The organism is Methylosinus sp. is20ea (assembly GCF_059718135.1).
In genome coordinates this window covers 2485484-3380388 of the sequence record NZ_AP046088.1, presented here as the reverse complement: position 1 = coordinate 3380388, position 894905 = coordinate 2485484, and the positions used below count along the sequence as shown (strand labels likewise).

The window sequence follows — 894905 nt, the reverse complement described above, 5'->3', positions numbered from 1 at the left end:
CGTGACCAGCGTCGGATCTCGCCGCAGGCGCTGCTGCGCGAGCTTCTCGAAGAGATCGCGAAGGATCGCGTTCGCTCGCGACCCTGCGGTTGCGGATGTGTCGCCGAAGGCGGGCAGCGCGCGCGCTGTCGCGGCGGCGGCCGCGCCAGCGAGAAGATCACGGCGGTGGAGCATTTGAAAACCCTCGATCAAATGAAAAGGAAGACGGTTGCGTCACGGTCAGAATGGCAGTGGCGCGAGGTCGGGCTCGACCCAGGCTCGCCGGGCGGAGACGCCGAACAGCGTGTCGCGACGCCAATACGATAACAGCCAGTCGGGATTGCCGAGCGGAGACGCCATGAGAGATCGAAGCGCCGCGTGAAGCGGCGCGTCGGCGTCATGATCATTCAAATGGTTCGCAGCGGCGCGCATCGAAGCGAGCGTGATCGTATGATGGTAGCCGCCGGCATCCGTATTGGCCGTGTTCGTCGCCTCGTTATAGAGCGTTATGAGCTCGCGGATTTCGATGGGCGTCGCCAGCTCGGGCCTGTACCGCAGAAGCCAGAGCGCCAAAGCAAAATGGCCGGCATGGGTCCATTGCTCTTTCGGCAGGCTTCGATCGAGGATGCGCACGGCGAGCCGTTCGATGGAAGCGTCGTCGGATAAGGCCATCGCCGTGGTCCTCTGGCGGACGGCCGCACCCGCGCGCGGAATCGGCCGATCGCTCTTTTAATCGAACATATTTCGCCGGGCCGGCCCCGATTGACAGGACCACGGAGATTTAGTCTACTAACATTGTATATTAATGTCGAGCCCGTCAGCGGCGTGAAGTCGGCGAGAATACGGATTCCTTGGCTGAATATCGCCGCCGTGGCAGCCTCTGTGCTGGCGATCGCCGCGATCGTCATCACGAATGTCGAAGGCAAGTCGACGCCATCCCGCGGACTACCATCTGGGACCTCGCCCGTCGCTACGCGTCGCGTAGGTGAAGGGATTGGGGGCGACATAGACGGCCCCGCTTTCCTGTGCATTGCGCCACGCGGAAACTCTCGGGATTCCCGGAAAACTCAGTCGAGTGATTGACGACGAAGCCGACGACCTGTCCTTCGACCAGCAGACACCGGCCATCCCCCGACCGGTTTCTCCCGGATGACGGAGACCGGCTCGCCGACCTGTCGGAGGAAGAGATCGGAAAGCAGCTAGACTCTACCTATCACCTGCCGCACCGAAAACCTGTCCGACGAATTGAGCAAAAATTGCGCTCGGATCCAAACCCATCGCTCTCACGAGTTCGACAAATTCGACGACATCCAGACGACGTTCGCCACGCTCGCATTTCGAAACGAAGGATTGCGTCTGCCCGATTCGTTCGGCGAGTTCGGCCTGGGTGAGCCCGGCGCGCTCTCGCGCCGCGATCATCACGGCCAGAAGATCCTTGTAGGCTTTGCTGTGGACCGAGCGGCCCATGCCGGGCTGCTCCGGTTGTGAAAGGCAACCCAGGAAATAAAGTCTCTTTCCGACTAGTCCAAAATCGACTATCATTCCTTCCTGCCATTCTGACCCCGAGCCGTCGACCAGCGCCGATTGCAAAAATGCATCGCCCATCCCCAGGGAGCGATAGCGCTCCCGGCAACGGCCTTTCTCGATTACTCAGCCACGAACAGGATGGCCCGAGGCATTGATGTTCGACAGCTTGTTTGGAGGAGAATTTGTTGTGGGTGAACGAATAATTCTGGTCGACGTGGACCGTCCCGGCGAAGCGCTCGAAGTCGAAGTCATCTCGAGCGACGAAGCAGCTCTGAAGCTGGCGGTGCCAAACACTAATGTTCAATTCAGATTGCTGCGTCGTGCCCGCGACGCGCCATACGAAGGATCGCTCGGCGGACGCAACTTTTGTTTCGTGCCGCCTCGCGCGGGGGCGGGAAAAGCGGTTGCGCTAACTGGCAGAAAGTAGCGCGCTGCCGCCGCGTTCGAGCGCTTCGGCGCGTGCAGCTATGACGCCTCGTAAGAGGCGCCCGACTCTTTGTCGACGCTGGGCTTCGCCGATCGAGCCGAAGGTGGCTTGGCCTGGTCACAGCGCGAAACCGCCGCGCGTTAGCACAAGGTGTAGCTCGACCGAGAAACGTTCGGGATCGGCGAACCACTCGGATGCATCTTCGAGACGATGGTTTCGTTGCCCCGGACACGGTTGCTCCTGGCCCGACCGACCCGTCGTGCACTGTCATTCGGCGCCTGGCGCCGGGGGGCGATCTGTCGAGCAGTCCTGGGCGTTCTCATTGCGCCCCTTCGGTGGTCCTCTCCGCTTCGCGCATGCGGCTCGGCGGGAGGTTGTGATGACGCCCCCAGGCGCGACGTAACTGGCGAGCCGAAGCGAAGCCAGCGCGTTCGGCGATCGTCTCCATGTCGAGACGCGAGTTGGTCAAGAGCTCCCGCGCCAGCGCGACGCGCATGCGGCTCACATAATCGGTGACGCTCATGCCCGCATGCGCGTTGAATAGGCGGGAGAGGTTACGCGGGCTCGTCGCTGATGCGCGCGCTAGCTGTTCGACCGACCACACGCGCGAAGGATCGGCGGCGATGACGTCCTGAGCTCGGTGAATGACGGGGTGGATGTGATTGCGGCCTTCGAGCCAGGGCGAGAGCTGCGGGTCGTCGCCGCCGCGCCGCAGATAGACGACGAGATGGCGCGCCACGGCGAGCGCTGTCGCATGTCCGGCCATTTGCGCGACGATGTGGAGCATGAGGTCGACGCCCGCCGTCACGCCGGCGCTAGTGAAGCGCTCGCCGTCCTCGACATAGAGGCGATTCTCGCGGACGCGCGCCGCAGACGCGAGGCGCGCGAGCTCGGCGACGCAGGCGTGATGAGTCGTGCAGTCATGGCCGTCGAGCAGGCCGGCGCGCGCGGCGAGCAGCGCGCCCGAGCAGATCGACACGAGACGAACCCCAGGCCGCACCGTGCACGTGAGCCAATCGACGATCGCCGACTCGTGAACGGCGTCCTCGTCGCGGCCTCCGCCCGCACCCGCGAGCGGCTCCTCGACGCTGCCGGGAACGACGACCAGCGCGCCATCCGGCAGACGATCCGGCAGCGGCGCCACGCCGGCGATCTCGAGGCCGATAGAGCTGCCGACGCTCGGCGCGGGACCGACATAAACAACCCTAAAGCGGACCGCATCCTGTTCGAGATTCGCCTTGCGCAAAACCTCGATCGGCCCCGCGACGTCGAGCAGCAACAGGCGCGGCGGCGCGACGACGAAGACGTCGATGTCCTTCGTCCTCGGGCGGTCGCTAGACCGCGATCGCTTCCGGGCGCCCAAGCAGAGCCTCCTCGACCGACGCGATGCGCGCGAAACGTCCCGCCAGCACCAGTTCCGTGCGCGCCCGGATTTCAGCGGAGCTCCATTCGCGTCCAGCGGCGTCGGTCATCGGAAAGGTCAACGTCGCCTCGCCGACAAAATCGACCGCATAGCCGAGGTCCGAGGCGTGGCGCGTCGTCGTCTCGCAGCATTGTTCCGTGCGAATGCCGGAGACGATGAGGCGGCGCACGCCGTTCTCGATTAGCCAGACGTCGAGCCCGCTGCCGACGAGGGCGCTGTGCCTTCGCTTGCGGAAGATCGCATCCGGCGCAATAGCGAGCGGCTCCAGCGTCCTCACGAAGCCGGAGTTCTCTGCGAATGGTCCGGAATCGGCGACATGGAAGACCTGGACGATCGGGATCGCGGCGGCTTTCGCTCCGTCGATCAATGCTTGGAGACGGCCGACGAAAGGCCGCGCATCGTCGTCCCGCCAATAGGGACGCCGACGAAAGGATTCCTGAGCGTCGACGACGACGAGCGCCGTGTCCGAAGCGGACATTTCGATCCTCCCAATTCGTTGAATTGAGAACATCTTACGCTCTATGATCCAAAGCGAAAGACCCTATCTGGACACGAAGCGGACAATTCGCGCCACGCTGCCTTCGAGTTGCGGCTCGATAGACCGAAACGATCTCCTTGTCGGAGCCGATCGCGATCTCGCCGAACTCTCCCAATCCTTCGCTTCGCCCCATCACATTGGTCCCGATGAGCCAGATCTGCGTGATCCTCTTCGGCGGCTCGCCGCCGACCGCCTTGCGATAGTTTTCGGAGACGTCGCGCGACTCCGCGAGCCATTCGCCGAGATCGCCGCTCCCGGAGCGTGCCACGAGATGCGTCTCGCGGGTCGCCCAGGTGGGAAACGGACAGCGAAAGCTCGCGCCGACCGGCAGGCTGGAACTCCAGAAGTAGGTGAGGTCCTGGCCGTTGTCGAACTTCACCGCTATGCTGATGTAGTCATGGGTGAAGACGGCGTTTTCCGCGCTCCGCGAAGGCAGCCTGTCGAGCTTCCACTTCCATCGCAGCGTCGTCCCCGGCGTGAACTCCTTCGCGACCTCCTTTTGCAGCACCGCTATGTCGTTGCCCGTATGCAGCTCATTCCGCGGCTGCGGTCCCCCGCGCCGTCGCGCAGCTCGCGGAACATTTCCGCAAAGCCGAGAATGCGCCATCCGGTGGGAGCGAGCGGCCCGACAACCTCTCTCTAGCGGGCGAGCTCCGCCGCCGCCCAGGCGGGCGCATCGGCCCGCTCCGCGAGGCGCCGGAGTTCCTGCGCGGGAACGCCGCCCGGGCTCCAACGAATGAGCGCGACGCGTATGACCCCGCCAGCGTCGGGATCGGTCGGCGACGAGCCGCCGACATAGGCGCCACGCTCGTCCTGCCACAGGCCGTTCCAATGTCGAAGCTGCAGCGAGCCGGCGTTCACCGCCGTGAAAGTGATCGTGTCGCGCGCCTGCCGCCGCATCGGCGAAGGAGAATCCGTCACAACCGCGGCGCACGAATCGAGCTTCTTCGATACGGCCCATTTCGCCCATAAGTTTCGGCGCGCCTTCGGAAAGAAGTTCGAAAAATCTTGCCGCCACATCCAGCGGCTCGGGCGAGTCCCGGCCGACGGAAAAATCGACCGTCGGTAAACGGAGTCTCATGAACGCCTCACGCAGCAGAGCAAAGGGCGCGCTTCGATTTCTTCGTCCCTGCGGAGCCGATGAAACAAATCTCGATCGATCCCCGCCGTCCAGAACGGCTCATGCGCCGACGCCATCGGCTGCAGCTCCAATATAGGCGGGGCTTTCGAGACTTCCGACCAGATCGGCCCCCTCGGCCGGGAGCGACAGCTGCGCGTCCAAATCCGACGCTACGTCAAGAAAACGCGCGCGGACGGCCGATGTAAATTCGTTCACGCGTTCTATGGTGTCGAATACCTCGGGCGCATCGGATCTCACCATATTCACCGCTTCCAAGAGAAGCTCATAGCTTCTGGTCGTGAGGCACGTCGGAAGGGGCTCCATCCGGGTTATCGCTTTCGCGAGAAAATGCGTGAGCCCCTGTACCACCGCGACCTCACGATCGTGATCTTCCGGAGTCGTGATGATCACGCGAAGACCAAAAGCACGTTTGAGGAAGGCTGCAAATCGATAGACGGATCTTCCGCGTATCGGGCACACGGCGATCTTCAGACCACGTGTTCCGTCGCGCATGCTCTGCGGGCCGAACAGCGGATGCGTGGCGATGATCTCATCGTGGTTCGCGAGCGCATCCAACATGATCCTTACCGCTTCCCCCTTGACGGAGCAGACGTCCACTGACGTGCCCCTGAAAAATCCCACCAGCATCGATTAGAGTCCGACCGATTGCAGGACGGACACGATGAAGAAGAAACGGTTCACGGAAGAGCAGATCATCGGGATTTTGCGGGAGCAGGAAGCCGGCGCGAAGGCGGCGGACCTCGCGCGCAAATACGCGGTTTCGGAGACGACGCTCTACAATTGGAAGGCCAAATTCGGCGGGATGGACGTTTCCGAGGCCAAGCGGCTGAAGGCGCTGGAGGAGGAAAATGCCCGTCTGAAGAAACTCTTGGCCGATCAGATGCTCGATGCGGCGGCGCTTCGCGAGCTCCTGGCAAAAAAATGGTAGGGCCCGCCTCGAGCGCGAAGCCGTCGCGCACCTTCAGGCCGTCATGGGCCTGTCGGAACGTCGGGCCTGCCGGATCGTCGCGATCGATCGCAAGACGGCGCGCTACACGTCGACACGCCCGGCCGACGCCGAGCTTCGAGCCGAGCTGCGCGATCTCGCCAATGCGCGGCGGCGCTTCGGCTATCGGCGGCTGTTCATCTTGCTCCGGCAGCAGGGCGAGCGCTCGGGCAAGAACCGCATCTATCGGCTCTACCGCGAGGAAGGGCTGACGGTAAGGAAGCGCCGCGCGCGCCGCCGCGCCATGGGAACACGGGCGCCGATTCTCGTCGAGGCGAAGCCGAATGCCCGATGGTCTCTCGACTTCGTGCACGACCAGCTCGCCAGCGGCCGACGATTCCGCATCCTGAACATCGTCGACGACGTAACGCGTGAATGCCTGGCGGCGATCCCGGACACGTCGATCTCCGGCAAGCGGGTGGCGCGCGAGCTGTCCGCGCTGATCGAAAGGCGCGGCAAGCCCGGCATGATCGTTTCCGACAATGGGACGGAGTTCACCTCGAACGCCGTCCTGTCCTGGTCGGAGGAGAACAAGGTGGAGTGGCATTTCATCATGCCGGGCAGCCGATGCAGAACGGCTTCTGTGAGAGCTTCAACGGCCGCATGCGGGACGAGCTGCTCAACGAGACGCTGTTCTTCGGCCTCGACCACGCGAGAGAGAAGATCCGCTCTTGGATTCACGATTATAACCACCGGCGCCCGCACTCTTCCCTCGGCTATGCGACACCGGCGGACTATGCGGCCGCGCTCACCGCAACAGGCGATCGGCTGCGCAACCCGGACCAGCTCCGCCGATCGCCTGTTGCTCACCCCACGCCCGCGGGCGTATCAACCGCCGGGACTCAACTCGCCGCTGGATGAAACTTCGGGGGCAGGTCATGCGCGACGAGCGTGTAATGAATGACACAGCTTACGCGGCGATCACTGCGCTATTCCGGCTGCTCTGTTGCCGGTGATCATAACCATTAAAAATTTGCGACGGAGCCGGCCGACGATACGGATCGACTCTCAGCAATGCCAGAGTCGATCGCCGAACTTCGTCAGCGCCACGAGGCTCATCGAGCGCCCCATCGTCAAGAAAAGCTCCGCCAAAGGTCGTATCCAGGGTCGCGGCGCGCGTCTTTTCACCTGGACTCGCCGCTTGCGGACGCGTTTGACGCTCGTCGATAAGTGTACAAACGCTTCCGGTCCGAGGCAGGCGCGAATTGAATCCGCCCGCGTCTCTAGTCGCGTTTCGATATATCGCACGAGGCTCTCGAACTGCTGAAAGTCTGGATGGTCCACATAGGATTTTTGCAGGCAAACGAGCGCGCCGACATAGCGATCCGTGCCGAGGCGCTCCGCGAGCTCGTCGACATCGCCGATCAGACGATCCACGACCGCGCGCCAGGCGAAATACTCGGCTCTGAAAGCCTTGAAGGGCGCCGCGCTATGGACGCCGCAGAGTTCAGCAAAGCGGCCATAATTGTAATTAGTGATGATTATGCTGACCAACGGCAAGAAGCCTGCGAGCTCGCGGCCGGACGCGCGCGGGTTCGAAAGATGGCGCACTTTGTTGTCGCCATCTTCTATCTTCTGAAATTGCGCAAAATTTTCCAACATGACCAACTCTACCCTTCAGATTGCCCCCGCCTAGATCGCGTCCCGCATCCATGCGAGCACGGCGACTTCAACGTCGCAAGATCGGCGATCCGGCGTTGACCGTCGGCTCGCGATAAGGGACGGCCGAAATTCCAAAGTTCCGCCCGTACTGCTGGCGTATGGCCGGCAGGTTGACGACGCCGGTCTTCAGGTCGGACGATCGAGCGTCTACGGGAGGAGCCTCGATGATCGGGCGGACGCGCTCGACGTCGCGCCTCAGCCGTCGATTGAGGCAGCCGAAAGCCAGGTCGCCGCCGATTTGAACGTCGACGCAGGTTCGAGCTTCAGCCATCGGCGGCGCTGCGCCGCCGATGATAATTTCTCCGTTCGGCGTCGCGACATCGTTCGCATGACACGGCGCGACGAGCGGCATCATCAGAATAGCGATACCGAGACATCTCATGTTTCGTCCCTTCGAACGATTGATATGTAGCCACGGCCGCCGACGAGAGGCCTCACCGCAACCGCACGGCGTTTGCGTTCGCTTGTATGACGATATGATCGAGGCGCGTGTTGATCGCGTCGAAATCGGGCTCGGCGCGGCGGGATGCCGCAAGACAGTTTCGACGACATTCGGCGACGAGCGCCGAGCGGAGGCGAGACGGCGCCGCGTCGCCGAAAGTGGCGATCGGCACGATTCCGGCGACCGGATAGCCGCGCGCCATGAGCTTGGCGCGCACGGCGAGGCAATAATCGACGGAGCGATGCGAAAAGCGCGTCTCTCCATGGCCTGCGCGATATTTCATGACCGCCGTGCAGAGATCGCCGCCAGCGAGCCGCCAAGCGCCCGCGAGATATTTCACGCCGTAGCGAATATTGGTCTCGGGAACGGCGAGCCCCTCCATCCGACCTTCAAATCCCAGCGCTCGCGCCGTCGAGGGCAGCACTTGCATGAGGCCGATCTCGCCGACCGAGCCTAGGGCGCTGGGATCATAGCCGCTCTCGACGGCCATGACGGCGTCGGCGATCTCGCCCGGCATTCCGGCGCGGCGCGCTTCGCTTTCGGCCAGCGCGCGATAGACGGCTGGCGAGCCCGGCCGCGCCGCCGCCGCTTCCGGCGCCTTCGCCGAGCTTCGATCGCTCGTCTCTTCGGCCGCGAGAGGCGAGGCGACCGCGAGCGCGCCGAGCATCGCCGCGGCGAGCAGGCGAGCCGCGCGCGCTTCGGCCGCGCTCCGGCTATGCGTCCCGCCGCTCAATTCTTCGCCTGCAGCGATAGTTTCAAATGCAGCGGCTGCGCCATGTCGGCCGGCGGCGGCGCGCCCACCTCCTGTCGCGTCAAAAGCGCGCGCAACGCCTCTGCATCCGCGGGATCGAATCCCTCCAAATCGACGCGCTCGACCGTCCCGTTCGCCAAAATCCAGAGACGCGCCACGATGGTCGACGGCGAGGCGTTCTGCTGCGAGTGCGCTTCCAGGGACATTCGCAGCCGACGGGTCTGCTCGCTGTCCTGGCCGAGCCAGTCCTGAACCCGGCGCCCGACGAGCAATGCGTAATCCCGCCATGCGGCGGGAGCGCCGTCCGCCGAGTGGTAGGCGGCGGCCTGCGCCGGCACGGCTCCGTGGAGCAAGCTCGTAGCGAGGATCCCGAGTCCGAGCCGTTTCGCGAGAGCTTCCGTCAATCTATAGAGCGGCGATCGTCTGTGTTGCGACATTGCGACTCTCGTCGTCTCGTGAATATGCCCGCATGCGGGCGCGATCTATTCACGAGACGATGCGCGAGAGCCAAACCCGAAGCGTCACCATAAAAATTCTTTCGAAAGTTTAGCGCTGTGCATTCGTGCGCGCGGTCTTCGTCGTGACGCGCCTCGTTTCGAACATGGCGAATGTCTTGCTGCGCTCATCCTGCCCAAAAATGATCCGCGTCGGTTCTATCCGTGTTATTTTCCAACCATTTATATCGTCACCGACGCGAGCGGCGCGAACCTTGTCCATCGGATTGGGCCGGATGAAAGCGCGCGTTCCTTGCGCGTCGGTCAGCACGCCGAGCAGCACGACGGCGGGCGGCTCGGGCGGGGGCGGCGGCGGCTCGGCCTCGCGATGCGCCGTCGGAGTCGGCGGCGGCCGGCGGCTCGGCGAGAACAACGGGCGATCGCGCGTCGCGGCAAAACGCTCGAGCGGCTGGCGCGCCAGCGGATTGGCGTCGACGTGGGCCGGCGTCTCCTGCGCGGGGACATGCGAGGCGGCGAGAAGGGCTAGAGCGACGAGCAGCGAGCGTCTCATGACGCCGTCCGGCGCCAATGGGCGCGAAGGTTCAAGGTGACGCGCAGAAGCGGCTGCGAGCCGCCGCGTCGCGCCCCGTCCAGCGGCTGGAGCGAGAACGCCTCGACGAAGACATAAGGCGTCCCCGCCTCCAGCTCATAGAGCAGCGCCTGCAGCGCCGAGAGCTCCATGTCGAAGGTCGCCTGCAATTGGACGGCGTCGGCCGCCTCCTTGCCCATCGGCGGCGGGGCGTTGGACGAGGTCAGAGCGGCGTGCTGGGCCGCGACGAGGCGCGTGACATAGGCCTGCAATTGCGCGCCGGCGAGCGCCGCGGTCGGCGCCGCGAGAAACGCCGCCTCGGGCGCGACGGCCCGGTCTCCCGGGCCGCCGGCGCGCTTTTGCGCCGCTTCGAGCCGCGCCAGCGCGTCGCGACGCTGGGCGTTCTCCTCGGCCGCGCCGCCACGCCCCCCGAGCGCGAACAGCGCCGCGCCCCCGCAGACGAGGACGAGCCCCGCCAGCGCGCCGAGCGCCGCGCCTTCTTCGCGATTTATCCGAAGATCGAGCCGCATCGCATCATCCTCCCGCTGGAGTGAGGCGCGCCGCGACACGCGCCTCTATGCTGAATGTGAAGAGCCTGCCGTCGGGGCCCCGCGTGGTCGGCGCAGAGAAACGCACCTGCGACAATGGCCCGGAGGCTTCGAATGCGGCGATCAGCGCCGGCGTGTCCTCGGCGAGGCCGATGAGCCGAAGCTTGTCCGCCTCGAACCGGAGCTCGGTCAGATAAGCGCTGTCCGGCAGGCTGCGCGATAGCGATTCGAGGAGATGAACGGCGGAAATCGACGTTTCCTTGCGCGCCCAGGCGCGCTGCTGCAGGGGGAGCGCCGCTATGATCCGCGGGTCCTCGCCGGCACGCGCCTGCTTCTGCATCGCGCGCGCGCGCGCCGTCAGCGTTTCATTATCGTCTTGCAGCGAGGCCGCGGAGATCGCAGCCCAGAGGCCCACGATGGCGCAGATCGCCACATAAGCGGCGACGCCGCCGCCTATGGCGAGGCGCAGACGCCCCCGTCCCTGCGCCGCCTGCCGCATATTGCGGGACCACAGGACCACGGAAGCCTCGCCGCCCTGCGTCGCGACGACCCTGTCGACCGTGAGGCCGCGAGCGGCGAGCTCCGCGCAGGCCGCGTCGACCTCGCCGCGCGAAACAATAGAGACGCGCACGTCGAGGCTGCCCTTCTGCGCGCCGGGCGCGGCGGCGAGCCCGTAGACGATCTCCGCGACCGGCCAGGGCGACAGGCGATCGAGCCGATTGTCGACGACGCCGCTCATGAACTCCCGCGCCTTTTCCGGCAGCGTGATGCGGCGCGTCACAATGCGCTCCTGCGGCCATTCGAGCAGCACGATCTCTCTGCGCGCGCGGCGTCGAGTCTCCTCGGGAAAGGCCCCCGCCTCCGCGGCCACGAACACCGGCGCGCCGGGATCCGCGCCGGAGCGAAGGCGAAAGCCGCCGGTCTCGCGGGAAACGAGAAGAGCTCCGCGACCGCGCCAAATCTCGTGCAGACGTTCGGCGAGCTGCGCCAGCACGTCGATCCAATGAATGAGGAAATCTGCGCCGAACATGAATTTCACTCGAAAAGCCGGCGTTCGCCGGCGTCGATCGGCGTCGGCTTCTGCTCGAAGAAGAGCACACGATAAGGCTGTCGATCCTTCGGCAATATGACAATGACCGCTTCCGCCGCCGCCGCATATCCATCCGCGAGGGCGACCGTGATCCGCAGCCGCGCCACCGAACGGGTCGCGAGCTTGGCGTAGCGGGCGGCCGGCCCGAGAATCTGCTCGATCCGCGCCGGCTCGATCGGAGAAACGCTCCGCGCTTCGAGCAGCTGCTCGACTTTGGCCTCGGTCATCTCGGGCAAGGCGCGCAGAATCTGCGGCGGCGCCGTCGCGGCGTTCACCGTCTCGGCGCCGAAGACGGTCACATAGGGAGCAACGAGGCCCACATAGGCCAAGGTCACGGCGGGGATCTGCGCCAATTGATCGACATTGGTGAAGACCTGCTCCAAATCCCGCTTTTCCGGAGGCTTCTCGCCCGGCTGCGGCTTCGCCGCGCCGGGGTTTTCGCCTTGCTGCGGCGGCGGTTCGGCGGCCGCTTTCTGAGCGGCCGTCTTCACCTGACCGTCGCGCCACAGCACGATGGCGCGAGCGACCTCACCGGCGTCGGACGCGCCGACCTCGGCGAAGAGCGAAGCGAAAACCTCCACCGGCGCCTTGTTGATGTCGATCCGGCCGAGCTCGTCGCCGAGCCGCACACGCGCGATGCCGGTCGCGAGGGAAATGCGCGTCTCCACCGGCGTCAACGGCCGCCCATGATATTTGGCGAGAAGGTCCGCCCCGGCTTCCAACCCCGCGGTGAACAGCGCCTCCGCCTGCACGCGATCTCTATCGATGGCGAGAACGCCGGCGAAACCGCGAAACCCCGTCCCCGCCGCCATGGCGAGGGTCGAAAGCAGCGCGATCGTCCACAGCACGGCGACGAGCACCACGCCGCGGCGCCGATCTAGGCGGGAGACGTTTCTCATGTCGGTTCCTTCGGCGGTTCCGAAGCTTTCTTCTCGCTCGGCGCAGCGGTCTTGCCTGGCATGCAGTCGGCCCCCTCGCGCGCGCAGGCGGCGGGCGCGTCGGCCCATAGGACGAATTGCGCGCCGGCGGCGAGATCGGCGCCGGTCACCGGGTCGGCGAGCCGCAAGCGCACGACGCGCGGCAATTCGGTCTCCCCCTTCCAGCTGTCGGTCCAGGCGAGCGCGCCGCGCGCATCCATGCGCGCGAAGTCGAATGAAATGTCGTATCGGCCTTCGAGCAGCACCACTGCGTCTCCCGCCGCCTCGGCGAGAAGGCCGGCGCTCGGACCGAGCCAGACGGAGCGCCGGCGCACCAGCCGCGTCACGCCGTCGCGCAGCGGCTCGACCTCGAGAGTCAGCGCTTCCTCCCGCGCAGCGCGGGCGCCGACGGCGCTCCCGGTGACGAAGACGATGCGCCCCGGCCCTCCCTCGAAAGCGACGGGCGTCGCCCTTTTTTCCTTGTCCTTCGGAGCCGATCCGCGGTCGGGCGGCCGCTCGTCCCTTTCCGTGGTCCCAGCGACGAAGCGCGCGGCGCCGAAATCGCGCGACAGACGATCCATCGCCAGCGCGAAACGCTCCGCCTCATTCACGCCGAGCGCCCCGCGATCGAAATAGAGCGCGACATGATGGACGAGCGCCGCCGCTCCGAAGATGATCGCGGCGGCGACGGCGAGCGCGGCCAACGTCTCCACGAGGGTGAAGCCGGCGCGACACCCTCTTTCGCCCAGCGAGCGGTTTCTGGCCATCATGTGCTCCTATCGCTCTTTTGCGAGACGGATCGTCTCGGCGGCGATCGACTGGCCCTCGCCCCAGGAGACGCGCGCCTCGACCCGATAGGCCGCCCATTTCGGCGCGTCACTCTCGTCCTTTTCCTTCGCTTTCTCGTCCTTTCCAGGAGGCGGATCGTCGAAGACCGGCGTGTCGAGAAAGATCGGCTTTGCGGCGATCCGCCAGCGAAAGCCGCCGGTCTCGCCATCCTGCGTTTTTGCGCCGCCCTCGCGGTCGAAAGGCGCCTCGATGAGTGAGCGCAACAGAAGCGCCGCATTCACCCGCCCCTTGCCGCTCGCCAGAATGCGCCGCCCTTGAAAAAGATGCGGGCCGAGCGCGCCGGCGAAGGCGACGAGCACAGCGAGAGCGACCAGCGCCTCGATGAGCGTGAAGCCCGCGCGCCGGCGCTTCGCGTCACGGCGCATGGATCGATACGCCTCCGGTGAACCAATCGATGCGCACCTCATAGCGTACGCTTTCCCGCTCGAAGGCGAGCGCCGCTCCCGTGGACGCGCCATCCGGCTCGAAGCGGACCACCGGCCGCAACGAGCCCGCGCCGCCGTCGACGCCGAGCAGCGCCACTGCGACATCGGCGGGGACGCGCACCGAGCCGCCGCTCTCGCCCAGCAACGCGCGCTTCTCGCCGTCCAGCGCCACATGACGGGGCCTGCCGCTCATCATCGCGCCGAGCCGCTCGCGCCGCAGCAGCGCCGCCACGTCGATCGCCAGCGCCTTCAGCCGCGCCCGGCCGGACCCCGGCGCCAGCGTCACGGCGAGAGCCGAAATCAGGGCGATGATCATCATTACCGCCATCATCTCGATCAGCGTGAAACCGGCCCGTCGCTCAATGGTCCGCATTGGCGACATTGGGATGTTCTATGTTCGAAATATCGGCCGCGGTTCCGACGCCGCCCTCCTGACCGTCAGAGCCGAGGGACATGATTTCGTAAGGCGGATTATGGTCGACGGGGAAGCGATATTGATAGGGCTTGCCCCAGGGATCATTGGGAACGCGCCCGCCTTTCACATATGGCCCGCTCCACACGTCGACGTCGCTCGGACGCTGGACGAGAGCGGCGAGCCCTTCGGAAGCGGAAGGATAGCGGCCGGCGTCGATATAGAAGAGATCGAGCGCGGAGGCGAAGCTCTCGATCTGAAGCTTTGCCGTCTTGACCCGCGACTCGCCGAGATAATTCAGCACGCGCGGGCCGACGAGTCCGAGAATGAGGCTGATGATCGTCAGCACGACGAGCATCTCGACGAGAGTATAGCCGGGACTCGCAGCGCGAAGCAGGCGTTCCGCGCGCTCGGGAGGACACATTCTCTTCATAGGGCGAGCTCCGTTATGCTGAGAAGCGCGCTCATAATGGAAACAACGAGCGCGCCGACGATGACGCTGACAAAAATAATAGCGATCGGTCCGATCGCTCCCATGAGACGGTCGAGGCCGAGATTCAGCCTATGCTCATAGAACTGCGCCGCATGGGCGGCGATCGAGGCGAGATCGCCCGTCTCCTCGCCGACGCGCAACATTCTGACGGCGAGCGAAGGCAGCAAGTCCGTCTCGGCGAGCGCCTCCGCGAAGCGCCGACCGCTGCGCACCTGCGCGAGCACTTTGTCGATCGCGGTGATCGCCCCCGGATCCGCGACGATGTCGCGCAGGATTTTCAACGCCGTCGGCAGCGGGACGCCATTGCCGACGAGAAGACCGAGAGCGCTGATGAGGCGCGTCGTACGTGCGTCTCGCATCGGCCCGGCGACGCCCGGCACTCTCGCGAGAACCGCGATCGACTGGACGCGCGCTTCTTTTCGGCTGAAGATCAGCCAGAGAAAAAAGGCCAAGGCCGCGCAGCCGGCGAGGAATGAATAGAGATTGGCGTGCAGCCACGCCGAAGCCGCCAGCACAAAGGCCGCGCCGCCGTTGAGACGATCCCCGATGTCTTTGAAGACAGGCTCGAATTGCGGCACGACATACACCAGGAAAAAAAACAGGATGAGAACAGCCGAGCCGATGAGAAACAAAGGATAGCGAATGGCGGAATTGATCCGCTCGCCGAGCAGCTCCTTGCGGGCGCGATCCTCGACGATGGCGCGCAGCACGGGCTCCAGCCGGCCCGACGCCTCGCCGGCGCGCACCATGGCGACATACGCCGGCTCGATGATCGCCGGATGACGCTCGAGCGCCTCGGCGAAACTATCGCCCGCGGAAATCGTCGCGCGAAGCGCCTCGGCGAAACGCATCATCGGCTTGCTCGCATCCTCCGCCAGCGTTTGCAACCCCGCTTCCAAAGTCAGGCGAGAGCCGATCAGCAGCGCCAATTGCCGAAGGAAAATCGTGACGTCGCGCGCCGGCGGCGGTTGGACGCTCCCCGAAAGCGCGCCGACCCGGCCTTTGCCCGCGAGCTCTGCCTCTATGGGCATATGGCCGAGATATTCGATGCGACGAAGAACTTCCTCGCGAGTCGGGGCCTCGACTTCGCCCGAAACCACCTCGCCGGCCGGCGTCACTGCGCGATAACGAAACTGCGGCATAGGATCACATGCTCATGGTGACGCGGAAGACTTCGTCGATCGTGGTGAGGCCAGCGCGGCATTTGGCGACGCCGTCTTGTGTCATGGACGTCATGCCTTCGCCACGCGCGACCTTCTCGAGCTCGCTCGCATCGGTCTTGGGTCCGATCGCCGCGCGCAGCGTGGGGGAGGCCTCTATGACCTCGAACACGCCACGGCGGCCGCGGAAGCCAGTGTAATTGCACCATTCGCAACCCTTGGGGCGATGCAGCATCTCGCCTGCCACGAAGCCGAGCGAGGCATAGCGCGCGTCCTCCGCAATATCCTGCGCCGTCAGCGCATGTGACTGCTTGCAATCTGGACAGAGGATGCGCACGAGGCGCTGGCCGATGATCGCGCGAACGCTCGAGGCGAGCAGAAAGCTCTCGACGCCCATGTCGATGAGACGGGTGATCGCGCCCGCCGCCGTATTGGTGTGCAGCGTCGTGAGCACGAGATGGCCGGTGAGCGCGGCGTGGACGCCGATATGCGCCGTCTCGGCGTCGCGCATCTCGCCGACCATGATGACGTCGGGGTCCTGGCGCAGAAAAGCGCGCAGCGCCATCGCGAAGGTCAACCCGATACCGGGATGGACCTGCGTCTGATTGACGCCGGGAACCTGATATTCGACCGGATCCTCGATCGTCAGAATTTTCCGCGTCGGCTCGTTGATCTCGGCGAGCGAGGCGGCGAGCGTCGTCGTCTTGCCGGAGCCGGTCGGCCCGGTCACGATGATCATGCCGAATGGCGCCTGGAGATTTCGTTTCAAGATATCGCCGTCGCGCTGCGACAAGCCGATCTGATCGAGCGCGACGACGCCCGAACCCTTGCGTAGCAGACGGATGACGGCGCCCTCTCCATAGAGGCTGGGCATCGTCGCGACGCGCAGATCGATCTCGGCGCCGGCGACGACGATGCGCGCCCGCCCGTCTTGCGGCAGGCGCCGCTCCGTGATGTTGAGTCCGGCCATGATCTTGAGGCGGGAGAGCAGCCCCTTGGCCATGCTCATCGGCGGCGCCGGCGTCGCTTTCAAGAGGCCGTCAATGCGCAATCGCGCCTGCAACGTTCCGGCGAAGGGCTCGATATGCAGATCCGTGGCGCGCTGCTCTACAGCGAGTCGCAGCAGATCGTCGAGAGCGCGCACGACGGGCGCGCCACGCGCGAGATCGCGCAGATCGTCGAGATCGTCGGAGCCGGCCTCGGCGATCTCCGTCGCGGGCGCCGCCTGCTCTTGCCCGCATGCCGCCGCGAGGGCGGCGTCGATCTCGTCTGCGGTCGCCACCGCGATTTTTGCCTTGCGCTCCAGCGCGGTCTCGATGGCGAGCAGTGTCTCCGCCTCCACTGGCGCGGCGACGCCCAGCAGCAGACAGCCGTCGTCGTCCACGAAGGGAAAGAGGCGCTCGTCTTTCAAGAAGCGACGTGAGAGACGCCCACCGGCGAAGTCATCAGCCGCGAGCTCGCCACGCTTGATACGCGCGCAGGCGTAGAAATCCGCGAGTTCGTCAGCGAAATCGGACGGCGTCAAACGGGTGAGGCTCGCCCAGTCGATCTCGCCGGCCATGTCGCGACCGCGCGCATTTTCGAGCGCTCCGGGCTCGCGCACGACGCCCTTTCGGGAAAGATGTTCGAAAAATGCATTTTGAGACATGAAAGACCGCCGAAGTCAGGGCATCGAGCAATCCTCTCGAGTAGAGCCGCCGGTTTTGACGGCGTCATGACGGCCGCGCGATCAGACGCCAGACTCCAGCCACGGTTTCGTTGCCCCTCTGTCACACAAGCGTGCGATTCCACTGCGACGTCAGCGAAGGCGCAAGTTTATTGGTAATCGAATTTGTTGATCGGAGTCGCGTTGTGTTTTGTCGTACCAAGCGCCGGCGCGCCAGTTCATTCTCTTCCGCGGCCCGGCGCTGGTTGGTCGCAGCGGCGCTGACGATCTCGCAGGGCCTGCTGCAATCTTGCTCATCGCCCGAACAATTGACCAGCGTCGGCCCGGGCGACAGCGTCGACTCCATCCGATTTGCCGATTTGACAGCGCGCTTTCCGCTTCTCGCCGATCACTCTCGCCGAGAGTCGCAACAACCACCAATGCTCTTTCCAGCCCGACAGGGAACGACCAAGGCTACCGAGCCGATGGCGACCGCTTCGCCGGCCTCCGGAGCGACTGAACGTGGCGACGGCGTCGAGATCAACTTCGATCAGGCCGATGTCCAGACTGTCGCAAAGGCCCTGCTCGGCGACGCTTTGGGACTGAATTTCGTCGTCGATGCGCGCATCACGACGCCGATAACGCTGTTCGCGACGGCGCCGATCGCGCGCAAGGACGTTCTGCCCGCATTGGAGAGCGCTCTGCGAATGTCCAATGCGGCGCTCGTGCGCGACCATGACATCATCCGCATCATGCCGATCAACGAGGCCAATGGCTCGGGCCCGGTCACATTCGGCGTGGATCAGCCGGGATTTGGCGTCACCATCGTCCCGCTGCGCTATACGTCCGCAGCCGCCCTGATGAAGGCGGCAGAAAATTTCGTGAGCCGCCCCAACATGATCCGCGCCGACGCGGCCCGCAATTTCATCCTGGTGCAAGGCTCGACGAATGAGCGACAGGCGGTGCTGAACATGATCGCCGGCCTCGACGTCGAGTGGATGCGCAACCAATCCGTCGGCGTCTATCCCCTGAAATCGACGTCGCCGGCGACGCTTGTCCGCGAGCTCGAGCAGATTTTCGAGACGGGGGAAGGCGCTCAAGGCGCCGGCACGGTGAAATTCCAGCCCATCTCGCGCATGAACGCCGTTATGGCGATGACGCAGAGTCCGCGAATTCTGGAGCGCGTGACGCTATGGGTGCGGCGTCTCGATCGTTCGGACATGACGGGCACGACAGTGCGCATCTATCGTCTCGAAAATGGCAACGCCGCCAAAATCGCCAAAATTCTCAATGAGATTTTCGTTGGCAAGGGCGCCGGGTCGACGACGAGCGATTCCGCGACCAGCCAGATCGCGCCAGGCGCGAGCGCGGCTCAATCCAAGCTCGACTCCGTGTCCTCAGGCAGCGCTTTCGGCAACAGCAACAATTCCAACAGTTCCAACGCGCGCCAAGCCAGCGGCGCGGGCGCCGGCCAGAGCGGCGGCCAGATCGCCGCCTCCTTCGAGAATTTCAACGAGAAGAAGGAGGCCGACGCGGAGACCAAAAGCGACGCTTCCTCGCCCGGCAACCTGCCCCGCGGCGTCTTTCAAAACGTGCGCATCACGGCCGACAGCAGCAATAATTCGATTATCATCTACTCCAACCAGGACGACTATCGTGTCATCGAACGCTCGCTGCACGAACTCGACAGGCCACAAATGCAGGTGGCCATAGAGGCGACGGTCGCCGAAGTCTCGCTGACGGACCAGCTGCAATATGGCGTGCAATATTATCTCGGAAACGCCACCAGAGCCAATGCATCGCAGGCCAATGCGTCCGCCGCCTCGACATCGACGTCGTCCGACACGACGTCCACCGCGAGCGCCGTGTCGAACCTCGTCCTCCAGCGCGTCCTTCCCGGCTTCAATCTGGTGCTCGGTCCGGAGGCGCGACCTCACCTCATTTTGAATGCGCTTTCGACGCTCACCAGCGTCAAGGTTCTGTCGGCGCCCTCGCTCGTCGTCGCGGACAATCAACCAGCGCTTCTACAGGTGGGCCAGGAAATCCCGATCTCGACCGGTACGGCGAATATCCTCACGAACGCCAACACCGTCGTCAATTCCTATCAGATGCGCGACACCGGCGTGATCTTGAAGGTCTGGCCGCATGTCCACGGCAATGGGACGATCCAGCTCGAAGTCGAGCAGGAAATTTCCAATGCGACGAGCGCGAGCCTGACGCCGACCATCTCCCAACGGCGCGTGCATTCGACCATTTCCGTGACGAGCGGCCAGACGGTGATGCTCGGAGGCATGATCAGCGAGCAGGATAACAGCACATTGGACGGCCTCCCGATTCTGCGCCGCATCACCTATCTCGGCGATCTGTTCGGCAACACCGACAAATCCAAGAGCCGGCAGGAGATCATCGTCTTCGTCAAACCTCAGATCATTCGCAACGGTTTCGACGCGCAAGGCGTCTCGGAGGAATTCCGCTCGCGGCTCGAGTCGATGCGCAGCGTGGCGGCCGTCGCGCCCGCCTCCGAGCCGTCGCCCATGCGCCGCGTCCGAAAATGAACGCCGCCTTCCGTCCGACCGAGGCGCCCCCTGAGCCGGACGCGTCACCGTCGTATCGACGGCGGCCATGTTCTCGCGAACGAAATTCCATCAAATCGGCAAAAATCGCGCGCCTGTCATTGCCGGGTCATCCGCTCGACCTATCCGCATGCGCATATTCGAGACGTCGAGGCTCGCAGCCCCGATGGAAGCGGAGCGTGTTCGATGACGATCGAAACCAGCCGCGCGACTTTGATCAATTTGCTGCTCACGGGATATGAAGATCTCAAGCGGCGCCTATCGCGTCGACTGGGCTCCACGGATATGGCCGCGGACGCCCTGCAGGACACGTTCTTGCGGCTGTATTCGAGCGTAGAGATCGGTCCGATCAAGCGTCCGAAAGCCTATATTCTCCGCATCGCCACGCGGCTCGCCGCGGATCGGCGCAGGGCCGAATTGCTCGGCGGCGCGCCGGAATCCGAATTCTTCCTGGATATTGTCGACGACGCGCCGGATCCGGAGCGCATCGTCGAGGCGCGTTCCGAAATCGAGGCGCTGAAACGCGGCATGATGGAAATGCCGCAGCGGCGCCGCGACATATTGCTCGCTGTCTCCATCGACGAAATACCTTCCTCCGCTCTCGCAAAGCGCTTCGGCGTGACGAAGCGCACGATTCAAGCGGAATTGAAGCTGGCGCTGATCCATTGCGCGAAGCAGCTCGATCGCGACATCGGCATACGCATGCCAGCGCGACGAAGCCGGATATCCCCCAGTTTTCCCGGTGACGTAAATGGAAACGCCGAAGAGGCGAGAGGGCCCGACGACGGGGGCGCTTCGAACTTGCGCGATTCTCGCCTCGAAGACAGCGATTCTTGTCCCCAAGACACATGCTCCCAAGACACATGCCTCCAAGGCACACGCCCCGAAGACACATGAGCGCGAGTCGAGCGGCGGCCTTTCGATCGTCGATCGATCGTTCTCGCACCGCTCCCGATGCGCTCGCACAGATGGGAGAGAAAACCGGCGCGCGTCTGTTGCACGGCCTTCGTCCGATTTTCGAGCAGATGCGCGATCTCGAGGACAAGAGCGGCCTCGAGCGGACATGCGCCTGCGAGGACGCCCGCCCGTTCCACTTGCTCATTTTGGCGCTGCCCGAGTCGCTTCGCCCGACGCCGAGCGCCTCCCTATGACGCCTGCGCCAAGGCGGCGGCGTGTCGGAGCGCGATTTCCGCACGATCGCGCATGCCCACGGCTTCGAGCGCCGCGCCGAGCGCCGCATAGAATTCGGCCGGTCGATTCTGATCGAGGAGAATGGCGTGGTGAAAATGCGGGATCGATTCTTTCGGCGCGCCCATTCTTTGCAGGGCCATCGCATAGGCGGCGCGCGCGGCGGCGTTCTGCGGCTCCAACTCGATCGCCGTCTCGAATTGCGCGCGCGCCTCCTGCTCGCGGTCCGCGGCGACATAGGTCTCGGCGAGCGTGAGACGCGCGGGGACGAGCTTCGGATCGGCCGTGATCGCCTGCTCCAGCAGTTCCTCGGATCGGCGCAGATCGCCCGAGACGCGACGGAGCGCGCCGAGATTGCAGAGAGCGAAAGCATGCATCGGCGCGCGCTTCAGGACGCGCTCGAAAATTGCTGCGGCGCGCGCCAGATCGCCATCGCCCTGGCGCCGCGTTCCCTCTGCGAAGAGCGCGTCGCAGAGGATCGCCTCGTCCTCGGGCGACAGATCCTCGATCTCGCGCGTCTCTTCCGTCTCCGCCTCGATGGCCGCGGCGCGGGTCGAAGCCTCCGCATGATCGGGCGAGAGCGCCAGCGCGTCGGCGAGATTGTCCTTCGCGCGATCGACGAAGCCCAAACGGTGGAAGGCCGAGGCGAGCGCGACATGCCAATCGGGATTGCGCGCCTCGAGCGCGAGCGCCGCCGCGAAAGCCGCTGCCGCCGCGGCCGGCCGATCATCGAGCAGCAGCAGACCGAGCTGCGCATGCGCCTCCGCATTGCGCGGATTGGCCTCGAGAGCCGCTTTGAAGAAGAGCTGCGCCGCCGACTTCTCCATGAGTCTGGCCGCGATCACGCCGCGCAGATGGGCCGTCACTTCGCGGGTGCTCGGCTCTTCGCCCAATGTCGCGAGAAGCACCTCGGCGCTCTCCAGCCGGCCCTCTGCGATCATATTGACGGCGCGATCGAGAATGGCGCGGATATAGTCTGGATGCCGCGCGCCGGGAATATTCTGCTGCGTCATGTCGTTCACCCGAATACGATTCGATTGCATTGAAAAAGCGGATTCGCCACGACCGCGCTCATGCGGCCGCTCCCGCGCCGGCAGCATCGCGCGCGCGACGCCGATCGCACCATTGCGTCCAGAGACGAGACAATTCGTTCGAGAGATTCTGTCCGAAACGGATCTGATCGTTCAGCGGCGAGGCCGCGACCTTGTCGCGCAGGCCGGCGCGCAAGGCCGCGAGATCCTGCGGCCGTTTCGCCCAATCGACGGCGAGCGCCACATAATCGTCGATCGAATATGTGCAGAAATCCGCGAGGCCCGCAGCCGAAAGATGCGTCGCCGAATGGCGGCCGGCGAAAGTGTCGCCGACGAAAGTGACCGTCGGCACGCCCATCCACATGGCTTCGAGCGTCGTGACGCCGCCGGAATAGGGAAACGGATCGAGCGCCAGATCGACCCTGTTCGCATAGGCGTCGAGCAATATGGGCTGCTCGGCGCCGCCGACGAGCTCGACATGCTCGCGCGACAGGCCGCCCTTCTCGAGGACGTCGTAGAGCGCCTTCTGCGTGGCGCTCTCGTTCAGACCGCCATAGACCATGAGGATGCGCGCACCGGGAAGCTGCTTGACGATGCGCGCCCAGGCGCGGCCGACCTCGGAGTTGATCTTGGCCGGGCGATTGAAGCAGCCGAAGGTGATCGAGCCCTTCTCGAGCGCCGGAAGCGGCCCCACATCCGGCGCATTGCTCGGCGGATGATAGCAGACGTAGCAATCGGGCAGGCGGATGACCGGCTCCGCATAGAATTCGTCGTCCTGCGGCGGAATCTCGACCGGGTCGGCGATGACGCCGTCATAGGTGTCGAGACCGATGGTGCCGACATAGCCGGCCCAGCTCAATTGAATCGGCGCCGCGCGTTGCGCGAAGACGGAGAGACGATTGCCGGCGGTATGTCCGGCGAGATCGAAGAGAATGTCGATTTTGTGCTCCTCGACCAGCGCTGCGAGAGCCGCATCGTCGAGATCGGAGACGTCGCGCCAGAATTTTCCGGCGGCCTTGAAGCGCTCACTGAAATCATCGTCCTCGCGCTTCCTGTCGGTCTTGTAGCAGAAAATCTCATAGCCGAGGGCCGCGAGCTGCTCGAAGGCGCGCAGCGTGAGAAAGGCGGCCGCATGGCGGTGCATGTCGGCGGAGACGAGGCCGATACGCGGCTTGCGCGTCGTATCTGGATCATTGGGAAAGGCGAGCTTGTCGCGCGGCGCCGTCGGGCGGTAGAGCGCCGCCCATCTCTTATGCGCCTCGAGCAAATCCAGCTTGGTGACGCCCGGATAATGCTGCAGAGCGAACAGCAGCGTGCCGGCGACTTGGGCGCTTTCCGGCTTGAGCTCGCCGGCGCGCCGATAGGCGGCGACCGCCTCGTCGATGCGCCCCTGTCCGAGCAGGCCGAAGCCGCGGCCGACATAGGGCTCGGCTTGCAGAGGATCGAGCGCGATGGCGCGATCGACATATCGGAGACCGGCCTCGAACAAACGGTGATTGATAAGGAAATTGCCATAGACATATTGCGGCAGCGCGATATCCGGCGCCACTTTCGCCGCCATCTCGAACAGGCGCGCCGCCTGCTGCTCTCGCGCATTCGCGCCGAGGCTTATGCCGAGATCGAGCAGCGCGCGATGGTTCTTGCTGTCCAGCGCGGCGGCCGCTTGCAGATCGTCGACGGCCTTATCATGTTCGCCCTCCATGGTGAGGGCGAGGCCGCGCATGCGATAGGCGTCCGCATAGGCGCCGTCGTACGTCAGCGCGGAACTCAAGGCGATGATCGCGTCCTTGGGCCGACGCTCGGTCAGCAGCGCGAGGCCGAGGCTGAATTGCGCCAGCGGCAGATGGGGAATTCGCGCGAGGCCCCTCTGCAAAAAGGGAATGCCCTGCCGGGTGCGCCCCGTCCGCGCGAGGCAAGTGCCGATCTCGGTCAAGGAGGGCGCATGTTCCGGCGTCACTTCCAATTCGAGCTGAAACGCGCCGATCGCCTCGTCGAAGCGATCATGGCGACATAGAGCGACGCCATGCACATAATGATAGTTCGGCTGATCGGGCGCGCAGCGCGCGGCGTCCTCGAAAAAGCGCAAAGCCTCGCGCCAGCGGTCGGCGCGCGCATGTTCGACGCCGCGCGCATATTGCTTGCGCGCGCGCGCGAGCTGCGCGGGCGGCGTCGGCGCGACGACCTCGTTGCCGGCGGCGGGCGTAACGGGACGAAAGGCGCCGAGCTCCATGCGCGCCTGCGCGCGATAGGTCGGCGGCTGGAAAAAGCCTGGAGTTTCGGCCATTTCACAAATCTCCCGGGAGATCAATCAATCGAATGACCGACGAAATATAAAGAGGCTCCGCGTTCGCCGCGACTCCTTTTTGCCAAAAAATACGCAAATTATTTTCTTCGCGATCGACCGGCCTTGGCCGTCTATAGGGTGTAAGGCGGCGCGATAGCGACAAAGGACGAGAAAAGAGGCCGGGCGTACTAAGTATCCACTGCGCCTCTATATCATCTACTTGTCGGACAACTGTAACAAGAACGTCATTTTTGAACAGGGATCGGGCGGCCTCCTTCGAGGAGGCCGACCCTTTCGCGCGGCCCTACGCAATGATCCATTAGGAGAAGCACATGTCTGCTCTTTCTTTCAGCAAAGCTCTGCGTAACGGGAGCTCCGCTCTCGCGCTTTCGACCATCGCCCTGATCGGCGCTCAACCGGCCCAGGCCACCGACGGCATCTTCGGCGGCGGCAGCACGCTCGCCTCGCTGGCCGAGCGCAACCTCAGCTCCAATTTCTACGTCTACAACTCCTCGAGTGTCCTGCTGCTCTATGCCGCCATCGGCAGCGGCTCGGGCCAGCGCATCTTCATCTCCAACGATCCGTATCAGGGCTTCCTCGGCGCCGGCCTGCTTCCGGCCACGCCCCCCGATTATATCTTCCCGAGCCTCGGCTTCTCCACCTATCCCTATCCGCGCATCGATTTCGGCGCGAGCGACTCGCCGCTGCCCGCGAACTTCACGACCGGCTACACCACCACGACCTACAGCTGGGACGGCGTCCACGCCACGACGACGGCCAGCACGCCGGTGAGCTATCCCACGGCGAGCTATGGTGCGCCGATCCAGCTTCCGCTGTTCGAGGCGCCGGTCGCCGTCGCCGTCAATCTGCCGGCGGTCGATCAGAGCACGGGCACCACGGTGGCTGGCGGCACCACCTGGACGATCAAGTCGCAGCTCCCCGCCAGTCCTGCTCCGTACGGCGGCCGCATCCAGCTCTCGACCGCGCAGATCTGCGCGATCTTCTCCGGTCTGGTGACGGATTGGAACTCCATCGCCACCATCCCGACGCTCTCGAGCACCGGTGTGGCGGGCACGGAAGGCTTCGCGGACGCCAACACCTGGCGCGCCGCCAGCACGGCCGGCACCCCCGGCACCGGCGGCGGCGCGTTCTACCCCTACGCCAGCACCAGCACGCCGATCACCATCGTCTATCGTTTGGACGGCAGCGGCACGAGCTTCATCTTCACCAATTATCTGAAGACGGTCTGCCCGCTGCTCGACCCGAGCAACTCGTACGGCTATGTGTCGATCTTCTCGACGACCGCCCTGCCCAACAACAGCTTCACGCAGCTCATCAACAAGGTCACGGCCTATGGCCGCACCCTCAACACCGTCGGCGCCAACGGCAGCGACGCTGTCGCGGCGGCGATCGGCAACAGCTCGACGCAATACGGCTATATCGGCTATCTGAGCGGCGACTTCGTCGCGCCCAACAACACGGCCACGACGAGCCCTTACGCGGCCAATGTGCAGAACGACTATCTGCGCTTCAAGGGGGTTTCCCACCCCGGCCAAACGCCCACCGGGACGACGGTTCCGTCCGACTTCGCCGCACCGTCGCCGCTGGCCGCCGAAGCGGCTTGGGCGGCTCTCACCGTGCCTACCACCGCGGACTTCAACGCCTGGAACGTCTATGCTCAGACCTTCCCGGCCACGACCTATCTGCCGGGCAGCGGAACTTCGGTCGACATCACCGGTCGCTCCATACTCCCGCTGGCGCCCGCCGACGGCGCTTATCCGCTCACCGGCACGGCTCATGGCTTTTTCTATAGCTGCTATGGCGTCGGCCGCGACAGCGTCTCCGCCGCGACCCGCGTCTCCGATCTCGTGAGCTATCTGAAGTGGCATTACAAGCTGTCGTCCCCGGCCGGCAACGCCGAGGATGTCATCGTCGTCAACGGCTTCGGGCCTCTGCCGGCGGGCTGGACCTCGGCGATCAACAGCTTTTATCTCAACTCGGCCAGCTCGACGGCGATCGCCGCCTATGGCGCGAGCCCGGCCAACGGCTGCACGGGCGTGACCGGCGGCGCCCAGTAAAATCTTTCGATCACGATCGAACTGCCGGGCGCGCTGAAAGGCGCGCCCGGTTGCCGCCTGAAGCCGTCGATATTCTGAACATGCGAATGGCGCTTCCATCATCCGGGCAAGCCGATGCAGCCCTCGGGCGCATCGACCGCCGGGACTCGACACACCGTAGAGAAGCCGCTACGCGCAAAATCAATTTCGGTCCATCGCCGATTATCACGCAGGAGAGCGCTCGCGAGGACGACAAGCTTGCGCGACCGATACTCTGACTAGACCGCCGAGCCGACGGCATTCTCGAGGACGAGCGCGTCCGAGAGGGCGCCATTCCCGAATTTGATGCGAGCCAAAGCACGACTAGTCAGTCTCACATCGGGGTCTTTATCGAGATACTCTTCGGAGGACGACAATTCGAGGATCATGTCTTTGCCGCCGAGGCGCTGAGACGAAAGAGCCGCGGACCAATTTCTGAACCCGACGACATCTGGAATTCTGCCCAGAATTCTTCTGTAGCCTTCGTTTATCAACTGCTTGCCCTGCATGGGGAACAGTGGCGCAAGATAATCCTCACGCTCGATATCCAGGAGCAGGAAGCTCCAGAGAATATCCGGGTCACAAGGCTTATTGCGAAGCGACTGGAACGCCTCCGACGACACCTCGGCCACAATCGCTTCTATCTTCGATAGCTCGGGGCGCAGGATGCGCGCCATGTCCGCCTCCTCCGGAAGGCGATTGAAGAGCTCCAGACACAGGCGCTGCGCGAACTTGTCCCCGCTGGGGGCGGAATAGAGCGACAAAAGCAATTCGTGAACGCGTTCGTCGGGAGGCGCGACCCGATCGGGAAGCGTGGGAAAGTCCACCGACATTTCCGAACGCAGGATCGCATCGATGATCGGAAATGGAACGCGCAGCCCCGAACCGAGCGTGATGGCGATCGACAATGCGATTGTCGCGCGATCGCAATTCGGTTCGTCGAGTATCCCCTTGATACGATCGTAATCGATCAGCGTCGGCTCCCGTCCGACCACGGCCTCGAACAGCATGGCGAAAGCCCATTCCATGGGCGCATTCTTGGCCTCGGACGCGAATTTCAGCCGCTTCAAGCGAGCCCAGAAGTCGCTCGCTTCTTGGGCCGGGCCGACGATCTCGTCGATCCATCCGGCCATATCGCGCGCGCATGTCGACCAGAGCGGCAAGGCGCATCGGTTCGCGCCATCCCGCAAGCGCGCGGCCTCTGCTTGGTCGAGGAGTCTCTCCACTGCGGATCCGATCGCTTCCGGGCTCCGCGAATCCAAACGAATCTGCCCTTCCGGACCGATGAACCGCAAGGAGGGAAGGTCCGCCGAAACGATCACGGGAACCCCCATATTGAGGCATTCCAGCGGAGCGAGACCGAAACCCTCGACGGCCGACAGGCATATGCCGGCCGTTGCGTTGGCGACTGCCGTCTGGACCTCGCTGTCGGTCATTCCCTCGCGCCACTCGAGCCAGCTCGCGCGATCCAGAATGCGCTCCATCGTCGCTTGCTGATCTGGCGCGAGCGTTCTCCGTCTCCCGATCAACAGGACCCTGAACGCTTTGCCTTCCGATGCGAGACGATCGAGCGCGACCAGGGTTTCGACCGGGGTCTTGCGCGGTTCGACGCTGCCGAGAATGACGAAGGTCGGCTCCGCGGGAGCCGGACGCGACTGCCGCTGGCCGAATGCATCCGCGCCGAGCGGAAACAATCGAATGTCGTCGTCCGGTTTCCTTCTGCGAGCGCGACGCAGTTCCGCCACGGTCGCATGGGAGATGCCGGCGATATTCTCGGCGCGCCGGATGATGTGGAGATAGCTGAGCAATGCGCCGGCGTCGGCCCAGTCGAGGGCCGGAAAATACTCGGGGCGCAGGAATGGAAGGAGATCGTAGCCGAGAAGGAAGAACTTCGACTGATTGCTTTCGATGAAATCGACAAAAATCGGGACGCGATGATCGAAAAAAATCTCCGCGACCAGCACGGCTCGACAGGCCTCCAACGCGTCCCTCGTGGGCAACAGCACGCCTTGCGTGGCGACATAAATTTCGAGGCGCTCCACCGCCTCCGCGCTGACATGCGCCCGTCCGCCTTTCTCCACCGCTCGTTTGGCCTGCGCAGACGGCTTGTCGAAAAACAGCGCCATCTCTTCGAGGGTGTAATGAGGAAGGACACGGACCCTGCCGTCTGGATGGAAGATCACCGGGGTCAACCCCTGGTCAGGCCAATTTCGGAGCAATTCGTAGACCGTTCGCTGGACGCCGGTTCGCATCGGGTCCGCGAAAAAGCCGGTCAGGTCGAAGAGCACGGCGCCTTCGAGAAGATAGTTGGTGATCCGAGCGTCCACGATTTTTTCCTATCCCGTCTAGACGTCCAAAACGGAGGCGACATAGTCGCGCCAAGTGCGGCCCTCCTGGGCCTTCACGCGAGCCTCATGGTCCCGGATCGAGACGTCCACCTCGTCCATGAGCTCGAGGATCGTGAGCGCGATCGATAGCGGGCTCAGGCGATCCGAGACGCTTCTGACGTAATGTGGCGCCTGATGAGCGTCCACGAGCGCGTCATTGGCGATCGTCCAGACACCCGCGGCGATGCATTCCGTGAGCGCGCCCGACGGTTGACCGAATCCCGCGCGTCGAAGCTGTATTCCCAAGTCGGCCGCCAGAAGAAAATCGGTATAGACGTCTTGCTTTACGGCTCCATGGAAGGACACCAAATCCGTCATCCCCAGCGGGCCGATGAACAATTCCTTCATGCGCGCTTCCAGATTCGGATCGCACGCGCCCACGAAATGCAGCTTCGCCCTGCAACCATAAGCTCGAAGCTGATCCAGAAGCAGCAGAGTTTCATAACATCCCTTGCTCGCGTCCACCAAACCGAAGGAGCAGATTTCGAGCACGTTAGAATTGAATCCGACATTGTCCCTGGCCGCGGCCATGCGACGGGGCGTGAAAAGAGATTCCGCGAAGCTGACGTGCAGGGGAATAGGCTGGAGAATAGCCTCCTTGCCGTAAAACTGCCGAACGACCTGCTGCTGCGCCGGCGTAAATACGAATAGGCGACTGCTCGCTTCGACGACCTCGTCCAGCATCGGCGTCGGCAGCTTTCGGCGATCGTTCACCCATGCGCTCACCTCTTCCTGGCCGACTTGTCGACCCAGCGCTGCTCCGGCCATCTTGGCGGTCCGCTCGATTCCACGCACATTCAAGTAATATTCGAACAGCCGAGAATCGTGCAGAATGGCCTCGCCCCCGCGCTCGAGAAGCATGTCGTGGACAAACGTATGGTACAATGAGTTTCCGATCACATAGAAGACGCGATCGTAATCCGAGAAGATAATGTCGTCGGGACGGATGACTCTCGGATGCGTCACGCCCATGGCTCGCCGGGGAGCCTTCAGCGTGGCGACGGTGACGTCCGCCCGCTCCAGGAACGCCGGCATACCTTCGGCATGAAGTTGTCCGACGCCCGTGGCCTCCGGCGGATACGGCGTCACGAAAAGTATATTTGGGCGGTCGCCACGTCGTCGAGCGGAGACCTCCGTGCGGAGGCCGACGTCGGTCGACGAAGGAGCGCTGCGACGGAAAGACAATATCTGCGGCCAGACGCGATCTCCGATCGTCTCCGACCGGAACCGGTCTGCCGCGCCCTTCTGAAGCGCTGTGGCTTTTGCGCGCCAAGCGGAATCATTCAAACTGGACGTCATGAGCTCGACGAGTTCGTCCGCGGATTTCGGGTCGAACAGAGGAAATTCGACGAGTTCTCGGTGAGCATCGCAGGAGGAAGCGATCGCAATTCCGCCGGAAGCCATCGCTTCGACGATCGGCATAGAAAAACCTTCGATGAACGAGGGGACGATAGTCGCGACCGCGCGACGATACCCATCGGCCAGGGTGTCGTCGCTGACATGCGGAAGGAAATGCACCCGGGACCAGTCCACAGCCTCTGTCGGACCAACCGACGAGCGCACACGCGCCTGCGCCGCCCAATCATAGCCCCCTACGATGATCAGATGCACACCGTCGAGAGTCGACGCGCCTCGCCCGAACGCCTTGATCGCCGTTTCCACGTTTTTGCGTGGATTGTCGCCGGCCGCCACAAGAAAGAAGCGCTCAGGGAATTCGTATTGCGAAACCTCACGCCTCTCCGATGCAAAAAAATCGTCTTTGACGATGATGCCCGTCACGATCGACGCGATCGAGCTGGAAACGAGAGCCTTCTGTCGATTTTCTGAGGTTTGCGAATTCGGAAGGAGAAGATCGTACGAACGCAGCTCGAGCGTGTTCCGCAGCAATGAGCGAGCGAGCGAGTCCGAGCGGATGAAGCCCGGGAAATCGTGGGCGATGAAATCATGGACGATGCCGACGCGAATCACGTCCGAGCCCGGCGTGGCTCTCCATCTCTCGCCATTATTCAGCGGCGCGCCGTTGAATAAAATGGCGTTGTCGACTGGAACGAACCGGTCCGTCACTTCATCGAAGATCGCGACATCCGACAGCGACAATATCGGCTCGGCCGGATCGACGAGCGCGACCAATTTGGTCGCGCTGCGCAAATCCGAGGGGATCGCCTTCAACAAGCTCTGAAAATGTCGGCCGATTCCTCGATTTCTATAATCGGTCTGCTGCAGACAGCGAGCATCCGCATAGACTGTTCGTTTTACATGCATTTTCAAGCGGCCCTTTCGGTGAGGCTCGAACGCGAGGAGCATTGAAGAATAGCAATGTAACGGCATCGATAGCAGTCGCCCTCGCCGCATGAGCCGCTGCCTAGAGGGCCGTCCGATGTCCTGCCATCGCGATCAGACACTGTCATCAGATGTCGCTTACGAGGCTGATGTCCCTCTTCACCGCCAATCCACCGGTCGAGGTATAGCAACGGAATTGGCAGCCGAAGTGTATGAAGGAAGTTCGATTTCTAACGCGACCTCGGTCATGCCAGCGGTTACCTCTCGCGTGCGCAACGTCGTGCCCTCAGGACCGAAGCAGACGTCGCATATCGCGATGACGCCTTCGACTCCTTCCTGCGGCTCTATTGTGAAACCGATGCGATGACGGCCGGCGGGATGTCGCGGTTCGTGCTATCCACGACGAGATAGCCGCCGGGCTTCAGCACGCGAGCGGCCTCGGCGAGAAAACCGAGAATCTCTCCAGGCCACAGATGTTCGATATTCTGTCCCGAAAAGACGATGTCGCAGCTCGACGAGCCGACCGACTCCATATTCCCTGCCGTATTGGCGATCCACGTGACATTTGCCGGAAGCGTTTCCGGCCGTGGCAAATAATATTCTAGACAAATGTGTTCCCGCACGGGTCCATAGCACTGTTCGATCCATTCGAAATACCAGAGACCGGAACATCCGGCGCTGAGCAAACGTTCCGCGCCAGGAGGCATCTTCCTGAGCAACGCGCTTCTGACGGCGTGGAGCCATAAATTTATGTCGATCGGCAAGGCTTGCGGCATCTGTTGTGTCATTTTCCGGAGCTTTCCTGCTTTCCGAATACGTTTCCGATTCCCGCAATCACGGCCGTGCACGCAGTAATTTGCGGTCCGGCATCAACGCACGACACAAGATATCACAAATGCGAACCACATCCGCTCGGGTCAACCTCTCGTGAGTGGGAAGGCTCAGGCCCGTTTCCGCGCAATCGGTCGAGTTTCGTAGATCATGCCCGGCTTGCCGGTACGGCGGAAGGACATGCATGGGGTAAAATACCGGTCGCGTCTCTATTCCGTGAGCATCGAGCGCCGCCAGGACTTGGTCACGAGAGAGCGCCGCATCCGGCGCTATCTTGATCGTGTACATCCAAAACGAGTGTTCTGCCCAAGGTTCGACATAGGGACGGATCACGCCGACATCGGCGAGCGCTTCGTCGTACCATGCAGAAAGTTGCCTTCTGAATGCGAGCGCCCGGTCGACGCGCTCCAACTGCGCCAAACCAATAGCGGCGGCAATGTTGGTCATGCGATAATTATAGCCGATCACGGGAAACCAATATCGCCGCGCCGGATCCATACCCTGGCCCCTGAGCAGACGAAGTCTGCTCGCCAATTCATCGTCGTCCGTCACGACCGCTCCGCCCTCGCCGGTCGTGATGATCTTATTTCCAAAAAAGCTGAAGGTTGCGCACTTGCCTAAACTTCCGACCGGACGCCCTTTGTACTTCGCGCCATGGGCTTCCGCCGCGTCCTCCACGATAAAGAGGCCGTGCGCATCGGCGATCTTTTGAATTTCATCCATGTCGCAGGGCTGACCAAACAGATGAACGACGACGATGCCCTTGGTTCTAGGAGTGATTTTGGCCTCGATCGAGGCGGGGTCGATGTTGAAGGTGCGAGGCTCGCAGTCGACGAAAACAGGATTGGCGTTGCAGTACCGGACGCAGTTGGCCGTGGCGACATAAGTCAAATCAGGGACGATGATTTCGTCACCTGCGCTGACGCCCAGCGAAACGAGCGCCAGATGCAAGGCGGAGGTTCCGTTGTTGCAAGCGACCGCGTGCCTGACGCCGCAAAGCTCCGCGAACCGACGTTCGAACGCGTCGATGAACTTTCCATGCGAGGAAATCCAAGTCGATTCTAGGCACTCCCGCACATACTGCATCTCGTTTCCGTCCAGCAAAGGGCTGGCGATCGGAATTCGTTTGTTGAAATAGGACATGCGGACTCACCTTTCACTCGACAGCTTGTTGCTTCGCGGCTTTGCCGGCACGCCTATGGCCTCGATCCCCGGCGGCAGATCTCTCACGACGACGCCACCGGCGCCGACCACCGCATGATCTCCGATCTTGATGTTCGGCTTGACGACGGCGCCGACGCCGAGAAAGACGCCCTCGCCCAATTCGACACATCCCGCGAGGGCCGTCCTCGGCGCCACATGCACGCCCGCGCCGAGCACGCAATCATGATCGATCGACGCCAGAGTGTTGATGATAGCGAAGTCTCCTATGCTGGCTTCCGCGTTGATAACGGCTCCAGCCATGACGACGACGCCTCTCCCGATCCGGGCGGACGGCGATATCGTCGCCGCGGGATGTATGACGCTCGGCAGAACGAAACCCTTTTGCAGGAGAGCCGCGCCGATCCTCATTCTGAGGCGGCCTTCGCCCAGAGCGACAAAAATATGGCGCACGCCCTCGGCGCGCATCACGTCCAACTGATCATCGCCGCCGATGATTTTGACGCCGAGCACTTCGGCGCCGCCGGCATTGGGATCGGTGCAGCCGACAGGTTCGAAAAGTCCCTGCGCCCGGATCGCTTCGATGACCACTTTCGCATGACCGCCGGCCCCGATCACGATCAGCGGCTCCGGTCCGGATACCGGGAGTTCTGTCACAATGCGACCCATCGATTTCCGCCTGACTGCTTTCTCGGCATGGCAATATCGGCGACGACGTCGCTTCGATATATCGTGAGACCGCGTTATTCGCTCTCCGGCGCGCGATCGGGGCCCCCATATCCCAACACTTCGACGGTGATGATCGAAGGCGCGTCGGAGCCCCCGGCGCCGGCTTGCGGCGTGCCCACCGCCTTGGCCGCCGCGCCCGCCTGGCTGGACGCCGAGGTCAGCGCGCCGACATTCGGCCCGGTCGTCACTGTCGTCAGGCCCGAGGCATTTCCGCCGACCTGAGCATTATAGGCGTTGGTGACGCGCTGTGCGACGATGGTGAGATTGCCGGCGGCCCGCACGCCGGCCGCGCCCAGATCCACCGTGCCATGCGGCGCGGAGAGGAAAGCGTTGGAAAGGCTCGGGTCCTGCGTCGGCAGGGTGACGATCGCGCCTATGCCCGCGCCCGTCACGAGGCCCTGCGGATTGACCGAGCAATAGCCGGTCGAATAGAGGCACACTTCGCTCAGCACCGGATTGGAGACATAGGTCTTCGGCCCGGAGCCCGCGTTTATGTCGCCATTGCCGCTGAACAGCTCCACATTGCCGCCCTGCTGCGTCATGATGCGGCTCTGATTGATCTGCACCGACTGATCCGTGTAGATGCGGATCGCGCCGCCGCGCAGCGTCAATATGCCTTCCTGATTCGGCTTCAGCGTGTCGCGTCCGGCCGAGCCGACGCGAATGCCGCCATTGGGCCCGATAATATTGATGTCGCCGCCCATTTGCGTCTCGACCAGCGAGAAGGGCATGACCAGATTCCCGATCGCCGAAAGGTCGGAGCCGCCGCTGCCGTCATTCGCATAGCCGAGGCTCTTCGGGAACAGCGTCCCGATCGCCTCATAGGCGCGCGCATATTTCAGATAATAGGAGCTCGACGCATTGCGATAATCCGTCGCCACCTGCGTGAGAAATTGCAGAAAGGCCTTGTCGACGAGGAGATGCTGATGCGTCGCGTCGAGCGTCTGGAACGTCGTCCAGGCCTGATCGCGCGACTGGCCGAGGCTGGCCGCGATGAAGGAGAGGAAATCTATGCCGCTCGTCCCGGCCGCGGCGGGATCGACATAATGCGAGATCGCCGCGGCGTAATCGACGCCATTGGCGATTCCATGGAGCATGTCGATATCCGCGCCTTTCGTCGGCAGATAGCTCTTCAACGTCACGAGCTGGCCTTGGGCGTCCTGCCCGCCGCCGGAGCCATTGCCGCCGGTGACGACGCCGAAGGAGGTGCCGCTGAGGTTGCCCAGTGGCCTGCGAATATTGCGGCCGGCCTCGATGAGGAGCGCGCCGGGGCCATAGAGATAATAACTGCCCGAAATATCGCGGCCGGCGACGACGCTGGTCACATCCGCATCGGTGAAATTGAGGCCGGTGAATGCGAACGTGCTGTCGCCTATGTCGCGGCCGACGAGGATTTGCGCCGGCCGCTCGACGGTGAGGGTTCCGTCGAGATTCAGGCCCGCGCTGATTTGCACCGGCTCGCTGTTCGTCAGCTCCGACGGCGCGAGCGTGTAGAAGGAGTAGCCGAGCGGATTGATATATGAGGATTGGTTTTCGATGGTATTGACGATCCGCGTCGCCGGAGGAGCGCCCACGGTGAGGCTGTTGGTGATTATGATCGAACCCGCCGCCGCGAGCGACAGGCTCGCCGTGTCGCGCCCATTGCTGTCGGTCGGATAGGCGAGGATCGTCCGCACGCCACCAGAGTCGACGCTGATGCTGCCCTGCAGTGCGGCGATTTCGAGGCGCGGCGGCAGCAAGGTGGACGCCAACGCGTTGCGGCCGGCCGTCAGCGTCATCGCATTCACACTGCCGGCGAGGGTCGAGAGCGAGAGGCCCGCCTGCGCGCCATAGCTGGTGAAGGGACTGCCCCAAGTGTTGGTAGCGACGGTTGTTCCCGGCAAATACTTCTCGCCGCTGCCTGTGTTCATCAAGAACGGAATGTAGGCGCCTGTTCTCGAAAACAGCGCCGTCGCCGGGTCGAGCAGCGTCCCGAGCGTGAGATCGCCCTTGGCGGCGACGGAGACATAGCCCTCCTCGACCGCCAGCAGCAGCGGATAGGGGGCCGCATCCTTCGCGCTGGTGATCGGATTGTCGACGGTCTGCTTCACGGAGCCGCCGACCTCGATGCGGCCGGAGCCGCGCCCGACCAGAAAGGCGCTGGAATTGAGATCGCCGCCCGCCTGCACGAGCAGATTGCCGCCGCCGTAATAAATTGCGTGCGGCGGATCGGCGGCGGTGAAGCCGCCGGCGACGATGAGCGTCTCCGGAATGGAGGCGGCGACATCGGTGATGTCTCCGCCCGCCCGCAGCGTGATATTGCCGCCGCCGAGCGCGCCGAAATTCTGGAAGAAGCTCGCATAATTGACCCAGGCCGAAGTCTGGCAGGCGGCGGAGCCGGCCACGGAGCAGCCGGAGAAAGGCGTGCTGTCGCCGTCCGACTTGCCGAGATGAAAGAACCAGTCTGACCACAATTCCTTGACCGTCGTGGCGGCGACGCCGATGATGGAGCCTCCGGCGGAGACGATGATCGACCCTCCGCCCGTTCCCCAGGCAGGCGTCGAGATCAGCCCGTTCGGATTTGCGTTATAGTTGCTGGAGAGGATCGGCGCAGTGTAGTCGGCGGGCGTCGTCGCGGCGGCCCCGGCCGTGTAGACGGCGCCTTGAACGACCGGGTCCGCGAATTGCACATTGCCCGCCGCCGCCAGAGTGATCGAGCCCGTGCCGGTGCGCACCATGGTCGGAATATAGACCGTCGCGGAGGAGGCGAGGGAATCCGTGTAGGAGGTGTGTCCGTTGATCACTATGCTGGCCGTCGGCGCCTTGGGATCGACGACGCCGCTCCGCGCGACGACCGCATTGGGATCGACTGAGGAGGCGCCGCCCGAACCGAAATAGGCCCCGGCGACGAAATCATAGGACGAGCTGGCCCCGAAGCTCGCGGGCATCAGCGTCGCCACGGAAGTGGTGTTGTAATTCGCGATCGTGACCGACGCGCCGAGGTCATTGGTCGTGACATTGTTGGCGGGATTATTGGCGATGGCGTTGCCGGGCCCGGCCGCAGCGCTCCCCGCGAGGACGATCGCGGGCGTTTCCGCTACGGTCGGAAGATAGGGCATCACTCCGAGCCACAGCGCCGTCTTGCCGATCGTGTTCGTGGCGTCGCCGTTGACGCCGCCCGGCTCGACCTTGTTCTTGAGGCCGGTGTAGTAAGCGCTCCAATTTTGATAGGCGGTTCCGGCATAATAGGTGTGATAGTCGGTCGAAAATTGCGCGGCGGTTTCGATCGCCCCGCCGGCATAGACGCCGCCATAGGCCGGCGGGATGGGCGCGAGAATGGTCGAAGGATAGGTTCTCGGATCGACGCCGCTATTGGCCGGCGCCTGACTGTATTTGGTGTAATAGCTCGTGATATAGCCGCCCATCTTCGCCGCATAGGCCTGATAGGCGCTGGCATATGCGGCATAGCTCTGATAATGCGACGGATTATTGTCGAAATTGGTCAGATTTTGCGTGACGCCGTTCACCGAGCTCGCCGGCGTCGCGAAAGTCTGCGTCACTTCGTCCGGGACGCCGGCGACGCCCGCGACATAATGCGAGCCCACATAATTGGCGTTATAGGCCGCCACATAGGCGGCATAGGACGAATAATGCGTCGGATCATTGTCGAATGCGCCGGAGCCCGAGGCCTTGGTCGTGATATAGAGCGAGCTCGCGCCGCGGCCGATAGTATCGATTATGCCGAGCAGAGAATTCGAATAATCAGAGTAATAGAGCGCATACCAGGTGTTTTTATCGAGCTGATTATAGGAGGACGGGAAAGAGGTGGGCGGCGCGGCGATCGATGTCATCCCGGGCATATAGGCCGATGTGCCGTAAGTGTTCTTCGAAGTGTAATAGCTCGCCGCCTCCGCGAGGGAGGGACCCCGGTCTGTCAGATCGGCCGCGACCGCGGCGGCGAAGAAGGGATCGCTCGTCTCGTAGAAGCCGTCGCTGATCGTCGCATTCACCAGGATATTGTTGACGGCGCGAAGCGTCAGCACGCCCGGCTCGCCGCCATTGGTCGTCCGGTAGAAGAGATTGAAGGCGCTCGTCGCCGTATTATAGACGCCGGCGCCGAGGTTCCAATTGGAGGCGACGGTCACATTGCCGCCATTGACGCCGGCCGACGGATTGACGAGATCGATCTCCGGCCGCAGATGCAGCGAGCTCGCGGGCAGAGCGGCCGCCGGCTTGTCGCCGATCTGCAATTTGGCTCCCGCGAAATTGGCCGCCACCGCCGCCGCATTGCCGCTGAACGGATTCTGGACGAAATTCAGCAGCGTGTTCTGATAGAAGCCGACATGCGGCAGATAGGCGCCGCTGGCCGGCGCCGCATAGGTCGAATTCGGATAGAGACCGGATATCGCCGAGATGATCTGCGCGCCCGATCCGTTGAAGAAGCCGGCCGGGTCGATGATCCCGTCGAAATGCCGCTGTATCTGCGCCTGCTGCGCCGCCGTCAGCGCATTATATTGCGCGACGCTCGTGATCGCGCCGCAGCCTCCGGAAATCAGCGTGCAGGAATCGGTCGTGCTCCACACTGCGAAAGCGTCGAGCACGACGCCCTGGCCGCTGGCGTTCCCCTTGGCGTCGGCATTGGTGACGAGCGTGCCCTTGAAGCTCACATTGACATTGTCGTTCGTCAGGATCGGCGCGCGCACCACGACCGCGCCGCCGGTATTGTCGACGCCCGCGCCGCCAGGGCCGCCTCTCACATCGAGGACCGCGCCGCTCTCCACGACGATCGCTCCCGAGCCGGACACATTCTGATACCCATAGGTCGCGTTCACCGTTCCGTCCGTCGCGCCCGTCGTGCCGAGCGTGATCGTTCCGCCGCGCTGGTTCAGCGCGCTTTCGCCATTGGCGTAGCCCGGATCGTCCTTCTCCGTCGCGACATAATGCGCGTCGAGCGTCGCGCCGGACCGAATGAGAACGCCCGTGGCGCCGGGATCGGTCGCAGCTTTCGTATTCGTTCCGGCGCCATAGAGGGTGACGCCGCCGCTCGCCGAGCCGCTGGCGTCGATCGTTCCACCGACGACGACGCTGCCTCGATTGGCGACGAGCAGCACTTCGAGCGAGTTCAACGTCACGCCCGTCGGCACGACAATGTCGCCCGGCTGATAGAGAGACGCGGCGAAACGGCGCGTGAAGCCGCCCCAGGGCAGATCGCCGACGAGCGTCCCCGAGCTCAGCACGAAGCTTCCGCCCGTATCCTTGTATTTGGCGGAGCCGTCGAGCGTCCCCTGCAGCGTCGTCGTTCCGGCATTGGAGGTCGTGATAGAGACTGCGCCCGCATAGCCGCCGCCCAGCGAGCCGTCGGGATTCCTCGCGGCCGAGACATCGACCTTCGCGCCGCTCGCGATCGTCACATTTCCGCTCTGCGAAATGAGATTCACCGCGCCGCCCGGCGCATATTCCGTGCTGTAGCCGAGCACGACGCGCGTGCCGGCGGCGTTCACCAGGGCGCCGTCGGAAAGCGTCACGTCGCCCTTCGTGGCGGTCAGCGACAGGCTTCCCGCCTGCGCCGTGATCGTGCCCGAGTCGACGATGCTCGCGGCCGTCAGCGACAAGGAGCCGCCGATCTCGGTCGCATCGACGGAGGCCGGAGCGCCCGTCGAGCGAATGGCCAGCGCGCCGCTCGTCGTCAGCGCCTGCGTGGAGCCGGAGGCGGCGACGACATTGGGCGAAGACAGCACGACATCGGCGGCGCCGGCGCCATTGCCCGCCGTCAGCGCGCCGGAGCCGACGAAACGGATCGATTTGCCGGCCTGCAGCGTGATCGTGCCGAAGCCGTTCGCCGTCATCGTTCCGGCGCTCTGCGTGATCGTCTGGCCCGCGACGAATGTCAGCTTTCCATTGCTTCCCGAAAGGCCGTTGGCCGTCGTCGAGGCGCTTTGCGTGTTCGTCAGCGTGATATTGGAGGCGTAGACGCTGGTCTCGCCGCCCTCGCTGTAGAAGCCGCCGCCGTCGAAGACGATCTGCCCGATCGGATGGGCGGCGTCGCCGATGGAGAGGCCGCCGACATCGTGGAAATCGAAGGCCGAGACGCTGCGCAGGCGAACCATATCCGCGCCGGCGAAATTGGCGATGTTCGCATCGGTCAGAGTGAGGCCGCCGGAGGCGCTGGCGCCGCCGAAATCGATCGCCTTGGCGGCGAGATCGAAGCCTTTGGCGATGAGCGTGGCGGCGCCGATGCGATTGACGCCGCTCGAATCGATGGTGAGCGCGGCGACGCCGTCGATCGTCACGCCCTTGGCGACGGCGGCGTCGACGAGCGTCGACGTTCCTGGCGCCGTGCCGATCAGGATCGAACCGTTCTGCGCCGTCGCATTGCTGCGCGTGACGGAAACCAGAGAGCCGGTCGAGACGCGCAGCAGCGCGCCGTCGCCGGCGATGGTGATCGCCCGGTCGCCGCCGCTCGGCGCCGCTCCGACGGCGGAGATCGCGGCGCCGTCGTCGACGCGAATGCCGCCGCCGCCCGCCTTGGTCACGATGAGAAGCTGCGGAGCGCTCAACGAATGCCCGGAGTCGTTGGCGATCTCGATGTCGGTCGCGACGCCCGTCACCGCGAGATTGCCCGAGGAATCGACCGCCGACGCGCCGCCGATCAACAAAGTGGTCGCGCCGACCTCGTCGAGCCGGTCGGCGTAGAGCTTCAGATAGCCGGACATGCCCGACGGAACCGCCGAGTCCTTGGCGCCGAGGACGAGGATCTTGGCGGCGCTGACCGCCAATTGGCCGCCGACGCCGACGATATCCGGCGCGAGCGGGCTCACCCCCGCCGCGAAGCCGAAGGAGCCGCCCGGATCGAGCGAGAGAGAATTGCGGGCGGCGAAGGTCAGGGCGCCGCCGTCGACCGGCGAGGCGGGAATGGCCGTGCCGGCTGTGAGCGCGAGATTGCGGATGAAGCGCGCGCCCGGTGTGATGTCGATCTGCGAATATTGCGACCAGGTCGATTGCGACTGCAATTGGAACAGCACGGTCTGCGAGGAGCGCGTCCCGCTGACGACATTGGCGAAATTGCCGGTCACATAGAGCGATCCGTCCATCGACGCATAGCTCTGCGTCGCCGCGCTCTTCACCGATGCGGAGGCGACGGTGACGCGATAGGCCCCGGGCAAGGTCGCGTACATGCCGGGCATCAGCGTGTAATAGCCGGCCGCTACGCCATTGCCGCCGGAAATATAGATCGCCGATCCGGCCGTCGCGTTCAGCAGGCTGGAGCTGAAGGTGTTGAAGATGCTGGAGAAGGTCGGATCGTAAGGCGCGACTTTGGCGGAGGAGGTCGGAACGAGGGCGTAGACGGCGGAGCCGGCGAGCACATTGCGGCTGCCGCCGACGCCGGCGACGAATTCGCTGGCGTAGATGTCGCCGCCACCCGAGAGATCGAGCCTGGCTCCGGCCGTTGTGGCGACATCGGCGCCGTTGAGCGTGATCGCCTTGGTCGGGCTCGAAGTGAGGCTGAAGCCCTGATAAACGGAGCTGCTACCGCTGGAGGAGGTATTTCCGACGTACCAGGCTTCGCCGTCGACCGTGAACCCGTAAGGGACGACCATTCCGGCGGCGGAGACGGAGGTGAGGCTCTCGGCGCCGAGGGTGACGCTCTGCGTCGTCGTCGTATTGCCGAGCGTGATCTGGCCGAAAGGGGCCCAGAGCGTGCCGTTCTGCACGATATTCTTGGCGTCGACGATGATCGCCCCGCCGGCCGACAGCGGCTGGCTGGCGACGCCGGTCTGCGCGATCGTGATCGTGCCGCCGGCCATCAGCGTGAAGCTGGTTCCGCTCGTCGGATAGATTTCCGCCGCCTTCAGCGTCAGATCACCGCCGGCGCCGAGCGAGCCGACGGAGCTGTTGCTCGACTGAGAGCTGTTATATCCCATCAGCCGGATCGCGTCGGCGCTGGCGAGCGTGACGGAGCCGAAGTTCTGGAAATTGACCGTCGAGCCGCCGCCGCCACTCAAGCTCTGCGTCGGATTGCCGATATCGATCCATTGCGCCGAAAGGGTCAGCGCGCCGGCGCCGGATGTCGCGGCTGCTAACGTAGGGGAAGGCGGTTTGAGCCAGATATAGCCGGCGGTCAAATCCACGGTCCGGGCCGTGTCGGAGGCGGCGCCGTCGGCGGGCAGCGATTTGAGATTGCCGGGGAGGAGCAGCGATCCGCGCAGATTGATCGACTGCGACCCGACGAAGGCGACAGTATTCGAGTTGAGCTCGATCGAATCGAAGCCGCTGCCCGTCAGCGTGTCGACGCCGACGAAAGCGCCTGCCTGGAAGGGTGTATTCGACGCCAATGCGGCGCCGACAACGCCCGCCGGCTCGACGTAGATCGAGCCGGGAAGGCCCAAATAGTCTTTGTTCGTCGACACGCCGCGACCGGAGAGAATGCTCGGCACGTTCGCCGCCGGAATTCCGATCCGGAACGGGCCGCCATTCGCCAGTTCCGCGCCGCCATGCGCGCTGACCGAGCCTGCGAAATTGAGGGCGGATGTCATGCCGATCTGCAGGACGCCGCCGTCGCTCCAAATTTTCTGCGTGACGACGCTCGGCCCGAGCAGTCCCGCGCCGGAGGGAATCTCGACCTCCGCCGACGTCCCATCGAGCAGGAAGCGCGAGCCTTCCTGCGCAGTGACCGAATAGCCGTAGAGCGTGATGGTTCCGGCGTCGAGCACGCTGCCAGTCCGATAGGCGGTCTGCGTCGGGTCGGGAACGAAGACGCCGCTCACATCCAGCACCGCATCGGCGCCGATCGTGAGCTGCTTTGGCGCCACCGTCAGCTGGGCCCCGTTGGAGCCGTTCACGCCGAGGCCCGTGTTGGCTAGAACGATATCGCCGCCGGGCGCGATGATCTCGCCGAGAACGGTGACTGGCCCGGCGGCCGTTAGCGTCACCGTGGCCTGCTGGGACGCATTGGCTTCCGCGATGATGCGCGCGCCCGTGTCGAGCAGCGTGCCGGCCGTCGTGCTCGGCCCCGTTTCGCCGTAGATATAGCCATTTTCCTGCAGCGCGAAGCTCACCGGATTGCGCAAGCTGTCGGGCGCGAGGCCGACCGTCGCGACATTGCGCAGCGACGCGCCGGTCGGCAGCGACAAGAGCGCTTCGCTCGACGCGAGATAATTCGCCTGTCGCAGCAGCACGGTTGTGCCGGCGGTCACTGTCGAGCTGCCATAGACGCTGGTCAGCGAATAATTCGAAAAGCCATTGTCGGTGAAGAAGCTCGCCGGCAGGACGATCTCTCCGGACCGCGCGCCGGACGTATAGGATGTGATCGCGCTCGCCTGCCCGTCGATGGTGATCGTCGGCGCCTGCAGGGTGAAGGTTCCACCCGTGTCGAAGCCGTTGGAATAGATCGTCCCGCCGAGAACCACCGTCGCCGTATCTGGCTGATTGCCATTGGCCGGGCGCTCATTATAAGCGTCAGGGTTTCCGAGGGGGACGGGCCCGACGAAGCCTCCCGAGTAGGCGACCAGCGAAAGGCTCCCCCCCTTGCCGACCGGCAGGCCGTCGGAACCCGGCTTCAATTTGCCATTGGATCCGACATAGCCGCCGCTCGACACGTCGATGACGCTGCCCGGCGAGAGAATGATGCTCTGCGTCGCGTCGACAATGTTTCTGACCGGGGATCTGCTCTGGATATAGCTCGCGGCCAAGGTGGTGATGCTGACCGAGCCGGCGTTGACGAAGGCGGAGCCCTGCAATTGCTCGCCGACGGCCCCAGCGTCGTTGATCCAGAGCCCATGAACGTCGAGAAGCGCATGCGATCCGATCACCAGATCCGGCGGGATCGATTTCGGAAGTAAATCGGTGCTGTAGACATGGCCGGTCAGCGTGATCTTGCCGGCGGGCGCGATGATCGAGCCGTCGATCGACTCGACATTGGCGAGCGTGACCGAGCCGCCCGGCGCGACCTGCAGAACCGCGCCCGTGGCCATGTTCACGGTCGGTTGATTGGTCCCGGAGCCCTGGATCGTGATCGAGGCGAAGCCTGTCTCGGTCAGCCGATCCGTCAGAATGGGCAGGACCGAGGGCGCGCGCCAGCTCGAGCCATAGCTGTAGGAGGAGAGGCCGTAAGGATCCTCGCCGGCGTCCGCGCTCGATTCGAGCAGATAGCTCGACACCAAGGCGTTCGCCGAGGTGATCGTCAGCGAGGCGTCGGCCGGCAATTGCGCGAGCGAGGTCTGAACCGCCGTCCCGCCGCCCTGCGCATTGGCGCGCTGTCTCAGCCCCGCCACCGTCTCGCCGAGGATCGTCCCGGCGAGGATCGGCGCAGCCGCGATCGACAATGATCCGGCGCTCGCCCCCGCGATATAGCTCGACTCGTAATTGCCCCTGCTCATCAGCGGATCGACATAGGTCTCGGTCACGCCCCAGCGCGAATGATCGACCGCGAAGCCGTTCGCCGCCGCGACGCCCACATAGCGGATCGTCGGATCGGCGCTGCCGATGTCGTAGAGGCGGCCGTCCGCGCCGACGAGCCGCGTCGTGCTCACTAGCGAGCCCGTGTAGGTCACATAGCCGCCAGAGAGATCGACGATGGAGCCGGGCCGCTGGATGAAATTCGTCCCCGAGACGCTCACCGAGCCTCCGACCGTCAAAACCTCGTCGATCGACTTCGGGATCAGCTTGGCATAGCCGGAGGCGTCCACGATCGGCGAGCCGACCCAGGCGAGGCCGTCCGAGCGCGTGCCGGAGAGCCGCGTGTCGATCGTCACCGTCTTGCCGATGAGCGCGGCGGCGAGCGGCGAATCGGCGATCTCGTTCCGCGTGACGAGGATGGTCACGAGGAAATTGGAGATCGGGACTCGAACATCGGCGAGGCCCGAGACGTCGATCGCCGCGCCGCTCTCGAGCAGCACATCGGATCCACTCAGATTCACCGCGGCGCTCGGCGCCCGCAGCAGCGAGCCGGGCTGGAAGTCGACGCCGGTTCCGCCGGCGATTCCGTTGGAAATCGTGATCTTCGGCTGCAGGCTGCTCGTGAAATAATCGGCCGTCGCCGTGCCGGTCGGAACCGCGCCGCTGTCTTCGTCCGGCAGAATGGCGGTGACGCTGTCCGGCCCGAAGACGACGCTGCTGGCCGCGAGATTGATCGAGCCGGGACGCGTCACGCTGGTCGTCGCCTCCAGCACGGCGAGCTGCTGGATTGTTCCGCCGCTGGCCGTCACATTTCCGCTCGGCGCCGACAGCAGACCGTCGTTGGTCACCGAACCCAGGTAGGACGAAGCGGGAGAGGTGGACCCGGAAGTATTGATGGTCCCCGCGGACGTGCCGAGTTGGATCGCCGTATTCACGCCGGTCGCCGTCGAAAGCGGCTCCGCGAGCGACACCGTTCCCTGCGCGGCGAGGATGATCTGGCCGTTCTTCGTCGTGATCGAGCCGGAATTCGTCACATTGGAGCCGAGCAGCGCGACATAGCCGCCGTCGCCCGTCGAATTGACCGATGTCTCGATGAACGCGCCCTTCTGAACGACGAGCGCGCCGCTTCCCGCCGCCGCGGGGAGTTGGCCGTCGATCGTTCCCATGGCGAAGCCGGCGGTGTAGCCGATTGTCGCCCCGCTGGTCGGCGGCGCGATCGAAAAGAGTCCCTGCCCCGCATTGCCGCCGACGAAATTATTGTTCGCCGCGATCTCGTTCGGCGGCGCATAGGCAGCGATATCGCCGAGACCGTCGACATGCAGCGTCATCTTGTTGTAGGCGGCCGTCCCGTTGAAGACGCTCGACGCAGGCGTTCCGTCTATGTCGAGCGAGGAGGCGATCAGCGAATGGACGTTGATCTGCGCGCCGGCGCCGAAAATAATGCCGTTCGGATTGATGATGAGCACTGTTCCATCGGCCTTGATCTGGCCGAGGATCCGGCTGGGCGTTCCCGTCGCGTCGATGCGGTTGAGCGCCACCCAGCTCGCATTGCCCTGCTGGTCGTAGACGACAGTCGTATTGGGCGAGACATTGTAATAGAGCCAGGTCATCACCGCCTGTGCGGCCGTCTGCTTGATGGTCACCGTGGTCTTGCCGTCGCTGGCCGACTGTATCGGCAGATCGGCGTTGATCCAGAGTCCGGGCGTCGTTCCGACGCGCGGATCGGAGACGAGACCCGGCAGCTTGCCATTGCCGCCGACCGAGAGACCATCGGCGATCGACGAATTCGTCGCCCCTGCCGCCGCCGCGCGCGCGGCCGCTTGCGCCGCTTGCATAGCCTGAATCGCCTGCGTCGCGCGCAGCAGCGATCCCTGGCTCTGCTTGGCGATGGCCGCGGCCTGCTGCGCCTCTGTCGTCGCTGCGTCGACCGCGACGGTCGGCGCGGCGGTCACTCCGGAAGCGCGCCCGAGCGGCCGCGCCGCCGCGCCGTCGAGCCCTTGCAAGACGATGAGCGACAAAGCGATCGCGCTCGCTCCCGACAGCAGAACGCGCCGCGAGGACCGAGCCCGCGGCCTTACGAGCCCTAGCGCCGATGCTTTCGACTCTCGGCGGGCGGCCGAGCCGCAGCGATGTCCTCGGGATATCGGAGCGTGAGCGCGATCTGTCATGTCGATGCCATGTGTCTTGCGAGAGAATGTCAATGTGACGTGGGCGTGCCGAATCCTGTCGCCGGATCGCCGCTCGCCGGAGCCGCCGCGTCCGTCTCCACGCTGCGACCGGCCCCATTCGCCTGCGGTCCGCGCAATCGATCACGCAAATAGACGATGAGCTCCTGCGCGAGCTGGTCCCAGATTTCGACATGGGCCCGCAAGTGGCTTTTCGTCACGCCGCCGACAATGGAAATATCCATGCAGAGCGCGAGGAACGGCCCGCTCAACTGGAGACGCGAAAACCGTCGCGCGACATTCCAGTCGTTGACGAGGTCTCGCGGCAACTCACCATTCACTTGAAGAATGGACACGAACGCCATATCGGCGAAACGCACGCTTTCATCGCCGACCAAGCGATTGCCCGGTCGAATATCGAAGGCGAGACCGCTGGTCGCCGAGCGCAGATAAGCGACATTCGCGACCGGATCGGACACGGTTTCGACGCGGTAGCCCGCCTGCTGGAGAAGATCTCGCAGATCGTCGAGCGTCAAGGATGTGACGAGGATCTCGGACATGAGCGACCTTTCACGTGGAATTATTTTCGAACGCTGTCGAGCAGATTCGACAAGGCGATTTCATTGACGACAGCCGGACGCTTCTTCAGCAGCTCGGCGACATAGGCGCGGCGCAGCGCGTTCGCCCGCTCGGTCCGCATTTGTTGTGCGAGCTGCTCGCGCGCTTCGGCGAGTGAACGCGTGTAGGACGCCTTCGTGTCGATCAGCTTGACGATGTGCCAGCCGTCGTCGAGGCGGACCGCCTCCGAAACCGCGCCTTTGGCAAGTCCCATCACGCGGCTGCGGATCTCCGGTCGAATCTGACCTTCCGACAACCAGCCGAGATCGCCTCCATCGCTGGCGTCATTTCCGGCGCGCGCTACCGCCGTGAAATCGGCCCCGGCCGCTTTCAACTTGCGCTCGATCTCATCGAGCGCCTTCTTCGCCTTATCCTCGATCGCGCGGTCGGCGTCCTTCGGCGCCGAGACGAAAATATGGCCGAGCTGAAACTGCCGCGGAACGACGAAGACGCTGCGATTTGCGTCATAGGTCTTCTGCAGCTCCTCCTCGCTCGGGTAATTCGCCGGAGGTATCGACACCGACTGCAGATAGAGCTCTACGAGCGCGCGCTCCCGCACTTGCTCGAGCTGGGCCGCGACATGCGGCTGTTGGTCCCACTTCTTCGCGATCGCCTCCTGCAGCACGACGCGCTCGTTGAGCATGAGACGCACCATCTGATTGAGCAGCGCCGGCTCTTTGGCGATCGCCGCCTGCTCGCGCGCGCCGAGCGTCGCGACATACGCGCGCAATTGCGCAGAGGTGATGTCGCTGTCGCCGATATGCGCGACGACATCCTCATGCGATCTGCCGTCGACGTTCGTGGCCTCCGGAGATGCTTTCGGCTTGCTCGCCGCCTGCGGCGCAGGTCTGAGCTTGGGAGCGACGGCGCCGCCCGGGGGCGTTTCCGCCAGCGCACCCACCGGCGAGCCGATCACGGCCGCGAGGCCGACAGCGCGCGCCCCCCGGAGAAGGCTCGTAACGCGGAACAACACATGACTCATGGCTTCACCTTATGATCGAGGATCTTGTCGTTGTAATCCTGCAGGAGATTTTGGATTTCGACGCGCCGCACGCCCGTGAGCGGCTCGCTCGCCACAGCGAGATCCGCGAAATTCGCCGCCTCATAGCGCTCCAGCAAATCGCGGCCGATCTTCGCCAGCTCCACATTCTTGGCGTTACAGCTCTTGACGTTCGCCTTGTATGCTGCGGCCTGCGCTTCGAATTTGGCGCGCTCCGCGTCTTTGGCCCGCGCGACATCGGCGGCCTCCTCATAGGCCGCCTTCCACTTTTCCAAGGTCTCGTCGCGCTCTGCGATGCGTCGATTGAACTCCTCCACTGCTTCGCGATTCTGCTTCACGACTTGCTTGACTTCCGCCTTGGCCGCTCCAACCTGGTCCTTGAGTCGCGCTCGTTCGCTCTCCGCCTCAGTGAGCTTTGCCTGTAGCGCTGCGCGCTGATCCTCCAGCACACGCTGTTGCGTGATCGCGCCGCGCAAAGCCTCGCGAAGCCGGTCCGCTTCCGTGTCCGCTCGTGCGCCCGTGATCGTCGAGGCTGCGAGCGACACGGCGATAAAAAACATCGGAACTCGCATCATCAGAACTTCCCGTTGAGATCGACATGCAGAACGTCGACGGCGTAAGGGACTCCGGAGATGCTATTCGCACTCATCCAGCGCAGCGACAGCCACACATTCTTGCCGACTCCGAGATTCCCGCCGACGAAATAGCCCTTCAGATTCGTGCCGCCGAGTCCGAAGTCGGCGTCGACGAACGCGTCCACCATCGCATCCGACCCGAGATATTTGTAGCCGGCGAAGACATTCCAATCCCAGAGACGACGAATTTCCCTATGTCCGACAGTTGCGCTCGCGAGATAGCCGTATTTCCCGCCCACGTAATTGCCGGGGTACCACTCGTTGGCGCTCATCTGGAATGCCCCTGTCAGATTGTTCGCGAGAATATCCGGCCTGATCCTTCCGTCGAAGGCCGTGTTCACCAGATACTCGCCATTCAGAACGACATGAACCGGATCGAAATGTCCGAAGTCGATCTCGCCGGAGGCGACGAACGGCCGAAACTGCTGGGCGAGCCCGAAATATTGATATTGACTGGTCGTCCCGCCACTGTTCGAAGTGTCGCTGATGATCGAGCGCAGCGGCATGTAGGTATTGCCGCGTTGCGCGAAAGACGGCCGGGTCAGATCCGTATCACACCCGTCCGATGCGCTATAGACGCGGCAAGGGCTCGACAATTCTCCCTGCACCTTGCTGAAATCATAATAGGCGGCGGCGATCTTGAACGCATAATCATCATCGAGCTTGGCGGCGACGCCGAGTTGCCCCGCGAAAAGCCATTTATCGTGGCTCGGCAGCTTCGTCGGAGGGCCGCCGTTATAGGCCGGCAAATTGACTCCCGCGTTCAGATCCGTGTTGAAAACCGGAAAGGCTCCACCGGCGACGAAAGAGGTGATTCCTTCGGCGATCTCGTATTTGCCCTGCGCCGCGAAGCCGTCGAAGCCGATGTCTCGATACCAGACGAGATCGGTCGGCGACCAAAATGGATTGTCCATTCGTCCCGCGGTGAGAGAAATTTCCTCGAGCGGCTGATATTTGAAGAAAGCGCGATCGATCCATAAGGAATATTTCGAGAAATTGCCGCCGTTCGCGCCGAAGGTCTGGTTCTGCGACACGGGCGAATTATTCTCGCCTCCCGCAAAGCGCAAGCCGGCCGAAAAGCCATCGTGAAGATCGGCGACCATTCCGAGACGGCCGCGAAAGCGGAATTGATCGCGATTCTGCGTGACGTCATAGGTCGGATAGTAATAGGGGTTGGTCTTGCTCACATCATAGGGCGAGCCAGTGTTGATCGCGTTGAAATTGACGGCGTCGTATTGATCGTTTCCGCTGGGATAGTAGATACCGCGATATCGCAGGCGCATATCGCCATAGAACCGGATGCGCGACGCCCATTCCGGAAATTTGCCGGGCGAGGCCCAATTTTCCTTCTCGGCCTGCGCCATGACCTCTTTCTTGATGTCCTCGCGCAATTGCCGCTTCACCACCTCCGGCACATAGGTCACATGTTTGACGCCCGGCGGCGACGCGGCGGTCGCGGCGGCGGCCGCGATTTTCGCCGCATCACCCGCTTTCACAGTCGCATCCTTCGCCGCTTGGCGCTGCACATAGGCCTCATTGGCCGCCTGCTCGACGAGCGACTTCGCTTGCTCCTCCGTCAGCACACCCTGCTTGACGAGAAGATTGACCAGATTGATCGTCGCATTGGGCGATAGCGGCTTGGCTCGCGACACTCTGGCCGGCTTCGGCTCCGCGGTCTTTCCCTCGTCCGCGGCATCCTGCGCGACAACCGGAGCCGAGCCTGCGCATGCGCAAAGAGACGCGACGAAGACCAACGAACTGCGACGCGCTCCCGACTTTCTCTCGAACATGAAACTCCCCAGCACTCTTCAGCCCCGATGCGTGGCTTCGATTGAAACTATCTGCGCCGATCAACTCGGACGCTGCTCGGTGATCCGAATAATCATCGGCATCGGCATGCCTTTTGGCGGCGGCTCATGCAGAGTGAGATTACCGAACACCTCATTGCGGAGAACCGCGTCGAGCTCGGCGTCGCCGGTCGTTCCGTTGAGCTGCACTCTGGTCACGCGACCGGACTGATCCGCCCATAAGCGGATATTGCCGTGCATCGTCGCTTTGCGCGTCCGCTTGTGCGCTTCGAGAGCGGAACGAAGCTGCGATTGCACCATTGACGCATACCAACCCCATCCGCTTCCGCCGCCGGAGCCGCCATAAGGATTTCCACCCGGCTTGCCGCCGAGATTGAACAGATCGCCGGGTCCCTGCGCTTTGGCGTCGAGCGAGAGCGGTCCTGGCGGCGGATCGTTCTTCGCATCCTTGATCGCCGCCTTCTGCGGCTCATCGACTGGCTTCGGCTCCTGGAACTCCGGCTGGTCGACCTTCGTCTGCTCGATCATCTTCTGCTCGGGCGGAGGGGGAGGAGGCGGAGGGGGCGGCTGAAGAATATTGACGATGGAAAGTTCGTGAATTCGGCGAGGCGGCGGAAGATCGTCATGTCCGGAAAGGACGACGACGACGATGATCGACAGAGCCGCGACACCGACCGCGATCGTCGCCCGATGGCGGCGCAGCCAGCCTCTCACAGCCGCGTCATTACGATGCTGGAAAGCTTCACGCTCCGGCCGACGATAACTTTGTCCAGTCGACGAATTCATGACGCCGTCTCCGAATTTCGTGCGCGGTCGCTCACTTCACCAGCGGCTTGGTGGCGAGCCCTACTTGCGTGAGGCCGATACGCGACAAGAGATCGAGAACATCCATCACGCTTTGATATTGCGCCTGCGCGTCGCCGCGCAGCACGATCGGAAACTCCGGCGTCAGCGCCTTCTGCTGGATGAGCCGCTGCTCCAGCTCCGGCAGGGTGACGGGAATCGTGTCGAGAAAAATCTTGCCGTCGTTGGCGATGGTGATCGCTTTAGTCGTTTGCGTGGCGAGGCTCGGAGCAGCGGAGGCCTTCGGCAGATTGACCTTTTGGCCCTGCACCGTCGCCGTCGTCATGATGATGAAGATCACCAGCAGAACATAGGCGAGATCGAGCATCGGCGTGATGTTGATATCGTCATAGGGCTTGGCTTCGTCTTGCATCTTCATCGGCGTCACTCCCCCGCAATTCGCCGCTCGACGACCTCGAGCCGGTCTTCCGAATAGGATTCCGCCATGCGCGTCACGAATTCGTCGACGAAGACGTGAATGTCGCTCGTCAGATCTTTGATGCGGGAGATGAGATAATTGTATCCGAACAGCGCGGGGATGGCGACGCCGAGGCCGGCGACGGTCGCCACCAGCGCCGCGGCGATGCCCGGCGCGATCGCATTGACATTCACATCTCCGCTCGCAGCGATCGCCGCGAAGGTGATCATGACGCCGACGACTGTGCCGAGCAGCCCGAGGAACGGCCCGCCCGAGATCGCTATGGTCAGCACGACCATCAACCGATTGAGCTGTTGCGTCTCCTTGACGACCCCACTGTCGAGCGCCGCCCGGATCGCCGCGATCGACGGTCCGGAAAGCGCTCCCCTGCGCACGCCGGAGGCGATGAAGCGATGACGGATCTCCGAAGCGCCGATATGATAGATTCGGTAGAGCGAGGATGGCCGCATGCTGTCTGCGTCCCGCTCGCTGATGCGGCCGCCCAAAGTCGCCACATCCTCATCGTCGCTGTGATCCAGCGCGGTCAGATCGGTCGCGAGCTCGCGAAAGCTCTTCATGAATTGCGCATTGGCCTTCGCCTGCCTGTTCAAATAGGTCGCGCGGTCGATCATGACGAGCCAGCTGATCGCCGCCATGATCATCAATAGGCCGATGATGATCCATCCATCGAGCGTCACCGACTTCAAGATGATCACCATATAGCCGGACAACCAGCTCGCGGTCTCTTCGTCGACGCTGAAGGAGATGAGCTTGGATGGATCCAGTCCCTGTCCGATCGCAGCGAATTTGATGAAACCGGCCGGACGCGCGCTCTTGGCGATCTGCAATTCGTCGATATCGCCGACGAAGCCAGGAGCGCCCGCTTCGCCGCCGATCGCAGCGCTCGTGCGAAGCTCTGGAACGCTGGCGTCGAGCGTCGCATAGGCACGGCCGTCGACATAGAGCGAGAGGCGCCCCGCGCCAGCGACAACGGCGAGATGCCGCCAAGCGTTCGCAGTCCAAGGCGCGCCGACGGCGCTGCGGGTGACCGCGCCCGCTGTCGTCACCTCGACATAAGGCGCGCCATTGTCGAGGCCGATCGTCAATGCGTCGGCGCCGTCGCGGCGGCTGTAGAGCGTCGCATCGGACGCAAGCGTCGCCGGCTTGACCCAAGCCGAAAAGGTAAAAGCGCCGCCGGCGGCGAGCGCCAAGGGCGGAGACGCGGGAAGAATAAGAGGCGCGCGGCCGTCGAGCCGCAAGCCCCCGCCGATGATCGCGCCATCGGCCGGCTGACCGACACTCGACGCATTGTTGCCCCACACCGACGAGTCGAGCGCCGGCGTTCCGCGCTCCGCGAAATGATAGACTAGCGCGGTGTCCGCATCATAGGCGCCTTTCGGATCAGCGGTCGAGACGGCTTTTTTGTCGCCATAGTACAACCATATGTCCGTCTTTGCGCCGGGCTGCACATTCGGCGCGGCCACCCATATCAACGCCTCGCCTAGAAGTGGATCGAATTTCTCGATGTGATGCTTGAGCGGCGTCTTGTCGTCGCCGGCGACGAAGCGCAAATCGCCGCCGTCCTCTTTGGCCGAGGAAAAGCGGAAATTGCCTATGTGCAGTCGCACCAGCACCGGCGTCGCGCCGATCGGATCCGTGATATTGGCTCCGGAGGCGCTGGCGTCGATGGTGATTTTCTTGCGCAGCTGCCACTCGTCGTTCCACCAGGCGAATGCGGAGGACGACCACAATGTCATCATCGTAGCGACGCAAAAGAGCATCGAGGCGATGCGGAAGCGGCGGCGCGCGAACTCGAGCGCCGATTGACGGCCTCGTAGCTCGGATCGAATGGGCATGTCGAACGTCATCGTCGTCATCAGAATTCACCCCAGACACGGAAGTTCAGGCGCGGCTCCTTCGCCTGCGTATAGAGTTGGCTGATCATCGGCATCGAATAGACGAACATGCCGCTCACATGGTCGAGCAGCTTGATGCGCGCCCCGAAGCCATAGCTCCACAAATTGAAATGCGCCTGCTGCTCGGCCAGCGGATGAATGACTTCGACGACCCCCTTGTCGACGAAGCCGAACAGCCTCCACTCGTTGAACAGGCTCACCGGCAGGCGATCCGCGCCGGCTTCGCGTTTGAACGCATCCTGCAGAATTTCGCCGATGTTGGGGCTGCGCAGCTCCACCGTGCCGGCGGCTCCGGTGTCGCCGAGGACCTCGGATTCGAGATAGCCCCTCACGGTGTCGAGACCACCGACGCTGATCTGCTCGCTCGACGCCAATGGCCCGTCGGCGATCTGGCCGATGATCCGGCCATAGCCTTGGAAGCCGTCCGGCAGCTCCTGCAGATGCGAGACATCGAGGTTGAAGTGCGTGAAGTTTCCCGACGCATAGGCGCGCTTATTATCGAATGCGGTCGCGTCACTGCTCGCGGGACGCATGTTCAGAGTGAACGATGCGTTGAGCTGTGTCGTGAAATTTTCGGTCTGATAGGTGGCGTTGTAAGTCGCCACGAGCGGATAATAGGTGATCGGCGAGGAGGATGAAGTTTCGGTTCCGATCCTGACGACCTCGCCGTAATGCTTATAGTCGAGCCCCACCGAGACGGAATGATACAAATTCTCGATCGCCGGCAGCGACATCACAGCGCGCAATCCGACAGTCTGGCCCGGCCCGACGACATTCACGCCGCCGACGGTGGCGACATCGCTCGTCGAGGTGAGCCCATATGCGAGCACCGCCAGCCAATCGACGTCCGGCACGCGCGCGAGATAGGAGGCGGAGAAGACCTCGGCGTCGGAGCGTTTCTGCGGCGCCGCCTGATAGGTGAAGCTCAGCGAATGACCGAGCTGCCAAAGATTATCGTAGCGCACCGTGCCGATGATCCGCTGAGGCGTCGTGTTGGGCGAGCGGCGATTGTTGAACTCCATATTCGCATGGAGCGGAAACTTGTCTTCGACTTCGAGATCGACATCCACCGTGCCTGGCGCGACGCCGGCGCGTAATGCCGGCGTCACGCGCCGGTCCGGCCATTGGTTGAGCGCGACGATGTCTTTCGTCACCTCGCCGAAATTCGGCACGGTTCCTTCCTTTAGAGAGGACGCCTTGGCCTTGATCTGGTCGATGTCGAAGAAGCGCGCGCTCTTCACGCGCAAGCGGCCGATTTTGAGCTCGGCGACCTTGAGGGCAATGACGCCGCCTTGCGCATTTTGTTGCGGAACGGATACGGCGACCGTCTGAAAGCCTTTGTCGTGATAGGCTTTTTCGAGGGCCGCGCGCGCTTTTTCGACATCGGCGGCAGTGCGACCCGGGCCGACGAATGGATAGATCGCTTCCTCGACCTCGAGCTGCGTCAGTCGATCGGCTCCGTCGACGACGAAATCATCGATATCGAAACGCGCCGACGACGCGGAATTCTCCGACGCCGCCTTCGCGGAGGCAGGCCGCTTGGGCGCTGTCGTCTCCGTGGCCGCCTTTCCCGGGGACGTCGCCTCGGCGGCGCCTCCGGCCGCAGCGCTCTGCGCTTTTCCCATGCACCAAGCCGCGGTCGACGCCGACAGGCCGCCGCACATCACTAGAACCGCGAGAAAGTCACGACCGACATCGCTTCGAAACCGCGCATATGCGCGACTGCTCGGCCCACTACTGGACAAGACCATTCGGTTCCTCACCAACGCGGGAGGCACGCTCCCGGCAGTCGATCGCCGCCCGGTGCGACGATCAAACGCACTCCCTCGTTGGAAAGACGATTCGGTTAGCCCGGACCCGAAAATCAAATTGCGAAAAAATACTGATCCCTCACCTCGCGAGATCGGATCGGCGAGAATTTCGGGAGGATCGCATTTGCGCACCGTGGTGCGGCGGCCGGTCAACCGAGAAGGACGACACCGCCCGGAAGCGCCAGCGCGCGGGCTCCGAACAGGCGCTGAACCTGCTCCACGAGAACCTCGAGCCGATCGACTCGAAAAACGCCGTCGACGATGCGTCGGCTCAAATCGGCGTTGGCGATGATGATCTTGCCCGGACGGTAGCGATTGACCTCTTCTATGACCTCGGCGAGCGGCGTGTCGTGAAAGAGCAGCAATCCCTCCTGCCAGGCGGTCACTCGACGCGGATCGACGCGCGAGGATCGCATGACGCCGTCGGCGCCATAAGACACCTGCTCGTCCTTGCCGAAGCGCAGCGCGAACTCGCCGTGCTCGACGCTCACCGAGCCCTCGAGGCAGCTCACCGAGACGACGCCATCAATGCAACGCGCATCGAAGCGCGCTTGGTTCGCCGTGATCTTGCTCCCGGCTGCGAGGACGACGAGCCGCCGCGACTGCGGCAGGTCGACGGAGACCGCAGTCTGCCCGGAAATCAGCTCGATCTGTAACGCCGCCTCCGTCGGTTTCACCGCGATGCTCGTCTGGGTGTTCATCTCCAGGGAAACGTCCGGAGCGAGGGCCACCACTCGCCGCTCGCCTTTGCCCGTGCGGTAGTCGGCGGAGAGTTCTTTGAGCGATGGCCATAGATCGAGCGGCGGGCGCAGGAGCGCGACCCCGGCGACCGAGGCGGCGATCGCGCCCCCGACAAACGCGCGACGCGACAGCGCCCGGCGCGGCGACATTATTTGCGGCGGCGAGGCAGTCTTCTCGCTCGCTTCGGCGGCCAGCTCCCGGCCGGCTACGCCGATGAGACGCCAGACGCGCACGGCGTCCCGAAACGCCTCTTCGTGAAGAGGGCTCTGCGCGCGCCAATGCTGCAGTTCTTCGAGATCCGCGGCAGAGGGCTCGCCGGCTTTCAGTCGCGCGATCCAGCCTAGGGCTTCGTCCAGCAGGGGGCGAGGCTCGCACGTATCGGCCGGCTCATTCACGGTTCGAGGCTCGTCGTCGGCGCCGGCCACGCCAGAATCCTCCCTCAGAAGGCGAGAGCGTCGCGTAGCTTTATGCGATTCTATGGGTTTGGAGCAATCTTCTCGCATCGCATTTTTCGGTCCTGCGCGGAACCGTCCGATCGGGTCGTCGACTCGACCGAAGCCGTCGCGAACGAGACGACATCCGCTCTCGTCGTCGAAGGTCCGCTCCGACGCTCGCGAAAGAGTCCAGTCCTTCTGAACATCAGACGACTGGCGCGCGCCTATCCCGAAACGCGATGGAGAAAAGAGAGACGATTTTGCCGGAGAGTTTTTGGACGGCGCGCAGCGCGCCCTTCTCTCGGGGCGCGTCGCCACGGCGCAGCCGCGTCGTCATGACTTCGGCCGTGGCCCCCCCAGCCGAAGCACGCGTTTGCGACTCAAGCGATCCGCGCAATGCGTCAAAGCATATCTGAGATCAGCCTCGACGGTTCGGGTGGTGACATCCAGACCGGTCGCGACCTCTTGCGCCGTCCGACCCTCGACGGCGATTTTCCTCAGCACTTCGCGGCGGCGCGGCGACAGCTCGGCCATCGCGCGCGTGAAAGCTTCGATCTCGGAGCGCGCTTCGGCGATCTGGGCTGGTCCTGGCGCTTCGTCGCAAATGTCGAGAATTGCGTCCACCGCAGCAGCGCTCACGCGATTGCGCCCGGCTTTCTTGTGATCCTTGGCGATATTGACGGCCGTGCGAAAAATATAATCCTTCGGGCTTCGAACGTCCGCCGCCTCGCCCACCCGGTCCAATCGCAGGAATGTCTCGTGAAGCGTTTCGTATGCGAAATCCGACGAGCCCAACCGCCTCGTGAGTCGTCTCAGCAATTCGTCGTAGCTTTCGACGAGCTGACTGCACAAACGCGCACGATTGGTCTGTATCACGGAACTCGGGCCCCGACGACGCCGACTCTCAAGACCTCGAGAGCATGCAGTCACTAACGGCGTTGAACGACGAATTGATGACAGCCCCGCTCGAGGCGTCGTCGAATATCCTCCATGCGGACGCGGTTCGGCCGCCGTGGCGACACGATCTCGACGGTCATCGGGAACCGCCGCGTCTATTTGAGCGATTTGACGACGACCAGGACGCGAACGGGTAGCGGCAGATGTGTCGGCGCGTCCCGGCTGATGAGAAGCCCTTGAAGAGAGGCGCTCACCGCGGCGTCCCGCTCGCTGTCGCCGGTCGACTGGAACAGTTGAGCGCGTTCGACCCTGCGCGCATCGTCCACCCAAAGCTTGACGCCGATACGGTAGTTTCCCGAGCGCGTCCGCGCATTTCTGCGTAGAGCCCTCTCGATGTCGTTGCGGACGGCGTCACTATAATCTCGCAAGAGCGCCTGTTCTTGGTCGCCGTCCCTCGACGCCTGAACTTGCAGCGGATCTAGAGACATATCAGCAGAGGCGAGAGGATGAGCAGGCGGCAAATCAGAGAGGGCCGCAAGCGGCTCGAGCGTGATCGCATTGGGCCCGACATAGCGAGCTTTGACGTCGGTTCCCGCCAGAAGACGCTCGAGCGCGGCGTCCGCCGTGAAGCTGCCATGCAGAGGCGCAGATCGGCGTCCGGCCGCAGAGCGGCTCTCGAAGAGCACTTGCACGCCGGCCGCCTGGCCATAGGCCTCCAGCGCGCTCGCGAGCGACTGCGTGGGAATGTCGTAGAAGCGGGTCGGCTCCTGCCGCGCGCCCTCGTCCTGGGCCGACGCCGCATAGGCGAAAGCGGCGACCCACGCCATTACGAAAACCGACGGCAGGAACGACGACCTCGCGGCGCGGACGCGATCGGCCTCGCCCATGGAAGACCCCCGCCCGGTCGCAGAAACCCGTTTGACCGACAAATCGATGCCCATGACTCTCAACACCTACGATCCGCAACGACGCCGCCGCGTCGCGTTCCGATCTGCGCTCGCCATTCCTGCGACGAATGGTCCGCGCGTCAGAGCATATCAAAAGCGATCGGCGCGAGAATCGTCAGCCGGTCGGGCAGTTCGCGGGGGATTCTCGGCAGCGGCTGCGCCCGCCGGATCGTTTCGGCAGCCGCCGCATCGAGAGCGCTCTGGCCAGAGCTGGTCCGAATCTGCACATCGGTGACGGCGCCGTCCCGCCGCATGGCGAAGAGCACTTGCACCGTTCCCTGCTGCCCTGCCCGCCGTGCCTCTTCCGGATACCGCCGAAACCGGGCGATATGGGCCAGCAGCGCCTTTTGGAAGGCGATCGCCGCTCGATTGTCCGAAGCGAGCATTCGGGTCGAGGATGCAGCGGGAACCTCTGCGACAGACGTTGTGTCGACGGTCCGTTCCCGTTGCGTCGGCCTCGTGTCCGGGGCGACAACGGTCCGCTCGGAATGTTCGAGGGATCGCTCGGACAGCATAGCGGACGCCATCCCGTTCCTCGGCGGCGCCGGCTCCTGCGGGCGGTCGACCTGCTCGCGCGGAGGAAGCAAGCGGACCTCGATTATCGAATCCTGCGTCCTCGGAAAGGACGACGACGGCGTATGGCGCAGCAAGTAGACGCCCACGGCGAGAAGCGCCGGCACCATTAACGTTACGCCGACCAGCCATCTCACCTCGAGCGGCCGGGCGACTGCGAGCCAGTCCGACCCCCGGCCGCGCTCTGGAGTCGGCGAACCCTGATCCGACATGCCAGCTACCCCAGTCCGACGCGACGAAAGAGCAAGACATCCGCCAACGGACGTAATCCCGACGCCCACTCGCGAGCGAGCTTTCAGTCGACCCAATACGACTTTTTTGTGACGGCGGCGAGGCGCACTCCGCCCACTCGCACGCCGCCTTCCGCTTAGATCGACGCACTTACATGCGATAAATATCTCCGTTTGATGACAAGCCGCCGCCTAGTGGGCTGTAGCGCAAATCAAGCGAATGACAGCATCTGATCGACGAGGCCAGCGCCGCTCCACGCGAGACGCGCGTCACGCCTATCGCCACGCAGCTTTTCCAGCGGCGATGGCGGACGGATCGGCGCCACAATGTCCGTGAAAATGAAGGAGGGGCCATGGACGTTCTCGATCGCCGCCACTTCGGCGAAGGTTTCGTCGCTCTCGCCACGCTCATCGCCATCGGCGCCTTCGACGCGCGCGCCGCCCGCCAGCTCACAGCCGATCACGACATGTCGAACATGCCGGCCTCATATACCGGCAATGAAAAGATTGGCTTTCTGAGCTATCCGCAATTCGTAGATCTGCCCATTTTCACGAGCACGCGATTGCGTATCGCAGTGTCGGTGGTTCGATTCCGCCCCTGGCACCACTCCCGCCTACGAAAATCCACGCTAGACTACGATAAATCAACGGGTTAGCAGGCCGCACGGGCGGAGCCGCCTTCGGCAGCTCTACGCTCGGATACGCTGCGACTTGCCTCCTCCTTTTTGCTGTCCCCTTGCTAGAAAGGGACAGCGAGATTCCCGGATTTGGCAGCAAGGTGATCCCTAAAGGGGGCCGCCGCATCTACCTCCTGCAATACAGCCAGGGCGGTCGAGACCATCGCGTGACGATCGGCCGACACCGCGTCGAGTTCACCGCCGAGCAGGCGAAAAACGAAGTGCGTCGCCTACGTGGATTGATCGCCTCGGAAGAAAATCCGGCCCAGCTTCGATCTCACGAGCGATCCGTGCCGACGTCGCGGCACTGGGGGAGCGCTATCTCGAGGAGTATGCGGGGCCTCACAAAAGGCCCTCGGCTTTGGCTCGAGATAAGCGCAATCTGCAAAATCACATCAAGCCGCTGATCGGCGCGCTGAAGGTCTCCGACGTCGAGCGCCAGGACATTTCGCGCGTCATGCGGGACATCGCTGCCGGCAAGACGGCGAAGGACGAGAAAACGAAGCGTCAAGGACGGCGTATCGTTCGCGGCGGGGAGATCGTCGCCAATCGCGTTCACGCGCTCCTTTCCAATATGTTCCAGCTGGCCGAGGACTGGAAATCCCCCGGCGAAGCCGGGGGCTTTAAGAGGCATGAACGCAATTCCCGGCGGCCGACGCTACGTCTGCCTTGGATGCCCTGCTTCGCTTTGACCGTTGGTCGATCATTGCCCGCGCCAGAGCCGATTCGAAAGGTCAAAACCTGAGCGAAACGCGCGCATAATAATAGCCGCCATTGACGCCGAATGGAGAAAACACCGGGAAGATGGCGGCGCCTTGGTTGCGCGAGAATGGCACGGTCTGGTCGGGCCGCACGCCGAAGAGATTATTGCCGCCGATCGCCGCACGCAGTCCCGAGCCGAAATCATAGGCGATCTCGCCATCCGTAATGAATTTCGGCGTGATGACATTGGTGAAGAAAGGAGCGCTGCCGGTGAATGGCGACGCCACCGTCTGGCTGATGTTTCCATATTGTGTGAAATGCAGCGAGAAGGTCCATGAGTCGTAGAGGTAGGAGCCGCCGAACACCACCTTCGTGCGCGGCGTCACATCGACGATGTTCGAGCGCGCCGCGGCGTTGAGCAAGGGCGCGCCATTGAAGGCCGCGGGCGCCGCGGCGACGGAGAGGATCGTCGTCTCTATGAAACTCGCCGCGGCGTCGAAACGCAATGCGCCATAGGAGCCGAGATCATAGGCGTAATCGGCTTTCACATCGACGCCGCGCGTTCTCGTGAAGGCGCCGTTGACGAAGAAGCTGACCGTGCCGACGGCGCCGGGCTGAAATGAATTGCCGCTCGCCGTGATCGCAGCGAGCGCTGTCGGACCCGTCAGTGAGCCTGTCGTCACGACGCGGTCGCGCAGATCGATCTGATAGGCGTCGACCGAGACATGCAGGCCATTCAATGGTTCGGTCACGACGCCGAGGCTGATGTTCGTCGACTTTTCGGGCTTCAGCGGTTGTCCACCGGCGATGCGCGCAGCCGAGGAGTTGGGCGGCAGCACCACGGTCGCCGTGGTCGGAGAGACGGTCGTCTGCGAGAAGAACTCCTCCGCGAGCGTCGGCGCGCGAAATCCGGTGCTGACCGTGCCGCGCAATGCGATCCTTGGCGAAATATCGTATCGCGTCGAGAGCTTGCCGTTGATCGTATCGCCGAAGTCGCTGAAGGTCTCGTAGCGGCCTGCTATGTCGATCTTCCAGTCCGGCAGCGGCTTGCTGCTGAAATCGACATAGCCGGCGAAGGATTCGCGGCTGTGATCGCTCTCGTCCGTCGGCCTTATGCCGACCCAGGCCGCCGGGCCCGACGAGTAATAGGAGAAGAAATCGCCGCGCCGCACCCCATAGGTCTCGTGACGATTCTCGGCGCCGATCGATATGTTGACGGGCGCCGGCAGGAAGCTCGGCGCTACCTCCTTGCCGAGATCGAGATTGATCGTGCGCAGCGTGCGCAAATATTGGCCGATATAGAATTGGCGCGGCGTCCAACCGGCGCCGAAGGCCGTGAGCGTATCGTTGAACAGCGATACATTGGCGGAATGGTCGAGGCCGACGTCGATCTTGTCGGAGCCATAGGTGAGGCTCAGATCCCATCTCACATCGTCTAAGACCTTACCCTTCGCGCCGCCTGTCAGCGACCAATCCTCCTCATGGATGGTCTCGGCCGGCACGAAGCCCAACGGATCGATGATCTTGTTTGCGGCCGTTCCGTTGAGATTGGGCGCGCGGTAGTTCTGGAACGCGTCGCCGCGACGGCCCGCGCCCGTGCCGAAGAGATAGAGCTGGACGCCATTGTCGAATTCATAGCCGGCGTTGAGGCCGGCCGAGCCATTGATATAGGCGGCGTCGCCGATGATGGCCGCGACATTGGGATCGACCCAGGGATAGGCGGTTCCGGGGCCGACGCGCAGGCCCGTCCCGTCCGATGTGCGATCGGGCCCGGTCTGATTGCTGTGCAGATGAGATGTAAGATCGGCGCCTAACGTCAGAAAACCCTGATTGCCGATCGCGAAGCTCTTGTCCGCCTGCAGATTGCGCGTCAGCCCATTGCCATGCGTGTTCGGATTATAGCTTTGCCCATAGGAGCCGACGAGGGCCGAGACGCCGCCGCCGTCGGAGTCGGCCTTCAATATGATGTTGATGACGCCAGCGATGGCGTCCGAGCCATATTGGGCGGCGGCGCCGTCCTCGAGAATTTCGATATGATCGACGAGCGCGACCGGAATGAGGTCGAGATCGGCGCCCGCTGCGCCTTTGGTGAAGCCCGAAGACGATAGATTGGCGGTGCCGTGACGCCGCTTGCCGTTGACGAGCACCAGCACATGGCTGGCAGTCAATCCGCGCAGTCGCGGCGAGCGCACGAGATTGTTGAGATCGCCGCCGACTCCATAGATCGAATAGGACGGATCGAGACGTTGAAGCGCATCGACGAGATTGGTGCGACCCGTGGCTTTGAGCCGCTCGCCGCTGACGACAGTGACGGGCGCCGTGCTCTCGCGCGCCTTGACGCCATAGTCGCGTGTGCCGGTCACGATGACATCCTCTATCGCCGCTTCGCGCGGCTTCGACTCGGCCGCCACTGTCTGGGCGCGCGCCGGCAACGTCATGATCGCTAGGGCGAGCGCCGATGCGCTGGCGCCGATCTGCTTCGACCGTCGATAATGACGACGCGGTTTTTCCCGAGCGGAGCGGGCGTCGGCGGGGAAAATCATGAATTCTTCTCCAAATGAAAGAAGTGGCGATTCGCGAACGCGCGAATGGACGCGCCGAAGCGCGTCGTGTGGCGGCATGCTTTTCAAACCATTGGAATAGTAGGCGTAATTATGCGACGCGCGCAACATGAAATCACTAATTACGTCAGCATAGCGAGTTCATAAGGAGAATAAAAATGCGTAGTTATTTATCTATATGAAATGGATGAGCCTGCCTCGCAGGGAAACAAGGTCGTTTGTCTTTTTGAGACGTGGATTCTGCAAAAAAATTCTTGTGTTTGCGGCCGCTCCCACCAGTACGAAAGACTTCGAGATGGTCCTCACGGAGAGCAAAGGAATAGCGCGGACGATCGGATTCTCGGCCCGTCGTCGATGAACTCGTGTTTGTCCGAGCTGTCGGACACGATCTCAGAATAGCGGAGGCGGCGACTAAAGTTTTTTGTTTTGACGCATTTCCAACGCCCGAACCGGTGTCCGCTTCGGCCGGAACGCTCTAGGAGCCGATTCGAGGTCCACCATGCGTCCTCGGGAATCGTTCGGTCCAAAACCGGATCGAAGGTCGCCAATTCTGCAGCCGATCGACATAAAGATAAATCACCGGCGTCGTGTAGAGCGTCAAAAACTGGCTCATGATCAAACCGCCTATGACCGCGATGCCGAGCGGCCTTCGTATCTCCGATCCCTCGCCGGTTCCGAACGCCAAAGGAACGGCGCTCAAAAGCGCGACGATCGTCGTCATCAGGATCGGTCGAAACCGATAAACGCAGGCTTGCCGGATCGCTTCCGCCGCCTCGAGCGCGTTCCGACGCTTCGCGTCGATCGCGAAATCTATGAGCATGATTGCGTTTTTCTTCACGATTCCGATCAGCAACAACACTCCGATCATCGCGACGATGCTCAAGTCCGTCTTACAGACCATGAGAGCCAGGAGAGCGCCCACGCCCGCGGATGGAACCGTCGACAAAATCGTGATCGGATGAAAAAAGCTCTCGTAGAGGATCCCGAGCACGATATAGACCGTCATCAGCGCCGCCGCGATCAGCACAGGCTGATTGGCGAGGGCGTCCTGATAGCTCGCCGCAGCGCCCGCGAAAACGCCGTGAATCGTCGCGGGCGCTCCGATCGCCGCCATGGTTTCGTCGATCGCTCGCGTCGCGTCGCTGAGCGACTTACCCTCCGTGAGATTGAAAGAGATGGTGATCGCGGCGAAATTACCTTGATGATTGACCTGGAGCGGCGTTTTTCCCGCATCCAGGCGACTGAAAGCGGGGAGAGGCACCATTGTTTCGGCGCCCGAATTGACCGCATTGCCACCCGCGGCGTTGTTGCGAACCGAATAGACCTGCGTCTGTGTGGCGAGCGACGTCCCTTTGACTGACGATGAAGCATTAGAGGCGTTCTGGCTCACGCCGAGATAGAGATCGTCGATAGAAACCACCGACTGGCGGTGTCGCGGCGCAACCTCCATCACGACATGATATTGATTGAGCGGTTCGTAAATGGTCGAGACCTGTCTTTGACCGAATGCGTCGTAGAGCGTGTTGTCGATCTGCGCCGAAGTGAGGTTGAAGCGTGATGCGGTCGCCCGGTCGACGTGGACACTGGTTTGCAGTCCCTTGTCTTGTTGATCCGAGCTCACGTCCTGCAATACGGGATTGCGCCGCAGCGCCTCGGTCACTCGAGGCGCCCAGGATTGGAGCTCCTCGAGATTGTCGGACTGGAGAGTATATTGATAGAGAGCGTTGCTCGGGCGTCCTCCGATGCGGACGTCCTGCGTAGATTGAAGATACAGGGCGGCTCCGCTGAGCTTGGCGAGCTTCGGACGCAATCGTGTGAGGATTTCGTCGGCGGAGACGCCGCGCTCCCGAAGCGGCTTCAAAGTGACCTGCATATCCGCGACATTCACGGAGCCGCTCGGACCAAAGGAGCTCCCCCCTATCGTGCCCGCGACCGTTTGGATCGCCGGATCGCTCTTCAGCAGGGCGATAGCCTGCTCCAGCTTCGTCTTCATCACCGCAAAAGAAACGCTCTGGTCGGCGACGAGGGCTCCGCTCATGCGCCCGGTGTCCTGCGTCGGAAAAAACCCTTTCGGAATGATCGCCAATAAGTGGAAGTTGAGCCCGATCGCGGCGAAAAGCGTGAGCATCGTCAGGCGCGGGCGCCGAAGCGCGACTTCGAGCGACTTTTCATATCCGCGCTGCAGAGCCGAAAAAGCCCGCTCGCTGGCTCGAAGGATCCAGAGCGAGGACTTTGGGGGATGCCCGCGCATGAGCTGCGCGCATAGCATGGGCGTCGCGGTGATCGAGAGCGCGAGAGAGATGAGAATCGCGACCGACAGCGTGACCGCGAATTCGTGCAACATGCGGCCGACGAATCCGCCCATGAACAACACCGGAATGAACACGGCGACCAGCGACAGGCTCATGGACAGCACGGTGGGGACGACTTCTCGACTTCCATCGATCACTGCGCGTCGTCGTGGCGCGCCCGCCTCTATATGGCGCACGACATTTTCGACGACGACGATGGCGTCGTCGACGACGAACCCCGTGGCGATCGTCAACGCCATCAGGGAAAGATTGTCGAGGGTGTAGTCCAATAAATACATCGCCCCGAACGAGCCGATCAGGGACACGATCACCGATATGCCGGGAATGATGGTCGAACGCCAATCGCGCAAGAACAGGAATACGACCAGGATCACGAGCGCGACGGCAATGACGAGACTTTGCTCGACCTCATGCAGCGAGGTGCGTATCGTCAATGTCCGATCCCGCATGACGCGCATCTCCGCTCCGGCGGGCAATGCGGCGTTGAGCGCCGGCAACAGAGCTCTGACCCCATCGACGATCTCTATGTTGTTCGCTCCTGGGGCTCGGGAGACATTGACTTGAATTCCCGGCACATCGTCGACGAGGCCGAAGCTGCGCGAGTCCTCGACCGAATCGACCACTTCCGCCAAATCGTGCAGCCTGATCGTGGCCCCGTTTCGATATGCGATCACGAGATTCTCATAATCGGCGGCTCGGCGCTGCTGATCATTGCAGTAGATTTGCAAGCGCCACTCATCGGTCGTCAGCGCGCCTTTGGGAGCATTGTAATTCGTCGCTGCGAGGGCGGCGCGCACATCTTCCAGGGAAATGCCGAATTTGAAGAGCGCGCGCGGATCGAGCTCTACGCGAACGGCCGGCAGAGCGCCCCCGCTCACCGAAACCTGGCTCACGCCCGCCACCTGGGAGAGCTTCTGCTGCAATATGTTGGACGCGGCGTCGAAGAGCTGACCCTGGGTGAGCGTGCTCGACGTGAGCGAGAGGGTGAGGACCGGCACGTCCGCCGGGCCGGTGGCGCGCGTGGTCGGGTTGTTGCGCAATGATGCGGGCAGATCCGCGCGCGCGGCGGCGATCGCCGCTTGTATGTCGCGCTGGGCGCCGTTGATGTCGCGGTCGAGATCGAATTGCAGCGAAATTCGCGTCGCGCCGAGTGAGCTCGTCGACGTCATTTCATTGACGCTGGCGATCTTGCCGAGACGTTTTTCGAGCGGTGTCGCGACGGATGCCGCCATGGTCTGCGGACTGGCGCCCGGCATGGAAGCGACGACGCTGATCATCGGATAGTCGATTTGAGGAACCGGCGCCACGGGCAGCAGAAAAAAAGCGACCGCTCCGAGCATGGTCAAACCAGCCATCAGCAGCGTGGTCGCGACGGGCCGCGCGACCGCTGTTTCCAGCAAGCTCATGGATCGCGGGCTCCCGCTTCGTCGCCCGCGCTTTCGCGCGCGGAGCTTTTCGATAGACATTTTGACAGGCCGCCGACGAGCGGCCCGACAGGCCGCGTGGCGAACATCATGACGTCGCCGACCGAGCTCGGGATTGCTGTTGTCCCGTCTCGAGGCGCTGTCATGACGCCCGTTTCGCGGCTCTCGGCGATCGTTTCGACAAGGGCGACACCCGGCGCGAGATCGACCGACAGGTTCCTGGCCGCAGCCATCATGAGGAGCGTCGGATGCAAGACGAAAGAGGCGCGCGGCGCTTCACAGACTCTCCCTTCGATCGTTTGTCGCTGCGACGGCATCCGAATGTGGGGCGTCGCCCATGGCGTCCGGACGGTTGCCGTTCGGTCCGCAATAGCGCTACCCTACCTATAACTATCCTACTTGTATACTAGGGTTATGAGGCGCGCTGGAAAAGCGCGATCTGCCCCGGCCGGGCCGTTCCGTCATGCTGGAGGCGTTCGCTGTCGCAAATGCCGCGCCGGGGAGAAGGAGAATACGCCGTCCTCCGATGGATGGATCTTGCGTGTATAATGCCGCAACATTAGTAGGAAGAAGAACTGCTGTCAGCGTCTGATAAGTGCGAGATCCCGGAACCGGGCCCTCGTCGGACGCCGTCCAGCTCACTGCATCGGAAGAATCTCTATGCGTCACGCTTCACTCGTCGCGGCTCCAGTCGCCTTCGCTCTGTCGATCGGCGTCCGGGCCGAGGAAGCGCTGCCCAGGCCCGAACCTTCTCCTGTCTCGATCACCGCTCCGTCGCGCGACGCCACGCCGCCCGTCTGGCCGGCGCCGGTCGAGGCCGCGCGCGGCGCGCCCAATGTCGTGCTGGTGCTGCTGGACGACGCCGGCTTCGGCGCCACATCCACTTTCGGCGGCCCGGCGAAAACGCCGGAGCTGGATCGGCTGGCCGCGCGCGGCCTCAAATACAACGCCTTCCATGTCAGCGCCCTGTGCTCGCCGACCCGCGCCGCATTATTGTCGGGCCGCACCGATCATCAAATCGGTTTCGGCTCGGTGGCCGACGGCGCGACCGGCTATCCCGGCTACAATGCGCATTGGCCGAGGAACGCCGCGAGCCTCGCCCGCGTCTTGCGCGACAATGGCTACAGCACAGCGGCCTTCGGCAAATGGCACAACACGCCCTATGATGAAATCTCGCCTGTCGGTCCCTTCGATCGCTGGCCGACGGGATTGGGCTTCGAATATTTCTACGGGTTTCTGGCCGGCTATGACAGCCAGTTCGCGCCGCGGCTCTATCGCAACACGACGCCGGCCGATCCGATCCGCTCCGGCGAGCCGGGCTATCACCTCACGACCGATCTCGTCGACGACGCCGTCAAATGGGTTCATGCCCATGAGGCGGTGGCGCCCGCCAAGCCTTTCCTGCTCTATTTCGCGCCCGGCGCCACCCATTGGCCGCATCAGGTTCCGAAAGAATGGATCGCCAAATATAGCGGCGCCTTCGACCAGGGCTGGGACAAATTGCGCGAGGAGATATTTGCGCGGCAGAAGGCTCTCGGCGTTATTCCCGCCAATGCGGAGCTGACTCCGCGTCCCGCCGAGCTGCCGGCCTGGGACACGCTCTCGGGAGACCAAAAGAAGCTGTTCGCCCGGCAGATGGAGGTCTACGCCGCCTTCATGGAGCAGACCGATTTCGAGATCGGCCGTCTGCTGAAGAGCCTGGAAAAGGACGGGATCGCCGACAACACGCTGGTGCTCTACATCGCCGGCGACAATGGCGGGTCGGGCGAAGGCGGCGTCGACGGCCGCGACGTCATCGCGGTGGATGGAACCGCCCCTTCGCCTGCCGATCGGCTGAAGCGGGCCGACGAGCTCGGCGAGGAGATTTTCGACAATCATTATGCCGCCGCCTGGGCCTGGGCGAGCTCGACGCCCTTCCAATGGACGAAGCAGGTCGCCTCGCATCTCGGCGGCACGCGCGATCCGCTGATCGTCTCCTGGCCGGCGAAGATCAAGGCGCGCGGCGAATTGCGCACGCAATTCCAGCACATCACCGATATCGCGCCGACCATCTTCGAGCTGGCGGGGATAATGCCGCCCGACAAAGTGGACGGAGTGGCGCAAACGCCGCTCGAAGGCAAGAGCTTCGCGGCGAGCTTCTTCGACGCGAAAGCGCCGAGCAGCCATAGGCGGCAAGTGTTCGAAACCTCCGGCAATCGCGCCATCTACCAGGATGGCTGGTGGGCTGGCGCGCGTCATGTCGCGCCGTGGTCGGCGACGCGCGGCGGCGATCTCGCGATCGGCCAACACCCTTGGGAGCTCTACGATCTCCGCGCGGATTTCTCCCAGGCGCATGATCTCGCCGCGGAAAAGCCCGAGAAAGTGAAGGAGCTGGAGACTCTGTTCGACAGCGAGGCCAAGCGCACGCAAATCTATCCCCTGCTGCCGGCGCGCGGCAATTTGCCGTCGCCTGCCGATGGCCGCAATGTCTTCGATTATCGTCCCGGCGCCGACCATATTCCGCAGCGCATCGGGCCGAAGTTCAACCGGCGCGCCCATTCGATCGTCGCCGATGTGACCCTGCCTGCCGAACCGAAAGGCGTGATTTTCGCCGATGGCGGCGATTACGGCGGCTTTTCGATCTATGTGAAGGACGGCAAACTCATTTATCTCGCCAAGGCCTGGGGCAATGTCGCGGGAAAAATCGTCTCGTCCACGAAGCTTCCAGTGGGCGCGGCGCGGATCGGCGTGGAATTCGTCCCCGACGCCGCCAAGCCGCCGCCGGTCCGCACCTCCTTCGAGCCGCGCGTGGTCTTCGCCGGAAAGATCATCCTCAGCGTCAATGGCGCGAAGGTGGCGGAAGGGCGGATCGAAAATCTCCAGCTCTCCTACAATGAGACGCTCGACGTCGGCCTCGATTCCGGCGCGCCCGTCAGCCCGGATTACGCTGCGCCCTTCGCCTTCAACGGCCAGATCGACAAAGTTCACGTGGAGCTGAAATAGCCGCTCGGGATCAGCGCGCCAGCAGGCGGCTCAATTCCATGAAGCGCGCGTCCAGGGGCCAGAGCCGCGCCGCCGCCTCGACCTGCGCTCTCGCCTCCGCGAGACGCTCCTGCCGCACGAGCCACAGGGCCAGCGCATAATGCGCGTCGGCGTCGGCCGGCGCCGCGGCCAGCGCATTGCGCAGCGGCGTCTCGGCCTCGGCGTCGCGTCCAGTGGCCCGCAAGAGATCGGCGAGGTTCAGCCAGGCCGGCGCATAATTCGGGTCGAGCGTCAATGCGCGCTCGAATTCGGTTTGCGCCTCCTGCGTCTCGCCGCGCTCGGCCGCCAAGGCGCCGAGATTGAGATGGCTTTCCGGACGATCTTCCGCGAGCCTCTCGGCCGCGCGCCATTCCTCGAGCGCCGGATGATCGGTGAGCGGGGTCAGCCGCGCCGCTTCGATGCGGATCGCCCGCACAGGATCGTCGCGCAAAGGTCCGGCGAGCTTTTCGCGGAGCGCTTCGTCATAAGGCGCGAGGCCGCGCAGAGCGCCGAGGCGCAGCAAAGGCGAGGTCGAGCGGAGCGCCGGGATCAGGCTCTGCAGAGCGCCGGCTCCGGGACGCTTGGCGGCCGCGGCGAGGCGCGTGGCCCGGCTGATTTCGGAGACCGTTTCCTCCGGCGCTTGCCGTGTCGCGCCCCAGTCCCGCAATTTGGCCGCCGCCCAATCGGCGCTCTTGTCAGCATGGCAGGCGTTGCAGGCGTTGGGCGCGCCGAGCTTCGCGCTCTCCGACGGGCGGGGAATGCGAAAGGAATGATCATGACGAATGTGGATCTGCATATAGGCCCGCTGCGGCATATGGCAGGCGGCGCATTGCGCGGCGGGCGAGTTCTCGGCGTGATGATGATGCCGCGGCTGATCGAACGTCTTTTCCGAGTGACATTGGCCGCAGAGCGCATTGCCCTCGGCGCGCAGCCCGGCGCCATGCGGCTCGTGGCAATCGACGCAGGTCACGCCCGCGCCATGCATGCGGCTCTGCAGGAACGAGCCCCATTCGAAGACTTCGTCCTTGATCTGGCCGTCGTCGAAATAGAGCCCCGGCTCCAATAGCTCGGGCATGAAAGCATCGAGAAACGTTTCGCCGGGCCGCGCTCGCGCGATCGGCCGCCGGCGGGAGTGGCATGGCGCGCAAATCTCTTCTGAGGGGTTTTTCCGAACATCGCCGTTCCACCGGCGAATGCCGCGCTCGTCGAAATCGCCCCAAATGCCGGCCGCCTTCGCACCCGAGACGATCAGCCCCGCGCCGCCGCCCTTTTTCGCTCGCTCGACATGGCGCGAGCCGGGGCCATGGCAGGCCTCGCAGGAGACGTTCTCCTCCTGCCGGCGCGTCTCGTAGCTGTCGGTTTCGGAACCGTAGTTCTTGACCACTCCGGTCGAGTGGCAATCGGCGCACATGAAATTCCAGTTTTGCGCCCGCGCGGTCCAATGCAGCGGATCGCCGGGTGAAATGCGCTCGCCCGGATAAAGATCGAACCATCTCTGGCCGCCCTCGGCCCTGGGCCGGGAATCCCAGGCGGTCGAAAACGCCTGAAGACGTCCGCCGGGCACGCTCAGCAAATATTGCTGCAAAGGCGCGACGCCGAGCGTCGCCGCCACGGCGAAGTCCTGCGCCTCTCCCGTAGAGTTTTCCGCGCGAATGAAAAAATCTTTTCCTCGCCGGAAAAACCGTGGATCGGCTCCGGAGAAATCGCCCAGAACCGTTTCCGCTGTCGGCGCCGCCATGCTGCGCGCGTGATGGGATCGGCTCCAGGCGTCGGATTGTGTCGCATGGCAGGCCGCGCAGGCGCGCACGCCGACATAGGAGGCTTCTGGCTCCGCCCGCGCAGGCGACACGCTGAGCAGAAGGAATGTCGAGCCGAGAGCGGCGAAAGTCGCCACGAGACGAAGAAGTCCGTTCATGTGACGATCATAAGCATTCCGCGGCTCGAGCGGGACGCCGGCTCACTTTTTCAGATCGATCTCGACTTTTTCCACTCTGCCGGTGAAGGCGAAGGGCGAGTCGTAATCGGGAGAAACCGGAGAGCCGAGGTCTTTGCCTATGTCCAATGTCTCCGTGCCGATGCTGCGAAAGCCGCCGAACAGGCTGAGATGGCTGCTCGCGACCTCTTCGCCATTGACGGTCAATCGCCCCGCGCCCGGCCGCGCCTTGGCGACGAGCGCCGATGACAAAAGGCCCTTGGCGGCTTCGGTCAGCGAAAAATCGACGTCGAATTCATAGACGATGGTGACCCGGCCGCGCGGCAGAGGCTTGGATGCGACGAGCTTTTCCAGCGTCTGGCCGAACAGATTGTTCTGATAGCTCGGCCTGCCGTCCTTCACATAGAGAGAATAGCCGCCGTGGCGGCCGCCCTCGGCGATGATCACCCCTTCAGCCTTGCCGTCGTCATTGTCGATCACGGCGGTGATCTTGTGGCTGCGCGCGCCGATCTCGGGCAGGATGCGGGTCGGAAGGCGCTCGACCCCGTCATAAAACACGAAATGGCTCTTGCCCGAAGCAGGCGACGGGAATTTGTCCGGTTCGGGGATGGGCACGAGCGGAAAGACAGCGTTGCGGCGCGCCTCGCGGTCGAACTCCGCCTTCAGCTCGGCGAGCTTTTCCGGATTTTTCTCGGCGAGGTCGCGAGCCTCGGAGAAGTCCAGGAAATTTTCTGCGCGAGGAAGACCTGATCGCCGGATCAGGACATTTGCCAGCAAAAGCCTGCTAGCAGAAGAAAGAAGGGTGGCCGGGCCTATGTCGACGTGACGAACTCCGATGGAAAGGTCGTCGACTGGGCGGGGGAATTCGGAGCGCCGATTGCCTTGCTGCGCCGAGGCGCGCGCAAGGATGATTTTCCGATCGGCGGCGCCGTCACGGTGAATGGCTATCGCGCCAAGAACGGCAAGGAGGTCATCGCCGGAAGCACGGTGAAACTTCCCGACGGACGTGATTTCTTCGCCGGACGCGAAGGCGCCGGAAATCCAGGCGAGGCGCCCTATCGTCCCCAAACTTAGTGAGCCGCGCAGCGCCGGCCGATCGTGAGCCTATCATACCCCTCGATTCTCCTCTTCGATTTATCGTCCATAGATTGCTGGCGGCCATAGTGGTCGCGGCGGCGCTCTCTTGCGAGATGACGCGGCGCAAGCGCGCGGATCGAATTCAACGGGCGCCTTTCCACACGTCGTTGCCGCGCACGTCCAACTTTCGGGGAAGAAGCCGGGCTTCGGTGAAAGCGTCGGAAATTTTCTGTTGTTCCGTAAGCGCGTCTTCGTCCACAAGAGCGACTGCGTAGCTGCGTCGACTATTGGCGAGCTCTACGGTCGCCGCGTCGAGTCCGATGAGGGGGGCCAAGCGCTCCGCGGCGTCCTTAGGTTGGGCCTTGACCCACTCTCCGGCTTTGCGGAGCTCGTCGACGACGACCCTCAAAACATCGGGTCGACTCAGCGCATATTTCGTCGAAGCCAGATAGAATCGCCGATAACTCACGCCGACGGCCCCGCCATCCGCCAGCACTCTGACGTCGACGCTCTTCTGCAGCGCCGCCAAAAAAGGATCCCATATCGCCCACGCATCTATCGCGCCTCTTTCGAAAGCAACTCGCCCGTCGGCGGGCTGAAGATAGACGACATCCGCATCTTTGAGCTTTACGCCCGCTTTCTCCAAGGTCTGCAGAGTCAGATAGTGGACGCCTGCGGCTTTCGCAAAGCCGATCTTCTTGCCCTTGAGGTCGGCGAGCGTCTTGATCGGCGAGTCCTTGCGCACGACGATCGCCTGACCGGTCGGCGACGGTTTTTCCTGCGCGAGATAGGTCAGCTTGGCGTTAGCCGCTTGGGCGAAGAGCGGGACAGGCTCGGCGACGTCGGCCGACAAATCGATGCTGCCGACATTGACGCCTTCTAGAAGCGGCAGGCCTGAGCTGAATTCATACCAGGCGACCTTCACGCCCAATGGAGCCAGCGCTTTCTCGAGCGCGCCCTGCCCTTTGAGAAGAATGAGAAGCGACGAGGACTTCTGATAGCCGATGCGCAGAACGTCTTCGGCGGCGGAGGCCTCATGCCTTCCTATCGATGCGAGAAGCAATATCGCGACCATCGCCATGACTCTGACGGCCGCGGATTTCCAAATTCTTCTCGTCATGAACGCCTCGCTCCGATCGTTTCGGCGATAAGCCGCCGCGCCTCGGACCCTAGCGCAAGCAGCCTATATTTCCTAGTGAGTACATAGTTTGTTACGACGCGTCATCTCGACATCGCGTCCCTCGATCAATACAGCTTGACGAGCATCGTCCCGCCGAATGTGCGAGGGTCATTGGGCCAGCCGATCGTCGCGGGCGTCGTCGCATTGCCCGGCGCCCAGGCGGTGAAGGGGCGGTTGTCGAACAGATTCTTCACCCACACCGACAAGGCATAACGCTCGTCATCCGTTTTCAGGCCGAAGCCGACATTCGTGCGCGTATAGGGCGAGGTCCAATATTGAAACACGGCATGCGGATCTGTCAGCTGGACTTTGTCCTGCCAAGCGGCGTTGGCGTAGAAAAAGCCCGTGACCGATTGGTTCGCCCATTCGCCGAGATCGCGGAACAGCGGTCCCAAAGGCCGCTCGTAATTCACGCCGACGTTGAACGACCAGAGCGGGACGAGCTCCCATCGCGAATTGGAGCGCGACAATGTCAGCGGAGCGGAGAGAAAGCCCGCGGGCGGATTGGTCGGCGTCGCCCACAGCCAGTCGGCGGGCGTCGCCGCATTGGCGAAGTCGAGCCAGCGGGCGTCGGTGCGCGCGCCGGAATAGGAGAAAGCGAGACCCTCGAGCGGCGTCCAACGGCCATCGATCTCGACACCCCGCAGTTGCACATGATTGGCCGTTCCCAGATAAGTGGTGCGGATCGGCTGGCCGAGACTGTCTTTGTAGGAGGTGTCCGTCAGATTGGTTTGAAAATTATAGATGTCGTTCCAATAGAAATTGATATTGGCGACGAGCGCGCCGTCGAACCAACTCGTCTTCGCGCCGATTTCATAGTCCCACGACACTTCCGGTTTGGTGATCACCGGCTGCCAGCCCTTGAAATTGCTCTGGCCATCCAGGATCGGCTGGGCGCTCGTATTGACGGCGCCCGCTTTCTCCCCGCGCCCGACGAGGCCGAAGATCAATATGTGCTCGTCGAGCCTATATTGCGGATTGAAGACGCCCGTGAGCGAATTGAGCCCTTTGCTCACGCCGCCGGTGTCGAAGAACCCCTGCCCGCCGCCGGAGCGAATCGCCGCCGTCTGTTGCGCGAGCGAAAATTGATTGGGATAGACCTGCTCCCAGCTGAAATTCGAGCCTTCCTTTATCTCATAGCCATCGCGCAGGCCGAAGGTCAGCGCCCATTGCTCGTCGACATGATAAGTCGCCTGACCGTAGGCGGCGACGTGGAATGTCCTCGCCTTTCCATCGCGATTGTTCTGGAGCCCATTGAGCAGCGCCGGAGCGCCGAACCATGCCGCCGCGTCGGAGCCGAATTCGGTCAGATTATGGTTCCAGACATATTCATACATGGAATAGAGGCCCGTCGCCCATTCGAGCTTCTGCTCCCTGGGCGAGGCGAATTTGATCTCCTGCGAGAACTGGTCGACATAGCTGTCGACGCGGCCGCCGCTGATGGAGAGCTCCTGATTGCCGAGCGGCACACGCGGCTGCAAGCGGAAATGGCCGTAGGCGGAAATGAAGCTCAGCGTATTCTCGCCGATCTGGACGTTCGCCTCATTCGAGACATTATGCTGCTGGGCGTAGAATGTCGGCGTGCGCGTGAAATAGGGCTTGAACGGATCGAAGGTGAGAACGGTCCGTCCGAGCCTTTGCGCCAGCGTCTGCGAATAGGTGCGGGCAGGCAGCGTGCCATTGGCGAAAAGCTGGAAGGAGTCGCCGAAGGCGCAAACCGTGCTGCTGCAGGCGCCGATATTGCTGTATTCGGCAGATCGCCCATAATTGAAGATCAAACGGTCGGTCACGCTGTCGCCGACATAATATAATTGCCCGCGCACGCCCCAGCGATTGTCGTTGCGATAGCCAGCGCCGGTCACCTGATCGCGAATCCAGCCGTCGCTCTTGTCGAGATAGAATGCGACGCGATAGGCCAGCTTGTCGTCGATGATCGGCCCGGTGACGTTCAATTTTTCGATAATGCGATTGTAATTGGCGAAAGAGGTTTCGAAGCTCGCCTTGCGCTCGAACGACGGCAATTGCGTGCGGAGAACGATATTGCCGACGGTCGTATTCTTGCCGAAGGCCGTTCCCTGCGGGCCGAGGCCGATCTCGAAGGATTCGATGTCGACGAAATCGCCCCATTGAAAACCGAAATTCTTCCAGAACACATTGTCGACGACGAAGCCCGTATCCGCCTCCGATCCATCTCCCGTCCCGGCGCCCAGGCCGACGCCGCGGATCGTCGCCGGACGTCTCGGATGGCTGCCATCCACTCTGTAGTTCGGGACCTTTTGCGCGAGATCGGTGAGGCGATCGAGATGTTCGCGTTCGGCTGTCTTGGAGGTCACGACGACGATCGGCCGCGGTTGCTTCGTCACTTGTTCCTGTCGTTGCGTTCCGTCTCTCGCGCCGCCAGTCACACGCACATCGTCGACCTGCGCCTCCTGCGCGAGGGCGACATCGAACGACACGCAGGCGATCCCGGCGAGCAGAACGCCCCGTCTCGACCGAACACGGAAGCCGCGCCGCACGTCGAAGGTCTCCGGTCCGAGTCTCATGTCGCGCCCCAATCAATCTATAAACTCGATCTATATTAAGTGAATATACCTATGGCGCCGACGCGGTCAAGCTATGCCGTGACCGCTTGCGCGCGCTGCTAAATCGATGGATAGAAGGGGTGATGATGTTGGGCGGAGACGTCTCGAGAGGCCGCGCTCTCGCCGGCGCGCATCATATGAGCCTACCGAAAAGATCGGGAGTTAGAGCCTATGGTCGAGCAGATTTCCGCGCATGCGCTGAGGGCGCTCTGGCGCGCGCGCGACGAGGTCGCCGTGTTCGACGCACGCGAGGAAGGGCCCTATTCGCGCGCGCACCCGTTCTTCGCTGTCTCGCTGCCCTTCTCCGAGATCGAATCCAGAGCCTATGACCTCGCCCCGCGTCTCTCGGCGAAGATCGTCGTCTATGACGATGGCGAGGGATTTGCGGAACAGGCGGCGCGCCGTTTCACGAGCATGGGCTATTCGGATGTGGCGCTGCTCGAGGGCGGCCTCTCGGCCTATCGCGAAATCGGCGAGCTGTTCCGCGACGTCAATGTCGTGTCGAAAGCCTTTGGCGAGCTCGTCGAATCCATTCGCCACACGCCGTCGCTCTCCGCGCGCGAGGTCGAGGGCCTCATTCGCGCGGGCGCCGACGCCGTCGTGCTCGACGCGCGCCGCTTCGAGGAATATCACACGATGAGCATTCCGAACGCTGTCAGCGTGCCGGGCGCAGAACTCGCCTTGCGCGTCTTCGACATAGCGCCATCTCCGGACACGCTCGTCATCGTCAATTGCGCGGGACGCACGCGCTCGATCATCGGGACGCAGAGCCTCGTCGACGCCGGTATCCCCAATCGCGTCGCCGCGCTGCGCAATGGCACGATAGGCTGGACGCTCGATGGGCTGGCGCTCGACCGTGGACAGACGCGACGCTTTCCCCCGCTCGGCCGGGAGCAGCACGAGCGCGCGCTCGCAGGAACGCGCGCGCGCGCTGCGCGCCTCGGCGTCGCGACGCTCGACGCCGCGGCATTCGAGGCAGCGCTCGCCACGAAAGACAGACGCACTCTCTATCTGCTCGACGTGCGCTCGCCGGAAGAATATGCCGCCGGCCATGCGCCCGGGTTTCGTTCCGCTCCGGGCGGACAACTCGTGCAGGCCACCGATGAATGGGTGGCCGTGCGTGGCGCGAAGATCATTCTCTATGACGATCTCGAAGCGCGCGCGCTGTCGACGGCTTCATGGCTGACGCAACTCGGCTGGGAGACCGCCATTCTCTCGCCGCAAGCGGCCGCGGCGACCGAGCGAGGCGCATCGCCACGCCGACGTCCGCCGATTGTCGCGGCGCCGGGCGCAACGATCTCGCCGGAAGAACTCGCCTCCGGGCGCGATAATTTCACGATCGTCGATCTATCCCGCAGCCCCGTCTATCGCGCCGGTCACATCGCCGGAGCCTATTGGGCGGCGCTCGCGCATCTCGAGCGCGATCTCGCGACGCTGCCGCGCGACAAGCAGATCGTGCTCGTCTCTCCCGACGGCGAGACGGCGCTCGACAATCTCGCCCGCGCGCAGAACGTCTCGGCTCGCGGCGCGGTCGCGCTCGCCGGCGGAACGCAGGCTTTCAGCGCCCTCACGGCCGAGAATGCGCGATGGCTCGGCGAGGCGGACGACAGCTACAAGCGTCCCTATGAAGGCGTCGACAATTCGCGGGAAGCGATGCAGGCTTATATCGATTGGGAATTGCAGCTCGTCGCGCAGCTCGCCAATGACGGCGTCGCGAATTTCCATGTGGTGAGATAGCACAAACGGTGACGGGCTCCGCTCAGCGCCCTGCGGCTTCTCCAAGCAAATAATCCAATATCTGTTCCTCGAGCTCCGCGACCTCGACGGCGCCGCGCCGACGCGGGCGCGGCAGGTCGACGGCGATGTCCCGCGAGATCGCGCCATTCTCGATGATCACGATGCGGTCGGCGAGCGCGACGGCCTCGGCGACGTCATGCGTCACCAGCAGAGCGGTAAAGCCTTCGCGCAGCCACGCCGTCTCCAGCAGGCGCTGCATTTCGACGCGCGTGAGAGCGTCGAGCGCGCCGAGCGGCTCATCGAAGGCCAACAGCCGAGGACGGCTGACGAGCGCGCGCGCGAAAGCGACGCGCTGCTTTTGTCCGCCGGAGAGCGTCGACGGCCAATCCCGCGCGCGATCTTCCAGGCCGACGGAGCGCAGCGCCTCGAGCGCCTGCTCGCGGCCGGCCGCGCCGCCGCGGCGCTCGCCGAGCCCGACTTCGACATTGGCGAGCACGCGCGCCCAGGGCAGCAGACGCGGCTCCTGGAACATCACCCGGACAATGTCGCGCGCTTGCGAATCCGCATATTCTCCGAATGAGACGGCGCCGCGGGTCTTCTCGTCGAGGCCGGCGACGAGGCGCAGCAGCGTGCTCTTTCCGCAACCGCTGCGTCCGACGATCGCCAAAAATTGTCCGGCCGGCGCCTCGAGATCGAGCCCGCTCAGCACGCGCTTGGCGCCGAAGGATTTGTCGAGATTGCGCGCTCTCACCGCCACTCCGGGTGGGAGCCGCGTATCGACAGCCGTCTGGACGATCGTCATGACGCGTCCCCTCGCTCGCGCTGAAAAGCGGGATGCCAGGAAAGACAGACACGCTCGAGCAAGCGCGCGACGGAATCGGCGAGCTTGCCGAGCAAGGCGTAGATCAGGATCGACAGCACGACCACATCGACCTGCATGAACTCGCGCGCCTGCATGGCCATATAGCCGAGCCCCGATTGCGCGGCGATGGTCTCGGCGACGATCAGTGTCAGCCACATGACGCCGAGCGCATAGCGCAGCCCGACGAAGATCGACGGCAGAGCGCCCGGCAGCACCACCTGCCGAAACAGCTCGCGGCTGGGCATGCCGTAGCTGCGCGCCATTTCGACGAGCTGCGGATCGACGGAGCGAACGCCATGCAGCGTGTTGACGTAGATCGGGAAGAACACGCCGATCGAGACCAGGAAGAGCTTCGCCTCCTCATCGATGCCGAGCCAGAGGATGACGAGGGGGATCAGCGCGAGATGTGGAATATTGCGCGCCATCTGCAAAGTCGAGTCGGCCAGAACTTCGCTGATTTTGGAGACGCCATTCGCCAAGCCGAAAATAAAGCCGATCGCCCCGCCGATCGCCAGGCCGCCGATCGCCCGCAGAAAGCTCACGCCGAGATTGCGCGGCAGCTCCCCGGTGAGCGTCAGTCGCCGAGCGGCGTCGACGACTGCGAGCGGCGAAGGCAGCAGCGTGGACGGCGTGAGCTCCAGGGCGCAGGCGGCCTGCCAGATCGCGACGATCGACAGCGGAACGATCCAGGCCGCGGCCCTCGACTCGAGGATCGCCCTCCAGCGAATGCGCCGCGAAGCGCCGCGGCGGGCGGAGCCGCCGGAGGAGATCAGCGCTTCCTGCGGATGGGTCATCGCGCGCTTCATTCCGCGGCGGCGCGCGGCGGCGCGCCGGAGCCGACGCCATATTCTCCGACCGCGGTGCCATGCGACAATTTGCGGCCGGTTTCGATTCCGAGGAGCGGAAACAGCAGCTCGGCGACCTTATAGGCTTCTTCCAGATGCGGATAACCGGAGGCGATCACCGTGTCGACGCCGAGCGCCTGATATTCACGCAGGCGCGCGGCGACCGTCTCGGGATCGCCGACCAGCGCCGTGCCCGCGCCGCGCCGCACGAGGCCGACGCCCGCCCAGAGATTCGGAGAAATCTCGAGCCGGTCGCGCCTGCCGCTATGCAGCGCGCTCATTCGCTTTTGGCCGACGGAGTCCGATTCGAGCTCGAACTTGCGCTGGGCGGCGGCGATCGCTTCGTCCGAGAGATGGGCGATGAGCCTGTCGGCGGCGTCCCACGCCTCGCGCGCCGTCTCGCGCACGATGATGTGAATGCGCAGGCCGAACTTCAGCTCCCGCCCGTGCTTGGCCGCGCGCTTCCGCGCCGCCTCGATCTTCTCGGCGACGTCAGCCGGCGGCTCGCCCCAAGTCAGATAGACGTCGGCATGTTCCCCGGCCACATCGAGGCCGGCGTCGGACGAGCCGCCGAACCAGATCGGCAATCGCTTCTGCACGGTGGGAAACAGCAGCCGCGCGCCTTCGACGCGAATATGCTCGCCGGCGAAGTCGACCGTCTCGCCGGCGAGCAGCCTGCGGAAGACGGTGAGGAATTCGGCGGCGTGCGAATAGCGTTGGTCATGCGAGAGAAAAATGCCGTCGCCGGCGAGCTCCACCGGATCGCCCCCGGAGACGACATTGACGATGAAGCGCCCCTCGCTGATGCGATCGAGGGCAGCCGTCTGGCGCGCCCAATGGGTGGGCGTCGCGAGCCCCGGCCGCAGCGCCGCGAGAAAGCGCAGCCGCTTGGTGTGCGTGGCGAGCGCCGCGGCGGTGATCCAGGGGTCCTCGCAATGGCTGCCGACCGGCAACAGCGCGCCGGCGAATCCCAAACGATCGGCGGCTTGCGCGATTTCCTTCATATAGTCGAACTCGGCGTAGCGAATGCCCTTGTCCGAGCCGAGATAGGAGCCGTCTCCACTGACGGGAATGAACCAGAACATGTCGAGAGGTCTGTCGGTCATGACGCGTTTCTTTCAGTCGGCCGGCCGGCGCTTCCAGACGATTTCGCGAATATCGACGCGCGCCGGGATCAGCCCGAGACCAAGAAAGCGATCCGCGACCCGCTGCTGTCGGGCGATAATGGCGTCGTCGAGCGCGACGAGCGCGAATTCGGCTCGATCGACCGATTTGCGCTGCGCCGCGAGCGGGACGCCGCTCGCCTCGGCATAGAGGGCGGCGACCTCGCCACGATGCGCGCTTGCCCATTCTGAGGCTCTCGCGATCTCGTCGTTAATATCGTCGACGATCGCGGGATATCGCGCGGCGAAGTCGGCGTTGGCGAGAAAGAAGCTGTTCTGCGTGGCGGCGTCCGCTTCGATCACGAGCTGGCGCGCGGCGGCGTTCAGCTCGGCGATCGCGAGATAAGGGTCCCAGATCGACCACGCGTCGATCGCGCCACGCGTGAAAGCCGCGGCGGCGTCCGCCGGCGCGAGATAGGCGGGCGTGACGTCCTCCCATTTCAGATCGGCGCTTTCCAGCGCCGAGATCAGCAGATTATGCGCGCTCGACGCCTTGGCGACGCCGATTCTCTTTCCTTTGAGATCGGCCGCGCGCTCGATCGCCGAGCGACGCGGCGCGATGACGCCCTGACCATAGCCGCGCGCAGGAACCGCCGCCGCATAGACCACCCGCCCATGCGCCGCTTGCGCAAAGACCGGTGGCGCGTCGCCTGTATAGCCATAATCGATGGCGCCGGCGCCGAGCGCCTCCAACATCGGCGGCCCGAAGGGGAACTCCACCCATTTGACGGCCACGCCGCTGTGCTCGAACCGTTTTTCCAGCAGTTTCCGCGCTTTGGCGATCAGGAGCACACCGAACTTCTGATAGCCGATCACCAGCTCCTTCGGCATTTCGGCCGTCGCCGCCATGAGAGAGGTCGCAGCCGCAACGGCGGTGGCTGCGGCAAAGACAACGGCCCGGCGATCGACAACCGGCGGCGCCATCACGACCTCTGAGAAAAACTGACGACAGAATCCGCTCGGCGCGATCGACGACGCGATCTGCGAACTGGCTGCAAAGACGGCTCGTCGCGGAAATCAAGCGGTGGGAGCATGCCGTCCTCCTCATCGGATCGTTTCACCAGATCGCGGTGCGCGCTCTCAGAAGCGCGCCGAACCACAATCACGTTTATTATAGTGATTTTATCAACTTTTTCATCCGGCGCAATGGACCTCCGAGTCTTATCGCGGCGGCTGTCGATCGTCGTCTCGATCGCCATCGAGGCGCCTCGCCCTCGGGGCCTGCTACCGGTAGACTGCATTTGTGCGGCGGCGCGCCTAACCTCTGCTTCCTCTCACGATCGGGCGCGAAAACGCGCGGGCTCCTGCTCCGAGAGCCTTGCCGTTCGCGCTGATTGATCGGGCGGCTCGAACAGGCGAGCCGCTCTTTCAAAATACTGCCGGAGATGACCTCTCCGGATGCGCATCTCGTGAGCCGAGTTTGAGCGGAATTTTGCGCCTTGGCCCCGAATGCCCCGGCGCTTGTAAAACTACTATTTCGATCGTATTAATAAATTAATTGCAATTGAGACGCCTCTCGAATCCGGGCGCCGTCTTCGGCGCGAGCGCGGAAAATAGCTACGAAAAGCGCGGTCATGGGTAGAGATCCTTCCGGACGGGCGATCGAATTTGCCGTGAAAGGCCGAAGGGCTCCTTCGCGAAGCCGGGCTCGGGCGCGACAGCCGCGCCGGACCGGCGATCGCTCGCCTTCTAATCCGTTCGCATGAATTTCTCGGCTCCTTCCATCCAGCGGCCGGTCGCGACGACGCTGCTCGCGGCGGCGCTCTTCCTCGTCGGCGCTGTCGGCTATGCATTTCTTCCGGTGGCCAGCCTGCCGGCGGTCGACATGCCCGTGATCGGCGTCGGCGCCTTTCGCCCGGGCGCCGATCCGTCCACAATGGCGGCTACCGTCGCGGCGCCCTTGGAGCGTCGACTCGCCGCGATCTCCGGCCTCACCGAACTCACTTCGTCGAGTTCGACCAGTTCGACCCAGATCACGCTGCAATTCGACATGAATCGCAATATCGATTCGGCTGCCCGCGACGTGCAGGCGGCGCTCAACGCCGCGGCGACCGACCTTCCAGCCGATCTGTCGGCCATGCCGTCGTTCCGAAAATCCAACGCCGCCGCTTCACCCATTCTCATTCTCGCGCTGACGTCCGACACGCTGCCGACGACATCTCTCTATGATGTTGCCGATACGGTGATTGCACAGAGGATTTCTCAAGTGCCCGGCGTCGCCGAAGTGAAGGTCGCCGGCGCAGAGCAGCCCGCGATTCGCGTGCAGATCGATCCGGCGCGCGTCGCTACGATGGGACTTGGCGTCGACGCAGTCGCGAGCGCCATCCTCTCCGCCAATGTGAGATCGCCTCTCGGCGCTTTCGACGGAGAGAGAGTGTCGACGACGATCGGAGCGAACGACGAATTGTCGAGGCCCGAAGATTTTCGGAATATCGTCGTGCGTACGGAAAATGGCGCCGTCGTGAGACTGAGCGATGTCGCGACTGTCGAACGCGGCACGAGAAGCCGGACGACCGCGGGCTGGTTCAACGGCAAGCCAGCGGTGCTGCTCATCGTCACCAAACAGGCCAACGCCAATGTCGTTCAGGTCGTGGATCGCGTCAAAGCGCTGCTGCCGGAGCTCGAGAAATGGATTCCGGCCGGTATTGCCGTCGCCATTCAATCGGACCGCACGGTGTCGATCCGAGCGAGCGTGAAAGACGTCCAGCATACGCTCGCGATGTCCGTCGCGCTCGTCATGCTCGTGGTGTTCGTCTTTCTGAAGCATGTGACGCCCGTTGTCGCCGCCGGCGTGACCGTTCCCCTATCGCTCGTCGGGACCGGCGCGGCCATGTGGCTCGCGGGCTTTTCTCTCGACAACATATCATTGATGGCGCTAACTATTTCCGTCGGCTTCGTCGTCGACGACGCGATTGTCATGATCGAGAATATCGCGAGCTTCTCCGAAAAAGGAATGGACCGATTGGAGGCGGCTCTCGCGGGAGCGAAGCAGATCGGCTTCACCGTGATCGCCATCAGCCTCTCGCTCGTCACGGTGTTCATTCCGCTCAAGTTCCTGGAGGGCCCCACGGGCCGCGTATTGGCCGAATTCGCGTTCACGCTCAGTTTCGCAATCGCGATATCGACGATCGTCTCGTTGACGGTCACGCCGATGATCTGCGCATGGTTTCCCGCCGCGACGCATGCTCGACCTTCGAGAGACGGCGGGCGGCAAGGGCTCCTCGCGTGGATAGAAGCATCCTATCTCCAGAGTCTACGATCGATGATCGCGCATCATTGGCTCGGACCGGCGGCTGTGGGCGGCTGCATCGTCGCGACAATTTATCTCTACGGCGTCATTCCAAAGGGAAATCTGCCGCAGGACGACACGGGACTCATTAATGCGACGACGGAGGTGTCCGCCGACACCTCGTTCGTCGAAATGGCGCGTCTTCAGAAGCTCGCCGCAGAAATCGTGGCGTCCGATCCGGACGTCCTGGCCGTAGGCTCCTCGATCGGCGGTTCCTCTGGTCTCACCTCGTCGACCAATCAGGGTCGAATGTATATTAGTCTGAGGCCGACGAACGAGCGCAAGGTCACCACATTCGAAGTGATCGCGCGTTTGAGGCGCCAACTGACCCAATTCGCTGGAATGAGCGTTTTCATGGTCCCGGCGCAGGACATAAGAGTCGGCGGACGTCAGAGCAAGGGGCAGTATCAATTCACCCTCTGGGACTCGGCCGTCGATGAATTGAACGAATGGACGCCGAAAATTCTCCAGCGACTGCGCGCCATTCCGGAGATCGTCGACGTCACGACCGACAGGCAATCCGGCGCCTTGAAAGGGGACATAATCATCGATCGCGTCGCGGCGTCGCGGCTCGGCATTTCGATTTCCGCGATCGATGCGGCGCTCAACAGCTATTTCGGCCAGAGGCAGGACAATCTGATCTATACGCAGCGCAATCAGTATCGCGTGATCATGGAAGCGTCGCCCGCCAGGCAACGTGATCCGGGCGATCTCTCGCAGATCTATGTGTCGAGCGCGAACGGGACGCAGACGCCGCTCACGGCGGTCGCGCGAATAGAACGGGGATCGACGCCTCTGATCGTGAACCATCAAGGCGTCGTTCCGGCCGTCACGATTTCCTATAATATCGCGCCGGGACACACGCTCGACGCGGCGACGTCCGCGGTGAGGCGCGCCGCCGACGAAATGCAGCTTCCCAGCGGGCTGAGAGCGGACTTTTCCGGCGACGCCGCCGATTTTCGAAAAGTCGCCAACGGCATGGCTACGCTCATCCTTCTGTCGCTGCTGTGCGTCTATGTCATACTCGGCGTTCTCTACGAGAGTTTCATCCACCCGATCACGATCATATCCACCTTGCCGTCTGCAAGTCTCGGAGCGCTGCTGGCGCTCGAGGCGTTCGACATCGAATTCACGGTCATTGCCTTCATCGGAATTCTGCTGCTGATTGGCGTCGTCAAGAAAAACGGCATCATGCTCGTTGATTTCGCGCTACAGGCCGAGAGAGAGAAGAAGCTGAACTCCGAAGAGGCTGTTCTTCTCGCTGCGAGCGAGCGCCTGCGGCCGATTCTCATGACGACCTTCGCCGCCATGCTCGGCGCGCTGCCTCTCGCCATGGCGACTGGAATTGGCGCGGAAATGCGCCGACCTCTCGGGGTGACGATCGTCGGAGGCCTGGCGCTCAGCCAGATTCTGACGCTCTATACGACGCCCGTCATCTATCTCCTGATGAGTCGGATTCACAGAAAGCGCGAGCGCTCCTTTCCCCCGCCGTTGCGCGCCCGGTTGCCGAACACAGGCGCCGCCGCTGCTCGCCTCGAGGCGCCGCAAGGCGGAGCGACGAGAGGTTGATCCTGGATCGATGCGGCGGCGCGAGCTCACACCGGGATGTCAGACGTTCGACCCTCGTCGCTGTTTGGCGCCCAGATTGTCAGGGACGGGACATCGTCACGCAACCTTCGGCCCGGCCGCGCGGTCCATATGCTCCCGTTCCGCCGCCGCGAACGTCGGCAAACTCCTCAGAAAGCGGACCCTGCGGTCGTCCGCGCCGCGCCGACGCCCAAAGCTCGAGGACGCTGCAATCCTTCGCCTCCGGCCGTCGCCACGATGAAACGAAAGATGTTCGCGCGCAGGCGCCGAGCAAACTGCATGACATCGCCCGCGGAGGCGCCGATCGATTGATCATGATTTACGCGCCCACACGTCAGGCCCCACGAAAATTTTTGCCCCACCGGTCCTGAATTTGCGCCGCCGTCGACAGCTGAAGCAAGGTTTTCCCGATAGCTCCCGCAGATCCCCACGCTCGTTTTGCTAATAAACGCCGGGGATGAGCCTCGCGGTGCGGCTCGCGTATTCGCGATACGATGGAAAAGCCTCCTCCAAGACGCGCTCCTCGAAATGCATGCGCGGCAGCTGAACGGCGATCGAGAGCACTGTCAAAAGCAGCGCCGATGGCTGCTGATAGCGGAACATGATTCCGATCAGAGCCAGCATTTCTCCGGCATAGAGCGGATGTCGCACGAGCCGATAAGGCCCTTCGGTCACCAGAGCGCGAGCTTGCGGCAAAATGCTGAAGCAACGGCCGAGCGAGATGGTCGCCGCGATCGAGACGAGCGTTCCGACGAGAACCATGCCGACAGAAAAATCCTTCATCGCCGGAGACAGATCGGCAGCCGGCGCGGCGACGATGAGGCTCGGCAGCAGAAAGCCGACGGCGCCGGCCAATTTCGGCGCAACGCCTTTCCCGGTTCGAAGAGACGGCGGACGGACGAGCATCAAAAATATGATAAGGCCGAGGAACGCGATATTCGCCGCGAGAGCGCAATTCACGAGAAGCGATTCGGCCGGCGTCATCATCTGCAACGAGCCATATATTCCGAGACAGAACCAGGCGACGACCGGGCTCGTGAACATGAGATCGAGCAGTTTCGCCTTCAAATATGCTCGCGTCATTCGACCTCTCCGCCAAATTCGCTCGAAATATGTCGCCGCCGGGCGCAAGATCCGATCTCGGCCGTCTCGCCTTAGCCGATCGACCCGCGCTTGTCGACGCGGCCCAGGGCCTTCGAACGGCGGCTTCCAACGTCATCGCGGCCTCGGCGATCGGCTCGGCGAGCGTTGGGCGGAGCGAGGCGCTCCTATGGGGGGCGCGACAGGACGGCGCGTCCTCGAAGCCCGCGAGCGTCCCACAAGCAAGCGTGCGACCGGGCGGAAGCTGGTCATCGAACCGTCTCTTCGTCTAATTACCGTAAACGTCACAGATCGGAGAGCGAACGAGACGATGCGAAGACATGCCGCTTCGGCGCGCAAAACCTGGATCGAGGCGGCGAAGCTTCGACAGACGGCGATCGTTTGCATCGTGTTGGCGTCGGGATTTGCGGGGCTCGGCTACGAGATCGTCTGGACCCGCATGCTGAGCCTCGCGCTCGGCACCGAGATCATGGCCGTGCTCGGCGTGATCACGGGGTTTTTCACGGGACTGGCGCTCGGCGCCTTCGTTCTCGACCCGCTCATACGATCCGCGCGTTCGCCCTTCCTGGCCTATGCGCTGTTGGAGACGGCCATCGGGCTCTGGGGCGTCGTGAGCGTCTGGCTGCTTCCCGCCGCCGCGCGCGTCGCGCCCGCCATGCTCGGCGTCGAACCGTCGCCGGCGTTGCTCTGGGGCGTCGGTTTCGTTCTGCCCGCGCTTCTCCTCCTTCCCGCCACAGCGGCCATGGGCGGAACGCTGAGCGCATTGGCGCGGATGACCGGCGCCGTCACGGGCGATTCACGCTTCTGCGCCGGGGTCTATGGCGCCAACACCGCCGGCGCCGTCATCGGCGCGCTCGCCTCGGCCTTTCTCCTGATGCCGTGGCTCGGCCTATCGAGAACGCTGCTCTTCCTCGCCGCGATCAATGCTTCATGCGCCCTATGCGCGCTGGCGGCGCATCTGACGGCGACGGACCGCTCATCGCCGCCCCCGCCGTCCCAGCAGCCGACGGGCGCGCCGCCGATCGGTCTCGCCGCTGCTCTATTCGCCACGGGGTTCTTCGGCGTCGCCTTCGAGACGCTCATCGTGCGGCTCGCCGCGCAGGCGTTGCAGGATACGGTCTACACATTCGCCGGCCTGCTCTCGGCCTATCTCCTCGGCTCGGCCGCGGGCGGTCTGCTCTGGCAGAAGTTCGGACGCAGGATCGGCGAGCCTGGCCTCGGCTGGCTCCTGGCGGCTGTGACGCTCGCCTGTCTGTCGACCGCGGCCTTCTCGCCTTTCGTCGTCGGCGTAGCGGGAGCCTCGAAGGACGTCGGCGAGATCGGCGAGATCGCGGTCGCGCTCGCGCTCTTCATCGCTCCGTCGATCGCCATGGGAGCGCTATTCGGCGATTTGGCCCAGCGCGCGCAAGACGCGCGCGGCTCGATCGGATGGGCGGTCGGCGTCAATAGTCTCGGCGCGGCGCTCGCCCCGCTGGCGGCGTCGCGAATCCTCATTCCGACGTTCGGCGTGTGGCCCGCCCTGATTCCCGTTGCGCTCGGCTATCTGCTGCTGCTGCCGCGGCGTCGCTCCTCGCTCGCGCCCTTCGCCGCGTCCGCGGCCATCGCGGTCGTTCTCTGCGCCCTTCCCTCGCCCTCCTTCGTCCGCGCGCCGACAGGCGGCGCCGTCCTCGCCACGCGCGATGGGCCGATGGCCACCGCGAGCGTCGTCGACGACGCCGCGGGCGTCCGCTATTTGGAGATCAACGGCCATTTCCGCATGGGCGGCACGAGCTCGGCGCGGTCCGATTTTCGCCAGGCGATGCTGCCTCTGCTGCTGCACGCCGCGCCGCGCCGCGCGCTGTTCCTCGGCGTCGGCACCGGCGCGACGCTCGTCGGCGGCGCGATGGCGCCGGGCGTCGAAGCGCAGGGCGTCGAGCTGTCCTCCGAGGTCGTCGAGCTTCTGCCCTGGTTCGCGAATGAGACGCAGCGCGTCCCGACGCCGAAAGTCACCGTCGCCGATGCGCGGCGCTATGTCGTCGCCGATCGCGCCGCATATGACGTCGTCGTCGCCGATCTGTTTCATCCCGCATTGGACGGAAGCGGCGCTCTCTACACCACGGAGCATTTCGCGGCGACGCGCGAGAGGCTCGCGCCGGGCGGTCTATTCTGTCAATGGCTGCCGCTCTATCAGCTCGACCTGCCGTCGCTGCGCGCGATCATTCGCAGCTTTCTCGAAGCCTATCCGAACGCCTCGGCCTGGCTCAATCATTATAGCGTGCGGACGCCGATGCTGGCGCTCGTCGGAGCGCGCGACCAGGGCGCGCTCGATGTCGAGGCGCTGTCCGCGCGACTGGACGATTCCGCGATGGCGGCGGTGGCGCAACCGCTCGGCTACGTCGCGCCGATCGATCTGCTCGGACAATATATCGGCGGCGCCCGCGCGCTCGCGGCCCTTGCCGGCGAAGGTCCGCGCAACACGGACGATGCGCCTTTCGTGATCTTCGACGCGCGCCGCAATGTGCGCGCGCTGAGCGCGCCGCCTTGGACGTCGCTGCTCGCCGTCATCCACGAGATCTCGCCGGATGCGCGCGAGCTTCTGCCCGAGGAGACACACGACGAACTCCGCGCGCGCCTCGCCTCCTATTGGCGCGCGCGCGATCATTTTCTCGAGGTCGGCGCGGCTCTGCCCGGCGATCCGCGCGGACGCGCGCTCGTCGCCGCGGCGGCGCCGGGCCTGCTCGAGACGCTGCGGATCAGCCCGGAGTTCGAGCCGGCCTATGCGCCTCTGATCGGCATGGCGCGGTCGCTGATGGCCGACGACCGCGAGGAAGGGATGGATCTGCTGCGTCGCATCGACGCGGCGGCGCCCCGACGCCGCCTCGCGCGGGAGATGCTGGAGCGCGAAAGCGAGGCGAGAGGCCAGAGCAAGGCGAGCGGCCAGAGATAGAACACCCTCTATGGCGAGAATTTGATTCGGTAGCCCCAGCAATCGAGACTGTCGGGAATGGCGTTGAAAGCCACAGTGACTCTCACGCCGCCCGCGTTTTTGGGCACCTCATGGTAGAGATAGCTCGGAAAGAGAATCAAATCGCCGGGCTCCGCCTCGGGAACCACATATTTTCCGGCGTTGAACGGGCCCATCGCCGCAGTCCGCGTATGATGGCGGAAGTTGAACTCGAATCCGCCGGGAGGCCGCACGAAAGCGGTGCGGCTGCCCGGATGCGAAGGCGTCAGATAGAACACGCCCGACGCGAAACTATTGGCGTGCGAATGCAGCGCCTGACTTCCGCCCGGCTCCAACATATTCGTCCACATCTCCTTGACCGTCCATTCGAGCTTCTCGCCGAAGAGAAGCACGCCGAAATCGACGAGCTTGGGCGCGGCCGCCTCGCACAGGAGCCGGAACAATTCATCGCCGCTCGGATCGGCGACTTGCGTGTGAAAGAGCTGGTCCGAGCGGAGATTTTTCTCGATGCGCGCCGTGCGGATCGCCTCGAGCGCCGCATCGACCAGCGCCGGGCTCAATAGGCCCGGGCAGCGCATGAGCGGAATAGGAAAGAGCGGCTCGATCTGATCCATGCTGTCACACCCCCGCGACTTGCGCTCGTGAGCGCCCGCGCCCGCTCAATGTCTCGCTTTTCCGTGACCGGTTTTCTTATTTGTCGTCTTGCCGGCGGGCTCCGTCTTCGCAGGCGTCTCCTCCGCTTGCAAGACCTCGATCTTCTCGCCCGGCTTCAGCTCATGGCGCAGCTCGCGCACTTCGAGCATCGCGCGCTCCGCCCAATAGAGGCAGTCGTCGAACTCGCCATTCCCGGCTTCGGCCATGGACTGATGCAAATGCCGTTCGGCGATATAGCGCGACGGATGTTCGGCCGGCAGCGCGCCGGCAAGGGTCTGGACCTCGTCCACCGCTGCGACGCACTCCTCGCGCGTCGGCTCGTCTCGCGTCGGCGATGGGGAGTTGGAATCCTCCGGCGCGGTTGCAGGCGCCGCCGCGAGAATCTCTGGCGGGCGCGATTCGGTGGTTGTCGCGACTCCGCCCCCCTCTGTTTTCGGGCGTAGAGCGAAACCCATGGCGACGACGGCGATGGAGAGGACGACGATCGCGGCGATGCGTGGCTTTGGCGGCATGAAGCGAATGGTCCGGTAAAAATAGGAAAACCGGCGGCGAAAGATCGCCGCCGGCAATAGGCTTCGTGACGGAGCTACGCGGCCGATTTCTCAGCGGAAATGACGATGACCCCACTCGTGCTCGTGCTCGTGCTCGTGCTCGGCCAGCCGGTCGGCGAGCTTCGCATTCTTCTCGACGAGAAGCTCCGGCGAGCCGACCGGACGGAGGAAGATCGGGTTCGCATAGAACCAGAGGTTCGACCAGGCCTGAACGTCGTAGGTCACCTTCTTGACGCCGCCGACCGAGTCGAGATGAGCCGGGCAGGCGCTGTCCGTGCAGCTCACCGCCGCATTATTGGAGTCGAGCAGCGGATTGCCGGCGCTGTCCGTCACATTCGGCGTCGCGACCGGAATATTCGTGCCGCGCGCACGGATATAGCCGGGCTCGGACCCCATGGTGAGGCTGGTCTCGAACGACAGGCGGGTCGAGCCGTCGTGCTGCTTCTTCGCCTTCATCGCATGCCAATTGATCTGCTTGGCGATCGACGCGTTGGGGTTGTAGACGATCGAGGCTCCGGCGACGCCCGCGGCGTTGGCCACCGCATAATTGGGCGAGCTCGGCGAAACGACGCCCGTGATCTTGCCGGTGATGAGATCGACGTGATCGAGCGACGGCTTGTCGAGCGGCTGACTCTGGCCGATCTGCTTGAGCAGAGGATTGCTGAAGCTGTAAGGGCTGTTGTTCTTCGCCGGAATGGTCAGCTCGACTTCCAGCGTGATGGTCTCGCCCGGCCGCGCGACGAGCGTCTCGCCCATCGTCTTCCAATCGCCATGTCCCTTGGCGCGGAACACGAAGTTCGGCCCGATGAGGTCGCCATTCACCGAATAGCTGTTGCCGGAGCGCATTCCGTCGATGATCGACTGATTGTGGAAGCCCTCGCCGCGCGGAACATAGAGCTTCGTATATTCGCCCGGGATGAAATCCGCCGTGGTGTAGCGGTCGCGCGCGCCGAAAGCGCCGCGCTGATGCCAATCCGAGCTGATGAACATGAAGGAGTTGCGGCCTTCGCCGAGCAGGCCGTCCCACAGGCCGCCGACCTTCGCATGGTAGACGCCGACCATGCCGTAAGTGCCGCCGCCGACCGCGTTGGAGCTATAAGAGCCGGAGCCGCCGGTCAGTCCGCCTTGCGCCATGTGCCCGGGCGACTCGACGCCGAACGCCACGGTCGGCGCAGCATTGTTGAAGTCGCGGAAATGCTCGATGTTATAGCCGCCGTTGCCGCTGGTCTTGAACGGACCCGCGCGCTCGGAGTGCGTCGGGATCGCGTAGGACTGCAACGGATAATTCGCCTGCAGCCAGGTCACGCCCTGCACCGCCTTGCCGTGGCCGGCGGTTCCGCTGTTGTTGACATTGTCCTTTCCGGTCCACAGCAAATTATTGCCGGCGTCGACCGGGCCGATCGCATCGGCGTCGCCGCGATCGAAGCGAAATTCGAACTCCGCCATTTTGTCGGCGTTGCCGCCGTGGCGCGGATGCTGTCCGGCGATCACCGCGACATCGGTGTGCTCATGGCCGGGGACCACCCATTCGAGGCCTTCGATCAGCACCTTGTCATATTGCGCGGAGCGATTGACGATGATCGGATATTCGACTTCCTTGACCGACTGCCAGCGCCACATCTGAGCGTTGGAGCCCGTCCCGTTCGGCGTGCCTTTGAGGCTCGTGATGGTGATGCCCTGAATCGTCTGGCCGAGCGTCTGCGACCAGGTGGTCGTGGTGTCGCCCGGGAGATTGGCGCTCGAGTCGCTGAAACGGCAGTCGCGATTGCCGGAGCCGCCATGGTTGCCGAGCGTGAACCAGTCGAGGTCGAAATTCGTGCCGCCGGCGGCCGCCGCTCCCTTGCCGACCGCGCGGTCGATCGCATAGCCCGCCGCGACCGAGCCGTCGGTGCAGGTGTTGTGGTTGTGCATGTCGCCCGCGACATAAGGGCTCGACGCCGCTTCGCCGTGCTCGCCGGCGATCGCCGAGCCGCCGAAAGCGAGCGAAACCGACGCGGCCGTCAATAGAACTGCTGATTTCGAACGTTGCATGAAAGCCCCCTGCCCCAGTATTCCACACGTCCCCCCGCACTTCGGAGGTCACGGCGGCGGCATATGAGGCAGAGGCCAAGACAATAGCATGACCGTTTTTTTACAGGGAATGGCTTATTCGCGCAGTATCCATTGCTTTTTTTGCTTGCGCGCGCGTGACAAAGCGCGCGCATCGATGCATAAAGCCGCGGCTCTCGCGTGTTAAGAGAATTGCATGGCGTTCAAGGTGAAGACCCTTTCATTCTCCTTTCTGCAGCGCCTCGTCGCCGCGGACGGCGATGGTTCGAATGACGCCGCGAGCCATGAATCCGCGGTCGCTTCGCGGTCGCTCCGTTCGGCGTCGGCGGGCTTTCTTCGCGAGCCTCTCGTCCAATTCGCAGCGATCGGCGCTCTCATCTTCGCAGCGGACGCCATGTTGCGTCCCCCTGCGAAGGACGAGCGCGTGATCACCGTCGGCAAGGCGCTCCGTCAGTCGTTCATCGACAATTTCGACGAGGACAAGGCGCGCACGCCGTCGGACGCCGAATTGCAGAAGATGATCGACAGCTGGGTCGCGAGCGAGATTCTCTATCGGGAAGGCAAAGCGCTCGGAGTCGACCGCGGCGACGACATGATTCGCGACCGCATCGCCTACAAGCTGCAATTGCTGATCTTCGATCAGATTCAACTGCCGCAAGCGACGGAGGAGCGGCTGCGCGCCTGGTTCGAGGCAAATCGCGCGCGCTTCGACGAGCCGGAGCGCGTCGGCTTCTATCTGACCCCTCCGACGAACGAGGCCGAGGCGACGCGCTGGCTCGACGACATCGGCGCCGGGCGCGACTCGGAAGAGCTCCGCGACAAGACACGCGCGATCCTCGCTCGGCCCATCGACAGCCTCGCCGCCACATTCGGCGAGAGGTTTCGCGACGCGCTGCTCGCTCTGCCGCAGGGAACATGGGCGCGGCTCGAATCCAAAGAGGGATGGCACGTCGTCCGCCTCGACTCGCGGCGGCCGGGCGAACCGGCGGCCTTCGAAAACATTCGCGACGAAGTTCTGCGGCTCTGGCGCGTCGATGAGACGCGCGCGCGCGCATGGGAAGCCGTGAATCGGCTGAAAGCGTCCTATACAGTGCGGATCGAGCCGTGAGGCTGTCGGCGCCATTCCTCGCGATCTGGGCGACTCTCGCGGCGCTCCTCGCTCCGATCGTGGTCCATGCGCATGAATCATCGCTCGGCGCTCTCGAATTGCGCGAAGTGCGACACGGGGCCTATGTCGCCCGCTGGACCATCGAACCGGCCATCGGCGCCGCGCGCGTCGATCTGCGCATGCCGCCGCATTGCTTCTTGCGCATGCCGGAGCTCGAATGCGGCGAAAAGGGCCTCGTCGGCGCGCTGACGATCGGCAATCTCGGATCGCGCATGTCGGCGGCGCTGATCAAGATATTCCCCATGGAAGGAGAGGCGCGCAGCTACACGATCACGACCGCCAATCCGACCGTCTCTATTCTCGGCCCGGGAGCGCCGTCGCTGCAGAGCTGGATCGAGCTCGGCGCGACCTATCTGAACTATGGCGTCGATCATATTCTTCTCGGCGCCGATCATCTGCTGTTCGTCTTCGGACTGATCTGGATCGTCGGAGTCGGCCGTCGCCTCATCGGAACGATCACCGCATTCACGATCGGGCATAGCGCTTCGCTCGCCGCCGCGGCCTTCGGACTGGTCGGCGTGCCGGAGCGGCCGCTCAACGCCTGCATCGCGCTCAGCATCGTCTTCCTCGGCGTCGAGATCGCGAAGAAGCGGAGCGGAGAAGCCGGCCTCACGGTCCGCTATCCCTGGGCCGTCGCGGGCGGCTTCGGCCTCGTGCATGGCGTCGGCTTCGCGAGCGCGCTCGCCGGGCTCGGGATCGAGAGCCGGCTGCTGCCGGCGGCGCTCGGTTTCTTCAATATCGGGGTCGAGATCGGCCAGCTCGCCTTTGTCCTTCTCACTCTTTCGCTGCTCTGGGCGCATCGACGCCTCGGCGCCGCTCTCCGCGGATGGGGCGAGCTGGTTCCGGCCTATGCGATCGGCTCGGTGTCGATGTTCTGGTTCATCGGCCGACTTCTCCGGGTTCTCGATCTGAATTGAAGGGCGCTGCAATCATGTCGTTCATCCGTCGGTCCTTCCTGCTCGCCCTGATCGCGAGCGCCGCGCAGGTCTCGCCCGCGCTCGCCCATGAGCAGGCCGGCGTCGCCGCAGGCCTCGTGAGCGGCGTCCTTCATCCGCTGAGCGGGCCGGATCATTTGATCGCCATGGTCGCCGTCGGGCTCTGGGGCGCGCAGCTCGGCGCGCCGGCGATCTTTCTCTTGCCGGTCGTCTTTCCACTGGTGATGGCGATCGGCGGCGTTCTCGGCGTGCTGCACATTCCTTTGCCTGCGCCCGAGGCGATGATCGCTCTGTCCGGTCTCTTGCTCGGCATGGCCGTCGCGACGCGCTTGCGCGCGCCCTTGGCCGTGGCGGCGGCCCTCGTGGGATTATTTGCAATCTTTCACGGCCACGCGCATGGCGCGGAGCTGCCGGACGCCTCCGATCCTCTGGCCTATGGCGCCGGCTTCGTCATGGCGACCGGCTTTCTCCACGGATGCGGCATAGCGCTCGGCGCCTTGTCGCGATGGCCCGTCGGCGAACGCCTGATTCAGGGGCTCGGCGCAGCCATTGCGATGCTCGGCGGCTATTTTCTGGCGACCGGCCTCGGCGTCGCGATATGAGACCGGATCGGCGATGAGACACGGATCGGCGATGAGACATTGGCTGAGATCGACAATTGTCGGCGCGCTCGCGCTCATCGCCTCGGCGACGTCGGCGCATGCTCATATCATCGGCGCGCGGCTCGGCGATTTCTACGCTGGAGCCGCGCATCCGCTGACCGATCTCGCGGACCTCATTCTCTGGTTCGCGCTGGCCCTCCTCGCCGGCTCGCTCGGCCCGTCGGCCGCCAGACCGATCCTCTTGATCTTCCCTCTCGGCCTGGTGGCCGGATTGGGCGTCGGGACGGAGATGATGTCCGCACGGGCCGGCGCGCTCGCCGCCTCGGGAGCACTGGTGCTGGTCGGACTGCTGCTGGCCGCCGGATTGCGCATCCATCGCAATCTGCTGTGCGCCATCGCCTTCGGCGCGGCGGCGATGCGCGGCGCCGCCAACGCCGGCGGAATGGGGCCGGAGACCAATCGCTTGCTGTTCGCGCTCGGGATCGCGGTCGCCGGATATGTCGCAATCGCGCTCATTGCCGCGGCGACCGTCGCTTTTCAGGGAGAAGGGACGGTCGCGCAAGACTGGCGGCGCATCGCCATTCGCGCCCTCGGCAGCTGGATCGCCGCGATCGGGCTCATGATGGGCGGCCTGGCCCTCGCGTCCTGAGCGGACCTTTGTCGCGGAATCCGCTGAGAGCGGCGCGCCCGCGATCCCTCCGGCGTCGGCCGCCTGCCGATGGCGGGCCGGCCTCGTTATCGCCGGCTTGACCGACAGCCTGTTCGCCTTCAACAAGGAGCTCGACCATGTCTTCGCGGCGAAGCTCTACGCCGCGCCGCGGCCGGGCGTCGCGCTGCTCGATCTCGCGACGCTGATGGCGCGCGCGCCGGTCATTCCGAATGCGCGCATCACCGTCCCGAACGGGGAGGTCGCGCCGGAAGCGGGCATTCCGGCACGGTTCTATATTGGGCCTTATGCGATTAGCGCGGACTCCGTCCCATATGAAAAGCCCTTTTTGATTGCCATTTCACATTGGTTATCGGATGCTGGTCAAACATTGGCTATGGAGTAAGTAAGGGTATGAAACTCAAGAATGTGCATGTCACGAATTTTAGATCGGTAGAGGATTCCGAAAAATTTTCCGTGGAACAAGTAACTAGTTTGGTTGGCAAAAATGAAGCTGGCAAGAGCGCCATACTTTTGGCTCTTGCCGCGCTCAACCCGCACCCCAGCACACCTGCCATTTTCGACAAAGAGCGCGATTATCCGCGACGTTTATTGACGAAATACGATGAGCGCCACCCAGATGAAGACGCAGTAGCAATCTCGACGATTTGGGAGTTTACGGAAGACGAATTGAGACTCTTTGCCGAGGAATTTGGAGACGGTGTCGTCGAACAGCAAGAGGTGAAGATTCTGCGGCGCTTTGGCGCAAAAGAGCCAGAATGGGATTTTGACGTCAACGTCGAAAAGGCACTTGAAAACGACCTATCGAAGAGCGTCTTTGACGAGCTACAAACTGTGACGTTACAAACGATTAAAGACGAAGCCACTTTCATTGAAAACATTGCGTCTCTTCCATCTCCAACGGCAGAGCAGCAGGCGCTTTTAGAGCGGCTCAAAGGCTATGGAACGTTCAAAAACCACGCCCTTAAAATTGCGAAGTGCTCCTTTCCTTCATTCATGTATTTTTCGAATTACGACCGGATGGATGGAGCCGTTCAATTAGAAGCTTTGAAGGCAATGAAGGCGAACGGACAGATCAACAACGATGATAATAGCGGCGCACGCCTGTTTATGGAGTTTTTGGAATTTGCAGGTGTTCCGCTTGACGACATTCTAAGCGTCGGAACATATGAGACGTTCAGCGCAAAACTACAAGCGGCGTCTAACAACATCACCGACCAAATACTTGAGTATTGGGCGCAAAACCCAGACCTTATGGTCAATGTCACGATTGATCCGTCACGGCCTAACGATAAGCCACCATTTAACACCGGCACCATTGGCCGCGCGCGAATATACAATCAGCTTCATCGCGTTGACACTCCGTTCTCTGAACGGAGTGCCGGATTCGTTTGGTTTTTTTCGTTTCTGGTGAAATTTGAAAAGGTCAAATCACAAGGTACGCCGGTCGTTCTTCTACTGGACGAGCCGGGGTTGACCTTGCATGGAAAAGCGCAGGGGGATTTGCTACGTTATTTCGACGAGAAGCTCGCTCCGCACCATCAGATTATCTACACAACGCACTCGCCATTTATGGTTGCGCCAGACAAGCTCACATCAGCCCGCATTGTCGAGGATAAGGTTGAGGTCAAAGGGCGGCGTCGCGTTCCTATTGGAACCAAGGTTCGGGAGGATATTCTTACGACAGACCCCGACACTCTGTTTCCGCTACAAGGGGCGCTCGGGTATGAAATCACGCAATCGCTATTTATTGGCAAGCACACGCTTTTGGTCGAGGGAGCATCAGACATTCTCTATCTACAAGCGCTCTCGCATGCGTTGAAATTGCGGGAACGTATTGGGCTTGATACGCGCTGGACGATTTGTCCCACGGGGGGCATTGGGAACGTTCGCGCATTTGTTTCCTTATTTGGGGGCAACAAGCTCGATATTGTGGTGCTTGCAGATCAGACTAAGGCCGACGCGAAAAAAATCGAAGAGTTGCGCCGCAGCCAAATTCTCAAGGCTGGTCACGTATTCACGATTTCCGATTTCACGTCAAAAGCAGAGTCGGACATCGAAGACCTTTTCGAGCCGGAACTCTTCGTCTCGATTGTCAATGCCGCCTATGAACTTCCCACACCACATCGGCTAACCGCGCAATCCTTGGAGGCTGCGGATAAGAATACAGTGCGCCTCGTCAAAAAAGCAGAAGCGGCATTTAATGTTATGCCCGATACGATTTCGACGTTTGATCACTTCACGCCGTCTGCGTGGCTGATTGGCAATTTGAAAGGGTTGGAAGGAGACACCGCCTCGCTCGGAACAACGCTAGATCGCGCGGAAAAGCTCTTTACCGCGCTGAACGCCGTTTTAGAATCTTCGTAAGCGGCACCAATCATCAGGATGTGGAGATAAATCCATTAATCGGAGAGGGTGATTATGCCTCTAACTTTTACGGGCGAAACGTTCGAAACTCTCACCGGCCTTTCGATAAGGGCGAATGGTTCCAAAGGAGAGGCCATCGCGGTCAAAGCTTCGAGCGAAGCGATTCAAGACTATGGGCTCGATCGGGTGCGAGAAGTAGCCAGCAATAAGTACGACGCAGGCGCGACTGAAATCGACGGCGGCATCGTCATTGTTGATGTTCGCACCGGGGACCCAGTCTACCCGTCTTGACACATCCTGAAAATATTCCTATACCTCCTCCCACTCCCGCCCACAAAGGGCGCGTTCCTCGGGTCGTGGGGCGCGGGCGGGGGGCGGCTCCATCCGGGATGGCGACCCCCGTCCATGGACAGGCAGCGCGTCGCCGGACGGCGTTCTTCTCTCGTCCATAGAGAGAAACAAGAACCGCTCCGTGATCCCAGGCCGTCGGGCTCGATCGCATCTTGATCGAGAAACCCCAGGATTCGCGGGTCCGACCAAGCCTCGGGATGTCGACGAGAACGACAACCGCGTTTCGGGACGCTTCGGACCCGATCAAAATTTTCGCGCACCGGCCGTAAGGGGCCGAGGCGTCCCGAACCGCCCTTCCCTCCCCCGCGCCGCGTGAGCGGCCCGGGACGCTTTGGCGTGGCGTGAATTGTTTCCTATCCTACCAAAAGCTCTGCGGATCGACATCCACCGCCACGCGCACGCCGCCGCGCGGCAAAGGCGCCGCCGCCAGCATGGCGCGCAGATAGGCCTGCAGATCGGCGCTCTTGGGCGCCTTGATCAAAAGGCGGAAACGATAGCGCCCGCGAATGAGCGAGATGGGCGCCTCGGCCGGGCCGAGCACCACGATCTCGTCCCGCTCCGGCAGGCCGCCGGCCGGCGCGACGCGATAGCGATCCGTCGAGGGCAGCGAATGCCCCGCCCGCGCCAGAGCGCGCGCATGGGTCTCGGCGGCGCCGGCGTCCTTGGCCGAGACGATCAGCGCCGCCAGCCGGCCGAAGGGCGGCAGGCCGGCCCGCTCGCGCAATCGCGTCTCCTGCGCATAAAAAGCCTCGGCCTCGCCGGAGAGAATGGCGCGAATGACCGGGTGATCGGCCTGCCAGCTCTGGATCAGCGCGCGGCCCGGCCGGTCGCCGCGGCCGGCGCGGCCTGTCACTTGGGCGAGCAGCTGAAAGGTGCGCTCGGCCGCGCGGGGATCGCCGCTGCCGAGGCCGCTATCGGCGTCCACCACGCCGACCAGAGTGAGAAAGGGGAAATTATGCCCCTTCGCCACCAATTGCGTGCCGATGACGATATCGAAAGTCCCCGCCGCGATCTCGGCGAGCTCGCGGCGCAGCCGCTCCTGCCCGCCCGGAAAATCCGAGGACAGCACCAGCACGCGGGCGTCTGGAAAGAGGATCGCCGCTTCCTCCGCCAGACGCTCGACGCCCGGCCCGCAGGCGGTGAGCGAATCCTCCGCCTCGCATTCCGGGCAGATGTGCGGGCGGCGCTCGACATGGCCGCAATGATGGCAGACCAGCGCGCGGCGAAAGCGATGCTCGACGAGCCAGGCGTCGCAATTCTCGCAGCGGAAGCGATGACCGCAGCTGCGGCACAGAGTCAGCGGCGCATAGCCGCGCCGATTGAGGAAGAACAGCACCTGCTCGCCGCGCGCGATCGTCTGCTGCGCCTCCGCCACCAGCCGCGGCGCGAGCCAGCGTCCGCGCTCCGGCCCATTGGCGCGCATGTCGATCGCCTCTATCCGCGGCATGGGGCGGGCGTTGGCGCGGGCGGTGAGGCGCAGATGCATATAGCGACCCGTCTGCGCATTGACGCGCGTCTCTATGGAGGGCGTCGCCGAGGCGAGCACGATGGTCGCGCCCTCGAGCCGCGCGCGCACCACCGCCATGTCGCGGGCGTGATAAGCGACGCCGTCCTCCTGCTTATAAGCGGCCTCATGCTCCTCATCGACGACGATGAGCCGCAGATTCTCGAACGGCAGGAACAGCGCCGAGCGCGCGCCGGCGACGACCTTCACCTCGCCGAGCGCGACGCCGCGCCACAGCCGCGCGCGCTTGCGCTCGGAGACGCCGGAATGCCATTCGGCGGGCTTGGCCCCGAAGCGCGCGGCAAAGCGCTCGAGGAATTGCGCGGTGAGCGCGATCTCCGGCATCAGCACCAGCGCTTGGCCCCCGGCGCGCAACGCCTCGGCGACGGCCTCGAAATAGGCTTCCGTCTTGCCGGAGCCGGTCACGCCCTCCAGCAGAAAAGGCCGATAGCCGCCCTGCGCCACCGCGCTCGTCAGCGCCTGCGCGGCCACTTGCTGCTCGGCATGGAGCGGCGCGGGCGCGTAATCGGGATCGAGCGCGGCGGCGATCGGCTCGGGCGGCAGGGCGACGGCCTCCAGCGTGCCCTCGTCGACGAGCGCGTCCACCACGCCATTGGAGCAGCCTGCGGCGCGGGCGAGCTCGCCCTTGGGAAACGCGAGCCCGCCTTCCGCCGCGGCGATCACGCGGGCGCGCGCCGGCGTCATGCGCTCGGGTGGCGGGCCATTGAGGCGGTAGCCGACGCGCGGCGTCTCGGGCGCCGCCTCCTCCACGGCGCGGGTGGCGAGGCGCAGCGCCATGCCGCGCGGCGCTAGCGTCCAGCGCGCCACCCAATCGACGAAGGCGCGCAGCGTCTCATCGAGCGGCGGCCGGTCGTATTTGGCGATCACGCTCTTGAGATTGCCGGGCCCGGCGCCCGCCGGCGCGACCGACCACACGACGCCGAAGGATTTGCGCGTCGAGAGCGGGACCTCGACGCAATCGCCGGGCGCAAGACGCAGCGCCGGCGGCGCGAAATAGGAATAGGCGATGTCGACGGCGACCGGCAGCAGAATCTCGACGATCTGCGCGCCTTCTCTCGTATCCGTCTCGCCGCTCATGGGCGCTGTCTTAGCGCGCTTCGCGCCCGACCGAAAATGGTCGAGCGCCCGGAAATCGCGCCAATGTCGAAGATTTCGTCGGACGGCGGACCCCGCTCAGCGAGCGGCGATCCGCTCTCCCCGATCGCGACGCGCCTCGGCGAGCTTCGTCCTGGGCTTCTCGCTCACCGATTTGTCGCTCACAGGATTCTGGCTCACGGGCTTCTCGGCGGCCGGCGGCGGGGCGCCCACATCGAGCTCGCTGGTGAAATAGCGCGTCAATTCGGAGACGATCATCGACTTCACATCGGCGCCGGCCGCGGTGATGACGGCTTGATAGCAGGCGCGCGGACGTCCGAAGACGGGGTGCGACGTCTGCTCGATGAATTCATCGTGGCGCTCGATTGCGATCAGCTTCTTTTCCTCGAGCGATTTGTCGATGACGGCGTAGAGGCGCGTTCTCGCATCGCCTTTGTCATAGTCGCATTTGATCGCCTCGGCTCCGAGCTTGTTCAAATTGGTCGTGTCGAGCGGCAGGAGATGGATCAGTCGCTCGACCTCTCGCGGCCCTAGGTTTCTCGCGCGCTTGATGAGCTCGACCCTGGCGTCGCCGCTCTTCGTCACGCCGAGATCGGCGTTGATCTCGAAGGCCTTCTGCCCAAGCGCGAGCTTGAAATCGCCGATCTCGACCGACTGCACCTTGGAGAGCAGCAGGAGGATCGCGTCGGGCCGCTCATAGGCGAAAACCCCGGCGGCGGCGCTCGGCGCGCCGATCGCCGTCACCAGGGTCACACTCTTGATGAAATCGAACAGGTTCTTGGCAAAGTCGGTCATCGCAATGCTCCGTCGCTAATCTCTTGGCGTTCTATGGCTCGTTTCGAACGCCATAATATTGCGGGACGGGGCGGCGACGATCTGTGTGTCGGCGCACAAGTCGATGAACGACTTGTTAAGAAATCTCCGATGGTCGGCGACTGGAGGCGCGCTGCGTCAGCGGTTCGCGGCGGGCCGCAGCAGGGCCTCGCATGGCGTTGCGCGCGCGCAGAAGATCGATCTCCTTGGAGAGCGGTCCGCCACGATCGAAAGCGAGCTGCGTCAGCGGCGCGATCAGAGTCTGGCGCGTCCCGCCGCCGAAGGCGAATTGCGTGACGCACATCACCGATTCGCCCATTTCGAATATGGAGGTCCCGATGAAGTCGGGCGCGAGATCGCCGCGATGAACCAGCGATTGGGCTCTACGCCACAGAGTGGGCCGCATCCTCGCCCGGGCCGGAAGACCATGCGACAGGTCGCGCCGGCCGCCCTGGGCGCCGCGCGAGACAGTGACTTTCGTGAAAGATTGGCGTTAGACGTCCGCTACGTAATAGCGAGTAGTGTTGAAAGGTGAGAGGTCGCCGCGGCGCCGATGCGCCGTCCGTCCGGCTGCGCCTCTCACGCGAGCATGGCGGCGGGGTGCTCGATCAGCCGTTTGAACTCGGCGAGCAGGATCGCGCCGAGCGCGCCATCGACGGCGCGATGATCGACGGAGAGGGTGACGCTCATCACCGTCGCCACGGCGGGCGCGCCATTCTTCACGACGACGCGCTCTTCTCCGGCGCCGACGGCGAGGATCGTCGCATGCGGCGGATTGATCACCGCGGCGAAATTCTTCACGCCGAACATTCCGAGATTGGAGACGGCGGTCGTCCCGCCCTCATATTCATTGGGCTTCAGCTTGCGCTCGCGGGCGCGCCGCGCGAGGTCTTTCAGCTCTATGGCGATCTCACGAAAATTCTTGGTCTCGGCGTTGCGCACGATGGGCGTCACCAGCCCGCCGGGAATGGAGACGGCGACCCCGACGTCGGAGGCTCTGTGTTTCAGCATCGCCGTCTGCGTGAAGGTGACATTGGCGTCCGGCACATGTTGAAGCGCCAGCGCCAGCGCCTTGACGATAATGTCGTTGACCGACACCTTCCATTCGGGCTTGCCATCGGCGCCGAGCGGCGCGGCGCTGTTGTAATCCTCGCGCAGCCGCAGCAGCGCGTCGATCTCGCAATCGGTCTGCAGAGCGAAATGCGGGATGGTGCGCACCGCCTCCGTCATGCGCCGAGCGATCGCCTTGCGCATCGAATCATGCGGGATTTCGGTGAAGGAGCCGGGCGCAAAGAGCTGGCGCACCACCGCGTCGGACATGCCGACGGGCGCCTCTATCAGCGCGGCCGACGCGGGCGCCGTGGGCCGCGGGCCGGAGCCCAGCGCCGCCTTCACATCGCGCTCGATGACGCGGCCATGCGGGCCGGAGCCCTTCAGCGCAGCGAGATCGAGCCCGCCTTCCTTGGCCAGCCGCCGCGCGAGCGGCGAAGCGAAGATGCGTCCATCGGCTCCGCCGGGCGCGAGCCGCTCCTCTCCAGAGAGCGCCATGAGGTCACCTATACAGAACGGCCTTCGCCGCCGCGATCACCTCGGCGACGGAAGGCAGAGCGAGCTTTTCGAGATTGGCGGCGTAGGGCATGGGCACATCCTTGCCGGTGACGCGCAGCACCGGCGCGTCGAGATAGTCGAAGGCCTCCTCCTGCACCCGCGCGGCGATCTCCGCGCCTATGCCGCATTGCGGCCAGCCCTCCTCCACCGCGACGCAGCGGCCGGTCTTCCGCACCGATTCGACAATGGCCGGAACATCCATCGGCCGCAGCGTGCGCAGATCGACGACCTCCGCCTCTATCCCCTCTTTCGCCAGCGCCTCGGCCGCCGCGAGACAATGCGAGACGCCGATCGAGAAGGAGACGAGCGTCACATGCGTCCCGGCCCGCGCGATGCGCGCCTTGCCGATCGGAATGAGGAAATCCTCGAGGATGGGCGTGTCCCATTGCTTGCCGTAGAGAATCTCATTCTCGAGGAAGACCACGGGGTTGGGATCGCGAATGGCGCTCTTCAAGAGCCCCTTCGCGTCGGAGGCGTTGGAAGGCGCGACGACCTTCAGCCCCGGCACTTGCGAGAACCACGCCGCGTAATCCTGGCTGTGCTGCGCGGCGACGCGGGCGGCCGCGCCGTTCGGCCCGCGGAAGACGATGGGGCAATTGATCTGCCCGCCGGACATATAGAGCGTCTTGCCCGCGGAATTGACGATGTGGTCCATCGCCTGCATGGCGAAATTGAAGGTCATGAACTCGCAGATCGGCCGCAGGCCCGCGAAGGCGGCGCCGACGGCGAGGCCGGCGAAGCCATATTCGGTGATCGGCGTGTCGACGACACGGCGGGGCCCGAACTCCTGCAGCAGGCCCTGGGTGACCTTATAGGCTCCCTGATATTCGGCGACCTCCTCGCCGATGACGAAGACATTCGGATCGCGCCGCATCTCCTCCGCCATGGCGTCGCGCAGCGCCTCGCGCATGGTCATGGGGATCAGCGTCGTATCGGCGGGAATTTCCGGCGCGACGACGGCGGAGGACGGAGCAGCGGGAGCGGCCTTCGGCTCCGCCGGCGCGGCGGGGACCGTGGCCGCCGCGACTGCGGCTTCGGGAGCGGGCGCCGGAATGTCCGGGGCCTGCACGGGAGCGGGAGCGGCGGCCGGCGCCGGCGCGGCGGCCTCGGCAGGGCCGATCTCCTCGCCCTCTTCGGCGATGACGGCGATCGGCGTGTTGACGGCGACATTCTCGGCGCCGCCCGGCACGAGGATGCGCGCGAGCACGCCCTCGTCGACGGCCTCCACCTCCATCGTCGCCTTATCGGTCTCGATCTCGGCGATGACGTCGCCGGGCTTGACCTTGTCGCCTTCGTTCTTCAGCCATTTGGCGAGCTTGCCCTGCTCCATCGTCGGCGACAGCGCAGGCATGAGGACATTCACGGTCATGAATTTATCCGCCGAGTGAAAAGGGTGCGCGCTCCCTTCTCCCACTCGTGGGAGAAGGTGGCCCGGCGAAGCCGGGTCGGATGAGGGCTATCGCCCCTGCAACCGCCTCGGGCCGTAAGTCTCGAAGGAGCAGAAGAACCGCGGACCCTCATCCGACCCTCGCTGACGCGAGGGCTGCCTTCTCCCGCAAGCGGGAGAAGGAGAGAGCGCCAAGGGCTCCGCCCTTCCCTCATAGAACCACATCCGTCCACAATTCGCTCGGATCGGGCTCAGGATCATTGGTCGCGAAATCCGCCGCCTCGGAGACGATGCGGCGGACAGCGGCGTCGACCTGCTTCAATTCGTCCTCGGTCGCGCCGCCGGCCAGCAGGCGCGCGCGCACCTGCTCGATCGGATCATGCTCCTCGCGCACCCGCTGCACTTCTTCCTTGGAGCGATATTTGGCCGGATCGGACATGGAATGGCCGCGATAGCGATAGGTCTGCGCCTCGATCAGAAACGGCCCCTTGCCGGCGCGGCACCAGTCGAGCGCCTCGCGGACCGCGGCGGCGACGGCGCGCACATCCATGCCGTCGATCTGCCGGCCGGGAATGTTGAAGGCCGTGCCGCGCATGGAAAAATTCGCCTGCGCCGAGGAGCGCGCGACCGATGTGCCCATGGCGTAGCGATTATTCTCGACGATGAAGACGATGGGCAGCTTCCAGAGCTCCGCCATGTTGAAGCTCTCATAGACCTGCCCCTGATTGGCGGCGCCGTCGCCGAAGAAGGTCAACGAGACCGAGCCGTCGCCGCGATAGAGATCGGCGAAAGCGAGGCCGACGCCGAGCGGGGCCGGCGCGCCGACGATGCCGTGGCCGCCATAAAAATTCTTCTCGCGCGAGAACATATGCATGGAGCCGCCCTTCCCCTTGGAATAGCCGCCCCTCCGCCCGGTGAGCTCGGCCATCACGCGCCTCGGCTCCATGCCGCAGGCGAGCATATGGCCGTGGTCGCGATAGCCTGTGATGAATTGATCTGTGGATTTCGCCGCCATTCGCGCGCCGACGACAACCGCCTCCTGGCCGATGTAGAGATGGCAGAAGCCGCCGACGAGGCCCATGCCGTACATTTGGCCGGCCTTCTCCTCGAAGCGCCTGATGAGCAGCATGGCCCGATAGGCGGCGAACTCCTGCTCGCGCGAGAAGGCCAGAATCCCGCCTTCGGCCTCCGCCCCCTCGGCGGCGCCGGCGACATCGGCGAATTTCGCGTTCTTGTCCGCTGCCGGCATGGCCGCCCATCCTCGTCGTCTTTTGACACTATCTGGGAGCGCGTGAGGCGATGAGCGAGCCCTCGTCCCCACCCGCATCGCGGCAAGCGCTCCGCCTCCGGCAGAATAGCTCGAGAGCGCGACGAAAACGAGCGGTCTCGCGAAGCTGTCCTCAGCGGCGCGCGGGCGGCGGAGGCGGCGTGAGGATGACGATGTCGTTGCGATGCGCGCGGCCGAGCACCGAGCGCGCCTCCTCGTCCAGAATATCGGCGTCGACGACGTCGCCGCGCATCAGCGCCAGCTTGCGCTCCCATTGCGCGCGCTCGGCCTTCAGCCCGCCGAGCTCGGCGCGCAGCTCGGCGATGCGCTGCTCATATTCGGCGCCGGCCTTGAGGCCGCGCTGGCCATTGACCCCGTGCCAGACAAAATAGCCCGCGACGAGCCCCGCCGCTCCGTAGAGCAGCAGGGGGATCACGAAGGAGCGCAAAACATGACGAGCGAACATGCCGCCACATTGCGCGAACATCGTATAAGCGCCGTTAACGGCCTCGGTCTCGCCGCTTCGGCGCCGAGCAGCGAACGGAGCCGTCAGCGCCGCCCGCGCGCCACCCGCTCGATCTCCGCGCGCACGAGGCGCTCGACCAGAGGCGGCAGATTGTCGTCGAGCCATTGCTTGAGCATGGGCCGCAACATGTCCTGCGCATAGCGCTCGATGAGATCGGCCTCGCTGATGACGATGCTCGCCGCCAAAGCCTGGAAATGCGCGCCGATCGACATGGCGGCATCCGTCGAGACGAGCGGCGCGGGCTCGCAATCATTGGCCGGCTCGGCAGGGCTCTGCTCGACGAGGCTCGCCGTCTCGGGCTCTTCGGCGAGCTCGTCGCCAATGTCCTGAGCGTAGACCTCCTCGGCCGCGGCGACCGGCTCGTCGAGATTTTCGTCCACCACCACCTCCTCGGCCGTGTCCTCGGACCAGCGGCTCTGATCCGTCGACTCGAGCGCGGGCGCTTCGGGCGCGGCGCTCGGCCGCAGCCAGAAATCGGCGGGCTTCGCCGGCTCGACCGCGGGGACGGGAGCGGCGGCGACCGGGGCCGCCGGCCGGGCGGCGATCGGCGCGCGAGCGACCGGCGCAGGCGCGGGCGGCGCCTCTTCGCGCTGCGGCGGCTCTTCGCGACGCGGAGACTCTGCCGGATGCTTCTCCTTCTCGCGCCTCGCGGCGGGCAGGGCGTCATCGTCGGCAATAATGCGCCGGATCGATGCGAGGATCTCCTCCATCGACGGCTCGTGCGACCGGCGCTCGGCATCGAGCGCCGGCGCATTGATCGAAGCGTTCACTGCGCTCATGAGATGTGCTGCTTCCCGTCTCGCGGCGACGCCTTCTCGCGACATCGTCGCCGCTCGCTCTTCTTGTCCGCTCGGGTCGAGCGTCGATTCGCATCATCCGATGATTCCGCCTTGCGGTAAAACCATGGGGATTGCGCGTAAGGGAGTTTGCACACGATTTTTTTACACAATGCCGCCCGGCGGCGCGCCGCTCAGCGCTGGGCGGGCGTGTCGACGCCGAGCCACAGGCCTCGCACCTGCTCGAAATGCGCAGCCGGATCATAAGCAACGACATCGAGACTCAATGTCTCGGCCGAGAGGCGCCCGATCGAGCCCAGCGCCGCATAAGACGCGACGACGCGATCGCGCTGCGCGATGATCAGAGCGACGCGGGCGTTGAGCAGCGCATATTGCGCATTCAGCACATCGAGCGTCGTGCGCTGTCCGACCTGCGCCTCCTCGCGCACGCCGCGCAGAGCGATTTCCGCTGCTTTCACAGCAGCCTGGCCGGAGAGCAGCGAGGCGCGCGCCGTCTCCAGCTGCGCATAGCTCGACACCACGCTGGCGCGCACGCTGTCGCGCTGCAGATCGGCGTTGAAGCGCGCCTGGCCCATTTGCTCCTTGGCTTGGCGAATGGAGGCGTATTCGGCGCCGCCTTGATAGAGCGGCACATCGAGCCGTCCGGTCGCGGCGGCGGAGAATTGCCGCGTCGCGGGCGAGCCGAGAAACGAATCATATTGCTGCGAGAGCTGTGCGCCGACCGAGACCGTCGGCAGCAGCGCGCCTTCCGCCACCTTTACCGCGAGCGCGGCGACATCGACCTGATGCTGCGCGGCGACGACGCCGGGATGCTCGACGATGGCGACGGCGATCGCCTCGTCGAGCGACTTCGGCAGCAGCGTCTCGATCGATTGCGCCGGCTTCAGATTTTTCGCCTCGGCGCCGATGATCTGCCGATAATTGGCGACGCTGCTCTTCAACTGGCCCTGAGCGCCATAGAGCTCGGTGCGCGCCTGCGCGAGCGTCGATTCGGCCTGAGCGACATCGGTGCGGGTCACCTCGCCGACGGCGAAACGGTCGCGCGTGCGCTCGAGCTGCTGCTCGAGCACGGCGACATTGTTCCTGCGCAGATCGAGCACAGCGGTGTCGCGCAGCACATTCATATAGGCGGTCGCGCCATTTTGCAGCGTCGCCTGCTCGGTCAGCCGCATCCCCGCGCGCGCGGCGTAGACACCCGATTCGGCCTGGCGCACGGAATTGCCGGTGCGGCCTCCGTCATAGACCGTCTGCGAGAGGCTCAGCGTCGCGCCGCGCGGATAGCCGACATATTCGTCATACATATAGGTGCGCTGGCCGGTCAGCTGGCTGCGGCCGGCGGGAATCTTGATGGTGGAGTTCTGCGGCCCGGCGCTCGCCGAAATACTCGCCCGGGGACGCATTCCGGCCGCGGCCTTGGGGGCGTCCTCGTCCTTGGCGCGCACATTGGCGCGCTGCTGATTGAGGTCGGGATTGCCGTGATAGGCGCGCGCCAGCGCCTCTTTCAGCGTCTCCGCCCCGGCTGCGGGCGGATGGGCGAGGCCCATCGCCAAAAGCCAAAGTCCGAGCCAGGACGACGGACGCAATTCGACGATACGCATTCCACAAAGACCCGCTCTGGAACAGAGCGCGCCCGACGCTCGACTCGAACGCGGGGCGAGCCCTTCGGCCTACTCACGGAACACGAACACGACGCTCGAAACAGGGCGAATCCAAGACTTCGGAGCGAAGACGTCAGAACACGAAACCCGGCGCTTTTTCAAAGCCCTTCAGAACAGGAGCGGAGGCGTCGAACAGCGCCCGCGCGCCGGCCGGCGCGCCGCCGGAGCGGTCGAAGCGGGTGACCGCCCAGCCGGCGTCCGGCTCCGCCTTGGCGATGGCGAGCAGCCGGCCATCGGGGGTGAGCTGCTCGAAGAGACGGTCGAGGCCGGCCTCGACCGCGCCCTGGATGATGATGACGTCGAAAGGCGCAGCGCCCGGAACGCCGGCGGCGAGCGGCCCCGCCTCGACCCGGACATTCTCCGCCCCGATGAATTGGAGATAGGAGCGGCCCGTCGCCGCGAGCCTCGCATCATCCTCGAGGGCGACGATCTCCCGCGCGAGCGGCGAGAGCAGCGCCGAGGAGTAGAAAGTGCCGCCGGCGATGTCGAGCACGCGATCGGTCTCGCGGATATCGGCGTCCTGCAGCAGGCGGGCGAGAACCAGCGGCGGCAGCAGCGAGCGCGCCGGGCGGCCGCGCTCGTCGTCGAGCGTCAGCGCGAGGTCGGAATAGGCGAGCGGGGCGATGTCATGCGGCAGGAAAATCTCGCGCGGCACGCTGAGGAAGCGCCGCAGAAGCGGCAGGTCCGTCACGTCGAAGGTACGCAATTGCCGCTCGACCATCGTCTGGCGCAGCGCGGCGGTCGCCGAACCCGGTTGCGAACTCGTCTCTGCTTTGAGCTGGGCAGCTTCGGCCATCGACCTTCCGGCGTCGCGCCGGCCTCTCGCGGGGGGTCTCGACGACGGCCGCCGGTCCGCCGCGGGCGCCCCGCCTCTTGAAAGACGCCAAAATTCCAAAGAAGGCGTTCGGACGGGCCGGCTCCACTCGCCGAACGCTTTCGCTTCGCCGGGCTGCAAGAGCTCGGCCGTGCGCTTTATAGTTTCGCGCCGCGCCCATGTCCATGGCGGATGTCCATGGCGGCCCGGCGTCCTCCCCGCGATTCTCTTCGACCTCGCCCGCGATTCCCTTCGAGCTCGCCCGCAATTCCGCTCGAGCCGCCCTCAGCTCCGCTCGAGCTCGGACATCAGCGCGCCCGCGGGATCGTCCTCGCCGAGCGCGCGCATCTGGGCGAGCGTGCGATTGTCGAGCACATTGGCGATGGCGTCGCGCGCCTCGAGCATCAGCAGCCGCACGGTGCAATGGGTCTCGTCCTCGCAATCGTCGCAGCGCCGATAGACGGTGCGGCTCGCGCATTGGATCGGCGCGAGCGGCCCGTCGAGCACTCTGATGACGGCGCCGACGCGAATATCCTGCGGCGAGCGGGCGAGCGTATAGCCGCCGCCCTTGCCCTTCTTGGAGTGGACGAAGCCGGCGTTGCGCAACTCCCCGAGGATCGCGTCGAGAAATTTCTTGGGGATCTGATTCGCCGTGGCGATATCGGTGACGAGCGCCGTCCGCCCCGGCTCGAAGCGCGCCAGATAGACCATCGCCTTCAATCCGTATTTCGCTTTTTTCGTCAACATGGAGCGGCGTCTCCTCAGGCCCGCCTCGCCGGCGGCGTGGTGAATTCTTCTCCGGCGAGCGGATTTTACAGCAAAATGGCGCCATTTCGCGCCGATTGTCCACTCGGCCGACGTCGCCGTCCACGCCGAGCCAAAAGGCGAGTTTCTTCTAAAGCCTATAAAACTCATCGAAAAAACAGCGGCAAGGCGCGCGCGCCGGAGCGCCGCCGCAACAGCCCCCGCCCCCGCGCTCTTTCAGCGGTTTCGCCACGGCTCGGTCACGGTCGCGGCGATCGGGCTCGGGCTGCGCTTCTTACCTTGACATGTTATAGTATTTTTGTGGACTATAGGAAAATCATTCTCGAACGCCACGGACGAGCCAATGGACGCCATCGATCGGCACATTCTTTCGATTCTCCAAGAAGACGCCTCTCTCTCGATCGCCGACATAGCGGCGCAGGTCGGGCTGTCGCAGACGCCCTGCTGGAAACGCATTCAGCGGCTCGAGGCGAGCGGCGTGCTGCAAGGCCGGGTCGCTTTGCTCTCCCCCGAGAAGCTCGGCCTCGGCCTCAGCGTCTATGTCTCCATCGTCGCCGGAGAGCATTCCGACGCCTGGCTTGAGCGCTTCACCCGCGCTGTCGCCGCCATGCCGGAGGTGGTGGAGTTCTATCGCATGGCGGGCGACGTCGATTACATGCTGCGCGTGGTCGTATCCGACATGATCGCCTTCGACGAATTCTACAAGCGGCTCATCGCGGTCGCGCCTTTGCGCAATGTCGTGTCGCGCTTCGCCATGGAGCGGATCAAGGCGACGACGGCCCTGCCGCTGGAAACCGCGCCGCCGCTCGCTTTTCCCCGTGCGCGACGGGTGGCCGAAGAGGCCGTGGCAGGCTAAAGTCAGAGCAAGCGCGTGAGCGACAAACACTATTCGAGGAGCAACCCATGTCAGAGGAAGTAGCAGCGCCGATTTTCATCCGATCGGAAAAACCCGGACGCGGCCGCGTATATGATTCGATCACCCAGACCATAGCCGACACGCCCCTCGTGCGTTTCGACCGTCTCGCCAAGGAGAAGGGCGTCAAAGGCAATCTTCTCGGCAAGCTCGAATTCTTCAACCCGCTCGCCAGCGTCAAGGATCGCATCGGCGTCAATCTCATCGACTCGCTGGAGAAGAGCGGCCGCATCGCGCCGGGCCGCAATCTGCTCATCGAGCCGACCTCCGGCAACACCGGCATAGCGCTCGCCTTCGTCGCCGCCGCGCGCGGCTATCGCCTCGTTCTGGTGATGCCCGAATCCATGTCGATCGAGCGCCGGCGCATTCTCGCTGTGCTCGGCGCCGAGCTGGTGCTGACGCCGGCCGCGCAGGGCATGAAGGGCGCCGTGGCCAAGGCCACCGAGCTCGCCGCGGAAAATCCCGACGCCGTCATTCCGCAGCAATTCGAGAATCCGGCCAATCCCGAGATCCACCGGCTCACGACGGCCGAGGAGATCTGGAACGACACCAATGGCGAGGTCGATTATTTCGTCTCCGGCGTCGGCACCGGCGGCACCATCACCGGCGTCGGCCAGGCGCTGAAGCCGCGCCGCCCGGGCCTCAAGGTCGTCGCCGTCGAGCCCGAGGATTCGGCCGTGCTGTCCGGCCGCCCGCCGGGACCGCATAAGATTCAGGGCATCGGCCCGGGCTTCGTGCCGCCGATTCTCGACCGCACGGTCATCGACGAGATCATCACCATCGGCAATCAGACGGCCTTCGAGACCGCGCGCCAGCTCGCCAAATTCGAGGGCATTCCGGTCGGCATCTCGTCGGGCGCCGCCGTCGCCGCCGCGCTCGAGATCGCCGCGCGTCCGGAGGCCGCCGGCAAGAATATCGTGCTGATCATTCCCGACTTCGCCGAGCGCTATCTCTCGACCGCGCTGTTCGAAGGCGTCTGATCCAGTTTCGGCGATCCGGGCCGTGTCGGCTCGGATCGCCGCAATTTTTTATTTCAATGTATATGGGGCTTTTGCGGAGCGGCCTTGCCACGGCGCTCCAAATGGCGACGGCCGAAGCGGCCGCTCCAATAAGCGACGAAGACGATGAAGAAATAGATCAGCAGCATCCAGGGCCAGCGTTCGCTGGCGCTCTGCGCCTTGTCGGAGAATTTGATCCACCCTTCGAAGAGATATTCGACGCCGAAGCCGAAGATGAAGGTGAGGATCAGCACGCTCTTCCACCAGGACAGGCGAAAGAAGCCGATCGCCAGCGCCGCCATCAACGCGGCTATGCCGACGCCATTGATGAACTGCTGCAGAAGGCTTTCGGAAAACAATGTGATCAAACGAGCGACAAAGACCATGCGGAGCCTCTCTGCGATCGACGAAAGAAGCGCATTCTACACATTCGGCAGATGCTGCGCGAGCGCCTCCAGCACCGCCATGCGCACGGCGACGCCCATTTCCACCTGATCTCGAATGAGCGAGCGGGGGCCGTCGGCCACGCTCGAGTCGATCTCGACGCCGCGATTCATCGGACCGGGATGCATGACGAGCGCATCGGGCGCGGCATAGGCGAGCTTTTCCTCGTCGAGACCGAAGAAATGGAAATATTCACGGCTGCTCGGCACGAAGGCGCCGTTCATGCGCTCGCGTTGCAGCCTCAGCATCATCACTATGTCCGCGCCGGCGAGCCCTGTGCGCATGTCGTGGAACACTTCGACGCCGAGCCGCGCGAGCGAATCGGGCGCGAGCGTCGAGGGACCGACCGCGCGCAGCCGCGCGCCCAGCGCGCTCAAGAGAATGATGTTGGAGCGGGCGACGCGCGAATGCAGCACATCGCCGCAGATCGCCACAGTGAGCCCTTCGATGCGGCCCTTGTGGCGGCGGATCGTCAGCGCATCCAGCAGCGCTTGTGTCGGATGCTCATGCGCGCCGTCGCCGGCGTTGACCACCGCGCAATCGACCTTGCGCGCCAGCAGATGAACGGCGCCGGCGCGGGCATGGCGCACGACCAGAATATCCGGCCGCATGGCGTTGAGCGTCATCGCCGTGTCGAGCAGCGTCTCGCCCTTCTTCTCCGAGGAATTGGCGACCGACATGTTCATGACGTCGGCGCCGAGCCTTTTGCCGGCAATCTCGAAGGAGGCCTGGGTGCGGGTCGAGGATTCGTAGAAGAGATTGACCTGCGTGCGGCCGCGCAGAGTGGCGCGCTTCTTCTCCACCTGGCGGGAGACCTCGATCGCCTCCTCGGCCATGTCGAGCAGAGTGACGATGTCGATGCGCGACAGCCCCTCTATGCCGAGCAGATGGCGGTGCGGGAAGGAGGGATGCGATTTTGGCGGCATGGCCGCCGTCTATAACAGTTTCTCGCGCGCTGGCCAGTGGGCGAGGCCCGCCGTCATGGTTGAGAAATCCTCGAGACGAATGCTCGAAAGCGACGGCGGAACCAAAGGGGATGAAAAAGAGTTCTCGAATCTGCCCAACATAGAGAACGCCCTTTCCCGCTATTCTTCGCGAAACAGGAGATCGCCATGCAACTCCGGCTCGGCCCGCCGCTCCTCGCGGCGGCCCTCTCCCTCTGCGCCGCCACGGCCATGGCGGCTCCCACCGTCGCCACGGATTTCTCCAATATGAGGTCGGGCCCCGGCGCGCGCTGGCCGGTCATCGCCCAGGTCCCCGCCGGCGCCAAAATCCAGCTCGACAATTGCGGGCCGGGCTGGAAACACGATTGGTGCCAGATCCACTATAAGGGCAAACGCGGCTTCGTCGCCGCAAACACGCTGGAGCCGACGATGAAGAATATCATCGTCGCCCCGCTGGTGACGCGCGACATCACCGCCGTGCGCTCCGGCCCCGGCTCGAGCTGGAAGGTCGTCACGAAAATCCCGCCGGGCCGGAAGGTCGCCTCCTCCGGCTGCCAGACGGGCTGGAAGACCAGCTGGTGCAAGGTCACTTTCGAGGGCAAGTCCGGCTATGTGGACCGCAATTATCTGAAGCGGAAGGGCGCCGTCTTCGCCCGATAGCCGAAAATCATTCGTGGATAGCGAAGAGCCCGAGACCGCGGGGAGCGGCTCGGGCTCTTTTTTCGTATAAGCGCATTTGACATATACTCATCGAGAGCATATGTCTCGGGTCGACGCTTCGACGAGGGTTGCCGAAACGTCACATCGCTTCTAAGCTGAAAACCATTCTCTGTCGGGGGCACCCGGTGGAGTTTTTGATTGGCCCTCTTATGCTCTAATTGAGCATAAGCGAGTTCGGAGCAAGCCAAATGGCCATCCCGTTCCAGACCGCCGACAAAGAGCGAGCGCCCGCTCCGGCTTTGGGCGCGCTCTGCGGCGCCGCGCAGCGCTTTCCCGTGCTGCCCATGCCCAATATCGCCTGGAACAAAGAGGTCGAGACCGCGACCGCCCATCTCTATGAGCGGGTGGCGAAGGTCATGCCGGCGATCGAATGGGCGTTCCATGCGCCTTATGTGAAGGCGATCAACGAGCTGAAGCGGGAACGCAACGCCGTCATCCTCGCCCATAACTATCAGACGCCGGAAATCTATCATTGCGTCGCCGATTTCGTCGGCGACAGCCTGCAGCTCGCCAAGCTCGCCGCCTCCTCCGACGCCGAGATCATCGTGCAGGGCGGCGTGCATTTCATGGCCGAGACCTCGAAGATTCTGAGCCCCGAGAAAGTGGTGCTCATGCCCGATCTCGAGGCCGGCTGCTCGCTCGCCGCCTCCATCACCGCGGCCGACGTTCGCGCGCTGCGCGCCGAATATCCGGGCGTGCCGATCGTCGCCTATGTCAACACTTCCGCCGATGTGAAGGCGGAGGTCGATATTTGCTGCACCTCCTCCAATGCGCTGAAAGTCGTCGAGAGCCTCGGCTCCGATCGCGTCATCATGCTGCCAGACCGCTATCTCGCGGAGAATGTCGCCGCGCAGACCAAGGTGAAGATCATCGCCTGGCGCGGCGCCTGCGAAGTGCATGAGCGCTTCACCGCGGAAGAGCTCGAGACCTATCGCGCCGATAACCCGGGCGTGAAGATCATCGCCCATCCCGAGTGCCCGCGCGAGGTGGTGGAGATTTCCGATTTCGCCGGCTCGACGGCGGCGATGATCGATTATGTGCGCACGAAAAAGCCGGCGCGCGTGCTGCTGGTGACCGAATGCTCCATGGCCGACAATGTCGCCGCGGAGACGACCGGAACCGAGTTCATCCGCCCCTGCAATTTCTGCCCGCATATGAAGCGCATCACTCTGCCGAAGATTCTCGACGCGCTGGTCCATATTCGCGAAGAGGTTACGGTCGATCCGCTGATCGCCGCACGCGCGCGCGTCGCCGTGCAGCGGATGATCGATCTGGGGTGACAGCAGCCCCAGTCCCCTCATCCTGAGGCGCTTTTTGCGAAACGCAAAAAGCCTCGAAGGGGATGCTCCAGGTGGCGCCCCTTCGAGACGCCCGCACCCAAATCGGGCAGGCCCGACTTGGGCATTTTCATGCCGATCTCGGGTAAACCCGAGATCGGTGGGCTCCTCAGGGTGAGGGACTGGATCATCGGCGACATGAAGGACAGGAGCGCGGCCATGACGGCTCGATACGAGGCTCTGATCGCGGCGATCGACGCCGCCAACGCCGATGATCCGCGCAAAGTGGCGATCGACGGCGCCGAGCGCGCTTTCGAGATCGTCTATGCCGAGCGCATGACAGCGCGCCTCTCCGCGCTCTATCCCGACGCCTCCGAGCTTCTGCAGATCGCGACGCGCGCGCAGCATTTGCGCCGCTGGGATATTCCGCGCGAGAATTTTCCGCTCGGCCGCCACGGCTATAATGATTGGCGCAAAGAATGCCGCGCGCATCATGCGCGCCTCGTCGGCGAGCTCATGCGCGCGCAAGCCTATGACGAAGAGGCGATCGCGCATGTCGGCGGGATCATCCGCAAGGAAAAGCTGAAGAAGGACCGCGACTCCCAGGCGCTCGAGAATGTCGCGGCGATCGTCTTCCTCGAGCATTATTTCGACGATTTCCACGAGAAATACAAAGATTACGACGATGAGAAGATCGTCGATATCCTCGGCAAGACGCTGTGCAAAATGTCGCCCAAGGGCCATGGCGCCGCGCTCGCCCTGCCTTTGCCGGAGCGCACGCGCGCGCTGGTGGCGGCGGCCGTCGCCAAGGAGAGCGAGGCGCTCGCCAAGCTCGCAACCGTAGCGATCGACTAATGGCCGGCGCGCCCCCTCCCCACCCCTCCCCCGCTTCGCAGGAGAGGGAGCAGATTCGGCGCGTCATCGACATTTCGCGCAAAGCCTGCCGCCCCCTCTCCCATCCGAAGTCGGCTGTTGCCGACTTCGGTCTTCTATGCGCAAACCGAGAACATCCGGCTCGCGACGAGGGGAAGGGTGAGGGAGGGAGCGCGGCGCACGCTCGGGAGCTTTCACGGTGACACAGGCTCCCATCCTCATCGTCGGCGGCGGCCTCGCCGGCTTGTTCTGCGCGTTGAAGCTCGCGCCGCGCCGCGTCGCCGTGCTGACGCCGGGCTCCATCGACGAAGGCGCCGCCTCCTTCTGGGCGCAGGGCGGCGTCGCCGCGGCCGTGCTAGACACGGATTCGCCGGAGCGCCACGCCGAGGACACGCTGAAGGCCGGCGCCGGAATCGTCGATGCGGACGTCGCGCTCGGCATGGCGCGCGAGGCGCGCGCGCGCATCGAAGACCTGCTCTCCTATGGCGTGCCCTTCGATCGCGCCGACGGCAAGTTCACGCCCTCGCGCGAGGCCGCCCATTCCGAGCGCCGCATCGTGCGCGTGAAGGGCGACACCGCCGGCCGCGCCATAATGGAGACGCTCGTCGCCGCCGTTCGCGCGACGCCGTCGATCGAATTATTGGAAGGTTTTTCCGCGCAAGAGCTGCTGACCCATGACGGCCGCGTCATCGGCCTGCGCGCGCGCGGCCGCGATGGCCTACTGCGCGATTTTCTCTCGCCAGCCACAGTGCTGGCGACGGGCGGAATCGGCCATCTCTACCGCGTCACCACCAATCCGAATGAGGCGCGCGGCATCGGCCTCGCAATGGCGGCTCGCGCCGGAGCGCTCGTCGCCGATGCGGAATTCGTGCAATTCCACCCGACCGCGATCGACATAGGCGTCGATCCGGCGCCGCTCGCGACCGAATCATTGCGCGGCGAAGGCGCGATCATCGTCGATCGCTCCGGCCATCGTTTCATGGCGCAGATCGACCCGGCCGCCGAGCTCGCGCCACGCGATATCGTTGCGCGCGGGGTCTTCGCCTCCATCGCGGCCGGAGGCGACGCTTTCCTCGATGCGCGCGCCAGCGTGGGCGCGGAGTTCCCCACGCGCTTTCCGACCGTCTATGCGAGCTGCAGGGCCGGCGGCGTCGATCCCGTGACCGCGCCCATACCGATCGCGCCCGCCGCTCATTATCACATGGGCGGCGTCGCCTCTGACGCGCATGGGCGAACGTCGCTCGCGGGCCTCTGGGCCGCGGGAGAAGTCGCCTCCACCGGCGTGCATGGCGCCAATCGCCTCGCCTCCAACTCGCTGCTCGAGGCGGTGGTGTTCGCGGCGCGCATCGCGAATGATATCGGCGAGCAGAATCTCGAGACAGCGCCCGCCCCCGCCCCGGCGTCTGACGAAGCGGGCGCGCCCGACCAGGGCCTCGTCGACGAGATGCGCGATGTGATGGCGCGCGACGTCGGCGTCATTCGCGATGCGATCGGGCTGACGCGCGCGGCGCGGGCGATCCTGCGCATCGAATCCGCGACGCCCCATGCGCAATTGCGCAATATGGCGCTGACCGCGCTGCTGGTGACGAGCGCGGCGCTGGCCCGGCGCGAGAGCCGCGGCGCGCATTTCCGCTCCGATTTTCCGCAGGCGGAGGACGCGCTCGCGCATCGCTCCTATATGACGGCGGCGCAAGCGCGCGCCATCGCCGAGGAGGCGCTGAAATGACCGCCCCCTGGACGCTCCCCGCTCCGCTCATCGAAGATGTCGTGCGCGCCGCTCTCGCCGAGGATTTCGGCCGCGCCGGCGACATCACCACTCAGGCGACGATCCCCGAGACCGCCCGCGCTCGCGCCGTCATCGCCGCGCGCGAGGACGGCATCGTCGCGGGCCTCGGCGTGGCGGCTTGCGCCTTTCGCCTCGTCGATCCTGCCGTCGTCTTCACGCCCGCGATGCTGGATGGCGCCCGCATCGGCAAGGGCGATGTGCTCGCCCATATAGAAGGCCCCGCCCGCGCCATTCTCTCGGCGGAACGCGTCGCGCTGAATTTTCTCGGCCGGCTCTGCGGCATCGCATCGCTCACGGCGCGCTACGCCGAAAAAATCGCCCATACGAAAGCCAAGGTCTGCGACACGCGCAAGACCACGCCGCTGCTGCGCGCTTTCGAGAAATATGCGGTGCGCTGCGGCGGCGGCGCCAATCACCGCTTCGGCCTCGACGACGCTCTGCTGATCAAGGACAATCACATCGCCGTCGCCGGCGGCGTCACGCCAGCGCTGCGCGCCGCCAAAGCCTTCGCCAGCCATATGACGAAGATCGAGATAGAGGTCGATACGCTGGAGCAGCTCGACGAGGTCCTCGCCGAAGGCGCGGATATCGTACTGCTCGACAATATGGCGCCCGAGCTGCTGCGCGCCGCGGTCGCGCTGATCGGCGGACGGATGCTCGCCGAAGCGTCCGGCGGCGTCACGCTGGAGACGATCGCCGCGGTCGCGGAGACGGGCGTCGATCTCATCTCCGTCGGCGCGCTCACGCATTCGGCGCGGACGCTGGACCTCGGCCTGGACATAGAGATCGGCTGAGCCTACGCGCAGGCGTCACACCTCGCGTCTCAGGCGTGCGAGCGCGGCGCTGCGGTTGGTCATCACCTCCTCGAAACGCGACGAGAGGAGAAAGGCGAGCTCCTGCTCGCGCGTCACCGTCACGGGGTCTTGCGCGCGCAAATCCTCGTCGACGCGGCCGGGATGGCACATGACGAGATGGCGCTCGCCCGGCGCGCGCAGATAGGATTCGAATTGGGCGGCGTAATCGCTCTCCGGATCGAAGTCGGAAAAGCCGGCGAAGCCCTCGTTGAGCAGAAAGCCCCGAGCGAGCGCCTCGCTGCGATAGCCGCGGCCGATGGCGCGGACGGCCAGCGCCTTGCGGAGGTCGGAGCCGCGAATGAAGATGCGATGCATCCGATCGCCGGCGTCGCGCAGCCAGAGCTTCTCGCCCTGCAGTCCGCGCTTCTCCAGCGCGTCGAAGAGAGCGGTGCGCACGCCCGGCAGCGCGTGGACATGCTGATGCCCGTCGAGATGATCCGGCGCGCGGCCCATCACCGCATAGAAGCGGTCGATCTGGCGATCGACCTCGGCGCGGATCTCCTCCATCGGCAGTCTGCCGCGCATGGCGGCGCGAATCACCTCGCGCAGCGGCGGAAACACCCCGCCCGGCGCGAATTTCGGCATATTGGTGAGCGGGCGCCCGAGCGTCAGATTGAAATGGACGCCGATATCGGCGTCGTGGCGGCGGCGCGCCAGCTCTCGGCCCATGGCCGGCCAGCGCTCGGCATTGGTCAGCGCCGAGACCGCCGAGAGGCGCCCGGCGTCCAGCGCCTCGAGAATGCCGAGGCTGACGCCCATAGAGAGCCCGTAATCGTCCGCGCAGAGCGCGATCGAACATTGCGCCGCCATTCTTCGTTCCCTTCCTCGCCATAGAGTCTTTTTGACGCTCTACTTCGTCCGCCCCTCGGCGCGCTTGCGCATTTTCGCGCGCCCGCCTAGGTCTTGCCCGGTTCGAACCTATAAGGCGAGCGATGGACGATAAAGCCGAAAATCCGCCTCCGGAGATATCCGTAGCCATCCCTGTCTTCAATGAGGCGGCCAATCTTCGCCCGCTCGTCGCTAGGCTGAAGCCCGTGCTGGAGCGCTCCGCCGCCTCTTTCGAGATCGTCTTCGTCGACGACGGCTCCTCGGACGCGACGCTCGCGGGATTGCGCGAATTGCACGCCGAGGATGCGCGCGTCAAAGCGGTCTCCTTCAGCCGCAATTTCGGCAAGGAGATCGCCATCGCCGCCGCGCTGGATCACTCCCGCGGCGCGGCCGTGGCGCTGATGGACGCCGATCTGCAGCATCCGCCGGAGACGATCGCCGAATTCATCGTCAAATGGCGCGAGGGCTATAAAAACGTCTATGGCGTGCGCCGCGACCGCGCCGGCGAGCCGCTGCTGCGCACCCTCTTCGCCAATCTCTTCTACGGCCTGTTCGATCGTTTCGGCGAGACGCCGCTGCCGCGCGGCGCCGGCGATTTCCGCCTGCTCGATCGTCAGGCGATCGACGCGCTCTCGCGCATGCGCGAGCGGGCCCGCTTCTCCAAAGGGCTGTTCGCCTGGATCGGCTTCAAATCGATCGGCGTGCCCTTCGAGGTGGAGGAGCGCGCCTCCGGCCGCTCCAAATTCAATTACGCCAAGCTCATCCGCTTCGCGCTCGACGGGCTCATGTCCTTCTCCTCCGTGCCGTTGAAGGTCTGGGCGGTGGTGGGGATCATCGTCTCCACCTTCGCGCTCGCCATGGCGGCCTATTATTTCTGGCGCACGGTGTTCTATGGCGTGGATGTCCCCGGCTACGCCTCGCTGATCGTCTCCATCGCCTTTCTCGGCGGAATGCAGCTGTTCTCGCTCGGCGTGCTCGGAGAGTATATCGCGCTCATTTTCGCCGAGGTGAAAGGACGTCCGCTCTATCTCGTCGCCGAGCGGGTGGGAGTGGAAGAACAATGACGATCCAGCACGCGCGCCCCACCTCCCCCTCGAGGGCTATTGAATGCACACATTCTCGCCCCCGCGACGTCATGGCCGGGCTTGTCCCGGCCATCCACGCCAGGACGCCGAGGCGTCTCGAGAAGTTTGGCGTGACGCCGAAGCTCCGGCGGCGCCCACCGTGGGATGAATCCGTCGATAGCCGGCGCTTTCCTTCGGTTTCTCAGCTGCTTGGCGTGGATGGCCGGGACAAGCCCGGCCATGACGGCCATAGCGTCTCGCGATGTCTGAATCCAATAGTCCTCGAGGGGAGTGTGTATCGCGGGCCCCGCCGCCGATGATCCGCAATCTCCTCTCCGTCAGCGGCTTCACCCTGCTCTCGCGCATCACGGGATTCCTGCAGAGCGTGATGCTCGCCGCGATCCTCGGCGCGGGCAGCGCCGCCGACGCCTATCTCGTCGCTTCTCGCCTGCCTAATCACTTTCGCGCCATTTTCGGCGAGGGCGCCTTCAACGCAGCCTATGTGCCCTGCTACTCCAAAACGCTCGAGCAACAGGGCAAAGAGTCCGCCAAAGAATTCTCGAGCGAAGTGTTCACCCTGCTGCTCGCCTCGCAGATCGCGCTGCTCATTCTCGCCTACGCCTTCATGCCGCAATTCGTCGGCCTGCTCGCGCCGGGCTTCGACGATCGGCCAGAGAAATTCGAGCTCACCGTTTCGCTGACGCGCATCACCTTTCCCTATCTGCTCTGCATGACTCTGGTCACGCTGCATCAGGGCACGCTCAACGCCAACGGCCGTTTCGCAGCGCCGGCCTTCGCGCCAAATTTGCTGAACCTCACCGTAATGGCGGCGCTCGCCCTCTCGTTTCTCTTTCCGAGCGCGGCCTATGCGGCGGCCTGGGGCGTGACCATCTCCGGCGTGCTGCAGCTCGCTCTGCTGATGGCCAACGCCCGCATGATCGGCGTGATGGAAGGGCTCGCGCGGCCGCATTGGAATCGCGTGCGTGAATTCTTCCTGATGCTGGGGCCCGCGGTAATTGGCTCGGCAAGCGGGCAGATCGCCATTTTCGCCGATACGATCATTGCATCCATGCTGCCGGATGGCGGCGTCTCCTCGATCAATTACGCCGATCGCATCTATCAGCTGCCCAATGGCGTCATCGGCCTCGCCGCCGGCACAGTGCTGCTGCCGGAGATGAGCCGCCGCATCGCCGCCGGCGACGAGGACGGCGCCCATGCGGCGCAAAATCGCGTGATGGCGCTGACGGTGGCGCTGGCCGCGCCTTTCTTCATCGCCTTTGTGACCATCCCCGAGCTCATCATGAGCGGCGTCTTCGAGCGCGGCGCCTTCACCCATGCCGACGCCGTGGCCGCCGCCGATGTGCTCGCGGCCTATGGCGGCGGGTTGATGGCGCTGGTGCTGATCGCCTCGGCGCGCGCGAGCTTTCAGGCGCATGGCGACACCAAGACGCCGATGTATGTGGCGCTCGGCGCTGTCGTCGTGAATGTCGGGCTGAAGATCGCGCTCTATGAGCCCATGGGCGCGCCGGGCCTCGCGACGGCGACCTCGGTCGGCCTCTGGATCAATCTCGCGGCTTTGATCGGTCTCGCTCTGCATCGCGGGGCGATGCGCTTCGACGAGACATTTCTGCGCGTCTCGATCGCGAGCCTCTGCGCCAGCGCGCCCCTGCTGGCGACGGCCATCTATGGCTATGGGCCGGCGATGGCGCTGGCTGGGCGCCTCGGGCCATTGCGCGACATCGCCGCGCTGCTGCTGCTCGGCGCGTCGGGAGCGCTCGTCTATGGGAGCGTTCTCGCCGTCTGCCTGCGCGCTTTCGGCCTGCGCCTGTCGCAGCTGCGACGCTCCGCGCCTTCGTCGCGCTGAGCGCGCCCCCTCCCCAACCCTCCCCCGCTGCGCGGGAGAGAGACTCCGCCCTCTATCGAGATTTCGAGAAACGCCGGCCGCGTCCCTCTCCCGCGCAGCGGGGGATGGTGAGGGAGGGGGCCGACGGGACCGCGCAAACTCACAAAAACTGCGAGAGACCCGGCACCGAATCGGTGATTTCCTTCAGCTTCTCCTTGCCGACCAGCCCCTCGGCATGGGCGAAGAACTCCTTGGCGAGCGCCTGACTCTGATCCATGGAGAGGCCGACGCTGGAGAGCCGTCCGGCGAGCGCCATCAGATCGCCCTTGGAGCCGCCGACGAGGCCGCCGAGCCCGCCCAGCAAGCCGCCGAGCAGCCCGCCATCGGCCGCCGGAGCCGCCTCGGCGGCGGCGATCGCCTCCTCGGAGCCGGGCAGCTTGGCGATGAGCTCGGCCGCCGGACCGTCCGGGAACTCCTTGCGGAAAAAGCCGAGCACATGGCCGGCGGCGAGCCTCGCCGTCTCGGGCTCGACGCCCAGCGCTGCGGAAATGCGGGCGATCAATTCTTCCATGCTCGACTCCTCTTCGAAAAAGGCTCGGTCTCGACAATTATGCGGCGATTGCGACAAATTCGCAGCCGGCCTCGTCTTACTCGGCGTCGAGGCCATAGAGCGAGTGCAGCGTGCGCACGGCGAGCTCCGTATAGGCGGCGTCGATCAGCACGGAGAATTTGATCTCCGATGTGGTGATGGCGCGAATATTCACGCCCTTGTCGGCGAGCGCCTTGAAGGCGCGGGCCGCGACGCCGGCATGGCTGCGCATGCCGATGCCGATCGCCGAGACCTTGGCGACATCCTTGGCGCCCGTCAGCCCGGCGTAGCCGATCGAGGGTCTGGCCTGCTCCAATATGGCGACGCAGCGCTCATATTCGGCGGCCGGCACGGTGAAGGTCATGTCGGTCGACGTGTCTTCCGAGGCGACCTGCACGATCATGTCGACATTCACGCCGGCCTCGGCCAGCGGCACGAAGACGGCCGCCGCGACGCCCGGCTTGTCGGCGACGCGCCGAAGCGTGATCTGCGCCTCGTCGCGCGAGAAGGCGATGCCTGTCACGACCTGGGCTTCCACAATATCCTCCTCTTTGCAGATCAGCGTGCCGCTGTTGGGACGGGCCGGATCGTCGAAGGACGAGCGGACGAAGGTGCGGACCCCATGCACCATGGCCACCTCCACCGAGCGCACCTGCAGCACCTTGGCGCCGAGCGAGGCCATCTCCAGCATCTCCTCGAAGGCGATGCGCTCCATGCGCCGCGCCTTGGGCACGACGCGCGGATCGGTGGTGTAGACGCCGTCGACGTCCGTATAGATGTCGCAGCGATCCGCCTCTATCGCCGCGGCGACGGCGACGGCGCTGGTGTCCGAGCCGCCACGGCCGAGCGTGGTGATGCGGCCGCTCGGCTGGTGAATTCCCTGGAAGCCGGCGATGACGGCGACCTCGCCGCGATCGAAGCCGGCGCGCAAAGCAGAGCCGTCGATAGATTGGATGCGCGCCGAGCCATGGGCGTCGCTGGTGAGGATCGGGATTTGCCAGCCGAGCCAGGAGCGCGCGGACAGGCCGATATTCTGCAAGGCGATGGCGAGCAAGCCGGCGGTCACCTGCTCGCCGGAGGCGACGACAGCGTCATATTCGCGCTGATCGTGCAGAGCGGCGGCGTCCTTGCACCAGGCGACCAGCTCATTGGTCTTGCCGGACATGGCCGAGACCACGACGGCGACCTTATATCCAGCCTCCACCTCGCGCTTCACATGGAGCGCGACATTACGGATGCGCTCCACATTGGCGACCGAGGTGCCGCCGAATTTCATCACCAGACGAGCCATGACCGACCTAGATTGGAAACACGGGCCCGGCTCGGGCGAGCCGGATGGCCGCTCGCATCCGACCAAAAGCGGGCGTATATGTGACGCCCCCGCCGCCGGTGTCAACGCCGCGGCGGGGACTGGACTCTAGGCGAACCGAAACCCCGCTACCCCCTCATGCCGAGGAGCGCCTGAAAGGCGCGTCTTTAAAGCACGAGGGCTCCAGAAGGCGGGGGATGACGGTTTCCTCGTCCTTCGAGACGCCCACTGCGTGGGCTCCTCAGGATGAGGAAACCTTCTGCGAGCGGTTCGCAAGAGCCGAGCGCCTGAGAGGCCGATGAGAGAGGACCCGCGTGCCGCAGCATCATGACCGCCCCCATTCCGCCAGCGTCGACCCCGCCGACGTCGACCGTTTCGACCGGCTCGGCGAGCTCTGGTGGGACGCCTCGGGCAAGATGGGCATTCTGCACGAGATCAATCCGGTCCGGGTCCATTACATCCGCGATCTCGCCTGCCGGCATTTCCGCCTCGACGGAGCGCCGCGCGACCGCCATGACGCGCAACCGCTCGAGGGGCTGCGGCTCGTCGACATCGGCTGCGGCGGCGGCATATTGAGCGAATCGCTGGCCGAGCTCGGCGCAAAGGTCACGGCCGTCGATCCCGCGCCCAATAATATAGAAGTGGCGCGCCGCCATGCGGAGCGCTCCGGCCTCGACATCGCCTATCGCAACAGCACCGCCGAGGCGCTCGCTGAGGAAGGCGCGCGCTTCGATATCGTCGTCGCCATGGAGGTGCTGGAGCATGTCGAGGGACAGAGCGCCTTTGTCGCCACGCTCGGCTCGCTGGTGGAACCCGGCGGACTGCTCTTCCTGGCCACCATCGACCGCACGCTGAAGAGCTATGCGCTGGCGATTGTCGGCGCGGAATATGTGCTCGGCTGGGTTCCGCGCGGCACGCATGACCATGACAAATTCGTGCGTCCCGACGAATTGGCCGCCTGGCTGCGCCGCGCCGGACTGCGCGAGATCGATCGCGCCGGCATGAGCTTCCAGCCGCTCACGCGCAGCTGGCGCAAGAGCCACGACACCGATGTGAATTACATGATGGCGGCGAAAAAGAACGGCTGACGGTTGCCTCCTCCCTCACCCTCCCCGCTACGCAGGAAAGGGAGACGGCGACGTTTCGCGAAACCTCGATGAAGCACCGCATCTGCCCCCTCTCTCGCAAAGCGGGGGAGGGTTGGGGAGGGGGCGCGAACATCTTCGCTTTCATCGACGTGGGCGGCTAGGCAAGCCTGACGACAGCTCGGCGCGACAGAATATGTCCCGTTTGTTTCGGGAGCATAGCCGCATGAGTCTGCATATTTCGCCTCCATCGCCGCCGGACCTCGTCGACACACTCGCCGTCTGGCGCGCGCGCTTTCCACGTTTCGCCGCGATGATCGACGCGGGCGAGTCCCCGGTCAAAGCGCTGCGCTATCTCGGCCTCGGCCTCTGGCAGGAGGGCGATGTGACCGGCGCGGTCGCCGCGCTGACGACAGCCGCCTCGCTGACGCCGGACGACGCCGCCCTTCTCGCCGATCTCGGCGCTGTGCTCTGGCTCGACGGCCGCAAGGCCGACGCGCTGCAATGTTTCATCGCCTCGATCGAGCGCGATGCGAGCCGGGTCCAGGTCTGGCTCACCGTCGCCAGCCTCTGCAACGAGATCGGCGAGATCGCCACCGCCGAGCACGCCTATCTCGCGGCGCTCGACCTCGACCCCGCCTCCGCCGAGGCGGCGACCGGGCTCGGCCTCATCTGCCTCGAGAGCCGGCGCTATGACGAGGCGGTCGCGCTATTGCGCGCCGCGCTGGAGCGCGGCGCCGCCACCGCCGGGCTCTACGCCTGCTACGGCCAGACGCTGTTTCTGATCGGCGAATTCGCCGCCGCGCGCGCCGCCTTCGAGCCCGCCGCCGCGGCGCTGCCCGAGGAAGCGGCCATCATCCGCAAATATGCGCTCGCCGCTTCCGTGGAGACCGCCCTCGAGGCCTCGCCCGACGAGGCCTTCGCGGCCTATCGACGCGCCGCCGGCGTCCATGCGGAGAGCGACGAGCGCATCGGCCGCTCCATCTTCCAGGCGCTCTGCGGCTTCGGCCACGAGGAGGCGGCGATTCGCCTCGGCGAGGCGCTGCTGCGCGAGGCGCCGGACGACGCGACCATCCCCTTCCATCTCGACGCCCTGCGCGGCCGCACATATGAGCGCGCCCCGCGCGCCTATATCGCCGCCTGCTTCGACAAATATGCGCCGGACTTCGACCGCCATCTCGTAGAGACGCTGGGCTACCGGCTGCCGCAGACATTGCAGCCGCTGCTGGCCGCGACCGGACGCGCCTTCCCGCGCATCCTCGACCTCGGATGCGGCACGGGCCTCGCCGCGACAATGCTCGCCGCCTTCGGCGAGGAGATCGTCGGCGTCGATCTTTCCCCCCGCATGCTCGAAAAGGCGCGCGAGCGCCAAATCTATGCGCGGCTGATCGAGGAGGATGTCGAGGCGTTCCTGGCCGGCTCGGACGAGCGTTTCGATCTCGTCGTCGCGCTGGACATGGTCATCTATCTCGGCGACCTCACGGCGCTCTTCGCCGGAGCGGCCGCCCGGCTCGCCCCTGGCGGCGTCTTCGCGCTCAGCTTCGAGACCTGCGCCGGAGCCGATTATGCGCTCGGCGCCTCGGGCCGCTTCGCGCATGACCCGGCCTATGTCGAAAAACTGTGGGAAAAGGACTTTGTCCCGCTCGTCTCGCAGGCGACGATGATCCGCATCGAGGCCAACCGGCCGGTCGACGGCCGGCTGGTCCTGCTGCGGCGGCGCGAAACTCTATAATTCGTCGAGCGCCGCCTTCGCCTGCTTCAGCAGCGCGTCGGCGGCGATGATCTTGTCCTTGTCGGGATCATGGGCGATCGCGTCGAAATCCTTGGCGAGCGCGGCGCTGAAGGCCAGCGCCGCGATCTTCTCGCGGGGATCGCTCGACCATTTGACGGCGAGCTGCGCATCGCGGCCGCCGATCGCCGCGGCCAGCTCCGGCGACAGCGCCGCGGCGGGATCGCGCTCCGAGAAACGTATGTCGAAACCCGCATCCTCGCCGTCGAATGTGCAGGGCAGATAGCCCTCGACGGCGAAGGGGACGTAGTCGTGATCCAGCGCGACGCCGATCTTGGTCGCGTCGATCGCCTTTTGATGAGCGGCGCGGTCCGGCAATTTGCCGCGCTCGATATAGAGAATGTGCCGTCTGGCCATGGAAACCCCGTCTCGCGCGCATTTTTCGCGCGCCCGCGCCAAGCAGGAAACATTCCACTGCGGCGACCATCGGACGCGTCTCCGCCACTGGTTCGCCACAGGCTCGGACGATAAACTCGGCCCTATGATTCGCCCAGCTTTCCTTCCCCTCCTTCTCGCCGCCGGCCTCGGCCTCACTGTCGCGGCGCCGGCCCCCGCGAAAGAAAAGCCGGCGGCCGAGGATGCGGCCGCCGACGCCAAGGTCGACAAGAAGAAGCCCGCCAAGCCGGACGCGAAGAAGACAGAGGCCGCCAAGCCCGGCGAAGCGAAAAAGCCCGAGGCTTCGAAAAAGCCCGCGGACGCGAAAAAGACCGCAGAAGCCAAGAAGCCAGCGGACGCCAAGAAGACCACAGAAGCCAAGAAGCCCACCGATGCTGAGGACTCCGGCGAGCCGGAGCAAAAGAGCGTCAAGGACAAGAACGGCAAGGCCGCCAAGGACAAAGGCGGCAAGGACGCTCAGAGCAAGGCGGGCAAGGACAAACGCGCCGAAAAGGACAAGCCCGCCGAGAAGGAAAAGCCCGCGGAAAAGGAGAAGGCCGTCGCCAAGACGCCGACCGCCATCGGCTCCTATGGCGATTGGAACGCCATGACCGCGCATGGGCAGGGCAAGGACAAGACCTGCTATACGCTCGCCGAGCCGAAGGACCGCCAGCCGGCGAAGCTGCAACGCGATAAGGCCTATGTCTTCATCTCGACGCGGCCGGCCGAGGGCGTGCGCAACGAGGTGGCGATTATTCTGGGCTTCGCGGCCAAGGACGGCGGCGCCGCCAGCGCCGACATAGACGGCGACAATTTCGAGCTCGTGACCAAAGGCGCCAACGCCTGGGTGAAGAATCCGGCGAAGGAGAAGGAATTCGTCGAGGCGCTGAAGAGCGGCTCGAAGCTCGTCATCAAGGCGCCCTCCGCCAAGGGCAATGTGACGACCGACAGCTATTCGCTGAAGGGCCTCTCCGACGCGCTCGGCCGCGTGCAGAAGGAATGCCCGTAGAGGCGAGCGTCGTTGTTTGAGCGCCCCCTCCCCAACCCTCCCCCGCTTTGCGGGAGAGGGGTAGGTTGCGCGCTTAATTCAAAGCTCGCGTCGCGTTTGCCGCTCCACTCTCCCGCGTCAGCGGGGAAGGTTGAGGGAGGGGGCGTGCGCCACGAGAATCGCGCGCCTCACTTCACGCCGACGACCATCGAATCCGGCCCGAGCAAATGCTCGACGCGCGTTTGCGAGAAGCCGGCCTCGCGCATCCAGCCCTGGCAATCCGCGCCGGTGTAATCGAAGCCGCCGGGCGTCTCGATCAGCATATTGAGGCTCATCAGCAGGCCGAATGCGTTGGTCTTGCGCTCGTCGTCGATCAGCGCCTCATAGACGATGAGCGCCCCGCCCTTCGGCAACGCCGCATAGGCCTTGGCGAGGAGAATACGTTTCTGCGCGAGGTCCCAGTCGTGCAGGATATGCCCCATGACGATGACATCGACCTTGGGCAGATCATCAGCGAAGAAATCGCCCGGATAGAAGCGCAGCCGATCGGTGAGCCCGTTCTGCGCGATGAAATCATCGAAGATCGGCTGCACCTGCGGCAGATCGAAACCGCCGCCGGAAAGATGCGGATGCGCGCGCGCGACGGTCGCCGGGACCATGCCCTGCGCCGCGCCGACATCGACGAAAGTCTTGTAGTCCGTCCACGGGAATTTCGCGGCGATCGCCTGCGCCGGCCCGGCGCTGATGCCGCTCATCGCGGTGAGGAAGCCGCGCAGCTTTTCCGGATCGGCGTAGAGAGCGCCGAAGAAATCCCCGTCGGCGGCGTTCTCGCTCTGCGCCGCGCCTGTGCGCAACGCCTCGGTGAGGCGATTCCAGCTAGAGAACAAGCGCAGATTGGACATCTCCAATATTTGCCCGACATAGCTCGGCTTGGCGCGATCGAGGAAGAGGTCCGTCTCCGCCGTGTTGCGATAGAGGCCGTTCTCGCGCTCGAGCATTCCGAGCGCCACCAGCGCGTCGAAGAAGTCGAGCGCCGAGCGCTCGTGCAGGCCGAGGCGGGCGCGCAGCGTCTGCGCATCCGCGGGTCCTTCCGCCAGCACGGTGAAGAGGCCGAGCTCGACGGCCGAGAGCAAGGCTTTCGAATTCCAAAAGGCGAATCCGAGACCGAGGATTTTTTCCGGGGAGAGTTCGCTCATCTTTGTCCTCACAAACGAGAATCTCGCCGCGCGCATCCTTCTCCCGCTTGCGGGAGAAGGTGGCCCGGCGCAGCCGGGTCGGATGAGGGGCCGACCCGTCGCGGCGAATTTGAACATTTATGCGACGAACCGCGGCCGCCCTCATCCGACCTCGCTTCGCGAGGCCACCTTCTCCCACGAGTGGGAGAAGGTGATGCGCCCTTGTATTCAAAATAGCGGCTCGTCTTACCATTTCGCGACACGCCGGTCGACTTTCACCAAGGCGTCACTGCCCCGTTCGCGTAAACCATTCCTCTTCGCTGATGACCTCGACGCCGAGCTCCTTGGCCTTCGCCAGCTTCGATCCCGCCCCCGGCCCCGCCACGACGAGATCGGTCTTCTTCGACACGGAGCCCGATATCTTCGCGCCGAAACGTTCGGCCTGCGCCTTGGCCTCATCGCGCGTCAGCCGCTCCAGCGCGCCGGTGAACACCACCGTCTTGCCGGCGACGGGCGACGCGCTCTCGATCTGTGGCATGGGCTCGAGCGTCACATGCGCGAGAAGCGCGTCGATCTCGTCCTCATTGTGTTTCTCGGCGAAAAAATCATAGAGCGCCTCGGCGACGACGCCGCCAATGCCTTCGATCGATTCGATGCGCTCGCGCGCTTCGCTGCCCGGCGCGGCCTCGCGCGCAGTGTCGCGCAGGCTCGCGAAATCGGCGAAATGCCGCGCGAGGCGCTTGGCGTTGGTCTCGCCGACATGGCGAATGCCGAGCGCGAACAGAAAGCGATTGATCGGCACGCTGCGCCGCGCGTCGATCGCCGCGAAGAGATTGCGCACCGAGGTCTCGCCATAGCCCTCGCGGTTCTCGAGCTTGGTCAGGCTCGCTCTGTTTCGTTCGGCCAGCGTGAAAATTTCGGAAGCCGTGCGAATGAGCCCTTCCTCGAAGAAAGCCTCGATCTGCTTGTCGCCGAGCCCCTCTATGTCCATGGCGTTGCGCGAGGCGAAATGCTTCAAGCGCTCGATGCCTTGCGCCGGACAAACCAGCGAGCCGGTGCAGCGGCGCACGACATCCGCCTCGCCGGTCTTCTCGTCGATCTCGCGCACTGCGGCCGAGCCACACGCCGGGCACACATTCGGGAACTCATAAGGCTTCGTCCCCTCCGGCCGCTTGTCGAGAACGACCTCGACGATCTGCGGGATGACGTCGCCGGCGCGCTGCACGACGACTGTGTCGCCGACGCGAATATCCTTGCGCGCGATCTCGTCCTCATTGTGCAGCGTGGCGTTGGAGACGACGACGCCGCCGACCGTCACCGGCTCCAGCCGCGCGATCGGCGTCAGCGCGCCGGTGCGGCCGACATTTATGTCTATGCCGCGCACGATGGTCTTCGCCTGCTCGGCAGGAAATTTATGCGCCACCGCCCAGCGCGGCGCGCGCGAGACAAAGCCGAGACGAATTTGCAGGCCGATATTGTCCACCTTGTAGACGACGCCGTCGATATCATAGCCGAGCGTCGCGCGGCGCGCTTCTATGTCGCGGAAATGCGCGAGCATCTCCTCGGCGCCGGCGCAGATCTTCGTCAGCGGATTGGTCGGCAGGCCGAAGGTCGCCATCGCCTGCACCATGCCATATTGCGTGTCGGCGGGCATGACGCTCACTTCGCCCCAGCTATAGGCGAAGAAGCGCAGCGGCCGGCTCGCCGTCACATTGGGATCGAGCTGGCGCAGCGACCCCGCAGCGGAATTGCGCGGATTGGCGAAGAGCGGCTTATTCGCCGCCGCCTGCCTTTCATTGAGCGCGAAGAAATCCTCGCGCCGCATATAGACCTCGCCGCGCGCCTCCAGCACATCCGGCCACACTTCGCCGCGCAGGCGCTGCGGGATTTCCTCGAGCGTGCGGATATTGGCGGTGATGTCCTCGCCCTCATAGCCGTCGCCGCGTGTCGCGGCATAGACGAGCGCGCCTTTCTCATAGCGCAGCGAGCAGGAGAGGCCGTCGATTTTCGGCTCGGCGGTGAAGAAGAGCGGCGCCTCGTCCGAGAAGCCGAGAAAGCGCCGCACGCGCGCGACGAATTCATGGACCTCCTCCTCCGCGAAGACGTTGCCGAGCGAGAGCATCGGCACGACATGTTTTATTTTCGCGAATTTCTCCGCCGGCGCGGCGCCGACCTTCTTGGTCAGCGAGACGTCGGAGGAAAGCTCGGGAAAGGCTTTTTCCAAAGCCTCATAGCGCTGGCGCAGCGCGTCATATTCGGCGTCGCTGACCGCGGGGGAGTCTTCCTGATAATAGCGGCGGTCATATCCGGCGAGCTCTTCCGCGAGCCGCGAATATTCGAGCTTCGCCCGCCGCGGCGAGAGATCTTCGATCGGCGTGGGCTTTCTCTCGGCGCGTTTGCCCGAGGGGCGACCATCATCAGCGCTCATGATGACTTCCGAACTTGAAAACCAGCGCGCGCCCCTTCTCCCACTCGTGGGAGAAGGTGGCCCCGCAAAGCGGGGTCGGATGAGGGCTCGCGCCGCTTCAGCCGTTTACGATCATTTGCGCAGCGACGCAAAGCGGTCGAGATTCAGATATTCGAGGGACCCTCATCCGACCCGACTTCGTCGGGCCACCTTCTCCCGGAACGGGAGAAGGGAGCAGCGCCCCTGCCCTACGCCGCCTCGGGCGCGGCGCCCACCAGCCTTCGCGCCTCGACCGGGCTGATCGGCCGGCCGAAGGCGTAGCCCTGCGCATAGGCGCAGCCGAGCTGATAGAGCTCGATGGCGTCGGACTCCGTCTCCGCGCCCTCGGCGACGACATCCATGCCGAGATCATGCGCCAGCGAGATCAGCGAGCGTAGAATCACCGCGCGCGACCCCTTGCCGGTCTGGCGCGTGAAGGAGCGGCCGATCTTGATCGTGTCGAAAGGAAAGCGCTGCAGATAGGCGAGAGAGGAATAGCCGGAGCCGAAATCGCTCATCGCGAGCCCCGCGCCGAGCTCCTTGACGCGCCCCAGCATTTGCGCGGCGTATTCGGGATTTTCCATCACCAGCCCCTCGCTCAACTCGAGCTTGAGGCTGCCTTTGACGATGTCGTTGCGCATCAGCACGCTTTTGACGTCGCGCAGCAGATCGTGACGCAGCAATTGCCGCGAGCCGACGCCGACGCAGGCGAAAATCGGCGGATCGACGGCGAGCGCGCGCTGCCAGGCGGCCAGCTCGCGCGCCGTGCGCTCCAGCGCCAGCAGGCCGAAATCGACGACGAGGCCGGTCTGCTCGGCGACCTGGCCGAATTCGCTCGGATCGAGCTGGCCCAGACGCGGATGCTCCCAGCGCAGCAGCGCCTCGAAGCCGGCGATGGTGCGATCCTCGAGCCGCACCACGGGCTGGAAGAACACTTTGATCTCGCCGCGCTCCAGCGCGCGCCGCAGATCGGCCTCCAGCGTCAGCCGGTCGGAGCGCTGCGCGCGCATCGCCGGACGGAACACCTCTATGCGATTGCCGCCGAGCTTTTTGGCGTGGCGCAGCGCGATCTCCGCATCCTCCAGCATGTCGTGGCGGTCGGGATGCAGCTCCTTGTCGAAGAGGGCGACACCGATCGACACCGACAGTGAAATCTCGCGATCGGTGAAGCGCACCGGCGTCGCCAGCGTGCGGCGCACCGAATCGGCGAGCGCGATCACATGGTCGACGTCGGTCTCGGAGACGAGAATGATGGCGAAACGGTCGCCGTCGAGCCGCGCCAGAGTGTCCTGCGGCTGCAACAGCCGCGTCAGCCGATGGGCGATGGTGAGCAGGATCGAATCGCCCGTGGCGACGCCCACCTGCTCGTTGATCTGGCGGAAACGGTCGATATCGACGGCGAGCACGGTCGGCCGCACGCCGGCCTCGAGACCGGCGAAGACCAGCGCCGCCTCCAGCCGGTCGAAAAACAATTCGCGGTTCGGCAGGCCGGTCAGATTGTCGTGGACGGCGTCATGCAGCAGACGCTCGCGGGCGTTGCGCTCGTCGGTGACGTCGGTGAGCGTGCCGACGACGCGGATCACCTCGCCGTCCTGCCCGATCACCGGCCGCGCCCGCAGCCGATAGCAGAAATAATGGCCGTCTGCGGCGCGCAGCCGGAACTCCTGATTTATGCGCCCGCGCCGCTGCTCGAGCAGAGCATCGAGGCAGGCGCGATAACGATCGTGCTCGAAAGGGTGGAGAAGCGCGAGCCAGGAGGAGGCCGCCCCCTCGAGCCCACCACGATCGAGGCCGAGCTGCTCCTCCACCTCCGGGCTCACATAGATGTAATCGGCCGGCACATCCCAATCGAAGACGATCTCGTTCGCGCCGGTGAGCGCCAGCGCCTTGCGCTCCGTGTCGGAGATCGCGCCATGGGCGAGGCCGCCGCTGGCGAAGGCATTTTGCATAACGGTGAAGCCGATCAGCATCACGATCAGCACCAAGCCGCCGACCAGCGCCGGGGAAACCAGATCATTGGTCAGCCAGCCGGCCACGGTGAAGCCCGCCGCGCAGACCCAGAGCAGCAGCAAAAACCACGTCGGAATCAACATGATGGCGCGGTCGAAGCCATGCGTCGCCAGATAGAGGACGAGCACGAAGCCGACCGCCGAGACGGTGGCCAGCGAGATGCGGGCGACGCCGGCCGCCACCGGCGCGTCGAAAATGGCGAGGCCGACGAGATCGGCGAGGATCAGCAGCCAGAGCGCCGCCACGTGCCAGGCGCGCACATGCCAGCGGTTGAGGTTGAGATAGGCGAAGAGAAACACCACCAAAGTCGCCGACAGCACCGTTTCCGCGCCGGCGCGCCAAATGCGGTCGGCGTTGGGATCGACGCCGAAGATCTTGGCCCAAAAGCCGAAATCGATGCAGACATAGGCCAGCACCGACCAGGCGAGCGCCGCCGCCGCCGGGAAGATCACCGCGCCTTTGACGACGAAGACGATGGTCAAGAACAGCGCCAAAAGGCCGGCGATGCCGATCACTATGCCCTTGTAGAGGGTGAGGCTGGTGACCTTGTCCTTGTAGGAGTCCGGCTCCCACAGATAGAGCTGCGGCAAATTGGGCGTGCGCAGCTCGGCGACATAGGTGATCGTGGTGCCGGGATCGAGGGTGAGGCGAAAAACATCGGCGTCCCCGCTTTCCTCATGTTCCGGCGGAAATCCCTGGCTCGCGGTGATTGCCGAAATGCGCGTCGCGCCGAGATCCGGCCAGATCACTCCCGACCCCTGAAGGCGGAAATGCGGGGCGACGATCAGACGCTCCAGCTGCTCGTCCGTATCATTGGTGAGCGCGAAGACGATCCAGCTCGGGCGGGTCCCCGCCTCCTTGGCGCCCACTTCTATGCGTCGGATGATGCCGTCGGAGCCCGGGGCGGTCGACACTTGCAGGCGGTCGCCCTCGGAGGAATATTTCTCCACCGCATGGGTGAGGTCGATCGCCGCCGCGTCCTGCGGCACGCGCACGGAATCGATGGCGAGGGCCCGCGGCCCGCAAAGGACGAGAAACAGGAGAGCGATCAGATATCTGGATAGCGGCACGAATCTCGTCTCTGGCGCGCAGGCCCGAAAAGTCCGAATGTCGCGGGCGAACCGATCGGCTTTCGGATTTCTTCTTGTCTGAATTTTGACTGGTACCGGCTAAGTCGCCGGTCTGCAAGCCGGTATGGTCTTTGCGTGGAGGCGCCCGGCCGAGCGGCCGCGCTTGCGGAGGCCGGACGGCGCCAATATACGCTCAATGAGGGACAGGGCAGAATTTTAGAAGTTCTCTAGATTTGGGAGATGCGTCCGCGCAGAGCCCTCGTCTGGCGGCTACAGCCTGTCGAAACTAAGGAAACTGGATGCGTAGCGCTCTCGGCGGACCCCGCTTGCTGCTCCGCCGGCTTCGCGAGGTCATGGCGGAGCCGGTCAGCGCGCAGGCGCGGCTCGACAAGATCGTCGTGCTCATCGCGTCCAATATGGTGGCGGAAGTCTGCTCGGTCTATGTGCTGCGCGCCGACCAGAGGCTCGAGCTCTACGCCACCGAGGGCCTCAACCGCGAAGCCGTGCATCTGACCACAATGCACGCCGGCGAAGGCCTCGTCGGCCTCATCGCCAAAAGCGCCGAGCCTCTGAACCTCTCCGAGGCGCAGGAGCACCCGTCCTTCTCCTACAAGCCGGAGACGGGCGAGGAGATCTATCACTCCTTCCTCGGCGTGCCGATATTGCGCGGCGGCAACACGCTCGGCGTGCTCGTCGTGCAGAATCGCGTGCGGCGCATCTATTCCGAGGAGGAGATAGAGGCGCTGCAGACGACGGCGATGCTGGTCGCCGAAATGATCGCCTCGGGCGAATTGCGCTCGATCGCCAAGACGCCCGAGAGCCTCGCGCTCGACCGGCCGGTGGCGGTGAAGGGCGCGCCCATGTGCGAGGGCGTCGGGCTCGGCTACGCCGTGCTGCACGAGCCGCGCGTCGTCGTGAAGCAGCTCATCGCCGAGGATATCGCCTCCGAGGTCCAGCGTCTCGACGCGGCGATAGAGGCGATGCGCCTCTCCATCGACGAATTGGTCGCGCATGGCGACCGCATGGGCGCCGGCGAGCATCGCGAGGTGCTCGAGGCCGTGCGCATTTTCGCCAATGACCGCGGCTGGGTGCGCCGCCTGCACGAGGCCGTGCTGAGCGGCCTCACCGCCGAGGCGGCGGTGGAGCGCGTGCAGAACGACGCCCGCGCCAAGCTGCAACGCCAGACCGACCCCTATCTGCGCGACCGCCTGCACGATCTCGACGATCTCGCCAATCGGCTGCTGCATCAGCTCACCGGCCAGAGCTATGTGGCCGAGCGCGAATCGATCCCCGAGAACGCCATTCTCATCGCCCGCAACATGGGGCCGGCGGCGCTGCTGGACTATGACCGCTCGCGGCTGCGCGGCCTCGTGCTGGAGGAAGGCGGGCCGGCGAGCCATGTCGGCATTGTCGCGCGCGCGCTCGGCATCGCCACGGTCGGCCTCGCCGCCAATGTGACCGATCTCGTCGAAGCCGGCGACGCCGTCATCGTCGACGGCGTGACCGGCGACGTGCATATCCGCCCGCCGCCGGATGTGCAGACCGCCTATGGCGAGAAGGCGCGGCTGCGCGCCCGCCGCATGGAGCAATACGCCAAGCTGCGCGACGTGCCCGCCGTCACCAAGGACGGCGTCGACATCGCGCTGCATATGAACGCCGGCCTCATCGTCGACGTGCCGCATCTGCATGAGACCGGCGCGCGCTCCATCGGCCTGTTCCGCACCGAGCTGCAATTCATGCTGGCGCCGCGCTTTCCGCGCATGAACGAGCAGTTCCTGCTCTACAAGGCGGTGTTCGACGCGGTGCAGGACCGCCCCGTCACCTTCCGCACGCTCGACATCGGCAGCGACAAGATCCTGCCTTACATGGCGACGATCGAGGAGGAGAATCCCGCGCTCGGCTGGCGCGCGATCCGCATCGGCCTCGATCGGCCGGGCCTGTTGCGGATGCAGATCAGAGCCATGCTGAAGGCGGCCGGCGGACGCGACGTGCGCATCATGTTTCCGATGATCGCCAATGTCGCGGAATTCGAGGCCGCGAAAGCGATCGCGCATCGCGAGCTCGCGCATCTCCAGCGCCACGGCCATACGCCGCCGACCGACGTTCAGCTCGGCGCCATGGTCGAGGTGCCGTCGCTGCTGTGGGAGCTGGACGCCATCGCCGTGCGCGCCGATTTCCTGTCGGTCGGCTCCAATGATCTCGTGCAATACATGTATGCGGCCGACCGCGACAATACGCGCGTCTCCAAGCGCTATGACACGCTCTCCACGCCGGTGATGCGGGCGCTCGAGCGTATCGCCGCGGCGGGCAAGCGCGCCGGCAAGACGGTGACGCTCTGCGGCGAGATGGGCGGCCGCCCGCTCGAGGCGCTGGCCCTGCTCGCGCTCGGCTATCGCTCGCTGTCCATGTCGCCCTCCTCGGTCGGGCCGGTGAAGGCGATGATCCTCGCCGTCAATCTCGAGGAGGTCGAGGTGTTCCTGGCCTCGCTGCTCGCCAAGGAAGACGGCGCGCCGAGCCTGCGCGAGAATTTGCGCGAATTCGCCGCCGCGCGCGAAATTCCGGTCTGAGCATGCGTCGATTCGAACGCGAGAAAATTTGCCGGGAGCGGCGTCTCCACCTCCCCCTCGAGGGGGAGGTGGATTCACACATCGCGAGACGCCGCGGCCGTCATGGCCGGGCTTGTCCCGGCCATCCACGCCAAGCAGCTGAGAAACCAAAGGAAAGCGCCCGCCATCGACGGGTTTCATCCCGCGTCGGGCGCCGCCGAAGCTTCGGCGTCACGCCAAACTTTCGAGACGCCTCCGCGTGTTGGCGTGGATGGGCCGGGACGAGCCCGGCCATGACGTCGCGGGGGCGAGGAGGATGTGTGCATTCGATAGCAAGAAGCGGGGAGAGGGTCGGGAAGGGGTTCGCGAAAGACCGGGACCGCTAGCGACGCCCGCGCTTCGCTCCACGCCGTCCCCTCATCTCTCGCTCGGCAAGCCCCATGTTCGCCCAAGACAAGCTCGACCTCATTCTGCGCCGTCACGAAGAGACCGCCGACCGGCTCAGCTCCGGGCCAGACGCGGCGAGCTTCGTCGCGCTGTCGCGCGAGCTCGCCTCGCTCGACGATGTGGTCGCCAAGATCAAAATCTATCGCGCGACGCAGGCCGAGATCTCCGGCCTTAGCGAGATGCTCGCCGATCCGGCGATCGATCCCGATATGCGCGCCTTCGTCGAGGGCGAGCTCGATGTGGCGCAGGAAGCGCTGACGGCCGCCGAGCGCGAGCTGACGCTCGCTCTGCTGCCCAAGGATTCGGCGGACGAGAAGGGCGTCATTCTCGAGGTGCGCGCCGGGACCGGCGGCGACGAGGCCGCCCTCTTCGCCGGCGATCTCTTCCGCGCCTATCAGCGCTACGCCGGCTCCAAGGGCTGGAGCGTCGAGATTCTCTCGGCCAGCGAAGGCGCGCTCGGCGGCTATAAGGAGATCGTCGCCGAGATCGCCGGCCGCGGCGTCTATGCGAAATTGAAATTCGAATCGGGCGTGCATCGCGTGCAGCGCGTGCCGGCGACGGAGACGCAGGGGCGGATTCACACTTCCGCGGCGACCGTCGCCGTGCTGCCGCAGGCCGAGGAGGTCGACGTCGCCATAGACGACAAGGATCTGAACATAGAGACGATGCGCTCCGGCGGCGCCGGAGGCCAGCATGTCAACAAGACCGAATCGGCGATCCGCATCACGCATATTCCCTCCGGCATCGTCGTGATGATGCAGGAGGAGCGCTCGCAGCATCGCAACAAGGCCAAGGCGATGGAGGTGCTGCGCTCGCGCCTCTATGACGCCGAGCGCCACCGCCTCGACAGCGCGCGCTCCGCCGATCGCAGGGCGCAGGTCGGCTCCGGCGATCGCTCCGAGCGCATCCGCACCTATAATTTTCCGCAAGGCCGCGTCACCGACCATCGCATCAATCTGACGCTCTATAAGCTCGATCGCGTGATGGAAGGCGAGATGGACGAGATATTCGACGCGCTGACGACGGATCATCAGGCGAAGCTCCTCGCGCAGAGCGAGGAGTGATCCGCAGGGTGCGAAGACGCACATCCGCGAGCCGCCGCGCTTCGTAAGTTCGGGACGTTCACGAGACATGTGAACGACACCGAGCAACGGAGCGCAAAATGACCAAGAAATTCCTCACCGCCGGCCTGCTGGCCGCCGCCATCGCCGCCTCGACCTTCACCGCTTCCACCGCCCAGGCGGACCCCTATTGGCATCACGGCCATCACGGCCATTACTGGGGCGGCGTCGCCGCCGCGGGCGCGCTCACCGCTCTGACGCTCGGCGCCATCGCCGCCTCCGAGGCGCCCACCAATTGCTACATCGCCCGCCGTCCGGTGACCGATGATTGGGGCAATGTCCTCTATTTCCGCCGCATGCGCGTCTGCGAGTGAGCGCTCGAATGACGAGCTTGCTGACGAAGGGTCGGCGCGAAGCCGACCCTTCCGCGCGCCGGCTCAGTGCCGGAAGTGGCGGACGCCGGTCAGCACCATGGCGAGGCCGGCCTCGTCGGCGGCCGCGATCACATCCTTGTCATTGACCGAGCCGCCCGGCTGGATGACCGCCGTCGCGCCGGCCGAGGCCGCCGCCAGCAGCCCGTCCGGGAAAGGAAAGAAAGCGTCCGAGGCGACCACCGAGCCGACCGCGAAGCTCTCCCTCACGCCGGCCTCGCGCGCCGCCTCCTCGGCCTTGAAGGCCGCCGTGCGCGACGAGTCGACGCGCGACATCTGCCCGGCGCCGACGCCCACAGTCGCGAGATCGCGGGCGTAGACGATGGCGTTGGACTTCACATGCTTGGCGACGCGAAAGGCGAATTTCAAATCCGCCAGCTCCTTTTCCGTCGGCGCGCGCTTCGTCACCACGGTGAGGGTGAGATCGTCGACGACGCTATTGTCGCGCGACTGCGCCAGAAAGCCCCCCGAGACGCTGCGGAAGGTGAGGCCGCCCGCGCGCGGATCGGGCAGGCCGCCGGCGAGCAGCAGACGCAAATTCTTCTTCGCCGCGATGATGTCGATCGCCTCCTCATCCGCCTCCGGCGCGATGATGACCTCGGTGAAAATCTTCACGATCTCGCGCGCCGCCGCGGCGTCGAGCTTGCGATTGAGCGCGACGATCCCGCCAAAGGCCGAGACGGAATCGCAGCGCAGCGCTTTGCGATAGGCCTCGGCGAGGCTCGCGCCCTCGGCGACGCCGCACGGATTGGAATGTTTGATGATCGCCACCGCCGCCGTGCGCGCGGGATCGAATTCCGCAACCAGCTCATAGGCCGCGTCAGTGTCATTGACGTTATTGTAGGAGAGCTGCTTGCCCTGCGCCTGCTTCGCCGTGGCGACGCCGAAGCGCTTCTCGCCGGTGAGATAGAAGCCGGCGCTCTGATGCGGATTTTCGCCATAGCGCATCGGCTCGGAAAGACGCCCGCCCATAGCGCGCCAGGGCGGCGTCGTCTCATCGAGCGCGCCCGCCAGCCAATTGGAGATCGCCGCGTCATAGGCGGCCGTGCGCGCATAGGCCTTTTGCGCGAGGCGCCTTCGCGTCGCCAGAGTCGCCGCGCCGCCATTGGCGGCAAGCTCGGCCAAGAACCCATCATAATCTGCCGGCTCGACCAGCACGGCGACATCGTCGTGATTTTTGGCGGCGGCGCGGATCATCGCCGGCCCGCCGATATCGATATTCTCGACGCAAGTCTCGAAGGGCGCGCCTTTGGCCAGCGTCGCCTCGAAGGGATAGAGATTGACGACGAGCAGATCGATCTGCGGAATGTCGTGGGCGAGCATGGCCGCCTCATGCTCGGGATTCTCGCGGATCGCCAGCAGGCCGCCATGCACTTTGGGATGCAGCGTCTTGAGGCGCCCGTCCATCATCTCCGGAAAGCCGGTGACATCGGCGATATCGCGCACGGAAAGCCCCGCCTCGGCGAGCGCCTTGCGCGTGCCGCCGGTGGAGACCAGCTCGACGCCGTGAGCGGCGAGAGCCTTCGCCATTTCGACGAGTCCGGTCTTGTCGGAGACGGACAGCAGAGCTCTCGTGATACGGCGCAGATCGACCGGCATTCAGGTCCCTCGTTCTGGAGCGAAGACGTCGCGGGAAACGATATCGACCCGGCGCTTAGCATACATCGCCGGGGGGAGAAACCAACTGCGTCCCGCCGGGTCGATCGGTCGAGCCGGAAGCGCCGCCTTCACCCTCCCCTTTCCCAAAGGCCGCGTCCTGGCCGGGCGTGTCCCGGCCATCCACGCCTTGCAGACTGCGGCACGCGTGAAGGATAGGTCTTCCGGGTGGATCGGCTGAACGCCAGAAGCGCCGCCGTCACCCTCTCCTTTCCCAAAGGCCGTGTCCTGGCCGGGCTTGTCCCGGCCATCCACGCCTTGCAAACTGAGGCATGGGTGGAGGATGGGTCTACATCATGACCAACCGACCGAACGGAACGCTCTACACGGGCGTGACGAACGACCTCTCGCGCCGAGCCTTCGAGCATCGCGAAGGGCTCTATGACGGATTTACGAAACGCTATGGTTTGACGCGGCTCGTATGGTACGAACGCTATGAGGATATCCGCAACGCGATTCAGCGCGAGCGGAATATGAAGCACTGGCGTCGCGCGTGGAAGGCCAGGCTGATCCTCGACATGAATCCAGATTGGCGCGATCTCTATGAGGAGCTTGCCCGATAAGGCGGAAGCGGCGCGGCGTGGATGGCCGGGACGAGCCCGGCCAGGACGCCCTCCTGGTCCTTCGAGACGCCACGCTCCAGGAATGACGGCTGCACCCCTCGGGACACCCTCCCCCTTTCCAAGGGCCACCGTCCTGGCCGGGCTTGTCCCGGCCATCCACGCCTTGCAACTGCGGTATGCGTGGAGGTTGGAACGCTCTACACGGGCATGACGAGCGACCTCTCGCCAAGCGGATTCTCGAACCTGAATTCGGATTTGCGTGACCTCTATGAGGAGCTTGCCCGATAGGGCGGAAGCGGCGCGACGTGGATGGCCGGGACGAGCCCGGCCAGGACGCCCCCTCCTGGAAATGCGTGACTCCCTTGGCCTTCAGGGGGAGGCGCGGATGGCGAAGCCATCCGGGGTGGGGTTCCACTGCAAAAGGCTCACGAACTTCACGAATCAACGTGATAGGGCGGAACGGAAAGCTATGCCATTAGCTGTTCGATGATCTGATCGAGCAACATTAGATCAGCCCCCGCTACAGTTTCCCAATCGGTATCTCGATAGTCTGGGTCCGCCCCAAGATCGATGTAGGCCCAGAAATTACTCAGCCGAAAAAGGCAAGCACGTGCGGTGATGAGCATAAGCTCGTTCTGCGCGGCGTCCATGTCGAGGACCAATTGCGGAAGCTCATGGGCGATGCGGTTCCGATATTTTCGCAGCTCTTGAATCGCATCCATTTCGTCGGCACTGATCGCCTCGAAGTGATCTCGAAGTGATCTCGAAGATACAGCAAACTCGCTTCAAACACATCCCTATGCCGCGCCAGCACGTCATTCTCATAGGTTTTGAAGGGCATACAAGGACCGAAAACGGTATTGGCGTAGAAATTCTTGACTCGCAAGATCACGAGCTTTTTGACCAACTCGAACGACAAGAGAATCAATCCGGCGTGTGATAAATAACGCCGAACATCTTGAGGATTCATGTGCTCAATGCTGGAAGGCATCAACTTCAAGCCCTTGCTCTTTCAGGATTCGGGCCGTGCATTTTGCCAACTGCTCCTTGCTGATGCCGAGCCTTCTTTGATGTGGTTCCATAAAGTCGGTCAGAGAATTGTCAACTCGCTCGAAGATCGCGCGGGCGGCTATAAGCTCGGCAATCATCGCGTCGCGCCCTTTTCTCTTGTTGAACTCAACGGCCCGCGCTCGAAAAAAATGATGTGCTAGAAAATCGCGACATTCTTTGGCTTTTAGGATTTGTGTCTTTAGATCAGGTTCCATCTCCGCAAGCGTCTGAACTCGCTTAATAAGGTTGCCGAGGCTTTGCGCATGCTGGTTTGCCAAGAAAATATCGAATTGAGTCTCGTAAGACGGCCTATCAAAGTTGTCTTGCCCGTTTTCTCGAATATCCTTCGCCACTCTGGCCAGATAATCAAGTTGCAAAATCGCGTTAGCCAGCCCGGCCTCGAAAACACTTGCCATATAATACGCAAGTCCAAAGTGAGCGTAAACTTCCTTGCAATGCAACCCTTCATCGTACCGCTCTTCGCTCATATGTGAAGCCTCCTAATTGTCTGTAGCGCGTCATCTCCGCTCCCCCTCCTCCTCCATCCGCGAAAACGACCACCTCAAATGCGCGTCCTTCACGCCGCGCCCATCCACCACGATCTGCGCGCTTTTCCGCGCTGCCGCCGCGCCGGCGAAGAAGACGCTCTCCTCCACCGCCACGGCGGCGTTGGCCTCGAAGACGAGATCGACGCCGCCGCTCGAAAGCAGCACTTTGCGCTCATTCGCCCCCATCACCCGCACATTGGGATGCAGATGGAAGCGCAGCACGAAATTCTCGGCGCGCACGCCCGGCCGCAGCGCGACGAGCCTGTCGTCGCCGAGGAGCTGCGAGCCGTCATGCGCCAGCGCCAGCCTGCGCTCGTGAACGAGGCCGAATTCGCGAGCATAGCCGTCATGGGAAAGCTCGAGATCATGGCTCGAATCGGTCGCGCGCCGCGCCGCCTTCACCAGCACGGGGCCGGCGACGATGCGCTCCTCTTGTCGGCCGCGCCCCGGCCGCGCCTCTATGCGGCAAATGGAACGATCCTCGACGATCAGGGTGGAATGCGCCGCCGTCGAGCGCGCGAGGCGACGCAGCGCCTCGGCGCCGGCCGGCGGCGCGCCGCAATTGACGATGATGCGCTCAGGCCCGATCGAATATTCGAAGGACAGGCACCCGGCATGGGCCGCGGAGGAGAAGACCGGCGGTGGCGGCGCGCCGGCGTCGACGATCACCACCGCCGCGCCCGCCTGCAGCCGGCGATAGCCCGAATGCGGCGCGTCGAGAATGGGCGCGCCGCCGGCGTCGGCATGGGCGAGGATCGTCGCCAGCCGATCCGGCGGCGCGCAGCCCATGCCGTTGAACAGCGCCAGCGCGCCGTCGCCATGTTTCAGCACGCGCAAAAAGGAGATCATCGCGCCGATCGAGGCGAGCAGACGCTCCGGCGGCCGACGCCCGCGCGTGGCGTAGGCCTGGCGCAGCGGCAATAAATCGAGCAGCAATTCGACCGGCGTCTCCGGATTGCGGCCGATATGGCCGCCGTCCGGCAAAATCTGGCGGAACAGCTCGGCGTCGAGCAGGCCGGTCGCGCGCTGCTCGTATTTGCGGCCGGCGTCGGCGCAGACCCCATAGGCGGCGAGCGCGACGGCGCAGAGCAGCCGGTCGGAGGCGCGCCGCTCCGAGGCCATGGCGCGCAGCAGGAAACGTATGTTGCGGGCCAGCGCCCGCATGAAGCGATCGTAGAAATCCTGATCGGCGCCCTCGAGCAGGATCGGCGATTGCGCCAGCCAGGACAGAGTGCGGCGTGCGACGACGCGCGGCTCATAAGCGGGATCGTCGATGAAATCGGTGCGCGTGCGCAGAAAATCGTCGACGAGCGCGCGGGCGTTGGCGCGCGCCAGAGCCCGGTCGGCCGCGCGCAAATGGCGCAGCCAGGAAAAGCCGGCGAGCGAGCGTCGCCATCCCGGCGAGGGCGGCGCGATCGAGAAGGGCGAGCGCCCGTTGGTCTCGACCACTTTTCCGTCGAAGGAGAAATAGCCCGCGTAGATTTCGTCGGCGACAGTCGGATCGGCGGTGCGAATGTCCTGCGGCGCGACATAGAGCCGCTCGGGCGCGCGCAGGCCCATCGCCTGAACGACATAATAGGGCCCCTGCACCGCGCGCGCGAAAGAGGCGACGCCGCGCGCCGCCGCGCGCGCCAATCGCATTCCCGAGCTTTGGGCCGTTTCGCTCAGAGCGTCCTCCTCGCGCTCCGCAGAACGGAGCGGAGCAAAGCGAATCTCGATTGGGATGACACAGATCGCAGGAGGAGAAAAGCCAAGGATGCGCGCAGGCTTCGCGCTCAGCTCCGCAGCACGAGTCGCGCGGCGAAGAAACCGTCGAGACCGGCGAGGCGATTGTCCTCGTTCGGCCAATGGGACGGCAGCGTGCGCAGATCGCCCTCGGGCGTCACGAATTCGGCCGGAACGGCGTCGGTCGCCGGATCGATCGGCGCGCGCCGCATCTCCGGATGCCGGCGCAGAAAGCTCGCGATCTGCGCCTCGCCCTCCTCCGGCTCCAGCGAGCAGGTGCAATAGACGAGCCGCCCGCCCGGCCGCAGCAATGTGGAGGCGCGCTCCAGAATGCGCGCCTGCAGGGCGACGAGGGAATCGAGATCGCCCGGCTTTTTGATCCAGGGCACGTCGGGATGACGGCGGATCGTTCCCGTCGCGGCGCAGGGCGCATCGACCAGAATGGCGTCGAAGGGACGCGGGGAGGAATAAGAGGCCGCGTCGCCCACTGCGATATCGGCGTGCAGGCGGGCGCGCTGGAGATTGGCGGCGAGCAGCTTCAGCCGCTCGGCCGAGCGGTCGAGCGCCGTCACCTGCGCCCGCGCGAAGGCGAGCTGCGCGGTCTTGCCGCCGGGGGCGGCGCACATGTCGAGGACGCGCTCGTCGGGCTCGACGGCCAGCAGACGCGCCGGCAGAGCGGCGGCGGCGTCCTGCACCCACCATTCGCCATCCGCAAAACCTTCCAGCTCGACGATCGGCGTGCGCGCGCGCAGCCGCACCGAGCCGGTCGGCAGCACGATTCCGTCGAGGCGGCTCGCCCAGCCCTCGGCGTCCGATTTCACCGTGAGATCGAGCGGCGGCTCCTGCATATGGATCGCCGCTATGGCGTGCGCCTGCGCCTCGCCATAGGTCTTGATCCAGCGCTGCGCCAGCCAGGCGGGCGTGTCGAGGGCCAGCGGATCGCCGCTCGCGAATTCGTCGCGACGGCGGATCAGATTGCGCAAGACGCCATTGACGAGCCCCGCGAAGGGCGCCGTCTTCGGCTCGAGCCTGACCGAGCGCACGGCGAGATCGACGGCCGCATGGTCGGGAACATCGAGATAGAGAATTTGCGCGGCGGCGGCGACGAGCGGCCATTCGAGCCGCGCGGCCTGCTTGGGCAGCCCCTTTTCCAGCAGGATCGAGAGCGTATGGCGGATCGCGCCGAGACGCCGCACGCCCACATAGGCGATCGAACGGGCGAGCGCGGCGTCGCGCGCCTCCATTCCGGCGAGCCGGAACGGAACCGCCTGCGGGGAAAAACGTTCGTCGAGGCGATGGCCGCCCTGCGCGACATCCGCGATCACATTGGCCGCGGCCATGCGCGCGGAGAGGCCGGGGACCTGGGCGGCCTCGGCCTCCCTGGCCGCATCGGCGGGAAGGAAGCCGGCCCGCGCCTTGGCCTTGGCCGAGAATGGTTTATGGTCGCTCATACACACCTTCGACGCGGATCGAATCGTCGTTTATATCACATACGGGGCTGGCCTGAGGCGAGTGGGAAAACGAGGGGGACGCGGTGAGCGTGAGGGAGGACGGATGACCGAAGTCGAGAATCCCCCGGACGACGCCGCGCCAGCGCGCGCCCCGCCGCCCGAAGCCTTGCGCGCGCTCGCGGAGGCCGAGGAACGCCGCCGCGCCGCCCGCGAGACGGTCTCCCCGGCGCGCGAGCTCGGCGGCCGCGGCGGCCTCGATCCCGCTCGCTACGGCGACTGGGAGAGCAAAGGAATAACCAGCGACTTCTGACGACGCGCCAGAGTCCGAGCTCGAGACGGGCGCGCGCCGCCGGCGCCGCCCGCGGCGCGTCGAACCATTCGAGGACCCTTGATGTTGGAAAAGCTCGTGGCCTGGTGTCTGCGCAGGCCCTGGACGGTCGTCATAGTCACGTTCGCGCTCACTGTCGCCGGCGCCTATCTGACCGCCACGCGTTTCGCTATCGATACGGATACGGCACATCTCTTCTCGCCCGATGTTCCCTGGCGCGCCAATGAGACGCGGCTCTACAGAGCTTTTCCGCAAATCGACGACATCATCGTGGCGGTCATCGACGCCAAGACCAGCGAGCAGGCGGAAAAAAGCGCCAATGCGCTGCGCGACGCGCTGACCGGCAAGCCGCTCATCTCGCGCGTCTGGCGCCCCGACGACAATCAATATTTCCGCGACAATGGCATTCTGTTCCTCGGCGTCGAGGAAATCCGCCGCGACATGAACTCGCTGGTCGCGCAGCGCGAATTCCTGCAGCCGCTGGCCGAGGACCCGAGCCTGCGCGGCCTGTCGGAGGCTCTGCTGTTCGGCATGAAGCAGGTGGGAACCAGCGAGCGCGGCCTCGCCGCCTTCGCCAAGGGTCTCGACAATTTCACCGACGCTTTCGACGCCGTGCTCGCCGGCAAGCCGGCCAAAGTCTCCTGGGAGAAGCTGCTGGCCGGCGGCCGCGAGCCGGAGACGCCTTCGGTCGGCCCCAGCGCCGAGCCGCGCCGCATCGTGCTCGTCAAGCCGATCATCGACTATTCCGCGCTCGAGCCCGGCCATGAGGCCGTGCAGATCATCCGCGACACCGCCAAATCGCTCGGCCTCGTCCCGGCCGAGGGCGTGACCGTGCGCCTCACCGGCCAGGTGCCGCTCGCCGACGAGGAATTCGCCACAGTCGCCGAGAACACCGGCGTGAACGTGTCGGCGACGCTCGCGGTGGTCACGCTCATCCTATGGGCGGCGCTGCGCTCCGGGCGGCTCATCTTCGCCGTGCTCGTCACCATCATCGCCGGCCTCGCCATGACGTCCGGCCTCGGCATCGTGCTCATCGGCCGCTTCAATCTCATCTCGGTCGCCTTCGCCGTGCTGTTCATCGGCCTCGGCGTCGATTTCGGCATTCAATTCGCCACGCGCTACCGCGAGGAGCGCCACAATATCGACGATCTGCCCAAGTCTCTGCTGGCGGCGACGCGCGGCATCGGCTGGTCGCTGACGCTGGCCGCCGTCTCGCTGCTCGCCGGCTTCTTCTGCTTCCTGCCGACGGAGTTTCGCGGCGTGGCCGAGCTCGGCCTCATCGCCGGCGTCGGCATGATCATCGCCTATCTCGCGACGCTCACCTTCCTGCCGGCGCTGATCCGCATTCTGGGACCCAAGGCCGAGGCGACGCCGGTGCAGACGGCCTCGCTGGCCAGCGTCGACCATTGGATCGCCGGTCATCGCAAGCTCGTGCTGCTGGCGACGGCGATCGTCGTGCTGGCCGGCGCACCTTTCCTGCTGCATCTGAAATTCGACTCCAATCCGATGAATCTGCGCGACCAGAGCGTCGAATCGGTAGCGACCTTCCTCGATCTGGCGAAAAATCCGCAGACGGCCCCCAATAAGATCGAGGTCCTCGCCGCCTCGGTTCCGGCCGCCCGCGAGCTGGCCGCGAAGATCGCGGCGCTGCCCGAGGTCGATCACGTCACCACCATAGACGAGCTGATCCCGTCCGATCAGGACGAGAAGCTGCCGATTCTGGAGAACGCCGCCAATCAGCTGCGCAAAGTGCTCGATCCGACGGTGAAGCCCGCGCCGACCGACGAGGAGACGAAAAAGGCGCTGACGCGCGCCGCCAAGACGATCCGCAAGGCCGGAGCCGCGCCCAAGGCTCCGCCGGGCCTCGTCCGCTTCGCCGATTCGCTGGACGCGCTGGTGAAGGCGAGCCCCGAAATTCGCAAAGACGCGCAGATCGCCGCCCTCTCCGATCTCGAGCGCCTCTTCGGCGAATTGCGCAAGGCGCTCGCCGCCCGCAAGATCATGCCGGAGACGCTGCCCGCCGATCTGCGCTCCGAATGGATTTCGGCCGACGGCGAGGTGCGCGTCGAGGTGACGCCCAAGGGCGACAGCAATGACCGCGAGGTGATGACCCGCTTCGCCGAGGCGGTGCAGACGCTCGCGCCCGACGCCGGCGGGCCGCCGGTGATCGTCGCCGAGGCCGGTAAGACGGTGGTCGACGCCTTTCTTCAGGCGGGCGTGCTCGCCTTCGTCGCCATCTTCCTCATCCTCGTCGTCGCGCTGCGGCGGGCGAGCGATGTCGCGCTCACGCTGGGACCGCTCGTGCTCGCCGGAATCATGAGCCTCGAGGCGGCCGATCTCCTCGGCATGTCGCTCAATTTCGCCAATATCATCGCGCTGCCGCTGATGTTCGGCGTCGGCGTCGCCTTCCACATCTATTACGTCATCGCCTGGCGTAAGGGGGTCTCCGACATGCTCGCCTCGAGCCTGACGCGCGCGATCTTCTTCAGCGCGCTGACCACAGGCACCGCCTTCGGCAGCCTGTTCCTGTCGAGCCATCCGGGCACCGCCAGCATGGGCGAGCTGCTCGCGATCTCTTTGTTCTTCACGCTGCTGGCGGCCTTCATCATCGTGCCGGCCTTCCTCGGGCCGCCGCGGCAAGAGCAAGAGGAGGCGGCGCCGGCGCAGGGCGCGAGCGAACCCGTCCAGCCTTCGCCTGTGCAGCCGTCGCGCGGCGTGATAGGGTCCTGACCCATGATCAAGGCGGCTTTTTCCCTGCTTCTCGGTCTGTCGGTCGCCTCCAGCGCAGCGGCCGCGCCGGCTGCGCCCGAGCCCGCCGCGGCCACCGTGGCGGCGGAGCCGATCTATGGCGTCTGGATTCGCGGCGGACATCAGCAGAAGCTCGAATTCTTCGACTGCGACGGCGCGCTCTGCGCCCGCGGCGTGTTTCCGCCGCCCCCGCCCGGCCAGCCGCCGATGCTGATCCTGCGTCATGCGCCGCGGATCGAGCCCAATCGCTGGAAGGGCGATCTCTACAATCCCGAGAATGGCAAAATCTATATCGGCATCATCACATTGGACAGCCCGACCCAGCTCACGCTCACCGGCTGCCTGATCGCCTTCTTGTGTCAGAGCGAAAGCTGGACCAAAGTGCCGACGGAACCGGCGCCTTCGCAGAAGACGCCGACGCCGCGGCGACGAATTAACAATCCGTAACTTGACCATAGAGACCCTCCCCACCAGGGTCGCGCGGAGCCGCGACGACGGATCGGAGGTTTCGACGGCTCTCCCATGCGCCGCCCGGCGCCGGGTCGGATGCATCGCAAGTGGAAAATTCATACGCCTGCTTTGATGGCGGCGTTCAATGGTCTAGGCCCTGAGAAAGGGCCGCGCGCCCGCCCCGGGCGCGCGGATGCGGATAGAACGGAATTGTCCTTGCCTCTGAGACGACGACCACGGCCGCCCCTGCTCCTCGGTCGCGTTGCCGCGCTCGCCGCCGCGACAGCGCTTTCTGGATGCGTGCTGGATTGGGAGAAGCCGGACGCCACGGTCGAAACCCCGCCCGCCTTCAAAGCCATCCGGCCGGCGCGCTCGGCGCCGCCGATTCGCGCGGCCAGAGAATGGTCGCAGGGCTTCCGCTCCCCCGAGCTGACCCGCCTCGTCGAAAAGGCGCTCGAGCAAAATCTCGACATCGCCGCCGCCGTGGCGCGCATCCAGCAGGCCGACGCCACCGCGCGAATCAACAGCGCCCCGCTGTGGCCCTCGCTGACGATGAACGACATAGCGAGGCGCACGCAGACTCCGGCCACCATCACCAGCGCGACGAGCACCAGCGCTTCGACCAGCGCGACGACGACGACGGGGGCGGCGGGCTCGAGCGTGCTGCGCACGCGCCGCGCCAATTTCTTGCAGCTGCAGCTCGACGCCAGCTATGAGATCGACTTCTGGGGCAAGAATCAGGACGCCTCCAACGCCGCGCGGCTGCTCGCCAATGCGAGCCGCTTCGATCGCGACGTCGTCGAGATTTCCACCATCGCCTCGGTGGTGAACGCCTATTTTCAGGTGCTGACGGCGGAAGACCGGCTGCGCATCGCCCGCAACAACATCAAGATCGCCGAAACCGTGCTGAAGGCCATCAAGGCCCGGCTCGACGTCGGCACCGCCACGGCGCTCGACTTTTCGCAGCAGGATTCGGTCGTCGCCCAGCAGCGCGCCTCCGTGCCGCCGCTGGAGCAGTCGCTGCGCCAGACGAAGAACACGCTCGCAGTCCTGCTCGGGGTCCCGCCGGAGAGCGCCGTCATCAAGGGCGGCTCACTGACCCGGCTCAGCTACCCGAAAGTCTCGCCCGGACTGCCCTCCGAGCTGCTGCTGCGCCGTCCGGACATAGCGGAGGCCGAGGCCAAGCTGGAATCGGCCGAATTCTCGGTGCTGCAGGCGCGCGCCGCCTTCTTCCCGTCGATCAAGGTCACCGGCTATTACGGCGTGCAGAGCGTCGCGCTGCGCTCGCTGTTCCGCCCGGAGGCGATCGCCTGGCAGATCGCCGGCAATCTGACGCAGCCGGTCTTCGACGGCTATAATCTCCAAGGCCAGTATCTGTTGCAGCAGGGCAAATTCGCCGAGCTGGCCCAGGCTTACAAAAAGCAGATTTTGACGGCCTTCTCCGACGTCGAAAATGCACTCATCGCCATACAAGAGACGTCTCGGCAGTTGAAGCTCCAAGGCGAGGCGGCGGCGGCGGCGCGGCGGGCCTATGAGGTCGCCGAGGCGCGGCTCCGCGAGGGCACGATCGACATCATCACACTGTCGACGACGGAGACGACCTTGTTCCAGACCGAGGACGCGCTGGCCGTGGTGCGGCTCACCTATTTCCAGGCGGCGACGAGCCTCTATTCGGCGCTCGGCGGCGGCTGGTCCGGGACGACGCGCGCGCTCGAGATCGCCACCGAAGACGGCGCCTATGAATCAGACAAAGGCCCCTGGCCGTGAAACTGCCCCTCTCTCTGCCCGCCGGATGGCGCGCGAAGCGGCCCCCGCCGCTCGTCGCTCTGGCGGCGCTGGCCGCGCTGGCGGCCGGCTATTATGTCGCCCGCCCCTTTCTTTTCCGCGAGGATGGGGCGACGGACTCTGCCGCCTCCTCGTCCGCGAGCAGGCGCGAGGGGCGCCGCCGCGGCTTCGACGGTCCGATCTCCATAACGGCGACGCCGGTGCGCATCGCCGATGTGCCGGTGACGATCGACGCGGTCGGCACGGCGCAGGCGCTCAATACGGTCACAGTGCGCACGCAGGTCGACGGGCGGCTGATGAAGCTCGGCTTCGACGAGGGGCAGAACGTCAAGAAGGGCGACATTGTCGCGCTCATCGATCCGACGCTCTATCAGGCCGCCTATGATCAGGCGGTCGCCAAAAAGGCGCAGGACGAGGCCAATCTCGCCAACGCCCGCGTCGATGTGACGCGCTATAAGAAGCTCGCCGTCAGCAATTTCGGCTCGCAGCAGCAATATGCGACGCAGGAGTCGCTCGTCACCCAGCTCGAGGCGCAGATCCGCGCCGATCAAGGCGCGATCGACAACGCCAAGGCGACGCTGGATTACGCCACCATACGCACGCCGATCGACGGCCGCACCGGCATCAGGCTCGTCGACGTCGGCAATATTCTGCACAGCTCGGATTCGACCGGCATCGTCGTCATCACCCAGCTCCAGCCGATCTTTGTCGTCTTCACCGCGCCGCAGCAGTTTCTGCCGGCGGTGCAGAAGGCGCAGGCGCGCGGCCCCGCGCCGGCGGCCGCGCTCGGCTCGGACAATTCCAGCGTGCTCGACAGCGGCGTCGTGACGGTGATCGACAATCAGATCGATCAGACGACCGGCACGGTGAAGATCAAGGCGACCTTCGAAAACAAGGCGCTGACCTTGTGGCCCGGCCAATTCGTCAACGTCCGGTTGACGGTCGACGTGCTACAGAACGCGCGGGTCGTGCCGAGCTCGGCCATTCAGCGCGGCCCCAACGGCGCCTTCGTCTATGTGCTGAACGAGGACGAGACCGTCTCCATGAAGGCGGTCACGGTCGGACGTCAGGACGAGGTTCAAGCGGTGGTCGCCTCCGGCCTCGACGTCGGCGAGAAGGTCGCGACGACCGGCTTCTCGCGGCTCGTCGACGGCTCGCAGGTGCGGGTGATCGAGCCCACGGCCGATCGCGGCGCAGGCGCGCCAGACGCCCCGGCGCGTCCGCGCAGGGAGCGCAAACGCGAGGCCGACGGCGAGAAGCGCGGCGACGGCAGCGGCCCGCCGCAAAAGAGGTGACGCGCAGATGAGCGTGTCGACGCCCTTCATCGAACGGCCGGTGGCGACGTCGCTGCTGAGCTTCGCCGTGCTTTTGTTCGGCATATTGGGCTATGTCCGCCTGTCGGTCTCGCCGCTGCCGCAGGTCGATTTCCCGACCATTCAGGTCACGACGCAATTGCCGGGCGCCAATCCCGACACGATGGCGGCGCTGGTGACGGCCTCGCTCGAGCGCCAGTTCGGGCAGATCCCCTCGCTGCAGACGATGTCGTCGCAGAGCGCCTTCGGCCTGTCGCAGATCACGCTGCAATTCGAGCTCGACCGCGACATAGACGCCGCCGCGCAGGACGTGCAATCGGCGATCAACGCCGCCGCCTCGACGCTGCCGCGCAGCCTGCCCTATCCGCCCGTCTATTCGAAGGTCAATCCGGCCGACACGCCCGTCGTCACGCTGACTCTGCGCTCCAAGACCGCGACCATGCGGCAATTGAGCGACGTCGCCGACACGCTGATCGCGCCGCGCCTCTCGGAAGTTTCGGGCGTCGGCCATGTGGCGGTGGAGGGCGGCGTGCGCCCGGCGGTGCGCATTCAGGCCGATCTCGCCCGGCTCGCCGCCAATCGCATGAGCATGGAGGATTTGCGCGGCGCCATTTCCGCCGCCAATGTCGCCGGCGCCAAGGGCTCGCTCGACGGCCTCCACCAATCCTATACGCTCGACGCCAATGACCAATTGCAGGCGGCGCGGCAGTTCGAGACCGTCGTCGTCGCCTATCGCAATGGCGCGCCGATCATGCTGCGCGACGTCGCGACCGTGCTCGACGGGCTGGAGAACTCGAGGGTCGGCGGCTGGTATCGCGGCGAGCCGGCGATCATTCTCGACGTGCAGCGCCAGCCCGGCGCCAATATCATCAGCACAGTGGATCAGCTCCACAAGGAGCTGCCCAACATCAAGCGCGCGCTCCCCAAGGGCATGACGCTCGACGTCGTCAACGACCGCACCCAGACGATCCGCGCCTCGATCGAGGATGTGGAGCTCACTCTGGCGCTGGCCACGGGGCTGGTGATTTTGGTCGTGCTGCTGTTCCTGCGCAGCTGGCGGGCGACGGTCATCGCCGGCGTCAGCCTGCCGCTGTCGATCATCGCCACTTTCGCGCTGATGTCCCTCGCCGGCTTCTCGCTCGACAATCTGTCGCTGATGGCGCTGACCATCGGCGCCGGCTTCGTCGTCGACGACGCCATTGTGATGATCGAGAACATCGTCCGCAACATAGAGCTCGGCAAGACGCCGCATCGCGCCGCGCTGGACGGCGCGCGGGAGATCGCCTTCACGGTGATCTCGCTCACCGTCTCGCTCGTCGCGGTGTTCATCCCGCTTCTGTTCATGACCGGCCTCGTCGGCCGCATGTTCCGCGAATTCGCGCTGACGCTCACCGCGCAAGTCGTCGTCTCGGCGATCATCTCGCTGACGCTGACGCCGATGCTCTGCGCCAAGCTGCTGAAGCCAGGCGCCGGGCATGGCGCCGGAGCCGGCGCTCACGAGCCGGCGGCGGGCGGCTTTTCCGCCTGGCTCGACGAATTCTACGCCAAGACGCTCGCCATGGCGCTCGGCCGGCAGAAGCTGATGCTAATTCTGACCTTCGGCACGCTGGCGCTCACCATCGCGCTCTATGCGCTCATTCCCAAGGGCTTCCTGCCGCGCCAGGACACCAGCCTGCTCAATGTCGTGCTGGAAGCCTCGCCCGACGCCTCCTTCGAGACGATGACCCGGCTGCAGGCCGAGGTCTCGAAAATCTTCGAGGCGGAGCCGGAGGCGACCGGGACGGTCTCTGTGCTCGGCGTCGGCCCGCTCAACGCCACCACCAATGTCGGCCATATGTCGGTCACGCTGCGCGGCCGCGATGTGCGCAGCATCGGCGCCGACGCGATCGCCGAGCGGCTGAAACAGGCGGCCGAGCGCATTCCCGGCGCCGCCGTCTATATCGAGCCGGTGCAGGACATACAGATCACGACGCGCGCCAGCCGCTCGCAATATCAATATACGCTGACGGCGCCGGATCAGAACGAGCTGCAGGAGTGGTCGCAGAAGCTCATCGACGAGATTCGCCGCGACGGCGTGTTCCGCAATGTCGCCGCCGAGACGCAGAACGGCGGGCTGCGCACCTTTCTGCGCATCGACCGCGAGCTGATGGGGCGGCTCGGCATCACCGCGCAGAATGTCGACGACACGCTGAATGACGCGTTCGGCCAGCGGCAGATCTCCACCATCTACGCCCAGTCCAACCAATATCGCGTGATATTGGAGGCGGCGCCGCAATATCAGCGCGACCCGACCGCGCTCGACAAGCTCTATGTCGCGCCGACGAGCGCCGTCGCGCAGATCGGCGGCGGCGCGCAGACGCCGATCTCGACCTTCGTCTCGGTGGAGCAGACGACCGCGCCGCTCGCCGTCGCGCATCAGGAGCAGTTTCCGGCGGCGACGATCAGCTTCGACCTCGCGCCCACGGCCGCGCTCGGCGACGCCGTGGAGGCGATCGCGCGCGCCGAGCGCGAGATCGGCCTGCCCTCCTCCATCATCGGCCTGTTCAGCGCCGATGCGGCGGAGTTTCGCAAATCGCTCGCCAGCGAGCCCTGGCTCATTCTCGCCGCGGCGATCGCCATCTATGTCGTGCTGGGCGTGCTCTATGAGAGCTATGCGCATCCCTTCACCGTGCTGACGACGCTGCCCTCGGCCGGCGTCGGCGCGCTGCTCGCTCTGATGGCGACCGGGCTCGACATGTCGCTGGTCGCGCTGATCGGCGTCGTGCTGCTGATGGGCATCGTCAAGAAGAACGCGATCATGATGATCGACTTCGCGCTGGAGGCGGAGAAGAACGACGGGCTCGCGCCTTTCGAGTCGATCGTGCGCGCCTGCCGGCTGCGCTTCCGGCCGATCATGATGACGACTCTCGCGGCGCTGCTCGGCGCGCTGCCGCTGGCGCTGGCGAGCGGCCCCGGCAGCGAACTGCGCATTCCGCTCGGCGTGTCGATCATCGGCGGCCTCGTTCTGTCGCAGCTGCTGACGCTCTATACGACGCCGGTCATCTATCTCGCCGTCGACCGGCTGCGCGCGCGTCTGCGCGAATTGCTGCACGGCGCCCAGGCGCCGCAGCAGCGGCCGGCCTCGCCCGCCGCGCCGCCCTCCGAGCGCAAGGAGGCGGCGGAGTGATCGGCTGCCGCACCATTTCTCCCTCTCCCCGCCTGCGGGGAGAGGGTCGGGGTGAGGGGCTCGGCGCATGAGCCAGCAACGGAAAACGCCCCGAGCCCCTCATCCGCACCTTCTCCCCGCGCGCGGGGAGAAGGAAGGCGGCCAAGGCCGCGCGCAACGATCTCGCCGGCAGACGGCTCCAGCGCCATGAACATCTCCGAGCCCTTCATCCGCCGGCCGATCGGCACGAGCCTGCTCGCCGTCGCGCTGTTTCTGGTGGGGGCCGTCGCCTATTTCTTCCTGCCGGTCGCGAGCCTGCCGGCGATCGACTTTCCGGCGATCGGCGTCGTGGCGGCGCGGCCGGGCGCCGATCCGGCGACGATGGCCGCCTCCGTCGCCGCGCCGCTGGAGCGCCGCCTCTCCGGAATATCCGGCGTCACCGAGCTGACCTCGGTGAGCTCGCTCGGCCAGACGCAGATCGTCGCGCAATTCGACATCAACCGAAACATCGACTCCGCCGCGCGCGACGTGCAGGCGGCGATCAACGCCGCGGCCACCGATCTGCCCTCCGATCTGCCGATCCTGCCCACATTCCGCAAGGCGAGCCAGGCGACGGTGCCCTCCATCGTTCTCGCGCTGACGTCGGCGACGCTGCCGACCAGCGCCATATTCGACGCCGCGGATACGGTCATCGCCCAGCGCATCTCGCAAGTGCCCGGCGTCGCCGAGGTGCGCATCGCCGGCGCCGAGCAGCCGGCGATCCGCGTGCAGGTCGATACGGCGCGCCTCGCCGCCATGGGCATCGGCGTCGACGCCGTGGCGAACGCCATCACCACCGCCAATGTGCTCTCCCCGCTCGGCGCGCTGAACGGCGACCAGCTCGGCCGGACGCTCGGAGCCAGCGACCAACTGTCGACCCCGCGCGACTTTCGCGACGTCGTCGTCGCGGCGGCCAATGGCGCCGTGGTCAGGCTCGGCGACATCGCCACCGTGGAACGCGGCGTGCGCAATCGGCTGGCGGCTGGATGGTTCAACGGCAAGCCGGCGGTCCTCATCATCGTGACCCGGCAGCCCAACGCCAATGTGATCGTCATGGTCGATCAGGTGAAGGCGCTGCTGCCCGAGCTGCGGAAATGGATTCCGAGCGGCGTCGACGTCTCGATCCTCTCCGACCGAACCCAGACGATCCGCGCGAGCGTCTCGGAGATTCAGAACACGATGTTCGTCTCCATCGCTCTGGTCATGGCGGTGGTGTTCGTCTTCCTGCGCCGCGCCACGCCTGTCTTCGCCGCGGCGGTGACCGTGCCGCTGTCGCTCGTCGGCTCCTGCGCCGCCATGTGGGTCGCGGGCTTCTCGATCGACAATCTGTCGCTGATGGCGCTCACCATCGCCGTCGGCTTCGTCATCGACGACGCCATCGTCATGATCGAGAACATAGAGACCAATGTCGAACGCGGCATGGGGCGGATGGAGGCGTCCCTCGTCGGCGCGAAGCAGATCGGCTTCACCGTGGTGTCGATCAGCCTGTCGCTGATCGCCGTGTTCATTCCGCTGCTGCTGATGGAAGGCGTCTTCGGGCGGCTGCTGCGCGAATTCGCCTTCACCCTCACCTTCGCCATCGTCATCTCGACAATCGTCTCGCTGACGGTGACGCCGATGATCTGCGCGCATCTGCCGTCTCCCAAGCGCGAGACGCCTTCGCGTTTCGACACTCTGGTGGAGGGCGCGCTGTCGCGGCTCGTCGGGCTCTATGCGCGTAGCCTCAGGCCCGTCGTCGACCATCCCTGGGCGATGCTCGCCGTCATCGTGCTGACGATCGCCTGGACTGTCCACCTCTACGCCTCGGTCCCCAAGGGCAATCTGCCTCAGGACGACATCGGCCTGCTCAACGGCACGACGGAAGCGTCGGCGGATATTTCCTTCACCGACATGGTCGCGCTGCAGAAGAAGGCCGCCGCAATCGCCGCCGCCGATCCGGACGTCGTCAATGTCGGCTCCTTCATCGGCGCCTCCAATCAGAGCATGGCGGGCAATCAGGGCCGGCTGTTTCTGGCGCTCAAGCCCGCGACCGAGCGCAAGGCGTCGAGCTTCGATGTGCTGGCGCGCCTGCGCAAGGAGTTCGGCAACATCGCCGGTCTCGCCGTCTATATGACGCCGTCTCAGGATCTGCGCTCCGGCGGACGTCAGAGCAAGGCGCAATTTCAATTTACCATCACGGCCGGCTCGGTCGACGACCTCGAGGAATGGACGCCCAAACTGCTCGCAAGGCTGCAGCGGCTGCCGGAGCTCGCCGACGTCACCACCGATCGGCAACAGGGCGCGCTGAAGGCCGATGTCGTCATCGACCGCACCGCCGCCTCACGCATGGGCGTGCCGATTCAGGCGATCGACACGGCGCTCAACAGCTCCTTCGGCCAGCGCCAGGACTCCATCATCTATACGCAACGCAACCAATATCGCGTCGTCGTCGAGGCGCCGCTGTCGCGCCAGCGCGATCCGCGCGATCTTTCCGGCCTCTATGTCTCGGCGAGCGACGGAACCCAGGTTCCGCTCACCGCCGTCGCCCGCATAGAGCGCGGAACCATGCCGCTCGTCGTCAATCATCAGGGCGTGCTGCCGGCGGCGACGATCACATTCAACATCGCGCCCGGCCATACGCTGGACGCCGCAGCCAAGGCCGTTCTCGCGGCGACCGACGAAATGCAGCTCCCCAATGGCGTGCAGGCGGAGTTCGCGGGCGACGCCAAGGATTTCCGCAAGCTCTCCTCGGGCATGGCCTGGCTGATCCTGGCGGCGCTGCTTGCCGTCTACATCATCCTCGGCGTGCTCTATGAAAGCCTCGCCCATCCGGTGACGATCATCTCCACCCTGCCCTCGGCCGGACTCGGCGCGCTGCTGGCGCTCGAGGCCTTCGGCACGGAATTCACGCTGATCGCCTTCATCGGCATTCTGCTGCTCATCGGCATCGTCAAGAAGAACGGCATCATGCTCGTCGACTTCGCCCTGCACGCCGAGCGCGACAAGGGCTTTTCGGTCCGCGACGCGGCGCTGGAGGCGGCCGTGGAGCGTTTCCGGCCGATTTTGATGACGACGCTCGCCGCCATGCTCGGCGCTCTGCCGCTCGCCTTCGCCAGCGGGATCGGCGCGGAAATGCGGCGCCCGCTCGGCGTCACCATTGTCGGCGGGCTGCTGCTCAGCCAGCTGCTGACGCTCTATACGACGCCGGTCATCTATCTACTGATGAGCAAGCTGGAGAGCCGCCGCCAGCGGCAGGCCCCGGACTCGCCGATCACGGAGCCACCAGTAACGGAGCCGCGGACGGCGGAGGGGTTATAGGATTTCCCGGCGGTCGCTTGCGATCACGAGCCTGATGGCTCGCGGTCCAGAATCGGCGTCGGACCGCGAGCCTTCGGGCTCGCTCCCGTCCGCCGGACGAAAACCGGCCTCAATGCGTGAAATCGCTCTGCGTCTCGAAGAACAGCCGCAGCACCGGATGCGCGCCGCAATCCTCGACCGGAATATGCCAGAATTTCGAGTCCATTTGCGGGAAACGCGCCATAGGCAGATGGATCTCGGTCAACCGCGCATGATTGCCGAAACCGCCGATCATCGCCTCGCCGAGCAAATGAAGAAGATCTTCGAGCCGATCCGGGACTTCCGCGACGGTGAGCGTCGTCGTGTTCGAGAGCGGGAGGGTCTTGTCGCAAACGAGCTCGTAATCCGCTGGTTTCATAAATCCGACCCCACCATTGCCGACCAAAAGGCAAGCAAGACGCATACCGCGAGCGGAACAATGGCCCTCCCGTGCGGCGCGTCCGCCCACTGCGCCTCACGCCCACTATAGAGCCCTTCAGATGAAGGTCAAAAGACAAGCGTCCCGCTGAAGGTAGAAAAAATCACAAAAGCGTGTCGTTTTTGTAACTGACTCAACCCGTGGAATTATTTGCGCGTTTTCCCCATTGATCGGAGAAGATCAATTCCTCGAGCGGCAGACGTTTCGCCCAATGTCGGACTTCGAGCTCGGGACGCGCATAGGCCTGGGCGACGCGGCCGACGCAAAGATAGGCGACGATGGCGATTTCGGGCGGAATGCCGAAAATCTCGCGCAAATCCTGCTCACGCAATATGCTGACCCAGCCGACGCCGATCCCTTCCGCCCGCGCCGCCAGCCAGAAATTCTGCACCGCGCAGGCGGTGGACAGGAGATCGGCCTCCGGCTGCTGGGTGCGGCCGAGGCCGGTCGGTCCCTGCCGCGAGCGGTCGCAGGTGATGCAGACATTCAGCGGCGCCTTCAGAATTCCTTGCAGCTTCAGGCTTCGATATTGCGAGCGCCGCTCCGGCGGCAGCAGCGCTTCCTCGGCCGCGGCGGCGCGCTCGAAGGCGGCGTGCACCGCCCCGCGCAGCGCGGCGTCGCGGATGAGAAGGAAATTCCAGGGCTGCATGAAGCCGACCGAGGGCGCATGATGCGCCGCGTCGAGCAGCCGCATCACCGCCTCCTCCGACAATTCGTCGGGCAGGAATTCGTCGCGAACGTCGCGGCGGGTATGGATGGCGCGATAGACCGCGGCGCGCTCCTCCGCGGAGAAGGGCGCGCTGGCGACGAGCGCCGCCTCGGGATCATTCGCCGGCTGTGAGGCCATCTCGTCCGCTCTCCAAGGCTCGCTCGAGCCGCTCCCAGGCCGCTCGCGTCGCCGGCAGGCCGAAACGAAGCCAATCCGGCCGCTCGCCGAACATTCGCGTCAATATGCCGCGCCGAGCGAGATGCGCAAACCATCGATCCGCCGCCGTATGCCGCGCGAGGCGAAACAGCGTGACGCCGCCGACGATCTCGAAACCCGCCGCCGTCAGGAGCCCGTCGAGCCGAGCCGCATCCGCCGCGAGCTCGGCGCCGCGGGCCGCGAGCCAGGCCGGATCGGCGAGCGCGGCGGCGCCGATCGCCAACGCCGGACCGGCGACGCCCCAGGGACCGAGCGTCGCCCGCAGCCGCTCCGCCGGCTCCGCTCCGCAAAGAGCGAAGCCGAGCCTGACGCCCGGCAGCCCATAGGCCTTGCCGAAGGAGCGCAACACAATGAGGCCCGGCTCGCCCGCGAGCGGCGCGAGGCTCGCCTCGGGGGGAAGAAAATCGGCGAAGGCCTCGTCGACGATGAGCAAGCCGCCCTTCGCCGCCATGCTCTGCGCAGTCTCGGCGAGGCGCTCGGCCGGCGCGAGGCGGCCATCCGGATTATTGGGATTGACGACGACGCCGATCTCCGCGGCGACGATGTCGTCGAGGCTCTGCGCGCGCACGACGCTCGCGCCGGCGGCGCGCCAGGCGGCGGCGTGCTCCTCATAAGTGAGGCCGAGCACGGCGACCCGGGCCGCCGGCCGGATGCGCGGCAGCCATTGGATGAAGGCCTGCGTCCCCGCCCCCGCGACGATTTGCGCTTTCGGCCCAGCGCGATAGGCGGCGGCGGCGATCCGCTCCAGCGCGGCGAGCGCAGCGACATCCGGCAGGCGGGTGAAGACCTCCGGCGCGAGCGGCGGAAAAGGATAGGGATAGGGGCTGACGCCGGTCGAGAGATCGACCCAAGGCTCCGGCGCTTGCGGAAAGCGCGCCCGCGCGAGATCGAGCCGTCCGCCATGGAGGATCGGCGGCGACCCACTCATCGCGCCAGCTCCAAAAGCGCATCCACGTCCAAATGGCGCTCGAAATGTTCGGCGAGGCCGTCCAGCGTCGCCTCGATCGACTGCTCATAGGCGAGGTCCGAGGCGCCGGCGCCATGGTCGCGCAGAAAGGCGGCGCGCAGGCGATCATCGGCGAAAAACCCGTGCACATAGACGCCGGCGCAGCGCCCGTCCGCGGAGACGGCGCCGTCGAAACGCCCATCCTCGAAACGCAGCAGCGGCCGCGCGCAATCTCGCCCTTCGGTGCGGCCGGCGTGCATCTCATAGCCGTAGAAGGGAATGTCGTCGGCGACGGTCGCGCCACTCACCTGCTTCAGCACTTTCTCGGTCTCGAAGACGGTCTCCATGTCCAGGAGGCCGAGCCCCTCGACGGCGCCGGGCGGACCCTCGAGCCCCTGCGGATCGGCGATGCGCCGGCCCATCATCTGATAGCCGCCGCATATGCCGAAGACGCGCCCGCCGCGGCGGATATGGGCGGCGAGGTCGATATGCCAGCCGGCTTCGCGGAAAGCGGAAAGATCGGCGATCGTCGCCTTGGAGCCGGGCAGAATGACGAGCCGCGCCTCGGCCGGCAGCGGCTCGCCCGGACGAACCAGCGCGAAGCGCACGCCGGGCTCGGCGCGCAAAGGATCGAGATCGTCGAAATTGGCGATATTGGGCAGCAGCGGCGCGGCGATCGTCAATTCTCCGTCGCCGCTCGTCGATGCGCCGGCGCGCAGGCCGAAGGCGTCCTCCGCGGGAAGGCGCGCCGCATCGGGAAAAAAGGGCGCGAGGCCGAGCGGGCGCCAGCCGGTGCGCTCCGCGATGAAACGCATCCCTTCGTCGAAGAGAGAAGGATCGCCGCGGAATTTGTTCACGATGAAGCCGCGGATCAACGCCGCGTCTTGCGGATCGAGCACGACCTTGCAGCCGACGAGCTGGGCGATGACGCCGCCGCGATCTATGTCGCCGACGATGACGACCGGCGCGTCGACAAGGCGCGCAAAGCCCATATTGGCGATGTCATTGGCGCGCAGATTGATCTCGGCCGCGCTGCCCGCGCCTTCGACGAGCACGATATCGACGCCCGCGCGCAGCCGCTCATAGCTCTCCAGCACGGCGGACATCAGCCCCGCCTTCCATTGCTGATATTCGCGCGCGCGCGCCGAGCCGACGATTTTTCCGCGCACCACCACTTGCGCGCCGGCGGCGCCCTGCGGCTTCAGCAGCACGGGATTCATATCGGCGGTCGGCAGGAGACGCGCGGCGCGCGCCTGAAGCGCCTGGGCGCGGCCGATCTCGGCGCCGTCGGCCGTCACCGCGGCGTTGTTGGACATATTCTGCGGCTTGAAGGGTGCGACGCGATAGCCGCGCCGCACCAACGCGCGCGCGAGACCGGCGACGACGAGCGATTTGCCGACATCCGAGCCCGTGCCCTGGAACATCAATGTGACGCTCATCTATGGCGCCTCGCTAAAGAGAAAGGCCGCGGCCGCCTCGACGTCATGGACCACGCGCGCATCGCCGCCGCCGGGCGGCGTGACCATCGCCACCTCGAGACCGAGCGCGCGCGCCGCCTCGATCTTGGCGTAGGTCTCGCGGCCGCCGCTGTTCTTCGAGACGATGATATCGATCTTCGCCGCGCGCATCAGGGACAATTCGCTCTCGACTGTGAAAGGACCCCGCTCCAGGATCAAATCGTAGCGTGGCGGTAGATCGTTCTCGGACGGCTGATCGATCGTTCGGATCAGATAATAATGCTGCGGCGCACCAAGAAAATCCGCGAGCCCCAGGCGGCCGATGGTGAGAAACACCCGCCGCGGCGCGTCGCCCAGCGCGGCGACCGCGCCGGCGTTGTCCGCGACCTTTATCCAGCGATCGCCATCCACCGGGCTCCAGGGCGCGCGCGTGTAGACGAGCAGCGGCGCGCCGAGCGCGGCGCAGGCCGCCCGCGCATTGGCGGAAATTCGCGCCGCGAAAGGATGGGTGGCGTCGATCACGCGGTTGATGCGCTCCTCCGTGAGATAGCGCTTCAGCCCCTCGACGCCGCCGAAGCCGCCGATCCGCGTCGGCAGCGGCGAGGCGAGCGGCGCGCTGGTGCGGCCCGCCAGCGAGACCACGGCCCGAAGACGCGCATCGCCGGCGACGCGGGCCGCGAGCGCGCGCGCCTCGCTCGTCCCGCCCAGTATGAGCGCCCGGATCGGCTCGGCCTTTCGCCGCGGCGCAGCGAGGGGCCCCGTGGCCGGCGTCTTGGTCTGAGGCATGGCTTAGCCCTATACTCCCGCCCGTGATTATTCAAACGGAGGCTCGAAATGAAGCGGTCCTGGATTTGCGCGTCGATTTTTACCGTCGCCGCCACCGCGGCGCTCGCCGATCCGATCGGCGAGTGGCGGGTCGCCGACGGCACCGCGCATATTCAGATCACCCGCTGCGGCCCCGCGATCTGCGGCAAGATCGCCTGGACCTCCGACCCCGGCGTGGACGAGAACAATCCCGATCCGCGCCAACGCGGCCGCAAGCTGCTCGGCCTGCCCATCCTCACCGTGAAGCCCAATGGGGCCAATAGCTGGGCCGGCACGATCTACAATGCGCGAGACGGCCAGAATTACGCCGCGAGCCTCGCCATGCGCAGCGAGAAGGTGATGCGCCTGGAAGGCTGCGTGAATGGCACGAATATCTGCGGCGGCGAGGATTGGACGCGGGTGCGGTGAGTGAGCGAATAGCGAAATAGCGAGTAGCGAATAGTTTCTACTCAAGACTGCGCGCCGTCACTCCGGGCAAACGCGGCCGGAAGCCGAAGGGAGCGAGGGGCAAGAATTTGGGAATTCGTATCATGTCACCGTAATCCCTTCGCAGATTGCGAACGAGCAATTCGCGAAGCGACACGATCTTTGCCGGTTCATCCCCAGCGGAATTTCCGCCGAAGCGCGAAATCCGCCGGCAGTCCGGCGACGCCCAATAGCCGCCGACCTCGACGCGCGTCTCCTTCTCCCACAAGTGGAAGAAGGACTCACAAAGACGCCGCGAACAAGGTGGGGATCACAAAGCGAAACGCCGCGCCGTCGCCCGGCCGCGACTCCACCGAAATCTCCCAGCCGTGGCGATCCGCGATCGATTTGCAGATCGCCAGCTCTATGCCCGTGCCGGCATATTCCACATCGCTCTCCGGCCGGCTGAAGGGCTCGAATATCCGCTGCGCGAACTCCTGCGCGAAGCCGACGCCCTTGTCGACGATCGACAGATGAATCGCGCCCTCCTCCAGCGTCGCGGCGATCGTCACCTCCGCCGGCCGGCCGGGCTTGCGATATTTGATCGCATTGGCGACGATGTTCTGCATCAGGCAGGCGAATTGCGCGCGATCGCCGACGAAGGCCGCGGCGGGAATATCGACCTCGAGCCGCGTCTGGCCGGCGGCGATCGATTGCGCGAGCTCGGCGAGCGAGAACTGCACCTCCTCGCGCAGCTCCAGCACCTCCAATTGCTGATCGCCATAGATGGTTCGCGCATAAATGAGCAGATCCTCGACGAGCTTGCGCCCGCGCACCGCGGCGCCGCGCATTTGCGCGCTCGCCTGCATGATCTCCGCGCAGGCGCCTGCGGCCATCGCCGCCTCGAGCCGCGCCGATTGCTCGGCGATCTCGGCCAGCGGCTGCTGCAGATCGAGCGAGGCCACATAGGCGAATTGCACGAGCCGCTCATTGGCGCGCTCCAATTCGGCGACGCTCGCGGCGAAGGCGCGCTCCGCCCGGCGCCGCTCGCTCATGTCGAGCACGGTCGCGGTGACGAGCAGGCCGCGCTCCGTCTCGACCGGCGCGAGCCCGATCTCGACCGGAAACTCGCCGCCGTCGCGGCGTCGCGCCCGAATCTCCTGGCCGACGCCCATCATGCGACGGCACGGCTCGGCGGAATACATCCTGCGGAAGGCGGCGTGGCGGCGCCGGATCACCGCCGGCGTGAGCAGATCGACCGAGCGGCCGACCAATTCCTCGCGCGCATAACCGAACAGAAGCTCCGTCTCACGATTGGCGTAGAGCACGAGCCCGTCGGCGCCCACGATGAGGATCGCCGCCGGAGAAGCTTCGACCATCACGCGATAGCGATCATATCCGATCGTCTCGGAGCTCATCGCCCTCCCCTCTCGCCGTCGCGCCTGCCGAAGACGGCGATTGATGATATGTGAGCTGCGGGGGCCGATGAAAAGAGCCGGAGCGGCGATGGTGGGCGAAGCGACGGACAAGCCGAAGACAGAGAAGACAGACAAGCCGAAGACGGACGAGCATCCGCTCGGCAGACGCAAGATCGGATTGGCGCTCAGCTCCGGCATGGCGCGCGGCTGGGCGCATATCGGCGCATTGCGCGCGCTCGCGCGCATGGGCGTCACATTCGACGTCGTCGCCGGAACCTCGGCCGGCGCGCTCGTCGGCGGCTGCTTCCTCGCCGGCAAGCTCGACGAGCTGGAAATCTGGGCGAATTCGCTCAACAAGCGCAAGATCGTCTCCTATCTCGATCTGCAGATCGGCTATGGCGGGCTCATCAAGGGCGACCGCCTGCTGATGGAGCTGCGCAACGCGCTCGGGCCGCTGCGCGTCGAGACGCTGCCGAAGCCTTTCGTGGCGGTCGCCACCGATCTCGTCACCGGCCATGAGATTTGGCTGCAGAAGGGCGATCTCGCCGAAGCGCTGCGCGCCTCATTCTCTCTGCCGGGCCTGTTCCCGCCGATGGAGGTCGAAGGACGCTGGCTCGCGGACGGCGCGCTCGTCGATCCGCTTCCTGTCGCCGCCTGCCGCGCGCTGGGCGCCGAGCTGGTCATCGCCATCAATCTCAACACCGACATCATCGGCAAATCGCGCGACGCCGCGCGCATTCCTTCGACCATGGGCTTCGATCCGGTCACTCTGCTGCAGGAGCGGCAGAAGCCCTTCGCCTTCTCGCTCACCGAGAGCCTGACGCGCGGCGTCTTCCGCCGCGATCCGGATCGGCCGAGCATTTTCGGCGTGATGACGACCTCGCTCAGCATCATGCAGGATCGCCTGACGCGCTCGCGCCTCGCCGGCGATCCGCCGGACGTTCACATCACGCCGCGCGTCGGCCATATCGGACTCTTGGAGTTCGACCGCACCGAAGAAGCCGTGCGCGAAGGCGAGGCGGCGGTCGAGAGGCGGCGCGAGGAGATAGCGGACGCGTTGCAGGTGATGGGGCTGATCTGACAGAGAAACCCCCTCCCCGGCCCTTTCCCGCAGAGCGGGGGAGGGTGCGGGAGGGGGCCGCCGCGTCAATCCTCGCGCGGCGCCGAGCGTCCGAAATCCGGCGCCGCCGTATCCTGGCCCTGCTCGATGATGCTGCGGCGGATGGCGCGCGTGCGCGTGAACAGAGCGAACAGCCCGTCGCCGTCGCCCGTGCGGATCAGGCGGCGCAGCGCCGTCAAATCCTCGTCGAAACGGCCGAGCATCTCCAGCACGGCGTCTTTATTGTTGAGGAAAATGTCGCGCCACATGGTCGGATCGGAGGCGGCGATGCGCGTGAAATCGCGAAAGCCCGACGCCGAGAATTTGATCACCTCCGACTGCGTGACCTCCTCGAGATCGGCGGCCGTGCCGACGATATTGTAAGCGATGAGATGCGGCAGATGGCTCGTCACGGCGAGCACGAGATCGTGATGCGTCGCGCTCATCGTCTCGACATTGGCGCCGAGCCGCGTCCAAAAAGCCGAGAGCTTTCCGACCGCCTCGCCGTCGAAACCTTCCTGCGGCGTCAGAATGCACCAGCGATTCTGAAACAGCGTCGCAAAGCCGGCGTCCGGCCCGGAATATTCCGTGCCGGCGATCGGATGCGCGGGAATGAAATGCGCGCTCGCGGGAACATGCGGCGCGACCTGCGCGACAATGGCGCCCTTCACCGAGCCGACGTCGGACAGAATGGCGCCCGGCGCGAGATGCGGCGCGATCGCGCGCGCGACCTCGCCGCAAACCCCCACCGGCACGCAGAGAATGACGAGATCGGCGCCCGTCACCGCCTGCGCCAGATCGGCGGTCGTTTCATCGGCTATGCCGAGCTCGCTCACGCGCGCGCGCACTTGTTCCGAGGCGTCGCTCGCGACGATGCGTTTCGCCGCGCCATAGGCGCGAGCGCCGCGCGCGATCGACGAGCCGATGAGGCCGAGGCCGATCAGCGCGACCTTGTCGAAGATCGGCGCGCGTGCGTCAGCCATGCGCGGCCCGCGGCGCCGCGCGCCATGACGCGGAGAATTCGCCGAGCGCCGCGACGACGAGGCGATTGGCCTCCTCCGAGCCGATGGTCAGCCGCAGAAATTGCGGCATTCCATAAGCGCCGATCGCGCGCAGCACCAGCCCGCGCGAAGTGAGGAAACGATCGGCGTCCGCCGAGGTGCGTCCCGCCTCATCGGGAAAGCGAATGGCGATAAAATTGGCGACGCTCGGCAGAACCTCGAGCCCCAGCGCCTCGATCTCGCGCGTCAGAAACGGCAGCCAGCGCGCATTATGGGCGATCGCCGCCTCGAGATGCGCTCTGTCCTGCACGGCCTCTATGCCCGCCTCGATCGCCGCGGCGCTGACATTGAAAGGGCCGCGCAGCCGGTTCAGCGCATCCATGATCGGCGCCGCGCCATAGCCCCAGCCGAGCCGCAGCCCGGCGAGGCCGTAGATTTTCGAGAAGGTGCGCGTCGTCACCACATTGTCGCGCGTCGAAGCGAGCTCCAGCGCCGTCGAATAATCTTCGGCGCGCACATATTCCGCATAGGCGGCGTCGATGACGAGCACGACATGCGGCGGCAGCGCGTCGGCGAGCCGCAGAATCTCGGATTTTTGCAGATAGGTTCCGGTCGGATTATTGGGATTGGCGACGAAGACGATTTTCGTGCGCTCCGTCACTCGCTCCAAAATCGCGTCGACGCTGGCTTGGTAATCCGTCTCCGGCGCGATGACCGGAACGCCGCCGGCCGCCAGAATGACGATGCGATACTCCAAGAATCCATATTGCGTGTAGATTCCCTCGTCGCCTTCGCCGACGAAGGCGTGGGCGAGCAGAGCGAGAATATCGTCCGAGCCTGCGCCGCAGACGATGCGCTCGGGATCGAGCCCGTGGGCGGCGCCGATCGCCTGCCGCAGCCGCGTCGCCGAGCCATCGGGATAGGCGGCGATCTTGGGCGCCAGCGCGCGCAGCGCTTCCACGGCCTTCGGAGAGGGCCCGAGCGGCGTCTCATTGGCCGACAGCTTGAAGACGCGCGCGGCGCCGGGGGCGGCGCTCTTGCCGGGCACATAAGCGTCGATCGCCAGCACGTTCCGACGCACGACAGGTTTCGTCATCTCGTCAACTCCTCGGAGCAAAAACGCCGCTGCGGGCCGTGTCCAATTCGAAACGCGCCGCATGGCTGCCGACGGGCTCCACGCTGGCGCGGCCGACGCCGGCGCGCGCCAGCTCTTCCGTAAATTGCGCGGCTTTCACATGGCCGGGCGCGGCGACGAGCAGCGACAGCTCCCCGCCATGCGGCGCGGTGGCGAGAATCTCGCCGGCGAGCGCGTCTATGGCCGCCGGCGCGGCATGGCTCCATTTCGGCAGCGACAGCGCGTAGAGGGCGATATCCTGCGAGGCCGCCTCGGCCAGCGGCTTGGCGACGATCAGCACCGGCAGGCCTGCCGGATGATTGGGCCGCTCGACGAAGGGCAGGCGCGCGATGATCTTGGGCGCGTTTGCGCCGATGAGCCGCGCCCACCAGGCGCCCTCCTCCTGCGCGCCGGCGGAGCGCAGCATGCCGAGATCGCCCTTGGAGCCCGCCACCGCCGCGACCACGGCGCCCGCGCCATGATGGGTGACATAAGGCACGGTGAAGCCGAAGTGAAAGCGCGCGCTGTCGCGCATGGCGGCGTCGCCGCCGGAATCATCGGCGTGGAGAGAATATTCCGCCTGCATATAGGTGAAGGTGGAGACGATGATGCGCCAAATGCCCTCGACCGTATCGACCGGCAGCAGGCCCGTATGCCGCGAGACCAGCGCGCGCATCATCCGCGCCTCGCGATCGGGCCGAAAGGCGGAGGCGCCGTTCTGGCCCTTTACGGCGATCAGCCGATCGATGATCTCGCCGCGCTGCATGAGCAGGCCATGCATCTCGCGATCGATGCGGTCGATCTCGTCGCGCAGATCCGCGAGCGTTTCGGTCTCGATCTTGGGCAAAGAATCGTCTCGCATCGGCGCGTGCTGGTGGCGAAAAGGGCGGAGGGCTGTCTTAGGCCAGCGCGGCGCGGGAGGCAATGCGAGGGGGCGGGCTCGAGGGCTCCGGATCGAGGTCAATTCCTTATACAGCCGCGTCACGCCCGCGCTTGTCGCGGCAATGACGCCGGAAGCACGTCTGCGCCCGGATGGACCGAACGAAATCCCTCCCATCGGACGAATGAGAGCCAGCGGCTTCGCGGCTCTACTGCTGCGCCGTCTGCTCCTCCGGCGCGATCGGGACCTGCGCTTCCGCCGAGGTCATGATCGGCGCCGGCGGGGCTTCCGGCTCCGCCGTTCTGAGATGCTTGCCGGCGGGAATGTCGATCGCGGCCAGCACGGTGACCGGCGGCTCCGCCTCGGCCACAGCCAGCGTCGGCTCGCTCTTCTCCTCCGTGGCGGAGCGCCCGCTGGCCATCTGGCCGAGCAACCCCTTGCGCTTGGCCTCGTAATAAAAGCCCTTGGCATAGAGCTGGATCGCCCGCTGCGCATCGCCGCCAGCGACGCGAAAAGCATTGGCGAGATAGGCGCCGGCGTAGGCGAGATTGGTTTCGGCGTCGAGCAGGCCCTTGGCGGGGCCGTTGTAGCCGACGCTGCGCGCCGTGTCGTAGCGAATCTGCATCAGGCCCCAATAAGGCCCATGCTTGGCGCCGGGATTATAGTTGCTCTCGCGGCGGACGGCGGCGTGGATCAGCGATTCGGGAATGTCATAGGCGAGCGCGTAGCGGGAAATGCTCTCTTCCAGCTTCTCGCGTTGCGAGAGCTTCGCCTTCGGCGGCGGCGGCTCGTCCACCGCTTTGGCGACGAATTGGCGCTCGGGGGAAGGAGAATTGCAGCCCGAGAGCGCAAAGCCCAAGGCGGCGGCCGCCGCGCAAATCGCCAGTCTCATTCGTCCTCCCGAGCCCGTTTGGTTAGCGCTTCTTAACCCGAGATCGAGCTTTCGCCAAATCGGCGCGAATCCGTACGGGCGTCATCCCGCCCCCTCGAGCAGCCGACGAGCGGCGGCGCGGGCCTCGTCGGTGATGGCGGCGCCCGAGAGCATGCGGGCGATCTCCTCGCGCCGCTCCCCCTCTTCGAGCTGGGCGACGCGCGTCGCCACCCTGTCCTTCGCCTTGCCGACGGCGCCCTTCACGGCGCTCTTGGCGATGCGCAAATGCCGGCTCGCGCGCGCCGCCACTTGCGGCGCATGGGTGACGGTGAGCACTTGCGCCCGCTCGGCGAGCCGCGCCAGACGTTGCCCGATGGCGTCGGCCACCGCGCCGCCGACGCCGGTGTCGATCTCGTCGAAAACGAGCGTCGGCGCCGAGCCGCGATCGGCGAGCACGACTTTCAGCGCCAGCATGAAGCGCGCGAGCTCACCGCCGGAGGCGACCTTCACCAGAGGCCCCGGCCGCGAGCCCGGATTGGTCTGCACCCAGAATTCGACGCGGTCATAGCCCTCCGGCCCGCCGGCCTCGGGATCGCTGACGATCTCGGTGCGAAAGCGCGCGCCTTCCAGCTTCAAGGGCTTCAACTCGCCCTCGACCAGCGCGTCCAGCTTCTTGGCGGCTGCGCGGCGCGCCGCGGAAAGGCTCGCGGCGGCCTTCGCATAGGCGGCCTGCGCTTTGGCGACCGCCTCGCTCAGCGCGACGATGCGCGCCTCGCCGGCGTCCAGCGCGGCGAGATCGGCGGCGAAACGCTCGGCCAGCGCGGGCAGCGCGTCGACGCTGGTCTGATGCTTGCGCGCGGCGCCGCGCAGAGCGAACAGCCGTTCCTCTACGCGCTCCAATTCGCGCGGGTCGAAATCGGCGTCGCGGAGCGCCTGCTCCAGCGCCTGCTCGGCGAGGGAGAGCGCGTCCAGCGCCTGGGCGAGCGCCTTGGCTGGCGGCTCGATCAGCTGCGGCGCCTGGGTCGCGCGCCGCTCCAGACGACGGGCCGCGGAGGCGATCTCGCCGGCCGGCGAATGATCGCCGGAAAAAGCCTCGAGCGCGTCGCGCAGATCGCCGGCGACCTTCTCGGAGCGCTGCATGGTCTGGCGCCGCTCGGCGAGCGCGGCCTCCTCGCCCGGCTGCGGCGCCAGCGCCTCCAGCTCCTCATTGGCGTGGCGCAGATAATCGGCCTCGGCGCGCGCCTTGGCGACGCGGGCCTCCTCCTCCACGAGCTCGCGGCGGGCGCGCTGCAGGGCGCCATGCAGCTCACGCACCTGCGCCGCCGTCTCGCCGAGCCCGCCATGGGCGTCGACGAGGGCGCGATGGGCGCTCGGGTCCACCAATGCGCGATCATCGTGCTGGCAATGAATCTCGACCAGCGAAGCGCCGATCACGCGCAGCGCCTGGGCGCTCGCCGGCTGGTCATTCACGAAGGCGCGCGTGCGGCCGTCGCTCGTCTGCACGCGGCGCAAGACCAGCTCGTCCTCGGCGTCGAGGCCGAACTCGCGCGCCGTGACGAGCGCCGGATGCCCGCGCGGCAGATCGAAGGCCGCCGTCACCTGCCCCTGCTCCTCGCCGGCGCGCACCAGCGAGGCGTCGCCGCGCGCGCCCAGCGCCAGCAGGAAAGCGTCGAGAAGGATGGATTTGCCCGCGCCGGTCTCGCCGGTGAGCGTCGTCAGGCCGGACGAGAATTCGAGATCGAGCCTGTCGATGAGGACGATGTCGCGAATAGACAAACGGACGAGCATGCGCGCGCTCTACTCTTCCGGCCCCTCGGCTCGCCCCTGCGGACGCTCAGCTGGCGCCGAGCGTCTTGCCGATCTTGGAAAGCCAGGAGCCCTGATGCTCCTCGGGCGCGACGCCGCCCGTCGCGAGCAGCGAATGCGCGTCCTTGTACCAGGACGAATCGGGGAAATTATGCCCCAGAATGGCCGCCGCCGTCTGCGCCTCATTGACGACGCCCATGGCGAAATAGGCCTCCGTCAACCGATACAGCGCCTCCTCGGCGTGGCGGGTCGTCTGATATTTGGCGAGCACGTCGTGGAAGCGATTGACCGCGGCCGCGTAATTCTTGCGCGTCAGATAGAAGCGGCCGACCGTCATGTCCTTGGCGGCGAGCTGGTCGCGCGCCACCTGGATCTTGTATTTGACGTCGGTCACATATTCCGATTTCGGGAATTTCTCGACGAGCTGGGTGAAGATGGCCAGCGCCTTCTCCGCGCTCTCCTGGTCCTGCATCACCGCAGGCACCTGATTATAGTAAGACATTCCCGCGAGATAATACATGTAGGGCGTATCCGGCGAGGTCGGATAGAGGCCGATATAGCGCTGCGCCGAGGCGACGGCGTCGTCATAGGCGGGCTTTTGATATTGCGCGAAGGTCTGCATCAGCAGGCCTTTGCGGGCCCATTGCGAGAAGGGATATTGCTTCTCGAGCTCGCCGAACTTCTTGGCGGCGTTCTCGTAATCATGCGCCTCCATGCGGGCGAGGCCCTGATTATAGATATCCTCGGCCGGAATATCGGGCAGAATCTCGGTCTTGTATTTCTCGCCGGAGAAAAGTCCGAAGCCGCTGGTGATGCTGTCCAGAATATCGGCGCGTCCCGGCGCCGCGGGCAGCGCCGCGACAAAAGCCGCCGCCAGGGCCGCGCGCGCGGCGGAAAGTCGGAACGATCTGGCAATCGACATGGATTCGGCCTCGCGGGACGTTCGCATTCGCGTTCTCTAGACCAATTCGCCCAAGGGCGCTACTCGGGAACATGCGACGCGCGCGCCGTCCCCCACTTCCGAAAGAGACGTTCCGGATCGGGCGAGATTATGGCGTCGAGGCGGCCGCCGAGACTGTCAGCCCGCCGAGGCCGCCTCCACCCGCTCCCTACGCCGCACGCGCTCGGGCACGAGATCCCAGCGCGTCCTGTAGATCGTGTCGCAAATGCCCGGGCTGCCGAATCCGTCGGAAAAGCTCACATTGCCGCGCGTATGGTGATAGCCGTGCGCGATGCTCGTGGTCATATGGTCGAGCACGGCGTCGAGCCGTCCGCGCCAGCCTGTCGCTCGGCGATTGCGGAAGGCGAGGCCGAAATCATAGCCCGAATGCTCATAGAGCCCGCCGAGCGCGCCGAGCGCCGGAATCACCGTGTGGAAGGCGACATCCGCCCCGCCGCCGCCGACGAGCGCCAGCGGCAGCAGATAGGGCAGCACGATCTCGAAGAAGAAATCCGCGCCCGACTGATAGCAGGCGCTGATCGCCTTGCTGGCGCCCGTCGTGTGATGCAGCGCATGGCCGAGCGGGCTCATCAGCTTGGGATGATGCAGAAGATGGCGATGCGCGACATATTGCACGACGTCGTGGCCGACGGTCATGGCCGCCAGCGATAGGATCGCCGCGGTCCAGGAGATCTGCGGCGCGCCGACGAAGGCGAGGCCGAAATATTCCGTCGCCAACATGCAGGGCAGGAAGATAACCGTCTGATTGAACAGCACGCGCGGCAGCAGCTCGCGATAGCTCATGCGATCGAGCGAGCGCACCTTGAAGCGCTTCAGCCGGCCGGTCGAATCGCACCATTCGAATGCATATCCGACCCCGTGAAACGCGACCATTTGCGCGGCCCAGGCGAGAAACGACAAAGGAATATGGCTGAACGGGTCGAAAGACATAGAAAGGCGGGCTCCGGCGGAAGATCCGTTCGCCAAGCGGGCCGCTTTCTGCAGGTCGAACGGAGGAGTTTTTTCATCATATAGCCGAGTTCATGGCTGATTTCCAGTGAGACGGGGCGCCGCATCAGGGCGATCGGGTGAAGGTTTCCTCATCCTGAGGAGCCGCGAAGCGGCGTCTCGAAGGACGAGGAAACCTTCATGCGCGGCCATCTGGAACTCCCCCTCGTGCTTCGAGACGGCTCCTGCGGAGCCTCCTCAGCATGAGGGGGAGGATTGTTGGCCTTCACCCGATCGCCCTGGGCGCCGCATCTCCTTCATGTCGGGAGAGTTCGCACATCGGCGCGAATTCCGGCCCCGGCGAAGCGGCCTCAGCGAGCCGCGCCCGTGCGCGCGGGACGACGCGCCGCCTGCCGTCCCTCGCCGCCGACGATGGCGAAAGCGAAGGGCGTCGCGAGCAATGTTTCAACCAGAGCGTGATTGAGCCCGTGGCCGCCGCGATAGGAGCGGAAGGCGCCGATGATCGGCGCGCCGGCGAGCGCGAGATCGCCGAGCACGTCGAGCATTTTGTGGCGGACGAATTCGTCGGAAAAGCGAAGCCCCTGCGGATTGAGCGCGCGCCCGTCCGCGATCACGATCGTATTGTCCAGCGAGGCGCCGAGCGCCCTGCCCTCGCGCCACAAACGCTCGGCGTCGGAGAGAAAGCCGAAGGTGCGGGCGCGCGCGATCTCGGCGCGAAAGCTCGCTCTGGTCAGCCGCATCCGCCGGCGCTGACGACCGATGGGCGCCGCGGCGTAGGAAATCTCGACATCCATGGAAAAGCCGCCCGTCGCCGCGGGCGAAAGCTCCGCCCAGGCGGCGCCGTCGGCGACGCGAACGGGCGCGCGAATCTCGATCGAGCGGCGCGGCGCGCGCAGCGCGACGATTCCCGCCTCGTCGATCGCCTCGACGAAACCCGCCGCCGAGCCGTCCATGGCCGGAATCTCGGGCCCGTCGACATCGATCGCGACATTGTCGACGCCGAGGCCGCGCAGCGCCGCCATCAAATGCTCGATCGTCGAGATCGAGGCCTCGCCGGAGCCGAGGCGCATGCAGAGATCGGTGGATGTGACATTGCCCGCCACGGCGCGCAGCGGCGCCTCCTCGCCATTGGCGCGCCCGAGCCGCGTGAAGACGATTCCCGACCCCGCCTCGGCGGGCGATAGCACGAGCCGCGACGCGAGGCCGCTATGCGCGCCGACGCCGGTGAGCGCCGCTGCGGCGCCGAGCGTGGTCTGCATGCTCGTCGGTCGACGCGATGTCATGAAGTCCGTTTCACTCCCGGGGAAGACGGGCGGCGCGCCGCGGCGCGCGAAATTGTGGCCGATCGGCGCCGGCGCAGGATAGTCCGTGGCGCGGCGGGGCTCCAGTCACGGTTTTTTACAGAATGTTACAGCCGCCCCGGACGAAAAAAGGCCCGCCGAAGCGGGCCTTTTCGAGAATTTCGCGGCCGGGCGGCGGCGCGTCAGCTGTTGATCTGACGGCGCAGGAAGGCCGGGATCTCGAGCTGCTCGTCCTCGATCGAGCGGGCCGGCGCGACGCGGCGGCCGTGCGGATCGAGCCCGGCGTGGCCCGGCGCCTGCTGCGGCGCGGGCGCCACCGGACGCTTGGCGTATTCCGCATGGCTCTGCGACGGCGGCGGAGCCTGCGGGCGCTGCGGCGGACGCGGCGCGGCCGGAGCCGGGCCCTGCAGCGCGTCTTCCTGACGGCTCGCGCCGAAGGAGGCGAGGCGCTCCAGCAGCGTCCGGCGGCGGGCGGCTTCCGGCGCCTGGCTGGCGGGCTCGCCGCGCGCCTGGCGATACTGATCCTGCACGGGCCGCGGGAAGTCCTCGATCTGCGGCATGCGCATGCGCGGCAGCTCGGCGGCCGGCGGGATATAGGGCTCGTGCGCCTCCATCGTCGGGGCCGGCGTGGGAGCGAGCTCCGGCGCATAAGTCGGACGCGTCGCGGCGACCTGCTCGAGATAGACGCCGTGCTGAGACGCCGGGGCCGGCTGCTCGGCGTAATAGGACTGGACCGGACGCTCGATCGGGGCCGGCTGCGGCTCCGGCGCATAGGCCTGAGGCGTATAGGTCTGGGGCTGCGGAGCCGGCTCGGCGATCGTGTGGATGATCGAGGGGCGGCTCTGCGCCGCCACCTGGGCGCGCAGACGCTCGGCGGCCTCCAGCACGCGGGCTTCGGCCGCGGCGGCGTCCTCGGCGGCGGTGCTGGGCAGATCGATGCCGGTCGCCACCACCGACACGCGCACCACGCCCTCGAGCGAGGAGTCGAAGGTCGCGCCGAGGATGATGTTGGCGTCCTCGTCCACCTCCTGGCGGATGCGGCTCGCCGCCTCGTCCACCTCATAGAGGGTGAGGTCATTGCCGCCGGTGATCGAGATCAAGAGGCCGCGGGCGCCCTTCATCGACACTTCGTCGAGCAGCGGATTGGCGATGGCCGCTTCCGCCGCGAGGCTGGCGCGGCGCTCGCCGGTGGCCTCGCCCGTGCCCATCATCGCCTTGCCCATGCCGCGCATGATCGAGCGCACGTCGGCGAAGTCGAGATTGATGAGGCCTTCCTTGACCATGAGGTCGGTGACCGAGGCGACGCCCGAATAGAGCACCTGATCGGCCATGGCGAAAGCGTCGGCGAAGGTCGTCTTCTCCGTGGCGATGCGGAAGAGATTCTGATTCGGGATGATGATCAGAGTGTCGACCGACTTCTGCAATTCGGCGATGCCGCCCTCGGCGATGCGCAGGCGGCGCTGGCCCTCGAAATGGAAGGGCTTGGTGACGACGCCGACGGTCAGAATGCCCATCTCGCGCGCTATCGCCGCGATGACCGGCGCCGCGCCCGTGCCCGTGCCGCCGCCCATTCCGGCGGTGACGAAGACCATATGCGCGCCGGAGAGATGGTCGCGAATCTCGTCCTTGGCCTCTTCCGCGGCGGCGCGGCCGACTTCCGGCTGGGCGCCGGCGCCGAGGCCTTCGGTCACTTGCAGGCCCATCTGGATGATGCGCTCGGCGCGCGAGGAGGCGAGCGCCTGCGCGTCGGTGTTGGCGATCAGAAAGTCCACGCCCGAAAGGCCCGACATGATCATGTTGTTGACGGCGTTGCCCCCGCCGCCGCCGATGCCGCACACCAAAATGCGGGGCTTCAATTCCCGAAGTTCGGGCGCTTTGAGATTGATCGTCATCGTCAGACCTTTCGACTGATTTTCATGCGACTGGGCGTCGGCTGTCGTCCCCGGAGCGCTTCGCCGACGCGCGCCTCGCTCTCGTTCCTCGAAATCCTCAAAAACTGTCTCTCAACCATTGTCCGACCCGAGAGATGTAACCATTGGTCCCGGTCCCGCGCGCCTCCTGATCGCGGCGCGGCTCGAAATATTCGCGCCCCGCGAATTGCGGATAGACGAGCAGGCCCACCGCCGCGGCGAATGCCGGGCTGCGAGCAGATTCGGGCAGTCCGTCTATGCCGGCCGGGCGGCCGACGCGGACCTGCCCGCCGAGTATGCGCCGCGCCGCCTCCGGCAGGCCGGTGAGCAGGCAGGCGCCGCCGGTGAGCACCACGCGGCGGCCGGCATGGGCCGAAAAGCCCGACGCCGCCAGCCGATCGCGCAGGAACTCCAGCGTCTCCTCGACGCGCGGACGAATGATGCGCACGAGATGCGATTTCGGCGCATGGGCCGGATGCTCGCCGCTCTCGCCCACGTGATCGAAAGCGATCGTCTCGCGATCGTCCGACGGCGACGAGATCGCCGCGCCATAGAGCGTCTTCAACCGTTCGGCGTCGCTCAGCCGGCAGTCGAGACCGCGGGCGATGTCCATGGTGATGTGATTGCCGCCGAGCGTCACCGCATCGACATGAGCGAGCGCGCCGCCGGCGAAGACGGCGAGCGAGGTGACGCCCGCCCCCATGTCGATGACGATGGCGCCGAGCTCCGCCTCATCGGCCTCGAGCACGGAGAGGCCGGCGACATAAGGCGCGGCGGCGGCGGCTTCTATGCCGAGATGGCAGCGCTCCACCGCGACGAGCAGATTGCGCATCGCCGCCTGATCGCAGCTGGCGACATGGAGATCGACGCCGAGCTCGCCGCCGACCATGCCGGCGGGCTCGCGAATGCCGGCGGTGCCGTCCAGCGAGAAGCCCGTGGGCAGCGAATGGATGACGACGCGGCCGCGCTCCGTCCCATGAGCGGCGGAGGCCTCGAGCACGCGATGCACATCGGCCGGCGCAACGGCGCCGGAGTGGACGCGCGTCTTGGCGGCGAAATGCTGCGAGGCGAGCCGCCCGCCCGAGGCGGTGACGATGATCGCGTCGATCTGCGATTTGGCCATGCGCTCGGCGGCGTCCACCGTGCGGCGCAGCGCGCTCTCGACCTCCTCCATATCGACGATCTGCCCGGCCTTCACGCCGCGCGAGCGCTGGTGCCCGATGCCGAGGACGCGCGCGCGATGCGTGCGCCCGCGCGGAGAGCCGTCGCCGACCGGGCTCAGCCGGGCGATGATGCAGGCGATCTTCGACGTGCCGACGTCGAGCACGGCCATGGTCGCGCTGCGGCGGGCGCCGAGCTGCTTCATTCGCGGCGGGAAGATATGTGACTTCATGTCTGGCCGCCCTTGCGTGAATTGCGCGTCGTCGCGGCCGCGCGCGTCGCGACCGCCTCCTCCGAGAGACGCACCGCGACGCGTCCGGACGCGCGCAAATCGATCGAGATCACATCCTTGTCGAGGATCCTGGCCTCACGCTGGAGCCGCTGGAGCAGCGCCAGCGCCGCCTCCGGCTCGCGCTCGGGCAGCTTCACCTCGACTCCATTCGTCATGTCCAGCGACCAGCGCCGTCCCGAGACGAGCACGCCGGCGCGCACGCGCGATTTGAGATCGCCCGCGGCCTCGAGCAGACGCATATATTCGTCGAGCCGCTTCTCCGCGCCCTCGCCGACGACGAAGGGCAGGCCCAGGAATCGCTCGTCGCGCATCTCGTCGACGACGACGCCATCCGCAGCGACGATCGACAGCTTGCCGTCGCGCTGCCAGAGCGCGAAGGGCCGTCGTCCCTCGAGCGCGATGACCAGCCGGTCGGGATAGAGCTTCAGCACGCGCGCGCTCTCGACCAGGGGCAGCGCGGTCAAGCGCTCGCGAATCGTCTCCGCGTCGAGAAAGAGCAGCGAATGGGTCGGCTTGACGCCGGAGGCGGCGAGCACGTCGCCCTCGGAGAGCTCGCCGAGCCCGCTGATGGTGACGACCTCGATGGAAAAGCCGAGCGCGCGTGCAGCGATATCGCGCGGCGCGCCATTGCGCGCGACGAAATCGGCGTAGCCGCCATTCTGCACGAAACCGGTGAAGCCGACGCCGCCGAAGAGCAGAGCGAGCGCCGCCGCGCCGACGCCCGGCAGAGCGGCGAGCCGCGAGAGCCCGCGCGCCGGGCGCGGAGCGAAATGCGACGCGGAAGCGGCCGACGGGCGGACACGCCGCTCCGCGGGCTGGGAGGAGACAGGGTTTGCGTAAGGGGCGGCGTAGGCGCCGGCCTGGATGGAGCCGATTTGGACGGAATGCGGATGCGCGACATCGAAGAGAGCCTCGACAGGCTCTCTCAACGATCGCAGGACGCGTCTTCCACCATCCATCTTACGAGCTCGCCAAACGAATAGCCGGCATGCGCCGCCATTTCGGGAACCAGCGAGGTCTCGGTCATGCCCGGCTGCGTGTTGACCTCCAGCACGACGAGTTCGCCCGTGCCTCCGGGGCGATCGTCGTATCGAAAGTCCGCGCGGCTGACGCCGCGACAGCCGAGAGCCCGATGAGCCTCGAGCGCCAACTGTTGGACCTCTTGGTAAATATTTTGTTTAAGATTCGCCGGAAGCACGTGTTTCGACCCGCCTTTCGCGTATTTCGCGTCGAAACCGTAGAACTCCTCCGACACCGGGAGTATCTCGATGACGTCGAGCGGGCGGTCGCCCATCACCGCGCAGGTGAGTTCGCGGCCGTCGACGAAATTTTCCGCCAGCATGAAATCGCCGTGCCGCCAATCGGCGCTCGCGAGCTCCTGCGGCGGATGCGAGCGCCCCTCCTTGACGATGAACACGCCGAAGGAGGACCCCTCGCTCACCGGCTTCAGCACGTAGGGAGGCGGCAGCGCATGGGTCTTGGCGGCCTCGAGGCGATGCAGCACCCTGCCCCTGGGCACCGGCACGCCGGCCGCCGCCATGACGCTCTTGGCGACGTCCTTCTTCATCGCCAGCGAGGAGGCGAGCACGCCGGAATGCGTGTAGGGGATGCGGAGAATCTCCAGCACGCCCTGAATGGCGCCATCCTCGCCGAAGCGGCCGTGTAGCGCGTTGAAGGCGACATCCGGCGCGAGCTTGGCCAGAACCTCGGCGACGTCGCGGCCGACATCGACGCGGGAAACGCGAAAGCCGACGCTCTCGAGCGCCTTGGCGCTCGCCTCGCCCGACCGCAGCGAGACCTCGCGCTCGCAGGAGAATCCGCCCATGAGAACGGCGACGTGAACGGCGTGAGCAGTCATGACGCACCCTTGCGTGGTTTATGGACGATTGCGCCCGATGAAGGAACGAACCGCTTCGAACACCGCCTCGGCCTGCTTCGTTCCCAGTCGTCCGGCGCGCCGCACGATCCGAGACGGTTCGACATTGGCGATTTTGATCGGCCGCACGATCGACGGACTCGAAAGCCCGGCGGCCGATAGGTCTTCGATCGGCACGTCATGGTCCATGCCGGAATTCTGCGCGGTCGTGATCATGACGAGCCAGAGAAAGCCGGCGGACGTCACCTCGTCATTCGAGACGACGAGAGCCGGCCGCCGCTTTTCCGCGAAACGATCCGAATAGGGAAAGGGCACGACGACCACGTCGCCCGGCGCATAGCGCGACATGTCACGCGCTTCCGAGGGCGAGCCCGAAGGCTCGCGGTCCAGGCGGCCGCTTTGGACCGCGAGCCTTCAGGCTCGCTCCCGCCCGTACCCGAGTCGATCGGGCGAATGTCGCGTCAGAGATCGGCATAGGCTTCGTCGTCGGCGTCGCTCGCCCATTCGGTGAAAGTCGCAAAAGGATCGTCTTCGTCGTTCGGAGCGCAGCGCTCGATCCGCACGCCGGTCTCGTCGAGCACATAGCGCAGCCGATCGCCCGGCTTTATGCGCAAGCGTTCGCGGACCTCGGCCGGCAGCACGGTCTGGCTCTTCACGGAAACCTTCGAATACACCGTCTGGCGCTTGGCGGACGGCATGGCTCACCTTCCTGAACGTCTTACTATCTTACCACCTTACTATAGACCGGCCGGTCCGAAAGTCCAGTGCCTCTCCATGTTTCATTGAGACACGGAGAGGCCCTGGGCTTTTGTTTTGACGCGTTTCCAACGCCGAACCAGTGTCCACTTCGGCTGGAAACGCTAGAGCGAATTCTGATCGATCGAACGATTCCGTTCGATCGGAAAGCGCTCTAGCGACGCTCACTCCGCCCGCCGCCAGATTTCGATATCCCCCGCCTGTTTCGCGAGCCTGTAGGCGTCGAGCGCGCCGGCCATTTCCGGCCGCCGCAGAACCCATTCCCGCGTCGCGCGATCCTCGACGACGATAATGTCCGGCCGCCCCTGCCGGATATCCTCCGCGAGCCCGGCGAGATCGGCGCTGCGCCACGCCTCCAGCCGCTCGCGCCGCTGCGGGCCGGCCGTGGCCAGCAGGCGCCCGACAGCGGCCGTCGTCCACAGCGCATTCTGCCGTCCGATCCATCGGCCGTCGAGCTGGCGCACCAGCGGATGGCCGAAATCGAGCTGGCTCGCGATCGTCGCCACGCGCGGGTGCGGCGGAGCGACGAAAGCGACCGCATCGAGCAGGCCGGGGTGCTCCTCATGGTCGGTCAGCTGCTCGACGACGCCGAAATAGGCCGGCGCGGCGAGGAGGCCCGGAAGGAACAGGAATTTGAGCAGCGCTCGCTTCGTCCCCGTCGGCGGGGCGACGCGCGCCATGCGGTCGCGCAGCGCCAGAAAGATCCAGGCGAAGAGCAACAGCGCGACCGCGGGAAAAGCATGGTTCATCCAGCCCTTCCCCTGCAGCAGAAAGGCGGCGAAAAAGCCGAACGAGGCGAGCAGCGCGACGAGCGTCGCGCGGCCGAGCACGACGCCGCGCGCCGCGACGAGAAAGCCCGCCAGCAGAGCGACATAGACGAGGGCCAGCGTATGGCCGAGGAAATGGCCGAGATCGTCGCGCGCCGGCGCATAGACCTCGAGCGCCAACGGCAACGCTTGCGTCAGATAGGCCGGGAAGGCGACGAGCGTCGCGCCGGTCATGGCGATGGAAGCGAGCGCCGCGACGACGAGCTCATCTCGCCGGAATATGCGGAAAGAGCGCTCGCGCCAGGCGATGGCCAGCGCCGGCAGCGCGATGGCGAGCGCGAAATGCGGCTTCAGCGCCACGGCGACGCCGCCGCCGAGCCCCGCGACGATTCGCGCCCATCGCGGTGGCGCGCGCCGCTCCTCCACCGCCAGCGCCGCGAGCAGCGGCAGGACGGCGAGCAGCGCGATATGCTCGCGCTCGGCGAAGACGATCTCCGGCGCGATCAAGAGCAGAAAGAGCGCCGCATTGAGCAGCAGCATCCAGGCGCGCCGGCTGCGCGCGGCTCCATGCCGCAGCAGATGGAAGGAAAAGCCGATCGAGATCGTCGCCGCGCAGAAGACCAGCGCCGCGAGAGCCGCCTCCGGCGAAAGATGCAGCGCGCGAGCGAGCAGCAGGGCCGGCATGAGCGAGAGAAACGCCGCCGGCGGATTGGGATCGCTCGCCTCGACATAGGCCGCGCTTCCGTCCAGCACTTTCTCCGCGAAGGTCAGGAACCAGGAGACGTCGCAGTCGATATGGCTGAGAAGCTGCTGCATGATCGCGACGACGATCAGCGCCGCGCCGAGCCATGGGCTCGACAGCGCGCGCGACAGCGGCTCCGGCTCCTCGCACGCGACGGCGGCGCTCCGCTCGATCACGCTCATAGGATGCCCGCGCTCATGGACTGCTCGCGATCATGGAAGGCCGATCCGCTTGATCTCCCAGCGCAGGAGAATGCCGCTCGCAGCTTCGACGCGCCGCCGCACCTCTTCGCCCAGCGCCTCGACATCGGCGGCCGTCGCCTGGCCGCGATTGACGAGGAAATTGCAATGCATCTCGCTCACCTGCGCGTCGCCGATCGAAAAGCCGCGACAGCCGGCCGCGTCGATCAGCCGCCAAGCCTTATGCCCCGGCGGATTGGCGAAAGTGGAGCCGCCGGTCTTCTCGCGAATGGGCTGCGAGGCTTCGCGCGCGGCGGTGATGCGCTCCATCTCGGCGAGGATCGTCGCCGGATCGCCTTTGCGGCCCTGATACAGAGCCTGCGTGAAAATCAAATCTTCCGGCGCCTCGCTATGGCGATAGGAGAAGCCGAGATCGGCGTTCGTGAAGACACGCGCCGTTCCCGAGCGATCGACGCCGCGCGCCTCGATCAGCGCGTCCTTGGTCTCGCCGCCATGGGCGCCGGCGTTCATGCGCAGCGCGCCGCCTATGCCGCCCGGAATGCCACGATAGAAGGCGAGCCCGTCTATGCCGGCGTCGGCGGCGGCGCGCGCGAGCTTCACATCGGGCACGGCCGCGCCGACGCGAATGCGCTCGCCCGGCTCCACGGCGATCGCGCCGAAGCCCTTGGCGCCGAGCCGCACGACGACGCCCGCCACGCCGCCGTCGCGCACGATGAGATTGGAGCCGAGCCCGATGATGGTGACGGGAATCTCCTGCGGCAGGCGCGCGAGGAAATAGGCGAGATCGTCCTCGTCCGCCGGCGAGAAGAGAATTTGCGCCGGCCCGCCGACGCGAAACCAGGTGAAGGGCGCGAGCGGCTCATTGGCCGAAAGACGTCCGCGCAGATCGGGCGCGAGCGCGGAGATTTCAGCAGAGATATCGGGAAAGCTCATCCGCGATCTCCGTGCGCGATTCCTTCTCCCGCGCGCGGGAGAAGGTGGCCCCGCGAAGCGGGGTCGGATGAGGGCCCGTCGCTGTTACGCGCAGCATTCGAACACAGCAAAGCAAAGTGCCCCGCATTTCGCCGCGGACCCTCGTCCGACCCTCGCTGACGCGAGGGCCACCTTCTCCCACGAGTGGGAGAAGGGACGCGCGTTCTGAGAGATCGCGCGAGCGTCATGGGACGAGCTCCGCCAATTGTCCCGGCAGCGCATAAGCCCATTTGGTGATGTCGCCCGCGCCCAGAAACACCACATAATCGCCGGGCGCCGCGATCTCGCGCACGAGTCCCGGCAGCTCCTGCGGCGAGGCGAATGAGAGCGCCCGTCCATGCCCCTGCGCCGTCGCGGCGCGCGCCAGCGCTGGGCCGTCGACGCCCTCGATCTTGGTCTCGCCGGCGGGATAGACGTCGGCGATCAGCGCCACATCGGCGTCGCCGAAACAGGCCGCGAATTGATCGAACAGCGACTGCAGCCGCGTGTAGCGATGCGGCTGCATGATGGCGATGACCTTGCCCTCGGTCGAAGCCCGCGCCGCGCGCAGCACGGCGGCGATCTCGACCGGATGATGGCCGTAATCGTCGAAGATCGCGACGCCCTTCCACTCGCCCGTCTTGGTGAAGCGCCGCTTCACGCCGGCAAAGCTCGCGAGCCCTTCGCGGATCTTCTCGGCCGTCGCGCCGAGCCGATGCGCCACCGCAATGGCCGCCGTGGCGTTGAGCGCATTATGGCGCCCCGCCGCCGGCAGCAGCAGATCGCCCAGCCGCGTCTCCGCGCCCGTATCGCGATCGCGCAGCGACACGGAGAAACGTCCGACGCCTCCCGAAAGATCGAGATCGAGCAGCCGCGCCTCGGCCTCCTCGCTCTCGCCATAGGGAATGACGCGCCGATCCTCGATCTGCGAGATGAGTTCGCGCGCGGTCGGATGATCGACGCATACGGCCGCGAAACCATAGAAAGGCAGATTTTCGATAAAGGCGCGAAAGCCGCGCTTCACGCCGTCGAAATCGCCGAAATGATCGAGATGCTCGGGATCGACATTGGTGACGATGGCGACTTCCGCCGGCAATTTTAGAAAAGTGCCGTCGCTCTCGTCGGCCTCGACGACCATCCATTCGCCGGCGCCCGGCCGCGCATTGGTTCCATAGGCGTTGATGATGCCGCCATTGACCACCGTCGGATCGAATCCGCCGGCGTCGAGCAGCGTGGCGACGAGCGAGGTCGTCGTCGTCTTGCCATGCGTGCCGGCCACAGCGACGCAACGCTTGTCGCGCATCAGCTCGGCGAGCATTTCCGCGCGCTTCACCACCGGCAGGCGCCGCGCGCGCGCCTCCATCAGCTCGGGATTGTCGCGCTTGATCGCGCTCGACACGACGACGACGGCGGCCTCGCCGAGCCATTTCGCGTCATGGCCGACATGAACGCGCGCGCCCTTCTCGGCGAGGCGCTTCAGATTGGCGCCGTCGGCGGCGTCCGTGCCCTGAACCTCATAGCCTTGCGCGAGCAGAATTTCGGCGACGCCGGACATGCCTATCCCGCCTATGCCGACGAAATGAATGGGGCCGAGACGGCGCGGCATTCTCATGAAGGGCTCCGTTGCGCGGCCTCGGCGCGCGCTTTCTTGTCCGCGACGGCGAGCACGAGATCGGCGAGCCGCTCCGCTGCATCGGCGACGCCGACGCTTTTCGCCGCCTGCGCGCGGCGCTGCAATTCTTGCGGGTTCGCGGCGAATTCGGTGATGCGCTCGGCGAGCCATTGCGGCGTGAAATCCGCTTGGCGCACGACGTCCGCCGCGCCGGATTTCGCCAGCACGGCGGCATTGGCCGCCTGATCCTGATCCAGCGCATGCGGCAATGGCACCAGAATGCTCGGCCGCCCGATGACCGCCAGCTCGGTGACGGTGGAGGCGCCGGCGCGCGCGATGACGAGATGCGCGCTCGCGATACGCTCGGGCAGATCGGCGAAGAAAGGCGCGATCTGCGCGACGATCCCGGCGCGCGCATAAGTCATGGCGACGCGCGCGAGATCTTCCTCGCGCGCCTGCTGCGTGAGCTCGATGCGCTCGCGTAATTCCTTCGGCAGAGATTCGAGCGCCGGCGGGACGATGTCCGCCATCACACGCGCGCCCTGCGAGCCGCCGGTGACGAGAAGACGCAGCTTGCCGTCCTCGAATCCCGGATAGGGAAGCGCTGCGGCGGCGAGAGCGGCGGGACGCAGCGGATTGCCGGTGACGACGATCTTGTCGGCGAACGCGCCCGCGACGCCGGCGAGCGGAAAGCCCGCGGCGATCACATCGACGCGACCGGCGAGAAAGGAATTGGCGCGGCCCATCACCGCATTGGCTTCATGCAGCACGGTGGGGATGCGCAGCAGCGAGGCGGCGAAGAGCGGCGGCACGCTCGGATAGCCGCCGAAGCCGACGACCGCGAGCGGACGAATTCGAGCGAGATGACGGAGCGCCTGCAAGGTCCCGACGCCGAGCGTCGCGATCGCCTTCGCCTTGTCGAGCACGGAGCCGCCGCGCGGCGTCGCCGCGGCGATCGTGTGCATCGCGCGCGCGGGAAATTCGCCGCCATAGCGCAGCGCCCGCGCGTCGGTGACGAGCTCTGCCTCGAGCCCGCGCGCGCGCAGCGCATGAGCGAGCGCCTGCGCCGGAAAAAGATGGCCGCCAGTGCCGCCGGCCGCGAGCAGAACGGGACGCTGGCTCATGCCGGCGCGCCCATATGCGCCGCGCCCATCGGCGCCGTCTCGACCACAGGTTCTATATGCGGCCTGCGCCTGGTGACGGCGAGCAGAAAGCCGAAGCCGAGCGCCAGCGAGATGAGCGAGGAGCCGCCATAGGAGATGAAGGGAAGCGTCATGCCCTTCGACGGCATGAGCTGGAGATTGACCGCCATATTGATGGCGGCCTGCAGGCCGAACAGCATGACCAGCCCCGCCGTCGCGAAGCCGCAGAAAGCGTCGTCGTTGCGCGATGCCGAATAGAGTCCGCGCAGCACGATGAAGCCATAGATCGCGGCGACCGCCATGCAGACGAAGAGACCGAACTCCTCGCCGATGACGGCGAAGATCGTATCCGTATGGGCGTCGGGCAGAATGCGCTTCAGCGTGCCTTCGCCCGGCCCCTTGCCGAACCAGGAGCCGCTGATGAAGCTATAGAGCGCGGTGTCCGCCTGGAATGTGTCGGCGACGCCCTGCCCCACGGCCTGCGGATCGAGAAAGCGCGTCACGCGCGCATGAACATGCGGCAGGAATTTATAGGCGGCGACCGCGCCGACAGCGCCCGCGCCGCCGACGCCGAAGATCCAAAACCAGTGAATGCCGGCCATGAACAAGAGCCCCGCCCAGACGAGCGAGATCAGCATGGTCTGGCCGATGTCCGGCTGCAGCACCAGCGGCGCGACAGTGACGGGCAGCAGCGCGATGGCGAGAAGATTGCCCGGCACATCCTTGCGCTTCGCGCCTTCCGAAAAAGCCCAGGCGGCCATGATCACGAAGCCGGGCTTCAAAAACTCGGACGGCTGAATGCCGAAGATCCAGCGCTTGGCGCCCTTGACCTCCTGGCCGAAGAACAGCGTGCCGACGACGAGCGCCAGCGAGACGAGCCACAGAAGGATCGCCGCGCGCCGAACATGCCGCGGCGTGAGGAAGGACATGCCGATCATCACGACGAGCGCCGGCCCGAGATAGATCACCTGCCGATGCACGAAATAGAAGGTGGAGAGATGCAGGCGCTCGGCGACGGGCGGACTGCCCGCCATCGCGAAGACGAGGCCGCAGACGATCAAGAGAGCGACGCCGGCGATGAGCCAGCGATCGATCGTCCAGGCCCAATCGGAAAAGGTGGAACGCTCCGCGCGCGAGATCATGGGGTTTCTCCAGCAATGGGCGCATGCGCATAGAGTTCGCGCGCGAGCAGGCGAAAAGCGTCGCCGCGCGCTTCGAAATTGGCGAATTGATCGTAAGAGGCGCAGGCCGGCGACAGCAGCACGACCGGCTCGCGCGCTTCGCTCAGCGCGGCGTCCTCGGCGGCGCGGGCGATCGCCACATCGAGCGTGCCGCATTGCTCGTAAGCGACGGCGCCTTCCAGCGTGCGCGCGAAATCCTGCGCCGCCGCGCCGATGAGATAGGCCTTGGCGATGCGCGAGAACAGCGGGCGCAGCGGCTCTATGCCGCCCTCCTTGGCCTTGCCGCCGGCGATCCAGAAAATATCGTCATAGGAGAGCAGCGCCTTTTCCGCCGCGTCGGCGTTGGTCGCCTTGGAGTCGTTGACGAAGACTGTGCGTCCGCGCCGCCCCACCTCCTCCATCCGATGCGGCAGGCCCGGATAGGTAACGAGCCCCGCCGCGATCTCCTCGCCCGAGAGCCCGCAATGCCAGGCCGCAGCCGCGGCGAAGGCGGCGTTCTGCGCATTATGCGCGCCGCGCAACGCGCGCGCGCCTTCGAGATCGCCGAGCGTCTCGGTCTCCTCCGGCCCATGGCCGGCCTCGCGATACAGCGCCTTGCGATCCTCGATGAAAAAGCCCCAGTCGAGCGCGCGCGCGGCGGAGACCGGATAGACGCGCTGTCCCTCGCGGCGCGCCTCTATGAGCCGCGCGCCGATCGCATGGGAGAAGGAATCGTCGACGCCGACGAGCGCGACATCGGCGCGCGAAACGAGCCTCTCCTTGACCGCGGCATAAGTCTCCATCGTCCCGTGGCGATCGATATGATCGGGCGTCAGATTGATGAGAATGCCGATGGAGGGCGCGAGCGAGGGCGTCAGATCGATCTGGAAGGAGGAGCATTCGATGACGTGAATGCGTCCCTCGGAGGGCGGCGCGAGATCGAGGATCGGCGTGCCGATATTGCCGCCGAGCTGCACATCCTTGCCGGCGCGGCGCAGAATATGCGCGATCAGCGCCGTCGTCGTCGATTTGCCATTGGTGCCGGTGATGGCGATGAAGGGCGCGCCCGGCGCATGACGCGCGCGCTCGCGGCAGAAGAGCTCTATGTCGCCGATCACCTCCACGCCCGCTTCGCGCGCGCGCTCGACCGTCCAATGCGGCTGCGGATGGGTGAGCGGCACGCCGGGCGAGAGCAGGAGCGCGGAGAATTCGCGCCAATCCGCCGCCTCGAGATCGACGATGTCGATCCCCTGCTCGCGCGCCTTGGCGCGGCCGGCCTCGCCATCGTCCCAGGCGGCGACGCGCGCGCCGCCCGCGATCAGCGCGCGCGCCGTCGAAAGGCCGGAGCCGCCGAGGCCGAACAGCGCCACTTTGCGCTCCGAGAATGTCGTCGCCGGCGTCATGCGCTCACCTCAGCTTCAGCGAGGAGAGCCCGAGAAGGGCGAGCACGAAGGCGATGATCCAGAAGCGGATGACGATCTGCGGCTCGGTCCAGCCCATCTGCTCGAAATGATGATGGATCGGCGCCATGCGGAACACGCGTTTTCCCGTGAGCTTGAAGGAGGCGACCTGCACGATGACGGAGGCGCCCTCGAGCACGAACAGGCCGCCGATGATGGCGAGCACGAACTCCTGCTTGATCGCCACCGATATGGTCCCGAGCAGGCCGCCGAGCGCGAGCGAGCCGGTGTCGCCCATGAAGATCTGCGCCGGCGGCGCGTTGAACCACAGAAAGCCGAGGCCGGAGCCGATGAGCGCCGCGCAGACGATGGTGAGCTCGCCGGTGCCGGCGACATGATTGACGCCGAGATAGTCCGAGAAGATCGAATTGCCGACGAGATAGGCGATGATGGCGAAGGCCCCCGCGGCGATCATCGAGGGCACGATGGCGAGGCCGTCGAGACCGTCGGTGAGATTGACGCAATTGCCCGCCGCCACGATGACGAAGGCGCCGAAGGGAATGAACAGCCAGCCGAGCGAGAAGGCGTAGCCCTTCAGCAGCGGCAGCGCCAGCTTCGACATATTCTCGCCGCCGACCGTGGTGAGCGCATAGCAGGCGAGGCCGGCGACGACGAACTCCAGCGTGAGCCGCGCGCGGCCCGAGAAACCCTTGTGCGATTGCTTCGTCACTTTCAGATAATCGTCGTAGAAGCCGATCGCGCCGAAGCAGGCCGTCACCAATATGACGATCCACACATAGGAGTTCTTCAGATTCGCCCACAGCAGAGTGGCGACGAGAAGCCCCGAGAGGATCATCAGCCCGCCCATCGTCGGCGTGCCCTTTTTGGTGAGCAGATGCGAGGCCGGGCCATCCTCGCGAATGGGCTGGCCCTTGCCCTGCTTCAAGCGCAGCGCGTCGATGATGGCGGGGCCGAAGAAGAAGACGAAGAACAGCGCCGTCCCCGCCGCTCCGGCGGCGCGGAAGGTGATGTAGCGGAAGAGATTCAGCGGACCGAACAGATGCGAGAAGTCCGCGAGCAGCGTCAGCATTCGTCTTATTCCTCTACCGGGCCGCTTCGGTTTCGGCCGAGAATTTCGTTCGTATCGCCTCGACGATGCGCGACATGCGCGAGCCATTCGAGCCCTTGACCATGATCGCGTCGCCGGGCGCGATCGACCACAGCAGCGCCTCCTCGAGCTCGGCGGCGTTGGCGCGATGCGCGCCGCGCATATGCTCCGGCGCGGCATAGAAGAGCCGCGCCATCAGCGGGCCGGCGGTGAAGAGGAGATCGACGCCCGCGGCCTCGAGGTCTGCCGCGAGGCCGGCGTGCAGCTCCGCCGCGCTCGGCCCGAGCTCGAGCATGTCGCCGAGCACGGCGATGCGCCGCCGCGCGCTCTTCTCCGCGCCGAGCAGCTCGAAGGCCGCGCGCATGGAGGTGGGATTGGCGTTATAGCTCTCGTCGATGAGCGTGAAGCTCCCGCCGCCGATCGCAAAGCTCTCGCGCCGCCCGCGGCCCTTGGGCGGGGCGAAATCGGCGAGCGTCTCCGCCGCCTGCTGGAGATCTATGTCGAAGATATGGGCGATCGTCAGCACGGCGAGCGAATTCACCGCGAAATGGCGTCCCGGCGCGCCGATGCGATAGCGCAGGCGGCGGCCGAAAATCTCCGCCTCCGCCAACTGCGCCTCCGCGTCATAGGAGAGAAGCCGCGCCTGCGCGCCCGCGCTCTGGCCGAAGGAGAAGACATGCGCGGCCTTGGAGGCGGCGGCGCCTTCGAGCAGCGCCTCATAGGTCTCGTCGTCGCGATTGATGATGGCGACGCCGCCCTCGACCAGTCCTGAAAAAATCTCCGCCTTGGCGGCGGCGATCGCCTCGAGCGAGTCGAAATGCTCGAGATGCACCGGCGCGACGCGCGTCACCACGGCGACATGCGGCGAGACGAGAGGCGCCAGCGAAGCGATCTCGCCCGCGTGATTCATGCCGACCTCGAAGAGGCCGAAGCGCGTCGACGCCGGCATGCGCGCGAGCGACAGCGGCACGCCCCATTGATTATTGTAGGACGCGGCCGAAGCATGCGTCTCGCCGAAGCGCGAGAACACTGTCTTCGCCATATCCTTGGTCGAGGTCTTGCCGACCGAGCCGGTGATCGCCGCGACAAAGGCGGAGGAACGCTCACGCGCGCGGGCGCCGAGATATTCGAGCGACTCCTGCACGTCGCGCACGACATAGAGCGGCGAAAGGTCGCGAAACTCGCGCGCATGGGCGTCGTCGATGACGGCGCCCGCCGCGCCGCGCTCGAAAGCTAAACGCACGAAATCATGACCGTCGCGCGCCTCGCCCTTTATAGCGAAGAAGAGATCGCCGGGCGTGAGCGTGCGCGTGTCGATGGAGACGCCGGTGACGTCGCGCGGCAGGCCGCCGCTGATGCGGGCGCGCAATGCGCCGATCAGTCCCAGCCCCGTCCATAGCGCTTCCTGCTTCATCGATCTCGCCCCTGCAACGCCGCTTCGACCGCCGCGCGGTCGGAGAACGGCAGGACCTGATCGCCGACGATCTGGCCCGTTTCATGGCCCTTTCCGGCGACGACCAGCGCGTCGCCCTCGCGCAGCCAGGAGACTGCCGCGCGGATCGCCGCGCCACGATCGCCGATCTCGTGGATATCGGCTCGCCCGACGGCCCGCGCGGCCGCGAGAATGGCGGCGCGAATCGTCGCCGGCTCCTCGCTGCGCGGATTATCGTCGGTCACGACGACGACATCGGCGACGCGCGCCGCGATCTCGCCCATCAGCGGGCGCTTGCCGCTGTCGCGGTCGCCGCCGGCGCCGAAGACGACGACGAGCCGCCCGGTCGCGAGCGGCCGCAGCGTAGCCAGCACTTTGTCGAGCGCGTCGGGCTTATGGGCGTAATCGACGAAGACCGGCGCGCCGGCGCGCGCGCCGACGAATTCGAGACGCCCCGGCGCGCCGCGCAGTTTTTCCAGAGCCGCGAAGACTTGCGCCGGCTCCTCGCCGCAGGAGATCGCCATGCCGGCGGCGACCAGCGCATTGGAGACCTGAAAGCCGCCGGCGAGCGGCAGAGCGACGTCGAAAGTCTCGTCTCCGCAGCGAAGCCGCAATTGCGAGCCGAGCGCATCGGCCTCGACGCCGAGCAGCGTGATGGCGCGGCCCTTCTCGCCGACATCGACAACCGAAAGTCCGCGCTTCTCGCAAATGTCGATCACGCGAGCGGCGACGGAGCTGTCGGCGTCTATGACCGCTGTCTGTCCCGGCGCGAGCAGCGTGTCGAACAAGCGCATCTTCGCCGCGAAATACTCCTCGAGATCGCGGTGATGATCGAGATGGTCGCGCGAGAAATTGGTGAAGGCGCCGACGACGAGCCGCACGCCGTCGAGCCGCCGCTGGTCTATGCCGAGCGAAGAGGCCTCCATGGCGAGCCGCGTCACGCCCCGTGCGGCGAGCGCGTCCAAAGTCTGATGCAGCGCGACCGGCCCCGGCGTCGTCAGCGAGCCGTATTGCGCGCCTTGTCTGTCGACGATTCCGATGGTGCCGAGAGACGCCGCGTCGCGGCCGAGCGCGATCCAGATCTGGCGCAGGAAATCGACGACCGAGCTCTTGCCGCTCGTGCCCGTCACCGCAACGACGATGTCCGGCTGTCGCGGAAAAAACCGCGCCGCCGCATGAGCGAGCGCCGCGCGCACGTCCGCGACGACGACGAGCGGCAATCCAACTTTCGCCCCGACCTCCGCCCTACGCGGCGCGACGATGACGCGCGCGCCCCGCGCCTTCGCGTCGGCGGCGTAAGCGAGGCCGTCGCCGGCATGACCCGGAACGGCGAAGAACGCATAGCCTTCGCGCACGTCGCGGCTGTCGGCGGTGACGCCGGCGATGTCGAGATCGCCGTGCCCCGCCGCTCGCGCTTCGCCGAGAAGGTCGGAAAATCGCATCAATGCCCTCCTCCGCCATGGGCGGGATTATTGGCGATGCCATAGCCGAGCCGGGCGAGCAGCGGGAAGGGCTGCGTCGGCAACTCGAAGCGCGGCGGCAGGCCGAGCAGCGGGCCGACGCGCTCGATGATCTGCGCCGTCACCTGGCCCGAATTATAGGCGGCCGTGGCGTAGCCTCCGGTCTCCGGCAGACCCTGCGGCTCGTCCATTATGGTGAGGAACAGATACTTCGGTTTGTCGGAGGGCGCCACCGCCATGAAAGTGGTGAAGAGACGCGTCTTGGAATAGTGGCCGCCGATCACCTTCTCCGCCGTGCCGGTCTTGCCGCCCACATAATAGCCGTTGACATTGACCTTCTTGGCCGTGCCGATCTCGGCGTTGAGACGCATGAGATAACGCATCGCCTCGCTCGTCTCGGGCTTGACCACCTGCACGGCGTCCTTCTTCGCCTCCTCCTCGCTGCGCTTCAGAAAAGTCGGCGCCATCAGATAGCCGCCGTTCATCAGCGCGGAGACCGCCATCATCGCCTGCAGCGGCGCGACGGCGAGACCGTGGCCGAAGGCGATGGTCATGGTATTGAGCTCGCCCCAATTCCTCGGCACGATCGGCTCGGCGCTCTCGGGCAGCTCCGTGCGCATGCGCGTGAGCTGGCCCATCTTGCGCAAAAACGTCTTGTGACGCTCGACGCCCTGGCCCATGGCCATGCGCGCGGTGCCGATGTTCGACGAATAGGTGAACACTTCCGGCACGGTGAGCGCGCGATTTTGCGCGTGATAATCATGAATGCGGAAGCGACCGAAGCTCAAGGCGCCGCGCGCGTCGAGACGCGAGTTGAGATTGACCTTGCCGGAGTCGAGCGCCATGGCGATGGTCAGCGCCTTGAAGGTGGAGCCCATCTCATAGACGCCGACATTCATGCGGTTGATAAAGTTCTGATCGCGCATGTCCGGCGGCTTGTTCGGATCATAATCCGGCAGCGAAGCGAGCGCGATCACCTCGCCCGTATTGACGTCCATGATCGCCGCGGCGCCGGCCTTGGCCTTGAAATGCGCCACGCCCTTCTCGAGCTCGTCGCGAATGGCGTGCGTCGCCTTTATGTCGATCGACAGCGAGATCGGCTTCAGCTCCTCGGGCGTCAGGCTGAAGCCCGCGTCGTGAAGATCGGCGAGGCCCTGCCCGTCGATATATTTCTCGATTCCGGCAATGCCGGCATTGTCGATATTGACATAGCCGAGCACATGCGCGGCGGCCGGGCCATTGGGATAGACGCGCTTGTTCTCCGGCACGAGGCCGACGCCCGGCAGGCCGAGGTGAAACACCTCGTCGCGCTGCTTGGGCGTCACCTCGCGCTTCACCCAGACGAAGCCTTTGCGCGAGGCGAGACGATCGCGCAAGTCGCGCGCGTCGACATTGGGCAGAACCGCGGTGAGCAGCTCCGTCGCCTCGTCCTTGTCGATGAGCCGGCGCGGCTCGGCGAAGACCGACATGGTCTTCACGTCTGTCGCGAGAATCTCGCCATTGCGGTCGAGCACATCCGGCCGCGAGGCGGCGATGGATTCGCCGGAGGCGCGACGCATCGTCGTCGGATCGGGCTTGAAGCCGATGACGACGAGGCGCGCGCCTATGCCGACATAGAGGCAGAAGAAGCCGGCGGCGACGATGCGCATGCGCGTCGCGGTCTTGCCGAGCGAGGTGGCGAACAAGCCGTCGAGCCGTCCGCGCAGGCCTCGCGTCGCGCGCTTTGTCACAGTGTCGGCGGTCGTCATCGCGGCTTTCCTTTCGGCGTCGTCGGCGCCTCCACGGCGGCGGGCGTCGTCGCCGCGCCGCCGAGGCCGAGCGCGTCCAGCTTGCGGCCGATCGAATCGATGCGCTCGGGCTTTTCGGGCAGCGACTGCGCCGTCGCGATCTGCGTGACGGCGAGCGGTTTCAAATCGAGATATTTGTCGGCGAGCTCCTGCACGCGCTCGGGCCGCGTCATAAAGGCCCATTCGGCGCGCAGCACGGCGATGGCGTCGCGCTCGCTCTTGGCCTCGCGCTTCATCTTATTGATCTGCTCGGCGCGCAGCATCGTCTGATATTTGATCGAATAGGCGTAAAAGCCCGAGCCGATCAGCGCGAGAATGGCGACGACATTGAGAAAGCGCAGCATCAGCGTCTCCCTTTCACGCGTTCCGGCAGGCGGGCGAGGCGCGCGAGCGTCTCGTCGATCGCGCGCGCCGGCGCCTCGCTGCGCGTCGCAAAACGCAGCTTGGCGGAGCGCGCGCGCGGATTTGTGGCGATCTCGCGTTGCGAAGGCGTCACCGGCTGGCGTCCTTCATTGGTGAAGGTCCGCGGCGGCGGAACCGGCTCGCCCGGCAGGAGGCGCGAGCGCGTCTCGCCGCGCCCCGAGCGCTCGGCCAGGAACTGTTTCACAATGCGATCCTCGAGCGAATGAAAGGTGACGACCGCGAGCCGTCCGCCCGGCTTCAGCACGCGCTCCGCGCCGGCGAGCGCGGCGACCAATTCGCCGAGCTCGTCATTGACGGCGATGCGCAACGCCTGAAAGCTCTTTGTCGCGGGGTGAATGTCGCCGGGCTTTCCCGGCGCGGCGCGCTCGATGATCTGCGCCAGCGCGCGCGTCGTCTCTATGCGGCCCTGCTCGCGCGCCTTGACGATGGCGCGGGCGATGCGGCGCGAGGCGCGCTCCTCGCCGTAATAATACAAAATATCGGCGAGCGCCTCTTCCTCCGCCTCGGCGATTATGTCGGCGGCGCTGCGCCCGCGCCCCTCCATGCGCATGTCGAGCGGCCCGTCGTTGCGGAAGGAGAAGCCGCGCGCCGCCTCGTCGAATTGCATGGAGGAGACGCCGATGTCGGCGACGATTCCGTCGAGCGGCGCCAGTCCCATGCGATCGGCGACCTGCGCCAGCTCGGAAAAGCGCGCCTCCACCAGCGTCAGCCTGCCGCCCGCCGCCTCCACCAGCGCATAGCCGTTGCGGATGGCGGTCGGATCGCGGTCGAGCGCGAGCACGCGCGTGTTCTCATGCACCAGCAAGGCGCGCGTGTAGCCGCCGGCGCCGAAGGTGGCGTCGAGATAGACCCCGCCCGAATGCGGCGCGAGGGCGGCGATCGCCTCCTCGAGCAGCACGGGAACATGCCGCTCAGCGCTGCCGGCCGCCGTCATCTCACCTCTCCGTCCGATCCGAAAATTGCGCCGCCCGGCCGGGCCGCGCCTGTCCGACACGCCCGCCACGGCGGATATTTGGCGTCGGCGCGGCCGCCCGCCGAGCCCGCGCGAGCGCGCAGGCGCGGCGAAGGGCGCGCGACGCCGCCGTTCCGTCTCCCCGAGAAACCTGTCATCGCTCTGAACAACAACGCATATCATGAAAGACCACGGGCGACGGAGCGGCGCGGGCGGCGCGGCGCTTACGATTATTAGGCGTCGTCAGGGTTAAGAGAGCGTTGACGCGGGCGACGGCGGAGCAAAACCGTTAGCCATGGAGGAAAGTAAGGAGCGGGCGGGGCCGCGGAAAGGCGCGGTCGTTGATCTCGACGCGCCCCTCGCCGACCGCCCTTCCCCGACAGAACCGCCAGTCGGCCTGTAAGCCGGGTTCTGTATGGCGCGGTCGGGTTTCCCTCCCCGCGCGCGATGGCCATTCCTCTGGGACGGCAATTGCTTGCCGCCTCTAGCGACCAACCCGGGCGACGGCCCGGAGACGGGCCGGGAAATATCGCTATTTCCAGTCGCCCCTATTCGGTCTTGCTCCCGGCGGGGCTTGCCGTGCCTCGAACGTCGCCGCCCGAGCGGTGCGCTCTTACCGCACCCTTTCACCCTTACCGCGAGCCCGAGGGTCGCGGCGGTTTGCTTTCTGTGGCGCTTTCCCTGGGGTCGCCCCCGCCGGACATTATCCGGCGCCGTGTCTCCGTGGAGCCCGGACTTTCCTCTGCCCCGAAAGACAGCGGCCATCCAGCCGACTGGCTGAGGAGGGAATAGGGAGCCTGGGCGAGAAGGTCAAGACGGGGCCAAAAGCCGCGAGCCGATGGACCGCGCGGCGGCCTGTGTCAGTAGAATCCCTTATGAATCCGTTACCTGCCGGCCTCTGCGGCGCCGCGCCGCGCGCCTTTTCGGGGAAAACAGGGGTCGCCCGCTTGCATGCGACACGACCCTCACGGCAAAAAGGACTATCGTCCGGGCCAGTCGGACCCATCGGCCGAAGAAGGCCGCAGCGGAGCGAATGTCGAGGTTGGCGACAGCGGTGAAACAGGATGCGATACGTGTGGTCGTCTCGGGCATGGGCGCCGTCTCGGCCGCCGGCGTCGGGGCGCCGCCTCTTTGGGAGGCGGCTCGCGACGGCCGATGCCAGGTCCGCCCGCTGAAGCTCGAGCGCCCCTATGGCGGGCGCATCAAAATCGCCGCGCAAGTGCCCGATTTCGACCCCCTCGCCTATCTCGAGCCGCAGATCCTGCCCTATTGCGACCCCTTCACCCAATATGCCGTCGTCGCCGCCGACGAGGCCATGGCGCAGGCGGGCTTCGCCCGCAAGGACATCGGCGGGCCGCGGACGGCCGTCGTCATCGGCTCCGGAATAGGCGGCTCCAAGACGATCGACGACGAGGCCTATAAGGAATATCAGACGCGCGAGCGCGCCGATCCGCTGACCGTGCCGCGCCTCATCCCCAGCGCGGCGCCGACGATGATCGGCATGCGCTTTTCCTGCAATGGGCCGACCTTCGCCATCGCCAGCGCCTGCTCATCGGCGAGCCAGGCGATCGGCGTCGGCCTGCAGATGATCCGCTCCGGCGCGGTCGATCGCGCCATCGTCGGCGGGGCGGAGGCGGCCGTCATCAATGGCTCGCTTCGCTCCTGGGAGGCATTGCGCGTGCTGACGCCCGATTGCTGCCGGCCCTTCTCGGCGGGACGCAACGGCATAGTGCTCGGCGAGGGCGCGGCGATCTTCGTGCTGGAGACCGAGGCGCTGGCGCGCCAAAGGGGCCACGAGCCTTTGTGCGAGCTCGCCGGCTATGGCACGACGAGCGACGCCTTCGATCCGCTGCGGCCCAATGTCGAGGGCCCCTCCGCCGCCATGCGGCAAGCGCTCGATGACGCCCGGCTCGGGCCGGACGATATCGACTATCTCAACGCCCATGGCACGGGCACCTACGCCAATGACATCACCGAGTCGGAGGCGATATTGCGCGTCTTCGGCGAGCGCGGCGCGCGTCTGCCGGTCTCCTCGACCAAGCCGATCCACGGTCATGCGCTGGGCTCCTCCGGCGCGCTGGAGCTCGCCATCACGATTTTCGCGCTGCGCGCGCAGCTCGCCCCGCCGACGATTCATTTCAAGGGGCCGGACCCCAAATGCCCGATCGACCCGGTGCCGCACGAGGCGCGGCGCGTCCATATCCGCGCGGCCATGTCCAATTCCTTCGCCTTCGGCGGCATTAATGCGGTGCTGGTGGTGCGGCGGGCGTAACGATCACACCGCGAGAAATCGCTCGACCTCTCGCCAAAACACGTCAGGCGCTTCATCGGCGACGAAATGCCCGCTTTCCTCGACGATGATCGAGGAGAGCGCGCTCGCCTGCGGGCGCAACGCCTCGGCGAGCCGGCTCCCGACGCCATGACGGCCGGCGATCGCCAGCACCGGCATGTCCAGCCGGCGGTCCGCCAGCCGCTGCACGAGCAGCGCATCCTCGGGCAGCGCGCGATAATAGTCGAAGCCGGCGGTCATGCCGCCCGGCGTCGCATAATGGCGGGCGAATTCTGCTATCGCCGTCGCGCTCACCGCATCCTCGCGAAACGACCACGCCCGGATTTGCGCGGCGATATAGTCCCTCTCGCGCCCCTGCGTCAGCAGCTCGGGAATATCACGCGCCATGTGAAACCCATAGTGCCAAGCGCCGCCGCGCCGCGCGTCCATATTCTCGGTTCCCGGCACGAGGCAGTCGACGAGAACGAGCCTCTCCACCTTCTCGGGGTGGAGAAGCGCGAGCACATAAGCCGCCTTGCCGCCCATGTCATGGCCGATCACATGGGCCTGGCCGCCCGCTGCGCGATCGATGAGCGTGGCGATATCTTCGGCGATGCTGCGCTTGTCATAGCCGGAGGCCGGACGCGCCGACAAGCCGAGCCCGCGCAGATCGGGCGCGATGACGGTGAAGCGACCTGCGAGCCGCTCCATCGTCGCGCGCCAGGCGAACCACGTCTGCGGCCAGCCATGGAGCAGCACGATCGGCCGCCCCGAGCCGAGCACGACATGATGCAGCCGCAGGCCGTCGACATCGAGAAAGCGGCTTTCCGCCCCCTCCGGCAAAAGCCCCGCGCCGCTCGCCTGCGCGTGCGCAAAACCCTGCGCCGCGGCGGCTCCGGCGACGGCCAGAAATGCGCGTCGGTCGATCGTCATCACCTCTCCCCCAATGAAATCGTCGCGCAAGAGAGTTGCCGATCGGCTGTCATGCGTCTATCGACTGGGATGACAAGATTACCATAACCAATGGTTATGCATGGACGTCGCCGCCGCCCTCCGCGCTTTTGTCCGCATCGTCGAGCGCGGCTCGATGACGGCGGCCGCCGCCGATCTCGGCGTGTCGCAGCCGGCCGTCAGCAAGCTGCTGCGCAATCTCGAGGCGCATGCAGGGGCGCGCCTCTTCGAGCGCGGCCCGCGCGCGCTGCGCCCGACCGCCCAGGGCCTCGCGCTCTATGAGGCGGCCGGCGGCCCGCTCGCGGCCATAGACGCAGCGCTCGAGGGGCTTCGCGGCGACGCCGCCGCGATCTGCGGCCAATTGCGCCTGCACGGCCCGAGCTGCGTCGGCGAAGGCCATTTATTTCGCGTCGTGATGGCGTTTCAGGATGCGCATCCTTCCGTCGCCGTGACGCTCTCCCTCGAAAATCGCGCGGTCGATCTCATCTTCGAGAATATCGACGTCGCCCTGCGCATGGGACGGCCAAACGAGCAGGCGCTCATCCAAAAGCGCATCGGCTTCAGCCGGCGCATTCTCGTCGCCTCGCCCTCGTATCTCGCGCGCAGCGAACCTTTGCGCGATGTCGCCGATCTCACGACGCATGATCTCCTCGTGACCGACGCTTCGCTGCGCAATGGCGCGCTGCGCTTGCGCAAAGGCGACAATGTGGAAGATATTTGCGTGCGGCCCAAGCTGACCACAAATAGCGCGCAAGTTCTCGTCGAGGCGCTACGCGCCGGGCGCGGCGTCGCGACGGCGCAACTTCTGCTCGTCGCCGACGAGTTGCGCAGCGGCGCGCTGATCCGCGTCCTGCCCGATCACGAGATCGAGCCCAGTGAATTCTTCCTCGTCTATAGCTCGACGAAATTTCTGCGTCCCGTGGTTCGCGCTTTCGTGGATTTCGCCGCGCCGGCGCTGCGCCGCATCGAGGGGATTTTCTGAGCCGCCGCACTCTTCCCGATCGCGCGGGCGCTATAATCACACCAAACGCCCGACAACAGAAAGCAAGACCACTCATGGCCACTGTCACCCTGCTCACCGACGACGCGCTCTCGCCCGAAGCCCGCGCCGTTTTCGACGATATTCGCGCGACGCGCAAAAGCGATTTCGTCAATAATTTCTGGCGCGCGCTGGCGCATGATCCGGTCACGCTGAAGCGCACATGGGAGAGCATAAAGGCGGTGATGGGACCGGGCGTATTGGACCCGAAGATGAAGGAGATGCTCTATATCGCCGTCTCCATCGCGCATGGCTGCTCCTATTGCATCCATTCGCACACGGCGAGCGCCCGCGCCAAGGGCATGACGGAAGCGGAGTTCAACGAGCTGTTGGCGATCGTCGGCATGGCCTCGGAGACCAACCGCCTTGTCACCGCGCTCGGCGTGGAGGTGGATGCGGAATATGAGGTGAAGTGAGGGCGAAAACCTCGATAACCGGCGACGGTGGTTGCTCCAACTCGATTTTGCGGCCGTTCTCGACCGTCAAAGGCATATAGCTCGAGATCACCGACAGCACGACATTCCCGAGGTCCGTTTCGCTTGCGACGCCGCCCTTTTGGTTGTCGACATGCGCCATGCTCGGCAATTGTTCGACGTTCGTGCGAATGCGACGGGCGTCTCTCTTTACGTCTCGCCTGAATGTCGCATCGTCGGAATTGGCGATATGCGCGCGCGATATCGTGATCGGCGTGCGCAATCCATGCGCCGCATCGGCGAGAAGCGATGTCGCCGGGCGATGGCTTCGTCGACGCGCGCGAGCGCATGATTCGCCGCCTCGACGAAAGGCGCGATTTCGGGAGGAAGGTTCGCGGATGGAAGGCGCTCCTTCCGTTCGCCATAGCGGCTCCCTCCGACGCTCTGTCTCGTCTGGGCAGACGCTGAAGAAACCGTCGGCGCGACCGGCGCGTATCGCGGAAAATCAAGTGGCGCGCGTTCAAGCGACTTTCCTCTTGCCGACACGGCCCTTCGCGACATAATGTCGTTATGTCGACGCCAGTGGACATAACGACAGGAGAAGGTCGTGACGGAAGACAAAATCTATAACGTGCTCTTTCTCTGCACCGGCAATTCGGCGCGCTCGATCATCGCCGAGGCGATCCTCGAGCGGGTGGGCGCCGGTCGATTCAAGGCCTATAGCGCGGGGTCGCGGCCGAAAGGCGAGGTCAACCCATATGCGGTGGCGATATTGGAGAAATCGGGCTTCAAGGCGGACGGCTATCGCTCGAAGAGCTGGAGCGAATTCGCCGAACCCGGCGCGCCGCCGCTCGATTTCGTCTTCACCGTCTGCGACGACGCCGCGAAGGAAGAGTGCCCCTATTGGCCCGGCCAGCCGATGACGGCGCATTGGGGCCTGCCGGACCCCGCCGCCGTCGAAGGGACAGAGGTCGAAAAGCATCTGGCCTTCGCGGACGCGTTCCGCATGCTCGACAACCGCATTTCCATCTTCGCCTCTTTGCCGATGAAGGGCCTGGACAAGCTCTCCTTGCAGAAGCGGCTCGAGGAGATCGGCAAGGCGAAACCCGTCGACGGCGCCGCCTGAGCGCCCGCGGCCTGCCGACGCCCTTTCGTCGAGACATAGCGAAATATCGACAAATGGGCTATCTTTCACCGAGGACGGCGATGATCCGCGCCGGCCGGGCGGAGGAAGAGAATTGGCGGAAGATCGGCTCGCCGCGGAGGTGATCGTCGGCATTTTCGAGGCCCTGGCGCAGACGACGCGGCTCGAGGCCTATCGCCTGCTGCTGCGCTATCTTCCCTATGGACTGCCGGCGGGCGACATCGCCCGCCTGCTGGCCGTGCCGCACAATACTTTGTCGACCCATATCGCCCATCTCGAGCGCGCCGGCCTCGTGCTCGGACGACGCGAGGGGCGCTCGGTCATCTACGCCGCCAATTCCAGCAAATTGGGCCATGTGCTCACGACGATGCTGGCCGATCTCGGCGCATCGCTCGACGATGTCGCGCTTCCGGCTCTCGCCGCGCCCGCCTTTCCGCAGAAACGTCCGAAAGCGGCGGGCAAGCGGGTCCGCAATGTTCTGTTTCTCTGCTCGGGCAACGCCGCGCGCTCCATTCTGGCGGAGGCGATCCTGAACCGAGAGGGCGGCGACCGCTTTTGCGCTTATTCGGCGGGCAGCCGACCCGCCGAGCGGCCCGATCCGATCGGCCTGGAACTGCTGTCGTCGCTCGGCTATGACACGCGCGCGTTTCGGTCCAAGAGCTGGAAGGAATTCACCAAGCCAGATGCGCCGCGCATGGATTTCGTCATCACCCTCTGCGACGACATATGCGAGCAGCCCTGCGGCCCCTGGCCGCGCAATGCGCTGCTGGCGCATTGGGGCGTCGCCGATCCGGCTCTGCCGAAGGGCGACGATGCGCAGAAGCGCGCCGCCTTCATGGAAGCCTATCGCCGCCTCGGCGCGCGGCTGACGGCCTTCGTCAATCTGCCCTTCGAGTCATTGGACCGGGCCGCTCTGAAGAGCCGTCTCGCCGACATTGCGACGATGGAGGGGGCGACGGAGCTGGCGGTGAATAATGCGGCGTGAATGTGGATGTGGTGGTAATGATTTCCACAAGGCGCCAGGAGCGCACGTCGGTCGCCCATCCATTCGAGGACCGCATCATGTCTCATAAGTGGTGGCGAACCGGGACGATCTATCAAATCTATCCGCGATCCTTTCAGGACTCGAACGACGACGGGATCGGCGATCTCGATGGCGTATGCGGTCGGCTCGACTATTTGGAATGGCTGGGCGTCGACGCCATTTGGCTATCGCCCTTCTATCCCTCACCCATGCGCGACTTCGGCTACGACGTCACCGATCATTGCGACGTCGATCCGATGTTCGGCTCGCTCACGAGCTTCGATCGGCTCGTCGAAGAAGCGCATGCGCGCCGCTTGAAGGTGATCGTCGACCTGGTTCCGAATCACACCTCGATCGATCACCCCTGGTTTCGCGACAGCAGGCGATCGCGGTCCGATCCGAAGCGCGACTGGTACATCTGGCGCGATCCGGCGCCGGACGGCGGACCGCCCAACAATTGGCTCAGCCATTTCGGCGGCAGCGCTTGGACATGGGACACGTGCGCGCAGCAATACTTCTACCACGCCTATCTCGCCGAGCAGCCGGATTTGAATTGGCGCAACCCGCAGGTTCGGGCGGCGATGCAGGAGGTGATGCGGTTCTGGCTGCGGCGCGGTGTGGACGGGTTTCGCGTCGATGTGATCTGGCATTTGATGAAAGACGCGGCGTTTCGCGACAATCCGCACAATCCCGCCTGGACGGCGAGCGATCCCGAGATCGACCGCCTTCTACCGATCTACTCCGCCGACCAGCCGGAGGTGCACGACGTCGTCGCCGAGATGCGGCGCGTCGTCGACGAGTTCGAGGACCGTGTGTTGATCGGCGAGGTCTATCTACCCCTCGATCGGCTGGTCGCATATTACGGCGAAAATCTGCAAGGAGCCCATCTCCCCTTCAATTTCTCGCTGCTGACTGCGCGCTGGAGCGCGCGCGAGCTGTCCGAGGTGATCGAAACATATGAGGCCGCGTTGCCTGCAGGCGCATGGCCGAATTGGGTCTCGAGCAATCACGACAGACCACGCGTCGCCACCCGCGTCGGAGCGGAGCGCGTCCGCCTCGCGGCCATGCTGCTGCTGACGCTGCGCGGAACGCCTACGCTCTATTACGGCGACGAGCTCGGCATTGGACATGTCGAGATTGCGCCCGAAAGAGTTCAAGATCCGTGGGAGAAGCAGGAGCCCGGCATAGGCGTCGGCCGCGATCCGTCGCGAACCCCGATGCAGTGGGACGCAGGCGAATTCGCCGGCTTCTCGACGAGAGAGCCGTGGCTCCCGCTTACGGCGGATCACGCTGCGCGCAACATCGCGACGATGCGCCGCGACGAGACGTCGCTTCTCGTTTTGGTGAGGCGACTGCTTCATTTCAGACGCGAGCACGTTGCGCTGCACAGCGGCGGCTGGCGTCTGATGTCCGGCGCGGACGAAGACGTCCTCCTATATGAACGCGCCGCGGATCGTGAGCGCATGCTCATAGCTCTGAATCTCGGCCAGCGGGCGTCGGATCTTAGAATCCCACAGCCGACGAGCGCCGAGGTCGCAATCTCGACGCATGCCGATCGCGAAAGGCGTCCCGTGGAGTCTAGGCTCGAACTTCGTCCCTATGAAGGGATCATCGTCACTTTCAGTGGCGGTGCGCATAGCGGGCGTCGCGCCTAGGCCGGTTTTCCATGCCGATCAGGCTGTTCGGCGAAATGACCGAAATGGCTCACAAGCCGAAATTCGCCGCGCCCCACTATGCCGCGCCTTGACGTCCCCTATAATTCAAATATATTGGAACTATGGAAAAGACATCCGCCATCACGGCCCTCGTGGCGCTCGCCCACGAGTCCCGGCTCGATATCTTCCGGCTGCTGATGCAGGCCGGCCCCGAGGGGCTTCCGGCGGGACAAATCAGCGAGCGGCTCGGGCTTCCGGCGACGACGCTGTCGTTCCACCTCAATCAGCTCAAGCACGCCGATCTCGTAACCTTCCGCCGCGAGGGCCGATCCTTGATCTATTCGGCCGCCTATCCCGTCATGAACGCGCTGCTCGCCTATCTCACGGAGAATTGCTGCAAGGGCGACGCCGCCGCTTGCTGCGTCACAGAAGCCGATGCGAGCTGCCAGACCGAGAGGGTTCCATGAAGCGCCTGCATCTACATGTGTCCGTCGAGGACCTACCGCGATCCATCCATTTCTACAGCGCGCTGTTCGGCGCCGCGCCGACGGTCGCAAAGCCCGATTACGCCAAATGGATGCTCGACGATCCGCGCGTGAATTTCGCCATTTCCGCGCGGGGCGCGAGCCCCGGATTGGAGCATCTCGGCATTCAGGTCGAAACCACGGACGAGCTGCAAGACGTCTATGGACGCCTGAAGCAGGCCGGCGGCCTCGTCTATGAAGAGGGCGCGACGACCTGCTGCTATGCGAAGTCGGAAAAATCCTGGATCGCCGACCCGCAGGGGTTGATGTGGGAGACCTTCCTGACAACCGGCGAGAGCGCGGTCTTTGGCGGCGATCCAGCGCTGGACGCGCTGAAGGGCGAGGCGAACGCCTGCTGCGCGCCGACGACGCCGCAAGGCGAATGCTGTCCGCCGAAGCCGGAACTTCCCGCAAAGGCGCCGTGCTGCGGCGCGAAGGAGAGCGCATGAGCGCGCCCGATGTGATCGTCTATCACAATCCCGATTGCGGAACCTCGCGCAACACGCTCGGCCTCATCCGCAACGCCGGCATAGAGCCGCATGTGATCGAATATTTGAAGACGCCGCCGACGCGCGCGCTGCTGGCGCAGCTGATCGCGCGAATGGGGATATCGACGCGGGCGCTGCTGCGGGAAAAGGGGACGCCCTATCACGAGCTCGGCCTCGGCGATCCGACGCTGACCGACGAGCGCTTGCTCGACGCGATGATGGCGCATCCGATCCTCATCAATCGGCCGATCGTCGTCACCTCTATGGGCGTGAGGCTGTGCCGTCCATCGGAGGCGGTTCTGGACATTCTGCCGCTGCCGCAACGCGGGGAGTTCCGCAAGGAGGACGGCGAGCTGGTCGGCGTTCCTCGCCTTCTGGAATTGGCGGGGCGCTCCGGCGAAGCCGCCTGATATTTTACCGAAAGGACGTCCGATGGAATTGCGCGCAACTCCGGCCGCCATGGAGCCCGACCAAAGCAAAGCCGCCGCGGCTCCCGCCATGGGCGTCTTCGAGCGCTATCTGACGCTATGGGTGGCGCTCTGCATCATCGTCGGCATCGCGCTCGGCCAGACGGCGCCTTCCGTCTTCCACGCCATCGGCGCGGCGACGGTCGCGCAAGTGAATCTCCCGGTCGCGGCGCTGGTGTGGCTGATGATCATCCCCATGCTGCTGAAGATCGACCCCGCCGCGCTGGCTAAGGTGCGCGAGCATTGGCGCGGCATCGCCGTCACGGTCGGCATCAATTGGCTCGTCAAGCCCTTCTCTATGGCGCTGCTCGGCTGGCTGTTCATCGCGCATCTGTTCCGGCCCTATTTGCCGGCCGATCAGATCGACGCCTATATCGCCGGCCTCATTCTACTGGCGGCTGCGCCCTGCACGGCGATGGTCTTCGTCTGGTCCAACCTCGTCGACGGCGAGCCGCATTTCACTTTGTCGCAAGTCGCGCTCAACGACACGATCATGATCGTCGCTTTCGCGCCCCTCGTCGCTCTGCTGCTCGGCCTGTCGTCGATCACCGTGCCTTGGGGCACGCTGCTGCTGTCGGTCGGCCTCTATATCGTCGCGCCGGTGATCGCATCGCAGCTCTGGCGGCGCGCGCTGCTGGCGAAGGGCGGCGCTGCTGCGCTGGCTGCGACGCTGCGCGTGCTCGGCCCGCTCTCGCTCGTCGCTCTGCTGCTGACGCTCGTCATTCTGTTCGGCCTACAGGGCGAGGAGATCATGCGTCAGCCGCTGGTCATCGCGCTGCTCGCCACGCCGATCCTGATTCAGGTCTATTTCAACGCCGGCCTCGCCTATCTCCTCAATCGCCGCCTCGGCGTCGAATGGTGCGTCGCCGGGCCTTCGGCGCTGATCGGCGCCAGCAATTTCTTCGAGCTGGCCGTCGCGACGGCGATCGCTTTGTTCGGCTTCCAATCGGGCGCGGCGCTCGCGACCGTGGTCGGCGTGCTGGTCGAGGTGCCCGTCATGCTCTCCGTCGTCCATATCGTCCGCCGCTCGCGGGCATGGTACGAAAGCGCCGGCGCCGCGCGCGCTCGAGCGACAATCGGAAAAATCGGATAAACGAGCTGGAAGTCGCAAAGGCGAAAGCAACGACGGCAGCGGCGCGAATAGCGCCGCCTGTGGTTCAGGCGAGATCGTATTCGTAGCGCAAATAGCCCGCTTCCTCTCGCGTCGTGGCGCGAAGGCCGGGCGCCTCGGCGAGACGGCGGGCAGCCGCCGGCGCGGAGTCGAAAGCGACAGTGACGCGACGACCGAGCGGCGCGAAGGACCAGGGTTTCGCATCGGGAATGGAGCCGCCCCCGCGCAGGAAGCGCTCGACGGCGTCGCGATTGGAATCGGGCGCGCGCAGCACGACGTTTCGTCCATCGAGGCCCGGAAACTTGCCGCCGCCATCGGCCCGGTAATTGTTCGTCACGACGATGAATTCCTGCGCGGGATCGACCGCGCGGCCGGCGTAGCGCAGATCGACGATGCGCGTGGCGTCAGGCCGCAGATTGCCGCTGGAATCGTAGCGCGCCAGCGCCGAGACGTCGATGCGATAGTCGAGGCCGGCTATGACATCGAAATTGTAGGACGGCGTGCGACGATCGAACAGCAGCTGCGGCCCTGCCGCGTCGCGATCGACGCGGCGGAACACGCGCGCCGCGCATTCCAGCCATTCGCGCAGCACGGCGCCCGTCACGCGCACGGCGACGAGCGCATTGGGATAGGGGTAGATGTCGGCGACATGCCGCAGCGCCACAGGGCCGGGGTCGAGATCGATATAGGAGTCGGGCGTGTAGCCCGCCCGAAACGGCGCGACGGCGGAGAGCAGCGGAAGCCCCGCATGAGGCGTCCCCTCGAGTAGCGGGCGCGCATAGGCCAGCTGCGCCGCATTGACGAGCGCCCCGACGGGATCGATTCCGATCCAGACGAAATAGGAGAAGAGCGGGGACGCTATCTCGCCGATCGGCTGATCGACCCAGCGTCGCGTCGCCTCGTGCTCGGGCGCGACGATCGACGCGATCGCGGGATCGGCTTCGGCGAGCGGGGTGATTTTTGCGGCCTCGCGCTTGTAGATCGGCCGCGCTTCCGTCCGAAACCGATCGACGGTCCAGCGCTCGCCGTCGCGCGCGAGCGTGAGATCGATGACGCCGAGATGGCTGCCCCAGAAGCCCGGCATCACCGCAGGGACTCCGGCGAGCGTCCCGCGCTCGGCGTCGACGCCCTCGACGCCGGCGTAATCGGGACCGGGAAAGACGCGATGCGCGTGTCCCATCATGATCGCGTCGACGCCGGGAACAGCGGCGATCTGAAGACAGGCGTTCTCTGCGCCGGCCGCGGCGCGGGCGTCGATCCCGGAATGGCAGAGCGCAACCAGAATATCGCATTGCGCGCGCAGAATGGGCACATATCGGCGCGCCGCGGCCACCATGTCGCCGCACCGCAGGCGACCTTCGAGATGGGCCCTGTCCCAGATCATGATCTGCGGCGGCGCGAGGCCGATGACGCCGATCCGCAATTCATGCGAGACGCCGCCGTCATCCATGAGCCGCCGCGTGAGAATGCGGAAGGGCGGCAGAAAAGCCGCGCCATCGGCGCGCTCGATATTGGCGCCGATATAGGGGAAGGCAGCGCCGGCGAGCGAGCGCTCGAGGAAGTCCAATCCGAAGTTGAATTCGTGATTGCCCGGCGTCGCCGCATCATAGCGCATGTGATTCATCGCGCGGAAGACAGGATGCGCGCCAGAGGCAAGGTCCCCCTGCCGCGCGACATAGTCGCCGAGCGGGCTGCCCTGGAGAAGATCGCCATTATCGAAAAGCAGCGCATTTTGCGCTTGCGCGCGCGCCTCTGCTATGAGGCTCGCGATCTTGCTCAGTCCGACGGTCGGGTCCGGCCGCGCATGATAATAATCCCAGTCCAGCACGAACATGTGCAGGTCCGAGGTCTCGAGCAGATGCAGCTCGACGCGCGGCGCGGCGCGCGCAATGGTGGGAAAGCCCACGGCGAGCGCCGCGCTGCCGGCCAGAAGCTCGCGTCGCGTGATCGGCATGGGCGTTTCCCTCTTTGGCTCGCGCCTTCCTATTCGGCAGCCGCCGGCAGCCTGTCGCGCGTCGCGGCGAGCAGCGCGCTCTTGAAGCCGTCGATGATGACGTCGGCCTGTCGATGCAGCAGATTATGGGCGATCAGCCCGACGAGCGCCGTGCCGATGCCGACCGCCGTGGCGACGAGCGCAGCGGCGATGCCGCGGCTCACCGCAGCGGGATCGGAGACGCCGCCGGACGACAGAGCGTTGAACGTGTCCATTATGCCGAGGATCGTGCCGAGCAAGCCGAGCAGCGGCGCCGCGGTGACGATGGTGTCGAGCATCCACAGGCGCGCGCTGATCTTGGCGTCGACCCGGATGAACAACGCCGAGGACAGATCCTCGACGCGGGCGCGGGTGCAGCCGGGCTCATTCTGCGCGGCGACATATTCGGCGAAGCTGCGGCTGAGCTCATCATCGCCGAAAGGTTTCGGCGTCGTCGAGGTTCCGAGCGCATGGGCTTTTATCGCGGCGCTGATCTTGCGGGAGCGCAGCGCCAGCATAGCGTAATAGACGAGCCGCTCGATGAGCACGAAGGCGAGCAGAATCAGGCATCCGTAGAGGATGTCGATGCAGACCTCGTGGAAGAAGGCGTGATCGATCTGCATGGTCAAAAGCCCATCGAGAAGGTCGCCGTCGCCGAGAAGCCCTGGCCGACGTAATAGGTCGGCGCGCTGGCGGCGACCACATTGCCATACAGTCCGACAGTCGGCAGCGCATTGTTCTTCACGCTATTGGGACCGGTCAGCGAATGCGTGTTGGTGATGTTGTAGAGGTTGACGCGCAGCTCCGGCTTCTTGCCGAAGGCGATGTCGTCGAAGCGATAGCCGACCATGGCGTCGATACGGGCGTAGGGCGAGATGGATTCGTCGTTCATGAAGGTCGAATATTGCCGGCTCGTCACCTTGGCGGCCAGATTGCCGAGAATATGGCCGTCGTCATAGTCGACGCCGAGCGCGCCGGTCCAGGTGGGGGAATTCGGCAGATGCTTGCCCTTGGTCGGCAGGAAGTCGTTGATCGACGAGATGGGCGAACCGGCCGGCGTCGTGCCCGAAGTCGACAGATTGTCGAGAATGCGCGTCTGCAGGTAATTGGCCGAGAGATAGGGCCGGAAATTATAGATCGGCCGCGTGCCGATCTCCGCCGCGACGCCCCAGAGATCGACCGCGCCGGCGTTGATCGTGGTGCTCACCGAGGAGCTGGAGTTCGGCAGGAACACGGAGGTGCTGATCTGATGATTCTCGTAATGCGAGCCATAGAGAGACACCGACGTGGCGAACAGCGGGCTCTGATAGCGATGGCCGAGCTCGACGGTGACCGCCTTTTCCGGGGCGAGACGATTGGCCGGCGTCAGCGCGCCGCTGCTGGTGTTCACCGTGTCGGCGAGCGCGAAATTCGGCGTCGAGCGGAAGGAGGTGCCGACCGAGCCGAAGACCTGGTGGTAATCCCAGAACTTGTAGCGAAAGCCGGCCTGCGGCAGAGCGACGAGATCGCTCTGTGTGTTGAGCGGCGTCACGCCGGGCAGGAAATTATAGACCGAGCGATGGATGGACGCGACCTTCACGCCCGACTCGATCGTCAGCTTGTCGTCGAGCAACGACCAAGTGTCGCTGACGAAGCCCGTATTGGTGATCGTTTGCGTCAAGAGATCACGAAACTGCGGCGCGCCGACGCCCGGAATGGTGATCGCGCCGGAGTCGATATAGGGATCGGCGACCGAGCCGTCGGCGTTGAGGAAAGCGTAAGGAGCAGTCTGGCGGTGGTTCGCATATTCGAACCAATAGCCGAGCATCAGCTTGTGATCGCCGAGATCGAAGGTGAATTTGTTGACGAGGCCCGGGCGAAGCGTCTCGGTGATCGAGGGATTATAGTACATCCCCTTGTCGTTCTTGGTGACGACGCCGTTGTTGTTCCAATCCGCCGCGCCGATGTTGAAGCGTCCGTAATTGAAGGACGTCTCCGTCACCGAGGTCACGCCGCCGCCGTTTCCGTAGCCGTACCAGAAATAGGGAATGGCGTCATAGGTGACGTCCTTGCTGATCGTGAAGGTCGAAGGCGCGCTGACGATCAGATTGCGGAACGGGTTGATGCGCCATTTGTAATAGAGATTCGCCTGATTGGCGGAGCGGTCCCAGGCGCCCGGCGGCGAGCCGGCCGGAGGGACGAAGTAGGACAAGGGCAGCGCGTTATTGTAGCCGACCGACCTCGCGCCGAGCGTATTGTAGCTGCCGAGCGTCGGATATTGATAGAAATTGTTCAGCGCGTCGTTGAAGATCACCGAGAGGCCGATGCGATTGCCCTGGCTCGGCTCCCACACGCCTTTGAAGTCGACATGCTGGCGCTCGTTCGCGCCGGGACCGGACCAATGATTCTCCGTGTAATGCGAATAGGACACATAGGCGCGGAAATCGCCGATCTGGCCTGTCTCCGCGCGCGCGAACTCACGGGTCAGGCTGTGCATGCCGTAGGAGAAATCGACGAAGCCGCCGCGCGTCTTCGAGGGATCGCGCATATAGATGTTGATGACGCCGCCAGAGGCGCCGATGTGCGGGCTGTCGAGATCGGGCGAGCCTTGCGCGATCGAGATCTGCTCTATGTTCTCGCTATCGACATATTCCTGCGGATAGAGCGCGTAATTGCCCGAGTCGTTGACCGGCATGCCCTCGATGGTGAGGCCGAGCTGATCGCTGTTGTAGCCGCGGATACGTATGTTGCCGCCATTGAGGCCGGAATTGTCGGTGCTGGTGATGACGACGCCCGGCAGGAGATTGATCATCTGATAGGGATTGGCGGTCGGCGACATTTTGGCGATAGCGTCGCGCGTCACTGTCGAACGCGTCTTCACCGCTTCTTCCTCGATCATATAGCCGCCGCCCAAATCCTGGCGGTTGACGCCGTCCGGCGCCGGCGCGGCTGCGCCATTACCATAAATGTCGACGCGGCCGAAGTCGGTCGGCGCCGCGGTGAGACCGCTCTGCGAACGGCTGTCATGCGCGGGCTTTTGCGGCTCCTGCGCCGATTGCGCCAGAGCGAGGGTCGGCGTCGAGGCGCCGGCGAGCAGGGCGAGCGTGAGGACACGGAACTTCATCAGAAGACCTCTGTTGCGAACTATCTCGGGTGGAAGACGACGACGCCGCTGAGCGCGCCGCCGCCGGCCGAAGAGGCGCAGGCGACGGCGCGGGAACGCGCGGCGGAATCGAGGATCGGTGAGCCGGAGCTGCTGGTGACGGAGGCCGAGCCGCCCGAGATCGCTATGCCGACGGAGCCCGAAGGCTTTTGCAGCCGCGCGTCCTTGGACGTCGGATAGGGCGCGCCGGCGAGACAGGCGCGGAAGGCGGAGACATTGCCGGAAGCGCGCGAGCTTCGCTCGGCCGCGGCGGCTTCGCCCCGCCGCGCGGCGGCAGGCTTCTCGCGCGCTACACGTTTCGAATCGGCCTTGGACTCGTCGCTGCGTTCCTTGCGCGGACGCTCTTCTGCTTTCGGCTGCGGCTTTTCGGGCTTTTGCGGCTTCGGTCGCGCCGCGACCGGCGCAGGCGCGTCGCTCGGCGGCGGCGTCTCCTCGAGCGTCTGCGGCTGCGGCGCGTCTATGGGCGTCTCTTGAAGCGGCTCCGGCGGAGGCGGCTCGGACGCTTCTGTCTCGACCGGCAGATCGAGCGCGATCTCCATCGTCGGCGCGCCTGGATCGGCCGGCGAGACCAGATTTGTCTCAGGCGCCATCGTCAGCGCCAGAGCGAGCAGCGTCAGCGCGCCGGCGAGGCCGGCGGCGTTGCTCGCGACGTCGAGCCTGTCCATCGCCAGTCTGGCCCGCACTATTGCGGCCTCGTGACGATGGAGGCGCTCGCGACTTTCGCCGCCTTGAGCGCGTCCAGGACCGAGACGAGACTTTGAAGTCCCGCGCCTTCGTCGCCGCTGATGACGACGGCGAGCGGCTTGTCCTCGCTCGCGAGGCCGCGCAGGCGCTCGGGAAGCTCGGATAGCGAGATCGGCCGGCCGTCGAGAAAGGTGTCGCCGGCGCGATCGATGCCGATCGTCACGCGTGTGCGCTCGACGACCTTGTCCGGATGAGCAGAGCTCGGCGGCGTGACTTTGAGCCCGAGCGCCGGAAGCACATTGATGCTGATCAAAACGAAGAAGACCAGCAGGAACATCATCACGTCGATCATCGGAATAATTTCGATGCGCGCGTGTCTCTCGCGGCGCTCCGGCCAATTCCGCATTCGACGAGCTCCCTAGGTAGTTATCGACTTCGAACTACTCATGAGGGTGCGTTTGATTCAAATTCATGACTAGAAAAGTCACCTGACATTCAAAAATACGACGTCTTTTCGCCTTAATTTGCCCACGACCCCAGCATTGCCTAGGGACAAATACGTATACGCACGATTGTTGCGCTTCTGCCACAGGCGCGGTGAAATCGAACCTGCGCGCACTTGCCTCATGCTCGACGCGGCGCTCCGAACGCCAACGGCGGAGCGGCGCGACCGAAGGTCACTCGCGGCGAGTCGGCGATAAGCGCTCCCGTCCGCCGGCGCGCGAACCGACGGCGAATAAGCTGCGGTGATGTATTCTCGACCACACGCTCAAGGCCGCGAGCGCCGCTCAATGAGGCGGCATCCAAATCCACAAAGGCGGCGCGCCGGCGAAGTGAACGTCCTGGAGGATCGTTTCATCCGCGACACCGTTCGGCTTGAGATAGACGAAATAATTATCGCTTCGCTGAAAGATATCGTCCTTCGGCGTGCTTTCCGGACTGACGAGCATATCGTTGGTGAAACGGACATGCATGTAATGCGGCAGGAGCTCGGTGAATTTCGTGATGCGCGTTTCCAGTGTGAACCGATAGAGCTGCCGACCGGTGACTTTCAGAACGGAAGCGGTCGCATCGGCGATCGGCGCGAGCGACGCTTCTTGCCAACCGCTTCCCACCTGAACGAAGGTCCGGACGCTCGGCGACATGACGTAGATCGGGGGATCCCGCTTGGTGTTTTCCAGATAGATCGTCACCTCGTAGCGATCGCCGCCGAGGCTGGTGATCGAGGCGATCTCGCTCCTCAGCGTCGATGTCGCCAATTCTTCGAGAGCGGCGAGACGCGCACGATGCGCCTCGATCTCGAATTGCTGATATCGCGCGCCCCCTGCATTCGAGAGAAAAACGCCGCCGAAGAGGATGGCGACCATAACGCACGTGCGTCCGACCGCTATCCAGAGTGCGCGACGGAAGCGGGCGCGCGCGAGAGGCGGCGCCGGGCCGTGCAATCGCCGAGCGAGCGCGTGTAACGCTTCGAGATCGTCGCGCGGCCGCACGCAATGCGGACTGACGGACGCGAAAGCCTTACGCGCTGCTGTCACGCTCGGAGTGAGGTCAGCAGCGCGTGTGGCCGCCTGGCGGTCGAGATCAGCAACCATCCGCTGTCGGATCAAACCGTTCGGCGATTGTCCGACTTCAGCGCGTCGAGCGTCCGCTCGCGCTGCAACTTGATTTCCTTGGTGAGCGCGATGGGACTCGAACCCATGACCCTCTGATTAAAAGTCAGGATTTTTGCCAAGACGCGGGCAGGCAAATCAGGACGCGACTGCTCAAAATATCTTCGTATTTCGCTTGCAAACATGGCTATTGTCCCGTAGTGTCTCAGACACGGGGTAACATCGCAAGACGCGCCATTTTCGTTACCCTCATACTACCCTGCACACATTGGGTAACACACTCGGGGGCATTCATGGCGAAGGACCTCACCGTCAAGGCGCTCGAAAACCTGAAGCCCGGCGCGACCCGGCGCGAAGTCCCGGACGGCCACACACGCGGGCTCTTCTATGTGCTGCAACCTTCCGGCGCCGCCTCTTGGGCGTATCGCTATCGGATGCACGGGAAACCGAAAAAGCTGACGATCGGCCCCTACCCTCACATCGATCTCAGGTCGGCGCGCGAGCTCGCTGGCGACGCCGCGAAGACAGTCGCGCGCGGCGAGGACCCGGCCGCCGCCAAGCAGGCCGCCAAGGCGGCGGCCCGCGCGGCTGTCGAGAGTGACCGCGACCGCGTCGAGAACGTCGTCGAGAGCTTCGTCGACCGCTACGCCAAGAAGCAGACCCGCGAGTCGAGCTGGAAAGAGACCGAGCGCCTTCTCAATAAGGAGATCGTCGGGGCTTGGCGTGGCAAACGCCTTTCTTCGATTGGCCGGGCCGACGTTCACGACCTCCTCGATAAGATCATCGACCGGGGCGCGCCGATCGTCGCGAACCGGACGCTCGCGGCGCTGCGCCGCATGTGCTCTTGGGCAGTCGAGCGCGGTATCATCGAAGCATCGCCGTGCGAGAAGGTGCGCGCTCCGGCCGGGGAGACGAGCCGCGACCGCGTGCTGACTGATGGCGAGCTAAGGCTCGCTTGGAAAGCCTTCGACGCCATTGGCTGGCCTTTTGGCCCGCTGGCGAAGCTCCTCCTATTGACTGGCGCTCGCCGAGACGAGGTAGGCGAAATGCGTTGGTCGGAGGTCGACCTCGCCGGCAAGCTGTGGACGATTCCAAAGGAGCGCGCGAAGAACGGCGCCGCCCATGAAGTCCCGCTGTCGGAGGCCGCCGTCACTATCCTGAAGAGCCTTCCGAAGATCGAAGGCGACAAGGAAGCGCCCGGCTACGTCTTCACGACCACGGGAAAGACGCCGGTCTCCGGCTTTAGCCGGGCGAAGGAGCAATTCGACGCCGCCATTCTCGAGGCCATGCAAAAGGCCGCGGCCGACCCGGAAAAGGTGAAGGCGCCCGAGCGCTGGACGCTTCACGACCTGCGCCGGACGGCCGCCAGCGGCATGGCGGGGCTCGGCATTCCGCCGCACGTCGTCGAGGCCGTGCTCAACCACAAGAGCGGAACGATCAAGGGCGTCGCGGCCGTTTACAACCGCTACTCCTACGGCGCCGAGAAACGCCAAGCGCTCGACGCATGGGCGCGGCGCGTCGACACGATCGTCTCAGATAAGCCGGCCGGAAACGTCGTCGAGCTGGCAAAGGCGAGGGCTTGAATGATGACGACGCCCGACGCGAACGACCGTCAAGAGACGCTAGATCGAATAAAAATCTGGTACGAGCAGACCGGAAATCCTCTTTATGTTTGGGAGGCAATAGCGCGTTGTCTTCACACCGACGAAGAACCGCGGTTTCCCGATTGGTGCCTCGACTATCTTCGAGACGCCGCGAAAAATCTTTATCAACTATCGTGCGGTATTGATTTTCGAGAACCGCGCAAGTCACCCGCACGAAAAATAGGCTCTGACGACGCTTTTAAATTGGTAGCGAACGCGCTCTCAATTGCTTCGCAAGGAAAGAAAAACGCATTTTCTGCTCTTTTGAATGATCGCGACGATATGCGGCTTGGTATCCGATCGCGAGACAATGATATCGCGCCGAGCAATCTCGTTATCGGGCGCCATGCGTCGGACAAGACGGTAGCTAGAAAGACCGCGCGCGGGAAGCGCCTTATGGGAGTCAAGCCCAAAACTTCATAGAGAAGTATTAAGGATGCATCCAGCAATTTCGGGATTTAGTTGAATAGCCATCGTCACTCCGAGACGGGGCTTGAAATGTCCAACATTCCCGAATTTCCCACTCCGATCCGTCTTCGCGGCCGGCTCTTTTTCCGCCGCCGTGACCTCGAGGCCTACAAGCGCGCGCTCCTCATTGCGCATGGTTTGATGAAGGCCGACGAGCCGATGCGCGAGCCCGAGGTCGAGGAGCTTGTGAACGCCGAACAGGCGTCCAAGGAACTCGGCTTCGGCCGCCGCACGATCGGCCGTCGCGTCGCCGGCAAGAAGATCGAGGAGGCCGCCGCGTAATGGCCTCCACGAAAAAACCCGGCTCGCTGGTGACGGGCCGGGTCTCAAATTCGGTTGTCGGTTTGCGCTCGACCCCGAATGAAATAGCCAAAACATCGGCCGAAGTCCACGAAATTCGAGTGCGCTTCCTCTCGCGCCGGTTCCGCCTCTCGCCGATCGCCGCGAGCTTCGTCGCCGGCCTCTGCTATGGGGAGGCGCGCGGATGACCACCATCATCGATTTCGCAGCGGCGCGGGCCGAGCGCGAACAGCTCATGATCGCCGTCGCCGGCCTCCTCGACGAGAACTGCGCCCACCCGACCGCTGACAGCGTGGCGATCTTCGGCGCCGAGGTGCGGCACTGGAATGAGACGCGGCCGGACATGTTCTATTCGGACATCGTCCCGGCAAAGTCTCATGGCTCGGCGCTCGCGTGGGCGACGGAACTTTTCAGCGCGATTCCCGGATGGCGCGACGCTCTCTTTGGAGGGACGCGCACATGACGACGCCCCCTCTCCTCCTCCTCCTCGAGGGCCGCAAGCCGCGGCCCCGCAAAGCGCCAAAGGTTCGCCCGAAAGAGCTTGCGTTGCATATGAGCGTCGCGAAGCTCTTGCGCGACTACGCGCGCCCGGAATGGCAATGGACGCATATTCCCAGCGGCGAGCTACGGGATATCCGCACGGCCGCGAAATTGAAGCAAATGGGCGTCCGCCGCGGATGGCCGGATTTCCTTTTGGTGTCGCCTCGCGGCTCGCTCCACTGCTTAGAGCTGAAGCGAGCCGGCGAAGACCTGACGGAAGATCAAGAGCAGTTCCGCGCGTGGTGTATCGTTCACGGCGCGCCCTATGTCGTGGCCTATCGTATCGACGAGGCGCTCGCGGCGCTCAACGAGTGGAACGTGCTGCGGATCGATCTCGCGGCGACAGCAAAGGGGGGCGCCGCATGAACGCGCCTATCAGCGACCCTTTGACGATCGAAGCGGCCCGCGCCTATCGCGCCGGCCTTCCGAAGCGCCGCGGCCGCGAGACGGCTCCGCTCCGCTGCGAGTTCTCGCGCGATATGCAGCGCGCACACATCTGCGACGTCATCGGCATGGTTCCGGCCGACGCGCTCGCGGCGCATGTCGCAATGCAATTCGGCGACGATGACGAAGCCTATTACCGACTGTCGCGAATTATTGCGAGCATCCGCGAGGCCGCACGCAGTTTCGATGCGCTTCGCGCCGATGCGGAAAGGGAGGCCGAATGAGCCGACCCTTTGCACTCGACGACGATTTCGACGCGCCTAGTTCGGCACTGTATCACGATGCGCCGCCGGCCGAAGAGCCGGACAGCTTCAAGCGTGACCGCGAAGCCGCTCTTCGCGGCGCTCATGGCGCCGAGGCGTCGAGCGCGCAGAAATTGCCGCCGCTGAAGATCATTCGGCCCGAGGAGTGGCGGGGGAGGGAAATTCCCGAACGGAAATTCATCGTTCCGGGAATGGTTCCCTGCGGCGTCGTGACCGGCCTCTATGGGCCGCCCGGTAAAGGCAAGAGCACGCTCGCCATGCAGCTACAAGCGGCGACGGCGACCAGCGGAGAGTGGTGCGGACGCATCGTCGAGCCGGTCAAATCGGTTGGCGTCTACTGCGAGGACGACGCAGACGAATTGATGCGACGATGGCGGCGCATCGAAGATCACATGCAGATAGGCGAGAATGATTTGCGCAACGCGCGCATGGTGTCTCGGCTCGGCGAGGATAACATCCTTGCGACCTTTGCCAAAAGCGGCAAGATAGAGCCGACGCCGCTGCATAAGCAGCTTGTCGAGTGGGCCAAGGACGAGCACGCCGAGTTGGTCATCTTCGACACGGTGTCCGACGGCTTCGCCGGCAATGAGAACGATCGAACACAGGTCCGGCAATTCGTTCAATCGGCGCTCGCCACGATCGCGAGAGACATTGGAGGCGCCGTCATGTTCCTCGCGCATCCGTCGCGCGCCGGAATGTCCGACGGCTCGGGGCAAAGCGGATCGACAGCATGGGAAGGGACCGTTCGCTCTCGCCTCTACTTCCGCGACGAAGATGCGCCGGACGGCTCCATGCCCGACAAGGACGCGCGTGTCCTGTCCGTCATGAAAGCCAACTATGCGCCGAGCGGCGAAAGTGTTCCGCTCCGCTACCGCAACGGCGCCTTCGTCCCGGACTTCCCCGCCGGCAACGCTTACCGACCGCCCGCCGAGGACGTGTTTCTTTCGATCCTCGACGCGATGCATGTGCAGGGGCAGCGCGTTTCAGCTACCCGCATGGCGAACAACTACGCGCCCCGGGAGTTCAGGCGTCATCCGCAGCGCCAAGGCTACCGGGAGAGCGACTTCGAAGGCGCGATGACGAGGCTATTCGATCGCAACATGATCCGCGTCGAAGAAACCGGGCCGCCGTCCAAGCGCGTCCGCTGGATCGTCCGTTCGGCTCCAACTGCATAGGTCATAGTATGATGATCCTATGCCTTCCCGCTTACCTTCCCGCTTTTCGCGCTTTCGAAAAAATGATAGCGGGAAGGCCGAATTTCTTCGGGATTTCCGGGCGAATTCCCGCTTCCTTCCCGTTCTTCCGTTCCCGCTCTTCCCGCTTCCGGGCAAGCCGCGTTTCACAGGGCTTTCGCGCTTCCTTCCTGCAATTCTTCCTTGCCCCCCATACCCCCATAGGCGCTTTGCGCGCCGCCTTGGGGCGGGCGCTGCGCCTCGAAAGTGTTTCACAGGCGGAAGCTCAACAATTGGATGGATAGCCAGCCAAGCGAGAGAATACGCTCTGCCAGATGGCTGGAAAGAGCGGCCCGAGACAGCCGCAAAACCTCGACTTCTCCAGCCGTGCCGAGGTCGCAGCCGATCGAATGTGCCACGTCCTGCGGCGCGGTTTCCCTGGTATCTGATTGTTAGACAGGCGCTATGTCTTATAATGTCTCGCAATGTCAACGTAGTAAGTGTGTCTATTCCGAGCTATTCTCTCACGGGTAACAACTGGGGAGAAAATCGAGTGACTTCACACTCCGCCCGCTCTGCCGCACGGCCCTCTCCTTCTGGCCGCATGCGCCTCATCGTGCCATCGAAGCAAAACCGCTCGCGGGCGGCGAATTGCATCGCGGCGTTGCCGGGCCTCGACGGCCGCTCGGCCGAGGCGCGCCGCTTCCGTGACCTTGTCGTCGCCCTCGCCTCCCCGCTCGGCAATATCGACGATCTCCCCGAGGAGACCATCGCTCTGGTCCGCACGGCGGCCGGCCTCACCATGCAGAGCGAGCGGATACAGGCCGCCATCGTCAAAGGAGAGCAGGTCAACCACGACGATCTCACGCGCGTTGCAAACGGCCTCAGTCGGACCCTCTCCGCCCTCCGCGCCCGCCGCCGGCCGAAGAAGGAGCCCTCGGCCCTCGAGCGCATTGTCGCCCGTCACAATGGAGACGCTGCGAAGTGAAGCCCCTCGTCACCATGCGCCACGCCCTCGAGGACCGCGACCTATTCGGCGCGATCCTGTCCGGCGAATCGTGGTCTGCGTGGCGCGTGCTGCTCATTGCGGCCATGGGCGAGCCGCTGCATAACGACGAGCGCGTCACCTTCGAAAGCCTCACGGGGCGGCCTGCGGAGCCTGGAGAGCGGGTAGACGAGTTTTGGGCCATCATCGGGCGTCGCGGCGGGAAAACGCGCGCCACGGCCGTGCTTGCGAGCTACCTCGCCGGGCTCTGCGACTACTCGGACGTGCTGGCGCCGGGCGAGCGGGCGTCGCTGCCGATCATGAGCGCGATCACGTGGCAGGCTTCGAGGGCGCTGCAATATCTGAACGGCATTTTCGCCGAGGTTCCGGCGATGGCCGAGCTCGTCGAGAACATCACCGCCGACACGATTAGCCTTTCGACCCGCGTCGATATCGAGGTTAGGCCGGCGAGCTACAGGACGGCGCGCGGCGGCACTCTCTGCGCAGCAATCGGGGACGAGGTCGCCTTTTGGCGCAGCGAGAACAGCGCCAATCCCGACACTGAAATCCTGAACGCGATTCGCCCCGGTCTCGCCACCACGGGCGGCCCGCTGATCTGCATATCGAGCCCCTATGCGCGTCGCGGCGAACTCTACAACGTGTGGAAACGCGACTTCGGCCCGGCGGGCGATCCGCTCGTCATCGTCGCCAAGGCCGCCTCCCGCACGATGAATCCAAGCCTGTCGCAGCGCGTTGTCGACCGCGCCTATGAGCGCGACGCCGCGGTTGCGAGCGCCGAGTATGGCGCCGAGTTTCGAACTGACGTCGAGAGCTTCGTATCGCGCGAGGCTGTGGACGCCGCGGTTGTGCCTGGCCGGCGAGAACTTCCGCCTGTGCCGGGCGTCGAGTATTTCGCCGGCACTGATCCGAGCGGCGGCTCGGCGGACAGCTTCACGCTGGCAATTGCGCATACTGAAGGCGACGCGGTCATTCTCGACTGCGTTCGCGCTGTGACGCCTCCCTTCAGCCCCGAGAGCGTCGCGGAGGAGTTCGCCGAGACGATCAAGTCCTATGGCCTGTCTTCGGTCACGGGCGATCGATACGGCGGGGAGTGGCCTCGCGAACAATTCCGAAAACGTGGTGTCGATTATGCGCTGTCCGAAAAGCCGAAGAGCGATATCTATCGCGACTTGCTGCCATTGCTAAATTCTTGCCGCGTCGAATTGCTCGACCACGACAAGCTCATCACGCAGCTATGCAACCTTGAGCGGCGGACGGCTCGCGGCGGGCGTGACACCATAGATCATCCGCCCGGCGCCGGAAATCACGACGATTACATAAATGGAGCAGCAATCGCCCTTGTTCTCGCGAGCGGCGAACAGCGGCCTTCGCTGGTGAGGCAGGCTGACCTTCTCCAGGACGGCGCGGCGCTACCGTTGCCATCGGCTTGCCGGATTGTGATTGCGGTAATGACCGCTGACGCCAGCGGGAAGACGGCGACGATATATGCCGCCGTGACATTCGCGGGGGCAAGGCTCCAAATCCTCGACTATGATGCGGGGCCATTGCACGGCGGCCTATTCGAGACGATCGGGACTCGGCTGCGCGATCTGAGCGGGCAATGCAGGGCGCGAGCGGCGGCGCTGTTCGTTCCACAAGATTTCGTCGCGCGCGTGCGGACGCCTGGGCTCGTCGTCAACGCAATCCCCGAGCACCTGAACGCCGACGATCTCTTGCTACCGGCCGCTGCACACATTGCGGCGGGGAATGTGAAGGTTTGCGAACCAGCGCAGGAGAAGGCGGCAACCTCGCCGTTTGGCGCGGCCCTCGACTTTCGGGCGGCCGAGAAAGCCGACGATCCTTTGCGGCAAGCTGCTTTGCTCGCGATTGCACTGACGCTCGACCCTCAATAATCTGGATCGCTCAATGTCCGATCGAGAAGACGCTCCGTCGCCGCCGCCTAATCACAACGCCCCTTCATATTGGCGGGAGGTCGCAGATTTCATCGTCGATCTTCGCGCAGAGTTCTCACGCTATTCGAAGGCGAAGACCTGGGCTCATACGGCGGATCGCGTCAACCTGTCCGGCATTGCGCAAGCCGCGATGGCGATTCGCGAGACCAAGCCGCCGTGGGAGGAAAGCGCCGCCGATAAGGAGCTTCGTCTTTCAGCGAAGCGATTTCATGCGCAGCTCGAGGCCGCGCTCGCGCGGCGAATGAAAGCGGCGGACGGCGCGGGACCAGATATTAGGGAATGGATCGAAGGCGAATTTGCGCCGGCTATTCACATCGCCCGAAAGTTTGCGCAGCCTGCGCCGATGACGGCGACATGGCATGTTGCGGACAAGATCATTGAAGCGATCGGCATAGCGAACCGAGATTGCCAAGGGGCTACAAAAGGCAAGAAGCGGCTAATTCCTACCGGCTTGGGCGTAGACGGCCCTGTCGTTCAACTGACTTTCATGGCGCTCAAGAATTCGGGCGCGCTGCGAGACTTGGAGAGCGATCCCGACGACGGCGAGGGTAAGAAGCTCGACGTTATTCGGAAGCACCTCGAGAAGCGCATTCTCCGATAGGGAAGCGAAATCGGCATTTTTGCTTCCCTAGAGCCATCGCGTTCCCTGCGTCACTATCGCGCCATGATGGATGCACCCGACCACATGGCCGATGACGACGGCTTCCTGATTTGCTTCGTTCGCGGCGGAATTGCTGCGGACGCGACGGGCGAGTTCGCTCGCGCTGGCGATCGTTTCTGGTGGCGCGACGAGGATGGCGATGAATCACGAGAGGCGTTCCGCGCGCGCGCCGAGCGTGAAGCGCGCGCGGCGGGAGAGACGAGGATTGTTTTCGGAGGGTTGCCGCAATGCAGCTATTGACGCTCGGCAATGGAACCTCGCGCGCCGTTGAGCTGCACGTCGATCTCGGACAATCGACGTATTGCCTAAAAATCCCGGCGCGTGACAAGATTGAAGTGATGCTTCCTGCCGAGGCGATCGGAGCCATCGTTGATCAAAACAGGCATGCCGACCTCGCATACGTGCAGAACGTTCAGCCCGGATATTCGGGCTTATGGTATGATCTGAGGACTTGATATGGCCAACAACCGCATGGCTGCCCTTATCGGTTATGGGCTATTCTCTACAACCGTCCTTGCTTCGGAAGATGGACTCTCCTTTCGTGCACGAAGCCTCGTCAGCACTAATGGATTATAACATGAGAAAGATACTTATTTGCGTCATTGCCTTTATTGCGATGACCAAGATAACCCATGCTGGCGACGCATGCGTCAACGACAATTGCACAAGCACACGAGCCTACACATGGACGCCACAACAGGCGTTCGTAGCCGCCCCGGCGATTTTCCCGTTCACGACACATGACCCTATCATCGGCGGGACGGTTGGCGATCTCGGCACCCTTGCTCAAGGATCGCGATCCGGCAATACGACGAGCTTCGCGACGACTAGCGGCGCGTTCACGAGTGGGCATTATCTCGCGGCCGATGCGAGCGGCAATGTCGTTGATGGCGGCACGCCATGCTGCTCCTCTGGCTCAGTCGCGGCAGGAACGGCCGGTCAACTGTCCTATTATCCCGCATCAGCCGCGGCAGTCGCTGGCAACCCGAATCTGAACATCTCGGGCGGCGCACTCACGCTCGGGCAGGCCGGATCGGTCCAGGGCTCTATCCTCTTTGCCGGCTCCACCAGCGGCGTTACGACTCTCGCAGCCCCAGCGACGGGGGGCGGGACGATGGCGCTCCCCTCGGGCTCCGGGACGCTGGCGACGACGACGAATATCTCGACCGCGCTTCCCTCCGCGACGACATCGCAGATCTACATCGGCACTGGTGCGGCGGGCGCGGCTGCGGCCTCATCGGCTATTCCGAATGGAGTGACAGCAACGACGCAGGCGTCGAATGACAATTCGACCAAGCCCGCGACGACGGCCTTTGTCAGCAGTGTTAATGGGGTGCCGAGTGTAACCGTTTACGGCGCCACCTGCAATGACGCGGCGTTGACGGCGGCATTTGCGGCCGGGCACAATTTCGTTATCCCGGATGGCGTCACATGCACAGTCTCGAATAACCTCGCGCTGAGTGGAAATCTCGCGGCCATCGTCGAGACCGGCGGAGCTCTCTCGGTCGCTAGCACGAAGACACTGACATTCGGCGGTGGCGCGAAGATCGTCGCTAACCGCACACAGATATTTACTGGCGCAGGGACGGTTACTGGGCTCGCTTTCCCGAAGCCTGAATGGTGGGGGACGAGCGATCTCGAGGCGAGCTACGAGGCGGCTATCGCGAGCACGAATACGGCGGGGATCAACCAAGGGTTCTCAGGCGATTCCCCCTATGACACCTATGGCGTCGATATAGGCTGCGGATTTCAGACTTTCGCGCGACCGTTGCCGATTACGCTCAACATCTATGCGCCGATGCGGTTTCGAGGCTGTGGTGCGAATGGCTACGGCACGCGTTTCGTTGCAAGCAATACATTCTCCGGCGGCGATGCGCTTCTCGAAATCATTCCGACTTCGGCGAACTTCGGAATCGTTGATTTCGACATCGGCGATTTCAGCATGGTCAACAACGGTAGCGGATCGGTCACATATGGCATCCGCGTCGGCCTGGATAGCTCTACGGCGCAGCTTAATGCCAGCGAAATGAACCTGTTTCGGAATATTAGCATCAACAGTTTCCCGGTCGGCATTTACGATCGCGTAAGCCGTTTGGTGACGTGGGAGAACATCTCCTATTCAGCGTCGAATGGTATCGCATATCTCGCGCATCCCGTTGCCGGCCTATCAATTTCCAGCATCTCATTCCATGATGCGAACTTCACGCCATGCCAAGCGACGCTCATGTCCGCGTGCACAGGAAGTGCGAATTGGAAGCTCGTCGCCGATCAATCCCCTGGTGGCGTCGGCGGCATTGATATCGACCGCTCGGAGGCTTACTGGTCGGCGCGCGGGATTTCGATCGAGGCGTCTAATGGCGGGGATATTACAGATATTCATGTAACGGCGAATAACTATTTCGATTCTCACGACGAGAGCGGGACTCTGGCCAATGGCTACTATGTCTATGCGACGGCAACGGGAGCGAATTCAGTCGTCCAGAATATAAGACTCGGCAAGTTCTATACACGCGGCTCCTCGCCGACTTATGCCGCTGCCGCAATGTTCTTCAGCGCCGATAGCGCCGCCGCCGCGACAAACGGAATAACGTCTATATCAATAGACACGTGGATGCCGAACACGACGAACCACGCTATTATCCTCAACAATGTGCATGGTGCTGACGTTAGCCCAATAATAGACGCGTCTGGGTCGAGTGGAAAGACGGCTATTGTGATAGAGGGGGCATCGAAGGATATTACTGGGCATCCTCAATTCCAAGATTGCACGCCTCCGTATGTGTATGACTACAATATTATTGCTTTAAATACCAGCAACAATATAAGGTTTCGTGATGTCGCGATTGGCGCAAGTTGCGCAGGAACTGTCGGCGCGGCAGCGAATGCCTCTAGTGGAGCCAATATCGACTTCAGCGGTTTCTACGGGCCGAACGCTGCTTCCGGTCCGGCGGTGTTTGACTCGAGCGGAAACCTCACTTCGCCTGGACATTACGTGGCGCCTCTTGCGACACCGGCCTCGTCGTCCGAGACGTGTTCCGCCGGTAAGGTCGAATGGGACGCGAACTATGTCTATGTTTGCACTGCAACAAATACCTGGAAAAGAGTCGCGTTGACGACGTTCTAAGAAACGCAATGTATCGCAAGATAGCGGTTATCTTTTTGTCCGGCTTCATGCTGGTGGCCAGGAGCTACAGGCTATCATCGCTGCTGAGGTCGCACGCCATGAGGCGGCCCCCGCTATTTCGAAGGTTCAATCAGCATTCGTTCCGAATCCGCAACAGCCGCCAAAGGACAAATGAGAGTTGAAGACCATCGTCACCATGCGCCACGCCCTCGAGGACCCGGACCCGGGATGTGCGATAATATCCGGCGCTCAGGTTCGCGGCGCTCGCGCGATGGTAGGCTGGCGAGCCATTGGCAGGGTGATGCGGCCTGAGATGGCGGAACACAGCCGCTTCGATTTGGTTCCGTCGACTGCCCTGGTTCGACTCCGGCCAGGGAACTGGCTCATGATTGTGGACGACCTGGCCGCTCGGCGCAGGAAGCCCCGGCGATCTTCCGGCGCAAGGCGATCTACGAGGAGCTTCACCCGGAGACGAAGCACGGCGGCGACCGCAAGAGTGATCAAGTCGCAAATTCTGCAACTCGATTTACCGCAAGCGCGGCCGAAGCGCCGACCTATATTCCGAAATCCGCGAACGATCCCGACGATCCCGCCCGCATGATTGATGAGCCGAAGCAGCTCGCCGCCGACGCCGAAGGAGATGCAAACATGAACGACCTTCCGAGCAAAATCCGCGAGGCTAAGGCGCTTCGCGACCAACTGAACGCGATGGAACGCGACATTAGCCGCGAAATGAAGAGTGTCGGCCCTCTGTGCGAAGCTGAAGAATCCGCGATGGCGGATTGTCAGGCGCGTGCGGATGATGCTTATTCCGCGCTGGGCAAGCGGGCACCCGCGCCATTGCCCGGCGAAAGAATGCACCAGTATCGGACGAGATTGTTGAGGCCGCTGCAACAGCATTCCGAGCTTTGGAAGCACGTAAACATCGCCGAGCAGTCTGGCAAGAATCTCGATATCATCGAGCGGCAGGTTTTTGCCGATGCGGTCGCCTATGCGGATTCCGGCTCGCATTTGGCGCCCGACGAGACGCACGCGATCTCGAAGCGCGACGAGAGCGGGCGGCAGATTACCAATTTTCGCGGGGCCTCATTCGTTCGCCAGTTCAAGCAGCCCGCCCGCCTCGCCCGGCTGGTCGATCCGCGTGAAATCCGTCTTCGCGAAATCCTCCAGCGAGAGAATTTTTAAGATACCGCGCCGGCGCTTCTCTTCAGCCCGCTGGCGCTGTAGCCGCCGGCCCCTGCCGTTTCGAAGCCTTTCCGGCGGGGACCGGCAGAGCGGCTCGCCTTCTCCTAGGGCGGGCCGCTCGACTGCTCAATGAGGTCACGCCATAATGGCCAAGATCAAAATTGCCGCCGACGTCGATAGTGGGAAGTTCGACGAATTCCATCGCTCGTTCGATCGCTTCAAATCGGCATTGGACAAAATGCCGGATGCGTGGCGCACGACGGGCGAGGCTGCGGCCGACGCGGGCGACAAGTTCGAAAAAGCCGCGTCCGAAATGCACGAAGCGGCCAGCGGCATGGTCGAGCTGTTGGAGAACTCCCGCAGGCTGGACAAAGCGTCGGAGAGTTCTGCCCGCCATTGGAAGGACATGGCGCGTAGCACGGCGAATGTCGCGACGAATATCGTGAAGGCGACGGGCGCGCTCTTGAAATGGGCGGCGCTTACGTCGGTCATCGGAACACTGACCAGCGGCGGCGCGTTGTTCGGATTAGATCGTCTCGCCGAGTCTGTCTCGACTGATCGCACGCGCTCTATGGGCCTCGGGACAAGCTATGGAGGGCTGGGAGCGTTCCGAACGCAGTTTGGCCGCCTCGGCGACGCGGAAGGCATTCTTGGTCGCGTCAGCGCTGCGCTGGCGAGCCCGGAAGGCCGCTCCATTTTCCAGCAAATGGGAATGGGCGCGAATGAGATGAACGGCGATACGGCGGACGTAGCGACGAACGCTATCGTCCGCATGAAGGAAACGCTCGACCGAATCCCGAAGGGCCAGCTCGCGACGGGTTTGCAGGCGACGCGTCTCGATCAACTGATCGATATCACGACCGCTCGCGTGCTTCAGAATATGAGCCGCGAGGAAGTCGCTGGCCTCGCCGGTGGAATGGGCGGACTGCGGAAGCGGCTCGACTTGTCGCCGGCACAGCAAGCAACGTGGCAGGGCTTCATGACGAAGCTGGACGCCGCGGGCAAGATTATTCAGTCAAAATTCATCGATAGCTTGGCGGGTATGGCTGGGCCGATCGGAAATTTGGCGAACTCGTTCGCGCGGCTTTTGGCCGTCGTGATGCGCGAAGGTGGAATGCTCGAGAGCTTCATAGGGCTTGTCGCAGACGGCTTTGAATGGCTCGTCAAAGAGCTCGCGCCATCGAATGAGGATAATGTTCGGAAGGCGCTCGAGCGTTGGGAGGGCCACGTCATTCACGCCGCGCGAGATATTTTTAAGCTCGGCGAAGTGGCCGTTCAGCTCGGAAATTTACTCGGGTGGCTTTTGGGCGTTCCGCCGGCTGCGGCGGCCACTGGCCCGGCTGGCGAAGGTTCTGGCCCCGCTGGTAGCGCGGGGCGTTCTGGTGCATCTGGGGCTGGCGCTAGAGGTTCATCTGGCACAGCTTCCCCCGGCGGTGCTACTGGCTCTGGGATAGGCGCTTGGGGGAATGTCGGCTCGACACAGGGAAGCCTCACGCGGCTCATTGAGGACGAGGCTCGGCGCGCCGGTATCGATCCGCGGATTTTGGAAGGCATCCGCGCGGGCGAGTCGAACCGTAACAACCGATACGACGTCAAAGATGACGCTATGGAATCGTCTTGGGGGCCTTTCCAGCTCAATCGGAGAGGCGGCCTCGGCGCTCGCTTCGAACGAGAAACCGGCCTCGACCTGAGAAACCCGGCAACGATACCGCAGCAAGTTCGATGGGTCGCGCAATATCTCGCTCATGGCGGTAGCTTGCAGCCATGGATGGGGTATCGCGGGCCGAGAAACGCTGACCCCAGTTGGGGCGATAGCGGCTATCGGCCGACGCCTCAAGCGGGCTCGCATCCGGTTGGCCCGTTTGCTTTTGCGAGGCACACCAACGTGGGCCGCAGGGTTAAGGTGACTGTTCAGAATTCGACAGGCGCGAATCCCACTGTTTTGATGAACTCGGCGGCGGCGCACTGACATGGCGAGGAAAAAAGTCGAGCTAACCGTATCGGTTGAGAAAGTCGGCATAGGCGGCGTCATGGGCTTAGCGACGATCGAGATCGAGATGGTGGGAAAAAGCGTCACCGTGCGCGATCTCGAAATTCGGCGCGGGTTCGATGGCGGCGTGCGGCTTCTCGTTCCCCGCGACCATCCGATGGCCGGACTGCTCAATGATTTTGACGACGATATCGGTCTCGCGATTTTCGCCTCTTGCCCCGAGCTTCGGCATTGACGCCAGCGAAAGAGGCGAGCTCTATCTCCTCCGCAAGTCAATCTATGACGCAGAATAATATGTCTATAAATCAATTAGTTATTAAGAATTTGTGGATAAGCCACGCACCTACGCCCATATTTGCAACTCGACAAAGTGTCCTATCTAAGCGAGAAATTTTCCTCAGTACTCGCGTTCCTGATTTGTTTTGCGCACATTGGAGGGTGGAATGGAAAACCTCGTCACAAATCACGAATTGCTTGAGCGCATGCGGGCGGCCACGCGCCGCGAGCCGTCTGAGCATGATTTGCGCGCGCAGAAAGTGTCATTCATTCTGGGTGCTGTCAGTTCGGACAATGATATCACCAAGGAGCGTGTCGAAGAAGTTCTCGCTCGCCACGAAGGAAGAAAGATCAACCTGAGATAGTCTGGTGCGTCATGATTTTGTTCGAATTATTTAGAAGCGAAAACAATCCAGTATACCAAAGTCTGGAAGTTGAAAACGGCGGCAGGCAATATGATTTTATGCGATCGCTGATAGAAACAGCGATCGCAACAAACAAAATATTTTTGTCTCAGCACATCATAAAAATGTTTAACTTCCATGCTATTGCGTGCCTGCATACGAATGCGGGTGAATATAGACCATGTCAAGTTACAGTTGGCGGACACATGCCGCCAAATCATTGGCAAATTTCAGCGCTGATGGACGACTTTATCAATGAAGTAAACAAAAACTGGGACGGTACAGACGCTGTAGCTCTTTCTGCATTTGTATATTGGAGGGTTAATAATATTCACCCGTTTATAAATGGCAATGGAAGAACAGCAAGGGTGGCTGCTTTTTACGTTTTATGCCTGAAGCTTGGCGGATTGATGCAGGGTCATCCGGCTCTTCCAGCTTTGCTGAAGCGCGAAAAGCCTGCCTGTTGTGCAGCCCTACAACATGCTCACGAAACGTATAATGCCGGGACGCTTGACCTCCGGCCACTGCATCAAATTTTTGTAACGCTAATCAATGAACAACTACAATCGGTTGCCGCTGTTTTCGCTGGCGCGACGACGGACCAGTCAGAGTAGCGTAATCAACGCGACTGAACGCCCTTTTTCAATCTTACGCCCGGACCTTCCCCGTTCTCGTCGACGAAGATCACGCCCGCGGCCTCGAGGGCCCGCTGAAGGACATCCAAGGTCGCATTTCGCGGCTGAGACGCGCTCCCTTCGAATTGCCTAACAGTCACGACGCCAACTCTCGCGGCTTCGGCGAGCTGTTGCTGTGACCAATCGAGAAGGGCGCGTGCGGCGCGGCATTGGGCAGGATTCATGCTGACTTTTTATCATGAAGCATCGAAAAACGCCAGAACTGTTGAAAAATGCTTGATGCATCCTAAATCATCGATTAGCATCTAATCCGTCGTTTTTCGACAGTTTTGAGCGCAACCACGCCGGACACTCCCCGTCCCGGCGAACGCTCCCGGCTTGCCTGAAGGAGGAGAGAACATGCCGACCACAACATCACGCCGCACAACCCTCGCCGGCCTCGCCACGGCACCGGTCGCAGGGCTCCCCGCACTCGCTGCGGCCGCGCCTGTCGCTGATCCGATAATTGCCGCGATCGAACATCATCGGCGCGCCCGCGCGGCGTTCATCGTGGCGTGCGATCTTACCGACAGCGTCCTGGCAGAGGAGCAAGGGCGCGTCATCACCGCCGACGACGAGGCGGCTTATGCTCGAGCCGGCGAGGAGGAGCGCTCTGCGCTGCTCACTCTCGCCGAGACGCAGCCGGCGACGCTCGCGGGACTCGCCGCGGCGCTCGTCTATCTCGTCGACTATGCCGATGAGGAAAACTCTTTGGTCCGCTTTGTCCAGACCGCCGCGGCGTCTTCGATCCTCGCGACAGGGCTCGCCTAATTCGACTGACTCCCCGAAAGCCTTGGAGAATTTCAATGTCGTATCAATCGATTACCGTTGCAGCCGATCCTGTTCTCGCCGCTCTCGCCGAGTATCGCGACGCCCGCAAGGGCATGGACGCTGCCTTCGCCGTGACAAATGCTGCGCTCGCCGCGGACGACGACGCCGTGAAGGAGGCCGAGGACGCCGAGGAGAAGCCGTTTCGACGCCTGCTTGCGGCCGAAAATGCGGCGCTTGACGCGCGACCGACGACCCGGGAGGGGGCGTTTCAATTGCTCGGCCATGTCGCCGCGCGGCTAGCATCCGACCACACGACCGACCGCGAGACCGAACTCGCCCCAACCGCGATCCGCGCGGCCGTCGCTGTCCTCGAGCGGGAGGCGTGACCATGGCTGACCGCCCCTCCATCACAGAACCATCTCGCCGCCGATTCCTCGCCGCCGACGCGCAGCGTAGCCCGTTTGCTGCCGCTCTGGAGAGGCACAAGGACGCCTTTGCCGCCGTCCTATCGACCTGCGGGACGGAAAAAGATATTCCGGATGATCTGAGCGAGGCGGCATATGACGCCTTTACTGAATTGGCCGAGACGCCATGTGCCGATAATGCAGAGCTGATCGAAAAGACTCGCTATTTGCTCAATCATGTTCTCGGACAGCGGCTTAACAAGCGCTCGTTCCTGAGCGAGGGATTCGATAGCGTTTTGCTCGCGCTCGATCTCCACTTCAATCCGGCGGAATACGCCTGATTTTCTGAAAAAAACCTCGAACCATGGGAGATCAGGCGAATGTCGAACATTTTCATTCTGGACCCCGCCCTCATTGCCATCGCCAAATACAAGCGCGCCCTCGAAGCCACCGACGCCGCCCAGAAAGCCTATGAGGATGCGGCCGAGTCCGGCAATTTCCTCGCAGCCGAAAAGCGATTCGAAAAACTGAACACGGACGCTTTCGACTGTCTTGACGCCGCCATGAAAACCGCGCCGAGGACGAAGGCGGGCGCACTGGCTATGCTTCGGCTCCTCGCCCCGACTATCGCCGAAGTCGGCCACGACCCAGACCACCAGCCGACGCTTGTCGGCGCAATCGAAGCGGTCGCCGCCGTAATCGAGCAGGAGGCATGACCATGAAGAACCGACAGCCCACGACCGTCGAAGAGGCTGACGAACTATTGGCCATCGCAACCCGTCTCGGCGCGGCTTTCAGATCTGAAGATGATTTTATATCTAGATGGCGCGACGCGGAGCGAGAGAATAAGCATTCGGCAAAAATCTACCTGGATAACGCCGCCAAACATTCGGCGGATGAGACTCTTGTTCTGCGCGACATGCTCTCTATGGTGAAAGCGAAGAATTTGTCCGGTGCTGCTGTGCAGATCGTCGAGGCCCTGAATCAGATCGACGCCCTGTTTGACGATCTCGGCGGAGATGGCAGCGCTTATGAGAGAGAGCACAAAATAAGAAGTCTCAATCGCCTTCTCTATTCAGCGCTCGACGCAGTGGACGCGGCCGCCGAGCGAAAGATCAAAGACATTGTGCCGACTGGCTTCTTAAGCCATTACTGCAATCCGTGGACGCCTGTCGATGATCGCTGCGACGAATTGAAGACCAAAGGCGATCGGCCCGCGCCCTCCCTTGCGCCACAGACCCGTGCCGCCTAATCTATGAGCAAGATCGACCGGCCGAATTTTCGGCCCGTTGCCTGAGACGCCCCGACGCCGGATGTAAGCGCGGGGCGTTTTTGCGTCTGTCGCTCTTTGGCGGCGCTGCGACTCCCCTGGCCGGAACCGGACTACCCCGAAATCAGGAACCCGATTTTCCAGGAAATTTTTCCATCGCGCCGTTACCCTCAGGGCTACCCTGAGCCAGAAACGGGCATCGCCGCTGCCCCGTATCTCGTTCTAAACTGCTGTTTTCGCTTGGTGAGCGCGATGGGACTCGAACCCATGACCCTCTGATTAAAAGTCAGATGCTCTACCAACTGAGCTACGCGCTCGCTCGAAAACCGCTTCGAACCGCGGGCGATCGCCCCACGGATCGCCGCGACCCCAGCCCTCGACCCCTACCCGTTGACGACGGACCGGTCAACCCCGGCTCGATCGGATCGTCCCTCTATCCGACCCAGTTCACATAAAGCACGAAGAGCGCGAACAAAATCGTGGCGACCACAGTCGTCGCCACGGCCTTGATCCAGAGCTTCGGCGCCACAGGCGCGCCAGGGTCCCCTCCGATCGGCGTGTCGCTCTCCTCCTCCGAAGAGCGAACCCCGAAAGGCAGAATAGCAAAAAGCACGATCCACCAGATGGTGAGATAGATCGCGACCGCGAGCGGCGTCGAGAATGGCAAAGTTCGCGCTCCTTGACCTCACGCCGCCCCCGACGAGCGACCCGCTCAGGCCTGCTCGAGCTCGAGCAGCGTCCCGTTGAAATCCTTCGGATGCAGGAAGAGCACCGGCTTGCCATGGGCGCCGATCTTCGGCTCTCCGTCACCCAGCACGCGCGCGCCCGAGGCCTTCAACTGGTCGCGCGCCGTCAATATGTCGTCGACCTCGTAGCAGAGGTGATGAATGCCGCCCGAGGGATTTTTGGCGACGAAGCCCGCGAGCGGCGATCCTTCGCCGAGCGGCTGCAGCAGCTCGATCTTGGTGTTGGGCAACTCGACGAAAACGACCATGACGCCATGCTCGGGAATGGCCTCCGGCTCGGAGACCTTGGCGCCGAGCGTATTCTTATAGGTCGCCGCCGCCGCCGCGAGGTCCGAAACGGCGATGGCGACGTGATTCAAGCGTCCGATCATGATGTTTCCCTGAGATTTCTCCAGAAACCTAAATGCGCCATCACGCCTCGATGATCAATACATGCACCTGAGGCTTCTTGCCCCAGACGGCGTTGACGCTGGCCCGGACAGCCCGCTCCACGGCCGTCGCCGCCGCGTCGAAATCCCGGCGCTTCTGCCGCGGAAGATTGTCGAAGGTGCGGAAAATGGCGTCGTCCACCACCTCGCCCATATCCTGTCCGTCACGGCCCTTTTTGGGCAGGCCGGAGATCAGCACATCCGGATCGCCGATGAGATCGCCGCGCTTGTCGATCGCGAGCGCCAGCGATACGACGCCCGAGAAGCCGAGCTTGACGCGCTCCCGCACGGCGCCGTCGCTCTCCGAGATCAGCACGTCGCCGTCCTTGAGGAGGCGCCCCGTCGGCGCCTTGCCGACGATGCCGGGCGCGCCGGGGAACAGACGCACAATGTCGCCATTGCGGGCGCCGATGGTCGTCTCCACGCCGCGCGCCTTGGCGAAGGCCGCGTGGACGGAGAGGTGATGCCCTTCGCCATGCGCCGGCACCGACACGCGCGGACGCACCCAATCATAGAGCTGCGCCACCTCGCCACGGCGCGGATGGCCGGAGCAGTGCACGAGATGGTCGTGGTCGGTGATCACCTCGACGCCCAGATCGCAGAGCTTGTTGATGACGCGATGCACCTCCCGCGTATTGCCGGGAATGGCGCGCGACGAAAAAATGACCCGGTCTCCGGCGGCCAGCTTGATGACCGGATGTTCCTTCTCCGCGACGCGCGCCATGGCCGCCCGCGTCTCGCCCTGGCTGCCCGTCGCCAGCACGACGATTTTGTCACGCGGCAGCGCGGAAAACATGTCCAGCGAAAGAAATGGCGGCAGGCCGTCGAGAAAGCCGCATTCGCGCGAGACCTGGATGACGCGCTCCATCGCGCGGCCGGCGACGACGACGCTGCGGCCCGCCGCCTGCGCCGCCTCGGCGACGGCGCGGATGCGCGCCACATTGGAGGCGAAGGTCGTCACCAGCACGCGCTCCTTCGCCTCGCCAATGAGCTTACGCAGCGTCTGCGCCACGTCGCTCTCGGAGAAACTGTCGCCCTCGCGCAGAATATTGGTCGAGTCGCAGATGAGCGCGTCGACGCCCTCGTCGCCGAGCGCCCGCAGCCGGGCCGCGTCGATGCGATGGCCGACGCCGGGCTCGGGGTCGATCTTCCAGTCGCCGGTGTGAATGGCGAGCCCGAGCGGCGTCCGGATCGCCAGCGCATTGGCCTCCGGAATCGAATGAGCCACGGCGACGAATTCGACGTCGAAAGGGCCGATGTCGAGGCGTTGGCCGGTCGCCACGGTGACGACCTTCACATTCGGCGCGCCGGCCTCGCCGAGGCGCCGCGCCTCGAGCAGGCCGGCCGCGAAACGGGTCGCATAGACGGTGCAACCGAGCTTCGGCCACAGGAAGGACAAGGCGCCGATATGATCCTCATGCGCGTGGGTGATGACCAGCCCCACGAGATCGCGGCGGATTTTTTCGACGAAAGACACGTCCGGCATCAGCAGATCGACGCCCGGCAACTCCGGGCCCGGAAAGGCCAGGCCGCAATCGACCATCAGCCATTGCCGAGCCTTCGGCGGGCCGAAGCCATAGAGAGCGGCGTTCATCCCGATCTCGCCCAGACCGCCCAAGGGCGCAAAGACGAATTCGTTGGTTTCTTCGTTCATCCGCCACGCTCCGGCTGGGGCCGGGCCGCCGCGAGGGCCGGCAAGAAAATGTCTCCCGCTTCGATGGCGCGTCGGCCGCTGCGGGTAGAAATAATGAGGCGTCCGTCGGCGTCGATCGTCTCGAAGACCCCGGAAACCGTTTCGCGCGGAAGCCGCGCCTCGATCTCGCCGCCCAATCCGGCCGCATGTCCGAGCCAGCGCTCGCGCAGCACGGAAAATCCAGAGCCGCCCGCCCAGAGAGCCAGCGTCTCCTCCATTTTGTCGGAAAGCAAAGCAAAGAGCGCGCCGGCGCTGGGGGCGCGGCCGAGCCGCGACAGATCGCTCGCCGCGACCGGAAGATCGCGCGGCGCTGCGACGCAGTTCACCCCGACGCCGATGACACAGCCGAAAAACGCGCCCGGCGCGCCGACGGCCGGCTGGACGCCCTCGAGCAGCACGCCCGCCAGCTTCTCTCCGTCGAGCAGCACGTCGTTCGGCCATTTGAGCGCGAGGCGATCGGCGGCGCCAGTCGCTTCGATCAGCGCCGCGATCGTCGCGAGGCCGGCCACGAAGCCGAGTTGCGGCGCAAGCGCCGGAGGGCCGAAACCCGACAGCAGCAGGCTCGCATGAAGATTGCCGTCGAGCGAGCTCCAGCTGCGGCCGAGGCGGCCACGCCCTTTGGTCTGGCGGGCGGCGACGATCCACAAAGGCCCCGCGTCGCCCCCCTCCCCTCGCCGCTTGGCTTCGTCGTTCGTCGAATCGATTTCGTCGTAAATCTCGAGACGAACGCCGCGCGAGAGAGCACGATCACCGAGCTTCGCGTCCTCCATCAGAACAAGGATTTCGCCGCCGCCGTCGCCGCTTCCACGACCGGCGCCGGGTAGAGCCAGAAGCCGAGCAGGAACAGCGTCGAGACCGCGAGCACCGCACGCAAGGACAAGGGCGACTGATCGAAGGCCGGAGCCGGATCGTCGAAATAGATCACCTTGACGACGCGCAGATAATAAAAGGCCGAAATCGCGCTCGCCAGCACGCCGACGATGGCGAGCGGAAAGAGCCCGGCCTCGACCGCGGCCAGCAGCACATAGTATTTCGCGAAGAAGCCGGCGAGCGGCGGCACGCCCGCGAGCGAGAACATCAGCATGGCGAGGAAGAAGGCCGCGACGCCATTGTTGCGGGACAGGCCGGAGAGATCGGCGATCTTCTCGACCGGACGGCCGTCGACGCGCATCTGCAGAATGGCGGCGAAGGCGCCGAGCGTCATCACCAGATAGATGGCGAGATAGATGGCGACGCCGCGCACGCCCGCCTCATTGCCCGCAGCGAGACCGACAAGGGCGAAACCCATATGGCCGATCGAGGAATAGGCCATCAGGCGCTTGATGTTGGTCTGGCCGATCGCCGCGAAGGAGCCGAGCAGCATGGAGGCGATGGCGAGGAAGATCACGATCTGCTGCCATTGCCCGACAATGCCCGGAAAGGCCGTGAAGACGATGCGCGCGGTGATCGCCACGGCCGCCATCTTCGGCGCCGAAGCGAAGAAGGCGGTGACCGGCGTCGGCGCGCCCTCATAGACGTCCGGCGTCCACATATGGAAGGGCGCGGCGGACATTTTGAAGGCGAGCCCGGCCAGCACGAAGACGAGGCCGAAGATCACCCCGAGCGGCGGCGCGCCGGTGATCGATTTGGCGATGCCGTCGAAGGAGATCGTGCCCGCGAAGCCATAGAGAAGCGAGGCGCCATAGAGCAGCATGCCGGACGACAGAGCGCCGAGCACGAAATATTTGAGGCCCGCCTCGGAGGCGCGCGCATCGTCGCGGTCGAATGCGGCGACGACATAGAGCGCGAGCGACATCAGCTCGAGGCCGAGATAGAGCGCGATGAGATTATCGGCCGAGACGAGCAGCAGCATGCCGACCGTCGACAGCAGAACCAGCACCGGGAATTCGAAATTGCCGAGCCGGGCGCGCTGCAGATAGTCGCGCGACATCAGTATCGTCACCAGCGAGCCGACGAGCGTCAGCACTTTCACGAAGCGCGCGAAGGCGTCGTCGACGAAAGCTCCTTCGAACAGCGAGGCTTCCGACGTCTGGCCGAAGAACAGCGCCAGAATGGCGAGCCCGATCAGCGCCGCGGCGAGCTCGTTGACGAGGCCGAAGGCCCGCGTCCCGCGCCAGGCGCCGATGAGGATCAGCGCCAGCACGCCGAGGACGAGAATGGTTTCCGGCAGGAAGTGATGCGCGAGGGCGGTTGAGAACGACATCGTCAGCGACCGATCATTGAACGGCCTGGGCGACGATTTTCGCCGCATTGGCCAGGGCCGTGTGAGATTGCAGGAGATTGGCGACGGAAGCCGCGGAGGCCTCGAGGATCGGCCCCGGCCGCACGCCGTAATAGATGGTGAGGATGATCAGCGGCACGAAGAGCACAAGCTCGCGCGCAGAGAGATCGCTGATCGTCTGCAGCGACGGCTTCTCGAGCGCGCCGAAGACGACGCGCCGATAGAGATAGAGCGCATAGGCCGCCGACAGCACGACGCCCGTCGTCGCGAACAGCGCCACCCAGCTATTGGCGACAAAGGCGCCGGTCAGCGTCAGGAATTCGCCGACGAAGCCGGAGGTTCCCGGCAGGCCGACATTGGCCATGGTGAAGATCATGAAGGTGACGGCATAGAGCGGCATGCGATTGACGAGGCCGCCATAGGCCGCGATCTCACGCGTATGCATGCGGTCGTAGATCACGCCGACGCAGAGGAACAGCGCGCCGGAGACGAAGCCGTGCGAGATCATCAGGAACATCGCGCCCTGCACGCCCTGGGTCGTCAGCGTGAACAGGCCCATGGTGACGAAGCCCATATGCGCGATCGACGAATAGGCGATGAGTTTCTTGATGTCCTCCTGCACCAGCGCGACCAGCGAAGTGTAGATGACGGCGATGACCGACAGCGCATAAATGAGCGGCGCGAAATAGGCCGAAGCGTCCGGGAACATGGGCAGCGAGAAGCGGATGAAGCCGTAGCCGCCCATTTTCAGCAGAATGGCGGCGAGGATCACCGAGCCCGCGGTCGGCGCCTCGACGTGAGCGTCGGGCAGCCAAGTGTGGACCGGCCACATGGGCATCTTCACCGCGAAGGAGGCGAAGAAGGCGAGCCACAGCCATGTCTGCATCGACGGCGGGAACTGCGTCTCCAGCAGAGTGACGATGTCGGTCGTGCCCGTCTTGCCATAGATCGCCAGAATGGCGATGAGCATCAAGAGCGAGCCCACGAGCGTGTAGAGGAAGAATTTGAAGCTCGCATAGACGCGCCTCTTGCCGCCCCAAATGCCGATGATGAGGAACATCGGAATGAGGCCGCCCTCGAAGAAGAGGTAGAAGAGGACGAGATCGAGCGCGCAGAAGACGCCGATCATCAGCGTCTCGAGGACGAGGAAGGCGATGAGATATTCCTTCAGACGAAACTTCACCGAGTCCCAGGAGGCGAGAATGGCGAAAGGCGTCAGGAATGTCGTCAGCAGCACGAAGGGTATGGAAAAGCCGTCCACGCCCATTTTGTAGGTGAGGCCGGAGCCGAACCAGCTCTTCTGCTCGACGAGCTGGAAGGCGGCGCTCGCCGTGTCGAAGCGCCCCCAGACGACGAGCGAGAGCAGGAAGACGACGATGGTCGTCAGCAGCGCCGCCCATTTGGCGTTGCGCAGCACCGCCTCGCTCTCGCCCTTCAGCGTGAGGATAAAGGCCGCGCCGACGAGCGGCAGAAAGGTGAGGCCCGTGAGAATGCCGAAACCGAACATCAGCGCAGACCTCCCGCGACGAACCAGGTGACGACCGCCGCGACGCCGATCAGCATGGCGAAGGCGTAGTGATAGACATATCCGGTCTGCAGCTTCACCGCGAGACGCGCGCCATCGACGACACGCGCGGCGATCCCATCGGGTCCGAGCCCATCGATGATGCGTCCGTCGCCACCCTTCCACAGCAGACGACCGAGCGCGAAGGTCGGACGCACGAAGATCGCGTCATAGAGCTCGTCGAAATACCATTTGTTGAGCAGGAAGCGGTAGAGCCGCGGGAAGGCGTGCGCGATCTTCTGCGCAGTGCCCGGGGCGAGTTGGTAGACGAAGAAGGCGACGAGGAAGCCCAAAACCATCATCACCGTCGCGGCATAGGAAACCCAATGCGGGATCTCATGCATCGCGTGCAGAATGTGATTGTCATGGCCGGTGAACAGAGCACCCTTCCAGAATTCGTCATAGGCATGCCCGGCGAAGTCGCCCATGAACACGGCGCCCGCAACGACCGCGCCCACCGCCAGAACGGCGAGCGGAATCAGCATGACGATGGGCGACTCGTGCGGCGCGTGATGGCCATGGCCATGGGCGTCATGCGCGTGGTCGTCATGAGCATGGTCGTCGTCATGCGCGTGAGCGTCGCTATGCGCTGCATGCGCGTCGCCATGCGCCTCCTTCGCCTTGCCGAAGAAGGTCATGAAGACGAGACGCCAGGAATAGAAGGAGGTGAGGCCCGCCGCGACCACAGTCGAGACGAAGGCGAAATAAGCGACGCTGCGATGCTCTCCGGCAGCGAAGGCCGCCTCGATGATCGCATCCTTGGAGAAGAAGCCCGCGAAGCCGAGCTCCGTCCCCGGAATGCCGACGCCGGTGAGCGCCAGAGTGCCGATCGTCATCATGGCGAAGGTGAAGGGAATCTTGTTCCACAGGCCGCCCATGTTCCGCATGTCCTGCTCGTGATGCATCGCATGGATGACCGAGCCGGCCCCGAGGAACAGCAGCGCCTTGAAGAAGGCGTGGGTGAAGAGGTGGAACACGCCGAGCGAATAGGCGCCGACGCCTTCCGCCACGAACATATAGCCGAGCTGCGAGCAGGTCGAATAAGCGATGACGCGCTTGATGTCGTTCTGCACGAGACCGATCGTCGCCGCGAAGAAAGCCGTTATGCCGCCGATCAGCGTGACGAAGGCGAGCGTGTCCGGCGCATATTCGAAGATCGGCGACAGGCGCGCGACCATGAACACGCCCGCGGTCACCATTGTCGCGGCATGGATGAGGGCGGAGACCGGCGTCGGGCCCTCCATCGCATCCGGCAGCCAGGTGTGCAGCAGGAATTGCGCCGATTTGCCCATCGCGCCGATGAAGAGCAGGAAGGTCGCCAGCGTCAGCGCGTCGAAATCGGCTCCGAACACATGGATCTTATGGCCCGCGATGCCGGGAACGGCGGCGAACACCTGCTCGAAGCTCAAGGATTGCGTGAGCTGGAAGACGAGGAAAATGCCGAGCGCGAAGCCGAAATCGCCGACGCGGTTGACGACGAAAGCCTTGATGGCCGCGGCGTTGGCCGACGGCTTCTGATACCAGAAGCCGATGAGCAGATAAGAAGCGAGGCCGACGCCCTCCCAGCCGAAGAACATCTGGACGAGATTATCGGCCGTCACCAGCGAGAGCATGGCGAAAGTGAAGAGCGACAGATAGGCGAAGAAGCGCGGACGGCTCGGATCCTCGTGCATATAGCCGATCGAATAGAAATGCACGAGCGCCGAGACGGTGTTCACGACGACGAGCATCACCGCCGTCAGCGAGTCGACGCGCAACGCCCAATCGACGCTGAGCTTGCCCGAGGTGAACCAATTGGCGAGCACAGGCGCGCTGGCGTGGCCGTGGCCGAGCGCCACGTCGAAGAACACGATCCAGGAGAAGCCGGCCGCGATGAACAGCAGCGTCGTCGTCACGAGCTCGGACGCGCGCGCGCCGATGCGCCGCCCGAACAGGCCCGCGACGAGAAAGCCGATGAGCGGCAGGAAGACGATTGCTTGGATCATCGGCGCTCAGCCCTTCAGAGAGTTGATGTCCTCGACCGCGATCGTGCCGCGGTTGCGGAAATAGGTGACGAGAATGGCGAGGCCGATGGCCGCCTCCGCCGCCGCCACCGTGAGGATGAACAGAGCGAAGACCTGTCCGGTCAGATCGCCGAGCGACGCCGAGAAGGCCACGAGATTGATGTTGACCGCGAGCAGGATCAGCTCGACCGACATCAATATGATGATGATGTTCTTGCGGTTGAGGATGATGCCCGCGACTCCGAGCGTGAACAGGATCGCCGAGACGACGAGATAATGAGTGAGGCCGACGACCATTGCTGCGATCCCCTCAGACGCCCGCCCGCGAGGGCACTTTCTTGATCTCGATGACATTGTCGCGCGTGCGCGCGTTCTGCTCCTCGATCTTCTGCCGCTTGACGCCGGGCCGGTGATGCAGCGTCAGCACGATCGCGCCGATCATGGCGGTGAGCAGCACCAGAGCCGAGGCCTGGAAGAAGAGGAAATATTTGGTGTAGAGCACCTGCCCCAGCGCGGCCGTATTGGAGACGCCCGCGACGATCGGCGCAGCGGCGGCCTCCTGCGCGCCAGGGGCGCTCTGCCAGCCGAGCGCGACAAAGCCGAGCTCGCCGAGCACCACCGCGCCCACCGCGGCGCCCACCGGAAGATGCTTGCTGAAGCCCTGGCGCAAAGCGGCGAAGTCGACGTCCAGCATCATCACGACAAAGAGGAACAAGACTGCGACCGCGCCGACATAGACGACGATGAGGATCATGGCGAGGAATTCGGCCCCGGCGAGCAGGAAGAGCCCCGCGCCATTGACGAAAGCGAGGATGAGATAGAGCACCGAATGGACCGGATTGCGCGAGACGATCACCGCGAAAGCCGATGCGATCAGCACCGCCGAGAAGAGATAGAAGAATGCCACAGCCACTTTGTCGTCCTCTCTCGAGAGCCTCGTTGTCCGAGCGATCCTCGCCTTTAGCGATAGGGAGAATCGAGCGCGATATTGCGCGCGATCTCGCGCTCCCAGCGTGCGCCGTTCTCGAGCAGGCGCTCCTTATTGTAGTAGAGCTCCTCGCGCGTCTCGACCGCGAATTCCTGGTTCGGCCCCTCGACGATGGCGTCGACCGGGCAGGCCTCCTGGCAGAAGCCGCAATAGATGCATTTCACCATGTCGATGTCATAGCGCGTCGTGCGGCGGGTGCCGTCATTGCGGCGCGGGCCGGCCTCGATGGTGATCGCCTGCGCCGGGCAGATCGCCTCGCAGAGCTTGCAGGCGATGCAGCGCTCCTCGCCATTGGGATAGCGGCGCAGCGCATGCTCGCCGCGGAAGCGCGGCGAGATCGGGTTCTTCTCATGCGGATAGTTGAGCGTCGCCTTCGGCTTGAAGAAGTAACGCATCGACAGGAAGAAGGCCGCAATGAACTCCGCGAGGAAGAGCGACTTTGCCGCTTGATCGAGCTTCATGACGTCACCCCTTAGTTCGCGCCCGCCGAGCCGGCGAATTGCAGCACGGCCGCGACGACGATGACCATGACGAGCGAGATGGGCAGGAAGACCTTCCAGCCGAGCCGCATGAGCTGGTCATAGCGGTAGCGCGGCACGAAGGCCTTCACCATGGCGAAGAAGAAGAAGAAGAAAGTGACCTTCAGGACGAACCACACAGCGCCCGGCACGAGCGTGAGCGGCGCGACATTCACCGGCGGCAGCCAGCCGCCGAAGAAGAGGATCGTCAGCAGGGCGCACATGGTCAGGATCGCCACATATTCGCCGAGCATGAACAGCATGTAGGGCGTCGCCGAATATTCGATCATGAAGCCGGCGACGAGCTCCGATTCCGCCTCGACGAGATCGAAGGGCGGACGGTTCGTCTCGGCCAGCGCCGAGATGAAGAAGATCACGAACATCGGCAAGAGGCGCAGCCAATACCAGCCGAGCATTCCATATTGCGTGTCCTGCGCGCGAACGATCTCGGTGAGGTTCAGCGAGCCGGCGCAGAGCAGCACGGTGATGATGACGAAGCCGATCGAGACCTCATAGGACACCATTTGCGCCGCCGAGCGCAGCGCCGACAGGAACGGATATTTCGAGTTCGACGCCCAGCCGCCCATGATGATGCCATAGACGCCGAGCGAGGAGATGGCGAAAATATAGAGAATGCCGACATTGAGATCGGCGACCGCCCAGCCGTCGGCGACCGGAATGACCGCCCAGGCGGCGACCGCCAGCATTGCGGTCACGAAAGGCGCGAGCAAAAACACGCCCTTGTTCGCCGTGTCCGGGATCACCGGCTCTTTCAGCACGAACTTCAACATGTCGGCGAAGCTCTGGAGCAGGCCCCAGGGTCCGACGACATTGGGACCGCGGCGCAGCTGCACGGCGGCCCACACCTTGCGGTCGATATAGATCGCATAGGCGAGATAGATCAGCAGAGCGACGGTGAGAACGACGCTCTTCACGATGATCAGGAGAAGGTTCAGCAGCCAGCCGTCGATCACGTCCCTTGCTCCTATTCCGCAGCCTGTTTCAGCCGGCTCTGCGCCAGCGCCGAACATTCCGCCATTGTGGCCGAGGCGCGCGCGATCGGATTGGTGAGATAAAAATCGGCGATCGCGGGGACGAAATCATCCTTCCACGCCGTCGCCGGCTGCAGCGCCACCGCCTCGAGATCTGCGGCAGAGCCCGGCTCGATCTGGTCCAGCTTGCGCAGATGCGGATGCGCCTCGCCGAGCTTGGCGCGCAGCTGCTGCAGCGAATCGAAAGGCAGCGGCGAACCGAGCGCGCCGGAGAGCGCGCGCAGGATCGCCCAATCCTCGCGGGCGTCGCCCGGCGGGAACGCAGCGCGCAACGCCTCCTGCACGCGGCCTTCCGTATTCACATAGAGCCCGAGCTTCTCGGTATAGGCCGCTCCCGGCAGGATGACGTCGGCGCGATGCGCGCCCTTATCGCCATGCGTGCCGATATAGACGACGAAAGCGCCGGGCTCGATCGCGATCTCGTCCGCGCCGAGGTTGAAGACGAGATCGAGCGCGCCGGCCTTGGCGATCTCGGCGGCGTCGAGACTGCCCTGCCCCGGCGTGAAGCCGAGATCGAGCGCGCCGACGCGCGCGGCCGCCGTATGCAGCACGCTGAAGCCGTTCCACCCCTCGGAGAGACCGCCATGCTTTCTCGCGGCCTGGGCGGCGAGCGCCAGAATGGCGCGGCCGTCGGGTCGCGTCAGCGCGCCCTGGCCGATCAGCACGATGCGCTTGGAGGAGCCTGTCGGCGCGCTTTCGACGAAGCGCGCCAGCGCGTCCGGCCCGGCGCCGAGATAGTCATAGTCATAGGTGAGATCGGCAGGCTCACCGATCAGCGAGATCGGGAAATCGCCCTTCAGCCAGCGCTTGCGGATGCGCGCATTGAGCACTGGCGCTTCCTTGCGCGGATTGGAGCCGATGATGAGCAGCGAATCCGCCTGGTCGACGCCGGCGATCGTGGCGTTGAAGAGGTAAGAGGCGCGGCCGAATCGCGGATCGAGCTTGGTCCCGTCCTGACGCGCGTCGAGATTGACGCTGCCGAGGCCCTCGACGAGCAGCTTCAGCGCGAAGATCTCCTCGAGCGCGGCGAGATCGCCGACGAGGGCGCCGATCTTCTCCGCTTTCGTCGCCTTCGTCTTGGCGGCCACAGTTCCGAGCGCCTCCTGCCAGGAGGCGGGACGCAGCCGGCCATTCTCGCGGATATAGGGACGGTCGAGACGCTGCGCCTTCAATCCGTCGACGACCTGACGCGTCTTGTCGGAGATCCACTCCTCATTCACCGCCTCATTGAGGCGCGGCAGAATGCGGATCACCTCGCGACCGCGGGCGTCGACGCGGATCGCCGAGCCGAGCGCGTCCTGCACGTCGATCGTCTCGGTCTTTTGATACTCCCACGGGCGGGCGCGAAAATTCTGCGGCTTGGGCAGAAGCGCGCCGACGGGACAGAGATCGGTCACATTACCCTGCAGCTCGGAGGTCATCGCGCTCTGCAGATAGGTGGTGATCTCCATATCCTCGCCGCGGCCGATCGCGCCCATGTCGCTAGTGCCGGCGATCTCCGCCGAAAAGCGCACGCAACGGGTGCAATGGATGCAGCGGGTCATCGCCGTCTTGACGAGCGGACCGATATATTTGTCCTCGACCGCGCGCTTGTTCTCGGCGTAACGCGAGCTGTCGCCGCCGAAGGCGAGCGCCTGATCCTGCAGATCACACTCGCCGCCCTGATCGCAGATCGGACAGTCGAGCGGGTGATTGACGAGCAGGAACTCCATCACGCCTTCGCGCGCTTTCTTCACCATCGGAGTCTTGGTGAAGACTTCCGGCGGCGCGCCATCGGGGCCGGGACGCAAATCCTTCACAGCGACGGCGCATGAAGCCTGCGGCTTCGGCGGGCCGCCCTTCACCTCGACGAGACACATGCGGCAATTGCCGGCGATCGACAAACGCTCGTGGAAGCAGAAGCGCGGCACTTCGGCGCCGGCCTCCTCGCAGGCCTGCAGCAGCGTATATTCGGCCGGAACATCGACCTCGACGCCATCGACGAGAATTCTGGTCATTGGAATGCCTTACTCCGCCGCCACGCGCACCGGATCGGGATGCGGATTGGCCGCATAACGATCGATGCGCTTCTCGATTTCGCCACGGAAATGATTGATGAGACCCTGGATCGGCCAAGCCGCCGCATCGCCGAGCGCGCAGATCGTGTGTCCCTCGATCTGCTTCGATACGTCGAACAGCATATCGATCTCGCGCTTATGGGCGCGGCCTTCCGCCATGCGGGTGACGACGCGCCACATCCAGCCCGTGCCTTCGCGGCAGGGCGTGCACTGGCCGCAGCTCTCATGCTTGTAGAAATATGAGATGCGGGCGATGGCGCGGATGATGTCGGTCGACTTGTCCATCACGATGACCGCCGCCGTGCCGAGGCCGGAGCCGAGCTTGACGAGGCTGTCGAAATCCATCGGACAGTCGATGATCTGATCCGCCGGCACGAGACGCACCGAGGAGCCGCCGGGAATGACGGCGAGAAGATTGTCCGAGCCGCCGCGCACGCCGCCGCAATGGCGATCGATCAGCTCGCGGAAGGGAATGGACATGGCCTCTTCCACATTGCACGGCTTATTCACATGGCCGGAGATGGAAAAGAGCTTGGTGCCCGTGTTGTTGGGCTTGCCGATGCCGGCGAACCAGCTCGCGCCGCGGCGCAGAATCGTCGGCGCGACGGCGATGGATTCGACATTATTGACCGTCGTCGGGCAACCGTAGAGGCCGACATTGGCCGGGAACGGCGGCTTCAGGCGCGGCATGCCCTTCTTGCCCTCGAGACTCTCGATCAGCGCCGTCTCCTCGCCGCAGATATAAGCGCCGGCGCCGTGATGCACATAGAGATCGAAGGGATAGCCGTGAATATTGTCCTTGCCGATGAGCTTGGCGTCATAGGCCTCATCGATCGCCTTTTGCAGCGCAATGCGCTCCGCGATGAACTCGCCGCGCACATAGATGTAGGAGGCGTGCGCGCCCATGGCGAAGGAGGCGATCAGCGCGCCCTCGATCAGCGTCTGCGGATCATTGCGCATGATCTCGCGGTCCTTGCAGGTGCCCGGCTCCGACTCGTCGGCGTTGATGACGAGATAGGAGGGACGCGCGGAGTCCGGCGTCTTGGGCATGAAGGACCATTTCAGGCCGGTGGAGAAGCCGGCGCCGCCGCGTCCGCGCAGCCCCGAATCCTTCATTTCCTGAATGATCTTGTCGCGGCCGAGCTGCAGCAGCGCCTTGGTGTTGTCCCAGGCGCCGCGCGAGCGGGCTCCGGCGAGGCTCTTGTCGCCTATGCCGTAGAGATTGGTAAAAATGCGGTCCTTGTCGGCGAGCATGGGTCGTTCACTCCGCCTGCGCTTTGGCGCCGTCGCCGTAGAAGGATGTCAGGCTCGTCAGCGCGCCCTCCGGCTCCGAGGAGACGCGGCCCGTCTGCGAGCCGATCTTCACCGGCCGGCCGGCGGCGAGATCGTCGAGCAGCTTCTCGAAATTCTCAGCCGTCAAATCTTCGTAATAATCGTCGTTGATCTGCACCATTGGCGCATTGCAGCAGGCGCCGAGGCACTCGACCTCGAGCCAGGAGAACAGCCCGTCCGCCGTCACATGACGCTGGGGCCCTACTCGACGCTCGAGCACCGCGATCAGCTCGTCCGAGCCGCGCAGCATGCAGGGCGTCGTGCCGCAGAGCTGAACGTAGAATTTGCCCACCGGCTCGAGATTGAACATCGTGTAGAAGGTCGCGATCTCGAGCACGCGAATATACGGCATGCCGAGCGTGTCCGCGACTTTCTCGATCGCCTTTTGCGGCAACCAATAGTCGTTCTGCTTCTGCGCCTGCCACAGGGCCGGCACGACCATCGAGGCTTGGCGCCCGTCAGGATATTTGGCGATTTGCGCCTCGAGCCACGCCTTATTCTCGGGCGTGAACTCGAAGCTCGCGGGCTGATCTTCAGCGAGACGACGTATGGACATCAGCGATCGACCTCCCCGAAGACGATATCGAGCGAACCAAGGATCGCCGAGACGTCGGCAAGCAAATGGTCCTTGCAGAGAAAATCCATGGCCTGCAGATGCGCGAAGCCCGGCGCGCGCAGCTTGCAGCGATAGGGCTTGTCGCTGCCGTCCGACACGAGATAGACGCCGAACTCGCCCTTGGGCGCCTCGACCGCGGCGTAGACCTCGCCGGCCGGCACTTTGAAGCCCTCTGTGTAGAGCTTGAAGTGATGGATGAGCGCCTCCATCGAGCGCTTCATCTCCGCGCGGGGCGGCGAGCAAATTTTGTTGTTCACCGTCGCCACCGGGCCGCGATTCTCGGACTTCAGCAGCTTGTCGACGCATTGCTTGATGATGGAGGTCGACTGGCGCATCTCCTCCATGCGGATGACCGCGCGGTCGTAGCAATCGCCATTCTTGCCGACGGGAATGTCGAACTCCATCTCCTCGTAGCAATCGTAGGGACGCGCCTTGCGCAAATCCCAAGGCGCGCCGGAGCCGCGCACCATCACGCCGGAGAAGCCGAATTTCCAGGCGTCCTCGAGCGAGATGACGCCGATGTCGGCGTTGCGCTGCTTGAAGATGCGGTTGCCGATGAAGAGCTCGTCGAGATCGTCGAGGACCTTCAGGAACGGATCGCAGAAAGCGCCGATATCCTCGATCAGCCGATCCGGCAGGTCGCGAGCGACGCCGCCCGGACGGAAGTAGTTGGCGTGCATGCGCGCGCCGCTCGCCCGCTCATAGAACACCATGAGCTTCTCGCGCTCCTCATAGCCCCAGAGCGGCGGCGTCAGCGCGCCGACGTCCATGGCCTGCGAGGTGACATTGAGGAGATGGGAGAGAAGTCGGCCGATCTCGGCATAGAGCACGCGAATGAGCTGGCCGCGACGCGGCACCTCGACCTCGAGCAATTGCTCTATGCCGAGACAGAAGGCGTGCTCCTGATTCATCGGCGCGCAATAGTCGAGCCGGTCGAAATAGGGCACATTCTGCAGATAGGTGCGCGCCTCGATCAGCTTCTCTGTGCCGCGATGCAGGAAGCCGACATGCGGATCGCAGCGCTCGACCACTTCGCCGTCGAGCTCGAGGATCAGGCGCAGCACGCCATGCGCCGCCGGATGCTGCGGGCCGAAGTTGAGGTTGAAGTTTCGCAGGCTCTGGTCGTTCATCGTGACAGTCCCAGCGGGGAGAGCGAATAGCGAATAGCGAGTAGCGAGTAGTGGGTCATGTCGTCGCCACTCCTGTCTTTCGTTGAAGCGAGCGGGTCAGCGCACGCAACATTCGGCCTATCTCGTCGCCGCGCGCCAACAAAGGCGTCACGGCGCTCGCGGACGCAAGCCCGACTCTGTCGGCGAGCAGCAAGTGCGTTTCCAGCTCTTTGAGCGATCCCTGGGCGTTTCTCAAGAATTGGACGAACGACCCCGTTGTCTCGCGGCCGTGGCCTTCCGCGATATTCGCGGCCACCGACGCGGCCGCACGACGAATTTGCGAGGTCATCCCGTACATTTCTTCCCTCGGAAACCTACCTGTGAGTTCGTAGCAATCGACGGCGAGGTTCATCGCTTCCTGCCAGACCTTGAGATCTCGATACGATTGAAATCGCGGTCCGTCCATGATCGACTCAAGTCCTCTATTCGCTACTCCCTATTCGCTATTCGCCCTCTCACTTGCTCGCCTTCTCGTCGCCGGGGAGATCGTATTGCACGCCCTCCCATGGCGAGAGGAAATCGAACTTCCGATATTCTTGGGTCAGGTTCAGCGGCTCATAGACGACCCGCTTGCGCTCGTCGTCGTAGCGCACCTCGACATAGCCGGACATCGGGAAATCCTTGCGCAGCGGATGACCGTCGAAGCCGTAGTCGGTCATGATGCGGCGAAGGTCCGGATGGCCATCGAACAGCACGCCGAAGAGATCATAGGTCTCGCGCTCGAACCAGTCGGCGCCCGGATAGAGGCTGGTCAGCGAGGCGACGGGCGTGCTCTCGTCGGTCTGCGTCTTCACGCGGATGCGCTGATTATGCTTGGGCGAGAGGAGGTGCAGCACCACGTCGAAACGCAGATCGCGCTCCGGATAATCGGCCGCGGTGATATCGGTGAAGCTGACGAAGAGAAACTCGGGATCGTCGCGCAGCACGCGAGCGACATCTGACCAATGCGAGCGCTCCACTTCCACGGTGAGCTCGCCATAGGCGATTTTCAGGCTCTTGACCACGCCCGGCAGGGCCGCGGCGACCTTCTCGCCGAGCTTTTCGAGTTCCGCGCTCATTTCTCACCCTCGCGTCATGAGAAACCGACCGCGCATGGCGCGTCGGCTCGCATCGCACTCTTCGTTATTGCGCGCGCTCCCGAGGAGGCGCGAAATGTCACCGTTCGATCGTGCCGCTGCGGCGGATCTTCTTCTGCAGCAGCAGAACGCCATAGACGAGCGCCTCGGCCGAAGGCGGACAACCGGGGACATAGATGTCGACCGGAATGATTCGATCGCAGCCGCGCACCACCGAATAGGAATAGTGGTAATAGCCGCCGCCATTGGCGCAGGAGCCCATGGAGATGACGTAACGCGGCTCCGGCATCTGGTCGTAGACCTTGCGCAGCGCCGGCGCCATTTTATTGGTGAGCGTGCCGGCGATGATGATGACGTCCGACTGGCGCGGGCTGGCGCGCGGCGCGAAGCCGAAGCGCTCCAGATCATAGCGCGGCATGGCGGCCTGGATCATCTCGACCGCGCAGCAGGCCAGACCGAAAGTCATCCACATCAGCGAGCCGGTGCGGGCCCAATTGATGAGGTCGTCGGTCGCGGTGACGAGAAAGCCCTTGTCGGCCAGCTCGTCGTTGAGGCCGAGGTAGAAGGGATCGTCCGCGCCCACCGGCTTGCCGGTGCGCGGATCGACGAGACCCTTGGCGGAGGGCGCCACGAGGGCCGGAATCTGCGTCGGGCTCTGGCGAGTGATCAATCCCATTCGAGCGCTCCCTTGCGCCATTCATAGACGAAGCCGACGGTCAGAACGCCGAGGAAGAACATCATCGACCAGAAGCCGAAGCTGCCCGCCTCTTTGAAGGCGACCGCCCAGGGAAAGAGAAAGGCGACCTCGAGGTCGAAGACGATGAAGAGCAGAGCGACGAGATAGAAGCGCACGTCGAATTTCATGCGCGCGTCGCCGAAAGGATTGAAGCCGCACTCATAGGCGGAGAGCTTCTCCGGGTCCGGCGCCTTGAAGGCGACCAGGAAGGGGAGAACGAGCAGGGCGCCGGCGATGATCGCCGCGAGGGCGATGAAGATCACGAGCGGCAAATATTGTTCGAGCAGGCTCGGCATGGCGGTGTCCGACGTTTGCGGCGGGGGCGGCGATGTGACGCGGGGCGGGAGCCCCGGGCGCCGTCTGACCGCGCGTTCCGTAACCCAGCGTATAGGTCAAAGCAAGAGCCGAGCGCGTCTTTACCGAAGGGATTGGGCGGACGGCCCTTCCGCCCGCCCGCGCGCCACAGAAAAATGCGCGCCGGCGCCCGTAAATCAGGCGGCGCCGCCGAAGAATTCGGCGATCCGGGCGGCGGCCTTCATCTCCTCGAATCGGCGCGCCCGGCGCGCCATCGCCTCTTCGTCCGCGCCCCAGGCCCTGATTTGATGGTCCTCGTCGACATGGGCGGCCGCCCAGGCGGCTTCAGCGTCCATTTCGCCGAGCGCCACCGCCAGCGCGATGAGGCAGGAGCCGGTCAGCGTCGTCATGGCGTGGAGCGCCGCGAGGCGAAAGGGCGCCTCGTGCCCCTCCCCCGCATAGGCGCGCACGGCCGCGGCGACCGCCGCGAGCGCCTCTGGCGGTTGGGCGAGAAACATCACGCCCGAAGTCGCGGCGAGTTCCGCGCGCAGCCGCTCCCGGGCGAAAGCGAGCAGCGGGTCCCAGGCCTGCGCTTGCGCCGCGGCGAGGCCGGCAGGCTCGTCGGCGCGATAGCTCACGAGATCGGAACCGGCGTATTTGGCGACGTCGGCGGCGGCCTCCTCGGCCCGATCCGCAACCCCGTCGATGGCTGAGTTAACTAGTCTTGTCAAAGGCATGGACGAAGGGTTGAGCCTTTCGCCCTGCGCCGCCCATTCGGCGGCGAGCGCCGTCGTCAAAGGCGCGGACGGCGTTGTCAAAACACGGCGCGCCGGCGTCTTGACCGTCCGTCCGTCGAGCAGAACAGCATAGCCGCCCTCAGCCTCGCCCACCTCCGCCGACCGATAGAAGCGCTTCGGCAGCTCTGGTCGCGCGCCCCTCTGCACGGCGGCGCGCAGGGGATTGCGCTCCTCATCGGGCACGAACAAGCCGTCTGCGAGATTTTCGCTTTCACCGGACATGGGCGGTCTCCTCCAGCGCGGACGCCTCAAACGTCCGGCGCGGCCAATATGGGGTCGTCCTGCCCGACGTCGAAGCCGAAGAACTCCCAGCTCTCTTTCATATGTGGCGGCAGCGGCGCCGTGACGTCGAGCGTTCCGCCCTTGGGATGCGGCAGAATCAGCCGCCGCGCCAGCAGATGGAGCTTCGGCTCGAGCTCGGCTGGCATGGCCCGCATCGGATCGCGGCGGCGGATCTCGTCCTCCGGGCGATGGCCATATTTGGGATCGCCGAAGATCGGACAGCCGATCGCCTCCGCATGGGCGCGGAGCTGATGCGTGCGCCCTGTCATGGGCTTCATCGACAGCCAGGCGCAGCGCGGCGCCGCCTTGTCGACGATGGCGTAATAGGTCAGCGAATGCTGCGCTCCCTCGTCCCCATGGCGCGCGACGCGCATTTTCTCCCGCGCGTCGGCGGGCTCCGCGGCGCGGCGCTCGCCCGTGCGGCGGGAACGCTCGTCGCCCATCTCCGCGCCTTTGGCGAGATAGAGCGAGACCCGGCCCTGCGCCGGCTTCGGCACGCCCTCGACCAGGGCCCAATAGATTTTCTGCGCCTGCCGAGACCGGAAAATCTCCCCGAGATCGGCGGCGGTTCGCCGGTTCTTGGCGATCAGCAGCACCCCGGACGTGTCGCGGTCGAGCCGATGCACCAGCACCGGCCGCTTATCGCCCTCAGCCAGCGATTCGAGCATGCCGTCTATGTGCCGCTTCATGCCCGAGCCGCCCTGGACGGCGAGCCCATAGAGCTTGTTCAGCACGATGAGATGCGCATCCTCGAACAAAGTCATCTCGGCGAGCGCGCGGGCGTCCTCCGGCCTCGCGCGCAAAATCGCCGGCGCCGCGACCGTCTCCAGCTTCAGCGGCGGCACGCGAATCTTCTGATTCTGCTCGAGCCGGGTGGATGTGTCGACGCGCTTGCCGTCGACGCGCACCTCTCCCTTGCGGCAGATCTTGGCGAGATGCGACAAGGCCAGCGCCGGAAAGCGCCGCTTGAACCAGCGGTCGAGCCGCAGCCCCGCCTCGTCCTCCTCGACGATCAATGTCTGCACCGGCGTCGATTGCGGCGCCTCGGCCGCGGCCCCGTTCACGTCAGCGCCCTCACCAGATAGAGTCCGAGAAACAGCGCGGCGATCGACAGGCCGACCGAGCCGCCGACATAGAGCCCGGCCCAGAGCGTGTCGCCGCGCTCGATCAGAACGGCGGCGTCGAGCGAGAAAGCGGAGAAGGTCGTGTAGCCTCCGAGCACGCCCGTGGTCACGAACAGCCGCACCGACTGCGACCACCCCGCCCCCGCCTTGAAGGCGAAATAGCCGGCGGCGAGGCCCATGGCGAGCGAGCCGGTGACGTTTATGATGAAAACGCCCCAGGGCAATTGCCCGCCCAGCCAGCGCTGACACCCTAAATTGACGAAATGCCTCAGGACGCCGCCCAAGCCGGCCCCGAGAAAGATGAGAAGAAGCGCGCGCATGACCCGCCTTCTAGCGCAAGCGGGCGCCGACGTCACGGATCGCGACGTCGTCAATTGCGCCGCTTCGATTCAAGCCCGATTTACGTATCGCCGTTACAATGCTTATTCTAGCCCCGACGGCGGCCCCCGCCGTCGGGTAAAGGCTATTGAGATCACTATATATTTATCGGTCGTGCAGCGACCGCAACTCGTCAGCGCCCCGGTCCATGATCGATCGGCGAGCGCCGCGCATGTGGAGCGACGGCCGTGGGACGACATGATTTCCGCCCGAAGAACGGGGAGGAGCGCCTCGCCGCCGAGACGATCGCCGAGCCGCGGTTCGACGGCCGCTTCTCTCTGCCGCCCGACCAGCGCCGCTACCCTTGCCGCACCATAGACATGTCGGCGGAGATCGTCGCCTTGCGCAGCGACTATCGGCCCGCGGTCGGCGAAAAGGTCTCGCTCGATCTCGACCGCTGGGGGCGCTTCGACGGGGCCGTGATTCGCCTCTTCGACGGCGGCTTCACACTGGGCCTCGAAGTCGCAGACAGGCCACGGGCCCATGTGGCGATGCAATTCGCCTGGCTGACGCGGCATTTTGCGCCGGACGCCGCGCGCTGCCGCGCCCATGAGCGTCTGCGGCCCAAGCGGCGATTCACGACCTTCACGGTGGCGCAGGTGACGCTGCCCTGCGAGATTCTCGATTTATCGCGCAGCGGCGCCTCGCTGAGGACCGATGTGCAGGTTCCGCCCGGCGAGAAGGTCACGATCGGCAAAAGGACACAAGCCGAGGTCATTCGCCAGACGGAGGACGGTTTCGCGGTTCGCTTCCGCCGCCTTCTGCCGCTCGAGATATTCGACGAGGACATCGACCTGTGACGCCGCCGCCGCGAACGGCCAAAAAGCCCGAAAGCCGCTAGAGCCCGATTGCAGGTCCCGCCCGGTTGCGATAGTGAAGACGCAGAAGCCTCACGCGCCCGTAGCTCAGCTGGATAGAGCGCTGCCCTCCGAAGGCAGAGGTCAGGGGTTCGAATCCCTTCGGGCGCGCCAATAAAATCAAATGATTAGCGGCTGAAACTCCCGCCCGGCGCGGATTTCCCACACAGCTTTCCCACAGACGAAAAAATAGCGTGGGCTCCTTTGACACAGGGCGCGCGATCGGCTGTTTTGCCCCCGAGCTTGAACTCGGGAGCTTTTTTCATGAGCAATTCACGACGGCTGTTTTCGGCGCTGGCCTTACTTCTCCCGCTTGGCGGCTGCGCCGCGCCGCGTCAGGCGACGCTCGGCCTCGAGCCGGGAATGCCAAAAGCCGAGGCGTTGCATATCCTGGGCGAGCCGGACAGCCGGCGCGTGAGAAATGGCGAGGACTGCTACATGTATTCGTTCTGGCGTGATTTCTGGAACCGACGTCCGGGCGATTACTCGGACAGATATTTCACCTGCTTCAACGCCGGACGGCTGACGAGTTTCGGCCGAGTCGGCGATCAATTTTAGGGGCGTGACACACGCGGGCCGAGTCGCCGAGTATTGCAACGATCGAAACCAATGAGCGCATGCGGGGGCTCGCTCACCCGCCCTCTAAGCGCTCGTCTCGATCGTTTGGAGAGAAAAGATGTTCAACATACCAAATGACTTTTGGCTCGTCGCGGCTGTCGCTATATGTGCGGGTTACCTCTGCCAAATCAGCAAGACGCTCGAGGCGATCCGCTTCATGCTGGCCCACGAGTTCGATAAGCGGAACGGTCTCGAGACAGAGACCACGCAGGGGGTTCGTAAGAGATACCCGAAGATATTCTCTGCCAAGCTTTGAGCCCGCCGGGTGTTCGCCCCAGTGCTGAGGGCCTGAACCATGGTCGTGAAGCTGCTGACCGAGACCGAAGTCGCGCGCATCCTGCGATGCTCGACGGAAAAGTTCGAAAACTGCGCCGCGACGGGCTGCTCGCCTTTAGCCCGTCGCGCCCGGTCATGATCGACGAGCGCGCTCGGCGGATTTGGCTGCTCAGGCGCGCAACCGGAGGCCGCGGATAGAAGGCGAGTTCGCTGCGCATCGGCCAGAACGGAACCAGCGAGGAGCTCGTCGTGTCGACGCGCGGTATTCTCGCGTCAATGCGCCGTCCAGTTCGCCCCTGTGCAGAATGCGAGCGTCTTGACTGCGCCGCTGCAATCGTATCCTGGTCGCCGCTCAGCATGGCTCGTCCCGCCGCGTTCGAAAGCGGCGAGCTGACGCACGAAGGACTCGTGCGTCAGCTCCTACCCACGCCGGAACATCTTTACCACATCGGCCGCGCGCGGAGCGAATAGATCAGCAGTGCGTCACGACGCCGTTCGTCGTGGCGAAGGAAGGCCGGCGCGAGGAGGCCGATAAGGCGCTCAAGGACCTGTCGAGCGACCATATCGCGAAGCAGCTGTTCGGCTCATGGGTCCCCTTCATGAGCCCCGGCTCGCCTGTCAGCAACGATGCGAATATGAGCTCGTCGGCACTGCTCGCGGATTATCGCTCGGCCTATCGCGATCTCTTCGCCGAGAGCGGCGACAAGAGCCTGTCAGAAAAGCGCGCGCTCGAGCGCGTCTCCCAGAAATGGGGCGCGTCCGATCTCAACGGCGGCCGCGTCATGGCCTATCCGCCCGAGCGCTATTATGCGCCAGACATCAACGGCTCGCGCAAATATGTCTCCGACCAGCTCGCGGCCGACGTCGAGACCGTCGCCAAGCGGAACGGGATAGAGCTCGCCCACGCGCAGGAATATCTCGGGAGCCCGCATGCCCTCGTCGCCGACCAGACGACGCAGGAAGACGTCGCCAGCCGCAAGCCGCCATCCTATCGCGTCGTGACGCAGGACAAAGACGGGCAATGGCACGCGCTCGAAGATCACCCAGGCATTCCACTGCGGTTCCGCGCCGATCGCGATGGCGTCGTGCGGACGCAAGAAGACAAGTTCCTGCTGCAGCGCAAGCAGTCGGCCGAGAATATGAGAATGGGGGCTTGGTGATGATGTTCGAACAAGGAAGCGATCCGCTCGACCTGCCGAAGCCGGCGGAGACTATCGGCGAGACCTTCATTTCAGCGATGATGCGTCGCGCCGAGGCAATCATGAAGCCGCCTACGAGGCCGCGGCCGCACCTCCGGCTCGTCGTCGACAACACACGGCCCAGCGCGCACCAGGAAGCGCCGTCCAGTCGCTCCGGTGTAGGGCATCCGAGTTGCCTATTTGGTTTTGCAATGATCCGCGACTTTTGACGTCTGGGGCGAAGTCGCCCATGCATTATTCAGAAGATGGTTGGGCGCGTGTAGAGCGGGCGGCAGACGCCGCCCTTTCTCCTTTAATGTGCGGTCACGATACAACCCTTGCGGACTACTGCCGCCGCACCAAATATTTCGATCCGTCGGGATGCGTGCATTCCTGATAGGTCTCATCGATCGCACGCGGTCGGCGAAGGCCTTTTGCATCACGCTCGATCACAGTGCTCTGCATATGAACGATGACGCATGTGTCATCGGCGCTGGCCGGTAGGATGTTAAGCGCCGTCGCAGCGCATATAGCGATTGCTCTCATTTTTGTTATCCTCAGCAGTTGGACGCCACGACCATTCCATTCTTGATGGTTTCAGAACAGGTGCCACCACCGTTCTTTGGCCTTGTGATTGTCGTGTCGAGTGGCACGATGTTTCCAGTGCCACTCGACGTATTCGAAAAGACAGTTCCGGTTGCGCATCCAGGCGCAGCGATCACGCCGATCGTATTGTCATGCGCAGTGTCGCCGATGTGAACGATATGGTCGAAAATGAAAGATGGGTTCGTGCACCATGCGGAGTTCACGCCGTTGACCAGCACGTTGCTTGTTGATCCGATCAGTTCTATCGCGTTGTAGCCTGTCTTACCGCTCGACAGCATCTCCATGCCGGAGATCGTGCCACCGTTCACGTTTTTAAATCTAACAACAGTCGTAGCGTCATTCATCGAATGAGCGCCGCTAATTACGATACCGTCGATGCCATTGCCGGCGGCAGACGCAGCGTCGGCTTCGAAATCGATGGCCGCGTTTGTGCGCGTGTATGCGGAGCCCCGAAGATAACCAGAGTCCACAATCACATTCTGGATGATGCTGCCAGCGCCGTAAGTGCGGCCGACGAGGTGCGGACCATTCTCAACAAGCCCGGCATTAGGGACGCCATCGTGCTGATATCCTCGTCGCACGAATATGTCGGAAACCGCCGCCCCGCCCGAGACCGTTACGTTGACCCCCTTCATTGCGTGATAATCCATGAGCCTATTCAGGTTATAGGCCCCCACTCCCGTGCCGGCTGCTGACGCTTCGATATGGAACGTCTCCGAACCAGGGCACGCGTCCAATGGCCCGGCTTCGCACGGCGCACAATTCCAAATGCCGACTTCAGCGTCTCCGACAAAAGAGCCGGCGACGTCATGCGGCTTGGCATAGTAACACATGCTTCCCGCGACAGTTGAATAGGTTCCAATTTGGTCAAATTTCCACCTCTGCCCGGCACGATGAATGATAGGCTTAGTAAAGTTGAACGTCTTGATGTTATTGAATAGATTATAATCCTGGGAAACAAAATCCTCCCCGGTGGTTTGGCCTATGCCTATCGCGCCTTCGACGGTGGCCCCACTGTTGTTCTGGAACTCCATGTCATGCACATGAAGAAATGCCGATATATCCCCTGGATCGGCCGACGTTGCCCCATGAAATTCGAACAGCACGTTTCCGCCGGAAAACGTCTCAGAAGCAATAAAGCGCACGCCTCCGAGCGAATCTGCACACCCACCCGTATCCAATGGAGCCCATGTGATCGGATAGAAATTCACGGGACGTTGCAGCATATATAGACCGCAAGCAACTCGCACACCGAAGCGTGCGACACTGTCGGTATATGCACCTGCGCGATACGGACCGGCATATTTAACGCTGTCCGCGGCGGCCTGCAAAGCCGCTGAGAAATCGCCCCTCGGCCACCAATTTGCATATGGATAAGACAGCCCGCGCACCGTGCCTGCGCCCGTGAATATCGCATACGGGGCCGCGTCTATCTCCGCCTCGCTCGGGAACGTAAGCGTCTTCGTGCTCGCCACATTGATTGTCGCTCCTTGCTCGACAATCCAGCGAAACGCCCCCGAAAGCGTCAAGTCATTCGATACTGTGCATGCCGTCCCGCTCGTGAAGACAACAGTCCGCTGTGAAGACGAGGCTGCGGTCAACGCCGCATCATCGCAAGTCGACCCAAATGCCGCGACGCTGATAGCCCCGGCCACATTGCGCACGAAGGCGTCAGTCGAAACCTTCGTCGAATTATCGGTCGTCGGCTGCGTCGTCGCGGTGATCCCATTCGGGATCGCCGACGAGGCTGCAGCTGCGCCCGCTGCGCCAGTGCCGATGTAGATCTGCGATGTCGTCGCGGAAGGAAGCGCGGTCGAGATATTCGCCGTCGTCGCTAGCGTCCCAGAGCCCGAGGGGAGCGTCATCGTCCCGCCACCTGTCGTTGGAGCTGCGAGAGCTGTCACGCCGCCGGCAGAGCCAGCGAAGAGGATAGAGCCCTGGACCGACCCGGCCTGTCCGAGTGTGAGGGCTCCGGCCGAGATGTTCAGATTTGGGTTGCCAGCGACCGCCGCGGCTGATGCGGGATAATAGGACAGTTGACCGGCCGTTCCTGCCGCGACTGAGCCAGAGGAGCAGCATGGCGTGCCGCCATCAACGACATTGCCGCTCGCATCGGCCGCGAGATAATGCCCACTCGTGAACGCGCCGTTCGCAGTCGCGAAGATCGTCGTGTTGCCGGATCGCGATCCTTGAGCAAGGGTGCCGAGATCGCCAACCGTCCCGCCGATGATAGGGTTATGTGTCGTGAACGGGAAAATCGCCGGGGCGGCTACAAACGCCTGCTGTGGCGTCCATGTGAAGGCCCGATTGCTCGTGCAATTATCATTGACGCACGCATCGCCAGCGATAGCGGCCGAAGCAAGGGCGGTAGACGACAGCAGTGCAATGATAAAGCGCTTTTTCATTGTAGCCTCAATGCTGGCGAAGCTTCATGCAGGCAATCAGAGTCCATCGACCGCGACATGCGCAATCGGAGCGCGCGTCCGGTTCGAAATTGACGATCGCCTCTGAGACATCGGCATCGGCAAGCTTTGCCCATACGTCATCCGTCTGGCCGCAGAGGCGCACGAAGTTGTGCGTTTGGCCATCGACGTAAGCGTCAGGTTCCTGCGCCGCGGGCGTCGTCGAGGATTGCAGGACGACGATCGTTCCCGCGCTCTGCACGCGCACCGCGCCGCGGCCGGTCCCGACTTTTATCCAAGTCCCTGAGACCGTCACAGGATCGGCGTTCGACGTCCGCCTCGAGATTGCAGTTGTGGAGCAAATTTCGCAGTATCCGCAGGTGGTCGCGCGCGTCTGGCTGTGCGTGGGGATGCTCGCTCAATCGCTGTTCGCTCGGCTCGGTCAGCGAATAGGCGAGCGCATAGGCGGCCTTCATCCCGCATGCCAGGCGCTCGCGGTCGAATGATCGCGGCAATTTGGCGCCCGCATCGCACGTCGCGATCACGACGCCCTTGCAAAGCCGGTCGCGTTGCGCCTCGCTCGCCGCGAACCGCGACAGCTTGCGATCGTTGAGCGCGAGCTTTTCGAGCGCTGCCAGCGCGTGAGAAAGTCGCCATGCCGCGTTCGCCGCGTCACGGCAGTACCGCAAATCGAACTGCACGATGATTTGCTCGACCCGCGCGTCGAATTCGACTTCATCGGGAGTCGGCGGGTCCGGCGTAAACTCGCCGTCCTGCTCCACCGGCATTCGTTGCGGCTTTCTCACTGCGCGAAGTTCCTTCCACTGCCGCCCGCGTCGTGCGAGCATCGGAAGCAGACCACGCTCGAGCGCTTAAAAAAAGCGGCTCGGTTTTAAGCGCTGTCGTCTGCCCGTCGCCATGGAGAATCCCCGATGTTACTCGCGCCCCACATCGCTGCGCATCGCCTCGTCACTGTGCTCGATCTGCTCGACGAAAAATTGACTTCCGGCGCCGTCGACGCAGCGCACGCATTGCTCGCATTGGCGCGCGCCGACGCGGCCGAGCTGGCGGGCTTGCCGACGCCCGGCACCCGGTCGGCGCAGGCGCCGGAGCGACGCCGGCCGGTGTTGCGCCTCGTGTCGGCGCGCGATTGATTGCTCGGCGCGCGGCGGAAAAGTTCCGCGTCGCCGAAAATTTCTATGAGCGACTCCGGGCCCGTTCGCGATCGGAAAGCGAGTATAGCCGGGGCGGGCCGCGCCTCGGCCGCCGATCGCCTCGGCGCGCCGCCCGCCGGGCGTCGACGAGCCGCTGCGCCGATTGCCAGTTGGGCGCGCCGCCGTGCTGCGGCTTGTGATCGCCGGGCGTAGCGCGCCGCGAGTCGCCCGTTGCGCGATCGTGCCGCCCGCTCGTCTTACGGCAACGCGACAAACGTCAGACACGGCCGGCGAAGCGCCTGTAATCATTGCAAATCGGCGTCTTCTTTGTCTGACGAAATGCTATACAAATCAATAACTTGACATACATTTGTGCCCTACGCCAGGATACCGCCATCAACCTTTGGAGGAACAACGATGTGGGTCCTTGAAGACGAGCACGGGGGGCTTATCCGATTCTCGATGGGAATCGAAAAGATGACCGCCGCTGCGCTGCAGGCGTTCATGACCGGCGGTAGAACATTGAGCCTTCTCACTTCCGGACAGCTTTCGGACCGCTTACTCGAGGCCGAGCATCGATGGTTGCGCGAAATTAGAAACGACCTCGCCGACGCCGAGCGACGAGGCGTTCTTTTCTGCTCTGCGGCTGCGGCGTTCGAAATCGCCGCCGACGTGATGCGCTGTGAGCAGCCGACCGTCTGCAGCGCAGCGTGTCGGTTGATCGGCGAATATCCTCGCGCGGCCGATCGGCTCGCGTTGATTACCGCCATTTTGGGGGGCGTCCGACGTCCCGTCGCGCTGCCGACGATCTAATGCGCGTTCGCGCACGCGTCCGCGATTCGGTCGGTCACAGGCGCCACATGCGCCCGTGACCGACCGAATTGTGCCCTGCGCGCCTTTCTCGGATATGTGTCACTATGTGCAACGAGCGTTGGCGCTCGCGCCGATCCTCGCGCAGATCGACCCGGAGGGCGCGGCGTCGCTGCGCAGGGTTGCGGCGGCGCTCACGGAGCGAGGCGTTCCGACGGCTCTCGGGCGCGGTGTTTGGACGCCCGCCGCCGTCTCGCGGCTGCGGCAGCAAATCGGCCGAGCGCGGCTGTTCGAATAGCTGGCCGAGCGTCGATCGCCGCGCCAGCGGAGCGGCCTGGGCGGCTTCGGCGCGCCAGCACGCCCGTCGCCGGGCCGCTCAATCGAACAAGCCCGACGTCTTCTTTCGCTTCGGAGGCGCTTTCGGCTTCTCGCGGCGCGCCGACTTCTTCGGTTCGCTCGACGGCCCGGCGCCCCCCTCCAATTCGTCGAGATCGCGGACGAGCTTGTTTTGAATCGCTCGCAATTCCTCGACGTTCAGATCGTCGAGCGACCGCTTGCCTTCGTCCGCGGCGCGCTCGAATGCTCCGGACGCACGCAAAATCGCGACGCCAGCCGTCGCTCGAGCGGGCGCCGGCGATTTCGCGTCCTCGCAAACGGCTAGGAGCGCCTTGTAAGCCTTCGCAGCGCCTTCCGTCCGAATCCGGCGATGTAACGCTTCCATCGCCTCGGCCGGGTCCATATCGTCGAATTGGTCGCTCATGAAAAGAGCTCCTTCGTCAGTTCGGCCTCACGCCGTCGTTGCTCGACTTGCCGCTCGAGCACTGCGACCATCGCCCGTAAGCGCCTCGTCTCGGGGTCTTCGATAGGCGCCGGACGCGGGGCGTTCAGCAACGCGCGAGCCTCGGCGTTTCGTTCCCGTTCGACTTTACGCGCCTCGCGCACGGCCTGCGGAGCGGGCCGGAGCGCTTTTGCGCGACGCAAGCTCGCCTCCCGCTGTTCCGGCGTCATCGCCGCCAAGCGGGCCTCTCTGGCCTTCGCGCGCTTCGCGCGGGTCTGCGCCTTTCGAGAGTTCTTCTCGGGATCGTCGCACCATTGGGGGACGTGCCATTGATCGCCGCGCGGCGTGAGCCCGCCGTGACATTTGCAGCGGCCGTTCGCCATCGCCGGTTGCACGCAGGTCTCGGCGCCGCCGCTTCTCTTGGTCCGTGCGCCACACCGCGGCCGGGCGGCCAGCACAGCGACGCCCTTCGCCGCCGCCTGCCGACCGATCGCTCTGCTCGCGGGCGACTGGCGCCAATGTCGGAAATGCTCCGGGGCCTTCAACGGCGCTACGCCCCTGACGCCACAGCCGCCGGCGCGTCATGTTGCGCTAACTTCCGTCCCGCGCCGCTCCGCTCATTCGATTGCATCTGTCCCCGTCTCCTTCGCCCGATTTTCTCTCCGCCCGAAATTCCGTTTTTCGAAATTCGCAATTCCCGTTTTTTATTTTCCGTCGCTTCTTCGGCTCGCTTCCAAAAGCGTGGCAAATGTGGCTTGCGCGCGTTCCGCCCCCAAGCCCGAAGGCTCAAATACGCCGCGCGCAAATATTGCGACGGGACAATCTGTCCATGTGCCTCGTTGCGCCGCCGACCGCTTTTCGCCCTTCCGCATTTCCGCAGTTGCATCTGCGGTGAACTGCGGAAATGCGGTGAACGCAGCGGGACAAGCGGGACAAAGCGGGACATGCGGGACAATGTCCCGCTTTGTCCTGTCCCGCCAAAGGCATGGAAAGCGGGACAAACGGGACAGGTGTCTATAGACCTGTCCCGGATGTCCCGCTCCGGGCCGGGTTTTGGAACCATAAAACTCGATCTCCGTCTTTAGCGCCTGCAACGAGCTGCTTGGCGTCGAGAGCCGACTTCACGGACCGATTAAACGCCTTGCGTTGGCGTTCGGCGATTTTCTGCGGGTCATCCCCCGGCTTCGGCCTCTCGCCGATGCGCGCATAATATTTCTCGCGAACCGTCACATCGGAGACGGCGCGAACGGTCCGCCCCTCGGATGATAAATCAAACGGCTCGCCGGCTTCGTCGAGCGCCTGGGCGACAACATCTATAAAGAGCCGTTGCGAAGCGGGGACCGATTTAGGGGCGCTCGCCCTCGGGGCGGCTTCGGTATCCTCTATTCGGTCGACGACCAGCGTCGACACGTCGTCGCCGTCTTCGTCCCGCCCGATGACGACGCGGGAAAGATGCGCCGCCAACATGACGTTCGACGCTTCGTCTTTCAGTTTTTGCAGCGTCAGCGTCGTCGACATTTCGCCCGGCCGCCGCTCGACCAAGATTTGCGCGTCTACAGCGCCGATCGCGCTCGAGTGGCCGCGCATCCGCTTGTCGTCGCTCAGGCCGATATGATGGACGATCAGCACGAGGCAGCGAAAGCGATTGGCGATAGCGGTCGCATTGGCGAGGAACGTCGTCATTCCACTGCCGTTCTCGTCACCGCCTCCGAGCGTTTGGGCGAGCGTGTCGATAACGACGAGCCCAGGCGCGCACCCTGCGCCCTCGATCGCCCCTATGAGCTCGGCCACATCATCCCGTTCCGTCCCTAAGTTCGGCGCCGCTGAAATCAGATAGAAAGGGACGTTCGCAGGCAGATCGGCGTGCGAATGTTCGAAGCCGATCTTTCGCTTCCGTAGGCCTGCCGCGCCCTCGGCGGCGATGTAGACGGCGGCCCCCTGCGTGACGCGCCGGCCGGCCCATTCCCGTCCGAGGGCGACGTGCATGGCGAGATCGGACACGACGAAGCTCTTGAACGACTGCGACGCGCCGTAGAACGCTGCGACGCCTCGGCGGGGGAGCATTCGCTTCACCAGCCATTCCTCATTCAAGGCGACTGCTATGGAGTCGAACGGCTCTAGCGTGAACCTCTGCCGGCGCTGTGAAGGCTCGACGCGCCGAGCTTCGTCATCGAACAGAGTCCGCAGCTCGTCGGCCTTCGCCAGCGCGTCGGTTTCCTCGGCCGAGATCGGCTTGAACCAAACGTCGGCGGCCATGCTGAAACCGTCGGGATTCAGGTCCGCGGCTTTCTCATAAAGGAAGCGCGCGCCGAGCCGGGGATTTTCGAACGTGCGCCACTTGCTTTCGACGAAATCCTCCGAAAACGGCTTCTCGGCCGTGAAGCCGTCCCATTTCTCGCACCACTCGGTAAAAAGCTCGAGGCCGAGGTCCGGATCCTCGGGCAATGCGCCCCGAATGGCGCAGCCGACCTCGATCATGCCGTCGTAGGCCGGGAACGTCTCGACCGTGTTCGGCAGGGCGCGCACGGCTTTCGCCGCGGTCTCCGGGTCGCCGCGCAAACGCTCAGGGTCGACCGGCCCGCGATCAACGGGCGACGACTTCCCTTTGTCGAGACGCGCGTCCGGGAGCTTCGACAAATCCGTGATGAACTCGCCGAACTTCTCCGGCGTCACGAGCGGCAGCTCGTGCAGCGGAACGAGCGGCTTGGCCCAATAATAGGGCTTGCTCGTAGCGGGGTGAACGCCTTCGGCGACGATCTGCCTGCCCGCGCCTGAAATCTCGACGACGAGCGGCTCGCCGGCCGCGTTCGTCCCGAAGTGGACCTTTGGCGCTCCGATCGGGCCAGACAAGCGCAGGAAATAAGCCGCTTTCGGATAGCGCCCGACACGGATCGGCAGGCTCCCGAAATGCGTTTCGACGATCAAGCGCACTTTGCCTGCGAGCGTCGTGTCGGGAACGTCGGCATCGATCGCTATCAATTGCTCGCCGTCTGGCTCGTCCGGCTTGATCGGCCCGGTTAACAGGCCGACGCCTGCGCCCCACCTGCGCCATTCGCGCAGGTCGTTTTCGTTCGCTCGGCATTGCTGCCAATTGAACCCATGCCATTTCCCGGACGGATTTTTTCGGCCGGGAATTTTGCCGACATCTTCCGACTTCAGATGCGAGCGCTCCGATAGCTCGGCGCCGGGCGGAACGATCGGAATCAATCTGCGATATCCGAGACCCCAAAACTCCCCGAAATGATCGGGGGCGGGGTTTGGGTTTCTTGCATCCGTCGCCGCGCGCGCCATCTCGTTTGCCCTCGCCGCATCGTGGCGCGTCGCGGCGATCGGCGACGACCACGGCTCGGCCGGGCGAGGCGCGGCGATCGCCGAGCCGATCAGCCTCCCGCCGAGAACCTCGCCGAACAGCTTGCCGGGTTTTTCGTTGTCGCGAGAGCCGTTCGAGGATATGCTACCCATGCAAGCGTTTCCTTCTATTGGCCGGCCGCTCTCCTCGTCAGTGAGCGGCCGGTTTCGTTTTGGTCAAGCGATCGGGTCGTCGCGATCTTTGTCGACGACGAGACGCAACCAAGGCCGTTCGGAACGACAGCGCAGCGCGCCAGCGCCATGGCGTTCTCGGTCGTCGTCGAGATCGCCGAGCAGCGCAGAAAGATCGATCAGCCAATCGTCGCCGTCGCGCCGCGCCCGCCACATGCCGCATTCGGCGCGTAGGCGCAGGTAGCGCAGCGTTTTCCGTGTTACCGCGCATGCGGCGGCCAATGAAACAAGGCGCGTCTTTTCGATATCGTAGCAGTTCGGTGAAAGGGTCATGGCTCGGGGCTCCGGGGTCGTCTGACGGCTTCGACGCGACAACATGCGCGGGCGTCGGCCGCTCAATTGAAGCGCGGTAAAATTCAACGCCTCGAGGCGTTCAGGCGGCCTCGGCGACGCCTAGACGAAGCCGCTCGCGCGCGACGCCGGCCGCGAGGGTTTCTATGGCCCGCACGGTTTCAGCGTCGCCGCGCTTGGCGTCGACGATCTCCTTGAACCGCCCGATAGCCGCATCGTGTAGCGCCGCCATGCCCTCGAGCGCCTCGAACTCGCGGGCCAGCGCGGCGCCGCGCGGATGGTTTGGGCCGTGCATGGCGAGCGCGGCGGACTCACACCAGACTTGAGCCTTGTCGAGCGCGGCGACAGTGCGAAGGTCGCATATCGAGCGCGTCAAGATCAGCTCGGCCGGCAAATCCGCGGCCTCGCACGCGCTTTTCTCTCGTGAGAGGTGCGACCTCACCGCCTGCATGATGTGATTGCGCGTGAGCGATGCTTTGATGGCATGGCCGCCGCAAACTTCGCGCAGCGCATCGGCCGTCGCCTCGAAAGACCTGCCGCCGCCGAGCCCCATGTGCGCGGCGTAGACGACACGAGCGGCGAACGCCCGATCATAGACGCCGGGCTCGCCTCCCGAGGTCTTGAAACTGCGCAGGTCGAACACGGTGGCGTTGACGTGTCTCCCCGCGCGCGCAAGGGCACGGGTTTTCGACAAGACGTGATCGAAGATATCCGGGTTTTCGGCAAGGAACAGATTGCGCGCCTGGGGCGTCAGGCCGTCGACGACATGCTCCAACAGATCGCGCGACGGGACGCTCGGCTCGGCGGCCCGGCGATTGAGGCTCGACCACGCCTCGAGCAGAAAGGCGAGCCGTGTCCGAGGGTCCGGTTTCGTGAAGCCGAACTCGTATTTCGTGGGGCGGTCGCTCATTGCTCGCGCGCCTCCCGCGCGATTTCCGATCGGCGCGCAATCGCGGGCTTCGTCCGGTGACGACCTGCCGCATCATCACCTGCGCCGGATCGTCGCCGAGCTCCTGGGTGATGGAGACGAGCCGCACATTGTGCTTGGCGAGCCTGCGCACATACATTTCTAGGCCGAAGGCGTCGCGGAAGAAGCGAGAGAACGAATGAACCACGATGACGTCGATCGGATGATCGTCGTCGCAAGCGCGCTCGATCATGCGCTGAAATTCGGGACGATGGTCGTCCATGGCGGAAGCGCCGGGCTCGACATATTCGGCGACGATGCGCCAACTATGGCGTGCGCAATAGGCGCTCGTCTGCGCCTGCTGGTCGGGGATCGACAGGTCGACCTCCGCCTGCCGCGTTGTGGAAACCCGGAGATACAGCGCGGCGCGGGTGCAATCGGGCATGGGGAAAACTCCCGTCATCATCAAATTCGTGGCGCGAGTCCGATCAATCGGCCGAGTCTATTCCCGAGATTCGCAGGCGTCACCGGAATTTCGGCTGCGCCAGCGACAATCGCCCCGGATCGTCCCGCAATGAGAAGCAAAACGAGCCGCGGAGACCGCGGCTCGAAAATTGTGAGATCGACAATCTCGCCGTCACACGACCCGCTTCAAAACTTCGGAAACGAATCGAGGCGACCGATACGGACCAAGTCGGTCAGCGCCGAACGGACCTGCGGCCAGGGAAATTCGGGGCAGTTCTCGCACCATTCGCCCTCGCGGAGCACAGCGTGGAGCTTGGCCGCGACGCCTTCGACGGTTGACGCCGGCGTGGCCGCCAGCGCATCGGCGAGGTCTTTCGCTATATCTGCGGCTCGCTCTTCGTCTTTTTTCGCTTCGGAGTAGCCGACAGCCAAATCGGCGGCAGCCCAGCGCGCGCGAAAGATTTCTTCCTCGATGGCGCAGCCCGCCTCGACGCCTTCGGTATCGTCGACGCTGTCTGACGCGCGGATCAACTGCATCAATCGGGTTTCCAAGCTTTGCTGCTTCTGGCAGAGAACGTCGGTGATGTCCTGGGCGGTCTTCCATCGCGTCCACAGGGATGTTGCCGGGTCGACGATCATCGTATGAGTCGAGTCGACGCCCGCAATGCCCTTGAATGGCGCCGGCGCGACGGCGCCGACGCTCGCAATCAACAAAGTCCTTCGCGTGAAAGCAGACGCACTCGTGATAGTCTCAGGGTCAGCCATGATCCGAGCTCCTCATAAGCCGGGTTGTGGTCAGGCCGGGCGAGGTGTTGACGCACGTCGTCCGGCCGCACAGGCTCGTGGCGTACACGGCTCGAGGCTCTTTCCATTTGCTCGGGCGGCGTGATAGCTAGAACACCATGCGAGTGGAATCATATCACGTCCACTGCAGAGATCAATATTGGATCATATGAGCTGTATGTGATCACAGGAGCGCAAATACGGGCGGCGCGCGCCCTCATTCGTTGGACCGCCGAAGACTTGGCGTCTACCGCAAAAGTCGGCATCGCCACCGTGCGGCGCGCCGAGGGCGAAGACGGGCAGCCGTCAACAACCGCTGCAAACCTGAACGCTATTCGCATCGCCTTGGAGAATGCAGGCGTGGAATTCATTCCCGAGAATGGCGGCGGCGCCGGCGTGCGGCTGAAGAAGTAGAGGGGTCGCCGTCGACCGGCAGCAAGTGGGCGATTTTCGTTTCCTTGTCCCTTCATCGACGTGGTCCGAATCGTTGGTCGAACAAGTCGCCGAGCCACGCCTCGATTACATCGACTTCGGCGCGCGTGACCGGGACATCTTCGGGCCAATCATCGGTGACAGTCCAGGCTTCGAGTTCTCGGTGGGCTTCTGGATCGATGTTCGACCGAGCTCGAATCCGCGTCGACGCGACGCGGCGATCGGCGCCGACGCAGCGAGGATCGAGAGGATTTGCACGCGCTCGCGACATCCCGGCAGGATCGCGCGCTCGATCTCGAACAAGAATGGCCTAATTTTACTCCGGGATGCGCTTTCCTACGCACTGCCATCGAGACGGTGAACGGATGACGGCCAACTCATGATCGCCGTGCGCGCCGAGGTCTCGGCGACACAGCGAGTCCGAGGAAGACGAGCACCGCTCGGTTGAGACGCAAAATGTCCTCTTCGTCCAAGCGCCCGATATGTGAGCCGATCTTCGATTTCGGAACGGTGGTGACCTTGTCCGCCATCAAGCGGCAGGGCACGCGCAATCCGTTGCGCTCGTTCGGCTCCACGGGCAGACGGAACAGAGGCGCGTCCGTCTCGTCTGTCGTGAAAGCGCAAATAGTGATGGAGTCCGTCGCGTCGAAACTGTCATCCTGTAGGATGACCACAGGGCGCGGCTTGCCTGCGTAGTCCTTGCCGCCGGCAACGGTCCAGATGTCGCCGCGTCTCATTCGTTACCGTTGTCATCGATGTCGATGACCGACACCGCATCGATGAACGATTGGTCGTCGAGAGAATGGGGGCTCATAGCGACGGCGAGCGACTGGCGATGCGCCTCCGCCCGGAAGGAAGCGGCGCGCACATCCGGCACCCAAATCTGTATAGGGCGCAGCCCTTGGGCGCGCAGGCGCTCGCGGTGATCCCGCACCTTGACGCGGGAGGGCTTGGGCTTCGCTACCGAGGCCATGATCAGTCTCCTATTGGTTACATGTAACCTATCACGAGCCGTTGCGTTTCGACAATCCCGACTTTTTGCATCGGCTCGGGTCGCGGCCGGGCCTCCACGGGGCTCGAGGCTTTCATCACAGCCCCAGCCCGCGTTTCCGGCCGAGATTCCACTCGATGCCGCCGCCATCGCGGTGAACGCCGCTGAGATATTGGCCGATGCGCTTCTCGAGAACGGGCTGCCAAGGCACGAGCTGGAAGCCAAGGCCGTCCTCGATCATCGCGAAGCGCCCACTGGCGAGATTCGCGACGCCCGCCATCCGCCCCGACACATATTCGCCCGGCCCGCTCGGCGAATACGACAAGCCGCGCTCCGCGGCCATCTGCCGGCCGACACGTTCCACCTCCCGCCGCTCCAGCGCAGCGATAGCGCTTCGCGAGATGGAGATAGATTTTCCGTTATCCTTGGCGAGGCCCATTTCCACCAGCCGCTCGGCACGCCGGTGGAGCGCATTCTTCACGTCGCGACCGAAGCCTGCTTCTGCTAACGGAATCGGCTTGTCGGCGACGAGTTCGCAGTCGAGCCACGTCGCTCCGTCGCTCGCGATCTGCCGTTCGACGTCGAAGGTCGAGAGCGTGCGCACGCGGAGTCCGTCGCCACCATGGGCCAGATCATAACTTTGGCCACGCTCGACGATATCCTTCGGCACGCGCCAGTGATCCGCGTCGACGCGCTCGACATGCCCGGCCCGGCGCAGCGCCTCCAGCCGGCGAACATGGAAGCGGACGAATGCCTCCGGGTCCTTGCCCTGCCGCTCGAAGCTCTCGCGAATGCGTTCGAGATGAGCGCTCGGGCGGTAGACGCCGTCGTCCTCCGTGACGATGGCAATGTTGCGGTCGGCGGGCCTCGGACCGGAAACGGCGGGCGCGGCTTCGACGATCATGCCTCGGCCGACCTCCTCGATGCGGGTCGGATCGGCGAACTCGATGTGATGGACTCGTCCGTCGACGCCGTCGACGATGAGATAGACTCGCTCACTCAACTCGTCGCCAGCCAGCCCTTTGGCCAGCACCCGGCCGACGATCTGCTCCTTTCCGGTCTCCCCGTGGCAAACATATTGGGCGACGCCGCGCTCCTCCGCCAGACCGTGACCGGCCAGCGCCCGGCGGATGGTCTCGATCGCTTCGTTGCGAACGCCGAGTTCCTTCAGCATCTGCTCCGCGCGGTCGGAAATCGCCCACCGCCCCGTCTCGAGTTCGGCAGCGAGGCCGTAGCGTTCCAGACGCCGCGCGCGGCCGAGCAGCAGCGCCCGGTTCTCTCGGACAAGAAAGGAGGCGTCCTCGGCGGGCCTGAGATCGACGGCGCCATGCTCGCGCTGCTCGGCGATCAGCATCTTGTCGAGCCGCGTCAGTCGCTCGGCCGCAACTTCATTCGCGAGCTTCGTCTGAAGCTCGATCTCGCTCTGATGGCCGAGCTCCAGCGTGACCAGCTCGCTCGCATGGTGACGAACGCCATGAGCGATATAGTCGCCGGCGATATTGAGGATGCGGCCGTCGTCGAGCACGCCCCGGACGATGATGTGGGTGTGAGGATGGCCGGTGTTGTGATGGTCGACGGCGATCCAGTCGAGGCCCGTGTCGAGGTCCTTCTCCACCTGCCGCATGAGGTCGCGGGTAAAGCCGCGCAGGTCGGCCATGTCGGCGGAATCCTCCGGCGCGACGATGAAACGGAACTGATGACGGTCGTCGCGTCCGCGCTCGATGAAGGTGCGGCCGTCCGCCTCGTTCTCGGTCGCCGAATAGGCGCGGCCCTTCTCGCCGTCGCGGGTGACGCCATCGCGTTCGAGATAGCGGAGATGGGCGTCGACGGCCTTGCTCGCGGCGCCGTGCATCTTTGGACCGCGCGTTCCGCGTTGCGGGTTGAGCTTCACGACGCGCGCCTTGACGACGACACGTCGCGATCGGAACAGTCCGGCGGAGTCGCGCCGCCAGCCGCCGCCGTCTCTCGGCAGCGACGCCGCCACCTTCGCGCCTCGTCCCCGCGCGTTGAACCGGCCGCTTCCTTCTCCTCCTTTCCGGCCGACCGCGTCCGCGGAGCCTCGGCCGATCCGGCTCGGATTGCCGCCGGCCTTGCGAACAGCGATCTCGACCTGCCGGACGAAGGAAAGAGAGCGAGGACGGACGCTCCTTCCGCCAGCTCGGGACCGGCCGGGTCGAATGTGGAAATCGTCTCTGTCGTTGCTCGCCATGGCGAGACGATCGGCGTCAAAATCCGCCTGCGCAACCGCCATCGAACGCCGATCGCAGTCAGGCGTGAAAATACCCGCTGTAGCGTAGAGCCGGCGGGACATGCCACGTGGCGCCTCTCGAACGCCGGCGTCTATCACGCTGCAAATACGAACAAATTCGATTCTGGCGGAAACCGCCACACATCGCGCCGTATCATGCCTGCGCATTCGTAGCCTGCAAAAACCAATGTGCAGACAACAAATTACGAGCCCCGCGAGGTGCGAACGTCAGTTCGCTTTATCTTGCCGTCTTAATCGGGCGGTCTTAAGCGTTCGGTCTTCGTACATCCTTTGGGTAGTCAGCGTCTCGGCGGTGGCGCGGAAGCATGGGATCGTCACCGGCCCTCTGTTCCGATGGCGATCGCAGTTCGACTTTGCGCAGAAGAAGCGCGCTCGACTTGCGCCCGTCGAGCTGCCGAACGGCGTGGCGGTCGTGCATCTTCTGCAGAACCTCATGCAGGCTCCTGACGGGATGACGGCTATCGAATTGAGCGACGGACGACGCGTGTTCACACCTATTGGCAGCGATCCCGAAGTCGTTCGGATGCATGTCGACGCGGTTCAGGGACGCGCCATGATGGTCGTTCCGGTGGGCGTGAAGGTGCATCTGGCGCTCGGCTACGCGGACATGCGCAAGCGCATGGACGGCCTCGCCATGCTGGTCCAAGAGGTGCTTGAGAAAGACCCGTTCTCGGGCCCCCTCTCGCCTTGCGAGGAAAGAAGACTTCGACGCTGAAGACCCTGTTCTGGGACGGCAACGGGCTGTGCCTTTTCTCGAAAAGGATCGATCACGGCAAGAACCACCTTCAAGACGCGAGACGGATGGAGGCAAGCCGGCCAATTTCGGATCGTTGCATTTCGTTACGAAAGGCCTCATTTCACTTCATTTTGAAGCGGTCATACCTGTGCCCCCGAGGTGCGATGACCCTTCTTAGTTCCTATCTCAGAGCGCCAAATAGCCGCCGAGTTCGTGTTTCAATGGCTGCACGACTCGCGTACAATCCGCTAGGATTCGATCACATGGAGACGTTAGCGCTATGGCAAAGCCGAAAGTTTTTGTCAGCTATGATCACTCGGAGGACGTGCACTACAAGCGTTTGTTGCAGGCTTGGGACGCGAACCCCGACTTTGAGTTTGAGATGGACAGCCGCGGCCCAAATGTCGCGATCGGCAGCGACGAGGCTGCCGTTATCAAATCGGCGCTTGCCAGGATGATGAAGTCGGCGACGCACCTGCTTGTCCTCGTCGGTTCGAAGTCGCACCGGAGCGATTGGATGTCCTGGGAGATCGATCGCGCAAAGCAGGCCGACATCAAGCTGAAGATTGCTGCGGTGAAGCTCGCCAAGGAGAACGTAACGCCACCTGGTCTGCTCAACTGCGGCACTGCCTGGGCGACCAGCTTCGAGAGGGATCGCATCATCGAAGCATTAAAGGCTGCAAAGATCGGGTATTAGCCTTGGGCGCGGAGCACCCAATCACAATCGCAGCGCTGGCGGGTCGTCGTATTGACGACGCTGAGGCGTCCGACGCCCGTTTTCCCCTTGACCGGGTCCCGGCCGTGAAGGCTGCGCTGACCAAGGCGTTCGTGCATCATCGGGTGACTGAGCTTGTCTGCTCTGCTGCGTGTGGCGCAGATCTTGTTGCGCTCGCTACCGCCGAGGAGCTTGGGATTCGCCGCCGTGTCATTCTGCCCTTCGACACGGCTATTTTTCGACGCACTTCGGTGATCGACCGGCCGGGTGACTGGGGGACTCTCTATGATCGGCTTATCGCCGACGCCCGTGCGTCGGGTGATTTGACCGTCCTCGACTGCGGACCTGGAGATGAGAACGCTTATCGCCGGACCAACCACACGATCATCCATGAAGTTGCCTCGGGATCCCATCGGCACTTGGCGATGATCGTCTGGGAGGGCCGGCCACGGAATGGCGATGACGCCACGGCGGAATTCCGCCGCTTAGCGACCGCCGCGGGGTTTGCAGAGGTAACGATTCCGACATGCTGACGTGGCTTTTCCAGATCGTCCGGCCGATTCTTGGCTACCCAAATGCGACAGAGCCCACGCTGGTTTCGCATCGTTCGAGTGGCCGCCGGACCGCCATCGTCCTCCTGCATGGCTTTTCTGGCAAGACGATCCAAACTTGGCGCCCCTTTCTAGAGCATCTGCTTGCCGAGCCCGCAGTCCGGACGTGGGACGTGTACGGGATCGGCTATCCGTCTTCGTTGCGTGTGGACATTCCGCAAGTCTGGTCTGCGGATCCAGACCTTGATATCGCCGCCAGATCGCTGCGCACGGCGCTCTCGTTGTCTCCCCTCCGAGACTACCGATGCCTGGCACTCGTCGCCCACAGCATGGGCGGCCTTATCGTCCAGAGAGCATTGCTCGATGATGAGGCCCTTCGCCGCAAGGTTAGCCATGTAGTGTTGTTCGGCACTCCTAGCACTGGATTGCGGAAGTCTGGACTAGTATCCGGCCTGAAGCGGCAATTCAAGGACATGGCCTCGGACGGACCGTTCGTCACCAAGCTGCGAGAAGACTGGAATTCGCGGGTCGGCTCCGCCCCGCCTTTCGCGTTCAGGGCCGTCGCCGGCGATATAGACGAGTTCGTACCTGCCACCTCCTCGCTGGGGCCGTTTCCCGACGCCTGCCGTGCCGTCGTTCCAGGCGATCACCTCGGCATCATCAGACCTACTTGTCCCGACCACCGTGGGCTCAGGTTACTCGTAGAAATGCTAAGCGGTGCAGGCCAGGTGCCGGGAGCCGTTGACGGAGCCCGGCTTGCGCTCGAACTCGGCTGCTTCCGCGAGGCCGCGGACATCCTCCTGCCCCGCGCAGCTGAATTGGACGAAGCAGCGCTCGCCAGCCTTGCGCTCGCCCTTGAGGGTCTCGGCAGAGGTCAAGAGGCTTTGGAAATCCTCGAGAGGCACGGCCAAGGGGACCGAAGTCTATCCACCACGGATGCGATCGGTATCCTCGCAGGAAGGTTGAAACGGCGATGGCTAGTGGAGCGTTCAGCAGTCGACCTCGACCGCGCACGGGAACTCTATCTGCAGGGACTGGAAGCTGCCGAACGGCGTGGCGATCACGATCAAGCTTACTACCACGCGATCAATATCGCCTTTTTGGATCTCATGGCGTCGCCTTTGGACCAACCTGTGCCATTGTCGGCGCGCAACATGGCTGAGCGGGCGCTGGAGCACTGTAAAGGCGCTGCCGTAGAACACTGGCGATTGGCGACAGAGGCGGAAGCCAGCCTAATCCTAAAGGATTTGCCGCGCGCGGAGGCCCTTTACAGGCAAGCTCTTGCGAAGGCCCAAGGCCCGCGGGGAGTGCAGTCAATGTACTCTCAGGCGGTACGCGTCGCCGCAAGAGTATGCGGTGAGGATGGTACCGCAAGGATAGAGCAGCTTTTTGAGGTAGGAGTCCCGGTGACAGCGTTGACGAGTCGATCGCTGGAGGCAGAGAGTGAATACGAAAAGTAAGAAGATCTGCTTCGTAGTGATGGGCTTTGGCAAGAAAACGGATTATGAATCTGGCCGCACGTTGGACCTCGATGCCACCTACGAGGCGATCATCCAGCCCGCTGCTGTCAATAACGACCTCCGCTGCATCCGCGCGGACGAGATAATGCACTCGGGAATTATCGACACCGCCATGTACGAGATGCTCTTGCGAGCCGAACTCGTCATTGCGGACATCTCGACGGGAAATGTGAACGCGATCTACGAGCTCGGCGTTCGGCACGCCTTACGCCCGAACTCCACGATCATCATGAAGGAGTCAGCCGGGAAGCTCCACTTCGATCTCAATCACATCAGCACCTTTCACTACGAACATCTCGGCCAAGACATCGGGCAGCGCGAGGCCACGCGGGCTAGTCGCGAACTTGGAAAACTCGTCGCTGAGGTTATGGCGTCGCAAACGCCCGACAGCCCGGTCTATACATACTTGCCGAAGCTGCAGCAGCCTCGCCTTTCTGATGAGGAGTATGCCGAGCTGCTGAACGAGACGGAGGCGGCACAGGAGCGACTCTCGGAGCATATGCGTGCGGGCGAGGCGGCTATGAGAGAGAGCCGTTTTGGCGACGCGGTGAGAGCATTCACCGCAGTCGCGGCAACAAAACCGGGTGACCCTTTTATCATCCAGCAGTTGGCCCTGGCGACTTACAAGTCCAAGGAGCCATCCGCGCTGGAGGCGCTGATGCGGGCGCGCGAGATCATAGGTGAGCTCGCACCCGAGCGATCAAACGATCCCGAAACCCTTGGACTCAACGGAGCAATCCGCAAGCGACTCTGGGAGCTTACAAAGGATCAAGTCCAGCTCGACGCCGCAATACGTAGCTACGGCCGGGGTTTTGAGGTGAGGCGGGACTATTACAATGGGGAGAACCTTGCGTTGTGCTTGGATCTCCGCGCGGCGGCACAGACCGCCTCTGACGAGGCCACTTACGATAGGATGTCCGCTCGAAAGGTGAGGCTTGCCGTCCATGAGATCACTAAGGAGATCATGGAGGCCCAAACTTTCTCCGAGCGGTCGGACCAACGGTGGGTCCTGGCGACCAGGGCTAATATGGCCTTCGCACTCGGCAACACGGAGGAAGCTGAACAGCATGAAAAGGCCTTTCTGAAAGGCAGCCCAGCCCCGGCCCAATGGGAAATCGAAACGTATAACAGCGGAAAGATCGCAACGCTGACGGCTCTGGGTACGGACGTGAAGGCTTCATCAACGACCCTCGAGCGCCAAGGGCGAAAGTCACCCGCCCGGAAAGCGCGCAGTAAAGCGAAAAAGGCGTGACTGTTTCACAGTTACTTCACTTCGTCCGCCAAGCCCGACCATGGGACGATCTTGATGCCCTTCTCCTGGATCCAGCTCGGGCTGTTCGCCGGTGGCCGGTCACCCGAATGTGTGGCCACGACCTTCTTCCCTAATTCCAGGGATCGTTCGACTTCCCAACGCACCCATCTGCTCTGAGCTGTGTCCTTCGACAGATAGACCACACACACTGAAGCGCGTTCAATGCGCTCCGAGATTTTCTGCTTGATGTAATCGGCTCGGTTGCTATCGTAAGGTTCTTTGACCGAATGGTCGTTGAACTCGATGTCGTTGCGGTCGTTTTTAGCTTGTGCACGCAAGAGATTAACCTCATTTAGGTCTTCTGCGGCAAAGCTTATAAAAACGTTACGCTTACCCTCACGAAGTGTCGCCCTTGCCTTCTCTTCAAGGCCCTTGATGTCGCCAAGTCTATTCCCGGCACCGCCACCACCGCCGCCCATTTTAGCTCTCCCCGAAATCGAACTCGCGGCATGCGATGCATATGCCACAGGGCACGTCGCCTCCAGCATGGCACGAGTAGGTCCCGACCAGCCCCTTTTGCCCTGCGAGCTCGACCACGTCACGCTTATAGAACTGCGCAAGGGGGGCGAGGATTTGAATCGGGCGTCCCGTACAGCGGGAGAGGAGGCTCTGGGTGTCAGAGAGGAAGCCGGATGTCTGGTCTGGGAAAAGGCTCGTTTCCTCATGGAGAAGGCCGATCGAAACAGCCCTGGCTCCCACCTGTGCCGCGTAGGCGGCTCCGATGAGCAGAAACAGCATATTCCTGCCTGGGGTGAAAGCGTTTTCTAGGATCGGGAGTGCGGGGTCCGTCAAACCGGACCGAATAAGCTCGCCGAATCCAGCTAAGTTTGCCACGCGAGGCTGCGGCAGGCCAAGGTTGCCCATCGCGTTCCGGCAGGCTGCAAGTTCGCGGTCGCGTGCACGCTGCCCGTAGTCGATGAACAACGGAAACTGCTCTACCTGCTCTTCTTTTGCGAGGCAAGCCACGAGTGTCGAGTCAAGCCCGCCGGAAACGAGGGTGACGATGCTCATGCTATAAGCGCCTCCTAGTGCGTGCCTCGGGCGACCCGCATCACAATCCAGATCGCCCAATCAAGCAAGCCTACAGGGTAGCCTAGGCTAATGGCATGTGCACGAAGAGTTGCCTCGTTGCTCTGATACTGGCGCATTCCGGAGACGTGGCGGATCGGAAATTGGGTGAGTCCCAGCGTCGCCATATACATTAAGACATGGCGGTCGAGGATGGCGAGATCATAGCTGACCCCGGTATTTCGTAGGAACATGCTCGCCTGCTTAGGGCCAATCCCAGACGCATGCCGAACGAACCAATCGCGGGCCTGCCCGGCGTCGGGAAACCCATCCAGGAGGCTGCCGAGTTCGCCCGTCGCGCGCGTAACCGCCAACCGAGTGGCTGCCAGTTGGCGCGCGCGGGATCTCGGGAATCGATAGGCGCGGAGATGGCCGTCTATCTGAAGCGGCTTCGATAGTAAGCTCTCTAGTTTAGCCGCCAGTTGTCCTTCAGCACTGTGCGAGTTCGTCAAGAGGGCACTTTCGTCGATCGCATCCGCCGCCGCGGTCGCCAATGAGTACGGAACTTGGCTGCTGAGGATGCAGGCGGACAGCTCCCACCACAAATGCCGCTCTGTCACGCCAGGAGAATTGGTTTCGATGCGAGTCACAATGTCACTGCACACAGCGGCGACCGCACTCACAAGGCGGTCTGGCGTAAACGGCATCAAGCGAACAACTCCGGTAATTGACGCGTCAGCTCTGCAACGTTGTGCGGCCCCAACAGAGCTGTGATGAACACCTCCATTCTGCTGGATGTGGAGTGCTCCCGGAGCCTGCGGCAGAACGTCCGGAAGTACTCAAGATTGTGGAACGCGACCTTGCCCGCGTAGTCAATCCGCGGGTCGTTGATGGCAGCCTGCGTAACCGGAGACACGGCCTCCCTCGCTTGCCAGGCAAAAAGGTCGAAATGTTGGGGATGATGCAGCATCCCGTTTTCAGCGTTGATCGCGATCCGGCACCATTCGAGCCCGTCGAAACTGTCTGCCCCGGCCGCGGTCAGCACCGCGATGCTCCATGGATTCCCCGTCCCAAGCAGGTGCAAGGGCTGGTAGAAAGGCAACTCATCCAGCTTAGTGCGGATCCGCCGTACCGTCTTGGCTCGTTCAACCAGTCCAGACCCGAGTTCCCGCTCGGGCACTGCAATCATAGGCGGCGCGAGATGCTTCGCGACTGCGTGAATGACCTTAGGGAGTTGGACCAGATCGTGATCTGCACCGCGGACCTGTCTTGCGTGCACAATCGGAACCAACTCCCCGCCGATGTTGCTGTGGTCGCGGTCGACGGCTGCGACAACCCTTGCAGCCGCCTCGGATGGATCTACGGGTGGCCTCATCACGTCGAAGGAGCACGCCCAGTCCATTGGAACCCCAGCAAGCGCAGACTTCAGCCGTCGAGGACGCCACGTTCGATCACGGATACGGGTCGCTTCGTAATTACCAGAATCTGCGAGGATAAAGCCACCGCGATCACGAAAGCGGACGAGTTCCTCAGTGATTTGGGCTCTCCGGTGCCCAGACGCAAGATCGTAGGCCGACACCAACAGCGTGTCAGCTCCAAAGAGGCGTAGAGCCCTGACCGCGTCGAGAGGCTGCAATCTGGTTTCGTAGGAAGACACGGAGAAGAAAAATGCGGGCAGTTCCACCCGGCCTCCCCCGATGCTTTCTGGGCGGGTGGGCTTACGCCTCCGTGGCGCGGTGAGCGCGATTCGATGGGCAAGGTTCTGGATCCCGGGGTGCTCACTCCCGTCGGTCCAACTACGTAGATCCACAGAGCTGAGTCCCCCATACCCGTACGGTGGGTCGCTGTCGTCAATGCGGACAGGGATGAGCGGCCTGTTGTGCTTTATAGCGAGGCGTAGCTCATCTCCGAGGTTGGCGTTTTTGCGGGAGGCGTTTGACCAAATCGGAACGACACAGACGGCGTGCGGGACCTCTCGTTCGATAGCTTCTGAAAAGGATCCGACTATGTCGCGGTCCCACCACACGTCCCAATGCGCAGACAATATGGTGTGCAGCTTCTCCGCCACGACTTCATCCTGCCTAGCGTAGAAAATGCATATGTCGGCCATCTGTCGCGCCGCCGCCTCCCACCCTTGCACAGCTTCTGATACTCAGGGACGGTTTTCAAGATACCAATGAGGAAGCCGACCATAGGGCGAGATAGGCTGCGGACGCGAAATCGTCTGTCACAGTGGCGCTAACTCGGTCAGGCACAGCCGAGCAGATCGCCAGCGCTTCGGCGAACACAACCAATGGCGCGCCGTTCGTGGTAGCCGTCCGCCAATCCTCTTCCCGAAGGCCCTCGGCCAGGGCGAGTACAGCCGACGGTGTGCGATCGGCTCTTCCGACAATGCCCAGAATGCTGACGGGATCGACGACTTCCGCGCCCAGCTGCCCGAGTCGAAACCTCGCCTCCTCAGCGAGCCAGCGGCGGCCTAATGTGTTAGAAGCCGCGACGAGAAGGATCGGACCCACCGGAGCCCCACCAACGGGCTTCATATTCGATCCGGCACCTTCACGGGTCGGCAATGCACGGGTTTCACAATAAGCGGCAACCGCCCGCGATGCGAGGTCTGCCGCCTCTTCCGGTGGCTTAGCGCGCTCTGCCCAGTGGTGAGCGAAGATCGCCGTGAACACGTCGCCAGTCCCGATTTTGAAGACGTGGCTGGAACGATAGGCAGGTACATACGAACGGGCACCGTTGGCCGTATACACTTCAGCGCCTTTGGTCCCGCGCTTCACTACAATCGCTGCAGCGCAATCGTTTACCAAGATACGCTGTGCCGCGACTGCCGTGTCGTCGCAACCGGCCATTGCGCAGATTTCCACCTCATTCAACACAAGGGCAAGCTCTCGCGCAAAGGATCCGTTTTCCTGGAACGGCCGAGGATTACCGCGTGTCTGTGGATCGTATACGGCCCGCCCGGCCGAGACGATTGCGTCGCCCTCGAGCATTCCAAAACGCAGTACGATGTCTCCGCTTACACGAAGTGGGGGCAGCCGCGAGATGCTTGTCGGAGCGGGCTCGACATGCGGGTCTGAGAGCGGGTGGAAGTATGCGAACACGATACCGGAACCGCTCGCCTGAGCGTGAACTTCCACGCCTAAACTACGGAGGGTTGTGATTCCAGGACCATTGGGCGCGTGCGTATATGTGTGGAGAACGCTGCCTGGCGAGATGGCGCTAATGGCCGCAGCCGCCCGGCCGCCCGAGCCAAACTCAGCGTCCCACGATGGAAATTCGCAGACCTCTTTGTAAAGTCCACCGACGATGTGCATGATCGGAACTCTCACTTCGTTGGCGCTATCGGCCCAGATACCTACGCAATGATCGGTCTAAAAACAGACCGCCGCAGGCAGGTGATGCTGCAACGAATGCGTTAACACTGCAATGGATCCGCCACTCGCAGCTGAAGCAGCTGAATTAGCACCACTCAGCGTCCTCCGCCCGGTTTTGGCAGACAGCATCCGGCTCATGGCCTCTTTGCTCATTACCGGAACTGAGAACTCCGTTGGCCTTGATCGAGCCTATGGCTGTGCCTCGTGGCGTCGCGCCGAGAGAATAACCCATCTCGGGATCGCTCCTGACGAGCCATCAATTTCGTGCGTTGCCCCCACTTGGGGGCCTGTTGAGAGGTTATATATGAATTTCAATTAGATAAATGTTCGCGTCTTTGTCCCGACCAGCGCGCCATTCGACGCCTTATGAGACAAAGGTTTTCGACGGATGGCGCAAAGAGCCGAGAGAGCGCCGGAAAATTCCGCGGAACCACGGCGGCACAATCCGGGGCGATTTCGGGCCTTGAGCGCCCCCTCACCCCGTCGTCGCGAGCGCCCGAGCGGCGTCGACGATTCGGCGAAGGAACGTCCAGGCGAAATTCACGACGGGCGGCGACGTCCCGCGCTCGGCGCGATACATGCGGGCGGGGATCGGCCAAAGCGGGCTCTTGGTCTCGACACGCTCGCGGTCGCGATCAACGTCGCCGGCGCCAGGCCGAAGGTGCACTCGGCCCGGCTAACGCGCTCGAAGCGGAAAAGCATCAGGGCAAGCCCGGGCAGATTGCCGCGCGGCTCGTTCATTCCGATCTCGTCATCCTCGATGAGCTCGGCTACCTGCCGTTCAGCGGCTCCGGCGGGGCGCTGCTGTTCCACCTGCCCTACACTTACCTCGGCCCCAATAATGGCCGGACGGACGCGCTCGGCAATCCCATTCCCGCGGGAACGATCGCCCGTGATCGCTTCTATGTGTACCACGATCAGCACAACACGCTGACGATGACGGTCGATCGTCCGGTCCTCGGCTTCGACAATAAATTCCTGCTCGGCGCCGACGTCAATTCGACCCATTTCATCCGCGACCGCGGCTTTCCGACCGCGTCGATCGCCGATTATGTCGACGCTTGGAAACCGAGCCAGGGGACTTCGGCCTCTATGCCGGCGAATGGCCGATCCGCCGCTCGCCGACGCGCATCGACGATTACGCCGCGCTTTTCGAGGATGTGCTCACTCTGCGTCCCGATCTGAAGCTCGTGACCGGCGCGCGCTACGAATTCGAGAGATTGGAGCGCGTCAACTACAATCAGAACGGCACATTCTCCAATACGACGAGCTTCCGACGTAATTTCCACCCTTTCGACTTCCGCGTCGGCCTGATCTATGATGTGACGAAGGACATTTCGCTCTATGGGCAATATACGACGGCGAAAGATCCGATCGGCTCGGCGATCTATGTCGTCAATGCCGCGCAGAACTTCAATCTGAGCAGCTCGCGCCAATATGAGGTCGGCGCCAAGGCCTCGTTCCAGGACGGCAAGGGCGAGGCGACGCTCGCGCTCTATGAAATTCACCGCGCAAACATATTGACGTAGACGACGCAGAACACCGCGTCCAGCATCGGCAGCCAGATGTCGCGGGGCGTCGAGGCCTCCGCGAATTTTCTGATCACGCCACAATGGAAAGTCTCGGTCAACGCCGCCTATACCTATGCGCGCTACGGCTTCTTCGTCGATCCGGCGACGCTGGTGATCGGGACGGGCAACCGTCCGCCGAATGTGCCGACCTGGACCGCCAATCTCTGGACCTCCTATTCCAACATCGCCGATCTGCCCTTCGACGCGGGCTTCGGCTTGCGCTTCGTCGACTCGCGCGCGGGCAACAACGCCAATACCCTCTTCCTCGAGGGTTATGTGCTCGCCGGTGTCGGCCTTCACCTACCATGTCACGCCCGGCGTCGACGCGAGCTTCCGCGTCAATAATCTCTTCGACAAGACTTATGTGAATTGGGCCGAAGTGTCCTATCCCGGCGAGGTGATCCTCGGCGCGCCGCGCAGCGTCACTTTCGGGCTCACGATGAAATTCTGAACCCTCGGTTCGAAAAGCGACAGCAAGGTGATGGAAAATATGTGATCAGGCGTCGTTCGACCGCTCATCGGCTCGCGAAGCCGAACCGATGAGCGCGCTCGCTATGAGCCAACGCCGAATGTTCGAGACAGGCGTCCGAGCCGAGTTCCGCTGCTCCTCGCCCACCGCGAGTTCACGCCGGAACGCCTATCGCGCGCTCTGGCCGATCGACGTCGGCATTTGCCGTCTCTCGCGCGCGTCGAGCGTTGCCGCGAACGCCGCTGCCGCAGTCGAGATGGGCGACGAGGCGATAGCGCCGCGCCTGCTCGACGCTTTGGAGCGCGATGGTCCTCATACGATCCTTCAGGACGTCGTGCATCGCCCATATCGCGCGGCTAGCCGATGAGATGGGCCGCTGCGGATCTTTCGCAGAGCAGATACGCCGTTCTATGCCATTGCTATTTCTCGTTCGTCTTTCCCGGAACCGCTTCCTCGCTTCCTGTCGTACGCCGTCGGCTTCTTCGTCAAAATGTAAATCCGACCTGCACGAGGCCTTTCGTATGCCGGTCATAGGCGGTGGCGCCGCTGTTGGTTCCATAGGTATGCGCGGCTTGCGCCTTCAGCACCAGCAGGCTGCCGCCGCCGATGTCATAGGTCGCGTAATAGCCGACGCCGAGATCGTTCACGCCCGTATAGCTGCGCTGCATCGTCGTATAGGAGCCGTTCTCCAGCCACACCGCGCCTATGTCGGTGAACACGCCCAGCGCATGACGATAATTCTCGATCTGCGGCAGCGCATATTTCAATTCCGGCGTCACGATATAGCCGCTGTCGCCCGCCAATCCTTCATCGAAGGAGCGAACGCCCCAAAAGCCGCCGAGACTGAATTGCTCGCTGGTGTCGAGATTGCCGAACAAAGCCTTTTGCGCGCGCAGATAAGTCGACAGCGAGAACTTCTCGTCGAGCGCAATCGTCGCATTCACCGAGAGATTGATTCGATAGAAATTGCCGACCGTGTCGACGCCGGCGCGGTTCTGAATCTTCTGCGTCACATCGAGATAATTCACATAGCCCGAGGTGAAGGAGAGCGTCGAGCTCGTCGCCAGCGGCAGGCCGAACAAATCCTGCGCCGTGTCTCGCGTGACGCCGAACGTGCCGAGCGCTATGTTGCGATTGGCGGTCGAGGTGTCGGCGATCTTGTCGTTCAGCCATTTATGCGTGAAATTCGCCCAGAGCGAAATGCTCTCCTCGCGTTGGCGTATCAGCGCATAGCTCAGCGTGCCGGTGACGGCATAGGCGCTGCCGGTCGCGTCGAGATCCTTATAGGCGCCGCCCAGCGCATAAGTGGTGCGATAGGCGCCGATCTCGGCGCGCAGCCCGTCATAGCCGAGCGGGACCGAATAGGCGACGCGGCCATTGGCGAGCGCGGCGCGCTCGGAGACGATCGCCGAGCCCGACAGGCGATCGCCGAAGCCGAGCGGCGAATTAATGTTGAAGCCGCCATTCAAACGATCGCGGCCCGTATAGGGCGAGCCGAAATTATCGCCGAGCAGATAGCCTTCGACGCGCTTTCCTTCCGGCACGGCGAATTGGAAATCAGAGGTCTCTTGCTGCTTACCGGGCGAGACGATGATGCGCGGCACGCCGGCGCCGGGGAGATCGGAGACGAGCAGCAGCGCGCGCTCCAGCGCATCCTTATGGATGAGCGCTTCGTCCTCGAGCGCCGTGTCGACGACGCCTTGCAGGAAGCCAGCATCGACGGCCGAAGAGTTCTTGACCAGCACGCTGCCATATTTGCCGATGACGAGCTTGATTTTCAGGGAGCCCGTGCGCGCGTCCTGCGCGGGCACATAGGCCTTGGCGACGAGATAGCCTTTGGCGCGGTAGAGCAGAGTGACCTTGTCGGCGGCGCCGTAGATATCCCCGAGCGTGAGCTTGCGGCCTTCATAGGGCGAGAGGATTTCGCGAAGCTCGGCCTCGTCGACGAGCAGCGGGCCCTCGACGGTGAGATGCTTGACGAAGAGCGTCTCTTTGCTGGCGAGGGTGAAGCGCGGCTCGGCGATCTGCGGCAGCACGGGCGTCGTGGCCTGGCGCGGCGGCGCGGGGCGCGCCTCCTCGGCCTGCCGAACGGCGTCGCCGATATTATAAGGCAGGATCGGCGTCGGCGCGCTCTGCGCGAAGGCCTGCGGCGCGGCGAGGAGGAGGACCTGCGCAGCCGAGCAGGAGAGAAGAAGAACACGGATCTTCATTTGAGGATCGACCTTTCTGATCCGGAAAATCATTATTGGGCCTTGGGCGCGGGAGCCGAGTTCTTGCCGCCATTGCCCAGATCGAAATGCTGGCCGTCGACCTCGATGCTGCGGATGCGCGCGCCATAGCCGGCGCCACGCGCGGCCGGACGGACCCTGTGCTCCGTCGAAGCCGCGGAAGCGTGCCGCACATGCGCGCGCGCGGCCGGAAGCTGCGTCTGCGCGGGCTCTTCGCCGGTCACCAGATCGTCGAGCGGCGGCGCCGCCGAGGCCACTACGCCGCGTCGTCCGGCGGCGGTTGTGCCGGCGGGGCGCGGCGGCGTCGAGGACGAGACTTCCGAATTATTGGCGACGACATTGCCGGCGGCGGATGCGGCGAGCCGTGTCTCTGCGGCGCGCTGCGCGACATTTCGCGCGACCGTCGCGACGGCCTGCTGCTGCGACGTCGCCGCCTGCGTCAGGCTCGCCGCATTGGCGCGCGCGGCGGCGGCCGTCTGCGCGGCAGAGGACGTCGGCGCGCCCTGGCCGGCCGCGGGGCCTGTCGCCGGACTGCCGGTGACGCCGGCAGCGGTGACGCTCGTGGGATTGGTCGTAGAGCCAGGTATCCCGGCCGCCCCCGCATTCGCCGAATTGAAGGTATCGCCGGAATAGGTTGTTGTCCCGGTGGAAGCGCCAACGAATCCTCCGATGAAGCCGAAGACATTGGGGACGCCATTGCTGGTGGCGCCCGTCGCCGTCGTCACCACTCCGAAAGAAGACGAATTGAAAATGGTGCTGTTGAATGCAGTTCCGACAAATCCGCCGACTGCCGAGACATTCCCGCTGACGTTGACATTTCCGGTCGCGACTGAATTTCCAATTATGCTGCCGGAAAAGGCGAAGGGCTGCGTGCCGCCCACCAATCCGCCGACACCTGTGACCGTAGCGAGCGAAGTATCCTGGGTCCAAATGGTCAATGAGCCGGAAGCGGAGGAATTATAAATCGAACCGGCGTTCGTCCTGCCGACGAGGCCGCCGATCTGGCCCAACTGTTGACCCACGAACTGCGCGCTCGCAAATTCGTCGTTGATGCTTCCGGTTGCGGTCGAATTGAGAATAATGGCCGACTTGTGAAGAAAATCCACACCGAAATTGCTGCCGACCAAGCCACCGAGCTGGATGGCGTTGACCGCCGTGATGTTCACATTCGTATACCCGCCGTAGACGATGCCGCTGTTCAAGCCGACGAGACCGCCGATGCCCGAAGCCGTGGTTATCGTGCTGGTGGGCGTCGCGGTCGTATTGGGAATGTTCAACACGCCGCTCACCGAGGCGTTGAAAATCTGGCTACCGGCGCCGTTGTTTCCGAGGAGCGTGCCGATGTTGGACCCGTTTTTGACGGTTTCGTTCAGATTCGTCATGCTCACGTCACGGATTGTTCCGCTATTTCCGCCGAACAAGCCCTTGACGGTCGACCCGCTACTGAACAAAGTGAGATTAGCGATATTGTGGCCGAGCCCTTCGAAAATGCTGCCTGCGCCGACTCCGTTGACCGGAGTGGCGATATAAGTGACCGCGCTGCTGCAGGTCGCGCTCACTGCGCCACAGGCGTCGATATTCGTCGCCAACGCGTAGAAACCGGTGAGGTTCGTCGCACCCGATGTTGAAGCATTGGTGACCGCATTGAGGCCGTCGAGCAGGTCCAGCTGACTCATGCTGGTGATCAGCGTGTATTTATTGCCATTGATCGTCAGCGGATTGGCGGCCGTATTGTTCACGAAGTCGATGTGGCCGAGATAGGTCCCCGTCGTGCTGTCATAGAGCGGGGTGAAGCCGCCGAGCGGCGTTCCATAGGTCGAGGTCGCGACGCCGTTCGAATCCACCGATGTGTCGATATTGGGATTATAGGTGGCGACGAGGCTCGCATTATTGCTCGCCGTCATCACCGCGTTGAGATTGATGAAGCTCGTCGCATTCAGCGTCAGCGTCCCCGCCGACCAGCCCACAGTGTCATTGACGTTGATATTCTTGCCCGCAAAAGTCCATGCGCCGGCGTTGCTCCACAGCTGCGGCGCGTTGAAATTCACATTGCCGCCCGCCGTCGCCGTGAGCACGGCGACCTGCAGCGACGACGGCGCATCGACGTTAATGTCCGTCCCCGCCTTCAGCGTGAGGCCCGAGCTCGCGCCGCCGCCCGTAAGCACGGCGTTGACATTGATGGCGTTGGTGGCGTTGAGCGTCAGCGTCGTATTGGCCGCCCAGCTCACCACATCATTCACATCGATATTGCCGCCGGCGCCATTGCCCGAGGTCGACAATATCGTCACATTATTGGAGCCGAGCTGGCTCGACAGCGTCGAGCCGGTGATGTCGCCGCCCGTCGCCGCAATGGTGAAGCCGTCGGGATCGATGATCCAGCTTCCATTCTCGCCGGTCGAGGATTTCGTCGTGATGACGGCGCTGTCGGCGATCGTGACCTTGTTTCCGGAGGTGTCGATCGTTCCGCCCTGGCCGCCCTTCGGCGCGGAGGCGTCGAGCTTGCCGGACACATTCACCGTTCCGCCAGAGGCCAACAGCTTGATCCTGCCGACCTTCACCGTTCCGCCGGAGGGTGAGCCGCCGGTGAGATCGGCGATGCTGCGCGCCCTGATGACACCGCTATTATTGACCTGCGCCGAGAGAAGATCGTCCGCCGCCTTCGCCGTCAGCACGACCTGGCCGCCATTGGCTTTGATCAGCCCCTTATTCTCGACGAGCGCATTCAGCGTTCCCTTGTCGATCGTCACGTCAAGCAGCGAATCGCCGCCGAAATTGAGCGTGACCGCATCGCCGGAGGCGAGCGCGACCGTGCCGAGCTTGACCGAGATCGTCCCTTCGTTCGAGACCGTCCGGCCGAGCAGAGCAACGTAGCCGCCGTCGCTGGCTTTGATCTTGCCCTGATTGATGACGGATGCGCTGGAGGAGCCGGAGAAAGTATAGCTTCCGGCCATGAAATTGGAATTGGAGATATCGAGCGTCGAGGCGACGATGCCGCCGACATTCACTTGCGCGTCCTTGGTGAAGAGGACGCCGTTGGAATTGACGAGAAACACGCGGCCATTGGCGTTGAGCGCGCCGGCGATAATGCTCTGCTCATTGCCGACGACGCGGTTGAGCGTCACCGCCAGCGCGGAGGGCTGGTAGAAATTGACGGTTTCGCCGAGCCCGATGGAGAAGCTCTGCCAATTGATGATGGCGCGATTGGTGGATTGTGCGACATTGGTGACGCTGCCCGCCGAGGAAATGCTCGCAGCGCCGTCGACGACGACGCCCCCGGTCGGATTGGCGAGCGCGAAGCCCGGCGCTGCAAGCGCCGCCGCTATCGCCGTCATCGTCGAAAATAGGCCGCGTAGAGCGCACAAGTCCCGGAGAAGAGACGCAGGCGCGCGCGACGCTTCCGGCCCGCGCGGCGCACAGGCCCGATGACGCTGATATCGGCTCGATTGCATGACATTCCTGTTCCTCGGGTTCGGCGACGTCCCGACATTTGTGGCGCACCCGCGCAGCGCATCGCTCCCGCGAGATCGGCTTTATGAATTTACTCGCTCTATCAAAGCTTTGACGCCGATCACCCGAGGACAGTAGCAGCGGAGCCGCAGCCCAATCCTTTCAAATGACGACATCATTACCTATAGATATATAGCGAAGTCCGCGCTTCGGCGATTCCAAAAATGATGCGGATCGAACAAATTTTGTTCATAAAAATTACGCATTCTGTCGCGTCGACGGTAACGTAGACGTTATTTTATATATCGCCCACGGCGCGGATGACCAATTTCGATTGCGGCGAGCGTTCGAGCTGGCGTTCCACGATCTGCTATCGTGGGAAAAAATCGACGTCGCGCTCGGGAGCTTTTTCTATTTGCTATCGCTCCTCGAGACGCCGATATGGCCTGCAGCCGTATGTGGAAAAGCGTCGGCGGCTGGATCGCCGCCGACGCACTTTGCTTCGCCACAATTGCGAGCCCTTCGATAGAGCCGAACGCCTCGCGCGCGAGAACTCGCTCATAGGTATGCGCCCGTCGTGCGATTTCCTCCGCTCGACGGATTCCGTCGAGCGGAGCGCGTTCAGGCTAGGTCCCGTAGCAGTAGAAGGCTCTGTAGTAGGTGCCGACCGAATTGCTGGTCAGGAAGCCGATGAAATCGATGACGGTCGCCTGCGTGGTCGGCGTTTGCGCGGAGCGTTGCAGCGCTATGCCGTTCTGAACGATCTGAGGATAGGTCTGCGACGTCGTCCCCGCATGGCCCAGGCCCGCAGAGCCGTCGTATTTGTATTCGTAAACACTTTGGACATTCTGACCCGTATTGACGGTTTCGCCCGATCCGTAGTTTACACAGACTGAAGATTTCGCCACGAAACCATACGCATAGGTCGCCGCGCTCACCGCCGCATAAGTAGTTCCGATATTCGCCGAGGTGGCGACATTCGAAACGGGATAAGTGCTCGTCGTCGAGAGGCCCAGGCTCCATGGCGCCTGGTTCAGGACGGTCATAGCCGCGAATCCATAGGGAGCCTTGGAGGGATCGGCGATGACGAGCGTGGTCCCAATCGGATTTGGCACGCCGCCTGAGACGCTCGTCGACGCGGAGCCGAAAACGATCGAACCGTTGGCGTAGAAGAAGGGCGATTGCGTGACGCCGCCATACACCATCCCCAAGGTCGACACGGCGGCCGGAGCGGCCGTGTCGGCAGACAGGAAGAGGTCATATGGACCGCTCGTCGTGCCGCCCGCCAATATGGCGGCTTTCAAATTGGCAGTAGAATCCACCGTGATGTTGAACTCGACTTGGTTGGGGTGGTAAGCGACATAGGCTGCGGTTATGTCAGTGATGGCATTGAGAAAATTCGCGGCCACGCCGATTTGGATCGTCTCTGTCGCCTTGACCTCGGACATTTGGAGCAGCAGACAAGTCGCCGACACGCCGAGAGCGAGCGTCTTTCTCGTTAGGTCAAACATGATATTCCTCTTCGAAGTTCGATTGGGACATGGGCGAGCGGCGCCAGCCGCATCGCGTCAATATGATTTGAAGCAATGACCTTCGATCGCGCTCTTGCCGATCGTCGTCGTATTGCCGTTCGAATCGACGGCGCCGGTCAGAAAGGCGATGAAGTTGGAGAGTTCTGTCTCCTGATCCGCCGTCCTCGTGTGGGCGATCTTGATTCCCTTCAGAACCAGCTTGTCCGAGGGATGATCGGCGTCATTGGGCTTGTAGATGTGATGATAGGAACCCGGAGGATAGGTCGGGGTTCCGCCGGCCGGCTGAGCGCAAATCTGCGATTTGGCGACGAAGCCATAGGCGTAGATGCCGAGATCGACAGAGATATACGCCGAACCGACGGTCGGCGTCGTGAAAACGTAGCCGCTCGGAATCGTCGCCGTGTTGATATACCACGGCGCAGACGAAAGAACTTCGGCCGCCGCTTCTCCATAGACGTCGGTCGTGGAATCCGGGATCACGAAATTCGTCGTCAGCGGATAGGGAAGGCCATGGTGGATGTCGACGGATTTCGAATAGAGCGCCAAGAAGTCCTTCGCATATTTGAAGGGCGCGCCGACGACAAGGCTCGGGTAATTGTCGGCGAGGTCTTTCGGCTCGTTCTTGCTCGACGACAGGAATAGGTCATAGGGCGTGCTGGCGCCGGCGCTGATGATGCTGGCTTCCAGGGATTGAGCGGTCCCCGTCGTGACCGCCACATTGTAGGAGAGTCCGTATGTGGCGTAATAGGCCTGGAAGGCCGCAGCGAGATCGTTCGCCGTCTTCGCGAAGCTCGACGCCACGGCGAGCTTTATCGTGATCGTCGCCGCCTGCGCGTCGACGCAGCCCAGAGCGAGCGCCGTCGACAGGCCGATGGCCAGTGTCTTCATTCTCGTCTTCAACATGGATTTTTCCTCTTTTGTCAAATATTCGAGACGGATTTACGTTCGGTCTCGCCGGAAAGAACTTGGATCGCCGAGATAAAGCCTGAAACAGAGCGCCCCGACGCCCCTGGAGCCTCCTTTGCTGCGATGGGATTGACGCGGCAAAGACCACAACTCACACGTGTTATCGTGTGTAATACAACTATACAGCGAGTCTTTGCCCCTAAGCAACGCCTAAAAGTTGTGCCATCAGACCAAAATTTAATCAGGGTCGCGAGACTCGCATGAGCAGTTATCTTCTTTAAAAACAATATGTTGCGCGAATTTCGCGCAAGCGCGCCGCGATATGTTCGCGATATTTGACGCGGCCCCGCCCTGGCGATTAGATTGCCGCTATCTAATTTCACTACCTGAGATTGAATCCATGTCGAAAAGACCGAGCATCGCCGGCGCAGGCCCCGCCTATCCCAGACTCACCGAACCCAAGCGCCTCCGGCCCCGCCTTCCCTTCGCGACGATCGCGACGCCGATTGGCCTGGTGAAGCGGGCGCGAAAGCATCACGCGAAAGGGCTCGAGTTCGCCGAGGCCGAACGCTGGGAAGACGCGGCGCGTGAATTCGACGCGGCCGTGCGCGACGCGCCGGATCAGCCGGATTTCAATTACGCGCTCGGCGGCGCGCTATCCCGGCTCGGCCGCATTCCCCAGGCCATAGAGGCCTATAAGCGCGAGCTCGCGATATTGCCGGGCGACGGCCCGGCTCTCGCAGAGCTCGGCGTCTGCCTCGCGCGCTCAGGGCGCACGAGCGAGGCGATCCTCTGCCTTCAGACAGTGACGCGCCACCGGCGGGACATGCCCTATGCGCAATATAATCTCGGGCTCGCGCTGCTGACCGAAAAGCGGTGCGGCGACGCGATCGAAGCGCTCGACCGCGCGATAAGGATCGATCCGACCTATGCGAACGCCTATCGCGTTCGCGGCCTCGCGCACGCCATGGGCGGCGACGAGGAGCAATCGGCCGTCGACCTTCATGCCGCCGTGGCGATCGACGAGAAGAATCACGAAGGCATGCTCGCGGCGGGCGGCTATTTCAGCCGCAACGCCCGCGATCTCGAAGCGGCCCAGCTCTTCGAGATGGCGGCGCGCGTCGCGCCGGATATCGCGCTGCCGCAATCGATCTTCGGCCAATTCCTCATCGCCAACCGCCGCTATGAGCTCGGCATGAGCTTCGTCGATCGCGCGATCGCGCTCGATCCGATGCTCGCCGAAGCCCATGTCGCGCGCGGCTTCGGCTTTCTCGGTCAAGGACGCGTCGCCGAGGCGGTGGCGTGCTATCGCCACGCCGCGGAGCTGAAGCCGGCCGACGCCTATGTCGCAGGCACGCTGCTGTTCGCCTTGCAGCACAAGCCGGGCGTCACGCGGGCGGAATTGCGCGAGGGTCACGCCAAATGGGGCGCGTTGTTTCGCACCACGGCCCCCAAGAAGCGCGAAGACTTCGCCAATGAGCCGACGATGCGCAAGCTCAGGATCGGCGTCGTCTCCGGCGACATGCGCAAGCACGCCGTCACCTTCCTCACGCTGCGCGCCTTCGAGCGCCTCGCCGCGATCGGACATTCGATCTATTGCTACAAGACCGACCGCAAGTTCAAGGACGATGAATATAGCGACCGCTACAAGGCATTCGCGACCTTCTGGCGCGATGTCTCCGATCTCGACGACGCCGCGCTCGCGGCCCTCGTCGAGCAGCAGAAGATCGACGTTCTCTTCGACCTCTCGGGCCATACGATGGGGAATCGACTGGGGCTGTTCGCGCGGCGGGCGGCGCCGGTGCAATTGAGCTGGGCGGGCTATGTCGGCACGATCGGCCTCGACACCTATGACGGGCTGATCGCCGATCCCGTGGAGGTCCCCGCCGAGCATGACGAATCCTATATCGAGCCGGTCGTGCGTCTGCCGGACTGCTATGTCTGCTATGAGCCCCCGCGCGAGGCGCCCGATATCGGTCCCCTCCCCTGTCTTTCGCGCAAGAGCTTCACCTTCGGCTGCTTCAATCGCCCGGCCAAGCTCAATGCGCAGCTCGGCGCGGCGTGGGCGCGAATATTGGAGAGGGTTCCGAATTCGCGCATCATGCTCGTCTATGGCGGCATCGGAGAGGCGGCGACGGCGGAGGCCGTCTATTCGATGCTGGAAAGCGGCGGCGTCACACGCGACCGTCTCCTGCTCGTCGGCGAGCACGAGCAGAGCGCGCTTCTGAACGCCTATTCCCAAAAAGTCGATCTGGCGCTCGATCCGTTTCCTTATTCCGGCGGCGTCACCACTCTCGAAGCAATGTGGATGGGGGTGCCCACAGTGACGCTCGTCGGCGACACTTTCGCCGGGCGCCATTCGGCGACGCATCTGACGGCGGTGGGGCTCGGCGCATTCTGCGCGCATTCGCTGGACGAATATGTCGAGATGGCGGTGGGCTGGACACACCGGCCCCATGAGCTCGCCGCGCTCCGCGCCGGACTGCGCGAAAGGGTCGCGGCCTCGCCGCTCAATGACGCCGAGCGATTCGGCCGCAATCTCGACGAGGCGGTGATGCGGCTCTGGCAGGATTGGCGTCATTTGCGTCTCTCACGCGCCTAGAGTTTCCAGCCGAAGTGGACGCCGGTTCGGCGTTGGAAACGCGTCAAAACAAAAGCCGAGTGTCTTTCCGTGTTTCAATGAAACACCGAAAGACACTAGACGAAATGATCTCGCAAACGCCGGCCCGAGTGAAACGCGTCATTCGTCGTCCAGCTGACGCTGCGGCGGCTTGGCCGGCCCCGGCTTGGCGGTGAACATCGCCACTGTGCTGGTGCGCGCATCGCGCCCGATGACGATGCGTTGTCGCCCGATCTCGACGACCCTCCAGCCTTCGATCTCGTCGCCGCGTCGCAGGCTGCGAATCTTCGCCGTCGGATTCGGCCGCACAAGCGCGCGCGCGCCCTGCTCGTCTGTCACGACGCCGAGCAGCATGAGAGAGGGCGGCTCCGGCGGCACAGGCGGCGGCGCCTCTCGAGGCATTGGCGTCGGCGCGGGCGGAGGAGGACGGCGCGTCGCCGAGAATAGCGGCCGCTGCAGCGTTTGCGCAAAATCCTTCAGTTCGAGACGCGCGAGCGGATTGACCTCGGCGCGCCCGCCGGCCTCCAGCGCGCCGGCGGCTCCGCAGCCCGCGATCACAAAAAGCGCGCAGAAAAACCGCCTGTTCATATCCGCGTCCGACGCCAGAGAGCGCGCATGTCCAGCGTGACATGGAGCATCGCCTCGGCTCCGCGCTGCGCGCCGCGTTGTGGCGCGAGCACGAGGCCGTCGACGAATACATAAGGCGCACCCGTCTCCAGCTCGTACAACGTCGCCTGCAAGGCCGAAAGTCCCATGTCGAATGTGGCCCGCATCCGCACGACATCGGAGGCGTCGTCGCGCATCGGCGGCTGAGTGGCGGAAGAGCCGACGCTCGCCCGCTGCGCGACGACGAGCCGCGTGACATGGGCCTGCAACAGGGCATTGGCCTGGCCCTGCGTCGGCGCGAGGAGAAAGGCCGCATCGGGGGCGAGCGCGACGCGCCCGCCACCCGCAGCGCCGCGGCGCTGCGCCGCCTCCACCTGCGCGAGCACGGCGCGACGCTGATCCGCCTCGTCGGCGGCGTCGCACCAGGCGCCGAGCGCCGCCGTCGCTCCCGCGCCGCAGAGGAGAACGAGAAGCGCGAGCGCGCCGAGCGCGAAGCTCTGCTCACGATCGAGCTCGAAGTCGAAGGACATGGCTCATTTTCCTTTCTTGGTCGCAGCGGCGGCGAGCTGCGCTTCTATGCCGAAGCGCTGTAGCCCGCCGTCCGAAGCGCGTATCGTCGGCGCCGAGAAACGCACGTCGAAGAAGCGCCCGGTTTTTTCCAGCGCGTCGATGAGCGGCGGCGCATCCTCGGCGAGCCCCGATATGCGCAACTTGCCGGATTCCACCGCGAGGCTCTCGAGAAAGGCGCCGTCCGGCAGCGCGCGCGACAAGGCGTCGAGCAGAGCGATCGCCGGCGTCGACGTCTCCTTCCATATCCATGCGCGTTCCGGCGGCTGCAAAGCTGCGATGGCGCTCGGATTCTTCGCGGCCTCGTCGCGCTTTTGCAGCGCATGCGCGCGCGCGGCGAGCGTTTCGCTCTCCTCCTGAAGCGCGCGCGCGGCGAACGACGCAACCACGACGATCATCGCGCAGATCGCGACATAGGCGCCGATGGCGCCGCCGACGAAACGACGCCTGCGCCGACGCGCCGCGGCGTCGCCTTGCGACGCGCTTCCCGACCAGAGCAGCACCGGCTCCTGCGAATCCTCCACGGCGCCGACGACGCGATCGACGACGAGGCCCATTGCGGCGAGCTCGGCGCGCGCGCCGTCGACATCGGCCTCGAGGGCGATCAGCACGCGCACGGCCAATCGGCCGTCCGCCTGCGGCGTCGCGGCATGGCCGTGAAGAATTCGACCGACCGGCCAGGGCGAAAGGCGATCCAGCTGATTGGCGACGACGCCAGCCAAAAAATCCCGCGCCTGCGCCGGCGCCGCGAGCCTGCGCGTGACAGTCTCCGCCTGCGGCCATTCGAGCACGACGAAGCGCGCGCGGCGCCGCACATCCGCAGACGCCGCGCTTCCGATCGAAGCGGCCGCGAGCGGCGTCGCGTCGGAACTCGCGCCCGAGAAAAACCGAAACTCTTCCCCCGAGCGCGTTACGCGCAGCATGTCGCGCCGCCGTCGCGCTTCGTTCACGCGCGAGACGATTCCCGAAAGCGCGTCGAGCCAGCGCATGAGAAGATCGAAATTCGGCAACTCACTCTCCCCGTGGATAGGCGCCATAAGCCGTCGGACGCGACGATTGCCGAAAGGCGAGAATGCGATAGGGCTCGCTGTCCTTCGGCACGACGACGATGACGGCCTCGGCCGCCGCGGCGAAGCCATCGGCGAGCGCGACGACGATCTCGAGGCGGGCGATGCTGCGGGCCGCAGGCTTCGCATAGCGGGAGGCGGGACCGAGAATTTGGTCGCAGGCCTCCGGCTCGAGCGCTCCCGCCGCGCGCGCCTCCATCAGACGCTCGATGCGCGCCTCCGTCATCTGCGGCAGGAGGCGCAAAACCTCGATGGGCGCTGTCGCGGCGTTCACCGTCTCCGCGCCGAAGACGGTGACGAAGGCCGCGATCGAACGCGCATAATCGGCGGGAACCGCAGGAATCTGCGCCAATTGGTCGACATTTGTGAAAATACGCTCGAAACGGCGCGCAGCTTCAGAAGGGTCTGCATTCGGCGCGCGTTTCGCGGCGGAGGCCTCGCCCGCATCGCGCCAGCGCACGATCGCCTGCGCGACCGCCTCGGCGTCGGGCGCGCCGACGCCGACGAGCAGAGAGGCGAGCGTCTCCGCCGGCGCTTTGTTGATGTCGATCCTGCCGAGCTCGTCGCTCAGCCGCACGCGGCCCACACCGACCGGCAGCGCAAAGCGCGTCTCGGTGGCGAGCAATGGCCTGCCGCCATATTTGATCAAAACATCGGCCCCGACCTCTATTCCGGCGTCGATCAGCGCCTCGGCCTGCACGCGGTCGCGATCGATCGCCAGCAATCCCGCAAAGCTGCGAAAACTCGTCGACACCGCCATGGCGAGCGCCGACAGCAGCGCGATCGTCCACAGCACGGCGACGAGAACGACGCCCCTGCGCGAGCGGATGCGACGAAATCGATTCACAGGTCCCCCCGCCGCGCCGGCGCGTCCGGCTCATTCTTCTTGCCGGGAAGGCATTTTGCCGCCTCGGTCGCACAAGCGGCCGGCGCATTGGCGCGCAAAACGAACTGCGCCCCGGGAAACACTCGCTCGCCGGTCTCCGGGTCTTTCAGATCGAGACGGACGAGACGCGGCAGCTCGGTCTCGCCGCGCCAATTGTCGCTCCAGCTCGGCGCGCCGTTCACCATGCGCGCATAGCGGAAGGAGATGTCGAAGCGCCCCTCGAGCAGAGTCACGGGGTCCTCTCCCTGCGCATCCGACAGGCCGGCGCGCGGTCCGAGCCATGGGGCGCGGCGGCGGATGAGGCGCGCGCCCTCCTCCCCCGCGGATTCGACGGAAAGCGTGATCGTCTCCTCTTGCGCCGCGCGCGCGCCGACGGCGCTCGCCGTCACGAAGACGAGTGTCGTGGCGCCGCCATCGAAGGCGACCGGCGCAGGCGGCTCGTCCGACTGCTTGTCCGGCTTCCCGCCGGGGCGCGGCGGCGCGCCAGCCGGCTTCAGCGTGACGAAGCTCGCCGCACCAAAATCGCGCGCGAGTCGCTCCATGGCCAGAGCGAAACGCTCCGCGTCATTCACCCCGCGCGCGCCATGATCGAAATCGCCGACGACATGATGCGTGAGGGCGGCCGCGCCGACGATGATCGACGAGGCCACGGCGAGGGCCGCGAGCATTTCGACGAGCGTGAAGCCGGCCCGCTCTCTCTTGTCTGCGCAAGCTCGCAAAATCTCACCTCCCCGACTGCGGGCGCATTCGCTAGCGAATGAGCGCGAGCCGAATCGTCTCCGCCGCGATCGATTGGCCTGCGTCGCCCCAGGCGACGCGCGCCTCCACACGATAGGGCGACCATTTGCGCGTATCGGTCTGCTCTCTCGCCGAGGCAGCCCCTTCGAATGCCGGCGTGTCCAGAAAGATCGGCTCGACGACGACACGCCAGTGAAAACCGCCGGTCTCGCCCTCTCGCGTTTCCAGAGCGGCGCGATCGAACGGCGCCTCGATGAGCGAGCGCAGCAGCTGTGAGGCGGCGACGCGTCCCTTGCCCTTGGCGAGCGTAGCGCGCGCGTGAAAGAGCTGCGGGCCGAGCGCGGCGGCGAATGCCGTCAGAACGGCGAGCGCGACCAACGCCTCGATGAGCGTGAAGCCGGCGCGATGCGAGGCTGCGTCATTGCGCATCGACCGAGACCTTTCCGCTGAACCAGTCGACGCGCAGCTCATAGCGCGCGCGCTCCCGCGCAAAGGCGAGAACCGCGCCCGAGGAGGCGCCATCCGGCTCGAAGCGCGCCACCGCCTGCAGCGCGCCATTCGATCCCTCGGCGGCGAGGAGATCGAGCGAGACGTCCTCCGGCACGGCGACTTTGCCGCCGCTCTCGCCGATCAGCATGCGCGCCGAGCGATCGAGCGCGACATGCCGCGGATGTCCGCTCGACATCGCGGCGAACCGCTCGCGCCGAAGCAGCGCCGCCGCCTCGAGCGCGACCGCTTTCAATTGCGATCGCCCCGAGCCGAAGCTCCATGCGACGACGAGACCGGAGATCAGCGCGACGATCATCATCACCGCCATCATTTCGACGAGGGTGAAGCCGGCGCGTCGGTCAATGCTCGACATTGGAAATATCCGCCGCCGTTCCGACGCCGCCCTCCTGCCCGTCCGAACCGAGCGAGACGATCTCGTAAGGCGGAACATGATCGACGGGAAAGCGATAGAGATAGGGCTTGCCCCAGGGATCGTTCGGCACACGGCCGCCCTTCACATAAGGGCCGGTCCAGACATCGACGCCGCTCGGGCGCTGCGCCAGCGCGGCGAGCCCCTCCGAGGAAGACGGATAACGTCCGACGTCTATGTAGAAGAGATCGAGTGCCGAGGCGAAGCTCTCGATTTGCAGATGCGCCGTCTTCACGCGGGATTCGCCGAGATAGTTGAGCACGCGCGGGCCGACGAGACCGAGGATGAGGCTGATGATGGTGAGAACCACCAGCATTTCGACGAGCGTGTAGCCCGGGCTCGCATGACGCAGACAGCGGGCGGAAGCGGCGGAGGAACAGGAGACGAAGGTCATTGGGCGAGTTCCGTTATGCTGAGAAGGGCGCTCATGATCGAGACGACGAGAGCGCCGACGAGGACGCTGACGACGACGATGGCGGCGGGGCCGATCGCGCCCATGAGCCGATCGAGGCCGGCGCCGAGCCGATGCTCGTAGAATTGCGCCGCATGAGCGGCGATGGACGGCAGATCGCCGGTCTCCTCGCCGATCCGCAGCATTCGAACGGCGAGCGGCGGCAGCAGCGCCGTCTCGGCGAGCGCTTCGGAAAAGCGGCGCCCGCTGCGCACCTGCGCGTGAATCTTGTCGATGGCGGCGACGGATTGCGGCTCGACGACGATGTCGCGCAGGATTTTCAACGTCGTCGGCAAGGACACGCCATTGCCGACGAGAAGACCGAGCGCGCCGATGATTCGCGTCGTGCGCCAATCCTGCATGGGGCCGGCGACGCCCGGAATGCGCGCCACCGCAGAGATCGCCGCGGCGCGCGCATCGGCGCGCGAGAAAACGAGCCACATCGCGAGGACGATCGTCCCCGACGCCGCGAGAAAGACATAGAGATTGGCGTGCAGCCAGGCCGACACCGCGAGCACGAAGGCGACGCCGCCATTGAGGCGATTGCCGAGATCGTGAAACACGGGCTCGAATTGTGGAACGACATAGAGCAGAAAGAAAAACATCACGAGCAGCGCAGCGCCGATGAGAAACAGCGGATAGCGAATGGCCGAGCCGACCCGCTCCGAGAGCAACTCGCGCCGCACGCGATCTTCGACGATGGCGCCGAGCACGGCCTGCAGCTTGCCCGACGCTTCGCCGGCGCGCGCCATTGCGACATAGGCGGGATCGACGATATGCGGATGGCGCTCCAGCGCCTCGGCGAAACTGTCGCCCGAGGAGATCATCGAGCGCAACGCGGTCGCAAAGCGCATGATCGGCTTGCTCGCATCCTCCGCGAGCGTCTGCAGCGCCGCATCGAGCGTGAGGCCGGCGCCGACGAGAACCGCCAGCTGCCGCAAAAAGATCGTCACATCGCGCGCCGGCGGGCGCTTGCCGCCCGGCGTTTCGCCAATGGCCCTTCGCGCCGCCTCCGCCTCTATCGGCATATGGCCGAGATATTCGATGCGGCGCAGCACTTCCTCGCGCGTTCCCGCATCGATTTCGCCGGCGACCATTTCTCCGGCCTGCGTCACGGCGCGATAGCGAAACCGAGGCATCTCAAAGACTCATTGTGACACGGAAAATCTCGTCGACCGTCGTCAGTCCGGCGCGACATTTGGCGACGCCGTCCTCCGCCATCGACGTCATGCCCTCGCGTCTGGCGATCGTCTCCAATTCATGTCCATCCACCTTCGGTCCGATGCATGCGCGCAGCGCGGCCGACGCTTCTATGACCTCGAAGACGCCTTTGCGCCCGCGAAAGCCGGTGAAATTGCACCATTCGCAGCCCTTGGGACGATAGATCGTCTCGCCTTCCATGAAGCCGAGCGAGACATAACGCGCATCGGCGGCGAGATCGTCGCGCGTCAGCCGATGCGCCCGCTTGCAGTCCGGGCAGAGAATGCGCACGAGGCGCTGGCCGACGACCGCGCGGACGCTGGACGCGAGCAGAAAGCTCTCGACGCCCATATCGATGAGGCGCGTGATCGCGCCGGCCGCCGTATTGGTGTGCAAGGTCGTCAGCACGAGATGGCCGGTGAGCGCCGCATGCACGCCGATATGGGCCGTCTCGGCGTCGCGCATCTCGCCGACCATGATGACGTCCGGATCCTGGCGCAGAAAGGAGCGCAGCGCCGCCGCGAAAGTGAGCCCTATGCCGGGATGGACCTGCATCTGATTGACGCCGGGAATTTGATATTCGACCGGGTCCTCGACCGTGAGAATCTTGCGCGTCGGCTCATTGATCTGCGAGAGCGAAGCGGCGAGCGTCGTCGTCTTGCCGGAGCCGGTCGGTCCGGTGACGACGATCATGCCGAAGGGCGCCTGCAGCACGCGCCGCAATATCTCGCCGTCGCGCCGCGACAGTCCGAGTTCGTCCAGCGCAACGACGCCGGCGCCTTTGCGCAGCAGGCGCACCACCGCGCCCTCGCCATAGAGATTGGGCGAGGTCGCGACGCGCAGATCGATCTCCGCGCCGCCGACGACGATGCGCGCGCGCCCGTCCTGCGGCAGCCGGCGTTCGGTGATGTTGAGCCCGGCCATGATCTTGAGCCGCGACAGCAGACCCTTGGCCATGCTCATCGGAGGCGACGGCGCGGCTTTCAGCAGGCCGTCGACGCGCAAACGCACCTGTAGCGCGCCGGCGAATGGCTCGATGTGAAGATCGGTCGCGCGCTGCTCGACAGCGAGGCGCAGCAGATCATCGAGCGCACGCACCACAGGCGCGCCGCGCGCGAGATCGCGAAGATCGTCGAGATCGTCGGAGGCGGCTTGCGCATTCGCCGTCTCCGTCGGCGTCGCCTCCCCCTGTTCCTGAACGGCGCCGAGCGCGGCCTCTATCTCCTCCGCCGTCGCGATGGCGATCGTCGCCGGCCGCCCGAGAGCCGTCTCGACCGCAGAGCGCATCTCATCGTCGAGCGGCGCGGCGATGGTGAGCACCAGCCCATTCGCGTCGAGAAAGGGAAACAAGCGCCCTTCCTTGAGAAAGCGTGGCGACAGCGGCCCGCCGCCGAACGCCGCGCCGGCGAGGCCGCCGCGCGCGATGCGCGCGCAGGAATAGAAATCCGCGAGCTCGTCGGCGAAAGCGGACGCCGATAATTTCGTCGCGCTCGCCCAATCGAACTCGCCGCCATTGCCGCGGCGCGCGGCCTCGAGCGCATCGGCCTCGCGCAGCCCGCCTTTGCGAGCGAGATATTCTAAGAACGTCTCGCGGGACATCGATCACACATCGTCGAGGAACGTAAGATTCTTGCCTATATACAACTTTTAATATATGTCGCTTCAGTATGCAAGCGTACGTAGAATTCAGGCTGTGCGGCCGATTCTGCGGTGTTCGACGAGCCTTATGTAAGGCGTCTACAGTATGCGGTATTGGAGTATATAGAGTGAAATCCGACTTCCGGCGTCTGCCAGCGCGGCTCCTGTCGCTCGCCGTCGCGACCGCCTTGCAGGGATGCTCGCCATCCGATCGATTGATGGGGATCGGACCCGGAGACAGCGTCGAGGTCGCCCGCAAGAAGGATTTCTCCGCCTATTTCCCGACGGCGGATTCGGGCGGCTCGGTCCTCGACAAGAGCGCGGCGCGACCAATGCTCTTTCCCGGCGCGCGGGACGTTTCGCCGCGGCGCTCGGAGGGCGACGCGCTCCGCGAGGCGCCGGCCGAGACCGGCGTGACCGCGCGCGGCGGCGACATAGAGATGAATTTCGATCAGGCCGATATTCAGACCGTCGCCAAAGCCCTGCTCGGCGACGCCCTCGGCCTCGACTTCACCATCGATCCGCGCGTCCATGGCGCGCTCACCATCGTCTCCGCCGGCCCGATCGCGCGCAAAGACGTGCTGCCCACATTCGAAAATGTGATCCGCATGTCCAACGCCGCCGTGCTGCGCGACGGACGCCTCGTCCGCATCGTTCCATTGCCGGAGGCGAGCGGCGCCGGCCCGGTGACGCTCGGCTCCGGGCAACCGGGCTTCGGCGTCACCATCATTCCCTTGCGCTACACATCCGCCGCGGCGCTCGCCAAGACGGCGGAGAATTTTCTCGCGCGCGGCGGCGCGATCCGCGCGGATACGGCGCGCAATCTGCTTCTGGTCCAGGGGACGTCGAGCGAGCGCCGCGCCATCGTCGAGATGATCTCCGGCTTCGACGTCGAATGGCTGCGCAATCGCTCCGTCGGCGTCTATCCGCTGAAATCCGCCTCTCCCGACAATATTATTCGCGAGCTCGAACGCATATTCGACACGGGCGACGCCGGACAGGGCGCCGGCACGATCGCGTTTCAACCCATGGCGCGGATGAACGCCGTGCTCATCGTGACCCGCGATTCCAAGCTGCTCGAGCGCGCGACGCTCTGGCTGCGCAGGCTCGATCGCTCCAACACGAGCGGCTCGACCGTGCGCGTCTATCAGCTCGCCAATGGCAATGCGGCGCGCGTCGCGAAAATCCTCAATGAGATTTTCGTCGGCAAGGGCGCCGGCTCCGCGACGGATTCCGCGGCAGGCCAGCTCGCCCCCGGAACGAGCGCCGCGCAATCCAAGCTCGATCAGCTTTCGACGGGAAGCGGCTTCGCCGGAGGCGGCGGCGCTTCGGCGAGCGGCTCACAGAGCGCATCGAACGGCCAGCAGAGCGGCGCCGCCGGCGCCGCCGGGGGCGGCGGACAGATCGCGGCGGCCTTCGGCAATTTCGCCGAGCAGAAGAACGCCGACCTCGAGGCGAAGGGCGATGGCGGCTCCTCCGGCGCGCTGCCCAAAGGCGTGTTCCAGAATGTGCGCATCACCGCGGACAGCGCCAATAATTCGATCGTCATTTTCTCGAGCCAGGACGATTATCTCGTCATCGAGCGATCGCTGCGCGCGCTCGACAAGCCGCAGATGCAGGTCTCGATCGAGGCGACTGTCGCGGAAGTGTCGCTGACCGACGATCTGCAATATGGCGTGCAATATTATCTCGGCTCCAGCGCCGTCGGCGCCGGCGTCGACAAAGGCTCGGCGGCCCTCACCGCGACGGCGAGCAGCGCGATATTGCAACGCGTGCTGCCGGGCTTCAATCTGCTGCTCGGCTCGGAGGCGCAGCCCCATGTGGTGCTGAACGCGCTGGCGACGCTGACCAGCGTCAAGGTCCTGTCCTCGCCCTCGCTCGTCGTCTCGGACAATCAGCCGGCGTTGCTGCAGGTCGGCCAGGAAGTGCCGATCTCCACCGGATCGGCGACCGTGCTCTCGACCTCCAACACGGTCGTCAACACGATTCAAATGCGCGACACCGGCGTCATTCTGAAAGTCTGGCCGCATGTGCACGCCAATGGCGTCGTGCAGCTCGAGGTCGAGCAGGAAATTTCCAATCCCGTGAATTCGAGCCTCACGCCGACGATCTCGCAGCGGCGCGTGCATTCGACCGTCTCCGTCGCGAGCGGGCAGACCGTGCTGCTCGGCGGCCTCATCAGCGAGCAGGAGAACGACTCCAAGGACGGCATTCCGGGCCTTCGGCACATCGCCTATCTCGGCGATCTCTTCGGCCGCACCACGCGCAACAAGGATCGCTCGGAGATCATCATCTTCATCAAGCCGCGCATCATTCGCGACTCGCTCGACGCGCAAGGCGTCGCCGAGGAGTTCCGCTCGCGCCTCGACATGATGCGCAGCGCGCCTATGGTCGTGACCGGCGCCGATCCGGCGAGGATACGCAAATGAGGAGGCGACCCTCGGCGCGCTCCCCCCTCCGGCTTCGGCGCGATCTGCCGGCGAGCCTCTGCGCCATGGGCTGCATCGGCGCATTGTCGTGGAGCTTTCTCGCCCTTCCCGAGGCCTTCGCATCGACCGAGCTCGGACTCCTGATGATCGTCGGCGCGAGCTTCGACGCGCGCTATTTTCTGCTTCCCGATCTCGCGACTCTGGGCGGCGCGGTATCGGGATTCGCCGTCACGCCGCTGCTCTCGCCCGAGGCGCCCGAGGCCGCCATGGCGGAGACGATCCTTCGCGCGCTCGCGCTGGCGATGCTGTTCGAGATTTTGCGGGCGGCCTATGCGGGCCTGCGTGGCCGCTCGGGGCTCGGGCGCGGCGATGTGAAGCTCGCTCTGGCGGTCGGAGCCTGGCTGCCGCTCCAGCTCATTCCCTTCTGCATCTTGCTCGCCAGCGGCGCGGCTCTGACATGGGTCGTCGTGCGTCGTTGGCGAGGCGGAGAGATCGACGCGCATTTCCGACTTCCGTTCGGGGCGTTTCTCTGCCCGGCGCTATGGCTCACCTTCTTCGCTCACGCGCTCTCGATATAGACGCGCCGCGCCATCTTCGACATCGTCGTCGAGTTCCACTTCGCGCATCGGGAAAGCCATGTCGCGGAGCGCCGCGGAGATTTTCGTCATCGACCGCCGGCTCGGCGGCCCGGGCGGACGAAATTCGGCCGAATTGCCGGCCTAACCCGTCTGCGGCCCCGTCCTTGACAGGGCCGGCGCGGCCGGCGCATCTGTCGCCCGCCTCCGGCGCGCCCGGACCGTTCCACCCGAGACACGGGAATTCATGCTCGCGACGCGCGCCCCCGCCAAGATCAATCTGACCCTCCATATTCTCGGCCGCCGCGCCGACGGCTATCACGAGCTCGAGAGCCTCGTCGCCTTCTCCGGCGCGGGCGATGCGCTGCGCCTCGCGCCGGGCGAGGCGCTCTCGCTCGCCGTCGACGGCCCGACCGCCGCCGCCGCCGGCGCAATGGCCGATAATCTGGTGCTGCGCGCCGCCCATCGCCTCGCCGAGCGCGTCCCCGGCCTGCGCCTCGGGGCGTTCCAGCTCACCAAATATCTGCCGGTCGCCGCCGGCATAGGCGGCGGCTCCTCGGACGCCGCCGCGGCGCTGCGTCTGCTCGCCCGCGCCAATGGCCTCGCCGCCGACGATCCGCGCCTGCTCGAGGCCGCCCGCGCCACCGGCTCCGACGTGCCCGTCTGCCTCTCCCCTCGCGCGCGCTTCATGCTCGGCCGGGGCGAGACGATCGGCGCGCCGCTCGGCCTGCCGCCGCTCCCCGCCGTGCTGATCAATCCCGGCGCGCCGGTGGAGACGCGCGGCGTCTTCGCCCGCCTCGGCCTCGTCCCGGGCGAGACGACGGGCGCGGCGCCGCATCCGGAAATTTCCGCCGCGCTCGGCGCGGAAGGGATAGCGGCGGCGCTGCGCAGGGGCCGCAACGATATGGAAGACGCCGCCTGCGTCGAGGCGCCGGTCATCGTCGACGCGCTCGCCGTGCTATCGGCCGCCAAGGGCTGCCGGCTCGCCCGAATGTCCGGCTCCGGCGCGACCTGCTTCGCTCTGTTCTCGACCCGCCAGGCGGCCGCCCGCGCGGCGGCGGTCATCCGCGGCCAGCATCCGGCTTGGTGGGTGAAGACCGCGGTGCTGCGATGAGCCGCCCGCCCGCCGGCAAGGACCGCGACCGCCAGAGCCACGATGGGAAAGACCGCGGCCGCCGCCCTCCCCCGCGCCAGACTGCGAGCGAGGAGGCGCCCTTCCGCCGTCCCGCCGGCGATATCGTCGTGCTCTATGGCGCCCATGCGGTGCGCGAGGCGCTCGTCGCCGGAAGGCGCAAACTGCTGACGCTCTATGCGACGGAAGGCGCCGCCGAGCGCATCGCGCCGCTCGCCGCCGCCGCCGGCCTCACGCCGAAGATCGTCGAGGCGCGGGCGCTGTCGCAGCGGCTCGGCGAGGAGAGCGTGCATCAGGGCCTGATGCTGGAGGCGCGCCCCCTGCCCGAGGCGGATATCGCCGACATAGAGCCGAAAAGCGGCCTCGTTCTGGTGCTCGATCAAGTGACCGATCCGCATAATGTCGGCGCCATACTGCGCACGGCGGCGGGTTTCGCCGTCGACGCGCTGGTCGTGACCGAGCGCCACAGCCCGGAACTCACCGGCGTCCTCGCCAAAGCGGCCTCGGGCGCGCTCGAGCATGTGACGATCGTCTCCGTCGTCAATCTCGCCCGCGCGCTCGAGCAATTGGCGGCGCGCGATTTCCTGATCGTCGGTCTCGATTCGGAGGGGCCGCAGCCGCTGGAGGCGAGCCCTCTGCGCAAGCCGCTGGCGCTGGTGCTCGGCGCCGAGGGCAAAGGCCTGCGACGCCTCACGCGCGAGCGCTGCGATCTATTGGCGCGGCTGGACATGCCGGGACCGATCAAGAGCCTCAATGTCTCCAACGCCTGCGCCGCCGCACTGATGGCGCTGCGCCTGCGGCTCGGGTGAGCCTCGCGAACGCCTCCGCTTGCCGATCACCGATGCGGTTCGATGTAAGGGGGACTTCGCGAAGGGGGCGGATCGATATCCCGCGAGAGGAGACACGCCATGCGCAATCTTGCGCTCTATTGGACGACCCTTGTTCTGATCCTCGGCGGCGCGGCGCTCGCCCAGCAGCAGATGCAGAGCGGCGGCCGCACTTCCGGCTCCGCCGTCGGACAGAATGTGACGCCGAGCACGGTGACGCAGAAATCCTTCGAAGGCCGCTCCGGCTTCATCGATCAGAATGAAGCCTTCGCCCTGGACGCGAGCGCGCTCGCCGCCGGCGCTCCGGGAGTCGAAGGCAAGCCGGGCGCGCAGAGCGGCCCCGCCCCACGCGGCCGCGGAACGACGTCGAAATTCGTCTATTGACGCCATCAGTCTGTCGCCCCCGCTTCGTCGCGCAGCCAGAGGACGAAGCGCTTGGCGATCGGATAGCTCTCCGATTGCGGATCGATATAGGCGACATGGCGCGGCCCGGGCGCGACGATCTGCGGGAAAGGCGCCGCGAGCAGTCCCTCGGCGACTTTGCCGCCGGTCAATTCGATCGGCCCGACAGTGACGCCCTGGCCGTTGAGAACCGCCATGATCGCCGTGTGAAAATGGCCGAAGCGGCGCTCGCGCCATTTCTGCAGCGGCGGCAAGCTTGCTGTCTCGAGCCATTGCTCGATCTCGCCGGGCCGCGTGTCGCTGACGGCGAATGTCTCGCCCAGCAAGGCCGCGGCGCCGCGCGCGGCGAGCGCCGACGCATGATCGCGCGTCGTCAGCAGAGTGAGGCTCTCCTGTAGAATGGGAGAGGCTTCCCAATTGCCGATTTGCTCGCGCCCGCGCATGATCGCGACATCGAAGAAGGACGAAGCGGGATCTTCTCCGGTCTGCCGCGTCTGCACATGCACGTCCACATCCGGATTTCGCGCGTAGAACTGCTCGAGCCGCGGCACCAGCCAATACATTGCGAAAGACGCATGGGCGAAAACCTTCAGACGCCGCCGCGCGGTCTTGGCGCGCCCCATCGCCGCGTCCATGCGCTCGAAGCAATCGGTGACGACGGCGACGAATTCGCGCGTTTCATCGAGCGGCCGCAAGCGTCCACGATCGCGCTCGAACAAAGCGCGCCCGAGCCAGTCCTCGAGCAAAGCGATCTGCCGGCTCACCGCGCCATGCGTCACGCCGAGCTCCTTGGCCGCATTGGAGACGCCGTCGAGCCGCACCACGGCTTCGAGCGTCTGCAGCATTTTCAGCGGAAGCGGCTTGCGCGCCATATTCGTCTCTCGCTCTCTCTCCCACAATGAACATCCTGCCGATGTGACGCTTTTGTGAAGCATGTCGGCGCGAGAGTCTTTTCATGTTTCATGGAAACATGAAAAGACTCTCGACTTTTGTCTCGACGCGTTTCCAACGCCGAACTGGCGTCCACTTCGACTGGAAACGCTCTCGTCACAGCGCCTGTGAGATTTATTCGTTTCGAAAGAACGGCCGCGCCTGCTAGATGAACCAGCGCCGGACCGAAGTCGCAAACAATGCGACAACACATTGCGGGGCGCGAATATGACATCGGAAATCACCGTCAACGGAAGGCGCTATGCGGCGCCCTCCGAGCCGACCGTCGTCGTCTGCATCGACGGATGCGAGCAGGAATATATCAATCAGGCGATCCGCGCCGAAGTCGCGCCCTTCTTCGCGAGTCTCGCGACGCGCGGAACCGTGCTGACGGCCGATTGCGTGATGCCTTCCTTCACCAATCCCAATAATCTCTCCATCGTGACCGGCGCGCCGCCGAGCGTGCATGGCATAAGCGGGAATTACTTCTTCGATCCCGAGCAGGGCGTCGAAGTGCTGATGAATGACGCAAAATATCTTCGCGCGCCGACGCTCCTCGCCGAATTTTCCAAGGCCGGACGCAAGGTCGCCACGGTCACCGCGAAGGACAAGCTGAGCGCGCTGCTCGGCTGCGGCTTGGAAGGCGTTCGCTTCTCCGCCGAGAAGGCGAATGAGGCGACGCTCGCCGACAATGGCGTCGACGATGTGCTCGCCAAAGTCGGCCTGCCGCTTCCCGCCGTCTATAGCGCGGAATTGTCGCAATTCGTTCTCGCCGCCGGCGTATGGCTCATGAGGACGATGCGGCCGGATATCATGTATCTCTCGACGACGGATTATGTGCAGCACAAGCACGCGCCCGGAACGCCCGCCGCCAACGCCTTCTATGCGATGCTCGACAAATATCTCTCGAGCCTCGACGAGATGGGCGCGGTCATCGGCGTCACCGCCGATCATGGCATGAACGCCAAGACGGATTCCGTCGGGCGTCCGAATATTCTCTTCCTGCAAGACATATTGGATGCGCGCTTCGGCGCGGGCGCATGCCGCGTGATCCTGCCGATCACCGATCCTTATGTCGTGCATCACGGCGCGCTCGGCTCTTATGCGACCGTCTCCGCGCCGGCGCCGATGCTCGCCGAAGTGACGCAATGTCTCGGCGCGCTCGAAGGCGTCGATCATGTGCTCGACAATGCGACCGCCTGCGCGCGTTTCGAATTGCCCCATGATCGCGTCGGCGATCTCGTCGTGCTGGCGAGGCGCCTCTTCACGCTCGGAACCGCAGCGCAGATGCACGATCTCTCTGGGCTAACGGCGCCGCTACGGTCGCACGGCGGCCTCACCGAGCAGCAGGTCCCGCTGCTCTTCAATCGTCCGGTCAGACGCGAGACCAATGCGCGTCTGCGCAACTTCGATGTCTTCGCCCTCGCCCTCAATCGATCGATCTGACGCAGACGAAGCCCCGAACATTTTCTCTCGCCATAGGATGGACGAACATGCGTAGCGCCTGCACCGCTTTCATGATCTCGATCGCCGCCATTTCCAGTCTCGACGCCGCGCGCGCCGAGACCGCCCTTTTGGGAACCGGCTCGGCCTTCGCCGCGCCCATCTACACGCGCTGGGCGCAGGAGGCGAAGCCGAGCCTCGGATTCGAGGTCAATTATCAGGCGACGGGCTCCGGCGTCGGACAAAAGCAGGCCGCGGTCGGCACCGTCGATTTCGGCGCCTCCGACGTTCCGATGGAGGCAAAGCGGATCGAGGACGCCAATCTCTTGCAGTTTCCTTCTGTGGTCGGCGGCCTCGACGTGATCGTCAACATCCCCGGCGTCGGCGCCAATGCGCTGCGTCTCGACGGGCCGGTCATCGCCGACATTTATCTCGGCGCGATCACGCGGTGGAACGATCCGCGCATCGTCGCGCTCAATCACGGCCTGTCGCTTCCCGATCTTCTCATCGTCCCGATCCACCATTCCAACGCCTCGGGAACGACTTTCGCGCTGTCGCGCTATCTCTCCAAGGTGAGCGAAGCGTGGAAAACGCGCATGGGCGTCGGGATGACGCTGGAGTGGTCCGGCGGGGTCGGCGTTCATGGCAGCGCCGGCACGTCGGGCGAGGTTCCGAGAACCAAAGGGAGCATAGGCTACGCCGAAAACTCCTATGTCACGACCAATCATCTTTCTCCCGCCAAGCTCCTCAACAGCGCCGGAAAATTCGTCGCGCCGAGCGAAGAGGCCTTCGCAGCGGCGGCGATGAATGCGGATTGGGCCGCGGCCGATAATTTCTCTGTCGATCTGACGAATATGCCGGGAGACAAGAGCTGGCCGCTGGTCACGGCGACCTTCGTTCTCGTGCCGAAATCACAGGCCAAGGCGGAAAATGCGGCGGCGGTGCTGAAATTCTTCGACTGGGCTTTCGCGCATGGCGACAAGGCGGCGAAAGCGCTGCAATATATTCCCTTGCCGCATGCGGTGAAGGATCAGATCCGGGCCGCCTGGGGGCAGAAAATGGCGTTCCGCGCCAAGAACTGACGCCTGAGCGGCCTTATGGCCGCCGCGCCGAAAGGATCAGCCGAAAGCCGCTGAGCCGCTGCCGCATCCAGCCACGCACGGCGTCGGTGCGGCGCTCGAACAGGAACCAGACGGCGGTCGCATAGGCGAGCGCGACGGCCATGAGCAGGGCCATTCGCGCGAGCACGGCGAATCCCGGCTCGCTCTGCTCGGGCGCCAGCAACCAGAACCACAGCATCAGCAGCAGCGGGAAATGCACGGCGTAGAGCGTATAGGAAATATCGGAAAGCCCCTGCGCCGCGCCGGCGTAGAGCCCGCCGATCGGCCGGACGGCGGCGAGATCGCGCAGCCAGAAGGCGATGGCGCAGCCCAGAATAATGTCGCCGAGAATCGTGCGCCACGCATGCGCGGCGCCGACCGCCGCCACCGTCGCGACCACGCCGAGGATCGCGCGCGCCAGCGAGGGACGAGCCGGATGATCCGCGGCGAGCGCGCCGGCGATCCAGGGGAGGCCGAGAAGGGCCATTTCGACCGGCATCGATCCGAGCGCCAGCAGGCCGGCGGCGGCGCAGAGCGCCCGCACGAGCGGGGCGCGGTGAAAAAAGGCGAAGGCCAGCAGCGGGAAAGCCAGATAATACCAAGCCTCGTTGGCGAGGCTCCACAGCGGCCGATTGGAGCCGAAGACGGGCGTGTCGATCGTCTGCAGGAAAATCAGATTGCCGAGGAAGGTCGCGAGCGAATGATTCGCCGGCTCGGTCGGCGTCGGCCCGCTCGGAATTATCGCCGCCAGGGCTCCCTGATAGGCGCCTGCGGGCCCGAGCGCGGAACCGGCGAAGTCCAGCAGGGCGGTGAGCGCCAACGCGGGGAGGAGCACGGTCCACAACCGCGACAGCCGCGCGACGCCGTAATCCGCCCATGAGAAGCGTCCCGCCCGCATCGCCGCCAGCGTCGAGCCGCCGACGAGAAAGCCGCTGAGCGCGAAAAAGGCGATCACGCATTCATGGCCGAGGCCGCCGAGCGTGAAGAGAACCAGGTCGACGACGCTGTGCCTGTGGGCTTCCGCATAGGGGACGACGAGCAGCGACCGCAAATGGCTGACGACGACGCCGAGCGCGCAGAGGCCGCGCAGCATGTCGAGATGCTGGAGACGATGCTTTCGCGACTGTTCCATGACTTTCGTGATCTGGAGGAGGCAGCGGTCGCGCGCTTGAACATCAGAAAATTACGCCGTTATCGCGGCTGCCGGGCGCTCGTCGCGAGGAGGCGGGAACTCGGGCGTTGCTCGAGGAGATGTTTTTGGTGGAGCCAGACGGAATCGAACCGACGACCTCTTCAATGCCATTGAAGCGCTCTCCCAACTGAGCTATGGCCCCACTTTTTTCGTCGCCCTCTCTGGGGTGAGGGCGGGGCGAAGCGCGGCGTCGCCGCTGCAGCGCGAGGGCTGTATAGTTCAGCCCGGCGCGCGCCGCAAGCCCGCTTTCGGCCTTTCCGATCAGAGAATGAAACGGCTCAAATCGCGGTTCTTGGCGAGATCGCCGATGTGCTCCTCCACATAATCGCCATCGATCGTCACCGTCTCGCCGGCGCGGTCGGAGGCGGAGAAGCTCACCTCGTCGAGCACCCGCTCCATCACCGTCTGCAGGCGGCGTGCGCCGATGTTCTCGACCGAGGAGTTCACCTGAACCGCGACTCTGGCGATGGCGTCCACGGCCGAAGGCGCGATCTCCAGCGTGACGCCCTCCGTCGCCAGCAGCGCCACATATTGCTTGGTGAGGCAGGCCTCGGTCTCGGTGAGGATGCGGCGGAAATCCTCCTCGTCCAGCGAGGCGAGCTCGACGCGGATCGGCAGGCGGCCCTGCAGCTCCGGCAGCAGATCGGAGGGCTTGGCCACATGAAAGGCGCCGGAGGCGATGAACAGCACATGGTCGGTCTTCACCGGCCCGTGCTTGGTCGCGACCGTGGTGCCCTCGATCAGCGGCAGCAGATCGCGCTGCACGCCCTCGCGCGAGACGTCGGCCCCGCCCCTGCCCTCGCCCGCGCAGATCTTGTCCATCTCGTCGATGAAGACGATGCCATTATTCTCGACCTCTGAGATCGCCTCGCGGACGGTCTCCTCCTGGTCGATGAGCTTGTCGCTCTCCTCGGCGAGCAGCGGCCCATGCGCGTCCTTCACCTGCATTTTTCGGCGCTTGGGCCGACCCTGGAAGGCCTTGCCGAATATGTCGCCGATCGAGAAGGCGGAGACGTTGGCGCCGGGCATGTTCGGCAGCTCGAACATCGGGACCGAGGGGCCAGATTGCGCCAGCTCGATCTCGATCTCCTTATCGTCGACCTCCCCGGCGCGCAGGCGCTTGCGGAAGGAATCGCGCGTCGCCGGCGAGGCCGCCGGGCCGACGAGCGCGTCGAGCACGCGCTCCTCCGCCGCGAGCTGGGCCTTGGCCTCCACATCTTTGCGCCGACGCTCCTTCACCAGCAGGATGGCCACCTCGACGAGGTCGCGCACGATCTGCTCGACATCGCGGCCGACATAGCCGATCTCGGTGAATTTGGTCGCCTCGATCTTGAGGAACGGCGCATTGACGAGCTTGGCGAGACGGCGCGCGATCTCGGTCTTGCCGCAGCCTGTCGGGCCGATCATCAATATATTCTTGGGCAGCACCTCTTCGCGCATAGAACCTTCGAGACGCAGCCTGCGCCAACGGTTGCGCAGGGCGATGGCGACGGCGCGCTTGGCGTCCTTCTGTCCGACAATGAAGCGGTCGAGCTCGGAGACGATCTCGCGCGGGGAAAAATCGGCCATATGCAGTTCCTCTGGGCGATCTCGGGGAATCTCTCGGCGCGATCAGATCGATTCGATCACGATGTTGCGATTGGTGTAGACGCAGATTTCGGCGGCGATCTCCATGGCGCGCCGGGCGATGGCCTCCGCCTCGAGCGGCTGGTCGATCAGCGCCCGCGCCGCCGCCAGCGCGAAATTGCCGCCGGAGCCGATTGCCGCCACGGAGCCATGCTCATAAGCCTCCGGCTCCAGCACGTCGCCGGCGCCGGTGAGCGTCAGCCCCACATCGCGATCGGCGACGAGCATCATCGCCTCGAGCCGGCGCAGATAGCGATCCATGCGCCAGTCCTTGGCGAGCTCCACGCAGGCGCGCGTCAATTGTCCCGGATATTGCTCGAGCTTGCCCTCGAGCCGCTCGAACAAAGTGAAGGCGTCGGCGGTCGCGCCGGCGAAACCGGCGATCACATCGCCCTTGCCGAGCCGGCGCACCTTTTTGGCGTTCGCCTTGACGATGGTCTGCCCGAGGCTCACTTGTCCATCGCCTGCGATGACGGTCCTGCCGCCCTTTTTCACCATCACGATGGTGGTGGCGTGCCAGCTCGCCGGTTTCGTATTTTGTTCTTGTGTCATCCGAGCCTCGGCTGGAAAAAGAGTCTTGCGGATGTAGGGACTGGAGCACGGCTCGGCAAGGGGCGCGCGCCGCTGGCAGGGGAACCCGGAATGACTGGCGCGAGCACGCGTGAGGCGATCGTCGAAGCGGCGCGGAGCATGAACGCGCTCGGCCTCAATCAAGGCACGGCGGGCAATATTTCCGTGCGCGACGGCGAGGCGATGCTGATCACGCCGAGCGGAATCTCCTACGCTTCGATGACCGCCGAGATGATCGCGCGCATGCCGCTCGACGGCGATGGCGCGGCGGAAGGGCCGCTCGCGCCCTCCAGCGAATGGCGCATGCATCGCGACATCTTGCGCGCGCGAGCGGATGTGATGGCGGTGGCGCATACGCATTCGACCTATGCGACGACGCTCGCGGCGCTGCGCCGCGAGATTCCGCCTGTGCATTATATGATCGGCATTTTCCGCACGTCGCGGATTCGTTGCACGGGCTATGCGCCTTTCGGCACACAGGCGCTCTCCGATCTCGCGGTGGAGGGATTGGGCCTCGCGCATGGCGTGCTGCTCGGCAATCACGGCATGATCGCGCTCGGCGAGAGCCTCGACCGCGCCATGTGGCGCGCCGTGGAGCTCGAGGCGCTGGCGCGGCTCTCTTATCTCGCGAGCATAGCCGGCGAGCCTGTGCTGATCTCCGAGGCGGAGATAGAGAGCGAGATCACACGTTTCGAAACTTACGGATTGAAGTCGCCAAAGTGAAATCACGCGCAATTCGATCATGCCAATTCTGGATGAGCTGCGTAGACCGACATCCGCAGAGTTAGAGTTCTCGCATTTCGAAATTTACGCATTGAAAGTCAGTGAAGCGAAACCGCGCCGTTCTCCCTTCTCCCCCTCGCGGGAGAAGGTGGCCTCGCGAAGCGAGGTCGGATGAGGGCGCGGGGGCCGCGGCCGGATTCCGAAAAGCGCGAATGAGGATTCCTATCAGAACACATAGAACCCTCATCCGACCCGGCTTCGCCGGGCCACCTTCTCCCGTGAAGGGAGAAGGAGTCGCGCACCAGGATCACGCCAATTCTGAATGAGCTGCATAGACCGACATCCGCAGAGTTAGAGATCCTGCATTTCGAAATTTACGCATTGAAAGTCAGTGAAGCGAAACCGCGCACCAGGATCACGCCAAATCCGGGAACAATCCGCGCAGCCCGGCCTCGCTCGCCGCGCATACGCCGCGTTCGGTGATCAGCGCGCCGACGAGCCGCGCAGGCGTCACGTCGAAAGCGTAATTGGCCGCGGGCGAGCCTTTCGGCGTCACCTGCACGCGCGTCACCGCTCCATCCTCCGCGAGGCCGGAAATATGCGTGACCTCCGAAGCGTCGCGCTGCTCGATCGGGATTTCGGCGACGCCATCGCGCATGCGCCAATCGATCGTCGAACTCGGCAGAGCGACATAGAAGGGCACGCCATTGTCATGGGCGGCCAGCGCCTTCAGATAGGTGCCGATCTTGTTGCACACATCGCCCGCGCGCGTCGTGCGGTCGCTGCCCACGATGCAGAGATCGACGAGACCATGCTGCATCAAATGACCGCCGGTATTGTCGGCGATGACCGTATGGGGAATCCCCTCGCCCAAAAGCTCGAAGGCGGTGAGGCTGGCGCCCTGATTGCGCGGCCTGGTCTCGTCGACCCACACATGTAGATCGATTCCGTCGCGCGCCGCTTTGTAGATGGGCGCGAGAGCCGTGCCCCAATCGACGGCGGCGAGCCAGCCGGCGTTGCAATGGGTGAGAATATTGACCGGCTGTCCGCGGCGCTCCGTGGCGGCGGCGCAGATCAGCGCCGCGCCATGATCGCCGATCGCCTCGCAGCCGAGCGCATCCTCGTCGGCGATCGCCCCAGCCTCGCCAAAGGCGAGCGCCCGCCGCTCGGAGGGGGCCGCGGCGAGCAGCAGCCGGCGCAGCCGATCGAGCGCCCAGCGCAGATTGACCGCCGTCGGTCGGGCCTCCGCCAGCCGCGCATGGGCGTCTTCGATCGCCTCGTCGCTCGGATCGGCCGCGGCGGCGAGAGCCAGGCCATAGGCGCCGGTGACTCCGATGAGTGGCGCGCCGCGCACCACCATGGTCGCGATGGCCGCGACCGCATCGTCGAGCGAGGCGAGCCGCTTGGTCTCGAATCTATGGGGGAGCCTGGTCTGGTCGATCGCTTCGACGCTTCCGTCGGCGTTCTCCCAGATGGTGCGGTAATGGCGTGAGTCGATGCGCATTGCGGCGGGGGGTCCGGCGGAGTCCTGCTCCACGCCTAGCCTATGGCCGCCGCCCTGTCGACAGTCCCGCGAAAGAGACGACCGGACGGCGGATGCTCCGCCGAGCCTCCGCCGTCCGGTCGTTCCGGTCCGCCTATTGTGTCTTTCCGTGTTTCATTGAAACACGGAAAGACACAATGCTTATGTTTTGACGCGTTTCCAACGCCGAACCGGTGTCCACTTCGGCTGGAAACGCTCCAGGTCAGGCGGCTCGCTTCAGAGCCGCCGGGAAGAAGGCCCGCGCACGGTCGAGAGTGGCGGTCAGGCCCTCATGAGCCTCGACCGGCTGCTGCGGCGCAGCCCAGGCGCGGGCGATGACAGCCATTTGCGCGCGCAGGGAACGCTCGTTCCACCACCAGACGAGGAAGCACACTGCGGCGATGCCGAACAGCGCGGTGAAGGGTTCGCCGGGGAGGAAAGACAGGTCGGGCGCGCATTCCTTGGCGTATTCGCAGGCGTCGGACCAGTCCTGAAACCAAGTCTTGATCGATTCCATAGTGACCTCGTCTCGCCTTCACAGCCACGGACGAACGGGTCGGAAGGCCTTATGTGGTTTAATTTCGGCGGCGCGGCTCGGGAACCATGCTCGACGGAGCCCGCCGAAATTCAGTGAACTCAGAATATTGCGCCGCACAAAAATTTCAAGGAAAAATTCCCGTAGGGCTATAGAGGACGGTAATAGACCAGCAACCCTAACGAGGACTCAACACGCTCTATTTTATCTATAATATCTGTTGCTTAGATCACAATCGGCGCCGCCTCCGGGAGGCCTGCTCCCGCCCCTGCGGCGCCGCCGTGACGCCCTGCAACAAAATGTCACAGTCTCGGCCCCGGCTCACACGCTGCACTGGATGTGGTCGCGGACGACGGGATAGATTTGATTGTCCCAGCGCTTGCCGTTGAAGACGCCATAATGGCCGACTCCGGCCTGCAGATGGTGCGACTTCATATAGGGACGCAGGCCGCTGCACAGATCCTGCGCGGCGAGCGTCTGGCCCACGGCGCAAATGTCGTCCTTCTCGCCCTCGACCGTGAGCAGAAAGGTCTTCTTGATCGCGCGCGGCGTCACCGTCCGCCCTCTAAAGAGCAATTTGCCTGCAGAAAGGGCATTCTGGTGGAAGACGGTCTCGATGGTCTGCAGGTAGAAATCCGCATCGAGGTCCATAATGGCGAAATATTCCTCATAGAAGGTGCGGATGCGGTCGGCCTTCTCATGATCGCCTTCGACCCTGTGGCGGAAGAGGTCGATGAAGGCGTTGGCGTGGCGCTCGACATTCATGCTCATGAAGCCGGATATCTGCAGAAAGCCCGGATAGACGCGGCGCCCCGCCCCCGGCAGCGCGCGCGGCACGGTCCCGATGACATTGTCGCGGAACCATTGGAGCGGCTTCGACACGGCGAATTCATTGACCTTGGTCGGCGAGACGCTGACGTCGAGCGGCCCGGCCATCAGCGTGAGGCTGGCCGGCTGGGCGGGGTCGTTGTCCTCGGCCATGATCGCGACGGCGGCGAGCGCGGCGACGGTCGGCTGGCAGACCGCGACGACATGCGAGGGTGGTCCGAGGAAGCGCAGGAAATCGATGAGATGCTGGACGAACTCGTCCATGCCGAAAACACCCTCGGCGAGCGGGATGTCGCGCGTGTTGACCCAATCGGTCACATAGACGTCGTGGTCCTGCAGCAGCGTGCGGATCGTGCCGCGCAGCAGAGTCGCGAAATGCCCGGACATGGGCGCGACGAGCAGCACACGCGGCAGATTCTCCGCATCCTTGCGCACGAAACGCAGCAGCGTGCAGAAGGGCGTGGAGTAGACGGGCTCCTCGACGATGTCGACGACCGCGCCATTGTGCGTGGTGAGCTGCGTGATGCCGTAATCGGGCCGCTCATGCGTGAAGCCGAGCAATGCGACCAATTCGCAATAGGCTTCGAAACACCGCAGGGGCGACGCGTAAGGCGTCGATTTCCACAGGCGAAGCAATCGCTCGCTGCTCGCCGCCGCCATCCGAACTCGATTGCTCACGTCGGCGTAGCTCTGATATGCGTCATACATCATGCGGCTGCGCGATACCTTCGTTACCGATGGAGCTGGTCGAGCAAGCCCCGTGCCATGGATCGGCTCTAGCATGGCACAGCGCTTGCTGCGCAGTCCACAATAAGGAGAAGGAGGAAGCGTTTCACATGCCGGCGACGACGCTCACGATCAGCAGCAAAAATTACTCGTCCTGGTCCTTACGGGGCTGGCTGATGACCAAGCTCTCCGGCCTCGCTTTCGAGGAGCTCGTCGTGAGCCCCGACGATGTCGCGGCGCGCGCGGAAATCCTCCTGCTGTCGCCATCGATTCTGGTGCCGAGCCTCACCTATGACGGCGCCAAGATATGGGACACTCTGGCGATCGGCGAGTTTCTGAACGAGATCGCGCCGGCCGCGGGCCTATTGCCGGCCGACCGCCTGCGCCGCGCGCATTGCCGCTCGATCTGCGGCGAGATTCATTCGGGATTCACCTCGCTGCGCTCGGCGCTGCCGATGAATTTGAAAGGGCATTTTCCCAAGTTCAAGGTCTGGTCCAAGGCGCAAGGAGACATTGCGCGCGTGACGCAGATCTGGCGCGAATGCCTCGAGACCTATGGCGGCCCTTATCTCTTCGGCCCCCTCTCCATGGCCGACGCCATGTATGCGCCGGTGGCGACGCGCTTTCGCACCTATGACGTGCCGCTCGACGACGTCTCCCAGGCCTATTGCGACCGCATTTTCGAATGGCCGGCGATGCAGGAATGGATCGCCGCCGCGCTGCTCGAGCGGGAAGAGATCGAGGAGCTCGAGGTCGAGTTCTAGAGCGTTTCTGTTCGGCGGCGTTTCTGTTCGGCGTTGGAAACGCGTCGAAGCAAAAGCCGAGAGTCTTTCCGTGTTTCAATGAAACAGGGAAAGACTCTGATCACTCGAACGGCGTCGTTCGAATTCCCCACGAAAATGCAAAAGCGCCTCAGCGGCGCCGATGCCGCGGCGCGAGATAGATCGTGCGGCCTGTGTAGAGCGGCTGCGTGTAGCTCGGATAATAGTAAAATTGCGGCTCATACTCATAATAGACCGGCGACTGCGGCGTCGCGGCGTAATATTCCGCGCGATCGGTGAAGTCGTTGTGGGCGTTCGCCACGCCGGCGCCCGAGAGCGCCGCGACGGCGGCCAAAACCAGGCGTTTCAAGACTGACGGTTTCATCGAAGCGGCCTCCCCTTGGCGCCCCCGCCCCCAACGGCGTAGAAAACGCGTGAGCAGGACGCCGGTTCCGGCCGCCGCGCATGCGACACCCGCGGCTCCGAGCGACGGCTGCGTCGAAGCATCGGCGACTTGCTCATCATTATGTATCATGGTTACATAGCGTAACCGAGCCACATAGCCGAGCGCGCCGATGACCGACCCGAACCCCGAAGGGCCCTCTTCTTTCTTCACCGCAATGGCGCAGGCCTTCGACGCGACGATCCGCGAGCGCCGCGCCCGGCCGGAATTCATCGGCGCGCTCTGCCTCCAGGCCTTCGACAGTTTCGAGGGCAATCTCGCCATTCAGACGGAGGGCGCGCCGGCCGTCGCCTGCGAGGGCGATTGTCCCGCCTGCTGCGTGCTGCGCGTCGTCGCGACGGCGCCGGAAGTGTTTCTCGTCGCGCGTTTCGTCACCGCCAATCAGCGCGCGCTGGCGCAGCGCGGCGTCGATCTTCCCGGGCGCATCGCGGCGATCAACGCCTTCGCCAATGGCTGCTCGGAGAGCGCGCGCATGGCTCTGCGCCAGCCATGTCCTTATATCGAGGCGGGCCTTTGCCTGCTCTATCGGCTGCGCCCTCTCGCCTGCCGCGGCCACGCCTCCTATGACAAGAACGCCTGCGTCGCCGCGACGTCCGGCGCCGACGCCGACACCTCTGTCTCTACGCCGCATCTCGTGGTCCGCAGCCTGGTGCAGAATGCGCTGATGTCGTCGCTGCGTTCCGCCGGACTCACCTGGCGCCTCTATGAGCTCAACGGCGCCGTCGCCCTCGCGCTCAACTCCGCCGACGCCGAGCAGCGCTGGATCGACGGAGACGATCCGCTGCTGGCGGCCGCGATCGCGGATTTCGACGCCGCCGAGATCGGCGCGACTTTCGACACGCTGCGCGCCTGAGACCGGGCTCGCCGCGACGCATTTGCCGTGCGGGGCTGGAATGTGGAATATGAGCGCCTCACGACAGGCGCATCCACTGGCGACGCTCATGCTTTCGGCCATCATCCTCGCTTTCGACACGCCCCCGGCGACGCCTGGGCGCGCCCGGGAATCGGCCGAGCGCGAGGCGATCGTGCGCACGCTGGCCTCGCTCATCGACGCCTGCGTCGCCGGGCTCGTCGCCGACGCCGTTCTGGTCGGGCCGCCGGATTCCGGCCTCGGCGTCATCGCCGAGGAGGCGGGCTGCGGGCTGATCGAGGCCGTCGACGCGCGCTCGGGCCTCGCCCGCGCGCTGCCGGCGATGCGCTACCCGGACGTGCTGGTTCTGCGCGCCGGCCATGCGCCGGAGCGCGGCTTCGTCGACGAATTGCGCGACGCCCTCGCCTATGGCGAGCGCGACCGCGCCTTGGTGCTGCGCGCCGCGCCGAATTCGCTGCTCACACGCATCGCGCCGCGGCTCGCCGAGGCGGTCGGCCTCGTCGCGCGCCGCGAGGATTTCGGCGCGGCCGGCGATCTGGCGACGCTCGCCAAAAAGCTGCGCGCGATGGAGCTGACGACGAAAGCGCGCCGGGCGATCTGACCCGCCTTCCAGGTGATCGGTTCCGTGCGAGCCTGAAGGCTCGCTTCTCGAGACACGTCGAACTCTCTGACGCGAGACGCTAGTGCGTTTCCAGCCGAAGTGGACGCCGGTTCGGCGTCGGAAACGCGCCAGGCTAGAGTCTTTCCGTGTCTCATTGAAACACGGAAAGACTCTAGCGCTGCGCGGTAAATGTGTTGCAGGCGTCGATCTTGCCCGTCGTGAGCCCCTTCTGGAACCATTCGACGCGCTGCGCCGAGGAGCCATGGGTGAAGCTGTCCGGCACGGCATAGCCCTGGGCCGCGCGCTGGAGACGATCGTCGCCGATCGCCTGCGCGGTGTTGATCGCCTTTTCGATGTCGCCCTTCTCCAAAATCTTCCAATTCTGATCGGCATGCGCCGCCCACACGCCGGCGAGGCAATCGGCCATCAGCTCGACGCGCACCGAGAGATTATTGGACTCCGAGCGGCTCGACGCCATCTGCTGGGCGCGCTGGACCTTGGGCAGAATGCCGAGCAGATTCTCTATGTGATGGCCCATCTCATGGGAAATCACATAGGCATAGGCGAAATCGCCGCCGCCGCCGAAGCGGCGGTCCATGTCCCGGAAAAAGGATGTGTCGAGATAGATTTTCCGGTCGATCGGGCAATAGAAGGGCCCCATCGCCGATTGCGCGCGCCCGCAGGCCGAGCCGGTGACGCCGTTGAACAGCACGAGCCGCGCCGGGTCGAAGCGAATTCCCTTCTGCTCGGGCAGAATTTTCGACCACACGCGCTCATTGCCGGCGAGCACGGCCGAGATGAACTGCCCCTGGCGATCCGCCGGCGCGCCGGTCGGCGCCTGACGCGTCGGCCGGTCGAGGCGCTGCTGCGCCACCTGCCCGCCGCCGCGCATATTGCTGAACACTTCCGCGCCGCCGATGAGCAGCGCCGGATTAATGCCGAGCGCATAGGCGATGACGCCGAGAATGACGATCGTGCCGAGCCCAAGCCCGCCGCCGCCGCCAAAGCTCGGCCCGGCGCCGGCGTCGGCGGAGTCCTGACCGCGACGATCCTCTATATTGTCGGACTGGCCGAGCTGATCCCATCTCATCGCCTTGGCGCTCCGATCGCTTCGACGAGCGCCGCGCGGGTCTCGTCCTCCACCTGCCAGAAGTCCGGCTTGGCCTGCGCCAGCCGGCCGCCGATCCGCACGGGGGCGATGCGCCGAGCGAGGCCGTCGGCGCCGAGCTCGACCGCGACGCCGCAGAGCGTCGCCTCGCCCTGGGCGGGCTCGAAGCGGGCGCCCGGCGTTTTGCGGGTGAAGCGGCGCAGCGGCTCCTCCTTCTCCATGCCAATGACCGAATCATAGTCTCCGGTCATGCCGGCGTCGGTCATATAGGCCGTGCCATGCGGCAGGATCTGCCCATCCGCCGTCGGCACATGGGTATGGGTGCCCACCACCAGCGAGGCGCGCCCGTCGACGAAATGGCCCATGGCCATTTTCTCGCTGGACGTCTCGGCATGTATGTCGACGATGAGCGCGTCGCAAGCCATGCCCAGCGGACAGGCGCCCACTTCCCGCTCTATGGCGGCGAAAGGATCGTCCAGCGCATCCATGAAGACGCGGCCCTGCACATTCACCACCAGCACCTGCCGGCCGTTCTCGGCCGTGTAGAGATTGGCGCCGCGGCCGGGCGTGCCGGGCGGATAATTCACCGGGCGCAGCAGCCGCGGCTGGCGCTCGATGAAGACCAGCGCCTCGCGCTGATCGAAGACATGATTGCCGGTGGTCACGCAATCGGCGCCGGCGGCGAGGATCTCGTCGCAGATCCCCTCGGTTATGCCGAAGCCGCCGGCCGCGTTCTCGCCATTGACGACAATGAAATCCAACGCCCAGCGACGGCGCAGCTCCGGCAGCCGCTCCTGGATCGCCTTACGCCCGGCCCTGCCCACCACATCGCCGATGAAGAGCAGCCGCATCCCGCGCTCTCTCGGCGGATGGTCGGGGGAATGGGTCATCTTGCGCTCATGGGACGGGGAGGAAGGCTCCCAGGTTCCATATAGCGCAACGGGCCGGGGGGCAATTTTCGAGCTGGGCCGCCTCACCAGGCCATTTGTCCGGCCGGCCCCCAAAAGCCGCCACTGGGCGGCGCCGGGTCGATCGTCGCGAGGCGCACGGCGACGCCGGCGCCCTCGGCGGGCGTCATGCCGCCCGGACGATTGCCATTGAGCGCGGTCGCCACCTGTCCAGGCGATGTCGCGTATATTCGGACCGAGGTTTCCCTCAATAATTTGGCGTATTCCAGCGTGATCGAATTCAACGCCGCTTTGGAGCTGTTGTAGGCGAGCCAATTCAGCTTCACCAATGGCGGCTCCATGCGCGCCGTCAGACTGTGCGAGCCGAGCCCAGCGGATTGATTGATGATGCGGCCGTCGTCCGACTTCGTGAGCAATGAGAGAAACGCATTGGTCACCGTGGCCACGCCGAAGACATTCGTCTCATAGGTCTCGCGCAAGTCCTGCAATGTCGTTTCGGTTGGCCGCTTGTGCTGGTCCCTGGCGATCCCCGCATTATTGATCAGCACATCGAGCCGGCCGATCTCGCCCTCGATCCGAGCGGCGGCTTGCGCAACGCCGACGGGATCGGTGACGTCCAGCCGAATCGAGAGCGCATCCGCTCCGCCGGCGCGAAGCTCCTCCGCGACGCGAAGGCCGCGCTCGACATCGCGCGCGCCAATGACGACCCGCAGCCCCTCGGCGGCAAGCTGGCGGGCGATTTCGAGCCCCATGCCGGCGGTGGCTCCGGTTATAAGAACGACACGGGGGAAATCGCCCCTTCGATCGACGAAATTGACGATGGGCATGAGCGCTCCGATAGCTTCTGCGAGACCCCTTATACAAGGAGCCTTATATATTGATCCGCGCATTCATGCAAGGAGCCTTATATGATCGATGACCGCTTGCGGCTGGCGGCGCTCGGTCTGAAACGCGCGCAGATCGCCAAGAGCGCCGCCTTCGATCGAAGTCTGACGAATGTGGGCCTGACGATGGCGCTCTGGGTCGTCCTCGAGCGAATTCGCGCCAATCCGGCCCAATCGACCCATGCGCTCGCGAAAGCGAGCATGATGACCGATCAATCCGTCGGCGAGCTCGTGGGCAAATTGGCGAAACGCGGCCTGGTCGAGCGAATCGGCGGACCCGGCCGCTCGATCCGCCATCACCTCACCGATGCGGGACGAGAGCTGCTCGAACGCGCCGCGCCTTTGCTGAGCGAAGCCTTGGCGAGCGCCTTCGCCGAGCTGAGCGCAGCAGAGATCGAGCAGTTGATCCGCCTGCTCGACAAGATCGCGCCATCGAAAGGCCCCGACGCTTCGCCATGAAGGTCGCGGCTGAGATGAGATCGCTTTCCGAACCAGCGCGCGACCTCACGCCGCGGCGGCCTTGGCGTCGAATCCGGCGCAGGCGAGACGGACGGTCTTGGGCAGCAGATGTTCCCCCGCCTCGTAATAGCGCCACATGCGCGGGCTGACGCCCAAGGCCGCCGCCGCTTCGGCTTGCGTCATCCCATGCGCCTCGCGCCAAGCGCGAAGCCAGACGCCGCCCTGTTCCAGCGCCAGCCGCCAAAGCGTGTCGGACGCGATTTCCATCTCGTCGGTCCAATGGGCGCACCATCCCCATTCCCCGACGGAGACCGACTGAAATGCGGCATCGTCTTCTCGCAGCGGAGTGAAGATCGCATAATGCGCGATGTGTCCGCCGACATCCACCGGGCTCTCGGCGCCGCCCTTCCACGTCACGAGCACCGTGCGGCCGTCTCCCGCGCGGATCGCGCGGATATTATTGGCGAAGCGGCGAATTGTCGGCATCGAGCCTCCCGCTTCTGATTCATAGGCAACTATTGCCTATTCGCCAAGGGCCGAGGAACGGAGACAGGGCTCCGAATTCAAGTTGACCAGGAGACGCGTTCCAGCGTCATGGCCGCGCTCGTCGCGGCCGTCCACGCCGCGACGACACGGAAAGCCGATAACATGAGCGGAACAATGCCGCCTCTTCTCCCCGCGTGTCGCAATGTCCTGGCGTGGATGCCCGCGACAAGCGCGGGCATGACGCGGCTGTGTAGGGATTGTTGACCTAGATGCGGAGCCCTGGGAAAGGGGCGACCGAGAACAGGCGTCGAAAGGGGCGTCTCCATTGGAGGGCGAAACGCGCCGTTCGCACTTCATCCCCAGGCCCGGCTGATATAAGATACGCCTTCCGAACCGGAGCGCCCCCATGTTCCATATCGCCGAGCTTCGCGGGCGCGAGCCTTTCGATCCCAATAAGGCGCCCGAAGGTCCTTTCGTCGTCTTCGAGGACGGACGAAACGGCGCCGCTCTGCTCTTCGACGAGCCCGAGGAGATCATCCGCGCCGACACGGCCGAGGAGATCCCCGATGCTTTCGCCCGCATGGAGGCCGCGTCTCGTCGCGGGCTCTATCTCGCGGGCTACGCCGGCTATGAGCTCGGCTATGCGCTGGAGGCGAAATTCGCGAGCGGCCCCCTGCCCCGCGCGCGCACGCCGCTGCTGCTCTTCGGCGCCTTCCGCACCCCGCGCCAATATGAATGGCGCAACGCCGCTTCGCTGGCGACCGAGACGGCGCCGATCGAGATCGCGCTGACGCCGGCCTGGAGCCTCGCCGAATATAGCGAGCGCTTCGAGAAATGCCGCGAATTCATCTTTGCGGGCGACGTCTATCAGATCAATCTGACCTTCCCGATGCGCGGCCGCTACGAAGGCGAGGCGACGGCGCTCTATCGCGCGCTGCGCAAGCGCCAGCCGGTCGCCTATGGCGGCGTCGTCGCGCTGGGCGAGGAGCGAATCGTCTCGCTCTCGCCCGAGGTCTTCTTCGACGTCTGCGACGGCGCGATCCGCGCCCGGCCGATGAAGGGCACGGCGCGGCGCGGCTTCATGCCGACCGAGGATATGGCGCGCGCGGCGCTGCTGACGCAGGACGAGAAGTCGCGCGCCGAAAATCTGATGATCGTCGATCTTCTGCGCAATGATCTCTCGCGCCTCTCCGAGATCGGCTCGGTGCGCGTGACCGATCTCTTCACCGTCGAGACCTATCCGACGCTGCATCAGATGACCTCGGGCATAGAGGCGAAGCTGCGCGACGGCGTGACGCTCGCCGATCTCTTCGGCGGGCTGTTCCCCTGCGGCTCTGTGACTGGCGCGCCGAAGATCCGCGCCATGGAGATCATCCGCGATCTCGAATGCGCCGCTCGCGGCGTCTATTGCGGCTCGCTCGGCCTCATCGCGCCCGACGGGGCGATCCGGTTCAATGTGGCGATCCGCACGCTCACCCTTTTCCCGGATGGGGAGCTCGTCTGCAACGTCGGCTCTGCGGTGGTCGCCGATTCGCGGGCGCGCGAGGAATATGAGGAATGTCTGATCAAGGCGAAATTCCTGACCGGAGCGAAGACTTCGGCCTGATCGAAACGCTGCTGTGGACGCAGGACGGCGGTTTTCTCTATCTCGACGAGCATGTCGCGCGGCTTTCCGCCTCGGCGCGCGCGCTCGGCTTTCTCCATAGCGACGAGGCGTTTCTCGCGGCGCTGCGCGAGGAGGTCGCCGATCCGCTCGACGATCGTCTGCGCGTGCGTTATGCGCTCGGCCGCGACGGCCGTTTCGAGGCCAGCTCGCTGCCGATCGACGCGATCGAGCCGGGCACGATCTGGCGCGTCGCCATCGCCGAGGCGCACTTCGAATCGGACGATCCGATGCTGCGCCACAAGACGACGCGGCGCGAGCTCTATGAGCGCGAGTTGGCCGAAGCGGCGATGCGCTGCCGCGCCGATGAGGTTCTGTTCCGCAATGAGCGCGACGAAGTCTGCGAGGGCGCGCGCACCAATGTCTTCCTTGCGCAGGGTGGCGTGCTGCTGACGCCGCCGCTCTCTTGCGGGCTGTTGCCGGGGACTTTGCGCGCGCATCTTCTCGCCAGCGGCGAGGCGCGCGAGAGCGTGCTGCGGCTCGCGGATTTTTCCGGCGACGCGGAATTCTATTTCGGCAATTCCGTGCGTGGATTGGTGCGCGCGGCGCTGATCGTCGAGGACGAGATCGCCGAGGACAAGGAGGCGTGATCCACATCCGCCCCGCCGCGCGCGACGATAGCGCGCTGGTCGCCGCTTTCGTGCGCGAGCTGGCCGATTATGAGCAGCTCTCGCATGAGGTCGAGGCGTCGGAGGAGATGCTCGCCGAGGCGCTGTTCGCGCCAAATCCACGCGTCTTCTGCAATATCGCCGAATGGGACGGCGCGCCGGCGGGCTTCGCTCTGTGGTTCTATACTTTCTCGTCCTTTCGCGGCCGGCACGGCGTCTGGCTCGAGGATATTTTCGTGCGGCCGCAGTTTCGCGGCGCCGGAATAGGCAAGGCGCTGCTCGCGCATCTCGCGCGCCGCTGCGTCACAGAAGGGCTCGGCCGTTTCGAATGGTCGGTGCTGGATTGGAACGCGCCCTCCATCGCCTTTTACGAAGCGCAGGGCGCGACGCTGATGCATGAATGGAAAATCTGCCGCATGACCGGCGTCGCGCTGGAAACACTCGCGGAAAAATGACGCCGCGCTCTCCTTCTCCCACTCGTGGGAGAAGGAGAGCGCGGCGAAGCCGGGTCGGATGAGGGTCCTTCGGGATTGGGTGGGTTTCAAAAATCATGCGCGGATTGTTGTCGCATTCCGGCGCATGGGGATAAAATTTGAGAGAGCCGCAAATCGCGGCGGCCCTCATCCGACCCGGCTTCGCCGCGCCCCTTCTCCCAGAACGGGAGAAGGGGCGCGGTTGCTCGATTCAGCCCTTCTCGGGGAGGTTCAGGCGGATGTGCAATTCGCGCAGCTGCTTGGGCGTCGCCTCGGCGGGCGCGCCCATCAGCAGGTCTTCGGCGCGCTGATTCATCGGGAACAGCACGACCTCGCGCAAATTCTCCTCGCCCGCGAGCAGCATCACGATGCGATCGACGCCCGGCGCAATGCCGCCATGCGGCGGCGCGCCATATTGGAAGGCGCGATACATGCCGCCGAATTTCTCGAGCAGCACATCCTCGCCATAGCCGGCGATCTCGAAAGCCTTCTTCATAATGTCCGGGCGATGGTTTCTGATCGCGCCCGAGGACAATTCTATGCCGTTGCAGACGATGTCATATTGATAGGCGAGAAGATCGAGCGGGTCCTTGCTCTCCAACGCCTCCAGACCGCCCTGCGGCATGGAGAAGGGATTGTGCGAGAAGTCGATCTTCTTGTCGTCCTCATTATACTCGTACATCGGGAAGTCGACGATCCAGCAGAACTCGAAGACATCCGTCTTCGACAGCCCGAGCTCCGCGCCGACACGCAGACGCGCGGCGCCGGCGAGCTTGGCCGCCTTCAGCTCCTCGCCGGCCGAGAAAAACAGCGCGTCGCCGGCCTTCACGCCGCCCTTGGCGGCGAGCGCGGCCAGCGCCTCTGCGGGAATGAATTTCGCGATCGGGCCTTTGCCAATCAGCGCACCATTCTCGTCGTCGAAGATGATGTAGCCCAGTCCCGGCGCGCCTTCCGAACGCGCCCAATCATTGAGCTTGTCGAAGAAGCTGCGCGGCTGCGACGCCGCCCCCGGCGCCGGAATGGCGCGCACCACCTTGCCCTTGAAGGCCTTGAAGCTCACATCGTCACGCGCGAATTCCGCGCTCACATCGGCGATGATGAGCGGATTGCGCAGATCGGGCTTGTCGGAGCCATATTTCAGCATGGCGTCGCGGAAGGCGATCTTGGGGAAGCTCTGCGTCACCGGCTTGCCGCCGCCGAACTCCTCGAACACGCCGCGCAGCACCGGCTCGACGGCCTCGAACACATCCTCCTGCGTCACGAAGCTCATTTCTATATCGAGCTGGTAGAACTCGCCGGGGCTGCGATCGGCGCGGGCGTCCTCGTCGCGGAAGCAGGGCGCGATCTGGAAATAGCGATCGAAGCCAGCCACCATCAAGAGCTGCTTGAACTGCTGCGGCGCCTGCGGCAGCGCATAGAATTTGCCCGGATGCATGCGCGAGGGCACGAGGAAGTCGCGCGCGCCCTCCGGCGAGGAGGCGGTGAGGATCGGCGTCTGGAACTCGAAGAAGCCGCGGCTTTTCATGTGCTGGCGCAGCGAATCGATGACCTTGCCGCGCAGCATGATGTTGGCGTGCAGCTTCTCGCGGCGCAGATCGATGAAGCGATAGCGCAGCCGCGTCTCTTCCGGATAGGGAATGTCGCCGAAGACCGGCAGCGGCAGCTCGGCCGCCGGGCCCAGCACCTCGATCTCGGTCACATAGACCTCGATCAGGCCGGTCGGCATATCCGGGTTCTCGGTGCCGGCGGGGCGCTTGCGCACCTCGCCGTCGAGACGCGCGACCCATTCGGAGCGCAGCTTCTCCGCGTCTTTGAAGGCCGGCGAGTCGGGATCGACGACGCATTGGGTCAAGCCGTAATGGTCGCGCAGATCGACGAACAGCACGCCGCCATGGTCACGAATGCGGTGGCACCAGCCGGAGAGGCGGACGGTCTCGCCGGCCTTTGTCTCGCGCAGCTCTCCACAATTATGCGAACGATAGCGATGCATCTCGAGTGTCTTTGTGTTCATAGGAGGGATGTTTCTAGCCGCGGAGAAGCGCAGGGGGAAGGGGCGGTGTCAAGCTTCAACGGCGCCTTCCACCCTCCCCCTCAGGGGCTATCGGATTCACACATAGCGAGACACTGCGGCCGTCATGGCCGGGCTTGTCCCGGCCATCCACGCCAAGCATCTGAGAAACCGAAGGAAAGCGCCCGCCATCGACGAATTTCATCCCATGTGGGGCTTTGCCGGAGCTTCGGGGTCGCGCCAAACTTCTCGAGACGCCTCGGCGTGTTGGCGTGGATGGCCGGGACAAGCCCGGCCATGACGTCGCGGGGGCGAGGAGGAGGCGCGCGCGTCTTTGCGCCCGCCGCCGAAATTCGGCGCGGAAGGATGGGAGGTCCGGGACGCCGCGGCTCCGTTTCGGCCGTGGCGTAAAAGGAGACGCGCATCGAAGCCGGAAGCATCCCGGACCACGGCCGCCTGTTCTGTTCGCCGCCTGCGGGCTCAGGGTTGTTTTCCCCTTTCGGGTAATCTATCCCCGCGCGAGCCTCGGATATTCGGCCGACTTTCGCATGCGTTCCCGCATGCCTCCGCACGAAGGAGAAGCCGTGCCGGCGGCGTGGCGTCGCTTCGGCGAGAGAGGGTCTGCCCCCGCCCCTGCGAACCGCGCCCCCGCCGACGCCGCCCGACCCTTCAGACGACGCCCCACCGGCGGAGGCAGGGAAGAGAATGGGAATTTAGTCCGCATCCGTCAAGGGGGGAGGGGTCTGCGCGGCTGCGACAAGCGCAGGCTCCTTGACCTTCGACGTCTGAAAGGCTTCATTGTTAATAGGGTTTGAGACAGGCGATAAAGATGTCTAAGCTATCGCAGCTTGATTGGGATATTATCGATGCGCGTGTTCGTGCGGCGCAAGAGGAACATCGGCTTCTCGATCGCTCGAAAGGCCTCCTTTGGCTCGTGCTAGATCAATACTTTCCAACAATGAACGACGACCTAATCGCGATTATAACCGATGGCCCCGACGATCGAGGCATTGATGCGGTAAATATCATTGAAAATGAAGGAAATGCGGAAATATATATCTTCCAATCTAAATATCGCGACTCTCTAGCGACGACTGACAAAACGATAAATGAGCCTGAGGCATTAAGGATAGCACATTTTATCGATCATCTATTTGATAAATCAGATGATCTTGAATCATGCGGAAACTTTAGACTGAGAGAATTAGTAAAGAAAATTTGGGAACTCCATGAAATAGGTATAATCTGCAGATACCGTATCGTCTTTTGCTCAAATGACAGAGGGCTTTCAGTTACGGCGAAGCGTATACTTGCCACAATTTGCAATAAGCATCGCCAAGTTACATACGAAATGTATGGGCACAATGATTTAATTCGAGACCTGTCGTCACACGGCAGACACAAGGAATCTGGAACACTGCAAGTCATTGGCAAGGAAATTTTTGAAAGAACAGACGGAGATGTAAGAGGCGTAATCGCATCTATTGAAGCCGAATCTTTCGTAAAACTAATTAAAACACCCGACGGAGAGTCTGTAAAAAGATATCTTTTCGATGAGAATCTTAGAATTTTTCTTGGGTCGAACGGAGGGTTTAACCCAGAAATTATCGGAACAGCAACATCAACAGATAGTCATTTATTTTGGTATTTAAACAATGGAATCACAATTACGTGCAGAAACTACTCTTTTAATAAAGGCCACGTCAATCCGCAAATCGTCATGGATGACTTTCAAATCGTTAATGGAGCCCAAACGTCTCACTCTCTAATGGAGGCCAGCAGACTTCATCCATCTTCTTTAGAAAATGTTGTTATAGTTGTTCGCGTTTACGCAACAAACCGCGAAGATATCGCCCAGCGCGTGGCTGTAGCTACTAATAGTCAAGCACGCATACAGAGTAGAGATTTACGCGCAAATCTCCCAATTTTAAAGAAAATTGAGATTGCTTTTAGTGAGAAGGGGTACTTTTTTGAACGCAAGCGCAACATGTATGCAGACAAGGACCCTGCTCGTCGAATTGATGCATTAAAGCTTGGTCAAATAATTATGGCATTTTTTCTCAAAGAGCCAGATCGAGCAAGGGGCGATTCCGATTCAATTTTTGGCACTCGTTTTCATACAATATTTCACGAGAATTTGAATGCCGCCGAGCTTATAAAGCTGTTCGACCTATATCGAATTATAGAAATAATGCGGGACGAATTTATAGATAAAAATAGAAATAACATCGAGGGAAGCGGCGACGGTCAGTATCTAATTTATGGTCATTGGTTTGTACTGTTCGCAGCAAACCTTATTTTAACTCAATCACGCGTAAGCAGCATACCAGAACAAGAGGACGCGCGAAAGCTTGTTCTAGATGCATTAAATCTAGTCGCGAGAGCATGTAATCAGCATAAAGCTGTTGCGCATTATCAAATGTTCCGCAGCTACAGGACAAAAGAAAAGATAGTTATGGAGCTGAATGGGAAGCAAACAGATATGTTTGAGTTATTTGAAAGACGATCCACCGAATTCTGATGGGGCTCTCGTCACCTCCTCGCCTACGGCCGCAGTCCTGTGCGAGGACATCGGCCGGCCTGCGATGCCGAAACTCGCCTCCTTTACGCGAACTCCGGGCACTCGATTATACGCTGAGTCTCTCGGGCTGGCGGGGTGGAACCATCACGCCTTCCATTCGAACGGGTTCAGCGTCGGCGCGCCCAGCGCCTCGAAATCCCGCATATTGCGCGTGACGACGGTCAGCCCGTGGACGATCGCCGTCGCGGCGATCATCGCGTCCTCGATCAGCCGATCCGGCTTGCGATGCATGAGACGCGCCCATTGGCGAAAGGCGGGCGCATCCATGGCGAGAACATTGTAGGTCGCCGCGACCTGCTCCAGCCAGGCTTCGATCGCAGCCGCGCGTTCGGCGTCGCGTGCGCGCGTGATCTCTATCCCCGCCTGAATCTCGCCGATCGTCACGGCCGACAAATAAAGCTCATGATCGGCGACGCTCTCGAGCCAGGCGAGGACGCCGCCATGCGGCCGGGCGCGCCGCAATTCCGAGACGACATTCGTGTCCAAGAGATACATTAATCGAAGCCGCGGGGCGGCCGACGACGACGCCCGCCGCGCTCCGGCAGGTCCAGATCGCCGCGCGCTGCGTCGGACAGGAGCAGAGCCTTCAATGTCGGCGGCGCGGACTGGCGAAGCCTGCGCCACTCGACGATCGGGACCAGAACAGCCGCCTCCGCGCCGCGCCGCGTGACCATCTGCGGACCCTCGTGGAGGCACGCGTCCAGCAGCTCGCTGAAACGCGCCTTGGCGTCCTGGACAGCCCAGCTCTTCATGACACGACCTCCACAGACTAGTCAGATAACTAGTCGTTTTGTCGCGTCAGCGCAAGCGACGAGCGACGCCGAAGGCCGCGCAGACGGTTTCCTCGTGCTTCGAGACGCCGGCTTCTCAGGATAAGGAAATTTTTCCTAGTCACGCGGGCGCTGGACGCCGAATCTCGCCTCGGGCTATCACCGTTCCGCGCTGTGCGCCCGCCCCACCCACCAAAGAGCCCCCCCATGATCCCCTGGACCCTCATCGACACGGCCCCCGTGCCCGGCGGCGAGGGCGAGCTGCGGCTCCGGCGACGGGGCGCGGAATTTTCCATCCGGCTCGGCGCTGTCGAGCTGATGAACAGCCGCATCAGCGGCTCGGAAGAGGCGCTCGCCACGCTCTCCTGCGCGAAAATTGCGGCGCGGCCGCAGCCGCGCATCCTCATCGGCGGGCTCGGCATGGGCTTTACTCTGCGCGCCGCGCTGGGCGTTCTCGGGGCCAAGGCGCAGATCATCGTCGCCGAGCTCGTGCCGGCCGTCGTGGCCTGGGCGCAAGGGCCGATGGCGGAGCTGTTCGGCGACAGCCTGACCGATCCGCGCGTCCGCATAGAAATGGAGGATGTCGGCCAAGTGATCCGCGCCGGCCGCGGCAGCTTCGACGCCATTCTTCTCGACGTCGACAATGGCCCCGAGGCGCTCACCCGCGACTCCAATGGCGGGCTCTATGGCCAGGATGGATTGCGGGCGGCGCGCGCCGCGCTGCGCCCGGGCGGCGTGCTGGCCGTGTGGTCCTGCGCGCCGGATCGCGATTTTGCCGCGCGCCTGCGCAAGACCGGCTTCCGTGTGGAGGAGGTGAAGACGCGCGCCAGAGGCCGAGACGGCGGCGCGCGGCATGTGATCTGGCTCGCCGCGCGCGTCGATTCGTCGCCCCGAACCGACCGCTAGCGCCGCAGCCTATCCAGGTCGTCCGCCATCCGGCTTCCGCGGAAGGCTCGCGCCGAAGCGTCTCGATTGCCAGAACTCAAGTCCCGCTGCATAGTGCAGCTATGGACATCCGCGAGCAATGGACGGCCGATTTTTCCTGTTCCGACTGCGGATCGGTCGGAACCGCGGTCATTGCGGAGGAGGACCATCCCTATGAGACGGGGGAAGTCGGTCGCCGCGTCATCTTCTGCTCGCCGGGCTTCGAGATTCTGCCGCGAGAGAGCGGATCGACCGACACGCGCATCGGCTGCGGCTCCTGCCGGAATGTGGTCTACGTCCGCGACAGCCGAAAAGCGCGCTGATTTTCACGAGCGCCCGTCCTCGGCCGTTCGCCGATTGCCCTGGAGAGCGCCGACCGCCCCCTGCCCGCCGATCCGACCTATGTGCGGTATTGGACTAATATATAAAATTGATGTAATAAATTCTCGTTTATCGATTTCGAGAAAGCCATGGACAGTCAGTCGATTGCGAGGTGCTGCGCGCTCACGCTCCTCACCTCCCTCGCGCTCGGAGCGGCTCCGGTCGCCGCCCGAGACGCTCTGGTCGCGCGCTTGACGCAACCCAATACGCCGACCGTCTTTTATTTCCACTCCTTTCGGGTGAACTGTCAGGGCGTGCCCAACTTCCGGCTCGCGCGGCCGGCGACCGTCGTGTCGCCACAGCATCCCGAGCATGGGACGCTGACCATCGGCGAGGGGCAGGCGCCGGTGCGCCACTGCCAGGGTCAACCCGGCTATGCGACGATCGTGACCTACACGCCGGAGCATAATTTCGTGGGCTATGACAGCTTCGTCCTCAATGTCGCCTATCACCTCGAGAATCGTACCGTCCTTCAGCACGTCACGGCTCGCATTCAGGTGGGCGGACCCGCCAATCCGCGCTGACTCTCCTCCCGGTCCTCCTTCCCTGCCTCTTCCCCTGCCGCGGATTCTCGTCTAACACACGCCCGACCGCCGGGCCGGGCCTCTCGACCCCGCTCGATCTCGTCTCACGGAGGGCGCGCTGAACCTAAAAAGGCTGCGGCGCGGCCTTTTTTTGTGCGCGGCCCTCGCGACACAGGACGACAGCAAGCGACGAGACGCGCGCTCTCCCCCATTCTGGGGAGCGTCCCGCGACGAAAGGATGACAGACGGACCGACATGCCGAAGCGAACAGACATATCGACCATTCTGATCATCGGCGCCGGCCCCATCGTCATCGGCCAGGCCTGCGAATTCGACTATTCCGGCACACAGGCCTGCAAGGCCCTGCGCGCCGAGGGCTATCGCATCGTCCTCGTCAACTCCAATCCCGCGACCATCATGACCGATCCCGATATGGCGGATCGGACCTATGTCGAGCCGATCACGCCCGAGATCGTCGCCAAGATCATCGAGAAGGAGCGCTACGCCGTCCCCGGCGGCTTCGCCCTCCTGCCCACCATGGGCGGCCAGACGGCCTTGAATTGCGCGCTGTCGCTGAAGCGCATGGGCGTGCTCGACAAATTCGAGATCGAGATGATCGGCGCCAATGCGCAGGCCATCGACAAGGCCGAGGATCGCGAATTGTTCCGCGAGGCCATGACCAGGATCGGCCTGGAGACGCCGCGCTCGCGCCTCGCCAACGCCACCGATCTGAAGACCGCCGACAAGGCCAAGCGCAACGCCGAGATCGCCGAGATCGAGGCCTCCGCTTTGCCGCCCGAGGAGAAGCAGAACGCGGTCGCCGACATCCGCCGCCGCTGGGAGACGGGCGAGCCCGAGCGCAAGCGCCGTTATATTTCCAAGGGCCTCACCGAGGCGCTGGAGGCGCTGGAGGACATCGGCCTGCCGGCGATCATCCGGCCCTCCTTCACCCTCGCCGGCACGGGCGGCGGCATCGCCTATAACAAGGCCGAATTCATCGACATCATCGAGCGCGGCCTCGACGCCTCGCCGACCACCGAGGTGCTCATCGAGGAGAGCGTCATCGGCTGGAAGGAATATGAGATGGAGGTCGTCCGCGACAAAGCGGACAATTGCATCATCGTCTGCTCGATCGAGAATATCGATCCGATGGGCGTGCATACGGGCGATTCGATCACCGTCGCCCCGGCGCTGACGCTGACCGACAAAGAATATCAGATCATGCGCGACGCCTCGCTCGCCGTGCTGCGCGAGATCGGCGTCGAGACCGGCGGCTCCAATGTGCAATTCGCCGTCGATCCGGCGACCGGGCGCATGATCGTCATCGAGATGAATCCGCGCGTGTCGCGCTCCTCGGCATTGGCCTCGAAGGCGACCGGATTCCCCATCGCCAAGGTCGCCGCAAAGCTCGCCGTCGGCTACACGCTGGACGAGATCGCCAATGACATCACCGGAGGGGCGACGCCGGCCTCCTTCGAGCCGACGATCGATTATGTCGTCACCAAGATTCCGCGCTTCGCCTTCGAGAAATTCCCCGGCGCCGAGCCCATTCTGACGACGGCGATGAAATCCGTCGGCGAGGTCATGGCGATCGGGCGCAATTTCGCCGAATCGCTGCAAAAGGCGCTGCGCTCGCTGGAGACCGGCCTCTCCGGCCTCGACGAGATCGAGATCGACGGAATGGGCCGCGGCGACGATATGAATGTGCTGCGCGCCGCGCTCGGCACACCGACGCCGGATCGCCTGCTGGTCGTCGGCCAGGCGCTGCGGCTCGGCATGGATCCACAGGAGATTCACGAGGCCTGCAAGATCGACCCCTGGTTCATCGCGCGTATAGAGGAGATTGTCGCGCTCGAGGCCAGAGTGCGCGCCTTCGGCCTGCCGAAGGACGCCGATAATTTCCGCGCGCTGAAATTCGCCGGCTTCTCCGATGCGCGCCTCGCGACGCTCACCGGCGCCGGCGAGAAGGAAGTGCGCGCAGCCCGGCGGGCGCTCGACGTGCGGCCGGTCTATAAGCGCATCGACACTTGCGCGGCGGAATTCGCCTCGCCCACCGCTTACATGTATTCGACCTATGAGACGCCCTTCCTCGGCGCGCCGGCCAATGAGGCGCGGCCCTCGGATCGGCGCAAGGTGGTCATTCTCGGCGGCGGCCCGAACCGCATCGGCCAGGGCATAGAATTCGACTATTGCTGCTGCCACGCCTGCTTCGCGCTCGCCGACGCGGGCTATGAAACCATCATGATCAATTGCAATCCAGAGACTGTGTCGACGGATTACGACACCTCCGATCGTCTCTATTTCGAGCCGCTGACGGCCGAGGATGTGGAGGAGATTTTGGACGTCGAGCGCAGCAATGGGACATTGCATGGCGTCATCGTCCAATATGGCGGGCAGACGCCCTTGAAGCTCGCCCATGCGCTGAGCTCGGCGGGCCTGCCCATTCTCGGCACGCCGGTCGATTCGATCGACCTCGCCGAGGATCGCGACCGCTTCAAGCGGCTGCTCGACAAGCTCGGATTGAAGCAGCCCAAGAACGGCATCGCCTATTCGGTGGAGCAATCGCGGCTCGTCGCCGGCGAGCTCGGCCTGCCGCTGGTCGTGCGGCCCTCCTATGTGCTGGGCGGGCGGGCGATGGCGATCATCCGTGACCAGAATGCGCTCGACGATTATCTGCTCGGCACGCTGCCGAGCCTCGTGCCCTCCGATGTGAAGGCGCGCTATCCCAATGACAAGACCGGGCAGATCAACACAGTGCTCGGCAAGAATCCGCTGCTCTTCGACCGCTATCTGACCGACGCCATCGAGATCGACGTCGATTGCCTCGCCGATGGCGAGACCGCGGCGATCGCCGGGGTGATGGAGCATATAGAGGAGGCCGGCATTCATTCCGGCGATTCGGCCTGCTCGCTGCCGCCGCGCTCGCTCTCGGCCGAGACGGTGGCCGAGCTCGAGCGGCAGACGGTCCAACTCGCCAAGGCGCTGGACGTCATCGGGCTGATGAATGTGCAATATGCGCTGAAGGACGGCGATATTTTCGTGCTCGAGGTCAATCCGCGCGCCTCGCGCACCGTGCCCTTCGTCGCCAAGGTGATCGGCGCGCCCATCGCCAAGATCGCGGCGCGCATCATGGCCGGCGAGAAGCTCTCGACCTTCACCCTGCCCTCGCGCGCGCGCAATCATGTGGGCGTGAAGGAATCGGTGTTCCCCTTCGCGCGCTTCCCCGGCGTCGACACTGTGCTCGGGCCGGAGATGCGCTCGACCGGCGAGGTCATCGGCCTCGACCGCAGCTTCGAGGCCGCCTTCGCCAAGAGCCAGCTCGGCGCCGGGACCAAGGTGCCGCGGCAGGGAACCCTCTTCGTCTCGGTGCGCGACGCCGACAAGCCGCGCGTCCTGGCCGCGGTCCAGCAGCTCGCGAGCCTCGGCTTCACCGTCGTCGCGACCGGGGGCACGGCCCGCTACCTCCAGGAGCAGGGCGTCCCGGCGCAAAAGCTCAACAAAGTCTCGGAAGGGCGCCCGCATATCGTGGATGCGATCAAGAACGGCTCCGTTCAGCTCGTGTTCAACACGACGGAAGGCGCCCAGGCGCTGGCGGATTCTCGTTCCTTGCGCCAAGCTGCGCTATTGCATAAAGTCCCCTATTATACGACTCTGGCCGGCGCGATCGCAGCGGCCCAGAGCATCAGGGCCTATATATCGGGAGATCTCGAAGTCCGCGCCCTTCAGGACTATTTCGCGTCGGACGCGTAAGCTCGCGCACGCGAATCAGTGAAGGCCGCCGCATCCGCGGCTCGTTCATGTCGAGGAAATCCGTCCGTCCGCCGCAGTTTTCGCTGGTCCGGCGAGCGGCGGGAATTTTTTGACCCGGGTCAGGACGCATCCAGGAGCGAAAGAGCAAGAGATATGGTGGACAAGGTGCCCATGACCGCCGCCGGCTACGCCGCTCTCGACCAGGAGTTGCGCCAGCGCCAGCAGACCGAGCGTCCGCGCATCATCCAGGCGATCGCGGAGGCGCGCGCCCATGGCGATCTCTCCGAGAACGCCGAATATCACGCGGCCAAGGAAGCGCAATCGCTGAACGAGGGCCGCATCGCCGATCTCGAGGACAAGCTGTCGCGCGCCGAGGTCATCGACGTCTCCAAGCTCACTGGCAGCACGGTGAAATTCGGGGCGACGGTCACAGTCGTCGACGAGGACACCGAAGAGGAGAAGGCCTATCAGATCGTCGGCGAGCCCGAGGCCGATGTGAAGAACGGCCGCGTCTCCATCGCCTCGCCCATCGCCCGCGCGCTGATCGGCAAGAAGGCCGGCGACACGGTCGAGGTGAAGACGCCCGGCGGCGGCAAGAGCTATGAGATTTTGAAGGTCGCCTTCGTCTGAGCGGCAAACAGCGCCCTCCCCTTCTCCCACTTGTGGGAGAAGGTGGCCCTCGCGTCAGCGAGGGTCGGATGAGGGCGCCTCCGGCAGAGCCGAATCTTCGATTTGCCCGATATTGCGACGAGCGGCTCGGACCCTCATCCGACCCCGCTTCGCGGGGCCACCTTCTCCCGCGAGCGGGAGAAGGAAGAGCCCGAACCGCCTGGATTCTCTCCGACGCCCGCGCCGGCCATGAAATCCAGAGCCTCGGCATAGCCGAAGCCCTCGGCCTCTCCCCGCGCCTCATCCGTCTCGCCCCCCGCGATCTCATCGCCGCGCTCGCGCCTTTCGGCCCGATCGACCCGCGCGAGGCGGCCCTTCTCGCCCCGCCCTATCCCGATCTCGTCATCGCCTGCGGCAGGCGGACGATCCCCTATCTGCGCCATGTGAAGCGCGCCTCCGGCGGCGCGGTCTTCACCGTCTATGTAAACCGCCCGGCGAGCGGGCTCGGGACGGCGGATGTCATCGTCGCGCCGCGCCATGACGGGCTGCGCGGCGCCAATGTCATCGCCCCGCTCGCGCCGGCGAATCGGCTGACGCCGCAGCGCCTCGCCGAGACTCGCGGGGCGCTCGATCCGCGGGTCGCGGCGCTGCCGGAGCCGCGGGTCGGGGTGCTGATCGGCGGCGACAGCCGGCGGTTTCGGTATTCGGAAGGGGATATCGCCAGTCTCACGGCGGCCGTGCGGACATTGCGGGACGAAGGGTGGAGCGTCGCCGCCACCGTGTCGCGGCGGACGCCGGCGCGGCTCGTCGAGGGGCTGCGCGGGGCGCTGGCGGGCCCTCATCCGACCCTCGCTGACGCGAGGGCCACCTTCTCCCGCGAGCGGGAGAAGGAGACGCGAAGCTTTTTGTGGGAGGGGGAGGGAGAGAATCCCTATCTCTCCATTCTCGCCGGCTCGCAGGCGCTGCTGGTGACGGCCGACAGCGTCAATATGGTCGCCGAGGCGGCGAGCACGGGCGCGCCGGTCCATGTCTTCGCACCCGACGGCGGCGCCGCCAAGATCGCCGCCTTTCTCGATGGGCTCGAGGCGCATGGCGCCGTGCGGCGCTGGAGCGGCCGGCCCGAACATTGGCGCTACGAGCCGCTGAACGAGACGCCCTCCATCGCCGCCGAGATCGCGCGGCGCTACGCCGCCTTTCACGGCAAGGCTCTTGCAGCGCAAGAGCGGCGGTTGCGGCGCAACGCATAATGGATAGATTGCGCCCATCCGAACGCGCCGCGCCGTCCGCGCGGAGACTTTCGCAAAGGCCTCTTCATGTCCGCAGACGATAAAGGCCGCCTGCACGCCCGCGTCATCGTGCTGGGATCTGGCCCCGCCGGCTATACCGCCGCGATCTATGCCGCGCGCGCCATGCTCGAGCCGGTGGTCATCGCCGGCTTCGATCAGGGCGGCCAGCTCATGATCACCACCGATGTGGAGAATTACCCCGGCTTCGCCGAGCCGATCCAGGGCCCCTGGCTCATGGATCAGATGCGCGCCCAGGCCGAGCATGTCGGCGCCAAGCTGATCTCCGACCATATCGTCGAGGCGCGGCTCGACAAGCGGCCCTTCGAGCTGCTCGGCGATTCGGGCGCGCTGTACACGGCGGACGCGCTCATCATCGCCACCGGAGCCAAGGCCAAATGGCTGGGCATTCCGAGCGAGGAGGCGTTCAAGGGCTATGGCGTCTCCGCCTGCGCCACCTGCGACGGCTTCTTCTTCCGGGGCAAGAAGGTTCTCGTCGTCGGCGGCGGCAATACGGCGGTCGAGGAGGCGCTCTATCTCTCGCAGATCGCGGCCGAGGTGACGGTCGTGCATCGCCGCGACACATTCCGCGCCGAGCGCGTGCTGCAAGAGCGGCTGGCGGCGCGGCCGAATGTCAAAATCCTGTTCGACCATGCGATCGACGAGATTTTGGGCGGCAGCGCCCCGCCTTCGGTGACGCAGACCCGCGTGAAGAACGTCAAGACCGGCGCGACGCAGACGCTGGATGTGGATGGCGTCTTCATCGCCATCGGCCATCAGCCGGCCTCGGAGCTGTTCGTGGGGCAGTTGGAGCTCAAGCCCTCGGGTTACATCCAGGTGGAGCCGGGCACGACGCACACCAATATTGCGGGCGTGTTCGCGGCCGGCGACGTCGCCGACGAGACCTATCGTCAGGCGGTGACGGCGGCCGGCCTCGGCTGCATGGCGGCGCTGGACGTCGAGCGATATCTGCTGGAGACGCCCACGCATGCGGGCGACGCGCTCGCCTCCGAGGAGCCTTTGTGAGAGCAGCCGAGTCCCCACCCTCCCCTTCAAGGGGAGGGTAGAAGCGCTCCTCGTTTCCGCACGCACGAGAAACAGATAAATCGATGCCCGACCTTCTCCTCGAACTGTTCAGCGAAGAAATCCCCGCCCGCATGCAGCGTCAGGCGGCCGATGATCTGCAGCGGCTCGTCTGCGGCGCGCTCGCAGAAAAGGGCCTCACTTACGAGGGTGCGACCGCCCATGCGACGCCGCGCCGGCTGGCGCTGCATATCGCCGGCCTGCCCGGCCGCCAGCCCGATGTGCGCGAGGAGAAAAAGGGCCCGCGCGTCGGCGCGCCCGAGGCCGCCGTCCAGGGCTTTCTGAAAAGCGCCGGCCTCGCCTCCATCGAAGAGGCGAAGATCGAGAAGGACCCCAAGAAGGGCGAATTCTACGTCGCCGTCATCGAGCGCGCCGGACGCGAGACGATCGAGGTGCTGGCCGAGGCGCTGCCCGCCGTGGTCAAGAGCTTCCCCTGGCCCAAGTCCATGCGCTGGGGCGCGGCCTCCACGCGGCTCGACGCGCTGCGCTGGGTGCGCCCGCTGCAATCGATCCTCGCCACCTTCGGCCCGGAGACGGAGACGCCGGAAGTGGTGCGCTTTTCCGTCGATGGAATCGAGAGCGGCAATATCGCCCGGGGCCATCGCTTCCTGGCGCCGGCTCCCTTTCCCGTGCGGCGCTTCGATGATTACGTTCCTGCGCTCGAGAAGGCGAAAGTCGTGCTGGACGCGGCGCGGCGACGCGACATCGTGCTGCATGACGCGCGCAATCTCGCCATGGCGCAGGGGCTCGAGCTGGTCGAGGATGCGGCGCTGCTCGAGGAGGTCGCCGGCCTCGTCGAATGGCCAGTCACGCTGATGGGCGCTTTCGACGAGAGCTTCCTCTCCATTCCGCCGGAGGTGATTCGCGCCACCATTCGCGTCAATCAGAAATGCTTCGTGCTGAAGCGGCCGGACGGCGGCCTCGCCAATCGCTTCATCCTCGTCGCCAACATAGAGGCGAGCGACGGCGGCGCGACGATCGTCGGCGGCAATCAGCGCGTGATCGCTGCGCGCCTGTCGGACGCCAAATTCTTCTATGAGACCGATCTGAAGACGCCGCTCGGCGAGCGCCTGCCCAAGCTCGACAATATCGTCTTCCACGAGAAGCTCGGCACACAGGGCGAGCGCGTGAAGCGCATCGAAGCGCTGGCGCGCGTGCTGGCGCCGATCGTCGGCGCCGATGCGGACAAGGCCGCGCGCGCGGCGACGCTCGCCAAGGCCGATCTCGTCACCGAAATGGTCGGCGAGTTTCCCGAGCTGCAAGGGCTGATGGGCCGCTATTACGCCGCCGCGCAGGGCGAGGACGCCGAGGTCGCCGCGGCGATCGAGGAGCATTACAAGCCGCAAGGGCCGAACGATCGCATTCCGACGTCTCCGGTCTCGATCGCTGTCGCGCTCGCCGACAAGATCGACACGCTCGTCGGCTTCTGGGCGATCGACGAGAAGCCGACGGGGAGCAAGGACCCTTATGCGCTGCGCAGGGCGGCGCTGGGCGTCATCCGCCTCGCGCTCGAGAATGGGCTGCAGCTGCCGTTGCGCGAAGCCTTCGCCGCGGCGCTATGGCCGGTCTGGCTCGCGGCGCGCACGCCATTGCGCGAGCTGGTGACGAGCGAGGTCAATCGCGTCGCTTCGGACCTCTCGCCGAATGGCGCCGCGAGCCTTTCCGCCGAAGCGGAGGCGCATCTGCGGCGCGACATAGAGAAGCAGCTTCACGCCGTCGGCAGAGAGGCGGGCGCGGAGGCGCCCTCGCCTGCCGCAGAGATTTTCCTGAGGGAGACGCTGCCGCCTCTGCTGGCCGCCAATGCGGCCGATCTCCTCGCCTTCTTCATCGATCGTCTGAAGGTCTACCTTCGCGATCGCGGCGCACGATATGACCTCATCGACGCGGCGCTAGGGGCCAGGCCCTCATCCGACCCCGCCGAAGCCCGTCGTGTCCCGACGGGCGTCCTTGCGGACGCCCTTTGGCGGGGCCACCTTCTCCCGCAGGCGGGAGAAGGGAGTCCTCACATGCAAGACGATCTGTTGACGATTACGCGCAAGGTCGAGGCTTTGGGCCAATTCCTCGACACCGACGACGGCAAGAATCTGCTCGCGGGCTTTCGCCGCGCCGCCAATATTCTCAAGATCGAGGAGAAAAAGGACGGCGCCGGCGCCTATGAGGAGCCGCATCACCCCAATCTGCGCATGGAACTGCCCGAGCATAAGCTCGCCGCCGCCATCAAGCGCGCGCGGGAGGAGACCTCCGAGCGGCTGGACGCCGAGAATTTCGAGGGCGCGATGCAGGCGCTGTCGAAGCTGCGCGAGCCGGTCGACGCCTTCTTCGACGCGGTGACGGTCAATTGCGACGATGCGAAAGTGCGGCTCAATCGCCTGCGCCTGCTCGCCGAGCTGCGCGAGGCGATGTTGCAGGTCGCGGATTTCTCCAAAGTGGCGTGAGGCCCTCCCCGACCCTCCCCCGCTATCGCGGGAGAGGGGGAAGATTTCCGCGCGACATCGAGATTTCGCGAAATGTTTGTTGCCCGCTCTCCTGCGTAGCGGGCTATCGAATGCACACATCCTCCTCGCCCCCGCGACGTCCTGGCCGGGCTTGTCCCGGCCATCCACGCCAACACGCCGAGGCGTCTGGAGAAGTTTGGCGCGACGCCGAAGCTCCGGCGGAGCCCGACATGGGACGAAATCTGTCGATGGCGGGCGCTTTCCTTTGGTTCCTCAGCTGCTTGGCGTGGATGGCCGGGACAAGCCCGGCCAGGACGGCCGCAGCGTCTCGCGACGTGTGAATCCGATAGCGCGCAGCGGGGGAGGGTACGGGAGGCGGCGCCCTACGCCCCATTCCCCGTGAAGGTGCGTGGCGCCGGCGACAGCACCTTCGCCGCGCCGCCGGAAATCTCCAGCACCGAGAGGCCGCGCTCATTCATGCCGTCGGCCTTGAAGCGGAACACGCCATCGGCGCCGTTGAAGCCCGACGGATTGACCAGCACATTCTCCGAATAGCGCTGCGAGCCCTGGCTGCGCGAGAGAGCAATAGCCAGCGACACGGCGTCATAGGCGAGCGTCGCTATGCGCGCCGGATCGGTGTTGAACTTGGCCCGGTAGCGCTGGGCGAGCGTGTTGAATCCGGCGTTCTCCGGCGCGACGAACCAGGCGCCCTGCAAGGCCGGCAGCTTCAGCACCCGCGCATCGTTCCAAAGGCCGGTGCCGAGCACCTGAATGCGCTTGGTGTCGATATGCGCCGCCTGCAATTCCTGCGAGACGGCGCCCATGGCCTCGGCCTGCTCGGGGATGAACAGCGCGTCGATCTGCTCGGCGGCCTGGGCGATGCGCTGCACCGAGGGCTGCACGGCGCCGAGCTTGTAGCGCTCGATCGTCAGCACGCGCATTCCGTGATTGGCCGCGCTCTGCTGGAATTGCGCCAGCGCCACCGTGCCATAATCATTGTCGGGCACGAGCGCGGCGATCGACTTCTTGCCGCGCTGCGCCGCGAATTCGACGATGCGCTCGACATAGCTCTCGACCAGGAAGGAGAGCAGATAGACGCCCTTGCCGGCGACCGAGGAATCGGTCGAAAAGGCGATGATCGGCTTGCCGGCGCCGCGGGCGACGCGCGCCGCCTCCTTCACGCCGCTGGCGAAAACCGGGCCGATGACGATCTCCGCTCCTTCATTGACGGCGTTCTGCGTCGCCTGAGCCGCGCCCGCCGGCGAGGAGTGATCGTCCTTGACGAGAATGGTCACGTCATTCGCGCCGCTGTCGGCATAGGCGAGCTTGGCCGCATTGAGCAGCGACGCGCCCACCTGGCTCGGACCCGAGGCCTGCGAGAGCGGGACGATGAGCGCGATGCGCGTCGCGCCATTGCCGATCTGCTCACCCTCTGTGAGCTGGCCGACCTCCACCGGGCCGAGCGGCGCGGAAAGGCGCAGATCGCGCGCGCCGGGCACGCCAGGACCCGACATCGGATTGCAGGCGCTGAGAAGGGCGGCCGCAGCCAAGGCGCAGACGAGGCGCGCCGGCGCCGCAGCGCCGCCTCGCCGAAACCTGTCTTGCCAAACCCTGTCCTGCCGACTCATGACCAAAATAAGCCTCCCGCTCGAACGGCCCGATGAAATCGCCGTCTTATACGCGATTGCGGAAAGCGCACGGCAACCCCTAAATTGAAATAAATTCGAATTTTGCGGGGAAATTGCGGCCTTGAACGCGCTTATCATGTTCTGTAAAAAGAACATGCGGACGGTTCATAGAACGGCCGCATCGGCGGAGACAGGGCGATGGCCATGAGCGAGGACAGAACGGCGGCGACGGCGGCCTATACCGCCTTCGGCCTGCGGGCGGAGGCGGAGAAGATCGCGCCGGGGCTGCATCTCGTCGCGACGCCGATCGGCAATCTCAAGGACATCTCCTTCCGCGCGCTCTCGACTCTGGCGGCCGCCGACGCCGTCGTGGCCGAGGACACGCGCGTCACCAAGACTCTGCTCGCCCATTATGGGATTTCGACGCCGCTCGTCGCCTATCACGAGCACAACGCCCATGTGATGCGGCCGCATCTCATCGCGCGGCTGGAGGCCGGAGCGGCGCTGGCGCTGGTCTCCGACGCCGGCACGCCGCTGGTGTCGGACCCCGGCTTCAAGCTCGTCGCCGAGGCGCTGGAGCGCGGGGTGAAAGTGACCTCGGTTCCCGGCCCCTCGGCCGTGCTGGCGGCTCTGGTCGTCGCCGGCCTGCCGACCGATCGCTTCTTCTTCGAGGGGTTTCTGCCGCATAAGGGCGGGCCGCGGCGGGCGCGCCTCGCCGAGCTGGCGCGCATTCCCGGCACTCTGGTCTTTTTCGAATCGCCCAAGCGCGTCGCCGAGACGCTGGAGGACGCCGCCGCCGTGCTCGGCCCCCGCGACGCGGCCATCGCCCGCGAGCTGACCAAATTCTACGAATCGGTGCGGCGCGGCAGGCTCGACGAACTCGCCGCCGCGCTGCGCGAGGAGGAGCCGCCGCGCGGCGAGATCGTGGTGCTGGTCGCCCCGCCCGGCGCGAACGCCGAGGCCACCAGCGAGGCCGAGCTCGACGCCAAGCTCGAGGAGGCGCTCGGCGCCCATTCGCTGAAGGATGCGGCGAGCGTCGTCGCCGCCTCGACGGGCCGCCCGCGCCGCGAAGTCTATGCGCGGGCGATCAAGCTGGCGGCCGGGCGGACCGAGTGAGCGAGACCGATGCGCGGCGCGCGCGCCATCGCGGCGGGCTGCGCGCCGAGACGCTCGCGGCGCTGTGGCTGAGAGCCAAATTCTACACCATCCTCGACCGCCGCTATCGCATTCGCGGCGGCGAGATCGACATTGTGGCGCGGCGCGGCCGGACCATTGCATTCGTGGAAGTGAAGGCGCGCGCGAGCCTCGAGGAGGCGATGATCTCGATCACCGAGGAGAAGCGGCGGCGCATCTCCCACGCGGCGTCGAAATGGCTGGCGTCCAATCCTTGGGCGGTCGACCATGTGCTGCGCGGCGATGCGATCTATGTCGCGCCGCGACGCCTGCCGCTGCATGTGGAGGCGGCGATGGAATTGGATTTGGGCTGACGAGAGAGGCGAAGCAATGACGCCGCGCCCCTTCTCCCGTTCCGGGAGAAGGTGGCCCCGCGAAGCGGGGTTGGATTAGGGCTCGTTGGGATCGCGGCGCCCTCATCCGTCGCGCATTCGCGTGTCCTCCTTCTCCCGTTCCGGGAGAAGGAGGACACGCGAACCTTTTTTCGACTCGCCGGGCGCTTCTCAGCTCGCGAGACTCTGCGCCAGCTCTTCCGTATGCGCCTGGGTGCGGCGCGCCATATGGTCGATCTCGCGCGCCAGCGTCACGATCGACTCGGCGCCCGCGCCGGTCATCGCCATGGCGCTCGCCACCTGCGAGACATGCTGCGACATGGCCGAGGCGCTGTCGGCGGCCGAGCGCACGCTGCGGGTGATGTCCTTGGTGGCGGCGTCCTGCTCATGGACGGCGGAGGTGATGATCGCCGAAATATGCTCGACCTCGGCGATCTTGTTCTTGATCTTGTCGATGGAGGAGACGGAGAGATTGGTCGCCGCCTGGATCTCGGAGATCTGATCGGCGATCTCCTGCGTCGCCTTGCCGGTCTGAGTGGCGAGGCTCTTGACCTCCTGCGCCACCACGGCGAAGCCGCGGCCCGCCTCGCCGGCGCGCGCCGCCTCGATTGTGGCGTTGAGCGCGAGCAGATTGGTCTGCGCGGCGATGCGCGAGATCAGGCTCACCACATCGCCGACGCGATTGGCGGCGGCCGAGAGGCGCAGCATCTCCGCGCTGGAGCCATTGGTCTCCTGCACGGCCTGGCGCACCACTGTGGTCGATTCCACCGCTTGACGGCTGATCTCGCCGATCGCCTCCAGCAATTGCTCCGAGGCGGTGGCGACCGAGGCGACGTCGGCGGCCGCCTGCAGCGAGGCGGTGCGGGCGAAATCCGTATCCTCGCGAGCGCGCCGTTCCTGCACGATCATCTCCTCCGACGCGCCTGCCATTTTCTTCGTCAGCTCGCCGAGCGCCGCGGTCGTCGCCGAAAGTTCGTGGGAATAATGCTCGACCTGATCGCGAATGGCGGCCTCGCGGCGCAGCCTCTCCTCGCGATCGTCGCGGGCGCGGATCTCGGCGGCCATCTCATTATTGGCGCGCACTGCGTCGCGCAGCACGATCAAGGCCTTGGAGATCGCGCCGATCTCGTCGCCGCGCTCGGCGCCGCGCACCACTATGGTCGTGTCGCCGGCGGCGAGATCGGCCATTTGACGGGCGATCGTCTTGATCGGCGCCGCTATGGTGCGGTGAATGGTCGGGATGGAGACGCCGACCACGAGGAAAGCCGCCGCCAGAGTGCCGAGCAGCAGCTCGAGCGAGAGCGTCGCCGCCGCCTGATTTGCGGTCACCGCGAGCTGGGAGGCGCGCGCGGCGTTGGTCGGATCGGCCGCGGCGGCGGTCAGGTCGCGGACATTGGCGACCGAGACATAGGCCGTCGCGCCCATGAGCAGCAGCAGAGCCAGAAAAAGGAACTGCCTGAGCGCGAGGCCGGCGCCGATCGAGGTGAACCGCATTGGGGGACCGTATCCTGTTTGTTCCTGTTTTCACAGTCGTGCGTAATTTAGATCAATCTCCTTCAAGCGGAGTTAACGTCTCTGTGGTCGGGCTCCTGGCGTGAGGAAGCGCTTTCGCCCCGGGACGAAACGCGTTACTTCCTCGGGTCCGGCCCGCAGCGGCCGGCGCGGAGCGTCCCGAAAGAGACATCGAGAGCATGATCGACGTCGCGGTCCAGATGGACCCCCTGGAAAAAATCAATTTCGCCGGTGATTCGACCTTCGCGCTGATGCTCGAGGCGCAAAAGCGCGGCCATCGCCTGTGGCACTACACGCCCGACAGGCTCTCGCTCGGCGCCGGCCGTCTGAGCGCGCCGGCGCGGGAGATCGCCGTCTATGACGATAGCGCGCGCTATTACGAGCTCGGCGAGGAGCGCGTCCTCGATCTCGCGAGCGTCGATGTCGTGCTGCTGCGCCAGGACCCGCCCTTCGACCTCGCCTATATCACCTCGACGCATTTCCTGGAGAAGATCCAGTCGCGCACGCTCGTCGTCAATGATCCGGCCGCGGTGCGCAACGCGCCGGAAAAAGTCTTCGTCATGGAATTCGCCGATCTGATGCCGCCGACGCTGCTGACGCGCGATAGGGCGGCGATCGAGGCCTTCCGCGCGGAGCATGGCGAGATCGTCATGAAGCCGCTCTACGGCCATGGCGGGGCCAGCGTGTTCAAAGTGGTGGAGGTCGATCCCAATTTCGGCTCGCTGTTCGATCTCTTTTCCGCGATCTTCCGTGAGCCCTGGGTGGTGCAGCGCTTCCTTCCGGCGGTCAGCGAGGGCGACAAGCGCATATTGCTCGTCGACGGCGAGCCGCTCGGCGCGGTGAACCGCATCCCCGCCGAGAACGACATACGCTCCAATATGGTGCGCGGCGGCGCCGCCGCGTCGACGGCGTTGACCACGCGCGAGCGTGAGATCTGCGCGCGGCTCGGGCCGGCGCTGAAGGCGCGCGGCCTGTTGTTCGTCGGCATAGACGTCATCGACGGCCATCTCACCGAGATCAATGTCACCTCGCCGACGGGCTTGCGGGCGCTCGCCCGCCTCGGCGGCCCCGACCTCGCCGCGCCGATCTTCGACGCGATCGAGCGCAAGCTCGGCGAGCTGCGCGCGAATGGCTGACGCACGCGCCGCCGGCGCGCTGCGCGCGCCCAAAGACCTGCCGACGCTCGCGCGGCCCGCGGCGCCGAGCGCGAAGGGCTTGCGCATGACGCTCGGCGAAAAAATCGCCGCGGTGAGCCAGGGCTCCAAGCCCGGCGAACCGCCTCGCGCGGCGGTGGTCGAGATTTTGCGGGGCGTCCTCTCCGAGGGTCACGACACGGCGCACGCCTATCTCGACGCCGGCGGCAGAGGACTCGCCTGCGCGCGCTATCTCTCCGATCTCGAGGACGAGATCATCGGCGCGATCTATGATTATGTCGTCCGCTTCGTCTATGTCGCCGACAATCCGACCTTCGCCGAGCGGCTGACCATCGTCGCCGTCGGCGGCTATGGGCGCGGCACGCTGGCGCCCGGCTCCGACATCGATCTCCTGTTCCTGCTTCCCTATAAGCAGACGCCCTGGGGCGAGAGCGTCGTCGAGGCGATTCTCTATATGCTCTGGGACCTGCGCCAGAAGGTCGGGCATTCGAGCCGCTCCGTCGCCGAATGTCTGCGCCAGGCGCGCGCGGACGTCACCATCCGCACGACCATTCTGGAGGCGCGCTTCATACTCGGCAACGAGGGCCTCTATCACGAGCTGCTCGAGAGCTTCGACCGCGAGATCATGCGCGTCGACGCGCGCGCCTTCGTCGCCGCCAAGCTGGCCGAGCGCGACCAGCGCGTCTCGCGCGCGGGCTCCTCGCGCTATCTCGTCGAGCCCAATGTCAAGGAAGGCAAGGGCGGCCTGCGCGATCTGCACACGCTGTTCTGGATCGCCAAATATGTCTATCGCGTGCGCGAGCCGGAGGAGCTCGTCGCCGCGGGCCTGTTCACGCGCAGCGAGCTGACGCTGTTCCAGCGCTGCGACGAGTTTCTGTGGCGCGTGCGCTGCCAGCTGCATTTCACGACCGGCCGCGCCGAGGAGCGCCTGTCCTTCGATCTGCAGCCTCTGCTCGCCGCCAAATTCGGCTATCACGACCGCGCCGGCCTGTCGCACACCGAACGTTTCATGAAGCATTACTTCCTCGTGGCCAAGGATGTCGGCGATCTCACCGCCATCGTCTGCGCGGCGCTGGAGGCGCGCGAGGCCAAGCCCCCGGCCATGCTCGACCGCGTGCTCGGCCGGCTGCGGCGGCGCGCACGCAAAATGCCGTCGGACGATTTCATCGTCGAGCACGACCGCGTCAATGTCGCCGCCGAGGATGTCTTCCGCCGCGATCCGGTGAATATCATCCGCTTGTTCTGGACCGCCGACCGCTATGGGCTGGCGATCCATCCGGACGCCGTGCGCGTCCTCACGCGCTCGCTGCGGCTCATCGATTCCGATCTGCGCGCCAACAAGGAAGCGAACCGCCTGTTCCTCGATATTCTGCTGTCGCACAATACGACGGAGACGGTGCTGCGGCGCATGAACGAAGTGGGCGTGCTCGGCCGCTTCATCCCGGAGTTTGGCCGCATCGTCGCGATGATGCAGTTCAACATGTATCATCACTACACTGTCGACGAGCATCTGTTGCGCGCGGTGGGTGCGCTGGCGGCGCTCGAATCGGGCCGCGGGCCTCGCCAAGCAGCGCTCGCCAATGATATTCTGCCGTCGATCTCCAATCGCAAGGCGCTTTATCTCGGCCTGCTACTGCATGATATCGCCAAGGGCCGCAAGGAGGATCACTCCAAGGCCGGCGCCGATATCGCCTATTCGCTGTGCCCGCGTCTGGGCCTCGACCCCGCGGAGACCGGCGCCGTCGCCTGGCTGGTGCAGCATCATCTGCTGATGTCGAGCATAGCGCAGAGCCGCGATCTCTCGGACCGCAGCACGATCGAGAATTTCGCCGCCATCGTGCAGACGATGGAGCGGCTCAAAATGCTGCTCGTGCTGACCATGTGCGACATTCACGCCGTCGGCCCCGGCGTGCTCGACGCCTGGAAGGCGCAGCTGCTCAACGTGCTCTATTGGGAGACGGAAGTGGTGCTCGGCGGCGGCCATTCGGCGGCCGATCGCAAGAGCAGAGTCGCCCATGCCAAGGAGGAGTTGCGCGCCGCGCTCTCCGATTGGAGCGACGCGGATTTCACGGCCTATGCGCAGCGCCATTATTCCGCCTATTGGCTGAAGGCGGACATCGCCCGCAAGGTGCGCCATGCGCGCCTGCTGCGCGACCTCAATGATTCGAAGACGCCGCTCGCCACCACTGTCGATCTCGACACCAAGAGCGGCGCGGTGGAGCTCACCGTCATCGCGCAGGATCATCGGCGGCTGTTGTCGATCATCGCCGGCGCCTGCGCGGCGAGCGGCGCCAATATCGTCGACGCCCACATCTTCACCACGGCGGACGGGCTCGCGCTGGACACCATCTTCTTCTCGCGCGCCTTTCCGCTGGACGACGACGAATTGCGCCGCGCGCGCCGCGTCGCCGACTTTATCGAGAAAGCGCTGCGCGGCGAGATCGCCATTTCGGAGGCGGTCGCCGCGCGCAGCGCGCAACGCGCCGCGACGACGGCCTTCGACGTCGCGCCCGACGTCGTCATCGACAACAGCTTCGCCAATATGGCGACCGTCATCGAAGTGTCCGGCCTCGACCGCGTCGGACTGCTCTTCGATCTGACCAACGCCATCTCCAATCTCAATCTCAACATCGGCTCCGCTCATATCGTGACCTTCGGCGAGCGGGCCGTGGACGCTTTCTATGTGACCGATCTGACCGGCGGGAAAATCGTCTCGCCTTCGCGTCAGGCGGCGATCAAGCGCCAATTGCTGGACGTCTTCGCGCTGCGGGCGCGAAAAGCGTCCGGCGCGGGCGCGAGCGTCGCCCCGACTTGATTTTGCGCGCCCCCGCACTGATATCGGGGGCGTTTCATCGCCAATGGAAGAGATCATGAGCGACGATAAGAAAAAGGAAACCCCCGAGGAGGCCCGCGCCCGTCAGGCGCAGGCGGGCGAGGCGGACGCCTCCGCTCTGGCGCAGCCGGGGGCGGAATCCGACATCGCAGAGCCCGAGCCCTTCACCGAGCTCGGCAATCTCCACGCCGAGGTCGCCAGCTTGAAGGACAAGCTGCTGCGCACGCTCGCCGATATGGAGAATCTGCGGCGGCGGACCGAAAAGGAGATCGCTGACGCCAAGACCTATGGGGTCGCCAATTTCGCCCGCGAGATGCTGCCCTTGGCGGATAATTTGCGCCGCGCCGTCGACAGCGTGCCGGCGCAGGCGCGCGATAGCCTCGAGCAGAGCATTCTCACGCTGATCGAGGGCGTCGAGCTCACCGAGCGCGATTTCGTCTCCCGCCTGGCGCGCTTCGGCGTCAAGAAGATCGAGGCGCAGGGCCAGCGCTTCGACCCCAATCAGCACGAGGCGTTGTTCGAGATCCCGGACGAGAGCCTGCCCAATGGCGCCGTCGCCCAGGTGGTCGAGCCCGGCTATCTGATCGGCGAGCGCGTGCTGCGCCCGGCCAAGGTCGGCATCGCGCGGGGCGGCCCGAAGGCCTGACCCGCGAGGGCGCTTTTTTAGGGACGGCCCCAGGGGCGACCAAGAACGCGCGACGGCGTAGCGCCGCGCGTCACAGCCATCCGTTGCGTCGAAAGCGCCAGTAGAGCGTCGCGCAAATCGCCGCCGTCGCGCCGAGAACCAGGAAATAGCCGTAGCGCCACTTCAGCTCCGGCATATGCTCGAAATTCATTCCATAAATGCCGGCGATCGCTGTCGGCACGGCGAGGATGGCGGCCCAGGCCGCGAGCCGCCGCGTGATGTAGGTCTGCTGCATCTGGCCGTTCATCAGGCTCGCCTCGAAGGCGAAGGCCAGCACCTCGCGCAATGTGTCGATCTGCTCGCGAACGCGCAGGATATGGTCGGTCACATCGCGAAAATGCGGCCGCATGGCGGCGTCGATCGGCATCACCTCCGTATGCTCGAGGCGTTGGCAGACCTCGACCAGCGGCGCCACGGCGTTGCCGAGCCGCAACAGGTCGCGGCGCAGCGTGTAGAGCCGATCGACATGGGCCTTCTCCGGCGCCTGCGCGAGAATATGATCCTCGATCTCCTCGACTTCCGCATTGATCGTCGCGAGCACGGGAAAGTAATTGTCCACGATGAAATCGAGAATGGCGTAGACGATGTAGTCCTCGCCCTCCGACAGGCCGTGCGGCGCCGCCTCGCAGCGCTCGCGCACCTGCGCATAGGTGCTCGAGGCGCCGTGGCGGATCGACAGAACATAGCCCTTGCCGACGAATAAATGCGTCTCGCCGAAGACGATGCGGCCACTCTCCATCTGCGCGGTGCGCGCCACGATGAACAGACCATCCCCATATTGCTCGAGCTTGGGATATTGATGCGCCTTGCCGGCGTCCTCTATCGCCAGCGGATGCAGATCGAACTGTCGCCGCACGCGCGCCAGCAGTTCGAAGGACGGCTCATAGAGGCCGATCCACACGACATGGCCGGGACGCGCGGCGAAGGCGCCGGCTTCCTCTATCGCTATGTCCTGGAGCCGGCGGCCGTCCGCATAGACGGCGGCGGCGACGACGCCGGGCTCCGGCCCCGCTGCGGGCGCGGCGATCGATGCATTCATGGTTCGAGGCCTCGTCGGTGACATCGGCGACGATCTAAGCGCCGCCGGCGTCGAAGGCAATGCGCCCCGTCCCGCCCCCTCCCCTCCCGGCTCCGAGGGAGAGTGGGTAGATTCGAATCGTCGTCGAGAGATCGCGTCGCGCCGATGGTGAGGCGGCTCACGCGCTCGTCACAAGAGCGCGCGGAAATCCTCGACGGTGAGGACGCCGACGACACTCTGCTCATCGTCCAATATTTCGTAGAGCACGCCCTTTCCGTAGATGATGAAGAACACGACGACGTCCTGATCGCCGCCGCCTTCCCGATGCGGGTCGTCCGAAGGCGGGCTGACCTTATAGCTGCCGACCGGCCTGATCTCTTTGATGTCGTGGTTCGCGTGATAGACGCGATGCTCCCCTCGAATCACGAAGGTCTTGTTCAGCGTCTTGTGACGATGCAGCAGGATTTTTTCATTGGCCGCGAATTTGAAGAGCACATGGAGAATCCCCGCGTCGTCGTCTATGTCCCGCACGCAGAGCCAGAGGTGATCCACGCCCTCGAGGCGCCTCCAATCGATGTTACTGTCGTCGAAAGCGAAATTCGGCATGGGTCGTTCCTCCCGGTCGGCGTTGAGCCCGAAGGAAATTGCCGCGAGCCGAGCGTCGCCCGCCACGGATGGGCGCCCTCGCCTCTTCGGGTGATTTGCCCGCGGGGTGATTTGCCCGCGCCCCTGCCCGAGCTCACGCCGTAGGCCGCCGCCTTACGAAAGTTTCATGCGGCCGCCACTGTGGCGTAAGCCCGAAAACCCCATCTTCATCGTCGACAGGCGGACGCCCCGCCGCGCGCCCCCGGCCGCCGCTCCTGAAAAGGCGCGCGCGAGGGGGCAGATCGATGGAGTTGGTTTGATGACCTTGCCAGTGCTTTTTCGTCGAGCTCTCGCCACGACCCGAACGGCGCGATGGCGTCGTCCGGACGGACGCCCGTTCCGCGTCGCCCTCATGTCCGGCGCGGCTGCGCTCGCGCTCGGCGCAACGCTGCTCGCGCCGGCGCAGACCTTCGCCTGGGGCCAGGCGCCCGCCACTCAGACCCAGACTCAGAACCAGAGCGCCCTGCCCGCCGTCGGCCCGCAATCCTTCGCCGATGTCGTCGAGCGCGTGAAGCCCGCCGTGGTCGCGATCAAGACCAAGGCGCTGGAGGCCGGCGGCGGCCCCGAGGAAGGCTTTCCCGGCGCGCCGCCCGAGCTCTCGCCGGACGATCCGCTCTACCGCTTCTTCCGGCATTTCGGCGAGCCTCCGGGAGGCGGGCGCCGGCAGCAGAAGCATATGACGCAGGCGCAGGGCTCGGGATTCGTCATCACCAATGACGGCTATGTCGTCACTAACAACCATGTCGTCGAGAATGCGACGCAGGTGGAGGTGACCTTCGACGACGGCCGCACGCTGCCGGCCAAGATCATCGGAACCGACAAGCGCACCGATCTCGCTCTGCTGAAGATCAATGACGGCAATAATCTGCCGCATGTCGACTGGGCAAGCGCCAGCCCGCGCGTCGGCGATTGGGTCATAGCGGTCGGCAATCCCTTCGGCCTCGGCGGCACGGTGACGGCCGGCATCGTCTCGGCGCGCGGCCGCGACATCGGCGCCGGCCCTTATGACGATTTTCTACAGATCGACGCGCCGGTGAATCGCGGCAATTCCGGCGGCCCCTCCTTCGACGAGCGGGGGCAGGTCGTCGGCGTCAATACGGCGATCTATTCGCCCTCGGGCGGCTCGGTCGGCATAGGCTTCGCCATCCCTTCGGAGGTCGCCAAGGATGTGATCGCCGCGCTCAAGGACAAGGGCCAGGTGGCGCGCGGCTGGATCGGCGTCTCCATTCAGCCGATCACCTCGGAGATCGCCGAGAGCCTGGGGCTCAAGACGAGCAAAGGCGCGCTCGTCGCCCAGCCGCAGCGCGGCGGGCCGGCGGAGGCGGCCGGGCTCAAGGCCGGCGACGTCGTCGTCGCCGTCGACGGCCAGAAGGTCGACGGCCCGCGCGATCTCGCCCGCCGCATAGCGACGCTCGGCCCCGGCAAGAGCGCGGAGCTGACCTTCCTGCGCAATGGCGCCGAAAAGAGCGTGAAACTGAAGCTCGGCAAGCTGCCGAGCGAGAAGGAGACCGCCGCCGCCGAATCCAATGACGATGGCGTCGAGCCCGGCGCGGCGCTGGCCGCCTATGGCATAGAGGTCGCGCCGGCGGCCGAGGTGCGCGGCGGCCGCGGCGGCGAGGGCCTCATCATCGTCGGCATAGACCCCAATGGCGCCGCCGCCCAGAAGGGGCTGCGCCAGGGCGATGTGATCGTCGAGGCCAATGGCCAGACGCTGAAGGCGCGCGGCGATCTGCAGGCGGCCATCGACTCGGCCAAGAAAGACGGCCGCAAATCGGTCCTGCTGCGCGTGAAATCGCCGGAGGGCGCGCGCTTCGTGGCCCTGTCGGTCAATCCGGCGTCCTGACGCCGGCGAGCTGCTTTTGCTACCCGGCGTCCCGACGCCGGCGAGCTTCTTGCGCGATGGCCCGTATTGCCCGCCCCCCGTGTAGCGGGCCCGCGCAATGGAGGGCGGCGGGAGACGTCGTCTCCGCTCCCGCCGCGTCAGTCGCGGCAGGCCGGCGCGTATCCGCCGGCCTGCCGTTTTTTATCGAGGCGCGCTATATGAGTGAAATGCGAATATTGGTCGTCGAGGACGATTCGGAAGCCGGCGCCTATCTCGTGAAGGCGTTTCGCGAGCAAGGCCATGTCGCCGACCATGCGACGGATGGCCTCGAAGGCTATGCGGCCGCCGCCGACGGCAAATATGACGTCCTCGTCATCGACCGCATGCTGCCCAAGCTCGACGGACTCTCGCTCATCTCGGGCCTGCGCGAGCAGAAGATCGACACCCCCGCGCTCATCCTCTCCGCGCTCGGCCAGGTGGACGATCGCGTGCGCGGCCTGCGCGCCGGCGGCGACGATTACGTGTCTAAGCCCTACGCCTTCTCCGAGCTGCTCGCCCGCGTCGAGGCGCTGGCGCGCCGCCGCGGCGGGCCGAAGCCGGAGGAGACCACCTATCGCGTCGGCGATCTCGAGCTCGATCGGCTCGCCCATAAGGTCGTCTCCGCCGGACAGGAGATCGTGCTGCAGCCGCGCGAGTTCCGCCTGCTCGAATATCTCATGAAGCACGCCGGCCAGGTGGTGACGCGCACCATGCTGCTCGAGAATGTGTGGGATTATCACTTCGATCCGCAGACCAATGTCATCGATGTCCACATCTCCAGATTGCGCGCCAAGATCGACAAGGGGCGCGAGACGCCGCTCCTGCACACGATCCGCGGCGCCGGATATATGATCCGTGAAGGCGCTCGTTAGACTCTTCCGCACGACGGCCTTCAAGCTGTCGCTCGCCTATCTGGTGCTCTTCGGCATCGGCGCCGCATTGGTGCTGACCCGCGTGCAGATCAATGTCGAGGACCTTTTCGACGAGCAGACCGCGCAGACGATCGACGCCGACATTCGCGGCCTCGCCGAGCAATATTCCGAAGGCGGCATTCGCCAGCTGGTGGAGGTGATCGAACGGCGCGTGCGCGCGCCCGGCGCCTCGCTCTATCTGGTGACGACCTTCTCGGGCGAGCTCGTCGTCGGCAATATCGCCGCCCTGCCGCCGGACCTTCCCGATCAGTCGGAGCTGGTGGAGGCGCGCTATCAGCGGCGCGGCGAGACGACCGCCCATCATCGCGCCATGATGCGGCTGTTCCAGCTCCCCGGCGGCTTCCGCCTGCTCGTCGGCCATGATCTGCAGGACCGAAAGCTGCTGCGCGGCATTCTGCGCCGCGCGCTCGTCGCCTCGCTGTTCTGGCTCATCGCCATCGGCACGCTCGGCGGCCTCATCGTCGCGCGGCGCATTCTGGCGCGGCTCGACAAGCTCTCCGCCTCGGCGCGCCGCATCATGTCCGGCGATCTCGACCAGCGCCTGCCGCTGATGGGCGCCGACGACGAGCTCGATCGCCTCGCCGGCAATCTCAACGCCATGCTGGAGCGCATAGAGCAGCTGATGGCGGGGCTGCGCGAGGTCTCCGACAATATTGCGCATGATCTCAAAACGCCGCTGACGCGCCTGCGCAACCGCGCCGACGCCGCGCTGCGCGGCGATCCGACCACAGAGCAATATCGCGACGCCTTGACCGATATGATCGAGGAATCGGACGCGCTCATCCGCATTTTCGACGCTCTCTTGATGATCGCGCGCGCCGAGGCCGGCTATTGCAGCGACTTCATGGGCGAGTTCGACGCAGCCCGAGTCGCCGCCGACATTGCGGAAATCTACGAGCCCGTCGCCGAGGAGCATGGCGCGCGCATCGAGCTCGCGGCGCCGGAGGGGCTGACGCTGCGCGGCAATCGCGAATTGCTCGGCCAGGCGCTCGTCAATCTGGTCGACAATGCGCTGAAATATGGCGCGACGCAGCCGGGCGCCGTCGTCCGCATCGCGGCTCGGCGGGCGCACGAAGGCATAGAGATCGAAGTGTCCGATCGCGGGCCCGGCATAGCGCCAAAGGATCGCGACCGGGTGATCGGGCGTTTCGTGCGGCTCGAGAATTCGCGCTCGCGGCCGGGCTCCGGGCTCGGCCTGTCGCTGGCCGCGGCGGTCGCGCGCCTGCATGGCGGCGCGCTGCGCATAGAGGACAATGAGCCGGGCCTGCGCGTCATCGTCGCGCTCCCCGCGTCATGCGCCGATGCGACGCGGCCGACGAGCGCGCCCGTCGCCCCGCCCACGACCGGGCTCGCCGCCGGGACGAGCCCGCGCGCTCAATAGAATCGTCCGCAGCGACACTTTGCTCGCGCGTCCGATTTCGCTTCGAGCCGCGCCGGAACGCGTCTATCGTCGATCGGACGAGGGGCGGCCCGGATTTCTAGAACCTTTCCATGTTTCAATGAAACATGGAAAGGCTCTCGGCTTTTGTTTTGACGCGCTTCCAACGCCGAACCGGCGTCCACTTCGGCTGGAAACGCTCTATGCTTCGCCCGGCCTGGTCCAGGCATTGCTTCGCTCGCGGGCGACCCCAGCGGAACGGAGGACATCGCATGGAAATCCAGCGCGTCGGCTCGCGGCCTTCCGCCAAAGCGCAGCCGGAATATTTCACAGGCGTGGTGCGCCTCGATCCTTTGATCGAAGCGCCCGATCCGGCGCGCGTTCGCGCCGTCAACGTGACCTTCGAGGCCGGCGCGCGCACCGCTTGGCACACACATCCGCTCGGTCAGACATTGATCGTCACCTCCGGCCTCGGCTGGGCGCAGCGCTGGGGTGGTCCGGTCGAGGAAATCCGGCCGGGCGACGTGATCTGGTTCTCGCCGGGCGAAAAGCATTGGCACGGGGCGACCCCGACGACGGCGATGGCGCATCTCGCGATTCAGGAGGCGCTCGACGGCAATACGGCGGATTGGCTCGAGCCCGTGAGCGACGAGCAATACAGACGGTGAGGCCGGGCAGACGCTGAGGCCGGCCTCGCGCATTCAGTCGCGATATGTCGCGATCAGATCCTCGGCCAGCAGGCGATGGCCGTTCTCGTTGAAATGATTGTCCGCCCAGATATAGAGCTCGCGGATGAAATCGGCGTGCTCGCGCTCATAGCGGAAGAACACCGGGAAATGATCGAAGAAGCGCCGGCATTTTCCCGCGCACCAGTCGCGCCAGATCTTCGCCTGCAGCGAATCTTCGACGCCATAGAGCAATTGCTGCGGCCAGGGATAGACGCCGACGGAGAGCGCTACGCCCTTCGACGCGAGCAGCTCGTGCAGCCGATCCATCTGCGCTTTCGCCTTTTCGATCGCCCCCGCCACGCCGCGCGGGCCGAAACATTTCGCCTGCGCGTCATAGGTCCAGCTCCCGCGTCCCCAATCCCGACTGTAGACGCGGCCAGAGCGCGTGAGATCGTCGAGGCTCGCCTGCGCATTCGCCGCCTCGACGCGCCGCGCATAGAGCGCCTTGCTCAGAAATTCCACGACGAAGGAATGCTCCGCGAGCCAGTTGCGCGCCGGGGGCGCGATGAGCTGCGCCGGCTGCGGCAGGCAGGCGACCGGGTCCACGGCGAAGACGCCGAGCTGCAATAGACCGCTCGCGTCGCGCCGATAGATGATCGCTTCGTCCTGAATGTCGGAGATGTCGATATAGACGATCGCCTCGTCGAATTTCAGCCCGGCGTCGAGATAGAATTTCAGCTTGTCGAAATAGGCGGAGGGCGCATAGGTCGAGACGCCAGCATTGAGCACATCCAATTGCGGAAAGGCCTGCGCGAAGCGGCCGACGAAGCTCTCCTCATAGGCGACGCCGACGCCCTCGGTGAAGGAATCGCCGATGAAGACGACGCGGCGTCGATCCGCGACGAGCGGCACATCCCGCGTCGAGGCGTCCTTGAAGCCGAACGAGTTGGTGACGACGCGCGAATTGGCCGGCCCCCATTTGTCATAGCCGTCGAATTTGGCGCGCAGCGTATGGGTGAAGACCGGATGACGCACGCGCAGGCGCGTCTCGCCATTGTCGAGAAACGGATTCTTCCAATCATAGACGCGATGGAGAACGAGCTCGGCGAGAGCCAGCAGCCCCGCCGCCAGAACGACATTGACGAAGACGAGGCCCGCGACGCGCAGCGCAGGCCGATTCTCGAACCACACTGGCGTCGCCTCCCGCTCGCCGACCGACCCGCGACGCGGCGTCAGTCGAGCTCGAATCTGTCCTTGTAATCGCTGCGCAGCGCCGGGTCCTGGTCCTCTTTGCGCAAATGGCAATTGCCGATGACCAGCGATTCGATCTCCGTGCCCATGAAGCAGGCGAAAGCATCCTCCGGCGTGCAGACGATCGGCTCGCCGCGCACGTTGAAGCTCGTATTGACCAGCACGGGACAGCCAGTCAGCTCGTCGAAGGCCGAGATCAGCGCGTGATAACGCGGGTTGGTCTCTTTATGCACCGTCTGCACGCGCGCCGAGCCATCGACATGCGTCACCGCGGGAATGACGCTGCGCGGACGATGCAGCCGCTCTATGCCGAACAGCGCCTCGTCCTCCGCGCTCGTCGTCAGGCGATGCGCCTTCGCGACATCGGCGACGAGCAGCATATAGGGCGAATCCTCGTCGAGCTCGAACCAGTCGGCGACATTCTCGCGCAGAACGGAGGGCGCGAAGGGCCGAAAGGACTCGCGATATTTGACCTTGAGATTGAGCGTCTTCTGCATTTGCGGCGAACGCGGATCGGCGAGAATGGAGCGCCCGCCGAGCGCGCGCGGCCCGAATTCCATGCGCCCCTGAAACCAGCCCACCGCTCTGCCGTCGGCGAGATCGCGCGCCGTGGCGGCGATCGTCTCTTCGTCCGAAAGCGTAACGAAACGCGCGCCGCAGGCGGAAAGGCGCCGCTCGATCTCGCCTTGCGCATAGGAGGGCCCGAGATAGGCGCCCTGCATGGCGTCGCTTTCGCCGCTCGCTATGCGCGGGCCAGAGTTGAAATCATGATAGGCGAGCAGCGCCGCGCCGAGCGCGCCGCCGGCGTCGCCCGCCGCCGGCTGAATCCAGATGCGCTCGAAGCTCTTGTCGCGCAGCACTTTGCCATTGGCGACGCAATTGAGCGCGACGCCGCCGGCGAGGCAGAGATTGCGTGCGCCCGTCTCCGCCGCGAGCGCGCGCGTCAGTCGCAGCACGATTTCCTCCGTCACCGCCTGGATCGACGCCGCTATGTCCATATGGCGCTGCGTCAGCGGCTCCTGCGGCGCGCGCGGCGGGCCGCCGAAAAGACGATGCAGCTTCTCGCTCGTCATGTGCAGGCCGGTGCAATAATCGAAATAGGATTGGTCGAGGCGAAATGTGCCGTCGCGTTTCAGATCGACGATGTGATCGAGAATGAGGCTCGCATATTTCGGCTCGCCGTACGGCGCGAGCCCCATGAGCTTGTATTCGCCGGAATTGACCTTGAACCCCGTATAATAGGTGAAGGCCGAATAGAGCAGGCCGAGCGAATGCGGAAAGCGCAATTCGCGCTGCATGGAGAGCTTCGCGCCATCGCCGAAGGCGACGGAGGTCGTCGCCCATTCGCCGACGCCATCCATCGTCAGCACCACGGCCTCGTGAAAGGGCGAGGGATAGAAGGCGCTCGCCGCATGGCTGAGATGATGCTCGGCGAACAACAGGCGCTTGCGCCAGTCGATCTGCGGCGCATGATGCTTCAGCTTCTGCACGAGCAGCGATTTTTGAAACAGCTTGTCGCGCAGCCACACCGGCAGAGCCGTCTTGAAGGACGCAAACCCGCGCGGCGCGAAAGCGATATAGGTCTCGAGCAGGCGCTCGAATTTCACGAAAGGCTTGTCGTAGAAGGCGACGAAATCGACATCCTTCGCCTCGACGCCGGCGGCGCCGAGGCAATAGTCGATCGCATTGGCGGGAAAGCGCGCGTCATGCTTGACGCGCGAGAAGCGCTCCTCCTGCGCCGCAGCTATGATACGCCCATCCTCGATCAACGCGGCCGCGCTATCGTGATAGAAGGCCGAAACGCCCAGAATACGCACGAGCGATCAGAACAGCGTGTAGATGAAAGGAGCGACCGCCGTTCCCTGCAGCAGCAGCAGCCCGCCGAGCAGCAGCATCACCGCCAGCACCGGCGCCATCCAATATTTCTTGCGGCTGGCGACGAAGTCCCACAACTCGAGAACCATATCCATGACGCTAGTCTCCTGTCAGAATTGCTTACGCATGTCGGAGGCGCCGTCCGCATCGCCCCGCCGCGTCCAATAGCTATCCGCCGCCGCGTCGAAACGCAGCCCGAGAGAGTCGCGCGATAGGAGACGAAAGACGACCGCGATCGGCGTCAGCACGCCGAAGAACAACACGCCCATCACGATCGGATTGACGATTTTGTGAAGCGTCTGCCCGAAGGCGAACCACAGCGCATTGAGCCCGGAAAGACGCGAAGGCGCGACAAGAGCGAGCGCCGCGAAAACCAAGGCCACCGCGAGCGCCCATAGATGCGGAGAATGGCTCCGCGACAGCGGCGCCAGCGCGACGAGAGTCGACGCGGCGGCGATCACCAGACCGAAGGACCGATCCGACCCGCGTTCGACCGGCCGATCGGACGTCAAAGCTTCATGCGACATAGTATCGTTCTATCCCACGAAAAATCCGCAGAAATTCGTTTTTGCCGCAACCACGCGAGGCTTAGGCGATGAGGAGGCGAGCGTCAATTCGGGGTCGTCCCGCTCGGAGCCGGGCCGCGCGACGAAGGGCGTTGAGACGCAAGCCGTTTCGCCATTTTGTACGGACTTACGTCACACGCGCGCGATGGACGCGGGGCTGTGGAGAACCCCGAAAATGGCGCCCGGCGCCTCGCGAATGGGCGGAAGGACGGGCGCTTTCGGCTTGCGCGCCAGAAAAAAGGAAGACATTAATTCGATACTTGCCGGAAAGGGGCCCGCAATGACCTCATCCCTTTACATCATCAATCCCGCAGCTGATTTTCCGACCTACTTCGGCGCCGAAATTCTGCTGGCCGCCGGCCGCCGGTCCGGCGTCATGATGGCCGATCTGTCGTCGACGACCGTCGCCGCGCTGGCGCCGCCCGATTTCTCGATCACGATTTGCGACGAAGGCGTCGCGCCCGTCGATTTCGACAATGATGCGGATTGGATCGCCATCACCGGCAAGGTCAGCCAGCGGCGACGCATGATCGCCATCGCCGACGAATTTCGTCGTCGCGGCAAGAAGGTGATCATCGGCGGCCCCTATGCGAGCCTCAGCCCCGATCATCTCGTCGCGCATTGCGACGTGCTGGTCAGCGGCGAGATGGAGGAGATCGCCGAAGAGCTCTTCGCCGATCTGCGCGCCGGACGCTTGCGCGATCGCTATATCGGCGACAAGCCCTCGCTGGCGACGAGCCCCGTGCCGCGCTGGGATCTCTATCCCAATCATCGCGCCATGCTCGGCGCCGTGCAGACATCGCGCGGCTGTCCGTTCGAATGCGAATTCTGCGACGTGATCCAATATCTCGGCCGCAAGCAGCGCCACAAGCCGATCGCCAATGTGATCGCCGAGCTCGACGCGCTATGGGCGCATGGTTTTCGCGCGACATTCCTGGCGGACGATAATTTCACCGCCTATCGCGCCCATTGCAAGGAATTGCTCGCGGCGATGGCGCATTGGCGGCGCGACGGACATCCCATGGATTTCGTCACGCAGATCTCCATCGACGCGACGCGCGACACGGAATTGATGGACATGCTGGTCGAGGCCGGCGTGCATCAAGTGTTCATCGGCATAGAGACGCCCAATCTCGAGAGCCTGCGCGAGACGGGCAAAAGGCAGAATCTCAAGATCGACATCGTCGAGGAAGTGCAGAAGCTCATCGACCGCGGCATTTCGGTGATGGGCGGCATGATCGTCGGCTTCGATCACGACGGGCCGAATGTCTTCTCGCAGCAATATGAATTCGCCATGTCGACGCCGATCCCCATTTTCAGCCTCGGCGCGCTGATGGCTTCCGAAGCGACGCCGCTGTTCGATCGCATCACCCGAGAAGGCCGCCTCCTGCAGGGCACGGTGGAGACGCAGGCAGTGCCTTGGGGCTCCAACATTCGTCCGGTGACGATGAGCATGGAGGAGCTGAACGAGGGTCTGCACAATCTCTGCAACGCGCTCTATGCGCCTTCCGCCTTCGGCGAGCGCATGTTGAATTTCATCGGCGCATTCGGCCGCGCGCGCGGGCCGAGCGATGCGACGATTCCCGATGCGAGCTCTTTCCGCGAGATCGAGCAGGAGGCGGTGCAGATCGCCGCCGATGTGCGCAAACTCGGCGACGCCGAGGGCCGCATGTGGAACAAAGTGTGGGGCGCGGCGCTGCGCAAGCCGGAGACGGTGAAGATCGTCGCGCGCATCATGTTCCAATACGCCCAGGCGCGGCACATGTTCGACAGGGGCAATTATTGGGAGCCGCAGCTCGCCTTCGCGCCGCCGCGGCGGGAGATGGCGGCGACCGCGGCGGAATGACGGCCGCCTGAGACGAAATACGACGCGAGGCGCGTTGTGCGAGCCTCTAAGGCTCGCGATCCGATCCGCGCCCTGGACCGCGAGCCTTAGAGGCTCGCAGCGAGCGCGCCCGCCGCGTCAATGCAGCAGGAGCCGCGCGCTTTGGCCGGGCGTCGCCCGCGTCGTCGGCCGCACCGGAATGCGCAACATCGCGACCGTGCCGATCCCGACATGCGAGCGAATGCGCAGCGCGCCGCCATGCAGCGCCATCAGCGAGCGCGCTATGGCGAGGCCGAGCCCCGAGCCTTTCATGCCATTCTCTATGACCGCGATCGGCTGCTCGAAGGGCCGGCCGAGCTTGGGGATCGCCGCTTTCTCTATGCCGCAGCCATCGTCCTCGACGAATATGGCGATGGAGCGCGCGAGCCGACGCGCGCGCACGCGCACGGCGCCGCCGGCCGTGGTGAATTTCAGACTGTTGGAGACGAGCACGCCGATCGATTTCACGATCGCGTCATGATCGCCATAGCAACGCAGCCCGTCGCGCGCGTCGACGCTGATCTCGACGCGCTTGGTCTCGGCGCTATGGCGGTATCGCTCCACCGTCGCGCGCACCGCGCCGGAGACATCGACCTCGCGCTGATCGAGCCGCACGCGGCCGGCCTCGAGGCGCGACATGTCGAGAATATCGGTCAGCACATCGAGCAGATAGCGGCCGCCCTGGTGAATGTGGTTGCAATATTCGACATATTTCGTCGAGCCGAGCTGGCCGAACACCTGCGCCTGCATCATTTCGGAAAAGCCGATGATGGCGTTGAGCGGCGTGCGCAGCTCGTGACTCATATTGGCGAGGAATTCGGACTTCGCGTGATAGGCGGCCTCGGCCTCGCCCTTCTGCAGATGATATTGCTCGGCGAGCGTGGCGAGCTGCTGCGCCTGCGCCTCCAGCGTCTGGCGGGACTTCAACAGATCGGTGACGCTCGCCGTCAGCCGGCGCTCGGAGTCGATGAGCTTCTCCTGATTGCGCTTCAGCGCGGTGATGTCGGCGCCGACGGAGACATAGCCGCCGTCCTTGGTGCGGCGCTCGCTGATCTGCAGCCAGCGGCCGTCGGCGAGCCGCGCCTCATAGGTGCGCTCGCTCGAGGATGACGTCTGGTCGGAGACGATCTGCGTCTCGGCGAGCGCGGCGCTGGCGCCCGCCATGATGCGCGCATAGCTCGCGCCGGGCGCCGCGGCCTCGGCGGCGAGGCCGTGCAGAGCGAGGAATTTCGAATTGCAGGCGACGAGCCGATTATGCGCGTCCCACAGCACGAAGGCTTCGGAGATCGTCTCGATCGCGTCGCGCAGCCGCATATCGGCCGTCGCCGCGCCTTCGACCAGCGCGCGCTGCTCGGAAATATCGACGGCGACGCCGACGAGGCGCTTGCCGCCCTCCGGATCGTCGATCAATTCGGCGCAGGCGCGCAGCCACACGAATTCGCCGCGCGCATTGCGAATGCGGAACTCGTGATCCATGCCGCGCGCGCCGGAAGCGACGACCGTCTCGACGATGGCGGCGAGGTCGCCGTCCTGCGGATGCAGGCGCATCTTCAATTCGCCGAAGGACAGCGAGCGCGGCTCGGGATCGAAGCCGAGCAGGCCGAACATGGAATCCGACCAATGGATGCGGCCGCGCGCAATGTCCCAATCCCACAGGCCGCAACGACCGGAGCCGAGCGCGGCGTCGACGCGCCGGCGCATGTCGATCTGCGCGCGCTCGGCGAGCGCCGCGCGCCGCGCCTCACGCCCGAAGGCCCAGAGACCGAGCGCCGTCGCCAGCGTCGCCGCCGCCGACAGCGCCGCATAGCGCGCGACAAAGGCGCGCCAGTCGGCGAGCGCGGCGTCATAAGGGAGGATCGCCGCCACCTGCCCCGCCCCCGGCGCGAGATTGCGCACCGTCGCGAGCGCCTTGCGCCCATCGGCCAGAGTGACGCGCATGACACCCGCCTTATCGGCGAATTCGGTCAACAGCTGCTCGGAGCCGAGCAGGCCGGCGAGCGCGCCGGAGGCGTCGAGCGGCGGCGTCGCGACGACGACGCGCCCAGCCCCGTCGGCGACGGCGACGCGGCGTCCGCGCGAGCCGGCGTAATCCGGCAGCGCGGCGGCGCCGATGCGCAGCGTCGCGTCGACGTCACGGGAGACCGCGCGGGCGAAAATTTCGAGATCCTGCGCGGCCTCGGTCAAAGTCTGCTCATGCGCCGTCTCGGCCAGAGCGAAGAGAAGCGCGCCGAGCGCGACGGCGCAGAGGCCGAGCGCGACCGTCACATGCCGGGCGCTCAGCGATTCTGCAATCGCCCGGCCGATGCTCACGGAGCCCGCAGCGCTCCATGACGTATCGGCGGACGTATCGACGCAAGTCGTCGTATTGGCCGCGCGCTCACGCGCCATTTTCGGAAGTCCCCGCCAGTGGTCGAAGAGGGGGAAAAACGCGCCGCATCCCGCCCCGAATCAGCCCCATTCGAATCCGGCGGAGGCCGTTTGTCCAGAGCTTAATAGGACGTAAATGCTCAGCCGAGCGCGCGCGTCGCTATGTCCGAGACATCGGCCGAGAGATCGGGCGCAGCGAGGATGCGACGCAGCGTCGCCTCGGCGATTCCGCGCCGCCGCGCCTCCAGCGAGCGCCAGGAGCGCAGCGCCGAGAGCAGCCGCGCGGCGAGCTGCGGATTCTTCGGGTCGAGTTCCAGCACCACACGCTCGAGCAACGCATAGCCGGAGCCGTCCAAGGCGTGGAAACGCGTCGGATTGCCATTGGCGAAGGAGCCGACCACGGCGCGCACGCGATTGGGATTGGCGAGCGAAAAGTCCTTATGCTCCATCAGCCGCGCGATGCGCGCGGTCGTCTCGATCTCCGGAATGGTCGACTGCAGCGAGAACCATTTGTCGAGGACGAGATGATCGTTTCTATAGCGCTCGTAGAAGTCCGCGAAGGCCTGCTCGCGCGCCTCGCCCGGCAGATGCGACAAGGTCGCCAGCGCGCAGATGCGATCGGTCATGTTCGTGGCCTCGGCGAATTGCCGCTCGGCCAGCGGACCGCCCGACGCCGGATCGCCCGCCGCCAGAAGATCGAGCGCGACATTGCGCATGGCGCGCCGTCCGGCGCTGGCGGCGTCGGGCGAAAACCCCTCCTGCGGCGCGAAGCGGAGATGCGCCTCGGCGAGCGCCGCCGCCAAATGGCGACCGAGATCGCGCTTCAATCCCGAACGCGCCGTGAAGATCACCTCGGGATCGACATCCTTGCCGATCTCGCGCGCGATATCGATCTCGGACGGCAAAGAGAGCGCCTGGGCGACGAGGCTCGGATCGCCCTCGCCCGCCTCGACGAGACGTTTCAGCGAGTCGAGAAAGGCGGCGTCGTCCACCGGCGCCGAACCACCACGCGCGGCCTCGATGCGCGAGAAGATGGAGCGCAGCGCGAGGCTCTGCGCCGCCTGCCAGCGATTGAAGGAATCGCTGTCATGGGCGAGCAGGCGCTCCAGATCCTCGGCCGATTGCGGCGGGGCGAGACGCACCGGCGCCGAGAAGCCACGCAGCAGGGAGACGACCGGGCGCGACGGCACATTCTCGAACACCAGTTTGCGCTCGCGCGTCGAAAGCTCGACGACGCCGCGCGCGCATTCCTCGGCGCTCGCGCCGGTCTCGCCCGGCGCCGCCGCAAGCGTCAGCTCGTCGCCATTCTCGCCGATGAGGCCGAGCGCCAGCGGAATGACGAAGGGCTTCTTCTCGCTCTGCCCGGGCGTCGGCGGCGTCGACTGCTCGAGCGACAGCGTCAAAGTCTTGGCGCCCGCGTCATATTCGCTCTCGACGCGGATGAGCGGCGTGCCCGCCTGCTCGTACCAGAGCGAAAATTGCGCGAGGTCGCGGCCAGACGCCTCGGCGAAGCAGGAGAGGAAATCCTCGACCGTCGCCGCCGTTCCGTCGAAACGCTCGAAATAAAGGTCCATGCCACGACGGAAATCGGCCTCGCCGATCAGCGTCTTCAGCATGCGGACGATCTCGGCGCCCTTCTCATAGACGGTCGCCGTGTAGAAATTGTTGATCTCGTGATAGAGGCTCGGCCGCACCGGATGGGCGAGCGGGCCGGCGTCTTCCGGAAACTGCTGCAGGCGCAAGCCGCGCACATCGGAAATGCGCTTTACCGCGCGCGAGCGCTGGTCGGCCGAGAATTCCTGATCGCGATAGACAGTCAGACCTTCCTTCAGGCACAGCTGGAACCAATCGCGGCAGGTGATGCGATTGCCGGTCCAATTGTGAAAATATTCATGGGCGATGACCGACTCGATCCCGGCGTAGTCGGAGTCGGTCGCCGTCTCGGGCGAGGCCAGAACATATTTGTCGTTGAATATGTTGAGGCCCTTATTCTCCATCGCGCCCATGTTGAAGTCGGAGACGGCGACGATATTGAACACGTCGAGGTCGTATTCGCGGCCGAAAGCCTGCTCGTCCCAGCGCATGGAGCGCACCAGCGAATCCATCGCATAGGCGGCGAAAGGCTCCTTGCCGCGCTCGACATAGATGGCGAGCTCGACATTGCGGCCGGAGCTCGTGCGATAGCTCTCCGAAATATGGCCGAGATCGCCGCCGACCAGCGCGAAGAGATAGCAGGGCTTGGGAAAAGGATCGCGCCAGACGGCGAAGTGCCGGCCGCCGTCGAGATCGCCGGAGGCGATCGGATTGCCATTGCCGAGCAGCGCCGGGGCTTCGCTCTTCTCGGCCTCTATGCGCGTCGTATAGACGCTCAGCACATCGGGCCGGTCCAGGAAATAGGTGATGCGGCGGAAGCCCTCCGCCTCGCATTGCGTGCAATAGGCGGAGCCGGAACGATAGAGCCCGCTCAATTGCGTATTGGCCGAGGGGTCGACCTCGGTCTCGATCTCCAGCGTGAAGGGCCGCTCCGGCGGGACGCGCAGCACGAAGCTGTCGGGCGTCGCCTCATAGGCCTCGGGCGACAGCGGCGCGCCGTCGAGCGCGACGCGTCGCAGGACCAGCCCGTCGCCGTCCAGCGCGAGCGGCGTTCCCTCCCGCCCGGCGGGGTTGCGCCGAATCGCGAGCCGCGCCACGACGCGCGTCTTGCTGCGGTGCAGCGAAATATCCAGATCGACCGCGTCGATGAGAAACGCGGGCGGGCGGTAATCGGCGAGACGGACAGCCTGGGGGGGTGGGTTGCGCATGGGACCTCGATGCCCGTCACACCTACACGCGGCCGCGCGGCTTCGCAACGGGCAAAGGGAACGACATGGGAACAGGGCCGCGGCCGATTCGCGTCAGGCGTTGCCGCGACGGCCGGCCTCGAAGAGGAACCAGACGCGCCTTTCGGCCTCGTCTATGTAATTTTCGAGCAGGCTCGCCGTAGCGACGTCGCCGCGCTCGTCGCAGACGGAATGCGCCTCGCGCAAGCGCGCCGCCAGCGCGCCATTGTCGTCGCGCAGCTCCGCCAGCATGTCGTGCGGATCGACATAATCGGCGTCATTGTCGAGCACGCGCTGGAGCCGGGCGATATGGCCGATCGAGCGGATCGTCGTGCCGCCGACCTTGCGCACACGCTCGGCGATCTCGTCTGTCGTCGCGAATATCTGCGCGCTTTGCTCGTCGAGGAGCAGGTGATAATCGCGAAAATGCGGGCCGGACATGTGCCAGTGGAAATTCTTGGTCTTGAGATAGAGGGCGAAAATATCCGCGAGCACGGCGTTGAGCGCGCCCGACACATCCCGCGTGGCCTGGGCCGAGAGGCCGGTCGGCGTCTCGAGCGCGGCTTTTTGACGGGAGTGGATTTCACGATTGGCCATGCGTCTTTCTCCTCGAGCGGAAGACAGGATCGCTATGTCCAGATATGCCGGCGCGCGCGCCTTCCCATGGCCCGGCGCAGATTTTTTGACGCGGAGCAGGTCTTGACGCCGGCGAGGTCTTGACGCCGACGACGTCTTGACGCGGGCGAAGTCAGCCGGCGGAGACGCTGGGAAGTTCTCTGTCGAGTTCTTGCGCGGGCTCGGCCGGGGCCGGCTCGGCCAGGACGCGGCGCGTCGGCAGGCGGTGGACCGTCGCCGTCTCCTGCTCGTCGTCGCGGTCCATCCGCGACAAATCCTGACGCACCATCCAGACGAACAGAGCGAAAGCGATCGCCGAAGCCGTCCCGATCGTCACATCGAGAACCGTGAAGCGCCACAGGCGCGCCTCCACCACCTGCGGGCCCAGCCAGCAGGCGAACAGGCTCCACGCCGCCACCAATATGCGAAATTCCGTCGCGCCCATGCCGCCATAGGACAGCCGATGCACCCCCGCCGTCGCCACGCGCAGATAAGTGTAGGAGCTCATCAGCAGATAGAGCGACAGCACGAACAGCGCCGACGGCAGAGTGAAATAAGGCGAGATCCCCAGACCCACCACGATCAGGCTCTGCGCGATCAGATCGCTCGAATGATCCAGGAGAAAGCCGTAGCGCGGTCGCTCGATCCCGCGATGGCGCGCCAGCGTCCCGTCCAGCGAATCGCCGAACCAGTTCAGGAACAGGCCGGCGACCACCGCCCACAGGAACCACGCCGACCAATGCGTCAGCGCGAAGCCGGCCGCCGTCGCCACCGCCCCCGCGAGCCCCACGGCGGTCAGATGATCCGGCGTCGTCCAGGCGGGAAGTCGAGGCGCCAGCGCCTGCAGCACGCGGCGCTCGCCGGTCGCCAACAGGCTCGTATTCAATCGGTTCGCCAAGAAACCCCCTCGAAAACCAAACCCGCCCTCGCAGCCCTGCGGTCCGGCGTGGCCGCCTCGCCCGGGCTACGACGTCTTTTCGCATCGCAATATCTTCGACCGTCAGCTTGCCCGCGCCGAACCTTCGCGTCAACCGCTATCGCCGCCCCTAAGGGGGATTTTCAAAGCTTTGCGCGCGCGCCCGTCACTTCACCGCCGCGCCCACCGCCGCGCCCTGAATCGCCGGCTGCGTCAGCGTGGAGACGAGCTGGAACGCCTTGCCGATCTCCGTCACAGGCGCGTTGGAGACGAACAATATGTCCTTGTCGCGCATCGCGAATCGTCGCGCGGTGAACAGCGCCGCCGGATCGCGCATGTCGAGATGATAGGCCACCGGAACCAGCCGCTGCGCCGCCAGCAGCGGCGACACCGTCGGATAATCCGCGATCACCGCCGATTGCTCGTAGCGCAGCACGAACAGCCCGCTCGGATCCGCGCGCTGATCGGTGAGGCCGCCGGCCTTGCCGATCGCCTCCTCCAGAGTGATTCCCCGCGCGTCGAAGGGCACCACGGCGTTCGCCCCCGTCGCGCCCGCCACAGTGAAGGTCTGCGGCGTGCGCTCCACCGTCAGCACGTCGCCGGGGCGCACGAAAATATTCTCGCGCGGATTGGCGAGCAGCGCCTGGATCGGCGCGCGCGCGGTGCGGTCGCCGCGCGTCAGGCTGATGAAGGTCTCGTGAACCGGCGAGCGGAAGCCGCCGGCCTGGGCGATGACGTCCATCACGCGGTCGCCGCGCAGCGTCAGCGGCACGCGCGCGCCCTGCGTCACCTCGCCGGTCACCGTCGCCGTATTGCTGATGTTGCGCGACACATTGACCAGCGCCTGCGGCTCGATCGCCTTGCCGCGCAGCCGCTCGACGATCGCCGCCTCCACCTCCTGCTGGGTGCGGCCGGCCACCTGGATGCGCCCGGCGTAGGGCACGGTCACCGAGCCGTCGCGCCCGACCGCCTGGTCCGGGATCGCCGCGGAGCGCGAGCCGGGGCTCGAGCGATCCGTCGCCGGCGAGGAGAACAGGCCGCCGGAGGCCGCCTCCCATAGAGTGATCTGCAGCGTGTCGCCGACGCCGATCACCTGCGAGGCGGGCGGGCGATAATCGCCGAAGGAGCCGCGCAGTCCGGGCGCCCCTCGCTTGGCCAGCGCCGCGGTCACCTGGCCGTCGATCTCGACGAGGGCGAAGGGCGTCTCGGGCTGTGATTCGGTCGGCGTGCCGGCGGTCATCACCGCATCGCCGGAAGGGCCGCTGCCCGGAAGCAGGCTGCAGCCCGAAAGCAGGGCCGCGAACGCGCAGGCGCCGAGAAGACGAAACGCGCAAGAACCGAGAATACGAAATGTCTTCAAAACCACGCCGCCCCCGACCAATGCCCCGGGCCGCTCCCGAAGCTTCGCCGCGCGCCCAAATGACCCCGTCTCTTTGGCGAAGACAAGGCCTTCCGCGCTGCGAAGACCGTTTATGCCACCCCTGTGACCCGCGCGCTACAGCCTATGGTTAACGCAAAATGCAGCCGCCTAGAGTCATTCCGGTTCAGATTGAACCGGAATGACTCTAGATCTCCTTGTTCGGTCGTGTTTTCTTCACGCGAACCGGTTCCCACTTCGCTCGAAAACACTCTAGAGCGTTTCCAGCCGAAGTGGACGCCGGTTCGGCGTTGGAAACGCGTCAAAACAGAAGCCTAGAGTCTTTCCGTGTTTCACTGAAACACGGAAAGACTCTAGGCGGCCGCAGCGCCGGCGGTGGCGAAAATAGCGCTGTAGATATCGATGGTTCGCCTGAAGCCGTCGGCAATGCCGACCCTCGGACGCCAGCCCAGCGCCTCGAGCCGAGTCGTGTCGGGAGCCGATCGCTGGACCTGGCTCGGCAGATAGCCGGACGAGGGAAGGCTCGATCGCAGGCAGACGCCGCGCTGCGGATAGAGCCCGACCAGCGTCTCGGCGAGCCCGCGGACGGAGGCGACCGCCTCGGCGTTGCCGACATTATAAGCGTGGCCGGCCTCGCCCATCAGCAGAACCGCGAAGAAGGCGCGGGCCGCGTCGGCGAGATAGCAGAAGGCCCGCTCGGCCGATCCGTCGCTGTTGAGGACGATGTCCCGGCCCATCACAATGTCGCGCACGAAATCGGCGAAGACGCGGCCGTCGTCGAGACGCATGCCCGGCCCATAAGTATGGAAAGGCCGCACGATGACCGTTTGCGTCCCATATTGCGCGTGATGGGCGACGCAGAGCGTCTCGCCCATGCGCTTGGATTCGGCGTAGCAGGCGCGCCGCGTCGCCGGATCGAGCCGGCCGAACACCGTCTCCTGCACGGGCTGATCCTGCGGCTCCAGCGCGCCATAGACCTCGGAGCTGGAAAAATAGAGGAAACGGGACGCATTCTTGCGCCGCGCCAGATCGAGCAGATGAGCCGTGCCGAGCACATTGGGCGCCGCCGTGCCCACCGGATCGACGCCATAGAAGCGCGGGCTCGCCTGGCTCGCGGCGTGAATGATCATGTCGACGGCGCCGGGCGGATCGAAGGGCTCGACGACATCGCCTTCGAAAATCATCAGCGCGCGATCGTCGAGATGCGCGCGGAAGCGGCGCTCGGCCTTTTCCCGCGAGCGGACCAGCGCCAGCACTCTGAGGCCGAAATCGGCGCGGCTCTTCGCGAGAACGAGCAGCGCGTCGACCATCATCGCCGGCAGGAAGCCATTCGCCCCGGTCACGAGAATCGTGCGCCCGGCGAGCGCCTCGAAGGGGATATCCGCCGCGACGATCGACGCGATATCCTCGCGATAGAGCGGATGGCTCAGCAGGAGAGCGCCGTCGGGAGCCGCATTCATGCGCGCGCTCCGATCTTGCGCGCGCCCCGCCCCTCGATGAGCGCCCGCGCCCGCGCGGCGATGGAAGCCGGGTCGAGCCCGGCGCGGCGGCGCAAAGTCTCCGTGTCGCCGACGAGGCTCGGAAAGGCGTGCGGCGCCGTGAGATCGATAAAGGCCTCGCCGCCCCCGCGCGCGAGCAGCGTCTCCATTATGCCGACCGACAGCGGATTGCCGCGATAGCCCTCGAAGACGGCGACCACGGGCGCGCCGGTCAGACAGGCCGCGAAAGCCTCGACCGGGAAAGGCTGCAGGATCGGAACGCTGACGACGGACGCCTCGATCCCTTCCGCCGCCAAAATCTCGGCGGCGGCGAGACATTGCATCACCGAGCCGCCGCTCGCCGCCAAAGTCACATCGGCGCCGCGGCGCGCCGCGAAGGCCGCCGTCTGCGGCGAGAAGATCGGCGCGCCATAGGCGGCGCCGCTCTCGCGGGCGATGCGGAAATAGGCCGGCCGCGGATCGTCGAGCAGCGCCGCGTAACAGCGGTCGAGCTCGGCGGCGTTGCCCGGATTGGCGACGACGAGTTCGGGCAGCGCGGCCATGATCGTCGCATCCTCGAGCGCATGATGAGACGGCCCCAGCGTTCCATAGGAGAAGCCCGCGCCGACGCCGATCAGCCGCACGGCGCGGCGCTGATAGCAGATGTCGTTGCGAATCTGCTCGAGGCAGCGCGCCGTCATGAAGGGCGCGATGGAATAGGCGAAGGGCCGAAAGCCGCTGGCGGCCAGCGAGGCGGCGACCGAGACCATATTCGCCTCGGCGACGCCCATATTGACGAAGCGCTCGCCCAGCGCCTGCTCGAGCGGCTCGACGAAGGAGAAGCCGAGATCGCCGGTCAGAAAGACGATTCTCGGATCGACGCCGGCGTCGGCCTCGATGAGCTCGATGATCCGCTTGCGCATCAGGCGAGCTCCAGATCGGCGGCGAGCGCCGGCTTGTAGTGCGAGGCGACGGTGTTCTCGATGCGCGCGACGCCCTTGCCCTTCACCGTATGGGCGAGGATCGCGCGCGGGCGCCCGCGCGAGGGCCGCTCCAGCGCGGCGACCAGCGCCGCCCAATCATGCCCGTCGAGCTCGATCGTCTCGAATCCGAAACTGCGCCATTTGGCGCCGAAGGGCTCGAGGTCCATCACCTCTTTCGTCGGCGCCAGCGATTGAATGTGGTTGTAATCGACGATGGCGGTGAGCGCGGAAAGCTTGCGCGCCCCGGCGAACAGCGCCGCCTCCCAGGTGGAGCCCTCGTCGCATTCGCCGTCCGAGAGAATGCAGAAGACGCGATGATCGCGCCCGCGCAGCCTGTGGCCGAGCGCAAAGCCCGACGCCAGCGACAGGCCATGGCCGAGCGAGCCGCTGGTGGCGTCGATCGCCGGAACCGCGTCGGTCAGCCCGACATGGCCCCAGAGCGGCGTGCCATTCTGCAGATAGGCGTCGAGCAGAGCCGGCTCGACGAGTCCATATTGCTCGAGGGCGGCGTAATAGGCCATGGCCGCATGGCCCTTGGAGAGGATGACGCGGTCGCGCTCCGGCGCGCGCGCCGTCGCCGGACGAAGATCAGAGACCGCCAATACCGCGTCGAGAATTTCGACGACGCCGAGCGAGGAGCCGAGATGAGCAGAATTCGCTTTATGGGACATGGAGATGACGCGTCTGCGCGCCGCCGCGCAACGCGCGGACGCCGCCGCGCCGTCATGCGATAGGGGCGGCTCCTTCGGCCCCGGAGCCGAGCCTCTTCTCGCCATCGGTCATGTCCTCGCCATTTTCGCCAGCACTATGCCTTTAGAATGGTTAACGCTTGGCTTAAGGCCCCATCGGGGCGCCCGCTCTCGCTCGCAGCTGTCTCTCGCTCGCGCTGTCTCTCGCGCGCACTTGCGCGTCGCCGACGATATGAGACAATATAAAATAAGCGCCTCGTCCACCGGGCGGACTACCGATCGAGCGGAGACAACCGCGGAGTGCGTCGCATATGAAGACCGCCGATCCGAAGTCGGGGCATCATCAGAGCTTTCTGGCTCCCGCCGAACAAAGGCTCGTGCGCGCGATCATCGGCGAGCTGCCGGAATCGGTGACGCCGCTGCAGCTCACGCGAATCGGCATGTTCGGCGCGCTCGTCGCCGCGGTGGCGCTCGTCGGCAGCCGCTGGTCGGCACTGTGGATGCCGTTGATTCCGCTCGGCGTCTTCCTGAACTGGTTCGGCGCGGCGCTGGACGGCCCACTGGCGCTGCATCGCCAGACCGCCAATCCTCGGCTCGGCCTCGTCGAGCATACCTATGATCTGTTCTCGCAGATATTGATCATCGTCGCCTTCGGCTTCTCGCCGTTCCTGTCGATCGAGTCGGCCTGCATCGTGCTGATCTGCTATCTGCTCTTCTCGACCTACACTTTTATCCGGGCCATCGCCCGCCATGTGCAGCAAATGGCCTATATCGGCCTCGGCGCGACCGAATTCCGCATTCTCATGGTGGTCTGGCCCTTCGCCGCCCATGCGATGGGCATTGACGAGACCGCCGATGTGGGCGTTTCGCGGCTCGACGCCGCGATCATGATCCTGGCCGCTTTTGCGATCTGCGGCCTGGTGATCAAGGCGCTCTCCGACGCCCGCCGGGTCGCCGTGGACGAAAACGGCCAGAAAATCTGAGCCGATCCCCCGCCGCACGCGCTCTTCGCCCAAAATTTGCTGCGATTCTTTGCGTCCCGCCACGAAGGTCGCTATGGACGGCTGCGGAGGACAGAGGAAAATAGTTCCGGGCGAGCTGTGATTCGCGTCCGCCTCGCAGGCGTCCGCCCGGCCCGCGAGGATGATGCGAACAGATTTATCCTCGGCGGCGGAGACGGGAAAGACGGACCAAGATGAAATTCGATTCGAAACGCACGGCTTTGGTCGCAGGCGCCGCGCTGGTCGCCGCGGCAGGCGTATTCGCTCTGAGCCGAGCCGGCTTCTTCTCGGCGCCGGATATCTCCTCGCTCTGGTCCTGGTCTCTCGACAATTGGGAGACGACAGGCGTCGGCGCATCCGGCGATCCGGTCCGGGTGGCGCATGAGCCTCTCGCTCTGGCGCGCAATCTCGCGCTGATCTCGGTCGCCTTCGTCGGCGTCCTGCTGGGGACGCCGCGCGTCGTCGAGATCGTCACGCGCTCGGGCCGCGCCGGCGGCGCGGCGGAAGCGCCGGAGGATTTCGTCAAGACGCGTCGGCTGATCGACGGCGAGCTCGGCACCATACTCACGCTCGTGCGCGCGCATCTCGACAGCAACAAAACCTATTCCGCGGCGCTGGTGAAAGGTCATAAGGAGCTCTCCGCCACGACGAGCCCGGATCAGATCCGCGCCGCCATCCTGCTGCTGATCGCCGAAAATCAGAAAATGCTGCGCGAGACGGAGGAGCATCAGCGCCGGCTGGAGGAATCGCAGCGGCAGATCACCGAATTGCGCGCCGAGCTCGCCGAGACGCAGGAACTCAATGTCCGCGATTCGCTGACGCAAGTGTTCACCCGCCGCCATTTCGACGAGACGCTGGCGCGCGAGGCGAAAGCCGCGGCGTCGACGGAGAGCGCCTTGAGCCTCATCATGGCCGACATCGATCATTTCAAGAAGATCAACGACGGCCATGGCCATTTGATCGGCGACGAGGTGCTGAAGAATTTCGCCAAGACGATGACCAAGCATGTCGAGGAGAAGGACACGGTCGCGCGCTATGGCGGCGAGGAATTCGCGATCATCATGCCCTCCGTCTCCTTCGCCGAGGCGAAATTGGCGGCCGAGCGCATTCGCGCCGAATTCGAGAACAAGCAATGGGCGATCAAGGGCGGCGCGCCGATCGGCCGCATCACCGCCTCCTTCGGCGTCGCGCAGCTCGCGCCGCGCGAGAGCGCCGAGAGCCTCATTCAGCGCGCCGACGCCAAGCTCTATGTCTCCAAATCGCGCGGACGCAATCTCGTCACCGTCGACACCGATCTGACGACCCGTTGAATATTTCGACCAAACTGATAGATTTATCGGGCGAGGCGCGCGAGGCGCTTTTTCCCCACCGAAGGCGGCGACCATGGAGACGAGCCGTTACGGCGCTCCGGCCGATGGCGCGGCGACGATCGCCGATCTGTTCTATCTGAAGCCGACAGGCGTCAAGCCGATCTCCTATACATTCGAGCCGCCGCCGGGTGAGCCCCGGCAGAGCGGTGAATATGCGCCTGTGCCGACGAAAATCCTCGATGCGCGCCGCTTCGCCGCCGACGCCGCCCTCGACCGCGAAGGATTCGCGCTGATCGAGGCGCCGACGTTGGTCGAAGACTTCTGGAATGAAGACCAATTGCGCGCCGCCTATTATCCGGAGACCGAAGCGCTGCTGAAGCGGGCGATCGGCGCCCGCGACGTCCATATTTTCGACCATACGCTGCGCCGGCGGACGAGCGCTGGCCCGCTCAGCTTTCGACGCTCTGTCGAAGGCTCGCCGCGCGAGCCCGTCGCCCGCGCCCATGTCGACCAGACGGTGGACTCCGCCCCTCGGCGTCTGCGCGAAATATTGGGGGAGGCGGCCGAGCGTTGGTCGCGCCGGCGTTTCGCCATCGTCAATGTCTGGCGGCCTTTGTTCGGCCCGGTGGAGGACGCCCCGCTCGCTGTTTGCGATGCGCGCAGCGTCGCGCCGCGCGATCTCATCGCCTGCGATCTCGTCTTTCGCGACCGGCGGGGCGAGACCTACGCCCTCGCCTATTCGCCGCAGCAGCGCTGGTACTATTATCCGCGCATGCGGCGCGGCGAGGTCCTGCTGCTCAAATGCTATGATTCCCGTGAGGATGTGGCGCGTTTTTCGCCTCACACAGCCTTCGACGATCCGGCGACGCCGCAGGACGCCCGCCCGCGGGAGAGCATAGAGCTGCGCTGCTTCGTCGCTTTCGACGACTGACCGCGTCGCGGCCTTGGCCGCGGCCGAGCCCCGAGGACGAAAAATGAACGACATTCCCTATCACGCCGCGCTGATCGTCGGCGCCGGCCCCGGCGTCGGCGCTTCGCTGGCGCGGCGCTTTTCCGCCGCCGGATTGAAGGTCGGCGTCGTCGCCCGCGACGCGCAGCGGCTCGGCTCCATCGCGGCCGAGACGGGCGCCGAGGGCTTTTCCGCCGACGCCACCGATCCGGCCTCGGTCGAGCGGCTGTTCCAGGCGGCCGAGGCGAAGCTCGGCGAGATCGACGTCGTCGTCTACAATGTCGGCGCGCGCATTCGCGGCAAGCTCGCCGAGCTCGAGCCGGAGGCCGTGCGGCAGGCGATCGACATCAACGCTTTCGGCGGTTTTCTGGTGGCGCGGGAGGCGGCCAAGCGTTTCGAGAAGCTCGGGCGCGGCGCGCTGTTCTTCACCGGCGCGACCTCGAGCCTCAAGGCCTATGCGATCTCCGCCCCCTTCGCCATGGGCAAATTCGCGCTGCGGGCGCTGGCCCAGAGCGCCGCGCGCGAATTGGGGCCCAAGGGCGTGCATGTCGCGCATGTCGTCATTGACGGGGTGATCCGCGATACGGGCCGCGCCGATCCCGCCGACGGCACGCTGGAGCCCGACGCCATCGCCGACGCCTATCTCGACCTGCTACGCCAGAAGCGCAGCGCCTGGTCCTTCGAGGTCGAGCTGAGGCCCTGGTCGGAGAGGTTTTGACAAAAGCTGAATCTGCGGCGCGACAAAATGTCGCAAATCGGACCAAGTCGTGTTACGGTGCGCCGTCGACCCTGGGCGAGCGCCCGCGAGGAGCGGCCGCTCGTCCCCATAACGACGAATAATGGGGAAAGCGCTCATGAACACGATTACGGCTATCCTATCGATCGTCGCGACCTGCGCCGCCGTCACTGCCGCGATCACCGCTTTCGCGAATATGTGACCTCGCGCGCTCGTCTAGAGGGCCTGCGAGCGTTGATTTCAGCGCAGCCCGCCTCGCCCGTCCTCGCCGACGCAGAGAGCGCCGGCGAGGCGTTGGGCCCCGCCCCCTTCAACGCTTCACGGAATTTCTTCCACATCCGCGAGCCAAGCCGCGGCGCTGGAATCGCTCGGCGCGCGCCAGTCGCCGCGCGGCGACAGCGAGCCGCCTGAACTCACCTTCGGCCCATTGGGCAGAGCCGAGCGCTTGAACTGGCTCGTCGCGAAAAAGCGCCGCGCGAAAACGCCGAGCCAATGCTTGATCTCCTCGACATCATAGGCGCGGCGCTTTTCCGCCGGAATATCGACGGGCCAACGCCCGGCCGCGGCGTCGCTCCAGGCGTGAAAGGCCAGAAACGCCGTCTTCGACGGGGCGAAGCCATAGCGCGTCGTGTAGAAGAGATTGAAATCCTGCAGCGCATAGGGGCCGACGACATCCTCCGTGCGCTGGGCGCTCGCGCCCGGCACCAGTTCCGGCGAAATCTCTGTGTCGAGAATGTCGCGCAGCACGGCGACCGTATCGGCGCCGAAATGGGCGTCGCGGGCGCACCAGCGAATGAGATGCTGGATCAGCGTCTTGGGCACTGAGGCGTTGACATTGTAATGCGACATTTGATCGCCGACGCCATAGGTGCACCAGCCGAGCGCCAACTCCGAGAGATCGCCCGTGCCCAGCACCAGCGCCTCATGGCGATTGGCGAGGCGAAACAGCAGCGAGGTGCGCGCGCCGGCCTGCACATTCTCATAGGTCGTGTCATAGGCGGGCTCGCCGCGCGCGGCGGGATGGCCGATGTCCTCCAGCATCTGCCGGCAGGCGGCCGTCACATCGATCTCTTGCGCGGAGACGCCGAGCGCGCGCATCAGCCGCCAGGCGTTGGCCTTGGTGCGATCTGTGGTGGCGAAGGCCGGCAGCGTATAGGCCAGAATATTCTCACGCGGCAGGCCGAGCGCGTCGAAGGCGGTGACGGCGACGAGCAGCGCATGGGTCGAATCGAGCCCGCCCGAGACGCCGATGACGAGACGCTGAAAATTGGCCGCGGCGAGCCGCTGGCGCAGGCCGTGCGATTGAATGTTGAAGGCCTCGAAGCAGAGCTCGGCGAGCCGCGCCTCATCGTCCGGCACGAAGGGAAAGCGCGCCACCTCGCGCAACAGGCCGAGATTCTTGTCGCGCGGCGCGTGCAGCTCGAAAGTGACGCGGCGAAAGCTCGTCGCGCCGGCTTCACTATCGGCGCAATCGCCGAAAGTGACCTGGCGCATGCGCTCGGCGGCGAGCCGGCCTGTGTCGATATCGGCGAGAATGAGCTGCGGCTGATCGGCGAAACGCGCCGCTTTGGCGAGGAGCGCGCCATTCTCATAGATCATCGCCTCGCCGTCCCAGGCGAGATCGGTCGTCGATTCGCCCTGCCCCGCGGCCGAATAGAGATAGGCGGAAAGGCAGCGCGCCGAATGGGCGGCGCAGAGCGTCGCGCGATAGTCGGATTTCCCGACAATGGCGTTGCTCGCCGAGAGATTGAGCAGCACCGTCGCGCCGGCCAGCGCCGCCCGCGTCGAGGGCGGGATCGGAACCCAGACGTCCTCGCAAATTTCCGTATGGATCACGAGGCCGGGAAAATCGCTCGCCTCCAGCAGCACGTCGGAGCCGAAGGGCGCGGTCTGGCCGGCGATCTCCATCTCCTCGCCGGCGATGAAGGCGCCGGAAGCGAAATGGCGCTTCTCGTAGAACTCGCGATAATTGGGCAGATAGATTTTCGGCGTGACGGCGAGGATCTCGCCGCGCCGCAGGATCAGCCCGCAATTATAGAGGCGTCCGCGCCAGCGCAGCGGCGCGCCGACCGCGATCAGCGGATGCAGCGCGCGGCTCGCCTCCAGCAATTTGCCGATCGCCGCCTCGACCGCGTCGAGCAGCGCCGTCTGATGCAATAGATCGTCGATCGCATAGGAGCTGAGCCCGAGCTCGGGAAAGAGAATCAGCGACGCGCCTTTTGCGTCCGCCTCGCGGGCCATCTCGATCGTGCGCGCGACATTGAAAGCGGGATCGGCGACGCGCGTGCGCGGGCCGGCCACGGCGACGCGAACGAAGCCATGCGTATGCAGCGAGAAGAAGGGATGCGTCATGCGCCCGATTATAGGGCCATGCCGGCCGCAGCGTGAAGGAGCCGCGCGCCGCCAATTTCACTGACCGCTATTTCGCCGCTATTTCGACCACCGCTATTTCGACCAAGCGTCCAGCGCGTCGGCGAAGACGCGCTCGCCTCCCGGGCCCTTCTCCAGCGAGATCGTCGCCGCGCGGCCGTCCTCGAGCTGCATGGGCAGATCGAGGACCATGGGGGCGCGCAACAGCACGACATTGCGCGCCTCGCGATTGCCGCGCAGCAGCCCGATGAGGAAGGCGTTCTCGGTGATCGGCACGGGCACGCCCGCGACCTGCTCGCCCGACTGCGCCTCCGGCCGGCGCATCTGGATCGGGCCGATCGCCTTTATCCCTTTGAGCTCGTTACCCGGCGCGAGATTGAAGAACACATTCACCGTATGCGAGGCGGAGAGTGTCGGATCGAGATTCTTCTGAATGACGAGCGTCGTCTTCAGCTTGGCGGTGGGAAAGTCGATCTCGCCGCGAATGGCCGGCGACACCGGCTGGCCAGGCCCGGCCGGCATGCTGTCGAGCCGCCAGATCACCGTGCCCGGAAAAGTCTTGACCTTCGCCGCCTCCTCGGGCGCGGCGACCCAGAGCTCCGCCTTTTGAGCGACGGCGACCGCCTGGGCCTTGGGCTCGGGCGTCGCGCGGGAGGGTTGAGCCTCGCCGTCGCCGCCGATGCGATCGGCGAGCTTGCCGCCCTCGCCGCTCTCGGCGGCCGAGGGATCCGGCTGCAGCTTGGCGAGATCCTCGGGCCGCTCGCGGAATTGCAGCGCCAGCACGGCGACCAGCGTCACCACAGCAGCGAGCACGCCGCCGATCACGATCATGCGGCGGGAGACGCTCGCGGGCTCCGGCAGAGGCGGCAAAGGCGCCGGAGGCCGCTGCGGCTGCGCCGGCGCGTCCTCGACCGGGGCCGTCTCGGCGGGCTGGGGCTCCTCCGCCTTCCACTCGGCCTCTAAGGATTCGGCTGTGACCGGCTCGGCTGCGACAGGCTGGGCGCTTTTCGAGGGCCCTTTCTTCTCGGGCTCGGGAGCGGGCGTCTCCTTCACCGCTTTGGGCGCGGAAGCGGCCGGCGGCTCCCGACCCGTCTGCTCGCGGACGACCTCGAGCTCAAGACGCGCGATCGCTTCGTCCAGCGCGCGGCCTTCGGCCTCTATGTCCTCTTCGGCGACGGGAGGCTGGATGCTGCGCAGCTGGTTGAACAGCGCCTTGCGGGCTCGTTCATAGACCGACTGCCGCGATTCCGGCGCGGATTGCGGTAGAGCGGCGACCGCGCGGGCGAGCAGCGAATAGTAGTCGGCCATGGGGCTTCTAAGACCACCTCGAGCGATTCCCGTCAATCCTCGAAAGGATTGCGGACGAGAATCGTGTCATCGCGCTCAGGGCTGGTGGAGAGGAGCGCGACCGGAGCGCCGATCAGCTCCTCGATGCGGCGCACATATTTGATCGCCTGAGCGGGGAGATCGGCCCAGGAGCGGGCGCCGCCGGTCGTTCCCTTCCACCCCTCGATCGTCTCATAGACGGGAACCACCCGCGCCTGCGCCGATTGCGAGGCCGGCAGGCGATCGATGCGGACACCGTCCAGAAGATAATGCGTGCACACTTCGATCTTGTCCAAGCCATCGAGAATATCGAGCTTGGTCAAGGCGATGCCGTCAATGCCGGAGGTCTTCACGGCCTGGCGCGTCAGCACGGCGTCGAACCAGCCGCAGCGCCGCCGGCGGCCGGTGTTGGTGCCGAATTCATGGCCGCGGTCGCCGATGAGCGTGCCGATCTCGTCGTGCAGCTCGGTCGGGAAAGGGCCGCCGCCGACGCGCGTCGTATAGGCCTTGGCGATGCCGAGCACATAGCCGATCGCGCCCGGCCCGAGGCCGGAGCCGCTCGCCGCCGATGCCGAAACCGTGTTGGAGGAGGTCACGTAAGGATAAGTGCCATGGTCGACGTCGAGCAGCACGCCCTGCGCGCCCTCGAACAAAATGCGCTTGCCGGCCCGGCGCAGGTCCTCGAGCAGCTCCCAGACCGCATCCATGAAGGGCAGGACCTGCGGCGCGACGACGAGCAACTCCTCGCGCACGGAGGAAGGCTCGATCTCGGGAAGGCCGAGGCCGCGCCGCAACGGATTGTGATGGGCGAGAATTCGCGTGATCTTCTCATCCAGAGTGTCTGGCTCGGCGAGGTCCATCAGGCGGATGGAGCGGCGGCCGACCTTGTCCTCGTAAGCGGGACCGATGCCGCGCTTGGTCGTGCCGATCTTCACGCCATTTCCGGCCGCCTCCTCGCGATAGGCGTCGAGCTCGCGGTGCAGCGAGAGGATGAGCGGAGCGTTTTCGGCGATCTTGAAATTTTCGGGGGATATCTCGACGCCCTGCTCGCGCAGCCGGGCGATCTCGCCGACGAGAAAATGCGGATCGACGACGACGCCATTGCCGATCACCGAGAGCTTGCCCGGCCGCACTATGCCCGAGGGCAATAGCGCGAGCTTATAGGTCACGCCATTGATGACGAGCGTATGGCCGGCGTTGTGGCCGCCCTGGAAGCGCACCACCACATCGGCCTCGAGCGAGAGCCAGTCGACGATCTTGCCCTTGCCTTCGTCGCCCCATTGGGCGCCGACCACGACCACATTCGCCATGGGCGTCTTCTATCTATCCTACGCGGCCACGAAAAAGCCCCGGCGCGTAACGCCGGGGCTCGTTACCGCCGTCGTTTAGCGCAAAGTGGGTGACTGGTCAAAGGCGGCGGCGGCCGGGTAGTGTCCTAATTTGAATGTGGCCACGCCCCGATGACGGCCGAAAGGCCAGACAGCAAAACGGATATGCCGGTCCAAAGGGCGGCGTCTTTGTTCAGGGCGCCGGACGTCTGAAGCGTGTCCTTCAGACACTCAATCCATGAGCGATAATCCGATGTTGGGACTTCGACCAATCGACCATTGATTTCCACGAACGGCACAAAATTCACTTTGCTGGCATTGAACCATTTAAAGGCCGCCCAAAAGCCGGATAGCGCCGCCAGGACGGCAAGACCAAAGGCCCACATTTTCATCGGCTCCTATGCTCAGCCACAATCGCCGCCCTAACCGCATCCTGCGGCGACCGTATCCCGCCCAAATGCAGAATAGCAAAGAACCGCCGTTTGTCGCTTCCCTCAATAGGCGACGACCACGCATAGGCGCGGGTTGCGTTAGGACAGCCCTCTAGGTCGAAAACCTCAACCACGCCTTCCCACACGGTTTGGCCCTGGAAGGTCTCTTTGACAAAGACAGAGTCGACGTGAGTTGCGGTTCCGCCGTGTTGGGATTCAATTCCGCGCCTCAAATCATCATGGACGGCTTCAATCATTGGAATCTCCAAGCCGCTACCGCAAGTTCCGCCATGTAGCCTTGTCTCTTGTCTATAGCTGCGCTGTCCCAAGTCGGATAAGTATCCGCCTTAATCATGTTAGTGGTTCGCAGACGAGACTTAGAGAATGCATCAAGCTTTTCCACCCACGACTTGTTGCCGAGGGCGCGATTAACCTCTGGAAGAAGGCACATGTTACCTAATCTGTTGGTCATACCGCCCAGCTTGGCATCGTTGGCCATTTCATCTTTCCAAAAAGCTTGTGGGGATTTCGGGAAAACATGCTCTAACGTCACATTTCCGGGGACCAATTCGTCAGCATATGTGGCCCCATCGCGCAATAAGGACTGGCGCTCCAAGCCAGAAAGGATATATCGAGCCTTTTTCCCATCTGTTTCTGTCTTGCCTCTAAATCGTTGTTTAAAATCATCGTCAGAGGTATAAAGCTCGTCTAGCGTTCTCTTTACTTCGCTGGCTGTCGTAACTTTTTTATCCCAAATCTCGCGCGCGGCTTTCCCGCCTAAGCTTTCAATCCGTCCAGGACGCCCCCGGCTCACAAGTTGGAACCGAACCGCGATGACCTCCAGCAATCGCAGCAGCCGCTCAAATTCATGTTTTTCAAATCGCTCCAGCGCGGCCAAGATTATCGGGTGCATTTGCGATGATCCGATCGTCTCTATCGCAGCAATAGAGCGGCGGCCATTATCTGAATATGGCGACCAAATAGGATCGTCAGAAGAGGCTAACGCCGCGAACCCTTCCGAGGCGCGCCGCATTTCAATGGATATCGCATACACTTTTTCCGGCGTGTTATAGGTTCGTTTGAACGCGCCAAATAGTTTCGGACCTTCCATCGTCCCATGACGTGACGCCCAAAATGACCTTAAGAAAGAGTCGACCTTCATCGAGCCTAAGAGTGTCATCATTTCTGACCATCGCTCCTCAAAGTCCCGCAAGCTACCTGTCCGATAAGATTCTGCGCGACTAAAAACGTAGTTTTTTACCAAATCCAGCGGAGCTAGCTCAAGACCGCGATCATTTAGTGTCTCAAATATCGTATATGCAGCGTTGTCATCCGCGAGCACAAAACTAACCACACGAACATTATCGCGCATAAAGCCAATTAACTCGACAAAATAATCTCGCGCTAAATCAATCGATTCAAATTCAGAAGCCTTGCGTTCGATATGACGATTCACGAGTAATGAAGCTTTTAAAAGAGTCTTATTCCTGTCCTCAGCAGGTAGTATGTCAATTTTCTTCTCTATATCGCTCGTTGGCATGGACTTAATTATATAGTCCTGGAAAACACTGTTATTAGCTGGCGTCAGAGTAAGTTTCGGCTCAATTTTTGCCGCACCTATGTCATCCGTTTGTAGCAGTTGTGTTTCAATTTGGGTTTCGTTCTTAGCAAACGCGGAATACCGTCTAAACCAATTACGTATCGCACTGTAGATCATTAACGACGTAGCAAGCCGTTGTTGGCCGTCAAGCACTTTTAGCAATTGATCTGTTGATTTAGTAAATACCATAAGCCCGCAAAAATATATCGGGCTTCGTTTTTTCATTGCATCCTCAATGTCCCCGAGGAACGTCGAGACATTTCCATCGGTCCAAGAAAAATCTCGCTGATGGCTCGGCACCACGAAGCTGTTTTCTTTAATGAATCGCCCGAGGCCCACGGTTGGCGTGTCGGTCGTCATTTGCACTCCCGCCGAACTTCGTCGATCAATTTGCGATACCGCATTATTTGAGATTCTGCGATGCGGATAACGGCTTCTTCCCATTTGTTGGGAGGCGCGCGATAAGCCTTAGCGCCTCGGTCCAAGCGGGCTTGCCTGATCGACGCCACAGAAACGCCCAGCCGCTCAGCTAGATCGGCATGGCTTACCCCTGAAAACAAGGCATCTGTGGCTTCTTTAAAGCCCATGTATGCACTCCGCTTGACTATGGCGCCTTTGTCAATTATAGTGCATACAACATCGATTGCAAGGGCTAACCCAATGAACCGCCTCTCTCTTGAACGCCGCACCCAAATTGTAGCTGCCCTTGTTGAGGGCAACTCAATCCGCTCGATTGAACGCATGACCGGGACGCATCGCGATACCGTCATGCGCCTTCTGGTCGAAGTCGGCGAGGGCTCCAAGAAGCTCCTTGACGAGCAAATGCGCGACCTGTCCTGCCAGCGCCTGCAATGCGATGAAATCTGGGCTTACGTCGGAAAGAAGCAGGCGCAGGTGACGAAGGACGACGATAAGTCCCGCGTTGGCGATCAATGGACCTTCGTCGCCATGGACGCTGATACGAAGATCGTCCCCTCGTTCTTGATCGGCAAGCGCGACCTTCCGACCGCGACGAAGTTCATGAACGACGTTGCCGGGCGCCTTTCGAACCGTGTCCAGCTTTCGACCGATGCGCTCGCGGCCTATGTGGACGCCGTTGAGCAAGCTTTCGGTTGCGAAGTCGATTACGGGCAGGCGGTAAAATTTTACGACGCTGAACCTGCTGGCGCGGGCCGCTACAGCCCGCCGAGCGTGACGAAGGTTGAGCGCAAGGCTATCGCGGGCGCGCCGGATCGGGCGCACATCTCGACAAGCCTTATTGAGCGTCAGAACCTCACGATGCGCATGTCCATGCGGCGCTTTACCCGCCTCACGAATGCATTCTCAAAGAAGGTCGAGAACCTGAACGCGGCGGTTGCGCTTCACTTCGCGCATTATAACTTCGTCCGCGTCCACAAGACGCTTCGCGTCACCCCGGCCATGGCCGCAGGTGTCGATAGCCGGCTTTGGTCCATGGAAGAGTTAGTCGAGTCAACAACAAAGGGCTGAAATGGAGCGGCCCCGGAAATCCGGGGCCGAAATTCAAATTAGGACACTACCGGCGGCCGCGCCCATTTTGCCGAGACCGGGGCGGCCGAACGCCTGACGCCGCCCCCTTTGGCGCGAGCCTTAAAAAAAAGCCCCGGCGCGCGACGCCGGGGCTGCAGAGTCCCGAGGGAGGCGGGAGCGGGAGGATCGATCAGGCGACGAAGACGAAATACATCAACGCCGCAAACAGGATCGCGGCGAGCTCGATGGCGCGGTTCAGTGTCTTCATGATCGATTCGAAAGAGATGGCGGTCGTGTCGCAATGTCCTGCGGGCTAGAGTCTTTCGTTTTGACGTGTTTCCAACGCCGTGCCGGCGTCCACTCGGGCTGGAAGCGCTCGCGTCTTCTGGCGAGCATAATGGCGCCCGCCGCATTGCCTCGACATTATCGCCGCATGAAAGTTTCGTAACCAATACCGGGCGCGCTCAGGGAAAACACGCGCGCTCAGGGAAAACACTTGCCGAAGGCGACGAGCAGACGCGGATCGCCGCGCAGCCTGATCTTGAATGTGAGGAGCGACCAGAGGAGGCTCGTCTCCTTGCGCAGAAAGCGCAGCCATGTCTGCGCATCGGCGACGATGCGGAGATCGGCCTCGCCGATCAGCCCTTCGCCGACCTCGAGCCGGCCCTTCGCTATGGTCACGGTGATGTCCCTGCGCTCCGCGCCGCGGAAAGCGAAATGATAGACGGCCTCGAGACCCGCCGCGGGCCTCTTCTGGAATCGCAGCGGCAGTCCGCGCGCGAAAGCGGCGATCGAGCCCGCGCGCATGCCATTGGCGACGGGCTTGACGCGCTTGTGCGGGAAGCGGCGCGTCACATAATCCTCGGCGTCCGAGCCCGGCGTCACATAGATCGTCTCCTCCTTCTTCTGCAACGGATCGACGATGCTCTGCAAAAATCCCTTGCGGTCGTCGCGATAGGCGCCGATCACATCCTCGCCCGCCGGACAGACGGCGAGGCAATAGGCCGCTTTGTAATTGGGCCCATAGGCGAGGCTCTGCCACATGGAGACGCTCTCGGGATCGCTGACCTTCTCGCGATAGGCGACGGCGGTCTTGGCCTGCGCGATCGTCTCCACCCAATCCATGAAGCCGCCCATGAACTCGCGATAATTATGCGTGTAGCAGGCGGCGAAATCGAAGGCGCCGTCCGGATGGATCGCGCCGGTCGGACAGGCGGCGACGCAGAGCTTGCAGGAGAGGCAGGGGTTGTAATCGAGCGGACGCGAATAGAAGTCGAGCACGACATCGACGACCACCGTGCCGAGAAGAATGAAATTGCCGAATCTCGGATGAATGACATTGCGATGCACGCCCATTTTCCCGAGGCCGGCGGCGACGGCGATCGGCTTGTGCGAGACGACCCACATTTTGCCGGGCCAGCGCGTCGCCTCCATCGGAAAGGCCATGGCGGGATAGGCCGCGCGAAGGCCGCTGTCCTCGAGCAGTCGCGCGAGGCGATGCGCGACGGCGTCGGTCTCGTCGCCGACGCGGTGGAACTCCACATTGGCGGCGGAACGCGCCGGGCTGCGAATATTCTCGCGATTCATCTTCATCACGAAGGAGACGAGCGTCCTCGCAAAGGGGAAAGCCGCGAGAATCTCCTCGCGCTCGAAGCGAATGGCCGCATCGTCGATGGAGACGAAGCCGACATCGTCGGCGCCGGCGGAAAGCGCCATCTCGCGTAGACGCCGCGCTTCGAACAGCGCGCGCGCCGGCGACGAAGCGATTTCATGAGCCTGCATAGACATATGCATATACCCCTTTTTGCGCGCGAGCCGGCCGATGCGAGCCTGACGGCTCGCTCTCGTTCCACAAAGATACGCGTCAATCTTCCTGAACCGCCGCGGCGAGCGCGCGCAATTCGCCGACGAGACGCGCCAATCTCTCGGCGCCGAATTTCTCTTCCGCCCGCGTCTGCGCCGCGCGCCACAGCGGCAGGGCGATCGCCAGAGTGGCGCGGCCCTGTTTCGTCAACGTGACCTCGCGCGTGCGGCGATCCTCGCCGGGTTTTACGCGCAAGAGTCCACGCTTCTCCATCACCGCGAGATTGCGCGCCAGCGCGCTGCGGTCCAGCACGAAAGTCTCGGCGAGCTTGCTGACTGTCCATCCTTCCGCCAGCGAGCAGGCGACGAGCAGCGAATATTGCGTCGGCTCGAGATCGAGCCCGGCGAGACTCTCCGCATAGAGCTTGCCGACCGCGCGCGCGGCGCGGCGCACATTGGCCACGGCGCAGCTCTGCGCGCAGGCTCTGACTTCGGCCGGATCGGGCTCGCTCATGAGAAAGATGTATATGCCCCTATCGCGCCGACGTCAAGCGCGACGAGGCAATCTGGTGAAGGGCAATCATTCTCGCCCTCATGCCGAGGAAACCTTCACCCGATTCCCTGGCGCCGCGAACTGACGCCTAAAGCTCAGGCGATGACTGTGAGCCGCCGCGCGGCGCGGGTGACGCCCGTGTAGAGCCAGCGCGCGCGATGCTCGCGAAAGGCGAAGGATTCGTCGAACAGCGCGACATCGTCCCATTGCGAGCCCTGCGATTTGTGCACGGTGAGGCAATAGCCGAAATCGAACTCGTCCGAATCCTTGCGCTGCGCGTAAGGAATCTCGGCGTCGCCGCCTTCGAAGAATTGCGGCAGCACGCCGACGCGCTGGAATTTCCCTGCCGTCTCCTCGGGCTCGACGAGCAGGCGCACCTTGCCGCGGCGCACGGCGCCGGCGCTCTTCACCTTGAACAGCGCGCCATTGAGCAGGCCCTTCTTGCGATTATTGCGCAGGCAGACGAGCTTCTCGCCCGACTGTGGCAGCGTGCCGGCGAAGCCACGCAACTGCCTCAGCCGATTATTATAGGCGCGGCGCGTGCGATTGAGGCCGACGAGCACCTGATCGGCGTTGGTGATGAGCGCGGGATCGAGCGCCTCGCGCCGCACCACTCGCGTCTCGCCATAGACGCCATAATCGAGCCGGCCGCCCTCGCGAATGATCATGGAGAGGCGCACGATCGGATTATCCGCCGCCTGGCGATGCACTTCCGTCAGCATCACATCCGGCTCGGCCTCGGTGAAATAGCCGCCGCCCTTCACCGGCGGCAATTGCGCCGGATCGCCCAGCACCAGAACCTTCTTGCCGAAAGACAGAAGATCGCGGCCCAATTCCTCGTCGACCATGGAGCATTCGTCGATGATGATGAGCTCGGCCTTCGCCGCGTCGCTGTCCTCGTTCAGCTCGAAGGCCGGCTCCTCGGTCTCCGTATCGGTGGCGCGATAGATGAGGCTGTGGATGGTGCGCGCGTCCTTGCAGCCCTTGGAGCGCATGACCAGCGCCGCCTTGCCGGTGAAGGCGCCGAAGGCGACGTCGCCGTCGACGCTTTCGGCGATATGCTGCGCGAGCGTCGATTTGCCCGTGCCGGCGTAACCGAACAGGCGAAACAGTTGCGCGCGGCTATCCTTCAGCCATGCGGCGACGGCTGAGAGCGCACGCTCCTGTTCATTGGTCCAGACGGGCATGGGATTTCGAGACTCGGTCGATTGATCAGTGGCACGATGACGAAAGTCGGGGAAAGCCGCAAGAGCAGGCCATGCGATCGGGTAACGCTTTCCTCATCCAGAGGAGGCCGCCGAGCGGGCGTCTCGAAGGACGCGGAAAGCGTCACCCGATCGCCTCTCGAAGTGCAGGGCGTCTTCGTTCTTTCATAGGGGCGCGTTACCAGCAGGCGTCACAGGAGGCGCGACATGGAAAACGAGACCGCCGAGCTGGATCGCCTGCAAGCCGCCTACAAGGCGCGCGTCGATGAGTGGATCGCGTTGATCCGCAAGGAAGAAGAACTCGCCTCGGTCACTCACTCCGTGGCCGAGGTCGACAAATGGGAACAGGCCCATTTCGACGAGGACGACGCGCGCAACAAAGTCCTCGAGGCGAAAGCCGAATATGAGGACGCGCTGCGCCGCAAATTCTTCGACTTCTGACCGCCCGCGCGGGACGCGCGACACTCTCGGCGCGACACTCTCGGAAAGAGGAGCTCAACTCCTCTTTCCTTTCACCACCTTGGTCCCCGCCTTGCCCGCTGTCGAGCGCGGAGCGGCCCTCGACAGCGGCCGCGCCTCCCCTCCCCCGAAATTATGCGGCCCCATATCGGCGTCGGTCGGCTTATGCGCACGCGTGCCGGAGACGGCCGCCTGCTCCCCTCCCCGCCCGCGCGGGCGCATCAGCGGATTGGCCTCGGCCAAAAGCTCCGCGCGTTGCAGGCGGGAAATCTCGTCGCGCAGCCTTGCCGCCTCCTCGAAGGCGAGATCGGCGGCGGCGGCCTTCATGCGCTTCTCGAGATCGGCGAGCGTCGCCTGCATATTGTGCCCTGGCGCCAGCTCCGAGAGGCCGGCGTCCACCGTCACATGATCCTGTTCGGCGAGCGAGCCGAGAATATCGGCGATATCGCGCTTGATGCTGGCCGGCGTGATGCCATGCTCGGCATTATAGGCCTGCTGCTTGGCGCGACGGCGATCGGTCTCGTCCATGGCGCGCTTCATCGAGCCGGTGACGTGATCCGCATAGAGGATCACGCGCCCGTCGACATTGCGCGCGGCGCGGCCGATCGTCTGCACCAGCGAGGTCTCGGAACGCAGGAATCCTTCCTTATCGGCGTCGAGAATGGCGACGAAGCCGCATTCGGGAATATCCAATCCTTCGCGCAGCAGATTGATGCCGACCAGCACGTCGAAAGCGCCGAGGCGCAGATCGCGGATGATCTCTATGCGCTCGATCGTGTCTATATCCGAATGCATGTAGCGCACGCGCACGCCATTCTCGTGCAGATATTCGGTGAGGTCTTCCGCCATGCGCTTGGTCAGCACGGTGACGAGCGAGCGATAGCCGGCCTGGCTCACCGCCTTCACCTCGCCGAGCAGATCGTCGACCTGCGAGCGCGCCGGACGTATCTCCACCGGCGGATCGATGAGGCCGGTCGGACGAATGACCTGCTCGACAAAGACGCCGCCCGTGCGCTCCATCTCCCAATTGCCCGGCGTCGCCGAGACGGCGACGCTCTGCGGGCGCATCGCATCCCATTCCTCGAAGCGCAGCGGGCGATTGTCCATGCAGGACGGCAGGCGAAAGCCATATTCGGCGAGGGTCGCCTTGCGGCGAAAGTCGCCCTTGTACATGGCGCCGATCTGCGGAATGCTGACATGGCTCTCGTCTGCGAAGACAATGGCGTTGTCCGGCAGATATTCGAACAGAGTCGGCGGCGGCTCGCCGGGCCTGCGGCCGGTGAGATAGCGCGAATAATTCTCGATGCCGGCGCAGGAGCCGGTCGCCTCCATCATCTCGAGATCATAGCGCGTGCGCTGCTCGAGCCGCTGCGCCTCGACGAGACGCCCGGCGTTGTTCAGCTCGCCGAGCCGCCCGCGCAGCTCGTCCTTGATCGCCTTGATCGATTGCAGCAGCGTCGGGCGCGGCGTCACATAATGCGAATTGGCGTAGACCTTCACGAATTCGAGATCCTGCGTCTTCTTGCCGGTCAGCGGATCGAATTCGCAGATCGACTCCACCTCGTCGCCGAAGAAGGAGATGCGCCAGCCGCGGTCTTCATAGTGGGCCGGGAAAATATCGACGGTGTCGCCGCGCACGCGAAAGGTGCCGCGCGTGAAATCCGAGCCGATGCGGCGATATTGCAGAGCGACGAGATCGGTGACGAGCTGGCGCTGCTCCAGCTTCTCGCCCATGCTGACGCCGAAGGTCATCGCCGTATAGGTCTCGACCGAGCCTATGCCGTAGATGCAGGAGACGGATGCGACGATGATGACGTCGTCACGCTCCAGCAGCGAGCGCGTGGCGGCATGGCGCATGCGGTCGATCTGCTCATTCACCGAGGATTCTTTCTCGATATAGGTGTCGGTGCGCGGCACATAGGCCTCGGGCTGATAATAATCGTAATAGGAGACGAAATATTCGACGGCGTTATTGGGAAAGAAGCTCTTGAACTCGCCATAGAGCTGGGCGGCCAGCGTCTTATTGGGCGCGAGCACCAATGCCGGCCGCTGTGTGCGCGCGATCACCTGCGCCATGGTGAACGTCTTGCCGGAGCCGGTGACGCCGAGCAGCACTTGATCGCGCTCATTGGCCTCTATGCCGGCGACCAGCTCCTCGATCGCCTGCGGCTGGTCGCCGCGCGGCTGATAGTCGGAGACGAGATCGAATGCGACGCCGCCTTCGCTCTTTTGAGGGCGCTCCGGTCGATGCGGCGTCCAGGGCTTTTTCTCGCGCAGATTGGGGTCGCCGAGCTTCAACAGCTGCTCGAGGCTCTCCATCGTCGCCGACACGCCGCCCGCGCCTCCGAGGTCGAGCTTTTCGGCCAGCGCCTCGTCGACGCCGGTCACGCCGGCGTCATAGGCGGCCTGCGGCGCCTCCTCGAAGCCGGCCTGCCGCTCGGCGAGACCAGGATTGAGCAACGCCTGGAGATGCGGCGCGATCGGCGACACCTCGGGCTTGGCAGCCTTGGCGCGTGTCGGGCGAGCGGGATTTTTCGGCTTTTTCGGAGCAGAGGCCATGGCCGCGAATATGCCTCCTGATCGACCAGAATGGAAGCTCCGGCCTCGCGCCTCTCGAATCCCACGAGCCGACGCTCTGTAGGTGACCGCCTACATGTATATCGGCAAAGTAATTTATCCCCCCCGGACGCCAATATCGTCACCGATGACAGGTCGATACAGGACTTCGAGCGGACGAAGGGGTCTCGAGCCAGAAGGACGTCGTTCTGCTGCTCGACGATCGGTGCCGCCCATTGTGAACGCCGCGAGTCAGTCCACTGCCGCTATATTAAAAAAACGTGCTATATGAGGAACATGATATCGATCGGCGACATGGTCGGGCGACATGGTCGGGCGACATGACGAATTGGCGTTTCCGTTTCAGTGGAGATTCACGAATGGCGCATTATTCCGAGATCGTGCTCGAGCCTGGCGCGTCGCCGCTCGCCTGCCTCAATAGGATCGAGGCGAAGTATCTCTACGATAACGACATCCCCAATTACTTCCGACATGGCGTGACGTTGCGCCCCGGCGACACGATTCTCGACATTGGCGCGAATATCGGCCTCTTTGCAGCGCAAGCCTCGCGTCTTTGCGAAAGCAACGCGCGGATTTTCTGCTTCGAGCCGATCCCCGCGACATTCGACATTTTGCGCCACAACGCCGCGGCGATCGGCGGCGAGAAGATGCGCGTCTTTTCGTTCGGAGTCGCGTCTGAAGCGAAACGCCTCCGCTTCGCCAATTTCCCGCGGCTCGCCTGCTGGTCGTCCGCCTATGTCGACCAATCCAATCTCGGCCTCACGCGCTCGCGGCTCAAGCAATGTCTCTCCGGCGATGTCGACGCCGGCCTCTTGTTCCGCTGGCTGCGCCCCGCCCCGCGGCCGCTTCGCTCACTCGTCCTCGATGTCGTGACATGGTGGTTGACCAAGATCGAATATTTCGATTGCGAGGTCCGGACCATCTCGCAGATCCTGCGTGAACAGGGCGTCGAGCATGTGGACCTGCTGAAGGTCGATGTGGAAGGCGCCGAGCTCGACGTGCTGCTCGGCGTCGAGGATGTGGACTGGCCGAAGATCAAGCAAGTCGTCGTCGAGGTCGAGGAATTTCAAGAAAGATCGAGGCGCATCGTCGATCTGCTGGCCGAGCACGGGTTCGAAACGATCGTGACCGAGCAGCTGGGCGACGCGCAGAAAGCAAACGACATGGGCATGATATGGGCGCGCGCCTCCGACGCCTGATCGCGTCGGCCGAAACGCGTCACTCCGCCATATCCGCCTCGGCCCTCTCCTCGGCGCTGGCGCCGAGCAACGCCTCCTCCGCTTCGTTGGCCTGACGCTGGCGGCGCCACATGGCCGCATAGGCCCCGTCCTTCGCCAGCAATTGCAGATGCGCGCCGCGCTCGACGATGCGACCGCGATCGAGGAACAGGATTTCGTCCGCATCCACCACTGTCGACAGACGATGCGCGATCACGAGCGTCGTGCGGCCGCGCGAGACGCGCGCCAGAGCCTCTTGAATCTCTTGCTCGGTGAAACTGTCCAGCGCCGAGGTCGCCTCGTCGAGAATGAGCAGCGGCGGGCCTTTCAAAATCGTGCGCGCTATGGCGACGCGCTGCTTCTCGCCGCCCGAGAGCTTCAGCCCGCGCTCGCCGACCTGCGCGTCATAGCCGTCCGGAAGCGAGCGAATGAAGCTGTCGATCTGCGCCAGCCGCGCCGCCTCGCGCACCTCCTCCATGCTCGCGTCCCAGCGGCCATAGCGGATATTGTAGGCGATGCTGTCGTTGAACAAGACCGTATCCTGCGGCACCATCCCGATCGCCTCGCGCAGCGAGCGCTGCGTGACGGCGGATATGTCCTGCCCATCGATGGTGATGCGTCCCGACTGCGGCTCGTAGAAGCGGAACATCAGCCGCGAGATCGTCGATTTTCCGGCGCCCGAGGGGCCGACAATGGCGATGGTCGCGCCGGGCTCGGCGGTGAAGCTCACGCCCTGCAGGATCGGCCGCTTGTTGTCATAGGCGAAGACGACATCATCGAAGACGATGCGTCCCTCGCGCACATCGAGATCCGCGGCGCCGGGACGATCGGCGATCTCCGGCTGCTGCGACAAAATGGCGAACATTTTTTCGATGTCGACGATCGCCTGCCGCGTCTCGCGATAGAGCGTGCCCATGAAATTGAGCGGCTGATAGAGCTGGATCATCATAGCGTTGACCAGCACGAAATCGCCGATGCTGTTGCGCCCGCTGCGCACGCCCTCGACGCACATCAGCATGATGACGGCGAGGCCGATCGTATAGATCACCGCCTGTCCGGCGTTCAGCAGCGCGAGCGAGATGTAGGAGCGTATGCTGGCGCCCTCATAGATCGCCATGGATTTGTCGTAGCGCTCCGCCTCACGCCGCTCGGCGACGAAATATTTCACCGTCTCGTAATTGAGCAGGCTGTCGATCGCCTTCACATTGGCGTCGACGTCGCTCTCGTTCATCGAGCGGCGAATGGCGATGCGCCAATTGGTGGCGATCAGCGTGTAGAGCAGAAAAGCGACGATCGTCGCCATGGCGACGAGCGCATAATCCCAGTCGAATTGCACGGTGAGCACGCCGACGACCAGCGCGAATTCGACAATGGTCGGAACCGCCGTCGACATGAGAAGCCGCGTGAGCGTCTCTATGCCGTCGCGGCCGCGCTCCAGCACGCGGGTCAGCCCGCCGGTCTTGCGGCCGATGTGGAACCGCAGCGACAAGTGATGCATATGCACGAAGACGTGATTGGCGAGCCGCCGCACTGCATGCATGGCGACGGCGGCGAATAGGGCGTCGCGCGCCTGCGTCAAGAGCGCATAGACCGCCCGCAGCACGCCGTAGAGAATGGTGAAGCCGACCGCGCCGCCGAGGAGCGTCGGGACCGCGGCGCCCGAAGCCAAGCCGTCCGCCGCCCATTTGAAGGCGAATGGAACGGCCATATTCACCAATTTTCCGACAATGAGCAGAGCAAGCGCGATGAGGATGCGTCGCTCGAGGTCGCGCCGCCCCTTCGGCCATATATAGGGCCAGAGGTTGCGAATGGTCCCGATGACGGACTCGCGCCCGATAGGCTTTTCGAGCTCCTCGACCACCCCATGTATCGAGACCTGCGCCAAAGCCTGCTCTTCTTCTCCGTCGACCTGTCGCATCACCCTTTTCCAGTCCTTGCCGTGGAGGCGCCGAAATGACATCTGGATTTCATATAGGTGGTTTGGAGCGCCAACGCACGAGCGCTCCGCTCACGCCGCCGGCGGCGGGCGGCCTTGACGCGGGTGCTCGGGCGGGCCATCAAATGAAAATGAGCGATATTCGAAAAATCGAACGCGTCTGCGTCTATTGCGGCTCCTCGACCGGCGACGATCCCATCTACGCCCACGCCGCGGAAGCGCTCGGCGCGGCGCTCGCGCGCGAGGGAATCGAGCTCGTCTTCGGCGGCGGCTCTTGCGGCCTCATGGGCGCCGTCGCCCGAGCCGTGCTCGCGCAGGGCGGCAAGGTCACCGGAATCATTCCGAGCTTTCTCGACGAGCGCGAGATCGCGCTCTCCTCCGTCACCGATCTTCAAGTCGTGCCGGACATGCATACGCGCAAGCGTCTGATGTTCGAGAAGTCCGACGCTTTCGTGGCGCTGCCCGGCGGCATTGGCACGCTCGAGGAGCTGACCGAGCAATTGACCTGGATTCAGCTCGGCCGCCACAGCAAGCCGCTGGTCATCGCCGACATAGGCGGGTTCTGGAAGCCGCTTTTGTCGCTGTTCGCGCATATGCATAACGCCGGCTTCATCCGCCCGGGCTATGAAGTGCGCTATATGGTCGCCGAGCGCATAGAGGATGTGATCCCCATGCTGCGCGCGACACGCGTCGCCAAGCATGAAGGCGACGAGAAAGCCATAGAGCAGCATTTTTGAAGGCGCGCGATTCCTTCTCCCATGAAATGGGAGAAGGTGGCCCGACGTAGTCGGGTCGGATGAGGGATGCTGCGGTTCGCGGAAATTCGTTGAGCTTTTCGCTACCGCGCCGGCCCTCATCCGACCTCGCTTCGCGAGGCCACCTTCTCCCGCGAGCGGGAGAAGGAAAGAATGGCTAGACCGCGCCCGATCTCACCAGCTTATAGACGATGGCGTCGACCAGCGCCTCGAAAGAGGCGTCGACGACATTGGGCGAGACGCCGACAGTGGACCATATCTCCCCCTCGGCGTCCGCGCATTCGACCAGCACGCGCGTCACCGCATCCGTGCCGCCCTGGAATACGCGCACGCGATAATCGACGAGCTTCACATCCTCGATGAAGGATTGATATTTGCCGAGATCCTTGCGGAGCGCGACATCGAGCGCATTGATCGGGCCATTGCCCTCGGCGGCGGAAATGGTCGAGCGGCCATCGATGCGCAGCTTGACGATCGCCTCCGCGCCCGCCTCCTCGGCGCCGAGATTGGCGCCGAAGCGGCGATCCACGGCGACGCTGTAGCGCTCAATGTCGAAATAATGCGGAACCTCGCCGAGCACGCGCTTGGCGAGCAAATAGAAAGAAGCGTCGGCGCCCTCATAGGCGTAGCCTTGCGCCTCCTTCTCCTTCACCTCGTCGAGCAGGCGCGTGAGCCGCGGATCGTCCTTCGAGAGAGTGATTCCCAATCGCTCCAGCTCGGCGACGATATTGGATTTGCCCGCTTGATCGGACACCAGCACGCGGCGCTGATTGCCGACGCTCTCCGGCGGCACATGCTCATAAGTGCGCGGATCGGTGAGCACGGCGGAAGCGTGAATGCCGGCCTTGGTGGCGAAGGCGCCGGCGCCGACGTAAGGCGCGTGACGATTGGGCGCGCGATTGAGCAATTCGTCGAGCGCATGGCTGGTGCGCGTCAAATGCGTCAGGCTCTCGCGCGTCACGCCGATCTCGAAGCGATCCGAAAACTCGCTCTTGAGCAGAAGATTGCCGATGATCGTCGTGAGATTGGCGTTGCCGCAGCGCTCGCCGAGGCCGTTCAGCGCGCCCTGGATCTGCCGCGCGCCGCCGCGCACCGCGGCGAGCGAGACGGCGACCGCCTGCCCCGTATCGTCATGCGCGTGAATGCCGAGCTTGTCGCCCGGAATTAGGCGCGCGACCTCGGCGACGATGCGCTCTGCCTCATGTGGCAGCGAGCCGCCATTGGTGTCGCAGAGCACGATCCACCTCGCGCCGGCCTCATGCGCAGCATTGGCGCAGGCCAGCGCGTAATCGCGATTGTCCTTATAGCCGTCGAAGAAATGCTCGCAATCGACGAGCGCTTCCTTGCCGCGCGCGACGGCCGCCGCGACGGATTGGCGAATGCCGTCGAGATTATCCTCGAGCGTCGAGCGCAGCGCGACACGCACTTGATAATCCCAGGCCTTGGCGACGAAGGTCACGCAATCGCAATCGGCGTCCAGCAGAGCGGCGACGCCGGGATCGTTCGACGCCGAACGCCCCTGCCGCCGCGTCATGCCAAAGGCGGCGAAATGCGCCTTCAATGGCGGGCGTTTCGCGAAGAATTCCGTATCGAGCGGATTGGCGCCGGGATAGCCGCCCTCGATGTAATCGAGGCCGAGCTCGTCGAGCATTGCGGCGATCTGGCGCTTGTCGGCCAGCGAAAAATCGACGCCGGTCGTCTGCGCGCCGTCGCGTAGCGTGGTGTCGAAGAGCGTCAGCCTCTCCCGTGTCATTGCGTTGCAGCCTTGCGCTCGAGTATCTTCTTCATCGTCGTGTTGCCGAGCCATTCGCCGCGCAGCTCGCGCATGTTGCGTTGATGGGCGACATAGCCGCGCGCCACGAAGAAATCGCGCGCGGCGTCGGAGGCGTCGACGCTGATCTCGCGCGTTCCGCGCGCGGCGGCGAGCTTTTCCATGGCGTCGGCGAGCGCCGAGGCGACGCCGCGCCGCGCCGCGCGTGGATGCACATAGAGCATGTCGAGGAGCGTGTTCTCGCGCAGCGACGCGAAACCGGCGATCTCGCCGTCGAGCGAGGCGACGAGGGTGAGCGCGCCGGTGAGCTTTTTGGCGAAAGCCTCTTCGTCATCGGCGGCGGCGGCCCAGGCGGCGAGCTGATCCTCGCCGTAATCCTCCGCCGCGAGCGTCTCGACGCTGGCGCGAAACAATTGCGCGAGCCGAGGCGCGTCGGTCGGCAGCAAGGGGCGAAGCCCGGGAGCGGAAGCGGCGCGCGCCATGGCTAGATGATCTCGAATGCCGCGAGCACATGCCATGCGGCGATGGCTGCGAGCGCGAGGATGAGGAGCTTGAACACGAGATAGGACGCCCAATGCCCTGGAAAGGGGAGAAATCGGCGCCAGTCGTTCTTAAGCATGGGCGTGGTCTCCTCTCGCGAAAGGCGGAATCTTCGTACGTATATCCTTCTCCCACTCGTGGGAGAAGGTGGCCTCGCGAAGCGAGGTCGGATGAGGGTCCCTGAGCACACCCAACGATTCCAGTCGCCGCGGCGAGCCCTCATCCGACCCGGCGGCGCCGGGCCACCTTCTCCCCCAAAGCGGGAGAAGGAGTCGCGCGTCTCGATTGTTGGATAATGTTCGAGAGAGGTGAAGATTCATCGCTTCACCTCCCATGTCGTCGTGCCGTCCTTATTGTCCTTCAGCGCGACGCCCATCGCCGCGAGCTCGTCGCGAATGCGATCGGATTCGGCCCAGTTTTTTGCCGCGCGGGCGGCGAGGCGCGTCGAGATCAAGGAGGAAACCCGCTCCGCATCCACCACCTGTTTCGTCTCGCCGTCGACCCAAAGCCGATAGGCGCGAATGTCTATGCCGAAGAGCTTCAATGCTCCGTCGAGCGCGGCGCCATCCAGCTCATGCAGGGACGCCAGCGCGAGCGGCGTGTTCAGATCGTCGGCGAGCGCGCTCAGAACTTCGCCGGACGCCGAGGGATCGGCGGAGGCCTCGCCGATCAGCGCGCTCCATTTGCGCAGGCTCGCCTCCGCCTCCTCCAGCGCCTTCGCGGTGAAATCGATCGGCTGACGATAATGCGTGCGTAGCATGGCGAGGCGCAGCACCTCGCCGGGCCACTTCCGCCCGCCGAAATTCTCCGTATGCAGCAGCTCGTTGATGGTCACGAAATTCCCCAGGCTCTTGGACATTTTCTCGCCCTCGACCTGCAGGAATCCATTGTGCATCCAGTAATTCGCCATCGCCTCGTGACCGAAGGCGCAGCGCGTCTGGGCGATCTCGTTCTCGTGATGCGGAAACACGAGATCGATGCCGCCGCCGTGAATGTCGAAGACCTCGCCCAAATGCTTCCATGACATGGCCGAGCATTCGAGATGCCAGCCGGGCCGCCCGCGTCCCCAGGGCGACTCCCAGCCAGGCTCGCTCTCCTTTGACGGCTTCCACAGCACGAAATCCATGTCGCCGCGCTTATAGGGCGCGACATCGACGCGCGCGCCGGCGATCATCTCGTCGAGCGGACGACGCGACAAACGGCCATAATCCGCCATCGACGGCACGTCGAACAGCACATGGCCATCCGCCGCATAAGCGTGGCCGGCGGCGATCATCTTCTCGATGAGCGTGATCATCTCGGCGATATGCTCGGTGGCGCGCGGCTGCACGCTCGGCTCGAGGCAGCCGAGCGCCTTCACATCCTCCTGGAAGATCTTATTTGTGCCCTCGGTCAGCTCGCGAATGGTGATACCACGCTCGGCGGCGCGGGCGTTGATCTTGTCGTCGACGTCGGTGATGTTGCGGACGTAAGTGACATGATCGACGCCATAGAGATGGCGCAGCAGACGAAACAGCACGTCGAAAACGATGATCGGCCTCGCATTGCCGATATGGGCGTAGTCATAGACGGTCGGGCCGCAGACATACATGCGCACATTCGCCGGATCGAGAGGACGAAACTCCTCCTTGGCGCGCGTCAGCGTATTGTAGAGCTTCAGAACGGGAGCGTCGGACGACATGAATTTCCCCTCGGCCTGCCGGCCCGGGGCGTCATTGCGTGTCATAGTGAGGGACGTGACGGCTCCGGCCAGCTTATGCGCTAGCTGATAATGATCCGACAAAGAGTGCGGGAACGGAGCGAGATCGTCATGCGCCTAACATGCGCGCTCCCCGGCCGTCCGTCAAGTCGCAGGCCCCGATCGCAAGCCGCGTGCGCAAGCCCCGAGCCCAACCCGCGAACGCAAGCTGCGTTCTATTGTCGCGCCCTTCCCCCCGCCGCCAGCGCAGGCTTGCCGGATAGATCGGTCTCCGATATGAATAATATCGTATATCGATATAATTGCCGATGCTCATCGCGCATCGACAATTACGCTCGGATCCTCGTGTTTGCGTCGGCGACCGCCCGTTTTTTCCCTCTCGCGGCGGCCGCTCCGGCGAGAACGCGAGGATGCGCGCCGAAGGCGCGCGTGGCCGACATTTCGTCGCCGGAGGCGCGTTCCCCGGTCGGTCGAGCCGCCTTCGTCCACACCGCAGGTCGAAGGCGGCTCGTAAGAACGAAAGAAGAAGGCCCCCGTCGGCCTCGCGATTGGCGCGAGCGACGTCTCGAGGGTCCCGCAGTTGGAGGAATCGAACATGAAAATTCGCCTTGTCTTCACCCTCGCCCTCGTCACCATTGCGGCCGGCGCGAGCTTCGCCCAGGCGAACCCCTATCGGTTCGGCGGCGACCTCGGCTTCTCGCCGCGACTGATCGAAAAAGTGAGCTGCGACATACGCGGAGACGACAAGCAGGCCCATTGCATGGAGAGCTGCGACGACGTCTGGATCAAGGCGACGCAGGCCTATGGCGGCAATATCGAAGCAGCCAAGGTCGAGAAGAAGTCCTGCGAAGCCAAATGCGGCTGCTGACGCGCCGCAGCTGAACCGCCCGGAACCACTATTCGGCGCGCCGCCGCCCTCGTTCGGCGCGCCGCTCCCGGGAAGGCTTTCCTTGATCCGTCCGCCGGAATAAGCCACAACAGCCCGCGCCGCGGCCTCGCGTCGCGAACTCGTTTTCCGGAACAGGGTCAAATGGCGGAAATCTTGCGCGTCGGCGTCGCGGGCTTGGGCACGGTGGGCGCATCGGTCGTGCGGCTGCTGCAACGGCAGGCGCAGGCGCTGGCGGCGCGCACGGGGCGCGACATCGTCGTCACCGCCGTCTCCGCTCGCGATCCCGGCAAGGACCGCGGCGTCGATCTCGCCGGCGCGACCTTCCATGACGATCCGGTCGCCCTCGCCGCCTCGGACGGAATCGACCTTTTCGTCGAGCTCATCGGCGGCGCCGAAGGGCCGGCGCGCGTCAGCGTCGAGACGGCGCTCATCAAGGGCAAATCCGTCGTCACCGCCAATAAGGCGCTGCTCTCCGCCCATGGCTCGGCGCTGGCCGAGCTCGCCGAGAGCCGCCATGTCGCGCTCGCCTTCGAGGCGTCGGTCGCCGGCGGCATCCCCATCGTCAAGACGCTGCGGGAGGGGCTCGCCGGCAATTCGATCGAGCGCGTCTATGGCATTCTCAACGGCACCTGCAATTACATCCTCTCCCGCATGGAGGCGGAACGCCTCTCCTTCGAGGAATGCCTGAAGGAGGCGCAGCGCTTAGGGTACGCCGAGGCCGACCCGACCTTCGACATAGGCGGTTTCGACACGGCGCATAAGCTGTCGATTCTCGCCTCGCTCGCCTTCGGCGCGCGCATCGCGCCCGAGGCGGTCGAGATAGAGGGGATAGAGCGCGTCACCTTGGCCGATATAGACGCGGCGGGCGAGCTCGGCTTCCGCATCAAGCTGCTCGGCGTCGCCCAGCGCACGGCGCAGGGAATAGAGCAGCGCGTGCATCCCACAATGGTGCGCAAGACGACGGCCATCGCCCAGGTGATGGGCGTCACCAACGCCGTCACCATAGACGCCGACGCGGTGCATGAGCTGACTCTGGTCGGCCCCGGCGCCGGCGGCGACGCCACCGCCTCCGCGGTCGTCGCCGATATCGCCGATATCGCCAAGGGCGTGCGCTCTGCCCCCTTCGGCCTGCCGAGCGCCGCGCTGCGCAAGCTCGAGCGCGCCCCGGCGGCGCTGCACGAGGGCGGCTATTATATTCGTCTCGCCGTGCCGGACGTGCCCGGCGCCTTCGCCGCCATCGCCACGGCCATGGCCGAGCGCAAAATCTCGCTCGAGAGCATCATGCAGCATGGCGCGCGCGCGGCGCGGCGCAGCGGCGACGCCCAAGTCGGGGTGATTCTCATCACCCATGCGACGACGGAGCGCCTGGTGCGCGAGGCGCTCGACGCCATCTACGCCGACGGCGTCATCGCCGAGCCGGCGCAGGTCATCCGCATCGAGCGCGAATAAGCGCATCGCCGGAGAAAAAAAGCATGGCGCGCCCCGCATCGGCCGCAGACATCGGCGCTAAGCAGGACATCGGCGCTAAACAGGGCAAGGGCCTCGACCGCAATCTGACGCTCGAGCTCGTGCGCGTCACCGAGCGAGCCGCCGTGGCCGCGGCGCGCTGGCGCGGGCGCGGCGATGAGATGGCGGCGGATCAGGCCGCCGTCGACGCCATGCGCAGCGAATTGGACAAGCTTGCGATTCGCGGCCGCGTCGTCATCGGCGAGGGCGAGCGCGATTCGGCGCCCATGCTGTTCATCGGCGAGGAGGTGGGCGCCGGCGCCGGCCCGCGCGTCGATCTCGCCGTCGCGCCGCTCGAGGGCTCGACGCTCTGCGCCAAGGATATGGCGGGCGCGATCTCCATCGTCGCCATCGCCGCCGCAGGCTCGCTGCTCTACGCGCCGGACGTCTATATGGACAAGATCGCCATCGGGCCCTTCTATCCCAAGGGCGTCGTCGATCTCGACAATGAGCCGGGCGCCAATATCGCCGCGCTGGCTGCGGCCAAGGGCGTCGCGGCGCAGGATGTGACCATCTGCATATTGGACCGGCCGCGCCATGCCGAATTGATCGCCAAATGCCGCACGGCGGGCGCGCGGGTGCGGCTCATCAGCGACGGCGATGTGGCGGGAATCATCTTCACCGCCCAGCCGGCGGAGACCGGCGTCGACATGTATCTGGGCGCAGGCGGCGCGCCGGAGGGCGTGCTGGCGGCGGCCGTGCTGCGCTGCGTCGGCGGCCAGATGCAAGGCCGCCTCGTGCTGGACAGCGCGGCCAAGGTCGCGCGGGCGGCGGAGATGGGCGTGCTCGATCCGCGCAAGAAATACGAGCTCGAGGAGCTCGCCTCGGGCGATGTCGTCGTCTGCGCGACGGGCGTCACCGACGGGCCGCTCTTGTTCGGCGTCGTCTTCGGCAAGGATTTCATCGAGACGGAGACGCTCGTCTACCGCTCCTCGACCGGCACTGTGCGGCGCATCAGCGCCCAGCATCGCGTGACCGGGAAATTCGAATCGGATTGAACGATCTTGTCCACGAAATTGGTTTTGTTCCCCGTCTTCGCTCTCGTCGCTCTCGCTCTGGGGCTGCTCGTCGCTCTCGCGCTGTCGCGCATTCGCACGCTGCGGGGCAAAGTGGTGAAGCCGGCGGATATAGCGCTCAATCGGGGCTGGCCGGACCAAATCGCCCAGCTCGCCAATTCCTACGCCAGCCAATTCGAGCTGCCCGTGCTGTTCTATGCGCTGGTCGCGCTGACGCTGGTCACGGAGAAGGCGGACCTTTTATTCGTCGCGCTGGAATGGGCTTTTGTCGCGACGCGTTACGCGCACGCCTCAATTCACATCACCAGCAATCATGTGCAGCGGCGATTTTTCGCCTTCGCGGCGGGCTTCGCGCTGCTCGCCCTGATGTGGGCGATCTTCGCCGCGCGGATCGTCTTTTCCTGACGACCCGCGGCCGCGAGTTCGAGGCCGAATGACATTCGCTGGCAGCATCATTCATGTTCGGCGGAACATGAATAATGCCTCGTCACTATCGACTAGAGCGCTTTCCGATCGAACGGAATCGTTCGATCGATCAGAATTCGCTCCCACGCGAGAATCTAGCGCGTTTCCAGCCGAAGTGGATGCCGGTTCGGCGTTGGAAACGCGCCGCTCAGGATCTTTCCGCGTTTCGATGAAACATGGAAAGATTCTTCTAGCCCCGACCGGCGGGAAAGGCGTTGCGCAGGCTCCGCTGGAGGGTGCGAACGGACACGCCCAGTTCCTCCGCCACCTCCTGTACCTGCGTCTTCTCGTGTCGTATGGCTTCGAAAGCGTCAGCGATCTGATCTGGGCTGAGCGATTTCGGCCGCCCGAGCGTGCAGCCGCGCGCGCGCGGCGGAGAGCCCCGCCCGCGTTCTTTCGCTGATGAGGGAACGTTCGAACTCGGCCAGCGCCGCCATCATATGGAACATCAGCCGGCCGCCCGATGAGGTCGTGTTGATGTTCTCGGTCAGGGACTGAAAATCGATCCCTCGCTTCCCGAGCTGATCCATCAGCGTGACGAGAGCCGGCAAAGACCGGCCGAGGCGATCCAGGCGCCAGACGATCAAAGTGTCGCCGGACTTCAAATTTTGCATCGCTTTCTCCAGACCGGCGCGACTGAAATCAAGTCCTGATCGCCCATGATCTGTAAAAATTTCGTCACATCCTACCTTTTCTAAGGCTTTGAGCTGCAGATCGAGTTTTTGCTCGTCTGTTGATACTCGCGCATAGCCGACGATCATTATTTGTTCTCGTGTCTCGATGCCAAAACAGCGCTGCCACGTCGTAAAGAATCGGTTTTTGTCTACCAAACCATCTCATTACGAGACAGAAAGGCTTGACAAAATCGGTCCTTTCTTTCCTGCGCCTTGAAATATGCGCTCGGTTAAAATAATCCTGTAATTACAATGCTAACATGCGCACGATGTCACAGGATTTTTACGCGCTAGTTATGGTCACAAAGGACCGTTTATGCCGCGAAATCGAGAGTTCGACGCTACCGCCCAGCGCCGACGCGGGGATGAGAAAATGTCTTCTTTCCCTTCGACCTTAGGCAGCAACGAGCTTGCTGTCCCGGACGAGCGCGCGCGCCCCGGCGACCTCGAGGCCGGGGATGTCCGCGTGTCGGACACTGTCACCGGAATGATGATCGCCGCGGTCTCCGGCGCGGTCGTCGGGCTTCTCGCCGCCGGAGGGGCCGCTTGCGCGGCGCTGGTCTTCGTGGCGGCGGTTGTCGGCGTCTATGCGGGCTGGCAGGCGCGAGGAGGCGCCTGATGTCGGGCCGCTCCACACGCGCCTGCGCCGGCGCAACGCCCTTCGGACGGCGCGGACTGCGTCGTGACGAAGATCCGGGAAGCCGGCGATCCGGCGACGATCAGAGCAAATATCGGCGCGTCAGGCTGCGGGCGCTCGGCGCGGAGCTGACGCTCGTCTATGCCGTCGATTTCCAGGGCCTCGCGCCGCAATTTCTGGTGCGGTTCGACGAAGACGGGCCTTATCTCTCCGTCGGCGATCCTGTCGCATTTTCGCTGGCGTCGAAGGGCGAGCCGATGGGAGCCGATCGGAGCAAACGTCCTCGCATTCCGACGGACGGGGATTCGGACCAAAGCCGAATCCTGCTGATCGCTGGAGAGGAGGATGCGATCGATCGCGCTGCCGCTCAACCTCTGCAAAGTCATGGACAAATTCCGCTCGACACTGCGGACATAGCCGTGGATATGCTCATCGGCTATTCGATCGAGGCCGTCGAACGCCGGCTGGTCCTGCGCACATTGCGCCGCTTCAACGGCGACTATCGACAGACCGCCTTCGCTCTGGGCCTGTCGACGCAAGAATTGTCGGCGAAACTGCTGGCGCTGCTCTACGCGGACGCATCCTCGTCCGCGGAATGACGCTGAGGGGCGATCTTCGCCGCGCGGATCGTCTTTTGACGACCCGCGACGGCGAAGCGAAAATCAATATTTGCGGCCGGTCTCGAGCTGCGTCTTGGCGTCGAGCGGCTTCTTCGGCGGCGGGGTCAGGTCGGGCTGCGACTGCGCCGCGCAGGCGGCGAGCGAGAGGGCGATCAGAATAGCGGCGAGCGGACGAAGAGAGCGCATTTTGGCTTCCGTCGATGGGGGGGTGGAAAACGCTGCGATTTTTGCGGCGCAACATGACTTGAGCGAGGCCATTGAGGCTAGAATGTGGCCATGAGCGCTGCCGTGGCTATTTTCTGAGACTTTTTGTTTTTCCACGCGCTATCTGCTCTCGAGGGGCGCGCAGGCGCTGGCCTGCCGGCCCCAGAGGCCGTAAAGCTGGACCGACCATGATGCCAGCCGCCCAAGTCTCCGCCGCCATTGAAATCCTCGCCGGACTCGCCGAGCGCCGCCGTCCCGCGGCCGATGCGATCAAGGATTGGGGCCTCTCCCACCGATTCGCCGGCTCCAAGGACCGCGCGTCCATATCGAGCCTCGTCTTCGACGCGCTGCGCAAGCGCGCCTCGGCGGCGTTTGTGATGGGCGCGGACACGCCGCGGGCCGTCGTGATCGGCTCGCTGCGCGAGGCCCGCGGCCTCTCGGAAGAGGAAGTCTCGGCGCTGTTTTCCGGCGAGGGCCACGCCTCCGCCCCGCTCACGGACGAAGAGCGCGAGCGCCTCGCTACAGTGACGCTGGAGGGCGCGCCGGCCCATGTGCGCGGCGATTATCCGGAATGGCTGGCCGAGCGCTTCGAGACGGCCTTCGGCGAATCGGCCGCCGATGAGGGCCGCGCGCTGGCCGAACGCGCGCCGGTCGATCTGCGCGCGAATATTTTGAAGGCCTCGCGCGAGGACGCGCTGCGCCGTCTCGCGCATCTTTCCCCCGAGCCGACGCCGCTCTCGCCGTTTGGCCTGCGCATCGCGCCCCCGGCCAAGGGGCGCGGCCCGGCGCTCACGGCCGAGCCCGCCTATGTCAAAGGCCTCGTCGAGCCGCAGGACGAGGGCTCGCAGCTCGCCGCTCTGCTCTGCGCCGCCGAGCCCGGCGAACAGGTGCTGGACCTTTGCGCAGGCGGCGGCGGCAAGACGCTGGCCCTCGCCGGGCAGATGCACAATCGCGGGCAAATCTACGCTTTCGACGACGACGGCCGTCGCCTCACCCCCATTTATCCGCGGCTCGAGCGAGCCGGCGCGCGCAATGTGCAGGTGCGCGCCCCGCGCGGGCAGGCCGATGTGCTCGCCGATCTCGAGGCGCGCTGCGGCCTCGTGCTGATCGACGCGCCTTGCACCGGAACCGGGACCTGGCGGCGCCATCCGGACGCCAAATGGCGCATCGCCCCCGGCGCGCTCGAGGAGCGCATCGCCGAGCAGCGGGAGCTGCTCGATAAGGCGCCGCGCTTCGTGAAGCCGGGCGGGCGCGTCGTCTATGTCACCTGCTCGCTGCTGCGCGACGAGAATGAGGATCAGATCGCGCGGTTTCTCGCCGATCATGCGGATTTTTCCACTGTTCCGGCCGAGGAGGCGGCGGCAAAGGCCGGGCTGCCTGAGCTGGCGCGCTTCGCCTCGCCGCACGGGGCGGGCATTCGCCTGACGCCGCACACGGCGGGGACGGATGGGTTCTATGTGTGCGTGCTGAAGCGAGGGTGAGCGGCAGCAAGTATCGTTTCGCAAATACTGTCGAGGTTTCGATAGACTTCCGAATTGGTCACGCGCAGCAAGTGATAGCCATTGGCGGCGAACCATTCGTCACGACGCCTGTCGTCGGCGATTTCTTCTTCGGTCGAATGAGTGGCCCCGTCGACCTCGACTACCAGCTGCGCTTCGGCGCAGAGAAAATCCGCGATGAACGGCCCGCAAGGCGCTTGGCGGCGGAAGGACAACCCTGCGAGTCGATGCGCGCGCAATGCGTACTAGAGCTTACGTTCCGCGTCCGTCAGCTCGCGTCTGAGACTCCTTGCGCGCTTTGTCATCAGGCGGGTCTGCCGCATCCTGGCCCCCTCCCCCGCTTCGCGGGAGAGGGGAAGAACAGCGCGGTCGTTGTTCAACAAACAATTTTTGCGCAATTTCGATGAAGCGCGCAATCTGCCCCCTCTCCCGCGCAGCGGGGGAGGGTTGGGGAGGCGGCGCGCCGCGCTCTTGCGCATTGCCGACTACGAGAGGTAGTCACTACGTCTCGCGCGCCCCCACACACGAAAGACCAGCATGACCGCCACTGAGAGCTTCCGCCACGACATCGCCGATCGCCACGACAAGCTGCTGATCGTCGATTTCGGCTCGCAGGTGACACAGCTCATCGCGCGGCGCGTGCGTGAGGCCGGCGTCTATTGCGAGATCGCGCCCTTCCAGAGCGCCGAGCGCGCCTTCGCCGAAATCCGCCCCAAGGCGGTGATCCTCTCCGGCGGCCCCTGCTCCGTCACCGAGGACGGCTCGCCGCGCGCGCCGCAGAGCATTTTCGACGCGAAAATCCCCGTGCTCGCCATCTGCTACGGCGAGCAATTGCTGGCCGCGCAATTGGGCGGCGCAGTGGAGGGCGGGCATCATCGCGAATTCGGCCGCGCCGAGATCGGCGTCGTCGAGGAGAGCCCGCTCTTTGCCGGCGTCTGGGAAAAGGGGGGCCGCTATCCCGTGTGGATGAGCCATGGCGACCGCGTCACCCGCCTGCCGGAGGGGTTTCGCGTCATCGCCGCCTCCGAGAACGCGCCCATGGCCGCCATCGCCGACGAGGCGCGGCGCTATTACGGCGTGCAATTCCATCTCGAGGTCGCGCATACGCCGGACGGCGCCAAGCTCATCTCCAATTTCGTCCATAAGGTCGCTGGGCTGAAATCCGATTGGACCATGTCGGCCTTTCGCGGCGAAGCGATCGACGCGATCCGCAAGCAGGTCGGCTCCGGCCGCGTGCTCTGCGGGCTTTCGGGCGGCGTCGATTCCGCCGTCGCCGCCGTGCTGATCCATGAGGCGATCGGCGATGCGCTGACTTGCGTCTTCGTCGATCACGGCCTGCTGCGCGGCGGCGAGGCGGAGGAGGTCGTCACCCTCTTCCGCGATCACTACAACATCCCGCTCGTGCATGTGGAGGCGCAGGAGCTGTTCCTGCAAGCGCTCGAGGGCGTCGAGGACCCGGAGGTCAAGCGCAAGACGATCGGCCGCCTCTTCATCGAGACTTTTGAAGAAGAGGCCAAGAAGATCGCCGCCGATGGCCGTGGCGCGCCGCAATTTCTGGCGCAGGGCACGCTCTACCCGGACGTCATCGAGAGCGTGTCCTTCTCCGGCGGGCCGTCGGTGACAATCAAATCGCATCACAATGTCGGCGGCCTGCCCGAGCGCATGAATATGAAGCTGGTCGAGCCCTTGCGCGAATTGTTCAAGGACGAGGTGCGCGCGCTCGGCCGCGAGCTGGGACTTCCCGAGGCTTTCGTCGGCCGCCACCCCTTCCCCGGCCCCGGCCTCGCGATCCGCTGCCCCGGCGGCATCAGCCGCGAGAAGCTGGAGATTTTGCGCAAGGCGGACGCCATCTATCTCGACGAGATCCGCAAGGCCGGGCTCTATGACGTGATCTGGCAGGCCTTCGCCGTGCTGCTGCCGGTGCGCACAGTGGGTGTGATGGGCGACGGCCGCAGCTACGACCATGTCTGCGCCCTGCGCGCGGTGACGAGCACTGACGGTATGACGGCGGATTTCTATCCCTTCGACATGAATTTTCTAGGCCGGGCGGCGACGCGCATCATCAATGAGGTGCGCGGGGTGAACCGCGTGGTCTACGATGTGACCAGCAAGCCGCCGGGGACGATCGAGTGGGAGTAGCAAACTATCCATGGATAGTAATTTCTATCTTCTCCGGCGCAACTCCGAGAAAGGCTGCAAGCCGCGCCTTGGCTTCCGCGATAGAAATACCATCGGCCGACGCGGCAGGAGTCGCCGTCGAAACAGCCTTCTTTCCATCATCGTATGAATCCGTCGAAGTCGATTTTGCAACAGATCGAGGGCATTCGCGAACGAACGTCACACGTCTATTTTCGAGATCGAGCTTGGTCGTGCGCCAACCCGCATCTTGCCAAGCCCTGCTTTGCGAATGGCCCCCACTGCCCTGGTTCGACCACCAAGCGGCATAGTGATAAGCGCTGTGCGGGAGCGACGCTTCCAGAAGCGCTTCAAGCTCAGCAAAACTTGCAACCCATTGATTCATATCCAATGAAACTAGATGTCTGGTGATAGATTCATACTTGGACATTTCGAGTCTCCATTTTATAAAATAGGTATAATATATTTATACATAGTACATTTTTCACGCAATTGTGACTGTTACGCACTCTCGGCTCCAAATTTGAGCTCATGTTCGACAACTGTGGAGTTTGTCGAACACGCGACAGTCATCATGGCGAAGGCGTCAACGAAAAGGGCTATCCGCGCTCCGGCGGAAATCACCAGAACGAAACATGGCGAACAAATGCAACCCAGCACGCGCCACGACGGCGCCCGGCGAGCGCGCCATCGATAAAGCCCGCTTCGACGCCGTCATGCAGGCCGCGGAGCGATCCGGCCTGCTCGCGCAGGCCAAGCGACTTACCGGAATAGAGACGGACGCCGATCTCATCGAATTCGCCCTCGCCTCCATCGCGCTCGAGGACGATTTCGCGGAAGCGTTCAAAAGGTCCCGCGGCAAGGTCGATCGGGATTTGAAGCTCGGCTTCTAATGTGGCTCGTCCCCACGGGGCGGGCTCTGTTCGACCGCCGGAAGTGAAGCGCCGCTATTTCCGCCATGCCGGAACGCGGCGCGGCAGCGATAGCAGCTTCGGCCCCGGCGCCGGCGGATTTTCGAGCGCGCGCAGAAATTCGTCGTAGCGGGCCGTATCGAGCGAGAAGAGCCGCTGATCCAGCGGCTCGCGGATTGTCCTCCGCCTCTCGCCGGCCTTGGAGCCGCGCACGCCCCCCCCATCACATCCCCGTGACCACCGGTTCCCCGGCCTTCTGCCAGCCGATGATGCCGCCGCCGAAATGGGTGCTGACGTCGCGGCGGCCGAAGAGGCGGGCCTGCTCCATGGCGTTCACCGAGCGCTTGCCGGAGCGGCAATAGACCACCACCTTCTGACCCTCGGCGGGAGCCGGAATCTTGCTCGGATCGAAGGCTGACAGCGGCACGAACAGCGCGCCGTCGATATGGCCCTGGGCGTATTCGTCCGCCTCGCGCACATCGACCAGAATGATCGATTTGTCGGCGATGCCGCTCTTCAAATCCTCGAGGCTGATCTCATTATACCAGTCGGCCATTTCGCTCTTCCCAAATCGATGCGCGGCCGCGCGTTCGGCTCTTGCGCCGCAGCCGCAAAGGCTCAGGCGGGCGGCTTGAAGCGTCGCGCGGGCGCGTTAGGTGGCAAGCCCTCGGGGGCGTTCTCCCGCCATTTGACACGGAGGTCCACAAATGTCCAGGAATGCATCGCTCACGCTCGCGGCCGCCATCGCTCTGGCCTTGGCCGCCTTTCCCGCCGCGGCGGAAGTGCAGATGTTCAAGGGCGACCTCTCCGGCGGGTCCGAAAATCCGCCGAGCGCGAGCAAGGGCGTCGGCTCCATCGCCGTCACGCTCGACCCGAAGACGCGGAAAATCAGCTGGAAGGGCTATTATGTTGGCCTGCAGGGCCAGGAGCTGAAGGCGCATTTCCATGGTCCCGCCAAGGCCGGCGAGAATGCCGCTCCCGTGCTTCCGGTCGAAGCCGTGGAAGAGACGTTCCAGGGCTCGGCGACGCTCGAACCCCAGCAGGTCAAGCAGCTCGAGGACGGCCAGTGGTATTTCAACATCCACTCGGCCAAGCATCCCGAGGGCGAGCTGCGCGGGCAGCTGAACCGCGTCAGATGATGCGCGCCAGTTGACGCGCGCGCCTATTGCGGATTTTCCAGGCTGAAGGTCTGCGCGCCTTCGTCATAGGCGAAAATCTCGCCATAGCGGCCCCAGGTGGTGACGCTCTTCAGCGTCATCTCCGCATAGTCCTCGCTCATATAATCCTCGAGCTCCTCGCGGAAGCGCGTGGCGGGCGCGTAATGCGACGGCCGCTCGTCGAGCACGCGGCGGATGCGCTGCGCCAGCGGCACATAGGCGAGCAAATGGTCGCCGAACAGCTTCTTGCGCTGGTCGACGTCCATCTCCGCGAAGCGCTTGCCGGCGGTCGTCAGCTTGATGTCGCCCTCGGCGAGCTCGGCGAAGCGCAGGAGCTGCAAAGTCTCGGCGACGGGGAAGAGATCGTCGATCTCGAGCTGCAGGCTGTCGGCGAGCGCCGGCAGATCGGCCTTGCCGTCATAAGGCGGCGCCGCCACCTCCTCGATCATGCCGGCCAGCGTGTTGGTCGAGACCGTCGGCAGCGCCATGCCGAGGCCGAGGCCGGGGAAGGTCCCCTCGCGTGTCTTGGCGGGCTCGGCGCGGCGCGTCATCAGCGCATAGATCTGGTCGACGAGCTGGCGGAACTCCGGATCGAGCCGATTGCGCGGATGGGCGAGCGTCACTCTGATCTCGGCGGCGATGCGGCCGGGATTGGAGGAGAGCACGACGATGCGGTCGCACATCAACACCGCCTCCTCGATGTTGTGCGTGACCATCAGTATGGATTTGATGGGCATGCGGCCTTCGACCCAGAGATCGAGCAGATCGGTGCGCAGGGTCTCGGCGGTCAGCACGTCGAGCGCCGAGAAGGGCTCGTCCATCAGCAGAATATTGGGCGAGACGACCAGCGCGCGCGCAAAGCCGACGCGCTGGCGCATGCCGCCGGAAATCTCCTTGGGAAAAGCGTTCTCGAAGCCGTCGAGACCGATGATGTCGATCGCCTGCAGCGCGCGGCGGCGGGCGTCCGCCTCGCGCGCGCCCTTGGCGCGCAGGCCGAGCTCCACATTGGCGAGCACCGAGAGCCAGGGAAACAGCGCGAAGCTCTGAAACACCATGGCGACGCCGTCGACCGGGCCATCCACCTTCTCGCCGAGATAGAGGACGTCGCCGCCAGACGGCCGCGCCAGCCCCGACACGATGCGCAGCAGCGAGGATTTGCCGCAGCCCGAGCGGCCGAGCAGGCCGACGATCTGGCTATCATCGAGCCGGAGCGAGATATCGTCGAGCACGACCGGGCCTTTTTCGCCGCTCGAACGGCCATAGGCCTGGAAGACGTTGCGGAGCTCGAGAAGAGGCGCTTTCGCCGTAGCGGACATGGCGCGATCGGACATGGCGTGATCCTCAGGAAAGGCGCAGGCGACGTTCGACGAAGCCGAACAATTGGCGCCAGAACAGCCGGTTGAACAGAATGACGACGACGCTCATCAGCGAGACGCCGAGCACGATCTTGGGATAGTCGCCCGCCGCCGTGGCTGCGGCGATATAGGCGCCGATGCCCTGCGCCTCGATCGTGTCGTTTCCCCATTTCACATATTCGGCGACGATGGCGGCGTTCCAGGAGCCGCCCGAGGCGGTGAGCGCGCCGGTCACGTAATAGGGGAAGATCGCCGGCAGAATGACATTCTTCCACCAGGTGAAGCCGCGAATGCGGAAATTGGCCGAGACCTCGCGCAGATCATTGGGAAAGGCCGAGGCGCCGGCGATGACATTGAAGAGAATATACCATTGCGTGCCGAAGATGATCAGCAGCGACAGCCATATGTCGGGATCGAGCCGGAAGGTGAGAATGCCGATCACCGCTATGGGAAAGAGCACATTCGCCGGAAAGGCCGCGAGAAATTGCGCGAGCGGCTGGATCTTCTCGGCGACGCGCGGGCGCAGGCCGATCCAGACGCCGATCGGAACCCAGACCAGCGTCGCCAGCGCGATCAGCACGACGACGCGGATCAGCGTGTAGAAGGTCAGCAGCAGCGCATGGCGGAACTCGTCCAGGCTGATGGCGCTGCGCACGAACTCGAACACGAGATAGAGCGAATAGAAGAAGACCGCGCCGATCGCCGCGAACCACACGACGTCGAAGACGGCGGACGCCCGGCGGCTCTGCGGCAAGCGCGGCCCCTTGATGGGCAAGGCCATTTTCCACAGCGAGGCGCGGCGCAGCAGAGAGGCCGGCCAGGACGCCGCGACGCGCAGCCAGCGCGTGCGGACGAAGAGGTCGCGCACCCAGCTCTCCGCCTCGTCCTGCGACGCCGACAGCTCGACGCGGAATTTTCCCGCGAAGGCGACGATGGGCCGAAACAGCAATTGGTCATAGGCGAGAATGATGAGCGCCACGGCGACCACCGCCGCCACCACGCAATCGATGCGCTTGCTCTCGATGGCCAGCGCGAGATAGGAGCCGACGCCCGGCAGACGCACATTCACATCGCCGACGGTGATCGCCTCCGAGGCGACGACGAAGAACCAGCCGCCGGACATGGACATCATCATGTTCCAGATGAGGCCCGGCATGGCGAAGGGCGCCTCGAGCTGCCAGAATTTCTGCCAGGCGGTGAGGCCGAAGCTCGCCGCGACCTCGTCGAGATCGCGCGGCACGGTGCGCAGCGACTGGTGGAAGGAGAAGGCCATGTTCCAGGCCTGACTGGTGAAGATGGCGAATATGGCGGCGCCCTCCGCGCCGAGCGTCGATCCGGGGAAGAGACCGAGGAAGAAGGTCACCGTGAAGGAGAGAAAGCCGAGCACTGGCACCGATTGCAAAACGTCGAGCAGCGGCACGAGGATCATCTCGGCGCGCCGGCTCTTGGCGGCGAGAGTCGCATAGAGCAGCGTGAAGAGCAGCGAGAAGCCGATCGCCGCGAACATGCGCAGAGTGGTGCGCAGGCCGTAATAGGGCAGCGCCGAATAATCGAGCGTCAATTGCGCCGTCTCGGGCGCTTCGAGCGGCAGAGACATGCCGCGCGAGCCGAGCGCGGCGAGCGCGAAGACGCCGAGGACGAGCGCCAGAGCGACGAAATCCCAGAAATTGGGCAGAGTGCGGCGGCCGAGCGCAGTGAGCGAGACGAAACTGTTCAGCATGAACGACCGGCTTTCGGCGAAGCGAGGCGCAAAGAACGCCGGCGGCGGGCGCCCCGGCGGGAGAGCATGTCGCACAGCCGGTAATTCCCGTCACCTCCCGAAGGAGGAGAATCGAGCGTCCCTTACGCGATGCGCCGCCGTCCAATGGCCAAGCCATATGACAATTGCATGTCGCCGCCGGGCCGGCTCGCGGAAAAGCGACGGCAGGCCGGCGTAGAAACGATCGAGAAATGAGATCGCGCGGTCAGCGTGGGGCGGCGGACGGCGGGCGAGGGTCCCGGCGGGTCTCGCCCTTGGGCGCGATCGACCCTGTCGGCATGGGATCGATGCGCGCATTTTCGAGCCGGTCGAGGCGCTGCTCCAGCCGCTCGAGCCGCTGGGCGCCCGAATCGCGCGCCGTCTCTAGCGCGCGCAGCCGCGCCCCGGCGCGCAACGCCTCCTCGTCGTGACGAAGCGCTTCGATCAGCGCGCGCGTCGCCCGCGCCTCTTCGAGCAGGCGGGCGATCTCGCGACGCTGCTCGAGACCGAAGGAGACTTCCGGCTTCCAATCGAGCGCTTTGGCGAGGGTCTGCGCGTCTATGCTCCGCGCGGTCTGCAGCGCATCCTTGACCCCGGTCCGCGAGCCGAGCAGAAAGCCGGCCGCCGCCCCCGCTCCGACAGACAGAGCGACGAGGCCGACGAGCCGAGAAAGCCGGAGGGTGTGGGGCCGCGAAGGGGGCGCTGCTCGGCGCGCCTCTGCCGTCGACATGGGAGACCTCCTGAGCGACGCCGAGGCGATGTCTCAGGGGCTCGAGTGTCCGCGCCCATGGTTAAGGGAGCGTTAAAGTCACGGCTCTGCTCTCTGGGCGCGGGAAATGAGAGCGAGAACGCCGCCGGCGCAGCGAATGGCCGGCGGCGCGCGAGGCCCGCGCGGGGCCCCGTGGTTCGAGCGGTCAGCGGGCGCTGGCGGGCGCTCCGTGAGAACCGCCCTTCTGAGAACCGCCCTTCATGGCGCGATGCGGAATGTCGCTATAGGGCGCTATGCCATGACCGCCGACCGAGGAGCGCCACTGGCTGGACGAGCGCCCCTGAATGGCCGAGCGCCCTTGCGAGCCGCCCTGCCCGGCCATGCCCGCCTTGCCCTCCACGCCCGCCACGCCGGCCTTGCCGGATTTCCAGCTTTTCTGCGACGCCGCCGACCCGCCATAGGCGGCGGAGCGGCCTTTCGTCGCCTTGGAGGCGCGCGAGCCCGGATAGTCCTGATAACGAGCCTTGGCGATATCTGAGGCGGCGCCGGCGGCGAGCGCCGGAGTCGCCGAGGGCAGAGCCTGCGCCGGAGTCGTCATGGCCGGAACCGTCATGGCGAGAAGTCCGAGCGCGACCGCGCCCATGGTCAGATTCGTGAGGTTCATTTGCACACTCCCGTATCGCGAGCTCTGCGCGAGATCCCGCGGCGTCCCCCCAGGGCGTCCAAACGTGCGGAGCGGACGACGGTTCCCTGCGTCGAAGGCCTCCGCCGCCAGGCTGCAGCCCGCCTGAACGGGCGGCCATGGCCCGATTGCAAGTGGAGGCGACGCTACCTATAGTCCGCGCCAATTCCGGCCGTGACCGCACGCAAGAGCCGGAGCCTCGCAAAGCCCAAGGGAAGCCCCACATCATGCTGGAAGGCCTGCGCATCGCCTCGAAACATCGGCTCGGCCGCATCATCCTCGGGCTCGTCATGGGCTTCATCGCGCTGAGCTTCGCGGTTTGGGGCATAGGCGACGTGTTCCGCGGCTTCTCCTCGACGCGGCTCGCCAAAGTGGGCTCGGGCGAGATTTCGATCGAGGCCTATCGCAGCGCCTATCAGAACGAGCTGCGCCGCCTGCAGCAGCGCGCCCGCCGCGCCATCACCAATGAGGAGGCCCGCCGCTTCGGCCTCGACCAGCAAGTGCTGCAACGGCTCATCACCGAGCTGTCGCTCGACCAGAAGACGAAAGCGCTCGGCCTCGCCATCTCCGAGGACGAGACGCTGCGCCTCACCCGCGAGGAGAGTGTCTTCAAGGGCCCGACCGGCAAGTTCGACTCCGACCGCTTCAAGCAGCTCATCCGCGACGCCGGCTATACGGAGCGCAGCTTTCTCGTCGAGCAGAAGGGCAGCTATCTGCGCAAGGAGCTCACCGACTCCATCGTCGCCGGGCTCGAGCCGCCGCGCCTCGTGCTCGAAACGCTGCATCGTTTCCGCAATGAGACGCGCGAGGTCGATTATTTCCTCCTTCCGGCGTCGGCCGTCGGCGAGGTCGCCAAGCCGACCGAGGAGGAGCTGAAGAAATATTTCGACGATCGCGAGCAGAGTTTTCGCGCGCGAGAGTATCGCAAGCTTTCCCTGCTCACGGTGACGCCGGTGGCGCTCGCCAAGCCGCAAGAGGTCAGCGAGGCGGATGCGCGCAAGCTCTATGACGAGGTCAAGGCCAAGCGCTACGGCGCCGCCGAGAAGCGCCATCTGCGCCAGATTCTCTTCGCCTCGAAAGACGAAGCCGAGAAGGCGCTGGAGCGGCTGAAGGGCGGCCTCTCCTTCGACGCGCTGGCGGGAGAGCGCAAGCTCTCGCAAAAGGATATAGACCTCGGCCTGCTCGAGGCGCACGACCTCGGCGACAAGCAGATCGCGGACAAGGTCTTCGCCTCGCCGCAGCCTGGATTCGTCGGCCCGATTCAGACGGCCTTCGGCTCGGCGATCCTCGAGGTCGAGAAGATCGTCCCGAGCGTCTTCACGCGCAGCTTCGAGGAAGCGAGCGACGAGCTGCGCCGCGAGATCGCGCAGCAGCGTTCCGCTCCCTCCGTGCGCACGCTGCATGACGCGATCGAGGATCAGCGCGCCAGCGGCAAGGCGCTCGCCGAGGCCGCCAAATCGGCCGGAATCGAGGTTGCGACGATCGAGGCGGTGGATTCGACCGGCCTCGACCCCGCCGGCAAGGAAGTCCCGGGCCTGTTCGGCTCCGAGGATCTGCTCAAGGCGATCTTCGCCTCCGACGTCGGCGTCGACAATGACACTGTGCCGACGCGCGACGGCGGCTATGTCTGGTTCGAGATCGGCAAGGTGGAGCCGGCGCGCCAGCGCAGCTTCGCGGAGGTGAAGGAGGCCGTCGAGACGGCCCTGCGCGGCGAGAAACAGCAGAAGGCGCTGACCGAGCGCGCCGATGCGCTCACCACGGAGCTGCGCGCCGGCAAGGCGATCGAGGATGTCGCCAAGGGAGTCGGCGCCGAGGCGCGGCATGTGAACGAGGTGAAGCGCGCGCCGCACCCGGAGCTCACCACAGCGGCGATCGTCGCTATTTTCGACGCGCCGCCCAAGGGCGCGGGCTCCGCCCCCGTCGAGGGCGGGCGCCTCGTCTTCCAGGTGAAGAGCGTGACGACGCCGGCCTATGACCCGGCCTCGATCGAGGCCAAGGCGGCGGCGGACCAGCTGCGCCCGGCCTTCACCAATGATATTCTCGAGCAATATGTCGGCGCGCTCGAAAAGATATTGAACGTCTCGATCAACGAGCATGCGTTGCAGGCGGCGACCGGCGGAGCGGATCAGAACCAGTGAGCGCATTGTCCGAACCGGCGTTCGACGAATTCGCCGCCGCCTATGACGCGGGCCGCGCCTGCCTGGTGGCGACGCGGCTCGTCGCCGATCTCGAGACGCCGGTCGCGGCCTATCTGAAGCTCGCGCGCGCGCGGCCGGCGAATGTCTTCCTGCTCGAATCGGTCGAGGGCGGCGCCGCACGCGGCCGCTATTCGATGATCGGGCTCGATCCGGACATCGTCTTCCGCATCCATGGCGAGAGAGCCGAGATCAATCGCCGCGCGCTGCGCGAACCCGCGGCCTTCGAGCCTTGCGCGAAGCCGCCGCTCGACGCGCTGCGCGACTTGCTCGCCGAATCGGCGATGGCGGAGGTCGCGCATTTGCCGCCCATGGCGGCGGGCGTGTTCGGCTATCTCGGCTATGACACTGTGCGGCTGATGGAGCGTCTCGCGCCCGCCAAGCCGGACGCGATCGGCGTTCCCGACGCGATCCTGCTGCGGCCGACGGTGATGGTCGTGTTCGACAATGTGCGCGACGAGATCATCGTCGTGACGCCCGCGCGTCCTGCGGCGGGCGTCGCCGCCCAGGCCGCCTATGAGGCGGCGCTCACGCGACTCGACGGCGTGGTCGCGACTCTCGAGGCGCCGCTCGAAACCCGCGAGACGCAGGCCGATCCGCTGCTGCTCGCCGAGGAGCCCGTCTCCAACACGGCGCCCGGACGTTTCCTGGAAATGGTGGAGCGCGCCAAGGATTATATTCGCGCCGGCGACATCTTCCAGGTCGTGCTGTCGCAGCGCTTCACCGCGCCCTTCGCGCTGCCGGCCTTCGCGCTCTATCGCGCGCTGCGCCGCGTCAATCCGGCGCCCTTTCTCTGCTTCCTGAATTTCGGCGATTTCCAGATCGTCTGCTCCTCGCCGGAAATTCTCGTGCGCGTCGCCGAGGGCAAGGTGACGATCCGCCCCATCGCCGGCACGCGCTGGCGCAGCGCCGTGAAGGCGGAGGACGAGCGTCTCGCCGCCGATCTGCTCGCCGACGAGAAAGAGCGCGCCGAACATTTGATGCTGCTCGATCTCGGTCGCAACGACGTCGGCCGCGTCGCCGCGACGGGAAGCGTGCGCGTGACCGACAGCTTCACCATCGAGCGCTACAGCCATGTGATGCATATCGTCTCCAATGTCGAAGGCGCGCTCGATCCCGCGCGCGATTGCATAGACGCGCTCGCCGCCGGCTTTCCGGCCGGCACCGTCTCCGGCGCGCCGAAAGTGCGCGCCATGGAGATCATCGACGAATTGGAGACCGACAAGCGCGGCATCTATGGCGGCTGCATCGGCTATTTCGGCGCCGGCGGGCAGATGGACACTTGCATCGTGCTGCGCACGGCGATCGTGAAGGACGGCAAGATGCATGTGCAAGCGGGCGCCGGCGTCGTCTATGACAGCGATCCCGATTATGAGCATCGCGAAACGGTGAACAAATCAAAGGCGCTGTTCCGCGCCGCCGAGGAGGCCGTGCGCTTCGCGACGCGCGCGCGACGCGGGCAATAGAGCCCGAGCGAAAGAGGCCCGCGTGACCGACAATTCGCTCTATGAGGATGCGGACGACCCTCACCGGCCGATCCGCCTCGGCGAGGCGGGCGCCGCAGGCGAAGCCGCGCGCTGGGGCCATATGCTCACGCTGTTCATGCGCATAATGGCTCTGTTCTGGCTGCTGCAGGGCGTGATGCAATGGGTCATCGTGCTCACCGCGAGCAAGCCGATCTTCGACGAGGCCCCGACCAACGCCGCCATCGCCATCGTCTTTTTCGCGGTTCTCGATCTCGTCGCCGGCGTCGGGCTGTGGCTGGCGACGCCCTGGGGCGGCGTGCTGTGGCTGCTCATCGCCGGCGCGCAAATATTCGTGACCTTGAGCGTGCCGGGTTTTTTCGCCGGCGGCTATTGGCTCATCGCCCTCGATCTTTCGCTCATCGGCCTCTATTTCTTCCTCACCTTCCAGGCTGGCCGGGACTATGAGGCGCAACGCCTGCGCGAGAAGCGACGCAGGCGACGCGGCCCCGAGCTCGAGGCGGCCGACGGCCTCTTCGGCCGCCTGCTGCGACAGGCGCGCGCCCTCCTCGCGCGGCTCGGCTGACGCGCCGAGAACGCTGCGCCGCAACAAGCCTAACACAATTCTAACGATTTGATTCACCGACCGTTTACCCCATCGCAGGTAGTGGAGGTAAACGACGGATTCAGACTGTTGTTTAAAGCGGTCTTCATTCGCGGCGGATAGGTTCTCGTCCCATGGAGACACGGACCGGACCTGAAGACATCCGGCGCAAAAGACGAGACGGAGCTTGTTCATGAATACGGCGTCGAAGACCGAGGCGGCGCAGGCCCGCTCGGAGAAGATCAACGAAATTCGTCCGATCTATCTCGAATCCCTCACGCTGGTGGAGCGTCTGCATCGCCGCCTGCTCGATGTGATCAAGGACGAGTTCGATCGCCGCAATCGTGGCGACGTCAATTCCGTGCAGGCTCTCCTGCTCTACAACATCGGCGACAAGGAGCTCACCGCGAGCGAGCTGCGCACGCGCGGCTATTATCTCGGCTCCAACGTCTCCTACAATGTGAAGAAGCTCGTCGAGATGGGCTATCTCCACCACGCCCGCTCGCGCGTCGATCGCCGCTCGGTGCGCATCAGCCTCACGCCCAAGGGCAAGGAAGTGCATGACATCGTCGCCGCGCTCTATGAGAAGCATGCGACGACCGTCGAGCAGATCGGCGGCGTCTCGACCGCCGAGTTCCGCACCGTCAACACCGCTCTGACTCGCCTCGAGCGCTTCTGGACGGATCAGATTCGCTATCGCCTCTGACGCTCCTCCTCCTCTTAGACTTTCTCCGCCTTACTCGGGCGATCGTCGCTTCCTGCGTCGATCGCCCTTTTTCATGACCGCTCTCATGATCGCTCGTCGAACTTCGGGATTTTCGCCGGGATTTCTGCTATGAGACCGCATCGCGGACGTCACGTCGAGACAGAGGCCTCTTCCATGCGCTGGGCGATCACTCTCGGGTCTTTCAAAGGCACCGCCGTCCGCATTCACGTCACCTTCCTGCTGCTGCTCGCCTGGATCGGCTTCTCCGCCTATCGCAGCGGCGGCCCCATCGCCGCGCGCGACAGCTTGATCTTCATCACGCTCATTTTCACTTGCGTCGTGCTGCATGAATTCGGGCACATATTGATGGCCCGCCGCTTCGGCATCGTCTCGACGGAGGTCACGCTGCTGCCGATCGGCGGCGTCGCCAATCTCGACCATATGCCCGAGAAGCCCTATCAGGAATTGCTCGTCGCGCTCGCCGGCCCGTCGGTGAACATCGTCATCTCGGCGATCCTCTTCGCCGCGCTCGGAACCTTCCAGCCGGAGGCGCTCACACAGCTCGACGATCCGCATCTCAATGTCTTCGCGCGCCTCGCCGCCGCCAATCTGTTCCTGGCTTTGTTCAACATGATCCCCGCCTTCCCCATGGACGGCGGCCGCGTGCTGCGCGCGGCGCTCGCAATGTGGCTGTCGCGCGCGCAGGCGACGCGCATCGCCGCCTCCATCGGTCAGGGCTTCGCTTTCGTGCTCGGATTCTTGGGCCTGTTCGGCAATCCGCTGCTCGTGTTCATCGCCATCTTCGTCTATATGGCCGCCAGCGGCGAGGCGCAGATGACCGTCGCGAGCGAAGCCGCGCGCGGCCTCTCCGTCGCCGACGCCATGGAGACGCGAATCGCCGCGATCCGCTGGGGCGCCGATCTCGGCGAGGCGGTGGAAACCCTGCTCGCCACCTCGCAGGACCAGTTTCCGGTGGTCGCGACCGATGGCCGCTTCATGGGCCTGCTCGACCGCTCGGACATCATCGGCGCGCTGAAGGGCGACGACCGCGCGGCGCCGATCGCGCCCTATGTGCGGCGTGACGCCCCGATCGTGAGCGCGGCCGCGCCGCTCGACGCGACGATCGAGAAATTCACCAGCGCCTCCGCCATTGGCGTGCTCGACGCCGATGAGAAGCTCGTCGGCCTGCTGACCCGTCAGAGCATCGGCGAGATCATGCTCATCGCCAATCTGCGGCCGGACTGGCGGCTGGCCCGGCGCGAGCAGAAAATATAGGTATAATTCAAATAGATATGCCGTAGGCTACGCTCTCGTGCGAGCAGCGCGGCGCGCGCGCTCGAAGCGTGAATTGACTTGGGCGGCCGAAGGGCCGAGAAAATCGCGCCGCGGCGTGTGCAAACGCCGCGACCGCCGAGAACCGGACCCGCGCGAATGACAAAAGTCACGCTCATCGACAATTACGACAGCTTCACCTTCAACCTCGTGCATTATTTCGGCTCGCTCGGGGCCGAGGTGACGGTGTGGCGCAATGATGCGGTCTCGGTCGCCGAAGTGCTCGCCGCCGGCCCGGAGGCCATCGTGCTCTCGCCCGGCCCCTGCACGCCCAAGGAGGCGGGCATCTGCCTCGATCTCATCGCCGCGGCCTCGGCCGAGGTCCCGATCTTCGGCGTCTGCCTCGGCCATCAGTCCATCGGACTGTCGTTCGGCGGCGATGTGATCCGCGCGCCTCTGCCCGTCCATGGCAAGATGGCGACAATCCTCCACAAGGGCGAGACGATTTTCCGCGGCATAGAGGGGCCGTTCCAGGCGACGCGCTACCATTCACTGATCGTCGCGCGCGAGACGCTGCCGTCCTGCCTGCGCATCACCGCCGAGACGCCGGACGGGCTCATCATGGGCCTCTCGCACGAGAGCGCGCCCGTGCATGGCGTGCAATTCCATCCCGAGAGCATCACCTCCGAGCACGGCCACAAGATTCTGCGCAATTTCCTCGATCTCGCGCAGGAGTGGAACAAGGCCCGCCGCCCCGCCAAAGTCGCGTGAATCGCTGCGAGCCTGAAGGCTCGCGGTCCGGAGCCCGCCTTGGATCGCGAGCCTTCAGGCTCGCAATCTTCAACAGAGACCTGCGACCATGACCGACCTCGCGCCTTTTCTCGCGACCATCGCCTCGGGCGCGGCGCTCTCGCGCGAGCAGGCGCGCGCCGCGATTTCGATCGTGCTCGAGGGCCGCGCGACGCCAGCGCAGCTCGGCGCTTTTCTGATGGGTCTGCGCCAGCGCGGCGAGACCGTCGAGGAGATTATCGGCGCCGCGCAGGCGATGCGCGCCGCAATGGCGCCGGTCGAGGGCGCCGCCGACGCCATCGACATCGTCGGGACGGGCGGCGACGGCGCCGGAACCTATAATGTCTCGACTCTGGCGGCGCTCATCGTCGCGGGCTGCGGCGTCCGCGTCGCAAAGCACGGCGGCCGGGCGGCGTCCTCGCGCTCCGGCGCGAGCGACGTTCTGGCGGAGCTCGGCGTCAGAGTCGGCGTCACGCCCGAGCACGCCGCTTTTTGCCTAGCTGAAACAGGTATTTGCTTTATGGCGGCGGCGACGCATCATCCGGCGATGCGGCATGCCGCGCCGGTCCGCGCCGAGCTCGGCCTGCGTACCATCTTCAACCTGCTCGGACCCTTGTGCAATCCGGCGCGCGTGGAGCGGCAGCTGCTCGGCGTCGCCTCTCGCGCGCTGCTGGAGCCGCTGGCGCATGTGCTGGCCGAGCTCGGCTCGAAGCGCGTCTGGCTGGTCTATGGCGAGGACGGGCTCGACGAATTGACGACGACCACGGCCTCGCAAGTCGTCGCGCTCGAGGGCGGCGTCGTCAAAAGCTTCGCCGTCACGCCTGAGGAGGCCGGCCTCGCGCGGGCGGCGCCGGAAGCGCTCGTCGGCGGCGATCCCGCCCACAACGCCCGCGCGCTGCGGGCCGTGCTCGCCGGCGGGCGCGACGCCTATCGCGACATAGCTGTGCTCAACGCCGCGGCGGCGCTGGTGGTGGCGGGGGCGGCGGCGGAGCTGCGCGAGGGCGCAGAGCTCGCGGCGCGGGCGCTCGATAGCGGCGCCGCGCAGGCGAAGCTCGAGGCGCTCATTCGCATCTCCAATGCGCAAGCCGCGCCGACGCGTTGAAATCCCCTGCGGCGCGCGGCCGCGCTGGCGGGAAATGCTTCGTGTCCTTCGTGTCTTCGTGGTAGAAAACCTTTGAAGGCGCGAAGGACCCGAAGCGGCATGACCGATATTCTGAGCAAGATCGAAGCCTATAAGCGGACCGAGATCAACGACGCCAAGGTGCGCATGCCATTGGCGACGCTCGAGCGCAATGTGCGCGACCATGATCCTCCGCGCGGCTTCGTCCATGCGATCGAGGCCAAGCTCGCCGAAGGCCGCATCGCGCTGATCGCGGAAATCAAGAAGGCGAGCCCGTCCAAGGGCGTGCTGCGCCATGATTTCGACCCGCCGGCGCTGGCCCGCGCCTATGAGGCGGGCGGAGCCGCCTGCCTCTCCGTGCTGACCGATGGGCCCTCCTTCCAGGGCAGGCTCGAGGATCTCGAGGCGGCGCGCAGCGCGGTCAATCTGCCGGCGATTCGCAAGGACTTCCTCTACGACCCCTATCAGGTGTTCGAGGCGCGCGCCCATGGCGCCGATTGCATTTTGATCATCATGGCCGCCGTCGGCGACGACGAGGCCAAGCGCCTCAACACCACGGCGCATGATCTGCGCATGGATGTGCTCGTCGAGGTCCATAATGAGGAAGAGCTCGACCGCGCTCTGGCGCTGGAGACGCGGCTCATCGGCGTGAACAATCGCGACTTGCACACATTCGATGTAACTCTGGAGACGACCGAACGTCTCGTCGAGCGCATTCCCAAGGACAAGATCATCGTCGCCGAGAGCGGCATCGCGAGCCATGAGGATTGCCTGCGGCTCGAGAAGGCGGGCGTCTACACATTCCTCGTCGGCGAGAGCCTCGTGCGCAAGGACGACGTGGCGACGGCGACGCGCGAGCTGCTGCATGGCTCCGCCAATGGCGAGCACAGACGGGCGCGCACATAGAAATGGGATCGCTGACGCATCTCTCGAACAAGGGCGAAGCGCATATCGTCGACGTCTCCGACAAGGCGGAGACGAAACGCGTCGCCATCGCGCGCGGGCGCATCGTGATGGATGCGGCGACGCTCGCTCTCGCGGTCGAGGGGCAGGCGAAGAAGGGCGATGTGTTCGGCGTCGCGCGCGTCGCCGGCATAATGGCGGCGAAGAAGACGCATGAGCTGATCCCGCTCTGCCATCCCCTGCCCGTCACCAAGATCGCCGTCGATCTCGAGGCGGACGCCAGCCTGCCCGGCGTGCGCGCGACGGCGGAAGTCTCGGTTACGGCCAAGACCGGCGTGGAGATGGAGGCGCTGACGGCGGTCGGCGTCGCCTTGTTGACGATCTACGACATGCTGAAGGCCGTCGATCGCGGCATGCGCATCGAGGGCGTCGAGCTCGTCGAGAAACGCGGCGGACGCTCCGGCGAATGGCGCCGCGACGAAGTGGACCAAAATGGCTGACGACAAATTGCTGTCCGTGGACGAGGCTCTCGCCCGCGTGCTTGCCGGCGTGACTCGGCTCTCAGGCGAAGAAGACGCCCCTCTTTCCAAGGCGCTCGGCCGCACTCTGGCGAAGGATCTCGTCTCCCGCCGCACGCAGCCGCCGGTCGCGGTCTCCGCCATGGACGGCTATGCGCTGCGCGCCGCCGATCTCGCGGCGCCCGGCGCGCGGCTGAAGCTCGTCGGCGAGAGCGCCGCGGGCCATGGCTATCGCGCGCCGCTCGGAGCCGGCGAGACCGTGCGTATTTTCACCGGCGCTCCCGTGCCCGAAGGGGCCGACACGATCCTTCTGCAGGAGGACGCGACTGTCGACGCCGCCGGGGTCGGCGCCGCCTCCCCGCCGCCGCCCAGCCGACACATTCGCGAGCGCGGCCTCGATTTCCGCGAGGGCGATCCGGCATTGTTCGCCGGCGCGCGTCTCGGCCCCAGCGAGCTGGCGCTCGCCGCGGCGATAAATCATCCGCTGCTGCCTGTCGCGCGGCGTCCCCGCGTCGCCCTCATCGCCTCGGGCGACGAGCTGGTTCCCCCGGGCGCCGAGCCTGGGCCGAGCCAGATCATCGCCTGCAATGGCTATGCGGTCGCGGCCATCGCTGAAGCCGCGGGCGCGGAGGTGATCGATCTCGGCATTTTCCGCGACGACATCGCCGAATTGGAGAAAGGCCTCGCGCAGGCGCGCGCGGCCGGCGCGGATGTGCTGGTGACGCTCGGCGGCGCCTCGGTCGGCGATCATGATCTCTTGCGCCCGGCGCTGGCGCGGCAGGGCATGACGCTCGACTTCTGGCGCATCGCCATGCGGCCGGGAAAGCCGCTGATCCATGGGACGCTCGGCGAGACGCGCATTCTGGGCCTGCCGGGCAATCCGGTGGCGGCTTTCGTCTGCGCGCTGGTGTTTCTCGGCCCGCTCATTCGCGCTTTGCAGGGCGATCCGCGCGCGGGCGCCGATGAGAGCGAGGCCGCCATCGCCGGCGCGCCGCTGAAGGCCAATAAGGGCCGGCGCGACTATATGCGCGCGACGCTCTCACGCGACGCCGAGGGGCGTCTCGTCGCCACGCCGCACGCCTTGCAGGATTCCTCTCTGCTGACCGAGCTCGCGCGTTCGCAGGCGCTGCTCATTCGCGAGGCGGGAGCGCCGCCGGTCGAGACGGGCGGCGCCTGCCGTATCTTGAAGTTGCCGGGGGCTTTCGTCGCCGGAACGTGACAGGGCGTCCCGAGACGCGGCCTGCAGCGCGTCGCAGCCTCCTTTTCGGGGGAGGTAGAAAACGCCGTCGTCTCGACATGACGTCGCTTGCCGGACAACGCGCGCGGACGTCGGATTTTCGTGCTTTTCGGCCGCGTTTGGCGGTAAAATCAAAGCTCTCGAATCGTCCCGTTCACCCCTGAGGAGTCCCCGACCATGACCGACGACGCCGATGCGACGACGCCGCAAGAATATGGCGCGGATTCGATCAAAGTGCTGCGCGGGCTCGACGCCGTCCGCAAGCGTCCCGGAATGTATATCGGCGACACCGATGACGGGACCGGCCTCCATCACATGGTCTATGAGGTCGTCGACAATGCGATCGACGAGTCGCTCGCCGGCCACGCCACGCTCGTCACCGTGACGCTGAACGCCGACGGCTCCTGCACCGTGACCGACAATGGTCGCGGCGTTCCGACCGGCATCCACAAGGAGGAAGGCGTCTCGGCGGCGGAGGTCATCATGACCCAGCTACACGCCGGCGGCAAATTCGACCAGAACTCCTACAAGGTTTCCGGCGGCCTGCATGGCGTCGGCGTCTCCGTCGTCAATGCGCTCTCCGTGTGGCTGAAGCTGCGCGTCTGGCAGGAGGGGCGCGAGCATTTCATGGAATTTTCCAACGGCGACGCCGTCGCGCCGCTCGCCGTCGTCGGCAAAGCGCCCATCGAGGACGGCAAGTCGAAGCGCGGCACGGAAGTCACCTTCCTGCCCTCCTCCGCGACCTTCACCATGGTCGAATTCGATTTTGCGACGATCGAGCGCCGTCTGCGCGAACTCGCTTTTTTGAATTCCGGCGTGCGCATCGTGCTCACCGACTCGCGCCATGCCGAGCAGAAGCGCGAAGAACTCTATTACGAGGGCGGGCTCGAGGCCTTCGTGCGCTATCTCGACCGCGCCAAGACGCCGCTGCTTTCGGCGCCGATTCTCATTCACGGCCAGCGCGATCAGATCGATGTCGAAGTGGCGCTGTGGTGGAACGACTCGTACCACGAGAATGTTCTGGCCTTCACCAATAATATTCCGCAGCGCGACGGCGGCACGCATCTCGCGGGCTTTCGCGCCGCGCTGACGCGGCAGATCACCGGCTATGCCGAGCGTTCCGGTCTCGCCAAGCGCGAGAAGGTCGATCTGACCGGCGACGATTGCCGCGAGGGCCTGACCTGCGTCGTCTCGGTGAAGGCGCCGGACCCGAAATTCTCCTCGCAGACGAAGGACAAGCTCGTCTCCTCCGAAGTGCGTCCGGCGGTGGAGAATGTCGTCAATGAATTGCTCGACCAATGGCTGGAGGAGCGTCCGCAGGAGGCCAAGACTGTCGTCTCCAAGGTCTGCGAGGCGGCCGCGGCGCGCGAGGCGGCGCGCAAGGCGCGCGAGCTGACGCGGCGCAAGGGCGCGCTCGACGTCGCCAATCTGCCCGGCAAGCTCGCCGACTGTCAGGAGCGCGATCCGGCGAAAGCCGAGCTCTTCATCGTCGAGGGCGATAGCGCCGGCGGCACCGCCAAGCAGGGCCGCAATCGCGAGTTTCAGGCCGTTTTGCCGCTGCGCGGCAAGATATTGAACGTCGAGCGCGCGCGCTTCGACAAAATGCTGTCGTCGGAGCAGATCGGCACGCTGATCACCGCGCTCGGCACGGGAATCGGCCGCGACGAGTTCAACGCCGACAAGCTGCGCTATCACAAGATCATCATCATGACCGACGCCGACGTCGACGGCGCCCATATTCGCACGCTGATCCTGACCTTCTTCTACCGGCAGATGCCGGAGCTGATCGATCGCGGCCATGTGTTCATCGCCCAGGCGCCGCTCTACAAGGTGACCAAGGCCAAATCGACGCAATATTTGAAGGACGAGCGCGCGCTCGAGGATTATCTCATCGACTCGCTGCTCGACGGCGCCGTGCTTCGCTGCGGCAATGGCGAGGAGCGCGCCGGCAAGGATCTGCGCCAGGCGCTGGAGGACGCGCGCGCGTTCCGCACCATCATGGGCAGCCTGCATTCGCGCTACGACCGCAATGTCGTCGAGCAGACGACGATGGCTGGCGCGCTGCAATCGCCGACCGACGAAGCGCAAGCGAATGCGAAGGCCGCCGAAGTGGCGGATCGTCTCAATGCGATCGCCGAGGAGACGGAGCGCGGCTGGACCGGCGAATTGCGCGAGGGCGGCTATGTCTTCCACCGCACTCTGCGCGGCGTCGCGCAGGCGGTGACGCTGGATGCGGCGCTGCTCGCCTCGAGCGAGGCGCGCAAGCTGCAGGAGCGCGCGGAGGCCTTGCGCGAGATTTTCTCCGGCCCCGCGTCGCTGGCGCGGCGCAGCGACGAGACGCCGCTCTCCGGCCCGCTCGCGCTCTATGACGCAATGGCGGCGCAAGGCCGCAAAGGCCTTACCGTCCAGCGCTACAAGGGCCTCGGCGAGATGAACGCCGAGCAATTGTGGGAGACGACGCTCGACCGCGAGGTGCGCTCGCTGTTGCAGGTGCGGGTGAAGGAGGCCGCCGAGGCCGAGGATATTTTCGTGAAGCTGATGGGCGATGTGGTGGAGCCGCGCCGCGAGTTCATCCAGGAGAATGCGCTGAACGTGGCGAATTTGGACGTGTGATGAGCGAGAGTCCCTGCGTCAAAATCTGCCGGATCGACGCGCCGACCGGCTTTTGCATCGGCTGCGCGCGGACAATGGCGGAGATCGCCGGCTGGGGCGCCGCCTCGGAGGTCGAGCGCAAGCGCATCCTCGCGGCCCTGCCCGCGCGGCGCGCGCGCCTGCCGCACCCGCAGGAAGAGCGTCAGGCCTCGCCGCCCTCGTCGTGAGCGAAGACCGCGCTCGCCTCGCTGACGATGGTCATGTGATCGCGCGCCGCCACGCAGGCCGCCTCGCCGTCGCCGGCGAGAATGGCGGCGACGATGCGATCATGCTCGCGCCAGGATTTTCGAAGACGCCCGTCGAGGCGAAATTGCGCGCGGCGGAAGGGCGCGAGACGGCTGCGCGTTTGTAGCGCGAGCTCGCGAATATGCGGCGAATGCGCGCCACTGTAGAGCCGCGCGTGGAAATCCGAATTGAACAATTCATATTCGGCCTCCTCGCGGCGCGCGACGAGCTGCGCCGCCGCCTGATGCTCGATCTCCATGGCGCGCCGCTCCTTTTGCGTCATGCGCTGCGCGCAGAAACGCGCGCAGATCGCCTCGAGCTCCGCCATGCTCTCGAACATGGAGGCGAGATGCGCCGGCGAGACGATCGCGACAATGGCGCCGCGATTGGGCCTGCGATCGACGAGGCCCATGGCGGCGAGACGGCTCAACGCCTCGCGCACCGGCGTGCGCGAGACTTTGTAACGCTCCGCCAGCGAGACTTCGTCGAGCTTCTCGCCCGGACGCATCACTCCCGTGACGATCCGATCCGAAATGGCGCTCACCATCTGGTCGACGGTCGTCCCCGTGCGAATGAGCTTGCGCTTGCCGCGCGCCGCGTCCTTCGGCTCCACTCCCTCTATCGACACCTGCCGCTTCTCCTTTTCCGCTCGCAACGCATGAAGCGCGCCAAACTGGTCAATTCAACGGCACAAACTGCATACACTTGCCGATTTCAAAGGCGCCATATCGTCCATAAATGACTATGATAATTGAAATATTTATGACTTTTCCACTGGCCTATCAATTGCACGCACTTTTCAAACCACCCGCGATGATCGACCGAGGCCCCGCGCCAGAGGTCGGGCAAGGGGCTCGAGGAGTGTTTCATGACGCAGCGCGTGATTATCGACCGGCGACATTTTCTCCAGAGCGCTGCGGCGGGCGTGGCGGGGTCCACCTTCGGCGCCGGACCGGCCGCCGCCGCCACGGCGACGATCGGCTTCATCTATGTCGGGCCCAAGGACGACTATGGCTATAATCAGGCCCATGCGCAGGGCGCGGCGGCGGTGAAGAAGCTGCGGGGCGTCAGCGTCGTCGAAGAGGAGAGAGTCCCCGAATCCGTCGAGGTCGTGAAGACCATGGAGTCGATGATCAATCTCGAGGGCGCGGCGCTGATCTTTCCGACCTCCTTCGGCTATTTCAATCCCTTCGTCGTGCAGGCGGCGAAAAAATATCCAAAGACGCTGTTTCGCCATTGCGGCGGACTATGGACCGAGAAGGACCCCAAAAACGCCGGCTCCTATTTCGGCTATATCGGCTCCTGCCAATATTTGAACGGCATCGTCGCCGGCCATATGACGAAGACGAAGACGCTCGGCTTCATCGCCGCCAAGCCCATTCCGCAAGTGCTGCTCAACATCAACTCCTTCCTGCTCGGCGCGCGCTCCGTCGATCCCTCGATCACCTGCCGGACGATCTTCACCGGCGAATGGTCGCTCGCCGTCAAAGAGGCGGAGGCGACCAATGCGCTGCTCGATCGCGGCGTCGACGTCGTCACCTGTCATGTCGACAGCCCCAAGGTCGTCGTGCAGACGGCAGCCGCGCGCGGCGCCTATGTCTGCGGCTATCACGTCGATCAACGCCCGCTCGCGCCGCAGCGCTATCTCACCGGCGCCGAATGGAACTGGGGCGCCGTCTATGAGATGTATGTGAGAAAATTTCTGGCCGGCGAGCCATTGCCCAATTTCACGCGCGGCGGATTGGCCGAAGGCTTCGTCAAGACGAGCCCGCTCGGCGCCATGGCGCCAGACGCCGCCCGCAAGCAGTTCGAGGCCAAAAAGGCCGAAATGTCGAAGGGCGGCTACGCCATCATAGAAGGCCCGCTGAAGGACAATAAAGGCGCGCTCGTCGTGCCCGCGGGCAAGAAATATATCGAGACCGCGGTGGAGCTCGAGAGCATGAATTATCTCGTCGAAGGCGTCGTCGGCGCGGCCTCCTGAGCCGCCATCATGGGGGCAAAACCAATGGTCGAAGCGACGACCGACAGGCTCGCGACGACAGCGCGCGCGAGCTTTGCGCGCGCCGCGCTGGCCTTTGTCGCGCGCCGGGCGGAGGCGATCGTCATCGCGTCCGGCGCGCTGATCGCGGGCCTATTGCTGTTCAGCCTGTTTCTGCTCGCGCTCGGCAAATCGCCGGCGCAATTCTTCGAGCTGATGTGGCGCGGCGGCTTCGGCAGCTGGTTCTCGGCGCAGAACATGCTCACGCGCGCAGCGCCTTTGCTGCTCGCGGGACTCTGCGTCGCGCTGCCGGCGCGGCTCGGCCTCATCGTCATCGGCGGCGAGGGCGCGATCGTGCTCGGCGGCCTCGCGGCGGCCGCGATCGGAGCGGCGCTGGAGCAGGCGCCGGCGCCGCTCGCGATGACGGCGATGGCGTTCTGCGCAATGCTCGCCGGCGGATTATGGATCGGCGCGATCGGCGCGCTGCGCCATTATCGCGCCGTCAATGAGACGATCTCCGGCCTGCTGATGGGCTATATCGCCATCGCGCTGATGAATCATCTGGTCGAGGGGCCGCTGCGCGATCCCGCTTCGCTCAACAAGCCTTCGACGACTCCGCTCGCCGAGGCGGTCCGCATCGGCTCTATTCCGGGGACCGACGTGCATTGGGGCCTCGTCATCGGCCTCTTCGCCTGCCTCCTCGCCTGGATGCTGATCGAGAAGACCGCTTGGGGATTTTCCGCGCGCATCGCCGGCGGCAATTTGCGCGCGGCGCAGATTCAAGGCCTGCCGGTCGGCGCGCTGATCACCGGCTTCTGCGCGCTGGCCGGCGCTTTCGCGGGCCTCTGCGGCATGATCGAGGTCGCCGCCGTGCAGGGTTCCGCCAACGCCTCGCTCGCCGCGGGCTATGGCTATACGGGCGTGCTCGTCGCCTTTCTGGCGCGACAAAATCCGCTCGCAATGATTCCCGTCGCCATGCTGCTCGGCGGCGTCGGCGCCGCGAGCGGCCTCATTCAGCGCCGCATGGATCTGCCCGACGCCACGACGCTGGTGCTGCAAGGGACGATCTTCCTGGTCATTTTGTTCAGCGAGACGCTCTACGGCCGCTACGACATTTTCCATCCCGAGCGCTGGACGAAGGAGCATTGACGATGGAGACGAGCGACATCGGCTATTGGAGCGTCCCACTCGCGATGATCGGCGGCGCGATCCGCGTCTCGACGCCTTTCATCTTCGTCTCGCTCGGCGAGACGATCACCGAGCGTTCCGGCCGCGTGAACATAGGCCTCGAAGGCATATTGGTGTTCGGCGCCATGTCCGCCTATGCGGTGGCGGTGATGACGGATTCGCCATGGCTCGGCCTGGCCGCCGCCTTTTGCGCCGGCGTCGGTTTCGGCCTGCTGCATGGCTGGATCTGCAAATTCCCGCGCGTCAACGACATCGCCATCGGCATTGCGCTGATGCTGTTCGGAACCGGCCTCGCCTTCTTCTTCGGCAAGGCTTTCATTCAGCCGTCCGCGCCGCATCTGCCGGCCATTCCTCTGGGCTTCTGGTCGGAGAGTCCGCAAATTCGCTCGGCGCTCGACGTCAATGCGCTCTTTCTCGTCGGCGCTTGCCTCGCGCTCTTTCTCTCCTTCGCCTTGCGCAACACCAGCATCGGCCTCGTGCTGCGCGTCGTCGGCGACAGCTCGGACGCCGCGCGCGCCTTGGGGATAGACCCCGACCGCGTGCGCCTCGTGGCGACGGGCGTCGGCGGCGGCCTCGCGGCGATCGGCGGCGGCTATCTCTCGCTCTATTATCCCGGCAGCTGGAGCGAGAGCATCTCCTCCGGCCAGGGCCTGATGGCGGTGGCGCTCGTCGTCTTCGCGCGCTGGCGCCCTTCGGGCTGCTTCTTCGCGGCGCTGCTGTTCGGCGGCGCCGGCGCGCTCGGCCCGGCGCTGCAGTCGATCGGCGTCACCGAGGGCTATTACCTCTTCTACGCCGCGCCCTATGCGCTCACTCTCGCGATCATGATCGCGACCTCCTCGCCCGGACGCGCGCTCGCCGGAGCGCCCGGCGAATTGTCGATAACGAGATGAACAGGAGACGCCGACCATGAATCAGCGCGCCGCCATCACCGAGCATTTCATCGACGCCGACCCCTATCCCTGGCCCTATAATGGCGCGTTGCGCCCCGACAATACGGCGCTGATCGTCATCGACATGCAGATCGATTTCTGCGGCGCGGGCGGCTATGTCGATGCAATGGGCTATGATCTCACGCTCGTGCGCGCGCCGATCGCGCCGATCAAATCCGTGCTCGGCGCGATGCGCGCCAAGGGCTATCACATATTCCACACGCGCGAGGGCCATAGGCGCGATCTCGCCGATCTGCCGGCCAATAAGCGCTGGCGCTCGCGCCGCATCAACGCCGGCATAGGCGACCCCGGCCCCTGCGGGCGCATATTGGTGCGCGGCGAGCCGGGCTGGGAGATCATCGACGAATTGAAGCCGCTGGACGGCGAGCCGATCATCGACAAGCCCGGCAAAGGCTCCTTCTGCGCCACCGATCTCAAGCTGATCCTGAAACAGCGCGGCGTCGAGAATATCGTCCTCACCGGCATAACCACCGACGTCTGCGTGCATACGACGATGCGCGAGGCCAATGATCGCGGCTTCGAATGTCTGATGCTGGAAGATTGCTGCGGCGCGACCGATCACGGCAATCATCTCGCCGCGGTGAAGATGATCAAAATGCAAGGCGGCGTGTTCGGCGCCGTCTCCGACGCCGCGACTTTCGTCGCACAGCTTCCTTGAAGGCGGTCGCATGAGAGCGAAAAGCGCGATAGAGGTCGAGGCGCTCGGCATGACCATGCGCTTCGGCGCCTTCACGGCGCTGGACGATGTGTCGATCCGCATTGCGGCGGGCTCGTTCCATGCGCTGCTCGGCGAGAACGGCGCCGGCAAATCGACGTTGGTCAAATGCATGCTGGGCTTTTATCGCCCGACCGAGGGGCAGATGCTGGTCGCCGGACGCGAGGCCGCGATCGAGAGCCCGCGCGACGCAGCGGCGCTCGGTCTCGGCATGGTCTATCAGCATTTCACTCTGGCGCCCTCGCTGACCGGCGCGGAAAATCTCGTCATCGCCCGCGACGACGCGCGGCTGATGATCGATTGGCGCAAGGAGCGCGCCGCGCTCGCAGAGTTCATGGAGGGCATGCCCTTCCGCGTTCCGCTCGACGCGCCGGTCGGAACGCTCGCGGCAGGCGAGCGGCAGAAGCTGGAGATTTTGAAGCAGCTCTATCTCGGCCGACGCTTTCTCGTGCTCGACGAGCCGACCTCCGTGCTGACGCCCGGCGAGGCGGAGGAAGTTCTGGGCCATGTGCGCGCGCTCGCGCGCAGCGGCGCGCTCACCGTGCTGATGATCTCGCATAAATTCGGCGAGGTCTTCGCCTTCGCCGACGACGCCACCGTGCTGCGCAAGGGACAGCGCGCCGGCGGCGGCCCCGTCGGCGCCCATGACCGCCGCTCGCTCGCGGCCATAATGATCGGCGAGCAGAAGATCGCCGCGCTCGACGCGCGCGCGGGCGTCGCCGCGGAGGCCGCGGAAATTCTCGAAATTCGCGGGTTGCGCGCGCCGGACCGCACGGGGCTGAAGTCGATCGACATCGCCGATCTCGCTATTCGCGCCGGCGAGATCGTCGGCGTCGCGGGAATATCCGGCAATGGGCAGAAGGAGCTGCTGGAGACGCTCGCCGGCGAGCGCCGCATCGCGGCCGGAAAAATCCGCGTGAAGGGCGCGCACTATGATGCGACGCGCCAAGAGATGCGCAACCTCGCCGTGCGCTTCATTCCCGAGGAGCCGTTGCGCAACGCCTGCGCACCGCAGATGAGCGTCGCCGAAAATCTCGCCTTCCGCAGCTTCGATGTCGATCGCTCTGGCGCGCCGCATCTGCGCCTCGACAGCCGCGCCATTCGCCGCAATGCCGAAAAGCTGGTGGAGCGCTTCAAAGTGAAGACCGCCTCGCTCGACACGCCGATCGCGGCTCTCTCCGGCGGCAATGTGCAGCGCGCCGTGCTCGCGCGCGAGCTCACCGGCGAGGTCGATCTGCTGATTGTCGCCAATCCGTGCTTCGGGCTCGATTTCGCGGCGGTCGCCGACATACGCGCGCGCATCATGCAGGCGCGCAACAAAGGCGCGGCCGTGCTGCTGATCTCCGAAGATCTCGATGAATTGCTGGAATTGTCGGACCGCATAATGGTGATGTCGGAAGGCGCGATCGTCTATGAGACGCCGATCGCCGCCGCCGACGCGCATGAGATCGGCCGACACATGGCGGGGCGTCGCTGATGGGCGAGATCGCGGCGGAACCGTTTCCCTTCGTCTTCGAGCGAAGCGCGCTCGCGCTGATCGTCATCGACATGCAGCGCGACTTCATCGAGCGCGGCGGCTTCGGCGAGAGCCTCGGCAATGACGTCGCGCGCCTGCAGGCGATCGTGCCGACGACGCGCCGGCTGATCGAAGGCTTTCGCGCCCATCGTCTGCCGATCATCCATACGATGGAATGTCATCGCCCCGATCTCTCCGACTGCCCGCCGGCAAAACGCGATCGCGGCGCGCCCCGCGCGCGCATCGGCGATCTCGGCCCCATGGGCCGCATATTGATCGCCGGCGAGCCGGGCGCCGCGATCATTCCGGAGCTTTCGCCCGCGCCCGGCGAGATCGTCATCGAGAAGCCGGGCAAAGGCGCCTTCTACGCCACGCCGCTGCAAGAGACGCTGCAAGGCCTCGGCGTGCGCGCGCTCGTCCTCGCAGGCGTCACCACGGAGGTCTGCGTGCAGACGACGATGCGCGAAGCCAATGATCGCGGCTATGACTGCCTGCTCGCCGAAGACGCGACCGAAAGCTATTTCCCCGAGTTCAAAGCCGCGACATTGGCGATGATCCGCGCGCAAGGCGCGATCGTCGGATGGACCGCGACGACCTCCCGCATTCTCGAAGGACTGCTCGATGGCTGAGCGAGGCTATGCCGATCTCTTGGCGGGCGGCTGGCGCGCCCTCGCCTTCTCGTCCTTTCGCGAGGGCGTCGAAATCCATTGGCTCGAGCGCGGCGCCGACGACGCTCCATCCGTCGCGCTGCTCAAATATGCGCCGGGCGCCTCGGTTCCGCGCCACAGTCACGCGGGCCTCGAGACGGTCGTCGTTCTCGACGGCGCGCAGAGCGACGAGGACGGCGACTATCGCGCCGGCGCCGTCGTGCTCAACCGGCAACGCAGCGAACATTCCGTCTGGTCGAAAGAAGGATGCGTGGTGTTGATCGTCTGGGCGAAGCCCGTCGTCATGTCGGGAGCGCGCGAATGACGATGCGCTTCGATATGGAGAGCCTGCACGAGGCCTATGCCGCGGGCCTTTCGCCGCGTGTGGCGATCGAGGCCGCCTATGCGCGCCTCGAAGCCGTCGCCGATCCGGGGATTTTCATCCATCTCGCGCCGATCGAGCAGCTTCTGCGCGAGGCGGAAGCGCTCGGCGCGTTCGATCCGGTCACGCGGCCGCTGTGGGGCGTCCCTTTCGCGGTGAAGGACAATATAGACGTCGCCGGAATGCCGACGACGGCGGCCTGTCCGGCTTTCTCCCGCATCGCTTGGGAGGATGCGACCGTGGTCGCGCTGCTGCGGCGCGCCGGCGCGCTCTGCCTCGGCAAGACCAATATGGATCAATTCGCGACGGGCCTCGTCGGCGTGCGGACGCCCTACCCCGTTCCGCGCAACGCCGTCGATCCGCGACTCGTTCCGGGCGGCTCCTCCTCGGGCTCCGCGGTCGCCGTCGCGCATGGCGTCGTGTCTTTCGCGCTCGGCACCGATACGGCGGGCTCCGGCCGCATTCCCGCCGGGCTCAACAATATCGTCGGGCTGAAGCCGACCGTCGGCGCGCTCTCGACTCATGGCGTCGTCCCCGCCTGCCGCTCGCTCGATTGCGTCTCCATCTTCGCGCTCACCGTCGACGACGCCTATCGCGTCTTTCAAATCGCCGCCGCGCCCGATGCGAGCGACCCCTGGTCGAAGTCCGTTCCCATTCTCCCGCTCGGCGAGCGGCCGCCGATCTTGCGCCTCGGCGTTCCTGCGAAAGCCGAGCGACGCTTCTTCGGCGACGATCGGATGGAAGCGGCCTATGAGGCGACGCTGGCGCGGCTCGAGCGCCTCGGATGCCGGATCGTCGAATTGCCCTTCGGCGATTTCCACGCCGTCGCGGCGCTCCTCTATCAGAGCGCCTTCGTCGCCGAGCGCTACGCCGCCATTCGCGGCTTTCTGGAGCGCAACGAATCGACGCTGCATCCGGTGACGCGCGAGATCATAATGGGCGCGCGCGAATTTTCCGCCGCCGACGCATTCGAGAGCCTCTATGCGCTGAAGCGCCTCGCCCGCGACATCGAGCCGCTGCTGGCGTCGGTCGATCTCCTCTGCGCGCCGACGGCGCCCGGTCTCTGCACGCTGGCCGATGTCGCGGCGGAGCCGATCGCGGCCAATGCCCGGCTCGGAACCTATACGAATTTCGTCAATCTTCTCGATCTCTGCGGCTTGGCGGTTCCCGCCGGGGCTCTGCCGAATGGCGCGCCGATGAGCGTCACGCTCCTCGGCCCGGCGAAGGCCGACGCGCTCGCCGCCGCTCTGGCGCGCGATCTGCACGCCGCGAGCAATGTGACGCTCGGCGCGACCTCCTGGCCGCTGCGCCCGCAACGCGTGACGTCGCCGACGACGGAGGATCGCATCGAGCTCGCCGTCGTCGGCGCGCATCTCTCGGGCATGCCGCTCAATGGCGAGCTGCGCTCGCAGGGCGGGCGCTTCCTGCGCAAGGCACGCACGGCGAGCGGCTATCGTCTCTATGCGCTCGCCGGGCAAACGCCGGCGAAGCCCGGCCTGCTGCGCGACGAGACCGGCCGCGGCGAGGTGGAGGTCGAAGTCTGGTCCCTCGATCGCGCGGGTTTCGGCGCCTTTGTCGCCGCCGTTCCACCGCCGCTCTGCATCGGCACGCTCCGCCTCGCCGACGGCTCGTCGCCCAAGGGCTTTCTCGTCGAGCCGGCGGCCCTCGGCGGCGCGCGGGACATCACAAATCTCGGTGGGTGGCGCGCCTTCGTCGCACAGGACGGCCGCCGCATGTGAGGCTGCGCACACTATGATCGCGCGTGCACTTGCCAAAGTCGGAGGGTTCATCCTATAGCTCGTCCAATCGCTGGCGGAAGGCCGCATAAACGGGATCTGCGCGCTCTATCCGATCGAGCACATTCTCGAGAAAACGCTTCCCACTCGTGATCTGCCCCCGCCGACTCATCCCTCGACCGAAAGGCGAGACATGACGAAGATTCTTCCTGTCATAATGTGCGGCGGGGCGGGCACGCGCGTATGGCCCGAATCGCGGGAAAGCCTCCCGAAGCAATTCATTCCGCTCATCGGCGAGAAATCGACCTTTCAGACGACCATAGAGACATTGTCGGACGACGCTTTCGACAAGCCCATCGTCATCTCCAACGCCGATTATCGCTTCCTCGTCACCGATCAGCTGCGTGAGATCGGGGCCTGCGCCGATATCGTCCTCGAGCCGACGCGGCGCGATTCCGCCGCCGCCGTCGCCGTCGCCGCGGGACTCGCCGCCAGGCGCTCGCCGCAGACGATCGTCGTCGTGCTGGCCGCCGACCATGTCGTGCGCGACCGCAAAGGCCTCGTCGAGCTCTGCAAGAAAGCGGCGGTCGCCGCGGCCGACGGCCATATCGTCACGCTCGGCGTCAAGCCCGACAGTCCCGCCACCGGCTATGGCTATCTGCGCCCCGGCGAGCGGCTTCAGGGCGCAGGTCTTGTCGGCGAAGGTCTCGTCGGCGACGTCTCCAAGCTCGAGGCCTTCGTCGAGAAGCCCGATCGCGACACGGCGCAGCGCTACATCGACGCCGGCTATCTGTGGAACAGCGGCAATTTCATCTTCCGCGCCGATGTGATGCAGGAGGAGATCGCGCAATTCGAGCCGGCGATCTTCGAGGCCGCCGAAAAAGCGATCGACGCCGGCCGCCGCGATCTGGATTTTCTGGTGCTCGACGCCGAATCTTTCGCGCGCGCGCCGAAGACCTCCATCGATTACGCCGTGATGGAGAAGACGCGCCGGGCCGCGGTGATCGAGGCGGATATCGGCTGGTCCGACGTCGGCAATTGGCGCGCCGTGTGGGAGCTGACCGAGCGCGACACGCAGGGCAATTCGGTGCGCGGCAATGGCGTCATCCGCGACTCGCGCAATGTGCATGTGCGCTCGGACGACACTCTGACGACGGTGGTCGGCGTCGACGACGTCATTGTGGTGACGACGCCGGACGCGGTGCTGGTGCTCGGCCATGAGCATGGCGACAATGTCAAGCAGCTCGTCGATCAGCTACGGCGCGAGAATCGCCGCGAGGCGGGCGAGCACAAGCGCATCTTCCGTCCCTGGGGCTATTATCAGTCGGTCGATTCCGGCGATCGGCATCAGGTGAAGCGCATAGTGGTGAAGCCGGGCGCGCGGCTGTCGCTGCAGAAGCATTTTCATCGCGCCGAGCATTGGATCGTCGTCAAAGGCACGGCGGAGGTCGGCCGCGACGAGGAGACGCTGCTCGTTCACGAGAACGAATCGATCTATCTGCCGATCGGCTGCATTCATCGCCTGACCAATCCCGGCAAGATCGACCTCGAGCTCATCGAGGTGCAGACCGGCTCCTATCTCGGCGAGGACGATATCGTGCGGCTCGCCGATTTGTATAGCCGCGCCTAGAGCGTTTCCAGCCGAAGTGGACGCCGGTTCGGCGATGGAAACGCGTCGAGACGAAAGCCATCCTCGGTCTTTTCATGTTTCCATGAAACATGAAAAGACCGAGGATGGCCTGTAGGCGGCCATTCGGCCGATCATAAAAGTCACGAAACCGATTCCGAATAAGAGGGGTGCATGACGAAACGCGCGCTGTTGACGGGCATCACCGGGCAGGACGGGGCCTATCTTGCACAGCTTCTGCTCGGCAAGGGTTATGAGGTCTATGGCGTGATCCGGCGCTCCTCGCATCGGGGCGTCGAGGACCATAGGCTCCGCTGGCTCGGCGTCGCGCAGGATGTGCGGCTGCTCGACGGCGATCTCGGCGATCTCTCCAGCCTCTTGCGCATCGTGCAGGAGGTGAAGCCGGACGAGATCTACAATCTCGCCGCTCAATCCTTCGTCGCCTCCTCCTGGCGCCAGCCGATCCTCACCGCCAATATCACCGGCGTCGCCGTCGCCAATGTGCTCGAGGCGATGCGGCTCGGCGCGCCCGGCGCGCACTTCTACCAGGCCTCCTCCTCGGAAATGTACGGCCTCATCCAGGAGCCGATGCAGAGCGAGACGACGCCCTTCTATCCGCGCTCGCCTTATGCCGTCGCCAAGCTCTATGGCCATTGGATCACCGTCAATTATCGCGAGAGCTTCGGCCTGCACGCCTCCTCGGGCATTCTCTTCAATCACGAGAGCCCGCTGCGCGGCATAGAATTCGTCACCCGCAAGGTGACGGACGGCGTCGCGCGCATAAAGCTCGGCCTCGCCGAGGAGCTGCGCCTCGGCAATATAGACGCCAAGCGCGACTGGGGTCATGCGCGCGATTATGTGCGCGCCATGTGGCTGATGCTGCAGCAGGAGACGCCGGATGATTATGTGGTGGCGACCGGCGTCACCACCACTGTGCGCGACATGTGCCGCATCGCCTTCGCGCATGCCGGCCTCGACATGGAGGCGCATGTGGTGATCGATCCGAATTTCTACCGCCCGGCCGAGGTCGATATTCTGCTCGGCGATTCGTCAAAGGCGCGCAAGGCGCTGGGCTGGGCTCCCGAGACCTCGCTCGAGCAGCTCATCCACGAGATGCTCGACGCCGATCTCGCGCGGCTGAAACATGAGGCGAAAGCCTGAGGGCGCGCGAGCGTCCGCAGGCGATGCGCGCAAGAAATGACGCTATGGCCGGATCGAAGACGGATGAGCGAGAGGATCGGCGAGAAGGCGTGACGCTGTCGTCCGACAGCCTCACCGCTTTCATTTCGCCCAAAGGCGCGGAGCTGCAATCGCTGCGTGATCGCGACGGCGTCGACTATCTCTGGAGCGGCGAGCCGATCTGGCCCAAGCATAGTCCGCTGCTGTTTCCGATCGTCGGTCGGTTGGCGAACGATCGCTACGCCTACCGCGGCGAGAGCTATGCGATGACGAAGCACGGCTTCGCGCGCGATAGCCTGTTCGAGATCGTCGACGCGTCGCCGCATTCGGCGCGCTTCACGCTTCGCTCGGACGCCGCGACGCGCGCGATCTTTCCCTTCGACTTTCTGCTCGCGGTCGAATTCACTCTGGCGGGCGCATGCCTCGACATTCGCCATAGCGTGACCAATCTCGGCGCCGACGACATGTATTTCTCGATCGGCGCGCATCCGGCCTTTCGCTGGCCGCTCGGCGAGGCCGCCAAGGAGCAGAGTCGGCTTCACTTCGAGCGCCATGAGCCGGCGCCGGTCCGCAGACTCGTCGGCCGACTTCTCGGTCGAATGAAAGACTCGCCCGTCGAAGGGCGAACGCTACCTCTGCGAGAAGAGCTCTTTGCCGATGACGCGATCATCTTCGATGCATTGACGAGCCGGAGTCTCGTCTATTCCTGCGGGAGCGGGCGATCCGTGGAAATCGCATGGGAGGGATTCCAACATCTCGGCCTCTGGTCCAAGCCGGGCGCGGACTTCTTATGCATCGAGCCTTGGCGCGGCTATGATTCGCCGATCGATTTCGCCGGCGAGCTCGACGAGAAACCCGGAATCGCGCATGCCCGCCCCGGCGAGACGCTCGATTTCGTCTTGCACATCGGCGTCGAGTGACGAGCATGGGCGTCGCCAAGCGCCGAGCGCTCGAGCTGCTTCGCCTCATGCTCGGCCTTCCGACCGGCGATCTCGACATTGTCGGGCGGCTGGATGGTTTTCATGACGGCGTCGTCCATGGCTGGGCCTATTATCCCGCGCATCCGGGCCGACGCGTGCTCGTCGATCTATTCGTCGACGATGTTTTCGTCTGCCAGCGGTCGGCGGATCTGCGCAGAGACGATCTCGCCGCGCATGGCATAGGCGACGGCCGCCACGGCTTCGACGTCAAGATTCCCTCGGCCTTCTCGCGCGGCGACGGCGCGAGGATTCGCGTCTACGCCGTTGCGGAGACGCTGTTCGAGCTGACATCGACGCAACGACACGCGCTCCTTGCACGCCGCCTCGGTCGGGACGACTATCTTCGCGCGACTTTCGGCAAGGCTTTCGCCTCGCGCGACAGCGCGGCGATCGAACGCGCCGCGCCTCATGCGCCACAGGCGTTCGGCTTGAAGGAGCTGCTGTTCGCGCCGACGCCCGTCCCCTCCCCGCCGCCCATTCTCGGCGAGGCGCTATGCGCCTATCTCGACCATAATCGCTACAAATGGGATCTCGCAGACACATTCGACGCGACCATCTCGACCGCGGATCGCGAAGCCTTCCTCGCGCATTACGTCGAATTCTACGGGCGCGCGCGGCGCCCCTTGCGCATTCCGCTCTCCGCGCGCGACATTGAATTTCTCGATGACGGGCCGACTCCGGACGATCGCTTCGCGCCGAGCCGAGCGATGCGTCTCTTCGCCGAGCCTCCGTCGAAGAGCGCGACCGAGGCCGCGCGGCTCGATGCGATTTTTCGCTGGGCGGCTTATGGCGCCGCGGCCTTCGACGTCGAAGACTGCCTCGTCGCCGACATTCATGCGGAGCTGCTGTGCGCCTGCGACGAGACGGACATTCGTTTCCCGCTCTCGTCCTTCATGAAGCGCTTTCTCGACGCGCATCCCATTCTCCGCGGCGCGAATTTCGCGCGGGAAGACGATCGGCGCGCGGCCTATTTCGCCGTGCTGCTCTTCGGCGCCCGGGCGCCGCATTATCTGCGCTACATTCCGCCGGACTGGCTCGAGGCCTTCGTGTCGCCGCAGGATGGCGTCACGCCCTTCGACGAAGAGTCGCGCCGCCTGTTCGGCGCCGGCGGCGTCGACGCAGCGAGCTGGCGCGCGTCGATCGAGTCGCTCGGCTATGATTATGGCGCGAAGCGCTTTCGCTCGCGCATGCCCTCCGGACATCGCGCGCATTCGGCCGCGCCATCCGCGCCCGATGAAGAGACGGTCGATGACGAGACGGTCGATATTCAGCTGATCGGCCCGTTCAGCCGGCAGCTCGGCATAGCGGACAGCTGCCGCGCTCTCGCCGCGGCGCTCGAGCGTCTCGATCATTCCGTGCGGCTCTGCGACTTCGCTCTGGATTATCCCAATCGGATTCGCGCCGATGCGACGCCGCTGCCGACGACGCTCGGCCGCGCCAAGATCAATATTCTTCATCTCAATCTCGAAGAGCTGCCGAGCGCGATCGCCTATCTGCCGGATGTCTGGTCGAACAGCCGGCTCATCGGCTTTCCCTATCTCGAAATGCCGACGCCGCATCCGGCGCAAATGCTCGGACTGACGCTCGTCGACGAGCTCTGGTCGGCGTCGTCCTTCACGACGCAGGCGCTCGCCGGCCACAGGCCGACCCATACGGTCGGCACTTCGGCGCGTCCCGTGCGCAAGCGAGGACGCGAGGCGGCGCGCGCTCTCGTCTATGAAGATATCGCGCGCGCCGATGATTTCGTCTTTCTCGCGTCCTGCGACGCGCTCTCCGGCGTCTATCGGAAAAATCCGCTCGGGACGATGCGCGCCTTTCTCGCGGCCTTTCCCCATGATGCGAAGGTCAAGCTCGTCATCAAGACTCATAGCGTCGACCGCGTGCGGGCGACGCGCGAGATGGATGTGTGGCGCTCGATTCGCAATGTCGTCTCCGAATGCGAGCGGATCGTGCTCGTCGATCGCATTCTCGACGATGAAGAGCAGGTGGCGCTGATCGAAGGCGCAGATTGCTATGTCTCGCTGCATCGCGCCGAGGGCTTCGGCTATCATATGCTGGAGGCGATGACATTGGAGACGCCGGTGATCGCCACCGCCTATTCCGGCAATATGGAATTTTGCGACGAGCGCACGTCCTTCCTCGTCCCCTATCGTCTCATTCCCGTTGGCCCGGGCGAATATCCGCGCACGCGCAGCGACCAGCTCTGGGCGGAGCCCGATCTCGCGGGAAGCGTCGAAGCGATGAAGGCGGTGTTCCACGATCGCGAAACGCGCGAGGCCAAGGTCGCGGCGGCGCGCAGGCTCGCCGAGACGCGCTTTTCGACCGAAGCCTTCGCGCAACGTCTCGACGCGCGCATTAAGGCAATATTGGCGCGCGGCGACTGAGCGTCAGCGCGCGCCGCACAGATCGCGGAGTGAGGCAAGAAACCCGCGCGCGCCTTTCTCGAGCGCCATTCCAGCGATCATCGCGAGCACGAAGACGACGATCTGCGGATCGAGAAAAGCGAGGTCGACGATGGCCGGGCCGGGGCAGACGCCGCCGAGTCCCCAGCCAACTCCAAAGATCGTCGCGCCGATGACGAGCGGCGCGTCGATGCGACGCTCCTTGGGCAGGCGCATCTCCTCGCCGAGCAGCGCGCGCGAGCGGCCGCGCGCGAAACGAAAGGCGATCAGCCCGACGCCGACGGCGCCGCCCATCACGAAGGCGAGCGACGGGTCCCAGGGACCGGCCACGTCGAGAAAGCCTTTCACCTTGCTCGGCAGTATCATGCCGGAAACGCAGAGGCCGAGGCCGAACAAAAGGCCGATGGCGAAAGCGGCGATCGTCGATTTGGTCATGGCCGCCCCAAGATGTGACGCAGAACGAAAACGGTGAGCGCGCCGCTCGTCATGAAGGCGGCGGTCGCGACGAGCGCGCGCGGCGACAGACGCGACAGGCCACAGACGCCATGCCCGCTGGTGCAGCCGCCGCCGAGCCGCGCGCCATAGCCGACGAGCAGTCCGGCGAGGATCGTCGCGCCATAGCCTATGTCGAGGACCGGCGTCCGCGCCGCGCCGGCGAGCCGCAGAAGCGCCGCCGAGGCGAAGAGGCCGAGAACGAAAGCGACGCGCCAGGAGACGTCGCCTTTCGCGGGCGGCAGCAGGCCGGCGACAATGCCGCTGACGCCCGCTATGCGCCCGAGCAGCAAGATCATCAGGCCCGCCGCGAGGCCGATCGCCACGCCGCCCGCCGCCGCGCTCCATGGGGTGAAATTCGTCCAGTCGATTTGCATCCGCGCGCCCTCCGTCTCTCGCTCCGGCTCAATAGCCGCGCGCCGCCCCCGCCGCCGAGCGCGGATCATTGACGCCCGTCATCACGCCATCGCTGATCTCGATCGCCTCCGAGGCGCCGAACGGCGCATGATCCTCGATCTCATGCCCCATCGCCTCGAGCCGCCGCCGCGTGTCGGCGGAGAACGCGCCGGGCTCGGCCAGCACGACATCCGGCAGCCATTGGTGATGAATGCGTGGCGCCGCCACCGCCTGCGCCACAGTCATATGATGATCGATGACATTGAGCGCCGTCTGCAGCACCACCGAAATAATGCGCGGCCCATTGGGACTGCCGAGCACGAGGACGGGCTTTGCATCCTTCATCACAATGGTCGGCGACATGGAGGAGAGCGGCCTTTTGCCGGGCGCTATGGCGTTGGCGCTTCCCTGCACTAGGCCGAAGCCATTGGCCGCGCCGGGCGCTGCGGAAAAATCATCCATCTCGTCATTGAGCAGCACGCCGGTTTCCGGCGCGATGATCTGCGCGCCGAAATAGCCGTTGAGCGTATAAGTGACGGAGACTGCGCCGCCCTCGCCGTCGACGATGGAATAATGCGTCGTCTCCAGCCGCTCGCGCGGCGCGGAGCCGGGCGAAAGATCGGCCGAGCGCGTCGCGTGATCGGCGACGATGCTTTTTCGCAGCGCGGCCGCATAGGCCGACGATGTGAGACGCGCGACCGGATTGCTCACGAAATCCGGATCGCCGAGAGAATTATTGCGATCGAAGAAGGCGCGACGCTCCGCCTCGACGAGAAGATGCGAGGACTCGGGCGTATGAAAGCCGAGGCCGGCGAGATCATAGCCGCCGAGAATATTCAATATTTCGCACAGCGCCACGCCGCCCGAGCTCGGCGGCGCGGAGGAGTAGAAATCATAGCCGCGATAGACGCAATGGACCGGCGCGCGCTCCATCACCTCATAGAGCGTGAAATCCTGCGCCGCGATCACGCCCTTCTCGGCCTGCGCGGCGCGCTCGATCGCCTGCGGAATGCGCCCTTCATAAAAGGCGCGCGGCCCCTGCGCCGCAATGTCGCGCAAGAGACGCGCGAGATCGCTCTGAATGAGACGATCGCCCGGCTGCAGCGGCGAGCCATCCGGGCGCGAGAAGATTTTCGCCGCGGCGGGACTGTCCTTCAATCGCGTCGCGGCGCGCAGCAGGCGAATGTCCGCCTCCTCGAGAACAAAGCCGCGCTCGGCGAGCGCAATGGCCGGCGCGAGGATTTTCTCACGCGGCAGGCGGCCGTATTTCGCGAGCGCCGTCTCGAGGCCCATCACCGTTCCTGGAACCGCCACGGCGCGATAGCCGATGCGACTCGCCTCCTTGTCGACCGCGCCCTTTGTGTCGAGAAACATATCGGGCGTGGCGGCGCCCGGCGCGGTCTCGCGAAAATCGAGGAAGCGCTCGCCCTGCCCCGGCAGATGCAGCAGCAGAAATCCGCCGCCACCGAGATTGCCGCAGCAAGGATGCGCGACGGCGAGCGCATAGCCGACAGCGACCGCGGCGTCGACGGCGTTGCCGCCGGCTTTCAATATGTCGAGTCCGATGTCGCTCGCGAGACGATGCTCGCTCACCACCATGCCACGCCGCCCCGTCGCGACCGGCTCGGCCGCGGCGGCGAGAGCGAGAAGGGAGAGAAAAAAGCAGAGAAGCAATCGCATCGAGTGCTCGTGTGAGAGGCAATGCGCAGTGGCCGCCCGCCTATTGGCCACTGCCTATTCCGGTCGGCGGACCGATGAGAACAAAGCCGCGGCTGCGGCTTTCATTGCCGGCGTCGATCGTATTCATCGCATTGAACAGATCCGCGGCGGAGATCCAGACCGGCGGATATTTGTAGCGCGCCACGTCGAGAAGCAGGAAGCGATCCGTCTTGGCGTCATAGGCGGCGAGCGGCGAGATATGTCCGCTGCGCGTCTGCCCGAGCGCGGCGCGCTGATAATTGACGACGACATGGCGTCGCTTGCGCGCGAGATGCTCCACCGCGCTGGCGCGGAATTCATCCAGCGAGCTCTGCGCCGCATGCGTGACCTTCGCCTCGAGGCCGAAGCTCGCGACGAGGCCGCCGAACTCGTCGAGCGTCATGCCTCGCCGCAATATGGTCTCCTGCTTCACCACCGCCTCGGTCTTCTCGCTGAAGACATTGTCCTGCGAGAAGCTCCCCATCCCTTCGCTCCTGACGCCTTCGCTCCTGACGCCTTCGCCCGCACCGGCGGGCGCGGGAATGTCGAGGCCGTTGAGCAGCATCACCAGAGTGGCGACGCCGCAGAAGGAGCCATTCTTCTGGGTGACGAATTCCGAGGAGAGCGGCCAATAGGCCTCGCGCGCCTCGGCCTCGAGGAACCACTCGCGGCCCTGCGCGCTGCGCAGATCGACGAGATTGTCCGAAAGCGGCAGGCGCTCCGCCAGCGCCGGCGAAAGCGCGGCCGCGCAAATGGCCAGAGCCGGAACGAGAAAAGAAAAAAATCGTCGTCGGAGAATCGACGTCGTCGTCATTTCATCCTCGGAGGAGCAGGGCCGATCGACGCGACGCGATGGCGCCAGTGGGACAGGCGTAAGGATGCAGCTTAAAGGCGCCGGCGACGCTATGCAATTTTCGTCCCGCTGGCGTGAGCGCGGCCCTTATCGCAAAACCGCCTCGAGCGCAGCCAGAAGGCTCGCCTGATCCGGCGCGGCGGCGACGCGAATCTCGGCGCAGCCCGCATCGCGCAACACGCGCGCGACCTCTTCCGACAGAGCGAGATGCGCGACGCGCGCGCGCAGCGTCGCGGGCGCTCCGGCGGCGTCGGCCAGCGCGAGGAAGATCGACGCGCTGCGCGCCGAATAATGCAGCACGGCGTCGATCTCGTCGGCGGAGAGCGCGACTGTGGCCGCGGAGCCGAGCGCCGGCGCCGCGCGCGCCTCATAGGTCTCGACGATCGTCGCCGCATCGCCCCGCGCGCGCAGGAAGGATTCGAGATCGTCCTTGCGGTCATGGCCGGCGAGGTAGAGGAATCGCACCGGCGCGGCGAAGCGGGCCTGCAACAGCGCGGTCAGCGCCGCCACATCGGGTGCGCTCGCCTGCGCCTGCGCGCCGCGCGCCGCGAGCGCCTGCGCCGTCTTGGCCCCCACGACGAAGAAGGGCGCGTACAAAGCCGCCAGCTCCTCGCCCGCATATCGGATCGCGCGGGCGCTGGTCGCGAGAACGGCGTCGAAATTTTCCGCCGGAATCGCAGCGCCGGTCGCGGCGATCTCCAGAACCGGCGCGATCAATGGCGCAAAGCCCCTCCGCCGCAATTCTTCCGCCGTGCGCTCGGCGTCCTCTCTCGCCCGCGTGACGAGAACGCGCCTCATGCGAGGCCCGCGACCCCGTTCGGAAGGCGCAGCAATATTTCATTGGCCGCATCGTCGCCGATCAGCGCGGCGTCCATGGCGAGCCCGCGCCGTCGCGCCTCATAGACCTGCGAGCCATCGGCGCGTAGCGCCATGCCGTGGAACGCGATCTCCTCGCCGTCGAGCCGCGCATGAGCGGCGATGGGCGTGCGGCAGGAGCCGTCCAGCACGGTGAGAAAGGCCCGCTCGGCGGCCAGCGCCGCGGCGGTCGCCGGATCGAGGATCGCAGCGAGCGCCTCGCGGACGCGCACGTCGCCGGCGCGCTTGGTCACGGCTATGGCGCCCTGCCCGGCGGCAGGAAGAAAATCCTCGATCGGCAGAATGGCGGTCGCATGGCGCTCGAGGCCGAGCCGCTTCAGCCCGGCGAGCGCCAGCAGCGTGCCGTCCACCTCGCCGCTCTCCACCTTGCGCAGCCGGGTCTCGACATTGCCGCGCAGCAGGACGATCGAGATATCCGGACGCAGCCGCTTGACCTGCGCGCCGCGCCGCAACGAGGCCGTGCCCACCACCGCGCCCTTCGGCAGCGCGTCGAGCGTCGCGCCATTGCGGCCGATCCAGGCGTCGCGCACATCCTCGCGCGGGAGATAGCCGGCGATGGCGATCTCCGGCGGCAGATGCGTCGGCAAATCCTTGGAGGAATGCACGGCGAGATCGATGCGCCCCTCGATGAGGGCGATGTCGAGCTCCTTGGTGAAGAGCCCCTTGCCGCCCGATTCCGAGAGCGGCCGATCCTGGATGATATCGCCCGTCGTGCGGATGACCTCGATCGGCAGCGCGTCCTCGGCGAGGCCGAGCGCCGCGGCCAGCAAGGACCGCAGCTGCCGCGTCTGCGCCAGAGCGAGAGGGCTGCCGCGTGTGCCGATGCGCAGGGGTGTGGTCGTCATAGCCTCGTCCGCCGTGGGAATTGTCGAGGCGGACTATAGGGAAAAGCCGCCGAGCTACAAGCGGGCGGCCCCCGACATCGCCGGCGCGAGCTTCATGTCAGAATGGCATTGACTGAACCTGATTGGTTCCTCGATAATCAATTTGAACCTCGGAGATCAAAGCCCGTGACCGCCTTCACTGTCCGCGTGCCGGACGCCACCGCCGCCAAGCTCGAAAAGCTGGCGCAGAAGCTCGACCGCCCCCGCTCGTTCGTGGTGGCGCAGGCGATCGAGGACTTTGTCGAGCGTGAGGCGTGGCAGCTCGCCGAGATCGAAGCCGGATTGGCCGACGCCGAGCGCGGAGACTTCTCCTCGAAGGCGGAACTTGCTGATGTCATTCAAAAATATGTAAAGCCCGCCCGCCCGGCATGAGCCATCGGACGATCCGCTGGACCAAGCGGGCCGTGCGGCGGCTGGACCAGATTGGCGCGCATATCACAAAGGACAATCCCGCCGCCGCACGCGTCCTTGCGCGGATCGTATCGGCCGTGGATTCTCTCGAGGAACATCCGGCGATCGGTCGCCCGGGCCGCCTCACCGGCACACGTGAGCTGGTGTTGGCCGACATTCCCTATATTATCCCCTATCGCGTCACATCGAACGACATCGAGATTTTGTCCGTCATGCACGCGGCTCAGAGATGGCCAGAGATATTGTGAGCATCGACCCAGAAGAGATGGGCGCGCCATTCACCGGAAACTGCTACTGCCACCTCGCTCATCTTCCTTGCCGTCGTTCCTACGACCTTGCTCGAGGCGATATCACCTAAAGGACCCACAAATTTGCGCAATAGGTGCGTTCTAAAGCTTACAATGCGTCGAGCGTGATTTTGGTCGAGACTTGACTGGTTCCCGTGACCGCCCGTTTTGGGCCAAGAGCCAAAATCCAACCCGCCCCACTTCCGCGAGACCTCGCCCCCAAATCGGCGCGAACTTAACCGCGCCTTAACCGCGATCGTATAAACCGAAAGCCAGCGCGGCGAGGCGAATGAGCGTCCCCGCGCGAGGCGTGCCCCCCATGTTCTCCACCGATTTTCAGCGTCTCGTCCTCCCGCGTCTCGCCATTCCGCTGCTGGGCGGATTGCTGCTCGCGGCGGCCCAGGGCGGCGCCCGCGCCGCCGAAGCGCCGAGAAACGTCTATTTGATTTCCGGCCACGAAGGCTACGGCGTCGTCGAATGCATCACGCAGAAGAAAGATTGCGGGAAGATCGTCGCCGATTCCTGGTGCGAGTCGCATGGTCACGGTCCCGCTGTGGCCTTCGGCCGCGCCGACGACGTGACCTCCGCGATCGGCCCGGCCTCGGCGCGCAGGCCCGTGACGCAGGAAGCCGCCGTCGTCTCTTGCAGCGATTGATCCTGCAGCGATTGATCCTGCAGCGAATGAGCGCAGGCGGGCGCAGGCCCGCCGGCCGGTCATTTTTTCAGGAACTCGCCGCATTGCGCGACATCGCCCGCCCCCCAGGGCTGGATCGGCACGCTCGAGGTAGAGTTTTCCGGCGAGCCCTCGATCAGCCGGTCGGAATAGGCCATATAGACCAGCGCATTGCGCTTGGCGTCGCAGCCGCGCACGATATGCAGGCGCTTCCACAGGGCCGAGCGGCGCTCGCTGAACACTTCGTCGCCCTGAGCGAATTTGTCCTTGAATTTCACCGGCCCATATTGGCGGCAGGCGAGCGACACATCGGAGGTCTGCTCCGCCACGCCGAACATTCCAGCGACGCCGCCCTTCTCATGCACGGTATAATAGCAGGCGACGCCGTCTATGTCGGGGTCGTCGAGCACATAGGTCGCCAATTTATCGTTCGGAGTCAGCAGCTTGAAGTCGGTCGACTTACGGAAAATAAGGTCCGGCCCGTCGGCTCGGGCGGGCGCTACGCCCGCGGCGGCGAAAAGCCCCGTGGCGACGAGAGCGGACAGGACGAATTTGGACGGCTTCATAAGTGCGTTCCTCCACAGCGCCGGGACATTCCCTCGACGAATGTCGTGATGCGCCTTGTTCGCGACAAGAAGCTCGCGACAATCGCGAGCCGATTGATCGGACGGACGATATGCCCGATATGGTCTCGAGCTCGACGGTTTCGGATTCGCCGGCCTCCGGCGCCTCGCCTTTCGAATCGCGTGATATAGGACCAATGTCGGCCAAACATATCACTCCGGAGACAGCTTCGCGGAAGGGGCCGCTGCGTCGCCTCGCCGGCGCGCTCGCCCTCGCCGCCGCCGCGCTGCTCGCCTCGCCGGCGCTGGCGCAATCGGCCTATTGCGACAGTCTGCGCGCGCAGATCGCCGCCGCCAGCAATAATGCGGGCTCGGCCCGCTATCGCGCCGCCGCCGCGACCCAGCAGAGAGAGATCGACCGCACCGTCGCCTATGGGCATTCGATCGGCTGCGATCGGCAGCAATTCCTGTTCTTCGGCAACGCCCCGCCGCCGCAATGCGGCGCGATCAACGGCCGCATCGCGCAGATGCGCTCCAATCTCGGCTCGCTCCAGCAGAGTTCGGGCGACGGCCAGCGGCAGGCGCTGCAGGCGCGCTTCGATCAGCAGTGCCGGCAGCAGCCGACGCGCGTCGTCTCTCGCCAGCGCAATATTTTCGAGGAGCTGTTCGGCTCGCAGGAAGAGGAGCCGACGGCGGGCCGCGAGCTCCCGGCGACGCCGCAAGAACGCGATGTGGACGAAGATGGCGCGCCGGTCGCCCGCGGCGGCTCGTTGGCGGTCTGCGTGCGCGCTTGCGACGGCGGCTTCTTCCCGATCAGCTATTCGGCGCGGCGCGCCAATCTCTCCGATCTCCAGGAGCTCTGCCGGGCGCAATGCCCCAATGTCGAGGTGGCGCTCTACACACGCTCGCCCTCACGCGACATAGAGACCGCGGTGTCGATGGACGGCGAGGCCTATGCAGACCATCCCAATGCGCTGAAATTCACCAAGAGCTACGACCCGACCTGCTCCTGCCGCCCGGCCGGCCGCAGCTGGGCGGAGACGCTCGCCGAGGCCGAGCGGCTGCTGGCCGAGCGCAATAAGGGCGATCTCGTCGTCTCGGCGGAAAAGGCGGAAGAGATGTCGCGGCCCATCGCCGCGCGCGCGGCGCGCGGCGCCGTCTCGCCCAATCTCCCCGGCCCGGAAGCCGCGCAGCCGGAGAAGCGCCCGGTCGAAGTGCATGAGACGACGCGGGAGATCGTCGGCGCCGACGGCGTCAAGAAACGCGTGCGCGTCATCGCGCCGACTTTGTGATCTCCTTTTCCGGACTCGCCTCGCGCTCATAGAGCGTCCAGGCGAAACCCGAGAGGCCCGAGGCCGGGAAATATCCGCGGCGCCGGAAATCCGCGCGGCAATCCTGTGGCCCGGCGGAGCGCCGCTCCGCATGGTCGGCGTTCGAATCCGGCAGATCGACCACCAGCAGAAACGCCGGCGGGGACGCGCACCACTCCGCCGGGGCGATGGGCGTCGCCGCGACGCCGAGCTTGCGCGCATAGTAAGCGACGACGGCCTTCGTCTCGCCGCGCGCGAAATCGACGGCGTAAGGCGCCTCTATCCGCTCCGCCATGATCTTCACCGCATCGGCGTAATGGCCGCGGCCGTCGCGGTAGAAATCGGCGAGTTGCAGTGCGTCGCCGGCCGCAAACCCCGAAAGCAGGACGATCGCCGCCCAGCGCCTCCAGCCTCCCGCGAGATAGAGAGCGGCGCAGCCTTCGGCGGCGAGCAACGCCAGACCGATCGCCGCGGTGGAATGAAAGCGCGGATATTGCTGGCTCGGCAGGGCGGCGGCCACATGCAGCAGCGGCAGGCCGAAGACGGCGATCGCCGGGAAAACCCGGCGTTCGGCCGGCAGAACCGCCAGCAGGCCGAGCGCGAGCAGCCCCACCGCGCCGAGAAGGGCGAAATCATCGACGCCGCGGGGAAAGCCCAAAGTCGCCCGCGCCATTCCGGCGACGCCCTCGGCGAAGATCGCCGGACTCAGCGGAACCATGGCCCCGAGCTGAAAATCCGGCGCCAGCGCGCCATAGACGAAGCACAAGAGCGCCGGAAGGCTGGCGAATCCGGCGACGGCGGCGATGGCGAGGGCCCTGCGGAGGCCGCGCCGACGAGCGCGCGCGACCGCCGTCAGAACGAGCGCGGCCGTCGCCTCGATCATGGTGAGATGCGAGAAGGTCCCGAAGCCGATCGCCGCCGCGAGCGCCAGCAGACGGCGCCGATCGGCTCCCTCGACCAGAATGGCGTCCACGAGCGCATAGGCCAGCAGCACGGCGAGCGTCATGCCGGCGTAGCCGCGCGCCTCGGAGCCGTAATGGACGAAGAAATAGGAGGTCGCGAAGACGAGAGCGGCGAGGAGGCCGGCGGTCTCGCAATAGCGGCGGCCGGCGACCGCGGCGGCGGGAATGGCCAGAACGCCGAGCACGACCGCCGCCAGCCGCATCAGCGGAACCGGAGCGTCCGGCCCGAGCAGCCAGAGCCAGGCGGAATTGGCGACGTGATTATTGTCGTGATGCAGGCCGATGAACACATCGCCGAAAGAATGCGCCCGCTCCAGCAGGTTCAGCGTCCAGATCTCGTCGAGCCAGAGATCGCCTTGCGCGGCATAGAGGCGCAGAGCGGCGCCGAGGAGGATGAGGACGACGAGGGCGGGAAACCGAAGGCTCCCTCCCTCACCCTCCCCCGCCTCACCCTCGGCCGCTGCGCGGGAGAGGGGGGCGGCGACGTTTCGCGAAGCGCCGATGAAGCGCGGAATCTGCTCCCTCTCCCGCGAAGCGGGGGAGGGTCGGGGTCGGGGCGCGAACATCTTCACAACGCAGACTTCAGGCTCGCATTGCATCGGCGAGAAGATCGCACGAAGCCGTCAACGAAAGCTCAAGCCTCGGCCTTCAGCGGCCGCATCAGCAGCGCCTCTATCGCCTGATCGACGCCGATCGCGCCCGATAAAATCGCATCCACCGCTTCGGCGATCGGCATTTCGACGCCGCGCTCCTTGGCCATGGCCACGAGAGCGCAGGCGGTGAAGGCGCCCTCGGCGAGCTTGCCATGGGCGGCCTCGAGCGGCGCCTCGCCGCGCCCCAGAGCCGCGCCCAGCGCAAAATTGCGCGATTGCGCCGAGCCGCAGGTCAGCACCAGATCGCCGAGGCCGGAGAGGCCCATCAAAGTCTCCTGATTGACGCCATAGGCGCGGCCGAGGCGCGTCAGTTCGGCAAAGCCGCGGGCGATCAGCGCCGCCCCGGCGCTGGCGCCCAGCGCCCTGCCCGCCGCCATGCCGCTGGCGATGGCGAGCACATTCTTCGCCGCGCCGCCGATCTCGACGCCGAGCACATCGGTGGAGCGATAGAGGCGGAAGGCGCGCGTCGACAATGTCTCGCAAAGGCGCTTGGCCAGCGCCTCGTCGCGGGCGGCGAGCGTCACCGCCGTGGGAAGACCGCGGCAGACGTCGGCGGCGAAGCTCGGGCCGGAGAGAATGGCGATCTTCGCCTGCGGCAATTCCTCGGCCGCCACCTCGCTCATGAAGCGGCGCGTGCTGCGCTCTATGCCCTTGGAGCAGATGACGAAAGCCGTTCCCGGCGCGAGAATGGCGCGGAAGCGCCGCGCCACTTCGCGCATCGCCTGCGCCGGGACGACGGCGAGCACGACGCCGGCGCCGGCGACCGCCTCCGGCTCGGCGCAGGGCGCGACGCCCGCGGCCAGCGGCAGGCCGGGGAGATAGGCGCAGTTCTCGCGATCGCGCGCCAGAGCGGCGATATGGGCAGGATCGTGCCCCCAGAGCGCGACGCCCGAGCGGCCGGTCGCGGCCACATTGGCGAGCGCCGTGCCCCAGGCGCCGGCGCCGAGCACGGCGATCTTCTCCTCGCTGCTCATCTCATCCCGATCTTCTGATTGTCCGAGCGCGCCCACAGCCGCTCGAAGGTCTCCTCGAATTGCGCGACCGCGGCCGGGCTTTCGATCAATATGAGGTCATTGTCCTGGAATTCCGCGCCCGAGACGGAAAAATTGGCCGAGCCGCTGCGCAGCGCCCGCCCGTCCACCTGATAGGATTTCAGATGCATGAGGTCGCGCGAGCGGCCCTTGCGTTTGATCTCCATATTGCGCGCCGCGGCGACGGCCTCGATCGCGGGACTGAGGCCGCCGCGCTCCTCCCCATCGAGATAGATGCGCACGCGCACGCCGCGCATAGCGGCGGCGCCCAGCGCCGAGATCACCGCGCGGTCGGTCAGCACATAGGCGGCCATGTCGATGGATTTTCGCGCGCCGCCGATGAGCCGCAGATCGAGGTCCTCGAAGCCGGCGCGCGGCCCGTAGAAGACGCGCACGCCGACCGCCAGCGGCTCCTGCGACAGCAGGCCGCCGGGCGGAGGCGGAACCGAGAAGGTCGCCGCCGCGGCCAGCAACAGCCGCTTCATCTCAACCGCCCCGCCGGCCGCCGCATCGCAAGCTCACGCCTTGCCGTGGTGGAGCGGTCCGGCATTGGCGTCGAGCGGCCAGCGCGGGCGCGCGGCGAAGGTGAGATCATCCGTCATGCCGCGCGCGAAACGCTCGAGCCCGGCCCAGGCGACGATCGCGCCATTGTCCGAGCAAAGGTTCGGCGGCGGCGAGACGAAGCGCAGGCCGGTCTCGGCGCAGAGGCGGGTGAGCGCGCGGCGGATCGCGCCATTGGCGCCGACGCCGCCGCCGATGACGAGACCATTGGGTCGGCCGCCATTCTGCGTGAAGATGCGCAGGCCCGAGCGCACGCGATCGACGAGCACGTCGACAATGGCCGCCTGGAAGGAGGCGGCGAGATCGGCGACGTCGCGCTCCGTCGGCGGTCCCGGGCGCGCGATCTCCAGCCGCGCGATCTCCTGGCGCACCGCGGTCTTGAGGCCGGAGAGCGAGAAATCCGCGCCCTCGCGGCCGAACATGGGCCGCGGGAAGTCGAAGCGCCCGGCCTCGCCCTCCTCCGCGAGCCGCTCTATGTGCGGGCCGCCGGGATAGGGCAGGCCCAGCATTTTCGCGACCTTGTCGAAGGCTTCGCCGGCCGCGTCATCCACTGTGGAGCCGAGCCGCTTATAGTCGCCGACGCCCAGCACGGCGACGAGCTGCGTATGGCCGCCCGAGATCAGCAGAGCGAGATAGGGAAAGTCGAGCCGCTCGGTGAGGCGGCCGGTCAGCGCATGGGCCTCGAGGTGATTGACGGCGATGAAGGGCTTGTCCGCGGCGAGCGCCAGCGCCTTGGCCGCCGTGAGCCCGACGAGTATGCCGCCGATGAGCCCCGGCCCGGCCGAGGCCGCGATGGCGTCGACGCCGGAGAGATCGGTCCCCGCCGTGTCGAGGGCGCGCACGATCAGCCGCTCGAGCACGTCGATATGGGCGCGCGCCGCGATCTCCGGCACCACGCCGCCATAGGCCGCATGCTGGGCGATCTGGCTCATCACCTCATTGGAGAGAATGTCGCCGCCATCGCCGCCGATGCGCGAGGCCACGACGGCGACCGCCGTCTCGTCACAGGTGGTTTCAATGCCGAGAACGCGCATGGACCGGTCCTTGAGCGCAGGCGCGGGCGAATCGCCGCGCCGACGGAAGCGGAAACTGGCGCCAACCTATAGGCGCGCGGGCAGGCAAAGCAAAGCGGCGCACTCGGCCCCGGCGATGCTGGCGCTCTATGCGCCGCGCGCTATCTTGCCGGATGCGTTCCCCACCGGAGGCCGGGATGGATCTCGACTATCTCGTCTCGGCCTTTGTGACGCTGCTCGTCGTGGTCGAGCCGCTCGGCCTCGCGCCGGTCTTCGTCGCGGCGACCTCGGGAGTGGAGGCGCGCACCAAACGGATCATCGCCTTTCGCGCCAGCGTCTATGCGCTCGCCATTCTCGCCGGCTCCGCGCTCGTCGGCCAAAGGCTGCTCGGCGCCATGGGCATTTCCATTCCGGCCTTCCGCATCGCCGGCGGGTTTCTCTTATTCTCCATCGCCTCGGAAATGGTGTTCGGCGTGCGCATACAGCGCGACTCCAAAGCGGCGGAAAAGGCCCTCGCCGAGCATGTGCACAATATCGCCGCCTATCCGCTGGCCATTCCGCTGATGGCCGGCCCCGGCGCGATCACGGCGACCGTGCTGCTGGCCAGCGACGCGCATGGCAGCGTGACGCTCATCGCGACGCTGATCGCGGTCATCGCCGCGATCATGACGATTTGTCTGGTCTTCTGTCTGATCGCGGGCGAGGTGGCGCAATTTTTCGGCACGGCGGCCAATGTCGTGCTGACGCGGCTGCTCGGCGTGCTGCTCGCCGCTCTCGCGGTGCAATTCGTCGCGGATGGCGTGCGGGCGTTTCTGCAGGGGTGAGCGGCGACGCGATCTCACCGGATCGCGTCGCCTTGTCGCGTCAATGCTGGATGTTCGACCAGATCTTGCGCTTGGTGAAATAGACCAGGAAGGACAAGACGATCAGGAAGCCGACCACCTTCAGGCCGATCGACTTGCGCTCCTCGAGATGGGGCTCGGCGGCCCACATCAGAAAGGCGCTCACATCCTTGGAATATTGGTCGACCGTCTGCGGCGTTCCGTCGTCATAGGTCACGGCGCCGTCCGAGAGCGGCGGCGGCATGCCGGTGCGGCGGCCGGGCATGTAGAGGTTGTAATATTGGCCGGGCGCCAGCTCGACGCCGTGCGGCGCCTCCGCGTAACCATTGAGCAGGGCGACGATATAGTCGACGCCATGCTCCTGATAGGAGAAGCCCGGCAGCGCATCCGCCAGGAAGAGAGGGAAGCCGCGCGAATAGCCGCGCGCCTTGGCGAGAACCGACATGTCCGGCGGATAGGCGCCGTTGAGCGCCGCCCGCGCCGCCTGCTCATTGGGGAAGGGCGGCGGGACGCGGTCGCTGAGCCGGCCGGGGCGCTCGTAATAATCGCCGGCGTCATTGGGGCCGTCCTTGATCTTATAGCTCTCGGCCAGCGCCTTGGCCTCCGCCTCGGAGATCTCCGGCCCGCCCTTCTCGGCGAAATTGCGGAAGGCGAGGCGCGAGATCGAGTGGCAGCTCGAGCAGACCTCCCTATAGACCTTGTAGCCGCGGCGAAGCTGCGCATTGTCGAAATGGCCGAAGGCGCCGGCGAAGCTCCATTCCTGCCGCGGCGGCTTGGGCTGCGAATGCGCGCCGCCCTCCTCCGCGAGCGCCGGAGCCGCCCCCGCGGCGCCGGCGAGCGCCGCCGCCACAATGATCGATTTCCAAGAGTCGACGACCGATTTCATGATCGGTGCTCTCTGACGCGCGTCACGCATGGGGCTTCTCCTCGGTGGCGGCCTGGCCGAGGGAGGCGGCGATCGACCGCGGCTCGGGCAAGGTCTTCTCATATTTGCCGAGCAGCGGCAGCACGACGAGGAAGTGCAGGAAGTAATAGGCCATCAATATGCGGGCGGCGAGGAGATAGACGCCCTCCGCCGGCTGCGCGCCGAGATAGCCGAGGCCGACCGACACGAAGACGAAGACCCAGTAGAATTTCTTGAAGGCCGGGCGATAGACGCCCGAGCGCACCTTGGAAGTGTCGAGCCAGGGCAGCGCCGCGACGATGAGGATCGAGGCGAACAGCGCGATGACGCCGACGAGCTTATTGGGGATGGCGCGCAGGATCGCGTAGAAGGGCAGGAAATACCATTCCGGCACGATATGCGGCGGCGTCACCAGCGGATTGGCCTCGATGTAATTGTCGGGATGGCCCGTGTAATTGGGCACGAAGAAGGTGAGCCAGGCGAAGAGCGCGACGAAGATGACGAGACCGACGGCGTCCTTCAGCGTCGCATAGGGCGTGAAGGGCACGGTCTCCTTCTTTATGTCCTTCACCTCGACGCCGGTCGGATTGTTCTGCCCCGTCACATGCAGCGCCCAGACATGCAGGCCGACGACGGCCACGATGACGAAGGGCAGCAGATAATGCAGCGCGAAGAAGCGGTTGAGCGTGGCGTTGTCGACCGAATAGCCGCCGAGCAGCCAGGTGGTGATGGAATTGCCCACATAGGGAATGGCGGTGAAGAGATTGGTGATCACCGTCGCCGCCCAGAAGGACATCTGCCCCCAGGGCAGCACATAGCCCAAGAAACCGGTCGCCATCATCAGCATGAAAATGATGACGCCGAGAATCCACAGCACCTCGCGCGGCTCCTTATAGGAGCCGTAATACATGCCGCGGAAGATGTGGATATAGACGGCGAGGAAGAACATGGAGGCGCCATTGGCGTGCGCATAGCGCAGCGCCCAGCCCCAATTCACATCGCGCATGATGTGCTCGATCGAATCGAAGGCGAGCGTCGTCTCCGGCGTGTAATGCATCGCCAGAACGATGCCGGTCACGATCTGCGCAACCAGCATGAAGGAGAGGATCGCGCCGAAGGTCCAGAGATAGTTGAGATTCTTCGGGACGGGATAGGCCACGAAAGATTCGTGGATGAAGCCGAGGATCGGCAGGCGCCGCTCGAGCCAGCGCGCAAAGCCGCTCTTCGGCGTATAGGTCGAATGTCCGGTCATGGATGGTCGTCTCGGAGGTTGGACGGCGGCGGGGCGCGATCAGCCGATCTTGATCTTGGTGTCGCTCAGAAAGGCGTAATCGGGCACTTCGAGATTGCTCGGAGCGGGGCCGCTGCGAATGCGGCCGGACGTGTCGTAGGTGGAGCCATGGCAAGGGCAGAACCAGCCGTGGAACTCCCCCTCATGGCCGGTGGGAATGCAGCCGAGATGCGTGCAGACGCCGACGACGACGAGCCACTCCGGCTTCTTCACCCGCGCCGAATCGGCCTGCGGATCGGGAAGCTCGACGAGCGGGACATTCTGCGCGGCCTCGATCTCCTGTTTGGTTCGGTGCCGCACGAAGACCGGCTTGCCGCGCCATTTGACAGTGACGATCTGCCCCTCGGGGATGGCCGCGATGTCGAGCTCGGTCGAGGCCAGCGCCAGCGTCGAAGCGTCGGGATTCATTTGCGCGATCAACGGCCATACGGCGGCGCCTGCGGCGACGCCCGCCGCCGCCCCGGTGGCGAGGAACAAGATATCCCGGCGGCTCGGCTCCGCCTTTGTCGCATTGCTCACTTTCTGGAACCTCTCTCGCGAGTTCGACCCTGACCCCTGCCTCGGCTCGGCAACGCGAATAGAAACAAATCCATCCGCAAAGGGCGCGCTTGTTTTGAGCAGTTTGGCGTGAGACCGCAAGCGGCCTTCGCGTCGCTGCGACAAATTGCGCGCTTGCCGCCGCCTCGAGGATCAGTGACCCAGCACGCCGCTCTTGTCCACAAACGGCCCTTGGGAAAATTTGTCAACCGCCGGAGCCCTTGGAACAGGGCTCCGAATTCGGGTTGACGAGCAGACGTGTTCCAGCGTCATGGCCGCGCTTGTCGCTTGTCGCGGCCATCCACGCCGCGACGACACGGAAAGCCGAGAACATGAGCGGAACAACGCCGCTTCTTCTCCAGCGTGTTCTCCCCGCGTGTCGCAATGTCCTGGCGTGGACGCTGGCGACAAGCGTCGGCATGACGCGGCTGTGCAGGGTTTGTTCACCTGGATTCGCAGCCCTGGCCCTCGGGAAAGCCTGCCGACGCCTTGACGCGAGCGGCGGGAGCGTGGCTCATTCGGGACGTCGGGGAGGAGCGCGTCGAGGTGAGCGGGCGTTATCTGGTGTTCGTGGCGACGGTCGTCAGCCTGATCGCCGTTCCGGGTCCGGACATGCTCTATGTGCTCGGCCGCTCGCTGGCGTCGGGCGGACGCGCCGGCTGCTTCTCGGCGCTCGGCATAGCGTCCGGCTATGCGCTGCTCACTCTGCTGGTGGCGGCGGGGTTTCAGCTCGTCTTCGAGGCGTTTCCGGCGCTGTTCCTCGCCCTCAAATATAGTGGCGTCGCCTATCTGTCCTGGCTCGCCCTGCGCCTCATCCGCTCGGACGGCGGCCTGGATGCGCTGACCCGGCGCCCTGGACGCACCGATTGGGCCGCCTTCTCGGCCGGCGTCGCGACGAGCCTGCTCAATCCCAAAGGGCTGCTGTTCTATTTCGCCATTCTGCCGCAGTTCTTCGCCGCCGCCGATGGGCCGTTCTGGCGGCATGCGCTGATCTATGGCTGGACGACGAGCTTTCTGTGCCTGACGCTCTACTCCGCGCTCGGCTGCGCGGCGAGCTATGGCGCGCAGCGATGGACGCCGGAGCCGGCGGCGAGCCGGAACCTGTCGCGCGTCGCCGGCGCCTTGCTGCTCTTGTCGGTGCTGGCCATGCTCGGCGCCGAATGGAGCGGCGTCGCGGCGGCCGGCTGACCGTCCGCGGCGCCGAAGAACGCCGCGGACGCTCCGAGATTTTACTTGGAGGCTTTACTTGGTCACGAGCGGCGCGGCCGCCGGAGTGGCGGGCGTCGCGAAATGATAGTTGATGCCGCCGCGAACGATATGGCCGGCGCTCTTCACATTGATCGGCACGGCGCCGAAATTGGTGGAATAGCTCACGCCCGAATCGACGAGCTCCGTATAGAGATACTCGCCCTTCACAGAGATCTTGTCGGACCAGGCGTATTCGACGCCGCCGCCCGCCGTCCAGCCGGCGCGCACGGTCGAGCCCGTGGAGAGCTGGCCGATCGTCGGCGGCAGGATCGCCGTGAAGGCGCCGGGCGCGAAATCGGACCCATAGGCGAAGCCCGCCGTTCCATAGAGGATCCACTTCGGCGTGAAGGCATAGCCGAGACGCCCGCGGAAAGTGCCGAAGACGCCGGTGTCGGTCGAGCTCGGCGTGTTCCAGGCGACGGTCTCGGCGTTGATCGCGCCGCGATAGCCGAAATCGGCCTCGAGGCCGAGCACGATGGTCGGCGACCATTGCCAATTATAGCCGAGCGTGCCGCCGCCGACGAAACCCGAGCCGCGCAACGGCGTGTCACGAAAATAGGTGAAGGTCCCCTCGCCCAGCAGCGCGCCGGCATAGGCGCCGATATAAAAGCCCTGCCAGCTGAACGCCGGCGCCAGCGGCGGCGCAGGCGCGGCCTTGGTCGACGGCAGATCCGCCGCCGCCGCTCCACCCGCCGCGATCGCCGCCGCGAGAGCGGCGATCGTGCGGAAGCTTCTCGTCCAATTCGACATGATACAAACTCCTCATGCTTTCTGCTCGTCAGTAGAGCTTCACTTTCAAAGTCGCCCCATAAGCGCGGAAGGCGTTGTCGCCGAAGGTCACCGTCTGGGGAGCCGAGCCGGTCGTCGTGGCCGTGCCGATCGTCTGCGCGACGACATATCTGTCGTTGAAGAGATTCTTCGCCCAGAAATGCAGGCTGTAGCGATCGTCGTCGGTCCGCAGGCCGATGCCGAAATTGACGATGGAGTAGGACGGCTGGAACACCGAATAGAGCGAGCCCGGCTGCGAGAGCTGCGTCTTGTATTTCCAGGCGAGGTTTCCATAGACGAATGCGGTGACGGGGACATCGGCGACGCCGCCCAGCCCTTCGAAAATCCGGCCGAGCGGATGTTCGTAATTCGCGCCGATGTTGAAGGAATAAGGTGCGACCGGGCTGTTGCCGGCGACGCCGCCGGTGATGCGCTGCCCCGAAAGATCGACGGAGAGCGGCGCGGCGACGCCATTGACATTGAGCGAGGCCGGCCATGTCCAATCCGGCGGCGGCGCGGCGTTCTTGTAATTGACATAGCGCGCATCGGTGAGAGCGCCCGAGAAGGTGATCCACAAGCGCTCGACCGGATTCCATCGGCCGTCGAGCTCGAAGCCGCGCAGGCGCACATGGCCGATATTGCCGAGATAGGTCTTCCGCAGCGGCACGCCGGTCACATCGACGATGGCTGTGTTCACCAGGATCGACTGGAAGTCATAGATGTCGTTCCAATAGAGATTGCCGTTGAGGATGAGCTTATTGTCGAGCCAATTGGTCTTGACGCCGAGCTCATAGTCCCATGACACCTCCGGCTTGGTGACGACCGGCTGCCACTCCTTGAAATTGCCCTTGCTGTCGAAAACCGGCAGCGCCGCCGTATTGATGGCGCCCGACTTCTCGCCGCGCGCCGCCGATCCGTAGAACAGGATGTTGTCGCTGTATTTATAGGACGGATTGATGAGGCCGGAGAGCGAATTGCGCGTCGCCTTGCGTCCGCCGGTGTCGAAAAAGGTCGTGCCATAGGCGGTCTGCATGGCGGCGACTTGCGCCGAAGTATAGACGCCGCTCGACCAGCCGAAGTCCGAGCCTTCCCTGATCTCGAACGTATCGCGCAGGCCCGCGGTCAGCGACCATTGCTCGTCGATATGCCAAGTCGCCTGGCCGAATTCCGCGAGGCTGAAGGTGCGCGCCTTGCCATCCGTGTGCTCCGCCGTTCCGTTGAGCAGAGCCGGGTCGGCGTTGAAATTGTTCAGCAGCCATTGCGACGCCTGATAGCCATAATCGGTGTGCTGATAGGACGACACCGCCTCATGGAGCGAATAGACGCCGACTTGCCATTCGAGCGTCTGATCCTTGGGCGAAGCGAGACGCACCTCCTGCGAATATTGGTCGACCTTCACATCGAAGGCGTTGCCGCTGATCTGGGTATAGTTGTTGCCGAGCGAATTGCGCGGATGCAGGAGGAATTCGCGCCATGCGGAAATCGCTGTGAACGTGTTCTCCCCGAGCTGGACATTGATCTCGTTGGAGACGCCCGTCGTGCGCTGGTCAAGATTGCCCTGGCGCGACATGACAGGCGTATAAGGACTGTTGACGAGATAGGGAATGTGCAGACGCGACGCGAGATTTTGCGCATAGGTCGTGTTGATCGCGCCATTGGCCCAGACCGGGAATGTATTGCCGATAACGCCCGAATAATTGTTGTATTCGTCCGAGCGCAGGCGGTCGAAGATCAGACGATCGGTGAAATTATCGCCGACATAATAGAGCTGGCCGCGCACGCCCCAGCGATTATTGTTGAGGAGATCGGCGCCGGTGAGCGCATCATTGATCGCGCCATCGCCCTTGTCCAGGAAGAAGGTGACGCGATAGGCGAGCTTGTCGTCGATGATCGGCCCGCTGATATTCGTCTTCTCGATGATGCGGCTGCGATTGGCGAAGGAGGTCTCGAAGCTCGCCTCCGGCGTGAAGGACGGCAGCTGCGTATGGATGACGACGGCGCCGACCGTCGTATTCTTGCCGAGCAGCGTGCCCTGCGGGCCGCGCGCCACCTCTAGGCTCTGCAGATCGACGAAGTCGGCCCATTGGAAACCGACATGCGTGTAGAACACATTGTCGACGATGAGGCCGACCGCCGATTCCGAGCCGTCGGCGCCGCCGGAAATGCCCGAAATGCCGCGGATCGCCATAGCGGATGTGCGTGGATTGGTGACATAGGGAACGAAATTCGGCACTTTCTGCGCGAAATCGCCCAGACGCTCGATATGCTCGCGCTCGGCGGTCTTCCTGCCGACGACGCTGACCGGCAGCGGCACGTCCTGGGCTTTTTCCTCGCGCAGTCGCGCCGTCACAGTGACGTCGTCGACATCGGCGCTCACTGGGGCGGCGCCGGCCTGGGCGACCGCCGTATTGGGGACGGCGGCCGGCGCGGGCGCCGATTGCGCCGCAGCCGAGTCGACCGAAACCGCTCCGAAGGCCAGAACGCCAGCCGCCGCCAATGAGGCGAAACCGACACTGCGCAACAAATTCGCACGCGACTCTCTCTTTGCTCCACTCGCTCTCGACATCACCACTGTTTCCCCATGTCCCGTCGCACGCGGCTCTTTCGAGCCACGGCGACGGTCTACGCAGCGCTCCCCCATGGCGCGCTTACGTATAATATCTATAGACTACGTAGATTTCGTAGGGGACGTCAACAGCTTCGCTCGACCTCGCCGCCCAGCGGCGGCCTTTCGCCCATCGCCTGTGGCGCCGGCGCAACAGCGGGGAAGGAGCACAAAACAAGAGAGCCCCGCCTCCTCACGGAGGCGGGGCTCTTATCTTCTAAACCTATGATATAAATCGAAAGATCAGCGCAGCGCGGTCAGGCGGTCTGGGCGGCGCGGCGCGCGCGCTTTTCGCCGCTCGCCGGCGCCGGAACAGGAAGCGAGCGCCGCAGCCGCCGCCACGCCAGCACCACGGCGCTGGCGCTGAGCGCGACGCCGAAGGAGATCCAGACGCCCATCCAGCCCCACCAGAGCCAATGATTGCGGAACCAGCCGAAATCCCAATGATGCACGGCCGAATAGAGCCAGCGATAGGCGCGCCGGCTCGTGTCCAATTTCGCGAGCAGGCGACCGTCGGCCGGATCGATGTAGAGCGAGGTGCGCTCGGCGTCGGCGAAATCGACGCGCAGCACCGGCAGCGGCTTGTCGAGCGCCGTCTGCCGATGATTGGCGAAATAATAGGAATCGTAATCGGCGAGCGTCTCCGTGGAGGCGATGGCGACGCCCTCCTTCAGCCGACGCGCCGCGGCGAGGAGAGATTCGTCGCCGAGCCCTGCGACGGCGCCCGGCGCCGCCAAAGCGCGGCGCGCGCCGTCGCGCGATTGCGCGATGAGCAGCGCCTCCTCGCCGAGACGGCTCCAGACGAGCTCCACGACATCGGCGGAGAGGCCGAGCGCGGCCGAGGGCCGCCAATCGACGACCGCCAGCGGAAGCGCGAGGCCGCGATAGCGTGCGAGCTCTTCGCGGCTCGCCGTCGCCTGCGAGAAAATCTGCCCCGGATTGGTGGAGAGAAATCCGCTCGCCGCCCAGCCGAAGGCGAAAGTCCCGCCGATCAGCCCGGCCCAGAAATGATATTTCAGCCAGCTCTCGCGATAGGGCTGCGTGCGTCCGCGCGCATAGGTCGGACGGCCGAAAAATCCCGGTTTCCACTTGATCCAGCCGATGACGACGCCGGAGAAGGCGCCGACGGCCGCGAAAAATCCAGCATAGGTCAGCGCGTCGCGCCGATAATCGCCGGCGCCGAGCGGATCGAGCCAGCGGAAGAGATGCAGCCAATTGCCGGCATAGACGAAAGCGCGCTCGACTCGCGTCGCCGCTTGCGCGACCTCGCCGGTGCGCGCCGAGACGAGGATCTGCGTGCCCGCCGCATCGCCGGTCGCAAAGCGATGGAAGGGCTTCAGCGTCTCCGCGTTGCGCAGGCCGACGGCCGTGTCCACCGTGTCGAGATAGAGCAGCGAAGGCGCCCCGAGCCAGTCGCGCGCGATTCGCTCCGCCGCCTGCTGGTCGAACTCGATCAGCGCGCCATTGGTCGCCGAAAGAGCGAAGCGCCGGCCCGCATCGTCTTCGACGAGCCAGATCGGCTCGTCGCCAACGCGCAGCAGACGCGCGTCGGCCACGCCGCGCTCGCCCTTTGCGCCGCCGGAATGCTCGTGACGCGCATGTCCCATGCCGCCGCCCTCGCCGCCGTCGCCGCCCGCTTTCACGGCCTGAGCGCGGGCGGAAGCGCTCGCGCTCAGCGCCTCGCCGAGCGAGAGCCAGCCGTCTTGCGGCGCGAGCGTCTGCGCATGGGCGAGCCGCTGCGCGCGATCGATGGTCGGCGAGCCGATGAAGGCGATGGAAAGTCCGGTCGAGAACCAGGCGAGCATGAACAGCGCCAGGACCACGCCCACCCATCGATGAAGGAAAAGCAAGATCGACATTCGTGACGCTCCGCCTTGCGCCGAATGGCCGCCGGCGGCAGTTCCGCCCGCGACGAAATCGGAAAAAACGCGACGAAATTTAATTCATAAATCTGATTAGGTAAATAGGAATATATCCGCTTTTCCGTGTCATTGCAGCGCCCTGCGCGCGGCGCCGGCGAGACCGCGCGCGGCGGCGGCCGCGACCCCATGCGTGGCGGCCACAAGGGGAATCTCCACAATCGCCGAGCCGTCGTCTTCGGCGCTAGCGTTTCTGTCGCGCCTGAGACGATAGCGACATGTCACGAGATCGCGATCCGTCGGCCGAGGCGCTCTGCGGAGGAGCGGCGTGGGCACATATATCGCGCATACTCGACGCAAATCGAAATCGACCAAGCCGGAGACGTCGACGATCGACGCCGCGGCGATCGCGGCGCGCGAGCAGGCGCTCGCCGCGCTGCGCGAGCAGCAACGTATCGAGGCCGAGCGCGCCCGCGCGGAGAAGGCCGCGCGCGCTCTGAGACGCGCGGTGAGCAAGCGCATGACCCCGACGGACCCCGACACGTCGGGACGTCGCCGCACGGCGGCGCGGGCGGCCGGCATCATGCTGATCTCGGCGACGGGAGGTCTGCGCACGCAGAGCGTCTCGCTGTTTCGCGGATCGGGACGCGCCGGCTCCGATCTCTGGCTCGCCGATGTGCAATTCGAGCAGGAGAAAGGCGTCGCGCATTTCATCAATGATCTCGCCACGCCCGCCGACAAGGACGCGCTGCATGCGATGCGCGCGCTCGCGCCGCGCATCGCCGAGCATATTTTCATCGGGACGCCGCCGCAGGACGGCGTCGACGACCGCAACATGAGCACCGCCTTTCGACTGGCGCAGTCCTTCATGCACAAGACCCACTACACGGCTTCGCTCGCCGAAGAAGAGACGCAGAAGCTCAGCCTCGCGATCTTCGAGGAGTTGCAATCGGTCGCCGCCATGCGCCTGCGGCATTTGCACAAGGAGCTCGAGCGGATCGTCGAGGTTCTGATGCACAAGACGAAACTGTCGCGCTCGGAATGCAACGGCCTGCTCACGTCGATCTATGACGGTTTCGAGGAGTTTCGCCGCGCCGAGCAGGAGGGCCGTCCATGGCGCGCGCCGCAACGCCTCGACGCGCCCGCCGAGCCGCCGCCGGTCGTCCATGTCGAGGACGATTTTCCCGCGACGGGCACGCATGGTCGCTGAGTTGGCCGCCGAGATGGCCGCTGAGCGGCGTCAGCCGATCGCGAGATAGACGACGAATCCCGAGCCGAGCAGCAGGAGCGCGGCGAGAACGACGAGTTCGCCGATTCCAACGTCGGACCCATGCTGCGCCTCGTCGTCGATGAGACGACGCGTGTGGATGAAACGCACGGTTGCGACGACGATGAGCGCAACGCCTCCGAGCACCAATACGCCGCCGCCGCCGCTCGCCAGAGGTCCCGACAATTTGTCGAGACGCTGCAAGATCGCCCCGCGCTCCATGGCGGGAAGCGTGGCGCTGATGGTGTGAACGAAAAGATCGAATTTTTCGATCACGAAGCCCAGCGCCATGATCGCGACGCCGGTGCGCACCCAGGCGAGAAACGTCCGCTCATTGGCGGCGTGGCTGACATAGTCGCGAATCATGGCGTCTCCTCTCGCGGACCGGGGCAGCCGACTCGCAGAGTCGCGACGCGGCGAGTCGACGCATATTGATCCCCTTCGGCCGCGCGATAAATAACCCCGGGCCAGTCCGTAGACATCTCCGGAGCGCACGACATGAAATATCCGATGAGGAGGAGCCTCACGGCCGCCATGATGATCGCCGCGAGCGCCGCCGCCGCCCAGGATTGTCGATCGACGAGCGATTCGGGCGCTACGCGATGCGTCGCGGGCGTGCTCTACCGATGCACATGCATGCGCGGAATCGGCGCGACGACCTGCACTTGGGACAATGCCGCCGCACTCTGCTCGGCGATCTCCGATCGCGTCGCGCCCGCTGGCGACACAGCAGCGGGCGACGTGACGGCGAAAGACATGGCGACGAAAGACATGACGGCGGGCGACATGGCGGCAAAAGACGATTTTCCGACGCGCGGCTTCGCGCCTGCGCCGTGACGTTCAGATGCCGGCGCCGAAGGTGAAGGATTCGCTCAGCGGCTTCGCCTGGGTGACGTTGCTGCCCGCCGGCACGCCATGCGTGAGCCAGACATTTCCGCCGATGACCGAGCCGCGGCCGATGGTGATTCGGCCGAGCACCGTGGCGCCGGCGTAGATCACCACATCGTCCTCGATGATCGGATGACGCGCGCCGCCCTTCACCAGCGCGCCGGTCTCGTCGACCTCGAATCGCTTCGCGCCGAGCGTGACCGCCTGATAGAGGCGCACATTTTTTCCGATGATCGCCGTCTCGCCGATGACGACGCCGGTGCCGTGATCGATGAAAAAGCCTTCGCCGATCTCGGCGCCGGGATGAATGTCGATTCCCGTCGCCGAATGGGCGATCTCGGAGACGAGCCGCGCCAGCATGGGCGCGCCGAGCAGATAGAGACGATGCGCCAGCCTGTGGCGGATGATCGCCGAAAGGCCCGGATAGGAGAACACCACTTCGTCGAGGCTCTTGGCCGCCGGGTCGCCCTCATAGGCGGCGCGAATGTCGGTGTCGAGCAGCGCGCGTATCTCCGGCAGGGCGTCGGCGAAAGCGTCGACGATCTCATGCGCGCGCGGACGATAGTCGGTCTTGCCGTCGTCGGCGCCATTGGCGAGCAATTGCAGCTCGCGGCGCACCTGCTCGCGCAGCGCGCGCAGGCTCTTGTCCAGCGTGTAGAGCACGAAGCCGTCGGCGCTGTCCGTCGTCAGCTCCGGCGGACCGAAATGGCGCGGATAGAGGCTCGCCGCGAGATCCTCGATGATCTCGATCGTCGCCTCGCGCGAGGGCAGCTCGGGCAGACGCCCGTCGCGATAACGCCGTTTCTGCGCGGCGCGGCGCAATTCGCCGAGCTCGGCGACAATGCGGCCGAGCCGCGGAAAACCGCCGAACTGCGACCCATGCCCGGCTCGCGACTCGTCTGCTTGCGGCCCATGCTTTGCTTGCGTCACCGCGCCGCCCCTTCGACAGGCGGCGGAAGGCCGCCGCCTCGATAGACTCAGTCTATAAATCTACTACACTAATCGGGGATCGGCGGCAACCGCCGAGATCGCTGGCGCGGGGCGGCCCGAGCCCTTAATCTCGAGGCGACGATCCGAGGGACATGATGACGACCGAAAACCCGCTGCTTTCCGCCTCGACCGAAGCTTTCAAGCTGCCGCCCTTCGGCGCGCTGAAGGCCGAGCATTACCGCCCCGCCTTCGAGGCCGGCATGGCGGAAAATCTGGCCGAGATCGGGCGCATCGCCGCCGACCCCGCGCCGCCCGACTTCGAGAACACGATCGCCGCGCTGGAGCGCTCCGGGCGCCAGCTGGCCCGCGTCGGCGGCGTGTTCTGGAATCTCGCCGCGACCGACACCACGCCCGAGCTCCAGGAGATCGAGCGCGACATATCCGGCGCCCTCGCGCGGCATGAGAATGAGATCCTGCTGAACGCCGCGCTCTTCGCCCGCGTCGACTCCCTCTATGCGCGCCGCGACGCGCTGGCGCTGACGCCGGAGCAGGCGCGCGTGCTGGAGCTCACGCATAAGCGCTTTCTGCGCGCCGGCGCGAAGCTCGACGAGGACGCCAAGCGCCGCATGGCGGAAATATCCGAGCGTCTCGCCAATCTCACCACCTCTTTCGCGCAGAATGTGCTCGCCGACGAGGCCGATTATCTGCTGCTGCTCGAGGAGAGCGATCTCGACGGCCTGTCGGAGGATTTCCGCGCCGCGGCGGCGCATGTCGCGCGCGAGCGCGGCGCGCCGGGCAAATATGCGGTGACCCTCGCCCGCTCCAGCGTCGAGATTTTTCTGCAGAGCTCGACGCGCCGCGATCTGCGCGACATCGCCTTCCGCGCCTGGGCCAGCCGCGGCGAAAATGGCGGGGCGACCGACAATCGCGCGCTGATCGCCGAGATTTTGCGCCTGCGCGAGGAGCGCGCGAAGCTGAGCGGCTTTGCCAGCTTCGCCGCCTATAAGCTCGACGACACGATGGCGAAGACGCCCAGCGCCGTGCGCGAGCTGCTCGACCGCGTCTGGGCGCCGGCGCTCGCCGCGGCCAAGGCCGAGCGCGACGATCTCCAGGCGCTCGCGGAGCGCGACGGCGCCAATGTCGCGATCGCCGCCTCCGACTGGCGCCATTACGCCGAGCGCGTGCGCAAGGAGCGCTACGATCTCGACCAGGCGGAGCTGCGCCCCTATTTCCAGCTCGACGCGATGATCGCCGCCGCCTTCCATGTCGCCGAGCGACTGTTCGGCCTCTCCTTCGTCGAGGTGAAAGGCCTCGATCTCTATCACCAGAGCGTGCGCGCCTTCGACGTCCGCGATTCTGCGGGCGAGCATGTCGCGCTCTTCCTCGGCGATTATTTCGCGCGGCCCTCCAAGCGCGGCGGCGCCTGGATGTCGGAGTTCCGCGGCCAGGAGAATCTCGACGGCCGCATTCGTCCGATCGTCGTCAATGTGCTGAACTTCTCGCAAGCGCCCGATGGCGCGCCGACCCTGCTCAGCCTCGACGACGCGCGCACTTTGTTTCACGAGTTCGGCCATGCGCTGCATGGCATGTTGTCGAATGTCACCTATCCGCTCGTCGCGGGCACGAGCGTCGCGCGCGATTTCGTCGAGCTGCCGTCGCAGCTCTATGAGCATTGGCTGCTCGAGCCGCAAATTCTCCGCGCCTTCGCGCGCCATGCCGAGACCGGCGCGCCCATGCCGGAGGATATGCTCGAGCGCATCGCCAAGTCGCGCCATTTCAACCAGGGCTTCACCAGCGTCGAATTCTGCGCCTCGGCCTATGTCGATCTCGATCTGCACGAAAGCGCGATCGACGAGAGTTTCGACGCGCTTCGCTTCGAGCGCGAGAGCCTTGCGCGCATCTCCATGCCGCAGGAGATCGTCATGCGGCACAGGACGCCGCATTTCACTCATGTCTTCGCCGGCGACGGCTATTCGGCCGGCTATTATTCTTATCTCTGGGCGGAGACCCTCGACGCCGACGCCTATGAGGCCTTCCTCGAGGCGGGCGATCCTTTCGCGCCCGAGATTGCCGAGCGTCTGCGTCGCTTCATCTACGCGGCCGGCGGAACGCAGGACCCGGCGCAAGCCTATGTCGCCTTCCGCGGACGCATGCCGAGCGTCGATGCGCTGCTGCGCCAGCGCGGCTTTGCGGAACAGTCGCAAAAGGGCGCCTAGAGTCTCCCGTCAACGAAAGTGAAGTTCCGCTCGAGCCCCCCTCGAGGCTTCCATTCGAATGACGACGACCGCTTTCCGCTCCAATGGAATTGTTCGATACGCACGGCCATGGGTTTTCGCGCGCGGCGTTCGTCTCTGCTATGCTGATCGAATGACGACGCCTCCCACCCCTTCGAAACGCAGCGCCGTCGCGCCCTTCATCGCGATGGATGTGCTGAGCGAAACCCGCGAGCTCGAGCGCCGGGGCCGGCGCATCGTCCATATGGAGCTCGGCGAGCCCGGCGCGCCGGCGCCGCTCGCCGTGCGCGAGGCCGCGGCGCGCGCGCTCACGCAAGGCGCCATCGGCTATGCGGAGGCGCTCGGCCGTCCGGCGCTGCGCCAGCGCATCGCGCGCCATTACGGCGAGACCTATGGCGTCGATGTCTCGCCGGAGCGCGTCATTGTCACCACCGGCTCATCGGGGGCGTTTCTGCTGGCGTTTCTCGCCGGCTTCGATCCGGGCGCGCGCATCGCCATGACCGCGCCGGGCTATCCGGCCTACGCCAATATTCTGGCTTCGCTCGGCCTCGAGCCCGTGCTGATCGAGGTCGGCGCCGAAACGCGCTTCTCGCCGACCGCGGCTCTGCTCGAGGCGGCGCATCGCGAAAAACGCCTCGACGGCGCGCTGCTGGCGAGCCCGGCCAATCCGACCGGCGCGATGATCCAGAGCGACGAATTCGCGAAAATCTGCGCCTTTTGCGACGACGCGGGAATTCTCTTCATCTCGGACGAAATCTATCACGGCCTCTCCTATGAGCGGCCCTGCGAGACGGCGCTGGCGCAGTCGCGCAACGCCATCGTCGTGAACAGCTTCTCCAAATATTATGCGATGACCGGCTGGCGGCTCGGCTGGCTCGTCGCGCCCGAGCCCTTGGTGCGGCCGATGGAGCGGCTGCAGCAATCGCTCGCCATTTCCGCGCCGACGCTGGCGCAAATCGCCGCGCCCTTCGCCTTCGAGGCGCAAGCGGAGCTCGAGGCGGTGAAGACCGGCTATGCGCGCAGCCGCGCTCTGCTGCTGGAGCGCCTGCCGCGCTTGGGATTCGCCGATTTCGCGCCGCCCGACGGCGCCTTCTATGTCTATGCCGATGTCTCTCGCTTCACGGCGGATTCGGCGGCCTTCTGCAAGCGCATGCTGGAGGAGGCCGGCGTCGCCGTCACGCCCGGCGTCGATTTCGACCGCGCGCGCGGCAAGCATATGCTGCGCTTCTCCTACGCCGGCGCCGAGAGCGAGGTTCGGCTCGGCCTCGACCGCCTCGCGGCCTGGCTCGGCGCGGCGAAAACGTGAATTTGACGAAGGCGCCGACGGCGCCAGATTTTCCGGTGTGAAATCGCGCTCTATTATGGCAGGCTCGACGCATGACGACGCCGGTTCCGCTCGACCCTGTTCTCACGCGCTTTCGCGCCGAGCTCGCCGCCGCCTATGGCGATCGGCTCGAGCGCGCAGTGCTGTACGGCTCGCGCGCGCGTGACGACGCCCGCGCCGATTCGGACTATGACGTCGCGGTTTTTCTCAGAGAAGCGGAGAGCTTCTGGAAAGAGAGCGGCCGTCTCGCCGAGATCGAGACGGCGATCCTCTATGACACGGGCGCGGTCATCAACGCCCTGCCCTTTTCCGCCGGAGCCTATGGCGCCCGCACGCCGTTGATGCATGAGCTTCGGCGCGACGGCGTCGATCTATGACGCAGCCCGAGACGACCGCCTATCTCTCCAAGGCGCGACAGTCACTGAGAGAAGCGCGAATCGTGCTCGCCAATGAATTACCGGAAGCGGCAGGCCGCGCCGCCTATCTCACGGCCTAAAACGCCGCACAAGCTTTCATATTCGAGAAAACCGGCAAAGGAGCCAAGAGCCACAATGGCGTGCGCAGCGAATTCGCCCGCCTCGCGAAAGACGATCCGCGCATCGATCCGGCTTTTCCGACATTTCTCGCGCGCGCCTATAATTTGAAGGCGACCGCCAACTATGCGATCGGCGACGATATCGGCGTGAGCGTCTCGGAAGCCGAGCAGGCGATCGAGACCGCCGAGCAATTCGTCGACGCGATCATACGAGCCGTGTAACTCACCCGCTCTCGAACAGCGGCAGCGTGACGGCGACGCGCGCGCCGCCCTTCGCGGCGCGGCCGATCGTCACCTCGCCGCCATGCGCCTCGACGAGCGCGCGCACGACAGCGAGGCCGAGGCCGGCGCCGCCGGCGCCGCGACTGCGCGACGTCTCGAGCCGGCTGAAGGGTTCCAGCATCAGCGCGCGCTGCGCCTCTGGGATTCCCGGCCCTTCGTCCTCCACGGCGATCTCGACGCATCCGCCGCGCATGGCGAGCGCGATATGCGCGGCGTGGCCGTATTTCAGCGCATTGTCGACGAGATTGGCGACGATGCGGCGCAAGGCCAGCCGATCGCCGAGCGCCATCGCGCTTTCGGCGCCGATGACATTCAGATCGACGACTCCGCCACTCTGCGCGCGATCCTCGACCTCACCGCGAACCAGCGCCTCGACATCGATCAGCTCGCGCGTGAGCTCTCCGGCGCCGGCGCGGCTCGACAGAAGCGCGTCGTCGAGCAGGCGGATCATATCGTCGATATCGGCGATGGCGCGGCGGCGCTCGGCCTCGTCGGCGATGGCTTCGACGCGCAGCCGCAGACGCGTCGCGAAAGTGCGCACGTCATGAGAAATGCCGCCGATCAGCGCCATGCGCCCACGCAACAGGCCGGAGAGCCGCGCCTGCAATCGCTCGAAGGCGGCGACGAGCGCGCGCACTTCCGGCGCATTGCCGCCGGGCCGCAGTGGCGCGGGCTCGCCCGAGAGATCGATGGCGTCGACGGCGGCGGCGAGGCGCGCGAGCGGCTTCGTCTCGCGATGCATGACGATGAGCGCGGCCAGCGCCACCAGCGTGCCGAACAATCCCGCGAGCAGCCCCACGGGAACGCCCGAGCGCGCGACGAGCAGCGCGCCGCGCGTGTCGATGAGCAGAGTCTCGCCATTGCGCAGAGCGATGCGGAACTCGAGCGCATTGGAGAGCGCGCCGGCGAGATGCGGAAAGCGGCGGCCGATCGGCAGAGTGGGACGCCATTCCAGGATGAGGCCGCGGTCGCCGAGCGCAGCGGCATAGTCATGGCGTATATCCTCCGCCACAGGCGGGCCGGAAGAGGCATGCGCTGCGCCCGCCGGCAGAAGCCGCGCCGCGAATTGCGGAGACGCGACCGCCTCCAGCGCGAGCGCGCGCAGCTGCGGCGGCGTTTGCTCGACGAGCAGAGCGACGGTCGCGACATGCTCGGGGGTCGGACGCGCGCGCGCGCTCTGATCGGCGGTGAAACGATAGATCGCGGCGATAGCGGCGACCCAGACCGCCGTCAGGCTCACCACGACGATGAGCGTGATTCGCGCGGCGATCGTCCAGCGCGCCATCATGAGAGCCGCCTGACCTCGGCCTTGAACAAATAGCCGCCATTGCGCACGGTGGCGACGAGATCGGCGCTCGCCCCCGCCGCCTCGAGCTTCTTGCGCAGGCGCGAGACCAGCATGTCGATCGAGCGGTCGTAGGGATCGGCGTTGCGGCCATCGTTGCGGCAATGCGTCCAATCGAGCAATTGATCGCGCGTCAGCACGCGGCGCGGATGCTGCGCGAAACAGGCGAGAAGATCGAATTCCGCGCTCGTCAGCGCGATCGGCCCGAGGCCGCCCTCGAAGCCGCGCGCGTCGAGATCGAGCACGAAGCGATCGAAAGCGAAGCGCCGGCTCGCCGGCCGGCTCGGCGCCGCCTGGGCGCGCCGCAGCAGCGCGCGCACGCGCGCGAGCAATTCGCGCGGGCCGAAGGGCTTGGTCAGATAATCGTCGGCGCCCATTTCTAGGCCGACGACGCGGTCGATCTCGTCGCTCTTGGCCGTCAGCATCAGGATCGGGAGCGAATCGCCGGCGCGCAGGCGCCGACAGATGGAGAGGCCATCCTCGCCGGGGAGCATCAGATCGAGGATGAGGAGATCGGGCCGCGCCTGCGCGAGCGCTTCGTCCATCGCCTCCGCGTTCGGCGCAAGGGTGAGCTCGAAACCCTCGCGACGCAGAAAATCGCCGACCAGCCGACCGATTTCGGAATCGTCCTCCACCATCAGAATTCGGGCCGCGGGCGCGCTCATGGCGCAAATGTCGATCCGCCACGCCTCGGAGGCAAGAGCGCGCGAGGTGTTGTTACACATCGTTACGAAAGGGCGACAATTCGCGACGAAAAATCGCGCCGCCGTGATCGGCGCGGGACGTCGAAGGCCCATCCTCCGCTCACGTCGAAACATCGACGGCAAGATGACGAGGAGGTTTCACATGTTCCGATCGATCGCCGCTCCGGCTCTGGCCGCGGTCATTTTCTTCGCGGCCGTCTCCGAGGCGGGCGCCTGGACTCGAAGCGGGTCATTCACCGGCCCGCGCGGGACGAGCAATTGGGGCGCCTCAGGGGGCTGCGCCGGAGGCTCCTGCTCCTGGAACGGCGGCGGCGCCGGCCGCCGCGGAGCCTGGAGCCGCTCCGGCTCGGCCAATTGCAGCGGCGGCGCCTGCGCTGTCGGCGGCCAGGGCTCTGGACCGAGCGGCGGCTCTTACAGCTATTCCCGCTCCGTCTCCCGCTGAGCCTAGCAGAGGCCCGCCCGAGTCCGGCCCGCTCGCCTCTTCCCTCTCACGAGGTCGCATCATGCCGCAACTTCCGAATTCTCCGCTCGATCTCCATGCGAGGATGATCATTCTCGCCGTCGCCATCGGCTTCATGGCGCTCGAATATCTACTGGCGCGCCTCGCCGCGCGCGAGCATCACGATCTGCGCGAGAGCGCCGCCTCGCTCGGCGTCGCCCTCGGGCGCAACGCGCTGCGCGGCGTCGAGGCGCTGATCGTCGCCGGGCCTTACGCCTTCGCCTATGAGCATCGCCTGATCGATTTCGATCCGACCAGCGCGCTCGCTGTCGTCACGCTCTTCCTCGGCGTCGAATTCTTCTATTATTGGGACCATCGCGCCTCGCATCGCGTGCGCTGGATGTGGGCGACGCATTCCGTCCACCATTCGCCGACGCGAATGAACTACACAGCCGCCGTGCGGCTCGGCTGGACGGCCGGCCTCTCCGGCAATTTTCTGTTCTTCCTGCCGCTCGCCTGGCTCGGCTTTCATCCCATCGCCATCGTGCTGATGCTGACGGCGAATCTCCTGTATCAATTCTTCATCCACACAGAGCTCTGCCCGCGCCTGGGCGTTCTCGAACATGTGCTGAACACGCCGGCGCATCATCGCGTGCATCACGCCTCCAACACATCCTGCCTCGACAGGAATTACGGCGGCGTGCTGATCGTCTTCGATCGCCTGTTCGGCACTTTCGCCGAGGCGCCGAAGGAGGAGGCGCTGCGCTATGGGCTCGTCGGCGCGACGCCGAGCTTCAACCCGCTGAAGATCGCGCTCGGCGAATGGGCCGCGATGTTCCGCGACGCGGGAGCCGCCGACGATTGGCGCGGCGCGCTGCGCATGCTGTTCGCCCCGCCCGGCGCGGCCGATGCGACGCCACGCCGCGGCGAGGCCCACGCCATCACGGCGCGATGAGTTCCGCAGGCGAATGAAAGCGACAATCGTTTCGAGGAGAATCACGATGAACAGACTGAAGCTTTCGGCCATTGCGGCCATTGTCGCCGCCGCTCTCGCGGCCGGGCCCGCCGCGGCGCAGACGGCGCCTGTCGGCGACAGAGCCGACGCCGTGAAAAAAGCCTGCAAAGCAGATTATCAGCGTCTGTGCAGCGGCGTCATGCCGGGCGGCGGCCGCATCCTCGCCTGTCTGCAGAAGCATTCGTCGGAACTCGGCCCGGAATGCGTAAAAGCGCTCGGCAAATAGAGTGTATCCAGCCGAAGTGGGCGCCGGTTCGGCGTCGGAGAGGCGTCAGAACAAAAGCCGAGAGAAGATCGGCGCGACAGCCCCTCGAGGCCGTCGCGCTTTGTGTCTGTCAATCGCGAGCGAGCGAGTCCTTGGCGCGCTGCCACCAGCCGCCCTTTTTGGGGCGGTCGGGGTCGGCCTGGGTGATGACCGTTTCGGTCGGCTCGCGCGGAGGCCGCGGGGCCGACGCCTCACGCGTGATCGGAGCGGCTGGAGCCTCAGGCTCCGGCGCCCGCGCGGGCTGCGGAGCGGGCCGCTCCGGCTCGGGGGCGCTCGGCGCCTCGGCTTCTGCCGTCGGCGCAGAAGCGGGAGGAGCGACCGCCTCGTCGACGACCGGAGCCGCGGGTTCAGGCGCCTCGAAGGACGGGATATGAGCCTCGGCCGCAGAGACGGCCGTCTCCTCGACGCCCTCGTCGAGCGGGAAGGCGCCCTGCTCGCGATATTCGGGCGGCAGCGGCGAGGAGCGCGTCCAGCGGCCGGCGCGACGGCCGCGTCCGCCGCGGCTGCCCCGTTCCGCGGGACGCGGGACTTCATTGGACGGCGCGGTCGGCACGCCGTCGATCTCCGCGACGATGGCGAGGCCTTCGTCGGAAGGCTGCTCGGCGCCCGGCGCCGGGGCCTCGCCACCCGAAAGGCCGCCGCCGCGACCGCGACGCCGACGTCGACGACGCGCGCGCGGCTGCCCATCCTCGTCTTCCTCGGCGAAAGCCGGAAGGGCGACGCGCTCTTCGCGCCGTCCGGTCTCGGTCCGCCCGTTGTCGTTGCGTGCGCTCTCCGGGCGCGCGCTTTCGGGGCGCGCGCTTTCGGGCCGGCGCTCGACGATCTCGTCCTCCTCAACGGCCTCGGCTTCCGTCGGCTCGATCTCATCCTCGAGATCATCGGCGAGAGAATCGACGCGCAGCGGCTGGTGGATCGGAAGCTCGCGCACGCCGGTGGCCGGCTCGCCACGCTCCAGCGCGTGATAGGAGGTGCCGGTGAGGCTGTCGTCGGCCGAGACGGTGATGGCGACGCCGAAACGGCGCTCCAGCGCCTGCAGATGGCTGCGCTTCTGATTGAGGATGTAGAGCGCGACCACGGTGCGCGTGCGCAGGATGATGTCATGCGCCGCGCTCTTGATGAGCGCATCCTCGAGCACGCGCAGCACATGCAGCGCGATGGAGGCGGTGGAGCGCACAGTGCCGGCGCCGGCGCAATGCGGACAGGGCACGGTCGAGCCCTCGAGCACGCCGGCGCGGATGCGCTGGCGCGACATTTCGAGCAGGCCGAAATGCGAGATGCGGCCGACCTGAATGCGGGCGCGGTCGTTCTTCAACGCATCCTTCAAGCGGCGCTCGACGGAGCGATTGTTGCGGCTCTCCTCCATGTCGATGAAATCGACGACGATGAGGCCGGCGAGATCGCGCAGGCGCAGCTGACGGGCGACCTCGTCGGCCGCCTCCAGATTGGTGCGCAGCGCCGTGTCCTCGATATTATGCTCTCTCGTGGAGCGGCCCGAGTTCACGTCGATGGCGACCAGCGCCTCGGTCTGATTGATGACCAGATAGCCGCCCGACTTCAGCGTCACCTGATTGGAGAATAGCGCGTCGAGCTGCGCCTCCGCCCCCGCGGCGGCGAAGATCGGATTGGGATCGCGATAGAGGCGGACATTCTTCGCATGGCTCGGAATGAGCATGCGCATGAAATCCTTGGCCTCGCGATAGGAGTCGTCGCCGGAGACGACGACCTCGTCCACGTCGCGGCCATAGAGGTCGCGGATGGCGCGCTTGATCAGCGAGCCCTCCTCATAGACGAGCGTCGGCGCGCTGGAGCGCAAAGTCAGCTCGCGCACGCTCTCCCACATGCGCAGCAGATATTCGAAGTCGCGTTTGACCTCGGCCTTGGTGCGCGTCGCGCCGGCGGTGCGCAGAATGACGCCCATGCCCTCCGGCACCTCGAGGTCCTGCACGATCTCCTTCAAGCGCTTGCGGTCGGCTCCATCGGTGATCTTGCGGGAGATGCCGCCGCCGCGCGCGGTGTTGGGCATCAGCACGGAATAGCGGCCGGCGAGCGAGAGATAGGTGGTGAGCGCCGCGCCCTTGTTGCCGCGCTCCTCCTTGACGACCTGAACGAGCAGAACCTGGCGGCGCTTGATGACCTCCTGGATCTTATATTGACGACGCGAACGCGAGGGGCGGTGCGGGACCTCCTCCATGGCGTCGCCGCCGATATGCTCGACGTGCTCTTCCTCGTCCTCGTGCTCTTCTTCCTCGTCGTGGTCGTCGTCGCGGCGGCGGGCCTCTTCGCGCTCGCGCTCGGCCTCGTGTTCCACATAGCGCTCGCTCTGGTCGCGCTCGTCCTGACGGCGGGCCTTGACCTCATGGTCGAGCTCGGCCGGCTCCGCCGGAGCTTCCTCGGGATGGCCGGCCTCGATGACGCCGAAGCCCTGCGGATCGACGGCGATCGGCTCGGCCTCGACCGCTTCCGGCGCGCTCGCCTGCGCCGCGGGAGCCTCGGGCTCTTCGGCGGGTGCCGATTCGGGCTCCGCGCTCTCGGCGCGGGCCCCTTCGGCCGGCGCCGCGGCGTCGACAGGCGCCGCCTCGTCGGCGGCCTCGATCTCGGCGCCCTCCTCGTTTTCGGGAGCGCTCTCGGAGATCACCTCGTCGGAATGAGCGCGCTTCTCGGCGCCGTCCGAATTGCGGCGGCGCGAGCGGCGACGTCCGCCATGCGGACGCGGCTCCTCGTCCTCTTGCTGATGGACGCGGCTCTCTTCCTCGAGCAGAGCGATCCGGTCGGCGACAGGGATCTGGTAATAATCCGGATGTATCTCGGCGAAGGCCAGGAAGCCGTGACGATTGCCGCCGTAATCCACGAAGGCGGCCTGGAGCGAAGGCTCCACGCGCGTGACCTTGGCGAGATAGATATTGCCACGCAGCGGCTTCTTGTCGGCGGCTTCGAAGTCGAATTCCTGAACGCGATTGCCGCGTAGCACGACTACGCGGGTTTCCTCCGGGTGGGAGGCGTCGATGAGCATTTTGTTGGCCATGAGAAACTCTTTGCGGCGCGACGCGAGGCGACGCCGGCGGTCTCGAGCGAACATCCCGTGAGGGATGATGCGACCGCGGTCCGGCGAAGCGTCGGAGCGTCGACGCGTGTTTTCGAGGAGTTGGTGTCGATCGCGAAACATCGGATACGCGAACCGGCGCGACCGCCGGCGGACAGGGCGAGAGGCGCGGCCGGCCGCCGAAGCGAAACCGACCGGGAGCCCACGTGACGACGGCTCGGGAAGACAGCGCGAATCGATAGCTCCACCGGCGCGCGATACTCTCGCGCGGAGTGGCGCCTCGATTGGCGGCATGTCATGGACTTCGCCATGAGCTCGTCACAAAAACCTTATTGTCACAGCGCCTTACGGCGGCGCCCGCCCGTCCCGAACCCGCGCGCGAGGCGTGCATTCCGAACGTAATTCGTCCCGCGGAAAAACGCGTCGTCCGTCCGAGACGGTTCCCGACGCCGTAAAACGCCGAAAAGCGCGAGACGCATTTCGGACCCTTCCACGGAACGTTTCCATACATAATGTCTCGAAGGCGACACCGCAAGTTGGACGACCTCTCTCCGCCGCTTCGCCCACAGGCTGGCGCCCGCGGCCCGCGGATAAAGCGGCGGCGCAGCCGCTCCTAACTCAGCGTTAACCAGATATCCTCAGAAAGATTTCGGGCTCGCGCGGTCGCGTGAGCCGCGCCATATTGTTTGCGGGCGAACGCGCGAGCGGGGCGATTTTCGATATGGACGACAGGCGACCGACGGGGGCCGGGCCTTCGCGGGCTTTTGGTTCGTGGGCTTTTGGTTCGTGGGCTTTTGGTTCGTGGGCTAATGGGCGTGCGCCTCGGCGCATAGCGCGCGTCGCGCTCGCCTGCTGCCTCGCTCTCGCCATCGCCCGGGCCGAGGCGGAGCCGGCCGAGCCGGTCTCGGCGATCGCCGCGCGCATCGAGCAGCAAAAAGACCGGGCGCGCCTCGTCTTCGAGACGACGGCCGAGGTGACGCCGGCCGTGTTTCCGGTCGCCGACCCTTACCGAATCGTCGTCGATCTGCCGGAAATGGCTTTTCGCCTCGACCCCGAGATCGGCCGCCCGACCAAGGATAAACGCGGCGGCGACGAGCTCGTGACCTCCTTCCGCTTCGGCCAGTTCGCGCCCGGACGCTCGCGAATCGTCATCGATCTGGCGCGGCCCGCCAGGATCGTGCGCGCCGAGAGCGATTCGAAGCTGAAGACGCCGCGTCTCGTCATCGAGCTCGAGCCCACGGACTCCGCGAGCTTCGCCGCCGAGGCGGCCCGCCGCGCGCCGGTCGCCGCGCCCAGAGCCGCCGCCGCCGAGCCGCCGCCGCCCACGCCCGGCGGCAAGCCGATGCTGGTCATCGACCCCGGCCATGGCGGCGTCGACGTCGGCGCCGCCGGACCGCATGGCGAGCAGGAGAAGACCATCGTCCTCGAATTCGCCCGCGCGCTGAAGGCCAAGCTCGAGGCGAACGGCAAGCTGCGCGTGGCGCTCACCCGCAATGAGGACGCCTTCATGGCGCTCGATGAGCGCGTGCGCGTCGCGCGTCAGGCCGGAGCCGAATTATTCCTGTCGGTTCATGCCGATACGCTCGCCGAGCCGAGCGTCGAAGGGGCCACGGTCTATACGGTTTCCGCCCGCGCCTCCGACGCCGAAGCGGCCAAGATCGCCGAGAAAGAGAATTTCGCCGACCGCGCCGCTGGGCTCGAGCGCAAATCGGAGGACGCCGGCGAGGTCGGCGACATTCTCTACGATCTGACGCGGCGCGAGACGCGCGCCTATAGCCATGTCTTCGCCCGCACGCTGATCGCCTATTGGCAGACCGTCGGCCATCTCAACAAGAATCCGAGCCGCTCGGCCGGCTTCGTGGTGCTGAAAACCTTCGACATTCCCTCCGTTCTGCTCGAGCTCGGCTATTTGTCGAGCACGCGCGATCTGTCGCGGCTCGTCTCGACGGAATGGCGCGAGCGCGCCGCCGAGGCCACGGCGCAAGCGATCGAGCGCTATTTTCAGGAACGCCAGGAGCAGGCCCAGGAACGCCAGGCGCAGGCGCTGGCGGGAACGACCCCGCAAACCGCGCCCGCGCAGGCCGTGGCCGCGACCGCGCGCCCACAATAAAACATAAAAACCCGGATAAGGATGGCTGCGGCGAGAGGCCGATTCGGGTTTCCGTCTCGATAAAATATCTCTAAACGGGACGCCGACGGCGCGGCGCGCGCCAGATTTGAAGCAACGCGTCTCTTCGAGGATCATCCTTCATGCGTCTGCTCGTCCGGTTCTTCGGCTTCCTCTTCGCGACCGGCGCCATCGTCTTCCTGATCGGCGTGGCGGCCGCGGCCGGCATCGTCTACGTGTTCTCGAAGGATCTGCCGGACACGGCGCAATTGCGCAATTACGAGCCGCCGGTCACGACGCGCATCCACGCCAATGACGGCTCCATCCTCGCCGAATATTCGCGCGAGCGCCGGCTGTTCCTGCCGAGCTCGGCGGTTCCGCCGCTCGTCAAGCAGGCCTTCATCTCGGCCGAGGACAAGAATTTCTACACGCACAACGGCGTCGATTTCGAGGGCATCGCCCGCGCCGTTTCGATTCTCGCCCAGGGCGGCCGCCATATGCAGGGCGCCTCGACGATCACCCAGCAGGTGGCGAAAAACTTCCTCGTCGGCAATGAGCGCAGCTTCGAGCGCAAGATCCGCGAGGCGCTGATCTCCTTCCGCATCGAGGCGGCCTATCCCAAGGACCGCATCCTCGAGCTCTATCTCAACGAGATATATCTCGGCCTCGGCAATTATGGCGTCGCCGCCGCGGCGCTGAATTATTTCAACAAATCCGTCTATGAGCTGACGATCGCCGAGGCCGCCTATCTCGCCGCCCTGCCCAAGGCGCCGAACAACTACCATCCCTTCCTGCATCGCGACCGCGCGGTGGAGCGCCGCAATTACGTCATCGACCGCATGGTCGCCGACGGCTTCGTCTCGCAGAAGGACGGCGACAAGGCCAAGACCGAGCCGCTCGGCGTCAATCCGCGCGTGACCTCGCCCAACACCTATGTCGCCGGCTTCTTCGCCGAGGAGGTGCGCCGCGAGCTGCTCGACAAATATGGGGACAAGAAGCTCTATGAGGGCGGCCTCTCGGTGCGCTCGACGCTCGACCCCAAAATGCAGGCCATCACGCGCAAGGCGCTCGCCGACGGCCTGGTGCGCTTCGACGAGGCGCATGGCTTCCGCGGCCCGATGCGCCATATCGACATCTCCTATGATTGGGGCCTGCCGCTGGCCGATATTCCGGCGCTCGGCGATGTGAAGCCCTGGCGTCTCGCCGTGGTGCTGGACGTCAACGACAGTTTTGCGAAGATCGGCCTGCAGCCGGGGCGCGAGAAATCCGGCGAGGTGGCGCGCGAGCGCGAGGCCGGCCAGCTCGGCCAGGAGGGCATGCGCTGGGCCGGCCGCAGCATGCGCGCCGCGCTGACGCCGGGCGACGTCATCTATGTCGAGCCGCTCTCCGGAAGGCCGGGCCAGTTCCGGCTGCGGCAGATTCCGGAAATCTCCGGCGCCATGGTGGCGATGGACCCCTATACGGGCCGCGTCTTCGCCATGGTCGGCGGCTTCTCCTACGATCAGTCGGAGTTCAACCGCGCGACGCAGGCGCTGCGCCAGCCGGGCTCCTCCTTCAAGCCCTTCGTCTACGCGACTGCGCTCGACAATGGCTACACGCCCTCCTCCTCCATTCTGGACGAGCCGATCACCATCGTGCAGGCCAATGGCGAGAGCTGGACGCCGGAGAATTTCGAGGGCGCCCACGGCACTGGCGCGCATCCGCTGCGCTATGGCGTCGAGCACTCCAAGAATATGATGACGGTGCGCCTCGCCAAGGACGTGGGCATGCCGCTGATCGCCGAATACGCCAAGCGCTTCGGCATTTACGACGACATGCCGCTCTATCTGCCGATGGCGCTCGGCGCCGGCGAGACGACGGTGATGCGCATGGTGACCGCCTATTCCATGCTCTGCAATGGCGGCAAGCGGGTGAAGGCGACGCTGATCGACCGCATTCAGGACCGCTGGGGCAAGACGATTTACCGCCATGACGAGCGCCAGTGCCTGGGCTGCGACGCGCCCAAATGGGAGAGCCAGAACGAGCCCAAGCTGATCGACAAGCGCGAGCAGGTGCTCGATCCGCTGACCGCCTATCAGATCACCTCGATCATGGAGGGCGTCATCGAACGCGGCACCGGCCAGTCGATCAAGGCGGTGGGCAAGCATCTCGCCGGCAAGACGGGCACCACCAACGAGGCCAAGGATCTGTGGTTCGTCGGCTTCTCGCCCGATCTCGCCGTCGGCGTCTATATCGGCTACGACCGGCCGCGGCCGGTCGGCGAGGGCAAGAGCGCGCAGGCGGCGACCTATGCCGCGCCGATCTTCCGCGATTTCATGATGGTGGCGCTGAAGGACAAGCCGGACGTGCCCTTCCGCGTGCCGCCGGGCATAAAGCTGATCACGGTCGACCCGCATTCGGGCCTGCGGTCCAAGGGCTCCGGCTCGATCCTGGAGGCGTTCAAGCCCGGCACCGCGCCGCCCGATTCCTATTCCGCCGCCGGCAGCGACGGCGGGCTGCAATCCGGCGGCGCGCAGGATGTGGACAAGCAGGTGGGCAGCGGGACGGGCGGGTTGTATTGAGCGGGACGGGAGCGATGTTCGGCCGATGACGACAGCGATCGATCCGATCATGCGCCGGTTCCGCGCCGCGCTCGGCGATGCTTACGGCCAGAGGCTTCGGCGCGTCGTGCTGTTCGGATCGCGGGCTCGCGGCGACGCGCGTCCCGACTCGGATTATGACGTCGCGGTTTTTCTCGGGGATATTGAAAGCATCGGACGGGAGGCGGATCGGATCGCGGAGATCGAGACCGACATCCTCTACGACACCGGCGCCGTCATCAACGCCCTGCCCTTCCTGGCTGCGGCCTATCGATATCCGACGGCGCTGATGGGAGCGTTACGCCGCGAAGGCGTGGAGTTGTGAAGGCGGAGGCGGCCGATTATCTCGACAAGGCGCGCGAAGATTTGAGCGACGCCAGAAAGATCGTCGCGATCGGGCTCGCCAAGGTCGCCGCCCGCTGCGCCTATTATGCCGCCTTCCACGCGGCCGAAGCCTTCATCGTCGAAGCGACCGGCAAGAGCGTGAAGACCCATTCCGGCGCGCGGGCCGAGTTTGCCCGCTTGGCGAAAGAGAGCGGAGCGATCGACAGGTCGCTGCCAAAATTTCTTGCGAAAGCATATATCTACAAGGAAATCAGTGACTATGGCGCGCGTCCCGGCGCCGACGTCACGCCTGCCGACGCAGACGAGGCGATCGCCGCCGCAGCGCGTTTCATCGATTGCATAACGGCGCTGCTGGCCAGAGGGTGACGCCGAACAACCGAGGACGATTTCTCCTCACTCCCCCGAATGCCGCAACGCCGCCGCCGCCGCGAAAGGGCACAGCGCCAGCGACGCCAGGCTGATCGCGCATAAAATGGCGAAAGGCGCGGCGAAGGATACCGTCCCGCCGGTCGCCGCCTCCGCCGCCGAGACCCCGAAAATCAGTACCGGAATCGTCAGTGGCAGCACCAGCAGCCCCATCAGCAGGCCGCCGCGGCGCAGCGTCACCGTCGCCGCCGCGCCGATCGCGCCGATCAGCGTCAGGGCGGGCGTGCCGGCCAGCAGCGTCGCGGTCACGGCGACGAGCGCCATTTCCTCCTGTTGCAGCATCAAGCCCAGGAAAGGCGCCACCAAAGTCAGCGGCAGGCCGGTGGCGACCCAATGCGCCGCGCATTTGGCCAGAACCGCGAGCTCGAGCGGCGCGCGGCCGAGTGGAAAGAGATCGAGCGAGCCGTCCTCGAAATCGGCCTGGAACAGCCGATCGAGGCAAAGCAGGCTCGCGAGCAGCGCCGCGATCCACAATATCGCCGGGCCGATGCGGGCGAGAAGATCGGGGTCCGGGCCAATGGCGAAGGGGACGATCGACACCATCACCAGGAAAAACACCACGCCCATCGTCGCCGAGCCGCCGATGCGGCGGGCGACGCGCAGATCGCGCAAGAACAGAGCGAGAAGCGGCGAGCTCACGAATTCGCCCCCAGCGCCAGCTCGCGCGCATCCTCGAGGCCGAGCGGCTCATGTGTGGCGGCGATGATCATGCCGCCGAGCGCCCGATGCTCGGTCATCAGCCGGGCGAGCCGCGCCCGCGAGGCGGCGTCGAGGGCGCTGGTCGGCTCGTCGAGCAGCCAGAGCGGCCGGAAGGCCACGAGCAGGCGGGCGAGCGCGATGCGACGCTTCTGGCCGGCGGAGAGCATGGCGACTTGCGTCTGCGCGAGATGGGCGAGCCCGACCCGCTCCAGCGCCTCTCCCGGCTCGAGGCTGCGCCGATCCGGCTCGCCGCCCAGAAACTGCGCCCAGAACTCCAGATTTTCGCGCGCGGTGAGCGGCGCCTTCAGCCCGTCCGCATGGGCGAGATAATGAAGCAGCGTCGCGGCCTCCTCCCCCTCCTCGGCTCCCTCGATCTCGACGCGGCCGGACAGGCGCGGCAAAAGGCCGGCCAGAGCGCGCAAAAGCGTCGATTTGCCGGCCCCATTGCGGCCGGTGACGATCAGCGCCTCGCCGGCGGAAAGGGAGAAGCCGAGGCCAGATAGCACGCGCCGCCCCCCGCGGGCGACGGCGAGCGCCTCCACGCGCAGCCGCAGAGCGGAGGCCCTTTCGGCGTGCGGCCGGGAGCGATGATGCGGAGCGTCTGTCATCGCCAGAGCCAATAGAGCAAGTTCCGCCGCAGGGGAAATCCCCGCCCCGGCGAAACAATTGCGACACGATTGCGACACGATGCTTTCGCTGGCGCTATGGCGCCGAAGGATGCTAAGCCTGCGGGCCGACCGCGGGCGTCGCGAGGAATCGGGCGCCGGCTTCCAATGACGCGCCGCGCCCAAATCGCGCGGCCCGAGACTCGGGATGACGCATTAAGTGGCGAAGCATAGCAGCCTTTCAGACTACGCATCGAGACGATTTCGTTTCGCCGGAAATGCGCTCCTCCAATATCACGACCCCTTCTTCGCGCAGATCGACCGGCTGCGCAGCGAGTTCGAGGCGAAGGGAACGCATTTCGTCAGCTTCGCCAATTACGATTATCTCGGCCTCGCCAATCATCCGAAGATCGTCGAGGAGGCCGAGCGCGAGCTGCATCGGCTCGGCGTCGGCGCGCTGGCCTCGCGCCTCGTCGGCGGCGAGCGCTCGACGCACAAGCCCTTCGAGGCGGAGATCGCCGAATTCTTGCGGATGGAGGCGGCGCTGACGCTCGTCTCCGGCTATCTCGCCAATGTGACGACCATTTCCTGGCTGCTCGGCAAGCGCGACGCGCTGCTCATCGACGAGCTCGCCCACAACAGCATCGTCGCCGGCTGCGAAGCCTCCTCGGCCGAGGTGATCAAATTCCGCCACAACGACCTCGAGCATCTCGACCATCTGCTGGCCAAGAAGCGCGAAGACTACCGCCATGTGCTCATCGTCGTCGAGGGCATCTACAGCATGGACGGCGACACCGCCGATCTGCCGCGCCTCGTGGAGCTGAAAGAGCGTCACGACGCCTGGCTGATGGTGGACGAGGCGCATTCGCTCGGCGTGCTGGGCGAGACCGGCCGCGGCCTCGCCGAGCTGCAGGGCGTCGATCCCGGCCGCCTCGATCTCGTCGTCGGCACAATGTCCAAGACGCTCGCCTCCTGCGGCGGCTTCGTCTGCGCGAGAAAGCCGGTCATCGACTGGTTCCGCTATACGCTGCCGGGCTTCGTCTATAGCGTCGGCCTGTCGCCGGTGATCCTCGCCGCCGCGCGCACCGCCCTGCGGCTGATGCAGGAGGAGAGCTGGCGCGTCGGCAAGCTCGCGCGCAATGCGGAGCTGTTCCGCGACTACGCCCACGCCAATGGGCTGAGCACCGGGCCGGCGATCGGCCGCGGCGTGGTGCCGATTCTGTTCCAGGACAGCGTCGAGACCATGTGGGCCTCGCAGCATCTGCTCGGCAAAGGCTTCTATGTGCCGCCGATCGTGCAGATCGGCGTGCCCAAGGACCAGCCGCGGCTGCGCTTCTTCCTCTCGGCCAATCATTCGGAAGCGGAAATCAAAGGCGTGATCGAGGCGCTGCGCGATCTGCCGCCGGTGGCCGCCGAGGCGCATGAATTGGTGCGCAAGGCGATGGCCGGCGTCGGCGGGTGAGGCGGCGAACGAGCGTAGCGAATAGCGAATAGACCCTGCTCGCTATTGGCTGCTCGCTGTGTCCCGCGTCGATTTGCCCGCTTTCGTTTGCTCCTCTAGCTCGATAGGTGTTCGCTATGGCCGGCGTCGAGATTGTTCCCGTCGATAATCTTTCGAGATTCCTGACCTTCTGCAAGCTGCCGCGTCTCATCTATAAAGGCGCGAAAGGCTTCGCGCCCTCGCTCGACGCCGAGCGCTGGAATCTCTACAGCCACAAGCTCAATCCGCATTTCAAACATGTGGAGGCGCAGGAGTTCCTGGCGCGCAAGGACGGCAAATGGGTCGGCCGCATCGGCGCGCAGGTCTATAAGCCCGAGATCCAACCGGTCTCCGCCTCGCGCTGGCAATTCGGCTCACTCGACGCGATCGACGACATAGAGGTCGTGCGCGCGCTGACGCGGGCGGCCGAAGACTGGCTGCGCGCGCGCGGCGCGCAGACCATCGTCGGCCCATTCTCGCCGGACATCAACGGCGAAAGCGGCGTGCTGATCGAAGGCTTCGAAGCGACGCCCATGTTTCTGATGCCCTGGCACCCGCCCTATCTGTCGCCGCTCGTCGAATCGCTGGCCTATGAGAAGGCCAAGGATCTGATCTCCTATCGGCATCTCGCCGCAGACCAGGACCTCGGCAAGGAACGCCGCATCGCCGACCGCCGCGAATGGCGCGGCCGTTTGAAGATTCGCCAGCTCGACCGCGATCATTTGAAGCAAGGCGAAACCGCGCTGATGTCCGATCTGTTCAACGACGCCTGGCGCGGCAATTGGGGTTTCGTGCCGCTCGGCAAGGATGAGCTCGACGGTTTCGCGGACCTCATGAAATATGTGATGCCGCCGGAATTCGGCATCGTGCTCGAATTCGACGGCGCTCCGGTCTCCTTCGCGGTGGCGCTGCCCAATCTGCACGAGATCACCGCCGATTTCGACGGCAAGCTCTTGCCGTTCAATATCTTCAAGCTGATCTCGCGCATCCGCAAGCACAAATTCTCGACCGCGCGTCTGCTGCTGCTCGGCACGCGCAAGGCGCTGCAGAACAGCGCCACCGGCGGGGCGATTCTGCTGTCGATGATCGAGGATATGCGCCGGCGCAGCTGCGTCGACGCGAATATCGTCGCTCTCGAGGCCGGCTGGGTGCTCGAGGACAATATGGGGATGCGCAAGCCGATCGAAATGTTCGGCGGCAAAATCGACAAGATTCACCGCATCTATGAGAAGCGCGTCGCCGGCGCGCCGGCTGTTTCATCCGAGGCTGTGAGAGAAGGGGCGACTCCATGAATGTCATCTCGATTTCTTCGACGTCCTCCGCCGATCGCTCGCATGTCGAGCGCCGTCGCCTCATTCTCGAGGCGCATCCGGAAGTGAAGACGCTGTTCGGCAAGGACGACGTCACTTTCAAGATCACCGCGGGCATATTCGCCGGGCAGCTGCTGATCGCCGCCATTCTCGGCTGGCTCGGCCTCTCCTATTGGCCGCTCACCCTGCTGCTGGCCATTTGCGTCGGCGCCTTCGCCAATCACGCGGCTTTCGTCGCCATCCATGACGCGATCCACAATTGCGTGTTCGACAACCCGCTCTACAACAAGCTCACGGCGCTGCTCGCCGATCTGCCCAACGCCTTCCCGACGGCGATGGGCTTTCGCTGCTATCACATCAAGCATCACTCGCATCTGTCGGCCTATGACTATGACGCCGATATTCCGAGCCGCTGGGAAGTGGAGTGGGTCGGCAATAGCACATGGCGCAAGGCGCTGTGGCTGTTCTTCTTCCCGGCGATCCAGCTGGCGCGCCTGTCGCGGCTCAAAGGCACGGTGCCGTTCATGGGCTTTTGGACCTATGTCAACGCCGCCGTCATCCTTCTCTTCGATCTCTTCGTGCTCTTTGCGTTCGGCCCGAATGCGCTGCTCTATCTGGCGCTCTCCTTCTGGTTCTCGGTCGGCGGACTGCATCCGCTGAGCGCGCGCTGGGTGCAGGAGCATTTCGCCTTCGGCCCCAATCAGGGCACGTTCGACTATTACGGCCCGCTCAACAAAGTCGCGCTCAACATCGGCTATCACAACGAGCATCACGACTTTCACGAGATCCCGTGGCGGCGCCTGCCGGAGCTCACCGAAATGGCGCCCGAGTTCTACAAGCCGCTCGGCAGCCATTATTCCTGGTTCGCCCTGCTCGTCACCTTCGTCTTCGACCCGCGCTATTCGTTGCAGACGCGCTCCGCCAATGTGGAGCTCGCCAGCGCCGCGCAGCCCATCCCCGTCCCGGCGGAGTAGAGTTCCCATGACTGCGATCGAAAATGACGCGCTCGCCGCGTCGCCGCGCCTGTTCGAGAGCGATATTCTCGACAAATATTCGCGCGTCCATCATCTGACCCCGCCGCTCGTCTATGGTCCGATCATTCTCTGGCTCATCGCCTATGCGAGCGGCTACGCCAGCGCGGGCTATATTCTCCTCGCCTTTCTCATGGGCTATCTGGCTTGGACGCTCACCGAATATTTCGGTCATCGCTTCCTGTTCCACACGGTGTTCGCGCTGCCTTTCGGGCTCGGGCCGCGCTTCCAATTCCTCATCCATGGCGTGCATCACATCTATCCGAGCGATCCGCTGCGCCTCGTCATGCCGCCGCTGCTCTCCGCGCCGATCATGCTGATCGCGCTGACGCTCATTCGCCTCATCGTCGGCGGAGACTTCGCCTGGCCGATGCTGGCGGGCTTCATCGCCGGCTATGTGCTCTATGACTGCGTGCATTATTGGACGCATCACGGACAGCCCAAATCGAAGCTCGGCCATTTGGTGCGCCGGCTGCACATGCTGCATCATTTCCGCGATCCGGAGCGCGGCTTCGGCGTTCATGCGATCTGGTGGGACTATGTGTTCGGCACCAATTACGAGCAGGGCCAGACACCGGGAAACAGGGCGGTGTGACGGGCTTATCGTCGCAGGACCTTCTAATGCGCCCCTTTCGGTCATAAATGAGCCGAGGCGCCGGCGCATAGGAGCGAAGGCAGGCGTCCGCCGCGCCCTCGAGCGAGCCGAATCATGTCGAGCCTCAAAGGGCCGCCCACGTCTGCGGCGAGTTCCGATCTGCCGCGCGCCGACCATGGCCGCGTCCGCGCGATCTTCGCCGCGCTCGCGCCCCGGCTCGCGCGCTGGTATCGCTCGCCGCTCTCCTGGCGCATCGCCATCGGATTCCTCGCCGCGGCGGCGGGCCTGATCTGGCGCGTGGTCATCGCGGGCGAGAGCAGCGGCCACATCTATGTCACCTTCTATCTCCCGGTTCTCGTCGCCTCCTTCACCGGCGGCGCGGTCTCCGGCGTGCTGACGCTGCTCATCAGCGCCGCGGTCGCCCAGCTCTGGCTCGCGTCGATCGCAGGCATCGAAGACGCGCTCGCCTTCGCCACCTTCCTCACGACCAACAGCGTCATCATCGTGGTCGGCGAAGCCTTCCAGCGCACGCTGACCCATATCGACAATCTGGAGACGCTCCACGCGATGAAGCGTCTCGCGGCGCAGAATGCGCGGCTCGTCGAGCAATTCGGCAGCGTCGCCCTGGCGGCGCCGGGCGTGGTCTTCTCCTTCCGGCTCGACACGGGCGGCTGGGGCTCCTGCCCCTATCTCGCCGAGAATGTGCGCACCGTCTTCGGCGTCGCGCCGGACGAGATCGCGACCAACGCCGCGCCCCTGCTCCGCCGCATCGACGCCGCCGACAGCGAGCGCATGCGCGCCGGCTTCGCCCGCTCGGCGGCGCAGATGACGCTGCTGCGCGAGGAGTTCCGCTATAATCATCCGTCCAAGGGCTCGATCTGGCTGGAGACGCAGGCGCAGCCGGTGCGTCAGGCGGATGGCTCCGTCGTCTGGCACGGCTATGCGCAGGACGTCACCGAGCGTAAGCGCGAGGAGGCCGCGCGGCTCGAGGCCGAGCGCGCGCTGGAGCAGCGCATCGTCGAGCTCGAGCGCGTCAATGAGCGGCTCGCCCGCTTCGCCTATGTCGCCTCGCATGATCTGCAGGAGCCGCTGCGCAAGATCGTCGCTTTCTCGCAAATGCTCGACGCCGCCGTCGCCTCCTCGGACCACAAGGATGTGTCCTATGCGAGCGAGGTGATGCGCGGCTCGGCGCTGCGCGCGCGCGAGCTGGTCGAGGATCTGCTCGTCTATTCGCGCGTCGTCGAGGCGCCGCTCAAAGTGCAGCGGCGCGATCTGCGCGTCGAGATCCAATCGGCGCTGACCGACCTTTCCGAGCTGATCGAGGAATCGGGCGCCGATGTCAGCCTCGACGCGCCCTGCGTGGAATTCGAGGCGGACCCGCCGCAATTCGCGCGGCTCATGCATAATCTCGTCAGCAATGCGATAAAATTCCGCCGCCCGGGGGAAACGCCGCGCATCGCCATCGCCGGCCATGTCGAGGACGGATTGCTGCGCCTCTCCATCTGCGACGATGGCGTCGGCTTCGAGGCGAAATACGCCAAAGCGATCTTCGAGCCGTTCAAGCGCCTGCACAGCAAGGCGGAATATCCGGGCACCGGCATCGGCCTCGCCATCTGCAAAACGATCGCCGATCGCCACGGCTGGACGCTGACGGCGCGGTCGCAGCCCCTGCAGGGCGCTACATTCGAGGTGACGATGCGGCTGCCGAGCTGAGCAGGATTTCGAAAAAGTGGAGACCGGTTTTTCGAGAAAAATCCTGCTCTTCATAGGCGGTCACGACCGAGACAGATCATGCATGAGCTTTTCGCGCTTGCCGCGCGCTCCAGGACCCTGCCCGCCTGGGCGCGCTATCTCGCGGCGTCCGGTCTGACGCTGGCCGCGCTCGCGTCGCAGATGCTGCTACGCGACAAGCTGCCGCCGGGCCAGCTTCTCTTATTCCTTCCGGCCGTCCTATTTTCCGCTCTGCTCTTCGGCGGCGAAGCGGGCGGCTGGTCGGCGGCCTTCAGCGCCGCGCTGGCCGCCTATTTTCTGTTTCAGGGCGAAGGCTTCGCCGTTTCCGATCCCGCCGAGGCCTTTGCGCTCGTGCTGTTCATCTGCATCGCTCTAGCGATTGTCTATGTGCTGCAAGCGCTCTTCGAGGCGCTCGACCGGCGCGACGTCGAGGCCGCCGCCGCCCAAGCGCATGCGACGAAGACCGAGCGATTGAAGAAGCTGTATCTCGAGGAGATGACGCATCGCACGAAGAACGATCTGCAATTCATCGCCTCGATGCTGCAGATCGAGGGACGCGCGCTCGAGGAGGAACATGCGAGGGCGTCATTGCTCGCGGCCGCGAGCCGCGTCGCGGTGGTGAGCCGAGTCTATGTGCTGCTCCAGCACGGTGGCCTGTCCGACGTCTCGATGAAGCCGCTCATCGACGATCTCTGCGCCAATCTTCGGCTGGCGCTCATCGGCGTGCGGCCGATCGCGCTGCGGACGGAGGTGGCCGATTGCGCGCTTCCCGTGGACGAGGCGCGCGCGGTCGCGCTGATCGTCAACGAGCTCGTCGTCAATGCGATCAAATACGCCTTTCCCGAAGATCGCGCGGGAACGGTGAAGGTGCGGCTGGCCCGCGACGGCGACGATCTCGCCTTGACGATCGAGGACGACGGCGTCGGGCTCCTGTCGATGGAATCGAAGGGAGCGGGTTTCGGGCAGAAGCTGGCGCGCTCCCTCGCGCAGCAGCTCGGCGGCGCGGTCACGATCGAGGCCGGCGTGACAGGCCTGCGCTCCGAGCTGCGTTTTCCGGCGCCGCACGCGTGAGGCCTCACCCCGCCTTTTGCTCGATCTCCTCTATATCCTCGTCCGAGAGGCCGAAGTGATGGCCGATCTCATGTACGAGGACATGGGTGATGACCTCTTGCAGCGTGTCCTCGCCATCCGCCCAATAATCGAGAATCGGACGGCGATAGAGCCAGATCATATTCGGCGGCTCGCCCGTGTGCGCCGTCGCGTCGCGCTGCGCGAGGCCCTGGCCGCGGAACAGCCCCAAGAGATCGAATTCGGTCTCGCACTCCATCTCCTCGAGAATTTCCTCGTCCGGGAAATCCTCGACATGGATCACGAGACCTTCGCAGAGCCGCGTGAAGCGCGACGGCAGCGAGGCGAAAGCCGCGTCGGCCAGCACCTCGAGGTCCTCGAGCGAAGGGGCGCGGAGCTGGGCGAGAGCGCTGTCATCGAGAGGCGAGGCCATGCGAGACTTACCTCCAGCTGCGGACATCCACGAAATGGCCGGCGATCGCCGCCGCCGCCGCCATGGCGGGCGAAACGAGATGCGTGCGGCCCTTGAATCCTTGGCGGCCCTCGAAATTGCGGTTCGAGGTCGAGGCGCAGCGCTCGCCCGGCGCCAGCCGGTCCGGATTCATCGCGAGGCACATGGAGCAGCCCGGCTCACGCCATTCGAAGCCGGCGGCGGTGAACACCTTGTCCAGCCCCTCCGCCTCGGCCTGCGCCTTGACGAGGCCCGAGCCCGGCACGACCATGGCGTTGACCCGCCCGCTGACCGTCTTGCCGGCGATCACGGCGGCGGCGGCGCGCAGATCCTCGATGCGGCCATTGGTGCAGGAGCCGATGAAGACGCGGTCGATCGCAATGTCGCTCGCCTTCTCGCCGCCCGCGAGGCCCATATAGTCCAGCGCGCGGGTGATCGCCTGACGCTTGGCCGGATTGGCGACGCTGTCCGGCGTGGGCACCAGGCCGGTGATCGGGATCACATCCTCGGGCGAGGTGCCCCAGGTGAGGATCGGCGGCAGAGCGGCCGCGTCGATGACGATCTCGCGATCGTACTGCGCGCCCTCGTCGCTGCGCAGCGTTTCCCAATAGCGGCACGCCGCCTCGAAGACCTCGCCCTGCGGGGCCTTGGGGCGGCCGCGGAGATATTCGTAGGTCTTCTCGTCCGGCGCGACGAGGCCGGCGCGGGCGCCGCCCTCGATCGACATGTTGCAGACCGTCATGCGGCCCTCGATCGAGAGATCGCGGATCGCCTCGCCCGCATATTCGATCACATGGCCGGTGCCGCCGGCGGTGCCGATCTCGCCGATGATGGCGAGAATGATGTCCTTGGCGGTCGCGCCCTCGGCCAGCTTGCCGTCGACGCGCACCAGCATATTGGCGGCCTTTTTCTGGATCAGCGTCTGCGTCGCCAGAACATGCTCGACCTCGGAGGTGCCAATGCCATGGGCGAGCGCGCCGAAAGCGCCATGGGTGGAGGTGTGGCTGTCGCCGCAGACGATCGTTGTGCCGGGCAAAGTGAAGCCCTGCTCCGGGCCGACGATATGCACGACGCCCTGCCGCGCATCATGCTCATTGTAATATTCGACGCCGAATTCCGCGGCGTTGATGGCGAGCTGCTCGACCTGCGCCTTGCTCTCCGGGTCTGTGATCGGCAGAGAGCGGTCGGTCGTCGGCACATTATGGTCGACGACGGCGAGCGTCTTTTGCGGCGCGCGGACCTTGCGGCCGGTGACGCGCAGCCCCTCGAAGGCCTGCGGGCTCGTCACCTCATGGATCAAATGGCGATCAATGTAGATGAGGCACGCGCCGTCCTCCTGCTCATGAACCACATGATCGTCCCAGATCTTGTCGTAGAGCGTGCGCGGGCGTCCTGCCATTTGTCTCGTTCCTGCTCCGAACTGCCGTAAAAAGAGCCGCAAATTCGGTCTCGACCGAACCCGGTAGGCTGTTCTACTCGCAACCCGGTCGGCTTGGAAGTATGTAATCTCGGCGACGCCCGAGCGGGAGGCCTCTTCGACGTGATGCGATTTTCGACGGCGCCGCCACAGGAGCTCACGGCCGCGCTGGCGCGCCTATTGGACGAGCGCTCCCGCCGGGCGCTGGCGGAGCGAACGACGCGCATTTCCGCCCTTTATCGCGCCGGCCGGACGACGGCGGAGGCGATTCTCGACGAAGACGACGCCCTCGCCTACGCCCTCTATCGCCTTCCGGCCACTTATGCGGCGACCATTCATGCGCTCGGCCGCCTCGCCGAACGAGCCCCGGATCTCGCTCCGCGTCGAATGCTGGATCTCGGCGCCGGGCTCGGGACGGCGAGCCTCGCCGCACGCGAGGTCTGGCCGCAAATGGGCGAGAATGTGCTGCTCGACCGTAGCGCGCCCTTTCTGGCGCTCGCCCGGCGGCTCGCCGGCGAGGCGCTGGCCGAGGCGAGAATCATCGCCGGCGATCTCGCCGCGCCGCCCGATCTCGGCGCGGCTTTCGATCTCGTCGTCGCGAGTTACGCTTTGACGGAAATCGCCGAGGAAAAGCTCGACGCCGCCGTCGACGCCGCCTGGAGCCGCTGCTCGGGAGCGCTGGTCCTCGTCGAGCCCGGCACGCCGCGCGACCATGCGCGGCTGATGCGGATGCGGGCGCGGCTCGTCGCGGCCGGGGCGCGGGTCTCCCTCCCCTGCCCGCATTCGGCGCCCTGCCCGCTAGAGGCGCCGGATTGGTGCCATTTCTCGGTGCGGCTCGCCCGCTCGCGCGACCACAAGCTGCTCAAAGGCGCCGACTCGCCCTTCGAGGACGAGAAATTCGCCTATCTGGTCGCGACCCGAGCCGAAGCCGCCATCGAGCCGGCGTCGGCGCGTATGTTGGCTCGGCCGGACGTTCTCAAGCATGGATTAAGGATAAAGCTTTGCGCTGCGACGGGAATCGAGGAAGTTACGGTGGCAAAGCGCGATAAGCAGACATTCGCGCCTATAAAAAAGAAAGACTGGGGCGACGAGGTCGCCGCGGGGGAAATGTCGGCGAGGGAATGACATGCAGCGGCCGAGGGTCTCGCCTTATCTCACCGTCTCGCCGGCCGCCGGCGCGATCGCTTTCTACACCGCCGCCTTCGGCGCGCAGCAGCGGGCGCTGATGCCCTCGGTCGACGGGATGCGCATCGCCCATTGCGAGCTGACGATCAACGGCGGCTCGGTGATGCTCGCAGACGCCTTCCCCGAGCTCGGCCACGCCCGCCCGCCGCTTCCCGGCGAGCAGGTTACCGCCTCGGTGAGCCTCGAATATGACAAGGCGCAGGAGGTCGACGACATCGTCGCCCGCGCCAGCCAGCTCGGCGCCAAGGTCGAGACGCAGCCGACCAATACTTTCTGGGGCACGCGCTACGCCGCGCTGCGCGATCCGTTCGGCCACAGATGGATATTGAACGCGCCGCTCGATTCGTCCGGGAGCTGAGCCGTAGCGACTCGCGTTACGGCTCGACGAAGAAAGAGCGTCGCATCGAGGTCCAAGTGTCGAGCGCCAGCTCGATCTCCGATGCCGATTCGCAGCAGAATTGCGCGAGCGGCGAGGCGTCGCCGACCAGAATGGACGGCACCACCGCCGCCCGCGCCGGCAGCACGGCGCCGGACACGCTGGCGGCGATGACGAAAGCCTGATCGAAAGGCCGCGCGGCCTCGATCGCCCGCGCCAACGGCTCCGCGCCCTCGCCGGCGTCATAGAGCTTCGCGAAACGGCCGGCGAGACCGAGCCCGTCCGCCACAGCGGCGAGGTCCGGCGTCCCCGCGGCGAAGGCGATATGGGTCCAGCCCTTGGCGGCGAGCGCCGCCAGCGCCTCCGCCGCGCCCTCCACCAGCCGCCATTCCGGCTCGCGGCGCGCGACGACGCCCTCGAAATCCCAGAACAGGATTTTGCTCATCGGTTCTCTTCACGGCTCGATAGAGACGACGAAGCGACGGAAGCGATCCTGGGGGCCTATCGCCGCACAGAATCGCTCCGCCACGCTCGCGATGATGGGGAAAGCTTTGGGCCTTACTCGGCCGCGGGCGCGGCCTTGTCCTTGGCCTTCGTCTTGTTGTCGATGCGCTCGGCGATACGGGCGGATTTGCCGCGACGGTCGCGCAGATAATAGAGCTTGGCGCGGCGCACTTTGCCGCGGCGGACCAGCTTGATCGAGTCGATGAGCGGCGAATGGAGGGGGAACACGCGCTCCACGCCCTCGCCATAGGAAATCTTGCGGACGGTGAAGCTCTCGTTGATGCCGCCGCCCTGGCGGGAGATCACCACGCCCTCATAGGCCTGGATGCGGGAGCGCTCGCCTTCCTTCACCTTCACATTGACGATGACGGTGTCGCCGGGGCGGAATTCCGGGATCGACTTGCCTTCGAGAAGGCGGGCCGATTGCTCGGCGTCGAGTTGCTCGATGATGGAGGGCATGAAAAAACTCCTGCCGTTTCGCCTTTTCGCCGCAGGGGCGCTCTGGCGAGCGTTTCGGGACGCTGTTTTGATTTGGACGCGTCGCCATACACGAGGCTGCGCCGATTGTCGAGAGCGGGGGATGGCCGGGCAAGGTGAAAGCAGGAAGGGGCGCGTTCACCCTCCCCTTCGAGGCTATCGGATTCACACATCGCGAAACACTACGGCTGTCATGGCCGGGCTTGTCCCGGCCATCCACGCCAAGCGGCTGAGAAACCAAAGGAAAGCGCCAACTATCGACGGATTTCATCTCATGGCGTGCGCCACTGGAGCTTCGGCGTCACGCCAAAAGCCAAAATTTCGAGACGCCTCGGCGTGTTGGCGTGGATGGCCGGGACAAGCCCGGCCAAGACGTCGCGGGGGCGAGGATGATGGTGTGCATTCGATAGCCCCTCGAGGGAAGGTAAAAAACGCCTCTTCCGTCAGCTCCTTTCGTTCGGCCGACGCACACTTGGCCCCGTCTTCGCATGGCGCGGCCGGAGCGGCGCCGAGGGCGCCTTTTAAAAGCGCGAGACCGAACAATGGCAGACTTTCGCAGGATCGACGTCGCCGGCGCGCGCGACGTCATCAGCCGCGGCGAGACGCTCGTTCTCGACGTGCGCGACCCCCAATCCTTCGCGCGCGGGCACATAGAGGGCGCGGAGAACACCTCGCAGGACGAATTGAACTATTATCTGTTCGAGACGCCGAAGGAGACGCCGGTCATCGTCTGCTGCTACCACGGCAATTCCAGCCAGTCCTTCGCCCGCATTTTCGCCGATATGGGCTTTGCCGAGGTCTACAGCCTCGACGGCGGCTATGAGGCCTGGGCGGCGGCGGAGAAGGCGGCGTCCGGCGCCTGAGGCGAACCGGGAAAAGACGCGAGCCGGGATGAGACGCGAGCGGGATACTTGCGCTCGGGGTCCCGCATTGTCATAAGAACCGCCGATCTCGAACCAGTCGGCGCTCATCCATGACCAGCTTCCCGCAGCGCGTGTTTTCCGGCGTGCAGTCCACCGGCAATCTGCATCTCGGCAATTATCTCGGCGCGATCGTCAAATTCGTCGAGCTGCAGCGGAGCTTCGACTGCCTCTATTGCGTCGTCGACCTGCACGCCATTACCGTGCCGCAGGACCCGATCGCGCTGAGGAACAACACGCGCGAGATCGCCGCTGCCTTCATCGCCTGCGGCATCGATCCGAAGAAGAACATCGTTTTCAATCAGAGCCAGGTGGCCGAGCACGCCGAACTGGCGTGGGTGCTGAATTGCGTCGCCCGCATCGGCTGGCTGAACCGCATGACGCAGTTCAAGGACAAGGCCGGCAAGGATCGCGAGAACGCCTCCATGGGCCTGCTCGACTATCCGGTGCTGATGGCGGCCGATATTCTGCTCTATCGCGCCACCCATGTGCCGGTCGGCGAGGATCAGAAGCAGCATCTCGAGCTGTCTCGCGATATTGCGCAGAAGTTCAACAACGACTTCGCCGAATCGATCGCGCGCAATGGTTTCGGCGATGCTTTCTTCCCGCTGCCGGAGCCGCTGATCTCCGGCCCGGCGACGCGCGTGATGAGCCTGCGCGACGGCACGAAGAAAATGTCGAAATCGGACGCGTCCGATTATTCGCGCATAAATCTCTCCGACGACGCCGATCAGATCGCGCAGAAGGTGCGCAAGGCCAAGACCGACCCCGACGCTCTGCCGTCGGAGGAGAAGGGGCTGGAGGGACGGCCGGAGGCGGATAATCTCGTCGGCATTTTCGCGGCGCTGTCGCAGCGCACGAAAGCCGATGTGCTCGGCGAATTCGGCGGCGCCAATTTCTCGACCTTCAAAGTCGCCCTCGTCGATCTCGCCGTGGCGAAGCTCTCGCCGATCACCGCCGAGATGCGCAAGCTGATGGCGGACGAAGCCTATATCGACAATGTGCTGCGCGACGGCTCCGCGCGGGCGCGCGACTTGGCGCGCACGAATATGGATGCGGTGAAGGACATCGTCGGCTTTTTGCGCTGACCGATCGGCTCTAGAGTCTTTCCAGTTCAGATTGAACCGGAAAGACTCTAGATTCCCTTACTGTCGTGTTTTCTTCACGCGAACCGGTTCCCACTTCGCTCGAAAACACTCTAGGAAAGCGGCTTCGGCCCTCCACTCGCCCAGTCCAGCAATTGCACCGTATGGACAATGGGAATCGCCGTCCCATGCCCGATCTGAATCATGCAGCCGAGATTGCCGGCGGCGATCGCTCGAGGCGCGACCAATTCGATATTGGCCACTTTGCGCTCGCGTAGCGCGCTCGCGAGCTCGCCCTGCAACAGATTATAGGTTCCCGCCGAGCCGCAGCAGATATGGCTCTCCGGGACGGGAACGACATCGAAGCCGGCGCGGCGCAGCAACTCCATCGGCAGATCGGCGATCTTCTGCCCATGCTGCAGCGAGCAGGCGGAATGATAGGCGACGCGCAGCTTTCCGACGTCCGTCGACGGCGCGAAATCGAGCGCGGCGACGATTTCCGTCACATCGCGCGCCATAGCGGCGATGCGCGCCGCCTTTTCCGCGAGCGCGGGATCGTCGCGGAACATATGGCCATAGTCTTTGACCGTCGTTCCGCAGCCGGAGGTGTCGATAACGATATGATCGAGGTCGCCGCGCTCGATCTCGCGCGTCCAGGCTTCGATATTGCGGCGCGCCAGTCCATGCGCCTCTGCGGCCTTGCCGAGATGATGCGGCAGCGCGCCGCAACAGCCGACGCCTTCCGCCACCACCAGCTCGACGCCGAGACGCGTCAGCAGACGCACGGTCGCCTCATGAATCTTCGTGTCGAGCACGGTCTGCGCGCAGCCGCTGAGCAGAGCGACGCGCATTTTGCGCGCGCCCTGCGCAGCGAAACTCTGGGGACGATCGACGGGCGACGGCGCCGGCAGGCGCGCCGGCGCCATAGCGACAATGTCGCGCAAGCGACGCGGCAGCATTCCGGCGAAAGGCCGCACCAGCGAAGCCGCGCGCAGCGACTGCCGGAACAGCGCCGGCCGCGTCAGCAGATGAGCGAGCGTCGCGCGCAACATGCGATCGAGGAGCGGCCGCCGATAGGTCTTCTCTATATGTGCACGCGCATGATCGACGAGATGCATGTAATGCACGCTCGACGGACAGGTCGTCATGCAGGAGAGGCAGGAGAGGCAGCGGTCGACGTGACGCACGGTGCGCTCGTCTGCGGCGCGGCCGTTCTCCAGCATCTCTTTCATGAGATAGATGCGCCCGCGCGGCGAATCGAGCTCGTCGCCGGTCAGCAGATAGGTCGGGCATGTCGCCGTGCAGAAGCCGCAATGCACGCAAGCGCGCAGGATTTTCTCCGACTGCGACATGTCGGAATCGGCGAGGAGCTCGGGGGAGAAATGCGTCAGCATCGCGTCTCGTGACTTGTCTCGTGCGGGTCGAAGACGCCCCCTCCCCAACCCTCTCCCGCGCAGCGGGGGAGGGTTGGGGAGGGGGCGTCCGCGACATCAGAACTCCGCGCGCAATCGCCCGCGCTCCAGAATGAAGCGCGGATCGAAGGCCTCCTTCACGCGCCGCGTGAGCGCCGCCAGCGCAGAAGGCTGCGGATGGAACACATCGACGCGCGCGCGAATATCGGCGTCGGCGCGGATGAGCGTCGCATGGCCACCGAGCGCATCGACGATCGCGCGGATCGCCGGCGCATGCGCGTCCGCCGCTGTCTCGAGCCGCAGCCAGACGAGGCCACCGGCCCAATCATAGACATGCGCGACGAGAGGCGCGCCGGCGCCGCGCAGCCGCTCGACGAAAGCGAAACCATCGGTCGGCGCGAGCGAGACGCGCCATATGACGCCCTCGCCCTCCGCCACCGGCGCGGCGTCACGCAGATGAATCCAGAAAGCGCTGCTCTCGGCGTCGCGCAGCACGTCCGTCGCGGCGCCGACGGAGGCGAGCAAAGCGGCGAGATCGTCGCGGCGCGTCACGACGGAAATCTCCGGCCCCTCGAGCCGCAGCGCCGCCGCGTCGCCCTGCGGATCATAGGCGAAGCTCGACACTTCAAAAGGCGAGCCGGACGCCTTGCGCAGCGCTGCGAGACCCTTCTCCTCGCCGAGACCGCGCAGCAGCAGCGTCTCTTCCGTCTCCGCCTTGGGCAGGACTTTCAACGTCGCCTCGGTGAGCGCCGCGAGCGTGCCATAGGAGCCGGTCACGAGCTTGGAAAGATCATAGCCAGTGACATTCTTCATCACGCGGCCGCCCGATTTGACGATCTCGCCGCGACCGGTGACGCAGCGAAAGCCGAGCAGATGATCGCGCGCCGCGCCCGCCTTTATGCGCCGCGGGCCGGAGGCGTTCACGGCGACGACGCCGCCGATCGTGGCGTCGTCGCGCGCGCCGCCGAGAAGCAACGCATGATCCATCGGCTCGAAGGCCAATTGCTGATTTTGCGCATCGAGCAAAGCAACGATCTCGCGCAAGGGCGTGCCGGCGCGCGCCGTCAGCACCAGCTCTTGCGGTTCATAGAGCGTGACGCCCGTGAGCGCGGCGAGCGAGAGGATTTGCTCGCGCTGCGTCGCGCGGCCGAGAGCCGATTTGGAGCCATGGCCTTCGATCGACAAAGGCGCATCTTCGGCGATCGCAGCGCGGATCGCGTCGGCGACATCGGCTTCGTCTCCCGGCGTCAGGCGCATGCGATGGGCTCGCGTCCCTTCTCCCGCTCGCGGGAGAAGGTGGCCCGGCGAAGCCGGGTCGGATGAGGGCCGCCGCGATTTACCGCGTTCTCGGACGCGAATAAAAAAGAGACCGCGAGCTGACGCGAGCCCTCATCCGACCTCGCTTCGCGAGGCCACCTTCTCCCGCGAGCGGGAGAAGGAAGCGCGCACATCGATCGTTGGAAAACGGCCGGCATCCTCAAAACCTCGGCAGCTCGGGAAACGGCAGCTTGCCGCCCTGCACATGCATCATGCCGAGCTCGGCGCAGCGATGCAGCGTCGGAAACACTTTGCCTGGGTTCAGACGATGCTGCGGATCGAAGGCGCATTTCACGCGCTGCTGCTGCTCCAGATCGGCCTCGTCGAACATTTCGCCCATCAGATCGCGCTTCTCGACGCCGACGCCATGCTCGCCAGTCAGCACGCCGCCGACCTCGACGCAGAGGCGCAGAATATCGGCGCCGAGCTTTTCAGCGCGTTCTATGTCGCCCTCCTTGGAGGCGTCATAGAGAATGAGCGGATGCAGATTGCCGTCGCCGGCATGGAACACATTGGCGACGCGCAGCCCATGAAATTTCGCCAGCCCGTCCATGCGCGTGAGCACCTCCGGCAGGCGACCGCGCGGAATCGTGCCGTCCATGCAGAGATAATCCGGCCCGATGCAGCTCACCGCCGGAAAGGCGTTCTTGCGCCCCGCCCAGAAGCGCAGCCGCTCCGCCTCGCTCTGCGAGATCCGCGTCTCCGTCGCGCCCTCGGCGCGGGCGATCTCCTCCACCACGGCGACGAGATGGTCGACCTCGGCCGGCGTGCCGTCCAATTCGACGATGACGATGGCGCCGGCGTCGAGCGGATAGCCGCAGGGCTGGAAACTCTCCACCGCGCGAATGGTGGCGGCGTCCATCATCTCGAGGCCGCCCGGAATAATGCCGCGCGCAATGATCGCGCCGACGCAGCGCGCGCCGGCCTCCACCGTCGGAAAAGCGAGCAGCAGGCCGCGCGCGGAAACCGGCTTTTGTAGCAGCCGCACAGTGACTTCGGTGACGACGCCGAGCAGCCCTTCCGAGCCCGTCATGAGCCCCATGAGATCATAGAGCTCGCTGTCCAGATGCTTGCCGCCGAGGCGCAGCACCTCGCCGCCCATCAGCACCATCTCGAGGCCGAGTATGTTGTTGGTGGTGAGGCCATATTTGAGGCAATGCACGCCGCCGGCGTTCTCGCCGACATTGCCGCCGATCGTGCAGGCGATCTGCGAGGAGGGATCGGGCGCATAATAGAAGCCCGCATATTCGACGGCTTTCGAGATGGCGAGATTCTGCACGCCGGGCTGCACGCGCGCGCAGCGATTCTCGAAATCCACTTCCAATATGCGGTTGAATTTGGCCATTCCGAGCAGAATGCCGTCCTCGAGCGGCAGCGCGCCGCCGGAGAGCGAGGTGCCAGCGCCGCGCGGCACCAACTTCACATTCATCTCCTGCGCCAGCGCCATGATCGCGCTCACCTGCGCCACCGTCTCCGGCAGAGCGACGACGAGCGGCAGCGCGCGATACATGACCAGCGCGTCGCATTCATAGGCGCGGCGCGCGGTCTCGTCGGCGATGACGTCGGCGGCGGGCAATATGGCGCGCAGGCGCGCGAGCAGCTCCTCGCGGCGCGCCATTATCGCCTGCTCGGGAAGCGGCATGACCAGGGACATGCGGTCTCACTGAGAAAAGGGGCCGAAACTTCGGCTCGGCGCTGCGGCCGGCTTGCGCGTCCCGGCCGTTTCGTGTCTCGTAACCTCCCTATTCGAGCGGGCGCCGGCGCGCAAGCCCGCCGCTCGCTGCGGTTGCGAAGGACAGGACGCTCGGCCGATGCAGACACGATTCGCTCTCACTCTCGCCGACGCCAGGCGCGTCGCCGCCGCGGCCGAGGCCGAAGCGATCGGGAACGGCTGGAGCGTCGTCATCGCCATCGTCGACGACGGCGGCCATCTCGTGCTTTTGCAGCGCCTCGACGGCACGCAGACCGCCTCCGCCGAGATCGCGACGCACAAGGCGCGCACCGCGGCCCTGTTCAAGCGTCCGACCAAGGCTCTGGAAGACATCGTCGCCGGCGGCCGCGCCGCCATGCTGAGCCTGCCCGGGATCACTGCGGTGGAGGGCGGCCTGCCGCTCGTCTATCGCGGCGATATCGTCGGGGCGATCGGCGTTTCCGGCGTGCAATCGTTTCAGGACGGCATCGTCGCCAAAGCGGGCGCGGAGAGCCTGGACGATGCGCAATCATGACGAAAAATGGCGTTGATTCGGCATGGGCGCTTTTGCGCCGCTTTCGCGCCTCAATCCATGATGGGCCCCGATAGCGCCATCATCGCCGCGACGACGCTCTCGGGCGAAAGATTTTCCTCGGCGGAAAAAGCAATGAGCAGCGGCTCGTCGCCACAAACATGCGCGAGCAGAGCGATCTGAAACCCTTCTTCCCCCATGAGCGCGCGAATATCGCCGGGATCGACGCCGGTGAGCGCCAGAAAACGCCCCATACGGTCGTCATCGGCAGCCAGAAAGACCAATGAACGCAAAGCGATAGATCGCGCCTCCGATTTCGATGGCGCGGCTGCCCGCTTTTCGCCACCGAGACGGTGTCTAGTCTTTTCGATTTTCATTTCATCAATCTTCATCTGCTAACCCGAAGGCGAGATCGTCTTCGAATGCACCGGCTTTCGATTTCGAGACGAGACGGAACCTTCCGCCGCCGCCTTCGGGAACGAGACGCCAATGGGCGCGAGCCGCGCCGAAACGAGAGCAGAATCGCGAGAGCGGAGCCAATGCCCAAAACCGTCCTCATCGTAGAGGATAATGAGCTCAACATGAAGCTCTTCAACGATCTCCTCGAGGCCAATGGGCATTCGACGCTGCAGACCAAGAGCGGCGTCGAGGCCATCGCGCTGGCGCGCAGCCACTCGCCCGACCTCATATTGATGGACATTCAGCTGCCGGAGATATCCGGCCTCGAGGTCACGCGCTGGCTCAAGGACGACGAGCAGCTGCGCTCCATCCCGATCATCGCGATCACCGCCTTCGCGATGAAGGGCGACGAGGAGAAAATTCGCCAGGGCGGCTGCGAGGCCTATCTCTCGAAGCCGATCTCCGTGGCCCGCTTTCTAGAAACCGTGAACGCATTTTTGGCGGACAGATGAGAGGCCGAGCGCCATGACCGCACGCATTCTGATCGTCGACGATTTGGCGCCCAATGTAAAATTGCTGGAGGCGCGTCTGACGGCCGAATATTTCGACGTCCTGTCCGCGACCAACGGGCCCGAGGCGCTGGCGTTCTGCCGCGAGGATCGTTGCGACATCGTCCTGCTCGACGTCATGATGCCCGGCATGGACGGTTTCGAGGTCTGCCGACGTCTGAAAGCCGATCCCCTCACCGCGCATATTCCGGTGGTGATGGTCACCGCGCTCGACCAGCCCGCCGACCGGCTGCGCGGCCTGGAGGCCGGCGCCGATGATTTTCTCACCAAGCCGGTGGACGAGGTCGCGCTCATCGCGCGCGTGCGCTCGCTCGCCCGCCTCAAGGTGATGCTCGACGAATTGCGCGCCCGCGCGGACACGTCGGCGAGCCTCGGCCTCGGCGACAAGGGCGCGCGCGCAATCGCCGACGCCGGCAAGAACGGCCGCATATTGGTGCTCGAGGACCGCGGCAGCTCGGCTGAGCGAATCACCATGGCGCTGCGCGACCTGCATGAGGTGACGATCGTCTCCGATCCGCAGGATGCGCTATTCCGCGCCGCCGAGGGCGATTTCGATCTCATCGCCGTGAGCCTCGATCTCAACGGATTCGACGCGCTGCGCTTCTGCAGCCAGATTCGCTCTTTGGAGCGCACGCGGGCGCTGCCGATTCTCGTCATTGCCGATATGGACGACCGCAGCCGCATTTTGCGCGGCCTCGATCTCGGCGTGAACGACTATATCGTGCGGCCCGTCGATCGTAACGAGCTGGTCGCCCGCGTCCGCAGCCAGCTGCGCCGCAAGCGCTATGCCGACAGCCTGCGTTCCGATCTGCAGGCGGCGATCGAGCTCGCCGCCGTCGATTCGCTGACCGGCCTCAACAACAGGCGCTATCTCGAGACGCATCTCGCCGCTCTGCTCGACCAGGCCGCCCATAAGGGCCGCGCGCTGACGCTGATGATGCTCGACATCGACCACTTCAAATCGGTCAACGACACCCATGGCCATGACGCCGGCGACGCGGTGCTGAAGCATTTCGCCCAGAGGATGCGCCGCGTGGTGCGCAGCGCCGATCTCATCTGCCGTCTCGGCGGCGAGGAATTCGTCATCGTGATGCCGGACACGCCGCTCGTCGTCGCCGCCAAAGTGGCCGAGCGCGTGCGCGCCGCCATACAGTCGGAGCCCTTCTGCATCGACCGCAACGGCGCCGCCATACCGGTCACCGCCTCGATCGGCATAGCGGAGCGCGGACGCGACGCCAACGCCGAGGCGCTGCTGCGCCGCGCCGACAAGGCGCTCTACGAGTCGAAGAGCGCCGGCCGCAATCGCGTCACCGCCGCCGCCGCCTGATCCCCCACACAAAAAAACCCTGCCCGAACCTTGGTCGGGCAGGGGGGAAAGTTGGGAGCCCCACTCGGAGGAGAGCTTCCGAGTGAAGAGGAGAGGCGCGCCGCCGCTGCGGGCCGCGTCGCCGATGGGATCGCCCGGGAGACTGCGAGCTGCGCGACGTCGATGCGCGACCGCTCGGCAAAACACAGGCGGAAATCGTCTGGATGGGAGGACGGAGGCGAGCCTGTCGCTCTCTACTCCGCTTCCGGCGTCGCGATCGCGGCGATAACGCCTTTCGATCCGTCCGACGCAGTCCTCATCCCTGCTCGGGGGAGGGGCTCGGGAGCCCTCCCTCTCACGACTTCGCAGTCGCGTCGCGCGGGATCAGGCGAGGCGCGAGGGTGGCGCGCGTGGAGAGAGTGGCCGCAATTCCGGCGGCGCGGCGGCGGCCGTTCGATCGTCGATAATCGGGACGATCGCCGAAGGGAAGTCGAAGCTCAGGACGATGACGACCGTATCGGCCCCGTCGACCTCGGCCGAACCGCTGCAATGGAGCATGCAGCATGGGCCGACATGCTTCTGGACAGGCGCGGAGCCGGAGGATGTGGAGCCCGACTGATCGGTGACGCAGACAACGCCGAAAGCGCCGCCCTCGGCCATCGCGCCGGCAGCGAAGCCCACCGCCACGATCTGCAACAGAAGGACCGCAGCCGCCAGCATGCCGACGACGGCTCTATCCATCTTGAAGATCCAACGGGTCTCAGCTTGCACGGGCCGCCTACTCCGAGCTGCGAGCCAACACGCTAGGGGAGAGCCCGCAAAGGGTCAAGGCGCCCGCCGGGGAGCCCATGCGGCAAGATGTCGCGCGCAATCAGCGATAGCCTTCCTCGGCCAGCACCTGCCGCACAGTGGGCCGCGTCTTCATCAGCTCGTAATGGGCGCGGCAATTGACGGGCAGCTCCATGCCGATCTTGTCGGCCCAGAACTCCACATAGAAGAGGCCGGCGTCGGCGATGGAGAAGGCGCCCGCCGCATAGCTCTTGCCGTCGAGCTCGCCGCTCACCTTCAGCAGCGCCTCGGCGACGATCTCGCGCCCCTGCGCCTTCACCGCCTCTATGTCGCCCGCGACGGCGTAGCGCTCCGGCGTGAAGACGCGGCGGAAGCCCTCGCCATGAATGTAGCGCGTCGCGAAATTGAGCACCTCCATCGCCCGCTCCTTGCCGGCGGGGTCCTCGGGCAGCAGCTTGCGGCGCGGATAGGTCTCGGCGAGCCATGTCGCGATCGAGACAAAATCGCAGAGCGCCGTGCCGTCGTCGCGCAACAGCGTCGGAATCGTGCCATGGGGATTAATGGCCAGATATTCCGGCTTCAGATGGTCGCCTCGCGGCAGATTGAGGATATAGGCCTCGAAGACGAGGCCGATCTCCTCGAGCAGAATGTGAATTCCGGTCGAGCAGGACCCCGGCGTCATATAGAATTTCATTCGCGCGCCTCCGCTTTCGCGAGAAGCAAGTTACGCGCCGAAGGGCCCTCATCCCTCGCTGACGCGAGGGCCACCTTCTCCCACGAGGGGAGAAGGAGAACGCCCTTTCTTGAAAGACAATCGGAATTTAGACGCAGCGCCCCTTCTCCCCTCGCGGGAGAAGGTGGCCTCGCGAAGCGAGGTCGGATGAGGGGGCGCCGCCGCGCCCCCATCTCACGCCGCCTTTTCGCTCACGCCGCCTTTTCGGCCCCGAAGCTCCGCCGCCCGATCGGCCGCCCGTCCAAGGTCAACCCATGCGGATCGGTCGATATCCACACGGTCGAGCCGTCCACAATGTCGCCGCCGAGCAGCGCCTCGGCGAGCGGGTCCTGCAGCTCCTTCTGGATCACGCGCTTCAACGGCCGCGCGCCATAGGCGGGGTCGTAGCCCTTGGCGGCGAGCAGCGCCCGCGCCTTGTCGTCGAGCTTCAGCGTGATCTTGCGATCATCCAGCAGCTTTTGCAGCCTGAGGATCTGAATATCGACGATCGCGCCCATATCCTCCCGCCGCAGGCGGTGGAACAGGACGATCTCATCGACGCGGTTCAAGAACTCCGGCCGGAAATGCGCGCGCACCACCTGCATCACCTCGGCGTGCACGGCGGAGGAATCCTCGCCCTCCTGCTGCATCACCAGGAATTCGGAGCCGAGGTTGGACGTCATGATGATGAGCGTGTTCTTGAAATCGACGGTGCGGCCCTGGCCGTCGGTCAGGCGGCCATCGTCCAGCACCTGCAACAGGACGTTGAACACGTCCGGATGCGCCTTCTCGATCTCGTCGAACAGCACGACCTGATAGGGCCTTCGCCGCACGGCCTCGGTGAGCGCCCCGCCCTCCTCATAGCCGACATAGCCGGGAGGCGCGCCGATGAGCCGGGCCACCGAATGCTTCTCCATATATTCCGACATGTCGAGACGGACCATCGCCGTCTCGTCGTCGAACAGGAAGCTCGCCAGCGCCTTGGTCAGCTCCGTCTTGCCGACGCCGGTCGGCCCGAGGAAGATGAAGGAGCCGATCGGGCGGTTGGGGTCCTGCAATCCGGCGCGGGCGCGGCGCACGGCCGTCGAGACGGCGGCGACCGCCTCCCTCTGCCCGACGACGCGGCGCGACAGTTCGTCTTCCATATGCAGCAGCTTCTCGCGCTCGCCCTCGAGCATTTTATCGACCGGAATTCCGGTCCAGCGCGAGACGACCTGCGCGACATGCTCGGGCGTCACTTCCTCCTCGAGCATTTTCTGCGCGCCTTCCTTCTCGCTCGCCGCGAGCTTGCGCTCGAGATCGGGGATGAGGCCATAGGCGAGCTCGCCGGCGCGCTGGAACTCGCCGCGACGCTGCGCCTGGGCGAGCTCGTTGCGGGCGGTCTCTAGCTGCTCCTTCAGCTTCTGGGCGACGCCGAGCTTGTCCTTCTCGGACTTCCAGCGCTGGGTGAGCGCCGATGATTTCTCGGTCAGATCGGCGAGCTCGGTCTCCAATTTGGCGAGACGGTCCTTCGACGCCGGATCGGTCTCCTTGCGCAACGCCTCCTGCTCTATGCGTAGCTGGATGATGCGGCGGTCGAGCTCGTCGAGCTCCTCCGGCTTGGAATCGATCTGCATGCGCAGGCGCGAGCCGGCCTCGTCGACGAGATCGATCGCCTTATCGGGCAGAAAGCGGTCGGAGATGTAACGATTGGAGAGCGTCGACGCCGCCACGATCGCCGCGTCGGTGATGCGCACGCCATGGTGCATCTCGTATTTTTCTTTCAGCCCGCGCAGAATGGAGATGGTGTCCTCCACCGTCGGCTCATCCACGAACACCGGCTGGAAGCGCCGCGCCAGCGCCGCATCCTTCTCCACATGCTTGCGATATTCGTCGAGCGTGGTCGCGCCGACGCAATGCAATTGGCCACGCGCCAGCGCCGGCTTCAGCAGATTGGAGGCGTCCATCGCGCCATCGGCCTTGCCGGCGCCGACCAGCGTGTGCATCTCGTCGATGAACAATATGATTCCGCCCTGCGCGGCGGTGATCTCGTTCAGCACCGCCTTCAGCCGCTCCTCGAACTCGCCGCGATATTTCGCGCCGGCGATCAGCGCGCCCATGTCGAGCGCGAGCAGCTTCTTGTCCACCAGCGATTCCGGCACATCGCCATTGACGATGCGCAGAGCGAGGCCTTCGACGATCGCCGTCTTGCCGACGCCGGGCTCGCCGATCAGCACGGGATTATTCTTGGTGCGGCGCGACAGCACCTGAATGGTGCGGCGAATTTCCTCGTCGCGGCCGATGACGGGGTCGAGCTTGCCCTCGCGCGCGGCCTCGGTGAGATCGCGCGCATATTTCTTCAGCGAATCATAGGCGCTCTCGGCCGAGGAGGAATCGGCGGTGCGGCCTTTGCGCAAATCCTCGATCGCGGCGTTGAGCGTCTGCGGCGTGACGCCCGCATCGCTCAAAATTCGCGCGGCCTCCGTCCCCTTCTCGAGGGCGAGCGCGAGCAGCAGCCGCTCGACAGTGACATAGGAATCGCTGGCCTTTTGCGCGAGCTTCTCGGCATTGTCGAAGAGCCGCGCCGTCGCCTGATTGAGCGAAGGCTGTCCGGCCCCGCCCCCTGAGACTTTCGGCAGCTTGGCCAGCGCGGCTTCCGTCTTGGCGAGCGCTTCGCGCGAATGGCCGCCGGCGCGGTCGATGAGGCCGGCCGACAGGCCCTGCTCATCGTCCAGCAGCACTTTCAACACATGCTCGGGCGTGAGCTGCGGATTGCCCTCGCGCGTCGCGAGCGACAATGCCGACTGCACGAAGCCCTGCGCGCGCGTCGTGTATTTGTCGAAATTCATGGAGACCCCTCCGGCGTCGAGGCGCCACGTAAAGCGGCGCGCCTCGTCCCTATATGGCGTGAAATCGGCCCCTTGCGGCGACCGTTATGGCCGATATGGGAAAGACCCTCGCGCTCGAAAAGAGGGTGCGACCAACTGGAGCGCGAGGATTTTTCCGCTCGGACGCAGGCGCCGCTTCGCCGCCGGCCCGAAGGGGACTCGCGGGACGGGAACGGCGCCCTTATGCTCTCACCCATGCCTTACTTGCCCATGCCCTATTTGGAAATTGCCGTCGTCATCGCCTTGACCCTGGTCAATGGCGCGCTCGCCATGGCGGAGCTCGCCGTCGTCTCGTCTCGCCCTGCGCGCCTCAGAGCCTCGGCGGAGCGCGGGGTTCCCGGCGCGCGCGCCGCCCTCGTCCTCGCCTCCGATCCCGGAAAATTTCTCTCCGCCGTTCAAATCGGCATCACGCTGATCGGCGTGCTGTCCGGCGCCTTCTCCGGCGCGACCCTCGGCGCGCGGCTCTCCGAATGGATCGCCTCGCGCGGCTTGTCTCCGGCGATGTCGGAGACGCTCGGCGTCGGTCTCGTCGTCGCGGCGATCACCTATGTGTCGCTGATCGTCGGGGAGCTCGTGCCCAAGCAGATCGCTTTGCGCGATCCCGAACGGATCGCCGCCGCCGTCGCTCCGGTCCTCAGCGTGCTGGCTCGGCTCGCCGCGCCGCTCGTCTTCCTTCTCGACCTCTCCGGACGCGCGCTTCTGCGCGCCCTCGGCTATGGCGCGGCGGGCGCGCATCTCGTTTCGGACGAGGAGATCCGGGCGCTCGTCGCCGAGGCCGAGACGGCCGGCGTTCTGGAGCCGGGCGAGCGCGCGATGATCGCCGGCGTCATGCGTCTCGGCGATCGCCCTGTCCGCGGCGTGATGACGCCGCGCGGCGAGGTCGACATGATCGATCTCGACGACTCGCCGCAGACGATCCGCGAGACGATCATCGCCAGCGTCCATTCACGGCTGCCCGTCTATCGCGGCAAGACCGAGAACATGCTCGGCGTGCTGCAAGCTAAGGACCTGCTCGACGCCTATCTGCGCGGCGAGAGCCCGCAGCCGCGCGACTTCGTGCGCCACGCTCCGATCGTCCCGACCTCCGCCGACGCGCTGGACGTGGTCGAGATGATCAAGCGCGCCTCCGTCCATCTCGCGCTGGTCTTCGACGAATATGGCCACTTCCAGGGGATCGTGACCGACGCCGACATTCTGGAGGCGATCGCCGGCGGATTCGGGACGGCGGAAGGGCCGCCGGAGCCGCATGCAGTGCAGCGCGACGACGGCTCATGGCTCATCTCCGGCGGCATGCCCGCCGACGAGATGCTGGAGCTTCTCGCAATGCCTGCGTCCGAGGACCGGAGCTATCAGACGGCCGCCGGCTTCGTTCTGGCGCATGCCGGCCATCTGCCGGAGATCGGCGAGAGCTTCGACGCGCATGGCTGGCGCTTCGAAGTTCTCGACAAGGACGGCCGCCGGATCGACAAGATTCTCGCCCAGCGGGCGCTGCGGGGGCAAAGACGCGCGGCGCTCTGACCGCGCGGCGCGGCGTCCCGCTCAATCGGCGAGCGGCAGCTCGTCGGAACGCGGCGGCTCGTCGGCGGCGACATTGCCGTTGGCGTCCTCGTTCTGCGGACGCGTGCGGCGGCGGCGGCGCTGATTGAGATGAAAGCCCGCGGCCGCCTCCTCATGATCGCGAAGCGCGGCGCGCTCCGTGCGGGCGAAGGTCTCCGTCTCCTCCGGGCCGACCGCGCGAATCGGCGCGGTGATGAAGGACGGCAGCGCTGCGGCCGGCGCCTCGTCCTGCACGGCGGGCTGCACACGCGGCGGGAAGCGCCGCTCGCGATTGCGGTCGAAATTCTGGCGCTGCGGCCGCTCGCCGCCGCCCTCGGCGTTCGGTTCGGCATTGCGGTCGCGGCGATCGCGGAAGCCCCCGCGATCCTGCCCACCACGATCCTGCCCACCACGATCCTGTCCCCCGCGATCTTGACGCGGCTGGCGCTCATAGCGCGGCTCGTTGACCGGACGCTCGCCGATCGGACGCTCCTCATAGGGTTGCGGCTGTGGCTGCGGCTGCGGCGCGAATTGCGGCTGCGCCACGGGCTGCGGCGCATAGGGCGCGGAAGCATAAGGCTGCGGCGGCGGCTGATAGCCGGCGGTCTGGGGCAAGCGCTCGGAGAGCGGCGCGAAGCGATCCGAGATTCCAGTGAAATCTTCATCGTCGTCGAGATCGGATTCGGTCGCCTCATAGGTGCGGCCATAGCCGCCCTGCGCCTGCTGCTGCGCGGTCTGAGCCGCGGCGATCAGACGGAAATAATGCTCCGCGTGCTGCAGCAGGCTCTCGGCCATGATCGTGTCGCCGGAGGATTGCGCGTCGCGGGCGAGCTGAAGATATTTCTCGGCGACATGCTGAGCGGTGCCGCGAATCTTCACGTCGGGCCCGTTCGACTCGTAGGAGCGTGTGAGGGGATTGGGTCCTTTTCGACCACTATTGCGGCCGCGGATACGTTTATTCTGTCCTGGTCTCATCGAATATCCCCGAGAAGGTCCTTACGCTTAGCTGGCTCGGCGTGTCGTGCTTCGGCTGAACGCGCCGAAAGGGACGAACGCTCGAAACTGCGTCAGAGGCGGAAGCCGGGCGCGGCCATTAACCGCAACTGCCCGATCCAACGGAGCGGCTCCGCTCGACCTCGAGCAGGCGTTTCTGTCCGTTCTGTCGCTTGCGCGATCCCGATATGGATCGCGCGGCCGGCGCGGCGTCCTCATAGAATCGCCTGCGCCGAATTCACATTTCCTATCCGAGCGCCGCCGACACCCTCGAAGGCGCTGCTGAGCAAAGGGCGCGCTCGGCCCTTACGACTCGGTAGAGAGACAGCGTCCAGGTCATCCGGCTTGTCATCCGACTTTGTCGTTCGACCTTATCGTCCGACTTTCGCGAGCGCCTCCGCGCGCGTTCCTCACGCCCTCGGTTCGTTCGCGAAACCGCCGCTCACGCTCGATTGCCCGCACACGCTCCGTGTCGCGCGCCAAACACCCGATCATGCATCGTCTTTTCGGGCATCGTCTTTTCGGGTTCGAACGGCGGCGCCGGACTCCGGCCCATGCGGCGCGGAATGCGCGCCATCGGCAAAATTTCGGGGACCGGCCGTGTTTCCCCTCATCCGCGCTCGGCGTCGCTCACGACGATCAGCGTCTTGTCGAAGGCGACTATAGTCTACCCCGGCAGCCTCGCCAAGGGCGCGAACGTTCGGTCTCCAACATAAATAGGAGGTGTAGCCAATATGTCACGACCAGCGTCCCCTCCTTCGATGCGTCAGCTGCGGCGACGCGCTCCGACGGCGCGCTCGCGTCCGCCGGCGTCCTTGCGAATTCCGGCCGGCTCGAGGCCTTTCTCGGCCAATAGCGCGGCGACGCTGCGCGCCTGACCGTCTCCCGCCTCGAGCGCCGCCGCGCCCATCGGCGCGAGCAGACGCGGCAATTCCTCGACGATCTCGCGATAACAATCGAGTCCGTCGGCGCCGCCGTCGAGCGCGAGTCGCGGATCATGGAGCCGCACCTCCGGCTCGAGCGCATCCAGCTCTCCACTGGCGATATAGGGCGGATTGGAGACGACGAGATCGAATCGCGCGGCGAGCGCATCGGCCCAGCGGCCGCGCAGCACCGCCGCCCGTTGCGAAAAACCGCAGCGTGACAAATTCAGCGCGGCTGCGGCGCAGGCGTCCGCGCCGAGATCGACGCCGATCGCGCGCGCATTGGGAAATTCGGCGAGCAGCGCGCAGAGAATCGCGCCCGAGCCGACGCCGAGATCGAGGATGCGCAGCGCGTCGCGCCGTCGCTCGCGCATGAGCTCGAGCGAAAGCTCGATCAGCGTCTCCGTGTCCGGCCGCGGATCGAGCACGCGCGGCGCGACGACGAGATCATGCGTCCAAAAGCCGCGCGCGCCGAGAATGCGCGACACGGGCTCGCGCGCCGCGCGGCGCTGCGCATAGCCTCGCAGCTTTTCCCGCGCGGCGCCTGTGAGCGCCGCCGTCGGCTCGAGCAGCAACTCCGCCGCGGTGAAACCGCCGGCGGCGAACAGCAGCGCACGCGCGTCGCGGCGCGCGTCCTCGACGCCGCAGCGATCGAGAAAGGCCGCGACCTCGTCGAGCGCCGCGGCGCGCGTCACATGATCCTGCGCGAGAACAGACAGACGCGTCACCCTTTGGCGAGCAGCGCGGCGACGCGCCTGGCGAATGCGGCCGCGTCGAGCGGCGCCTCGCCATCGGCGATGCGGGCCGTGTCGAACAGCAGCCAGAAGCCGTCTTCCGCGCCGGCGCGATCGGCCTTCGCCTTTCGCGCGAGCGCGAGCACCGCCTCGTGTCGCGGATTGATCTCGAGCACGGGCTTGCCGAAGGCGCCCTTATTGCCGCTCTCCTGCAACATGCGCGCGAGCTGCAGATCGAAGCCGTGATCGGCGGCGATGAGACAGGCCGGGCTCTCGCGCAGACGCGTCGAGACGCGCACATCGTCGACCTCGCCGGCGAGCGTCTCCTTCAACATGCCGGTGAGCAGCGCGACCTCCGCGCTCGCCTCGGCGGGCGGCGTGTCGGCGGAGCCTTCCGGCGTCGGCACGGCGTCCATGTCGGCGGCGCCCTGCGTCACCGATTTGAACGGCTTGCCGTCATAGCCGACCGCGCTCGTCACCCAGAAGGAGTCGACCGGATCGTGCAACAGCAGCACATCTATGCCCTTGGCGCGATAGCCTTCGAGCTGCGGGCTCGCGGCGAGCCGCTTCTTGTCGTCGCCGGTGATGTAATAAATGGCGGTCTGATTGGGCCGCAGATTTTCGACATAGTCCTTCAGGCTGCGGTCGCCATCGGGATGCTGCGCCGTCGCGAAACGCGCTATGGCGAAAATCTCGTCGCGTCGCACCGGGTCCTCGTGCAGGCCCTCCTTGAGGACAGCGCCGAAATTCTTCCAAACGGCGGCGAATTTCTCCGAATCATTGGCGGCGAGATCGGCGAGCTCCTTGAGCACGCGCGTGCCGACCGCCTTGCGGATCGCGGCGAGGATCGGATTGGTCTGCACCATCTCGCGCGAGACATTGAGCGGCAGATCGGCGCTGTCGACGACGATGCGCATGAAACGCAGCCAGGGCGGCAGAACATCGGCTTCGCGCGAGATCAGCACGCGGCGCACATAGAGCTTGGAGCGGCTCTTGCGCTGGGGATCGAAGAGATCATAGGGCCGCGAGCCGGGCACGAAGGCGAGCACCGTATATTCCGTGCGCCCTTCCGCGCGCCAATGAATGGTGAGCGCCGGCTCGTCGAACTGGCCGGAGATCTGCTGATAGAAGTCCTTATAGTCCTGCTCGCTCACCTCGGATTTTGACTTGGTCCACAGCGCCGTGCCGTCGGTGAGGCGGCGCGGCTCCTTGCCCTGCTCCTCGACGAGATCGATCGGAATGGCGATCGCGCCCGAATGCTCGCGCAATATCTGCTCTATGCGATAGGGCTCGAGGAATTCGTCCGATGCGGAATTGAGATGCAGCGTCACGCGCGTGCCGACCGCGGGCGCCGCATCGAGAGCGAGCGGCGCGATCTGGAACGAGCCCTTGCCTTCCGATGTCCATAGGAAGGCTTCGGACGAACCCGCGCGACGCGTCGCCACCTCGATGCGATCGGCGACCATGAAGGCGGAATAGAAGCCGATGCCGAAGCGTCCAATGAGCGACCCGCCGATGGCCGCGTTTCCCTGCTCGGCGCCGCCTTTCGCCTCGAGATCGTCGAGAAAGGCGCGCGTGCCGGAGCTCGCTATAGTGCCGAGCGCGGCGACGAGATCGTCGCGCGACATGCCGACGCCATTATCCGTGACGCTCAGCGTGCGGGAGTCCTTGTCGACCGCAATGGTGACGAGCGGCGCGCCGGCCTGCGCCGCCAGCGCTTCATTCGCCACCGATTCGAAGCGCAGCTTCTCGATCGCGTCCGCCGCATTGGACACGAGCTCGCGCAGGAAAATGTCGCGCTCCGAATAGACCGAATGGGTCATCAGCTCCAAGAGCCGCGCGACATCGGCCTGGAAGCCGTAATCGCTGCGCTCGGCTGCGTCGATCGTATGTGTTTCGGCGTGATCGTTCACGGGCGTCGTCTCCGCTTTTCTATCGGCTCCGCCGCACGCGCCGCTTCCCGCAAATGGAAGCATGGCCGACGGCGCGCGGGCACTGGCCGGGATATAGAGATCGTCATTGATCGGCAATGGCGCCCGTCGAGCCGCCTCGAGCGGGACGCGAGGCATGATATCGGAGATCATCGGCAAAGTTGCAAGACTGCCGGGACGCGTCGCCGCCGGGACTGGCGCGATGCGCGACAAGCGAAAACGATGCGCCACTCGCAAAAACAAGACGGGCCGCCCGAGCGTCGCCCGGCCGGCCCGTCCATCGCCACGAACTCACGCTGCTCGAAAAGCGCCCTTCCGGGGGGCTGGGGGGCTGACGAAATCCGGAAAAACCACTTTCCGAGCCTGTCGAGGCAATACGTTAGATATTGGTCGGCTCCTTTGGCGGACAAGGGGCTCGATATTGGCGAAAATGTGAAATTTGACCTTTGGCGCCGCGCCGATCGTCGCCTGAATGTCATCTTTGTCTTGCCCTCGCGCCATTGCCGCGCGATCATGCCGCGAGAGATGGGGACAGCGGCATGAGCGAGACGGAGACGACCGAACCCAGCCGGCGGCGCGGCCTGCTCGCCGTCGTGGCAGGCCGCGCGACCAACGACCCGGAACGGACAAAGACCGCGCCCGAGAGCAGAACCGCCCCGCTCGTGTCTTTCGACCGACGCGAATTGCGGCTGCTGTTCGATCTCTATGGCTCGAAGGTCGCGGCGGGTGAATGGCGCGACTACGCCATCGACTTCTCCCCGACCAAAGCGGTGTTCTCCGTCTTTCGCCGCGCCAGCGAGTCGCCGCTCTATCGCATCGAGAAAAATCCCGAGCTCGGCCGCCGTCAGGGCGCCTTCTGCGTCGTCGCCTCCGGCGGCCTGGTGATGCGTCGCGGCCCCGAGCTCGCGCGCGTCATCGCCGTGCTGCAGAAAAAGCTCGAATTGGTGCGCGACTGACAAAGAAAAAGGCCCCGCCGCAGCGGGGCCTTCTCGTCCGTTGTTCCCGTCGCTTCGACGGTCAGTCGTTGCGCTCGCCGAAGAGGTAGAGCAGCGACTGGAACATGTTGATGAAGTCGAGATAGAGCGACAGAGCGCCGAAAATGCTCTGCTTCGCCACGACCTCATGGCCATAGCCGGCGCTCTGATAATAACCGTCCTTGATCGACTGCGTGTCCCAGGCGGTGAGGCCCGCGAAGATCAGCACCGACAGGATCGACAAGGCGTACTGCATCGCGCTGCTCTGGAAGAACAGATTGACGAGGCTCGCGAGCACGAGGCCCCACAGGCCCATCACCAGGAAGGAGCCGAAGGCCGAGAGATCGCGCTTCGTCATATAGCCGTAGAGGCTGAGGCCGCCGAAGGCCGCCGCGGTGATGAAGAACACCTTGGCGATGGACGCGCCGGTGAAGACGATCATGATCGACGACATCGACAGCCCCATCACCGCCGAGAAGGCGAGGAACAGGTTGCGAGCCGTCGCCGCGGAGATGCGGTCGGCGCGAAAGCCGAGGAAGAACACGAAAGCCAGCGGCGCCAGCATCACAGCCCATTTCAGCGGGCTCGTGTACAGCATCTGACCGAAAGGCGTGAGCGCGACCTGCCGGCCGCCTTCCTTGGCCACGGCGAGCATATGAGTGCCGAGCGCGACGACGCCGGTCACGCCGAGACCCAGGACCATGTAATTATAGACGCCGAGCATATAGGCGCGCAGGCCCTGGTCGATCTCGGCCGTGCCGGCTCTGGAGACGCCGCCCCGGTAGCCGAAGCTCGTGTTGCGGTCGAAATTGGACATAGCATCCTCTCGAAAAAGGCCGCGCGGCCCGGTCTATCCGGCCAATCGGCGCGGTCCTTGCCGGCGAATATGGCGCGCCGCCCGCGGAAAAACAAGAGTCCGCGGGCCGAATCCGGCAAAGGCCGCGCCACGCCGAACAAGCCGCAAGCAAAACTCGCAGTATTGCATTCCGCCCCACGCCCGAAACCTATTCGACGCGACGGAAAAAAGCCGAGCCCGCTCGCGCTCTTGCCGCCCCCGGAGAATGCGCTAACATGCCGCATTGTCGCGGGCGGCGAGCGACCGGGTCTTCCGATCCGGCTCTCGCTTCGTCGTCGGAGCGAAGGCGCCCACGGAACGAGGCCCGCAACAAATGGCCCATGGGGGAATCATCATGTCCGACAGCGGTCTTGTCCCGTTCTGGCGGTCGTTCGATGGAATTCTGCGCTCTGCGACACGTTCCGCTCCGCCTGTTCTCCTCGTTCTGCTGCTGACGCTCCTCGCCGCGGCGGCTCCCGCCTCGGCCCATGGCCGGCTCGGCTCCGCCGAAGGGCGATGCCGACTCTTCATCGGCCCCGACATCATGAATTTCACCGGCTATCTGCCGGACGCCTCGAAAAACGAATTCTGCGAGGATATTCCAGCGACCGGCCACACCATCATCGCGCTCGACGCCGAGCAGGACGAGCTGCGCGACATGGCGGTGGAGATCAGGATCGTCAAGGACATCGGCAGCGAGGACAAGGAGAACGCCGACCTCAATGCGGTGACCGTCGCCTATCGCGGCCCGCGCACCTATCCGACCGGCACCATCAATTTCGAGCACGACTTCCCGGATGCGGGCTATTTCGTGGGCATAGTGACGGTCACCGGCGAGCATGGCGAGCGCTGGGTGTCGCGCTTCCCCTTCTCCGTGGGCATGAGCTTCATGCGCACGCTGCCCTTGTATCTGCTGATGGGCACGGCCGTGATCGCCATGTTCTTCATCTATCTGCGGCACAGGCCGACGCATCCGATGAAGACGGCCGACGCCGCGCCCGCGGAATAAGATTCGCCGACGTCGAAGCGCGGATCGCCAAAACGACGCGCGCGTCATTCGAGATCGCGGGGCGCTCCGTCAGTCGCCTGCGCCTTTGATCTTGTCGGCGAGCAGGGCGATGGTCTTGGAATAGACCTTCGCCTTGTTCCACTCGAGCAGCGCCGGGAAATTCGGCTCGCCCTCGTCCCAGCCGGCGCCCGGCTTCCAGCCGTAGCCGTGCAGGAAATTGGCCGTGGACGCGAGCACATCCGCCGTATTGTGAACGAGATCGCGCTTGCCGTCGCCGTCGAAATCGACGGCGAATTTCAGATAGGACGAGGGCATGAACTGCGTCTGGCCGATTTCGCCGGCCCAGGCGCCGCGCATTTGCGCGGGATCGAGATCGCCGCGCTCGACGATGCGCAGAGCGTCGAGCAGTTCGGCGCGGAATTTTTCCGAGCGGCGGCAATCATAGGCGAGCGTCGCCAAGGCGCGAATCGTCGGGAAATTGCCGAGATAGGAGCCGAAATCCGTCTCCAGCCCCCAGATCGCGACGAGAACCGGCCCCGGCACGCCATATTTCTGCTCGATGCGCTTGAACAGCGCCGCATGTTTGAGCAACAGCGAGCGCCCCTTGCTCACGCGGAAGGAATTGGCCATGCGCGCCGAGAATTGCTCGAAGGTCTGGCGAAACACTTTCTGACCGCGGTCGTGCGAGACCACCGAACGGTCGTAGAACACGTCGCCGAGCGCCGAATCGATCGCCGTCTTCGATATTCCCGCCGATGCGGCCTCGCGCCGGAAACCGTCGAGCCAGGTGTCGAACCCCTCGCCGTTGCGCCCGCATTCGGCCGCCCGCGCGCTCGCCGGAGCGAGCCCCAGCGCCAAGGTCAGAGCCGCGACGCCGAGCGCCGTCCTCATTCGATTCGTTTGAGACATCTCGCGCTTCCCATCCTTCGGGCGCAGCCCGCTTTCGCTCTCGGGCGAAGCCCGTTTCCGCGCTCTTTTGTCACGAGAGCGCGGCGGCGCCATGGCGCCGCTTTCGCAAATCTCGAAAATATCGAGCCTGAAATCCCGGCGTAGACAATAGCGTTTCCAGCCGAAGTGGATACCGGTTCGGCCTTGGAAACGCGTCAAAACAAGAGCCTAGAGCGTTTCCAGCCGAAGTGGGCACCGGTTCGGCGTTGGAAACGCGTCAAAACAAGAGCTAGAGTCTTTTCATGCTCCATCGCATCGAACATGAAAAGACTCTAGCTCGCGCCGGTTAGCGGGCCGTTGCCGAAGCGCGGCGAAATTTCGTTCTCATATTGTTCTTGCGGAGGCGCGGCGCCGCATCTACTATGGCCCTGTTTGCGTTAAGCCGATTTTTGCTCGGCTCGGAGCTTTCGCCATGGTGGTCAGGGTCTCGACGGTCGCCTTCGAGGGGATCGAAGCCAAGCCGGTCGATGTTCAGGTCCAGATCGCCAGCGGCAATGTCGTGTTCACCCTGGTCGGCCTCGCCGACAAGGCGGTCGCCGAATCGCGGGAGCGGGTGCGGGCGGCGCTCATCGCCTCCGGCCTGGCGCTGCCGGCCAAGCGCATCACCGTCAATCTCGCGCCGGCCGACATGCCCAAGGAGGGCAGCCATTACGATCTGCCGATCGCGCTCGGCGTGATGGCGGCGATCGGCGCCATCCCTTCGGACGCGCTGGACGGCTATACGGTGCTCGGCGAATTGGGGCTCGACGGCGCGATCGCGCCGGTCGCGGGCGTGCTGCCCGCCGCCGTCGCCGCCAATATGCGCGGCCATGGGCTGGTCTGCCCGCGCCAATGCGGCCCCGAGGCCGCCTGGGCGTCGAGCGAGATGGAAGTGATCGCGCCGCGCTCGCTGATCCAGCTCGTCAATCATCTGAAGGGAACGCAGGTCCTCGCGCGGCCCGAGCCCGCCGTGCGCGCGGCGGCCGCGGACCTCCCGGATCTCGCCGACATCAAGGGCCAGGAGAGCGCCAAGCGGGCGCTGGAGATCGCGGCGGCCGGTGGCCATAATCTCCTGATGAACGGGCCGCCCGGCTCCGGCAAATCCATGCTGGCGGCGCGCCTTCCCTCCATTCTGCCGCCGCTGTCGCCGCGCGAGCTGCTCGAAGTCTCGATGATCCATTCCGTCGCCGGCGAGCTGGCGGGCGGCGAGCTCACCGATCGGCGCCCCTATCGCGCGCCGCATCATTCCGCCTCCATGCCGGCGCTGGTCGGCGGCGGTTCGCACGCGCGGCCGGGCGAGATCTCGCTCGCCCATAATGGGGTTCTGTTCCTCGATGAATTGCCGGAGTTCCAGGCGCAGGCGCTCGACGGCCTGCGCCAGCCGCTGGAGACCGGCGAGGTCGCCGTCTCGCGCGCCAATCACCGGGCCGTCTATCCGGCCCGCTTCCAGCTCGTCGCGGCGATGAACCCGTGCCGCTGCGGCCATGCGCTCGACCCGGGCTTCGCATGCCGCCGCCAGCCCAATGACCGCTGCGTCGCGCAATATCAGGCGCGGCTCTCGGGCCCGCTGATCGACCGTTTCGATCTGCGGATCGAGGTTCCCGCCGTGTCCGCGGCCGATCTCGTCCTGCCCCCTCCGGCCGAAGGCTCGGCCGAGGTCGCGGCGCGCGTCGCCGCGGCGCGCCAGCGCCAGCGCCGGCGCTATGAGAAGCTCGGGCTCGCCGGCTCCACCACCAATGCGAGCGCTCCGGCGAGCGTGATCGAAAAAGCCGCCGCGCTCGACGCCTCCGGGACGGCGCTGATCCGCGAGGCGGCCGAGCGTCTGGCGCTCTCGGCGCGCGGATTTCACCGCGCGCTGAAGCTCGCCCGCACCATCGCCGACCTCGACGGCTCGGATGCGATCACGCGCCGCCATCTCGCCGAAGCTCTCGCCTATCGGGGCGGCTCCGCCGGCGCGCGCGCGGCCGCCTGAGCTTGCGCTCGGCCCGTCAATTCATACTTTTCTCTCTATTGCCGTGGAATAACCCGTCATCGAATGGTTTTGGACGCTCCGCATGCCTCCCCTCCCCGATTGCGCCTACGTCGCCCTCGCCTTCTTCGCGGCATTGGCCGCGACCGGCTGGCTGTGGTTTCTGCGCTCGCGCCGAACGTGGCGGCGGCGCGCGGTCGAGACCGAGCTCGAGGGATTGCGCGACGAAATCTGGGAGCTGCGCGCCGCCGCCGCCGCGCGCGACCGCGCCGAGGCGGCGAGCCAGGCCAAATCGCGCTTCCTCGCCACGGTGAGCCATGAGATCCGCACGCCGCTCAACGGCGTGCTCGGCCTCGCGCAATTGCTCGCGGCGACGCGGCTCGACGCCGAGCAGGCGAGCTATGTCGACGCGATCGCCGCCTCCGGCCGCTCGCTCGCCCAGCTCATCGACGATATTCTCGACTTCTCCAAGATCGAGGCAGGCAAGATCGAGCTCGAGGTCGAGCCTTTCGCGCTGGCGCCGCTCGTCGAGGGCGTGGTGGAGCTATTGGCGCCGCGCGCCCAAGCCAAGCATCTCGAGATCGCGAGCTATATCGCGCCGGACGCGCCGGAGACCGTCGGCGGCGACGCCGCGCGCGTGCGCCAGGTGCTCGTCAATCTCGCCGGCAATGCGGTGAATTTCACCGCGAGCGGCGGCGTCGGCCTCAGGGTCGAGCGCGACGCGCGAGGCGCGCTGGTCTTTCGCGTCGCCGACACCGGGCCGGGCGTCGCGCCGGCGGCGCGCGAGATGATCTTCGAGGAATTCGAGCAGGGCGACGGCTCCTCGACGCGCCGGCACGGCGGCACCGGCCTCGGCCTCGCCATCTCGCGCCATCTCGCCGGGCTGATGGGCGGTCGGCTGGAGATCGAGGAGAGCGCGGGCTCGGGCGCGATCTTCGTCTTCACCCTGCCGCGCGGGCCGCATGCGCTCTTCGACGATCGCGCGCGCGAGCGCAAGCGGCCGCTCGCCGGCTCGAGCGTGTTGATCGTCTCGCCGACGATCTTCGAAGGGCCCTTCATGGCCGAGATCCTGCGCGGCGCCGGCGCGCAGACCGAGATCGCGCAGGACGAGACGCGCGGCGCGAGCCGTCTCGGCGAGGAGCGGGAGGGACGTTTCGACGCCGTGGTTGTCGACTGCGCTTTCGGCGAGGCGGCGACCGAGCGTCTCGCCGACGAGGCGCGGCGCGCCGGCGCCGGCCGCGTGTTCCTGATGTTCTCGCCCATGGAGCGGCGCGCCTTCGGCGAGGCGGCGCTACGTCATTTCGACGGCTGGCTGGTGAAGCCGGTGCGCGCCGCCTCGCTCGTCGAGCGTCTGTCGGCGGCGCCGCCGCCGACGCGCAACGGGACCGGATTCGTCGCGCCGGAGCCGACGCTCTCGGGACGGCGCGTCCTCGTCGCCGAGGACAATGACGTCAATGCGCTGATCGTCTGCCGCCATCTCGAGAAGCTCGGCGCGCTGGTCACGCGCGCGGAGGACGGCGCGCGCGCCGTCGAGCTCGCGCGATCGGCGATCGCCGGACGCATGCGGCCCTTCGACGTGATTTTGATGGATGTGTTCATGCCCGAGCTCGACGGGCTGGAGGCGACGCGCCTGATTCGGGCGGAGGAGGCGCGCATGGGCGCGAGACGACGCCCGATCGTCGCGCTCACCGCCAGCGCGCTCGAGGAGGACGAGCGCGCCGCGCGCGGGGCCGGGGTCGACTTCCTGCTGACGAAGCCCGTGGAATTCGACGCTTTGTCGGCGGCGATCCTCGAGGCGATCGACGGCTCTCGCCGCCGCACGGACGGCGCCCGCGAGGCGATCTGACCCTTCCGATCCTGCGCCGCGCTTCGCCACAGCCACAAAAAAGAAAAAATTTCGCCCCGCGCTTTTGGCACAACAGGAGCGCGGGGATTGCGAACACTGACGCCCTGGTCGTGGAGAACCATATGTCGAGACGAAAGAATTTGCTGCTCGCGGGGCTGATGACTCCGTCGCTGGCGCTCGGCCCGCAAGCCGGCGTCGGGCCGGCCGCGGCCGGCGAAGGCATCGTGCTGGCGCAGGCCGCGCCGCAGGGGGCCGATCCGAATCACGAGAAGCGGCAACCGCCACAGCGACCCGCGCCCGCCCCTGCCCCGACGGCCCGGCCCCCCGCTCCCGGCCCCGCGCCCTTCCATCCGGGACCCGCGCCCGGACCGGCGCCCGCCATGCATCAGCAGCCTGAGCCCATGCATCAGCCGCTCGCGCCGCAGCCCGGCCCGCGCCCGTCTCCCTATCCGGGAGCCGGCGCCCCGCCCATGCCGCGCCCGCAGCTGCGCGCCGCGCCCCCGCAGGAGGTCGCCCCGCTCCGCGCGCCCGCCGCGCCGCCCGGCCCGGCGATCCTCCATCCGCTGCAACAGGCCGCGCCGATTCGGCAAGCGCCGATCCCGCATCCGGCTCCTGCTCCTGCTCCTGCTCCCACGCCGGCCGCGGTTCCGACGCCCCACCCGGCCGCGGCGCCCGCGAGCCCGGCGCCGACGCTCGGCGGGGCTCCTCCGGCCGGCCGGCCTCCTCTTCCCACCCAGAACGGCCAGGGCACCGCGGGCGCGCCGCCTGCGCGCGTCCCGGCCGCGCCGGCCGCAGGCGGACAGCAGCCCGCTGCTCCGGGAGCGCCGCCCCCCGGCGGCGCCCCCGGAGGCGCTCCCGTTCATCTCGGCGGACCGCATCCGGCTCCGGCCGCAGGCGCCGCACCCGAGGCTCCGGCGCCCCACGGCCAACCGCCGGCCCCGCCGACGCAAGGCGGCAATTTCCTTCCCGCGCCCCCGCCTGGAGCCGGGCCGCGACCCAATGGCGCTCCCCCCGGCGGGCCCGCCGGAGATCACGCCGGCCAGCCGCCCGCCGGCGCCGGCGGGCGCTTCCTGCCACCGGGAGGGCCCGGCGCTGTCCCGCCCGGCGCCGCTCCCGACGCCGCTGGGGCGCCACCGCATCTCCCGCCGCAGGCCGGCGGAGCTTACGGCGCGCCGCCGCCCCAGGCGGGCGCACCCTATGGGGCGCCGCCGCCGGCTCCGCCTCACGGCGGCGGACCGCGCGTGTCGCCGGCCGCGGCGGCGGCCATTGGCGCGGCGGCCGGGCTCGTCGGCGGCTTCGTGCTGAGCCAGCCCGGCGCGCATCGCCTCGACGATATCCACAATCGCCGCCAGCAATTCGAGCGCGACGGCGTCTTCGTCGTGCAGGAGCCCGGCCGCACCATCGTGCGCGACGGCGGCGGCGCCTTCATCCGTCATGACGAGAACGAGCGTTTCCGCGAGCTCGGCGGCAATCTGCGCAGCGAGCGGCGCGGCGACGAATATGTGAGCGTCTACGCCCGCCGCGACGGCGGCGAGGTGCTGACCTTCACCGACGCCAATGGCGTGCTGCTGCGCCGCCTGCGCCGCTTCCCCGACGGTCGCGAGATCATTCTCATCGACAATGGCTTCCGCGGCCCGCCGCGCGGCTTCGTCGAGGAGGTCGTCGTGCTGCCGCCGCCGCCGATCGAGATCGCGCCCGACGCCTATGTCGTCGATTACGGCGCCGCGGATGAACGTCTGCTCTATGAGACGCTGACGGCGCCGCCGCTCGCGCCCATGTCGCGCCGCTACACGCTGGACGAAATCCGCCACAGCCCGTCCTTGCGCGCCTATTCGCGCAGCGTCGACATAGACACGATCAATTTCGACACCGGCTCCTGGGCGATCACGCCGGATCAGGCGCAGCGGCTCGTGCTCGTCGCCGAGGCGCTCAACGAAGCGATCAAGCGCAATCCCGCCGAAGTGTTCCTCATCGAGGGACACACAGACGCGGTCGGCTCGGATGTCGACAATCTGTCGCTCTCCGATCATCGCGCGCAGGCGGTGGCGACGATCTTGTCGCGCGACTTCGGCGTGCCGCCGGAGAATCTGACGACGCAAGGCTATGGCGAGCAATATCTGAAAGTGCAGACGCAAGGCCCCTCGCGCGAGAATCGCCGCGTGACCGTGCGTCGAATCACGCCGATGCTGAACGGCCCGCAGGCTCAGACACAGAAACGCTGAACGAAAGACGGCGTCCTCATCCCGAGGAGCCTGCGCAGCAGGCGTCTCGAAGGACGAGGACGCCGTTATGCGCGGCCTCGCCGAGCTCGCTCTGGCGCATTCGACATCGTTTCCGGGTGAATGTTCGCGATGCGAGCCTGAAGGCTCGCGGTCCAGACCACGCATCGGACCTCGAGCCTGAAAGCTCGCTTTTGTCTGCGCCCGTCGTCACAAAAGCTTCGCCCGCTCGTGATCTAACGATCCGAGGCGCTCGCGAGAAAAGCGCGAGCGCGACATGAGCGGAGACGATACGCGAAATGTGGGCGATCCACGCCGACGCCGGCCGCAAGATCATCGCCGGCGCCTTTCCTCTGCTGCAGCCGCAGAATTTCCTGAAACCGAAAAAGAAGAAGCACGCATCGATCGAAGGGCCGCTGGCGCGGCTCGGCGCGCTCGAGGTGCGGCTCGCCTGCGGCAAGAAGGAAATTCGCAAAGCGCAACGGCTGCGCTTCAAAGTCTTCTTCCGCAAGGGCGGCGCGACGCCCGACGCCAAGGCGGCGATCACGCGCCGCGACGCCGACCGCTTCGACAAATTCTGCGATCATCTCATCGTCATCGATCACGAGGCGCGCAATCGCTTCGGCAAGATCAAGCCCAAGGTGGTCGGCGCCTATCGGCTGCTGCGCGGCGACGTCGCGGAGAAGAAGGGCGGATTCTACTCGGCCGGCGAATATGACATTGCGCCGCTGCTCGCGCGTCACAGCGGCATGCGCTTTCTCGAACTCGGCCGCTCCTGCGTGCTCGAGCAATATCGCGGCAAGCGCACGATCGAGCTTTTGTGGCGCGGCATACTCGCCTATGTGCGGCATCATCGCATCGATGCGATGATCGGCTGCGCGAGCCTCGAGGGCGCCAATCCGCTCGCCCATGCGGCGGCGCTGAGCTTTCTCGCGCATCACGCGCGCGCCGATGAAGACTGGCGCGTCAGCGCGCGGCGCGAATTGCATGTGCCGATGGAGATGCTGGCGAAAGAGGCCGTCGACGCGCGCAAGGCGATGAGCGCGCTGCCGCCGCTGATCAAGGGCTATCTGCGTTGCGGCGCGAAATTCGGCGACGGCGCCGTCGTCGATCGCAAATTCAACACGACCGATGTCTTCGCCATCATGCGCGTCGCCGAGATCGACGCGCGCTATCTCGATTATTTCGGTCCGGCGGAAACGCGCGACGCGGCGTGAGCGATCGGGAATCTTCGAGCAACGACCACATTGCTCGACATGGCGTGTAGAGGCGTTTGTTACGACGCGCTTCCAATGTGCAGCCGGCGTCCGCTTCGGCTGGAAGCGCTCGAAAGTCCCGGTCAGTCGACAATTTTTACACAGCCGCGTCTTTTTACACAGCCGCATCCTGCCCGCGCTTGTCGCGGGCATCCACGCCGAGACCTTGCGACCGGGGGAAAAGGGCGGCGATGTTCCGCTCGTGTTCAGGCTTTCCGGGCCGTCGCGGCGTGGATGGCCGCGACAAGCGCGGCCATGACGCTGAAGAATGACGCTTGAAAGATGTCTGCTCGTCAACCCGTCTTCGGAGCCCTTCCGTTCCCGTGACGCGCGTTGCCGTCGCGCTCAGCCGAAGGCGAAGCCGGAGATCGCCTTGCCGGCGACCCGGTCGTGAAAGACGCGGCGCCCGACATCGGCGCCCGCGGCGCCGGCGACCACCATCAGTGGCAGAAGATGCTCCTCGCGCGGATGGCAGGCGCGCGCGAAAGGCGCGTCGCTCCAGCGCTCGAGCAGCGCGTCGCGCTCTTTCGCGTCGGAATTCGTCGCCGCTTCTGTCAGCCAGGCGTCGAAAGCGGCAGCGGCGCTCGCCTCGCCGTCGAAGAAGGTGCGCAGATTGTGGAAGCTGCTTCCGCTGCCCAGAATCAGCACGCCCTCCTCGCGCAGCGGCGCCAGCGCCGCGCCGACGGCGATGTGGAAGGCAGGATCGAGATCCTGCCGTAGCGACAGAGTGACGATCGGGATCCTCGCGCCAGGATCGACGATCAGCATGGGCACGAAGACGCCATGGTCGAAGCCGCGCGTCGCGTCGAGCGCCGCTTCCACGCCCGCCGCCGCGAGCAGGCCGCGCGCCCGCTCGGCGAGGTCCGGCGCGCCGGGCGCGGGATAGCTCAGGCGATAGGTGTGGGCCGGAAAGCCGTAATAGTCGAAGATCATCTCGGGCGCTTTCGCCGTGCCGAGCGTGATCTGCGGCTCCTCCCAATGGGCCGAGACGAGGAGGATGGCGCGCGGGCGCTCCGGCAGAGCGTCGAGCAGGCCGGCGAGATAGGCCTTCAGAGGATCGAAAGCGCGGGCCATGGGGCCGTCCAGCCAGAAGCAGGGGCCGCCCCCATGGGAGAGGAAAATCGCCGGCTGCCGCATGAGAGGCCCTCCGCTTTGTGGCTGCTCCGCAAATAAGCCGCGGCGCGGGCGGCCGCAATGCGGCGTCTCGCCCTGCTGTCTTTTCCCCGCCGGCCGCGCCTTTATATGAACCGCTCTAGCGTCTTTTGCTTTGACGCGTTTCCAACGCCGTGCCGGTGTCCGCTACGGCTTGAAGCGCTCTAGGCCTCTGGAGGACAAAACGATGCACTCCCAGATCACCGGACTGAAAGTGTCGGCGGTCATTTTCGGGCTCATGGCGCTCGGCCAGGCGGGCCGGCTCGCGACGCAGCCGGACGTGCAGGTGAGCGGCGTGGCGCTGCCGCTATGGCCGAGCGCGGTGGCGCTCATCGTGCTGCTGGCGCTCAGCCTTTGGCTGTGGCGGCTGGCCAAGCCGAGGTGAGGAGCGCGACCGAAAGGGAACGCCGCCTCGGAACGCTCCCCGGGCTTGCCAACCTCCTGTCTTACCGCTTATAAGCCGCGCTTCCGAACCGTCCGGCCAGTGATGGGCTGCCGTGGCGGTTCTTTTCGCTCGCGCGAATATGCGCCGGTTTCCCGGCGCGCAGAATAGGGCCTCGGCCCTGCAGGAGAGCAAAATGCCCAAGTTGAAGACCAAATCGGGCGCTAAAAAGCGCTTCAAGATCACCGGCACCGGCAAGGTGGTCTATGCCCAGAAGGGCAAGCGCCACGGCATGATCAAGCGCACCAATAAGCAGATCCGAAATCTGCGCGGGACGTCCGTCCTGTTCAAGACGGATGGCGACAACATCAAGAAGTATTTCCTGCCCAACGGCTGAGCTTCTCGCCCCACCCCAAATTTCGGATTTCCTGAAAGGATCATGTCATGGCTCGCGTCAAACGCGGCGTCACCTCGCACGCCAAGCACAAGAAAACCCTCGATGCCGCCAAGGGCTTCTATGGCCGCCGCAAGAACACCATCCGCGCCGCCAAGGCCGCGGTCGATCGCTCGATGCAATATGCGACGCGTGATCGCAAGGCCAAGAAGCGCGTCTTCCGCGCGCTGTGGATCCAGCGCATCAACGCCGCCGTGCGCGAATTCGGCCTGACCTACAGCCGCTTCATCGACGGGCTCGCCAAGGCCGGCGTCGCGGTGGACCGCAAGGTGCTCTCCGAGCTCGCCATCACCCAGCCGGAGGCCTTCAAGGCCATCGTCGAAAAGGCCAAGTCCGCGCTGCCGCAGACCGCCTGAGCGATCAGCGCCGGCGCTTCGACAGGGACCACCCGCGAGGACGAACGCGGATGAAATGGTACGCCTGTCTGAACGCGCCAGCCCTCGACCGCTACGCCGAGCATTTGCACGTCGCCGTCCGCACGGCGATCGACATTGCGGGGCTCGAGCCGCATATCGTCTTCGACGGCGAGGAGGACCGGCTCCGCGCCGTCCTCGGCCATGACGAGGCCGTCCATATCCATCGCCGACGCTCCGGCCTCATCGACGCGATAGAGGCGACGCCGGAGACGCCGGGCTGGAGCCGCGTGGTCGCCGCCGGCGCGCTGCTGCGGCTCGATATTCCGCTGATCGAGACCGCTGACGAATTCGTCCTCTATACGGATTGCGACGTGCTGTTCGCGCGCAGCGTCGAGCTTTCGCCGCTGCGTCCGCCTCTGCTCGCGGCCGCGCCCATGCACGAGCCGCATGAATGGTCGCAATTATGCTCGGGCGTGCTGCTGCTCAATGTCCCGGCCATGCGCGCCGGATATGATGCGCTGCTGCGACATGCCCGCGATGCGCTCGGCCGCCCGCATCATTACGACCAGGAATCGCTCAACGAGCATTTCGCGGGGCGCTGGGACCATCTGCCGATCCATATGCATTGGAAGCCCTATTGGGGCGTCGAATGGGATGCGGCCATCGTGCATTTCCACGGCCCCAAGGCGGAGGACGCGCGCCTGCTCGCGACCACCCCGCCCGGCGACGATGTCTATGGGTTGCTCTATTCACGCGACCCGCAGGGCTATGCGCATTTTCTGCGTTTCTACGACATGGCCGCCGGCGCCATTCGGCGCGGCGAGCGCATCCGCCCCGCGGCGCTCGCTCCGCTGCGGCTCGAGGCGGCGACGGCCTCCGGCGGCCGCGCGTTGCGCCGCGCCGGGTCCTATCTGCGCGGCCTGATCCCGCGCGCCCCGCGCGAACCCGCGCCCCCTCCCCTGCTGCCGCCCGAGGCGAGCTTCGCCGAAGCCGCAACGCTCGAGAATTTCGACGAGCGCGCCTATCTCTACGCCAATCCCGATGTCGCCGAATCGGTGCGGCGCGGCCGCATGGTCTCCGGCGGCGCGCATTTTTCGCGCTATGGCCGCTATGAAGGGCGGGTGCAGATGATCCCGCGCGACATCCTCGCCACGCCGGAGAATTTCGACGCCGAAGCCTATGTCGCGCGCAATCCGGACGTCGCCTTTCTGATCGCGCGCGGCCGCTACGCCTCGGCCCGCGCGCATTTCGAACAATGCGGGCGCGCCGAGCAGCGCCGGCAGCTCCCGCGGGAGTCCGTCTGACGCCCGTCGCCTATGGCGCCCGAGCCCCGCATCAGCCACATATGAGGCCGAGCGAGTCGCGAGGGCCTTCATGTCTAATTCCTATGATCTCATCGTCATCGGCGGCGGGCCGGGCGGCTATGTCGCCGCCATCCGCGCCGCCCAGCTCGGGCTGAAGACAGCCGTCGTCGAGCGCGAGCATCTGGGCGGCATCTGCCTCAATTGGGGCTGCATCCCGACCAAGGCGCTGCTGCGCTCGGCCGATGTCTTCCGCTATGCGAAACATGCGAAGGATTTCGGATTGCGCATCGAGGGCGAGGTCTCCTTCGACGCGGAAGCGCTGGTGAAGCGCTCGCGCGCGGTCGCCGGCCGGCTCAACGCAGGCGTCGAATTTCTGTGCAAGAAAAATAAGATCGATGTGATCTGGGGCGAGGCCTCGCTCGCCGCGCCGGGCGAGGTGCGCGTCGCCGCGCCGGGGAGCTTCGGCGACCGGCCGCAGCTTCCGCGGCCGAAGAATGTTCTCGGCGAAGGGGCCTATAAGGCCGCGCATGTGATCGTCGCGACCGGCGCGCGGCCGCGCGCGCTGCCGGGCCTCGAGCCGGATGGGAGACTCGTCTGGACTTATTTCGAGGCGCTGCTGCCGCCGTCCATTCCAAAATCGCTGCTCGTCGTCGGCGGCGGCGCGATCGGCGTCGAATTCGCGTCCTTCTATTCGACCTTCGGCTCTCGCGTGACGCTCGTCGAGGCGCTGCCGCAGATTCTGCCCGCGGAAGACGCCGAGATCGCCGCGCTGGCGCGCAAATCCTTCGAGAAGCAGGGCATCGAGATCGTCACCGGCGCGAAGGTCGCGCGGCTCGACAAACGAGAGAATAGCGTCGCCGCGACGATCGCCGCCGAGAGCGGCGAGAGAATCGTCGAAGCCGAGCGCGTGATCTCGGCCGTCGGCGTCGTCCCCAATAGCGAGGGGCTCGGACTCGAGGCGCTGGGCGTGAGGACGGAGCGCGGCGTCATCCTCACCAACGGGCTCGGCCGCACCAATGTCGCGGGCGTCTACGCCATCGGCGACGTGGCCGGGCCGCCCATGCTCGCCCATAAGGCGGAGCATGAGGGCGTCGTCTGTGTCGAGGCGATCGCCGGCCTCTCGCCGCACGCCATCGAGCGCATGCGCATTCCCGCCTGCACCTATTGCCATCCGCAGATCGCTTCCGTCGGCCTCTCGGAAGCGGCGGCGAAAGCGGCCGGACATGAGCTGAAGATCGGACGCTTTCCCTATATCGCCAATGGCAAGGCCATCGCCATGGGCGAGACCGAGGGCCTGGTGAAGACGATCTTCGACGCGAAGAGCGGGCGATTGCTCGGCGCGCATCTGATCGGCGCGGAGGTGACGGAGCTGATCCAGGGCTTCGTCATCGCGATGAATCTGGAGACGACCGAGGCGGAGCTGATGGAGACCATCTTCCCGCATCCGACGCTCTCCGAGACGATGCACGAGAGCGCGCTCGACGCCTATGGAAGGGCGATACATATTTAACAGTCGATCCTTGAAAACAGAACGCTCGCGAAATAAACGCTCCAGTCGCGGATGCCGTCGCGGTGGCGAGTCGAGCGCCGAAACAAACGCGTCCCAGGCCGCCCCATCCAATATGAAGACGCGACGATCCGGGAAGCGTTCGCGAAGCGCGGTCGAACGTTTCTTCGTGCTCAGACGTCTGGCCATTTGCCTCGGCTAAGCCACCCGACCGAAAATGTCGAGATGCGTCGTCTACCGCGCCGCGCCCTCCCAATAGGGCTCCGCGCCGTAATGGGCGTGGATGCGCGTCTCCCAATCGCGATCGGCCCAGCTCGCCTCGTCATATTCGGGCGCGTCCTCTAGCATATGCTCGGTCACCGAGGTCACATAGCGGCGCCGGTCGAAATCGTAGCAGAGCGCGTTCCACGGCACGGCGTGATGGCCTTTGCGCAGGCACATGAAACCGCAGAAATTCACGATGGCGTAGCGCGCCTGACCAGTCTCGGGATCGATCATCAGATGATCGATCTCGCCGATCTCCTTGCCGTCGCGGCCGAAGACCTTCGCGCCGACGATATGCTCGCTCGAGATCATGTGGAGCTTCGGGATTGCGGTCGCCATTTCGACCTCCCTCGTGGGCCCCCGGCCCTCCGATGCGATAAAAACGCCCGGCGCGGCGAAAAGTTGCCGGCTGGAACCCATCCGATCCAGCTTTCTTCAGTGGGGCGAATTCTGATCGATCGAACGATTCCGTTCGATCGGAAAGCGCTCTATGACAAAAGCCACGCGCCGAAGGCGATGGTGATCAGCGTGAGCGGCGCACCCAATTTGAAATAGGCCCAGAAGCCGATGGAGACGCCCGCGGCGCGGGCGCGCTCAGCGACGATGAGATTGGCGACGGAGCCGATGAGCGTCAGATTGCCGGCCAGCGTCGAGGCCATGGCGACGACGAGCCAGGCGCGCTGCGGATCGGCCGCGCCGGCGATGAAGGGCTTCAGCGCCAGCACCGCCGGCACATTGCTGACGAGATTGGAGAGGATGGCGGAAACGACCGCCAGAACGCCGGCGTCAGAGAGATCGAAACGGCCGACAGACGCGACAGCCTCGGGCGTCAGCACTGTCGCCTCGAGCCCTTCGACGACGATGAACAGGCCGACGAACATCAGCAAAAGCGGCCAGTCGATCTCGCGATAGACCTTCTCCGCCTTCACATGACGCGTGACCAGCAGCAGCGCGCCGCCGACAATGGCGACCTTCGCCACCGGCTGGCCGGCGAAGAAAAGCGCCATCATGGCGAGCGTCACCAGCACCGATTTGACGACGAGAAATCCGCGCGCACGCGCAGGCGCAGGCGTCGCCTCGGGCAGTCTCTCGCGTGTGAGAAACTCGCGCCGATAGAACAGCGCCACCAGCGCGAAAGTGGCGAGAAGGCCAAAGGCGGCGACCGGCCATAGCGCCGCGGCGAAGGCGCCATAGGGAATATGCGACAGGCCGCCGATGATCATGTTCTGCGGATTGCCGGTGATCGTCGCCACGCTGCCGACATTGGAGGCCATCGGCACGGCGAGGAGATAGGGCAGCGGATCGCGCTTCAGGCGTCTGGTCAGCTCGAGCGCCAAAGGCGTCATCACGAGGCAGATGGCGTCATTGACGAGAAAGGCGGAAAAAGCGCCCGTCACCAGCACGATGGCGGCGAGCAGAGCGAGCGGAGTCTTCGCGCGCGCGACGACGAAATTGCTCGCCAAGCGAAAAAAGCCGGAGAGGCGCAGATTGGCGACGACGATCATCATGCCGAGCAGCAGTGTGATCGTGTCGAAATCGATGGCGCGATAGGCCGCGTCCAGCGGCAGCACGCCGAACCCGACCATCAGGCTGGCGCCGAGCAGCGCCGCGCCGGCGCGATCGAGCCGCAAGCCCGGCGCCTCGCCGAGCGCGATGACGACATAGGTCCCCGCGAAGACGATGATGGCGACGGCGTGCGTCCAGCCCGGGGATACGCCGCCCGCGAGCAACGCCGGAAGCGAGGCGAGCAGCGTCATGCCGACGGCGGCCGCGAGCGCGCCGGCGCAGACGAGCGCGACCGCCAGCAGCGCCGCGACGAAGGGCGAGCGTTCTCTTTCAGCCATGCGGAATCACGCGTTCAAGCGGCGGAAGGCGCTGGCTTAGCGCTTTCCGGCATGCCGAGCCAGAGCAGCAGAAATGCCAGCGCGGCGACGGCGGACAGAAACAGAAAAGCGGCGTTGAAACCGGCGGTGTCGACGAGCGCGCCGGCGACCACATTGCTGAGCGCCGCGCCCGCGCCCCAGCAGGCGCCGGAGGCGCCGAGCGCGAGGCTGTAATGGCCTGTTCCCTCGGTGAGATCGTCGATCACGATGAAGAACAGAGCGCCGAACAGGCCTGCGCCTATCCCATCGAGCAATTGGATGGAGACGAGATAGAGCGGATCGTCGAACAGCGTGTAGAGCAGCCCGCGGATCGGCAGCACGGCGAAGCCGGCGAGCAGCAGCGGCTTGCGGCCCCAGCGATCGGCCTTGGCGCCGACGATGGCGGCCATGGGGATCATCACCGCCTGCGCGGCGATGATGCAGGCGGCCATGAACAGCGAGCCGGTCTGCTCGCGGCCCTCGCTCAAACGCTCGCCGACCAGCGGCAGCATTGCGGCATTGGCGAAATGAAACAGCGTGATCGCCGCGGTGAAGATCAGCAACGGACGCGATTCGAAGATCACGCGCAAGCCGCTCGGGCGCTCGCCATCGGCGGGATCGTCGTCGCCATCCGAAAGGCCGCGCGCGGCGCGATGGTCGATCTCGCTCGCGTCGATCAACACCAGCGCGAGGGCGCTGGCGCAGGCGAGCAGCACGACGAGCCAGAGCACCGCGACGGGCGCGATCAGCCAGCCGGCGAGGCCCGCCGCTACCGCCGTCACCACATTGCCGGCATGGTTGAAAGCTTCATTGCGGCCGATGCGCTCGGCGAAAAGCGCGCGGCCGACGACGCCGAGGCTGATGGCGGCTATGGCCGGCGGAAACACGGCGTCGCAGGCGCCGATGATGGTCTGCGCCGCCGCCGCCGGCCAGAAATAGGGGAAGAGGCCGAGCGCCGCAGAGCCCGCCGCGACGAGCAGCGCGCCGGCGGCGATGAGCCCGCGCTTGCCGCGCGTCCAATCGACGAGCGCGCCGGCGGGGGCGCGCGCGGCCACTGTCGCGGCGCCGGCGATGGTCATGATGACGCCGATATGGGTGGCGTCCCAATGCCGGCTCGACCAGAGATAGATCGCCAGAAACGGCCCGACGCCGCTCTGCACATCGGCGAGCAAAAAGCTCACCCAGTCGAGCCCTCTCTCGCTACGCATGGCTCGCGGCGCGCTTCACCGCGGCGGGCGTCGCGCGAAAGGAGATGGCGATGCGATTATAAGCGTTCATCAGGCCGATCGCGATCGTCAGATCGGTGAGCTCCTTCTCGGAAAACTGCGCCGAGACGGCGGCGAATTCCGCATCGGGAACGCCGGTCTCGGCGACGCGCGTCACCGTCTCCGCCCAGGCGAGAGCGGCGCGCTCGCGCTCGCTGAACAGCGCCTCCGCCTCGCGCCACACGGAGACCAGCGCGAGCTTCTCCACGGTGAATCCTTCACTGATGAGCGCGCGCGTGTGCAGATCGAGGCAATAGGCGCAGCCATTGATCTGCGACACGCGCAGATAGGCGAGCTCGACGAGCGCTTTGCCGAGCCCGCTGGCGGCGACATAGGAATGCGCGACGCCGAGCGCTTTCATGCCTTCGGGCGCGGCGTGAGCATAATCGAGACGGCTGGTCATCATCATCCTCCGAGATAATGGTCACATCGGAAAGGCTTTTTCGAAATCAATACGAGGCGCTGTTCGCGAGCGCAGGGCTTTGGCGCGCCTCCCTCACAATTTGCGCAGCGCGACTTCCTCTATGCGATGGTCCGCGCCTTTGGTCAGCACCAGGCTGGCGCGCGGGCGCGTCGGTGAAATGTTGCGGCGCAGATTTTCGAGATTGATGCGCGTCCAAATATCCTTGGCGACGCGCATCGTCTCCTCATCGTCGAGATCGGCGTATTTCTTGAAATAGGAAAGCGGATCGCGGAAGGCCGTCTCGCGCAGGCGCTGGAAACGCTCCACATACCATTGCTCGAGCACAGCCTCCTCGGCGTGCAGATAGACCGAGAAGTCGAAGAAATCCGAGACGAAAGGGATTTCGCGCCCATCCTCGCGCGGACGGCTGGCGAGCAGCACATTGACGCCCTCGACGATGAGAATGTCGGGACGATCGACATAGAAGAACTCGTCGGGCACGACGTCATAGGTCAGATGCGAATAGACCGGCGCCGCGACATTGCGCTGGCCGGCCTTCACATCGGAGAGAAAGCGCAGCAATGCGCGATTGTCGTAGCTCTCGGGAAAACCCTTCTTGTCCATCAGCCCGTCGCGCTCGAGCACGGCGTTGGGATGCAGAAAGCCGTCGGTGGTGACGAGCTCGACTTTGGGCGTGTTGGGCCAGCGCGACAGCAGCGCCTTGAGGATGCGCGCCGTCGTGGACTTGCCCACGGCGACGGAGCCGGCGACGCCTATGATATAGGGCATCTTGCCGTCCTCGGCGCCCAGAAACCGCTGCGTCGCCTTGAACAGGCCTTGCGTCGCCGCGACATAGAGCGCCAGCAGGCGCGAGAGCGGCAGATAGATCTCGATGACCTCTTCCAGCGAGATCGGATCGTCGAGCGATTTGAGCCGCGTGAGATCTTCGAGCGTCAACGTCAGCGGCGTGTCGGCGCGCAGGCTCGCCCATTCGGCGCGGGTGAAGCGTCGATAGGGCGACAGCACGGCGCCCCCGAGATTGGCCTCGGCGTTCATTTCCGCTCTCCGCGCGACGCTTTTTCCGCATGGCCGGATTGGACGGTGCGCGTCTCCAGCTCGGCGAGCACATCCGCGAGCGAGACGCCGCCGGCCTCCAGCAGCACGAGCAGATGATAGAGCGTGTCGGCGGCCTCGCTCGTCAGATTCTCGCGGCCGCCCTCCATGGCGGCGATGACGGTCTCCACCGCCTCCTCGCCGAATTTCTTGGCGATGCGGGGCGTTCCGGCCTCGAACAAGCTCTTGGTGTAGGATTGCGCGGCGTCTGCGCCCCGCTTCGATGCGATGATCTTCGCGAGATCGGCGAGGGTGAAATCGCTCATGAGGGCTCCAGGCCGTCGAGACGCATCGGAATGCCCGCTTTCGCCATATATCGCTTCGCCTGCGGGATGGTGAACTCGCCGAAGTGGAAAATAGACGCCGCGAGAACGGCGGAAGCATGGCCTTCGCGCACGCCCTCGACGAGATGATCCAGCGTCCCGACGCCGCCCGAGGCGATCACCGGCACATCGACGGCGTCGGCCACGGCGCGGGTCAGCCCGATGTCGAAGCCGATCTTGGCGCCGTCGCGGTCCATGGAGGTGAGCAGAATTTCGCCCGCGCCGAGGCTCGTGACCTCCTTGGCGTATTCGACGGCGTCAATGCCCGTCGGGCGGCGGCCGCCATGGGTGAAGATTTCCCAATGATCGCCGACGCGCTTGGCGTCTATGGCCACGACGATGCATTGCGCGCCGAATTTTTCCGCCGCCTCGCGCACGAATTGGCGATCGGCGACGGCGGCGGAATTGATCGAGGCCTTGTCGGCGCCGGCGAGCAGGAGATTGCGAATGTCGTCCTCGTTGCGCACGCCGCCGCCGACGGTGAGCGGCATGAAGCAGGCCTCCGCCGTGCGCCGCACGACGTCGAGCATGATGCCGCGATTCTCGTGGCTGGCGGTGATGTCGAGAAAGCAGAGCTCGTCGGCGCCGGCGGCGTCATAGGCCATGGCGCATTCGACCGGATCGCCGGCGTCGCGCAGATCGACGAAATTGACGCCTTTGACGACGCGGCCCTCTTTGACGTCGAGGCAGGGGATGACGCGGGATTTGAGCATCAGGCGGCCGATGTGAGCGTTTCTGTCGAGCGCAAGAAGCTCCAGAATTTGGGAGCCATATAGCCTGCGCGATCCGCGTCGCTGAGATCGGCCAAGAAAAACTGCTCGTCGCCTATAGGGCCCGAGCGCAATCTTTCCGTGAGCGTCGCAATGTCGAGAGCAGTCGAAACGAACGTTACATTTCCATCGAACGCATAGACCATGTCGCCCTCGTTCAGAACATTCGCGACAGGCCGAACATCCGCATCGGCCGGCGCCGAATCTGCGGAAAAGACAAGGATATATGGCTTGCGTGTCATTGCTCGTCCTTCCCTTGCTTCCGTTCGATTTCGAGGCGCGGCATTTCATTCACTATGTCGACTATCTCGGCAGTCGCGTCTTTCCTGTATAGAATCTGCATGGCGTGGTGGCGTAGCTGATACTCCTCCGACTGCAGCCGATCTGGATCGCGGAATATCAGAACAATGTAAGTGACCAGCGTCACCAAAACAGGGGCGACGCCGAGCGCCGCAAAGACCAACTTCAGGATTGCGTCGTCTCGAAGGAGATACACCGCGACGACGCTGGTCGGGAAGACTAGAGCGATTGTCCAGAGGAGTGGATTGAGCACGTTACGAACCTTGACGGTACCCGCCCGGGACGTCCAGCTCCGAAATGCTTCCTCCGGCCTCCTCATGCCGCCTCCGTCGCCGCCCGGATCAGCGCCAGCGCTTCCGCCGGATCGAGCCTTCCATCATAGAGCGCGCGGCCGGTGATCGCGCCCGCCAGCTTCTTGCAGTCGGGCTGCAGCAGCCGCTCTATGTCGGCGAGCGAGGCGAGGCCGCCCGAGGCGATGACCGGAATGCTCAGCGCATCGGCGAGCGCCAGCGTCGCCTCTATGTTGAGGCCCTTCAGCACGCCGTCGCGCGAAATATCCGTGTAGACGATGGCCGAGACGCCGGCGTCCTCGAAGCTGCGGCCGAGATCCTGCGCCGAGACATGGGTGCGACGCGCCCAGCCCTCGACAGCGACAAAGCCGTCCTTGGCGTCTATGCCGACCGCTATGCGGCCCGGATAGAGCCGCGCCGCCTCGCGCACCAGCGCCGGATCGCGCACCGCGGCTGTGCCGATGATGACGCGCGAAACCCCCTTGTCGAGCCAGCGCGAGATGGTGCGCATCTCGCGAATGCCGCCGCCGAGTTGCACCGGGATTTTGATATTGGCGAGAATGCCCTCGACCGCGAGCGCATTCATCGGCGCGCCGGCGAAGGCGCCGTCGAGATCGACGACATGCAGATAGTCGAAGCCCTGACGCTCGAAGGCCTGCGCCTGCGCGGTCGGATCGTCGTTGAACACTGTCGCCGAGGACATCTCGCCTTCGACGAGGCGCACGCATTGACCCTCTTTGAGATCGATCGCGGGAAACAGGATCACGGACGCCACCTCAGAAAATTCGCGATGAGAGCGAGGCCGAGCCTCTGGCTCTTCTCGGGATGGAATTGCGTGCCGACGAGATTGTCTCGCGCCACGACGGCGGTCAGCGGCGCGCCGTAATCCGTCGTCGCGACGACATGATCGGGCGAAGCCGGCAGGAATTGGTAGGAATGCACGAAATAGGCGTGCAAGCCTCTTTCCCCCGTGGGAATCTCCGCGAACAGCGCGTGCGGACGCGCGAGCTCCAGCGTGTTCCAGCCCATATGGGGGATTTTGAGGCTCTTGTCCGCGGGCTCGATGACGGCGACGTCGCCGGCGATCCAGCCGAGGCCCGCCGCCTCGCCATGCTCGAGGCCGCGCGTCGCCATCAGCTGCATGCCGACGCATATGCCGAGAAAGGGCCGGCCGCGCTCGATGACCGCCTCGCGCAGCGCCTCGTCCAGCCCGGCGAGCGCCGAAAGGCCGCTGCGGCAGTCGCGAAAGGCGCCGACGCCCGGCAGGCAGATGCGCTCCGCACGGCGCACCACATCCGGGTCGTTGGTGACGGTGATCTCGGCTCCCTCCCCTTCCCGCGCGGCGCGCTCGAAGGCTTTCGCCGCCGAGTGCAAATTGCCCGATCCGTAATCGATGATCGCCGTCGTCACGCGCGCGGCTCCTCGAACAGGCCGCCGATAACCGGACGCATCGCCGCCCGGCCGCCGCGGGGCGGCGCTCCCAAAGTGACGACGCCGGAGGGGCGCCAATTAGCGAAGAACACGTCCTCGGCCTCGTCGATGCTATCCGCGACCATGACGGCGCTCTCCGTGTAACCCTTGCGCTCCAGCGACCAGGCGACGAGCCGCGGCCCCTCGAGGCCGAGCAGCAGGCCGAGCGCCAGCTGCAAGACCGAGGCCGCCTCGGCGTTCAGCGCGAAGGCCGTCCCTCCGCCGAAGATCAGCGCGAGCGCGGCCGTCCACAGGACGGCCGGCAGCCATGCCCGCCGCCACAGCAGCCACAGAGGCCCGAACAGAAAGGCCGGCGTCGAGAAGCCGTCGCGCAGAAAGACGATGCGCTCCGGCAACGGAGCCTCGCCCGGCGCGGCCGGGGGAATATGGACGGTGTAGACGGCCATGGGCCCGCCTCCCTTTCAGCCGGTGAGCGTGCCTTTGGTGGAGGGCACGCCGCCGCCGCGGCGCGGATCGGGCGCGACCGCCTTGCCGAAAGCGCGGGCGAAGCCCTTGAAGCAGCATTCCGCGATATGGTGCGAATTGACGCCGCGCAGCGCCTCGACATGCAGGCCGATGCGCGCATTGACGGCGAAAGCCTGGAAGAACTCACGCACCAGCTCTGTGTCGAACTCGCCGATCTTGGCGGCCGGAAAGGCGACGTCGAAAACGAGGAAGGGCCGGCCGGAGATATCGACCACGACGCGGGCGAGCGCCTCGTCCAGCGGCACATGGGCGTCGCCGTAGCGGGCGATGCCCTTGCGGTCGCCGAGCGCCTCGTCCACCGCCTTGCCGAGCGCTATGCCGACATCCTCGACCGTATGGTGGCCATCGATGTGCAGATCGCCCTTGGCGACGACGGTGAGGTCGAGCGGGGCGTGGCGGGCGATCTGGTCGAGCATATGGTCGTAGAAGCCGATCCCGGTCGAAATATCGGATTTGCCGTCGCCGTCGAGGTCGACGGCGACGGCGATACGGGTCTCTTTCGTGTCCCGCTCGTATTTGGCGCTGCGCATGGCTCGACGGGCTCGTGGTGGTCTCGAGTAGCCGAAGTGGTCTCGAGGGGCTGGAACGGAATATAGACTGCTCTCCGCGGCTTGTAGCAATTCGGCGGGCGCATGGCCAGAAGCGTGGGCGATCGGCGTGAACCGCCCTTTGCCGCGCCCGGTCCAATTCTCTCGGCTGCTCTCGTCACGGGCGGCGACGCGCGAGCCGGCCGACGCGCTCCTCCAGACGGCGGGGGTCCAGCGCCTCGCACTCCCACAAGATGGCGACGTGAAAGCCCTGCGCTCTCAAAGCCTTGGCCTTGCGCGCATCGCGGGCGCGATTGGCCGCGAATTTCTCCAGCCAAAAGGCCCGGTTCTGCTTCGGGATGGTCCCGCGGGGGCAGGTCTTGTGGTGGTGCCAGAAGCAGCCATTGACGAAAAGCGCCCATTGGCGGCTCCGATTGGCGAAATCCGGCGCGCCCGGCAAACCCTTGACGTTGCGCCGATAATGGAGGCCCGCGCGCCTCAGCGCCAGGGCGACGGCCTCCTCCGCTCCGGTGCGGGCCTGCCGCACCCGCTTCATCAGCGCCGAGCGCGCCGGATCGCTGGCCGGCGGCGTCTTCATTGGGCGGCGACGAGCGCCGGGGCGGCGCGCATCTGCTCGAGATGGGCGGCGACCGCCTCCCGGAAGCCGGGCTCGAATCTGAGCTTCGCCCGCGTGGTGCGATCGAGAAAGCCGGCGGCGGCGCGCGCCGAAAGCGGCTTGCCCGGATGGTTCAGAAAAAAATGCAGCGCCTCGCGCTCGCGCCAGACGGGAAAGGCGGAAATCTCGACGCCGAAGCGCCGGTCTCCGTCATAGCGCGCCGCGCGGGGCCAGCGGGCGCCCTCCTCCAGAACCGCGCCGTCGCGGGCCGGGTCATAGAGCCCGGGCGCTTCGAGGCGGCCGCCGACCCATTCGGCCACCGGCGCGCTGACCGCGTTGCCGACCAGCGACCAGCGCCAATTGGGCCGCCCCAGCGCCTCGGCCGGCGCGGTCCAATCCTCCGGAAATCCCTGCAGGCGCTCGGCGTCGCGAATGTCGGGCGTCACCACCTCCCCGGAGGGGAGCAGAATCGCCGGCGGCGAGGCGATGCCGAGCGTCGAGCCGTTTTTCAGCGTCGGCACGCAATCTTGCGCCCAGCCGAGCCCCCGCACCCCCTCCGTCCAATAGAAGCCATGGGCGTGCGTCGCCAGCGACGTCGGGCGCGGACGGGGGCTCGCCTCGTCGACGAGCAGCATGTCCGCCGGATCGGCGGCGCGGGAGGCGAGAAACAGCACGCGCTCGCGGCGCTGCGGCAGAAAGGCCAGAGTGTTGACGACCCGATACGCCCACAGATAGCCGCGCTCCTCGAAGGCCGAGACCAGCCGCGCCATGGCGCGACCGCGATCGAGGCTCAGCATGAAGGAGACATTCTCGAGCAGCGCATGCGGCGCGCGCGTCGCGTCGAGCAGGCGGAACACATGCTCGACCAGCGAGGATTTGCGCCCCCCTATGCCCTGGGTGCGGCCAGCCTGGCTCAAATCCTGACAGGGGAAGCCGGCGGCGACCAGTTCCGTCTCGCCCGGCAGGGCGCGCAGCGACACGACATCGCCGGCGTTGGGCGTCTGCGGAAAATGCGCCGCCAGCACATGCGCGGCGAGCGGCCAATTTTCGGAAAACATGAGGCATTCATGCCCGGCGCGGGCCAGCCCGAGCTCGAGGCCGCCGATCCCGGCGAACAGACCGACGACTTTCATGGATTGCCGAAGGAGAATGGCCTTGCGGCCGAATGAGGTCGGGCGATTCGTCTGCGCATGACAGGGAGTTGACCGCCATGGGCGAAGAGCTGTCAAGCGACGCCGTCGATATCCAGATCGCGCAGCGGATGCGCGCTTCCCATCGCGACGCATGTCTTCGCGAGGCATGTCTTCGCGACGCATGTCTTCATGTCGATCGCATGACGAGACGCGCGAATTCCTTCGTCGCGAGACGCGCTCCGCCGCTGGACTCGTCGGCCTGCTCTGCCTAGTCTGGCGTTGCTCTTTCCGCTTGTGCGACGCACAGCCTCCAGAAGCCGAGTCCGATGCGATCTTCTCTTCCGCTCACAGCTTCGATCCATTCACCTCGCCCGCTTCGCCGCGCGGCGCGATCCGCGCGCGCCGGCTACACGCTCGTCGAAATGCTGGTCGTGCTGGCGATCATCGGATCGATCGTCGGCCTCGTGGGCCCGCGCGTGCTGAATTATCTCTCCGAGTCGAAGGTCAAGACCACGCAAATTCAAATGGAGAATATTTCGAGCGCGCTCGATCTGTTCTATCTCGACGTCGGCCGCTATCCCTCGACGGAAGAAGGACTCTCCGCGCTCGCCCGCCGGCCCGCCGGCGCGACGGTCTGGAACGGCCCCTATCTGAAATCCGCCAATATTCCGAAAGACCCCTGGGGACATGATTATCTCTATCGCGCCCCCGGCCAGAACGGGCCCTTCGACATAGGCTCGCTCGGCCCCGAGGGCCGCGAGGGCGGCGCCGGATCGATCACGCGCAGCCGCGACACGGCGGCGCGCTGACGATTTCCTCTCCACCCGCTCCTCTTTTCTCCCCTATGTCCGGCGGCCGCCGAACGATCGCCGAGAGAAAAGGCTTCGCGCTCCTCACTGTGATCTGGGGCCTCGGCGTGGTCATTCTGCTGATGACCTCCTTCATGGCGACGGCGCGCCTGCGGCTGCGCGGCGCCGTCGACAGCTCCACGGCGATAAAGGCGCGGCTCCTCGCGGAAGGCGCCGTCAATCTGGCGATCGTCGGATTGCTCGCCGAGCAGAAGCCCGCCAATCCTCTGCAGACCGAAGCCGCCGTTCACGACGGAGCGCCGCGCTTCTGCACGCTCGCCGGCGCAGCCGTGGCGATCTCGATCGAGGACGAGAGCGGCAAGCTCGATATCAATGCGGCTTCGGCCTCGCTGCTCGAAGCTGCGCTGCGCGGCTTTGGAGCCGGCGACGCCGGCGGCCTCGCGCGCGCGATCATCGGCTTTCGGGAAACGCAGACATCCGAATTCGCGCGTCTTGCCGCGCCGCCGCCATCGTCGGACCGGCCCTTCGCGCCCAAACATGCGCCATTCGAAACGACATTCGAGCTCGATCAGGTCGACGGAATGGACCCGCAGCTGCTGCGCGCGCTGCTGCCGGTCGTCACCGTCCATTCGCACAGCGTCGGCGTCGATGCGCGATCGGCGCCGCCAGGACTCTTCGCCGCGCTCGCGCGATATCCCGCGGCCGACGCGCTCGCGCTCGTCGCAAAACCTTATCCGAACGGCCTCGATCGCCGCGATCCGCGCTTTCCCGCGGAATATCGTCAGAACGGCGGCGGCGGCGGAACTTTTGCGATTCATGCGGAGGCCGCGCTCTCCAATGGAGCGATCGGCGTCGAGGAGGCGATCGTCGCGCTGCGGCCGAACGAGCGTCTTCCTTTCACCATCCTCGAAACGCGACGGGCATTGGCGCGCAACCGCGACAGCCTGCTCGGCGTCGGTGCCTCGGCGCCGCCCTGCTGACGAAATGAAACGACTTTCGCGCTTCTAGAGTCTTTCCGTGTTTCATTGAAACACGGAACGACTCACCGCTTTTGTTTCGACGCGTTTCCAACGCCGAGCCGGCGCCCACTTCGGCTGGAAGCGCTCTATTCGTCGAGCAGCACGCGCCGCGCCGTTCCTTCGATATTGTGGGGGCGGACCTTCGCGCGCGTCGAAATGTGCAGCAGCTTTCGCTTATATTCATCGGTGATGTCGCGCGCTTCGCCGAGCGTGCGCACCACATGCGGCGTGATCATGATGAGCAGCTCGGTCTTGCCGGCGGAGTCGGTCTTGTCCTTGAAGGCGTTGCCGAAGAATGGCACGTCGCCGAGCACCGGCACCTGGCTGGAGCCGCGCGTGCGCGAATCCTGAATGAGGCCGCCGAGCATCAGCGACTCGGCGTCGTTGACGACGACCTGCGTCTTGACGCGCCGCTGCTGGATCGTCGGAGTCGTCGAGGTCGTGCTCGTTCCCGGCGCGACATTGGAGACTTCCTGCTCCAGCTCCAGCATCACGCGGCCGCTCTCGTTGATATGCGGCGTGATGGCGAGAATGACGCCGGTGTCGCGATAATTCACCGAATTGAATGTGGTGACGCCGCCCTGCGCGGTCGCGCCCGAGAGCGTGGTGACCGGCACCTGATCGCCGACCTGGAGAACCGCCTGCCGATTGTCGAGCACGGTGAGCGAGGGCGTCGAGATGATGTTGACGTTGGTGATCTGGTTGAGGGCGTTGAGCGTGACTTGCGTATTGGCGGCGCGAAACGCGTAGGCGAAGCCGGGAAACACAGCGTTGACCGCCGTGCCGAGCAGATTATTGCCGAGCGTGTCATTGGCCGCCGGCGTGCCGGCGTCGCCATTCGAGAAGCCGCTCATCGAGGCCTGCTTCTGCAGGAACCAGCGCACGCCGAAATGCAGATCGTCATTGAGCGAGACCTCGGCGATCGTCGCTTCGATGAACACTTGATTGGGCAGCACGTCGAGCTTCTCTATGACGCGCAGCAGACGCTTGTAGTCCTCCGGCGTCGCCATCACCACAATGGCGTTCTTGGCCTCGTCGACCGCGATCTTGAAACGGCTGTCCTCGCCGAGCGACGAGCCCGCGGACGTCTGATCCTGCGCGCCATTCGCGCCCGATGCGCCATTCGCCGCGCCCGATCCAGACCCCGCCCCGCCGCCGAACGACGATCCGCCAAAAGCGCCGCCGCCGCCGGAGCCCAGCGGCGAGATCGCGCCGAGCTGTCCCGAGGAAGAGCCGGCGCTCGACGAGCCGAGCCCGGATGAGCCGAGCCCCGAAGCGCCGAAACCGGAAGAGCCGCTGGAGCTCGTCGACAGTCCGCCGGAAGTGGAGAGCGCCGACGATCCGAAGCGCGGCGAGACGTCATTGCTCTTGGAGACGCCGGCGTCGCGCCCGAACATGGAGCCGACGACCTGCACGAGCTCCTTGGCCGGCCGGTTCTGCACCCGATAGCTGAAGAACTGCTTCTGAACGCCCTGCGCCCGCGCGTCGAGACGCTCGATCCAGGCGCGCGCCCGCGCGAGATAGCCGGGCTGCGGCGTGATCGCCAAAATAGCGGACAAATGCTTGTTGCCGATGAACTGAATCATGCCGTTCATCGGCCCCTCGCGCTCGGAGCCGAAGACCTTGCGCAAATCCTCGGCGAGCGCGTCGGGATCGGCGCTCGTCACCGGCACGACGGCGAAGGACATGCCGCGCATCGTGTCGACGTCGAAGAGAGCGATCGCATCCTCGAGCGCGGCGATCTCCTGCGCGCTGCCCGTCAAAGTCAGCGTGCGGCGCTGATCGTCGGCGCGCACGACGGCGCCTTGACGCGTGATCGGCTCGAGAACGCGTTTGAGCTCCGACGCGGAAACATAGCGCAAGCGCACCAAGCGTGCGCCATTGCCCAGATGCTCCGCATCGCGAGGCTGCGGCGAGACGGAGAGGGAGGCGCCCGCCGCCGCCTGGTCGAGCGGCACGATTTTGTAGATGCCGTCATTCTCGACGATGGCGGCGCCGGAGACGCGCAGAGCGGATTGGAACAATTCGATCGCGACGGATCTCTTGACGGGCCGCGCCGTGTGCACGGTCACTTTGCCGTCGATGCGAGGATCGACGACGTAATCGACCCCGACGATATCGCCCAGCACGACTTTCGCGGCTTGAGCGATGGGCAGATTGGCGAGGTTGAGCGTCACGCCGTCTTTCTCGTCGCGCGCATCGTCTTTCTGGCGCGCCACGGCGTCGCCGATGAAACGTCCGCTGCCGACGATCGACTCTGCAGCGAGGCGCCCGCGCGCGGCGGGCGCATGATTCTTCGCGCCTGCGCCGAGGCCGTCAGAGGGGCCGGCGAGCGCTTCGCGGCTCCATTCGGCGATAGGAGGATCGCTCGTGCTCTGGCAACCAGAGGCCGCGACCGCCACAAGGGCGATTACACTCGAATGTAAAAGACGCAACCGCACATTCGCCCCTGGAACGCCATCCAACAGATAAGCTCACGCCAACTAACATGATTGTCGGTCATGCGCCACTCGCCTCATCGCGAAACGAAGCGCAGAAAAACGACGCGGGCTCGAATTTCTATTGCTCCGGATAGAGTTGCAGGCGCGCAGATTGCGCGCCATTGACCAGCTTCAACTCCAATTCTCCGACCTCCGCGATCGTCCAGCCCTGCACGGCTTCGCCGGGCGCGAGCCAGCGGCCTTCCGGATCCTCGCCCGAAACGACGAAAGCGCGCACCGATGCGCCCGATCTCACGATCGCCGCGAGCGACAGGCCGGCGGGCGCCGAAGGGATTCCCGCAAATCCGTCGCCGCGATCGGCCCTTCCGGCGATCGGGCGCGGCCGTCGCGATTTCCAGAAGATGGGGCGCGACAATGTCTGCGCGTCGTCGCTCGCCATCGCCGCGCGGCCGGAGGCCGGCGACAGCACACTGGGCGGACGCCAATCCGATTTCGCCGGCGGCGGCGCGTCATCATGGCCGATCAGAGACAAAAGCGCGAAAGCGAAGGCGACGACATCCAGCATCGCCAAAAGCCCGAGGAACATGGCGGCGAGCGGTGACAGGCGCAGCTTGCGCGCCAGCGCGCGAAAACGTGCGGCGAGCGCCCGAGTCATGAGCGCTCCCGTCATGAGCGCTCCTTGGGCGACGCGCCGCCGAAGACGTCGAATTGCGCGGCGAGGATTCCATCACTCGCGGCCTGCGCGCCCCAGACCGGCATTTGACGGCGCAGCGACGCCGTCAGCACGAGAAGCAGCGGCGTCTCATTCTCGAGCGAGCGCAGCAGCGCATGCAGCGCCTCGATCGAGCCGCTCACATCGAGCCGCGCGCCGACTAGAGACGCGCCATTCACCGTCTTGGAGGGCAGCATGCGGATTGAATTCACCGTCGCGCCGGCTCGATCGGCCGCGGCCTTCAGCAACGCTTGCAGATTGGCGTTGACGACGCCTTCGGTCGCGCCGGAGAGCAATTCTCCCTGCGCATTGCTCTCCGCCACCTGCTGCGCATAGAGCCGCACCGCCTTCTCCTGCATGGCGACGGCTTCATAGCGCGCGAGCGTCGCGCGCCGGTCGACGATCGTCTCGGCGCGTTCGGCGAGAAAGCTGCGCAAAGGCTCGACGAAGACGAAGAACAGCAGGAGAGCCGCCAGCGCATCGACGCCGAAAAGCAGCGCGCGCCGCGACCATTGCGGATGCGAGAGGGATGTCTGGCTCAGCGGCGTCGGCCTTTTCGGCTCATGGGTTGCGTCTCACTTTCGCCTGCAGCGAAAAGCTCTCGCGCTTCTCGATCGGATCGGGCGTGATCGGCGCCGTCAGCTTCGCATCGGCGAAGCGCGACGAACGATCGAACAAGGCGGGAAGGCTCGCCGCGGAATCGGCGAGGCCGACGATCTCAATCGAGCGCTCGCCTTCGCGCGCTTCGACGAGACGCATATCGGAGACGAAGGCGCCGTCGGGCAAGAGCCGCGAGACTTCCTCCCAAAGATCGGCGAAGGCCGGATATTTCGCGCGCTCTTCGCGAAGCGTGGCGAGCAGGCGGCTCTCGGAAGCGGCCTGCTCGGCGATTTTGCGCGCATCGGCCGCGCGGCGCGACACGTCGGCGATCTCGGCGTCCAGCGCGGCGGCGTCACGCTCTTGTCGCCAAACTGTGACAGCGACGCCGACGACGAAGAAAACGAACGCGACGAGCGCGAGGATCAGCGCGGCCTTCCGCTCCCAATGCGGCGCCTCGGCGGCGCGGCCGACGGCGAGAGTCGGGACGAGCGTCGCGCCCTCGAGCGCCGGCTGCACGATGTCGAGATCATCGACGGACAGGCCGGAGCCGTCGAGCAGAGCCGGCAGCAGATCGCGGCGCAAAATCCATTGTTCGACGACGAGCTTGTTCGGCGATTGCGGATGCGGCTCGGCGATATGGCCGTGCAGAATATCGGCGAGGGCGAAGGGCGTCTTGCGCTCGACCTCCGCCGCGAGAAGGCGCGGCAAATCCGGCTGCGCGGCGAGCGGCGCGTCGAAACGCCGAACGAAGAACGCCTCGCGCGGAACTTCCATGACGATTTTCGTCGCGGCGCGCGTCGCGCCCCGACGCTCCAGCGCCTCATCGACCGAAGAAGCGGAAATCTCCTCCGCCGAGACCGCCTCTGCGAGTTCCTGCCCGTCTGCGGCGAGCAATTGCAGCGGCTCGCGCTTCGGCCCGACGCGCAGCAGCAGGCGGCGTTCGCCGCGGTCGAGCAGGAAGGCGAGCGTGGATGGCGAGAACAACGCGAAAAATTCGGCGCGATGCCAATTCCATGCGCGTCTCGCGGCGCTCGCCAGCGAGCCCTCGAAAATTTCCTTGCGCCAGATAGACGATGGCGACGACATCGAGACTCCAACGCGAATTACACATCCACACGAAACGGGGAGCGGTGTCGCGCTCCCCGTCGAAACGCGTCAGCCGGCGCTCATTGGACCGCGGGCAGAGTGCCGAGAACCGGCGCGCCATTGCCCACGCCGGCGCAATTGGGATGACCCCAGCCGCTGGCGCTGGTCCCGCCCGTAATGTCGAAAACGATATTGTCGGGTTTCGTCGTGTCGCCGCTCACGCCGCCGACGCCGGACAGATAATCCAGATTGAGGCTGTGGCGCGCTCTCCATGCGACCGCATGGTCCGTGCAGGAGGTGTCGCCGCTCACGCCGATCGCGCCGACTTTGACGCCGTTCGGCCCGTAGAGCGCGAGGCCGCCGCCGAACACGTTGACGCCGCCGATCGCGTCGCCGACCATCGGATCATTCTGCTGGCCGAAGGTCGCCGGATCGGCCGGCCGGCCGTTCTTCTGCTCGTAAGCGGCGTCCGGATCGACCGGATTGCTGAACTGCAGGCCGAACAGGCTGCCGCCCGGCTGCACCGCCGAATAGAGATTGGCGGTCGAGAGCGCGAGGCCAGCGGTTCCCACGGCGCTGCCGCTCGGCGTCACGCCCTTGCTCAGGCTCAGGCCGTTGGCGGTGTTGGCCTTCTGCGCCGAGATGACGCGGCTCGCGAGCCATTGGCTCCGATAGTCGGCGCCGGTGAAGGCGACGGCGCAGACCGTTCCGTCATTGGCGACGATCGTCCCCCACATGTGCAAGCCGAGGCCGTTATTGCCGGTCACGCCGCGCGCGCCGCTCAGAGCCGAACGCAACTGCGACCAAGACGGCAGATTCGAGCAAGAATTGTGACGATCATTGGCGGAAGCCGTCGTCGACGACAGCGCGATCAAAGCTCCGGCGAGCGTCAGTTTCTTGGTAATTTTCATAGTTCCTCCCCAAACTGCTCATTTCGAAGTGAAGCATGATATACGCAGCGGTCTCTACCATAGACGCGCTCTAGCCGCCAATCCCGAGCGACGCTCGCGTCCCATGATGACCGCTCTCCTCCCATGATGACAAAGTCATTCGACGAAAGGCGCCGCGCGCAGGCGTTGACGCCGCGCCGCCGTCGACTCGCGCGTCGCCGGCGCGCCCTCGTCGTGCAGCGTCGTCGCGTCGACATCGATGCTCGCGTCGTCCAAGGCGCTCTCGGGACCGTCCTCCGCGCTCTTCGCCTTCACATGGAAGCGCCCCACAGGCAGGATCGGCGCAAAGCCCGCGGAGACATGCCGCGCCGGCTCGATCGATCGCGAAATCGGCTGCGCCGCGAAAGCGCGCGGCGGCGTCTCGACGGCGAGAATCGGCATGACCGACGGCTCGCGGCCGCCGGTCACGATCTCGACGCCGAGCAATGTCGGCCGATAAGCCTCCTCGGCGCCGGCGTCTTTCTCGCAGAGACGATACTTCGACTGACATTTCCAGCGCGTAGAGAAATTTTGAATGCGCTCGTGCAATTCGACGAGAGAATTGGCGAAAGCGGTCTCGCAGCTTCGTCGCGAGAAGCGCCCCGAAGCGGCGCATGCCTCAGGCGTAGCGAATAAATATGACGTTCCCGTCTCGGCGCGGGAGGCCACGACGGACGCCGGCGCGATGGCCGCGCAAAGACATAAAATATGAGACGCGCGCCGGGCCCTCCTCCGGAGGCGTCCCGGCCGGGCCGACGCCGACGACATATACGCACACTCATTCGATGCTCGGCGCGATTGCGCCTGAAACGCCGCGAGGCTACCATCCGATCCCACATAGCGCCAGAGCCCTGTCCAGTCCCGTGGCGTTCGGCGGGACACAGCCGGGACGGCCCAACTTTTCGAGCGAGTTGTCGTAATGATCGACGGCGCAATTCCACGAGGAGCGTCTCCCCGGCCGAACGCCCAGAGCGGCCCGCTGCTGGAGGAATTCGGCGCCTATCTGCTGCGCGAGAAAGTCGTCGACGAATTGGCTCTGCAACGCTCGCAGCGGGCCGCGCGCCAGAGCGGCGAACGTTTCGACCACGTGTTGACGAAGCTCGGCCTCGTTTCGGAAAACGATCTCTGCATTCATCTCGGCAAATTTTTGCGCATTCCCGTGATGTCCACGGAGGAGACGCCGGGCGAGCCGGTGCTCGAGGCGAAAATCCCGAAAAAATTCATCCGCGCCAACGGCATCCTCCCACTCGCCGCGACCGGCGAGCGGCTCACCCTCGCGGTGACCGATCCGCTGGAGAACGCCCCGATGGAGGCGCTCGCCTATTCCACGGGCCTCACGCTCGAATTGCGCATCGCGACGCCGGCGCTGTTCGAGAAGGCCTGGGCGGCCCTCTATGGCGATCGCTCCGACGGCTCCCCCCTGGTCGAGGCCGACATCAGGGCCGAGGACGCCAGCGATTTCGATCTGCAGCGTCTGCGCGACATCGCCAATGAGGCGCCGGTCATTCGGCGCGTCAATCAGATCGTCGGCGGAGCGATCGAGGCGCGCGCCTCCGACATTCATATCGAGCCGGGTCTCGACGCGGTGCAGGTGCGCTATCGGATCGATGGCGCGCTGCGCACCGTCGACACGCTGGCGCCGGGCCTCAAAGCCGCCATCACCTCGCGCATAAAAATCATGGCGCGGCTCGACATCGCCGAGCGACGGCTGCCCCAGGACGGGCGCATAAAGCTCGCCGTGCGCGGCGTCGATATCGATTTTCGCGTCTCGACCATTCCGACGGCGCATGGCGAGAGCATCGTGCTGCGCATTCTCGACCGCAGCCAGGTGGCGCTCGATTTCGACGCGCTCGGCTTCGAGCCGGAGGTCATCGGCTCGCTGCGCAAGGTGATGCGCAGCCCCAATGGCATCGTGCTCGTCACCGGCCCGACCGGCAGCGGCAAGACGACGACGCTCTACACCGCGCTCAAGGAGCTGGCCAATCCGGAAGTGAAGGTGTTCACCGTCGAGGACCCGATCGAATATCAGCTCGCCGGCGTCAATCAGGTGCAGGTGCAACCGGTGATCGGCCTCGATTTTCCATCGAGCCTGCGCGCCATGCTGCGCCAGGACCCCGACATCATCATGATCGGCGAAATTCGTGACGCCGAGACGGCGAAGATCGCCATACAAGCGTCATTGACCGGACATCTCGTCTTCTCGACGCTGCACACCAATAGCGCTGTGGGCTCGATCACCCGCCTCATCGACATGGGCGTCGAGCCCTATCTCATCGCCTCGACGGTCAAGGCGATCATGGCGCAGCGTCTGGTGCGGCGCCTGTGCCGCTCTTGCGCCCGACCGCTGCCCGAGCGCGCGCAATGGCGCAGCCGGCTGACGAACGAATCCTTCTCCCGCGAGCCGGAGCGTCTGGGCGCGCCGGTTGGCTGTCCCTCCTGCCGGCAGACCGGCTATGCGGGACGCTCGACGATCGCCGAAATGCTGGTCATGAACGAGCCCATGCGGCGGCTCGTCTGCGAGGCCGCGCCCGAGGCGACGATGACGGCGACCGCGCGCGACGCCGGCATGACGACGATGTATCAATGCGGCATGGGCAAGGCCTGGCGCGGCGAGACCAGCGTCGACGAAGTGCTGCGCGTGACGCAGGTCGATTGACATGTCCAATTTTCGCTACCGCGCCTATTCCTCGATCGGCGATCTGATCGAGGGCGACATAGAGGCGCGTTCGAGCGAGGACGCCGAGGACGCATTGTGGCGGCGCGGGCTCACGCCGCTCTCGCTGCGCGAGACGCGCGCCGGCGCGAAGAGCTCGTTGCTGACGCTGCAATTTGGCGCCCGCAAGCCTTCCGCCGCCGATATCGCCTCCTTCACGCGCGAATTCGCGACGCTGGAGCAGGCGGATGTTCCGCTCGACCACAGCCTGCGATTGCTGGCGACGCAGAGCGCGACGCCGGGGCTGCGCGCGCTGGCGGATGAAATCCTGCGGCGCGTCGTCGACGGCGCTTCGCTGTCCGACGCGCTGGCGACGCGCGCCGATCTCTTCGGCCCCGATTACATCAGCATCGTGCGCGCCGGCGAAACCATGGGCAAAGCGGCGCAGGCGCTCACCGACATGGCCGACATATTGGAGCGCCGACTCGAGATGCGCGCGCGCATTCAGAGCGGCCTCGTCTATCCGGCGCTGCTGATCGTGCTGGCGATCGTCTCGACGGCGGTCGTGCTCGGCACGCTCGTTCCCAATATCGCGCCGATATTCACCGATAGCGGCCAGCCCATGCCCAGCGGCCTGCAATTCGTCATCGACGTCTCGGCCAATTGGCGATGGGGCGTCGGCGCCGTCGCGGTCCTCATCGCTCTCGTTATCGCGCTGCGCAGATACGCCGCCGCGAGTCCCGAATTCGGCGTGCGCTTCGATCGCGCTCTGCTCGCTCTGCCCTATGCCGGCCCGCTGAGCGCCAAATTGCAGACGGCGCGCTTCGCCTATACGCTCGGCTCGTCGCTGAAAGCCGGCGTACCGCTGCTGCAGGGGCTGGAGAGCGCGCGCGCGGTGCTGTCGGACCGCTATTTTTCCGCCGAGCTCGCGAAAGTCATCGAGACGGTGCGCGGCGGCGGCGCGCTGAGCGCGGCGCTGGAGCGGGTCGAGCGGCTTCCCGCGACGACGGCGACAATGGCGCGCATCGGCGAAGAGGCCGGAAGGCTCGACGACATGCTGCTGCGACTCGCCTCCATGTTCGAACGGCAGACGCAGCGCAGCCTCGAACGCGCGGTCGGCCTCGTCACGCCGACCCTCACCATTTTCATCGCGGCCATCGTCGGCGGCCTGGTGATGACGGTGATGGACGCCGTTCTCGGCATCAATGATCTCGCTCTGCGATGAGGGCCCCTTTCGCCCGCAGCGCCACGCGCAGACGCGGCTTCTCGCTGCTGGAGATGCTCGCCGTGCTGGCGATCGTGGCGCTGCTCGGCGGAATGGCGAGCCAGGTCGCCCGTCGGCCCTCGCCGCGGCTGCGGGTCGAGAGCGCGACGCGCGCGCTCTGCGCCGGGCTGCGCGCGACGCGCATGCGGGCGATCGCCACGGCGAGCGAGCAGGCGCTGACGATCGATCTGCGGCGCAAAGCCTTCTTCTCCCCCGCCATCGCCACGACGGCGCTGCCGGAGGACGCCGCGATCGAGCTCGCCGTCTCCGCGCGCGAGCGGACGGAGCCCTCGCGCGGCGCCATCTCCTTCTTTCCGGACGGCGGCTCCTCGGGGGGCGGGCTGACGATCGGAGTTTCCGGCGCGCGCGCCGAAATCGCCGTCAATTGGCTCACCGGAGCGACGCGATGCGCCCTCTTCTAGCGCGCCTCGCGGCACGGCGCGGCTTCGCGCTGATCGAGGCGCTCGTGGCCTTTCTGATCCTGGCGCTGGCGCTGGGCGCCCTGCTCCAGGGCGTCGGCCTCGGGGCGCGCAACGAGAGCCGCGGCGATTTCCTGCTGCGCGCCGCGCGGCAGGGGCGCTCGCAGCTAGAGGCGCTCGGCGTCACGACGCCGCTCGTCGTCGGCGAAACCTCGGGACGCTATGCGGACGGCCTGCTCTGGTCGCTGGCGATCGGCCCGTGCCGGTCTGCCTCCGACCCCGCCGGCCTCGCCGAGACCCTCGCCTGTCTCGTCGGGCTCACCATACGCCGGCCGGGCGGCGTCGCGCCGGGCGACATTCTGACCCTTCGCACCGTCAAGATCGACGCGAGCAGGCCGCGCCAATGAAGGCGCCGCGCCGCTCCCGCGGTTTCACCCTGATCGAGGCGCTGCTCTCGATCGCGCTGATGTCGCTGATCGTCGGGACGATCGCCGGCGGCTTTCGCCTCGGCAAGCGCGTCTGGGACACCGGCCGCGACTATGAGGGCGTCCAGGAGGTCGAGGAGGCGGCCGGCGCGCTCGCGGCCATTTTGTCCCGCGCCTTTCCTGTCCAGCTCAACAGGAGGGACGGCGCGCCGACTATCGCCTTCGAGGGCCGCCCGGACCGTATCCGCCTGGTGACGACGAGCGACGGCGGCGCGGATTGGGGCGGCCTGGCGCTGACGGAAATATCCGTATCGGGCGACGATCTCGACCTGCGCTCCGGCGTGCTGCGGCCAGAAGCGTGGTCCGGCGGAGCCGGCGGGCCGTCGCGCTCCGCCATAGCGCTGCGCGGCGTCGCCGATTTCGAGCTCGCCTATTTCGGCTCGCCGGAGCCCAATGCTCCCCCGGCCTGGACGAAGAGCTGGGTGGAGCGCGTCACCGCGCCGAAGCTCGTTTCCGTGCGGCTGACGGCCAAGCGCAATGGCCGCCTCATCGACGCCTCCTTCGTCGTCCGGTTTCGCCAAAATCCTCTGTGACGCGGGTCATCCCACCTCGAGCGGCCCGAGGCTCCAACAGAGCCAGAAGCCGAGCGCGAGATGTGGGCCGAAGGGGATCGGCTGCGCCAAGCGCCCGAGCGCGCCGTCGCGCGCCGCTATGAGCGCCGAAACGAAAGCCGAGACGACCGCGATGAGGAGGCAACCGGGCAGAGCCGCCGGCCCCAGCCACAGACCGGCGAGGCCGAGCAGATGAGCGTCGGCGAGGCCGAGTCCGGCGCGTCCGCGCAGCAGTCGATAGGCCGCGTCGATCGCCCGCAAGGTCCCATAGCCGCCGGCCGCCGCCGCGAGACGCAGCCACGCCTCGCCGCCGTCCGGCGGCAGCATGGCGAGGCCGAGCAGCAGCAGAACGATCAGCGGACCATCGGGAATGACGAGATAGCGCGCGTCGAACACAGCGGCCAGCGCCAGCGCGCCGAACAGCACGAGAGTCGGCGCCGCCCACCATCCGAGCTGCGCAATATCGACAAGCGCGACGGCCAGCCCGGCGAAAGCGATCCAGGCGACATGCGCCAGCGCGCGCCCCTCGCCGCGCGCCGTCGATATAGAGACGGCCGTTTCAACGAGCGACGCGCGGCGGCGCGCCGAAACGCTCAAATATCGACGAAGATCTCGCAGCCGAAGGCGGAGATGGGAAGACGCGTCTCGTCCAAAATCTTGTTCCAACATCGCCCGACGCCGCTGATCGTCCGAAAGAGATAGACGCCGGTCTCATCCTCGACGCGCCGAGCCGGGATACGATGATGGCCGAGATAGTTGAAATAGGAGATCGCGACATCCCCGTGACAGCGGTAGAGAATCTGGCGCGGCAGGACGAAGACGAAGCTGCGATCCTTCGCTTCGTTGACGCAATAGGAATAATGCGCGAGCGCCTCCGGCTCGACGCTGACGCCGGACGACGCCGCGACGTCGGAAGCGCCGAGCAAGAGGACGAAAATCGACAGCGCACTCGGGGCTCTACGCATCGTCACGGCCCGCTTTTGGAAAGATGTCACCAGGAAGAACAGTCGCTGGCGCAAACTAACCCTCTTTAAGAGAAAGCCGCCGCCGGATCAAGAATCGACTTCCGCCGCGCGCGACCTCGGCTCGGCGAGCGCCACGCCGCACGAGCGCCACATTCGAGACCTATTCGAGACGGAATCCTTCGCCCCTGATCCGCGAATGCGATCCGATCATCGACTCGGAAATCGCCGAAACCGAGTGGAGCTCGTATATGTACGCCACGCTGAATGCGACATCTGGGTTCAAAGAAGCCTTTCGGCGCCAGCGTCACGTCGTGCTCGCTTTGATGCTGCGCAACATCCGGACGCGTTTTTTCGGTCACGGCTTGGGCTATCTGATCGCGATCGCTTGGCCGCTCGTGCATTCACTAATGATCATCGTTCTGTTCAGCCTCAACGGCCGCATGGCTCCCGTCGGAGAAAGCACGATGCTTTTCGTGGCGACGGGCGCCGTGCCGTTTCAAGTGCAGTCCTATCTGTCGACCTTCATGATGATGTCTGTGCTCCAGAGTCGGCCGCTCTTCTCTTTTCCGGAAGTCAAAGTGCTCGACGCGCTGATCGCCTCCATCGTGCTGGAAATTCTTTCTTCCTGCACTGTCGTTCTGCTCATCCTCCTCATCGGATGGGCGTCCGGCGAGAATATGATGCCGCGAGACATCGAGCAAGCGGCCTGCGCCTATGGCGGCGCGATCCTTCTCGGCGTAGGCGTCGGCTTCTTCAACGGCACGCTGGCTCTGGCCATTCCGATATGGGCGATGATTTTCGCGCTGTTCAGAATTTTGCTGTGGGCGGGTTCGGGGACGGTATTTCTGCCCGACCATCTGCCGGAGCCCTATCGCACGATGCAATCCTATAATCCGATCGCGCAATCGATCGAGTGGATGCGTTTCGCCTATTACGATGGAGTGGGCGCCGGCTTTCTGGACCGAGCTTACGTCTTGGAGTTCGGGGTCGCGATGATTTTCGTGAGTCTGCTGCTCGAACGGATGACGCGCGGGCATTTGCTGGCGTTGCGCTGACCCGCGAACACCGTCCCACGCCAAACGAAGGGCCGACGCAAGGCCGCGGCCTTCTCTCGATGGCGGAGCATTTCGGAAGCACGGCCGGACGCAGATCGAACCAGCCGAATTTCGAACGCTGACCGCGATCGTCGTCCTGTCGAGCCCGGCGCTCGGCACGCAGACGATGGCCGCGCTGGGCGCGAGCACGCGCTGTTTCGTGGACTCTTTTTCACGGACTCCGGGGCGTGGCGAGTCGTCGGCTTCATCGACGAAATTCGCGACGCAGAGGAGAATGAGCGAGCGGCATATCGCCACTCGCTCCGACGGCTTTAAGCCGCTTCTTCGGAAATCGCTTCGCGCGCCGGCACGGCCGCCGAGATCTCTATGTCGATCTCCAGCAGCGACACATCATTGCCTTCGCGCAGCTTGACCTCCACCTTCTCCGGGTCGATCGCTATATGTTTGGAGACGGCGGCGAGCACTTCTCTGTGCAAGAGCGCGACGAGATTGCAATTGGACACCGACGCGCGCTCATGCGCGAGAAGAATTTGCAGACGTTCGCGAGCGACCGGCGCAGTGGCGCGGCGATTGAAGAAATTGAACAGCTTCATGCCGCCCTCCGACCAAAGAGCCTGACCAGAAGTCCCTTCTTGTCGGAAGGTATGTCCATGGGCACCTCCGCGCCGCACAAGCGCCGCGCGGCGTCGGCGTAAGCGCGCGATGGCGCGCTCGTCCCGCTGTGAAGCGTGACCGGCGTCCCAACGTTGGAGGCGCGCAGAACGTCCTCGCTCTCGGGAATGATGCCGAGCAGCGGGATCGACAAAATCTCCAGCACGTCGTCGACATTCAGCATTTCGCCGCGCGCCGCGCGTCCCGCGTCATAGCGCGTCAGCAGCAGATGCTTTTCCATGCGGCCGCCCTTCTCGGCGATCTCGGTCTTGGCGTCGAGCAGTCCGATGATGCGGTCGGAATCGCGCACAGAGGAGACTTCCGGATTGGCGACGACGACGGCCACATCGGCGAAGCGCATGGCCAGCGTCGCGCCGCGCTCTATGCCGGCCGGGCTGTCGCAGACGATCCAATCGAAGCGCTCGCGCATTTCGTCGATGACGCGGCGCACGCCTTCTTCGGTCAAAGCGTCCTTGTCCCTGGTCTGGGACGCGGGCAGAAGATAGAGATTGTCGAGCCGTTTATCGCGAATGAGCGCCTGATGCAGCTTGGCGTCGCCCTGCGCGACATTGATGAGGTCGTACACGACCCGCCGCTCGGCGCCCATGACGAGATCGAGATTGCGCAGGCCGACGTCGAAGTCCACGACGGCGACCTTCTGGTTGGACTGCGCGAGCGCCGCGCCGAGCGCTGCAGTCGACGTCGTCTTGCCGACCCCGCCTTTGCCGGAAGTGACGACCAATATCTTGGGCATTTTTTACCGTCCCTCTCAATCGAGTTTGGTGATTTTGATCGTTTCATCCTCGAGCCTCGCATGGACCGCGCGGCCGCGCACATCGCCTCGAATTTCATCGGCCGTCATATAGAAGCCGCCGACCGCGAGAAGCTCCGCCTCGAGACGCCGGCAGAAGATGCGCGCGCGCGACTCGCCATAGGCGCCGGCCATGATGCGTCCGCGCACCGTGCCATAGACATGGACAGAGCCGCCGGCGATCACGTCGGCGCCTGAGGAGACCGAGCCGATCACGATCACGTCGCCGTCCGGATGGAAGATCGACTGCCCCGAGCGCACCGGCGTTTCGACGACGAGCGGAGCCACGCTTTTCTCCGGCGCCGAATCGACGATCTGCTCCTGCGAGACCGGATCCCCGCCACCGAGCGTCTGAGCGATCTCCTCGAAAGCGGCCCGCTCGTTCGGCGTCAGCGAGGCGATGTCGTCGGCCCCGGACGCGAGCGCCGCGCCGGAAGCAATGGAGCGGCCATTGGTCAGAATCGGCGGCAGGTCGTCGCAAGCCCAGTCGGGGTCGACGCCGGTCAATCCCATGATGCGGACGCCGCGCCCGGACAGTTGCTCGACCAGTTCCGCCACATCGTCGCGATCGAGGCCGAGCTTGGATACGTCGATCACGATCGCCTTGCGGGAGAAGAAAGCCGGTGAATGCTCGAGACAGGCGTCGAGCCGCTCGAACCACCCGGCGATCGGCGCGTCCGGCTCCAGGGCCAGGACGGGAAAGGATCGGCCACGAAAACGAATGTGAGTCGAAGGTTGGGTCAACGGCGGACGCGCTCCAGCTGCGTCGTCATTTCACGCCGGCATGGTTAACAATGGGTTAAATTACTTAAAGGTAAATGCGGCGCAATCCGCGGCGGAAAGGATCCACCGGCCGAGCGGCGCGGGGCCGACCGACGAAGACGGAAGCGGCGCGACCGCCTATCCGGGCATTGTCATTGTGTCCGCGCGCCGAGCCCGGACATGCCGGCGCGGATTTCGTCGAGCCCGGCCCCACGCCATCGTGATCCCACATGCCGGCGCAATGAATGACAAAACGCAGGGGAAAGCAACGCGATCGATGTCTCAGCGACCGGACCTCGACGATCGCCGTCGCAAGAGACGCCGCGCACGCCATATCGCCACGCGAATCCGTGCGAATCGGGGCTCGGACGCGGTCTTTCCACCTTCAAAAGTGGCCTCTTGCTCGCCCTGTCGCGAACGGCTAGAACCGCCGGCCTGATAATTCCGAGCCGATAGCGACAGCCAGGACCGCCCATGCCGAAAATTATCGATTGCTCCATCGGTTTCAACGAAACCGATATGCTGAGAATCCGGACGGCGGAACTCGCGAGTGTCGTAGACGCTTTTGTGGTCGTGGAATCGGAAAAATCGCACACCGGAGAACGCAAGCCGATTCTCTTCTCGGAAGCCATCCGAGAACTGACCAGCTCTGGTTATAATATAAACCACTATATAATAGATGATATGCCCGGAGTGATGTCAAAAAGAATCGAATTGTGCTGGATATTGGAAAACTTCCAGAGAAATTGCATCTTACGTCCCCTTTCTACGATGAATCTCAGCGATAATGATATAATTCTGATATCCGACATAGACGAGATCCCCCGCGCCTCTCACGTGGCGCAACTGCCGAGCCTATTGACCGGAGACACGAAAGTCGTCATCTTCGAACAAATAATGAAAAAATTCTTCCTGAATAATATGTCTCAGTTGAAATCCAATAATGTTCCATGGCTCGGCACAGTCGCTTGCACATATGGCGTGTTGAAGAACATCCTCCCGCAAGGGGCGAGGATAGGCGATCTATTATCCCCGAGATCGGCGTGTCTGGCGCATGGCTACAACAGAGACCTCTATCCCTACGAGCGCCGCCTCTACGAAGCCGGGTGGCATTTTTCGAGCATGGGCGGGGTCAGCGCCTATATCGTAAAGGCTCGCTCGATCGTCGAGGGGGATATAACGGCGTCCGTCGAGATCGATGGCGCATCTCGATTCGGAATGCACAACGACCGACGTTTCCGCGAGGAAAATTCGGATCTATTGAGGCAGTTCATCGCAGACAACGCTCCCGATCTGAAGTATGTTCGAGGACCTACTAGCGATGCGGTCGCCGAGCTGGACCTCCCGGACGTGATCAAGCAAAATCCTGCGGCCTTCCAATTCCTGTTCTATTTCGGCGAGCCGATCGAATAGTCCGTTGCGTGACGAGCGTCTGGGACGAGGCGACCTCGGCTTCACAGTCGAAGCGGATGCAGGGACTCGGACGAATTGCCCGAAATAGGGAAACGTGGGCCGGCTCGTCGAGCTTGCGCGCCTCATAGGCGTCACACGAATCATGGAATGTAGCTCGCGTTCGCCATCACCCCTTCAGGATCGCGATCCGCTCCCGCGGCGCCCGCCTACCGCCGATCGAGCAGTTCGTCTCGTGCGCGATCGACAGGTCATCCGCGCTCGACAAACGAAGGCTGCGCATTGACATCTCGATTGCTATCATTATACATCCCACGGTAAGAGCAATGAAAAGTGGACTGCTCCTATGAATAAAGTGATATCGGTAACGGAGAAACGTCGACTATCTGAATTCGCGCATGCGCTCGTCACGCGCGCGAGAGCGCAACCTCAGAGCGAGACGTCGAGCGAGTTGCCGCCCCTTTCGTTCACGGGCAGCGTTTCGACGATGGATTCGTTGCTGTTCCATTTGACCGAGCAGAGAAACTACCTCCTCAAATTTTCCGCGCAGATTTCCGCGCAGATCACCACTCTCTCTTCGACCATAGATCGACTGTCGACGGAAATCGCCAAAGTCGGCGGAGAAGTGGACGGCCTGCGGCGTGAGAGAGAGACGCTGCAGCAGGCCCTCGAGGACGCGAAACAGGAAATGAACGACGTGGCCGAAGCCGTGGTCGCTGGCGTCACACAGCAATTCGAGCAGCAGATGAAGGTTTTCGAGCCTCTGCCGCGCTCAGGCTCGTCGGCGGACAAGGGCAGTTCGATTGGTTGAGACGTCGTTTCTCCGAAGCGACGGAATGCAACATGCTTCGGCTCGATCGGGCGGGCCGGGATTTCGGAAGGGCCGCCGTCTCCGGCCTCGGTGTCTCGATGTCGAAATATCTGCCTGGTGAGGATGAATGTCACGTGTTGTTCAATATCATCCCTCAGTAATTAGCGCCGACGCGATCGGCGCCTCGATTTCCGCCCTGCATCAGACTCTTCGGGATCGCGGGGTAGCTTCCTATGTAGCCTGTTCCGATTCCACTATCGCGAATAGCGATTATGCGACGCTCTCGACGTCCATGTTGAAGCGCATAGCTTGGCAGGACACAGATCTGCTCTTACTGCATTATTCTTTTTACAATGACGAACTCGAACATTTGTTGGATCTGCCTGTCAGAAAGGTTCTCGTTTATCACAATGTCACGCCGGGCCATTTTTTTCGTGGTCAAGGCTCCATGAGCTGGCTGGGGGACATGTGCGACCACTCGCGCGCGCAGTTGCGGCGTTTCGCGGGCGCATTCGAGAAAGGCGTCGGCGTCTCCGACTATAATTCGGCCGAGCTGAAAGAGTTCGGCTTTCGATATCCAGCGACTATCCCGGTGTTTTTCAACGACGCATTCTTCGGGTCGCCTGAACTCGACAATGAATTATACTTCGATATAAAAGCCGCGTCCGAGGTCAATATCGTGTTCGTCGGGCGTTTCGTGCCCAATAAGCGGCATGATCTGCTGATCGACACTCTGGCGGCCTATAAGAAGCTCTTCGGACGGTCGGCCTCGCTACATCTCGCAGGAAAAATATGGGGTGACGAATATTTCCATGCGCTGCTCGGACGGGCGGTGCAGGGAGGCGTATTGTCGGACACCAAGATTTATCAGAACGCGAGCGGGCTCGCAGTCAAAACCCTGTTCGCCGCGGCCGACGCGTTTATTTCCTTGAGCGAGCACGAAGGCTTCATGGTGCCAGTGCTCGAGGCCTTCGCCGTCGGCTGTCCCGTGCTGGCCTATGCAGGGACGGCGGTGGGCGAGACGATGGGATCTGCCGGAATCAAATTCGATACGCTCGACCCGGCAATCCCTGCCGGCTACGTCGAGCTCTTGCGTCGTGACAAGACATTACGCAACGACATCGTTCGCGAGCAGGCCAATCGAGCGACAGATTTCTACTCCGAAGCGACCGCGAGAAAGTGGCTCTCATTCTTGGAGGGGTTCGTCGACATCTCCACGGGGTTGAACGCATGATCATCGCATATGACGCCGGCGCCTTTCAGCAGTCGATCAGCGGCGGAATATTCAATGTATCGGTCGGCTTTCTGAACGCCGCCGCCAGAGTCGCCCCCGATGTCGAGTTCATTTTTGTCGCCGATCCCTTTTTCGGAGAGGTGCGGGCGGATGCGATGTCCGCGCTATCCTTCACCCCGCGGGTGATCTATCGCAGCGTCCTGAAACCCTCCGGCGCCTATTCGCTTCTCACCAACAAGACGCGCGCGCGTTTCGAGGTCGACGGGAAAGTCGCGCCGACGACTGAAACATCGACGCCGGACGGGCTATGGTTCCACTACGAGGGCGCCGTCCCGCGGCATGCGATATATCTGCGTAGCCGCGCGGCGCGCCCCCTCGACACGCTGAATTTGCCCGACACCCGCACTCTCGGAGTGGCCATCGACAGGATCGTCATCGAATCGGAGCAGGGATCACGCGAATTTTCCTTCGACGACGCCCGCCTGGCAACGGGCTATCACGAGCCGGAGGCCGCTTGGCGTTGGACGAATGGAGACGCTGAAATCCCGCTCGAATTCTTCCCGCGGGTCGACACCGCCCGTATCGGGGTGCGCATCCGGCGCAAGCTCGTCTATCGCCTTGCGGACGGGCGTTTCGACCGTCGCTACAGCAGCGTCGTGCACGCCGCGATCGAGCAGCGGCGAGCGTTGAATTTGAAGGAACTGGGCCGAGAGCTCCGCGAATTCGGCGCAAGCGTCTATTTTGCGAATCATTTCATTCCGATCGCGATTCCCGGCCTCGCTCTGGCGAGCTGGGCGCATGACGTGATCCCAGTCTTGTTTCCGAATTTCTTCGGCAAGGACGCGATCGAAAATTTCGCGAACGTCCTCGACGTGTTCAAGCGCGCCGATCACATTTTCTGCAATTCCGACACGACCCGCAATGACATCATCGCCAATGTAGGCGTCGACGCGGAACGCCTGACGACCACATGGATCGGGCCCGGCGCGATCGAGCGGCGTCCGCCTTCCGCGGTCGACGCCGCGCTCGCGAAATACGCTCTGCCCAGAAACTATATTCTCAATGTGGGAACCCTCGAGCCGCGCAAGAATCACGTTCGTCTGGTAATGGCCTATGATGAGTTTCGTCGCGGCGTCGACAAGCCGCCAGCGCTGGTCATCGTCGGCTCCCACGGTTGGGGATATGACGAATTGATGAGATTGATCAGAAGCAGCGGGCTCTCGGAACATGTGAAAGTGCTGAGCGGCGTCGACAACGAGGATCTATCGGCGCTCTATTCGGGAGCCATGTTCGTCGCCTATCCAAGCGTCTATGAAGGATTCGGCATGCCAGTGCTGGAGGCTATGGCTTGCGGCGTGCCAGTGTTGACCTCACAGGAAACCAGCATGCAGGATATCGCGCGGAACGCCGCGGTTCTCGTGGATCCCTTGTCGGTGAGCTCGATCGCTCAGGGGCTTCGAGAGCTCGCCACCAATTCAGAGCTGCGTTCCCGCCTCGCGTCAAAAGCGAATGACGCTGCTTCTCGCTTCGACTGGGATCGCGTCGCTGGAGCGATCGTCGATGTTTTGAAGGGAATACGTCGATGAAGATCGTTGTCCTTTCCACATTCGACATCACCCCGGTCCGCGACGGCGGACAAACACGGTATTTATCCGTCTATAAGAATGTCGCCAAGGAGCACGACGTCACGCTCATCGCCTATGATTATCGGCAGAGCGATCACATCAGGCGCTACAAGCTCGCCGAGCGCTTCGACGTGATCGTATTCCCGGCCGCGGAGGGGGATCTGCACCACTTCTGGCACATTCTGGAGAAAACGAGACGTCTCGCTCACGACATTCTCTGCATCAGAGAGTATCATTTGACGGACGAGTTTGTGCGTGAGGCGCGGCAGATCATAGGCGCGGCGGACGTCGTTATCTCGTCCCACCCCTATCTCGCGCTGTTGGGCTTCGGATTCGCGAAACGGAACGCGATCAAGATATACGAGTCGTTCAACGTCGAGTTCGATATAAAGGAACAACATTTTCGTGGCGGATTGGGCGAGTTGCAAATCGTCTCCTTCCAGGACACGGTGTACTATGCGGAGAGAATGGCCTGCCGTGAGGCCCATTTCGTCACCGCTGTGAGCGAAAGCGACGCCGACCGCATGGCCGAGCTGTATGACGTGCCGCGAAGCATCGTCGCTGTCGCGCCCAATGGCGTCGATTGCTCGAAATATCCTGTCTGGGACGAAGCCAGTCGGGCCGAGCTTCGCGACAAGTTGCAGATCGGCGACAAAGCTCTGGCGGTTTTCCTGGGCAGCGGCTATGGACCCAATGTCGAATCCTACATCAAATCGCGCGAATTGCTGGCGCAAGCCGGATTCGACGGCGCCGTCGCTTTGATCGGCTCCATCGCACAGGCGGACCGCACCGGCTGGGCCGAGGTTCCCTTCGACGAGCTGTGGTTCGATTTCGTCGAGGAAGACCTCAAGATCGCATTGTTGAGCTCGGCCGATTTCGCCCTGCAGCTATTGTTCTCGGGCGGCGGCACCAATTTGAAGCTGTTCGACTATATGGCCGCCGGATGTCTCATCGTGGCGAATGAGTTCGGCGCGCGCGGCGTCGCCGCCGAGGGATGGCATGTCGCGGCGCAGAACGAGAGCGAGTTGCGCGCCTTATTGCAATCTCGCATTTGGGAGACGGATCGAGGCGCTGCGATACGCGCGAGGGCGCGCGCTATAGCCAATGAACAATTCGACTGGGCGATCGTAGCCAAAAGAATTACTTCGCTCTTCGGCTCGCGTCTCGATATCGAGCCGTTGACCAGCGATGTGACGCGCCTGCCCGCAAACTCCAGCGAGGCGCCCGCCGAGCTCACGGCAAAAACAGAATCGGATGTATTCGATCTCGTCGAGCAGGCCTCGTAAGCCACGACGCCGACACGCGGCGACCCAGAGAGCCGAAACAGTCGCTCATCAGACGCCTCCGCCACGAAAATTTTCCTGGAGTCTTTTCACGTTTCATGGAAACAGGGAAAGACTCTAGGCTTTTGTCTTGACGCGTTTCCAACGCCGAATTGGCGTCCACTTCGGCTGGAAACGCTCTAGTGTAAATCGATGGGAGGCGTCCCTAATCTCGGGGACAGTCGGATTTAGCGGTCGATGGAGTTTTCGTTCTCGACGCATGCCGAGCGCGTAGGGCGACGGCGGCGCGGGACTTCGACGAGCGCACGTCGGCAGGGCTGACCGGACGAGCGCCTGCGTGCTCTCGACGTCCTGATCACACGCTCTCCTCGATCATTACGACGGGCCGAAGACGACGTCGATCGCCACATTCATCTCCCTCGGCGGAGGTCCGAACGGCGCGCTCGATCGCACCGTCCTCAAGGCGCTGGCGTCGAGACGCTCCTGGCCGCTGCTGAAAACGACCTTCAGAGTTTCTTGTCGAATTTGCCCGGTCGCCAGAATGGCGAAGGACACTTTCGCCACACCACGCAGGCCGGTGCGACGTCCCTCCTCCGGATAGACGAGCCGCGAGTGGATCTTCTTCGACAACTGCCGAATATAGGCGCGAATGCGATCCTCTTCGGTTTCGGCGCGCCGCGAGAGCGTGCGCGCGATCTGCTGCTCCTGCGCGCCGGTCACATTCATGGCGCCGGCAGGATCAGACTTCGAAGGCGTAGGAGAAGGCGAGGCGACCGCCGTGGCGCTCGCCTCGGCGCCGTCGTCGGTCTGCTCGCGTTGCTCGACGGCTTGCGCCATGCGAGCTTGCGTCGCGCTCTGCGCGTTCTGCTGCGTCTCGCCTGCAGTATCCTGTTGCAGCTTTTCGTCGGCCTGCTCATCGGCGAGAAGACCGTCCATCTCGAAGACGAGAATCGAGTGCTCTTCTTCCGTCGTCTCGAACCAAGGCAGCACAAAGGGCGCGCATATGCAGGCGTGCAAGACGAGGGAAGCCGCCAGACCGTGATAGATCGTGAAATTGCGCGTCGATCTCGCTTTCTTCGCGGAAGCGCTCGCCGCCGGGAACACCATAGCGACGCCTTTCATTTCGGACTTTTTTTCGTCTGCACGGCGACTTTGGCGAAGTTCATCCGCTTGAGAACGTCGGCGACGTCGACGAAGCTCTGAAATGCGACCCCGCGATCGGCGCGAATGAGGAAGGCTGTATCCGGCGGCAGCCCCGTGAGCCGGCTCTGCAATTCATCCTTCGTCACTATGCCGCTATCGAGATAGACGCTTCCGTCCGCGGCGAGATCGATCGTCCTGTCCTTCTGCTTTTCGACCTGTGTCTGCGCGGCATGAGGCAAGGCGACGGGTATGCGCCCGGTCGCGATGAAATTCGCCGTCGTCAGCACCATGGTGAGAAGCACCAGCATGACGTCGACGAGTGGAATGACGTTGAGCGTCTCGAACGGCTTCTCATCCATTGGCGATCTCCCATTTCAGCATCAGCACCTTCGTCTTGCGCAGCAGGGCGTTGTAAGAAACGACCGATAAAAGCGCGACGACCAGCCCGACGGCGGTCGCCTTGAGCGCGAGCGCGAGGCCGGCCATGATCTTGCTGGCATCCGCCGAGGAGTCGAGCCCCATATTGTAGAACGTCAGCATGATGCCGAGGACCGTGCCGAGCAAACCGATATAAGGCGCGTTGGCGGCGACGGATGCGATGACGACGAGCCGCTTGGTCAAGTCCAGCTCGAGCGCCTTGACGCTGGTGAAAGTGGCGATGTCGACCGCGCGGTAGAAAAAGAGACGCTCGAGGGCCACGGCGACGACAATGACGCTGAGCATGGCCAAAAGGCCGATGACGCCGAAATCGATCGCCATCGACAACCATTCCATCTGCATTTTGTGAATCTCCCGCCCGCAGCGGCAACCGAATGTGAAGAGCGTCGCGCGTCGCGAGAGCTCCGCTTCCGGCCACGCGCCGCGAAAGCGCGGGCCCAACGACATTTATATTCGTTACATTGCGAATCCTCCGGGATGACGTCAATGGAAAACTTTAGGCGCCGACACGGACCAAAACCGAGACAGAATCGCGCAACACTTGCGAAAATGCCCAGCAGCCGAACAGACCCTCCAATATTGCGGCCGAGTCACTATTGGATTCCAACTCGAAATCAAGACCCGTGCCTTAACGATATGCAATGGACGGCAAGAACACCGCACCAACCCGCCAGCTGCCGTGTCTTCGCCCAATTTGCATCTTTTTTCTGCCGATTTGCATCATCTTTCTACAATGCATAATGCTGCTACGTAATATATTTCATATATATATGATGACGCACGTCGATCCCGTGTCCGCAGCGCCCCCGGTTCGTGGAGCCATGACGTTCGAAAACTGCTCGGCTCATCTCGGCTCCATTCGCAACAAGGTTTATCTATGAGCTTCGTTCACCTCCCGGAGCCAAACGCAGAGTCGCTGGAAGCGGTCGAGACATCACCCATGTCGCGACATCACCCGATGCGGCGACGCGCCGAGCTTTCCGCTCTGCAAAGCGCCTCATCTACGCCGACCGCCCTAGCGGCGGTACTCGGCATGCCTTGTTTCGCGCTCGCCGATCCGACGAGCGGCAGCGTCGTCGATAGAGCCACGAGCATCGCAGCTACACGGGCGTGAACGATGCCGACGGCGCCACCGCCTATGACCGGCATGCGAAAGGCCTCGTGCAGGTCGGATTCACATTCTGACGCTTCCAAACAACGCGCCGAGCGCGACACGAACAAAGGGAAGAGCGGCTCCCGAGACGAAGAACGAGAAATGGAGTAGAGCGTGGCGTATCTTCTCTGCGACAAAAGCGAGCGGCCTCATCAGAATTTTCTCGCCGCGAGCGAGCAATGGCTCGTCGAGAGAATCCTCTCGGCGCTGCCGCCGTCGGTCACGCCGCTGCGACTGACCAAGATCGGCGTCTTCGGCGCGGTCGTCGCCGCGGCGGCGCTCATCGGCTGCCGCTGGTCGCCTGCATGGCTGTCGCTTCTGACGGTCGGCGTTCTGCTCAACTGGTTCGGCATGACGCTCGACGGCCCGCTCGCCCGTCGCCGCAATGTGATCCGTCCGCGGCTGGAGGTCATCGGCCAGACCAACGACCTGCTGTCGCAAGCCCTCGTCATCATCATGTTCGGCGCCTCGCCATTTCTTTCTTTTCGATCGGCGTTTGTCGTGCTCGCCTGCTATCTGCTGTTCTCGGCCTATAATTACGTCCGCACGATCGCGCAACGCGCGCGGCCGATGGCCTATATCGGGCTCGGCCCGACAGAGTTCCGCATACTCATGGTCGCTTGGCCTCTCGTCGCGCAAGCGTTCGGGGTCGACGAGACAATGCGTGAAGGTCAGTCCCGACTGGACACGACGATCATGATCCTAGCCGCCTTCTCTTTCATCGGTCTCGCCGGAAAGGCCCTCGCCGATGCGAGACAGCTCGCTGCAGAGGAATAAGCGAAATACACGGCTCCATCCCTCCGACTCTCGTCGCGGGCCTGGACAGCAAAGAGTCGTTCAGCTCCCGTAGCGATCGAATGGACGTCTTGCAAATCGACGAGCCGGATTCGCCGTGAACGCGTTTTTCGCAAATAGCGCGCCGACACGAGATAGGCGATCGAGCCGGAAACAGCTCTCTCGTTCCGGCGCTCTCCATTCGAAGCATTCATGTGACGCTCTCCCCGATCATTCGTCGAGGATGTCGGAGACACGCGCCATTACCGCGCGTGTCTCACATCATGCAAGATCGCGCCGAACCCGCGCATTCGCACCCGGCGTTTTCGAATTGGCGCTGCAAGATTGCTCGGCGAGCGCCAAAATGGGCTCGCTATCGAAGATATTCGGGCGCCGGTCCATCTACACGCCCAGCCGTCCGATTTCGAAATTTTATATTCGGTCGCGTAGAAATCGATGTCGCGCGGGAGGCCCATGGCCGTCTTGATGCAGTCGAAACAGTTCTGCGCCGAGAATTGGCGGCCCTTGGTCAAAGGATACCACCGGAAATCATAATAGGTGTGCGGGTCGATCCCGGCGAGACGACCATCCTCGAGTAGCGGGGCGATCGCCGGGCCATCGCCCCGCAGCGTCGCATCGCCATGCGAATTGCAGGTGGCGAAGCCTCCGGGAATGACCTTCAAATCCCGATTGACGCTATGGACGCCATCGGCGAGCCCTTCACGATCGAGCGCGATGCGCGGGACGTAGCGGACAAATTGCGCGCGGCTTTCGACGACGAGGCGGACTTTGCGGCGCTGCGCGCCACCGCCGAGAAATTCGGCGGGGACAGCGTCCCGGCAAAATATCTCGATCTGCTGGATGAGATGCGGCAGGAGCGACGAGAGGCGGGCTCGTGAAAACGAGGCCAGAGGCGCGGAGGCGCTCGACGCAGGCCTCAACCAATTCGCCGAATGAAGCTATTGCCCAGCGCGAGCACATCCATCTTCGTTCTCGAGAAACAATCGAGCGCCTCCTCCGGCTTGCACACGACAGGCTCATTTTCGTTGAAGGAGGTGTTGAGCACCATCGGCACCCCGGTTTTCACGCGGAATGCTTCGATCAGCCGCCAGTAGCGCGGATTGGTTTCGCGATGAACGGTCTGTAGTCGTCCCGAACCATCGACATGGGTTATGGCGGGGATCAGCGGACGTTTCTCCACCCTGATCTGAAATACTTGCATCATGAACGGAACGTCGCCGTCTTCCTCGAACCAGTGGGAGACGCATTCCCTTTGTATCGACGGCGCGAACGGACGAAAGCTCTCGCGCCGCTTGATCTTGAGATTCAGTATGTCTTTCATGTCTGCGCGGCGCGGATCGCAGACGATCGAACGGTTGCCGAGCGCGCGCGGGCCCCATTCCATCCGTCCTTGGAACCAGCCGACGACTTGGCCATCCGCAATGGCGTCGGCCGTGCGCCGGCAAAGAGCGGCCTCGTCGTCGATGTGCTCGACCACACAGCCCTGCTCGGCCAGTTCCTCGCTGCGCGCGGCGAGCAGCGCCGCGATCGCCGCATCATCGCAATCGGGGCCGAGATATGCGTGATCCATGATCTTTCGTCCAGCGATCCTGTCTCCCGCCAGAGCGCTCGCAGTCGGCTCGCCGCCCAGCTCGCTCCACACCTGCATCGCCGCGCCGATGGCGCCGCCCGCGTCGCCGGCCGCAGACTGAATATAGACGCGATTGAACGGCGACATCCGCCTGATCTTGCCATTGGCCACGGAATTCATGGCGCAGCCGCCGGCGAGCGCGAGATCGGCGTGTCGATATCGATCATGGAGCTTGCGCAAAATATGGAAGAACGCCTCTTCATACATCGCCTGCGCCGAACGGGCGATATTGCGGTGACGCTCGTCGAGCGGCTCGTCGTTCCGGCGCGCCGGTCCGAGCAAATCCTCGAGCGCCGGGCCGAACAGCTCGCCGACATGCGGCATGCCGCCCGACCAGTCATAGGCGATTTTCTCCTTGTGATGGCGGAAGTAGGTGAGATCGAGCGCGAACGAGCCATCGTCATAGAGCCGCACGATGCGACGCATGGCCTCGAGGCGCTCCGGCCGGCCATAGGACGCGAGGCCCATCACCTTGTATTCGTCGCCATAATGGGGAAAGCCCAGATATTGCGTGATCGCCTGATAGAAAATGCCCAGCGAATGCGGAAAATAGACGCGTCCATCGATCGAGATTTGGTTTCCATCGCCCATGCCCCATGCGGCGCTGGAAAAATCGCCGAACCCGTCCACCGATAAGACGACCGCGCGCTCGAAGGGCGAGACGAGGAAGGCCGACGCGACATGAGCGACATGATGCTCGATGCGGTGCATCTCGCCCTCGAAGGCCGATCCGGGAAATGCGCGCGCCAATTCTGCTTCGATCGATCGCCGCTTCGTCTGATTGCGGATCCGATCGATAATGAGCGAAAGATCGGGGCGGGTCTTCAGCGCATAGCCGATTTTCCTGAAGAGGCTGGCCTTCGGGTCTGAATTGACCGCGACATGATCCACATCCGCGAGCGTCAGGCCGCCTTCCTCGAGGCAATAGCCGATCGCTCGGGAGGGAAATCCCGCCCAATGCTTGATGCGCCGGAAACGCTCTTCCTCGGCCGCGGCGACAATGGCGCCGTCGCGCACGAGGCAGGCGGAGGCGTCGCCATGGTACGCGTTGAGTCCGAGGATGGTGGTCACGCTGCTCCCCTTCTGACCCGCCGGCGCGAATGACGGGCTTCGCGCGTCCCGAAGATCGAGAGCGCATACGCGCGATCGAGCCATTCCGCGTCGATCTCATATCCTAAATCGCGCAATCGCCGGTCGGGAGTCGATCGACGGGCGCCCAGGACTTCCGCCGCGCGACAAAGCCTGCACTGAGAAGTCGAAAAGGAGCAAAAAGTGTCGTATCGAGGCGTGCGAGAGAGCGCATACGATGCGGGCCACGGCCTCGAGAGTAAAGAGCAATTGCTGAAAGTTCAGGATGTTAGATTCTCCGTAGCGCCGATGATGGACTGGACCGACCGTCACTGTCGCTCCTTCCATCGGCTGATGTCGCGCCGCGCGCGGCTCTATACGGAGATGCTCACCACTGGCGCCGTGATCTTCGGCGATCGCGATCGGCTGCTCGGCTTCGACGCGGCCGAGCGTCCGCTCGCGCTGCAGCTCGGCGGCTCCAATCCGGCCGAGCTGGCGCGGGCTGCGCGCATCGCCGAGCCCTATGGGTTCGACGAGATCGATCTCAATGTCGGATGCCCGTCCGATCGCGTGCAGAACGGCGCGTTCGGCGCCTGTCTCATGCTGCGGCCCGATCTCGTCGCCGATTGCGTGAAAGCGATGAAAGACGCCGTCGCCCTCCCCGTCACCGTCAAATGCCGTATCGGCGTCGACGATCAGGAACCGCGCGCCGCTCTGTTCGGGCTCACCGAGCGCGTCGTCGCCGCCGGCTGCGACGCGCTGATCGCGCATGCGCGCAAGGCCTGGCTCTCCGGCCTCTCGCCCAAGGAGAACCGCGACGTTCCGCCGCTCGATTATGGGCTCGTCTATGAGCTGAAGCGCGCTTTTCCCGATCTGCCCATTGCGATCAACGGCGGGATCGCGACCATGGAAGAGATGCGCGCGCATCTTGCCCATGTCGATGGCGTGATGATCGGCCGCGCCGCCTATCACGAGCCGGAGCTTCTGCTTTCGGTCGATCCGCAATTGTTCGGCGAAGCGGCGCCGCTCGCCGACGGCTTCGCGGCGGTCGAGGCCTTCATTCCCTATGTCGAGGCGCAATTGCGACGCGGCGAGCGCCTCTCCAACATGACCCGGCATATGCTCGGCCTCTTCGCCGGCAGGCCCGGCGCGCGCGCCTTTCGCCGGCGCCTCGCCGGCGAGGCGGTGCGCCCCGGCGCCGGCGTCGAGACGCTGCTCTCCGCCGTCGATGAAGTGCGGCGCGCGACGGCGCGCATGGCGGAAGCGGCGAACGTCTGAGCGCTCGGCCTCAGCCGCCGGTGGAAAAGGCCAGCAGCGCCGCGATCTCGGCCGCCTGCTGCGCGCCGCCCAGCACATCGCCGGTGAGGCCGCCGATCTGCCGCTCGGCGAGCTTGGCCGTCGCATAGGCCGCGCCGACGGCCAGCGCGCCGGCGACGAGCGCCGTCAGCGGCGAGACGCCCGCCGCGATCGGCAAAATGGAGACGGCGCTCGCCAGCAGCGCCGCCGTCTGCAGCGCCTCCTTGAACGGACGCATGGCGGCGTGGCCGGCGCCGTCCGCGCGCGCCGGCGCGAGGATCATGATCGGCGCCAGCCCCGCGGTGCGGGAGAGCGCCGCGGCGAAAATCAGCACAGTCGCCGCCTCGAAGCCGCCGCGCTGCGCGATCGCCGTCACCGCCCCGACGCGCAGCAGCAGCGAGAGCGTCAGCGCGGCGGCGCCATAGGAGCCGAGCCGGCTGTCGCGCATGATCTCGAGCTTCTCCTCCCGCGTCGCGCCGCCGCCGAAACCATCGGCGAGATCGGCGAGCCCGTCCTCGTGCAGCGCGCCGGTGACGGCGACGAGCGCCGCCAGCGCCAGCGTGGCGGCGAGGAAGGGCGGCAGGCCGATTGCGCGGGCGGCGAGCAGGACCCAGGCGGGAGCGAGGCCGATCAACGCGCCGGCGAGCGGCAGCGCCCGCACGGCGGTGCGGAAATCCGGCATCTCATGCCCCCGCGGGGCCGGAACCGGCAGCCGGGAGTAGAAGCGCAGGCAGGCGAGGAAATCGTCGACGAAGGGGCGGAACATGCGCCCCCTCATGAAGCCAAAGAGGCGATTTGTCGAGAAGGGGCGATCCGGCCCTGCGTCACCAGACGTAACGGACCGAGGCGAAGATCGAGCGCGGATCATTATAGTTGACGGTCCAATAGGCCGGCAGGCCGGCGCCCGGACGCCCGGACGAGATCGCCTGATAGGTGTAGCTCTGCGGATAGCGCCGATCGAAGAGATTCTTGACCGCGAGCTGGAAGGTCCAATGACCGTCGGCGGTCGTGTAGCTCGTCTGTAGATTGGCGAATGTCTGCGGCGGTATCTTCACGAAAGGATTATTGATGATGTCGGTGTACAGCGACGTCTGCGCCTGCACGGAGCCGCCGATCTTCCACACGCCCGGAACATCGAGCGGCACGCGATAATTGGTGTAGAGGCTGCCCTGGAATTTCGGCGAATAGGGCAGACGCGAGCCGGAATGCGCGGCGGTCGGAACGACGGCGTTGGGGCCGAATGGCGAATTGGCCCAGACCGCCCATGTCGTCGTTCCCGCGTAATAATCGAGCACGGCCTCGAGATAGGAGCCGGTCGCGCCGATCTCCCATTCCTCGATGGGCGTGAAGGTCGCCTGCCCTTCGACGCCCCTGGAGCGGCCATGGCCAGCGCTGAAACGATGCGAGCTATTGGTGACCGGATCGATCGCCGTCGCCTGCACATTGCGGAAATCGTTCCAAAAGGCCGAGATCGCGACCGCGAGACGCTGATCGAGCCAGGAGGACTTCACGCCGAATTCATAGGTCGTCAGCGTCTCCGGCTTATAGGGAACGCTCGCCTGCGTCACAGAGGCGATCGTCGGTCCCTGCGCGCGAAAGTCGAAGCCGCCGTCCTTATGGCCCTGCGAGAATGAGGCATAAGCGAGAACTTCCGGCGTCGCCTGATAGGAGAGGACGGCTTTGGGAGAGCCCGTTCCCCATGACGCGCTGTTCTGGACGCTCCAATTGAGCACGCCGCGCGGATTGTAGAAGGCCGCGAGCCAATCGGTGGAGGTGAAGCCGCCGCCGAGCAGCGACGAGGTCGTCTGCCCATTCACCAGCGAGTAATTGTAATTATTGTTCCACTGCTTCTCGTAATTATAGCGGCCGCCGAGCGTGAGCTTCAATTCGTCGGTGAGCCGATAATTCGCTTCGCCATAGACGGCGTAAGTGTTGGTGTATTGCCACAGCTCCTGCCAATTCGGCTGGAAGGTCGTCGGAACCTGCGGAGTGGCGAAAAAGCTCGTCACTGTTCCGAATGCGTTGGCGCGTCGGCCGGAGAACCATTCGTCGCGATTGAGATAGACGCCGCCTTTGAAATCGAGGCGGTCGTAGTCGCCGATGACGCGAAATTCCTGAGTGTAATTGCGATCCCAATAATGGAGCCAGTTGGAGCTGCGGGCCCACAGATCGCTGGTGTTGTCATAGAGCGCGACCTGCTCGAAGCGGCGCGCCTGGGTGATCGACTTCAGCTGCAGATTGGCGTCGAGCTGATAGCTGATCGTCAGCGCTCCGCCATATTGCTGGAAGTGATTCAGCGGATAGAGCGGATAATAGGCCGTGCTCGACGTGTTTCCGGGAATGGCGAGATTATTGTAGGATTTCGCCTGGCCGTCGTCGAACTCGCCGTCGAAGGCGAGCAGCACCTCGAGCGGCTGGATCGGCGTCCAGCGCAGCTTGGCGAGCGCATTGCTCAGATTGACATTGTTGACGTCGGCGTTGCGCAGCAGATTGCGCGTGACGCCGTCGCGCGCCCGATGGCTGTAGGAGAGACTCCCGAAAAGCTCGTCCGCGATGATCGGCCCGCTCACCAGCGCGCCGACCTTCCATTCGTTGTAATTGCCGTAGCCTGCTTCCGCCTCGACGCGCTTTTTATTGTCCGGCTTGCGCGTGACGATCTGAACGACGCCGGCTTCCGCATTATGCGGCGAAGACGTGTCCTGCGGCCCCGGACGCGCGTCTATGCGCTCCACATCGAGCAGCTCGATGCGCGAGCCGAGAAGGCGCGGGAAATAGGCGTCATCGAGATAGACGCCGACAGAGGGCTGTCCCTGCGGATCATATTCGCCGATCCCGCGAAAGAAATAATTGGAGTTGGACGTCGTGACGCCCGTGCGGAACTGCGTCAGTCCGGGGACATAGCCGGAAAGATCGCGCGTATTGGTGATGCTGAGGTCGCGCAATTTCTTCTCGTCGAAGCGCACGATCGTCTGCGGCGTCTTTTGCGCCTCCACCCGATCATGCTCCGCTTGCACGACGACATCCTGCACGGTCGCCTCGCCGGCCCCGCCCTGCGGCGCCGCCAGCGCCGCGCAGGCCTGCAGCGTCAAAGCTCCGACGCCTATCGCCATAACACTTTGTTTCTGTGAGGCTTTCGTCATATCACAACCATTTATATATATTAAATCTGTAGAAATAATATATTTTAAGCTCGAACTTGGCAATCACTCAGCTGCGCCGCCTTGCTGAAATCATACTTATTAGATAGAGATATCGCGCCTTCGCTCGGCAGAAAAGGGCGAGCCGGCCGGCCGTTTCGACGGCCTCGATGCGATCTCGAGATGCGCGAATGCGGCCCATCCCGGAGGGACAGGCGCGCATCGCTTTTGCCGGAAATTATTGCGAGAGGCGGTCGATCAGTTCAGCGTCTTGCCGCCGGCCGCCTTGCAGGCGTCCTCGGACTCCACGAACACCCAGCCCTTGCCCTGGCAGGCGTTCATGCCTTTGCAGGCGTTCTTGGGGCTGTGGCAGTCGCTCTTGCCCTTGCAGCCATTGGCGCCGACGCATTGCACCTTGCCGGGCGTCGCCGCCAGGGCGCCCGTCGCCGCGCCGGCGAGCGCGAGAGAGATAGCCGCTATGGCCAGAGCCGTTCCGTTGCGAATATTGTCTTTCATGTTTCCTCCCCGAGGGGCTGTCGGCCTCATTGGGCGTCGACCGCGCTTATCTGTCGTGAATCGGGCGCCCAGGCAAGCGCTTCGACGCGCCGCCCGCGTGACTTTCGCGCCGCGAAATGTCAAAACTCGCCCCGCCTGCGGCGACGGGCCGCATTCGGAGCCCCTCATCCATGTCGATCCTCGAATCGGTCCGCAAATCGCTCGTCCCCATCCATCCGGAAGGCTATATTTTCATCGCCGCCTTCGCCATCGCCGCCCTGCTGCTGCATTGGATATCCTCGACTCTCGGCTGGGTCGGCTTCATCGCCACGGGCTGGTGCATCTATTTCTTCCGCGACCCGCAGCGGCTCACGCCCTTGCGCGAGGGGCTCGTGGTGTCGCCGGCCGACGGAATCGTCTGCTCCATCGGCTTCTTCCTGCCGCCGGCCGAGCTCGGCCTCGGCGCGGAGCCGATGCAACGCGTCTCCATCTTCATGAGCGTCTTCGACGTGCATGTGAACCGCGCGCCCATCACCGGCCGCATCAGCAAAGTCGCCTATAAGCCCGGCATCTTCCTCAACGCCGATCTCGACAAGGCGAGCGAGGACAATGAGCGCAATGGCATCGTCATCGACGCGCCGTCGGGCCGCTATGGCGTGGTGCAGATCGCCGGCCTCGTGGCGCGGCGCATCGTCTGCTTCGTGCAGGATGGCGAGCCGATCGGCGTCGGCGACCGTTTCGGCCTCATCCGTTTCGGCTCGCGCGTCGACGTCTATATGCCGACGGGGGCCAAGCCCCGCATAGCGGTGGGCTCGCGCGCCATAGCGGGCGAGACCATTCTGGCGGATGTGAACTCCACCGCCGCCCCGCTGAGCTTCAAGGCCGGCTGAACCGTCGCCGCGAGAGAGGCCTTCCGATGAACGAACCTTTTTCCTTCGACGGCGGCCCCGAGGGCCGCGACGCGCAATTGTCCGCCTCCGAACGGCGCCGCCTGCGCTTCCGCAACATTCCGATCCGCGTGGTGCTGCCCAATCTGGTCACGCTGCTGGCGCTGTCCATGGGTCTCACCGCCATACGCTACGCCACCGAAGGCAAGTTCGACACGGCCGTCACCGCCGTCATCGCCGCCGCCGTGCTGGACGGGCTCGACGGGCGCCTCGCCCGTGCGCTCAAAGGCACGTCGCGCTTTGGCGCAGAGCTCGACTCGCTCGCCGATTTCGTCGATTTCGGCGTCGCGCCGGCGCTTCTGCTCTATCTCTGGTCGCTGCACGAGATCAAAGGATTGGGCTGGTTCGCGGCGCTCGTCTTCGCCATCGCCTGCGCGCTGCGCCTCGCCCGCTTCAACGTCACCGTGGACGAGCCCGGCCGGCCCGCCTGGCATTCGGATTTCTTCGTCGGCATGCCGGCGCCGGCCGGCGCGGTCGCGGTTCTGCTGCCGCTCTATCTCAATCTCTCGGTCGTCGACCTGCCCGGCTCCAAGGCGCTGGTGCCGCTGTTCATCGTCTATGTGCTGGGAATCGCTTTTCTGATGGCGAGTCGCATTCCGCATTTCTCCGGCAAGCGCATCGGCCGCATTCCGCGTGAATATGTCATTCTCGTGCTGTTCTGCGTCGGCGTGACGGCGCTGTTGCTCGCCATCTATCCGATGGAGACTTTGGTGCTGGCGAGCCTCGCCTATCTCGCCGCCATCCCCTTCGGCGTCCGACGCTACAAAGAGCTGGAGCGGCAGGAGACGGAGAAAGCGGCCGAGAAAACGCAGCCGGCGTGACGGACCAGCACGAGCGGCGCGACAAAGTGGCGCTTGCGCGCCGCCGCGCGCGCCGACATAGTGCCCGCGAAATCAAGCCGTCCGGGGCCATGCGCCGCGGGAAAAAGCGGCAAAATCGGGAGGGGAGCGAAACAGCGCTTCGAAGAGAGGCGGTTTCGCTCTAGAACGTCGGCTCGAGAGGAGAGACTGCGCCTTTAAAAAACGGCGCCGTCGCGGATCGCGTCATGTTCATCAAAATACTCGGATCGGGCGCCGGCGGCGGCTTCCCGCAATGGAACTGCAATTGCGCCAATTGCCGCGCCGTGCGCGAGGGCAGGCCCGGCTTCTCGCCGCGCACGCAATCCTCGCTCGCCGTCAGCGCCAATGGCGTCGATTTCGTGCTGCTGAACGCCTCGCCGGATCTGCGCCAGCAGATCGCGCATGCGCCGCAGCTCTCGCCCGGCCCGCATGACGGATTGCGCGCGAGCCCGATCAAATCCGTCGTGCTGACCAATGGCGACGTCGACCATGTCGCCGGCCTCCTCAATCTGCGCGAGGCGCAGGCTTTCTCGATCTATTCGTCCGGGCGCATTTTGAATGTGCTCGCCGGCAATCGTATCTTCGATATTCTGGTCCCCGAATTGGTGACGCGCGTCGAATTTCCCTTCGACGAGGCGATCCCTCTGCATGGCGCCGGCGTCGATCTCGGCCTCGCGGTGAAGGCGTTTCCGGTGCATGGCAAGATCGCGCTCTGGCTCGAGGACAAGAGCGCCGCCGATTTCGGCACGCGGGTCGGCGACACGCTCGGCGTCGAGATCATAGAAACGGCGACCGGCAAGAGCTGCTTCTATATTCCCGGCTGCGCCAAGATCGACGAGCCGCTGAAGGAGCGTCTGCGCGGCGCGAGCCTCGTCTTCTTCGATGGAACTTTGTTCCATGAAAATGAGATGATCGAGCAGGGATTGCTCGGCAAGACCGGCTCGCGCATGGGCCATGTGAATATGAGCGGCGAGGACGGCTCGATGAAAGCGTTCGAGAGCCTTTCCGTGGCGCGCAAGATCTATGTGCACATCAACAACTCCAATCCGACGCTCGACGCCTCCTCCAAGGAGCGCGAAATCGTGAATGCGGCCGGATGGGAGATCGGCGCGGACGGCATGGAGGTGACGCTATGAACGACTTCTCGACGGCCGAGTGGCACGATGCGCCGCCCTTGTCGAAAGAAGCTTTCGAAGCCGCGATCCGCGCCGTGGGTGAGGAGCGCTATCACGACAAGCATCCCTTCCATAAGATGCTGCATGGCGGCAGACTGAGCAAAGGCCAGGTGCAGGCCTGGGCGCTCAACCGCTATTGCTATCAGGAGGCGGTGCCGCGCAAGGACGCCGCCTTCATGAGCCGCGTCCACGACCGCGAATTGCGGCGCGAATGGATTCACCGCATTCACGATCACGATGGATTGGGCGAGGAAGGCGGCGGCATAGAGCGCTGGCTCGTGCTCACCGACGGGCTCGGCCTCTCGCGCGATTATGTCACCTCGCGCAAGGGCGCGCTGCCGGCGACCAAATTCGCTGTCGAGGCCTATGTGCGCTTCGTCGTCGAGCAGCCGCTCGTCATAGCGGTGGCGTCATCGCTGACGGAGCTGTTCGCACCGGCGATCCATCGCGAGCGCATCGCCGGAATGCTCGAGAATTACGATTTCGTCGACGATTCCGTGATGGCCTATTTCAAGCGCCGCCTCGCCCAGGCGCCGCGCGACAGCGATTTCGCATTATCGTATATTCTCCAGCACGCCTATACGCGGGCGGAGCAGGAAGCCTGCGTCGGCGCCGTGCGCTTCAAATGCGACGTGCTATGGGCGCAGCTCGACGCGCTCTATCAGGCCTATGTGACCGGCCTCATCCCGCCCGGCGCTTTCACGCCTCAGACATGACGAAATATCCAGTTGGACCCCGCGATAGTCGAAAAAATTCAGAAGCGGCTCGACGATCTCCAAATCGCCGAACGAGTCGCTATTCCCTTGGCCGTGGAGAGCGGCAGCCGGGCTTGGGGCTTTCCCTCTCCCGACAGCGATTATGATTGCCGTTTCATCTATATTCGTCGCTCGGCGGATTATCTATCGCCTTGGCGCAAGCGCGATGTGATCGAAACGCCTCTCGACGAAATTTTCGACGTGAACGGATGGGATCTCGGAAAGTCCCTGCAACTTCTGCTCAAGGGGAACGCCGTCGTCATCGAATGGCTCACCTCGCCGATCGACTATCGCCGCGATCGGGAATTCGCCGATGCGTTTCTGGTGCTCGCGCGCGAGACAGTCGATCGCGAGCGCATCGCCTATCATTACCTGCACCTCGGCGAACGCCATCGTCGCACCTATTTCAGCGACGACAAGAATGTGCGCCGCAAGAAGCTGTTTTACGCTCTGCGCCCGGCGGCGGCGCTCCGCTGGCTGCGCCTGTATCCGAATGAGCGGATCGCGCCGATGCAATTCCAAGAGCTGATGGCGCAATGCGATCCGCCGGCCGAGGTCACTGCCATTGTGGAGGCTCTGCTCGCGGAGAAGTCGCGATCGAGCGAGATGGGAACCGGCCCGGTCGACCCCGCACTCGCGGCATTTATCGACGCGGAATTCGCCTCCGCTCGAAACACGCTGCGACCGACGGAACGCCGGATCGAGCGCGAGGCGATCGAACGGGCCGAAGCCTTTTTCCTCGCGGCTCTCCGCCGTCACGCTCCAGACGGGATGATGTGATGGTCGCTGCGAATATGTTAAAAGGACGCGCAAAGGGAACGCCATGACCGACGTCCGCACCCGCTACCTGATAACCGCCGACGCTCGCCCGGCCTTCACGCGCTATTCGCGCCTGCACGAGGATGTCGTGCGGCAGCGCAAGGTGATCCTCGCGCCCGAACGCGCCTATGAGCTGGACGCCATCAGCCTCGCCGTGCTCGGCCATGTCGACGGCGTCGCTAGCGTCTCCGAGATTTCGCAGCGTCTCGCGCAGACCTATTCGGCGCCCGTCGAGGTGATCCAGACGGATGTGCTCGAGCTGCTGCAAGGCCTCGCCGACAAGCGCCTGCTGCGCGACGGGCCGGACGCTTTTTCGCCGCCTCCCCTCTCGCAGACGGCGAAATCCTATGCCCCCTTCGAGCGCGGCCCGGCGGGACTGCTCGCCGAGCTGACGCATCGCTGTCCGCTGCAATGCCCCTATTGCTCCAATCCGCTCGATCTGGAGCGCGCCAATACGGAGCTGACCTCCGGCGAATGGGGCGACGTGTTCCGTCAGGCCGCCTCCATCGGCGCGCTGCAATTGCATCTCTCCGGCGGCGAGCCGACCCTTCGCCGCGATCTCGAGGAGATTCTCGCTCACGCCGTCGACGCCGGCCTCTACACCAATCTCGTGACCTCGGCCGTGCTGCTGACGCGCGAGCGTTTGGCGCATCTCGCCGAGATCGGCCTCGATCATGTGCAGGTCTCGGTGCAGGATGTGGTCCCCGAAAGCTCGGACCATATTTCCGGCTATGAGGGCGGCGTCGCCAAGAAGCGCGACGTCGCGCGCTGGGCCCGGGAATTGGGCCTCGGGCTCACAATCAATGCGCCGATCCATCGCCAGAACATCGACCATCTGCCGCGGATCATCGATTTCGCGGTGGAGGTCGGCGCGCAGCGGCTCGAGGTGGCGCATATTCAATATTACGCCTGGGCGGAAGTGAACCGCGCCGCGCTGATCCCGACGCGCGAGAAATTCCTCGCGACGGTCGGGATCGTGGAAGAGGCGAAGAAGCGCCTGCAGGGCGTGCTCAATTTCGACTTCGTGATCCACGATCACTACGCCTCGCGCCCCAAGGCCTGCACGGGCGGCTGGGGCCGCAGCATCATGGTGGTGACGCCCTCCGGCAAGGCCCTGCCCTGCCACGCCGCGCAAACTCTGCCGGGCCTTTCCTTCGACAATGTGCGCCAACGCCCGCTCGGCGACATTTGGCGCAATGGCGCCGCCTTCAACGCCTTCCGAGGCGAGGAATGGATGCAGGAGCCCTGCCGCAGCTGCGACAAGCGCGGCGTCGATTATGGCGGCTGCCGCTGCCAGGCGCTGGCCGTCACCGGCGACGCGGCGGCGACCGATCCGGCCTGCCATCGCTCGGCCCATCACGAGGAATTCGCCGCGCTGGGCCAAAACGAGTCGCTGCTGCCGGCCCCGCCTTTCGTCTATCGCCGCCTCGGCGGGGCGGAGCGCAAGGAGAAGGCGCTGGACGAGCAGCCGGCGTGAGCGGCGTCAGACTTCGACGAGATCGAGGCGCTTCTCGATCCGGTCGAGGCGAAATTCGATGCGGTCGATGCGGCTCGACAAGGTTGCGCCCTGCTGCTCGAGGATTCCCAACCGCGTCTTGATCTCCCGATTGTCCTCGTGGAGCGCATCGAACCGCTCGTTCAGAAGACGCAAATAGACCAGGACGACATTGTCGGGTTCTTCAGCCATATTTCGATGCTCTCGCAACAATCATACGCTTTCGGCCAAGGGAAACAACCGCCTCACCTTTGCGCCGGCGCGACCTGATTGCGTGGGTCGTCCTTCGGACTGACGTAGTCGATGCTCCACGGCCCCATGGCGTCGATCTGGAGCACCGTCTCCTCGTCGAAGAAGGCGTAATGCGCGACGCCCGGCGGCATGATCGAGAAAGCGCCCACGGGAAGCTCCTCGACGCTGGCCCGATCGGCGGCCGGGCCGAGGCCGAGCCGCATCCGCCCGGCGACGATCGACACCACCTCCGCCTTGGGATGGGTGTGCGGCGGAATGCGATAGCCCTTGGGCGCCTTCAGCCGCATCACGAAGAGCCCGTCCTTCGCGGGATCGCCGTAGAGGACCGCCGCCTCCGCCCCGCCCGGCAGCGACGCCGGCGCGGCCACGAAGGGAGTATCGCCCGGCAGAAGGACCTTATGCGTCCCCACCTGATCGGCCCCCGTCGGCGCCGCTGACAAAAGCGCGGCGACCCCGGCCGCCGCAATGACTGCATAGGCTCGTCTCATCTCCGCCTCCTCCAATCGCCAGGAATGTCATCAGGAACGGGCGCGAGCCCGCGCGCGCCCATATAGGGCGCCGTCGCCGAGAGCCGAGCGGAATGATTGAAATTACGGCGCTTTTTTGTTTGGGACCGAGAATTCCAGGGTCAGTAACACTCGAGCAACCTCCTTGCGCCATATTTCCGGTCGTCTCGCGGATGAAGCGACCGAGTTCGCATGCGTCGTAAGTAACTAGTGCCGGAGTATAGTGTCATGAAGTCGCGAGATGCCGTGGTTCGGCTGAAACGTTTTCACGCCGAAGAATGCCGGCGCCGTGTGGCGCAGCTTCAGACGATGATCGCCGAATTCACCCGCATGACGGGCGACCTCGATCGCGAGATCGCCCATGAGGAACAGCGGGCCAATATCAGCGACCCCAATCATTTCGCCTATCCGACCTATGCTCAGGCCGCGCGCACGCGCCGCGACAATCTCCTGCGCTCGGTCGCCGATCTGAAGGATCAGCTGGTCGAGGCCGAGGCGCATTTGAAGGATGCGGGCGAGGAGCTGAGCAAGGCGCAGGGCCAGGAAGCCCGCGACCGTGGCGGCGACCGCGTCATCGATCTCATCGCCGAGCGGCGGGCCTGACGCTTCTTTCAGCGTTCAGGCCAGAAAATAACAGAAGCGCGAGCCGTAGAGCCGCAGCCATAAGCCGACGCTGGGACGCCTGCGCGCGGCCGGCGCTTCGCCACGCGCCAGTCGCGTCGCGATCTCGGCGACGGGATGAGAAGCGCCGGTCCCGATAGACCGAGGAGGCGAAAAGCCGGCCCTGTCCGCCCCCGCCGCTCGCCCGATGAAATTGCGGCGCCTAGCTTAGCAGCGCCCGCGCGGCGGACAAGCCGAAGCCGGCTTTCAGGCTTGCGGTCCCGCCGTGGCCATGCCAGTGAGAGCGCGCGTTCCGCACCGGGAGCGCCGAAACCGCAGCGTCCCATGAAAAAAATTTTGGAATATGTCTGGCCTCTCGTCGGGCTGGTGGCGGTGATCGCCTCTTTCTATCTTCTCTATGGAGAATTTCGCGGGGAATCGGTCGGCGAAGAGGTCTGGGCCGATCTACAGGCCATTCCGGTCACCCATTGGATCGCCGCCGGCTTCTGCTCTCTGCTCGCATATGCGGCGCTCGCCTGGTACGATCGGATCGCCCTGCTCCACCTCGGCGTGAAGCATATCTCCTGGATGTTCATCTCGCTCTGCTCCTTCACCACTTACGCGCTCTCCCACAATATCGGCGCCTCGGTCTTCTCCGGCGCGGTGGTGCGCTATCGGGCCTATTCCACCAAGGGCCTCACCGCCGGCCAGGTGGCTGTACTCGTGGTGCTGTGCTCTTACACTTTCGGCCTGGGCACGGTGCTGCTCGCGGGGCTTCTGCTCACCTATCAGCCGAGCCTGCTCAGCCGCCTCTCCGGAATGCTGCCGGATGCGCTGACCAATGAGCATACGGCGCTGACGATCGGCCTCACCTGCCTCGGGGCAGTGGCGCTCTATGTCGTCGGCTCGCTGATGCACTTCAAGCCGATCAATCTCGGCAAGCTGCATGTGATGTATCCGCGGCCCGAGGTCATGATACGGCAGATGTTCGCGGCGCCTCTGGAACTGATCGGCGCCGCCGGCATCATCTATTTCGCTCTGCCGGAGGGCAGCGGCACGCCGTTTATCGTCGTGCTCGGCACTTTCCTCCTGTCCTTCTCGGCGGCGCTCGTCTCCCATGCGCCGGGCGGGCTCGGCGTGTTCGAGCTCATCTTCATCAAGGCCATGCCGGATGTGCCGCGGCTCAAGGTGCTGACGGCGCTGCTGGTGTTCCGCCTGCTCTATCTCATCGTGCCGTTGCTATTCGCGCTCGTGGTCGTGCTGCTGTTCGAGCGCGGACGCCTCGCCGAGACGCTGCGCAGCCGCGGCGGCGGCGCGGAGAGCTGAAAAAGAAAGAGCCGGCCGCCCGAAGGCGAACCGGCTCTGCGTTCTTCTGCGGCGCGACCTTAGAGCGTTTCCAGCCGAAGTGGACACCGGTTCGGCGTTGGAAACGCGTCAAAACAAAAGCCTAGAGTCTTTCCGTGTTTCAATGAAACACGGAAAGACTCTAGGACGGCGCCGAATTCACATGCGATATTGCTGCAGGCGGGTCGTCCGCAATCCGGCGAGACCATGCTGGTCGATCGACATCTGCCAGCTCAGAAATTCGTCCACCGTCAGCGTGTAGCGGTTGCAAGCCTCCTCCAGGGAGAGAAGCCCGCCACGCACCGCCGCGACCACTTCGGCTTTACGGCGGATCACCCAGCGCTTTGTCGTGGGCGGCGGCAGATCCGCGACGGTCAAGGGGCTGCCATCGGGTCCGATGACATATTTGACACGCGGACGATGCGTCTCGGTCATTTTGTTACTCGCATACTCTCACTCGACCATTCCTCTATAAGCGCGGCGATTTAACATTTGCCTAAGCCAAACTCCTGTGTTTGCGGCCAATTGAGAAATCCGTATTTACTAAAGCTCATGCTTGCGCCGGGGCCTCGGCTCCGCCTCGCCACGAGGGGGCTGCCTCATCGGAACTGAAGCGCTTCTCGAGACACGTCAAATCATCTGACGCAGCGCTCTCGAGCGTTTCCAGCCGAAGTGAACGCTACTTCGGCTGGAAACGCTCTAATCGCTCGCGCTCACCCGCTCCACCTTCACCCGGGCGACGCCCGCCGACCGGAAGCCGAGGCTCTGAGCGGCGTGGACCGAGACGTCGATCACCCTGCCGCGCACGAAAGGTCCGCGATCATTGATCGTGACGACCACAGAACGGCCATTGCCGAGATTGGTCACGCGCGCCTGTGAGCCGAAAGGAAGGCTACGATGGGCCGCCGTCAGCATCCCCACATGGCCTCCGCTCGCAGTCCGGCCGTGATAGCCGTAGTAGGAGGCCTTCCCCACCCAGGATTGGCCCGCCGCCGCCGCTGTCGAACCTGCAAAAACCGCCGCTCCGATGATCCATTTTTTCAATGCGCCATCCCCCAGTCGTTTCGCTCCCGACCGTCGACCGAGCTCGGACGACGCTATCGAGTAGACCCGCGCTAAGGGTGAGTTGTGATCAAATAGTGGCGAGAGCGCCAGTGGCGGATTCTGCCTAGTTCTGCGCCAGAGCGGCAAGTAGCGGCTCACAATATTTCAGGGTATTCTATACTAAAGCCTCAAATAAACACTAAGGTAGTTTGAAATATATTTGTCACATAATTACTTTTCTGTTGCAGAAATGACACAGGATTCGAGAATCTATGGTGAGGCTGTCAAGCCCTCTCGCGAAAAGGACGATCGAGGGCGAAGCGGCCGGGGCCGGCGAGCGCGAAAAGCAGGAAGACGACGGCATAGACGAGCGCCAGCTCGCCGCCATTGTGGATCGGCAGCGCGCCGCGGGCGGCATGGCCGACGACATAGGCCACGACCATTTCCGCCGCGAGGACGATCGCCGTCGGTCGGGTGAAGAGGCCGAGGAGCAGCAGCAGGCCGCCGAGGATCTCGATCGCCCCCGCGAGGCCGAGCAGCGAGACGAGCTTCAGCCCGTCGAACATTGCGACATGCGGAAAGCCGAAGAGCTTGGCGGTTCCGTGCTGCAGGAACAGCAGGGCGACGAGAATGCGCGCGAGGCCGAGCAGCGCCTGCGCGCGGCCCGGCGGAAGCAGCGAAGCCATGGCGTTTCCTCTCTTTACAGCGTTTCCAGCCGACGTGGACGCCGGTTCGGCTGGAAACGCGTCGAAACCAGAGCCGAGAGTCTTTCGGTGTCTCAATGAAACACGGAAAGACACGAGTGGTCTGCTTCATCGGAACTGAAGGGCTTCGAATAGCGAGCCTGATGGCTCGCGGTCCAGGGGCGCGCTTGGACCGCGAGCCTTAGAGACTCGCTTTTCGAGACACGTCAATTCATCTGGCGCATGCCACGAGCGGATCGAGTCAGAGGATCGAGGCGATTTCCTCGAAAGCGAAACGCGGACCCCTCGGATAGAGTTTCGTCGGATCGCCAAAGCCGATGTTGATCAGGAAATTCGATTTTGTCGTCCCGCCGGGGAAGAACTCGTCGTCGACCTTCGCATTGTCGAAGCCGCTCATCGGCCCGGCGTCGAGCCCCACCGCGCGCAGCGCCAGCAGCAAATAGGCGCCCTGCAGCGTGCCGTTGCGAAACGCCGTCGTCTCGATCAGCGGGGCGTTGCCGACGAACCAGGCGCGCGCGTCGGTCGCCGGATAGAGTCGCGGCAGATGCTCGTAGAATTGCGTGTCATGGGCGACGATCGCCGTCGCCGGCGCGGCGAGCGTCTTGTCGAGATTGCCCGGCGCCAGCGCCGGCGCGAGCCGCGCCTTGGCCGCCGCCGAACGGATGAAGACGAAGCGCGCCGGCAGGCAATTGGCGCTGGTCGGCCCCCAGAGCGCGAGCCGCACCGCCTGCTGGAGCAGCGCGTCCGGGACCTCCCGATCCGCCCAGCCATTATGCGTGCGCGCCTCTGTGAAAAGCTGGGCGAGCGCTTCCGCGCTCAGAGCTTCGTGATGCGAAAATCCATCTTGCGCCATATCGCTCGCTCCTCGTCTCGCTCACATCGCGGCTCGGCGAGAGAACGCGCGCCGAGCTCAGATGTCGCGGCCTTCGACTTCCAATCGCAGGCGTTCCTCCGCCTTCCGCCACTCCTCGCGACGCGGATCGAGCACGCGGGCGCGGCGGTAGGCCTCCAGCGCGCGCGCCGGCGCGCCGATGCGCTCCCTCACCGCGCCCAGCGTTCCGAGCGCGTCGAAACGGCGCGGCTCCAGCCGCAGCGCAGAGTCGAGATCGTGCTCGGCGCCGTCGAGATCGCCGAGCGTGATACGGACATTGGCGCGGCCGACCAGCGCCTCGGCCCATGTGGGCTCGAGCGTGACGATGCGGTCGAAGAGATCGAGCGCGAGACTGTCGGCGCCGAGGCTCGTGGCCGCCATCGCCCGGCGCAGCAGCAGATCGGCCGTCGGCGAGCCCGATCGCGCCCACAGCCGGCCGATCGCCTGGGCGAGCGCGCTCTCTTCCTCCTCATTCTCGGCGAGGGTGAGGCGGCGGATGAGATCCTCGAGCGAGTCGCGCGCGATCTGCGGCGCCCGCTCGGGCGCGAGCTCTGGCTCGACAGGCGCGGAGCGGCGCTGCGGCGAGAACACGCGCGCGCCGGGCGGCAAGGGGATCGGCACGCGTCCTATGCCGGGAATGTCGAGATATTGCCGTTCGGAGAAGGGAGCCTCGGCCCCTGCGGCGAGCGCGCCGGGAGCGGCGAGAAGCGCGGCCGCGAGCACGGCGGCGATAGATTGGGACGAAGGCGCGAGGCGCATGAGCGCGACTGTAGCGCACGCGCGGGCCGAAAGACAAGAACGACGAAAAGGGTCGCCGGGGCGCGGCGACCCTCTCGGCTGCGCGCCTCAGAGCGCCTTGAGCTGGTCCGCGGAGGACTTGCCGGTGCGGCGGTCCTGAGCGATCTCGAAGCTCACCTTCTGGCCTTCGCGCAGATCGCGCAGGCCGGCGCGCTCCACAGCGCTGATATGGACGAACACGTCCTTGTCGTCGCCGTCGGGCTGGATGAAGCCATAACCCTTCTGGGCGTTGAACCACTTAACCGTTCCAGTCGCCATTCGTCTCTCCGAACATAGAGGAGATGGCCCGCCTGCGCGGGGCCGGGTCGATCGATGTTAGGGAGAGGTCGTCAGCGGCTCCGTCTCCGAAGCGCGCCCAAGTCGCCGGCCGAAAATCGATGCGGGGGAACATAGAGGCCCCGGCCGCCTCCGGCAATGGCGGATCACGCTATGGGCCATAAGTAATTACCGAGAAAGAAAGGCTTTCCTAACCTTGAAAAACAACAGGTCGCCCGGTTCACGCCACATTCAGCCGGCCGACGCGATCTTTGCATTGGATTCACGATCATCGAGTCAAATTATCGTCGAATGATCGTGATCTGCGAGAGCGAGGGCGGCGGCCGTCCCCGCGCGCATCCAAGGAGCGGAGAGCAAAAGTGATTGACCTCGTTCGGCAAGCGATCGACGAACATGCGCGCTTGCCTGTGCCGGCGCGTAACCTTTCGGCGAATTCCGACCTCTATGAGCTCGGCCTCACCTCCTTCGCGGCGGTGCGGATCATGCTCGCGCTCGAGGATGCTCTGGGCGTCCAATTCCCCGAGCATATGCTCCGCCGCCGCAATTTCGCCTCGATCGGCGCCATCGTCGCCTGTCTGCGCGAGCTCGAGCGCAAAGCGGCCTGAGCGCGGCCTTTCAGAGCCGCGCGCCCGAGGGACAATAGCGGGCCTTGGGATCGACCCCGGCGGAGAGCGCCGCCGGGAAGACGTCCCTGCGCAGGCCGAAAGCGAGCAGCCCCGGCGTCACCGGACGAGCGGCGGCCGCAAAGCTCTGGAAGGCGGCGGAACGCCCCTCCCGCGTCGCGCGCGCGGCGAGCTTTTCGGCGCCCGGCTCCGGGACGAGACGGTCGAGCCCGCATTGCGCGAAAAGCGGCAGGCGATGCGCCGGAAGCGGCGCCGCGCAGGCGCGCTCCATCAGCACGACGATGGTGAAGAAAACGAGCGCCGAGAAAGCGACGAAAAGCGCGCCGATCTGACGCGCGCCCAAATCTGCTCGTGACATAGCTGACCCCCTTGGGCCGCGAGAACCGGCCGAGGGTGTCAAATGGAGCAGCGCCGGCGCCCCTCCAGCGCCAGCGCGGGACATGATTAGCGGGGAGTGACCGGGCGGCTCAACACGCTCTAGCCCGCCAGCTCCTTCAGCCCGCGCCGGATCAGCGCGCCCGTGTCCGCCCCCTCGCCGATCGCCTCGAGGCTCTTGGCCACCGCCGCCGCCGCCTGCGGCCGGCCATAGCCGAGATTGACCAGCGCCGAGATCGCATCCTGCGCGGCCGGCGGCGCCTGCCCCGGCTCCTCGCCGGAGAGCCGCGCGACGGCGGGATCGAAGCCGGCGAAGGCCGGCGCCTTGTCCTTCAGCTCGGCGACGATGCGCGCCGCGAGCTTGGGCCCGACGCCCGAGGCGCGCGCCACCATCGCCTTGTCCTGCCCCGCAATGGCCGAGGCCAGCTCGCCGGGAGAGAGAATGGAGAGAATGGCCAGCGCCACTTTGGCGCCGACGCCCTGCACGCTCTGCAACAGGCGGAACCAGTCGCGCTCGGCGTCCGAGGAGAAGCCGAACAGGCGGATCGAATCCTCGCGCACCTGCGTCTCTATGGCGAGCGCCGCCGCCTCGCCGACGGGCGCGAGCTTCTGCAATGTGCGCGCCGAGCAATTCACCACATAGCCGACGCCATGCACGTCGAGAATGACGAAATCCTCGCCATAGGAATCGACGACGCCCTTCAGTTTGCCGATCATCGCGCCCCCGCCCCCGCGGAACAGCGGACGAGCTTGGCGCTTTTCGTCCCGTCCTTCCAGAGGAATTGCAGCGCGCCATTCTCCAGCGTCATCTGGAATTCGTCGCGATGCGGCTTCGCATCCTCTTCGCCGGAACAGGCGCGCGCCTTCACCGCAAAGAGCGCGCGGCCACCCTTATTCTCCGTCTCGTCGTAATCGACGCCCTGGCAGCCATAGGTCGGCAGCGTCAGCCGCTTTTCGTCGAGCGTCGCGAAATAGTCCTTCGCCTTGCAGCTCGCCGCGTCCAGCGCATAGCGCCCGAGCGGCGAATGCGCATCGAGCGACCCCGCCTGCACCGCGCCGGCGAGCAGGAGGAATGCGAGCCCGACGACTCCCCATCGAACGGCCAGAATCCGCGCGCTCATGCCGAGGAGATCGCGCAGCGACCGTCTCGAGGCACGAAAGCGAGTTCCAGAAGGCGACGCATGACGATTTCCTCGTCCTTCGAGACACAGCCTTCGGCCGCTCCTCAGGATGAGGAAATCGTCACCCCGCAGCCCGCCGCTCCTTCCGAACGCGCCCCGCAGTATCCCGCTCATCGCGTCCCCGCAGCGAGCTTGCGCGCGGCGGCGCGGCCGGCGCGATGATGGGCGTGGCAGATGGCGACGGCCAGCGCATCGGCGGCGTCGGCGCTCTCGGCCCGGCTCGCGGGCAGCAGCACGCGCACCATCATGGCGATTTGCGCCTTGTCGGCGTGGCCATTGCCGACGACGGTCTTTTTGACGACATTGGCGGCATATTCCTCCACCTCGAGGCCGGCGAGCGCCGGCGCCGCCAGCGCGACGCCGCGCGCCTGGCCGAGCTTCAAGGCCGATTGCGGATCGCGATTGACGAAGGTCTCCTCGATCGCCGCCTCATGGGGCGCGAGTTCCTCTATGACGCGCGCGAGGCCGCGCTGCAATTGCGCGAGCCGCTCGCCCATGGAGGCGCCGGAGTCCGAATGCAGCGAGCCGCAGGCGACAAAGGAGAGCCGCGAGCCGCGCGACGCCTCGACGATCCCCCAGCCCGTGTTGCGGAGGCCCGGGTCTATGCCGAGGATGCGAATCGTCTCGTCCGTCATGGTCGGAGGTTAGGGGGAAAGGGGGACGAGGGGTAGCGGCGTCTCTCGCGCCGACGCCGATGCGCCCCAACGCTTTTTGGCCTTGGCTCGACACCGCCCAATGGCCTCGACAATGCCATTCGAACCTCCGGCAACCTCCGATCTCTCCGGCCTCGAACCGGACAATCGTCTGCCGCGTGAGACGGACATGTCATCTACTCTCGACACTCCGCGAAGCTCCGCATTGCGGGAGCCGCCAAACTTTGAAATCCTCGTATCTGAGCCGTGCGCATCCGACGACTCTCGGCTTATAGGGTCTGGACCCGAGCCTGAAGGGAGTTTGAATTTTGTCGCACCCGTCTCAGATCTCATTCATCGAAAGCATTTCCCGCGTCGCCCCCGAGTTCTTTAGAGACCAGAAAGTTCTTGAATTTGGCGCCCTAGACATCAACGGGTCTGTTCGACAATTTTTCCGTAATTGTGAGCATATCGGTATTGATGTCGAGGCTGGGAAAGGAGTCGATATCGTTTGCCAAGCGCAGGATTTCGACGCGCCAGATAATAGTTTCGACGTGGTGATTTCATGCGAATGCATGGAACACAATCCTTATTGGAAAGAAACTTTCTTAAATATGACTCGTCTTTGTAGAGGTGCGGGGCTTGTTATTATGTCTTGCGCCACCGTTGGCCGCCGAGAACACGGAACTGCCAGGTCTCACCCGCACGCTTCGCCTCTTACCGTCGGATTAGGATGGGATTACTATCAAAATTTGCCGAATAAAGTCTGGTTGAAGGCTTTTCCTTTGGAGGAGTCCTTTTCTGGATGGTCTACCTGGACTAATTGGGAATCGTCTGATTTGTATTTCGTGGGGATCAAGAAAGGAGGCAACGAAAAAGAAGCTAACGATACATGGAAAAAAATTCGTGAAGAGGTGAATAAATACGTCGGCAAGGTGAACGGCCGTACGCGAATATTGATTCGCGGGCTATTCGGCGCTCTCTTCGGTGACTTTGGATTTCTGGCAATTATAAAGATTCGTAAATTTATCGGTGCGTGAGCGTCGTCCAGAAATCCTCGGCCCAAGCGCATCATCCCCATTCACCTGGCCGGCGTCGAGGCTCCGGTCCACCCCAAAATCCCCCGCCCAACTTTCCCCACCTCCCCCACCCCGCACAACATCATCCCCACCCGCAGCTCCGCCGCGAAAATATCCAGCATGTTCTCCACGCCCGCTCGGCCCGCAGCGGCCAGCGCATAGGCATAGGCGCGGCCCAGCAGCACGCCCTTGGCGCCCAGCGCCAGCATGCGCAGAACGTCGAGGCCGGAGCGAACGCCGGAATCGGCGAAGAGCAGCAGATCGTCGCCCACGGCGTCGGCGATCCTCGGCAGCATGCACGCGACAGAGGGCGCGCCGTCGAGCTGGCGGCCGCCATGGTTGGAGACGACGATCGCCTCGACGCCGAAACGCACCGCGTCGCGCGCGTCCGCCTCGTCCAGCACGCCCTTGACGATCATGCGGCCCGGCCAGCGATCGCGCACCCATTCCAGGGTCGACCAGTCGAGCGTCGGATCGACATTGGCGGCGATGTCGCGCAGATAATTCTTCTGCTTCATCGCGCCGCCGAGATAGGTCGCGACATTGCCGAGATCATGCGGCCGGCCCATGAGCCCGACATCGAAAGCCCAGGCGGGCCGGCTCAGCGCCTGCAACAAACGCCGCTGCGCGGCGAAGGGGCCGGACATGCCGGAATGCGCATCGCGATAGCGCAGGCCCAGCGCCGGCAGATCGACGGTGAAGACCAGCGTCTCGACGCCGGCGGCCTTTGCGCGCGCCAGCATATTCTCCATGAAGCCGCGATCCTTCAGCATATAGAGCTGCAGCCAGATCGGCCGCTCGCTGGCCGCGGCGACCTCCTCGATCGGGCAGACCGAGAGGGTGGAGAGAATGAAGGGAACGCCCTTTTTCGCCGCCGCCTGCGCGCCCTGAACCTCGCCGCGCCGCGCGAACATGCCCGCCATGCCGATGGGCGCGATCAGCACGGGCAGCTTCGACGCGACGCCGAGCCATTGCGTCGAGAGATCGACATCGGCGACGCCCTGCATCACGCGCTGACGCAGCGTCACGCTCGAAAGATCGGTCCTATTGGCGGCGAGAGTCTGCTCGGCTCCAGCGCCGCCGTCTATATAGTCGAACAGAAATCGCGGCAGCTTTCGTCGCGCGGCGTTTCGATAGTCGCAGGCGGAAGAGATGATCATCGCGGCCCTCGGCGCCGAATGGCGCGCGCCCCTCTGCAAAGGCGAGAAGCGACGCGATCGTCTCGCGCCGCCGATCGCAATAGATCGAGACCGGGACGGAGGAAAGCCACGTCATGCGGCCGCGGCGCCCTGCACGAAAGAGACAGGGCCGGACGTGTCCACGCGCGCGCCGACGCCGGCAGAGCCGTCGCCGGCTCGGCCGCTGTCGCGCCCGCGAGGGCTCGCCGCCGGACGAGGGGCGCCGGAGCGCCCCTCCCTCAGCCCTGACGCTTCTCGATCTGGCCGATCGCGTCCACGACGGCGTCGAAGGTCAGGAGCGTCGAGGCGTGACGCGATTTGAAATCGCGCACCGGCTCCAGAATGGCGATTTCCTCCCATTTTCCGCCTGGGGGGGCGCCATTCTCCTTCAACATCTTGCGGACGGTCTCGCGCAGGGCGCGCAACTCCTGCGGCGTGGAGCCGACAATGTTGCGCGCCATGATCGAGGAGGCGGCCTGACCGAGGGCGCAGGCTTTGACCTCATGTGCGAAATCCGCCACTTTGCCATCGGATAGGGTGACATCGACTGTCACGGTCGATCCGCAGAGCTTGGAATGGGCGGTGGCGCTGGCGCCTGGAGCCGCGAGACGACCGACACGCGGTATCTGCGCGGCGAGCTCCAGGATGCGCTGGTTGTAGACTTGATCGAGCATGGTGGCCGATAAGTTGCTAGCGGGGGGTTACGTGGAATCCTTCCACTGAGTATATAATTCCGCAGGCCGCGTTGAAAGCGGCCGTCTTCCCCGAAGTGGTCGGGCCCGTAGTCAATCTGGAGGCGCCACATGGATGCCGTGGTTAAGTCCTTGCTCGACCGTCCCGAGACGGCCGAGACGCCCGTCGAACGTCCGACCCGCGAGGAAGCGGAGGCGGCAGTGCGCGTGCTGCTGCGTTGGGCAGGCGACAATCCCGACCGCGAGGGCCTCAAAGAGACCCCTCGCCGTGTCGTGAAAGCCTATGAGGAGTTCTTTCGCGGCTATCAGGAAGACGCCGGCGGGGAGCTGTCCCGCGTTTTCGAGGAGGTCGAGGGTTATGACGACCTCGTGCTGGTGCGCGACATCCCGTTCTTCTCGCATTGCGAGCATCATGTCGTTCCCTTTGTCGGAAAAGCGCATATCGCCTATTATCCGACCGGCGGGGTGGTCGGCCTGTCCAAGCTCGCGCGCCTCGTCGACGTCTACGCCCGCCGGCTGCAGACGCAGGAGGCGATGACGGCGCAGATCGCCACCGCCATCAATCAGCATCTGACCCCGCGCGGGGTCGCCGTGCTGGTGGAGGCCGAGCATATGTGCATGTCGATGCGCGGCGTGATGAAACACGGCTCCTCGACGGTGACGGTGCAGTTCTCGGGCGTGTTCCGCGACGATCCGGCCGAGCAGGTGCATTTCTACACGCTGCTGCGCGGCGCCCACTGAACCGCCTCGCCCCGAGCCGAACCCGAGCCGAACGACATCCGGAGAACGCCCCATGTCCGCCTTGCCGCCGGCGAAGGCCCAGGAACTCGAAGCTCGAACAAAGGAGCTCGAAGAGGGCCTCGCCTTCGCGCCACGCTATGACGCGCAGGGGCTCATCGTCTGCATCACCGTCGAGGCGGCGACCAAGGACGTGCTCATGGTCGCCTATATGAACGAGCTCGCGCTCTCGAAGACGATCGAGACCGGGGTCGCGCATTATTGGTCGCGCTCGCGGCAGAGCCTGTGGCGCAAGGGCGACACCTCCGGCCAGGTGCAGAAAGTGGTGTCGCTCGAGGTCGATTGCGACCAGGACGCGCTGCTGCTGACGGTCGAGCCGGGCGGCGACGGCCAAGCTTGCCACACGGGGCGAAAATCCTGTTTCTACCGCCGCTTGGACCCAGGCTCCGGCCGTCTCGTCTTCGCGGACTGAGGCAGGCCGCGACCCCTCCCCCGCGCATCCCGCGCCGTTAACCGGGCGGCTACTTTCTGCGCGCAGCCTTCCTCCCAATATAAGAAAAAATCGCCTGGGGGAGGAACACGAGGAGCGCCTCGATGACGGCCTTTTTTCGCAATCCGTTCGAGAGATGGTCAGGCGACGGCGGCGGTGTGATCGCGCCTCCTGTCGACGACCCGCCGACAGTGACGGCGGAACGGGAGAAGCCCGAGACGCGGCCGAAGATCGGCCTGGCGCTGGGCGCCGGCGCGGCGCGCGGCTGGTCGCATATCGGCGTGCTGCGCGAGCTCGCGGCGCATGGCATCGTTCCGGACGTCGTCGCGGGCACCTCGATCGGCGCCGTCGTCGGCGGCTGCTACGCCGCCGGCAAGCTGGACGCGATAGAATCCTTCGCGCGCGGGCTGACCAAGCGGCGCGTCTTCACTTTCATGGACTTGTCCTTCTCCGGCATGAGCCTCATCGGCGGCGAGCGCCTGCGCGCCGCGCTCGAGAAGGAGCTCGCCGATTTCCTGATCGAGGATCTGCCGGTCGCCTTCGCCGCCGTCGCCACCGAGGTCGGCACCGGACACGAGGTCTGGCTCAAGCGCGGCGCGCTGGCGCCCGCGGTGCGCGCCTCCTATGCTCTGCCCGGCATTTTCGAGCCCGTTCGCATCGGCGACCGCTGGCTGTTCGACGGCGCGCTGGTCAATCCGATCCCGATCACCGTCTGCCGGGCGCTGGGCGCCGATTTCGTGATCGCGGTCAATGTCACCGCCGACACCATGTATCGCTCCCATGTGATCCACGATCATCACGCCCATGCCGCCGGCGGCGGCGCCGCGGAAGCGGGCGCGCCCTTTGGCGCCGCCTCCGAGCCCGGCCTGGCGGCGCAGCTGCTGCCGCGCTATTTCCAGCGCCGCCCCGGCGCCGCGCCCAATGTCGCCGCCTCGATGATCGACGCCTTCAACATTATTCAGGATCGCATTTTGCGCTCGCGCATGGCCGGCGATCCGCCCGACGCCACGATTCATGCGCGCCATGAGGAGGTCGGCATGTTCGACTTCCACCGCGCCAAGGAATTGATCGAGCTCGGCCACGAGGCGACGAAACGCTCTCTGCCCAATATTTTCGCCCATATCCCGCTCGTCGGCGCGACGCCGTGAGCGGCGAAGACGCGCGTTTGGAGCGGCATGAGGACGAGGCGCGCCCGGATCGACGGGCGCGATTTCTCCCGCGCCGCGCGCTTTTCGTCGCGGCGTGAAATTCGAGTTCTGACGGCTCGCCGCGTCAGGCGGTCGCAATATAGGCGCGCAGCTCCTGACGCTCGGCCTCGATCTCGTCGATCCGGCATTTGACCACATCGCCGATCGAGACGAGACCGGCGAGACGCCCGCCGCGCAGCACCGGCAGATGGCGGCGGCGCTCCACCGTCATCGCCTCCATCGTCCGCTCGAGCGTGTCGTCTTCGGCGATCGACATGGGATCGGCGGTCATGAAGCGCGCGACCGCGTCGCAGAGCGCTTCGACGCCGCATCGGGCGATGGCGCCGACGATGTCGCGCTCGGTGATGAGGCCGACGACCTCGTCATCGGCGTCGACGACGACGAGCGCCCCTATGCCGCGGCGGTTCAATTCCTCCGCCACTTGCAGCAATGTCCGATCTGGGGCGATGGTGACGACCTCTGCCCCTTTACGGGCGAGTATGCGGGCGACGTTCATTTCGAAATCCCTCCCCTCTCGCTGTTATCTCTTCGTTTCACGGCCTCCTTCGCGGCGGCAGTCGAACGCGCCGAACAGCAGCAGGCCGGCCGCGAATCCCCCGACATGCGCCTCCCAGGCGATCTGCTCCGTCGACCCCGCCGCCCCGGGGAACAGGCCGAAGATCAGATTGGCCGCGAACCAGAGCCCGACAAAGGCGAGCGCGCGCCGGTTGGACCACAGCTCGGCGAGACTCGACGCGCGACGCGACGCCGTCGGCGCTCCGAACTCCGCATCCCGGGCGAAAGCGAAACGCGCGCTCGCCGCCATGGTTCCCGAGATCGCCGCCGAGGCGCCGACGACCGGGCCGAGATCGAAGGGATGGATCGCAAAATGCGCCGCCGCGCCGGCGGCCGCCGTCAGCGCCATGAAGGCCAGGAAGCGCGCCGCGCCGAAACGGCGCGCCAGCGGCGAGCCGAAGGCGGCGAGCGTCACGCCATTGACGGCGAGATGCGTCCAATTGGCGTGCAGCAGCGCATAGGTCACGAAGGTCCACCAGGGCAGGCGCCCGACTCCGAGCGCCTCCGCAATGTCGCTCGCCTCGACGCCCGGGGCCAGCTGACCAGCGATCGAGCGCATGAAGGCGTCCGGCGCCAGGACGATGGAAATCCGCCCCGGAACGAAGGCCAGCGCCGAGAAGACCTCGACGACCGACGCCGCCGGCAGCGCCCCGAGCGCCAATTGGATCGCCGCCAGCGCCGCGAGCAGCGCCGTGATCTCACGGGGCAAATTGAGAATTTTCTCCCTGGCGGGACGCGCCTCGGATCGCTCGTTCATCTTTTGCCCGTCTCGCGTTCGCCGAAGCCGCCCTTCCGCGTGGTTACCGATTCATTGCCGCTGGCATGCCGTCTGCTCTTCAGCTCTCGCCGCTCGGGGGCGGGCGGCAGGGCGCGCCGATTCGACGCAAAGTCCTTCACGAGACGCCGTTTTGGAAACAAAATGAGACACAAGGTCAATCAACAACTCTACGCCTATTGGAGCCGCTTGAAAGGGGCGCGGTCGGCGCCCGAGCGGTCCGAAATCGACCCGGCGGAAATTCGCGAGGCGCTGCCCGATTCCTTCATCATCGAGATCGACGAGGCGGGCCGGTTCCCGATCCGCCTGTGCGGCACGCGGCTGAATGCGCTCTGGCTCGACGAGCAGAAGGGGAAATCCTTTCTCGATCTGTGGTCTGCCGACGATCGTCGAACGCTCGCCTCCGTCATGCTGACCGTCATAGACGGGGTGGCGCCGGTCGTGGCCGGGGTCGAGGGACGCGCCGGCGACGAGGGCGATATATTGGAGCTCGAGCTGCTCCTGCTGCCGTTGCGTCACTTCGGCAAGACGCATTCCCGCGTTCTCGGCGCCCTCGCGCCGGCGCGCCGTCCGCGCTGGCTCGGCGTCGCGCCGGCCAGTCCGCTGCGGCTGAAATCATTTCGCGTCATCGCGCCGAGCGAGGCGCGATTTCGTCTCCTGGAGCCGACCGGTCGTCGTGTGGCGCGTCCCGCCGCGGCGGGACGCCCGGAACTCGTTCTCTATCGGGGCGGAAAAGCCTGAATGCGCATTCCCGCGGTCCGCGGCGCGCCCCCTCACGGGGGCGCGCCCGGCTTTGGCGAGATTATTGCGCGACCTGCTTGAGCTCGCCCTCGGCGGCCTTCGCATGTTCGGCGGCCGGCGCGAGATGGTTCTGCCGGGCCTCGTCGACCGCGGCCTTCAAATGGTCGATCGCCGCGGCGAGATGCGCGTCGGGCTTGAACTTCTGCAGCGACTCCGCCTTTTCCAGCGAGAGATCGGCATGATAGGCGAGCAGCCCGGTATCCTTCAGCTTGATCTGGGTAACCGCCTCCTCGACGTGGCGGAGGGCCTGATCGAGCCGGTCGTCGGCGAGCGCCAGGGTGGAGGCGAAAAGCGCGCCGCCGAAAGCGAGCGTGAGAGCGGCGGTTTTGAACTTCATGGTCGTTTCCTCATGATCCGGCGGCCAGCACATCGCACTGAACGTGTCGAGTTATCGCGGTCGCCGATGATCGTGTCCTGCATTTAAATGCAAGTCGGGGCGGCTTACTAGCCCATGTGTCCGATTTTCAGCCGCCCCCGCCGCGACTCACCAGAATTTCAACGAGGCGAGCAGACCTTTTTGCGCGGCATGGCGATCCTGCTCCTTGAGCTCCAGGAAGATCTGCCGCGCGCTCGCCCGCAATGCGAGGAGCTGTTCGTCCGAAATCTCGAAATCGACGGCCGCCGACCGCAATTCGCGGCGCGCGGCGTCGAGCTTCTCTTGCAACAAGGCGATCAGGGAATTTTTTGCCATTTTTGCTCTCTCACTCGCTTGGGCGAGCCTGAGAGCGGGAGCGGAAAGAGCGCTCGAATTCCCTCGAAGGGCTTCCTCAATCAGATTCGCCGGTCGTGCCTACATCCGAGGCCCTCGGATCTGTAGGAACGCTCACGCTCGAGCGTCGACGCGATTATCATTGAAACTTCGCCGATCCGCAATCCGGCCGCGACATCCGCCCGCGACGCCTTGCGAAAGCGACCCGACGCCCGCTCGGCGACGCCGCTCCGTAGCGTTCCGATTTCGCACATACGTCGGAATTTATTCCGATTTGGTCTGCGCATCCCGGCGCGGCGGCGCGCCCTCGCCCATTCGCCGAAGGGGCGCGGCGACGGAGCGGGACCATAAAGGCACGACCACGACGGCAAATTCCACGGCCATCGGCGCCGCGCGCTGGAGTCGCATCGACGCCTCTACCGCCGGACGCCTCTTCTGCCAATCTAGGCGGAAAGGCCGAGCGCATCCCGGAGGAGCACATGGGTGATCAGATCGAGCTTTCGCTCACGCTCGAGCGCGTCGACGCAGCGACGCTGCTCGAATGCCTCGAGCGTCAGCTCGAGGCGCTGCAGAGGATCGAGCAGGATGCGGGCGCCGAGCTCTTCGCCGCGGCGCAGCGCGAGAAGGCGGCCGTCATACCGGTCATCATGGCGCTGGAGAGCGCTTTGCGGACGAGCCGACCCCATTGAGACAAGGTCCTCGGAACCGGCGTCATTGGAGCCGGGGTCATTGGATCACGAGATCGGCCTGCAAGGCTCCAGCCGACTTGATCGCCTGCAGGATCGAGATGATCCCGGTCGGCTTGAGGCCGATCTGATTGAGCCCGCGCACCAGCGTGCGCAATGTCGGCCCCTCGAGCGTCGCGACGCCGCCGACCTCCTCGGTCGCGGTGATGCGGGTCTGGCTGGTGACCGTCGTCTTGCCATTGGAGAAGGGCGCCGGCTGCGAGACTTCCGGCGTCTCGTTGATCCGCACGGTGAGGCCGCCATGCGTCAGAGCGACGGGCGATATTTTCACATCCTGGCCGATCACCACAGTGCCGGTGCGCTCGTCTATGACGACCCGCGCGGGCGTGCTCGGCTCGACACGCAATTCGCCGATCTCGGCGAGCAGCCGCGTCGCGCCGCCGCGCGTGGAGGTCAGCGCGACGCTGCGGTTATCGCGTTCGCGCGCGATCCGCTGATGATATTTTTCTTGGCTATAGCGATTGATGGCGTCGGTGATGCGCACCGCGGTCTCGAAATCGGGATTGCGCAGCTCGAGCACCAGCGCGCCATTCTCCCCGGCCGGCCGCGGCGCCTCGCGCTCGATGGTCGCGCCATTGGGCACGCGTCCCACCGTCGCGACGCCGTGAGTGAGCGTCTCGTTCTGGCCGCCGACAGCGAAGCCCGAGACCGCGATCGGCCCTTGCGCGATCGCATAGACATTGCCGTCTATGCCGGTGAGCGAAGTCAGGAGCAGCGTTCCGCCCATCAGCGAGGTGGCGTCGCCCATCGCCGATACTGTGATGTCGATCGTCGAGCCCCAGCCGACGAAAGGCGGCAGCGCCGCCGTCACCATCACCGCGGCGAGATTGCGCGTGCGCAGCGCGCTGTTGCGCACATTGACGCCGAGCCGATCCAGCATGGAGGACACCGATTGCTCGGTGAAAGGCGCATTGCGCAATGTGTCGCCGGTCCCCGCCAGGCCGACGACGAGCCCATAGCCGAGCAGCTGATATTCCCGCACGCCGCGCGGAAAGGTGATGTCCTTGATGCGCACCGACGCGAGCGCCGGCGCGCTCATCAGCACGAGCAGAGCGACCGCGACGAGCCTGCGCATCAGCCCTCGCTCACGCGGACGGAGCCATCCGCCTGCACGCGGCCGGTGACGACGAGTCCGCTGTCCTGATTGCGCACGCGGATGAGATCGCCGACCGAGCCCGCCTGAAGCGCGGAGCCGTAAGCGACGATGACCATGCCGCCCTCGTCGAAGACGATCTTGACCGCCGCATTGATGGAGACCACCTTCGGCGCATCCACCGCTATGATCGGAATCGGCCGATCCGGCAGAAGCGTGCGCCGCGCGATCTTGCCGACGAGCGCGCCCTTGGTCTCCGCCACCGAGCCGTCGGAGCCGCCACCGAAGCCGAAGCTGCGCTCGCCGAGCATGGAGTCGCGAATGACGTCGCCGGGATAGATGACGGCGAGCGGCACGGGGAGCATGCGCTCCTCCGCGCCGAGCGGCGAAAGGCCGCAGAGGGTCGCGGCCAGCACGAAAGCAACGAGCCGCGGAAGGCGCATCATCTGATTCCCTTCGAGACTGTGCCCTCCATCTCGTCCACCGCCTGGATCACCTTGGAGCTGAGCTCGAAGGCGCGCTGCGCCGAGATGAGATTGACGAGCTCCTTGACCGGATCGACGTTCGAGCTCTCGAGATAATATTGGCTGATCGTGCCGAAGCCAGGATCGCCCGGCACGCCGACGACCGGCGCGCCGGAGGCGACCGTCTGGCGGAAGAGATTGCCGCCCAGAGCCTCGAGGCCGGATTCATTGGCGAAATTGGCGATCGTCAATTGCCCGAGCTGCTGCGGCGCCGTCTGGCCGCCGATCGTCGCCGAGACGATGCCGGATTGGTTGACGGTGATCGCCGTGGCGTTGTTGGGAACGACGATGGTCGGCGTCACCAGATAGCCGTCGCCCGTCACCAATTGTCCATTGGCGTTGGTGCTGAACGAGCCGGCGCGCGTATAGACCGTCTCACTGTCCGGGCCCACGATCTGGAACCAGCCGCGGCCCTGCAGCGCGAGATCGAGCTGATTGCCGGTCTGTGTGAGCGAGCCTTGCGTCTGCAGGCTGCGGATCGCCGCGAGGCGCACGCCGAGGCCGGTCTGCGAGCCTTCCGGAATCGTCGCGTCGCGGCCGCGGTTGGAGACGCCCTGGAGACGGTCCGCCTGATAGAGCAGATCGGTGAACTCCGCGCGCGAGCGCTTGAACGCCGTCGTGTTGATATTGGCGATATTGTTGGAGAGAACTTCGATATTCTGCTGCTGGGCGTTCATGCCCGTGGCCGCTATGGCGAGCGCTCGCATGGCTTCACATATCCTTTTTCAAATCGTCATACGGCTGATTTCCTGATAGGCGCCGACGGCCTTGTCGCGCACGGCGATGGCTGTCTGCAGAGCGCGCTCGGCGGACATGATCTCGTCCACCACCTGCTGCACCGAGGCCTTGCCCTCCACGCCGGCGATGGACGCCGCCTCGCTCGACTTCACTTTGTCGATGACGCCCGTCGTGAGCTGATCGAGCACTTGCGAGAAGGACGTTCCGTCGACGGACGAAGCGGCTGCGCTTTTCGTTGCGCCGCTCAAGGCCGACACGCCGGCGTTGGAGGCGACGGAGGCGACGATTCCGGGAACGAGTCCGATCATTGGCTTCCCTTCAGCAGATCGATCGTCATGGAGAGCAGATCGCGCGTCTGCTTCATGACCTGGAGATTGGCCTCATAGGCGCGATTGGCCTCGCGCATATCGGCGACTTCGGTGAGTATGTTCACATTCGGGAATTTGACATTGCCGTTCTTGTCGGCGGCCGGATTGCCCGGATCATGCTCGACGCGAAACGGCGAACGATCGACGCCCACCGCTCCGACATGAACGAGCTCCGCGCCCGTCGCGCGATCGAGCTCATTGGCGAAGGTGACCGTCTTGCGCACATAAGGATTCGCGCCCGCGGTCGGGCCCGTGGAGCGCGCGTTGGCCATGTTCTCGGCGACGACCCGCAGACGCGAGGATTGCGCCTCGAGGCCCGCGCCGGAAATTTTCATGGAGGCTTCGAGAGCGTCCATCTTTCACATCACCCCTTCAACGTCGCCATCCACATTCCGTGGAAGGACTTCATGATGCTGGTGCCCAGCGAGAAGGCGCCGCGAATTTCGCCCGCCTTCATCATCTCCTGCTCGAGACTGACCGAATTGCCCGACAGGCTGGTCTCCCAATTCGCGCCTTCCTTCGGCGAGGATGGGCGCGGATCGAAGGCCGCGGTCTGAATATGCAGCCCGTTGGTGCCGGCGAGCTCCAATGCGCTGCGGTCCAGGACCTTCGAGAAAGACGTGACGTCGACGGCCTTGTAGCCGGGCGTGTTGGCGTTGGCGACGTTCTGGGAAACCGCCGATTGACGCGCGGAGAGCCAGCTCCGTTGCTTTTCGACGAGATCGAAGAGATAGACAGGGTCGACCATGATGCCTCGCGCAGCGTTGGTAATAGAAAATTAGGCGCTTGGTCTTGCGTCAAGCTGGAATAGCCCGATTCATCGCGACGCGGGGCGCGCGGAAGCCTGGCCGGCATTGTGCAGAAAGTGAATGAGCTCGGCGACCGGACGATAGAATTCCTGCGGGATCATCTTGTCGATCTCGACATGGTCGTACATGGCGCGCGCGAGCGCCTGGCGCTCGAGCACGGGAACGCCATTGGCCTCGGCGATCTCCCTGATCTTCAGCGCGATCAGATCCGTTCCCTTGGCGACGACGAGCGGCGCGCCGCCCTCCTCCCGCACATAGCGCAGAGCGATGGCGTAATGGGTGGGATTGGCGATGACGAAAGTCGCGCGCGGAACCGCCGCCATCATGCGCTTGCGCGAACGATCGAGGGCGATGGAGCGCAGGCGCGCCTTCATCATCGGGTCGCCTTCCGACTGCCGCATCTCTTCCTTGATCTCCTGGCGACTCATGCGCATGTCGCGGCGCCATTTCATTCGGCTCCAGGCGAAATCCGCCATAGCGAGCAGAACGACCGGAATGCAGATGACGCTCGTCAGCCGAATGACCAGCTTCAGCAGCAGTCCCGGCAACTGGCCGGGCTCGACGCGCATCGAATCGGTGATGAGCCCGCGGTCGACATTGAGCGAAAAAACGACGGCGCCGGCGATGATGACGATCTTGGCCACCGACTTCGCGAGCTCGACGAGGCCAGCGACGCTGAAAATGCGCTTCAACCCCTCCATCGGAGAGATGCGCGAAAGATCGGGCTCTATGCGCTGGAAGACGAGACGCGGCCCGCCCTGGATGAATGCGGCGACGAGCGCCGCGACGATGAACATGCCGAGGATCGGCGTGAGAAATCTGGCGGTCTCCAGAACCACCGTCTGCGACTGCATATAAGCGTCCGCGCCATTGGCGAGCGCGAATTGACCGACATTGCCGAGCATCAGCGCCAGCGAGCCGGCGAGACGCGGGCCGACCGTCTGGACGACGAAGGCGGCGCAGAGAAGAAAAGTGAGGAAGAGCGTGGCGATCGACAGATCACGAGAGACGGGCGTCTTGCCCTGCTCCAATGCGTCGAGAATCTTCTTCTCTGTCGCCTCTTCTGTTCGGGATTCCTGGTCTTCCGTGTCGCTCATCGCTCAGAGGTCGTCATTCGGCGGCCTCCTCGGAGGAGCGCGAAAGATCGATCTTGCCCTGCTCGGCGAGCCTCAGAACCGTGTCGGCGATGATGCGACGCGCCTCCATAATGTCGCGGCGCGGCGGCGTGGCGCCGCTCGCGAGCTCGGCCTCCACCATGCGCCGCGTGCGCGCGGAGAGCGCCGCGAGGATGAAGTCGCGAACATCCACCTCGGCGCCGCGCAGCGCCATGATGACGCGGTCGGCGGGGATCGCGTCGAACAGAATCATGCGGGCGCGGACATTGAGCTTGGTGATGTCGTCGAAATTGAAGAGCATGCCCTTCAGCGCTTCGGCGTCGCGCGGGCGGCGCTCGGAGAGGCTGCGCAGCACGCCTTCCGCATGCTCGCGCTCCATCTTGTTGATGATCGCGGCGAGCTTGGCGTTTTTCGCCGCGGAGGCGGTGAGCTCGGAGTTCTGCAGAAGATCCTCTTGCAAAGTCGTCTCGACCAGCCGCAGCGCCTCGTCGGTCACCGCCTTCGACGACAACATGCGGCGCATGACGTCGTCGCGGAAATCGGCCGGAAGGATGGACAACGCCTTGGCGGCGCGCGTCGGATCGATCCGCGACAGCGTCAAGGCCGCCGTCTGCGGATGCTCTTTCGAGAGATATTCGATGAAGGCCGCCTCCGGCGCGGCGCCGACACGGCCCCAGACCGCGCTGTTGGAGCTGCCGAGCACATCCGACATGATCTCGGCGATCTGATCGGGGGGAATCACGCCAGTCAGAAGCTTCTCCGCCTCGCCCGCCGTGCCGCGGAGATCGGAGCCCCCGCTCTCCAGCCGAGCCATGAAATCTTCGATGAGGGGTTCGATCGTGCTGGCGGGAACCGAGCCGAGGCCCGCGGCGAATTTGGTGATCTGCCGCAACTCGTCGCGGTCGAAATGCTTGAGGACGCGCTGCGCCACATCCTTGTCGACCGACAGCAGCAGCGCCGCCACTTTCTCCGGGCCGTTGAGCATTCGGCCCGCGTCGGCGGCAATCAAATTCGTCATTGCGGGCCCCGCCTCCGTCACATGCGCCGCGCGCCGCTCCCGGGCTCGATGATCTCGGTGAGCGAGACCCCGAAGCGCGTATTGTCGTCCTCGACGACGACCACCTCGCCGCGCGCGATGAGCCGGCCATTGACGACGACATCGACCGGCTCGCCGATCTTCTGGTCGAGCGGCACGATCGCGCCGCGTCCGAGCTTGAGCAGATTGGAGACCGGCATGGTCACCGAGCCGATCACCACCTGCATGACGACGGGAATGCGCAGGATCGATTCGAATTTACGCGGATCGATCTCCGGCTCGCTCGCCCGTGGCTCCATCATCGAATCCGCGCCGATCGCGCGGGAGCCGCCGCCGATCAGCCTCTCGAGCTCTTCGCTCTTCGAGCTCTCCAGGTCGAACTCTCCCATGTCGAACTCTCCCATGTCGATTTCTCCAATGTCGACCGCCCCTGGATGGCCGCGCGATCGCGCCCGCGCTCAGCCGCGCAGAACGTCGTCGATGAACTCTTGTCGCTGATCCACGAAATCGTCGATGCGAATCGTATAGGAGCCGTCCTTCTGGCCGATCTCGCACCAGAACAACGACTGCCCCTCGCACATCAGCGCGACCAGGCCCGTCGGCGACACCGGCAGCTCGATGATCTGACCGACCTCGAAACGCGCGACATCGGCGAGCGTCAGATCGGTCTTCTCCATCACCGCGCTGAGCGTCACCTCGGTCTGCGTGACACGCTCCTTCATCCGTTTCGCCCAATGCGGATCCGCCGAAGGCGCAGCCGCCGGAGCTTCCTGCGACAACGCGTCGCGCAACGGATCGAGCGTCGCTTGCGGAAGGGCGAGAAGCAGCTCGCCTTCGGTTCCGAATGCGCGCAAGCGGCAGCGGCAGACGACGCAAAAGCCGTTCTTGCGCGCGCCGCCCGCCGCCTCGGCGCGATTCTCCGCGGGCTCGAGCGCGAAGCTCGCGCCGACCAGCGACAGGAAAGCGGCCTGCAGCGACTTGGTCACCCGCGTGAACGCCAGCGTGCCGACGCGCGTCTCGATCGCGGTGAGCTCGCGCTCGGCCTCATAGGGCGCCTCGGAGCCATCCGCGCCGAACAACCCTTCGAGCAGAGTGAACACGAAGCGGCGATCCGCGGCGATGATCGCCTTGGCGTCGGAATCCACGCCGACGACATAGGTCGCGGCGAGCGCCGAACATTCGGCCTCGACCGCAATGTCGCTCGCGCGCGCGACCGTCGTCGCCTCCACGACGAATTGCATCGTTCCTTCGGCGAGGCCGCGCATCGAATCCTGCACATCCGACGCCATAGCGTCGAACACTGCGCGCAAGAGCGGCATGCGATCGAGCGACGGCCCGCCGCCCGAGAGCAAGCGCTCCCTCACTCCCTGCGAGGCGAAATCGACGACGCTGTCCATGCTCATGCCTATCACGCCGCCTCGGCGGCGCCGCCGGAGAGCGTCTCGTTCTCGACCTCGTCGATCGAGGGACGCTCGTGGGAGGGAATGGATTTGCGTCCGTGCTCGACGGCCACTTGCGGCATGGCGCCGTTCATGAACGCGAGCAGCGTCTGCTTGACGATGACATAGAGATGGCATTCCTTGCTGCGCGCGACCTTGACCTTGAAGGCGAGCGGCGTGACGATGCCATAAGAGACGAAGATGCCGGCGAATGTGCCGACCATAGCGGCGCCGATGAGCCCGCCGAGCAGCTCGGGAGATTGATCCAGCGCGCCCATCGCCTTGATGACGCCGAGCACCGCCGCGACGATGCCGAGCGCGGGCAGGCCGTCGCCGACCGAGGTGAGCGCGTGATAGGGCTTCAGCCTGTCGTAGCGGATGGAGGCGATCTCCTCGTCCATCAGCGCCTCGATCTCGAAGGTGCGGACATTGCCGATGATGAAGAGCCGGCAGTAATCGCAGATGAAGGTGGTCATCTCCTTATTGGCGAGTACCTTCGGAAATGCAATGAAAATCTTCGATTCCGCCGGATTGTCGACATGCGCCTCGACCTCGTTGCGCGGCTTGCTGCGCAACTCGCGCATCAACGCATGCAGCAGGCCGAGAATGTCGAGGAAGTCGCGATGCTTGGGACCCTTGTCGAGAATCGCCTGGCCGAGCGCCTTGCCCGTGTCCATGATCACTTTGGTCGGATTGGCGACGACGAAAGTGCCGAGCGAGGAGCCCATGATGATCACGAACTCCCATGGCTGCCAGAGCACGATCAAATGGCCGCCGAGCGCGGCGAAGCCTCCGAACATGCATCCCATCGTGATGATCAGCCCGACTAAAAAGCCCATGACGCCGTCTCTCCCGATGGAACCGCACCAGAGGGATTAGTGAGCGTCGCTTGCGCGAAGCTGACATTTTCTTTCAGCTTCACACAAGCAAAACCGGGCAGTTTCGCGAAAGAGCGACGGGATCGAGCCGCCGCGCTGGGCACGGAACTCGCGAACATGCAATCGGCCTTCTACGTCTCGCTTTCGGCGCAAGTGTCCGTCGACAAACGGCTGGAGACTCTCGCCAACAACATCGCCAATGCGGCGACGCCCGGCTATCGCGCCGACGGCGTGAGCTTTCAGCAGGTCGTCTCCGCGACCGACACGAGCAAGACCGCCTATGTGTCGGCGGGCAAGGATTTCATCTCGCGCGCCGTCGGCGAGCTCACCAAGACCGGCGATCCCTACGACATCGGCATCGTCGGCAATGGCTTCTTCGCGATTCGCACGCCGGATGGAACCGCCTATACGCGCGATGGGCGCATGCGCATGACCGATACGGGCGATCTCCAATCGGTGGCGGGATATCCCATTCTCGACGCCGGCAATTCGGCCGTCGTGCTCGATCCCAATGGCGGTCCGCCGATGATCTCGCGCGATGGCATGATCACGCAGAGCGGCCGGCAGATCGGCGCCGTCGGCCTCTTCGCCATAGACGAGAGCGCCGATCTGAGCCGCGGCCCGAACGCCAGCATCATTCCGTCGAAGCCCGCGACCGCTATGCTCGACTTCGTGCGCAACGGCGTGCAGCAGGGCTTCATCGAAAGCTCCAACGTCAATCCGATTCACGAAATGGCCAAGCTGATCGCCACATCGCGCGCCTTCGACAGCATGAGTTCGATGAATGACATGCTCGACAGCTCGCAACGCGAAGCGATTCGCACGCTCGGCGGCTCATGACCTCGCTGCAACGACTTCGCGAGGCGGTCGAGCGCCATCAGCGCCGCGCCGAGCCTATTCGCGTCTTCGGGCTGGTGACGGAAGTGACGCCGTCGCATTGTCGGGTGAGCGGCCTTTCGGACTTCGTCGAGCTCGGCGAATGCGTGCGCATCGGCTCGCCGCAGGATGGCGCTCTGGGACAGGTCGTGCGCGTCGGCAAGGACGGCGCGATCGTCAAATCCTTCGACAATCGCGTGCGCATCGGCCTCAATTCGCCGGCCTATCGCGCCGGTCCGATCGCCGTCGCGCCCAATGTCGACTGGGCCGGACGCGTGCTCGACGCCTTTGCGCGGCCGATCGACGAGCGCGGCGCGCTCTCGGAAGGCGACGCCGCCTTCGACGTCGACGCTGCCGCGCCCAAGGCGATGCGCCGCAACCGCGTGAGCGTCGCCGTGCGCACGGGCGTCAAGGCCGTCGACTGCTTCACGCCGATCTGCGCCGGGCAACGCATCGGCATTTTCGCGGGCTCGGGCGTCGGCAAATCGACTCTGCTCGCCATGCTGGCGCGCGCGCCGGGCTTCGACACGGTCATCATCTGCCTCGTCGGCGAGCGCGGCCGCGAGGTGCGGGAATTTCTGGACGATGTGCTCGCCGGGCAGTCGAGCGAGTCGATCGTCATCGTCGCGACCGGCGACGAGAGCCCGATGATGCGCCGCCTCGCGCCGCTGACCGCGACGACGATCGCAGAATATTTTCGCGATCTCGGACGCAATGTGCTGCTCATCGTCGATTCCGTCACGCGCTTTGCGCACGCCTCGCGCGAGGTGGCGCTGGCCGCCGGCGAGCCGCCGGTCGCGCATGGCTATACGCCCAGCATATTCGCCGATATTCCGCGGCTGCTCGAGCGCGCCGGCCCGGGCGAGGAAGGGCGCGGATCGATCACCGGCGTCTATTCGGTCCTCGTCGACGGCGACAATCACAATGACCCGATCGCCGATTGCGTGCGTGGCACGCTCGACGGCCATATCGTGCTCGATCGCGCCATCGCCGAACAGGGCCGCTATCCGGCGATCGATCTCAAAGCGTCGATCTCGCGCCTCGCCCATCACGCGTGGAAGCCCGAGCAGCGGCATCTCGTTCAAAAGCTGCGCGCGCTGGTGTCTCGATACGAGGACACGCGCGATCTGCGCATGCTCGGCGGCTATCAGCGGGGAACCGACATAGAGCTCGATCAGGCCGTGCAGCTCGTTCCCAAGCTCTATGAGGCGCTGATCCAGTCGCCACAATCGCCGCCGAGCGTCGATCCGTTCCGCGAGGTCGCCGACAAGCTGCAGGGCGCGGCGGCGCACGGCTGAGCGGCGCACGCCGTCCCTCTCGGTCAACCAATCCTTCACTCCTTCGCGTTCATGATCCCGTCCCTGCCTGCGGCTCGGGACCATGACGGATTTCGCAACCATTCTCGACGGCCTGGAAAACGCGTCCCAGCGAACGGAACGTGAGTCCGGCCCCATGCGTCCCCCGCCGGTCGGGACGATTCTGCGCGCCGAGGCGCCGCCGGCGCCGCCCTGTGACGAAGATCGCGCGGCCCGCGTCTGCCGCGCCTATGGCGTCGATCTCGCAAAGCCGCAGAAGCCGCCGCCCCCGGCGCCGGAGCCGAAAGCAGAACGGCTGCCGGATCGGGAGGACGTCCTCGCCGAGCTCCTGCGCGCCGAAGGCTCGCTCGTGAAGCTCGGCGCGCTGCGACGGCGGCTCGCCTGGGCCTGCCACCCGGATCGGCAGGAAAAGTCCCGCGCGCGACAGGCCGAATGTCTGCTCGCAGAATTCAACGCACAGATCGACCAGGCGGTCGCGCGCGCCAATGCGCGGCTCGGCCGGCGATGATCCGCGCCGATCAATTGCCGATGACGACGCCGCCCGTCGTCACCAGCGCCCAATTCTCGCCGCGGCGCTCGAGCGCGGTGACGCGGCCGAGTCCCTCGACGAGATCGCCCGGCGAAACTTTGACGATCGCATTGGGCGTCTGCAGCAGAGCGACGCCGGAGCGCACGCTAAGCAGCGAGAAGCCGGGAACGCCCGCTTCCGATTGCGGCTCGCCGATCGAGCCGACGGGGGTGAAATCGACCTTGCCGCGCTGATCGGCCACCTGCGTCTGTATGCGCTTTGCGGCGATGACCGTAGGGCGGCTGTAGATCGCGAGATGCTCGAGACCGGAAAATTGCGGCTGTCGCTCCGCATCCGAGATCATATAGGCGGCGAAGGCCGTGGAGACGACCGCGAGACCGACTCCCGCAGTGCGCACCGCCATCTCGCCGATCCCGCGCGTGGAGCGCATGGGCGGCGTGCGGCGTTCCGCGACGAGCGGCGGCGGCGCGATCTTCGGTTTGCCGATCGGCGGCGTGCGGCGCGTCGCATCGGGGCGTGATGTCGGAGCGTCAACCATGCGGTCGTTCCTCGAATCGATGAACGAGAAATTGATAGCTCAAAATCGCGCGAAGTTGAATCGAGCTGCGAAATTTCGACAAGCTTCGGGAAATGTTGTGTCGTTAGCTATCGCATCCGACGCGAGACGCGCGTCGACGGCCGAAATTCGTCGCCGCAGAGCGAGTCGGTGGACGATATGGCCGAGTTCTGTTCAGCAGTCGGAGCGGGCAGACGGTGAATTGATGCGTATCGACCTATCGTCGGATCCCATGAACACACTGCCGATCGGCCTCGCAAAGCTCACGAGGCTCGCCTTCGCTGGCGTCGATCTGAGCCGCGTCGCCGGGCGCCTGCTCGGCATGTGCGAGCGCGACCCCAATCACGCCGGCGCGCTGATGGACCTCGCCGTCATCGATCAACTCGAGGGAAATCTCGCGACCGGCCTGAAGCGGCAAGCGATGGCGCTGAGCAAGCAGCGCGTGTTTCGCAGCACCTGCTGCGGCGCCAATCCGCGGCTGCGCGTGCTCGCCTTCGTCGCCGCGGCGGACATCGGCGCCAACACGCCGCTGGAATTCCTGCTGGAAGGCTCCGACATCGCCTTGACGATGGTCTATGTGCTGCCCGGCCGCGAGCTGCCGACCGAGCTGCCGGACCATGATCTCGCCTTCGTCGCGATCGCCGCGACGAGCCCGAACCGTCCCCTGCTCGCCGAGCTCGAGGATCTGCTCGCCTATTGGCCGACGCCGGTCGTCAATCTTCCCGGCCGCGTCTCCATGCTCGAGCCGATCGAGCTCGCCGCCAATCTGACGGAGGCGGGCCTGCGCACGCCCAAGCTGCGTCGCGTCCTGCGCGACGAGCTGCGCGCCGCCGCGACTGCGCAAGCTATGGACTGGAGCTTTCCGATCGTCGTCCACACGATCGAGCAACGCAATGAACGGGGCGCCGAAAAGATCGATACGCAGGTCGGACTCGGGCTCTTTCTCGGGAAGCGCTTCGATCGCTCCTATCTCGTGTCGCCTTTCGTCGATTGCAGAGGGCAGGACGGACTCTATCGCAAGATTCGGCTGCTCTTCATCGATCGCCGCCCCTACGCCTGTCATCTCGCCGTGTCCGAAGGCTGGAACGGCTCCTATGTCGACGCCAGAATGGAAGCCGACATGCGGCGCCGGAGCGAGGAAGAACGCTTCTTCGCCACATTCGACACGGAATTCGTGACGCGCCACTCCGACACATTCGAGGCGCTGGTCGAATGCGTCGGCCTGACCTATTTCGGCGTCGATTGCGCGGAGACGGAGGACGGCGATCTGATCGTCTTCAAGGTCGATCATACTCTGCTGGTCCATGACATGGACCCGGTCGACGTTTTTCCCTACAAGCCGCCGCAGATGCGCAAGATTTTCGACGCCTTCGCCTCCTATCTGCATCGCGCCGCGGGCGAGTCCGAACGGCGCTGAGCGCCGACCACGCTCAGCGCGACGCGGCCTCCCGGCGCGGGCGGCAGAAGCCGCGCGAGGCGTCGGTCCAGGCGCCGAAGCCACTGGCGATCATATTGGCGATGACCGAGCAGACATAGCTCTTTTGCGCCGGCGCATTGTTCGGCCCCGCGTGATAGCGCGCGACGGCGGATGTCCAGCTTCCTTCCCTCTTGTGCAGATCCTTGAGAAAGCGCGCGGCGTAATCGACATTGGCGCGCGGATCGAACATCGCCTCCACACTCGCGAATCTCGCGCCGTGGTAATGATGGTTGACCTGCATGCAGCCGATGTCGATGAGCACCGCGCCGGAACGCCGCGCCGCGAGGAAGCGCATCATCGCTTCGCGGAAATCGGCGCTGAAGACCGCGCGTCCTTCGACATTCATCGCAAAAGCGTTGAGCGCGCCTTTCTGCCCCGTCTCTGTCAGCGCCACAGCATAGAGCACCGCGAGAGGAACCGCATTCTCATTGGAGGCGCGGATCATCTCCCTTTCGCAAATATTGGAGGTCGGCGCGCCCTCGGCGCGCGCGTCACAGATAGACGTCGCCGCCGCGACGATCAGCGACGCGCCGAGTCTCGCGGTTCGACGCCGGCTCATTGGCTTCATCGCCGGCGCCACGCCTGCGATCTCCGCCCTGTCCGCCATAGCCCGCTCCCTGTCGATCGACGCTCTGGTCATCGCGTCCGGCTCCTGCCCCGCTCGATTGCGGATAGGCCGCTCCGCTATCGGGCGCGGCCTGTATATTGGCGCCGTCCGCGGCGTTCTGACCGATCTGGATCGTGCAGGAATCGATCACGCAGCCGGATGATCGCATCGCCTCGACGAGCTGATCGCGCGTCGAATCGAGGCGCCGGAGCGCCTCCGTCGATTCGACGCTGATGCGCATGTCGATTCCCGAATGCGCCAGCTTCATCTTGACCACGACAGCGCCGAGCGAGGCAGGCTCGAGCTCTATGGTCAAAATTTTCGGCGCGATGCTCTGACGCTGCGGTTCGGCGAGGGGAGCCGCGCGTGCGGCCGCGCCCGTCGCGAGCGGCGGCGAAGCGGCGGCGAGCAGGCTTCGCGCCTGCGGCGCGAGCAATTCAGCGAAAGCCGAGGGCAATTGCGTCGGCGACGCGAGAATGGCGAGCGTTCCGACCGGTTCCGGCGCGGCCGCGTTCGTCACTGTCTCGTCGATCCGAGCGGCGCTCGGCGTCGAGGAGGCATTCGCAGCGTCCACCCGTGCGACCAACGCATTGGCGGACGTATCGACAGACGCCTGGATGTCGCCCGCGACGTTCAACGCCGCAGGCCTCATGTCGATGGGGCGCGCCGATCGTGCGCTCGTCTCCATGAAAGCGCGGCGATCGAATCCGCGATCGCCGTTCGACGAAGAGTCCTCTGCGCCATGCACGCCGGCGGACGGCGCGGCGACATCGGAGAAGGAAGGGAGCGGCGCCGGAGCGTCGGACGCGAACAACCGACGATCATTGCTCGAGGAGCGATCCGCCGACCATGGCGCGGCCGCGCGATTTCGGGTCGAAGCGGCGACGACCGGCGCCGTTACGGTCGCGGCGATAGAGTCATCGGTCGCGCGAGGCGTGTCGTCGAAGGCGACAGTCGAGGCGGCCGGCGAAGCCGCGCGAGCCTGCGGCTGTCGCACGGTCTCCTGCGACAGGCTCGACTCCGCGACAACCGCGGCGCCGAGCGGCTCCGCACGCGCCGCGGCGAAGGTGCGCGGCCCGCTGTCGGCGTTCTGCGCCAGCGGTCGTCCATTCGCGGTCTGCGTAGCGACAGCGCTCGGCAAATCCTGCGGCTGTTGCGGCGACGACAGCGGCCGCTCGTCCGCCGAGAGACTGTCGGTCGCTGCGGAAGACGGTCGGTCGATCTGCGCGATCCGATCGGAGACAGCGCTCGCGAAAACCGCGCCGCGCGTCGTCGTCGCGGACGCAGGTGGAGTCACGATCGCCGACGCGCGTCGATTCACGAGGTCGGTAGCCATCGACGTCGGATCGTCGATCCTGGCGCCTTCTGCAGACGCTCGCTCGAGATTCGCCGACGATATCGGCCCGAATGCGGCGCTGGCTGCGAAGGACGCCATGCTTCGCCGTTCTCGAGATTTCGAGGCGAGAGGCGTCGGCGCATCGCCGTCGGATCGCGCTCCGACGGCGACTGGACCCGTCGATGGTTCCCGTTGCGGCGCAGAGAATCGGTCGTCTGGCGCGACGATCGCCGCATCGGCGCCGGCTGCGCCGAACGAAGGCTCCGATTGCGTCCCATCTGAAGCCGATCGCGCATAGTCCCGGCTCGTCGCAGGAATCGGCGCATCGGATGCATCCCCCAGAACGAAAGGCGTTGGCGGTGATCGATCACGACCCGCTGGAACGTGAGTTGTCGACGCGATTTCGTGCGATGCGGGTGCGACAAAATCCTGGCTCTGCGTGGAAGCGGCTTCCGCGCTCGCAGATGCGTTCCGCAGATCGAAGGACGAGATCGGACGCTGGTCGCCGGCGACCGCCGCACGGAGCGCCGAGGGCGCGACATCGGATTGCGGCGCGACGCTCGCAAAAGCGGGCTGCCCCACAGAAGCGGAAGGCGCCGACGCAGGCCCGCCGCGCAGATCGAACGGAGAGAATGCGCCTTCGACGCGATTCGTATCGGTGCGCGGCCTCGAAGATCGATCGCCAGACGAAAGCGCGCCGCCGACAGCGATCGGCGGCTGCGGCGATACGGGTTCAGCCGCGCTTGCCGCGCTGCGTAGATCGAATTGCGAGAACGCGCCTTCGTCGCGGCCCGCATCGATGCGCCGCGTGGAGGCCAGGACATCGGGCAAAGGCACTGAACCCGCAGCGTCGCGCGCCTGCGCCGAAGCAGCAGCCGAGGACGTCGAAAGCCCGCGCAAATCGAATGGCGCGAAAGCGCTCGCGCCCGAAGCCGTGTCGACGCGCGGCGTCGGCGCCCGAAGCTCGGACGATTCCGTCGGTCTCGCATCGTTCTGTGTCGAAGCCGAAGATCGAGCGGAGGCCGACATTGCAACGCGGTACGCGTCGGATGGCGATAGAGAGCCTCCATCATCATCTGTCGCGACAGCCGGCGTCGCCGGCGCGCCTTCCAATTGCGGACCCGAGGCTCGAAAATCCTGCCTCTGCGCCGCAGCGGCATATGTCGTCGTCGACACATTCGTCGAATCGAATGAGGAGACAGGGGCTCTGTCGGGAGAAGCATTTGTATATGTCGTCGCAGACGCGACGTCGGACGTGATCGTCGACCCCGCGCCGGCTTGCGTCCTGGTCACCCCGGACGTCGCCGGCTCCGATGCTCCACCGGCCGGATCGGCAGACCGGAGCGCGCCCTCGAATGGCGCCGCGGACGATTCGGCATTCTGCACGCGCGCCGAAGCGACGCGCTCCGAATCGTTCCGCCAGTCGGTCGCAATGACGAGAGCGTCATCCGATCCAATCGGATCGAATGACGCTCGTGATTCTCTATTTGGGAGCGAATTCTGATCGATCGAACGATTCCGTTCGATCGGAAAGCGCTCTAGGCCCCGATCCGCCATTGCGGCCGCATGCGGCGTCGACGGCTCGACGTCGGGCCGCAGCGCAGAGCTCGAGAGTTCCTGCCGCGCAGCCGCGACAGAAGGCGCCGTCGGCGACACGCTTTGCGGTTCGCTCGACGAACTGGCGCTGTCGCGGGCCGAGGAGACGAATGTCGCTTCGTTCGGCGACCTTCGAACCGATGGCGACCTTTCGAAAGCCGCTGTCTGCGGCGCATTCGTCTCGATGGATCCTGGCTCGTGGAGCGAAAAGGCGGATGTCCGGTCGAAGCTCGACGCAATTTCGCGGTCGACCGGACGCAGCGCGCTCTGCGCATCCGGGGGCGACTGCGTCAGGCCCCACGCGTCGGAGCTCGAAGGAGCGGTGACGTCTCCGCCTCGCGTCGCCGATGACCTAGTCGACTGCGTCGCGCTCCGAGCGTCGACGACCCCAGCGGATGCGATCGAGGCTATGTCTTCGGCATCGAAGGCGCTCGCGAGCGACGACGTCGAATCTTGCGCCGACCTGTCGACGGAAGGCGGCGTCGCCGCCACGGACGGCGATCCAGGCGCGATATCCGCGCTCGGATCGACAGGCTCGATCGGTCGCCGATCCGTGTCGACGCTTTGTTGCGTTCGCGGGCTCGCCGCATCGTCGACAGCCGCCGTCGCTGTGAGCGGTTGTCGCCGCTGCGCCGCCGCGCTCCAAGCCGGCGAAGGCGCAGCCTCTGCGGCCGAAGCGTCGCGCAGATCCGTCGTCGTGACGACATCGGCTCCTTCGCCGCCGGACGCGAGAGAGGCTCGGCCGCTCTCGCTCGCGACATTCGTCGTGGGCTCGACAGCGATCCGACCGAATGTCGAACCAATGTCGGGGCTCGAAGGCGCGATCGTGAAAGGCGCAGGCGTCGACTCGGACGAAGGTCGGGCCGATGCGCCGCGCGCCTGCATCGCAACGACGTCGGACATCGCACCCGCTGCGCGCGGCGTTCGCACAGTCGCAGTCGAAGCCGCAGAAGGCCCGACACCGAGATCATGGGTCGATCGCCGCGTCGAAGCCGAATCCGGCGCCGCCGCCGGAGGCGAGTCGGTGGGCGCGGCCGCCGATGGCGCGCGCGCGCCTATGCGCACATCATCCGCCGAGCGCAAATTGGTCGCGAAGGCGTTGGATGGATGCGAGAGCGCGCCGACAGACGGCGGACGTCCCTCGGCCACCGGCGCGCTCCCATCCTCGCCCGTCGGCGCAGCGTCTGCGGTCGATGATTCAGAGTTGGAGCGGGCGATCGCGGGTCGCGGATTTACGGAGGGCGACCAATTCATGTCGAAGGCCGGAACCGCAACGAAAGCCTGCATCTGCGCCGGCGCATTGCTCGGCGATTCGGCGGCGGCCGATTCGTCCGTCGCAGACCGTCGCGCGGGACGATCGTCGGAGCCGTCGGTCGTAGAAGCGGTCGCATCGTCGACCGCGACGCGCGCCGCGGGAGCGGTCCGATCGTCGAGATCGGAGAGAAGCGAAGCGAATTGGCGGGCATCCGCGCCATTCGCTTCACGTTGGCCCTGCGAAGCGGAGTCGGTCTGTCGACCGAGCAGTCGGCCCGTCGCCAGATTGGAGAAAAGAGGGTCGAGAGTCATCGGCGCGTCGCCCGCTGCAGCAGCGCATCGGCGTCGGTCAACGCCTGCCGCGCGGAACGCTCCACCGTCGACTCCGGGCGCGCGTCCTCGGGCTCCGGCGCGGCCGGCGCGGCCGACGACACGCCGTCCGACGCGCCCTGAAGTCGGCTGATCGCAGCGGTCACGATATTGCGCACCTCGACCTCGGCCGAGGGAAGAATCCTCGGGTCGATTTTTTGAAATTCCGCCTCCGCCGTCTCGAAGTCGCCAGCGAGGCCGGCGAGCGCAGCCCGATAGAGCTCGACGCGCGCGCGCGCGGCGGGGGAATCGGCCAGAGGTCCGGCATATTGCGTTTCGGTCGTCGCCAGCGCGACGCGGCCGCTGAGAATGGCGTGACGCGCGACGCCCATATGCGTCTCGAACCGCAACATGGGCGAGGCCCCCTTCATCATCGCTCGAAACTCTCCCAGACGGGGGGCGTCGCCATTGGCGGCCGCGCGCAATGTCGCCGCGCGCACTTCGTCCCAATAATTGCGAGAGAAGGGCGACTTCGCATATTGCGCGCCATAGCGGCGGCCGAGAACCAGAAATTTATTCGGGTCCTGCGCGACGTCGACGAGCGATAGCTCGCGTCGCAGCGCCGCCTCCTCGACGAGCGAGCTCGGCATCAGCAGCCGCGCGAGATCGAATAATTCGCGCGCCTTCGTCTTGTCGGTGGCGATCAGCAATCCGCCCTGTATCAGCGCCAGATGCGCCGCGAGCGTGTCCGTCAGCGCCCGCGCGTCGATCGGCGTCAGCAGCTTGGCGGCGTCCTCGCTACGCCCTTCCGCATAGGCGACCGCGCCCGCGACGAGCGGCGCATCGGCCTCGGGAATGAGATGCGCATCGAGGATTTTGCGGATCGAACGGGACGGCCCGCCACAGAACAGGAAGATCGCCGCGGCCGTCGAATTGCTCTTCTCTTTCCAGGCCTCGCCGTCGAGGGACGCCACGACCTGCTCGATGCGCTCGATCTGCGCCGGAATCGCGCCGCGCGCTCCCGGCGCTCCCTGCACCATCGAGCCTTGCAGCGTGTTGAGCGCCCTCACCTGCTCGGTGAGCTCTCCTGCTTCGGCGCAGGATGCGAGACCAATGATCAGGCCGGTCGCCAGAACGACGACTCGCGCAAAGCTCCTCACCTTTCGCTCCTGCGCAGCAAGATTTCGATGCGGCGATTGACGGCCGCGAGCGGCTCCTTCGGCGTCTTCAGACGACGGTCGGCGTAGCCCGCGATCTTGACGACGCGCTTTTCCGGAAGGCCGCCGCGCACGAGCATGTAATAGGCCATATTCGCGCGATCCGAGGAGAGACGCCAATTGTCGTAGGTCGCCGATTTGTAAGAGCGTCCGTCGGTATGTCCCCGCAGCTCGATCTCTCCGCTCTGCTTCGCCAGGAGCTGGCCGATCTGGCCGATGATGCGCACGGCCTGCGGCCGCGGCTCGACGGAGCCGACCGTGAACATGGAGAAATTGGCGTCGTCGGTGAGGCTGATGAGCAGCCCCTCCGGCGTCTCCGCGACCTCGACATGCGGCGCGGCGCGCAGCGTGGCGAGCTCGGCCTTGACGACCTTTTCCACGGCGGCCTTCATGCTCGCGGCCGACGCCTCGCCCTTCTTGTCCTCGACAGACGGCAGCGCCGCCACCGTCGAACGCGACGGCGCCGAAGATTTGGCGTTGCTCTGCGGCGTCGAAGGAGCCGGCTTGGCGCGCGGACCCTCCGCGGCTTCGGCCGATGTCGATTTGTCGGGCGAGCCATTGTCCTCGATGCGCTCGTCCACATAGCCGACGCCATGCGCGCTGCGATCGAAAGGATCGCCGAAGGACGAAGGTTGCGACGACTTCCGGTCGATCTCGTCGAGCGTCGTCATCGGGTCATAGAGGAGAGCGGCCTCGCGCTGCGGACTGTCCTTCTCCGAAGGCGTCGGCGGCGCCGAGGCCGTCGCGCCTTTATCGGGCGCGGTGTTGGATTGCTGGCTCTTTCCCTGACCGCCTTCAGCCGGATCGCGAAGCCCCTTATGCGCAGGATTGGAATCGATGAGCTGGACGGGATTGAAATATTGGACGATCGCCGCCTTGGTTTCCTTCGAGGTCGAGTTGATGAGCCACATCACCAGAAAGAAGGCCATCATCGCGGTCATGAAGTCGGCGAAAGCGAGCTTCCAGACGCCGCCGTGATGCCCTTCCTCTTCCTCGCCGTGCTTTTTGCGGATGTAGATAATCTCGCTTTCCTCATGATCGCTCATGCGGCCTCGTCTCCTTCGCGCAGCTGCGCCATCCATTCGCCGAGGCGCGTTTCGATCGTCGTCGCATCGAGCCGCGCGCGCACATCGACGCCGCCGACATCGTCGATCCTGGTCGCGATGTCGTCGCCGTGCAATTTCGTGCAGATCGCTTCGAGCAGATCGACCGGCCCGCTCAGATGGACGACTGGATTTTCGCGATCGGCGATCAGCACGCGCAAAGTCTCGATGAGGCCGACCAGCATCTTCTCCCGAATCTCGCGCACCACGAAGGGCTCGAGAATGCGCTCGACGTCGTCGCCGATGCGCGCGGAGAAGCGCCCGAGCGCATCGCGAAACTCGCGACCGAGCCGCTCGCTCTCCTCGCGCGACCAGCGCCGCCTCTCCTCCTCGAGCCGCTGGTTGAACGCCGCGCGCTCTCGTTCGACTTTCTCGTCGCAATCGGCCTTGGCGGCCGCGCGTCCTTCCTCGTGCAATTGCTCGCGCATTTCATCCGTGAGAACCGGCGGCGCGTCCTCCGGCTCGGCCTCCGGCCGCTCGGCCTCCGGCTCCGCCTCGACGAAGTCGATCACGGGCGCGGGCGGCTCGGGCGCGAGACTCTTCGGCGCTTCGTCGAATCGCGGGAGATAGAAGGCGACCGAACGCGCCATCAGACGCGTCCTTCCGCATACATCCACTGCTTCAATATCGCCACGGCCTGCATCTCATCGGCTTCGATCAACTGCTCGAGCCGCTTCTGCTGAGTGAACTTCTCTTGATTGGCGATGTCTTCGATGAGCCCGGTGTCCGCGGCCGCCGCCATGGTGAACTCCGGCGCTTCGAGCGGCGTGAAAGGCAATTCGACGGCATCGTCGATGTCGAGCATCGACGATGTATCCGCGGCGATGGCCGTCGCCGGCGTCTCGGCCAGCAGGGCGCGGGTCGCTGGACGCAGGCCGAAGACGACGAGCATCACGGTGACGGCGACCAGCGCGAGGGCGTTGATGACAGAGCCGAGCTGATGGGTGAGCGCGTCGGCCCATCCCGGCGCCTCGACCGGCCCCATGTCGTTCTCGTTCGGCATGAATTCCACGGCCGAAACCTTGACCGTATCGCCGCGCTCCTTGTGGAGACCGGCTGCCGTGGAGACCAATTGCTCGATTTCCTTGATCTGCCGCTCGACGGCGTCGGACTTCGGCGCATCCTTGCCGGGGCCGCCGAGGCTCGCGCGATTGACCAGCACCGCGATCGAGATATTCTCGACCGTATAGCCTCCACTGACCGTCGTGATCGTCTTGGACGAGAGCTCGAAATTGGTGAGCTCTTCGTTCTTTTTGTTCTCGTCGTTGGACTGCTTGCCCTCGGAGGAGGAAGCCTGCTTGTTGTCCTGTGGAATGTTGCGGTCCGCGCCGGCGGCGCCGGTCGTGCTGTTGTTCTGTGAGGTGGAATTCTCTTTCACGACGCGCACCGAGCGCTCGACCCGCGATTCTGGATCGAAGATCGTCTCATTGGTCTGCTTGCGGTCTGTGTTGATGCGCGTCCGCACGCTGACCTGGAAATTCGACAAGCGAAGATAGGGAGTGAGCGTGCGGCGGATATTGTCTTGTATGTCCTTGGCGACCGTGCGCTCGAGCGTCAGCGTCTTTCCAGGTACGGCGTCGTTCTCGTCACCTTCGGACGTGGTCAGCAGCATGCCATCCGTGTTGAGCACGGTCACCTGATCGACCGTCATGCCGGGTATCGAGGCGGCGACGAGATGCCGGATCGCGTGAGCGGCTTTCGAATCATCCGGGCTCTCGGTGCGAATGACGACCGAGGCGGAAGCAGGCTGCTTGGCGCGGCGGAACGAGCCCTCGTCGGCGAGCACGATATGGACTCTCGCCGCCTTCACGCCCCGAATCAGCTGAATGGTGCGGGCGAGCTCGCCTTCGAGCGCACGAATGCGCGTCACCTCCTGCATGAAGGACGTCAGGCCGAGGGATCCGACCTTGTCGAAGAGCTCGTAGCCGGCGTTGGCGCTCTGCGGCAGTCCGCGTTCGGCGAGCATCATGCGCGCCGGCGCGGTCTGTCCATAATGGACCGAGACGGCATTGCCCTCAGGATTGATATCGAAGGGAATACCGCTCGATTTCAAGGCGGCGCCGATACGGCTCACATCCTCTCGATCGAGGCCCGCATAGAGCACTTCGAAATTCGGACGCGAAAGATAATATGCCCCGACCCCGGTTACCGCCAGGACGAGGACAAAGATCATGGCGAGGGCGGCGAGCTTGCGGGGACCTAGTCCGAGCAGATTGTCTCGCAGCTGATTTAGGCGATCCATCGGGGGCGTTTCATCGGGTTGACGCGATGCGGTGACCCAATGTGCAGCGGGTGGCTTGCGCGAACTTTGCCACTCGTCTCAATTCATCCGAGGAAGGGTCTCGCCGGCCACGGCGAGACCCTTGCTCGAAGCGTTGGAACCCTCACTGGAAGAGCTTGAGGATGATCTGGCTGTTCTGATTCGCGATCGACAGGGACTGAACTCCGAGCTGCTGCTGCGTCTGCAGCGCCTGCAAGCGGGTCGAGGCCTCGTTCATATCGGCGTCGACCAGCGAGCTCACGCCATTGGTGAGCGCTTCGTTCAACGTCTTGACGAAGGCGGCCTGGCCAGTGATCGTCGTCTGCGTCGCGCCGATCTGCGCCGCGTATTTGGTAAGATCGGAGATCGCCTTGTCGGCGTTGGTCAGCGAGTCCGTGATGACCGACGCCGAGCTGACGTCCGTCGTCGACAAATTGGTTAAATCGGTCGCAGCCGTCGCGCCAGTGCCCTGAGCGGCTTCGAGAATGCCAGAGCCGGCCGCCACGGCCGGCGATGTTCCGCCCCCGCCGATCAGCGCGGTCGCGGCGAGGTTGATCGTGTTCAGAGCGGACGCCGTGGAGCCGCCGCCGTCGGTGTAGGAGGCGATGAAGGCGAAGCTGGACTGCGAGCCGTCCAGAATGTTCAGACCGTTGAAGCTCGCCGAGGCGACGATGCTCTTGAGCTGATTGCTGAGGCCGGTGAGGCTGGTGCCGATCTTGGCGGTGTCGGCGCCGGGCTGCGCGGCCTGCGCGACCGCCGATTTGATGTTGTTGAGCACCGAGATCGCATTGGTGACGGCGGTCTGGGCGATATTGAGAAGAGACGAGCTCACCGTCATCGAGTCGCCGATCGTCGACAGCACGCCCTGATCCGACTTCATCGTCTCGGCGATCGACCAGGTGGAGGCGTTGTCGGTGGCGCTCGAAATCTTGAGACCCGTCGAGACTTCCTTCTGCGTCGTCGCAAGCGCATGCTGCGTCGCCCGAAGCGATTGAAGGGCCGTGATAGCCGAGGGGTTAGTGAGAATGCTGGACATGACTCATCGATCCCTTTTGGGGTGAAACTAGTGACGAAAGGCATCCCGGAATTTCACCGGCTCGACGGAAACGGCATCATGCCTTTGGGTTGGAACAACCCTATCCGAAGCAGTCATCGGCGGAGCGCCACGACATCGCGGGAGCCAGTCCACTCGACGACCCGTCGAAACCATGTCGGTTTCGACGGTTACACAGCACAGCCTGCACGGTGGTTAACCTAACTAGATAACCTTAATAAAGGTCTAAACGGGCAATGCCTCAGCGTCGCGCGCGCGACAAAAAAAAGCCGCGCCCCGAAGGGCGCGGCTTCTTTTCGAATTTGGAGAGTGGCGGATTACTGGAACAGGCGCAGGATGATTTGGCTGTTCTGATTGGCGATCGACAGCGACTGAACGCCGAGCTGCTGCTGCGTCTGCAACGCCTGCAGGCGGGTCGAAGCCTCGTTCATGTCGGCGTCGACCAGCGAGCTGACGCCCGCCGTCAGACCTTCGTTCAGGGTCTTGACGAAGGCGGCCTGTCCATTGACGCTGGTCTGCGTCGCGCCGATCTTCGACGCATATTGCGTCAGATCCGCGACCACCTTGTCGGCGTTCGACAAAGTGTCGGTGATCGTCGAGCTCGAAGCGACGTCGGAAGACGAGAGGCTGGTGAAATTCGTCGCCGCAGTGGCGCCGGTGGCCTGAGCCGCCTCCAATATGCCCGCGCCGGCGGCAACCGCCGGAGAAGCGCCGCCGCCGCCGATCAGGGCGGAGACCGACAGGTTGATCGTGTTCAGCGCCGAGGCCGAAGTGCCGGTTCCGTCGCTATAGGAGGCGATGGAGTTGAAGGTGCTGCGCGAGCCGTCGAGCAGATTCAAACCGTTGAAATTCGCCGAGCTGACAATGCTCTTGAGCTGATCGCTGAGACCCGTGAGGCTCGTGCCGATCTTGGCCAGATCCGCGCCGGGCTGAGCGGCCTGCGCGACGGCGGATTTGATGTTGTTGACGACCGAAATGGCGTTGGTCACCGCGGCCGTGGCGACGTTGAGCACCGAGGAGCTGACCGACAGCGAGTCGCTGATCGTCGAGAGAACTCCCTGATCGGATTTCATCGTCTGAGCGATCGACCAGGTCGAGGCGTTGTCGGTGGCCGACGAAATCTTCAAGCCCGTCGAAATCTCCTTCTGGGTGGAAGCGAGAGACGACTGGACCGAGCGCAGCGACTGCAGAGCGGTGATGGCGGAGGCGTTGGTCAAAATGCTGGTCATGACTCGTCGATCCTTGGATGAGGTGAACGCGACATCCCGGAAACTCACCGGCTCGACGGAAGCGGCATCATGCCTTGGGCGCCCTGCCCTATCCGAAGAACTCTGTCGACGGCGCGCCTGCGGTCTCGCATAACCGCGCCGGACAATCGGATATTACATGGAGGGCGAAGGAGCGCCACAAGTCGCATAAAATGCGATTAATGAAGGCCTAACAGGGATTTGAAGCCGCCATTCGCGGCTGCGGGCGCCTCCCCGAGGCGTTCTCAGGAATAGGATCGAATGAGACTGCCGACGAGCAGATTCCAGCCGTCGATGAGAATGAAGAACAACACTTTTATCGGGAGCGATATGGCCGTGGGCGGCAGCATCATCATGCCCATCGACATGGTGATCACGGCGACGATCATGTCGATGACGAGGAAGGGCAGGACGATGAGAAATCCGATCTCGAATCCGCGGCGCAGCTCCGAGATCATGAAGGCCGGGGCGAGCACCTGGAGGCCGAGCTTGTCATAGTCCCCGGTCGTCGCCTTGTCCTTCACGAGGTTCTCGAACAGCTTGATGTCCTTGTCGCGCACATTGGCGATCATGAAGCGCCGAAACGGCTGCGAGATCTTGTCGAACGCCTCGACCTCGGTGATCTTGTTGTCCATCAACGGCTTCAGGCCGTCCTTCCAGGCCGCGTCGAAGGTCGGCGCCATGACATAGAAGGTCATGAACAAGGCCAGGCTGATCAGAACGAGATTGGCCGGCGTGCTCTGCAGCCCCAATCCACTGCGCAGAAACGACAAGGCGATGGCGAAACGGGTGAAGCTCGTCACCATTATGAGCAGGCCCGGCGCGATGGAGAGGACCGTCAATATGACGAGAAGCTGCACGATCTTGCCGCTCGCCGCGCCTCCCCCGGAAGGCAGCAGAGCATTGAGATCGAACCCCTGCGCGACGGCGGCCGTCGGCGCCAGGAGAAGAATGAAGATCGCGGCACAGCGTTTCATTGAACGACCAGCGCTTGAATGATGACCTCCTGAATATGCCCCTCGGAGCGGATCGCCGCCCGATCGGTCAGATCTTCGTGCAGGCGACGCAGGCCGTCCGAGCCCTCGAGAGATGCGAGCGTCATCGTCCGCAGAAAGGCGACAATGTCCGCCGTGATCTGCGAGACCAAAATGTCGGGCTGCGGCACCGCCTGGGAATCATAGACGATGGAAGCCTGAAGACGCACCCAGCCGGTCTCGGGAACCGCGAGATTGGTGACGATCGGCGCGAGCTCCTTGAGCTTCATTTTCGCGGCCCCGTCTTTCGCGGCGCCCTCGGCAGGCGCGGCGGCGCCGTGTCCGCCATGTCCCTTATCCGCCGGCTCCGCGCTCTTTTTCGGCGCCGCGCTCTCGTGCTGCTGCGGCTCGGCGGCGGCCGGCTTGCCGCTCGCAGTCGGATCGCCAGTCAAGGTGAAGCCGAGGAAGCCGCCGCCGCCGGCGCCGAGCGCCGTCGCGATGATCAGCGCGAGCGCCAGCTGCCCGGAAGACGACGATTGCGCTTGCGCGGTGGTGGAGCCAGGCGGCGCGGCCACGATCCTTTCCCCCTGTCTCAGAACGGCGCGAAAATGTCGTAGGCCTGCTGGCCCCATGCGGGCTGCTGCACCTCCGACAATCGGCCGCGTCCGCCATAGGAGACGCGCGCCTCTGCGATCTTGTCGTAGGAGATCATATTGTCCTTGCCGATGTCGCGCGGCCGCGCGATGCCGGCGATCGTCAGCACCCGCAGCTCGTAATTCACGCGGATCTCCTGCGATCCTCGCAACATCAGATTGCCGTTCGGCAAAACGGCGGTGACGACCGCGGCGACCGACAAGCGTATCTGCTCGGACCGATTGATCGACCCCTGCCCTTGCGTCGATGTGCTCGACTGCAGATCATTATTGACCGAACCAGTCCATTTCCGCTCGGGCGGCGCGGAGGACGCCCCGGCGAGGAAATCGAACAAGAACGACCAGGTCGTCTTGATCTTGGAGTCGCGTGAGCGATCCGTCGAATTACCGAGAACCGCCTTGTCGTCCATCGATATATTGACCGTGACGACGTCGCCGACGGTCATGGCCCGAACGTCGCGATAGAGATTGACTCTGTTCTCGTCGAGCCGCATTTGCGGTCCGAGGGCAGGCGGACGCGTCGAGCCTGTCGGCAGCTGATCGTCATAGGCCGAGAATCCGCTGCCCACGGGGCTCATATGCGGCTCGCGCCCGATGTCGCGCGGATCGGCGGCGCATCCAGAGAGTGCGAGGACAGAAGCGACCGCCACGCCGAGTTTCTTCATTGCTTCTTCCCACCGCCGACGAGGCTCGACAATGCGGCCACTTTCTTGGTCAGCATAACGGCGCGGGAGGCGTCCATCTCATTGAGGATCGCGCTGGACTGCTTTGGCTGGAGCCGCATCAACATCGCCGCCGCCATGTCCTCCTCCATATTCGCGAATTGCGCCGCGGCCGCCTCCGGCCGCATGCGTCCATAGATGGAGACGAGTCTTTCGTCCGTCTGCTTCAGAAGCGTGTCGTAGCGATCGAGGACGTCCTGCAGCTCGGCGCGCTTGGCTTCGAGCTCGGCAGTCCGCTTGGCGATACGCTGCTCTACGTCGAGCAGCTCCTTCTCCTGCCGCGCATTGCGCGCCGCGCTGGCGGCCGCGGCGACATCGGCGCAATATTGACGCGCGTCGGGCGCCGGCGGCGCAGCGCGCGCTTCCCGCACCCGCGCAGGCTCGTCCCTCGCGATCGGCTCCGCCTTCTTCTGCTCCGCCCCGACAGCAAAGGCGCAGGAAACGAACGCCGCCGCGGCGACGAGCGGGAGCGCCTTTCGCAAATTTGACATTGGCTTTGGCTCGGGATCTGGCTCGACGTCGATCTTTGACGGAGCGCAGGCTGCCCGATCCGCCTTGCGTGTGGCTTGCACGGCGCCCGATTCGACGACCGCAGCGCGGACGCGAAGCTGATGAAGGAAGCATTACTTTATATGGTTACTATTTCATTGACGTCGTGGAATCGATGCGGCTAAGTAGTCGCTATAGTGATTCGCGCAGATTGCCAGGGCGAGACGGATGTCAAGGGGACGGCAATGTTCATAATCGTCGACGAGCGTGAACTGGTGACGAGTGGGTATGCGCGCCACTTCGGCCAGGAGGGAATCTCCTCGGCGGGATTCTGTTCCGGGCAGTTCATCGATTGGGTCGACTCCGCCGTCGAGACGGATATGCTCGCCGTGGAGGCCTTTTTGATCGGCGAATGCCCGGAGCGCGAAGAGCTGCCGAAGCTCATTCGCAAGCGCTCGCAGGCGCCGGTCATCGCGATGAACGAGGCGCCATCGCTCGAGCAGACGCTGGGGCTGTTCACCGCCGGCGTCGACGATGTGGTGAGAAAGCCGATTCATGTGAAGGAGATTCTCGCGCGCGTCTACGCCATTCGACGTCGCGCAGAGACGCGCCGCGATTACGCCGTCGTCGGGCCGATGCAGGTGTTCTTCGACGGTCGCGATCCGCTGGTGCGTGGCGAAGCGTTCAACCTGCCGCGCCGTGAGCGCAGAATTCTCGAATATTTCGTGATGAATCGCGGCCGTCGTCTGACCAAGTCGCAAATCTTCAACGCGGTCTACGGCCTCTTCGACGACGTGGTCGAAGAGAATGTCGTCGAAAGCCATGTGAGCAAGCTGCGTAAGAAGCTGCGCGCCCGCCTCGGCTATGATCCGATCGATTCCCAACGCTTCCTCGGCTATATGATGGTCGGCTGAACCCCGCGATCGACAGCTCGATATCTCGAATCCGCTGAAGGTTCCGACCGGCGTCTCGCTGGTCGGCTTTTTTTTCAATGCGGGATATCGTCTTTCGGCACAAAGGCGAAGCTCTTCACCAATGTCTCCCGCACGAGATCCGCGCCGAGCCGTTGGTTGATGCTCTTGGTGAGCTCCTTGGTCAGCGAATTGAGATCATATTTCTCGATCCGCCGAAAATCGAGACTATTGTCGGCGTAAAGACGCCGAAACGCCTCGTCCATCACATAGCTGTCCGCATCGACGGCGCCGCCTCCACCGCCATGCGCCTTGTTCGATGCCTCGACGACATAGGCGAATTCCGCAGAAATATAGCCCTTCAACGTTCCTTCGGAGATGATCGGCACGGTGATCGGCTTGACCTTCTTGACTTCGAGCTTTTCCGCATGCGGAACCGCTTCCGCCGGCGCGCTACGATGCGATTTCCAGTAGGACGCGCCGAAGGTCGAAGCGAGCGTCACCACACAGGCCCAAATTCCGATCAAAACCATTCGCATCATCGGCTCGGCTCCAAAATCAACGGTCCCTCGACGAACGGGTGGAATAGGTCCCGTCGGACTCCGCCATTTCGATCGTGCAGATCATGATGCCGGCAATCTCCCGCATCGCGCGAAGGCGGCGCTCCAACAGCTTCCCATTCTCGAGGAGCGTGGCGCGCAGATTTTCGATTTTCGATTCGATCGTCGCCGAACGCGGCGCGGCGTAGACGCGAGAAGCGCGGGAGAACTCCAGCAGCGCATGGGTCTTGCGCGCATTGAAGTCCTCGAAATCGACATTCGCCCGCGTCCGTAGCGCCTCGCTCTCACGTTCGATGAGACGCGTCAGTCGATCGACGCAACCGATAAAAGCGGCGCGCCGAGCCTCATGAGCGTGATCGCTCCGCAATGGCGCTCCGTTCGATCTCTCATCGCTGTTCCGATAGGCAACCATGTCCAAAATCCAGTCAAACCAAGGCGAATCGCGATCGAGGAGACGACCAACGAGATCACGACGTCTTCGAGCGCTCCGCGCGTGTCGACAAATCGTGATCGAGAAGCTTACGCAGGCCAAGTCCGCCAGCTTTCGCGATCTGATCGCCGATCTGTTCGGCGATCATCGACCGCCATACGTCGCCCGCTGTGCCGCGACCGAAGAATCCCCCGTCCGATTTCGGAAGAATCGTCTCCAGGGAGGATTGAATGATGAAGGCCTCGAACTTCTGCGTCGCTTCGCCGGGACGAATGCTCGACAACCCAGTGGCGCCGGAGCCATTTGTCGCTATCGGCGATGCGACGAACGGCTTCGGCGACGGCGGCGCCTTGTGATTGTCGGCTATGAGAGTCGCGAAGCCGTCGACCGAATTCGGCGTAGCCTTCGAAATCTCGCTCAGGCGCGCGACCGCCGCATCGCGACGCGTCGGATCGGCGGCCTTTGCGACTTCTGTGACGAGATCGGTAGCGGGAAAGATCGACATGCATCTCCAATCCTTCGACAAAGTCTCTTCTACGCGAAGAGTCTTACGGCGCGCTGAAGTCCCGCGGCGTCGCGTAATGCTCGATGATCTCGGCGAGCGCCTCCAGCTCCGAGACGCGCTCTCGCTCCATCTCGGCGTCAGCGACCAGTCGCTCGGCCTGCTTCACGCGCTTGGCCTGCTCCATGGTCACATTCGTTTGCCGATCGACCTCTTTGAGCAGCTCCTGCTGTTGCCGGATATTGGACTTCAGTCGTTGCAGAACGACCTCGGGAAAGAGCGCGATCATGTTTCGATTGCCATTGAGACATTCGACGATTCGCGCCTCCTCCTCCTTCAACTCTCGCGCCTTGCGTTCGAGACGCGACAATCGCCCGACCTCGATGCGATGCAATTGCTCATGCACCGCGAGAATCCGCCGTTGATTTTTCCAATTCATCGCCGTTATCCCGACAAGAGCCAGGCGCCGAACGCCGAGGAGAAAGCCGTGAAGAAATCATCCGCCATGACATAGAACCAATAGACGCCGAGCCCGATCAGAAGCGGCGTCGACACGAAATAGACCGGCACCGTAGGCGACATGCGGTTGAGGAAGCCGAAGGCGAGATTGACGATGAATCCGAACAAGAGAAACGGACTACTGATACGCAGCGCCAGCAGGAAAGCTTGCGACAGCACCTTCATATACTCCCGCAACATTCCATCGGCCGGCAGCCCGTCCCTCACCGGGATCGCGGAATAGGAGGCGAATAGCCCACGAATCATCTCCCAATGCTGATCGAGCACGAAAACGAGCGTGGTGGCGCCGAGCATGATAAATGAGCTCATCGCCGGAAGCTGCTCCGCCTCCTCGACCGACGAGCCCAGAATATTGCCGAGCCCCGTCGTCATCGCAGCGGCCGTTGTCATGGTCTCGAGCGCGAAGAAGAAGAGACGCGCCATCGAGCCGATCATCACGCCGACGAGAAGCTCGCTGAGCAGCACGAACAGCACGCCGCCCGGAGTGGCCTCCGCCACGACAGGCGCGACGACATCGGCGAGCGCCGGCGCCAATGCGACCGTCACGCCGATCGCAATATAGAGCCGCGCGCGCACCGGCACCCTCTGGCTCGAAAAGCCGGGTATCGTCATGATGCATGCGCCTATCCTGCAAAAAAGCACGAACAGCGTCGTGATGACGCCCGTCAGCCCCATCGTCACGAAATGGTTCCGAGCGATTTGATCTCGACGCCACGGGCGATCTCGAGATGCGAAAGAATGGGCAGCGCAGAAAAAAGACGCCCTACGATCATCTTCACATAAGGCCGCGCCTCGGGAGTCGTCACGACGGCGAATATGTCGCCGCGCTCGATGCGCTCGCGAATCGCCGCGCCGGCCTCCTGGCCGAACTGCTCGATGAGCGACGGATCGGCGTTGAATTCGACGATCTCCCCTTTGGCGTCGCGCCGCAGGCTCTCGTGGAAGAACAAATCCCAGCGCGCGCCGAGGCGCAAAACGCTCAACACGCCATTCACCGCGACCTCGCCGCAAATTTGCGGCGCGAGCCTGGTCCGGACATGCTCGACGATCGGCTCGGCGCGACGTGCGTAAGGAACCACTTCGCTGACCGCCTCCAGGATGAGATCGAGATTGCGGATCGACACACGCTCGGCGAGCAGCAGCTTGAGCACGGAATGGAGGCCGGAATTGGAGATGAGATTGGGCACCATCTCGTCGATGAGCTTGCGATACTCCGGCTCGAGGCGATCGAGAAGCATGCGCGCGTCTCGATAGGACAGGAGCTGCGAAAGATTATTGCGCAGCACTTCCGAAAGATGGGTGAGCAGCACGGAAATCGGATCGACCGGCTCGAATCCGTCACGGCGCGCCTCGGCGACAAGCGCGTCCGGTATCCAGAAGGACTTGAGGCCGAAGGCCGGATCGACCGTCTCGTCACCCGGAAGATCGGGCTGGCGCCCCTGACCGACGATGATGAGATGCTGGCCGAGCTGCAGTTCCTGCGTCGTGACCACGGTGCCGTGAATCTTGATCTGATAGCTCTTCTGCTTCAGCGCGAGATCGTCTGTGAGCTTGATCTCCGGTATCACAAAGCCATATTGCCTGGCGAAATTGCGGCGCATCTTGCCGACGCGATGCGCGAGCTCGTCCTGCGACATCAACAGACGCGACGACAGCTGCTTGCCGAGGCAGAGCTCCACGCCCGGCGTTTTCAAATATTCGCGGATCGAATCCTTGGCTTCCGCCTGCGCGCGCCGATCATCCTCGGCTTTTTTCGCCTCTTCGGTGGCGCGGAGCTTTGCGGCCTGCTTCGGCGTCGAATAGGCGACGAAGGCCATGGCGCCGCCGAGCAGCATGAAAGGCGTGAGCGGCAGACCGGGCATCATCGCCAGCACGAACAGCAAGGATGAGGCGACATACAGCGCCTTCGGATAATTGCCGAGCTGACGCACGATATTCTGCTCTGTCGAACCGCGCGTGCCGCCCTTCGAAACGAGAAGACCTGCCGCAAGCGAAACGATGAGCGCGGGAATCTGCGAGACGAGGCCTTCGCCCACGGAGAGCTTGGTGAACACATCCGCGGCGCTCGACAGCGGCATGCCATGCCGCGTGACGCCGATGACGATCCCGCCGAAAATATTGACGGCGAGAATGATGAGGCCTGCGATGGCGTCGCCGCGAACGAATTTCGATGCGCCGTCCATGGAGCCGAAAAAGGAGCTCTCCTCCTCGAGCTCCCGACGCCGCGACTGCGCCTGCTTCTCGTCGATCAGCCCGGCGGAAAGATCGGCGTCGATCGCCATCTGCTTGCCGGGGATCGAATCGAGGGTGAAACGCGCGCCGACTTCTGCGATACGCGTCGCGCCCTTGGTGATGACGAGAAAATTCACGGTGACGATGATCGAGAAGACGGTCAGACCGATGACGAAGTCTCCGCTCATCACCAGCTTGGAGAAGCCGGCGATGATATAGCCCGCCGCCGCCGTGCCCTCCGCGCCATGTCCCAGAATGAGGCGCGTCGTCGCAATGTTGAGCGAAAGGCGCAGGATCGTCGCGACGAGGAGGATCGTCGGAAAGGCGGAGAATTCGAGCGGCTTCTGAATCCAGAGCGAGACCATCAAGATCAGCACGGCGAGCGCGATCGAGAAGGCGAGGCCGATATCGATGAGAAAGGGCGGGATCGGCAGGAAGAAGATGCAGAGGATGAAGATGATCGCCAGAGCGAATCCGACGTCCTTGGCGCGTCCCTCGGGCGTGCCTCCAGCCAATGCGACGTCGGTCATCATCTCGCTCCCAGCGGCGTCGAACGCCCCGCGACGTCGCGGGCGTGGCCGCCCTCAGAATCCCTTCTCGATACGCGAATACGCATAGTCGGTGAACGCTTGGATCTGGGCGCCGAGGAAAGGCGCGGAGAGCCCGAGAGCGACGAAGATCACAATGATTTTCGGCACGAAGGTCAAGGTCATTTCCTGGACCTGCGTCAGCGCCTGCAGCAGCGCGATCACGATGCCGACCGCCATGGCCGCGCCGACGACCGGACTCGAGACGACGAGCACGGTGAAGATGGCGCGCTGCATGATCTCGAGTGCGTCCGCCTCGTTCATTGGCGCACTGTGACGCCCGAACCAAGAGAGATCGTCGATCCATCGGTGAGCGTCGCCGTCACGCCCGAACTCGATGTCGATACGGAAGCGACGACCCCGGAGGTCGAGCCGTCAGAGGACGACACGGTCTTGCCGATGAAAGAGCTCGCCTGAGTGAGCAAATTCGAATTCAAGATCGACGTCAGCGTCGCATTCGTCTTGACCGCCTGCTCCACCGACGAAAACGACGCGAGTTGCGATACTGTCTGCGTCGGATCCATCGGCTTGGTCGGATCCTGATACTTCATCTCTGTGACGAGGAGCGTCAGAAACTGGTCATAGCCGAGCGTCTGCGTGGAGCTGCTGGTGGACGATGTCGCGCTCGAGCTCGTCGTCGCGGTCGCATTGGTGATGGAGGTCGTCGAAGTCACGGTCACAGTATCGCCTCCTCAGGCTGCCTTGCCGCTGTCCTGCGCCGAACTCGGGACCAATATTTCCGATTCGAAGGGGAACAGCGTGCGAATGGTCTTCAACGCATCGAACATTCGTTTGTCGTCGACATATTTCGCGGCCAGCGCTAATCCATTGAGGATTCGCGGATCGGGAAAGGCGGTGTTGAGCGAGGCGAGCATGCTGCGGCACATATCCAACGCCGCCGTCGTGTCGTTGGGCGACATCAACATCAGCTGCACGACGAAATAGAGCTGCCGCAGCGGCGATGTGGCGTCCTTCGCCTGCATCACATGATTCTCGAGCAGAAAGGTCACGTCGTTGAGAAGCTCGATGCAGACTTTCCGATCGGCGCGGATGACCGCGCCATTGAGATAGAGCTTTTCGCCCCGCCGTAACGAAATATTCATGCCGCCCTCAGCTCAGTCCATCGGCAATCATCTGATTGATCTCGATGACGCCGTCGAAATTGTCCGACCTGCCACAATCGATCGCCTCGAGCTCGCGCAGAACCCAAAGGCCGATCGAGATGAGTGAGGCGCGAAGCGCTTCTGGAAGCGCATTCCCGTCGCTGCCGAGGTCTTCGATGAACACGGTCCAGATTCGTCGCATGTTCGCCGTCGCCTCGAACGACTCGCTGCTTCTCACCCCCTTGACCTTTGCGACCGCGAGAAGCCGAATGGCGCGCTCGATCAAGGCGCGCTCACGCACGCGGGCCGCGGCGGGAGAGTCTTCCACCGTCTGCGCATAGACATTACGATACATGCGGTTCTCTTCGAGTCATTCGTGCGCTCAGATATATTTCGACAGCGTCAGCTGTTGAATCTTTCCGGTCAGCGTATACGAGGTCTCGAGCTGAGTGGTGAGATTGTTCAGCCGCGTCGAGGCCTCGAAAGGATCGACGTTTTCGAGAGAGCCGATCTGCGTCGTGATCATGTCGCGTTGCGCAGAAAGCGCATCATTCGCGTCAGAAACGCCCTTCTGCATCACGCCGACTTTCGCTCGCAGGGTCGTCAACCCCGATATCGCATCAGACATTGTCGCCGACGCAGTCTTGAGAATCTGTTGATACGCGGGGTCGCTCAGCGAATCGACGCCCAGATCGGCGACCATCGTATAGGCCTGCGCGAGCTTTCGGAGCGCCGATTCATTGGCGGATACAGAGGTTTCGGAGGTCTGCGACAAAGAAATTCTGTTCGTCGCCGTCTCATCGGTGGCGCTCGACCAGTCGCTGCTCCACCCCGAGGACGAGAAAAGGTCGGCAAATGACCCGGACAGGAACGTCTGCATCTGCTGATCGGTGATGGCCGCCGCCCCGGCGCCTCCCTGCGTCGTTCCGAAGGCGCCGAAGAACGCCTGATCGACGGCCTGCTTGGCGGTGGATGAAGGAGTGGAGAAATAGTCGGCGAGTGGCGCGACGCCCGTGTTCACGCCGCCGAAGATGTGGACGCCATCGACGCTGGTGTCCAAAGCGGAGATCAGCGATTTCAGCCCAGTTTCGGCGTAGCCGCGAATGGCGCCGGGATCACTGCCGGCGCCCGATTGCGCGCTGACCAAAGTCTGGAGAAAATTCTGGGCTGTGCTCGCGAGCGAGCTCAGCGCGGTATCCGTCGCGCTCAGGCGTGTCGTGACGACATTGTTGCTCGCGGTGAGCGCTGCGAGATCATCGGCGTGAAAGCCATAGGAATAGTCCTGCTGAATCGCGGAGCCGAGGCCGAGACCGAGATCGGCGATGCGCCCGGTCGACACCTCGGACTGCGCCTTCGACAATTGCGTCTGAACGTCGAGAACAGACCGTCGCAGCGCATTGGTGAGCGATTGGGTCGAAGTGATCGAGACCATTTGTCCGTCCGTCCGTCAGAGCGCTTGGAAGAGCGCTTTATACATAGCGTCGATCGCCGAGACGAGCTTCGCCGAAGCTTGGTATGAGTTTTCGAGGTCGAGCATTTTCGACATCTGCTCGTCGAGATTGACTCCGGTCGCATTGGAGAGCGCGTCGGTGGTCTGGGACAGCAGCGTCGACTGATAGGATTCGGCTTCCGTGGCCTGCTGACGCTGAGCCTCGAACCAGCCGAGTGACGACGTCGCATAGTCCATCAGAGAGAGGCTGGAGCCGAGGCCGGCGGAAGGATCGAAGCTCTGCGACGTCGAGAAAGACGCGACGAGCTGATTTATGCGATCCGTGAAGCCTGCCGCTCCGGTCGTGTTGTAGATATAGGCGGAATTGCTCGGGTCGGAAATGCCGCCGTCGCGCAACCGATCGAGGTTGCCGCCCTGGCTCGGATCCGCATTCGGATTGACGATGATGTCGCCAGCGAGTCCGGGAACGACGGTCGCGCCCGGAACGGATGTCGCGCCAGAGTAGGTGAACAATCCCGGCGCCGAGCCGCCCAGTCCCGACTGATCGGTTTCGGCGAAAGCGGCGATCAGCCCACGCGCGGTCTCGTCCAGCTGATTTTGATATTGGGGAGCGATCACGTCGCGCAGCTGAGTGAGACCCTGCAATTTTCCCGATTGGATCGCCATGGAGGCGGAAGCGCCGGTCACTGGCACGCCATCCACATAGACCGCGTTTCCGGTGGTCGACGCCGTATAAGAGCCGCTCGCCTGGAATGTGACAGAGCGTGGCGACGTCTCGAACAGAGTGGCGCCGCCATCGGCGTAGATCACCATGTCGTTATTGGCCCGCGTGACCGTGGTGACGCCGATTTCCGAAGAAAGCGATTTGAGCAGAGCGTCACGTTGATCGAGAGCGGAGGTCACGTCGCGTCCGGTCTGCGCGCCCGCGACGATCTCCGAGTTCACCTGCTGGAATTGCGACAGGATCGAATTGATATTGGCGACAGAAGAGGCGATCTCGCCATCGGCTTGCGCGCGCAGTTGCTGCACGGTCGTGGAAGCGGTGTTGAGCGCCTGCGCCACCGCCTTGGCGCTCGAAAGAACGGTCTGCGCGACGGTCGTATCCGAGGGAGAGGCGCTATAGCTCTGCAGCGCGCTCGCGAGCGCCGAGAGCAGCGCGGCGGGCGAGCGATTGGTGGAAGTGTCGGTCGCAGTCCCGGACGAGAGTCCGAGAGCCTGATCGATCTGGTCGAATCCAGACGACAGCGCCGCCGCCGCGGCTTGCGTCGCGGAAGCCTGAAGGGAGTTCTGGAAGAGCGCGGCATTGGTGGCGCGCGCCACGCCGTCGATCTGCGTTCCGCCATTAATGGTCGTCGAGACCAGGGCCGTCTTGGTCGCATAGCCGGAGACGTTCACTCCGGCTATGTTGCGCGATACGACATTTATTTGAGCGGCGATCGCTCCGAGCGACTGGTTGGCGATCGCCCCGGCATTAGTGAGTGACATGGCGACCGCCTATCATTGATTCGCTTACTTCAGATTGTTCAGCACTTGCATCACTTCCGACGCGACCTGGAAGACCTGACTGTTCGCGGTGAAGGAGCGTTGCGCAACAATCATGTTGGACAATTGAGTCGCGAGATCGACTGTCGATCCCTCGAGCTGATCGGAGGCGATGGCGCCCATGCTTTCGGAATTCGCGTCGCCGAGATAGGCCGCGCCGGATTCTTTGGTGACGGCGAATGTATTGCCCGAGAGCGCTTGCAGATTGGTCGGGCTCGCGACTGTGCCGAGCGGAATCTTATAGGCCGAAACGCTCTTGCCATTGCCGAGCACATAGCTGAGCGTGCCGTCCTTCGCGATGCTGACGCTGCTGACCTGCGAAGCGGCGTTGCCGTTGATCGTCGGATTGGAGACCGAGAAGGAGGAGCCGAGCTGCGTCAATCCGGAGAGATCGAGCGAGAGCGTGGAGCCGTTGGGGACGGCGATCGAAGCGCTGGAGCCGCCGGTGATGCTTCCGTCGGTCGCCGAGAATGTGAGGGACTGCGTCGTGATCGCGCCGGACGAATAGGGGAAGCCGCCATTCGTCGCGGTCGATGCGTCGAACACCGACATTTCCCAGCTGTTGGACGACGTCTTGGAGAAGTAGACGTCGAGCGTCACCGGATTGCCGAGATTGTCATAGGCTGTGACGGATGTCTTCTGAGAGTAGGTCGAGCTCGACGCATTTGCCGAGGGAAGATCCGCAGCGGCGATCGTGGCGTCTGTGGAGGGAAGATTGGCGGTCAGCGAACCTTTGGTCGAAGCCGTGCCGATTTCTTTTCCATAAGGAATGGTGATCGCCTGGAGACCCGCCGGATCGGTCGGCGCTGATGCGGCCGACGAGCTGTAGCCCATGAGATAATAGCCGGCCGTGTTGACGAGTCGGCCTTGCGAATCGGGAAGGAAGGAACCCGCCCGCGTCAGATAGGTGTTGCCGGTCGAATCGCTGACGACGAAAAAGCCGCCGCCCTGAATGGCGAGGTCGGTCGCCGATGTCGTGCTGAGCGTGGAGCCGGACTTGGTGACCTCGACGACATTGCTCGCAGCGACGCCGCCATCGGCGTCATTGCCGCCCTGGAAGCTCGTCAACATGGTCTGGAACTGCGTGGTCGCTTCTTTATAGCCGACCGTGTTCGAGTTCGAGATGTTTTCCGCGACCGCACTGAGCGCCGTGGTCTGCGCCGACATGCCCATAACCGACGTGTTGAAAAGCGCGCTCGCCGTCATCTGTCTTTCCTTCATATCCGTGAGACGTCGGGATTAGAAGTCTCAAAGCTTGCGTGAGGCTGTCGGCTGCGCGCGAATGGAGATTGCGATGAAAACGGTTAACCTTGAAATAATCTCGCTCTCATATCTTTCGACCGCCGACGCGATGTTCGCCTTTTCGAGATCGTTCGGCGCGAGCTGTCGATAGAGGGGCGTTCGAGTTGACGAGACGAGATGCGATCAAGCCGCTGCTTCATGGAACGAAAGCGCGAGACATAGGCGCAGGCGCCTGGATGCGCTCGGTGGCGTCACGCATGCTGCCGCGCGAGGGTGTCGTCACCTATTCGGTCGTCGTCGAGCCGTCGGCGTCCTTCGTCGAACGTCGACGAGAGGCAAGGCGGCCGGTACATCTGCAGTCCGGCAAGATTCTCGATGGCGGCGAGCGCTTCCTGACGGAATTCTTGTACAAGAACCGCACGCAAGGGGGCATCAGGCTGCGCCTCGCGCAGCGGGTGCCGCTCCCGCGGTCGATCCTTCTCTATGATGATCAACAGGGGGCTCTGCTCGCCGCCAATGTCATATGGCAGAACGGCGTCGACGCTGGCTGCCGAATGAGAGGCCGCTGGCCGCACAATGAAAAATTGGTCCTGCGAATGAGCGGCCCGTACTATGCGGTTCAATGAGTAGGGAGGAGAGGACGCAAGGCTCGCACCAGATTTGCTTACTAATTTATTAACGACCCGCCGTTCCTGGGAGACCTCCATATGCATCCGATCAATGAATTGAAGCAGCTCCGCGAGCAGATGATCGAACAGCTCACTCAGATACCCGAGTATCAGGCGTTGAAAGCCATGGAGCGTTTCATCGGCGAGCTTTCGAGCATCTATGACAGCTCCAACGCTCCCGCGCAGAACGACGGCCCCCTCCATAAGCCCACCGTGGCCGCGCTCGACAACCGCCACAAGAACGACATTCCGAGCCCCTCGCCGCGCGTCACTCCGTATATTCCTGCGCATCGGGTCGCCTGACACGGTCGGCGAAGCGAAGCGCCGATTTTTCGGCGCAGCGGCGTGTCCGAAGTCTCGAATCATGGCGTCCGCCTGCGGCGGGCGCCCTATGCCCCGCTAATGAAGATTTAACCGCCCACCGCTACGCTGAAAGCATATCGGGTTGACCGCACAACGTCGGTCAAAAGCATGAAGCTGCCTCGATATGCCGGCGATCCGGTATGTCCCCGTCGGGGCGCCTCCTTCCTCACCGTCAGTCGAACCAGCGTGACGCCGCTCTTTGCGAAGAGCCCGCGTGAGCGCGACGAGACCTCTCGTCCTTTTCGCCTGTCTGAGCGATCGTAAGCCTTCCCCTGCGGCGGAGCGCGGTCGTTTTTACGTCAGCAGCGAGGGCAGCGCGGTGAAATTTTACGCGACACTTCTTCCGCCCGTCATCGGGATCGCGATCGGACCTCTCATTCTGCTCGGACCACGCGTGCTGCAGGGCGGCGCCGGCTTCGATCCCGTCTGGGGAGCCGCTGGCGCGAGCATCACCCTTCTGGGAGCCGTCGCCGCTTATCGCGCCATCGCGCGCCGCATCTCCCATCCTGCCGCGACGCTCGCCTCGACGCTGGAGCGCATTCGCGGCGGCGATATCGAGACGCCGGTCGCGAGCTGCGGCAAGATCGGCGAGCTCGACGCGGCCTTCGTCGCGCTGGAAAATCTTCGCGTCGCTTTGCAGAGTGAGGCGCGGCGCCGCATCGAGGCGGAGAACGCCGAGCAACGCGCGGCCGCCGAACGCCGCGCCGCGCATGACGCCGAGTCTCGCGGCTATGTCGAGGCGCATGAATTCTTCATGAAATCCTTCACCGAAGGGCTGGAGCGCCTCGCGGCCGGCAATCTCAAGCATCGGTTGAACGATCCTTTCTCGCCGGATTACGAGAAGATCCGGCATTGCTATAATATGGCGCTCGACAAGCTGCGCGGCGCCTTCGCGGACATTCTCGGCCATATCGACGGACTGACCTCGAGGACGCGGGAGATCGCCGGCGCCGCCGACGCGCTCGCGCAGCGCACCGAGCAGCAGGCGGCGAGCCTCGAGCAGACCTCCGCGGCGCTCGAGCAGATCACCTCGACGGTTCACAAGACGTCGGACGGAGCGCAGCGCGCCGCCGGCGTCGTATCCGAGGCGCAAGCCGACGCCACGCGCAGCAGCGAGATCGTGCGCAATGCGATCGGCGCCATGGGACGGATCGAGACCTCGTCTCGCCAGATCGGCCAGATCATCGGCGTGATCGACGAGATCGCGTTCCAGACCAATCTTCTCGCCTTGAACGCCGGCGTCGAGGCGGCGCGCGCGGGCGAAGCGGGCCGCGGCTTCGCCGTCGTCGCCTCGGAAGTGCGCGCGCTCGCGCAGCGCTCAGCAGAAGCCGCACGCGAGATCAAGAGCCTGATCTCGACCTCCTCGTCGCAAGTCGAGGACGGCGTCGCGCTGGTCGCGCAGACCGGCAAGTCGCTCGATCGCATCGTCGTTCAGGTGGTGGAGGCGAACAAGGTCGTCGTCGAGATCGCCAATGGCGCGCGCGAGCAGGCGACAGGCCTCGCCGAGGTCAATACGGCGGTCGCGCAAATGGATCAGTTCACGCAGCAGAACGCCGCAATGGTCGAAGAGACGACAGCGGCGAGCCATGGCCTGAAGAACGATATAGAGCGGCTCTCGATCTCCGTCGACGCCTTCGATCTCGGCGAACGGCCGGATGTCGGGGCTTCAGCCGCCAAGCGGCCGAAGCCGCTATCGATGACCAAGACGTCGCCGCAGCCGCGGCGCGTCACGACTCGCGGCGGAGCGCTTCCCAAGGAGCAGGTCGCGCAGATCGAAGAGGGCTGGGAGGAGTTCTGATCATGGCCGAGACGATTTCCCGCGTGGCGACCAACGAGGCGAAGGAGTTCATCGCCTTTCATATCGGCGCGCAGACATTCTGCATCGACATAATGGCGGTGCGCGAGATCCGCGGCTGGACGCCCGCGACGCCGCTGCCGCATTCGCCGAGCTTCGTTCGCGGCGTCATCAATCTTCGCGGCGCCGTGCTGCCGGTCATCGATCTCGCCACGCGTCTCGGCCTGATGCAGAGCGAGCCCACGGCTCGCCACGCGGTCATCGTCGTGCAATCGGCCGGTCAGGTCGTCGGCCTTCTCGTCGACGCCGTCTCGAATATTTTGACGCTGACGCCGGACGCGATCCAGCCGACGCCGGAGGTCGCCTCCGAGATCGCGCGGACATTCGTCAAGGGCGTCGTCGCCGCGGGAGACGAGATGATCAGCGTGCTGACCATCCAGAATCTGCTGCCGGAGCCGGTTCTCGACGCGGCTTGAACATGACGCCGCCCCTTCCGCAACGAGGCCGCCCCTGCCGCAACGAGAATGAGATGAGCCGATGGTCACTGTCCGTCTACCCGAGATCCTCGACATTCGCGCGGCGTCTCCGCTCGCCACGGAGCTTCTGCATGCGCGCGGCAATCCGTTGACGATCGACGCCTCCGATGTCGCCAGGGTCGGCACGCAATGCATTCAGGTGCTGTTGTCCGCGCATGCGACCTGGGCGGCCGACGGAATGTCCCTGAACGTCGTCCATCCGACCGACACGCTCCTCGAGGCCCTGGAGACGCTCGGCATTCCCTTCACCGAAATTTCCGAACAGGAAAGCGCGAAATGAGCAAGACTATTTTGACCGTCGACGATTCCCGAACCATGCGCGAGATGCTGATGCTCGCGCTCTCGGAAGCCGGCTTCAGCGTCGTGCAGGCCGAAGACGGGATGCATGGTCTCGAAGTGCTCGAGAAGGCGACGCCCGATGTGATCGTCACCGACATCAACATGCCGCGCATGGATGGCTTCGGATTCATCGAAGGCGTGCGCCGGCACGAGAAGCATCGCGGCGTGCCGATTCTCGTGCTGACGACCGAGAGCGACGGCGAGAAAAAAGATCGCGCGCGCCGCGCCGGGGCGACGGGCTGGATCGTCAAGCCGTTCAATCCCGTGAAGCTCGTGGACGCAATTCGCCGCGTGGCCGTGTAAAGCGTAGCGTTGTAAGGGAGATCGCCCGTGGACCCGATGGCCGCCATCAAGCAGACATTCTTTCAAGAATGTGAGGAACAGCTCGTCGAGCTGGAGAGTGGGCTGCTCAGAATGGAGGATGGCGATGACGATCTCGAGACCGTCAACGCCGTCTTTCGCGCGGTCCATTCGATCAAAGGAGGAGCCGGCGCATTCGGCTTCGACGAGCTCGTCGAATTCGTCCATGTCTTCGAGACGACGCTCGATCTCATAAGATCGGCCAAGCTCGCCGCGACCCCGGCGGTGACCAAGACGCTGCTGCGCGCCTCCGACGTGCTCGCCGATCTCGTTCGCGCCGCGCGCGAAGACGGCAGCGCCGACGCGGGCGCGGTGAAATTCATCGCCGACGAGCTCAATGCTCTGCTCGGCAGCGCGCCGCGGAGCGCCACTGAGGATGACAAGATCAGCGTCGAATCTCTCGATTTCGTGCCTGTCTGCATCTCGCTCGATTCGATCTTCGACATAGGCGAGCCGGAGGCTCCCGCGACGCAGGACTTCATCTTGCGGTTCAAGCCCGGCGCCGGGCTCTACGCCAAGGCCAATGAGACGTTGCGCCTGCTGCGCGAGCTCGGCCGCCTCGGCGAGATGACCGTCGAATGCGACATCGGCGAGATTCCGCAGCTGACCGAGCTCGATCCGGAAGGCGCCTATCTGTGCTGGACGATTCATCTGACGACCGGCGTCTCCGAGCAGCAGGTGCGCGAGATCTTCGAATTCGTCGAATGGGACTGCGAGCTGTCCGTCGAGACGGCCGATGTCGGAAAGCTGCTCGAAGCCTTGCAGGAGTCGCTCGAGCCGCATGAGGCGCCCGCCGCGCCGACCGTGCTCGCGCCGCCGAAGGAGACGAGCGTTTCCGCCGATCCGCCGCCGGTCTCCTTCGCCGCGCCGAGCGACGATCATCCCGCCGCCGCCAAGGCGGAAGCGGCCAAAAACGAAGGCTCCGGCTCCGTGCAGGCGACGATTCGCGTCGATCTCGACCGCGTCGATCGCCTCATCAATCTCGTCGGCGAGCTGGTCATCAATCAGGCGATGCTGTCGCAGCGTGTTTCGGAGGCCGGCCTCTCGCGCGCCTCCTCTGTCGTGATCGGCCTCGACGAGCTCGAGCAGCTGACGCGCGACATTCAGGACAGCGTGATGGCGATTCGCGCGCAACCGGTGAAGCCAGTGTTCCAGCGCATGTCGCGCACGGTGCGCGAGGTCGCGTCGATGACCGGCAAAGCCGTTCGCCTCGTCATGGACGGCGAAGCGACCGAGGTCGACAAGACCGTCATCGAGCGCCTGACCGATCCGCTGACCCATATGATCCGCAACGCCGTCGATCACGGCATCGAGAACGCGGAAGACCGGATCGCGGCTGGCAAGCCGGAGGAAGGCTCGCTGCGTCTCTCGGCGACGCATCGCTCCGGCCGCATCGTCATCGAGGTCGCGGACGACGGCGCCGGCATCAATCGCGCGCGCGTGCGTCAGATCGCGGTCTCCAGGGGCCTCATTCCGGCGGAAGCCAATCTCACCGATGACGAGATCGACAATCTCATCTTTCTCCCCGGCTTCTCGACCGCCTCCTCGGTCTCCAACATCTCCGGCCGCGGCGTCGGCATGGATGTGGTCAAGCGCGCGATTCAAGCGCTCGGCGGCCGCATCTCCATCTCTTCCGTTCCGGGCCGCGGCTCCACCTTCTCGATGAGCCTGCCGCTGACTTTGGCCGTCCTCGACGGAATGGTCGTCACCGTCGGCGGCCAGACTCTGGTCGTTCCGCTGACCGCGATCATCGAGACGCTGCAACCCAAGAAGGAGAGCGTGCACGAGCTCGGCAGCGGCGCGCGCGTCATCGCCACGCGCAACACCTTCACGCCGCTGATCGATGTCGGCGCCGTGCTGCTGTATCGCGACGAGCCGATCGAGGCCACCTCCCAGGTCGCGCTGCTCGTCGAATCGGAGAGCGGCGCGAAATGCGCGCTGCTCGTCGATGCGATCCAGGGCCAGCGTCAGGTCGTCATCAAGAGCCTCGAGACCAATTACGGCCATGTGCATGGCATTGCAGCGGCGACGATCCTCGGCGACGGCCGCGTCGCACTGATCCTCGACGTCGATGCGATCGTCGCGCGACCGCGCGCCGACATGATCGTCGCCGAAATGCCTGCGGCGGCCGAATAGACCGCATCGGCGCCGATTTCGAGCCCTGCCTCGCGAGGGGCGCAAAGACGAACAGAACTGCAAGCAGCCGCATGAAAAACCGTCACGTCGCCACGGCTCCGCTCGTCCCTGGAGAATTCCTGCTGACGCAGGATGATTTCAAGCGGATCGCCTCGATCCTGCACGAGGACGCCGGCATCTATCTGCCGGACTCCAAGGCCACGCTCGTCTATTCGCGCCTGGCCAAGCGGCTGCGCAGCCTGGGGCTCGAGAATTTTCGTGACTATTGCGCGCTGGTCGTCAGCGAAGATGGACTCGACGAGCGCCAGAAGATGATGGCGGCGCTCACCACCAATGTCACACGCTTCTTCCGGGAGCCGCATCACTTCAAGCATCTCGAGGAGAATGTCCTCGCCAAGCGCGCAGCCGCTGTGCGCAAGGGCGCGCGCCTGCGCATCTGGTCGGCCGCCTGCTCCAATGGACAGGAGCCCTATTCGATCGCCATGTCGATCCTCTCCGTCATACCGGAGGCGGCGGAGCTCGACGTCAAGGTTCTGGCCACCGACATCGATCCCAACATGGTCGCCGCCGGCGCCAATGGCGTCTATGGCCGCGATGTCATAGAGGCTGTGCCGTCGCAGCTGCGCAGCCGCTGGTTCACGCCGCTCGGCGGCGGACGCGACGAATGGGGCGTGACGGAGGAGCTCGCTTCGCTCGTCTCCTTCCGCGAGCTCAATCTCATCGGCCATTGGCCGATGACCGGCCGCTTCGACGCCATCTTCTGTCGAAACGTCGTGATCTATTTCGAAGAGAAGACGCAAGAAAACATCTGGAGCCGCTTCGTTCCGCTCTTCAATCCGGACGGACGTCTCTACATCGGCCATTCCGAACGCGTGTCCGGCGCGGCCACATCCGCTTTGGAATATGACGGCGTCACCACCTATCGTCTCCGATCCAGAGGAAATTCGTAAGATGTCTGTTCGTGTGCTGATCGTCGACGATTCCGCCACCATGCGAGGACTCATCGCAGCGACGCTCTGTCGGGACCCCGCCATCTCCGTCGTGGGCGAGGCCGCCGACCCGCTCGAGGCGAGGCATGCCATCAAGACGCTCGATCCGGATGTGGTGACGCTGGACGTCGAGATGCCGAATATGAACGGTCTCGAATTCCTCGAGAAGATCATGCGTCTGCGTCCGACGCGTGTGATCATGGTTTCGACCATGACCGAGCGCGGCGCGTCGACGACGATCAAGGCGCTCGAGATCGGCGCCTTCGACTGCGTCGCCAAGCCTTCGTCCAAGGACCCGCGCTCTTTCGACGGGCTGCCGGCCAAGATCAAAGCGATCGCGGCCTCGCCCATCGGACGTCACGAGCCGTATCGCGTCGAGCCCGCCGCCGCGCTGCGGCGCGATCCGCAGGCTGCGGCCTCGCGCTATTCGCCGGATGGACGCCTGGTCGCGATCGGCTCGTCGACCGGCGGAGTCGAAGCGCTGCTCACCATCTTGTCGCAGTTCCCGGAAAATTGTCCGCCGACAATCGTGACGCAGCATATGCCGCCGGTGTTCACGGCGAGCTTCGCCGCGCGGCTCGATCGCATGTGCAAGCCGCATGTCGCCGAAGCGGCGGACGGCGCGCAGATCCTGCCCGGCCACGTCTATCTCGCGCCCGGCGGCGCCTCCCATCTCGAGGTGGTGAAGCATGTCGGCGGCTATCGTTGCCGCCTCACCAATGCGGAAGCGGTGAACGGTCATCGTCCCTCGGTGGACGTTCTGTTCAACTCGGTCGCGCAGAGCGCGGGTTGCAACGCGCTCGGCGTGATCCTCACCGGCATGGGCCGCGACGGCGCCCAAGGGCTGCTCGCGATGCGCAAGATCGGCGCGGAGACGATCGGCCAGGACGAGGCGAGCTCGCTGGTCTACGGCATGCCGAAGGCGGCCTTCGAGATCGGCGGCGTCGGCAAGCAGCTCACGCTGCAACGGATCGCCGCTCACATCCTCACTTCGACGAACCAGTAACAGTACGGGGGAATCCATGTCCATCACCGCCCAATTGAGAGTCTTGATCGTGGATGACACGAGCACGAGCCGGATGCTCATTCGCGACGGTCTCGAGGAGCTCGGCGTGCGCAACATCTTTTTCGCCGGCGACGGCGAGCAGGCTCTGCAATTCATGATGGCCACTCCCGCGCATCTCGTCATTTCCGACTTCAACATGCCCAAGCTCGACGGGCTCGGCCTTCTGAAGGCGATCCGCAATTACAGTCCGACGAAGAAAGTGCCGTTCATCATGCTCACGGGACGCGCCGACAAGACGCTGCTCGAGAATGCGGTGAAGCTCGGCGTCAACAACTTCCTCACCAAGCCCTTCACCGTTCCGGCCCTGAAAAAAGCTCTCGAAGCGATCATCGGCAAACTCGCGTGACGCAAATGAACGCAGGCATGAAACGAATCCACATCATCCAGGGTGAATATCGGGTGGTCGACGATCCCGACACCGTCCTCGCGACGGTTCTCGGATCATGCGTCGCCGCCTGCCTCAGAGACGCCGGCGCCGGCGTCGGAGGAATGAATCATTTTCTGCTGCCCGGCGATTTCACCTCGTCGCGCGACGGAGAGGCCGAACGCTATGGCGTGCATCTCATGGAGCTGCTCGTCAACGGCCTGCTGAAGAAAGGCGCGCGGCGCGATCATCTCGAAGGGAAGCTGTTCGGCGGCGCGCGCATGATGGAAGGCCTGTCCGACATTGGCGCGAGAAACGCCGAATTCGCGAAGCGCTTCCTGAAAAACGAAGGCATCCGCCTCGTCGCCGAGCATCTGGGCGGCGACCGCGGTCGGCGCGTCGAATATGAGCCCGTGTCCGGACGCGCGCGGCAGAGCCTTCTCTCCGGCCCGACGCCGCTCGCCGCGCCGCCGCCGATCGTCATGCCGAAACTGCCGGCGGCCGGTTCACTGGAGCTGTTCTGATGACGGAGCCGAAGACGACCTCGCCCTGCGGCGCGAATGAGCGACCCGAGCCGCTGGCCGAGGTCCTCTCGCGGCTGGCCGTGGAGCTGCGCAATGCGGCCAAGGAGACGGATCGTCTCCATTGTCTCGTCGACGGCGTCGAATGGAGCAATGTGAAGGAAAAGCACGAGCTCATCCACTCGGCGCAGGCGATCGACGCGATCGAGCAGACGCTCTCGGGCCTCTCGGATTTCGTCTGCGCGCTGGCGGAACTCACGCGGCCCGATTGGAAAATCTCCGGCGGAACGGCGTCGCGCAGCGTCAAGCTCGCCGAGCTCGCAGCGCGCCTCGGCGATCACGACGACGACGGGCGAACCGATCATCCGGCCGGCGAGCTCGAATTCTTCTGAGCGCGCAAAGAGCGTTTCCCGCCGAAGCGGCCCCGCCTCGGCGTTGGAAACGCGTCGAGACAAAAGCATAGAGCTCTCACGCCCCGAGAACGCGCGCGCTCACTCCTCGTCGGCCAGCAACTCGCGTAGCTTGCGGCTTTTCGCCCATTGGGCGACATCCTCGGCGACATCCTTGAACGCGCCGACATCGGCGGCCTCGCGCGCGCGCTCCGCGGCCGTCTCCATAGAGCCGGCGGCGACAGAGAGAAGCACGGTCGCCGCCGCGCGCAGAAATGTGGCGGCGTCGCCTTGGGCGTCCTCCACCTCGGCCAGCACGCGGTTGACGACGCCGCGCAGCTCGTAATCGAGCGTCTCCAATTCACGACGCAGCAGCGGCTCCAGGTCGCGGCAATCGGCGATGGAAAAAGGCCCGAGCCCGGCGGGCGAGCCGGTTTCTCCGTCACTGCCCGGTGAAGAGGGTCGATCGACCTGTGTCACGGCGACCTCCAATCGCTGATCGGCGACAGCCGCTCGTTTCGAGCCCTACAGTAAGGCCCGGCTGGAATCAATCTGACGGACAACCCTTCGTTGCAGCGGCGCGACCGCCTCGCCCGGAGCGTCACCGGAAGTCCGGCCCGCAGCGCTGCGCGTCCATCTGCGCATTGACGGCGTGCAGCTCGCCTTTGAGCCGCGCGATCTGCGGCTCGCGATCGTCGTCGAACGGCGTGCCCATCGGCGTCGGGACGCCGAGCGTGCGCATGCGGTCGTCCGCGGCGAGCTGGTCCTGCGCCGAGCCGGCGAAGATCAGCGCCTGCGCGATGCGGGCGCGCCGCGCCACGAGCTGTGCGCAATCGGCGCCGGCGAACAGCGCCGGATCGACCGGAGCCGGCTCTATGTCCAATGTGGTCTTGGCGCAGGCCGAGAGGCCGAGCGCAGCCGCCAGCGCCAAGGCCGCGCGGCGCGGAACGAACCAGGTGAATTGCTTCGCTCTCATTGTCATGCGCGTTCAAAAATCCGTGTCATGCGCGTTCAAAAATCCGTCCAGGCTCTGCTGCGGCGATCGCTCGCGCCGAGACGCCGGTCGGGCGCGCCGACGCGCCGCGGCTCGTAGACGTCGCCGCCGGAGGCGACGAGGCGCGGTCCGGCCGCACGCGCGGCCGCGGCGTCGAGGTCGCCGCGGGCGATGCGGAAACGCGAGATCAGCTCGATCAGCCGCCGCGTCTTCTCGCTGAGGCCATGGCTCACGGCGGTGGTCTGCTCCGCCATGGCGGCGTTCTGCTGCGTGATCATATCCATCTGGCGGACGGTGCCGTTCACCTCGTTCAGCGCCGCGGCCTGCTGGCGCGCGCGATCGGCGATCTCCGCCACCACGCCATTGACGCGCCCGATCTCCTCGACGATATGCGAAAGCGCTTCGCCCGTGCCGCCGACGAGCGAGACGCCGCGGACGATCTGCGCGTTGGAGACCGAGATCAATATGTCGATCTCCTTGGCGGCCTTGGCGCTGCGGCGCGCGAGATCGCGGATCTCGGCCGCCACCACGGCGAAGCCGCGCCCCGCATCGCCGGCGCGCGCCGCTTCCACGCCCGCATTCAGCGCCAGCAGATTGGTCTGCGTCGCGATCGAGTCGATAACGCCGATGATCTGCGAAATCTTCTTCGACGATTGCTCTATATCGCCCATGGCGCCGATCGCCTGCCGCACGATGCCGCCGCTGGCTTCCGCCTCGGTGCTCATGTCCGAGACGATCTGCCGCGCATTCCCGGCGTCTTCCGCCGTCTGCGTGACGGTCTCGGTGATCTGGGCGAGCGCGGCGGCGGTCTCCTCGAGATTGGAGGCCTGGCTCTCGGTGCGCCGCGACAGATCATCGGCCGCGGCGACGGTTTCCTGCATGCCGGCGCCCAAGAGCTTTGTGCTCTCGGCCATTTCGCCGATCGCCTCGGACAATTGGCCGACCGCCGTGTTGAAGTCGATCTGCAGCCGCCGATAGGAGCCGGGAACCTCGTCGCTCAGCCGATAGGTCAGATCTTTCTCGGCGATCTTGGCCAGCCCGTCGCCGACCAGCTGGACGATGCGCGCCTGCGTGGCGTTGGCCTCCGCGATCAGGCTCTCGTCGGCGCGATGCTCGAGAATGACCTGCCGAAGTTCGACGAAAGCGTCGGCGAGGCGCCGCACGCTCTCGGTGCATTTATCGATCTCGAGCCGATAGGAGGTGTCGCCGTCGGCGAGCCGGCGGATCGCCTCGGTGACGGCGGCGAGCGGTCCGACGACCCGCGTGCGCATGGCGACGCCGCCGAGAATGCAGAGAAGCGCGATGAGCACGGGGCCGATGAAGAGCGTCGCCAGCCGCGGATCCTGCGCCGCCTCCCAGCCGCTCGCGGCGGCGAAGAGGCGCCAGCTCGCGGCGGCCTGCGCGAATGCGATCACCGCGATGGCGGACAGCAATGTCGCCGACCTTATTCGCAATCCCGTCGGAATAGTCTCGCGCAAGCTATTCACCCTCTGTCCTGCGCCCACCCGCAACATGGTCGACCGCGACGCATCGGAGCCGCGCCGGATCGCAGACGCGACAGACCGGCGCCGCCCGTGGAACAAACCGGGTCGACCGGAATCCTGAACCGCCGCCAGCCACTAATGGCAGAGGCGACGTTAAGTTAAGGTTAATAGATGCCTACTTCGGCGCGCCGGCGAGCGCGGCGGCGCGCGTCTGCGCGAGCGCCTTCTCGATCTCGGGAAGAAGCGTCTCTTCCAGAGCCTGCCGGGTCAGAGGCCCGACGAATTTATAGGCGATGGCGCCGTCGCCACGAATGACGAAAGTCTCCGGTACGCCATAGACGCCGAAGTCGATCGCCACGCGCCCGGCGAGATCGACGCCGATCGCCGCATAGGGATTGCCGACCTCTTCGAGAAAGCGCCGCGCATTGGCCGGCTCGTCCTTATAGGCGAGGCCGGCGAGCGTGACGCCCTTGCTCGCGAGCGCAGGGTCTTTGGCGAGCGCCAGCAATTGCGCATGTTCGGCGCGGCAGGGCGCGCACCAGGAGGCGAAGACATTCACCACGCTCACATGACCCTTGCGCAAATCGTCGCCGGCGAGCCCGCCGACGCCGGCGAACCCCGGCAGGGCGGGAAGCGCGAAGGCCGGCGACTGCTTGCCGATGAGCGCGGAGGGCAGCCGCGAGGCGTCGCCCGCATAGAGACGCGCGAAGAACAGAAAAGCGAGCGCCACGAATATGGCGAGCGGCAGAAACAGCGCCAGCCGGCCGCGTGGCGCGGCTTCTTCCGAGCTCATAGCGTCTCCCCACGATCGCCTGCGCCGTTCTTCTCGAGGCGCGCGAGCTCGCGGCCGAGGCGTCGCTGCTCCAGCACAATGCGAATGAGCAGGATGAGAATGGTCGCGGCCGTCACGCCATAGGCCAGCACGATATAGCCCCAATGCTCGTCGGTCACTGCGCCGGCTCCAGCAATTGTCCCGAGGCGCCGCCCTCTTCGCCGGCGGCGACGGCCTGCAGCGTCAGCCGCGCGACGCGGCGGCGCAAAATCTCATTGCGGATCGCCATCAGATGCAGCGCCAGGAACAGCGCCGTCGCGCCCAGCGCCATGATCAGCAGCGGCCACAGCATGGAAGGCGCGATCGTCGGACCGCCGGCGCGGAACACAGACGCCGGCTGATGCAGCGTGTTCCACCAGTCGACGGAATATTTGATGATCGGAATATCGACGAAGCCGACCAGCGTCATGATCGCCGCTATGCGCGCGCCGCGCGGGCTGTCCTCCATCGTCTGCCGCAGCGCGATGAGCCCCAAATAAAGCAGGAACAGGATCAGCATGGAGGTGAGACGCGCGTCCCACACCCAGAAGGTCCCCCACATGGGCTTGCCCCAGAGCGAGCCGGTGACGAGGCAGATGAAGGTGAAGGCGGCGCCCAGCGGCGCGGCGGTCTTCTGCGCGGCGTCGGCCAGCGGATGCCGCCACACCAGCACGCCGAGCGAGGCGGAGGTCATCGTCACATAGGCGAACATGGCGAGCCACGCCGCGGGGACGTGGATATACATGATCTTCACCGTCTCGCCCTGCTGATAATCGGCCGGCGAGACGAAGAAGACGAGATAGAGGCCGAGGCCGATGAGCAGCGCGCTCGCGCCGCCCAGCCAGGGCAGGACGCGCCGCGTCAACCGCAGGAACACGGCGGGATTGGCTAAGGACGAAAACGCGATCATGACGGCCCGCGGAACGAGACGGCGCGAGCGGCGGAGGGCTCACGCCCTCCCCGCCCGCGTCGCGATCAATTGGAGACCTTGGACTTCGACGGTTCCGCAGGCTTCGACTGCTCGGCCGTGCTCTGCGGCTTGAACTTGCCGTGCAGAATCTCGACCGCCGCGATCAGCTGCTTGTCCTTCTTAGCATCCGGCGGCACATAGGCCTGCGAGCCGCTCTTCTCGTCCTCGCCATTCTTGAGATGGCCCTTCAGCGAGGCTTCGCCCTTGGTGTCGTCCTTGCCCTTCAGCTCGTCCGGCACATCCTGCAGCAGATTGATGTCCGGATCGATGCCCTTGGCCTGGATCGAGCGGCCGGACGGCGTGTAGTAGCGCGCCGTGGTCAGGCGCAGCGCGCCACTATTGCCGCCGAGCGGAATGATCGTCTGCACCGAGCCCTTGCCGAAGGAGCGCGTGCCGAGGATGGTCGCGCGCTTATGGTCCTGCAGCGCGCCGGCGACGATCTCCGAGGCCGAGGCCGAGCCGCCATTGATCAGCACCACCACCGGCTTGCCGCGCGAGATATCGCCCGCCGCCCGCGCATTGTAACGCTGCGTCTCGTCGGCCGTGCGGCCGCGCGTCGAGACGATCTCGCCATGGTCGATGAAGCTGTTGACCACCTGGATCGACTGGTCGAGCAGGCCGCCGGGATTATTGCGCAGATCGACGATATAGCCCTTGAGCTTGTCGCCCGGCATCTCCTGCTGGAACTTCTGGATCGCGGTGCGCAGGCCGTCCGACGTCTCCTCGTTGAACTGGGAGATGCGGATATAGCCGATATCGTCCTCTTCCTTATGCGAGCGCACCGATTTGATGTGGATCTCGGCGCGCGTGAGCTTGACCTCGATCTTCTCCCGGTCCTTGCCGCGCAGAAGGGTGAGCTTCACCGAGGTGTTGATCGCGCCGCGCATCTTGTCGACGGCCTGATTGAGCGTGAGGCCCTGCACATTGTCGTCGTCTATGGCGAAGATCAGGTCGCCGGACATCACGCCGGCGCGCGAGGCGGGCGTGTCGTCGATCGGCGTCACCACCTTCACGAGGCCGTCTTCCTGCGTGACCTCTATGCCGAGGCCGCCGAACTTGCCCTCGGTCTGCGTCCGCATGTCCTTGAAGCCCTTGGCGTCGAGGTAGCTCGAATGCGGATCGAGCGAGGTCAGCATGCCATTGATCGCCGATTCGACGAGCTTCTGCTCGTCCGGCCGCTCGACATAATCGGCGCGCACCTTGTCGAAGACGTCGCCGAAGAGGCTCAAATTCTTATAGGTGTCGGCGGCGGCGGCGAAGGCCGGGGAGCCGATCAATAGGCGCGCATTCTGTCCGAGCGTGGCGCATCCCGCCCCGATGACGATTCCCGTTATGATCAATGAGGCCTTGCGCATCATCCGCCAACCTTCTGAAGTTCCGGCTTCGCCCACCATGGGCCCGGATCGATGGACGTTCCGTCCTTGCGAAACTCTACATAGAGAATGGGCTGTTTCGCGCCGATAGCAATGGCCGCCGCAGTCCTGACGGCGCCGCCGCCCATGTTCGCCACCGGCTCGCCGGCGAGGACGAATTGTCCGACGGCGACGGAGATCTGGTCCATTCCAGCCAAGGTGACATAATAGCCGCCGCCGGCGTTGATGATCAAGAGTTGTCCATAGGACCGATAACGCCCGGCAAATACGACCCATCCGTCGCTCGGCGCGGCCACGATCGCGTTTTCCCGCGCCGCGATCGACACGCCCTTCTCGGCCGCGCCCGCGCCGTCCGGGGCGCCGAAACGCTTCACGATCGCCCCCGTCGCAGGCGGCGTCAACCGACCTTTCAGATCGGCGAAGGCGACGGCTGGAGCGAGACGGGCGGGGTCCTTGAACGGGGCCGCCAGCGCCTTGACGCGGCTCTCCTGCGACATTGCGGCGTCCGCCGCCGCGCGCTCGGCGTCGGCCCGGCGCGCCGCCTCCGCCGCGCGCCGCGCCGAATCGATCTCGCCCTCCATGCGGGCGATCAGATCTTTCAGGCTCGTCGTCTTGGCCGCGAGCGAACGCGCCCGCTCCGCCTCGAAGTCCAGCGCGCTCTGGGCCAGCATCAGCGCCTTCTGCCGCATCTCGACGAGCGCGGCGAGACGGACGCGCTCCTCCTTCAAATGCTCGAGCTCGGCCAAAAGGCTGGTCCGCTCCGCCTCTATGCGCCCGCGCAGCGCGACGAGCTCGGAGAGATCGGATTTCAGCGTCTCGACCTCGGCGCGCATCTGCGGCAGCACGGAGCCGAGCAGCATGGCGGCGCGAATGCTCTCCAGAATATCCTCGGGCTTGGCCAGCAGCGCCGGCGGCGGCTTGCGCCCCATGCGCTGAAGCACCAGCAGGACCTCGCCGATCAGCGCGCGGCGGCCGGCGAGCGATTTGACCAGCGCCTGCTCGCTCTGCACCGAGGCGTCGAGCCTGGCGCCGACCTCCTCCGAACGTTTCTCCAGCACGCCGACGCGCTGCACGGCGTCGACGAGCGCGGCATTGAATTTCGCGCGGTCGGCGCGCAGCGTCTCGATCTCCGTCTCGATCTTGCGGCGGCTCTCGGCCGAGACGTTCATCGTGTCCTCGAGGCTGCGCAGCTCCGAGCGTTTTCCGGTGATTTCGGGATGGTCCTCGACGCTGGTCAGCGTCTCGACGATCGGCGTCGGCTTGAGCGTCATCGACGAAATCGCGCCGCGCAGACTCTCCGCGCGCGCCGGATCGGCGGTCGCCGCCAGCGCGAGACAGACGAAACCGACGGTCGGCAAGAATTCGAGTGAGGGCAAGAACTCGAGTGAGGGCAAGAATTCGAGTGAGGGCAAAAAATCGACGGCCGGGGTGTGGCGGTTGGCCGCAGCCGCGCCGCTCCCCTCGCCGAACTCCAACCGCTCCGCTCCCAGTCCCATCGTTTCGCCGCTCGCCCTTCGCCTGCGAAGCGGCGTCGATTCCGCTCACGACTCTTTGCGCCCGCCGGATGCCGACGGGCGAATCTCGATCGCGGCAGTTTGGCTATTCAATAACGTCCACAATACGGCGGAGGCGTCGACTTCGGCTGCAAACGCTCTAACGTCCTTCCGTGTTTCATTGAAACATGGAAGGACGTTAGGCTTTTGTTTTGACGCGTTTCCAACGCCGAACCGGTGTCCACTTCGGCTGGAAACGCTCTAGCGCCGCGGCGACAGCAAGAAATCGACGCCGCTCCCGCTCTCGGCCTCCGGCGCGTCCTTGGAGACGGGCCGCCCGCTCTCGCCAGCGACGGAGAGACGGCTGCGCTCGACGCCCATGCGGCCGAGATAATCGACGATTCGAGCGGCGCGATCGCGCGCCAGCGTCCGCGCGGGGCGATCGCCGCCCTCGGAGCGAACGCGCACATCGACCTCCGTCTGCGGGCAGCGCTGGAGCAGGCCGATCGCCTTGTCCAGCGCCCCGGTCGAGGCGCGCCTCACCCCGGCGCCGTGGCGGCTGAATTGAACGGGCTCGCGGGCGAGAGCGGCGGTCAGAGCCTTCTGGCAGGTCGGAACGTCGAGCTCGCCGCTCGCCGGAACGGCTCCCGCCGCCGCGCTCTGCTCCGGCGCGCCGGCCGATGTGGCGGGGCGGGCCGGCTCGGAGGGCGCGGCGGCCGAGCTCGGCGCGGCGGGCCGTGCGAGCTCCGGCGCGATCGTCGTCGGAGTGGTCGGCGCCGGCTTCGCGCCATTGCGCGACTGGTCCTTGGACTTGGGGGCCAGTCCCGAGGAATTGGGGGCCAGTCCCGAGGAGTTGGCGGCCGCTCCCGAAAGCGGCGCGGGCGCGGCCGCGCCCGGCGCCCCGTTCGGCGCCGGGGCGGCGCTCGGCGGCTGGCCGTTCTGCGGAGCCTCGGCGCCATTGGGCGCGAGGCCGGATGCGGGCGGCGGCGACGCCTCGCCTTCGCGCGCGGCCCGGCGGGCGGTCACGGCGTTCTCGTAATTTTTGGCGGCTGACCCCGCGAGCCCGTCCACCTCCGCAATGCGCCGGACGCCGGGAATTTGCGCGATCTCCGCTTCCGCCGCGGCGCGATTGGCGGCGTCGCGCGGCAGCCGGATGTCACGCCCGGCGACGTCGAGATAGGCGGGATCGCCGCCGACCTTCTCGATCGCGCTGGCGGCTTTGCGCTTCAAATCCTGCTCCACCGAGCGGGTGGCCAGCACATCGGCGCCGAGCCAGATCAGCGCCAGCGGCAGCAGGCCGATCGCCCAGCCCTCATTGTCGCGCAGCGAATGCCGGCCGAGCAGCGCGCCGAGCGCCGCGCCGAGGAGAAAGGCCGGAAACAGCAGCAGCCCCGTCTCTAGCCAGAAGCCGGAGCGCCCCGGCAAGAGCCCGAGCATGGCGACCGGCAGACCTGCGGCGAAAGCGAGAGCGAACCAGACCAGCCAGCCGGCGACCGGCCCGCGCTCGGACCGTCTCGCGACGGAGAGCGCCGTCGCGAGCCCGACCGCGAAGGCCGAGACGCCCCAGGCCCAAAAATGCGTGAGGAGATAAGTCATGGCGCTCGAATGGTCCGGCCGGGGTGGCGAGATTGCGTTACGGGCCGATCTTTGGCAAGGCTCGGGGCTTCATCTCTCGGGCCTTCATCTCTCGGGCCCTCGGCGGGAGACGCTCGTGACGCGGACATGGTCTTTATTCCTCTTGCTCGCCGCGACACTGGCCGCCGCGCCGGCCGCGGCTTTCGACACGCGCGGCGGGACGAAGGCGCAAATCCTCCCTGTGGAGCGGACGCCCTTCCATGTCCCGGCCTTCCGCAATGACGCCGTCGCCATGCTGAATGTGCTGCTGCCGCCCCATCGCGTCGCGCCCTATCACGAACATTCCCGCGATTTCGCCTATGTGGTGGTGCGCGAGAGCCCGACCCTCGTCCAGAATTGGGGCGACGCCGAGCCGGCGTCGATCCGTTGGCCCCGCGGCGCGGTGGGCTTCGGCGCTTTTTCCAAACAGAGCCTCACCCACAGAGCGGAAAATGTCGGCGATAGCGCGCTGAGCATCGTCGGCTTCGAGCTTTTGGAGCCGGCTCCGAAAGGCCGCGCGGCTTCCGCGCGCCCTGCCCGCTTCGAGCAGATTATCGACAATGAGCGCCTGCGCGGCTGGCGCCTCGCCTTGAAGCCCGGAGAAACCGTCCCTGCTTTCACGCAGACCGCGCCCGGCGTGCGGATCGTCGTCGAAGGCGGCGAGCTGATCGAGACGGACGCGGCCGGCGCCGGGCAGAATATGGCGCTGCAGCCCGGCGATTTCCAATGGCGCGACGCCGGCCCGGCCCGCGCGCTGCGCAACGCCGGCGCGACGACGATCGAGCTGGTGGAATTCGAGGTGAAGTGAGGCTTCGAATATCGCCACGAAGACGCGAAGAGGCGCCGGATTTCGGCGCGGAAGGATGGGAGGTCCGGGACGCTGCGGAACTGGAGGCGTCCCGTACGATGGCCTCTTCTGTTCGCCGCCTCCGGCGCCCCGCAGTTTCGCTCATGTCTTGCATGAACAAAGTCGTTGAAAACGCCACGCTGGCGGCTCATGCGAAAGTCTTGAGTTTTGCAGCTAGCAGAATGTCAAACGCGATGTGCAAACATTGATCGTATGCAAGAGATAGTTTTCTCGTATCTGTCAGAACTCACGCCGCCGCCAAACAAGTTCTCGACGAGGCAACGGAAATCATGCGCCCTTCGCTTCTCCTCCTTGACCTCCTTTCGCGCAATAACTGGTGATAGACAAACACGACCATCTCGGCCAATCCGAACATAAAGCGCATCCTGCTTTCGCCGGTCAGTTTTGCCCTCAGCTACTTTCGTCGCTCCCGTTTCATAGGATGGGGGCTCCTGCCAATCCCAAGCGCGCGACTCCCATCTTCCTATCTTCTCAAAACGGAGGAGCATGATCGCGCTTTCGATCTCCTCCGGTAGTTGGTCGCCAAGCTCGAAATCAGCGGCGACCAATTCGCGTAACTCTTCGAGAGTCTCCCAGCGCATGATTATGTAATCCATAATGAGCCCGACAAGATGTTTACAGGCATGATCGTTCATTGCACGGAGTAAGAAGCGATTGAAAGGAATGATGTCGTCGTGAACTAAGAGCAGAATGAACGCTTTTGCTAATTCCTCTTGGGCAATCAGCAGAACGTAAAGCCGCAGCGATGGTGGCTCGCAGTAATCAAGGCAATCAGAGTCGTCTACCAATTTGTTAGCATTTTCAATGCAAGCGTTTATACTTTCGGAAAGCCTTTTTTTTGAGGGCGTTTGGAAATCCACCAATCTCTTCCCCGCCCCGCCAGATCGCCCGTATCCATGCCAACCGCAGAAGGATAATTATATGAAGTCCAATATGCGACCAGCATACAGGATATTTTTGTGCCGTCGCATAAGGCCCAATATGGAACGGCCGCCGACGTAGCGCCCCCCTTACCCGCCCCCTCCCTCACGATGCGAGCTCACACCCGCATCGGCATCAGCACATACAACGCGCTCGCGCCGTCGCGATCCTGGATCAGCGTCGGCGAGCCGGGGTCGGCCAAGCGAAACAGCGCCGTGTCGCTGTCGAGCTGATCGGCGATGTCGAGCAGATAGCGGGAGTTGAAGCCGATATCGATCGGCGGGCCGTCATAATCGGCCTCGATCTCCTCCACCGCCGAGCCTTGATCGGGATTGGTGACCGAAAGCACCAGCTTGCCCTCGGAGAGCGCGAGCTTCACTGCCCGTCCGCGCTCGGACGAAATGGTCGAGACGCGATCGACCGCCTCGCGGAACACGCCGCGCTCGACGGTCAGGCGCTTGTCGTTGCCAGCCGGAATGACGCGGCCGTAATCGGGGAAAGTGCCGTCGATGAGCTTGGTCGTCAGCACCGTCTCGCCGAAGGAAAAGCGCATCTTATTGGTAGAGAGCTCGACCTCCACCGCGCCTTCGGCGTCCTCGACGAGACGCAGAATTTCATTCACCGCCTTGCGCGGCAGGATCACGCCGGGCATCCCGGTCGAGCCGGCCGGCGCCGGCAGCTCGACTCGCGCGAGGCGATGGCCGTCGGTGGCCACGGCGCGCAGCAGCTGATGGCCCTCGACCTCGGTCGCATGCAGGAAGATGCCGTTGAGATAATAGCGCGTCTCCTCGCTGGAGATGGCGAATTGCGTCTTTAGAATCAGCTTCTTGAGGTCCGCGGGCGGCAGCGAGAAGCGATGCGAGAACTCGCCCGAGGTGACATCGGGAAAATCGCTCTCCGGCAGGCTCTGCAGATTGAAGCGCGAGCGGCCCGAGCGCAAAGTGAGCTGGCCCTGCTCGCCGGTCCCCTCGAGCGAGACCTGCGCGCCCTCCGGCAGCTTGCGGACGATGTCATAGAGCGTATGGGCGGGCAGCGTGGTCGCCCCCGGCTGCGCCACATCGGCGGGGACCTTCTCGGTGATCTCGAGATCGAGATCGGTCGCCTTCAGGAACAGCGCTCCGGCCGAGGCGTCGATGAGCACATTGGCGAGGATCGGAATGGTCGTGCGCCGCTCCACAACACGGTGAACATGGCCGAGGGCGCGCAACAGCGCCGCTCTCTCGATGGTGACTTTCATTGCGCTCGATCCGTGCCGCGGTTTTTCACTCCAAGGGCGAGACTTTGGCAAGCCGCAACGAATAGCGCAAGTGGCGCAGGGGGATCGACCAGCGCCTGTGCATAAGTTCCTATCCGCTTCGCGTCGAGACGAAGGAAGCCGCCGTCGCTTTGCTTAACCGGCCCTTAAATCGACAGCATTAAAGCTAGTGTCGGCGTCGGCCGCGCGCACTCACGTCGCGGCGGAACGAAACCCGAGGCGGCGGACCCCATGGCGCGCGAGAAACAACGCCGCGAACCGCGTTTCGACGGCGACGGGAGCGGCGATCTTCGCGCCGACCCGCGAGAGGATCGCATGGCGAAACCCAAACGCAAGGGCAAGAGCGCGTCGGGTAATAGCGCGTCGCCCAAGAGCGCGCCGCCGCCGGACGACGACGTCGGCGACGCCCCGCCGCGCGCCGCCAAGGCCAAGAAGACGAAACATGGCGGCGCCTTCGGTCTCGGCGGGCTCGTCTATTGGGGCGCCGTGCTCTCCATCTGGGGCGCGATCGGCGTCGGCGGTCTCTTTATCTATCATGCGGCGCAGCTGCCGCCGATCGACACTCTGGCTGTCCCCAAGCGCCCGCCCAATATCGCTATTCTCGCGGCGGACGGCGAATTGCTGGCCAATCGCGGCGACACGGGCGGAGCCGCGGTGCGGCTCGGCGATCTGCCACCCTATCTGCCCAAGGCCTTCGTCGCCATAGAAGACCGTCGCTTCTATTCGCATTGGGGCGTCGACCCCATCGGCATCGCACGCGCCTTGACGCGAAACATCACCGGGCGCGGCGGCATGCAGGGCGGCTCGACGCTCACGCAGCAGCTCGCCAAGAATTTGTTCCTCACCCAGGAGCGCACCATCTCGCGCAAGATCCAGGAGGCGATCCTCGCGCTCTGGCTCGAGCACAAATATTCGAAAGACCAGATTCTCGAGCTCTATCTCAACCGCGTCTATTTCGGCTCCGGCGCCTATGGCGTGGAGGCGGCGGCGCAACGCTATTTCGGCCATGGCGCGAACCAGGTGACGCTCGCCGAGGCGGCCGTGCTCGCCGGCCTGATGAAGGCGCCGAGCAAGCTCGCGCCGGACCGCAATCCCGAAGGCGCGACCGAGCGCGCGGCGCAGGTCGTCACCGCAATGGCGCAGGAAGGCCATATCACCGAATCGATGGCCAAGCTCGCGTTGGGACGCCCGGCGCTCGCGCGAAGGGAGCGCGGCGCGGGCTCCATAAATTACGCCGCCGATTATGTGATGGACATGCTCGACGACACCATCGGCGCCATCGACCAGGACATCGTCGTGACGACGACGCTCGACCGCAAGCTCCAGGAGATCGGCGAAAAATCCGTCGCCGACGAGCTCGACAAAAAGGGCGACAAATTCGGCGTCAGCCAGGGCGCGCTGGTCGCGCTCGACCCCAATGGGGCCATTCGCGCATTGGTCGGCGGCCGCAATTATTCCGAGAGCCAGTTCGACCGCGCGGTCTCGGCAAAGAGGCAGCCGGGCTCCGCCTTCAAGCCCTTCGTCTATCTCGCCGGGCTCGAGCATGGGCTGACGCCGGACACGGTGCGCGAGGACGGGCCGATCAATGTGAAAGGCTGGCAGCCGGAGAATTACAGCCATGAATATTTCGGCCCGGTCACGCTGACCAAGGCGCTGGCGCTGTCGCTCAACACTGTGGCGGTGCGCGTCGGCCTCGAGGTGGGGCCGAAAACGGTGGTCAAGACCGCGCATCGGCTCGGCGTCGCCTCCGAGCTGCAGCCCAACGCCTCCATCTCGCTCGGCACGTCCGAGGTCACGCCGCTGGAGCTGGTCGCGGCCTACGCCCCCTTCGCCAATGGCGGCGTCGGCGTGCAGCCGCACATCATTTCTAAAGTGCGCGCCGCCGGCGGCAAGCAGCTCTACGCGCGCAAAGGCTCGAGCAATGGCCGCGTGATCGAGCCGCAATATGTGGCGATGATGAACACCATGATGGAGGAGACGCTCTCCACCGGCACGGGGCGCAAGGCGGAGCTGCCCGGCTGGCGCGCCGCCGGCAAGACCGGCACCAGCCAGGATTTCCGCGACGCCTGGTTCGTCGGCTATACGCCGCATCTGGTCGCCGGCGTCTGGCTCGGCAATGACGATAATTCGCCGACGAAGAAAGTCTCCGGCGGCAATCTGCCGGTCGAAGTGTGGAGCCGCTTCATGAAGGCGGCGCATCAGGGCGTCCCGGTCGCCGCCCTGCCCTCCGGCTCCTGGCGCTCGGCCTCCGTCCCGGACAGCGCCTCGCCCATCGCGCCGCTGCTCAATCTGTTCTCCTCCGATCCCGAGCCCGAGAGCGCGCCGCCGAAATCCTCGCGACGCCGCCAGGCGCGCGACGACGATGACGACGCCGCCGGCTCCGTCCATGGGCTCGAGGCGCTGCTGCCGCCGGCCGACATTCCGAACGCCCAGCCGCCGCGTCCGCGACGCTGGGCGCCGCGCGAGGAAAAGAATATTTTCGAGAAATTATTCGGCGGCTGAGGCCGCCGAATAAAAGATTTCGATCTCCTCAAATTGTGAGACGCGCGGCACGACAATTGCGACGTCCGGGACGAGAACCTGTCCCGCATGTCGCTTTTGTCGCAAAAGCGGCGTGCATTTCGCAAAGTGGAGAAAGCGATATGAGACTGGCGGAGGCTTTCGCTTCGGCGACGCTCGACGATATCAAGGCGGCGCTCGACGGCGGTAAATTGGTTCTGTATTCGACTGGCCGTCCGGTCGGACCGGATCACAAGATCACGCGCAGCGAGGCGCTGGCGACCTTCACCTTCCAGTCTCCCGCCTTCGGCCCGGATGCGGCGGACGGAGCCCTCGCGCCGCTGCTCGCCGAGTTCACCGCCATTGCAACGGCCAACGGCACGCCCGGCTGGGCGCGCCTCTCCAAGGCCGACGGCGCCGCGGTCGTCGATCTCTCGGTCGGCCCGGGCAATACGGAAATCAAGCTGGCGAGCGTTTCCGCCACCAAGGACTTCCCCGTCACCGTCACGACGCTGAAGTTCCTCGCGGCCGAGGCGATCGAATGGTCCAAGACCGAGTTCGGCCATGTCTATGTGACCAACGCCGAAAATCCCTATCGCAAGGTCTCGGTTCGCGGCTGACATAAATATCGAGGTAGCGACGCCGCCTCGGCCCGGCGGCGTCGTTCTCGCGCGGTCCCCCGACGCATTCCCGGCGTCCGCGGACCGCGCTTTTTTATTCGGCGATATCGGCGAGCCAGCGCGCGATGAAGCGCCGGCTGCGCTCGCGCAGTCCTGGCGCAATAGCCGCCGCAGCGGCGCGCAGCCCGGCGATGGAGACGCCGGCGGCGCCGAGTTCCGCCGTATGGCCGATGAACCAGCGTTCGAGGCTGTCCTTCTCCGCTTCCGGATGGAATTGCAGCGCGAGGCCGCTTCGCCCCACGGCGAATGCCTGATGCGCATAGAGCGCCGATGAGGCGAGCAGAACCGCGCCGTCGGGAAGATCGAAAGTGTCGCCGTGCCAGTGCAGGACGTCCGCCTCCGGCTCGACCAGCGCGGCGAGCGCGCTCGCGCGTCCCGCGTCTGTCAGCGTGATCGGCGCAAAGCCGATCTCCTTGCCGGCGCCGCCCGGATAGACGCGGGCCCCGAGCGCCGCGGCCATCAGCTGACTGCCGAGACAAACGCCGAGCGTCGGCGCGGCGCGTCCGAGCCGCGCGCGAATGAGCCCGGCCTCGTCCGATAGAAAGGGGTAATCGTCGGTCTGATAAACGCCGATCGGCCCGCCGAGCACGATGAGAAGGTCGGCCTCGGCCGCCTCGGCGGGGATCGCCTGCATCCCCGCCTCGACATAGCGGATCGAGAAGCCGGCCTCGGCGATCGGCTCGGCGAAGCTGCCGAGATCCTCGAAGGCGACATGACGTATGGCCAAGGCTGTCTTCATCGTTTCCTCATTGGACGATTCCGGACGGCTCAGTCTAGGTCGCCGCCGCCCGGGCAGAAAGGTCCAGGAATTGAGAAAACGAGAGGGCCAGCCAGGGCTAACTCAGTCCGAGGTGATGACGACCTCCGGATAGACGTCGTTCTCCTCACGATCGAGACCATCCTCCTCGGCTATGGTGACGCCCACGAGGCAGACCTCATTGTCGTCTATGACCACCTCGACCTTCTCGAGCTGAGCGCCGACACAGGGGCCGTCGTTGCAGACGCCGGTCGGAATGTCGAATTGCGCGCCATGCTTGCCGCAGAGCAGGAAGCGCTGCGTCGGGTCCAGGAAGGATTTCGGCTCGAAATCGAGCCGGCTGCTCTGATGCGGGCAGCGGTTCACATAGGCGTAGTATTTGCCGACATGCCGAATGATGACGACCGGGAAGGGCACCGTCTCGCCCGCATCATTGACACGGGCCAGCACATAGCCGACCGCCCGCCGTTTTGCGACGTCGTTCACGTGGCAAACGGCGAAGATTTCGTTTACCGGCTCTTCCATACCGTTTTCCTCCTCGGAATCTCTACAAAGTCCGAAAAGGCGAAGCAATCTCGGCGCCGGACCGGGCCTCATCCTCCGTCGGCGAGCCTTTTGAGCGTTTCGCCGTCCGCTCCTCGCTTCACATGACCTGCTGCGATGTCCGCGACGGCTATGTGGAGCGCTTTTTCGCTCAACACGTCCAGCCGACCCTCCAGAAATCTTATTCTCGCGGTCAGCTCGGCCTCGGCCGTGATCCGCTCGCGCTCTATGCGATCGATCTTGTCGCTCTGCCGCTCGAGCAGCCGCTTGAATTCGTCGAGCGATTCCTTGGTGTATCGGCGCAGCTCGTCGAATTGCACAGTCGTCGTCACGATTTCCTTATAGAGCTCCGCCAGCCGCGCCGCGAGCTGAGCCAGCGTGTCCTTCGTGCCTCCGAACAAAGCGGCCAGCTCCGTAGATTAAATCAACCGACAAGAACTTTGGAATTTTTAACTTTAGAATTTTTTTGCCCAGGCTCCGTAACCGCGCAGCTCCGAGCCATAATCCTGCATCGATTTCGACAGTCTTCGCGCCTGGGCGGAAATCGTCCGAATATCGTCCTCGAGCGGTCTTATCGGCTCGACTCCATCGGCCATCGATCGGATGAAACCGAGGATCGGACGAAAAAGTCGCTCCAGCCGGTGGCCGGCCGTTCCCTCTTTCGCGCTTTCGTCTGTCTGTGGCTCGACCATGATCTTGCTTCGATCCAACAGCGAGTCGCTCATGAGAAATCTCCTGGCCTCGACCATAGGAGCCGCGCCGCAGCGCGTCACGCGCATAGCTTAGCCGAATTTCGCCGGCCCGTCAGCCTCAGTGGAGGCTGACGGTCTGGAGCTGCTGTTGCCAGGCGTTGGCGAGGGCGCCCTCTTCCGTGTCGGCGAGGACGATCGGCGTGCCGTCGGCGCCGAGCAGCGCGAAAAGCGTCAGGCCGGGCTCAATGGCCGGAGCTTGCGGATAGAGCCTCTTGACGTCCTCCGAGCGCATCGTCCGCACATAGGCGATCGCTCCATCGCCCAGATGCGCGAACTGCTCTTGGGTCAGCAGGGGGGATCTCTTCTCGGTCGCGGTCTTGACTTCCATCTCACACTCCTCGGCGGTCGTATCGACCCGCTCGGCGGACGCCTACTTTCGTAGCACGGAAGATATCTGTGCATCGCAGCAACCGATTTTCAGGGGCGCCGCGGGAATTTTCGTGAAACCGTCACAAATCGAGCACGAGGCGCGCCGGGTCCTCGAGCTGTTCCTTGACCCTCACCAGGAAGGTGACCGCCTCTTTGCCGTCGACGATGCGGTGATCATAGGAGAGGGCGAGATACATCATCGGGCGGATCTCGATCTTGCCCGCGACGACGACCGGCCGCTCCTCGATCTTATGCATGCCCAATATGCCCGATTGCGGGGCGTTGAGAATGGGCGTCGACATCAGCGAGCCATAGATGCCGCCATTGGAGATGGTGAAAGTGCCCCCGGTGAGATCGTCGAGATCGAGCCTGCCCTCGCGGGCCTTGCGGCCGAATTCGCCGATCGCCTTCTCGATCTCGGCGACGCTGAGCCGGTCGGCGTCGCGCACCACCGGCACGACGAGGCCTTTGTCCGTGCCCACGGCGACGCCGATGTGGCAGTAATGCTTATAGATGACGTCGGCGCCGTCGATCTCGGCGTTGACGGCCGGCACCTCTTCGAGCGCCTTGCAGCAGGCCTTCACGAAGAAGCCCATGAAGCCCAGCTTCACCTGATGCTTCTTCTCGAACAAATCCTTGTAGCGATTGCGCAGCGCCATCACCGCCGACATGTCGACCTCGTTGAAGGTCGTCAGCATGGCGGCGGCCGATTGCGCTTCCTTGAGGCGCCTGGCGATGGTCTGGCGCAGGCGCGACATGCGCACCCGCTCCTCGCGCTCGGCGTCGGCCAGCGGGGCGGCCGGACGCGGCGCCGGCGGGGCGATTACCGGAGCGGGCGCGGGCCGCGCCGCGATCGCCAGCACGTCGCCCTTGAGCACCTGTCCCTGCTTGCCGGAGCCGACGACGCCGGACAGATCGACGCCCTGCTCTTTCGCGATTTTGGCGGCGGAAGGCGCCGGCGGCCGGGCCGACGCTTCGGCGACCGGAGCCGCAAGCGGCGCGGCCGCGGGAGGCGGCGGCGCGACGATGGCTGCCGTGGCGGCCGGACGCGGCGCGGCGGCGGCGCCTTCGGCGATCTGCCCGAGCAGCGCGCCGGGCGTGACCGTCTCGCCATCCTTGGCGATCACATCGGTCAGCACGCCGGCGGCGGGGGCATTCACCTCGAGTGTGACCTTGTCGGTCTCGAGCTCGACGAGCGCTTCATCCGCCGCGACGGCGTCGCCCGGCTTTTTGAACCAGCGGCCGATCGTCGCCTCGCTCACCGATTCACCGAGCGTCGGAACACGGATTTCCGTCATAATCACTCCGCCGCCAAAGAGATGCGCGTCGCAAAAGCCTCGTCGAGAAAGGCCCGCAGCTGCGCCTGATGCTTGGACATTGTGCCCGCCGCCGTCGAGGCCGAAGCCGGCCGGCCGATGTAGCGAGCGCGTTTGGACTTGCCGCCGACCTGCGTCAGCACCCATTCGAGATAGGGCTCGACGAAGAACCAGGCGCCCATATTCTTGGGCTCCTCCTGGCACCAGAAGACATCGGCCTGCTTGAAGCGCGACATCATCGTCACCAGCCCCTTCAGCGGGAAGGGATAGAGCTGCTCGACGCGCAGGAGATAGACGTCATTGGCGCCGCGCGACTCGCGCTCCTCGAAGAGATCGTAATAGACCTTGCCCGAGCACAAGATCACGCGCGCGATCTTGTCGTCGGGAGCGAGGCGGAATTTCTCCGAGGGCTGCAGCTCGGCGTCGTCGGAGATGAAGCGATGGAACATCGTCCCCTCGCCCATCTCGTCGAGACGCGACACGCAGCGCTTGTGGCGCAGCAGCGATTTTGGCGTCATCAGCACCAAAGGCTTGCGAATATCGCGATGCAATTGCCGACGCAGAATGTGAAAGTAATTGGCCGGCGTCGAGCAATTGGCGACTTGCAGATTATCCTCCGCGCAGAGCTGCAGATAGCGCTCGAGCCTGGCCGAGGAATGCTCCGGCCCCTGCCCCTCATAGCCATGCGGCAGCAGGCAGACGAGGCCCGACATGCGCAGCCATTTGCGCTCGCCGGCGGAGAGGAACTGATCGAAGATCACCTGCGCGCCATTGGCGAAATCGCCGAATTGCGCCTCCCATAGGACGAGCGAGCGCGGCTCGGCGAGCGAATAGCCATATTCGAAGCCGAGCACCGCCTCTTCCGAGAGCATCGAATTGATGACCTCGAAACGCCCCTGCCCCACGCCGACATGATCGAGCGGCAGATGGCGGGATTCGTCCTCCTGATCGATCAGCACCGAATGGCGCTGCGAGAAGGTGCCGCGCTCGCTGTCCTGGCCGGAGAGGCGGACATTATAGCCTTCCGCCAGCAGCGAGCCGAAGGCCAGCGCCTCCGCCGTCGCCCAATCTATGCCGACGCCGCTGGTGATCGACGCGCGGCGCGCGTCGAGGAAGCGCTGGATCGTCCGGTGAATGTGGAAATTCTCCGGCGTCTGCGTCAGCTCCATGCCGATGCGGCGCAGAGTCTCGACCGGCACGCCGGTCTTGCCGCGTCGCTCGTCCTCCGAGGATTGATAGCCCGGCTTCACGCCCGCCCAGCGTCCGTCGAGCCAATCCGCCTTATTGGGCTTGTAGGATTGCGACGCCTCCATCTCCTGCTCGAGCCGCTGGCGCCATTCGTTCTTGATCGCGTCGACATCCTCGCGCGTCAGCAGCCCTTCGGCGATCAGCTTCTCGCTATAGAGCTCCAGCGTCGTCTTATGCGAGCGGATTTTCTTATACATCAGCGGCTGGGTGAAGGCCGGCTCGTCGCCCTCATTGTGGCCGAAGCGGCGATAGCACCACATGTCGATGACGACGGGCTTCTGGAACTGCTGACGAAACTCCGTCGCTATGCGCGCGGCGTAGACCACCGCCTCGGGATCGTCGCCATTCACATGGAAGATCGGCGCCTCGACCATCTTCGCCACATCGGAAGGGTATGGCGAGGAGCGCGAATAGCGCGGATAGGTGGTGAAGCCGATCTGATTATTGATGATGAAATGCACCGAGCCGCCGGTGCGATGGCCCTTCAGCCCCGACAGGCCGAAACATTCCGCCACGACGCCCTGGCCGGCGAAGGCGGCGTCGCCATGGATGAGCAGCGGCATCACCACGCGCCGCTCATCGTCCAAGCAGCGATATTGATCCTGCTTGGCGCGCACCTTGCCGAGCACGACGGGATCGACGATCTCGAGATGCGACGGATTGGCGGTGAGCGAGAGATGCACCTTATTGTTGTCGAACTCGCGATCGGAAGACGCGCCGAGGTGATATTTGACGTCGCCCGAGCCCTCGACCTCATCCGGCAGGAAGGAGCCGCCCTTGAACTCGTGGAACAGAGCGCGATGCGGCTTGGCCATCACCTGGCAGAGAATGTTCAGCCGGCCGCGATGCGCCATGCCGAGCACGATCTCCTTGGCGCCCAGCGCGCCGCCGCGCTTGATGATCTGCTCCATCGCCGGCACGATGGCCTCCGAGCCGTCGAGGCCGAAGCGCTTGGTGCCGGTATATTTCACGTCCAGGAATTTCTCGAAGCCTTCCGCCTCGACGAGCTTGCGCAAAATCGCCTTCTTGCCCTCGTCGGTGAAGACGATCTCCTTCTTCGGACCTTCGATGCGGGCTTGAATCCAGGCCTTCTCCTCCGGATTGGAGATATGCATGAACTCATAGCCGATGGGGCCGCAATAGGTGCGGCGCAGGATCGCCACCATCTCGAAGACGCTGGCGTATTTCATGCCCATCACGCCGTCGATGAAGATCTTGCGATCGTAATCATCATCGGTGAAGCCATAGGTCTCGGGATGCAGCTCGCCATGGTCGTGGCGCTGCTCGAGGCCGAGCGGATCGAGATTGGCGTGCAAATGGCCGCGCATGCGATAGGCGCGGATCATCATCAGCGCGCGCACGCTGTCGCGCGCGGCGCGCTGGATCTCTTCGGCCGAGGGCGCGCGTTCGCCCGGCGCGGCCTTGCCCGCCGCGGGCTTGGCGGTCTCGCGCGGCGCCTCGCCGCCCAGCGCCGCGACGAGCTCGTCCGTCGGCGTCGCCGGCCAGCCGGGGCGCGCCCAAGATGGACCGCTCGCGGAACCATTGGTCGGACCGCTCGCGGAACCATTGGACGGGCCGCCGGCCGCAGGCGCGGCTTCGGCCCCGAGGCCGGCGAAATATTCGCGCCAAGTCGGGCCGACCGAGGACGGATCGGCCTCATAGGCCGCGAGCAGATGTTCGAGGTAACTCACATCGACGCTCTGCAGAAGCGTGTTCTGGGCAGAAACATTCCCACGCGGCGAGGGCTGCCGAACGCCGCCAGCCGATCCGCCATTCGTCTCGAGACGCGCCATTCTGTTCAGTCTCCCGAGCGCCGAAGCTTTTCGAAGTTGAGCGAAATCATTTTGACAATTCTTTAAAGATTTCGCCCCGCGCTCATTTTTCGGGGGAACGCGCCGGCGATTCGTTCGCCGGCGCGAGGAGGCGTTGCGACTCCCATTCATTCAGAGCGAATTCCGACCGCTCGAACGCTTCCGCTCGAGCGGAACGCGCTCTAACGGTTCAGCGTTTCCACCAAAGTCTTGCCGAGCCGCGCCGGAGACGGCGAGACGACGATCCCAGCCGATTCCATCGCCGCGATCTTGCTCTCGGCGTCGCCTTTGCCGCCGGAGACGATCGCACCCGCATGACCCATGCGCCGCCCCGGAGGGGCGGTGCGGCCCGCGATGAAGCCGACCATCGGCTTCTTGCGGCCCCGCTTGGCCTCGTCCTTCAAGAACTGGGCCGCGTCTTCTTCGGCGGAGCCGCCGATCTCGCCGATCATGATGATGGATCTGGTGGCTTCATCGGCCAGAAACAACTCCAGCACCTCGATGAAGTCGGTTCCCTTGACCGGATCGCCGCCGATTCCAACGGCGCTGGTCTGGCCCAATCCCTCGCGGGTCGTCTGGAACACGGCCTCATAGGTCAGCGTGCCGGAGCGCGAGACGACGCCGACGGAGCCGCGGCTGAAGATATTGCCCGGCATGATGCCGATCTTGCACTCGCCCGCGGTGACGACGCCCGGGCAATTGGGCCCGATGAGGCGCGATTTGGAGCCCGACAGCGCGCGCTTGACGCGGATCATGTCATGGACCGGAACGCCCTCGGTTATGGCGACGATGAGCGGAATCTCGGCGTCGATCGCCTCGCAAATGGCGTCGGCCGCGCCCGGCGGCGGCACATAGATGACGGAAGCGTCGGCGCCGGTCTTCTCCCGCGCCTCGACGACCGTGTCGAAGACGGGGAGGTCCAAATGCGTCGAGCCGCCCTTGCCGGGCGAGACGCCGCCGACCATGAGCGTGCCGTAACGCACCGCCTGCTCCGAGTGGAAAGTGCCGGTCTTGCCGGTGAATCCTTGACAGATGACCTTGGTGTTCTTGTCGATGAGGACGGACATTCGAGCCCCTGAGGCGTCGGGGCGCGTCAGCGCCGCCAGTCTTGTTCGGGGAACGCGCCCGCACAAATCACGGGCGGCGCGACGATCTGCTCGCTCGAAACGCGTTTTTCGCCGTTTCGAGGAGCCGCAACTGCAAATTATTGAGAAACGTCGTCCGCATCAAGGCTGAGTGGCGCGGAAGCGGGCTCAGCTCCTGCGCGAAATTGCGGCAGAATGCGCGGCTGCCGCCAGCGCCGGAGAATTTCTAGGCGCCGCGCCGGCGCAGGAAGACAATCCGGCGCCGCGGCGCCTATATCCGCCGAGCGGCCGCCCGCGCGGGCGAGGAGCCGAAACCGAGGGCGCGAATGGACCAGCATAGCGTGCGGCGCGAAAGCCGCTTTCTCGCGGCCGACGACGGGCTGCGGCTCCACTATGTCGACTATCGGCCGGCGAGCGAAGGCGAGACGATTCCCGTCGTCTGCCTTCCCGGCCTCACGCGCACGGCGCTGGATTTCGAGCCTCTGGCGCAGGCGCTCGCGGCGCGCGGCCGGCGCGTGCTGGCGCTCGACTATCGCGGCCGCGGCCTCTCGGAATGGGACGCGGACTGGAAACGCTATAGTCTCGACGTCGAGGAAGCCGATATTCTGGCCACGCTCGCGGCCGCCGGCGTCGCCTCGGCTGTTTTCGTCGGCACCTCGCGCGGCGGCATTCACGTGATGCGCTTCGCCGCGCACAAGCCGGAGATTTTGCGCGCCGCTGTCGTCAATGACATCGGCCCGGTCGTGGATGTCGGCGGGCTGTGGCGCATAAAGGGTTATGTCGGACGCCAGCCGGGCTCCGCCTCCATGGCCATAGCGCTGGCCGCGCTGAAGCTCGTCGCTGGGCCGCAATTCACCAGCCTCACGCCGCCGGAATGGGAGGAATGGGCGCGGACCACCTTCGCCGAGACGGATGGGCGGCTCCAGCTACGCTATGACCCCGCGCTCGCGCACACTCTGGACGAGGTCGGGCCCGACAGCGGGCCGCTCCTGTTCCACGACGAATGGAAGGCGATGGCCGCCATTCCGACGCTGGTGATCCGCGGCGGCAACTCGGACCTGCTCTCTGTCGAGACCTTTGCGGCCATGGGCGAAGGACATCCGCTGCTCGAGCGGCTGACCGTGCCGGGCCAAGGCCATGCGCCGCTGCTGCTCGACGCGCCGACGATCGGGGCGATCGGGGATTTTGTGGAGAGGGTCGGGTAAGCGAGTAGCGAATAGCGAGTAGCGAATAGTCGCCCACAGGCGACGCCCCCTACTCGCTACTCGCTACTCGCTGCGTTCAGCGGATGCAGATCGCGCACCATGGCGCGAATGCGCTCGTCCAGCACATGCGTATAGATTTGCGTCGTCGAAATATCGGCGTGGCCGAGCAATTCCTGCACGACGCGCAGGTCGGCGCCATTCTGCAGCAGATGGCTGGCGAAGGCGTGGCGCAGCCCATGCGGGCTGATGTCGCGCGAGGGCAGCCCCGCCGCCGCGGCCGCGCTTTTGAGATCGCGCGCGAAGGCCTGGCGGGTGAGGTGCCCTTCCGCGGCGTCCGAAGGGAAGAGGAAAGGCGAGGCCGCGAGCCCCGGCGAATGTTTCACGAGCAACGCGCGATAGACGTTCAGCGCCGCGCGCGCCTGCTCCGAGAGCGGCACGAGCCGCTCCTTCGCGCCCTTGCCGCGCACGGTGACGAAAGGCTCGCGCGCGCGCGCCGCGCTCGCCGGCAGGGACACGAGCTCCGACACGCGCAGGCCGCTGGCGTAGAGAGTCTCGAGCGCGGCGTAGAGACGCGCGGCGCGCATGCGTTCGCCGACAGGGCGCGCCTCGTCGTCGATCCCCTCCCGCGCCGTGTCGATGAGGCGCGTGACCTCGGCGACGGAGAGAATGTCCGGCGCGCTGCGATGGCGGCGCGGCCCTTCGAGCGGCGCGGCCGGATCGTCGGCGCGATAGCGATCGACATAGAGGAATTTATGGAATTGCTTGAGCGCCGAGAGCCGCCGCGCGGCGGTCGCGCCGGTCATGCCGCGCGCCTCCAGCGCCGCGAGATAGCCGCGCAGGCCATCCGTCCCGACGCGAAGCGGATCGGCCTCGGTCTTTACGAGAAACGCGAAATAATCCTCGAGGTCGCGCCGATAGGCGTCGAGCGTGTTGCGCGCGGCGCCGCGCTCGGCGGCCAGCATGTCCAGAAAGGCGGCGATCAGCGGATGGCGCTTGCCGTCGCCCATGGAAGTCTCACTTGTTGAGGCGCTGTGGGGCGATCGTCTGCGTCATCTCGCGCGGCTGCGGCGAGACATAGGCCACCAGCGCCAGCATCCCCGCATAGGCGAGAGCCGCGAGCACGCCGACAATGACCAGAAAACGGATGAGACTGGGCAAGAATCGGGCCCTTTCGAGGAAAACGCATGGCAGCTATCGCCCGAAGCCGGTTGTTTTGCAACCGTCCGCGCGCCTCGGGAAATAGGCGCGCGAACCCGGCTCCGCCACCGGCGATCGCTCGCCAGAGTCAACGAACCACCACTTTCGTCCCCACATGGACGCGGTCGTAGAGGTCGACGACGTCGTCGTTCATCATGCGGATGCAGCCGGAGGAGACGTTCTGGCCGATCGTATAGGGCTCATTGGTGCCGTGGATGCGGTAGAGCGAGGAGCCGAGATACATGGCGCGCGCGCCGAGCGGATTGGCCGGGCCGCCCTCCATGTGACGCGGCAGATCGGGCCGGCGGGCGAGCATTTCGCCGGGGGGCGTCCAATCCGGCCACTCGGCCTTGCGGGATATGGCCTTGACCCCGGCCCAGGTGAAGCCCCGCCGGCCGACGCCTATGCCATAGCGCAGCGCGTGTCCCGCCCCCTGCACGAGATAGAGGAATTTATTCTGCGAATCGATGACGATCGTGCCGGCGCGCTCGGCGCCGGCGTAATTGACCTCGGTGCGGAAGAAGACAGGGTCGATCTGGCGCTGAACATTGGCCTGCGGCGCGGCGAGGCGCTGGCGCGGCTGGGGCTCGGGCGTCTGGCCGGTGACGAGCAGCTCGATGAAGCCGCCGCCATAGGCGCCGGGCGCGACAGGCGGCTCTGCGCGCGCCGCGACGAGGCGCGGCTGCGGCGCCGGGCGGGGGAAAACATAGGCCGGGGGCGGCGGTGGCGCGGCGAGAGCCGGCTCGGAAGCCTGCTCCTCGACGGGAAAGAGCCGGCCGGCCTCGTGCTCGCCTATGCCGGTGATCACGCGGGGAGCGGCGGCGGCCGCCCCGATCGAAGAGGTGAGAATGACGACGGCGAGAAATGAGACTCTTCTGGACATGGAACGCACTGCCCCCCGCGCCGCCGAAACATCGGCCCGCGAACATCTTGCTCTAGCTGGACTGGGGGAAGAATAAACTCTGAATTTTAATCGTAAATCTGAAGCATTCTTTATGGTTGACGAATAAATAACGGCCACGCTCGCGTCAGGCCCCGCCGACCCGTGGCCGGCGGATGGGGACTTGCCGGATGGCCTCTGAGGGAAACGCGAGACAGCGCACTCTCGCGCGCGTCTCGCGGGACAAAGAGGGGAGCCCCACGCCTATGTCGCAAGCGATGGCGCAGCGCGCCGACTCCCTGTCTCTCGTCGAAGCGCTCTGTCGATTGCGCGAGCAAGGCTGGAGCGAGGAGCTTCAATTCGCCGTCGTCTCGGCCGGCGATCCCGAATTTCGCCTATCGGCTCGCCCATGAGGCTCCGCAAGCGGAGCTCGAAAGCCTGGAATCGATCATATTGCGGTCTCCCGACCTGCGGATCATCTTCGATTTCGCCGTGGTCGAGGGCGAGCGCGGCGGCGATGTCTCCCGCCTCGAGGATGTGATCGTCGAGAGCGGGTTTCCTCATCCTGAGGAGCCGCGAAGCGGCGTCTCGAAGGACGAGGAAACCTTCATGCGCGGCCATCTGGAACTCCCCCTCGTGCTTCGAGACGGCTCCTGCGGAGCCTCCTCAGCATGAGGGGGAGGATTGTTGTCCGTCACCCGATCGCCCTGCTCGCGGTACAGGGGTGCGCTTGGACCGCGATCCTTCAGGCTCGCTTCTCGAGACACGTCAATTCATCTGACGCAGACCGCTATAGATCGATCTCGGCGAAGATCGCCGCATGGTCGGAAGCGGCCTCCGAGGCTTTGGTGATCTCCGGATAATGCGGGAAGATCGTCCCGTTCTTGCCGCCCCACACGCCCTTGCGAAAAATGCCGCCGCCTTTCGCCGCGGCGAATAGCGCCGGCGAGAGAAGAATATAGTCGATCTTGTTGGACGCGGCGCCAGCGGCGAAAGTGCCGGGCCGTCCGCCATCGTCGAAACCGGCGTGCTCGCTGATATCCTTCAAATCGGTCTGGCGCAGCAGCGGCGCCAGCGGGGCGCTGTCCGGCGTGTCGTTGAAATCGCCGATGACGGCGACGTGATCCTCGCTCTTGCGCAGCGCGTCGTATATCTCCTTCACCCGCGCCGCCTGCCGCTCGCGCTTGGCGTTGGAGGTCGTCTGCGAGCCGAAGCCCTTGCTCTTGAAGTGATTGATCAAGAGATGCAGCGTATGGCCCTTGGGCGTGCGGATTTCATAATGCGCGCAATCGCGGCTGAAGATGCGGCCGGTCTTGTCGGCGTCGTCGACATGGCTGTGAATGGCGACGATCTCATAGCCCGCGCGCGCATAGAGCCCGACATCTATGCCGCGATCGTCATTGCCGTCGATGAGCATGGCGTGGGCGTAAGGCTTTCCGCCCTCCCCCTTGATCACATTGTCGTTGAAGCGCACCAGCGCCGGCCGGCTCTCCGCCTCGATGACGCCGAGCACATCGGCGTCGACATCGATGATGACGCGCGCCGTATTGCGCGTCGCCTCCTCATTCACTTCCTCGCGTTTCAGCTCGACCCAGCCGATCCAATCATTGCGGCCGCCGGCGACGACCTCCATTCCGGTCTTGGCGCGCTTGACGAGATGGCCGCGATTTTGGCGCAAAATCGCGAAAGGGCCGCCGTCGTCGGATTTGTCGAGCTTCAACTCGCCGAGCAGCTTGATGATCTTCTTCTTGTCGGCGGCGGTGTAGACCGGCTTGCCGAGAATGGCGGAGAGCTCGGCCTGCGTCTCCAGCGCCTTCTTGCCGTCGGACCAGGTCTCGCCATTGAGCGCATGGGCGCGCAGGAAGAGATTTTCGAGATTGTAGGATGCGAGCTTCATGGGAACGCCCGGAAGGAAGTGGAAAAAGCGATTCACGCAATGGCCGGCGGCGCCGGCGTCATGAAGTATAATCACTGCACGGCGTTTGTTTCAATCATGCGACAGCGCCGCGCCGGGACAAATCGGAGGCCGCCCTATGCCGCAGAGCCGAATTTTGATCGTCGGAACCATTCGCATCCCGCCGGGCTCGCTGGAGCGGGCGCGGCCGGCGATGGCCGCGATGATCCATGCGAGCCGCGCGGAAGCGGGCTGCCTCGCCTATTCCTATGCGGAGGATGTGATGGAGCCGGGTCTCATCCGCGTGACGGAAATATGGGAGAGCCGCGCGGCGCTGACCGCGCATTTTCGGTCCGACCATTTGCTCCGATGGCGCGCCTGCTGGGAGGCGCTGGGCGTCGCCGACCGCCGGCTCGCGGCCTATGAGAGCGGCGCGGAGGAGCCGGTCTGACTCGCGCCTCTCTCGCTCAGCCGGCGACCGGCTGCGCCAGCGAGAGCTGATAGCCGCTGTCGTCCAGCAGGCCGAACTCGCGCACGCCATAATCCATCGTCGCGATCGGATAGACGATGCGGACGCGATCCTTCAGCCGCTCCCACAGCTCATCGACATTGTCGACGCCGAGATAGATCGCCCCGGTGAAGCGCGACCCCTGCCAAGGGTGATGCGCATTGGGCGAGGCGAGCATGATGTCCGCCGCGCCCGAGCGCACGCGCGCGAACTCCTCCAATTTGAGCAGACAGACGAAGCCGAGCTCCTCGACATAGAATTTGACGGAACGGGAAATATCTTCGGTGGCCAGCGAAATGGAAATGGTGCGAAGGGTCATGCAATCATCTCGACAAGTCGCCGCTGCCCGGCGCGGGATCGGAGCAAACTGCTGGAGATCGCCGCGAAAGTCGAGTCGAGACGCCGCGGGATCAGCCGCAGGCGGGCGCGTCGCATTTGCGGCTGGCGGCGATCATTTGCGCGATCGATCTGGGGCCGGGATAGCCCAGAATCCCCACCGAGCTCAGCGCGAAGGAGGGCGAGGCGGCGAAGCCGAGATCGGCGGCGAGCTGGATATGGCGCTTCAACACGGAGCCGACCCTATCCGAATTGGCGGAGTCCTCGACCGCCGCGGCGTCGAGGCCCATCGACTTCGCTATGGCGAGCGCGCCGGCGCCGTCATTCGGCCCGCGATGCGCGAAGAGCTGCTTGTGAAACGCATAGGCGCGATCCGGCCCATAGAGCCTCAGAACGGCCTGCTGAACGCGCGCGGCCAGGAAGGAGCCGAGGCCGAGAACGGCGTTATTGGCGAGGCCGAGCCGCAAATGCTTGTCCTTGCTCACCAGAACGTCGAGATCGGCGGACGCCTTGCGGCAATAGGGACAATTATAGTCGAAGAACTCGACCAGGACGACATCCGCCTCTTTCGAGCCATGCCAGACGATTCCCGGCAGGTCTGTGGGCGAGAGCTCGGACGGCAATTTATAATTGGCGACGGGCTTGCCATCATCGGCGGCGAGCGGATAGAGGCCGCTCTCCTGCGCCCGCGCGGGCCAGACGAGCGTCTTCGCGGCCACGGCGCCGAGGAGCGAGCCGAGCATGAGACGGCGGCTGAGCGAGTCGATCGGTCCGTGGTCGGTCATGAGCCTGCGCTGCTTTGGTGGCGTGGCTTCGACTACCACAGATCACGCCGGCGCGGCGAGGCCTTCTCACGCCTGCGCCGCTCAGCCGCACCAGCCGCCGCCGCAGATCATCGAATGGACAGCCCCCGCGCCGACCGGCGCCGAGGCGACGGCGGCCTCCGCATTGAAGAGCGAGAAAACGGCGCCGACGATGATCGCGGTCAGGAGAGCGGCCGAGAGCTGGGCGAATTCGGTCATGGCGGGTCTTCTTCTCGTCAGAACGGCCGCGGGGGCAGCGAACGCCATGAGATCTAACGCCGCCGACGACGGGCGCCTGTGTGAGATCACACAGGACGCGCTGGACGAGAATGAAAGGAGATCCGCGAGCTCGACCGCTCAGAAGTGACTCTCGGGCTCCTCGGCGCCGTCGTCCTTCTGCTCATGGCGCATCATCAGCGGGATTTGCGCGAAGGCGAACAGCAGCGTCAGCGGCAATATGCCGAAGACCTTGAAATTCACCCAGACGTCGGTCGCCACGCTGCGCCGCACGAATTCATTGAGCAGGGCGAGAAAGAAGAAGAAGAACGCCCAGCGCCAGGTGAGCTTGCGCCAGCCGGCGTCGTCCAGCCGAAAGGCGGATTCGAACACCGCCGGCAATAAGAGCTTGTCGAACCATAGCGCGCCGAGCAGCGCCGAGCCGAACAGAGCGTAGAGCAACGTCACCTTCAGCTTGATGAAATTCTCGTCCTGCAGAAAAAACGTCAGCGAGCCGAAGACCAGAACGAAGACCGCCGTGACCATGGGCATGGTCGGCAGATGGCGGGTGATGGAATAGGAGACGGCGAGCGTCGCCACCACCGCGACCATCAGCGCCGCCGTCGCCTGGAAGATGCCGAACTTCTGATTGACGATGAAGAACAGAACCAGCGGCCCCATCTCCAGCGCGAATTTCAGTCCCGGGTGAAGGCGCCTCTTGGCGGGCGCTGCGGTCGTTTCCTCGGTCATGATGTCTGCTCGCCCGCCTCGGCGTCGGAGTCGAGCCCGGCGATGGCGCGGGCGAAATCGCGCGCGGTGAAGGGCTCGAGATCGTCCGAGCCTTCGCCGACGCCGATGAAGTGGATGGGCAGGCCGTAGGTCTCGGCGATGGCCACGAGAATGCCGCCGCGCGCCGTGCCGTCCAGCTTGGTCATCACGAGGCCGGTGACGCCCGCCGTCTTGCCGAAGACGTCGACCTGGGCAATGGCGTTCTGGCCGACGGTCGCATCCAGCACCAGGAGAACGGCGTGCGGCGAGTCCGGCTCGGCCTTTTTCATCACGCGCACGATCTTGGCGAGCTCGGCCATCAGCTCGGCGCGATTCTGCAGGCGGCCGGCCGTATCCATCAACAGAATATCGGAGCCGCGCTCGCGCGCGGATTTGATCGCGTCGAAGGCGAGGCCGGCGGCGTCGGCGCCCTCCGGCGCGTAACATACGGGCGCATTGAGCCTTTCGCCCCAGATGCGGAGCTGCTCCACGGCGGCTGCGCGGAAAGTGTCGCCGGCGGCGAGCATCACCTTCTTGCCCTCGCCGGTCCATTTGGCGGCGAGCTTGGCGATGGTCGTCGTCTTGCCGGAGCCATTGACGCCGACGACGAGCACGATGAAGGGCTTTTTCGTCTCGTCGATCTCGAAGGGACGCGCGACCGGCTCGAGCGAGCGCTCGACCTCTTCGGCGAGAATAGCGCGCACCTCGTCCGGGCCGATCGTCTTCTCATAGCGCGCGGCGCCCACCTTGGCGGCGATGCGCTGCGCCGCGGTGACGCCGAGATCGGCGCGGATCAGCACATCCTCGAGCTCCTCGAGCGTCAGCGCGTCGAGCTTGCGCTTGCTGAAGAGATCCGAAATGCCCTGGACGATGGCCTGGGAGGAGCGCGACAGCCCCCCGGTCAGCCGCTCCCACCAGGAGCGCTTCTTAGGCGGGTCTGCGCCGGCTTCTACGGCGGGCGTTCCCCCACGGCCGAACAGCCGTGAGAAGAGTCCCTTTTTTTCCTCGGCTTCGCTCATGGTCCCTCGCGGTCGCGGCCGATTGCTACACCAGGGCGCAGCGAAGGGCCAGCGGCGCGTTTCGTCGCGGCAGGGTTGATTCGGCGAAACCACGGCTCGATATGAAACCGCGGGGTGCTGGCGCTGTTCGACTTGTGGGTCGTGGAAAGTGACAGCCGGCGCAGCCTGGATCGACGTCACGGAGAGACGATCCGGACGGTTTTTCTTCGGAGACAGCGAGACCGCTGCGGCGATCGCCGCCGCCAATTGGACGAAATCGCCGCTCGGTCTGCCGCAGACCTGGCCGAAACGCCTGCGCGCCGCGCTGGAAATCTGTCTCGACAGCGCTTTCCCCATCGCCATTTTCTGGGGGAGCGAGCTCTGCCTTCTCTATAACGACGCCTATCACGGCCTGCTCGCCGACAAGCATCCGCGCGCGCTCGGCCGGCCGGCGCGCGAGGTGTGGCCGGAAATCTGGGATGTGATCGGCCCCATGCTGCAGGGCGCGCTCGCCAATGGCGCGCCGACGCGCTCGGAAGACCTGCAGCTGCACATGATGCGCAACGGCCGCCGCGACGAGGGCTATTTCACCTTTTCCTACAGCCCGATCCCCGACGATGACGGAACCATTGGCGGGGTCTTCTGCCCGGTGGTGGAGACGACCGACCGCGTCATCGGCGAGCGCCGATTGCGCACGCTGCGCGATCTCGCGGCGCTGAGCCGCGCCGAGGACGAGGGCGAGGCCTGCCGCCTCGCCGCCAGCGTGCTCGCCGTCAATGGCTATGACCTGCCCTTCTCCGCCATCTATCGTTTCGATCATGATCGCGGCGAGGCGGAGCTGATGGCGGCGACGGGCGTGCGGCCCGGCGGCCGCGTCGCCCCGCTTCGAATCCCGCTCGGCGACCCCGATCCGATCCGCGGCGACATATGGGGTCTCGCCGAAGTGGCCCGGCTCACGCCCGGCCGCGTCGCCATTCGCGCGATCGACGCGCGTTTCGGCGAGCCGCCCAGCGGCCCCTGGCCGGCGGCGCCGGACGAAGCCGTGCTGTTTCCCATCGTTCTGCTCGGCCAGGATCGCGCCGCGGCGGCGCTGATCGCCGCCGTCAATCCGTTCAAGCGGCTCGACGCCGCCTATGCCTATTTCCTCGATCGCGTCGCCGCCAAGATCGCCTCCTCCATGACCGACGCCCGCGCCTATGCGGCCGAGCGCGAGCGCGCCGAGGAAATCCGCGTGCGCGAGCTGGCGCTGCGGCGCACCGAGGCGGAGCTGCGCGAGGCGCAAAGGCTCGGCCGCATCGGCAGCTGGCGCTGGAGCGGACGCCATGACGACCGCGGCGGCGCCTCGCCCTATCTGGCGCGCATTTTCGGCCTCGATCCCAATGCGTCGCCGCCGAGCTTCGCCGAGCAGAAGGGCATGCTCTACGCTCCCGCCGATTGGGAGCGGCTCGACGCCGCGACGCGCGAGACTTTGCGCACGGGCGAAGGCTTCGAGCTCGACCTCCCCGCGCATCGCGCCGACGGCGCCGCCATCCATGTCACCATTCGCGGCGAGGCGGTGCGCGACGAGCGCGACGCCATCGTCGGATTGCGCAGCACGATTCAAGACATCACCGAGCGCAAGCATGCGCAAGAGCGGGTCGAGCTGCTGCTGCGCGAGGTCACGCATCGCGCCAAGAATCTGTTGACGGTGGTGCGCGCGGTGGCGCGCCAGACGGCGCGAAGGGATTCGCCCATCGCCTTCGCGCAGCGCTTCGATCAGCGCATAGCGGCGCTCGGCGCGAGCCATGATCTCTTGGTGCAGAACGAATGGCGCGGCGTCGAGCTGCATGCGCTGACGCGCTCGCAGCTCGCGCATTTCCACGATTTGTTCGGCTCGCGCATCCGCATGGAGGGGCCGACGACGATCGTGAAGCCGGCCGCGAGCCAGGCCGTCGGCATGGCGCTGCACGAGCTCGCCACCAACGCCGGCAAATATGGCGCGCTCTCCACCGACGAGGGCGTGGTGCGCATCGCCTTCGGCGTCACGAGCGAAGGCGGCGAGCCGCATTTCGACGAGCCGCGTTTCGGCGAGCGGCGTTTCGACGAGCCGCATTTCGAAATGAGCTGGCGCGAGAGCGGCGGGCCGCCGGTCGTCGCGCCCAAGCGCCACGGCTTCGGCCATATGGTGATTCTGCAAATGGCCAAGCATGCGCTCGGCGGGCAGGTGACGCTCGATTATGCGCCGACCGGCGTCGTCTGGAAGGTGAGCGCGCCGCTCGACAATGTGATCGAGCCCGCGCAGGGAGATGATTGATGAGCGGAAACGAACCCATCCGCATTCTCGTCGTCGAGGACGAGCCGGCGATCGCCGCCGATCTCTGCTTCGTCGTCGAGGAGATCGGCTACGAGATCGGCGGAACGGCGAGCTCGGTCGACGAGGCGCTGAAGCTGATCGAGGACGAGGACATAGACGGCGTGATCCTCGACGCCAATCTGCGCGGCGTGTGCAGCTCCTGCGTCGCCGACGCGCTGCGGGCGAAGAAGCTCCCCTTCTTCGTGCTGTCGGGCTATCTGCAACGGCAATTGCCGGAGCCGCTCTGCGGCGCGCCCTTCCTCGCCAAGCCCTATGACCAGGAGGAGCTGACCACGCGCATATTGGCGCTCGCGAAGTAGCGGCCGCGCCGGCGCGCCGGAACGCCGCCCGAGCGCAGTGGTGGAGCCCTCACCCTTCGACACGCCTGCGTCGCGGACCCGCCTCTGGCGAGAGCCCCGAAATCATCAATGGTGATGGTGGTGATGATGATGGTGATGATGGTGATGGCTGTGCTTGTAGGGGCGCGGATGGGCCGAGGCGGCGAGCGGGGCCAGAGCGACGGCAAAGCCGAGAGTGAGAACCGCAATCAATTTCTTCACGAGCTATCCTCCGATGCAGAGAGTGCGTCCGACCGGACGCGCCCGAAAGGACAATGCCGCGGCGAAGATGAACAAATGCCGAATGAGCCGCCGAGGCGCCCAACATAGCGGCGCCGAGCCCGAAACCAAAGCTTGTCGCCCCGCTGGCCCCCGTCCCAAAATACGCAGGCCGATCCCCTATCGCGCGGATTTCGGAGATTCTATGAGTTGGCGAGCCCAACGCCGCGCCGCAAGGACAAGTCGATGCCGATCTGGACGCCCGACCTCGATCGCCGAAAAAACGCCATTCTCACCCGCTTCGCGCAATCCCTCGCGACGAAGCCCTTCGCCGAGAGCTTCGACTATGACGGGCTCTTTCGCTGGAGCCTTTCGGATTCGCCGCAATTCTGGTCGGCGGTCTGGGATTTTTGCGGCGTCGTCGGCGAGAAGGGCGAGCGCATTCTCATCGACGCCGACAAAATGCCCGGCGCGCGCTGGTTCCCGGACGCGCGGCTGAACTTCGCCGAAAATCTGCTGCGCCCGCGCCCGGCGGACTCCGAGGCCATCGTCTTCTGGGGCGAGGACAAGGTCGAGCGCCGGCTCTCCTTCGGCGAGATCGTCGCCAAGGCCGGCGCGCTCGCCGCCTTTTTCCGCGCTGAGGGCGTCGAGCCCGGCGACCGCATCGCCGCCTATATCCACAATGGACCGCAGGCGATCATCGGCATGCTGGCGGCCGCCTCGCTCGGCGCGGTGTGGTCCTCCTGCGCGCCGGAGTTCGGCGTGCAGAGCGTGCTCGATCGCTTCGGCCAGATCGCGCCGCGCATTCTCATCGCCGTCGACGGCTATTTCTACAAGGGCAAGACGCTCGACCGCGCCGATAATATTCGCGAGATCGCCGGCAAGCTGCCGAGCGTGCAGAAAATCCTGCTGGTCCCTTACACGAGCGCTTCGCCCTCGCTCGACGGACTCGCCAATGCGCTGCTCTTGCCGCAAGCGATCGCCGCGCATGAGGGCGCGGCGCTGCGCTATGAGCGCCTGCCCTTCGACCATCCGCTCTACATCATGTTCTCCTCCGGCACGACGGGCGCGCCCAAATGCATCGTGCATGGCGCCGGCGGCACGCTGCTTCAGCATTTGAAGGAGCATCGCTTACAAAGCGACATCAAGCCCGGCGACCGCTTCTTCTATGCGACCTCCACCGGCTGGATGATGTGGAACTGGCTGGCGAGCGGCCTCGCCAGCGAGGCGACGCTGCTGCTCTATGACGGCTTCTTCAACGCCGGCAAGGATGGCGCGATATTGCTCGACTTCGCCGCCAAGGAGAAGGCGAGCTTCTTCGGCACGTCGGCCGGCTATCTGAAGCAGATCGAGAAACAAGGGCTGAAACCGCGCGAGAGCCATGACCTCTCCCGCGTGCGCACCATCGCCTCGACAGGCTCGCCGCTGCTGCCCGACAGCTTCGATTATGTCTATCGCGACTTCAAGGAAGACGTGCAGCTGGCCTCGATCAGCGGCGGCACCGATATCGTCTCCTGTTTCGTCGGCGGCAATCCCTGGAGCCCGATCTATCGCGGCGAGATTCAATGCGCGGGCCTCGGCATGGCGGTGCAGGTGTGGGACGAGGACGGCAAGCGCGTCACCGGCCATGAGGGCGAGCTCGTCTGCACGCAGCCTTTCCCCTCCATGCCGATCTATTTCTGGAACGACGCCGACGGCGAGAAATATCGCAAGGCTTACTTTTCAGAGCATCCGGGCATTTGGCGTCACGGCGATTTCGCCACAGAGACCGAGCACAAGGGCTTCCTCATCCACGGACGCTCGGACGCGACGCTCAATCCGCAAGGCGTTCGCATCGGCACGGCGGATATCTACAATATCGTCGAGCGCCTGCCGGAGGTGCTCGAATCTCTCGCCATCGATCAGGAATGGGAGGGCACGACGCGCATCGTGCTGTTCGTCAAGACGCGCGAAGGCGCGAATCTCGACGACGCGCTCGCCGCGCGGATCAAGCGTGAATTGTTCGAGAAAGCCTCGCCGCGCCATGTGCCCTCGATCATCGTCGAGGCGCCCGATCTGCCGCATACGCGCTCCGGCAAGCTCGTCGAGCTCGCGGTGAAGGAGATCGTGCATGGGCGGCCGGTGAAGAATGTCGGCGCGCTCTCCAATCCCGAAGCGCTCGAATTTTTCGCAAATCTTCCGCAGCTCGCGGGGAAGTGACGGGCAAGTGAGCGCGAAACAAGGGTAGGCGCCTGATCGTCACGAAACCGCGCTATCTGTTCGCTTCATCGCTTTGAACATGATCGATAGGGAGCCGCGAAGATGAAGATCGACGAGGTGCGCAACACGGCCTTTGCAATGCCGCTCACAAATCCCGCCTATCCGCGCGGACCCTATCGTTTCTACAATCGCGAATTCCTCGTCATCACCTATCGCACCGATCTCGAGGCGCTGCGGGCCGTCGTGCCGGAGCCGCTCGAGGTGGACGAGCCGATCGTCAAATATGAGTTCATCCGCATGCCGGATTCGACCGGCTTCGGCGACTATACGGAGAGCGGCCAGGTGATCCCGGTGCGCTTCAACGGGCAGAAGGGCGCTTACGTCCACGCCATGTATCTCGACGATGACGCGCCCATCGCCGGCGGCCGCGAGCTGTGGGGGTTTCCCAAAAAGCTCGCCTCGCCCAAGATCGAGCATGACGGCGATGTGATCCTCTGCACGCTGCGCTACGGCCCGTCGCTCTGCGTCGAGGCTTCGGTCGGCTACAAGCATCGCATATTGGAGACGGCGCCGGTCGCCGAGGCGATTCAGCAGCCGAATTTTCTTTTGAAGATCATCCCCCATGTCGACGGCTCGCCACGCGTGCTGGAGCTGGTGCGCTACCATATGACGGATGTCGTGGTGAAAGGCGCCTGGGCCTCGCCGGCGGCGCTCGCGCTGCATCCCCATGTCGCCTGCGACGTCGCCCGCCTGCCGGTGCGCGAGATTATCTCGGCGACGCATTTCGTCGCCGATCTCACGCTCGCGCTGGGCGAGGTCGTGTTCGATTATCTCGAGAAAAAATAGCGGCGCTCACGCGCCCTTCGCTTTCGGCGCGCGCGCCAGCAGAATTTTATACGCAATGTCGAAATAATCGGGGACCGCGCAGCGGACGACGCTCTCGTCACGCAAGATCTCGCCGCGCAAGAGGATAGCCGGAATCCAGGCCGCGCCGAGCCCGGCCTCGACCTGCGCCAGCAGCGCCTCGGCCGAGGCGCTCTCGCAGAGTGGCCGCCCGCGCATGCGAATGCCATGCGCGGCGAGCATTGCGGCAATGCGCGCGCCATAATGCGTGCCCGGCGCATAGACCATCAGCCGCCCGATCAGCGCCTCTCCGTCCAGCGCGGCGCCGCCCTCGGCGCCGCGGCGCTGCGCGAGGATCAGGCGATCCTCGCCGATCTGCTCGAGCTCGAGCCCGGCGAGATTATCGGCGTCGCCGAAATCGGGAATCATCGCCAGATCGGCATGGCCGCGCTTGACCGCCTCTATGCAGCCGGAGACCGAGGCGACGACGACGGAGTAATTGCGCAATTCACGCTTCATCAACCATGGCGACAGAAAGGTGGCGGCCAGCGTGTTGGTCGCATAGATGCGCAGCGCCTTCTCCAAATGGCTCGACACCGAGAGCACGGCGCGGCGCGCATCATAGATTTCGTCGCGCAGGCGATGCGCGCGCGCGAGAAACTCCTCGCCCGCGGGCGTCAGCGTCACCGGGCGGCGCTCGCGATCGAACAGCGGCGCGCCGAGCCATTCCTCCAGCCGTTGCATGCGGCGGCTATAGGCGGACTGCGTCGTGCCGCGCGCCTGCGCCGCGCGGGTGAAGTTGCGCGTCTGGCAGAGCGCCAGGAAATCGTCGATCCATTGCAGCTCCATGATGCGAGAAATGCATCATCTGATCGCAAATGACAATTGGATCGACCCGCAGCATCGCGCCATATCGGTCACTATGGCGAAGGCTCTGGGAAGCGAAACAGCATGGAACCGCTGACGATATTCGAGAAGGACGATGGCGCGGGCTTCGCGCTGCTGCCGCGCTGCGTGCGGCTGCTGGCCGCGCCGGCGGAGGCCCGCGCTTTCTGCGAGTTCGAGGTGGTGAGCGGAAACGCGGCCTATCGCGAAGGCGAAAGATTCTATCTGACGCAAGCGAAAGCGCGGCGCGCCTATCCCGCGGCGACGCTTTGGCCGAAGGAGGACGCAGAGGGCGCTGACGTCGCCCCCGCGACAATTCAGCGCCCGCGATAGCGCCCGGCGCAACTGGACAGTCGCCGTTCAAATTACAATTATATTTGTCGATGAGACATGATCACCGCCTCGGGCGCGCTCAATGACGAGCTTTCGCTGTTCGCTGCAAGCGCAATTGGCGCTGTTCATCGGCGCTTTTCTGGCGATCGTGCTCGGACTCGCGGCGCTTTCGGCGCAGAGCCTGCGCGCCGTCGACGCCAAGACCGACGCGCTCGCGTCGAAATGGATCGAGGGAACACGGATTCTCGGCGAATTGTCCGACCGAATATCCGAGTTCAGAATCGCCGAGACCTATCGCGCGCTGGCGAAAACCGACGAAGAAAGAATCGATGTGGAACAGCGCGCGACGAGCCATCGCCGCACCATCGAGGAGCTTCGCCGCGACTATTTCATGTTGTTCGGCTCGGAGCCGCGTCCCGACCTCGCCAAATTCGGCGACGCCCTCGCCGCCTATTTCGCCGCGCATGACGCATGGATGGCGCGGGAGCGGGACCTCGCCTCGATCCAGGCCGCCACGGGCATGGGCGCGCTTCACGATCTCTACAGAGCGGCGGACGAAGCGGCGGACGCCGCCATAGACGAGCTCAGATGGTCTGCGCGCGCAGAGGCCGAAACGGCCGGTCGCGTGACGGAAGGCGCGCTCAAGACCACATTGCTCACCTCGGCGCTCGCTGTCGCATTTGCGATCTGGCTGCTGTTTCGCTTGAAGGAGAAGATCACACGGCCACTCGCAGCGATCACCGAGGCGCTCGCCGAGCTCGCCACGGGGAACCGCTACGTCGAAGTGCCGGAGATCGGACGCGACGACGAGATCGGCGCCATGGCGAAATCTTTCGACGTGTTCCGCGCCAATGCGCAGGCGCTGGAGCGCGCGCATGAGGCGACGCGCGCGGCGCAGGAGCATGCGCAGATTCTCGCGCGTCAGGACTTGCTCACCGGCCTCCCCAATCGGCGCATGCTCGTCGCCGATCTTCACGCCGCGATCGAGCGCGTCGAGGACGGCGCCGCGGCCTGCGCATTGCTCGTCGTCGATCTCGACCGCTTCAAGCCGATCAATGATCTCGAAGGGCATCGCGTCGGCGACGCCGTGCTCTGCGAAGTGGCGCGGCGCCTGCGCCAGGCCTCGCGCAAGACCGACATCGTCGCGCGCCTCGGCGGCGATGAATTCGCGATTTTGATCGAGATGACTCCGGCCACCCATGTGGATCAGGCGACGAGAGTCGCCGGCCGGGCGCTCGCCGCCATAGCGGAGCCGATCGAGATCGGCGATCGGCGCATCGAGCTCAGCGCCAGCGTCGGCGTCTCGCTCTGCCCGGAGGATGGTCTCGACGTCAGCACGCTGCTGCGCGTGGCGGATATCGCCATGTATCACGCCAAGCGCGACGGCCGCGGCCTGTTCCGCTACTTCGAGCAGAGCATGGACGAAGAGCTGCGCCGACGCGCCGAGCTCGAATCGGCGTTGAAGAAGGCCGTCGCCGCCGACGACATACGTCCCTTCTATCAGCCGCTCGTCGATCTGCGCGACAATCGCGTCTATGGCTTCGAGGTGCTGTCGCGCTGGACGCACGACAAGCTCGGCTCCATTCCGCCGGACGTGTTCATTCCGCTCGCCGAGCAGATCGGCGTCATCGCCGATCTCACCTGGTCGGTGGTGCGGCGCGCCTGCCGCGAGGCGCTGCAATGGGGCGAGCAGGTGCGCCTGTCGGTCAATGTCTCGCCGGTGCAGCTGAAGGACCCGCTGCTCGCCTCACGCCTGCTGGCGACGCTCGAGGAGGAGAAATTTCCGCCCTCGCGCCTCGATGTCGAGATCACCGAGAGCGCGCTCGTCGACGATGTCGACACCGCCCGCGCGACGCTCGCCGCGCTGCAGGCCGAGGGCGTGCGCATTTCGCTCGATGATTTCGGCTCGGGCTATTCGAGCCTCTATCATCTGCGCGCCTTCCATTTCGACAAGGTGAAGATCGACCGCTCCTTCGTGCTCGCCATGGAGCATGACGAGGAGAGCGGAAGGATCGTCGACGCCATATTGAGCCTGCTGAAGCATCTCGGCGTGACGACGGTCGCCGAAGGCGTCGAGACCGTGGAGGTGCTGCGCCGCCTCGCCGACAATGGCTGCGAGATCGGCCAGGGTTTCTATTTCGGCAAGGCGATGACCATCGGCGAGGCCTCGAAACTGCTGCGCCGTCGGCGCGCCGATCGCCGCGTGGCCTGAAGCCACGCGGCGCCGTTCCATCAACGAGGAATGACGCCGGTCGCCATGCGGCCGAGATCGCCGACCGCTCCGCTAACGGTGTCGACCGCGCGCTGCATGAAGCCGGGCTGCTCGCTCGGCGCGGGGGCGGGCGGCGGCGGCAGAGCCGCGGTCGGCGCTTCTGCGCGCGGCGCAGGCGCCGCCGGTATGGCGGCGGTCGGAGCGGGGGCGGGTTTCGGCTTGGCCTGCTGCGCCGTGGGCTTGGCAGGCTGCGCCGCCGGCTTGGCAGGCTGCGCAGCATGGGGCTTGGCGGGCGTCGGCTTGGCAGGCGTCGGCGTGGCGGGCGTCGGCGTGGCAGACGTCGGCTTGGTGGCGTGCGACGCCTTCGCCGCGGGAGGCGGAGGCGCGGCGACGACAGGCTCGGGCGTCGGAGCGGGCTCTACCGGAGGCGGGGCGGCGGCGACGGGTTCGGCCGGCGGCGCCTTCGGCGTCGGAATGACACGAATGGGAGCGGCCGTGGGCGTCGTCAGCGGCACGGCATTGGCGGCCGGCGGGCTCAGCGCGCCTTCCGGCAGAGCCGTCGGCGTCCGGGCCGGGGTCGCGGCGGCCGGCGCAGGCTCGGCGGCGACCGCAGCGGGCGCCTCGAGCGGAGCGGATTCGGCGAGGGGCTCGGCGGGAGCGAGCGCCGATTCGGCGGCCTGGGCGTCGCGTCCGACCGCGTCGGCATTCTCTGCGGCGGCGGCGTTCGCAGCGGACTCGGCGGGATCGATGGTCTCCCGCTGCGTCGCCGAGGCGACGGGCTCCTCCTCCTCATCGCCGGGCAGGAAGACAGTCGCCACGGCGCCCGCGCCGACCGTCAGAATGACCACGGCGGCCGCGATCAGCCATCCACGCCCGCGCCGGCGCACTTCGCCGCGCTCGGCTTCGGGCGCTTCCGGCTTCGGCTTACGCCGCGCGCGCTGCCGCCGATCGACGTCGCTCGGCGCCCGCACGGCCTCGGGTTCGGCGGTCCGCGACGGCTCCGCCGCCCACTGCGGCTCGGCGGGGTGATCCGGCCGGGCGTGAGCGTCATCGCCGTCCTGCTGCGGGCCGGTGTGACGCAACAGCTCCTTGAACTCCTCGAACTCGGCGATGAGCTTTTTGTCGGCGGGCGCGTTCATCTTCCAGTCCTCCGATTGCGTCGGCCGCGTCGGTCCAAAAACCCGCGACGCCCGACGCCATCATTCGCGATTTTCGCCGATCGCGGCCTCCGCGAATATTCGCGAAACACCCCTGTCGGCGTGAAATTCCACGCGGCGATCCATGCCGCGCCGCTCAGAGATAGAGAGAAATGTGGCCGATCTTTGCCGCGACCGCGACTCCCCGCCCCGCGCGCGCCTGCGCAACGGAGCCGATTCGCCGGGGGAAAAAACGACCGAGCCCCCTGACCTCAGACCAGCTGCTCCTTCAATTGCAGCGTTCCGGCGACGCCGATTGCGTCATAATGCTCGTCGAGAAACTCCTTGCCGGCCGCACGTCCGATATCGAACAGAGAGCGCAGGAAATCATAATCGGCGTCGAGCTTGGTGTCGGCGCCGAAGCGCTTCATCGCCGCGCCGCCCTCCACCAGATGCAGCAGCACCTTCTTATAATGCGTGCCCTTCAATCGGCCCGCGTCGATGAGGCGCGCGACGAAGTCGATGGCGCGGAACTCGTGCAGGAGCGAGGCGTTGAAGGTGATCTCGTTCAGCCGGTCCATTATGTCCTGCGACGTGCGCGGGATCTCGTCGCGCTCGACCGGATTGATCTGCACCAGCACGATGTCGCAGCAATCGGTCTCGGTGTAGAGCGGGAACAGCGCCGGATTGCCCATATAGCCGCCGTCCCAATAGGCCTCGCCCTCCACCTCCACCGCCTGGAACACTGTGGGCAGGCAGGCGGAGGCCATCAGCATGTCGATGGTCAGCTCCGGCCGACGGAAGATGCGCACCTTGCCGGTACGCACATTGGTCGCCGAGATGAACAGCTTCAAATCGTCGGTGGCGCGCAGCGCTTCGAAATCGATGAGGCCGTCGATGAGATCGCGCAACGGGTTGATGTCGAGCGGGTTGAACTCATAGGGGGAGAAGTAATTGGCCGCATTCTGCGTGAACGTCTTGCGCAGCTTCAGCGGGTCCCAGAAGCCGAACACCATGTCGCAGAGATCGCGCTGCGCCTTTGTCAGCTCGCCGTCGACGCTGATGGTGCGCCAGAACTGCTGGAGCTGGGCGCGGGCGCGCGCCGGGCCGCCCTCGCGCAATCCGTCGGCATAGACGACCGCGTTCATCGCGCCGGCGCTCGCGCCGCTGATGCCGATGACGTCGAGCCGCCCATCCTCGAGAAAGGCGTCGAGCACGCCCCAAGTGAAGGCGCCGTGCGCGCCCCCGCCCTGCAAGGCCAGAGTGACCTTCTTCTTCTTTTCGTCGGTCATCCCGCGGTCCAGCCGCCGTCGATGGAAATATTCGAGCCGGTGATCTGCGCCGCGGCGTCCGAGCACAGGAACAGGACGAGCGCGGCGATCTGATCGACGGTCACGAATTCCTTGGTCGGCTGCGCCTGCAGGAGGACGTCATTGATGACCTGCTCGCGGGTGAGGTTGCGGGCCTTCATCGTGTCGGGAATCTGCTTCTCGACGAGGGGCGTCCACACGTAGCCGGGCGAGATGCAATTGGCGGTGACGCCGAAAGTGGCGAGCTCCAGAGCCACCACCTTGTTGAGCCCGGCTATGCCGTGCTTGGCGGCGACATAGGCCGCCTTGAAGGGCGAGGCGACCAGCGAATGCGCCGAGGCGGTGTTGATGATGCGGCCCCATCGACGCTTTTTCATACCGGGCGTCGCGGCGCGGATCGTGTGGAAGGCCGAGGAGAGATCGATGGCGATGATCTGATTCCACTTGTCGATCGGAAAATCCTCGATCGGCGAGACATATTGTATGCCCGCATTGTTGACGAGAATATCGACCGAGCCGAGCTTTTCCTCGGCATTGTGGATCATGGCGGCGATTTCTTCCGGCTTGGTCATATCGGCGCCGTCATAGACGGCGGTGACGCCGAATTCTTTCTCTATGGCGGCGCGCTCCTTCTCGATCTCGGCGGCGTCGCCGAATCCGTTGAGGACCACATTGGCCCCCTCCTTGGCGAGGGCGCGGGCGACGGCGAGGCCGATGCCGCTGGTGGAGCCGGTGACGACGGCGTTGCGTTTGGCGAGAGACATTCGCGCTCCTCTTCGTGAAAACGCGCCGGACTAGAGGCGCCGGAAATTATTCGTCAGGACCCAATCTAGCGTCTCGACGTCGACGGAACATGACGCCACAGGGCCGTTCACTGGCTCGCCGTTCACTGGCTCGCCCAGAGGATGCGCGCGATCCAGCTCACCTCCTCCTTGGGGAGAATGCGGTCCGGATAGGCGGGGTTGAAGGATTTCAGCTCGACCGTGCGTGTCGTCTGGCGCTTCAACTCTTTGGCGAGAACCTCGCCGGCCGTCGTCTTCACCACCACGCGGTCGCCTCGGCGCACGGGCGCGGCCGGCGAGACGATGACGATGTCGCCATCGCGATAGAGCGGGGCCATGGAGTCGCCGGAAATCTCGAGCGCGTAAGAATGCTCGTCGGCGTCGGCGAAGACGTCGATCTCGTCCCAGCCCGTGCCGGTGGCGAAGCCGGCGTCGTCGAAGAAGCCGCCGACCCCGGCCTGGGCGAGGCCGATGAGCGGACGCGCGCTGCGCGGCGGTCGCAGCCCCTTGGCGGAGACGAGGGTCATGAACTCGTCCAGGCTCGCCCCAGTCGCCTGCAGAACCTTGGCGATCGATTCGGTCGAGGGCCAGCGCAGACGCCCATCCGCGGTCTGCCGCTTGGAGCGGTTGAATGTGGTCGGGTCCAGCCCGGCCTTGCGGGCGAGGCCGGACGCGGTGAGGCCATAGCGCTCGCCGAGCGCATCGAGAGCGGCCCAGATCTGCGCATGCGTCAGGATTTCAGCCATTGCCGGACCTCATTCCTATCGCTAGGAATAGAACAGTCGCTTCCGCTCCGCAATTCGAGATTTGCGCTCCGCCGCATTTACGAGCGCTATGCGCCCGCCAGCTTTTTCGGGCGGAAATCGTCGCATTTTCAGCAAACTCCGGGAATAGGCCGGCAAGGCTCCATTGACCATGGCGGCCGCGCCGCCTATCTTGGATCGATCGTGACCCAGCAGAGCGACAAATCTCGACAGTATGGACAGACAGCGGCGACGCTGCTCGTCGCCTATCTGCTCGTGCTGCAGGGACTGGCCGCAGGTCTCGTCGTCGGCGCGCGCGCCGACCAGAGCGCCCTCGGCAGCGCGATCTGCCTCACCGCCAAAACAGCGGCTGACGAAAATTCGCAAGGGCCGCGCGCTCCCGCCCATCGGATCGACGCCTGCTGCATCCAGCATTGCATGGGGCTCGACGGCGGCGTCATCGGCGGCTTCGCCGAGCTCGACCCGCCGCATTCGCCCGAGGCGGGCCTCCTCCTGCCGCTGCGCGAATCCGGCGGCCATAAACGTCTCGCGCAACTTCCCGTCGGAGCGCGCGCTCCGCCTGTCCTCGCCGTCTGACCGCAGCCAAAGGCTGCGCCACTGGCGCGTCTTTATGCTCCCGCCTTCGGGGGTGAAAGGCGCATTTCCCAGAAGACAAAAGCGAAACCCGTGCTCGATTCTGCAGGCGCGCGACGCGCAGCCGAGGATCGATCCGGAAATTCGCTCGAGAGACCGAGACGAAACAATGAATTATGATGTTTCCCCCCGAGAGGGTCGGCGCACCGCGCGAACCGCGGCTGCGCCCAGCCAGGACCAATCCAACGCGCCGACGCGCCGGCGGATCGAGGTGCTGGAGACTTACTTCGGCGCAGACGGCCGTCCGGTGAAGCGCAAGAGCATCGGCGCGGCGCGCGTCGCCCGCCGCTATGACGAGCGCGGCAATAAGGTCGAAGAGGCCTATTTCAACGCCGACGGCAAGCCGACCCTGCGCAAGGGCCTCGGCGTCGCCCGCATAGCCTGGAGCTATGACGAGCGCGGCCGGCAGATCGACGCCTCCTTCTTCGACGCCGCCGGCGAGCTTGTCCACAAGGGCGCCGCCGCGCGCGACCGGGCTCTCGCCGACGCCTGACACGGACACGCGTTTTCGCGACTCCGGGCGGCAAATTGCGCCGCCCGGCCCTTCCCCGCCGCCCACCCCCGTTCCCCCAGACCGGCGCAGAGGCGAGAAGCGCAGGACCAGCCGAAACCGTCCCGCCGAAGAGACCGACGACGCCGATCGGATCGCCGACTTTGCATTACTGATGCAACCATCCTGAGGTCGGAGGATTCATCCGATCGCCATTTCGTTGACAGTCCCTGGACCACAATTTAACGTCGGCCGATTGCTTTTGGTTTTTTCGAGGCATTTATGGCGGACAATATTCAAATATTGACTTTCAATCTCGTCGTTCCGCCTTCGGGCACGAATTCGATTCCTGGAAATATCATCGTTTCAGGAAATTTTACGATCGACTATACGACCAATAAAGTCACCGGAACTTTCACCTATACCGACGGCTTAGGCAACACCAAGACTAGCACGAGCAGCGCGACCAACCAATATGTCCTCGGGTCGACCGTCATCGGCGGTCAAACCGTCTATGGCGTCAACGCCGGCTTCAATCCGCTCTCCGCTGGACTCGAGCTCGGCGTGCAATGGACCGGCCTCACGCCGACGCAAGGCAATTATGTCGCGCTCGACGATGGCGTGAGCGACTCTTGGCAGCTCGGCGTCTCCGCCACGCCATCGGCCTCGGTTCCTTTGAGCTTTTCCGCGGCGTGCTTTTGCGCAGGCACGCGCATTCGCACCATGCGCGGCGACGTCCCGGTCGAGGAGCTCGTCGTCGACGATCTGGTCGTCACGGCCTCCGGCGCGCAAAAGCGCATCCGCTGGCTCGGCCACCGCGAGGTCGATTGCGCGGACGCCCCCGCCAAAATCCGGCCGGTCCGCATCGCCGCCCATGCCCTCGGCCCCGACAGACCGGCGCGAGACCTCCATGTCTCCCATGACCACGCCATTTGCTTCGATATTCTGGGAGAGGTGCTCATTCCCGCCGGCGCGCTCGTCAATGGCGCGACGATCCGGCAGCTCGACGCCGAACGCGTGACCTATTGGCATGTCGAGCTCGATGAGCACGACATCCTCCTCGCCGAGAACCAGCCCTCCGGGAGCTATATCGACACCGGCAATCGCGCCTTCTTCGTCGAGAACGCCGTCGTCTCGATCGGCCCCCGCCCGGGCGTCGATCCCGCGACGCGCGGCCATGCGGATTTCTGCCGCCCCTTCCACGCCGGCGGTCCGCTCGTCGAGGCTCTACAGACGCAGCTTCGCTTGCGGGCGGAAGCGCTCGGCTGGACGCTCGACGAAAAGCCGCCGCTCGAGCTGCATCTCATCGTCGACGGCGCGCGGATCGAGCCTGTCATTCGCGGGCTGGCCTGCCGCTTCGAGATTCCCGCCGGCGCGCAGGAGGTGCGGCTCGCATCCCCGATCGCCCGGCCGGCAGATGCGGGCCAGGGCGACGAGCGCGAGCTCGGCGTCTGCATATCGGCTCTGACGCTCTGCGACGGTTTCGGCGAGAATCGTCAAATCGATCTCGCCGATCCGCGGCTCGACGCGAGCGGTTTCCACACGCTCGAGGAAGGCCCGCGGCGCTGGACTTCGGCGCGCGCGAGATTGCCGGCGGAATATTTTCAGAATTGTCCGGACGGGACCTTTCTGCGCGTCGACCTCTGCGGCCCGCCTGTGGCGCGATGGCGGGCGCCCACGCAAAGCAACGCCGCGCGAGATACGAGCGAGCGAGCGCCCTGACGGCGTCACCCGTTCACGAGCGCGATCGCGAAACCGTCCCAGCCCTTGGAGCCGACCGTCTGAATGGCGGTGGCCGTCACGCGCGGCTCCGCGGCGAGAGCGTCGAACAGCGCGCGGGCGCCGATCGCGCCCGGATCCTTCGCCCTGGCGGGATCGACGATCGCGCCATCCCGCACGACATTGTCGACAATGATGAGGCTCCCGGGCCGCGCGAGCTTCAGCGCCCAGGCGAAATAATTGGCGTTATTGGGCTTGTCCGCGTCGATGAAGGCGAGGTCGAAAGGGCCCGCCGCCTCCTTCTCGAGCTGCGGCAGCGTGTCGAGCGCCGGGCCGACGCGAATGTCGACGCGCTCGGCTAGCCCGGCGCCGGCGAGATTGGCGGCGGCGACATCGGCGTGCGCCTGCTCGAGCTCGAGCGTCACGAGCCGGCCGCCCTGCGGAAGGGCGCGCGCCAGCCATATGGTGCTGTAGCCGCCGAGCGCGCCCACCTCGAGAATGCGCCGCGCGCCGATCGAGCGTGCGAGCAGATGCAGCAGCTTGCCTTGCGGGGGAGAGACGTCGATGGCCGGCAGGCCGGCGGCGGCGTTGGCGGCGAGCGCGGAGTCGAGCTCCGCATCCACGCCGATCAGGCGATCCGCTATATAGGCGTCGACCACGTTCCAGGCTTGCGACGACACGGGCCCCTCCTCCGCGAGAGACAAGGACGAGGCTCGGCGATCAGACGCCGAGCTTCTTCTGCAGATTGGTCGATGACGTCGTATATTGGAACAGCAGCTTCTTGTCGGGATAGACGTAGCGATGCGCCTTTTGCGCGGCCAGCGACGCCTCGTGGAAGCCGCACAGAATGAGCTTCAGCTTGCCCGGATAGGTGTTGATGTCGCCGATGGCGAAAATGCCGGGGTGATTGGTCTCGAATTTCTCCGTGTCCACGGGAACGAGATTCTCGTGCAGATTGAGACCCCAATCCGCCACCGGACCGAGCTTCATCGTCAGGCCGAAGAAGGGCATGAGACGATGCGCCGAGACGGTCGTATCGGCATTGTCATTGCCGCGGATCGTCACCGAGGCGAGCTCGCCGTCCACGCCCTCGATCGCCGTGACCTGGCCGAGACGGAAGTCGACCCGCTTGGCGGCGATGTGCTCCTGCAGCGCATTGACCGAATGCGGCGCGGCGCGGAACTGGTCGCGGCGATGGACGAGCGTCAGGCTCTTGGCGATCGGCTGCAGATTGAGCGTCCAATCGAGCGCGCTGTCGCCGCCGCCGACGATGACGACATCCCGGTCGCGGAAATCCTCCATGCGGCGCACCGCATAGAAGACGGATTTGTTCTCATAGGCCTCGATGCCGGCGATCGGCGGCTTCTTGGGCTGGAAGGAGCCGCCGCCCGCCGCGACGAACACCACCTTCGCCTTGAATTTCACGCCGGCGTCGGTCGTCACCTCGAAGGAGGGAGACTCGGGCGTGCCGGTGGGCGTGAGCGTCTCGACCATCTCGTTGAAATGGAAGGTCGGATGGAAGGGCTTGATCTGCTCGAGCAGATTGTCGGTGAGGCCCTGGCCGGTGACGAGCGGATGGCCGGGAATGTCGTAGATCGGCTTTTCCGGATAGAGCTCGGAGCATTGTCCGCCGGCGCGCGGCAGAATATCGATCACATGCGCCCTTATATCCAGCAGTCCCAATTCGAAAACCGCGAACAGACCGGCCGGGCCGGCCCCGACGATCAGCGCGTCGGTTTCGATTGTCTCAGTCATTTTCTAGTCCTTCGCCGCGTCCAAAACGAAATTCGCGAGGGGCGAGGCAGCTTCATCGGACCGACAATGCGCCGGGGCGCGCTCGGGGCTGTCCCCCGAGGCGCCGCTCGTCTCGATCCGTCCATGGCCGCCGCCGTCGAAACAAGCCCGGCCGAGGCGCAAGCCCCGGCCGAAGCCCGATCCTTCACGGCTCTGGTCTATAGCATCCGCGCCGTCATGCAAATGTCTTCGGGCGGCGAGCGCCGCCGGTCTCCGATCGGCTCGGCGAGGCGGCGCAGAATCGGCCGGCCGCCGCGAAAAAAAAACGCCGCGTCTCCGCGGCGTTCGGGTCGTCCGAAAGATGCGGGACGCTCAGCCCTGCTGGGAGGGCGTCGTCACCACCAGGCCGTCGAGCTCGGGCCGCACGGTGATCTGGCAGCTGAGGCGCGAATTGGCGCGCACGTCGAAGGCGAAGTCCAGCATGTCCTCTTCCATCTGCGAGGGCTTGCCGGCCTTCTCGACCCAGGCCTCGTCCACATAGACATGGCAGGTCGCGCAAGCGCAGGCGCCGCCGCATTCGGCCGGAATCTCGGGGATATCGTTGCGACGCGCCGTCTCCATGACGGTGGAGCCCGTTTCGCCCTCGACCGTGCGGGCCTGACCATGCGAGTCGACGAAAGTGATCTTCGCCTTGGTCGGAGCCCCGCCGCCGGGCTCGGCGCCGTAGCGGGTCGCGTGGTCGTAGAGGCTGGTCTTCACCATGGTGCTCGTCTCTTCCGTTGACGTGTCGGCGCGCCTGCCGCCGGCGCAAAAATCGGCGGGCCGCCGAAGTCCTTCGCCCGAAGCTTCGGCCCGACGCTCGTCCTCTCGCGCGATCAGTTATCATCGGCGGAGCGGGCGCGCTAGTCTTTCCTCGAGGCTGCGACGGCGTGATGTCGGACCGGCGATGGCAGGCTTGCGCGATGTCGCGCGCCGTCTGACGTCGCGCGAAGTCATACCGCTTCCAGCTGAGTGGTTCGCGCGGCATTTGCCGCCTTCCTTCTCCCCGCTCGCGGGGAGAGGGGGAACGCGCCGAACCATTCAGCCGAAAGTCGTATCAGACTTGTGACCTCGAACTTGCGACGTCGAACTTGCGACCTCAGACTTGCGCCGCGGTCCAGCGCACGATCTGGCCGACGGTCGCGGTCAACGCCTCGTCCAGCGCCTGCGTCGCCGCCGCGCCGGTGGAATGCGGCGCCGGCGCGCGGCTCGAGAAGACGCGGCCATGACCGACCGGCGCGCCGCGCGAATCCAGCATTTTGGCGGAAATCTCGACGATCGCCTCGGCGCTCGTCACATCGATCTCGAAACGGCGGATCTCCGTCGCCAGAACGCGATCGGCGACCATTCCTGCGCGCACGACGGAGCCGGTCGCCCGGCCGATGTCGAAGCCGGCGATGAGCCGCGCCTGCACGAGCCGCGGCAGCCGATCCACCCATTGCGCCTCGGCGAGATTGGCCACCTCGTTCGGCCCGGTGCGCACGACGATGCGGTCGGAGTCGATGGGCTGCACCGCCTGCGGCTCGGCGACGGCGAGCGAGCCGCGCAAGGGGCGCGCGAGCGTCCGCGCCGCCCCGCCCGGGCCGCCGAGATCGAAGCTCTCACGCTGCGGCGCCCCGCCGCAAGCGGACAGCGCCAGAACGGCGAGCAGAATGAGTGAGAGCGACGCTCTCGACGGCGTCATGGACCGATCCTTCCCGCTGACCGCGCGCGACGCCACGCCGCTTTCGACAGTGATTCCAAGATTACTCGAACGTCGCGGGACATCAAAGAGCGACACTGTTCACTTTCCGCGATATTCGGGCAGAGCGGGGCTCGCGCCGAAGATCACCTGCTGCGGATTCTTCTCCAGCGAGCGCACGGCGCGCTCGACCGTATCCAACGTCTTGCGCGCATCGACGGCGAGCTGCTCATATTGCTTCAGCCCACTGCCGGAGAAGCTCTTGAGATTTGCGGTGGCGCCGGCGATGTCGGTCGCTATGTTGTTCAGCTTCTTGGGATCGATCGCCGTGAGCAGCTTGTCGATGCGCGCCGGCAGCGGCTTCATCGAGGCGCTGATCTCCGACATATCGTGGATGAAGGAGTCGATGCCGCCGGAATTATCCGCCAGCGCCTTGGTGAATTTCTCGGTGTTCTTCAGCGTGTCCGCTATGGTCTGCGAATTGGCGTCGAGCAATTTGCCCACCTTGTCGAGAACCTCCGTGGCGGTCGACGAGAGCTTCTGCACATTCTCCAGAATATTCTGGAATTCGGAGCGCTCCGCTTCGATGATCGGAAAGGTCTCGCCCTGCTTGGCGCGCAAATCCTCCGCGCCGGGCGTGCCGCCGGTCAGCGACACATAGGCGACGCCGGTGAAACCCGTCTGCTCGAGGCGGGCGCGCGTATTGGTCTTGACCGGCGTCTTGCGGTCTATGCTGATGAGCACGTCGACGCGGCTCGGGTCCTGATCGGAGATGGCGAGCTGCGTCACCTCGCCGACCTTGAGGCCGTTGAAGCGCACGTCGTTTCCGCGCAGCAGACCGCTGACCGAGCCGTTGAAATGCAGCTCGAACGTCTTGTATTGCGCCGTCTGGCTCGCCCCCGAGAACCAGAAGACGAAGCCGAAGGCCGCGAACACCACGGCGAGGGCGAAAGCGCCGATGAGCGCGAAATTGGCGCGGGTTTCCATGGGGCTACTCTCGTCCTCGCATATCTTTCGCTCGCAGGTCTTTGGATTTTCGCTCGTCGATCTTGCGTAGATTTTGCGCTCCAGCGAGGCGCGAGCCGCGCACGCCATGGAAATAAGCCTTCAGCCAGGGATGATCGAAGGCGAGCATCTCCTCCATCGGCCCGGCGGCGATCACCTTGCCCTCGGCCAGCGCCGCCACGCGGTCGCAGATGGAATAGAGGCTGTCGAGGTCATGCGTGACCATGAAGACGGTCAATCCGAGCGTGTGTTGCAGAGTGGCGATCAGCTCGTCGAATTCGGCGGCGCCGATCGGATCGAGCCCGGAGGTCGGCTCGTCGAGGAAGACCAGCTCCGGATCGAGGGCCAGCGCCCGGGCGAGCGCCGCGCGCTTGATCATGCCGCCCGATAATTCGGCCGGAAATTTGTCCGCCGCGCTCGCCGGCAGTCCGACCAGCTCGAGCTTCAGCATCGCCAGCTCGTCCATCAGCCGCGCCGACACCTGCCCGCTCTCGCGCATCGGCATTTGAATATTCTGCCGCACGGTGAGGCTCGAGAACAATGCGCCATTCTGGAACAGCACGCCCCAGCGCCGCTCGATGCGGCGGCGCTCGGACGAGGACATGCGGTCGCGGTCCTGCCCGAACAGCTCGATGAGGCCGGAACGCTTGTCGACGAGGCCGAGAATGGTGCGCATCAGCACCGATTTGCCCTGCCCCGAGCCGCCGACGAAGCCTAAGACCTCGCCGCGATAGACGTCGAGATCGAGGCCGCGCATGACCAAAGTCTGGCCGAAGCCGACGAAAAGATCGCGCACGCGGATGACCGTCTCGCGCGCCGCGCTCGGCTCCGGCTGTTCGATCGTCTGCGAGGAGAGGTCGGTCATCGCGCGCTAATATTTGATCGAGGCGAAGAAGACGGCGAAGAGGCCGTCGACGACGATGACCATGAAGATCGCCTTCACCACCGAGGCGGTGACGTGACGCCCGAGCGATTCGGCCGACCCTCTGGTCGCCATGCCCTCCATGGCGGCCACCATGCCGATGATCAACGCCATGAAAGGCGCCTTTATGAGGCCGACGAAGAAAGTGTTGCGGCCGATCGCCCCCTGCAGCAGCGAGAGATAGGCGGCCGGGCTGATGCCCTCATAGACCCAGCACACGAGCAGGCCGCCGAACAGCGCCGACATATCGGCGACGAAAGTGAGCAGCGGCAGCGACAGCACCAGCGCCAATATGCGCGGCGTGACCAGCACCTCGATGGGCGAGAGGCCCATCACGCGCAGCGCGTCGACCTCCTCGCGCATCTTCATCGAGCCGAGCTCGGCGGTGATGGCGGAGCCGGAGCGGCCGGCGATCATGATGGAGGTGAGCAGCACGCCGAGCTCGCGCAGCACCAGAATGCCTATGAGATCGACCGCATAGGCGCCTGCGCCGAAGCGGCGGAGCTGGAAAATGCCCTGCTGCGCGACAATGGCGCCGACGAGGAGATTGATGAGCGCGATGATCGGCAGGCTGCGGAAGCCGAAGCTCTCCATATGATAGACGAGCGAGGTGAAGCGGAAGCGCCCCGCCGCCAGGAAAGCGACGCTCGCGGCGACGACGAATTCGCCGAGAAATCCGATCCCATTATAGGCGTCCTGCGCCGCCGAGACGACCGAGCGGCCGAGATCGGCGAGAATATCGACGACGAGAAAGCGGCGGCATCGGCTCGGCGCCTCGAGAGGACGAAATTTCGTCTCCTGCAGCAGCACGGCGTGCTCCGGCCGCGCTCCCTCCACCGAGACGGCGACGCCCGCATGGGCGAGCTCGTCCAGCGCCCGGCCGATGATCCAGGCGCCGGCGGTGTCGAGCCGGGCGATGCGCGCGAGATCGACGATAGCGCGAGCGGCGCCGCGCGCGGAAGCGGCCATGCCGGCGGCGTCACGCTCCAAGGCGCTCGAATCGGCGAGCACCCATTCGCCGCCGAGCGCGAAGACGGCGGTCTCTCCCTCTCGTCGCGACGAGAGGCGGGCCGTATGGTCGAGATCCGTGGCCATGCCTATTTTCGGCCCAATGGGCCGGCGGCTCCCTTTCTCCGCGCCCCGCAGCGTCTTAACTTCCAGCGCAGCCGAAGTCGAGCGCGAGCGTGGCCGCGAGCCGCGGGCGGCTATTTGTTTCAACTGGAAAAATCCGAATGAGCGTCCAACTGACCGTCTCCGTCGAACGCTTTCCCATCGCCGGGCGCTTCGTCATCTCGCGCGGCGCCAAGACCGAGGCCGTCGTCGTCACCGCCCGCCTGCGCGACGGCGCGGTCGAGGGGCGCGGCGAATGCGTGCCCTACGCCCGCTATGGCGAGAGCGTGGAGAGCGTCGTCGATCAGTTGGAGAGCGTGCGCGCTCTGCTGGAGGGCGGCGCGGACCGCGCGGCGCTGGCCGCCCTGCTGCCGCCGGGCGCGGCCCGCAACGCCGCCGATTGCGCGCTGTGGGATTTGGAGGCGAAACGAACGGGCGTTCCCGCCTATCGGCTCGCCGGACTGGAGCGGATGGAGCCGCTGGTCACGGCCTATACGATTTCCGTCGGGACGCCCGAAGAAATGCGCGAGGCCGCGGCCAAGTCCGCGCATCGCCCGCTGTTGAAGGTGAAACTCGCCGGCGATGGCGACGCCGAGCGCATCGCCGCCATCCGCGCCGGCGCGCCCGATTCGGCGCTGATCGTGGACGCCAACGAGGCGTGGCGCGAGGAGAATTTCGCCGCCAATAGCGAGGCCTGCGCAAAGGCCGGGGTGAGGCTGATCGAGCAGCCTCTGCCGGCGAGCGCCGATGCAGCGCTCGCGCGCCTTCCCCGCCCCGTGCCGATCTGCGCCGATGAGAGCGTGCACGACCGCATCGGCCTCGCCGCTCTGGTCGGGCGCTATGACGCGGTGAACATCAAGCTGGACAAGACCGGCGGCCTCACCGAGGCGCTGGCGCTCGCCGCCGAGGCGCGGCGGCTCGGCTTCTCGATCATGGCCGGCTGCATGGTCGGCACCTCGCTGGCGATGGCGCCGGCGCTGATCGTCGCGCAAGGGGCGGAATTCGTCGATCTCGACGGGCCGCTGCTGCTGGCGATGGATCGCGAGCCAGGGCTGCGCTACGAGGGGTCGCTGGTGTTTCCGCCGGAGAGGGAATTGTGGGGGTGAGAATCCGTGGTCGAGATCACGCCACCTTCGGCGCGAGTCGAGCGATGGAAACGCTCGCGCGCGCTCGCGCTCGCGCGCGCTCGCGCTCGCGCGAGGTCATAGGCGATCTGCATCCGCATCCATGCGTCGGCCGATCCGCCAAAAGCCTGCTCGAGCCGCAGCGCCATTTCCGGCGTGAGCCCGTGATGACCGTTGATGAGACGATAGAGCTGCTGCCGCGTCACGCCGAGGCCCTTCGCCGCCTCGGCGACGCTCAGGCCCAGCTCCTCTATATTGTCCCGGATGAGCCCACCGGGATGGGCAGGATTTTTCATCATCGCCCGCGCCTTCATCAGTGATAGTCGACAAAATCGACGTCTACTTCCACCCCGCACCACGGCGATGGGGTAAAGGTTTCCTCATCCTGAGGAGCCCGCGAAGCGGGCGTCTCGAAGGACGAGGAAACCGTCGGCGCCGCCTTCTGGAGCTCGCCCTCGTGCTTCGAGACGGCTCCTACGGAGCCTCCTCAGCATGAGGGCGAGGGTGCGAAAAGGATTGCCATTCACCCGATCGCCCCGCCCCCAGGTCTCAGAGCCGCGTCAAATTCGAGCAGGCCTCATCTTCGACCCGATCGCCGAAACATGCTATTGGAAACCGCCTCCCCCGAGGCGAGCCCCCCCCATATCCCCCTTCGAAAAAACCCGAGGCCATCTCATGCCCACCAAGGCCTATGCGGTCCAATCCGCCACGGCGCCTTTCGCGCCCTTTTCCATCGAGCGCCGCGCGCCGGGACCGAAGGATGTCGCGATCGACATTCTCTTTTGCGGCGTCTGCCATTCCGATCTCCACACGGCGCGCAGCGAATGGCCGGGCACGCGCTATCCTTGCGTGCCGGGCCATGAGATCGTCGGCCGCGTGACCGCCGTCGGCGCGGAGGTGACGAGGTTCAGAGCCGGCGATCTCGCCGCCGTCGGCTGCATGGTGGACAGCTGCCGCCGCTGCGTCTCCTGCGACGATGGGCTCGAGCAATATTGCGAGCACGGCTTCACCGCCACCTACAACGGCCCGCTCGACGGCTCCGGCGAGAATACTTATGGCGGCTATTCGACAGCCGTCGTCGTCGACGAGCATTTCGTGCTCGCCATTCGCCATGAGGAGGCGCAGCTCGCCGCCGTGGCGCCGCTGCTCTGCGCCGGAATCACCACATGGTCGCCGCTGAAGCATTGGGGCGTCGGGCCGGGCAAGAAAGTCGGAATCGTCGGCATTGGCGGGCTCGGCCATATGGGCGTGAAGCTCGCCCATGCGCTCGGCGCGCATGTCGTCGCCTTCACCACATCGCCATCGAAGCGCGAGGCCGCTCTGGCGCTCGGCGCCGATGAGGTCGTGGTCTCGAAAGACGTGGACGCCATGGCGGCGCGGGCCAATAGCCTCGATTTCATTCTCGATACCGTCGCCGTCTCCCATGATCTCGACGCCTATGTGAATCTGTTGAAGCGCGACGGCGTGCTGACTTTGGTCGGCGTGCCGGAGACGCCGCATCCCTCGCCTTCGGCGGGCGGGCTCATCTTCAAGCGGCGGCAGATCGCCGGCTCGCTGATCGGCGGCATAAAGGAGACGCAGGAAATGCTCGACTTCTGCGCCGAGAAGGGCATCGTCGCCGATATAGAGACGATCGCCATGCAGGAGATCGAGACGGCCTATGCGCGCATGGTGCGGAGCGATGTGAAATATCGCTTCGTCATCGACATGGCGACGCTGAAAGCCACCTGAGCCGCGCCGGCGTGCGGCTCTATCTCTCCTCTTTCGATCTCGGCGATCACGCCGAGGCGCTCGTCGCGCTGACGCGCGGCGGGCGGCGCGCCGCGGTCGTCGTCAATCCGCTCGACGACCGCCCGCGCGCCCGCGCCGATTGGCTGCAGGACCAGATCGAGAAATTGAGCCGCCTGGGCTTTGCGGCCGACGAATTGGATTTGCGCGATTATTTCGGCGCTTCCGACCGGCTCGCGGCGCGCCTCGCGGCGCTCGATCTCGTCTGGGTCAGCGGCGGCAATGTGTTCATCCTGCGCCGCGCCATGCGGCAGAGCGGCTTCGACTATCTCGCGAAAGATGCGTTGGCGCGCGACGCCTTCGTCTATGGCGGCTTCAGCGCCGGAGCGGTGGTCGTCTCGGAGAGTCTCGCAGGCCTCGAGGCCGCTGATGATCCGCATAGCGCGCCGGCCGGCTATCCGCGCGAGATCCTATGGGAAGGGCTCGGCCTGCTCGGTCATGCGCTCGTCGTGCATCTCGACACGGATTATTGGCAACCAGGCGCGGTCGCGGCGCAAATCGCCTTCCTGGAGGCGAAGGGCCGGCCCTATGAGGCGCTGCGCGACGGCGAGGTCCTGGTGATCGACGGGGCGACGCGTCGCCGACTCTAATGGAAGTCGAGCAGCGAGCCCTTGTCGATCTTGAACAGATTGGGGTCCGGCGAGCGGCTGCGGTCGACGTTGAAGAGCGACACCAGAGTCTCATAGCCCTGCGGGTCGGAGACTTGCCACTGCTTCAGCGTGAAAGTCTTGGAATCGAAGATCAGCTTGATTTTCGACGTGCCGCCGAAGGTCGCCTTGTCCTCGATGGAGATGGACGCGCCGGCGTCGTCGATGACGACATCGATGAGCTTCACATCCTTCTCGAGATCGATCTTCTCGTTGAGCAGGAATTTCAGCGGCGTCTGCGAGATGAAATAGAGATCCTGCGTATTGAGCTTGCGGTCGCGCACGGCGACCTGCGTGCCATCGGAGACGACCTCCATCGTCGCCGGCTGGGCGTATTCGAAGCGCATGCGCCCGACCTTATGGATATAGAGCTTGCCCTCGGCCCTGCGGCCGTCGCCGCCGATCTGCACGAAATCCGCCGTCATGACGGGAGAGGAGTTGAGCGAGGCCTCGGCGCGCTTGATGGCCTCCTCGCGCGTCAACGGCGCCTGCGGCTGGGCCGCGACTGCGACGGCGGCCGCGGCTCCGCCCACGGCGGCGGCGCCCACGGCCGCTTTGGCGGCGTCCGGAACCGCGGGCGCTGGCGGCTTGGCGGCGGGGACGGCGGCTTTGGGGTCGGCAGGCTTGGGGTCGGTAGGCTTGGGGTCGGCAGGCTTGGCCTGCGCGGTTTTTGAATCGGCGGGCTTCGGCTTCGCTTTGGCGTCAGCAGCGGCGACCAGCTTGCCCTTGGCCGCCGGCTTTCCCGCCTGAGCCTTGGCGGCCGGCGCCGGATGCGGCTTTTTCTTCGGCTCCACGGCCTGAGCGCCGGAGGCGGCGAGAAGGGCGAGGACCAGCGCGGCGGCGAGAGGCGATTTCACAGCAGTGGGTGCTCCGGACGATTCGGCGCGGCCGAACGGGGCCGTCCGCCGTCCTCCCTAGGACGGCGATATGGCTAATGTTGGATCATATTCGGCGAGAACGATTGCGTCGCCCTGACGTCGCGGCCGCTCGCGAGCGTGCGCCCGCGCACAGTCGGCGGCGTGCATCGGCGCGAGACATAGCGCCAGAGCGAGAACGTCCCGATTGCCGCCGGAGAATTTCATGGATTACGAAGCCATTTCCAACCGCAGCCTGCTCGACGCGACATTATGGGCCCGGCAGGAATGGGTCACCGTGGGCGACAACGCCCATGGCGGCCGGGTTCGCGTGCCCTTCCAGGATTCCGTCCAGGGTTTTCAGCTGCTTCCTGCGCAAATGCGGCCGCTGGATCTCTATCGCACGCCGAGCACGAATTTCGAGGATTTCGCGACGAGGTGGGAGAAGCGCTACAGCCACCTCGTCGCCAATCGCAATACGAAAATGTCGATCGCGCCGGTCGTCGATCAAAAGCCCTTCTACGCTTATGATTATCCGGTTCTCGGCAAATTCGCCGCCTATCCGGTGATCGGGCATTTCGGAATAGCGCCGGTCGAGAACATCATCGTTCGACGCAAATTCGCGACCGAGAGTGTCGGCGAGAACCGCATAAAAGACCTTCAGGCGATATTGGATCAGGATATCGCCTATGTCGAAGAGGATTATCCGAATGCCGGCGATTGGGCGCCTTTTGCGAAATATCACAATGTCGGCCCGAATTATTTCGAGCTGCTGATCGATCCCGATGGCGTGATCTTGGCTATTCAGGGCTCCGGCGGAAGCGAACCCGGTCTCGAATCGGAAGACCCGCTGAGTTACGTCATAGCGGGCTATGGTCTCATCAAGCTCGCGACAAAGGGCGGCAGAGTCGTCTTGAAGCTGCTCGCGAACAGGGCCGCTCGCAAGGCCGCGCAGCGAGCCGCATCGCACCCGGCAATGGCCCGCCTCGCGAAGACGGCGGCCGATCTGCAGGGCAAAAACCCCATCCGGACGGCCGAATTGCTGACCTCGCCGAGAATATTTCGACATACGCTCACATCGGAGCTGAAGGGCGTCAGCTATGCTCGCATCGAGATGGAGGGTTCGCTGCGGCTCTCGTCGGGCGCGGCGGCGCATTATGGCGAAGGCGTCTATGCCTGGAACGCCGGAGCGACGGGCGTCGGAACCTATATCGACATAGAGGTCGCCGCCGGCGCGGGCGTCGAGACGCTGCAAGTCGGAGCGCAGAGCTGGGTGCGGATCGTCCCCGCGCAAGGCGGCGTGCTGAGCGTGCGGATCGTCGCGACGAATCTTCCCGCGGAAGCGATCGAGATAGGCCGAAAGCTCGTGAGATGAGCGGCGCGAGGGGTGAGGCGCCGAAGCAAGACTCTCGAGAAGCGCCCCTCATGCCGAAGAGCGCCCACAGGGCGCGGCGCGAAGCGCGATGGAGAACTCCAAAAGGCGCGAGTGACGCTTTCCTCGTCCTTCGAGACGCCCGCTTCGCGGGCTCCTCAGGATGAGGAAAGCTTCACCCCACCTTCGCTAAAATCCCTCACGCCGCGTCTATATCGAACGCCCCGCGATCTATCCCGCCGCCCACGAGAATCTCGCGTTTTCCCGCGTGATTGGCCTGGCCCACCACGCCCTCGCGCTCCATCTGCTCCACCAGCGACGCCGCCTTATTGTAGCCGATCGACAGGCGCCGCTGAATATAGCTCGTCGAGCATTTGCGGTCGCGCAGCACGATCGCCACGGCGCGATCGTAGAGATCGGCGCCCTCCTCCGCATCCATGGAGCCCGGCGCGGCGCTCTCCACAACCTCCTCGGAGGGCTCGTCCTCCGTGGTGATGGCGTCGAGATATTGCGGCTGCCCCTGCGTCTTCAGATGCGCGACGATCTTCTCGACCTCATTGTCCGAGACGAAAGGCCCGTGCACGCGCGAGATGCGGCCGCCGCCGGCCATATAGAGCATGTCGCCCTGCCCCAAGAGCTGCTCGGCGCCCTGCTCGCCCAAAATGGTGCGGCTGTCGATCTTCGACGTCACCTGGAAGGAGATGCGCGTCGGGAAATTCGCCTTGATCGTGCCGGTGATGACATCGACCGAGGGACGCTGCGTCGCCATGATGAGATGAATGCCGGCCGCGCGCGCCATTTGCGCGAGGCGTTGAATCGCGCCTTCGATATCCTTGCCGGCGACCAGCATCAGATCCGCCATCTCGTCGACGATGACGACGATGAAGGGGATCGGATGCAGCTCCATCTCCTCGCGCTCGAAAATCGCTTCGCCGGTCTCGCGATCGAAACCGGTCTGCACGGTACGGGTGATGATCTCGCCTTTGGCCTGGGCCTCGACGACGCGCTGATTGAAGCCTTCGATATTGCGCACGCCGAGCTTGGACATTTTCTTGTAACGGTCCTCCATCTCGCGCACCGCCCATTTGAGGGCCACCACCGCCTTTTTGGGGTCGGTGACGACGGGCGTCAGCAGATGGGGGATGTTGTCATAGACCGAGAGCTCGAGCATTTTCGGATCGACCATGATGAGGCGGCACTCTTCCGGCTTCATCCGATAGAGCAGCGACAGAATCATGGTGTTGATGGCGACCGATTTGCCGGAGCCGGTGGTGCCGGCGACGAGAAGATGCGGCATGCGCGCGAGATCGACGATGACCGGCTCGCCGCCGATCGTCTTGCCGAGCGCTATGGCCAAGCGATGCTTGGTCTTCTCGAAATCCTCGCAGGCGAGCAGCTCGCGCAGGAAGACGGTCTCGCGGCGATGGTTGGGCAGCTCTATGCCGATGGCGTTGCGGCCGGAGACGACGGCGACGCGCGCCGAGACCGCCGACATCGACCGCGCGATATCGTCGGCGAGGCCTATCACGCGAGACGATTTGATCCCCGGCGCGGGCTCCAGCTCATAGAGCGTGACCACCGGGCCGGGGCGCACATTGATGATCTCGCCCTTGACGCCGAAATCCTCGAGCACGCCCTCCAGCAAACGCGCGTTCTGCTCCAGCGCGTCTTGCGAGATTTTGGCGGCCGCGGCCTGCTTCTTCGGCTCGCTCAGCAGCAGCAGCGGCGGCAGCTCGTAGCGATGCTGCTCATTGCGGCTCTCGAACAGAGTGGGCTGGCGCTCGCGCATCACGCGCTTGCCCTGCTTCAGCGGCCCGACCGGCTCCATCACGCGGGCGGAGGCCGGCGGCGGCTCGTCGTAATCCTCCTCGCGCGGCGCGGCGGCGGCGGCCCGCGCTGGCGCCGGCGGCGGGACGAAGGAGAAGGCGTCGAAGACCGGCTCGCGGCGGGCGGAGAGCAGCGGCGGCCCCGAGGGCTCGTCGAATTCGACCGGCTTGCTGCCGCGGCGTGAAAGCAGCGCGGCGAGGCGGCGCGAGACCAGCGTCTTGATCGTCAAACCCGCATGGATGAGCGCGCCCAGCGAGACGATGGCGACGCCCGGCTCGTCGTCCACTTCGTCATGGGAGCGGCGCTCGACGGGCTCGTCCTCCGGATGCGCCCCGGCGGCGGGCGCCTCGAAGCCGAAGCCGGCGGCGCCGGTGAGGGCGAGAATGGCGGTCCCGGCGCCGATGAGCGCGACGACGGCCATGGCGGCCGCCGATTCGCCGAAGAAGCGGCGCGGCAGCGCCAGCACGGCGTCGCCGAGCACGCCGCCGAGCCCGGTGGGCAGCGGCCAGCGATCGGTGACCGGCAGCAGCGAGACGACCGCCGCCGCCGCGAGCGCGCCGACGATCCAAAGACCAAAGCGCAGCAGCGGCCGATGCAGCGCGCGCTGCGTGACCAGCCGCAGGCCCTGGGCGGCGAGCGGCAGAACCGCCGCGATCGCCGCGAGGCCGAGCATCTGCATCAATATATCGGCGGCGACCGCGCCGCCGGAGCCGAGCAGATTGCGCACCCGCCCGGTGGTCGCATGATTGAAGGAGGGATCGCGCGCCGACCAGGAGACGAGCGCCAGAGCCGCCGCGACCGACGCCGCTATGAGCGCCGCGCCGGCGAGCTCCGCCGCCCGCCGCGCCGTGAATTCGCGCACCGGCTCGGAAACGTGACGGAATGCGTTGCTGCGCATCATGACGAACGAGCCCACTCGTGCGACGATCGAAAAACAGCGAGGCGCCCGGGAAGCGGGCGTTCTCGCCTGACGTGACGGCCGAGGGTAGGCAGGCCGGGTTAAGGGGCGATTAACCCTGACGCCCGCCCTGCTGCGCCGCGGCGTGAGCGGCGGGCGCGCGACAGGCTCGCGCAAGGCGCGCGGCTAGACTGCGCTGAAGGCGTCGTCCCGATTCGCGGAGGACCGCCCTCGCATTCTCGAGGAGACAGCGCGCGTGAAGGCCGTAATATTCGCAGGCGGTCTCGGAACGCGCCTCAGCGAAGAGACCGACAATCGCCCCAAGCCCATGATCGAGATCGGCGGCAAGCCGATCCTGTGGCACATAATGAAAATATACTCGCAGCATGGGGTCAACGAGTTCATCGTCTGCCTCGGCTATAGAGGCTATTTCATCAAAGACTATTTTACGAATTACTTCCTGCATATGAGCGACGTCACCTTCGATCTCGCCGAGAACAAGACCATCGTCCATAATAAAATGGCCGAGCCCTGGCGGATCACGCTGATCGACACCGGCATAGAGACGATGACTGGCGGGCGCCTCAAGCGCATCGCGGATTATCTCCCCGATAACGAGCCCTTCTGCCTCACCTATGGCGACGGCGTCGCCAATATCGATATCGCCGGCGAGATCGACTATCACCTCGCCCATGGCCGCCTCGCGACCATGACCGTCGTGCGCCCGCCCGGCCGCTTCGGCGCCGTCACAATGGATGGCGACGACATTCTCTCCTTCGACGAGAAGCCGCGCGGCGACGGCGGCTGGATCAATGGCGGCTTCTTCGTGATGTGGAAGAAGGCGCTCGATTATATCGACGGCGACTCCACCGCGCTCGAGCAGCAGCCGCTGACCCGGATCGCCGCCGACGGGCAGTTGCGCGCCTTTCGCCATGACGGCTTCTGGCAATGCATGGATACGCTGCGCGACAAGCGTTTCCTCGAGCAATTGTGGAGCGGCGGCGAGGCGCCCTGGAAGGTCTGGACGTGAGCAGAATTCACGGCGATCGAGGCGAGCGTGAAGGCTCGCGGTCCAACGCGCGCCCTGGACCGCGAGCCTTCAGGCTCGCTCTTCCGCAATTGGCGAACGCCCTATGACGCCGCAATTTTGGGCCGGCAAGCGCGTCCTCGTGACCGGGCACACCGGCTTCAAGGGCGGCTGGCTCTCCTTATGGCTAACGCGCCTCGGCGCGAATGTCGCGGGCTATGCGCTGGCGCCGCCGACCGAGCCCAGCCTCTTCGCGCTGGCGCGCCTCGACCAGAAGATGACGAGCGTCATCGGCGATATTCGCGACGCCGAGCGGCTGGCGCGCGCGGTGCGGGAGTTCGAGCCGCAGATCGTCTTCCATCTCGCGGCGCAGCCGCTCGTGCGCTACTCCTACGCCAATCCGATCGAGACCTTCGAGGTCAACGCGCTCGGCACGGCGCATCTGCTCGAAGCGCTGCGCGGCGCGCAGTCGGCGCGCGCCATCGTCGTCGTCACCAGCGACAAATGCTATGAGAATCGCGAATGGCCCTGGGCCTATCGCGAAAACGAGGCGATGGGCGGCTTCGATCCCTATAGCGCCAGCAAAGGCTGCGCGGAGCTCGTCGCCGCCTCCTTCCGCAATTCCTATTTCGCAACGGCCGATCACCCCATGCGCGGCGCCGCTTTGGCCACGGCCCGCGCCGGAAATGTCATCGGCGGCGGCGATTGGGCGGCCGATCGGCTCGTGCCCGATATTTTGCGCGCGCTGGAGCGCGGCGAGACGGCGCAAATACGTTTTCCGCGCGCGGTGCGGCCCTGGCAGCATGTGCTGGAGCCGCTCGCCGGCTATCTGACGCTCGCCGAGCGCCTGTGGAGCGATGGCGCGCCCTTCGCGGAGGCGTGGAATTTCGGTCCCGATCCTGCCGGCGAGCGCACGGTCGCGGAGATCGCCGACGCACTCTGCCGCGCCTATGGCGATAGCGCCGGCTGGACGAAGAGCGGCGGCGACGAGCCGCATGAGGCGCATCTCTTGAAGCTCGATTCCGCCAAGGCGCGCAGCCGGCTCGGCTGGCGCCCGCAATGGTCGATCCTCGAGGCGCTGGAGGCGATCGTCGATTGGGACGCGCGCCGCCGTCGCGGCGAGGATGTGGCGACCACATCGCTCGCCCAGATCGACGCCTATGAGAGACGCATGGACGCCGCGCAGAACGGCGCGAGCACGCCCGGAGCAACGCCATGACCCCGCCCGCAGCCTCCGCCGATACGACGGACGAGAAAGAAGCGCTGCGCGAGCAGATTTTGGCGCTCGTCGGCCGCTACGCCGAGATCGCCCATGCGACGCCGGAATTCCGCCCCGGCGCCTCGGCCGTTCCGGTCTCCGGCAAGGTCTATGGCGCGCGCGAGATGCAGACGCTCGTCGATTCCGCGCTCGATTTCTGGCTCACCACCGGGCGCTTCAATGCGGCTTTCGAAAAGGCTCTGGAGGAGTTCATCGGCGTCCGACACGCGCTGACCGCCAATTCGGGCTCCTCGGCCAATCTTCTGGCGCTCACCGCGCTGACCTCGCCGCTGCTGAAGGAGCGCGCGCTTCAGCCCGGCGACGAGGTCATCACCGTCGCCGCCGGCTTTCCGACGACGCTCAATCCCATTTTGCAGAATGGGATGACGCCCGTCTTCGTCGATGTCGACATTCCGACCTATAATATCCGCGCCGATCTCCTAGAGGCGGCGATCTCGCCGCGCACGCGCGCCATAATGATCGCCCATACGCTCGGCAATCCTTTCGATCTCGCCGAGGTGACGCGCATCGCCGAAAAATACGATCTGTGGCTGGTCGAGGATTGCTGCGACGCGCTCGGCTCGCTCTATGACGGGCGCCAGGTCGGCACATTCGGCGACATAGGAACGCTGAGCTTCTACCCGGCGCATCACATCACAATGGGCGAAGGCGGCGCGGTGTTCACCTCGCGCTCGGTGCTGCGCCGCAGCGTCGAATCCTTCCGCGACTGGGGCCGCGACTGCTGGTGCGCGCCGGGCAAGGACGACACTTGCAAGAAGCGCTACCAATGGCAATCGGGCGAGCTGCCCTTCGGCTATGATCACAAATATGTCTATCAGCATCTCGGCTATAATCTGAAGATCACCGACATGCAGGCCGCCGTAGCGCTGGCGCAGATGGAGCGCCTGCCGGGCTTCATCGCGGCGCGCAAGCGCAATTTCGCGCTGCTGAAGGAAGCGCTGCGGCCGCATGAGGATATTTTCCTGCTGCCCGAGGCGACGCCGCGCAGCGATCCCTCCTGGTTCGGCTTCGCGCTGACCTTGCGCGAGGACGCCCCCTTCGAGCGCGAGGCGCTGCTGCAGCATCTCGCCGAGCGGCGCATCGGATCGCGGCTGCTGTTCGGCGGCAATCTCCTGCGCCAGCCCTATATGAAGGATCGCCCGCATCGCGTCGCCGGCGAGCTGGCCGCGACCGACATCGTCATGCGCCGCACATTCTGGGTCGGCGTCTATCCCGGATTGAGCGAGGCCCATATCGCTCATATCGCCGAGGCCATCGGCGAATTCGTCGCCGATTCCGGACGCTGGCGCGCCGCCTGACGCGTTTGCCGGGCAGCGAATTTTCTGACGACGACGCAAATCGAAACGAACACTCGCGTGTCGCAACGACGACGCGCTTCGTCCATAGGTTGACGCTAGTCGAAATACATGTATTAGTTGCATACGTGTGACGTCGATGTTATATCTTCTTCCCATGCAGTGGATTTTCGGCAGATTATTCGCGAGTCGCCACGTTTCGAGAAGCGTCGCGATCCTGCTCTGCGCCGTCGTCCTTCAATCGCTGCTCTATCTCCGCTCCTCGGCATTCGACGAGCGTGATCTCTCCCTCGCTCCGATCTGCGTTTCGAGCGCGATGGGCGACGGCGGCGATCCGCTGCACGATCGCAATTGCCGCACACTCGAATGTTGCGCGCTCGGCTGCGCGGCGCATGACGCCGCATGTCTCGAGGCGGCCTTCGCCCGCCCGCTTCACGATCCCTGGTCGATGCGGTCGCCTTTGGGCCGGCCGGGGGGACTCGACGGCGCGCCTTCTCGTGGCGAGCGTCGGATTCGTGGCGCGCGGCCCACCCGCGATGTGACCCTTTTTCGAAGCCCCTCTTCGATTCCATTCGTGAGCCGCGGCCACAGCCTACCCTGGCGTGACATCTCCTGATGTCGCGCCGCGCGGACGATGTCGCGCGACCAGAGATTTGTCGCGCGCGACGCCTTTCGCACGCAGCGTCGAACTTCGCCCCCTTTTTTCAAAAACGATGGGAGCGCGACGGAGCTCCACCCTCGACGAAGGGGATTTCCCATGCCGAAACCAGAGCCCCGAATTGGCGCCGCCGCACTGCTTTCTCGCGTCGTGACCAAGGAGAGCGCGCGATGACCTCCTCGGAGAAAGCGCTCGACGAACTCTATCAGGATTATGCGCCGGCTCTGCGCCGCTTCGCGCGTCGGCGCGTCGGCGCGCAAGAGTCGGAAGACATTGTGCAGGACATTTATCTCCATGCGCTGCAGCGCGTCGATGTCGCCAAGCTCGAGAGCCCGCGCGCCTATCTCTTCCGCATCGCCGCCGATCTCTCGGTCGACGCCATGCGTCGCGATCGCATCCGCTCGCGCTATGTCCAGGAGGCGGCGCGCGCCGATCAGGCCGAGCAAGCCAACTCGGGCGACACGATCGCCACGCTGATGGAGTTTCAGAAGCTGCGCGCCTCGCTCGCGCGCTTGCCTGCGCTCTATCGGGAAATATTTCTACTGAAGCGCCTCGAGCATTTGACCAGCGCCGAGATCGCGGCGCGGGTCGGCGTATCGGTGCGGACCGTCGAGCGTCATCTCGCCAGAGCGAATGACGAGATAAGGCGCGATTTCGGCCTATGACGGGAGGAGCCGCCGCCGATCGTCGATCCGATCGCGCGGCGGCGAATTTTCAAGGGCGGATAATGATCGGCGATACGCGCCCTTCGTTCGTCGATCAGACGGCCACGAGGCCGCCATCGACATAGAGATCGACGCCGGCGACATAGCTGCTCGCGCCGGAGGCCAGGAACAAGACGGCCTCGGCGACCTCCTCCGGCGCGCCGAAGCGGCCGAGCGGCACGCTGGTCTTCAATTGCTCGGCCAATTCGTCATGCTGTTGCGCGGAGAGGCCCATCGTGTCGAAGATCGGCGTCTCGATCGGGCCGGGACTCACCACATTCACGCGAATCTTGCGGTCCTTGAGCTCGCTCGTCCAAGTGCGGGCGAAGGAGCGGACCGCGGCTTTCGTCGCCGAATAGACGCCGAAGCCGGGCGTGCCCACCGTATTGGCGATGGAGGAGTTGAGCACGATCGCGCCGCCGTCGGAAAACAACGGCAGCGCCTTCTGCACGGAGAACAGCAGACCTTTGACATTGACGCCGAAGAGCTGGTCGAACAGAGCCTCGTCCACGCCCTCGATCGGCGCGAGCCGCACCACGCCCGCATTGGCGAAGAGAATGTCGATGCGGCCGAAGCGCTCCTTCACCTCGGCATAGAGCCGGTCGATATCCGCGAGCGCGGAGACGTCGCCCTGCACGCCGACCGCCCCGGCGCCGATGCGGGCGACCGCCGCGTCCAGCTCCGCCTTACGGCGCCCGGTCACCACGACCTGCGCCCCCTCCTTCACGAAAAGCTCGGCCGTAGCGAGGCCTATGCCGCTATTGCCGCCGGTGATGACTGCGATCTTGCCAGAAAGCCGACCCATGCTCGCGCTCCTTTCGCGCTAAATTCCATAGTTCCGAAATACTGAACTAATGCGCGAATGTCAATTCGTGCTAGTCTGGCGCATGAGGAAGCTTCACCATCCGAGGCTGGAGGAGATCACCGTCGAGGGGATTCTCTACGCATTGGCGGACCCTGTTCGGGTGCAGATCTTCACCCGGCTGGCGGCGTCGGAATGCGCGCAGAATTGCTCCACCTTCCTGAATATTCAGGACGCGCCGCTGGCCAAATCGACGCTCTCGCAGCATTTCCGCATCCTGCGCGAGGCGGGGCTCGTCCGCAGTGAGCGGCGCGGCGTCGAGCTCATCAATTCGACGCGCTGCGCCGAGCTCGCCGAGCGCTTCGGCCCGATGGTGCAGTCGATCATCTCCGCATATGAACGGCAGAAGATCGAGGCGGCGCAGGTCGCTGCGACGGAGAGCGAGGACGCGGCGGGCGCTCCCCCGCAAACCGAGCGCTCCGAGACGCGCTGACCCCTCGAATCGCGGCCCCTAGGCGCGATTGACAATGAAGCTGCGCCCGTTTAGGGCTATCTCGCTTCGTCGCGGCGGTTTCGCCGCGATTTTCTTTTTGCGCCGGCGATGATCCGGCGCGAGGAGCGAAGCGCAAAACCGGTCAACTGCAAAAAAGCCGGCCGGCGGTCTCCGCCAGAGCCGGGACGAACACAGGAAAACAAGATGTTCGCAGTCATCAAGACCGGCGGGAAGCAATATAGCGTCACCGCCGGAGACACGATAACCGTCATGGCCCTCGAGGGCGCGGCGGGCGACAAGATCACCTTCGACGAGGTGCTGTTCGTCGGCGCCGAGGGTTCGGCCAAGATCGGCGCGCCGCTCGTCGCGGGCGCCAGCGTTTCGGGCGAGATCGCCGAGCAGGCGCGCAGCCCCAAGACGCTCGCCTTCAAGAAGCGCCGCCGCCAGAACTCCAAGCGCAAGCGCGGCCATCGTCAGGATCTGACGATCGTGCGAATCACCGGCATAGAGGCCGGCGCCTGAGCATTTCGGGGCGTGGCGAAACGCCGCTGATCGGCGTATAGAGGGAATATGCGCGCCGTGAGATCGGCGCGCGCAGCAATTCAGCGGCCGCCGAGCGCGGCCCCGAGCGGCGGACGAGCCGGCTCGGTTAGAGATTCGGGAGCGAGAACAATGGCTCATAAGAAAGCGGGCGGCTCGTCGCGCAACGGTCGCGACTCCGACGGTCGCCGTCTCGGCGTGAAGAAGTTCGGCGGCGAGGCCGTGATCGGCGGCAATATCATCGTGCGTCAACGCGGCACCAAATGGCACCCCGGCCGCAATGTCGGCATCGGCAAGGACCACACGCTCTTCGCGCTCGTCGACGGCGTCGTCCTGTTCAAATCGAGCGGCGGCCGCGCCTCGGTAGCGGTCGTGCCGCCGGCAGCGGCAGCCGCCGAATAGGCGGAGGATCTTTCGAGGACCCCCTCCGCCGGCGTTTCGATCCCCGGCGGATTTGGTCCTCGAGCAGTCGCGATAAGGCGACGCTCCAGGCGCAAAATCCGGAAAAAGGCCTCAAAGGGTCGATAGGGGAAGCGGAACGCCGCTTCCCCTTCGTCTTTTTTCGGCCTCTTTTCGCACTCGGCCGCCATGGAGCCTCGGATGTTTCCGGAAATTGCGCGCGACGACATTTTCAGATTGGAGACCTCGAGGCTGTGGCTGCGCTGGCCGCGCGCCGCCGACGAGGGCGCCATCTGCCGTCTGGCCGGCGATCCGGAGGTCGCCCTGAAGACGGCGCGCATTCCGCACCCATATGAGGCCTATCACGCCGCGGCCTACATCCTCGCCGTCCGCGCCGAGAACGCCAGCGGCGCCGGCCTCACCCTCGCCTTGACGCAGAAGCGCCAGGCCGACGAGGCGATCGGCGTGATCGGCGTGCATGGCTCGAGCTCGCGCGGGGCCGGCGTGATCGGCTTCTGGCTGGGACGGCCATATTGGGGACGCGGACTGATGAGCGAAGCGGCGGGCGCCTTCATCGATGTGGTTTTCGGCATGACGGGGCTCGAGCGAATCGTCTCCTCCGCCCTGCCGACCAACGTCGCCTCGGTGCGCGTCCACGAGAAACTGGGCTTCACCCGCGCGGGACACGGCAAATTCCCGGCGCCGGCGCGGGGCGGCGAGGTCGATGTGGAGCTCTTCGACCTGCGCCGCGGCGCCATTCCGACGAGCCTCGGCGCAAGGCGTCCGAAGCTGCAAGCGACATGAGTTCGAAAAAGCCATGAAATTTCTGGATCAGGCGAAAATCTACGTGCGTTCGGGCGACGGCGGGGCCGGCTGCGTCTCCTTCCGTCGCGAAAAATTCATCGAGTTCGGCGGGCCGGACGGCGGCGACGGCGGCCGCGGCGGCGATGTGACGGCGATCTGCGTCGACGGGCTCAACACGCTCATCGACTATCGCTATCAGCAGCATTTCAAGGCCAAGACCGGCGTGCATGGCATGGGCAAGAACCGCCATGGAGCCAAAGGCGCCGACGCCGTGCTGAAAGTGCCCGCCGGCACGCAGATTCTCGAGGAGGACGGCGAGACGCTGATCGCCGATCTGACCGAGGTGGGACAGACCGCCATCATCGCCCGCGGCGGCAATGGCGGCTTCGGCAATCTGCATTTCACCACCTCGACCAATCGCGCCCCGCGCCGCGCCAATCCCGGCCAGGAAGGAATCGAGCGCACGCTCATCCTGCGGCTGAAGCTCATCGCCGACGCCGGGCTGATCGGCCTGCCCAACGCCGGGAAATCGACCTTTCTGGCCAGCGTCAGCGCCGCCAAGCCCAAGATCGCCGACTATCCCTTCACGACGCTGCATCCAGGTCTCGGCGTGGTGCGGGTGGATGATCGCGAATTCGTGCTCGCCGACATTCCCGGCCTCATAGAGGGCGCGCATGACGGCCATGGGCTCGGCGATCGCTTTCTCGGCCATGTGGAGCGCTGCCGCGCGCTGCTGCATCTCGTGGATGCGACGGGCGAGCACGCCGGCAAGGATTATAAGATCGTGCGGCGCGAGCTCGCCGCCTATGGCGCGGAGCTCGACGAGAAGCAGGAGATCGTGGCGCTCTCGAAGATCGACGCCGCTGACCCCGAGCATTTGAAGAAGCAGAAGGAACGGCTGAAGCGTGCGATGGCCTCCGCCGGGCCTGCGGAGGCCGCTGAGCGCCCTGCCCTGCTTCTGCTGTCCTCCGCCACGGGCGATGGCGTGACAGCGGCTCTACGCGCTCTGGCCGCGGCCAAGGAGACGGCGGCGCGCAAAGAAGCGCAGGCGGCCGAGCCCGCGCCGGAGTGGCGCCCGTGAAGGCTCGGACGGAAATGTGACGAATTTTTCTTTTCTGAGCTGGACATGGGCGGTGTCATTGGGTATTTGCACGCCTCGTTCCGCTCATTCGGCGCAAGTCGAAGCAACGGACGGGCGCATAGCTCAGTTGGTAGAGCAGCTGACTCTTAATCAGCGGGTCCAAGGTTCGAGCCCTTGTGCGCCCACCATTTTTCCGAGAGGAAAATCAGGCGAGTGAAATTGCCGCCCGCATGGGCGCAGAGACGCTCGTCGCCTCGGATCGCCCAACGGGTAGATGTGCTTCGAGGGTCTCGAAGCAACAGATCGACTCCACATGGACGCCGTCTATCGCCACGACATCTGTTCCGGCGTCGACGCGCCGCTGTTTTCTCGACGACGGTCGCCAGCACGACGCGAGCGAGCGTCTCTGTCATCCGGCGGCGACTCTCTGTCATCCGACAGCGACAGGGCTGAGCGCGAATATGGGCTGAGCGCAAAGACCCGCTAAATTTGTTCCGACAGTCGACTCCCCTCCGTTTGCGCCGCGACAATGGAGGGCGTCCGCGCTATGGTGTCGGCGGGTCGGATGACGTAATGCTCATAATCGATCGCGGACTGACTTCGCTATCGGCGAACCTTTCGTCACGAGCGGCTGCGGGAAAGAGCAATCAGCACTGATGTCCTTCTTCGAAACAAGCCCAGAACTGGCCCGCGCCCTCGCCGAACGGCAGTACACCGACCCCACTCCAGTTCAGTCTGCGGTTCTGACCGGCGAAGCCACAGGGCGCGACATTCTCGTTTCCGCACAGACCGGCTCCGGCAAGACGGTCGCCTATGGATTGGCGATCGGCTCGAGCATTCTCGGCGACGTCGGGATCGGCGAGGCCGGCGTTCCACTCGCGCTGGTCATAGCGCCGACGCGTGAGCTCGCTCTGCAAGTCGCGCATGAGCTCGAATGGCTCTATCGCTACGCCGGCGCGCGGCTCGTGACTTGCGTCGGCGGCATGGATGCGCGGCTCGAGCGCCGCAAGCTCGCCGATGGCGCGCATATCGTCGTCGGCACGCCCGGGCGCCTGCGCGATCACATAGAGCGTGGCGGACTGGACACGTCCGGCTTCGCCGCAGTCGTGCTCGACGAAGCCGATGAAATGCTCGACCTCGGCTTCCGCGAGGATCTGGAGTTCATTCTCGATTCCGCGCCGGCCGGCCGCCGCACGCTGATGTTTTCGGCGACCATGCCGAAAGGCATCGCCAATCTCGCGCGTCGCTATCAGAGAAACGCGCTGCGAATCGAGGTCGCCGGCGGCGAGCGCGGCCATGCCGATATCGAATATCGCGCGATCAGCGTGGCGCCGAAGGACACGGAGCACGCCGTCGTCAATCTGCTGCGCTCCGTCGAGGCGCAGACGGCGATCGTCTTCTGCAACACGCGCGAATCTGTTCGCCATTTGCAGGCGACATTGCTCGAGCGGGGCTTCTCGGCGGTGCTGCTGTCCGGCGAGCTCAGCCAGCATGAGCGCAACCAATCGATGCAGGCGCTGCGCGACGGCCGCGCGCGCGTTTGCGTCGCGACCGACGTCGCGGCGCGCGGCATCGATCTGCCCAACCTCGGGCTCGTCGTCCACGCCGAGCTGCCGAACGACGCCGAAACTTTGCAGCATCGCAGCGGGCGAACCGGCCGCGCCGGCCGCAAGGGCGTCAGCGCGCTGCTGGTGCCGGCGTCGCGACGCAGCCGCGCCGAACGATTGCTGCGCGACGCCGGCGTGCGCGCCTGGTGGACGCGGCCGCCGACGATGGACGATATTCGCAAGCTCGATCAGGAGCGGCTGCTGAGCGATCCGCTGCTGAGCGAACCGCCCGACGAGGAAGACGTTCGGATGGCGAGGCTTCTGCTCGCCGAGCGCTCTGCGGAACAAATCGCCGCCGCTCTGGTCAAGGTGTATCGGTCTCGCCTTCCGGCGGTGGAGGATGTGATCGACCCCGGCGAGGAGCCGCGCGCGGAGACACGCGAGAAACCCGGCAAGGCGGCGCGCCGCGAGCGACCGACGCGCTCGGTTCTGGAGGGCGGAAAGGCTTGGTTCCGGCTCGATATCGGCCGCTCCAAGAACGCCGATGCGAAATGGCTGCTACCGATGCTCTGCCGAAAAGGCAACATCACGCGGCAGGATGTCGGAGCCATCCGCATCTTCGAGCATGAGACGAAAGTCGAGGTCGCGGAATCCGTGGCGACGAATTTTCTACGGGATATGCGACGCCCCGGCGGCGACAATATCCGCATCGAGCGGCTGAATGGCGATGCGGATCAGGCGAGCTTCGAACCGCCGGCGAAGAAAGCCGGAAAGCCCAAGAAGCGCCCGCCCGCCGATCGGCGTCCCCGATCGTGATCGCCACGCTTCAGTATCCGGGGGCGAACACGCTCTCGTTGAAGCTGGTCAACCTCAGAATTCGTGAGGATTTGACGACCGACGTCGTGTCGGCTCTTGCCGTCGGCTCGTTACATCGTTATCGTCGTCCATCGATTTTTCGGCCTGAACGACTTGGACCCGCCTCGGAAACGAGGCCGCTGACGAACTCTTCCAAACATCGATCGACCCGGCCCCGCGCATGCGGGCCTTCTCCTGAACTTGCTTGGAGAGAGACATGGCTAACGGCACCGTCAAATGGTTCAACTCGCAGAAGGGCTTCGGCTTCATTCAGCCGGATGATGGCGGAAGCGACGTTTTCGTTCACATCAGCGCCGTCGAGCGCGCCGGTCTGCGCGACCTGAACGAAGGACAGAAGCTGAGCTACGAAATCACGCAGGACCGCCGCTCCGGCAAGTCCTCGGCCGATCAGCTGAAGGCGCTCTGACGCCACGCAAGTGGCTGTCTGTCGCGACAGATTATGAAGAAAGGCCGCCGCTATCGGCGGCCTTTTTTGTGTCGCGTCGTTTTCGGCGCCGGATGCGCCGTGACTCCCGACAAGCGCGATCCGAGCCGCTGCGGGGCTCCCGGAAATCATCTGAACTTTCCGATCGCTTTCGCGGAGGCGATCCCCCGGAAGGTATGAAAATTCGGGCTTGCCCCTGTGTCTCGGCAATAGCGCAGGAAGTCGTCCGCGCTGACGTCGATCAAGACGACGTCCCATCCGCTCTTCCGCCAGTTCGCGATTTCCTTCGCTTGGAGCGATAGCCATTTTTCGTAGGAATCGGCCGAGTAATTGTCGACCAGACGCCGTAGCGCCTCGTGATCCACAGCAGTGACGCGCGGGAGATAGGTCGTCGGCATGTCGGTTCTCGTCCTCGGGATGCGAAAGTCCGTCTCAATTCGCCCCGCCTGCTCGGGAATGCAAACCTCTCGTCGATCCGACCGCCGCGTCGGGCCGCGTGTCATTGCGACGGTCTCGCTCCCGCGCAACGCCGGGGATGCGACTTTACGCCTCGCTCGACCAGGCGGAGCGAGCGGCGATTTGGCGCGCAATATGCGTGGCGCGGCCCAGACCCGAATTTTGGTCGGGTCTCCAACGTCGAAAACTACAAGGAGCTCATCTTGCCCGCATTGCAAGAAACCCGCGCCGTCGTGACCTTGGCGCCCGCGAAGCCGACCGGATTGGCCGATTTGGGCGCGCCATTGGGCGACGCCACAATCGTCAAGAAGGGGCGCGCGCACGAGTTTCCGCAACTTCTGACGAGCGGCGAAATCGGTCGCCGCTTCCAAGACCTTCGCGTCATCGGGATCAAAACGCTCGAGGGCGAGGTCACGACCGCCAAACTCTTCGTCCAGTTCGAGGTGTTCGGCGACAATACGGCGGGGCCGGCGAACGGAGTCGGCTTCGAAGCGCATCTCTTTGCGGACTCGCAGCAATTGGGGACATTGTCATCGAGCAGCCTGTTCCTGCCCTATGCCAATTTCTGGTATCCGAACCGCTTCGTGTTCGAGGTCCCGGCGGCGGACTTCGATCGAGTCGACCGTTTGGAGTTCGTCGCAAAGCCCGAGGAGGTTCGCACGCTCTAGCCGAGAGATCGAGCGATCCGACGACCATGGCCGAGCGCCGATGGCGTCAGTATTGCTTATTTTACGGGAGCCATCGCTTCGTTTCTCCTCGGAGCGGACGGCCGTGGCTCCTGCTTGCCGCCCGGATGGATGGACGAAAGCGGCGAAGCGCTTCCCTGTCATCGCGGCCGCCATGGTAAGAGCCGACGCCCGGAGCGAGGCCGCCGGCTTTCCCTATCCCATATCGAGCGAAGACCTATGAGCTATCCACTCGTCAAACGCGTGTCGCATCGGCTGTTCGGCGAAATGCTGCGGATGATGTTGAGCGAGCGGGTCTTTTTCGACCTGACCCTCGAGGAGGGCCGGACCTTGTCACGCAATTTCACCGCAGTGGCCCATGACTGGCGGCGCGTCGATTTCCTTTATTTGAGCCCGGTCGGAGGCGACCGCGAATTCTCGGCGGCGGTCAGGGAAAATGGCGTTCATGTGGAAACGGTCGACGGCGCCCACCATCTGAATTGGGACGATGTGACGGAGCTGGCCGAGCGTTTGGCCGTGGTGTGAGATGGCGTCCGACCTGTCTCCTGGGTGTCGAGCGCGACCGCGCGGAAGACGAAGCGGCGAGAATTCGCGCCGACGCGGCGCTCATGTCATTGTCCGGTCATGACCGAACGCTAACTCTGAGGAAGAGCAATCGACGGCCCCGCGCCGCCGAGAACTCTAACGCCGGGCCGGAGGTACGTCCGGCGTTTTTCTTTTCTGGGACCCGTTACGGCTTGACCGCGGTCAGCAGCGTGTCCACGCCTTCGCGATATTCGACGCGAATATCGGCGAAGCCTGCCGCCGCCATGCGCTCCAGCGCCGGCGCCAGATACATCACATGCTCGGGCGATTCGTCGCTGAAGAGATGCGCGACCCAATCCTCGAGCAGATCATAGCGGCCGATCGCCCCGAGCTTTTGGAACCAGCTGCGCACCTCCGCTTGCGTCGCGGCAAGATGCGCGGCGCGGTCGTCCATCGCATAGCGGTCGCCATTGACGAAGAGGCCGCCCGGCTTCAGCACGCGGAAAATCTCGGTGAGAAATTCCCGGCGATAATCGTCGAGGAAATTGTGCACGGCGTAATTAGAGGAGACGACGTCGACGCTCGCGTCGGGAAGGCCGCGAAGATAGGCGAGCGCATCGGCCTCGACGAATTGCACGCGGCCGGCCGCGACGAAATCCGCGAGGTGAGAACGCGCCTGATCCAGCATTTTGGCGGCGCTGTCGATCGCCGTGACATGGAGATCGTCGCGTCCGGCGAGCAGCGGCAGCGTGCTCACACCCGTGCCGCAGCCGATCTCCAGAACCTCTAGCGCGACGCCCTCGCGCCAATGCGCGACGCGCTCCGCCACACGGCGGGCCAGCAGCGCCGCATTGGGGCAGATCAGCTCCAGCATGCGATATTCGGCGCCGATCGGTCCGGTGAAGAGATTCTCATCGATGCGCTGTGACATGGGCGGTCACCCGAAATTCGCGAGACCCGGAAAGGTCTGCAGCAGCCAGAAGGAGAAGCTCTGCATCCCGCCGGTGAGGAAGGCGAGGCCCGTCAGCACCAGCAGCGCGCCGACGACTTTCTCCACCTTGCCGAAATGCTTCTTGAACTTCTGCATGAAGCCCATGAAGGGCCCCATCGCCGCCGCCGCGGCGAGAAAGGGAAGCCCGAGCCCGGCGGAATAGACGCCGAGCAGAACCGCACCCTTGGCCACAGTCTCCTGCGAGCCGGCGACGGCGAGAATGGCGGCGAGGATCGGCCCGATGCAGGGCGTCCAGCCGAAGGCGAAAGCGAGGCCCATCACATAGGCGCCCAGACGCCCGACCGGACGACCGACCTCGAGGCGCTTCTCGCGATAGAGCAGGCCGATCTTGAACACGCCGAGGAAGTGCAGGCCCATGAGGATGATGGCGACGCCGGCGGCGATCGACAATATTTCCAGATTGGCGCGCAGCACTTTGCCGAACACGCTCGCGGTCGCGCCGAGCGCGATGAAGACCGTCGAGAAGCCGGCGACAAAGAGCAGCGAAGCGATGAAAACGTCGCGACGCGCGCGCGATTTGCCGACGACCGTCAGCTCCTCGAGGCTCGCGCCCGCGATGAAGGTGAGATAGGGCGGCACCAGAGGCAGCACGCAAGGGCTGAGGAAAGAGAGCACGCCCGCCGCCGCAGCAGCAGGAAAAGTGACGTCGGCCGCCATGAGGTCTCCTCTTATCGCGCCGACGCTTTTGCCACAGCCGGCGACATTACGCAAAGCGACGAAGCGCGCACCCTATTTCAGCACGCCCTATTTCACACAGCGAGGAGACGTACATGCGCACCATCATCGAGCCCTTCCGTATAAAGATGACCGAAGCTCTGCCGATCACCACGCGGCAAACGCGCGAGGATCGGCTGACGGCGGCGCATTACAATGTGTTTCTGCTCGACGCCGAGGACATCACCATCGATCTTTTAACGGACAGCGGCACGGGCGCGATGTCGGACCGGCAATGGGCCGCGCTGATGATGGGAGACGAAAGCTATGCTGGAAGTAGGTCCTGGCGGCGCTTCGAGAAGACCATTCGCGACATCACCAATTTCAAGCATATTTTTCCTACGCATCAAGGCCGCGCGGCGGAGCGCATTCTCGCCGCGACGCGGCTGAAGCCCGGCGACATCGTCCCCAACAACAGCCATTTCGACACGACGCGCGCCAATGTCGAATATGTCGGCGCGACGGCGCTCGACCTGCCCAGCGCCAAGGCGGCCGACATTCATGCCGAAACGCGCTTCAAGGGCGACATCGATCTCGAGGCGCTGGAGCGTGTGCTCGAGCGCGAGGGGAAGAAAATTCCCTTCTGCATGATCACCGCGACCAACAATACCGGCGGCGGTCAGCCCGTCTCGCTGCGCAATATTCGCACGGCCAAGGCTCTGCTGGCGCGACATGGGATTCCACTCGTGCTCGACGCCTGCCGCTTCGCCGAAAACGCCTATTTCATCAAGCTGTGGGAGGAAGGCTATGGCGACCGCGCGCTGATCGACATAGCGCGGGAGATGTTCTCGCTCTGCGATGGCGCGACGATGAGCGCCAAGAAGGACGGGCTCGCCAACATTGGCGGATTCTTCGCCTGCAATGACGATCGCTGGGCGGAGGATTTTCGCAATCTGCTGATATTGACGGAAGGATTTCCCACCTATGGCGGACTCGCGGGCCGCGATCTCGAGGCGATCGCCGTCGGGCTCGAGGAGGCGCTGGAGGAGGATTACCAACGCTATCGCCATGCGACGGTCGAATATCTCGCCTCGCGTCTCGTCGCGCGCGGCGTGCCGATCGTGCGGCCGGCGGGCGGACACGCCGTCTTCATCGACGCCGCGGGCTTTTGTCCGCATCTTTCGGCGACGGATTTTCCGGGCATCGGCCTTGCCGCCGCGCTCTATCTCGAGGGCGGCGTGCGCGGCGTGGAATTGGGCAGCGTGATGTTCGGCCGCCGCGCCGCGGATGGAACGGAAACGCCGGCGCCGCGCGAGCTGCTGCGTCTCGCTTTTCCGCGCCGCGTCTACACGCAGAGTCATTTCGATTATGTGATCGAGGCGATCGAGAATGTGTTCCGCGAGCGCGCCGCCATCCCGCCGTTTCGTATCGTGAGGCAGGCGCCCTTCCTGCGCCATTTCACCGCGCATTTCGCACCGGGCTGAGCGGCTTTGCGGCGGGGCGGCGGGCGCCTATCTAGTAATTCGCGTCTTTCGTATCGAAGACCCGAGAACCCGGCTTTCGCGCAGGAGGGCCGCATGGAGACGAGCAAAAACCGCTATGCCGACGCGCGTCGCCGCGCCGATTGGACGATCGACCAGGATTGGCCGTCCTATAGCGAGGCCGAGCACGACCGCTGGCGCCGGCTCTACGCACGCCAGGCCGCGCTCCTGCCCGGCCGCGCCTGCGACGAATATCTCGCCTCGATGGACGCGCTGAAGCTATCGCCGGACGGCGTTCCCGATTTCGATGCGCTGAGCGCGCGGCTCTCGCCGCTGACGGGCTGGCGCGTCGTTCCGGTCGCCGGCCTCGTGCCGGACGACGTCTTCTTCGAGCATCTCGCCAATCGGCGTTTTCCCGCCGGCGCCTTCATCCGCCCGGAGGAGGAGCTCGATTATCTCGAGGAGCCGGACGTCTTTCACGACATCTTCGGCCATGCGCCGCTGCTCGCCAATCCGGTCTATGCGCGCTTCCTGCAGGCCTATGGCGAGGGCGGACGGCGGGCGCTGGCGCGCGGCCAGCTCGCCAATCTGGCGCGGCTCTACTGGTATACGGTCGAGTTCGGGCTCATCGCGACGCCTATGGGGCTGCGCATCTTCGGCGCGGGGATTCTCTCCTCGCCGGCGGAGACGGTCTTCTCGATCGAGGATTCCTCGCCCAATCGCATCGGCTTCGATCTCGAGCGGGTGATGCGCACCAATTACATCATCGACGATTTCCAGCAGTGCTATTTCGTCGTCGACGGATTCGAGCGCCTGCTCGAGGCCTGCTATCGCGATTTCGGCCCCATCTATGATCGGCTACGATCTGAGGCCGATCATGCGCCGCATGAGATCGCGCCGGACGATGCGCTGATCACGCGCGGCGATTTCCATTATTTCCGCGGCAAGGCGCACGCCGCCTGAAGGTCAGCCGCCGCTCGCCTCCTCCAGCGCGGCGATGCGGATCGGCGCCGGCGGATGCGAATAATAGAAGAGCGCATAGAGCCGATCCGGTGTCAGCGTCGCGAGATTGTCGCGCGAGAGCTTGGTGAGCGCGCTGACCATGGGCTCCTTGCCATAGATCGAGCGGGCGAAGCCGTCGGCCTCGAATTCGGCGCGGCGCGACAGGAAATTGGTCAGCGGCGAGAGCAGATGGAGAATGGGCGCCGCCGCCGTCAGCGCGATGACGAGAATGACGCCCGGATCATTCGACAGGCCGAAGGCGCCGCCGAGCCCCCACTCGAAGGCGAAATGCAGCGCCGCGAAGCCGATGAAGAGAATGCCCGCCGCCTGAAAGATCCGCTGCCGCACATGACCGAATTTATAATGGCCGAGCTCATGGGCGAGAATGGCGAGAATCTCGTCCGCGCTGTGCTTGCGCAGCAGAGTGTCGAAGAAGACGATGCGCTTGGCCTTGCCGAAGCCGGAGAAATAGGCGTTGCCATGGGTGGAGCGCGTCGAAGCGTCCATGACGAAGAGCCCGCCCGACTGGAAGCCGCAGCGCGCGAGCAATTCCTCCATGCGCGCCTTCAGCGCCGCATCCTCGAGCGGGGTGAAATGATTGAACATCGGCGCGATGAAGGTGGGATAGATCACCGTCATGGCGAGCAGCAGCGCCACCGCGGCGACAAAACCCGCGAGCCACCAATAGTCCGGCGAGAGGCGCGCGGCGAAGAACAGCCCATAGAGCAAGGGAATGAAGAACAGCAGCCAGAGCGCCGCGCCTTTCGCCTCGTCGAGGAGGAACATCGCCAGCGTCGAGCGATTGAAGCCGAAGCGCGCCTCGAGGCCGAAGGTCTCGACGAGCGAGAAAGGCAGGCGCAGCAAATGGTCGACGATCGCCACCGCGACGACGACGGCGACGCTGAGCGTGAGGCCGGGCGCGATGAATTGCGCCAGCAGCGCATGCAGCGGGCCGAGCAGAAGAGCGAGCCAGGCGAGGGCGAGCGCCGCGTCGAACACGGTCTCGGCGACCGAGAGCCGCATGCGCGCGACCGTGTAATCAGCGGCGCGGCGATGCTCTTCCGGAGTGACGGTCCCCACGAATTCGGGCGGCGGCGTCTCGCGGTCGGCGCGCGCGGCGCGGCTCTGGCGGGCCTTCAGATAGACGCCCAGAGCCGCGGAGACGAGAATGGCGAGATAGACCGACGTTGCTATGAGGCTCATGCGCATCTCCGAAATCGCCGGCCGCGGGGCCGGGATTCGGGATTAATATAAGCGGCCGCGCGGCGGAATGCGACGTCAGACGGAGGAGGGCTCCGCCGCGGCGGCGCTCACGGCGTTGCGGGCCACGACGAGGCTCGCCGCGAGCAGCAGCGCCGCCACGAAATAGCCCGCCCCCGGAAAGCCGCCCGCGCCGATCGAGAGGGAGAGGATCTGCGTGAAGAACAGCGGCCCGACCATGCCCGAGACGCCGCGCAGGCTCGACAGCGCGCCTTGCAGGCGCCCCTGCTCCGAGGCCGAGGCGAAACGCGTCGCGAGGCCCTGAAAGGCCGGATTGGCCATGGCCCAGAGCGCGATGAGCGGCGGCGCCGCCATGAAGATCCCGCCCGTCGGCGCGAAGGCGTAGGCGGCGAAGCCGAGCGCGCCCGCCGCCAGAGCGACGACGAGCGTCGCGCGCTCGCCGAAGCGCTTGACCGCCGGCCGCACCAGACCGCCGGAGACAACCGTCTGCGAGACGCCGACGATGGCGAGCGCCCAGCCGGTCGTCTCGGCGTCCCAATGATAGCGATATTCGGTGTAGAGCACGAAGAGGCTCGGCAGCGATTCATGCGCGAGATAAGAGAGGAAGATCGCGACCGCCAGCAGGCCGAGCGAGCGGTCGCGGCGCAGGAAATCCAGCGAGCCGAGCACATTGGCGCTGCGCCACAGGATGGAGGAGGAGCGCTTCTCCGGCGCGAGCGACTCCGGCAGGATGAAATAGCCGTAAGCCGCGTTGAGCAGGCTGAGCGCCGCCGCCGCCCAGAAGGGATAACGCAGCCCGTGATTGCCGAGCATGCCGCCGAGCGCCGGACCGAGGATGAAGCCGACGCCGAAAGCCGCGCCGATCATGCCGAAACGGCCCGCGCGCTTCTCCGGCTCGGTGATGTCGGCGATATAGGCCGTCGCCGTGGAGACGCTCGCCGCCGTCACGCCGGAAATCAGCCGGCCGATGAAGAGGAAGGACAAAGACGGCGCGAGCGCCATGAACACATAGTCGAGCCCCATGCCGAGATTGGACAGCAGCACGACGGGCCGGCGGCCGAAACGGTCCGACAGCGCCCCGAGCACCGGCTGAAACAGAAATTGCATGAAGGCCCAGGCGAAACCAAAGACGCCCGTCGCGATCGTCGCGCTTTGGAGATCGCCGCCCTCGAATTCCACGATGAGCTTGGGAAGCACCGGGATCATCACGCCGAGCGCCAGCATGTCGAGCGCGACGGTGACCAGGATGAAAGCGAAGGCCGCCTTGCCGGGACGCTGAAACATCGATTACTCTTCTGTACGGCCGCGATCCATCGCCGCCCGACCGATCGCGGGATAGCGCGAAACCGCCGTCCCACGCAAGGAGTCTGGAACGACTCCAAATTCTCCCGGCCGACGCCGGGGCGCCGCCGCACACCGCCGACGACCCGTTTGAGTTGATATAAAACAATTAGATACGGCGATCGTCGCAGTGCGGCGAAACGCGCCGGAGTTGACAGGGGGCGCGCGATCTTTCAATAGGCGCAGATTAGGATAAAAATCTTGCGGCGTCAGAGGCGGCGCAATCCGGCCTCGCGACCAGGAACAGGGTGTTTTTCGCAGATGCCACTTCCCTTTTGCTTTCTCAACGCGAGAGCGACGAGCCCCGCCGCCCCCCAATGGAAAGCGCGCTGAGATGCGCCTGCTCGTGACCGGCGGCGCCGGATTCATCGGCTCGGCCGTCGCCCGCCGCATTATCGAGACGACGCCGCATGAGCTGCTCGTCTTCGACAAGCTCACCTATGCCGGCAATCTCGATTCGCTCGCGCCCATCGCCGGCGATCCGCGCTATTCCTTCCGCCGCGCCGACATATGCGACCGCGCCGCCGTCGCCGCCGCCTTCGACGCGTTCCGACCCGATGCGGTGATGCATCTGGCCGCCGAGAGCCATGTCGATCGCTCCATCGACGGCCCCGCCGCCTTCGTCGAGACCAATGTCGTCGGCACTTTCACCCTGCTCGCCGCCGCGCTCGACTATTGGCGCCGGCTCGACGCGGAAAAGGCCGCCGCCTTTCGCTTTCTGCATGTCTCGACCGATGAGGTCTTCGGCGCGCTCGGGGCCGAGGGGCTGTTCCGCGAGGACACGCCCTATGCGCCCAACTCGCCCTATTCGGCCTCCAAGGCGGGCTCCGACCATCTCGCCCGCGCCTGGCGCGAGACCTATGGCCTGCCGACGCTCGTCACCAATTGCACCAATAATTACGGCCCCTATCATTTCCCGGAAAAGCTCATTCCGCTCACCATTCTCAATGCGCTGGAAGAAAAGCCCCTGCCCGTCTATGGGCGCGGGGAGAATGTGCGCGATTGGCTCTATGTCGAGGATCACGCCGAGGCGCTGCTCACCGTCGTGCGCGCAGGCGTCATCGGCCAGACCTATAATGTCGGCGGCCGCTCGGAGATGCGCAACATAGAGGTGGTGCAGGCGATCTGCGACAGTCTCGATGAGATCAAACCCCGCGCACGCGGCTCCTATCGCGAGCTGATCACTTTCGTTCAGGACAGGCCGGGCCATGATCTGCGCTATGCGATCGATTGCGCGAAGATCGAGCGCGAGCTCGGATGGCGCGCGAAGGAGAGCTTTGCGAGCGGGCTTCATAAAACCGTGCGCTGGTATCTCGACAATGAGGAGTGGTGGAAAGCGATCCGCTCCGGCAAATATCGCGGCGAGCGTCTCGGCTGCGTCGCCTGACGCATTCCGCCGAAGAGGGCAGCATGATCGTCGAAGACACGGCGCTCCAAGGCGTCAAGATCGTCACGCCGGATCGCTTCGGCGACGCGCGCGGCTTTTTCTCCGAGAGCTATAATCAGAGGCGCTGGGAAGAGCGCGGCCTGCCGCCTTTTCGCTTCGTGCAGGACAATCATTCGCTCTCGCGCGATATCGGCGTCATTCGCGGCCTGCACTTCCAGACCGCGCCTTTCGCGCAGGACAAGCTGGTGCGCGTCACACGCGGCCGCATTCTGGACGTCGCCGTCGATATTCGACGCGCTTCGCCGAGCTTCGGACGCCATGTCGCGGTCGAGCTCTCCGCGGAGAATTGGCGGCAATTGCTGGTTCCCATCGGCTTCGCGCATGGCTTCTGCACGCTCGAGCCGGATACGGAAGTCGTCTATAAGGTGACGAATTTCTATTCGGCGCCGAATGATCGCGGCCTCGCCTTCGACGATCCCGATCTCGGCATCGCCTGGCCGGTCACGCCCGATCGCGCCATTCTGTCGGACAAGGATCGCCGCTGGCCACGGCTGCGCGATCTCTCCGACGCATTCGAGTGAGGACGGCGATGCGCATCGCCGTCACTGGAACGCGAGGCCAGATCGTCTCTTGCCTGCGCGAGCGTGCGGCGGGCGAAGCGGAGGTCGTCGCGCTCGGCCGGCCGCTTCTCGATCTTTCGGATCGCGAGAGCGTGCGCGCGGCGCTGCGCGAGGCGCGCTGCGACGTCATCGTCAACGCCGCCGCCTACACCGCCGTCGACAAGGCCGAGCAGGAGGAAGCGCTCGCTTTGCGCGTGAATGGCGAGGGCGCCGGCCATGTCGCCGAGGCGGCCGCGGAGCTCGGCGTTCCGCTCATACATTTTTCGACCGATTATGTGTTCGACGGCTCCGCCCCGCGCCCCTATCGCGAGGACGACACAACCGCGCCGCTCGGCGCCTATGGCCGCTCCAAGCTCGAAGGCGAGAGGCGCGTCACAGCGCTCTGCCCGAATGCCGCGATCCTGCGCACGGCCTGGGTCTACAGCCCGTTCGGCGCGAATTTCGTGCGCACCATGTTGCGGCTCGGCGAGACGCGCGAGGAGGTCGGCGTCGTCGCCGATCAGCTCGGCAATCCGACCAGCGCGCTCGACATCGCCGACGCCGCGTTCATCGTCGCGGCGCGCCTCCATCGCGACGACGCGCCGGAGTTGCGCGGAGTGTTCCATATGACGGGCGCGGGCGAAGCGAGCTGGGCGGATGTCGCCGAGGCGATCTTCGCGCGCGCCACAGAGCACGGCCGCGCGCCGGTGCGCGTTCGCCGCATCACGACCGCCGATTATCCGACGCCGGCGCGACGCCCGGCCAATTCGCGCCTCGATAACGCCAAGCTTTCGCGGGTCTATGGACTCGCTCTGCCCGACTGGCGCGCCGCGCTCACCCATTGCGTCGACCGGCTGCTGGCCGGCCCCAATCATTGACGATCAGATCATGGAGGATCAGATCATGCGTGGAATTATTCTCGCCGGCGGCAGCGGCACACGCCTTCACCCCGCGACGCTCGCCGTCTCCAAGCAATTGCTGCCGGTCTATGACAAGCCAATGATCTATTATCCGCTGAGCGCGCTGATGCTCGCCGGCGTGCGCGAGATTCTCATCATCACGACGCCGGACGACGAGGCGGCCTTCAAGCGCCTGCTCGGCTCCGGCGCGCAATGGGGCGTCTCATTCACCTATGCCGTCCAGCCGCGTCCGGACGGGCTGGCGCAGGCCTATATCATCGGCGCGAGCTTCGTCGAAGGGCAGAGCTCCGTGCTGGTGCTCGGCGACAATATTTTCTACGGCCACGGCCTCACCGAATCGCTGACCAACGCCAAGGGCGGCCGCGGCGCCACCGTCTTCGCCTATCATGTCGCCGATCCCGAGCGTTACGGCGTCGTCGATTTCGACGCCGAGGGCCGCGCGCTGTCGCTCGAGGAAAAGCCGAAGGCGCCCAAATCCAATTGGGCGGTGACCGGCCTCTATTTCTATGACGAGCGCGCGCCGCAATTCGCGGCGGATCTGAAACCCTCGCCGCGCGGCGAATTGGAGATCACCGATCTCAACAACATCTATCTCCAGCGCGGCGAATTGAATGTCGAGCGATTGGGCCGCGGCTTCGCCTGGCTCGACACGGGCACGCCGGCCTCGCTGCTGGAGGCGGCCGAATATGTCCGCGCCATAGAGCTGCGTCAGGGGCAGCGCATCGCCTGCCTCGAGGAGATCGCCTTCCGCCGAGGCTGGATCGACGAGGAGGCGCTGAGCGCCGCCGCGCAGAAATTCGCCAAAAGCCAATATGGCGCCTATCTCGCGCAGGTGGCGCGCGAGCGCTGAGCGCGCGTCAGGCCATATGGTTGCGCACAAAGGCGATCAGGCCGACGACCACGCCATAAATCGCCAGCGAGGCCGCGAACAAAACGCCCACATAGAGCCAACGCCGCGGATAGCGGGCCTCCTCCGGCAGCGCCGGCGACTCGATCTGATGAAGATAGAGCAGCTTGCGCTCGCTGAGCAGACGCGCGCCGTCGAGCGAGGCCGTCGCGATCTCATAGCTCGTCTCGGCGATCTTATGCTCGAGGTCGAGATTGGCGAAGGTCGTCATCTTGCCCGAGAGGGTTTTCCGCGCGAGCGCGTCGAGCCCCTGCTCCTCGCGCGCGGTGATCTCCGCCTTGCGCTCGGCGACCTGCTTCTCGAGCGATTCGATGCGCCGCTTCAACACGCGCATTTGCGGCGCGCTCTCGTCGACATAGCGCGACTGAGTGAGATACTCCTGCTGATATTTCAGCAGATCGGATTCGATCCCGGACAGCACGTCGCTCTGCGATTTGCTCGTCTGGCGGACGTCGATCAGCCCTTCCGCATTGCGCGCGCGCTCCAAATTCACCCGCGCGACCTTGAGCCGCTCGGCGGCGCGCGTGAGATCCTGCTCGGAGGCGTGGACCGTGTCCTGCCGCATCCGCTCATTGAGCTCATTGACCAGAGTCTCGCAATCGGCGACGACCCTGTCGGCGATGGTCTTGGCGTCGGCGGGCGAGAAGGCGCGGACCGTCAGCGTGACAATCCCGGACGGAAAGGCGATCGCCGCCGAGGCCATCTTCTTCCAATAGGCGGTGAATTTCTCGATCGACTTCGATTTCTGGAAGCGCGCCCACCAGTCGATCCGATCCGAGCCGTAGAGCTCACGCAGATCGACCTGACGCTCGAGCTGCTCGACCATCGACCGGCTCTCGACATAATCGACGATGATCATCGAATCCTGAAAGATCATCATCGGCGGCAGGCCGGTCACGGAGCCCAGTCCATCGAGCTTCGGAATGGCCGCGCTGCTCACGGTGAATTTCGCCTCCGCGACATATTGATCGGAAGCGAGCAGACCGTAATAGATCACCCCCACGAAATTGGGAATCGCCACCATGACGACCAGCAGGACGAGAAAGGCGATGCGCATCGCCCTGGCGCCGCGACGCTCCGCGAAGCTGGATTTCTGATAGGCGCCGCGCGCGCGCACCGAAAATCGCGCGCGCCGCGCGGCTTCGGACAGGAAACGGGACACGGCCTCGGCGCGTTCCAGCGCATTGATCGTGCGAAGATCGGGAGATTTCGGAGGTTCGTCCATCCTCGCCCCTATCGGTTCATGCGATTGTACATTTCGATCGCCTTGGCGACCGTGTCGAACATGAAGAGACGGCCCTCGACGAGCACGCCGCCGCGATCGCAATAGTCGCTGACCGCCTGCATCGAATGCGAGACGAAGATCACGCTCGAATTCTTGCGCCGCTGGTCGAAGGCCTCTTGGCACCGCTTCTGGAATCTCATGTCGCCGACGCCTGTGATCTCGTCGATGAGATAGACGTCGAAGTCGATGGCCATCGACATGCCGAAGGCGAGACGCGCGCCCATGCCCGACGAATAGGTCTTGACCGGCGCGTCGAAATAATCGCCGAGCTCGGCGAAATCTTCGACGAACATCGCCGTCTTGCGCGGATCGGCGCCATAGACCCTCGCCACGAAATGCACATTCTCGCGGCCGGTCATCGCCGGATGGAACCCCACGCCGAAGCCGAGCGGCCAGGACACGCGCACGGTGCGGCGCACCTTGCCGGAGTTCGGCAATTCGGTGCCGGCGAGGATCTTGAGCGTCGTCGACTTTCCGGCGCCGTTGACGCCGAGCAAGCCGTACGAATAGCTCGTATCGAAGACCATCGACACATGGTCCAGGATGATCTTCGAGTGCCGCTCGGTCTTATAGAATTTGAAGACGTCTAAAAGTTGGATCATCTTCTCTTAAGTCGGTCTCGCCCGGAGCCGCCAACGACACGAACGGCGGTCCTTATAGCGCAGCGCGCCCGCCTCGTCCACGCGCACGCATCGGCCTAATTTCGCCACTTTTGCTCCTATGTGGAGTCCCGCGCGCGGCCGCGACGTCGCCCGTCATGTCGTCCGTTCGCTCTCTATGGCCAAGGCGCCGCGGCTCGACTATATCACCGGCTCGGAACCGACCTCCGCCTCTCACTTTCGGAAAGCCCGGGCCTTGTTGCTGAGAATTCCTTCTGTGCGTCGATCCGGCCTGCGCCGGCTCGGTTGGGAGAGCTGGCAGGGCGTCGATGCGGACCCGCTCTTCGTCTTCGCGCCGCGGTTGTTGCGCGCCGCCTATATCATCCTCGAGGTCGCCGACGCCGATCAGACGCTCGACCCCCGCATCTATATCGATTTCGGCAAGGGTTTCGAGCCGGACGAGGAGATCGAGCTCAAGCACACGCGCAACGGCGTCTATGTGGTGTCGCTTCAGAGCTTCGGCCGCGTCCACAAGGTCCGCTTCGATCCCTCTTCCTACCCTTCCCGGTTCAGTTTTCGCGCCTTTGTCGCCTATGACGAGAAATCCGTGCATGCTTTCGTCGGCAAAAGGCTGCGCGCGGCGGCGAGGGGCGAGCGCGCGGCGCCGCTCTGCGAGGTCATAGCGCGGCCCGGCGCGCCCGAGCTTTCCAGCGTCGGCGCGCGCGTCGCCCGAGTGCGCGGCGCGACGCCGCATTTCGAGCAGGTGATCGCCATGGCGAACGACCGATTCGCCGGCGCTCCGCCCTGGGCCGGCGACGCGCCGGCTTTTTCTTTCGTCACGCCGGTCTATGACGCGCCCGCGCTCTATCTCGATCAATTGCTCGACTCCTTTCGGATTCAGAGAGCCGGCGCCTATGAATTGATCCTCTCCGACGACGGCTCGACATCGCGCGAGACGATCGACTGGCTCGAGCGTCATCGCGGCGCGCCCAATGTGACGATTTTGCGCGCGGCGCAGAATGGCGGCATCGCCGCCGCGACCAATAGCGGGCTCGCCGCGGCGCGCGGCGAGTGGGTCGGCTTCATCGATCACGACGACGCGCTCGCGCCTTTCGCCGTGGACGCGCTGCTGGAGACGATCGAGCGGACGCCGCGCGCTCAATTCGTCTTCACCGACGAGATCGTGGCCGACGCGCGGCTTCAGCCCAAGCATTATTCACTGAAGCCCGCCTTCGACCCGGTGCTGCTCTCCGGCGTCAATTACGTCAATCATCTCTCGCTCTATCGCCGCGAGCGGCTGCAGGCGCTCGGCGGACTGCGTCAGGGCTTCGACGGCTCGCAGGACTATGATCTGCTGCTGCGTTACACGCGCGGCCTCGCGGCGGAGGAGATCGTCCATCTTCCCTATCCGGCCTATCTCTGGCGACGCGACGGCAAGAGCTATTCGGTGAGCTTTCTCGACCGCGCCACGACCAGCGCGCGCCGCTCTCTGGCGGAGAATTATTCCGTCGACGGCGCGCCGGCGGTCGTCGAGCCGGCGCTCAACGCCGATCTGCATCGCGTGCGGCTCGAGCCGAAAAGCGACGGCTGGCCGCTCGTCTCCATCGTCGCGCCGAGCCGCGATTCTTTCTCGCTCGTCACGCGCCTGTTCGACGATCTCACGCGCCGGACCGACTATCCGAATTTGGAGATCATCGTCGTCGACAATGGCACGAAAGACAGCCGCGTTCTCGAGCTCTATGAGCGGACGAAGGCCGCCTACCCTTTCTTTTCCGTGGATATCGTCGAAGAGAAGTTCAATTTCGCGCGGCAGGTCAATCGCGGCCTGCGGGCGGCGCGCGGCGACTGCATATTGCTGCTCAACAACGACATTCAAATTATCGACGCGGGCTGGCTGAAGGAGATGGTCTCCTGCCTCGCCTATCCGTCGACGGGCGTCGTCGGCGCGCGGCTGCTCTATCCCAATGGAACATTGCAGCATGCGGGCGTCATCGTCGGCCTCGGCTCGGTGGCGGGGCATTGGTTCTGCGGAATGCCCGGCGATTATCCCGGCCCCATGGGCCGGCTCGAAGTGCGCCAATCGCTGGCGGCGGTGACGGGCGCCTGCATGCTGATCACGCGCGCTTGTCTCGAAACAATCGGCGAGCTCGACGAGCAGAATTTCGCCATCGCGTATAATGACACGGACTATTGCATGCGCGCCGGCCGCGCGGGCTTTCGCGTGGTGTGGACGCCCTTCGCGACGCTCTATCATCACGAATCGGCGAGCCGTGGAAGCGACGAGACCAACGCCAATATCGCCCGCTTTCGACGCGAGCAGGACACGCTGCGCGAGAAATACCAATTGGTCGACTATGTGGACCCGGCTTTCAACCCCTGGTACAGCCGCGACAATGCCGCGCCACGCTTGCAACTGCTGAGCAGCCTTCCGCCAGGACGGCATTTCCGAGTGTGACCGACGTCGCACGATTGCCAAACGCGCCGCGACGGCGTAGTCCATCGCGCCGCGCCGCCGGAAACGCAGTTTGCTCGAATGGACGCGTTCGAGTGATCGCGTTTCGCTCCCGACGAACAATCGACGAGGAACGATCGGATCGATGCCGAAGAAGCTGCGCGACAAACCGCCGAAGCGGCGCCCAGCGGAGGTTCTCGATTCCTATGCGTCGAGCGTTCCGCGCCTGCAGACCGCCGTCGACGCCGGATCTTCAGACATTCGCGAAGCGGGGAACGGCCACTCCTCCGCGGTTTCGATTTTTGCGCGCAAGTGACGACACGCCGCGCGCGCTAATGGAGCACGGCCGATGTTCTTCACGCGCAAGTTCTTCGCGCGCAAGCGTCTAAGGGAATTCTCGGGCTATATCGACCGCGCGAGCGGCGGGCGGGTTTCCGGCTGGGTCTATGACCGCCTGCGGCCGCGCGATCGCTTCGATGTGGAGATCTGCTCCGCCGGCGCGGTCATCGGCGTCGCGCGCGCCGAGGCGCCGCGCGAGGATTTGGCGCGGGCCGGATTCGGCGATGGCCGCTATGGCTTTCATTTCGATCTGCCGGGCGGCGACTATCCGGATGAGACACTGGCCGCGCGCGTGCGCGGAGAGGAGTTCTGGCTGCTCGACAGCTCGGGACGGGGGAGCTTTTCGGACGAGCTGATCAACTCCACGCGACGCGGCCTGCCGCGGCTGGAGCCAACGCTGTCGCTTCGCGCGATCGACGCGCGCGACGTCGAGATCGCCGCCGAGCTGCAGAGCGCCTGGGCGCGCTGCGCCGGCGGGGCGAGCGGGCGGCAATTGGGCGGCGGCGGCGCCATGTGGACCGACATCGTCTCCAACCGCCATCGGCCGCTTCTCGACCTCCTCAACGGCGGCGATCCGCGCGCGCTCGCGCAATGTCTCGTCGACGTGCAGAAATCCTCGGCCGCCACCGGGCTCGAGCAGGGCGTGCGCGCCTATCAGGACTTTCTCGCCGCCTCGCCGCAGGGCCGCCGAGCCGCTGTGGCGCCATTCCACGACATGCTGGCCTCGCTCGCGCAATATATGGGCCTCGCGCGGGTCGAATGCGCCGAGCAGGATTATGTCGGCGAGACGCTCGTCGCCTCCTCGCCGCGGCTCGTCGCCGAGATCGAGGGCGCGCTCGGCTTTCCGATCACTCCGCCCGCAGTCTTCGACGGGCTCTATGGGCTCGCTATGGGCGAGAGCGTGCTGCACGGACGCGATATTCAGGCGCTCTATCTGGCCTTGCGCACGATCGAGGCGAGCGGCGTCGCACGGCCGAAGATTTGCGAGATCGGCGGCGGCTTCGGCAAAGCGGCGCGCTATGCGCTGCTCGCCGGCGCGCGCCATTACACGATCGTCGATCTGCCGACCGTCGCGGCCATGCAATTCTTTTCACTGCGCCGCGCCCTGCCGGAGGCGCCCGTGCAATTCCGCCACCCTCGCGAGCCGTCGCGCGGCGAGGGCGTCGACCTCGTCCTCGCGCCTCTGGTCGACGATTCGACCATCATCGACAGCGACATCATCGTCAATTGCGACTCCTTTCCCGAGATGGGCGACGCGGTATGCCGCGGCTATTTCGCGCGGATCGGCCGTTGGGCCCCGCTGCTGCTCAGCGTCAATCAGGAGGCCAATCGGGAGGTCGACGCGTCCGGCCGGCAGTCCGTGGTCGGCGCGCTGCTGCCGGATTACGGCTTTAGACGCCGCTACCGCTTCCGCAGCTGGATCAGGCGCGGCTACGCCGAGGAGCTGTGGAGCGCGCCGGAGCGTAGCGCGGACGCCTGACGGCGCCCGTCGGGTCCCCGCGTCCACTCGTCGCGGACGCGCCGAAAAGACGAAATTTAACCCGGTTTCTCAAAAACATAGATATTTCTGAAACTTTTTCGGGCCTAGCCTCGACTTAGGCTCCGTCGACCAAAGGCATGACGCCGCCGGAACTCTTCCGCGCGCGTCGGCGATCGCCCCCCTTTTCACCGCGGAGCGAATGCGCCTGCCGGATGGCGGCGCGCGTCCCGGCTCCGTCTCGAAGGACCCTTCCTCGATGCGCTTCGACGATCTCAAACTCACGACCAAGAGCCTCCTGCCGCTCGCCCTCACCTGTGTGCTGTTCCTCGGGGTGACCGCGCTCGGCGTCCATCGGATCGACGATCTCGGCCGCGGCTATCAATATCTGACCGAACATTCCGACGCCGCTCTGGTGAGGCTGCTGAGAATGAACCGCACCGCGGTCGAGGTGGGCTATGCGGTCCATTCGATGATCGCCTATGAATCCGACACGGAATTGTTCAAGATCGCCGAGACGAATTTCGAGAGCGCCCGCGACCGCATCGACGCGCTTCTGAACACGGCGGCGCAGCTGGATCCGCCCCGCGCTCCGGCGATCAAGGCCTTTCACGCGCGCATCGACAAGATCATCGAGGACGCCAAGCCGGCGATGCGCATCGCCAAGGACATACCCGGCGTCGAGGTCGGCTCGCGCCTGCAGCCGCACGAGCTCGACGCCCTCGCCAAATGCATGGCGATTTTGCGCGGCGTCGATATGCAGCTCGATAAGCTCACCGACGACGTGAAGAAATTCAACGAGACGGTGCTGAACGACAATCAGCATGTCGGCGACGAGCTGCGTCGGCAGACGGAACAGACGATCTGGACGATGCTCATTGTCGGCGCGCTGGCGCTGCTCGGCGGCGGCGCCTCCACGATCTTCGTGGCGAGCCGCAAGATCGGCGCGCCCATCGCGCGCCTCACAGGGCAGATGAGCGCCATCGCCGGAGGCGATCTGAGCGCGGCGGTGGATGGCGTCGGGCGCGGCGACGAGGTGGGGGCGATGGCGAAAGCCCTCGACACATTCAAGCGCAATGCGCAGGAGCTGCGGGCGGTCGAGGCCCGCGCCGTCGAGGCGAAGCGACGCGGCGACGAGGCCGAGGCGCAACGCAGAGCCGAGCAGGCGCTCGCCGAGAAAGAGCGCGAGGCGGCGCTGCGGGCGATCGGCAAGGGTCTCGAGAAGCTCGCCTCCAAAGATCTCGTCTATCGCCTCGCCGACGACATGCCCGACGCCTATCGCGGCCTGCAGAGCGATTTCAATGCGGCGATCGGCCAGCTCGAAGCGGCGCTCGCAATCGTCGCGGGCGGCGCGCACGCCATTGGCTCGGGCGTCGGCCAGATCGCCGTGGCCGCGGATGATCTCGCGCGCCGCACCGAGCAGCAGGCCGCCAGCCTCGAGGAGACCGCCGCCGCGCTCGAGGAGATCACCACCACGGTGAAGAAGAGCGCCGAGGGCGCGGTCCATGCGAGCGGCATCGTCGGCTCCACCAAGACCGAGGCCGAGAAGAGCGGCGAGATCGTCCGCCGGGCGGTGGACGCCATGGGCCGGATCGAGAAATCCTCCCAGCAAATCGGCCAGATCATCGGCGTCATCGACGAGATCGCCTTCCAGACCAATCTGCTGGCGCTCAACGCCGGCGTCGAGGCGGCGCGCGCCGGCGAGGCCGGCAAGGGCTTCGCCGTCGTCGCCTCGGAAGTGCGCGCGCTGGCGCAGCGCTCCGCCGAGGCCGCCAAGGAGATCAAGAGCCTCATCTCCACATCGACGATAGAGGTGGGACAGGGCGTCGATCTCGTCGGCGCGACCGGCAAGGCGCTGGAGACGATCGTCGCCCAGGTGGCCGAGATCGACAAGGTGGTCGCCGACATCGCCGCCGGCGCGCGCGAGCAGGCGACCGGCCTCGCCGAGATCAACACCGCCGTCAATCAGATGGATCAGAACACGCAGAAGAACGCCGCCATGGTCGAGGAGACCACCGCCGCCAGCCATGGCCTGCGCAAGGAGACAGAGGCGTTGACGCGCTCGGTGGCGAGCTTCCGCCTCGGCGACAAGCACGCCCATGCGCCGCGCGCCGCGCTGAAGACCGTGTCGGCCGGCCGCGGCGGCGCCGCGCGCAAGCCGCAGGCGGCTCAGGATGATTGGGAGGAGTTCTGATCGCCGGCCGCAAGCGGCGCGGCGTCGTCGAGACAGGCGGCGAGGAGACGCTCGATCAGCGGCCCGCTGTCCCGGTCGACGAGCAGCGGCTCGACCCGCAGCACCTCGCGCAAGATCGAGAAGCCGATGAGGCAGGAGACGAACAGCGCCGCGCGCTGCTGCGCGTCCGGCCCGTCGAGCTTGGCGGCGAGCGGCCCGATGAAATCCCGATCGCAGCAGGCGCGAATGAGATCGCGCGCCAGCGGGCTGGTCAGCGAGCGGACGAAAATATGCAGGCCGTCGTGCTGCTGCGATTCGAGCGCGAAGCTCGCGAACAAAGCGCTCAGCCGGCCGCGCTCCTGCGACAAGAGCGCCGAGGGACAGGCCTCGACGACCGCGGCGGCGAACAGCTGCTCCTTGGAGCCGAAGGATCGATGCACCAGCGCGACATCGACGCCCACATCCGCCGCAATGTCGCGCAGCTTCACCTCCTCATAGGAGGCGCGCGCAAAACGCGCGATCGCCGCGGCGAGGATGCGCCGCCGCGTCGCCTCCCCCGAGCGTTTCTCCGAATTTTCCGGCCGCATCGAGAATCCTTCTCCCGATATGTAATCACAATTGTTGGAGCGCGCGGCGCCGTCAATCGTCAATCACGCGGCCTGACGAAATAACGCCAAAATTGTGCGGGATTTTACCTATTAGGGAAATGTGAACCTTTCGCAGGCCAAGGTCACGCTCGTTATCCGCATGGTGAACCCACGCAGGGCTCGACAGGACGCCACGTCCGACGCGCTCGGGGCAGGCTCGCCGCGGATATCAACTGTGGTTGACAAATCGGGCCGATTCGATGCATTTCGGCCTCATAGCTTCGCTCAAGTCGAGGGCGGCGACTGAAGCGTTTCTTTCAACGCACCTCGGAGGTTTCATGCATATCAAGAACAGCCTTTCGGCTCTCGCGGTCGCCGCCGCGCTCTGCGCCGGCGCCGCTCACGCGGCGGATCTGCCCTATCGCAAGGACGCGCCGGCCTTCGCGCCGCCGCCGCCGGTCTTCTCCTGGACCGGAGCCTATGTCGGCCTCAATGTCGGCGGCGGCTTCAAGGCGGACAATCGCTTCGGCGGCGACGTCAGCGGCGTCGTGGGCGGCGGCCAGATCGGCTATAACTACCAGATCTCGCCGCTCTTCGTGGTCGGCATCGAGACCGACTTCCAGGGCACGAGCCTTCGCGCTGCGAATGTGAGCCTGCCCTGGTTCGGCACGGTCCGCGGCCGCGCCGGCTTCGCTCTGCTCGATTCGAAGCTCCTCGTCTATGGCACGGGCGGCTTCGCCTATGGCGAGCTGAACTCGCCCTTCGGCAGCGACGTGCACACCGGCTGGACCGCCGGCGGCGGCTTGGAATACGCCTTCCTGCCGAACTGGTCGGCCAAGGTCGAGTATCTCTACACCGACCTCGAGCGCAATGGCGGCTTCGCCATCGGCCCGCAGCGCGCCAAGTTCCACACGGTCCGCGCCGGCGTGAACTACCACTTCAACCTGTTCTAGCCTCGACGCCGCATGGCCCCTCCACGGGGCCGTGCGGACGCGGGACATCAGGCGTAAAAATCAAAAAAGGCGAAGCGACCCTCGGTCCGCTTCGCCTTTTTTGCGTGTCGATCGGCCCCCGGCCGCCGCGGCGGCCGGGGAATTCTCGAGAGCGATCAGCCCTTGGCCGCCGCCGCCACTTCCGCGGCGAAATCGCTGGTCTCTTTCTCGATCCCCTCGCCGAGCGCGTAGCGGACGAAGCCCTTGATGGCGATCGGCGCGCCGGCCTTGCCCTCGTGCTCCTTGAGCGTCTGGGTGATCGTCTTGCCGCCGTGATCGGGATGGTTGGAGATCTGATCGAGCAGCAGGACCTCTTTGTAATAGGTCTTGAGGCCCGAATCGATGATCTTCTCCAGCACATTGGCCGGCTTGCCGGCGTTCTTCTCGGCGAGCAGCGCCTTCTCGCGCTCCACCGTCGCCGGATCGAGGCCGGAGGCGTCGAGCGCCAGCGGATTGGCCGAGGCGACATGCATGGCGATCTGACGCGCGAGCGTCGACAGCATGTCCTTGTCGCCCTTCGACTCGAGCGCGACGATCACCGCGATCTTGCCGAGGCCGTCGGCGATCTGCGTGTGGACGTAGCGATTGACCGCGCCCTCGACCTTCAGCGGCGCGACGCGACGCAGCGTCAGATTCTCGCCAATGGTGGCGATGCCAGTGGTGATCGCCTCGGAAACGACGCCGCCGCCCGGATAGGCCTTGCCGGCGAGCTCCGCGGCGTCTGCGGCGCCGGTCTCCAGCGCGACTCGCGCGATATTATTGACGAGCTTCTGGAAGTCGTCGTTGCGGGCGACGAAGTCGGTCTCGGAATTCACCTCGACGACAACGCCGACGCCATCCTCGACGATCGCGGCGACGAGACCCTCGGCGGCCACGCGGCCGGACTTTTTAGCGGCCTTGGAGAGGCCCTTCTTGCGCAGCCAGTCGACGGCGGCCTCTATTTCGCCATTGGTCTCGTTGAGGGCGGCCTTGCAATCCATCATGCCGGCGCCCGTGCTCTCGCGCAGTTCCTTGACGAGAGCGGCGGTGATCTGGGCCATGGGGTTAGACACCTCTAGCTAGAGCTAACGCCGGCCCCTTGGGGAGCCGGCGCGATAATCTTTCGTGAATGTGACGCTAGAGCGTCATCCGGTCCACTCGGATCGGATGACGCCGCGATTCTCTATTTGGAAGCGAATGCTGATCGATCGAACGATTCCGTTCGATCGGAAACGCTCTGGCGCGAAATCAAGCCGAGGCCAGCGAGCGCGCCTGATCGACCCAGCCGTCGCGGGCGATGCGGCCGTTGAGCTTGAGGTCCTGATCGAGCTTCTCGACGTCGGCCGGCGCCATGGCCGCGATCTGCCAATAATGGAAGATGCCGCCGTCGTTGAGCTTCTTGACCAGCTGCGGGCCGACGCCATGCAGCTTGGCGAGGTCGTCCGGCGCGCCGCGCGGGGCGGAGAGCAGCTCGAAGGGCTCGAGCGCGACATCGACCTCGACGGCCGCCTCGGCGACGACCTCCTCGGGCGTGCGCAGATCGGCGTGGACGCGGCCGAGCGCCGGCTCCGCCGTCGGCGCCTCCATGGCGCCGATATCGACGCCGGAGAGGCCCTGGCTGCGCGAGATGCCGTCGATCGCCGCGCGGGCGATGAGATCGCAATAGAGCGCGATGGCGCGGCCGGCGTCGTCATTGCCGGGGATCGGGAAGGTGATGCCGTCCGGATCGCAATTGGTGTCGAGGATCGCCACCACCGGAATCTTCAGACGGTTCGCCTCCTTGATCGCCAACTGCTCCTTATTGGTGTCGATGACGAAGATGAGATCGGGCGTGCCGCCCATGTCCTTGATGCCGCCCAGCGCCTTCTCGAGCTTGTCGCGCTCGCGGGTGAGCAGCAGGCGCTCTTTCTTGGTGACGCCGGCGGCCCCGACGCCGAGCTGCTCGTCGAGCTTGCGCAGGCGCTGAATGGAGCCGGAGATCGTCTTCCAATTGGTGAGCGTGCCGCCCAGCCAACGGGAATTGATGAAATATTGCGCGCTGCGCCGAGCGGCGTCGGCGATCTGATCCTGCGCCTGGCGCTTGGTGCCGACGAACAGCACGCGGCCGCCGCGCGCGACAGTGTCGGAGACGACCTTCAGCGCCTGATGCAGCAGCGGCACCGTCTGGGCGAGGTCGATGATGTGGATATTGTTGCGGGCGCCGAAGATGAAGGGAGCCATTTTCGGGTTCCAGCGATGCGACTGGTGGCCGAAATGAGCGCCGGACTCAAGCAGGCCGCGCATGGTGAAATCAGGAATCGCCATTGTCTTTTCTCCGGTTCTAGCCTCGGCGAAAGCATGGAGAAGCCGGAGAACCGGCCACCGGAACGGCGCCTTGAAGCAGGAACCGTAAGACTTTCGCCTGTGGGATGGCGCGGCTTATAGGCGAGAACAGCGGTGGGGGCAAGAGTCGCCCAATTTTGTGTCGCCCAATTCTGTCGACCTCTCCAACGTGATCTGCTAATCACCGCCGCGCCGTCGCTTTCCCTTTTCACGAGGCCGCTTTGCCGCTCTTCGCCGCCATCTGCCTGGACAAGCCCAACCACGTCGAGCTCCGCCTCGCCACACGCGAGGCGCATCTTTCCTTCCTCGCGGCCCATGCCGCGCAGGTGAAGCTCGGTGGGCCCTTTCTCGACGCCGCCGAAAAGCCCGTCGGCTCGCTGCTGATCGTCGAGGCGGCGGATGAAGCGGCGGCGCAGGCGCTGCTCGCCGAGGACCCTTACGCCGAGGCCGGCCTCTTCTCGAGCGTCGAGCTCAAGCCGTGGAAACGCGTGGTGGGGGCCGAGCTCTGATGGGGCATTGGCTGTTCAAGAGCGAGCCCAAGACCTGGTCCTGGGACCAGCAGGTCGAAGCCGGCGCGAAGGGCACCTTCTGGAACGGCGTGCGCAATCACCTCGCCAAAAAACATCTGATGGCGATGCAGAAGGGCGAGCGCGGCTTCTTCTACCATTCCAACGAGGACAAGGCCGTCGTCGGAATCGTGGAAATCATCGAGACGTATTATCCCGACCATACCGACGAGAGCGGCAAATTCGGCATGGTCGACATAAAGGCGGTCGCGCCGTTCAAAAAGCCGGTGACGCTCGCGCAGATCAAAGCCGATCCGCGCCTCGCCGAAATGGTGCTCGTCAATAATTCTCGTCTCTCGGTGCAGCCGGTCGCCGAGGAGGAGTGGAAGCTCATCCTTTCGCTCGGCGGCGTGGACGCGCTCTAGGAAAGCCCAATTTCGCAGCCGAGGAACGTCCGCCCGTGTTCTTGCTCAATTTTCGTGCGAAGCTTCGTTAGAGGCGAATCGCGCCTTTTCAGACGCGGAAAAGCGCGCTAGCAGTTCATTTCCAGGCACGCCCATAGGAGAAACGATGGCGCGCAAGAAAATCGCCCTGATCGGCGCCGGCCATATCGGCGGCACGCTGGCTCATCTCATCGGCCTCAAGGAGCTCGGCGATGTCGTACTTTTCGATATCGCGAGCGGCGTCCCCGAGGGCAAGGCGCTCGACCTCTCCCAATCCTCGCCGATCGAGGGGTTCGACGCGCGCATCGCCGGCGCCACCGATTATGCGGCGATCGCCGGCGCCGACGTCGTCATCGTGACAGCCGGCGTGCCGCGCCAGCCGGGCATGAGCCGCGACGATCTGCTCACCATCAATCTCGGCGTCGTCTCCAAGGTCGGCGCCGGCATCAAGACCTATGCGCCGGACGCCTTCGTCATCTGCATCACCAATCCGCTCGACGTCATGGTCTGGGCGCTGCAGAAGGCGAGCGGGCTGCCGACGAACAAGGTCGTCGGCATGGCCGGCGTGCTCGATTCGGCCCGCTTCCGATTCTTTCTGGCGCAGGAGCTCGATGTCTCGGTCGAGGACGTCAGCGCCTTCGTGCTCGGCGGCCATGGCGACGACATGGTCCCTTCCGTGCGCTACTCGACCGTCGCCGGCGTTCCGCTGCCCGATCTCGTCGCCATGGGCTGGACGACGCAGGCCAGGATCGACGCGATCGTCGACCGTACGCGCAAAGGCGGCGGCGAGATCGTCGGCCTGCTCAAGACCGGCTCGGCCTATTACGCGCCCGCCTCCGCGGCCATCGCGATGGCGGAGAGCTATCTGAAGGACAAGCGCCGCGTGCTGCCCTGCGCCGCCTATCTCGACGGGCAATATGGCGTCAGCGGACTCTATGTCGGCGTGCCGGTGGTGATCGGCGCGAATGGCGTGGAGCGCGTCCTCGAGATTTCGCTCGATGCGGCGGAGCGGCAGATGTTCGACAAATCGGTGGCGTCGGTGCAAACGCTGATCGCCGCCAGCAAGGCGCTCGACCCGGCCTTCGCCTGACCCGGCCTTCGCGCAATCCATGCGAAGCCGCCGTTGTTCCGCCCCTTTCGGGGCGCGTTGTCGCGACGCAACTATCAGGATCGACGAAAGATGAACATCCACGAATATCAGGCCAAAGCCATCCTGCGTGAGTTCGGCGCTCCGGTCGCCGAGGGCGCCCCGGTGCTGGAGGCGGGCGCGGCGCGCCAGGCCGCGAGCGGCCTGCCCGGCCCTGTCTATGTGGTCAAGGCGCAGATCCACGCCGGCGGCCGCGGCAAGGGCAAGTTCAAGGAGGCCTCCGCCGGCGACAAGGGCGGCGTGCGCCTCGCCCGCTCGCTCGACGAGGTCGAGACCTACGCCAAGGAAATGCTGGGCGCGACTCTCGTCACCGCGCAGACGGGCGAGGCCGGCAAGCAGGTGAACCGTCTCTATATCGAGGACGGCGCCGATATCGACAAAGAATTCTATTTGTCCCTGCTCATCGACCGCGCCACCTCGCGCATCTCCTTCGTCGTCTCGACCGAAGGCGGCACGGACATCGAGGCCGTCGCCCATGCGACGCCCGAGAAGATCGTGACCTTCTCCGTCGATCCGGCGACCGGCGTTCTGCCGCATCACGGCCGCCGCGTCGCCGATGCGCTGGGCCTGTCCGGCGGCCTCGTCAAAGAGGCGGTCTCGCTCACCGAGCGGCTCTTTTCCGCCTTTGTCGCCAAGGATATGGAGCTGCTCGAGATCAATCCGCTGATCGTCACCAAGGATGGGCGCCTGCGCTGCCTCGACGCCAAGGTCTCCTTCGACGACAACGCTCTCTACCGCCACCCGGACGTCGTCGCGCTGCGCGACAAGACCGAGGAGGACGAGAAGGAGATCGAGGCGTCGAAATATGAGCTCGCCTATATCGCGCTCGACGGCACCATCGGCTGCATGGTGAACGGCGCCGGCCTCGCCATGGCGACGATGGACATCATCAAGCTCTATGGCGAGAATCCCGCCAACTTCCTCGATGTCGGCGGCGGCGCGACCAAGGAAAAGGTCACCGCGGCCTTCAAGATCATCACCGCCGACCCCAAGGTGAAGGGCATTCTCGTCAACATCTTCGGCGGCATCATGCGCTGCGATGTGATCGCCGAGGGCGTCATCGCCGCGGTCAAGGAAGTGGGGCTCGCCGTTCCTCTCGTGGTGCGGCTCGAGGGCACCAATGTCGAGCTCGGCAAGGAGATCATCACGAGCTCGGGCCTCGACGTGATTTCCGCCGACGACCTCGACGACGCCGCGCAGAAAATCGTGGCCGCGGTGCGCGGACGAAGCTGACGCGACGCTTTCGAGTGATGCGACGGGCCACCCCTGCTGGGATAATTCACACTTGCGGGGGCGGCCCAAAACAGCCATCTTCCCGCATGATGGTGGCGCTCGGCGGCTTCTTTCGAGGCGAGCCGGCGCCGCGCCGCTGCGGCCGATTGCGGGAAACAGCACGTGAACAGAATTTTCTCGTCCGATGCGCCGAAACGGCGCCGCGTTCGCTCTTTCTCGACCCGCGCGGCCTGCGTCGCCGCGGCTTTTTGCGCTTTGTCGCTCGGGGCCGATGATTTCGTCGGCCAGAGCTCGTTCCTAGGCAAGGGCTCGGCCCACGCCCGCGAGACCAGCCTCTCCATCGCCACGCCCTTCGAGGTCGGCGAGAGCGCATCCGGCAATTATCTCGCCGCCATCGTCGCCGGGGCCGAGCGCGACACGCTCGCCGCCTCCACATTTTTCCGCGAGGCGCTGCGCAACGATCCGCGCAATCGCGAGCTGACCGAGCGCGCCTTCGTCGCCGCTCTCGCCAATGGCAATATGCAGGAGGCCTTCACTCTCGCCGCCCGCGTCGCCGCCTTCGACCGCACCAACGGCCTCGCCAATCTGACGCTGGGCGTCGAGGCGATAAAGGCCAGGAAATTCGCCCGCGCCCGCACGGTTCTCGCCAAGGGCGGGCTCGACCGCAAGCACGACGTCACCTCCACGCTGCTCACCGCCTGGGCCTACGCCGGCGCCGGCGAGACCAAGCAGGCGCTGGCCACGGCGGACAAGTTGAAGGAAGACGCCTTCTCCGTCTTCCGCGACTATCATGCGGCGCTGATCGCCGACGCCGCCAAGAACGGCGACAAGGCCGAGGCGACCAAGCGCTTCAAGGCCGCCTATGGCTCCGAGCGCAACACACTGCGGCTCGTCGACGCCTATGCGCGTTTCCTCGTCGCGCACGGCAGCCGCGAGGAGGCGCGCCGCGTCTATCGCGCCTTCGACGATCTCGCTCCGCGCCATCCGATCGTCACCGCGGCGATCGCCGACATAGACACGGGCAAGCCGCTCACGCCCTTCGTTCGCGACGCCGACGCCGGCGCGGCCGAGGTGCTCTATGGTCTCGGCGCGATCGGCGGACGGCAGGGCGACGAGCTCGCCTCGCTCATCTATCTGCGTCTCTCCCTCTTCCTCGCGCCCGACAATGCGCTGGCGACGATCACCCTCGCCGACATCTATGAGCGCATGAAGCAGGAGGAGATCGCCATCGATCTCTATGACAGCGTGCCGAAGGACAATCCGCTGCGCGTCAATGCGGATGTGCAGGCGGCGCTGCTGCTGGAGACGCTCGGCAAGACCAAAGAGGCGACCGACCATCTTCAGGTGGTCATCGCCGACCATCCCAAGGATCAGGAGGCGCTGACCGCGCTGGGCAATATCCAGCGCTCGCGCAAGCTCTTCGCCGATTCGGTCACGACATACAGCAAAGTGCTCGAGCTCCAGCCGCAGGCCGACAAGAGCCAGTGGCTGCTCTATTATTACCGCGGCATCGCCAATGAGCGCCGCAAGAACTGGCCGACCGCAGAGGCCGATCTCAAAAAGGCGCTGGAGCTCTATCCGGACCAGCCGCTGGTGCTGAATTATCTCGGCTATTCCTGGGTGGATCAGGGCGTCAATCTCGACGAGGCGTTCAAAATGCTGCGCCGCGCCGTCGATCTGCGCGCCCGCGACGGCTATGTCGTCGACAGTCTCGGCTGGGCCTATTACCGCCTCGGCCGCTATGAGGAGGCGGTGCGCGAGCTCGAGAAGGCCGTCGATCTCAAGCCCTCCGACCCGGTCATCAACGACCATCTCGGCGACGCCTATTGGCGCGTCAATCGCAAGCTCGAGGCGCGCTTCCAGTGGAACCATGCGCGCGACATGAATCCCGATCCCGACGATCTGCCGAAGATTCTCGAGAAGATCGACAAAGGGCTGAACGACGCCTCGCCCATCGCCAGCGATCAGACCAAGAAGAAGAACGGCGGCTGAGCTTTTTGGCTCGGTCGGGTCTCGTGACGCGAGCCTGAAGGCTCGCGGTCCCGGGCGCGATTTGGACCGCGAGCCTTCAGGCTCGCTCTTATTTCGAGCTATGAACGAAAAGCCCCGCTTCACCGCCCGGCGCGCAGCGCTATCAGGCAGAACTCCACCATTTGCGCGGCGCTCGGCGCGCCGGGGTCGGCGCATTCCACCTGCATGCGCGGGTGGCAATAGCGGATGCAGGCCGAATGGACGAGGCGCGCTGCGAGATGCGCGTCGCCGCGACGAAATTCGCCAGTCTCCATGCCCGCGGCGATGACCCGTTCGATCGCCGCGTCGACATGGGCGATGTGCTCGCCGATGATCGGCCAATGCTCGGTCATCGCCGCCTCGACGATGTCGTGCAGCTTGCGATCGTCGACATAGCGCTCGCGATTCATCGCCTCATTGGTCTCGACCAGCCACAGCAGCCGCTCGGCGGCCGCGCCCGGCCCATCGGCGATAGCGTCGATGACCGCCTCCACCTCTCCCGTCAGCAGGCGCGCGACGGCGGCGTTGATCTCCGATTTGGCGCTGAAGAAGCGATAGACATTGGCCGGCGACATGCCGAGTTCTCGCGCTATGTCGGCGACCGTCGTCTTCTGAAAGCCCATCAGTCGGAACAGGCGTTCGGCCGTCGCGACGATGCGGGCGCGCTGCTCTGCGCTGCGCGCAGCGGCCGGCGCAGCGCTCTCGCTCATTCCGCCGCTCTCTCCGCGAGACGGCCGTAGCCGAATTCCGCGGGGGCGGGCGGCGGCGTCTCGACCAGCACATCGGCGAGCTTGCGGCGGAACCACAGCGCATAGAGCGCCGGCAGAAACAGCACGGTCAAAAAGGTCGCCACGAACAGCCCGCCCATTATGGTGAGCGCCATCGGCCCCCAGAACAGCGAATGCGTCAACGGGATCATGCCGAGAATGGCGGCGAGCGCGGTCAGCGCCACCGGCCGCGAACGGCGCACAGTGGCGCCGATGATGGCCTCGCGATAATTGGCGCCCTTGTCGAGGTCCTGGCGCACCTGATCGACCAATATGATCGAGTTGCGCATGTCCATGCCGGAGAGCGCGATGAGGCCGAGCAGAGCGACGAAGCCGAATGGCGCGCCCGCCAGATTGAGCGCGAGCGAGGCGCCGATGAGCCCGAGCGGCGCGCTCATCATCACCAGGCCGAGCCGGGTGAAGTTCTGCAGCTGGAACATGACGATGACCAGCATGACGAGAATCATCACCGGAGCCACCGCGGCGATGGAGGAATTGGCCTTGGCCGATTCCTCGATCGCGCCGCCGATCTCGATCCGATAGCCGGGCGGCAGATGCTCGCGCAGCTCGGCGAGGCGCGGCCAGATGCGATTGGTGACATCGGGCGCCTGGACGCCGTCCTTCACATCGGCGCGCACGGTGACGAGCATGTTGCGATTGCGCCGCCAGATGATCGGCTCCTCATGCTCATAGACGATCTTGGCGATCTGCGAGACCGGCACCGGCGCGCCGGCGCGCGTCAAGATCACCATATCCTCGAGCCGCCCCAAATCGCCGCGCTCGCCGGGCACGGCGCGCGCGACGACGTCGACGCGATCGATGCCGTCGCGCAGGCTGGTGATCGTCACGCCCGAGACCATCATCTGCAAGCGGCCCGCGACCTCCTGCGGCGTCAGGCCCATGGTCCGCGCGCGGTCCTGATCGATGACGAGCCGGACGGCGGGCGTCTGCTCGTTCCATTGCAGATGCGGCTCGACGACGGCCTTGTCGTCGCGCATCAGATCGCGCACGCGATAGGCGATGGCGCGCACCTCCGCCGGATCGCGGCCGATGACGCGAAACTGCACCGGAAAGCCGACCGGCGGGCCGAAGTTGAAGCGATCGACGCGGGCGCGGGCTTGCGAGACGGCGCCATCCTCCAGCGCCTTCGACAGGCGGGCCTTCAGCCGCTCGCGCGCCTCGAGATCCTTGGCGACGATGACGATCTCCGCATAGGCCTCGTTCGGCAGAGCGGGACTGAGGCCGAGCCAGAAACGCGGCGGGCCGCGGCCGATATAGCTCGTGTAATGGGCGGCGTCCTCGTCGCCCTTCAGCAGCTTCTCGGCCTCCTCCACCGCCGCGGCCGTCGCGAATATGGACGAGCCCTCCGGCATGCGCAGCTGGAAGAACAGCTCCGGCCGCTCGGAAATCGGGAAGAACTGCTTCTGCACATGGCCGAAGCCGACGATCGCCGCGACGAAAATCCCGCCTGTGGCGCCGACGACGAGCAGGCGATTGTCGACAGCCCAGGTCACGAGCCGGCGCAGGCCGCGATAGAAAGGCGTCGAATAGATCGCCTCGGGATCGTGATGCGCATGGCTCGAGAAATCCGGCAGCAGCTTCACGCCGAGATAGGGCGTGAACAGCACCGCCACGAACCAGGAGGCGATGAGCGCCACGGCCAGCACGAAGAACAGCGAGCCCGTATATTCGCCGGTCGAGGAGGCGGCGAAGCCGACCGGCATGAAGCCCGCGACCGTCACCAGAGTGCCTGTGAGCATGGGAAAGGCCGTCGAGCTCCAGGCGAAGGTCGCCGCGCTGATGCGATCGGCGCCCTGCTCCATCTTCACCGTCATCATCTCGACGGCGATGATGGCGTCGTCGACCAGCAGGCCGAGCGCGATGATCAGCGCGCCGAGTGAGATGCGCTGCAGATCGACCCCGAAGGCGTTCATGAACACGAAGACGACGGCGAGCACGAGAGGCGCCGACAGAGCGACGATGATCCCGGTGCGAAAGCCGAGCGAGACGAAGCTCACGAAAAGGACGATGACCAGCGCCTCGACGAAGGAGCGCGTGAACTCGCCGACCGCATGGGAGACGACTTTCGGCTGATCGGCGATCTGCGTGATCTCTATGCCCACCGGCGTCTCGGCGCGGACCTCGGCCATTGTGGCCTCGAGAGTCTTGCCGAGCGTGAGGACATTGCCGCCCCTCGCCATCACCGCGCCGACGACGATCGTCGGCTCGCCCTTGTAGCGGGCGAGGAAATTCGGCGGGTCCTCATAGCCGGGCGCGACATCGGCGACGTCGCCCAAGCGAAACACATGGCCATTGGCCTCGACCGGCGTCGCGGCGATGGCCTCGGCGCCCTTCAGCGCGCCGGTGACGCGCAAGGGCACGCGATTGGCTGGCGTCTCGAAGACGCCGGAGGCGTTCACCGCATTCTGCTTGGCGAGCGATTCGAACAGCGCCTGCGGCGTGACGCCGAGATTGGCGAGCTTGGCCTGGCTGAACTCGACGAAGATCTTGCGGTCTTGCACGCCATAGACATTGACCTTCACAATGTCCGGCGTCTCCAAGAGACGCTGGCGGAACATCTCCACCACGCGGTCGAGTTGGTGATAATCCGCCCCCTCGCCATGGACGGCATAGAGGACCGCGTCGACGTCGCCGAACTCGTCATTGACGTCCGGGCCGATGACTCCCTGCGGCAACTCCGGCTGAATATCATGGAGCTTCTTGCGCAATTGATAGAAGAGGCTCGGCACTTGCGCGGGCGGCGTCGTGTCCTTGAAGGTCACCTGCATGGCGAGGAAGCTGGGCTTCACATAGGTCTCGATCTTCTCGAGATAGGGAAGCTCCTGCAGCTTCTTCTCCAAGCGGTCGGCGACCTGGTCGCGCATCTCGAGCGCGGTGACGCCCGGCCAGATCGCCGTGAGATTGGCGACCTTGATGGTGAAGGACGGGTCCTCGGCGCGGCCGAGGTGGAAATAGGAATAGACCCCGGCGACAGCGATGGCCAGGATCAGCGCCAGGGTGAGAGTCTGACGTTTGACGGCCCAGAGCGAGAGGTTGAAGCTCATCTCCTCGCGCCTCACAGCGTTTCGGCGTCGACCGGACGCACGAGCTGGCCGGGGTCGAGCTTATGGGCGCCGAGCACGACCACGCGATCCCCCTCCGCGACGCCGGCGGAGATCAGCGCCGTCTTGGCCTCGTAGCGCAGCACGGAGACGGGCGCGAGCGTGAGCTTGCCGCCGTCCTCCACCTTCCAGACGCTGGGGCCGGAGCCCTGGTCGAAGAGCGCGGCCAGCGGCAGAGCGGCGGCGGCGCCCTGCTCCTTGCTCGCCAGCGTCAAGGTCGCGCTCATGCCGATCCCGACCTTCTCATCCGCTCCGACGATCGAATAGCGCGCCGAGAAGGTGCGGGTGGCGGCGTCGGCGGAGGCGCCGAGCTCGCGCAGGCTCGCCCGATAGAGCCTGGCGGGATCGGACCAGAGAAAGAGGCTCGCCTCCCCCGCCCCGGCGAGCGCGGCGAAAGCCTCGGGAAGCGAAACCACGGCCTCGAGCGCGCCGGCGCGGGCGACCCGCACAACCGCCTGCCCGGCGCCGACCACCTGCCCGGGCTCGACGAAGGTCGCGGTCACGACGCCGTCCGAATCGGCGCGCAGCGAGGCGTAGTCCAGCGCATTCTTGGCGAGCTCGACGGCCCGCAGCGCTCGCTGCTGGCGTCCGCGCGCCTCCTCGGCGGCGGCTTTCTGCCGATCGAGCGCCGCCTGCGCGGTCCAGCCGTCCTTGCGCAGCGTCTGCGCCCGGCGCTCTTCGGCGGCGGCCTGCTCCAGCCCCATTCGCGCGGCCGAGAGCTCCGCCTCGGCCTGCTCCTTCTGCAGGCGCAGATCCGCCTCGTCCAGCAGGGCGAGCAGATCGCCGGCCTTGACGGCCTGCCCATTCTCGACGAGCCGGCGCACGACCTTGCCGGCGACGCGGAAGGATTGGTCGGTCTCGACGCGCGGGCGGATGGCGGCGACGAATTGGCGCGTCGGCGCGCGCGGAGCGTAATGGACGGGCGCGACGAGCACGACGCGCGCCGGGCGCTCGTCCTTGCGCCCGCCGGAATTGTCACAGGCGGAGAGAGTGAGGAGAACGCATAAGGCCGACGCGGACCGCAACAACGATCGACTCTTCTGCATTGCGGCGATTCTCCGCCAAAGGCGCCCGTCTCTATGGCTAAGTCGAATCGCATGCTTCGTGACGAAAATCAAATATCGTCAGCCGTCATTCTCGCGCGGCGCGGCGGCTCTTTCGAAAGCCCAGGGGAAACAGACAGGAGAGATGGAGCTAGAGCGACAACATTTGCGCGAGCCGTGTCGCTATGCGCTCGAGCGGCCCCTCCACCTCGATGCTGAGGCCCGTATAGGCTTGGAGCGCGACCGCGGCCGCAAAGAGAATGACGAGGGCCGGAGCGCTGATCGAAAGCCGCGCGGGCGCGCCGCAGAGGAACACGCCGAACGCCGCCAAGCCTATGAAAAACCCAGCGAAAGCCTCCGCCTCCGTATGCGCGCCCTGCGCCACGCGGCCGATGGCGACGAGCACGGCTGCGGCCGCGCAGAGCGCCGCGGCGAGAATTCCGATCCGCTTCTCGCGAACGCGCATGAAAATTGCGGAGAGCGGCAGGAAGAAGGCCGCCGCCAGCGCGGCATGGCCGCTGGGACTGTGCAGCGGCGGAGGGCCGAAGGCCATGGAGAAAATCTTGGCGAGCGTCGCCGCCACGCCGCAGACTGCTATGCCGGCCAAAAAAGCGACCGCTGCGCGGCGGTCGCCGGCCGCCCACAGCGCCACGGCGAGCCCCCCGCTCGCGGGCAAGACGAAGCCGGCGTCGCCAAAGACGACGACCGTGCGGAAGATTGGTTCGATCGACTGCAGCAGCACGCGTCGGCCTGTTCGGGGCGAGAGTTCGCAAGGGGACCCGGGCGAGACGGCGTCGGCGGCCGCCGACCATCGCTTCGCGAATCGCTCGCGGGAGAATAAGCGAAAGCGGACCCCAAACGATAAAACTGCGGCGCGACGGCGGAAAATCCCGGCCGCGACGGAGCTTGCCGCCGCCGGAAGCTTCATTCTATATGCCCCGCGCACTCTCTGCGCCCCACGCACTTGCGCCGATGCAAGCCGATTACAATCTGAAGGGACGGTGAACAGCCGATGCGCGGCGGGCTGAAAATGCGAGCCGCCGAAGGATCGGCGACATACGGGCCGCTTCGGGACCCGGCGATTTCGAATAAACGAAAGGAACGGCGATATGGCTAAAATCATCGGCATCGACCTCGGCACGACCAATTCCTGCGTGGCCGTCATGGAAGGGTCGAGCCCCAAGGTCATCGAGAACGCGGAAGGCGCGCGCACGACGCCGTCCATCGTCGCTTTCACCGAGGACGGAGAGCGTCTCGTCGGCCAGCCCGCCAAGCGTCAGGCGGTGACCAATCCGGAGCGCACATTCTTCGCGATCAAGCGACTCATCGGCCGCTCCTTCGACGATCCGATGACCAAGAAGGACATGGGCCTCGTCCCCTATAAGATCGTCAAGGCCCCCAATGGCGACGCCTGGGTGCAGTCGGACGGCAAGCAATTTTCGCCCTCGCAGATCTCCGCCTTCATTCTGCAGAAGATGAAGGAGACGGCCGAGGCCTATCTCGGCCAGACCGTGACGCAGGCGGTCATCACCGTTCCCGCCTACTTCAACGACGCCCAGCGTCAGGCCACCAAGGACGCCGGCAAGATCGCCGGCCTCGAGGTGCTGCGCATCATCAACGAGCCGACGGCGGCCGCGCTCGCCTATGGCCTCGACAAGAAGGGCTCCGGCACGATCGCGGTCTATGACCTCGGCGGCGGCACCTTCGACGTGTCGATCCTCGAGATCGGCGACGGCGTGTTCGAGGTGAAGTCGACCAATGGCGACACATTCCTGGGCGGCGAGGATTTCGACAGCCGTCTCGTCGAATATCTCGCCGGCGAGTTCAAGAAGGAGCAGGGCATCGATCTGACGAAGGACAAGCTCGCTCTGCAGCGCCTCAAGGAAGCGTCCGAGAAGGCGAAGATCGAGCTCTCCTCCGCCACGCAGACCGAGATCAACCTGCCCTACATCACCGCCGACTCCTCGGGTCCGAAGCATCTGACCCTGAAGCTGACGCGCGCGAAATTCGAGGCGCTGGTCGACGATCTCATCCAGCGCACCATCGAGCCCTGCCGCAAGGCGCTGAAGGACGCCGGCCTCTCGGCGGCCGAGATCGGCGAAGTGGTGCTCGTCGGCGGCATGACCCGCATGCCGAAGGTGCAGGAGGTGGTGAAGCAGTTCTTCGGCAAGGAGCCGCATAAGGGCGTCAATCCGGACGAGGTCGTCGCCATTGGCGCGGCGGTGCAGGCCGGCGTTCTGCAGGGCGATGTGAAGGACGTTCTGCTGCTCGACGTGACGCCTCTGTCGCTCGGCATCGAGACGCTCGGCGGCGTGTTCACGCGCCTCATCGACCGCAACACGACCATCCCGACCAAGAAGAGCCAGGTGTTCTCCACGGCCGAGGACAATCAGACCGCCGTCACCATCCGCGTCTTCCAGGGCGAGCGCGAGATGGCGGCGGACAATAAGCTGCTCGGCCAGTTCGACCTCGTCGGCATTCCGCCGGCGCCGCGCGGCCTGCCGCAGGTCGAGGTGACCTTCGACATCGACGCCAATGGCATCGTCAATGTGACGGCGAAGGACAAGGCCACCAATAAGGAGCAGCAGATCCGCATCCAGGCCTCGGGCGGCCTGTCGGACGCCGACATCGACAAAATGGTGAAGGACGCCGAGGCCCACGCCGCCGAGGACAAGACCCGCCGCGAGCTCGTCGATGTGAAGAACCATGGCGAGGCGGCCGTGCATTCGGCCGAGAAGTCGCTCGCCGAATTCGGCGACAAGGTGTCCGCGGCCGACAAGAGCGCGATCGAGACGGCCATCGCCGCCTTGAAGACTGCTCTCGATGGCGAGGATGTGGAGACCATCAAGGCCAAGAGCAATGAGCTGATGCAGGCCTCGATGAAGCTCGGCGAGGCCATGTACAAAACTCAGCAGGCCGAAGGCGCCGCGCCCGGCGCCGGCGGCGAGACGCACGCCAAGGACGATGTCATCGATGCGGACTTCAAGGAAGTCGGCGGCGACGATAAAAAGAAGTAAGCTCGTCGGACCCTCCCTTCTCCCGCTGTGCGGGAGAAGGTGGCCCTCGCGTCAGCGAGGGACGGATGAGGGCTTTCGCGCCGGCTGTCGAGGACGCGCGCGGTAAGAGTCGGGCGATCGATTTTCCGGGTCGGCATCTCATGCTCGTCGTTTTCAGCGGCCTTCCCGGATCGGGCAAGACCACCCTTTCCCGCTTGCTCGCCCAGCGCCTCGAGGCGGTCTATCTTCGCATCGACACGATGGAGCCGCCGATCCAGGCCGCCTATGGCCACGACATCGGAGATGTGAGCTATCGCGTGGCCTATGGCGTCGCCGCCGACAATCTGGCGCTCGGACGAAAGGTCATCGCCGACTGCGTCAATGATGTGAACATCGCGCGGGACGCGTGGCGCGCGGTGGCGCTGCGGGCGAATGTCGCCGCAGCCGAAATCGAGGTCCGGTGCTCCGACGCGCAGGAGCATCGCCGGCGCGTCGAGACGCGGATCGCCGACGTCCCCGGCCTGATCCTGCCGAGCTGGGAGGAGATCGTCACGCGGCGGGTAGACCCTTGGTTGCGCAACCATTTCGTCATCGACACGGCTGGCCGCAGCCCGGAAGATTGCCTCGTGGAATTGATGCCGCATCTGTCCTGCGGTAATGGTTGAATGATGAGACCGTCCGTCGCGCTCGACACCCATCGCGAAGCGGTCCGCGCCGCGGTCCTCCGCTGCCGGGCCGCCAATCCGCGCGTGTTCGGCTCGGTTCTGCACGGCGACGACGAGGAAGGAAGCGACATCGACATTTTGGTGGACGCGCTTCCGGGAGCGACGCTTTTCGATCTCGGGCGGCTGCAAGTCGAGCTCGAAGAAATATTGGGCGTTCGCGTCGATCTGCTCACCCCGGGGGACATTTCACGTTATTTTCGGGACGGCGTCCTGGCCGAAGCGCGGCCGATATGACGCGCAAATCACCGCTCGCCCCGGTCGGCCATATGCTGGATTGCGCGAGATGGGCGACTTCCTACATCGAAGGAATGGAGAAGGGAGCCTTTCTGAGCGACCGGCGCACGCAGCAGGCCGTCATCATGAACCTGCTCATCATCGGGGAAATGGCGTCTCGGCTCGCTCGTGAGCACCCCGAATTCTGGGAAAAATATCCGCAGGCGCCCTGGCGAGACATGACGTCCATGCGCAACCGGATCGCTCACGGCTATTTCGACCTGAACTTGGACACGATCTGGGACACGGTGCTGACATCGCTTCCCGAACTGATATACAGCCTGAAGCCGATCTTCGACGAGCTCGCCCTGCGCGGCGGCGCTTCGGACGAACCAACCCAAGACTGACATGTCCAAACGCGACTTCTACGAAACTCTCGGCGTTGCCAAGACCTCGACCGACGTCGAGCTGAAGATCGCCTTTCGCAAGGCCGCGATGCAATATCATCCGGACCGCAATCCCGGCGATGCGGAGGCCGAGGCGCGCTTCAAGGAGGTCAACGAGGCCTATCAATGCCTCTCCGACACGCAGAAGCGCGCCGCCTATGACCGTTTCGGCCATGCCGCCTTCGAGCAGGGCGGCGGCGGCTTCGGCGCGGGCGACGGCTTCGCCGCCTCCATGGCCGATATTTTCGACGATCTCTTCGGCGAGGTGATGGGCCGGCGCGGCGGCGGCCGCGGCAGCGCCCGCGAGCGCGGCTCGGACCTGCGCTACAATATGGAAATCACGCTGGAGGAGGCCTTCCACGGCAAGGCGGCGACGCTGAAGCTGCCGACCACCATCTCCTGCGAGGCCTGCGGCGGCACGGGGGCCAAGAAGGGCTCCAAGCCCAAGACCTGCCCGACCTGCGCCGGCCATGGCCGCGTGCGCGCCCAGCAGGGCTTTTTCGCCATTGAGCGCACCTGCCCCACCTGCCAGGGCCGCGGCGAGGTCATCGACAATCCCTGCTCCGTCTGCGCGGGAACCGGCCGCGCGACGATCGAGCGCACGCTCTCCGTCAATGTGCCGCCCGGCGTCGAGGACGGCACGCGAATCCGTCTCTCCGGCGAGGGCGAGGCGGGGCTGCGCGGCGGACCGGCCGGCGATCTCTATATTTTCCTGTCGGTGAAGCCGCACACATTCTTCCAGCGCGACGGCGCCGATCTCTATTGCCGCGTGCCGATCTCCATGGTGCGCGCCGCGCTCGGCGGCAAGATCACCGTGCATACGATCGACGGCGGCGAGACCGAGATCAAAATTCCCGAGGGCGCGCAAACCGGCAAGCAGATCAAGGTGAAAGCCAAGGGGATGCCGTTGCTGCGCGGGCGCGAATCGGGCGATCTCTATGTGCAGATCAGCGTCGAGACGCCGCAAAGCCTCACCAAGCGCCAACGCGAGCTGCTCAATGAGTTCGAGGAGGAGTCTTCCCATCAGACTCATCCAGAAGCGACTGGCTTCTTCGCGAAGATGAAGGAGCTGTTCGGGAAATGAGCGACGCTCGCCATTGACCGATCGGCCTTGTTATACCAAGGTCGCGCCGCCGAAACGATGGAGAGGCAATCCGAGCGTGCTACAAAATCTCGAGCCCCCGAAAAACGCCTTGGCCTATAATGCGCGTTTCATCCGCTCACTGATCGAGAATCCGCGCCTCGTCGGCGCGGTCTCGCCTTCCGGCCCGGTGCTGGCCAAGACCATGGCCAGCTATGTCGACATTTCCGGCGACGCGCCCATCGTCGAGCTGGGGCCGGGCACCGGCCCGGTGACGCAGGCGCTGCTCGAGCGCGGCATTGCGCCGCAGCGCCTCACCCTCGTCGAATATGAGACGAAATTCTGCGACCTGCTGCGCGAGCGCTTTCCGGGCGTGAATGTCGTGCAGGGCGACGCCTATGGGCTGAAGAAGACGCTCGAAGGCAAGATCGACGGGCCGATCGGCTCCATCGTCTCCAGCCTGCCGCTGCTCAACCAGCCGGAGGCCGACCGTTTGCGGCTGCTCGATCAGGCCTTCGAGCTGATGGCCCCGGAGGGCGTGCTCGTCCAATTCACCTATAGCCTGTGGGTCTCGCCCATGCCGTTGAAGCGCCACGCCAATCGCGCGGCCTATACGGGCGAGGGCCTGGCCCCGATCTGGTTGAACCTGCCGCCGGCGCGCGTTTGGGTCTATAAGCGGGCCCGCTGAACAGGACTGTCGAGGCCGCGACCGCCGAGGCGCTTTTCTCGATGGACGCTTTCATGCCGCTGGCCATTCGAAGCGCCTCATCCGAAGACGAGGACGCAGTGATCGCGTTATGGCGCGCCTGCGGCCTCGTCGTCGGCTACAATGATCCGGCCGCCGATTTTCGCTTCGCCCGAGCCAAAACCTCTTCGGACGTTCTGGTCGGCGTCGATCGCTCTGGCCAGATCCGAGCCTCGGTCATGGTCGGACATGATGGTCATCGCGGTTGGCTCTATTATCTGGCCTCGCATCCCGACACGCGCGGCGTCGGCTTCGGACGGGCAATGGCGCTCGCGGCCGAGGCATGGCTCCGCGAACGCGGCGGCGTCAAAACGCAGCTGCTGGTGCGGGAGACCAATACAGGCGTCATCTCGTTCTACGAGCGCCTGGGCTATGAGGTGGCGCCTCGGGTGCTCATGAGCAAATGGCTCGCGCCGCCCGCCTGATTTGGGCCGCCGACAGGAGCGCACGCATGGGCTCAGACGCAAATACCGCGCGCGATCGGCTGATCGTCGCGCTCGACGTGGACAGCGCGGAGGCGGCGCGCGCGCTCGTCGCGCGGCTGGGCGAATCGGTCTCCTTCTACAAGATCGGCATGGAGCTGGCCTATGGCGGCGGCCTGCCGCTGGTCGAGGAGCTGAAGGCCGCCGGCCGCAAGGTCTTCATCGATCTGAAGCTCCATGACATCGGCCAGACGGTCGAGCGCGCGACGCGGCAGATCGCGCGGCTCGGCGCGGATTTCCTCACCATTCACGGTTTTCCACAGACAATGCGCGCCGCTCGCCAGGGCGCGGGCGACAGCGGCCTGCGGCTGCTCGCGGTCACGGTGATGACCTCCTATGACGACGCCGATCTCGTCGAGGCCGGCTATTCGATCGGCGTGGCCGAACTGGTCGCACGGCGCGCGCGCCAAGCGAAGGACGCCGGGATCGACGGGCTGATCCTGTCGCCGCAGGAGGTCGCGCCGATTCGCGCGCTGGTGGGCCCGCAAATGACGCTGGTGACGCCGGGTGTGCGTCCCGCCGGCGCCGCGCTCGGCGATCAAAAGCGCGTCATGACGCCGGGAGAGGCGATCATCGCCGGCGCCGATCATCTCGTCGTCGGCCGCCCGGTGACGCAGGCGCCCGACCCCCGCGCCGCGGCGGAGGGAATCGTCGCGGAAATCGCCGCCGCGCTCGGCGCGAGGCGATGCGAGCCTTAGAGGCTCGCGCTCGCCGCCCCTCACAGCAACGCCATCTCCGTGAGCGCGCGCTCGACCTGCTCCGGGCTCTCGAATCGCGTCGCATGCAGCCCGACCTTGCGGGCGCCTTCGACATTGGCCGGCGAATCGTCGATGAACAGACAGGCCGCCGGATCGAGCCCATAGCTCTCGAGCAATAGGCGATAGATCGCCGGATCGGGCTTCAGCAGCTTCACCCGGCCGGAGACGACAACGCCGGAAAAGCGCCGGAAAAAGCCGAAGCGCTCATAAGTCTCCGCATATTTCTCATCCGAGAAATTGGTGAGCGCATAGAGCGGCGTCGCGCGCTCGGCGAGCCGCTCCAGCAGAGCGACCGTGCCGGCGATGGGTCCGGCGATCATCTCGCTCCAGCGCGCGTCATAGGCGCGGATGAGATCGGCGAAATCGGGATAGAGCGCGACGCGCTCGGCGACCGCCTCGGCGAAGGGCCGACCGCGATCCAATTCGAGATTCCAGTCGAAGGTGCAGATTTCGCCGAGAAAGCGCTCCATGGCCTCGGCGTCGTCGAACAGCTTGCGATAAAGATAGCGCGGATTCCAATCGACGAGCACATTGCCGATGTCGAAGACGACGGTGGTGACGCGAGTTTTCACGAACATTCGGGGGCTCCGGGCGCGCGGGCGCGCAGGTGGGGCCTATAGTGAGGGCTTGTGTCGGCAATGCGATGACGCGCCGCGCCTTCGGCGAGGAACGTTTCATTCCGGCGGCGCCCGCGCTATGACGAGGATCGGTCCATGACCGGAGACCCTCGCCTTGCGCATCGCCACTTGGAACGTCAATTCCGTCCGCCAACGGCTGGAGCCGCTCACCGCCTATCTGCGCGAGGTCGCGCCGGACGTGCTGTGCCTGCAAGAGATCAAATGCGAGGACAAGGCCTTCCCGCGCGCCGAGATCGAGGACCTCGGCTATAATGTCGAGACGCATGGGCAGAAGACGTTCAACGGCGTCGCCATCCTGTCCAAGACGCCGATCGAGGTGGTGCGCGGCCTGCCGAAATTCGAGCATGATCCGCAGGCCCGCTACATAGAGGCCGTGGTCTCGACCGATCGCGGCGCTGTGCGCGTCGCCAGCATCTACCTGCCCAACGGCAATCCGCCGGAGACAGAGAAATACCCCTATAAGCTCGCCTTCATGGACTGCCTCATCGCCCATGCGGAGAGCCTTCTGGCGCTGGAGGAGCCCGTCGTGCTCGCCGGCGACTATAATGTCATTCCGGCGCCCGGCGACGTCTATGACCCCGTCGGCTGGGCCGGCGATGCGCTGTTCCTGCCGCAGACGCGCGCCAAATTCCAGGAGCTGCTCAATCTCGGCTATACGGAGGCGCTACGCGCTTCGACCGACGCGACCGGGCTCTACACATTCTGGGATTATCAGGCGGGCGCCTGGCAGAAGAACAATGGATTGCGCATCGATCATCTGCTGCTCTCGCCGCAGGCCGCCGACCGGCTGCGGAGCGTGACGATCGACAAGGAGCTGCGCGCCGGGGCTAAGCCCTCCGATCATGTGCCGATCAGATGCGATCTGGAATGACGGCCGCCCGAAGAAGCCGCTCCACCCTCCCCTCGAGGGCACGGCTGTCCGGGGAAAGTTTTTCGGTTGTAAGCATGGTGTTAGAGGACTCGCGCAGATTGCATATTCTGCCTTCGAAGCGCTCATCAGTCCTGTTTCGTCCGTGCTACCCGGCCACGACCGCCGACAAGCGAGGGTTGGGAGCCCATCTTTGGTTGAGAACAAGGCATCAAAGACTCGCTTGCGTTGCGCCGAAATTTTCCCCGGACAGCCGTGCCTCGAGGGGGAGGGTCGGCCGGCGCAGCCGGACGGGGTGGGGTGTCCCCGAGACTCGGGACGTCACCGCCACCCGAGCGCCTACGGCGCTCGACCTCCCCCCTCGAGGGCTATCGAATGCACACATCCTCCTCGCCCCCGCGACGTCATGGCCGGGCTTGTCCCGGCCATCCACGCCAGGACGCCGAGGCGTCTCGAAAGTTTGGCGTGACACCGAAGCTCCGGTGGGGCGCCCGCCGTGGGATGAATCCGTCGATAGCGAGCGCTTTCCTTCGGTTTCTCAGCCTCTTGGCGTGGATGGCCGGGACAAGCCCGGCCATGACGGCCGCAGCGTTTCGCGATGTGTGAATCCAATAGCCCCTCGAGTGGGAGGTGAGAGCGCGGACGATCCGATGCGCGCCGGCGTGACGCCTATCACCGCTCACGCAGCATGGAAGCTCACGCCATGACGGACGTCTGGTTCTATCACCTCCAGCGGCTTCCGCTGGAAAGCGCCCTGCCCAAGCTGCTCGAGCTCTCGCTGGCGCGCGACTGGTCCGTCGTGGTGCAGGCGACGAGCGCGCCGCGGCTCGAGGCGCTCGACGATCTGCTCTGGTCCTATTCGGGGGACAGCTTTCTGCCGCACGGCTCGATCAAGGACGACGATCCGGAGAGCCAGCCGATCTTCCTCACGCTCGGGCCCGACAATCCCAATCGCGCCGATGTGCGCTTTTTCGTGGAAAATGCGGAGCTCTCGCCCGTGCTCGCCGATGCGCGGAGCGCGCCGACGCAGCGCGCCATACTGATGTTCGACGGCAATGATGCAGCGGCGGTGGCGGCCGCGCGCGAGCAATGGCGGCGGTTGAAGACGGAGGGGCACACGCTCTCCTACTGGCGCCAGAGCGAGGACGGGAAATGGGAGAAGCAGGCGTGACCGAGGAGTTTTTCGCACGTCGCGCCGCCGCGAGAGCGCGTCTCGACGAAATCGACCCGCATAAGAGGCCGGACGGCGTCGAGGCCGATCCGCAGCGCAAGGACTGGTTCGAGGCGGTCTATCGCCTCGCCGAGGGCGACGCCGCCGGCGTGCCCTGGGCCCATCTCGCGCCGCATCCGCTGCTCGCGGAGTGGCTCGCGGGACGCTCGCTCGAAGGATTGCGCGCGCTCGATATCGGCTGCGGGCTCGGCGACAACGCCGAGGCGCTCGCCGCCGCCGGCGCCCGCGTCACCGCCTTCGATCTCATCGAGGAGGCCGTCGCCTGGGCGAAGCGCCGCTTCCCGCAGAGCGCGGTCGATTATCGCGCCGCCGATCTCTTCGCCCCGCCGCCGGAGTGGCGCGGCGGCTTCGATCTCGTGCATGAATGCTACACGCTGCAGGCGCTGCCCGATTCGCTGCTCGACGAGGCGGCGCAGGCGCTCGCCGCGCTGGTCGCGCCGGGCGGGCTGCTGCTCGTCATCGCCCGCGCCCGCGACGAGGGGCAGGAGGTCGCCGGGCCCCCTTGGCCGCTGCCGCCGAGCCGGATCGCGGCGCTCGCCGCCGGCGGCTTGCGTCCCGAGATGGTCGAGGATATTTCCGCCAGCGACGTCATGGTCCGCCATTGGCGCGCGGCCTTCCGCCGCGACAGCTGACGGGCGATGGCTCCGAGCCTCTGAGGCTCGCTCCTTCGATCGCAGAACGAGAGCGAAATGACCGACGCGCCGCTACTCTCGATCAAAGGCGCGTCCAAGCGCTTCGGCGCGGTCACGGCGCTCGAGGATGTGTCGCTCGAGGTGGGCGCCGGCGAGTTCTTCGCGCTGCTCGGCCCCTCCGGCTGCGGCAAGACCACGCTGATGCGCCTCGTCGCCGGCTTCGAGACGGCGGACGCCGGCCGCGTGGAGATCGAGGGCGCCGATATGAGCGGCGCGCCGCCGCATCGGCGTCCCGTCAATCTGATGTTTCAGTCCTACGCGCTGTTCCCGCATCTCAGCGTGTTCGAGAATATCGCCTTCGGCCTGCGCCGGCAGCGCAAGGGCAAGGCGGCGATCGCCGCGCGCGTCGCCGAGCTGTTGCAGATCGTGCGGCTCGAGGGCGTCGAGACGCGACGACCGGATCAGCTCTCCGGCGGCCAGCGCCAGCGCGTCGCGCTCGCCCGCGCGCTCGCGCCCGGCCCGCGGCTGCTGCTGCTCGACGAGCCCTTGGGCGCGCTCGACCGGCAATTGCGCGAGGAGACGCAGTTCCAGATCAAGGAAATCCAACGCCGGCTGAAGACGAGCTTCGTCGTCGTCACCCATGATCAGGACGAGGCGCTGGTGATGGCCGATCGCATCGCCGTGATGCGCGCCGGGCGCATAGAGCAGATCGGCTCGCCGACGGAGGTCTATGAGCGGCCGGCGACGCGCTTCGTCGCCTCCTTCATCGGGCAGATGAATTTCCTCGAGGGCCGCATGGAGAGCGGCGAATTCACCGGCCCCCTCGGCCGTCTGCCGGCGCGCGACAGCGGCCTCGTCGATGGCGCGAAAGCCGTGCTCGCCGTGCGTCCCGAGCGCGTCGCCATCGCGCCCGCGAGCGAGGGCGGCGCAGGAGTGGACGGCGCAGGCGTCGATGGCGTGGTGGAGGATGTCGCCTTTCGCGGCGAGACGACGCATTTTCGCCTGCGCCTACCCGGCGGCGAGACATTGCGCGTCTCGCGCGGCGCGATTGGCGGCCCGCCCTTCTCCATCGGCGACGCAGCGCGCATTTCCCTTGCGCCCTCGGCCGCGCGCTTCTTTGCGAGCGAATAATGCCGGAGAGCGACAAGAGACGCAGGCTCACGCGCGGCGAGCGGCTCGTCATCGCGGCGCCCTACGCCTGGATCGCGCTCTTCTTCCTCGCGCCTTTCGCGCTCATCGTCAAAATCTCGCTGTCTCATCCGGCGCAGACGCGCCCGCCCTATGAGCCGGTCCTCGATCTCTCGAGCGGCGTCGCGGGCCTTTTCGAAAAGCTCTCGCAGCTCGGCTTCGACGCCTATCGCGGCCTCGTCGAGGATAATCTCTATCTCGATTCCTATCTCTCCTCGCTGACCATCGCCGGCGTCGCGACGCTTCTCTGTCTTTTCGTCGCCTATCCTTTCGCGCTCGCCATCGCGCGCGCGCCGCGGCGATTGCGGCCCATTCTCATCGGCTTTGCTGTCGCGCCCTTCTGGACGAGCTTTCTCATCCGCGTCTACGCCTGGATCACGCTGCTGAAGGATGAGGGGATCATCAATCACGCGCTGATGGCGCTCGGCCTCATCGACGCGCCGCTGCCGATGTTCGCGACGAGTGGCGCGGTCGTCGTCGGCATCGTCTATTCCTATCTGCCCTTCATGCTGCTGCCGCTCTATGCGGCGATCGAGGGGCAAGACCCCGCTCTGCGCGAGGCCGCGGCCGATCTCGGCGCCTCGCCGCCGCAGGTGTTTCTGCGCGTCACCCTGCCTTTGTCGCAGCCGGGGATCATCGCCGGCGCATTGCTCGTCTTCATTCCGGCGGTCGGCGAATTCGTCATTCCCGATCTGCTCGGCGGCTCCGACACTCTGATGATCGGCCGCACTTTATGGAATGATTTCTTCGCCAATCGCGACTGGCCCGCCGCCTCGGCGGCGGCGGTGACGCTGCTCGCCCTGCTGCTCGTCCCCATTCTGCTCTATGAGCGCGCGCAATTGCGCGAGGGCCGCCGATGAGCGCCGCGCGCCTTCTCCGCCTCGCGGCGCTGACCCTCGGCTTCGGCTTTCTCTATGGGCCGATCGTCATACTGGCGACGATGAGCTTCAACGCCTCGCGTCTCGTGACAGTCTGGGGCGGTTTCTCGACCAAATGGTATGCGGCGCTGCTTCACGACGAGCAGATGCTGCGCGCGGCCGAGATCAGCCTCGCCGCGGCGTCGCTCTCCGCGCTCATCGCGACAATCAACGGATTGCTGGCGGCGCTGGCGCTGGCGCGTTTCGGCGGCTTCCGCACGCGCACCTTATTCGCGGGCTCGATCTATGCGCCGCTGGTGATGCCGGAAGTGGTGCTCGGCCTCGGGCTTCTGCTCGTCTTTGTCGCGCTCGGCGTCGAACGCGGCTTTCTCACTCTGGTGCTGGCGCATTCGGCGTTTACGATGTGCTTCGCGACGGTGATGATCCACGCCGCTCTGAAAGGCTGCGACCGCACGCTCGAGGAAGCGGCGATGGACCTAGGCGCGACGCCCTTTCGCGCTTTTGCGCTCGTCACTCTGCCGCTGATCGCGCCGAGCGTCGTCAGCGCCTATCTGCTCGCCTTCATCATTTCGCTCGACGATCTCGTCATCGCGAGCTTCACCACCGGGCCCGGCGCGACGACATTGCCGATGCGCATCTATTCGCAGGTGCGGCTCGGCGTGTCGCCGGAAGTCAACGCCATATCGACGCTGCTGCTCGGCTTCGTGGCCGCGGCGCTCGGCGCCTCGGCGCTGCTGACGCGCGGGCGCGCCAAGGGCGGCGGGGCGGGGTGAAGCGCGCGCCGATCATGCCGGCGCGTTCTTCCTCGCCTTCTCTTGAATGAGATCGAACACGCGCCGCGCGTCGTCGATCAACAGAAATTGCGGCGTCGGATCGAGCGCGGGCGTCATATCCGGCCAGCCTCGATTTCCCCACAAAGGAGCCGGCGCTCCGAAGCGGATCGAGCCGCTCCCATCGACGCGCTCGCTCAAATCGACCTCTGGAAGCCGATCGAGCGAAAGCGCCGTGAATCGGCCGAAAGGCTCCGGTCGCGCGATCAATATGCGCAGATTTGTGATCGCATAGCGCAGATCGCTCCGCAGCCAAGCGTCGAATAGGAAGCGCCCCACGACGAAATAGAGGCCAAAGCAAACGAATAGACCGCCAATCGCCTGGAAGAACCAAGGCGCATTGGCTTGACCAACGGAAATCGTCCAGAACACCGCGAAGCCGCACCAGAACAGGCTGAACGGGATGAGAAAAACGTCGCGGCCGCGCAGCGAGAGGCCATGAGCCGGCCGCCCCGACCAGAGAATGCGCTCGCCGTCGAGCAGACGACCCGAAAAAATTCATCACTCACGCGCTTCCCCCCGAAAATGGACGAAGGATGTCGCGCTTATAGCAGAAATGCGCGGGCGGCGCGCCCGCAGCGCGCTTCACTTCTCCTTCGCCGCGCCGCCTTCCGGCTCGACGCGCGGCAGCAGCGGCGCCGCGGCCCCGCTGCGCTTGATCAGCGCGGCGGCGTCCGGCGCGAAAACAGGATCGTCCCAGGCGCCGGAGAGATCGAAGCCGATCTGCACGCCCTTCTCGCGCGGCTTGCCGGCGGCGTCCGCCTCATTGGCCTGCGCCTTCATCGCGAGGCTGCGCTCGGGAATGCGCGTCTGGCCGGCGAAGGCCAGCGAGAAGCCCGGCCCATGCGCCTGGCCATCCTCTATGTTCGCCGTTCCCTTCACGATCTTGATGGTCGCGCTGGCGCGGTCCACCAATGAATGGCCGGAGCGAATGTCCATCGCGCTCGACAATGGCCGCTTGTCGATGCGGCGCAGCGCGCGCTCGAGATCTATGCCGCCGACCTCGCCCTCCGACAGGGAGAGGCTGGCGCGGCCGTCGAGATCGCGCATGATCTGCGCGACATTGTCGCCTGTCGCGTCGAGCGTGAAGGTCGCGTCCAGCGCGCCGCCGAGATCGGGCCGCGCCGCGAGGTCCCAGGCCAGCGCGCCGGCGTCGACGCCGGTCAATTGCCCATTGCCGTGGAATTCGAGGGCGCCCGCCGCATTGGCGGCGAAAGTGGCGCGGCCTTTCACCGTGCCCTTATAGGCCTGCGCTTCGGCGAGCGCGAGCTCGAGGCGGCCGCCGCGCAGCAGCAGCGACAGCGCGGCGTCTTCCAGGTTCAGCCGCAATATGCGGGCGCGCGTCGCCGAGAGGCGCAGATCGACGTCAGCCTCCTGAATGTCCGGCAGTAGGAAAGCGTCGCGGCTCCATTGGCCGTCCGCGCCGGAGAGCGCCGGCAGATCGGCGATCATCGGCTTCAGCGACACGAAATTGCTGGCGAGAGTCGCATGGACGATCGGCTTGTCGCCCTCGTGGCGCAGCGCGAAGGAGCCCTCGAACTCATTGTCGTCGGCCGAGAGCTTCAGATCGGTGAGCTGGAAATCGCGCAGCCCGACGCTGGCCTTGGCGGAGAGCTGCACATTCTCGAAAGGACCCGGCAGCGGCGCGCTCACCTTGGCGAGGCCGAGCGCATGGCGCAGCGACGGCGAGGAGCCGCTCAGACGCCCCATGTAGCGCGGCTTGGCCCCGAGCTGGCCGAAACCCTCCGCCTCCAGCCGCAAGCTGTCGGAATCGAGCCTCACAGTGACCGGCGTCTGCTCGCCGCGCAACAGCGCGCCGGGCTTGAGCACCCACAGCATGGCGCGCGGACGCTCGCCGCCCCAGGAGAAGGCCGCGTCGAGCGTCGCCGGCGAGCCGACGGTGCGCCAGTCGAGCGTCGCGTCTATGTCCTGGAGCGTCTCCTCGCCGCCGGCATATTTGAGCCGCGCGACGCCGGAGACGATGGAGACGCCGCCGAGCCGCGCGCGGTCCGCTTTTTCGGCCGCGGGCGTCGAAGGCCGCGCCGCCGCAGCGCGCACCGCGGCGCCGGCGGTGGTCATCGGCTTGCGGTCGAGATCGACCTCGATCGAGGGGCGAATCAGCTCGACGTCGGCGATCTCGAGCCGGCCGGCGAGCAATGGCAGGAGCAGCACATTGCCGTGCAGCCGCTCGGCCTCGATGGTGAGCGCGGCGGTCGGATCGGCGAAGGCGATGCTGTCGATGGTGATGTGCGGGCGCGGCAGCAGCGAGAAGGTCGAGCGCCCCTTGGCGGCGATATAGAGCCCGGAAGAGGCGTTGAGCTGGCCGGAAATCTCCTCGAGCAGCGCGCTGGTGGAGAAGGTCCAGGGCGCGAGCGCGGCTCCGAGCGCCACCGCCGCGACGGCGCCGAGCGCCAGCAGCCAGCGGCGCGAGGGGCGCGCGAAATGCAGACGGCGGCCGACGGCCATGGGCTTCGATCCTTCGAGTTCGCGCATTGGGCCGGTCGAGTGCGACATTCCATCGTCCATGCAGAAAGAGGCGGGCGTCCATGCAGAAAGAGGCGGGGCGGCCGCAAGAGCCGCGGGCGACGCAGCGCGCGCCCCTACGCGAGGCGCGATACGCTCGAGACACGCCTTATTCGCTTGTCCGCCGCGCGAAAAGGCCCGCGCGCGAGAAGCGCGCGAGGCCGGGAACATGGCCGCAAAGGGCGGCGAGATCGTGGCGGCGAGCCCGACCTCAGTATTTGCGCAGAAGGCTGACCAGCCGGCCCTGGATGCGTACGCGATCCGGCCCGAAAATGCGCGTCTCATAGGCCGGATTGGCGGCCTCGAGCGCTATTGAAGCGCCGCGCTTGCGCAGGCGCTTCAGCGTCGCCTCCTCCTCGTCGATGAGGGCGACGACGATATCGCCCGTGTCGGCGGTGTCCTGCTTCTTCACCACGACGACGTCGCCGTCGAGAATGCCGGCCTCGATCATCGAATCGCCGCGCACCTCGAGCGCGAAATGCTCGCCGCCGCCGAGCATGTCCGGCGGCAGATTGATGGTGTGGCTGCGGCTCTGCAGCGCGGAGATGGGCGTGCCGGCGGCGATGCGGCCCATGACCGGGATCGCCACCTGCTGATCGGACTCCGGCTCCCCGGCCGGGACCGACCGCATGCGGCCGAGCGCGCCCTCTATGACGGAGGGCGAGAATTTGCCGCCGCGCGCGGCGACGCGGGGGGTCGCCGATTCGGGCAGGCGCAGCACCTCGAGCGCGCGGGCGCGATTGGGCAGACGACGAATGAAGCCGCGCTCCTCGAGCGCGAGAATGAGCCTGTGAATGCCGGATTTGGACCGCAGATCGAGCGCGTCCTTCATCTCGTCGAAGGAGGGCGGCACGCCGGTCTCCTTCAGGCGCTCATGGATGAAGCGCAGCAAATCGCTCTGTTTCTTGGTCAGCATAGGAGAACCCCCGGCGCCGCCCGGCCTGCGGCGCGCTTCCATCTGGCGCGCGCATGATGGCGCGCCTTCATAAACAAATCATGAACAGGAGGATAGGCGTTCTCGGTGCGTTCCGCAAGGGTGGTGTCGCGAGTCCCCGTATCGGCCAAGCGCCAAGGCAAATTCACCGCTTGATCGAGATCGTTCCCGGATAAATCTCGATGAAAACGCGCCTTCCTTCGTGGCCTCGGCTTCGTTGCCATTCGTGCTCGATCACCGACATCGCGTCAACGGCGCGCTGCGCAGCCTTCACGGTTTCACAGGAAAATTTGATAAGGCTCAGATTTATAAATCGCTTTTTGCTGATCCCGTTTTCTTTCGCGAGTTGCTTCATATCGCCGTCGAGGCTCACGAGGATGGCGGCGTTTGCCTCCGCTAATGTGCAAACAAGTGGGTCTGGCGAGCCTCGCGCGCCCGCTTCTCGAAGAAAGATCACATGGTGCCCCGCATCAGAAAAGACGCGCCCGACGCCGTCCGGCACGCATTCGTCGAGGAACAAACGTAGGCAATTCTTCTCTATCACGCGGCCTTGATTTTCGACTTGTAGGAAATTGCAGCTTCTATGTCTTCTCTCATAAGCGTCGGATATTCAGATCGGATCTGCTCGACGGTGTATCCAGCGTCGGCAAAGCTCTTGATCGCTTTCACAGGGACTCGTGTTCCAGCGATTACCGGAGAATTACTAACGACGTGGCGATGCGTCTCCACCATCCCGATCATCGAAGAAGAGCGCTCCGACATTTGCTGCACGTCGCGCTTGGTGTCAGAAACGACTTTTTCGAGCGGTATTCCAATCGCATATTGCCCGCTCACGATCTCTTTTTGCTTCCCGTCGGCAGGGTCCACAAAATTCACTTTCCGCTTGAGAACATACAGAGTTGTTCGAGCCCAAGCGCCATTGTCCATCGCGCACAGCTTTTTTGCCACTTCGCGAAGATGCTGCACAGACACGGAATACTGCTTTGTGAGCACATTCAGCACTCGTAAGGCAGCGATATCCTGAAACGAATAGACGCGACTAAATGGCGCACGCCGATCGGCGGCCGCAAACTGCGGGGAAAACAGTCGCGTCTTATCCCAATAACGGAGTTGGTTCACGGTGATCCCGGTAAGACGGGACGCCTGCTCCTCCGTAAAGGCCGAAACGATCTCATCGTGCGGTTTTTGAGCCATAAAGCACCCTACCGCGTTTAAATAGATCACAAAAGATAGAAATACGACAGCCGAACCATGATCGGGCGCCAGCTAAAGCGCGACATTCACGAGATGTCCAGCGTCCCCTATCATACGTCTCGGAGAACGCGAGTTCGCGCGACGCCTCTCGAAATAGGGTCAAGTCCACACCAAACTCAAATCCCCCTCACTGCGCCGCCGCCGCCTCCACCCCCAGCATCGGCCGCACATGCCGCGCGAAATCCTCGAGCGAGCGCAAATTCTTCTCCGCATCCCGCGAGATCGGCTTCAGCAAGATCGACCGCGCGCCCGTCTCCTCGCGATAGGCGGCGATCTTCTCGGCCACCTCGTCGAAATCGCCGATCAGCGAGCGCTGCAGCAGCCCCTCCTCGGTCAGCGAAGGCGGCGCCGCCCCGTCCTGGCGGGCGAAATTGCCGCGCATGCGCTCGGCGAAGCGGGCGAAGAAGGGAACCGCCTCGGCCAGCGCCTGCTCGCGTCGCGGCGCCGCGAAATAAAAGCGCGCCAGTGTGAAGCGCGGATCGCCCTCCGGCCCGGCCGCCTCGCGATAGATGCGCAGCGTCTCTGTAATCTGCTCGATCGGGAAAGGCGGGCCCGCCATCACGCCGAAGCCATTGCGCGCGGCATAGCGAATCGCCCCCGGAGTCGTCGTGGCGAGATAGGTCGGGATCGGCTTTTGCAACGGGCGCGGCGTGATGCTCAGGCCATTGGCCTCGTAATGCGCGCCGGTGAACGTCACCTTGTCTTCATAGAGCAGGCGGTTGACGAGGCCGAGCGCCTCCAGGGTCATCTCCCGCGCCTGATCTTTGCCGGCGCCGAAATGCCGGTTCTGCAATTCGAATGGGCCGCCGCGCGCCACGCCGAACTCGAACCGCCCCTTGGACAGAAGATCGATCGTCGCGACATCCTCCGCCACCTGGATCGGATTGCGAAAGGCGAGCAGAACCGCGGCCGAGCCGAGCCTTATCGTCGTCGTCACGCCGGCGAGATAGGACAGCAGCGCGAGAATGGAGGGGCAGACGGCGTCCGGCTCGAAATGATGCTCGGCGATCCAGGCCTCCTCGAAGCCGAGCGCCTCCGCATGACGCACGAGGCGCGTCTGCGTCTCGAAGCAGAGCGCGTAATCCTGCTGTGGATTTTCGTAAGTGCAGAAGACGCCGAACCGCATGGCGATGCTCTCGAGATGCGCGCCGCCGCTCGGAGCGCGCGCCGCGCGTGGCTATATACGGCAGTTATATATCGTCATACAGGATATGGACGGCGACGCCCACCCGCAAGCGCAAAATCATTGGCGTTTCGTGCGAATTTTGGTCAGATTGGAGAAGCCTTTGTCCATTCCGTCGGATAGGCGCTAATAGAAGAATCGAATAAAGCGACGGGAAATAGATATTGATCGATGGTCGTCGCTGTGGCGATTTTCCGATAGAGAGAGTTGAAAAAGTCGTCGCCGTCGGCATTGTCGAGGAATGGCGAGCGCCGCTCGGGGGCGGCGCTTCGGTTCGCTCACGACGCCGCCCGCAGGGCGCGCTGGATTTCGGAGGATTTCATGTCGGTAGCCGCCTTGCCATCCCGGCATTTTCTGAGCCGGGAGCGCTCCATCGCAGCGCATGGCTTCAATCGCTGGCTGGTGCCGCCGGCTGCTCTCGCCGTGCATTTGTGCATCGGCATGGCTTACGGCTTCAGCGTGTTCTGGCTGCCGCTGTCGCGCGCCGTCGGCGGCGCCGAGCCCAAGGCCTGCCCGGCGGATATGAGCTTTTTCGCCAGCATCGTCGCGACGAGCTGCGATTGGAAGATCAGCATGCTCGGCTGGACGTTCACGCTGTTCTTCGTCTTTCTCGGCTCCTCGGCCGCCATATTCGGCCATTGGCTGGAGACCGCGGGACCGCGCAAGGCCGGCCTCGCGGCGGCGGTGTGCTGGTGCGGCGGCCTGCTGATCTCGGCGGCCGGCGTCTATCTGCATCAGATCTGGATGCTGTGGCTCGGCTCCGGCGTCATCGGCGGCATAGGGCTCGGCCTCGGCTATATCTCGCCGGTCTCGACGCTCATCAAATGGTTTCCGGACCGGCGCGGCATGGCGACGGGCATGGCGATCATGGGCTTCGGCGGCGGGGCGATGATCGGCGCGCCGCTCGCCGACAAGCTGATGGCCTATTATGCGACGCCCGGCTCCGTCGGCGTGTGGCAGACCTTCGTCACCATGGCGGCGATCTATTTCGTCTTCATGGTGGGCGGCTCGCTCGGCTATCGCGTGCCGCACGACGGCTGGAAGCCGGAGGGCTGGGCGCCCTCGGCGACGGCCGCCAATAAAATGGTGACCAATCGCCATGTCCATTTGAACGTCGCCTGGAAGACTCCGCAATTCTGGCTGCTGTGGGCGGTGTTGACGCTCAATGTCAGCGCCGGCATCGGCGTGCTCGGCATGGCTTCTCCCATGCTGCAGGAAGTGTTCGGCGGCAAGCTCATCGGCCTCGACACCGGCTTTTCCAGCCTCGACGCCGTGCAAAAGGCGAAGATCGCCGCCATCGCCGCCGGCTTCACCGGCCTGCTCAGCCTCTGCAACATCGGCGGGCGTCTGTTCTGGGCCACCTGGTCCGACGTGCTCGGCCGCAAGACGACCTACGCCATCTTCTTCATCCTCGGCTTCTTCCTCTATTCCGCCGCGCCCTGGGCCGCGCATGATGGCAATATCGTGCTCTTCGTGCTGTTCTTCTGCGTGATCCTGTCCATGTATGGCGGCGGCTTCGCGACCATTCCGGCCTATCTCGCGGATATTTTCGGCACGCATTATGTGGGCGCGATTCACGGCCGTCTGCTCACCGCCTGGTCGACGGCGGGCGTGCTCGGTCCGGTGCTGGTCAATTACATTCGCGACTATCAGATCGACCACGGCGTGGCGCGCGACGCGGTCTATAATCAGACCATGTATATTCTCGCCGGCCTGCTCGTGGTCGGGCTCATTTGCGATCTCGCCGTGCGGCCGGTCGCCGAGAAGCTGTTCATGACCGACGAAGACGTCGCCGCCGAGAAAAAGACCACCGTCGCGGCCATCGTGCAGGAGGAAAAAGAGCCGCACGCCGATTTCGAGGATTATGTCGAGGACGGGCAGGCCGCGGAAGCCGCGGCGGCCGAGGCGCGCCGCGCCGCCGCCTTGCAGAATGGCGACTCGCGCATCGTGCTCCTCGCCGCCTGGGCCGCCGTCGGCATACCGCTCGCCTGGGGCGTGTCGATCACGCTGCAGAAGACTTTCGTGCTGTTCCACTGAGCGGGGGACGCATGTTGGCGCGATCTCTCCTCTTCGCGCCGCTGGCCCTGTGGGCCGGCGCGGCGCTGGCCGACGGTCCGCCGCCGGCCGTGCTGCAGAGCGAGTTGAAATATGCGCCCGTGCCGCTGTTTTCGGGCGTCTTCGCCGCGCCGGTGAGCGGCACGGCGACGCAGCCCGGCGCGCTCTATGCGCTGTCGGTGAAATATGCGGCCGGCGCGAGATCGCTGCCGCACACCCATCCCGACGCGCGCGTCGTCACGGTGATCTCCGGCCGCTTCTACGCCGGCGTCGGCGGCGAGCTCGACGAGAAATCGTTGCGCGCGCTCGGGCCCGGCGATTCGATCGTCGTGCCGGCGGAAACCGTCCATTTCGGCTGGGCGAAGGACGGCGAGGTCCTGCTGCTCGAGACCGGCGTCGGCCCTTCCGGCGCCAGCCTGTGGCCAAAGCCGCCGCAGCGCTGACTTGCTTCGTGTCCCTCCGGTCTTCGTGGTAGAGCAAACCACCGAGACTCGAAGGATAGGCAGCTGCTCACCCTCCTCCATACGGCCGATTGGCATCTCGGCGCGCAGCTCCAGGGTTGGCCGCGCGAGGCGGAGCATCGCAAGGTTCTGCGCGCGCTGGTCGCCATCGCCGCCGAGCGCCGCGTCGACGCGGTGATCGTCGCCGGCGACATATTCGACAGCCTCAACCCGTCCGCCGAGGCGCAGAAGCTCCTCTATGACACGCTCAAGGAGCTGCGCGCCGCCCTGCCCGCGGCGACGATCGTCCTCCTCGCCGGCAATCACGATCCCGCCGGCCGCATAGAAGCGCCGCGCGCTCTGTTCGATCTCGTCAATGTCGCCGGCGTCGGCACGATCGCGCGCAAGAATGGCGAGATCGACGCCGACGTCCATCTCGTGCCGCTGCGCGGGCCCGCCGGCGCGATCGAGGCGTATCTCCTCGCAGTGCCCTATCCGCGCGCCGCCGATCTGCCGGTTCTCGAAGGCGAGAGCGCGGGCTCGCCGGTCGTGCGCTCCGTGCGTGCGCTCTATGGCGAGCTCATCGGCGCGGCGCGGGCGCGCATCGGCGCGGCTCCGCTCATCGTCACCGGCCATTTGCATGTCGCCGGCGGCCTCGAATCGGAAGGCGCCGAGCGCCGCATTCTCGTCGGCGGCGAGCATGCGGTTCCGCCGGACGTGTTTCCGCCGGATGTCGCCTATGTCGCGCTCGGCCATTTGCATCGGCCGCAAGCGATCGGCCGTGAGAGCATCCGCTATTCCGGCTCGCTGTTTCCGCTCTCCAAGACGGAGATCGACTATCGTCACGGCGTGACCATCGTCGCCATCGACGGCGCGCAGACGACGATCGAGCACGTTCCCCTCCCCCGGCCGACTCCCTGCCTGCGCATTCCGTCGCGCGGCGGACTCGCGCGGGAGAGCGTCGAGGCCGCTTTCGCAGCGCTCGCCCTCGATCCCGCGACGCCGCCGGATGAAAAACCTTTCGTTCATCTCACCATCGCCGCCGATGGGCCGATCGTCGGACTCGACGCCGAGATCGACGCGATCGCGGAGAAATTTCCGATCCGTCTCGCCTCGCTCACCGTGGAGCGCCCGCAGCGCGCCGAGACGGAGGCGCCGGCGCCCGCCGCGCTGCGCCTCTCCGAGCGGCAGCCGGTGGAATTGTTTCGCGAGGCCTTCGCGCTCACCCATAAAGCCGAGCCGACGGCGGAGCATCTGACGCTGTTCCACTCCGCCGCGACGGAGGAATAGTGCGCATTCTCGCGATCCGCGGCGAAAATCTCGCGAGCCTCGCCGAGCGCTTCGAGATCGATTTCGAGAAGGAGCCGCTGCGCGGCGCCGGCCTCTTCGCCATCACGGGCGAGACGGGCGCCGGCAAATCCACCATTCTCGACGCGCTCTGCCTCGCGCTCTACGACGCTTTTCCGCGCGTCGCCGCGCAGGGCGTCAATGAGAGCGTCCCGGACCCGAGCGGCCAGACGGTGAGCGCCGCCGATCCGCGCTCCATTCTGCGCCGCGGCGCGGGGCGCGGCTTCGCCGAGGTGGACTTCCTCGGCCGCGACGGCGAGCGCTATCGCGCCCGCTGCGACATCGCGCGCGCTCGCGGGCGAGCGACCGGCAATCTGCAGCAGCGCAACCGCGCGCTGCATCGCCTCGACGCGGAAGGCGCCGTCGTTGCGGCGGTCGCCTCGGGCGTCGAGCCGGTGCGCGCCAAAGTCGTCGAGCTCACCGATCTCACCTTCGAGCAGTTCCGCCGCACCGTGCTGCTGGCGCAAGGCGATTTCGACGCTTTTCTGCGCGCGGATTCGAAAGAGCGCGCCGATCTGCTCGAGAAGATCACCGGCGCCTCCGTCTATGCGGAGATTTCCAAGCGCGTCTATCTGCGCACCAAGGCCGCGCTGGAGGCGCTGGATCGTCTACGCCGCCGCCGCGAGGAGATTGGCCTGCTGCCGGCCGAGACGCGCACGGCGCTGGAGAGCGAACGCGAAGCTTCCGCGACCGGCCGCGCCGAGGCCGCGCGCGAGCGCGACGAAGCCGCCGCGCTGCTGCAGCGCCATGCGGCCATTGCGCAAATGGAGACGCGTCTCGCCGAGGCCGCGACGCGTCACGACACGGCTCTGGCGGCGCAAGAGACGCTCGCCGAGACGCGCGAACGATCGAGAACGCTCGACCTCGCCGAGCCGCTGCGCGCGCCCCTCGCCGCGCGCGAAGCGGCGACGCAAAATCTCGTCCGCGCGACGGCGAATGAAAACGCCGCGCGCGAGACGATAGCGAAAGCGCGCGCCGCGCTCGAGGAAGCGCGTGCGCAAGAGGCGCAAAAGCGCGCGCGTCTGGATGCGGCGGAGGCCGAATTCAAAATATTCGGACCCTTGTGGTCGCAGGCCGAGCGGCTCGACGCCGAAGTCCTCGCGGCCGAGCAGGAGGCGACGAAAGCCGAGAAAATCGCATGCGACGCCGCGCAGATCGCGCAGCAAAAGGCGGCGGAAGAAGCCTCTTCGATCGAGCGTGTCGGCGCCGCCGCGATGCAGGCCGAGACCGCGCGCGCCGCGCTGGAGCGTGTCGCCGCCGCAGAGCCTCTGTCGACGCGCTGGAGCGAGATCGCCGAATGGCTCGAGCGCCGCAGCGGATCGACGAAGTCGCTCGCCCGCGACGCCTCGCGCATGAACGAGCTCGGCGCCGAAATCGACGCCGCGACGCGCGAGCTCGCGACGCTCGACGCCGATGACGGCGAGGCGAAATCCCGACGCGCCAAGCTCGCGGAGCAGATCGAAGCGCGCGGCGATGCGCTCGCGCAGCTGAAGGAAGAGGAAGCGAGCAGCCGCCGCCGCGCGCTCGACGCGCTGTCGCGCCTCGCCACGCAGATCGAGACGCAGATGCGGCGCCATGCGAAGGCGCGAGACATGTCGCGCCGCGCGGCGCTCGATCTCGAGACGGCGAGCGCCACTCGAGAAAACGAAGCGCGGGCGCTCGGCGAAGCCAGCGCCGCGCGCGAGATTTGCGAGGCGAAACGCGGCGAGGCGGAACGGCTCGGCGAGATCGCCGACGCCGCCGTCTCCAAGCAGGCGCTGGCGCTGCGCGCGAGCCTCGTCGAAGGCGCGCCCTGCCCCGTCTGCGGCGCCAGCGAGCATCCGCATGCGCATTCGAGCGCGGCGGCGAATGCGCTGATCGCCGAGCTACGCGCGCGGCGCGACGCTCTGCGCCATGAGATGGCGGAAGCCGAGCGCGCGATCGCCGCCGCCGACGGACGCCTCGCCGCAGCGCAGGACCGCGCCGCCGACGCCACGCGTCGACTCGATGAAGCGCTCGCCGAAGGCGACGAGGCCGCGCGCGCTTATGATGAAGCGCGCGGACTTTGGCCCGATGAAGCGCCGGCCGCGCCCGCCGCGATCGACGATATGGCCACTCTCGCCTCGGTCGCCGAAGCGATCGAGCGCGAGAGCCACGCGCTCGACGATCGGCTCGCGCGCGCGCGGGCGTTGCGCGCCGATCGCGACGCGCTGCGCCAGAAATTCGACCGGCTCGCAGCCGCGATAGAGGAGCGCCGGCAAAGGCGCGACGATCGGACCGCGCGCATCGCCGCGGCGCGCGAAGAGGCTGCGCGCCTCGGCGAGGCCCGCGCCGCCGCGACAGAGAGCCTGAACGCCGCAGATCGCGCGCTCGCGCTTTTTCTGCCGCTCTGCGATCTCTCCGGCGCCGATCTCGATCGAGACTCCGCGAGCGCGACGCTCCGGCTGAAAAAGCGCGGAGAGGAGTTTCTCGATGCGCGCGAGAACGCCGCGCGCATGACGCGCGATCTCGAGGAGATGACGCAAACGCTCATCGCGCTGCGCGTCGAAGCCCGCGCTCGCGCCGAGGCGGCGACGATAGCGAAGGGACAGACGGAGGATCGCGCCGGCGCTCTCGTGGCGCTGCGCGCGCGGCGCGCCGAATTATTGGGCGGCGAGCCGACGGCGATCCATCGCACGCGCTGCAACGAGGCGCGTCTCCTCGCACAGCAGGAGCTCGACTCCGCGGCGCGGAGCGGCGCCGAAACCGAGGCGCGCCGCGCCGGAGCCGAACGCGATTTCGCCCATGCCGGCGAAGCGCTCGTAGAAGCCCGCGTGCGAAACGACGCGGCGACGCAGGAATTTTCCGCGGCGCTCGTCACCGCGCAGATCGACGAAGCCGCGGCGCTCGCTCTGCTCGCCGTCTCGCCGCGCGAGCGCGCCGAATTGCGCGCACGGCTGGAGGCGGCCGACGCCGCGCTCGCCGCCGCACGCGCCGAAACGGAAGCGCGCGCGCGCGATCTCGCCGATGCGCTCGCAGTGGGGCGGCCGGAGGAGGACGTCGCTCTATTGGACGCGCGCCGCGCGGACGCCGAGACGCGATTGGAAACGCTGGCGCGACGGCTCGGCGAAATCGACGAAAAGCTCGCCGCCGATGATCTCGCGCATGGGCGGGCCGCGACGCTCGCCGGCGAGATCGCCGCCGCCGAGGCGACGCATAAGAGCTGGGCGGAAGTCGACGCCGCCATCGGCTCGGCGAGCGGCGACAAATTCCGCCGCTTCGCGCAGAGCGTGACGCTGGAGCATCTCGTCGCTCTCGCCAATCGCAATCTGTCGACGCTGACGACGCGCTATCGGCTGGAGCGCTCGGCCAGCGACACGGCCGATCTCGGTCTGCAGATCGTCGATCGCGATCTTTGCGACGAGCGCCGCTCGACGCGCTCGCTCTCCGGCGGCGAGCGCTTTTTGGCGTCGCTCGCGCTGGCGCTCGGCCTCTGCAGCCTCGAGGGGCGCGGCTCCTTCGTCGACACTCTGTTCATCGACGAGGGCTTCGGCACGCTGGATCAAGGAACGCTCGACGTCGCCATGGATGCGCTGGAGCGGCTGCATGGCCAGGGCCGCAAGGTCGGCGTCATCAGCCATGTCGAGTCGCTGCGCCAGCGTATCCCTGTGCAGATAAGGGTCGAGAAGCGCGGCGGCGGCCGCAGCGCGGTGAGAATAGAGGCGCAAGGAGGATGGATCGCGGCGACGTCGCCGCGATGATGACGCGGCGCCTCCGAAGCTCGTTCAAAAAAGGGAATATTAGATGCGGTTCTTCATCGGACTCTTGCTTGGGTTCTCTGTCGGAACGGTGTTTTCCTTCCCGATCCTGGCCTTAATGAGCGTGTCGGTCGCGAGGCTTTTTCGCATCATCGGACTGCCGCACATATCGGACTATCTACAATCCCTAATTCTTTTTGTAATCGTCTACTCGGTGTTCGCGGCTTGCGCGATTCGCGTCGTCAAAGTCACGAACGCCGAGGCGTTTCTTCTCGGCTTTCTATTGGTGTTTCCTGTCGTCTCTCTCGCCATTCTCGTAGGCGCCGCCATCGGAGACCCTGCCATCGATTGAAGCGATGCGCCCCGAGACGGCCGCGTCACAGCGCGTTGCGATAGGCCTTGCGCGAGAAGATCGTCATGAAGATGATCCACACGTCGAGCGGCAGCGACCAATGGTCGATGTAATAGAGATCATGCTCGACGCGCAGGCGGATCTTCTCCGGCGAGTCGATCTCGCCGCGCAGACCGTTCACCTGCGCCCAGCCGGTGATGCCGGGCTTCACATTATGGCGGCGCGCATAAAGGGCGATCTTGCGCTCGAACAGCTGGTCATGCGCCAGCGCATGCGGGCGCGGGCCGACCAGCGACATCTCGCCGCGCAGCACATTGATGAGCTGCGGCAGCTCGTCGATATTGTAGCGGCGGATGAAGCGGCCGACGCGCGTCACGCGCTTGTCGCCAGCCGTCGCCTGGGTGATGTCGCGGCCGTCCTCCATCGTCGTCATGGAGCGGAATTTGGCGATGCGGAAAGGCTCGCGATTGAAGCCGTGGCGACGCTGGAAGAACAGCGCCGGGCCTTTGCTGTCGAGCTTGATCGCCGCCGCGACGACGAGCAGCAGCGGCGACAGCAGGGCGAGGCCCGCCGCCGAGCAGACGATGTCGAACAGGCGCTTGGCGATGATCTCGAGCGAGTCGTGCCGGCGGCCGCTCAGATTGAGGCTGGCGATCGAGCCGATCTTGTTGATATGCGCGTCGGCGAAACGGTCGAGCACGCGCTCCGGCCCGAGATGGAGAGAAGCGGGGACGCGCAGGAAAGCGGTCACGCAATCGTCGATGACGTCGGTGCGGCTCCAGGGCGCGAGGATGAACACATCGTCCGGCAGCAGCATGCGGGCGGAGGCCTGCGCCAGAGCGAGATCGTCCTGCATGGCGTCGGCGCGGTCGCGCAGGGCCACGGCGGCGACGATATTCATGCCGCTCTCCCAGGGCTGATAGCGGCGCATGAACTCGTCTATGTCGCTCTCGAAGCCGACGAGAAACACGCGGCGCGCCGAGGCGCCGCCGCGCTCGGCGCTGCGCCGAACCAAGCCGACGAGGACCGCGCGCGCCGCATAGACGGAGAGAAATCCAGTCGCATAGAAGAGAACGAAGGCGCCGCGCGAGGTTTCATCCGTCGCCTTGGCGAGAAAGCCGAAGGTCAAGGCGCAGACGAAGGCGACGCTCCACAGCACCGCGCCGCGCCAGCCATGGCCTTCCAGCGTCAGATAATTCTTGATCGCATATTCGTGCCGCATGACATTGGAGACGACGAACAGGATCGCCACGAACATGCACAGCCGCAGATTGGGCAGCGTCGAGCCGTCATAGCCGTAAGCGAAGAGATGATACAAAGTCTCGCAGGCGACCGCCGTGCAGAGAATGACGATGACGTCGAGCAGCGCCGCGATCACCGAGAAGGAGGCGCGCATCAGCGCCGCATTCGGGCTCGGCATCGCATGGGACCAGCCGCCACGAAGCGCGGCCGCGCTCTCGGCTCCGACTTTGGCGCGGGCGTCGCCTTTGCGAAGCGACGGAATGGGAAGATCGGCGATACTCGACACGGCCTCGTCTCCAACCCGATACTGTCGCCGTGCCGTAATGGAACAAATCGCCCGTTTCGGCCGGCCTTCACAGCTTTGGCTGCAAACGGCCTGCCCGCAGAGCGGCGAAATCGCGGCAAGAGGCGGAGCGAGACGCGGGCCGGATCCGAGGCGCCCAGACAATCCATTGATTTAAAAAGAATTTACCATGGCGACGGCCGCGTGGCGGGCGCTGCGGCGCCGCAAGGCGGAGAGAAGCCTTCACAATGGCGTCATCCTGCCTATAGACTATGCCCGTGGCTCGGGGGGCTGGAGGGCGTCCGACCGATTCGCGGAAAGAGGGCCGAGGTGACCGTTCACTTTCGCCAGTCCAATGTTTCGCCGCAGGCGTGTCCTGCGCTGGTTCTCAACGCCGACTATCGGCCGCTGAGCTACTATCCGCTGTCTCTATGGGGCTGGCAGGACGCTATCAAGGCGGTGTTCCTCGACCGGGTCAACATCGTCTCGGAATATGACAAGACGGTCAAAAGTCCGAGTTTCGAAATAAGGCTTCCTTCCGTCGTTTCCCTCAAAGCCTATGTCAAACCCGCCCGCCATCCCGCCTTCACCCGCTTCAATGTTTTTCTCCGCGACCGCTTCACCTGCCAATATTGCGGCCAGCGGGAGGATCTCACCTTCGACCATGTGATCCCGCGCTCCAAGGGCGGCGCCACCACTTGGGAGAATGTCGTGGCCGCCTGTTCCGCCTGCAATCTGCGCAAGGCCGACCGGCTGCCGCATGAGGCGCATATGGTTCCGGCGCAGCCGCCGTTTCAGCCGAGCGTCTCCGATCTGCATCGCAACGGGCGGCTGTTCCCGCCCAATTATCTCCATGAGAGCTGGCTCGATTATCTCTATTGGGATTCGGTGCTGGAACCCTAGAGTCGCCCATTTCAGAATGTTTCGCCGCCTTCTCGTCATATCCTTCGGCTTCGCGCTCGCAGCCGGCGCCGGCATGATCTTCTTGCCGATCGCCGCTTTGACCGATGCGACGACGCGCGAGGCCGGCTCGTCGCTGGCCATGGCGGCGCTGTTCTGGGCGGAGCCGGACGATGTCGCTGCGGCCTTCGGTTACGTGCTGTGGGCGATGGGGATCGCCGGCTGCGCGGCGCCTCTGGCGCTCGTGGCGCTGATCGGCGAGGTCGCGGGCGTTCGCGCCTATACATGGTATGCGGGCGCGACGGCGCTCATCGCCGCCGCCGCGCCGACGATTTTACGCGCCGCGCGCGGGACCGGACGCCTCGCCGAGGCGAGCCCGGCCGAGGGGCGCTTCGCGCTGCTGTTCTTCCTCGCGGGCGCTCTGACGGGCACGGTCTATTGGCTGATCGCCGTGCGCGGCCGCCAGCCGCGCGGCTGAGAGTCGTCATAAGCTCCGTCTGCGGCGTCTTGAAACCCCGCCTCCGGACGCTTATTGTAGTCACATATGACTACTCGATGAGCCATCCCATGCCGACCATCAATCTGAAAGACGCAAAAGCGGGATTCTCCGGTCTCGTCGATCGCGCCATTGACGGGGAGTTCGTGACGATCACGCGTCACGGAAAGCCCGTGGCTGCGCTCGTCTCGATCGAGGCGGCCGAGATCGCCCGCAAGGCGATGGAGCGCAAGCGCCCTGGCCTCGTCGACTATCTGCGGACTTTTCCCGGCGGCGATTTCGAGCGCAACGGCGCGCCGTCGCGGGATGTCGAGCTTTGAACGGATTTCTGCTCGACACCAATGTCGTATCGATGCTCGCGCCGTCGCGCGCCGAAGCCTCCTCTCGCTTTCTCGCTTGGCTGGAGCGGATGGACCAAGACGGAAGGCTGTATCTGTCTGTCGTCACCATTCACGAGATCGAGAAGGGGATCGTGCTGCTCGAGCGCAAGGGCGCGACGGCCAAGGCGACAGGGCTGAAACTCTGGCTCGCGGGTCTCGTCGCGACCTATGACGACAAAATCATCGGCGTGGACGCCCGCTCGGCAGCGATCGCGGGACGGTTGGAGGCGGCTGCGATCTCCTCTCGGCATCATCCCGGAATGGCGGATGCGATCATCGCGGGCGTCGCGACGGCGAATGATCTTCACATCGTCACCCGCAACGCCAAGCATTTCCTGCCGTTCGGCGTCCCCGCCTCGTCGCCGGACGATGCAGCGGGAACATAGTTCGGTGAGCGGCCGCTCGCGCCGTCAGCGCGATATTCCGCCGAGCACGCCGCGCAGCACTTCCTTCGCGATCTGCGTGCCGATGGAGCGCGCCGCCGATTGCACCGCCGAACGCATGGCGAGTTCGCCCGTCGACATGCGCTTCGGATTCTCCCGCTTGAACAGGCCGCCGACGACGCCGCCGATCTTGCCGAGAATGCCGCCGCCGGCGCTCGCCTGCGTCGGCTCGTCGGCGCGCGCGGGGCCGGCGCCCGCCGCGCTCAAATGGCCTTCGGCGCGCTTCTGCAACACTTCGAACGCCGATTCGCGATCGATGGGCGTGTCATATTTGCCGCGCAACGGACTCTCGGCGAGCACGGCGGCGCGCTCCTCGGGGGTGATCGGCCCGACGCGCGCGGAGGGCGGCGCGATCAGCACGCGATCGACGATTTGCGGCGCGCCCTTGGCGTCGAGCATCGACACGAGCGCCTCGCCGACGGAGAGCTGCGTGATCGCCTCCGCCGTGTCGAAAGCAGGATTTTGCCGGAATGTTTCGGCCGCCGCGCGCACGGCTTTCTGATCGCGCGGAGTGAAGGCGCGCAGCGCGTGCTGGACGCGATTGCCGAGCTGGCCGAGCACGCTGTCCGGCACGTCCAGCGGATTTTGCGTGACGAAATAGACGCCGACGCCCTTGGAGCGGATGAGCCGCACCACTTGCTCGATCGCCGTCAGCAACGCCTTGGGCGCGTCGTCGAACAGCAGATGCGCCTCGTCGAAGAAGAAGACCAGCTTGGGCTTGTCGAGATCGCCGACCTCCGGCAGCTGCTCGAACAGTTCCGACAGCAGCCAGAGCAGGAAAGTGGCGTAGAGGCGCGGCGAGCGCATCAGCCGATCGGCGGCGAGAATATTGATGACGCCGCGTCCGTCGCGATCGACGCGCAGAAAATCGGCGATGTCGAGCGCCGGCTCGCCGAAGAATGTCTCCGCCCCCTGGGTTTCCAGCACCAGGAGCTGACGCTGGATGGCGCCGATGGTCGCGGGCGCGACATTGCCGTATTTCGTCTTCAATCGGCCGGCATTATCCGCGACATAGGTCAGCGCGGCGCGCAGGTCCTTGAGGTCCAGCAGCAACAGGCCCTGCTCGTCGGCGACGCGGAAGGCCACATTGAGAACGCCCTCTTGAACATCGTTGAGCTCGAGCAGGCGCGCCAGCAGCAGCGGCCCCATTTCGGAAATGGTGGCGCGCACCGGATGTCCCTGCTCGCCGAACAGGTCCCAGAAGACGGTCGGAAAGCGATCCGGCGCATAGGCGAGCCCGATCTCGAGCGCGCGATCGACGAAAGCCTGGCGCGGCTCGCCCGGCTGCGACAATCCGGCGAGGTCTCCCTTCACATCGGCGAGGAACACGGAGGTACCCGCATTGGAGAAGCCTTCGGCCAATTTCTGCAGCGTCACCGTCTTGCCGCCGCCGGTCGCGCCGGCGATGAGGCCGTGGCGATTGCCCACGGAAAGAGTGAGGTAGCTATAGACCCCGTCAGTGTTCGCGCCGACGAGGATTTTTCCGGGGCTGGCGTTCGGATCGTCAGTCATGTTCTCGTGCCTGCGCTCATTGGGAGAATCGACGAGCCGGCATTATATAGCCGTCTGTCGTCGACGCAGGCGTTTTCGCGCGGCGTGCTGCGCCGCGGCGCCCAGGCGCCCCACTCCCTTCCACGGCGACGCTTTTGCAGCGACGCTTGGCGAACGCCGTTCCGCAGGCTAAGTTCCGAAGACTAGAGAGGAGCGTCGAACGCAATCGCACGCCCGGTCGCCGCCACACAGAAGGGCAGGCTTCCGCTCCGAGGCCGCCGATGATCGCGACGCCGTCGCGACCTGCTCGGCCGCGGCGATGATCGAGAAACGACGCCACATCTTCGGGAAGAAAACGCATGTCCAAGAGTTACGCCAAGAGTTCGCCAAAGGGTCGCGCCAAGGGCGGCAATGTTCCCAAGCTGCCTCTCTTCGCGATCGGCGGGGTCTTCCTCGCGGCCTTCGCCGCATTGGTGGTCTTCACCAGCCTGAAGCCGCCGCCGCCGCCCGCCTCCGCCATCGGCGGTCCGTTCCAGCTCGTCGCGCATAACGGCCAGACAGTCACCGAAAAGGATTTTCTCGGCCGGCCTTTCCTGGTCTTCTTCGGCTACACGCATTGCCCGGACATTTGCCACACGACGCTGTTCGAGATTTCCGAGATCTTGCGCTCGCTCGGGCCGAAGGCCAACGCCGGCGCCATGTTCGTGACCGTCGATCCCGAGCGCGACACGCCCGCCGTGCTCAAGGACTATCTCTCCAATTTCGATCCGCGCATCATCGGCGTCTCCGGCGAGCGGGCCGCGCTCGATCCTATGCTGAAGGAATATCGCATCTACGCCAAAAAGGCGGCGGACAGCGGCGAAGACTATGCGGTCGACCATACGACCGTCGTCTATCTCATGGACAAGAACGGCCGCTTCGTCAGCTCCTTCAATGTCGGACGCAAGCCCGCCGAGGCGGCGCGCGAGCTCGAACGCTATTTGTGATCCGCGACGCCGAGACGCGAAGACACAGAAACGCAGAGACACAGCGACGCACAGACGACACAGTCGACATTTTTTTGCGTAAGTCGCGCACTTCCCTGTCGCGACTCGGCATGGCTTTGCGTTAGCATCGCGCCATGCTTCGTCTCCGACGCGACGGACTCGCAAAGACCGCGGGCTCCACAGCCATAACAGTCACGCACGCCGGCGAGACGCTCGTCGTCTCGCTGCGGCGTCTCGGCAGCGCTCGCCGCTTCACGCTGCGCGTTCGCTTCGCGGCGCGCGACGCCGTGCTCACAATGCCGGCGCGCGCCTCTTTGCGCGAGGCGCGTGAATTCACCGAACGTCACGCCGCCTGGATCGCCGCGCGTCTCGGCCGGCTGCCGGAGACGATTCCCTTCCGCGACCGCGCAATCGTGCCGCTGCGCGGCGTCGACCATTCGATCACGCATCGCCCCGGCGCCCGCGGAACCGTTTGGACGGAGTCGCGTTCTGCTCTGGACCCGTCGCAATGCGCCGGATTCGATCTCTGCGTCGCCGGCGCGCCGGAACATATTCATCGCCGCGTCGTCGACTTTCTGAAACGCGAGGCGCGCCGCGATCTGGAAGAGGCGGTGGAGCGCCATACGCGCGCGCTCGGCCTTCCCGCGCGCAGCGTCGGTCTGCGCGACACGGTGAGCCGCTGGGGCTCCTGCTCGGCGACGGGCTCGCTGAATTTCTCCTGGCGGCTGGTGATGGCGCCGCCTTTCGTGCTCGACTATCTCGCCGCGCATGAGGTCGCCCATCTCGAATATCTCGATCACTCCGACCGCTTCTGGGCGCTGGCGCGACGGCTCTGCGCCGAAACGGACCGCGCCGAAGGCTGGCTCTCCACGCAGGGCGCGCATTTGCATAAATTCGGCGCGACCGAATAGCGCCGCCGCGAGACTCTCCCCCTCCTCGCTCCCCTTCCGCGATTCGCGCATCGTCATCGGCGCGTCGCGGCCGTCTGCTTTCTGAATGGTTAAATATTTCTCCCCTACCGAATCGCGCCGTTCCGCAACGCACAAAAATGCGCTATGAAAGAGACTAAGCTTCCTTCTTCGGTAGTCGCTCATCGAGGTGGCGTGCATGGCCGACGTGATCTTCTACGAAAAACCCGGCTGCTCTGGAAATGCGCGCCAGAAGGCGCTGCTGCTCGCCTCCGGCCATGCGCTCCAGGTGCGGAACCTTCTCTCCGAGCCCTGGAGCGTCTCCAGCCTGCGCCCCTATTTCGGCGAGACGCCGGTGCGCGAATGGTTCAATCTCGCGGCGCCCAAGATCAAATCCGGCGAGATCGATATAGACAAGATCACGCCGCAGGCGGCGCTGGTCATGATGATCATCGACCCGATATTGATCCGCAGGCCGCTCATGAAGGTCGGCGGCCGCTGCGAGGCGGGCTTCGATCCGGAGCGGATCGGCGCATGGATCGGCCTGCAGCCGACCGAAAAGCGGGTGACCGACACCTGCGTGCGGACGGAAGCCGCGGCGCTGCGCGCCGAGAGCGAGACTGGAGCCGCGCCCGCGGCCGACTGAAGTCGCGGCGCGAAGCGAGTGAATATCCCTAGGAGGTCGTGATGCTGTTCCGGCGCGATGGCGCGGCCTCCGACGCCCCTTGCGGCATGTATTTCGAGTCTCTGCTCGAGCGCTGCCGCGCGATGCGGCCCATTCGCATCGGCGTGGTCCATCCTTGCGACGCCGTCTCCATCCAAGGCGCGCTGGCGGCGCGCGACCAGGGGCTCATCACGCCGGTTCTGGTCGGGCCCCGCGCCAAGATCATGGCCGCCGCCGCCGCGGCGGGGCTGTCGCTCGATGGCGTCGAGATCGTCGACGCGCCGCACAGCCACGCCGCCGCCGACGAGGCCGTCGCGCTCGTGCGTCGCGGCGAGCTCCAGGCGCTGATGAAAGGCTCCCTCCACACCGACGAGCTGATGGGCGCCGTCGTGCGCGAGGGAACGGGCCTGCGCACGGAGCGGCGCCTCAGCCATGTCTTCGTTCTCGACGTGCCCAATTACTGCAAGCCCCTGCTCGTCACCGACGCCGCGATCAATATTGCGCCGACCCTCTCCGAGAAGCGCGACATCGCCCAGAACGCCATAGACCTCGCGCATGCGCTCGGCATAGAGCGGCCCAAGCTCGCGGTGCTGTCGGCGGTCGAGACCGTCGACGCCAAGATCCCCTCGACGATCGAGGCCGCGGCGCTGTGCAAAATGGCCGATCGCGGCCAGATCACCGGCGCCGATGTGGATGGGCCGCTCGCCTTCGACAACGCCATCTCGCCGGAGGCGGCCAAGGCGAAGGGCATCGTCTCGAGCGTCGCCGGCGACGCCGACATTCTCCTCGTCCCCGATCTCGAGGCCGGAAATATTCTCGCCAAGCAGCTTGTCTATCTCGCCGACGCCGAGGATGCGGGGATCGTGCTCGGCGCGCGCGCGCCGATCGTGCTGACGAGCCGCGCCGATGGCGTGCGCGCCCGCGTCGTCTCCTGCGCTCTGGCGCAGATCTTCGCGCATCGCGTCGTGGAGGCGGTGTGAGCGGCCTTTCTGCGACCAAAGTCGTATTGGCGCTCAACGCCGGCTCCTCGAGCCTCAAATTCGCGCTCTATGAGGCGGCGACTCTGGCGCCGCTCTGCCGCGGCGGCGTCACCGCGATAAAAGAGAAAGACCAGCCGGCGCGATTTTCCGCGAAGGGCGAGGCGGCGGAAGCGCTCTGCGCAGGCGCCGGCCCCGCGCCGGACATCGACCATGAAGGCGCAGCGCGCTGGCTGATCGAGGCGATCGGCGCAAGGCTGGCGGCGCTTCCCATCGCGGCCGTCGGGCACCGCGTCGTTCACGGCGGCGCGGAGTTCGACCGGCCGGTGCTGGTGACGCCCGATATATTGAAGCGCCTGGAGGCGCTCTCGCCACTGGCGCCGAGCCATCAGCCGCATAATCTCGCGCCGATCCGCAGCCTGCTCGAGAGCGCCCCGAAGCTGCCGCAGATCGCTTGTTTCGACACGGCCTTCCACCGCACGCAGCCGCGTCTCGCGCAGCTGTTTCCTTTGCCGCGCGAATTCGCCGAGCGCGGCGTGCTGCGCTATGGCTTCCACGGCCTCTCCTATCAATTCATCGCCGAGGAGTTGCGCCGTCTCGGCGTCGCACGGGCGCAGGGGCGGACCATTGTCGCCCATCTCGGCCATGGCGCGAGCCTGTGCGCCATGCGCTCGCTCGAGAGCGTCGCCACGACAATGGGCTTCACCGCGCTCGACGGGCTGATGATGGGCACGCGCAGCGGCGCCATCGATCCGGGCCTGCTGCTGCATCTCGTCATGCAGGAGGGCTATTCGCCCAAAGACGTCCACACTCTGCTCTATGAACGGTCTGGCCTTCTCGGCGTCTCCGGGATCAGCGACGATCTGCGCGCGCTCGAGGAGAGCGCCTCGCCAGCGGCGGAGGAGGCGATGGCGCTCTTCGCCTATCGCGCCGCGCGCGAGATCGGCTCGCTCGCGAGCGCGCTGAACGGGCTCGATCTTCTGGTCTTCACGGCCGGCGTCGGCGAGAATTCGCCCGCCATGCGCGCGCGCATCTGCGCCTATCTCGGCTATCTCGGCCTCGCGCTCGACGAGGAAGCGAACGCCCGCAGCGCGCTCACCATCGGCGCGCCCTCGAGCGGCGCCGAGGCGATGGTCGTCCCGACCAATGAGGAAGCGGTGATCGCGCAGGCCGCTCGAGCGCTGCTTCGCACCGGCTGAGGCCGCCGAAATGTCGAAGACCGCACAGCTATTCGGCGCCCGTCGCTCATTTTGCGGGCGCACGCTCCCGCCATGCGGGATCGGCCTTTTTCACAAACTGCTGAATTGTCGAGGCAAGGCTCGCCGCGCCACGCTGGCGCCCGTATTGCGTCTGATATTCCGCCGAGACGCGAGCTCTCGGCGCGGCCCAAAGAGGGGCCAAAATCAGCAACGCCGCTGTTCCGATCGAGTCGCGCATGAAAGCGCGGCCTCTCGGACGGCGGCTTTTTTTGTCCGTCGCGCCCCCTCGACGGAGCGCGGCGCCGACGAGGGGCAGACACGCAAATGAGAAGATCGAAACGAAGCGCTCCGCCGCGCGCATTCGCCAGCGCGAAGACATTGGCTCTGGCCGCGGCGCTGTTCGGCGTCTGCGTCGGAGCCGCCGCGGCCGCCGATGCGCCCGGCAAGCTCGTCGCCGCGCCTGCGCCCGATGTGGCCGCCACCGCCCCGCCTCCGCCCGCGCCGCTCGGCGTCTTCGGCGCCGATATGCCGGCGGCCGGCAAGCTCGTCGTCTCCATCATTCCGCAATTCGCCAATCTCTCGCATACGCTGAAAGGAACGCGGCAAGTCTCGTCGGAAGAAGTGGTGGCGACGACGCCCTGGTTCGGGCATCCGACGCTGAAGCTCCGGCTCGTGCCGCAGAATGTCTCGGTCGCCTCGCAGACGCTGGCGCTGGCCTATGGAATAACGAATTACTGGTCCATCGTCGTCACCGGCGGCATGATCGAGCGCAATCTCGACATGCTCGCCTTTCAAGGAGCGACGAGCCTGAACCGGCTCGGGATCAGCCATACGGGAACCGACGGCCTCACCGATTTCACCGCCTCGACGATCTATCGCGTCTATGAAGACCCGATTCATCGCATTCAGCTCAATCTGGGCATGAGCTTCCCGACAGGGAGCGATCACAACACATTCCGCCTGCTGCTGCCGGACGGCAGCTACGCCACCAGCCGCGCCTTCTATGCGCTGCAGCCGGGGACCGGCACTTTCGACGTGCTGCCCGGAATCGTCTACGCCGGCCGTATCGACAAATGGTCCTGGGGCCTCTCCTATCGCGGCCGCTTTCCGCTCGCCGCCAATCCGGAGGGCTATCTCTGTGGCGACCTGCATGAATTCAATGGTTGGGCCGGCTATAGCTGGATCAAGGGGCTGACCACGACCTTCCGCGTAAACGCCACGACGCAGGGCGAGATTCGCGGCCTCGATCCGATGATCCGCGGCAAGGCGCAGGCCGCCAATCCCAATTTCTACGGCGGCCAGCGCGTGGAGCTATGGGGCGGCGCGACCATCGGCGGCGCGCTCATCGGCGTGGAGGCGCTCACCATCGCGCTGGAAGCGGGCATTCCCGTGTATCAGAGCCTCAACGGGCCGCAGCTCTCCAAAAATTGGCAGGCCGGCATGGCGCTGCGCTGGAAAATCTGAAAGAGCGCGGCGGGGCGCGGCGGCCCCGCCGACGCGGCTGTCCACCGCCCGCGTTCTCGACATCGCCTGCCGAGCGTGGCACAACCCGCCCCAGAAAATCAAAAGCCGTGGCGGGACGATGACGGATCTGACGGAACTGGAGACCGAGACTCTGGCGGCGATCGCGGCGGCGGCCGACGAGGCCGCGCTCGAGGCCGTGCGCGTCGGCGCGCTAGGCAAGAAGGGAAGCATTTCGGCGCTGCTGGCGACGCTCGGCAAAATGTCGCCGGAGGACCGCAAGACCGAAGGCGCCAAGATCAATGCACTGAAGGACAAGGCGCAAGAGGCCATCGCCGCGCGTCGCGAGGTGCTGCAAGCGGAAGCGCTGGAGACGCGCCTTTCCGCCGAGACTGTGGATGTGACGCTGCCGGTGCAGGAGAGCGGCCAGGAGCTCGGGCGCATTCATCCGATCTCGCAAGTGATGGACGAATTAACCGCCATCTTCGCCGATATGGGCTTTTCCGTCGCCGAAGGGCCGGACATCGAAAGCGACGATTACAATTTCACCAAGCTGAACTTCCCCGAGGGGCATCCGGCGCGGGAGATGCACGACACTTTCTTCTTTCCGCCGGGCGCCGACGGCAAGCGCAAGCTGCTGCGCACGCATACGAGCCCGGTGCAGGTGCGCACCATGCTGAGCAAGGCGCCGCCGATCCGCGTGATCTGCCCCGGCCGCACCTATCGCTGCGACAGCGATCAGACGCATACGCCCATGTTTCATCAGGTCGAGGGGCTCGTCATCGACGAGACGACCCATATGGGCCATTTGAAATGGGTGCTCGAGGAGTTTCTGAAGGCCTTCTTCGAGGTGAAATCGGTGAAGATGCGCTTTCGCCCGTCCTTCTTCCCCTTCACCGAGCCGTCGGCGGAAGTGGATGTGCAATGCCGCCGCAAGGATGGCGACATTCGCTTCGGCGAGGGCGACGATTGGATGGAGATTTTGGGCTGCGGCATGGTGCATCCCAATGTGCTGCGCAATTGCGGGCTCGATCCGGACAAATATCAGGGCTTCGCCTTCGGCGTCGGCATAGACCGTCTCGCCATGCTGAAATACGGCATGTCGGACCTGCGCGCCTTCTTCGAGGCCGATGCGCGCTGGCTGACGCATTATGGATTCAGGCCGCTGGATTTCCCGACGCTGGCGGGTGGGCTCAGCGGGTGAGGCCTCTAGGGAAAGCCGGGGGAGAGACGACGATGATGACCGACGCCATGCGACACGCGATCGACGATGCGCTGCGCCGCGCCCTTGGTCCATCACGGTTCGACCATGTGGACGTCCGCGAAGATTACGACCATGCCGACGAGCCGGCTCTGTTTCTCGACATAGTGACGAAGACAGGGGCCGACGATTTGAGCGCCCGGGAGTCGATCGCGACACAAATGGCGGTCAGCGACGCCTTGTTGGCGCTGGGAGACACGCGTTTCCCATATTTGAGCTTCAAATTCCCAGGCGACGAATATGCGGTCGACGATATTCGCGCCCCTGATGCGAATCCTTCGGCGCGGCATTGATGATCGATGATCTGCTCGACATCGCGCATGATCTCGCCTTGCGCGAGAAAGGCAAGCCGAGGCAGGCGTCATTGCGGCGCGCCGCTTCGAGCGCTTATTACGCCGTCTTTCACGCGCTCGCAGACCTGTGCGCCGACGAGCTCGTAGGATGGAAAAAGCCGTGGAAAATTTTCAGTCCGGTCTATCGGTCACTGGATCACAACGAAGCCCGCCGCCTGTTCGAACGAGCCCGGACCACGAAATCCTATGGCCCGGAGGTCGAAAAAATCGGCTCGTCGTTTTTGCGACTCCAGCAGGCGAGAGAAGAGGCGGATTATGATCCAGAGCCGTTCCGTTACGGACGCGACGACACGCGCAAACTGGTCGAGGAGGCGCGCGAGACGGTCGCAGCCATACGAACTCTCGAGGCGGAAACGAGATTATTGCTCGCCGCCCATCTCGTGACAAAGCGGCGTCGCAACGCCATCGCCGACGCCGGCAGGAACTGACCCCGCATGAAACTCACACTCTCCTGGCTGAAAGACCATCTCGAGACGAGCGCCTCGCTCGAGCAGGTCGTCGAAACTCTGACGCGCATCGGCCTCGAGGTCGAGCATCTGCACGACCCCGCCGCGCAGCTGAAGGATTTCATCATCGCGCATGTGATCGAGGCCAAGCCCCATCCCAACGCCGATCGCCTGCGCGTCTGCTCGGTCGATACGGGCGCCGGCGCGCCTGTGCAGGTCGTCTGCGGGGCGCCCAACGCCCGCACCGGGTTGAGAAGCGTCTTCTCGGCCCCCGGAACCTATATTCCGGCCAAGAAGATCACGCTCGGCAAGGGCGTCATTCGCGGCGTCGAATCGCTCGGCATGCTGTGCTCGGCTGCCGAGCTCGAGCTCTCCAACGATCACGACGGCATCATCGAATTGCCCCAGGATGCGCCCATCGGCGCGCCTTACGCCAAATGGGCGGGGCTCGACGATCCGGTCATAGAGATCAATCTGACGCCGAACCGCCCCGACGCCGCCGGCATTTACGGCATTGCGCGCGATCTCGCCGCGGCAGGCCTCGGGACGCTGAAGACGCCGGCGATCGAGACGATCGAAGGCGGCTTCCCCAATCCGCAGCGCGTCACGCTCGATTTCGCGGAGGACGACAAGCATCTCGCGCCGCTCTTCGCGCTGCGTCTGGTGCGCGGCGTGAAGAATGGGCCGAGCCCCGCCTGGCTGCAGGATCGCCTGCGCGCCATCGGCCTGCGCCCGATCAATGCGCTCGTCGACGTCACCAATTATCTGACCTTCGACCGCGCGCGTCCGCTGCATGTGTTCGACGCGAAGAAGGTCGCCGGCGATCTCGTGGTGCGCCGCGCGCGCGAGGGCGAAGAGCTGCTCGCGCTCGACGGCAAGACCTACAAGCTCGATTCCGACATGGTCGTCATCGCCGATGACAAAGGCCCCGAGTCTCTTGCCGGCGTCATGGGCGGCGAGCATTCCGGCTGCTCCGACGAGACGACCGACGTGCTGATCGAAACGGCGCTCTGGGACGCCGCGAACATCGCTCACACCGGCCGCAAGCTCGGCATCTCCACCGATGCCCGCTATCGTTTCGAGCGCGGCGTCGATCCCGCTTTCGCTCTGCCCGGCCTCGAGCTGGCGACGAGGCTGGTGCTGGAATTCTGCGGCGGCGAAGCGTCGGACGTCGCCATCTGCGGATCGGCGGAAACGCCGGCGCGCGTGCTGCGCTTCCCCTGGAGCGAGACAAAGCGGCTCACCGGGCTCGATGTCGCGAAGGACGAATCGACGGCTATCCTCACCCGTCTCGGCTTCGCCGTCGAAGCGAAGGCGGACGAAGCGCTCGTCACCGTCCCCACATGGCGCCCGGACATAGAGGGCAAGGCCGATCTCGTCGAGGAGATCGCCCGCATCATCGGCTTCGACAATATCGCCGCCGCGCCCCTGCCGCGCGACGCGGGCGTCACCGAGCCGGTTCTCACCCTTCTGCAAAAGCGCACGCGCGCCGCGCGCCGCGCGCTCGCGACGCGCGGTCTGGTGGAGGCCGTCACCTGGTCCTTCGTCTCGAAAGAGCAGGCGCAGGCTTTCGGCGCCGGCGACGACAATCGCCTCGCGCTCGCCAATCCGATCGCCGCCGAGCTCTCCGACATGCGGCCGAGCCTGCTGCCCGGCCTCGCGACCGCCGCCGGCCGCAACGCCGCGCGCGGCTTTCCCGATGTCGCTCTGTTCGAGGTCGGTCAGATCTTCCAGAGCGAGGACGAGAAGGGCCAGAAGATCGCCGCCACGGGACTGCGCCGCGGCCTCGCTCTGCCCACCGGCGCCGGCCGTCACTGGTCGGCGAAGGAGCGCGCCGTGAGCGTCTTCGACGTGAAAGCCGACGCGCTCGCGCTGCTGCAGACGCTCGGCGTCGCCACCGGCGGCTTGCAGATCGTCGCCGGCGCGCCCTCCTGGTATCATCCGGGCCGCTCGGGCGCGCTGCAATTCGGCCCCAAGGCGATCATCGGCCATTTCGGCGAGCTGCATCCGCGCGTGCTGCAGGCGCTCGACGTCGACGGGCCGATCGCGGCTTTCGAGATCATCCTCGACGCGCTGCCCGCGCCCAAGGCGAAGCCCACCAGAGCCAAGCCGAAACTGGAGCTCTCCGATCTCCAGCCGGTCTCGCGCGACTTCGCCTTTCTGCTCGACCGCGCCGCGCCGGCGGGCGATCTCGTCCGCGCCGTGCAGGGGGCCGATCGCGCGCTCATCGCCGATGTCGCCGTCTTCGACATTTATGAGGGGCCGGGCGTGCCGGAGGGCAAGAAGTCGGTCGGCGTCGCCGTGCTGCTGCAACCTCGCGACAAAACGCTCACCGATGTGGAGATCGAGGCGCTCGCCCACAAAATTGTCACAGAAGCGGGTAAGAAGACAGGCGCTCAACTGAGAGGGTGACGATGCTTCGCAGGATTTCGCTCGTCTTCGTCGCTTGCCTCGTCCCTTGTTTCGTCGCTTGCCTCGCCACAGGCTCCGCGACGGCCGAGCCGCGCAACATCGGCGATTGCGAGCAGATCCAGGCGGCGGACGCCTATAATCGCTGCCTCGCCTCCTTCGGCCCGGCGGCCCGCGCGCATAACACGCGCTCCATGCTCTCCTTCGCTCCCGAGGAGCAGGCGGTCTCGCATAGCGGCAAGCGCTCCGGCGCCTTCGCCGAGCGAGGCCGGCGCGGACGCTTGCGCATGATTTTCTCGCCCGGGGGCCGCTGACGCCGACGCGCCGCGGCCGAGGGAGAAGCGACCAATGGCTCGAACGCCCTCCAACGGCATCGCGCGGCGCGATTTTCTCAACGGACTGCTCATCGCCGCCGGCGGCTCCGCTGTCGCGGGCAGCGTTCCAACGCGGGCGCTCGCGGCGCTGGCGGCCGGGTCCTGCGACGGCGCGATCGGCCTCGATCCGCGCGCGCTGCGCGGCGGCAATCTTCCCACGACTTTCGCGGTCTCGCATTGGCTGCGCGACGGGCGCCTCGGCTTCGAGAAAGGCGCCGTCGCGCTCGCGCCGGGCTGCGACGAGAACACCGGGACTTTCTCCATCATCGACGAGAGCGCCGGCTTCGACGCCATCGTCATCGGCGGCGGCCTCTCGGGCCTCTCCGCGGCGCATCATCTGCTGCGCGAACGTCCGCGCGCGCGCCTTCTGATTCTCGAGGCGGCCCCCGTTCTCGGCGGCAACGCCGGCCGCGACGAGGCCGCGCCGCTTCCCGGCCCCGCCTCCACCGCCGGCGCCTATGGAACCGCGCCCGCGGCTGATTGGCTCGCGCAATTTTATCGCGCGCTTCGAGTCGATTGGCTGGCGCAGAGCGTCCCCGGCCCGGAGAGCAGCTTTTACTTCGACGAATTCGCGCCCGGCGCCATCGCTGGCCGTCGCTGGAATATAGACACGTTCGAAGAGGGCCTCGCCCGCCTCCCCTATGACGCGCGCATCGTCGCCGATTTCGTCCGCGCGCGCGAAGCCATCCGCAGTCTGGGCGAGAAAGGCCTCGCCGATCCCGCCGATGAGAGCGACGCCGCGCTCGACGATCTCTCGACCGTCGGCCTCGCGCATTATCTCGAGGAGGAGCTGCGCTGCGATCCGATCGTCTCGCAATTCTTCACGGCCTATACGCTCACCGCCTTCGGCGGAACCGCCGCTCAGGTGAATGCGCATAGCGCGCTCGCCTTTCTGTCGGGCGAATTCACGCGCGGCTCGGTCTTCACTTTCGCAGGCGGCGCGTCGGAGATCGCGCGCCGCGCGCTGCGGCTTCTGACGCAGAGCGAAACGCCGCCGCGCATAGAGACGAATGCGACGGCGCTGCGGATCGATCCATTCTCTTCCGACCCGCGCGCGGGCGCGCGCGTCGTCTATTTTCAGAATGGCGGTTTTCGCCGCGTCTCTGCGCGACAGATCATCCTCGCCGCGCCGGCGCAGAGCGTGCGCCATCTCATCGCGCATTTCTCCGACGCAAAACGCAAGGAGGCCTGGTTGCAATTCCATGCGGCGCCCATCGTCACCGCCAATGTGACGCTGCGCCGCGCCGCGCCTCTATTGGAGCTCGGCCTCGGCTATAGCCAGAGCTGGTGGGGCGGACGGCATTTCGTCAATTACATCGTCGCCGATTGGATCGGCGAGACGCGCGCCGATCCGCAGCGGCCGACGACGCTCACCTTCTATGGCGGCTGCGACGCGCCGCTCGATGCGCTCGGCGAGGCGCGCATGGCGCTGCTGCACACGCCCTTCTCCGATTACGAAGATTCGATCCGTAGCGATCTTTCGCGGCTGATGCGCGGCGCGGATTTCGACTTCGATCGCGATGTCGGCGCGCTATTCCTCTATCGGTGGGGCCATAGCATGCTGCGTCCGCCGCCGAATTTCCTGTTCGGCTCCGCGCGCAACGCGAGCGGAAGGCTCGATCGCGCGCAGGGGCCGCGGCGCATCGCCTGCGCGCCGCTGGGCCCGGTGGTTTTCGCGGGCCAGCATGTCGAAGGCGCCCCATCGATAGAGAGCGCGATCGGCTCCGGCCGCCGCGCCGCGCTGCAAGCGCTGGAGAATGACCGATGAACAGGCTCGCGATCGGCGTCTTCGCACTTCTTTCGACGCTCGCCTATCTCGGCCTCGCGGCGCTGGGCACGGGCGGCGTCGCGGCTTTTCTCGCGCGGCCGCCTCTCGCTACGCTCGCGCTCATCACTATGGCGCTCGCCGTCGCGGCCGCTCTCTCGCAAGTCCACCTCGGCGCCGGCGTGCGCGAGGATCGCGGCAATCGCTGGGTCATCGCCGCCTTGGTCGTCATCGGCCTGCTCGACGCCTTTCTGCCCGCCTATGCGGATCGCCTCGATATTCTGACGATGGACGGCGAGGCGCTGCGCTGGATCGGCGTCGTTATCTACGCCATAGGCGGCGTGTTACGATTGTGGCCGGTCTTCGTGCTCGGGCGGCGCTTCAGCGGCCTCGTCGCCATTCAGCCCGGCCATGAGCTCGTCACCACGGGGCTTTACGCGCACATCCGAAATCCGAGCTATCTCGGCCTTCTCATCGGCCTCGTCGGCTGGGCGCTGGCGTTTCGCTCTTTCATCGGCCTCGCGCTGGCGGCGGCGACGATTCCGCCGCTCGTCGCCCGCATGAAATCCGAGGAAGCGCTGCTCGCCTCGCATTTCGGCGCGGCCTATGAGGCCTATCGCGCGCGCACGGCCCGGCTCATCCCCAGCCTCTACTGATCGGCTTCCCGTGATCGCGTCGCGCGGCCTTCGCCGCCTCCTTCTCCCCGCAAGCGCGGAGAGGGGGAAAACCATGGAAGCGCCTCACCAGCGCATCACCGCGCCGCCCCATGTCATTCCGGCGCCGATCGCCATCATGGCGATCACATCGCCCTTCTTCAGCCGTCCGGCGCGATTGGCCTCGTCCAGAGTGATCGGCATGGAGGCGCTCGACGTGTTGCCGAAACGGGCGATATTCATCCAGCATTTCTCGAGCGGCACGCCGAGCTGCGCCAGCGACGCCTCTATGATGCGGGCGTTGGCCTGATGCGCGATGACGTGATCGATATCCTTCGCCTCGAGGCCGGCGATCGCGAGCGCCTCGGATACGATCTCCGGCAGCAGGCGCAGCGCGACCTTATAGACCTCGCGCCCGCGCATTTTGATCTTATGCGCCTCGCCGGGAGTCGGCCCGTCCTGGCGCGGATCATAGGGGCGCGGAATGCCGAGAATGCTGGTCATGGTCCCATCGGTGCGCAGGCTGGTCGAGAGCAGGCCGCGGCCCTCCTCCTCGCCCGGGCCCAGCACCATGGCGCCGGCGGCGTCGCCGAACAGCACGCAGGTCTCGCGATTGGTCCAGTCGACGACGCGGCTCAGCGTCTCCGCCCCGACGACGAGCGCGCGGCGGACCTTGCCGGTCTTGATGAACTGATCGGCGATCGTCAGCGCATAGAGCGAGCCGGCGCAGGCGGCCGAGACATCGAAGGCGAAAGCATTCTCGGCCCCGATCTTGGCCTGCAGAAACGCCGCGCAGGCGGGCGTCTGGGCGTCGCCGGTGACGGTGGCGACAATGATGAGATCGAGCTCGCGCGGGTCGACGCCGGCCAGCTCCAGCGCGTTTTTCGCCGCGGCGGCGGCCATATCGGAGGTGGATTCGCCCGGAGCGGCGATGCGCCGTTCCTCGATCCCGGTGCGGCTGACGATCCAGGCGCCATTGGTCGCGACCATTTTCTCGAGGTCGGCGTTGGTCAGAACCTTCGCGGGGGCGTAGGATCCGGTTCCGAGTATGACGGTTCTGAGCAACGGCGTGCAGCCTCTTCCTTCTGACCCGGTGGGCATGCGCCGCCGGGGAAACCTCATGCCTAGCAGGGATCGGCGAGGCGCGAACCTTAAAATTCGTTAATCCCCAAGCCTGGCTCGAGTTTGGCCTACCTCGAGATTGGCCTGGCTTGAGTTTGGCCCAGCTCGAGTTTGGCCGAGTTCACGTTTCGATCCGCGCCGCGGGCGATTGCCACGGCGCGCGCGCCATGGCAAGCCTTCGCCCATGCAGAACGTCCCCGCCGACCCGCCCGCGCCCGCCAAAGAGGCGCCGCGCGTCTCCTTCGTCTCGCTCGGCTGCCCCAAGGCGCTCGTCGACAGCGAGCGCATCCTCACCCGCCTGCGCGCCGAAGGCTATGAGCTTTCGCGCACCCATGCGGGGGCCGATGTCGTGGTGGTGAACACCTGCGGCTTTCTGGACAGCGCCAAAGCCGAGTCGCTGGAGGCGATCGGCGCGGCGCTGAAGGAGAATGGCAAGGTCGTCGTCACCGGCTGCATGGGCGCCGAGCCGCAGGCGATCGCCGAGCGCTTCCCCGATGTTCTGGCGATCACCGGCCCGCAGGCCTATGAGAGCGTGGTCGAGGCCGTCCATGCCGCCGCCGCGCCGAGCCATGATCCTTTCCTCGATCTCGTGCCCGAGCAGGGCGTCAAGCTCACGCCGCGCCATTACGCCTATCTGAAGATTTCAGAGGGCTGCGACAATAGCTGCTCCTTCTGCATCATCCCGCATTTGCGCGGCTCGCTGGCCTCGCGACCGGCGGCGGACGTGCTGCGCGAGGCCGAGCGGCTGGTGAAGGCCGGCGTCAAGGAGCTGCTGGTCATCTCGCAGGACACCAGCGCCTATGGCCGCGATCTGCGCTATTCCGAGAGCCAATGGGGCGACCGCGCCGTGCGCGCGCGTTTCCTCGATCTCACGCGCGAGCTGGGCTCGCTCGGGGCCTGGGTGCGGCTGCATTATGTCTATCCCTATCCGCATGTGGACGAGGTCGTCGAGCTGATGGCGCAGGGCAATATCCTGCCCTATCTCGACATTCCCTTTCAGCACGCCGCCCCTTCCGTGCTGAAGGCGATGAAGCGTCCCGCCAATGAGGAAAAGACGCTGGAGCGCATAAAGGCATGGCGGCGAATCTGCCCCGATCTCGCTCTGCGCTCCACTTTCATCGTCGGCTTTCCCGGCGAGACGGAGGAGGATTTCGCCTATCTGCTCGATTGGCTGGAGGAGGCGGAGATCGACCGCGCCGGCGCCTTCCGCTACGAGCCCGTGGCCGGCGCGCCGGCCAATGATCTGCCGCTCGACGCCATCGCGCCCGAGGTGAAGGACAGCCGCTGGAAGCGCTTCATGGAGCGCCAGCAGAAGGTGAGCGCCCGCCTGCTGAAGCGCAAGATCGGCAAAAGGCTGCAGGTTCTGGTGGACGAGCCGGGCGGCGGCCCGACCAGCCTCGCGCGCGGCCGCAGCAAAGCGGACGCGCCGCAGATCGACGGAACCGTGCACATCTCCTCGCGCCGCCCGCTGCGCGCCGGCGACATTGTGACGGTGAAGATCGACCGCGCCGACGCCTATGATCTCTACGGCGCGGCGGTGTGATATAAGAGGGCGAAGCCTCGCCGCTGCGCTCCCTTCTCCCGTTCCGGGAGAAGGTGGCCCGGCGAAGCCGGGTCGGATGAGGGCTCTGGCCGTGACCGCGAATGATATCGTTCGCACGAAACGGATAACAGGCCGCGAGCCGCAACAGCCCTCATCCGACCTCGCTTCGCGAGGCCACCTTCTCCCACAAAGTGGGAGAAGGAGCGCGCACGATGAAGGTGGAAAATAATAACCGAGGAGCGCCGCCTATGACCGAAGAGCCCCCGAAAGACCGCATTCCGCGTCTGCTGGCCAGCCGTCAGCTGATGTTCTTCACGGCCGTCATCCTCGCTTTGTGGGTGTTCGTCACCTTCTTCTTCCGCAACCCGTATCAGCAGGCGGTCGAGTTCGGCTATTACGACAGCCACCCTTATGACGAAGGCACGGTCTGGACCTATGTGCTGGTCGTGGTGCCGATGATCGGCCTAGGGGCGGCCCTGCTCTGGTGGCAGCGCCGCAGCGCCGGCAAATAATCTCGCGCTGCGCAGCGCGGTGGAAGACTGCGCCACGCGCGGCGCGTGCAGATAGACGAAAGCCGGCGGCGGCATGTCGGCGAGCAGCGCCGCGGCGCTCTCCGGCAGGCGCGCGCGCGCGAAGCGTTGCGCCGCTTTGGCCGCGGCGGCGCGAAAGGTCGCGCCTGGCCGATCGACGATGGCGATCGGCGTCGTGCGCGCGATCTCCTCCCAATCGCGCCAGCGGTGGAATTGCAGCAGATTATCGGCGCCCATGATCCAGACGAAGCGCACGCGGGGGCAGCGCCGATGCAGAAAGCGCAGCGTGTCCGCCGTATAGCGCGCGCCGATCTCCGCCTCGAGCCCAGTGACCACTATGCGCGGATCGCGAGCGATTTTCTGCGCCGCGGCGATGCGCTGCGCGAGCGAGGGAAGGCCGGCGGTCTCCTTCAGCGGATTGCCGGGCGTCACCAGCCACCAGAGGCGATCGAGCGCCAGCCTCTGCAGAGCGACCTGCGAGACATGGGCGTGGCCTTCATGCGGCGGATCGAAAGAGCCGCCGAACAGGCCGATGCGCATCCCCGGCGCATGAGGCGGCAAACGGATCATCGCGAAATCTTCGAAAGTTCGCGCATCCTTCTCCCGTTTACGGGAGAAGGTGGCCCGACGTAGTCGGGTCGGATGAGGGCCGCCGCGGCTTTCGGAATGCGAGTCGAATTGGTCCCGTCAATCGCTGTCGTCGCAAGGGCCCTCATCCGACCTCGCTGCGCGAGGCCACCTTCTCCCGCAGGCGGGAGAAGGGAGCGCGCACGAAGATTCCGCGCGCTCATCCCCTCACCTGACCGGCGCCGTGGACGCGATATTTGAACGAGGTGAGCTGCTCCACCCCCACCGGCCCGCGCGCGTGCATCCTTCCGGTCGCTATGCCGATCTCGGCGCCGAAGCCGAACTCGCCGCCATCGGCGAATTGCGTCGAGGCGTTGTGCAGCACGATCGCCGAATCCACCTCCGCCATGAAGCGCCGCGCCACATCCTCATTCTGCGTGATGATGCAGTCGGTATGATGCGAGCCGTAAGTCTCTATATGCGCGATCGCCGCCTCCAGCCCATCGACGACGCGGACGGCGATGATGGCGTCGAGATATTCGGCGCGCCAATCCTCCTCGCTCGCCGGCAGAACGCGCGCGTCGACATCCTGCGTCGCGGCGTCTCCGCGCACCTCGCAGCCGGCGTCGAGCAGCATCTTCACCAGCGGCGAAAGATGCGTGGCCGCGCAGGCGCGATCGACCAGCAGCGTCTCGGCTGCGCCGCAAATTCCGGTGCGACGGAGCTTGGCGTTCAGCAATATGCGTTTCGCCATGTCGAGATCGGCTTCGCGATGGACGAAGACATGAACAATGCCCTCGAGATGGGCGAAGACCGGCACGCGCGCCTCATGCTGCACGCGCGCGACAAGGCTCTTGCCGCCGCGCGGCACGATGACGTCGAGATTACCGTCCAGCCCCGCCAGCATGGCGCCGACGGCGGCGCGATCGGCGACGGGGACCAGCGAGATCGCCGCCTCCGGCAGCCCCGCCGCGACGAGGCCGGCGACGAGACATTCATGGATCGCGCGCGAGGAGCGCAGGCTCTCCGAGCCGCCGCGCAAAATCGCGGCGTTGCCCGCCTTGAGGCAGAGGCCGCCGGCGTCGGCGGTGACATTGGGCCGGCTCTCGTAAATCACGCCGATGACGCCGAGCGGCGTCGCGACACGCTCGATGAGGAGACCATTGGGCCGCTCGAAAGACGCCAGCAGACGGCCGACGGGGTCGGGCAGCTCGGCGATCTCCTCGAGGCCGCGGGCGATCGCCTCGATGCGCGACGCATCGAGCGTCAGCCGATCGAGAAAAGCGGCGGCGGTTCCGCGGCCCTTCGCCTCCGCCACATCCAGCGCATTGGCGGCGAGCACGGCCGGCGCGCGCCGGCGCAACTCGTCCGCCGCGGCGCGCAGAGCCGCATTTTTGGTCTCGGCCGGAGCCAGAGCGACCGCCCGCGCCGCCCGCCGGGCGCCGGCGCCGAGATCGGCCATCAGCACGCCCACCGTCCGCTCGTCCGTCGCCACCGCTTCCGCTCGCGCCATTTTCGTCGCCTTTGTCTGCTGCTCGCGATCCGCTACCATGAAACGGCCCGATCATGAACCGCCCCGCCCTCGAAAGCAGGCAGCTCCGAGCGGGCGCTTCGAGCCGGCGGTCTTCGACTCGGCTTGCCTTCGGCCGAGGCGTTTTGTAATACGCTTGCGCTCGTAGCCACGGCTCGCGGGACCTCGGCCTCGAGATTTCGCCCGCGCGATGCGCGTGGCTCGTTCTCGTCTCCCGAGCCGATCCATTGCAGGCGAACGCCTGACGCGCGTGTGGACGCAGGCGATACGACGTCCGGACGGGCGTCGGAGCGCTCCGCCGAAATGAGGATCTTCGATGACGAAACGCGCGCTGTTGACGGGCATTACCGGCCAGGACGGGGCCTATCTCGCACAGCTTCTGCTCGGCAAGGGTTATGAGGTCTCTGGCGTGATCCGCCGCTCCTCGCATCGGGGCGTCGAGGACCACAGGCTCCGCTGGCTCGGCGTCGCGCAGGACGTGCGCCTGCTCGACGGCGATCTCGGCGATCTCTCCAGCCTCTTGCGCATCGTGCAGGAGGTGAAGCCGGACGAGATCTACAATCTCGCCGCTCAATCCTTCGTCGCCTCCTCCTGGCGCCAGCCGATCCTCACCGCCAATATCACCGGCGTCGCCGTCGCCAATGTGCTCGAGGCGATGCGGCTCGGCGCGCCCGGCGCGCGCTTCTACCAGGCCTCCTCCTCGGAAATGTACGGCCTCATCCAGGAGCCGATGCAGAGCGAGACGACGCCCTTCTATCCGCGCTCGCCTTACGCCGTCGCCAAGCTCTATGGCCATTGGATCACCGTCAATTATCGCGAGAGCTTCGGCCTGCACGCCTCCTCGGGCATTCTCTTCAATCACGAGAGCCCGCTGCGCGGCATAGAATTCGTCACCCGCAAGGTGACGGACGGCGTCGCGCGCATAAAGCTCGGCCTCGCCAAGGAGCTGCGCCTCGGCAATATCGACGCCAAGCGCGACTGGGGTCATGCGCGCGATTATGTGCGCGCCATGTGGCTGATGCTACAGCAGGAGACGCCGGACGATTATGTGGTGGCGACCGGCGTCACCACCACTGTGCGCGACATGTGCCGCATCGCCTTCGCGCATGCGGACCTCGACATGGAGGCGCATGTGGTGATCGATCCGAATTTCTACCGCCCGGCCGAGGTGGATATTCTGCTCGGCGATTCGTCCAAGGCGCGCAAGGCGCTGGGCTGGGCTCCCGAGACCTCGCTCGAGCAGCTCATCCACGAAATGCTCGACGCCGATCTCGAGCGGCTGAAACAGGATCCGGGAACGCGATGACCGAGGAAGCGGCGTCCATCTCCGCGGCCCGTTTCGAACGCATATTGGTGACCGGCGGCTCCGGCTTCGTCGGGCGCCATATGCTCGAGGGACTGGCGCGCGCCTATCCCGACGCGCGACGCATGTCGCTCGCGCGGGCGGGCGAGGCCCCCGCGCCGGGCTGGATTCCGAAAGCCTTCGATCTCCTCGATCCCGCGACTGTCGAGGCGACGATCGGCGAAGCGCGGCCGGATCTCGTCGTCCATCTCGCCGCCCAATCCTCGGCGGCGAAATCCTTCGTCGCCGCCGAGGAGACCTGGCGCGTCAATTTCATCGGCTCCTTCAATCTGGCCGCTGCGCTCGCGCGTCACGCGGCCGACGCCGTCGTGATCTTCGCCTCGACGGCCGACGTCTATGGGTCGAGCCTGCGCGAAGGCCCGGCGCAGGAAAATATGATCCCGCGACCGCTCAACGCCTACGCCCGCTCCAAGCTCGCGGCGGAGTTCATGCTCGCCGACGTGCTGCCGCAAACGGCGCGGCTCGTCGTGGCGCGGCCCTTCAGCCATATCGGCCCGGGGCAGGACAAACGCTTCGCCGTCGCCTCCTTCGCCGCGCAGATCGTCGAGATCGAGAATGGCCGCGCCGAACCGCGCCTTGCGGTGGGCGATCTGTCGGTGCAGCGCGATTTTTCGGACGTGCGCGACGTCATCGACGCCTATCTGCGGCTCATCGCGATCGCCCCCGACCTCCCCGCGCGCAATGTGTTCGACATAGCGTCGGGGGAAACGCGCTCGCTCGCTTCCGTGGTCGAGAGAATGCGCGCGCTCGCGCGCCGCGATTTCGAGATCGTCGTCGATCCGGAGCGGCTGCGGCCGGCGGACATCCCATTCGCCCGCTGCGCCGCCGCCGAGCTGCGCGCGGCGACCGGCTGGCGCCCGCAGCGGACGATCGACGAGACGCTCGTCGCTCTGCTCGACTATTGGCGCGCAGAAGCGGCGAAATGACCGAGAGCGACCGCGAGATGCGTCTCGAGGAGCGCGTCCGCCTCCTCGAGCATCAGCTCGACTATCTCAGGGCCGAGCTTCTGCATCTCGTCCATGAGCGCGAAAAAAACGTCTATTCCGCCGCTTGGCTGATCTTCCGCCCGCTGCGCCGGCTGGAGGCGGCCCTCGTCGACGCCGTCACGCCGCTGTTGCGACGCGTCTCCGGCCGCGCCGCCGCTCCGGCGGTCGAGACGCAGCTCACCGAGCCGCCCCCGACCCGAGACGCGACGACGCGAGACACGACAAAGCCGAGACGCCTGCTCGTCGATGTGACGGCCACGGCGCGACACGACGCCGGGACCGGCATACAGCGCGTCGTCAAGAAGATCACGCAGGCGCTCTATCGCGATGACGCGCTTCCCATTCCAGCCGTCGCCGTGCGGTGCGAGGGCGGCCGGCTGCTCGGCTGCGACGCCTTCGTGGCCGCGCTCGCCGGCGGGCCCCTCGGCCCCGATCGGGAGATCGAGATCGAGCCCGGCGATCGCTTCTTCATGCTCTCCGACAGCTGGAATGCTTTCGAGGAGTTTCAGCCGGTCTTCGCCCGCATTCGCGCCGGCGGCGGCGAGATCGTCACCTGCATTTTCGATCTCATCCCGGTCCTCTACCCGCACGCCTGCCATGAGGTGACGCCGCCGCGCTACGCCGCATGGCTGCGACGGGCGCTCGTCGAAAGCGACGCCTTTCTCGCCATCTCGCGCACGGTCGCCGAGGAGCTCGCCGATTTCGTCGAGCGGACGCGCCTGCCGCATCGGCCCGGGCTTTCGATCGGCTGGTTCCATTGCGGCTCGGACATTGCGGAAGGCGCGACCGCCCCGCCCCGCCCGGAGGTCGCCGCGGCGGCCGCGGGCGCCATGTTTCTGAGCGTCGGAACATTGGAGCCGCGCAAGGGCCACCGCGTCGCGCTCCGGGCTTTCGAGGCGCTCTGGCGCGCCGGCCGCGACGCGCGGCTCGTCTTCGTCGGCCGGCGCGGCTGGTTCGAGGAGGCGATCGCCGCCGAAATCCACGCCCATGCCGAATTCGGGCGGCGCCTCTTCTGGTTCGACGACGTCGGCGACGCCGAGCTCGCCTTTCTCTACGACAGGAGCGCGGCGGCGCTGGTTCCCTCCTATGCGGAGGGTTTCGGCCTGCCCATCGCCGAGGCCGCGCGCCGCGGCCGCCCGGTGATCTGCAGCGACATTCCCGTTTTCCGCGAGGTCGGCGGCGCCGGGGCTCTCTATTTCCGCGTCAATGATCCGCAGGCCCTGGCGGAGCGGATCGCGGAGCTTCTCGACGGCCGCGTCACGGCCGATCCTTCCGCCGTCAGCCGCTCCTCCTGGGCGGAGGCGGCGCATCGCGTCGCGCAGGTGATCGCGACGGAGGATTGGAGCCGCAGGCTGCCGTGACCCGTTCCCCGCGGCGCGGCGTCGGTCATTGTTCCGCCGCGCCCGAAAGCATGATAGAGACGCGGTTGCGGCGGCGGCGCCTGCGGCTCTCTCTCGAACCGCAGGCTTCGCCGCTTTTGTGCCAGCGGGGGCGCCTGTCGCGACCTTCCGCCGACGAGGCTCCAACCCGATAGGCCGTCATATGTCGATCTCGCCGTCCATAAGCCTGCCGCCGACGCCCAAGGCGCTCCTCGACCTCATCAAGCTCGAGGCCGGGCCGGCGCCTCTGCCGGCTTCCCGACCGGCGTTGTGGATCAGCCTCGGCGCCTATGTCGCCACGGAAGCCGGCGGACAATTGGTCTCCGGCGACATTCTCCCCTCGGTCGCCTATGGCCTGGTGAGCGCCGTTCTGCTGGCCGCCCTGACCTTCGGCGCTCTGACCCTCGCCGGAACGCGCGACCGTTTCCAGCAGACGCTCGTCGCCCTCGCCGCCACGGGCGCGATCATCGGCCTCGTCTCCATGGTGCTGTCGCTCGCCGTCGCGCAGATATTTCCGCCGCCGATGCCGGCCATGAAGCTCGTCGGCTTCGTGCTGTTTCCGTTGGTATTGTGGAAGTTCACCGTCTTCCTGTGGATCTTCCGCCACGCCTCGCTTCGCTTCATTCCGGCCTTCGCGCTCTCGGCGATCTATATCGGCTTCATGCTGCTGATCCTGTCGCCGCTGCTGGTCCGCCTGTTCGGCTTCCTCTGACGGACGCGGCGGCCCCGCCGCGCACGGCCGCGGCGGGGCCCATTAAGTATGCATTAAGTATAATCGCTTACTCATTGTTCATCACCCGCGTCGCGGCCCGTTCGAGGCCGCCCGGCGCGAAGCGAGGATGAACCAATGAGATTTTCCGGTTCCTGCGCCGGGGCGGGGCTTTTTTGCGCGGCCCTGGGCCTTTTGACTGCCGGCCCGGCCGTCGCGGCGGACATGCCCTTCTTGTCGCAGCCCGAGCAGAATTACGAGCCCGTCGAGCTCGGAACCGGCTGGTATCTGCGCGGCGACATCGCCGCAGTGCGCTCGCCCGTGCTGAACATAGACGGCTCCGCCACCTCGAATAGCTTCGTCAATAATTGGTCGGCGGGCATCGGCTTCGGCTATCGCTACAATAGCTGGCTGCGCACCGATCTCACGGCGGATTATCAGCCGCTCTACAGCAAGTCAGGCGCCCCCTATGTCAAGGCGACGCCCTGCCAGATCGGCGCGGTGGGATCGCCCGCGGGCGGCCCCTTCACTGGTTCTGACCCGGTCTACGCCGACTGCTCGCCCTATTCGCAGAGCCGCGCGACCACCTCGGTCTTCCTCGGGAATGTCTATGTCGATCTCGGCACCTGGGGCGGGATCACGCCCTATATCGGCGCCGGCGCCGGCGTCGACGTGATGTTCCAAAAGGCCCAGGTGCAATGGTTCCAAGGCAATCTCGTTCCCTATGCGGGCGTGACCTGGACCGACCCCTACACGCTCGGCACCTATATGGCCAATTGGGACCGCAGCTATAGCAACACCTATTTGAAATTCGCCTATGCCTTCATGGGCGGCTTCGCCTATGACATCACCGACCATTGGTCGGTCGACATCGGCTATCGCTATCTCAATCTGGGCACGATCTCCGGCAAGGACGCGCTGGGCGTCACCCATTCGCGCAAGCTCGACATTCAGCAGGTCCGGCTCGGCTTCCGCTATCTGATCGACTGAGGCGAGCCCGACTCTTCGGGCCCCCGCGGCGGGACGCCGCAAAGCGTCGGCTCCTTCGTCCCATCCCTGCGCGCGCCGCAAGACCCGGCCGCGACCGCCCCGCCCCAGCCTGCAGGGCTACGAATCCAGGTTAACAAACCCTACACAGCCACGTCATGGCCGCGCTTGTCGTCGACGAGCGCGGCCATGACGCTGGAACAGGTCTGCTCGTTAACCCGAAGCCCCGCCCCAGCTCGCGCCCGACTTGACGCGAAGACGTGTTGCGCGTAGCGCAGCATCCGAAAATCCATGCCCCGGGGAGGCAGCACAAAAATGCCCATCCAAAAGCCCGGCGTGAAGCCGGCCGATCCACGTTTTTCCTCCGGCCCCTGCTCCAAGCGTCCCGGCTGGACGCTGGACGCGCTCGCTGGCGCGGCGCTCGGCCGCTCGCACCGCTCCCCTGCCGGAAAAGCGAAGCTGAAAGAAGCCATCGACCTGACGCGCGAAGTTCTGCGCGTGCCGGCGAGCCATCGCATCGCCATTGTCCCCGCCTCCGACACGGGCGCCGTCGAAATGGCGCTATGGTCGCTGATCGGCGCGCGCGGCGTCGATGTCGCCGCCTGGGAGAGCTTCAGCTCGGATTGGGTCACCGACATTATCGAGCAGCTGAAGCCGGGCGCCGCCCGCAGCTTCGTCGCCCCCTTCGGCGAACTGCCCGACCTCTCGAAGATAAACTTCGACAATGATTTCGTCTTCGCCTGGAACGGCACCACCGCCGGCGTGCGCGTGCAGAACGCGGACTTCATCCCCGCCGACCGCAAGGGGCTGACCATCTGCGACGCGACCTCGGCCGCCTTCGCGCAGCCGCTCGAATTCGACAAGCTCGACGTCGTCACCTACTCCTGGCAGAAGGTGATGGGCGGCGAGGCGGCGCATGGCATGCTCATCCTTTCGCCGCGCGCCGTGGAGCGCCTGGAGAGCTACACGCCCGCTTGGCCGCTGCCGAAGATTTTCCGCCTCACCAAGAACGGCAAGCTCGTGGAGAGCATTTTCGAGGGCGACACGATCAACACGCCCTCCATGCTCTGCGTCGAGGATTATCTCGACACGCTGAAATGGGCGAAGTCGATCGGCGGCCTCGACGCGCTCTTCGCGCGGGCCAACGCCAACGCCAAAGTCGTCGCCGATTGGGTCGAGAAGACATCCTGGTTCACGCATCTCGCGCAGGATCCGGCGACGCGCTCCAACACCGGCGTCTGCCTCGTTTTCGCCGATCCCGCCATCGCCGCCAAGCCGCGGGCGGAGCAATCGGCGCTCGCCGCGCGCATCGTCGGCCTCGTCGAGAAGGAAGGCGCGGGCTTCGACTTCGGCGCCTATCGCGACGCCCCGCCCGGCCTGCGCATCTGGTGCGGCGCCACGGTGGAGGCGAGCGACGTCGCGGCGCTGACCCGATGGATCGACTGGGCCTATGCCGAGGCGGTCGCGCAATTGGCCAAAGCGGCTTGAGACAAGCGGCTTGAGATACGGGCCGCGCGTCACGATCTAGGGACCGGGACGGACGCCGCAGGAGCGCGGCGTCGAAGGGGGCGAGTTCGCTCGGCGCAGCCGAGGGAGGCCCCATGCCCAAACGCGTGCTCGTATCCGACGCGCTCTCGCCCGCTGCCCTCGAGCTCTTTCGCTCGCGCGGAGTCGACGCCGATTACCGGCCGGAGCTGGGCAAGGACGCCCTCGCGCTCGCCGCCGCCATCGGCGCCTATGACGGCCTCGCCCTTCGCTCGACGACGCAAGTCGACAAAGCGCTCCTCGCGCAGGCCGAGCGGCTGAAGGTCGTCGGCCGCGCGGGCGTCGGCGTCGATAATGTCGATGTCGCCGCGGCGACGGCGCGCGGCGTGATCGTGATGAACACGCCCTTCGGCAATTCCATCACCACCGCCGAGCATACGATGGCGCTAATGCTGGCGCTCGCCCGCCAGATTCCCGCCGCCGACGCCTCCACCCGCGCCGGCAAATGGGAGAAGAACCGATTCATGGGCGTCGAGCTCGCCGGCAAGACGCTGGGAGTCATCGGCTGCGGCAATGTCGGCGCGAATGTCGCGACGCGCGCGCTCGGTTTCGCCATGCGCGTCATCGCCTATGACCCTTTTCTCACCGAGGAGCACGCACGGCGGCTCGGCGTCGAGCCGGTCGATCTCGATTCGCTGCTCCAGCGCGCCGATTTCATCACGCTGCACACGCCGCTCACCGCCAAGACCAGGGGCTTGCTGAACGCGCGATCGCTGCAAAAGACCAAGCGCGGCGTGCGCATCGTCAATTGCGCGCGCGGCGGGCTCCTCGACGAAGCCGCGCTCGTCGCGGCGCTGGACGAGGGCCATGTCGCAGGCGCGGCGCTCGATGTGTTCGAGACCGAGCCCGCGCGCGAGAATCCGCTCTTTTCTCGGCAGAATGTCGTCTGCACGCCGCATCTGGGCGCCTCCACCGTCGAGGCGCAGGAGAAGGTCGCTGTGCAGATCGCCGAGCAAATGTCGGATTTTTTGATGCGCGGCGCGATCGTGAATGCGGTGAATTTCCCGTCGATCGGCGCCGAGGAGGCGCCGCGGCTCGCGCCCTTCATCGATCTTTCCGAGAAGCTCGGCTCCTTCCTCGGCCAATCGACCGAATCGCCGATCGAGCGCATCACGGTCGCCTATGAAGGCGCGGCGGCGCAGCGCAATGCGCCGGCGATGACGGCGGCGGCCGTCGCGGGCGTGCTGCGGCCGGCGCTCGCCGAGGTCAATCTCGTTTCGGCGCTGGCGATCGCCAAAGAGCGCGGCATAACGATCGACGAAGCCACCCGCTCTGGCGAGAGCGATTATGATTCGCTCATCGCCGTTTCGGTGACGACGCGCGACGGGGAGAGAACGCTCGCCGGCTCGCTGTTTCACGACGAAAGGCCGCGCATCGTCGCCGTGGAGGGCGTCCGCGTCGAGACGGAATTCTCCGAGCGGATGATCTTCGTGTCCAACGCCGACCGACCCGGCTTCATCGGACGTTTCGCGGGGCTGCTGGGCGCGGCGGGCGTGAACATCGCCACTTGCGCGCTGGGGCGCGACCGGCTGGGCGGCTCCGCCGTGGCCCTGGTCGCGATCGACGAGCCGGCGCCGCGCGAGACGATGCGAGAGATCGCCGCGCTGGCGGGAGTGCGCTTCGCGACGACGCTGCAATTTTGAGGACGATGGAGAGGGGTGCGCTGCTTTTTCGAGGCGGCGCTCTCGAACACGCGAGGAAGTCGGCGTCCTCGCGCCTACTCGTCCTCCTCACTCCGCCTCATTGTCGCGACAACGAGGCGGAGGAGGCGGATCGAGTGTGACTTTTTTTAGAAGTCGGCGATCAACGCCAAGCCGCGAACTCCACGAGAAGGGTGGGCGAAGCCGCAGACGAAAGGCGAGAGATCGTCGATCTTACTGAATCATCTTGACGGTGCGGCCGACGCCGGGGTCGCTGCCGTTGCCCGTGCCGTTGGTGCCGGCGGGGGAAATCCAGTCCGGAACCTTCGTCAGCGCGATGATGACGAAAGCGACGATAGCGACCATCCACAGAACAGTCTTGCCGATCTCAGCGCTGCTGTGTCCGATTGTTGACATGTGACGATCCTCCGAATGTTGGTGCTTTATTTTGCTTTTTTTGCACTAGATGCGCGACAAAGCGTCGCATCGGCGTCAGCCTACACCAACTCTTTTCGGGACACAATGCGGCATGTGCACGCGCGACAAAATTAGTCAGATGGCCAGGAATGGCAGGAAGAAAAGAAGCGAGAGCGCGACGCGAAAAGGCGCTCCCGGGCCCGACGGCTCCAGGATCGCCTCGCATTCCCCTGCGATGAGAAGAAGGATCAGTCCCGGCGCGTCAGATAATATTCGAGCATCGCCACGGCCGCTCTGCGGTCCGCCTCGCTCGCCCGCGCCAGCGCGCGGGAATGCAGCTCGACGATCCATTGATCGGTCGGCCGATCGCCAGCGGCTTCGCGCGCCAGCGTGAGATACATGAGGCCGCGCGCGCGCTGCGGCGGACCGCCGGCTTCGCCGTTGAACATCAGATGGCCGAGCAGCGCCTGCGACGGCGCATGGCCCTTGCGCGCGGCGAGATCGAGCCAATTGGCGGCCTGGCGCGCGTCCTTGGAGACGCTATTGCCGTCGAGATACATGCGCGCGAGATTATATTGAGCGTCGGCGTTGCCGAAATAGGTCGCGGCGTAGCGGAAGAGATCGAAGGCGCGTCCGGCGTCCGGCATGATCTTCGCGGCGGCGATCCCCTCGAGATAATAGACGCCGACGGCCACGAAGGCGCCGGCCGCCATCAGCCGCTCGCGCGGGCTCGGCTCGTCCTCGCCGAAATGATCGACGAGCTTGGAGAAATAGGAATAGGCCTTGGCGTCGTCGCGGGCGACGCCGTCGCCATCCGCATACATGCGGCCGAGCTTCCATTGGGCGAGCGATTCGCCGCCGTCGGCGGCGTAGCGCAGCGCCTCCACCGACTTCTTGGCGTTGCCGGCGTGATAGCTCTCGAGCCCGGCGCGCAGAGCGGCCTGCGGATCCTTGAAGATGGTCAACGGCTGAGTGGCGGCGGCGAGGGAGCGCGGCTCCGACGCGTCGAAGGCGGCGGCGGCGCCCGCCTCAAGAGATCCGACTGTCGCACAGCCGAGCGCGAGAAGCAGCGTCGAACGACGCCCGCGCGGCCCTACCGTCGACGCAATCGCCTGGAGAAACACGATCATCGAGGATCTGACTTTCTCAACGCCGCCGGCGTTTTTAAAAAACGCCGCGCACCAACACCGCTATGCGTCACTGCCGAAAATCGACGATAGGCGTTCGGAAACGAGAAGAGCGTTCTCCCGCGACGAGCCGGCGCGGGAGGTGTCTCCATGTCTTCGATGACCTTGTGACGAGGCGAGATTAGCGCAGCGTTTATGGCTGAAAAGGGGCATCTGGCCCTTTGCCCGGCTCGCGGAAAACTATCTCGACGACTGTTGCAACAAGGTCACAAATTTTAGCGTTTCGCCGCATGCTCGGCGCCTCTGCGTCGCATCCGGCTACGCATTGCGACATAGAAACGACCCAGTCCATCGCATCGCCGAACGGACGCCGCGCGCGTGCGGCCGAGAAGGCGCTCCTCGGCCTGCTGGCGCTCGCGGCGCGAGGGGCCTATATCGTTTCGGACGGTCCGCCTCGGACGGAGGCGGGCGGAGCAGAAAGTCTTTAAGAATGCACGCCGCCTCGCCCGAGATTTCCGCCACGCTGGTTTCGGCGCGCGGCGACATGCGCGGCTCGGTGCGCGTCCCGCGCGAGACCGTCGGCTTTCGCCGCCTGTTCATCTTCCTCGGCCCCGGCTATCTCGTCGCCACCGGCTATATGGATCCCGGCAATTGGGCGACGGCGCTCGCCGGCGGCTCCAAATTCGGCACGGCGCTGCTCTTCGTCGCCGTGCTGTCCAGCCTCATGGCGATCGTGCTGCAATCGCTGACGGCGCGGCTCGGCCTCGCCACCGGCCTCGATCTCGCCAGCGCCTGCCGCCGCCGCTTTCCGCGCACAGCCTCCGTGGCGCTCTGGCTGCTGGCCGAGGCGGGCATATTGGCGACCGATCTCGCCGAGGTCATCGGCACGGCGATCGGCCTGCAATTGCTGTTCGGCCTGCCGCTCGCCCTCGGCGTCATCGTCACTCTGCTCGACACTTTCCTCGTGCTCGCCTTCGAGCGCCTCGGTTTCCGCAAGATCGAGCTCTTCGTCGTCGCCATGCTCGGGATCATCGCGCTGGCCTTCGGCGGCCAGCTGCTGCTGGCGCGGCCCGATCTCCACGAGGTCGCCGCCGGCCTCGTCCCCAGCCGCGCGCTGATCGAGAATCCCGAGATGCTCTATATCGGCCTCGGCATTCTCGGCGCGACGGTGATGCCGCACAATCTCTTCCTGCACTCTTATATCGTGCAGACGCGCGACGTCGGCGCCTCCTCGGCGGAGCGCCGCGAGGCGATCGACTTCGCCATATTGGACAGCACTCTGGCGTTGCTCTTCGCGCTCGTCATCAATGGCTCGATCCTGGTGCTGGCGGCCGCCGCCTTCCATGCGACCGGCCATACCGACGTCGCCGAGCTCGGCCAGGCCTACACGCTGATCGCGCCGCTGCTCGGCGCGCCGATCGCCGCCAAGCTCTTCGCCATCGCGCTCATCGCCTGCGGCCTCAACTCCACCGTGACGGCGACCCTCGCCGGGCAGATCGTGATGGAGGGCTTCCTCGAGCTGCGCATGAAGCCGACGCTGCGGCGCCTCGTCACGCGGCTCATCGCCATCGTCCCCGCCGTCGCCGTCACGCTCCTCTCCGGAGAGGAGGCGACCGGCCGGCTGCTGGTGCTGAGCCAGGTGGTGCTGAGCTTCACTCTGCCCTTCGCCGTCGTGCCGCTGGTCTGGTTCACCGCTTCGCGCAGGCTGATGGGCGAGCTCGCGGCGCCGCGCGTCACCACGGCCGTCGCCGCCGTCATCGCCGCAGCCATTATCGCGCTGAACGGCAAGCTGATTTTCGATGCGCTCGCCGGCTGATCTTTACCTTCCCTTGACCATGCGGCTCCGCAAGCGTGCGTTAACCATGCGCGAGCCGGAACGATCTTCTTGCACGCGACGTTCTTCCCCGGCCGAGACGGCGCTGGGGGCCCTCCTCGAACGAAGGGAAGAGAACGGCATGTTTCGACAAATGGTTTATGCGGCGGCCCTGGTCGGCGCTCTGATGCTGCCCGGCGCGGCCTCCGCCCGCGGCCACCATCGTCACCACCATCATCACCACCACCATCACCACCATCATCACCATCACGGCCGCCACGCCGGGGTTCATCACGGCTGGGGCCATCACGGCTGGGGCCACGCCGGATGGGGTGGCGGTCACTATGGCCGGTCCTATTACGCGGGATCGCGCTAAGCGCCAGCGTCCAACGCCTGCTGGCGCTTGTGGAACGGCCGCAGCCACTTCGTCTGCTGAGATCCGGCTCGGCGCCGGGGGGCCGAGCCAGCCGGCCACCCCCGCGCCTTTAGAATTCGACGCCGATCTGCGCCTTCACGCCGGCCTGAAAGTGATGCTTGATCAGCGTCATCTCGGTGACGAGATCGGCGATGGCGATCAGTTCCGGCTTGGCGTTGCGGCCGGTGACGACGACATGGAGATCGCCTCGGCGCGCCGTCAGAGTCTCGATCACCTCGTCCAGCGGCAAATGCTCATAGCGCAGCGCGATCGACAATTCGTCGAGAACGACTAGCCGAATCGATTCCTCCGCCATCAGCTCCTTGGCCTTGTCCCAGGCGCGGCGGGCCGCCGCCTCGTCGCGGGCGCGATCCTGCGTCTCCCAGGTGAAGCCCTCGCCGAGCGTATGCCAGGAGAGCAGCCCCTCCTCCCCGCCGAGCTTCTCGAGGATGCGGCGCTCGCCGCTCTCCCAGGCGCCCTTGCCGAATTGCACGACGCCGACCCGGAAACCATGGCCCATCGCCCGTAGCGCGAGGCCGAAAGCCGCCGTCGACTTGCCTTTGCCGGCGCCCGTATGAACCATCAAGAGGCCCTTTTCGGCGATGGTCTTGCCCGCGACCTCGGCGTCCTGGACAGCCTTGCGCTTCTCCATCTTCTCGCGATGGCGGCGGGCGGCGTCCTCTTCCGCGAATTCCGACACGATTTGCGCCTCCTCACCGTTTGACGGCTCATCCTCTCCGTCATATGACTGTCGACGACGGTCCTCCGCAAGGAGGCGAACAGGGAATGCGGTAAGGGGCTCGTCCCCGATTCCGCGGCTGCCCCCGCAACTGTGAGCGGCGAGCGCGCGCCCGTAGAGCCACTGGGCGAAAGCCCGGGAAGGCGGCGCGTGCGGCGACCCGCGAGCCAGGAGACCTGCCGTCATGTGACCTGCGCGTCACGCGAAACCACGAATGCCGCCGGTGGGGCGGCGAGGAGCTGACAATGACCGCCAAGACCTTCTCCGTGAAGACCCTTTCCGCCGACGCCGTCCTCGTCTCGAGCCGTCTCGAGGTCCTGCGCGCCGCGCTCGTCGTTTTCACGCTCGGCGCCGGCCTCCTCTATCTCGCCGGCTTCTCCTATGCGAGCGTCGCCCACAACGCCGCTCACGACACGCGCCATTCGCTCGGCTTCCCCTGTCATTGACGCAGCGGTGATCCAGCGACTCCTCGCGGTCGGTCTTCTGGCCGGCCTGCTCGCGGGGCTCGCCGTCGCGGCCCTGCAGCATGTCACCACGACTCCGCTGATCCTCTCCGCCGAGGTCTATGAGACCGCGGCCGAGCAGGCGCATGCCGGAGCCGCGGCGCAAGAGCATGAACATGCCCACGCCCACGCCTGGGAGCCCGCGCCCGGCCTCGAGCGCACGGCCGCGACCAGCGTCGCCACCGGCGTCACGTCCGTCGGCTACGCCTTCGTGCTGCTGGCGCTGATGCTCCTTTCCGGCGAGAAGATCGAGCCCAGGCGCGCCGCGCTCTGGGGCGCCTGCGCCTTCGCGTCCACAGGCCTCGCCACCAGCCTCGGCCTCGCGCCCGAGCTGCCGGGCAGCGCCGCCGGCGATCTCGTCGGGCGGCAGATCTGGTGGATCGCCACGGCCGCCTCCACCGGCGCCGGCCTGTTCGCGCTGCTGCGCATCGACGCGCCGCTCGCCAAGGCGCTGGGCGTCGCGCTGCTCGTCGCGCCGCACATTATCGGCGCGCCGCAGCCGCCCGCGCCCGAAAGCACGGCTCCCGCCGAGCTGGCGGCGCGCTTCACCGCGGCGTCGCTCGCCATCCACGCGCTGACCTGGATTCTCGTCGGCGCGGCGGTCGGCTTCGTCTGGCGCCTTCTTCCCGAAAAGAGCCATGCGGAGGCCGCGACGTGAGCGCGCTCGCCAAAGTCCCGGCGACGATCGTCACCGGCTTTCTCGGAGCCGGCAAGACGACGCTGATCCGCCACATCCTCGAGACGGCGCGCGGCCGCCGCCTCGCGCTCATCATCAATGAATTCGGCGATGTCGGCGTCGACGGCGACATTTTACGCGCCTGCGGCGTGGAAAATTGCCCGGAGGAGAATATCGTCGAGCTCGCCAATGGGTGCCTGTGCTGCACTGTGGCCGATGATTTCGCGCCGGCGATCGAGGCGCTGCTCGCGCTTGCGAACCGCCCCGAGCACATCATCATCGAAACGAGCGGCCTCGCTCTGCCCAAGCCTCTGGTCAAGGCCTTCGAATGGCCGACCATCCGCCCGCATCTGACCGTCGACGGCGTCATCGCCGTGGTCGACGGGCCGGCGGTGGCGGCGGGGCGCTTCGCCGACGATCTCGACGCCATCGCCAAGGAGCGCGCCGAGATCGAGACGATCGACCACGACAATCCGCTCGAGGAAGTGTTCGAGGATCAGCTCCTCTGCGCCGATCTCATCGTGCTCAACAAGATCGACCTCTTGAGCGAGGAAGAAGCCGCGCAAGTCGCCGCGCAGATCCGCGCCACGGCGCCGCGCGCCGTGAAGCTGCTGCGCGCGAGCGAGGGACGGCTCGATCCCGCGATTCTGCTCGGCCTCGGCGCGGCGGCGGAAGACGATCTCGCCAACCGCCACTCGCATCACGATACGGAAGAGGGCCACGATCACGATGATTTCGAGAGCTTCGTCGTCGAGATCGCCGCCGCGCGCGATCCGGCCGAGCTCGTCGAGCGTCTCGCCCGCGTCGCGCAAGCCCATGACGTGTTGCGCATGAAGGGCTTCGTCGAGATCGCCGGCAAGCCGATGCGATTGCTGGTGCAGGGCGTCGGCGCGCGCTTCCGCCATCAGTTCGACCGCCCCTGGCGCGCCGACGAAAATCGCGCCAGCCGTCTCGTCGTCATCGGCGAAAAGGGTCTCGACCGCGCGGGCGTGACGGCCATGCTGACGAGCTGAGGGCGCCATGCATCTGCTCGCGCGCGATCTCCATGGCCTCGACGATAATGAGGCGGCGGTCGACCTCGGGCAGACTCCGGCTCAAATCGTCTTTCTCTCCTTTTCCGACGCCGAGCTCGGCCTCGTCGCCGAGCTGCATGAGCAGAACGCCGCGCTTCCGTCGCTGCGCTGCGCCTCGCTCGCCAGATTGAAGCACCCCTATTCCGTCGATCTCTATATCGACAAGGTCGCGCGCCATGCGCGGCTCGTCATCGTGCGCCTGCTCGGCGGCAAGGATTATTGGTCCTATGGCGTCGACGAGCTCGCGGCCGCCGCCCGCGCGCGCGGCTTCGCTCTGGCGATCGTCCCCGGCGACACGCATAGCGACGAGAGGCTGGCGCGCGCCTCCACGCTCACGCCCGACGATCTTGCGCGCATCTGGTCCTTCTTCCGCGACGGCGGCCCAAACAATCTGCGCTCCTTCCTCGGTTTCGCGGCGACGCTCGCCGGAACGCCCGCGCCCTGGCGCGAGAGCGCGCTTGTTCCGCTCGCCGGCCGCTGCGAAGAAGCCTGCCGCACCGCCCTTGGCGCCAACCCTCCCCCTCATGCCGAGGAGGTCGCGAAGCGACCGTCTCGAAGCACGAGCGGGAGTTCCAGAAGGCGCCGCGTGACGGCTCCCTCGTCCTTCGAGACGCGGCCTTCGGCCGCTCCTCAGGATGAGGGAGCCTCCGGCCGATCGAGTTGCGCCGACCCGGCGCCTACGCCGCGCGCGCTCGTCACCTTCTATCGCTCGGCATGGCTCGCGGGCGATTTCGCGCCGATCGTCGTGCTCGCCGAATCTCTGCATGCGCGCGGCTTCGCGGTCGAGGCCTGGTTCGTCGCGAGCCTCAAGGACCCCGCCTGCGAAGAGCGTCTCGCGCAGAGGCTCGCGGAGTTTCGCCCCGATGTGATCCTCAACGCCACCGCCTTTTCCGCGCGCACGGACGCCGGCTCCGTTTTCGACCACGCCGACGCGCCGGTTCTGCAGATCGCGCTGGCAACCTCGACGCGCGAGGCCTGGGAGACGTCCAAGCGCGGCGCCAATGGCGCCGATCTGGCGATGAATGTCGTGCTGCCGGAGGTCGACGGCCGCATCTTCACCCGCGCCATTTCTTTCAAGGCGCAGACCCGGATGCGCGCCGCGAGCGAGTTCGACGAAATCCGCCATGCGCCGGAGGTTTCGCGCATCGATCATGTCGCGGCGCTCGCGCAGAGTTGGGCGCGCCTGCGCCGACTCGGCAATCGCGAGAAGAGCCTCGCGCTCGTGCTCTCCGACTATCCGGCGCGCCGCGGACGCGGCGGCTACGCCATAGGACTCGATACGCCGGCGAGCGTGCTCGCGATATGCGATTTGCTGCGTGGAGCAGACTATGACATCGACGATCGTTCTCCCCTCACCCCGAGGAGCCAGCAAAGCTCGCGTCTCGTAGGGCAAGAGCAGGAGGAGAAGCGCCCCACGGCCGCGTCCTTCGAGACGCCCGCTGCGCGGGCTCCTCAGGACGAGGGGATTGGTTTGATTCGCGCGCTCGAAGAATGCGCGCATTTCGTCGAGCTGCCGCTCGATGATTACCAGCGCCTCTTCGCCGCGCTTCCACCAGATTTCACACGCCAGGTCCTCGCCGCCTGGGGCGCGCCCGAAGATGACCCCGCGCTTCAGGACGGCGCCTTTCGCTTCTCCTGCATAGAGAATGGCAAGCTCGTCATCGCGCTGCAGCCGGATCGCGGACGCCGCAAAGAGCGACGCGAGACCTATCACGACGCCGAGCTCGCCCCACGCCACGCTTACATCGCCTTCTATCTCTATCTGCGTCACATCCGAAACATCGACGCGCTGATTCATCTCGGCACGCATGGCACGCTGGAATGGCTGCCCGGCAAATCCGCGATGCTCGGCCCCTCTTGCGCGCCGGAGGTGCTGCTGGGGCCGACGCCGCTCGTCTATCCTTTCATCGTCAATGATCCCGGCGAAGCGGCGCAGGCCAAGCGCCGCACCAGCGCGGTGACGATCGGCCATATGACGCCGCCGCTCGTCGAAGCGGGACTCGCCGCAGAGGCGCAAGAAATCGAGAGCCTGCTCGACGAATATGCGACCGCCGCGACGCTCGACCCGCGCCGCGCCAGGCTCGTCGCCGAGGCGATTCTCGACGTCGCGGAACGCGGCGGCCTCATGCAGGAATGCGGCGTCACGCGCGAGACGGATCGCGGCGAGGCGCTGGCGCGGCTCGACGCCTGGCTCTGCGATGTGAAGGAAATGCGCGTCGGCGATGGGCTGCATGTGTTCGGCGCCGGCCCTTGCGGCGCGGCCGAAACGAGCGGATTGCTGCGCGCACTCGCAGGCCGTTTCGTCGAGCCCGGCCCGGCGGGCGCGCCCTCGCGCGGACGCGTCGATGTGCTGCCGACGGGCCGCAATCTCTTCTGCATCGATCCGCGCCATGTTCCGACGCGCACCGCGCATGACATCGGCGCCCGCGCCGCGCGCGAGGTGATGACGCGTCATGCGCAGGAGCATGGCGAATGGCCGCGCAATATCGTGCTCGATCTGTGGGGCAGCGCGACGATCCGCACCGGCGGCGAGGATTTCGCGCAGGCGTTGGCGCTGATGGGCGTCGCGCCGCTCTGGGATCACGCCAGCGCACGCGTGTCTGGCTTCGAGATTCTGCCCCTCGCAAAGCGCGATTTTCCGCGCGTGGACGTCACGCTGCATATATCGGGGCTGTTTCGCGACATGTTCCCCGGCCTCATCGCGCTGTTTCACGACGCGGTCGCGGCGGTGGCGGCGCTGGACGAGGACGACGAGTCCAATCCTCTCGCGGCGGCGCGGCGCGAAGGCCGCTCGCTCCTGCGCGTCTTCGGCGCGGCGCAGGGAACCTACGGCCTCGGCCTCTCGGAGGCCATCGCGCGCGGAGAAGCGCGCGATGAGATCGGCCGCGCCTTTCTCGAGGCCGGCGGCCACGCCTTTTCGCGCAATGGCGAGAGCGCGCCGGCGCGTGACGCTTTCGGCGAGCGCATCGGCGTGGCGGATGCGCTAGTGCATGTGCAGGACATGGCGGAGACGGATGTGCTCACCGGCGCCGCTTTCGCGGAGTTCGAGGGCGGTTTCGTCGCCGCCAACGCGTCGATGGGCGGAGCCGCGGAGGTCACGCATCTCGATTCGACGCGCCCCGCTTCGCTGAAATTGCGCTCGCTCGGCCGAGAGATCGCGCGCGTCATTCGCGGCCGCGCCGCCAATCCGCGCTGGCTCGAGGGGCAGATGCGCCATGGCCACCGCGGCGCCGCCGAGATCGCCGAGACGATCGACAATCTCTTCGCCTTCGCCGCAACCACCGATTTCGTGCGCGACGCGCAATGGGATTTGGTTTTCGACGCGACGCTCGGCGCGCCGCGCGTGCGCGATTTTCTGCTGCGCGACAATCCACGCGCGGCGGAAGCGATTCGCGATGTGTTCCAGCGCGCAATCGCGCGCGGCTTCTGGCGCACGCGGCGCAACAGCGTCGCGGCCGCGCTCGGCGAAGGCGCCATCTCCGACGCTTCCCCATTCGCTTCGCTCGCCGGGGAGAAGCCATGACCGCCGCGCCGAAAATCCAAGGCTGGTGCCCCGGCGCGCTACGGCCGATGCAGAGCGGCGACGGCCTGCTGCTGCGCGCGAAGACCATTCATCCGCATCTATCGGCGCAGCAGACGCGGGATATCGCATCGATCGCGCGCGATTGCGGCAATGGCCTCGTCGATCTCTCGCAGCGCGCGCAATTGCAATTGCGCGGCGTGAGCGAGGCGCGGCTCGAAGACGCCCAGCAACGCCTCGCCGCGCTCGGCCTGCTCGCCGAAGACGCGGCGACCGAGAGCGTGCTCAACTTCCTCCTCGCGCCTTTCGCCGGCGAGCAGGCGAACGCCCTCGCCGCGCATCTCGCGCGCGAGCTGTCGAAAGATGCGGCTTTGCAAGCGTTGCCGGGAAAATTCGGTTTTCTCGTCGACGACGGCGGCGCGCTCGGCCTCGCCGATTCCGCGATGGACATTCGCCTCGAGGAACATGGCGACAAGATCGCGGTCATCGCCGATGGCGCCCGCGAGCAGGCCTTTCTCGCGGAGCTCGAAGCAGCGACGGATACGGCGCTCGCGCTGGCGCGCGCCTTTCTCGCATTGCGCAAGGGGCGCGAATTCGAGCTGCGCCGCATGCGCAATGTCGTCGCAACATTGGGCCTCGAAGCGCTGGCGAAACAGGCGCGCCTCGCGCCGACACCCTATCGCTCGCACTGCCACGCCGCCTCGGCGGCCGAGATTTTCGGGGTCCACCCCCTCCTCGGCCGTCATTCGCCGCAGGCGGGAGAGGGAAGCGCCCCCTCGATGAAGCGCGCAGCCTTCCCCCTCTCCCATGAGCGAAGCGTTGCGGAAAGGGCCTTCGCCGGAATCGGCGCGCCCTCCGGACGCCTGCGCGCGGACGATCTCGCCGCGCTCGCCGAGCTCGCGGAAATCCACGGCCTCGGCGAATTGCGCCTCACGCCCTGGCGCGCCGTTCTCCTGCCCTGCCCCACGGAAAAAGCGGCGCAGACGATCGCCGATGTCGCGGCGCGCCGCGGCCTGATCGTCGCGGCCGATGATCCGCGCCTCGCGGTGATCGCCTGCCCTGGCGCGCCCGAATGCCCGCAGGCGCTGGCGCCGACGCGCGATCTCGCGGCTCGGCTCGCGCCTCTCGCGGCGCGGCTTGCGCCCGAGGGCGCGAGGCTGCACATATCGGGCTGCGCCAAGGGCTGCGCCTGTCCGGCTGCGGTGAAGGTCGCGCTGGTGGCGACGGCGCGGGGCTTCGATCTCGTCGACGACGGACGCGCGAGCGACGCGCCGGCGTTGCGAGGCCTCGGCGCGAATGAAATAGAAGACGCAATGAGAGCGCGCATCGCGCGCGCCACGAAGCAGGAGCCGCCATGTCCGGCGAATTGACGTCCGCCGCAATCATGTCCGGCGCATCGACCTACATACGCGACGGCGCGGCGATCTACGATCGCTCCTTCGCCATCATCCGCTCGGAGGCGCGGCTCGAGCGCTTCTCGCGCGAGGAGGAGCGTGTCGCAGTGCGCATCATCCACGCTTGCGGAATGGTGGAGATCGCCGACGACATCGTGTTTTCGCCCGGCATGGCGGAGGCGGCGAGCGCCGCTCTGCGCAAAGGCGCGCCCATTCTCTGCGACGCCAATATGGTCGCCCATGGCGTCACGCGCGCGCGCCTGCCGGCGAAAAATGAAGTGATCTGCACGCTCGCCGATCCGCGCACGCTGACGCTCGCCGAGGAAATGGGAACGACTCGCAGCGCCGCGGCCATGGAGTTGTGGCGAGAAAAGCTCGCCGGCGCCGTCGTCGCCATCGGCAATGCGCCGACGGCTTTGTTCCATCTGCTCGAAATGTTCGACGCGGGCGCGCCTTTGCCTGCGGCGGTCATCGCCATGCCGGTCGGCTTCGTCGGCGCGGCGGAATCGAAAGAGGCGGCGCTCGCCGACGGGCGCGTTCCGACCGCGATCGTGCGCGGCCGCAAGGGCGGCAGCGCCATGGCGGCTGCCGCGATCAATGCGCTGGCGAGCGAAAAAGAATGAATATCATCGATCCGAATCTGCGCGCCGACCGAGACGCGCCCGTCACGCTCGGCGCGCTCCTCGGCGTCGGCCTCGGCCCCGGCGATCCGGAGCTGATGACGCTGAAAGCCGCGCGGCTGGTGAGCGAGGCCAAGGTCATCGCCTATTTCTCCAAGCGCGGAAAGCCGAGCCATGCGCGCGCCATCGCCGCGCGCTTTATCGCGAAGGATTGCGCGGAAATTCCGCTCGCCTATCCGCTGACGACGGAAATCCCCTTCGACCATCCCGACTATGTCGCCGCGCTCGCCGCTTTCTACGAAGAGAGCGCGGACCGCCTCGCGCTGCATCTGTCGCTCGGCCGCGACGTCGCTCTGCTCTGCGAAGGCGATCCGATGCTCTACGGCTCCTTCATGCATCTGCAGACGCGGCTTTCGTCGCGCTTTCGCGTGGAGGTTTGCGCCGGCGTATCGGGAATGTCCGGCTGTTTCGCGGCGGCGCGCCAGCCGATGACTTGGGGCGACGATGTGCTCACCGTCATTCCCGCCACACTGCCGCGCGAGACTCTGGCGGAACGGCTCGCTTCGACGGACGCCGCAGTGGTGATGAAGCTCGGCGGCAATCTGCCCAAGCTCCGCCTCGCGCTCGCGGATGCGAAGCTCATCGAGCGCGCCATCTATGTCGAACGCGGCACGATGGCGGATGAGAAGATCATGCGCTTGACGGAAAAGCGCGACGATGACGCGCCCTATTTCGCGCTCGTCCTCGTGCCCGGCAATGGACGTCGGCCGTGACGGAGGCGAATCGGAGCGGCAAACTCTCCGTCATTGGCCTTGGACCGGGCGACGCGCGCTTTCTCACATTGGAAGCGCAAGAGGCTTTGCGCGCCGCGCAAGATATCATCGGCTATGCGCCCTATGTGGCGCGCGTTCCCGTCACGCCCGGCCAGACGCGCATCGCCAGCGACAATCGCGTCGAGATCGCCCGCGCCGAAGACGCGCTGCGCCTCGCCGCCAGCGGACGCAAGGTCGCGGTGGTGTCGGGCGGCGACCCCGGCATTTTCGCCATGGCGGCGGCCGTGCTCGAGGCGATCGACAATGGCGATCCCGCTTGGCGCGATCTCGACATAGACATTCTGCCGGGAATCTCCGCCATGCAGGCGGCCGCGGCGCGGCTCGGCGCCCCGCTCGGCCATGACTTCTGCGTGATCTCGCTGTCAGACAATCTCAAGCCCTGGTCGGTGATCGAGACGCGTCTCGAGCTGGCGGCGCGCGCCGATTTCGTGATGGCGTTCTACAATCCCGCCTCGCGCGCGCGGCCGCAGCGCATTCACGACGCTTTCGCGCTGCTGCGCCGCGCGCTGCCGGACGATCGCCTCGTCGTCTTCGCGAAATCCGTCGGACGCGCGGAGGAGGACATCACCATCACCACGCTCGGCCGAGCCGACGCGAGCGTCGTCGACATGTCGACTCTCGTGCTCATCGGCGCCAGCGGCACCAAGCTCGTCGCGCGCGGCGATGCGCCGCCTTTCGTCTACACCTCGCGGAAGGCGACATGAGCGTAGCGCGCTGGCTTTCGCTGATCGGACTGGGCGAGGACGGACTCGCGGCGCTGACGCCGGCCGCGCGCACGCTCGTCTCCGGCGCTTCGCTGATCGTCGGCGGCGCGCGTCATCTCGAATTGATCGGCCCGCAGAAGGGCGAGACGCTGCGCTGGCCCTCGCCGCTCGCCGCCGCCATGGAGACGATTCTTTCGCATCGCGGCGCGCCCACTGTGGTTCTCGCGAGCGGCGATCCTTTTTTCTTCGGCGTCGGCGATATGATCGCGCGCAATGTGTCGGCGGATGAAATCCTCTGCCTTCCGGCGCCCTCCGCCTTCGCGCTCGCCGCCGCGCGTCTTTGCTGGAGTCAGCAGGATTGCGCGCTGCTGTCGCTGCATGGCCGCGCCTTCGAGCGCGTGACGCCGCATCTTCAGCCGTCGCGCCGATTGCTCATTCTTTCGTGGGACGAGACGACGCCGTCTCGCCTCGCCGCGCATCTCGCCGCTCTCGGCATGGGAGAGTCGCAGATCCATGTGCTCGAGCATATGGGCGGGCCGAGGGAGCGTATCCGCAGCGCGCGCGCGCAGGGGTTCGCGCTCGAGGATATTGCGCCGCTCAACACCATCGCAGTCGAGATCGTCGCGGGGCCTGACGCGCGCGTTCAGCCGCTGACGCCGGGCCTGCCGGACGATTGGTTCGAGCATGACGGGCAGATCACCAAGCGCGACATTCGCGCAGTGACACTCGCCACGCTCGCGCCACGCCGCGGCGAATGTCTGTGGGACATAGGCGCGGGCTCGGGCTCCATCGCGATCGAATGGATGCTCGCCGATTCGGCCAATCGCGCCACGGCGATCGAGCAGAATGCAACGCGCATCGCGCGGATCGCGCGCAACGCCGCTTCGCTCGGCGTTCCCGATCTCGCCATCGTCGAAGGCGCGGCGCCGCAGGCGCTCGCCGGACTGCCGACGCCAGATGTGATTTTCATCGGCGGCGGCGGCGATGCGGAGGTCATCGAGGCCGCTTGGCGCGCCTTGCCCGCTCGCGGTCGCATCGTCGCCAATGCGGTGACGATCGAGACCCAGGCGCTGCTGATCGACGCTTTTCAGCGCAAAGGCGGCGAGCTCGTGAATATAGCGATCTCGAAAGCGCGTCCGATCGGCGGCTTTCATGCGCTGGAGCCGGCGTTGCCGGTGTTGCAATGGCGCACGGTGAAGAATTGAGCGCGCGCTGCGCCATCGGCATAGGCGCGCGCAGTGGTGTCGACGCGCAGGAAGCCGTCGCGCTCATCCGGGAAGCTTACGAAACCTATGTGCGCGCCCCTTCTCCCGCCTGCGGGAGAACGCAGCCCGGCGAAGCCGGGTCGGATGAGGGCTCTTCGTCGCTCCAACGGCTCGAGGGGATGAGCGGCGCGGGCCCTCATCCGACCTCGCTTCGCGAGGCCACCTTCTCCCACGCGTGGGAGAAGGAGTCGCGCACGATGATTGCGCTCTTCACCATCGATGCGAAGCGCGACGAAGCCGGCCTCCACGAAGCCGCGCGGCTGTTGGATTTGCCGCTCGTCTTTCTGCCGTTGGACGCGCTGCTCGCACGAAAGCGAGAAACCCTCACCCACTCGCCCCGCGTGGAAGCCCTCACCGGCGTCGGCAGCGTCGCCGAAGCCGCGGCATTGGTCGGCGCAGGGCCGGGAAGCGTGCTCCTCGGCCCCCGGCTCGCCAGCGCGCGGGCGACCTGCGCAATCGCGCGAAATGCGCTAGAGGTGGCCGCATGACCATCCATTTCATCGGCGCCGGCCCGGGCGCCGCCGATCTGCTGACGCTGCGCGGCCGCGATATTCTCGCGCGCTGCCCCGTTTGCCTCTACGCGGGCTCGCTGGTCGCGCCGGAAATTCTCGCCCATTGCCCGGAGGACGCGCGCATCATCGACACGGCGCCGCTCTCGCTCGACGCCATCATCGCGGAAATGCAGACGGCCCATATGGCCGGGCAGGATGTCGCGCGGCTCCATTCGGGCGATCTCTCCATCTGGAGCGCCGTCGGCGAGCAGACGCGGCGGCTCGAGGCGCTCGGCGTTCCTTTCACCATCACGCCCGGCGTTCCCGCCTTCGCCGCCGCTAGCGCCGCGCTGCAGCGCGAGCTGACGCTGCCGGAAGTGGCGCAATCGGTGGTGCTCACCCGCACCTCGGGCCGCGCCTCGGCCATGCCGCCGACGGAGACGCTCGCCGCCTTCGCCGCCGCGCACGCGACCATGGCGATCCATCTCTCCATCCATGCGCTCGCGCGCGTCGTGGCGGAGCTTGCGCCCTTCTATGGGGCGGACTGCCCCATAGCGCTCGTCTATCGCGCCTCCTGGCCCGACGAGCGCATCATCCGTGGAACGCTCTCCACCATAGAGGCGCTCGCCGGCGCCGCGCCCATGGAGCGCACCGCGCTCATTCTCGTCGGTGAGGCGCTGGCGGCCGAGGATTTCCGCGAGAGCGCGCTCTATGACGCGGGCTATGACCGCCGCTTCCGCCCCACCGGAGCCGGACGCTGACCGCGCCCGGGCTTCTCGTCGCCGCGGTCCGCTCCAGCGCGGGCAAGACGACTGTGACGCTCGGGCTGTTGCGCGCGCTGGCGCGGCGGGGGCTGCGCGTATCCGGCGTCAAATGCGGGCCGGATTACATCGACCCCGCCTTTCACGCGGCCGCGACCGGGCGCGAGAGCTTCAATCTCGATTCCTGGACGATGGAGGCCGAGCTTCTGGGCCAGCTCGCGCTGCGCGCCGGCGAGGGAACCGATATCATTGTCGCGGAAGGGGCGATGGGGCTTTTCGACGGAGCTCCCGGCGCGCCGGCGCAGACGGGCGCCTCGGCCGACATCGCCGCCCATCTCGGCTGGCCCGTGCTGCTGGTGATGGACGTCTCGGGACAGGCGCAGAGCGCCGCCGCCATAGCGCGCGGCGTCGCGGCCCATGACGCGCGGGTGAAGCTCGCCGGCGTGCTGCTCAACCGCGTCGCTTCGGAGCGCCATCGCAAGCTCGCGCAGGAGGCGATCGAAGCGATCGGCATAAAGGTCTTCGGCGCGCTGCCGCGCGACAGCGGGATCGCTCTGCCCGAGCGTCATTTGGGGCTGGTGCAGGCAGGCGAGACGCAGGGTCTCGAAACGCTGCTCGACAGACTCGCGGAGCGCATCGAGACGCATGTCGATGTCGAGGCCCTGCTGGCCGCCGCCGAGACCGGCCCTGCCGGCGTCGCGCGCGGTCCGCTCGCGGCTCCGCGGCCGCCCGGCCAGCGCATCGCCGTGGCGCGGGACGCGGCCTTCTCCTTCTTCTATCCGCATCTCGCCCGCTGCTGGCGCGAGTCGGGCGCCGAGATCGCATTCTTTTCACCGCTCGCCGACGAGGCCCCTCTGGAGGAGAGCGACGCCTGTTGGCTTCCCGGCGGCTATCCGGAGTTGCACGCGGGCCGGCTCGCGGCGGCGACGAATTTTCTCGAAGGGCTTCGTCGCTTCGCCGCGACGCGCGCGGTCCATGGCGAGTGCGGCGGCTATATGACGCTCGGCCGCACGCTGACCGACGCCGGCGGCGCGGTTCATCCGATGGCCGGCCTGCTCGATCTGGCGACGAGTTTTGCGCAGCGCAAACTTCATTTGGGCTATCGGCGCGCGCGGCTCTCCGCCGATTGCGCGCTCGGCGCGGCCGGCGACGAGCTGGCCGGGCACGAATTCCACTACGCCACCATAGCGAGCGAGAAGGGCCTGCCCTTTGCGATGGTTACAGACGCCTATTCGCAGGAGGAGCGGGCTGCGGGCCTGCGGGCGGGGCTGGTGACGGGAAGCTTCTTCCACGCAATGACGAAAAAAAAGGGCCGCCGGTAACGCCAGCGGCCCAAGTCAAGGGAGGAAACGCCCAAGGAGGGCTACGGAGCGAGAGAAGTTCTCGCTGCGTCGCACTGTTGTATTGCTGCGGCGCACAAGTGTCAAGCGCGAATTTGGAAGACCGCTTCTCTGTCGCGTCCTGGACGAATTTTCGGCGGCATTTTCAAGGGGCCCGCCCGGCGAACAGCAGCGCTCACGGCGCGCCTTTTTCAGATGAATATAGGCAAAATTGAGACGATCCGCGCCGGGCGGATCGTCTCATCGCAAAATATAGGGCTGTGGCCGCTCAGGGGCGAGCGGAGACCGGCGGCAGAGCTTCGCGTAGCGCCACCCCGCTCGTCGCGGCCTGGGCGATTTTGGCGCGATGCTCGCCGCCGAGCGAGGCCTGCGGCTTTTTCGCCGGATCGACGCGATGCGGAGGCAAGGACCCCGGCGCCTGAGACGACGCCGATTGACGCGCGGCCGCGGTCTTTGCCGGGACGGCCTTCGTGGACCCTGCCTTCACGGTTCTGGCGATCTCCGTCTTGGCTGGCTCGGTCTTGGCTGACTCTGTCTTGGCTGACGCCGTCTTGACTGGCTCGACTTTGGCGGCGGCGGCAGGCGCCTCGCTCAGGGCCGAGGGCGCCGCCGGCGGCGGCTCCTTGCGGAAGCCGAGCAAACCGCCGATCGAATCCGTCGCGCCGGCGAAGGCGCTGAGCTTGATCGGCTCGGCCGGCGCAGATGCGGCAGGCGGCGCTGTCGTCGCCTGCTGAACCGCGACCTTTGTCTCGGCCTCTTTCTTCATTTTGGCGGCGAGGCGGGTCGCGGTCATGGCGATGACCGGCGAACGCGACTTCGAGCCGCCGATCTTCTCGTCGAGCGCGATCTCGATCGGCGCGACCAGCGTCTCGGGCCGGCTCACCTCGGCGACGCGGGCATAGAAATCCGGATGCTGGCCGCCGTCCTGATAGACGACGCGCACCGGCCGCACGCCGGCCGCCGCCAGCTCCGCCACTTTGGCGTCGTCCATGGCGGCCTTTTGCGCGACCTGCGCCTCGATCTCCGCATTGCGCTTGAGCGGCGGGCAGGCCGAGCCGGCGTCGAGCGGCTGGCCGTTGGCGGAAGCGGCGTCGAAGACATAACGCCGATTGCAGACTCCGACCGTCGGCTCCTTGCCGGCGACCTCGAAATGGTCGGAGCCTTCCTTCAGCTGCTTCCAGAAGCCGATATTGGGGTCGAGCCGATGCTTGGCCAGATTTTCCGCCGTCATCTTGAACGGGAAGGACTGCATCTGGATCGAGCGCTGGCCATTGTTGAAGGAGCTGCGCAAAATGGCGTAGATCTCGCCGATCTGCCGATCCGTCATCGAGAAGCAGCCCGCCGAAGAGCAGGCGCCATGAACCATTATGGAGCCGCCGCTATGGCCATAGACGCGGTCATAGGCGTTGGGATAGCCGACGTTGAACGAGAGATAATAGGCGGAGTTCGGATTCATCTGGCCGGGGGTGATGGAATAGAACCCCTCCGGCACTTGGCGGTCGCCCTCGCGAACCTTGGGGCCGAGCTGGCCGGACCAGCGGCACATGGGGAAGCTCTTGAGATAGGCGTAGCGGCCGTCGGGCCGCTGCTTCCAGACTTCGAATTCGGCTTCTTTCTTATAGGAGCGGATGAGGGTCGGCGAGTCCTTGGTGACGCCGGCCTGCTCCATCAGCGCCAGCGTCTCCGGCGGAATGGGGGCCAGCGAGCGCTGGGAGCCGGAGCCGAGATCATTGCAGGCGGAGAGCGCGAGCGCCGCGCCGACGAGGCTCCAGGGGCCGAGACGCCCGACGTTTCGGATGAGACTCATTCTCGCCCCTCGATGTCCGCGCCCGCAAGCGCGAATCACGCCTCGGGAAGCTAGCACGACAATAGACGTCGATTTACCAACGTCCTTCTAACGCAAGAGGAAGAATAAGGCCAGAGCGTGGCTGTCGCCGCCTCGCAGAGGGCGCCGATCGTTTCCAAGGTTAACGGATGGTTCACGCCGAGAGACCGGAGCCGATCGAAGATTTCAGCCTCGCCAATGCTGAACGGCCCGACTCTCGTCTGCTCAGACCTTGCGCCCGACCGAGAGAAAGCGCTCGGCCCGCGCATCGACGATCTGCGCGCGGGAAAGATTGGCGAGGCTCGCCAGCGCGTCGTCTATCCCCTCGCCGACGGCGGCGACCGCCGTCTCCGGGTCGCGATGGGCGCCGCCCGCCGGCTCGGCGACAATGACGTCGATGATGCCGAATTTCAGCAGGTCCTGGGCGGTGATCTTCATGCTGGTGGCGGCGTCCTGCGCCTTGGAGGCGTCGCGCCACAGAATGGAGGCGGAAGCCTCGGGCGAAGCAACCGTATAGACCGAATGCTCCAGCATCAGCACCTTGTTGCAGCTGGCGATGGCTATAGCGCCGCCGGAGCCGCCCTCGCCCACCACCACGGCGACATTGGGCACGCCGAGCGACAGCGACACGTCGATCGAGCGGGCGATCGCCTCGGCCTGGCCGCGCTCCTCGGCGTCTATGCCCGGAAAAGCGCCGAAAGTATCGACGAGCGAGATGACCGGCAGGCCGAATCGGTCGGCGAGCTCCATCAGCCGGGCGGCCTTGCGATAGCCCTCCGGCCGCGCCATGCCGAAATTATGCTTCAGCCGGCTCTCCGTGTCGGAGCCCTTCTCCTGGCCGATGAGGCAGACCGGCTCGCCGCGAAACCGCGCGAAACCACCGACGATCGCGGCATCCTCGCCGAAGGCGCGGTCGCCGGCGAGCGGCGTGAACTCGCTGAACAAGAGCCGCACATAATCGGAGAAATGCGGCCGCTGCGCATGGCGCGCGACCTGGATTTTCTGCGTCGGCGTGAGGCTGGCGTAGAGATCGGCGAGCGCCTTGTGCGCCTTGGCCTCGAGCTTGGCAAGCTCGTCGGAGATCGACACGCCGTCGCCCTTGGACGCCAGCGCGCGGAGCTCCTCCACTTTGGTCTCCAATTCGGCGACGGGCTTTTCGAAGTCGAGATAGGAGCGCATGAGGCGAACGACACGGGATTGCGGCTGGAAAGCCTAGCGAAGCGGCGCGGAAACTGGCCGTAACGGCGCGGGAAGTCAAGAACGCGCGCCTTTTCCTTCCTCGCCGGACGCGAAAACGCCGAATTTTTTCCTCGCCGCCCGAAAGCCGGCAATATCTTCTCCACCAAGGAGGCAGGAGCGGCGGCCGTCTCCTCGCGTCGGCGCAGCTCGAGCAAAATTCTTTCGCGGCGAAGGGCCACGGCGCGGCGCGACGATTTGCCCTTTCGCCTGAAAGCGCGCTATCGCAGGGAGAAAGCGGCGCGCCGAGCCCAGCGCCACGCCAGTGGCGCAATCTTGAGATTACTGCGCCCAATGCGACGCCCTGCGCGAATTCGGCGCGACCAATGAGAGGACAGGACATGCAGAGACTCGGAGCGGCCGTCGCCGTCTTCGCGGCGCTAACGCTCGCAGCGGGCGCTCACCTCGGCGACGCCAATCTCTTCCTCCTCGCCGCCGCCGCCGGGCTCTGCGCCTTCATCACCTGGCGCAGCGCCGCCATCTCGAGCTTTCTGAAGATATTCGTTTCCATCTTCTCGGTGGAGACCATCGTCTTCGGCGTCGCGCGCCTGCTCGCGGAGGAGGGCCTGTGGCCCGCCGCGCTCGCCGATTATGCGCTGCCCGAGAGCCTGCCGCTCACTGTCGCCGTCTTCTCGATCGCCGTCTTCGCCGTCTCTCATATTCCCGTCGTGCGCGAGATGACGCGCATCGCCGATCTCTATTTCGACAGCAGCGACCGTGGCGAAGGGAACGTCCTCGGGCTCTTTCGATTCGGCGCGCGGGAGCGCAGCATCGCCGTCGCGATGATCGTGCTGCTGGTGCTCATCAATCAGGCGCAGGTCGGCGTCAATGTGCGCCTGTCCTTTTTCAATCGCGATTTCTTCAACGCGATCCAGGAGAAGAACGCCGACGCGTTCTGGAGCCTGCTGCTCTATGTCTTCACGCCCTGGGCCTTCACCTACATCATCAGCGCCGTGATCGAATATGTCGTGCAATCGCTGATGATCATTCGCTGGCGGCGCTGGCTCACCGAGCATTACGTGTCCCGCTGGCTCGGCGATCACACGCATTATCGGATGGCGCTCGCCGGCAGTCAGACCGACAATCCGGACCAGCGCATCGCCGAGGACGTGAACCGCTTCATCGACGGCGGCACCGACGGCTATGGCATCTACTCCTATACGATCCTGCTGATCCAGACGCTGAGCTCGCTCGTCTCCTTCTCTATCGTCCTTTGGGGACTCTCCGGCAATTACGCCTTCCCGGGCACCGATATTTTCATTCCCGGCTTCCTGTTCTGGGTGGCGCTGCTCTATGCGGCGGTCGGCACGGTGGTGACGCATCTTCTCGGCCGCACGCTGTCGGGCCTGTTCTTCGAGCGCCAGCATCGCGAGGCGGACTTCCGCTTCTCGCTGGCGCGCTTGCGCGAATATAGCGAGCAGGTCGCGCTGCTCGCCGGCGAAAAGGCCGAGCGATCCTCGCTGGTGAGCCGTTTCACGGCGATCATCGTCAACTATCTGCGCATCGTCACGACGCGCAAGAAGATGATCAGCTTCACGGCGACCTACGGGCAATTGTCGCCGATCATTCCCTATCTGCTCACCGCGCCCTTCTATTTCGCCGGCAAGATCAATCTCGGCGTGATGACGCAGACCTCCGGCGCCTTCGACAAGGTGCAGGATGCGCTGACCTTCTTCGTCACCTACTACACCTCGCTCGCCAATTTCAAAGCGGTGCTGGACCGCCTCGCCTCCTTCGACGAGGCGATCGAGCGCGCGGCGACGATGGGCGCCGCGGCGCCGAAGATCGAGCGCGGCGCTTCGCCCGAGATCGCCGTCCATGATCTCGCTTTGTCGCTCCCCGACGGGCGGCGCATCGTCGAGGCGCGCGATCTCGTGTTCCGACCGGCCGAATCGACGCTGCTGACCGGGCCCTCGGGATCGGGAAAATCGACTCTGTTTCGCGCCATCGCCGGCATCTGGCCCTATGGCGAGGGCCGCGTGCGCACGCCGAACGACGCCAAGCTGCTGCTGTTGCCGCAAAAGCCCTATATCCCGATCGGCACGCTGGCCGAGGCCATCGCCTATCCGAGCGCGCCCGACGCCTTCTCCCGCCGCGCGATCGAGGAGGCGCTCGACGCCGCGCGGCTCGGACCGTTCAAATATCGCCTGGACGAAGAGGATTCCTGGTCGCAGCGCCTCTCCGGCGGCGAGCAGCAGCGCGTCGCCGTCGCGCGCGCCTTGCTCGCCGAGCCCGATTGGCTGTTCCTCGACGAGGCGACCTCCGCGCTCGACGAGAAGCTCGAAAGCGACATCTACCGCATGCTGCGCGAGCGCCTGCCGAATACGACGATCGTTTCCATCGGCCATCGCTCGAGCCTGCTCGCCTTCCACCAGCGCCATATCGCGATGGAGCAGGAAGCCGACGGAACCTTCGCGCCGCGCGAAGCGGTGCTCGCATGACGAAATCGGGCGCAGGAGGACGCGAAGGCGGCCGCTCGCTGAAGGAACGCGTGAAGACGGCGAGGAAGCGCTCGCTGTCCTCGACGCTCTGGCTCGAGCGTCAGCTCAATGATCCCTTTGTCGCGCAGGCCAAGCGCGACGGCTATCGCTCGCGCGCCGCTTATAAGCTGCTCGAGATGGACGACCGCCACAAGCTTCTCACGCCGGGAAAGCGCATCGTCGATCTCGGCGCGGCGCCCGGCGGCTGGTCGCAGATCGCCGCCGCGCGCGTGAAATCCGCCGATGGCAAGAGCAAGGGCAAGGTCGTCGCCATCGACCTGCTCGAGATCGAGCCCATCGCGGGCGTCGAATTCACTGTGATGGATTTCAACGACGAGACCGCGCCGGAGCAGATAAAGGCCATGCTCGGCGGCGGCGCCGATGGCGTCATGTCCGATATGGCGGCCAACGCCACCGGCCATAAGCAGACCGATCATCTGAAGATCGTGGCGCTCGCCGAGCTCGCCGCGGATTTCGCCAAGGATGTGCTGGCGCCGGGCGGCTTTTTCATCGCCAAAGTGCTGCAGGGCGGCACGGAGCATCAATTGCTCGCGGCGCTGAAGCGCGACTTCGCGCAAGTGCGCCATCTGAAGCCGGCCGCGAGCCGCCCCGATTCGGCCGAGCTCTATGTGCTCGCCACCGGATTTCGCGGCTGAGCGGAATTCCTACCCGATAGATGATCAGGCCGAACCGTCGGCCTCGATCGCCTCTTTCCCCGTGAGCCCCGCGCCCGCCGTCGGCGCGAGCCTGCGGAAGATCAGGATGGACGAGGCCGACACCGCCGCCACGACGAGAAAGGCGGCGTCGAAATCCGCGAGCCGCAGCGCGCCGCCGCCATGCAGCGCACGCGCGCTCTCCAGCGCCCCGGCGCCCAGCGAGACGCCCGCCGACAGCGACAATTGCTGGCCCGCCGAAGCGAAGCTCGTCGCCCGGCTCATCGCCGCATCGTCGACATCGGCATAGCCGATCGCATTCAGCGCCGTGAATTGCAGCGATCGGAAAAAGCCGCCGACGAGCAGCACGCTCATGATGAGCCAATGCGGCGTCGCCGGCGTGTACAGCGCATTGAAGCAGAAGAAGCAGGCCGAGATGATCGCATTGACGATCAGCACGCGCCGGAAGCCGAAGCGGTTCAGAATGGGCTGCGCGGTGGTCTTCATCGCAATGGCGCCGATGGCGGCGATGAAGGTCAGCGATCCCGATTGAAAGGCTGTGAGGCCAAAGCCGGTCTGCAGCATCAAGGGCAGCAGAAACGGAATCGCCCCGAGCCCCATGCGGAACATGAAGCCGCCGACAACGGCGGCGTAGAAGGTCGGCACGCGCAGGAGATCGAGATCGATGATCGGATGCGGCGTCCGCCGCGCATGGCGCAGATAGAGGAGAAGCGAAGCCGCGCCCGCCGTGACCAGCCCGGCCGCGGCCGGCGCCGGGACGATGCCCTGGCCGAGCGCGCCGAGCCCGAAGACGAGGCTCGACAGCCCGAGGCCAGAGAGCAGAAAGCCCGTCACATCGAGCGGCGGAACGCTCTCCTCGCGCAGATCGGGAATATAGCGGGTGACGAGCGCGACGCCGAGAAAGCCGATCGGCACATTGATCCAGAAAATATAGCGCCAATGGAAATAAGTGGCGATGAAGCCGCCGAGCGGCGGTCCCACCACCGGGCCGATCAGCGCCGGAATGGTGAGATAGGCGAGCGCGCGCACGAGATCGTGTCGCGGCGCGACGCGCAGCAGCACGAGCCGCCCGACCGGCACCATCATCGCCCCGCCGAGCCCCTGCACGATTCGCGCCCCGACGACGCCGGCGAGCGAGGTGGAGAAGCCGCAGAGAATGGAGCCAAAGGTGAAGACGACGATCGCCGCGCGAAACACCCGCCGCGCGCCATAGCGATCGGCGACCCAGCCGGAGAGCGGGATGAAAACCGCGAGCGATAGCAGATAGGAGGTGAGCGCGAGCTTCAGCGATACGGGGTCCTCGTGCAGATCGGCGGCCATGGCCGGCAGCGCCGTCGCCAGTACGGTGCCGTCGAGGTTCTCCATGAACAGAGCCGTGGCGATGATGAGCGGCGTGACGGCGAAGGAAGGCAACGGACCTCGGGGAAGCGGTGGCGGGAGCGATTCGCGAAAGCGATGGGAGACAGTTTGTTTATGGTGATTTTGGCCCGAAATGTCGAAGCCGCCGCCTCAAATGAACTTCAGCCCCTTCAGGCTCGAATGCCCGTTCCGCCCCACGATCAGATGATCATGCACCGCAATGCCGAAAGGCTGGGCGATGGCGATGATGTCCAGCGTCATGCGAATATCGGCGGTCGAGGGCGTCGGATCGCCCGAAGGGTGATTGTGGGCGAGAATCAGCGCGGAGCAGCCCAATTCCAGCGCCCGCCGCACCACCTCGCGCGGATAGACGGGCGTATGGTCTACCGTGCCGACGCCCTGAACCTCGTCCGCGATCAAAGCGTTGCGCTTGTCGAGGAAGAGAATGCGAAACTCCTCGCGCTCGGCATAGGCCATCGCCGTGCGGCAATAATCGATCACATCCGCGAAAGAGGAGAGCACGGTGCGCTTCTGCAGATTGCTGCGCGCCAGGCGCCGCGCCGACGCCTCCATCAGCTTGAGCTCGCAGATCGCCGCCTCGCCGAGCCCGTCGATCTCGCGCAGCCGCTCGGGCCGCGCCGCCGCCACCTCGGAGAAAGAGCCGAATCGCGCGATCAGCGATTTGGCCAGCGGCTTGACGTCGCGCCGCGGAATGGCGCGGTAGAGCACCAGCTCGAGCAGCTCGTAATCGGCGAGCGCGGCCTCGCCCGCCTCGAGGAAACGGTCGCGCAACCGTTGGCGGTGTCCGTGAAAATGCGGCGCCTCCTCGCGCAGACCGTCGGCGGCTTTCTCGCCGGCCGGTCGCCGCCGAGGCGCGCGCGGCTCGCTCATTCGGCGCTCGAGGCGCCGTTCGGATTGTCGAGCCCTGCGGGCGAGGCGGTGAAGATTTCGACGCCGGTCTCGGTCACGCCGAGCGAATGCTCGAACTGCGCCGACAGCGAGCGGTCGCGGGTGACGGCAGTCCAACCGTCGGAGAGGACCTTCACCTGCGGCCGGCCAAGATTGATCATCGGCTCTATGGTGAAGAACATGCCGGGCCGCAGCTCGACCCCCTGCCCCGGCACGCCATAATGCAGAATATTGGGCTCGTCGTGGAACAGCCGCCCGAGCCCATGGCCGCAGAAATCGCGCACCACGGAGCAGCGCTCGGCCTCGGCGAAGCGCTGGATCGCCGCGCCTATATCGCCCGTCGTCGCCCCGGGCTTCACCACGGCGATGCCGCGCATGAGGCTCTCATAGGTCACGTCGATGAGGCGCTGAGCGCGGCGCGGAACCTCGCCCACGGCGAACATTCGGCTCGAATCGCCATGCCAGCCGTCGATGATGAAAGTCACGTCGACATTGACGATGTCGCCCTCGCGCAAGGGCTTGTCGTCCGGAATGCCGTGGCAGACCACATGATTGATCGAGGTGCAGATGGATTTGCGATAGCCGCGATAATCGAGCGGGGCCGGATAGGCGCCGTTGGCTATGGCGAAGTCGAAGACGAGATCGTCCAGCGCCTTTGTGGTGACGCCGGGCTTCACATGAGGGACGAGCATGTCCAGCGCCTCGGCCGTGAGCCGGCCGGCGAGTCGCATGCCCTCGAAATCCTCGGGTCCGTGGAGCTTGATCTGGCCGCTCTTGCGCCCGGAGCCCGCGAGGTGGGACTCGACGAATGTCATGCTGTGCTCTCTGTTGGTCGTCGCCTGCTTTAGCTTATAAATTAAGAAATTGGCGCCGCAAAGCAAGATGCGTGCGCCACGAACGGCGGAAGCCGGGGCCGAACCCGAACGCCCGGCTGGCCTGAGCGGCGGCCCTGTCATAGAGTTTCGGCCAGACTGACCCGAAGGAGCGGCCCGATGGAGCGCGAAGACATAGTCACGGCCGCCGTGCTCGTGATCGGCGACGAGATTCTCTCCGGCCGCACGCAGGACCTCAACACCAATTATATCGCCAAATATCTGGGCGAATTGGGGATCGACCTGCGCGAGGTGCGCGTCGTGCCGGATGTGGAGGAGGAGATCGTCGCCGCGCTGAACGCGCTGCGGGGACGCTACAGCTATGTCTTCACCACGGGCGGCATCGGCCCCACCCATGACGACATCACCGCCGACGCCGTGGCCAAGGCCTTCGGCGTTCCGATCGGCGAGGACGAGCGCGCCATCGCCATGCTGCTGGAGCGCATCGCCGCGCAGGATCTCAATCCCGCCCGCCGGCGCATGGCCCGCATTCCGCAGGGCGCGGAGCTGATCGAGAACGCCATTTCCAAGGCGCCGGGCTTCATGATCGGCAATGTGATCGTCATGGCCGGCGTGCCGATCATCATGCAGGCCATGCTGGACGCCGCCGCCGGCCGCATCGTCAAGGGCGTGCGCGTGCAGGTGGCCACGGTCGACGCGCATGGCATTCCGGAGGGCCGCTACGCCGCCGATCTGGAGCGCATCGCCAAGGAGCATGAGCGCGTGACGGTCGGCTCCTATCCGTCCTTCTCCAGCGCCGGCGTGCGCAATCAGATCGTGCTGCGCAGCCGCGACGGCGCCGAGCTCGAGGCCGCGGCGCAGAAGGTGCGGGCGCTGATCGTGCGGCTCACCGCCAATGGAACGCCGCTCTGACGGCCGAGAAGACCGCTCTCGAGGAGACCCCGCTCTATGGAAGACAAAGCCTTTCCGGTGTCCTGGGACGCCTTCCACCGCGATGCGCGCGCGCTCGCCTGGCGGCTCTCGGGGGTCGGCCGCTTCTCGGCCATCGTCGCAGTGACGCGCGGCGGGCTGGTGCCGGCCGGCATCGTCGCACGCGAGCTCGGCATTCGCGTCATCGACACGATCGGGGTCGCCAGCTACCACGAGGAGACGCAGCGCGGCGAGGTCCATGTGCTGAAGCCGCTCTCCGAGACGATTCTCGCGCGCCCGAGCGAGGATGTGCTGATCGTCGACGATCTCGTCGACACGGGCGCGACGGCCAAGGTGGTGCGCGCCCTGCTGCCGAAGGCGCATTTCGCGACGGTCTACGCCAAGCCGCAGGGCCGGCCGCTGGTCGACACTTTCGTCACCGAGGTCTCGCAGGACACCTGGATTTATTTCCCCTGGGACACGGGCCTCACCTTCCAGGCGCCGATCGCCAAAGGATCGTCCTGACCTCGCCTAGAATCTTTCCGTGTTTCATTGAAACACGGAAAGATTCTAGGCCCCTGTTTTGACGCGTTTCCAACGCCGAACCGGCGTCCACTTCGGCTGGAAACGCTCTATCCCGCGGGCCGATAGGCCGCGCAATCGAAGATCGCGTAATGCTCGATCGGCGTCCACTGCGGCGCGGCGCCGGAAAGATGCAGCGAAAAGCGCGTCGGGCCGCGCCAGAAGCGCGCCTCGAGCCCCGGCGCGAGCGCATCCGGCGATTCGATCGCCCCTACCACATAGGCCGGCGCGTCGGCGCGCGCGCAGAGGCTTTCCAGCCCGCCGCGCGTAAAGGGCGGAAAATCGATCACATCGTCGGTGCGCGGCTTCAGCGCGCTGTCGGCGACCCAGCCGAGATCGCGCAGAAATCCCATCCGCTCGCGCCAGACGAGCGCCAGCGGGCGCGAGAAGACGACGCCCGCCCCCTGCACGCGCGACGCCCAATTGGCGCGGCCGAGCCACACCCAGGGCGCGAGCTTGTCGTTCACCCAGAGAACCTCGCCCGCTCGTCCCGCCACGATCGCCTCGAGCTCGGGCGGATGGACCTCGGCCGAGCGGAGCGGGAAAGGCTCATAGATCCAGCAAAACGCCGCCAGCGGCGCGACGAGCCCCGCTGCGGCCGCGGCCAGGAGCGGGCGGGGCCGCGGCGCCGCGACCAGCATGGCGAGCGCGATGAGCAGAAGCGGAACGAAGGCCGGCTCGCCGGCGCGCAACACGGAGGAGAGGACCGTATCCTCGCTCGGCGCCGTGCGGGCGTATTCGCGCGCGAACCACAAAGCCGCGCCGAGCACGCAGAGCGCGCAAAGGCCGCAGAGCGCGAAAAGCGCGCGCTCCAGCAGCGCGAGCGAGATGTGGCTCCAGCGCTCCCGGCCCCACCAGGCGAGGACGGCGACGAGAGCGAGAAAGGCGCTCTCGGGCGCCGCGCGCAAAATCCAGCTCGTCACGAGCAGCGTGAGCACGATGCGGCCCCGCGACCCCTCGCGCCACAAGGCCGGCGCGGCGAGGCCCAGCGCCAGAGGCGCGAAGGCGGCGGCGAGCCACAGCCCGCGCCAGCTCTGCGCCTGCGCCGCGAGCTCTCGCATGGCGAGATCGCCGAGCGCGAAGCTCACCGCGAGGCCGAGGCCCACCGCCGCGACCACGCAAAAGAGCAGACGCCGCACGCGAGGCGGCGCGAGGCTCGCCGCCAGCAGCAGCGTGCTCGCCTGCCGCAGGATCGCGATCCATGTGCTGGGCGGCCAATCGGCGAGGAAAATATAGTCGCTTCTCACCGAGATGATCGCCGCCCATTGCGGATCGATGGGCGCGGTCAGCCTCTCGAGCAGCGGCGCCCCGGCCAGCGCCGCTGCGAGCAGCCCCGCCCCGACGAGCAGAGCGGCGATGAAAATGCGCCGGTCTTTCCGCCCTTCATACAATAGCGCGACGAGACAGCCCGGCGCGGCGATGATCGGGTGAAACCCCACGGCGGCCACGAGGCAGAGACCGGCTGTCCAGCGCCGATCGGACAGCAGCGCCGCGAAAGCGGCCAAGACGAAAGCCTCGGCGAAAGGCCGCGGCGTCGCGAAGGGCTCGGCGAAATGGAAGACGCCGAATCCCCCATAGGAGCTGTCGAAACAGGCGGCGAGCAGCAGCAGCGCCCAGAGGGCGCTGTTTTGCGCGAGGCGCGAGGCCAGCGCCGCCAGCGCCGCGAACCAGAGGGCGCAGCCGGCGAAAGCGAGAGATTTCGCCGCCCCGGCGAGGCCGAGAGCCGGGATGAGACCATCGACGAGCCGCGAGAAGACGCTGAATTTCGATTGGCCGTCGAAGCGGAACATGATGTCGAGGCCGACGCCTCGCGGATCGAGATCGGCGAGGCCGCGGCCCATATAGATCACGGCGTCATGCTCGAGGCCGTAATAGGGCCGCAGCAGCAGGAAGATCGCCGCGCAGGCCGCGAGCGGCGCGAGGGAGCCGAGGGCGATTCGAGACGGCTGCGCAGCGTCGATGTCGCGGCGGACGGCTTGATCGGTCGAGGTGAGCAATCGACGCTCCGGCGCTTCTGGCCCGAGGAGCGCGCGGCTGCTCGGAGGCGAACCGCCGAGACATATCTCCCTCATGGTTAACCCGAGGTTGAGGTCTCGGTTTGCCGAGGCCTGCGCGCTGCGCTATCACTTCGACGAATCGCGGACGTGGCGGAACCGGTAGACGCAAGGGACTTAAAATCCCTCGGGCTATGCCCATGCGGGTTCGATCCCCGCCGTCCGCACCAAAAGCCGCGTCACGTCGCCGGCCCGGCAGCCGTCGCCCTGTCCGCCCGAGGAGCTTTTTCCTCATGTCCCACCTCGAGACCGAAACGGCCTTTCCAAGCGATCCGGCGCTCGAGCCGCTGCTCGCCGATCTCGCATCCACGGCCGCAAAACGGGATGCGGAAGGCGGCACGGCCAAGCGCGAGCGCGATCTCATTCGCGCGAGCGGATTGCTGAGCCTCGCCATTCCCCGCGCGCTCGGCGGCGCCGGCGCCGATTGGGTCGAGATCACGCAGGCCGTCCGACGCATGGCGGCGGTCGACAGCGCGCTCGCCCATCTCTTCGCCTTTCATCATCTGATGGTGGTCACGCCGCAAATCTTCGGAACAGCCGCGCAGGCGCAGGCGCTGATGGAGAAGACCGCGCGCGAGCGCTGCTTCTGGGGCAATGCGGTCAATCCCAAGGACCCGCGCCTGCGGCTCTCCCGCGACGGCGGGATTTTGCGACTCGACGGCGCCAAGACCTTCTGCTCGGGCGCGAGCGATTCCGACATGCTCATCGTCTCCGCCCTCGACGAGGACGACAGGCTGAAGATCGCGGCGATTCCGACGCAGCGCGCGGGCCTGCGCATTCACGATGATTGGGACAATATGGGCCAGCGCCAGACCGACAGCGGCGCGGTCTCTTTCGAGCGCGTGGAGATTTCGGAGGACGAACTGCTCGTCTCACCGGGCCCGATGGGCTCGCCCTTTGCAGCGCTGCGGCCTTGCCTCGTGCAGCTGCTGCTGGTCGCGATTTTCGCCGGCCTCGCGCGCGGCGCGCTGGAGGAGGCCAAAGCCTATGTGCGCGGCCTGCCGAGCGAGGGCGCCGCGCGCATCGGCGCCGATCCGTTCATTCTCCACACGACCGGCGAGCTATGGACGCAGGCCGCCGCCGCCGAGGCCCTGCTCGATCGCGCCGCACGCGCCTTTCAGAGCGGCTGGGAGCGCGGCGACGCCATCACGCCGCAGCAGCGCGGCGCCATTGCGATAGAGATCGCGACAGCCAAAACCGTGAGCGCGCGCGCCGCGCTCGACATAAGCTCCCGCATCTTCGAGATCATGGGCGCGCGCGCAACCCATGCGCGCTTGCGGCTCGATCGCTTCTGGCGCAACGCCCGCACGCATACTCTGCACGATCCCATCGATCACAAGCTGAAGGAGATCGGCGATTTCGTGCTGAACGACGCCTATCCGACGCCGTCCTTCTATTCTTGAGAGAGGCGGCTCAGCTCGTCACGCGCCAGCCGCCGTCCGGCCTCTTGCAGGCCTGGCCCTTGGCCTGCTGCGGACGGCCGTCGATGAAAATCTTATGCGTATAATCGCGGCAGCCGCCCAATGCGGCCTCCGGCCCCGGCTCGACGAAACCATAGGCGCCATGGGCTCCACGCCAGCTCTTGCGCTGACCGGAGGCGACCGCCTCCTGCTGCGCGGCGACGGCCGTGACCCGGTCCGCCGCATCGAGCTCGCGGCCGATCGCAGCGCCGATGACGCCCGGCGCGGGAGGCTCGGGCGCGGCGACGACGGCGGCGGCGGGAGCGGAAGGCGCGGTCGAATTGCAGCCAGAGACGGCCAGCGCCGCGCAATAAATGCCTGCGGCCATCGCAATTCTGACGATCGCCGAATTCGCCTGCGCCGACATGAACTTTCTCCGCTCTCGCAATCGCCTCTCCTCTTGCCGGAAGGCATTCGCGCTGTCAAAGGCCCGGCAGGCGCGCCTGCGCCCGAAGGCCGCCGAGCGGACTATCGTCGAGCGCGAGCGAGCCTCCGTAATCGGCGGCGAGATGCGCGACGATCGAGAGACCGAGCCCGGTCCCCGGCTTGGTCTCGTCGAGCCGCTGGCCGCGCCGCGTCGCCCGAGCGCGAAACTCCTGCGCGAGGCCCGGACCGTCGTCGTCTATGGTGAAGACGAGCCGGCTGCGTCCGGCCTCGGCATTCTCCAACGTCACGGAAAGGCGCACCTCGCTCGCCGCCCATTTGCCGGCATTGTCGAGCAGATTGCCGACGATCTCCTCGAGGTCCTGCCGCTCGCCGAGAAAGCGCAGCTCCGCCGCCGCCTCGCCCGAAAACACCACGCCGCGCTCGCCGTAGATCTTGCCGAAAGTACGCAAGAGCGCGGCCACCACGGGCGCGACCTCCGTCGTCGCGCCGATCGCGCCGGCGCGCGCCGCCGCCCGCGCGCGCTCGAGATAGAAGGAGATCTGATCGCGCATCAGCGTCGCCTGCTCGCTCACCTTGGCGGCCAGCAGCGAGGGCGCGGCGTCCGCCTCATTGACGATGACGCTGAGCGGCGTCTTCAAAGCATGGGCGAGATTGCCGACCTGCGTGCGCGAGCGCTCGACGATATCGCGATTGGCGGAGATCATCAGATTGAGCTCCTCGGCGAGCGGCGCCACCTCGGTCGGATAGGCGCTCTCTATGCGCCCGCGCTCGCCGCGGCGAATAAGCGACAATTCCCGCTGCAATAATTTCAGCGGCCGCAGGCCGACGCTCACCTGCACGGCCGTGGCGAGCGCCAGCGCTATGGCGAGCAGCGAGAAGGCGACCATCAGCGACCAGCGAAAGCGCGCGATCTGATGCTCCGTCTCCTCCGTCGTCGCCGCGACCTGCACGAGATAGACGCCAATGTCGCCGACATCGATGACGCGCTCGACGATGCGCAGCCAGCGCCCGTCCGGCCCGAGGGCGACGCCGCGCCGCACGCCGCCTGTCTCCGCCGGCACATGCAGGTCCGAGAGCTTGGGCAATTTCGCGGCGAAGAGCGAGCGCGAGGCCTTTATCTCATGCGCCTCGTCGTCGAGACGGGTGATCTGCCAATACCAGCCGGAGCGCGCGAGCTCGAATTGCGGATCGCCGAGCTGCCCCGGCCCGCTGCGCCCATCCTCGCCCGATTCCGAAACATCGGCGACGATGGCGCGCAGATAAACGCCGAGCCGCTGCTCGAACACTTCCTCCGCAGTGCGGCGATAATATTCGGTGAGGGCGAGACCGGCGATCAGCAACACGACGGAGCTCAGCGCCGCTGCTGCGAAGAACAGCCGCGCCGCGATCGATCGCCCCGGAAAGCCCAATCGCCGCATCGCGCCCCGTCAGCGCTTGGTCGGCTCGGGCGGCGCCGCCATATAGCCGAGCCCGCGCACTGTCTGGATGAGATCGACGCCGAGCTTCTTGCGCAGCCGACCGACGAAGACCTCGATCGTGTTGGAGTCACGGTCGAAGTCCTGATCGTAGAGATGCTCGACGATCTCGCTGCGCGACACCACGCGTCCCGAATGATGCATCAGATAGGCGAGCAGCCGATATTCATGCGAGGTGAGCTTCACCGCCGCGCCATCGACGACGACGCGCCCGGCCTTGGTGTCGAGCCGCACCGGGCCGCAGACGATCTCGCTGGTCGCATGGCCGGCCGCGCGGCGCAGCAGAGCGCGCAGGCGCGCGAGCAGCTCCTCCATATGAAAGGGCTTGGCCACATAATCATCGGCGCCGGCGTCGAAGCCCTGCACCTTGTCGCTCCAGCGGTCGCGCGCGGTGAGGATCAGCACGGGCATGATCCGCCCCCCCGCGCGCCACTCCTCGAGCACGGTGACTCCGTCCTTCTTCGGCAGACCGATGTCGAGCACCACGGCGTCATAGGGCTCGGTGTCGCCGAGGAAATGCCCCTCCTCGCCATCGAATGCGCGATCGACCGCATAGCCCGCCTGCTCCAGCGCAGAGACGAGCTGCCGGTTCAAATCCTTGTCATCCTCCACGACCAGAAGCCGCACGCCCCGCCTCCGTCACCCCGAACGAATCGTCTTTTCAATGTTCTTTATGGCCAGCATGGGGCTGGCCCGTCGCTGCGTCGAGATAAATCCGCACCACACGCCCGTCGCGACGCAGCAGGCTGATCTCATAGACTAGCTCGTCATGGTCGCGGCAGAGCCTGGCGTTGATGGGCTCGGCATGGGCGGCGAGGCTCGCCGCCTGCATGAGCGCGAAAGGATCGCCGAGCCGCCGATCCGCTATGAGCTGGCGGGTCTCGGCGACCGGCAGGCACTGGAAAGCCGGCCGATCCGCGCCCCAGGCGAGCGCAGATGACGGAACGGCGACCACGAGCGCCAATATTTTCGACAAGGTCGGACGCATTCTCGCTTTTCCCCGCGAATTCTATGCGATGGCCCTGCTGAACGCCGAGTGAACGCCACAAGTGAACGCCGCCTCTAGAGCGTCTCCAGCCGAAGTGGACGCCGGTTCGGCGTTGGAAGCGCGTCAAAACAAAAGCATAGAGTCTTTCCCTGAAACAGGGAAAGACTCTAGCAGGGCGGGCGGCGTCGGACGCCTCTCCGACGCCGCCAGAAACGCATCAGTCCGCCTTTTTCTCGGGGACCACGACCGCGACCAAACCGGCGGCGGCGGCTCCCACGGCCAGCAGGCTATCGCCGAGCGCTCCCGGCGCGACCGAATGCACCACCGCGGCCAGGACGCCGGTCCCGGCCCAGGTGCTCGGCTCCTCGGCCCGCGCCAGAAGCCAGCCGTAAGCCGAAGGAAGAGAAACACCCATATGCGTCATCCTTTCGTTTGGCCGGGAAGCCGCCCGGCGCGGTTCGTGACGCGCGACGAGGCGCCGCGCGGCGATCACGGATAAAGCGCGAAGGGCAACTGATAGTGCGGGCCGTCCCTCAGCGTGCGCCAATCGCCGCCCCATTCGATCGTCACATGCTCGGCCTGCGCGGCCGCCTTCATCGCGCGCGCGATCGGATAGATTTGCGGCCATGACCATTGCGGCCGGCCTTCGATCAGCGGAACGAGATCGACCGCATGTCCGACGAGACCGAATTTCGGGTCCTGCGTCGGCACATGCCGACAACGGAAGGGATTCTTCAAAGCCGAAGCCCCGCGCGCGATCAGCGTGCGCTCGCGCGAGATCGTGCGCACGCCTTCGAAGACGACGAATGTCTGCTCGCAACGCGCCGCGGCGGCCCGCACCACGCGCGCGAGATCGGGATGAACGCCCGAGAGCTTCGCCTCCGAGCTTTCGTCCAAAGCAAAGCCCGCGCGCGGCGCGCGACGCGCCGCGACCTTGGTGTCGATCATCACAATGTCCTTTCATCGGAGAAAAGCCGCGAGACAATGCGGCGTCAGACGGGCCATCCCGTCTCAATGTCGACCGCCGCGAGCGCGGCGTTGTCCGGCGCCGCATCGATCGCCGAGACGAGCTGCGCCTCGCGATCGAAACAGCTCTGCACATGGGCGCGCACGCCCTGCGCGACGGCGATCAGAGTCGCATGGTCGAACTGTCGAAACGAACCATCCGCGAGCTTCCAATTCACCGCATAATCATTGTCGAGCACGCAAGCGACGACAGCGGCTGTCAGCTTCGCCTGCGCCTTCTCGTCGGTCGGCAGCCTCATGCCGCTCACCGACGTCCCCGCCGTCTCGGCGCGCCAGCGGCGTTCGCCGAGCGCGACGCGCCTCTCGCTCTTCGCCTCGGCGACCGTCGGCGCCGGGAGCGGCGTCGGCGCATTGCCCATCGAGAGCCATTCCCGATAGACACGGCTGTCGGCGGTATCTGCATCGGTCGGAACGAGCGCGCCGTCCGCGTCTCGGCGCACAAAGACTCGCTGCACGGCTCCGGCGATGTCGGTCGCAATCGAGTAGCCCATCGCGCTCATATCTCCGCGCTGAAGGTGATGGTGGAATTGGCGCTCGTGAACGGACCACCGCCCGCCGAGCGGATCAGATATCGGAACCCCGTCGCCGACATGATGTCGACATACTCGGAATCGACGTTGTACAGGCTGGCGCCAGTCGGCGAGCTCGCGGTGGGCGTCGCGCGCATGTGCGCGGGAAACGAAATATATCCCCCCGAGAACTGATAGATCGCCGTCGCAATCCCAGCCCATCCGACCGACAATATCGTGAAATATCGCTGGCACAGCTCGAACTCGACACTGGGAGGCCGCCGCTCGAAATCGGTCGCATGAGCGCCGGGCTCCAATTGCGGCCGCAATATCGTCCCGCTCGAAAACTCCAAATTGGTTTGCGCATTCGCCGTCAGACCCGTCGCGAGAAGCGGCGCGCCTCGCGACGCCGCCGCATAGGCGCCCGAACCCGCATAGCCGGTTCCCCGCCACACGCGCGCTTGCGCGGTTCCGTCATGCGCGAGAGCATAGGTCCCGCCTTCGATCAGCGAGGCTTCGATCGGCAGGATCACCGAGCCCGCCGAGACAGAAAGCGTCGTGTCGATCCCGCTCGACGAAAATGTATAGATCGCCCCCGAGGCGCCGGCCTTCACGCCATCATGGCCATATTGTCCCGCCGCGAGCGTCACCGTTCCCGAGACAGCGCGCTGATTGATCGCGAATGCGGCGTTGCGCAGCCGATTGCGAAAGCCCGTCGGCGCGCCGTCTCCCGTCCCGCTCGGAAAGGCGACCCTGCCGCTCGCTCGATCGACGACGAGCGCCTCTCGCCAAATGGTTCCGTCGGCAGACACTTTCAGATGAAAATCATCGTCGCCGATGAGGCCCGTCTCGGCGCGTCCCGACCAGTTGGACTGATAGAGCTGCGAGACCGTATTGCCGACGGCCTCCTTCTCGAGCGTGACACGCAGATCGCCGGCGCCGCCATCGGCGAGCGTCCGCGCCGCGAACAGAGCCGCATTGGCTTTGACCGAGAGCGGATTGGTCGAATCCGCGGTCGTTCCGAGCCCGAGCAGCGACAGATTCTGCAGCGCGCGCAATGCGAGGCCTGCGTCGACCCAGGCCGAACCGTCGTAGAGCAGCGTCGCCTGCTCCGCCGCCACATAGGCGAGCCATCCCGCATTCGGCGCGAGAAAGAGCCAGGCGCCGGCGAGGCGCAGCGCGATATTCTGCTCCTTGCCCGCAAAGGCGCCCGTCGCCGTCGCGACGACGAGATAGCGATCGCCTTCGACAGGCGAGGCCGGAGGCGAAGCGCGACGATCGATGACCGCGAGCTGCGTCATCGCGTCGAGCAGCTGCAGCGCCTCATTATGCGTCACATGCTTCTGCGCCTGCGCCGCATCGATGCAGGGCAGAGCGAGATGAATCGTATCGGTCATGGAGGCTCACTCGATGGGAAGCGTCGCGGCGAGCGGAAAGCCCCGCCCGACGCGCGCGCCGATTTGAAATATCTGCAATGCGAGGCTCGTCTGCGGCGCGCCGAAATCGGCCAGCTCGTCGCTCGCCGCATAGAGCGCGCTATTGGTCGCCGCGCTCAGCACGCGCGCGCCGCCGCCCGGAAGCGCGACGACGATCTCATAGGCTTCGCTCGCCTCGCCGAGCGGAATGTCGAAGGGCTCCCATGCGTCGGCGTCGATGCGCCCCCGCCGCGTGAACGAGATCACGACCCCCTCCGCCGTCCGCCGCGCATGGGCATGAGTCGGCGAATAGGGCAGCAATGACTTGCGCGTCGCCGCGACCTCGAGCTCGACATAGGTCGGATCGTCATGACCGCGATCGGCCGGCCCGATCCGATAGATTCGCGCCGACTCGATCTCCGCGACATCGACGGCGAGCGGGACGATCGCATCGTCGAGCAGCACGACGATCGCTCCCGCCGCCACGCTGCGCGAAGCGAGCGCGTCCTCGCCGCCGATTCCACGCAGCAAGCGCGACAAGCGATAGGTGTTTGTCGCGACGAGCTCCGCGCGTGTGAAAGCGAAAATCTCCCAGGCGCCGTCCTCGCTGCGGATCGCCATCGCCGAGCGCAGCGCGAAAGCGATGGAGTCGTCCACCGAGGCGAGCGCGCCAGAGGAAAGCTTCACCGTGACGCTCGCTCCGCGATCGAAGCGCCCGAGCGGCCCGGGCGCCAGCGCGTCCAACGTCTCGCCGATCGTCGCGCGCTTCTCGATCAGCCCGACCGACTCGAAAGACGAGCCGATCTTGCGCCAGATCGCGAGCGCGCCCGGCCAAGGATCGGCGAAGCCTGCGACACGCGACAGCGCCGTCTCGCCGTCCTTCGCGATCGCGAGATCGAGCACGACGACACGCGGCGGCCCGATCACGCCGGGCGAAGCGAGCGGCCGCCGCGCGACCGCGCGCGCCCCGAGGTCATAGACGCTCGGATCGACCGCGCGCGCCTCGATCTCGCGCGCGGCGCCATCGGTGATCTGCGTGATCTGCAACAGACGCCCCGGAGCATTCGCCAGCAAGACCACATCGCCCGCCTCCAGCGTGACAAGGCCAGGCCGAACCGAAAATCGCGCCGTCTCGCGTCCCGCCCAAATGTCCTGCAGCCAGACGTCGGCCAAACGCTGCGCATTGGCGCGCCCCGTCATCACCGCCGTCTGCGCCTCGCTGCGTCGTGACGAATAGCCCTCGAGCCGCCGCGACAGCACGCGGCCTGTGCGATAGTCGAACTCCGAATCGCAAAACGACAATGCGATCTCATGCGGCAGCTCGCTCTCCTGGGCGCGCCGCAGCTCGACGAGCGTCCCGTCCTTGTTCGGAACGAGATCGTCCTCGCCGATCTCCTGCACGCTCGTCGTTGTACGCGAGACGAAGCGCAGCGCGCCGCCGGAGACGACCGCATCGAAGCCGAACAGCGAAGCGAGCGGATCGATCGCCTCACGTGGCGACATGGCGCTGTCGAGAACATAGCCGTCGACGAAGCCGATGATCGCCGGCCGCTCGACGACGAGCTCGTTCGTCGCGAGCGTCGACGCCAGCGTCGTGACGAGACGATCGAGCGGCGCGCCCTCGAGCCGTCCGTTCAGCCAATGCCCCGTCTCCCAATTCGGCGCGTCGGCCCAGACGTCCGAACAGCCCGGAAAAGCGGGAAACGGCCGCGCGTCCCAGCACCAGACATGGATGCGCGCCGGATCGACCATGCGCCCGCCATAGACAGTCGAGAGCGGATTGCGCGCGTCGCCGCCAGATGCGGTCGAATCGAAATGCGCGATCATCGCTTCCAGGAAGCGCGCCTGCATCAGATCGTCGCGTCCGCCACGCGAGAAATAGGGCAGACCGCCCTCCGCCGAATGCGCATCGGGGAACACATTGGGCGCATTGGCGCCGCGATCGACGGCCGGACATCCCGTCTCGATGATCCAGATCGGCTTGCCCTGCGGCGTCCAACCCGTCGCCGCGCCGAGCTCCGCGCCGCCGACACGCTCGTAATGCGCATTGGACCACCAGGCGACGAGATCCTTGACGCGGAACACCCACGGCTTGCCGAGCGCATCGGTGATCGGCGCGCGCGTCTGCGATCGGCGATCCTCCTCGCTCGCATAGAACCAATCGAAGCCCTCGCCCGCGGCCACCTGCGCCGTGAGATAATCGACGTCATAGACATTCGACGCGATCTGCGCATCGAGATGATCGGCGCCGTCCCGCCAATCCGACAGCGGCCAATAGACGTCGATCCCGACGAAATCGATCGCCGAGGACGCCCACAGCGGATCGAGCGGAAAACGAAGCTCGCCGTCCGGCAGAACATGCGCGCCATATTCCGTCCAGTCAGCGGCGTAGCCGATCTTCGTTCCGCTACGAAGAACGAGCCGCACATCCGCGGCGAGCGACTCCAATGCGGCGACCGCCGGATAGACGCCCGCAGCCGAGCGAACCCGCGTCAGGCCCACGAGCTCCGAGCCGATGAGAAAAGCGTCGACTCCGCCCGCCTCCTCGCAGAGATCCGCATAATGCAGAACGAACCCGCGATATTGCGTGAAGAAGGCCGCCACCTGAGCGGCGGCTACACTCGTTCCATCGACCGTGCCGACGCGTCCGGGCGCAGGATCGCAAGTCATGCGTCCCCGCCAAGGAAACGGCGGCTGCCCGATCATCCCCGTATGAGGATCGGGCAAAGAATTGTCCGGCGGCACATCCATCATCACGAAAGGATAAAAGACGACCGACAGACCGCGCGCTCGCAAATCGGCGATCGCCGCGCGCACGGAAGCGTCGCTGGGCGTGCCGCCGAAAGCCGCGCGCCCGTCGATCTGCGACACCAGCCGCGCCGACGCGCGGATCAGTCCCGCGACCGACCAATCCGTCGGCCAATAGGGACCAAAGACATAGTCGAATTCGCCGATCGTCTTGAAGGTCGCGTCGACGCGCGGCTCTATGGCGCAATGGCCCGCGCGCAGATCGTCGCCGAACCAGGCGACAACCAGCGCGACGCTCTCCAGATTCGGACACAGCGCCTGCAGCGCATCGATCGAAGCGGTCCAGTCGCTCGCCGCGGTCAGCTGATGCCGGTTCTCCGCGCCGGTCACGCCGGGCGAGTAGAAGTTCAATTGCAGCGAAGGCTGATAGCCGGCCTCCGTCGCGCCGGGAATGACGTCGATCGCGCGGATCGACTGGCCCAGTCCCGCGATCGGCCGCGTCACCTCGAATGTGAATTGCGGAATGCGATTGCCGAAAGACGCGAGCGCCAATTGCTCGAAGACGATATAGGCGAGCCCACGATAGGCCAGCGCATTCTCGGCGCCCTCCTTGGCGACGATCAACGGATCGGGAAGCTGCTCCTCGTCGCCTTTGTAGATGCGAATCGGCAGGCTCGTCATGTCGAGCTCATTGCCATCGGCGAAAATGCGCCGCACGAAAGCGATCGGCCCCTCGCAGAGGCCGATCGCGAAATTGGCGTAATAGGAGTAAGAAACGTTGACGGTCTGCGCCGAACCACCGCCGCCCTTGCCGCGACTGCTCGAGCCACCGTCGAGGGAGACATTCGTCTGCTCGAGGAAGCGCGTCGCCCAGATCATCTGCCCGCCGATGCGCGCGCGACCATAGACGCGCGGAATCGCCGCGCCCTCGGTGGAGGCGACGCCGTCCATCGCTTTCAAGCGCGGTCCGATCTCGTAACGCGTCGAAGCGCGCGGCTGCAGCGCGGCGTCGACGAGCGCCCCTCCCACGCCCGCGACGACATTGCCGAGAATCGAGCCGACCGGCGCGATCGCAGCGCCGGCGGTCTGCAACAAGAGAGTGGCCATCTCATCCTCGAAACGTCAGTCCATCACGCCGGGAAAGGCGAAAGCGCAGACCAATTTTCTGCGCCACGATCCGATCGACGCCTCGGCGACACAGGCGCCGCCATGCGCATGGACCATATGCGTCGCGCCGGTCGCTATGCCGAGATGCTTGGCCGGCGCATGGTCGTGGAAGCGAAGCAGCAGCACGTCGCCAGCACGAAACGCATCCGGCTCGACGCGCGCGAAATGCCGATGCGCCGCGAGAGCCAGCGTCTCCACGCCCTGCGCCTCCGCCCAATCCGGCGAATAGGGCGGCGCCTCCTCGGGCTCCGGCCCGACGAGCGCGCGCCATACGCCGCGCACCAGGCCGAGGCAATCGCAGCCGACATGGATGAGCGACGCCTGATGCCGATAGGGCGTGCCGATCCAGCGCCGCGCCTCGGCGACGATCGCCGCGCGCGCGAGCCCGCTCATCGAAAGAAGCTCCCACCGTCCATCGTCGGCGCGAGCGCGCTCGGATAGGAAATGACGACGTCATTGCCGGGCATATGCGGGAACCCACGAAAATTGACGATATTCGAAAATTTGCTCTCACAACTCGCCGCGCTCTTGTCGCATCCGGCGACCAGCGCGACGCAATCTCCGACCGCGACCGCGCCCGCCGGCTGCGACCACAGAGCGAGACGCGCATTTTCATCGGCGCGCCGATGCGATTTGATCGTCAGGCGCGCGCCCGCATTGGCGCCGCTCATGAATGTCAGCGATCCGCCGGTGAAGAAGTCGTCCTCGAAATCGCCTGCCAGAGCCGCGACGATCGCGCCCTGCGCGAGCCCGAGCGCCACGCCGGTCGTGTGAAATGCCGCAGCGTCGAGATCGACCTTGCAACGCGCATCGCCGAGATCCGCCGAACAGCCGCGCTGAAAGCTGTCGCCGCGCGTCTCGTCGAAGAGATGCGCGAGCGAACGCAGCTCGGCGCGGAAGGCGAACTCACTATGCGTCACTTCGCCGATCGTCGTCGCGTCGACGAGCAGCCGATTGTCGACATCGGACCAATCGACGAGCCATATCTCGACCCCGGCGCCGTCATAGAGCCCATCGGCGAGATCAGTTTCCGCGAGTCCGTCCGCTTGCAGCGCGCCAACCACCTCGCCGCTTCCGACCGCGAGGCCGACGCTCGCCTCGATCTGCGTGGCGGTGAGCCCCGAGGCCGCGCGATAGGTCACGCCGCCGAAGACGAGATTGCGATCATGGTCGGTAAATCCCATGATCGTCCCATCCTTGCGCGCGAGGCGCCAGCAATTGCACAAGGTCGACGCGCGAGCATCGAGACGCTCCCGCATGGACGTTGAAACAGAACGCATCGGCCTTCTCCTTCACGGAATGATTTCGATGATCGGGATTTTCGGGATCGCTCCGGCGGCGAAGGACGACACATCGATTTCGAGATAATCCGTGTCGAAACGCGCCGGCACATCGAAGAAAAATCCGGCGGTCACTGCAGCGGCGCTCGCTGGAACGGATGACGGCGCGAAGCTGACGACGCCAGTCGTCGCATCGACGTCGAAATCTGCGCCTCTCGTCTTCTCTATTCCGTCGACCGCCACGCGCACGCTCTCTGCGACCGGCTTGACGATGACGCGCGAATAGGGCGCAAAGCTCCCGCCATAGGTCTTGAGCAGCTGAAACTGCGCGCGCGCGCCATCGCCGTCACCGAGCGCTTGATCGAGCGGCGACGGAACGCCGCCGAGCCGCGCGGAGGAGCAATCGGCGCGATCACGCCAGCGAAAGCCGAACAGCCGCCCGCGCCGCTCTTCGAAAAATTCGATGACCGCAGCGAGCTGCGTGAGCGATTTGACGCCATAGCCGGCTTCATAGCGCCGCCGCGAATGCGCCCATCGGGCATTACGCGCCTCCCGATTGGAGCCGAGCGCGACGACATCCGTGCGCCGCTCCGGCCCGCCGCGGCCATTCAGCGACACATCGAGCGGAAAGCGCGTCTCGTGAAAATCGGTCATGGCGCCGTCCCCTCACAAATTGCGTCGGCCGCGCGCGACGGCCCGCGCCAAAGCCGCGGAGATCTGCCCTTCCGAGCGACGGAAGCTTTCGACATCCTGCGCGGCGATATTGACTGTGACCGCCACCGGATCGCTCGCGCCCTGCATCGCGACGCCGAGACGTCCATCCGGCCCGCGCGCGAGCGGCATGATCGCCTCCGCGCCGCGCTCGCCCATCAGGCCGACAGCGCCATTCGCGCCGAAGAAGGTCGGGCTCGCGACGACGCCGCCATCGGCGAAAGGCGCCACCGACACGCCCCCTCCACCGCCGAGCGCGCTGGAGATGAGCGCGCTCAATCCACTCGTGACGCCTTGCGTCAGCGCCTGCGCGCCCGCGCTGACGCCGAGCTTGGCGATCGAGCGCGCGATCGAGGCGAGCGTCGAGTCGAAGCTCTTCCCGCTCACAGCCGCGCTGGCGAGTCCGCTGGACAAAGTCTTCGTCGCCGAGGCGGCGACGACATTGATGTCCTGGAGCAGCGATTTCGTCGTCTTCAAATCGAGCGCCTGAAACGGAAGATCGAGCGATGATTGGGAAGCGCTGTCGCTGTTTGTCGAGTCGGTCAATTTTCGTCTCCATCTGGAAACGCCCGCATCAAGGCTGTGAGCACGTCTCGAGAGGGCGCGCCCGCCGCGCGGCCGTAGACGCCCTCCGCCGCGCTCGCCAATTCACGTGGCGTCATCGACCAGAAATCGCACGGCGAAAGACGCAGAACCCCGAGGCCGAAAGCCATGGCGCGCGCCCAGGGGAAGGGCGCCGGCCTCATCCGCTCGCATCCCGCGGCGACGGAGGGTTTGCGCTTTCGCCGTCGCCGAAGGTCGCCGCCAGCAGCTCCGCGGCGATTTTCACATAATCGCCGAGTCCGCCGGCGACTGTCATGCGCGCGACCTCGTCGTCGCTCACCTCATGTCCGCCGCCGCGCAATCCGCATCCGATGATGCGAATGAGATCGCGCGCGCAGAGCCGCCGCTTTTCGAATCGTTCGGCGAGCGCCACGAGATCGCTCGCGCCGAGCCCGCTCTCGAGCTCCGCGAGCGCGCCGAGCGTGAGGCAGAGTCGGTAGCTCTCGCCATCGAGGCGCGCCTCCACCTCTCCACGTTTCCGATTGGCCATGACGAAAACCTCACGCCGGCGTGAAGGAGATCGCGCTGGCCGATTCCAGCGCAATGTCGAAAGTCATCTCGGCGTTGTGCTCGCCGCGATAATCGAGGCTCGTGATCTGGAACGATCCCGCGACGACGCCGAAATCCGGGACGACGATCCGCCAGTCGCGCAGCGAGCTGTCGAAGAACAGCTGGCGAATGAGCGCGTCCGACGCCTGATCCTTGAAGATGCCGGTTCCGGAGAGGCTCGCGCGCTTCACGCCGGCGCCGTCCAGCAATTCGCGCCACCGCCCGGCCGATTCCGCGTCGGTCACATCCACGGTTTCGGCGTTGAACGAGAGGCGCCGCGTGCGCAGGCCCGCGACCGAGATGAAAGTTCCGCTTCCGTCGTCGAGCTTCAATAATAGATCTTTTCCCTTTTGTGCGGACATGCGAAGGCTCCCGAATGCGAATTGAAAGCGTCAGAGGGCTTCGGTGGTGGCGCGAAAGCGCAGATCGACGCGCGCGAAGCGGCCATTCTGCTCGCGGCGCGCCTCACTTCCCTGATGACGCAGGTCGACGAGATGATGTCCGTCGAGAGTGAGAGGCGCTTCGTCGAGCAGAGCGACAATCCTCTCGCCGATGGCGAGCGCCTCTGCCACACCACGCTCGACCGAGACGACCGAGAGCGCGATGAGCTGCTCCGCGCCATGGCCTTCCGCGGTCGACCAGTCGCGCAATCTCGTTTCCGAGAACAGCACATAGGGAGCTTCTGCTCCTCGCGGCGCCTCGTCATAGATTTTCGCTCCGCCGAGCGCCGAGGCGAGATTCGCATCCGCCACGAGACGCGCGCGCATCGCTTTGCGCAGAGCGATGATCGGCGACAGGCTCATTTGCGCCTCCTCATGCGATCTCCTCGCAACGACACGACAGGAAGCGGCGCCGTCCGTCCGGATCAAACGCCGTTTCGATGCGCAGTGTCCGCGCGCCGAGCACGAGCCGCATTTGGCTCGTCACATCCGCACGCCAGCGGATTTGCGCGATCCATTCGAGCGCCTGCTCCTGCCTGTCTTCGACGAAGCGCGCTTCGCCGGAGACAGGCGTGAGCTTCGCCCAGAGATCGCAAACGGTCACATAGCTGCGCGTCATCGCGCCGCTGTCGTCCGGCGTATCCACCGGCGCCTGCAGGCTCATGCGCAAGCGCATCTCGCCGAGTCTCGGCGCGCTCATGTCAGGCGCTCGCGCCGAAAGGGCTTCGCCAGCGCGAGAATGAGCGTGGGCAGAGGCGCGCCGACATCGCCAGCATCGCCGCGATTCTCGTGCCAATGCGCGACGAGCGCGAGAATGGCGCGCCGCAGCGGCTCCGGCGTATCGGCGGCGGCGGCGCCATAGCCCGCGACAATGTCGATCTCGATCGCGTCATAAGCGCGACCCGGCTCGGCCGGAGACGCGAGAAAAACGATGCGTCCCGCATCGCGCGCCGACGCCGCTCGATAAGACGTGTTCGAGAGCGTTTGGGCGACATCGGCGGAATCGTAGACGCGGACCGCCGACACATTGCGAAGCGGCGCGAACGGAATGGCGAGCGTTTTTCGCCGCAGCGTCTGCGTGGGCCAGGCGTCGAGCCGCATCCGCCAGCTCTGCGTCACGAAAAACCGCCGCGTATAGGCTTCGAGCGTGAGCCGCGCGGACACGATCAGCGCGGACAGAAGCTGATCCTCTTCGTTCGAATCGAGCCGCAGCCAGGCCTTGACGTCATCGAGCGACACAGGCTCCAGCGCCGGCCCTGAGAGAAGATCCGGAACCATTGGTTCGTCCATTGCAGGAGGGGGGAGTGAGAGCGACGAGCGCTTCGCTTCGTCGCTCGTCGCATGGCGCTTTAGCGGCTCACATTCACGCAGCGCCGAATTTCAAGAGCTTGATCGCCTCGAAATCCTGCACGCCGCCGCCGACACGCTTCGTCGTGTAGAAAAGCACATAGGGCTTGGCCGAATAGGGGTCGCGCAGCACGCGCACGCCGAGCCGGTCGACGACGAGATAGCCGCGTGCGAAATCGCCGAAAGCGACGGAGAAGCTGTCGGCGCCGACATTCGGCATATCCTCCGCCTCGACGACGGGGAAATTGAGCAGAGAAGCCGATTGGTCGAGGCTGGCGGGCGGCGCCCAGAGATATTCGCCCGTCGTCGTCTTGAATTTGCGGATCGTCGATTGCGTCTGCCGATTGAGCACGAATTTGCCATTCTGCCGATAGCCGGCGCGCAGCGCATAGACGAGATTGAACAGAGCGTCCGACGGATTGCTGGCGGCGAATCCGCCGGAAACGCCGGTTGCGATATAGCCGATGTTGCCCCAACTCCAGCTCGCGTCGGCGACGGTCGTATAGGCGAGAAAGCCCTTGGGCTTGTCGGTTCCGTTGCCATTCACGAAGGCGGCGCCTTCCTGCTCGGCGAAGACGGTCTGCACTTCTTCGGCGATCCATTGCTCCACATCGATCGCGGAATCGTCGAGCAGCGTCTGCGTCGCCGCCGGCATGGCGTAGAGCTCCATCGCCGGAAAGGTCAGATCGACGATCTGCTGGCCGCTCGTCTGCGGACGCGGATCGGCCTCGGCCACCCAGCCGGCCGCCGGGCCTTGCGTCGAATAGGCCTTGCGCAGCGAATGTGTGGAAATCTCGCGCACGCTGGCGATGGCGCGAATGGGCGAGAGACGCGCGAGACGCCGCAAAATCTCCTGCTCCGCCGGCGTCGGCACCAGATAGCCGCCGTCGGGACCCGAACCCGCCGAAAGCGCCTTCGATTCGAGCGCCTTCAGTCCGACCGCTTCGCCGCTGCGCATATAGAGCGCAAAGGCGGATTTGTGCTCGCGCGCCGGCGCGTCCTCGCTCTGCGCCGAAGAGAGGCGCGGGCGCGAAAGATCGAGCGCGACGCGATCGAGGCGACGCTTGGTCTCGTCGACGGCGCGATCGATGCGCTGCAGCTTCTCCTCGGTGAGCGCGTCGACGCCCATTCGCGTCTCGATCTGCGCGAGGCGCTCCTCATTGGTGTCCTTGAACGCCGTGAAAGCGCGATGGAGATCGGCGAGCGCCTCCTCGCCGGAGAGCGTCTTGGTTTCGAGAGACGACATTGGCGAAAACCTCTTTCTTTCTGACAGGAGGGCGCGCAAAGGCGCCGCGCGGAATGCGCGGGCGGTCGCAGAGCCTCGGGGGGAAAGGGACGTCATCGGCCCGCCGGCAAAGGGGCGCGCCGGTCATGCGGCGAAGCAATTGTCGCTCGGATCGTTCTATCGACGGCTCATCGGCTGCGTCAGCCGAAAGGATAAGGCGTCGTCAGTCCCGGCAGGCCTACGAGCCGACTAGGACTCCGGCGGCGGCATGAGCTTGCCGGCTGTCACATTCGATTCAAGATCGTTCGCTTCGCGAGCTCGACGAATGAAACGTCAAATCCGCCGACGCCGCTCATCCGTCGAGCCCGCGAGGCTTCAAGTCGGGGCTAGGCTTCGAAGATCGGATAGAGACCCTCGACATAGATTTCTCCCATGACGCGCCCCACGAGCCCACTGAGCGCGTCGAACTCCTCTTTCGGCAGCGACACTCGGCGCGCGATGAGAAATTCATTGCTTTCGGCGCCATGCCGCAACAGCAGCTCGGATAGCTTTTTCGCCGCCTGCTTTCCGACCTCTAGATCTTTTCGAGACATCCAACTCTCCGAAAACGGGCAGTCATGAAATCGACGAGCAGCTCGACGCTTCGGGATCGCTCGCGCGCGCGTCGCCGAGCCCGAGCCTCTCGATATTCTCCTCCACCCATCGCGCGAGCAGACGATGCGCGCTTTCCGGGCCCTGCTGGGCCGCTTCGAGGAATTGCTTCAGATATGGGCGGAAGAACCAACGATCCTTCCCGCTGCGGTCGATCTCTCGATCCATGACGCGCAACTGTTCCAGCGCATATTCCTCCTCGCCGACGAGATAGCGCGTGAGGCCTCGCATGAAATGCGGCCAAGCCAGCCAGGTCGTATCCGAAAAGATCGGAAGATCGCCCCTCAACGGAACATGACACCGGAGGAAGTCTTCCGGCGTTGCAATCGCTCGAAGGTAGTCCAAATGTTTCCCGTCGGAGATGATCCGGGCGATATTTTTCGCGGCGTCGCCGTAAGCATGAGGATCGATGAAGACCTTGTCGCCGCCTATTCGCTCGCTGTAGGTCAAATCGAGGTTATTCATCGGTTTGTAAAGCGGCGTGACGACGCGCCAGAGGAACACGAGATTGCGCTCGATCGTCGTCTCCAAAATAAAGCCTTTCACCAGATAATCGACCGGCGGCGCGACGAGAACTGCTTTGCACACCAATGTGCCGTGCATCTCCTTCTGCAGCAGCTTGAGCATTCTGGCGCTTCGGCTCATCGCGGAATGACCTCTCGCTTCTTGAGTTGAATCTCCATGACCGGAACGCTGTCGTCTATCCCGAGCCTCAGTCTGATCTGCAGCACTCTCGCCATGTCGAGGCGAGCGCCGCCAGTCTTCACGTCCCACACTGCGATGATCTTACCAGAGCCGTCTCGCATGACAACGTCCGTTCTGAGGCTATACGGCGCGCCATATTTGTCGATATCACCGTTAGTGTCGAAGCTCTGCTCGACGCCAGTGAATCCTATGCCGGGAAAATCGAGAACTCTGACCGCGGAGGCGAATCCCGAGTGGACCGCTACGCCATAAAGCGGTCCAGCGCCTTCTGGCAAGCCTTCCGCCACCAAAACCAATGTTTCCGCGAGCCGCTCTGTCGCCCTGTCGATTTCCGGCCCTTTGCCGGCGGCACGGTTGACGATCGCTTGAGCATATTCCGCGCCCGCCTGCAAATCGTCAGGCTCGGCGTCGCTGAGGACGTCGCCAAACAATGATGTTGTAACATAATAGCTGCTCGTGGCGAGAACATCGGTGAGAATGCCGCCAAGTCCGCTAGTTCCGTTCTCACTCGTCCACCGCCCTCCCTCCGACGAACCCGCGGGGACGCGCGGCTGGTCCGGTGAATAACGCCGATCGAGCGCGAGCGACGCCCCGCGCAGCTTCGTCTCGAAGCTCTGCGCGGCGCTCTGCATGCGCAGCCGCGCGAGCTTCTGGCCGAACTGCGCCGCGGCGAGTCGCGGCGCCGCGGTCGAAATGGGCCCGGCGCCGATGCGCGCTTGCGCCAGCGCAGGAAAAGTGACGATCGAGATCTCGATGAGATCGAGCTCGAGCAATCGCCGCGCGCCACTCCTGGGATCGCCCGCCGCGCGTAGCGTGCGATAGCCAATCGACAGACCGTCGAGCGCGCCGGCGTGGATCAACGACAACGCCTCTCGCGCCCGCGCGACGGAAAGATCGAGCCGCCCGCGCACGCGAAGGCCACGCGCATCTTCGACGATCTGCGTCCATACGCCGATCGGCTCCTCCGCGCGATGCTGCCACAACATTTTGACATTCGCCGCGCCACGCTCGCGCAGGCTCGCGGCGAAGGCTCCCGGCGCGACGATATCGCCGCAAGTGTCGCGAACGCCGAACAGGCTGGCATAGCCGTCGAATGCGCCATCGGCGCCGATCGCCGCTGGCGCCGGCGCGCGCTTCGTCTCGAACGGCGGCAGCGCGAATGCAGCGCGGGCGTGCTTCGTCGCATGGTCCATCAGGCTTTCTCCCTTGTCGCGCCGATCGCCGTGGGCCCGCCGCCGCGTGGCGTCTCACGCAGGCGCTCCAGCGCGCGCACGAATGTCTTGAACACGATCTCGGCCTCGAGGCGCGGCGGCTTGCGCACAGCGCGTCGCTTCGCAAATCGCGGAGTGAAAACCAAAAAATTCATTCAGTCGCTCCCATAGCGGCGGTTGAAGCGCGCGAGCTCGCGCACGAAAGCGTCGAGACGGCGCGTCGAGCAGCCGAGCTCGCGCAATGCGCGCAAGGCAAAGAGCGTCGCGGCGCTCGCCCAGAGAAAAAGCGCGAGATGGGCGAGATCGCCGCGCTCGATGATGGAGGTGACGATCTCGGACATTGGGAACCTGCAAAGCGCACAGCGCCCCGGCCGCTCTCTCGGAGCGGTCGTTGCGAGGACTGTCGTTCGAGTGAGATTGCGCCTTTCGGCGCTAGATTTGTGTGATCGCGTTCAGAACGATGCGGACCACCCATCCGCCATCTTCCGCCTGCAAGTCGACCGAATATCGACGGAATCATTTTCGCCGATGAGAATTGCGCCCGCGTCGCCGACAACATTGGCGATCGTGTTCAACGCGATCTGGACGAGATCGCCGCCGCCGCTCGCATCGCCGCTCGTCCATTAGCCGCCCTCTGGCGAGCCGGCGGCGACGCGCGGCTGATCCGGCGCGTGTTTCGCGCGCTTGCCTATCGGGCCATAGCCCGCCGCCTCGCGCTGCTCGTCAACCGTGAGGAAAGCGGCGCTTCCGATACGGCCCCATTCGAGCGCACGCTCTTTTGCCTCAATGCGGTCGGCGTTGACGTCGACGGGCCCGACACGCTCGGCCGCGCGCCGCCGAGGATTCACGACCGCGCACTGCCTCGTCTCAATCGAGGCAGGAACGCATCATCTTGAAAAACCCGGCGAGATCTCCGCCCTCGACATAAAAATCCGATTCCGAGCTGATCCATAATTCCTGCAGCTGGTCATTGTTGTATTGGCCGCTCGCGAGCAGGTCCAGAAAAGCGCGCACCGAATCCAATTGCTCCCTCGTCAGAAAGTCCCGTGTTCGGCGCACTGCTTCCATCCAAGAAGGACAAAGGACAAGAATATCCTGATGGAGAAGTCGGGTGAACACGGTGAATGCTTCGGGAACGATCATCGTCTTTCTCGCCTGTTCGTGGGAAACGCGGTAAACACCGTGAAGCCGTTCGGTGAGGATTTGTCATGCTGAAGCAGCACTCGTACGCCGAATGTGTCTCGCATGTATGGAGTGGAACGGCCGCTGTTTGCAAATGCTTCTTTTCCAGTGGGCGAATCGAAAAATGCTTCTACTCGATCGCCGCCTATCGATCCATTGGCCACGGCCTCGACGATGGCGCTATTTCGCGACAAAGTCGCGTTGACGAGCTTATTGGCCGCCTCGAGAGAGGGAAACGAGCCGGCCGCCTGCAAGCCGACTTCCACCAGCAGCATGGGGAAGCGTTCCGTGCGTACACGGTTCAGCAAAAACTCGTCCGATTTTCCGACATGTTGTTCGACGGCATGTCCTCCGCGTTCCATCTCGGCCAGCAGATCGACGAAATAGCCTTCGCCCTCGCCGACCAGTGTAGCGCCCACATCGCTCACGACACCGGCGATCGTGCTCGGCGCGACCTGGACGAGATCGCCGCCGCCGTTCCCGTCGCCGCTCGTCCACTGCCCGCCCTCGGGCGATCCGGCGGCGACGCGCGGCTGATCCGCCGAATATTTCGCGCGCTTGCCCATCGGGCCGTAGCCCGCCACCTGGCGTTGCTCATCCACTGTGAGGAAAGCGGCGCTGCCGATGCGGCTCCATTCCAGCGTGCGCTCTTTGGCCAAAGCATCGATGCGATTGGCGTCGTAATCGAGGCGGAAGGGCGAAAAGCTCGGCTGCGCCCAGGCGTGAAACGCTTTCCGCAAGCGTGGCGCCAATGGGATGATCGTCTGGCGCCAGAAGGCGCGATTGGCTTCCTCGTAATTGCGAAATGTGTTGTCGCCCGGCAGGCCGATCAGCAGCGGCGGCACGCCGAAGGCGAGCGCGATCCGCGCGGGAGCCCATACGCGCCTGCGCGAAAATTGTCGAGCAGCGCCTTATTCTTGAAGCCCAGACGCCCCTCCGAGAGCCTCTTGGATAGCTACTCTGTTTCGCGCGACGCGAGCGAAGTTTCGAGCGCGGCGCGTATCAGGCCGAGAAATTTCTCGGCAGGGCCCGGCATGCCGAAGCCGCCGGATCCGGCGGGGCTCTTCGACCAAATGTCGATGAGCTGCTCGCGGCTATATTTTCCGCTCAACAATTCGTCGAGATAATCCTTCGCGATCCGCGTCTGCTCGGGCGTCAACTCGGAGATGCTCCCACGTATCGCGCTGTCCAACGAATTATGAAACAGAAATGTGTCTTGGTGAAAGGAGTTGGCGATAGCGTTGAAGGCGTCGGGGACCGTCATGTGCGCGCTCTATCGGTTGGCAGGGAAAGCGGATTGCGCTCTATATCCGCGCGGCGATGCTACATCGTGCCTCAAGGCCACGGCAACGCCCCATGTGTCGCGAATTTCTGGCCGCCCCCGAACGCTAGGGACATAGGCTTCCTTGCCTGTGGGCGAATTGAACCAGCCATTGATCCGTTTGGCTTCGGTCACGCCGAGTTCGCCGCACGCGACGAGATCGACAATTTCCTGATTTTGCGCGATCGTCGAATTGACGAGTTTTTGCGCGGCGTCGAGCGAAGGGAACGAACCGACACGCGGCGCGAGGTCGATCAAACCCAATTGAAAGCGCATGCTTTGGAGACGCCGTATCAAATACTCATCGCTCTTGCCGACATGTTCGCTGATGACGCGTCCGCCATTCGCCTCCTCGTCCCGCAGATCGATGGAATCGGCGATCTGCGTAACGAGACCACCCGCATCGCTCACGACACCGGCGATCGTGTTCAGCGCGACCTGCACGAGATCGCCGCCGCCACTCCCGTCGCCGCTCGTCCACTGCCCGCCTTCCGGCGATCCGGCGGCGACGCGCGGCTGATCCGCCGAATATTTCGCGCGCTTTCCCATCGGGCCGTAGCCCGCCGCCTCGCGCTGCTCATCCACCGTGAGGAAGGCGGCGCTACCGATGCGGCTCCATTCGAGCGCGCGCTCTTTGGCCAAAGCATCGATGTGGTCGGCGTCGTAATCGAGGCGGAAGGGCGCAAAGCCCGGCTGCGCCCCGGCGTGAAACGCCTTCGGCAAGCGTGGCGCCAGCGGAATGATCGTCTGGCGCCAGAAGGCGCGGTTCGCCCAATCACAGAGGTCGCCAACCGCGCCTTCGATCACTTCGACGAATCGATCTCCGCTTTTATCATTTCGAGAAACCGCGCCGACTCGCCTGGAACGCCAGTGGTGATGCGAATGCGCGCTCCGGCATCTTCCCAAATGTACCACAATTGCTCTTCGGTGTATTTTTCGCTCGTCAATTCGTCGAGATAGGCGCGGACGACTTGTCGTTGCGACTCGTTCAAAGTCGCAACGGCGTCTCTGACCAATTCATCCGTCGACGAATAGACCTCGCTGACGCCCTGATAGAACGAGCGGCACAGGTATTTGAAATCGTCAGGAATTGTCGTCATCTCGCACGACCTATTTCGGATTGATTGGGAAGGCGGTGACTATGGAGTAGCCTTTCGGCGAAAGAGGATTATACCTGATAATGACCTGGACGCCTCGCGTCTCGCGTATCTCCGGGCGTCCTGAGAAATTCGGCATATATGATTCGTAGCCTGTCGGCGCTCCGAACCAAGCTTCGATCGGCACTCTTCCTCCGATCTCGCCTCGCGCCACTTGCTCGACAAGTGTCGCTTTTTGGGCGATCGTTGAGTTCACTAGCTTGTTCGCCGCCTCCAAAGAGGGGAAGGAACCGATCAAGTCCTCCCAGAACGCTATCCCGCCGATACGAACGCGGCTGTCGAGAGCACGGCGTATCAGATAATCTTCGCTCTTCCCGACATGCTCTGCAATCGCATGTCCCCCTCCTTCCTCATCCCGCAGATCGATAAAATCGCCGATCTGCGTGACGAGCCCGCCCACATCGCTCACCACGCCGGCGATCGTGTTCAGCGCCACCTGCGCGAGATCGCCGCCGCCGCTCCCGTCGCCGCTCGTCCACTGCCCGCCTTCCAGCGAGCCGGCGGCGACACGCGGCTGATCCGCCGAATATTTCGCGCGCTTTCCCATCGGGCCGTAGCCAGCCGCCTCGCGCTGCTCGTCCACTGTGAGGGCGCCGCGCGGCGCGCCGTCCGAGCGCTCCACGCGGGGCCGTTCAATCGCGCCGCAGTCGGCGCAGGACTTCTATCAACACAACGCGGTAATCGGCGTCTTTGGCGAAACCCATTCTGGCGCCCGCACGAAACCAAATGTCGATCAACTCTCGATCGGAAAGCTCCTGACATAGCAGCCCGTCGATAAATCGCTCGGCGTCCTTCTTCTGGCGATCGTCGAGATGACCGATGGCATAGGCCACATAGTCCTGTCCTTCCGGGATATCTTCTTCGACTTCGAACATGAACCACTCAGCCAGGTCCGAGAATGCTTCAGGAATGTTCATCAATGTTCCCCTTTCGCGCTCATCGGCCTGATCTGCTGTTGACAGGAAAGGCGGTCCGCACCCGATAACCTCGATCACTGGTCGGATCGGCATGAAGAACGACTCTGACACCAAACGTCCATCGAACGACCGGCTTCGACGTTCCGCTCTCCAAGAATGCCTCTTTTCCGGTTCGAAATCCGAATATTCTCTGGAGCGTGACCTCATCGCGTCGTCCTTCGGCGACAGAATCGACGCGATCCTTGTTCGTCTCTATCACTCGGTTCACGAGGTCATTTGCGGATTCCCGAGAGTCGAACGAGCCCACCGCCGGCTCATAGGCGATCACGCCTATGAATGGTAGACCAATTCTGATTCGCTTGCTCTCCAAAGCAGCGATAAGGTCTACATCTTCTTTTTCGACATGGTCGCGTATAGCGTGACCATAGCCTTCTTCCGCCAGCAGGTCGACGGAGTATCGAGCGTCATTGCTATCCCCAACCAAGAGGACGCCCACATCGCTCACCACGCCGGCGATCGTGTTCAGCGCCACCTGCGCGAGATCGCCGCCGCCGCTCCCGTCGCCGCTCGTCCACTGCCCGCCTTCCGGCGATCCGGCGGCGACGCGCGGCTGATCCGCCGAATATTTCGCCCGCTTGCCCATCGGGCCGTAGCCCGCCGCCTCGCGCTGCTCATCCACCGTGAGGAAGGCGGCGCTGCCGATGCGGCTCCATTCGAGCGCGCGCTCTTTGGCCAAAGCATCGATGCGGTCGGCGTCGTAATCGAGGCGGAAGGGGGAGAAGCCCGGCTGCGCCCAGGCGTGAAACGCTTTCTGCAAACGTTGCACCAATGGGATGATCGTCTGGCGCCAGAAGGCGCGATTGGCTTCCTCGTAATTGCGAAAAGTGTTGTCGCCCGGCAGGCCGATCAGCAGCGGCGGCACGCCGAAGGCGAGCGCGATCTCCCGCGCGGCGGAGGCTTTCGTCTCGGAAAAATCCATGTCCTTGGGCGAGAGCGACAGCGCCTTCCAATCGAGCCCGCCTTCCAGCAGCAGCGGACGGCCGGCGTTGAAGGCGCCAGAGAAATTCTCCTCCAATTCCTGCTTCAGACGCTCGAATTGCGCATCGGTGAGATGACCGCCTTCCGGCCCTGCATAGACGAGCGCGCCGGAGGGCCGCGCGCTATTGTCGAGCAGCGCCTTGTTCCAGAAGCTCGCGGCATTGTGCGTGTCGAGCGCCGTCTGCGCGGCGGCGAGCGGCGCGAAGCCGTAAATATCGTCGAGTGGATTGAACAGGCGAATGTGCAGGATCGGCTCTATGCCGCGCCCCTGTATCTCATAGCGCACGCTGTCGCCGGCGGCCGAATAGACATAGGCAGCGGGCCAGCCATTGCGTCCCGCGACGACGCTCATGCGATCGGGCCGCAGGCAATAGGCCTCGCGCAACAGACCGTCGACGAAGGCGCCTTCGACATAGGCGTTGCCATAGAGCAGAAGATTGGAGACGAGCGCCTCGATGAAGGAGACGCTCGTGTCGGAAGGGTTCGGCCGTTCGATCAGCCGCAGCAGCGGATGCTCTGGATTTTCCACGCGCGCCTCATAGGCGAGCCAGGGCACGGAGGCGCAGCCTTCCGCCACCATGCGCACGGCGCGATAGCAGACAGCGTTGCGCTCATATCCGGCGCGCGTCAGCGCGACATTGTTGCGCGCAGTCCATTGCGGCGTGGCCATCGAATGCAATGAGAGCATGGCGCGCGAGGCTTTTTGCTCCGGCGCGCGCGCGCCGAAGAGGCGGGAGAGGAAAGATGGCATGTGAATTCCGTTGTGAAATCGCGTGAGCAGTGAGTAGGGCGTAGCGAGTAGCGGACGGGTCGACGTCGCCCCTCAGAGCCGCCGCATGCGCGGCTCGCTCGCGCGCGGCGCCAGCGCCAGCGTGTGAACCGCCCACACCAGCGCGTCGAGACGATCGGGGCTTCTACCCGACGACAATCCGTCGAGCGCGAAATCGCACAATTCGTCTTCCAGCGCCGGAAAGGCGCCGACATGGCGCACGCGGCCCTGCTCATAGAGCTGCGCGACCGGCGCCGCGCGCAAATATTTGCCGCGCGTCGCCCGCGCCTCCTTCACCGGCACGCTGGGATCGGCCTCGTGAATGACGGCGCGCACCATCTCGCCGCCCTGGTTCACTTCGGCGATCAGCGCATCGGCCTCGAGCCTGTGATAGAGCGCGACAGCGGCGCGCGCCCATTGCGCCGGCCGCGCCGCGGCGAGCGTCGCGTCCTCGAGCACATGGACGACGCCTCGAGCGATCCCGGCCGCGACGATGCCGCAACGATCGGCGCGCTTGCCGGATGACGCCGGCGGATCGATGGCGACGACGATGCGCTCCATCGGCGGCGCCTCGGCGATGCGCGCCGCCTCCAGCATGTCGCGCGACCACAGCGCATCGGCGCGTTCTTCGACGATCTCGCCATCGAGCTCCTGACGACCCAATCGCGTGCCTGCATATTGCGCGAAAACGCTTTCGAGAAAGGAGGGCGCGAGATTGGCGGCGTTCTGCCGCGTCGTCGCGCGCGTCGTCACGACGCCTTTCTCGCTCATCAAACGCTTCAGCAAGGGAATGGGCCGCGGCGTGGTGGTGACGATCTGGCGCGGCCAGTCACCCAATCGCAGCCCGAATTGCAGCATGTCCCAGCTCTCCTCGGCATAGCGCCATTTCGCGAGCTCGTCGCACCAGGCGGCGGAAAATTGCGGGCCGCGCAGGCTCTCGGGATCTTCCGCCGAGAACGCCTGCGCGACGACGCCATTGTCGAAGGTCAGCCGCTTGCGCGAGGGCTCCCACAAGGGCCGCTCGCTTCGCCTATGCGCGGCGAGAATTCCGGAGACGCCTTCGATCATCACATCGCGCACATGGGCCGCGCTCTCGCCGACGAGCGCGATCGGCGACAAGGGACGCGACGCGAATTGCGGCCTGCCGCGCGCGATGGCGCGCACCCATTCGGCGCCGGCGCGCGTCTTGCCGGCGCCGCGCCCGCCGAGGATCAGCCACACGCGCCAGGGTGCGCCGTCCGGCGCGAGCAATGGCGGCCATTGATCCTCGCGCGCGCAAAACTCCCAATCGGCGAGCAGCGTCGCGAGCTCGCGTGCGGAAAATCCTTCGATCAGCTCGCCGAGCCTACCCTTCGCCGCACATGCGCTCGAGGCGGCGAGCAAGCTCCTCGCGGAGCTCGGCCAATTCACGGGGAGGCTCGTCTTCGGAAGCGTCTCTGCCACGCCCGTCCTCCTCTCGCGCCGCGCCCGCGTCGCGATTCATGCGCTTCAATTCCGCCAGGCTGCGCACCAGGCTCGCGAGCACGCGCGCGCTCGTCTCCATCGTCTTGGGCGCCGCCTTGGCGCCGCAGGTCACGAGCGCTGTTTCGGCGCGGACGAATTCGCGCTCCACCGCCTCTTCGAGCCGCGCGATGAGGCTGCGCGACTCCATCTTGGGCGGCGCGTCCGGCGCGCTCTCGCGCGCCATTGCTTGCGTCTCTGCGGCGCTCTTGCGCTTGATCGGCGAAGCGCGCATCGGCCATCCCTCGCGCTCGCGATAGCGTCGAAACGCCCGTTCGCTCATGCCGAGCATCGCGCTCAGCTCGGCGAGCGGCGTGACGCCGGCGTCATAGAGAAGCTTCGCCTGCGTGACAGTGTCGCGCGGGAGCGCGTCATGCTTGCGCGCCATGCCTTGGCCTCCGTGAGATGCGCTGCCCCGGACCGCGAGCCTTCAGGCTCGCTTTCGACAATCTGCGAAATGATCGGACAGACGCTCGCCGAGCCGGCGCGCGCCGTGTGACTGGAAAGGACGAGCCTGAAGGCTCGCGGTCCGGGGGGCGCTCAGAAAAACCCGTCGAGAAACGCCGCCGTTTCATCCGAGACGCCGACGATCTTATTTGTCGCCTGACGATAGAATTTGAAATTGAGCTCGGTCTCCGGCTTTCCGTCCTTCCAGTCTTTGAAAGACTTCAGCTCATTGCGCCCGAGCGGCCGTGCGGCGAGCGCATCGCGCCGGATCGTGACGCTCACCCGCGGCGTCTGGCGTTCGACTCCGGCTTTCCGGGCGACCGCCGCCGCAAAGACGACGACGCCGCGCGCGACCAGCCCGCATCCACCTTCATTCTCGCTGGCGAAGAGAAACACTCGGTCGCCGGCGGCGATCGTCTTGCCGCCATACATCGTCTTCTGCGCAGAGAAGACGAAGGTCTCGGCGCGCGGATCGGCGATCTCGGCTTTGATCGCGAATTCCATGTCGAAACTCTCGGCGTGTCGAAATTCTCCGCGAGAGGCAGGACCGCCGCCCCTCGCCCCAAGCGCAATTCTGGAGCATGGGACTTGTCTATAGGACTATCGTCACGGTGTCAAGGAATAAATTCACAACACCATCTCAGGCGCCGAAGTCGTCGCGAAAGCGGTCGATCTGGTGCATGCGTTCGTGCAGGATCGTCACAATGCCGATGTCGCCGTTCGACAGCCTTCGCCAATAGACGACATGGCGCTCGTATCGAAAGAAAAACCCGTCGACGCCGAGTTCCGCCGGAATTGGCCGCGACATCTCCCGATGCGTCTCGATCCGGTCGAAGGCCTCGAACAGCCCACGAATATAGCGATCGGCCTGCTCGCTTCCCCAGCGGTCTCGAGTGAAGCGATAAATCTCGTCGAGACGGAAAGAGGCGGCTTCCTGAACACAGACGACGACCAAACGGTCAGCTCCGGTTTCGTGCGATCACATCGGCCGCGGTCAGCGGCGCGTACGTAGCCTCCGGCGCGGCGAAGGCATGAGCGAGCTCGGCTTTCAATCGCTCGAAGGCCGCTGTCTCCGCACGCTCCTTGTCGCGGCGGATCAGATCGCGAATATATTCGCTGACATTCTCATAGGCGCCATTCTCGCCCACATTCGCAGCGACGAATTCGCTCAATGCGCCGCTCACGCGAACGGTCATCGTCGTGGTTTTGGACATGCGGACGCCCTCTCGAATGTCTGCAATATAACCAATATCGAATACGTCGCAAGCGCGCCTCACGCCGCCCGCCCCTTCTTGCGCCGCGGCCAACGCTTGGGCCACAGCACGATGAAATTGGGCAGATCGTCGGTGTCCACCTCCCGCTCCCGCGCCGCCACACGGCCGCGCACGGAAACGCCGGCGTCGTGCACGCTGGCGGGATCGCCGGTCAAGAGCGGGTGCCATTCGGGCAGCGGCTTGCCTTCGGCGCGCAGCCGATAGGCGCAAGTGGGCGGCAGCCAGGAGATGCCGGCGAGCGCCTTCATGGTGAGGCGCACACAGTCCGGCACTTTGGTCTGGCGGCCCGCATAGTCGCGGCAACGCCCGGTGTCGCCGTCCAAAAGGTCGCAACCGACGCTGGTGTGATAGATTTCCCCACTATCTTCGTCCTCGAGCTTGACCAGGCAGCAGCGCCCGCAACCGTCGCAGAGCTTCTCCCACTGCGCCCGCGTCAATTCGCCCAAGGGCCTCATCCAGAACGGTTCGCCCGTCTCTTTTTCGTCCTTCGTCGCCATACTCTGTCTTCGGCCCTCGTCTGCGGCGCAGCGCGCGCTTTATTCATCCTGCCGGCGATCCTGCGGGCCGGCCATCGTCAAGGCGGCTCGAGGAGTGCTATCATCCGCCTCCCGGTTCGCATGATGCCCAGACGGGCCCAAGGGAGCGGCGCAATTGCTCGAACCTATTCGATCCTCGCGCTTATACAAGCGGGCCGCAAGGCTTCTGCTGGCGCTCGACGCCTATATCGACTCGAGCCTCTTCGACTCGAGCCGCGGCGCGCGCGAGGCCTATGAGAATTTCGCGGCCTTCATGAACCGCTTCCAAGTGCGCGGCCTGCGCCGGGTGGTGGTCGAGTTCGGCTGCGAGTCGCTGACGCTCGCGCTCGGCGGCGGCATTGTCGCGCTCGCGCTGTCGGTCTCCGCCATGCGCATGACCAGCGACGATTGGCTGAAGAAGCAGGATCTCTCGATCACTTTCCTCGATCGCTATGGCGCCGTCGCCGGACAGCGCGGCATCAAGCATGACGACGCCGTGCCGCTCGATCAATATCCCGATTATGTCGTCAAGTCGGTGCTGGCGACCGAGGATCGACGCTTCTACGAGCATTTCGGCATCGACATCGTCGGCACGGGACGCGCGCTCACGGTGAACGCGCGTTCGGCGGGCGTCGTGCAAGGCGGCTCCTCCATCACGCAGCAGCTCGCCAAAAACGTCTTCCTTTCCAATGAGCGCACCATCACGCGCAAGATCAACGAGGCGTTTCTCGCGCTCTGGCTCGAGCAACGCCTCACCAAGCAGGAGATTTTGAAGCTCTATCTCGACCGCGTCTATATGGGCGGCGGCGCCTTCGGCATTCAGGCGGCGGCCGAATTCTATTTCGGCAAATCCGTGCGCGACGTCTCGCTGTCGGAAGCCGCCATGCTCGCCGGCCTGTTCAAGGCGCCGACGAAATACGCGCCGCACGTAAATCTTCCCGCAGCGCGCGCGCGCGCCAATGACGTGCTCGACAATCTCGTCGATGCCGGCTTCATGACGCAGAGCCAGATCGTCGCCGCGCAGCGCAATCCGGCGACGCCGGTCGAGCGCAAGCGCGACCAGAGTCCGGATTGGTATCTCGACTTCGCCTTCAAGGAGGCGCAACGCCTCGCCGAGGCCGGCAGATTCGGCGATGATCGCGTGCTGGTGATCCGCACCGCGCTCGATCCCAATGTGCAGAAGCGCGCCGACGAAGTGGTGGAAGAGAATTTGCGCGAGAGCGGACGCGCCTATCACGCCAAGCAGAGCGCCTCGGCCTTCATGGATCTCGACGGCGCCGTGCGCGCGCTGGTCGGCGGACGCGATTATGGCGCGAGCCAGTTCAATCGCGCGACGGAGGCGGCGCGCCAGCCCGGCTCCTCCTTCAAGCCCTATGTCTATCTCACCGCGCTGATGAGCAATAAATTCAAGCCGACGACAGTGGTCACCGACCGCCCGACCTGCATCGGCAATTATTGCGTGCACAATTACAGCGGCGGCTACGCCGGCTCGCTGCCGCTCTCATTGGCGCTCGCCAAATCGCTCAACACCATCGCCATTCAATTGTCGATCGCCATCGGCAATGGCGATTCCCATGCGGGCCGCGCGAAAATCATCGACACCTGCCGGCGTCTCGGCATCACCACGCCGCTCGAGGACACGCCCTCGCTTCCCGTCGGCCAGAGCGATGTGATCCTTCTCGAACATGCGGCCGGCTACGCCGCTTTCGCCAATGGCGGCAAGAAGACGACGCCTTATGCCGCCGTGGAGGCGCGCAACAGCCGCGGCGATATTCTCTATCAGCATGATCGCGACGCGCCGCCGCAGGAGCAGGTCGTGCCCTTCGAGAAAGTGGCCGAGCTCGACACGATGATGAAACGCGTCATCGACGAAGGCACGGGCGGCAGAGCGCAGCTCGGCCCGGGTGTCGACGTCATCGGCAAGACCGGCACCACCAATGGCTATAAGGACGCGTGGTTCTGCGGCTATACCGGCAATATGGGCGGTTGCGTCTGGTATGGAAACGACGACAATGAGGGAATGGCCAATATGACCGGCGGCACCTTGCCGGCGAAGACATGGCACGACATCATGGCCTATGCGCATCAAGGAATCGCCATCAAGCCGATCCGCGGCCTCGCTTCGCCCGCCACGCTCGCGGCGGCGGCCGCCGCTCAGCCCAAGACTTTGGAGCTCGGCGCTCCGGCGCGTCCCGCGGCGCTCTCGCGCGGCGCGCTGGATGCGCTCGGACAGATCGAATCGAAGATGAAGCTCGACGATCCCAAACGTCCCGCCCCCGGATCGTCGGAGGCGCGCCCCACCGACAAGCGCGCCGATCGGCGCTGACGGATTTCGCATGACCAATTATGTGAGGGCTTTCGCCGTGATGATCGCGGGCCTCTTGCTCGGCTTCGCGATGACCGCCGTCTCGCTGGGGCTCGGCCGCGGCTTCGGCGCGCTGCACGCGGGCCCGTGGACCGCCTGGCCGCGTCATGGCGCCGATATCGATCCCTA

860 protein-coding genes, 5 tRNA genes, 1 other RNA gene, 10 pseudogenes and 1 riboswitch (2 of these 877 running past the window's edge) are annotated in these 894905 nt (G+C 65.2%); of the genes and pseudogenes, 387 read left to right on the top strand and 489 right to left on the bottom strand.

Going from position 1 to position 894905, the window contains the following annotated elements:
- The 3 genes from AC6IY7_RS15810 to AC6IY7_RS15800 form a co-directional block, all read right to left on the bottom strand.
- A protein-coding gene (locus AC6IY7_RS15810) for a DUF885 domain-containing protein (protein WP_497780365.1) crosses the window boundary here: on the bottom strand, positions 1 to 174 show its 5' portion. The gene continues 1659 nt to the left of window position 1, outside the view; the window shows 174 of its 1833 coding nt (coding positions 1-174); it begins with the start codon at positions 172 to 174; the stop codon falls past the left edge of the window.
- A 45-nt stretch (positions 175 to 219) separates the two neighbouring features.
- Positions 220 to 651, bottom strand: a complete 432-nt coding sequence (locus AC6IY7_RS15805; protein ID WP_497780364.1) for a hypothetical protein — start codon at positions 649 to 651, stop codon at positions 220 to 222.
- A 534-nt stretch (positions 652 to 1185) separates the two neighbouring features.
- Positions 1186 to 1584: a helix-turn-helix domain-containing protein gene (locus AC6IY7_RS15800; protein ID WP_497780363.1), complete on the bottom strand. Its 399-nt coding sequence runs from the start codon at positions 1582 to 1584 to the stop codon at positions 1186 to 1188.
- 76 nt (positions 1585 to 1660) lie between these two features.
- Here AC6IY7_RS15800 and AC6IY7_RS15795 point away from each other — a divergent pair, with 76 nt between their 5' ends.
- A complete protein-coding gene (locus AC6IY7_RS15795; protein ID WP_497780362.1) occupies positions 1661 to 1933 on the top strand; it encodes a hypothetical protein in 273 nt (90 codons plus the stop codon).
- Between the two features lie 319 nt (positions 1934 to 2252).
- On the opposite strand, the gene AC6IY7_RS15790 is transcribed toward AC6IY7_RS15795, so the two are convergent.
- From AC6IY7_RS15790 to AC6IY7_RS15770, 5 genes are all read right to left on the bottom strand, one after another.
- Complete coding sequence (locus AC6IY7_RS15790) at positions 2253 to 3296, bottom strand: GlxA family transcriptional regulator (protein WP_497780361.1); 1044 nt, start codon at positions 3294 to 3296, stop codon at positions 2253 to 2255.
- Entirely contained in the window at positions 3268 to 3834 is a 567-nt protein-coding gene (locus AC6IY7_RS15785; protein WP_497780360.1) for an isochorismatase family protein, read from the bottom strand. The genes AC6IY7_RS15790 and AC6IY7_RS15785 overlap by 29 nt, the downstream gene beginning before the upstream one ends.
- Before the next feature lie 34 nt (positions 3835 to 3868).
- A complete protein-coding gene (locus AC6IY7_RS15780) occupies positions 3869 to 4402 on the bottom strand; it encodes a DUF3047 domain-containing protein (RefSeq protein WP_497780359.1) in 534 nt (177 codons plus the stop codon).
- A 131-nt stretch (positions 4403 to 4533) separates the two neighbouring features.
- Entirely contained in the window at positions 4534 to 4794 is a 261-nt protein-coding gene (locus AC6IY7_RS15775; RefSeq protein ID WP_497780358.1) for a hypothetical protein, read from the bottom strand.
- A 280-nt stretch (positions 4795 to 5074) separates the two neighbouring features.
- Positions 5075 to 5662, bottom strand: a complete 588-nt coding sequence (locus AC6IY7_RS15770; RefSeq protein WP_497780357.1) for a prephenate dehydrogenase/arogenate dehydrogenase family protein — start codon at positions 5660 to 5662, stop codon at positions 5075 to 5077.
- 34 nt (positions 5663 to 5696) lie between these two features.
- Here AC6IY7_RS15770 and AC6IY7_RS15765 point away from each other — a divergent pair.
- Positions 5697 to 6881: pseudogene (locus AC6IY7_RS15765) on the top strand (IS3 family transposase).
- Between the two features lie 147 nt (positions 6882 to 7028).
- Here the strand turns inward: AC6IY7_RS15765 and AC6IY7_RS15760 are convergent.
- The 14 genes from AC6IY7_RS15760 to AC6IY7_RS15695 all read right to left on the bottom strand — a co-directional run bounded on the left by AC6IY7_RS15760 (position 7029) and on the right by AC6IY7_RS15695 (position 17440).
- Positions 7029 to 7622, bottom strand: a complete 594-nt coding sequence (locus AC6IY7_RS15760; protein WP_497780356.1) for a hypothetical protein — start codon at positions 7620 to 7622, stop codon at positions 7029 to 7031.
- A 67-nt stretch (positions 7623 to 7689) separates the two neighbouring features.
- Positions 7690 to 8037, bottom strand: a complete 348-nt coding sequence (locus tag AC6IY7_RS15755) for a hypothetical protein (protein WP_497780355.1) — start codon at positions 8035 to 8037, stop codon at positions 7690 to 7692.
- Positions 8038 to 8116: 79 nt separating this feature from the next.
- On the bottom strand, positions 8117 to 8857 hold the full coding sequence (locus AC6IY7_RS15750; RefSeq protein ID WP_497780354.1) for a lytic transglycosylase domain-containing protein: 741 nt from the start codon (positions 8855 to 8857) through the stop codon (positions 8117 to 8119).
- The gene (locus AC6IY7_RS15745; RefSeq protein WP_497780353.1) at positions 8854 to 9312 is read right to left on the bottom strand and encodes a hypothetical protein; all 459 of its coding nucleotides are present in this window, start codon (positions 9310 to 9312) and stop codon (positions 8854 to 8856) included. Before AC6IY7_RS15745 ends, AC6IY7_RS15750 begins: the two co-directional genes overlap by 4 nt.
- 109 nt (positions 9313 to 9421) lie before the next feature.
- Positions 9422 to 9880, bottom strand: coding sequence for a hypothetical protein (locus AC6IY7_RS15740; RefSeq protein WP_497780352.1), 459 nt, complete (start codon positions 9878 to 9880; stop codon positions 9422 to 9424).
- Positions 9877 to 10428 (bottom strand): type II secretion system protein GspM, encoded by a 552-nt coding sequence (gspM, locus tag AC6IY7_RS15735; RefSeq protein WP_497780351.1) that lies wholly within the window; start codon positions 10426 to 10428, stop codon positions 9877 to 9879. The genes AC6IY7_RS15740 and gspM (AC6IY7_RS15735) overlap by 4 nt, the downstream gene beginning before the upstream one ends.
- A 4-nt stretch (positions 10429 to 10432) precedes the next feature.
- Positions 10433 to 11476 carry a PilN domain-containing protein gene (locus tag AC6IY7_RS15730; protein WP_497780350.1) on the bottom strand — a complete coding sequence of 348 codons (1044 nt, stop codon included), beginning with the start codon at positions 11474 to 11476 and terminating at the stop codon, positions 10433 to 10435.
- A gap of 5 nt (positions 11477 to 11481) precedes the next feature.
- Complete coding sequence (locus AC6IY7_RS15725) at positions 11482 to 12435, bottom strand: type II secretion system minor pseudopilin (RefSeq protein WP_497780349.1); 954 nt, start codon at positions 12433 to 12435, stop codon at positions 11482 to 11484.
- Entirely contained in the window at positions 12432 to 13223 is a 792-nt protein-coding gene (locus AC6IY7_RS15720; RefSeq protein WP_497780348.1) for a prepilin-type N-terminal cleavage/methylation domain-containing protein, read from the bottom strand. The genes AC6IY7_RS15725 and AC6IY7_RS15720 overlap by 4 nt, the downstream gene beginning before the upstream one ends.
- A gap of 6 nt (positions 13224 to 13229) precedes the next feature.
- Positions 13230 to 13667, bottom strand: a complete 438-nt coding sequence (locus AC6IY7_RS15715) for a prepilin-type N-terminal cleavage/methylation domain-containing protein (RefSeq protein ID WP_497780347.1) — start codon at positions 13665 to 13667, stop codon at positions 13230 to 13232.
- Complete coding sequence (locus AC6IY7_RS15710) at positions 13657 to 14100, bottom strand: prepilin-type N-terminal cleavage/methylation domain-containing protein (protein WP_497782859.1); 444 nt, start codon at positions 14098 to 14100, stop codon at positions 13657 to 13659. The genes AC6IY7_RS15715 and AC6IY7_RS15710 overlap by 11 nt, the downstream gene beginning before the upstream one ends.
- Positions 14087 to 14572 (bottom strand): type II secretion system major pseudopilin GspG, encoded by a 486-nt coding sequence (gspG, locus tag AC6IY7_RS15705; RefSeq protein ID WP_026598264.1) that lies wholly within the window; start codon positions 14570 to 14572, stop codon positions 14087 to 14089. Before gspG (AC6IY7_RS15705) ends, AC6IY7_RS15710 begins: the two co-directional genes overlap by 14 nt.
- Entirely contained in the window at positions 14569 to 15774 is a 1206-nt protein-coding gene (locus AC6IY7_RS15700; RefSeq protein ID WP_497780346.1) for a type II secretion system F family protein, read from the bottom strand. The genes gspG (AC6IY7_RS15705) and AC6IY7_RS15700 overlap by 4 nt, the downstream gene beginning before the upstream one ends.
- Before the next feature lie 4 nt (positions 15775 to 15778).
- Positions 15779 to 17440 (bottom strand): GspE/PulE family protein, encoded by a 1662-nt coding sequence (locus tag AC6IY7_RS15695; RefSeq protein WP_497780345.1) that lies wholly within the window; start codon positions 17438 to 17440, stop codon positions 15779 to 15781.
- Between the two features lie 482 nt (positions 17441 to 17922).
- Between AC6IY7_RS15695 and gspD (AC6IY7_RS15690) the strand changes: the two genes are divergently transcribed.
- The 3 genes from gspD (AC6IY7_RS15690) to AC6IY7_RS15680 all read left to right on the top strand — a co-directional run bounded on the left by gspD (AC6IY7_RS15690) (position 17923) and on the right by AC6IY7_RS15680 (position 21161).
- Positions 17923 to 19992, top strand: a complete 2070-nt coding sequence (gene gspD / locus AC6IY7_RS15690) for a type II secretion system secretin GspD (RefSeq protein WP_497780344.1) — start codon at positions 17923 to 17925, stop codon at positions 19990 to 19992.
- 204 nt (positions 19993 to 20196) lie between these two features.
- Positions 20197 to 20907, top strand: coding sequence for an RNA polymerase sigma factor (locus AC6IY7_RS15685; protein WP_497780343.1), 711 nt, complete (start codon positions 20197 to 20199; stop codon positions 20905 to 20907).
- A 71-nt stretch (positions 20908 to 20978) separates the two neighbouring features.
- The gene (locus AC6IY7_RS15680) at positions 20979 to 21161 is read left to right on the top strand and encodes a hypothetical protein (protein WP_497780342.1); all 183 of its coding nucleotides are present in this window, start codon (positions 20979 to 20981) and stop codon (positions 21159 to 21161) included.
- Here the strand turns inward: AC6IY7_RS15680 and AC6IY7_RS15675 are convergent.
- Together AC6IY7_RS15675 and AC6IY7_RS15670 are read right to left on the bottom strand one after the other, a co-directional pair.
- On the bottom strand, positions 21156 to 22241 hold the full coding sequence (locus tag AC6IY7_RS15675) for a tetratricopeptide repeat protein (protein WP_497780341.1): 1086 nt from the start codon (positions 22239 to 22241) through the stop codon (positions 21156 to 21158). The genes AC6IY7_RS15680 and AC6IY7_RS15675 overlap by 6 nt on opposite strands.
- Before the next feature lie 28 nt (positions 22242 to 22269).
- Positions 22270 to 24513: a tetratricopeptide repeat protein gene (locus AC6IY7_RS15670; RefSeq protein ID WP_497780340.1), complete on the bottom strand. Its 2244-nt coding sequence runs from the start codon at positions 24511 to 24513 to the stop codon at positions 22270 to 22272.
- A gap of 332 nt (positions 24514 to 24845) precedes the next feature.
- Between AC6IY7_RS15670 and AC6IY7_RS15665 the strand changes: the two genes are divergently transcribed.
- On the top strand, positions 24846 to 26591 hold the full coding sequence (locus AC6IY7_RS15665; protein ID WP_497780339.1) for a substrate-binding domain-containing protein: 1746 nt from the start codon (positions 24846 to 24848) through the stop codon (positions 26589 to 26591).
- Positions 26592 to 26848: 257 nt separating this feature from the next.
- On the opposite strand, the gene AC6IY7_RS15660 is transcribed toward AC6IY7_RS15665, so the two are convergent.
- From AC6IY7_RS15660 to AC6IY7_RS15570, 19 genes and pseudogenes are all read right to left on the bottom strand, one after another.
- Positions 26849 to 28735, bottom strand: a complete 1887-nt coding sequence (locus tag AC6IY7_RS15660; protein ID WP_497782858.1) for a glycosyltransferase — start codon at positions 28733 to 28735, stop codon at positions 26849 to 26851.
- Positions 28736 to 28954: 219 nt separating this feature from the next.
- Entirely contained in the window at positions 28955 to 31258 is a 2304-nt protein-coding gene (locus AC6IY7_RS15655) for a glycosyltransferase (RefSeq protein WP_497782857.1), read from the bottom strand.
- A 362-nt stretch (positions 31259 to 31620) separates the two neighbouring features.
- Entirely contained in the window at positions 31621 to 32064 is a 444-nt protein-coding gene (locus tag AC6IY7_RS15650) for a class I SAM-dependent methyltransferase (protein ID WP_497780338.1), read from the bottom strand.
- 46 nt (positions 32065 to 32110) lie between these two features.
- Complete coding sequence (locus AC6IY7_RS15645) at positions 32111 to 33250, bottom strand: DegT/DnrJ/EryC1/StrS family aminotransferase (RefSeq protein WP_497780337.1); 1140 nt, start codon at positions 33248 to 33250, stop codon at positions 32111 to 32113.
- A gap of 6 nt (positions 33251 to 33256) precedes the next feature.
- Positions 33257 to 33937, bottom strand: coding sequence for an acetyltransferase (locus tag AC6IY7_RS15640; protein WP_497780336.1), 681 nt, complete (start codon positions 33935 to 33937; stop codon positions 33257 to 33259).
- 74 nt (positions 33938 to 34011) lie between these two features.
- The gene (locus AC6IY7_RS15635) at positions 34012 to 46389 is read right to left on the bottom strand and encodes a filamentous hemagglutinin family protein (RefSeq protein WP_497780335.1); all 12378 of its coding nucleotides are present in this window, start codon (positions 46387 to 46389) and stop codon (positions 34012 to 34014) included.
- Positions 46390 to 46568: 179 nt separating this feature from the next.
- Positions 46569 to 47096, bottom strand: coding sequence for a YbjN domain-containing protein (locus AC6IY7_RS15630; RefSeq protein ID WP_497780334.1), 528 nt, complete (start codon positions 47094 to 47096; stop codon positions 46569 to 46571).
- 20 nt (positions 47097 to 47116) lie between these two features.
- A complete protein-coding gene (locus AC6IY7_RS15625) occupies positions 47117 to 48136 on the bottom strand; it encodes a peptidylprolyl isomerase (RefSeq protein WP_497780333.1) in 1020 nt (339 codons plus the stop codon).
- Positions 48133 to 48714 (bottom strand): hypothetical protein, encoded by a 582-nt coding sequence (locus AC6IY7_RS15620; RefSeq protein WP_497780332.1) that lies wholly within the window; start codon positions 48712 to 48714, stop codon positions 48133 to 48135. Before AC6IY7_RS15620 ends, AC6IY7_RS15625 begins: the two co-directional genes overlap by 4 nt.
- Positions 48715 to 48728: 14 nt before the next feature.
- On the bottom strand, positions 48729 to 50579 hold the full coding sequence (locus AC6IY7_RS15615) for a putative porin (protein ID WP_497780331.1): 1851 nt from the start codon (positions 50577 to 50579) through the stop codon (positions 48729 to 48731).
- Positions 50580 to 50639: 60 nt separating this feature from the next.
- A complete protein-coding gene (locus tag AC6IY7_RS15610; protein ID WP_497780330.1) occupies positions 50640 to 51383 on the bottom strand; it encodes an energy transducer TonB in 744 nt (247 codons plus the stop codon).
- Positions 51384 to 51414: 31 nt separating this feature from the next.
- The gene (locus AC6IY7_RS15605) at positions 51415 to 51819 is read right to left on the bottom strand and encodes an ExbD/TolR family protein (RefSeq protein ID WP_024881694.1); all 405 of its coding nucleotides are present in this window, start codon (positions 51817 to 51819) and stop codon (positions 51415 to 51417) included.
- Between the two features lie 5 nt (positions 51820 to 51824).
- Positions 51825 to 52223 (bottom strand): annotated as a pseudogene (locus AC6IY7_RS15600) (MotA/TolQ/ExbB proton channel family protein); the annotation flags it as partial.
- Positions 52224 to 52736: 513 nt separating this feature from the next.
- Positions 52737 to 53615: pseudogene (locus AC6IY7_RS15595) on the bottom strand (DUF2341 domain-containing protein); the annotation flags it as partial.
- Between the two features lie 119 nt (positions 53616 to 53734).
- Positions 53735 to 55399 (bottom strand): ShlB/FhaC/HecB family hemolysin secretion/activation protein, encoded by a 1665-nt coding sequence (locus AC6IY7_RS15590; RefSeq protein ID WP_497780329.1) that lies wholly within the window; start codon positions 55397 to 55399, stop codon positions 53735 to 53737.
- 335 nt (positions 55400 to 55734) lie between these two features.
- On the bottom strand, positions 55735 to 56751 hold the full coding sequence (locus tag AC6IY7_RS15585) for a FecR family protein (RefSeq protein ID WP_497780328.1): 1017 nt from the start codon (positions 56749 to 56751) through the stop codon (positions 55735 to 55737).
- Positions 56752 to 57093: 342 nt separating this feature from the next.
- Positions 57094 to 57636 carry an RNA polymerase sigma factor gene (locus AC6IY7_RS15580; protein WP_497780327.1) on the bottom strand — a complete coding sequence of 181 codons (543 nt, stop codon included), beginning with the start codon at positions 57634 to 57636 and terminating at the stop codon, positions 57094 to 57096.
- Between the two features lie 176 nt (positions 57637 to 57812).
- Complete coding sequence (locus AC6IY7_RS15575) at positions 57813 to 58544, bottom strand: STN domain-containing protein (protein WP_497780326.1); 732 nt, start codon at positions 58542 to 58544, stop codon at positions 57813 to 57815.
- A 140-nt stretch (positions 58545 to 58684) separates the two neighbouring features.
- Complete coding sequence (locus AC6IY7_RS15570) at positions 58685 to 59287, bottom strand: energy transducer TonB (protein WP_497780325.1); 603 nt, start codon at positions 59285 to 59287, stop codon at positions 58685 to 58687.
- Between the two features lie 473 nt (positions 59288 to 59760).
- Here AC6IY7_RS15570 and AC6IY7_RS15565 point away from each other — a divergent pair, with 473 nt between their 5' ends.
- From AC6IY7_RS15565 to AC6IY7_RS15555, 3 genes are all read left to right on the top strand, one after another.
- Positions 59761 to 60063 carry a hypothetical protein gene (locus tag AC6IY7_RS15565; protein WP_497780324.1) on the top strand — a complete coding sequence of 101 codons (303 nt, stop codon included), beginning with the start codon at positions 59761 to 59763 and terminating at the stop codon, positions 60061 to 60063.
- Positions 60064 to 60185: 122 nt separating this feature from the next.
- On the top strand, positions 60186 to 60491 hold the full coding sequence (locus tag AC6IY7_RS15560; RefSeq protein ID WP_497780323.1) for an integrase arm-type DNA-binding domain-containing protein: 306 nt from the start codon (positions 60186 to 60188) through the stop codon (positions 60489 to 60491).
- Positions 60446 to 60829, top strand: a complete 384-nt coding sequence (locus AC6IY7_RS15555; RefSeq protein WP_497780322.1) for a hypothetical protein — start codon at positions 60446 to 60448, stop codon at positions 60827 to 60829. Before AC6IY7_RS15560 ends, AC6IY7_RS15555 begins: the two co-directional genes overlap by 46 nt.
- On the opposite strand, the gene AC6IY7_RS15550 is transcribed toward AC6IY7_RS15555, so the two are convergent.
- Positions 60819 to 63329 carry a TonB-dependent receptor plug domain-containing protein gene (locus tag AC6IY7_RS15550; RefSeq protein ID WP_497780321.1) on the bottom strand — a complete coding sequence of 837 codons (2511 nt, stop codon included), beginning with the start codon at positions 63327 to 63329 and terminating at the stop codon, positions 60819 to 60821. The genes AC6IY7_RS15555 and AC6IY7_RS15550 overlap by 11 nt on opposite strands.
- Before the next feature lie 493 nt (positions 63330 to 63822).
- Entirely contained in the window at positions 63823 to 67065 is a 3243-nt protein-coding gene (locus AC6IY7_RS15545; RefSeq protein WP_497780320.1) for an efflux RND transporter permease subunit, read from the bottom strand.
- 678 nt (positions 67066 to 67743) lie between these two features.
- Between AC6IY7_RS15545 and AC6IY7_RS15540 the strand changes: the two genes are divergently transcribed.
- Positions 67744 to 70065, top strand: a complete 2322-nt coding sequence (locus AC6IY7_RS15540) for an arylsulfatase (RefSeq protein ID WP_497780319.1) — start codon at positions 67744 to 67746, stop codon at positions 70063 to 70065.
- Between the two features lie 10 nt (positions 70066 to 70075).
- Here the strand turns inward: AC6IY7_RS15540 and AC6IY7_RS15535 are convergent, their stop codons facing one another.
- Entirely contained in the window at positions 70076 to 71998 is a 1923-nt protein-coding gene (locus AC6IY7_RS15535) for a tetratricopeptide repeat protein (RefSeq protein WP_497780318.1), read from the bottom strand.
- A 42-nt stretch (positions 71999 to 72040) separates the two neighbouring features.
- Entirely contained in the window at positions 72041 to 72793 is a 753-nt protein-coding gene (locus AC6IY7_RS15530) for a hypothetical protein (protein WP_497780317.1), read from the bottom strand.
- 45 nt (positions 72794 to 72838) lie between these two features.
- On the opposite strand from AC6IY7_RS15530, the gene AC6IY7_RS15525 reads away from it, so the two are divergent.
- Positions 72839 to 73090: a DUF6152 family protein gene (locus AC6IY7_RS15525; RefSeq protein ID WP_497780316.1), complete on the top strand. Its 252-nt coding sequence runs from the start codon at positions 72839 to 72841 to the stop codon at positions 73088 to 73090.
- Between the two features lie 145 nt (positions 73091 to 73235).
- On the opposite strand, the gene AC6IY7_RS15520 is transcribed toward AC6IY7_RS15525, so the two are convergent.
- Together AC6IY7_RS15520 and AC6IY7_RS15515 are read right to left on the bottom strand one after the other, a co-directional pair.
- On the bottom strand, positions 73236 to 74168 hold the full coding sequence (locus AC6IY7_RS15520) for an aliphatic sulfonate ABC transporter substrate-binding protein (protein WP_497782856.1): 933 nt from the start codon (positions 74166 to 74168) through the stop codon (positions 73236 to 73238).
- Positions 74169 to 74338: 170 nt separating this feature from the next.
- Complete coding sequence (locus AC6IY7_RS15515; protein ID WP_497780315.1) at positions 74339 to 76816, bottom strand: TonB-dependent receptor; 2478 nt, start codon at positions 76814 to 76816, stop codon at positions 74339 to 74341.
- A gap of 210 nt (positions 76817 to 77026) precedes the next feature.
- Here AC6IY7_RS15515 and AC6IY7_RS15510 point away from each other — a divergent pair, with 210 nt between their 5' ends.
- Positions 77027 to 78592, top strand: coding sequence for a rhodanese-like domain-containing protein (locus AC6IY7_RS15510; RefSeq protein WP_497780314.1), 1566 nt, complete (start codon positions 77027 to 77029; stop codon positions 78590 to 78592).
- Positions 78593 to 78614: 22 nt separating this feature from the next.
- Here AC6IY7_RS15510 and AC6IY7_RS15505 read toward each other — a convergent pair whose 3' ends face one another.
- From AC6IY7_RS15505 to AC6IY7_RS15490, 4 genes are read right to left on the bottom strand one after another with little or no spacing between them, the layout of a single operon-like run.
- Positions 78615 to 79394 carry an ATP-binding cassette domain-containing protein gene (locus AC6IY7_RS15505; RefSeq protein ID WP_497780313.1) on the bottom strand — a complete coding sequence of 260 codons (780 nt, stop codon included), beginning with the start codon at positions 79392 to 79394 and terminating at the stop codon, positions 78615 to 78617.
- Complete coding sequence (locus AC6IY7_RS15500) at positions 79391 to 80248, bottom strand: ABC transporter permease subunit (RefSeq protein ID WP_497780312.1); 858 nt, start codon at positions 80246 to 80248, stop codon at positions 79391 to 79393. Before AC6IY7_RS15500 ends, AC6IY7_RS15505 begins: the two co-directional genes overlap by 4 nt.
- Before the next feature lie 8 nt (positions 80249 to 80256).
- A complete protein-coding gene (gene ssuD, locus AC6IY7_RS15495) occupies positions 80257 to 81405 on the bottom strand; it encodes an FMNH2-dependent alkanesulfonate monooxygenase (RefSeq protein WP_497780311.1) in 1149 nt (382 codons plus the stop codon).
- A gap of 12 nt (positions 81406 to 81417) precedes the next feature.
- On the bottom strand, positions 81418 to 82311 hold the full coding sequence (locus AC6IY7_RS15490) for an aliphatic sulfonate ABC transporter substrate-binding protein (protein ID WP_497780310.1): 894 nt from the start codon (positions 82309 to 82311) through the stop codon (positions 81418 to 81420).
- Positions 82312 to 83164: 853 nt separating this feature from the next.
- Between AC6IY7_RS15490 and AC6IY7_RS15485 the strand changes: the two genes are divergently transcribed.
- Entirely contained in the window at positions 83165 to 86320 is a 3156-nt protein-coding gene (locus AC6IY7_RS15485) for an efflux RND transporter permease subunit (protein ID WP_497780309.1), read from the top strand.
- A gap of 459 nt (positions 86321 to 86779) precedes the next feature.
- On the opposite strand, the gene AC6IY7_RS15480 is transcribed toward AC6IY7_RS15485, so the two are convergent.
- Positions 86780 to 87421: a methyltransferase family protein gene (locus tag AC6IY7_RS15480; protein WP_497780308.1), complete on the bottom strand. Its 642-nt coding sequence runs from the start codon at positions 87419 to 87421 to the stop codon at positions 86780 to 86782.
- 328 nt (positions 87422 to 87749) lie between these two features.
- On the opposite strand from AC6IY7_RS15480, the gene AC6IY7_RS15475 reads away from it, so the two are divergent.
- Positions 87750 to 90365 (top strand): spermidine synthase family protein, encoded by a 2616-nt coding sequence (locus AC6IY7_RS15475; RefSeq protein ID WP_497780307.1) that lies wholly within the window; start codon positions 87750 to 87752, stop codon positions 90363 to 90365.
- Between the two features lie 8 nt (positions 90366 to 90373).
- Here the strand turns inward: AC6IY7_RS15475 and AC6IY7_RS15470 are convergent, their stop codons facing one another.
- From AC6IY7_RS15470 to AC6IY7_RS15460, 3 genes are all read right to left on the bottom strand, one after another.
- A complete protein-coding gene (locus AC6IY7_RS15470) occupies positions 90374 to 90997 on the bottom strand; it encodes a 2OG-Fe(II) oxygenase family protein (RefSeq protein WP_497780306.1) in 624 nt (207 codons plus the stop codon).
- 45 nt (positions 90998 to 91042) lie between these two features.
- Positions 91043 to 91549, bottom strand: coding sequence for a hypothetical protein (locus AC6IY7_RS15465; RefSeq protein WP_497780305.1), 507 nt, complete (start codon positions 91547 to 91549; stop codon positions 91043 to 91045).
- A 90-nt stretch (positions 91550 to 91639) separates the two neighbouring features.
- Positions 91640 to 93619: a hypothetical protein gene (locus AC6IY7_RS15460; RefSeq protein WP_497780304.1), complete on the bottom strand. Its 1980-nt coding sequence runs from the start codon at positions 93617 to 93619 to the stop codon at positions 91640 to 91642.
- A gap of 214 nt (positions 93620 to 93833) precedes the next feature.
- On the opposite strand from AC6IY7_RS15460, the gene AC6IY7_RS15455 reads away from it, so the two are divergent.
- The 7 genes from AC6IY7_RS15455 (at position 93834) to AC6IY7_RS15425 (ending at position 99667) form a co-directional block, all read left to right on the top strand.
- Positions 93834 to 94745 (top strand): peptidyl-prolyl cis-trans isomerase, encoded by a 912-nt coding sequence (locus AC6IY7_RS15455; RefSeq protein WP_497780303.1) that lies wholly within the window; start codon positions 93834 to 93836, stop codon positions 94743 to 94745.
- Positions 94742 to 95722, top strand: coding sequence for a HupE/UreJ family protein (locus AC6IY7_RS15450; RefSeq protein WP_497780302.1), 981 nt, complete (start codon positions 94742 to 94744; stop codon positions 95720 to 95722). The genes AC6IY7_RS15455 and AC6IY7_RS15450 overlap by 4 nt, the downstream gene beginning before the upstream one ends.
- Before the next feature lie 14 nt (positions 95723 to 95736).
- Positions 95737 to 96342: a HupE/UreJ family protein gene (locus AC6IY7_RS15445; protein ID WP_497780301.1), complete on the top strand. Its 606-nt coding sequence runs from the start codon at positions 95737 to 95739 to the stop codon at positions 96340 to 96342.
- A 31-nt stretch (positions 96343 to 96373) separates the two neighbouring features.
- Positions 96374 to 96991 carry a HupE/UreJ family protein gene (locus AC6IY7_RS15440; protein ID WP_497780300.1) on the top strand — a complete coding sequence of 206 codons (618 nt, stop codon included), beginning with the start codon at positions 96374 to 96376 and terminating at the stop codon, positions 96989 to 96991.
- Between the two features lie 97 nt (positions 96992 to 97088).
- Entirely contained in the window at positions 97089 to 97394 is a 306-nt protein-coding gene (locus AC6IY7_RS15435) for a hypothetical protein (RefSeq protein WP_497780299.1), read from the top strand.
- 8 nt (positions 97395 to 97402) lie between these two features.
- A complete protein-coding gene (locus AC6IY7_RS15430) occupies positions 97403 to 99376 on the top strand; it encodes an AAA family ATPase (protein WP_497780298.1) in 1974 nt (657 codons plus the stop codon).
- A 54-nt stretch (positions 99377 to 99430) separates the two neighbouring features.
- The gene (locus AC6IY7_RS15425) at positions 99431 to 99667 is read left to right on the top strand and encodes a hypothetical protein (RefSeq protein ID WP_497780297.1); all 237 of its coding nucleotides are present in this window, start codon (positions 99431 to 99433) and stop codon (positions 99665 to 99667) included.
- A 418-nt stretch (positions 99668 to 100085) separates the two neighbouring features.
- Here the strand turns inward: AC6IY7_RS15425 and AC6IY7_RS15420 are convergent, their stop codons facing one another.
- The 11 genes from AC6IY7_RS15420 to AC6IY7_RS15370 form a co-directional block, all read right to left on the bottom strand.
- Positions 100086 to 102329, bottom strand: a complete 2244-nt coding sequence (locus AC6IY7_RS15420; protein WP_497780296.1) for a primosomal protein N' — start codon at positions 102327 to 102329, stop codon at positions 100086 to 100088.
- A gap of 96 nt (positions 102330 to 102425) precedes the next feature.
- Complete coding sequence (locus tag AC6IY7_RS15415; RefSeq protein WP_497780295.1) at positions 102426 to 103142, bottom strand: hypothetical protein; 717 nt, start codon at positions 103140 to 103142, stop codon at positions 102426 to 102428.
- Positions 103143 to 103257: 115 nt separating this feature from the next.
- Positions 103258 to 103566 (bottom strand): hypothetical protein, encoded by a 309-nt coding sequence (locus tag AC6IY7_RS15410; RefSeq protein WP_497780294.1) that lies wholly within the window; start codon positions 103564 to 103566, stop codon positions 103258 to 103260.
- A 173-nt stretch (positions 103567 to 103739) separates the two neighbouring features.
- Positions 103740 to 104708, bottom strand: coding sequence for a 2-oxo acid dehydrogenase subunit E2 (locus AC6IY7_RS15405; RefSeq protein WP_497780293.1), 969 nt, complete (start codon positions 104706 to 104708; stop codon positions 103740 to 103742).
- 4 nt (positions 104709 to 104712) lie between these two features.
- On the bottom strand, positions 104713 to 106137 hold the full coding sequence (locus AC6IY7_RS15400; protein ID WP_497780292.1) for a pyruvate dehydrogenase complex E1 component subunit beta: 1425 nt from the start codon (positions 106135 to 106137) through the stop codon (positions 104713 to 104715).
- Positions 106138 to 106366: 229 nt separating this feature from the next.
- Positions 106367 to 107404 (bottom strand): pyruvate dehydrogenase (acetyl-transferring) E1 component subunit alpha, encoded by a 1038-nt coding sequence (pdhA, locus tag AC6IY7_RS15395; RefSeq protein ID WP_497780291.1) that lies wholly within the window; start codon positions 107402 to 107404, stop codon positions 106367 to 106369.
- 151 nt (positions 107405 to 107555) lie between these two features.
- Positions 107556 to 107909 carry an FtsB family cell division protein gene (locus tag AC6IY7_RS15390; protein WP_497780290.1) on the bottom strand — a complete coding sequence of 118 codons (354 nt, stop codon included), beginning with the start codon at positions 107907 to 107909 and terminating at the stop codon, positions 107556 to 107558.
- Between the two features lie 62 nt (positions 107910 to 107971).
- The gene (locus tag AC6IY7_RS15385; protein WP_497780289.1) at positions 107972 to 108727 is read right to left on the bottom strand and encodes a PopZ family protein; all 756 of its coding nucleotides are present in this window, start codon (positions 108725 to 108727) and stop codon (positions 107972 to 107974) included.
- A gap of 191 nt (positions 108728 to 108918) precedes the next feature.
- Positions 108919 to 110343 carry a TolC family outer membrane protein gene (locus tag AC6IY7_RS15380; RefSeq protein ID WP_497780288.1) on the bottom strand — a complete coding sequence of 475 codons (1425 nt, stop codon included), beginning with the start codon at positions 110341 to 110343 and terminating at the stop codon, positions 108919 to 108921.
- Between the two features lie 133 nt (positions 110344 to 110476).
- Positions 110477 to 111199 (bottom strand): protein-L-isoaspartate O-methyltransferase family protein, encoded by a 723-nt coding sequence (locus AC6IY7_RS15375; RefSeq protein ID WP_497780287.1) that lies wholly within the window; start codon positions 111197 to 111199, stop codon positions 110477 to 110479.
- Between the two features lie 303 nt (positions 111200 to 111502).
- Positions 111503 to 111964 (bottom strand): RrF2 family transcriptional regulator, encoded by a 462-nt coding sequence (locus AC6IY7_RS15370; RefSeq protein ID WP_497780286.1) that lies wholly within the window; start codon positions 111962 to 111964, stop codon positions 111503 to 111505.
- Between the two features lie 361 nt (positions 111965 to 112325).
- Between AC6IY7_RS15370 and AC6IY7_RS15365 the strand changes: the two genes are divergently transcribed.
- Together AC6IY7_RS15365 and cysK are read left to right on the top strand one after the other, a co-directional pair.
- Entirely contained in the window at positions 112326 to 112838 is a 513-nt protein-coding gene (locus AC6IY7_RS15365) for an Lrp/AsnC family transcriptional regulator (protein WP_497780285.1), read from the top strand.
- Positions 112839 to 112885: 47 nt separating this feature from the next.
- Positions 112886 to 113875, top strand: coding sequence for a cysteine synthase A (gene cysK / locus AC6IY7_RS15360; protein ID WP_497780284.1), 990 nt, complete (start codon positions 112886 to 112888; stop codon positions 113873 to 113875).
- 53 nt (positions 113876 to 113928) lie between these two features.
- On the opposite strand, the gene AC6IY7_RS15355 is transcribed toward cysK, so the two are convergent.
- Together AC6IY7_RS15355 and AC6IY7_RS15350 are read right to left on the bottom strand one after the other, a co-directional pair.
- The gene (locus AC6IY7_RS15355) at positions 113929 to 114279 is read right to left on the bottom strand and encodes a hypothetical protein (protein WP_497780283.1); all 351 of its coding nucleotides are present in this window, start codon (positions 114277 to 114279) and stop codon (positions 113929 to 113931) included.
- A 36-nt stretch (positions 114280 to 114315) separates the two neighbouring features.
- A complete protein-coding gene (locus tag AC6IY7_RS15350; RefSeq protein WP_497780282.1) occupies positions 114316 to 115263 on the bottom strand; it encodes an aspartate carbamoyltransferase catalytic subunit in 948 nt (315 codons plus the stop codon).
- Positions 115264 to 115449: 186 nt separating this feature from the next.
- Between AC6IY7_RS15350 and AC6IY7_RS15345 the strand changes: the two genes are divergently transcribed.
- Both AC6IY7_RS15345 and nadA read left to right on the top strand, forming a co-directional pair.
- Positions 115450 to 115941 (top strand): SH3 domain-containing protein, encoded by a 492-nt coding sequence (locus AC6IY7_RS15345; RefSeq protein WP_497780281.1) that lies wholly within the window; start codon positions 115450 to 115452, stop codon positions 115939 to 115941.
- A 248-nt stretch (positions 115942 to 116189) separates the two neighbouring features.
- Positions 116190 to 117281: a quinolinate synthase NadA gene (gene nadA / locus AC6IY7_RS15340; protein ID WP_497780280.1), complete on the top strand. Its 1092-nt coding sequence runs from the start codon at positions 116190 to 116192 to the stop codon at positions 117279 to 117281.
- Positions 117282 to 117298: 17 nt separating this feature from the next.
- Here the strand turns inward: nadA and AC6IY7_RS15335 are convergent, their stop codons facing one another.
- The gene (locus AC6IY7_RS15335; protein ID WP_497780279.1) at positions 117299 to 117499 is read right to left on the bottom strand and encodes a hypothetical protein; all 201 of its coding nucleotides are present in this window, start codon (positions 117497 to 117499) and stop codon (positions 117299 to 117301) included.
- Here AC6IY7_RS15335 and AC6IY7_RS15330 point away from each other — a divergent pair.
- The 3 genes from AC6IY7_RS15330 to nadC all read left to right on the top strand — a co-directional run bounded on the left by AC6IY7_RS15330 (position 117498) and on the right by nadC (position 120731).
- Positions 117498 to 118133: a DUF4202 domain-containing protein gene (locus tag AC6IY7_RS15330; RefSeq protein WP_497780278.1), complete on the top strand. Its 636-nt coding sequence runs from the start codon at positions 117498 to 117500 to the stop codon at positions 118131 to 118133. The genes AC6IY7_RS15335 and AC6IY7_RS15330 overlap by 2 nt on opposite strands.
- Positions 118134 to 118350: 217 nt before the next feature.
- Positions 118351 to 119877 (top strand): L-aspartate oxidase, encoded by a 1527-nt coding sequence (locus AC6IY7_RS15325; RefSeq protein ID WP_497780277.1) that lies wholly within the window; start codon positions 118351 to 118353, stop codon positions 119875 to 119877.
- Positions 119874 to 120731: a carboxylating nicotinate-nucleotide diphosphorylase gene (nadC, locus tag AC6IY7_RS15320; RefSeq protein ID WP_497780276.1), complete on the top strand. Its 858-nt coding sequence runs from the start codon at positions 119874 to 119876 to the stop codon at positions 120729 to 120731. Before AC6IY7_RS15325 ends, nadC begins: the two co-directional genes overlap by 4 nt.
- A 15-nt stretch (positions 120732 to 120746) precedes the next feature.
- Here the strand turns inward: nadC and AC6IY7_RS15315 are convergent, their stop codons facing one another.
- Positions 120747 to 121601 carry a ChbG/HpnK family deacetylase gene (locus AC6IY7_RS15315; protein ID WP_497780275.1) on the bottom strand — a complete coding sequence of 285 codons (855 nt, stop codon included), beginning with the start codon at positions 121599 to 121601 and terminating at the stop codon, positions 120747 to 120749.
- Positions 121602 to 121723: 122 nt separating this feature from the next.
- Here AC6IY7_RS15315 and AC6IY7_RS15310 point away from each other — a divergent pair, with 122 nt between their 5' ends.
- Positions 121724 to 122683, top strand: coding sequence for a glycosyltransferase family 2 protein (locus tag AC6IY7_RS15310; protein WP_497780274.1), 960 nt, complete (start codon positions 121724 to 121726; stop codon positions 122681 to 122683).
- Positions 122684 to 122999: 316 nt separating this feature from the next.
- Entirely contained in the window at positions 123000 to 124547 is a 1548-nt protein-coding gene (gene murJ, locus AC6IY7_RS15305; RefSeq protein WP_497780273.1) for a murein biosynthesis integral membrane protein MurJ, read from the top strand.
- A gap of 139 nt (positions 124548 to 124686) precedes the next feature.
- Here murJ and AC6IY7_RS15300 read toward each other — a convergent pair whose 3' ends face one another.
- Both AC6IY7_RS15300 and AC6IY7_RS15295 read right to left on the bottom strand, forming a co-directional pair.
- On the bottom strand, positions 124687 to 125097 hold the full coding sequence (locus AC6IY7_RS15300; RefSeq protein ID WP_497780272.1) for a DUF2267 domain-containing protein: 411 nt from the start codon (positions 125095 to 125097) through the stop codon (positions 124687 to 124689).
- Positions 125098 to 125173: 76 nt separating this feature from the next.
- Entirely contained in the window at positions 125174 to 126406 is a 1233-nt protein-coding gene (locus AC6IY7_RS15295) for an aspartate kinase (protein ID WP_497780271.1), read from the bottom strand.
- 332 nt (positions 126407 to 126738) lie between these two features.
- Between AC6IY7_RS15295 and ubiG the strand changes: the two genes are divergently transcribed.
- Positions 126739 to 127512, top strand: a complete 774-nt coding sequence (ubiG, locus tag AC6IY7_RS15290) for a bifunctional 2-polyprenyl-6-hydroxyphenol methylase/3-demethylubiquinol 3-O-methyltransferase UbiG (RefSeq protein ID WP_497780270.1) — start codon at positions 126739 to 126741, stop codon at positions 127510 to 127512.
- A gap of 223 nt (positions 127513 to 127735) precedes the next feature.
- A complete protein-coding gene (locus tag AC6IY7_RS15285) occupies positions 127736 to 129241 on the top strand; it encodes a methyltransferase domain-containing protein (protein WP_497780269.1) in 1506 nt (501 codons plus the stop codon).
- On the opposite strand, the gene AC6IY7_RS15280 is transcribed toward AC6IY7_RS15285, so the two are convergent.
- Positions 129236 to 129655, bottom strand: coding sequence for a hypothetical protein (locus AC6IY7_RS15280; RefSeq protein ID WP_497780268.1), 420 nt, complete (start codon positions 129653 to 129655; stop codon positions 129236 to 129238). The genes AC6IY7_RS15285 and AC6IY7_RS15280 overlap by 6 nt on opposite strands.
- A gap of 124 nt (positions 129656 to 129779) precedes the next feature.
- Between AC6IY7_RS15280 and AC6IY7_RS15275 the strand changes: the two genes are divergently transcribed.
- A complete protein-coding gene (locus AC6IY7_RS15275) occupies positions 129780 to 130682 on the top strand; it encodes an invasion associated locus B family protein (RefSeq protein WP_497780267.1) in 903 nt (300 codons plus the stop codon).
- A 167-nt stretch (positions 130683 to 130849) separates the two neighbouring features.
- On the opposite strand, the gene AC6IY7_RS15270 is transcribed toward AC6IY7_RS15275, so the two are convergent.
- The 3 genes from AC6IY7_RS15270 to AC6IY7_RS15260 all read right to left on the bottom strand — a co-directional run bounded on the left by AC6IY7_RS15270 (position 130850) and on the right by AC6IY7_RS15260 (position 137362).
- The gene (locus tag AC6IY7_RS15270) at positions 130850 to 131857 is read right to left on the bottom strand and encodes a methyltransferase (RefSeq protein ID WP_497780266.1); all 1008 of its coding nucleotides are present in this window, start codon (positions 131855 to 131857) and stop codon (positions 130850 to 130852) included.
- A gap of 265 nt (positions 131858 to 132122) precedes the next feature.
- Entirely contained in the window at positions 132123 to 134264 is a 2142-nt protein-coding gene (gene ligA / locus AC6IY7_RS15265) for an NAD-dependent DNA ligase LigA (protein ID WP_497780265.1), read from the bottom strand.
- Between the two features lie 227 nt (positions 134265 to 134491).
- A complete protein-coding gene (locus tag AC6IY7_RS15260; RefSeq protein ID WP_497780264.1) occupies positions 134492 to 137362 on the bottom strand; it encodes an EAL domain-containing protein in 2871 nt (956 codons plus the stop codon).
- Positions 137363 to 137661: 299 nt separating this feature from the next.
- Here AC6IY7_RS15260 and ptsP point away from each other — a divergent pair, with 299 nt between their 5' ends.
- From ptsP to AC6IY7_RS15245, 3 genes are all read left to right on the top strand, one after another.
- Positions 137662 to 139929: a phosphoenolpyruvate--protein phosphotransferase gene (ptsP, locus tag AC6IY7_RS15255; protein WP_497780263.1), complete on the top strand. Its 2268-nt coding sequence runs from the start codon at positions 137662 to 137664 to the stop codon at positions 139927 to 139929.
- Between the two features lie 419 nt (positions 139930 to 140348).
- Positions 140349 to 141419 carry a peptide chain release factor 1 gene (gene prfA / locus AC6IY7_RS15250; RefSeq protein WP_497780262.1) on the top strand — a complete coding sequence of 357 codons (1071 nt, stop codon included), beginning with the start codon at positions 140349 to 140351 and terminating at the stop codon, positions 141417 to 141419.
- Between the two features lie 98 nt (positions 141420 to 141517).
- Complete coding sequence (locus AC6IY7_RS15245; protein WP_497780261.1) at positions 141518 to 141790, top strand: hypothetical protein; 273 nt, start codon at positions 141518 to 141520, stop codon at positions 141788 to 141790.
- 63 nt (positions 141791 to 141853) lie between these two features.
- On the opposite strand, the gene purH is transcribed toward AC6IY7_RS15245, so the two are convergent.
- Positions 141854 to 143446: a bifunctional phosphoribosylaminoimidazolecarboxamide formyltransferase/IMP cyclohydrolase gene (purH, locus tag AC6IY7_RS15240; RefSeq protein WP_497780260.1), complete on the bottom strand. Its 1593-nt coding sequence runs from the start codon at positions 143444 to 143446 to the stop codon at positions 141854 to 141856.
- Positions 143447 to 143799: 353 nt separating this feature from the next.
- Here purH and AC6IY7_RS15235 point away from each other — a divergent pair, with 353 nt between their 5' ends.
- Positions 143800 to 144066, top strand: coding sequence for a GIY-YIG nuclease family protein (locus AC6IY7_RS15235; protein ID WP_497780259.1), 267 nt, complete (start codon positions 143800 to 143802; stop codon positions 144064 to 144066).
- A 467-nt stretch (positions 144067 to 144533) separates the two neighbouring features.
- Here the strand turns inward: AC6IY7_RS15235 and AC6IY7_RS15230 are convergent, their stop codons facing one another.
- The 4 genes from AC6IY7_RS15230 to AC6IY7_RS15215 all read right to left on the bottom strand — a co-directional run bounded on the left by AC6IY7_RS15230 (position 144534) and on the right by AC6IY7_RS15215 (position 148840).
- On the bottom strand, positions 144534 to 144788 hold the full coding sequence (locus AC6IY7_RS15230; RefSeq protein ID WP_497780258.1) for a hypothetical protein: 255 nt from the start codon (positions 144786 to 144788) through the stop codon (positions 144534 to 144536).
- 252 nt (positions 144789 to 145040) lie between these two features.
- Positions 145041 to 145604: a hypothetical protein gene (locus AC6IY7_RS15225; protein WP_497780257.1), complete on the bottom strand. Its 564-nt coding sequence runs from the start codon at positions 145602 to 145604 to the stop codon at positions 145041 to 145043.
- 30 nt (positions 145605 to 145634) lie between these two features.
- Complete coding sequence (locus tag AC6IY7_RS15220; RefSeq protein WP_497780256.1) at positions 145635 to 147305, bottom strand: heparinase II/III family protein; 1671 nt, start codon at positions 147303 to 147305, stop codon at positions 145635 to 145637.
- A gap of 134 nt (positions 147306 to 147439) precedes the next feature.
- Positions 147440 to 148840: an RsmB/NOP family class I SAM-dependent RNA methyltransferase gene (locus tag AC6IY7_RS15215; RefSeq protein ID WP_497780255.1), complete on the bottom strand. Its 1401-nt coding sequence runs from the start codon at positions 148838 to 148840 to the stop codon at positions 147440 to 147442.
- A 103-nt stretch (positions 148841 to 148943) separates the two neighbouring features.
- Here AC6IY7_RS15215 and AC6IY7_RS15210 point away from each other — a divergent pair, with 103 nt between their 5' ends.
- From AC6IY7_RS15210 to AC6IY7_RS15180, 7 genes are all read left to right on the top strand, one after another.
- Complete coding sequence (locus AC6IY7_RS15210; protein ID WP_497780254.1) at positions 148944 to 149150, top strand: DUF1674 domain-containing protein; 207 nt, start codon at positions 148944 to 148946, stop codon at positions 149148 to 149150.
- An 81-nt stretch (positions 149151 to 149231) separates the two neighbouring features.
- Positions 149232 to 151898, top strand: coding sequence for an MMPL family transporter (locus AC6IY7_RS15205; protein WP_497780253.1), 2667 nt, complete (start codon positions 149232 to 149234; stop codon positions 151896 to 151898).
- Positions 151899 to 151901: 3 nt separating this feature from the next.
- Positions 151902 to 152363 carry a DUF2147 domain-containing protein gene (locus AC6IY7_RS15200; protein ID WP_497780252.1) on the top strand — a complete coding sequence of 154 codons (462 nt, stop codon included), beginning with the start codon at positions 151902 to 151904 and terminating at the stop codon, positions 152361 to 152363.
- A 213-nt stretch (positions 152364 to 152576) separates the two neighbouring features.
- A complete protein-coding gene (locus AC6IY7_RS15195; protein WP_497780251.1) occupies positions 152577 to 154133 on the top strand; it encodes an efflux transporter outer membrane subunit in 1557 nt (518 codons plus the stop codon).
- Positions 154130 to 155446 carry an efflux RND transporter periplasmic adaptor subunit gene (locus AC6IY7_RS15190; RefSeq protein ID WP_497780250.1) on the top strand — a complete coding sequence of 439 codons (1317 nt, stop codon included), beginning with the start codon at positions 154130 to 154132 and terminating at the stop codon, positions 155444 to 155446. The genes AC6IY7_RS15195 and AC6IY7_RS15190 overlap by 4 nt, the downstream gene beginning before the upstream one ends.
- A 7-nt stretch (positions 155447 to 155453) precedes the next feature.
- Positions 155454 to 158630: an efflux RND transporter permease subunit gene (locus AC6IY7_RS15185; RefSeq protein ID WP_497780249.1), complete on the top strand. Its 3177-nt coding sequence runs from the start codon at positions 155454 to 155456 to the stop codon at positions 158628 to 158630.
- Between the two features lie 186 nt (positions 158631 to 158816).
- Positions 158817 to 161945 (top strand): efflux RND transporter permease subunit, encoded by a 3129-nt coding sequence (locus tag AC6IY7_RS15180; protein ID WP_497780248.1) that lies wholly within the window; start codon positions 158817 to 158819, stop codon positions 161943 to 161945.
- A gap of 109 nt (positions 161946 to 162054) precedes the next feature.
- On the opposite strand, the gene AC6IY7_RS15175 is transcribed toward AC6IY7_RS15180, so the two are convergent.
- The 5 genes from AC6IY7_RS15175 to AC6IY7_RS15155 form a co-directional block, all read right to left on the bottom strand.
- Positions 162055 to 162342, bottom strand: a complete 288-nt coding sequence (locus tag AC6IY7_RS15175; RefSeq protein WP_497780247.1) for a hypothetical protein — start codon at positions 162340 to 162342, stop codon at positions 162055 to 162057.
- 193 nt (positions 162343 to 162535) lie between these two features.
- Positions 162536 to 163249 (bottom strand): 5,6-dimethylbenzimidazole synthase, encoded by a 714-nt coding sequence (gene bluB / locus AC6IY7_RS15170; protein ID WP_497780246.1) that lies wholly within the window; start codon positions 163247 to 163249, stop codon positions 162536 to 162538.
- The gene (cobD, locus tag AC6IY7_RS15165) at positions 163227 to 164255 is read right to left on the bottom strand and encodes a threonine-phosphate decarboxylase CobD (protein ID WP_497780245.1); all 1029 of its coding nucleotides are present in this window, start codon (positions 164253 to 164255) and stop codon (positions 163227 to 163229) included. Before cobD ends, bluB begins: the two co-directional genes overlap by 23 nt.
- On the bottom strand, positions 164252 to 165712 hold the full coding sequence (locus tag AC6IY7_RS15160) for a cobyric acid synthase (protein ID WP_497780244.1): 1461 nt from the start codon (positions 165710 to 165712) through the stop codon (positions 164252 to 164254). Before AC6IY7_RS15160 ends, cobD begins: the two co-directional genes overlap by 4 nt.
- Positions 165713 to 166516 (bottom strand): cobalt-precorrin-6A reductase, encoded by an 804-nt coding sequence (locus tag AC6IY7_RS15155; RefSeq protein WP_497780243.1) that lies wholly within the window; start codon positions 166514 to 166516, stop codon positions 165713 to 165715. It lies immediately after the preceding gene.
- Between the two features lie 48 nt (positions 166517 to 166564).
- On the opposite strand from AC6IY7_RS15155, the gene AC6IY7_RS15150 reads away from it, so the two are divergent.
- Positions 166565 to 166963, top strand: a complete 399-nt coding sequence (locus AC6IY7_RS15150; RefSeq protein WP_497780242.1) for a DUF2147 domain-containing protein — start codon at positions 166565 to 166567, stop codon at positions 166961 to 166963.
- Positions 166964 to 167262: 299 nt separating this feature from the next.
- On the opposite strand, the gene AC6IY7_RS15145 is transcribed toward AC6IY7_RS15150, so the two are convergent.
- Positions 167263 to 168378, bottom strand: coding sequence for a sensor histidine kinase (locus AC6IY7_RS15145; protein ID WP_497780241.1), 1116 nt, complete (start codon positions 168376 to 168378; stop codon positions 167263 to 167265).
- Positions 168379 to 168466: 88 nt separating this feature from the next.
- Here AC6IY7_RS15145 and AC6IY7_RS15140 point away from each other — a divergent pair, with 88 nt between their 5' ends.
- Positions 168467 to 169459: a patatin-like phospholipase family protein gene (locus AC6IY7_RS15140; protein WP_497780240.1), complete on the top strand. Its 993-nt coding sequence runs from the start codon at positions 168467 to 168469 to the stop codon at positions 169457 to 169459.
- Between the two features lie 65 nt (positions 169460 to 169524).
- On the opposite strand, the gene AC6IY7_RS15135 is transcribed toward AC6IY7_RS15140, so the two are convergent.
- The 27 genes from AC6IY7_RS15135 to rnpB form a co-directional block, all read right to left on the bottom strand.
- Complete coding sequence (locus AC6IY7_RS15135) at positions 169525 to 170460, bottom strand: prephenate/arogenate dehydrogenase family protein (protein ID WP_497780239.1); 936 nt, start codon at positions 170458 to 170460, stop codon at positions 169525 to 169527.
- Positions 170453 to 171574, bottom strand: coding sequence for a histidinol-phosphate transaminase (hisC, locus tag AC6IY7_RS15130; protein ID WP_497780238.1), 1122 nt, complete (start codon positions 171572 to 171574; stop codon positions 170453 to 170455). The genes AC6IY7_RS15135 and hisC overlap by 8 nt, the downstream gene beginning before the upstream one ends.
- Positions 171575 to 171578: 4 nt before the next feature.
- Positions 171579 to 172454 carry a chorismate mutase gene (locus AC6IY7_RS15125; protein WP_497780237.1) on the bottom strand — a complete coding sequence of 292 codons (876 nt, stop codon included), beginning with the start codon at positions 172452 to 172454 and terminating at the stop codon, positions 171579 to 171581.
- Between the two features lie 226 nt (positions 172455 to 172680).
- Positions 172681 to 173364, bottom strand: a complete 684-nt coding sequence (locus AC6IY7_RS15120; protein ID WP_497780236.1) for a transglycosylase SLT domain-containing protein — start codon at positions 173362 to 173364, stop codon at positions 172681 to 172683.
- A gap of 81 nt (positions 173365 to 173445) precedes the next feature.
- On the bottom strand, positions 173446 to 175131 hold the full coding sequence (recN, locus tag AC6IY7_RS15115) for a DNA repair protein RecN (protein WP_497780235.1): 1686 nt from the start codon (positions 175129 to 175131) through the stop codon (positions 173446 to 173448).
- 46 nt (positions 175132 to 175177) lie between these two features.
- On the bottom strand, positions 175178 to 176071 hold the full coding sequence (locus AC6IY7_RS15110) for an outer membrane protein assembly factor BamD (RefSeq protein ID WP_497780234.1): 894 nt from the start codon (positions 176069 to 176071) through the stop codon (positions 175178 to 175180).
- Positions 176072 to 176227: 156 nt separating this feature from the next.
- Positions 176228 to 177040, bottom strand: a complete 813-nt coding sequence (locus AC6IY7_RS15105) for a sterol desaturase family protein (RefSeq protein ID WP_497780233.1) — start codon at positions 177038 to 177040, stop codon at positions 176228 to 176230.
- A 368-nt stretch (positions 177041 to 177408) separates the two neighbouring features.
- Positions 177409 to 178341, bottom strand: a complete 933-nt coding sequence (gene lpxC / locus AC6IY7_RS15100; RefSeq protein ID WP_497780232.1) for a UDP-3-O-acyl-N-acetylglucosamine deacetylase — start codon at positions 178339 to 178341, stop codon at positions 177409 to 177411.
- Between the two features lie 200 nt (positions 178342 to 178541).
- Positions 178542 to 180251: a cell division protein FtsZ gene (ftsZ, locus tag AC6IY7_RS15095; protein ID WP_497780231.1), complete on the bottom strand. Its 1710-nt coding sequence runs from the start codon at positions 180249 to 180251 to the stop codon at positions 178542 to 178544.
- Between the two features lie 97 nt (positions 180252 to 180348).
- Positions 180349 to 181662, bottom strand: coding sequence for a cell division protein FtsA (ftsA, locus tag AC6IY7_RS15090; RefSeq protein WP_497780230.1), 1314 nt, complete (start codon positions 181660 to 181662; stop codon positions 180349 to 180351).
- Positions 181659 to 182651, bottom strand: coding sequence for a cell division protein FtsQ/DivIB (locus AC6IY7_RS15085; RefSeq protein ID WP_497780229.1), 993 nt, complete (start codon positions 182649 to 182651; stop codon positions 181659 to 181661). The genes ftsA and AC6IY7_RS15085 overlap by 4 nt, the downstream gene beginning before the upstream one ends.
- Entirely contained in the window at positions 182648 to 183580 is a 933-nt protein-coding gene (locus tag AC6IY7_RS15080) for a D-alanine--D-alanine ligase (protein WP_497780228.1), read from the bottom strand. The genes AC6IY7_RS15085 and AC6IY7_RS15080 overlap by 4 nt, the downstream gene beginning before the upstream one ends.
- Before the next feature lie 18 nt (positions 183581 to 183598).
- Entirely contained in the window at positions 183599 to 183946 is a 348-nt protein-coding gene (locus AC6IY7_RS15075; protein WP_497780227.1) for a type II toxin-antitoxin system PemK/MazF family toxin, read from the bottom strand.
- A 113-nt stretch (positions 183947 to 184059) separates the two neighbouring features.
- Entirely contained in the window at positions 184060 to 184296 is a 237-nt protein-coding gene (locus tag AC6IY7_RS15070; protein WP_497780226.1) for an AbrB/MazE/SpoVT family DNA-binding domain-containing protein, read from the bottom strand.
- A gap of 222 nt (positions 184297 to 184518) precedes the next feature.
- Entirely contained in the window at positions 184519 to 186045 is a 1527-nt protein-coding gene (locus AC6IY7_RS15065; RefSeq protein ID WP_497780225.1) for a hypothetical protein, read from the bottom strand.
- 30 nt (positions 186046 to 186075) lie between these two features.
- Complete coding sequence (gene murB, locus AC6IY7_RS15060) at positions 186076 to 186996, bottom strand: UDP-N-acetylmuramate dehydrogenase (RefSeq protein WP_497780224.1); 921 nt, start codon at positions 186994 to 186996, stop codon at positions 186076 to 186078.
- A gap of 223 nt (positions 186997 to 187219) precedes the next feature.
- Positions 187220 to 188626, bottom strand: coding sequence for a UDP-N-acetylmuramate--L-alanine ligase (gene murC, locus AC6IY7_RS15055; protein ID WP_497780223.1), 1407 nt, complete (start codon positions 188624 to 188626; stop codon positions 187220 to 187222).
- A complete protein-coding gene (murG, locus tag AC6IY7_RS15050; protein ID WP_497780222.1) occupies positions 188623 to 189750 on the bottom strand; it encodes an undecaprenyldiphospho-muramoylpentapeptide beta-N-acetylglucosaminyltransferase in 1128 nt (375 codons plus the stop codon). The genes murC and murG overlap by 4 nt, the downstream gene beginning before the upstream one ends.
- Positions 189747 to 190910 carry an FtsW/RodA/SpoVE family cell cycle protein gene (locus AC6IY7_RS15045; RefSeq protein ID WP_497780221.1) on the bottom strand — a complete coding sequence of 388 codons (1164 nt, stop codon included), beginning with the start codon at positions 190908 to 190910 and terminating at the stop codon, positions 189747 to 189749. Before AC6IY7_RS15045 ends, murG begins: the two co-directional genes overlap by 4 nt.
- Positions 190907 to 192331, bottom strand: coding sequence for a UDP-N-acetylmuramoyl-L-alanine--D-glutamate ligase (gene murD, locus AC6IY7_RS15040; RefSeq protein ID WP_497780220.1), 1425 nt, complete (start codon positions 192329 to 192331; stop codon positions 190907 to 190909). The genes AC6IY7_RS15045 and murD overlap by 4 nt, the downstream gene beginning before the upstream one ends.
- 4 nt (positions 192332 to 192335) lie before the next feature.
- Positions 192336 to 193418, bottom strand: a complete 1083-nt coding sequence (mraY, locus tag AC6IY7_RS15035; RefSeq protein WP_497780219.1) for a phospho-N-acetylmuramoyl-pentapeptide-transferase — start codon at positions 193416 to 193418, stop codon at positions 192336 to 192338.
- Between the two features lie 13 nt (positions 193419 to 193431).
- Positions 193432 to 194850 carry a UDP-N-acetylmuramoylalanyl-D-glutamyl-2,6-diaminopimelate--D-alanyl-D-alanine ligase gene (locus AC6IY7_RS15030; protein WP_497780218.1) on the bottom strand — a complete coding sequence of 473 codons (1419 nt, stop codon included), beginning with the start codon at positions 194848 to 194850 and terminating at the stop codon, positions 193432 to 193434.
- Entirely contained in the window at positions 194847 to 196310 is a 1464-nt protein-coding gene (locus AC6IY7_RS15025) for a UDP-N-acetylmuramoyl-L-alanyl-D-glutamate--2,6-diaminopimelate ligase (protein WP_497780217.1), read from the bottom strand. The genes AC6IY7_RS15030 and AC6IY7_RS15025 overlap by 4 nt, the downstream gene beginning before the upstream one ends.
- Positions 196310 to 198076, bottom strand: coding sequence for a peptidoglycan D,D-transpeptidase FtsI family protein (locus AC6IY7_RS15020; RefSeq protein ID WP_497780216.1), 1767 nt, complete (start codon positions 198074 to 198076; stop codon positions 196310 to 196312). The genes AC6IY7_RS15025 and AC6IY7_RS15020 overlap by 1 nt, the downstream gene beginning before the upstream one ends.
- A complete protein-coding gene (gene ftsL / locus AC6IY7_RS15015; RefSeq protein ID WP_497780215.1) occupies positions 198073 to 198459 on the bottom strand; it encodes a cell division protein FtsL in 387 nt (128 codons plus the stop codon). Before ftsL ends, AC6IY7_RS15020 begins: the two co-directional genes overlap by 4 nt.
- Positions 198459 to 199472, bottom strand: a complete 1014-nt coding sequence (gene rsmH, locus AC6IY7_RS15010) for a 16S rRNA (cytosine(1402)-N(4))-methyltransferase RsmH (RefSeq protein ID WP_497780214.1) — start codon at positions 199470 to 199472, stop codon at positions 198459 to 198461. Before rsmH ends, ftsL begins: the two co-directional genes overlap by 1 nt.
- 402 nt (positions 199473 to 199874) lie before the next feature.
- An RNA gene (rnpB, locus tag AC6IY7_RS15005) (RNase P RNA component class A) lies at positions 199875 to 200267 on the bottom strand.
- Positions 200268 to 200523: 256 nt separating this feature from the next.
- On the opposite strand from rnpB, the gene AC6IY7_RS15000 reads away from it, so the two are divergent.
- Entirely contained in the window at positions 200524 to 201762 is a 1239-nt protein-coding gene (locus AC6IY7_RS15000; RefSeq protein ID WP_497780213.1) for a beta-ketoacyl-[acyl-carrier-protein] synthase family protein, read from the top strand.
- A gap of 3 nt (positions 201763 to 201765) precedes the next feature.
- Here the strand turns inward: AC6IY7_RS15000 and AC6IY7_RS14995 are convergent, their stop codons facing one another.
- Positions 201766 to 202692 (bottom strand): alpha/beta fold hydrolase, encoded by a 927-nt coding sequence (locus tag AC6IY7_RS14995; RefSeq protein ID WP_497780212.1) that lies wholly within the window; start codon positions 202690 to 202692, stop codon positions 201766 to 201768.
- Positions 202693 to 202792: 100 nt separating this feature from the next.
- Here AC6IY7_RS14995 and AC6IY7_RS14990 point away from each other — a divergent pair, with 100 nt between their 5' ends.
- Both AC6IY7_RS14990 and AC6IY7_RS14985 read left to right on the top strand, forming a co-directional pair.
- Positions 202793 to 203692, top strand: coding sequence for a LysR family transcriptional regulator (locus AC6IY7_RS14990; RefSeq protein WP_497780211.1), 900 nt, complete (start codon positions 202793 to 202795; stop codon positions 203690 to 203692).
- A gap of 74 nt (positions 203693 to 203766) precedes the next feature.
- Positions 203767 to 204165, top strand: coding sequence for a carboxymuconolactone decarboxylase family protein (locus AC6IY7_RS14985; RefSeq protein ID WP_497780210.1), 399 nt, complete (start codon positions 203767 to 203769; stop codon positions 204163 to 204165).
- On the opposite strand, the gene AC6IY7_RS14980 is transcribed toward AC6IY7_RS14985, so the two are convergent.
- On the bottom strand, positions 204119 to 204445 hold the full coding sequence (locus AC6IY7_RS14980; protein ID WP_497780209.1) for a hypothetical protein: 327 nt from the start codon (positions 204443 to 204445) through the stop codon (positions 204119 to 204121). The two genes, AC6IY7_RS14985 and AC6IY7_RS14980, sit on opposite strands and share 47 nt — an antisense overlap.
- A gap of 324 nt (positions 204446 to 204769) precedes the next feature.
- Here AC6IY7_RS14980 and AC6IY7_RS14975 point away from each other — a divergent pair, with 324 nt between their 5' ends.
- The 7 genes from AC6IY7_RS14975 (at position 204770) to arsB (ending at position 210557) form a co-directional block, all read left to right on the top strand.
- A complete protein-coding gene (locus AC6IY7_RS14975) occupies positions 204770 to 205288 on the top strand; it encodes an arsenate reductase ArsC (RefSeq protein WP_497780208.1) in 519 nt (172 codons plus the stop codon).
- Between the two features lie 112 nt (positions 205289 to 205400).
- Positions 205401 to 206291, top strand: coding sequence for an arsenate reductase/protein-tyrosine-phosphatase family protein (locus tag AC6IY7_RS14970; RefSeq protein ID WP_497780207.1), 891 nt, complete (start codon positions 205401 to 205403; stop codon positions 206289 to 206291).
- Positions 206292 to 206368: 77 nt separating this feature from the next.
- A complete protein-coding gene (locus AC6IY7_RS14965; RefSeq protein ID WP_497780206.1) occupies positions 206369 to 207985 on the top strand; it encodes an alpha-amylase family glycosyl hydrolase in 1617 nt (538 codons plus the stop codon).
- A 122-nt stretch (positions 207986 to 208107) separates the two neighbouring features.
- Positions 208108 to 208452 carry an ArsR/SmtB family transcription factor gene (locus AC6IY7_RS14960; protein WP_497780205.1) on the top strand — a complete coding sequence of 115 codons (345 nt, stop codon included), beginning with the start codon at positions 208108 to 208110 and terminating at the stop codon, positions 208450 to 208452.
- Positions 208449 to 208958 (top strand): ArsI/CadI family heavy metal resistance metalloenzyme, encoded by a 510-nt coding sequence (locus tag AC6IY7_RS14955; protein ID WP_497780204.1) that lies wholly within the window; start codon positions 208449 to 208451, stop codon positions 208956 to 208958. The genes AC6IY7_RS14960 and AC6IY7_RS14955 overlap by 4 nt, the downstream gene beginning before the upstream one ends.
- A complete protein-coding gene (gene arsC, locus AC6IY7_RS14950) occupies positions 208955 to 209407 on the top strand; it encodes an arsenate reductase (glutaredoxin) (RefSeq protein WP_497780203.1) in 453 nt (150 codons plus the stop codon). Before AC6IY7_RS14955 ends, arsC begins: the two co-directional genes overlap by 4 nt.
- Positions 209408 to 209495: 88 nt before the next feature.
- Positions 209496 to 210557: an ACR3 family arsenite efflux transporter gene (arsB, locus tag AC6IY7_RS14945; RefSeq protein ID WP_497782855.1), complete on the top strand. Its 1062-nt coding sequence runs from the start codon at positions 209496 to 209498 to the stop codon at positions 210555 to 210557.
- A gap of 64 nt (positions 210558 to 210621) precedes the next feature.
- Here arsB and AC6IY7_RS14940 read toward each other — a convergent pair whose 3' ends face one another.
- From AC6IY7_RS14940 to AC6IY7_RS14915, 6 genes are all read right to left on the bottom strand, one after another.
- Entirely contained in the window at positions 210622 to 212529 is a 1908-nt protein-coding gene (locus tag AC6IY7_RS14940) for a bifunctional 2',3'-cyclic-nucleotide 2'-phosphodiesterase/3'-nucleotidase (RefSeq protein WP_497780202.1), read from the bottom strand.
- 29 nt (positions 212530 to 212558) lie between these two features.
- Entirely contained in the window at positions 212559 to 213170 is a 612-nt protein-coding gene (locus AC6IY7_RS14935) for a MotA/TolQ/ExbB proton channel family protein (RefSeq protein ID WP_497780201.1), read from the bottom strand.
- A gap of 2 nt (positions 213171 to 213172) precedes the next feature.
- The gene (locus AC6IY7_RS14930; protein ID WP_497780200.1) at positions 213173 to 215650 is read right to left on the bottom strand and encodes a TonB-dependent receptor; all 2478 of its coding nucleotides are present in this window, start codon (positions 215648 to 215650) and stop codon (positions 213173 to 213175) included.
- Positions 215651 to 215670: 20 nt separating this feature from the next.
- Positions 215671 to 216372 (bottom strand): hypothetical protein, encoded by a 702-nt coding sequence (locus AC6IY7_RS14925; protein ID WP_497780199.1) that lies wholly within the window; start codon positions 216370 to 216372, stop codon positions 215671 to 215673.
- A complete protein-coding gene (locus AC6IY7_RS14920) occupies positions 216372 to 216779 on the bottom strand; it encodes an ExbD/TolR family protein (protein WP_497780198.1) in 408 nt (135 codons plus the stop codon). The genes AC6IY7_RS14925 and AC6IY7_RS14920 overlap by 1 nt, the downstream gene beginning before the upstream one ends.
- 382 nt (positions 216780 to 217161) lie before the next feature.
- Complete coding sequence (locus tag AC6IY7_RS14915) at positions 217162 to 217566, bottom strand: hypothetical protein (RefSeq protein WP_497780197.1); 405 nt, start codon at positions 217564 to 217566, stop codon at positions 217162 to 217164.
- Positions 217567 to 217659: 93 nt separating this feature from the next.
- Here AC6IY7_RS14915 and AC6IY7_RS14910 point away from each other — a divergent pair, with 93 nt between their 5' ends.
- The gene (locus AC6IY7_RS14910) at positions 217660 to 217839 is read left to right on the top strand and encodes a hypothetical protein (protein WP_497780196.1); all 180 of its coding nucleotides are present in this window, start codon (positions 217660 to 217662) and stop codon (positions 217837 to 217839) included.
- 140 nt (positions 217840 to 217979) lie between these two features.
- On the opposite strand, the gene AC6IY7_RS14905 is transcribed toward AC6IY7_RS14910, so the two are convergent.
- Complete coding sequence (locus AC6IY7_RS14905) at positions 217980 to 218171, bottom strand: hypothetical protein (protein ID WP_497780195.1); 192 nt, start codon at positions 218169 to 218171, stop codon at positions 217980 to 217982.
- Positions 218172 to 218279: 108 nt separating this feature from the next.
- On the opposite strand from AC6IY7_RS14905, the gene AC6IY7_RS14900 reads away from it, so the two are divergent.
- The 19 genes from AC6IY7_RS14900 to AC6IY7_RS14810 all read left to right on the top strand — a co-directional run bounded on the left by AC6IY7_RS14900 (position 218280) and on the right by AC6IY7_RS14810 (position 234028).
- Positions 218280 to 219569 carry a tyrosine-type recombinase/integrase gene (locus AC6IY7_RS14900; protein WP_497780194.1) on the top strand — a complete coding sequence of 430 codons (1290 nt, stop codon included), beginning with the start codon at positions 218280 to 218282 and terminating at the stop codon, positions 219567 to 219569.
- The gene (locus AC6IY7_RS14895; RefSeq protein ID WP_497780193.1) at positions 219570 to 220052 is read left to right on the top strand and encodes a hypothetical protein; all 483 of its coding nucleotides are present in this window, start codon (positions 219570 to 219572) and stop codon (positions 220050 to 220052) included.
- A 75-nt stretch (positions 220053 to 220127) separates the two neighbouring features.
- The gene (locus AC6IY7_RS14890) at positions 220128 to 220379 is read left to right on the top strand and encodes a hypothetical protein (protein ID WP_497780192.1); all 252 of its coding nucleotides are present in this window, start codon (positions 220128 to 220130) and stop codon (positions 220377 to 220379) included.
- Positions 220379 to 220585, top strand: a complete 207-nt coding sequence (locus AC6IY7_RS14885; RefSeq protein WP_497780191.1) for a hypothetical protein — start codon at positions 220379 to 220381, stop codon at positions 220583 to 220585. Before AC6IY7_RS14890 ends, AC6IY7_RS14885 begins: the two co-directional genes overlap by 1 nt.
- On the top strand, positions 220582 to 220860 hold the full coding sequence (locus AC6IY7_RS14880; protein WP_497780190.1) for a hypothetical protein: 279 nt from the start codon (positions 220582 to 220584) through the stop codon (positions 220858 to 220860). The genes AC6IY7_RS14885 and AC6IY7_RS14880 overlap by 4 nt, the downstream gene beginning before the upstream one ends.
- 89 nt (positions 220861 to 220949) lie before the next feature.
- Positions 220950 to 221303 carry a VRR-NUC domain-containing protein gene (locus AC6IY7_RS14875; RefSeq protein ID WP_497780189.1) on the top strand — a complete coding sequence of 118 codons (354 nt, stop codon included), beginning with the start codon at positions 220950 to 220952 and terminating at the stop codon, positions 221301 to 221303.
- On the top strand, positions 221300 to 221605 hold the full coding sequence (locus tag AC6IY7_RS14870) for a hypothetical protein (protein ID WP_497780188.1): 306 nt from the start codon (positions 221300 to 221302) through the stop codon (positions 221603 to 221605). The genes AC6IY7_RS14875 and AC6IY7_RS14870 overlap by 4 nt, the downstream gene beginning before the upstream one ends.
- The gene (locus tag AC6IY7_RS14865; RefSeq protein ID WP_497780187.1) at positions 221602 to 222819 is read left to right on the top strand and encodes an AAA family ATPase; all 1218 of its coding nucleotides are present in this window, start codon (positions 221602 to 221604) and stop codon (positions 222817 to 222819) included. Before AC6IY7_RS14870 ends, AC6IY7_RS14865 begins: the two co-directional genes overlap by 4 nt.
- A gap of 613 nt (positions 222820 to 223432) precedes the next feature.
- Positions 223433 to 223804 (top strand): hypothetical protein, encoded by a 372-nt coding sequence (locus AC6IY7_RS14860; protein WP_497780186.1) that lies wholly within the window; start codon positions 223433 to 223435, stop codon positions 223802 to 223804.
- Positions 223801 to 225714, top strand: coding sequence for a hypothetical protein (locus AC6IY7_RS14855; protein WP_497780185.1), 1914 nt, complete (start codon positions 223801 to 223803; stop codon positions 225712 to 225714). The genes AC6IY7_RS14860 and AC6IY7_RS14855 overlap by 4 nt, the downstream gene beginning before the upstream one ends.
- 13 nt (positions 225715 to 225727) lie before the next feature.
- On the top strand, positions 225728 to 226375 hold the full coding sequence (locus AC6IY7_RS14850) for a hypothetical protein (RefSeq protein ID WP_497780184.1): 648 nt from the start codon (positions 225728 to 225730) through the stop codon (positions 226373 to 226375).
- 84 nt (positions 226376 to 226459) lie between these two features.
- A complete protein-coding gene (locus AC6IY7_RS14845) occupies positions 226460 to 226675 on the top strand; it encodes a hypothetical protein (RefSeq protein WP_497780183.1) in 216 nt (71 codons plus the stop codon).
- Positions 226663 to 226890, top strand: coding sequence for a hypothetical protein (locus AC6IY7_RS14840; RefSeq protein WP_497780181.1), 228 nt, complete (start codon positions 226663 to 226665; stop codon positions 226888 to 226890). The genes AC6IY7_RS14845 and AC6IY7_RS14840 overlap by 13 nt, the downstream gene beginning before the upstream one ends.
- Positions 226891 to 227012: 122 nt before the next feature.
- Complete coding sequence (locus tag AC6IY7_RS14835; RefSeq protein ID WP_497780179.1) at positions 227013 to 229559, top strand: hypothetical protein; 2547 nt, start codon at positions 227013 to 227015, stop codon at positions 229557 to 229559.
- A gap of 597 nt (positions 229560 to 230156) precedes the next feature.
- Positions 230157 to 230744, top strand: coding sequence for a hypothetical protein (locus AC6IY7_RS14830; RefSeq protein WP_497780177.1), 588 nt, complete (start codon positions 230157 to 230159; stop codon positions 230742 to 230744).
- Positions 230745 to 230889: 145 nt separating this feature from the next.
- Positions 230890 to 232713, top strand: a complete 1824-nt coding sequence (locus AC6IY7_RS14825) for a hypothetical protein (RefSeq protein ID WP_497780175.1) — start codon at positions 230890 to 230892, stop codon at positions 232711 to 232713.
- 1 nt (position 232714) lies between these two features.
- On the top strand, positions 232715 to 232969 hold the full coding sequence (locus AC6IY7_RS14820) for a hypothetical protein (protein WP_497780173.1): 255 nt from the start codon (positions 232715 to 232717) through the stop codon (positions 232967 to 232969).
- Between the two features lie 208 nt (positions 232970 to 233177).
- Positions 233178 to 233375, top strand: a complete 198-nt coding sequence (locus AC6IY7_RS14815; RefSeq protein WP_497780171.1) for a hypothetical protein — start codon at positions 233178 to 233180, stop codon at positions 233373 to 233375.
- 11 nt (positions 233376 to 233386) lie between these two features.
- On the top strand, positions 233387 to 234028 hold the full coding sequence (locus tag AC6IY7_RS14810) for a Fic family protein (protein ID WP_497780169.1): 642 nt from the start codon (positions 233387 to 233389) through the stop codon (positions 234026 to 234028).
- A gap of 5 nt (positions 234029 to 234033) precedes the next feature.
- On the opposite strand, the gene AC6IY7_RS14805 is transcribed toward AC6IY7_RS14810, so the two are convergent.
- Positions 234034 to 234273, bottom strand: coding sequence for a helix-turn-helix domain-containing protein (locus AC6IY7_RS14805; protein ID WP_497780168.1), 240 nt, complete (start codon positions 234271 to 234273; stop codon positions 234034 to 234036).
- Between the two features lie 175 nt (positions 234274 to 234448).
- Here AC6IY7_RS14805 and AC6IY7_RS14800 point away from each other — a divergent pair, with 175 nt between their 5' ends.
- The 5 genes from AC6IY7_RS14800 to AC6IY7_RS14780 all read left to right on the top strand — a co-directional run bounded on the left by AC6IY7_RS14800 (position 234449) and on the right by AC6IY7_RS14780 (position 236515).
- On the top strand, positions 234449 to 234859 hold the full coding sequence (locus AC6IY7_RS14800; protein ID WP_497780167.1) for a hypothetical protein: 411 nt from the start codon (positions 234449 to 234451) through the stop codon (positions 234857 to 234859).
- Between the two features lie 113 nt (positions 234860 to 234972).
- Positions 234973 to 235245, top strand: coding sequence for a hypothetical protein (locus AC6IY7_RS14795; protein WP_497780165.1), 273 nt, complete (start codon positions 234973 to 234975; stop codon positions 235243 to 235245).
- A 2-nt stretch (positions 235246 to 235247) separates the two neighbouring features.
- On the top strand, positions 235248 to 235604 hold the full coding sequence (locus AC6IY7_RS14790; protein WP_497780163.1) for a hypothetical protein: 357 nt from the start codon (positions 235248 to 235250) through the stop codon (positions 235602 to 235604).
- Positions 235605 to 235643: 39 nt separating this feature from the next.
- Complete coding sequence (locus tag AC6IY7_RS14785; RefSeq protein WP_497780161.1) at positions 235644 to 235979, top strand: hypothetical protein; 336 nt, start codon at positions 235644 to 235646, stop codon at positions 235977 to 235979.
- Positions 235976 to 236515, top strand: a complete 540-nt coding sequence (locus AC6IY7_RS14780) for a hypothetical protein (protein WP_497780160.1) — start codon at positions 235976 to 235978, stop codon at positions 236513 to 236515. The genes AC6IY7_RS14785 and AC6IY7_RS14780 overlap by 4 nt, the downstream gene beginning before the upstream one ends.
- 259 nt (positions 236516 to 236774) lie before the next feature.
- On the opposite strand, the gene AC6IY7_RS14775 is transcribed toward AC6IY7_RS14780, so the two are convergent.
- The 23 genes from AC6IY7_RS14775 to crcB all read right to left on the bottom strand — a co-directional run bounded on the left by AC6IY7_RS14775 (position 236775) and on the right by crcB (position 257549).
- Positions 236775 to 236850, bottom strand: a tRNA-Lys gene (locus tag AC6IY7_RS14775).
- Between the two features lie 116 nt (positions 236851 to 236966).
- A complete protein-coding gene (locus tag AC6IY7_RS14770; protein ID WP_497780158.1) occupies positions 236967 to 237200 on the bottom strand; it encodes a DUF1467 family protein in 234 nt (77 codons plus the stop codon).
- 45 nt (positions 237201 to 237245) lie between these two features.
- Entirely contained in the window at positions 237246 to 237650 is a 405-nt protein-coding gene (gene mce / locus AC6IY7_RS14765) for a methylmalonyl-CoA epimerase (RefSeq protein WP_497780157.1), read from the bottom strand.
- 40 nt (positions 237651 to 237690) lie between these two features.
- A complete protein-coding gene (locus tag AC6IY7_RS14760) occupies positions 237691 to 239361 on the bottom strand; it encodes a ribonuclease J (RefSeq protein ID WP_497780156.1) in 1671 nt (556 codons plus the stop codon).
- Positions 239358 to 240170 (bottom strand): biotin--[acetyl-CoA-carboxylase] ligase, encoded by an 813-nt coding sequence (locus AC6IY7_RS14755; protein WP_497780154.1) that lies wholly within the window; start codon positions 240168 to 240170, stop codon positions 239358 to 239360. The genes AC6IY7_RS14760 and AC6IY7_RS14755 overlap by 4 nt, the downstream gene beginning before the upstream one ends.
- On the bottom strand, positions 240170 to 241603 hold the full coding sequence (gene nuoN / locus AC6IY7_RS14750; RefSeq protein ID WP_497780152.1) for an NADH-quinone oxidoreductase subunit NuoN: 1434 nt from the start codon (positions 241601 to 241603) through the stop codon (positions 240170 to 240172). The genes AC6IY7_RS14755 and nuoN overlap by 1 nt, the downstream gene beginning before the upstream one ends.
- 13 nt (positions 241604 to 241616) lie before the next feature.
- The gene (locus tag AC6IY7_RS14745) at positions 241617 to 243128 is read right to left on the bottom strand and encodes an NADH-quinone oxidoreductase subunit M (RefSeq protein ID WP_497780150.1); all 1512 of its coding nucleotides are present in this window, start codon (positions 243126 to 243128) and stop codon (positions 241617 to 241619) included.
- Complete coding sequence (nuoL, locus tag AC6IY7_RS14740; RefSeq protein WP_497780148.1) at positions 243128 to 245170, bottom strand: NADH-quinone oxidoreductase subunit L; 2043 nt, start codon at positions 245168 to 245170, stop codon at positions 243128 to 243130. Before nuoL ends, AC6IY7_RS14745 begins: the two co-directional genes overlap by 1 nt.
- Positions 245171 to 245176: 6 nt before the next feature.
- Complete coding sequence (gene nuoK / locus AC6IY7_RS14735) at positions 245177 to 245485, bottom strand: NADH-quinone oxidoreductase subunit NuoK (protein WP_497780147.1); 309 nt, start codon at positions 245483 to 245485, stop codon at positions 245177 to 245179.
- A 13-nt stretch (positions 245486 to 245498) separates the two neighbouring features.
- Positions 245499 to 246101: an NADH-quinone oxidoreductase subunit J gene (locus AC6IY7_RS14730; protein ID WP_497780146.1), complete on the bottom strand. Its 603-nt coding sequence runs from the start codon at positions 246099 to 246101 to the stop codon at positions 245499 to 245501.
- Positions 246102 to 246148: 47 nt separating this feature from the next.
- Positions 246149 to 246637 (bottom strand): NADH-quinone oxidoreductase subunit NuoI, encoded by a 489-nt coding sequence (gene nuoI / locus AC6IY7_RS14725; RefSeq protein ID WP_331938405.1) that lies wholly within the window; start codon positions 246635 to 246637, stop codon positions 246149 to 246151.
- Between the two features lie 11 nt (positions 246638 to 246648).
- Positions 246649 to 247668, bottom strand: coding sequence for an NADH-quinone oxidoreductase subunit NuoH (gene nuoH / locus AC6IY7_RS14720; protein ID WP_497780144.1), 1020 nt, complete (start codon positions 247666 to 247668; stop codon positions 246649 to 246651).
- A gap of 11 nt (positions 247669 to 247679) precedes the next feature.
- The gene (gene nuoG / locus AC6IY7_RS14715; protein ID WP_497780142.1) at positions 247680 to 249743 is read right to left on the bottom strand and encodes an NADH-quinone oxidoreductase subunit NuoG; all 2064 of its coding nucleotides are present in this window, start codon (positions 249741 to 249743) and stop codon (positions 247680 to 247682) included.
- A 9-nt stretch (positions 249744 to 249752) separates the two neighbouring features.
- Positions 249753 to 251057, bottom strand: a complete 1305-nt coding sequence (gene nuoF / locus AC6IY7_RS14710; protein WP_497780141.1) for an NADH-quinone oxidoreductase subunit NuoF — start codon at positions 251055 to 251057, stop codon at positions 249753 to 249755.
- 7 nt (positions 251058 to 251064) lie between these two features.
- Positions 251065 to 251691: an NADH-quinone oxidoreductase subunit NuoE gene (nuoE, locus tag AC6IY7_RS14705; RefSeq protein WP_497780140.1), complete on the bottom strand. Its 627-nt coding sequence runs from the start codon at positions 251689 to 251691 to the stop codon at positions 251065 to 251067.
- Entirely contained in the window at positions 251691 to 252881 is a 1191-nt protein-coding gene (locus tag AC6IY7_RS14700; RefSeq protein ID WP_497780139.1) for an NADH-quinone oxidoreductase subunit D, read from the bottom strand. Before AC6IY7_RS14700 ends, nuoE begins: the two co-directional genes overlap by 1 nt.
- A 55-nt stretch (positions 252882 to 252936) precedes the next feature.
- Entirely contained in the window at positions 252937 to 253326 is a 390-nt protein-coding gene (locus tag AC6IY7_RS14695) for a four helix bundle protein (RefSeq protein WP_497780138.1), read from the bottom strand.
- Positions 253327 to 253375: 49 nt separating this feature from the next.
- Positions 253376 to 253978, bottom strand: coding sequence for an NADH-quinone oxidoreductase subunit C (locus tag AC6IY7_RS14690; protein WP_497780137.1), 603 nt, complete (start codon positions 253976 to 253978; stop codon positions 253376 to 253378).
- A 97-nt stretch (positions 253979 to 254075) separates the two neighbouring features.
- Positions 254076 to 254672, bottom strand: coding sequence for a NuoB/complex I 20 kDa subunit family protein (locus AC6IY7_RS14685; protein WP_142863913.1), 597 nt, complete (start codon positions 254670 to 254672; stop codon positions 254076 to 254078).
- Complete coding sequence (locus AC6IY7_RS14680; protein ID WP_018265968.1) at positions 254663 to 255028, bottom strand: NADH-quinone oxidoreductase subunit A; 366 nt, start codon at positions 255026 to 255028, stop codon at positions 254663 to 254665. Before AC6IY7_RS14680 ends, AC6IY7_RS14685 begins: the two co-directional genes overlap by 10 nt.
- A gap of 195 nt (positions 255029 to 255223) precedes the next feature.
- Complete coding sequence (locus AC6IY7_RS14675; protein ID WP_497780136.1) at positions 255224 to 256045, bottom strand: ATP12 family chaperone protein; 822 nt, start codon at positions 256043 to 256045, stop codon at positions 255224 to 255226.
- Between the two features lie 26 nt (positions 256046 to 256071).
- Complete coding sequence (locus AC6IY7_RS14670) at positions 256072 to 257169, bottom strand: RluA family pseudouridine synthase (RefSeq protein WP_497780134.1); 1098 nt, start codon at positions 257167 to 257169, stop codon at positions 256072 to 256074.
- Positions 257166 to 257549 carry a fluoride efflux transporter CrcB gene (crcB, locus tag AC6IY7_RS14665; RefSeq protein ID WP_497780133.1) on the bottom strand — a complete coding sequence of 128 codons (384 nt, stop codon included), beginning with the start codon at positions 257547 to 257549 and terminating at the stop codon, positions 257166 to 257168. Before crcB ends, AC6IY7_RS14670 begins: the two co-directional genes overlap by 4 nt.
- A gap of 246 nt (positions 257550 to 257795) precedes the next feature.
- Here crcB and AC6IY7_RS14660 point away from each other — a divergent pair, with 246 nt between their 5' ends.
- From AC6IY7_RS14660 to AC6IY7_RS14640, 5 genes are all read left to right on the top strand, one after another.
- Entirely contained in the window at positions 257796 to 258407 is a 612-nt protein-coding gene (locus AC6IY7_RS14660; RefSeq protein WP_497780132.1) for a PilZ domain-containing protein, read from the top strand.
- A gap of 94 nt (positions 258408 to 258501) precedes the next feature.
- Positions 258502 to 258578, top strand: a tRNA-Arg gene (locus AC6IY7_RS14655).
- 150 nt (positions 258579 to 258728) lie between these two features.
- Positions 258729 to 259022: a hypothetical protein gene (locus tag AC6IY7_RS14650; protein ID WP_497780131.1), complete on the top strand. Its 294-nt coding sequence runs from the start codon at positions 258729 to 258731 to the stop codon at positions 259020 to 259022.
- 836 nt (positions 259023 to 259858) lie between these two features.
- Positions 259859 to 260518: a hypothetical protein gene (locus AC6IY7_RS14645; protein WP_497780130.1), complete on the top strand. Its 660-nt coding sequence runs from the start codon at positions 259859 to 259861 to the stop codon at positions 260516 to 260518.
- Positions 260518 to 260766 carry a hypothetical protein gene (locus AC6IY7_RS14640; protein WP_497780129.1) on the top strand — a complete coding sequence of 83 codons (249 nt, stop codon included), beginning with the start codon at positions 260518 to 260520 and terminating at the stop codon, positions 260764 to 260766. The genes AC6IY7_RS14645 and AC6IY7_RS14640 overlap by 1 nt, the downstream gene beginning before the upstream one ends.
- A 327-nt stretch (positions 260767 to 261093) precedes the next feature.
- On the opposite strand, the gene AC6IY7_RS14635 is transcribed toward AC6IY7_RS14640, so the two are convergent.
- Both AC6IY7_RS14635 and AC6IY7_RS14630 read right to left on the bottom strand, forming a co-directional pair.
- On the bottom strand, positions 261094 to 263547 hold the full coding sequence (locus AC6IY7_RS14635) for a hypothetical protein (RefSeq protein WP_497780128.1): 2454 nt from the start codon (positions 263545 to 263547) through the stop codon (positions 261094 to 261096).
- 194 nt (positions 263548 to 263741) lie between these two features.
- Positions 263742 to 264350: a hypothetical protein gene (locus tag AC6IY7_RS14630; RefSeq protein ID WP_497780126.1), complete on the bottom strand. Its 609-nt coding sequence runs from the start codon at positions 264348 to 264350 to the stop codon at positions 263742 to 263744.
- 126 nt (positions 264351 to 264476) lie between these two features.
- On the opposite strand from AC6IY7_RS14630, the gene AC6IY7_RS14625 reads away from it, so the two are divergent.
- From AC6IY7_RS14625 to AC6IY7_RS14615, 3 genes are all read left to right on the top strand, one after another.
- The gene (locus AC6IY7_RS14625; protein ID WP_497780125.1) at positions 264477 to 264698 is read left to right on the top strand and encodes a hypothetical protein; all 222 of its coding nucleotides are present in this window, start codon (positions 264477 to 264479) and stop codon (positions 264696 to 264698) included.
- Between the two features lie 417 nt (positions 264699 to 265115).
- Complete coding sequence (locus AC6IY7_RS14620) at positions 265116 to 265511, top strand: hypothetical protein (protein WP_497780124.1); 396 nt, start codon at positions 265116 to 265118, stop codon at positions 265509 to 265511.
- A gap of 55 nt (positions 265512 to 265566) precedes the next feature.
- Entirely contained in the window at positions 265567 to 265806 is a 240-nt protein-coding gene (locus AC6IY7_RS14615; RefSeq protein WP_497780123.1) for a hypothetical protein, read from the top strand.
- 78 nt (positions 265807 to 265884) lie between these two features.
- Here AC6IY7_RS14615 and AC6IY7_RS14610 read toward each other — a convergent pair whose 3' ends face one another.
- The 7 genes and pseudogenes from AC6IY7_RS14610 to AC6IY7_RS14580 all read right to left on the bottom strand — a co-directional run bounded on the left by AC6IY7_RS14610 (position 265885) and on the right by AC6IY7_RS14580 (position 272254).
- Entirely contained in the window at positions 265885 to 266268 is a 384-nt protein-coding gene (locus tag AC6IY7_RS14610; RefSeq protein WP_497780122.1) for a hypothetical protein, read from the bottom strand.
- Positions 266265 to 266681 (bottom strand): hypothetical protein, encoded by a 417-nt coding sequence (locus AC6IY7_RS14605; RefSeq protein WP_497780121.1) that lies wholly within the window; start codon positions 266679 to 266681, stop codon positions 266265 to 266267. The genes AC6IY7_RS14610 and AC6IY7_RS14605 overlap by 4 nt, the downstream gene beginning before the upstream one ends.
- Positions 266682 to 267300: 619 nt before the next feature.
- The gene (locus AC6IY7_RS14600) at positions 267301 to 269748 is read right to left on the bottom strand and encodes an AAA family ATPase (protein ID WP_497780120.1); all 2448 of its coding nucleotides are present in this window, start codon (positions 269746 to 269748) and stop codon (positions 267301 to 267303) included.
- 63 nt (positions 269749 to 269811) lie between these two features.
- Positions 269812 to 270099: a hypothetical protein gene (locus tag AC6IY7_RS14595; RefSeq protein ID WP_497780118.1), complete on the bottom strand. Its 288-nt coding sequence runs from the start codon at positions 270097 to 270099 to the stop codon at positions 269812 to 269814.
- 100 nt (positions 270100 to 270199) lie between these two features.
- A complete protein-coding gene (locus AC6IY7_RS14590; protein WP_497780117.1) occupies positions 270200 to 270892 on the bottom strand; it encodes a hypothetical protein in 693 nt (230 codons plus the stop codon).
- Between the two features lie 193 nt (positions 270893 to 271085).
- Positions 271086 to 271469 (bottom strand): annotated as a pseudogene (locus AC6IY7_RS14585) (recombinase family protein); the annotation flags it as partial.
- Positions 271470 to 271675: 206 nt separating this feature from the next.
- Positions 271676 to 272254 (bottom strand): hypothetical protein, encoded by a 579-nt coding sequence (locus AC6IY7_RS14580; protein WP_497780116.1) that lies wholly within the window; start codon positions 272252 to 272254, stop codon positions 271676 to 271678.
- Between the two features lie 192 nt (positions 272255 to 272446).
- Here AC6IY7_RS14580 and AC6IY7_RS14575 point away from each other — a divergent pair, with 192 nt between their 5' ends.
- On the top strand, positions 272447 to 272686 hold the full coding sequence (locus tag AC6IY7_RS14575; RefSeq protein WP_196410472.1) for a transcriptional regulator: 240 nt from the start codon (positions 272447 to 272449) through the stop codon (positions 272684 to 272686).
- A 73-nt stretch (positions 272687 to 272759) separates the two neighbouring features.
- Entirely contained in the window at positions 272760 to 273065 is a 306-nt protein-coding gene (locus AC6IY7_RS14570) for a hypothetical protein (RefSeq protein WP_497780115.1), read from the top strand.
- A 16-nt stretch (positions 273066 to 273081) separates the two neighbouring features.
- Here the strand turns inward: AC6IY7_RS14570 and AC6IY7_RS14565 are convergent, their stop codons facing one another.
- The 3 genes from AC6IY7_RS14565 to AC6IY7_RS14555 form a co-directional block, all read right to left on the bottom strand.
- Positions 273082 to 273441, bottom strand: coding sequence for a type II toxin-antitoxin system PemK/MazF family toxin (locus tag AC6IY7_RS14565; RefSeq protein ID WP_497780114.1), 360 nt, complete (start codon positions 273439 to 273441; stop codon positions 273082 to 273084).
- Positions 273438 to 273677: an antitoxin MazE family protein gene (locus AC6IY7_RS14560; RefSeq protein WP_497780112.1), complete on the bottom strand. Its 240-nt coding sequence runs from the start codon at positions 273675 to 273677 to the stop codon at positions 273438 to 273440. Before AC6IY7_RS14560 ends, AC6IY7_RS14565 begins: the two co-directional genes overlap by 4 nt.
- Positions 273678 to 273792: 115 nt before the next feature.
- Complete coding sequence (locus tag AC6IY7_RS14555; RefSeq protein ID WP_497780110.1) at positions 273793 to 276006, bottom strand: DUF3363 domain-containing protein; 2214 nt, start codon at positions 276004 to 276006, stop codon at positions 273793 to 273795.
- Between the two features lie 250 nt (positions 276007 to 276256).
- Between AC6IY7_RS14555 and tnpB the strand changes: the two genes are divergently transcribed.
- The 6 genes and pseudogenes from tnpB (at position 276257) to AC6IY7_RS14525 (ending at position 280738) form a co-directional block, all read left to right on the top strand.
- Positions 276257 to 276679 (top strand): IS66 family insertion sequence element accessory protein TnpB, encoded by a 423-nt coding sequence (gene tnpB / locus AC6IY7_RS14550; RefSeq protein ID WP_497780108.1) that lies wholly within the window; start codon positions 276257 to 276259, stop codon positions 276677 to 276679.
- Positions 276652 to 276714 (top strand): annotated as a pseudogene (locus AC6IY7_RS14545) (IS66 family insertion sequence element accessory protein TnpB); the annotation flags it as partial. The gene tnpB and the pseudogene AC6IY7_RS14545, both read left to right, overlap by 28 nt.
- Positions 276715 to 276980: 266 nt before the next feature.
- Complete coding sequence (locus AC6IY7_RS14540; protein ID WP_497780105.1) at positions 276981 to 277397, top strand: TIR domain-containing protein; 417 nt, start codon at positions 276981 to 276983, stop codon at positions 277395 to 277397.
- A gap of 2 nt (positions 277398 to 277399) precedes the next feature.
- The gene (locus tag AC6IY7_RS14535; protein ID WP_497780103.1) at positions 277400 to 277948 is read left to right on the top strand and encodes a hypothetical protein; all 549 of its coding nucleotides are present in this window, start codon (positions 277400 to 277402) and stop codon (positions 277946 to 277948) included.
- Complete coding sequence (locus AC6IY7_RS14530) at positions 277942 to 279426, top strand: tetratricopeptide repeat-containing protein (RefSeq protein WP_497780102.1); 1485 nt, start codon at positions 277942 to 277944, stop codon at positions 279424 to 279426. The genes AC6IY7_RS14535 and AC6IY7_RS14530 overlap by 7 nt, the downstream gene beginning before the upstream one ends.
- Complete coding sequence (locus tag AC6IY7_RS14525; RefSeq protein WP_497780101.1) at positions 279410 to 280738, top strand: tetratricopeptide repeat-containing protein; 1329 nt, start codon at positions 279410 to 279412, stop codon at positions 280736 to 280738. The genes AC6IY7_RS14530 and AC6IY7_RS14525 overlap by 17 nt, the downstream gene beginning before the upstream one ends.
- Before the next feature lie 11 nt (positions 280739 to 280749).
- Here AC6IY7_RS14525 and AC6IY7_RS14520 read toward each other — a convergent pair whose 3' ends face one another.
- From AC6IY7_RS14520 to AC6IY7_RS14500, 5 genes are read right to left on the bottom strand one after another with little or no spacing between them, the layout of a single operon-like run.
- Positions 280750 to 281217: a TIR domain-containing protein gene (locus tag AC6IY7_RS14520; RefSeq protein WP_497780099.1), complete on the bottom strand. Its 468-nt coding sequence runs from the start codon at positions 281215 to 281217 to the stop codon at positions 280750 to 280752.
- A 1-nt stretch (position 281218) separates the two neighbouring features.
- Positions 281219 to 281809, bottom strand: a complete 591-nt coding sequence (locus tag AC6IY7_RS14515) for a 7-cyano-7-deazaguanine synthase (protein WP_497780097.1) — start codon at positions 281807 to 281809, stop codon at positions 281219 to 281221.
- A 14-nt stretch (positions 281810 to 281823) separates the two neighbouring features.
- A complete protein-coding gene (locus AC6IY7_RS14510) occupies positions 281824 to 282513 on the bottom strand; it encodes an 8-oxoguanine DNA glycosylase (protein ID WP_497782854.1) in 690 nt (229 codons plus the stop codon).
- Positions 282513 to 283916 carry a toll/interleukin-1 receptor domain-containing protein gene (locus tag AC6IY7_RS14505; protein WP_497780096.1) on the bottom strand — a complete coding sequence of 468 codons (1404 nt, stop codon included), beginning with the start codon at positions 283914 to 283916 and terminating at the stop codon, positions 282513 to 282515. The genes AC6IY7_RS14510 and AC6IY7_RS14505 overlap by 1 nt, the downstream gene beginning before the upstream one ends.
- Positions 283917 to 283971: 55 nt before the next feature.
- Positions 283972 to 284802 carry a PfkB family carbohydrate kinase gene (locus tag AC6IY7_RS14500; RefSeq protein ID WP_497780093.1) on the bottom strand — a complete coding sequence of 277 codons (831 nt, stop codon included), beginning with the start codon at positions 284800 to 284802 and terminating at the stop codon, positions 283972 to 283974.
- A gap of 1062 nt (positions 284803 to 285864) precedes the next feature.
- Here AC6IY7_RS14500 and AC6IY7_RS14495 point away from each other — a divergent pair.
- The 3 genes and pseudogenes from AC6IY7_RS14495 to AC6IY7_RS14485 form a co-directional block, all read left to right on the top strand.
- Positions 285865 to 286002 (top strand): annotated as a pseudogene (locus AC6IY7_RS14495) (ATP-binding protein); the annotation flags it as partial.
- A 245-nt stretch (positions 286003 to 286247) separates the two neighbouring features.
- Positions 286248 to 287102, top strand: a pseudogene (locus AC6IY7_RS14490) (TonB-dependent receptor domain-containing protein).
- Positions 287044 to 287208, top strand: coding sequence for a hypothetical protein (locus AC6IY7_RS14485; protein ID WP_497780091.1), 165 nt, complete (start codon positions 287044 to 287046; stop codon positions 287206 to 287208). Before AC6IY7_RS14490 ends, AC6IY7_RS14485 begins: the two are co-directional and overlap by 59 nt.
- Positions 287209 to 287711: 503 nt before the next feature.
- On the opposite strand, the gene AC6IY7_RS14480 is transcribed toward AC6IY7_RS14485, so the two are convergent.
- The 4 genes from AC6IY7_RS14480 to AC6IY7_RS14465 all read right to left on the bottom strand — a co-directional run bounded on the left by AC6IY7_RS14480 (position 287712) and on the right by AC6IY7_RS14465 (position 295336).
- Positions 287712 to 289436 (bottom strand): ShlB/FhaC/HecB family hemolysin secretion/activation protein, encoded by a 1725-nt coding sequence (locus AC6IY7_RS14480; RefSeq protein ID WP_497780089.1) that lies wholly within the window; start codon positions 289434 to 289436, stop codon positions 287712 to 287714.
- Positions 289437 to 289468: 32 nt separating this feature from the next.
- Positions 289469 to 292786, bottom strand: coding sequence for a beta strand repeat-containing protein (locus tag AC6IY7_RS14475; protein ID WP_497780088.1), 3318 nt, complete (start codon positions 292784 to 292786; stop codon positions 289469 to 289471).
- 741 nt (positions 292787 to 293527) lie between these two features.
- Complete coding sequence (locus AC6IY7_RS14470) at positions 293528 to 294412, bottom strand: substrate-binding domain-containing protein (RefSeq protein ID WP_497780086.1); 885 nt, start codon at positions 294410 to 294412, stop codon at positions 293528 to 293530.
- Positions 294413 to 294469: 57 nt separating this feature from the next.
- Positions 294470 to 295336 (bottom strand): molybdate ABC transporter substrate-binding protein, encoded by an 867-nt coding sequence (locus tag AC6IY7_RS14465; RefSeq protein ID WP_497780085.1) that lies wholly within the window; start codon positions 295334 to 295336, stop codon positions 294470 to 294472.
- A gap of 403 nt (positions 295337 to 295739) precedes the next feature.
- On the opposite strand from AC6IY7_RS14465, the gene AC6IY7_RS14460 reads away from it, so the two are divergent.
- On the top strand, positions 295740 to 297941 hold the full coding sequence (locus AC6IY7_RS14460) for a tetratricopeptide repeat protein (RefSeq protein WP_497780084.1): 2202 nt from the start codon (positions 295740 to 295742) through the stop codon (positions 297939 to 297941).
- A gap of 138 nt (positions 297942 to 298079) precedes the next feature.
- Here the strand turns inward: AC6IY7_RS14460 and AC6IY7_RS14455 are convergent, their stop codons facing one another.
- The 10 genes from AC6IY7_RS14455 to AC6IY7_RS14410 are packed head-to-tail and all read right to left on the bottom strand — an operon-like array spanning position 298080 to position 305992.
- On the bottom strand, positions 298080 to 298547 hold the full coding sequence (locus AC6IY7_RS14455) for a hypothetical protein (RefSeq protein ID WP_497780083.1): 468 nt from the start codon (positions 298545 to 298547) through the stop codon (positions 298080 to 298082).
- The gene (gene gspM / locus AC6IY7_RS14450; protein WP_497780082.1) at positions 298544 to 299095 is read right to left on the bottom strand and encodes a type II secretion system protein GspM; all 552 of its coding nucleotides are present in this window, start codon (positions 299093 to 299095) and stop codon (positions 298544 to 298546) included. The genes AC6IY7_RS14455 and gspM (AC6IY7_RS14450) overlap by 4 nt, the downstream gene beginning before the upstream one ends.
- A gap of 3 nt (positions 299096 to 299098) precedes the next feature.
- Positions 299099 to 300142 (bottom strand): PilN domain-containing protein, encoded by a 1044-nt coding sequence (locus AC6IY7_RS14445; protein ID WP_497780080.1) that lies wholly within the window; start codon positions 300140 to 300142, stop codon positions 299099 to 299101.
- Between the two features lies 1 nt (position 300143).
- On the bottom strand, positions 300144 to 301046 hold the full coding sequence (locus AC6IY7_RS14440) for a type II secretion system minor pseudopilin (protein ID WP_497780078.1): 903 nt from the start codon (positions 301044 to 301046) through the stop codon (positions 300144 to 300146).
- Positions 301043 to 301804, bottom strand: coding sequence for a prepilin-type N-terminal cleavage/methylation domain-containing protein (locus AC6IY7_RS14435; protein ID WP_497780076.1), 762 nt, complete (start codon positions 301802 to 301804; stop codon positions 301043 to 301045). Before AC6IY7_RS14435 ends, AC6IY7_RS14440 begins: the two co-directional genes overlap by 4 nt.
- Before the next feature lie 31 nt (positions 301805 to 301835).
- A complete protein-coding gene (locus tag AC6IY7_RS14430) occupies positions 301836 to 302252 on the bottom strand; it encodes a type II secretion system protein (RefSeq protein WP_497780074.1) in 417 nt (138 codons plus the stop codon).
- A complete protein-coding gene (locus AC6IY7_RS14425; RefSeq protein ID WP_497780072.1) occupies positions 302242 to 302685 on the bottom strand; it encodes a prepilin-type N-terminal cleavage/methylation domain-containing protein in 444 nt (147 codons plus the stop codon). Before AC6IY7_RS14425 ends, AC6IY7_RS14430 begins: the two co-directional genes overlap by 11 nt.
- Positions 302672 to 303136 (bottom strand): type II secretion system major pseudopilin GspG, encoded by a 465-nt coding sequence (gspG, locus tag AC6IY7_RS14420; RefSeq protein WP_497780069.1) that lies wholly within the window; start codon positions 303134 to 303136, stop codon positions 302672 to 302674. The genes AC6IY7_RS14425 and gspG (AC6IY7_RS14420) overlap by 14 nt, the downstream gene beginning before the upstream one ends.
- Positions 303133 to 304332, bottom strand: coding sequence for a type II secretion system F family protein (locus AC6IY7_RS14415; protein WP_497780066.1), 1200 nt, complete (start codon positions 304330 to 304332; stop codon positions 303133 to 303135). Before AC6IY7_RS14415 ends, gspG (AC6IY7_RS14420) begins: the two co-directional genes overlap by 4 nt.
- Position 304333: 1 nt before the next feature.
- Entirely contained in the window at positions 304334 to 305992 is a 1659-nt protein-coding gene (locus tag AC6IY7_RS14410; protein ID WP_497780063.1) for a GspE/PulE family protein, read from the bottom strand.
- Between the two features lie 167 nt (positions 305993 to 306159).
- Between AC6IY7_RS14410 and gspD (AC6IY7_RS14405) the strand changes: the two genes are divergently transcribed.
- The 5 genes from gspD (AC6IY7_RS14405) to AC6IY7_RS14385 all read left to right on the top strand — a co-directional run bounded on the left by gspD (AC6IY7_RS14405) (position 306160) and on the right by AC6IY7_RS14385 (position 311378).
- Entirely contained in the window at positions 306160 to 308460 is a 2301-nt protein-coding gene (gene gspD / locus AC6IY7_RS14405; RefSeq protein WP_497780061.1) for a type II secretion system secretin GspD, read from the top strand.
- Positions 308457 to 309038 (top strand): prepilin peptidase, encoded by a 582-nt coding sequence (locus tag AC6IY7_RS14400; RefSeq protein WP_497780059.1) that lies wholly within the window; start codon positions 308457 to 308459, stop codon positions 309036 to 309038. Before gspD (AC6IY7_RS14405) ends, AC6IY7_RS14400 begins: the two co-directional genes overlap by 4 nt.
- 244 nt (positions 309039 to 309282) lie before the next feature.
- A complete protein-coding gene (locus tag AC6IY7_RS14395; protein WP_497780057.1) occupies positions 309283 to 310149 on the top strand; it encodes a 4-(cytidine 5'-diphospho)-2-C-methyl-D-erythritol kinase in 867 nt (288 codons plus the stop codon).
- The gene (gene rlmB / locus AC6IY7_RS14390) at positions 310146 to 310976 is read left to right on the top strand and encodes a 23S rRNA (guanosine(2251)-2'-O)-methyltransferase RlmB (protein ID WP_497780055.1); all 831 of its coding nucleotides are present in this window, start codon (positions 310146 to 310148) and stop codon (positions 310974 to 310976) included. Before AC6IY7_RS14395 ends, rlmB begins: the two co-directional genes overlap by 4 nt.
- Before the next feature lie 99 nt (positions 310977 to 311075).
- Positions 311076 to 311378, top strand: coding sequence for a hypothetical protein (locus tag AC6IY7_RS14385; RefSeq protein WP_497780053.1), 303 nt, complete (start codon positions 311076 to 311078; stop codon positions 311376 to 311378).
- A gap of 5 nt (positions 311379 to 311383) precedes the next feature.
- On the opposite strand, the gene AC6IY7_RS14380 is transcribed toward AC6IY7_RS14385, so the two are convergent.
- Positions 311384 to 312268, bottom strand: coding sequence for a LysR substrate-binding domain-containing protein (locus tag AC6IY7_RS14380; protein WP_497780051.1), 885 nt, complete (start codon positions 312266 to 312268; stop codon positions 311384 to 311386).
- A gap of 286 nt (positions 312269 to 312554) precedes the next feature.
- Here AC6IY7_RS14380 and phnA point away from each other — a divergent pair, with 286 nt between their 5' ends.
- Positions 312555 to 313772, top strand: coding sequence for a phosphonoacetate hydrolase (phnA, locus tag AC6IY7_RS14375; protein WP_497780049.1), 1218 nt, complete (start codon positions 312555 to 312557; stop codon positions 313770 to 313772).
- Positions 313773 to 313819: 47 nt separating this feature from the next.
- Complete coding sequence (gene pstS, locus AC6IY7_RS14370; protein WP_497780047.1) at positions 313820 to 314851, top strand: phosphate ABC transporter substrate-binding protein PstS; 1032 nt, start codon at positions 313820 to 313822, stop codon at positions 314849 to 314851.
- A gap of 13 nt (positions 314852 to 314864) precedes the next feature.
- On the opposite strand, the gene AC6IY7_RS14365 is transcribed toward pstS, so the two are convergent.
- From AC6IY7_RS14365 to hslV, 4 genes are all read right to left on the bottom strand, one after another.
- Positions 314865 to 316001, bottom strand: a complete 1137-nt coding sequence (locus tag AC6IY7_RS14365; protein WP_497780045.1) for an acyltransferase family protein — start codon at positions 315999 to 316001, stop codon at positions 314865 to 314867.
- A gap of 126 nt (positions 316002 to 316127) precedes the next feature.
- Positions 316128 to 316203, bottom strand: a tRNA-Ala gene (locus tag AC6IY7_RS14360).
- Between the two features lie 119 nt (positions 316204 to 316322).
- A complete protein-coding gene (gene hslU, locus AC6IY7_RS14355; protein WP_497780043.1) occupies positions 316323 to 317630 on the bottom strand; it encodes an ATP-dependent protease ATPase subunit HslU in 1308 nt (435 codons plus the stop codon).
- A gap of 42 nt (positions 317631 to 317672) precedes the next feature.
- Positions 317673 to 318239 carry an ATP-dependent protease subunit HslV gene (gene hslV / locus AC6IY7_RS14350; RefSeq protein ID WP_497780042.1) on the bottom strand — a complete coding sequence of 189 codons (567 nt, stop codon included), beginning with the start codon at positions 318237 to 318239 and terminating at the stop codon, positions 317673 to 317675.
- Between the two features lie 90 nt (positions 318240 to 318329).
- On the opposite strand from hslV, the gene AC6IY7_RS14345 reads away from it, so the two are divergent.
- Positions 318330 to 318980: a class II aldolase/adducin family protein gene (locus tag AC6IY7_RS14345; protein ID WP_497780041.1), complete on the top strand. Its 651-nt coding sequence runs from the start codon at positions 318330 to 318332 to the stop codon at positions 318978 to 318980.
- Between the two features lie 415 nt (positions 318981 to 319395).
- Here the strand turns inward: AC6IY7_RS14345 and mtnA are convergent, their stop codons facing one another.
- From mtnA to AC6IY7_RS14330, 3 genes are all read right to left on the bottom strand, one after another.
- Complete coding sequence (mtnA, locus tag AC6IY7_RS14340; protein WP_497780039.1) at positions 319396 to 320484, bottom strand: S-methyl-5-thioribose-1-phosphate isomerase; 1089 nt, start codon at positions 320482 to 320484, stop codon at positions 319396 to 319398.
- 241 nt (positions 320485 to 320725) lie between these two features.
- Positions 320726 to 321019, bottom strand: a complete 294-nt coding sequence (locus AC6IY7_RS14335) for a hypothetical protein (RefSeq protein ID WP_497780038.1) — start codon at positions 321017 to 321019, stop codon at positions 320726 to 320728.
- 339 nt (positions 321020 to 321358) lie between these two features.
- On the bottom strand, positions 321359 to 322573 hold the full coding sequence (locus AC6IY7_RS14330; RefSeq protein WP_497782853.1) for a polyhydroxyalkanoate depolymerase: 1215 nt from the start codon (positions 322571 to 322573) through the stop codon (positions 321359 to 321361).
- Positions 322574 to 322701: 128 nt separating this feature from the next.
- On the opposite strand from AC6IY7_RS14330, the gene AC6IY7_RS14325 reads away from it, so the two are divergent.
- Complete coding sequence (locus tag AC6IY7_RS14325) at positions 322702 to 323355, top strand: glutathione S-transferase family protein (protein WP_497780037.1); 654 nt, start codon at positions 322702 to 322704, stop codon at positions 323353 to 323355.
- 148 nt (positions 323356 to 323503) lie between these two features.
- Here the strand turns inward: AC6IY7_RS14325 and AC6IY7_RS14320 are convergent, their stop codons facing one another.
- Positions 323504 to 323737, bottom strand: coding sequence for a hypothetical protein (locus AC6IY7_RS14320; protein ID WP_497780036.1), 234 nt, complete (start codon positions 323735 to 323737; stop codon positions 323504 to 323506).
- A gap of 190 nt (positions 323738 to 323927) precedes the next feature.
- Here AC6IY7_RS14320 and AC6IY7_RS14315 point away from each other — a divergent pair, with 190 nt between their 5' ends.
- Both AC6IY7_RS14315 and AC6IY7_RS14310 read left to right on the top strand, forming a co-directional pair.
- A complete protein-coding gene (locus AC6IY7_RS14315) occupies positions 323928 to 324668 on the top strand; it encodes a hypothetical protein (RefSeq protein WP_497780035.1) in 741 nt (246 codons plus the stop codon).
- 49 nt (positions 324669 to 324717) lie between these two features.
- Positions 324718 to 325287, top strand: coding sequence for a transposase (locus AC6IY7_RS14310; RefSeq protein ID WP_497780033.1), 570 nt, complete (start codon positions 324718 to 324720; stop codon positions 325285 to 325287).
- 172 nt (positions 325288 to 325459) lie between these two features.
- Here the strand turns inward: AC6IY7_RS14310 and ypfJ are convergent, their stop codons facing one another.
- From ypfJ to AC6IY7_RS14295, 3 genes are all read right to left on the bottom strand, one after another.
- Positions 325460 to 326377, bottom strand: coding sequence for a KPN_02809 family neutral zinc metallopeptidase (gene ypfJ, locus AC6IY7_RS14305; protein WP_497780031.1), 918 nt, complete (start codon positions 326375 to 326377; stop codon positions 325460 to 325462).
- Positions 326374 to 327246 (bottom strand): TIGR00282 family metallophosphoesterase, encoded by an 873-nt coding sequence (locus tag AC6IY7_RS14300; protein ID WP_497782852.1) that lies wholly within the window; start codon positions 327244 to 327246, stop codon positions 326374 to 326376. The genes ypfJ and AC6IY7_RS14300 overlap by 4 nt, the downstream gene beginning before the upstream one ends.
- Before the next feature lie 122 nt (positions 327247 to 327368).
- Positions 327369 to 328130, bottom strand: coding sequence for an SDR family NAD(P)-dependent oxidoreductase (locus tag AC6IY7_RS14295; protein WP_497780030.1), 762 nt, complete (start codon positions 328128 to 328130; stop codon positions 327369 to 327371).
- A gap of 81 nt (positions 328131 to 328211) precedes the next feature.
- Between AC6IY7_RS14295 and AC6IY7_RS14290 the strand changes: the two genes are divergently transcribed.
- A complete protein-coding gene (locus AC6IY7_RS14290) occupies positions 328212 to 328646 on the top strand; it encodes a MarR family winged helix-turn-helix transcriptional regulator (protein WP_497780029.1) in 435 nt (144 codons plus the stop codon).
- Between the two features lie 45 nt (positions 328647 to 328691).
- On the opposite strand, the gene AC6IY7_RS14285 is transcribed toward AC6IY7_RS14290, so the two are convergent.
- Positions 328692 to 329132 carry a helix-turn-helix domain-containing protein gene (locus tag AC6IY7_RS14285; protein WP_497780027.1) on the bottom strand — a complete coding sequence of 147 codons (441 nt, stop codon included), beginning with the start codon at positions 329130 to 329132 and terminating at the stop codon, positions 328692 to 328694.
- Positions 329133 to 329538: 406 nt separating this feature from the next.
- On the opposite strand from AC6IY7_RS14285, the gene AC6IY7_RS14280 reads away from it, so the two are divergent.
- From AC6IY7_RS14280 to AC6IY7_RS14270, 3 genes are read left to right on the top strand one after another with little or no spacing between them, the layout of a single operon-like run.
- The gene (locus AC6IY7_RS14280) at positions 329539 to 330738 is read left to right on the top strand and encodes an aminodeoxychorismate synthase component I (protein ID WP_497780025.1); all 1200 of its coding nucleotides are present in this window, start codon (positions 329539 to 329541) and stop codon (positions 330736 to 330738) included.
- Complete coding sequence (locus AC6IY7_RS14275; protein ID WP_497780024.1) at positions 330690 to 331385, top strand: aminotransferase class IV family protein; 696 nt, start codon at positions 330690 to 330692, stop codon at positions 331383 to 331385. The genes AC6IY7_RS14280 and AC6IY7_RS14275 overlap by 49 nt, the downstream gene beginning before the upstream one ends.
- Complete coding sequence (locus AC6IY7_RS14270; protein ID WP_497780022.1) at positions 331382 to 331858, top strand: GNAT family N-acetyltransferase; 477 nt, start codon at positions 331382 to 331384, stop codon at positions 331856 to 331858. Before AC6IY7_RS14275 ends, AC6IY7_RS14270 begins: the two co-directional genes overlap by 4 nt.
- 229 nt (positions 331859 to 332087) lie before the next feature.
- Here AC6IY7_RS14270 and aspS read toward each other — a convergent pair whose 3' ends face one another.
- Positions 332088 to 333866 (bottom strand): aspartate--tRNA ligase, encoded by a 1779-nt coding sequence (gene aspS / locus AC6IY7_RS14265; RefSeq protein WP_497782851.1) that lies wholly within the window; start codon positions 333864 to 333866, stop codon positions 332088 to 332090.
- 847 nt (positions 333867 to 334713) lie between these two features.
- Here aspS and AC6IY7_RS14260 point away from each other — a divergent pair.
- On the top strand, positions 334714 to 336405 hold the full coding sequence (locus AC6IY7_RS14260) for an AIPR family protein (protein WP_497780020.1): 1692 nt from the start codon (positions 334714 to 334716) through the stop codon (positions 336403 to 336405).
- Between the two features lie 144 nt (positions 336406 to 336549).
- On the opposite strand, the gene AC6IY7_RS14255 is transcribed toward AC6IY7_RS14260, so the two are convergent.
- Positions 336550 to 336960 (bottom strand): type II toxin-antitoxin system VapC family toxin, encoded by a 411-nt coding sequence (locus AC6IY7_RS14255; protein WP_497780018.1) that lies wholly within the window; start codon positions 336958 to 336960, stop codon positions 336550 to 336552.
- Positions 336960 to 337217, bottom strand: a complete 258-nt coding sequence (locus tag AC6IY7_RS14250; protein WP_497780017.1) for a type II toxin-antitoxin system Phd/YefM family antitoxin — start codon at positions 337215 to 337217, stop codon at positions 336960 to 336962. Before AC6IY7_RS14250 ends, AC6IY7_RS14255 begins: the two co-directional genes overlap by 1 nt.
- A 225-nt stretch (positions 337218 to 337442) precedes the next feature.
- Between AC6IY7_RS14250 and AC6IY7_RS14245 the strand changes: the two genes are divergently transcribed.
- From AC6IY7_RS14245 to glyS, 8 genes are all read left to right on the top strand, one after another.
- Positions 337443 to 338141: a spermidine synthase gene (locus tag AC6IY7_RS14245; protein ID WP_497780015.1), complete on the top strand. Its 699-nt coding sequence runs from the start codon at positions 337443 to 337445 to the stop codon at positions 338139 to 338141.
- 101 nt (positions 338142 to 338242) lie between these two features.
- Complete coding sequence (locus tag AC6IY7_RS14240; RefSeq protein WP_497780013.1) at positions 338243 to 338482, top strand: hypothetical protein; 240 nt, start codon at positions 338243 to 338245, stop codon at positions 338480 to 338482.
- A gap of 147 nt (positions 338483 to 338629) precedes the next feature.
- Positions 338630 to 339064, top strand: a complete 435-nt coding sequence (locus AC6IY7_RS14235; RefSeq protein WP_497780011.1) for a hypothetical protein — start codon at positions 338630 to 338632, stop codon at positions 339062 to 339064.
- 255 nt (positions 339065 to 339319) lie between these two features.
- Complete coding sequence (gene carB / locus AC6IY7_RS14230) at positions 339320 to 342814, top strand: carbamoyl-phosphate synthase large subunit (protein ID WP_497780010.1); 3495 nt, start codon at positions 339320 to 339322, stop codon at positions 342812 to 342814.
- A 153-nt stretch (positions 342815 to 342967) separates the two neighbouring features.
- Positions 342968 to 343444: a transcription elongation factor GreA gene (gene greA, locus AC6IY7_RS14225; RefSeq protein ID WP_497780009.1), complete on the top strand. Its 477-nt coding sequence runs from the start codon at positions 342968 to 342970 to the stop codon at positions 343442 to 343444.
- A 68-nt stretch (positions 343445 to 343512) separates the two neighbouring features.
- Positions 343513 to 344670, top strand: coding sequence for a mitochondrial fission ELM1 family protein (locus AC6IY7_RS14220; RefSeq protein ID WP_497780008.1), 1158 nt, complete (start codon positions 343513 to 343515; stop codon positions 344668 to 344670).
- Positions 344671 to 344736: 66 nt separating this feature from the next.
- Positions 344737 to 345732 (top strand): thioredoxin-disulfide reductase, encoded by a 996-nt coding sequence (trxB, locus tag AC6IY7_RS14215; protein WP_497780006.1) that lies wholly within the window; start codon positions 344737 to 344739, stop codon positions 345730 to 345732.
- A gap of 83 nt (positions 345733 to 345815) precedes the next feature.
- A complete protein-coding gene (gene glyS, locus AC6IY7_RS14210) occupies positions 345816 to 348224 on the top strand; it encodes a glycine--tRNA ligase subunit beta (protein WP_497780004.1) in 2409 nt (802 codons plus the stop codon).
- A 383-nt stretch (positions 348225 to 348607) separates the two neighbouring features.
- Here the strand turns inward: glyS and AC6IY7_RS14205 are convergent, their stop codons facing one another.
- The gene (locus tag AC6IY7_RS14205; protein WP_497780002.1) at positions 348608 to 349738 is read right to left on the bottom strand and encodes a penicillin-binding protein activator; all 1131 of its coding nucleotides are present in this window, start codon (positions 349736 to 349738) and stop codon (positions 348608 to 348610) included.
- 318 nt (positions 349739 to 350056) lie between these two features.
- Here AC6IY7_RS14205 and rsmI point away from each other — a divergent pair, with 318 nt between their 5' ends.
- Positions 350057 to 350968 carry a 16S rRNA (cytidine(1402)-2'-O)-methyltransferase gene (gene rsmI / locus AC6IY7_RS14200; protein ID WP_497780000.1) on the top strand — a complete coding sequence of 304 codons (912 nt, stop codon included), beginning with the start codon at positions 350057 to 350059 and terminating at the stop codon, positions 350966 to 350968.
- Complete coding sequence (locus tag AC6IY7_RS14195) at positions 350965 to 351339, top strand: YraN family protein (protein ID WP_497779999.1); 375 nt, start codon at positions 350965 to 350967, stop codon at positions 351337 to 351339. The genes rsmI and AC6IY7_RS14195 overlap by 4 nt, the downstream gene beginning before the upstream one ends.
- Positions 351340 to 351528: 189 nt before the next feature.
- On the opposite strand, the gene AC6IY7_RS14190 is transcribed toward AC6IY7_RS14195, so the two are convergent.
- The gene (locus AC6IY7_RS14190; protein ID WP_497779996.1) at positions 351529 to 352851 is read right to left on the bottom strand and encodes a methyl-accepting chemotaxis protein; all 1323 of its coding nucleotides are present in this window, start codon (positions 352849 to 352851) and stop codon (positions 351529 to 351531) included.
- A 197-nt stretch (positions 352852 to 353048) separates the two neighbouring features.
- Here AC6IY7_RS14190 and gshB point away from each other — a divergent pair, with 197 nt between their 5' ends.
- The 3 genes from gshB to grpE all read left to right on the top strand — a co-directional run bounded on the left by gshB (position 353049) and on the right by grpE (position 357502).
- Positions 353049 to 354005 carry a glutathione synthase gene (gene gshB, locus AC6IY7_RS14185; protein WP_497779995.1) on the top strand — a complete coding sequence of 319 codons (957 nt, stop codon included), beginning with the start codon at positions 353049 to 353051 and terminating at the stop codon, positions 354003 to 354005.
- Between the two features lie 85 nt (positions 354006 to 354090).
- Positions 354091 to 356838: a [protein-PII] uridylyltransferase gene (locus AC6IY7_RS14180; RefSeq protein ID WP_497782850.1), complete on the top strand. Its 2748-nt coding sequence runs from the start codon at positions 354091 to 354093 to the stop codon at positions 356836 to 356838.
- Positions 356839 to 356893: 55 nt separating this feature from the next.
- Positions 356894 to 357502 carry a nucleotide exchange factor GrpE gene (grpE, locus tag AC6IY7_RS14175; protein WP_497779992.1) on the top strand — a complete coding sequence of 203 codons (609 nt, stop codon included), beginning with the start codon at positions 356894 to 356896 and terminating at the stop codon, positions 357500 to 357502.
- A 70-nt stretch (positions 357503 to 357572) separates the two neighbouring features.
- Here the strand turns inward: grpE and corA are convergent, their stop codons facing one another.
- Positions 357573 to 358580, bottom strand: a complete 1008-nt coding sequence (gene corA / locus AC6IY7_RS14170) for a magnesium/cobalt transporter CorA (protein WP_497779990.1) — start codon at positions 358578 to 358580, stop codon at positions 357573 to 357575.
- A 168-nt stretch (positions 358581 to 358748) separates the two neighbouring features.
- Positions 358749 to 359165, bottom strand: a complete 417-nt coding sequence (locus AC6IY7_RS14165) for a regulator (protein WP_497779989.1) — start codon at positions 359163 to 359165, stop codon at positions 358749 to 358751.
- Positions 359166 to 359463: 298 nt separating this feature from the next.
- Here AC6IY7_RS14165 and AC6IY7_RS14160 point away from each other — a divergent pair, with 298 nt between their 5' ends.
- From AC6IY7_RS14160 to AC6IY7_RS14145, 4 genes are all read left to right on the top strand, one after another.
- On the top strand, positions 359464 to 361047 hold the full coding sequence (locus AC6IY7_RS14160) for a Do family serine endopeptidase (RefSeq protein WP_497779987.1): 1584 nt from the start codon (positions 359464 to 359466) through the stop codon (positions 361045 to 361047).
- A gap of 206 nt (positions 361048 to 361253) precedes the next feature.
- Positions 361254 to 361937: a response regulator transcription factor gene (locus tag AC6IY7_RS14155; RefSeq protein ID WP_497782849.1), complete on the top strand. Its 684-nt coding sequence runs from the start codon at positions 361254 to 361256 to the stop codon at positions 361935 to 361937.
- On the top strand, positions 361921 to 363378 hold the full coding sequence (locus AC6IY7_RS14150) for a sensor histidine kinase (protein ID WP_497779985.1): 1458 nt from the start codon (positions 361921 to 361923) through the stop codon (positions 363376 to 363378). Before AC6IY7_RS14155 ends, AC6IY7_RS14150 begins: the two co-directional genes overlap by 17 nt.
- A 269-nt stretch (positions 363379 to 363647) precedes the next feature.
- Positions 363648 to 364043: a (R)-mandelonitrile lyase gene (locus AC6IY7_RS14145; protein ID WP_497779982.1), complete on the top strand. Its 396-nt coding sequence runs from the start codon at positions 363648 to 363650 to the stop codon at positions 364041 to 364043.
- 33 nt (positions 364044 to 364076) lie between these two features.
- Here AC6IY7_RS14145 and AC6IY7_RS14140 read toward each other — a convergent pair whose 3' ends face one another.
- Genes AC6IY7_RS14140 through AC6IY7_RS14125 form a run of 4 tightly spaced genes read right to left on the bottom strand, consistent with a single transcriptional unit; the run spans position 364077 to position 367696 of the window.
- Positions 364077 to 365234: an SGNH/GDSL hydrolase family protein gene (locus AC6IY7_RS14140; RefSeq protein WP_497779979.1), complete on the bottom strand. Its 1158-nt coding sequence runs from the start codon at positions 365232 to 365234 to the stop codon at positions 364077 to 364079.
- A 41-nt stretch (positions 365235 to 365275) separates the two neighbouring features.
- Positions 365276 to 367111 carry a carbamoyltransferase family protein gene (locus tag AC6IY7_RS14135; RefSeq protein ID WP_497779977.1) on the bottom strand — a complete coding sequence of 612 codons (1836 nt, stop codon included), beginning with the start codon at positions 367109 to 367111 and terminating at the stop codon, positions 365276 to 365278.
- A gap of 6 nt (positions 367112 to 367117) precedes the next feature.
- Positions 367118 to 367264, bottom strand: coding sequence for a DUF5989 family protein (locus AC6IY7_RS14130; protein WP_497779976.1), 147 nt, complete (start codon positions 367262 to 367264; stop codon positions 367118 to 367120).
- A gap of 15 nt (positions 367265 to 367279) precedes the next feature.
- Positions 367280 to 367696: an SxtJ family membrane protein gene (locus AC6IY7_RS14125; protein ID WP_497779975.1), complete on the bottom strand. Its 417-nt coding sequence runs from the start codon at positions 367694 to 367696 to the stop codon at positions 367280 to 367282.
- A 319-nt stretch (positions 367697 to 368015) separates the two neighbouring features.
- On the opposite strand from AC6IY7_RS14125, the gene AC6IY7_RS14120 reads away from it, so the two are divergent.
- Entirely contained in the window at positions 368016 to 369581 is a 1566-nt protein-coding gene (locus tag AC6IY7_RS14120) for a B12-binding domain-containing radical SAM protein (protein WP_497779974.1), read from the top strand.
- Between the two features lie 117 nt (positions 369582 to 369698).
- Here AC6IY7_RS14120 and AC6IY7_RS14115 read toward each other — a convergent pair whose 3' ends face one another.
- The 8 genes from AC6IY7_RS14115 to AC6IY7_RS14080 all read right to left on the bottom strand — a co-directional run bounded on the left by AC6IY7_RS14115 (position 369699) and on the right by AC6IY7_RS14080 (position 380832).
- Entirely contained in the window at positions 369699 to 371987 is a 2289-nt protein-coding gene (locus AC6IY7_RS14115) for a PAS domain-containing sensor histidine kinase (protein ID WP_497779972.1), read from the bottom strand.
- Positions 371988 to 372106: 119 nt separating this feature from the next.
- Positions 372107 to 374767, bottom strand: coding sequence for an aminopeptidase N (pepN, locus tag AC6IY7_RS14110; RefSeq protein ID WP_497779970.1), 2661 nt, complete (start codon positions 374765 to 374767; stop codon positions 372107 to 372109).
- Positions 374768 to 374860: 93 nt separating this feature from the next.
- Positions 374861 to 375382: a Dps family protein gene (locus AC6IY7_RS14105; protein WP_497779967.1), complete on the bottom strand. Its 522-nt coding sequence runs from the start codon at positions 375380 to 375382 to the stop codon at positions 374861 to 374863.
- Positions 375383 to 375533: 151 nt separating this feature from the next.
- Complete coding sequence (locus AC6IY7_RS14100; RefSeq protein WP_497779964.1) at positions 375534 to 376298, bottom strand: CDP-alcohol phosphatidyltransferase family protein; 765 nt, start codon at positions 376296 to 376298, stop codon at positions 375534 to 375536.
- A 184-nt stretch (positions 376299 to 376482) separates the two neighbouring features.
- Positions 376483 to 377556 carry a polysaccharide biosynthesis/export family protein gene (locus AC6IY7_RS14095; RefSeq protein WP_497779962.1) on the bottom strand — a complete coding sequence of 358 codons (1074 nt, stop codon included), beginning with the start codon at positions 377554 to 377556 and terminating at the stop codon, positions 376483 to 376485.
- Positions 377557 to 378047: 491 nt separating this feature from the next.
- On the bottom strand, positions 378048 to 379154 hold the full coding sequence (locus AC6IY7_RS14090; RefSeq protein WP_497779960.1) for an NAD-dependent epimerase/dehydratase family protein: 1107 nt from the start codon (positions 379152 to 379154) through the stop codon (positions 378048 to 378050).
- On the bottom strand, positions 379151 to 380095 hold the full coding sequence (locus AC6IY7_RS14085) for a transketolase family protein (protein ID WP_497779958.1): 945 nt from the start codon (positions 380093 to 380095) through the stop codon (positions 379151 to 379153). Before AC6IY7_RS14085 ends, AC6IY7_RS14090 begins: the two co-directional genes overlap by 4 nt.
- Positions 380095 to 380832: a transketolase gene (locus AC6IY7_RS14080; RefSeq protein WP_497782848.1), complete on the bottom strand. Its 738-nt coding sequence runs from the start codon at positions 380830 to 380832 to the stop codon at positions 380095 to 380097. Before AC6IY7_RS14080 ends, AC6IY7_RS14085 begins: the two co-directional genes overlap by 1 nt.
- Positions 380833 to 381155: 323 nt before the next feature.
- Here AC6IY7_RS14080 and AC6IY7_RS14075 point away from each other — a divergent pair, with 323 nt between their 5' ends.
- The 4 genes from AC6IY7_RS14075 to AC6IY7_RS14060 all read left to right on the top strand — a co-directional run bounded on the left by AC6IY7_RS14075 (position 381156) and on the right by AC6IY7_RS14060 (position 384822).
- The gene (locus tag AC6IY7_RS14075; protein ID WP_497779956.1) at positions 381156 to 381827 is read left to right on the top strand and encodes a CDP-alcohol phosphatidyltransferase family protein; all 672 of its coding nucleotides are present in this window, start codon (positions 381156 to 381158) and stop codon (positions 381825 to 381827) included.
- Positions 381828 to 382039: 212 nt separating this feature from the next.
- Positions 382040 to 383155 (top strand): GGDEF domain-containing protein, encoded by a 1116-nt coding sequence (locus AC6IY7_RS14070; RefSeq protein ID WP_497779953.1) that lies wholly within the window; start codon positions 382040 to 382042, stop codon positions 383153 to 383155.
- A 73-nt stretch (positions 383156 to 383228) separates the two neighbouring features.
- Positions 383229 to 384086 (top strand): CmcJ/NvfI family oxidoreductase, encoded by an 858-nt coding sequence (locus AC6IY7_RS14065; RefSeq protein WP_497779952.1) that lies wholly within the window; start codon positions 383229 to 383231, stop codon positions 384084 to 384086.
- A gap of 43 nt (positions 384087 to 384129) precedes the next feature.
- Positions 384130 to 384822: an SDR family NAD(P)-dependent oxidoreductase gene (locus AC6IY7_RS14060; RefSeq protein WP_497779951.1), complete on the top strand. Its 693-nt coding sequence runs from the start codon at positions 384130 to 384132 to the stop codon at positions 384820 to 384822.
- A gap of 336 nt (positions 384823 to 385158) precedes the next feature.
- Here the strand turns inward: AC6IY7_RS14060 and AC6IY7_RS14055 are convergent, their stop codons facing one another.
- The 6 genes from AC6IY7_RS14055 to AC6IY7_RS14030 all read right to left on the bottom strand — a co-directional run bounded on the left by AC6IY7_RS14055 (position 385159) and on the right by AC6IY7_RS14030 (position 392482).
- Positions 385159 to 387192 carry an NAD(+) synthase gene (locus tag AC6IY7_RS14055; protein WP_497779950.1) on the bottom strand — a complete coding sequence of 678 codons (2034 nt, stop codon included), beginning with the start codon at positions 387190 to 387192 and terminating at the stop codon, positions 385159 to 385161.
- Between the two features lie 93 nt (positions 387193 to 387285).
- Positions 387286 to 388518, bottom strand: coding sequence for a hypothetical protein (locus AC6IY7_RS14050; protein ID WP_497779949.1), 1233 nt, complete (start codon positions 388516 to 388518; stop codon positions 387286 to 387288).
- 32 nt (positions 388519 to 388550) lie between these two features.
- Positions 388551 to 389846, bottom strand: a complete 1296-nt coding sequence (locus tag AC6IY7_RS14045; protein WP_497779948.1) for an adenylosuccinate synthase — start codon at positions 389844 to 389846, stop codon at positions 388551 to 388553.
- A gap of 125 nt (positions 389847 to 389971) precedes the next feature.
- Entirely contained in the window at positions 389972 to 390256 is a 285-nt protein-coding gene (locus AC6IY7_RS14040) for a hypothetical protein (protein ID WP_497779947.1), read from the bottom strand.
- A gap of 292 nt (positions 390257 to 390548) precedes the next feature.
- Positions 390549 to 392255: a DUF262 domain-containing protein gene (locus AC6IY7_RS14035; protein WP_497779946.1), complete on the bottom strand. Its 1707-nt coding sequence runs from the start codon at positions 392253 to 392255 to the stop codon at positions 390549 to 390551.
- Positions 392252 to 392482: a hypothetical protein gene (locus AC6IY7_RS14030; protein WP_497779944.1), complete on the bottom strand. Its 231-nt coding sequence runs from the start codon at positions 392480 to 392482 to the stop codon at positions 392252 to 392254. The genes AC6IY7_RS14035 and AC6IY7_RS14030 overlap by 4 nt, the downstream gene beginning before the upstream one ends.
- A 73-nt stretch (positions 392483 to 392555) precedes the next feature.
- On the opposite strand from AC6IY7_RS14030, the gene AC6IY7_RS14025 reads away from it, so the two are divergent.
- On the top strand, positions 392556 to 393383 hold the full coding sequence (locus tag AC6IY7_RS14025; protein ID WP_497779943.1) for an IS1 family transposase: 828 nt from the start codon (positions 392556 to 392558) through the stop codon (positions 393381 to 393383).
- Positions 393384 to 393866: 483 nt separating this feature from the next.
- Here the strand turns inward: AC6IY7_RS14025 and AC6IY7_RS14020 are convergent, their stop codons facing one another.
- The 3 genes from AC6IY7_RS14020 to AC6IY7_RS14010 all read right to left on the bottom strand — a co-directional run bounded on the left by AC6IY7_RS14020 (position 393867) and on the right by AC6IY7_RS14010 (position 396926).
- Entirely contained in the window at positions 393867 to 395171 is a 1305-nt protein-coding gene (locus tag AC6IY7_RS14020; RefSeq protein ID WP_497779942.1) for a 4Fe-4S binding protein, read from the bottom strand.
- A gap of 76 nt (positions 395172 to 395247) precedes the next feature.
- Complete coding sequence (locus AC6IY7_RS14015; protein WP_497779941.1) at positions 395248 to 395700, bottom strand: MarR family winged helix-turn-helix transcriptional regulator; 453 nt, start codon at positions 395698 to 395700, stop codon at positions 395248 to 395250.
- Positions 395701 to 395834: 134 nt separating this feature from the next.
- Entirely contained in the window at positions 395835 to 396926 is a 1092-nt protein-coding gene (locus AC6IY7_RS14010; RefSeq protein WP_497779940.1) for an ATP-dependent DNA helicase, read from the bottom strand.
- Between the two features lie 225 nt (positions 396927 to 397151).
- Between AC6IY7_RS14010 and AC6IY7_RS14005 the strand changes: the two genes are divergently transcribed.
- Positions 397152 to 397385: a hypothetical protein gene (locus AC6IY7_RS14005; protein WP_497779939.1), complete on the top strand. Its 234-nt coding sequence runs from the start codon at positions 397152 to 397154 to the stop codon at positions 397383 to 397385.
- 54 nt (positions 397386 to 397439) lie between these two features.
- Here the strand turns inward: AC6IY7_RS14005 and uvrB are convergent, their stop codons facing one another.
- Positions 397440 to 399962 (bottom strand): excinuclease ABC subunit UvrB, encoded by a 2523-nt coding sequence (gene uvrB / locus AC6IY7_RS14000; protein WP_497779937.1) that lies wholly within the window; start codon positions 399960 to 399962, stop codon positions 397440 to 397442.
- Between the two features lie 377 nt (positions 399963 to 400339).
- Between uvrB and AC6IY7_RS13995 the strand changes: the two genes are divergently transcribed.
- Positions 400340 to 401179: an FkbM family methyltransferase gene (locus AC6IY7_RS13995; protein WP_497779935.1), complete on the top strand. Its 840-nt coding sequence runs from the start codon at positions 400340 to 400342 to the stop codon at positions 401177 to 401179.
- Positions 401180 to 401198: 19 nt separating this feature from the next.
- Here the strand turns inward: AC6IY7_RS13995 and AC6IY7_RS13990 are convergent, their stop codons facing one another.
- Complete coding sequence (locus AC6IY7_RS13990) at positions 401199 to 403115, bottom strand: ABCB family ABC transporter ATP-binding protein/permease (RefSeq protein WP_497779933.1); 1917 nt, start codon at positions 403113 to 403115, stop codon at positions 401199 to 401201.
- A gap of 149 nt (positions 403116 to 403264) precedes the next feature.
- On the opposite strand from AC6IY7_RS13990, the gene AC6IY7_RS13985 reads away from it, so the two are divergent.
- Positions 403265 to 403870: an LOG family protein gene (locus tag AC6IY7_RS13985; RefSeq protein WP_497779931.1), complete on the top strand. Its 606-nt coding sequence runs from the start codon at positions 403265 to 403267 to the stop codon at positions 403868 to 403870.
- Between the two features lie 175 nt (positions 403871 to 404045).
- Here AC6IY7_RS13985 and cimA read toward each other — a convergent pair whose 3' ends face one another.
- The 4 genes from cimA to cysS all read right to left on the bottom strand — a co-directional run bounded on the left by cimA (position 404046) and on the right by cysS (position 407880).
- Entirely contained in the window at positions 404046 to 405641 is a 1596-nt protein-coding gene (cimA, locus tag AC6IY7_RS13980; RefSeq protein WP_497779929.1) for a citramalate synthase, read from the bottom strand.
- A complete protein-coding gene (locus tag AC6IY7_RS13975; protein WP_497779927.1) occupies positions 405638 to 406141 on the bottom strand; it encodes a GNAT family N-acetyltransferase in 504 nt (167 codons plus the stop codon). Before AC6IY7_RS13975 ends, cimA begins: the two co-directional genes overlap by 4 nt.
- 2 nt (positions 406142 to 406143) lie before the next feature.
- Positions 406144 to 406278: a hypothetical protein gene (locus AC6IY7_RS13970; protein WP_331936231.1), complete on the bottom strand. Its 135-nt coding sequence runs from the start codon at positions 406276 to 406278 to the stop codon at positions 406144 to 406146.
- Positions 406279 to 406515: 237 nt separating this feature from the next.
- On the bottom strand, positions 406516 to 407880 hold the full coding sequence (cysS, locus tag AC6IY7_RS13965; protein ID WP_497779925.1) for a cysteine--tRNA ligase: 1365 nt from the start codon (positions 407878 to 407880) through the stop codon (positions 406516 to 406518).
- A 613-nt stretch (positions 407881 to 408493) separates the two neighbouring features.
- On the opposite strand from cysS, the gene AC6IY7_RS13960 reads away from it, so the two are divergent.
- The 4 genes from AC6IY7_RS13960 (at position 408494) to AC6IY7_RS13945 (ending at position 411714) form a co-directional block, all read left to right on the top strand.
- Entirely contained in the window at positions 408494 to 408766 is a 273-nt protein-coding gene (locus AC6IY7_RS13960) for a hypothetical protein (RefSeq protein ID WP_497779923.1), read from the top strand.
- A gap of 162 nt (positions 408767 to 408928) precedes the next feature.
- On the top strand, positions 408929 to 410236 hold the full coding sequence (locus tag AC6IY7_RS13955; protein WP_497779922.1) for a homoserine dehydrogenase: 1308 nt from the start codon (positions 408929 to 408931) through the stop codon (positions 410234 to 410236).
- A gap of 23 nt (positions 410237 to 410259) precedes the next feature.
- A complete protein-coding gene (gene glpX / locus AC6IY7_RS13950; protein WP_497779921.1) occupies positions 410260 to 411291 on the top strand; it encodes a class II fructose-bisphosphatase in 1032 nt (343 codons plus the stop codon).
- Positions 411292 to 411297: 6 nt separating this feature from the next.
- Positions 411298 to 411714: an MAPEG family protein gene (locus tag AC6IY7_RS13945; RefSeq protein WP_497779920.1), complete on the top strand. Its 417-nt coding sequence runs from the start codon at positions 411298 to 411300 to the stop codon at positions 411712 to 411714.
- Between the two features lie 250 nt (positions 411715 to 411964).
- Here AC6IY7_RS13945 and AC6IY7_RS13940 read toward each other — a convergent pair whose 3' ends face one another.
- The gene (locus AC6IY7_RS13940) at positions 411965 to 412072 is read right to left on the bottom strand and encodes a hypothetical protein (protein WP_497782847.1); all 108 of its coding nucleotides are present in this window, start codon (positions 412070 to 412072) and stop codon (positions 411965 to 411967) included.
- A gap of 13 nt (positions 412073 to 412085) precedes the next feature.
- A complete protein-coding gene (locus AC6IY7_RS13935; protein WP_497779919.1) occupies positions 412086 to 412535 on the bottom strand; it encodes a recombinase family protein in 450 nt (149 codons plus the stop codon).
- A gap of 379 nt (positions 412536 to 412914) precedes the next feature.
- Between AC6IY7_RS13935 and AC6IY7_RS13930 the strand changes: the two genes are divergently transcribed.
- Positions 412915 to 413067 carry a hypothetical protein gene (locus AC6IY7_RS13930; RefSeq protein WP_497779918.1) on the top strand — a complete coding sequence of 51 codons (153 nt, stop codon included), beginning with the start codon at positions 412915 to 412917 and terminating at the stop codon, positions 413065 to 413067.
- A complete protein-coding gene (locus tag AC6IY7_RS13925) occupies positions 413067 to 413684 on the top strand; it encodes a hypothetical protein (RefSeq protein ID WP_497779917.1) in 618 nt (205 codons plus the stop codon). The genes AC6IY7_RS13930 and AC6IY7_RS13925 overlap by 1 nt, the downstream gene beginning before the upstream one ends.
- A gap of 63 nt (positions 413685 to 413747) precedes the next feature.
- Here AC6IY7_RS13925 and AC6IY7_RS13920 read toward each other — a convergent pair whose 3' ends face one another.
- Positions 413748 to 413891: a hypothetical protein gene (locus AC6IY7_RS13920; RefSeq protein ID WP_196410281.1), complete on the bottom strand. Its 144-nt coding sequence runs from the start codon at positions 413889 to 413891 to the stop codon at positions 413748 to 413750.
- A 206-nt stretch (positions 413892 to 414097) separates the two neighbouring features.
- Between AC6IY7_RS13920 and AC6IY7_RS13915 the strand changes: the two genes are divergently transcribed.
- Entirely contained in the window at positions 414098 to 415390 is a 1293-nt protein-coding gene (locus AC6IY7_RS13915; RefSeq protein WP_497779916.1) for an RsmB/NOP family class I SAM-dependent RNA methyltransferase, read from the top strand.
- On the opposite strand, the gene AC6IY7_RS13910 is transcribed toward AC6IY7_RS13915, so the two are convergent.
- Positions 415363 to 415623, bottom strand: coding sequence for an endonuclease domain-containing protein (locus AC6IY7_RS13910; RefSeq protein ID WP_497779914.1), 261 nt, complete (start codon positions 415621 to 415623; stop codon positions 415363 to 415365). The two genes, AC6IY7_RS13915 and AC6IY7_RS13910, sit on opposite strands and share 28 nt — an antisense overlap.
- Positions 415624 to 415945: 322 nt before the next feature.
- Between AC6IY7_RS13910 and guaA the strand changes: the two genes are divergently transcribed.
- The gene (gene guaA / locus AC6IY7_RS13905) at positions 415946 to 417547 is read left to right on the top strand and encodes a glutamine-hydrolyzing GMP synthase (RefSeq protein ID WP_497779913.1); all 1602 of its coding nucleotides are present in this window, start codon (positions 415946 to 415948) and stop codon (positions 417545 to 417547) included.
- Positions 417548 to 417551: 4 nt separating this feature from the next.
- Here guaA and AC6IY7_RS13900 read toward each other — a convergent pair whose 3' ends face one another.
- The gene (locus tag AC6IY7_RS13900; protein ID WP_497779912.1) at positions 417552 to 417974 is read right to left on the bottom strand and encodes a DUF7662 domain-containing protein; all 423 of its coding nucleotides are present in this window, start codon (positions 417972 to 417974) and stop codon (positions 417552 to 417554) included.
- A gap of 205 nt (positions 417975 to 418179) precedes the next feature.
- Here AC6IY7_RS13900 and AC6IY7_RS13895 point away from each other — a divergent pair, with 205 nt between their 5' ends.
- Positions 418180 to 418437: a hypothetical protein gene (locus AC6IY7_RS13895; RefSeq protein ID WP_497779911.1), complete on the top strand. Its 258-nt coding sequence runs from the start codon at positions 418180 to 418182 to the stop codon at positions 418435 to 418437.
- Between the two features lie 54 nt (positions 418438 to 418491).
- Here AC6IY7_RS13895 and AC6IY7_RS13890 read toward each other — a convergent pair whose 3' ends face one another.
- Positions 418492 to 418668, bottom strand: coding sequence for a type II toxin -antitoxin system TacA 1-like antitoxin (locus AC6IY7_RS13890; RefSeq protein ID WP_497779910.1), 177 nt, complete (start codon positions 418666 to 418668; stop codon positions 418492 to 418494).
- A 10-nt stretch (positions 418669 to 418678) separates the two neighbouring features.
- Positions 418679 to 419011 carry a rhodanese-like domain-containing protein gene (locus AC6IY7_RS13885; RefSeq protein WP_497779907.1) on the bottom strand — a complete coding sequence of 111 codons (333 nt, stop codon included), beginning with the start codon at positions 419009 to 419011 and terminating at the stop codon, positions 418679 to 418681.
- 151 nt (positions 419012 to 419162) lie between these two features.
- Here AC6IY7_RS13885 and AC6IY7_RS13880 point away from each other — a divergent pair, with 151 nt between their 5' ends.
- Entirely contained in the window at positions 419163 to 419594 is a 432-nt protein-coding gene (locus tag AC6IY7_RS13880; RefSeq protein WP_497779905.1) for a CHRD domain-containing protein, read from the top strand.
- 23 nt (positions 419595 to 419617) lie between these two features.
- On the opposite strand, the gene AC6IY7_RS13875 is transcribed toward AC6IY7_RS13880, so the two are convergent.
- The 4 genes from AC6IY7_RS13875 to AC6IY7_RS13860 all read right to left on the bottom strand — a co-directional run bounded on the left by AC6IY7_RS13875 (position 419618) and on the right by AC6IY7_RS13860 (position 424078).
- Entirely contained in the window at positions 419618 to 420943 is a 1326-nt protein-coding gene (locus AC6IY7_RS13875) for an ABC transporter ATP-binding protein (protein WP_497779904.1), read from the bottom strand.
- 10 nt (positions 420944 to 420953) lie between these two features.
- Positions 420954 to 422687 (bottom strand): ABC transporter permease, encoded by a 1734-nt coding sequence (locus tag AC6IY7_RS13870; protein WP_497779900.1) that lies wholly within the window; start codon positions 422685 to 422687, stop codon positions 420954 to 420956.
- A gap of 244 nt (positions 422688 to 422931) precedes the next feature.
- Positions 422932 to 423435, bottom strand: a complete 504-nt coding sequence (locus tag AC6IY7_RS13865) for a hypothetical protein (protein WP_497779898.1) — start codon at positions 423433 to 423435, stop codon at positions 422932 to 422934.
- A gap of 184 nt (positions 423436 to 423619) precedes the next feature.
- The gene (locus AC6IY7_RS13860) at positions 423620 to 424078 is read right to left on the bottom strand and encodes a hypothetical protein (protein ID WP_497779897.1); all 459 of its coding nucleotides are present in this window, start codon (positions 424076 to 424078) and stop codon (positions 423620 to 423622) included.
- Positions 424079 to 424323: 245 nt separating this feature from the next.
- Here AC6IY7_RS13860 and AC6IY7_RS13855 point away from each other — a divergent pair, with 245 nt between their 5' ends.
- The 12 genes from AC6IY7_RS13855 to AC6IY7_RS13800 all read left to right on the top strand — a co-directional run bounded on the left by AC6IY7_RS13855 (position 424324) and on the right by AC6IY7_RS13800 (position 437722).
- Positions 424324 to 426234, top strand: a complete 1911-nt coding sequence (locus AC6IY7_RS13855) for a SurA N-terminal domain-containing protein (RefSeq protein ID WP_497779896.1) — start codon at positions 424324 to 424326, stop codon at positions 426232 to 426234.
- A 5-nt stretch (positions 426235 to 426239) separates the two neighbouring features.
- The gene (gene trpE / locus AC6IY7_RS13850) at positions 426240 to 427757 is read left to right on the top strand and encodes an anthranilate synthase component I (protein ID WP_497782846.1); all 1518 of its coding nucleotides are present in this window, start codon (positions 426240 to 426242) and stop codon (positions 427755 to 427757) included.
- 22 nt (positions 427758 to 427779) lie between these two features.
- Positions 427780 to 428340, top strand: coding sequence for a DUF6163 family protein (locus tag AC6IY7_RS13845; protein ID WP_497779894.1), 561 nt, complete (start codon positions 427780 to 427782; stop codon positions 428338 to 428340).
- Between the two features lie 211 nt (positions 428341 to 428551).
- Entirely contained in the window at positions 428552 to 429064 is a 513-nt protein-coding gene (gene ldtR / locus AC6IY7_RS13840) for a transcriptional regulator LdtR (protein WP_497779892.1), read from the top strand.
- Positions 429065 to 429238: 174 nt separating this feature from the next.
- Entirely contained in the window at positions 429239 to 430339 is a 1101-nt protein-coding gene (locus tag AC6IY7_RS13835; protein ID WP_497782845.1) for a site-2 protease family protein, read from the top strand.
- Positions 430340 to 430495: 156 nt separating this feature from the next.
- On the top strand, positions 430496 to 431107 hold the full coding sequence (locus AC6IY7_RS13830; RefSeq protein ID WP_497779891.1) for an anthranilate synthase component II: 612 nt from the start codon (positions 430496 to 430498) through the stop codon (positions 431105 to 431107).
- An 88-nt stretch (positions 431108 to 431195) separates the two neighbouring features.
- Positions 431196 to 432227 carry an anthranilate phosphoribosyltransferase gene (gene trpD, locus AC6IY7_RS13825; RefSeq protein WP_497779889.1) on the top strand — a complete coding sequence of 344 codons (1032 nt, stop codon included), beginning with the start codon at positions 431196 to 431198 and terminating at the stop codon, positions 432225 to 432227.
- 99 nt (positions 432228 to 432326) lie between these two features.
- The gene (gene trpC, locus AC6IY7_RS13820) at positions 432327 to 433151 is read left to right on the top strand and encodes an indole-3-glycerol phosphate synthase TrpC (RefSeq protein WP_497779888.1); all 825 of its coding nucleotides are present in this window, start codon (positions 432327 to 432329) and stop codon (positions 433149 to 433151) included.
- 2 nt (positions 433152 to 433153) lie between these two features.
- The gene (gene moaC / locus AC6IY7_RS13815) at positions 433154 to 433648 is read left to right on the top strand and encodes a cyclic pyranopterin monophosphate synthase MoaC (protein ID WP_497779885.1); all 495 of its coding nucleotides are present in this window, start codon (positions 433154 to 433156) and stop codon (positions 433646 to 433648) included.
- Positions 433641 to 434885 (top strand): molybdopterin molybdotransferase MoeA, encoded by a 1245-nt coding sequence (locus AC6IY7_RS13810; protein WP_497779884.1) that lies wholly within the window; start codon positions 433641 to 433643, stop codon positions 434883 to 434885. Before moaC ends, AC6IY7_RS13810 begins: the two co-directional genes overlap by 8 nt.
- A 195-nt stretch (positions 434886 to 435080) precedes the next feature.
- Positions 435081 to 437516 (top strand): DNA topoisomerase (ATP-hydrolyzing) subunit B, encoded by a 2436-nt coding sequence (gyrB, locus tag AC6IY7_RS13805; protein WP_497779883.1) that lies wholly within the window; start codon positions 435081 to 435083, stop codon positions 437514 to 437516.
- Positions 437516 to 437722 carry a DUF1289 domain-containing protein gene (locus AC6IY7_RS13800; RefSeq protein ID WP_497779882.1) on the top strand — a complete coding sequence of 69 codons (207 nt, stop codon included), beginning with the start codon at positions 437516 to 437518 and terminating at the stop codon, positions 437720 to 437722. Before gyrB ends, AC6IY7_RS13800 begins: the two co-directional genes overlap by 1 nt.
- On the opposite strand, the gene AC6IY7_RS13795 is transcribed toward AC6IY7_RS13800, so the two are convergent.
- Positions 437698 to 438327 carry a GntR family transcriptional regulator gene (locus tag AC6IY7_RS13795; protein ID WP_497782844.1) on the bottom strand — a complete coding sequence of 210 codons (630 nt, stop codon included), beginning with the start codon at positions 438325 to 438327 and terminating at the stop codon, positions 437698 to 437700. The genes AC6IY7_RS13800 and AC6IY7_RS13795 overlap by 25 nt on opposite strands.
- 321 nt (positions 438328 to 438648) lie before the next feature.
- Here AC6IY7_RS13795 and AC6IY7_RS13790 point away from each other — a divergent pair, with 321 nt between their 5' ends.
- The 12 genes from AC6IY7_RS13790 (at position 438649) to AC6IY7_RS13735 (ending at position 453062) form a co-directional block, all read left to right on the top strand.
- A complete protein-coding gene (locus AC6IY7_RS13790; protein ID WP_497779881.1) occupies positions 438649 to 439761 on the top strand; it encodes a BMP family ABC transporter substrate-binding protein in 1113 nt (370 codons plus the stop codon).
- Positions 439762 to 439785: 24 nt separating this feature from the next.
- Entirely contained in the window at positions 439786 to 440907 is a 1122-nt protein-coding gene (locus AC6IY7_RS13785; RefSeq protein ID WP_497779880.1) for an ABC transporter permease, read from the top strand.
- Positions 440908 to 440909: 2 nt separating this feature from the next.
- On the top strand, positions 440910 to 441836 hold the full coding sequence (locus AC6IY7_RS13780; RefSeq protein ID WP_497779879.1) for an ABC transporter permease: 927 nt from the start codon (positions 440910 to 440912) through the stop codon (positions 441834 to 441836).
- 16 nt (positions 441837 to 441852) lie between these two features.
- Entirely contained in the window at positions 441853 to 442554 is a 702-nt protein-coding gene (gene biuH / locus AC6IY7_RS13775; protein ID WP_497779877.1) for a biuret amidohydrolase, read from the top strand.
- Positions 442555 to 442564: 10 nt separating this feature from the next.
- Entirely contained in the window at positions 442565 to 444088 is a 1524-nt protein-coding gene (locus AC6IY7_RS13770) for an ABC transporter ATP-binding protein (protein WP_497779875.1), read from the top strand.
- Entirely contained in the window at positions 444088 to 444756 is a 669-nt protein-coding gene (locus AC6IY7_RS13765) for a cysteine hydrolase family protein (RefSeq protein ID WP_497779874.1), read from the top strand. Before AC6IY7_RS13770 ends, AC6IY7_RS13765 begins: the two co-directional genes overlap by 1 nt.
- Complete coding sequence (locus AC6IY7_RS13760; protein ID WP_497779873.1) at positions 444749 to 445099, top strand: cupin domain-containing protein; 351 nt, start codon at positions 444749 to 444751, stop codon at positions 445097 to 445099. The genes AC6IY7_RS13765 and AC6IY7_RS13760 overlap by 8 nt, the downstream gene beginning before the upstream one ends.
- The gene (gene atzF, locus AC6IY7_RS13755) at positions 445096 to 446895 is read left to right on the top strand and encodes an allophanate hydrolase (protein ID WP_497779870.1); all 1800 of its coding nucleotides are present in this window, start codon (positions 445096 to 445098) and stop codon (positions 446893 to 446895) included. The genes AC6IY7_RS13760 and atzF overlap by 4 nt, the downstream gene beginning before the upstream one ends.
- Before the next feature lie 190 nt (positions 446896 to 447085).
- A complete protein-coding gene (locus AC6IY7_RS13750) occupies positions 447086 to 448522 on the top strand; it encodes a mannose-1-phosphate guanylyltransferase/mannose-6-phosphate isomerase (RefSeq protein WP_497779869.1) in 1437 nt (478 codons plus the stop codon).
- Between the two features lie 171 nt (positions 448523 to 448693).
- Positions 448694 to 449680 carry a GDP-mannose 4,6-dehydratase gene (gmd, locus tag AC6IY7_RS13745; protein WP_497779866.1) on the top strand — a complete coding sequence of 329 codons (987 nt, stop codon included), beginning with the start codon at positions 448694 to 448696 and terminating at the stop codon, positions 449678 to 449680.
- 89 nt (positions 449681 to 449769) lie between these two features.
- Positions 449770 to 450618 carry an aldose 1-epimerase family protein gene (locus AC6IY7_RS13740; protein ID WP_497779865.1) on the top strand — a complete coding sequence of 283 codons (849 nt, stop codon included), beginning with the start codon at positions 449770 to 449772 and terminating at the stop codon, positions 450616 to 450618.
- 5 nt (positions 450619 to 450623) lie between these two features.
- The gene (locus AC6IY7_RS13735) at positions 450624 to 453062 is read left to right on the top strand and encodes a glycosyltransferase (protein ID WP_497779864.1); all 2439 of its coding nucleotides are present in this window, start codon (positions 450624 to 450626) and stop codon (positions 453060 to 453062) included.
- 3 nt (positions 453063 to 453065) lie between these two features.
- On the opposite strand, the gene AC6IY7_RS13730 is transcribed toward AC6IY7_RS13735, so the two are convergent.
- The 6 genes from AC6IY7_RS13730 to hemC form a co-directional block, all read right to left on the bottom strand.
- Entirely contained in the window at positions 453066 to 453515 is a 450-nt protein-coding gene (locus AC6IY7_RS13730; RefSeq protein ID WP_497779863.1) for a DUF6691 family protein, read from the bottom strand.
- Complete coding sequence (locus tag AC6IY7_RS13725) at positions 453512 to 453949, bottom strand: YeeE/YedE family protein (protein ID WP_497779862.1); 438 nt, start codon at positions 453947 to 453949, stop codon at positions 453512 to 453514. Before AC6IY7_RS13725 ends, AC6IY7_RS13730 begins: the two co-directional genes overlap by 4 nt.
- Positions 453950 to 453977: 28 nt before the next feature.
- The gene (gene ggt, locus AC6IY7_RS13720; protein ID WP_497779861.1) at positions 453978 to 455648 is read right to left on the bottom strand and encodes a gamma-glutamyltransferase; all 1671 of its coding nucleotides are present in this window, start codon (positions 455646 to 455648) and stop codon (positions 453978 to 453980) included.
- A gap of 40 nt (positions 455649 to 455688) precedes the next feature.
- Positions 455689 to 456480, bottom strand: coding sequence for a phytochelatin synthase family protein (locus tag AC6IY7_RS13715; protein WP_497779859.1), 792 nt, complete (start codon positions 456478 to 456480; stop codon positions 455689 to 455691).
- Between the two features lie 126 nt (positions 456481 to 456606).
- Complete coding sequence (locus AC6IY7_RS13710; protein WP_497779858.1) at positions 456607 to 457317, bottom strand: uroporphyrinogen-III synthase; 711 nt, start codon at positions 457315 to 457317, stop codon at positions 456607 to 456609.
- Positions 457314 to 458240, bottom strand: a complete 927-nt coding sequence (gene hemC / locus AC6IY7_RS13705; protein ID WP_497779855.1) for a hydroxymethylbilane synthase — start codon at positions 458238 to 458240, stop codon at positions 457314 to 457316. Before hemC ends, AC6IY7_RS13710 begins: the two co-directional genes overlap by 4 nt.
- A gap of 165 nt (positions 458241 to 458405) precedes the next feature.
- On the opposite strand from hemC, the gene AC6IY7_RS13700 reads away from it, so the two are divergent.
- The 3 genes from AC6IY7_RS13700 to AC6IY7_RS13690 all read left to right on the top strand — a co-directional run bounded on the left by AC6IY7_RS13700 (position 458406) and on the right by AC6IY7_RS13690 (position 459632).
- Positions 458406 to 458651, top strand: coding sequence for a CopG family ribbon-helix-helix protein (locus AC6IY7_RS13700; protein ID WP_497779854.1), 246 nt, complete (start codon positions 458406 to 458408; stop codon positions 458649 to 458651).
- A complete protein-coding gene (locus AC6IY7_RS13695) occupies positions 458648 to 458938 on the top strand; it encodes a type II toxin-antitoxin system RelE/ParE family toxin (RefSeq protein ID WP_497779852.1) in 291 nt (96 codons plus the stop codon). Before AC6IY7_RS13700 ends, AC6IY7_RS13695 begins: the two co-directional genes overlap by 4 nt.
- Before the next feature lie 358 nt (positions 458939 to 459296).
- Positions 459297 to 459632, top strand: coding sequence for a hypothetical protein (locus AC6IY7_RS13690; protein WP_497779851.1), 336 nt, complete (start codon positions 459297 to 459299; stop codon positions 459630 to 459632).
- Positions 459633 to 459691: 59 nt separating this feature from the next.
- Here the strand turns inward: AC6IY7_RS13690 and AC6IY7_RS13685 are convergent, their stop codons facing one another.
- Positions 459692 to 460216: a CreA family protein gene (locus tag AC6IY7_RS13685; RefSeq protein WP_497779849.1), complete on the bottom strand. Its 525-nt coding sequence runs from the start codon at positions 460214 to 460216 to the stop codon at positions 459692 to 459694.
- Positions 460217 to 460410: 194 nt separating this feature from the next.
- On the opposite strand from AC6IY7_RS13685, the gene AC6IY7_RS13680 reads away from it, so the two are divergent.
- Complete coding sequence (locus tag AC6IY7_RS13680; protein ID WP_497779847.1) at positions 460411 to 461505, top strand: DUF2865 domain-containing protein; 1095 nt, start codon at positions 460411 to 460413, stop codon at positions 461503 to 461505.
- Here AC6IY7_RS13680 and AC6IY7_RS13675 read toward each other — a convergent pair.
- The 4 genes from AC6IY7_RS13675 to tsaD all read right to left on the bottom strand — a co-directional run bounded on the left by AC6IY7_RS13675 (position 461486) and on the right by tsaD (position 465764).
- Positions 461486 to 463057, bottom strand: a complete 1572-nt coding sequence (locus tag AC6IY7_RS13675; protein ID WP_497779844.1) for a hypothetical protein — start codon at positions 463055 to 463057, stop codon at positions 461486 to 461488. The genes AC6IY7_RS13680 and AC6IY7_RS13675 overlap by 20 nt on opposite strands.
- Positions 463058 to 463119: 62 nt before the next feature.
- Complete coding sequence (locus AC6IY7_RS13670; RefSeq protein ID WP_497779842.1) at positions 463120 to 464112, bottom strand: NAD(P)H-dependent glycerol-3-phosphate dehydrogenase; 993 nt, start codon at positions 464110 to 464112, stop codon at positions 463120 to 463122.
- On the bottom strand, positions 464109 to 464654 hold the full coding sequence (locus tag AC6IY7_RS13665; RefSeq protein ID WP_497779841.1) for a phospholipase D-like domain-containing protein: 546 nt from the start codon (positions 464652 to 464654) through the stop codon (positions 464109 to 464111). Before AC6IY7_RS13665 ends, AC6IY7_RS13670 begins: the two co-directional genes overlap by 4 nt.
- A gap of 33 nt (positions 464655 to 464687) precedes the next feature.
- On the bottom strand, positions 464688 to 465764 hold the full coding sequence (tsaD, locus tag AC6IY7_RS13660) for a tRNA (adenosine(37)-N6)-threonylcarbamoyltransferase complex transferase subunit TsaD (protein WP_497779840.1): 1077 nt from the start codon (positions 465762 to 465764) through the stop codon (positions 464688 to 464690).
- Between the two features lie 176 nt (positions 465765 to 465940).
- Between tsaD and AC6IY7_RS13655 the strand changes: the two genes are divergently transcribed.
- Entirely contained in the window at positions 465941 to 466567 is a 627-nt protein-coding gene (locus AC6IY7_RS13655; protein WP_497779839.1) for a MarC family protein, read from the top strand.
- 40 nt (positions 466568 to 466607) lie between these two features.
- Here AC6IY7_RS13655 and AC6IY7_RS13650 read toward each other — a convergent pair whose 3' ends face one another.
- From AC6IY7_RS13650 to petA, 3 genes are read right to left on the bottom strand one after another with little or no spacing between them, the layout of a single operon-like run.
- Entirely contained in the window at positions 466608 to 467471 is an 864-nt protein-coding gene (locus tag AC6IY7_RS13650; protein WP_497779837.1) for a cytochrome c1, read from the bottom strand.
- Between the two features lie 22 nt (positions 467472 to 467493).
- Positions 467494 to 468741, bottom strand: coding sequence for a cytochrome b (locus AC6IY7_RS13645; RefSeq protein ID WP_497779836.1), 1248 nt, complete (start codon positions 468739 to 468741; stop codon positions 467494 to 467496).
- A gap of 39 nt (positions 468742 to 468780) precedes the next feature.
- Positions 468781 to 469299, bottom strand: coding sequence for a ubiquinol-cytochrome c reductase iron-sulfur subunit (petA, locus tag AC6IY7_RS13640; protein ID WP_497779834.1), 519 nt, complete (start codon positions 469297 to 469299; stop codon positions 468781 to 468783).
- Between the two features lie 564 nt (positions 469300 to 469863).
- Between petA and AC6IY7_RS13635 the strand changes: the two genes are divergently transcribed.
- Positions 469864 to 470505 (top strand): LysE family translocator, encoded by a 642-nt coding sequence (locus AC6IY7_RS13635; RefSeq protein ID WP_497779831.1) that lies wholly within the window; start codon positions 469864 to 469866, stop codon positions 470503 to 470505.
- A 54-nt stretch (positions 470506 to 470559) separates the two neighbouring features.
- Here the strand turns inward: AC6IY7_RS13635 and AC6IY7_RS13630 are convergent, their stop codons facing one another.
- The 3 genes from AC6IY7_RS13630 to AC6IY7_RS13620 all read right to left on the bottom strand — a co-directional run bounded on the left by AC6IY7_RS13630 (position 470560) and on the right by AC6IY7_RS13620 (position 475797).
- Positions 470560 to 471315, bottom strand: a complete 756-nt coding sequence (locus tag AC6IY7_RS13630; RefSeq protein WP_497779829.1) for an outer membrane protein — start codon at positions 471313 to 471315, stop codon at positions 470560 to 470562.
- Positions 471316 to 471343: 28 nt separating this feature from the next.
- A complete protein-coding gene (locus AC6IY7_RS13625; protein WP_497779828.1) occupies positions 471344 to 473857 on the bottom strand; it encodes a TonB-dependent receptor in 2514 nt (837 codons plus the stop codon).
- A gap of 338 nt (positions 473858 to 474195) precedes the next feature.
- On the bottom strand, positions 474196 to 475797 hold the full coding sequence (locus tag AC6IY7_RS13620) for a PepSY domain-containing protein (protein ID WP_497779827.1): 1602 nt from the start codon (positions 475795 to 475797) through the stop codon (positions 474196 to 474198).
- Between the two features lie 328 nt (positions 475798 to 476125).
- Between AC6IY7_RS13620 and AC6IY7_RS13615 the strand changes: the two genes are divergently transcribed.
- Positions 476126 to 477007, top strand: coding sequence for a hypothetical protein (locus tag AC6IY7_RS13615; protein ID WP_497779826.1), 882 nt, complete (start codon positions 476126 to 476128; stop codon positions 477005 to 477007).
- 30 nt (positions 477008 to 477037) lie between these two features.
- On the opposite strand, the gene AC6IY7_RS13610 is transcribed toward AC6IY7_RS13615, so the two are convergent.
- Positions 477038 to 477430, bottom strand: coding sequence for a YidH family protein (locus AC6IY7_RS13610; protein ID WP_497779825.1), 393 nt, complete (start codon positions 477428 to 477430; stop codon positions 477038 to 477040).
- A 132-nt stretch (positions 477431 to 477562) separates the two neighbouring features.
- Between AC6IY7_RS13610 and AC6IY7_RS13605 the strand changes: the two genes are divergently transcribed.
- Positions 477563 to 477901 (top strand): hypothetical protein, encoded by a 339-nt coding sequence (locus tag AC6IY7_RS13605; RefSeq protein WP_497779824.1) that lies wholly within the window; start codon positions 477563 to 477565, stop codon positions 477899 to 477901.
- A 3-nt stretch (positions 477902 to 477904) separates the two neighbouring features.
- Here the strand turns inward: AC6IY7_RS13605 and epsC are convergent, their stop codons facing one another.
- Positions 477905 to 478795, bottom strand: coding sequence for a serine O-acetyltransferase EpsC (epsC, locus tag AC6IY7_RS13600; RefSeq protein ID WP_497782843.1), 891 nt, complete (start codon positions 478793 to 478795; stop codon positions 477905 to 477907).
- A gap of 242 nt (positions 478796 to 479037) precedes the next feature.
- On the opposite strand from epsC, the gene AC6IY7_RS13595 reads away from it, so the two are divergent.
- From AC6IY7_RS13595 to AC6IY7_RS13575, 5 genes are all read left to right on the top strand, one after another.
- Complete coding sequence (locus AC6IY7_RS13595; RefSeq protein WP_497782842.1) at positions 479038 to 481098, top strand: M3 family metallopeptidase; 2061 nt, start codon at positions 479038 to 479040, stop codon at positions 481096 to 481098.
- A 151-nt stretch (positions 481099 to 481249) separates the two neighbouring features.
- Entirely contained in the window at positions 481250 to 482422 is a 1173-nt protein-coding gene (locus AC6IY7_RS13590; protein WP_497779822.1) for an aminotransferase class I/II-fold pyridoxal phosphate-dependent enzyme, read from the top strand.
- Between the two features lie 71 nt (positions 482423 to 482493).
- Positions 482494 to 482817, top strand: a complete 324-nt coding sequence (locus AC6IY7_RS13585; RefSeq protein ID WP_497779819.1) for a nucleotidyltransferase domain-containing protein — start codon at positions 482494 to 482496, stop codon at positions 482815 to 482817.
- Positions 482814 to 482936: a hypothetical protein gene (locus tag AC6IY7_RS13580; RefSeq protein WP_497779818.1), complete on the top strand. Its 123-nt coding sequence runs from the start codon at positions 482814 to 482816 to the stop codon at positions 482934 to 482936. The genes AC6IY7_RS13585 and AC6IY7_RS13580 overlap by 4 nt, the downstream gene beginning before the upstream one ends.
- Before the next feature lie 60 nt (positions 482937 to 482996).
- Positions 482997 to 483197: a hypothetical protein gene (locus AC6IY7_RS13575; protein WP_497779816.1), complete on the top strand. Its 201-nt coding sequence runs from the start codon at positions 482997 to 482999 to the stop codon at positions 483195 to 483197.
- 1 nt (position 483198) lies between these two features.
- Here the strand turns inward: AC6IY7_RS13575 and AC6IY7_RS13570 are convergent, their stop codons facing one another.
- Complete coding sequence (locus tag AC6IY7_RS13570) at positions 483199 to 484545, bottom strand: ATP-binding protein (protein WP_497779815.1); 1347 nt, start codon at positions 484543 to 484545, stop codon at positions 483199 to 483201.
- On the bottom strand, positions 484542 to 485267 hold the full coding sequence (locus AC6IY7_RS13565) for a response regulator (protein ID WP_497779813.1): 726 nt from the start codon (positions 485265 to 485267) through the stop codon (positions 484542 to 484544). The genes AC6IY7_RS13570 and AC6IY7_RS13565 overlap by 4 nt, the downstream gene beginning before the upstream one ends.
- Before the next feature lie 181 nt (positions 485268 to 485448).
- Here AC6IY7_RS13565 and AC6IY7_RS13560 point away from each other — a divergent pair, with 181 nt between their 5' ends.
- The 3 genes from AC6IY7_RS13560 to AC6IY7_RS13550 all read left to right on the top strand — a co-directional run bounded on the left by AC6IY7_RS13560 (position 485449) and on the right by AC6IY7_RS13550 (position 486986).
- Positions 485449 to 485748: a hypothetical protein gene (locus AC6IY7_RS13560; RefSeq protein ID WP_497779811.1), complete on the top strand. Its 300-nt coding sequence runs from the start codon at positions 485449 to 485451 to the stop codon at positions 485746 to 485748.
- Positions 485749 to 485809: 61 nt separating this feature from the next.
- A complete protein-coding gene (locus AC6IY7_RS13555; protein ID WP_497779810.1) occupies positions 485810 to 486700 on the top strand; it encodes a sterol desaturase family protein in 891 nt (296 codons plus the stop codon).
- Positions 486701 to 486746: 46 nt separating this feature from the next.
- Positions 486747 to 486986, top strand: coding sequence for a cysteine rich repeat-containing protein (locus tag AC6IY7_RS13550; RefSeq protein ID WP_497779807.1), 240 nt, complete (start codon positions 486747 to 486749; stop codon positions 486984 to 486986).
- A 109-nt stretch (positions 486987 to 487095) separates the two neighbouring features.
- Here the strand turns inward: AC6IY7_RS13550 and AC6IY7_RS13545 are convergent, their stop codons facing one another.
- Positions 487096 to 490047: an Rne/Rng family ribonuclease gene (locus AC6IY7_RS13545; RefSeq protein ID WP_497779803.1), complete on the bottom strand. Its 2952-nt coding sequence runs from the start codon at positions 490045 to 490047 to the stop codon at positions 487096 to 487098.
- Positions 490048 to 490786: 739 nt separating this feature from the next.
- On the opposite strand from AC6IY7_RS13545, the gene AC6IY7_RS13540 reads away from it, so the two are divergent.
- From AC6IY7_RS13540 to AC6IY7_RS13525, 4 genes are all read left to right on the top strand, one after another.
- On the top strand, positions 490787 to 492175 hold the full coding sequence (locus AC6IY7_RS13540; RefSeq protein ID WP_497779801.1) for an N-acetylmuramoyl-L-alanine amidase: 1389 nt from the start codon (positions 490787 to 490789) through the stop codon (positions 492173 to 492175).
- A 140-nt stretch (positions 492176 to 492315) separates the two neighbouring features.
- Complete coding sequence (locus tag AC6IY7_RS13535; protein ID WP_497779800.1) at positions 492316 to 494733, top strand: penicillin-binding protein 1A; 2418 nt, start codon at positions 492316 to 492318, stop codon at positions 494731 to 494733.
- A 25-nt stretch (positions 494734 to 494758) separates the two neighbouring features.
- Positions 494759 to 495076, top strand: a complete 318-nt coding sequence (locus tag AC6IY7_RS13530) for a nucleotidyltransferase domain-containing protein (protein WP_497779798.1) — start codon at positions 494759 to 494761, stop codon at positions 495074 to 495076.
- Positions 495073 to 495462, top strand: coding sequence for a HEPN domain-containing protein (locus tag AC6IY7_RS13525; protein ID WP_497779795.1), 390 nt, complete (start codon positions 495073 to 495075; stop codon positions 495460 to 495462). The genes AC6IY7_RS13530 and AC6IY7_RS13525 overlap by 4 nt, the downstream gene beginning before the upstream one ends.
- 27 nt (positions 495463 to 495489) lie before the next feature.
- Here the strand turns inward: AC6IY7_RS13525 and ccmB are convergent, their stop codons facing one another.
- Entirely contained in the window at positions 495490 to 496161 is a 672-nt protein-coding gene (gene ccmB / locus AC6IY7_RS13520; RefSeq protein ID WP_497779793.1) for a heme exporter protein CcmB, read from the bottom strand.
- On the bottom strand, positions 496158 to 496829 hold the full coding sequence (gene ccmA, locus AC6IY7_RS13515) for a heme ABC exporter ATP-binding protein CcmA (RefSeq protein WP_497779791.1): 672 nt from the start codon (positions 496827 to 496829) through the stop codon (positions 496158 to 496160). The genes ccmB and ccmA overlap by 4 nt, the downstream gene beginning before the upstream one ends.
- A 217-nt stretch (positions 496830 to 497046) precedes the next feature.
- On the opposite strand from ccmA, the gene AC6IY7_RS13510 reads away from it, so the two are divergent.
- The 6 genes from AC6IY7_RS13510 (at position 497047) to AC6IY7_RS13485 (ending at position 504044) form a co-directional block, all read left to right on the top strand.
- Positions 497047 to 498288: an aminotransferase class I/II-fold pyridoxal phosphate-dependent enzyme gene (locus AC6IY7_RS13510; RefSeq protein ID WP_497779790.1), complete on the top strand. Its 1242-nt coding sequence runs from the start codon at positions 497047 to 497049 to the stop codon at positions 498286 to 498288.
- 116 nt (positions 498289 to 498404) lie between these two features.
- Positions 498405 to 499598 (top strand): hypothetical protein, encoded by a 1194-nt coding sequence (locus tag AC6IY7_RS13505; protein WP_497779789.1) that lies wholly within the window; start codon positions 498405 to 498407, stop codon positions 499596 to 499598.
- Positions 499595 to 500590 (top strand): fatty acid desaturase, encoded by a 996-nt coding sequence (locus AC6IY7_RS13500; RefSeq protein ID WP_497779788.1) that lies wholly within the window; start codon positions 499595 to 499597, stop codon positions 500588 to 500590. Before AC6IY7_RS13505 ends, AC6IY7_RS13500 begins: the two co-directional genes overlap by 4 nt.
- A 7-nt stretch (positions 500591 to 500597) precedes the next feature.
- On the top strand, positions 500598 to 501242 hold the full coding sequence (locus AC6IY7_RS13495; protein ID WP_497779786.1) for a sterol desaturase family protein: 645 nt from the start codon (positions 500598 to 500600) through the stop codon (positions 501240 to 501242).
- 114 nt (positions 501243 to 501356) lie between these two features.
- Positions 501357 to 502955 carry a sensor histidine kinase gene (locus AC6IY7_RS13490; RefSeq protein WP_497779784.1) on the top strand — a complete coding sequence of 533 codons (1599 nt, stop codon included), beginning with the start codon at positions 501357 to 501359 and terminating at the stop codon, positions 502953 to 502955.
- 78 nt (positions 502956 to 503033) lie between these two features.
- Positions 503034 to 504044, top strand: a complete 1011-nt coding sequence (locus AC6IY7_RS13485; RefSeq protein ID WP_497779783.1) for a sensor histidine kinase — start codon at positions 503034 to 503036, stop codon at positions 504042 to 504044.
- A 4-nt stretch (positions 504045 to 504048) separates the two neighbouring features.
- Here AC6IY7_RS13485 and AC6IY7_RS13480 read toward each other — a convergent pair whose 3' ends face one another.
- Together AC6IY7_RS13480 and leuC are read right to left on the bottom strand one after the other, a co-directional pair.
- Positions 504049 to 504474, bottom strand: coding sequence for a metallopeptidase family protein (locus AC6IY7_RS13480; RefSeq protein ID WP_497779782.1), 426 nt, complete (start codon positions 504472 to 504474; stop codon positions 504049 to 504051).
- Positions 504475 to 504481: 7 nt separating this feature from the next.
- Positions 504482 to 505891 (bottom strand): 3-isopropylmalate dehydratase large subunit, encoded by a 1410-nt coding sequence (gene leuC, locus AC6IY7_RS13475; RefSeq protein WP_497779781.1) that lies wholly within the window; start codon positions 505889 to 505891, stop codon positions 504482 to 504484.
- Positions 505892 to 506035: 144 nt separating this feature from the next.
- On the opposite strand from leuC, the gene AC6IY7_RS13470 reads away from it, so the two are divergent.
- Both AC6IY7_RS13470 and AC6IY7_RS13465 read left to right on the top strand, forming a co-directional pair.
- Entirely contained in the window at positions 506036 to 507034 is a 999-nt protein-coding gene (locus tag AC6IY7_RS13470) for a small ribosomal subunit Rsm22 family protein (protein ID WP_497782841.1), read from the top strand.
- Between the two features lies 1 nt (position 507035).
- On the top strand, positions 507036 to 507452 hold the full coding sequence (locus AC6IY7_RS13465) for a VOC family protein (RefSeq protein WP_497779780.1): 417 nt from the start codon (positions 507036 to 507038) through the stop codon (positions 507450 to 507452).
- 16 nt (positions 507453 to 507468) lie between these two features.
- Here the strand turns inward: AC6IY7_RS13465 and AC6IY7_RS13460 are convergent, their stop codons facing one another.
- Both AC6IY7_RS13460 and rplS read right to left on the bottom strand, forming a co-directional pair.
- Positions 507469 to 507915 (bottom strand): hypothetical protein, encoded by a 447-nt coding sequence (locus tag AC6IY7_RS13460; protein WP_497779778.1) that lies wholly within the window; start codon positions 507913 to 507915, stop codon positions 507469 to 507471.
- Between the two features lie 113 nt (positions 507916 to 508028).
- Positions 508029 to 508433 carry a 50S ribosomal protein L19 gene (gene rplS / locus AC6IY7_RS13455; protein WP_497779777.1) on the bottom strand — a complete coding sequence of 135 codons (405 nt, stop codon included), beginning with the start codon at positions 508431 to 508433 and terminating at the stop codon, positions 508029 to 508031.
- A 560-nt stretch (positions 508434 to 508993) separates the two neighbouring features.
- Here rplS and glpE point away from each other — a divergent pair.
- Positions 508994 to 509314 carry a thiosulfate sulfurtransferase GlpE gene (gene glpE / locus AC6IY7_RS13450; protein ID WP_497779776.1) on the top strand — a complete coding sequence of 107 codons (321 nt, stop codon included), beginning with the start codon at positions 508994 to 508996 and terminating at the stop codon, positions 509312 to 509314.
- A gap of 110 nt (positions 509315 to 509424) precedes the next feature.
- The gene (gene trpS, locus AC6IY7_RS13445) at positions 509425 to 510459 is read left to right on the top strand and encodes a tryptophan--tRNA ligase (protein WP_497779775.1); all 1035 of its coding nucleotides are present in this window, start codon (positions 509425 to 509427) and stop codon (positions 510457 to 510459) included.
- A gap of 110 nt (positions 510460 to 510569) precedes the next feature.
- On the opposite strand, the gene glcF is transcribed toward trpS, so the two are convergent.
- From glcF to AC6IY7_RS13430, 3 genes are all read right to left on the bottom strand, one after another.
- Complete coding sequence (glcF, locus tag AC6IY7_RS13440; RefSeq protein ID WP_497779774.1) at positions 510570 to 511850, bottom strand: glycolate oxidase subunit GlcF; 1281 nt, start codon at positions 511848 to 511850, stop codon at positions 510570 to 510572.
- Positions 511851 to 511946: 96 nt separating this feature from the next.
- The gene (gene glcE / locus AC6IY7_RS13435) at positions 511947 to 513125 is read right to left on the bottom strand and encodes a glycolate oxidase subunit GlcE (protein WP_497779771.1); all 1179 of its coding nucleotides are present in this window, start codon (positions 513123 to 513125) and stop codon (positions 511947 to 511949) included.
- A 220-nt stretch (positions 513126 to 513345) separates the two neighbouring features.
- Positions 513346 to 514839, bottom strand: a complete 1494-nt coding sequence (locus AC6IY7_RS13430; protein WP_497779769.1) for an FAD-linked oxidase C-terminal domain-containing protein — start codon at positions 514837 to 514839, stop codon at positions 513346 to 513348.
- 157 nt (positions 514840 to 514996) lie between these two features.
- Here AC6IY7_RS13430 and AC6IY7_RS13425 point away from each other — a divergent pair, with 157 nt between their 5' ends.
- Positions 514997 to 515410 carry a GlcG/HbpS family heme-binding protein gene (locus AC6IY7_RS13425; RefSeq protein WP_497779768.1) on the top strand — a complete coding sequence of 138 codons (414 nt, stop codon included), beginning with the start codon at positions 514997 to 514999 and terminating at the stop codon, positions 515408 to 515410.
- Between the two features lie 50 nt (positions 515411 to 515460).
- Here the strand turns inward: AC6IY7_RS13425 and AC6IY7_RS13420 are convergent, their stop codons facing one another.
- On the bottom strand, positions 515461 to 515784 hold the full coding sequence (locus tag AC6IY7_RS13420) for a DUF3572 domain-containing protein (RefSeq protein ID WP_497779767.1): 324 nt from the start codon (positions 515782 to 515784) through the stop codon (positions 515461 to 515463).
- Positions 515785 to 515946: 162 nt separating this feature from the next.
- Between AC6IY7_RS13420 and AC6IY7_RS13415 the strand changes: the two genes are divergently transcribed.
- A complete protein-coding gene (locus AC6IY7_RS13415) occupies positions 515947 to 516318 on the top strand; it encodes a response regulator (RefSeq protein WP_024880681.1) in 372 nt (123 codons plus the stop codon).
- Positions 516319 to 516331: 13 nt separating this feature from the next.
- The gene (locus AC6IY7_RS13410; protein ID WP_497779766.1) at positions 516332 to 517702 is read left to right on the top strand and encodes a PleD family two-component system response regulator; all 1371 of its coding nucleotides are present in this window, start codon (positions 516332 to 516334) and stop codon (positions 517700 to 517702) included.
- Between the two features lie 363 nt (positions 517703 to 518065).
- On the opposite strand, the gene AC6IY7_RS13405 is transcribed toward AC6IY7_RS13410, so the two are convergent.
- The 3 genes from AC6IY7_RS13405 to clpB form a co-directional block, all read right to left on the bottom strand.
- Entirely contained in the window at positions 518066 to 518422 is a 357-nt protein-coding gene (locus AC6IY7_RS13405) for a hypothetical protein (protein WP_497779765.1), read from the bottom strand.
- 130 nt (positions 518423 to 518552) lie between these two features.
- On the bottom strand, positions 518553 to 519164 hold the full coding sequence (locus AC6IY7_RS13400) for a glutathione S-transferase family protein (RefSeq protein ID WP_497779763.1): 612 nt from the start codon (positions 519162 to 519164) through the stop codon (positions 518553 to 518555).
- Positions 519165 to 519394: 230 nt separating this feature from the next.
- Positions 519395 to 522010, bottom strand: coding sequence for an ATP-dependent chaperone ClpB (gene clpB / locus AC6IY7_RS13395; protein WP_497779761.1), 2616 nt, complete (start codon positions 522008 to 522010; stop codon positions 519395 to 519397).
- 234 nt (positions 522011 to 522244) lie between these two features.
- On the opposite strand from clpB, the gene AC6IY7_RS13390 reads away from it, so the two are divergent.
- Positions 522245 to 523567: a hemolysin family protein gene (locus tag AC6IY7_RS13390; protein ID WP_497779757.1), complete on the top strand. Its 1323-nt coding sequence runs from the start codon at positions 522245 to 522247 to the stop codon at positions 523565 to 523567.
- A gap of 21 nt (positions 523568 to 523588) precedes the next feature.
- Here AC6IY7_RS13390 and AC6IY7_RS13385 read toward each other — a convergent pair whose 3' ends face one another.
- From AC6IY7_RS13385 to htpG, 3 genes are all read right to left on the bottom strand, one after another.
- Entirely contained in the window at positions 523589 to 524560 is a 972-nt protein-coding gene (locus AC6IY7_RS13385; protein ID WP_497779753.1) for a DUF4167 domain-containing protein, read from the bottom strand.
- Between the two features lie 784 nt (positions 524561 to 525344).
- A complete protein-coding gene (gene prmC, locus AC6IY7_RS13380; RefSeq protein ID WP_497779752.1) occupies positions 525345 to 526229 on the bottom strand; it encodes a peptide chain release factor N(5)-glutamine methyltransferase in 885 nt (294 codons plus the stop codon).
- A complete protein-coding gene (gene htpG, locus AC6IY7_RS13375; protein ID WP_497782840.1) occupies positions 526226 to 528211 on the bottom strand; it encodes a molecular chaperone HtpG in 1986 nt (661 codons plus the stop codon). Before htpG ends, prmC begins: the two co-directional genes overlap by 4 nt.
- Positions 528212 to 528705: 494 nt before the next feature.
- On the opposite strand from htpG, the gene AC6IY7_RS13370 reads away from it, so the two are divergent.
- The gene (locus AC6IY7_RS13370; RefSeq protein WP_497779749.1) at positions 528706 to 529122 is read left to right on the top strand and encodes a DUF2794 domain-containing protein; all 417 of its coding nucleotides are present in this window, start codon (positions 528706 to 528708) and stop codon (positions 529120 to 529122) included.
- A 61-nt stretch (positions 529123 to 529183) separates the two neighbouring features.
- On the opposite strand, the gene AC6IY7_RS13365 is transcribed toward AC6IY7_RS13370, so the two are convergent.
- Positions 529184 to 529957, bottom strand: coding sequence for a Bax inhibitor-1/YccA family protein (locus tag AC6IY7_RS13365; protein WP_497779747.1), 774 nt, complete (start codon positions 529955 to 529957; stop codon positions 529184 to 529186).
- A gap of 373 nt (positions 529958 to 530330) precedes the next feature.
- On the opposite strand from AC6IY7_RS13365, the gene AC6IY7_RS13360 reads away from it, so the two are divergent.
- Complete coding sequence (locus tag AC6IY7_RS13360) at positions 530331 to 530984, top strand: hypothetical protein (protein WP_497779746.1); 654 nt, start codon at positions 530331 to 530333, stop codon at positions 530982 to 530984.
- Between the two features lie 69 nt (positions 530985 to 531053).
- On the opposite strand, the gene AC6IY7_RS13355 is transcribed toward AC6IY7_RS13360, so the two are convergent.
- On the bottom strand, positions 531054 to 531893 hold the full coding sequence (locus AC6IY7_RS13355) for a lytic murein transglycosylase (RefSeq protein WP_497779745.1): 840 nt from the start codon (positions 531891 to 531893) through the stop codon (positions 531054 to 531056).
- A 451-nt stretch (positions 531894 to 532344) separates the two neighbouring features.
- Between AC6IY7_RS13355 and AC6IY7_RS13350 the strand changes: the two genes are divergently transcribed.
- From AC6IY7_RS13350 to olsB, 4 genes are all read left to right on the top strand, one after another.
- Entirely contained in the window at positions 532345 to 533883 is a 1539-nt protein-coding gene (locus AC6IY7_RS13350; protein ID WP_497779744.1) for a YifB family Mg chelatase-like AAA ATPase, read from the top strand.
- Positions 533884 to 533965: 82 nt separating this feature from the next.
- A complete protein-coding gene (locus AC6IY7_RS13345) occupies positions 533966 to 535726 on the top strand; it encodes an ATP-binding protein (RefSeq protein WP_497779743.1) in 1761 nt (586 codons plus the stop codon).
- Positions 535727 to 535848: 122 nt separating this feature from the next.
- Positions 535849 to 537948 carry an OmpA family protein gene (locus AC6IY7_RS13340; protein ID WP_497779742.1) on the top strand — a complete coding sequence of 700 codons (2100 nt, stop codon included), beginning with the start codon at positions 535849 to 535851 and terminating at the stop codon, positions 537946 to 537948.
- Positions 537949 to 538244: 296 nt separating this feature from the next.
- The gene (gene olsB / locus AC6IY7_RS13335; protein ID WP_497779741.1) at positions 538245 to 539162 is read left to right on the top strand and encodes a l-ornithine N(alpha)-acyltransferase; all 918 of its coding nucleotides are present in this window, start codon (positions 538245 to 538247) and stop codon (positions 539160 to 539162) included.
- A 384-nt stretch (positions 539163 to 539546) separates the two neighbouring features.
- Here olsB and AC6IY7_RS13330 read toward each other — a convergent pair whose 3' ends face one another.
- Entirely contained in the window at positions 539547 to 540338 is a 792-nt protein-coding gene (locus tag AC6IY7_RS13330; RefSeq protein ID WP_497779740.1) for a DODA-type extradiol aromatic ring-opening family dioxygenase, read from the bottom strand.
- A 202-nt stretch (positions 540339 to 540540) separates the two neighbouring features.
- Between AC6IY7_RS13330 and AC6IY7_RS13325 the strand changes: the two genes are divergently transcribed.
- The 5 genes from AC6IY7_RS13325 to lpdA all read left to right on the top strand — a co-directional run bounded on the left by AC6IY7_RS13325 (position 540541) and on the right by lpdA (position 544359).
- Positions 540541 to 540738 (top strand): hypothetical protein, encoded by a 198-nt coding sequence (locus AC6IY7_RS13325; RefSeq protein ID WP_497779738.1) that lies wholly within the window; start codon positions 540541 to 540543, stop codon positions 540736 to 540738.
- 193 nt (positions 540739 to 540931) lie between these two features.
- Complete coding sequence (gene rpmI, locus AC6IY7_RS13320) at positions 540932 to 541132, top strand: 50S ribosomal protein L35 (RefSeq protein WP_003612034.1); 201 nt, start codon at positions 540932 to 540934, stop codon at positions 541130 to 541132.
- Positions 541133 to 541179: 47 nt separating this feature from the next.
- Positions 541180 to 541545 (top strand): 50S ribosomal protein L20, encoded by a 366-nt coding sequence (gene rplT / locus AC6IY7_RS13315; RefSeq protein WP_497779737.1) that lies wholly within the window; start codon positions 541180 to 541182, stop codon positions 541543 to 541545.
- Positions 541546 to 541595: 50 nt separating this feature from the next.
- Positions 541596 to 542849, top strand: a complete 1254-nt coding sequence (locus AC6IY7_RS13310) for a hypothetical protein (RefSeq protein WP_497779735.1) — start codon at positions 541596 to 541598, stop codon at positions 542847 to 542849.
- Between the two features lie 70 nt (positions 542850 to 542919).
- Positions 542920 to 544359, top strand: a complete 1440-nt coding sequence (gene lpdA, locus AC6IY7_RS13305) for a dihydrolipoyl dehydrogenase (protein WP_497779734.1) — start codon at positions 542920 to 542922, stop codon at positions 544357 to 544359.
- Positions 544360 to 544392: 33 nt separating this feature from the next.
- On the opposite strand, the pseudogene AC6IY7_RS13300 reads toward lpdA, so the two are convergent.
- The 15 genes and pseudogenes from AC6IY7_RS13300 to AC6IY7_RS13230 form a co-directional block, all read right to left on the bottom strand.
- Positions 544393 to 544545 (bottom strand): annotated as a pseudogene (locus AC6IY7_RS13300) (type II toxin -antitoxin system TacA 1-like antitoxin); the annotation flags it as partial.
- Between the two features lie 45 nt (positions 544546 to 544590).
- Positions 544591 to 544959, bottom strand: coding sequence for a PRC-barrel domain-containing protein (locus tag AC6IY7_RS13295; protein WP_497779732.1), 369 nt, complete (start codon positions 544957 to 544959; stop codon positions 544591 to 544593).
- A gap of 149 nt (positions 544960 to 545108) precedes the next feature.
- Positions 545109 to 546464 (bottom strand): anion transporter, encoded by a 1356-nt coding sequence (locus AC6IY7_RS13290; RefSeq protein WP_497779730.1) that lies wholly within the window; start codon positions 546462 to 546464, stop codon positions 545109 to 545111.
- Between the two features lie 14 nt (positions 546465 to 546478).
- On the bottom strand, positions 546479 to 547690 hold the full coding sequence (locus AC6IY7_RS13285) for an MFS transporter (RefSeq protein ID WP_497779729.1): 1212 nt from the start codon (positions 547688 to 547690) through the stop codon (positions 546479 to 546481).
- On the bottom strand, positions 547683 to 548150 hold the full coding sequence (locus AC6IY7_RS13280; protein ID WP_497779728.1) for a carboxymuconolactone decarboxylase family protein: 468 nt from the start codon (positions 548148 to 548150) through the stop codon (positions 547683 to 547685). The genes AC6IY7_RS13285 and AC6IY7_RS13280 overlap by 8 nt, the downstream gene beginning before the upstream one ends.
- 93 nt (positions 548151 to 548243) lie before the next feature.
- On the bottom strand, positions 548244 to 549206 hold the full coding sequence (gene coaA, locus AC6IY7_RS13275; protein WP_497779727.1) for a type I pantothenate kinase: 963 nt from the start codon (positions 549204 to 549206) through the stop codon (positions 548244 to 548246).
- Positions 549203 to 549529 carry a phosphoribosyl-ATP diphosphatase gene (locus tag AC6IY7_RS13270; protein ID WP_497779725.1) on the bottom strand — a complete coding sequence of 109 codons (327 nt, stop codon included), beginning with the start codon at positions 549527 to 549529 and terminating at the stop codon, positions 549203 to 549205. Before AC6IY7_RS13270 ends, coaA begins: the two co-directional genes overlap by 4 nt.
- Positions 549526 to 550299, bottom strand: coding sequence for an imidazole glycerol phosphate synthase subunit HisF (gene hisF, locus AC6IY7_RS13265; protein ID WP_497779724.1), 774 nt, complete (start codon positions 550297 to 550299; stop codon positions 549526 to 549528). Before hisF ends, AC6IY7_RS13270 begins: the two co-directional genes overlap by 4 nt.
- A 295-nt stretch (positions 550300 to 550594) precedes the next feature.
- Positions 550595 to 550975: a hypothetical protein gene (locus AC6IY7_RS13260; RefSeq protein ID WP_497779723.1), complete on the bottom strand. Its 381-nt coding sequence runs from the start codon at positions 550973 to 550975 to the stop codon at positions 550595 to 550597.
- Positions 550972 to 551721: a 1-(5-phosphoribosyl)-5-[(5-phosphoribosylamino)methylideneamino]imidazole-4-carboxamide isomerase gene (gene hisA / locus AC6IY7_RS13255; RefSeq protein ID WP_497779722.1), complete on the bottom strand. Its 750-nt coding sequence runs from the start codon at positions 551719 to 551721 to the stop codon at positions 550972 to 550974. Before hisA ends, AC6IY7_RS13260 begins: the two co-directional genes overlap by 4 nt.
- Positions 551709 to 552356 carry an imidazole glycerol phosphate synthase subunit HisH gene (hisH, locus tag AC6IY7_RS13250; protein ID WP_497779720.1) on the bottom strand — a complete coding sequence of 216 codons (648 nt, stop codon included), beginning with the start codon at positions 552354 to 552356 and terminating at the stop codon, positions 551709 to 551711. Before hisH ends, hisA begins: the two co-directional genes overlap by 13 nt.
- Positions 552353 to 552823 (bottom strand): DUF2628 domain-containing protein, encoded by a 471-nt coding sequence (locus AC6IY7_RS13245; RefSeq protein WP_497779719.1) that lies wholly within the window; start codon positions 552821 to 552823, stop codon positions 552353 to 552355. Before AC6IY7_RS13245 ends, hisH begins: the two co-directional genes overlap by 4 nt.
- Before the next feature lie 15 nt (positions 552824 to 552838).
- On the bottom strand, positions 552839 to 553432 hold the full coding sequence (gene hisB, locus AC6IY7_RS13240) for an imidazoleglycerol-phosphate dehydratase HisB (protein ID WP_497779717.1): 594 nt from the start codon (positions 553430 to 553432) through the stop codon (positions 552839 to 552841).
- 175 nt (positions 553433 to 553607) lie between these two features.
- Positions 553608 to 554027 (bottom strand): very short patch repair endonuclease, encoded by a 420-nt coding sequence (locus AC6IY7_RS13235; RefSeq protein WP_497779716.1) that lies wholly within the window; start codon positions 554025 to 554027, stop codon positions 553608 to 553610.
- On the bottom strand, positions 554024 to 555178 hold the full coding sequence (locus tag AC6IY7_RS13230; RefSeq protein ID WP_497779714.1) for a DNA cytosine methyltransferase: 1155 nt from the start codon (positions 555176 to 555178) through the stop codon (positions 554024 to 554026). The genes AC6IY7_RS13235 and AC6IY7_RS13230 overlap by 4 nt, the downstream gene beginning before the upstream one ends.
- A 326-nt stretch (positions 555179 to 555504) precedes the next feature.
- On the opposite strand from AC6IY7_RS13230, the gene gspG (AC6IY7_RS13225) reads away from it, so the two are divergent.
- Complete coding sequence (gspG, locus tag AC6IY7_RS13225; protein WP_497779713.1) at positions 555505 to 555987, top strand: type II secretion system major pseudopilin GspG; 483 nt, start codon at positions 555505 to 555507, stop codon at positions 555985 to 555987.
- Positions 555988 to 556076: 89 nt separating this feature from the next.
- Positions 556077 to 556967 (top strand): type II secretion system protein GspK, encoded by an 891-nt coding sequence (locus AC6IY7_RS13220; RefSeq protein ID WP_497779711.1) that lies wholly within the window; start codon positions 556077 to 556079, stop codon positions 556965 to 556967.
- 125 nt (positions 556968 to 557092) lie between these two features.
- Here the strand turns inward: AC6IY7_RS13220 and gspD (AC6IY7_RS13215) are convergent, their stop codons facing one another.
- The 6 genes from gspD (AC6IY7_RS13215) to AC6IY7_RS13190 form a co-directional block, all read right to left on the bottom strand.
- Entirely contained in the window at positions 557093 to 559408 is a 2316-nt protein-coding gene (gene gspD / locus AC6IY7_RS13215) for a type II secretion system secretin GspD (protein ID WP_497779710.1), read from the bottom strand.
- 157 nt (positions 559409 to 559565) lie between these two features.
- Positions 559566 to 560117, bottom strand: coding sequence for a hypothetical protein (locus tag AC6IY7_RS13210; protein ID WP_497779708.1), 552 nt, complete (start codon positions 560115 to 560117; stop codon positions 559566 to 559568).
- Entirely contained in the window at positions 560114 to 560656 is a 543-nt protein-coding gene (gene gspM, locus AC6IY7_RS13205) for a type II secretion system protein GspM (RefSeq protein WP_497782839.1), read from the bottom strand. The genes AC6IY7_RS13210 and gspM (AC6IY7_RS13205) overlap by 4 nt, the downstream gene beginning before the upstream one ends.
- Before the next feature lie 64 nt (positions 560657 to 560720).
- Positions 560721 to 561845 carry a PilN domain-containing protein gene (locus AC6IY7_RS13200; protein WP_497779707.1) on the bottom strand — a complete coding sequence of 375 codons (1125 nt, stop codon included), beginning with the start codon at positions 561843 to 561845 and terminating at the stop codon, positions 560721 to 560723.
- An 80-nt stretch (positions 561846 to 561925) separates the two neighbouring features.
- Positions 561926 to 562756, bottom strand: a complete 831-nt coding sequence (locus tag AC6IY7_RS13195; protein WP_497779705.1) for a heme-binding protein — start codon at positions 562754 to 562756, stop codon at positions 561926 to 561928.
- Between the two features lie 135 nt (positions 562757 to 562891).
- The gene (locus AC6IY7_RS13190) at positions 562892 to 563443 is read right to left on the bottom strand and encodes a hypothetical protein (RefSeq protein ID WP_497779703.1); all 552 of its coding nucleotides are present in this window, start codon (positions 563441 to 563443) and stop codon (positions 562892 to 562894) included.
- 250 nt (positions 563444 to 563693) lie between these two features.
- Between AC6IY7_RS13190 and AC6IY7_RS13185 the strand changes: the two genes are divergently transcribed.
- From AC6IY7_RS13185 to AC6IY7_RS13165, 5 genes are read left to right on the top strand one after another with little or no spacing between them, the layout of a single operon-like run.
- A complete protein-coding gene (locus tag AC6IY7_RS13185) occupies positions 563694 to 565430 on the top strand; it encodes a GspE/PulE family protein (RefSeq protein ID WP_497779701.1) in 1737 nt (578 codons plus the stop codon).
- A gap of 1 nt (position 565431) precedes the next feature.
- Entirely contained in the window at positions 565432 to 566652 is a 1221-nt protein-coding gene (locus tag AC6IY7_RS13180; protein ID WP_497779700.1) for a type II secretion system F family protein, read from the top strand.
- On the top strand, positions 566649 to 567113 hold the full coding sequence (locus tag AC6IY7_RS13175) for a prepilin-type N-terminal cleavage/methylation domain-containing protein (protein WP_497779698.1): 465 nt from the start codon (positions 566649 to 566651) through the stop codon (positions 567111 to 567113). The genes AC6IY7_RS13180 and AC6IY7_RS13175 overlap by 4 nt, the downstream gene beginning before the upstream one ends.
- Positions 567098 to 567517, top strand: coding sequence for a prepilin-type N-terminal cleavage/methylation domain-containing protein (locus AC6IY7_RS13170; RefSeq protein WP_497779697.1), 420 nt, complete (start codon positions 567098 to 567100; stop codon positions 567515 to 567517). Before AC6IY7_RS13175 ends, AC6IY7_RS13170 begins: the two co-directional genes overlap by 16 nt.
- Positions 567514 to 568128 carry a PulJ/GspJ family protein gene (locus AC6IY7_RS13165; protein WP_497779695.1) on the top strand — a complete coding sequence of 205 codons (615 nt, stop codon included), beginning with the start codon at positions 567514 to 567516 and terminating at the stop codon, positions 568126 to 568128. The genes AC6IY7_RS13170 and AC6IY7_RS13165 overlap by 4 nt, the downstream gene beginning before the upstream one ends.
- A gap of 6 nt (positions 568129 to 568134) precedes the next feature.
- Here the strand turns inward: AC6IY7_RS13165 and AC6IY7_RS13160 are convergent, their stop codons facing one another.
- A complete protein-coding gene (locus tag AC6IY7_RS13160) occupies positions 568135 to 568743 on the bottom strand; it encodes a prepilin peptidase (RefSeq protein WP_497779693.1) in 609 nt (202 codons plus the stop codon).
- Positions 568740 to 569111 (bottom strand): hypothetical protein, encoded by a 372-nt coding sequence (locus AC6IY7_RS13155; protein ID WP_497779692.1) that lies wholly within the window; start codon positions 569109 to 569111, stop codon positions 568740 to 568742. The genes AC6IY7_RS13160 and AC6IY7_RS13155 overlap by 4 nt, the downstream gene beginning before the upstream one ends.
- Positions 569112 to 569359: 248 nt before the next feature.
- Here AC6IY7_RS13155 and AC6IY7_RS13150 point away from each other — a divergent pair, with 248 nt between their 5' ends.
- Positions 569360 to 570166, top strand: a complete 807-nt coding sequence (locus tag AC6IY7_RS13150) for an ABC transporter permease (RefSeq protein ID WP_497779691.1) — start codon at positions 569360 to 569362, stop codon at positions 570164 to 570166.
- Between the two features lie 311 nt (positions 570167 to 570477).
- On the opposite strand, the gene minE is transcribed toward AC6IY7_RS13150, so the two are convergent.
- The 3 genes from minE to minC are packed head-to-tail and all read right to left on the bottom strand — an operon-like array spanning position 570478 to position 572372.
- A complete protein-coding gene (minE, locus tag AC6IY7_RS13145) occupies positions 570478 to 570759 on the bottom strand; it encodes a cell division topological specificity factor MinE (RefSeq protein ID WP_497779690.1) in 282 nt (93 codons plus the stop codon).
- Positions 570756 to 571571: a septum site-determining protein MinD gene (gene minD / locus AC6IY7_RS13140; protein ID WP_497779687.1), complete on the bottom strand. Its 816-nt coding sequence runs from the start codon at positions 571569 to 571571 to the stop codon at positions 570756 to 570758. The genes minE and minD overlap by 4 nt, the downstream gene beginning before the upstream one ends.
- A gap of 15 nt (positions 571572 to 571586) precedes the next feature.
- Positions 571587 to 572372, bottom strand: a complete 786-nt coding sequence (gene minC, locus AC6IY7_RS13135) for a septum site-determining protein MinC (RefSeq protein WP_497779686.1) — start codon at positions 572370 to 572372, stop codon at positions 571587 to 571589.
- A gap of 492 nt (positions 572373 to 572864) precedes the next feature.
- Here minC and AC6IY7_RS13130 point away from each other — a divergent pair, with 492 nt between their 5' ends.
- The 5 genes from AC6IY7_RS13130 to AC6IY7_RS13110 all read left to right on the top strand — a co-directional run bounded on the left by AC6IY7_RS13130 (position 572865) and on the right by AC6IY7_RS13110 (position 578756).
- On the top strand, positions 572865 to 573803 hold the full coding sequence (locus AC6IY7_RS13130) for a hypothetical protein (protein ID WP_497779684.1): 939 nt from the start codon (positions 572865 to 572867) through the stop codon (positions 573801 to 573803).
- 484 nt (positions 573804 to 574287) lie between these two features.
- On the top strand, positions 574288 to 574611 hold the full coding sequence (locus tag AC6IY7_RS13125) for a hypothetical protein (RefSeq protein WP_497779683.1): 324 nt from the start codon (positions 574288 to 574290) through the stop codon (positions 574609 to 574611).
- A 127-nt stretch (positions 574612 to 574738) separates the two neighbouring features.
- On the top strand, positions 574739 to 575845 hold the full coding sequence (locus AC6IY7_RS13120; RefSeq protein ID WP_497779682.1) for a glycosyltransferase family 4 protein: 1107 nt from the start codon (positions 574739 to 574741) through the stop codon (positions 575843 to 575845).
- On the top strand, positions 575842 to 577431 hold the full coding sequence (locus tag AC6IY7_RS13115) for a glycosyltransferase family 4 protein (protein ID WP_497779681.1): 1590 nt from the start codon (positions 575842 to 575844) through the stop codon (positions 577429 to 577431). Before AC6IY7_RS13120 ends, AC6IY7_RS13115 begins: the two co-directional genes overlap by 4 nt.
- Complete coding sequence (locus AC6IY7_RS13110) at positions 577428 to 578756, top strand: glycosyltransferase (RefSeq protein ID WP_497779680.1); 1329 nt, start codon at positions 577428 to 577430, stop codon at positions 578754 to 578756. The genes AC6IY7_RS13115 and AC6IY7_RS13110 overlap by 4 nt, the downstream gene beginning before the upstream one ends.
- Before the next feature lie 372 nt (positions 578757 to 579128).
- Here AC6IY7_RS13110 and AC6IY7_RS13105 read toward each other — a convergent pair whose 3' ends face one another.
- From AC6IY7_RS13105 to exbB, 3 genes are read right to left on the bottom strand one after another with little or no spacing between them, the layout of a single operon-like run.
- Complete coding sequence (locus AC6IY7_RS13105) at positions 579129 to 579875, bottom strand: TonB family protein (protein ID WP_497779679.1); 747 nt, start codon at positions 579873 to 579875, stop codon at positions 579129 to 579131.
- Positions 579872 to 580255, bottom strand: a complete 384-nt coding sequence (locus tag AC6IY7_RS13100) for an ExbD/TolR family protein (RefSeq protein ID WP_497779678.1) — start codon at positions 580253 to 580255, stop codon at positions 579872 to 579874. Before AC6IY7_RS13100 ends, AC6IY7_RS13105 begins: the two co-directional genes overlap by 4 nt.
- The gene (exbB, locus tag AC6IY7_RS13095) at positions 580248 to 580676 is read right to left on the bottom strand and encodes a TonB-system energizer ExbB (protein ID WP_497779676.1); all 429 of its coding nucleotides are present in this window, start codon (positions 580674 to 580676) and stop codon (positions 580248 to 580250) included. The genes AC6IY7_RS13100 and exbB overlap by 8 nt, the downstream gene beginning before the upstream one ends.
- A gap of 925 nt (positions 580677 to 581601) precedes the next feature.
- Between exbB and AC6IY7_RS13090 the strand changes: the two genes are divergently transcribed.
- Both AC6IY7_RS13090 and AC6IY7_RS13085 read left to right on the top strand, forming a co-directional pair.
- Entirely contained in the window at positions 581602 to 582264 is a 663-nt protein-coding gene (locus AC6IY7_RS13090; protein WP_497779674.1) for a CDP-alcohol phosphatidyltransferase family protein, read from the top strand.
- Positions 582265 to 582959: 695 nt separating this feature from the next.
- On the top strand, positions 582960 to 583160 hold the full coding sequence (locus AC6IY7_RS13085; protein WP_497779673.1) for a hypothetical protein: 201 nt from the start codon (positions 582960 to 582962) through the stop codon (positions 583158 to 583160).
- Positions 583161 to 583198: 38 nt separating this feature from the next.
- On the opposite strand, the gene AC6IY7_RS13080 is transcribed toward AC6IY7_RS13085, so the two are convergent.
- Positions 583199 to 584983 carry a carbamoyltransferase family protein gene (locus tag AC6IY7_RS13080; protein WP_497779672.1) on the bottom strand — a complete coding sequence of 595 codons (1785 nt, stop codon included), beginning with the start codon at positions 584981 to 584983 and terminating at the stop codon, positions 583199 to 583201.
- Between the two features lie 306 nt (positions 584984 to 585289).
- Here AC6IY7_RS13080 and dusA point away from each other — a divergent pair, with 306 nt between their 5' ends.
- Complete coding sequence (gene dusA, locus AC6IY7_RS13075; protein WP_497779670.1) at positions 585290 to 586258, top strand: tRNA dihydrouridine(20/20a) synthase DusA; 969 nt, start codon at positions 585290 to 585292, stop codon at positions 586256 to 586258.
- A gap of 10 nt (positions 586259 to 586268) precedes the next feature.
- Here the strand turns inward: dusA and cobS are convergent, their stop codons facing one another.
- The 3 genes from cobS to bufA2 form a co-directional block, all read right to left on the bottom strand.
- Positions 586269 to 587042 carry an adenosylcobinamide-GDP ribazoletransferase gene (cobS, locus tag AC6IY7_RS13070; protein WP_497779669.1) on the bottom strand — a complete coding sequence of 258 codons (774 nt, stop codon included), beginning with the start codon at positions 587040 to 587042 and terminating at the stop codon, positions 586269 to 586271.
- A gap of 58 nt (positions 587043 to 587100) precedes the next feature.
- Complete coding sequence (locus AC6IY7_RS13065; protein ID WP_497779667.1) at positions 587101 to 589386, bottom strand: TonB-dependent receptor; 2286 nt, start codon at positions 589384 to 589386, stop codon at positions 587101 to 587103.
- 285 nt (positions 589387 to 589671) lie between these two features.
- Positions 589672 to 589929, bottom strand: a complete 258-nt coding sequence (gene bufA2, locus AC6IY7_RS13060; protein WP_497779665.1) for a BufA2 family periplasmic bufferin-type metallophore — start codon at positions 589927 to 589929, stop codon at positions 589672 to 589674.
- A 170-nt stretch (positions 589930 to 590099) separates the two neighbouring features.
- On the opposite strand from bufA2, the gene AC6IY7_RS13055 reads away from it, so the two are divergent.
- The 6 genes from AC6IY7_RS13055 to pqqE all read left to right on the top strand — a co-directional run bounded on the left by AC6IY7_RS13055 (position 590100) and on the right by pqqE (position 595920).
- Positions 590100 to 590798, top strand: coding sequence for a phosphatidylserine decarboxylase (locus AC6IY7_RS13055; RefSeq protein WP_497779664.1), 699 nt, complete (start codon positions 590100 to 590102; stop codon positions 590796 to 590798).
- A gap of 26 nt (positions 590799 to 590824) precedes the next feature.
- The gene (gene pssA, locus AC6IY7_RS13050) at positions 590825 to 591676 is read left to right on the top strand and encodes a CDP-diacylglycerol--serine O-phosphatidyltransferase (protein ID WP_497779662.1); all 852 of its coding nucleotides are present in this window, start codon (positions 590825 to 590827) and stop codon (positions 591674 to 591676) included.
- Positions 591677 to 591900: 224 nt separating this feature from the next.
- The gene (pqqB, locus tag AC6IY7_RS13045) at positions 591901 to 592830 is read left to right on the top strand and encodes a pyrroloquinoline quinone biosynthesis protein PqqB (protein WP_497779660.1); all 930 of its coding nucleotides are present in this window, start codon (positions 591901 to 591903) and stop codon (positions 592828 to 592830) included.
- Positions 592827 to 593585 (top strand): pyrroloquinoline-quinone synthase PqqC, encoded by a 759-nt coding sequence (pqqC, locus tag AC6IY7_RS13040; protein WP_497779659.1) that lies wholly within the window; start codon positions 592827 to 592829, stop codon positions 593583 to 593585. The genes pqqB and pqqC overlap by 4 nt, the downstream gene beginning before the upstream one ends.
- 12 nt (positions 593586 to 593597) lie before the next feature.
- Positions 593598 to 594404 carry a nucleotidyltransferase domain-containing protein gene (locus AC6IY7_RS13035; RefSeq protein WP_497779657.1) on the top strand — a complete coding sequence of 269 codons (807 nt, stop codon included), beginning with the start codon at positions 593598 to 593600 and terminating at the stop codon, positions 594402 to 594404.
- A 43-nt stretch (positions 594405 to 594447) separates the two neighbouring features.
- A complete protein-coding gene (gene pqqE, locus AC6IY7_RS13030) occupies positions 594448 to 595920 on the top strand; it encodes a pyrroloquinoline quinone biosynthesis protein PqqE (RefSeq protein WP_497779656.1) in 1473 nt (490 codons plus the stop codon).
- A gap of 6 nt (positions 595921 to 595926) precedes the next feature.
- On the opposite strand, the gene AC6IY7_RS13025 is transcribed toward pqqE, so the two are convergent.
- On the bottom strand, positions 595927 to 596130 hold the full coding sequence (locus tag AC6IY7_RS13025; protein ID WP_497779654.1) for a hypothetical protein: 204 nt from the start codon (positions 596128 to 596130) through the stop codon (positions 595927 to 595929).
- Positions 596131 to 596183: 53 nt separating this feature from the next.
- Entirely contained in the window at positions 596184 to 596678 is a 495-nt protein-coding gene (locus tag AC6IY7_RS13020) for a cupin domain-containing protein (RefSeq protein ID WP_497779653.1), read from the bottom strand.
- Between the two features lie 246 nt (positions 596679 to 596924).
- Between AC6IY7_RS13020 and AC6IY7_RS13015 the strand changes: the two genes are divergently transcribed.
- Positions 596925 to 597299: a flagellar export protein FliJ gene (locus AC6IY7_RS13015; RefSeq protein ID WP_497779651.1), complete on the top strand. Its 375-nt coding sequence runs from the start codon at positions 596925 to 596927 to the stop codon at positions 597297 to 597299.
- 342 nt (positions 597300 to 597641) lie between these two features.
- Positions 597642 to 598622, top strand: coding sequence for a UPF0104 family protein (locus AC6IY7_RS13010; protein ID WP_497779649.1), 981 nt, complete (start codon positions 597642 to 597644; stop codon positions 598620 to 598622).
- Between the two features lie 177 nt (positions 598623 to 598799).
- Here the strand turns inward: AC6IY7_RS13010 and sciP are convergent, their stop codons facing one another.
- The 6 genes from sciP to AC6IY7_RS12980 all read right to left on the bottom strand — a co-directional run bounded on the left by sciP (position 598800) and on the right by AC6IY7_RS12980 (position 602315).
- Positions 598800 to 599075: a CtrA inhibitor SciP gene (sciP, locus tag AC6IY7_RS13005; protein WP_159725907.1), complete on the bottom strand. Its 276-nt coding sequence runs from the start codon at positions 599073 to 599075 to the stop codon at positions 598800 to 598802.
- Positions 599076 to 599339: 264 nt separating this feature from the next.
- The gene (locus tag AC6IY7_RS13000; protein WP_497779646.1) at positions 599340 to 599684 is read right to left on the bottom strand and encodes a septal ring lytic transglycosylase RlpA family protein; all 345 of its coding nucleotides are present in this window, start codon (positions 599682 to 599684) and stop codon (positions 599340 to 599342) included.
- Between the two features lie 284 nt (positions 599685 to 599968).
- Positions 599969 to 600370, bottom strand: a complete 402-nt coding sequence (locus AC6IY7_RS12995) for a DoxX family protein (protein ID WP_497779645.1) — start codon at positions 600368 to 600370, stop codon at positions 599969 to 599971.
- A gap of 259 nt (positions 600371 to 600629) precedes the next feature.
- Positions 600630 to 601241: a malonic semialdehyde reductase gene (locus AC6IY7_RS12990; protein ID WP_497779643.1), complete on the bottom strand. Its 612-nt coding sequence runs from the start codon at positions 601239 to 601241 to the stop codon at positions 600630 to 600632.
- 57 nt (positions 601242 to 601298) lie between these two features.
- Positions 601299 to 602018: a hypothetical protein gene (locus tag AC6IY7_RS12985; RefSeq protein ID WP_497779642.1), complete on the bottom strand. Its 720-nt coding sequence runs from the start codon at positions 602016 to 602018 to the stop codon at positions 601299 to 601301.
- An 87-nt stretch (positions 602019 to 602105) separates the two neighbouring features.
- Positions 602106 to 602315, bottom strand: a complete 210-nt coding sequence (locus AC6IY7_RS12980) for a cold-shock protein (RefSeq protein ID WP_018264633.1) — start codon at positions 602313 to 602315, stop codon at positions 602106 to 602108.
- Between the two features lie 377 nt (positions 602316 to 602692).
- Between AC6IY7_RS12980 and AC6IY7_RS12975 the strand changes: the two genes are divergently transcribed.
- Positions 602693 to 602938 carry an acyl carrier protein gene (locus AC6IY7_RS12975; RefSeq protein ID WP_497779640.1) on the top strand — a complete coding sequence of 82 codons (246 nt, stop codon included), beginning with the start codon at positions 602693 to 602695 and terminating at the stop codon, positions 602936 to 602938.
- A 10-nt stretch (positions 602939 to 602948) separates the two neighbouring features.
- Here the strand turns inward: AC6IY7_RS12975 and AC6IY7_RS12970 are convergent, their stop codons facing one another.
- From AC6IY7_RS12970 to ruvC, 4 genes are all read right to left on the bottom strand, one after another.
- Complete coding sequence (locus tag AC6IY7_RS12970) at positions 602949 to 603314, bottom strand: hypothetical protein (protein WP_497779639.1); 366 nt, start codon at positions 603312 to 603314, stop codon at positions 602949 to 602951.
- Positions 603315 to 603433: 119 nt separating this feature from the next.
- The gene (gene ruvA, locus AC6IY7_RS12965; RefSeq protein ID WP_497779638.1) at positions 603434 to 604048 is read right to left on the bottom strand and encodes a Holliday junction branch migration protein RuvA; all 615 of its coding nucleotides are present in this window, start codon (positions 604046 to 604048) and stop codon (positions 603434 to 603436) included.
- A complete protein-coding gene (locus tag AC6IY7_RS12960; protein WP_497779636.1) occupies positions 604045 to 604452 on the bottom strand; it encodes a hypothetical protein in 408 nt (135 codons plus the stop codon). The genes ruvA and AC6IY7_RS12960 overlap by 4 nt, the downstream gene beginning before the upstream one ends.
- 170 nt (positions 604453 to 604622) lie before the next feature.
- Entirely contained in the window at positions 604623 to 605147 is a 525-nt protein-coding gene (ruvC, locus tag AC6IY7_RS12955; protein WP_497779634.1) for a crossover junction endodeoxyribonuclease RuvC, read from the bottom strand.
- A gap of 326 nt (positions 605148 to 605473) precedes the next feature.
- On the opposite strand from ruvC, the gene AC6IY7_RS12950 reads away from it, so the two are divergent.
- The gene (locus tag AC6IY7_RS12950; RefSeq protein WP_497779632.1) at positions 605474 to 606184 is read left to right on the top strand and encodes a class I SAM-dependent methyltransferase; all 711 of its coding nucleotides are present in this window, start codon (positions 605474 to 605476) and stop codon (positions 606182 to 606184) included.
- A 41-nt stretch (positions 606185 to 606225) separates the two neighbouring features.
- On the opposite strand, the gene lldD is transcribed toward AC6IY7_RS12950, so the two are convergent.
- Together lldD and AC6IY7_RS12940 are read right to left on the bottom strand one after the other, a co-directional pair.
- Entirely contained in the window at positions 606226 to 607383 is a 1158-nt protein-coding gene (lldD, locus tag AC6IY7_RS12945) for an FMN-dependent L-lactate dehydrogenase LldD (protein WP_497779631.1), read from the bottom strand.
- A 257-nt stretch (positions 607384 to 607640) separates the two neighbouring features.
- Entirely contained in the window at positions 607641 to 608075 is a 435-nt protein-coding gene (locus AC6IY7_RS12940; protein ID WP_497779629.1) for an iron-sulfur cluster assembly scaffold protein, read from the bottom strand.
- Between the two features lie 129 nt (positions 608076 to 608204).
- Between AC6IY7_RS12940 and folE the strand changes: the two genes are divergently transcribed.
- The 3 genes from folE (at position 608205) to AC6IY7_RS12925 (ending at position 610469) form a co-directional block, all read left to right on the top strand.
- On the top strand, positions 608205 to 608834 hold the full coding sequence (gene folE, locus AC6IY7_RS12935) for a GTP cyclohydrolase I FolE (RefSeq protein ID WP_497779627.1): 630 nt from the start codon (positions 608205 to 608207) through the stop codon (positions 608832 to 608834).
- Between the two features lie 52 nt (positions 608835 to 608886).
- Positions 608887 to 609303, top strand: a complete 417-nt coding sequence (gene hisI, locus AC6IY7_RS12930) for a phosphoribosyl-AMP cyclohydrolase (RefSeq protein WP_497779626.1) — start codon at positions 608887 to 608889, stop codon at positions 609301 to 609303.
- A gap of 122 nt (positions 609304 to 609425) precedes the next feature.
- Entirely contained in the window at positions 609426 to 610469 is a 1044-nt protein-coding gene (locus tag AC6IY7_RS12925) for a patatin-like phospholipase family protein (RefSeq protein ID WP_497779624.1), read from the top strand.
- Between the two features lie 124 nt (positions 610470 to 610593).
- Here the strand turns inward: AC6IY7_RS12925 and AC6IY7_RS12920 are convergent, their stop codons facing one another.
- Together AC6IY7_RS12920 and AC6IY7_RS12915 are read right to left on the bottom strand one after the other, a co-directional pair.
- Positions 610594 to 611025, bottom strand: a complete 432-nt coding sequence (locus AC6IY7_RS12920) for a CBS domain-containing protein (RefSeq protein ID WP_497779622.1) — start codon at positions 611023 to 611025, stop codon at positions 610594 to 610596.
- A 24-nt stretch (positions 611026 to 611049) separates the two neighbouring features.
- The gene (locus AC6IY7_RS12915; RefSeq protein WP_497779620.1) at positions 611050 to 611841 is read right to left on the bottom strand and encodes a rhomboid family intramembrane serine protease; all 792 of its coding nucleotides are present in this window, start codon (positions 611839 to 611841) and stop codon (positions 611050 to 611052) included.
- A gap of 162 nt (positions 611842 to 612003) precedes the next feature.
- On the opposite strand from AC6IY7_RS12915, the gene AC6IY7_RS12910 reads away from it, so the two are divergent.
- A complete protein-coding gene (locus tag AC6IY7_RS12910; protein ID WP_497779618.1) occupies positions 612004 to 612600 on the top strand; it encodes a PAS domain-containing protein in 597 nt (198 codons plus the stop codon).
- Between the two features lie 61 nt (positions 612601 to 612661).
- Here AC6IY7_RS12910 and smbP read toward each other — a convergent pair whose 3' ends face one another.
- Positions 612662 to 612997 carry a small metal-binding protein SmbP gene (gene smbP / locus AC6IY7_RS12905; RefSeq protein ID WP_497779616.1) on the bottom strand — a complete coding sequence of 112 codons (336 nt, stop codon included), beginning with the start codon at positions 612995 to 612997 and terminating at the stop codon, positions 612662 to 612664.
- Positions 612998 to 613144: 147 nt separating this feature from the next.
- Complete coding sequence (locus AC6IY7_RS12900) at positions 613145 to 613351, bottom strand: hypothetical protein (RefSeq protein ID WP_497779614.1); 207 nt, start codon at positions 613349 to 613351, stop codon at positions 613145 to 613147.
- A gap of 497 nt (positions 613352 to 613848) precedes the next feature.
- Here AC6IY7_RS12900 and AC6IY7_RS12895 point away from each other — a divergent pair, with 497 nt between their 5' ends.
- The gene (locus AC6IY7_RS12895) at positions 613849 to 614058 is read left to right on the top strand and encodes a hypothetical protein (RefSeq protein WP_497779611.1); all 210 of its coding nucleotides are present in this window, start codon (positions 613849 to 613851) and stop codon (positions 614056 to 614058) included.
- 37 nt (positions 614059 to 614095) lie between these two features.
- Here the strand turns inward: AC6IY7_RS12895 and AC6IY7_RS12890 are convergent, their stop codons facing one another.
- The 11 genes from AC6IY7_RS12890 to motA form a co-directional block, all read right to left on the bottom strand.
- Positions 614096 to 615190 carry a flagellar basal body P-ring protein FlgI gene (locus tag AC6IY7_RS12890; protein ID WP_497779609.1) on the bottom strand — a complete coding sequence of 365 codons (1095 nt, stop codon included), beginning with the start codon at positions 615188 to 615190 and terminating at the stop codon, positions 614096 to 614098.
- Entirely contained in the window at positions 615190 to 615654 is a 465-nt protein-coding gene (gene flgA / locus AC6IY7_RS12885) for a flagellar basal body P-ring formation chaperone FlgA (RefSeq protein WP_497779608.1), read from the bottom strand. The genes AC6IY7_RS12890 and flgA overlap by 1 nt, the downstream gene beginning before the upstream one ends.
- The gene (flgG, locus tag AC6IY7_RS12880) at positions 615651 to 616439 is read right to left on the bottom strand and encodes a flagellar basal-body rod protein FlgG (RefSeq protein ID WP_497779607.1); all 789 of its coding nucleotides are present in this window, start codon (positions 616437 to 616439) and stop codon (positions 615651 to 615653) included. Before flgG ends, flgA begins: the two co-directional genes overlap by 4 nt.
- Positions 616440 to 616457: 18 nt before the next feature.
- Positions 616458 to 616778 (bottom strand): flagellar hook-basal body complex protein FliE, encoded by a 321-nt coding sequence (fliE, locus tag AC6IY7_RS12875; protein ID WP_497779606.1) that lies wholly within the window; start codon positions 616776 to 616778, stop codon positions 616458 to 616460.
- The gene (gene flgC / locus AC6IY7_RS12870) at positions 616775 to 617194 is read right to left on the bottom strand and encodes a flagellar basal body rod protein FlgC (protein WP_497779603.1); all 420 of its coding nucleotides are present in this window, start codon (positions 617192 to 617194) and stop codon (positions 616775 to 616777) included. Before flgC ends, fliE begins: the two co-directional genes overlap by 4 nt.
- 8 nt (positions 617195 to 617202) lie before the next feature.
- The gene (flgB, locus tag AC6IY7_RS12865) at positions 617203 to 617586 is read right to left on the bottom strand and encodes a flagellar basal body rod protein FlgB (protein ID WP_497779602.1); all 384 of its coding nucleotides are present in this window, start codon (positions 617584 to 617586) and stop codon (positions 617203 to 617205) included.
- Positions 617587 to 617655: 69 nt separating this feature from the next.
- A complete protein-coding gene (locus AC6IY7_RS12860) occupies positions 617656 to 618744 on the bottom strand; it encodes an EscU/YscU/HrcU family type III secretion system export apparatus switch protein (RefSeq protein WP_497779601.1) in 1089 nt (362 codons plus the stop codon).
- Positions 618745 to 618757: 13 nt separating this feature from the next.
- A complete protein-coding gene (locus AC6IY7_RS12855; RefSeq protein ID WP_497779600.1) occupies positions 618758 to 619780 on the bottom strand; it encodes a flagellar motor switch protein FliG in 1023 nt (340 codons plus the stop codon).
- A 17-nt stretch (positions 619781 to 619797) separates the two neighbouring features.
- The gene (gene fliN, locus AC6IY7_RS12850; protein WP_497782838.1) at positions 619798 to 620100 is read right to left on the bottom strand and encodes a flagellar motor switch protein FliN; all 303 of its coding nucleotides are present in this window, start codon (positions 620098 to 620100) and stop codon (positions 619798 to 619800) included.
- Positions 620101 to 620256: 156 nt separating this feature from the next.
- The gene (locus AC6IY7_RS12845) at positions 620257 to 621201 is read right to left on the bottom strand and encodes a flagellar motor switch protein FliM (RefSeq protein WP_497779599.1); all 945 of its coding nucleotides are present in this window, start codon (positions 621199 to 621201) and stop codon (positions 620257 to 620259) included.
- Positions 621202 to 621206: 5 nt separating this feature from the next.
- The gene (motA, locus tag AC6IY7_RS12840; protein WP_497779597.1) at positions 621207 to 622076 is read right to left on the bottom strand and encodes a flagellar motor stator protein MotA; all 870 of its coding nucleotides are present in this window, start codon (positions 622074 to 622076) and stop codon (positions 621207 to 621209) included.
- Between the two features lie 156 nt (positions 622077 to 622232).
- On the opposite strand from motA, the gene flgF reads away from it, so the two are divergent.
- From flgF to AC6IY7_RS12825, 3 genes are all read left to right on the top strand, one after another.
- A complete protein-coding gene (flgF, locus tag AC6IY7_RS12835; RefSeq protein WP_497779596.1) occupies positions 622233 to 622955 on the top strand; it encodes a flagellar basal-body rod protein FlgF in 723 nt (240 codons plus the stop codon).
- Positions 622952 to 624289 (top strand): flagellar protein export ATPase FliI, encoded by a 1338-nt coding sequence (fliI, locus tag AC6IY7_RS12830; protein WP_497779594.1) that lies wholly within the window; start codon positions 622952 to 622954, stop codon positions 624287 to 624289. Before flgF ends, fliI begins: the two co-directional genes overlap by 4 nt.
- An 82-nt stretch (positions 624290 to 624371) precedes the next feature.
- Positions 624372 to 624815: a hypothetical protein gene (locus AC6IY7_RS12825; protein WP_497779593.1), complete on the top strand. Its 444-nt coding sequence runs from the start codon at positions 624372 to 624374 to the stop codon at positions 624813 to 624815.
- Positions 624816 to 624825: 10 nt separating this feature from the next.
- Here the strand turns inward: AC6IY7_RS12825 and AC6IY7_RS12820 are convergent, their stop codons facing one another.
- A complete protein-coding gene (locus tag AC6IY7_RS12820) occupies positions 624826 to 625374 on the bottom strand; it encodes a hypothetical protein (RefSeq protein WP_497779592.1) in 549 nt (182 codons plus the stop codon).
- A 250-nt stretch (positions 625375 to 625624) separates the two neighbouring features.
- On the opposite strand from AC6IY7_RS12820, the gene AC6IY7_RS12815 reads away from it, so the two are divergent.
- Positions 625625 to 626809, top strand: coding sequence for an ATP-grasp domain-containing protein (locus AC6IY7_RS12815; protein ID WP_497779591.1), 1185 nt, complete (start codon positions 625625 to 625627; stop codon positions 626807 to 626809).
- A gap of 13 nt (positions 626810 to 626822) precedes the next feature.
- Here the strand turns inward: AC6IY7_RS12815 and AC6IY7_RS12810 are convergent, their stop codons facing one another.
- Positions 626823 to 627428 carry a transglycosylase SLT domain-containing protein gene (locus AC6IY7_RS12810; RefSeq protein WP_497779588.1) on the bottom strand — a complete coding sequence of 202 codons (606 nt, stop codon included), beginning with the start codon at positions 627426 to 627428 and terminating at the stop codon, positions 626823 to 626825.
- Complete coding sequence (fliK, locus tag AC6IY7_RS12805; protein WP_497779587.1) at positions 627361 to 628812, bottom strand: flagellar hook-length control protein FliK; 1452 nt, start codon at positions 628810 to 628812, stop codon at positions 627361 to 627363. Before fliK ends, AC6IY7_RS12810 begins: the two co-directional genes overlap by 68 nt.
- A gap of 439 nt (positions 628813 to 629251) precedes the next feature.
- Between fliK and AC6IY7_RS12800 the strand changes: the two genes are divergently transcribed.
- Complete coding sequence (locus AC6IY7_RS12800; protein WP_497779585.1) at positions 629252 to 630316, top strand: hypothetical protein; 1065 nt, start codon at positions 629252 to 629254, stop codon at positions 630314 to 630316.
- Between the two features lie 1654 nt (positions 630317 to 631970).
- Here AC6IY7_RS12800 and AC6IY7_RS12795 read toward each other — a convergent pair.
- The 10 genes from AC6IY7_RS12795 to AC6IY7_RS12750 all read right to left on the bottom strand — a co-directional run bounded on the left by AC6IY7_RS12795 (position 631971) and on the right by AC6IY7_RS12750 (position 641692).
- Positions 631971 to 633131, bottom strand: a complete 1161-nt coding sequence (locus AC6IY7_RS12795; protein ID WP_497779583.1) for a MotC family chemotaxis protein — start codon at positions 633129 to 633131, stop codon at positions 631971 to 631973.
- Positions 633128 to 634234, bottom strand: a complete 1107-nt coding sequence (locus AC6IY7_RS12790) for a flagellar motor protein MotB (RefSeq protein ID WP_497779581.1) — start codon at positions 634232 to 634234, stop codon at positions 633128 to 633130. Before AC6IY7_RS12790 ends, AC6IY7_RS12795 begins: the two co-directional genes overlap by 4 nt.
- A complete protein-coding gene (locus tag AC6IY7_RS12785) occupies positions 634231 to 634881 on the bottom strand; it encodes a hypothetical protein (protein WP_497779579.1) in 651 nt (216 codons plus the stop codon). Before AC6IY7_RS12785 ends, AC6IY7_RS12790 begins: the two co-directional genes overlap by 4 nt.
- The gene (gene fliF, locus AC6IY7_RS12780) at positions 634881 to 636533 is read right to left on the bottom strand and encodes a flagellar basal-body MS-ring/collar protein FliF (protein ID WP_497779577.1); all 1653 of its coding nucleotides are present in this window, start codon (positions 636531 to 636533) and stop codon (positions 634881 to 634883) included. The genes AC6IY7_RS12785 and fliF overlap by 1 nt, the downstream gene beginning before the upstream one ends.
- Positions 636534 to 636675: 142 nt before the next feature.
- A complete protein-coding gene (locus AC6IY7_RS12775) occupies positions 636676 to 637587 on the bottom strand; it encodes a flagellin N-terminal helical domain-containing protein (RefSeq protein ID WP_497779575.1) in 912 nt (303 codons plus the stop codon).
- 335 nt (positions 637588 to 637922) lie between these two features.
- A complete protein-coding gene (locus AC6IY7_RS12770) occupies positions 637923 to 638834 on the bottom strand; it encodes a flagellin N-terminal helical domain-containing protein (protein WP_497779573.1) in 912 nt (303 codons plus the stop codon).
- A gap of 263 nt (positions 638835 to 639097) precedes the next feature.
- Complete coding sequence (fliP, locus tag AC6IY7_RS12765; protein WP_497779571.1) at positions 639098 to 639829, bottom strand: flagellar type III secretion system pore protein FliP; 732 nt, start codon at positions 639827 to 639829, stop codon at positions 639098 to 639100.
- Entirely contained in the window at positions 639826 to 640401 is a 576-nt protein-coding gene (locus tag AC6IY7_RS12760; RefSeq protein WP_497779570.1) for a flagellar basal body-associated FliL family protein, read from the bottom strand. Before AC6IY7_RS12760 ends, fliP begins: the two co-directional genes overlap by 4 nt.
- Positions 640402 to 640418: 17 nt before the next feature.
- On the bottom strand, positions 640419 to 641144 hold the full coding sequence (flgH, locus tag AC6IY7_RS12755) for a flagellar basal body L-ring protein FlgH (protein WP_497779568.1): 726 nt from the start codon (positions 641142 to 641144) through the stop codon (positions 640419 to 640421).
- The gene (locus AC6IY7_RS12750) at positions 641141 to 641692 is read right to left on the bottom strand and encodes a MotE family protein (RefSeq protein WP_497779567.1); all 552 of its coding nucleotides are present in this window, start codon (positions 641690 to 641692) and stop codon (positions 641141 to 641143) included. Before AC6IY7_RS12750 ends, flgH begins: the two co-directional genes overlap by 4 nt.
- Before the next feature lie 243 nt (positions 641693 to 641935).
- Between AC6IY7_RS12750 and AC6IY7_RS12745 the strand changes: the two genes are divergently transcribed.
- Complete coding sequence (locus tag AC6IY7_RS12745; protein ID WP_497779566.1) at positions 641936 to 642604, top strand: response regulator transcription factor; 669 nt, start codon at positions 641936 to 641938, stop codon at positions 642602 to 642604.
- 74 nt (positions 642605 to 642678) lie between these two features.
- Here AC6IY7_RS12745 and AC6IY7_RS12740 read toward each other — a convergent pair whose 3' ends face one another.
- From AC6IY7_RS12740 to AC6IY7_RS12730, 3 genes are all read right to left on the bottom strand, one after another.
- Entirely contained in the window at positions 642679 to 643143 is a 465-nt protein-coding gene (locus AC6IY7_RS12740) for a flagellar basal body-associated protein FliL (protein WP_497779564.1), read from the bottom strand.
- A gap of 16 nt (positions 643144 to 643159) precedes the next feature.
- Entirely contained in the window at positions 643160 to 643528 is a 369-nt protein-coding gene (locus AC6IY7_RS12735) for a hypothetical protein (protein ID WP_497779562.1), read from the bottom strand.
- A gap of 100 nt (positions 643529 to 643628) precedes the next feature.
- Entirely contained in the window at positions 643629 to 643739 is a 111-nt protein-coding gene (locus AC6IY7_RS12730; RefSeq protein WP_497779560.1) for a hypothetical protein, read from the bottom strand.
- An 82-nt stretch (positions 643740 to 643821) separates the two neighbouring features.
- Here AC6IY7_RS12730 and AC6IY7_RS12725 point away from each other — a divergent pair, with 82 nt between their 5' ends.
- The gene (locus tag AC6IY7_RS12725; protein ID WP_497779558.1) at positions 643822 to 643947 is read left to right on the top strand and encodes a hypothetical protein; all 126 of its coding nucleotides are present in this window, start codon (positions 643822 to 643824) and stop codon (positions 643945 to 643947) included.
- A 192-nt stretch (positions 643948 to 644139) separates the two neighbouring features.
- Here AC6IY7_RS12725 and AC6IY7_RS12720 read toward each other — a convergent pair whose 3' ends face one another.
- The 10 genes from AC6IY7_RS12720 to AC6IY7_RS12675 form a co-directional block, all read right to left on the bottom strand.
- Complete coding sequence (locus AC6IY7_RS12720; protein ID WP_497779555.1) at positions 644140 to 644532, bottom strand: hypothetical protein; 393 nt, start codon at positions 644530 to 644532, stop codon at positions 644140 to 644142.
- Positions 644533 to 644537: 5 nt separating this feature from the next.
- On the bottom strand, positions 644538 to 645224 hold the full coding sequence (locus AC6IY7_RS12715) for a flagellar biosynthetic protein FliR (protein ID WP_497779554.1): 687 nt from the start codon (positions 645222 to 645224) through the stop codon (positions 644538 to 644540).
- A gap of 65 nt (positions 645225 to 645289) precedes the next feature.
- Positions 645290 to 647374, bottom strand: a complete 2085-nt coding sequence (flhA, locus tag AC6IY7_RS12710; RefSeq protein WP_497782837.1) for a flagellar biosynthesis protein FlhA — start codon at positions 647372 to 647374, stop codon at positions 645290 to 645292.
- Positions 647375 to 647428: 54 nt separating this feature from the next.
- Positions 647429 to 647695, bottom strand: coding sequence for a flagellar biosynthesis protein FliQ (gene fliQ / locus AC6IY7_RS12705; protein ID WP_497779552.1), 267 nt, complete (start codon positions 647693 to 647695; stop codon positions 647429 to 647431).
- Positions 647692 to 648105, bottom strand: coding sequence for a flagellar hook assembly protein FlgD (gene flgD / locus AC6IY7_RS12700; RefSeq protein ID WP_497782836.1), 414 nt, complete (start codon positions 648103 to 648105; stop codon positions 647692 to 647694). The genes fliQ and flgD overlap by 4 nt, the downstream gene beginning before the upstream one ends.
- Positions 648106 to 648123: 18 nt before the next feature.
- Entirely contained in the window at positions 648124 to 648534 is a 411-nt protein-coding gene (flbT, locus tag AC6IY7_RS12695; RefSeq protein ID WP_497779549.1) for a flagellar biosynthesis repressor FlbT, read from the bottom strand.
- Between the two features lie 7 nt (positions 648535 to 648541).
- On the bottom strand, positions 648542 to 648889 hold the full coding sequence (flaF, locus tag AC6IY7_RS12690; RefSeq protein ID WP_497779548.1) for a flagellar biosynthesis regulator FlaF: 348 nt from the start codon (positions 648887 to 648889) through the stop codon (positions 648542 to 648544).
- Positions 648890 to 648916: 27 nt separating this feature from the next.
- Positions 648917 to 649966 carry a flagellar hook-associated family protein gene (locus AC6IY7_RS12685; RefSeq protein ID WP_497779547.1) on the bottom strand — a complete coding sequence of 350 codons (1050 nt, stop codon included), beginning with the start codon at positions 649964 to 649966 and terminating at the stop codon, positions 648917 to 648919.
- 15 nt (positions 649967 to 649981) lie between these two features.
- Positions 649982 to 651469 carry a flagellar hook-associated protein FlgK gene (flgK, locus tag AC6IY7_RS12680; protein ID WP_497779545.1) on the bottom strand — a complete coding sequence of 496 codons (1488 nt, stop codon included), beginning with the start codon at positions 651467 to 651469 and terminating at the stop codon, positions 649982 to 649984.
- Between the two features lie 24 nt (positions 651470 to 651493).
- Positions 651494 to 652732 (bottom strand): flagellar hook protein FlgE, encoded by a 1239-nt coding sequence (locus tag AC6IY7_RS12675; protein ID WP_497779544.1) that lies wholly within the window; start codon positions 652730 to 652732, stop codon positions 651494 to 651496.
- Between the two features lie 293 nt (positions 652733 to 653025).
- On the opposite strand from AC6IY7_RS12675, the gene AC6IY7_RS12670 reads away from it, so the two are divergent.
- The 12 genes from AC6IY7_RS12670 to AC6IY7_RS12615 all read left to right on the top strand — a co-directional run bounded on the left by AC6IY7_RS12670 (position 653026) and on the right by AC6IY7_RS12615 (position 662297).
- Positions 653026 to 653394: a hypothetical protein gene (locus AC6IY7_RS12670; RefSeq protein WP_497779543.1), complete on the top strand. Its 369-nt coding sequence runs from the start codon at positions 653026 to 653028 to the stop codon at positions 653392 to 653394.
- Positions 653395 to 653475: 81 nt separating this feature from the next.
- Positions 653476 to 653739, top strand: a complete 264-nt coding sequence (locus AC6IY7_RS12665) for a hypothetical protein (RefSeq protein WP_497779542.1) — start codon at positions 653476 to 653478, stop codon at positions 653737 to 653739.
- Positions 653740 to 654118: 379 nt separating this feature from the next.
- The gene (locus AC6IY7_RS12660) at positions 654119 to 655597 is read left to right on the top strand and encodes a methyl-accepting chemotaxis protein (RefSeq protein ID WP_497779540.1); all 1479 of its coding nucleotides are present in this window, start codon (positions 654119 to 654121) and stop codon (positions 655595 to 655597) included.
- A gap of 2 nt (positions 655598 to 655599) precedes the next feature.
- Complete coding sequence (locus AC6IY7_RS12655; RefSeq protein ID WP_497779538.1) at positions 655600 to 656070, top strand: chemotaxis protein CheW; 471 nt, start codon at positions 655600 to 655602, stop codon at positions 656068 to 656070.
- A 61-nt stretch (positions 656071 to 656131) separates the two neighbouring features.
- A complete protein-coding gene (locus tag AC6IY7_RS12650; protein ID WP_497779536.1) occupies positions 656132 to 656410 on the top strand; it encodes an STAS domain-containing protein in 279 nt (92 codons plus the stop codon).
- Complete coding sequence (locus AC6IY7_RS12645; protein ID WP_497779533.1) at positions 656407 to 656772, top strand: response regulator; 366 nt, start codon at positions 656407 to 656409, stop codon at positions 656770 to 656772. The genes AC6IY7_RS12650 and AC6IY7_RS12645 overlap by 4 nt, the downstream gene beginning before the upstream one ends.
- Before the next feature lie 36 nt (positions 656773 to 656808).
- Positions 656809 to 658965 carry a chemotaxis protein CheA gene (locus tag AC6IY7_RS12640; protein ID WP_497782835.1) on the top strand — a complete coding sequence of 719 codons (2157 nt, stop codon included), beginning with the start codon at positions 656809 to 656811 and terminating at the stop codon, positions 658963 to 658965.
- Between the two features lie 71 nt (positions 658966 to 659036).
- Positions 659037 to 659915 (top strand): CheR family methyltransferase, encoded by an 879-nt coding sequence (locus AC6IY7_RS12635; protein ID WP_497779531.1) that lies wholly within the window; start codon positions 659037 to 659039, stop codon positions 659913 to 659915.
- 1 nt (position 659916) lies between these two features.
- Complete coding sequence (locus AC6IY7_RS12630) at positions 659917 to 660960, top strand: protein-glutamate methylesterase/protein-glutamine glutaminase (RefSeq protein ID WP_497779530.1); 1044 nt, start codon at positions 659917 to 659919, stop codon at positions 660958 to 660960.
- Positions 660961 to 660976: 16 nt separating this feature from the next.
- Complete coding sequence (locus tag AC6IY7_RS12625) at positions 660977 to 661366, top strand: response regulator (RefSeq protein WP_497779528.1); 390 nt, start codon at positions 660977 to 660979, stop codon at positions 661364 to 661366.
- Between the two features lie 5 nt (positions 661367 to 661371).
- Entirely contained in the window at positions 661372 to 661908 is a 537-nt protein-coding gene (locus AC6IY7_RS12620) for a chemotaxis protein CheD (protein ID WP_497779527.1), read from the top strand.
- Positions 661908 to 662297, top strand: a complete 390-nt coding sequence (locus AC6IY7_RS12615) for a DUF8776 family protein (protein WP_497779526.1) — start codon at positions 661908 to 661910, stop codon at positions 662295 to 662297. Before AC6IY7_RS12620 ends, AC6IY7_RS12615 begins: the two co-directional genes overlap by 1 nt.
- Before the next feature lie 99 nt (positions 662298 to 662396).
- On the opposite strand, the gene AC6IY7_RS12610 is transcribed toward AC6IY7_RS12615, so the two are convergent.
- The 9 genes from AC6IY7_RS12610 to AC6IY7_RS12570 form a co-directional block, all read right to left on the bottom strand.
- Positions 662397 to 662774, bottom strand: a complete 378-nt coding sequence (locus AC6IY7_RS12610) for a hypothetical protein (RefSeq protein WP_497779525.1) — start codon at positions 662772 to 662774, stop codon at positions 662397 to 662399.
- Between the two features lie 121 nt (positions 662775 to 662895).
- A complete protein-coding gene (locus AC6IY7_RS12605; protein WP_497779523.1) occupies positions 662896 to 663270 on the bottom strand; it encodes a hypothetical protein in 375 nt (124 codons plus the stop codon).
- A gap of 35 nt (positions 663271 to 663305) precedes the next feature.
- Positions 663306 to 664775 carry a methyl-accepting chemotaxis protein gene (locus tag AC6IY7_RS12600; protein WP_497779521.1) on the bottom strand — a complete coding sequence of 490 codons (1470 nt, stop codon included), beginning with the start codon at positions 664773 to 664775 and terminating at the stop codon, positions 663306 to 663308.
- Between the two features lie 172 nt (positions 664776 to 664947).
- Complete coding sequence (locus AC6IY7_RS12595; RefSeq protein WP_497779520.1) at positions 664948 to 665565, bottom strand: DsbE family thiol:disulfide interchange protein; 618 nt, start codon at positions 665563 to 665565, stop codon at positions 664948 to 664950.
- Entirely contained in the window at positions 665562 to 665723 is a 162-nt protein-coding gene (gene ccmD, locus AC6IY7_RS12590; protein ID WP_497779519.1) for a heme exporter protein CcmD, read from the bottom strand. Before ccmD ends, AC6IY7_RS12595 begins: the two co-directional genes overlap by 4 nt.
- A complete protein-coding gene (locus AC6IY7_RS12585; RefSeq protein ID WP_497779518.1) occupies positions 665720 to 666493 on the bottom strand; it encodes a heme ABC transporter permease in 774 nt (257 codons plus the stop codon). Before AC6IY7_RS12585 ends, ccmD begins: the two co-directional genes overlap by 4 nt.
- Before the next feature lie 65 nt (positions 666494 to 666558).
- Entirely contained in the window at positions 666559 to 667911 is a 1353-nt protein-coding gene (locus AC6IY7_RS12580; RefSeq protein ID WP_497779517.1) for a S41 family peptidase, read from the bottom strand.
- Positions 667908 to 669422 carry a murein hydrolase activator EnvC family protein gene (locus AC6IY7_RS12575; protein WP_497779516.1) on the bottom strand — a complete coding sequence of 505 codons (1515 nt, stop codon included), beginning with the start codon at positions 669420 to 669422 and terminating at the stop codon, positions 667908 to 667910. The genes AC6IY7_RS12580 and AC6IY7_RS12575 overlap by 4 nt, the downstream gene beginning before the upstream one ends.
- A 258-nt stretch (positions 669423 to 669680) precedes the next feature.
- Complete coding sequence (locus tag AC6IY7_RS12570) at positions 669681 to 671015, bottom strand: OmpA family protein (RefSeq protein WP_497779514.1); 1335 nt, start codon at positions 671013 to 671015, stop codon at positions 669681 to 669683.
- A 115-nt stretch (positions 671016 to 671130) separates the two neighbouring features.
- Here AC6IY7_RS12570 and AC6IY7_RS12565 point away from each other — a divergent pair, with 115 nt between their 5' ends.
- The gene (locus AC6IY7_RS12565) at positions 671131 to 671841 is read left to right on the top strand and encodes a hypothetical protein (protein WP_497779512.1); all 711 of its coding nucleotides are present in this window, start codon (positions 671131 to 671133) and stop codon (positions 671839 to 671841) included.
- 224 nt (positions 671842 to 672065) lie between these two features.
- Here the strand turns inward: AC6IY7_RS12565 and AC6IY7_RS12560 are convergent, their stop codons facing one another.
- Both AC6IY7_RS12560 and dnaN read right to left on the bottom strand, forming a co-directional pair.
- On the bottom strand, positions 672066 to 672761 hold the full coding sequence (locus AC6IY7_RS12560) for a hypothetical protein (RefSeq protein WP_497779511.1): 696 nt from the start codon (positions 672759 to 672761) through the stop codon (positions 672066 to 672068).
- Positions 672762 to 672940: 179 nt separating this feature from the next.
- The gene (gene dnaN, locus AC6IY7_RS12555; protein WP_497779509.1) at positions 672941 to 674059 is read right to left on the bottom strand and encodes a DNA polymerase III subunit beta; all 1119 of its coding nucleotides are present in this window, start codon (positions 674057 to 674059) and stop codon (positions 672941 to 672943) included.
- 249 nt (positions 674060 to 674308) lie between these two features.
- On the opposite strand from dnaN, the gene AC6IY7_RS12550 reads away from it, so the two are divergent.
- Positions 674309 to 676579 carry a transglycosylase domain-containing protein gene (locus AC6IY7_RS12550; RefSeq protein ID WP_497779506.1) on the top strand — a complete coding sequence of 757 codons (2271 nt, stop codon included), beginning with the start codon at positions 674309 to 674311 and terminating at the stop codon, positions 676577 to 676579.
- Positions 676580 to 676719: 140 nt separating this feature from the next.
- Positions 676720 to 677196 carry a hypothetical protein gene (locus AC6IY7_RS12545; protein WP_497779505.1) on the top strand — a complete coding sequence of 159 codons (477 nt, stop codon included), beginning with the start codon at positions 676720 to 676722 and terminating at the stop codon, positions 677194 to 677196.
- A 94-nt stretch (positions 677197 to 677290) separates the two neighbouring features.
- Here AC6IY7_RS12545 and AC6IY7_RS12540 read toward each other — a convergent pair whose 3' ends face one another.
- From AC6IY7_RS12540 to sucD, 8 genes are all read right to left on the bottom strand, one after another.
- Positions 677291 to 677995: a glutamine amidotransferase gene (locus AC6IY7_RS12540; RefSeq protein WP_497779503.1), complete on the bottom strand. Its 705-nt coding sequence runs from the start codon at positions 677993 to 677995 to the stop codon at positions 677291 to 677293.
- 102 nt (positions 677996 to 678097) lie between these two features.
- Positions 678098 to 678538: a Rieske (2Fe-2S) protein gene (locus AC6IY7_RS12535; RefSeq protein ID WP_497779501.1), complete on the bottom strand. Its 441-nt coding sequence runs from the start codon at positions 678536 to 678538 to the stop codon at positions 678098 to 678100.
- 68 nt (positions 678539 to 678606) lie between these two features.
- Entirely contained in the window at positions 678607 to 678957 is a 351-nt protein-coding gene (locus AC6IY7_RS12530; protein WP_497779499.1) for a hypothetical protein, read from the bottom strand.
- A gap of 54 nt (positions 678958 to 679011) precedes the next feature.
- Positions 679012 to 679281 (bottom strand): hypothetical protein, encoded by a 270-nt coding sequence (locus tag AC6IY7_RS12525; protein ID WP_497779497.1) that lies wholly within the window; start codon positions 679279 to 679281, stop codon positions 679012 to 679014.
- 85 nt (positions 679282 to 679366) lie between these two features.
- Positions 679367 to 679636, bottom strand: a complete 270-nt coding sequence (locus tag AC6IY7_RS12520) for a BQ00720 family protein (RefSeq protein WP_497779495.1) — start codon at positions 679634 to 679636, stop codon at positions 679367 to 679369.
- A gap of 121 nt (positions 679637 to 679757) precedes the next feature.
- Positions 679758 to 680975, bottom strand: coding sequence for a 2-oxoglutarate dehydrogenase complex dihydrolipoyllysine-residue succinyltransferase (gene odhB / locus AC6IY7_RS12515; protein ID WP_497779492.1), 1218 nt, complete (start codon positions 680973 to 680975; stop codon positions 679758 to 679760).
- A gap of 2 nt (positions 680976 to 680977) precedes the next feature.
- Positions 680978 to 684034, bottom strand: a complete 3057-nt coding sequence (locus tag AC6IY7_RS12510) for a 2-oxoglutarate dehydrogenase E1 component (RefSeq protein ID WP_497779491.1) — start codon at positions 684032 to 684034, stop codon at positions 680978 to 680980.
- Positions 684035 to 684234: 200 nt separating this feature from the next.
- On the bottom strand, positions 684235 to 685119 hold the full coding sequence (sucD, locus tag AC6IY7_RS12505; RefSeq protein ID WP_497779489.1) for a succinate--CoA ligase subunit alpha: 885 nt from the start codon (positions 685117 to 685119) through the stop codon (positions 684235 to 684237).
- 344 nt (positions 685120 to 685463) lie between these two features.
- On the opposite strand from sucD, the gene AC6IY7_RS12500 reads away from it, so the two are divergent.
- Positions 685464 to 686342, top strand: coding sequence for an alpha/beta fold hydrolase (locus tag AC6IY7_RS12500; protein ID WP_497779487.1), 879 nt, complete (start codon positions 685464 to 685466; stop codon positions 686340 to 686342).
- 56 nt (positions 686343 to 686398) lie between these two features.
- On the opposite strand, the gene AC6IY7_RS12495 is transcribed toward AC6IY7_RS12500, so the two are convergent.
- The 3 genes from AC6IY7_RS12495 to AC6IY7_RS12485 all read right to left on the bottom strand — a co-directional run bounded on the left by AC6IY7_RS12495 (position 686399) and on the right by AC6IY7_RS12485 (position 688422).
- A complete protein-coding gene (locus AC6IY7_RS12495; protein WP_497779484.1) occupies positions 686399 to 687349 on the bottom strand; it encodes a site-specific tyrosine recombinase XerD in 951 nt (316 codons plus the stop codon).
- A gap of 7 nt (positions 687350 to 687356) precedes the next feature.
- A complete protein-coding gene (locus AC6IY7_RS12490; protein WP_497779482.1) occupies positions 687357 to 687500 on the bottom strand; it encodes an oxidoreductase in 144 nt (47 codons plus the stop codon).
- A gap of 127 nt (positions 687501 to 687627) precedes the next feature.
- Entirely contained in the window at positions 687628 to 688422 is a 795-nt protein-coding gene (locus AC6IY7_RS12485; RefSeq protein WP_497779480.1) for a L,D-transpeptidase, read from the bottom strand.
- Between the two features lie 450 nt (positions 688423 to 688872).
- On the opposite strand from AC6IY7_RS12485, the gene AC6IY7_RS12480 reads away from it, so the two are divergent.
- A complete protein-coding gene (locus AC6IY7_RS12480; RefSeq protein WP_497779479.1) occupies positions 688873 to 689094 on the top strand; it encodes a hypothetical protein in 222 nt (73 codons plus the stop codon).
- Between the two features lie 115 nt (positions 689095 to 689209).
- On the opposite strand, the gene AC6IY7_RS12475 is transcribed toward AC6IY7_RS12480, so the two are convergent.
- A complete protein-coding gene (locus AC6IY7_RS12475) occupies positions 689210 to 690391 on the bottom strand; it encodes an endonuclease/exonuclease/phosphatase family protein (protein ID WP_497779478.1) in 1182 nt (393 codons plus the stop codon).
- 61 nt (positions 690392 to 690452) lie between these two features.
- Here AC6IY7_RS12475 and AC6IY7_RS12470 point away from each other — a divergent pair, with 61 nt between their 5' ends.
- On the top strand, positions 690453 to 690764 hold the full coding sequence (locus AC6IY7_RS12470; RefSeq protein ID WP_497779476.1) for a putative quinol monooxygenase: 312 nt from the start codon (positions 690453 to 690455) through the stop codon (positions 690762 to 690764).
- 16 nt (positions 690765 to 690780) lie between these two features.
- On the opposite strand, the gene AC6IY7_RS12465 is transcribed toward AC6IY7_RS12470, so the two are convergent.
- The 5 genes from AC6IY7_RS12465 to ftsY all read right to left on the bottom strand — a co-directional run bounded on the left by AC6IY7_RS12465 (position 690781) and on the right by ftsY (position 693963).
- On the bottom strand, positions 690781 to 691140 hold the full coding sequence (locus tag AC6IY7_RS12465; protein ID WP_497779474.1) for a VOC family protein: 360 nt from the start codon (positions 691138 to 691140) through the stop codon (positions 690781 to 690783).
- A 91-nt stretch (positions 691141 to 691231) separates the two neighbouring features.
- Positions 691232 to 691942, bottom strand: coding sequence for a DsbA family protein (locus AC6IY7_RS12460; RefSeq protein ID WP_497779471.1), 711 nt, complete (start codon positions 691940 to 691942; stop codon positions 691232 to 691234).
- 81 nt (positions 691943 to 692023) lie between these two features.
- On the bottom strand, positions 692024 to 692179 hold the full coding sequence (locus tag AC6IY7_RS12455) for a hypothetical protein (protein ID WP_497779470.1): 156 nt from the start codon (positions 692177 to 692179) through the stop codon (positions 692024 to 692026).
- A gap of 138 nt (positions 692180 to 692317) precedes the next feature.
- Positions 692318 to 692926, bottom strand: coding sequence for a septation protein A (locus tag AC6IY7_RS12450; RefSeq protein WP_497779469.1), 609 nt, complete (start codon positions 692924 to 692926; stop codon positions 692318 to 692320).
- Positions 692923 to 693963, bottom strand: coding sequence for a signal recognition particle-docking protein FtsY (gene ftsY / locus AC6IY7_RS12445; RefSeq protein WP_497779468.1), 1041 nt, complete (start codon positions 693961 to 693963; stop codon positions 692923 to 692925). Before ftsY ends, AC6IY7_RS12450 begins: the two co-directional genes overlap by 4 nt.
- Before the next feature lie 148 nt (positions 693964 to 694111).
- On the opposite strand from ftsY, the gene AC6IY7_RS12440 reads away from it, so the two are divergent.
- Positions 694112 to 696235 carry a sensor histidine kinase gene (locus AC6IY7_RS12440; RefSeq protein WP_497779466.1) on the top strand — a complete coding sequence of 708 codons (2124 nt, stop codon included), beginning with the start codon at positions 694112 to 694114 and terminating at the stop codon, positions 696233 to 696235.
- A complete protein-coding gene (locus AC6IY7_RS12435) occupies positions 696235 to 696594 on the top strand; it encodes a response regulator (RefSeq protein ID WP_497779465.1) in 360 nt (119 codons plus the stop codon). Before AC6IY7_RS12440 ends, AC6IY7_RS12435 begins: the two co-directional genes overlap by 1 nt.
- 105 nt (positions 696595 to 696699) lie before the next feature.
- Here AC6IY7_RS12435 and AC6IY7_RS12430 read toward each other — a convergent pair whose 3' ends face one another.
- On the bottom strand, positions 696700 to 696834 hold the full coding sequence (locus AC6IY7_RS12430; RefSeq protein ID WP_497779463.1) for a hypothetical protein: 135 nt from the start codon (positions 696832 to 696834) through the stop codon (positions 696700 to 696702).
- Between the two features lie 243 nt (positions 696835 to 697077).
- Between AC6IY7_RS12430 and AC6IY7_RS12425 the strand changes: the two genes are divergently transcribed.
- Complete coding sequence (locus tag AC6IY7_RS12425) at positions 697078 to 699030, top strand: acetoacetate--CoA ligase (protein ID WP_497779461.1); 1953 nt, start codon at positions 697078 to 697080, stop codon at positions 699028 to 699030.
- A gap of 102 nt (positions 699031 to 699132) precedes the next feature.
- The gene (locus tag AC6IY7_RS12420; RefSeq protein WP_497779459.1) at positions 699133 to 699876 is read left to right on the top strand and encodes an acetoacetate decarboxylase; all 744 of its coding nucleotides are present in this window, start codon (positions 699133 to 699135) and stop codon (positions 699874 to 699876) included.
- Between the two features lie 6 nt (positions 699877 to 699882).
- Here the strand turns inward: AC6IY7_RS12420 and AC6IY7_RS12415 are convergent, their stop codons facing one another.
- A complete protein-coding gene (locus AC6IY7_RS12415; protein WP_497779457.1) occupies positions 699883 to 700722 on the bottom strand; it encodes a LysR family transcriptional regulator in 840 nt (279 codons plus the stop codon).
- A gap of 102 nt (positions 700723 to 700824) precedes the next feature.
- Here AC6IY7_RS12415 and AC6IY7_RS12410 point away from each other — a divergent pair, with 102 nt between their 5' ends.
- Both AC6IY7_RS12410 and AC6IY7_RS12405 read left to right on the top strand, forming a co-directional pair.
- Positions 700825 to 701091 carry a hypothetical protein gene (locus AC6IY7_RS12410; RefSeq protein ID WP_497779455.1) on the top strand — a complete coding sequence of 89 codons (267 nt, stop codon included), beginning with the start codon at positions 700825 to 700827 and terminating at the stop codon, positions 701089 to 701091.
- Positions 701092 to 701173: 82 nt separating this feature from the next.
- Positions 701174 to 703303 carry a putative bifunctional diguanylate cyclase/phosphodiesterase gene (locus AC6IY7_RS12405; RefSeq protein WP_497779453.1) on the top strand — a complete coding sequence of 710 codons (2130 nt, stop codon included), beginning with the start codon at positions 701174 to 701176 and terminating at the stop codon, positions 703301 to 703303.
- Positions 703304 to 703323: 20 nt separating this feature from the next.
- Here the strand turns inward: AC6IY7_RS12405 and AC6IY7_RS12400 are convergent, their stop codons facing one another.
- The 4 genes from AC6IY7_RS12400 to AC6IY7_RS12385 form a co-directional block, all read right to left on the bottom strand.
- The gene (locus tag AC6IY7_RS12400) at positions 703324 to 704442 is read right to left on the bottom strand and encodes a hypothetical protein (RefSeq protein WP_497779451.1); all 1119 of its coding nucleotides are present in this window, start codon (positions 704440 to 704442) and stop codon (positions 703324 to 703326) included.
- Between the two features lie 269 nt (positions 704443 to 704711).
- Entirely contained in the window at positions 704712 to 705731 is a 1020-nt protein-coding gene (locus AC6IY7_RS12395) for a patatin-like phospholipase family protein (protein WP_497779450.1), read from the bottom strand.
- Complete coding sequence (locus tag AC6IY7_RS12390) at positions 705728 to 706513, bottom strand: 3-hydroxybutyrate dehydrogenase (protein ID WP_497779448.1); 786 nt, start codon at positions 706511 to 706513, stop codon at positions 705728 to 705730. The genes AC6IY7_RS12395 and AC6IY7_RS12390 overlap by 4 nt, the downstream gene beginning before the upstream one ends.
- Before the next feature lie 122 nt (positions 706514 to 706635).
- A complete protein-coding gene (locus tag AC6IY7_RS12385; RefSeq protein ID WP_497779446.1) occupies positions 706636 to 707277 on the bottom strand; it encodes a S24 family peptidase in 642 nt (213 codons plus the stop codon).
- 201 nt (positions 707278 to 707478) lie between these two features.
- On the opposite strand from AC6IY7_RS12385, the gene AC6IY7_RS12380 reads away from it, so the two are divergent.
- The 3 genes from AC6IY7_RS12380 (at position 707479) to AC6IY7_RS12370 (ending at position 710140) form a co-directional block, all read left to right on the top strand.
- A complete protein-coding gene (locus AC6IY7_RS12380) occupies positions 707479 to 707871 on the top strand; it encodes a DUF2946 family protein (protein ID WP_497779445.1) in 393 nt (130 codons plus the stop codon).
- 166 nt (positions 707872 to 708037) lie between these two features.
- A complete protein-coding gene (locus AC6IY7_RS12375) occupies positions 708038 to 708421 on the top strand; it encodes a hypothetical protein (RefSeq protein WP_497779444.1) in 384 nt (127 codons plus the stop codon).
- A 279-nt stretch (positions 708422 to 708700) separates the two neighbouring features.
- Positions 708701 to 710140, top strand: coding sequence for a Hint domain-containing protein (locus tag AC6IY7_RS12370; RefSeq protein ID WP_497779442.1), 1440 nt, complete (start codon positions 708701 to 708703; stop codon positions 710138 to 710140).
- A gap of 5 nt (positions 710141 to 710145) precedes the next feature.
- Here AC6IY7_RS12370 and AC6IY7_RS12365 read toward each other — a convergent pair whose 3' ends face one another.
- The 7 genes from AC6IY7_RS12365 to AC6IY7_RS12335 all read right to left on the bottom strand — a co-directional run bounded on the left by AC6IY7_RS12365 (position 710146) and on the right by AC6IY7_RS12335 (position 716613).
- The gene (locus AC6IY7_RS12365; protein ID WP_497779440.1) at positions 710146 to 710817 is read right to left on the bottom strand and encodes an O-methyltransferase; all 672 of its coding nucleotides are present in this window, start codon (positions 710815 to 710817) and stop codon (positions 710146 to 710148) included.
- Between the two features lie 40 nt (positions 710818 to 710857).
- Positions 710858 to 711892, bottom strand: coding sequence for an NAD(P)/FAD-dependent oxidoreductase (locus tag AC6IY7_RS12360; RefSeq protein ID WP_497779438.1), 1035 nt, complete (start codon positions 711890 to 711892; stop codon positions 710858 to 710860).
- Positions 711893 to 712243: 351 nt separating this feature from the next.
- A complete protein-coding gene (locus AC6IY7_RS12355) occupies positions 712244 to 712633 on the bottom strand; it encodes a 2Fe-2S iron-sulfur cluster-binding protein (RefSeq protein ID WP_497779437.1) in 390 nt (129 codons plus the stop codon).
- Between the two features lie 376 nt (positions 712634 to 713009).
- Positions 713010 to 713594, bottom strand: a complete 585-nt coding sequence (locus AC6IY7_RS12350; RefSeq protein ID WP_497779435.1) for an ABC-type transport auxiliary lipoprotein family protein — start codon at positions 713592 to 713594, stop codon at positions 713010 to 713012.
- Between the two features lie 99 nt (positions 713595 to 713693).
- Positions 713694 to 714578, bottom strand: a complete 885-nt coding sequence (locus AC6IY7_RS12345; RefSeq protein WP_497779433.1) for an MlaD family protein — start codon at positions 714576 to 714578, stop codon at positions 713694 to 713696.
- Between the two features lie 4 nt (positions 714579 to 714582).
- Positions 714583 to 715461: an ABC transporter ATP-binding protein gene (locus AC6IY7_RS12340; protein ID WP_497779432.1), complete on the bottom strand. Its 879-nt coding sequence runs from the start codon at positions 715459 to 715461 to the stop codon at positions 714583 to 714585.
- A 6-nt stretch (positions 715462 to 715467) separates the two neighbouring features.
- Positions 715468 to 716613, bottom strand: a complete 1146-nt coding sequence (locus AC6IY7_RS12335) for an MlaE family ABC transporter permease (protein ID WP_497779428.1) — start codon at positions 716611 to 716613, stop codon at positions 715468 to 715470.
- A gap of 137 nt (positions 716614 to 716750) precedes the next feature.
- Here AC6IY7_RS12335 and dgcA point away from each other — a divergent pair, with 137 nt between their 5' ends.
- Entirely contained in the window at positions 716751 to 717734 is a 984-nt protein-coding gene (gene dgcA / locus AC6IY7_RS12330) for an N-acetyl-D-Glu racemase DgcA (protein ID WP_497779427.1), read from the top strand.
- Here dgcA and AC6IY7_RS12325 read toward each other — a convergent pair.
- Positions 717686 to 718051, bottom strand: a complete 366-nt coding sequence (locus AC6IY7_RS12325; RefSeq protein ID WP_497779426.1) for a HigA family addiction module antitoxin — start codon at positions 718049 to 718051, stop codon at positions 717686 to 717688. The genes dgcA and AC6IY7_RS12325 overlap by 49 nt on opposite strands.
- Before the next feature lie 376 nt (positions 718052 to 718427).
- On the opposite strand from AC6IY7_RS12325, the gene AC6IY7_RS12320 reads away from it, so the two are divergent.
- Together AC6IY7_RS12320 and AC6IY7_RS12315 are read left to right on the top strand one after the other, a co-directional pair.
- Positions 718428 to 719483, top strand: coding sequence for an NAD(P)-dependent alcohol dehydrogenase (locus tag AC6IY7_RS12320; RefSeq protein WP_497779424.1), 1056 nt, complete (start codon positions 718428 to 718430; stop codon positions 719481 to 719483).
- An 11-nt stretch (positions 719484 to 719494) separates the two neighbouring features.
- The gene (locus AC6IY7_RS12315; RefSeq protein ID WP_497779423.1) at positions 719495 to 720130 is read left to right on the top strand and encodes a Type 1 glutamine amidotransferase-like domain-containing protein; all 636 of its coding nucleotides are present in this window, start codon (positions 719495 to 719497) and stop codon (positions 720128 to 720130) included.
- Here AC6IY7_RS12315 and AC6IY7_RS12310 read toward each other — a convergent pair.
- Positions 720127 to 721044: a LolA family protein gene (locus tag AC6IY7_RS12310; protein ID WP_497779422.1), complete on the bottom strand. Its 918-nt coding sequence runs from the start codon at positions 721042 to 721044 to the stop codon at positions 720127 to 720129. The two genes, AC6IY7_RS12315 and AC6IY7_RS12310, sit on opposite strands and share 4 nt — an antisense overlap.
- 223 nt (positions 721045 to 721267) lie before the next feature.
- Between AC6IY7_RS12310 and AC6IY7_RS12305 the strand changes: the two genes are divergently transcribed.
- Positions 721268 to 722416 (top strand): hypothetical protein, encoded by a 1149-nt coding sequence (locus tag AC6IY7_RS12305; protein WP_497779420.1) that lies wholly within the window; start codon positions 721268 to 721270, stop codon positions 722414 to 722416.
- A gap of 196 nt (positions 722417 to 722612) precedes the next feature.
- Here AC6IY7_RS12305 and AC6IY7_RS12300 read toward each other — a convergent pair whose 3' ends face one another.
- Positions 722613 to 725141, bottom strand: coding sequence for an FtsK/SpoIIIE family DNA translocase (locus AC6IY7_RS12300; protein ID WP_497779418.1), 2529 nt, complete (start codon positions 725139 to 725141; stop codon positions 722613 to 722615).
- A 253-nt stretch (positions 725142 to 725394) separates the two neighbouring features.
- Between AC6IY7_RS12300 and rfbF the strand changes: the two genes are divergently transcribed.
- The 4 genes from rfbF (at position 725395) to AC6IY7_RS12280 (ending at position 730062) form a co-directional block, all read left to right on the top strand.
- Positions 725395 to 726168 carry a glucose-1-phosphate cytidylyltransferase gene (gene rfbF / locus AC6IY7_RS12295; protein ID WP_497779417.1) on the top strand — a complete coding sequence of 258 codons (774 nt, stop codon included), beginning with the start codon at positions 725395 to 725397 and terminating at the stop codon, positions 726166 to 726168.
- A gap of 103 nt (positions 726169 to 726271) precedes the next feature.
- A complete protein-coding gene (rfbG, locus tag AC6IY7_RS12290; protein WP_497779415.1) occupies positions 726272 to 727384 on the top strand; it encodes a CDP-glucose 4,6-dehydratase in 1113 nt (370 codons plus the stop codon).
- Positions 727381 to 728742: a lipopolysaccharide biosynthesis protein RfbH gene (gene rfbH, locus AC6IY7_RS12285; RefSeq protein ID WP_497779414.1), complete on the top strand. Its 1362-nt coding sequence runs from the start codon at positions 727381 to 727383 to the stop codon at positions 728740 to 728742. The genes rfbG and rfbH overlap by 4 nt, the downstream gene beginning before the upstream one ends.
- Positions 728743 to 729567: 825 nt before the next feature.
- Positions 729568 to 730062, top strand: coding sequence for an RNA polymerase sigma factor (locus tag AC6IY7_RS12280; protein ID WP_497779412.1), 495 nt, complete (start codon positions 729568 to 729570; stop codon positions 730060 to 730062).
- A gap of 94 nt (positions 730063 to 730156) precedes the next feature.
- On the opposite strand, the gene AC6IY7_RS12275 is transcribed toward AC6IY7_RS12280, so the two are convergent.
- Positions 730157 to 730906: a glucose 1-dehydrogenase gene (locus AC6IY7_RS12275; protein WP_497779410.1), complete on the bottom strand. Its 750-nt coding sequence runs from the start codon at positions 730904 to 730906 to the stop codon at positions 730157 to 730159.
- A gap of 82 nt (positions 730907 to 730988) precedes the next feature.
- On the opposite strand from AC6IY7_RS12275, the gene AC6IY7_RS12270 reads away from it, so the two are divergent.
- From AC6IY7_RS12270 to AC6IY7_RS12235, 8 genes are all read left to right on the top strand, one after another.
- Positions 730989 to 731396 (top strand): ArsR/SmtB family transcription factor, encoded by a 408-nt coding sequence (locus AC6IY7_RS12270; protein WP_497779407.1) that lies wholly within the window; start codon positions 730989 to 730991, stop codon positions 731394 to 731396.
- Between the two features lie 204 nt (positions 731397 to 731600).
- Positions 731601 to 731918: a 50S ribosomal protein L21 gene (gene rplU / locus AC6IY7_RS12265; protein WP_064033869.1), complete on the top strand. Its 318-nt coding sequence runs from the start codon at positions 731601 to 731603 to the stop codon at positions 731916 to 731918.
- 150 nt (positions 731919 to 732068) lie between these two features.
- Positions 732069 to 732338 carry a 50S ribosomal protein L27 gene (gene rpmA, locus AC6IY7_RS12260; protein WP_497779405.1) on the top strand — a complete coding sequence of 90 codons (270 nt, stop codon included), beginning with the start codon at positions 732069 to 732071 and terminating at the stop codon, positions 732336 to 732338.
- Positions 732339 to 732536: 198 nt separating this feature from the next.
- Positions 732537 to 733139, top strand: coding sequence for a GNAT family N-acetyltransferase (locus tag AC6IY7_RS12255; RefSeq protein WP_497779403.1), 603 nt, complete (start codon positions 732537 to 732539; stop codon positions 733137 to 733139).
- A gap of 13 nt (positions 733140 to 733152) precedes the next feature.
- Positions 733153 to 734220 carry a GTPase ObgE gene (gene obgE, locus AC6IY7_RS12250; RefSeq protein ID WP_497779402.1) on the top strand — a complete coding sequence of 356 codons (1068 nt, stop codon included), beginning with the start codon at positions 733153 to 733155 and terminating at the stop codon, positions 734218 to 734220.
- A gap of 112 nt (positions 734221 to 734332) precedes the next feature.
- Positions 734333 to 734408: transfer RNA gene (locus tag AC6IY7_RS12245), tRNA-Lys, on the top strand.
- A gap of 468 nt (positions 734409 to 734876) precedes the next feature.
- A complete protein-coding gene (locus AC6IY7_RS12240; protein ID WP_497779400.1) occupies positions 734877 to 736583 on the top strand; it encodes a DEAD/DEAH box helicase in 1707 nt (568 codons plus the stop codon).
- A 256-nt stretch (positions 736584 to 736839) separates the two neighbouring features.
- Complete coding sequence (locus AC6IY7_RS12235) at positions 736840 to 737049, top strand: cold-shock protein (protein ID WP_331936005.1); 210 nt, start codon at positions 736840 to 736842, stop codon at positions 737047 to 737049.
- A gap of 146 nt (positions 737050 to 737195) precedes the next feature.
- Here AC6IY7_RS12235 and AC6IY7_RS12230 read toward each other — a convergent pair whose 3' ends face one another.
- Complete coding sequence (locus tag AC6IY7_RS12230; RefSeq protein WP_497779397.1) at positions 737196 to 737465, bottom strand: hypothetical protein; 270 nt, start codon at positions 737463 to 737465, stop codon at positions 737196 to 737198.
- 261 nt (positions 737466 to 737726) lie between these two features.
- Between AC6IY7_RS12230 and AC6IY7_RS12225 the strand changes: the two genes are divergently transcribed.
- Both AC6IY7_RS12225 and AC6IY7_RS12220 read left to right on the top strand, forming a co-directional pair.
- On the top strand, positions 737727 to 738191 hold the full coding sequence (locus AC6IY7_RS12225) for a hypothetical protein (RefSeq protein WP_497779395.1): 465 nt from the start codon (positions 737727 to 737729) through the stop codon (positions 738189 to 738191).
- A 237-nt stretch (positions 738192 to 738428) separates the two neighbouring features.
- Positions 738429 to 738734, top strand: a complete 306-nt coding sequence (locus AC6IY7_RS12220; RefSeq protein ID WP_497779393.1) for a hypothetical protein — start codon at positions 738429 to 738431, stop codon at positions 738732 to 738734.
- A 205-nt stretch (positions 738735 to 738939) separates the two neighbouring features.
- On the opposite strand, the gene AC6IY7_RS12215 is transcribed toward AC6IY7_RS12220, so the two are convergent.
- On the bottom strand, positions 738940 to 739665 hold the full coding sequence (locus AC6IY7_RS12215; protein ID WP_497779391.1) for a class I SAM-dependent methyltransferase: 726 nt from the start codon (positions 739663 to 739665) through the stop codon (positions 738940 to 738942).
- A 6-nt stretch (positions 739666 to 739671) separates the two neighbouring features.
- Positions 739672 to 740403: a cytochrome c biogenesis CcdA family protein gene (locus AC6IY7_RS12210; protein WP_497779389.1), complete on the bottom strand. Its 732-nt coding sequence runs from the start codon at positions 740401 to 740403 to the stop codon at positions 739672 to 739674.
- Between the two features lie 113 nt (positions 740404 to 740516).
- Between AC6IY7_RS12210 and AC6IY7_RS12205 the strand changes: the two genes are divergently transcribed.
- Complete coding sequence (locus AC6IY7_RS12205) at positions 740517 to 741884, top strand: tryptophanase (RefSeq protein ID WP_497779387.1); 1368 nt, start codon at positions 740517 to 740519, stop codon at positions 741882 to 741884.
- A 93-nt stretch (positions 741885 to 741977) separates the two neighbouring features.
- Positions 741978 to 742844, top strand: coding sequence for a phenylalanine 4-monooxygenase (phhA, locus tag AC6IY7_RS12200; protein ID WP_497779386.1), 867 nt, complete (start codon positions 741978 to 741980; stop codon positions 742842 to 742844).
- 3 nt (positions 742845 to 742847) lie between these two features.
- Here the strand turns inward: phhA and AC6IY7_RS12195 are convergent, their stop codons facing one another.
- Complete coding sequence (locus AC6IY7_RS12195; protein WP_497779385.1) at positions 742848 to 744086, bottom strand: M48 family metallopeptidase; 1239 nt, start codon at positions 744084 to 744086, stop codon at positions 742848 to 742850.
- 75 nt (positions 744087 to 744161) lie between these two features.
- The gene (locus AC6IY7_RS12190; protein ID WP_497779384.1) at positions 744162 to 745388 is read right to left on the bottom strand and encodes a TCR/Tet family MFS transporter; all 1227 of its coding nucleotides are present in this window, start codon (positions 745386 to 745388) and stop codon (positions 744162 to 744164) included.
- Between the two features lie 391 nt (positions 745389 to 745779).
- Here AC6IY7_RS12190 and rfbB point away from each other — a divergent pair, with 391 nt between their 5' ends.
- From rfbB to rfbA, 4 genes are read left to right on the top strand one after another with little or no spacing between them, the layout of a single operon-like run.
- Positions 745780 to 746832: a dTDP-glucose 4,6-dehydratase gene (gene rfbB, locus AC6IY7_RS12185; protein WP_497779382.1), complete on the top strand. Its 1053-nt coding sequence runs from the start codon at positions 745780 to 745782 to the stop codon at positions 746830 to 746832.
- Positions 746833 to 746855: 23 nt separating this feature from the next.
- The gene (gene rfbC, locus AC6IY7_RS12180) at positions 746856 to 747413 is read left to right on the top strand and encodes a dTDP-4-dehydrorhamnose 3,5-epimerase (protein ID WP_497779379.1); all 558 of its coding nucleotides are present in this window, start codon (positions 746856 to 746858) and stop codon (positions 747411 to 747413) included.
- A gap of 8 nt (positions 747414 to 747421) precedes the next feature.
- The gene (rfbD, locus tag AC6IY7_RS12175) at positions 747422 to 748309 is read left to right on the top strand and encodes a dTDP-4-dehydrorhamnose reductase (RefSeq protein WP_497779377.1); all 888 of its coding nucleotides are present in this window, start codon (positions 747422 to 747424) and stop codon (positions 748307 to 748309) included.
- A gap of 25 nt (positions 748310 to 748334) precedes the next feature.
- Positions 748335 to 749201: a glucose-1-phosphate thymidylyltransferase RfbA gene (gene rfbA, locus AC6IY7_RS12170; protein WP_497779376.1), complete on the top strand. Its 867-nt coding sequence runs from the start codon at positions 748335 to 748337 to the stop codon at positions 749199 to 749201.
- A gap of 7 nt (positions 749202 to 749208) precedes the next feature.
- Here the strand turns inward: rfbA and AC6IY7_RS12165 are convergent, their stop codons facing one another.
- Together AC6IY7_RS12165 and AC6IY7_RS12160 are read right to left on the bottom strand one after the other, a co-directional pair.
- A complete protein-coding gene (locus tag AC6IY7_RS12165) occupies positions 749209 to 750483 on the bottom strand; it encodes a KpsE/RkpR family capsule polysaccharide export protein (protein ID WP_497779375.1) in 1275 nt (424 codons plus the stop codon).
- An 8-nt stretch (positions 750484 to 750491) separates the two neighbouring features.
- Positions 750492 to 751145: an ABC transporter ATP-binding protein gene (locus tag AC6IY7_RS12160; protein WP_497779374.1), complete on the bottom strand. Its 654-nt coding sequence runs from the start codon at positions 751143 to 751145 to the stop codon at positions 750492 to 750494.
- Positions 751146 to 751419: 274 nt separating this feature from the next.
- Here AC6IY7_RS12160 and AC6IY7_RS12155 point away from each other — a divergent pair, with 274 nt between their 5' ends.
- From AC6IY7_RS12155 to AC6IY7_RS12145, 3 genes are all read left to right on the top strand, one after another.
- Entirely contained in the window at positions 751420 to 753597 is a 2178-nt protein-coding gene (locus tag AC6IY7_RS12155; protein WP_497779371.1) for a glycosyltransferase family 2 protein, read from the top strand.
- A gap of 346 nt (positions 753598 to 753943) precedes the next feature.
- Complete coding sequence (locus AC6IY7_RS12150; protein ID WP_497779370.1) at positions 753944 to 755413, top strand: class I SAM-dependent methyltransferase; 1470 nt, start codon at positions 753944 to 753946, stop codon at positions 755411 to 755413.
- Positions 755414 to 755612: 199 nt separating this feature from the next.
- Complete coding sequence (locus AC6IY7_RS12145; protein ID WP_497779369.1) at positions 755613 to 757604, top strand: methyl-accepting chemotaxis protein; 1992 nt, start codon at positions 755613 to 755615, stop codon at positions 757602 to 757604.
- Here the strand turns inward: AC6IY7_RS12145 and AC6IY7_RS12140 are convergent.
- Positions 757580 to 758170: a TetR/AcrR family transcriptional regulator gene (locus AC6IY7_RS12140; protein ID WP_497779368.1), complete on the bottom strand. Its 591-nt coding sequence runs from the start codon at positions 758168 to 758170 to the stop codon at positions 757580 to 757582. The genes AC6IY7_RS12145 and AC6IY7_RS12140 overlap by 25 nt on opposite strands.
- A 338-nt stretch (positions 758171 to 758508) precedes the next feature.
- Here AC6IY7_RS12140 and AC6IY7_RS12135 point away from each other — a divergent pair, with 338 nt between their 5' ends.
- Positions 758509 to 759123 (top strand): outer membrane protein, encoded by a 615-nt coding sequence (locus AC6IY7_RS12135; RefSeq protein WP_497779367.1) that lies wholly within the window; start codon positions 758509 to 758511, stop codon positions 759121 to 759123.
- A gap of 155 nt (positions 759124 to 759278) precedes the next feature.
- Here the strand turns inward: AC6IY7_RS12135 and tsf are convergent, their stop codons facing one another.
- Positions 759279 to 760202 carry a translation elongation factor Ts gene (gene tsf, locus AC6IY7_RS12130; protein ID WP_497779366.1) on the bottom strand — a complete coding sequence of 308 codons (924 nt, stop codon included), beginning with the start codon at positions 760200 to 760202 and terminating at the stop codon, positions 759279 to 759281.
- Positions 760203 to 760389: 187 nt separating this feature from the next.
- Positions 760390 to 761445: a 30S ribosomal protein S2 gene (locus tag AC6IY7_RS12125; protein ID WP_497779365.1), complete on the bottom strand. Its 1056-nt coding sequence runs from the start codon at positions 761443 to 761445 to the stop codon at positions 760390 to 760392.
- 239 nt (positions 761446 to 761684) lie between these two features.
- Here AC6IY7_RS12125 and AC6IY7_RS12120 point away from each other — a divergent pair, with 239 nt between their 5' ends.
- From AC6IY7_RS12120 to AC6IY7_RS12100, 5 genes are all read left to right on the top strand, one after another.
- Positions 761685 to 761972, top strand: coding sequence for a YciI family protein (locus AC6IY7_RS12120; RefSeq protein WP_497779363.1), 288 nt, complete (start codon positions 761685 to 761687; stop codon positions 761970 to 761972).
- Complete coding sequence (locus AC6IY7_RS12115; RefSeq protein WP_497779360.1) at positions 761972 to 762394, top strand: EVE domain-containing protein; 423 nt, start codon at positions 761972 to 761974, stop codon at positions 762392 to 762394. Before AC6IY7_RS12120 ends, AC6IY7_RS12115 begins: the two co-directional genes overlap by 1 nt.
- A 145-nt stretch (positions 762395 to 762539) precedes the next feature.
- Positions 762540 to 763502 carry a malate dehydrogenase gene (gene mdh, locus AC6IY7_RS12110; protein ID WP_497779359.1) on the top strand — a complete coding sequence of 321 codons (963 nt, stop codon included), beginning with the start codon at positions 762540 to 762542 and terminating at the stop codon, positions 763500 to 763502.
- 90 nt (positions 763503 to 763592) lie between these two features.
- A complete protein-coding gene (gene sucC / locus AC6IY7_RS12105) occupies positions 763593 to 764792 on the top strand; it encodes an ADP-forming succinate--CoA ligase subunit beta (protein ID WP_497779357.1) in 1200 nt (399 codons plus the stop codon).
- 162 nt (positions 764793 to 764954) lie between these two features.
- Entirely contained in the window at positions 764955 to 766784 is a 1830-nt protein-coding gene (locus AC6IY7_RS12100; protein ID WP_497779356.1) for a tetratricopeptide repeat protein, read from the top strand.
- A 119-nt stretch (positions 766785 to 766903) separates the two neighbouring features.
- On the opposite strand, the gene AC6IY7_RS12095 is transcribed toward AC6IY7_RS12100, so the two are convergent.
- The 4 genes from AC6IY7_RS12095 to AC6IY7_RS12080 form a co-directional block, all read right to left on the bottom strand.
- Positions 766904 to 767512 (bottom strand): TetR/AcrR family transcriptional regulator, encoded by a 609-nt coding sequence (locus AC6IY7_RS12095; RefSeq protein WP_497779355.1) that lies wholly within the window; start codon positions 767510 to 767512, stop codon positions 766904 to 766906.
- Complete coding sequence (locus tag AC6IY7_RS12090; RefSeq protein WP_497779353.1) at positions 767509 to 770634, bottom strand: efflux RND transporter permease subunit; 3126 nt, start codon at positions 770632 to 770634, stop codon at positions 767509 to 767511. The genes AC6IY7_RS12095 and AC6IY7_RS12090 overlap by 4 nt, the downstream gene beginning before the upstream one ends.
- A gap of 11 nt (positions 770635 to 770645) precedes the next feature.
- Entirely contained in the window at positions 770646 to 771737 is a 1092-nt protein-coding gene (locus tag AC6IY7_RS12085; RefSeq protein ID WP_497779352.1) for an efflux RND transporter periplasmic adaptor subunit, read from the bottom strand.
- A gap of 148 nt (positions 771738 to 771885) precedes the next feature.
- Positions 771886 to 772476 (bottom strand): phosphatase PAP2 family protein, encoded by a 591-nt coding sequence (locus AC6IY7_RS12080; RefSeq protein WP_497779351.1) that lies wholly within the window; start codon positions 772474 to 772476, stop codon positions 771886 to 771888.
- Positions 772477 to 772843: 367 nt separating this feature from the next.
- Between AC6IY7_RS12080 and dnaK the strand changes: the two genes are divergently transcribed.
- From dnaK to pyrF, 8 genes are all read left to right on the top strand, one after another.
- On the top strand, positions 772844 to 774751 hold the full coding sequence (dnaK, locus tag AC6IY7_RS12075) for a molecular chaperone DnaK (protein WP_497779350.1): 1908 nt from the start codon (positions 772844 to 772846) through the stop codon (positions 774749 to 774751).
- A gap of 65 nt (positions 774752 to 774816) precedes the next feature.
- On the top strand, positions 774817 to 775395 hold the full coding sequence (locus tag AC6IY7_RS12070; RefSeq protein WP_497779349.1) for a P-loop nucleotide/nucleoside kinase family protein: 579 nt from the start codon (positions 774817 to 774819) through the stop codon (positions 775393 to 775395).
- A 3-nt stretch (positions 775396 to 775398) separates the two neighbouring features.
- Positions 775399 to 775689, top strand: coding sequence for a nucleotidyltransferase family protein (locus AC6IY7_RS12065; protein WP_497782834.1), 291 nt, complete (start codon positions 775399 to 775401; stop codon positions 775687 to 775689).
- A 74-nt stretch (positions 775690 to 775763) separates the two neighbouring features.
- Positions 775764 to 776075 carry a HepT-like ribonuclease domain-containing protein gene (locus AC6IY7_RS12060; protein WP_497779347.1) on the top strand — a complete coding sequence of 104 codons (312 nt, stop codon included), beginning with the start codon at positions 775764 to 775766 and terminating at the stop codon, positions 776073 to 776075.
- A gap of 1 nt (position 776076) precedes the next feature.
- The gene (gene dnaJ / locus AC6IY7_RS12055) at positions 776077 to 777198 is read left to right on the top strand and encodes a molecular chaperone DnaJ (protein ID WP_497779345.1); all 1122 of its coding nucleotides are present in this window, start codon (positions 776077 to 776079) and stop codon (positions 777196 to 777198) included.
- A gap of 76 nt (positions 777199 to 777274) precedes the next feature.
- Positions 777275 to 777883 (top strand): class I SAM-dependent methyltransferase, encoded by a 609-nt coding sequence (locus tag AC6IY7_RS12050; protein WP_497779344.1) that lies wholly within the window; start codon positions 777275 to 777277, stop codon positions 777881 to 777883.
- A gap of 41 nt (positions 777884 to 777924) precedes the next feature.
- The gene (locus tag AC6IY7_RS12045; RefSeq protein WP_497779343.1) at positions 777925 to 778365 is read left to right on the top strand and encodes a GNAT family acetyltransferase; all 441 of its coding nucleotides are present in this window, start codon (positions 777925 to 777927) and stop codon (positions 778363 to 778365) included.
- A 26-nt stretch (positions 778366 to 778391) separates the two neighbouring features.
- Complete coding sequence (pyrF, locus tag AC6IY7_RS12040) at positions 778392 to 779120, top strand: orotidine-5'-phosphate decarboxylase (protein WP_497779341.1); 729 nt, start codon at positions 778392 to 778394, stop codon at positions 779118 to 779120.
- A gap of 20 nt (positions 779121 to 779140) precedes the next feature.
- Here pyrF and AC6IY7_RS12035 read toward each other — a convergent pair whose 3' ends face one another.
- Positions 779141 to 779758, bottom strand: coding sequence for an HAD family hydrolase (locus AC6IY7_RS12035; protein ID WP_497779340.1), 618 nt, complete (start codon positions 779756 to 779758; stop codon positions 779141 to 779143).
- Between the two features lie 154 nt (positions 779759 to 779912).
- On the opposite strand from AC6IY7_RS12035, the gene xth reads away from it, so the two are divergent.
- From xth to AC6IY7_RS12005, 6 genes are all read left to right on the top strand, one after another.
- Positions 779913 to 780689: an exodeoxyribonuclease III gene (xth, locus tag AC6IY7_RS12030; protein WP_497779339.1), complete on the top strand. Its 777-nt coding sequence runs from the start codon at positions 779913 to 779915 to the stop codon at positions 780687 to 780689.
- 700 nt (positions 780690 to 781389) lie between these two features.
- Positions 781390 to 781857: a DNA polymerase III subunit chi gene (locus AC6IY7_RS12025; RefSeq protein ID WP_497779337.1), complete on the top strand. Its 468-nt coding sequence runs from the start codon at positions 781390 to 781392 to the stop codon at positions 781855 to 781857.
- The gene (locus tag AC6IY7_RS12020; RefSeq protein WP_497779336.1) at positions 781839 to 782549 is read left to right on the top strand and encodes a class I SAM-dependent methyltransferase; all 711 of its coding nucleotides are present in this window, start codon (positions 781839 to 781841) and stop codon (positions 782547 to 782549) included. The genes AC6IY7_RS12025 and AC6IY7_RS12020 overlap by 19 nt, the downstream gene beginning before the upstream one ends.
- 57 nt (positions 782550 to 782606) lie before the next feature.
- Entirely contained in the window at positions 782607 to 783680 is a 1074-nt protein-coding gene (locus AC6IY7_RS12015; RefSeq protein WP_497779335.1) for an ABC transporter ATP-binding protein, read from the top strand.
- Positions 783680 to 784597, top strand: a complete 918-nt coding sequence (locus tag AC6IY7_RS12010; RefSeq protein ID WP_497779333.1) for an ABC transporter permease — start codon at positions 783680 to 783682, stop codon at positions 784595 to 784597. Before AC6IY7_RS12015 ends, AC6IY7_RS12010 begins: the two co-directional genes overlap by 1 nt.
- Positions 784594 to 785388 (top strand): ABC transporter permease subunit, encoded by a 795-nt coding sequence (locus AC6IY7_RS12005; RefSeq protein WP_497779332.1) that lies wholly within the window; start codon positions 784594 to 784596, stop codon positions 785386 to 785388. Before AC6IY7_RS12010 ends, AC6IY7_RS12005 begins: the two co-directional genes overlap by 4 nt.
- A 12-nt stretch (positions 785389 to 785400) precedes the next feature.
- Here the strand turns inward: AC6IY7_RS12005 and AC6IY7_RS12000 are convergent, their stop codons facing one another.
- The 6 genes from AC6IY7_RS12000 to AC6IY7_RS11975 all read right to left on the bottom strand — a co-directional run bounded on the left by AC6IY7_RS12000 (position 785401) and on the right by AC6IY7_RS11975 (position 791282).
- Positions 785401 to 785817: a hypothetical protein gene (locus AC6IY7_RS12000; protein ID WP_497779331.1), complete on the bottom strand. Its 417-nt coding sequence runs from the start codon at positions 785815 to 785817 to the stop codon at positions 785401 to 785403.
- A gap of 213 nt (positions 785818 to 786030) precedes the next feature.
- The gene (locus tag AC6IY7_RS11995; RefSeq protein WP_497779330.1) at positions 786031 to 787911 is read right to left on the bottom strand and encodes an AsmA family protein; all 1881 of its coding nucleotides are present in this window, start codon (positions 787909 to 787911) and stop codon (positions 786031 to 786033) included.
- Positions 787912 to 788179: 268 nt separating this feature from the next.
- Complete coding sequence (lexA, locus tag AC6IY7_RS11990) at positions 788180 to 788884, bottom strand: transcriptional repressor LexA (RefSeq protein WP_497779329.1); 705 nt, start codon at positions 788882 to 788884, stop codon at positions 788180 to 788182.
- Positions 788885 to 789047: 163 nt separating this feature from the next.
- Complete coding sequence (locus AC6IY7_RS11985; protein WP_497779328.1) at positions 789048 to 789422, bottom strand: DUF5615 family PIN-like protein; 375 nt, start codon at positions 789420 to 789422, stop codon at positions 789048 to 789050.
- Between the two features lie 20 nt (positions 789423 to 789442).
- On the bottom strand, positions 789443 to 790096 hold the full coding sequence (locus tag AC6IY7_RS11980; RefSeq protein ID WP_497779327.1) for a DUF433 domain-containing protein: 654 nt from the start codon (positions 790094 to 790096) through the stop codon (positions 789443 to 789445).
- Between the two features lie 187 nt (positions 790097 to 790283).
- Entirely contained in the window at positions 790284 to 791282 is a 999-nt protein-coding gene (locus AC6IY7_RS11975) for an LLM class flavin-dependent oxidoreductase (protein WP_497779325.1), read from the bottom strand.
- A gap of 378 nt (positions 791283 to 791660) precedes the next feature.
- On the opposite strand from AC6IY7_RS11975, the gene AC6IY7_RS11970 reads away from it, so the two are divergent.
- From AC6IY7_RS11970 to AC6IY7_RS11950, 5 genes are all read left to right on the top strand, one after another.
- Positions 791661 to 793376 carry an OFA family MFS transporter gene (locus AC6IY7_RS11970; RefSeq protein WP_497779324.1) on the top strand — a complete coding sequence of 572 codons (1716 nt, stop codon included), beginning with the start codon at positions 791661 to 791663 and terminating at the stop codon, positions 793374 to 793376.
- An 11-nt stretch (positions 793377 to 793387) separates the two neighbouring features.
- Positions 793388 to 793837 carry a cupin domain-containing protein gene (locus tag AC6IY7_RS11965; protein ID WP_497779322.1) on the top strand — a complete coding sequence of 150 codons (450 nt, stop codon included), beginning with the start codon at positions 793388 to 793390 and terminating at the stop codon, positions 793835 to 793837.
- Between the two features lie 63 nt (positions 793838 to 793900).
- Positions 793901 to 795124 (top strand): metallophosphoesterase family protein, encoded by a 1224-nt coding sequence (locus AC6IY7_RS11960; RefSeq protein ID WP_497782833.1) that lies wholly within the window; start codon positions 793901 to 793903, stop codon positions 795122 to 795124.
- On the top strand, positions 795124 to 798900 hold the full coding sequence (locus AC6IY7_RS11955) for an AAA family ATPase (protein ID WP_497779321.1): 3777 nt from the start codon (positions 795124 to 795126) through the stop codon (positions 798898 to 798900). The genes AC6IY7_RS11960 and AC6IY7_RS11955 overlap by 1 nt, the downstream gene beginning before the upstream one ends.
- 43 nt (positions 798901 to 798943) lie before the next feature.
- Positions 798944 to 799249, top strand: a complete 306-nt coding sequence (locus AC6IY7_RS11950) for a hypothetical protein (RefSeq protein ID WP_497779320.1) — start codon at positions 798944 to 798946, stop codon at positions 799247 to 799249.
- A gap of 25 nt (positions 799250 to 799274) precedes the next feature.
- Here AC6IY7_RS11950 and AC6IY7_RS11945 read toward each other — a convergent pair whose 3' ends face one another.
- Positions 799275 to 800777, bottom strand: a complete 1503-nt coding sequence (locus AC6IY7_RS11945; RefSeq protein WP_497779318.1) for an exopolysaccharide biosynthesis polyprenyl glycosylphosphotransferase — start codon at positions 800775 to 800777, stop codon at positions 799275 to 799277.
- Positions 800778 to 801104: 327 nt separating this feature from the next.
- Between AC6IY7_RS11945 and AC6IY7_RS11940 the strand changes: the two genes are divergently transcribed.
- The 4 genes from AC6IY7_RS11940 (at position 801105) to AC6IY7_RS11925 (ending at position 802936) form a co-directional block, all read left to right on the top strand.
- Positions 801105 to 801677, top strand: a complete 573-nt coding sequence (locus AC6IY7_RS11940) for an HNH endonuclease (RefSeq protein WP_497779317.1) — start codon at positions 801105 to 801107, stop codon at positions 801675 to 801677.
- A 16-nt stretch (positions 801678 to 801693) separates the two neighbouring features.
- A complete protein-coding gene (locus AC6IY7_RS11935; protein ID WP_497779316.1) occupies positions 801694 to 802152 on the top strand; it encodes a hypothetical protein in 459 nt (152 codons plus the stop codon).
- Positions 802153 to 802241: 89 nt separating this feature from the next.
- The gene (locus AC6IY7_RS11930) at positions 802242 to 802490 is read left to right on the top strand and encodes a type II toxin-antitoxin system Phd/YefM family antitoxin (RefSeq protein ID WP_497779314.1); all 249 of its coding nucleotides are present in this window, start codon (positions 802242 to 802244) and stop codon (positions 802488 to 802490) included.
- Positions 802487 to 802936 carry a type II toxin-antitoxin system VapC family toxin gene (locus AC6IY7_RS11925; protein WP_497779313.1) on the top strand — a complete coding sequence of 150 codons (450 nt, stop codon included), beginning with the start codon at positions 802487 to 802489 and terminating at the stop codon, positions 802934 to 802936. The genes AC6IY7_RS11930 and AC6IY7_RS11925 overlap by 4 nt, the downstream gene beginning before the upstream one ends.
- 24 nt (positions 802937 to 802960) lie before the next feature.
- Here the strand turns inward: AC6IY7_RS11925 and AC6IY7_RS11920 are convergent, their stop codons facing one another.
- Complete coding sequence (locus AC6IY7_RS11920; protein ID WP_497779312.1) at positions 802961 to 804505, bottom strand: helicase HerA-like domain-containing protein; 1545 nt, start codon at positions 804503 to 804505, stop codon at positions 802961 to 802963.
- 338 nt (positions 804506 to 804843) lie between these two features.
- Here AC6IY7_RS11920 and AC6IY7_RS11915 point away from each other — a divergent pair, with 338 nt between their 5' ends.
- The 5 genes from AC6IY7_RS11915 to AC6IY7_RS11895 all read left to right on the top strand — a co-directional run bounded on the left by AC6IY7_RS11915 (position 804844) and on the right by AC6IY7_RS11895 (position 809218).
- A complete protein-coding gene (locus AC6IY7_RS11915) occupies positions 804844 to 805470 on the top strand; it encodes an SCO family protein (RefSeq protein ID WP_497779311.1) in 627 nt (208 codons plus the stop codon).
- Positions 805471 to 805604: 134 nt separating this feature from the next.
- The gene (locus AC6IY7_RS11910) at positions 805605 to 806381 is read left to right on the top strand and encodes a M48 family metallopeptidase (RefSeq protein WP_497779310.1); all 777 of its coding nucleotides are present in this window, start codon (positions 805605 to 805607) and stop codon (positions 806379 to 806381) included.
- 196 nt (positions 806382 to 806577) lie between these two features.
- On the top strand, positions 806578 to 807024 hold the full coding sequence (locus AC6IY7_RS11905; protein ID WP_497779309.1) for an ArsC/Spx/MgsR family protein: 447 nt from the start codon (positions 806578 to 806580) through the stop codon (positions 807022 to 807024).
- 41 nt (positions 807025 to 807065) lie between these two features.
- Positions 807066 to 808022 carry a bifunctional enoyl-CoA hydratase/phosphate acetyltransferase gene (locus tag AC6IY7_RS11900; protein WP_497779308.1) on the top strand — a complete coding sequence of 319 codons (957 nt, stop codon included), beginning with the start codon at positions 807066 to 807068 and terminating at the stop codon, positions 808020 to 808022.
- Positions 808019 to 809218, top strand: coding sequence for an acetate/propionate family kinase (locus tag AC6IY7_RS11895; RefSeq protein ID WP_497779307.1), 1200 nt, complete (start codon positions 808019 to 808021; stop codon positions 809216 to 809218). Before AC6IY7_RS11900 ends, AC6IY7_RS11895 begins: the two co-directional genes overlap by 4 nt.
- Before the next feature lie 46 nt (positions 809219 to 809264).
- Here AC6IY7_RS11895 and AC6IY7_RS11890 read toward each other — a convergent pair whose 3' ends face one another.
- Positions 809265 to 809456 (bottom strand): hypothetical protein, encoded by a 192-nt coding sequence (locus AC6IY7_RS11890; RefSeq protein ID WP_497779305.1) that lies wholly within the window; start codon positions 809454 to 809456, stop codon positions 809265 to 809267.
- Positions 809457 to 809542: 86 nt separating this feature from the next.
- Here AC6IY7_RS11890 and AC6IY7_RS11885 point away from each other — a divergent pair, with 86 nt between their 5' ends.
- The 8 genes from AC6IY7_RS11885 to AC6IY7_RS11850 all read left to right on the top strand — a co-directional run bounded on the left by AC6IY7_RS11885 (position 809543) and on the right by AC6IY7_RS11850 (position 817943).
- Positions 809543 to 810682, top strand: coding sequence for an alpha-amylase (locus AC6IY7_RS11885; protein ID WP_497779303.1), 1140 nt, complete (start codon positions 809543 to 809545; stop codon positions 810680 to 810682).
- Positions 810683 to 810800: 118 nt separating this feature from the next.
- Complete coding sequence (pheS, locus tag AC6IY7_RS11880; protein WP_497779302.1) at positions 810801 to 811883, top strand: phenylalanine--tRNA ligase subunit alpha; 1083 nt, start codon at positions 810801 to 810803, stop codon at positions 811881 to 811883.
- A 32-nt stretch (positions 811884 to 811915) separates the two neighbouring features.
- Positions 811916 to 812233 (top strand): hypothetical protein, encoded by a 318-nt coding sequence (locus tag AC6IY7_RS11875; RefSeq protein WP_497779301.1) that lies wholly within the window; start codon positions 811916 to 811918, stop codon positions 812231 to 812233.
- Positions 812233 to 812721: a hypothetical protein gene (locus AC6IY7_RS11870; protein ID WP_497779300.1), complete on the top strand. Its 489-nt coding sequence runs from the start codon at positions 812233 to 812235 to the stop codon at positions 812719 to 812721. The genes AC6IY7_RS11875 and AC6IY7_RS11870 overlap by 1 nt, the downstream gene beginning before the upstream one ends.
- Before the next feature lie 6 nt (positions 812722 to 812727).
- Positions 812728 to 815151 (top strand): phenylalanine--tRNA ligase subunit beta, encoded by a 2424-nt coding sequence (pheT, locus tag AC6IY7_RS11865; protein WP_497779299.1) that lies wholly within the window; start codon positions 812728 to 812730, stop codon positions 815149 to 815151.
- Positions 815152 to 815153: 2 nt separating this feature from the next.
- The gene (locus AC6IY7_RS11860; RefSeq protein ID WP_497779298.1) at positions 815154 to 815462 is read left to right on the top strand and encodes a hypothetical protein; all 309 of its coding nucleotides are present in this window, start codon (positions 815154 to 815156) and stop codon (positions 815460 to 815462) included.
- Positions 815463 to 815496: 34 nt separating this feature from the next.
- Complete coding sequence (locus tag AC6IY7_RS11855) at positions 815497 to 817290, top strand: FAD-dependent oxidoreductase (RefSeq protein WP_497779297.1); 1794 nt, start codon at positions 815497 to 815499, stop codon at positions 817288 to 817290.
- Positions 817287 to 817943, top strand: a complete 657-nt coding sequence (locus AC6IY7_RS11850) for a methyltransferase family protein (protein WP_497779295.1) — start codon at positions 817287 to 817289, stop codon at positions 817941 to 817943. The genes AC6IY7_RS11855 and AC6IY7_RS11850 overlap by 4 nt, the downstream gene beginning before the upstream one ends.
- 84 nt (positions 817944 to 818027) lie before the next feature.
- Here AC6IY7_RS11850 and AC6IY7_RS11845 read toward each other — a convergent pair whose 3' ends face one another.
- A complete protein-coding gene (locus AC6IY7_RS11845) occupies positions 818028 to 819005 on the bottom strand; it encodes a beta-ketoacyl-ACP synthase III (protein ID WP_497779294.1) in 978 nt (325 codons plus the stop codon).
- Positions 819006 to 819246: 241 nt separating this feature from the next.
- Here AC6IY7_RS11845 and rimO point away from each other — a divergent pair, with 241 nt between their 5' ends.
- Positions 819247 to 820605: a 30S ribosomal protein S12 methylthiotransferase RimO gene (gene rimO, locus AC6IY7_RS11840; protein ID WP_497779292.1), complete on the top strand. Its 1359-nt coding sequence runs from the start codon at positions 819247 to 819249 to the stop codon at positions 820603 to 820605.
- Between the two features lie 248 nt (positions 820606 to 820853).
- Positions 820854 to 821117: a hypothetical protein gene (locus tag AC6IY7_RS11835; RefSeq protein ID WP_026597898.1), complete on the top strand. Its 264-nt coding sequence runs from the start codon at positions 820854 to 820856 to the stop codon at positions 821115 to 821117.
- Here the strand turns inward: AC6IY7_RS11835 and AC6IY7_RS11830 are convergent.
- Positions 821070 to 821705 (bottom strand): nicotinate-nucleotide adenylyltransferase, encoded by a 636-nt coding sequence (locus AC6IY7_RS11830; protein ID WP_497779290.1) that lies wholly within the window; start codon positions 821703 to 821705, stop codon positions 821070 to 821072. The genes AC6IY7_RS11835 and AC6IY7_RS11830 overlap by 48 nt on opposite strands.
- A 217-nt stretch (positions 821706 to 821922) precedes the next feature.
- Positions 821923 to 823215, bottom strand: a complete 1293-nt coding sequence (locus AC6IY7_RS11825) for a glutamate-5-semialdehyde dehydrogenase (RefSeq protein ID WP_497779287.1) — start codon at positions 823213 to 823215, stop codon at positions 821923 to 821925.
- 334 nt (positions 823216 to 823549) lie between these two features.
- Here AC6IY7_RS11825 and gmd (AC6IY7_RS11820) point away from each other — a divergent pair, with 334 nt between their 5' ends.
- From gmd (AC6IY7_RS11820) to serA, 7 genes are all read left to right on the top strand, one after another.
- Positions 823550 to 824539, top strand: coding sequence for a GDP-mannose 4,6-dehydratase (gene gmd, locus AC6IY7_RS11820; protein ID WP_497779285.1), 990 nt, complete (start codon positions 823550 to 823552; stop codon positions 824537 to 824539).
- Complete coding sequence (locus AC6IY7_RS11815) at positions 824536 to 825522, top strand: NAD-dependent epimerase/dehydratase family protein (protein ID WP_497779283.1); 987 nt, start codon at positions 824536 to 824538, stop codon at positions 825520 to 825522. Before gmd (AC6IY7_RS11820) ends, AC6IY7_RS11815 begins: the two co-directional genes overlap by 4 nt.
- Positions 825519 to 826943, top strand: coding sequence for a glycosyltransferase family 4 protein (locus AC6IY7_RS11810; protein ID WP_497779282.1), 1425 nt, complete (start codon positions 825519 to 825521; stop codon positions 826941 to 826943). The genes AC6IY7_RS11815 and AC6IY7_RS11810 overlap by 4 nt, the downstream gene beginning before the upstream one ends.
- Positions 826944 to 827124: 181 nt before the next feature.
- Positions 827125 to 827673 carry a hypothetical protein gene (locus AC6IY7_RS11805; RefSeq protein WP_497779280.1) on the top strand — a complete coding sequence of 183 codons (549 nt, stop codon included), beginning with the start codon at positions 827125 to 827127 and terminating at the stop codon, positions 827671 to 827673.
- A 135-nt stretch (positions 827674 to 827808) separates the two neighbouring features.
- The gene (locus tag AC6IY7_RS11800; protein ID WP_497779278.1) at positions 827809 to 828660 is read left to right on the top strand and encodes an outer membrane protein; all 852 of its coding nucleotides are present in this window, start codon (positions 827809 to 827811) and stop codon (positions 828658 to 828660) included.
- Positions 828661 to 828972: 312 nt separating this feature from the next.
- Positions 828973 to 830145, top strand: a complete 1173-nt coding sequence (locus AC6IY7_RS11795; protein ID WP_497779277.1) for a phosphoserine transaminase — start codon at positions 828973 to 828975, stop codon at positions 830143 to 830145.
- A gap of 113 nt (positions 830146 to 830258) precedes the next feature.
- Complete coding sequence (gene serA, locus AC6IY7_RS11790) at positions 830259 to 831845, top strand: phosphoglycerate dehydrogenase (protein WP_497779276.1); 1587 nt, start codon at positions 830259 to 830261, stop codon at positions 831843 to 831845.
- A 231-nt stretch (positions 831846 to 832076) separates the two neighbouring features.
- Here serA and AC6IY7_RS11785 read toward each other — a convergent pair whose 3' ends face one another.
- On the bottom strand, positions 832077 to 832259 hold the full coding sequence (locus AC6IY7_RS11785; protein ID WP_161912931.1) for a hypothetical protein: 183 nt from the start codon (positions 832257 to 832259) through the stop codon (positions 832077 to 832079).
- Between the two features lie 248 nt (positions 832260 to 832507).
- Positions 832508 to 833389, bottom strand: a complete 882-nt coding sequence (locus AC6IY7_RS11780; RefSeq protein WP_497779273.1) for a tetratricopeptide repeat protein — start codon at positions 833387 to 833389, stop codon at positions 832508 to 832510.
- 487 nt (positions 833390 to 833876) lie between these two features.
- On the opposite strand from AC6IY7_RS11780, the gene AC6IY7_RS11775 reads away from it, so the two are divergent.
- Together AC6IY7_RS11775 and AC6IY7_RS11770 are read left to right on the top strand one after the other, a co-directional pair.
- On the top strand, positions 833877 to 835202 hold the full coding sequence (locus AC6IY7_RS11775; protein WP_497779272.1) for an Nramp family divalent metal transporter: 1326 nt from the start codon (positions 833877 to 833879) through the stop codon (positions 835200 to 835202).
- A gap of 139 nt (positions 835203 to 835341) precedes the next feature.
- Entirely contained in the window at positions 835342 to 835575 is a 234-nt protein-coding gene (locus tag AC6IY7_RS11770) for a hypothetical protein (RefSeq protein WP_497779270.1), read from the top strand.
- Positions 835576 to 835684: 109 nt separating this feature from the next.
- Here AC6IY7_RS11770 and cobO read toward each other — a convergent pair whose 3' ends face one another.
- Positions 835685 to 836266: a cob(I)yrinic acid a,c-diamide adenosyltransferase gene (cobO, locus tag AC6IY7_RS11765; RefSeq protein WP_497782832.1), complete on the bottom strand. Its 582-nt coding sequence runs from the start codon at positions 836264 to 836266 to the stop codon at positions 835685 to 835687.
- A 90-nt stretch (positions 836267 to 836356) separates the two neighbouring features.
- A riboswitch (cobalamin riboswitch) is annotated at positions 836357 to 836551 on the top strand.
- A gap of 47 nt (positions 836552 to 836598) precedes the next feature.
- Between cobO and AC6IY7_RS11760 the strand changes: the two genes are divergently transcribed.
- From AC6IY7_RS11760 to AC6IY7_RS11705, 12 genes are read left to right on the top strand one after another with little or no spacing between them, the layout of a single operon-like run.
- Positions 836599 to 836799 (top strand): CbtB domain-containing protein, encoded by a 201-nt coding sequence (locus tag AC6IY7_RS11760; RefSeq protein ID WP_497779268.1) that lies wholly within the window; start codon positions 836599 to 836601, stop codon positions 836797 to 836799.
- 7 nt (positions 836800 to 836806) lie between these two features.
- Entirely contained in the window at positions 836807 to 837514 is a 708-nt protein-coding gene (locus tag AC6IY7_RS11755; RefSeq protein WP_497779265.1) for a CbtA family protein, read from the top strand.
- Positions 837511 to 838545, top strand: a complete 1035-nt coding sequence (gene cobW / locus AC6IY7_RS11750) for a cobalamin biosynthesis protein CobW (RefSeq protein ID WP_497779264.1) — start codon at positions 837511 to 837513, stop codon at positions 838543 to 838545. The genes AC6IY7_RS11755 and cobW overlap by 4 nt, the downstream gene beginning before the upstream one ends.
- Positions 838546 to 838552: 7 nt before the next feature.
- Positions 838553 to 842128 carry a cobaltochelatase subunit CobN gene (cobN, locus tag AC6IY7_RS11745; protein WP_497779263.1) on the top strand — a complete coding sequence of 1192 codons (3576 nt, stop codon included), beginning with the start codon at positions 838553 to 838555 and terminating at the stop codon, positions 842126 to 842128.
- On the top strand, positions 842125 to 843495 hold the full coding sequence (cobG, locus tag AC6IY7_RS11740) for a precorrin-3B synthase (RefSeq protein ID WP_497779261.1): 1371 nt from the start codon (positions 842125 to 842127) through the stop codon (positions 843493 to 843495). The genes cobN and cobG overlap by 4 nt, the downstream gene beginning before the upstream one ends.
- Positions 843496 to 843509: 14 nt before the next feature.
- On the top strand, positions 843510 to 844142 hold the full coding sequence (locus tag AC6IY7_RS11735) for a precorrin-8X methylmutase (protein WP_497782831.1): 633 nt from the start codon (positions 843510 to 843512) through the stop codon (positions 844140 to 844142).
- Positions 844139 to 844912: a precorrin-2 C(20)-methyltransferase gene (locus AC6IY7_RS11730; protein ID WP_497779260.1), complete on the top strand. Its 774-nt coding sequence runs from the start codon at positions 844139 to 844141 to the stop codon at positions 844910 to 844912. Before AC6IY7_RS11735 ends, AC6IY7_RS11730 begins: the two co-directional genes overlap by 4 nt.
- A complete protein-coding gene (gene cobJ / locus AC6IY7_RS11725) occupies positions 844909 to 845676 on the top strand; it encodes a precorrin-3B C(17)-methyltransferase (protein ID WP_497779259.1) in 768 nt (255 codons plus the stop codon). The genes AC6IY7_RS11730 and cobJ overlap by 4 nt, the downstream gene beginning before the upstream one ends.
- The gene (gene cbiE, locus AC6IY7_RS11720; protein ID WP_497779257.1) at positions 845673 to 846881 is read left to right on the top strand and encodes a precorrin-6y C5,15-methyltransferase (decarboxylating) subunit CbiE; all 1209 of its coding nucleotides are present in this window, start codon (positions 845673 to 845675) and stop codon (positions 846879 to 846881) included. The genes cobJ and cbiE overlap by 4 nt, the downstream gene beginning before the upstream one ends.
- Positions 846878 to 847429, top strand: a complete 552-nt coding sequence (locus AC6IY7_RS11715; RefSeq protein WP_497779256.1) for a cobalamin biosynthesis protein — start codon at positions 846878 to 846880, stop codon at positions 847427 to 847429. Before cbiE ends, AC6IY7_RS11715 begins: the two co-directional genes overlap by 4 nt.
- Positions 847426 to 848193, top strand: coding sequence for a precorrin-4 C(11)-methyltransferase (gene cobM, locus AC6IY7_RS11710; protein ID WP_497779254.1), 768 nt, complete (start codon positions 847426 to 847428; stop codon positions 848191 to 848193). The genes AC6IY7_RS11715 and cobM overlap by 4 nt, the downstream gene beginning before the upstream one ends.
- Positions 848190 to 849515, top strand: coding sequence for a cobyrinic acid a,c-diamide synthase CobB (locus AC6IY7_RS11705; RefSeq protein WP_497782830.1), 1326 nt, complete (start codon positions 848190 to 848192; stop codon positions 849513 to 849515). Before cobM ends, AC6IY7_RS11705 begins: the two co-directional genes overlap by 4 nt.
- Positions 849516 to 849801: 286 nt before the next feature.
- Here AC6IY7_RS11705 and AC6IY7_RS11700 read toward each other — a convergent pair whose 3' ends face one another.
- Positions 849802 to 851340, bottom strand: a complete 1539-nt coding sequence (locus AC6IY7_RS11700; RefSeq protein ID WP_497779253.1) for a L,D-transpeptidase family protein — start codon at positions 851338 to 851340, stop codon at positions 849802 to 849804.
- A 243-nt stretch (positions 851341 to 851583) separates the two neighbouring features.
- Positions 851584 to 852537: an acetyl-CoA carboxylase carboxyltransferase subunit alpha gene (locus AC6IY7_RS11695; protein WP_497779252.1), complete on the bottom strand. Its 954-nt coding sequence runs from the start codon at positions 852535 to 852537 to the stop codon at positions 851584 to 851586.
- A 398-nt stretch (positions 852538 to 852935) separates the two neighbouring features.
- On the opposite strand from AC6IY7_RS11695, the gene AC6IY7_RS11690 reads away from it, so the two are divergent.
- Both AC6IY7_RS11690 and AC6IY7_RS11685 read left to right on the top strand, forming a co-directional pair.
- Positions 852936 to 855035, top strand: a complete 2100-nt coding sequence (locus AC6IY7_RS11690; protein ID WP_497779251.1) for an ABC transporter ATP-binding protein/permease — start codon at positions 852936 to 852938, stop codon at positions 855033 to 855035.
- A complete protein-coding gene (locus AC6IY7_RS11685) occupies positions 855032 to 855730 on the top strand; it encodes an RlmE family RNA methyltransferase (RefSeq protein WP_497779249.1) in 699 nt (232 codons plus the stop codon). The genes AC6IY7_RS11690 and AC6IY7_RS11685 overlap by 4 nt, the downstream gene beginning before the upstream one ends.
- 24 nt (positions 855731 to 855754) lie before the next feature.
- On the opposite strand, the gene AC6IY7_RS11680 is transcribed toward AC6IY7_RS11685, so the two are convergent.
- The 3 genes from AC6IY7_RS11680 to map all read right to left on the bottom strand — a co-directional run bounded on the left by AC6IY7_RS11680 (position 855755) and on the right by map (position 858831).
- Positions 855755 to 857161 carry a DHA2 family efflux MFS transporter permease subunit gene (locus AC6IY7_RS11680; protein WP_497779248.1) on the bottom strand — a complete coding sequence of 469 codons (1407 nt, stop codon included), beginning with the start codon at positions 857159 to 857161 and terminating at the stop codon, positions 855755 to 855757.
- Between the two features lie 96 nt (positions 857162 to 857257).
- Entirely contained in the window at positions 857258 to 857998 is a 741-nt protein-coding gene (gene radC / locus AC6IY7_RS11675) for a RadC family protein (RefSeq protein ID WP_497779246.1), read from the bottom strand.
- Positions 857995 to 858831: a type I methionyl aminopeptidase gene (gene map / locus AC6IY7_RS11670; protein WP_497779243.1), complete on the bottom strand. Its 837-nt coding sequence runs from the start codon at positions 858829 to 858831 to the stop codon at positions 857995 to 857997. Before map ends, radC begins: the two co-directional genes overlap by 4 nt.
- A 177-nt stretch (positions 858832 to 859008) precedes the next feature.
- Here map and AC6IY7_RS11665 point away from each other — a divergent pair, with 177 nt between their 5' ends.
- The gene (locus tag AC6IY7_RS11665) at positions 859009 to 859761 is read left to right on the top strand and encodes a competence/damage-inducible protein A (RefSeq protein WP_497779242.1); all 753 of its coding nucleotides are present in this window, start codon (positions 859009 to 859011) and stop codon (positions 859759 to 859761) included.
- Between the two features lie 36 nt (positions 859762 to 859797).
- Positions 859798 to 860283: a xanthine phosphoribosyltransferase gene (gene gpt, locus AC6IY7_RS11660; protein ID WP_497779241.1), complete on the top strand. Its 486-nt coding sequence runs from the start codon at positions 859798 to 859800 to the stop codon at positions 860281 to 860283.
- Positions 860284 to 860390: 107 nt separating this feature from the next.
- Here gpt and AC6IY7_RS11655 read toward each other — a convergent pair whose 3' ends face one another.
- Positions 860391 to 862337: a hypothetical protein gene (locus AC6IY7_RS11655; protein ID WP_497779240.1), complete on the bottom strand. Its 1947-nt coding sequence runs from the start codon at positions 862335 to 862337 to the stop codon at positions 860391 to 860393.
- 141 nt (positions 862338 to 862478) lie between these two features.
- Between AC6IY7_RS11655 and AC6IY7_RS11650 the strand changes: the two genes are divergently transcribed.
- Positions 862479 to 862564, top strand: a tRNA-Leu gene (locus tag AC6IY7_RS11650).
- Positions 862565 to 862627: 63 nt separating this feature from the next.
- Positions 862628 to 863797 carry an acyl-CoA dehydrogenase family protein gene (locus AC6IY7_RS11645; RefSeq protein WP_497779238.1) on the top strand — a complete coding sequence of 390 codons (1170 nt, stop codon included), beginning with the start codon at positions 862628 to 862630 and terminating at the stop codon, positions 863795 to 863797.
- Positions 863798 to 863807: 10 nt separating this feature from the next.
- Here the strand turns inward: AC6IY7_RS11645 and AC6IY7_RS11640 are convergent, their stop codons facing one another.
- From AC6IY7_RS11640 to AC6IY7_RS11445, 40 genes and pseudogenes are all read right to left on the bottom strand, one after another.
- Entirely contained in the window at positions 863808 to 864221 is a 414-nt protein-coding gene (locus tag AC6IY7_RS11640) for a hypothetical protein (RefSeq protein ID WP_497779237.1), read from the bottom strand.
- Positions 864222 to 864276: 55 nt separating this feature from the next.
- A complete protein-coding gene (locus tag AC6IY7_RS11635) occupies positions 864277 to 865659 on the bottom strand; it encodes an ATP-binding protein (protein ID WP_497779236.1) in 1383 nt (460 codons plus the stop codon).
- A gap of 9 nt (positions 865660 to 865668) precedes the next feature.
- Positions 865669 to 866343, bottom strand: coding sequence for a response regulator transcription factor (locus AC6IY7_RS11630; protein ID WP_497779234.1), 675 nt, complete (start codon positions 866341 to 866343; stop codon positions 865669 to 865671).
- A gap of 34 nt (positions 866344 to 866377) precedes the next feature.
- Positions 866378 to 866704 (bottom strand): PepSY domain-containing protein, encoded by a 327-nt coding sequence (locus tag AC6IY7_RS11625; RefSeq protein ID WP_497779233.1) that lies wholly within the window; start codon positions 866702 to 866704, stop codon positions 866378 to 866380.
- Between the two features lie 217 nt (positions 866705 to 866921).
- On the bottom strand, positions 866922 to 867119 hold the full coding sequence (locus AC6IY7_RS11620) for a hypothetical protein (RefSeq protein WP_497779232.1): 198 nt from the start codon (positions 867117 to 867119) through the stop codon (positions 866922 to 866924).
- A gap of 74 nt (positions 867120 to 867193) precedes the next feature.
- Positions 867194 to 867652: a M15 family metallopeptidase gene (locus AC6IY7_RS11615; protein ID WP_497779229.1), complete on the bottom strand. Its 459-nt coding sequence runs from the start codon at positions 867650 to 867652 to the stop codon at positions 867194 to 867196.
- A gap of 44 nt (positions 867653 to 867696) precedes the next feature.
- The gene (locus AC6IY7_RS11610) at positions 867697 to 868221 is read right to left on the bottom strand and encodes a DUF4376 domain-containing protein (protein ID WP_497779228.1); all 525 of its coding nucleotides are present in this window, start codon (positions 868219 to 868221) and stop codon (positions 867697 to 867699) included.
- A gap of 5 nt (positions 868222 to 868226) precedes the next feature.
- Positions 868227 to 869636, bottom strand: coding sequence for a DUF2793 domain-containing protein (locus AC6IY7_RS11605; protein ID WP_497779225.1), 1410 nt, complete (start codon positions 869634 to 869636; stop codon positions 868227 to 868229).
- Between the two features lie 6 nt (positions 869637 to 869642).
- Positions 869643 to 873509, bottom strand: a complete 3867-nt coding sequence (locus tag AC6IY7_RS11600) for a baseplate multidomain protein megatron (RefSeq protein WP_497779224.1) — start codon at positions 873507 to 873509, stop codon at positions 869643 to 869645.
- A gap of 15 nt (positions 873510 to 873524) precedes the next feature.
- On the bottom strand, positions 873525 to 873962 hold the full coding sequence (locus tag AC6IY7_RS11595; protein WP_497779223.1) for an NlpC/P60 family protein: 438 nt from the start codon (positions 873960 to 873962) through the stop codon (positions 873525 to 873527).
- Positions 873959 to 874849, bottom strand: a complete 891-nt coding sequence (locus AC6IY7_RS11590; RefSeq protein ID WP_497779221.1) for a phage/gene transfer agent baseplate hub protein — start codon at positions 874847 to 874849, stop codon at positions 873959 to 873961. Before AC6IY7_RS11590 ends, AC6IY7_RS11595 begins: the two co-directional genes overlap by 4 nt.
- A gap of 12 nt (positions 874850 to 874861) precedes the next feature.
- Positions 874862 to 875503, bottom strand: a complete 642-nt coding sequence (locus tag AC6IY7_RS11585; protein ID WP_497779220.1) for a phage distal tail protein, Rcc01695 family — start codon at positions 875501 to 875503, stop codon at positions 874862 to 874864.
- A 12-nt stretch (positions 875504 to 875515) separates the two neighbouring features.
- Positions 875516 to 876106 carry a phage tail tape measure protein gene (locus tag AC6IY7_RS11580; protein ID WP_497779219.1) on the bottom strand — a complete coding sequence of 197 codons (591 nt, stop codon included), beginning with the start codon at positions 876104 to 876106 and terminating at the stop codon, positions 875516 to 875518.
- Positions 876103 to 876306 carry a rcc01693 family protein gene (locus AC6IY7_RS11575; protein WP_497779218.1) on the bottom strand — a complete coding sequence of 68 codons (204 nt, stop codon included), beginning with the start codon at positions 876304 to 876306 and terminating at the stop codon, positions 876103 to 876105. Before AC6IY7_RS11575 ends, AC6IY7_RS11580 begins: the two co-directional genes overlap by 4 nt.
- Positions 876303 to 876653, bottom strand: a complete 351-nt coding sequence (locus AC6IY7_RS11570) for a gene transfer agent family protein (protein ID WP_497779217.1) — start codon at positions 876651 to 876653, stop codon at positions 876303 to 876305. Before AC6IY7_RS11570 ends, AC6IY7_RS11575 begins: the two co-directional genes overlap by 4 nt.
- 10 nt (positions 876654 to 876663) lie before the next feature.
- A complete protein-coding gene (locus AC6IY7_RS11565) occupies positions 876664 to 877074 on the bottom strand; it encodes a phage major tail protein, TP901-1 family (RefSeq protein WP_497779215.1) in 411 nt (136 codons plus the stop codon).
- Between the two features lie 30 nt (positions 877075 to 877104).
- Positions 877105 to 877515, bottom strand: a complete 411-nt coding sequence (locus AC6IY7_RS11560; RefSeq protein ID WP_497779214.1) for a DUF3168 domain-containing protein — start codon at positions 877513 to 877515, stop codon at positions 877105 to 877107.
- A 10-nt stretch (positions 877516 to 877525) separates the two neighbouring features.
- Positions 877526 to 877852 carry a phage head closure protein gene (locus tag AC6IY7_RS11555; RefSeq protein WP_497779213.1) on the bottom strand — a complete coding sequence of 109 codons (327 nt, stop codon included), beginning with the start codon at positions 877850 to 877852 and terminating at the stop codon, positions 877526 to 877528.
- The gene (locus AC6IY7_RS11550) at positions 877849 to 878430 is read right to left on the bottom strand and encodes a head-tail connector protein (protein WP_497779211.1); all 582 of its coding nucleotides are present in this window, start codon (positions 878428 to 878430) and stop codon (positions 877849 to 877851) included. Before AC6IY7_RS11550 ends, AC6IY7_RS11555 begins: the two co-directional genes overlap by 4 nt.
- Before the next feature lie 85 nt (positions 878431 to 878515).
- Positions 878516 to 879745, bottom strand: coding sequence for a phage major capsid protein (locus AC6IY7_RS11545; RefSeq protein ID WP_497779210.1), 1230 nt, complete (start codon positions 879743 to 879745; stop codon positions 878516 to 878518).
- Positions 879746 to 880110: 365 nt separating this feature from the next.
- On the bottom strand, positions 880111 to 880317 hold the full coding sequence (locus AC6IY7_RS11540) for a hypothetical protein (RefSeq protein WP_497779209.1): 207 nt from the start codon (positions 880315 to 880317) through the stop codon (positions 880111 to 880113).
- 22 nt (positions 880318 to 880339) lie between these two features.
- Positions 880340 to 881002, bottom strand: a complete 663-nt coding sequence (locus tag AC6IY7_RS11535) for a hypothetical protein (protein ID WP_497779208.1) — start codon at positions 881000 to 881002, stop codon at positions 880340 to 880342.
- A 785-nt stretch (positions 881003 to 881787) separates the two neighbouring features.
- Positions 881788 to 882273 (bottom strand): annotated as a pseudogene (locus tag AC6IY7_RS11530) (HK97 family phage prohead protease); the annotation flags it as partial.
- On the bottom strand, positions 882273 to 882446 hold the full coding sequence (locus AC6IY7_RS11525) for a hypothetical protein (RefSeq protein WP_497779207.1): 174 nt from the start codon (positions 882444 to 882446) through the stop codon (positions 882273 to 882275). The gene AC6IY7_RS11525 and the pseudogene AC6IY7_RS11530, both read right to left, overlap by 1 nt.
- Positions 882447 to 882632: a hypothetical protein gene (locus tag AC6IY7_RS11520; RefSeq protein ID WP_497779206.1), complete on the bottom strand. Its 186-nt coding sequence runs from the start codon at positions 882630 to 882632 to the stop codon at positions 882447 to 882449.
- A 526-nt stretch (positions 882633 to 883158) separates the two neighbouring features.
- Positions 883159 to 883434 (bottom strand): hypothetical protein, encoded by a 276-nt coding sequence (locus AC6IY7_RS11515; protein WP_497779205.1) that lies wholly within the window; start codon positions 883432 to 883434, stop codon positions 883159 to 883161.
- Complete coding sequence (locus AC6IY7_RS11510; protein WP_497779204.1) at positions 883431 to 884318, bottom strand: phage portal protein; 888 nt, start codon at positions 884316 to 884318, stop codon at positions 883431 to 883433. Before AC6IY7_RS11510 ends, AC6IY7_RS11515 begins: the two co-directional genes overlap by 4 nt.
- Before the next feature lie 110 nt (positions 884319 to 884428).
- Complete coding sequence (locus AC6IY7_RS11505; protein ID WP_497779203.1) at positions 884429 to 884737, bottom strand: hypothetical protein; 309 nt, start codon at positions 884735 to 884737, stop codon at positions 884429 to 884431.
- 9 nt (positions 884738 to 884746) lie between these two features.
- Entirely contained in the window at positions 884747 to 885601 is an 855-nt protein-coding gene (locus AC6IY7_RS11500; protein ID WP_497779202.1) for an RNase A-like domain-containing protein, read from the bottom strand.
- Positions 885598 to 885894, bottom strand: coding sequence for a hypothetical protein (locus AC6IY7_RS11495; RefSeq protein WP_497779201.1), 297 nt, complete (start codon positions 885892 to 885894; stop codon positions 885598 to 885600). The genes AC6IY7_RS11500 and AC6IY7_RS11495 overlap by 4 nt, the downstream gene beginning before the upstream one ends.
- 10 nt (positions 885895 to 885904) lie before the next feature.
- Positions 885905 to 886534, bottom strand: coding sequence for an RNase A-like domain-containing protein (locus AC6IY7_RS11490; RefSeq protein WP_497779200.1), 630 nt, complete (start codon positions 886532 to 886534; stop codon positions 885905 to 885907).
- Positions 886535 to 886583: 49 nt separating this feature from the next.
- Positions 886584 to 886868, bottom strand: a complete 285-nt coding sequence (locus AC6IY7_RS11485; protein WP_497779199.1) for a hypothetical protein — start codon at positions 886866 to 886868, stop codon at positions 886584 to 886586.
- A gap of 19 nt (positions 886869 to 886887) precedes the next feature.
- Positions 886888 to 887511 carry an RNase A-like domain-containing protein gene (locus AC6IY7_RS11480; RefSeq protein ID WP_497782829.1) on the bottom strand — a complete coding sequence of 208 codons (624 nt, stop codon included), beginning with the start codon at positions 887509 to 887511 and terminating at the stop codon, positions 886888 to 886890.
- Positions 887509 to 888657: pseudogene (locus tag AC6IY7_RS11475) on the bottom strand (phage portal protein); the annotation flags it as partial. The gene AC6IY7_RS11480 and the pseudogene AC6IY7_RS11475, both read right to left, overlap by 3 nt.
- Positions 888658 to 888729: 72 nt before the next feature.
- Entirely contained in the window at positions 888730 to 890058 is a 1329-nt protein-coding gene (locus tag AC6IY7_RS11470) for a DNA-packaging protein (protein ID WP_497782828.1), read from the bottom strand.
- Positions 890021 to 890563 (bottom strand): hypothetical protein, encoded by a 543-nt coding sequence (locus AC6IY7_RS11465; RefSeq protein ID WP_497779197.1) that lies wholly within the window; start codon positions 890561 to 890563, stop codon positions 890021 to 890023. The genes AC6IY7_RS11470 and AC6IY7_RS11465 overlap by 38 nt, the downstream gene beginning before the upstream one ends.
- Before the next feature lie 152 nt (positions 890564 to 890715).
- Positions 890716 to 891126, bottom strand: coding sequence for a hypothetical protein (locus AC6IY7_RS11460; protein ID WP_497779196.1), 411 nt, complete (start codon positions 891124 to 891126; stop codon positions 890716 to 890718).
- A 136-nt stretch (positions 891127 to 891262) separates the two neighbouring features.
- Complete coding sequence (locus AC6IY7_RS11455) at positions 891263 to 891577, bottom strand: type II toxin-antitoxin system RelE/ParE family toxin (protein WP_497779194.1); 315 nt, start codon at positions 891575 to 891577, stop codon at positions 891263 to 891265.
- A 4-nt stretch (positions 891578 to 891581) separates the two neighbouring features.
- A complete protein-coding gene (locus AC6IY7_RS11450; protein ID WP_497779192.1) occupies positions 891582 to 891836 on the bottom strand; it encodes a ribbon-helix-helix domain-containing protein in 255 nt (84 codons plus the stop codon).
- A 59-nt stretch (positions 891837 to 891895) separates the two neighbouring features.
- Positions 891896 to 892393 carry a YcgN family cysteine cluster protein gene (locus tag AC6IY7_RS11445; protein WP_497779191.1) on the bottom strand — a complete coding sequence of 166 codons (498 nt, stop codon included), beginning with the start codon at positions 892391 to 892393 and terminating at the stop codon, positions 891896 to 891898.
- Between the two features lie 154 nt (positions 892394 to 892547).
- Between AC6IY7_RS11445 and AC6IY7_RS11440 the strand changes: the two genes are divergently transcribed.
- Both AC6IY7_RS11440 and AC6IY7_RS11435 read left to right on the top strand, forming a co-directional pair.
- Positions 892548 to 894737, top strand: coding sequence for a transglycosylase domain-containing protein (locus tag AC6IY7_RS11440; RefSeq protein WP_497779190.1), 2190 nt, complete (start codon positions 892548 to 892550; stop codon positions 894735 to 894737).
- 10 nt (positions 894738 to 894747) lie between these two features.
- Positions 894748 to 894905: the 5' end (the start) of a DUF1214 domain-containing protein gene (locus AC6IY7_RS11435; RefSeq protein WP_497779188.1), read on the top strand. 412 nt of this gene lie beyond the right edge of the window; 158 of the gene's 570 nt are visible here — the first part of the coding sequence; the start codon lies at positions 894748 to 894750; the stop codon falls past the right edge of the window.

Bases quoted from the DNA above. Each gene is read 5' to 3' on its own strand.
- AC6IY7_RS13875 (WP_497779904.1), bottom strand. From the start codon at position 420,943: ATGTCCGATCGCGCCATGTCCGCTACGGCGAAAGCGCCTCTTCTCGAG.
- ccmA (WP_497779791.1), bottom strand. From the start codon at position 496,829: ATGACAGACGCTCCGCATCATCGCTCCCGGCCGCACGCCGAAAGGGCC.
- flbT (WP_497779549.1), bottom strand. From the start codon at position 648,534: ATGAATATTTCGTTACGGCGGGGCGAAAAGCTCTATCTCAATGGCGCG.
- AC6IY7_RS12375 (WP_497779444.1), top strand. From the start codon at position 708,038: ATGAATTATGATGTTTCCCCCCGAGAGGGTCGGCGCACCGCGCGAACC.
- AC6IY7_RS13665 (WP_497779841.1), bottom strand. From the start codon at position 464,654: ATGAAGCGGCTGTTGCTGGCCGCGGCGGCGACCTTCTCGGTTCCGCCT.
- AC6IY7_RS11860 (WP_497779298.1), top strand. From the start codon at position 815,154: ATGCTTCGCAGGATTTCGCTCGTCTTCGTCGCTTGCCTCGTCCCTTGT.
- AC6IY7_RS12655 (WP_497779538.1), top strand. From the start codon at position 655,600: ATGGCCGAGACGATTTCCCGCGTGGCGACCAACGAGGCGAAGGAGTTC.
- AC6IY7_RS13955 (WP_497779922.1), top strand. From the start codon at position 408,929: ATGGCGGAAATCTTGCGCGTCGGCGTCGCGGGCTTGGGCACGGTGGGC.
- AC6IY7_RS14045 (WP_497779948.1), bottom strand. From the start codon at position 389,846: ATGGCGAATGTGGTCGTGGTCGGCGCCCAATGGGGCGACGAAGGCAAG.
- AC6IY7_RS15460 (WP_497780304.1), bottom strand. From the start codon at position 93,619: ATGCAACGTTCGAAATCAGCAGTTCTATTGACGGCCGCGTCGGTTTCG.
- AC6IY7_RS14995 (WP_497780212.1), bottom strand. From the start codon at position 202,692: ATGACGATCGACCGACGCGCATTTCTGGCCGTCGCCGGAGCCGCCGCG.
- AC6IY7_RS15540 (WP_497780319.1), top strand. From the start codon at position 67,744: ATGCGTCACGCTTCACTCGTCGCGGCTCCAGTCGCCTTCGCTCTGTCG.
- AC6IY7_RS14965 (WP_497780206.1), top strand. From the start codon at position 206,369: ATGTCTCATAAGTGGTGGCGAACCGGGACGATCTATCAAATCTATCCG.
- htpG (WP_497782840.1), bottom strand. From the start codon at position 528,211: ATGCTTCCATTTGCGGGAAGCGGCGCGTGCGGCGGAGCCGATAGAAAA.
- AC6IY7_RS12820 (WP_497779592.1), bottom strand. From the start codon at position 625,374: ATGGTTGACGCTCCGACATCACGCCCCGATGCGACGCGCCGCACGCCG.
- AC6IY7_RS12615 (WP_497779526.1), top strand. From the start codon at position 661,908: ATGACGGAGCCGAAGACGACCTCGCCCTGCGGCGCGAATGAGCGACCC.
- AC6IY7_RS13345 (WP_497779743.1), top strand. From the start codon at position 533,966: ATGCCTCCCCTCCCCGATTGCGCCTACGTCGCCCTCGCCTTCTTCGCG.
- AC6IY7_RS12775 (WP_497779575.1), bottom strand. From the start codon at position 637,587: ATGTCCAGCATTCTCACTAACCCCTCGGCTATCACGGCCCTTCAATCG.
- AC6IY7_RS13580 (WP_497779818.1), top strand. From the start codon at position 482,814: ATGACGCAGCCCGAGACGACCGCCTATCTCTCCAAGGCGCGACAGTCA.
- flgG (WP_497779607.1), bottom strand. From the start codon at position 616,439: ATGCGAGCGCTCGCCATAGCGGCCACGGGCATGAACGCCCAGCAGCAG.
- AC6IY7_RS12415 (WP_497779457.1), bottom strand. From the start codon at position 700,722: ATGGAGCTGCAATGGATCGACGATTTCCTGGCGCTCTGCCAGACGCGC.
- AC6IY7_RS11870 (WP_497779300.1), top strand. From the start codon at position 812,233: ATGATCGATGATCTGCTCGACATCGCGCATGATCTCGCCTTGCGCGAG.
- AC6IY7_RS11505 (WP_497779203.1), bottom strand. From the start codon at position 884,737: ATGACGGTCCCCGACGCCTTCAACGCTATCGCCAACTCCTTTCACCAA.
- AC6IY7_RS12305 (WP_497779420.1), top strand. From the start codon at position 721,268: ATGGATTACGAAGCCATTTCCAACCGCAGCCTGCTCGACGCGACATTA.
- AC6IY7_RS14555 (WP_497780110.1), bottom strand. From the start codon at position 276,006: ATGTCCCGCCGGCTCTACGCTACAGCGGGTATTTTCACGCCTGACTGC.
- AC6IY7_RS15330 (WP_497780278.1), top strand. From the start codon at position 117,498: ATGACGGCTCGATACGAGGCTCTGATCGCGGCGATCGACGCCGCCAAC.
- AC6IY7_RS15300 (WP_497780272.1), bottom strand. From the start codon at position 125,097: ATGGAAGAATTGATCGCCCGCATTTCCGCAGCGCTGGGCGTCGAGCCC.
- flgF (WP_497779596.1), top strand. From the start codon at position 622,233: ATGCAATCGGCCTTCTACGTCTCGCTTTCGGCGCAAGTGTCCGTCGAC.
- AC6IY7_RS15335 (WP_497780279.1), bottom strand. From the start codon at position 117,499: ATGGCCGCGCTCCTGTCCTTCATGTCGCCGATGATCCAGTCCCTCACC.
- AC6IY7_RS15795 (WP_497780362.1), top strand. From the start codon at position 1,661: ATGTTCGACAGCTTGTTTGGAGGAGAATTTGTTGTGGGTGAACGAATA.
- AC6IY7_RS14810 (WP_497780169.1), top strand. From the start codon at position 233,387: ATGATTTTGTTCGAATTATTTAGAAGCGAAAACAATCCAGTATACCAA.
- AC6IY7_RS14010 (WP_497779940.1), bottom strand. From the start codon at position 396,926: ATGCCCGTCTGGACCAATGAACAGGAGCGTGCGCTCTCAGCCGTCGCC.
- AC6IY7_RS14235 (WP_497780011.1), top strand. From the start codon at position 338,630: ATGGACAGTCAGTCGATTGCGAGGTGCTGCGCGCTCACGCTCCTCACC.
- ypfJ (WP_497780031.1), bottom strand. From the start codon at position 326,377: ATGAGATGGGATCAGCTCGGCCAGTCCGACAATATAGAGGATCGTCGC.
- gspG (WP_497780069.1), bottom strand. From the start codon at position 303,136: ATGACCTTCGTCTCCTGTTCCTCCGCCGCTTCCGCCCGCTGTCTGCGT.
- AC6IY7_RS11635 (WP_497779236.1), bottom strand. From the start codon at position 865,659: ATGCGGCGATTGGGCTTTCCGGGGCGATCGATCGCGGCGCGGCTGTTC.
- AC6IY7_RS14330 (WP_497782853.1), bottom strand. From the start codon at position 322,573: ATGTATGACGCATATCAGAGCTACGCCGACGTGAGCAATCGAGTTCGG.
- hemC (WP_497779855.1), bottom strand. From the start codon at position 458,240: ATGACGACCACACCCCTGCGCATCGGCACACGCGGCAGCCCTCTCGCT.
- rfbA (WP_497779376.1), top strand. From the start codon at position 748,335: ATGCGTGGAATTATTCTCGCCGGCGGCAGCGGCACACGCCTTCACCCC.
- gspM (WP_497780082.1), bottom strand. From the start codon at position 299,095: ATGTCCTTCGACTTCGAGCTCGATCGTGAGCAGAGCTTCGCGCTCGGC.
- AC6IY7_RS13585 (WP_497779819.1), top strand. From the start codon at position 482,494: ATGACGACGCCGGTTCCGCTCGACCCTGTTCTCACGCGCTTTCGCGCC.
- AC6IY7_RS14020 (WP_497779942.1), bottom strand. From the start codon at position 395,171: ATGTCTATGCAGGCTCATGAAATCGCTTCGTCGCCGGCGCGCGCGCTG.
- AC6IY7_RS15105 (WP_497780233.1), bottom strand. From the start codon at position 177,040: ATGTCTTTCGACCCGTTCAGCCATATTCCTTTGTCGTTTCTCGCCTGG.
- AC6IY7_RS13750 (WP_497779869.1), top strand. From the start codon at position 447,086: ATGACGAAGATTCTTCCTGTCATAATGTGCGGCGGGGCGGGCACGCGC.
- AC6IY7_RS11495 (WP_497779201.1), bottom strand. From the start codon at position 885,894: ATGACGACAATTCCTGACGATTTCAAATACCTGTGCCGCTCGTTCTAT.
- motA (WP_497779597.1), bottom strand. From the start codon at position 622,076: ATGGGCTTTTTAGTCGGGCTGATCATCACGATGGGATGCATGTTCGGA.
- atzF (WP_497779870.1), top strand. From the start codon at position 445,096: ATGACGATGCGCTTCGATATGGAGAGCCTGCACGAGGCCTATGCCGCG.
- AC6IY7_RS13195 (WP_497779705.1), bottom strand. From the start codon at position 562,756: ATGAAAATTACCAAGAAACTGACGCTCGCCGGAGCTTTGATCGCGCTG.
- AC6IY7_RS13630 (WP_497779829.1), bottom strand. From the start codon at position 471,315: ATGTCGAATTGGACGAGAAGCTTCCGCACGATCGCCGCTCTCGCGGCG.
- AC6IY7_RS14815 (WP_497780171.1), top strand. From the start codon at position 233,178: ATGGAAAACCTCGTCACAAATCACGAATTGCTTGAGCGCATGCGGGCG.
- AC6IY7_RS12025 (WP_497779337.1), top strand. From the start codon at position 781,390: ATGACGGACGTCTGGTTCTATCACCTCCAGCGGCTTCCGCTGGAAAGC.
- AC6IY7_RS13830 (WP_497779891.1), top strand. From the start codon at position 430,496: ATGACAAAAGTCACGCTCATCGACAATTACGACAGCTTCACCTTCAAC.
- AC6IY7_RS12065 (WP_497782834.1), top strand. From the start codon at position 775,399: ATGAGACCGTCCGTCGCGCTCGACACCCATCGCGAAGCGGTCCGCGCC.
- AC6IY7_RS15140 (WP_497780240.1), top strand. From the start codon at position 168,467: ATGGTGGGCGAAGCGACGGACAAGCCGAAGACAGAGAAGACAGACAAG.
- AC6IY7_RS12205 (WP_497779387.1), top strand. From the start codon at position 740,517: ATGCGCACCATCATCGAGCCCTTCCGTATAAAGATGACCGAAGCTCTG.
- AC6IY7_RS15405 (WP_497780293.1), bottom strand. From the start codon at position 104,708: ATGGCGCTCTCTGGAGAGGAGCGGCTCGCGCCCGGCGGAGCCGATGGA.
- glpE (WP_497779776.1), top strand. From the start codon at position 508,994: ATGGCAGACTTTCGCAGGATCGACGTCGCCGGCGCGCGCGACGTCATC.
- AC6IY7_RS12580 (WP_497779517.1), bottom strand. From the start codon at position 667,911: ATGATGCGCAAGGCCTCATTGATCATAACGGGAATCGTCATCGGGGCG.
- AC6IY7_RS14805 (WP_497780168.1), bottom strand. From the start codon at position 234,273: ATGAATCCTGCCCAATGCCGCGCCGCACGCGCCCTTCTCGATTGGTCA.
- nadC (WP_497780276.1), top strand. From the start codon at position 119,874: ATGACCGCCCCCTGGACGCTCCCCGCTCCGCTCATCGAAGATGTCGTG.
- AC6IY7_RS14560 (WP_497780112.1), bottom strand. From the start codon at position 273,677: ATGGCCTCGGTAGCGAAGCCCAAGCCCTCCCGCGTCAAGGTGCGGGAT.
- AC6IY7_RS13500 (WP_497779788.1), top strand. From the start codon at position 499,595: ATGAATGTCATCTCGATTTCTTCGACGTCCTCCGCCGATCGCTCGCAT.
- AC6IY7_RS14075 (WP_497779956.1), top strand. From the start codon at position 381,156: ATGAAGACCGCCGATCCGAAGTCGGGGCATCATCAGAGCTTTCTGGCT.
- AC6IY7_RS12960 (WP_497779636.1), bottom strand. From the start codon at position 604,452: ATGAGCGCGCGGATTCTGGCCGTTCGATGGGGAGTCGTCGGGCTCGCA.
- AC6IY7_RS11640 (WP_497779237.1), bottom strand. From the start codon at position 864,221: ATGTCGGCGCAGGCGAATTCGGCGATCGTCAGAATTGCGATGGCCGCA.
- AC6IY7_RS12370 (WP_497779442.1), top strand. From the start codon at position 708,701: ATGGCGGACAATATTCAAATATTGACTTTCAATCTCGTCGTTCCGCCT.
- AC6IY7_RS12640 (WP_497782835.1), top strand. From the start codon at position 656,809: ATGGCCGCCATCAAGCAGACATTCTTTCAAGAATGTGAGGAACAGCTC.
- AC6IY7_RS11685 (WP_497779249.1), top strand. From the start codon at position 855,032: ATGACGAAATCGGGCGCAGGAGGACGCGAAGGCGGCCGCTCGCTGAAG.
- fliI (WP_497779594.1), top strand. From the start codon at position 622,952: ATGACCTCGCTGCAACGACTTCGCGAGGCGGTCGAGCGCCATCAGCGC.
- AC6IY7_RS11700 (WP_497779253.1), bottom strand. From the start codon at position 851,340: ATGAGTCTCATCCGAAACGTCGGGCGTCTCGGCCCCTGGAGCCTCGTC.
- AC6IY7_RS12670 (WP_497779543.1), top strand. From the start codon at position 653,026: ATGCTGCCGCGCGAGGGTGTCGTCACCTATTCGGTCGTCGTCGAGCCG.
- AC6IY7_RS15565 (WP_497780324.1), top strand. From the start codon at position 59,761: ATGGACGTTCTCGATCGCCGCCACTTCGGCGAAGGTTTCGTCGCTCTC.
- AC6IY7_RS15800 (WP_497780363.1), bottom strand. From the start codon at position 1,584: ATGGGCGATGCATTTTTGCAATCGGCGCTGGTCGACGGCTCGGGGTCA.
- exbB (WP_497779676.1), bottom strand. From the start codon at position 580,676: ATGCAGATGGAATGGTTGTCGATGGCGATCGATTTCGGCGTCATCGGC.
- AC6IY7_RS14385 (WP_497780053.1), top strand. From the start codon at position 311,076: ATGCGCAATCTTGCGCTCTATTGGACGACCCTTGTTCTGATCCTCGGC.
- AC6IY7_RS14820 (WP_497780173.1), top strand. From the start codon at position 232,715: ATGGCGAGGAAAAAAGTCGAGCTAACCGTATCGGTTGAGAAAGTCGGC.
- AC6IY7_RS14035 (WP_497779946.1), bottom strand. From the start codon at position 392,255: ATGACGACCGACACGCCAACCGTGGGCCTCGGGCGATTCATTAAAGAA.
- pssA (WP_497779662.1), top strand. From the start codon at position 590,825: ATGAACGAACCTTTTTCCTTCGACGGCGGCCCCGAGGGCCGCGACGCG.
- AC6IY7_RS15420 (WP_497780296.1), bottom strand. From the start codon at position 102,329: ATGAGCGGCGAGACGGATACGAGAGAAGGCGCGCAGATCGTCGAGATT.
- AC6IY7_RS12465 (WP_497779474.1), bottom strand. From the start codon at position 691,140: ATGACCCTTCGCACCATTTCCATTTCGCTGGCCACCGAAGATATTTCC.
- AC6IY7_RS13020 (WP_497779653.1), bottom strand. From the start codon at position 596,678: ATGAGACGAGCCTATGCAGTCATTGCGGCGGCCGGGGTCGCCGCGCTT.
- AC6IY7_RS13355 (WP_497779745.1), bottom strand. From the start codon at position 531,893: ATGTCTCAAACGAATCGAATGAGGACGGCGCTCGGCGTCGCGGCTCTG.
- AC6IY7_RS11825 (WP_497779287.1), bottom strand. From the start codon at position 823,215: ATGGCGCGAGCGGAAGCGGTGGCGACGGACGAGCGGACGGTGGGCGTG.
- AC6IY7_RS14695 (WP_497780138.1), bottom strand. From the start codon at position 253,326: ATGGACGGACCGCGATTTCAATCGTATCGAGATCTCAAGGTCTGGCAG.
- AC6IY7_RS15485 (WP_497780309.1), top strand. From the start codon at position 83,165: ATGAATTTCTCGGCTCCTTCCATCCAGCGGCCGGTCGCGACGACGCTG.
- AC6IY7_RS13865 (WP_497779898.1), bottom strand. From the start codon at position 423,435: ATGTCGACGGCAGAGGCGCGCCGAGCAGCGCCCCCTTCGCGGCCCCAC.
- AC6IY7_RS14825 (WP_497780175.1), top strand. From the start codon at position 230,890: ATGGCCAAGATCAAAATTGCCGCCGACGTCGATAGTGGGAAGTTCGAC.
- AC6IY7_RS14055 (WP_497779950.1), bottom strand. From the start codon at position 387,192: ATGACGCATCCCTTCTTCTCGCTGCATACGCATGGCTTCGTTCGCGTC.
- ggt (WP_497779861.1), bottom strand. From the start codon at position 455,648: ATGCGATTGCTTCTCTGCTTTTTTCTCTCCCTTCTCGCTCTCGCCGCC.
- AC6IY7_RS15445 (WP_497780301.1), top strand. From the start codon at position 95,737: ATGTCGTTCATCCGTCGGTCCTTCCTGCTCGCCCTGATCGCGAGCGCC.
- clpB (WP_497779761.1), bottom strand. From the start codon at position 522,010: ATGAATTTCGACAAATACACGACGCGCGCGCAGGGCTTCGTGCAGTCG.
- AC6IY7_RS12855 (WP_497779600.1), bottom strand. From the start codon at position 619,780: ATGACGAATTTGATTGCCGCCGACGCGGGCCGAATGCTCAACGGCCCG.
- AC6IY7_RS15675 (WP_497780341.1), bottom strand. From the start codon at position 22,241: ATGCAATCGAATCGTATTCGGGTGAACGACATGACGCAGCAGAATATT.
- AC6IY7_RS11965 (WP_497779322.1), top strand. From the start codon at position 793,388: ATGTTGGCGCGATCTCTCCTCTTCGCGCCGCTGGCCCTGTGGGCCGGC.
- AC6IY7_RS15645 (WP_497780337.1), bottom strand. From the start codon at position 33,250: ATGTCCTATTTCAACAAACGAATTCCGATCGCCAGCCCTTTGCTGGAC.
- AC6IY7_RS13915 (WP_497779916.1), top strand. From the start codon at position 414,098: ATGATGCCAGCCGCCCAAGTCTCCGCCGCCATTGAAATCCTCGCCGGA.
- AC6IY7_RS13170 (WP_497779697.1), top strand. From the start codon at position 567,098: ATGCGCCCTCTTCTAGCGCGCCTCGCGGCACGGCGCGGCTTCGCGCTG.
- rplS (WP_497779777.1), bottom strand. From the start codon at position 508,433: ATGCCCTCCATCATCGAGCAACTCGACGCCGAGCAATCGGCCCGCCTT.
- AC6IY7_RS12125 (WP_497779365.1), bottom strand. From the start codon at position 761,445: ATGGCGATTCCTGATTTCACCATGCGCGGCCTGCTTGAGTCCGGCGCT.
- AC6IY7_RS12980 (WP_018264633.1), bottom strand. From the start codon at position 602,315: ATGGCGACTGGAACGGTTAAGTGGTTCAACGCCCAGAAGGGTTATGGC.
- AC6IY7_RS15500 (WP_497780312.1), bottom strand. From the start codon at position 80,248: ATGACCCATCCGCAGGAAGCGCTGATCTCCTCCGGCGGCTCCGCCCGC.
- AC6IY7_RS11585 (WP_497779220.1), bottom strand. From the start codon at position 875,503: ATGACCGATTTTCACGAGACGCGCTTTCCGCTCGATGTGTCGCTGAAT.
- flaF (WP_497779548.1), bottom strand. From the start codon at position 648,889: ATGTATCGTAATGTCTATGCGCAGACGGTGGAAGACTCTCCCGCCGCG.
- AC6IY7_RS15275 (WP_497780267.1), top strand. From the start codon at position 129,780: ATGATTCGCCCAGCTTTCCTTCCCCTCCTTCTCGCCGCCGGCCTCGGC.
- AC6IY7_RS11550 (WP_497779211.1), bottom strand. From the start codon at position 878,430: ATGGTTCCGGATCTTCTCTCAGGGCCGGCGCTGGAGCCTGTGTCGCTC.
- AC6IY7_RS12575 (WP_497779516.1), bottom strand. From the start codon at position 669,422: ATGGGACTGGGAGCGGAGCGGTTGGAGTTCGGCGAGGGGAGCGGCGCG.
- AC6IY7_RS15720 (WP_497780348.1), bottom strand. From the start codon at position 13,223: ATGATGGCCAGAAACCGCTCGCTGGGCGAAAGAGGGTGTCGCGCCGGC.
- AC6IY7_RS13885 (WP_497779907.1), bottom strand. From the start codon at position 419,011: ATGGCCGACTGGTATAATGAGATCAGCCTCGAGGATTTGAAGAGCGGC.
- gyrB (WP_497779883.1), top strand. From the start codon at position 435,081: ATGACCGACGACGCCGATGCGACGACGCCGCAAGAATATGGCGCGGAT.
- AC6IY7_RS15245 (WP_497780261.1), top strand. From the start codon at position 141,518: ATGACCAAGAAATTCCTCACCGCCGGCCTGCTGGCCGCCGCCATCGCC.
- AC6IY7_RS14990 (WP_497780211.1), top strand. From the start codon at position 202,793: ATGGACGTCGCCGCCGCCCTCCGCGCTTTTGTCCGCATCGTCGAGCGC.
- AC6IY7_RS12145 (WP_497779369.1), top strand. From the start codon at position 755,613: ATGCGCCTGCCGGATGGCGGCGCGCGTCCCGGCTCCGTCTCGAAGGAC.
- AC6IY7_RS11970 (WP_497779324.1), top strand. From the start codon at position 791,661: ATGTCGGTAGCCGCCTTGCCATCCCGGCATTTTCTGAGCCGGGAGCGC.
- AC6IY7_RS12335 (WP_497779428.1), bottom strand. From the start codon at position 716,613: ATGGCCACGGATCTCGACCATACGGCCCGCCTCTCGTCGCGACGAGAG.
- hisC (WP_497780238.1), bottom strand. From the start codon at position 171,574: ATGACGAAACCTGTCGTGCGTCGGAACGTGCTGGCGATCGACGCTTAT.
- AC6IY7_RS11555 (WP_497779213.1), bottom strand. From the start codon at position 877,852: ATGAGCGCGCCGAGACTCGGCGAGATGCGCTTGCGCATGAGCCTGCAG.
- lexA (WP_497779329.1), bottom strand. From the start codon at position 788,884: ATGCTGACCAAGAAACAGAGCGATTTGCTGCGCTTCATCCATGAGCGC.
- AC6IY7_RS14255 (WP_497780018.1), bottom strand. From the start codon at position 336,960: ATGTATCTCTTGGACACGAATGTCGTCTCGGAATTGCGGCGCGCCCGG.
- AC6IY7_RS12135 (WP_497779367.1), top strand. From the start codon at position 758,509: ATGCATATCAAGAACAGCCTTTCGGCTCTCGCGGTCGCCGCCGCGCTC.
- cobS (WP_497779669.1), bottom strand. From the start codon at position 587,042: ATGTTCCGCCCCTTCGTCGACGATTTCCTCGCCTGCCTGCGCTTCTAC.
- AC6IY7_RS13715 (WP_497779859.1), bottom strand. From the start codon at position 456,480: ATGACGACGACGTCGATTCTCCGACGACGATTTTTTTCTTTTCTCGTT.
- AC6IY7_RS13560 (WP_497779811.1), top strand. From the start codon at position 485,449: ATGTTCCGATCGATCGCCGCTCCGGCTCTGGCCGCGGTCATTTTCTTC.
- AC6IY7_RS14515 (WP_497780097.1), bottom strand. From the start codon at position 281,809: ATGAGCATCGTCACCCTCGTTTCCGGCGGGCTTGACTCGACACTCGTG.
- flgB (WP_497779602.1), bottom strand. From the start codon at position 617,586: ATGGTCGACCCTGTCTATCTCTTCGATCTCGTCGAAAAGCAACGGAGC.
- serA (WP_497779276.1), top strand. From the start codon at position 830,259: ATGCCCAAACGCGTGCTCGTATCCGACGCGCTCTCGCCCGCTGCCCTC.
- AC6IY7_RS13425 (WP_497779768.1), top strand. From the start codon at position 514,997: ATGCAGACACGATTCGCTCTCACTCTCGCCGACGCCAGGCGCGTCGCC.
- AC6IY7_RS15640 (WP_497780336.1), bottom strand. From the start codon at position 33,937: ATGGGTCGCATTGTGACAGAACTCCCGGTATCCGGACCGGAGCCGCTG.
- AC6IY7_RS14315 (WP_497780035.1), top strand. From the start codon at position 323,928: ATGACCGACCCGAACCCCGAAGGGCCCTCTTCTTTCTTCACCGCAATG.
- AC6IY7_RS13290 (WP_497779730.1), bottom strand. From the start codon at position 546,464: ATGGCTGAAAGAGAACGCTCGCCCTTCGTCGCGGCGCTGCTGGCGGTC.
- AC6IY7_RS14800 (WP_497780167.1), top strand. From the start codon at position 234,449: ATGCCGACCACAACATCACGCCGCACAACCCTCGCCGGCCTCGCCACG.
- gspD (WP_497780344.1), top strand. From the start codon at position 17,923: ATGGCGACCGCTTCGCCGGCCTCCGGAGCGACTGAACGTGGCGACGGC.
- AC6IY7_RS12635 (WP_497779531.1), top strand. From the start codon at position 659,037: ATGAAAAACCGTCACGTCGCCACGGCTCCGCTCGTCCCTGGAGAATTC.
- AC6IY7_RS15295 (WP_497780271.1), bottom strand. From the start codon at position 126,406: ATGGCTCGTCTGGTGATGAAATTCGGCGGCACCTCGGTCGCCAATGTG.
- crcB (WP_497780133.1), bottom strand. From the start codon at position 257,549: ATGCGCGCGCTTCTTCTCATCTTTCTCGGGGCCGGCTTGGGCGGCGTC.
- AC6IY7_RS12140 (WP_497779368.1), bottom strand. From the start codon at position 758,170: ATGCGGCCGGAAAATTCGGAGAAACGCTCGGGGGAGGCGACGCGGCGG.
- AC6IY7_RS15430 (WP_497780298.1), top strand. From the start codon at position 97,403: ATGAAACTCAAGAATGTGCATGTCACGAATTTTAGATCGGTAGAGGAT.
- AC6IY7_RS13325 (WP_497779738.1), top strand. From the start codon at position 540,541: ATGCACTCCCAGATCACCGGACTGAAAGTGTCGGCGGTCATTTTCGGG.
- AC6IY7_RS15145 (WP_497780241.1), bottom strand. From the start codon at position 168,378: ATGAGCTCCGAGACGATCGGATATGATCGCTATCGCGTGATGGTCGAA.
- AC6IY7_RS14285 (WP_497780027.1), bottom strand. From the start codon at position 329,132: ATGCCGACAATTCGCCGCTTCGCCAATAATATCCGCGCGATCCGCGCG.
- AC6IY7_RS14050 (WP_497779949.1), bottom strand. From the start codon at position 388,518: ATGGCCGACTACTATTCGCTGCTCGCCCGCGCGGTCGCCGCTCTACCG.
- AC6IY7_RS13880 (WP_497779905.1), top strand. From the start codon at position 419,163: ATGTCCAGGAATGCATCGCTCACGCTCGCGGCCGCCATCGCTCTGGCC.
- AC6IY7_RS13795 (WP_497782844.1), bottom strand. From the start codon at position 438,327: ATGGTGAGCGCCATTTCGGATCGGATCGTCACGGGAGTGATGCGTCCG.
- AC6IY7_RS15510 (WP_497780314.1), top strand. From the start codon at position 77,027: ATGGTCGAGCAGATTTCCGCGCATGCGCTGAGGGCGCTCTGGCGCGCG.
- obgE (WP_497779402.1), top strand. From the start codon at position 733,153: ATGAAATTTCTGGATCAGGCGAAAATCTACGTGCGTTCGGGCGACGGC.
- AC6IY7_RS11695 (WP_497779252.1), bottom strand. From the start codon at position 852,537: ATGCGCTCCTATCTCGACTTCGAAAAGCCCGTCGCCGAATTGGAGACC.
- nuoF (WP_497780141.1), bottom strand. From the start codon at position 251,057: ATGCTCGCCGACAAGGACCGCATTTTTACCAATCTCTACGGCATAGGC.
- rplU (WP_064033869.1), top strand. From the start codon at position 731,601: ATGTTCGCAGTCATCAAGACCGGCGGGAAGCAATATAGCGTCACCGCC.
- AC6IY7_RS13925 (WP_497779917.1), top strand. From the start codon at position 413,067: ATGTCGGGCCGCTCCACACGCGCCTGCGCCGGCGCAACGCCCTTCGGA.
- AC6IY7_RS13555 (WP_497779810.1), top strand. From the start codon at position 485,810: ATGCCGCAACTTCCGAATTCTCCGCTCGATCTCCATGCGAGGATGATC.
- sciP (WP_159725907.1), bottom strand. From the start codon at position 599,075: ATGACCGAGACGCATCGTCCGCGTGTCAAATATGTCATCGGACCCGAT.
- AC6IY7_RS12725 (WP_497779558.1), top strand. From the start codon at position 643,822: ATGATGAAGGCCTCGAACTTCTGCGTCGCTTCGCCGGGACGAATGCTC.
- AC6IY7_RS14310 (WP_497780033.1), top strand. From the start codon at position 324,718: ATGAGCGCCTCACGACAGGCGCATCCACTGGCGACGCTCATGCTTTCG.
- AC6IY7_RS15620 (WP_497780332.1), bottom strand. From the start codon at position 48,714: ATGTTTTTTATCGCCGTGTCGCTCGCAGCCTCGACGATCACGGGCGCA.
- AC6IY7_RS15210 (WP_497780254.1), top strand. From the start codon at position 148,944: ATGACCGAAGTCGAGAATCCCCCGGACGACGCCGCGCCAGCGCGCGCC.
- arsB (WP_497782855.1), top strand. From the start codon at position 209,496: ATGGGCGTCTTCGAGCGCTATCTGACGCTATGGGTGGCGCTCTGCATC.
- AC6IY7_RS14295 (WP_497780030.1), bottom strand. From the start codon at position 328,130: ATGCCCATCGTCAATTTCGTCGATCGAAGGGGCGATTTCCCCCGTGTC.
- AC6IY7_RS15080 (WP_497780228.1), bottom strand. From the start codon at position 183,580: ATGACTGCTCACGCCGTTCACGTCGCCGTTCTCATGGGCGGATTCTCC.
- AC6IY7_RS11610 (WP_497779228.1), bottom strand. From the start codon at position 868,221: ATGGGCTACTCGATTGCGACCGACATCGCCGGAGCCGTGCAGCGAGTC.
- AC6IY7_RS14205 (WP_497780002.1), bottom strand. From the start codon at position 349,738: ATGTCGGGTCCTGGCGTGCCCGGCGCGCGCGATCTGCGCCTTTCCGCG.
- AC6IY7_RS12470 (WP_497779476.1), top strand. From the start codon at position 690,453: ATGCCGCAGAGCCGAATTTTGATCGTCGGAACCATTCGCATCCCGCCG.
- AC6IY7_RS14880 (WP_497780190.1), top strand. From the start codon at position 220,582: ATGACCACCATCATCGATTTCGCAGCGGCGCGGGCCGAGCGCGAACAG.
- AC6IY7_RS12570 (WP_497779514.1), bottom strand. From the start codon at position 671,015: ATGACTTATCTCCTCACGCATTTTTGGGCCTGGGGCGTCTCGGCCTTC.
- AC6IY7_RS11480 (WP_497782829.1), bottom strand. From the start codon at position 887,511: ATGGGCAAGCGGGCGAAATATTCGGCGGATCAGCCGCGCGTCGCCGCC.
- AC6IY7_RS14700 (WP_497780139.1), bottom strand. From the start codon at position 252,881: ATGAACGACCAGAGCCTGCGAAACTTCAACCTCAACTTCGGCCCGCAG.
- AC6IY7_RS13410 (WP_497779766.1), top strand. From the start codon at position 516,332: ATGACCGCACGCATTCTGATCGTCGACGATTTGGCGCCCAATGTAAAA.
- gspG (WP_497779713.1), top strand. From the start codon at position 555,505: ATGCGATCTTCTCTTCCGCTCACAGCTTCGATCCATTCACCTCGCCCG.
- AC6IY7_RS12595 (WP_497779520.1), bottom strand. From the start codon at position 665,565: ATGAGCTCGGAAGAAGCCGCGCCACGCGGCCGGCTGGCGCTGTTTCTG.
- mce (WP_497780157.1), bottom strand. From the start codon at position 237,650: ATGATCGGACGCTTGAATCACGTCGCCATCGCCGTTTCGGACCTCGCG.
- AC6IY7_RS15700 (WP_497780346.1), bottom strand. From the start codon at position 15,774: ATGCCGCAGTTTCGTTATCGCGCAGTGACGCCGGCCGGCGAGGTGGTT.
- AC6IY7_RS15710 (WP_497782859.1), bottom strand. From the start codon at position 14,100: ATGCGGACCATTGAGCGACGGGCCGGTTTCACGCTGATCGAGATGATG.
- AC6IY7_RS15155 (WP_497780243.1), bottom strand. From the start codon at position 166,516: ATGCCTCAGACCAAGACGCCGGCCACGGGGCCCCTCGCTGCGCCGCGG.
- AC6IY7_RS12630 (WP_497779530.1), top strand. From the start codon at position 659,917: ATGTCTGTTCGTGTGCTGATCGTCGACGATTCCGCCACCATGCGAGGA.
- AC6IY7_RS12620 (WP_497779527.1), top strand. From the start codon at position 661,372: ATGAACGCAGGCATGAAACGAATCCACATCATCCAGGGTGAATATCGG.
- AC6IY7_RS12215 (WP_497779391.1), bottom strand. From the start codon at position 739,665: ATGTCACAGCGCATCGATGAGAATCTCTTCACCGGACCGATCGGCGCC.
- AC6IY7_RS11975 (WP_497779325.1), bottom strand. From the start codon at position 791,282: ATGCGGTTCGGCGTCTTCTGCACTTACGAAAATCCACAGCAGGATTAC.
- bufA2 (WP_497779665.1), bottom strand. From the start codon at position 589,929: ATGAAAGACAATATTCGCAACGGAACGGCTCTGGCCATAGCGGCTATC.
- AC6IY7_RS14840 (WP_497780181.1), top strand. From the start codon at position 226,663: ATGCAGCTATTGACGCTCGGCAATGGAACCTCGCGCGCCGTTGAGCTG.
- AC6IY7_RS13855 (WP_497779896.1), top strand. From the start codon at position 424,324: ATGCTGGAAGGCCTGCGCATCGCCTCGAAACATCGGCTCGGCCGCATC.
- AC6IY7_RS14520 (WP_497780099.1), bottom strand. From the start codon at position 281,217: ATGGGCGGCGGTGGTGGCGGTGCCGGGAATAGACTTGGCGACATCAAG.
- AC6IY7_RS14155 (WP_497782849.1), top strand. From the start codon at position 361,254: ATGCGAATATTGGTCGTCGAGGACGATTCGGAAGCCGGCGCCTATCTC.
- gmd (WP_497779866.1), top strand. From the start codon at position 448,694: ATGACGAAACGCGCGCTGTTGACGGGCATCACCGGGCAGGACGGGGCC.
- AC6IY7_RS11815 (WP_497779283.1), top strand. From the start codon at position 824,536: ATGACCGAGGAAGCGGCGTCCATCTCCGCGGCCCGTTTCGAACGCATA.
- AC6IY7_RS14300 (WP_497782852.1), bottom strand. From the start codon at position 327,246: ATGCGGCTGCTCTTCATCGGCGATGTGGTGGGCAGGGCCGGGCGTAAG.
- hisI (WP_497779626.1), top strand. From the start codon at position 608,887: ATGTCCGCCTTGCCGCCGGCGAAGGCCCAGGAACTCGAAGCTCGAACA.
- fliE (WP_497779606.1), bottom strand. From the start codon at position 616,778: ATGATCGGACTCGTTCCCGGAATCGTCGCCTCCGTCGCCTCCAACGCC.
- AC6IY7_RS14480 (WP_497780089.1), bottom strand. From the start codon at position 289,436: ATGAAGATCCGTGTTCTTCTTCTCTCCTGCTCGGCTGCGCAGGTCCTC.
- recN (WP_497780235.1), bottom strand. From the start codon at position 175,131: ATGCTCGTCCGTTTGTCTATTCGCGACATCGTCCTCATCGACAGGCTC.
- AC6IY7_RS12540 (WP_497779503.1), bottom strand. From the start codon at position 677,995: ATGAAGACAGCCTTGGCCATACGTCATGTCGCCTTCGAGGATCTCGGC.
- fliN (WP_497782838.1), bottom strand. From the start codon at position 620,100: ATGATGGAGCCACGGGCGAGCGAGCCGGAGATCGATCCGCGTAAATTC.
- AC6IY7_RS11565 (WP_497779215.1), bottom strand. From the start codon at position 877,074: ATGTCCGCACAAAAGGGAAAAGATCTATTATTGAAGCTCGACGACGGA.
- AC6IY7_RS13590 (WP_497779822.1), top strand. From the start codon at position 481,250: ATGACGACGCCTCCCACCCCTTCGAAACGCAGCGCCGTCGCGCCCTTC.
- AC6IY7_RS13920 (WP_196410281.1), bottom strand. From the start codon at position 413,891: ATGCGCTCTCTTCGTCCGCTCGCCGCTATTCTGATCGCCCTCTCGCTC.
- AC6IY7_RS13010 (WP_497779649.1), top strand. From the start codon at position 597,642: ATGAAAAAAATTTTGGAATATGTCTGGCCTCTCGTCGGGCTGGTGGCG.
- mtnA (WP_497780039.1), bottom strand. From the start codon at position 320,484: ATGCGCATCGACTCACGCCATTACCGCACCATCTGGGAGAACGCCGAC.
- AC6IY7_RS12625 (WP_497779528.1), top strand. From the start codon at position 660,977: ATGTCCATCACCGCCCAATTGAGAGTCTTGATCGTGGATGACACGAGC.
- ligA (WP_497780265.1), bottom strand. From the start codon at position 134,264: ATGAGCGCTGATGATGGTCGCCCCTCGGGCAAACGCGCCGAGAGAAAG.
- AC6IY7_RS15570 (WP_497780325.1), bottom strand. From the start codon at position 59,287: ATGGTGCCGGCGCTTCTCGCCGTGGGCGTCTACTTGCTGCGCCATACG.
- AC6IY7_RS14895 (WP_497780193.1), top strand. From the start codon at position 219,570: ATGATGACGACGCCCGACGCGAACGACCGTCAAGAGACGCTAGATCGA.
- AC6IY7_RS13155 (WP_497779692.1), bottom strand. From the start codon at position 569,111: ATGCGTAGAGCCCCGAGTGCGCTGTCGATTTTCGTCCTCTTGCTCGGC.
- AC6IY7_RS15280 (WP_497780268.1), bottom strand. From the start codon at position 129,655: ATGGCCAGACGGCACATTCTCTATATCGAGCGCGGCAAATTGCCGGAC.
- AC6IY7_RS13430 (WP_497779769.1), bottom strand. From the start codon at position 514,839: ATGTCCCTGGTCATGCCGCTTCCCGAGCAGGCGATAATGGCGCGCCGC.
- AC6IY7_RS14830 (WP_497780177.1), top strand. From the start codon at position 230,157: ATGATTGATGAGCCGAAGCAGCTCGCCGCCGACGCCGAAGGAGATGCA.
- AC6IY7_RS13270 (WP_497779725.1), bottom strand. From the start codon at position 549,529: ATGAGCGATTTCACCCTCGCCGATCTCGCGAAGATCATCGCATCGAAG.
- AC6IY7_RS15770 (WP_497780357.1), bottom strand. From the start codon at position 5,662: ATGCTGGTGGGATTTTTCAGGGGCACGTCAGTGGACGTCTGCTCCGTC.
- leuC (WP_497779781.1), bottom strand. From the start codon at position 505,891: ATGGCAGGACGCCCGCGCACGCTCTACGACAAGATCTGGGACGATCAT.
- AC6IY7_RS13770 (WP_497779875.1), top strand. From the start codon at position 442,565: ATGAGAGCGAAAAGCGCGATAGAGGTCGAGGCGCTCGGCATGACCATG.
- AC6IY7_RS15365 (WP_497780285.1), top strand. From the start codon at position 112,326: ATGGACGCCATCGATCGGCACATTCTTTCGATTCTCCAAGAAGACGCC.
- AC6IY7_RS12070 (WP_497779349.1), top strand. From the start codon at position 774,817: ATGAGGGCTTTCGCGCCGGCTGTCGAGGACGCGCGCGGTAAGAGTCGG.
- AC6IY7_RS15590 (WP_497780329.1), bottom strand. From the start codon at position 55,399: ATGGGAAAAGCGCAGAGCGCTGCGGCCGGAGGCGCCGCCGAGGCGACG.
- AC6IY7_RS14685 (WP_142863913.1), bottom strand. From the start codon at position 254,672: ATGGGATTGATCACTCGCCAGAGCCCGACGCAGATTCCGGCCCTCGTG.
- AC6IY7_RS11935 (WP_497779316.1), top strand. From the start codon at position 801,694: ATGTTTCGCCGCCTTCTCGTCATATCCTTCGGCTTCGCGCTCGCAGCC.
- AC6IY7_RS15545 (WP_497780320.1), bottom strand. From the start codon at position 67,065: ATGAGCTTGCTGGAAACAGCGGTCGCGCGGCCCGTCGCGACCACGCTG.
- AC6IY7_RS15775 (WP_497780358.1), bottom strand. From the start codon at position 4,794: ATGCGGCGGCAGGCGCGCGACACGATCACTTTCACGGCGGTGAACGCC.
- AC6IY7_RS12605 (WP_497779523.1), bottom strand. From the start codon at position 663,270: ATGAGAGCGAAGCAATTCACCTGGTTCGTTCCGCGCCGCGCGGCCTTG.
- rpmI (WP_003612034.1), top strand. From the start codon at position 540,932: ATGCCCAAGTTGAAGACCAAATCGGGCGCTAAAAAGCGCTTCAAGATC.
- AC6IY7_RS14220 (WP_497780008.1), top strand. From the start codon at position 343,513: ATGAGGGCGCCTCCGGCAGAGCCGAATCTTCGATTTGCCCGATATTGC.
- rlmB (WP_497780055.1), top strand. From the start codon at position 310,146: ATGAGCCGCCCGCCCGCCGGCAAGGACCGCGACCGCCAGAGCCACGAT.
- AC6IY7_RS12345 (WP_497779433.1), bottom strand. From the start codon at position 714,578: ATGGAAACCCGCGCCAATTTCGCGCTCATCGGCGCTTTCGCCCTCGCC.
- AC6IY7_RS15225 (WP_497780257.1), bottom strand. From the start codon at position 145,604: ATGAGCGAAGAGCGGTACGATGAAGGGTTGCATTGCAAGGAAGTTTAC.
- AC6IY7_RS12320 (WP_497779424.1), top strand. From the start codon at position 718,428: ATGCCCACCAAGGCCTATGCGGTCCAATCCGCCACGGCGCCTTTCGCG.
- nuoL (WP_497780148.1), bottom strand. From the start codon at position 245,170: ATGATCCAAGCAATCGTCTTCCTGCCGCTCATCGGCTTTCTCGTCGCG.
- AC6IY7_RS12535 (WP_497779501.1), bottom strand. From the start codon at position 678,538: ATGGAAGAGCCGGTAAACGAAATCTTCGCCGTTTGCCACGTGAACGAC.
- AC6IY7_RS13470 (WP_497782841.1), top strand. From the start codon at position 506,036: ATGCGATTTTCGACGGCGCCGCCACAGGAGCTCACGGCCGCGCTGGCG.
- dgcA (WP_497779427.1), top strand. From the start codon at position 716,751: ATGAGCGTCCAACTGACCGTCTCCGTCGAACGCTTTCCCATCGCCGGG.
- AC6IY7_RS15200 (WP_497780252.1), top strand. From the start codon at position 151,902: ATGATCAAGGCGGCTTTTTCCCTGCTTCTCGGTCTGTCGGTCGCCTCC.
- AC6IY7_RS12900 (WP_497779614.1), bottom strand. From the start codon at position 613,351: ATGGCAAAAAATTCCCTGATCGCCTTGTTGCAAGAGAAGCTCGACGCC.
- AC6IY7_RS13730 (WP_497779863.1), bottom strand. From the start codon at position 453,515: ATGACCAAATCGACGATCGCCGCTTTCGCCATCGGCCTTTTGTTCGGC.
- coaA (WP_497779727.1), bottom strand. From the start codon at position 549,206: ATGAACGCCGAGGCCAATCTCGGGGGCGCCGTGCTGTCGCCCTATCGA.
- AC6IY7_RS15025 (WP_497780217.1), bottom strand. From the start codon at position 196,310: ATGCGATTTTCCGACCTTCTCGGCGAAGCGCGAGCGGCGGGGCACGGC.
- AC6IY7_RS12350 (WP_497779435.1), bottom strand. From the start codon at position 713,594: ATGACGCCGTCGAGAGCGTCGCTCTCACTCATTCTGCTCGCCGTTCTG.
- AC6IY7_RS12085 (WP_497779352.1), bottom strand. From the start codon at position 771,737: ATGCAGAAGAGTCGATCGTTGTTGCGGTCCGCGTCGGCCTTATGCGTT.
- flgA (WP_497779608.1), bottom strand. From the start codon at position 615,654: ATGATGCGCCTTCCGCGGCTCGTTGCTTTCGTGCTGGCCGCGACCCTC.
- AC6IY7_RS11950 (WP_497779320.1), top strand. From the start codon at position 798,944: ATGCGGTTCTTCATCGGACTCTTGCTTGGGTTCTCTGTCGGAACGGTG.
- murG (WP_497780222.1), bottom strand. From the start codon at position 189,750: ATGAGCCAGCGTCCCGTTCTGCTCGCGGCCGGCGGCACTGGCGGCCAT.
- ruvC (WP_497779634.1), bottom strand. From the start codon at position 605,147: ATGACGGACGAGACGATTCGCATCCTCGGCATAGACCCGGGCCTCCGC.
- AC6IY7_RS15285 (WP_497780269.1), top strand. From the start codon at position 127,736: ATGAGTCTGCATATTTCGCCTCCATCGCCGCCGGACCTCGTCGACACA.
- gshB (WP_497779995.1), top strand. From the start codon at position 353,049: ATGATCGACGTCGCGGTCCAGATGGACCCCCTGGAAAAAATCAATTTC.
- trpC (WP_497779888.1), top strand. From the start codon at position 432,327: ATGACCGATATTCTGAGCAAGATCGAAGCCTATAAGCGGACCGAGATC.
- AC6IY7_RS15215 (WP_497780255.1), bottom strand. From the start codon at position 148,840: ATGAGCGACCATAAACCATTCTCGGCCAAGGCCAAGGCGCGGGCCGGC.
- AC6IY7_RS13350 (WP_497779744.1), top strand. From the start codon at position 532,345: ATGGTGGTCAGGGTCTCGACGGTCGCCTTCGAGGGGATCGAAGCCAAG.
- AC6IY7_RS14640 (WP_497780129.1), top strand. From the start codon at position 260,518: ATGATGTTCGAACAAGGAAGCGATCCGCTCGACCTGCCGAAGCCGGCG.
- corA (WP_497779990.1), bottom strand. From the start codon at position 358,580: ATGAATGCATCGATCGCCGCGCCCGCAGCGGGGCCGGAGCCCGGCGTC.
- AC6IY7_RS14675 (WP_497780136.1), bottom strand. From the start codon at position 256,045: ATGTCCGGTGAAAGCGAAAATCTCGCAGACGGCTTGTTCGTGCCCGAT.
- ftsY (WP_497779468.1), bottom strand. From the start codon at position 693,963: ATGAGCGAAGCCGAGGAAAAAAAGGGACTCTTCTCACGGCTGTTCGGC.
- AC6IY7_RS11535 (WP_497779208.1), bottom strand. From the start codon at position 881,002: ATGCTCAAGCTGCTGCAGAAGGAGATGCACGGCACATTGGTGTGCAAA.
- AC6IY7_RS12675 (WP_497779544.1), bottom strand. From the start codon at position 652,732: ATGACGGCGAGCGCGCTTTTCAACACGTCGGTTATGGGCATGTCGGCG.
- flgK (WP_497779545.1), bottom strand. From the start codon at position 651,469: ATGTCACTCACTAATGCCGGGGCGATCGCCAACCAGTCGCTCGGAGCG.
- AC6IY7_RS12790 (WP_497779581.1), bottom strand. From the start codon at position 634,234: ATGAGCGATCATGAGGAAAGCGAGATTATCTACATCCGCAAAAAGCAC.
- cobM (WP_497779254.1), top strand. From the start codon at position 847,426: ATGACCATCCATTTCATCGGCGCCGGCCCGGGCGCCGCCGATCTGCTG.
- AC6IY7_RS13490 (WP_497779784.1), top strand. From the start codon at position 501,357: ATGTCGAGCCTCAAAGGGCCGCCCACGTCTGCGGCGAGTTCCGATCTG.
- grpE (WP_497779992.1), top strand. From the start codon at position 356,894: ATGAGCGACGATAAGAAAAAGGAAACCCCCGAGGAGGCCCGCGCCCGT.
- rfbB (WP_497779382.1), top strand. From the start codon at position 745,780: ATGCGCCTGCTCGTGACCGGCGGCGCCGGATTCATCGGCTCGGCCGTC.
- AC6IY7_RS12405 (WP_497779453.1), top strand. From the start codon at position 701,174: ATGACGAGCTTTCGCTGTTCGCTGCAAGCGCAATTGGCGCTGTTCATC.
- cysS (WP_497779925.1), bottom strand. From the start codon at position 407,880: ATGTCGTCCGACGCTCCCGTTCTGAAGCTCTACAATACGCTGACGCGC.
- AC6IY7_RS11775 (WP_497779272.1), top strand. From the start codon at position 833,877: ATGCACGCCGCCTCGCCCGAGATTTCCGCCACGCTGGTTTCGGCGCGC.
- AC6IY7_RS15660 (WP_497782858.1), bottom strand. From the start codon at position 28,735: ATGGCGCTGTTTTTCGACAAGCCGTCTGCGCAGGCCAAACGAGCGGTG.
- AC6IY7_RS14165 (WP_497779989.1), bottom strand. From the start codon at position 359,165: ATGCCGAATTTCGCTTTCGACGACAGTAACATCGATTGGAGGCGCCTC.
- AC6IY7_RS15785 (WP_497780360.1), bottom strand. From the start codon at position 3,834: ATGTCCGCTTCGGACACGGCGCTCGTCGTCGTCGACGCTCAGGAATCC.
- dnaK (WP_497779350.1), top strand. From the start codon at position 772,844: ATGGCTAAAATCATCGGCATCGACCTCGGCACGACCAATTCCTGCGTG.
- AC6IY7_RS15030 (WP_497780218.1), bottom strand. From the start codon at position 194,850: ATGAAGCAGGAAGCGCTATGGACGGGGCTGGGACTGATCGGCGCATTG.
- AC6IY7_RS12685 (WP_497779547.1), bottom strand. From the start codon at position 649,966: ATGGTCTCGATCACTTCGACCCAATCGCTCACCAATGCGCTGCGACGG.
- AC6IY7_RS15610 (WP_497780330.1), bottom strand. From the start codon at position 51,383: ATGAATTCGTCGACTGGACAAAGTTATCGTCGGCCGGAGCGTGAAGCT.
- AC6IY7_RS15110 (WP_497780234.1), bottom strand. From the start codon at position 176,071: ATGTCGATTGCCAGATCGTTCCGACTTTCCGCCGCGCGCGCGGCCCTG.
- smbP (WP_497779616.1), bottom strand. From the start codon at position 612,997: ATGAAGTTCAAAACCGCCGCTCTCACGCTCGCTTTCGGCGGCGCGCTT.
- AC6IY7_RS13245 (WP_497779719.1), bottom strand. From the start codon at position 552,823: ATGGCCGTCTACACCGTCCATATTCCCCCGGCCGCGCCGGGCGAGGCT.
- trxB (WP_497780006.1), top strand. From the start codon at position 344,737: ATGTCCGCAGACGATAAAGGCCGCCTGCACGCCCGCGTCATCGTGCTG.
- AC6IY7_RS14475 (WP_497780088.1), bottom strand. From the start codon at position 292,786: ATGACGGCGATAGCGGCGGCGCTTGCAGCGCCGGGCTTCGCGCTCGCC.
- AC6IY7_RS12010 (WP_497779333.1), top strand. From the start codon at position 783,680: ATGCCGGAGAGCGACAAGAGACGCAGGCTCACGCGCGGCGAGCGGCTC.
- AC6IY7_RS14875 (WP_497780189.1), top strand. From the start codon at position 220,950: ATGAGCGTCGCGAAGCTCTTGCGCGACTACGCGCGCCCGGAATGGCAA.
- AC6IY7_RS12280 (WP_497779412.1), top strand. From the start codon at position 729,568: ATGACCTCCTCGGAGAAAGCGCTCGACGAACTCTATCAGGATTATGCG.
- AC6IY7_RS15440 (WP_497780300.1), top strand. From the start codon at position 96,374: ATGAGACATTGGCTGAGATCGACAATTGTCGGCGCGCTCGCGCTCATC.
- AC6IY7_RS12740 (WP_497779564.1), bottom strand. From the start codon at position 643,143: ATGATGCGAATGGTTTTGATCGGAATTTGGGCCTGTGTGGTGACGCTC.
- AC6IY7_RS13535 (WP_497779800.1), top strand. From the start codon at position 492,316: ATGCGTCTGCTCGTCCGGTTCTTCGGCTTCCTCTTCGCGACCGGCGCC.
- guaA (WP_497779913.1), top strand. From the start codon at position 415,946: ATGACCGCCACTGAGAGCTTCCGCCACGACATCGCCGATCGCCACGAC.
- AC6IY7_RS15385 (WP_497780289.1), bottom strand. From the start codon at position 108,727: ATGAGCGCAGTGAACGCTTCGATCAATGCGCCGGCGCTCGATGCCGAG.
- AC6IY7_RS12255 (WP_497779403.1), top strand. From the start codon at position 732,537: ATGTTTCCGGAAATTGCGCGCGACGACATTTTCAGATTGGAGACCTCG.
- AC6IY7_RS14470 (WP_497780086.1), bottom strand. From the start codon at position 294,412: ATGTTTGACCTAACGAGAAAGACGCTCGCTCTCGGCGTGTCGGCGACT.
- AC6IY7_RS14865 (WP_497780187.1), top strand. From the start codon at position 221,602: ATGAGCCGACCCTTTGCACTCGACGACGATTTCGACGCGCCTAGTTCG.
- AC6IY7_RS11850 (WP_497779295.1), top strand. From the start codon at position 817,287: ATGAACAGGCTCGCGATCGGCGTCTTCGCACTTCTTTCGACGCTCGCC.
- AC6IY7_RS13620 (WP_497779827.1), bottom strand. From the start codon at position 475,797: ATGTCGATCTTGCTTTTCCTTCATCGATGGGTGGGCGTGGTCCTGGCG.
- AC6IY7_RS13150 (WP_497779691.1), top strand. From the start codon at position 569,360: ATGTACGCCACGCTGAATGCGACATCTGGGTTCAAAGAAGCCTTTCGG.
- AC6IY7_RS12235 (WP_331936005.1), top strand. From the start codon at position 736,840: ATGGCTAACGGCACCGTCAAATGGTTCAACTCGCAGAAGGGCTTCGGC.
- AC6IY7_RS13400 (WP_497779763.1), bottom strand. From the start codon at position 519,164: ATGAAATTCTATATGACGCCGGGGTCCTGCTCGACCGGAATTCACATT.
- AC6IY7_RS14510 (WP_497782854.1), bottom strand. From the start codon at position 282,513: ATGCCGTTTACGCCAGACCGCCTTGTGAGTGCGGTCGCCGCTGTGTGC.
- AC6IY7_RS11540 (WP_497779209.1), bottom strand. From the start codon at position 880,317: ATGTCTCGAAAAGATCTAGAGGTCGGAAAGCAGGCGGCGAAAAAGCTA.
- AC6IY7_RS14125 (WP_497779975.1), bottom strand. From the start codon at position 367,696: ATGTCGCATGAAGCTTTGACGTCCGATCGGCCGGTCGAACGCGGGTCG.
- AC6IY7_RS12015 (WP_497779335.1), top strand. From the start codon at position 782,607: ATGACCGACGCGCCGCTACTCTCGATCAAAGGCGCGTCCAAGCGCTTC.
- AC6IY7_RS14430 (WP_497780074.1), bottom strand. From the start codon at position 302,252: ATGCGCAATGACGCAGCCTCGCATCGCGCCGGCTTCACGCTCATCGAG.
- AC6IY7_RS12485 (WP_497779480.1), bottom strand. From the start codon at position 688,422: ATGTCCAGAAGAGTCTCATTTCTCGCCGTCGTCATTCTCACCTCTTCG.
- AC6IY7_RS15185 (WP_497780249.1), top strand. From the start codon at position 155,454: ATGAGCGTGTCGACGCCCTTCATCGAACGGCCGGTGGCGACGTCGCTG.
- murD (WP_497780220.1), bottom strand. From the start codon at position 192,331: ATGACGCCGGCGACGACATTCTCGGAGCGCAAAGTGGCGCTGTTCGGC.
- AC6IY7_RS15390 (WP_497780290.1), bottom strand. From the start codon at position 107,909: ATGTTCGCGCAATGTGGCGGCATGTTCGCTCGTCATGTTTTGCGCTCC.
- AC6IY7_RS13385 (WP_497779753.1), bottom strand. From the start codon at position 524,560: ATGAGACCAGGACAGAATAAACGTATCCGCGGCCGCAATAGTGGTCGA.
- AC6IY7_RS13780 (WP_497779879.1), top strand. From the start codon at position 440,910: ATGGAGACGAGCGACATCGGCTATTGGAGCGTCCCACTCGCGATGATC.
- AC6IY7_RS11915 (WP_497779311.1), top strand. From the start codon at position 804,844: ATGTCCAAGAGTTACGCCAAGAGTTCGCCAAAGGGTCGCGCCAAGGGC.
- AC6IY7_RS13860 (WP_497779897.1), bottom strand. From the start codon at position 424,078: ATGAACCTCACGAATCTGACCATGGGCGCGGTCGCGCTCGGACTTCTC.
- AC6IY7_RS14275 (WP_497780024.1), top strand. From the start codon at position 330,690: ATGTCTGATCAAGGCGAAATTCCTGACCGGAGCGAAGACTTCGGCCTG.
- dusA (WP_497779670.1), top strand. From the start codon at position 585,290: ATGATGGACTGGACCGACCGTCACTGTCGCTCCTTCCATCGGCTGATG.
- AC6IY7_RS11570 (WP_497779217.1), bottom strand. From the start codon at position 876,653: ATGGCCAATCGGAAACGTGGAGAGGTGGAGGCGCGCCTCGATGGCGAG.
- hisF (WP_497779724.1), bottom strand. From the start codon at position 550,299: ATGCTCAAATCCCGCGTCATCCCCTGCCTCGACGTCAAAGAGGGCCGC.
- AC6IY7_RS13340 (WP_497779742.1), top strand. From the start codon at position 535,849: ATGTCGAGACGAAAGAATTTGCTGCTCGCGGGGCTGATGACTCCGTCG.
- minD (WP_497779687.1), bottom strand. From the start codon at position 571,571: ATGCCCAAGATATTGGTCGTCACTTCCGGCAAAGGCGGGGTCGGCAAG.
- AC6IY7_RS11780 (WP_497779273.1), bottom strand. From the start codon at position 833,389: ATGATCGTGTTTCTCCAGGCGATTGCGTCGACGGTAGGGCCGCGCGGG.
- AC6IY7_RS12095 (WP_497779355.1), bottom strand. From the start codon at position 767,512: ATGAGCGAGAGCGCTGCGCCGGCCGCTGCGCGCAGCGCAGAGCAGCGC.
- AC6IY7_RS15355 (WP_497780283.1), bottom strand. From the start codon at position 114,279: ATGGTCTTTGTCGCTCGTTTGATCACATTGTTTTCCGAAAGCCTTCTG.
- AC6IY7_RS14065 (WP_497779952.1), top strand. From the start codon at position 383,229: ATGGAGACGAGCCGTTACGGCGCTCCGGCCGATGGCGCGGCGACGATC.
- AC6IY7_RS15410 (WP_497780294.1), bottom strand. From the start codon at position 103,566: ATGCGGCCCACTCTGTGGCGTAGAGCCCAATCGCTGGTTCATCGCGGC.
- AC6IY7_RS12325 (WP_497779426.1), bottom strand. From the start codon at position 718,051: ATGATGAAAAATCCTGCCCATCCCGGTGGGCTCATCCGGGACAATATA.
- AC6IY7_RS15670 (WP_497780340.1), bottom strand. From the start codon at position 24,513: ATGGCCGAAACTCCAGGCTTTTTCCAGCCGCCGACCTATCGCGCGCAG.
- AC6IY7_RS14335 (WP_497780038.1), bottom strand. From the start codon at position 321,019: ATGGAATCGATCAAGACTTGGTTTCAGGACTGGTCCGACGCCTGCGAA.
- AC6IY7_RS14885 (WP_497780191.1), top strand. From the start codon at position 220,379: ATGGCCTCCACGAAAAAACCCGGCTCGCTGGTGACGGGCCGGGTCTCA.
- lpdA (WP_497779734.1), top strand. From the start codon at position 542,920: ATGTCTAATTCCTATGATCTCATCGTCATCGGCGGCGGGCCGGGCGGC.
- AC6IY7_RS14465 (WP_497780085.1), bottom strand. From the start codon at position 295,336: ATGTTGAAGACGAGAATGAAGACACTGGCCATCGGCCTGTCGACGGCG.
- AC6IY7_RS12410 (WP_497779455.1), top strand. From the start codon at position 700,825: ATGGAACCGCTGACGATATTCGAGAAGGACGATGGCGCGGGCTTCGCG.
- AC6IY7_RS15400 (WP_497780292.1), bottom strand. From the start codon at position 106,137: ATGACCGTGAATGTCCTCATGCCTGCGCTGTCGCCGACGATGGAGCAG.
- AC6IY7_RS13760 (WP_497779873.1), top strand. From the start codon at position 444,749: ATGGCTGAGCGAGGCTATGCCGATCTCTTGGCGGGCGGCTGGCGCGCC.
- AC6IY7_RS13710 (WP_497779858.1), bottom strand. From the start codon at position 457,317: ATGAGGCGCGTTCTCGTCACGCGGGCGAGAGAGGACGCCGAGCGCACG.
- murC (WP_497780223.1), bottom strand. From the start codon at position 188,626: ATGAGAATGCCGCGCCGTCTCGGCCCCATTCATTTCGTCGGCATAGGC.
- lpxC (WP_497780232.1), bottom strand. From the start codon at position 178,341: ATGACATCGCGTCGACCGACGAGCATGCAGACCACGCTCGGCGCCGCA.
- AC6IY7_RS12825 (WP_497779593.1), top strand. From the start codon at position 624,372: ATGACGGATTTCGCAACCATTCTCGACGGCCTGGAAAACGCGTCCCAG.
- AC6IY7_RS12925 (WP_497779624.1), top strand. From the start codon at position 609,426: ATGACGGCCTTTTTTCGCAATCCGTTCGAGAGATGGTCAGGCGACGGC.
- nuoG (WP_497780142.1), bottom strand. From the start codon at position 249,743: ATGACCAGAATTCTCGTCGATGGCGTCGAGGTCGATGTTCCGGCCGAA.
- AC6IY7_RS15135 (WP_497780239.1), bottom strand. From the start codon at position 170,460: ATGGCTGACGCACGCGCGCCGATCTTCGACAAGGTCGCGCTGATCGGC.
- ptsP (WP_497780263.1), top strand. From the start codon at position 137,662: ATGCGTAGCGCTCTCGGCGGACCCCGCTTGCTGCTCCGCCGGCTTCGC.
- cysK (WP_497780284.1), top strand. From the start codon at position 112,886: ATGTCAGAGGAAGTAGCAGCGCCGATTTTCATCCGATCGGAAAAACCC.
- murB (WP_497780224.1), bottom strand. From the start codon at position 186,996: ATGAGCTTTCCCGATATCTCTGCTGAAATCTCCGCGCTCGCGCCCGAT.
- AC6IY7_RS14455 (WP_497780083.1), bottom strand. From the start codon at position 298,547: ATGAACAGGCGGTTTTTCTGCGCGCTTTTTGTGATCGCGGGCTGCGGA.
- rsmI (WP_497780000.1), top strand. From the start codon at position 350,057: ATGAGCGAGGACAGAACGGCGGCGACGGCGGCCTATACCGCCTTCGGC.
- AC6IY7_RS12745 (WP_497779566.1), top strand. From the start codon at position 641,936: ATGTTCATAATCGTCGACGAGCGTGAACTGGTGACGAGTGGGTATGCG.
- AC6IY7_RS11760 (WP_497779268.1), top strand. From the start codon at position 836,599: ATGACCGCCAAGACCTTCTCCGTGAAGACCCTTTCCGCCGACGCCGTC.
- AC6IY7_RS12995 (WP_497779645.1), bottom strand. From the start codon at position 600,370: ATGGCTTCGCTGCTTCCGCCGGGCCGCGCGCAGGCGCTGCTCGGCCTC.
- AC6IY7_RS11600 (WP_497779224.1), bottom strand. From the start codon at position 873,509: ATGGCCACTCTCTTGTTGCAGACCGCCGGCGCTGCGATCGCGCCGGTC.
- AC6IY7_RS12770 (WP_497779573.1), bottom strand. From the start codon at position 638,834: ATGACCAGCATTTTGACCAACGCCTCCGCCATCACCGCTCTGCAGTCG.
- rsmH (WP_497780214.1), bottom strand. From the start codon at position 199,472: ATGACGGCGGCCGGCAGCGCTGAGCGGCATGTTCCCGTGCTGCTCGAG.
- AC6IY7_RS13995 (WP_497779935.1), top strand. From the start codon at position 400,340: ATGGCGCATTATTCCGAGATCGTGCTCGAGCCTGGCGCGTCGCCGCTC.
- pepN (WP_497779970.1), bottom strand. From the start codon at position 374,767: ATGCGCAACCCACCCCCCCAGGCTGTCCGTCTCGCCGATTACCGCCCG.
- hslV (WP_497780042.1), bottom strand. From the start codon at position 318,239: ATGACACAAGAACAAAATACGAAACCGGCGAGCTGGCACGCCACCACC.
- AC6IY7_RS13360 (WP_497779746.1), top strand. From the start codon at position 530,331: ATGTCCGACAGCGGTCTTGTCCCGTTCTGGCGGTCGTTCGATGGAATT.
- pqqC (WP_497779659.1), top strand. From the start codon at position 592,827: ATGAACGACTTCTCGACGGCCGAGTGGCACGATGCGCCGCCCTTGTCG.
- AC6IY7_RS14005 (WP_497779939.1), top strand. From the start codon at position 397,152: ATGGAAAACGAGACCGCCGAGCTGGATCGCCTGCAAGCCGCCTACAAG.
- fliP (WP_497779571.1), bottom strand. From the start codon at position 639,829: ATGAAACGCTGTGCCGCGATCTTCATTCTTCTCCTGGCGCCGACGGCC.
- AC6IY7_RS11445 (WP_497779191.1), bottom strand. From the start codon at position 892,393: ATGGCGACGAAGGACGAAAAAGAGACGGGCGAACCGTTCTGGATGAGG.
- AC6IY7_RS12390 (WP_497779448.1), bottom strand. From the start codon at position 706,513: ATGTCTCTCGCCAAACGCAACGCCGTCGTCACCGGCTCCACCAGCGGC.
- AC6IY7_RS15180 (WP_497780248.1), top strand. From the start codon at position 158,817: ATGAACATCTCCGAGCCCTTCATCCGCCGGCCGATCGGCACGAGCCTG.
- AC6IY7_RS11620 (WP_497779232.1), bottom strand. From the start codon at position 867,119: ATGGGTGTTTCTCTTCCTTCGGCTTACGGCTGGCTTCTGGCGCGGGCC.
- AC6IY7_RS13690 (WP_497779851.1), top strand. From the start codon at position 459,297: ATGTTCTCCACCGATTTTCAGCGTCTCGTCCTCCCGCGTCTCGCCATT.
- AC6IY7_RS14650 (WP_497780131.1), top strand. From the start codon at position 258,729: ATGAGCAATTCACGACGGCTGTTTTCGGCGCTGGCCTTACTTCTCCCG.
- AC6IY7_RS13685 (WP_497779849.1), bottom strand. From the start codon at position 460,216: ATGAAGCCGTCCAAATTCGTCCTGTCCGCTCTCGTCGCCACGGGGCTT.
- AC6IY7_RS15630 (WP_497780334.1), bottom strand. From the start codon at position 47,096: ATGTCCGAGATCCTCGTCACATCCTTGACGCTCGACGATCTGCGAGAT.
- AC6IY7_RS11900 (WP_497779308.1), top strand. From the start codon at position 807,066: ATGCTGTTCCGGCGCGATGGCGCGGCCTCCGACGCCCCTTGCGGCATG.
- AC6IY7_RS11830 (WP_497779290.1), bottom strand. From the start codon at position 821,705: ATGATCCGTTTGCCGCCTCATGCGCCGGGGATGCGCATCGGCCTGTTC.
- AC6IY7_RS14090 (WP_497779960.1), bottom strand. From the start codon at position 379,154: ATGAATGCGGCTCCCGACGGCGCTCTCCTGCTGAGCCATCCGCTCTAT.
- AC6IY7_RS11575 (WP_497779218.1), bottom strand. From the start codon at position 876,306: ATGAGGCCGGCGCCCTTCCCCTGGGCGCGCGCCATGGCTTTCGGCCTC.
- AC6IY7_RS12585 (WP_497779518.1), bottom strand. From the start codon at position 666,493: ATGATCGCGTTTTCGTCCTTAGCCAATCCCGCCGTGTTCCTGCGGTTG.
- AC6IY7_RS15550 (WP_497780321.1), bottom strand. From the start codon at position 63,329: ATGATTTTCCCCGCCGACGCCCGCTCCGCTCGGGAAAAACCGCGTCGT.
- AC6IY7_RS13370 (WP_497779749.1), top strand. From the start codon at position 528,706: ATGAGCGAGACGGAGACGACCGAACCCAGCCGGCGGCGCGGCCTGCTC.
- AC6IY7_RS12645 (WP_497779533.1), top strand. From the start codon at position 656,407: ATGAGCAAGACTATTTTGACCGTCGACGATTCCCGAACCATGCGCGAG.
- AC6IY7_RS13085 (WP_497779673.1), top strand. From the start codon at position 582,960: ATGGACGCCATCGGCGAGCCCTTCACGATCGAGCGCGATGCGCGGGAC.
- AC6IY7_RS12340 (WP_497779432.1), bottom strand. From the start codon at position 715,461: ATGACCGACCTCTCCTCGCAGACGATCGAACAGCCGGAGCCGAGCGCG.
- AC6IY7_RS13800 (WP_497779882.1), top strand. From the start codon at position 437,516: ATGAGCGAGAGTCCCTGCGTCAAAATCTGCCGGATCGACGCGCCGACC.
- AC6IY7_RS14900 (WP_497780194.1), top strand. From the start codon at position 218,280: ATGGCGAAGGACCTCACCGTCAAGGCGCTCGAAAACCTGAAGCCCGGC.
- AC6IY7_RS13115 (WP_497779681.1), top strand. From the start codon at position 575,842: ATGATCATCGCATATGACGCCGGCGCCTTTCAGCAGTCGATCAGCGGC.
- AC6IY7_RS13420 (WP_497779767.1), bottom strand. From the start codon at position 515,784: ATGAAAATCGAAAAGACTAGACACCGTCTCGGTGGCGAAAAGCGGGCA.
- AC6IY7_RS13285 (WP_497779729.1), bottom strand. From the start codon at position 547,690: ATGCGTAGCGAGAGAGGGCTCGACTGGGTGAGCTTTTTGCTCGCCGAT.
- AC6IY7_RS13210 (WP_497779708.1), bottom strand. From the start codon at position 560,117: ATGACGGGAGCGCTCATGACTCGGGCGCTCGCCGCACGTTTTCGCGCG.
- AC6IY7_RS15205 (WP_497780253.1), top strand. From the start codon at position 149,232: ATGTTGGAAAAGCTCGTGGCCTGGTGTCTGCGCAGGCCCTGGACGGTC.
- AC6IY7_RS11855 (WP_497779297.1), top strand. From the start codon at position 815,497: ATGGCTCGAACGCCCTCCAACGGCATCGCGCGGCGCGATTTTCTCAAC.
- AC6IY7_RS15175 (WP_497780247.1), bottom strand. From the start codon at position 162,342: ATGAAACCAGCGGATTACGAGCTCGTTTGCGACAAGACCCTCCCGCTC.
- folE (WP_497779627.1), top strand. From the start codon at position 608,205: ATGGATGCCGTGGTTAAGTCCTTGCTCGACCGTCCCGAGACGGCCGAG.
- AC6IY7_RS12275 (WP_497779410.1), bottom strand. From the start codon at position 730,906: ATGGGTCGGCTTTCTGGCAAGATCGCAGTCATCACCGGCGGCAATAGC.
- AC6IY7_RS12230 (WP_497779397.1), bottom strand. From the start codon at position 737,465: ATGCCGACGACCTATCTCCCGCGCGTCACTGCTGTGGATCACGAGGCG.
- AC6IY7_RS12500 (WP_497779487.1), top strand. From the start codon at position 685,464: ATGGACCAGCATAGCGTGCGGCGCGAAAGCCGCTTTCTCGCGGCCGAC.
- fliQ (WP_497779552.1), bottom strand. From the start codon at position 647,695: ATGAACGAGGCGGACGCACTCGAGATCATGCAGCGCGCCATCTTCACC.
- AC6IY7_RS13235 (WP_497779716.1), bottom strand. From the start codon at position 554,027: ATGAAGACGCCGCCGGCCAGCGATCCGGCGCGCTCGGCGCTGATGAAG.
- AC6IY7_RS13975 (WP_497779927.1), bottom strand. From the start codon at position 406,141: ATGGCGCGCGCCGCTTCCGCTCCCGGGCTTCGCCCCTTGCTGCCGACC.
- rfbD (WP_497779377.1), top strand. From the start codon at position 747,422: ATGCGCATCGCCGTCACTGGAACGCGAGGCCAGATCGTCTCTTGCCTG.
- AC6IY7_RS14760 (WP_497780156.1), bottom strand. From the start codon at position 239,361: ATGAACGAAGAAACCAACGAATTCGTCTTTGCGCCCTTGGGCGGTCTG.
- cobD (WP_497780245.1), bottom strand. From the start codon at position 164,255: ATGAGTGGGTCGCCGCCGATCCTCCATGGCGGACGGCTCGATCTCGCG.
- AC6IY7_RS13015 (WP_497779651.1), top strand. From the start codon at position 596,925: ATGAAGTCGCGAGATGCCGTGGTTCGGCTGAAACGTTTTCACGCCGAA.
- AC6IY7_RS12810 (WP_497779588.1), bottom strand. From the start codon at position 627,428: ATGAGCCGGCGTCGAACCGCGAGACTCGGCGCGTCGCTGATCGTCGCG.
- AC6IY7_RS11690 (WP_497779251.1), top strand. From the start codon at position 852,936: ATGCAGAGACTCGGAGCGGCCGTCGCCGTCTTCGCGGCGCTAACGCTC.
- AC6IY7_RS11920 (WP_497779312.1), bottom strand. From the start codon at position 804,505: ATGACTGACGATCCGAACGCCAGCCCCGGAAAAATCCTCGTCGGCGCG.
- AC6IY7_RS11910 (WP_497779310.1), top strand. From the start codon at position 805,605: ATGCTTCGTCTCCGACGCGACGGACTCGCAAAGACCGCGGGCTCCACA.
- AC6IY7_RS15520 (WP_497782856.1), bottom strand. From the start codon at position 74,168: ATGGTCGCGATATTGCTTCTCGCATCGATAGGAAGGCATGAGGCCTCC.
- AC6IY7_RS14030 (WP_497779944.1), bottom strand. From the start codon at position 392,482: ATGGGCTTTAAAGAAGCCACAGATGCCTTGTTTTCAGGGGTAAGCCAT.
- AC6IY7_RS12920 (WP_497779622.1), bottom strand. From the start codon at position 611,025: ATGAACGTCGCCCGCATACTCGCCCGTAAAGGGGCAGAGGTCGTCACC.
- AC6IY7_RS11735 (WP_497782831.1), top strand. From the start codon at position 843,510: ATGTCCGGCGCATCGACCTACATACGCGACGGCGCGGCGATCTACGAT.
- cbiE (WP_497779257.1), top strand. From the start codon at position 845,673: ATGAGCGTAGCGCGCTGGCTTTCGCTGATCGGACTGGGCGAGGACGGA.
- AC6IY7_RS14280 (WP_497780025.1), top strand. From the start codon at position 329,539: ATGTTCCATATCGCCGAGCTTCGCGGGCGCGAGCCTTTCGATCCCAAT.
- AC6IY7_RS11545 (WP_497779210.1), bottom strand. From the start codon at position 879,745: ATGTCGTCTCTCGAAACCAAGACGCTCTCCGGCGAGGAGGCGCTCGCC.
- AC6IY7_RS15375 (WP_497780287.1), bottom strand. From the start codon at position 111,199: ATGGCCGAAGCTGCCCAGCTCAAAGCAGAGACGAGTTCGCAACCGGGT.
- dnaN (WP_497779509.1), bottom strand. From the start codon at position 674,059: ATGAAAGTCACCATCGAGAGAGCGGCGCTGTTGCGCGCCCTCGGCCAT.
- AC6IY7_RS14240 (WP_497780013.1), top strand. From the start codon at position 338,243: ATGGACATCCGCGAGCAATGGACGGCCGATTTTTCCTGTTCCGACTGC.
- ftsA (WP_497780230.1), bottom strand. From the start codon at position 181,662: ATGAAGTCACATATCTTCCCGCCGCGAATGAAGCAGCTCGGCGCCCGC.
- AC6IY7_RS13480 (WP_497779782.1), bottom strand. From the start codon at position 504,474: ATGGCCTCGCCTCTCGATGACAGCGCTCTCGCCCAGCTCCGCGCCCCT.
- AC6IY7_RS12210 (WP_497779389.1), bottom strand. From the start codon at position 740,403: ATGGCGGCCGACGTCACTTTTCCTGCTGCTGCGGCGGCGGGCGTGCTC.
- AC6IY7_RS12385 (WP_497779446.1), bottom strand. From the start codon at position 707,277: ATGGCTGAAATCCTGACGCATGCGCAGATCTGGGCCGCTCTCGATGCG.
- hslU (WP_497780043.1), bottom strand. From the start codon at position 317,630: ATGGCCGATTTTTCCCCGCGCGAGATCGTCTCCGAGCTCGACCGCTTC.
- AC6IY7_RS11800 (WP_497779278.1), top strand. From the start codon at position 827,809: ATGAGATTTTCCGGTTCCTGCGCCGGGGCGGGGCTTTTTTGCGCGGCC.
- AC6IY7_RS12550 (WP_497779506.1), top strand. From the start codon at position 674,309: ATGGCGCGCGAGAAACAACGCCGCGAACCGCGTTTCGACGGCGACGGG.
- AC6IY7_RS13280 (WP_497779728.1), bottom strand. From the start codon at position 548,150: ATGACCAGCCGTCTCGATTATGCTCACGCCGCGCCCGAAGGCATGAAA.
- AC6IY7_RS14530 (WP_497780102.1), top strand. From the start codon at position 277,942: ATGCTGACGTGGCTTTTCCAGATCGTCCGGCCGATTCTTGGCTACCCA.
- AC6IY7_RS11460 (WP_497779196.1), bottom strand. From the start codon at position 891,126: ATGGAATTCGCGATCAAAGCCGAGATCGCCGATCCGCGCGCCGAGACC.
- AC6IY7_RS13695 (WP_497779852.1), top strand. From the start codon at position 458,648: ATGAGCCATCGGACGATCCGCTGGACCAAGCGGGCCGTGCGGCGGCTG.
- AC6IY7_RS14145 (WP_497779982.1), top strand. From the start codon at position 363,648: ATGGAAATCCAGCGCGTCGGCTCGCGGCCTTCCGCCAAAGCGCAGCCG.
- AC6IY7_RS12510 (WP_497779491.1), bottom strand. From the start codon at position 684,034: ATGGCGCGTCTCGAGACGAATGGCGGATCGGCTGGCGGCGTTCGGCAG.
- AC6IY7_RS12090 (WP_497779353.1), bottom strand. From the start codon at position 770,634: ATGAGCTTCAACCTCTCGCTCTGGGCCGTCAAACGTCAGACTCTCACC.
- AC6IY7_RS11615 (WP_497779229.1), bottom strand. From the start codon at position 867,652: ATGATCGACACCAAGGTCGCGGCGCGTCGCGCGCCGCGCGCGGGCTTT.
- cimA (WP_497779929.1), bottom strand. From the start codon at position 405,641: ATGACACGGGAGAGGCTGACGCTCTTCGACACCACGCTACGCGACGGC.
- fliK (WP_497779587.1), bottom strand. From the start codon at position 628,812: ATGGCTACCGACCTCGTGAATCGACGCGCGTCGGCGATCGTGACTCCA.
- AC6IY7_RS14745 (WP_497780150.1), bottom strand. From the start codon at position 243,128: ATGTTCGGTTTCGGCATTCTCACGGGCCTCACCTTTCTGCCGCTCGTC.
- AC6IY7_RS12910 (WP_497779618.1), top strand. From the start codon at position 612,004: ATGAGACACAAGGTCAATCAACAACTCTACGCCTATTGGAGCCGCTTG.
- AC6IY7_RS13565 (WP_497779813.1), bottom strand. From the start codon at position 485,267: ATGAGCGCGCCCGCGGCCCGAATTCTGATGGTGGAGGACGATTCCGAA.
- AC6IY7_RS13025 (WP_497779654.1), bottom strand. From the start codon at position 596,130: ATGGCTGAAGAACCCGACAATGTCGTCCTGGTCTATTTGCGTCTTCTG.
- AC6IY7_RS11930 (WP_497779314.1), top strand. From the start codon at position 802,242: ATGCCGACCATCAATCTGAAAGACGCAAAAGCGGGATTCTCCGGTCTC.
- AC6IY7_RS12455 (WP_497779470.1), bottom strand. From the start codon at position 692,179: ATGACCGAATTCGCCCAGCTCTCGGCCGCTCTCCTGACCGCGATCATC.
- AC6IY7_RS14380 (WP_497780051.1), bottom strand. From the start codon at position 312,268: ATGGCGCGCAAGCCGCTTCCGCTGAAAATGCTGCAGACGCTCGAAGCC.
- AC6IY7_RS14620 (WP_497780124.1), top strand. From the start codon at position 265,116: ATGTGGGTCCTTGAAGACGAGCACGGGGGGCTTATCCGATTCTCGATG.
- AC6IY7_RS15695 (WP_497780345.1), bottom strand. From the start codon at position 17,440: ATGTCTCAAAATGCATTTTTCGAACATCTTTCCCGAAAGGGCGTCGTG.
- AC6IY7_RS14500 (WP_497780093.1), bottom strand. From the start codon at position 284,802: ATGCTCGAGGGCGACGCAATCGTCTCGGCCGGGCGGGCCGTATACGAT.
- AC6IY7_RS15685 (WP_497780343.1), top strand. From the start codon at position 20,197: ATGACGATCGAAACCAGCCGCGCGACTTTGATCAATTTGCTGCTCACG.
- AC6IY7_RS12860 (WP_497779601.1), bottom strand. From the start codon at position 618,744: ATGAGCGACACGGAAGACCAGGAATCCCGAACAGAAGAGGCGACAGAG.
- AC6IY7_RS13415 (WP_024880681.1), top strand. From the start codon at position 515,947: ATGCCCAAAACCGTCCTCATCGTAGAGGATAATGAGCTCAACATGAAG.
- AC6IY7_RS15505 (WP_497780313.1), bottom strand. From the start codon at position 79,394: ATGACGATCGTCCAGACGGCTGTCGATACGCGGCTCCCACCCGGAGTG.
- AC6IY7_RS15345 (WP_497780281.1), top strand. From the start codon at position 115,450: ATGCAACTCCGGCTCGGCCCGCCGCTCCTCGCGGCGGCCCTCTCCCTC.
- AC6IY7_RS12045 (WP_497779343.1), top strand. From the start codon at position 777,925: ATGGACGCTTTCATGCCGCTGGCCATTCGAAGCGCCTCATCCGAAGAC.
- AC6IY7_RS11875 (WP_497779301.1), top strand. From the start codon at position 811,916: ATGATGACCGACGCCATGCGACACGCGATCGACGATGCGCTGCGCCGC.
- AC6IY7_RS15650 (WP_497780338.1), bottom strand. From the start codon at position 32,064: ATGACACAACAGATGCCGCAAGCCTTGCCGATCGACATAAATTTATGG.
- greA (WP_497780009.1), top strand. From the start codon at position 342,968: ATGGTGGACAAGGTGCCCATGACCGCCGCCGGCTACGCCGCTCTCGAC.
- arsC (WP_497780203.1), top strand. From the start codon at position 208,955: ATGAGCGCGCCCGATGTGATCGTCTATCACAATCCCGATTGCGGAACC.
- fliF (WP_497779577.1), bottom strand. From the start codon at position 636,533: ATGGATCGCCTAAATCAGCTGCGAGACAATCTGCTCGGACTAGGTCCC.
- cobN (WP_497779263.1), top strand. From the start codon at position 838,553: ATGCATCTGCTCGCGCGCGATCTCCATGGCCTCGACGATAATGAGGCG.
- AC6IY7_RS14790 (WP_497780163.1), top strand. From the start codon at position 235,248: ATGGCTGACCGCCCCTCCATCACAGAACCATCTCGCCGCCGATTCCTC.
- AC6IY7_RS12785 (WP_497779579.1), bottom strand. From the start codon at position 634,881: ATGGCGCGTTCGGTCGCCTTCTATCTCCCGCGATTCGACGAAGCGCCG.
- AC6IY7_RS13485 (WP_497779783.1), top strand. From the start codon at position 503,034: ATGCATGAGCTTTTCGCGCTTGCCGCGCGCTCCAGGACCCTGCCCGCC.
- AC6IY7_RS14060 (WP_497779951.1), top strand. From the start codon at position 384,130: ATGAACGACATTCCCTATCACGCCGCGCTGATCGTCGGCGCCGGCCCC.
- AC6IY7_RS15465 (WP_497780305.1), bottom strand. From the start codon at position 91,549: ATGCCGCCAAAGCCACGCATCGCCGCGATCGTCGTCCTCTCCATCGCC.
- AC6IY7_RS14580 (WP_497780116.1), bottom strand. From the start codon at position 272,254: ATGGCTGACCCTGAGACTATCACGAGTGCGTCTGCTTTCACGCGAAGG.
- AC6IY7_RS12450 (WP_497779469.1), bottom strand. From the start codon at position 692,926: ATGACCGAGGAAACGACCGCAGCGCCCGCCAAGAGGCGCCTTCACCCG.
- AC6IY7_RS15515 (WP_497780315.1), bottom strand. From the start codon at position 76,816: ATGAGACTCGGACCGGAGACCTTCGACGTGCGGCGCGGCTTCCGTGTT.
- AC6IY7_RS13110 (WP_497779680.1), top strand. From the start codon at position 577,428: ATGAAGATCGTTGTCCTTTCCACATTCGACATCACCCCGGTCCGCGAC.
- AC6IY7_RS14120 (WP_497779974.1), top strand. From the start codon at position 368,016: ATGACCTCATCCCTTTACATCATCAATCCCGCAGCTGATTTTCCGACC.
- nuoE (WP_497780140.1), bottom strand. From the start codon at position 251,691: ATGTCCATACGTCGTCTCGCTGAAGATCAGCCCGCGAGCTTCGAGTTC.
- AC6IY7_RS11625 (WP_497779233.1), bottom strand. From the start codon at position 866,704: ATGCGTCCGACCTTGTCGAAAATATTGGCGCTCGTGGTCGCCGTTCCG.
- AC6IY7_RS13835 (WP_497782845.1), top strand. From the start codon at position 429,239: ATGCGCTGGGCGATCACTCTCGGGTCTTTCAAAGGCACCGCCGTCCGC.
- AC6IY7_RS14460 (WP_497780084.1), top strand. From the start codon at position 295,740: ATGTCGAAAAGACCGAGCATCGCCGGCGCAGGCCCCGCCTATCCCAGA.
- AC6IY7_RS12460 (WP_497779471.1), bottom strand. From the start codon at position 691,942: ATGACCGACCACGGACCGATCGACTCGCTCAGCCGCCGTCTCATGCTC.
- AC6IY7_RS12720 (WP_497779555.1), bottom strand. From the start codon at position 644,532: ATGAATTGGAAAAATCAACGGCGGATTCTCGCGGTGCATGAGCAATTG.
- pqqB (WP_497779660.1), top strand. From the start codon at position 591,901: ATGTTCATCAAAATACTCGGATCGGGCGCCGGCGGCGGCTTCCCGCAA.
- AC6IY7_RS14325 (WP_497780037.1), top strand. From the start codon at position 322,702: ATGCCGGCGACGACGCTCACGATCAGCAGCAAAAATTACTCGTCCTGG.
- AC6IY7_RS12495 (WP_497779484.1), bottom strand. From the start codon at position 687,349: ATGGGCGACGGCAAGCGCCATCCGCTGATCGCCGCCTTTCTGGACATG.
- AC6IY7_RS15235 (WP_497780259.1), top strand. From the start codon at position 143,800: ATGACCAACCGACCGAACGGAACGCTCTACACGGGCGTGACGAACGAC.
- AC6IY7_RS15150 (WP_497780242.1), top strand. From the start codon at position 166,565: ATGAAGCGGTCCTGGATTTGCGCGTCGATTTTTACCGTCGCCGCCACC.
- AC6IY7_RS14540 (WP_497780105.1), top strand. From the start codon at position 276,981: ATGGCAAAGCCGAAAGTTTTTGTCAGCTATGATCACTCGGAGGACGTG.
- AC6IY7_RS14755 (WP_497780154.1), bottom strand. From the start codon at position 240,170: ATGGAGGACGCGAAGCTCGGTGATCGTGCTCTCTCGCGCGGCGTTCGT.
- AC6IY7_RS15740 (WP_497780352.1), bottom strand. From the start codon at position 9,880: ATGAGACGCTCGCTGCTCGTCGCTCTAGCCCTTCTCGCCGCCTCGCAT.
- AC6IY7_RS15310 (WP_497780274.1), top strand. From the start codon at position 121,724: ATGGACGATAAAGCCGAAAATCCGCCTCCGGAGATATCCGTAGCCATC.
- AC6IY7_RS12360 (WP_497779438.1), bottom strand. From the start codon at position 711,892: ATGACTGAGACAATCGAAACCGACGCGCTGATCGTCGGGGCCGGCCCG.
- AC6IY7_RS13970 (WP_331936231.1), bottom strand. From the start codon at position 406,278: ATGCTTAAGAACGACTGGCGCCGATTTCTCCCCTTTCCAGGGCATTGG.
- AC6IY7_RS12420 (WP_497779459.1), top strand. From the start codon at position 699,133: ATGAAGATCGACGAGGTGCGCAACACGGCCTTTGCAATGCCGCTCACA.
- AC6IY7_RS14245 (WP_497780015.1), top strand. From the start codon at position 337,443: ATGATCCCCTGGACCCTCATCGACACGGCCCCCGTGCCCGGCGGCGAG.
- glcF (WP_497779774.1), bottom strand. From the start codon at position 511,850: ATGCTGACGCATTTCTCCCCCGAGCTCCTCGCCGATTCCGACATGTCG.
- AC6IY7_RS15425 (WP_497780297.1), top strand. From the start codon at position 99,431: ATGCCTCTAACTTTTACGGGCGAAACGTTCGAAACTCTCACCGGCCTT.
- AC6IY7_RS15370 (WP_497780286.1), bottom strand. From the start codon at position 111,964: ATGTTGACGAAAAAAGCGAAATACGGATTGAAGGCGATGGTCTATCTG.
- ssuD (WP_497780311.1), bottom strand. From the start codon at position 81,405: ATGACCGACAGACCTCTCGACATGTTCTGGTTCATTCCCGTCAGTGGA.
- AC6IY7_RS11770 (WP_497779270.1), top strand. From the start codon at position 835,342: ATGTTTCGACAAATGGTTTATGCGGCGGCCCTGGTCGGCGCTCTGATG.
- rfbG (WP_497779415.1), top strand. From the start codon at position 726,272: ATGACGCCGCAATTTTGGGCCGGCAAGCGCGTCCTCGTGACCGGGCAC.
- AC6IY7_RS14290 (WP_497780029.1), top strand. From the start codon at position 328,212: ATGATCGATGACCGCTTGCGGCTGGCGGCGCTCGGTCTGAAACGCGCG.
- AC6IY7_RS13185 (WP_497779701.1), top strand. From the start codon at position 563,694: ATGATCGACGGCGCAATTCCACGAGGAGCGTCTCCCCGGCCGAACGCC.
- AC6IY7_RS13790 (WP_497779881.1), top strand. From the start codon at position 438,649: ATGACGCAGCGCGTGATTATCGACCGGCGACATTTTCTCCAGAGCGCT.
- AC6IY7_RS15665 (WP_497780339.1), top strand. From the start codon at position 24,846: ATGTCTGCTCTTTCTTTCAGCAAAGCTCTGCGTAACGGGAGCTCCGCT.
- dnaJ (WP_497779345.1), top strand. From the start codon at position 776,077: ATGTCCAAACGCGACTTCTACGAAACTCTCGGCGTTGCCAAGACCTCG.
- phhA (WP_497779386.1), top strand. From the start codon at position 741,978: ATGGAGACGAGCAAAAACCGCTATGCCGACGCGCGTCGCCGCGCCGAT.
- AC6IY7_RS15805 (WP_497780364.1), bottom strand. From the start codon at position 651: ATGGCCTTATCCGACGACGCTTCCATCGAACGGCTCGCCGTGCGCATC.
- AC6IY7_RS13605 (WP_497779824.1), top strand. From the start codon at position 477,563: ATGAAATATCCGATGAGGAGGAGCCTCACGGCCGCCATGATGATCGCC.
- AC6IY7_RS13900 (WP_497779912.1), bottom strand. From the start codon at position 417,974: ATGTCCAAGTATGAATCTATCACCAGACATCTAGTTTCATTGGATATG.
- AC6IY7_RS15605 (WP_024881694.1), bottom strand. From the start codon at position 51,819: ATGAAGATGCAAGACGAAGCCAAGCCCTATGACGATATCAACATCACG.
- AC6IY7_RS15730 (WP_497780350.1), bottom strand. From the start codon at position 11,476: ATGTTCGGCGCAGATTTCCTCATTCATTGGATCGACGTGCTGGCGCAG.
- AC6IY7_RS13175 (WP_497779698.1), top strand. From the start codon at position 566,649: ATGAGGGCCCCTTTCGCCCGCAGCGCCACGCGCAGACGCGGCTTCTCG.
- rpmA (WP_497779405.1), top strand. From the start codon at position 732,069: ATGGCTCATAAGAAAGCGGGCGGCTCGTCGCGCAACGGTCGCGACTCC.
- mraY (WP_497780219.1), bottom strand. From the start codon at position 193,418: ATGCTGACGCTGCTCGCGGACTTCTCGCATCTGTTCGGTCCGCTGAAT.
- murJ (WP_497780273.1), top strand. From the start codon at position 123,000: ATGATCCGCAATCTCCTCTCCGTCAGCGGCTTCACCCTGCTCTCGCGC.
- rfbH (WP_497779414.1), top strand. From the start codon at position 727,381: ATGACCCCGCCCGCAGCCTCCGCCGATACGACGGACGAGAAAGAAGCG.
- AC6IY7_RS15070 (WP_497780226.1), bottom strand. From the start codon at position 184,296: ATGCCGTCCGCCAAGCGCCAGACGGTGTATTCGAAGGTTTCCGTGAAG.
- AC6IY7_RS14955 (WP_497780204.1), top strand. From the start codon at position 208,449: ATGAAGCGCCTGCATCTACATGTGTCCGTCGAGGACCTACCGCGATCC.
- AC6IY7_RS12435 (WP_497779465.1), top strand. From the start codon at position 696,235: ATGAGCGGAAACGAACCCATCCGCATTCTCGTCGTCGAGGACGAGCCG.
- AC6IY7_RS14680 (WP_018265968.1), bottom strand. From the start codon at position 255,028: ATGCCGAGCCTGCTCGAACAATATTTGCCGCTCGTGATCTTCATCGCC.
- AC6IY7_RS15680 (WP_497780342.1), top strand. From the start codon at position 20,979: ATGGGAGAGAAAACCGGCGCGCGTCTGTTGCACGGCCTTCGTCCGATT.
- AC6IY7_RS13785 (WP_497779880.1), top strand. From the start codon at position 439,786: ATGGTCGAAGCGACGACCGACAGGCTCGCGACGACAGCGCGCGCGAGC.
- AC6IY7_RS12165 (WP_497779375.1), bottom strand. From the start codon at position 750,483: ATGGACGAACCTCCGAAATCTCCCGATCTTCGCACGATCAATGCGCTG.
- minE (WP_497779690.1), bottom strand. From the start codon at position 570,759: ATGAAGCTGTTCAATTTCTTCAATCGCCGCGCCACTGCGCCGGTCGCT.
- AC6IY7_RS13650 (WP_497779837.1), bottom strand. From the start codon at position 467,471: ATGAAATCGGTCGTCGACTCTTGGAAATCGATCATTGTGGCGGCGGCG.
- AC6IY7_RS12005 (WP_497779332.1), top strand. From the start codon at position 784,594: ATGAGCGCCGCGCGCCTTCTCCGCCTCGCGGCGCTGACCCTCGGCTTC.
- AC6IY7_RS15315 (WP_497780275.1), bottom strand. From the start codon at position 121,601: ATGGCGGCGCAATGTTCGATCGCGCTCTGCGCGGACGATTACGGGCTC.
- AC6IY7_RS11590 (WP_497779221.1), bottom strand. From the start codon at position 874,849: ATGCGTTCTGTTTCAACGTCCATGCGGGAGCGTCTCGATGCTCGCGCG.
- hisB (WP_497779717.1), bottom strand. From the start codon at position 553,432: ATGCGCAGCGCCAAATACGAGCGGGACACGAAAGAGACCCGTATCGCC.
- AC6IY7_RS15230 (WP_497780258.1), bottom strand. From the start codon at position 144,788: ATGGATGCGATTCAAGAGCTGCGAAAATATCGGAACCGCATCGCCCAT.
- AC6IY7_RS11785 (WP_161912931.1), bottom strand. From the start codon at position 832,259: ATGTCAACAATCGGACACAGCAGCGCTGAGATCGGCAAGACTGTTCTG.
- AC6IY7_RS11885 (WP_497779303.1), top strand. From the start codon at position 809,543: ATGAGAAGATCGAAACGAAGCGCTCCGCCGCGCGCATTCGCCAGCGCG.
- AC6IY7_RS14415 (WP_497780066.1), bottom strand. From the start codon at position 304,332: ATGCCTCGGTTTCGCTATCGCGCCGTGACGCAGGCCGGAGAAATGGTC.
- uvrB (WP_497779937.1), bottom strand. From the start codon at position 399,962: ATGGCCTCTGCTCCGAAAAAGCCGAAAAATCCCGCTCGCCCGACACGC.
- AC6IY7_RS13465 (WP_497779780.1), top strand. From the start codon at position 507,036: ATGCAGCGGCCGAGGGTCTCGCCTTATCTCACCGTCTCGCCGGCCGCC.
- AC6IY7_RS11595 (WP_497779223.1), bottom strand. From the start codon at position 873,962: ATGAGCGGGCTCGCGCGCGCGGCGATCGTCGCCGAGGCGCGGCGCTGG.
- AC6IY7_RS12220 (WP_497779393.1), top strand. From the start codon at position 738,429: ATGAGCTATCCACTCGTCAAACGCGTGTCGCATCGGCTGTTCGGCGAA.
- AC6IY7_RS13365 (WP_497779747.1), bottom strand. From the start codon at position 529,957: ATGTCCAATTTCGACCGCAACACGAGCTTCGGCTACCGGGGCGGCGTC.
- phnA (WP_497780049.1), top strand. From the start codon at position 312,555: ATGACATCGGAAATCACCGTCAACGGAAGGCGCTATGCGGCGCCCTCC.
- glcE (WP_497779771.1), bottom strand. From the start codon at position 513,125: ATGCGCCTGACGCCGGGAGACGAAGCCGATGTCGCCGACGCGATCCGC.
- flhA (WP_497782837.1), bottom strand. From the start codon at position 647,374: ATGACCGACGTCGCATTGGCTGGAGGCACGCCCGAGGGACGCGCCAAG.
- AC6IY7_RS12985 (WP_497779642.1), bottom strand. From the start codon at position 602,018: ATGCGCCTCGCGCCTTCGTCCCAATCTATCGCCGCCGTGCTCGCGGCC.
- AC6IY7_RS15575 (WP_497780326.1), bottom strand. From the start codon at position 58,544: ATGGGCGAGGCCGATCGCGTCCGCGCCGCGAGGTCGTCGTTCCTGCCG.
- purH (WP_497780260.1), bottom strand. From the start codon at position 143,446: ATGCCGGTCGATCTGCGCCGTATCACGAGAGCTCTGCTGTCCGTCTCC.
- AC6IY7_RS13735 (WP_497779864.1), top strand. From the start codon at position 450,624: ATGGGCGTCGCCAAGCGCCGAGCGCTCGAGCTGCTTCGCCTCATGCTC.
- AC6IY7_RS11905 (WP_497779309.1), top strand. From the start codon at position 806,578: ATGGCCGACGTGATCTTCTACGAAAAACCCGGCTGCTCTGGAAATGCG.
- pyrF (WP_497779341.1), top strand. From the start codon at position 778,392: ATGGGCTCAGACGCAAATACCGCGCGCGATCGGCTGATCGTCGCGCTC.
- AC6IY7_RS12545 (WP_497779505.1), top strand. From the start codon at position 676,720: ATGAGACTGGCGGAGGCTTTCGCTTCGGCGACGCTCGACGATATCAAG.
- AC6IY7_RS11890 (WP_497779305.1), bottom strand. From the start codon at position 809,456: ATGCGCGACTCGATCGGAACAGCGGCGTTGCTGATTTTGGCCCCTCTT.
- moaC (WP_497779885.1), top strand. From the start codon at position 433,154: ATGGGATCGCTGACGCATCTCTCGAACAAGGGCGAAGCGCATATCGTC.
- AC6IY7_RS13330 (WP_497779740.1), bottom strand. From the start codon at position 540,338: ATGCGGCAGCCGGCGATTTTCCTCTCCCATGGGGGCGGCCCCTGCTTC.
- AC6IY7_RS14625 (WP_497780125.1), top strand. From the start codon at position 264,477: ATGTTACTCGCGCCCCACATCGCTGCGCATCGCCTCGTCACTGTGCTC.
- AC6IY7_RS11465 (WP_497779197.1), bottom strand. From the start codon at position 890,563: ATGGCGCGCAAGCATGACGCGCTCCCGCGCGACACTGTCACGCAGGCG.
- AC6IY7_RS12915 (WP_497779620.1), bottom strand. From the start codon at position 611,841: ATGAACGAGCGATCCGAGGCGCGTCCCGCCAGGGAGAAAATTCTCAAT.
- AC6IY7_RS11795 (WP_497779277.1), top strand. From the start codon at position 828,973: ATGCCCATCCAAAAGCCCGGCGTGAAGCCGGCCGATCCACGTTTTTCC.
- AC6IY7_RS15120 (WP_497780236.1), bottom strand. From the start codon at position 173,364: ATGAGACTGGCGATTTGCGCGGCGGCCGCCGCCTTGGGCTTTGCGCTC.
- AC6IY7_RS13570 (WP_497779815.1), bottom strand. From the start codon at position 484,545: ATGATGGCGCGCTGGACGATCGCCGCGCGAATCACGCTCATCGTCGTG.
- AC6IY7_RS13550 (WP_497779807.1), top strand. From the start codon at position 486,747: ATGAACAGACTGAAGCTTTCGGCCATTGCGGCCATTGTCGCCGCCGCT.
- AC6IY7_RS11485 (WP_497779199.1), bottom strand. From the start codon at position 886,868: ATGAACATTCCTGAAGCATTCTCGGACCTGGCTGAGTGGTTCATGTTC.
- AC6IY7_RS12750 (WP_497779567.1), bottom strand. From the start codon at position 641,692: ATGTCAAATTTGCGAAAGGCGCTCCCGCTCGTCGCCGCGGCGGCGTTC.
- AC6IY7_RS11560 (WP_497779214.1), bottom strand. From the start codon at position 877,515: ATGAGCCTGTCGCCGATCATCGCTCTGCGCAAAGCGATGCGCGCGCGT.
- AC6IY7_RS13610 (WP_497779825.1), bottom strand. From the start codon at position 477,430: ATGATTCGCGACTATGTCAGCCACGCCGCCAATGAGCGGACGTTTCTC.
- nuoN (WP_497780152.1), bottom strand. From the start codon at position 241,603: ATGTCGTTCTCAACCGCCCTCGCGCATCACTTCCTGCCGGAAACCATT.
- prfA (WP_497780262.1), top strand. From the start codon at position 140,349: ATGTTCGCCCAAGACAAGCTCGACCTCATTCTGCGCCGTCACGAAGAG.
- flgC (WP_497779603.1), bottom strand. From the start codon at position 617,194: ATGGACGCTCTCGAAGCCTCCATGAAAATTTCCGGCGCGGGCCTCGAG.
- nuoI (WP_331938405.1), bottom strand. From the start codon at position 246,637: ATGAAGCTCGATCAAGCGGCAAAGTCGCTCTTCCTCGCGGAGTTCATT.
- AC6IY7_RS13545 (WP_497779803.1), bottom strand. From the start codon at position 490,047: ATGGCCAACAAAATGCTCATCGACGCCTCCCACCCGGAGGAAACCCGC.
- sucD (WP_497779489.1), bottom strand. From the start codon at position 685,119: ATGTCCGTCCTCATCGACAAGAACACCAAGGTCATCTGTCAAGGATTC.
- AC6IY7_RS14115 (WP_497779972.1), bottom strand. From the start codon at position 371,987: ATGGCGCGTGAGCGCGCGGCCAATACGACGACTTGCGTCGATACGTCC.
- AC6IY7_RS13105 (WP_497779679.1), bottom strand. From the start codon at position 579,875: ATGAAAGGCGTCGCTATGGTGTTCCCGGCGGCGAGCGCTTCCGCGAAG.
- AC6IY7_RS15475 (WP_497780307.1), top strand. From the start codon at position 87,750: ATGCGAAGACATGCCGCTTCGGCGCGCAAAACCTGGATCGAGGCGGCG.
- AC6IY7_RS11525 (WP_497779207.1), bottom strand. From the start codon at position 882,446: ATGAATTTTTTGGTTTTCACTCCGCGATTTGCGAAGCGACGCGCTGTG.
- AC6IY7_RS14160 (WP_497779987.1), top strand. From the start codon at position 359,464: ATGACCTTGCCAGTGCTTTTTCGTCGAGCTCTCGCCACGACCCGAACG.
- AC6IY7_RS15020 (WP_497780216.1), bottom strand. From the start codon at position 198,076: ATGACGACCGCCGACACTGTGACAAAGCGCGCGACGCGAGGCCTGCGC.
- AC6IY7_RS14635 (WP_497780128.1), bottom strand. From the start codon at position 263,547: ATGAAAAAGCGCTTTATCATTGCACTGCTGTCGTCTACCGCCCTTGCT.
- AC6IY7_RS15270 (WP_497780266.1), bottom strand. From the start codon at position 131,857: ATGAGCGAACTCTCCCCGGAAAAAATCCTCGGTCTCGGATTCGCCTTT.
- AC6IY7_RS13765 (WP_497779874.1), top strand. From the start codon at position 444,088: ATGGGCGAGATCGCGGCGGAACCGTTTCCCTTCGTCTTCGAGCGAAGC.
- AC6IY7_RS14395 (WP_497780057.1), top strand. From the start codon at position 309,283: ATGCTCGCGACGCGCGCCCCCGCCAAGATCAATCTGACCCTCCATATT.
- AC6IY7_RS12815 (WP_497779591.1), top strand. From the start codon at position 625,625: ATGAACACACTGCCGATCGGCCTCGCAAAGCTCACGAGGCTCGCCTTC.
- AC6IY7_RS12425 (WP_497779461.1), top strand. From the start codon at position 697,078: ATGCCGATCTGGACGCCCGACCTCGATCGCCGAAAAAACGCCATTCTC.
- AC6IY7_RS15125 (WP_497780237.1), bottom strand. From the start codon at position 172,454: ATGCGAGACGATTCTTTGCCCAAGATCGAGACCGAAACGCTCGCGGAT.
- AC6IY7_RS14400 (WP_497780059.1), top strand. From the start codon at position 308,457: ATGAGGAGGCGACCCTCGGCGCGCTCCCCCCTCCGGCTTCGGCGCGAT.
- rplT (WP_497779737.1), top strand. From the start codon at position 541,180: ATGGCTCGCGTCAAACGCGGCGTCACCTCGCACGCCAAGCACAAGAAA.
- AC6IY7_RS12990 (WP_497779643.1), bottom strand. From the start codon at position 601,241: ATGGCGCAAGATGGATTTTCGCATCACGAAGCTCTGAGCGCGGAAGCG.
- AC6IY7_RS14085 (WP_497779958.1), bottom strand. From the start codon at position 380,095: ATGCGCAAGCGGATCATCGAGCTCATCGAGGCCGACGCCGGCGTCGAT.
- AC6IY7_RS14835 (WP_497780179.1), top strand. From the start codon at position 227,013: ATGAGAAAGATACTTATTTGCGTCATTGCCTTTATTGCGATGACCAAG.
- AC6IY7_RS13725 (WP_497779862.1), bottom strand. From the start codon at position 453,949: ATGCAAATCGACTGGACGAATTTCACCCCATGGAGCGCGGCGGCGGGC.
- ldtR (WP_497779892.1), top strand. From the start codon at position 428,552: ATGAATACGGCGTCGAAGACCGAGGCGGCGCAGGCCCGCTCGGAGAAG.
- AC6IY7_RS14845 (WP_497780183.1), top strand. From the start codon at position 226,460: ATGGCCGATGACGACGGCTTCCTGATTTGCTTCGTTCGCGGCGGAATT.
- AC6IY7_RS14910 (WP_497780196.1), top strand. From the start codon at position 217,660: ATGCGCCTCGATCTCGAATTGCTGATATCGCGCGCCCCCTGCATTCGA.
- AC6IY7_RS15455 (WP_497780303.1), top strand. From the start codon at position 93,834: ATGGCGTTCAAGGTGAAGACCCTTTCATTCTCCTTTCTGCAGCGCCTC.
- AC6IY7_RS15045 (WP_497780221.1), bottom strand. From the start codon at position 190,910: ATGATCTCGCGCGCGGAGCGTTCCACCTTTTCCGATTGGGCCTGGACG.
- AC6IY7_RS13505 (WP_497779789.1), top strand. From the start codon at position 498,405: ATGGCCGGCGTCGAGATTGTTCCCGTCGATAATCTTTCGAGATTCCTG.
- map (WP_497779243.1), bottom strand. From the start codon at position 858,831: ATGACATTCGTCGAGTCCCACCTCGCGGGCTCCGGGCGCAAGAGCGGC.
- AC6IY7_RS11515 (WP_497779205.1), bottom strand. From the start codon at position 883,434: ATGATCGTTCCCGAAGCATTCACCGTGTTCACCCGACTTCTCCATCAG.
- AC6IY7_RS13935 (WP_497779919.1), bottom strand. From the start codon at position 412,535: ATGATCGTCGGCTATGCGCGAGTATCAACAGACGAGCAAAAACTCGAT.
- AC6IY7_RS12115 (WP_497779360.1), top strand. From the start codon at position 761,972: ATGGGGCATTGGCTGTTCAAGAGCGAGCCCAAGACCTGGTCCTGGGAC.
- biuH (WP_497779877.1), top strand. From the start codon at position 441,853: ATGAATCAGCGCGCCGCCATCACCGAGCATTTCATCGACGCCGACCCC.
- AC6IY7_RS14425 (WP_497780072.1), bottom strand. From the start codon at position 302,685: ATGTCGAGCATTGACCGACGCGCCGGCTTCACCCTCGTCGAAATGATG.
- AC6IY7_RS14905 (WP_497780195.1), bottom strand. From the start codon at position 218,171: ATGTTTGCAAGCGAAATACGAAGATATTTTGAGCAGTCGCGTCCTGAT.
- AC6IY7_RS12715 (WP_497779554.1), bottom strand. From the start codon at position 645,224: ATGACGATACCCGGCTTTTCGAGCCAGAGGGTGCCGGTGCGCGCGCGG.
- AC6IY7_RS14015 (WP_497779941.1), bottom strand. From the start codon at position 395,700: ATGAGCGAGCCCGATCCGGCCGAAGTCAGAGCCTGCGCGCAGAGCTGC.
- AC6IY7_RS12300 (WP_497779418.1), bottom strand. From the start codon at position 725,141: ATGATGCGCAGCAACGCATTCCGTCACGTTTCCGAGCCGGTGCGCGAA.
- AC6IY7_RS15000 (WP_497780213.1), top strand. From the start codon at position 200,524: ATGTCGAGGTTGGCGACAGCGGTGAAACAGGATGCGATACGTGTGGTC.
- AC6IY7_RS15065 (WP_497780225.1), bottom strand. From the start codon at position 186,045: ATGAGCGTGATCGAGCGGAGCGCCGCCGTCGCGTGCGAGGAGCCGGAG.
- trpS (WP_497779775.1), top strand. From the start codon at position 509,425: ATGACCAGCTTCCCGCAGCGCGTGTTTTCCGGCGTGCAGTCCACCGGC.
- tsaD (WP_497779840.1), bottom strand. From the start codon at position 465,764: ATGCGCGTTCTCGGCATTGAAACCACCTGTGACGAGACGGCGGTCGCC.
- AC6IY7_RS15715 (WP_497780347.1), bottom strand. From the start codon at position 13,667: ATGCGCCGTGACGCGAAGCGCCGGCGCGCGGGCTTCACGCTCATCGAG.
- AC6IY7_RS13230 (WP_497779714.1), bottom strand. From the start codon at position 555,178: ATGAAAGTCGTCGGTCTGTTCGCCGGGATCGGCGGCCTCGAGCTCGGG.
- AC6IY7_RS14795 (WP_497780165.1), top strand. From the start codon at position 234,973: ATGGACGCTGCCTTCGCCGTGACAAATGCTGCGCTCGCCGCGGACGAC.
- AC6IY7_RS12160 (WP_497779374.1), bottom strand. From the start codon at position 751,145: ATGATCCAACTTTTAGACGTCTTCAAATTCTATAAGACCGAGCGGCAC.
- AC6IY7_RS12355 (WP_497779437.1), bottom strand. From the start codon at position 712,633: ATGGTGAAGACCAGCCTCTACGACCACGCGACCCGCTACGGCGCCGAG.
- AC6IY7_RS13065 (WP_497779667.1), bottom strand. From the start codon at position 589,386: ATGGCGATAGGCGTCGGAGCTTTGACGCTGCAGGCCTGCGCGGCGCTG.
- AC6IY7_RS13870 (WP_497779900.1), bottom strand. From the start codon at position 422,687: ATGCTGAACAGTTTCGTCTCGCTCACTGCGCTCGGCCGCCGCACTCTG.
- lldD (WP_497779631.1), bottom strand. From the start codon at position 607,383: ATGATCATCTCTTCCGCCTGCGACTATCGAAACGCCGCGCGACGAAAG.
- aspS (WP_497782851.1), bottom strand. From the start codon at position 333,866: ATGCATCGCTATCGTTCGCATAATTGTGGAGAGCTGCGCGAGACAAAG.
- AC6IY7_RS12400 (WP_497779451.1), bottom strand. From the start codon at position 704,442: ATGAACGCGCCCGCCGACAAAAAGCTCATCGCCGAGTTCGAGGAGTTC.
- AC6IY7_RS15480 (WP_497780308.1), bottom strand. From the start codon at position 87,421: ATGACGCGAGCATATTTGAAGGCGAAACTGCTCGATCTCATGTTCACG.
- AC6IY7_RS15745 (WP_497780353.1), bottom strand. From the start codon at position 9,312: ATGTCGCAACACAGACGATCGCCGCTCTATAGATTGACGGAAGCTCTC.
- AC6IY7_RS14870 (WP_497780188.1), top strand. From the start codon at position 221,300: ATGAACGCGCCTATCAGCGACCCTTTGACGATCGAAGCGGCCCGCGCC.
- AC6IY7_RS13390 (WP_497779757.1), top strand. From the start codon at position 522,245: ATGCCTTACTTGCCCATGCCCTATTTGGAAATTGCCGTCGTCATCGCC.
- pstS (WP_497780047.1), top strand. From the start codon at position 313,820: ATGCGTAGCGCCTGCACCGCTTTCATGATCTCGATCGCCGCCATTTCC.
- AC6IY7_RS12060 (WP_497779347.1), top strand. From the start codon at position 775,764: ATGGAGAAGGGAGCCTTTCTGAGCGACCGGCGCACGCAGCAGGCCGTC.
- AC6IY7_RS15755 (WP_497780355.1), bottom strand. From the start codon at position 8,037: ATGATGCCGCTCGTCGCGCCGTGTCATGCGAACGATGTCGCGACGCCG.
- rfbC (WP_497779379.1), top strand. From the start codon at position 746,856: ATGATCGTCGAAGACACGGCGCTCCAAGGCGTCAAGATCGTCACGCCG.
- pheT (WP_497779299.1), top strand. From the start codon at position 812,728: ATGAAACTCACACTCTCCTGGCTGAAAGACCATCTCGAGACGAGCGCC.
- AC6IY7_RS13130 (WP_497779684.1), top strand. From the start codon at position 572,865: ATGCCGAAAATTATCGATTGCTCCATCGGTTTCAACGAAACCGATATG.
- AC6IY7_RS11450 (WP_497779192.1), bottom strand. From the start codon at position 891,836: ATGTCCAAAACCACGACGATGACCGTTCGCGTGAGCGGCGCATTGAGC.
- AC6IY7_RS11810 (WP_497779282.1), top strand. From the start codon at position 825,519: ATGACCGAGAGCGACCGCGAGATGCGTCTCGAGGAGCGCGTCCGCCTC.
- AC6IY7_RS13990 (WP_497779933.1), bottom strand. From the start codon at position 403,115: ATGCGACAGGTCGACGGAGAAGAAGAGCAGGCTTTGGCGCAGGTCTCG.
- ftsL (WP_497780215.1), bottom strand. From the start codon at position 198,459: ATGCTGCGCTTTCTCAATGTCGTCGCCATTCTCGCGCTGATCGGCTCG.
- AC6IY7_RS14935 (WP_497780201.1), bottom strand. From the start codon at position 213,170: ATGCAGATCGATCACGCCTTCTTCCACGAGGTCTGCATCGACATCCTC.
- AC6IY7_RS12190 (WP_497779384.1), bottom strand. From the start codon at position 745,388: ATGTTTCAGCGTCCCGGCAAGGCGGCCTTCGCTTTCATCCTGGTCACC.
- AC6IY7_RS12730 (WP_497779560.1), bottom strand. From the start codon at position 643,739: ATGATCGCCGAACAGATCGGCGATCAGATCGCGAAAGCTGGCGGACTT.
- glyS (WP_497780004.1), top strand. From the start codon at position 345,816: ATGCCCGACCTTCTCCTCGAACTGTTCAGCGAAGAAATCCCCGCCCGC.
- AC6IY7_RS14250 (WP_497780017.1), bottom strand. From the start codon at position 337,217: ATGAAGAGCTGGGCTGTCCAGGACGCCAAGGCGCGTTTCAGCGAGCTG.
- AC6IY7_RS15625 (WP_497780333.1), bottom strand. From the start codon at position 48,136: ATGAGTCATGTGTTGTTCCGCGTTACGAGCCTTCTCCGGGGGGCGCGC.
- AC6IY7_RS14960 (WP_497780205.1), top strand. From the start codon at position 208,108: ATGGAAAAGACATCCGCCATCACGGCCCTCGTGGCGCTCGCCCACGAG.
- AC6IY7_RS12650 (WP_497779536.1), top strand. From the start codon at position 656,132: ATGGTCACTGTCCGTCTACCCGAGATCCTCGACATTCGCGCGGCGTCT.
- AC6IY7_RS11665 (WP_497779242.1), top strand. From the start codon at position 859,009: ATGGAGCGCGAAGACATAGTCACGGCCGCCGTGCTCGTGATCGGCGAC.
- AC6IY7_RS13405 (WP_497779765.1), bottom strand. From the start codon at position 518,422: ATGGATAGAGCCGTCGTCGGCATGCTGGCGGCTGCGGTCCTTCTGTTG.
- AC6IY7_RS14940 (WP_497780202.1), bottom strand. From the start codon at position 212,529: ATGCCGATCACGCGACGCGAGCTTCTGGCCGGCAGCGCGGCGCTCGCC.
- AC6IY7_RS14070 (WP_497779953.1), top strand. From the start codon at position 382,040: ATGAAATTCGATTCGAAACGCACGGCTTTGGTCGCAGGCGCCGCGCTG.
- AC6IY7_RS11995 (WP_497779330.1), bottom strand. From the start codon at position 787,911: ATGGCCGTCGGCCGCCGTCTGCATTTCGCGCGCCCCTCGCGCCGCTGG.
- AC6IY7_RS14690 (WP_497780137.1), bottom strand. From the start codon at position 253,978: ATGAGCGCGGAACTCGAAAAGCTCGGCGAGAAGGTCGCCGCGGCCCTG.
- rimO (WP_497779292.1), top strand. From the start codon at position 819,247: ATGCAGAACGTCCCCGCCGACCCGCCCGCGCCCGCCAAAGAGGCGCCG.
- AC6IY7_RS15655 (WP_497782857.1), bottom strand. From the start codon at position 31,258: ATGCATGTAAAACGAACAGTCTATGCGGATGCTCGCTGTCTGCAGCAG.
- pheS (WP_497779302.1), top strand. From the start codon at position 810,801: ATGACGGATCTGACGGAACTGGAGACCGAGACTCTGGCGGCGATCGCG.
- AC6IY7_RS13295 (WP_497779732.1), bottom strand. From the start codon at position 544,959: ATGGCGACCGCAATCCCGAAGCTCCACATGATCTCGAGCGAGCATATC.
- nuoK (WP_497780147.1), bottom strand. From the start codon at position 245,485: ATGGTCGTCGGCCTCACTCATTATCTCGTCGTCTCGGCGATCCTGTTC.
- AC6IY7_RS14105 (WP_497779967.1), bottom strand. From the start codon at position 375,382: ATGGCCAATCGTGAAATCCACTCCCGTCAAAAAGCCGCGCTCGAGACG.
- AC6IY7_RS12150 (WP_497779370.1), top strand. From the start codon at position 753,944: ATGTTCTTCACGCGCAAGTTCTTCGCGCGCAAGCGTCTAAGGGAATTC.
- AC6IY7_RS14025 (WP_497779943.1), top strand. From the start codon at position 392,556: ATGAACCGCCTCTCTCTTGAACGCCGCACCCAAATTGTAGCTGCCCTT.
- glpX (WP_497779921.1), top strand. From the start codon at position 410,260: ATGGCGCGCCCCGCATCGGCCGCAGACATCGGCGCTAAGCAGGACATC.
- AC6IY7_RS14130 (WP_497779976.1), bottom strand. From the start codon at position 367,264: ATGGATATGGTTCTCGAGTTGTGGGACTTCGTCGCCAGCCGCAAGAAA.
- AC6IY7_RS14610 (WP_497780122.1), bottom strand. From the start codon at position 266,268: ATGAGCGACCAATTCGACGATATGGACCCGGCCGAGGCGATGGAAGCG.
- AC6IY7_RS14920 (WP_497780198.1), bottom strand. From the start codon at position 216,779: ATGCGGAATTGGCCGGAGCGCCGCGAGAGACACGCGCGCATCGAAATT.
- AC6IY7_RS13055 (WP_497779664.1), top strand. From the start codon at position 590,100: ATGTCGATCCTCGAATCGGTCCGCAAATCGCTCGTCCCCATCCATCCG.
- AC6IY7_RS15415 (WP_497780295.1), bottom strand. From the start codon at position 103,142: ATGACCGACTTTGCCAAGAACCTGTTCGATTTCATCAAGAGTGTGACC.
- AC6IY7_RS13895 (WP_497779911.1), top strand. From the start codon at position 418,180: ATGGCGAACAAATGCAACCCAGCACGCGCCACGACGGCGCCCGGCGAG.
- ftsZ (WP_497780231.1), bottom strand. From the start codon at position 180,251: ATGACGATCAATCTCAAAGCGCCCGAACTTCGGGAATTGAAGCCCCGC.
- odhB (WP_497779492.1), bottom strand. From the start codon at position 680,975: ATGACGGAAATCCGTGTTCCGACGCTCGGTGAATCGGTGAGCGAGGCG.
- AC6IY7_RS14930 (WP_497780200.1), bottom strand. From the start codon at position 215,650: ATGAAGTTCCGTGTCCTCACGCTCGCCCTGCTCGCCGGCGCCTCGACG.
- AC6IY7_RS11605 (WP_497779225.1), bottom strand. From the start codon at position 869,636: ATGACCGATACGATTCATCTCGCTCTGCCCTGCATCGATGCGGCGCAG.
- AC6IY7_RS14850 (WP_497780184.1), top strand. From the start codon at position 225,728: ATGTCCGATCGAGAAGACGCTCCGTCGCCGCCGCCTAATCACAACGCC.
- AC6IY7_RS15535 (WP_497780318.1), bottom strand. From the start codon at position 71,998: ATGAACGGACTTCTTCGTCTCGTGGCGACTTTCGCCGCTCTCGGCTCG.
- AC6IY7_RS14595 (WP_497780118.1), bottom strand. From the start codon at position 270,099: ATGACCCTTTCACCGAACTGCTACGATATCGAAAAGACGCGCCTTGTT.
- AC6IY7_RS13655 (WP_497779839.1), top strand. From the start codon at position 465,941: ATGGATCTCGACTATCTCGTCTCGGCCTTTGTGACGCTGCTCGTCGTG.
- AC6IY7_RS15490 (WP_497780310.1), bottom strand. From the start codon at position 82,311: ATGGCGGCGACGGCCGAAATGCCGAAGGAGCTGGTGATCGGCTATCAG.
- AC6IY7_RS15380 (WP_497780288.1), bottom strand. From the start codon at position 110,343: ATGCGTATCGTCGAATTGCGTCCGTCGTCCTGGCTCGGACTTTGGCTT.
- AC6IY7_RS11520 (WP_497779206.1), bottom strand. From the start codon at position 882,632: ATGTCCGAGATCGTCACCTCCATCATCGAGCGCGGCGATCTCGCCCAT.
- AC6IY7_RS14190 (WP_497779996.1), bottom strand. From the start codon at position 352,851: ATGCGGTTCACCTCGATCGGCGCCGGCCTCGCGCTCAGGCAGTTCCTT.
- bluB (WP_497780246.1), bottom strand. From the start codon at position 163,249: ATGGCCTCACAGCCGGCGAATGATCCCGAGGCGGCGCTCGTCGCCAGC.
- mdh (WP_497779359.1), top strand. From the start codon at position 762,540: ATGGCGCGCAAGAAAATCGCCCTGATCGGCGCCGGCCATATCGGCGGC.
- AC6IY7_RS13165 (WP_497779695.1), top strand. From the start codon at position 567,514: ATGAAGGCGCCGCGCCGCTCCCGCGGTTTCACCCTGATCGAGGCGCTG.
- AC6IY7_RS13540 (WP_497779801.1), top strand. From the start codon at position 490,787: ATGGACGACAGGCGACCGACGGGGGCCGGGCCTTCGCGGGCTTTTGGT.
- cobO (WP_497782832.1), bottom strand. From the start codon at position 836,266: ATGGAGAAGCGCAAGGCTGTCCAGGACGCCGAGGTCGCGGGCAAGACC.
- AC6IY7_RS13595 (WP_497782842.1), top strand. From the start codon at position 479,038: ATGACGACCGAAAACCCGCTGCTTTCCGCCTCGACCGAAGCTTTCAAG.
- AC6IY7_RS15075 (WP_497780227.1), bottom strand. From the start codon at position 183,946: ATGTCGCGCTATGCGCCGGGCGACGTGGTCGTCGTGCCCTTTCCCTAT.
- AC6IY7_RS11730 (WP_497779260.1), top strand. From the start codon at position 844,139: ATGAATATCATCGATCCGAATCTGCGCGCCGACCGAGACGCGCCCGTC.
- AC6IY7_RS14320 (WP_497780036.1), bottom strand. From the start codon at position 323,737: ATGAAACCGTCAGTCTTGAAACGCCTGGTTTTGGCCGCCGTCGCGGCG.
- AC6IY7_RS14505 (WP_497780096.1), bottom strand. From the start codon at position 283,916: ATGGCCGACATATGCATTTTCTACGCTAGGCAGGATGAAGTCGTGGCG.
- AC6IY7_RS14180 (WP_497782850.1), top strand. From the start codon at position 354,091: ATGACGCTCGGCGAAAAAATCGCCGCGGTGAGCCAGGGCTCCAAGCCC.
- AC6IY7_RS12665 (WP_497779542.1), top strand. From the start codon at position 653,476: ATGCATCCGATCAATGAATTGAAGCAGCTCCGCGAGCAGATGATCGAA.
- pqqE (WP_497779656.1), top strand. From the start codon at position 594,448: ATGACCGACGTCCGCACCCGCTACCTGATAACCGCCGACGCTCGCCCG.
- AC6IY7_RS13460 (WP_497779778.1), bottom strand. From the start codon at position 507,915: ATGAGCAAAATCCTGTTCTGGGATTTCGAGGGCGTCGTCGCGCGCCGC.
- cobG (WP_497779261.1), top strand. From the start codon at position 842,125: ATGACCGCCGCGCCGAAAATCCAAGGCTGGTGCCCCGGCGCGCTACGG.
- gmd (WP_497779285.1), top strand. From the start codon at position 823,550: ATGACGAAACGCGCGCTGTTGACGGGCATTACCGGCCAGGACGGGGCC.
- AC6IY7_RS12940 (WP_497779629.1), bottom strand. From the start codon at position 608,075: ATGCTCGATCAAGTCTACAACCAGCGCATCCTGGAGCTCGCCGCGCAG.
- AC6IY7_RS12395 (WP_497779450.1), bottom strand. From the start codon at position 705,731: ATGACCGACGAAAAGAAGAAGAAGGTCACTCTGGCCTTGCAGGGCGGG.
- gpt (WP_497779241.1), top strand. From the start codon at position 859,798: ATGGAAGACAAAGCCTTTCCGGTGTCCTGGGACGCCTTCCACCGCGAT.
- AC6IY7_RS14785 (WP_497780161.1), top strand. From the start codon at position 235,644: ATGTCGAACATTTTCATTCTGGACCCCGCCCTCATTGCCATCGCCAAA.
- AC6IY7_RS15615 (WP_497780331.1), bottom strand. From the start codon at position 50,579: ATGTTCGAGAGAAAGTCGGGAGCGCGTCGCAGTTCGTTGGTCTTCGTC.
- AC6IY7_RS12240 (WP_497779400.1), top strand. From the start codon at position 734,877: ATGTCCTTCTTCGAAACAAGCCCAGAACTGGCCCGCGCCCTCGCCGAA.
- AC6IY7_RS12035 (WP_497779340.1), bottom strand. From the start codon at position 779,758: ATGTTCGTGAAAACTCGCGTCACCACCGTCGTCTTCGACATCGGCAAT.
- ruvA (WP_497779638.1), bottom strand. From the start codon at position 604,048: ATGATCGGCAAACTGAAGGGCGTCGTCGATTCCTATGGCGAGGATTTC.
- AC6IY7_RS13200 (WP_497779707.1), bottom strand. From the start codon at position 561,845: ATGTCGTCGCCATCGTCTATCTGGCGCAAGGAAATTTTCGAGGGCTCG.
- AC6IY7_RS14985 (WP_497780210.1), top strand. From the start codon at position 203,767: ATGGCCACTGTCACCCTGCTCACCGACGACGCGCTCTCGCCCGAAGCC.
- AC6IY7_RS14565 (WP_497780114.1), bottom strand. From the start codon at position 273,441: ATGAGACGCGGCGACATCTGGACCGTTGCCGGCGGCAAGGACTACGCA.
- AC6IY7_RS14095 (WP_497779962.1), bottom strand. From the start codon at position 377,556: ATGACCGCCGGCACGCCGACCGAATCACAGCCCGAGACGCCCTTCGCC.
- AC6IY7_RS13180 (WP_497779700.1), top strand. From the start codon at position 565,432: ATGTCCAATTTTCGCTACCGCGCCTATTCCTCGATCGGCGATCTGATC.
- AC6IY7_RS14365 (WP_497780045.1), bottom strand. From the start codon at position 316,001: ATGGAACAGTCGCGAAAGCATCGTCTCCAGCATCTCGACATGCTGCGC.
- AC6IY7_RS13960 (WP_497779923.1), top strand. From the start codon at position 408,494: ATGAAAATTCGCCTTGTCTTCACCCTCGCCCTCGTCACCATTGCGGCC.
- olsB (WP_497779741.1), top strand. From the start codon at position 538,245: ATGTGGGCGATCCACGCCGACGCCGGCCGCAAGATCATCGCCGGCGCC.
- AC6IY7_RS14345 (WP_497780041.1), top strand. From the start codon at position 318,330: ATGACTGGCGCGAGCACGCGTGAGGCGATCGTCGAAGCGGCGCGGAGC.
- AC6IY7_RS13310 (WP_497779735.1), top strand. From the start codon at position 541,596: ATGAAATGGTACGCCTGTCTGAACGCGCCAGCCCTCGACCGCTACGCC.
- AC6IY7_RS15160 (WP_497780244.1), bottom strand. From the start codon at position 165,712: ATGAGCGTCACATTGATGTTCCAGGGCACGGGCTCGGATGTCGGCAAA.
- AC6IY7_RS14600 (WP_497780120.1), bottom strand. From the start codon at position 269,748: ATGGGTAGCATATCCTCGAACGGCTCTCGCGACAACGAAAAACCCGGC.
- AC6IY7_RS15220 (WP_497780256.1), bottom strand. From the start codon at position 147,305: ATGCGATTGGCGCGCGCGGCGGCGCGCGGCGTCGCCTCTTTCGCGCGC.
- AC6IY7_RS13985 (WP_497779931.1), top strand. From the start codon at position 403,265: ATGAGCGATATTCGAAAAATCGAACGCGTCTGCGTCTATTGCGGCTCC.
- gspG (WP_026598264.1), bottom strand. From the start codon at position 14,572: ATGAAGAGAATGTGTCCTCCCGAGCGCGCGGAACGCCTGCTTCGCGCT.
- AC6IY7_RS13260 (WP_497779723.1), bottom strand. From the start codon at position 550,975: ATGAGGAGGCCGGAGGAAGCATTTCGGAGCTGGACGTCCCGGGCGGGT.
- AC6IY7_RS13680 (WP_497779847.1), top strand. From the start codon at position 460,411: ATGTCGGCCAAACATATCACTCCGGAGACAGCTTCGCGGAAGGGGCCG.
- AC6IY7_RS13120 (WP_497779682.1), top strand. From the start codon at position 574,739: ATGTCACGTGTTGTTCAATATCATCCCTCAGTAATTAGCGCCGACGCG.
- AC6IY7_RS13670 (WP_497779842.1), bottom strand. From the start codon at position 464,112: ATGAGCAGCGAGGAGAAGATCGCCGTGCTCGGCGCCGGCGCCTGGGGC.
- AC6IY7_RS12195 (WP_497779385.1), bottom strand. From the start codon at position 744,086: ATGAGCCTCATAGCAACGTCGGTCTATCTCGCCATTCTCGTCTCCGCG.
- AC6IY7_RS13125 (WP_497779683.1), top strand. From the start codon at position 574,288: ATGGATTCGTTGCTGTTCCATTTGACCGAGCAGAGAAACTACCTCCTC.
- AC6IY7_RS13530 (WP_497779798.1), top strand. From the start codon at position 494,759: ATGACGACAGCGATCGATCCGATCATGCGCCGGTTCCGCGCCGCGCTC.
- tsf (WP_497779366.1), bottom strand. From the start codon at position 760,202: ATGGCCCAGATCACCGCCGCTCTCGTCAAGGAACTGCGCGAGAGCACG.
- AC6IY7_RS11835 (WP_026597898.1), top strand. From the start codon at position 820,854: ATGACCGAAGAGCCCCCGAAAGACCGCATTCCGCGTCTGCTGGCCAGC.
- AC6IY7_RS14410 (WP_497780063.1), bottom strand. From the start codon at position 305,992: ATGTCCCGCGAGACGTTCTTAGAATATCTCGCTCGCAAAGGCGGGCTG.
- AC6IY7_RS13810 (WP_497779884.1), top strand. From the start codon at position 433,641: ATGGCTGACGACAAATTGCTGTCCGTGGACGAGGCTCTCGCCCGCGTG.
- AC6IY7_RS12845 (WP_497779599.1), bottom strand. From the start codon at position 621,201: ATGAGCATGGACAGCGTCGTCGATTTCGCCTCGCAGGGAGTGAGGGAG.
- AC6IY7_RS12270 (WP_497779407.1), top strand. From the start codon at position 730,989: ATGAGGAAGCTTCACCATCCGAGGCTGGAGGAGATCACCGTCGAGGGG.
- trpD (WP_497779889.1), top strand. From the start codon at position 431,196: ATGACCGACCTCGCGCCTTTTCTCGCGACCATCGCCTCGGGCGCGGCG.
- AC6IY7_RS14040 (WP_497779947.1), bottom strand. From the start codon at position 390,256: ATGAAAATGTGGGCCTTTGGTCTTGCCGTCCTGGCGGCGCTATCCGGC.
- AC6IY7_RS11980 (WP_497779327.1), bottom strand. From the start codon at position 790,096: ATGGCTCAAAAACCGCACGATGAGATCGTTTCGGCCTTTACGGAGGAG.
- AC6IY7_RS14780 (WP_497780160.1), top strand. From the start codon at position 235,976: ATGACCATGAAGAACCGACAGCCCACGACCGTCGAAGAGGCTGACGAA.
- AC6IY7_RS14890 (WP_497780192.1), top strand. From the start codon at position 220,128: ATGTCCAACATTCCCGAATTTCCCACTCCGATCCGTCTTCGCGGCCGG.
- AC6IY7_RS12970 (WP_497779639.1), bottom strand. From the start codon at position 603,314: ATGTCACGAGCAGATTTGGGCGCGCGTCAGATCGGCGCGCTTTTCGTC.
- AC6IY7_RS13100 (WP_497779678.1), bottom strand. From the start codon at position 580,255: ATGGATGAGAAGCCGTTCGAGACGCTCAACGTCATTCCACTCGTCGAC.
- AC6IY7_RS13495 (WP_497779786.1), top strand. From the start codon at position 500,598: ATGACTGCGATCGAAAATGACGCGCTCGCCGCGTCGCCGCGCCTGTTC.
- AC6IY7_RS12020 (WP_497779336.1), top strand. From the start codon at position 781,839: ATGGGAGAAGCAGGCGTGACCGAGGAGTTTTTCGCACGTCGCGCCGCC.
- AC6IY7_RS15470 (WP_497780306.1), bottom strand. From the start codon at position 90,997: ATGGATCAGATCGAGCCGCTCTTTCCTATTCCGCTCATGCGCTGCCCG.
- AC6IY7_RS15760 (WP_497780356.1), bottom strand. From the start codon at position 7,622: ATGTTGGAAAATTTTGCGCAATTTCAGAAGATAGAAGATGGCGACAAC.
- gspM (WP_497780351.1), bottom strand. From the start codon at position 10,428: ATGCGGCTCGATCTTCGGATAAATCGCGAAGAAGGCGCGGCGCTCGGC.
- flgH (WP_497779568.1), bottom strand. From the start codon at position 641,144: ATGAAGAAACTCGGCGTGGCGGTCGCTTCTGTCCTCGCACTCTCTGGA.
- AC6IY7_RS12895 (WP_497779611.1), top strand. From the start codon at position 613,849: ATGGGTGATCAGATCGAGCTTTCGCTCACGCTCGAGCGCGTCGACGCA.
- radC (WP_497779246.1), bottom strand. From the start codon at position 857,998: ATGAGCGAGCCGCGCGCGCCTCGGCGGCGACCGGCCGGCGAGAAAGCC.
- AC6IY7_RS11805 (WP_497779280.1), top strand. From the start codon at position 827,125: ATGTCGATCTCGCCGTCCATAAGCCTGCCGCCGACGCCCAAGGCGCTC.
- AC6IY7_RS11645 (WP_497779238.1), top strand. From the start codon at position 862,628: ATGTCCCACCTCGAGACCGAAACGGCCTTTCCAAGCGATCCGGCGCTC.
- AC6IY7_RS12890 (WP_497779609.1), bottom strand. From the start codon at position 615,190: ATGCGCAGGCTCGTCGCGGTCGCTCTGCTCGTGCTGATGAGCGCGCCG.
- AC6IY7_RS15350 (WP_497780282.1), bottom strand. From the start codon at position 115,263: ATGCCGCCAAAATCGCATCCCTCCTTCCCGCACCGCCATCTGCTCGGC.
- AC6IY7_RS14260 (WP_497780020.1), top strand. From the start codon at position 334,714: ATGTCTAAGCTATCGCAGCTTGATTGGGATATTATCGATGCGCGTGTT.
- sucC (WP_497779357.1), top strand. From the start codon at position 763,593: ATGAACATCCACGAATATCAGGCCAAAGCCATCCTGCGTGAGTTCGGC.
- AC6IY7_RS12520 (WP_497779495.1), bottom strand. From the start codon at position 679,636: ATGGAAGTCAAGACCGCGACCGAGAAGAGATCCCCCCTGCTGACCCAA.
- AC6IY7_RS13645 (WP_497779836.1), bottom strand. From the start codon at position 468,741: ATGACCGGACATTCGACCTATACGCCGAAGAGCGGCTTTGCGCGCTGG.
- nadA (WP_497780280.1), top strand. From the start codon at position 116,190: ATGGCCATCCCGTTCCAGACCGCCGACAAAGAGCGAGCGCCCGCTCCG.
- carB (WP_497780010.1), top strand. From the start codon at position 339,320: ATGCCGAAGCGAACAGACATATCGACCATTCTGATCATCGGCGCCGGC.
- AC6IY7_RS12525 (WP_497779497.1), bottom strand. From the start codon at position 679,281: ATGAGCGACTCGCTGTTGGATCGAAGCAAGATCATGGTCGAGCCACAG.
- AC6IY7_RS15725 (WP_497780349.1), bottom strand. From the start codon at position 12,435: ATGAGAAACGTCTCCCGCCTAGATCGGCGCCGCGGCGTGGTGCTCGTC.
- pdhA (WP_497780291.1), bottom strand. From the start codon at position 107,404: ATGCCGGCAGCGGACAAGAACGCGAAATTCGCCGATGTCGCCGGCGCC.